The sequence below is a fragment of the Leclercia sp. J807 genome (genome assembly GCF_009734465.1).
Lineage (GTDB): Bacteria > Pseudomonadota > Gammaproteobacteria > Enterobacterales > Enterobacteriaceae > Enterobacter.
Window position 1 is genome coordinate 3,663,372 of the sequence record NZ_CP046446.1, and the last position, 915,076, is coordinate 4,578,447.

Sequence of the window (915,076 nt, forward strand, 5' to 3'; positions counted from 1 at the left end):
CGGCTACGAGGCGCTCTTCCCGCCGGAAATGGCGGAGGTAAACCCGGCGATCCTCGCCGCGCTCTCGCCGAATGGTGACGAAAACCATGATTTTTTCTCCGGGTCGGGATCGTCCTATGTCATGGGAAAAACGGTGGAGACAGAAGACCAGGACTGGGATTTTTAAGTGAAATAAATCGGTTTTCAATGCGAAATATATCACTTAATGTCTGACAAATATCTCTTCGTGATCTACGCTGTAATTCTCCGGTCATATTCGCCTGGATCACATCGATTCAGGCGAAATTTCCCATCCGCACGGTAAAAATCTCAAAAAAATTCATCTCCCGCTCAGCCCTTATCTCATGGGAAATTGAGCGATATTGTCCGCATGCAAACCACGGCAAAATTCATGCCACAAGCGCCGCAAGGGTTGTCTCAGAATCTGAGTATGTTAGGGTATGGCCTGCTTATTATTTCACTGGTAACGCTATCGATTTAAATAAATAACGGGACATTCTTTATTGCATGGCAATTAAATTAGAAGTTAAAAACCTCTACAAAGTATTTGGCGAGCACCCGCAGAGGGCTTTCAAATATATTGAAAAAGGTCTCTCAAAAGAAAAAATTTTGGAAAAAACCGGGCTATCGCTTGGCGTGAAAGAAGCCAGTCTGGCCATTGAAGAAGGCGAGATATTTGTCATCATGGGATTATCCGGTTCGGGTAAATCCACTATGGTTCGCCTTCTCAATCGCCTGATTGAACCCACCCGCGGGCAGGTGCTGATTGACGGCGTCGATATCGCCAAAATATCGGACGCCGAGCTCCGCGAGGTGCGCAGAAAAAAGATCGCGATGGTGTTTCAGTCGTTCGCCCTGATGCCGCATATGACGGTGTTAAATAACACTGCTTTCGGCATGGAATTAGCCGGCGTACCGGCCAATGAGCGCCAGGAAAAAGCGCTGGATGCGCTGCGTCAGGTGGGGCTGGAAAATTACGCCCATGCATATCCGGATGAACTTTCCGGCGGGATGCGCCAGCGCGTGGGATTAGCCCGCGCATTAGCGATCAACCCCGATATATTATTAATGGACGAAGCCTTCTCGGCCCTCGATCCATTAATTCGCACCGAGATGCAGGACGAGCTGGTAAAACTGCAATCCCGACATCAGCGCACCATTGTCTTTATTTCCCATGACCTCGATGAAGCCATGCGAATTGGCGATCGTATTGCCATTATGCAAAACGGCGAAGTGGTTCAGGTGGGTACTCCGGACGAAATTCTGAATAATCCGGCAAATGATTATGTCCGCACCTTCTTCCGTGGCGTGGATATTAGCCAGGTGTTTAGCGCCAAAGATATTGCCCGCCGCACGCCAAACGGCATTATCCGTAAAACGCCAGGTTTTGGCCCGCGCTCAGCCCTGAAGCTGCTGCAGGATGAGGACCGGGAATATGGTTATCTGGTTGAACGCGGCAATAAATTTGTCGGCGTGGTCTCCATCGACTCCCTGAAGACCGCCCTTGGCGAAGGTCAGGGGATCGATGCGGCGTTAATCGACGCGCCACTTGCCGTGGACGCGGAAACGCCGCTCAGCGAGTTGCTCTCCCACGTTGGCCAGGCGCCCTGTGCGGTGCCGGTAATTGGAGAGGAACAACAGTACGTCGGCATCATTTCAAAACGTATGCTGCTGCAGGCTTTAGATCGCGAGGGGGCAAACAATGGCTGATCAATCTAACCCGTGGGGAACTACAGAGGCGGCGGACAGCGCGGCGCAATCCGCTGACGCGTGGGGCTCTTCTACGCCAGCACCCACCGACGGCGGTGGCGCTGACTGGCTGACCAGCGCTCCGGCGCCGGAACCAGAACATTTCAATATTATGGATCCGTTCCATAAAACCCTGATCCCGCTCGACCGCTGGGTGACGGAGGGAATCGACTGGGTGGTGACCCACTTCCGCCCGGTCTTCCAGGGGATCCGCGTCCCGGTGGACTACATCCTCAACGGCTTCCAGCAGCTGATGCTGGGGATGCCCGCTCCGGTCGCCATCGTGCTCTTCTCGCTGATTGCCTGGCAGTTTGGCAGCGCGGGAATGGGGATCGCCACGCTGATTTCGCTGATCGCCATCGGCGCCATTGGCGCGTGGTCCCAGGCGATGATCACCCTGGCGCTGGTGCTGACCGCCCTGCTCTTCTGCGTGGTGATCGGCCTGCCGATGGGGATCTGGCTGGCGCGCAGCCCGCGGGCGGCGAAAATTATCCGCCCACTGCTGGATGCGATGCAGACCACCCCGGCGTTTGTCTACCTGGTGCCTATCGTGATGCTGTTCGGCATCGGTAACGTGCCGGGCGTGGTGGTGACCATTATCTTCGCCCTGCCGCCGATTGTGCGTCTGACCATTCTGGGCATTAACCAGGTCCCGGCGGATCTGATCGAAGCCTCGCGCTCGTTTGGTGCCAGCCCGCGTCAGATGCTCTTTAAGGTGCAACTGCCGCTGGCGATGCCGACCATTATGGCGGGTGTGAACCAGACCCTGATGCTGGCCCTGTCGATGGTGGTGATCGCCTCGATGATCGCCGTGGGCGGTCTGGGCCAGATGGTGCTGCGCGGGATTGGTCGTCTCGATATGGGGCTGGCCACCGTCGGTGGCGTCGGGATCGTGATCCTCGCCATTATCCTTGACCGCCTGACCCAGGCTGTCGGTCGTGATGCACGCAGTCGCGGCAACCGTCGCTGGTATACCACCGGCCCTGTCGGGTTGCTTACCCGCCCATTCACAACGTCTAAATAAGGAACAACGATGCGACATAGCGTACTTTTTGCCACAGCGTTTGCCACCCTTGCCTCTACCAGCGCATTCGCTGCCGACCTGCCGGGCACCGGTATTACCGTGCAACCGGTCCAGAGCACCATCTCCGAAGAGTCATTCCAGACCGGGCTGGTCAGCCGGGCGCTGGAGAAGCTGGGTTATACCGTCAACAAGCCCAGCGAAGTGGATTACAACGTTGGCTATACCTCCATTGCCTCCGGCGATGCCACCTTTACTGCCGTGAACTGGCAGCCGCTGCATGACGACATGTACAGCGCGGCGGGCGGCGACAAGAAGTTCTACCGTGAAGGGACCTTTGTCTCCGGTGCGGCGCAGGGTTATCTGATCGACAAGAAAACCGCCGACCAGTACCACATCACCAATATTGAGCAGCTGAAAGATCCGAAGATTGCGAAGCTGTTCGATACCAACGGTGATGGCAAAGCCGACATGATGGGCTGCTCGCCGGGCTGGGGCTGCGAAGCGGTGATTAACCACCAGAACAAAGCCTTCGACCTGGCGAAAACCGTGGACGTCAGTCACGGGAATTACTCGGCGATGATGGCGGACACCATTGCCCGCTTTAAAGAGGGTAAACCGGTCATCTATTACACCTGGACGCCATACTGGGTGAGCGACGTGCTGAAGCCGGGTAAAGATGTGGTCTGGTTGCAGGTGCCATTCTCCTCCCTGCCTGGCGAGCAGAAGGATATCGACACCAAACTGCCGAACGGCATGAACTATGGCTTCCCGGTCAACACGATGCATATTGTGGCCAACAAAGCCTGGGCTGAGAAAAACCCGGCGGCGGCGAAGCTGTTCTCGGTCATGAAGCTGCCGCTGGCGGACATCAACGCCCAGAACGCGATGATGCATGCCGGCAAGTCATCTGAGGCCGATGTGCAGGGCCATATCGATGGCTGGATCAAAGCCCACCAGCAGCAGTTTGATGCATGGGTAAATGAAGCCCTGGCGGCACAGAAGTAACGCTACTCTGCTCCTCTCTCCCGTGAGGGGAGCAGACCGCACGATCCATCACTTAACAACTCCCCGCCCCCTCACTTCATCCGTTATTATGGTTTACGAAAAAATAATCACTTAACTAATGATTTCGAAACCAAATGACAAAAACAACTCAAGGGCTTAGCCCCGCGCTTATTCTGCTGATGTCAGTGGCAACCGGTCTGGCGGTCGCCAGCAATTACTATGCGCAACCCCTGCTGGAAACCATCGCCCGCAACTTCTCGCTCTCGGCAAGCTCAGCCGGTTTTATCGTTACCGCCGCCCAGCTGGGATACGCCGTTGGTCTGCTGTTCCTCGTCCCGCTGGGGGATATGTTTGAACGCCGGGCGATGATTGTCTCCATGACGCTGCTGGCCGCGGGCGGGATGTTGATCACCGCCTCCAGCCAGTCACTGAGCATGATGATCCTCGGCACCGCCCTGACCGGTCTCTTCTCGGTGGTGGCGCAGATTCTGGTGCCGCTCGCCGCCACCCTCGCCTCGCCGGAAAAACGCGGTAAGGTGGTGGGCACCATTATGAGCGGCCTGCTGCTGGGGATTTTACTGGCGCGTACCGTTGCGGGCTTACTGGCGGGTATCGGGGGCTGGCGCACCGTCTACTGGGTCGCCTCGGTGCTGATGGTGGTAATGGCGCTGGCGCTGTGGCGCGGTCTGCCGAAGGTGAAGTCAGAAACTCATCTCAACTATCCGCAGCTGCTGGGCTCCGTCTTTAGCCTGTTCATAAAGGATAAACTGCTACGTACCCGGGCGTTGCTCGGCTGTTTTACCTTCGCCAACTTCAGCATCCTCTGGACCTCGATGGCCTTCCTGCTGGCTTCTCCGCCGTTTAACTATTCCGAAGGGGTGATCGGTCTGTTTGGTCTGGCCGGGGCTGCCGGTGCGCTGGGGGCACGTCCTGCGGGTGGCCTGGCGGACAAGGGCAAATCGCACCTCACCACCACCGCCGGTCTGGTGATGCTGCTGCTCTCCTGGGCGGCAATCTGGTACGGACATGTCTCGGTGCTGGCGCTGATTGTCGGCATCCTGGTGCTCGACCTGACCGTGCAGGGGGTGCATATCACCAACCAGACCGTGATTTACCGCGTTAAGCCGGATGCCCGTAACCGCCTGACGGCCGGGTATATGACCAGCTACTTTATCGGCGGTGCGGCCGGGTCGCTCATTTCGGCCTCGGCGTGGCAGCATGCCGGCTGGACGGGCGTGTGTGCGGTCGGGGCGGTGATGGCGCTGCTTAACCTGCTGGTCTGGTGGCGCGGTTATCACCGTCAGGAGGCTATTCAATAAGGTTTACATAAGTTTGGGGCTCTCAGGGTGTTAAGGAGCCCCTCAGTCTGTTAAGGTACGCAATCATTTATACCGAAAATTTTTATGTGGGTAATATATTAGAATACCGCATGAATAGCTTACGCCTGATGACCCATCCCCGTTTTGCCAGCGTTACCCCCTCTTTTCTGTGCTTACCGGGTCACGGATCAACCCGGCTCTTGATGACAGTGAAATTCGTCTTGCGGATTTTATCCGCACAAATAATTCATTTACATTATTTGTCACTGTCGTTACTATATCGGCTGTAATTAATGAGGTTATGCCCAAATGGATAGTTCGTTTACGCCCATTGAACAAATGCTTAAATTTCGCGCCAGTCGCTATGCAGATTTCCCTTATCAGGAGATCCTGTTAACGCGTCTCTGCATGCACATGCAGGGTAAACTGCTGGAAAATCGCAATAAAATGCTGAAAGCTCAAGGGATTAACGAGACGTTATTTATGGCGTTGATTACGCTGGAGTCTCAGGAAAATCACAGCATTCAGCCTTCGGAGCTGAGTTGCGCGCTGGGTTCGTCCCGTACCAATGCGACCCGTATTGCCGATGAGCTTGAAAAACGTGGCTGGATTGAGCGCCGCGAAAGTGACAACGACCGCCGTTGTCTGCACCTGCAACTGACCGAGAAAGGTCACGAATTCCTGCGCGAGGTGCTCCCACCTCAGCACAACTGCCTGCATCAACTCTGGTCGTCTTTAAGTAACGCAGAGAAAGATCAGCTTGAGCATATCACCCGTAAGCTGCTCACCCGTCTGGACCAGATGGATGAAGATGGCGCTGTTCTTGAGGCGCTGCGCTAACGCGACGACACGCTCCAAAATCCAGATTAATAAGAAAACCGTCAGGCCAGCATCTCATCGTGCTGGCCTTTCTGATAACAGGTCGGCTCAGCCGATGTGAAATAATAAGATCGTGGAGAACAACATGAGCGCAAATGCGGAGAACACAACCCCGCAGCAACCGGTCAACAAGAAAGGCAAACGCAAGCGCGCCCTTCTGCTGCTGACCTTGCTCTTTATTATCATTGCCGTGGCATATGGGATCTATTGGTTTTTAGTACTGCGTCATAGTGAAGAGACGGATGACGCGTATGTGGCAGGGAACCAGGTTCAGATTATGGCGCAGGTGTCGGGCAGCGTGACGAAAGTCTGGGCTGACAATACCGACTTTGTGCAAAAAGGTGATGTGCTGGTGACGCTCGATCCGACCGATGCCCAGCAGGCGTTTGAAAAAGCGCAGACTGAGCTGGCCTCGAGCGTACGTCAGACCCGCCAGCTGATGATCAACAGCAAACAGCTGCAGGCCAATATTGACGTGCAGAAAACCGCCCTCGCCCAGGCCCAGAGCGACCTTAATCGTCGCGTCCCGCTGGGTTCGGCCAATCTGATTGGCCGCGAAGAGCTGCAACACGCCCGTGACGCGGTCGCCAGCGCGCAGGCTCAGCTGGATGTGGCCCTTCAGCAATATAACGCCAATCAGGCGATCGTGCTGAATACTACGCTCGACCAGCAACCGGCGGTAAAACAGGCGGCGACCGAAGTCCGTAACGCCTGGCTGGCACTGCAGCGTACCAAAATCGTCAGCCCAATGACCGGCTACGTTTCCCGTCGTTCGGTGCAGCCTGGCGCGCAGATCACCTCCTCCACCCCGCTGATGGCGGTGGTGCCGGCAACCAACCTGTGGATTGACGCCAACTTCAAAGAGACCCAGCTGGCGCATATGCGTATCGGCCAGACCGCCACGGTCGTCAGCGACATCTACGGCGACGACGTGAAGTACACCGGTAAAGTGGTGGGGCTGGATATGGGGACCGGCAGCGCCTTCTCGCTGCTGCCTGCACAGAATGCCACCGGGAACTGGATCAAAGTGGTTCAGCGTCTGCCGGTGCGTATCGAGCTGGATGAGAAACAGCTGGCGGACCATCCGCTGCGTATTGGCCTCTCCACGCTGGTGACGGTGGACACCTCCAACCGTGACGGCCAGATGCTGGCAAACCAGGCACGTTCGAACCCGGCCTACGAAAGTAATGCCCGCGAGATCAGCCTTGAGCCGGTGAATAAACTGATCGATGAGATCGTGAAGGCAAACGCCGGTTAATCCGAAGGTGAGCGTTATGCAGCAGCAAAAACCGCAAAAACCGTTGGAAGGGGCGCAGCTGGTCATCATGACCATTGCGCTTTCGCTGGCGACATTCATGCAGGTGCTGGACTCCACCATCGCGAACGTGGCGATCCCGACCATTGCCGGGAACCTTGGCTCATCCCTGAGCCAGGGGACATGGGTGATCACCTCATTCGGGGTGGCGAATGCGATCTCCATCCCGATTACCGGCTGGCTGGCAAAGCGTGTCGGGGAAGTGAAACTGTTCCTCTGGTCAACGATCGCTTTCGTACTGGCCTCCTGGGCGTGCGGCGTCTCCAGCAGTCTGACCATGCTGATCTTCTTCCGCGTGATCCAGGGGATTGTCGCCGGGCCGCTGATCCCGCTGTCGCAAAGTCTGCTCCTGAACAACTATCCGCCTGCCAAGCGCTCCATTGCGCTGGCGCTGTGGTCGATGACGGTGATTGTCGCCCCGATCTGCGGCCCGATTCTGGGCGGTTATATCAGCGATAACTATCACTGGGGCTGGATCTTCTTTATCAACGTGCCGATTGGCGCCCTAGTGGTACTGCTGACCCTGCAGTCGCTGCGTGGCCGCGAAACCCGCACTGAACAGCGGCGGATTGATGGCGTGGGGCTGGCGCTACTGGTGCTGGGCATCGGTAGCCTGCAGATCATGCTCGACCGCGGGAAAGAGCTGGACTGGTTCGCCTCCCAGGAGATCATCGTTCTGACTGTTGTGGCGGTGGTGGCGCTCAGCTTCCTGATTGTGTGGGAGCTGACGGACGACAACCCGATAGTCGATTTGTCGCTATTTAAATCACGCAACTTCACTATAGGTTGTTTGTGTATCAGCCTCGCCTACATGCTTTACTTCGGCGCCATTGTTCTGCTGCCGCAGCTGTTGCAGGAGGTGTACGGATATACCGCCACTTGGGCAGGGCTGGCCTCGGCGCCGGTCGGGGTGATCCCGGTCCTGCTGTCGCCGATCATCGGCCGCTTCGCCCATAAGCTGGATATGCGACGCCTGGTGACCTTCAGCTTCATCATGTATGCGGTGTGCTTCTACTGGCGCGCCTATACCTTTGAACCGGGCATGGACTTTGGCGCCTCCGCGTGGCCGCAGTTCATCCAGGGGTTTGCGGTGGCCTGCTTCTTTATGCCACTGACTACCATCACCCTCTCCGGTCTGCCGCCGGAAAGGATGGCGGCGGCGTCCAGCCTGTCGAACTTTATGCGTACGCTGGCGGGCTCTATCGGCACCTCGATGACGACGACCATGTGGACCAACCGGGAGTCGTTGCACCATGCTCAACTGACCGAGTCGGTGAACGTGTTCAATCCGCAGGCGCAGGAGATGTACAGCCAGCTACAGGGAATGGGCATGACCGAGCAACAGGCATCCGGGTGGATAGCACAGCAGATCACCGCGCAGGGGCTGATAATTTCGGCCAACGAGATCTTCTGGCTGTCGGCAGGTGTGTTCATTGTGTTACTGGGGCTGATCTGGTTTGCCAAACCGCCGTTTGGGGCGGGTGGCGGAGGGGGCGGCGCCCACTGACGTGTTTGCCTGAAAAGAAAAACGGATCTGCATGCAGATCCGTTTTTTTATGGCCGCGGTTACGGCTACTTAATCCCAATAATTTTAATCGTGATGATCGAGACTGTACCTGGCGGTACAAAACCGGGAACACCCGATTCACCATACGCCTGCTTTGCCGGGATATGGATTTTTGCCTCTCCGCCCAGACCCAGCTTTTTCACTACCGTCTGGAACAGCGGCGGTAAATCTTTCACCCGACTGGCACGAATTTCATTCCTGGACATGACTTTACCGGTGCCGAGCACTTCATCGATTTCGGTCATGATTTCATTTTTGTCGTTGATCAGGGGAGCTTCACCTTTTTTAATCACCCTGTAGACAGCGCCATCAGGTAGTCGCTTAGCCCCCTTCTCATTCGCCGCTTTTGTCATGATAGCTTTACTCTGCTTTTCATTTTCACTTTGCGTTGCGACAAACTGTTTTTTCTGTAACTGATCCAGTGCCGTCAGCTCTTTTGAAAGCGTGGCTTCTGCCAGCTGTAGCTTGTTAGTCACCTTATCGTTAAAGCCCTGCATAAAGGCGTTAAGATCGAGTTTTTTATTCAGACCGTCCAGCTTGGCTTTCTCACGCTCTGCCGCATCGCCATACCATGCACCGATTGCGTAGCTGGTCTTCGTATCTTTTGACGCCGTCTTATCAATCTTCACCTGCTGCACAGGCGCAACGTCTTTTCCAGCCTTAGCCTGAGTCTCTTTTAACTTCTGGTTTTCGGCCGTCAGCGCTGTAAGAGAGCTATTTTGCGTTTTATATTTCTCCTCAAGCGAGGCGTTTTGCCTCTGTAGCTCTGCCAGCTGCTTTTTCAGTTCCGCGGCCTCTTTACCTGCGGTCGCCAGCTGCGCGCTGCTCTTCTCTTTCTCAATGCCCGTATTGCTTTTATGTAAAGAGAGCAGGGATTCCTGAGAAGCGATAACTTTTTTAGCATCTTCAAGCTGCTTCAGCACAATATCGGACTTCGTTTTTTCACTGCTGAACTGCTTTTCCTGCTCGGCCAGACGGGTTTCCAGCGTCGCTTTTTGCAGGTTCAGTGCCGATAGCTGCGCTTTTAACGTGTCGAGCTCTTTGACCACACCGGTGCTTTTATCACCGCTCGCTTTAAGGGTAGCCAGCTGCGCATCCAGCACCTGCCGCTGCGCCTGCAGCTCTGCCAGCTGTTTGGTCAGGACGGCATTTTTCTCACGCGTCTCTTTCAACGCAATCAGCTCCGTTTCCAGCGCCTTTTTCTGCGTCTTCAGATCGCTCAACTCTTTGGCCAGCGCGGCGCTCTTTTCATCGGCGGTCTTCAGCGCGGCGAGTTGGGTTTCCAGCGCCTTTTTTTGCGCCTGCAGATCGGTCAGCTCTTTTGTGAGCGTCGCATTTTTATCAATGGCCTGTTTCAGCGTCGTCAGTTGAGTTTCCAGCGCTTTCTTCTGCGTTTGCAGGTCGGTCAGCTCTTTAGTGAACTTCTCTTTCTCGCTCCCGGCATTGCTTTTTTGCATTGCCAACAGTGATTCCTGAGAAGCCAGGACTTTTTTGGTATCTTCAAGCTGGCTCTGCGCAATGGCGGATTTCGCCTTCTCACTGTTGAACTCTTTCTCAAGCTCGGCCAGCCGCTTTTCCAGCGCGGTTTTTTGCTGGTTCTGTGTGGACAGCTGAGTTTTCAGGGCATCGATCTCACCCGTCAGGACCGTGCTCTTTTCAGAGTGAGTTTTAAGAGAGGCCAGTTGGGTATCCAGCGCATTCTTCTGCGCCTGCAGGTCGGCCAGCTGTTTGGTCAGCGCGGCGCTCCTTTCATCGGCGGCCTTCAGCGCGGTAAGTTGGGTTTCCAGTGCCTTTTTTTGCGCCTGCAGATCGGTCAGCTCTTTAGTGAGCTTCTCTTTCTCACTTCCGGCGCTGCTTTTTTGCGTTGCCAGCAGTGACTCCTGAGAGGCGAGGACTTTTTTAGTATCTTCGAGCTGGCTTTGCGTAATGGCGAATTTCGCCTTTTCACTGTTGAACTCTTTCTCAAGCTCGGCCAGCCGCTTTTCCAGCGCGGTTTTTTGCTGGTTCTGTGTGGACAGCTGAGCTTTCAGGGCATCGATCTCCCCCGTCAGGACAGTGCTTTTTTCAGAGTGAGTTTTAAGAGAGGCCAGTTGGGTATCCAGCGCATTCTTCTGCGCCTGCAGGTCGGCCAGCTGTTTGGTCAGCGCGGCATGCTGCACGTCGGCTTTACGCAGTTGTTCCGCCAGTTCCGCGTTTTTTTGTTTCTCGATGTCAGCAGACGTTGGCAATGCCGCAATGAGGCTTTCGACAGCAAGTTTTTGCGCACTGCCATCCGGTTGCGGTTTAAGCCGGGCGAGCGCCTGCTCCTTTTCCGCAACGCGATCCTTTTCATGGGCAACCGCCTGTTCCAGAGAGGCTTTCTCTCTTTCTAAAACACTTAGCTGTTTATTTAACGCGGTAATGGTGGAATTGGCCTGGCGAAGCGCGTCGTTCAGACGCGTAATTTTTGCCGGGTCTATCCCGGCAGCCTTGTCACTTTTAACGGCACTGGCACGGGGTACCGGATCAGCAGGCTTACTCGCCTGCGATTGGGGAAGATCCACTGCCGCCTTCTGGGGAGTTGTAGCGGTTTCAGAGGCAATAAAGGGGTTAGTTTTCTCCTGGCCGATAATTTTTTCATCATCCAGACGCTTTAATAAATCCGTGCCAACTGCAAGCGCCTTTCCGCCTGATAATAACAATCCGCAGTACAGTGCTGCGCTAAAGAATTTATTCATAACTTATTCATTTCATTAGCACGGTTCATCATGTTGGTATAGACCGTATTACGAATCCTTACGCATACCAGCGATAATTTTTTATTAATTTCGGTGAGCATAACCTCCGAAGCATTACCATCCACCAGGGATTTATTCGATTCGTAAATTTTATAGTTTTTATTAATATTATCGAATTGCTTACGGTAGGATTCATAGGCTACGGGGTCGAGCTTCTGTAACGCGGAAAACTCCTGATAGCATTGCACTTCCTGCTTACGTTCAGCAGGTGCTTTCGCAATAGGCGTCGTAACGCTTCCAGATCCGCATGCAGACAAAAAAAGAGTAGAAAAAAGGATGGCGGCACCTGTCAAATAAACTTTCATAAATCCCTCTGATTTTTATCTATTCCATGAAATATCAACGCACCCATAATTACAATGAATGCGTATTAATACATCATCCATAGATATAATATATAATTAACCATCATGCGTTGGCTGCAATAATAGTCACAAAGAGAGGGATGCACAACGAGAGATAATTTTTTAGGAATTTATAAATAAACAAGGCAGAAGGGAGTAAAATTACCCAGCTCACGCTTTGTTGAGAGCCGGGTAATGAACTAGATGTGCAGTTCCTGCAGCTTCTCTTTTGGCAGCGCCAGTTCGTCGTTGCTGTTAACGCGAACGTCACGCTCAAGAATGTGGCGGGCGATATCCTGTGCTTCTTCCAGAGAGTGCATCTGATATGTGCCGCACTGGTAAACGTTAAGTTCCGGGATCTGGTTCTGCTCTTTCACCTTCAGCACGTCAGCCATCGCCGCTTTCCAGGCCTCAGCAACGCGGGTCTCTTCCGGCACCCCAATCAGGCTCATGTAGAACCCGGTACGACAACCCATAGGCGAAATATCGATGATCTCAACGCCGTTACCGTTCAGGTGATCGCGCATGAAACCGGCAAACAGGTGCTCCAGAGTGTGAATGCCTTTTTCCGGCATCACTTCTTTATTCGGTACGCAGAAACGCAGGTCGAATACCGTGATCGTATCGCCGTGCGGGGTATGCATGGTCTTCGCAACGCGTACAGCAGGTGCTTCCATACGGGTATGGTCGACAGTAAAGCTATCTAATAACGGCATACGTCACCTCCGATAGTGATTTTTTTTTAAAAATAATGAACTCTTCAATTCAACGCGAGTCTGAGTATATGAAAGACGCGCATTTGTTATCATCATCCCTGTTCTTCAGAGATGTTATTTTGGCCACAGCGATGTGGCCTTTTTCTTTTCTGTCAGCCTTGTTTCGCCAGAAACTCAGCAAACGACTCTGTATCCGCCGCCTCAATCTCAGCCTGACGCACCATTGATGCTTCGCGTTCAGCAGCAAACTCCGCTTCGGTAAGCACTTCCAGCGGCTCCTTCAGCAGCATATCGCGATACTCCGCCGCCAGCGCACGACCGGTGCCACCGATACCCCGATCAATCATAGAACGCAGAATGCGTGCCGAGAATGTCAGCTCCGGATTATCAAAACTTTCGACCAGCTGATCGCACACCTGCTGATACTCATCGCCACCATAAACGCTATCCAGCGTGTGGGCGACACGTTTGAGATCGCGGAACAGATCTTTCCCCACCTGCTGCAGCGGGAACTGTGCCGTCTGGCAACCGATGCCCAGCGTCAAGCCTGGTTTGCGCCCTTCGAGGATCACCCGGTTCCAGTTAGTGCGGGTGCAAAGCAGTTCGTCAGAACTCATTTCCGGCGCATCGGCCAGCACGCACCAGACCATAAACAGATCGAGGAAGCGTACCTGCTGCTCGTCCACGCCAATTGGCGAGAACGGGTTGATATCCAGGGAGCGTACTTCGATGTACTCAATCCCACCGCGCTGTAACGCATCCGACGGAGTTTCTCCGCTGCGCGTGACGCGTTTCGGACGGATAGGCGCATACAGTTCGTTTTCAATCTGTAAAACGTTACTGTTGATTTGCAGGCGCTTACCGTCTTTCTCAAGACCGATCTCTTCGTAGGCTTCCGACGGGGTTTTGATCGCCCGCTTTAATCCTGCCACATACTCATGCAGATCGTTAAACGTAATTCCGAGATTGCTTTGCGACTTATTGGTATAACCCAGATCGCTGAGACGCAGGGAGGTCGCGTACGGCAGGTAGTACATGCCGCATTCGGTTTTCTCAAACGGCAGCGTGGTCGGTTTGCCCTGCAGGAAAGAGGAGCAAATCGCCGGAGACGCACCAAACAGATACGGGATGACCCAACCGAAGCGATAGTAGTTACGAATCAGGCGGAAATAGCCTGCGGAGATCGCCTCTTTGTCCGTTTCGCCGCACTTCGCCTGCCAGAATGCCATCGGCAAGGAGAAGTTATAGTGCACGCCAGAAATCGTCTGCATCAGCGCACCATAGCGATTTTTTAATCCTTCGCGATAGAGCGTTTTCAGACGACCGATATTGGACGTGCCGTACTGCGCCAGTTCAATATCCTGCCCCTGCGCAATATAGCATGGCATACTCAGCGGCCACATCCGCTCATCACCCAGATTACGGGCGCTGTAGCGATGAATGTCACGCATGATTTTCAGCATGTGGTCAATTTCGCCGTCGACCGGCGTAATAAACTCAAGCAGTGCTTCGGCGAAATCAGTGGTGATCCATTTATGGGTCAGCGCCGAACCCAACGCCTGTGGATGGCCCGTCGTTGCGAGACTGCCATCTGCGTTAACGCGCAGCGTTTCGCGCTCAAGACCGCGCTGAATACCCTTCAGAGCCTGAGGGTGGTTTTCCAGCCAGGCCAGTGCCTGTGATACGTCCGGGATCAATTCGACCTCCCGCCTGTCAAAATCATTTTATTTAGCATAATTGTAATGGTTTCTGGTCACAAACAGTCCAATTAGTGCCACCACGTCATGCCCTGCAAAGTTGCAACCGCTACAAGAATGTAGCGCAACGCCTTGCCAAGGCATAAAAAAAAGAGCACAGGCCCCCAAGGGATGCGCATCCATCCCGCCAGCAGGCACAGTAAATCACCGATTACCGGCATCCAGCTTAATAAAAGCGTGGCAGCGCCATAGCGTTTTAGCCAGCCGACTGCCTTTTCCTGCCAGCGCGACGTTTTGCGTAGCGGAAAGAATCGCCCAAGAATAACGTTAGTCAGCCCTCCAAGGCTATTACCCATTGTTGCTATTAACACGAGCAACCACGGCTGACTGACGCTGGACAAGAGCATCGCCACCAGTACCACCTCGGAATTTCCGGGAAGGATCGTAGCGCTTAAAAAACTGCTGGCGAATAATGAGGCGAGTGACAGTGCGTCACTCACAGTAAGCGAACATCCACCGCGGCCATACCGGCGTCTCGCGCCGCCTGAATACCGAAATCGGCATCTTCAAACACGACACACTTCGCGGGAGGGACTCCCATCAGCTCTGCGCAAAGCAGAAAGGTGTCAGGTGCAGGTTTATGGTTTTTAACGTGATCGGCCGCGACCACGGCAGAGAAATAGTGGCGCAGGTTAAGATGGTTGAGCAGCGCTTCGGCGATAGCGCTTTCACTGCCCGTACCAACGGACATGGGACGTCGCCCGTGCCACGCCTTCACTACCTCGATTAAGGGCAAAGGACGCACGGTGTCCAGCAGCATGGCTTTTACGGCATCGGTTTTTTCACGCGCGAGCAGGTGCGGGTCGAGATCGGCCTGATTCAGTTCAATCACGGCCTGCGCAATACGCCAGGTTGGAGATCCGTTGAGGGCTATCATCGCCTGTAAGTCGAAACGCATTCCGTAACGCCCCAGGACCTCAGTCCAGGCTTTACGATGCGTTGGCTCGGTGTCGAGGATGGTGCCATCCATATCGAAGATCAAACCGTCATACTGTGCGTACATCGTGCTCTCGCTAAACGATTAACAAAGCATTACTTTATCGTAAATGGCGGTTTTTGTCGCTGACAGTGAAGATGATTGCTGACGAAACGTCGAAGGAATAAACAATGAGGGAGAATATGGTGCATCCGGGAGGATTACTCGGCGTTGCCTCGCCCTCCGGGTCGTTGCTGAAGCAACGTTATCCTCCCTGGTGCTGACGATTGATTCGCAGACCATGAAACAACAGCCTGGCTGTTATCTCTGAGAATATGGTGCATCCGGGAGGATTCGAACCTCCGACCGCTCGGTTCGTAGCCGAGTACTCTATCCAGCTGAGCTACGGATGCATCGGGATTTACTACTGTACTACTCGATACTTATATCACTTCGAAAGCAATATGAAGTAATAGATGGTGCATCCGGGAGGATTACTCGGCTGCGCCTTGCCCTACGGGTCGTTGCTGAAGCAACGCTATCCTCCCTGGTGCTTGCGATTGACTCGCAGACCATGAAACAACAGTTTAGCTGCTATCTCGGAGAATATGGTGCATCCGGGAGGATTCGAACCTCCGACCGCTCGGTTCGTAGCCGAGTACTCTATCCAGCTGAGCTACGGATGCATCGGGATACTGCTTTGAGATGTAGTAAATGGTGCATCCGGGAGGATTCGAACCTCCGACCGCTCGGTTCGTAGCCGAGTACTCTATCCAGCTGAGCTACGGATGCATCGGGATTTACTACTGTACTGCTCGATATTCATATCACTTCTAAAGCAATATGAAGTAATAGATGGTGCATCCGGGAGGATTCGAACCTCCGACCGCTCGGTTCGTAGCCGAGTACTCTATCCAGCTGAGCTACGGATGCAAAATGGCGGTGAGGCGGGGATTCGAACCCCGGATGCAGCTTTTGACCGCATACTCCCTTAGCAGGGGAGCGCCTTCAGCCTCTCGGCCACCTCACCACACAACGCCTCTTTCGAGTGCTTCGAGTAACTCGCTAAGAGCTTCTCGTCGCTGCGTGGCGCATATATTACTTTCTGGGACTTATAAGTCAAACAATTTTCCACAAGCTTTTATCGTTTGCACAATTCACAGGCAATTCGGACGTAAAACCCGCAAAGAGAGTGTTTTATAAACGTATTTTGCCCCTCTTTCTGCACTCTTCTGCATGAAGAACGGTGGATTTTGGCGAAGTAAAAGAGATAAGAGTGGTTAAAAACAGAGCGAACGAAACAGAACGGTAACTTTAGGGAAGGAGAATGTCAGGAGGGGTGCGTCTCGCCAGAGAGCGAGACGCGATAATATCAGTAACTTGACTGCTGGGATTTTTCAGCCTGGATACGCTGGTAGATCTCTTCACGATGAACAGAGACTTCTTTAGGGGCGTTCACACCAATACGTACCTGGTTACCCTTTACCCCTAAAACTGTCACGGTGACCTCATCCCCAATCATGAGGGTCTCACCAACTCGACGAGTCAGAATCAGCATTCTTTGCTCCTTGAAAGATTAAAAGAGTCGGGTCTCTTGTATCCCGGCATTATCCATCATATAACGCCAAAAAGTAAGCGATGACAAACACGTAATGTGTAGGTAGTCACGGCATCACAATCTGTTAAACGTAAGTTTAGCCGATATACACAAACTCAACCTGACTTTATCATTATCGATAGCGTAGAGCGCAGTACGCCATAACAGTGTCGTTATGGCGTCTGATTACGCTTTGTAATTATTACAGTTTCGAACTTACCCAGCTTTCTACGCTGGCCAGCGCTGCCGGGAGGGCCGCTGCGTCCGTACCACCGGCTTGCGCCATGTCAGGACGACCACCGCCTTTACCGCCCACTTGCTGAGCGACCATACCAATCAGCTCCCCTGCTTTCACACGGTCGATCACGTCCTTAGATACGCCCGCAATCAGAGAAACCTTACCTTCCGCTACCGTTGCCAGAACGATAACCGTTGAACCGAGCTGGTTCTTCAGATCGTCGACCATGGTACGAAGCATTTTCGGCTCAACGCCCGTCAGCTCGCTGACCAGCAGTTTAACGCCTTTAATTTCAACCGCTTTGCTGGAGAGATTTGCGCTCTCCGCAACCGCAGCCTGCTCTTTCAGCTGCTGGAGTTCTTTTTCCAGCTGGCGGGTACGTTCCATCACGCTGCGCACTTTCTCGCCCAGGTTCTGACTGTCGCCCTTCAGCAGCTGCGCGATGTCGTGCAGCTGATCGCTCTCCGCATGGAGGCTGGCAATCGCGCCTTCACCAGTGACCGCTTCGATACGACGAACGCCTGCCGCGGTACCGGATTCGGACACGATGCGGAAAAGACCGATGTCGCCCGTACGGCTGGCGTGCGTACCACCACAAAGCTCGGTGGAGAAATCACCCATGCTCAGCACACGCACACGGTCGTCATACTTCTCGCCGAACAGGGCCATTGCGCCTTTGTTCTTCGCCGCCTCGAGATCCATGATGTTGGTTTCGATCGGCAGGTTACGACGGATCTGGGCATTAACCAGATCTTCCACCGCGCGGATTTCTGCCGGTTTCATCGCTTCAAAATGGGAGAAGTCGAAACGCAGCACTTTGTCATTCACCAGCGAGCCTTTCTGCGCAACGTGCGTACCCAGAACCTGGCGCAGTGCGGCGTGCATCAGGTGCGTCGCGGAGTGGTTCAGACGAATACGTGCGCGGCGCGCTTCGTCAACAATAGCCTGAACGCCCTCGCCCACTTTCAGTTCGCCGGATGCCAGCGTCCCCTGGTGGCCGATTGCCTGACCATATTTCTGCGTGTCGCTGACGGCAAAGCTGAAACCATTGCCTTTCAGTTCGCCTTTATCTCCAACCTGGCCGCCTGATTCTGCGTAGAACGGCGTCTTGTCCAGAACCACAACGGCAGTCTGGCCCGCGCTGATGCTCTCCACGGCTTTGCCGTCAACAAACAGGGCAGTCACTTTGCCGTTGGTTTCCAGATGCTCGTAACCTTCAAATTCGCTGCTGCCATCAACGCGGATCATGGCGTTGTAATCGGCGCCGAACCCGCTGGATTCACGCGCACGACGGCGCTGCTCTTCCATTGCCGCTTCGAAGCCCGCTTCGTCAACTTTGATGTTGCGCTCACGGCAAACATCAGCCGTCAGGTCAACCGGGAAACCATAGGTGTCGTACAGACGGAAGGCGGTTTCGCCATCCAGGGTGTCGCCTTTCAGCTTCGACAGCTCGTCGTCCAGCAGGGTCAGGCCACGTTCCAGCGTACGGGCAAACTGTTCTTCTTCAGTTTTCAGAACCTGCTCAACCTGCGCCTGCTGACGTTTCAGCTCTTCGCCCGCTGCGCCCATCACGCCAATCAGTGGCCCCACCAGCTTATAGAAGAAGGTCTCCTTCGCGCCCAGCATGTTGCCGTGACGGATCGCGCGGCGAATGATACGGCGCAGCACGTAGCCGCGGTTTTCATTCGATGGGATCACGCCGTCAGCAATCAGGAACGCACAGGAGCGGATGTGGTCGGCAATAACGCGCAGGGATTTGTTGCTCAGGTCGGTCGCGCCAGTCACGTCGGCAACGGACTTAATCAGAGTGCTGAACAGATCGATGTCGTAGTTGGAGTTAACGTGCTGCAGTACCGCGGCAATACGCTCCAGACCCATACCGGTATCCACGGATGGCTTCGGCAGTGGCTCCATAGTACCGTCGACCTGACGGTTGAATTGCATGAAGACGATGTTCCAGATCTCAATGTAACGGTCGCCGTCTTCTTCTGGGCTACCCGGAGGGCCGCCCCAGATGTGGTCGCCGTGATCGTAGAAGATTTCGGTGCAAGGACCGCACGGACCGGTGTCGCCCATCTGCCAGAAGTTGTCAGACGCGTACGGGGCACCTTTGTTATCGCCGATGCGAATAATGCGTTCGCGCGGGATACCGACTTCTTTTTCCCAGATTTCATAGGCTTCATCGTCGGTTTCGTAGACGGTAACCCACAGGCGCTCTTTCGGCAGGTTGAACCAGTTTTCACCGGTCAGCAGTTCCCATGCGTACTGGATAGCGTCATGTTTGAAATAGTCGCCGAAGCTGAAGTTACCCAGCATCTCGAAGAAGGTGTGGTGACGTGCGGTATAACCGACGTTTTCCAGATCGTTATGTTTACCACCCGCACGTACGCAACGCTGCGAGGTGGTCGCGCGGGAATAATTACGCTTGTCGAGACCAAGGAAGACATCCTTGAACTGGTTCATCCCGGCGTTGGTAAAGAGTAAAGTTGGATCGTTGTTCGGTACCAGGGAGCTGCTGGCAACAACCTGATGTCCCTTACTATGGAAAAAATCGAGAAACGCCTGTCGGATCTCAGCGGTGCTCTTGCTCATAATTATCCTGAAATCAAGCTAACGAAATGTCACAGCGGGTCACTACGCAACCGTTGTTGGACGGACCAGCTACTGTAAAAAGTGGGAATAAGATAAGTTTTCTTTGGAGGGAAGTAAAATCCCGCATGCGTTCAATCGGTAAAATTACGCCAGATATCCTGTATATCCTCCATCAGGAAACCGCGGTAGAGCAAAAAGCGCTGGATTTTGACTTTTTCTGAAAATTCACGCGGCAGCGGTTCGCCGTATTTTCGCACCGCCTGTTCCCGTGCCAGCGCGCACCAGTCAATCTCGCATTCACGCATCGCGCGTTCTGTGATTTCCCGTGGGATGCCTTTCTGATTAAGCTCCTGGCGGATACGCGCCGGGCCATAACCTTTACGGCTGCGGCTGGCGATAAAGCGAGAGACGAAGCGGGTATCGTCCAGATAGTTATGCTCGTAACACCAGGCAATAACGCGATCATAATCTTCCGCGGTCGCGTCGATTTGTTCCGGGCCGTTTTTGCTCATGACCGGCGCCATGAGTTTGCGGCGCAGCTCCTGTTCGCTATGGTCGCGCACACTCAGTATGCGTACCGCGCGATCAAGCAGACGGTTCCAGGCGGGGCGTCGGGGGGATGATTCACTCATAAAGCACCTGCTGAAAAACAAATGCAAAAAAGGGCCGCAATCGCAGCCCTTTTATTACATCAAGTGATTAGAAATCTTCGTTGGTTTCTTCTACGTCTGCGTCATCCGCAGTGAAGTCAGGCTTAGCATCCTGATTGTTGAGAAGCAGATCGCGTACCTTCTTCTCAATCTCTTTCGCTGCCGCCGGGTTCTCTTTCAGCCAGGAGATAGCATTCGCTTTACCCTGACCGATCTTGTCGCCGTTGTAGCTGTACCAGGCGCCCGCTTTCTCAATCAGCTTCTCTTTCACGCCCAGGTCAACCAGTTCGCCGTAGAAGTTGATGCCTTCGCCGTAGAGGATCTGGAATTCAGCCTGTTTGAACGGTGCAGCAATCTTGTTCTTCACAACCTTCACGCGGGTTTCGCTACCCACCACGTTTTCACCGTCTTTAACGGCACCGATACGGCGGATATCCAGACGCACGGAGGCGTAGAATTTCAGCGCGTTACCACCGGTGGTGGTTTCCGGGTTACCGAACATCACACCAATCTTCATACGGATCTGGTTGATGAAGATCAGCAGCGTGTTGGACTGCTTCAGGTTACCGGCCAGCTTACGCATCGCCTGGCTCATCATACGTGCCGCGAGGCCCATGTGAGAGTCACCGATTTCGCCTTCGATTTCTGCTTTTGGCGTCAGCGCCGCTACGGAGTCGACGATGATTACGTCAACTGCGCCAGAGCGCGCCAGTGCGTCACAGATTTCCAGCGCCTGCTCACCGGTATCCGGCTGGGAGCAGAGCAGGTTGTCGATATCGACACCCAGTTTACGTGCGTAAACCGGATCCAGCGCGTGCTCAGCATCGATAAAGGCACAGGTTTTGCCCTCGCGCTGTGCAGCAGCCACAACCTGTAAGGTCAGGGTGGTTTTACCGGAGGATTCTGGCCCGTAGATCTCTACGATACGACCCATAGGCAGGCCGCCAGCACCCAGTGCAATATCCAGAGAAAGCGAACCGGTGGAGATAGTTTCTACATCCATGGAACGATCTTCACCCAGGCGCATGATGGAACCTTTACCGAATTGCTTTTCGATCTGGCCCAGTGCTGCCGCCAACGCTTTCTGTTTGTTTTCGTCGATAGCCATTTTTTCCTCTCATGCCGGGTGAAACAACTGCGCTTCACCTTGGATTTCTGTTCTGTTGCAGCAATTATACTGTATGCTCATACAGTATCAAGTGTTTTGTAGAAATTGTTGCCAGAGCGTTTTTAACGCATAAACGGTGGCCTGACGACGCACGCTTTCACGGTCGCCGCTGAAGCATTCCCGGCGAGTAATCCCCTCGCCTTGCGCCGTCGCAAAGCCAAACCATACTGTTCCAACAGGCTTTTCTTCGCTGCCACCGTCCGGCCCGGCGATACCGCTAATAGAGATAGCATAGTCCGCCCGGGCGGCACGCAGGGCGCCAATCGCCATCTCAATGACCACCGGTTCACTGACCGCGCCATGCTCGATAAGCGTGGGTTCACGTACGCCGATCATCTGCGCTTTCGCTTCATTACTGTAGGTGACAAAACCGCGTTCAAACCAGGCGGAACTGCCCGCGATATCGGTGATAGCTTTCGCCACCCAGCCACCGGTACAGGACTCAGCCGTGGTGACCGTGGCACCGCGCTGTTTCAGCGCCTGCCCTACCCTCTCACTGAGCTGCATTAATTCATGGTCAGTCATCTCGTTTTGTCTCCATAAAAACGTGCAGCACAAGATAGCACTTTAGCCGATAGATATGAGGATGAGGGGGAGGTTTTACGAGGGGGATTCAGAAAAAATAAACCTGGCCATCCGGCCTGGAGTGAAACGTGAGTGGCATAAGCCACCCACGTTTTCAGACGTTAACTGAACGGCGAGGCCGCCCGTGCCTGGGCCACCGCCAGCCCCAGCTGCCAGACCGCCATCGCATAGTGCGTGCTGTGGTTGTAGCGGGTGATGGTGTAGAAGTTCGGCAGACCGTACCAGTACTGATAGCCGGTACCAATATCCAGACGCAGCAGGCTCACCTGCTGATTGCCGTTCAGCGGCTGCTGCGGCGTGAGCCCGGCAGAGGTCAGCTGTGCTGCGCTGTAGCGGGTTTTAAAGCCGTTCTCCAGCCCCGGTGCCTGGCCGTTAGCCATAATCGCGACCGGCTGGCCTGGCGTCCAGCCATGCTCTTTAAAGTAGTTGGCGACGCTGCCAATGGCATCCTCAGGATCCCACAGGTTGATGTGCCCGTCCCCGTTGAAATCGACCGCATACTGCTTATAGGAGGAGGGCATAAACTGGCCGTAGCCCATCGCCCCGGCAAAGGAACCTTTCAGATCCAGCGGGTCGTCCTGCTCGTCGCGTGCCATCAGCAGGAAGGTTTCCAGCTCGGAGGAGAAGTACTCCGCCCGGCGCGGGTAGTTAAAGGAGAGGGTCGCCAGCGCATCAAGGATGCGGGTTTTACCCATCACCCGGCCCCAGCGGGTCTCCACGCCGATAATCCCGACGATGATCTCCGGCGGCACGCCGTAAACCTGCTGAGCACGGGTCAGCGCATCCTGATACTGATTCCAGAACGCCACGCCATTCTGCACGTTGTCCGGGGTAATAAACTGTTTGCGATAGCGCAGCCATGCGCCATTCGGCCCGGCTGGCGGCTGGGTGGTCGGCGCCTGACGATCCATCAGTCGCAATACATAATCCAGACGTTTCGCCTGGGAGAGGATCTCCTGTAGCTGGGCTTTGTTAAAGCCGTGCTTGCTCACCATTTTGTCGATGAACTGTTCCGCCGCAGGGTTATTGGCAAAGTCGCCCCCCATCTGCATCACATTATGCTGAGGCTCCAGCAGGAAGCCGCCGGAAGGGGCGCCTGCCGTTTGCTGGACCTCTTCGGTCTTAGGTTTACTACTGCAGGCGGAGAGCAGAATAAGCGCAGGGAGTAGCGCTGCGTAACGACGCTTGAACATGACACATCCATTCACGAATTCGATAAGTGGCAAGTATGGTAAAGCATCCGGGACACCTCAAGGAAGGGGCGCACACGCACCCGGCAAAATCTTTACGCTGCCTAAAGGTAAATTCGTTCTCTTCTCCACCACGCCACCGTCACCTTTCTTATTATCTTTCAAAATAATCATTTTTTCTTTCATTGTGAGATCTGTTTAACACTTTAAAACCTTTCAAAGTGATTATTATTACTCCGCCAGAGCGAACTTACCCTACAGGAGAAAATAATGATAGAAACCATCACCCACGGCGCCGAGTGGTTTATCGGGCTGTTTCAGAAAGGTGGCGAGGTCTTCACCAGCATGGTCACCGGCATTCTGCCGCTGCTGATCAGCCTGCTGGTGATCATGAATGCGCTGATCAACTTTATTGGCCAGCAGCGGATTGAAAAGCTGGCCCAGCGCTGCGCGGGTAATCCCATCTCCCGCTATCTGCTGCTGCCCTGTATCGGCACTTTTGTGTTTTGTAACCCCATGACCCTGAGCCTCGGGCGCTTTATGCCCGAACGCTACAAGCCGAGCTACTACGCGGCAGCGTCGTACAGCTGCCACTCCATGAACGGTCTGTTTCCGCACATCAACCCCGGCGAGCTGTTTGTCTATCTGGGGATTGCGAGCGGCCTGACCACCCTCGGCCTGCCGCTCGGCCCGCTGGCGGTGAGCTACCTGCTGGTTGGCCTGGTAACTAACTTCTTCCGCGGCTGGGTGACCGATCTCACTACCGCCATTTTCGAAAAGAAAATGGGCATTCAGCTTGAACAGAACGTCCAGCTTAAGGGAGCTACAGCATGAGCCGGATCCGCATTGAAAAAGGCACGGGTGGCTGGGGCGGCCCGCTGGAGTTCGACGCCACCGAAGGCAAAAAGATCGTCTATATCACCGCGGGCACCCGCCCGGCTATCGTCGACAAGCTGCGCGAACTCACCGGCTGGGAAGCGGTGGACGGCTTTAAAGAGGGCGAGCCGCCGGAAGCGGAGATCGGCGTGGCAGTAATCGACTGCGGCGGCACCCTGCGCTGCGGCATCTACCCGAAACGGCGCATTCCCACCGTCAATATTCATTCGACGGGGAAATCCGGCCCGCTAGCGCAGCATATCGTGGAGGACATTTACGTCTCAGGCGTAAAAGAAGAGAACATCACGCTGGTAGACGGGGCTGCGCCGGTGAAAAAGCACGCGCCGCGCGAATATGACACCAGCAAGAAGATCACTGAGCAGAGCGACGGCCTGCTGGCAAAAGTCGGGATGGGAATGGGCTCTGCGGTTGCGGTCCTGTTCCAGTCCGGGCGCGACACCATCGATACGGTGCTGAAAACCATCCTGCCGTTCATGGCCTTCGTCTCGGCGCTGATCGGCATCATCATGGCCTCCGGCCTCGGAGACTGGATCGCCCACGGCCTGGCTCCGCTGGCCAGCCATCCGCTCGGGCTGGTGACCCTGGCGCTGATCTGCTCCTTCCCGCTGCTGTCGCCGTTTCTCGGCCCCGGCGCGGTCATCGCCCAGGTCATTGGCGTGTTGATTGGCGTGCAGATTGGGCTGGGCAATATTCCCCCGCACCTCGCCCTGCCCGCGCTGTTCGCCATTAATGCCCAGGCCGCCTGTGACTTTATTCCGGTGGGGCTGTCGCTGGCTGAAGCGCGCCAGGAGACCGTGCGCGTCGGCGTCCCTTCGGTGCTGGTAAGCCGCTTCCTGACCGGTGCGCCAACGGTGCTGATCGCCTGGTTCGTCTCCGGCTTTATTTATCAATAAGAGGAATTCCTGATGACCGTGATTTACCAGACCACCATTACCCGCATCGGCCAGAGCGCCCCGGATGCGCTGAGCGACCAGATGCTCATCACCTTTCGTGAAGGGGCCCCGGCGGATATCGAAGAGTTCTGTTTTATCCACTGCCACGGCGAGCTCAATGGCGAGCTGAAGGCCGGAAGCCAGCTGGAGCTGGGCGAAACGCGCTATGCCGTCACCGCTGTGGGCGACGTGGCCGAACAAAACCTGCGCGAGCTGGGCCACATCACCCTGCGTTTCGACGGTCAGCCCCAGGCGGAGTACCCCGGCACGGTTCACGTGGCGGGCCCGGTTCCGCAGGCTGTTACCCCAGGCTGCACATTAAAATTTGTTGCGTAATTAAGGAGAGAAATATGAGTCAGGTTGCCGTTGTCATTGGTGGAGGACAAACCTTAGGGGAGTTCCTCTGCCGTGGGCTTGCCGCAGAGGGTTACCGCGTGGCGGTAGTCGATATCCAGAGTGAAAAGGCCGCCCGCGTGGCGGACGCCATCAACACCGAATTCGGTAACGGGATGGCCTGGGGATTTGGCGCCGACGCCACCAGCGAGCAGAGCGTGCTGGCTCTCGCCCGCGGCGTGGACGAGATTTTTGGCCGCACCGATCTGCTGGTCTACAGCGCCGGGATCGCCAAAGCGGCGTTTATCAGCGACGTGGAACTGGGGGATTTCGACCGTTCATTGCAGGTGAACCTGGTGGGCTATTTCCTCTGCGCCCGGGAGTTCTCGCGCCTGATGATCCGCGACGGCATTGCCGGGCGCATCATTCAGATCAACTCCAAGTCCGGCAAGGTGGGCAGCAAGCACAACTCCGGCTATAGCGCGGCCAAGTTCGGCGGCGTGGGGCTGACGCAGTCCCTGGCGCTGGATCTGGCGGAATATGGCATTACCGTGCATTCCCTGATGCTCGGCAACCTGCTCAAATCGCCGATGTTCCAGTCCCTGCTGCCGCAGTACGCCACCAAACTTGGCATTAACGAAGATCAGGTGGAGCAATACTACATCGATAAAGTGCCGCTGAAGCGCGGCTGCGACTATCAGGACGTGCTGAATATGCTGCTGTTTTATGCCAGCCCGAAAGCCTCTTACTGCACCGGGCAGTCGATCAATGTCACCGGTGGGCAGGTGATGTTCTGATCGAGCCTAAACGCCCGGTGGCGCTTCGCTTACCGGGCCTACAAACCTCGAACCCCAGGCCGGGCAAGCGTAGCGCCGCCCGGCAATAGCACAGGAGCTAAACATGGTCACCACCCTGATCACCGTCGCCGTTATCGCCTGGCTGTGCCAGCTGGCACTCGGCGGCTGGCAAATCCATCGTTTTAACCGCGCCTTCGACGCCCTTTGCCAGAAAGGGCGCGTGGGCGTGGGCCGCTCCGGCGGTCGCTTTAAGCCGCGGGTGATTGTCGCCATTGCGCTGGATGATAACCACCGGGTCTGTGACTCCTTGATGATGCGTGGGCTGACGGTCTTTGCCCGACCGGTGAAAATTGCAGCGATTAACGGCACCGCGTTGCAGGAATTAGAGCCCGATGTGATCTTTCCCAATGATTCGCTCTGTCAGGATGCACTATCATTAGCGCTTAAATTGAAACATGGATAATTTCGTTGTGAACGTTATAAGCTTGCGAAATTATCATTTCGCAACCTAAGGAACTCAACGCCTATGAAACCCCGCCAGCGGCAGGCGGCCATACTCGACCATTTGCAAAAACAGGGAAAATGTTCGGTTGAGGATCTGGCCCACTACTTTGATACCACCGGCACCACAATCCGCAAGGATCTGGTGATCCTGGAAAACGCCGGGGCGGTGATCCGTACCTATGGCGGCGTGGTGCTGAATAAAGACGAGGCCGACCCGCCTATCGATCACAAAACGCTCATCAACACCCATCAAAAAGCGTTAATCGCTGACGCCGCGGTAAAATTTATCCATGACGGCGACTCCATCATCCTCGATGCAGGCAGCACGGTGCTGCAGATGGTGCCGATGCTGAGCCGCTTTAATAACATCACGGTGATGACCAACAGCCTGCATATCGTCAACGCCCTGTCCGAATTCGACAACGAACAAACCATCCTGATGCCCGGCGGCACCTTCCGCAAAAAATCGGCCTCGTTTCACGGCCAGCTGGCGGAGAACGCCTTCGACCATTTCAGCTTCGACCGCCTGTTTATGGGCACCGACGGCATCGACCTCAACGCGGGCGTCACCACCTTCAACGAAGTGTTCAGCGTCAGTAAAGCGATGTGCAATGCCGCCAGGGAGGTGATCCTGATGGCGGACTCGTCAAAGTTTGGCCGTAAAAGCCCGAATATTGTCTGTAGCCTGGAGAGCGTCGATAAGCTGATTACCGACGCGGGCATCGATCCGGCGTTTAAGAAAGCGCTGGAAGAGAAAGGAATCGACGTGATTGTAACCGGAGAGCGTGATGAGTGATTTTCTGTTAAACGCGGGTCGCCAGACCCTGATGCTGGAACTGCAGGAAGCCAGCCGCCTGCCGGACCGTCTGGGGGAGGATTTTGTTCGCGCAGCCAATACCATTATTCACTGCGACGGGAAGGTGATCGTCTCGGGCATCGGTAAATCCGGACACATCGGCAAGAAGATTGCCGCGACCCTTGCCAGCACCGGCACCCCGGCCTTCTTTGTCCATCCGGCTGAAGCCCTGCACGGCGATCTGGGGATGATTGAGAGCCGCGATGTGCTGCTGTTTATCTCCTACTCCGGCTCGGCAAAAGAGCTGGATTTGATCCTCCCGCGTTTGCAGGAAAAATCGGTGGCGCTGCTGGCGATGACCGGCAAGTCCCGCTCGCCGCTGGCGCTGGCGGCCAACGCCACGCTGGATATTTCGGTGGAGCGCGAAGCCTGCCCGATGCACCTCGCCCCGACCTCCAGCACCGTCAACACCCTGATGATGGGCGATGCGCTGGCGATGGCGGTGATGCAGGCCCGCGGCTTTAATGAAGAAGATTTTGCCCGCTCTCACCCGGCAGGCGCCCTGGGGGCACGTTTGCTGAATAAGGTACATCACCTGATGCGCACCGACGAGGCCATCCCGCAGGTGAAACTGAATACCAGCGTGATGGACGCGATGCTGGAGCTGAGCCGTACCGGGCTAGGGCTGGTGGCGGTCTGCGATGATGACCAACAGGTGAAAGGGGTCTTCACCGACGGCGACCTGCGCCGCTGGCTGGTGAGCGGCGGTAAACTGGAGATTGCCGTCAGCATCGCCATGACCGCCGGTGGCCTGACGCTGAATGCCGACAGCCGCGCCATTGAAGCCAAAGAGCTCTTGATGAAGCGCAAAATCACCGCCGCGCCGGTGGTGGATAGCCATGGCCGCCTGTGCGGTGCCATCAACCTGCAGGATTTCTACCAGGCAGGCATTCTCTAACCCTTAAGACCCAGACGTTTCGCCAGCCGGTGCAGGTTGGCGACGTCGGTCTCCAGCGCCCTCGCGCTCGCCGCCCAGTTGCGGCTGTTCTGCTCCAGCGCCCGGACAATCATCTGACGCTGAAACGCCTCCGTCGCCTCACGCAGGTTCTGATTCTCAACGCGCGGCGTCTCCGGCGTCACCACCGGCGTGCTCTCATCATGCAGGGCAAAGTGCTGCGCGTGGATCACCACTTCATCCCCTGCCCGCGCCGCTCGGGCCAGTACTACCGCCCGGTGAATGGCATGTTCCAGTTCTCGCACGTTACCCGGCCAGGCGTAGCTCAGCAGATGCGCCCGGGCGCCGGGGCTTAGCACCACCCGGGATAACCCCATCCGCAACCGGCACTGTTCACAGAAATAGCCTGCCAGCAGCACCACATCTTCGCCACGCTCGCGCAGCGGCGGCACCGAAAGCGGAAACACACTCAGGCGGTGGTACAGATCGGCGCGGAAATTCCCGGCTAACACCTCTTCGCGCAGATCGCGGTTGGTGGCGGCCAGCACCCGCACGTCGACCCGCAGGCTGCGGTCGTCACCCACGCGCTGGATATCGCCATACTGCAACACGCGCAGCAGCTTGGCCTGCAATGCCAGCGACAGCTCCCCTATCTCATCCAGGAACAGCGTGCCGTTATCGGCCATCTCAAACTTGCCGCTGCGGTTGCTGATGGCCCCGGTAAACGCTCCTTTGACGTGACCAAAGAGTTCGCTCTCCGCCACGCTTTCCGGCAGCGCGGCGCAGTTGAGATAGACCAGCGGATTCACCGCCCGGGGAGAGGCCTGATGAATGGCTTTTGCCACCAGCTCTTTACCGGTGCCGGTCTCCCCTTCGATCAGCACGTTCAGGTCGGAGGCGGCGACAATCTCAATCTCTTTTTTCAGGCTCACCATGCCCGGCGAGAGGCCAATCATCTCGGTGCTTTGTACCTGCTCAAATCCCGTCGGGCGGGTGGAGAGGGTGTTCTGGCTCTCGAGCTGCTCAATCAGCAGGGCATTATTCAGCGCCCCGGCGGCCAGGGCGGCAATCAGCCTCAGCTCCTCGTCGCTGAAGATATCGAACTGGTCCGGCGACATGCCGTCGAGGGTCAGCGCGCCAATCAGGTTCTGCCCGGCAAACAGCGGCAGGCCGATACAGGCGTGTACCTTCAGGCTCTCCTGGCCGGGGATCAACCCGTCGTAGGGATCGGGCAGGTCGCTGTCGGCCGGGAAGCGCACCACATCCCCGGCGCGGGCAATGGTCTCCAGCCGCGGATGGCCCTCCAGGGTAAAGCGCCGCCCCAGCACATCCTGCGCCAGCCCGTCGATGGCCAGCGGGATAAACTGCCGCCCTTCGTAGCGCAGCAGCGCCGACGCATCGCACTCCAGCACGTGGCGCAGGGTGGAGATCAGCCGCTGAAAACGATCCTGATGGCCGATGCCGCTCTGCAATTCAATGGCGATTTTCGCCAGCACCTCTACAGAAAAACTCATTCTCGCCTCGTTGTCATTTTGACAATACGCAGTGTCATATTGACTATACCAGACACAGTCAAATTGACTACCATGAAAGTGCCATTATTTTTAAAACCATTATAAATCAAACAATTAAAAAGTTGGCACGCACCCTGCAATAGACATGACATCTTTCATTTAATTGCGCTGTATTAAGTTGAGGTTGCTATGTCTATTCTGGTTAAAAACAATATTCATTGGGTTGGTCAACGTGACTGGGAAGTACGTGATTTTCACGGAACGGAGTACAAAACGCTGCGCGGTAGCAGCTATAACAGCTATCTCATCCGGGAAGAGAAAAACGTCCTGATCGATACCGTCGATCATAAATTCAGCCGCGAATTCGTGCAGAACCTGCGCAGTGAAATTGATCTGGCCGATATCGACTACATCATCATTAACCATGCGGAAGAGGACCACGCCGGGGCGCTGACCGAGCTGATGTCCTGCATCCCGGACACCCCGATCTACTGCACCGCCAACGCCATCGACTCCATCACCGGCCATCACCACCATCCGGAGTGGAACTTCAACGTGGTGAAAACCGGTGACTCACTGGATATCGGCAACGGCAAACAGCTGATCTTCGTGGAAACCCCGATGCTGCACTGGCCGGACAGCATGATGACCTATATGACCGGCGACGCGGTGCTGTTCAGTAATGACGCCTTCGGCCAGCACTACTGCGACGAACGTCTGTTCAATGACGAAGTGGATCAGGCCGAACTGTTTGAGCAGTGCCAGCGCTACTACGCCAACATCCTCACCCCGTTCAGCCGTCTGGTGACGCCAAAAATCACCGAGATCCTCGGCTTTAACCTGCCGGTGGATATGATTGCCACCTCTCACGGGGTGGTATGGCGTGATAACCCCACCCAGATCGTCGAGCTGTACCTGAAATGGGCGGCGGACTATCAGGAAGACCGCATCACCATTTTCTACGACACCATGTCCAACAACACCCGCATGATGGCCGACGCCATCGCCCAGGGCATCAATGAAGTGGATCCGAACGTGGCGGTGAAGATCTTTAACGTCGCCCGCAGCGATAAAAACGAAATTCTCACGAACGTCTTCCGCTCAAAAGGCGTGCTGGTGGGCACCTCCACCATGAACAACGTGATGATGCCGAAAATTGCCGGCCTGGTGGAAGAGATGACCGGCCTGCGCTTCCGTAACAAACGTGCCAGCGCCTTCGGCTCTCACGGCTGGAGCGGCGGCGCGGTAGACCGTCTCTCCACCCGTTTGCAGGATGCGGGCTTTGAAATGTCGATGAGCCTGAAGGCGAAATGGCGCCCGGATCTCGATGCGCTGGAAGTCTGCCGTCAGCATGGTCGCGATATTGCCCGTCAGTGGGCGCTCGCTCCGCTGCCGGAAGCCAGCGTGAAACCTGCCGCTCAGGCGGAAGAAAGCGCCAGCGTCGAAGAGTCCACCGCCGACCTCGGCCCCTGCATGCAGTGCAGCGTCTGCCAGTGGATCTACGATCCGACCCTCGGCGAACCACTGCAGGACGTCGCGCCAGGTACCCCGTGGAGCGACGTGCCGGACAACTTCCTCTGCCCGGAATGTTCCCTTGGTAAAGATGTATTTGAAGAACTGGCATCGGAGGCAAAATGAGCCACGGTATCGTCATCATCGGCTCGGGCTTCGCCGCCCGCCAGCTGGTGAAAAACATCCGTAAACAGGATGCGAACGTCCCGCTGACGCTTATTGCAGCTGACAGCATGGATGAGTACAACAAGCCAGACCTGAGCCACGTTATCAGCCAGAGTCAGCAGGCCGACGACCTCACCCGCCAGACGGCGGGTGAGTTTGCCGAACAGTTTAACCTGCGCCTGTTTCCTTACACCTGGGTCACCGACATCGACGCCGCCGCCCACGTGGTCAAAGGAAAAGACAAGCAGTGGTCCTATGACAAACTGGTGCTGGCAACCGGAGCCTCGGCCTTTGTGCCGCCGGTTGCAGGCCGCGAGCTGATGCTGACCCTCAACAGCCAGACGGAATACCGCGCCTGCGAAAGCACGTTGCGTGACGCCCGACGGGTGATGATTGTTGGCGCGGGTCTTATCGGCAGCGAACTGGCGATGGATTTTTGCCGGGCCGGGAAAGAGGTCACCCTGGTTGACCATTCCGCCAGCATTCTCTCAGCGCTGATGCCCGCCGAAGTAAGCAGTCGCTTACAACACCGGCTAACCGATATGGGGGTGCATCTGCAGCTGAAATCCCAGCTGCAAAGCCTGACCCAAACCGATACCGGGATCTGCGCCCTGCTGGATCGGGAGCGCTGCATTGAGGTCGATGTGGTGATTGCCGCCACCGGCCTGCGCCCGGAAATCGGGCTGGCACAGAGGGCCGGTGCAGAAACAGCTCGCGGCGTGAAGGTCGACAGCTATCTGCAAACCACCCGGCCCGATATTTATGCTCTGGGTGACTGCGCCGAAATTAATGGTCAGGTACTGCCGTTCCTGCAGCCGATCCAGTTAAGCGCCATGTATCTGGCGAAGAATCTGCTCGGGGCCAGTACGCCACTGAAACTGCCTGCGATGCTGGTGAAGGTCAAAACGCCGGAACTGCCGCTGCACCTGGCAGGCGAAACCCAGCGCCAGGATTTGAACTGGCAGATCGCCATCGAAGCCCAGGGGATGGTGGCGAAAGGGGCCGACAACGAGGGCAATCTGCGCGCCTTTGTGGTCAGTGAAGATCGGATGAAGGAGGCCTTCGCCCTGCTGAAAGCATTACCCGTTTAACCCTCAAACTCTTGTTCTTTTTCGTTGTATGCTTGTCACTCTTTGCCTTTCGCAGCCCTGGTGCCCCGGGGCTTTTTTAATGCGGAACAGCTGTAAAACCGCGTCCTGTTTTAATCCTGTTTTCCGGCCTACTCTGTTGCGGTATTCCTTCACCGGAGACGACAAATGGCAAACTTCACCCAAGAAATCACCTGGCTTGCCGCCTGGTTCAGACAGGTCAGGAAGCATGAACGTATTTTATTTCGCTGGCTCTATCTCAGCCCGGAAGCGCGTATCGAGCGGCTACGCGAACTAATGATGCCAGTCAGTAAGCGCTGATTGCCCGGCAAATCAAACCGCACCCGGCAAAACAGTTATAATCGCGCAAAAAGCCCTACACTCTTCGCAATGCCTTCGTCAGGGATGTCGCCATGCGCCAGCTTCAGAAAATCCGCCAGTATCAACGGCTCTCAGCCCATTACGGCTCAACGCCGCAGCTCACCACCATCACCGAAGTCGCCGAGGTGGCGCTCTGCAGCGAGCGCCACGCGCGCACGCTGCTCCGCCAGCTTGCTGAAAGCGGCTGGTTAAGCTGGCGCGCTCAGCCGGGGCGCGGGCATCGCGCTACGCTGCACTGCCTGGTGACCACCAGCGAACTCAGCGCCCCGCTGATGCATGCCTGTCTGGAGAAAGGCGATTATCAGAGCGCGCTACAGCTGGCAGACGGCGATCCGGCCAGCCTGCACCACATCATCACCCCGTTCCTTGGCGGTAAATGGCTCAAGCACCAGCCGACGCTGCGCATTCCCTGGTATCGTCCGCTCACGTCCCTGCAACCGGCGCTGCATCGACGGCGCGCTGAACAACATATTATCTGCGCGGTACACGCCGGTTTAACCCGTTATGAACCGGGAAAGGCGCAGCCGGTGGCCGACCTGGCGCACCACTGGGCCTGCTCTGACGACGGCCTGCGCTGGCATTTTTACCTGCGCAGCGGCGCGCACTGGCATAACGGCCAGCCGCTGAGCGACGAGGATATTCTGCGTGCGGTGCAGCAGCTGCTGGCCGATCCGGCGCGCAACAGCGGGTTGTTGCATATCGACGCGGTGACCCTTGCCGCCCCGTGGTGTCTGGCAGTTTATCTGCATGCGCCGGACGCTCTGCTGGCGCATCGTCTCGCCCATCCGGTCTGTCGGCTGCCGCATCCCCGTCAGCCGGAGGTCGGCGCCGGACCGTTTGCCATTGCCCGCCACCACTCCCATTTTCTGCGCCTCGAGCGTCAGTCCTGGTACTTTGCCGCCCATCCGCTACTGCATGCCATTGAGTTCTGGCGCACCGGTACGGTCGCCGATAAACCGGCGTGGATCACGGTAGGAAAAGGCAGCGCCCCGCAGGAAGCAGTGACATCAACCAGCGGCGGTTTTGCGTGGCTGATGGTCAATGGGAAGCTGCCCGCAGCGCTTGCCGCATTTTTGCGCCAGACCGCCCTGACCCTCAACCAGCAGTGCTTTGGCCGGCGTGAGGATCTGCAAATCCACACCGAAATCCTCCCCGGTCTTCAGGTGCCCAGCCTGCCCGCCCCCGTTGATATCGATCTGCCGCCCCGGCTAAAACTGGTGTGCTACAACACCCCGGAGCTGCGCGAGCTGGCTGAAAGCTGGCGGCTTCAGCTGCAGCCGCATGGCTGCGAGCTACACACCGACTGGAAAGATCGCGATGGCTGGTATGCCCCCGATACGCTGGCGGGTGCCGATCTGCTGCTGGGAGATCACCTGGCGACCGGGATGACCGGGTTTACGCTGGCGGAGTGGTTTATCTATGAACCGGCCTGGGCTACGGCGCTGGGAGAGGATCGCTGGCAGCAAGAGAAACGGCAGCTGATGCAGTACAGCGACAGCGAAGCGCGTTTTAACGCGCACCTGACGCCCTTTTTCCAGCGCCTGCTGGCGGAGGGCCGCTGCACGCCGCTGTTCCACTACCGCTACCGTATCAACGCCCTGGAAAACGTGCAGGATATGGTGCTGACCGCGGGCGGCTGGCTCGATTTTACCCGCGCCTGGCTGCCCCCGGCGGCCATATTGTGATCAGCGGTGCGGGCCGGGGATGACGGAATCACGCAGCATCAACTCTCCGGCGAAAGTCTGCCGGAAGGTGAAGTCCCCACCATCGAGCATAAAGATCAGGCGGCTGATGGTCTCTTTTACCATCTCTGTCACCGGGACGCGCACGCTGGAGAGGGACGGTACCACGTAGGGCGCCATCGCAATGTCATCGAAACCCACCACCGACACCGCCTCCGGTACGGCGACCCCGCTGTCGTGAAGCTGCTTAATGGCGCCGATCGCCATGTCGTCGTTACTCGCCACCAGCGCGGTAAAATGCTCGCCGCGCGCCAGCAGCGTCGCCACCCCTGCCGCCCCGCTGGCCGGGTGCCATTTACCCTCGACAATCAGCGACTCGCGTAGCGGAATACGGTGCGCAGCAAGGGCCTCTTTGTAGCCCGAAAGGCGTTCGATCCCGGTGGGGGAATCGAGGGATCCGGTGATAAACGCGATATCGCGGTGGCCCTGCTCGATAAGGGTCGATACCGCCGCCTGGCTGGAGGCTTTATGATCTGACCAGACGCAGTGGCTGCTGTTTTTACGCAGGCGTCGGTTGAGCACGATCACCGGCTGGGCGTGTTTCTGGATGATCTCGTCCATCTCATCAACGCTGAGAAAACGCGGGTAGATGATGATCGCATCGCAGCGCATATCCAGCAGGTACTGAATCGCCTCGCGCTCCTCATCGGCGCTGTGCTTACCGTCGGCGAGGATCAGCTGTCGTCCCTTCTCTTCGGTCATTCTGGCGGCATGGAACAGCAGCTCGCTGAAATAGACCCCGTGGTAGAGGGTGTTGGTCACCACCAGCCCAAGGGTTTGCGTGCTTTTGGTCGCCAGGTTACGCGCCAGTAAATTAGGCCGATACCCGCTCTCTTCAATCGCCTGAAAAACCTTGTCTTTTGTCTCCTGGCTCACGTAGCCATTGCCCGAAAGCACCCGGGAAACCGTCGCCTTCGAGACTCCTGCCCGCTTCGCCACTTCCAGCATCGTGGTCATGCATCTGTTCCGTCTTAATCCCGTGAGCGGCAGTGTACTGCACCACGTGAAAATTGTCGCAGCGTCTGTCACACGCTTTTTATCACGTCAGGTGATCGCCATCACGAATTTAAAAAATGGCTAAAACGTGATCTTGTTAGATTCCAGGAAACTCTTCATGATTTTGTGGAACCGGTTTCCTATATAAGTTTCATCGCTCACCCCGATGAAGACGTACCTTACTGATAAAACAGGATACAACCCGATGGCCAAAAATTATGCTGCGCTGGCGAATGCCGTTGTCAGCGCGCTCGGCGGCAAAGAGAATATCGTCGCGGTCACCCACTGCATGACCCGCCTGCGCTTCGTGGCAAAAGACGAAAGCCTGATCGACAGCGCGACGCTGAAAAGCATCAGCGGCGTGCTGGGCGTCGTGCGCAACGACAACCAGTGCCAGGTGATCATCGGCAATACCGTTTCCCAGGCGTACCGCGAGGTGGTCAACCTGCTGCCCGCCGACATGCAGCCTGCCGTGCCCCAGGGGCCGCAAAAGCTGACCCTGAAACGCATTGGCGCGGGCATTCTTGATGCCCTGATCGGCACCATGTCACCGCTGATCCCGGCGATCATCGGCGGTTCAATGGTCAAGCTGCTGGCGATGATCCTCGAGATGACCGGCGTGCTGACCAAAGGCGATCCGACGCTGACGATCCTGACCGTAATCGGCGACGGCGCGTTCTTCTTCCTGCCGCTGATGGTGGCTGCCTCTGCGGCGGTGAAATTCAAGACCAACATGTCGCTGGCGATCGCCATTGCGGGCGTGCTGGTCCACCCGAGCTTTATTGAGCTGATGGCGAAAGCGGCGCAGGGCGAGCACGTTGAGTTCGCGTTTGTGCCGGTGACGGCGGTGAAATATACCTATACGGTGATCCCGGCGCTGGTGATGACCTGGTGCCTGTCCTATATCGAACGCTGGGTCGATCGTATTACCCCGGCGGTGACGAAAAACTTCCTCAAGCCAATGCTGATCGTGCTGATTGCCGCCCCGCTCGCCATCGTCCTGATTGGGCCGCTGGGGATCTGGATCGGTAGCGGCATCTCCGCCTTGGTTTACACCATTCACGGCTATCTGGGTTGGCTCTCCGTCGCCATCATGGGCGCGCTGTGGCCGCTGCTGGTGATGACCGGGATGCACCGCGTCTTTACGCCTACCATTATTCAGACCATTGCCGAAACGGGCAAAGAGGGGATGGTGATGCCGTCAGAAATCGGCGCCAACCTCTCCCTCGGCGGTTCGTCGCTGGCGGTGGCATGGAAAACCAAAAACCCGGAACTGCGCCAGACGGCGCTGGCCGCGGCCGCTTCCGCCATCATGGCCGGGATCTCTGAACCGGCGCTGTACGGCGTGGCGGTGCGCCTGAAACGTCCTTTAATTGCGAGCCTGATCAGCGGCTTTATCTGCGGCGCCGTGGCCGGAATTGCAGGGCTGGCCAGCCACTCGATGGCGGCGCCGGGCCTGTTTACCAGCGTCCAGTTCTTCGACCCGGCCAACCCGATGTCCATCGTCTGGGTATTCGGGGTAATGGCCCTGGCCGTGGTGCTCTCTTTCGTGCTGACCCTGATTCTGGGCTTTGAAGATATCCCGGTAGAAGACGAAGCAGAAAAAGCGCGCGCGCTGCAATCCGCACCGGTTCAGGCCAAAGCAGCACAAGCATAAATTTATAGCGAGGTAAGAATGTCAGTTTTTCCACAAGGATTTTTATGGGGCGGCGCACTGGCCGCTAACCAGAGCGAAGGCGCATACCGCGAGGGCGGCAAGGGCCTGACCACCGTCGATATGATCCCCCACGGCGCAAATCGCCTGGCGGTGAAAGTCGGCAAGGAAAAACGCTTTTCGCTGCGTGACGACGAGTTCTATCCCAGCCACGACGCGATCGATTTTTACCATCGCTATAAAGAAGATATCGCCTTAATGGCCGAGATGGGCTTCACGGTATTCCGTACCTCCATTGCCTGGAGCCGTCTCTACCCGAACGGCGACGAACCGCTGCCTAATAAAGAAGGTATTGCCTTTTACCGGGCGGTGTTTGAGGAGTGCAAAAAGTACAACATCGAGCCGCTGGTGACCCTCTGCCACTTTGACGTGCCGATGCACCTGGTGACCGAGTACGGCTCCTGGCGCAACCGCAAGATGGTCGATTTCTTTGCCCGCTACGCCCGCACCTGCTTCGAAGAATTTAACGGGCTGGTGAAATACTGGCTCACCTTCAACGAGATCAACATCATGCTGCACAGCCCCTTCTCCGGTGCCGGGCTGGTGTTTGAGGAAGGCGAAAACGAGGATCAGGTGAAGTATCAGGCCGCCCACCATGAGCTGGTCGCCAGTGCGCTGGCAACCAAAATTGCCCATGAGGTGAACCCGCAAAACCAGGTGGGCTGCATGCTGGCGGGCGGTAACTTCTACCCATACTCCTGCAAGCCAGAAGATGTGTGGACGGCATTAGAAAAAGATCGTGAGAACCTGTTCTTTATCGACGTCCAGGCCCGTGGCCGCTACCCGGCCTACTCTGCTCGCGTGTTCCGCGAAAAGGGGGTGGTGATTGTCAAAGACCCTGGCGATGACGCACTGCTGACAAACACCGTCGATTTTGTCTCATTCAGCTATTACGCCTCGCGCTGCGCCTCGGCGGATATGAATGCCAACAACACCAGCGCGGCCAATATCGTGAAATCCCTGCGTAACCCGCATATTGAAGTCAGCGAATGGGGCTGGGGCATCGACCCGCTGGGCCTGCGTATCACCATGAACATGATGTACGATCGCTACCAGAAGCCGCTGTTCCTGGTGGAGAACGGCCTCGGTGCGAAAGATGAGATTGATGCCAACGGTGAGATTAACGACGACTACCGCATCAGCTACCTGCGGGAGCATATTCGCGCGATGGGCGACGCCATAGAAGATGGCATTCCGCTGATCGGCTACACCAGCTGGGGCTGTATCGATCTGGTGGCCGCCTCCACCGGCGAGATGAGCAAGCGCTACGGCTTTATCTATGTTGATCGTGATGATGCGGGCAACGGTACCCTTGAACGCAAACGCAAAAAATCGTTCTGGTGGTACAAGAAAGTGATTGCCAGCAACGGTGCAGATTTAGATTAATCCCCCTTCGCCGGGCGGCGCTACGCTTGCCCGGCCTACAAATCCCCTCTGAAATTCAATAATTTCATAACGTTATTATCGTTCATTGACACCATGAATATATCATTGTATAAAACCCCGCCACAATAAATGATATTCATTCTCAGCCATGCTCCCGGGCTGTCATCAATAAATTAATGAAGGATAGCGTTTCATGAAAAAGATCATCAGTGCATTAGGCTTGCTGATCGCGACAGCCGGTTCTGCTTTTGCAACCACCTACCCTCTGACGATCGAGAACTGCGGCTATAAAGAGACTTTCACCAAAGCGCCGGAGCGCGTGGTCGCACTGGGCCAGAACACCGTAGAAATTCTCTTACTGCTGGGCCTGCAGGATAAGGTTGCCGCCAGCGCCTTCTGGCCGACCAAAGTACTGCCTGAACTCGCTGAAAAGAATGAAAAAGTGAAATTGCTGACCGTCGAGATCCCGACGCTGGAGTCTATCCTTGCGCAAAATCCGGACTTCGTTCCGGCCCAGCTGCCGCTGCTGCTGGGGCCAGAGAGTAAAGTCGCCAAACGCGAAGATCTGGCTACCGTTGGCGTGAACAGCTACATGTCGCCGGGCATGTGCGCCACCAAAAAAGATGTGGGCGATATGTACGGCAGCCGCCAGAAGCTGTGGGATATGACCTTCCTGTATAAAGAGATCGAAGACTTCGCCAAAATCTTTAACGTCGAAGATCGCGGCCAGGCGTTGATTGCCGATTTTAAAAAGCGTGAAGCCGACCTGCGGGCTGAGTTCAGCAAAAACAAAAAAGACCTCTCATTTGTCTTCTGGTTCTCCAGCTCCTCCCCCTCTTCTGACGCCTACGTCGGCGGCAAAAACAGCGCCTCCGGCTTTATCGCTAACGTGCTGGGTGGCCACAACGCCATCACCTCTGAAACGGAATGGCCAACCGTCGGCTGGGAAAGCATTATCGCTGCCAACCCGGACGTGATCGTGGTCTCCAGCCTCGACCGTAACCGCTGGGCGCTGGATAACGCCGAGGAAAAAATCAAATTCCTGAAAAGCGATCCCGCCGTCAGCCAGCTCGATGCGGTGAAAAAAGGCCACATCGTGGTGATGGACGGCCAGGCGATGAACCCGACCATCCGCACCCTCTACGGCGCGGAGCAGATTGGTGAACAGCTCAGAAAAATGGAACTGAATTAATGACCGCAGTGGTACAACAGACCCGCCTGAACTGGCTGTTGCCAGCTTCGGGTTTCCTGGCGGTGGTCGCGCTGCTGCTGGTTATCGCTTTTGGCGTCAGCGTGGGGGAGTTGTCGATCCCCCTGCAGAGCGTGTTCTACGCCATTACCAATAAAATGGGCTTAACCGAGGTGCCGCTCAATCGCATCTACGAGAGCGTGATCTGGGACTTTCGCCTGAGCCGGGCGCTGGTGGCGGCCTGCTGCGGTGCGGGTCTGGCTATCTGCGGCGCGGTGCTGCAAAGCCTGCTGAAAAACGCCCTCGCCGAACCTTACGTGCTGGGCGTGTCCGCAGGGGCGTCAACCGGTGCGGTCTCCGTGGTCGTGCTGGGCATTGGCAGCGGTACCGTGACACTTTCCGCCGGGGCCTTCGCCGGCGCCTTTACCGCCTTCGCGTTTGTGGCCCTGCTGACGAACGGTGCCCGCGGCGGCAGCGAACGCACCATCCTTGCCGGGGTGGCCGCCTCGCAGCTGTTTAACGCCATCACCGCCTGGACCGTCAGCACCTCAGCCAGCGCCCAGCAGGCGCGCGACGTGATGTTCTGGCTGCTGGGCAGCTTTAGCGGCGTGAGATGGCCCGAGTTCCAGATGGTGCTGGTCGCGGTGCTGGTCGGTCTGGCCGTCTGCCTCTGGTATGCCCGGGCGCTCGACGCCTTCACCTTTGGCGATGATGCCGCCGCCTCGCTGGGGATTGCCGTCCCTTGGGTGCGGCTGATCCTGTTCATCGTTACCGCACTGATGACCGCCACCATCGTCAGCATGGCGGGCTCCATCGGCTTTGTCGGCCTGGTGGTGCCGCACATGATGCGCTTCTTCTTTGGTCCGCTGCACCACACGCTGCTTATCGCCAGCGCGCTGGCAGGTGCCATCCTGATGGTGCTGGCGGATATCGCCTCCCGCCTGCTGATCGCCCCGCAAAGCCTGCCGGTCGGCGTGGTGACCGCGCTGGTGGGCGTCCCGTTCTTTGCTGTGATTATCTACCGTTCAAGGAATAAGTGATGAGCATCACTGCTGAAAATATCACCTGGAAGGTGGGTAAAAAGGTCATCGTCGACAATGTCTCGCTGGCAGTATCTCAGGGGCAGACTGTCGGCCTGCTGGGGCCAAACGGCTCCGGCAAATCCTCGCTGCTGCGGATCCTGGCCGGTTTACGTCGCCCCCATAGCGGCACCGTCGCGCTGGATGGCAAAAGCATCAGTGGCATCCCGAAAAAGCAGCTCGCCCGGAGGGTAGCCTTTGTGGAACAGCACGGCATGACCGACGCCAACATGCGCGTGCGGGACGTGGTAAAGCTGGGGCGTATTCCGCACCACTCCCCTTTCTCCGGCTGGACGGCACAGGATGACGAAACGGTAAACCAGGCGCTGAAGACGGTGGATATGCTGCATCACAGCGAGCAGGGCTGGCTGAGTCTCTCCGGCGGCGAGCGCCAGCGGGTGCACATCGCCCGGGCGCTGGCGCAAATGCCAACCGAGATCCTGCTGGATGAACCCACTAACCATCTGGATATTCACCATCAGATGCAATTGATGCAGTTGATCAGCCAGCTGCCGGTCACCAGCATTGTCGCCATTCACGATCTTAACCACGCCTCCATGTTCTGTGATGCGCTGATCGTGATGCAGAAAGGGCGCGTTGTCGCCAGCGGTACGCCGCAGGCGATCCTGACCGAAGAGCTGCTGTGGGAGATATTCCGGGTGAAAACCCGCATTGAGCTCTCCCCCGATCATGGCAAAAAACATATTCACTTCCTCGTCTGAGGCGAGGTAACAGGTGCTATCCATTCGTCCCGCGACGCAACTCTGGCCGCCTGTCTTACTGGGCAGCCAGTTTGTTTTCAATATCGGTTTTTACGCCGTTGTTCCCTTCCTGGCGATTTTTTTACGCGACGATATGCTGCTCTCCGGCGGCGTTATCGGGCTGGTGCTTGGGCTGCGGACCTTCTCCCAGCAGGGGATGTTTATCGTTGGTGGCGCCCTCTCCGACCGCTACGGCGCGCGCATCATTATTCTTTGCGGCTGCGTTGTGCGGGTGGTGGGCTATCTGCTGCTGGCCTTTGGTTACAGCCTGCCCGTCATTATTGCCGGGGCGTGCCTCACCGGGATCGGCGGCGCGTTCTTCTCCCCTTCCATCGAAGCGTTACTGGCCAAAGCCGGAACCCGCAGCGAGGCGCAGGGAAAACGCAGCCGCGCCGAGTGGTTCGCCCTCTTTGCGGTGTGCGGCGAGCTGGGGGCAGTCCTGGGCCCGGTCGCAGGCGCCCTGCTCACCGGCCTGGGCTTTCGTCAGGTGGCGCTGGCCGGGGCCGCGGTCTTCGTGGTGGCGCTTATCGTGCTGTTCTTCTGTTTACCTTCAGGCTCAGCAAAAAATCAGCCGCTACATATCAACCCCTGGTGGACCACCTTTCGCCAGCCACGGTTCGTGGCGTTTATCATCGCCTGGAGTAGCTGGCTGTTAAGCTATAACCAGCTCTATCTGGCGCTCCCGGTGGAGATCCAGCGTGCTGGCGGCAGCGAGAAAGATCTTGGCCCGCTGTTTATGCTGGCCTCGGGGCTGGTGATCCTCTTTCAGCTGCCGCTGGCGCGTTTTGCCCGTCGGGTGGGCGCGGTGCGGATCCTGCCGGTGGGCTTTTTGCTTATCGCCGCCGCGTTTCTGAGCGTCGCGCTCTTTGCCTCTTCAACGCCGGGCGCGGGGTTGCTGCGCCTGCTGCCTGCGGCCTGTTTTGTCACGCTGCTAACCACCGGCCAGATGCTGCTGGTGCCAGCGGGCAAAGATGTGGTGCCGTGGTTTGCGAGTGAATCGACTTTAGGTGCGCACTATGGCGCACTGGCTACCGCTGGGGGCTGCGCGGTGCTGGCGGGGAATTTATTGCTCGGCGATCTGCTCGATCGGGCGCTGACGCCTTCCGCCGGGGCGATCGTTCCGTGGCTGGTGTTTGCGGTGTTTCCGCTGTGCAGTGCAATTGCTATGGTCGTTATCTGCCGCCCGATGCGCAGGCCGCGAGACTAATCGGCTGACGCCACAGCATGCGCGGCCCTGCCCGGCGCATCACCTGCTCATCTTCTACATAAGACATCCATTCGCCAGATGCCCGAATAAATCGAAGGAAAACAAGGAGTGCTACTCGGTTTAATGAAAACCATATTCTTGATGCAGTCTCGATTGTATTCACACTATGATTACAACAAAACACAATCCGAAAAAACATTGTAATTCAATAAGATAAAAATATGGCTGGTGATTATTATCACAGAATTGCATGCTTTTAAAAAAATCAAATACGATTTTTTTAGTATTTATATCCGTTTAAAATTTAAATTTTATGTGAATAAACTATTCAAAAACTCATATTTAAACAAAAACTCTGTTTTACTCTTTGAACAAATAGATGCCCGTTTTTAGTCGCTCCCCTCCCCAGCATTCCATTAACATTATTGGAACACCACCCAAACGAGGCATCATGATGCTATTCGATATTCCTTCAGATGACGTTCTTTATAAGGCATTGATTGAACGGGATCCTTCCTATGAAGGCTTTGCATATGTGGGGGTCAAAAGCACAGGTATCTTCTGCAAGCTGACCTGTCCTGCCAGAAAACCCAAAAAAGAAAATTCAATCTTTTACTCATCTATAGGTTCAGCGCTGGAAGCAGGGTTCAGACCTTGCAAACGCTGTAGACCGATGGCTATCGGCCTGACTCGTGAGCCTATGATTGACAAGCTACTGGATGAGCTGGAAAGCGACACTGATAAAAAGTGGTCCGAAGGTGCCATTGCAGAAATGGGATTCGATCCGTCGACAGTCAGACGGGCATTCAGGCGTCAGTTTGGCATTACTTTTTTAGAAATTGCCCGGCAGAGAAAGATTGGGAGAAGTGTGGAGTCTTTGACTGACGGATCAAAAATGATCGATGCACAATTAACAGCTAATTATGATTCAGGAAGCGGATTCCGTAATGCAATATCGCGGCATATCGGTGTTTCTCCCAAAAATGCTCATAATAGATTTTACCTTAAAGCAGACTGGATAGAGACCCCTATCGGAACAATGATCGCCATTGCGGATAAATACTCTCTTTATTTACTGGAATTTCTCGACAGAAAAGCGCTGCCAGGCGAAATGGAAAAACTTAAAAAAATCACCAACGCCGAAATTGTTATGGGCCGCGAAGCCCCCATCGTTCTCGTTGAGAAAGAGCTTAACTTATACTTCGAGGGTAGAATTTTCCATTTTAATACACCCTTAGCAGAATTTGGCACAAGATTTACAAGAGGAGTCTGGGATGCGCTGAGAAAAATTCCTATGGGCGAATTAAGAAGTTATTCAGATATTGCTAAAGAGATAGGCAATACCACGGCTTGTCGGGCAGTTGCCCGAGCTAATGGAGCAAATCAAATCTCCATTTTAATCCCATGCCATAGAGTAATTGGCGCAGACGGAACATTAACAGGATATGGTGGTGGACTGTGGCGTAAGAAATGGTTAATCGAACATGAACGCAGAATATCCAATAAGTGAGAGGCACTATGAATAAGCACATCGAATCATTTCATCTATTGCACAAAAAGGATCGCCCTCTTTTTCTCTACAATATCTGGGACGCCGGTACAGCCAAAATTCTTGCCACTAATGGCGCAGAGGCGATTGCGACCAGCAGCTGGTCCGTTGCGGAGGCGCAGGGATACACTGACGGGCAATCTATGCCTTTTGATGAGTTACTTGTAATTGTAAAAAATATTGTTAAAGCGGTAAACCTTCCAGTCACTGTCGACTTCGAAAGCGGATACGCTCAGGAATTAAAAGCGGTTTGTAAAAACTTCTCTGCGTTGATTGATGTCGGAGTTGCAGGCGTTAATTTTGAGGATCAAAATATCGCTGAGGGTAGTATATTCGGAATAGAAGAGCAATATGAAAGAATAACAGCCCTGAGAAAAACAGCAGATAAAATGGGGGTTAATGTTTTCATTAATGCCAGAACAGATATTTTCTTGCAAGAAGGTGACCAGAACAAACATACCAATTTACTAGAAGCCGTCAGCCACAGAGGACGTGCATATCGTGAGGCTGGCGCAAATGGATTCTTTATTCCTGGTACCACAGACCATTATTTAATAAAACAAGTTTGTTCGGCAGTCGATTTACCAGTAAATATAATGGATTTAAGCAGTAAACCGGACCTTCAGGCTTACAGTAAATCTGGCGTTAACCGTGTAAGTATCGGTCCAAAATCCTGGATTGAATTTTGTGGGCAACTGAAAGATAAAGTTATAGAAATTTATCGCTAAATTTACCTCACTTATTCATTTAGGAATTATTAATTTCAGTTTTCAGAAAGTATTGTAAATAATATACATTAACTTTCTTCAAGCCTGATACATAGCAAGAAAAATGCATTCGGTTGATTTAATAATGGTCAACTATGAGCTATCTCATCTCGCAGTTAAAATGGCAATCTGCCGCCCGATGCGCAGGCCGCGCACCTGAGAGGTTATTTTTTCGGGCGGTACTTTTCCGGTAGCTCTGGCACCGGGCGGCGATCGTCAATCAGATGGCGAATCGTCAGGATCGGGTGACGCCAGAGCATACGCGGCCCCGCCCAACGCATGACCTGCTTCATCTCTTCACGCTTAGCGGGCTGGTAGCAGTGGACCGGGCACTGCTTGCAGGCCGGTTTCTCTTCGCCAAACACGCATTTATCCAGCCGCTTGTCGGCATACGCATTCAGCGCTGCGTAATGCCCCGCCTCTTTAGATGCCTGCGGGCACTGCTTTTCATAGAGCGCGATCATCTTGCGGATGGTCTCTTTTTCACGCGCGATCCTTTTTCCTGCCATGGTCTGATTCCTAATGATAAGTTGTATTTATAATACCATTTTTCAGACTGGATATTTAGCCCGATTTCATATTTTACATTTCGTTTTCTGAAGACGCTTCGCAGTTCTGCGTTTGTCTCAGGTTCATTTTACTGGCATTTTATACAGGTGTTTATATCACCTAATCCTTGCCCGAGAAAAAGGAGTTTCTATGTCAGATATCAGCATTTCCAGACCCAGCCGTCAGCTCACTGTGGGTTATTTCAGAAAGCGCCACGAGGATCGCAAGACCAAGATCCCGACCCGCTACAGCGTACACGCCGCGCTGAGTTTAAAAGGCGACTGGCTGGAAGAGGCCGGTTTTAAAACCCATTCCCGGGTGCGGGTGCTGGTGGAACAGGGAAAACTGGTGATTGAGCTGGTCGGCGAAGAGCCGGACTAAGGCGGTGACATTTTGCTGCGCCGGGCCATTTTTTCATGCGACAATAGCGGCAATACACGACCCTAACGTCGCCTGAACAGCACTGTTTTCAAAGAAATGGACATCATCACTCCATGACCACTACTGACAATTTCGACGCCCACACCCCCATGATGCAGCAGTACCTGAAGCTGAAAGCTCAGCATCCCGAGATCCTGCTCTTTTACCGGATGGGCGACTTTTACGAGCTGTTTTATGACGATGCGAAACGCGCCTCGCAGCTGCTCGACATCTCCCTGACCAAACGCGGCGCCTCGGCCGGTGAACCTATCCCGATGGCCGGTATTCCGCATCATGCGGTAGAGAACTACCTGGCGAAGCTGGTTAACCAGGGTGAATCGGTCGCCATCTGCGAACAGATTGGCGACCCGGCCACTTCGAAAGGTCCGGTTGAGCGCAAAGTGGTACGCATCGTCACGCCGGGCACCATCAGCGATGAAGCGCTATTACAGGAGCGCCAGGATAACCTGCTCGCCGCCATCTGGCAGGAGAGCAAAGGTTTCGGTTACGCCACGCTGGATATCAGCTCCGGGCGTTTTCGCCTGAGCGAACCGGCCGACAGGGAAACTATGGCCGCCGAACTGCAACGCACTAATCCTGCGGAGCTGCTCTATGCCGAAGATTTCGCCGAGATGGGGCTGCTTGAGGGGCGTCGCGGTCTGCGTCGCCGTCCGCTATGGGAATTTGAAATCGACACCGCGCGCCAGCAGCTCAATCTGCAATTTGGCACCCGCGATCTGACCGGCTTTGGCGTAGAAAACGCGCCGCGCGGCCTGTGCGCCGCGGGCTGTCTGCTGCAGTACGTAAAAGATACCCAGCGCACCGCCCTGCCACATATCCGCTCCATTACGATTGAGCGCCAGCAGGACAGCATCATTATGGATGCCGCCACCCGCCGTAATCTGGAGATCACCCAGAATTTAGCCGGTGGTGTGGAGAACACCCTCGCCTCGGTGCTCGACAGTACCGTCACCCCGATGGGCAGCCGTATGCTGAAACGCTGGCTGCATATGCCGGTGCGCGATATTGCCACGCTCACTGCACGCCAGCAGACCATTGGCGCCCTGCAGGATCGGTACAGCGACATTCAGCCGGTATTGCGTCAGGTGGGCGATCTGGAACGTATTCTGGCACGACTGGCGCTGCGCACCGCACGCCCGCGCGATTTAGCCCGCATGCGCCATGCCTTCCAGCAACTGCCGGAACTGCGCAGCCAGCTGGCGGAGGTTGACTGCGCCCCGGTGCAAAAGCTGCGCGAGGCGATGGGCGAATTTAGCGAACTGCGCGAACTGCTGGAAAAAGCCATCATTGAAGCCCCGCCGGTGCTGGTGCGTGACGGCGGCGTGATTGCTCCGGGCTACAACGAAGAGCTGGACGAGTGGCGATCCCTGGCCGATGGCGCGACGGATTATCTGGATAAGCTGGAGATCCGCGAGCGTGAGCGCCTTGGACTGGACACCCTGAAGGTCGGTTACAACGCGGTACACGGCTACTTTATTCAGATCAGCCGTGGACAGAGCCATCTGGCCCCTATTCACTACGTGCGCCGCCAGACGCTGAAAAACGCCGAGCGTTACATTATTCCGGAGCTGAAAGAGTACGAAGACAAAGTGCTCACCTCCAAAGGCAAAGCCCTGGCGCTGGAAAAACAGCTGTATGATGCCCTGTTCGACATCCTGATGCCGCACCTTGCGGATCTGCAGCAGAGCGCCGCGGCGCTGGCCGAGCTGGATGTACTGGTCAACCTGGCGGAACGTGCCGAGACGCTGAACTACTGCTGCCCAACCTTCACCGATAAGCCAGGCGTGCGCATTACCGAAGGGCGCCACCCGGTGGTGGAACAGGTGCTGAACGAACCGTTTATCGCCAACCCGCTGAACCTGTCGCCGCAGCGCCGGATGCTGATTATTACCGGGCCAAACATGGGCGGTAAAAGTACCTATATGCGCCAGACGGCACTGATTGCGCTGCTGGCCTACATCGGCAGCTACGTTCCGGCGCAAAAGGTAGAGATCGGCCCTATCGACCGTATCTTTACCCGCGTGGGCGCGGCGGACGATCTGGCGAGCGGTCGTTCGACCTTTATGGTCGAGATGACCGAAACCGCCAACATTCTGCACAACGCCACGGAGTACAGCCTGGTGCTGATGGATGAGATTGGCCGTGGCACCTCAACCTATGACGGGCTTTCGCTGGCGTGGGCCTGTGCCGAAAGCCTGGCCAATAAGATCAAAGCCCTGACCCTGTTTGCCACCCACTACTTCGAGCTGACGCAACTGCCGGAGAAGATGGAGGGCGTGGCGAACGTGCATCTGGATGCGCTGGAGCACGGCGATACTATCGCCTTTATGCACAGCGTACAGGATGGCGCGGCGAGCAAAAGCTACGGTCTGGCCGTGGCGGCGCTGGCGGGCGTGCCGAAAGAGGTGATCAAGCGGGCCCGTCAGAAGCTGCGCGAACTGGAAAGCCTGGCGCCAAACGCAGCGGCTACCCAGGTAGATGGCACCCAGATGTCTCTGCTGGTCCCTGCCGAAGAGACCTCCCCGGCGCTGGAAGCACTGGAGAACCTCGACCCGGATTCTCTGACACCACGTCAGGCGCTGGAGTGGATTTATCGGTTGAAAAATCTGGTGTAAAGCCCTGCGGTCTGTATCGCCCGGTGGCGCTATCGCTTACCGGGCCTACGGGGATTTCGTGCGGGCTTTACGCCCGGTGGCGCTGCGCTTACCGGGCCTACAAAAGACGCTGGATCCCAGGCCGGGTAAGGCGTAGCCGCCTCCCGGCTTTTTTATCCGCGCTTATCTTCCGCCAGCAACGGCGGAATGGTCGGCACCTGTGGGGCATCGTCGATATCCTTCTGCGTCATGCGAAACGCTTCGGGATAGTGCTCACGGCTGGTGCGGCGCAGCGGCTCGGTATCACGCCAGGTATACAGACAGTGCTGGCACTGATACACCGTCCAGACATCTTTAACTGGCGACGTCGCCATCACCTCAATATGTTCATCGGCACAACGTGGACAAATCATTTTCCCCTCCTTATTTACGTGCGGCCAGCATCGCGGTCAGTTTTTCAGCCCAGGCTTTGGTTTCAGGCAGATCCTGTACCGGCTGGCTGTAGTGACCACGCATATCGGGTGCAACCGGTGTGGTGGCGTCGATAATCAATTTGTCGGTGATCCCCGCCGGGCTTGAACCTGGATCCAGCTCCAGCACCGACATATTCGGCAACTGCACCAGATCCCCTGCCGGGTTCACTTTCGATGACAGGGCCCACATCACCTGCGGCAGGTTGAACGGATCAACATCCTCATCCACCATGATCACCATCTTCACGTAGCCCAGACCGTGCGGCGTGGTCATTGCCCGCAGGCCAACGGCACGGGCAAAGCCGCCGTAGCGTTTTTTGGTGGAGATAATTGCCAGCAGGCCGTGGGTGTACATAGCGTTCACCGCCTGCACTTCCGGGAACTCGGCTTTCAGCTGCTGGTAGAGCGGCACGCAGGTTGCCGGGCCCATCAGATAGTCGATTTCGGTCCACGGCATCCCAAGATAGAGCGACTCAAAAATCGGTTTTGTGCGGTAAGAAACTTTATCGATGCGCACCACGGTCATGTTACGGCCACCGGAGTAGTGTCCGGTGAACTCCCCGAAAGGCCCTTCGATTTCGCGTTTGCGGCCTTCAATCACCCCTTCAAGGATCACTTCTGAACCCCAGGGGACGTCAAAACCGGTGAGCGGCGCGGTGGCGATCGGATACGGGCTTTCGCGTAACGCTCCCGCCATCTCATATTCTGATTGATCGTACTTCAGCGGCGTCGCCCCCATCAGGGTGATGATCGGGTCATTGCCCAGGGTGATCGCAATCGGCAGATCCTGCCCGCGCTCTTCCGCTTTATGCAAATGCAGGGCGATGTCATGCATCGGCACCGGCTGCAGACCCAGCTTGCGTTTGCCCTTCACCTCCATGCGGTAGATGCCGACGTTCTGCTTGCCGAAGTGATCCGGATCGAGGGGATCGCGGGAGACCACACAGGCTTTATCCAGATAGAATCCGCCGTCACCGTCGTTCAGGCGGAACAGCGGCAAAATATCGAACAGATTGATCTCGTCGCCATCCACCGTGTTCTCTGCCCAGGCCGGGTTTGCGCGACGCTCCGGCGCAACCGGGAAGTTATCCCAGCGGCGAATAAACTCGTCGATCTGCTTTTTGACCGGTGTATTCGGCGGAAGCCCACGGAGATGGCGTGATTCTGCCAGGATCCGATGGTGTTCATCGTCACGCGGGCGTCGGTAAAGCCGCGGATGTTGTCAAACCAGAGCGCAGGTGCGCCATCGCCAATGCGCCCGGTGGCGTTGGCTGCCGCGGCCAGATCCGGCTCCGCATCGACCTGTTCCGTGATTTTTAGCAGTTGCCCTTGCTCATCGAGCGCCTGCAGGAAGCTTCTCAAATCATCAAATGCCATGTTTATTCTCCTGGGAAAAATCTCTGGCCGCCTGTAACCCCTCCCAGCGACGGGCTTTGTTATGCGCCAGACCAAACTGATCGAGCACCCGGGTCACAATGTGTTGAGTAATGTCATCGGCGGTTTGCGGATGGTTGTAATAAGCGGGCATCGGCGGCACCATTGCCACGCCCATGCGGGAAAGCGCCAGCATATTTTCAAGATGGATAGTGCTGAGCGGCATTTCCCGCGGGACCAGCACCAGCTTGCGTCCCTCTTTTAACACCACGTCAGCGGCACGCCCCACCAGCCCTTCGGCGTAGCCTGCGCGGATGCCCGCCAGCGTTTTCATGCTGCAGGGAATGACGATCATGCCGTCGGTGCGAAAGGAGCCGGATGAGATGGTTGCCCCCTGATCCGCCGGGCTGTGAACCACATCCGCCAATCCGGCAACATCCTGAGCGGTATACGGCGTTTCCAGTTCAATCGTTGTTTTCGCCCATTTCGACATCACCAGATGGGTTTCTACTTCCGGCATGTCGCGCAGCGCCTGCAGCAATGCCACGCCGAGCGGCGCACCGGTCGCCCCTGTCATCCCAACAATCAATCTCATGCAACACCTCATTTCATTTGTTCGTATACGAACTTGTTGCTTACCGTACGCCCGGATCTGGGCGCTGACAAGATCGTTCGCATACGATCACACGAAATGGTAAAACGGGCCGCATTAAATTCACCGCTGATCGGGGCTATCATAAAGAGATCATTTTTATGCCGGAGAGTTCATGGAACTAAAACAAGAAGCGTTCCACCTGTTACGTCAGCTTTTTCAGCAACATACTGCGCGCTGGCAGCAGGCCTTACCCGAGCTGACCAAGCCGCAATACGCGGTAATGCGATCGATCGCTGAACATCCGGGCATTGAGCAGGTGGCGCTCACCGAAGCGGCGGTAAGCACCAAAGCTACCCTCGCGGAGATGCTGAGCCGTATGGAATTACGTGGGCTGGTGAAGCGCGAAGCCGATGCTGCAGATAAGCGCCGCCGGTTTGTATTCTTAACGCCGGAAGGCGAAGCGTTGCTCGGCAACTGTAAACCGGTAGGGAATCATGTCGATGAGGCTTTTCTGGGGCGTTTAACGGCTGAGGAGCGTCGCCAGTTTACGGAGTTGGTTCGCAAAATGATGGTAAAGGAGAGAGAATGACCCGCTATGAAACAGAAATTATTGATGCTCACATCGCATTAGAAAAGTGGTTAGGCCAGGGTGAAGGCGATTTTGCCCCCCTGCTCGCCCGTTTTCATCAGGATTTTTTGATGATTGCCCCAACCGGCGCACACCTGGATCACCCCGCGCTCACACGTTTCCTCGAGGCTCAGCGCGGCAGCCGCCCTGGACTGAATATCGTGATTGATGAATTAACGACGTTGCAGACCTGGGATAACGGCGCAGTGCTTCACTACCGTGAAACACAAACCCGCCCGGATCAGCCGGTGAACGTGCGCTGGTCCAGCGCCATCCTGAACCAGGAGGGAGACAACCTCACCTGGCGTCTGCTACACGAAACCGCAGCGCCTTAAGCAAAAGAAAAAGGCCAGTCTTTCGACTGGCCTTTTTTGACGAAAAGGTGCTTACTCGCGGAACAGCGCTTCGATATTCAGCCCTTGACCCTGCAGGATTTCACGCAGGCGACGCAGACCTTCTACCTGAATCTGCCGAACACGTTCACGGGTCAGGCCGATTTCACGACCGACATCTTCCAGTGTCGCAGCTTCATACCCCAGCAGACCGAAACGACGTGCCAGCACTTCACGCTGTTTGGCGTTCAGTTCGAACAGCCATTTGACGATGCTCTGTTTCATATCATCGTCCTGCGTGGTGTCTTCCGGGCCGTTGTCTTTTTCATCGGCCAGGATGTCCAGCAGCGCTTTCTCGGAATCGCCACCCAGCGGGGTGTCGACAGAGGTAATACGCTCGTTGAGACGCAGCATACGGCTAACATCATCAACAGGTTTATCAAGCTGTTCGGCAATCTCTTCCGCGCTTGGCTCGTGGTCCAGCTTATGGGACAACTCGCGTGCGGTACGCAGATAGACGTTCAACTCTTTCACGATGTGAATAGGCAGTCGAATCGTACGGGTCTGGTTCATGATTGCCCGTTCGATGGTCTGTCGGATCCACCACGTCGCATAGGTTGAGAAACGGAACCCACGTTCAGGGTCAAATTTCTCTACTGCGCGGATCAGGCCCAGGTTGCCCTCTTCAATCAGATCCAGCAGAGCCAGACCACGATTGCTGTAACGACGGGCAATCTTAACCACCAGACGCAGGTTACTTTCAATCATGCGACGACGTGAAGCCACATCACCACGTAATGCCCGGCGCGCGAAGTAAACTTCTTCTTCGGCTGTTAACAGTGGGGAGTAACCAATCTCCCCAAGGTAAAGCTGAGTCGCGTCCAGCACACGTTGTGTGGCACCCTGCGATAACAGCTCTTCTTCAGCTAAATCGTTATCACTGGGTTCCTCTTCTACTAAGGCTTTTTCGTCAAAAGCCTCTACTCCGTTCTCATCAAATTCCGCGTCTTCATTTAAATCATGAACTTTCAGCGTATTCTGACTCATAAAGGTGGCTCCTACCCGTGATCCCTGGGCGCAACATACCAAAAGATATGTCCCGCCAAATTATCGCTGCGGTAAATACTGCAGCGGGTTTACGGATTTCCCCTTGTAACGAATTTCAAAATGCAAGCGTGTAGAACTGGTTCCGGTGCTACCCATGGTAGCTATTTTCTGCCCCGCCTTAACTTCTTGTTGTTCCCGGACCAGCATCGTATCGTTATGGGCGTAGGCACTCAGGTAATCATCGTTGTGTTTGATGATAATAAGATTACCGTAACCGCGCAGAGCGTTACCGGCGTATACCACGCGTCCATCAGCGGTCGCGATAATAGCCTGTCCCTTACTCCCTGCGATATCGACCCCTTTATTTCCCCCCTCGGAGGAAGAAAAGTTCTCGATAACCTTGCCTTCAGTCGGCCAGCGCCACGAAGAAATTGGCGAGCTGGACGTCTGACTACTGGCAACGGGTGCGGTAGAGCTAACCACAGGAGCCGTAACGGGTGCTGTAACAACAGTCGCAGTCCCCTTATTGTTCGGCAACATCTTGTTAGCACTCTGTTCACCTGAATCTTCAGAATACGTAATTGTCGGTTGCGACGCAACCACTGTGCTTGATTTTTGCGCAGGCGTCACACTGTTATTTTGCGCCGTGACGTCAGCCGCAGAAACGGTATTGCCTGGCGTTAACGGCGCGCCGGTCGCATTGCCTACCTGCAGCGTCTGGCCGACATTCAGGCTATACGGGGCCGGAACGTTGTTTCGCTCTGCTAAATCACGGAAATCGTTCCCGGTGATCCAGGCAATATAGAAGAGGGTATCGCCGCGTTTCACGGTGTAAGTGCTGCCGCCGGTATAGCTGCCTTTCGGAATGTTCCCATACTTGCGGTTATACACAATGCGGCCATTTTCCGTCTGGACAGGTTGTTCCACTGGCTGAATCTGTACTGGCTGGGTAACCGGACGCTGAACAGGCTGGATTTGCGGAGTTTGTTGCGCCGTTGAGGTGCCCATCTTAGGCGGAGGGGTGATCAGCATGCCACCGGATGAATTACCAGAACCGCTATCACCGCCGACCGAACTTACAGGCGCAGGGGCATTATTCGATGTTGAACAACCTGCCAACCAGATTGAAACCAGTGACAATGCCGCAACACGGCTGATGGTGAATTTTGGGCTTCCCGCGCTCATTTATCCCCCAGGATTATTTTTAATTACCAGTGACTTAAAATTACCGTAATGTCACGACGTTTTGCGCCACACCATACGCTGAATTTGCCTGAATAACCCTGGAAAAATCCGAGTCTCAGGCCAGCTCTCCTTTTACCAGAGGCACGAAACGTACGGCTTCTACGGTATCGATAATAAACTCGTTGCCCCGTCGACGAACACGCTTCAACAGCTGGTGTTCATCGCCCACCGGTAAAACGAGGATCCCGCCGTCGTCCAGTTGCGCCATCAGCGCAGCCGGGATCTCAGGCGGTGCAGCCGTCACGATAATGGCATCAAACGGGCCGCGAGCCTTCCAGCCCTGCCAGCCATCCCCGTGACGGGTAGAAACATTATGTAAATCGAGCTGCTTCAGGCGGCGGCGCGCCTGCCATTGCAGCCCTTTAATGCGCTCAACCGAGCAGACATGATGCACCAGGTGCGCCAGAATGGCGGTCTGGTATCCAGAACCGGTGCCAATCTCCAGCACCCGCGAGTCCGGGGTCAGCTCCAGCAGCTCGGTCATGCGCGCCACCATATAGGGCTGGGAGATGGTTTGCCCCTGCCCTATCGGCAACGCGACGTTTTCCCACGCCTTGTGCTCAAACGCCTCATCCACGAACTTTTCCCGCGGTACCCGCGAGATGGCGTCCAGCACCCGCTCGTCAGCAATGCCCTGACTGCGTAATTGATTCAGAAGAGTTTGTACACGATTGCTTACCATTGCGAGCTCACCCCGGCGCGATCCAGCCAGCCTGAAACCACATCCTGCGCGTTATGCGCGGTCAAATCGACGTGCAGCGGGGTGACGGAGACGTAGCCTTCATCTACGGCGGCGAAATCGGTATCCGGCCCGGCATCATGTTTTTCGCCCGGCGGACCAATCCAGTACAGCGTGTTGCCGCGCGGATCTTCCTGCGGGATCACTTTATCCGCCGGGTGGCGGCTGCCACAGCGCGTCACGCGGATACCTTTGATTTGATCCAGCGGCAGATCGGGCACGTTGATATTAAGGATGCGGCCAGTGCGCAGCGGCTCACGGCTCAGCGCGCGCAGAATGGCGCAGGTGACCGCGGCGGCGGTATCGTAATGCTGATGGCCGTTAAGCGAGACCGCCAGGGCAGGAAAGCCGAGATGGCGCCCTTCCATGGCGGCCGCCACCGTACCGGAGTAGATCACGTCATCGCCCAGGTTGGGTCCGGCATTAATGCCGGAGACCACCACGTCCGGGCGGGGACGCATCAGCGCATTAACCCCCAGAAAGACACAGTCGGTCGGGGTGCCCATCTGCACGGCGATATCACCGTTATCGAAGGTAAAGGTGCGAAGAGACGACTCGAGGGTTAACGAGTTAGAGGCACCGCTGCGGTTACGATCGGGAGCCACCACCTGCACCTCGGCGAACTCACGTAGCGCTTTCGCCAGCGTCTGAATGCCTGGCGCATGGATCCCGTCATCGTTACTCAGCAATATTCGCATAGTCACCCGAAGTGTTGATAAGTTCCCTGACAACACTGGTGGCAAAGCTGCCTGCCGGCAGCCAGAAACGTAGCTCGACGGTTACGTCATCCCACCAGTTCCAGCTCAACTGTTGCGGATAGAGCAGCATCGCCCGGCGTGCCGCTTCGACTTTTTCCCGCACCAGCAGTGAGCATAACTCTGTTTCATCGGCGATGGCAGACTGTTCAAAGCGCAGCGCATCACCCTGCGGACCCCAGTCGCCGGTACCCGGCAGGGCCGCAGTGATCATCAGCGTTTTTGCCTCGACGCGCGCCTGCAGATCGCGCAGCTCTTCGTCAGTGGCGACAAACCAGCTGCCGCGTCCCGCTAATTGTAGCGCATCGCCGACAACAACTTGATTCGCGTCTGTTTTTTTCAATCGCTCGCTGACGATTTGATTAAACAACGCGCTGCGGGCTGCCGACAACCAAAAACTGCGTTTATTGCGATCGCGCACCGGAGCATTGCTTTGCGCCCAGCGCAGCGCACCCTGCAAGTTACTGCCGCCGATGCCAAAACGCTGCGCGCCAAAGTAGTTCGGCACCCCTTGCGCCTGGATGGCCTTAAGACGTTGCTCCACCTCGTCGCGGTGGCTTACCTCGCGCAGCACCAGGGTAAAAGCATTGCCCTTTAACGCGCCGAGGCGCAGCTTGCGCTTATGGCGGGCATATTCCAGTACCTGGCAGCCCTCAAGCTGGAACTGGCTTAAGTCGGGCATCGCATTACCTGGCACCCGCGCGCAGAGCCACTGTTCCGTCACGGCGTGTTTGTCTTTCTGCCCGGCGAAGCTCACTTCACGGGCGTGAATTTTCAGGAACTTTGCCAGCGCATCGGCCACAAAACGGGTGTTGCAGCCGTTCTTCAGGATCCGCACCAGAATATGCTCGCCCTCGCCATCCGGCTCAAAACCCAGATCCTCGACGACCCTAAAATCTTCCGGGTTGGCTTTCAGCAGCCCCGTGCCCTGCGGTTTACCGTGCAGGTAGGTCAGGTTGTCGAAGTCCGTCATTTCGCCGCCTTCACCAGCAGCGCCACGGCTTCGCAGGCGATGCCTTCACCACGGCCGGTAAAGCCGAGTTTCTCGGTGGTGGTCGCTTTGACGTTGACGTCGTCCATATGGCAGCCAAGATCTTCGGCGATAAAGACGCGCATCTGGGGAATATGCGGCAGCATTTTCGGCGCCTGGGCAATAATGGTCACATCCACGTTGCCAAGGGTATAGCCTTTGGCCTGAATACGGCGCCAGGCCTCGCGCAGCAGCTCGCGGCTGTCGGCCCCTTTGAAGGCCGGATCGGTATCCGGGAACAGCTTGCCGATATCGCCAAGCGCCGCGGCACCCAGCAGCGCATCGGTTAACGCGTGCAGGGCAACATCGCCATCAGAATGCGCGAGCAGTCCTTTTTCGTAAGGGATGCGTACGCCGCCAATGATAATTGGGCCCTCGCCGCCAAAGGCGTGTACGTCAAAACCATGTCCAATTCGCATTATGCCTTCTCCTGATGGGTCGAACGGGTAAGATAAAATTCTGCCAGCTGTAAATCTTCGGGGCGCGTCACCTTTATATTATCTGCGCGCCCTTCAATCAGTTCCGGGTGAAAACCGCAGTACTCCAGCGCCGAGGCTTCGTCGGTGATGGTTGCGCCTTCGTTCAGCGCACGGGTTAAGCAGTGGTGCAACAGCTCGCGAGGGAAAAACTGCGGCGTGAGCGCATGCCAGAGGTCAACGCGCTCTACCGTATGGGCGATGGCCGGTATTCCCGGCTCGCCGCGTTTCATGGTATCGCGAACCGGCGTGGCCAGAATGCCGCCAACGCGGCTGGTTTCGCTGATGGCCAGCAGCCGCGCCAGGTCATCCTGATGCAGGCACGGACGCGCCGCATCGTGCACCAGTACCCACTGCGCGTCACCGGCGGCTTTCAGTCCCGCCAGCACCGAATCGGCACGCTCTGCGCCACCGTCGACCACGGTCACCTGCGGGTGGCGGGCAAGCGGCAGCGCGGCGAAGCGGGCGTCGCCCGGGCTGATAGCGATAACGACCCGCGTCACGCGTGGGTTCGCCAGCAGCGCCGCCACGGTGTGCTCAAGGATCGTTTTATCACCAATTGAAAGGTATTGTTTAGGACATTCAGTCTGCATGCGCCGGCCAAACCCGGCGGCTGGCACAACGGCGCATACGTTGGAAAAAGTTACTGCCATGGCGTAATCCTGGGCCTGATTATCGAGTGTTTTGTACTGAGCCCTGGTTGCGTTTAGACGCATCCGGCACCAGACGATAGAAGGTTTCGCCCGGCTTAGTCATGCTGAGTTCGTTGCGCGCACGCTCTTCAATGGCTTCCTGTCCGCCATTGAGATCGTCAATTTCCGCAAACAGCTGATCGTTTCGCGCTTTTAATTTGCTGTTTGTTGCCTGCTGCGCCGTCACGTCATCGCTGACGCGACTGTAATCGTGAAGGCCGTTCTTACCGAACCACAGCGAATACTGAAGCCAGACCAGCAGAGCCAGCAACAGCAGCGTAAGTTTACCCATCCTGCCCCCTGAAAAACGGCATCATCATCCCATAACTTTCCCCATGACTCTACATCGGGGCTACAGAGATGCCGCAACATTGCGGGCAAATGTACCACATTTTTTTTGCAGATTCGCGCAAGCCAACAATGTCACATAGTTGGTTACGGTTTGAATTATGGCTGAACTTATCCCATGAGCCACAAAAATAACAGTCCGACCATGGCGACGACCGTCATAACCGTTATCAGGGCGCTGTAGAGCAGTTTGCCGTTAAGCAGAGAGTGCAGCGCGATCCCTACCACAACGGCAACGGGCATCAGCGCCAGAAAGAAAGGCCAGGTATAAAGGAAGAAAAACAGCGTATTGCTGCCGTAAAACAGGAAAGGGATCCCCAGTGCCATCAGCCATGACGCAAAGCCGACAATCGCCCCAGGAAAAGACCAGGTCGTCTCGTCATGTGCCGATACTGTGTCCGACCCGGTGATGATGTAGTTTTCACTGTTCCGCATAGCTGATCCTGTGACCGTGACATATTGATGGAGATTAAGCATCCCCATCAATACCATCTCAGGATCTGATAATATCGCCCTGCCGGAGCAGGTCTAATAATTGACCCACCAAATTTGTTACCAATTGTTGGCCTTCCAGGTGGATATCGGGGTTTTCCGGCGCTTCGTAAACCGCATCAATGCCGGTGAAATTCTTCAGCTCGCCAGCGCGCGCCTTTTTGTACAGTCCCTTCGGATCGCGTTGCTCGCATATTTCCAGCGGGGTATCGACAAACACTTCAATGAAGCGGCTGTTTCCTACCCGCTCACGCACCATCTGCCGCTCGGCGCGGTGCGGTGAGATAAAGGCGGTTAACACCACCAGCCCGGCATCGGCCATCAGGCTGGCCACTTCGCCCACCCGACGGATGTTCTCTTTGCGATCCGCATCGCTAAAGCCCAGATCGCTGCACAGCCCGTGGCGCACGTTGTCGCCATCCAGCAGATAGGTGCTGACGCCCGCTTTGTGCAGCGCCTCTTCCAGCGCGCCCGCAACGGTGGACTTACCGGAACCCGAGAGCCCGGTAAACCACAGCACAACCCCACGGTGACCTTGGAGCTGTTCGCGTTCGGCTACAGTGACCGGATGAGGATGCCAGACGACGTTCTCATCATGCTGCGCCATTACTTGCCTCCCAGCAGATCGCGTGCGCCCCAGTGCGGGAAGTGTTTGCGTACCAGCGCGTTGAGCTCCAGCTCAAAGGCGCTGAATTCAGACGGCACCGCGCTCGCCTGCGCTTTAGGTTCGCGCACCATCCCTGCGCCAACGGTGACGTTGGTCAGGCGATCGATAATAATCAGCCCCCCGGTTACCGGGTTCTGCTGATACTCGTCCAGGACCAGCGGCTCGTCGAAGGTGAAATCCACCAGACCGATGCCGTTCAGCGGCAGTTCAGTCACGCTGTGCTGCGCCAGGTTGTTGATATCCACCTGATACTGAATGCCGTCCACGCGGGCGCGGGTTTTCTTCCCGGCAATCTTGATGTCGTAGCTCTGGCCCGGGCTCAGCGGCTGCTCGGCCATCCACACCACATCCACCGCGGCGCTTTGTACCGCAGGCAGCGACTCCTGCGCATCCACCAGCAGATCGCCGCGGCTGATATCGATCTCATCTTTCAGCACCAGGGTGACCGCTTCGCCGGCACCCGCTTCCTGCAGATCGCCATCGAAGGTCACGATACGGGCAATGGCCGATTCCACGCCTGACGGCAGCACTTTCACGCGCTGACCCACCTGCACGCTGCCGGAGGCAATCGTGCCGGAGAAACCGCGGAAATCGAGGTTCGGGCGATTGACGTACTGCACCGGGAAGCGCATCGGCTGCGTATCCACGTCGCGCTGGATCTCAACGGTCTCCAGCACTTCCAGCAGCGTTGGGCCGCTGTACCATGGCATGCTCACGCTCTGGGAAGCGACGTTATCCCCTTCCAGCGCCGAAAGCGGCACAAAGCGGATATCGAGGTTGCCCGGCAGCTGCTCGGCAAAGGTGAGATAGCTCTCGCGGATCTCGTTAAACTTCTCTTCGCTGAAGTTCACCAGATCCATCTTGTTAACCGCCACTACCAGATGCTTGATCCCCAGCAGCGTGGAGATAAAGCTGTGACGGCGGGTCTGATCCAGGACCCCTTTACGGGCGTCGATCAGCAGGATCGCCAGGTCGCAGGTTGAGGCCCCGGTCGCCATATTGCGGGTATACTGCTCATGCCCTGGGGTGTCGGCGATGATAAATTTGCGCTTCTCGGTGGAGAAATAGCGATAGGCCACGTCGATGGTGATGCCCTGCTCGCGCTCCGCCTGCAGGCCATCCACCAGCAGCGCCAGATCGAGTTTTTCACCCTGGGTACCGTGACGCTTGCTGTCGTTGTGCAGGGAAGAGAGCTGATCTTCATAGATCTGACGGGTATCGTGCAGCAGGCGGCCAATCAGGGTGCTTTTTCCGTCGTCCACGCTGCCGCAGGTCAGAAAACGCAGCAAACTTTTGTGCTGCTGGGCGTGCAGGTAGGCTTCGACGCCGCCTTCATTGGCGATCTGTTGAGCAATAGTGGTATTCATGGCGGCTCCTTAGAAATAGCCCTGACGTTTCTTCAGCTCCATCGAGCCTGCCTGGTCGCGGTCAATCACGCGCCCCTGTCGCTCGCTGGTGGTGGACACCAGCATCTCTTCAATGATCTCCGGCAGCGTTTGCGCGTCGGATTCCACCGCGCCGGTCAGCGGCCAACAGCCGAGGGTACGGAAGCGTACCATCCGCTTTTTGATCACTTCGCCAGGCTGCAGGTCGATGCGATCGTCGTCGATCATCATCAGCATGCCGTCGCGCTCCAGAACCGGGCGTTCAGCCGCCAGGTAAAGCGGAACAATCTCGATATTTTCCAGATAGATGTACTGCCAGATATCCAGCTCGGTCCAGTTGGAGAGCGGGAAGACACGGATGCTTTCGCCCTTGTTAATCTGGCCGTTGTAGTTGTGCCACAGCTCCGGACGCTGGTTTTTAGGGTCCCAGCGGTGGAAGCGGTCACGGAAGGAGTAGATACGCTCCTTGGCGCGGGATTTCTCTTCATCGCGGCGGGCGCCGCCGAAAGCGGCATCAAAGCCGTATTTGTTCAGCGCCTGCTTCAGCCCTTCGGTCTTCATGATGTCGGTGTGCTTGGCACTGCCGTGGACAAACGGGTTAATGCCCATCGCCACCCCTTCCGGGTTTTTATGTACCAGCAGTTCGCAGCCGTAGGCTTTGGCGGTACGGTCACGGAACTCATACATTTCGCGGAATTTCCAGCCGGTATCCACGTGCAGCAGCGGGAACGGCAGCGTGCCCGGATAAAACGCTTTACGCGCCAGGTGCAGCATTACGCTGGAGTCTTTGCCGATGGAGTACATCATTACCGGATTTGCAAACTCAGCGGCCACTTCGCGGATAATATGAATACTCTCCGCTTCCAGTTGCCGCAGGTGCGTCAGTCGTTTTTGATCCATAACTGTTCCTTATAAGGCCTGGTGCAACAGGCGTTATTGTTGCAGCCAGTTTTGTCACGGCCTGCGCACAGCAACCGGAGCGTACTCAAGTACGTGAGGATTGCGAGCACAGCCCGGGGCAAAAATGGCAAATAAAATAGCCTGTTGCTCCAGGACTAAGCCAAATTGATAACAGAAGATCCAAAGCCTTCTGTGTCGGTTGTATGTTGGAACCAGGCGAGCGTGCTGTGCAGCTGCACCACTTCCCCCACCACAATCAGGGCGGGCATCGGGGCGTCTAACGCCAGGGTTGCAAGGTGTTGTAGTGTTCCGATCGACACATGCTGATCGACGCGCGTGCCGCGGGATATCACCGCGACAGGGGTATTCGCATCGCGCCCGTGTCGAATCAGTTGTTCGCTGATCTCCGCCGCTTTCATGGTGCCCATGTAGATGGCGAGGGTCTGACGGCTCTGCGCCAGATGCGTCCAGTCAAACGGGGTGCTGTCGGCCTTGTAGTGGCCGGTGACAAAAGTAACGCTCTGGGCGTAATCACGGTGCGTCAGGGGAATGCCGGCATAAGCCGTGACCGCCGAGGCCGCGGTGATCCCCGGCACTACCTGGAACGGCACGCCCGCTTCGGCTGCCGCCTGCAATTCTTCGCCACCACGACCAAAGATGAACGGATCGCCGCCTTTCAGGCGTACCACGGTTTTGCCCGCTTTGGCCGCCGCAATCAGCATCTGGTTGGTATCGTGCTGGGGAACAGCGTGGCCGCCCGCGCGTTTGCCCACGCAGATTTGCTCGGCGTCGCGACGAATCAGTTCGCGCACGCCGTCGCTCACCAGGTGGTCATAGAAAACCACATCGGCGTCCTGCAGCACCTGCAAACCGCGCAGGGTCAGCAGGCCAGCATCGCCTGGCCCGGCGCCCACCAGAATGATCTCCCCGCCAGTGCTGCCGGGGTTATCGAGTTCGTCTTCAAGAAGCTGTTGCGCTGCCGTCTCATTACCGGCCTGCATCAGGCTGGCAAAGCGACCACGAAATACCCGTTCCCAGAAGCGACGGCGTTCAGCCACGCTGGTCAGGCGGGTTTTCAGATAGTTGCGCCAGTAGCTGGCCTTCTCGGCCATCCGGCCCAGGCTTGTCGGCAGCAGCGCTTCGATTTTTTCCCGTAAGACGCGCGCCAGCACCGGGGCTGTCCCGCCAGAGGAGATCGCCACCAGCAGCGGCGAGCGGTCAACAATCGACGGAAAAATAAAGGAGCAGAGCGGCTGGTCATCCACCACGTTCACCAGACGGTGACGGGCGTGGGCGGCATCGGAGATGCGCTGGTTGAGTGCGCGATTTTCCGTTGCGGCAATCACCAGCACCACATTGTCGATTTGCGCTTCAGCAAAGTCCGCTTCGGCAACAACCTGCACGCGAGCGCCTGCCCGATGTAAAAAGGCAATTTTGCGCTCAGCGATTTCGCCGCTGCCGACAACCAGCACCGGGCGGTCTTTTACAGCAGCGAATAAAGGAAGGTAATCCACAATGCTACAACTCGCTAACAACAAGGAATAGGGGGACTATAGGGGGCGGCTACGAGCGAATGAAATTACGAATTGGAATGAGTAGTTACTCAATGGAATAACGCGCTGAAAAAGCTCATATCAAAAAGTGCTTAACGCGCGACATTCCGGGCATTTAAGAGCAAATCAAATTGTGTAAGCGCGGTCACAGTTTCATACTAAGCGCGTTAAAATTTTGCGTTATTTTTTTAAGGACTCACTATGTTTTCCGCAATGCGCCACCGATACGCTGCCCTGGCGCTCGGCGTTTGCTTAATCGGAACGGTTCAGGCTAAGACCTCGCCCCTGGGTGAGATGGCCGCGACGCAGGCTCGTCATATTGCCACCTTTTTCCCGGGTCGGATGACCGGCACCCCCGCCGAAATGCTCTCCGCTGACTACGTGCGCCAGCAGTTCGCCGGGATGGGCTACCAGAGCGATATCCGCACATTTCAGAGCCGCTACATCTATACCTCACGCAATCTGAACAAAAACTGGCACAACGTCACCGGCAGCACCGTGATTGCGGCCCATGAAGGCAAAGCCGCGCAGCAGATTATTATTCTGGCGCACCTCGACACCTATGCCCCGATGAGCGACAGCGATGCCGACAACAATCTTGGCGGCCTCACGTTACAGGGCATTGATGATAATGCCGCTGGGGTCGGGGTAATGCTGGAGCTGGCCGATCAGCTAAAAGATCTTCCCACCCAGTACAGCATCCGCTTTATCGCCACCAGCGGCGAGGAAGAGGGACGGCTGGGCGCCGAGAATGTCCTTAAACGCATGAGCGCGGCCGAGAAGAAAAACACCCTGCTGGTGATCAACCTCGATAATTTGATTGTGGGGGATAAGCTCTATTTCAACAGCGGCAAAACCACTCCAGGTCCGGTACGCAAGTTAACCCGTGACCGCGCGCTGGCGATTGCCCGAGCCCACGGCATCTATGCTGCCACCAACCCGGGCGGCAACGCCGCGTATCCGAAAGGCACCGGCTGCTGCAATGATGGCGAGGTGTTCGATAAAGCCGGGATCCCGGTGCTCTACGTTGAAGCGACCAACTGGTCCCTGGGCAAGAAGGATGGTTATCAGCAGCAGGCAAAATCTAAAGCGTTTCCAGAGGGAACAAGCTGGCACGACGTCAGGCTGGATAATCTGCAGTATATCGACGAGGCATTGCCGAAGCGGATTGAACACCGCAGCCGGGATGTGGTACGGGTGATGCTGCCACTGGTGAAGGAGCTGGCGAAAGCGGAGAAAGCCTGAGGCAGCTGCCGGGGGGCTGCGCTTACCGTGCCTACAGGATGCTTATTCGTAGGCCCGGTAAGGCGTAGCCGCCACCGGTCAAAAAACATTACCCTTCGTGCAGCCCGCACTCGCGCTTGAGGCCAAAGAAACGGGTCTCTTCTTCTGCCATACCCGGCTCCCATTTACGGGTGGTATGGGTATCCCCCACCGACAGATAGCCCTGATCCCATAGCGGATGGTATTTCAGGCCATGCTGTTGCAGGTACTGGTATACGGTCCGGTTGTCCCAGTCGATAATCGGCAGCACCTTGAACACCCCGCGCTGGATCGCCAGCACCGGTAAGGACGCCCGGCTGCCGGACTGATCCCGGCGCAGGCCGGCGAACCAGGTTTTGGCGTTGAGTTCAGACAGCGCCCGGTTCATCGGCTCGACTTTGTTGATGGCATTATATTTCTCAATGCCCTCTACGCCCTGCTCCCACAGCTTGCCGTAGCGTGCTTCCTGCCATGCCGCGCTCTGCTCCGCGCGGTAGACCTTCAGGTTCAGCTTGAGCTTGTCCGTCAGCTCATCAATAAACTGGTAGGTTTCCGGAAACAGGTAGCCGGTATCAGTGAGGATCACCGGGATATCCGGGCGAATTTTATTCACCAGATGCAGGCTGACCGCCGCCTGAATACCGAAGCTCGACGAGAGCACATATTCGCCCGGCAGATTTTCCAGCGCCCAGGCGACGCGGCCTTCGGCGTCCAGCTTCTCCAGCTCCGCGTTGGTTTCGGCCAGCGCCAGTATGCGTTCGACTTTTGGCAGATCGTTAAGGGCGTTTAGATCGAGTACGGACATAAGAACCTCGTTTGCCTGTTTTGCCGGGCGGCACGGCGTCTGCCCGGCCTGGAAAATCGGTAAAACCCGTGGGATGTTACTCCCAGAAATCCCTTGCGGGATCGAGCACCGGACGAATGATGCCCGCACGCACCGTAAAGTCGCCGAAGCCTTCACCCGCTTCGCGCTCTTTCGCCCAGCGCCCGATAAGCAGGTCGATGGAATCAAGGATTTCCGGCTCGGTGATGTTTTCCCGGAACATGCGCGGAATACGGGTGCCGATACGGTTACCGCCCAGGTGCAAGTTGTAGCGCCCCGGCGCTTTACCCACCAGCCCCAGCTCGGCCAGCATCGCGCGGCCGCAGCCGTTCGGGCAGCCGGTCACGCGCATCACGATATGTTCGTTCGGGATGCCATGTTTTTCCAGAATCGCTTCGACCTTGTCGGTGAACGACGGCAGGAAACGTTCGGCCTCAGCCATCGCCAGCGGACAGGTCGGGAACGACACGCAAGCCATGGAGTTTTCGCGCTGCGGTTTAACTGCCTCCATCAGGGCATGATCCCGCGCCAGCTTCTCGATCTTCGCCTTCTGGCTTTCCGGCACACCGGCGATGATCAGGTTCTGGTTGGCGGTGATACGGAACTCGCCCTGGTGGATCTTCGCAATCTCCAGCAGGCCGGTTTTCAGCGGACGGCCCGGATAATCCAGGATACGGCCATTTTCAATAAACAGCGTCAAGTGCCATTTATCGTCGATACCTTTTACCCAGCCAATGCGATCCCCGCGACCGGTGAATTCGTACGGGCGGATCGGCTCAAACTTGATGCCCGCGCGACGCTCCACTTCGGCTTTGAACGTCTCGACGCCCACGCGCTCAAGAGTGTATTTGGTCTTGGCGTTTTTACGATCGGTACGGTTGCCCCAGTCGCGCTGAGTGGTCACTACCGCTTCCGCCACCGCCAGGGTGTGCTCCAGCGGCAGATAGCCAAACTCGCTCGCGGTACGGGCGTAAGTCTTTTTGTTACCGTGCTCAATAGAGAGACCGCCGCCCACCAGCAGGTTAAAGCCCACCAGCTTGCCGTTCTCGGCAATGGCCACGAAGTTCATGTCGTTGGCGTGCAGATCGATATCGTTCTGCGGCGGGATCACCACCGTGGTTTTGAACTTACGCGGCAGGTAGGTCTGGCCCAGAATTGGCTCTTCGTCGGTGGTCGCCACTTTCTTCTGATCGAGCCAGATCTCGGCATAAGCGCGGGTACGCGGCAGCAGATGCTCGGAGATCTTCTTCGCCCACTCGTACGCTTCGGCATGCAGCTCGGACTCGTACGGGTTAGAGGTGCAGAGCACGTTACGGTTCATGTCGTTAGCGGTCGCCAGCGCGTCCAGCCCGACGGAGTGCAGCATCTGGTGTACCGGCTTCACGTTCTTCTTCAGAATGCCGTGGAACTGGAAGGTCTGACGGTTGGTCAGACGGATGCTGCCGTAAATTGTATTTTCACCGGCAAACTTGTCGATCGCCTGCCACTGTTTGGTGGTGATGATGCCACCCGGCAGGCGGCAGCGCAGCAGCATCGCATGACGCGGCTCCAGCTTCTGTTCAGCACGCTCGGCGCGGATATCGCGGTCGTCCTGCTGGTACATGCCGTGGAAACGGATCAGCAGGAAGTTGTCGCCTTTGAAACCGCCGGTCAGACCGTCATTTAAATCTTCGGCAATGGTGCCGCGCAGGTAGTTACTCTCAACCTTCATGCGCTCGGCATCAGACAGTTTGCCTTCGACCACCAGTGGGCCAGGATGTTTTTCGCTCATTAGTAGACATCTCGCTGATAACGGCGCTCGACGCGCAGCTCACTTAAATATTCATCCGCCGCTTCGGCATCCATACCGCCGAATTGGGCAATCACTTCCAGTAAAGCCTGCTCAACGTCTTTCGCCATGCGATTGGCGTCGCCGCAGACATAAATGTGGGCACCGTCATTGATCCAGCGCCACAGCTCTGCGCCCTGTTCGCGCAGTTTGTCTTGTACGTAGATTTTTTCTTTCTGATCGCGGGACCAGGCCAGATCGATCCGGCTCAGTACGCCCTCTTTAACGTAGCGCTGCCACTCCACCTGATAGAGGAAATCTTCAGTGAAGTGCGGGTTGCCGAAGAACAACCAGTTTTTACCCGGCGCTTCGTCGGCGGCGCGCTGCTGCATAAAGGCGCGGAACGGTGCAATACCGGTGCCCGGGCCAATCATGATCACCGGGGTTTCCGGGTTGGCAGGCAGACGGAAGTTGTCGTTGTGCTCGATAAAGACCCGCACCTCGCCCTCTTCTTCCACGCGATCCGCAAGGAAACTCGACGCGCCGCCGGCACGGGCGCGGCCTTCGATGTCGTAACGCACCACGCCCACGGTGACGTGGACTTCGTTCTCCACCTCAGCCTGGGCAGAGGCGATTGAGTAGAGGCGCGGCGTCAGCGGACGCAGCAGGCCGATTAACGCATCGGCTTCGAGCTGAGCTGGCGCGAAACGCACCATATCGACGATTGGCGTGGTGGTGGCGTAGTGTTGCAGTTTGGCTTTGTCGCCCACCAGCGGCAGCAGGGATTCGCTGCGGGTCAGGGTGGCGTAGTTTTCCACGATGTTCGCGGTGTTAACGGTCAGCTCGAAATGCCACTGCAGCGCTTCAGAGAGCGGCAGCGTTTTGCCGTCTACGCTGACCGGCTCATCGCCCTTCAGCCACAGCAGCTCAACCAGCTCTTTCACCAGCGCCGGATCGTTCTGGTACCAGACGCCAAGAGCATCGCCCGGCTGGTAGCGCAAGCCGGAGTCGCCGAGATCGATTTCGATATGGCGTACATCTTTTTCTGAATCGCGCCCGGTGATTTTCTGGTTCACCGAAAGGCTCGCCGTCAGCGGCGCTTCTTTGGTGTAGGGGCTGGTGTGAATGTCGTTGACTGCGCCAGCGGCGGTGGCTGCCGCCTGGGCTGGCGTCTCGGTCGGTACGCGGGCTTTCAGCACCTCGACAATGCGCGCGCGCCATTCGGCCGCCGCAGCCTGGTATTCAACATCGGTATCGACGCGGTCCAGCAGGCGTTCTGCCCCCAGCTCGGCCAGTTTGCTGTCGAAATCTTTGCCCGACTGGCAGAAAAATTCATAGGAGGAGTCGCCAAGGCCGAAGACCGCAAAGGCGGTGCCCGCCAGTTTTGGCGCCTTTTTCGAGAACAGGAACTTATGCAGCGCAACCGCTTCTTCAGGCGGCTCACCTTCGCCCTGGGTTGAGGTCACAACGATAACCAGCTTCTCTGACGCGATTTGCTTAAATTTATAGTCCCCGGCGTTCACCAGGTTCACGTTCAGTTTGGCTGCAAGCAGATCGTCGCGCAGGGCTTCCGCCACGCGACGGGCGTTGCCGGTTTGCGAGGCGGAGATAAGCGTGATTGCCGGGATCTCAACAGCCGTAGCCGGCGCACTCGCCACAGCCCCCGGCTGTTGATTGAGCATTCCCCAGAAATAACCGGATACCCAGGCCAGCTGGGTGGGTGAAAAGTCAGTGGTGGCCGCCTGCAGGCGTGCCAGTTGCTCCGGGTTCAGGGGAAGCAAATTTGAAGGTGGGGCCTGTGTTGTCATGCGTCGTTATGTTCCAGTAGCAAAGCTGAATTTTTATCTGAAAGACAGAACAGAGTGTAAGGTTAACGGCGCGGATCATAACAATTAAAGACAGGATGGAAATAATAAATAACCAAATGGACTAACCTCTTTTAGCTATTGTTCTTAACAATAAAAGTGATTAACCATCTCTTTGAAAATAAAACTAAAAAACAGCGCTAATTACGCTGTCTGGTGCCCCTGACCATAATGCCCGTTTTAGTTAATGATAAAAAATGTACTTTCCGGTACTCTACGGCGGTTTTTTCCGCATTTTTGAGAGTCCACGATGTCCACCACACTGTTTAAAGATTTCATCTTCGAAGCCGCCCACCATCTGCCTCACGTCCCGGAAGGGCATAAATGTGGTCGTCTGCACGGACACTCCTTTATGGTGCGTCTGGAGATCACGGGTGAAGTCGATCCGCATACCGGTTGGATCATGGATTTTGCCGAGCTGAAGGCCGCCTTCAAACCGACCTACGATCGCCTCGATCATTACTATCTGAACGATATTCCGGGACTTGAAAACCCCACCAGCGAAGTGCTGGCAAAATGGATCTGGAATGAGATCAAGCCGCTGGTGCCGCTGCTGAGTGCGGTAATGATCAAAGAGACCTGCACCGCGGGCTGCGTCTACCGCGGCGAATAATTACGTCTCATGAGAGAGCAACGGCGCGAGCTCAAAGAGCATCAGCGCGTTGCTTTCCAGCGACGCCGTAATCTGCCAGCCATCATGAAGCCGTTCATCACGCATTGACAGCGTTGGGCGCGCTTTATGCTCCATCCAGCGCCACATCTCTTCGTCAGGTCCCCTTTCACTGCGCACGCCTTCAATCAAGGGATACAACGCGCCGTTGTGCTGATCAAACAGATGACACTTAATCCGCCACCTGCCGCTTAGCCCCTTCAGCTGAACATGGTACTGCTGGCGAAAACGCTGAATGAAAGCCTCTTCGCTGGAGAGTAACGGGTTAAACACCACCGTATTGCGCAGCAGCAGTTGGTATCCTTTGTGGTGGCGCAATAGCAGAAGATTCTTTTCGTTGACTAACACCTCACCGCGCAGGCGTCGCCACAGCCAGACTACCCAATAGATCGGGCGCGGCAGGCCGTGGTTGTACTGCAGCGCCAGGCTCGAGGTATCGATGGTATTGTTGGCCCGCGCTTCCCCCTGTAAGCCCGAGTTGAGCCAGAACCCGGCCAGCCACACCTGTTCCGACAGCCCGAGCAGGTTTTGCATCAGCAGTGCCCCACGAAAAAACCAGCCGTTGGTGGCCCGCGTGTTCCCGGTGAGGGTATTCCACGACAGCAGCCATACCGGAAGCGAGAGCTTGCGCTGACGAAGCGAGGTCAGGATCTGCCGGACCTTCTGCACCGGATAGTTTTCAGAGGAAGAGAGATGAGCCGGATCCAGCTGCGCCAGATCGAGAAGCTCATTGGCATCGGCCGGACAGGCCAAAAAATCGGCCTGGGTGAGGAGAGTCGAGTCCAGCAGTGCCTCATCGTTATGCCCCGTGTGCCCGGGCGCAAAACGGTGCCACACGCCGAACATCGCCTGCGGCAGATATTCCCGCAGCGTCGCCCGCTGAGCCTGCCAGACCTGCGCTCTTGTCTCCTCGCTCGCCTGCGTTGACCAGTGCATCACAAATTGCCAGCGATCGGTAATCTCAGGCGAAAAGTGATTGACCGACTGCTGTAAGAAACGCGCCAGCAGGTCGGTGCGGGTTGTCAGGCCGGTATGCAGCAGCACCGTCCACTGTTTTTGAGCAAGCCAGCTGAAGACCTGATGAAGGTTGTACCAGCAGGCATAACCTGCCATCAGCGGATCGTCCCAGCCGCTGGCAAACAGGCGGCTACTGAGAAATGGCTCAGCGATATCAATCCCGAAAAGGGGCATCGCCTCCCCCAGCTTTTCCAGCTCCCGGCGCACATCCTCCCGCAGCAGATCGTCCAGCTCACGCACCGTCACTACCATTCGGGTATGACGCAACGGCGCGGCGGGCTTGAGAAGATGCAGATCGAGCACCCTCTCCTGCACCGGATGCGGGGTTAATGGCAACGGCTCCCGACCGCGCGTTTCGGCTTCATTTAGCAGGCTGAAGAGCTTGTCCACTGCCACCGGATAACGCTGCTCCCCATTGCCTGGACGTAGACGGGGCATCCCGGCGTGATGACGACGTTGTTTGCGATACGCTCCCGGGGCCATCTGGTGATGACGCCGGAACAGATCGCTCATCATCCGCGTACTGGCGAACCCCTGCTCCAGCGCAATCTGATGCAGCGGACGGTTGGTCAGGCGAAGCGCGTCGGCCGCCTTCTCAAGGCGCAGGGTGGTAATGTACTGCATAAAACTGACGCCCATCTCTTTGCGAAAAAGACGGGAGAGCCAGGCTTCTGAAACAAATTCGCTTCCGGCGATTTCAGCAAGCGTAATGCGTCGGGTGTAGCTGGCGTTGATGCGTTCCACCACCCGGGCGATGCGTTTGCTTACGCCCGGATGATGTTCCCGCAGAAGCAGGCGGGCGGGTTGCTGAAACCGGCTGGTCAGCAGGAGCAGGATCTCGCTCAGCCAGCGGGTCGCCTCCAGCCGGTAGCGATGCTGATCGTTGATCAGGGTGCAGACCAGCAGTTGGCGCAGAAGATGGCGTAGCTCATCACCAGGAGGCCAGCCGCTCCCGGCTTCGGGCGGGATGGCGTAATCATGGGTAAAAAAGTCGCTACAGAGCTGCTGGATCCAGCGCCCGGAAAGCATGACACACATCGTCGTATTGCCGCTCTCGCTGGTGAGCTGCCAGCGTTGATTGCGATTAACGATCGTCAGGCTATCCGCTGTCAGGGTCATCTGCCGCTGGTCGGTGTGCAGGTCGGCGCTCCCTTCCAGCAGCCACAGCAGCGTCAGCGCGTCGTCCTCCTCCTGATGAAACTGACGAATATCCTGCACCTTCACCCAAAACTCGCTACCCCGTTGCTCCATGTGTTCCTCCAGGGAAGACAAATTATGACGCGCTGTTTTTTGTCATAACGGAATTGTATGAAAAATAATCAGAAATAATGCGTCGCTTCACAACAAAAAAGTGCATTTTCCGTCGCTGCGATCGGCATAAACTCGAAATTAGCATTGTTTGATAAAAAAAGGATAACAAAAATGACACATCCGATTGTTGAAGCACTGCAGGGCAACGAAGCGCAGTTTATTGAGCTGCGGCGGCATTTTCATCAGCATCCTGAGATCGGTTTTGAGGAGCAGCAAACCAGCCAGCGCGTTGCGGAACTGCTTCAGCAATGGGGATATGAGGTACATCGCGGGATGGCAAAAACCGGGGTGGTCGGCACCCTGAAAATAGGCAACGGCAGCAAACGTCTTGGTCTTCGCGCCGATATGGATGCGTTGCCGATGCAGGAGGAGAGCGGCAAAGCGTGGAGCAGCACCGTTGAAGGCAAATTCCACGGCTGCGGTCACGACGGCCACACCACCACCCTGCTCTATGCCGCCGAGTACCTGGCGCGCACCCGCAACTTTAACGGTACGCTGCACCTGATTTTCCAGCCAGCGGAAGAGCTCCTGTATGGCGGACGGGTGATGGTCGAAGATGGCCTGTTTGAGACCTTCCCCTGCGACCATATTTTTGGCCTGCATAATATGCCGGGGCAGAAACTGGGCAAAATTGGCCTGCGCGATGGCGCCATGATGGCCTCCTCGGACACTATACACATTGAAGTTAATGGCGTGGGTGGGCACGGTGCCCTGCCGGAACATACCGTCGATGCTACGCTGGTGGCCTGCCATATTACCCTCGCCCTGCAGTCGATTGTGTCGCGCAATATCACTCCGTTTGAACCCGCCGTGGTGACGGTCGGCAGTATTCAGGCCGGTCATGCGCCCAACATCATCAATGACAAAGTTCTGATGAAACTGACCGTGCGCACCCTGAACGAAAAGGTGCGTCAAACCGTCCTGCAGCGCATCCACGATATCGCCGTTGCGCAGGCAGAGAGCTTCAACGCCACGGCCACCATCCGCCATATCAACGGCAGCCCGGTGCTCATCAATAATCCTGCGGCCAACGAGATGGTGCGTACCGTCGCCCAGGATCTGTTCGGACAGGATGCTGTGGCCGCTATCGGTTCATTCATGGGCAGTGAAGACTTCGCCTTTATGCTTGAAAAGAACCCTGACGGCTGTTACTTCACCATCGGCGCGGGCGATGAAGCGGATCGCTGCATGGTGCATAACCCGGGCTATGACTTTAACGACAAGATCCTGATCACCGGCGCCGCACTCTGGAGCGCCCTGACCGAACACTATCTGCGTTGATACCATATCCCCAGGAGGGCTGCACAATGAGTACCGTTCCCCTGACAGGCACCCCGGCTTTCGCAGGTAACGATCGACTGCTGGCGGGTATTGTTCTGAGCGTTCTGACATTCTGGTTATTTGCCCAGTCGGTGATTAACGTTGTGCCGGCCATGAAAAATAGCCTCGACATATCCCTGGAGACGCTCACGCTGGCAGTCAGTCTCAGCGCATTATTCAGCGGCTGCTTTGTGGTCGCCAGCGGTGGCTTTGCCGATAAGTTTGGCCGCGTGCGCCTGACGGTTATCGGCCTGGTGCTGAGTATCATCGGCAGCGGCCTGTTGTTTCTGGCCCGGGAACCGGTGCTTTTCCTGCTAGGACGGGCGATCCAGGGGCTGTCGGCAGCCTGCATTATGCCCGCGACACTGGCGCTGATTAAAACCTGGTACGACGGTAAAGCGCGCCAGCGGGCGATCAGCTTCTGGGTCATTGGCTCCTGGGGCGGCAGCGGCCTGAGCTCGTTTGTTGGCGGCGCGATTGCCACCAGCCTGGGCTGGCGCTGGATTTTTGTTTTTTCCATCGCGATGGCCCTGGCTGCACTGCTGTTGATCCGCGGTACGCCGGAAAGCCGAAGCGCCAGTGCTGGTCAGCACAAGCTGGATATTGGCGGGTTGGTGAGTTTTGTCTGTATGCTGGTGCTGCTCAACCTGTTTATCAGCAAAGGGCATAGCTGGGGCTGGGGCAGCGGCCTGTCGCTGACGGTGCTGGGGGCAACGATCCTCGCGGCACTCGGCTTTATCGTTACCGGCCTGCGCAAAGGCGATGCGGCGCTGATTGATTTTGCGCTGTTTAAAAACCGGGCCTACAGCGCGGCGGTGCTCTCGAACTTCATGCTCAACGGCTGTATTGGCACCATGATGATCACCAGCATCTGGTTACAGCAGGGCCATCATCTGACGCCTTTGCAAACCGGAATGATGACGCTGGGGTATCTGGTGACGGTGCTCGCCATGATTCGTGTGGGGGAAAAGCTGCTTCAACGCTATGGCGCCCGCCTGCCGATGATGACCGGCCCGGTGTTGACCGCAATCGGCATCACCTTTATCTCCTGCACTTTCCTGAGCAAAGAGATCTATATCGTGACCGTCTTTTTCAGCAACGTCCTGTTTGGCCTCGGGCTGGGCTGTTATGCCACGCCATCGACAGACACGGCGGTGATGAACGCGCCAGAGAGCAAAGTTGGGGTGGCATCAGGGATCTATAAGATGGGCAGTTCGCTGGGCGGAGCAATGGGGATCGCCGTAACGGCTTCACTGTATGCCCTGCTGCTGCCGCTGGGCATGGCCAGCGCCGCCCAGTATGCGCTGCTGTTTAACAGTGCGATTTGTCTCGGTTCGGCGGTGGTGGCCTGGGCGTTATTACCCAAATTGCGGGCCCCTTAGTAACAGAGGCCGCAGGGCTATCAGGCGATGTTCAGGTATTTGTGCGTCTGCATCGACAGACGCCAGTTACGCGCAATACAAGTCTCAATACACAGACGGGTGGCATCCTCTTTCTGGCTGATGGGCTGCAGCGCAATAACGCGCTGTTTTTCGTCCGTCAGCGTTGCCAGCAGCTCGTCCAGCGCTTCGATATCGCGCGTGCGCCCGACCGGGTGTTTGATCTCATCGGCACGCTCCAGCGCCTGGGAGAGGATATCGTAGCCGCCGCGCATATTTACTTTTGGTGATACCGTCACCCAGGTGGTGTGGGAGCAGCGCACTTCATGGGTGCCGCTGGTCTCAATCTGGCAGCTAAAGCCGTTCTTCTCCAGCAGCATGGTGAGCGGCATTAAGTCATGAATGCAGGGTTCGCCGCCGGTGATCACCACGTGGCGCGCGGTCCAGCCCTGACGGCCAATGATCGCCAGCAGATCTTCCGGATTGGCTGCGCCCCATTTATCGCTCTCTTTGGTTTTGGCCAGGATGCTAAACAGCGACACTTCCCGATCCGCGAGCTTATCCCAGGTATGTTTGGTGTCGCACCAGGCACAGCCAACCGGGCATCCCTGCAGTCGAATAAAAATAGCGGGAACGCCGGTGAAGTAACCCTCGCCTTGCAGGGTCTGGAACATCTCGTTAATCGGGTACTGCATAGTTATCTCTGGTCAGATTTACGGGGGGGCATTATTGCAGATCGCACATAATCAGGCAAAACAACCCCGGCCACGATTTTATTCCTGTCAGTTTAAGGATAGCCAGGCTAACAGTCTTAGGGTGGAAAGCCGTTGTCAGAAGGCAATGTTAAAAACATTAAAACTTACGCTACGCTTTTAAGATATCGCCCACCCGGCTGTCGACGTTAACCCCTTTGACTGAGTAGCCATCAGAATACTGGACAAGCAGAATGAGCCATTTTGCGGTAATAACGCTACCGTTATACAGCCATATGCGCGCTATGGAAGCACTGGCAAAACACCTTATCGTGCGCGGCCATCGGGTCACTTTTTTTCAACAGGAAGAGGCTCGCACGCTGCTCAGGGAACCGCAGGCGCGCTTCATCGCCGTGGGTCACCCGACGCCGTCTGCGATGCACGAGCCAGGTTTTTTCCGCCTGATATCAGATATGGCAAGCGTTACCGATATGCTGTGCCGTGAACTGCCTCTCGCCTTCCGACAGCACAATATTGACGCCGTGATTGTTGATCAGATGGAGCCGGCTGGAGGGCTGGTTGCACAAGCGCTCAACCTGCCCTTTATCTCCATCTGCTGCGCCCTGCCGGTAAACCGGGATAACACTATTCCCTTGCCGGTGATGCCTTTTCGCTATGGCACCAGCAATCGCAGCCGGAAATTATACGCCTCCAGTGCGGATGTGTATGACTGGCTGATGTCGAGACAGGGGCGAGTGATTGCCCGTCATGCCCGGGCGTTTGGTCTGTCCTCGCGCAACAGGCTGGATCAATGCCTGTCGCCGCTGGCGCAAATCAGCCAGACCATCCCAGGCTTTGATTTTCCACGCACCTTGCCCGCCTGCTTCCATGCGGTAGGTCCGCTACGCTACGATCCGCCAACGGTCTCTTCCGGCAATAAGAAGCCGTTTGTTTTTGCGTCATTAGGCACGCTTCAGGGCTACCGCTACGGGCTGTTCCGCACCATTGCCCGCGCCTGCCGACAGGCGGGTGTGCCCTTGCTAATTGCCCACTGTGACAGACTGAATGCAAGTCAAACCGCCCGGCTGGCGCGTGCCGGGGCGAAAACCGTAGGATTTACCGATCAGCTGGCGGTATTGCGCGATGCCAGCGCCGTCATTACCCACGCTGGGCTGAATACGGTTATGGATGCCATCGCCACCGCCACGCCGATCCTCGCCGTGCCTCTGGCGTTTGATCAGCCAGGCGTCGCCGCCCGAGTGGTCTTCAGCGGCATTGGCCTTAAGGCCTGCCGTTTTTCGCCGAGCCGCACGCTCAGCCAGCATCTTCTCGACCTGCTGGAAAATAAGCAGTACACGCAGCGCATCACCGCCCTCCAGACTCAGCTGATTAACGCCGGAGGGGCAGCACGGGCTGCCGAAATTATTGAACAGGCGGTATGCACACGTCATAGCGTACCGACGGTGTGATGATAAAAAAAAACCCGCCGAAGCGGGTTTTTCTAAAGATGAAGGTTCAGCGTGAATTACTGACCTTTGATCTCTTTACGACCGTTATAAGGTGCTTTTTCGCCCAGCGCTTCTTCGATACGAATCAGCTGGTTGTATTTAGCAACACGGTCAGAACGGCTCATAGAACCAGTTTTGATCTGGCCAGCAGCGGTACCAACAGCCAGGTCAGCGATGGTCGCGTCTTCAGTTTCGCCTGAACGGTGAGAGATAACGGCAGTGTAGCCAGCATCTTTCGCCATTTTGATCGCAGCCAGAGTTTCGGTCAGAGAACCGATCTGGTTGAATTTGATCAGGATGGAGTTAGCGATGCCTTTCTCGATACCTTCTTTCAGGATTTTGGTGTTGGTTACGAACAGGTCGTCACCAACCAGCTGGATTTTGTCGCCCAGTACTTTAGTCTGGTATGCGAAACCATCCCAGTCAGACTCGTCCAGACCATCTTCGATGGAGACGATTGGGTACTGTTTGGTCAGCTCTTCCAGGAAGTGAGTGAACTCTTCGGAAGAGAAGGCTTTGTTGCCTTCGCCAGCCAGAACGTATTTACCGTCTTTGTAGAATTCAGATGCTGCGCAGTCCATCGCCAGGGTGATGTCGGTGCCCAGCTCGTAGCCTGCTGCTTTAACTGCTTCAGCGATTACGGCCAGTGCTTCGGCGTTAGAACCCAGGTTAGGTGCATAACCACCTTCGTCACCAACAGCGGTGTTCATGCCTTTGGCTTTCAGAACTTTTGCCAGGTGATGGAAAACTTCAGAACCCATACGGATGGCTTCTTTAACAGTTTTCGCGCCAACCGGCTGAATCATGAATTCCTGGATGTCGACGTTGTTGTCAGCGTGCTCACCGCCGTTGATGATGTTCATCATCGGAACTGGCATGGAGTATTTGCCTGGAGTGCCGTTCAGTTCAGCAATGTGTTCGAACAGTGGCTGACCTTTAGAAGCTGCTGCTGCTTTGGCGTTTGCCAGGGAAACAGCCAGGATTGCGTTCGCACCGAAGTTAGATTTGTTTTCAGTACCGTCCAGATCGATCATGATCTTGTCAATGCCAGCCTGATCTTTGGCATCTTTGCCAAGGATTGCCTGAGCAATAGGACCGTTTACTGCGCCAACCGCTTTGGTTACGCCTTTGCCCAGGAAGCGGGATTTGTCGCCATCGCGCAGTTCCAGCGCTTCGCGGGAACCAGTAGAAGCACCTGACGGCGCAGCAGCCATACCTACGAAACCACCTTCCAGGTGTACTTCGGCTTCAACAGTCGGGTTACCACGGGAGTCGATGATTTCACGACCGATGACTTTAACGATTTTGGACATTAGATTTTCCTCAGTACAAGTTAAACTAAAACTCCAGACAAACAGCGCGTACCCCTGGTACGCGCTGCCGTTCTAACTTTTCTTACTTCGCCTGACGCTTCTGGAACTCCGTCGCGGCTTTCACAAAGCCAGCAAACAGCGGATGTCCATCACGCGGCGTAGAAGTAAATTCCGGGTGGAACTGGCAGGCAACGAACCATGGGTGGTTCGGCACTTCGATGATCTCGACCAACTGATCATCCCCGGAGCGGCCCGCAATACGCAGACCCGCAGCTTCAATTTGTTTCAACAGCAGGTTGTTCACTTCATAACGGTGACGATGGCGTTCAGTGATGACTGGCGCACCGTACATCTGGCGTACCAGGCTGTCATCAGAGAGCTGGCAAGCCTGAGAACCCAGACGCATCGTGCCACCCAGATCGCTTTTCTCGGTACGGACTTCGACGTTACCTTCTTCGTCGCGCCATTCGGTAATCAGCGCCACAACAGGGTACTTACAGTCTGGCACAAATTCCGTAGAGTTCGCGTTTTCCATGCCCACCACATTCCGGGCAAATTCAATCAGTGCAACCTGCATACCCAGGCAAATGCCGAGGTAAGGAATATTGTTTTCGCGCGCATAGCGTGCGGTAGCGATCTTGCCTTCAACGCCACGGTAGCCGAAGCCGCCAGGGATCAGAATAGCATCCAGATCTTTCAGAATTTCTACACCGCGGGTTTCAACATCCTGCGAGTCGATCAGCTTGATGTTGACGGTTACGCGGTTTTTCAGGCCACCGTGTTTCAGCGCTTCGATAACGGACTTATAGGCGTCCGGCAGTTCGATGTACTTGCCGACCATACCGATAGTCACTTCACCCGCCGGGTTCGCTTCTTCGTAAATAACCTGTTCCCATTCAGACAGGTTAGCTTCCGGACAGTTCAAGCTGAATCGTTTACAAATATAATCGTCCAGGCCCTGTGATTTCAACAGGCCCGGAATTTTATAAATGGAATCGACATCTTTCATTGAAATAACGGCTTTTTCTGGCACGTTACAGAACAATGCAATTTTTGCACGTTCGTTGGCCGGAACCGCACGATCGGAGCGACAGACCAGAATATCTGGCTGAATACCGATGGAGAGCAGCTCTTTAACGGAGTGCTGAGTCGGTTTGGTTTTCACTTCACCTGCGGCTGCCATGTACGGCACCAGAGTCAGGTGCATGAACAGCGCATGTTCGCGACCAATGTCCACCGCCAGCTGACGGATCGCTTCCAGGAACGGCAGGGATTCGATATCGCCTACAGTGCCGCCGATTTCTACCAGCACGACGTCGTGGCCTTCACCACCGGCAATAATGCGTTCTTTAATGGCGTTGGTGATGTGTGGGATAACCTGAACGGTTGCGCCCAGGTAGTCACCGCGACGCTCTTTACGCAGAACGTCGGAGTAGATACGGCCAGTCGTGAAGTTGTTACGGCGGGTCATTTTGGTGCGAATGAAGCGCTCGTAGTGACCCAGGTCCAGGTCGGTTTCAGCGCCGTCTTCAGTAACGAACACTTCCCCGTGTTGGATCGGGCTCATGGTACCTGGATCGACGTTGATGTACGGATCCAGCTTCATCATGGTCACATTGAGGCCACGGGCTTCAAGAATGGCTGCGAGGGAGGCTGCGGCAATGCCTTTACCCAGAGAGGATACAACCCCGCCGGTCACAAAAATATAGTTCGTTGTCATGCTGAACCTGAGAAGTTAGGGTGAAACGATGGAATAACCAGGACGGGAAAGTAGTATACCCGAACACGGCGAGCGCCACAAACTTTCATTCTCCGTCTCCTGTCTCAGGCTTTGACTCATATTGGGAGTGAGAAAATAGCCCCTTTTGGGTAAATGTTTTTGACGCAAATCAAGCGCTTGTCATTTAAAAAATCACACAAATTGCGCTTGATCGCAAAAACCCGTTAGAGATCAGATTCCTGGCGTTTTACTTCCTGCCAGACTTCTTCCATCGCATCGAGGTCCACGCCGGTCATTTCCAGGCCGCGAGCCGCGATAATGCGCTCCACTTCCCGGAAGCGGCGCTCGAATTTGAGGTTCGCTTTCTGCAGCGCCACTTCAGCTTTGACGCCCAGATGACGGGAAAGATTGACGGTGGCAAACAGCAGATCGCCCATCTCCTCTTCAAGCTTCTCCTGATCCACTACCGCCTGCTGCGCTTCGTGCATCACCTCGTCAATCTCTTCATGCACCTTGTCGAGCACCGGGCCTAAGGATGTCCAGTCAAACCCCACCGTCGAACAACGTTTCTGGATCTTGTGCGCGCGCATCAGCGCCGGCAGGCTTAACGGAATATCGTCCAGCGCGGAATGTTGCGATTTTTCAGCCCGTTCCGCGCTTTTAATCTGTTCCCAGCGGGCCAGAACCTCGGTACTGTTTTCGGCGGTAGCCTCGCCAAAGATGTGCGGGTGGCGGCGCTCCAGCTTGTCGCTGATGGCGGCGCAGATATCGTTGAAATCGAAGCGTCCCTCTTCCTGGGCCATCTGCGCATAGAACACCACCTGGAACAACAGGTCTCCCAGCTCGCCACGCAGATCGTCAAAATCTTCCCGGGAGATAGCGTCCAGCACCTCGTAGGTCTCTTCCAGAGTGTAGGGGGCGATGGTGGCGAAAGTCTGCTCTTTGTCCCACGGACAGCCGTTTTCCGGGTCGCGCAGACGTTGCATAATGCCGAGCAGGCGGTCGATTTGGGTCATAGTTTTGTCCTGATAAAAAAATGCCGGGTGGCGGCTTACGCCTTACCCGGCCTACAAAAGAAGGTGCGATTAGCCGCCGTGCAGACGGCGGGCGTCGATCACATCCGGCACCTGGTTCAGCTTGCCGAGCACGCGGCCCAGCACCTGCAGGTTATAGATTTCGATGGTCATATCAATGGTGGCGAGCTGCTGGCGCGTATCGCTGCGGCTGGCGACGCCCAGCACGTTCACCTTCTCGTTCGCCAGAATGGTGGTGATATCGCGCAGCAGGCCGCTGCGATCGTTGGCTGAGACCCGCACTACCAGTGAATAACCGGCAGAATAGCTCTCGCCCCACACCGCATCCACGATGCGTTCCGGCGCGTGGGACTGTAAATCATCCAGCTGATCGCAGTCCGCACGGTGAATGGAGATCCCGCGCCCCTGGGTGATAAAGCCGACAATCTCGTCCCCCGGGATGGGCTGGCAGCAGCGGGCAATATGGTGCATCAGGTTGCCGACGCCCTCCACCACCACTCTGCCTTTGTCTTTTTCTTTGCCACGGTGCGAGGGAGCGTAGCTTTTCTGCTGAAGCTGCTTCAGCGCCGCCGCATCTTGCTCTTCCGCGCTCGGTTTGTTGAATTGTGCCTGCAGGAAATTCACCATCTGGTTAAGGCGAATATCCCCACCGCCAATGGCGGCCAGCAGCTCATCCAGCTCGTTAAAGTTGTAGCGCGGCAGGAGGAATTTTTCTGCCTCTTTCAGGTGGATGCCTAAATGCTCCAGCTCATCATCAAGGATCTGGCGTCCGGCAAGAATATTCTTGTCGCGATCCTGCTTGCGGAACCAGGCATGAATTTTTGAGCGCCCGCGGCTGGTGGTGACATAGCCGAGGTTCGGGTTCAGCCAGTCGCGGCTCGGGTTCGGCTGTTTCTGGGTAATGATCTCAATCTGGTCGCCCATCTGCAGCTGGTAGGTGAACGGCACGATACGTCCGCCGATTTTAGCGCCGATGCAGCGATGCCCCACATCGCTATGGATATGGTAGGCGAAGTCGAGCGGCGTTGAGCCTGCCGGCAGGTCAACCACGTCGCCTTTCGGCGTAAAGACGTAGACCCGGTCGTCAAAGACCTGGCTGCGCAATTCGTCGAGCATTTCACCGGAGTCGGCCATCTCCTCCTGCCACGCAATCAGCTTACGCAGCCAGGCGATACGATCTTCGTGGCCGGAGCGCGCCCCGCTTGTGGGCCCCTCTTTATACTTCCAGTGCGCGGCGACGCCCAGCTCGGACTCTTCATGCATCTGCTTGGTACGGATCTGGATTTCGACGGTTTTGCCGCCCGGCCCCAGCACCACGGTATGGATCGACTGGTAGCCGTTCGGTTTCGGATTGGCGACATAGTCGTCAAACTCATCCGGCAGGTGACGGTAATGGGTGTGGACAATCCCCAGCGCGGCGTAGCAGTCCTGCAACCGCTCGGCAACGATACGCACGGCGCGCACATCAAACAGCTCGTCAAAGGCGAGATGCTTTTTCTGCATTTTGCGCCAGATGCTGTAGATATGCTTCGGACGGCCATAGACTTCGGCCTTCACACCCTCTTCTTTCATCGACTTACGTAAGCCGCCGACAAACTCATCGATGTAGTGTTCACGATCGATACGGCGTTCGTGCAGCAGCTTAGCAATGCGTTTGTATTCTGCCGGGTGCAGGTAGCGGAAGCAGTAATCCTCCAGCTCCCATTTCAGCTGGCCGATGCCCAGACGGTTCGCCAGCGGGGCATAGATGTTGGTGCACTCTTTCGCCGCCAGCACGCGTTCGTCTTCCGGCGCGTCCTTCACTTCCCGCAGATGGGCAACGCGTTCGGCAAGCTTAATGACCACGCAGCGAAAATCATCCACCATCGCCAGCAGCATACGGCGAACGTTATCCACCTGTTCAGACGAGACGGAGTCGGTGTGGGTGGCTTTAAGCTGACGGATGGCGGCCATATCGCGCACGCCGTGGATCAGCGCCACGATCGATTTCCCGACGCTTTCGCGCAGCACCTCTTCTGTGACCACCTCGGCGTCGGCCAGCGGGAAAAGCATAGCCGCACGGAGGGTGTCGATATCCATACTCAGCATGGAGAGGATCTCAACCATCTCTACGCCGCGCCACAGCAGCAGCTCGGCATCGGGATGCCCCTGTGTGGTGCGCAGACAGTAGGCCCATGTTTCGGTTAAGCGTTCACACGACTGCTGGCTGGCGATCCCCAGACTTGCGATCCATTTTTGTGGGTCAAACTCACCAGCTTTATTGAGATGTGCACTTCTTACCGCAACCATTGTCCTCTCCTTTAGGGACCCCTGCCTGTCGAATTCGACAAGCCGAAACTCATCAATTGTGTTCAAACAACGCCATTGATTCCAGATGCCCAGTGTGCGGGAACATATCAAGCATTGCCAGACGCTGAATCTGGTAACCCGCCGCTAATAACGCCTCGCTATCGCGGGCAAGCGTCGCCGGATTACAGGAAACATAGACCACACGTTTGGGGGCCAGTTTAATAATGTGCTGCATCACGCCTGGCGCGCCTGCGCGTGCCGGATCAAGCAGAATTTTATCGAAACCGTGCGCCGCCCATGGCTGCTGGGTAACATCCTCTTCCAGATTCTCGTGAAAAAATGTCACGTTTTGCAGCGCATTGTGAACAGCGTTATCGCGCCCCTTTTCCACCAGCGCCGCCACCCCTTCAACGCCGACCACGCTTCGTGCCCGTTTTGCCAGCGGCAGGGTAAAGTTGCCCATCCCGCAAAACAGGTCGAGCACCCGGTCCTCCGGCTGAATATCCAGCCACGCCAGCGCGGTCGCGACCATCTGCTGGTTAACGCCGTCATTCACCTGGATGAAGTCGCGCGGGCTGAACGTTAAGCGTAGCCCGTCTGAATCATACCAGGGCGTTTCCCCGCTCAGTTGCTCAAGTATCTCGCTTTGCGGGGCGAGATAAAGGTCAAGCTCATGGGAATGCGAAAAGCGTTCCAGTTTTTCGCGATCTTTGGCCGAAAGCGGTGCAGTATGGCGCAGCACCATCAGCGGGCCGCTGTTCGCCAGCACCAGTTCAACGTGCCCAAGATGGCGTACGCCCTGCAGGTCAGAGAGGCATTTGCGCACTTCTGGCAGCAATGCCTCAAGACGGGGCACCAGAATGGGGCACTCTCTGACATCAACGATGTCGCTGGAGTTGGCCTTGCGAAAGCCCATCTCCAGACGAGCGGTTTTCGGCTGATAATTGAGGCTCAGACGCGCCCGGCGGCGGTAGCCCCAGGGTTTATCTGCGATCACCTCATCGACGTCGTGCTTCAGCAGGCGTGCCAGGGCATTGCTTTTGCTGCGCTCCTGCAGCGCGACGCTGGCATGCTGCTGTTGGCAGCCGCCGCAGACACCAAAGTGCGGGCAGCGGGGCGTTTCGCGTTCCGGGCTATCATTAAGACGGCGCTTTACCTGCCCGCGAGCGTACTGACGTTTCTCTTCCGTCAGGGTGATTTCCGCACGCTCCTGGGGCAGCAGGCCGGGAATAAATACGGTCTTGCCCTCGTGGCGCGCCACCCCCTGTCCGAACGGATCGAGGTCTGTCACTTCAACAGTTATGATCTGACGCGTCGTCACGCGTCGCTTTGCAGAGTAGAATTGCGCCATCGCCGGGAATTTTCTCAAATGAACATATTGACTCTAATTGTCCCATAACGGAACTCCATGACCAACTACAGCCTGCGTGCGCGCATGATGATTTTGATCCTCGCCCCTACCGTACTCATTGGTTTACTGCTGAGTACCTTCTTCGTGGTGCACCGTTATAACGACCTGCAACGTCAGCTCGAGGACGCCGGTGCCAGCATTATTGAGCCGCTCGCGGTCTCCAGCGAGTACGGCATGAACCTGCAAAATCGCGAGCCCATCGGCCAGCTCATCAGCATTCTGCACCGTCGGCATTCGGACATTGTGCGGGCGATTTCAGTGTATGACCAAAATAATCACCTGTTCGTGACCTCCAATATTCAGCTTGATCCGGACACCCTGAAGCTGCCGGATGGTACGGCGTTTCCAAAGCGGCTGAGCGTGATCCGCCAGGGTGAAAAAATGATCCTGCGCACCCCCATTATTTCGGAAAGCTATTCACCGGATGAATCTCCCGCGTCAGACGCTAAGCCCAATAACAACTTGCTGGGATATGTGGCGCTGGAGCTGGATCTCAAGTCCGTGCGGCTGCAACAGTACCGGGAGATCTTTATCTCCACGGTGATGATGCTGTTTTGTATTGGCATTGCGCTGATCTTCGGCTGGCGTCTGATGCGGGATGTAACCAGCCCCATCCGCAACATGGTGAATACCGTCGACCGGATCCGCCGGGGCCAGCTCGACAGCCGCGTCGAAGGCTTTATGCTCGGCGAGCTGGATATGCTAAAAAACGGCATCAACTCGATGGCCATGTCGCTGGCGGCATACCATGAGGAGATGCAGCATAACGTCGATCAGGCCACTTCCGACCTGCGCGAAACGCTGGAGCAGATGGAGATCCAGAACGTTGAGCTGGATCTGGCTAAAAAACGCGCCCAGGAGGCGGCACGCATCAAGTCAGAGTTCCTGGCGAATATGTCCCACGAGCTGCGCACCCCGCTGAACGGGGTGATTGGCTTTACCCGCCTGACCCTGAAGACTGAGCTTAACCCGACCCAGCGCGACCACCTGCATACGATTGAACGCTCCGCCAACAACCTGCTGGCAATCATCAATGACGTGCTGGACTTCTCCAAGCTCGAGGCAGGCAAGCTGATTCTGGAGAGTATTCCGTTCCCGCTGCGTAACACCCTGGATGAGGTGGTCACCTTGCTGGCGCACTCCTCCCACGACAAGGGACTGGAGCTTACGCTGAACATTAAAAATGATGTGCCGGACAACGTCATTGGCGATCCGCTGCGCCTGCAACAGGTGATCACCAACCTGGTGGGTAACGCCATTAAGTTCACTGAGAGCGGGAACATCGACGTGCTGGTCGAAAAACGCTCCATCAGCAATACCAAAGTGCAGATTGAGGTGCAGATCCGCGACACGGGGATCGGTATTCCTGAGCGCGATCAGTCCCGGCTGTTCCAGGCCTTCCGCCAGGCCGATGCCAGCATCTCCCGCCGCCACGGCGGTACCGGGCTGGGGCTGGTCATCACGCAAAAACTGGTTAATGAGATGGGGGGCGATATCTCCTTCCACAGCCAGCCTAACCGGGGCTCGACCTTCTGGTTCCATATCAACCTCGACCTGAACCCGAATGTGCTCACCGATCGTCTGGCCATGGATTGTCTGCAGGGTAAACGGCTGGCGTACGTGGAGCCCAATACCGCCGCCGCGCAAAGCACCCTCGATGTGTTAAGCACGACACCGCTGGAGGTGGTCTACAGTCCGAACTTCTCCACGCTGCCGGTTGACCATTACGACATCCTGCTGCTGGGGATCCCGGTGACCTTTACCGGCGATCTGACCATGCAGGAGGAGCGGCTGGCAAAAGCGGCCTCGATGACCGATTACCTGCTGCTGGCCCTGCCCTGCCATGCCCAGATCAACGCCGAGGAGCTAAAACATGACGGGGCGGCCGCCTGCCTGCTGAAACCGCTGACGGCCACCCGCCTGTTGCCAACGCTGACGGAATATTGCCGTCTGAACCATCACATCGCACCGATTACCAGCGATGAGAGCAAACTGCCGATGACCGTGATGGCGGTGGATGACAACCCCGCCAACCTCAAGCTGATCGGGGCGCTGCTGGAAGATCAGGTTCAGCATGTCGAACTGTGCGAGAGCGGTTTGCAGGCCGTGGAGCGAGCGAAGGAGAAGCCGTTTGACCTGATCATGATGGATATCCAGATGCCCGGTATGGACGGCATCCGCGCCTGTGAACTGATTCGCCAGCTTCCCCATCAGCAGCAAACCCCGGTGATCGCCGTGACGGCGCATGCGATGGCGGGGCAAAAGGAGAAGCTGCTGAGCGCCGGGATGAACGACTATCTGGCGAAGCCGATTGAAGAAGAGAAACTGCACAGCCTGCTGCTGCGCTACAAACCCGGCCCTACCACAGGTCACTGGCTCCCCGCAACGGAGGTCCCGCCGGCGGTCCCGGAGATCGTAGTTAACGGCAGTGCCACCCTCGACTGGCAACTGGCGCTGCGTCAGGCGGCGGGCAAAAACGACCTCGCGCGGGAGATGCTGCAGATGCTGGTCGCGTTCCTGCCGGAGATCCGCAATAAAGTGGAAGAGCAGCTGGTGGGAGAAAACCCGGAAGATCTGGTCGGGGCGATCCATAAGCTGCACGGCAGTTGCGGGTACAGTGGGGTGCCGCGTCTTAAGAATCTCTGTCAGCTGCTGGAGCAGCAGTTACGTTCCGGCACGCCGGAAAGCGAGCTGGAGCCGGAGTTCCTGGAGTTGCTGGATGAGATGGATAACGTCACGCGGGAAGCGATGAAGGTGCTGGGGTCGTAAGGCCCCTCTCCCGACAGGAAGAGGGGGGTAAAGAAGGGATTACAGCCCCCTTCCCACTTTTAATACGGCGGCGATATTGCGGGCCGCCATCCGCACGTTTTCTTCGGCATCTTCCAGCGCCTCTTCCAGCGTGCAGACGGTATAAATCACGCTGAATACCGCGTCGATACCATGCTCGTGCACCACGCCGACATCCGCCGTCAGGCTGCCCGCCAGGCCAATGACCGGTTTATTGTAGCGTTTGGCAATCTTCGCCACCCCTACCGGCACTTTGCCATGAACGGTCTGGCTGTCGATCCGCCCTTCGCCGGTGATCACCAGATCGGCATCGGCCACCAGGCCGTCGAGATTGAGCGCATCAGTGACGATTTCAATACCCTGACGCAGCTGCGCGCCGCAGAACGCGTACAACGCCGCGCCCATACCGCCCGCCGCGCCGCCACCCGCCAGCCCGAGCACGTCAACGTCCAGGTCGCGGGCGATGATCCGGGCATACTGCGTCAGCGCGCGATCGAGGCGCACGATCATCTCTGAGGTTGCCCCCTTCTGCGGACCAAACACGGCGGTAGCGCCGTTGTCGCCGGTCAGCGGGTTGGTGACGTCGCATGCCACCTCAATGCGGCACGACGTCAGCCGTTTATCCAGACCACTGATATCGATACGTGCCAGCCTTTCCAGTTCACCGCCGCCGGGACCGATGGCGTGACCCTGTTCGTCCAGCAGCTTCGCGCCAAGCGCCTGCACCATCCCTGCGCCGCCATCGTTGGTGGCGCTGCCGCCAATCCCAATGATGATATGTTTTACGCCTGCATCCAGGGCATGGCGGATCAGCTCTCCGGTTCCCCAGGAGGTGGTTTTCAGCGGATTGCGCTGGGCCGGGGGAACCAGCTCCAGACCGCTGGCCGCCGCCATCTCGATAAATGCGCTTTTTCCATCGCCGGAGCGGCCATAAAAACCGTCAACATGCTCGCCGAGCGGCCCCGTTACGCGTACCTGAATAATTTCACCCTGGGTGGCGGCGACCATCGCTTCCACGGTGCCCTCCCCACCATCGGCAACCGGCAGTTTCACGTACTCCGCCGTGGGGAAAATCTCGCAAAATCCTTGCTCTATCGCCGTTGCCACTGCCAGGGCACTCAGGCTCTCTTTGTAAGAGTCCGGTGCGATCACTATTTTCATAAGCCGTCCTTACGCATGTTGACTACCATAAGCATACACCCGTCACGCAAGAGAAAATGCCGACTCCCGCAGGAACCGGCACCGGACTTAACGCACCATGCAAGGGCGTTTGTTGTTGAAGGTCCACTCCGGGATTAGATACTGCATCGCCATCGCGTCATCTCGTGCGCCCAGACCGTGCTGCAGATAGAGCTCGTGCGCCTTCATCACCTGATCCATATCCAGCTCCACGCCCAGACCCGGCGTGGTTGGTACCTGCACCATACCGCCCTTGATTTCGTACGGCTGTTTGGTCAGCCGCTGGTTGCCCTCCTGCCAGATCCAGTGGGTGTCGATGGCGGTGATGTTGCCCGGCGCGGCCGCGGCCACGTGGGTGAACATCGCCAGCGAGATATCAAAGTGGTTATTGGAGTGCGAGCCCCAGGTCAGGCCGAACTCGTGACACATCTGCGCCACGCGCACCGAGCCCTGCATGGTCCAGAAGTGCGGGTCCGCCAGCGGGATATCCACCGACTGCAGCGACAGGGTATGCCCCATCTGACGCCAGTCGGTGGCGATCATGTTGGTGGCGGTTGGCAGACCGGTGGCGCGGCGGAACTCGGCCATCACTTCACGGCCGGAGAAGCCCTGCTCAGCACCGCACGGATCTTCCGCATAGGCCAGCACGCCTTTCAGACGCTTACCGATGCGGATCGCCTCATCCAGCGACCAGGCCCCGTTTGGATCGAGGGTGACGCGCGCCTGTGGGAAGCGTTTCGCCAGCGCAATGATCGATTCGGCTTCTTCTTCACCCGCCAGCACGCCGCCCTTCAGTTTGAAATCGTTAAAGCCGTACTTCTCGTAGGCCGCTTCCGCCAGACGGACCACCGCATCAGGGGTCATCGCCTCTTCATGGCGCAGGCGATACCAGTCGCACTGCTCATCCGGCTGACTCTGATACGGCAGCGGGGTCAGCTTGCGGTTGCCGACGAAGAACAGGTAGCCCAGCATCTCAACTTCTGTGCGCTGCTGCCCATCACCCAGCAGGGAGGCGACGTTAACGCCCAGATGCTGGCCCAGCAGATCGAGCATTGCGGCTTCAATGCCGGTCACAACGTGAATAGTGGTGCGCAGGTCGAAGGTCTGCAAACCGCGGCCACCCGCGTCACGGTCGGCAAATTCGTTACGTACGGCGTTAAGAACGTTTTTATAGGCACCGAGGGTTTGCCCCACCACCAGCGGGATCGCCTCTTCAAGCGTTTTACGGATCTTCTCGCCACCCGGGATTTCACCTACCCCGGTGTGACCGGAGTTATCTTTGATGATCACAATATTACGGGTGAAGAACGGGGCATGGGCGCCGCTCAGGTTCATCAGCATGCTGTCATGGCCGGCAACCGGGATAACCTGCATGGAGGTCACAACAGGAGTAGTAAACGTGCTCATAATTCCATCCTTTAATCAGTGGCGACCGAACGCCGGGCGTTTACGGTCAAAGGTCCAGCCGGGGATAAGGTACTGCATTGGGCCTGCGTCATTACGCGCGCCGCCTGGCAGTTTCTTATACGCCTCATGCGCTTTGTGGATCTGATCCCAGTCAAGTTCCACGCCAAGCCCCGGTGCATCAGGTACGGCAATCTTGCCGTGTTTAATTTCGAGTGGATTTTTGGTCAGGCGCGCTTCGCCTTCCTGCCAGATCCAGTGGGTGTCGATAGCGGTCGGCGTGCCCGGTGCGGCAGCGCCGACATGGGTAAACATCGCCAGCGAAATATCAAAGTGGTTGTTGGAGTGGCAACCCCAGGTCAGGCCCCAGTCATCGCACAGCTGCGCCACCCGTACCGCGCCGGAAAGGGTCCAGAAGTGCGGGTCCGCCAGCGGAATATCGACCGCATTGAGCATGACGGCGTGCCCCATCTCGCGCCAGTTGGTGGCGATCATGTTGGTCGCCACCGGCAGGCCCGTGGCGCGGCGGAACTCCGCCATCACCTCTCGGCCAGAGAAACCTTGCTCGGCGCCGCACGGATCTTCGGCGTAGGTCAGGACATCGCCCAGCCCTTTGCACAAGGAGATGGCCTCATCCAGCAGCCAGGCGCCGTTGGGATCCACGGTAATGCGGGCATCCGGGAAGCGTTTTTTCAGGGCGCGGGCGCTCTCAATTTCCTGCTCGCCCGGCAGAACGCCGCCTTTCAGTTTGAAATCCTTAAAGCCGTAGCGATCCTGCGCGGCTTCCGCCAGACGCACCACCGCCTCACTGGAGAGCGCCTCCTGATGGCGCAGGTGATACCAGTCGTGGCTGCCCGGCGAACGTTCCAGGTAAGGGAGATCGGTTTTGGTGCGATCGCCCAGGTAGAAGAGATAGCCCAGCACGGTGACCGCATCGCGCTGCTTGCCCGGACCGAGCAGTTCGCACACCGGCACGTTCAGCGCTTTGCCGAGCAGGTCCAGCAGCGCCGCTTCCAGCGCCGCCACCGCATTCACCCGCAGTTCAAAGGTCCATGCGCCTTTGCCGAAGGTATCGAAGTCGGCAGACTGGTTGCCTTTATGTACGCGCTGCACCACTTTGTTCAGGCGCGCCACCTCCTGCCCCACCACCTGCGGAATGGCATCCACCAGGGTCTGGTAGATCACCTCGCCGCCGGGGGCTTCCCCAACACCGGTATTCCCGGCGTTGTCGGTCAGCACCACGATGTTGCGGGTAAACCAGGCGTTATGCGCGCCGCCGATGTTCAGCAGCATACTGTCCTGGCCGGCAACCGGGATAACCTTCATTTCAGTGACGACAGGGCTGGATTGCATACTCATCATTAACGCTCCGTAACAGGTTTCAGCTCAATACGTTTGATATCACCCACCAGCACCAGGTAGCTCAGCACCGCCACCAGGGCATGGATACCGACGTAGATCAGCGCCCCGTTAAACGAGCCTGTGGTACCGACGATGTAGCCAATGGCAATCGGAGTCACGATCCCGGAGATGTTGCCGAACATGTTGAACAGACCGCCGCTCAGGCCGCTGATCTCTTTCGGCGCGGTATCTGCCATCACCGCCCAGCCCAGCGCACCGATACCTTTACCGAAGAAGGCCATCGCCATAAAGCCGATAATCATCCACTCGGCGTTCACGTAGTTACACATCACCATCGTCATGGAGAGCAGCATACCCAGCACGATTGGCGTTTTACGGGCGATATTCAAAGAGCCAGTACGACGCATCAGCCAGTCGGAAATTACCCCGCCCAGTACGCCGCCGACAAAGCCGCAGATTGCCGGAACGGAGGCGACAAACCCGGCTTTCAGAATCGACATGCCGCGCGCCTGTACCAGATAGACCGGGAACCAGGTGATAAAGAAGTAGGTTAAGGCGTTGATGCAGTACTGGCCGAGATAGATCCCGAGCATCATGCGGGAACCCACCAGCTGTTTGATTTGGCCCAGTTTCTGGCTGAACGGGACTTTCGCTTTGCTGCTCGCCTGATCCATGTTGATCAGCGCGCCGCCTGCGGCGATGTAGTCCAGCTCTTTCTGGTTTACGCCGGGATGCTGGTTCGGTTCGTGGATCACTTTCAGCCAGATAAAGCTGATCACAATACCCAGACCACCCATAAAGAAGAACACGTGCGACCAGCCCACCTCGTGCGTCAGCCAGCCCATGATAGGGGCGAAGATGACGGTGGCAAAATATTGTGCGGAGTTGAAAATGGAGACCGCCGTTCCCCTCTCCTGCGCCGGGAACCAGGCAGCCACGATTCGGCTGTTGCCCGGGAAGGATGGGGCTTCTGCCAGCCCGACGAGGAAGCGCAGGGTAAAGAGCGCGACAATGATGCCAAAGCCGTTAAAGATATCTACAAAGCCCTGCAGCAGGGTAAACATGGACCAGATGAAAATGGACCAGAAATAGACGCGTTTTGAACCGAAGCGATCGAGCAGCCAACCGCCTGGAATTTGGCCGATAACATAGGCCCATGAAAATGCGGAGAAAACATACCCCATACCGACCGGATCCAGACCGATATCTTTTGCCATTTCTGAACCAGCAATCGACAGGGTGGCGCGGTCGCCATAGTTGAAGGATGTGACGATAAACAGCATCACCACTATCCAGTAGCGGGCGTTAGTACGCTTTTCAGCGCTGCTCGCCGCTTGGCTTAATGAACTCATTCTTGCACTCCTGAATCATAGCGTTTTCGCTACGTTCATTCTGAACAGCTCAACCGTAGGGTAATCAGAATGACGTGTATGTGTTTTTGCAGTTCGAACATGTAGGTCGTTTCGCCTTACTGACTGCATTTTTATTAACTGGCGGAAAAAGTATAAGAAAGGAACCAGGCCCCTCTCACCGTGCAACAACACAACATTGGCATGGCTCTGTGCGGTTGTTTGTGGCAAAAGCCCAGGACAATGGAAGAGACTTCACGGAAATGAAAACTGCCTGCCCGTAAGGGGGAGGCCAGAGTCAGGGAATAACGGGAGTGTGAAACAGGTCGCTTGACGCAGTGAAAATGCCTGCTAATAACCGCGCTTCAGGTGAGGATTTACGGGCGATTGCCCAAAGCTTACTCGATTCAGTTAACTTATACTGGCTGCATGGTCGCTTTGTTAACTGGCAAAGGGTTCTGGCCCTCCGCTTAGAGAGGGCAGGAACTTATTTTAGCAATGTGCCCCACTGTTCAACCCAGGGATTGGATTCGCCTTCCGGCTCAGGGTGTTCAGAGGCGTCAATCATAAGCATCTCACCCACGCGCTGCGCGCTTTGCTCCTGTAACAGAGCGTCGAACAGCTTGCCGCCACCGCAGAAATTCGCGTAAGTGCTATCACCGAGCGCAATAATGCCGTAACGCATTTCCGGCTGATAACCCAGCTTATCTTTAATTCCCTGGTACAACGGAACAATGCTGTCCGGGAGATCGCCCTGCCCGGTTGTCGAGGTGACGACCAGCGCATACTGGCCCTGGTATTTTTCCCAGTCGGCCAGATCGGGATCTTCATAGACCGTGGCTTTATGGCCCATACCCGCCAGAATCGCTTCGGCCTCTTCTGCCACCAGCAGCGAGTTACCGTACATCGTGCCGACAAAAATTCCGATTACCGCCATGTTTTACTCCCTGATTGAACGCTCGTTCCGATCATCCTGAACGTTGGTTACGTCAAACTCAACCCTTTCATTTTCGGGGAGTTGTCCGCGCCATCCAAACTGTGACAACGCCTGCATCCACACCTCGTCCAGCCCGGCCCGGATCGTCAGCGGCTCGCCGGTAAACGGATGGATAAGTTGCAGCTGGCTGGCGTGTAGCATCAGACGATGACAGCCGAAATGCTCTGCGGCGCTGCGGTTTTGCCGCAAGTCGCCATGCTTGCTGTCGCCGATGATCGGATGGCGGAGATGCGCAAGGTGACGTCGCAGCTGGTGCTTACGCCCGGTTTTCGGCTCCAGTTCAATCAGACTATAGCGCGTGGTGGGAAACTTACTGGTGGCAACCGGCATTTCAGTGGTCGCCATGCCGCGATAGTCGGTTACCGCGGGCTGCGGGCCTTTGTCGTCGCGGGCATACTTATCGGCAATTTTATCCAGCTCTTCCGTCAGGGGATAATCGAGCGTGGCGCACTCTGTCAGCCAGCCCCGGACAATCGCATGGTAGCGTTTCTGGATCTGATGCTGCTCAAACTGCTGCGCCAGACGTCGACCGGCCTCGCTGGAGAGTCCCATCAGCAGAACGCCGGAAGTGGGTCTGTCCAGACGGTGGGCAGTGAAGACATGCTGTCCGATCTGGTCGCGCACCGTCTGCATCACCACCACTTTTTCATCCCGGTCCAGCCAGCTACGGTGTACCAGCCAGCCGGAGGGCTTATTAACGGCGACCAGCCACTCATCCTGATAGAGGATCTCAATCATGCTTCGTCGCCGAAGAGCGTATCCAGCGCCAGCAGCGCGGCCAGCACCGCGTCGCGTGACGGATGGGCAGCGTCCAGCGCCATTTCATAATAGGGCGCTACGGCAAAGCTCTGGGGTAGCGGATGGCCACTATCGAGCAGGGCATGCATGCGGGGAATGAGGACCCATTGCAGCCACTCAAACGGCTCCAGGGTATCCATACAGAAAGGTTGCGTGCTCTCAAACGCGTCTGGCTGCGGCGCCGTCTCCTGCCACAGCTGATGATCGCGCAGTAAAGCTTCAATGGCGTGCAGTTGCGCGCGCACGTTGTCGTGATGGGTCATGAAAACCTCAACTGAAAATGTGAACGGCGCGCAGCATAGCAAAGACCACGCAGAAATAAAAAAAGGGAGCACTGTAAAAACAGTGCTCCCGGTTCGTTTCGCAGCAATCCAGCTACTTTTAGTGCTCCCTGCTCATCCGTGACAACTTTTCCTCTGACCCTAAGGTCTGGTCTTCCCTTGACCGCTGCATCCTGCGCACATCGTCCTGATGTGACTGCTTCTTCCTGAAGCGTCCTGGTCTTCCTGACCCACCGGACATCTGTACCGGCTCTCATTCTCCTTCCTGGAGGTGTCCTTCAACGCGTCCTGCGTGATCCTCTTGCTTCATCCTGAAGCCTTCCTTGTAGCGTCTTCCTGACGTGTCCTTGTTAAGAAACGTCATCATCCTGATGTTCGTTTCTTGTGTCGGCTTCCTGTCGACGGAGATAGAATCCATGATTCCGCTTCGTCTTACAAGGCACTGCGTAAGCCACATTAAAGAGTTTGCGTATCTGTACCAAGCGTTATGAAAGCGTAATAAGATGATAATACAGTGTTTTTCAAATGACCTGGTGTTTTAAACATTCAAGTAATAAGGGCGATCTCTCACAAACTCTGTAAGAGATCTCTCACACGCGCAGTAGTATGCAGGATTACACGACGGGATGAAGGTGATTAAGAAAATCCGCAAGGGAAGCGGAAAGGGTCTGACGTTTCTGCGTACCCAGTGTCTCTTTTACCACGTTGCCCGTGAGGTTGCAGACAGAGATAACGTCCATCTCACTGTCGAGCGTGGCGATAAACAACGTTGGCGATAGCTTCAGGCGCTTCTGGGTAACGAGGTGCCCTATCAGGTTCTCCTGCACGCGCAGCAGGTCATCTTCGCTCCAGGTTTGCAGCAACGTCATCGCTTCATTATCAAAGCGAGCGCACATATCCCCGGCGAACTGTGTGGTATAGAACGCGTGAACCGGAGGTTGTACCACAATGTCCATGGCACGTTCAATGGCATTTACACTCTGCTCAACGGTAAAGGGCTGCGGCTGCCATGTCACGGTATCCCCGGAAGAGGTAATAATGCAGGGTGAAGGCACGCCGTACAACTCTTCGCTTTGCGGCCATGACGCTTTCTGTTCATGCCAGGCGTCACAGTAACGCGTAGTAAATGCGGTTAACGCAGCAGCAGTCTCTTTATCCACCGGTTTCTCTCTTCATATAAGCCAGGATACACTCAGCCCATAGTTTACCTTTAAAGTGACAATGAAACATGTCTTACGAAAATCATGATGCCTTATCGGGCCTGACGCTGGGCAAAAGCACAGCCTATCGCGACATCTACGATGCCAGCCTGCTACAGGGCGTGCCGCGCAGCCTGAACCGCGATCCGCTGGGCCTGAAGGCCGATGCCCTGCCCTTCCACGGCGGCGATATCTGGACGCTCTACGAGCTCTCCTGGCTTAACGCCCGCGGTTTGCCGCAGGTGGCCGTGGGCCACGTTGAGCTGGATTACACCAGCGTCAATCTGGTGGAGTCCAAAAGCTTTAAGCTCTACCTCAACAGCTTTAACCAGACCCGCTTTGAGAGCTGGGAAGCGGTACAGCGCACTCTGGAGAGGGATTTAAGCGCCTGTGCCCAGGGCAAGGTCACGGTGGCGCTCTACCGGATTGATGAGCTTGAAGGGCAGCCCATCGCCCACTTCCACGGCACCTGCATCGACGATCAAGACATTGAGATCGACAACTATCAGTTTGACACCGCGTGGCTGGAAAAGAGTGCCAGCGGCAAAGTGGTGGAAGAGACGCTGGTCAGTCACCTGCTCAAATCCAACTGCCTGATTACCCATCAGCCTGACTGGGGTTCGGTGCAGATCCAGTATCGCGGGGCAAAAATCGATCGTGAGAAGCTGCTGCGCTATCTGGTCTCCTTCCGCAACCATAACGAGTTCCACGAACAGTGCGTGGAGCGCATCTTCAACGATATTCTTCGTTTCTGCCAGCCGGAGTCGCTCAGCGTCTATGCCCGCTATACCCGACGCGGCGGACTGGATATCAACCCGTGGCGCAGCAATACCGATTTTGTTCCTGCCATTGGTCGGTTAGTGCGTCAGTAAAATAAATAAATTCGCAATCTGCGCGGTATGTTCCGCGCTTTAGGTTGTGAAAGGTCATAAGCCAGGGCTATTGTAATCAACGGGGAAAGACGATAAACGTCCCGTAAGGAGCTCACTTGATTACACATATTAGCCCGCTTGGCTCAATGGATATGTTGTCGCAGCTGGAAGTGGACATGCTCAAGAGCACGGCCAGCAGCGATCTTTATCAATTGTTTCGCAACTGTTCACTTGCCGTTCTGAACTCCGGTAGCCTCACCGACAACAGCAAAGAGCTGCTGTCCCGCTTTGAAAGCTTTGATATTAACGTCCTGCGCCGCGAACGTGGCGTAAAGCTGGAACTGATTAACCCGCCGGAAGAGGCCTTTGTTGACGGGCGCATCATCCGTGCGCTGCAGGCTAACCTGTTTGCGGTTCTGCGCGACATCCTGTTCGTGAACGGCCAGATCAGTAACGCCGGTCGTTTCCAGCACCTGAACCTGGAAAGCTCCGTTCATATCACCAACCTGGTCTTCTCTATCCTGCGTAACGCCCGTGCCCTGCACGTGGGCGAAGCCCCAAGTATGGTGGTTTGCTGGGGTGGTCACTCCATTAACGAAACCGAATATCTCTATGCCCGTCGTGTGGGTACCCAGTTGGGTCTGCGCGAGCTGAACATCTGCACAGGCTGTGGCCCGGGTGCGATGGAAGCGCCGATGAAAGGTGCGGCAGTGGGTCATGCGCAGCAGCGCTACAAAGAGGGGCGCTTCATCGGTATGACCGAGCCGTCGATCATCGCCGCTGAACCACCGAATCCGCTGGTTAACGAACTGATCATCATGCCGGACATTGAGAAACGTCTGGAGGCGTTTGTCCGCATCGCCCACGGAATTATCATCTTCCCGGGCGGGGTGGGTACGGCAGAAGAGTTGCTCTATCTGCTGGGTATTCTGATGCATCCGGCCAACCAGGATCAGGTGCTGCCGCTGATACTTACCGGCCCGAAAGAGAGCGCCGACTACTTCCGCGTACTGGATGAGTTCATTGTGCATACGCTGGGCGAAACGGCGCGTCGTCACTATCGCATTATCATTGACGATGCCGCAGAAGTGGCACGCCTGATGAAAAAGGCCATGCCGCTGGTGAAAGAGAACCGCCGTGATACCGGAGATGCCTACAGCTTTAACTGGTCGATCCGTATTTCGCCGGATCTACAGATCCCGTTTGAGCCGTCACATGAAAATATGGCTAACCTGAAGCTCTACCCCGATCAGCCGGTTGAAACGCTGGCCGCCGACCTGCGTCGCGCCTTCTCGGGCATCGTGGCCGGTAACGTGAAAGAGGTGGGTATCCAGGCCATTGAGGAGTTTGGTCCCTATAAAATCCATGGCGACCGCGAAATGATGCGCCGCATGGACGATCTGCTGCAGGGCTTTGTCGCCCAGCACCGTATGAAACTTCCGGGCAGCGCCTATATCCCCTGCTACGAGATTTGCGCATAACGCCCCTGCCCGGCTGCGTGTCGGGCGCCTTCTCACTCTCTCCCGCCGGGAATGGCCTTCAGCCGCCCGGCTTTTTTATCGCCTTCAGTTACATGGCGTGGCGTCAGATATCACCATAACTTATCTTTTTACGTTTGCATTATGGAACGCAAACGATTACGTAGATTTCCTAAGCGTGATTTATTAGGTACAAATGCTTTAAATCACGAAAAAATCCTCTAAAACGCGACTTATACAGCGTATGACACCTATATTGCTGGGCTCTCTATCACGCTACATATCGTTAATGATAGCCTTCGCGCCCAGAAATTCGCTGTGATGTTTTCTTAGCAGATAAATGGTCTAAAGATATCCACCTCAAAAGTAGATTATTGCATTTGAGATCGGGATCACTGATAGATCCATTATGAAAATGTATCTTTCCGCCCGCCGATAGTTACGGAGAAAAATTATATAAAAACCGTCACTGAGCGAATTTCATATTACGATTTGTCCTTTTTGCATCGAATTTGACCAGAAACCTGACATTAGCTACTCCTGGAGACACAGATGGAAACCACTCAAACCAGCACCGTTGCTTCGATTGAAACCCGAAGCGGATGGCGTAAAACCGATACCATGTGGATGCTTGGCCTGTACGGCACAGCAATCGGCGCTGGTGTTCTCTTCCTGCCTATTAACGCGGGTGTTGGCGGCTTAATTCCGCTGATCATCATGGCAATCATTGCGTTCCCGATGACCTACTTCGCACACCGCGGCCTGACCCGTTTTGTGCTCTCCGGTAAAAATCCGGGCGAAGACATCACTGAAGTGGTTGAAGAGCACTTCGGGATTGGCGCAGGTAAACTGATTACCCTGCTCTACTTCTTCGCGATTTACCCTATCCTGCTGGTTTATAGCGTGGCTATCACCAACACCGTTGAGAGCTTTATGACCCACCAGCTGGGCATGACGCCGCCACCGCGCGCTATTCTGTCGCTGATCCTGATTGTCGGTATGATGACTATCGTGCGCTTCGGTGAGCAGATGATTGTAAAAGCGATGAGCGTACTGGTGTTCCCGTTCGTTATCGCCCTGATGGTGCTGGCCTGCTACCTGATCCCTCAGTGGAACGGCGCAGCGCTGGAAACCCTCTCTCTGAACAGCGCGTCTGCTACCGGTAATGGCCTGTGGATGACCCTGTGGCTGGCCATCCCGGTAATGGTCTTCTCCTTCAACCACTCGCCGATCATCTCCTCCTTCGCCGTGGCGAAGCGTGAAGAGTACGGCCAGGGCGCCGAGAAGAAGTGCTCCAGCATCCTGGCTCGCGCTCACGTGATGATGGTGCTGACCGTTATGTTCTTCGTCTTCAGCTGCGTACTGAGCCTCTCCCCGGCAGATCTGGCGGCAGCGAAAGAGCAGAACATCTCGATTCTCTCTTACCTGGCGAACCACTTTAATGCCCCAGTGATTGCCTGGATGGCGCCAATCATCGCGATTATCGCTATCACTAAATCTTTCCTCGGCCACTACCTGGGCGCGCGTGAAGGTTTTAACGGTATGGTGATTAAATCTCTGCGCGGTAAAGGTAAGAGCATTGAAATCAACAAGCTGAACAAAATCACTGCCCTGTTCATGCTGCTGACCACCTGGGCGGTTGCGACTCTGAACCCAAGCATCCTCGGCATGATCGAAACCCTGGGCGGCCCGGTTATTGCGATGATCCTGTTCCTGATGCCGATGTACGCCATTCAGAAAGTGCCAGCGATGCGTAAATACAGCGGCCAGATCAGCAACGTCTTCGTTGTGGTTATGGGTCTGATTGCTATCTCCGCTATCTTCTACTCGCTGTTCGCGTAATGCCTCCCGCGCCATCTTCGGATGGCGCAATCTACTCCTCTGACGTAAAGCAACGGACGCATCATGATTAGCGTTTTCGATATTTTTAAAATTGGTATTGGTCCTTCCAGCTCGCACACCGTCGGGCCAATGAAAGCGGGTAAACAGTTCACGGACGACCTTATTGCGCGCGGAATGCTGCACGACACCACCCGCGTGGTTGTAGATGTCTATGGCTCCCTGTCGCTGACCGGCAAAGGTCACCATACCGATATCGCCATCATTATGGGCCTGGCGGGCAACCTGCCGGATAGTGTTGATATTGACGCCATCCCGGGCTTTATCCAGGACGTTAACACCCATGGCCGACTGCTGCTGGCCCACGGTGAGCATGAAGTTGAATTCCTGGTTGATCGCTGCATGAATTTCCACGCCGACAACCTGTCGCTGCACGAAAATGGTATGCGCATCACCGCGCTGGCAGGCGACAAGGCGATTTACAGCCAAACCTATTACTCTATCGGCGGCGGTTTTATCGTCGACGAAGACCATTTTGGGCAGCCAGAGAGCGCACCTGTCGCGGTGCCGTATCCGTATAAAACGGCTGCCGACCTTCAGCGTCATTGCCAGGAGAGTGGCCTCTCCCTCTCCGGCCTGATGATGCAAAACGAGCTGGCGCTACACAGCAAAGAAGAACTGGAACAGCACTTTGCTAACGTCTGGGAAGTGATGCGCGGCGGTATTGAGCGCGGCATCACCACCGAGGGCGTGCTGCCGGGTAAACTGCGTGTTCCACGCCGTGCAGCGGCCCTGCGTCGTATGTTGGTGAGCAGCGATAAAACCACCAGCGATCCGATGGCGGTGGTGGACTGGATCAACATGTTCGCGCTGGCGGTGAACGAAGAGAACGCCGCGGGTGGCCGTGTGGTAACGGCCCCAACGAACGGTGCCTGCGGTATCGTTCCTGCGGTGCTGGCTTATTACGACAAGTTTATCCGCGAAGTAAACGCTAACTCACTGGCTCGCTATCTGCTGGTGACCAGCGCCATTGGCTCGCTGTATAAGATGAACGCCTCGATCTCTGGCGCCGAAGTGGGCTGTCAGGGCGAAGTGGGCGTGGCTTGCTCCATGGCGGCAGCGGGTCTGGCAGAGCTGCTGGGCGGCAGTCCGGCGCAGGTGTGCATTGCGGCAGAAATTGGCATGGAACATAACCTCGGTCTGACCTGCGATCCGGTTGCCGGCCAGGTGCAGGTGCCCTGTATCGAGCGTAACGCCATTGCCTCCGTGAAGGCGGTGAACGCCGCACGTATGGCGCTGCGTCGCACCAGCGAGCCGCGCGTCTGCCTCGATAAAGTGATCGAAACCATGTATGAAACCGGGAAAGATATGAACGCCAAATACCGTGAAACCTCTCGCGGTGGTCTGGCGATGAAGATCGTGACCTGCGACTAAGCCTCAAAAGGAGCCTTGTTTTGCGAGGCTCCTTCCCGTTCTTCCCGCCTCTCGTAGTTTCATGCCGCCGACGGTGTTACCCTTAATCCACTGGATATAAGAGGGATTATCTGTGGCTGTTCATTTGCTTATTGTCGACGCGCTGAATCTTATCCGCCGCATTCATGCGGTACAGGGTACCCCCTGCAAGGATACCTGCCTGCATGCTCTGGAGCAGCTTATTCGTCACAGCCAGCCCAGCCATGCGGTTGCCGTTTTTGACGATGAAGCCCGCAACAGCGGCTGGCGTCACCAGCGCCTGCCTGATTACAAAGCCGGCCGCGCGCCGATGCCGGACGATCTGCACGCCGAAATGCCCGCCATCCGCGCCGCCTTTGAGCAGCGCGGTGTCCCCTGCTGGGGTGCTCAGGGCAACGAAGCCGACGATCTGGCGGCGACTCTGGCGGTCAAAGTGGCCAGCGCAGGCCATCAGGCTACCATTGTCTCGACGGACAAAGGCTATTGTCAGCTCCTCTCCCCCACCATTCGCATTCGCGACTATTTCCAGAAACGCTGGCTCGATGCGCCCTTTATCGCCAGTGAGTTTGGCGTCTCGCCGCAGCAGCTGCCGGATTACTGGGGACTGGCGGGGATCAGCAGCTCCAGGGTGCCGGGCGTGGCGGGCATTGGCCCGAAAAGTGCCGCCCAACTGCTGGCTGATTTTCAGGATCTGGAAGGGATTTACGCCCGTCTGGATGAGGTGCCGGAGAAGTGGCGCAAAAAGCTGGAAGCGCACAAAGAGATGGCCTTTATCTGCCGGGACGTCGCGCGGTTGCAAACCGATTTACAGCTAGACGGAAATTTGCAGCAGCTCAGGTTAGAGCGAGTGTGACGTCATGCCCGGCGGCGCTGCGCTTACCGGGCCTACGGGACGAGGGTTGTTGTAGGCCCGGTAAGCGTAGCACCACCGGGCGTTGTACAGATTACCGCTCGTCGCGACGACCACCCACGGCAGCCCACCAGCGGCGCACATGCACGGTAACCTCTTCGCGGTCGTGGTACAGCTGACGCGCCTGGATCTCCGCATTGATGCCATGTTCATCAAGCTGGGTCTGGATGTATGCCAGGTTCTGGGAAACCTCTTCGTAGCGCTTTTTCATCGGCAGCTTGAGATTGAAAATCGCCTCGCGGCACCAGCCGTTGACCAGCCAGGTTGCCATCAGCGCAGCTACCTTGGCCGGTTTTTCTACCATATCGCACACCAGCCACGAGATGTTATTGCGGTTCGGACGGTAGCGGAAACCATCCTCGCGCAGCCAGGTCACCTGGCCTGTGTCCATCAGGCTTTGCGCAATCGGGCCGTTATCAATGGAGTAGACCCACATGTTGCGTTTCACCAGCTGATAGGTCCAGCCACCCGGACAGGCACCCAGATCCACCGCATACATCCCGTTTGCCAGACGCTCATCCCACTCGTCAGCCGGGATAAAGATATGGAACGCCTCTTCCAGCTTGAGGGTGGAACGGCTCGGCGCGTCGGACGGGAACTTAAGACGCGGGATCCCCATGTAAAACGGCGAATTGTTGGTGGTATAAGAATACCCGGCGTAGCAACAGCCCGGAGCGATAAAGAAGACATGCACCACCGGACGCTTTGGCGTCTCATAGTTGGTGAGCACGCCGCTGTCACGCAGTGCGGCGCGCAGCGGCACGGTGAATTTGCGGCAGAACTTCATCAGCTCTTTGCTTTCGTTAGTATCGGCCACCTCAACGCGCAGCTCACCGCCCTTCTCCACGACGCCCTGCAGCATACCAGCAATAGGGGTAATACGATCCTCTGGCGGCAGATCCTGCAGCAGCTCGCCGGCCACAAACATCTGACGGGCAAAAATCAGCGAGCTGAACGGCAGCTCGCGAACCAGTTTATCGGCATCTTCTGGCTGATAGCATTCGAAAACAACGTAGCCCGCATTCTCTTTCACGCGAGCGAAACCAAAGACTTCACGCTTCGCGGCTTTATCAGTAATTTCCGCGGCACACTCTTTTTCAAAGCCCGGGCGACAATATAAGACAACTTTATTCATGAACAACGCCCTTGCGTTTCAGACGGAACGAACCGATTAACATTAAAACCCACCCGACCAGGAAGCTGACGCCGCCCACCGGGGTAACAAACGCCCACAGGCGTAAATGCGACAGCGCAAGGCAATAGAGGCTACCGCTGAACAACACGGTACCCAGCGCCATAAATACGCTGCTCCAGTAAAACCAGATGCTGATGCGACGCTGCATCGCCACAGCCAGTCCGAAGATTGCCAGGGTATGAAACGCCTGATATTCCAGACCGGTATGGATCCAGCCCATCTCCACCACACCCAGGGATTTGCGTAATACATGTGCGCCAAAGGCGCCCAGCGCAACAAAAATGAAGCCACTCACCGCGGCAAAAATCAGCATAAAACGGCTGGTCATGTTTCTGTCCTGAAGTTATGCGCGCCCTGCACGCAAAAGAAAGTGTTACTCGTACCGAAAGCGGAATTTTTCTTGCTCGTTGGCCGCCTTTGCCAGGATCCACTGGCGAAACGCGGCTATTTTACCCAGTTCTGCCTGACTGTCATGACAAACCAGATAAAATGCGTTCTTACTGACCAAAACATCATTAAAGGGGCAGACCAGGCGGCCAGCCTCAATTTCGGACTGCGCCATCACGTTGTTAGCCAACGCCACGCCCTGTCCGTGGATAGCAGCCTGTAACACCATCGCACTGTGGCTAAAGATGGGTCCCTGCTGCACATTGATATGGTTAAGACCGAGCTGGCGGGTATAAGTTTGCCAGTCGCGGCGAGAAGCATCATGCAAAAGCGTGTGTTGCGCCAGATTGTCCGGCGTTTTTAACGCTTTTTCGCCCGTTAAGAGTAGTGGCGAGCAGACCGGCAGCAAATATTCCGCGTACAATTTTTCAACACGCAGCCCTGGCCAGTTGCCCCGGCCATAAAAAATCGCTACGTCGACATCGTCTGCCAGCTTCTCTTCCTGACGGTCGACCGCCTGGATTCGAACGTCGATTCCCGGATAAGCTGAGTTAAAGCTTGAGAGTCTCGGCACCAGCCATTGAATGGCAAAACTTGGCAATAAACTGACCGTCAGTGCCCCTTTGGCACTGCGCGCCTGCAGCTTACGGGTGGCCTCGGTGAGCTGGGAAAATATCTCTTTGATATCCTGAAAATAGCTCTGCCCCTCTTCCGTCAGAAGCAGGGAACGGTTGCGGCGGCGGAACAGCTTGAGGCCCAGAAAATCCTCAAGAGACTTGATTTGATGACTGACTGCGGCCTGAGTCACAAAAAGCTCATCGGCCGCGCGCGTGAAGCTCAGATGGCGCGCAGCAGCATCAAATACACGTAATGCATTAAGTGGTGGTAATCGCTTGGACATGGTTATCTGGCTTAGATGTTAACGGCTTTTAACAAACAGGAAACAACGTTTAACCTATTAGTTTTTTTTATCTGAGCCATTATAAATTGTCCGTTGAGGAACTACCAGCAAATACCTATAGTGGCGGCACTTCCTGAGCCGGAACGAAAAGCTTTTTTTGGAATGCGTGTTCTGATGGGCTTTTGGCTTACGGTTGTGATGTTGTGTTGTTGTGTTTGCAATTGGTCTGCGATTCAGACCACGGTAGGAAAACTACCACCTTTTCACTTCCTGTACATTTACCCTGTCTGTCCATAGTGATTAATGTAGCACCGCCCAATTGCGGTGCTTTTTTTTGTCTGCAATTCCGTTAGTGGTCCAGTTCAACCATCTCTTTCACATCACTGCGGTTGATCTGCTGTTTATTCCCGTTCGCGTCCTTATACGAGATCATGCCGGTATCATTATCAGTCTGCGGCTTACCTTCTGAGACGATGGAGCGGCCATCGTTAGTGTGCATAACATAGTTGTTGCCAGAACAGGCGCTCAGGGCAAAGGTAAGCATACAGGCAGAGGCGATTGCGATAGTCTTTTTCATTTTCTTCTCCTTCAGCAATTAATGCTATTTCAAGCGTGTTTATTAACAGGCTAAGACATTCTCCTGACTCTATTTCAGCATAACCTGCTTCGTCTGCTGCGCCAGGATAAACAGACAATTCCGATAGAGATCAACCTTCTTGCCCTGCTGCGGAATTTGCGCGACGATCTCATCATCACGAAGAGGAATTCCATGAACGCATTCAGCCCTGCCCATTTTCGCGCCCAGTTTCCGGCCCTGGCCGATGCCGGTGTCTATCTTGATAGCGCTGCGACAGCCCTTAAGCCTCAGGCAGTGATTGAGGCCACCAACCAGTTTTACAGCCTGAGCGCCGGCAATGTGCATCGCAGCCAGTTTGCCGAAGCCCAGCGCTTAACCGCGCGCTATGAAGCGGCGCGCGATCAGGTTGCCCGCCTGCTTAACGCTGAAAGCGGCAAAAATATTGTCTGGACGCGGGGCACCACCGAAGCCATCAACATGGTGGCGCAATGTTATGCCCGCCCGCGCCTGCAGCCGGGCGATGAGATTATCGTCAGCGAGGCGGAGCACCACGCTAACCTCGTGCCGTGGCTGATGGTGGCCGAACAGACCGGCGCGAAGGTGGTTAAGCTCCCGATTGGCACAGACTGCCTGGCGGATGTGGCTCGCCTGCCTGAGTTGATCACCCCGCGTAGCCGCATTCTCGCGCTGGGGCAGATGTCCAACGTCACCGGCGGCTGCCCGGATCTGGCCCACGCTATTCAGCTCGCCCATGCCAGCGGGATGGTAGTGATGGTGGATGGCGCCCAGGGCGTGGTCCACTTCCCGGCGGACGTGCAGGCGCTGGATATCGATTTCTATGCCTTCTCCGCACATAAGCTGTACGGCCCTACCGGGATTGGCGCACTGTACGGCAAAGCGGCGCTGCTGGAGGAGATGTCCCCGTGGCTCGGCGGCGGCAAGATGATCACCGAGGTGACTTTCGACGGCTTTAAAACCCAGCAGGTGCCTTATCGTCTGGAAGCCGGGACGCCAAATGTCGCAGGCGTCATTGGCCTGAGCGCGGCGCTGGAGTGGCTGGCGGATATCGATCTGCAACAGGCAGAGAGCTGGAGCCGCGGGCTGGCAACGCTGGCGGAAGAGGCGCTGAAACAACGCCCCGGTTTTCGCTCCTTCCGGGTACAGGATTCGAGCCTGCTGGCATTCGATTTTGCCGGGGTACATCACAGCGACATGGTGACGCTGCTGGCGGAGTATGGCATTGCTCTGCGCGCCGGCCAGCACTGCGCCCAGCCGCTGCTGGCGGCGCTCGGCGTCAACGGCACGCTGCGCGCCTCGTTTGCTCCCTATAACACCCAAAGCGATGTCGACGCGCTGGTTGCCGCCGTCGATCGCGCTCTTGCTTTACTGGTGGATTAATGACAAGCCCAACTCTCGCCGGACATCCGTTCGGCACCGTCATCACTGAAGAGACGTTAAAACAGACCTTTGCCCCGCTGACCCAGTGGGAAGACAAATATCGCCAGCTGATCCTGCTGGGCAAGCAGCTCCCTGCGCTGTCCGATGAACTCAAAGCGCAGGCCAAAGAGATCCCCGGCTGTGAGAACCGCGTCTGGCTTGGGGTTACACAAATTGGGGATAAGCTGCATTTTTATGGCGACAGCGAAGGGCGAATTGTTCGCGGCTTGCTGGCCGTGCTGCTGACCGCCATTGAGGGGAAAAGCGCCGCGCAGATCCTGGAGGAGAACCCGCTGGCGCTGTTCGATGCGCTGGGGCTACGCGGCCAGCTTAGCGCCTCGCGCAGCCAGGGGCTGGCTGCGCTCAGTGACGCGGTACTGGAAGCGGCGCGTCAGGCCTGACGTTCCGCCTTCGCCATCATCTTTTTCAGCGCGTGAGAGACGGCGATAAAACCAAAGCTCGCGGTCACCATCGTGGCCGCGCCAAACCCGGAGGCACAGTCCATCCGTTTTGGCCCTTCCGCAGTGCTTTTCATGGCGCAGACTGAACCATCTGCCTGCGGATAGACCAGCGCTTCCGTTGAAAAGACGCAGTCGATACCCAGCTTACCTTTGCTGTTTTTCACCACGCCAAAATCGCTTTTCAGACGCTCGCGCAGCTTGGCCGCCAGCGGATCCTGAATGGTTTTCGCCAGGTCCGTCACCTGGATCTGCGTCGGGTCGATCTGCCCGCCCGCACCGCCGGTGGTCACCAGCGGCACTTTATTGCGACGACACCAGGCGATCAGCGCTGCTTTCGGGCGCACGCTGTCGATGGCGTCGATCACGTAGCTGTAACCGGCTCCCATGTACTGGGCGACGTTATCGGCAGTCACAAAATCATCAATGACGGTGACGCGACACTCCGGGTTGATCTGGCGAATGCGATCCGCCATCACCTCTGACTTCGCCAGCCCGACGCTGTCGCGCAGGGCGTGGATCTGCCGGTTAGTGTTGGTGACGCAGACATCGTCCATGTCGATAAGCGTAATGGCGCCGATCCCGGTTCGTGCCAGCGCTTCCGCTGCCCATGAGCCGACACCGCCAATGCCGACCACGCAGATGTGCGCATCAGCAAACAGTTGCAGGGCTTTTTCACCATATAAACGTGCGGTGCCACCAAAACGCTGGCGCCAGGCTTCGCTCATTACCACAGACATAAGACCTCAGATGTAAAAAGGGTGAGAGTTACCCCTCACCCCGGAAAACATAGCGTCAATATTACCACACTCAGCCGCTAAAGACGTTGCCCGTACTTGCGGCGGTTTTCAGCACCCACACGCGGCCGTAATGGTTATACCAGCCCGCGCGGTGGCCGGCATCGGCGCCAATGCCCTGATAGATATCAAAGTGCTGGCCTTTAATCGCGCCACCCACGTCCAGCGCCACCATCAGACGCAGCTCGTACTGGCCGCTGAATTTGCCTTCGTTATTCAACAGCGGGACTTCGGCCAGCAGCGTGGTTCCCGGCGGGATCACTGTCTTGTCAGAGGCGACCGACGCGCGGCCAATCAGCGGCACCGCGCTGGCGCCTTTCACCGGGGCAAAGTTTTGCGGTTTGAAGAAGACAAACGACGGGTTCTGCTCAAGCAGCTCACGCACTTCATATTCGCTGTGCTTCTCGCCCCACTCGCGGATCGCCTGCATCGACATATCTTCGCGTTTCACTTCTCCGCGATCGATCAGCACTTTACCGATACTGCGGTAGGCATGGCCGTTTTTACCCGCATAGCTGAAGAAGTTAAGCGGGCTGCCGTCGCCAAAATCGATATAGCCGCTGCCCTGCACATCCATGATGAAGTTATCCATCAGCGAGTTGCTGTAAGCGAGAACATAGTTGTCGCTCAGCGCGCCCGAGTAGATTTCGGCGCGGGACGGCAGGCGGCCACGTTTTGGCGGCATGCGGTAGATAGGGTATTTGAACTCACCCTGCGCGGTATGGCGGGCCTGTACCACCGGGGTGTAGTAGCCGGTAAACTGGACGTTACCGTAGTTATCGGTGCCTTCCATCTGCCAGGCATCAATGCCGAACTGGCGCATGGTGCGGGTATCGCCCCCGGCGCGTAACCAGTCCTGCACGGCGTTATAGACGGCGTTCTGCGAGCTATACAGCCGCGGCGATGCGGTACGGATCTGGCTCACCTGCTCGGCGAAATCCCCGCCATTAATGGGCGCGCCCACGGCGTCCGGCTGGTTTACTAAAGAGAAAGGCTGGGTCAGTTTCCCGTCTTTATATTGCTGACCGCGATCGGTCGGTTTGGAGGAACAGGCGGCGAGGATTGCTACCAGTGCGCCTGTCATCAGATACTTCGCCCAACGTCCTTTCATATATCCCATCTTCAAGTTGCCCCATTCTGCGCAACGAAGATAACAAACCGGCAAAGGTATTGAAATGCGATTGCCTTCCCTTAGGTAAATTTTGCGCAAAAAATATTCAAATCGACGACAGAGCGGACAAATCAACGTCTAATTTGGTGATTTTTACGAAAAAGGGTTGCATCAAAAAGTCAGCAGAGTATAGTGCGCATCCACGGACGCGGGGTGGAGCAGCCTGGTAGCTCGTCGGGCTCATAACCCGAAGGTCGTCGGTTCAAATCCGGCCCCCGCAACCAATTAAAATTTGATGAAGTATCTTCTGCAAAGCAGAAAGACGGACGCGGGGTGGAGCAGCCTGGTAGCTCGTCGGGCTCATAACCCGAAGGTCGTCGGTTCAAATCCGGCCCCCGCAACCAATCAAATTTAAAGAAGTAAGTTTATATAAAGCAGTTCGAATCACAGGAAGGCGGCGACGCAGTGAATCCTTAGGAGCTTACTCCAGTAAGTGACTGAGGTGAACGAGGAAAGCCAACGCACATGTGGTTTGAAATGCGAAGTATAAAGACGGACGCGGGGTGGAGCAGCCTGGTAGCTCGTCGGGCTCATAACCCGAAGGTCGTCGGTTCAAATCCGGCCCCCGCAACCAACACTTCTAAAAACAATAAACACCCTTCCGGGTGTTTTTTTGTTTTTGTCGTCAGCCCACCCGTAGGCCCGCGCAAGCGCAGCGCCGCCGGGCAGTGTTGATCTTATCCGCGTCTCGCCAGCGTCGCCCCGTCAGAGAAATAGGCCTTAATCCCCGCCAGTATCGACTCCGCCACTTCCTGTTGGAACTTGGCCGTTTTGAGTTTGCGCTCCTCTTCCACGTTACTGATAAACGCGGTTTCCACCAGAATCGACGGGATGTCCGGCGCTTTTAACACCGCAAATCCGGCCTGCTCGACGCTATTCTTATGCAGCTTGTTCACATGCCCGAGCCTGCCCAGCACCGCTTTACCAAACTTCAGGCTGTCGGTGATGGTCAGCGACTGGACCATATCGAACATGGTGTGGTCGACGTAGCGATCGCCGCTCCGCCCTACCCCACCGATAAGGTCGGAGGCGTTCTGGGTATCGGCAAGATAGCGTGCTGCGGTACTGGTCGCCCCTTTGGTGGAGAGAGCAAACACTGATGACCCGCTGGGCTGACGGCTGGTAAAGGCGTCCGCATGGATAGAGATGAAGAGATCCGCACGCTGCTTTTGCGCTTTGGCCACACGCACCTTCAGCGGAATAAAGACATCTTCGTTGCGCGTCATGTAGGCGCGCATGTTGCCTTCTCTGTCGATCATCGCCTTCAGGCGACGGGCGATTTGCAGCACCACATCTTTTTCCCGGGTCCGGTATTTGCCTACCGCGCCGGAGTCCTCGCCGCCGTGCCCCGGATCGAGCATGATCACAATCGGGCGATCGCGACCCGCTTTGCCGGGCTGCGGGCCGCTTTGCGCAGGCGGTACCTGTTTTTCCAGATCGCCTTTGTTGTAATCCTCCAGCAGGGCCAGCAGCGGATCCTGAATATCGGTCGCGTTGGCAGGATAGAGGTCCATAACCAGACGCTCTTTAAAACCGGCCACCGGCGCGAGAGCAAACAGCTGCGGTTTGACGTTCTGCTTGAGCTCAAACACCATGCGCACGGTTTTCGGATCAAACTGCCCTACCCGCGCGGATTTGATAAAGGGATCGTCGCCGCGGATCTGGGCGCTCATTCCTTTCAGCACCGAGTTAAGATTTACGCCTTCGATATCCACCACCACCCGCTCCGGGTTGCTCAACGCGAATTGCTTATAGTTCAGCACCCGGTTTGACTCGACCGTCACGCGCGTATAGGTCGAAGACGGCCAGACGCGCACCGCAACAACCTGACTGACGGCGGCAAACCCGACCTGACTAACGCTAAGCAACCACATTGCCCCAGCCCCTTGTAACAGGCGACGGCGACTTAATGCTTTACTGGATCCCGACATGCTTCTCCCGAGCAAAGATATCGAATAACTTTTCATAACGTCCAAATTGACCGAAAACTTTAACGAATGATGCATAACCTGTCATCCCTAAAAGGGTAAACAATCCTGCGTTAACGATAACTTAACTGAATCTTTTCTTTGCTTCGCAGAAAAGTTTGGCTTGCGCACAGCGCGATATTCGAATAAAAATACAAAAATCACGAATAAACATTCATTGAGGGGTTGTGCCGTGGTGAAGGAACGTAGAATCGAACTGGTCCAGGGATTCCGCCATTCTGTTCCCTATATCAACGCCCACCGGGGAAAGACGTTTGTCGTCATGCTGGGTGGTGAAGCCATTGAGCATGAGAATTTCTCCAGCATTGTCAATGACATCGGCCTGCTGCATAGCCTGGGTATTCGCCTGGTCGTCGTGTATGGCGCTCGCCCGCAGATTGAGGCGAATCTGGCCGCGCATCATCACGAGCCGATCTACCACAAACATACCCGCGTCACCGACGCTAAAACGCTGGAGCTGGTTAAGCAGGCCGCCGGTCTGCTGCAACTGGACATCACCGCGCGTCTGTCGATGAGCCTTAACAACACCCCGCTGCAAGGGGCACATATTAACGTGGTCAGCGGTAATTTTATTATCGCCCAGCCGCTCGGCGTGGATGATGGCGTGGATTACTGCCACAGCGGACGTATTCGTCGTATTGATGAAGAGGCGATCCATCGTCAGCTCGACGGCGGCGCGATTGTGCTGACCGGCCCGGTTGCCGTCTCTGTTACGGGCGAAAGTTTCAATCTCACCTCTGAAGAGATTGCCACCCAGCTGGCGATCAAGCTGAAAGCAGAAAAAATGATCGGCTTCTGCTCCTCGCAGGGGGTGATGAACGAGCTCGGGAATATTGTCTCTGAGTTGTTCCCTAACGAGGCTCAGGCGCGCGTCGATGCCCTTGAGGCGCAGGGGGACTACTACTCCGGTACCGTGCGTTTTCTGCGGGGCGCAATCAAAGCCTGCCGCAGCGGCGTGCGTCGCAGCCACCTGATCAGCTATCAGGAAGATGGCGCCCTGCTGCAGGAGCTCTTCTCCCGCGACGGTATCGGGACGCAGATTGTGATGGAGAGCGCCGAGCAGATCCGTCGCGCCACCATCAACGACATCGGCGGCATTCTGGAACTCATCCGCCCGCTGGAGCAGCAGGGGATCCTGGTGCGCCGCTCCCGCGAACAGCTGGAGATGGAGATCGACAAGTTCACCATTATTCAGCGCGATAACCTCACCATCGCCTGTGCGGCGCTCTACCCCTTCCCGGAAGAGAAGATCGGTGAAATGGCCTGCGTGGCGGTGCATCCGGATTACCGCAGCTCATCGCGCGGCGAAGTGTTGCTGGAGCGCATCGCCCTCCAGGCGCGGCAGATGGGGCTGAGCAAGCTGTTTGTGCTGACGACCCGCAGTATTCACTGGTTCCAGGAGCGGGGTTTCACGCCGGTGGACATTGATTCCCTGCCGGAAACCAAGAAAGAGATGTACAACTATCAGCGCCGTTCAAAAGTGCTGATGGCGGACCTGGGATAACGGTCATCACCCACAGGCCGGGCAAGCGCTGCCCGGCTTTTCACTCGCTTATAAGGCTTCAAAGATCGCACTCAGCCCGCTGCGTCGCTCTGTACGGGTGGTGACAGCCTGCGTCAGTACCCCTTCATCCGCATACAACGACAACCGCCGACGGGCGCGGGTAATGGCGGTATAGACCAGCTCGCGGGTCACGACGGGCGACATCTGGTTAGGTAAAATCAGCGCCGCGTGATCGAACTCAGAGCCCTGGGATTTATGCACCGTCATGGCCCAGGCGGTTTCATGCTCCGGCAGACGGCTGGGCTGCACGGACTTCATACTGCCATCCGGCATCTGGAACCAGACCCGCAATCCCTGCCCACGATCCAGCGCAATCCCGATATCGCCGTTAAACAGGCCCAGCGCGCTGTCGTTGCGTGAAATCATCACCGGCCTGCCTTCATACCAGCGTGAATGGGGTTGACGGCCAATACGGCGTTTTTGCGCCAGCACCTGCTCAAGCCTTTCGTTAAGCCCGGCGACGCCGAAGGGGCCATCCCGTAAGGCGCAAAGCAGCTGGTAGCGGCCAAATGCCGCCAGGATCTCCGCTTCGGAGGCCTGCTGCTGCACGCTGTCGAGAAAATGTTGATACCCCTGCAGGGCATCTTCCAGCATCGCCAGATACTCTTCCCCGCTCTGGAGCTGCTTTTTCTCAATATCACTGAATTTGCCATCAAATACCGAGCGGATAGCGTGGCGATCGCCCCGGTTGACCGCGGCCGCCAATTGCCCGATGCCAGAATCGCTACCAAAACGGTAGCTTTTTTGCAGCAGGCACAGGCTGTCGCGTAGCGCACCCGCGACCGGGCTGACGTTGCCCTGCATCTCGCATCCCGTCATGCTGGCAAGCTCCTGTGCGCGCCGGACCGTAAAGCCAGCGCTGGCCCAGGTACAGATATCACCCAGCACCGCGCCCGCTTCGACGGAGGCCAGCTGGTCGCGATCGCCGAGGAAGATCACCCGGGCATGAGGCGGCAGGGCGTCAATCAGACGCGACATCATCGTCAGGTCAATCATCGACGCCTCATCCACCACCAGCACATCCAGGTGCAGCGGATTACCTGCATGGTAACGCAGGCGCTGGCTGCCCGGCTGCGCGCCAAGCAAACGGTGCAGCGTGCTCGCTTCCGTCGGGAATCGCGCGCGCTGGGCCTCGGTCAGGGGCAGTTTTTGCAGCGCGCCGCCCAGCGATTCGGTAAGACGAGCGGCCGCTTTGCCGGTGGGTGCCGCCAGCCGGATCCGGCATTTCTCTTCTCCCGCCATCTGGATCAGCGCCGCCAGCAGGCGGGCAACGGTGGTCGTTTTGCCGGTCCCCGGTCCGCCGGAAATCACGGAAATACGCCGCGTTAACGCGACTGCCGCCGCCACCTTTTGCCAGTTGACGGCTTCGTCAGAGGTGAACAGCGCATTCAGCGTGCGCTGAACGTCGGCGCTGTCATGGGGCAAAGGCTGGTTGGCTTCGCTAAAGAAGCGGGCCACCGCCCGCTCATAGCGCCACATCCGGTTGAGGTAGAGCCGCTCGCCGGTGAGCACCAGCGGCGTCGGTTCATCCCCTGCGCTCACCGCGCGGGAGCGCAGCAGCGTAGCGGTCCAGTCCGGCTCCTGGTCAAACAGCGCAAAACAGGCCTGCAGCGCGGCGCTTTTCGCCTCGGCACGCAGCCGGGACAACGGCAGGCAAACGTGCCCTTCTCCCGCATCACGGCTTAAGATCGCCGCCGCTAGCATCACCGCCGGTTCGTCGTTCCCTGCTACCATCATCGCAAACTGTACATCCAGACGACGCAGCACGCGCTGCTCTACGGCTTCCAGCAAGTGTTCCTGCATCGTCATTGTGTTAGCTCCTCGTTGCTGGCGGAAAACAGGCTATCCATTTGTTCGATTAACGCTTCATCTGGACGGGTGGCAAAGCAACCGGCGCCCGGCGAGCTGCCATCCACGCCACGTAAAAACAGGTAGATCACTCCGCCGAAATGGTGTTGATAGTCATAGTCGGCAATACGGTGACGTAAATATCGGTGCAGCGCCAGGGTGTAGAGCTGGTACTGCAGATCGTAGCGGTGCGACTGCATCGCCCGGGCCATGGCCTGCGGGGTATAAGCCTCGCTGTTTTCACCCAGCCAGTTGGATTTATAGTCCAGCAGGTAATAGCGGCCATTATGGCGGAAGACCAGGTCGATAAAGCCTTTCAGCATGCCGCGCACCTGACGAAAATCGAGCGGCGGGCAGCCCCGGGAGAGCGGATCGTACTCGCGGATCAACGCATCCAGCGCCCCGGCGGTGAGCGGCCCGGCGATGGGCAGATAAAACTCCATCTCAACCTGTTTATCAGCGGCTGTCAGCTGGCTCAGTGAGATCCCCTCCTCATTGACCGGAGTCTCCAGCACCTGCGCGATCCAGCGGGTTAACACCGGCTCCCAGCGGGCATCGTACCCCCCTTTTTGCAGCATCTCCAGCACCCACTCCGGAGAGACGGGCTGCGTAAAATCGAGTGCTTCAAACAGGCTGTGTAAAAAGGTGCCCGGCGAGGCGCCGCGCGGAAACTGGTGCGGCGTCAGCTCTGGCTCCTGCGGCACTTCACCGGTGCCTGCGGCATCAACATCGAGGCGTGGCATCAGATCCTGGGCGATACTGTGCCCGTGCTGCTGAAGCCCGGAATAGCTGGTGACCCGCCAGTCGTCATACAGCATGCGGGCCACCTGCCGCGCCTGCAGATCCGGTAACACCGGATCCGGCATATGCCAGCGGGCGGCGTCTGCCACACCGGCAACCTGCAATGCAATGTGCTCATTGCACAACGCCTCCAGACACTGGCGCAGACCGGCGGCATCTTTCGGCTCACCGCGCTGGATCAGGCGTCCAAGCGCGCTCAGGTGGAAGTCGCTGTCACCCGATTTTTCGCCACGCCGACGGAACAGCGGCGCCACGCCTAAGCTACAGTGCCACACCGAACGGGTCAGTGCCACATAGAGCAGGCGTAAATCTTCCGCCAGCCGTTCCGCCTCGGCCAGCTCCACGCTGTCGTCGGCCTTGCTGAGGTCAAGCACCGCTTCGAAGGTCTTACGATCGTGATAAAAGGCTTGATCCTGAACCCGGTAGTTGGCAATAAAGGGCAGCCAGACCAGCGGATACTCCAGCCCTTTCGATTTGTGAATGGTGACGATTTTAACCAGATGCTTGTCACTTTCGAGACGCATTTGCTGGCTTGAGGCGTTGCTGTTCGGCTCGGCAATGTGCTGCGCCAGCCAGCGCACGAGGGCATATTCACTCTCAAGCTGGGCCCCCGCCTCCTGCAACAGTTCGCTGATGTGCAGAATATCGGTCAGGCGGCGTTCCCCTCCGGCAGTTGCCAGCATATTTTCGGCGATGTTGCGCTGGGTCATGAGATCGCGCAGCATCGCCATTACGCCCCGCTTCTGCCAGCGCTCACGGTAGCGGGTAAACTCTTCTACCGCCTCATCCCAGAGTGTCTCACTGTTATTCAGCGTATCGATATCCTGGGCGTTAAGGCCGAGCATGGCGCTTGCCAGGGCGCTGCGCAGGGTACTTTCACGCTCCGGCGCCAGCACCGCCTGCAACAGCCAGAGCATCTCCTGGGCTTCCAGCGTTTCAAATACGCTGTCGCGGTTGGAGAGATAGACCGAAGGAATGCCAAGCAGGGTCAGCGCATCACGGATCAACGCCGCCTCCTGACGGCTGCGCACCAGCACCGTAATGTCTGACGCCTTCACCGGTTGGGCATCCTCGCCCCGGTGCAAAATGGCTTCGCCGCGTACGCCAGCGCTCAGCCAGTCGCGGATTTGCGCCGCGCAGTGCTGGGCCATAAAGGTCTGGTAATCTCCGACGCCACACCCTTCGCCCTCCATCAGCCAGATGCGCATCGCGGGCTGGAAATCGCCTTTATTCTCGAAACGCAGCGTGGCGTTTCTCGGGGCAGATTTGACCGGTAAGAAGGGGATCTCACGGAACATGAAGGCATCGTTCATCTGTGAAAAGAGCGTGTTCACGCTCTCCACCATGCCGGGGGCCGAGCGCCAGTTGGTATCCAGCGTATAGTGCGCGGCCACTTCGCCACGCGCTTTCATGTAGGTGAAAATATCCGCCCCACGGAAGGCGTAGATCGCCTGTTTCGGGTCGCCAATCAGCAGCAGAGCCGTATCCGGCTGCTGGCGCCAGATGCGGCGGAAAATCCGGTACTGCTGGGGATCGGTATCCTGAAATTCATCGATCATCGCCACCGGAAAACGGGTCCGAATGGCGGCAGCCAGCGCCTCGCCATTGTCGCTGTTGAGGGCATCATCGAGACGGCTGAGCATATCGTCGAAGCCCAGCTCACCGCGACGGCGCTTTTCCCGCGCCACCGCTTCGCGGATCTCTGACAGCGCACGGGTGATCATCAGATCGTTAAGGGTTAACGGCTCTGCCAGCAGGTTATCGATGGCGGAAAAGAGCGGGTGTTCCGGCACTTCGCCGCCCGCTTTCGTGCGCTCGGCAAGGAATGACTGGGAGAACTTTTCCAGCGCGTCAGGCAGCTGATAGCTGTGCTTCTCTTCCTGAGCCCAGGCCGTAACGCGCTCGATATATTTTGCCTGGTTGCCGCGGTTGAATTTACGCCGGTCGATGCCGGAGCGCTCAATCACCGCCTCGATTTCCGCCACGCTGTCAGACCACTGCTGTTTCATGGCGGCGATCAGGCCGACAATCTTCTCATGGCGTGAAGCCAGCGTTTCGTCCGCAGGCGGAGCAGATTTGATGACCGGGGCTTCCCCCTGCAGATAACGATCGATGGTCCGCAGTAGCTCGTCCGGGCCTTTCCAGAGATTATGTACCGCTTCGGCGATATCACGTGGCAGAGGGTAGCAATGGCGACGCCAGAAGTCGGCGCACGCCTGGTAGCGCAGCTGGGATTCATCTTCGATGAGTTGCTGCTCAAAAAGCATGCCTGATTCAAACGCATTCAGGCTGAGCATGCGCTGGCAGAAGCCGTGGATAGTAAACACGGCAGCCTCATCCATCTGCCGTTCCGCCAGCAGCAGCCACTGTGCCGCCTGCTGTTTATCGTCAATCTCATCCAGCAGGCTGGCATACAGCGGGTTATCTGTACTCTGTCGCAGGCAGGCGATGCGCAGCTCATGAATGTTGGCGCGGATACGTCCGCGCAGCTCTTCCGTCGCGGCTTCGGTGAAGGTTACCACCAGTAGCTCTTCCACGTTGAGCGGGCGGCTAAACGCCGCGCTGCCGCCCAGACCGAGCAGCAGTCGCAGATAGAGTGCAGCGATGGTGAAGGTTTTTCCGGTTCCCGCTGAGGCCTCTATCAGTCGCTCCCCCTGTAACGGTAAACGTAAGGGGTTAAGGGACTCAGCGGTATCGGTCATTCGTTCTTACTCCTGGGCAAAGATTGCTGCAATGCGCTCACGCTCTTCCATACCGTCCAGCCCGCCGGCGGGGTGACATCGGCTTTCTTACTCTGGCTACCGGAAACCTGTGACAGGATAGCCATCCCCTGCGGGGCGACCACGGCCTGGTGGAAGAAGTCGGCCACTTTCTGTGGCGTGAGCTGTTTTATCTCGGCCACTACTTTATCATGCGAATCGAAGCGCATATTACCCCGATCAAAATCTTTGCTGATTTTTGACGCTTCTTCAGCCAGCGTCTGCGGCGGCTGCATAATCTGGGCAATGACCGCCTGCTGAATCTGGGCAAACTCTTCCGGCTTCATCGAACGCAGCTTCGCTTCTGCCTGCGGGAAGAAGACCTGAAAACGCTGCCAGAGATAATCTGGCTGTTTATCACTGCTTTGCAGCAGGAAGCCCATCCCCCACTGGCGACCAACGTTCATCGAAAAGGCAAAGACGGCATAGCCCAGCTGCTCTTCGGTACGTAACTGGGTGTAGAACCAGGGCTGCACGATCTGTCCGAGTACAGCGCTGTATGCTGAACTGGCGTATTCGTCATAGCCGGTCGGGACAAAGACCGCTGCCAGAGCAGAATCCGTACTGCTGCCCGCTTTTTCGAAAATCACGTTCTGCTGTTTTTCGACCAGCACGTCCTGGTTACGACACCATTCGGTCCCCTTCGCACCCAGCTGAGTACGCACATCCTGCGCCAGGGTTTTCGCCTGATCTTCGCTCATGTTGCCCACCACCAGAAACTCCGGTCGGGCATTGGTTTTCAGCGCGGCACGGTAGGCCATCACCTCGTCCAGCGTGATGGACGGCAGCAGTTCCCGGCGCTCCTCGCGCTGGAAGTAGGGAACCTGCGAGAGCATCTGCACCGGCATAATAGCCTGATCGAAGGCTTTGCCCTTTTCTGCGGAATCCATCATCTGCGCGTACCAGGACTTAGCCTGCTCCAGCTGCTCCTCGGTGGCGGTGTAGCTGAAATAGCCTTCCAGCAGCGCTTTAAAGAGCTGTGGCAGACGCTGGGTGTAACCGTTGGCGTTGAGCATCAGGCCATTATTGGCGTTGGTCGAGAAACCGATCCCGCCTACTGCGGCCTGGTTGCTGAGCTGATCCAGCGCGATACCGGCCAGATAGTCATTCAGCGCAAACATCACCTGATTTTTAGCGGTATTCATCGCCGCAGGGTTACGCAGCACCATGCTGACGTTGGCTTTTGGCTCGCTGGCGAAGTAGCGGCTCGGGGTATAGACCACGCGCAGGTCAGGCTCATCCACAATCAGCTGCGGCTGTGGATAATCTTTAGTCGGTTTGATGAGGGTAAAGTCGTCCGGGATGTAAGGGTTCACCTCCGGCAGCTTAAGGGCGATCCCGGCGGATCTCTTCTGCCAGTCGGCAAAAGTTTGCTCGCTGATTTTGTCCACCTGATATTCGGCGTTCACAAAGTAAGCGGTCTTGTTATGCGGCTCGTTCGGGCTGATATACCAGATACGGGCATTCTGCGGCGTCATCATCGCCAGTCGGGCTTTGACGGCGTCAGCATCGTATTGATCGGCGATATTGACCGCATCCAGCGTATGCTCAACCGGCACGCGGATCATGGTATCGGCCAGCCACTCGACGTAGTCCATATCGCGGGTAATGGAAGGATAACGGAAGTCGAGATCCAGCACGTGCGCCAGCTCATCAAAGTAGCGTTTATCCACCCCTTTTTCACGCAGCAGCGAAAGGTAGCTGAAAATCGCGGCGACAACGTCATCGCGATGGGCCAGACCTTTATCGGTTAAGGTGGCGGAGATCGCCAGCACGCCGCTGTTGCCGTTAACGACGGGATCGGAGTCGGCGCGAATACCTTCCACCAGCCCCTGCTTTTGCAGCCAGTCGGAGAGGGTGTCCGGGCTACGGTTGCCAATCAGGTAGTTAACCAGCTCGTCGGTTTTACTGCGAAACTGCGGCGTATTGTTATCAATACGGAACTCCACGCGCAGCACCTTGCGGGGCATCGCGGGAACATAGTGAATGATCAGGCCTTTCTGCGCGTCGGTGACCACCGGCACGGTGATTTCCGGGCGGGTGATATTTTTATTCGGCACCCGGCCATAGGTCTGGGCAGCCAGCTGCGCCAGTTCCGGCAGCGGCTTATTGCTGTAGACCACGGCCTTCATCAAGTTAGCGGAGTAGTATTTGTCGCGAAACGCGTGCAGCGCATCAAGCACCGGGCTACCCGGCTTGTCGCTCAGCGTCTCAAGATTTCCGCCGGAGAAGCGCGATCCAGGGTGCGCGGGGTTGATGGTTTCGGCGCTGACCTGCGCCATGCGCATCCCGTCCCGGGTACGCGCCAGCGTCAGCTCCGCATTCACGGCGTTGCGCTCACGATCGGCATATTTTTTATCCAGCAGCGGGGCAGCAATGGCATCCGCCAGACGATCGACGGCACCTTCCAGCGCATCGTTTTCCACTTCAAGATAAAAAGCCGTACGGTACGGCGCGGTGCTGGCGTTATGGCTGCCACCGTGCATTTTCAAGAATTCGGCCAGGCTGTCAGGCTGCGGGTAGTTCTTTGAGCCCATCAGGGTCATATGTTCAAGATAGTGCGCGAGCCCTGGATGGGATTCAGGATCTTCCAGCGAGCCCACCGGCACCACCAGCGCCGACAGTGACTTTACGGCCTGAGGATCGGAAACCAGCAGCACGACCATCCCGTTATCAAGGCGGATCGCCTGATATTCACGGGTATCTTTATCACTTTTGCGGATCGTTTCCTGAACGGGTTGCCAACCGGTATTTGCCTGACTGAGGGGGGCCCAAAGAGCGACGAACAAAACTAACGTTTTCAACAAGGTGCTGCCTGGCATTCACTACCTCTTCATCACGGACATCATCATTAACAAGCTTCGTGCCGGACACGCCAGCATCTCTTTGTTTTGGTACATCAGTCCATGACAAGTTGCGCATCATAAATGAATGCCCAAATCCGTGCAATTTTTATACAGGCGTCAGGACTGATTAAATTTATACAGCGGTAACAGGTAGCGTCGGGCCTCGTTGGTGATGGCCTCGAAGTACTCAGGTTCAAGGGTTCGCCACAGACGTTGATACCAGACGTCGTCACCTTCCCCGCGGACGATCATGTTGCCTTCGTAGGCCTGCAAAAATTTGCTGCGCGCTTTTTGCAGGGTCGCCTCATCCGTTAACATGGCATCATTTGTGGCGTCATAACAGGTTTTAATCCATGCCCCCCCACTTTCTGGCAGCAGTAGCAGCGGCGTGTTCATCCCCTGCTGGTAACCCTCAACCAGCTGCGACAGATAGTTCATGGCCTGTTCAGCAGAGAGCGCCGGGAAGCGCCATTCACCCTCTTTGCGGACAAATAACCGGCTCTCACCTTCGCCACCGCTCGCACAGTAGACAAGGTGTTCCAGCCAAAGTTGCAAACCTTGCGAAACGCTGAGCATTGACGGTCGCCAGCGCAACAGCCCGTCGGGCTGCACGTGCTGTAGCCATCCCGTCAGATTCACACCGTTGCAATTGAGATCGATCTCCATGCTCGTACCCGGCTGACGGCACTCAATCACCCGACCAGCCAGGGCCTGCATTTCCTGACACTGAGCCTCCCAGACGATCTCGCCGAAGGCGCCATAGGGCAGTTGACCTGCCGCGCGATATTGACGGAACAGCTTCTGCGCATCTTCCTGCTCCACCAGCGCATTCAGCAATTGCTGATTGAGCTGGTAGCGGCTTAAGCCATCCAGCGTAAACGGCTCGGCATCCGGGATCTCGCTCTCTTCGGAGCGGAAGTTAACCTGCAACCGCATCTGGAAAAACGCCCGCACCGGGTGCGCCCAGAAGCGCTGAAGCTGTTCAAAGGGAACGGTATCAAGCGCTAACGGCTTCAGCGTCTGGATAAAGTCGCCATGGGCTACGCCCTCCCGTTTCGCGGCGGGCAGCCATTCCCGGGCATAGCTCTGCTGCTCGTTAGCTTTGTAGTTCTCCGCATCAAACGGCATACGGCTGTGACAACAGGTGATATGCGCTTTTACGCGCTTTTCGCTCTCATCACAGTTGAGCGCCTCATCTCCCGGCAGGTAGTGGCTTTGCCCGATGTAGTCCACCAGTTCCTGCACCAGCACGGAGGGGAACCGTTCGCTGTTATCCTGGATAGAGCGGCCGATATAGCTGATATAGAGCTGCTGTTGCGCGGAGATCAGCGCCTCAAGGAACAGATAGCGGTCATCATCGCGACGACTGCGGTCGCCGCGCTGCGCATTCTGACTCATTAAATCAAAGCCCAGCGGCGCCAGCGCGCGCGGGTAAATACCGTCGTTCATGCCCAGCAGGCAGACGACCTTAAACGGAATGGAGCGCATCGGCATCAGGGTGCAGATGTTTACCGGCCCGGCGAGAAAACGCTGGCTGATACGCTCCTGGTCGAGACGCAGGGTTAACTCATCCCGCAACAACGACAGGGGGATCGCTTCACCATAGTGCGAGGAGATCCCTTCATCGATGATCGCCTGCCACTGCTGCTCGATTAACGCCATCGCCGCTTCGGTTTCCTGATCCGGCAGGAAGAAATCATTGAGCATCTCGCGACATACCGGCATCCACTCGTCGAGCGGGCGGGCTTTCATCAGCTCCCGACGCCAGCGGTTAAGCTGCATCAGCAGTGACGCCAGATGCCCGACCAACTCGGCAATTAAGCCGCTGGACTCATCATAAGGCAGCACGGCATTCCACTCCCCCTGGCTACTCTCCATGGCGTACCCGAGCAGCATACGCGTCAGGCCAAACTGCCAGGTGTGCTGGCCGGTGACGGGCAACTCAAACTCCTGCACGTTGTCATCGTCCATGCCCCAGCGCACGCCCGACTCGTTAACCCACTGGCGCAGGTAGCGCAGCGCCTCCTCGTCAATATCAAAACGAGCCGCCAGGACCGGGACATCCAGCAGGGCCAGCACATCTTCCGGGACGAAGCGGCTGTCCGGCAGGGAGAGCAGGCTGACAAACGCCTGCAGGGCCGGGTGCGATTGACGCGCACGACGGTCTGATATCGCAAATGGCAGGTAGCGGTCGCCCGTCGCACTCCCAAAAACGGCCTGGATATAGGGGCTGTAGCTGTCGATATCCGCCACCATTACCACGATATCGCGCGGCGTCAGCTGCGGATCCTCCTCCAGCATCGCCAGCAGTTTGTCGTGCAACACCTCCACTTCTCGCTGCGGACTATGGCACAGGTGAACAGTCACGCTGCGATCGTCAGGATCGAGCCGGCGTTTGCTGTCACTGCGGGCAAACTCCGTAGCGGTGATGCCTGTTACCGCGCGGTTATCCAGCTCCAGAATGTCACGCTGTATGTTATGCAGCAAACTGTCCGGGGTGATATCCGCAAAGGCGTCGACATCCCCTTCCCCGGAGGCGGTCAGCTCCGAGAGCATATAGATATAGTCGCGCCCCAGCTTGCCCCAGGAGGCGAGCAGCGGATTCGGCAAGTGCTGGATCCCCTGTTCGTCAAAGAGTTCAGAGGCCGTCTCGCTGTCTTTAAACAGCGGTACCGTGCCGTCGTCAAACAGGCGACGACGCTGGCGCGTCACCATGCGGGCCAGCCAGCGGGCATCCTGAATATCTCCCCAGTAATGGCGGCAGGGGTTGGTGAAGAGAATATGAATGTCGATATGCCTGCCCAGGGCATTCAGCGCTTTCAGGTAGACCGGCGGCAGTGCGGATATTCCGCAGATAAAGATCCGGGACGGCAAACCGGCAGGCGTCTCAGAGGCGGACTCCAGGGTCGCGATAAAACGCTCATATAAATTTGCGCGGTGCCACTGCGGCTGGCCCAGCGCCTCAGTATGGGCGACTAACGCTTTCCACAGCGGCGCCTGCCAGATTTGCGCCTGGTCAAGACCGTCGACAAGCTCGCCCGCCTCCCAGCGCGTTAACCACTCCGGCCGATAGACCAGATACTGGTCGTAGAGATCCGCCGTACGCGACGCCAGCTGGAACAGCTTCCGTTTATCGGTATCGTCGTTCAGGTAGTGGCGCAGCATGACAAACTCATCATGGGTCAGCATCTCAGGCAGCAGCGACATCAGCTTCCAGCTCATGCTCTGTTTGCTGAATGCGCTCTGTTTTGGGATCTCCGGCAGTACGCGGACGAACATATCCCAGATAAAACTGGCCGGCAGCGGGAAATCAATATTGGCGGCGATACCAAACTTCTGTGAAAGGGACATCTGTAACCACTGCGCCATACCGGTGCTCTGAACCATGATCATCTCTGGTTCAAAGGGATCGTCGAGCCGCTGCTGCTCGACAATAAATTCCATCAGTGCTTCCAGCACATCAAGACGGTTTGAGTGGTAGACCCTTAACATTGCTGCTCCAACTACTGGCTAACCGGGCAGTGCAGGCGTGTCATTTGACCCTGCCGACCCAGAGGAGAAATAAGTTTGACCGAGATGCTGACACATCCAGCCTGTGTTGTCTGCATCCTGTTTACCTGCCAGCCGCCAGGCGCATCCCCGGCGCTCAGCTGGGACAGTGTCTGAGCATGACGCCAGAGCTGGCGATACTGCTCAAGCGTGACAAACCGACTGGCTAAAACACGATGGTAACCCGCCAGCGCGGTGACGACCATGACCATCAGCACCATTGCCAGCAGGACCTCCACGATGCTGAACCCTTTCTGTCTGGCTATTGTGGCTGACATAACGCCCTCTCCTTCAGGGGACAAAAATCGCTCCAGCCGTGGGGCAAAAAATGTACGCCGTCTGTCTTTACCTCGCCCAGACGCCACAACGTGATGCTGTCACTGCTGGCGATAAGCAGTGCGCGCCCCCCGGTCAGACGTAAACAGACTCGCCAGGGCTGCAGAGGATGCTGCTGGCACGCGTAGTCCACCTGCGTTTGCCAGTCGAGCGTTCTTCCCCACTCCAGCGCTGACTGGGCGGCAGCCTGATGCTGTATCGTCTGGCGTTCTGCACTGACGATACGCAGCAGCGCGTCAAGCTGCTGGTTAAGTCCCGCCAGCATCAGGCTACCCAGAATTAACAGCAGGAGCACCAGCGCCAGCGATGACATTCCCCGCTCGCGGCTCATAAATTAAACCCGGTAACGATGTGGCGCACCTCAACGCCGTCGTCATGCTCTCCGTTGACGGCGGCCGCCAGCATCAGACTCAGCTCCGGGGCAAAGCCTGCGCGGGCAATGCGCTGCACCTGAAAACGCAGGACCGTGATCCGGTCGGGATCGGTTATTCTCTCCCACCCCTTACCTTCACACTGTGTCGCGCCGCGCACTGTTTCCAGCGCACCGCCGTTCAGGCGAAACCCGGTCTGTTCCGCCGCGGCAGGCGGGGAGGTTTCCCAGCGGCCGCTGCTGTTTTCGTCCCACTGCACAATGACACATTCACCACCCTGCCCCACTTTTAACGCCTCGCCAGTGCACTCGCCCGCGCAATACCCCGCCCGCTGCAGATGTTTACCGATAGTGGTTATGCGTAGCCAAAGCTCTTCTTCAAGCTCCTGCTGTTTCGTGAGCCGCGTGACTGACTGCTGTAGCGCGGGCAAAAACCGCGCTGCGCTTAACAGCAGCACGCTGCTTATTGCCATCGCGATCAGCACTTCCGTGAGGGAAAATCCCCGCTGCTTTACCGGCATGCGAACGCTCCCTTGCCGTTGCACATCCGAATACGTCCCCATGAGGAGATGAGAATAAGCCACTCGCCGGCCTGGCTTTGCAGACGCACCCTTCCGGCCCAGGCGGTATCCCGCAAACCGTAAAATCCCAACCCCGGCGTTAACTCGGTAAGGCTGATATCCGCCCACTGTGGGATTAGCACAAAGGCGTTGTCCGCCTCACACGCAGGAATCCCCGTCTTTAACAGGCACCACCGCGTGCCGTCCTGTTTGAGTGTGACGATATGGTCGCGGTTATTTCGCCAGGCATCATTGCGTAGCACCACCAGAAAATCACGCACCTGACGCGCCGTCTGCCATAGCTGCTGTTGCTGCAGCCAGGATCGCCAGCCGTACAGCCCCGCAGCGCTCAGCGTCATGATGAGCGAGAGGGCGATCAGCATTTCCATGAGGGTAAACCCCTTTTCCTTTTTCATGGCGGCAGTGTGCCGGGGGGAAAGAAACAGGTCGAGGCGACATTAAGCGAATTACGAGGCGCTTTCCGCACTTTATGAGGGATTGCAGCCCGTTACAATCCTCGCGGAAGCAGGCTCGCAAAAGACAACGACAGGCGTAAAAAAACCGGCGCAGAGTGCGCCGGTTGTGTCAGGATTGCAGCATCAGACCGCTACAGGCGCTTTGATCCCCGGATGCGGGTCGTAGCCTTCGATTTCGAAATCTTCAAAGCGATAGTCGAAAATGGAGTCCGGCTTACGTTTGATAATCAGCTTCGGCAGCGCGCGCGGCTCGCGGGTCAGCTGCAGATGGGTCTGCTCCATATGGTTGCTGTAGAGGTGGGTATCCCCCCCGGTCCAGACAAAATCACCCACGTCCAGGTCGCACTGCTGGGCCATCATATGCACCAGCAGCGCATAGCTGGCGATGTTGAACGGCAGGCCGAGGAAGACATCGCAGGAGCGCTGGTAGAGCTGGCAGGAGAGCTTGCCATCCGCCACGTAGAACTGGAAAAACGCATGGCACGGAGCCAGGGCCATCTTGTCCATTTCGCCCACGTTCCAGGCCGACACAATGATACGGCGTGAATCGGGATCGTTTTTCAGCTGGTTCATCACGGTGGTGATCTGGTCAATGTGGCGGCCATCCGGCGTCGGCCAGGCGCGCCACTGCTTGCCGTATACCGGGCCCAGGTCGCCGTTCTCGTCTGCCCATTCGTCCCAGATAGAGACATTGTTCTCGCGCAGATAAGCGATGTTGGTGTCGCCCTGCAGGAACCAGAGCAGCTCGTGAATAATTGAGCGTAAGTGGCAGCGCTTGGTTGTGACCAGCGGAAAGCCTTCCTGCAGGTTGAAGCGCATCTGGTGCCCAAAAATGGAGAGGGTGCCGGTACCGGTACGATCGTTTTTTGGCGTGCCCTCATCGAGCACTTTTTGCATCAGTTCAAGATACTGTTTCATGATTCCTCAGGAGACCTGTTGCTGTGGACGACGGTACGCCCAGACCATCATTGCGATACCCGCGACGATCATCGGAATGGAGAGGATCTGCCCCATGCTGATGTACTGGACCCACGTCCCGGTAAATTGCGCATCCGGCTGGCGGAAGAATTCCACGATAATGCGGAACGCGCCATAACCAATCAGGAACAGGCCAGAGACGGAGCCTGTCGGGCGCGGTTTACGGATGAACAGGTTCAGAATGATAAATAGCACCACCCCTTCCAGCGCCATTTCATACAGCTGCGACATATGGCGCGGCAGGACGCCGTAGGTGTCGAAAATCGACTGCCATTCCGGGTGCGACGGCAGCAGGGCCATATCTTCGGCACGGGACTGCGGGAACAGCATAGTAAACGGTACGCTCGGGTCGACACGGCCCCACAGCTCGCCGTTGATAAAGTTACCGAGACGGCCTGCGCCCAGACCGAACGGGATCAGCGGCGCAATAAAGTCAGAGACCTGGAAGAAGCTGCGTTTGGTGCGCTTCGCGAAAATGACCATCACCAGAATGACGCCAATCAGGCCACCGTGGAAGGACATGCCGCCGTCCCAGACGCGGAACAGGTAGAGCGGATCGTTCAGGAAGACCGGGAAGTTGTAAAACAGCACATAGCCGATACGCCCACCGAGGAAAACGCCGAGGAAACCGGCATACAGCAGGTTTTCCACTTCGTCTTTGGTCCAGCCGCTGCCCGGGCGTTTGGCGCGACGGCCAGCCAGCCACATGGCAAAGACGAAACCGACCAGATACATCAATCCGTACCAGTGCAGCGCGACGGGTCCTACTGAGAAAATGACCGGATCAAACTCCGGAAAATGCAGATAGCCACTGTTCATCTGTCACCACAAGATGTTGTTATTCCGCTGAAAGTGGACAGCGGTAGAGAAGCGCGCAGAGGAGTACCCTGCGCTCCAAAGTTGCGAATCATAGCACAAGCGAGCGTGGAGGTTGCGCCAGAGATGTAAAAGATGTGTATAGGGGTTTGTATCCCCCGGCGCAGACGCTGAGGGATACCTGGTGCCTAACGTCCGCCGCGGATCAGCCCGCCCATGCCGCGACGCTCCATAAAGGCCGCCACCTGATGACGCACCTCCGTTGCCAGCTGGGCTTCAAGGCTGCGTTTCGCCAGCTGCTGAGCCTCTTCAAAGTCGATATGGCGCAGCAGATACTTCACGCGGGCAACGGAACGTCCGTTCATGGACAAGTGGCGGAAGCCGAGACCAATCAGGATCGCTACACACATTGAGTCGCCCGCCATCTCACCGCATAAACGCAGATCAATACCGTTGGCGTCCGCCTCGCGGGCAATCATCGCCAGCGCGCGCAGCATCGCCGGATGCAGGCTGTCGTAAATACTCGCCACCCGGGTGTTATTGCGATCCACCGCCAGCATGTACTGGGTCAGGTCGTTGGTGCCCACCGAAACAAAGTCGACGCGCGTGGCCAGCTGCGGGAGCATAAAGACCATCGACGGGACTTCCAGCATCACGCCAATGCGCGGCTTCGGGATTTCGTAGCCGATCATCTCTTCGACTTCTCGTCCGGCACGCTCGATCAGGCGGCGGGCTTCATCGATCTCATCAATACTGGTGACCATCGGCAGCAAAATACTGAGGTTACCGGTCGCCGCATTGGCACGCAGCATGGCGCGCACCTGGATCAGGAAGATCTCCGGCTGATCGAGAGTAATGCGGATCCCGCGCCAGCCCAGGCAAGGGTTCTCTTCGCTGATGGGCATGTACGGCAGTTGCTTATCTGCGCCAACGTCCAGCGTACGTAACGTCACCGGCTTGTCGTTGAACATCTGCAGCATGCCCTGATACTGCGCGACCTGCTCCTCCTCAGAGGGGAAGCCGCTTTGCAGCATGAACGGGATCTCGGTGCGGTAGAGACCGATACCATCAATACGGCTGCCGAGCTTCTCTTCATGTTCCGGGCTTAACCCGGCATTGAGCATTACCTTAATGCGCTCACCGCTTTTCAGCGCCGCAGGCTGGTTGACGTCGTCTTCCGCCAGACGGCTCAGCTCGTTCTCTTCGCTGATAAGGCGCTGATATTCCTGCAACAGTACCGGTTCAGGATCGACCAGCAGCTCGCCGCGATAACCGTCCACCACCAGCGTTCGGCGGTGCAGCGCAGAGGGCTGAATATCGGCCCCCATTACGGTCGGGATCCCGAGCGCCCGCACCATAATGGCGGCATGGGAGTTGGCGGCGCCGTCGCGAACCACGATCCCGGCCAGTCTGTCCTGCGGCAACTCTGCGAGCGTGGTGGCGGAAAGCTCATCCGCGACCAGCACAAAGCGCGGCGGCCAGGTATTGGCAGCCTGAATGGTATCATCGAGATGGAACAGCAGACGCTGACCTAAGGTACGCAGATCCCCGGCACGCTCTTTCAGATAGCCATCGGTCAGGGCGGCAAACTGTTCGGCGAATTTTTCGACGACCTTTTTGACGGCCCACTCCGCCACCGAGCCCCTGTCGACCTCATCAAACAGCTCCCGACGCAGCCGGGCATCAGACAACAGGTGTGAATAAAGATCGAAGATCGCTGCCGTCTCTTTTTGCGCACCTGCGGCATAGCGCTTGCTGTAGCGGCGAAATTCGTTGGCAGCCTCCTCCAGCGCGCCGGTCAGACGTTCGCGCTCAAGGGCGGTGTCCAGCGTGGAGGCTTCGTAAACCTGCTCCATGAGCGGCAGCGTGGCGTCCATCCAGCCTTCGGCGATCGCGACGCCGGGCGAGGCAGGCAAGGCGCGAATGCGCGTCTGCCGGTACTGACCAAACAGTGCCGCGAGCTGGGACTGGGAGAGAATAGCCGCCATTTGCGTGGCCAGCGTAACGAGGAATGACTCCTCGCTTTCGTCGTACTGACGCAGTTCGCGCTGCTGCACAACCAGCACGCCCAGCAGCTGACGACGCTGGATGATCGGTACGCCCAGGAAGGCGCGAAAACGCTCCTCTTTTACGGAGGGGATATATTTGAAGCTAGGGTGTTTTTGCGCATCGGCAAGGTTGATGGGTTCGGCCAGACGCCCGACCAGACCCACTACGCCTTCATCAAACGCCAGCGCAACGGTACGACCACGCGGTTTTTTCAATCCGCGCGTGGCCATAAGGTAGTAACACCTGCGATCGTGGTCGGCCAGATAGACCGAACAGACCTCGGTTTCCATCGCAAGGCAGATATCAGTGACCAGAATATCCAGCGCCTCGTTGAGCCGTGGGGCACTGGCCACCTTCTCGACTATTTCGCGCAGGCGGGTGAGCATAATGTGCGTAGCTTAACCTCTTTTACGTCGCCAGGCAGGTGCGCTCTGGGGCTTAGGAGGAACCTCCTGAAGCATCATCACGGCACTTGCGAACTCTTTCATCACCCTGCGGTAAACATCGCGCTTAAACGACACGACCTGCCGAACGGGATACCAGTAGCTGACCCAGCGCCAGCCATCAAACTCAGGCGTGCTGCTGGTTTGCATATTGATATCCGCATCGCTGCTCACCAATTGCAGAAGAAACCATTTCTGTTTCTGGCCGATACATACCGGCTTTGTGTCCCAACGCACCAAACGCTTCGGTAACTTGTAACGCAACCAGTTGCGGGTCGAAGCCAGAATGCGAACATCCTTGCGGCTTAAGCCAACTTCTTCGAACAGCTCCCGATACATCGCTTGCTCTGCGGACTCTCCAGGGTTAATCCCGCCTTGGGGAAATTGCCAGGAGTGCTGACCATATCGCCGGGCCCACATGACCTGCCCCTGGCGATTACAAATTACGATACCTACATTCGGGCGGTAGCCATCGTCATCAATCACCGGACTACCCCAAACTAAACCTTATATATAAATGATTGTTTCACACTCCAGTGAGGCGGTAAACCACTCTCTTTCGGGCCTGGAGCCGAATAACATTTGAATAACTCACAATTATCATCGGAGTTATAAACAGATGACCGCCCGGAAGGGCAATTTTATACACTTTTTCTGTGGATAGAGTTGTGAAGAAGTATGGAATTACCGATGGACAACCCAGAGCACTCTGAATATTGCAGAGATTAGCGTTTTTTACAACTCTCTATTTTTCATTAGTTTAAATGAGATTATCTGTGAAATGCACAGCATTGTGTGATGCAGGTCACCTGAAAGATCGTTGTGCTGATGAAAGATCGAGCAACGTCGGTTTTATCCACAGATTGTGCCAATAAGTTAGGCACATTTTGTCTGAATTTTCGATTTTCGTCGCGCGTCAAGGCTGTAAATGGAAACAGTAGTGGGGGTTATTCCCAGTTATCCCATTTTTCTGTGGATAACTGGGTGTAAGATCCTGTTTATTGTCAGTGACCAGATTTGGACAACCTGGATAACCGACCGGCAGCGCAGGGGAAAATGGCCATAAAAATACATATAAATCATTAACCTGGCACATGCAAAAAGAAAAAGATAAACTCTCTCTGTGCGGTGGAAAACTGCTGTTCATTTTTTAACCAAAAGGCAATTACCATGCTTCCCCTCGCTCCCCTCTCTTCGCCTCCTGCTACAGAAGCGGTGTTACTGCAACAAGCGCAGCGTCTGGCGGGCTATTCGCTGGGTGAACTCGCTGCCCTGGCAGGCCTGCCCATTCCGCCCGATCTTAAGCGCGATAAAGGCTGGACAGGCGTTCTGCTGGAGCTGTGGCTGGGTGCCAGCGCGGGCAGTAAGCCTGAACAGGATTTTGCCGCCTTAGGGGTAGAGCTCAAGACCATCCCTATCGACAGTGCAGGCCGGCCCCTGGAGACAACGTTTGTCTGCGTGGCGCCGTTAACCGGCAATACGGGGATCACGTGGGAGAGCAGTCATGTGCGGCATAAGCTGAAACGCGTGCTGTGGATCCCGGTTGAGGGGGATCGTGCGATCCCACTGGCCGCCCGTCGCGTCGGGGCGCCGTTGATCTGGAGCCCGAACGAAGAAGAGGATCGTCAGCTGCGTCTGGACTGGGAGGAGTTGATGGACATGATCGTCCTGGGTCAGGTTGAGCGCATCACTGCCCGCCACGGCGAGGTGCTCCAGCTACGGCCAAAAGCCGCAAACAGTAAAGCGCTCACCGAGGCCATCGGCGCACGCGGAGAACCGATCCTCACCCTGCCCCGGGGCTTTTATTTGAAAAAAAACTTCACGGGCGCGTTGCTGGCACGTCACTTTCTTTTGAATACCTGACTTTTTAGCCAGAATGTTGCTTTTTATCACATATTTCCCTGTTTTTTCAGAATTGACCACTTTCAGAAAAACAACGGCAGAGTTATTACTACACTGATAACTAACACGAGCCAGGCGGAGGTAACAAGAATGAAGAAATGGGCAGTGATAATCTCGGCAGTTGGTTTAGCGTTTGCCGTTTCTGGTTGTAGCAGCGACTACGTCATGGCGACCAAAGATGGTCGTATGATTCTGACCGACGGCAAACCCGAAGTCGACGATGATACCGGGCTGGTCAGCTACCGCGATCAGCAGGGTAACAATATGCAGATTAACCGCGACGAAGTTTCACAGATTATAGAAAGATAATAATAAAGGTCAGCGGCTTGCTGGCCTTTTGATTTTTCCCTTCCCCTCTGTCATGTTTATAGTCCTTTGTCGGGAATTTCCTGACGCAGATAACATGTCAAATAAGGAAGCCGGCTATGCATTATCACCGTATCCCCCATAGCGCTCTTGAGATAAGCCAACTGGGGTTGGGCACGATGACATTTGGTGAACAAAATAGCGAAGCCGATGCCCATGCACAACTCGATTACGCCGTCAGCCAGGGCATTAACCTGATTGATGTCGCGGAAATGTACCCGGTGCCGCCGCGTCCGGAAACGCAGGGATTAACTGAAACCTACGTCGGTAACTGGCTGGCAAAGCGCGGTAATCGCGAAAAGCTGATTGTCGCCTCCAAGGTCAGCGGCCCCTCCCGCAATAACGACAGCGGCATCCGTCCGAATCAGGTCCTCGATCGTAAAAACATCCGCGCCGCGCTGGACGCCAGCCTGACGCGTCTGCAGACCGATTATCTCGATCTCTATCAGGTTCACTGGCCGCAGCGCGCAACAAACTGCTTTGGCAAATTGGGCTACAGCTGGAGCGACAGTGCCCCTGTTGTCACGCTGCTGGAGACCCTGGAAGCGTTAACCGAGTGCCAGCGCGCGGGCAAAATCCGCTACATTGGCGTCTCTAACGAAACGGCCTTCGGCGTGATGCGTTATCTGCACCTGGCGGACAAGCACGACCTGCCGCGTATCGTGACCATTCAGAACCCGTACAGCCTGTTGAACCGCAGCTACGAAGTGGGTCTGGCGGAAGTGAGCCAGTATGAAGGCGTTGAGCTGCTGGCGTATTCCTGTCTGGGCTTTGGTACGCTGACCGGTAAGTATCTTAACGGTGCAAAACCGGCGGGGGCACGTAATACCCTGTTCAGCCGCTTTACCCGTTACAGCGGCGAGCAGACGCAAAAAGCGGTGGCGGCCTATGTCGATATCGCCAGACGTCACGGGCTCGATCCGGCGCAGATGGCGCTGGCCTTTGTGCGCCGTCAGCCGTTTGTCGCCAGCACCCTGCTGGGCGCGACCACCATGGAGCAGCTGAAAACAAATATCGAAAGCTTCCATCTGGAGTTGAGCGAAGAGGTGTTAGCGGAGATTGAGGCGGTGCATCAGGTGTATACCTATCCGGCGCCGTAATAAACGCAAAAAGGCAACGACAGTTGCCTTTTTAGTTTCACAGGTCGGGTAAGGCGAAGCCGTCACCCGACAAGTCGCTCCGGCGGCGCTTCGCTTGCCGGGCCTACAAGGTCAAAGGCGGATTTCGTAGCCGCCACCACATCATCGCCGACGCTGCCACACCCACAGCGCCGCTATCGCCACCGCAAACAGTCCGCCAAACCCGACGCCAATGCCCACCACAGGTACGCCCACCTTCACCGCCAGCGAGTAAAGACCGAGCATCAGCAGCATGGCGGCGTTTTCGCCGAGATTTTGCACCGCGATGGCATTTCCCGCGCCGACGGTATGCTTCCCGCGTTCCTGGAGCAGCGCGTTCAGCGGCACCACGAAGAAGCCCCCGCAGATCCCCATCAGGAAGAGCAGCGCATAGGAAGGCAACAGCGCATGTTGCAGGGCGAAGATCAGCACCACCAGGCCGATCAGGACCCCGGCAGGCATGCAACGGGCGACGGTTTGCAGCGTCACCAGCTTCGCCGCGGCTCCCGCGCCCAGCACGATCCCCACCGCCACCATGGCGTTGAGATAGGTCGGCGTGGCGTTATCGGTAATGCCCAGCGCCGTCGGCACCCAGAGCACCAGCAGGAAGCGCAGCGTTACCCCTGCGCCCCAGAACATGCTGGTGCCCATCAGTGAGAAACGGGTTTCGCCGTTACGCCACAGCACGCGACAGGCGTTAAAGAAGCTGGCGGTCATCGGCGTAAAGCGCCAGGACTGCCCCGGACGCGCCGCCGGCAGTTTCGGGATAAACAGGTTGGCGATCACCGCCCCGCCATACACCACGGCACAAACCCCCAGCGCCGCCAGTACGTGCCAGTCGGCCAGCACGCCGCCGGCTACCGAGCCCAGCAGGATCGCCGCAATGGTGGAGGCCTCCATCAGCCCGTTGGCTTTCACCAGCTTATCGCCGGTGGTGAGTTCACCGAGAATGCCATATTTGGCCGGGGAGTAGGCTGCCGCCCCGACGCCCACCAGCGTATAGCCCACAAATGGATTGACGCCAAAGCAGATACTCGCCGCTCCCAGCAGTTTCAGGCTGTTGGCAAACATCATCACCCGCCCTTTGGCGAAGCTGTCCGCCACCTGGCCAACAAAAGGGGCAAAAATGATGTAAGCGCCCACAAACACCATCTGCAGGATCGGCTGGCTCCAGTCCGGGTAAAACTGGGATTTAAGCAGCGCCAGAGTGGCAAACAGCAGCGCGTTATCACCAAAGGCAGAGAGAAACTGGGCGGCGATAACCGCCATCATCCCTTTCGACCAGATGGATGTGTTAGTGGGTACTGACTCACTCATCATGCGGCTCCGCCTGTTCAACCATGCCTTTCAGGGTGACAAAATCCGGCTTACCGCTGCCCAGCACCGGAAGTTGCTTGAGATAACGAATATCACGCGGCACGGCCAGCTCAGGGATGCCATGTGCGCGCGCATGTTGCAGAAGGAGATCGCGTTTCAGCTCGCTGTCGGTGGTAAAGAGCACCAGGGCTTCACCTTTACTGGCGTCGGCCTTCACCGCAGTGGCGTGCATTTTGTCAGGGGATACCGCCAGTGCCAGCTGTTCCACCATCTCCAGCGAGACCATTTCACCGGCGATTTTGGCGAAGCGCTTCGCCCGCCCCTGGATCTGCACGTAGCCCTGGTCATCGAAGCGCACGATATCGCCCGTGTCGTACCAGCCGGTCTCCACCTCGCCGTTGGCGTTTTCCGCCGTTGGCGCTTCCAGCACGCCCGGATTTTCCACCCGCAGATAGCCGTTCATGATGTTCGGCCCTTTCAGCTGCAGACGTGCGCCCTCTTCAATGCCCGGCACAGCGAGCAGACGGGCATCCATTCCCGGCAGAATGCGTCCTACCGTTCCCGGTTTGGCCGCCATCGGCACGTTAATAGAGACCACCGGCGCGCACTCGGTGACGCCGTAGCCCTCCAGAATGCGCAGACCAAATTTGTCCTGCCACAGCTGGCGGGTGCTCTCCTGCAATTTTTCCGCCCCGGCCACCACGTAGCGCACGCGATGGAAATCATACGGATTGGCAAAACGGGCGTAGTTGCCAAGGAAGGTCGAGGTGCCGAAGATCACCGTGCAGTTACGGTCATAGGTCAGTTCCGGCACGATGCGATAGTGCAGCGGGCTCGGGTAGAGGAATACTTCGGCACCGGTCAGCAGCGGCGTAAACAGTCCCACCGTCAGGCCAAAGGAGTGGAACAGCGGCAGCGCCGACATAAAGCGATCCCGGGCGGTGAAGTCGGCGATGGTCTTTATCTGCTCGACGTTAGCCAGCAGGCTTTTATGGCTATGAACCACCCCTTTCGGGTTCCCCTCCGAGCCGGAGGTAAAGAGGATCACGGCGGCATCTTCCGGCTGCTGTTTAACCTGCGCCAGGTGCGGCATCACCAGGTGAGCAAAGATCCACAGCTTATCGCCGAGGGTGACCTCCGCCTTAAGATCTTCCAGAAAGACCCAGCGTACCTGAGTAAGCTGCTCCGGCAGATGCCAGAGTTTGCCTTTATCGAGAAACGTGCGTGAGGTGAAGACAGTCTTGATCTGCGCGGCGGTGAAAGCGCTGCTGAGCCCTTTCACCCCTGCGGTGTAGTTGAGCATGGCCGGGACACGACCGCGGGAGACGGCGCCAAAGATCACCGCCGCGCTGATCCCGGCGTTCGGCAGCATCAGGCCAATCTTCTCCCCTTGCTGGCTGTATTTCTCAAGGATACGGCCGACAAACAGCGTCTTGGTCAGCAGCTTGCGATAAGTATCAGGCGCAAAATTGATGTCATCGATACAGTTTTTGTTCGCGCCATAACGGTACATTGCCGTCAGCAGCGACTCATACAGCGTTTCACGCGGACGCACCGCCATGCGAGCTTCCATCATGATCTGATGCAGCATCTCCCCGGCAATCTTACGTCGGTCGCGGGCGCGGGGTGCGTCGGGCATCGGCAAGGTGGTTGGCGGCAGCAGATGCAGGGTAATCCGCGGGAACAGGCGCTGCTTCACCAGCCCTTTCAGGCGGCTGAAAAAGGTCAGCTCCGCGCCTTCAATGCGCACCGGCACTACAGTGGCGCCCGATTTCGCCGCCACAAAGCCCGCGCCGTCATAAATTTTCATCAGCGAGCCGGTGATGGAGATGCGCCCTTCCGGGAAGATCACCACCGGGCGTCCCTGCCCGATCAGACGCACCAGATGTTTGATCATCATCGGTTTGGTGGGATCGAGCGGAACGAACTCAATCACGCTCGACAGCCAGCGCATGTACCACTGCTGGCTGATGGAGGTGTAGACCGCAAAGACCGGGCGCACGGGTAAAAACAGCGCCAGCAGAATGCCGTCAATAAAAGAGACATGGTTGGGGGTAATAATAACGCGTTCAGCGTGCAGAGCCTGGGTGTCGCCAGTCAGACGGACGCGAAAGAGGATACGAAACAGTGTGCGGAAAAACCCAAATAGCATTTCAACTCCCTTTGCTTTTCAATTAGCCGGGTTACGGTAAATTGTGGCAGATTACACGAGAAGTGCGGTGGGAGCGACAACCGGATAGGGACAAAAAAAAACCTGCGCATCTGCGCAGGTTGGTGCAAGAGATGAGTACGCAGTACGTACTAAGAATTCTCACCAATCAATACCTCTGGGATCTTGATTGTGGCTCCGGGCCCTCGACTTCACCAGCGCAAAAAAGCAAGGGAATGAGCCGAAGTGCAACCAGGTGTGAATTTTCTCCCTGGCTGTTACATGTTGAACAACAAGCAAAAAAAAACCTGCGTAAGAACGCAGGCTGGTGTAAAGCGTGTCAGTTAACCCGGGGTCAACTTCACCTATCAATACCTCTGGGATCTCAAATGTAGCAACGCGGCCCAAACCCCTGCCAGCAGACAATCGCAACAGCCTGAGGCAAAGTGTAACCAATGATTCAAATTCACCCTCTTCTGTCACGCTTCGCTGTGTAACGATTACACCATTTCCGCCAGCGTTTCTCACCTTTGTGAATTGCCTCACCGCCCTGCGCTTGAATACGCCTCACTTTTCCGCAACACTATTGAGTGTGTAAACGCTTACCCTAACAAGAAGGTAGAGAATGGCGACAATAAAGGATGTGGCCCGACTGGCGGGTGTTTCCGTCGCCACGGTTTCACGTGTGATCAACAACTCCCCGAAAGCCAGTGAAACCTCCCGCCAGGCGGTGCTGACCGCCATGGAATCCCTGAACTATCACCCCAACGCCAACGCCCGGGCGCTGGCTCAGCAATCTACCGATACCGTCGGGCTGGTGGTGGGCGATGTCTCCGATCCCTTTTTCGGCGCGATGGTCAAAGCCGTCGAGCAGGTCGCCTACCAGACCGGTAATTTTCTGCTGATCGGCAATGGCTACCACAACGAGCAGAAAGAGCGTCAGGCGATTGAGCAGCTGATCCGCCACCGCTGCGCGGCGCTGGTGGTGCATGCCAAAAAGCTGCCGGATGACGAGTTAGTCCATCTGATGAAGCAGATCCCCGGCATGGTGATTGTGAACCGCATTATTCCCGGCTATGAACAGCGCTGCGTGGCGCTGGACGATCGCTACGGCGCCTGGCTTGCTACCCGCCATCTGATCCAGCAGGGGCATACCCGTATCGGCTATCTCTGCTCCAACCACCCCATTTCGGATGCCGAAGATCGGCTGCAGGGTTATTACGATGCGCTGCGTGAGAATGACCTGCCCTGCAACGATCGCCTGGTCACTTATGGTGAACCTGACGAGCGCGGCGGCGAGCAGGCGATGACCGAGCTGCTGGGACGGGGGCGTAACTTTACGGCGATCGCCTGTTACAACGACTCGATGGCCGCCGGGGCGATGGGTGTGCTGAACGATAACGGCATTGACGTGCCGGGGGATATTTCGCTGATTGGCTTCGATGACATTCTTATTTCGCGCTATGTGCGGCCGCGCCTGACCACGGTGCGCTATCCTATCGTCACCATGGCGACCCAGGCGGCGGAGCTGGCGCTGTCACTGGCGGATAAACGCCAGCCGCCGGAGATCACCCACCTATTCAGCCCGACGCTGGTGCGTCGTCACTCCGTTGTGCCGCCGGCAGAGTCCGCCAGCGAATAGCGGTAGAGGTGGACGGTTTTGTCCGGGTACTCCAGACCGTCACCGATGTAATGCCAGCCGTAGCGCTCATAAAAATCGCGGCAGGCAGACCAGAGATGCAGTTCGCTAAAGCCGCTCTCTGCGGCGTAGCGCTGAACGTGCCGCTGTAACTTCCCCGCCAGTCCCTGTCCGCGCGCCGCGTCGTCCACGTACAGCGCCGCCAGCCAGGGATGGAGATCCTGACGGGTAATCAGATCGCAGCGCCATAACCCCACCGTGCCGAGCAGGCGTTTCCCTTCGGTAGCAATAAAGGTGAGCGGCAGCGCGCCGGGGGTCTGGCTATAGGTCACGACGCTGGCAAAAAAGTCACGCGACAGGCCGTCACCAAAGGCCTGCCACAGCCAGTCAATCACCTGCTCCGCGTGATGCGGGGCGGCGTACAGCGGTTGAATAATCACATCAGTTTCCCCTGGAAAAGGGGTACCGACTCAAACAGGTAGCCGTCAAAGTCCGGGGCGTCCTCGTCGGAGAGCTCCAGCAGGCTCTTTTTGACATTTTCCAGATGTTGCCACATCGCCTGCCAGGCACCCATCACGTCACGACGGCGCAGGGCGGCGAGGATGGTTTGTCTGTCGCCCAGCCACTTCAGGCGATACGCCCGGCTGGCGATATGGGCGTTGAACTGCTGCCAGAGCGGGCTGCTGTCCATGTGATGCCAGATACTTTCGACGGTGCCCAGCAGCATCTGATTCTGCGTTGCCCCCGCCAGCACCAGATGGAACATTTTATTGTTGTCCTGGCTGTTATCGTTGGCGGCGATCGCCCGCTGCTCTTGCTCGATGATGCGGCGCAGGTTATCGATGTCCGCCCGGGTCGCCATCTTCGCAGCAAAGGCGGCAATGTTACTTTCAAGCAGCTGGCGCGCCTGCAAAATCTCGAACGGGCCAACGTCGCTGTGAAAGAAGCGCTCTTCCTCGTTCTCATGCTCTTCAGGAATGCGCATCACGTAGACGCCGGAACCCTGGCGAATATCCACGGTGCCCTGTAGCTCCAGCATCAGCAGCGCCTCACGCACGATGGTACGGCTGACGCCGTAGGTTTCCGCAATGTTGCGCTCCGGCGGCAGACGTGAGCCCACGGGATAGTGCCCTTGGACGATCTGGGCGCGTAAATCCTCGCCAATCTCCTGGTACTGCTTCTTTTCCGCCGGGACGACAGCCTTATCCACGTTATCACCTGTACTGAGAGTTAATGCACGGGCCGGGCAGCTTCCCGGCCAGTTTGTGCCCTATGTTACCAGAAGCGGCTCACTCTTCGCCTACTTCCATTCATCATCAATGGTCAGGGTCAGCACGCGCTTATCGCGCAGTTGCCGGAACCAGCTGGCCGATTTTTTGGGGCGTCGGGCGCGGTTGTCCGCCAGATCGATCTCAATCAGGCCGTAGCGGTTCTTAAAGGCGTTCATCGGCGAGACGTTATCGGTGAAGGCCCACAGCATGTAACCGTGGCAGTTGGCCCCCTCCTCCCGCGCCAGCAGCGTGTAATAGAGGTGTTCGCTGATAAAGTTGATGCGGTAGTTGTCCTCGATGATGCCATCGCGGTTACGGTACTGGCCTTCGTTTTCCACCCCCATCCCGCTTTCGGCCACGAACCAGTCGATATTGCGGTAGTCGTTTTTGATGCGCATCGCCATGTCGTAGATGATGCGCGGGGCGATCTCCCAGCCGCGGGAGGGGTTCATCCTTCGCCCCGGCAGGTCAAACGGCTCGTAGTAGTATGCCGGATGGAACGGCGTCTCGGGATGCCAGGCCCGGGACGGCGCCTTCACCCGATGCGGGTAATAGAGATTGATCCCCAGCTCATCGACGGTGTTCTCCGCAATCAGGGCCAGTTCGTCGTCGTTGTACTCCCACCGCACCTGATGTTTTTCCAGCAGGGTGAACAGTTCCTGGGGATAACGTCCATGCACCAGCGGATCGAGGAACACCCGGTTGTAGAACAGATCGTAGATCTCCGCAGCCTTTATGTCGTGGGCGGCCCGGGAGCGAGGATAAGTGACTTCCGGATTGAGAATGCAGCCTACGCTGCCGCTGTAGCCCTTCTCGCGGAACAGCTTCACCACCTTCGCCGTCGCCAGCACTTTGTGGTGGTTCCACTGCATCCAGGTATGGGTGTTCTGTTCATAAGGCCAGCGCAGGGCGTCGAGGTATACTCGGGTCTGCACCACTATCGGCTCGTTGAAGGTAAACCAGCGCTTCACCACATGGTGATAGCGGGCAAAGACCTGTTCAGCATAGCGGGTGAACAGCTCGACCACATGCTTCGACGCCCAGCCGCCGTAGGTTTCCAGCAGCGTACCCGGCAGCTCGTAGTGTTCGAGACAGATCATCGGCTCAATGCCCTGACGATGCATCTCGGCAAACAGGGCGTCGTAATACGCAGCGTACTCCTCATCAACGGTGGCGTTTTCGTAGTCGGTAAGAAAACGCGACCAGTTGATGGAGGTGCGGTAGTGGGTCAGCCCGGCCTGCTTCATCAGCGCCACATCTTCCCGGAAGCGGTTGATAAAGTCGGTCGCCACCGCCGGGCCGTAGCCGTTGTGCCATACCTGACGATCGTTTTTGTACCAGAGATCGATCCAGGAATCCTGCCCGGCTTTTTTGCCGCTCCAGCCCTCGGTTTGCCAGGCGGAGGCCGCGGCCCCAAGGATAAACCCCTCGGGGATAGTCATCTGTTTAATGCTCATGCGTTATTCGTCGCCTCCTGGTTCGCGGCCTGCATCGCGGCCTGCTCTGCCCGGCGGGAGGCGATCTTCACAAACGGCAGATAGATCAGTACGGCGGTGATAATGCAGACCAGCTGGGTTACGACCGCGCCCATCGACCCGGCGGTAGAAAGCCAGGCGTTGATCAGCGGCGGCGTGGTCCAGGGCACCATCACCACCGCTTTGCCGGCAAAGCCGGTGACGGTGGCGAAGTAGCCGATGGTGCCGGTCACCAGCGGGGTGATGATGAACGGGATCGCCAGAATCGGGTTGAGCATGATTGGCATACCGAAGATCACCGGCTCGTTGATGTTAAAGATCCCCGGGCCGATGGAGAGCTTGGCGATCTCCTTCATCTCTTTGCGTTTGGTGCCGATCATCACCGCGATGAGCAGGCCGATGGTCAGACCCGAGCCGCCGATACTCATATAGACATCCCAGAACGGCATGGTGATGATGTTCGGGATCTCTTTCCCCTGCTCAAAGGCGCTCATGTTGACGGTGATCGCCCCCAGCAGCAGCGGCTCGCGGATCGGTTTGATCATCTGGTTGCCGTGGATCCCTATCACCCAGAAGAGCTGGGCCACGAACATCAGCAGCAGGATCCCCGGCAGGCTTTGCACTACCCGCTCAAGCGGCTGCTGCACCACCTGGTATACCGCATCGTAGAGATACATGCCGGTGAGCTGATGGAAGACAAAGCCGAAGGTGGCAATGGTAGTGGTGGTGATGATCGCTGGGATCAGGGCCGAGAACGAGGCCGAGACGTTTGGCGGCACGGTGTCCGGCATTCTGATTTTCAATCCCGGGCGCCCCTCCAGCCAGCAGTAGATCTCCACCGACAGGATGGCGATAAACATGCCGAGGAAGAGGCTGCGGGTATCCGAGAACTGGCGCAGGAGCACATCTTTTACCATGTGCATTTCGCCATCGACCATCATCTCAACGGTGGTCGGGGTGACGCAGATAAAGCAGATCACCGCCAGCAGCCCCGGGAACAACGACTTAATGCCGTTGATGCGTCCCAGCTCAATGCCGATCAGGAACACGGCCCCGATATTGAGGAAGTTGAGCGTGGCGTAGTTCAGGGCGCTGGTGATCGGTTTCAGCGCGGCGAGAAACGAAAGCGACTCAAAGCTGGCTAAGCCGTTTTTCGGATCCAGCACCATGTTGGAGATCAGCACCGAAAATGCGCCAACAATGATGACCGGCATTAAGGTGATGAAGGCGGACTTTATCGCCATGATATAGCGATAACTGTTGAACTTTGTGGCGAAACTGCCCAGAGAGTTGATCAGTTTTTCCTGTAATGCCATAGGGTAGTACCTCAGTAAAAGGGCCTTTATTGGGATTTAGGTGTTCAGCCGGCTTCTATTGGCATACCAAAAATAGCTTCTGGTGAAGATTTGTTCTGTGATTAAGCTCCCAACGCGACAAGAGGTATCCCGGAGTATGATTTATCAACACTTTGGTATGCCACTTGTTGTTACTCCTTCATCTGTTGCCGGAAAGCGTGATCGTGATGGGGGTTTTCACCCTCCCGCCCGGCTTATGCCTCTGAACGTCTGTGATAAACTTCCGTGCATAACGTGGAAGCAGGAATATCGAATGGCAACAATGCTGGATGTCTCACTGCGTGCGGGCGTGTCGAAAGCCACCGTATCGCGCGTACTGAACGGCACAGGTCAGGTAAAAGAGAGCACCCGTCAGCAGGTGTTTAACGCGATGGAAGAGCTGGGCTATCGCCCCAATTTCCTGGCGCGATCGCTGGCGAACCGGACCAGCAACAGCATTGGTCTGGTGGTCTCAACCTTTGACGGTTTTTACTTTGGTCGCCTGCTGCAGCAGGCCTCAAGACAGACCGAAACGCACGGCAAGCAGCTGATTGTCACCGACGGTCACGACACCCCTGAGCGGGAAGAGGAAGCGGTGCAGATGCTGGCCGATCGCCAGTGCGATGCCATCGTGCTTTACACCCGCTACATGAGCGAAAAAGCGATCATGAAGCTCATCAACAGCGTGCAGATGCCGCTTATCGTGATCAACCGTGACGTCAGCCAGGCGCGGGAGCGCTGCGTCTTCTTCGAGCAGCAGGAGGCGGCCTTCAACGCGGTGGAGTACCTGATAAGCCAGGGGCACCGGGAGATCGCCTGCATAACCGTGCCGATCCACACCCCTACCGGCAAGGCGCGGCTGACGGGTTATCGCAAGGCGCTGGAAAAGCACGGCATTCCCTGGGATGAGAACCGGGTGAAGTATGGCGATTCGGGAATGACGCGCGGATACGAGCTGTGTCAGGAGCTGCTGAACGAGAAGGTGGGGTTCAGCGCCCTGTTTGCCTGTAACGACGATATGGCGCTGGGCTCGTCAAAGGCGCTGCACCAGGCCGGGCTGCGCATTCCACAGGATGTGTCGCTGTTCGGCTTCGATGACGCACCCTGTGCGAAGTGGCTGGAGCCGGGGCTCTCTACCGTCTATCTGCCCATCGACAACATGATCACCACCGCGATCGATCAGGCCATCCGGCTGGTCAAAAACGAGCCGATCGAAGCGATCCCGCCCTTCACCGGCACGCTGGTGTTACGCGATTCGGTGGCGACGGGACCCTGGTGGGATCAGAACAGTTCGAGGGCGAGCAGTTCCTGAATGGTCTGGCGGCGGCGGATCAGGCGCGCCGCGCCCTTATCGAACAGCACTTCCGGCAGCAGCGGGCGGCTGTTGTAGTTAGATGACATAGACGCGCCGTATGCGCCGGTATCGTGCAGCACCAGATAATCCCCCGGCACGACCGGCGGCAGCGCGCGGGTTTCCACTTTTCCGCCCTCCAGCTGGGTAAACACATCCCCGGATTCGCACAGCGGCCCGGCCACCACCGTCTCCACGAGATCGGCCTGAGATAAGTCGCGGCCATCGGCAGCCAGCGCTGAAATGTGGTGGTAGCTGCCGTACATGGCCGGGCGCATCAGATCGTTGAAGCCCGCATCGATCAGCACGAAATGGCGGCTGCCCATCGCCTTCACGCTGCGCACCTGAGACACCAGAACGCCCGATTCGGCGACGAGGAAACGCCCCGGCTCGATCTCCAGCTTCACAGGGTGGCCCAGGTGGGCGGCGATTTTGTCGCGCGCGCCATTCCAGAGGCCGTAGTAGTGATCGGTATCGATCGCCTCTTCCCCTTCGCGATAGGGGATCGACAGCCCGCCGCCCGCGGAGATCGCCTCCAGATCCTGACCAAACTCAATCACCTGGCGCACCATGGCGCCGCACACCTGCTCGAGATGGCCGTAATCCACGCCGGAGCCGATATGCATATGAATGCCCACCAGCTTCAGGTTATAGCGTTGCAGTACGGTCAGTGCCGCAGGCAGATCGCTGTACCAGATGCCATGTTTGCTGTTTTCGCCGCCAGTGTTGGTCTTCTGGCTGTGGCCGTGACCAAAGCCCGGGTTAACCCGCAGCCAGACGCGGTGGCCTGGCGATACCTGACCGAGCTGCTCCAGCATGTCCACCGAACCGGCGTTGACCGGGATCTGCAGCTCATGCACCCGCGCCAGTGTGGCGCTGTCAATCAGGTCAGCGGTAAAGACAATCGCATCGCTGTCGATCTGCGGATCGTAGCCCGCCGCCAGCGCGCGCTCGATTTCACCCAGCGACACGGAGTCGACCTTGACGCCCTGCTCGCGCATCAGGCGCAGAATATGGATGTTGGAGCAGGCTTTCTGGGCAAAACGCACCACGTCGAACTGATGCAGGGCGGCAATTTTGTCGCGGATAATCTGCGCGTCATAAACCCAGACAGGGCAGCCAAACTCGGCAGGCAGACGCAGCAGGTTGTCAGCATTAAGATCGGTATCGGTGTTGTTCAGCGGGCGTGGCATGGTGCTCTCCGGAAAATCGATTTTTACTGATTACGCCACAGCCCGAAGAGAATAAAAAATATCGTTTTATCGCCACTCTATGCAAAAATGATATGGATTATGTTCAACCAGGTTGCTGCCATGCCCGCTGTGAATTTACGCCATATTGAGATTTTCCACGCGGTGATGACCGCCGGGAACCTGACCGAAGCCGCACGCCTGCTGCACACCTCGCAGCCGACGGTGAGCCGTGAGCTGGCGCGCTTCGAGAAGGTGATCGGCCTGACGCTGTTCGAGCGCACCCGCGGGCGGCTGCACCCTACGGTACAGGGGCTGCGGCTCTTCGAAGAGGTGCAGCGATCCTGGTACGGGCTGGACCGCATCGTCAGCGCCGCCGACAGCCTGCGCGAGTTTCGCCAGGGCGAGCTCTCCGTCGTCTGCCTGCCGGTCTTCTCCCAGTCATTTTTACCCGCCCTGCTACAGCCGTTTCTCGCCCGCTACCCGGACGTGAACCTGACCATCGTGCCCCAGGAGTCGCCCCTGCTGGAGGAGTGGCTCTCGGCCCAGCGTCACGATCTCGGCCTGACCGAAACCCTGGCGACTCCAGCGGGCACCGCGCGTCACGAGCTGCTGTCATTAGATGAGGTGTGCGTCCTGCCCGCCGGCCATCCCCTCGCCGCAAAAGCGGTGCTGACGCCGGGTGATTTTCAGGGCGAGAACTACATCAGCCTGTCGCGCACTGACAGTTATCGCCAGCTGCTGGACCAGCTTTTTGCCGAACATCAGGTGAAGCGACGCATGGTGGTGGAGACGCACAGCGCGGCCTCCATCTGTGCGATGGTGCGCGCGGGGGTGGGGATTTCGGTGGTCAATCCGCTGACGGCGCTGGATTATGCCGACAGCGGGATTGTTATTCGCCGCTTCAGTATCTCGGTGCCGTTTACGGTGAGCCTGATCCGCCCGCTGCACCGCCCGGCCTCGGCGCTGGTGGACGCTTTCAGCGCGCATCTGCAACAGGGGCTGGCGGCGATCACCGACCCGCTGGAACAGCTTTTAGCCTCGCCCGTTACGAAAGGATAAATTCCACCGCATCGGCGGCGTGGATCGCGGCGGTATCAAACACCGGGATCGGGCTTTCATCCGCCGGGATCAGCAGGCCAATCTCGGTGCAGCCAAAGATCACCCCCTGCGCCCCTCGATCGGCGAGCTTGCGGATCACGCTGAGGTAGTACTGGCGTGACGTCTCGCTAAAGGTGCCAAGACACAGCTCTTCAAAGATAATCTGATTGATACGGGCCCGATCCGCCTCGTCCGGGATCAGGCTCTCGATGCCGTACTGCGCCGTCAGCCGCCCGCGGTAAAAATCTTGCTCCATGGTATAGCGCGTACCCAGCAGCGCCACGCGGTTCATGCCCGCCGCGGTAATCGCCCGCCCGGTAGCATCGGCGATATGCAGGAACGGCAGGGAACAGCGGGTTTCAATCTGCTCAGCGACTTTGTGCATGGTGTTGGTGCAGAGCAAAATGGCCTGCGCCCCGGCACCCTGCAAGCCCAGTGCTGCCTCCGCCAGGATCTCCCCCGCCTTTTCCCAGTCGCCGCTGGACTGGCAGGCTTCGATTTCGTGAAAATCGACGCTGTGCAGCAGCAGGCTGGCCGAGTGTAATCCCCCGAGGCGCTGTTTTACCCCTTCGTTGATCAGACGATAATAGGGAATGGTGGACTCCCAGCTCATTCCTCCCAACAGGCCAATCGTTTTCATCTTGCTCTCCTTTCCGGTTTCATCCAGTGAAGCAAACTTGTGATCGAGTTTCCAGTTCTCTGGTTCAACATTTCCTTTTAGCTGGCTCTGGGATAAATTAAATGAAACGATGTTTCACTATATAACAGGACATGAGCATGTTTATTTTCCATAAAGAGACGCAGCTTGAAGATCTGGGTAATGGCGTGACGCGCCGTATTCTGGCGCACGATGGCAAAATGATGGCGGTAGAGGTCAATTTTGAGCAAGGCGCCGTTGGCCCAATGCATAACCATCCCCACGAGCAGCTGACCTATGTTTTGTCCGGTGAGTTTGAATTTACCATCGGCGAAGAAAAGCATGTGGTGACCGCGGGGGATACCCTTTATAAGCAGCCGCATATTATGCACGGCTGCGTTTGCCTGAAACCGGGTACACTTCTGGATACCTTCACCCCGGTTCGTGAAGATTTCCTCAAATAAAAAAATAAGGCGATGCGCGGGCATCGCCTTTTTCTTCTTAAGTGCAATTCACTTTATTTCCGCGAAGAATCATTCAACAAGTTAATTATATCCTCGCTACCTTACTTCTCATGTTACAGTTTTGCTACAAATATTAGTAGTTTGTATCTGCTATCAATAATTCCCAGAATATGTGAGCAAAGTCCCCGTTTAGCTGGCCTTCTTCCCTCATTTTTTCGCGCATACCGATAAAAATGCCACCCATCTCACCTTATTGAAACGCTGTTTCGACCTTGATCACATTTCCACTATTTATCGAATGACGTGGATTTAAATCACAATAAAATAAATTAAAACGTCGTTTTACAAATTGAAAACGGTGGTTCATAAGATTTAAAAAATTGCTTAACCGGGCAGGATGCGCCCGGCATTACCGGCACTCATAAACAGGTAGAAGGAGATACCGCAGTGAAATTTCGCACCAGACGCATTCCGCTGTTCGCTTGCTGTTAAGCGGGCAGAGCCGGGCAGATTCCGTTTTAAACCATTAATTACCAGGTAGGTATGTATGAATGAAAACAAGATGCTGGGGCTGGCCTGGATATCACCCTACATAATTGGGTTGATACTCTTCACCGCTTTCCCCTTTGTTTCATCTTTCTTCCTCAGTTTTACTGAGTACGATTTGATGAGCCCGCCCGTATTTAACGGCGTAGAAAACTATCGCTACATGTTTACGGAAGATACTCTCTTCTGGAAATCCATGGGCGTGACCTTTGCCTACGTATTTTTAACTATCCCGTTGAAGCTGGCCTTTGCGCTGGGTATTGCGTTTGTTCTGAACTTTAAACTGCGCGGCATCGGCTTCTTCCGTACCGCTTATTATATTCCGTCTATTCTCGGCAGCTCCGTTGCGATTGCCGTCCTGTGGCGTGCGCTGTTCGCGATCGATGGCCTGCTTAACAGCTTCATTGGCGTCTTTGGTTTCGACGCGGTGAACTGGCTGGGCGAGCCGTCTCTGGCGCTGATGTCCGTGACCCTGCTGCGCGTCTGGCAGTTCGGCTCTGCAATGGTAATCTTCCTGGCTGCCCTGCAGAACGTGCCGCAGTCGCAGTACGAAGCCGCGATGATTGACGGTGCCTCTAAATGGCAGATGTTCATGAAAGTGACCGTGCCGCTGATCACGCCGGTTATCTTCTTCAACTTCATCATGCAGACCACCCAGGCGTTCCAGGAATTTACCGGTCCGTATGTTATTACCGGCGGTGGACCAACCTACTCCACCTACCTGTTCTCACTCTACATCTACGATACCGCATTTAAGTACTTTGACATGGGTTACGGCGCTGCGCTGGCCTGGATCCTGTTCCTGGTGGTCGCTGTCTTTGCCGCTATCGCCTTTAAGTCTTCGAAATACTGGGTCTTCTACTCCGCCGATAAAGGAGGCAAAAATGGCTGATATTCAACAACTCTCCACGGCGAGAAGCATCGCAGAGCGTGAAGTGGCGCGTACTCAGCGTCGTGAAAAAATTAGCGCCACCATTCGCTATGTGATCCTGCTGTTTGTTGGCCTGCTGATGCTCTATCCGCTGGTGTGGATGTTCTCGGCGTCGTTCAAACCGAACCACGAGATCTTCACCACCCTCAGCCTGTGGCCCGCACACGCCACCTGGGACGGCTTTGTAAACGGCTGGAAAACCGGTACCGAGTACAACTTCGGCCATTACATGCTGAATACCTTTAAGTATGTGATCCCGAAAGTGATCCTGACCATTATCTCCTCCACCATCGTGGCGTACGGCTTTGCCCGCTTCGAGATCCCGTGGAAGAAGTTCTGGTTCGCGACGCTGATTACCACCATGTTGCTGCCAAGCACCGTACTGCTGATCCCGCAGTACCTGATGTTCCGTGAAATGGGCATGCTGAACAGCTATATGCCGCTCTACCTGCCGCTGGCCTTCGCCACGCAAGGGTTCTTCGTCTTCATGCTGATCCAGTTCCTGCGCGGCGTCCCGCGTGACATGGAAGAGGCGGCGCAGATTGACGGCTGTAACTCTATTCAGGTGCTGTGGTACGTGGTGGTACCAATCCTGAAGCCAGCCATCATCTCCGTGGCGCTGTTCCAGTTCATGTGGTCAATGAACGACTTTATCGGGCCGCTGATTTATGTCTACAGCGTGGATAAATACCCGATTGCACTGGCTCTGAAAATGTCCATCGACGTCACCGAAGGGGCGCCGTGGAACGAAATTCTGGCAATGGCGAGCATCTCCATCCTGCCATCCATCATTGTCTTCTTCCTGGCACAGCGCTACTTCGTACAGGGCGTAACCAGCAGCGGAATTAAAGGTTAAGAGGGAAATATCATGGCTGAAGTTATTTTCAACAAACTGGAAAAGGTCTACTCCAACGGCTTCAAAGCGGTACATGCTATCGACCTGAAAATCGCTGAAGGTGAGTTCATGGTCATCGTCGGCCCTTCCGGCTGCGCGAAGTCCACTACCCTGCGTATGCTGGCCGGTCTGGAGACCATCAGCGGCGGTGAAGTGCGTATCGGGGATAAGATCGTTAACAACCTCGCGCCAAAAGAGCGCGGGATTGCGATGGTGTTCCAGAACTATGCGCTCTACCCACACATGACCGTGCGGGAAAACCTGGCCTTCGGCCTGAAGCTGAGCAAGCTACCTAAAGCGCAGATTGAGACCCAGGTTAACGAAGCGGCAAAAATCCTTGAGCTGGAAGAGCTGCTCGACCGCCTGCCGCGCCAGCTTTCAGGTGGTCAGGCGCAGCGTGTGGCCGTCGGCCGCGCAATTGTGAAAAAGCCAGACGTGTTCCTGTTCGACGAACCGCTCTCCAACCTCGACGCCAAACTGCGTGCCTCGATGCGTATCCGTATTTCGGATCTGCACAAGCAGCTGAAGGCTTCCGGCAAGCCGGCGACCACCGTCTACGTGACGCATGACCAGACCGAAGCGATGACCATGGGCGACCGCATCTGCGTGATGAAGCTCGGCCACATCATGCAGGTAGATACCCCGGACAACCTGTATCACAAACCGAAAAACATGTTCGTCGCGGGCTTTATCGGCTCACCGGAGATGAACATCCGCGCCAGCAAGCTGGTGCAACAGGACGGTCAACTCTCCCTGACCATCGGCAACCAGACCATGCCGTTAAGCCCGGAGCTGAAAGAGAAAGTGGCCGGCCACGCGGATAAGGAGATTTTCTACGGCATTCGCCCTGATTTTGTCTCTATTTCCGATGAGCCGTTCGCTGAAGGTTGCTGCACCGGTGAGATGGTCCGCGCCGAAAATATGGGCCATGAATTCTTTGTATACCTGAAAGTTGGCGAGTACGAACTGACAGCCCGAATTCCTTCCGATGAAGCTAAGCCCATGATCAACAAGGGCCTTCACCGTAAGGTTTACTTTAAGTTTGATATGAATAAGTGTCATATTTTTGACGCAAAAACTGAACAGAACATCTCTCTTTAATGGAGTTATAAAAATGAAAAAAGTGCTTTTAAGCGCCGTTATCTCCGCTACCTTTGGAATGAGTGCCCTACCCACTTTTGCTGCGGACAGCACCGATCTGCGTATGTCCTGGTGGGGCGGCAATGGCCGTCACCAGGTCACACTGAAAGCCCTGGAAGAGTTCCACAAACAGAACCCGGACATTAACGTGAAGTCGGAATACACCGGCTGGGATGGTCACCTGTCGCGTCTGACCACGCAGATTGCGGGCGGCACCGAGCCGGACGTGATGCAGACCAACTGGAACTGGCTGCCGATCTTCTCTAAAACCGGCGACGGCTTCTACGATCTGAACAAAATGAAGGATGTGATCGATCTGTCCCAGTTCGATCCAAAAGAGCTGCAGTCGACCACGGTCAACGGCAAGCTGAACGGTATTCCGATCTCCGTGACCGCGCGCGTCTTCTACTTCAACGATGAAACCTGGAAAAAAGCGGGCGTCGAATACCCGAAAACCTGGGATGAGCTGATGGCGGCGGGTAAAGCCTTTGAGAGCAAGCTGGGTAAACAGTACTACCCGGTTATTCTCGAGCATCAGGATACCCTGGCGCTGCTGAACTCCTACATGATCCAGAAGTACAACATCCCGGCGGTGGACGAGAAGGCGAAAAAATTCTCCTACACCAAAGAGCAGTGGGTTGAATTCTTCCAGACCTATAAAAAGCTGATCGACAGCCACGTGATGCCGGACACCAAGTACTATGCGTCGTTCGGTAAGAGCAACATGTATGAGATGAAGCCGTGGATCGAAGGTGAATGGGGCGGCACCTACATGTGGAACTCCACCATCAAAAAATATTCCGACAACCTGAAGCCACCAGCGAAGCTGGAGCTGGGCAGCTACCCAATGCTGCCGGGTGCAACCGATGCCGGTCTGTTCTTCAAACCAGCACAGATGCTCTCTATCGGTAAATCGACCAAGAACCCGGAAGCGGCCGCGAAAGTGATCAACTTCCTGCTGAACAGCAAAGAAGGCGTTGAGACGCTGGGCCTGGAGCGTGGCGTACCGCTGAGCAAAGTAGCGGTGAAATACCTGACCGAAAACGGCGCTATCAAAGAGGACGATCCGGCGGTTGCGGGTCTGCGTCTGGCGCAATCTCTGCCAGCGAAACTCTCTGTGTCGCCATACTTCGATGACCCGCAGATCGTGGCGCAGTTCGGTACTTCGCTGCAGTACATCGACTATGGCCAGAAAACCGTTGAAGAGACGGCTGCTGACTTCCAGCGTCAGGCTGAACGTATCCTGAAACGCGCTATGCGCTAATTCCCATATGTTACCAATACCCTGCCGCGACTGCGGTGGGGTATTTTTTTATCTGAAGGAACATATTATGAAAGGAAAAATCATTCCCCTGAGTTTTCGGCCTCGTCAGGACAGTGAAACCGGACATGAGGTGATACGGCTGACGCCGCCGCACATCATCTGTCACCGTAACTACTTCTATCAGAAATGCTTTACCCGCGATGGCAGCAAGCTCATCTTTGGTGGTGCCTTTGAGGGCCACTGGAACTACTACCTGCTGGACATTGCGCAGCAACAGGCAACCCAGCTTACCGACGGCGCCGGAGATAACACCTTTGGCGGCTTCCTCTCCACGGACGATCGCTCGCTGTGGTATGTGAAAAACAGCCGCGAACTGCGGCGCGTCGACCTCGAGAGTCTGGAAGAGTATGTGGTCTATGAGGTCGATGACGAATGGGTGGCCTACGGTACCTGGGTGGCGAACTCAGACTGCACGAAGCTGGTGGGTATCGAGATTAAAAAAAGCGACTGGCAGCCGCTCACCGACTGGAGCAAATTCCGCGCATTTTACTTTACCAATCCGGAATGTCGCCTGATCAATATCGACCTGCAAACCGGCGAGCGCCGCGTGATTTTGCAGGAAAAGCGCTGGCTCGGGCACCCGATTTACCGTCCTTTTGACGATAATACCGTGGCGTTCTGCCACGAAGGACCGCGCGATGCGATCGACGCCCGTATGTGGCTGATTAACGAGGATGGCAGCAATCTGCGCAAGGTGCGCCAGCATGCTGAGGGGGAGAGTTTTACCCACGAGTTCTGGGTGCCGGACGGCTCGGCGCTCTATTACGTGGCACATAAGGAGAACGATCCTAAGCGCTATCTGTTCAGCGCCGATCCGCAAACGCTGGAGAACCGTCAACTGATGGCGATCCCGCCCTGCTCCCATCTGATGAGTAACCACGACGGGTCGCTGATCGTTGGCGACGGTGCGCCACACAACACCGGCGATATCAGCCTGAACGATCCCTTTATCTGGGTGTTCGACATTGCCAAAGGCACGCAAACCGCCATCTGCCAGCACAACACCAGCTGGAAAGTGCTGGACGGCGATCGCCAGGTGACCCATCCGCATCCGTCGTTTTCACCGGACAATAAGTGGGTGCTGTACACCTCCGACGAAGAAGGGATGCCGGCGCTGTACCTCGCCCGGGTGTAAAAAAGCCGGGTGGCGGCTACGCCTTACCCGGCCTACAAATCACGGCATTTGACCCCGTAGGCCCGGCAAGCGAAGCGCCGCCGGGCATTGCCGCATCAGGCTTGCTGCAACAAAAAAGCCGGGTGGCGGCTACGCCTTACCCGGCCTACGAATCACAGCATTTGACCCCGTAGGCCCGGCAAGCGAAGCGCCGCCGGGCATTGCCGCATCAGGCTCACTGCAACAAAAAAGCCGGGTGGCGGCTGCGCCTTACCCGGCCTACGAATCACAGCATTTGACCCCGTAGGCCCGGCAAGCGAAGCGCCGCCGGGCGTTGCCGTATCAGGCTTGCTGCAACAAAAAGCCGGGTGGCGGCTGCGCCTTACCCGGCCTACAAAACCCCATGCCCGGCAAGAGCTGCCGGGCAATCTGCTATACCCCAATATTCCGTAACTTCTCCCCTGTCATCAGCTTGCGCTCGATGTGCTCCAGGGTGACACCTTTCGTTTCCGGGATCAGCCAGAAGGTGATGCCAATAAATACCACGTTCAGCACCGTATAAAGCCAGAAGGTTCCCGCCGCGCCGATCGCATCCAGCAGGGTCAGGAAGGTGGCGCCAATGATCATGTTCGACACCCAGTTCGTGGTGGTGGAACAGGTGATCCCAAAGTCGCGGCATTTTAGTGGCTGAATTTCAGAGCAGAGGATCCACACCACCGGCGCGGCACTCATCGCGTAACCGGCAATGCACATCATCGTCATACCTACGGACAACCAGGATAAGCTGCTGGACGCCGTACCGTTATCAAACTGCATCAGGCAGTAGCCCAGGATCAGCGTCCCCAGCGCCATCACACTGAAACCAATTTTAAGGGCAGGCTTACGGCCCGCTTTATCGACGGTAAATACCGCAATAAAGGTGGCAAACATAAAGGTCAGCCCCACCACCAGCGTGGCGATCATCTGCTGCTCAGTGGTGGTGAATCCGGCCATTTTAAAAATACGTGGCGCGTAATACATGATGATGTTCATGCCGGTAAACTGCTGCATCGCCTGCAACAGCATGCCGAGAAATACCGCACGGCGCACGTTGCGGTTGGCTTTGAACAATGACCAGCCGCCCTGCTTAAGCTTGAGGCTTTCGCGGATCTCGTTCAGCTCTTCACGCGCTTTCTCGGAGGTGTCGCGCAGCATCCGCAGCACTTCTTCCGCTTCGACGTGGCGCCCTTTTTGCGCCAGCCAACGTGGACTGTTGGGCAAAAAAATCACCAGCACAATCAGCACTATTGCCGGTAATGCCAGTACACCCAGCATGGCGCGCCAGTTGCCGCTGTAGCTGAAATATGTATCAGAAAGAAAGGCCAGCACAATTCCAAGGGTCACCATCAGCTGGTACATGCTGATCATTTTGCCGCGCACGTCCTCGCTCGCCATCTCTGACAGATAAAGGGGGGCGGTATAGGAGGCAATCCCCACCGCCACGCCCAGCAGGACGCGCGAGAGCAACAGCACCTCCACGTTGGTGGCGAAAGCGGACCCTATCGAGCCGGCGACAAAGAGAATGGCGCCGACCATCAGGCTGTATTTCCGCCCCAGCCGGAACGAGAGCCAGCCATTGAACAAGGCTCCCACCGCTGCGCCCAGCATCATACTGCTCACCACCCACTCCTGCAGGCGATTGCTGAGCGTAAAGTGATCGGTGATAAAGGGTAACGCACCGGCAATAACGCCGATATCCAGCCCAAACAGTAAACCGGCCACCGCCGCGGAAACAGAAACAAACATATTCATCCTTCGGGTATCGCGAAGGGCGCGGGGCATAAAAGTAGAGTCATTTATAGATGTCATATTTTCCTGCCTGAACAGCCTAAGACGTTAATCGAAATTACGAGAAACCCTGAAAAAGTGTCAGGTCGTAAAACGTGAAAATATGGATATATCAGCTGGCAGGGTTCGATCTGTGATGGACATTACACTTTAAAAGAAGGGTAAAAATTACTCAATTATTGTTAATCATATGATTTCTTGAGGGTAAATGTGTGATCCATGCAATTTTCGTAAAATGCTTATGGATTTTTCTCTTTTTTGAATATGGACAATGGCTTATCCAGGTCAAAAAAAACCTCTGCCCTGGGGCAGAGGTTTTTTGACCTGAGCAGGAATTAACGCGCCAGCCAGCCGCCGTCAACCGCTACGGTGTAGCCGTTGATATAGTCAGATGCGCTGGAGGCCAGGAACACCACCGGCCCCATCAGATCGCTTGGCAGACCCCAACGACCCGCAGGGATACGCTCGAGGATAGCTGCGCTACGCTCTTCGTCAGCACGCAGCTGCTGGGTGTTGTTGGTAGCCATGTAACCCGGCGCAATGGCGTTCACGTTGATGTTGTGCTGCGCCCATTCGTTCGCCAGCAGACGGGTTACGCCCATGACGCCGCTCTTGGAAGCGGTATAAGAAGGCACACGGATGCCACCCTGGAAGGAGAGCATGGAGGCGATGTTGATGATTTTGCCGCCGTTGCCCTGGGCGATGAAGTGCTTCGCCGCCGCCTGAGACATGAAGAACACGCTCTTAATGTTCAGGTTCATGACGTCGTCCCAGTCCTGCTCGCTGAAGTTGATCGCATCTTCACGACGGATCAGACCGGCGTTGTTCACCAGAATGTCGATTTTACCGAATTCCGCCACCGCACGATCCAGCAGCTCAGGGATAGCGTCGATCTTACGCAGGTCAGCGGTCAGGCTCAGGAAACGACGGCCCAGCGCGGTTACACGCTCGATGGTCTCCTGCGGTTCAACGATGTTGATACCCACGATGTCGCAGCCCGCTTCCGCCAGACCCAACGCCATGCCCTGACCGAGGCCAGTGTCACAACCGGTGACGACCGCAACTTTACCTTGCAGAGAAAATGCATCCAGAATCATTTTTTATCCTTTATCTTTCAGCGCCTGAACGAACAGGCAAGTTTGTGCTTAACTGTCCGCGACTAGCGCAGATCCTTAACGGCTACATGGTCCATATCATCGAAGACCTGGTTTTCACCCACCATGCCCCAGATGAAGGTATAGGCACGCGTGCCCACGCCGGAGTGAATCGACCAGCTTGGCGAAATCACCGCCTGCTCGTTATGCATCACGATATGGCGCGTCTCCTGCGGCTGACCCATCATGTGGAATACGCAGGCGTCCTCTTCCATATTGAAGTAGAAATAAACTTCCATGCGGCGCTCGTGGGTATGGCACGGCATGGTGTTCCACAGGTTGCCCGGCTCAAGCTCGGTCAGACCCATGCTGAGCTGGCAGGTTTCCAGCACATCTGGAACGAAGTATTTGTTGATGGTGCGGCGGTTGCTGGTGAGGTTGTCGCCCAGGGTGACCGGAGCAACGTCTGCCGGGGTCACTTTTTTGGTTGGGTAGGTGGTGTGTGCCGGGGCGCAGTTATAGTAGAACTTCGCCGGTTTGTTGCTATCGACGCTGGCAAAGACCACTTCCTGTGCGCCTTTCCCGACGTACAGCGCATCGCGATGGCCGATCTCATAGCACTGACCGTCAACGGTGATGGTGCCCGGGCCGCCAATGTTGATCACGCCCAACTCGCGACGCTCGAGGAAGAAGCTGACGCCGAGCTGCTTGCCCACTTCTCCACCCACAGAAACCGTTTTGGCAACCGGCATAATGCCGCCAACGATGATGCGGTCAATGTGGCTGTACACCATGGTGTATTCATCTGCGACAAACACTTTCTCGACTAAAAACTCATCACGCAGACCCTGGGTATCCAGCGTTTTTGCATGCGCGCTGTGGATGCTTTGTCTGACTTCCACATTAACCTCCAGAATTTATCGGCCCCGACGGCCTGGATAATTAACAAAACGGTGTTCCGTTTTCATGATGAGTACATATTATCTGCTGTGAAATAGGTTTTCAATTACATTCAAAACGATGTTTCACTTTTTCTGCAAGTTAATCTCAAAACTGTAGTTTCGATCACGATTGTCAGGGAGTTGACAAGGCTTTCCTTCACCATTTTTTTAAATAAACCTTCTTATTTTTTAGAATAAACAAAAGGTTATGAAAAAATAAAAAATGGGTGCAGCCATCAGAAAAAACTGAACGAATTTAAAGATATTGATGAATCCGCAGGGTTTTCCTTCAGAAGTGCGCCACCAGTCACACATAGTGAAACATTGTTTTGATATTTTAACACCCAGTTTTTAAACTCATATTTTACCGATCGGACCGCAGGCGCGATCCTGCCGTCGAATTCAAGGAGCGCATCATGGCAAAAGGTATGCGGGTCAAACTGAACTATGAGGTCAGCCGCGATCCGGATACAGGCGTGGAAGTGACCCGCCTGACCCCCCCTGAAGTTACCTGTCACCGTAACTACTTCTATCAAAAGTGCTTTTTCAACGATGGCAGCCACCTGCTGTTTGCGGGTGAATTCGATGGCCACTGGAACTACTATCTGCTGGATCTGAAAAAAGCCGAAGCGGTGCAGTTAACCGAAGGCGCGGGCGATAACACCTTTGGCGGCTTCTTGTCCCCGGATGATAAATCCCTCTATTACGTTAAGAATGATCGCACCCTGCGGGAAGTCAATCTGACCACTCTCGAAGAGCGTGAAGTCTATCGCGTCAGCGACGACTGGGTCGGCTACGGTACCTGGGTAGCCAACAGCGACTGCACCAAACTGGTGGGCATCGAAATTGCGAAGAGCGACTGGACGCCGCTGAACGACTGGAAAATCTTCCACGACTTCTTCCATAAAGGCCCACACTGCCGCCTGCTGCGCGTCGATCTGCAGACCGGTGAGAGCAGCGTGATCCACGAAGAGAAAAACTGGCTCGGTCACCCGATTTACCGCCCGTTTGACGACAGCACCGTCGCGTTCTGTCATGAAGGCCCACACGATCTGGTGGATGCCCGCATGTGGATGGTCAACGAAGACGGCAGCAACGTGCGTAAGGTAAAAGAGCACGCCGAAGGCGAAAGCTGCACCCATGAGTTCTGGGTACCGAACGGCTCAGCGCTGGTTTATGTCTCTTACCTGAAAGGCAAGCAAGGCCGTACCGTATATAGCTTCAACCCGGACACCGGCGAGAACACTGCGGTAATGAAGATGCCTGCCTGTTCACACCTGATGAGTAACTTTGACGGCACGCTGCTGGTAGGCGATGGTTCCGGTACGCCGGTCGATGTGAAAGATACCAGCGGTTACACCATCGACAACGACCCGTATCTCTACGCATTCGACGTGGCGAAAGAGGCTTATTTCCGCATCGCGCGTCACGATACTTCCTGGGCAACCGTGGCAAACAGCCGCCAGGTCACCCACCCGCATCCCTCCTTTACTCCGGATGATAAAGCGGTGCTGTTTAGTTCCGATAAAGATGGCAAACCTGCTCTCTATATTGCGAAGCTTCCTGAGCAACCAGAACTGTTGCGAGAATAATGTTTGTGTTTGTGTTCCTGTAACTGGCCTTGCCCTCCTTTATGGAGGGCTTTTTTTATTGGCTGATTCGGTAGAGACAGCAAAAAATAATAAAATACAGGCGTAAAAAAACCGGCTCCTGAGAGCCGGTTTATCCCGGAGGTACTGCTTGTTATTAGAATGAATAAGCTACGCCGACACGAAGACGGGTCTGACGTTCATCGGTATCTTTCACACCGACGTTACCCACTTCGCCATACGGAGCCCAGTTCTTATCAATTTTGTACGCCAGCTTGACGTTATATTCCTGGGAGTAATCTTTATTGTTGTTACGAATATTCCCTTCTGTACTTTTCGCGTATACGTAGTTCAGCTCGGTACGCCAGTCGCCCATTACCCAACCAACCCAGGCATCGCCACGGTTAACTTTATCGTCGTCTTTATTCGCGTTTGACGGATAACGGGTGTAGTCATAGCGATAACGGGCTGCCACATAGAAGCCATTATCGAAGCTATATTGCGCGTGCAGATAAGGTTTATAAATAGTGAAGCTGTCTTTACTTTCGAGCGTAAAGCCTGGTGTTAACGCAATGTTCTGGTTCGCTTTCCAGCGCCAGCTAATCTGATCTTCGTGGCCGTTACCCACCACGTCCGCAAATGGCTGGTCAGCTTTATCGCCGCCAGATTTCCATTTTGCTTCTACAGAGAAACCAAAGCCATTTTCGAAACGGTGCGAAACCGAAACACGGTCTGCGTTCGAGCCGCTATCGATATATTCGTGACGCAGATCCACGGTGACAGCCTGAGCTGCGAAAGAAGCGCCAATAAGTGAAGCAAGGACCAGAGATTTCTTAAACATGGAAAAACCCTCGTTTAAAATGATGTTTCGTTTTTATGGAATTGCATTTTATTTTTTAATAAACGTAATTTTAGTGATCGCGATCGTAATTATTTGTTTCATTTTTTTCGGCAAGCCCAGCCGTGAGCAATATCAACAAAACAGGCCTTTTAAGCGGAATTTAACGGATCACGATCACACTAAATCGTTATTACAGATTCAGCGAATACGTTAAATATTTTGCGGGTGCTTAAGATTTTACTTACAGGAGGGTGAAATATGACGGTGCTCACAAACAAATAAGCCTCCGGGGTCGGAGGCTTATTTGGGTTGATATATATCAACGCGAATTATCTTTCTATAGCCAATGCCACGCCCTGCCCGCCGCCGATGCAGAGCGTAGCCAGCCCTTTACGCGCATCGCGTTTCACCATCTCATGCACCAGTGAGACCAGGATACGGCAACCCGATGCGCCAATGGGGTGGCCCAGCGCAATCGCCCCACCGTTGACATTCACCCGCCGCTCATCCCACTCCAGCATTTTACCCACCGACAGCGCCTGGGCGGCGAAGGCTTCATTCACTTCGATCAGATCAACATCCGCCAGTTGCCAGCCTGCCCGCTCAAGGCAGCGGCGCGTGGCATGGACCGGGGCGATGCCCATTAAGGCGGGATCGACACCCACGCTGGCAAAGGCTTTGATGCGCGCCAGCACCGGCAGATTCAGCGCTTCGGCTTTGCTCTCGCTCATCATCATTACCGCGGCGGCGCCGTCGTTAATCGAAGAGGCATTCCCGGCGGTGACCGAACCGGTGAGTTCAAAGGCAGGGTTTAGCTGCGCCAGCCCCTCTGCGCTGGCATCGGTGCGCGGCTGTTCATCAGTATCCACCAGCAGGCTCTCCCCACCCTGCTTCTGGGCGACAACCGGTACGATCTCGTCGCGAAAACGGCCCGCGTCGATGGCCGCCCGGGCCTTATGCTGGGAACTGAGGGCATAGGCATCCTGCAGCTCACGGGAGATGCCATATTCGCGCGCCAGGTTCTCCGCCGTGACGCCCATATGGTAATCGTTGAAGGCGTCCCACAGCCCGTCATGCACCAGGCTGTCGATAAGCTGACTGTTGCCTAGCTGGGCGCCGGTACGGCTGTCGGTGAGCACGTGCGGGGCACGGCTCATGTTCTCCTGGCCGCCCGCGATCACCACATCGGCTTCGCCGCACTGGATCGCCTGGGTCGCCAGATGCAGTGCCTTCAAACCGGAGCCGCACACGTCGTTGATAGTGATGGCAGAGACGGTATTGGGTAATCCGCCCTTCAGCGCGGCCTGACGGGCAGGGTTTTGCCCGGCGCCTGCGGTCAGCACCTGACCGAGGATCACTTCGTCGATCTCGTGTGCCTCAATGCCGCTTCGCTCCACCAGCGCGCGAACCACCACGCTGCCTAACTCAACCGCCGAGTGGCGTGAGAGCGCTCCCTGGAAACAGCCGATTGCGGTACGCAATGCACCGACTATCACGACGTCTTTCATCTCTACCTCTGCGCAAAATGACACCGCTCATAGTAGAGGATTGTTATCAACTAATGATGCAATTGTTTAAAAAAAGTGAGTTTTATCACAAAGGATTCTGGAGGGCCGAGAGAAATGAATGTTCTGCCGATACCGGGAAACTTACCCTGCGCGGGCGCAGGGCAAAGCGGGTCAAGATCTCCAGTACTGGGTTAAGGCGGGCGAGTTTCCATTTACCGGATCCTGCTCAGGAAACGGCAACGCCACGATCCGCGCCAGCATTGCTGGCGTTGCCGCCTGCTTGCAGAGATCCACATCCGTACCCGGCGGATAGGCTCCCACCACCATAAAATCGTCGGTTGCAGATATCCGGCAGTGCCCGGTTCCGGCAGGCAATAACAGTGCGTCTCCCGCTTCTACTTCGATCTCTTCGCCCCTTGGTCCGCCAACGATCAGGCGCGCCGCGCCCCGGGCAATACCTAAGACTTCATGCCCATTAGAGTGGTAATGGTGATAATCAAAAACCCCATCGCGCCACTGCGGCGGCCAACCGTTGTCGGCAAATCGTTGTTCAAACTGGCTTGCGCGATCGCCATCCGTTATCACCCCTTTATAAAGCAGCACCGGCAAATGGGGATTATTTGGCACCCAGTCTCTGGCGGAGAGCATCAGCGTCCGGGGCGTGATTGTCTCTTTAGCAGTCATGGTCTCTTCTCAGTCAGTCATTGCACTCCGCTAAGTGTAGTTCGTTTTAATGTCGCCACTGACGGGGGCAGAGATCACCGCGGATCCGCTTTTTGCTGTAAATAATGGCGCAGCCAGTTGCCCGCCGTCCCCGGCGGGGAGCGTTTATTCCAGACCAGATCGATCGCCACCGAGCGCGGCCAGCCCGGCACATTAAGCTGCACCAGCGCTTTCGCCGGGGCAAACTCCTCCACCAGCGCACAGGGCAGCGCGCACCAGCCGAAGCCCTGAACCGCCATGCTGAGCAACATCAGGTAGTTGGGCGCCGACCAGACTGGCCCCTGCGCCAGCACCGGTTCGCGCTCCAGATAGGTATTCAGGCGCAGCTCCCGCCAGCTGTGCAGTTCATCGTGCTCCGTTCGCACCTGCGCGGCCAGCGGATGGCTGGCTGACGTATAAATTGCCATATGGCTCTGCATCGGCAGGCGAACGGCGGCAATGTCCGTGGGATAGCTCTCCCGCGCCTCGGTGAGGCCGATCTGCGCCCGCTCCTTTTGCAGCAGATCGATGACATCTTCCTCTTCACCAATCAGACACTCAAATTCGGTGTGGGGAAAACGCTCATCAAAACGAAACAGCATCTCCTCCAGTACGTCCGGATGCAGGGTATCGGAGAGGACAAAGGTGAGCCGCGCTTCGGTCTCTTCGCTGAGGGATACCGCCAGTTCATCCAGCCGCGCGCTGGCCGCCAGGATCGACTGCACATAGCCCAGCACCTGCTTGCCCTGGGCGGTGAGTACCGGCTGGCGGGCGCTGCGGTCGAACAGGGTAAAACCCAGGTCATCTTCCAGATGGGCGATGGCGGTGCTAATGGTGGACTGGCTTTTACGCAGACGGCGGGCGGCAGCGGAGAACGAGCCCGCGGCAACCGTCTCGACAAACGCGGTTAACGCTTCGGGTGAGTAGCGCATGAAGTATCTACTTTATCGATGGAATCTCACTTTTATATATCACTTTTAACGATAAAAATAGCCGCATGATTGGCCCATCCTGGCTTGTTTTTGAGGTAATAAGTTATGCAGCACAACGATGTTCAGCGCAGAAAGCTGCCGGAACGCATTTTCCACGCCGTCTGCTTTGAGGGTATAGCCACGGCGATCCTGGCCCCGACCACCGCGTGGCTGATGCAGCGCCCGATACTGGAGATGGGTGGGTTAACTGTTCTTCTCGCCACCACGGCGATGATCTGGAACATCATCTTCAATTACCTGTTCGACAGGCTGTGGCCGCGGCATAAGGTGCCTCGCACCGCGAAAGTGCGCGCCCTGCACGCGCTGGGCTTTGAAGTGGGGTTCATCTTTATCGGCGTCGGGATTGTGTCGCTGGTGCTGGGCGTGAGCCTGCTTCAGGCCTTCACCTTAGAGATTGGCTTCTTTATTTTCTTCCTGCCGTACACCATGGTTTATAACTGGGCGTACGATACCCTGCGCGATCGCATGATTAAGCGACGCCAGCAGCGGCAGGCTGCCACCTCTTAACTCCCCCGGCCGGAAATGCTTTCCGGCCCGCTTAAAACCGTTCCAACCGCCAGGCCAACTGTTGATTATGGTAAAATAGTCTCCTTTTTGTTGGTTTTATAGTTGATACGTTTCTCTCATGTCGAAAATCTGGTCTAAAGAAGAGACCCTATGGAGCTTTGCCCTGTACGGCACGGCCGTGGGCGCAGGAACCCTGTTTCTGCCCATCCAACTGGGATCTGCGGGCGCTGTCGTCCTGTTCATCACCGCCCTTGTGGCATATCCATTCACCTACTGGCCCCACAAAGCGTTATGCCAGTTCATCCTCTCTGCAAAAACGAAAGGTAGCGAAGGGATCACCGGCGCGGTGACCTACTACTACGGGAAAAAGATCGGCAATCTGATCACCACGCTCTACTTTGTCGCCTTTTTTGTGGTGGTGCAGATCTATGCCGTGGCAATCACTAACTCGCTCACCGAACAGCTGGCGAAGCATATGACGGTGGACACCACCGTGCGGGTGCTGGTCAGCCTTGGCGTAGTGCTGGCGTTAAATCTGATCTTCCTGATGGGGCGGCATGCCACTATTCGGGTGATGGGTTTTCTGGTCTTCCCGCTGATCGCTTACTTCCTGCTGGTGTCGCTCTATCTCACCCACAGCTGGCAGCCCGCGCTGCTCACCAGCGAGATGAGCGTTGATAAGCACACTCTGCACCAGGTGTGGATCTCCATTCCGGTGATGGTGTTCGCCTTCAGCCATACGCCGATTATTTCAACCTTTGCCGTCGATCGGCAGGAAAAATATGGCGAGGCCGCCATGGGCAAATGTACCCGCATCATGAAGGTGGCCTACCTGGTTATCTGCCTGAGCGTGCTGTTTTTCGTCTTCAGCTGTCTGATGTCGATCCCACCCTCTTACATCGTCGCCGCGAAAGAGGAAGGGGTCACCATCCTCTCGGCGCTCTCGATGATGCCCTCCTCCCCTTCCTGGCTTGGGATCTCCGGGATTGTTGTCGCCATCATCGCGATGTCGAAGTCGTTTCTCGGCACCTATTTTGGCGTGATTGAGGGGGCTACAGCGATGGTGAAATCAGGGTTAAACCAGGTTGGCGTAAAGAAAAGCCGGGCCTTTAATCGGGCGGTATCGGTGATGGGGGTCTCCCTGATCACCTTTGCGGTGTGTTGCATTAACCCTAATGCCATTTCGATGATCTACGCCATCAGCGGGCCGCTTATCGCCATGATCCTGTTTATCATGCCGACCCTGTCGACCTTCCTGATCCCTGCCCTGAAGCCTTACCGCTCCATCGGCAATGTGCTGACGCTGATTGTCGGGGTGTTATGCGTGTCGGTGATGTTTATTGCCTGACTAAAAGAGAGCACGCTGTTTTACGACAGCGTGCTGTGCCGCGTCAGGCGCGGATATCGTCATACTCGCGGGTGTTATCAAATTCGTGTTTCGCAAACGGGCAGAGGGGAATAATTTTACGGTTTTCGGCACGCATCTTTTCCACCACCCTTGCCACCAGCTGTTTGCCCACGCCCTGCCCTTTCAGGCTGGGATCGACATCGGTATGCTCAATAATGCTGAGATGCTCGCCGGTGGGGACAAAGACGATCTCCGCAACCTGATTGCCTTCGGCATCGTTCACGTAAAACTTGTTATGGCCTTCCTGAATGTCCATGGTTTCTCGCTTATTTGTGGCGGTATTTAAGTGCGCCGCTGGGGCAGGTATCGATCACACGCACGACCGTATCGACATCCACTTCGTCAGGGATGATCCACGGTTTACGTTTCAGATTGAAGAGTTTAGCGCTGCCGCGCACGCAGTTTCCCGCGTGTTGGCAGATGCCGGTATTGAAGTAGACGTCAATTTTCTCACCGGTATAGGCCCGGTACCCCGCTTGCAGGAGATCATTATCCATGACATTGCCTCTGTAATTATTATGCGTTCGGGAATCAGGATGATGCAGGTGTTGAGATCCAAAAAGTTAACATTTATTTAATAGAAGGATCCAGCATATTCAGCAGAGGTGCCGTATATGTTCTTTGAGCGTAAGGGTATATAAGAAGAAAATCTGGAGCGGGCGAAGGGAATCGAACCCTCGTATAGAGCTTGGGAAGCTCTCGTTCTACCATTGAACTACGCCCGCGTTGAGGTGCGTAAAGCATTATAGACCTTACGCCTCTGCTGACAAGAGACCGGCTCGCTAAGTGGCGATTAAATAATCACTTAGCACTTCGGTTTACCACCTGGTGCCGGTAAATAGCGGATCGGATCGATAGCCGTTGCCCGATAGCGGATCTGGAAATGGAGCGCCACGGTATTCGATCCGGTACTGCCCATGGTGGCGATCTTCTGCCCGGACTTCACGTTTTGCCCGTTATTCACCAGCATCGTGTCGTTATGGGCATAGGCGGTGATGTAGTCCTCGCCGTGCTTAATCATGATCAGGTTGCCATAACCCCGCAGCTGATTGCCGACATAGACCACCTTGCCTGCATCGGAGGCATACACCGGCGCGCCGCGGGTGCCGGCGATATCAATGCCTTTGTTTCCCCCTTCCGCGGTGGAGTACGGAATCACCACTTTGCCGCTGGCCGGCCAGACCCAGCAGCGCTGCCCGACAGGCGGCCAGGAGGATTTAGGTACGTTGTAAGAAGGGGTGACCGCGGCGGTTTTACCGCTGCTTTTTGAGGAGGATTTCCTGGCCGTGCTGCTGCCGTTAATCTTCAGCTTTTGCCCCACTTCGATGGTGTAAGGCGGGGAAATATTGTTCAGGCGCGCCAGATCCTTCACGCTGGTGCCGGTTGCACGCGATATACGGTATAGCGTATCACCGCGTTTAACGGTATACACAGGACCAGAATCCGATGATTTACTGCCCGCACATCCCGCCAGCAACAGGGCCAGGGTCAGGCAAAACAGAGCAGAAACAGGGTTTTTCGTCGGGCTTCCTGCAAACAAAACAGTACCTCGGTCAACGTGAATGGCAGCGCTATCATAACAGTCTCAATCAGGATGCCAATAGCACCCTGAGCGACAACCCGTTTAGCAGCGATTACGATATAATCGCCCAGCCAGGCCGTGCTGAACTTACTGGAATGCTAACAGGTCAGTATCGCCCGGTAATTTCAGCACGGGAGTTACAATGGGAACGCACGAACACGTCATTTTAGTTAACGACCACGGAATGGTTATTGGCACACAGGAAAAGTACGCCGCACACACCTCGCACACCCCTCTTCATCTGGCCTTTTCATGTTGGTTATTCAATGCCAGGGGGGAGACGCTGGTTACGCGTCGCGCCATGAGCAAGAAAGCCTGGCCCGGCGTCTGGACCAACTCCGTTTGCGGACATCCGCAACAGGGGGAATCTCTGGAGCAGGCCATGATCCGCCGCTGCCGCTATGAAGTGGGCGCAGAGATCGCCGGGATCTGCCCGGTCGCACCGGCATTCCGCTACTGCGAAACCGATCCTTCCGGGATTGTCGAAAATGAGATCTGCCCGGTCTTCGCGGCGCTCGCCGTTAACGCCGTGATCATCAACCGCGACGAAGTGATGGATTATCAGTGGGTAACGCTGGAGGCAATGCTCGGCGCGCTGGAGGCCACTCCCTGGGCGTTCAGCCCGTGGATGGTGATGGAAGCCCAGGCAGCGAGAGACGCCCTGCTTCGCTTCGCGGCAAACGCCAGGCAATAAAAAAGCCCCGACGCGTTATACGCCGGGGCTTTTTATCAACAATGACTTATTTTACCGGACGCATCGCCGGGAAGAGGATCACGTCGCGGATGGTGTGGCTGTTGGTGAACAGCATCACCATACGGTCGATACCGATACCCAGGCCCGCTGTTGGCGGCAGGCCGTGTTCCAGGGCGGTCACGTAGTCTTCGTCGAAGAACATCGCTTCGTCGTCGCCTGCGGCTTTCGCATCAACCTGATCCTGGAAGCGCTGCGCCTGATCTTCTGCATCGTTCAGCTCGCTAAAGCCGTTGCCGATTTCGCGGCCACCGATGAAGAACTCGAAGCGGTCAGTGATTTCCGGATTAACATCGTTACGACGCGCCAGCGGAGAAACTTCAGCCGGGTATTCGGTAATGAAGGTTGGCTGAATCAGGTGCGCTTCGGCCACTTCTTCGAAGATCTCGGTCACGATACGGCCCAGACCCCAGCTCTTCTCAACCTTGATACCGATGCTCTCAGCGATCGCTTTCGCAGAGTCGAAGTTATCCAGATCCGCCATCTCAGTTTCCGGACGGTATTTCTTGATTGCTTCACGCATGGTCAGCTTAGCGAACGGCTTACCGAAGTCGAACACCTCTTCGCCGTACGGCACTTCGGTGGTGCCCAGAACGTCCTGCGCCAGGGTGCGGAACAGGGATTCGGTCAGCTCGATCAGATCTTTGTAATCCGCGTAGGCCATATAGAGTTCCATCATGGTGAACTCTGGGTTATGACGCACGGAGATGCCTTCGTTACGGAAGTTACGGTTGATCTCAAATACGCGATCGAAACCGCCCACCACCAGACGCTTCAGGTACAGTTCCGGCGCGATACGCAGGTACATGTCCAGGTCCAGGGCGTTGTGATGGGTGATGAATGGACGCGCGGAGGCACCGCCCGGGATCACCTGCATCATTGGGGTTTCCACTTCCATAAAGTCGCGGTTAACCATGAACTGGCGGATACCGGCCATGATCTTAGAGCGAATTTTGAAGGTGTTGCGGGATTCATCGTTAGAGATGAGATCCAGGTAGCGCTGACGGTAACGCGCTTCCTGATCCTGCAGGCCGTGGAACTTGTCCGGCAGCGGGCGCAGGGCTTTGGTCAGCAGACGCAGTTCAGTGCAGTGGATGGAGAGCTCGCCGGTCTTGGTTTTGAACAGCTTGCCTTTGGCGCCCAGGATATCGCCCAGGTCCCACTTTTTGAACTGCTCGTTGTAGATGCCTTCTGGCAGATCGTCGCGAGAAACATACAGCTGAATGCGGCCGCCAACGTCCTGCAGCGTAATAAAGGAGGCTTTACCCATGATACGGCGGGTCATCATACGGCCAGCAACGGCCACTTCGATGTTCAGCGCTTCCAGCTCTTCGTTCTCTTTAGCGTCGAAGTCAGCGTGCAGTTGGTCTGAGGTACGATCGCGGCGAAAATCGTTCGGGAACGGCACGCCCTGCTCGCGCAGCGCAGCCAGCTTTTCGCGGCGGGTTTTCAGTTCATTGTTAAGATCGGCTACCGCGTCAGCGCCCTGTGCTTGTTGTTCAGACATGTTGGTTCCTCATAACCCTGCTTTCAAACTTGCTTCGATAAATTGGTCCAGGCTGCCATCCAGCACCGCCTGCGTGTTACGGGTTTCGACACCGGTACGCAGGTCTTTGATGCGGGAGTCATCAAGGACGTAAGAACGGATCTGGCTGCCCCAGCCGATATCAGACTTGTTATCTTCCATCGCCTGTTTCTCAGCATTTTTCTTTTGCATCTCCAGCTCATAAAGCTTCGCTTTCATCTGCTTCATGGCCTGGTCTTTGTTTTTATGCTGGGAACGGTCGTTCTGGCACTGTGTCACCAGACCGGTAGGGATGTGGGTAATACGCACCGCAGATTCCGTACGGTTAACGTGCTGACCACCCGCACCGGATGCGCGGTAAACGTCGATACGCAGATCTGCCGGGTTGATTTCGATGTCGATATCTTCGTCCACTTCCGGATAGACAAACGCGGAGCTGAACGAAGTATGACGGCGACCGCCGGAGTCGAACGGGCTCTTACGCACCAGACGGTGTACGCCGGTTTCAGTACGCAGCCAGCCGTAAGCGTAATCGCCAATAATCTTGATGGTGACAGATTTCAGGCCTGCCACTTCGCCTTCAGACTCTTCGATAATCTCAGTCTTGAAGCCGCGGGCTTCAGCCCAACGCAGATACATACGGGTCAGCATGCTGGCCCAGTCCTGCGCTTCTGTACCGCCGGAACCGGCCTGGATATCAAGGTAGCAGTCGGCGCTGTCGTACTCGCCGGAGAACATACGACGGAATTCCAGCAGTGCCAGCTTCTCTTCCAGCCCATCGAGCTCTGCGACAGCTTCGTTGAAGGTCTCTTCGTCGTCGGCCTCAACGGCCAGCTCCAGCAGTCCGGAAACATCATCCAGACCCTGCGCCATTTGATCCAGCGTATCTACGATAGCTTCGAGAGAGGAACGCTCTTTACCCAGCGCCTGTGCGCGTTCAGGTTCGTTCCAGACGTCCGGCTGTTCCAGCTCGGCGTTTACTTCTTCAAGACGCTCTTTCTTGGCATCGTAGTCAAAGATACCCCCTAAGAACGTCGGAGCGCTCGGTGAGGTCCTGAATGCGGTTTTTTACCGGATTAATTTCAAACATGGTCTGTTTTCTTTTATGGACGAGTAAAAATGCGGTGTAAGGGCGGAATTGTACCGGATTCACGCCCTTTTTTATAGCGGAATAGTGATGCTAAAGTGGCCAGATATGGTCGATGATGATTTGCAGGCTGCGGTTGCCGCGAAACTCGTTAATATCCAGTTTATAGGCCAGTTCGACTTCGCGTACGCCGTTATCAGGCCAGATTGTGGTATCCACGTTAAAGGCGATACCGTCCAGCAGCGGGCCGCCGCCAACCGGTTCTACCATCACCTTCAGATGCCGTTCACCCACCAGCCGCTGCTGCAGCAGGCGGAAACGCCCGTCAAACAGCGGCTCCGGGAACATCTGTCCCCACGGACCGGCGTCGCGCAGCATCTGTGCCACCTCCATGGTCATATCCGCCGGCGCCAGCGGGCCATCGGTGACCACTTCGCCCTGGAGCAGAGCCGGATCCAGCCAGTCGGTAACCAGCTCGCTGAACAGGCGCTGGAACTGGTCAAATTTCGCCTCTTCCAGCGACAGTCCTGCCGCCATGGCGTGGCCGCCAAATTTGATCATCAGCCCCGGATGCAGCGTATGCAGGCGCTCCAGCGCGTCGCGCATATGCAGCCCCTGTATCGAGCGGCCAGACCCTTTCAGGGTGCCGTCTCCGGCAGGGGCAAAGGCAATCACCGGGCGGTGAAAACGCTCTTTAATGCGCGAGGCGAGGATGCCCACCACCCCCTGATGCCACTCGGGGTGATACATCGCCAGCCCACCGGGCAGCGAGTCGCCGCTGCGCTCCAGCTTTTCGCAGAGGATCAGGGCTTCGGCCTGCATCCCCTGTTCGATCTCTTTGCGGGTCTGGTTCAGGGCGTCCAGCTCGTTGGCCAGCACACGCGCTTCGCCGATGTTGTCGCACAGCAGCAGCGCCACCCCCACCGACATATCGTCCAGACGTCCGGCAGCGTTGAGACGCGGGCCGAGGGCAAAACCGAGATCGCTGGCGGCCAGCCGCAGCGGGTCCCGGTTGGAGATCTCCAGCAGCGCTTTAATACCCGGACGGCATTTGCCAGCACGAATGCGGTTCAAGCCCTGCCAGGTGAGAATACGGTTATTGGCATCCAGCGGCACCACGTCCGCCACGGTGCCCAGCGCCACCAGATCGAGGAATTCCGCCAGATTAGGCGGCGCAATACCTTTAGCGTCAAACCACCCTTCATCACGCAGCCGTGTACGCAGCGCCAGCATCAGATAGAAGGCCACCCCCACTCCCGCCAGCGATTTCGACGGGAAGTCGCAGTCGCGCAGGTTGGGGTTAACGATCGCTTCTGCCGCCGGTAAGGTATCGCCAGGCAGGTGGTGATCGGTGACCAGCACCGGGATGCCAAACTCATGCGCGCGCTCAACCCCGGCATGGGAGGAGATCCCGTTGTCCACCGTCAGGATCATCTGCGCGCCGCGGGCGTGAGCCTGATCCACCACTTCCGGACTCAGGCCATAGCCATCCTCGAAGCGGTTCGGCACCAGATATGAGACGTTGTCGCACCCCATCGCCCGCAGGCTGAGCACGCTCAGCGCGGTACTGGTGGCGCCATCGGCGTCAAAATCCCCCACCACAATGATGCGCGTCCCCTCCCGCAGGGCGTTGTACAGCAGCTCGGTGGCGCGTTCGACGCCGCTAAGCTGCTGCCAGGAGAGCATGCCCTTGACGCTGCGTTCAAGGTCATCTGCATTTCGCACACCACGGCTGGCATAGAGCCGACGCAACAGCGGAGGGAGCGTCGCGGGTAACGCGGCGCTCTCGTCCACCTCACGACGACGAAGTTGTGTCGAAGATTTCACGCGAATTATTTACCACCAAACTGTTTCTGGTGCGCATCAAGGAAGGCTTTCATCTCTTTCGGCCCCTGGTAGCCCGGCACCACGTAGCCGTTGCTCAGCACGATCGCAGGCGTACCGGTCACACCAAACTGCACGCCCAGCGCGTAGTGATTGGCAATGTCGATGTCGCAGGAGGCAGGCTGAACGCCTTTACCGCTCATGGCATCATCAAAGGCTTTGTTGCGATCTTTCGCACACCAGATAGCCTTCATGTCCTGCTCAGGCTGGCTCTGAACGCCCGCACGCGGGAAGGCGAGATAACGCACGGTGATCCCCAGCGCGTTGTAGTCTTTCATCTCTTCATGCAGCTTGTGACAGTAGCCGCAGGTGATGTCGGTAAAGACGGTAATGACATGTTTTTCCTGCGCCGCTTTGTAGACGATCATCTCTTTTTCCAGCGCGTTCAGGTTTTTCATCAGCATCTGATTGGTAACGTTAACCGGCTGCGCGCCGCTCACGTCGTACAGCGGTCCCTGGATAAAGTGCTTACCGTCTTCGGTCACATACAGCACGCCGTTGTTGGTCAGTACCGTTTTCATGCCCGCAACGGGCGCAGGCTGAATTTCGCTACTGGTGACACCGAGCTTCGCCAGAGACTGTTTAATGGCCGCATCGTCAGCATGCGCCAGACCGGATAATGACGCTGCCAGCAGAGAGAACAGCACTAAAGACTTTTTCATATTGGTTCCTGTTACAAGTCATCACGCACGTGGGTGATGCTGTTGGTGTAGCTGCCGCAGGCGTTCCGTCGCGACATGCGTGTAGATTTGCGTCGTTGACAGGTCACTGTGCCCAAGCAGCATCTGGACCACGCGCAGATCGGCGCCGTGGTTCAGAAGATGGGTCGCAAACGCGTGACGCAGAACGTGCGGCGAAAGTTTTTCACTGTCGATACCCGCCAGTGTGGCGTAATGTTTGATGCGATGCCAGAAGGTTTGACGTGTCATTTGCTGCGCGCGCTGGCTGGGAAACAGCACGTCAATGGAGACACCGTTCAGCAACCATGGGCGGCCATGCTGAAGATAGTTCTCCAGCCAGTAAACCGCCTCTTCGCCCAGCGGCACCAGACGCTCTTTATTGCCTTTGCCGATCACCCGTACCACGCCCTGGCGCAGACTGATATCGCTCATCGTCAGCCCGACCAGTTCAGACACGCGCAACCCTGTGGCATAAAGCACTTCGAGCATCGCTTTATCGCGTAACTCCAGCGGTTGGTCAACCACTGGCGACTGTAATAATCTCTCAACTTGTGCTTCGCTGAGATCTTTTGGCAGACGCTGGGGCAATTTTGGCGACGCCAGTGCCGCACTGGGATCATCAGGGCGTATCTTCTCGCGGTAAAGGTGCTGAAACAGACGCCGCATGGCGCTCAGCAGCCGCGCGGAACTGGTGGCTTTATATCCCCCTTCCATCCGCTCGGCAAGCAGCGCCTGCAAATTGTCGCTTTGGGCCGTGGTCAGAGAGAGATCATGATGGTGTAACCATGCCACCAGCATCGCCAAATCGCGTCGGTAGGCGCTGAGGGTGTTCTCGGCAAGATTCTTCTCCAGCCAGAGCGCATCGAGAAACTGTTCGATGAGTGAGAGATCCTTTTCCACGTCCGCCTCTTTCGTTCTGCAATGGGGCATTATGCCTGAATGGGTGTTGTTTCTGGTACACTACTCGCAAAGTCATAGCAAGTATTGAGACATTTTAGCGATGAATATTGGTCTGTTTTATGGTTCCAGCACCTGCTACACCGAGATGGCCGCAGAGAAAATTCGCGACATTATCGGCCCGGAACTGGTCACCCTGCACAATCTCAAAGATGATGCTCCATCGATGATGGAGCAGTACGACGTGCTGATCCTCGGCATCCCGACCTGGGATTTCGGTGAACTGCAGGAAGACTGGGAAGCCATCTGGGATCAGCTCGACTCCCTGGCGCTTGAAGGCAAAATTATCGCGCTTTACGGCATGGGCGATCAGCTGGGCTACGGCGAGTGGTTCCTCGACGCGCTGGGGATGCTGCATGACAAGCTGGCACCGAAAGGGGTGACGTTCATTGGTTATTGGCCGACAGAAGGCTATGAGTTTACCAGCAAGAAACCGATTATCGCCGACGGAGAACTGTTTGTCGGATTGGCCCTGGATGAAACCAACCAGTACGACCTCAGTGAAGAGCGCCTGCAGAGCTGGTGCGAGCAAATCCTTGGCGAAATGGCGGAGCAGTTCAGCTAAACCACTACCGCCCCTGCGTTGGCTGGTGCGACATCATCCGACGCAGATCCCGCCACTCCGCTTCATCCATACTGTCTGCCGCCAGCCATAAATGATGGCAGCGTTGACCCGCGCCTTTGCGTAAGCGGAGCATCATGCCGGAGTTCAGCATCCACGGCGTGCCGACAATTTCCCACTCGCTGTCTTGCCAGTGCAGACGGGAATCCATAAACAGTTTGATTTCACCCTGACGGGCGTTAATGCGCCGCTGACTGCGTACGCTATCAAACACCACCAGCGACAGCAGCATCAGCCATAATGGGGTGTAGCTCAGCGGCCATGGCATCAGAAGGATAACAGCCGCGACCAGGCCGTGGAGCAGAAGTGACATCCACTGGGCGCGCCATGAGACGCGTAAATCAGATTGCCACAGGACCACGTTCCTGATTCCGTGTCTGAATTAAAAGCACCATCCGTTGCAGCTCGGCGTCGGCAGGTTTGCCGTGATTCATCAACCAGTTAAATAAATCGGGATCGTCGTTCTCCAGCAGGCGGACGAAAAGATGCTTATCCTCATCGCTCAGGCTGTCATATTCATATTCGAAGAACGGCATGATGGAGATATCGAGTTCGCGCATGCCGCGACGGCATGCCCAGTGAATGCGGGCTTTGTTATTAATGTCCATGTCTGATTCCTGCATAACGTTGAGTTCAGGCAGTGTTCCGATCGTATCGGCAGAGAAACGTGCTCAACCGGGAAGAAACGGCTCTTAGTGTAACGTGTTTTTGCTGTTTCATTACTGGAATATTACGTTCCAGGAGCAGGCTTCCACAAAAAAACACAATAAATAAGCGTGTTCAGCTCTTTTGCGTAGCGTTACGCAGATTAGGCTAAGGGCACGAATAGCCTGTTGAAACCGCTTGCAATGGCTACAGTCTCTTTTACCATTAGGCATTATCAAAGCGTTAAGCAATTCAGGACATCAATATGGCATTTACACCCTTTTCTCCGCGCCAGCCTGTCGCCTCTGCGCGTCTGCCGCTGACGCTTATGACCCTTGATGACTGGGCGCTGGCAACCCTCGTCGGCGTGGACAGCGAAAAGTACCTGCAGGGCCAGGTGACCGCGGATGTCAGTCAGCTGACCGAACACCAGCATCTGCTGGCCGCGCACTGCGATCCGAAAGGCAAGATGTGGAGCAACCTGCGCCTCTTCCGTCGTCAGGATGGTTTTGCCCTGATCGAACGTCGTAGCCTGCGCGACGCCCAGCTCACCGAGCTGAAAAAGTATGCGGTATTCTCGAAAGTGACCATCGCGGCCGATGACGAGCAGGTGCTGCTGGGTGTGGCGGGCTTCCAGGCGCGCGCCGCGCTGAAAAACCTGTTCAGTGAACTGCCTGATGCAGAAAAACAGGTTACTAACGACGGGGCGACTTCGCTGCTGTGGTTTGAACATCCAGCCGAACGTTTCTTACTGGTAACCGATGTCGCTACCGCCGAGCGCGTGACCCAGGCCCTGCGTGGCGAAGCGCAGTTAAATAACAGCCAGCAGTGGCTGTCGCTGGACATTGAAGCGGGCATTCCGGTTATCGAGGCGGCCAACAGCGGGCAGTTTATTCCGCAGGCAACCAACCTGCAGGCGCTGGGTGGTATCAGCTTTAAAAAAGGCTGCTATACCGGTCAGGAGATGGTGGCACGTGCGAAGTTCCGCGGCGCCAACAAACGCGCGCTCTGGTATCTGGCGGGTAAAGCCAGCCGCGTACCTGAAGCTGGTGAAGATCTGGAGCTGAAAATGGGTGACAACTGGCGCCGTACCGGCACCGTGTTGGCTGCCGTTCAGCTTGACGATGGCCGCCTGCTGGTTCAGGCCGTGATGAATAATGATATGGAGCCAGACAGCGTCTTCCGCGTGCGTGAGGATGTGAATACGTTAAGCATCGAGCCGCTGCCGTATTCGCTGGAAGAGTAATAGCTGTTGCCCGGTGGCGCTGCGCTTACCGGGCCTACAAAACCCGTAGGCCGGGTAAGGCGAAGCCGCCACCCGGCAATTTTTATTAGACCTGCCCGACGTACAGATAAATCGCCAGGAAATGGCATACGCTGCCGCCCAGTACAAACCCGTGCCAGATAGCGTGGTTATAGGGTATGCGCTTGCAGACGTAAAAAATGACCCCCAGCGAATAGACAATTCCGCCTACCGCCAGCAACGTCACGCCGCCCGCCGCCAGTTTTACCGCCAGCTGATAGACCACAATCAGCGACAGCCAGCCCATGGTCAGATAGGTCACCAGCGACAGCACCTTAAAGCGGTGCGCGATGGTGAGTTTAAACAGGATCCCCAGCAGCGCCAGGCTCCAGATAACAATCATCAACCCGCGCGCCAGGGGTGAATCCAGCCCCACCAGCAGAAACGGCGTATAGGTTCCGGCAATCAGCAGATAGATCGCGCAGTGGTCAAATTTCTTCAGCCAGATCTTGGCCCGCTGATGGGGAATGGCGTGGTACAAAGTGGAGGCCAAAAACAGCAGGATCATACTCCCGCCGTAGAGGCTGTAACTGGTGATCGCCAGCGTGCTGGCGTTAGTGTCGATGGCCTGCACCAGCAGCAACACCAGCCCGACGATGCCAAACACCAGGCCAATACCGTGGCTAATGCTGTTGGCTATCTCCTCAGCCAGCGAATATCCCTGTGTGGTTAATGGTTTGCTAACCATAGATAACTCCGGGAAAACAAAAGTGAATAATGTCTCGCTGTCTATGCTAACTGAGAACGATTCCAGTGAACACCTGTTCGCTAAAATAAATATCAGTTTAAAATTTATTTATTACAATCATAAGGTTGAGTGGTTATTTCGGCTAACGACCGTTCACACAAAAACTCAAAGGCATTTAAATTCAATGACATAAAACTGATGCTGGTCCGGGTAAATGTCTGTAATTACCCGCTTCAGTTCGTCCAGGGACATGTTCTCCTGTTGAGCATGTTTTTCACTCAGCGTATCGAGCGTGACCGTCGACGTGCCTGTAACCTCAATGGTGCAGAAGTAGCCGTCATCTTCATAACGCCCCACCCGCAGCACATCGCCCGCTTTGAAATGTGATTCGCTTTCATCGCGGAGAGTAATGGTCTTACGTCCGGCCAGAATGTCATCCTGAAAGCGCTGAAAAAAAGTAATGTCGTTTGGCTGCATGTTATTATTCCCTGAAGATGAAGTCTGATGAGTGAGTTTAGCCCCAGTGAGCATGTTCTCCCATTCCGCCATTGCCAGCCTCAACAACCTGGAGATGATGGTCTACAACACCGTCATTAAAAACCGCGATCGGGTGATGTACATGACCATTCGCGAACTGGCGGATGCGGCGGGGGTCTCCACCACCACCGTGCTGCGCTTTTGCCGCAAGTTAAACTGCGATGGCTATTCGGAGTTCCGCGTGCGGTTTAAATTATATCTTGAGCAAAACGAACCGCAGCAGGCTAATTTTGGTGCCAGTGAGATTATCAGTTTTTTCAAAAGCGTAAACAACGACGAATTTGACGCGCTATTAAATAACGCCGTGGATATTATATTATCCTCGGAACGTATTATATTTGTCGGCGCGGGAACTTCAGGCTCGCTGGCAAAATATGGCGCACGGTTCTTTTCCAATATTGGAAAATTCAGCAACCATATCGACGACCCTTATTTCCCGGTCACCAACGATATGGCGAAAAACGCGCTGGCGATTGTGCTCTCAGTCTCGGGCGAAACCGAAGAGATCCTGCGCTTCGCCAGCCAGTTCAGCCTGCATCACTGCAAGGTACTCTCCATTACCAGCCACGAACATTCGCGACTAGCGAAACTGGCGGACTTCAATCTCTCCTGGCACGTGCCGCAAACCCGCGTCGGTGGCGTCTACGATATTACCACGCAGATTCCGGTGATTTATATTCTTGAATCGCTGGGGCGCAAACTGGCGAAGAAATTAACGGAATAAAACACCCTGTTTTTTCGGTGTGACATATTACAACTCTCACGAATTGTTATATCGTGACATTTTATTCCCCTTTGTTAGACTCAAAAACAATAGCAATAAATGAGATTAGCAAAGATGAAAAAACTCACCTTACCAAAAGACTTTTTATGGGGCGGCGCGGTTGCGGCGCATCAGGTTGAAGGCGGCTGGAACAAAGGCGGCAAAGGCCCGAGCATTTGTGACGTGCTGACCGGCGGCGCGCACGGCGTACCGCGTGAAATCACCCAAGAGGTGGTTGAGGGCAAATACTACCCTAACCACGAGGCCATCGACTTCCACGGTCACTATAAAGAAGATATCAAGCTGTTTGCCGAGATGGGCTTCAAATGCTTCCGCACCTCCATCGCCTGGACCCGTATCTTTCCGAAAGGTGACGAAACCCAGCCCAACGAAGAGGGGCTGAAGTTCTATGATGATATGTTCGATGAGCTGCTGAAATACAACATCGAGCCGGTCATCACCCTCTCCCACTTCGAAATGCCGCTGCACCTGGTGCAGGAGTACGGCGGCTGGACCAACCGTAAGGTGGGCGATTTCTTCGTCAACTTCGCCGAAGTGGTCTTTGAGCGCTACAAGAGCAAGGTCAAATACTGGATGACCTTCAACGAAATCAACAACCAGCGTAACTGGCGCGCGCCGCTGTTCGGCTACTGCTGTTCCGGCGTGGTCTATACCGAGCATCAAAACCCGGAAGAGACCATGTACCAGGTGCTGCATCACCAGTTCGTGGCCAGCGCCCTGGCGGTGAAAGCCGCCCGTCGCATCAACCCGGAAATGAAAGTCGGCTGTATGCTGGCGATGGTGGCGCTCTATCCGTTCTCCTGCAAACCAGAAGATGTGATGTTTGCCCAGGAATCGATGCGTGAACGCTATGTCTTTACCGACGTGCAGCTGCGGGGTTACTACCCGTCCTACGTGCTGAATGAGTGGGAGCGCCGCGGTTTCACCATCAATATGGAAGCGGGCGACGAGCAGATCCTGCGCGAAGGCACCTGTGACTATCTGGGCTTCAGCTATTACATGACCAACGCGGTGAAAGCGGAAGGCGGCACCGGCGATGCGATCTCCGGCTTTGAAGGCAGCGTGCCGAACCCGCACGTGAAAGCGTCCGACTGGGGCTGGCAGATTGACCCGGTGGGCCTGCGTTACTCCCTGTGCGAACTCTATGAGCGCTATCAGAAACCGCTGTTTATCGTGGAAAACGGCTTTGGCGCGTACGACAAAGTAGAAGAGGACGGCAGCATCAATGATGACTACCGCATCGACTACCTGCGCGCGCACGTGGAAGAGATGATGAAAGCGGTCACTTACGATGGTGTGGATCTGATGGGCTACACCCCGTGGGGCTGCATCGACTGTGTGTCGTTCACCACCGGTCAGTACAGCAAACGTTACGGCTTTATCTATGTGAACAAGCACGACGACGGCACCGGCGACATGTCCCGTTCGCGTAAGAAGAGCTTTGAGTGGTACAAAAAAGTGATCGCCAGCAACGGCGAGACGCTTTAATCCGGCCTTGCCGGGCGGCGCTGCGCTTGCACCGGCCTACAGCGATCGTAGGCCTGGTAAGCGTAGCGCCACCGGGCGTTACTTCCCGCCCGCTAACTCAATAAAACTGCCCGTCACGTACGAGGCTTTCTCGCTCAGCAGCCAGACAATCGCCTGCGCCACCTCTTCCGGCTGGCCGCCGCGCTGCATCGGCAGCATCGACTTCACCCGGTCCACCCGCCCCGGTTCACCGCCGGAGGCATGAATGTCGGTGTAGATCAGCCCCGGACGGACACAGTTCACCCGGATGCCCTGGGCCGCCACTTCCAGCGACAGCCCGGTGGTGAGAGAGTCCACCGCCCCTTTCGATGCCGCGTAATCCACATACTCCCCCGGTGCGCCGAGTCGTGAGGCTGCTGAAGAGACATTCACGATCGCCCCGCCTTTACCGCCATGTTTTAGCGACATGCGTTTCACCGCTTCGCGGCAGCAGAGGAAATACCCGGTCACGTTGGTGGCCAGCACGCGGTTAATCCGCTCGGCGGAGAGGTTCTCAATGGTGCTCTGCTCGAAGAGAATCCCGGCGTTGTTGACCAGCGCGGCGAGGGGCTCCCCTTCGCGATCGAGGCTGTCAAACATCGCCATGACCTGCGCTTCGTCGCTGATATCCGCGCGCAGGGCAAAGGCTCTGCCGCCCTCTTCTATAATCTGATTGATCACGTCGGTGGCGGCGCTGATGTTGTGGTGATAATTCACCGCCACGTTATAACCCATACGCGCCAGTTCAAGCGCCGTCGCTTTGCCAATCCCACGGCTGGCGCCGGTGACTAATGCGATTGCCATCTACAACCTCCGGATAAAAAAAAGCCGGGTGGCGCTGACGCTTACCCGGCCTACAGTATGACAGAAAGATTACTGGTATTCGCTCATCGGCACACAGGAGCAGAACAGGTTACGGTCGCCGTAAACGTCATCAAGACGCTTCACGGTCGGCCAGTACTTGTTGGCTACGCCTGCCGGGAAGACCGCCAGTTCGCGGGTGTAACCGTGGTTCCACTCTGCTACCAGTTCGTTCTGGGTATGCGGCGCGTTAACCAGCGGGTTATCTTCCAGCGTCCACTCACCGGCCTTCACACGGTCGATTTCGCTGCGGATCGCCAGCATCGCATCAATAAAGCGGTCCAGTTCAACTTTGCTTTCGGACTCGGTTGGTTCAACCATCAGCGTACCCGCAACCGGGAACGACATGGTCGGGGCGTGGAAGCCGTAGTCGATCAGACGCTTGGCGATATCCAGCTCGCTAATACCAGTCTCTTCTTTCAGAGGACGAATATCGAGGATGCACTCGTGCGCCACGCGACCATCACGGCCGGTGTAGAGCACCGGATAGGCATCTTTCAGACGCGTCGCGATGTAGTTGGCATTCAGGATCGCCACCTGGCTGGCCTGCTTCAGCCCTTCCGCGCCCATCATGCGGATATACATCCAGCTGATTGGCAGAATAGAGGCGCTGCCGAACGGTGCCGCAGAGACCGCGCCCTGACGGGTCAGCATGCCTTCGATCTGCACCACGCTGTGGCCCGGAACGAACGGCGCCAGGTGCGCTTTCACACCGATTGGGCCCATACCCGGACCGCCACCGCCGTGCGGAATGCAGAAGGTTTTATGCAGGTTCAGGTGCGACACGTCCGCGCCGATAAAACCTGGCGTGGTGATCCCCACCTGGGCGTTCATGTTGGCGCCATCGAGGTAAACCTGGCCGCCATACTGGTGCACGATTTCGCATACTTCGCGGATGGTCTCTTCATACACGCCGTGAGTGGACGGATAGGTGACCATGATGCAGGAGAGCTTATCGCCGGTCTGTTCCGCTTTCGCACGCAGATCGGCCAGGTCGATGTTGCCGTTTTTATCGCAGGCCACCACCACCACTTCCATCCCTGCCATCTGGGCGGAGGCCGGGTTGGTGCCGTGGGCGGAGCTTGGGATCAGGCAGATATCACGATGCCCTTCGTTACGGCTCTCGTGGTAATGGCGGATCGCCAGCAGACCTGCGTATTCACCCTGGGCGCCGGAGTTTGGCTGCATGCAGAGTGCGTCGTAGCCGGTCAGTTTCACCAGCCAGTCGGAGAGCTGGTTGATCATCTGATGATACCCTTCCGCCTGATCGGCCGGGCAGAATGGGTGCAGTTCAGCGAATTCCGGCCAGGTGATAGGGATCATCTCGGCGGCGGCGTTCAGCTTCATGGTGCAGGAGCCCAGCGGGATCATCGCCTGATTCAGGGCCAGATCTTTGCGCTCCAGAGAGTGCATATAGCGCATCATCTCGGTTTCGCTGTGATAGCGATTAAAGACCGGATGCGTCAGGATCGCGTCATCGCGCAGCATGCTCGCCTGAATGGAGCGGCTGTCGTGCGCCACCTCTTTATCGAGGGTATCCACGTCCAGACCGTGGTCTTCACCCAGCAGGACGTTAAACAGCACCTGTAGATCGTCACGGGTGGTGGTCTCATCCAGGGTGATGCTGACCGCATTCAGGATATCGCTGCGCAGGTTAATCTCAGCCGCTTCTGCGCGTGCCAGCACGGCAGCTTTGTCGGCCACGTCAACGCACAGGGTATCGAAGAAGTGGGCGTGACGCAGTTTTTGACCTTTCTGCTGCAGGCCACAGGCGAGAATATCGGCCAGGCGATGAATGCGGCTGGCGATACGCTTCAGGCCAACCGGGCCATGGAAGACCGCATAAAGGCTGGCGATATTGGCCAGCAGTACCTGAGAGGTACAGATGTTGGAGTTCGCTTTCTCACGGCGGATGTGCTGCTCGCGAGTCTGCATCGCCATGCGCAGGGCGGTGTTGCCGGCGGCATCTTTCGATACGCCAATAATACGGCCTGGCATGGAGCGTTTGAATTCATCTTTAGCGGCGAAGAAGGCCGCGTGCGGGCCGCCGTAGCCCATCGGTACGCCGAAGCGTTGCGCGGAGCCGAAGACGATATCCGCACCCTGTTTGCCCGGGGCGGTTAACAGCACCAGCGCCATAAAATCGGCCGCCACGCTGACGACAATTTTGCGCCCTTTTAGCTCGGCAATCAGTTTGGCGTAATCGTGCACTTCACCGGTGGTGCCAACCTGCTGCAACAGCACGCCGAACACATCCTGGTGATCCAGCACTTTATCGGCATCATCAACGATCACCTCAAAGCCAAAGGTCTCTGCACGGGTACGTACCACGTCGAGGGTTTGCGGATGAACGTCGGCTGCGACGAAGAAGCGGTTTGCGCCCTTCAGTTTGCTGACGCGTTTTGCCATCGCCATCGCTTCTGCGGCGGCAGTGGCTTCATCCAGCAGCGAGGCAGAGGCGATATCCAGACCGGTCAGATCCAGCGTCACCTGCTGGAAGTTGAGCAGCGCTTCCAGACGGCCCTGAGAGACTTCCGGCTGATAAGGGGTGTAGGCGGTGTACCAACCCGGGTTTTCCAGCATGTTGCGCAGGATCACCGGCGGCAACTGCACGTTGGTATAGCCCATGCCAATGTAAGACTTAAAGCGCTTGTTCAGGCTGGCAATGCCTTTCAGTTCCGCCAGGGCGGCATATTCAGTGGTCGATTCCCCCACCTGCGGCGGCGTGTCGAGCTGAATATCCTTTGGCACGATCTGGCCGATCAAGGCGTTGAGCGAATCCGCGCCAACCGTCTTCAGCATCTCCTGCTGTTGCTGAGCATCCGGCCCAATGTGACGTTCGATGAAGGCGCCACGGTTTTCAAGCTGGCTTAAAGTCTGTGTCATGAGCGATGGTTCCTGAAACGTGCAGTGAATCGTAGTTGTCTGTAACTCTGTTGCCCGGTGGCACTAACGCTTACCGGGCCTACGTTGTTCTGGAGGCCGGATAAGCGCAGCGCCATCCGGCACAACCTTATTCGTCTTCCAGTAAGGCTTCGTACGCGGTGGCATCCAGCAGGGCGGCAACTTCCGCTTCGTCGCTGGCCTTAATTTTGAAGATCCAGCCTTCACCGTAAGGCTCGCTGTTGACCAGCTCCGGGGAGTCGCTCAGGGCGTCGTTAACCGCCACGATTTCACCGCCGACCGGGGCATAGATGTCTGAAGCCGCTTTTACAGATTCCGCTACGGCACAGTCGTCGCCCGCGGTCACGGTCGCGCCCACTTCCGGCAGATCCACAAAGACCATGTCACCTAACAGCTCCTGAGCATGTTCGGTGATCCCAACGGTATAGGTGCCGTCGGCTTCTTTGCGCAGCCACTCGTGTTCTTTGCTGTATTTCAGTTCTGCTGGCACATTGCTCATTGAATTTCTCCTGATAAAAATAATTAGGCGACCGGTTTACCGGCGCGAACAAAAATCGGTTTGGTCACGCGGACCGGCATTTCGCGGTTGCGGATCTGCACCACGGCCGTCTCGCCAATGCCCGCCGGCACACGCGCCAGCGCAATACTGTAACCCAGCGTCGGGGAGAAGGTGCCGCTGGTGATAATGCCTTCGCAGTGGTTGCCATTGGCATCGGTGAAACGTACCGGCAGTTCACCGCGCAGCACGCCTTTCTCGGTCATTACCAGGCCAACCAGCTGTTCGGTGCCCTTCTCACGCTGCTGTTCCAGCACTTCACGACCGATAAAGTCGCGATCGGCCGGTTCCCAGGCAATGGTCCAGCCCATGTTGGCCGCCAGCGGAGAGACCCCTTCGTCCATCTCCTGGCCATATAAATTCATACCGGCTTCCAGACGCAGCGTATCGCGCGCGCCCAGACCTGCCGGCTTAACGCCCGCTTCCACCAGCGCACGCCAGAAGTCAGCCGCTTTTTCGTTCGGCATCGCAATTTCATAGCCCGCTTCACCGGTGTAGCCGGTGGTCGCCACAAAGAGATCGCCCGCCTGCACGCCAAAGAACGGCTTCATGCCTTCGGTGGCTTTGCGCTGTTCGTCGTTAAACAGGGAGGCGGCTTTCGCCTGGGCATTTGGTCCCTGCACCGCGATCAGCGACAGGTCGTCACGCACGGTGATGTCGATGCCGTAAGGTTCAGCGTGTTGGGTGATCCAGGAGAGGTCTTTTTCGCGGGTGGCGGAGTTTACAACGAGGCGGAAGAAATCTTCAGAGAGGTAATAGACAATCAGGTCGTCAATGACGCCGGCCGAGGCATTCAGCATGCCGCTATAGAGCGCTTTACCCGGCGTCTTCAGTTTGGCAACGTCATTTGCCAGCAGATAACGCAGAAACTCCCGGGTGCGGCTGCCGTGCAGATCGACAATGGTCATGTGAGAGACGTCGAACATACCGGCATCGGTGCGCACCGCATGATGCTCATCAATCTGCGAACCATAATGCAGCGGCATCATCCAGCCATGGAAATCGACCATACGTGCACCGCATAAGGTGTGTTGTTCATACAAAGGCGTCTGTTGAGCCATCTTATCCTCGTTGAATGAGCTGGGCTGTCTTGCGTTTCATGGCGAAAAATTCACCACGAAACCCGGCATCGGCATCGCTCCCGGACACCGACGCAAACGTTCTCTTTTACCTGAACTTACCACCGAAAACGGTGGTTAACCATAAGGCAAAATGGGTCATCACATTAGCTTATGGTCAAAAAAGCCAGCAAAGCGTACAGAATTATTCACTGCAAAAATGCGAATCATTCCGCACAAACGCAAAGGCAATAAGAGAGGATTTAGCACGGACTGATATTTACTGCGGAAAAATGCGCGAAATTTCCGTAACATAAAAATAGTCAGATTAGTTAATCTAATGCGAAAAAGACGGTGAAATTAGATTATTTCAAACGAGGGAGATCCCCCGGCCTGCAGGCCGGGAGAATAAAGTGTGATGGAGTTCTAAATTAGCGTAGCCAGTCCGGCAGGTCGTTAAGACCCATCGCCTGACGCAGGAGTTGTGGTTTAACGCCCGGGAGGGTGTCAGCCAGTTTCAGGCCAAGATCGCGCAGCAGTTTTTTCGCCGGGTTGGCACCGGCAAAGAGTTCGCGGAAGCCCTGCATCCCCGCCAGCATCATTGCCGCGCTGTGCTTACGGCTACGCTCGTACCGGCGCAGGTAAAGATGCTGACCGATATCTTTGCCTTCACGATGGAGGCGGCGCAGTTCATTCACCAGCTCGGCGGCATCCATAAAGCCCAGGTTTACCCCCTGCCCGGCCAGCGGATGAATGGTGTGCGCCGCGTCGCCCACCAGCGCCAGGCGATGCGCCGCGAACTGGCGCGCATAGCGACCGGTTAACGGGAATACCTGACGCTCGCTTTCGACGGTGCAAAGCCCCAGCCGGTTATCAAAGGCCACGCACAGGGCCTGATTAAATTCTTCGGCTGAAGCCTCCTGCATCTGCTGCGCCTTCTCAGGGGAAAGCGACCAGACGATGGAACAGAGATGCGGATCGCTAAGGGGCAAAAAGGCCAGAATGCCGTCGTTATGGAAGATCTGCCGGGCCACCGCCTGGTGCGGCTCTGCGGTGCGAATAGTGGCGACCAGGGCATGATGGCGGTAATCCCAGTACGTCAGGGGAATGTCAGCTTTGTTGCGCAACCAGGAGTTGGCGCCATCGGCCCCGACCACCAGACGCGCGGTCAGCATGTCGCCGCTTTGCAGGGTAATAAAGGCATCATTTTCGCCCCAGGCCACCTGCTGCAGCTGCGCGGGGGCAATCAGCGTAACGTCGCTGCACTGCTGCGCTTTCTGCCACAAGGCATGATGGATCACCGCGTTTTCGATGATATGGCCGAGATGGCTGTAGCCCATGCTCTCATCATCAAAGGCGATATGCCCGAAGCTGTCTTTATCCCACACTTCCATGCCGTGATAGCAGCTGGCGCGCTGGGCGATAATTTCTGACCAGACGCCAACGCGGGTCAGCAGCTTTTCACTGGCGGCGTTGATCGCCGAAACGCGTAGCTCAGGCGGCGCATCGGGAGCGACAGGCTGCGGCTGTTTCTGCTCCAGCACCGCCACGCGCAGACCGCTCCCCTGCAGACCGCAGGCCAGCGCCAGTCCTACCATTCCGCCACCGACAATGGCGACATCAACATTCTGCACTTTGTTTACTCCTTAGCGAGCGACCCAACCAAGCGTCCTCTGTGCCAGCACATCACGTGCCGGAATAAATAGTTCCATCGCCATTAACCCGGCGTTACGTCCCGCTACCAGCGGCGCCCAGCGATTGGCAAACAGATGCACCAGCCCGTCGGTTACGCCGATCGTCGCCGCTTTATCTGCCTGGCGACGCTTCTGGTAGTGGCATAACACCGGATATGCCCCGCAATCCTGCTGTTGCGCAAATGCATGGGCCAGGGTTTCGGCAAGGCTCATCACATCGCGCAGCCCGAGGTTAAAGCCCTGTCCGGCGATGGGGTGTAACGTCTGTGCCGCATTGCCCACCAGCGCGACGCGATGGGAGACAGACTGCGACGCCGTGGTTAAAGCCAGGGGATAGACCGAACGCTTGCCCGCATGGGTGATCCGCCCCAGCCGCCAGCCAAAGGCTTTTTGCAGTTCGGTGCAGAAGCGTTCATCAGACCAGCTCTGCACGTCGTCCGCACTCTCCAGCGAATGGCACCAGACCAGCGAGCTGCGCCCCTGCGACATCGGCAGCATGGCCAGCGGGCCATGCTGGGTAAAACGTTCAAAAGCGCGACCACGATGCGGCTCGGCGGTGGCGACGTTGGCAATCACCGCCAGCTGATGATACGGCTGCTGTTGCCACTGGATCCCACACTGCTGGCCGAGCGCCGAACGGGAGCCGTCGGCAGCCACCAGCAGTTGTCCGTCAAGGGTCGTGCCGTCATCCAGCGTGACGCTCACCGCCGCTTCGCTGCGGGTAAAATGCTCCACGCGCGCCGGGCAATGCAGCGTCACGCCTGGGGCCTCCTTTAGCAGACGGAACAGGCGCAGGCCCACGTCGTGCAGTTCAACCACCTGCCCCAGCGCATCAATGCGGTAATCCTGTGCCTCAAGGGTGACAAACCCGGCATGACCCCGGTCGCTGACATGAACGGTTTCGATGGCCGTGGCGCAATCGGCAATCGCCTGCCAGATGCCGCTGCGCGCGAGCTGCTGGCAAGTGCCCTGCGCCAGGGCGATAGCGCGTCCGTCAAATCCCGGATGGCCCGTCGACTGCGGCGCAACCGCTTCGACCAGATGGATCGGCAGCTTACCCTGGGTCAGGGAAGAGAGGGTCAGCGCCAACGTCGCTCCCGTCATGCCTCCGCCAACGATGATGATACTCATGCGCGCGCCGCCGCCATCAGCGCCTCGATCTCGTCGGCATTTTTCACCACCGATGCGGTGAGGTTTTCGTTGCCGGTTTCGGTGATAACGATGTCGTCTTCGATACGAATACCGATACCGCGATACTCCACAGGCACATCGGCATCCGGGGCGATATAGAGTCCCGGCTCAACGGTCAGCACCATGCCAGGCTCCAGCACGCGCGAACGTTCCGGGCCATAGGCACCCACATCATGCACGTCCAGCCCCAGCCAGTGGCTCAGGCCATGCATAAAGAAGGAACGGTGCGCGTTCTCAGCAATCAGCTGATCGACATCGCCCTGCAGGATACCCAGATCCACCAGCCCGCTGACCATGATGCGCACCACTTCGCCGGTCACTTCCTGAATGGAGGTGCCAGGGCGGAACAGCATCAGCGCGGTGTCCAGCGAGTGCAGAACGATGTCGTAGATGGCGCGCTGGGCTGGGGTAAATTTACCGTTCACCGGGAAGGTGCGGGTGATATCCCCGGCATAGCCTTTAAATTCACATCCGGCATCAATCAGCACCAGATCGCCATCCCGCAGTTCGGACTCGTTTTCGGTGTAGTGAAGAATGCAGCCATTTTCACCACCGCCCACAATGGTGTTGTAGGCCGGATAGCGCGCGCCGTGGCGGGAAAACTCATGATGAATTTCCCCTTCCAGCTGATATTCGAACATTCCCGGACGGCACTTTTGCATCGCCCGTTTGTGCGCCAGGGCGCTGATCTCACCCGCACGACGCATTACCTCCAGCTCTTCAGCCGATTTAAACAGGCGCAGCTCATGCACAACGGGACGCCAGTCGGTGATCGTTGCGGGCGCTTTCAGATTTTGCCGGGCGCCTTTACGCAGCTTATCCAGCGCGGCAAAGAGAATCTCATCGGCATACGCATATTCGCCCTGGGCGTGGTAAACCACATCCAGGCCATTAAGCAGCTGGTAAAGCTGATCGTTGATTTCGCTGAACGCCAGGGCGCGATCCACGCCCAGCTTTTCCGGCGCGGCCTGCTGTCCCAGCCGACGGCCAAACCAGATCTCGGCGGTGAGATCCCGGACGCGGTTAAACAGCACGCTGTGGTTGTGGGTGTCATCACTTTTAATCAGCACCAGTACCGACTCCGGCTCGTTGAAGCCGGTGAAGTACCAGAAATCACTGCTCTGGCGATACGGATATTCGCTATCGTTACTGCGCGTGGCCTCCGGTGCGGCAAATATCAGCGCGGCGCTTCCCGGCTGCATCGTAGCCAGCAGCGCCTGACGGCGACGAAGGTACTCTTGCTGAGTCATGACACCCTCCAGTAGTTGTTATTAGTGTAAGGTTGGTTTGCGCACTTCCGGCGCAGTGGGCTGAGTCCGCGTAAAGGTATCGTGGCAGAGCAACGACGCGACGCGCACATACTCAATGATCTCTTCGAGGGACATTTCCAGCTCTTCCTGGTCCTCTTCCTCGTCGTAGCCCAGCTGTGCAATGTTGCGCAGATCGTCGATCGCTTCTCCGGCTTCGCCCGTCACCTTTTCAAGTTTAGGCTGCGTTACGCCCAACCCCAACAGGTAATGGTTAACCCACCCGGCCAGCGCATCGGCGCGATCGAACACGCTGACGTCGTCGCCATCAGGCAGATAAAGCTGAAAAAGGAAGCCGTCATCTTCCAGCGCATCGCTGATTGCGCCATGCATACTGCGCAACGCCTGGGCCAGATCGTGACCAAACGCCAGACCTTCGTTCGTCAGGTCGTGAACCAGCGGCAGCCATGAGCTGTCGTTGTTTCCACCACACAGCATCCCGCTGATCAGACCGTGCATTTCAGCAGGTGTTAAACCCACGCCCTGCTGGTTCAGTAACTGGCTAACGTCGTTGTAGCCAGGCATTTCGTTCTGTATAGACATGCGCATTCGTCATCATTGGGAGGAATATTCATGGTATGCTACCACTTTGGACCCTGGTGAACCAGAATAGGGCTTGTATCTGCGCACCAGGGTAGCTATAGTGTCGCCCCTTCGCAGCCCCCGGAATCGGGTGTGAAGGCAGCGCAGTCAAACAGCAGGAAGGTGGCATGTCTGCACAACCCGTCGATATCCAAATTTTTGGCCGTTCGCTGCGAGTGAATTGTCCGCCTGAACAAAGGGATGCTTTGAATCAGGCTGCGGATGATTTGAATCAGCGGTTGCAAGATTTAAAAGAACGCACTAGAGTCACAAATACTGAGCAGCTGGTTTTCATCGCCGCGTTGAACATCAGTTATGAACTGACTCAGGAAAAAGCGAAGACCCGCGAATACGCGGCGAGCATGGAACAACGCATTAAAATGCTCCAGCAGACCATTGAACAGGCATTGCTTGATCAGGGTCGCATTACTGACAGACCGGGGCAAAACTTTGAATAACACTTCATGGTCTACTATGGTAGAGTGACCCTGAAGGAAAAATTTCTCTGAGATGTTCGCATGCGGGCCAGTCCCCTGAGCCGATATTTCATACCACAAGAATGTGGCGCTCCATGGTTGGTGAGCATGCTCGGTTCGTCCGAGAAGCCTTAAAATCATGACGACACATTCACCTTGAACCAAGGGTTCAAGGGTTACAGCCTGCGGCGGCATCTCGGAGATTCCCTCACCTTTCTACCCAGCGACTACCATGACGCAACTTCCTGAAGTTCCTGCCACACGTCAACACATTCGTCAGTTTATCCGTCAGCAACGCAGAGCCCTGACGCCTGAACAGCAAGCCCATTTCGCGCAGCAAGCCGCGGCCCGCATGATGGCGTATCCGCCCATGGTCATGGCGCACACGGTAGCCCTGTTTCTCTCCTTTGACGGTGAACTGGATACCCAGCCGCTGATCGATGAACTCTGGCGCACCGGGAAAAAGGTCTATCTGCCGGTACTCCACCCTTTTAGCCCAGGTAACCTTCTGTTTCTGCACTACCATCCTCACAGTGAACTGGTGGTAAATCGTCTGAAAATCACCGAACCGAAACTGGACGTGCGCGACGTATTGCCGCTGGATCAGTTGGATGTGCTGGTGACGCCGCTGGTGGCGTTTGATGAGAGCGGCCAGCGCTTAGGCATGGGCGGGGGGTTTTACGATCGCACGTTGCAGAACTGGCAGCAGTACGGTTTACATCCCGTGGGCTATGCGCATGATTGCCAAGGGGTTGAAAAGTTACCGGTGGAGAAGTGGGATATCCCGCTGCCTGCGGTGGTGACGCCTTCCAGGATTTGGCAGTGGTGAAAAAAGCCGGGTGGCGGCGTCGCCTTACCCGGCCTACACGGAACATTCAAATTTTGTAGGTCGGGTAAGCGAAGCGCCACCCGACAAAACAAAACGCAGATTAGTAAAGCAGACGCGCGCGAATCGTGCCCGGAATGGCTTTCATCCCCTGCAGCGCTTTCTCTGCAACGTCTTCATCCGCTTCGATATCGATAACCACATAACCCATCTGCGCGTTAGTTTGCAGATACTGTGCGGCAATGTTGACCCCCTGCTCGGCGAAGATCTGGTTAATGGCCGTCAGCACGCCCGGACGGTTTTCATGGATGTGCAGCAGACGACGTCCGCCGTGCAGCGGCAGCGAGACTTCCGGGAAGTTGACCGCAGAGAGGGTGGAACCGTTGTCGGAGTATTTGCTCAGCTTACCGGCCACTTCAAGACCGATATTTTCCTGCGCTTCCTGCGTGGAGCCGCCAATGTGCGGGGTCAGGATCACGTTGTCGAACTCACACAGCGGCGAGCTGAATGGATCGCTGTTGGTCGCCGGCTCGGTCGGGAAGACGTCAATGGCCGCCCCCGCCAGATGTTTGCTTTTCAGGGCGTCACACAGGGCAGGAATATCCACCACCGTACCGCGCGCGGCGTTGATCAGCAGCGAGCCCGGCTTCATCAGCGCCAGCTCTTCCGCACCCATCATGTTTTTGGTGGAGGCGTTTTCCGGCACGTGCAGGCTCACCACGTCGCTCATGTTGAGCAGATCGGAGAGATGCTGAACCTGGGTGGCATTACCCAGCGGCAGTTTGCTTTCAATGTCGTAGAAGAAGACGTGCATCCCGAGCGATTCGGCGAGAATGCCCAGCTGTGTACCGATGTGGCCGTAACCGATAATCCCCAGCTTTTTACCACGCGCTTCGTAGGAACCGGAGGCCAGCTTATTCCAGATCCCGCGGTGCGCTTTGGCGTTGGCTTCAGGAATGCCGCGCAGCAGCAGCAGAAGTTCGCCGATGACCAGCTCCGCCACGGAACGGGTGTTGGAGAATGGCGCGTTGAATACCGGAATACCGCGCTTCGCGGCAGCATTGAGATCGACCTGGTTGGTGCCGATGCAGAAGCAGCCAATCGCCACCAGTTTTTCTGCCGCGGCAATAACCTCTTCTGTCAGGTGGGTACGGGATCGCAGGCCGATGAAGTGGGCATCACGGATCGACTCTTTCAGCTGTTCGGTATCCAGTGCACCTTTGTGAAATTCGATGTTGGTGTAACCCGCCGCACGAAGGCTATCCAGTGCTTTCTGATGCACCCCTTCGACCAGCAGAAATTTAATCTTGTCTTTCTCCAGTGATACCTTTGCCATTTCCCCGACCCTGTCTGATTGTCTGAACTGTTGTTGTGCTGGATTGAAATCCACTCCCGCCAACATATCAAAAAAAACTATTGCAGCAATATGAACGTTTGCGTCGGCACTCTGAAGAAATGTCATACAGCCGCAATTGGCAGTGAATTGTTCTGTGGAGCAGGAGGAAAGCGGCAGGATCGTCAGGAGAGGGTTATAAATGTGACACAAGTCACCAAATATCGCTTTTGCAAAAATAATTAGCGGGGGGAGGCTCCCCCCGTCAGATCATTTCACGATGGTTTTGACGCCTTCGGCGGTGCCAATCAGCGCGACATCCGCACCTCGGTTGGCGAATAACCCTACAGTTACTACGCCTGGCAGGCCATTGATGGCGTTTTCCAGCGCCACGGCGTCGAGGATCTCCAGACCGTGAACATCCAGAATCACGTTACCGTTGTCCGTCACTACGCCCTGACGGTATTCCGGACGGCCACCGAGTTTGACCAGCTCACGGGCAACCGCGCTGCGCGCCATCGGGATTACTTCAACCGGCAGCGGGAATTTGCCAAGGATATCCACCTGCTTCGAGGCATCGGCGATACAGATGAACTTGTCCGCAACAGAGGCGATGATTTTTTCACGCGTTAGCGCCGCGCCGCCGCCCTTGATCATCTGCATATGACCGTTGATTTCATCCGCGCCATCAACGTAGATACCCAGGCGGTCGACTTCATTCAGATCGAAAACGGTAATACCCAGGCTTTTCAGCTTCTCCGTGGATGCATCGGAGCTAGAAACCGCGCCCTCGATCTGCCCTTTCATCGTGCCCAGTGCATCAATAAAGTGTGCTGCCGTTGATCCTGTGCCCACGCCGACAATGGTACCCGGCTGTACATACTGGAGAGCGGCCCATCCTACTGCTTTTTTCAGTTCATCCTGCGTCATGATCTCTTGCCCGTGGTGATTTTGCGTGACGCGCATTATAGAGCATTCACCTGCGCCATGTGATCTGCAAGGTCACCAATTTCGTCTGTATCAAACATAAATTTATGTCATAGTGCGAAGTATTGAATCATTTGGGAGTCAGCCAGAGCAATGAAACGTCCGGACTACAGAACATTACAGGCCCTTGATGCCGTTATTCGTGAACGCGGATTCGAACGCGCAGCACAGAAGCTGTGCATTACCCAGTCCGCCGTTTCGCAACGGATCAAACAGCTTGAGAATATGTTCGGGCAGCCGCTGCTGGTTCGTACCGTTCCGCCGCGTCCTACCGAACAGGGGCAAAAACTGCTGGCGCTGCTTCGTCAGGTTGAGCTGCTGGAAGATGAGTGGCTGGGGGATGAACAGACCGGCTCCACGCCGCTGCTCCTGTCGCTGGCGGTCAACGCCGACAGTCTGGCAACCTGGCTGCTGCCCGCGCTGGCGCCGGTGCTGGCCGATTCGCCTATCCGGCTGAATTTGCAGGTGGAAGACGAAACCCGGACTCAGGAGCGTCTGCGTCGCGGTGAAGTGGTGGGCGCGGTCAGTATCCAGCCTCAGGCGCTGCCGAGCTGCCTGGTGGATCAGCTGGGGGCGCTGGATTATCTGTTCGTTGCCTCCAAAGCCTTTGCTGAACGTTACTTCCCGAATGGCGTCACCCGCGCGGCACTGCTGAAAGCGCCCGCCGTGGCGTTTGACCATCTCGATGATATGCATCAGGCGTTTTTACAGCAGAACTTCGACCTGCCGCCCGGCAGCGTACCCTGCCATATCGTTAACTCATCAGAAGCCTTCGTGCAGCTGGCGCGTCAGGGCACAACCTGTTGCATGATCCCGCATCTGCAGATCGAGAAAGAGCTACAGAGCGGCGAACTGATCGACCTGACGCCAGGCCTGCACCAGCGCCGCATGCTCTACTGGCACCGCTTCGCGCCGGAAAGCCGGATGATGCGCAACGTCACCGATGCGCTGCTGGCCCACGGCCATAAGGTTCTGCGCCAGGACTAATAAAAAAGCCGGGTCGCGTTAACGTTCACCCGGCTTTTTATTACTGCTAAACAACCATTACGGTGCTTTTGTCGCCGTATCCGGCTGCTGCGCTTGCTGCTGCACCTGTGGAGTCTGCTGGCTCTGCTGCTGACCCTGTGCTGGCTCCAGCTGGAACACCACATCAACCTGATCGTCGAACTGAATCGTTGGCTGCTCGTAGGTATCCTGCGCGGAGACCGGCGCCGCTTCCGCTTTCATCATGCGCACCATCGGGCTCGGCTGGTAGTTAGAGACGTGGTAACGCACGCTGTATACCGGGCCCAGCTTGCTGTTAAAGCCAGAAGCCAGCTGCTGCGCCTGATGCAGGGCGTCATCAATCGCCGCTTTACGCGCTTCGTCTTTATATTTCTCAGGTTGCGCAACGCCCAGGGACACGGAACGGATCTCATTCAGACCCGCTTTCAGCGCGCCATCGAGCAGAGAGTTGAGTTTATCAAGCTGACGCAAGGTCACTTCGACGGTACGTACCGCGCGATAACCTTTCAGGATGCTTTTGCCATTCTGATAGTCGTAATCTGGCTGGGTGCGCAGGTTAGCGGAATTGATATCTTTCTTCGCTATGCCATTCTGCTCAAGGAAAGAGAGATATTGCGCAACGCGATCGTCTGCCTGTTTCTTGGCGGTGGCCGCATCTTTGGCCGCCACGTTAACTTCAATGGCAAGGGTAGCGATATCCGGTACTGCATCCACGCTTGCGGTTCCGGAAGTGACAATATGCGGGCTGTCAGGCAGCTCACTGGCCTGAGCGGATGCTGCGCCAAAACCCATTAATGCCGCCAGGGCGATTACATTCAACTTCACTTTAATTCCTCCATGTTGCGAAGAGTGCCCAGGTAACAGGGCGCATGCCAGCAAGCTTAGCGACTGCTGGCCGAATGTCCATAAGACAACGCTTAGTTGAATAGTTCACGAATGTGATGAATTCCCTCTTTCGCCAGCTGGAAAGCAATAAACCACATCACCGCGCCGACCAGGCCGTTAATAATGCGCTGGGCTTTGGCGGTGCGCAGGCGGGGTGCCAGCCATGCAGCGAGCAGCGCCAGACCAAAGAACCAGAGGAAGGAGGCGCTCACGGTACCCAGCGCGAACCAGCGCCTCGGCTCAGCATCCAGTTGCCCTCCCAGGCTGCCCAGCACCACAAACGTATCGAGATAAACGTGCGGATTAAGCCACGTCACCGCCAGCATGGTGACGATAATTTTCCAGCGCCCCTGCTTCATGACTTCAGCGCTGGCCAGCTCAATATTGCTGCCCAACGCCGTTTTCAGGGCGCCAAAGCCATACCAGAGCAGAAAGGCGACGCCGCCCCAGGTGACCAGTGCCAGCAGCCAGGGAGACTGCATCAGCAGCGCGCTACCGCCAAAAATCCCGGCACAAATCAGCAGCATATCGCTTAGTGCGCAGAGCAGCGCGATCATGATGTGATATTGACGTCGAATGCCCTGATTCATGACGAAGGCATTTTGCGGACCGAGAGGCAGGATCATCGCCGCGCCAATCATAAGCCCCTGAATGTAAAAAGATAACATGGAAACCAATCTCAAAAATGTGTCTTAGGGGCTGACTATACTGCGGGAGAATAATAAGAGGAAATGGATAATATTAATTGGCAATAAGGGAAGCTAATAAAACCCGGTACGCATTGTGCGCACCGGGTTAAGGTAAAAACCTTATTCCGCTGGTTCTTTCACCCGTTTGAAGTTCACGTCCATCTGCGGATACGGGAAGCTGATGCCGTTGGCATCAAAGTCGCGCTTGATGCGCTCCAGTACATCCCAGTAAACGCTTTGCAGATCGCTACTTTTGCTCCAGATACGGACAACGAAGTTGATAGAGGAGGCGCCCAGCTCGTTAAGGCGAACCGTCATTTCGCGGTCTTTCAGGATACGCTCGTCAGATTCAATGATGTCGGTGATGAGTTTTTTCACCTGCTCGATATCGGAATCATAGCCCACGCCGATCATAAGCTCATTGCGGCGAACCGGCTCCCGGGAGAAGTTAGTGATATTGCCGTCGATGACCTTTTTGTTAGGCACGATAACAATTTTGCCGTCCGCGGAACGCAGCGTAGTGGAAAAAATCTGCACGTTCAGCACCGTACCCGCGGTGCCGCCGAGATCGACATACTCCCCGGAACGGAATGGACGGAAGGTAACCAGCAGCACGCCGGCCGCCAGGTTTGCCAGCGAGCCCTGTAGCGCCAGCCCCACGGCCAGGCCAGCGGCACCCAGTACCGCAATCACCGAGGCGGTCTGAACCCCCACGCGCCCCATTGCTGCTATCAGGGTAAAAGCAATAATCGCGTAGCGCACCATTGCCGAGAGGAAATCGGCGACGGTAGCGTCAATATGCCGGGCGAGCATCACGCGGTTAATGCCTCTGGCAACCGTCCGGGCAACGATCATCCCCACCACCACGATGGCAATCGCCGCCGCAATATTTACGACATAGCTGATAAGCAACGCCTGATTACGCACCAGCCAGGAGCCCGCGTTATTGATGCTATCTACAACACCGAGATCTTCCATTTATCTTTCCTTATGCACATAAAACACAAATCCGCCCCATGCGGAGAGGAGCAAGTGTGTAAAGGGTAAACAAAAAGCCCACAATATGCCAAGCAGATCACATAAAACAGCCGCTATAGCCAGTTGAAAAGACATAAAAAAAGCCCGCGATTAACGCGGGCTTTTGATGGTGTCAGCAGCTTAAATTACAGAACGTCAACCGCGTTCAGCTCTTTGAAAGCCTGCTCCAGACGCGTCACCATAGAGGTCTGGGCTGCACGCAGCCATACGCGTGGATCGTAGTATTTCTTGTTCGGCTGGTCTTCGCCTTTCGGGTTGCCCAGCTGGCCCTGCAGGTAAGCTTCGTTAGTTTTGTAGTACTGCAGAATACCGTCCCAGGTTGCCCATTGGGTGTCGGTATCGATGTTCATTTTGATAACACCGTAGCTAACGGAATCTTTGATTTCCTGAGCAGAAGAACCGGAACCGCCGTGGAAGACGAAGTTCAGGCTGTTGTGCGGCAGGTTGTGTTTCTTGGAAACGTATTCCTGAGAATCACGCAGGATGGTTGGCGTCAGAACCACGTTACCTGGCTTGTACACACCGTGTACGTTACCGAAGGAAGCCGCGATAGTGAAACGTGGGCTGATTTTGCTCAGCTCGGTGTAAGCGTAATCAACGTCTTCTGGCTGAGTGTACAGAGCAGAAGCGTCCATGTGGCTGTTGTCCACGCCGTCTTCTTCGCCACCGGTGCAACCCAGTTCGATTTCCAGGGTCATGTCCATTTTGGCCATGCGCGCCAGGTATTTAGAGCAGATCTCGATGTTCTCTTCCAGAGACTCTTCAGACAGGTCGATCATGTGAGAAGAGAACAGTGGCTTACCGGTTGCAGCGAAGTGTTTTTCGCCCGCGTCCAGCAGACCGTCGATCCACGGCAGCAGTTTCTTCGCGCAGTGGTCAGTGTGCAGGATTACTGGAACGCCGTAGTGCTCAGCCATCTGGTGAACGTGATGTGCGCCAGAGATTGCGCCCAGGATTGCAGCACCCTGAGGAACGTCAGTTTTCACGCCTTTACCTGCGATAAACGCAGCACCGCCGTTAGAGAACTGAACGATTACCGGCGCTTTAACTTTGGCTGCAGCTTCCAGTACGGCGTTGATAGAGTCGGTACCGACGCAGTTAACCGCTGGCAGAGCAAAGTTGTTTTCTTTAGCTACCTGGAACACTTTCTGAACGTCATCACCAGTGATCACGCCAGGTTTTACGAAATCAAAAATTTTAGACATGTTGCGAGTCCTGTATCTTCGGCCTTGGAAAGGGGCGAGCTCTTAAAAGCGCGCTGAAAATTGGGCAGGTTTCCCTGCCCTTAAATGGCTTACTTCTTAGCGCGCTCTTCGAGCATGGCTACTGCTGGCAGAACTTTGCCTTCCACGAATTCGAGGAATGCGCCGCCGCCAGTGGAGATGTAGGAGATCTTGTCGGAAATACCGAACAGATCGATGGCTGCCAGGGTGTCACCGCCGCCAGCAATGGAGAATGCTTCGCTGTCTGCAATCGCGTTAGCCACGATTTCAGTACCTTTACGGAAGTTCGGGAATTCGAACACGCCAACCGGACCGTTCCACAGAATGGTTTTTGCATTCTTCAGGATTTCAGCCAGTTTCTCTGCAGAGGCGTCGCCCAGGTCCAGAATCTGCTCTTCATTTTTGATGTCAGAAACAGATTTCAGCTCTGCGGTTGCGGTTTCAGAGAACTCGGTCGCGACGCGAACGTCAGTTGGAACCGGGATATCGCAGGTGCTCAGCAGACGTTTCGCTTCGTCAACCAGGTCTGCTTCGTACAGGGATTTACCCACGTTGTGGCCCTGGGCAGCAACGAAGGTGTTAGCGATACCACCGCCAACGATCAGCTGGTCAGCGATTTTGGACAGAGAGTCCAGAACGGTCAGTTTGGTGGAAACTTTAGAACCACCAACGATAGCAACCATCGGACGAGCAGGTTCTTTCAGCGCTTTACCCAGCGCATCCAGCTCAGCGGCCAGCAGAGGACCTGCACAAGCGACGTCGGCGAATTTACCGATACCGTGGGTAGAAGCCTGGGCACGGTGAGCGGTACCGAATGCGTCCATCACGAATACGTCGCACAGTGCAGCATATTTTTTGGACAGGGTTTCGTCGTCTTTCTTCTCGCCTTTGTTGAAGCGAACGTTTTCCAGAACAACCAGCTCACCTTCAGCAACTTCCACGCCGTCCAGGTAGTCTTTAACCAGACGTACCGGGCTGGACAGTTTGTCTTTCAGGTAATTAACAACCGGCAGCAGAGAGAATTCTTCGTTGTACTCGCCTTCGGTCGGACGACCCAGGTGGGAGGTTACCATCACTTTTGCACCCTGCTTCAGTGCCAGTTCGATGGTTGGCAGAGAGGCACGGATACGCGCGTCGCTGGTTACTTTCCCATCTTTAACCGGTACGTTGAGATCCGCACGGATGAAAACGCGTTTACCTGCCAGATCCAGATCGGTCATCTTAATTACAGACATGGTGAATCCTCTCGTTGATTCTTAAAGTTTTGCAGACGCAATACGCGTCTTACCTGAAACCTTGTGCGGCCATGGCTAACGTGGTGTCGAGCATCCTGTTAGCAAAGCCCCATTCATTATCACACCAGACCAGCGTTTTGATCAGGTGCGCCCCACTCACTCGCGTTTGGGTGCCATCAACAATAGCGCTATGCGGATCGTGGTTAAAATCTACTGAGACCAACGGTAATTCCGTATAGTCAACTATACCATGAAATGCTTGCTGTGCCGCCTTTTGCAGCAACAGGTTGACCTCACAGGCTTTTACCGGTTTTTTTACGGTAACACTGAGGTCGATCGCCGTCACGTTGATGGTAGGTACGCGGACGGCGATAGCTTCAAAACGATCTTCAAACTGCGGGAAAATTCGGGTAATACCGGCCGCCAGTTTGGTGTCCACCGGGATAATCGACTGACTCGCCGCGCGAGTGCGTCGCAGGTCCGGGTGGTAAGCGTCAATGACCTGCTGATCGTGCATGGCTGAGTGGATAGTGGTAACCGTACCCGACTCAATGCCGTAGGCATCGTCCAGCAGTTTGATGACCGGAATAATACAGTTGGTGGTACAGGAGGCATTGGAGACAATTCGGTGTTCTGCGTGCAACTCATGATGGTTGACGCCGTAAACCACCGTGGCATCGAGATCGTTACTGCCAGGATGTGAAAAGAGCACTTTCTTTGCGCCAGCCGCCAAATGGGCTTCGCCGTGCTCGCGGTTGCCGTAGACGCCGGTACAATCGAGAACCACATCGACACCCAGTTCACGCCAGGGTAATGCTTCGATCATCCGCTCATGAAGCACACGGATCACGTCATCACCGACAAGCAGCTGCTCTCTCTCCTGACGAACGTCCCAGGCAAAGCGTCCATGGCTGGTGTCATATTTCAATAAATGCGCCATGCCTGCGGCATCCGCCAGTTCATTGATGGCCACCACGGTAATTTCCGCCCGGCGTCCGGATTCATATAAAGCACGAACCACGTTACGTCCGATGCGACCGAAACCATTAATCGCTACGCGTACGGTCATAAGTCTCCTGCAAAGCTTTCCCTGACACGAGGTGGCTGACAGAGTAATGCAGCAACGCGCTGAGGGGAATCCTTGCCTGTCACAAACTCCAACTGATTGGTCATTTGTCGAACATTTAATCGACTGAAACGCTTCAGCCAGAATAAGCGAAACACGGAATAAAGGGAATGACTGTCCAGACCAATAAGCCAGCTATATGACACACATCACATTTTAAGTGGAATAATTTACAGAGGTATTACATCTTTGAGGAATAACGTGCACAAAAAAGCCGGGTGACGCGTACGCCTGCCCGGCCTGAATATTTTGTAGGCCCGGCAAGCTACGCGCCGCCGGGCACAGCCGTGATTACAGCAATTCTTTCGCTTTCGCGACCACGTTCTCAACGGTGAAGCCGAACTCTTCGAACAGCTGCTCAGCTGGCGCAGACTCACCGAAGGTAGTCATGCCAACGATAGCGCCGTTCAGGCCCACATATTTGAACCAGTAGTCAGCGATACCCGCTTCGATTGCCACACGGGCAGAAACGGCTTTCGGCAGTACGGATTCACGGTAAGCCGCGTCCTGCTTGTCGAAGGCATCGGTAGACGGCATGGAGACCACGCGCGCTTTCACGCCTTCGCCTGCCAGCTGATCCCAGGCGGCAACAGCCAGTTCAACTTCAGAACCGGTTGCGATGAAGATCACCTGCGGCTGACCGTCGCAGTCTTTCAGCACGTAACCACCGCGGGCGATGTTCGCCAGCTGCTCTTCGGTACGATCCTGCTGAGCCAGGTTCTGACGGGAGAGGATCAGCGCGGTCGGGCCGTCATGACGCTCAACGCCATATTTCCACGCTACCGCAGATTCAACCTGGTCACATGGACGCCATGTGGACATGTTCGGGGTCACACGCAGAGAAGCAACCTGCTCAACCGGCTGGTGGGTCGGGCCATCTTCGCCCAGACCGATAGAGTCGTGGGTGTAGACCATCACCTGACGCTGTTTCATCAGCGCAGCCATACGCACCGCGTTACGGGCATATTCCACGAACATCAGGAAGGTGGAGGTGTACGGCAGGAAACCACCGTGCAGGGAGATACCGTTGGCAATCGCGGTCATACCGAACTCACGAACACCGTAATGGATGTAGTTACCGGCAGTATCTTCGTTGATCGCTTTAGAGCCAGACCAGATAGTCAGGTTTGATGGCGCCAGGTCAGCGGAGCCGCCGAGGAACTCTGGCAGCAGCGGGCCGAAGGCTTCGATCGCATTCTGGGAGGCTTTACGGCTGGCGATTTTAGCCGGGTTAGCCTGCAGCTTAGCGATGAACTCGTTCGCTTTAGCGTCGAAGTCTGCTGGCATCTCACCTTTCATACGACGGGTGAACTCTGCCGCTTCCTGTGGGAAGGCTTTAGCGTAGGCGGCGAATTTCTCGTTCCATGCCGCTTCTTTCGCCTGACCGGCTTCTTTGGCATCCCACTGCGCATAAATTTCAGACGGGATTTCAAACGCAGCGTGTTTCCAGCCCAGTGCTTCACGGGTCAGGGCGATCTCTGCATCACCCAGCGGTGCGCCGTGAGAGTCGTGCGTACCGGCTTTGTTCGGAGAACCGAAACCGATGATGGTTTTGCACATCAGCAGGGACGGTTTGTCGGTCACTGCGCGCGCTTCTTCTACTGCACGTTTAATCGCTTCAGCATCGTGACCGTCAACGCCACGCACCACGTGCCAGCCGTAGGCTTCGAAACGTGCTGCGGTGTCGTCAGTGAACCAGCCTTCAATGTGGCCGTCGATGGAGATGCCGTTGTCGTCATAGAACGCAACCAGTTTGCCCAGTTTCAGGGTGCCTGCCAGGGAGCACACTTCGTGAGAAATGCCTTCCATCATGCAGCCGTCACCCAGGAATGCATAGGTGAAGTGGTCGACAATGTCATGACCCGGACGGTTGAACTGCGCCGCCAGCGTCTTCTCGGCAATCGCCATACCCACGGCGTTAGCAATACCCTGACCCAGCGGACCGGTCGTGGTTTCAACACCTGCGGTGTAACCCACTTCCGGGTGACCCGGGGTTTTGGAGTGCAGCTGACGGAAGTTTTTCAGCTCTTCGATTGGCAGGTCATAGCCGGTGAGGTGCAGCAGGCTGTAGATCAGCATTGAGCCGTGGCCGTTAGAGAGAACGAAACGGTCGCGATCAGCCCATGCAGGGTTCTGCGGGTTGTGGTTCAGGAAATCACGCCACAGGACTTCGGCAATGTCAGCCATACCCATAGGGGCACCCGGGTGACCGGACTTAGCTTTTTGTACAGCATCCATGCTCAGCGCACGAATAGCATTGGCAAGCTCTTTACGTGAGGACATTTTGACTCCAGATCGGATGTTGAAGGCCATGCCCGTTTCGGCTTGACGACAGCGCGTTTTGGGCTACGCCAGAAAAAAGTGCCAACAATGTAACCCAAGCGACAAAGCATGTACATGGACCATTCTTTTGCCGCTTAAGAAATCTCTGGAACAGGCTCGCACGTTGCGCAATCTTCTCGCCCGCCTTCGTTTATATTCTTTATAATTGGAGCTGCACCCTCCTCCGGGGCGGCAAAACTTTCAGAATTTATCAAGTTTAACGAGTACGGAAGCAACATAATGAAAATGCGTGCAGTAGTGCTGGCTCTGGGAACGACCCTTCTTCTTAGCGGGTGTCAGAATATGAATTCTGGTGGCCTGCTAAGCTCCGGAGCAGAGGCGTTTCAGGCCTACTCCCTCACCGATGCCCAGGTGAAAACATTAAGCGATGAGGCCTGTAAAGAGATGGACGGTAAAGCGACCATCGCACCGGCAGACAGCACTTACGCTCAGCGTCTGAATAAGATTGCTTCAGCACTTGGCGATAACATTAACGGCCAGCCGGTGAACTACAAGGTTTACATGGCGAAAGACGTTAACGCCTTTGCGATGGCTAACGGCTGCATCCGCGTCTACAGCGGATTAATGGACATGATGAACGACAATGAAGTCGAAGCGGTTATCGGCCATGAAATGGGCCACGTTGCCCTCGGCCATGTGAAGAAAGGGATGCAGGTTGCCCTCGGCACGAACGCCGTTCGCGTGGCGGCGGCCTCTGCGGGTGGCATTGTAGGTAGCCTCTCCCAGTCGCAGCTCGGCGATCTCGGTGAAAAACTGGTTAACTCCCAGTTCTCTCAGCGTCAGGAATCTGAGGCCGATGATTACTCTTACGATCTGTTGCGCAAGCGTGGGATTAACCCATCAGGTTTAGCCACCAGCTTCGAAAAACTGGCTCAACAGGAAGCGGGCCGTCAAAGCTCCATGTTTGACGACCACCCTGCCTCCGCAGCGCGTGCGCAGCACATCCGCGATCGCATGGCGGCAGACGGGATTAAATAATGTACCGGGGAGGTGCCTGCGCCTCCGCTGAAAAGCCGGGTGGCGGCTTCGCCTTACCCGGCCTGCTCAGAACATAAGCGCAGCGCCACCGGGCACACAGCTAGTACAGCGTTTTCTGCGGCGGTCCGGCAAACTTCAGGGCGCCAATCTGCCCCATCCGCACCTCCACCACCGACGGCCCCGGCATCGCCAGCGCTTCCGTCATCACCGCATCAAAATCCTCTGCCCGCTCAACGCTCCACGCCTGCAGGCCAATCGCCTGGGCCAGCAGGGTAAAGTCCGGCGTATGCAGTTCGTTATAATACTGCCGTCCGCCAAAATATTTATCCTGAATGCCGCGCATCACGCCGTAACCGCCGTCGTTCATGATCAGCAGCGTCACGTTGGCTTTCTCCTGCGCCAGCGTCGCAAGTTCGCCTAAATTCAGGCTCAGGCCGCCGTCGCCCACCAGCCCCACGACCTTGCGCTGCGGATTGGCAATCGCAGTACCAATCGCCATCGGCAGCCCCATGCCAATCGCCCCGGCCAGAGAGTGAATGTTCATCAGCGGACCGTTGGCGCGGAACAGGCGGCTGCCCCACAGGCTGCCGGAAACGGTGATATCACGCACCAGCAGGCCATCCTGCGGCAGCGCTTTCTCGATGGCATCGTTGAGTTTCGCATAGGCACCACACTGCTCGCGCAGCCCCTGCTCAGCTTGCTCCACCGCCTGCTGGACCTGCGTGTCCCACTGCGCGTTACCCCATTCACGCCCCTGCGCTTTTGCAGCCAGCGCGTTAAGCAGCGCTGAACAATCGGCTACCAGCGTTTTATCCATCAAATAGTTACGGCTTGCCGCCGCCGGGTCGATATCGATCTGCACCCGCGGGTAAGGCAGCTCCAGCGTCCAGGAGCGGGTTTCGTTGCTGCGCAGGCGTGAGCCCGCCACCAGCGTAAAATCACACCGGGCGATCAGCGCCTCCACTGACGGCGAGTTATGGAAAGCCCGCAGGCTGGCGCGATGGCTGTCCGGCAGCACGCCGCGCGCGTGGGTGCTGGAGATCACGGTGATACCCGCATCCGCCAGTTTTTTCACCGCGTCCGCACTGCCCAGCGCCCCGCCACCCAGCCACAGCAGCGGCTGTTTCGCCTGCTTCAGCTGCGCCCAAAGCGCATCAACCATGCTGGCATCTGGCGCTGAAACTGACACCGGTTTTACCGGCGCCGTCACCAGCGACAGCGGAATTTTCGCCCCCTGAATATCAATCGGGATCTCCACAGAGACCGGCCCACACGGCGGCGTCTGCGCCTCCTGAATCGCTTTATGGAGAATCGCTATCGCCTGGTTGGCATTGCTGATGCGATACGCCCGTTTCGAACTGGCCTTGAGGAAGGTCAATTGGTCGCGGGTTTCGTGGATAAACCCGGTGTCAGCATCCAGCCAGGCTTTTTCCACCTGTCCGGTTAAATGCAGCAGCGGCGTGCAGGCATTCATCGCCTCCACCAGCGCGCCTACCGCGTTACCTGCCCCTGCCCCGGTACTGGTCAGCGCCACGCCGAGGCCAGAGAAACGCCCGTGGGCGTCGGCCATGGTGACGGATCCCGCCTCACCCCGCGCGGGCACAAAGCGGATATTGCCGCGCTGCCCTACTGCATCGGCGATGGGCAGGTTGTGAATAGAGATGACGCCGTAGATGGCCTCAACCTGATACTGCTCCAGCGTTCTGGCGATGGCGTCGCCGACGGTTATCATTTCGCTCATTGCTCACCCTTTCTCAGTCGCACCAGTGGTTGACGCTGTTACCCGTCGCCAGATAAATGCTCTTTTGTTGCATCCAGGCTTTCAGCCCCTGAATGCCCTTTTCGCGGCCCAGACCGCTCTCTTTAAAGCCCCCGAACGGGGTCGAAATCGCAAAGACCTTGTAGGTGTTGATCCACACCGTGCCCGCCTCAAGCTGCTCGCTTAAGCGCAGCGCGCGTCCGGTGTCGCGCGTCCAGATCCCGGCGGCCAGGCCGTAAACCGAGTTGTTCGCCTGCTGGATCAACGCCGCTTCATCGTTAAATGGCATCGCCACCAGCACCGGGCCGAAGATCTCCTCCTGACAGGCGCGGGCATTGTTGCTCAGCCCTTCGATAATCGTTGGCAGGAAGAAGCTGCCGTTTGCCAGCGAAGGATCGGCTGGGATCTCCCCGCCGCACAGCACGCGGCCCCCTTCGCGCTTCGCCAGCTCGACGTAGGCCTGCACGCTCTGGCGATGCTTATCGTTGATCAGCGGCCCGACGTGGGTGCCGTCGGTAAACGGATGCCCGACGCGCAGGCCACGGGTTAACTCCAGCAGCCGCGCCATCAGCGGAGCGTAAAGGCTTTCGTGGATAAACAGCCGCGACCCGGCGATACAGGCCTGTCCCGCCGAGCTAAAGATGCCGTAGCAGATCCCGCGCGCGGCCTGTTCAATATCCGCATCGTCCAGCACGATGGTCGGGGATTTACCGCCCAGCTCCAGGGAGGCCGGGATCAGCTTTTCCGCCGCCACGTGCGCCAGATGACGGCCAGTGGTGGTGCCGCCGGTAAAAGAGATTTTGCGCACTTTAGGATGGCGTGCCAGCGCATCGCCAATGACCGAGCCTTTGCCCGGCAGTACGCTCAGCAGCCCGGCGGGCAGCCCGGCCTGTTCAAAGATGCGCGCCAGCTCCAGCGCCATCAGCGGCGTCGCTTCGGCGGGCTTGAGGATCACCGCGTTTCCGGCGGCAATGGCCGGAGCGACTTTTTGCATTTCACTGGCAATCGGCGAGTTCCACGGCGTGATGGCCGCCACCACACCAAGCGGCTCATAGCGGCTCAGGGTCAGTAAATCCGGCTGGCGCGGCGTCGGAAGCTCCCCTTCCAGCAGTTCACAGGCGGCGGCAAAGTAGCGCGCCGTTCCCGCCGCGCTCATCACCAGCCCGCGTGCTTCCGCCAGCGGTTTGCCGTTATCGCGGCTCTGCATCTGCGCCAGCTCGTCGACGCGGGATTCAATCTGATCCGCCACTCTGTGCAGGATCTTCGCGCGCATATGCGGCAGGCTGTTACGCCACGCGGGATCGCGCCACGCCCGCTCGCCGGACTCGATTGCGTCATGCAGATCGTCGAGGCTTGCCGCGTTTAAAACCGCGTTGATCGTTCCATCAGCCGGGAAGTGGCTCTGCATCGGGTTGCCGCTGCCGTGTCGCCACTGGCCGCCGATAAAAATCTTCAGTTCGTCCATCGTCACTCCTCAGCGCTGGGCCAGCTCGCGGCAGGCGCGGACCGCGCTCAGTGCCGCCAGGGTGGAGGTTTTGGGATTAGAGGCCAGCGGCAGCCCGCTCAGCTCCAGATGGAACTCACCAAACACGCCTTCGACGTGCAGCGTATGGGTATTGCGTTTCGTGGCCGGGTCGACCATCAGCTGTACGCGGGTCTCATCCATCCCCACGCCACCGAGCGCCACGGTCGCCGCCACGTTGGCATTGGCCGGGAACAGTCGTGCCGCCTCCCGGGCGCTGCCTTCGAAAAAGACCTGCGCCACTGACACCGAATTAAGATCGATAAGCTGTTCGGCGTAGCTGCCGCGCCAGCTGGCCGGGCTTTTACGCGACTGATAGGTCACGCGCTCAAGCCCGCCCTCTTTCGCCGCCGCCAGCCCGTCGATGCCGGCCACCGCGCCGGAGAGCAGCGTCAGTTTGCCGCCCGCATTGAGCAGGCGCTGCTCCAGCGCGCTGTCCGCCAGTGCGCCGGTGGAGATCACCGCCAGATGCCAGCCGCGACGCAGAATATCCTCGCCGTACTGCGCCACCGCCTGCTGGCTGGCGCACTCCAGCACCAGATCGGGCGCATCAGCGCACTCCAGCGGCGAGGTCAGCGCCACCACCGCATCACCAAACTGTTGGCGAATCACCGCGTGGTGAGACTCGCGCGCCACGATCCAGCCGATAGCGACACCGGCAGGCAGGCGCTCAATCACCGCCTGCGCCATAGCGCCAAAACCAATTAACATGATCTTTTTCATGATGCGTCCTTACAGATGGCGGCAGAAGCCACCGGAAACGTCCAGCGCGGCGCCGGTGGTAAACGAGGCCAGCGGCGAGGCGAGGAACAGCAGCGCCTGCGCGGGCTCCTGCGGCTTGCCGAGGCGCGCCATCGGGATGCCGCGTTTGCGCGCGATCTCCGCCGTCCACTCCGGCCAGCTCTGGCTTTTGTCTGTACGGTTTTCAAAGCGGCGCTGCCACTGCCCGGACTCCACCATGCCAAGCAAAATGGAGTTCACGCGGATGCCTTTCCCTACCAGCTCTTTCGAGAGCGTCAGCGTCATATTCAGCAGCGCGGCGCGGGCAGCAGAGGTGGCGATCATGTGCTCCTCGGGCTGTAGCGCCAGCAGCGAGTTGACGCAGGTGATGGAGGCGATGTCGGACTGCTCCAGCAGCGGCTGAAACGCCTGCACCGGGTTGATCACCCCAAACAGTTTCAGCTCGGCTTCGTGCAGCCACGCCTCACGCGGCGTGTCATTGAAGTGCGCCACGTAGCCCTGCCCGGCGTTGTTGATCAGCATATCCGCCGCGCCAAAGTGCGCCTGAACGGCATCCGCAAAGGCCTGCATCTCGTCGGCTTTCAGCACGTCGCAGCGGTAAGAGAAAATCTCCCCGTCGGGGTATTCGTTTTGCAGCGCCGCATGGGCGCTGGCGAGCCGGTCCGGGTCGCGGCCACAAAAGGCCACTTTGGCCCCCTCGCCCAGCAGCAGGCGCAGCGTTTCAAAGCCAATGCCGGACGAACCGCCGGTGACGACCGCTATGCGCCCATCAATTTGTGCATTCATCGCGCACCTCTTCGTTAATGCGTAAAAGCTGTTGGTTAAAAAACGCGTCGTTGTCGAGATAGCTGGCGTGACCGGCCTGCGGAATGGCGATAAACGGCATGGAGTAGCGCAGCGCCAGCCCCGCTACCCGTTCAGGTTCCGTTATCGCATCCTGCTCACCACACCAGACTTCAAATTGGCCTGTGTAGCGTTTCAGCCAGCCGTGAATATCGTCGTGCGCCAGCATCCATGCGGCAGCGAGGTAGCCCTCAGGACGCAGCTTGCGCATTCCCGCCGCGACGCAACTGACATCCTCCGCCCGCGCACCGGGACGCAGCAGCTTCGCGGCGCGGGTCTGGGCGAGGATTTCGCCGCCCAGCGCCATCTGCTGCTCGCGGTTGCGCCAGACCTGCTCGCGCTGCTCCGGCGCGGCCTGGCCGTAGCCCTGCGCGACATCCGCCAGCACCAGATGGATAACGCGTTCCGGGAACTTCGCCGCAAAAGCACTGGCGACCAGCGCCCCCAGAGAGTGCCCTACCAGCACCGCCTGCCAGACGCCCGCCCGATCGAGCATCGCCGCCAGCGCGTCGGCGTAATCTCCGGCGTTTGCCCGTTCAGCTGCCAGCATCGGGCTTTCGCCATAGCCGGGCATGTCCCACGCCAGCACCCGAAAACCGTTTAGCGCCATCTGCTTATGCCAGGAGGCGGCGCCGGAGCTGATGCCGTGCAGCAACATCAGCGGAATGCCGCATCCCTGTTCACGAAATTCCGTCATCGTGCACCCCTTAGTTCCGCTTCACTTTTGAGAGCGGATGATCGGCCGGGTAGGTCGGGATTTCCGGCTTGTTGGTGCCCAGCATGACGCACATCAGCGCCTCTTCTTCCCCGTGGTTGAACAGGCCGCGATAGATGCCCGGCGGGACGGAGATCAGGTCACGCTCGCGCAGCACGGTTTCGGTGTAGTTGTCGCCATCCTGGATCATCAGCGTGATCTGCCCTTTCAGCATGAAGAAGACCTCTTCCACATCGTCATGCAGGTGCAGCGGCCCTTCGCACTTCGACGGCAGTACCATGGTGGAGAAGGTAAAGTGATCCGCCTGCACGGTGTTGGTGTCGTTCGCCACGCCGGTGGCACCGGTGCCGATGTAACGCATCTGCGCCCGGCGGTATTTCGGGTCAAAATCGGCCTGGAACTTCAGTGCGTTCCAGTCATATTTGCGCCCTTCGAAGCGCGCGATGCGCGACTCGACCCACTCCTCCATCGTCAGGTGGTCAGGTTTGATGCCAGATTTGTTGGTTACGGTTGAATCAGTCATGACACTCTCCTCAGTAACGTCTCAGCAGCGGCAGTAACAGGACGCAGCCCACCGCCGCCATCACCGCCAGAAAAATCAGCCCGGAATCCATGCTGTGGGTGAAGGCGATTAACGCGCCCATCACCGCCGGCGACAGCGCGCCCGCAAAGTTTCCCAGCCCGTTGAAGATGCCGCCCGCCGTGGCGCTCACCCGGGGATGGGTGGCCTTTGCCAGCAGGGCGAAAATGTTGGGTGCGCCGGTGCCCCACATAAAGGTGCTGAAGCTCATCGCCGCGATGATGGCCAGCGGGGTGTCGAGCTGCATGACCGCTGCCAGCCCCACCGCCGCCCCCGCCATAGAGATAAAGCAGGCCGCGGCGCGCTTATCGACCCGGTCCGAGAGCCATGCGCCAATCACCTCGCCTGCCAGCATGGCGATAAACGGCATCGACGACAGCCAGCCCGCGTGCTCCAGGTGAATGCCTTTGCCCTTGATGAGGTAGCCCGGCAGCCAGCCGTTGATACCCCACAGGTAGGTCAGGAAGGCGATGTTAAAGATGCAGATGATCCAGAAGTGCGGACTGACGAACAGCTCGCGCCGGGCCGCGCGGCGCTCATCCTGCGACGCCTGAGTGGTGGCCGGTTTCGCATCCAGACGGATCCCCCGCAGACCGATGCGCACGAAGATAAGCACCGGCACGGTCAGCATCGCCATCACGAAGAAGGTGCTCTGCCAGCCGAAGGTGTTCAGCAGCCAGAGGGAGAGCGGGAAGCCAATCGCCGCCCCCACCGGGGTGCCCAGCAGCCACAGCATGGTGGCGCGCGCCTGCAGATGCTGCGGGAAGTTGTGGCGCACAATGGCGAAGGCCAGCGGGAAGAGCGGCCCTTCTGCCACCCCCAGCAGGATGCGCAGGACAATCATCAGCGTGTAGTTATGGGTAAAGCCCATCGCCACCATCAGCACGCACCAGATCACCATCATCCCGGTGAGCAGGCGCAGCGGGGCGATTTTGTCCCCCAGCCCGCTTAAAAAGACCGATGAAAAGCCGTAGCTCAGCAGGAAGGCGCTCATCAGAATGCCGAGGCGCGTGGTGTCGAAATCGATGCCCATCGCCTGCTGGAAATGGCCGTCAGAAAACAGCGCCGCAATGCTGATTTTGTCAAAAAACGCCAGCAGCACGCAGGCCAGCAGCGCCAGCGGGATGGCCCAGCGCACCGCTTTTTCAGGCGTGCGGGTTCCCTCACCGCTCGCCTCAACAGGCGCGGTGTTGGTCTCTAATGTGGTCATGTCTCCCCCTACGGGTGCGGGTTAGCTATCGCAATGACATCAGTGAAAAGGTCGGGTCGCTGAGCGGTACGTCTGACAGATCCCTTCCCGCCGCCATCCAGCGCTTCGCCAGCTTGACGGTGCGCGCATCGTTGAACGCCACCAGCTGCGTCAGCCGCCCGTTCGCGTCGAGCGAGAAGAACAGCGAATCGTCCCGCACTATCGTGCTGCTGTCCGGCTGCGGAATGCCGAGGATCTGGATATTGTGCTGATATTGATCCGACCACAGCCACGGCGCGTCGTCGTAACCTGGCGCATCGGGGTTGAGCATCGCTTTCGCCGTCGCCACCGCCTGATTCTGGGCAAAGGCCCAGGACTGGATGCACAGGCCGTAGTGATGATGCTGGGCCACATCCCCGGCGGCAAAGATGAACGGATCTGCGGTGCGTCCCTGGGCATCCACCACGATCCCGCGTTCGGTTTTAAGCCCGGCGTTGCGCGCCAGCTCCAGGTTGAGATCGACGCCGATCCCCACCACCACTGCATCAAAGGTTTCACGCTGGCCGTCGCAGTGGATGACCGGCAGACCGTTATCGTCTTCCAGCTCCAGCGCGCCGCAGCCGGTACGGATCGCCACACCCTGCTCGCGATGAATTGTTGCTAAGCGCTGCGACACCTCGCCGCTCACGGAGCGCATGCAGAGTGCGGGCTGCTGCTCGAACAGGGTGACCGCTACACCGCTTTTGCGCGCGGAGGCGGCAATCTCCAGGCCGATCCAGCCCCCGCCGATAATCGCCAGGGTTTTACTTTCCGCCAGACGGCTTTTCAGGCGCTGCGCGTCCTGCCAGTGGCGCAGGGTGTAGACCTGCGGGTGCGCCGCCCACGCCTCACCCGGCAGGCGCGCCCGCCCTCCGGTGGCCAGTAAAAGAATGTTGTAACTAAGATGCTCGCCGTTGCTTAAAACAACCGCTTTTGCTTCACGGTCAATGGATTCAGCCCGCAACGGACGATACCAGGTCAGGTTCAGCGCCTGCTGCGCCTCTTCGGAAAAGAGTCGCGGAAGCGCCGCGTCTGGTTGCAAAAGAGAGGCTTTCGACAGCGGTGGCCGTTCATAGAAATCCCACTCCTCTTCCGCCACCACGCAAATCTCGCCGTCGAAGCCCTCGTCGCGCAGGGTTTTAGCCGCCCAGCCGCCCGCCTGACCGCCGCCGATAATGACAATGCGCGACGTCATACCGCCTCCGGTTTTTTCTGCTGGCGGCGCGTATCGTGGTCGATCCCGCCTTCCACCGCCCATTCGGTAAAGGAGACCAGCGAGTGCTCCAGCTCGCGCGGCTGCCAGTTTTCGGTCAGGTAGTCGTCATTGGTGTAGTACTCAAACGCGCCGCCGGTCGGGCTGTTGACGTACCAGAAGTAGGCCGACGAGACCGGATGGCGGCCTGGCCCAATAAAGGTGCTCCATTCATTTTTATTCATCGCGATACCGCCGCCGATCACCTCGTGGATATCGCGCACGGTAAAGGCCACGTGGTTCAGGCCGCGCTTACGGTTCGGCAATTGCAGCAGGAACAGGTTGTGATGCCCCCCACGCACGCCGCAGCGCAGGAACACGGCGCGGTTGATGTAGCGGTCAGAGACCTGGAAACCGAGCACTTCACGGTAGAATTTCTCCACCGCCGCCAGCTCCTCCACAAAGAAGACCACGTGACCAACGTTGATGGGCTGGGCGCGGTCGTAAACCGGGCTGGGGGTGTCAATCCGGCGGGCATCGCCCCACTGGTTAATCGGCTCCACGTTCAGCTCCACGTCGGTCTGCTGGCTGACCTGCACGCGCAGCGTCATGCCGTTCGGGTCGAGGCACTCCAGGGCATCACCCACCTCGCGGAAGCCGGGCTGCCCGGCAAGCTTAGGGCGCAGCGCGTCCAGATCGTTCTGGGTCGCTACCGCCCAGGTCATGCGGCGCAGGGTGTTACCCGCTTCAAACGCCGGGGGCAGATCGGGGCTGTCGATCGGGTTTAGCTCCACGCGCGCGCCGCTCAGGGTGGTAAAACGCTGGCCGCTGGCATCGCCCGTCAGGCCAAAATCACGCATAAATTTGGCGCAGTGCGTCAGGTTTTCCACGCCAAATTCCAGCTTTTCAATTCCGGTTACACTCATCGTTCGTTGCCTCATCTGGCCCAAATTGGGCGTAAAACATGCCCGACGCAGCAAAGCGCCTGACGTTAACTCACTGATTTAACTGGCCTGTGACAAATACCCTAAGAAGCCAGAAATTTTATCCGCCGCCAGACGAACGTCGTTTTGCAGACGTTCGCGGTCGGTTTGCGGGATCTCTTCCGCCGGCACCAGAATGCTGACCACCGCCGCCACGCGTCCGCTTCGGTCATACACCGGGTAGACGATGGAGGAGATGCCGTGGCGGAAGAAGGATTCGCCGATCACATACCCACGGGCTTTGTCCTGCTGCACCATCTGCCACAGAGCTTCGCGGTCATGAAGCTGCCCCGGCGTGTTGCCCGGCAGGCGCTCGTGCGGGAACAGCTGTTCAAAATCGGCGCGGGAAATATCGGTCAACAGCATGCGGCCGAGCGAGGTGCAGTGCACCGGCAGACGGGTGCCGATACTGACCTGATTGATGCGCGCCCCGGCGGCGCTGACGCGGGCGATGTAGATGATGTCGCGCCCGTCGCGGATCGCCAGATGGCTACTGCACTGGCTGACGTCGCGCAGCTGTTCGATAACCGGCTGGCCGACCTGGGCCACATCCAGCGAGGCGATGTACTCAAAGCCCAGACGCAGCACGTTCATGCCCAGCGAGAAGGTATTGGTGCGTGTGTTGCGCTCCAGAAAACCCATATACTCAAGCGTCTGTACCACGCGGTAGGCGGTGGCCTTCGGCATATCCACCAGCCGGTGCAGCTCGGCAAAGGTCAGATCGCGATGCTGCTCGCCGAAGGCCAACAGCAGCTGTAAACCGCGCTCCAGCCCCGGCACCAGATACTTCACTTCCTGATCGTTTGCCATAATCGCCAACCCTTAGTTAAAGACAAAACCGCCGTTGACCGGGATAAGCTGCCCGGTGATGAACCGCGACAGGTCGCTTAACAGCCAGACCACGCTGCCGGTGACATCTTCCGGCTGCTGCGCCCCCGTTAATGCGCGGCCATTTTCATAGAGCTGATGCCGTTCAGCGGGCACATATTCCGTCGCCTCGACGCGGGTTAATCCCGGCGCGATAGCGTTGATTCGAATGCGCTTTTCACCCAGCTCCCGCGCCATTGAGCGGGTCATGGCAATCACAGCCCCCTTACTGGCGACGTAGGCCATCAGGCGCGGCGCGCCCCACAGGGCGGTATCGGAGGCTACGTTCACAATCCCCGCTCCTTCGCGCAGCAGCGGCACGGCGGCGCGGGTGACCAGCCAGGTGCCTTTAACGTTGACGCTCATCACCCGATCCCAGAGATCCGGATCGTAATCGAGCATGTTTTTGCCGCCGACGCCGGTCGCCATCGCCGCGTTGTTCACCAGACCGTCAATCTGCCCCTGCTCGCCAATGGCGCTGAACACCTGTTCGATGGAATGGGGATCGGCCAGATCGATAACGTGCGATTCGATCGCATAACCCTGTTCGCTCAGCCCGTGGGCGCTTTCAGCCAGCTCGCCTTTCAGGATGTCGCACATCACCACCGCCGCCCCCTGCTCCGCGCAGGCTCTGGCGAAGTGGTAGCCCAGCCCGCGCGCGGCACCGGTTACAACGATGCGTTTTCCGCTCAACAGCCCGTTCATCAGGCGGCTCCCTGCTGCGCGTCGCGCATCGCCAGCTGCTCTTTCGCAGCTTTTTGCATCATGCGGCGCAGGCGGGAGAGGCCAACGTCATGCTGGTAGAGGTATTCATGGTCGCGGGCGTTTGGCGCCATGCTTTCCAGCACCACGCGATCCTGCTCCAGCACTTCCCAGTGCAGTTTTTCCAGACGGTTGCGGTACATAAAGCGCCACATATCGCGCTGCCAGCCCTGCACGCGGCGGATGCGCCAGAAGAAGACGCGGCAGTTGTCGTTATCTTCCGGCACCACCATACCGACGATAAAGAAGTGGCCGCCCGGTCCGAAACGCTTCCTGTAAGGAATGGAGAGGCGCATCCAGCAGGTACCGCTGTTGCCCAGCTCCACCCAGTCGAAGTTGACGCCGCTCTGCCCTTTTTTCTCAAAGATGAAGCCGGTTTTGGTCGGCTGGAGCACCATGTCGGCCTTGCGGTCTCCTTCCGCCATCGAGTGCGAGGAGGAGTGCAGATAGGTGCCGTGCATCGGGTCCATCACGTTTTCCAGCGCGTACTGGTAATTGCATTTCCACCCGGCGGTGCAGAGGAAGTTGCTGAAATTTTCCGTGTCGGCGAGTTCATCCGGGAAGGTCAGTTCGTCCGGCTGTTGATCGGCGGTGACGCCGAACCACAGAAAGATGGCGCCGTGCGCCTCCTGCACGTTATAGCTGCGTACGCACTGCTGGCCGACCAGCGGACATTTGTCCACCGCAGGCACATCCTTCACCTCTCCGTTGCCCGCCACTTCCACGCCGTGATACCAGCAGGCGATACGGTCCCCGAGATTCCAGCCCATCGACAGGCGCGCGCCGCGGTGCGGACAGCGGTCCTCCAGCGCCTGCACCTGGCCATCTTTGTTGCGCCAGACCACAATCTGCTCCCCCAGGCGGGTAATGCCCACCGGCGCAGACTGCACTTCCCAGCTCGCCAGGACCGGATACCAGAGGCCGCGCAGACCCTTATCGAGATAGTTTTGTACGGTAGTCGTCATCGCGTTGTCCTCAGTAGCCGTTAACCTGTAAGAATGCCTGGAAGCTGGCGTCGCTCCACGGCTCGCCCTGCTGATCGTGCATCCGCACCGCGTTCAGCCCCTTCACCAGCTCCGGTAAGGTTTCAATGCCCTGTTCGAAGAGATCTTCCAGCGTCGCAATCAGCTTCACTTCCCAGCTTTCCGGCTCGCGGCTGCGGGTCTGCCAGATCAAATTCTGATATTCGCCCGGCTTATGAATGGCGCCGTTACCGCCCTCTGCAGGCGGGGTAAACTGGCGGCTTTCGGGCAGGGCCGGGTTGAAATTCAGGGTGTCGCTCATGCCACGGTCTCCTCGACGAAGGTAATCTGGATTTGATTTTCAAAGACCCGAACCGGGTAGCGGTTGAGGTTGCGACCACCGGGGCCATGCAGACACTGGCCGGTTTTGACGTCGAAAACCGCTTCGTGCAGCGGGCATTCCACTTTACCGTCTTCCACGAAGCCCTGGCTCAGCAAGGCATACGCGTGCGGGCATACGTCTTCCAGCGCGTAATATTCGCCGTCAATCAAATAAACGCCGATCTCTTTGCCTTCGACGTTGCCGCTAAAAGGGAAATCTTCCTGTACTTGTTCTGCGTCACATACGCCTATCCAGCTCATCGCGATCCTCCAGGCTTTTGTTTCATATATGAAACTCTGTTTCTTATTTAATACGGTCAATATAAAAGCGATGAATGTTTCGTCAAGCGCTAATGTGACGAATTTGTTAACCGGCAGGTAATTAATTAACTAAGTGTGCAAAGGATCACGAAAAAATGCAGCGATATGAAATTTTCATTGTTACGGCGTGAATGAATACGATTTACCGATGAGGTTAAATTTAAATAAAGAAATATTGACTTCTTTTACTTTTGTTACCTAAAAATAAAACAACTGAAAAGCTGAGTGTTTCACCTGTGAAACATCTTTAAATTTTATTGTTTATAAACAATGAGTTTCACAGGTGAACCATTTTAGCTCCGTGACAATCACGCAAATAAAAATAAAATTACACGCATGTATAAGGCAGGCATTATGACGGCAAGATGGCAAGGCACAATTGCATTGTTATTACTCATTATTATTTCCTACGTCGACCGGGTGAATATCTCGGTGATGATTTTAAACCCAGAATTTGCCGAGCATTTCCGGTTAAATGAAAACAGAATGTTACAAGGAATGTTAATAACCTGCTTTCTGCTGGGTTATGGATTTTCCGCTTTATTATTAACTCCTGTTATTGAAAGCAAACTTCATTATCGGCAGGGGCTGTTAAGCAGCATTGCGATCTGGGCCCTGGTCTGCGCTGTTTCGCCATTGCTGGGCTCGCTAATGGGGATGCTTATCGCCCGCCTGGTGCTGGGCATTGCCGAAGGTCCGCTCTTTTCCCTGAAAACGCGCTTTATCAGCGATAACTTCAGCGCGGAAGAGATAGGCAAACCCAACGCCGTCACTGCGCTGGGCGTCTCGCTCGGGCTGGCGGTGGGCTTTCCGCTCGTCACCTGGCTGATGGCACATCTGGGCTGGGCGGGTTCGTTCTATGCGCTGGCGGCAATCAATCTGCTGCTGGGTGGCGGGTTAATCTGGCGCTTCCTGCCCGCACCGCGCGGTGCGGTGCAGAAGAAAAAATCGGGATTTGTCGAAACCTTTACCCTCGCCTGGCAAACGCCGCTGCTGGGCTGGATTTTACTGGTTGAAATCGCCACCCTGAGCTATCTCTGGGGAAGCAGTGCCTGGCTGCCCGCGTGGCTGCGGGATGAACACCATTTCTCCCTTCACGCGACGGGCTGGCTTGCGGCGATCCCCTTCCTGCTGAGCCTGGGTTCAAAGTTCCTCGGTGGTGTGCTGCTCGATAAAATGCGCCCGGACCAGGCTCCGGTACTCTTTGTTGTGGGCGGCGCGTTGACCGCGTTGTCAGTGGTCGCGCTGATGCTCAGCCATCAGCCGGTATGGCTGGCGCTGTTTATGCTTTCCGCCAATATCTTCTGGGGGCTTCAGGGGGCCGCCATTCCTGCGGTGATCCAGCATCACGCCGTGCGGGAAGCGGTGGGCAGTGCCTACGGGATCATTAATGGGATTGGCAATATCTGCGCGGCGTTTATTCCGCTACTGATGGGGATGGTGATGAAATCGGCCGGGTCGGTCAGCTCCGGTTTTTCGGTGCTGGTGGTGTCGCAGGTTATCACCCTGCTGGCCGGGGGAATGTTGCTGCTGCGCATGCGTCGCGCAGCAGCAATCAGCGCCTAAGGCTTACTCGCCTTTTTTCGCCGCCTGGATGTAGAGCATCTCCAGCGCCAGGGTCGCTGCGGCCAGCGCAGTGATCTCGGACTGGTCATAGGCAGGGGCCACTTCAACGACGTCCATACCGACGATGTTCAGATCCTTCAGGCCGCGCACCAGTTTGATGGCGCGGTCTGAGGTCAGGCCGCCGATCACCGGGGTACCGGTACCTGGGGCAAAGGCGGGATCCAGGCAGTCGATGTCGAAGGTCAGGTAGACCGGCATATCACCGACGATCTGCTTAACCTGGGCGATGATGTCATCCACGCCGCGATCGTTCACCTGGCAGGCATCCAGCACGGTGAAACCGTTGTCTTTGTCGAATTCGGTACGGATGCCGATCTGCACGGAGTGGTTCGGATCGATCAGACCTTCCTTCGGCGCGGTGAAGAACATGGTGCCGTGGTCAAATTCACAGCCGTTCGCGTAGGTGTCGGTATGCGCATCGAAATGCACCAGCGCCATCTTACCGAAGTGTTTCGCGTGGGCGCGCAGCAGTGGCAGCGTCACGAAGTGGTCACCACCGAAGGAGAGCATGCGCTTGCCGGCAGCCAGCAGTTTTTCTGCGTGCGCCTGCAGTTTTTCACTCATTTCACGCGCGTCACCGAAGGCATATACCAGGTCACCGCAGTCCACGACGTTCAGGCGCTCGCGCATGTCGAAGTTCCACGGGAAGCGGTTATGCTCCCAGGCGAGGTTGGTGGAAACCTGACGAATGGCCGCCGGGCCATGACGGCCACCGGCACGACCGGATGTCGCCATATCAAATGGTACGCCGGTGATCACCCAGTCCGCATCGCTGTCGTAAGGCTGGAAATTCATCGGAAGGCGTAGAAAACCAAAGGCATTAGAAACTAACGAGTTGTCGTACTGGTGACCTAAGGTGCTCATGGCAAAAACCTCATATTCGTCGCTATAAAAAAACCCTCCCGCGTCGTTAGCCCGACGAGGAAGGGTTAGATTGGAAAAAGGCAATAAAAAGAATTATCGCCGTTAATCTGCGCAGGTTCAAGTCAGGAAAAATGATCCCCCCACTTCACCCCTTATAAGCGACGCAACCGATCGATCAGCGGACCGGCCTCTTCAATCAGCGTTGCCGTTGACGGCTGGCACAGACACTCCAGCGAAACCGCACCCTGATAGTTGGCCGCTTTTAGCGCCAGATAGATGTCGTCAATCGGCAAATGGCCATACCCCGGAAACGCCCGGTTAGAGTCGGCAAAATGCACATGCCGCAGCCGGGAGCCCAGCAAGGCTATCGCGTCGGTGAAATCGCGATCCTCAATATTGGCATGGAAAATATCCCATAACACGCCGACGTTTTCCGGTGCGTCGCAGAAGTTCATAAACGCCATCATATCCGCCGCGCTGTGCAGATGCGCGATTTCATAGCGATTAAGGGCTTCAAGGACCAGCGTCACGCCGCACCGCTTCGCCTGCTCCACGCAAGGCGCCATCGCCTCCGCCAGCGCATGCATATACTCGGTTTTACTCAGCATCCTGTCCGTTGCGCGCAATGAGCCTATGGTGACATGGCTCGACAGCTGCGCGGCGGCGTCAATATGCTCCGCCAGGCGCCGTTGAGTACGCAAAACCACCGCCCTGTCGCTGGAAAGTAAAGAGAGGCCATCGCGCTTGCGGGCCTGCCCCGTGGCAATAGTGGTACACCCCAGCCGGTAGTCATCCAGACGCTTTTTCAGCCATGAGACCTCCATGCCTTCATAATCATTGATGCACAGTTCGGCGGCGTCGAAGCCGCTTTGCGCCAGCCACGCCAGCCCCTGCTCAAAGTCTTGCGGGGTAAAAGGTGAAAAAAGCGTTTCATAACGGCAGGTTAGCGTTGCGCTAAAGGTAATCATATCCTTCCCCATCATCTGTGAACCGGTATCGTCGGGTTAGCGCATTGCTCTGCCCAGGATGCGTTCGGCATTACGGGAGAAGCTTTTCGCCGCCTGCTCTACCGTAAGGGTGCCCTGGTCGATATTTTCAATGGTGTTGTGCCAAAGCTCGACAAACTGCGGGTTATCGAAATAGGGCGAGGTGGGGATGTTATGGGGCAGTGCCAGAGAGGCGTTGATCCCGGCCACGGTAATGTTGTCCTTTTGGATCACTCCCTCTGCCTCCAGCTGCTGCGCGGCCTTTTTACTCAGCGGCGTGCCGCGCTCCAGCCCCATCGCTTTGACGCCCTGCGGATCGTTCATTAAAAAATCGATCAGCTTCGCCGCCTCCTGTGGGTGCTTCGTCGATTTCCCCACGCTGAACATCATTGTCGGCTTGAAGAATAATCCGGCATCTTTCGCCCCCGGCAGCATAAAGAATGGCCCCAGCTCCAGCTTGTTATAGGGCGCGGTCAGGTTGTTTTCATACATCACGGCATTCGTATTCCACATATAGATGCCACCCCATTTCCCCTGGATCCAGGGCTTCATCTCCCAGGTATTACTTTTGCCGTAAGAGGAGAGTACCCGCATGGAAGGGAAGACGTGGCTGTCGACAAGATCTTTATACAGCTGGAAGAACTCCACCCACTGCTTCGGGGTATAGTTGAACTTGCCCGTTTTCTCATTAATCGCCGGAATCGCGTATTTCTGCACCATCCAGGACTGTACCAGCGTCAACGACTCCATATAGTCGAGTACCAGCGGATATTTCTCTTTGTCTTTTGCCTGAAACGCTTTCCCGGCCGCCATCAGCTCCGGCCAGCTCTGCGGATAGCTGACGCCCATCTCCTGCCATAATTTCTTGTTGTAGTAGAAGCTGCGTGCTGTCACCGCCACCGGAATGCCGTTCAGCTTGCCGTTGACCGTGGTGGTGCTCAGGGACTGCGGATCATATTGCCCGAGGTCGAGCACCGCTTTCTGGCTGTAGAGATCATAAAAGCCGTTGCCGTCCCGGGAAAAAATAGGCAGCCAGTTCCAGTTGGTCTGAATGACATCCGGCTCGTTGCCGCCCGCAATCTGTACGGTCAGGCGCGAGAGGTATCCTTCCCACCCGGCGTATTCGGCCTTCACCTTGATATCAGGATATTTTTGCTCAAACAGCTTAATGGCGTTCAAGGTCGCCTGGTGGCGGCTGTTTCCTCCCCACCAGGAGATACGGATTTCCGCCGCCTGCGCCGCCGCAAGGCAGGAGCAGGCAAGCAATAATGAGGCGCTCAGGCAAGCGTTACGTTTCTTCATCGTTTGCTCCTTATTAAGCCTTAATGTTTTGCAAAACCTCAGGCGGGATCTCGGCCAGATAGAGCGCCGGTTTACCGTCTTTATCCGTGCTGAACAGCACCGCTTTTTCGTCGGGCGTAAACGAGGGGTGCGGATGCGTCACCTGGCGATCGCCGTCCAGCACCTGCCAGGAGGAGCTGTGACGGGCGATTTTGTAGGCTTGCTTTTTCCGCAAATCAAATAACCACAGGTAGGGATCGCTGGTATCGCCATAGCCGGAGTTATCGGCGATATCAATGGGCACGCCGGAACCGTCGCCTACGGCGAGGGAGCCATCTTCGTTACTCATAACGTGGGAACAGGGGGGCATCGCCATCAGGCGTTCATCCTGGCCGCTCTGGCCATCAATACGGCATAAATAGCGCACAGGGCTGTTTTTCACATAGGTGACGTACATCAGCGCCGAGCCATCCGGCACCCAGAATTCATGGGTATAGCTTTCGCCGGGAGCGGGCTGTCTGGCTTTACGAATATTGTTGCCATCTTCGTCCATCAGCCACATACGGGCATCAACCCGGTCCAAAGGCCCCTCGTGGCAGAAGGCCACGGTGTTATCATCAAAAGGTCGATAAATCGGATGCCCCAGCCACTGATTCTCCTCCAGCAGCGTGGTTCTCTCCCCTGTATGCAGATCGATGCGGATAACCCGACAGCGCGGCTGCTCGGCCCAGAAGGTCTGGAAGACGGTCCAGTCGCTAATTGGCCGCCAGCTGTCGCGATGGATCTCCACGCCGACAAGCTTATTGCAGGCGCTGTTCGCCACCCAGGTGCCATATCCCACCCACTCTTCCGGCACTTGATAAACGATCTCTTCCTGCAGCGTCGACAGATTTACCCGCATTAAATTGCGTTCGCTTTTGACATAATAGAGCGAAGTTTCATCCGGTGATAAAAATCCGCCAAAGGTATTATCGCCCGCGCCTTCCGTTAATTGCGTTGCTATACCCGTCGCCAGATCCAGCAAATAATAGTTGCGGTTAACATCGAACTCACCGGCAAAAATTAATTTGCTGCCACCATCAATAAAACATTTCTGGTAAAAGTAATTACGATGACAAATAACATCAACAGGCGTGAAGCGGGTAACTTTAGCGCCGGTATCCTCATCGATATAATGTTCAAAATGTAATTGTACCTTCATACCTTTCGCCATGGGAACTCCTCCTGTCAGGGCATAACAATCTGGCCTGCAGATGACACACGTTTTTAGCGCATTCGAGCAGGCTCACACTTTTTTTCTTACGCCAGCAGCGGCGTTTGATCTTTGCGGGGATCGCATCTAGCATGCGTTTTTTATCGCTGCGGAATGCGTTTAATGAATACAACGACGCCTTACCTGTTAATGGAATTTAATTCACCTGAAATATGGCGCTGGGCTTTTATTGAAAAAGCGGTACGACTGGCCACAGGCTATGGTTTTCAGGGCATTATTATTCACCAGCAGTCATTATTAGCGCGTCTGGCTCCGCCTTCACCGCATTGTAAAGGCGCCGATTTAATTAATCTCACTATCGCCCAGGAAAATGCCATTATTTATTTACGCAAAGTGGGCGACTATGTTCAACGTCATAATTTGCAGCTTTGGTTACAGGGAGAAGCCACCCCTAATAGCCAGGAATTAAAGTCAAAATTCCCGGAGTTTTTTCTTTCTGAAAATAACGAATCCCACTTTATTCACGCTTTTTTTCAGAACGTCATTCCGCACATTCTCGCCGCGTTGCCCACCGTTCGCGGTCTGCGCCTGTCGTTATCCACGCCCGACGTCAGCACCGAAAAGTGGATTAGCGCATTAAAGGCGTTATATAAGGGCATCCGGCAACTGGGACGCCAGCTTATTTTACGCGATTACCAGGACAAAACCTGGCCCCGGCATATGCTGCGGGAAGCGCTGGAGGCCTTGCCCGGCGACGTTCGCGCCTCGGTTAAAGCAACCGAACTCGATTACCGTCCCGGCTTTGCCGGTAATCCCAATCTGCTCAACATTCGCCACAACCAGAAATGGCTGGAGCTGGATCTCTGGGGGCTGGAATATGGCTGGACGCTGCTGCCCTGTTATCTGCTTGACGAGATCCAGCAGCGCCTTAGCTGGCTTAATCAGCTCGACAGTACGCCAGAGGCCATCACCGTCCGCGTCGACTGGGAGTGGCTGCCCGACCTGACGCTGGAAGATTCCGTTAACGAGCTTAATTTGTCCGGCCTCTCCCGGCTGATCCACGAGCCAGAGGTTGCCCCCCGTCAACTGATCGCTCCCTGGCTACAGCAACGCGCCCGCGCCCCTCTCACCTTGCCAACCCTTAACGCCATCAGCGATATTCTCGTCGCCAGCCACGAATGGAGCTGTAAAACGCCTACCCTACTGGGGCGGGTGCTGCAATCCCACAGCCGCCCCCCGGAAGATTTAGACCAGACCCTGCATCTGCTTCATCTTGATACCCGCGGCGCCAGCTGGACCCAGTCTTTTCAACCGCTGATGCCGAGCGACGATCCGGAGCTGGGCCACCAGCAGCGTCAGCTTATCGAGCTTGAGGACCAGCGTAGCCGCTTCCTGGCCGACTATATGTACAGCCGGGCATCTAACCTTCTGCCTGATAGCATGCTCACCGACGACGCCCGGCATATTCTCCTTTCCGGGGTAACCCGGGCGGTAAAATATAGCCATATCTACAGCGCGTTCACCCGGGCGCTGACGCTGAAACTGTGGCTGCGCAAATATGGCGAACAAGCGGATGTCAGGGCGGAATTCACCGCGGCGCTGGCACACTTTACGCATCAGAATCGCGAGCTTGAAACGTGGCTGCTTCAGCACGGCTCACAACATCCCTCCTCCTTTGCCACACTGCTCAATCCGCCACGCATCGCGGCGTTGATAGCAAGCCTGGCTCACGACTAAGCGATAGTGAAAGCATGGTGGCACAGGGGCGGGAAGTAAATCCGTCAGGCAAAAAGAAAAGAGCAGTTAGCGCAATCAGCGGTAGAAAAAGTGAGACCGATCACGACCTGGGGAAATTTCAGGTGATCTAACTCACATTTGAGCGGCAGGATTTTGTGATCGCCATCGACTGGCTGGGGCAGGAAAAGCCCGGCGATGCAAACGTCGCCGGGCACTGTCATTACTCGTCTTCCAGATATGTGTAACCGTACAGACCGGCTTCAAACTCTTCCAGGAACTGTTTCTGCAACGTATCGTCCAGGTCGGTCTTTTTCACCTGATCGCGGAACTGGGTCAGCAGTTTGTTCGGATCGAGCTGCACGTACTGCAGCATGTCCGCCACGGTGTCGCCCTCGTCAGAGAGCTCCACTTCCACGTTGCCGTCAGGGAAGACAAACACGTCAACCGCTTCGGTGTCCCCGAACAGGTTGTGCATGTTGCCCAGGATCTCCTGATAGGCCCCGACCATAAAGAAGCCCAGCATAGGTGGGTTCTCCGGATCGTACTCCGGCATTGGCATGGTGGTGGCGATACCGTCACCGTCAATGTAGTGATCGATCGCGCCGTCGGAGTCACAGGTGATATCCAGCAGCACCGCGCGGCGCTCAGGCACCTGGTTCAGCCCTTCCAGCGGCAGGACCGGGAACAGCTGATCGATACCCCACGCGTCCGGCATCGACTGGAACAACGAGAAGTTGACGTACATTTTGTCCGCCATACGCTCCTGCAACTCGTCGATGATCGGACGGTGCGCACGGTTGCTTGGATCGAGCTGTTTCTGCACTTCGTGGCACATGTTCAGATAGAGCTGCTCTGCCCAGGCGCGTTCCTGCAGGCTGTATGTACCGGATGAATAGCCGATATGAATATCATGCAGGTCCATCTGGCTGTCGTGCAGCCACTCGCGCAGGGAACGGCGGGTGCCCGGCTCGTGCATCTCCTGCCAGGTTTCCCACATGCTCTGCAGGGCGCGTGGCGCGTCGTCAGCAGGTGGTGTGGCTTCGGTGTATTCGTTGCGCTCAACGCCGATAATGTTGGAGACCAGCACCGTATGGTGCGCGGTCACCGCACGCCCGGACTCGGTGATCACCGTCGGGTGCGGTAGGCCATGCTCTTCGCAGGCATCGCCGATAGCCCAGATAATGTTGTTCGCGTATTCGTTCAGGCCGTAGTTCACGGAGCAGTCAGACTTGGAGCGAGTACCCTCGTAGTCCACGCCCAGGCCGCCGCCCACGTCGAAGCACTGGATATTTACGCCCAGCTTATGCAGCTCGACGTAGAAACGGGCCGACTCGCGTACGCCGGTGGCGATATCGCGGATGTTGGCCATCTGGGAACCGAGGTGGAAGTGCAGCAGTTGGATGCTGTCCAGACGACCACGTTCGCGCATGATCTCCACCAGCTGCAGAACCTGGTTCGCCGCGAGGCCAAACTTGGATTTTTCACCGCCGGAGGACTGCCACTTGCCGGAGCCCTGGGAGGCCAGACGCGCACGTACGCCCAGGCGCGGCACCACGTTCAGACGCTCGGCCTCTTCCAGCACAATGTTAATCTCAGACATCTTCTCGATGACCAGATAGACCTTGTGGCCCATCTTCTCACCGATCAGCGCCAGACGAATGTATTCACGGTCTTTATAACCGTTACAGACGATCACCGAACGGGTCATGCCGGCATGGGCCAGCACCGCCATCAGCTCCGCTTTGGAACCGGCTTCCAGACCCAGCGGTTCGCCGGAGTGGATCAGGGATTCAATAACGCGACGATGCTGGTTTACCTTGATCGGATAGACCAGGAAGTAGTCGCCGTTATAGCCGTAGGATTCACGCGCGCGCTTAAAGGCGGCGTTAATGGAGCGCAGACGGTGTTGCAGGATCTGCGGGAAGCAGAACAGAGCGGGCAGACGCTGGCCCTGCGCTTCGCGTGCTTTTACCAGTTTGGCGAGATCGACGCGCGCTTCCGGTACGTCAGGATCCGGGCAAACGCTGATGTGGCCCAGCTCGTTGACGTCGTAGTAGTTGTTACCCCACCACGCAATATTGTATGTGCGCAGCATCTTGCTGGCTTCCTGGGAGCTCATCGCAACCTCCTGCATAGAACGTAGTACACCCTGTTCGCCCGCTGACGAAGGCGAAAACGAAGACATGTCGTCAGACATAGCGAACCTCAACTCTTACTATTAAGTGTAAAACAGTTGACTACTATCGCAGCGTCAATCTGCGATAACAACCCATTATCCGACCGGTTTTCCAGCACAGAATGCTGAAAGCCGGGCCGTGCGACCGGTTTCTTATTCATATCATTGTAAAACACGTATCCGAACTCTGTATGACAAGGTCCGGCGAAACCACGAGAAAACTCTTGTATTAACAAGAGCGCCCTTGTTCAGTCTTCACAAAGCGTAGTGCCTGCCCGGGAATCCTGAGAAGCGCCGAGATGGGTATAACATCGGCAGGTTTGCAGATTAGAAATGCGAATGGCGGGGAACATGTTCCGGCCTGAAAGGCAGAACTGAATTAGCGGAAAACGACGGTTCATTATCTCGTATCACCTCCACGCAAGCCTGATAAAACTCGCGACAAGTTAAAGCTAAAAGTTCACTGCTTTACCCGGCTGGAAGTGGCGACACGAAGAAACGTCGTGTGCTTTTTTGTATGAGCCGCGCGCCGCGTTTTATACCGACAAGACGCGGAAAATGCAAAATATAAATGCGAGCATTGACGCACCGTCAGCAAAAATTTCCAGCAGGGTTTTCAGGGGCGTGTGGATACCTTCAAAAAAAGCTGGAAATCGGGCGAAGAAGTGACCTAAAATAGCCGTCCAGATGTTAATCCATCCATACCGATTAACACTCAGACTGCCAGTGTCACCATCTGCAAGTCCTGGTGGAAAAACCTGCCACGGCTATCCCACACGACAGTTTGAGCTAAACAAATTCTCCTTAGGTAAAATAAAACATGGCAAAACACCTGTTTACGTCCGAGTCTGTATCAGAAGGACATCCTGATAAAATTGCTGACCAAATCTCCGATGCCGTGCTGGATGCGATCCTCGAGCAGGATCCAAAGGCGCGCGTAGCGTGTGAAACTTATGTCAAAACCGGCATGGTGATGGTAGGCGGTGAAATCACGACCAGTGCATGGGTTGATATCGAAGAGATCACCCGTAACACCGTACGTGAAATCGGCTATGTACATTCTGATATGGGCTTTGATGCCAACTCTTGCGCCGTCCTGAGCGCCATTGGCAAACAGTCCCCTGACATCAACCAGGGCGTTGACCGTGCCGATCCGCTGGAACAGGGTGCGGGCGACCAGGGCCTGATGTTTGGCTACGCGACCAACGAAACCGACGTGCTGATGCCAGCGCCAATCACCTATGCGCACCGTCTGGTGCAGCGTCAGGCTGAAGTGCGTAAAAACGGCACCCTGCCGTGGCTGCGTCCGGATGCGAAAAGCCAGGTCACCTTCCAGTACGACGACGGCAAAATTGTCGGTATCGACGCGGTGGTTCTCTCTACTCAGCACGCTGAAGATATCGAGCAGAAATCCCTGCAGGAAGCGGTGATGGAAGAGATCATCAAGCCGGTTCTGCCGACCGAATGGCTGAATGCCTCTACAAAATACTTCATCAACCCAACGGGCCGCTTTGTTATCGGTGGACCAATGGGCGACTGTGGCCTGACCGGTCGTAAGATCATCGTTGATACCTACGGCGGCATGGCGCGTCACGGTGGCGGCGCATTCTCCGGTAAGGATCCGTCTAAAGTTGACCGTTCCGCAGCCTACGCAGCACGTTATGTTGCCAAAAACATCGTGGCTGCTGGCCTGGCAGACCGCTGTGAGATCCAGGTCTCCTACGCTATCGGCGTGGCGGAACCGACCTCCATCATGGTTGAAACCTTTGGTACCGAAAAAGTGCCATCTGAGCAGCTGACCTTGCTGGTGCGCGAATTCTTCGACCTGCGTCCATACGGTCTGATCCAGATGCTGGATCTGCTGCACCCAATCTACAAAGAAACCGCTGCTTACGGTCACTTTGGTCGCGAACATTTCCCGTGGGAAAAAACCGACAAAGCCGCCCTGCTGCGTGAAGCTGCCGGTCTGAAATAATCGACTGACCGCTTACTGAAAAAGCCAGCCTCGTGCTGGCTTTTTGTTTTTTAGGCCCCTGAATGCCCCGCCTGAAATCGCTTACATCGCGATAAAAACGCAGCCCTTTCGGAATACTCTCTTTGTCTGTCCCGCCCCTCTCACATACTTTTACAGCATCCCATTCAAAACTTTACATTCATAAAACAAAAAACCAACTGGAGGCTTCATGCCTGATAATAAAAAACAGGGACGGACGTCCAACAAGACGATGACATTCTTCGTCTGCTTCCTCGCAGCACTGGCAGGTTTACTTTTCGGCCTCGATATCGGCGTGATTGCCGGCGCCCTGCCGTTCATTACTGACGAATTCCAGATCGATTCCCATACCCAGGAGTGGGTGGTCAGCTCGATGATGTTCGGAGCTGCGGTCGGGGCGGTCGGCAGCGGCTGGCTCTCCTTCAAACTCGGGCGTAAAAAGAGCCTGATGATTGGCGCGATTCTGTTTGTTGCCGGTTCGCTCTTCTCTGCCGCGGCGCCTAACGTGGAAGTGCTGATTGCTTCGCGTGTGCTGCTGGGCCTGGCGGTGGGTGTGGCCTCTTATACCGCGCCGCTGTATCTGTCTGAGATTGCACCGGAGAAAATCCGCGGCAGCATGATCTCCATGTATCAGCTGATGATCACTATCGGTATTCTTGGCGCCTATCTTTCTGACACCGCCTTCAGCTACAGCGGCGCATGGCGCTGGATGCTGGGCGTGATCATTATCCCGGCGGTGCTGCTGCTGATTGGCGTCTTCTTCCTGCCTGACAGCCCACGCTGGTTTGCGGCCAAGCGGCGCTTTAACGATGCGGAGCGCGTCCTGCTGCGCCTGCGCGATACCAGCGCGGAAGCGAAGCGTGAGCTGGAAGAGATCCGCGAAAGCCTGCAGGTAAAACAGAGCGGCTGGGCGCTGTTTAAAGAGAACAGCAACTTCCGTCGGGCGGTGTTCCTTGGCGTGCTGCTGCAGATCATGCAGCAGTTCACCGGGATGAACGTCATTATGTATTACGCGCCAAAAATCTTTGAGCTGGCGGGTTACAGCAACACCACTCAGCAGATGTGGGGCACCGTTATTGTCGGCCTGACCAACGTGCTGGCGACCTTTATCGCCATCGGTCTGGTGGATCGCTGGGGTCGTAAACCGACGCTGACGCTGGGCTTCCTGGTCATGGCGGCGGGTATGGGCGTGCTGGGTACCATGCTGCATGTGGGTATCAACTCTCCAACCATGCAGTACGTGGCCGTGGCGATGCTGCTGATGTTTATCGTCGGTTTTGCGATGAGCGCAGGCCCGCTGATCTGGGTACTCTGTTCTGAGATCCAGCCGCTGAAAGGCCGCGACTTCGGTATTACTTGCTCCACCGCCACCAACTGGATCGCCAACATGATTGTCGGCGCAACCTTCCTGACCATGCTCGATACGCTGGGTAATGCCAACACCTTCTGGGTGTACGGCGGTCTGAACCTGCTGTTTATCGTGCTGACGCTGTGGCTGGTTCCTGAAACGAAACATGTTTCGCTGGAACATATCGAACGCAACCTGATGAAAGGTCGTCCACTGCGCGAAATTGGCTCCCACGACTGATCCGTCCGGCTTCCTCCCCTGCGGAGGAAGCCGCTTGCACCGCCTCGCCGCAGGCTCTATGCTCTGCTCCTATGAAAACACCCCGTCTCCCTATTGCGCTTCAGCAAGCCGCTATGCGCAGCCTGCGCGATAAACTGGCCCAGGCCAACCTGAAACTCGACCGGAACTACCCTGAACCTAAGCTGGTGTGGCAGCAGCGCGGCACCGCAGCAGGCACCGCCTGGCTGGACGCGTACGAGATCCGCCTTAACCCCGTTTTAATGCTGGAAAACCAGCAGGCGTTTATTGACGAGGTGGTGCCGCATGAACTGGCGCATCTGCTGGTATGGAAGCACTTTGGCCGCGTGGCGCCGCACGGCAAAGAGTGGAAATGGATGATGGAAGCCGTGCTGGGCGTTCCGGCTCGCCGAACCCACCAGTTCGAGCTTGATTCCGTTCGGCGCAATACGTTCCCCTATCGCTGCCCCTGTCAGCAGCACCAGCTTACGGTGCGTCGCCATAACCGGGTGGTGCGCGGAGAAGCAACCTACCGCTGCGTCAAGTGCGGTGAACCCCTTATCGCTGAGTAAGCGGCAGAACAATCAGGAACATTCCTGATCTACCTGATTGCATACAGGAACAACTTTCGTTACGTTGCGGGCTCGTTTTGACACGGAGTTCACGATGTCCCGTAATTTTTCTCTCGCGGTCGCATTTCTGACGACGGCGTTCTCAGGCCATGCGCTGGCCGAAGGTATCCACAGTTTCTCTCAGGCAAAAGCCGCAGGCGTAAAGGTCAATGCCGACGTGCCGGGCGATTTTTACTGTGGCTGCAAAATTAACTGGCAGGGCAAAAAAGGGGTCGTGGATCTGCAATCCTGCGGCTATAAAGTGCGTAAAAATGAAAACCGCGCCAGCCGCATTGAGTGGGAACATGTGGTTCCGGCCTGGCAGTTCGGCCACCAGCGTCAGTGCTGGCAGGATGGCGGGCGTAAAAACTGCGCCAAAGACCCGATCTATCGCCAGATAGAGAGCGATATGCATAACCTGCAACCCGCCGTGGGCGAGGTAAATGGCGATCGCGGCAACTTTATGTACAGCCAGTGGAACGGCGGCGAAGGCCAGTATGGCCAGTGCGCCATGAAGGTCGATTTCAAGGAGAAACTTGCCGAGCCGCCTGCCCGCGCCCGCGGCAGCATCGCCCGCATCTACTTCTATATGCGCGACAGGTATCACCTCAACCTCTCCCGGCAGCAGACCCAGCTCTTCAACGCCTGGGATAAACTCTATCCGGTGACGGCCTGGGAGTGCATACGAGACGAGCGCATCGCCAAAGTACAGGGGAATCACAACCCTTACGTCCAGCGCGCTTGCCAGGCGCAAAAGAGCTAACCTACACTAGCGGCAACTGTTTCTTAGCGTCCCCCTCTCCCCTGTGGGATGAGGGGGACTCAGCTCTTGATGGATTTCTTAACTATGCGTGTTCCTCGTATTTATCACCCAGAACCGATTGCCGCTGGCAGCGAAATCGCCCTCTCTGAAGAGGCCGCCAACCACGTTGGCCGCGTGCTGCGCATGGGTGCAGGCCAGGCGATTCAACTGTTTGATGGTTCAAATCAGGTTTTTGACGCCGAAATTATTCGCGCCGATAAAAAAAGCGTGCAGGTCAGCGTCCTGCGTGGCGACATCGACGATCGTGAATCACCGCTGCATATCCATTTAGGCCAGGTGATGTCGCGCGGCGAAAAAATGGAATTCACCATCCAGAAATCGATCGAACTGGGTGTAAGCCTCATTACGCCACTTTTTTCTGAGCGCTGCGGGGTTAAACTGGATGCTGAACGTCTGAATAAGAAGCTCCAGCAGTGGCAAAAAATCGCCATTGCCGCCTGTGAGCAGTGTGGCCGCAACCGCGTCCCGGAGATCCGTCCGGCCATGGATCTTGAAGCCTGGTGCGCGGAAGAGGAGCAGGGTCTGAAGCTCAACCTTCATCCCCGCGCCAGCGCCAGCATCAACACCCTGCCGCTGCCGGTTGAGCGCGTGCGTTTGTTGATCGGTCCGGAAGGCGGCCTGTCGGCGGATGAGATCGCCATGACCGCACGCTACCAGTTTACTGATATTCTGTTGGGACCCCGCGTTCTGCGTACTGAGACCACCGCGCTAACCGCCATCACTGCCCTGCAGGTGCGTTTTGGCGATTTAGGTTGAAGCATTAACGGAGAAGACAATGATCAAGCTCGGCATCGTGATGGACCCCATCGCAAGCATCAATATCAAGAAAGATTCCAGCTTCGCTATGCTGCTGGAAGCGCAACGTCGCGGCTATCAGCTCCACTATATGGAGATGAGCGATCTGTATCTGATTAACGGCGAAGCGCGTGCGCGCACCCGCATCGTCAACGTCGAGCAGAATTACGATAAATGGTACGATTTTGGTTCCGAGCAGGATCTGCCGCTTGCCGAACTCGACGTGATCCTGATGCGTAAAGACCCGCCGTTCGACACGGAGTACATCTACTGCACCTATATCCTGGAGCGCGCAGAAGAGAAAGGCACCCTGATCGTCAACAAGCCGCAGAGCCTGCGCGACTGTAACGAGAAGCTCTACACCGCCTGGTTCTCCGACCTGACGCCAGAGACGCTGGTGACGCGCAACAAAGCGCAGCTGAAAGCCTTCTGGCAGAAACATGGCGATATCATCCTGAAACCGCTGGATGGCATGGGCGGCGCCTCAATCTTCCGCGTTAAAGAGGGTGACCCAAACCTGGGGGTGATCGCCGAAACGCTGACCGAGCATGGCACCCGCTACTGCATGGCGCAGAACTATATTCCGGCGATTGTCGACGGCGACAAGCGCGTGCTGGTAGTGGACGGCGAACCGGTGCCTTACTGCCTGGCGCGTATTCCGCAGGGTGGCGAAACCCGTGGTAACCTGGCGGCCGGTGGCCGTGGCGAGCCGCGTCCGCTGACCGAAAGCGACTGGGAAATTGCCCGCCGCGTGGGTCCGCTGTTAAAAGCCAAAGGGCTGATCTTCGTTGGCCTCGACATCATTGGCGATCGCCTGACAGAAGTGAACGTGACCAGCCCGACCTGTATTCGTGAAATCGAAGCTGAGTTCCCGGTTTCTATCACCGGCATGCTGATGGATGCGATCGAAAAACGGCTGAAGCAGTAACAGTCCCAATATTTATACACACAACCCTTCATGCTGCATCAAGGCGCAGCCATTGCCCCGGCAGCGTGAAGGGTGAAGTGTATAGTGACAGTGTCGGGTTTTGTCCGCATACTGGGTGCTGTCGCTTTTTAAACCAGGAAACTGAACCTCTGACAATGAATTTACAGCATCACTTTCTGATTGCCATGCCTGCTCTCCAGGATCCGATTTTCCGCCGTTCCGTCGTGTATATCTGCGAGTACAGCGAAGAGGGTGCGATGGGGATTATCATCAATAAACCGCTGGAAAATCTGACTGTTGAAGGCATTCTGGAAAAACTGAAAATTTCCCAGGACGAACGTGTTCCTGAAATTCGTCTCGACAAACCGGTGATGCTGGGTGGCCCGCTGGCAGAAGATCGCGGCTTTATTTTGCATACGCCGCCCGGTTTCTCCTCCAGCATCCGCATCTCTGACAATACCGTTGTGACCACCTCCCGTGACGTGCTGGAGACGCTGGGCACCACCAGCCAGCCGGCGGATGTGCTTGTGGCGCTCGGTTACGCCTCATGGGAAAAAGGCCAGCTTGAGCAGGAGATCCTGGATAATGCCTGGCTCACGGCCCCGGCAGATCTGAACATTCTGTTTAAAACCCCTATCGCCGATCGCTGGCGGGATGCGGCAAAACTGATCGGCATTGATATCCAGACCATGCCTGGCGTCGCGGGGCACGCCTGATGAGCGGCACGCTTCTCGCCTTTGATTTCGGCACCAAAAGTATCGGCGTGGCGATCGGCCAGCGCATCACCGGCACCGCCCGCCCGCTGACGGCGCTGAAAGCGCAAAACGGCACCCCGGACTGGAACCTGATCGAACGACTGCTGAAAGAGTGGCAGCCGGACGAGGTCATCGTCGGTTTACCGCTGAATATGGATGGCACAGAACAGCCACTAACTGCCCGGGCGCGCAATTTTGCCAATAAAATTCATGGCCGTTTTGGCGTGGCGATTAAGCTGCATGACGAGCGGTTAAGCACGGTTGAAGCCCGCGCCGGTCTGTTCGAGCATGGCGGTTTTCGCGCGCTAAACAAAGGCAGCGTCGATTCCGCTTCTGCGGTGATTATTCTCGAAAGTTACTTCGAGCAGGGTTACTGATCCCCTTCCCTTTGCCCGGCAATCCGGGCAATTCACTCCTGGTCCGCCAGCAGCGTGGCGTTGAGCGCGGTCAGCTCATCAAGACGTGAGCGGACGCTCTCATCGTCAATATTCCACATACCGGCAAACGCCAGCGCGGCATGATGCGCTCCTACGGGTACCGCCATCGACACTTCACCGTCGTCGTGATGCCAGATCACACGTCCCTGCTCACGCTGCTGGGCCACATGCGGGGCGAGGTTTTGCCACTGCTCGGGCGTAAAGCGGGGGATCAGCGCGTCATCCGGTTCGCTCGCCAGCAGCGACATGCCAATCACCGATTGCCAGGCGGGGAGCATATGGAATCCAGCCAGCGCCTGGCTGGCCTGGCTGCCGGGAACGGCGTGCCAGATATAAATGACCTGATCCTCCCACAGCACCCCCAACGCCACCACGATATCGCGTGGCGCATGGCGCTCCAGCCGGGGCAAGGCGCGGGAGAACAGCTCCGAGCCACGGATGGACTGCGCCGCCAGGGCATGAATACCGGGGCCTGGCAGGTAGCGGCGGTGCTCGTCCTGCATGGTCAGGCCAATAGAGGCCATGGTCATCAGCAAACGGTTCACTCGGGTGGTGTTGATCCCCATCAGTCGTGCGAGTTCACGGCAACCGATAGCACGGCCGCTGGAAACCAGATATTGCAGACAGCGAATGCCGTCGATAAGACTTTGGTTCGGTTGTGATGACATAGCCGCTTTCAATCAGTGCAATCAGAAACTCGATTCTAGCGCTCATACCGCAGGAAACAAGGCCATGAGAGGCATTCTCTGCTGGCGCAAGCTTATGACAATCGCCCCTGCGCCCTGCGCTCAGCCAGGCTCTGCTCGAAGTTTTGCATGCCAGCCTGCTGCCCGGTCTGGATCACGCCGGGCAGTTGATAGGTTTTGCCTTCACGGATCAAATTGGCCGCCGCTGGGGTATTAACCAGCAGCTCGAACAGCGCGACGCGCCCCTGCTGGTTGTCCCTTTCGAGTTTTTGCGCCAGCACGGCCCGCAGGCTGCCTGCCAGCTGTTTACGTACCGGCTCTTTTTCCTGCGCGGGAAAGGCATCCACCAGCCTCTCCACCGCCTGGGCGGCGCCCCGGGTGTGAAGCGTCGCCAGCACCACATGCCCGGTCTCGGCGGCGGTAAGCGCAAGGCGGATCGTCTCGCTGTCACGCAGTTCGCCCAGCAGGATTACATCGGGATCTTCACGTAATGCTGCCCGCAGCGCGTCAGAAAAGGAGAGGCAATGCAGGCCAATCTCCCGCTGCTGAATCAGGCAACGCTTGCTCTGATGGATAAATTCCACCGGATCTTCGAGCGTCAGGATATGTCCGTCGCTATGGTGATTGAGAAAATCGACCATCGCCGCAAGCGTGGTGGATTTACCGCTGCCTGTCGCCCCGGTCACCAGTATCAGGCCGTTATCATTTGCCAGCAGTTCAGGTATCGCCCGCGGCGCTCCCAGTGTATGCAACTGCGGGCACTCGTCTGGAAGCAGGCGGAGCGCCAGGGAACACCCCTGCATATGTGCAAAGGCGCTGGCCCGCAGCCGCTGCTTGCTCGCAAGCGTAACGGCAAAATCCACCTGTCCCTGGGCGCACCATGCCCCCTGCTGCTCGTCGCTAAGCCAGCTTTTCAGCAGCATCGCGACCTCCGGCCCCGGAAAGGGGGCAAATTCCATTTTCCCTCGCCGCCGCCAGCGAGGTGGCGCGTTACTGCACAGGTGTAGATCCGACACGTTATGCTTTACACTAAGGGCCACAATTTCTTCCATATCCATTTAATGATCCCCGGAAAATGAACGACATTGCGCATAACCTGGCACAGGTCAGGGACAAAATCTCAGCCGCGGCAACAGGTTGCGGCCGTGCTTCAGAAGAAGTTAAGTTGCTTGCAGTCAGTAAAACCAAGCCTGCGAGCGCCATCGCAGAAGCGATTGATGCAGGCCAGCGCATGTTCGGTGAAAACTACGTGCAGGAAGGGGTGGAAAAAATCCGCCATTTCCGGGAAAAGGGCACCGCGGATCTGCAGTGGCACTTTATCGGGCCACTACAGTCGAACAAAAGCCGACTGGTGGCGGAGCATTTCGACTGGTGTCATACCGTCGATCGTCTGCGCATCGCCACCCGTCTGAGCGAGCAGCGCCCGGCCGAGATGCCGCCGCTTAACGTGCTGATTCAAATCAATATTAGCGACGAAAACAGTAAGTCAGGTATTGCTCTTGAACAACTGGAGCAGCTGGCGGAACAGGTTGCCGCTCTGCCCGGCCTGACGCTTCGCGGGTTAATGGCGATCCCGGCCCCTGAAACAGATTACGACAGGCAGTTTGCCGTAGCCCGGCAAATGGCTGTAGCATTTGAGGCGCTTAAAACGCGCCACCCAACGGTCGACACGCTTTCACTGGGCATGACGGACGATATGGCCGCCGCGATTGCGGCTGGCAGCACCATGGTGCGCATCGGGACAGCAATTTTCGGCGCGCGCGATTACACCCAATAATAAGGAAACCTGAGGAACGCCATGAAGACGTTGACCTTCCTGCTCTCAACGGTCATTGAACTGTACACGATGGTGCTTTTGTTACGCGTCTGGATGCAGTGGGCCCGTTGTGATTTTTACAACCCCTTCTCACAGTTTGTCGTGAAAGTGACCCAACCGATTGTCGGGCCGCTGCGCCGGGTGATCCCGCCGATGGGCCCGATTGACAGCGCCTCCCTGCTGGTTGCGCTGATCCTGTGCGTGGTGAAAGCGATCGTGCTGTTTATGGTCATCACCTTCCAGCCGATCATCTGGATCGCGGCGGTATTGATCCTGATAAAAACGATCGGCCTGCTGATTTTCTGGGTTCTGCTGCTGATGGCGATCATGAGCTGGGTAAGCCAGGGCCGTAGCCCGGTGGAGTATGCCCTGATTCAGCTTGCCGACCCGCTGCTGCGCCCGATTCGTAATCTGCTGCCAGCCATGGGCGGAATTGACTTCTCCCCGATGATCCTCGTACTGCTGCTGTACGTGATCAACATGGGTATCGCTGAACTGCTGCAGTCCACAGGCAATATGTTGCTGCCGGGGCTGTGGATGGCGTTATGAGTGCTGTCAGCACCTGCGCCGATGGGCTGGTTTTACGGCTGTATATTCAGCCGAAAGCCAGCCGCGATACGATTATCGGACTGCATGGCGACGAAGTGAAAGTCGCCATCACCGCCCCTCCTGTGGATGGCCAGGCCAATGCCCATCTGGTGAAGTATCTGGCGAAGCAGTTTCGCGTTGCGAAAAGCCAGGTGCTGATCGAGAAAGGTGAACTGGGCCGTCACAAGCAGGTCAAAATTCTAAATCCGCAACAAATCCCGACGGAAGTCGCGGCTCTGATACAACAGGATTAACAGATGCAAAAAGTTGTTCTCGCTACCGGTAACGCCGGTAAAGTGCGCGAGCTGGCCTCGCTGTTAAATGATTTTGGTCTGGATGTGATTGCCCAGACCGAACTGGGCGTGGACTCTGCGGAAGAGACCGGCCTGACCTTTATTGAAAACGCCATTCTGAAGGCGCGCCATGCTGCACAGGTCACCGGCTTACCGGCCATTGCCGATGACTCGGGCCTGGCGGTAGATGCCCTTGGCGGCGCGCCAGGAATTTACTCCGCCCGCTATTCCGGCGTCGATGCCAGCGATCAGCAGAATCTCGAAAAGCTGCTGGAAACGCTCAAGGATGTGCCGGATGAGCAGCGCAAAGCGCAGTTCCACTGCGTGCTGGTCTATATGCGTCACGCTGAAGACCCAACGCCGCTGGTCTGCCACGGCAGCTGGCCGGGCGTGATCGCCCGCGAGGCGGCAGGCAATGGCGGCTTTGGCTACGATCCGATCTTCTTTGTCCCGAGCGAGGGCAAAACCGCTGCGGAACTGACCCGCGAAGAAAAAAGCGCGATTTCCCATCGTGGACGCGCCCTGAAACTGTTACTGGAAGCATTACGTAATGGCTAATTTGCCACCATTGAGTCTTTATATTCACATCCCGTGGTGCGTGCAGAAATGCCCGTACTGCGATTTCAACTCGCATGCGCTAAAAGGCGAAGTGCCCCATGACGATTACGTTCAGCATCTGCTTGCCGATCTGGACGCCGACGTACCTTACGCGCAGGGACGTGAAGTAAAGACCATTTTTATCGGTGGCGGTACGCCGAGCCTGCTCTCAGGCCCGGCGATGCAGACGCTGCTGGATGGCGTGCGTGCGCGTCTTAATCTGGCAGCGGATGCAGAGATTACCATGGAGGCCAACCCGGGAACCGTTGAGGCCGACCGTTTTGTGGAGTATCAGCGCGCCGGGGTGAACCGTATCTCTATTGGTGTGCAGAGCTTTAGCGCGTCAAAGTTAACGCGTCTGGGACGTATTCATGGCCCGGATGAAGCAAAGCGCGCCGCTCATCTTGCGACCGGGCTGGGATTGCGCAGCTTTAACCTCGACCTGATGCACGGCCTGCCGGATCAGTCCCTGGAGGAAGCGCTGGACGATCTGCGCCAGGCCATTGAGCTGAACCCGCCACACCTCTCCTGGTATCAGCTGACCATTGAGCCGAACACGCTGTTTGGTTCACGCCCGCCGGTGCTGCCTGATGATGACGCGCTGTGGGATATTTTCGAGCAAGGCCACAGGCTTTTGACCGCTGCCGGGTATCAGCAGTACGAAACCTCGGCCTACGCGAAGCCTGGCTACCAGTGTCAGCACAACCTGAACTACTGGCGTTTTGGCGACTACCTGGGCATTGGCTGTGGCGCCCACGGCAAAGTGACCTTCCCGGACGGACGGATTCTGCGCACGGCTAAAACGCGCCATCCGCGTGGCTATATGGAAGGACGCTATCTTGAGCGCAGCCATGATGTTGAAGCCGAAGATAAGCCGTTCGAGTTCTTTATGAACCGCTTCCGCCTGCTGGAAGCCGCACCGCGCGCGGAGTTTACGTTGTATACCGGCTTGCCTGAAGCGGTAATTCGCCCTCAACTGAATGAAGCCATCGCCAAAGGTTATCTGACCGAATGCGACCAGTACTGGCAAATCACCCAGCAGGGGAAATTGTTCCTGAACTCCCTTCTTGAGCTGTTCCTCGCAGAATAATGCCTGATGCGCCTCCGGGCGCATTTTTATATCGTTAAAACCGAATAAACATTACGGCTTTTTAATCACAAATAAAGTAGACCATATATTTTTGGCTGAATCATTAATCCCCCTCCGTCTATTTATCTAATCCAGCGCACATTTTAATAATAAACCCCTACTCCATGCGGAAATTACGATTACTATTGCGACACATGTACGACAACTTTGTTAATCTGTCATACAAATAAAAGTAACGCGTAATGGAATTAGTGATAACGACCTTTTAGCATGGAGCTTAATAATGAAAACTCGTTCGTATTTACGTTTATTATTATCGGCACTTTCAATTACGTTATTCGCTACTGCTGCCAGCGCAGCGGATAAAATCACCCTGAAACTGGCGCATAATCTCGAACGTAGCCACGTTGTCCACCGGGCGTTCGAAGCCATGGCGAAAGATGTTAAAACGCTCTCTGATGGCACCATGACCATACGGATCTATCCCAGCAGCCAAATGGGCAATGCCCGCGAAACCATGGAGCTTTTACAAAATGGCGCGCTGGATATGACAAAAGGCTCAGCCAGTGATTTAGAATCCTTTGATAATATTTACGCCATCTATAATTTACCTTTTTTATTTCGCGATCAGGCCCACTTTAATACCGTCGTATTTGGCGACATCGGCAAAGAAATTATGGCGTCGACCAAAGAGAGAGGCTTTTTTGCGTTATCCGCTTACGTTGCTGGCACCCGTAGCTTTTATGCTAAAAAGCCCATTACCAAACCAGACGATTTGAAAGGGCTTAAAATTCGCGTTCAGCCAAGCCCCACCACGATAAAAATGATTGAACTTATGGGTGGCTCGCCAACGCCCGTCTCCTTCGGCGAAGTCTATACCGCCATGCAGCAAGGGGTGGTTGATGGGGCGGAAAATAATGTGCCGTCATGGGTACAAACTCGCCACATTGAAATCGCGAAGGTCTTTTCTGAGGATGAACACGCCTCAATACCGGACTTTCTGGTTATCGCCACCAAAACCTGGGACGCTCTGACCCCGGCGCAGCAGCAGATCCTGGCAACCGCCGCCAGCAACTCGCAGGTTTATCAGCAAAAACTGTGGGATGAGATTGATGCGCAAACCCGCGCCCAGGCGAAAGCGATGGGTGGTGAGATTATCAAAGTTGATAAAGCCCCCTTCCGCGCCGCGGTTCAGCCGCTGTTTGATGATTTCAAAAAAGATCCCAAACAAGCAGCCCTGTTAGCGAAGTTTGAAAACGCGGTACCGCAATAATTTTTCTAAGGGCCGCATCAGGCCCTTTTTCAACGGGATATTCACCATGATATTTAACCGCCTTAAGGCTGCGGTAGACCGCGTCATTGCCGCTTTTTGCGTGCTGGTGATGATTGCGCTGGTTATCTGTGTGGTGTGGCAGGTTGTGAGTCGCTACGTCCTTAACCAACCCAGCACCCTGACCGATGAGCTGGCGCGCTTCTTAATGATCTGGGTGGGGTTGCTCGGTGCGGCTTACAGCGTGGGCGCCCAGCGACACCTCTCTATCGACCTTCTCGCCCTCTCCCTGAGTCAGCCTAAGCAGGCGCTGTTGAGCCTGCTGGTCAACCTGATGATCTTTGTTTTTGCCGGGCTGGTCATCGTAACGGGAGGCATCCGGCTTATCGGTAAAACCCTTGAGACGGCCCAAGTCTCTGCGGTCATGCAGATCCCCATGGGTTACGTCTACCTTATCCTTCCGCTGAGCGGCCTGGTGATCATGTTTTATGCCCTGAATTTTATGTGCCAGAGCCGGCTGGCTCTGAAAACCGCAAACGTGGAGGCGTTATAATGGAAAACGCAGTAGCGCTCACGCTGTTTGGCAGCTTTTTTGTGTTGGTTTTCATTGGCGTCCCGATCTCTTTTTCGATTGGTATCGCTACGGTGGCCTCCATGCTGCTGATGTTCCCGTGGGAGATCGCCGTCGTCACGGTGTCCCAACGTCTGGCGAACGGCCTGGATAATTTTTCGCTGCTGGCGATCCCGTTTTTTATCTTTGCGGGCACGCTAATGAACAGCGGCGGAATCGCCATACGGTTGATTAATCTGGCCCAGGTGATGGTTGGCCGGGTTCCCGGCTCGCTCGGTCACGTGAATGTGATGGCGAATATGATGTTTGGCTCCATCTCTGGTTCCGCGGTAGCCGCCGCGGCCGCCGTTGGCGGAACGCTTCACCCTATCCAGACAAAGCAGGGTTACGACCCCACCTTCACCACGGCGGTAAACGTCACATCCTGCATCACGGGCCTGCTCATTCCCCCTTCCAACGTGCTGATCGTCTTCTCCCTTACCGCGGGCGGCGTCTCGATAGCCTCACTGTTTATGGCGGGCTACCTGCCGGGTCTTCTGATGGGGCTGGCGGTTATGATCGTCTGTGCCGTCATTGCTAAACGCCGCGCTTATCCACTCGCTGAGCGCCCCACCCGCGCTCAGGCGATAAAGGCCTTTTTTGACGCGATGCCAAGCCTGCTGCTGGTCATCATCGTTATGGGCGGCATTCTGGGCGGTATCTTTACTGCCACGGAGGCATCGGCCATCGCTGTGGTCTACACCTTTATTCTGTCAGTGCTGATTTACCGGGAGGTGAAATGGCGGGAGTTACCCAGGCTGATTCTGGAGTCGGTGGTCATGACCTCCATCGTCTTGCTGCTGATCGGCTTTTCCGTGGGGATGTCCTGGGCGATGACCAACGCAGACATTCCGTATTTGATCAGCGATACGCTGATGGGGATCTCTGATAATCCGTTGATTATTCTGCTGCTGGTTAATATCGTGCTGCTGATCGTCGGGATCTTTATGGATATGACCCCTGCGGTGTTGATCTTTACCCCTATTTTCCTGCCTATTGCTCAGGAGCTGGGGATGGATCCGGTGCATTTCGGCATTATGATGGTGGCCAATCTCTGTATCGGCCTGCTGACGCCGCCGGTGGGCAGCGCATTATTTGTCGGCTGTTCTATTTCCGGGGTGAAGATCCAGCAGTTGATTAAACCTCTACTGCCGTTCTACTTAGCCCTGATAACCGCGCTGATGCTGATTACCTACATCCCTGCAATTTCGTTGTTTCTTCCTGAACTGCTGGGCTTAATGTGATGCAGACCAGCAAAGGGCGTCCCCCTTTGCTGGTTCAATAGCGTTACTTCAGCCCGCCCACCAGCGCCTTGCGGCTCTCTTCCAGCGAGACAACGCGCTGACACACGTCTTTGCCGAATGCCTTGAAATCCGCTTCCTGGTTTTTCCACTCGTTCTGGATGGCGGTTTGCAGGCCGCCCAGGCTACCCAGCACACCCTGCAGCGGGTTGCCGCCGCCTTTCAGTACCGCTTTGGCGCCCATCTCGTTAATGCTGTCCTGCAGAATGCCGCCCATCGCCTGGTTCACCAGCTGCTGGCCGTCGGCGCGCACCTGATCGATCGCTTTATAGTGGAACGTCAGGCCATCGGTGCGATGCTCAATAATGCGGTTCATCTGCTCTTTTAACTGCGCATCCAGTTTGGTGAGGCGCGAGCGCATATTGCTGCTCTCCCCTGCCTCTTTAGCGATGATCCTATCCAGCGCGACACGGCCTTTTTCCACGCGGGTCAGAGCGCCTTCGTCGATCCACGGCAGCGCGCTGCGCAGATCGGCCTGATAGTCTTTTGCCTGTTCACGTTGGGCTGCGCTCAGCGTGTACTGCTTGCCGTTAAACATGACGTTGCCATCCGGGGTGATCACCAGATTGCCGTTCTCGCCTTTTACCTGCACGGTTTGCGGGCTCAGGATCACGTCGTCACGCGGCGTGACTTCACATTTGTACTCTGCGTGAGCGGTGAGTGCCGTGGTCATTAAGGCCGCGGCGAGCAGCGTTTTGCGCATCATATATTCTCCCTCATACAAAATGGGCCAGCAATTGCTGGCCCCTGATGCTCTATTAGTCCCACCAAATGTCGAAAAGTTCGCTGATGCGCACCTCTTCGAATTTGTGGTCTTCCAGCCACTTACGCACAATGGCCTGATCTTCTTCGGTACACTTGCCGATCTCTTGTTTGCAGATCAAACCTTCCCAGGCCAGGTAGCCGCTGCCGTCAAACGCCAGCTTGTTCGGCTCAATGACTTCATTGATGAAAGCATCGACATCTTCATCAATTTTTTCTACGCTGGTGCCTTCCGGGAAACGCCATGCAACCGAAAAACCCACCTCCTGGAACTCTTCGATGTGCATTTTCTTACGCAGACGACGGCTACGGTTCTTTGCCATTATTTCACCCTCTCGAACATTAAGTCCCATACGCCGTGACCAAGACGATGGCCACGCTGTTCAAATTTGGTTACCGGACGCGATTCAGGACGCGGTACATAGTCATTGCTCGCAGACTGGTTTTTATACCCGTCCAGCGCCGACATCACTTCCAGCATATGTTCCGCATACTGTTCCCAGTCGGTTGCCATATGGAAAACACCACCCAGCTTCAGTTTGCTTCTGAGAAGTTCAGCAAACGGCGCCTGAACGATACGGCGTTTATTATGACGTGCTTTGTGCCACGGGTCAGGGAAAAAGAGCTGAACCATGCTCAGAGAATTGTCAGGAATCATCTTGTGCAGCACTTCTACCGCGTCGTGACACATCACGCGCAGGTTCTCGACGCCCTCTTCGTGCGCTGTCGCCAGACACGCACCGACGCCCGGGGAGTGGACTTCAATGCCGAGGAAGTTCTGCTCCGGGCGCGCTTTTGCCATAGTCACCAGCGAAGCGCCCATGCCGAAACCGATCTCCAGTGTGACCGGTGCGTCGCGGCCAAACAGCGCCACAAAGTCGAGCGGCTGTTCGGTGAACTCAACGCCCATCACCGGCCAGTAGTTATCCAGCGCGTGCTGCTGCCCTTTGGTCAGGCGCCCCTGACGGCGGACAAAGCTGCGAATACGGCGCAGCGGGCGACCGTTTTCATCAAATTCCGGTGATATGACGTCGTTTTTCATAAAAGAGTAGTCTGCTTGTGAGAATGTTCGGGAAACGGGCATTATCCAAAGTTAATGACCGGATGCAAGCATGGGAAAGATCCGGTTTACAGCCGCATGCCTCTGTGCTGCAATCTGCCTCCCTGATACCGCAAAGCGAAGACCATGCAAGCCTCTCAATTTTCAGCCCAGGTGCTGGACTGGTACGACAAATACGGGCGTAAAACCCTCCCCTGGCAAATTGAAAAAACACCGTACAAAGTATGGCTCTCAGAGGTGATGTTGCAACAAACGCAGGTCGCGACGGTTATCCCTTACTTTGAGCGCTTTATGGCGCGTTTTCCAACGGTGACCGATCTGGCTAACGCCCCGCTGGATGAAGTGCTGCATCTGTGGACCGGGCTCGGCTATTACGCCCGCGCCCGCAATCTGCATAAAGCCGCCCAGCAGGTGGTGTCGCTGCACGGTGGCACCTTCCCGGAAACCTTCGATGAAGTGGCCGCCCTGCCGGGCGTTGGGCGATCCACCGCCGGAGCCATCCTCTCTCTCTCGCTGGGTAAACACTTCCCGATTCTCGACGGCAACGTTAAACGCGTGCTGGCGCGCTGCTACGCCGTCGGTGGCTGGCCGGGCAAGAAAGAGGTGGAGAAGCGCCTGTGGGAGATCAGTGAAGCGGTCACTCCCGCTCACGGCGTTGAACGCTTTAACCAGGCGATGATGGATTTAGGGGCAATGGTCTGCACCCGCTCGAAACCGAAATGCGAACTTTGCCCGCTGAATAATCTGTGCGTCGCCTATGCTAACCAGTCGTGGGCACACTATCCTGGAAAAAAGCCGAAGCAGATCTTACCAGAGCGTACCGGCTATTTCCTGCTGATGCAGCACGAGGAGACCGTCTGGCTCGCCCAGCGTCCGCCAAGCGGTTTATGGGGCGGTCTCTTTTGCTTCCCGCAGTTTGAGGATGAGGAGCGTCTTCGCGACTGGCTGGCGCAACGCGGCATCCCTGCCGATACTCTTGTGCAGCTCAACGCGTTTCGCCATACCTTCAGCCACTTCCATCTGGATATTGTTCCAATGTGGCTTCCCGTGTCCTCATTCACGGCGTGCATGGATGAAGGCACCGCTCTCTGGTATAACTTAGCGCAACCGCCGTCAGTGGGGCTCGCGGCTCCCGTAGAGCGCCTGTTACAGCAATTACGTGTCGGAGCAACGGTTTAGCTCCGGGCGACAAAGAGGAATCAGTATGGCCAGAACAATTTTTTGCACCTTCCTGCAGCGTGAAGCAGAAGGCCAGGACTTCCAGCTCTATCCGGGCGATCTGGGTAAGCGCATCTATAACGAAATTTCAAAAGAGGCGTGGGCGCAGTGGCAACACAAGCAAACCATGCTGATTAACGAGCGCAAGCTCAACATGATGAACGTTGAACACCGCAAACAGCTTGAAGAGGAGATGGTCAATTTCCTGTTTGAAGGCAAAGACGTTCACATTGAAGGCTATACGCCACCAGAAAAATAATATCGTGCCGCCTTGCCTGGTCTACGGTTTGTAGGCCGGGTAAGCGTAGCGCCACCCGGCGAAAACAGCCCCAGAACAAACACAACACGCACTCCTGGAATGATGAAAAAATTTTTAGCGCTTGCTCTTGTTGCACCGTTACTTGTTTCGTGTTCCTCCAGTAAGAAAGGCGATAGCTATAACGAAGCCTGGGTAAAGGACACCAACGGTTTTGACATTCTGATGGGGCAATTCGCCCATAACATCGAAAATATCTGGGGATTTAACGAGGTACTGATCGCAGGACCAAAGGACTACGTTAAGTACACCGACGCTTACCAGACCCGCAGCCACATCAACTTTGACGAAGGTACCATTACCGTCGAGACCATTGCCGGAACCGATCCTGCGGCGCGTTTGCGCGAGGCGATCGTGAAAACCCTGCTGATGGGTGACGATCCGGGCTCTATCGACCTCTACTCCGATGCCGACGACATCACCATCTCCAAAGAGCCGTTCCTCTATGGCCAGGTGGTGGATCAAACCGGCCAGTCTATTCGCTGGGAAGGCCGTGCTAATAATTTTGCTAACTACCTGTTGCAGACGCGCCTGAAAAGCCGCAGCAACGGCCTGCGTGTTATCTACAGCGTGACCATTAACCTGGTGCCGAACCACCTCGATAAACGTGCGCACAAATATGTCGGGATGGTCCGTCAGGCATCGCGTAAATATGGTGTCGATGAGTCGCTGATCCTGGCGATTATGCAGACTGAATCGTCGTTTAACCCGTACGCGGTGAGCCGTTCCGACGCCCTGGGCCTGATGCAGGTTGTGCAGCACAGCGCCGGGAAAGATGTGTTCCGCTCGCAGGGAAGATCGGGTATGCCAAGCCGCAGTTACCTGTTTGATCCTGCCAGCAATATCGACACCGGTACCGCCTATCTGGCGATGCTGAATAACGTCTACCTGAGCGGCATTGATAACCCGACCTCACGTCGCTATGCGGTGATCACCGCCTACAACGGCGGCGCAGGCAGCGTGCTGCGGGTCTTCTCCAACGATAAAATCCAGGCGGCAAACATTATCAACAGTATGTCACCGGGGGATGTTTACCAGACCCTCACCAGCCGTCACCCTTCCGCAGAGTCCCGCCGCTACCTCTACAAGGTCAATACGGCTCAGAAGAGCTATCGTAGAAAGTAGTGTGACTTTTTTACCCTCTCCTTCGTGGGGAGGGTAAAGATTCCGTCGCTCCCCGCCCGCCTTCCCCATAAGAAATTGTTATTTGCATCACAATCCAAACTGCAAATTAATGTTGATTGCATTTTTTTGCGGGAGGTAACAAAACATCACGCCACTCGCTGATAGAATTGCATCAAATCCAAAACCCAAATGTTTCTACACCAACATACAGCCCGCTCTCTTGTGAGGAAAGTAACATGAACCTTAAGCTGCAGCTTAAAATCTTGTCGTTTCTGCAGTTCTGTCTGTGGGGGAGCTGGCTAACCACGCTCGGCTCCTACATGTTTGTCACCCTGAAATTCGATGGTGCTTCCATCGGCGCGGTCTATAGCTCGCTGGGCATTGCCGCGGTATTTATGCCGACCCTGCTCGGGATCGTGGCGGACAAATGGATCAGCGCGAAATGGCTTTACGCCCTCTGCCACCTGGTGGGCGCGGCCACGCTGTTTATGGCCGCGGGCGTAACCACGCCGGGGGCGATGTTTGTGGTGATCCTGCTTAACTCGCTGGCCTATATGCCAACGCTTGGGCTTGTGAACACCATCTCCTACTATCGCCTGAAAACGGCGGGTCTGGACATCGTGACCGACTTCCCGCCGATCCGTATCTGGGGCACCATCGGCTTTATTATGGCGATGTGGGCGGTGAGCTTCTCCGGCTTTGAGCTGAGCCATATGCAGCTCTATATCGGCGCAGCGCTCTCCATCGTGCTGGTGCTGTTCACCCTGACCCTGCCGCACATTCCGGTCTCTAACCAGCAGAAAAACCAGAGCTGGAGCTCCATGCTTGGCCTGGATGCGTTCGCGCTGTTTAAAAACAAACGCATGGCGATCTTCTTCATCTTCTCCATGCTGCTGGGTGCGGAGCTGCAGATCACCAACATGTTCGGCAACACCTTCCTGCACAGCTTCGATAACGACCCAATGTTCTCCGGGAGCTTTATCGTTGAACACGCGTCGGTGATGATGTCCATTTCGCAGATCTCCGAAACGCTGTTCATTCTGACCATCCCGTTCTTCCTGAGCCGCTACGGTATCAAGAACGTCATGATGATCAGTATTTTCGCGTGGATGCTGCGCTTTGGTCTGTTCGCCTACGGCGACCCGTCAGCCTTCGGTACTGTGCTGCTGGTGCTGTCGATGATTGTCTACGGCTGCGCCTTCGACTTCTTCAACATCTCCGGTTCCGTGTTTGTAGAGAAAGAGGTACGTCCGGAAATCCGCGCCAGCGCCCAGGGTATGTTCCTGATGATGACCAACGGCTTCGGCTGTATTCTCGGCGGCGTGGTGAGCGGTAAGGTTGTAGAGATGTATACCACCAACGGTATTACCGACTGGCAGCCGGTGTGGCTGATCTTTGCAGGCTACTCGCTGGTACTGGCCTTCGCGTTCATGGTGCTGTTCAAGTACAAACATGTTCGTACCCCAACAGGCGTGCAGACCGTCGCACATTAATCTGTGAACTCCCCCTCCCTGCGGAGGGGGAGTTTTTTTACTTCAGAACATATCCGTACAAACGCTTAATCCCGTCCGCATCCTTTTCGCTGTAAACGCCCTGCAATTCCGGAGAAAAACCGGGTAACAGATTGACGCCCTCTTCCAGCGCCAGGAAGTAACGCTGCACCGCCCCGCCCCACAGTTCGCCCGGCACCACGCACAGCACTCCTGGCGGGTATGGCAATGCCCCTTCCGCCGCGATACGCCCTTCGGCTTCGCTGATGCGCACCAGCTCGACGTCACCGCGAATAAAGGCCTGGTTAGCATCCTGCGGGTTCATCGCCACGGTAGGCAGGCTCTCTTTGCGGAACATCGCCTTTTGCAGATCCTTCACGTCAAAGCTGACATACAGATCGTGCATCTCCTGGCAAAGCTGACGCAGGGTGTAGTCGCGGTAGCGCACCGGATATTTGTTCCAGATGGTTGGCAGGACATCTGCCAGCGGGGTGTCATCTTCAATGTGCTGTTCAAACTGGCCCAGCATCGCCACCAGTTGCGCCATCTTCTCGGCGCTCTCCGCCGGGGTGAGCAGGAAAAGAATGGAGTTGAGATCGCACTTCTCCGGAACAATGCCTTTCTCGCGCAGGTAGTGCGCCAGAATGGTCGCCGGGATGCCAAAGTCGGTGTACTCCCCGCTTTCAGCATCGATGCCCGGCGTGGTCAGCAGCAGCTTGCACGGGTCGACAAAGTACTGCTCTTCGGCATACCCCTCAAAGCCGTGCCATTTCGCCCCCGGTTCAAAGCTGAAGAAACGCAGCTCGCTGGCAATCGCATGGGTAGGATGATCCTGCCACGGACGCCCGGCCACCACCGGCGGGATAAACGGCTTAATCATCTTGCAGTTGGCGATAATCGCCTTGCGCGCTTCGATGCCCATCTCAACGCATTCGGCCCACAACCGCCGTCCGCTCTCCCCTTCGTGGATTTTGGCGTTCACGTCAAGGGCCGCAAACAGCGGATAGAACGGGCTGGTCGACGCATGCAGCATAAAGGCGTTATTCAGGCGCTTATGCGGGCAGAAACGCGCCTGGCCGCGGATATGGTTGTCCTTTTTGTGGATCTGCGAGGTCTGGGAGAATCCGGCCTGCTGTTTATGTACCGACTGGGTGACAAAGATCCCCGGATCGTTCTCGTTGAGGTCCAGCAGCAGCGGGGAGCTGTCGGCCATCATCGGGATAAACTGTTCGTAGCCTACCCACGCCGAGTCGAAGAGAATGTAGTCGCACAGTTGGCCAATCTTGTCGATCACCTGACGGGCATTATAGATAGTGCCGTCATAGGTGCCGAGCTGGATCACCGCCAGGCGGAACGGGCGCGCTTCATGGGCTTTTTCCGGCGCCACTTCGCGGATCAGCTCCCGCAGGTACGTCTCGTCAAAACAACGATCATCAATGCCGCCAATAAAACCAAACGGGTTACGCGCCGCCTCGAGGTAAACCGGCGTGGCACCCGCCTGGATCAGCGCCCCATGATGGTTGGACTTATGGTTGTTGCGGTCAAACAGCACCAGATCGCCACGGGTCAGCAGCGCGTTGGTCACGACCTTATTGGCGGCAGAAGTACCATTAAGCACGAAATAGGTCTTGTCGGCATTGAACACTTTCGCCGCGAACTTTTGCGCATGTTTGGCGGAACCTTCGTGGATCAGCAGATCGCCGAGCTTGACGTCGGCGTTGCACATATCGGCACGAAAGACATTTTCGCCAAAGAAATCGAAAAACTGACGGCCAGCGGGATGCTTCTTAAAGAATGCGCCGTGCTGGTGTCCAGGACAGGCAAAGGTGCTGTTGTCCATCGCTACATACTGTCTGAGGGTGTCGAAAAACGGCGGCAGCAGGTTCTCTTCGTAACGACAGGCCGCCGCTTCCAGCTCTAACCACTCCTGTGCCTTGCCGTCGATTACTGCATTGACACCCGCAGGCGCTTCTACCGGCTCTGGTGAGAAGAGATAAACAGGTAAATGAAAACCGGTGCGTTTCAGCAATGCGAGAATGCCGCTGCGGCTTTCAGCGACGGTAATGACGACTGCCGCCACATCCGTAAAATCAGTGTTATCCAGCGTCACCACTTCCCGGTGCGTGGATAAGGCGGAGGCCAGCTCACGGCTGACGGCAATTTTCATTGATTTCATAAGCGCAAATACCCGTGCAAGGCGAGAAAAAGCCCCGGACAGGGAGTTCCCCTGCCCAACGAATGTGTCTGACCGGAGTTCAGCTCCGACCGCCAGACATCAGTAAAAACAGAACGCGTCTGGTTTTACTGTTGTCCTGCAGTGAGCCTGCGTTACCCTCACCGCATGGTGAGCGTAGAATAGATTGTGTCGATACGGCCAGCCATTCGCGCAGCGAGAGAGAGTCTGTTCATGGGCGGCCCCGTATCTGAGAGGAGAAAATTCGCGCAATAATGTCACCTTTCGCCAAGGGGCGCAAGGAGGAATCATTATGCAGAAAACGGGATTAAACTTGGCGATTACTCACTGAAAAGAGTAATAATAATGCAATATCAATGATTAAATAACAGGAGTTCATAGTGGTTACAGGACCGTTCATTAATGCCGGAGCCGTGCTGCTGGGCGGCGTACTTGGCGCCGTGCTTAGCCAGCGATTACCGGAGCGTATTCGCTCCTCCATGCCCTCAATCTTCGGCCTTGCCTCTATGGGGATTGGCATTCTTCTGGTCATCAAGTGCGCCAACCTGCCGGTAATGGTGCTGGCAACACTGCTTGGGGCGCTGATCGGCGAGTTTTGTTATCTGGAAAAAGGAATTAACGACGCCGTCGGCAAAGCGAAAAATCTGCTCGCCCGGGGTAAACAGAAAGGCGGTGGTCACGATGCCTATATCCAGAACTATGTCGCCATCATTATTCTGTTTTGCGCCAGCGGCACGGGGATTTTTGGCGCAATGCACGAAGGGATGACCGGCGACCCCAGCATTCTTATCGCTAAATCCTTCCTGGATTTCTTTACTGCAACGATTTTTGCAACCACCCTGGGTATCGCGGTTTCCGCGATTTGCGTGCCGATGCTGCTTATCCAGCTTGCACTTGCAACCTGCGCCACGCTGATACTCCCGCTGACCACCCCGGCGATGATGGCTGACTTTACCGCCGTCGGCGGCCTGCTGCTGCTGGCGACAGGGCTGCGGATCTGCGGTATCAAGATGTTTGCAGTGGTGAATATGCTGCCTGCGCTGGTGCTCGCTATGCCGCTCTCTGCCCTGTGGACAGCGTTTTTTGCCTGATATTGCAGCAAAGTGGCGACAGAGTGTGCGGTCAGTAGCGAAATCTACAAATTTCATTGACGGCAGAGGGTAGATCGGGTTTAATGCGCCCCGTTGCCCGGATAGCTCAGTCGGTAGAGCAGGGGATTGAAAATCCCCGTGTCCTTGGTTCGATTCCGAGTCCGGGCACCACTATTTAAAGAACCCGCCCAAAAGGCGGGTTTTTGCTTTCTGAGAGCCGGACTCTTCATCGAACTACGTTCGATTATTCGCCGCAAGCGGCTCACCCCTTCGGGGCCAGCGCGGCAAGCGCGCTGTTCAACGCCTGCGGCGTTAGTCCGGGTCCGGGCATCACTATTTAAAGAACCCGCCCAAAAGGCGGGTTTTTGCTTTTGGGCTTCTGGAGCGTTACACCCCTTCCCTTCTAAAATATCTTTAGCCTTATACAGGCGTTGCTATTATGCCGCCAGCATGAAGCTGACGGCATAATGTTGATCACCACAGCCGGGTTTGTTTACTGATCTCGCCCCAACGGATATACATATCGCAGGACATAATAAAGTCATTATGCCATTTCCAGTAACAACGCATTATGTAATAGCTGAAAAACGGCAAATAACAGAGCAGGTAATAAATCTCAAACCAAACCTGCCACTCTGCAAAGGCGAACAGAAGCGCAACCACCGTCACCCAAATAGCTTCAACAATCAGTAGCATCACCAACTGTAGCCAGTGTGGTTTGTCATAAAGCGAACGCCAGGGGAGCGTCTTTGAGAAGGTAAAATCAATTTCATTCAAAAAAAGATGACCCAGAAATACATATCTTTTTGAAATGAGCAGTGACAATAGACTGAGCGCAAATACGATGGTACACAAAACGCACATTGTAATAATGGCTTTAAGAGTAAAATAAGCGCCGTTGAAATCAAATTGTTCACTATGCCGCAGCGGACCAATTACCAGCAGGTTCATGATAATGCCGATAAACATGGTCGGTAGCATATAGCGGGTGAGACTCTTCCACCTCACTTTATCCACAAAAGAAATCGCGACCTGTTTGACATAGCCATTTCGAATGATGGCAAACATTCCCCAGATTATCAGCGGGACAAACATGGCAAGAAGAATTAACACGATGCCCGGAGTAGTTAACAAAAAAAGCGTGCTGGATAATGCACCAAAGATGAATAATGAGATCGTTACAGCCACCAAAGGCTTAAACATAACTATCTCAATTTTCTTATTAGTCTTATCTTTAAAGAACGACAAATCAATGTTTTTGACGACGCATTTATATGCCCAATAAGCCTTAAGATCGAAAATAAAGTTATGGAGTACCAGCGCAAAGATAGCACTGACCACCCATGCATCATCGCGGGTAAATGTAAAGTCCGTGTTTTTCCAGTAAAAACCCAGCAGTATCAACGTAATCAGATAGATAAACAGCAGAATCATTCTATCCTGAAAACGAATAAACCGTAAATAATCGGGAATCATATCAATACTCTTAAATTGCCAGAACTTTTCTACAATGCAAAACGCGCTCAGGATCAAACCCGGCAAAATCATTAAGCATTTGTCCAAGATAGGCTTTGTTGCTGATCTCAAGAAAAACGGTTTCAACCGGGCCGCTTAAAAAATGCTTCATGCTGTCGGTCCACTTAACGCTATGGGTTAAATGCAGGGAGAGGTTCTCTTTTATCTGCGCCGGGTCGGAGGTCGCCTGCGCCGTTACGTTCATCAGCACGTCATGCTGCGCAGGATGGAATTCCTGAGTCGCTAAAAAGTCGCGCATTAACTGCACGCCGTCGGCCATCAACCGGGTGTGCCAGGCACCACTTACGCCGAGCTTCACCGGGTCGAGACCGTTGTCCGCCAGCGTCCTGGCAAATTCGCTTAACGCAGAAGGCGCTCCGCCGATCACCTGTTGATTAGGCGTGTTATCACAGCTGATATCCAGTTCGATACCTGAGGAGGCAATCATCTCGCTCAGGGTTGCATAGTTCACCCCTTTCAGCGCCAGCATGGAGCCTTTGTGCTTCGTGCTCACCTCATGCATGGTGCTGGCGCGGAAGTGAATGGTGCGAAACAGCGTTTCCAGCGAGATCGCCCCAGCAGCATACAGGGCGCTGTATTCACCCACGCTATGGCCGCAGGAGCCGACAATGTGCATATTTTCATATCGCTCACGGCACAGGGTATAGAGCGTCACGTTGATGGCTGTCACGGCCAACTGTTGCACTGTCGTTTGAACCAGTCGATTCATGGGGCCTTTCTGGCAGAGGCGCCGCAAATCCATGCCGGAAATATCGCTGGCGCAATCCCAGATATTCTTCGTGGCGACACTCTTGTCCCACACGTCACTCCCCATACCAATTACCGGATTACCCTGCCCTGAAAAAAGGGCCACCACAGGTTGTGAAAGAGTATTCATCGCCATAACCACTCCCTTATAAATAATATTTAAAACCTAAATAAACGCCCAGCGTGTCACCGAAGAGCGCAAATTCAGAGTCTGAGCTTCCTTGTGAGGTAAATACCCCGGTATAGGCTTCAAGCCTTTCATCAATGCTGTTTAACGGCGTGCTGTAATGCACACCGAACATAGCGCTGCTGTCCATCAGGTTGACTGTCAGATAGGGCTGCAACCTGGATTGATCGTCTGACAGCAGGCTGGCCCAGGCGTTAAGGTAGTGTTTGCCTTGCAACATTCCTTTGCTGCCGGTGTTACTGATCTCCGATGCCATCAGGTATTTGTATGAGTCAAACGCTCGATCCACAACGCTATATCCGGTGCGCGTATTAAGGAACGAAATGAGATCGGTCTGTTTACGCCACTGCGCGCGGGAATATCCCTCGCTCTGAAAATAATATTCCAGGCCGTACACGCTGAAGTTGTCTGACGTATATTGCCCCCCCACGGCCAGTTCGACGCCCTCTTTCTGCCTGGTGCTATAGAGCGAGGAAGGAAACTGGTAATTCTCTACTTTCGCAGCGTTCTGCTCCGACAGATGTCGCCATTGCTGTTCGGCGTGGTAAGCCACTTCGGCATTAAGTACCAGTTGTGGGCTGTAGCTATAGCTGTTCGCCATCGCCAGCGAGTGACTGTCTCCCAGCTTCAGGTTGAACGTAGGCGTGTAGTCACCGAAGCGATTGTCGGTATAGCTCAACAGGTACTCTTCACTGCTGTTGCTGCGCTGATCCGCAGACCAGTTGCCCGCGGACTCATAACGTCTGTCAATATCCGCCAGCTTTGGTACCACGGTCAGCGACAACGACCAGTCGCGGGTATCTGCTGAGAGTTTGGCCGCCCATGGCGACTCCTCATATCCCGCAGCCATTGATGGATCGTAGAGTCGTGTGGACTTAAAACTTGCCGAATAGGCGCGATGCAACGCGGAGGGTGAACGTAATAAAAACAGCCCCGGTTTAGCTATGAGCTTACCCGCCTCCAACAGGATGCTTTCGGAGATCGTGTAAACGAGGCTGAGCCGATCGATCAGCGCACGCGAGCGATGATCATCCTCCTCAAATTTGCCGGGAGTATGCACAGAGTAGTAAGTCAAACCGTACAGCGTGTAATCAAGGGCCAGCTTGTTATCAATCACCGAGCATCCGCCGCTGAGCTTGAGGCCGAGATTGTTAAACGTATTGTTTTGGGTATAGGGGTTTTTGCCGTTAATCCGCCAGATTAAAGCCTGCCTGTTAACGTGGGAAACCTGTTCGAATAGGGTTACATCCGTGCTTTTTGCCACATCGGCGCCGGTCAAACAGTCTGCCCACAGGTCGAATGACAGCATGAGCAGTAGCAGCGGTATCGTGTTCAGAGAGGTTCTCATTTTGCCCCTCGCTGAATATATTCCCGGGTAAAGTGGTATTCCGGCAAGGACTCCAGACGCACGTCGCTGTACTCCATCACGGAGTAACTTTTATCATGGCGGGCCTCCTGCACCACAATTTTCGTCGGCCGCATTTTACCCAGCACCATCCGGAAATCCTGGTAAAGCACTTCCTTCAGTAATTTGTCATCCAGTGAGTAATACGCCGCTTTATAAGGGCGATTGTCGCCGTCCGTCTCGACGTAATACATCACCTTTGGCCAGGTCACTTCAGGGGATTTACGCGTCAGAGAGAGCTTATAACAGCGCTTATCTCCGCAGGGCTCTTGCCCTAACAGCGTGGCGTCGTAGGCATATTCGAAGTTGGTGACAATCACATCGCCATTGGAAATTTGCCCGATCAACCTTTGCTGGCGCGAAACGGAGATAGGACGACGTAGTTCAGGCGTATAGAACCATAAGTCATACCAGTCTGAGAGCAGTACCTTTCCTTTATCGCGCGGGGGATAGATGAAACGCGCCAGTGAACGGGCATCAGCCCTGGTTTCACCTTCAGGCTTCATAAAGCGCATAGAAATATCCAGAACCTGCCTAGCGTCCGGCTTTGCTACGCCATCCTTGTATTCCGTTATGGTGGTGGTATAGCGAAAAGGTTTGTTCGGCGAGCGCACTTCATCAGCCCGACGAATGATTTCCAGCGCATTGTTATCAACAGATGTTGCCAACACGCATGCTGAAAAGAGCCACAAGCCGGAAAGTGCTCGCCTGATAAGTACTGTGTTCATTTCGTATCCTTACGAAAATTTAAAAGCATCCGAAATATTGAGTCTTGATGCGCGCAAAGCAGGAAGGATTGACGCTCCCGTGGCGGTTAATATTGGCAAAACCAGGGTGATCCAGATAAGCGAAGGGCTGTTGGTTTTGATAAATGCGGTATATCCCGTCGTCTGGCCCGGTGAAGGCGGCATTTCAATACCATACAAATTGATAACCGAGGCAATAATAAGCCCCAGCGTCAGACTCCCAATCGCACCGGTGATACCCACGAAGATCCCCTCCAGGAAGAAGAGACGCGTGACGCGGAGCGGTTTTAAACCGATAGCCCTGAGCGTTGTAATTTCGCGTGTACGCTCAATGATATTCATGGTCATCGCGTTGCTAATCATAAAAATTACGATCAGGGCGACAATGAGCTTAATAAAGAAGTAGATACCGGACAGCAGCCCCTCTACCTGTTGATAAAAGAGAGAGACCTCTTTCCACTCTTTTACAATCAGGGGAAGTTGGTGACGGGCAATAAACTGGCGCAATTTCGCAGCGAAGGCGGCGCTATCGTCATCCTTTAGCAGGATCAACACCTTACTTACGCCATCTGTGCCCATAATACGCTGGGCGGTAGCCAACGGCAGCTTCATAGCCACATCATCATAGTCTTTAATACCTGACGCAAAAATGCCTCTCACCTTGAGTGACAAGGCACCCTGCCCCCCTCTGGTGTTAACCACCATGGCATCCAGCCAGTCGTCATACTTCGTATTAAGCGTTTTCGCCAACCCGCTACCCAGCGTAATTTCGTCGGCCCGGATACGCGATAGATCGCTGCCGGAGATAATTTTGTCAAAAGACCCCAGCTTTAATGCCGGTAACGCTTCAATACCCAGCCCGGAAAAATAGCTGGAGGTTTCATTCTCGTACTGCGAGATCACACCGGTAAACTCCAGCTGCCCGGAGAGGGTCGAAATATTTTCGGCCAGTTCGGGCGTCTCCAGAATGGCCTGTTTCAGCTGAGTATAATTTTCAATCAGGCTTTTATTTTTATTCGATGTCTCAAAGTAATTTTGGTTGTAGAACTGCACATGGCCAATGTTGGTGCGGATCGTCTGCTCTTTCAGGATCCAGAATGAATAGTCGATGAATCCGCCATAGAGAAATATCGACACGCCGCCCAGCACAATCGCGGCAATCGTTGAAAAAGAGCGACGCTTGTGGCGAAAAAGGTTTAAAAATGCAAACTTCACATCCCGGAAGCGAAACAGCACGCACCCGAGGACGAAGAGCAGAATCAGCGCAACGATGATGTTGATGAATAAAACTTCCCTGGACATTTAGTTCCCTTTTACCATCGGTATTAATACCTGCGTGACTTCATTCATATCCCAAAGCGGTGCAGTATCAGAAATCAGCGAATCTGCTGCGCCGGGGTTTTGCTGCCTGAGCTGCGCCAGAACCTCGTTGGCCTTTTGCGGCTCCTGACAGTTCATCAGCGCGCGATAGCGCATTGCGTTTATATGCTCGATCAGTCCTGCGTTGAGTACCGGGCGCTGTTCCAGCATGATCGCCGTATCCTTAAGCGTCACCACGCAGCGGCCACTCCCTGCCGTATAGGCATCTACCCGCGCGCGTAAGTAACGCACAAGCAGGTTATCCTCATGACTATCAACCGCTTCGTCGAGATAGAAAAAGCCGGTCCTGGCATATTCGTAAGCATGGATAAAGTCATTGGCGGTAGAGTAATGTTCCGCCAGACGCAGGATGCCGTAGGCGTAAAAAATCAGCGAGGTGACGTTTTTATTCGCGACATACTCTGCGAATAATTCATCATTTACCTTTGCCAGCGCCTCAGGATGTGCCGGAAAACCGCTCTGCATGATTTTCTCTACTGTCGGAACGGTTGAAGCCAGCGTCGAACCGCTGAATATTGCACAGAGCAGGCACCAGCACAGAGTCAAATAATTACGCTTCAGTTGCATCAACCAGCTCTCCATCTTTGATTTCAACCACCCTGTTTGCGCGCTCTTTTAACTGGCTTGAGTGCGTTGAAATAATGAACGTAGTACGGGTTTCCTGATTAATTTTCAGCATTAAATCCAGAATCGCCTCGCCCGTTGCCAGATCGAGATTCCCGGTGGGCTCATCGGCAATAACAACCTGTGGCTCATGGGCCAACGCCCTTGCAATCGCCACGCGCTGTTGCTGCCCGCCCGACAGTTGCCCCGGTTTGCGATCGATAAAGCCGGCCAGCCCCACGCTATCAAGAAAATGCAGCGCCCTCTCTTTCGCCTCTTTTTTAGTAAAGTGGCCATTCAACGCAAGAGGGAAAAACACGTTATCGAACGCGTTTAATACCGGCATCAGATTAAAAAACTGAAAAATAAAGCCCAGATGCTTGCCGCGGATGACCGACAGTTGCTCTTCTGGCATTGTATTCAGCAATTTTTTCAAAAACATCACGGTTCCGGCAGTCGGTTTATCAATGCCGGAAAGAACGTTTAATAACGTACTCTTACCGCTGCCGGAAGGGCCACACAGCGCCAGGAACTCCCCTTTCGCTATCTCAAGATTAATATCTTTCAGCGCTTCAACTTTCCCCTCACCGGTGCCGTAGCTTTTGTAGATGTTATTTAAAGCAATTACCGGGAGTTCTTTAATTATTCCACTCATCGCGCTGGTGTTACTCCTTACAAAATTCAATATCGAAATAGCTGTAACCAGTAAGGCGATCGGGAATGATGGTTCGTAATTTTCCCGTTTCAATAGGATGCCGGTTCAGATATTCAAAACTCAGTGCAGGGGTCAAACAACCGCTGTTGCCGTAGATATCAACAAGATCGAGCGTGTCAGTTTGTGATAAGTCTGAACGGATCAGCAGATCTTTACGCAGGCCGGCGAAAGCGAACTGGTCAATTTCGCCTGTGTGCTCAATTTTGTCGGCCATAACATATTTATTTCCACTCACGCGGATGTCGCTTTTATGCTGACTAAAAATAAAGCAACCGGTACGTTCCACCGTTAAGTTGAGGTTATCTGTACTCTTCGCGCGGGCTGGCAGGCGCGTATGTTCGCTACCTTCGTCAGAAAAAACGAGCGATAACACCGCGCGGTATGCGGCACATATCACCACGTAATCAAACACGTCCCAGCGCAAATAATCCTGCGCTACACGCATTGCCTGGGTAAATGCCTGTTTCTCGCCGCGAATTTTGCAAGTCGGCTCGCTGATCGCAAATTTTTTCACCAGATTCTTTGGCAGCGTATCGATCATTGAGATGTGCAAGGCGCTGTCGGTATTCTCAAACAGGCCAGACTCGCCCCAGGAATCCGCGTAGATAAATGCCGTCCGGGACTTCAGCAGCTTCACACGTTCTTTAGGCGAGAGGGATTGCAGAGCATTGTCGCCGACCTGCTCAATCGCTTCGATGTAATCGCTGTATTTCGGATTACGGATCATCTCTCCGGGATAGATCTCCGGATCGGTTCCGAAACGTTTAAAACCCCAGCCTGCAGCATGGGTGTTTTGCAATCCCTGATGATACAGATTGGCTTCCCGGGCATTCAACCAGCTGGGCTGGTAGAAATAAAACTTGTCTTCTGGCTCGATAAGCGCAAATGAGGATAAATACATTCAACTCTTCCTTTTTATTTATCGAGCTGCGTTAATACCGCGCTAATAATAGAACCATCAACGCCCACACCTGTTTTCAGCAGATGTTTTTTATCATGTTTAATGACACCGCAATCGACCAGGAGATACGGCGCCATGGCATCGATAATCGTGTCGTTGCTTACCGCAGAAATGAGCTCATTATGGGTCAGTGAATGATGACCAATAATTAAATCAACAATACCTGAACCCGTAGGGGTATATCCCACCTGTCCTTTCCAGGCAAGAACGGGGATGACATGGCCATCGGTGAACATGCCTATCGCATTTGCTTCCGCTTTATCGCTTAATGAAGAGCCGTTAGCGTGAGGAATAATAGCGCACAGGTCTTCCGGATTAACATCAGCATTTTTAACGGCTTTCTGCATAACTTTAAACATACTGCTACTGAGCCAGGTAATGTCATTACTTCTGCGCGCGCTGATCTGTGTGTAGGCCGTTTGCAGACTTATGCCTCCCTTTACGCCCCTGGCCTGGCGATGACTGTCGCTTTCCAGCAGCAGAGCGCTAAACCCTTCAGAAAAGAGTACGCCTTTGCTGTTTTCACCAAACGGCTGAACCAGATGGCTGTCCAGCATAGACTGGGTTTCAAGAAACCAGATATCCTGCGTAGTAATCTGGGAGCAATTTACAACCAGAACTAAATCAACCCCGCCATGCTCAATAGCCTGACAACCAAGATGAATCGCCGTTAATGATGAATTACTGGTGCAGTTCATATTGGGCGGTAAATATCGTAGGTGATATTTACGTGCAACGTTGCCGGAGAACATATCCTGCGACATATTCGCTGCATTCAACTTCGCCAGAGATTTAACGAAAACAATATCTTCGACGTCACTCTTATTATAAAGAGAGTTATAATGAATAGCGTCCACGCGCGGACCAATACCGGTAAGGTAGACCCGGACGTTATCGCCCGCCAGGCATTGCGTACTCAGCATTGCCTGGTCGAGCGTTTTTTCTATCAGGTCATAAACCTGTTCTAATGCGCGATCTTCTAAGTGTTTCAGTCTGCCGACATATTTATTACTGTCAAAACCACATTTAATTGCTTCTTCATCAGATGCAAACCAGGGTTTTCTGTCAACACGTGCCCCTTGCTTTAGACGTTCAATTAACTGAGTACTGTCTTCAGCAAATGACAAACAACAACTGAAACCTGAAATGATAGCGGCATTATTCACAATATTATCCTTTAATCACAAACGCGTAGTAGTTCCCGCCTTCCGTTGCGCCAACAAGTAAGACGTGCTTAAGCGCAAGACGTAACGGTTCGCGAACAAAGTTAATTCGCTGATCGAAAAACTCCTCGGTATAAGGAATGGCGGGAACAGACTGTTTCTTAAAGCAGTCAATAATGACGGCGAGATTGAGTAAACCGGCAGCAGAAGGAACAAAACCGAAGCAGGCATTGTAGTTAACGACCGGCACGTTCGGATTGGCGTCGATAAGTGTTTTGCAAATAGCAGAGATTTCAACCTGGGCGCTGTCGACATTGCCATTGCTGGTGCCGCAGACCAGATCGATCTCTTGTGCCGTGATGCCTGCATCAGCCAACGCGCGCTCAATAGCCAGCGCCATGGCATCTGATTTTTCATCAATCATTGAGGCATCAAAGAAGCTGTTGCTGCAGGATTTACCGTACCCCACCACTTCCGCCAGGACGTCAGCGCCGCGCGCTGCCGCCGTTTGCGGATCTTCCAGCACCAGCATGCACGCCCCTTCGCCAGGCACATAACCTTTTGGCTCTTTGCCATAGATTTGATAGTCGCTGGCATTAGAGGTCATATGGATTTTTTGCGTTACCGCGTCCATATAGAGCGACATTGACGGGAAATATTCATCTGCCCCACCGACAATAACCTGTGGTTGCAAATTCTGACGCACAATTTCATAACCGTAGGTCAGGGCACCTAATGCCGCATTCTCGCCGGTCGCCAGCGTGGTCGTGTAGCCCTTAATCCCTTCGGAAATGCCGCAGAAGGTTGGGATCGAGTTCATCAGCGAGCCCGGGAACTCTGAAGTCCGCACCTTACGTGGATCGGGTTTCAGGCTTTGCAGGTATTTATACGTCGTTTCCTGCGGACCACGGGACATCCCCATGATCATCCCAAGCTGATCGCCATCGCGCTTGATTTTCCGCTTCGCCTGTTCCAGCGCTTCGTTCAACGCGATAAGGGCAAAGGTGCCGCCACGCGTGGCTTTACGTGGATCGAAACGACGGAGATGTTTGCGCGGCTCCAGACCGGTCACCTGGAAGGTTTTAAAGTTCTCTTCCTCTTCCGGCAGTTTTGCACTGCTGAAGCTGTACTCTTCACCAAACAGTTCGGCAAACTGACTGGAGTTATCCAGAACACTGAGCAACTCTTTCGCTTCTTCCAGCGTATCTTCAGGGAACGTAACGCCGCTCAGCTCGACCTTGTTATTGCGCTGCCAGACGCCTTCAAGGATTTCGTTGAGCGAATGACCAATCGCCGAAATAACCCCTACGCCTGAAATCGCTACTCGCTTGCTGTCGTAGGATGTGACCGGAACAGTACAAGGCTCCATGCTCAGGATCATGCAGCAGTTATTGCCGCCGAAGGCATAGTTGTTCTTCATGAACAGGTTGATTTTTTGATCACGGAACTCATTCGGTACGTAATCAAGATCGCAGTTAGGGCGTGCTTTGGAGAAATTCAGCGTTGGCAGAACGCGTTTATCTGGCAGCGTAGCCAGGCAAGCAATCAGTTCAACAATCCCTGCCGCACCAATGTTGTGGCCAAAGTAGGATTTTGTAGAACTGACTAACAGCTTCTCATTATTAGCGAAGACCTTTTTCATCGCCATCGTTTCGATGCGATCGTTCGCTTCAGTACCGGTGCCATGCGCGTTAACGTACTCAATCTGGTCCGGCGTGACGCCAGCATTCTCCATCGCTTTATACATCACCTGCACGGCACCGCTGGCACGTGGATCGGGCCCGGTTTCGTGGAATGCGTCGCAGGAGGTAGCGTAAGAGAGAATTTCACCATAAATGGTGGCGCCGCGGGCAACGGCATGTTCGTACTCTTCCAGTACAACGGCCCCTGCACCTTCGCCGATAGACATCCCAGACTGCCCAGAGAAGGGGGTACAGGTTTCCGGATGCATCACGTTCAGCGCATAGAAGCCCGCAAAGGTCGGCAGGTAGATAGGCTCCGTGCCGACGGCCAGCATCGTTTTACTCTTGCCGTTCTGGATATAGTCAAACGCCATGCCGATTGCGTTAGGGCTGGCGGTACAGGCGGTAGCAACCAGCTCTACGCCGCCTTTCAGGCCGAGCAGCGTGGATACGCTGGAACAGCAGGAAGAGAAGCCCCCCGAAAAAAGCGCTTTTCGTAAAGAGAAATCAGCAATTCGCTGCTCAAAGAGCGGCAAAAAGGCTTCCGTTCCTGCTGAAGAGACACCCACGATCATCCCGGTCTCTTTGAGATCGGCTTTCTTTCCTAGCAGGCCAGCCTGGTTTAACGCATCTTTGCCCACTTTGTATGCCCAAAGCGCAGCGTTATCGAGTGATTCGACAATGCCTTCCGGGAGTTCCGAATAATCGATATCATGCAAAACTTCAGCGGCTCTTGCTCCTTCAAACCATTTTGCAAAGCGCTCACTATCCGCGACGCCATTGCGTTTATTCAGAAGAGCCTCTCTGAAGTCCTGCATATTTTCAGCCAGAGATGACAGGATTCCCATCCCGGTAATGACAACTCTTTTTCTGCTTATTTTCATAAGTGTTACTACCAATATTTACAGAGAATTGACAGCGCACAGATAACTAACCGGATGATGGCAACCGCTTATTTTTCTGTACGCTGGTCTGTTATTTAATTCAAAGCACTTTTGTTTTTTGAGGCATCAACAAAGCTGTGCTCGGTCGGGTTCACCAGCATGCTCAGGTTATAAATAAATGGCATGCTTTTGGTTTTTGCCTCGACGACTTCTGTATTCGTTTGAATGGCGTAACCGCTAATATCTGACCAGGCGTAGTCATAATCCAAAAGCGTCAGAGCAATGAAGCATTGCAGGGCAGGAGAGAAGATGGCTTTAATGACTTTACCTACAGCCTGCCCCTCGGCTAAGACGGTGTCGCCAGCCTCAACGCCAGCACATTCACCTTCAACGATCATGGCAATGATCTTGTGCTTAACGCAGCTGTGGGATAACGCTTCTGCCGCGTCTTTACCGACAAAACTCTCTTTGTCGTACTGGACGGCCCACTGCATCTGCAATTCGACAGGATTCAGGCCATATTCAGCGTAAAACGCCGCATTCCAGCCTGGGTTTTCCACTCGCACCAGTTTCTGATAATCCAGACCACCGGTTTGCATCAGATACTTCTCGCCGATTTCAAGCAGCTTCAACCACTGCTCAACCAGCTGTTCTTGTTGACCAATAAGGGTGTAAGCAAATTCGCCATGTTTCCCACAGCGGAAGATGATCAATCCCTCATCAGTATTCATGTACTCATAATAAGGCAGACCGATAATATCGAAACCGTGAATTTCTGACATCATCTCCCAGGAATAAGGTCCCTCGAGCATAATTGCGCCCCAGTTCTCCTCACGCATATCCTGGATCTCTGGCGTTTCCTGGATATCCAGTTCATCCGCTTTTTCAAGGAGTTTATTCAGGCTCGCGATAATCTCCGCTGCCGGGAGTTCTTCCGACATGATGTAATAGCCGTCAGAAGTGCAAAGCACATAGACGTCGCCGCGCACTGTGCCATCTTCATTAAGCACCAGAGAGTAAATTCCCTGCTCATCACGAATGATAGAAATGTCCGCAGAAACCAGATTGTTAACCAGCATCCAGGCATCTTCACCCATCACGCTGACAATCGACATATGTGAATAATCTACCAGCAGTGCATTTTCACGTACGGCTTTATATTCAACAAGCGGATCATGATATGCAGACGGAACGGATTGATTATTGTAAACGCCCAGGATGGCGTTGTTTTTTGAGTGAATATCAGAAAGAGATTTCATGCAAAATTCCTTTTAAGCGCTAATCCTGTTAAGCGTTTTGCTTCTGGATGACAAATGTTGCCAGGCTATTAATGCTTCGCATATAAGATGGGTCATCACTTTCGCTCACCTTAATATCGAAAACTTTATCCAACAACACAACAATCTCTGTCGCATCCACGGAATCCAGTTTCAGGCCATTGCCAAACAGCGCAGTGTCATCATCAATCTGTGATACATCGCGTTGGATATTCAGTCGCTGAATGATTTCGGTTTTAATCGTCAGCAAAACCTTTTTGCGCTGTTCAATATCGTCATTCATAGTAGACATGATTCAAGCCCCTTATAGGATTAATATATTTCACGGAAGTTAATAATGGTTCCGTGGCTTATCAGCTTTTTGCCGACGTTGGCCGTAACGGCGTAGTGCTTAAAGCCGTTACTGTCAGAAAAAGCCAATTTACTGGTAACTTCAATCGAGTCGCCAGGATAAGCGATCTCTTTAAACTTCAGATTTTGTGCTGCGAGAACACCCCGAACCTGAGCACGGCGGGTGCGGATAATTTCCAGCATTTCATTACTGGTAATACGCGCATGGATATCCTGCAGCGATCTCAGCTCTTCGTTATAACGCTCGGCGTAGATATCGCAGATATCCGTAAAGAACGAGAGATACTCACTAGCCTGCCCAAAAATCTCAGAAATAATCACACCGGGCATAATCGGATCGTCCGGAAAATGCCCCAACAAATATGGGTCGTTATACGTTACGTGTTTAACTACCTTTACATAACCGTTTTCGCCATATTTGAAGTCATCAATTCTGTCGACCATCATCAGGGGCTGGCGCCAGCCCCCCATTTCAAGAAATATCTTCGAAGGAATACTGTATTTAGACATAAATCACCGCATAACCAGGCCGCCATCGATGACGATGGTCTGGCCAACGATATAACTTGAAGCAGATGAGCTTAACCAGACAATGGTATTGGCAACCTCTTCGCATTTGCCCAGACGACGTAATGGAATGGATTGGGTGACGCCACGCACCACGGTGCGCGAAACTTTTTTAACCATTTTGGATTCAATCATCCCTGGAGCTACAGCATTTACGCGCACACCGAAATGAGCCACTTCCGCAGCCAGCGTTCGGGTGAAACCAAGGATGGCCGCTTTTGAGGCGCTGTAATTAATCTGGCCGACACTTGGGACAATGGCCGCAATCGACGACACATTTACAATCGCCGGGCTTTCAGAGGAGCGGAGCAGACTCATCGCCTCTTTGGTCAGGCGGAAAATACTGAACAGATTCGTTTCCACAACCTGGCTAAAGTCTTCAAAACTCATCGAAGCAAAGAGGGCATCTTTGACAATACCGGCGTTATTGACCAGTACATCGATCTTACCGGCAACTTCAGAGAGGTGATGGCATAACGCAGTAACGCTTTGCGGGTCGGCCAAATCGCATTGTAAAACATGCATGTTATGTCCTGCCGGATGCGTCTCTTTCAACTCCATCAACTGTACCGGATTTGAATTATATAACGCATAGACACAGCAGTTCTGGTCAAGGAATTTGGCACAGATCGCAAGACCGATATCGCCACTGGCTCCAGTTACAAGAACCGCTTTTTCATTAAGATCATTAAACTTGTACATAGTCAGGGAGAACCATTAAGTTAATAAAGAACCACTGCCGCTATGGCATGGGTCCGACAATGTGAGATGCTGAGGGACGATTGAGTGAGACCTTTCTCATCGAGCATCTCTTTCATTCTTCCCGTAAAATTAAAATGCGGACAGCCATATTCATCATGAATAATTTCAATATCATGAAATTTAATGCCATCGCGAAAACCATATCCGAGCGCCTTTACTGCAGCTTCTTTCGCCGCCCAAAATCCAGAAGCCCGCTCATAATCGGGGTCAGCCATATTAATTTTAATTATTTCTTGTTCCGTATAAACGCGCGCAAGAAAGCCACTGTCACCGTGACCAATCGCCCGGCTAATACGCGTAACTTCTACTATATCCGTACCGATACGCATGATACCGCTAATCCTTAACTATATCTGGTAAGAAAAATTGAAATTAATATTTGCTTTATCGACATTCAGATCGCCCGGGTATTTGAAGGGTGCCGAAACGGAAACGTCATACTCAAGGCTTTTAAAGTTCCCCTGAAGACCTATCGCACCACCGACGATGAATTCATCACCGTAATAGATATCCTCTTTAATTTGTCCCAAATCCACGCCAATGTAATAGTTCGCAAGCAGAAATCCTAAGGGGCGATACAGCGTATTTTGTACGAAGAAACCGTTGTTTCCGGTTAGCCCCACACTATTTTCAAAACCACGCACGCTCCAGCGATCGCCAATCGTTAGCTGATCCTGCAACGTCAGCTCATCCGGCGTATACTGAGAGAAAAAATTCATGCTATAAATACTATTGCTAAATTGCTTCGTGTAGTTCCCTTCAAGGTTAAACAGCTGGCTAGCTGAACTCACGTTGCCATAAACCATATCGGGTGTTTTTTCACCGCCGAACCATGTCAGAAAACGCTGCCATGACAGCGTTGCGCTCAAATTCCCATCTGCAAGCTGCTGTTTATAGTTGATGCCGAACTTCACGTTACCCATATTACGTTTTTGTAACGCCAGCTCTTCTCCCGCAATCGTGTAATTATAGTTTCTGCGTATAAATTCTGCGCTGCCCGTCAGCTTTCGACTACTGTCGCGATAAAGTGTTCGTGCTGCTTTTGCACTCCAGTACTCGCTGTCGCCCACATAGTCCATCGCTGTCCATGCGAGCGGGATATTTTGTTTAGATTTACTCTTGCTGTAGTAAAAATAATAATTCCAGTAATTTACTGGTAATGAATAGTACGTGCTTATGTTTTCATACTGGCCGGTGGTGCTTTTGGTACCCGCCAGATAAAAAAGATCGCTGGATTTCAATGCATTGAAAAGATAACCAATAACCGAGGCACGATAGCGCCCTGTTGCTTCATCACCCCAGTTATCGTAAATTGCTTTTACGCTCCATTTTTTAAAGCGATGAGTGTTAATCAAAACATTACTATAGCCATTCCTCGACCCCGGTTCGATATCGATTTTAACGTTAACGCCAGGAACCTGCTGAAGATTTTCCAGCCCCTGCTCTATATTGCGTATATTCAGGATATCGCCTTTCTTAAAAGGCAGTATCCAGGGTAAAATATCATTCCCCTCAATAATAATTTTGTCGATCCGGCCTGCATCGACAGTCAGTTTTAGCTCACCAGAAGAAATATTTTGCGATGGAATATCTACACGGGTAGTAATATAACCCGCATCAATATAATAATCCTGCAAAGCCGTGGCTATTTTGTTAATTCCAGTTGGGCCCACACAACGCCCGACAACACTCTTCTTGATATTGTTTTCTAATTTTTTTCTCAGAAAATTGTTATCCAGAATCAGTTCTTTTATAACAAAACAGTTCTTTTCGGCTGGAAGATCATCCAGCTCAAATGCTTTTAGTTTCGCGTTAGAGTAAACATCCTTCTTATCGATCTTTTGCTCATGATAAGTATTGTTGTCAGCATTTTTTTGTTGGATTATCAATGCATCAACACTAGCCTTTACTGGTACTTGAAAGAACAGCAAGGCGATTGCACAAAAGATTTTAAATCTCAATTCCATTGACTCACTCGGTAAAAAATAGAAGGCAGCAGCATCAAACAATGCTGCTGCCTTGTTTATGGTTTACATCCCTACAAGGGTACCAGTGTTAGTTGTCTTTTCTGACTCCAGTTCTAAACCATAAAAACCGCCTAAAACCGCATCTTTATCGCTGTTAACTACATTTTTCGCAGTGACTTTAGCGACACCGTAGCTCAGCATATTGAGATAGTTATAGATATCCCCTGCTGTTTTTGCGATTAAAGAATAATCGCTTACGATGTTCCCGTGGTTAACGATATTATTCACTGCATTCATCACGATATCTTTACCGAGCATATTACTATTATTACTATTTGTAATATGCTTCTCGGTATTCACGGTCAGCGTCGTTCCTGCAACAATGTCCTTATAGTTCTCAACTCCACTCAGGGTATTGATTGTCATAGCTTTGTCAGCAGAAAGCGTATTGCGGTTATAAAATGCTCCTTTCAGAACGTTAAGATTGACATCACCTTTACCGCTAATCCAGCCGTAGTTAGTAAAGCTGTTATCAATAGTAAGGTTCAAATTTTTATCTGAAGCAATAACACCTGTTGCGTTATTCTTCTCCATGCTTCCATTACTTAAATTTTCCAGCTTGGAAGCCTTAATATCAAGATTCCCCTCGCTGTATACGGTTGCATAATTATTGTAGAAAACACCAGCGACATTGATGCTGTTGTCAGCCCCGCTAATTACTTTCGCAGACGTATTATCGAAGACACCTCTGGAGTTTAACGTCAGAGCACCTTTCTCAGCGATCAAGTTACTATTGTTGTTGTAAATGTTCTGAGCAGTAATATTAAGTCCTTCTTTACCGCTCATACCGCCAATGCTATCAACCAGCTCAAAATATGCACCATGATCGCGATTAAAGTTGTTGCCATTTTTGTTCTCAACGTTACCGTTGGCATTAACAGTAAGAACTTTATAAGCAGAAATTAATGCATCATTGTTATAAATCGCTGATTTAGAATCGACGGAAACATTCTTACCTGAGATGAAACCGTTGTTATTATCAACGCTGTTCGCATTCAGAACGACATCACCCCAATTACTGCTGACAGATCCCTTACCATTGTCAAAGGATCCTTTAAGGGAAATGTTGATATCCCCGTTGCTTCCAATCAGGCCGTTATCATTGTTCAGATTGTTCCCTTTGATTGCAATCTTACCACCAGAGATAAGATAGCCATAATAATTATCAATATTATTATTAGTAGAAACAAGAGACATATCTCCAGTCTGAGAACGTAACGTTCCTCTGGAGTTGCCAATCTTGCCTGCTGAGTTAATACTCAAGGCACCCTTAGCATCGATCACCGAGTTATTGTTATTAACACTATTAGCAGTAATCGCCACGTCACCGTAGCTAACCAGATTGAGATAATTATTTAAATTACCTTTAGCGGTTATGTTCATGTCAGCATCGCTGACAATATTGCTACGGTTAGTGATATCATTGTTCGCATTCATAACGATATTATAACCAACAATATTACTGTTATTGTTGTTCACAATAGAACGTTTAGAATCGAGAGTTAATGTACCGCCAGAGGAGATATCTTTTGAGTTCTCAATACCATTAGAGGCCGTTATGGTCAGAGACTTATCGGCAGCGATCGTATTACGGTTATTTAATTGACCCTTCAGAACGTTAAGAGTGACATTGCCCTTACCGCTGATCCAGCCTGTGTTATTAAGATTATTAGTAACGTTCAGGATCAGATCTTTATCTGAAGCAATAATCCCGGTTGCATTGTTATCAAGGAAATTGCCGTTACTATTAATGCTTAAATTTGTGGTGTTGATGCTAAGGTTGCCAGCACTGTAGGTCGTCGCATAATTGTTATTAAACGTATTACCCACTTTTATGACTGCATCGCCACCGCTGACAAGTTGGGCGTTGTTATTTTCAAAATTATTTCTTGAATTCAGATCAATCGAACCTTTTTCAGAAATAATTCGACTATAGTTGTTATAAATATTGTTTGCGGTAAGGTTGACGCCTTCCTTTCCAATCATACCACCGTTCTGCTGTGGCATGCCAAAATAGAGACCGAAATTATTACCAAAATTGTTACTATTGCGGTTCTCAATATTTGTACCCGCATTCACCGTCAGCTTTTTATTGGCAACAATAAGTGCAGTACTGTTGTTTAACTCTCCCTTGGTATCGATAGAGATATTTTGCCCAGTAATAAAACCACCGTGGTTATTGATGGTATTGGCCTTCAGCGCGACATCGCCCTCTTCAGAACTTACGACGCCAATGTAGTTTGTCAGATTACCATCAACAGTAACATTTGTGCCCTGCTTGCCGCTGATACCACCGTTGTCATTGCGAACGGAGCTGCCTTTCACTATCGCTTTGGCGTTGGACATCACCTTGCCCGAATCGTTGTCAATCATGCCGCGGCTTTCCAACGAGACATCGCCATTAGATGCGATCTGTCCGCCATTGTTATAGATCGCATTAGCGACAATCTTAACCCCAGTTTCAGACGCAATACCTAATGTATCGGCACTGTTTGTATCCGCGGTTTTGGTGGTTTTATTATTGATTGACTTAGCAGCAGTCATATTAATCCGGCCACTTGCAGAGCGGATCAATCCTTTGTTGTTATCAATATTATCACTGCTGTTAATGATAATGTCGCCGTTAGTTTCTAATATCCCATTATTATTATTGAGATACGCAGAATTCAGCTCCATGTATTCACCACGAATTTGACCATTGCTGTTATTCAGCGTACCGGTCTCTAACGCGACAATACCTGCCTCAATACCCACATTATTTCCTTTACCGGAGTTAGTCAGGGTATTTTTATTCGTATTAACGGCTAACACTCCGCCAGCAGCAATCTTGCCGTTCGTGTTATCGATGGCACCACTGTTCACATAAATATCAGCGAAAGTTGTGATTTTTCCCGCGCGAGTATTGGTGATTTTGTTCTTATTAGTATCGATCGAGATCGTTTTGTTAGACGCGATTGTGCCTGTCGTGTTCTCCAGCGAGCCCTTTGTTTTTAAATTAATGATGCCTTCAGACTTAATCTGGGCGTTACTGTTCAGCAACTGGCCATTAGCATCGATACTGATCCCTTTCTCGCCGCCGACAATGACGCCGAGGTTACGGACACCTACCCCGCTTTCCGTGCTGACCAGATTAATTTTATTGGCATACATCCCGCCTAATTTAGCGACATCAACACTATAGCCGTTACGCTTGCCCGTTGCGGTTACTTTCCCAGTGACCTCACCAGCCGTGTTTACATAGTTATTCCCTGCCACCACGTTAAGTTCATCGGCAGAAACTTTGCCATTGATAACAACGTTGCGTGAAAGAATTTCTGTCGGGCTTGCACTATCCAGCTTGCCCAAAGTAATGGTGCCACCGTTGACGCTAAAGCCATTCAGTTCATCGTCCTTAATATCTGGCTTACCGGTAGTCAGGGTCAATTTGCTGGCGTTGATGCTGCCACCACCGCTCACGGTGATGCCATTAGGGTTAGCAATGATTAAACCCGCTTTGTCGCCAGCAACTTCCATCATGCCATTGATGGTCGTCATGTTTTTGGAGGTAACTTCGTTGAGAATGACTTTAGCGGTACCACCACTCAGATTGCTATTTCCCTGGATATCACCGCCTAATAGCGTACTGGTGGCTGAAGCGCTGTTGTTGAAAATGAGGCCTTTTTTATCAACGTTCAGATTGTCCCAAACGTTATGTGATAAACCGCTGCTGTTTGCCTTATTAATGTCAACAACCGGAACGCCGTTGGCGTTGTAGATTTTTCCATTTTTCATAGATAAATCTGCTGAATGTGCGACTGCAGGTAAGGCTAAAATCATTGCAATCGTTAACGGAGCCAGCTTAATACTGGCTCGCTGTTGAACTTTCTCATCCGAAGAAATCATACTTTTGTTCCCTTTTTAAAAACTTTCTGGTCTTGATATCTGAATTGAGCCTCTTTTTCCTAATCTGAATTAACCTGACCAAGAACCCTAAAAGGTACACCGCATCAGAATCAACAATTAAACCAGAGCCACCCGGCGAGCCTGCTCAGTGGCAGATCCCGATTAAGGTGACATTACGCGTTATTGAATACTGTTGTGGTCTTTCAGATATGGGATCAAGTAAGACCACCGCTAAAATTAACAGGAGCAGACCCCAGTCACAACCTACTGATGTTTAAATAGGAATCCACCAATATTATTGATTTCTCTTAACGTCTGAAAAAATAACCATTACAAATATCATTCACGAAATGCATTTCAAGATATTTATATTTATTAAAAATCGATTAGTTGGGAAACAATTACATTGTGAAATTAAAACGGTGGTAATGAATTATTAGTGCAATAATATTATTTATTCAAATTTTCTCTTTATTTCCCGCTAACAGGCCAAACCAACTTGAGAGTTCCTTCATTCAACAATCAGGGAGCTGATGCGTCAGTAACTGCGGCCAGATTGCCGGCCAGTCCGAGCCATGTGCCATCCCATTGATCACCTCTGCCCGCGCACATTCCTCCCCCACCGCCTGCTGAAAGCGCCGGGCAACGGCGGGCGGCACGGTGGTGTCTTCTGCCCCGCTGAAATGAATTTGCGGCAGTGTGCGAAGCGCGGGAACGCTTTCGATGGCGCTCGCCGCTTCGGGCATCGGGGTGACATGATGCAGGGCATTTACATACGCCACATCAAGATTGCCCGCCACCGTTCGCAAGGAGCGCACGTCGTGTCGACGTGCCGCCAGCAGCGCGGCAATATTGCCGCCCCCGGAGTAGCCGATCAGATCGATTTGCACTCCCGGATAGCGCGCCACGGCCCGGTTAACCGCCGCGTTCATCGCATCAATTATCGCAGGCGAGAAGCGATCCTGAGTCCAGATATTGGCACGGCAGCTGGCCGGCAAAGGGGGCCCGATAAACTGACAGGGCCGGGCCAGGTAAAGCACACTGGCATGATTGTCTGCCGCCGCCAGCTTCAGACCCACTGGATTACGTGGCGTCGGGTTATCCGAGGGAGTGGTGCGGTTTTTCCAGGCAAAACCATCTCCTTCGATATAGAGATGCAAGGTGTTCACCGGTGGCGTGATCCGATACCAGCCGACAATCGGGAAGGGATCTGCGTCAAATTTTTCACTGATCAGACCACTTTGCCCGGCAATACGCTGCGCGGCGGTGTTGGGATCGCCAGAAGTACACCCGCACAACAATAAAGACAAATTAATCAATAATGTTCCCTGCAAAAGGTGAGGATATATCCTCATTCCTCCACCAGCCTTAAGTCAAATTATAAACATTACAAAAAATGTGGAATAGATTCAGTCTGAAATAATTAAGCAGAGCTTATTGTTTTCGGCAACAAATTGTATATTCTGCGCCCGAAGATATCGGATTAATCCGAAGAAATCGCCACAGCATTTGCACAATCATCGCTACTTATGACGGAACACCATGGAAAAGAAACGCCTTAGCCAGCTGATTTCCCTGCTGGTTGCCTCGACGGCTGCGCAAGCCTTCGCAACGTCTCCCGAGTTAATTATCGACACACCCATAAGCAATATTCAGATAGCTGATGCAAAAGAGCTGGTGCATATTACGCATGAGGGAAATATCACCGGCAACCCCACCAACGCCTTAACCGTTAACGCGGGCGGTACTGTAACGACACTTATTAATGATGGCGTGATTAGCGACACCGCTGATAACCCATTATTGTTAAACAACAATATTGTTCAGATTGATGGAACAGTAGATACACTTAACAATAACGGCACCATCTCCAGCCTGAGCCAGTATCAAAACGGCAGCGTCGTGTCGGTAGGTGCAACGGGTGTGATTAACACCTTCACTAACAGCGGCACGCTCGAGAGGGTTCCGGGCTCTTACAACCTTTTCGGGTATAACAACACCGGTACGTTGAGCAATGCCGGGACGATCGGCACCCTGGCTAATACCGAAGATGGCAAGATTGTGGGCTATCGCGGCATCAACAATCAGGGCACCATCGATAACCTGAATAATGCTGGCCTTATCTCTTCTGTGAATAACGAGAACGGCATATTCATGGGGCAAAAAGGGGCCATTTTTAACAGCGGTACGATTGGCTCACTGCATAACACCGGAACAATTGAAGGCGGCACAACCGATTATTACGGTAGCTCCGGGATCATCAACCAGGGCGTTATTAATACTATCGTTAATGATGAGAAGATTAACGGCAGCTCCTTCGGCATTATTAACTCCGGCACCATTAACACCCTTGTTAATAACGGGAAAATCAGCGCTAACGACACGGCTGTCTATAACAACAGCAACAGTAACAGCGTTATTGGCTCCATTGTGAACAACGGTGAAATCGCGGGTAACTGGAGCGGGATTTACATCTGGAACGACAACAATCAGGGCAATACCGAGATCGTCAATAACGGTCAGTTAAGCGGTGGAGGCTATGCCCTTTTTGTTAACGGTAATAACAGCGACACGGTAACCCTCACCAATACCGGCACCATTATCGGTGATATTTATTCCACCAGCACGACGCCATTAACCATTAACGGTGGCACCACCCTGGGTACGCTGACCGGCATCGATGGCGCGACGGGCACCATTACTGGCTCGAATGTCACATTCGGCAGCGGCTCGCTGCTGCTCAACGATAATGTCAGTACGTTTAGCGTTATCCCTGAGTATGGCCTGATGGCAATGCAGATGAGCGACGACATCGAGGTGACGGCCGGCACCGTGCTGAACGAAGCTGCATCCCTGCAGGTGAATAACAGCATCAACATTCTGGGTGATTATCATCAGAAAGCGGCCGCAACACTCATCTCCGGCGTCTCTGATCTGGCCGTGGCTAGCGGTGATTTGCTTGCCGATGCCGGGTATGGTCGTCTGAACGTTAGCGGCAACGCCACTATCGACGCGGGATCGAGTATCAACCTGCTGCGCACCGGCAACACTTATAAGTTCGCCGAAGGGCAGCGCTATGTGGTGATCAACGCCAATGGGGCCCAGACCGACTACCATGCCGATCAGCTGAACTACAAAGCGCTCGGCTACCGTGGTGCGGTCAACGGCACCGTGTATGAAGATGCGACGAGCAAGGCGCTGGTCTTAACCCTGGGTGCAGAACCGATCGCCCCCGCGCCGGTAGAGCCGCAACCCCAGCCGGAGCCGACGCCAGAAGTGACGCCGCCAGTGGTAACCGAACCTGAGATTGTTCCGCCGGTCGTCACAACGCCAGTACCACCAACGCAGCCTGCGCCAGCGCCTGTCCAGCCGGGCAAACAGGGTTATGCCACCATCCCAAGCGCTACCGCATCACTTGGCGGGCTGGCGAACTATTCCGGCATCGCCTCTCCGCAGCTGCTGAATCTGTACAACGCCTCGCTGGCCATTGAAGGTGAAGAGGAGGCGAACCGCGTTGGCGAGCGTCTCTCTACCAGCCAGAACCTCAACACCAGTTCAGCGGCATCCGTTGCCATCTCTACTGCTCAGGCCGTAGTGGGTGCTCACATCGATACCGTGCGTAATCCACAGGCCTCCGGCGTGAGCGGAGTGGCAACTGGCGATGACTACGCAGAAAACTGGATTGTCTGGGGTCAGCCGTTCGGCGGTTATGCCCGTCAGGACAGCCGTGACGAAGTGAGCGGTTACTCAGCGAAATTTGGCGGCCTGATCATCGGTGCCGACCGCGCGCTGGGCGACGCCTGGCGTCTGGGCGCGGCGCTGAACTACAGCAACACCTCCGTACACGGTAAAGATAACCTGAGCGGCAACAACTCTACCGCCGATAACTACGGGGTGATTGGTTACGCAGCCTACACCGGCAATTCTTGGTACCTGAACCTCTCCGCGGGCCTGAACCGTCAGAACTACAGCTCCGTCCGCCGCGCCGATTTCACCGGCTTCTCTGGCGCAGCCCACGGCAAGTTCAACGGCCAGTCGGTCACTCTGCAAAGCGAGCTGGGTTACCCGATCACGCTGCCAGCCGACGTAGTACTGACCCCGCTCGCGGGCCTGACTTACGGTTATCAGCATGTGGATGGCTACAGCGAAACCGGCGGCAACGGGATGGCGCTGGATGTCAGCAGCACCCATACGCAGTCGGTAGTCAGCGATATCGGTGCCCGCCTGGAGAAGACCTTCTCCACCGGTCTGGGTAATCTGACGCCGTTTGCCCAGGTCTCCTGGCTCCACCAGTACGATAACCGCCAGGTCAGCAGCCATGCGACTTACGCCGCAGACGCCATCGGTGAAACCAGCTTTATCACCAAAGGTGCTTCTCCGGTGAAAGATATGGCCGGCGTAGCCATCGGCACTACGCTGTACGAGGCCAACGATCTGAGCTTCGACGCGCGTTACGACCTGCAGGCCGGCGAGCGTTACCAGGCCCACACTTTCAGCCTGCGTTTACGCAAGTCGTTCTGATTGATATGTACCTTCAACGGGGCCCTCAGGGGCCCCTTTTTCTATGCCCGGGTAAAACATTATGTTTTTAGCACACCAGCAGGCACTCCGTTGAGCGCATAACCTTATGCGCTCAGTTCGTTAAACCGTTCATGGAACACCTGCTACACTGCCTCAACACCTCCACAAAAAGGCAGATCAACATGTCCGAGAATAACTACCAGCCAGCGAAAGTCTGGGAATGGAAGCAGAACAACAGCGGCGGCGCGTTCGCCAGCATCAACCGCCCAATCTCTGGTGCCACCCACGAGAAAACCCTGCCAGTCGGTTCACATCCGTTGCAGCTTTACTCCCTGGGTACGCCAAACGGCCAGAAGGTCACTATTCTGCTGGAAGAGCTGCTGGCGCTTGGCGTCACCGGTGCGGAATATGACGCATGGCTGATCCGCATCGGCGAGGGCGATCAGTTCTCCAGCGGGTTTGTGGATGTCAACCCGAACTCTAAAATTCCGGCCCTGCGCGACCACTCCACCACGCCGCCAACGCGGGTGTTTGAGTCCGGCAATATCTTGCTCTACCTGGCGGAAAAATTCGGTCACTTCCTGCCAAAAGATCCGGCTGGACGTGTGGAAACCCTGAACTGGCTGTTCTGGCTGCAGGGCGCCGCCCCGTTCCTTGGCGGCGGTTTCGGCCACTTCTATCACTATGCCCCGGTAAAAATTGAGTACGCCATTGACCGCTTCACCATGGAAGCCAAACGTCTGTTCGACGTGCTGGATAAACAGCTGGCGCGGGGTCGCTACGTGGCAGGTGAAGAGTACACCATCGCCGACATTGCCATCTGGCCATGGTTTGGCAGCGTGGCGCTGGGCCAGGTTTATGGCGCAGCAGAGTTCCTCGATGCCGAAAGCTACAAGAACGTTCAGCGCTGGGCGAAGGATGTCGCCAGCCGTCCGGCGGTGAAGCGCGGGCGTATCGTTAACCGCACCAATGGCGAGCTGAGCGAACAGCTGCATGAGCGCCATGCGGCGAGTGATTTTGATACCAACACCGAAGATAAACGTCAGGGCTAACCCCCGTGCCGGGCGGGCCACCGCCCGGCGACGATCAGATTAAGACGAGTTTCTCCACCACGGCATTATTGGCCTACCCGACAATCCGTACAGCTGGCAGTATCCCCCGCAATGTCTCACTGCACATTTATAAGGAAATTGTCATGAAAACCATGAAAATCACGCTAATGATCGGTGCGTTGCTCTGCTCTGCTTCCAGCCTGGCGGCAGATAAAACCGCTACCGGGGCGCTGGTGGGCGCGACCATCGGCGCAGTAGCCGGGAAAAGCGTAAAATCCACCGTCGGCGGCGCGGTGGTTGGGGCGGGTACCGGGGCGATGTTTAAAAACGGTGAGAAAGGCAAAGCTGCCCGTAAAGGTGGCGTCATTGGTGCCGCTGTAGGCGCTGGTGCAGCCGCTGTAACCGGTAATAGCGTTCTCAAAGGCGCCGCCCTCGGCGCGGGAGCGGGCGGCCTGGTCGGCGAAGCTACCCATTAATAAAAATGCCAGGTGATTATTCCACCTGGCTTTATCAGGCCCCTCATTTCTTATTTCATGGCTGCTTATAAGACCGTGAATATAAGCCTTAACACAAATCCCTTTCTTTTTTTAACCGTATATTTACTTCCATCCCGTAAACTGGCATCAATAATTTCTTTCTTCAGATTATTCGCATGTCAGAAAAGGCGCTTAAACAACAGATTCAGAATCTCAAAAAGCACAATGCCCGGCTTGCCAGGCTGGCGCGTGACGCCCGAAACAAGCTCAGTGCTGCGCTCGACGGGACGGGTCTCTGTTTATGGCAGCTCGACGTTCCCACCGGGAAGCTGATTATCTATAACCGCCGCTGGGGCGCTATGCTGGGCTATCAGCCCAAGGAGCTGAGCGCGCAGTTTGAGATCTGGCGTGAGCATCTGCATCCGGATGACAAACAGAACGTACTGGATGCCTTCTACGATCACCTGCACGGCAAAACCCCCTTCTATGAAGCGCTGCACCGCATGCAGCACAAAAACGGCACCGTCACCTGGGTGCTGGACCGCGGGCGGGTGACGGACTGGGATGAAAACGGCAACCCCCTGAAGGTGACCGGTACCCATATCGACATGACCAAAGAGAAGCAGTACGAAGAGCAGCTGGCCCAGCTGGCTAATCACGATCCGCTCACTGGCCTTGCCAACCGCCACGCATTGCTTAAACACTTCGCCCAGCTTAAGGCCCAGGGGCCGCTCTGCATCGCCTTTATCGATCTCGATGATTTTAAAACGGTGAACGACACTTTCGGTCATCGCAGCGGCGATGAACTGCTGATCCAGCTCAGCCAGCGCCTGCGCGATGCCTGCCCGCCGGAGTCCGTTGTTGGCCGTCTGGGTGGCGATGAGTTCGTGCTGCTGCTGCCTTTCCCGCTTTCCAGTGTGCTGGTGAGCAGCACCGCCCACCGTTGTCTGCAGGCGGCGCTGACGCCGTTCGAGCTGGATAACGGTCAGGCGCAGGTCGGCGCCTCGGTGGGGATTGACGACGTACTGGAGCAGGATGATTTCGTCAACGCCCTGCGCCGCGCCGACCGGTCGATGTACCAGATTAAGCACACCGGCAAAAACGGCGTGGCGATTGGCCAGACACCGCTCGCCTTCACCCGTAACGGAACAGAACCATGAAAAGCACCCGTCATCAGGATCTTATCCGCCTGCTGGCGGCTTCCGACTGGCTGACGACAGAGGCGCTGGCCGCAGAGCTTAACGTCAGCAAAGAGACGATTCGTCGCGATCTGAAGCAGCTGCAACAGCAGGGAAAAATCGTGCGCCATCACGGGCGGGCCCGGGCGATCCATCCGGATCACCGCGACGGCGGCGAGCCCTTTGGCGCGCGGCTGAAAAGCCACTACGCGGACAAAGCCGATATCGCCCGTCACGCGCTGGACTGGGTCAGCGAAGGCATGACGCTGGCCCTGGATGCCAGCTCAACCTGCTTTCACCTGGCGCGGCAGCTGCCGGATATCGCCCTGACGGTCTTTACCAACAGCCTGCCCATCTGCCATGAGATGGCGAAGCGCGAGCGCATCACCCTGATCTGCTCGGGCGGGACGCTGGAGCGCAAATACCGCTGCTATGTGAATCCGGCCCTGGTGACGCTGCTGAAATCGCTGGAGATTGACCTGTTTATCTTCTCGTGTGAAGGAGTGGATGAGCTGGGTGTGATGTGGGATCCCACCCCGCATAGCGCCGGGTTTAAGTCGCAGCTGCTGGGCCGCGCCAGCCAGTCGCTGCTGCTGATCGACAAAAGCAAGTTTCAGCGCTCCAGCGAAGTGAAAATTGGTCACCTGTCGCAGGTGACGCAATTGATCAGCGACGCACAGCTCGCCCGACGTTAGTCTGCCAGACGGAACTTTTGCACCGAGCGTTGCAGCTCTTCGGTCTGGCGCTCCAGCGCGGAAGCCGCCGCCGATACCTGCTCCACCAGCGAGGCGTTCTGCTGGGTCACGCCGTCCATCTGGGTGATCGCCACCCCAACCTGCGAAATGCCTTTGCTCTGCTCTTCCGAGGCGCTGGCAATCTGCTTCATGATAGTGGTGACGCCAGTAATGTCGCGCAGCACCGCTTTCATGGTGGTGCCGGTCTCGGTCACCAGTTTGGACCCCTCCTCCACGCGGGAGACGGAGTCAGCGATTAACCCCTCGATCTCTTTTGCCGCGTTCGCGCTGCGGCTGGCGAGATTCCGCACCTCACCGGCCACCACCGCAAAGCCACGCCCCTGCTCCCCCGCCCGCGCCGCTTCCACCGCCGCGTTGAGGGCCAGAATATTGGTCTGGAAGGCGATGCTGTTGATGACGCTGGTGATCTCCGCAATTTTCTTTGAACTGATGGAGATCCCGGTCATGGTACTGACCACATTTTCCACCAGTGCGCCGCCGCGGCTGGCACTGACCGAGGCGACATCCGCCAGCTCGCTGGCCTGACGGGCATTATCCGCGTTGAGCTTCACCGTGGCGGTAAGCTGCTCCATGCTGGCGGCGGTCTCTTCCAGCGCCGCTGCCTGCTCTTCGGTACGCGACGAGAGATCGTTATTGCCGCTGGAGATCTCCGTCGCCCCGCGCCAGATGTTCTCGCTGCCGTTGCGGATGGTGCTCACCGCCTCGCGCAGGCTGTCCTGCATCGCCGTCAGCAGCGGCACCAGCTGGCCCACGCAGTTACGGCCAAAAGGCGCGATCGGCTGGCTAAGATCCCCCTGCGCAATCAGGCGGAAATGGTGGCGGAGCTGCTCAAGGGGTTTCACCAGCATGGCAACCAGATAACGGTCGGCGAACAGCAGGATCAACAGGCCGATTATCGTCGCGGTAATCATTACCGTGCGGGTGATGCTGGTGAAGCTATCCACTGTTATACGAGTGCGGTCAAGAATGGTGTCAGCGGCTTTATTGAACTGTCCGGCGCTCTCGCCAAAGGCGCGGCTTAGCGGTGGGGTAACATTATTCGCCTGCTGGCGATAGCCCTCAAGGTTGCCCTGCTGGGCCAGCTGCATCTGGGGCTTAACGCCATTATCCAGCAACGCCTGCCAGTTGGCGATCACCCGGGCGGAGACGTCGGCATCCATTGGCCCCGGCGACATGGCTTTCAACTCGTCGAGCCTGATGCTCATGGTATCCAGCGCCTGCTGCACAGCGGCAAAATCGGCCTTGCCGCCTGCCGCCTGCGTCTCCATCGCCCGGCTCAGCCGGGTGACAAAACGGAAATATTGATCGTTGCCCTGGCTGAGCACCGTCATCTGCCTGACCAGCTGACGATCAACCTCATTGCCATCCGCCACGCGAGAGAGCGCCCATGAGCCATACAGCCCCACGCCCGCCCACATTAAACAGAAGATACCCAGAATCGTCAGCATGACGAACCGGATTGTAAGATTACGAAATATACGCATAACTCTTTCCTTGCCTGAGGGAGATTTCGCCCGGAGGCGAGTATTACCCTCGTTATCGGCAAGAAAAGGCGAAGCAATACCTTTTCCTGGTTATTTTTATAAAACTTTTCATTTCGGTTTAATTAGCGTTGAAATAATAATAAAGCACAGGACTAAATAGCCCTCTAAATAATATGCCTTTACATTTCAAAAAGTTGCAAATGTAAAGCATCTAAAGGAATTATTCCCTGCATAATGATGAAGGCTGGGACACTCCATACAGCGTAATAAAAATGTCATAAACATAAGGATAGATACCGAAGAAATAATAAGGGTATTATCTGTTTTTTATAATATATGCCCGACCGCCGGACGGGGCGGGCATTTTTAGTTGGTTTAACTCAAATATTTCTCAAACCATCCCAGGGTTCTTTTCCACGCTAATTCGGCAGCAGGTTCGTCGTAACGCGGGGTCGAATCGTTGTGGAACCCGTGATTTACGCCAGGGTAGATCCATGCCTCATACACCTTACCGTTAGCTTTAAGCGCGGCCTCATAAGCAGGCCACCCCTCGTTAACATTCTTGTCGTGCTCGGCGTAATGCAGCAGCAGCGGCGCCTTAATTTTGGCGACGTCCGCCGCTGGTGGCTGACGGCCATAAAAAGGGACCGCGCAGGCCAGCTCTGGCCAGGCGACTGCAGCGGCATTAGACACTCCGCCGCCGTAGCAAAAGCCGGTGATCCCCACTTTACCGGTAGCGTCCGGGTGTTTTTGCATAAACCCGATGGCGGCAAAGAAGTCGTTCATCAGCTTCGTCGGATCGACCTTCTGCTGCAGGATTTTCCCCTCCTCATCGTTGCCGGGGTAACCGCCCACCGAACTTAAGCCATCCGGTGCCAGGGCGATGTAGCCCGCTTTGGCCACCCGACGCGCCACATCCTCAATGTAGGGATTGAGGCCGCGGTTTTCATGCACCACCACCACCGCCGGCACTTTGCCGGTGGCTTTGGCCGGTTTCACCAGATAGCCGCGCACCTGTCCATGGCCGTCCGGCGAGGGATAGGTGATGTATTCGGGCAGGATGTCGGGATCGGTGAACTTCACCTGCTCCGCGAGGGCGTAATTAGGCTTAAGCATATTGAACAGCGCCAGCGCCGTAACGCCGCCAACCGCATAGCGGGCAGCCAGATTGAGGAACTCACGTTTGTTGATTTTGCCGTGAGCGTAATAGTCGTAGTAGTCGAGCAATTCCTGAGGAAAGTCTTTGGCGGTCATACGCGTCATCGCATATCTCCATGAATTGTGAACGAACTAAGGTTAGAATAGAAACGCTGTTTCGAAAATCAATCACTAAGAAAGGAGACATCATGCCCTGGAACGCCTCCCCTGACCGCTACGAGACGATGCAGTACCGTTACTGCGGTAAAAGCGGCCTCCGCTTACCCGTCCTGTCACTCGGCCTGTGGCACAGCTTCGGCCACGTCCACGCCCTCGACTCACAGCGCGCCCTGCTGCGAAAAGCCTTCGATTGCGGCATCACCCATTTCGATCTCGCCAATAACTATGGCCCACCGCCGGGCAGCGCGGAGGAAAATTTTGGCCGCCTGCTGCGCGACGATTTCGCGGCTTATCGCGACGAACTGATTATCTCCACCAAAGCGGGCTATGACATGTGGCCGGGGCCTTACGGTGCGGGCGGTTCGCGCAAGTATCTGCTCGCCAGCCTCGATCAAAGCCTGAAGCGGATGGGGCTGGAGTACGTGGATATCTTCTATTCGCACCGGGTCGATGAGAACACGCCGATGGAGGAGACCGCCTCTGCGCTGGCGCAGGCGGTGCAGAGCGGGAAAGCGCTGTACGTCGGCATTTCCTCCTATTCGCCGGAGCGGACCCAGAAAATGGCGGAGCTGCTTCGCGAGTGGAAAATCCCGCTGCTTATCCACCAGCCCTCATACAACCTGCTTAACCGCTGGGTGGACAAGAGCGGTTTACTGGATACCCTGGCCGCTAACGGCACCGGCTGCATCGCCTTTACGCCGCTGGCCCAGGGGCTGTTGACCGGAAAATACCTGAACGGCATCCCTGACGGCTCCCGCATGCAGCGTGAGGGCAAAAAGGCACGCGGCCTGACGGAGAACATGCTGACCGAAGCCAACCTGAACAGCCTGCGTTTGCTCAATGAGATGGCCCAGGCGCGCGGACAGACGATGGCGCAGATGGCGCTGAGCTGGCTGCTGAAAGATGAGCGTGTCACCTCGGTACTGATTGGCGCCAGCCGGACAGAGCAGCTGGAGGAGAACGTGCAGGCGCTGAATAACCTGCACTTCAGCGAAGAAGAGCTGCAGCGGATTGACCAGCATGTGGCCGACGGGCAGCTGAATCTGTGGCAGGCCTCTTCGGATAAGTAGTTTCAGGAAAAGGGTCGGGTGGCGCTGCGCTTACCCGACCTACAGAATCCCCGTAGGCCTGATAAGTGCAGCGCCATCAGGCGTTTTGTCTTATTTGCGGCTCAGCTTGTCCAGATACCCCATCACAAACGCCGACAGCACAAACGTGAGGTGGATTATCACGTACCACATCAGCTTGTTGTCCGGGATATTTTTGGCATCCATAAACACCCGCAGCAGGTGAATGGAAGAGATCGCCACAATCGAGGCTGCCACTTTGTTTTTCAGCGACGAGGCATCCATTTTGCCAAGCCAGCTCAGCTTCTCTTTATCCGAGGAGATATCCAGCTGCGAGACAAAGTTTTCATAGCCCGAGAACATCACCATCACCAGCAGGCCGCCCACCAGGGTCATATCCACCAGCGACAGCAGCAGCAGGATCAGGTCGGATTCAGCGACGCTGAAAATATGCGGCAGAACGTGAAAAATTTCCTGAAAGAATTTAATACAGAGCGCCACCAGCGCCAGCGAGAGGCCAAAATAGACCGGGGCTAACAACCAGCGGGAGGCATACATTGCGTTTTCAAAAAAGCGTTCCATAGAGTCCTGTCTGCAAACGAAACCAGTGTGCAGTATATCGCAATGGCCCAAATTGTTTGCAACAACTAAACAACAGATCCCCTACACTTGCTCAGGCTTTACCACCGGGCGCTGATACTCAGGCCACACCAGCTCCACCAGCGATGGATACGCCTCCAGGCTGAACTCGCGAAAACACTGCCGCAGGTTCATTACCTCCAGATCGGTGTGCGACACTTTTTCGCCGTTCAGGCAGCGCTTCTTGATATTGTCGTAATATTTGTAGACCGCCGAGTTAAGATCGCTGCAACGGCGCTGCGCCTCAAACAGGTCAGGAATGCTATTTATTTCCACCATATTCATTCGTTTAATTGTGGCATGGAGGAAATCAATATATTCATGATTAACACGCCAGTACCAAACCGGCGTAATCGCATTCATTAACACTGAAAAATGGTCTTCGCCCTCTTCTTTTGACATCCGTTCCGGCTGAGGCGGGACGTGCGTGCTTCCCACATCGCTACTTTTATTGAACTCGCGCATCAATAAAAGAACCACGGCGGTAAGCAATAACAAAGTAATGACAGTATAAAAAATGCTGTTCATATAGGCAGGCTCCATTTTTTTTGATTTTAAATTTGCCTCATGTTATTGTCAACGAATCTCACACTCCAGACAACCCTACCCCATTGAAATTAAAGGAAATATAAAATGTTGCCCGACAATCTGGTTCCGGCCAAGTTTCACATGTCTTCCGTGGAACCAAAACCGCCAGAAGCAGAAAGCAATGCCAATTTCACTAAGGGGAAAAGAACACTCGCTGATTATGCGCCAGATATATTAATTGGCGTTACCCGTACCGGTAACTCCCGCAATATGTTGCTTGAAGAGCACGATCGGCATATTAAAGACCGCTTATTTCGGGTAGTTAAAATCGAGGTGTTTGCCCGGCTGTTGAATGATTTGCAGGCGGAGGGGGAAATAGATGCCCAGGCACTAAGTCAAATATTGGCGGAAAAAACCGATGAGATTAACGAAGCCGGTAATGAAATCTGGTTAAATCTTATTACCTGCGAAAAAAACACACCTGTGTTTTATACGCTAGAGGATGAATAACGTGAAGGATGTTGATAACAACAACGTTTATTTGGCTTTAGATGATAAAAAAAGCGATGAATTTATCTTAGAGCAAAACCTTGCCGCGCTTAAAGAGATTAAAAACGCTGAAATCCAAAGAATTGCTAAGGATCTGCTCTCCATTCCGGCCGGGCTGGTGCGTCTGAAATGGCAGAATCGCCGTGAAATTTATCCGTTGCAGGTAAAAGAAGAGATCTACGGCGCGACAATAAACGCCATTATGCAACAGCGCCCGGATTTAAAAGAAAAAATACTGGCGCGCCTGGAAACCAATTATCAATATATCCTGGCACGTGAAACCGCGACCCTGCGCGTCACCCGTAAGCTGGCTGATGAAGGCTATCGCACCACCAGCGTGACCACCGTTGCGCTGAATGAAGAGGTGCTGGCCGCCAAAGCGGACATCCCACCGCAAAAGCCGTAACCTCTCGCCGAACCCTGCCGTCTCGCCTGTTTCTCCTCAGCCCATTTTTTTTAAGGATTATCCTGAATAATCCTCACAGCCTAGTTGATTCTCCTAAGCTTAAAGTCTGATTAACCCCTCAAGGAGAACACCTATGGCAAACTCTCAGAGCAAAATTCAGGATCCGACAACCCAGTACTACACCGGCGAATATCCCAAGCAGAAACAGCCTGTACCGGGGCTGCAGAGCAAGATGGACCCGGTGCCGGACTGCGGCGAAAAGAGCTATAAAGGCAGCGGCAGACTACAGGATCGTAAGGCACTGGTGACAGGGGGCGATTCCGGGATTGGACGCGCTGCCGCCATCGCTTACGCGCGTGAAGGAGCAGACGTCGCCATTAACTATCTGCCCGACGAAGAAGAGGATGCCCAGCAGGTTAAGCAGCTTATTGAAGAGGCCGGGCGCAAAGCGGTGCTGATCCCTGGCGATCTGAGCGATGAACAGTTTGCCCGCTCGCTGGTACATAAAGCCCATCAGGAGCTGGGTGGGCTCGACGTGCTGGCGCTGGTAGCCGGTAAGCAGGTGGCGGTGGAGAAGATTGCCGATATCACCACCGAGCAGTTTAAGCAGACCTATGCCGTGAACGTGCTGGCCCTGTTCTGGATTACCCAGGAGGCACTGCCGCTGCTCCCCGCCGGGTCGAGCATTATCACCACATCCTCAATTCAGGCCTATCAGCCGAGCCCGCACCTGCTGGACTATGCCTCCACTAAAGCGGCTATTCTCAACTTCAGCCGCGGGCTGGCAAAACAGGTGGCAGAGACCGGCGTGCGCGTCAACGTGGTAGCCCCGGGTCCTATCTGGACGGCGCTGCAAGTCTCCGGCGGTCAGCCTCAGGAGAAGCTCCCGCAGTTTGGTCAGCAGACGCCGATGAAACGTGCAGGACAGCCTGCGGAGCTGGCGCCGGTGTATGTCTATCTGGCAAGTCAGGAGTCCAGCTACGTGACGGCAGAAGTGCACGGCGTATGCGGTGGGGAACATCTGGGGTAATTGTTGCCGGGTAAGCGTAACGCCACCGGGCAAAAACAAAAACGGCAACCTGAGGTTGCCGTTTCTCTTTATTTCGCCGCCGCTTTCTCTTCGCCGACTAAACCAATTTTCAGGTAACCCGCCTGGTGCAGCGTGTCCATTACCTTCATCATGGTTTCGTAATCGACCGTCTTATCGGCCCGGAAGAAGACGGTAGTGTCTTTCTTGCCTTCGGTCAGGGCGTTCAGCGCCGGGATCACCGACTCATCGGTCACCGGATCGTTGCCGAGGAACATAGATTTATCGGCTTTGACAGAGAGATAAATCGGTTTTTCCGGGCGCGGCTGCGGCTGACTGGATGACGCAGGCAGATTCACCTTCACGTCTACGGTCGCCAGCGGCGCCGCCACCATGAAGATAATCAGCAGAACCAACATAACGTCGATAAACGGCGTCACGTTGATTTCGTGCATTTCGCCGTTATCGTCCAGATTTTCATTAAGACGCATTGCCATGACGAATCAACCTACGTGAAATTTCTGAGCAGAACGAATCGGCTTAGCCGAGCTGGCGCTGAGATCCAGATCGCGGCTTTGCAGCAGCAGAACCTGGGCAGCAACGTCGCCGAGGGTCGCTTTGTAGCTGCCAATCATACGGGCGAAGACGTTATAAATAACGACTGCCGGGATTGCTGCCACCAGACCAATGGCCGTTGCCAGCAGTGCTTCGGCGATGCCGGGCGCCACAACTGCAAGGTTAGTAGTTTGCGTCTGGGCGATGCCGATAAAGCTGTTCATGATGCCCCAGACAGTACCGAACAGACCGACGAACGGCGAAATCGCGCCGATGGTCGCCAGGTAACCGTTACCCCGTCCCATATGACGGCCAACGGCCGCAACGCGACGCTCAAGGCGGAAGCCGGTACGCTCTTTAATCCCTTCGTTGTCTTCACTGCCTGCAGAAAGTTCGAGCTCGTTCTGCGCTTCGTTGATTAACAGGGTGGTCAGGCTCTTCGCCTGGAAAGAGGCGGCCATGTCGCTTGCCTGATTCAGGGTGCGGGCTTCGGCCAGCTGCTGCTGCTCGCGCTTAAGGCGACGTTTATGGGAAAGAAGCTCTACGCTCTTGCTAAAGAAAATAGCCCAGGTGACGACAGACGCCAGAATCAGGCCGATCATGACAATCTTCACCACGATGTCGGCATGATGATACATACCCCAGACGGAGAGGTCCGTCTGCATCAAATTATTACCCACTCGGTATCTCCAGGACGCAAATCACAAAATCTGAGCATAATAATATCAAAACAACGTCGAATTGATAGTAGTTCTCATTAGTATTTACATAGTGCCGTAAATTCGTTTCATTTTCCTTGCGCTTACGCAGGAAAAATTTCCCGGAAACAAATTTTAAAAAATTTTCCGCTGAACCCACTACCGCTAACGTGACCATTTTTACTTTCGTGGTAGTGTGGACGTCCAGACGTATAAAAACAGGTTGTGCAGATATGAAAGAGAAGCATCTTGATACCACCCTTGTCCAGGCGGGACGCAGTAAAAAATATACCCTTGGTTCCGTGAACAGCGTCATACAGCGCGCCTCGTCGCTGGTGTTTGATACCGTGGAGGCGAAAAAGCACGCCACCCGTAACCGGGCCAACGGTGAGCTGTTTTACGGGCGTCGCGGCACGCTGACCCACTTCTCGCTACAGGAAGCGATGTGCGAGCTGGAGGGCGGCGCGGGGTGTGCACTCTTCCCCTGCGGCGCAGCGGCGGTGGCCAACACCATTCTGGCCTTCGTTGAGCAGGGCGACCATATCCTGATGACCAACACCGCCTACGAGCCAAGCCAGGACTTCTGCACCAAAATCCTCAGCAAGCTGGGGGTCACTACCGACTGGTTCGATCCGCAGATTGGCGCGAACATCGCCGATCTGATCCAGCCCAACACCCGGATTGTGTTCCTGGAATCACCCGGCTCTATCACTATGGAAGTGCATGATGTGCCAGCCATTGTGCAGGCGGTACGCAGCAAAGCGCCGGAGGCTATCATCATGATTGATAATACCTGGGCGGCGGGTGTGCTGTTTAAGGCGCTCGATTTTGGTATCGACATCTCGATTCAGGCGGCGACGAAGTACCTGATTGGCCACTCTGACGGGATGATTGGTACCGCGGTTTGCAACGCCCGCTGCTGGGAGCAGCTGCGTGAGAACGCCTATCTGATGGGCCAGATGGTGGATGCCGACACCGCCTATATGACCAGCCGCGGCTTGCGTACCCTTGGTGTGCGTCTGCGTCAACATCATGAAAGCAGCGTGCAGGTTGCGCAGTGGCTGGCGCAGCATCCCCAGGTGGCGCGGGTTAACCATCCGGCACTGCCGGGCAGCGTCGGGCATGAATTCTGGCAACGTGACTTCACGGGCAGCAGCGGCCTGTTCTCATTCGTGCTTAATAAACGCCTGAGCAATGACGAACTTGCCGCTTACCTGGATAACTTCTCGCTGTTCAGCATGGCCTACTCCTGGGGCGGCTTTGAGTCGCTGATCCTGCCGAACCAGCCAGAGCAGATTGCGGCCCTGCGTCCGGGCGGCAACGTGGACTTTACCGGCACCCTGATCCGCCTGCATATCGGCCTGGAAAATGTCGACGATTTGATTGCCGATTTAGAGGCCGGGTTTGCGCGTATCGAATAGCGCAGGGCTACAAAAACAGTCCGCGGACACTTTTCTCCACGTTAAGTGCAGAAAAGTCTGATTTGTTGCGTCTGCGATCAAAGCCCGCCGACGAAATAGGGAGTACAATAGCTTTATATATGCTGTTCCACAGGAAAGCCCATGGCTGTTATTCAAGATATTATCGCTGCACTCTGGCAACACGACTTTGCAGCACTGGCGGATCCGCACGTGGTTGGGATTGTCTATTTCGTTATGTTCGCCACGCTGTTTCTGGAAAATGGGTTACTGCCCGCCTCCTTTTTACCGGGGGATAGCCTGCTACTGTTGGCAGGGGCGTTAATCGGTAAAGGGGTCATGGACTTTACCCCCACGATGGTGATCCTTACTTCAGCCGCCAGCCTGGGCTGCTGGCTCAGCTATTTGCAGGGCCGCTGGCTCGGCAATACACGGGTGGTCAAAAGCTGGCTGGCACAGCTGCCGCATAAATACCATCAGCGCGCGAACTGCATGTTTGACAGGCATGGCCTGCTGGCGCTGCTGGTTGGGCGTTTTCTGGCCTTTGTGCGTACGCTGCTGCCAACCATGGCCGGCATCTCCGGGCTCTCTAATCGCCGCTTCCAGTTCTTTAACTGGCTGAGCGCGTTGCTGTGGGTCGGTGTAGTGACCACTTTTGGCTATGCCCTGAGCATGATCCCGTTCGTTAAACGCCATGAAGATCAGGTCATGACCTTCCTGATGATCCTGCCTATTTTCCTGCTGATCGCAGGCCTGGTGGGAACGATTGTGGTGGTGATCCGTAAGAAGTACTGCAACGCCTGAGGCGCTGCTGTCGTTGTAGCCCCGGTAAGCGTAGCGCCTCCGGGGAAAAGCGCCGGGCGGCACTGCGTTTGCCCGGCCTACATGTCAATCACATCCCCTGCATCGTCCGCATCCGCGCCGCATCTTCCCCCGGCGTCACACCAAAGTAGCGCTTGAACTCCCGGCTGAACTGCGAGGCGCTTTCATAGCCTACCCGCAGCGCGGCGGCGCTGGCTTTCATGCCGTCGTGGATCATCATCATCCGCGCCTTATGCAGGCGGTAGCTCTTGAGATACTGCAGCGGCGAGGTGCTGGTTACCGACTTAAAGTTATGGTGGAACGCCGAGACGCTCATGTTGGCCTCTGCCGCCAGCTGATCCACGCTCAGGTTTTCGGTGTACTGGCTCTCGATGCGTTTCAGTACCCGTCCAATCAGGCTGAAGTGAGTCTGACGGCTGACCAACGCCAGCAGCGCCCCGCCGCCCGGCCCCAGCAGGATGTGGTAGAGGATCTCGCGCACGATCTGCTTACCCAGAATCCGCGCGTCCAGCGGCCGCTCCATCACGTCCAGCAGACGTTCAATGGCGCAGAGGATCTCATCCGTCAGCGTGGCGGAGTTGATGCCGCTCGCTGCCATCGACGGGCGAAACAGTTCGTCCTCGCCAATGTCCATCAGCAGCTCCTGCAGTTGCAGGATATCGATATTTAAGCGAATACCTGCCAGCGGCACCGCCTCTGTCGCGAAAGTTTCACATTCAAAGGGTAAAGGTACTGTCAGGAGCAGATATTCGTTGGGGTCATAACGAAATACCCGCTCGTTGATGTAGCCAATTTTGTGGCCAGAAAAGAGAAAAATGATACCCGGCAGATACATCACCGGGGTGCGGGCGTAGGGCTGAGTCCCGTACAGCAGGCGAACATCCGGCAGCAGCGTATCAAGATAATTTTCATTATCTTTCAGTTTCTTAATTTGTTCCGTTAGCTGCAGGCAGACGGCTTCACGTTTCATCTTCTCTCACTCCGGGTACGTTTTCCGACGCCTGCAGTGTGCGCATTTTTTCCCGTTTTCTCCAGCACTGTGTAGAAATGGGCAAGACAACGGCAGGAATGTGCATTGAGAGGAGCGCGTACGCTCGCCACAATGAGCACCATCAGGCAGCCCTCTGTGCCGCCCTGTTTTTTCACCCACCAAAGGGAACGAACAATGAACAATTTTAATCTGCATACCCCAACCCGCATCCTGTTTGGTAAAGGCGCCATCACCGATCTGCGCGAGCAGATCCCGGCCAACGCCCGCGTCCTGATTACCTATGGCGGCGGTAGCGTGAAGAAGAATGGCGTCCTGGATCAGGTTTACTCCGCGCTGGAAGGCATGGACGTGCGCGAGTTCAGCGGCATTGAGCCAAACCCCTCTTACGAAACGCTGATGAAGGCGGTGAAAATCGCCCGTGACGAGCAGATCACCTTCCTGCTGGCGGTGGGCGGCGGTTCGGTGCTGGACGGCACCAAGTTCATTGCCGCGGCAGCCCATTACGATGAAACCATCGACCCGTGGCACATCCTGCAAACCGGCGGCAGCGACATCAAGAGCGCCATTCCGATGGGCTCCGTACTGACCCTGCCGGCAACCGGCTCCGAGTCCAATAAAGGCGCGGTGATCTCCCGTAAAACCACCGGCGACAAGCAGGCCTTTATGAACGAGCACGTGCAGCCGGTGTTTGCGGTGCTGGATCCGGTCTACACCTACACCCTGCCGCCGCGTCAGGTGGCGAACGGCGTAGTGGATGCTTTTGTCCACACCGTTGAGCAGTACGTTACTTACCCGGTGAACGCTAAGATTCAGGATCGTTTCGCTGAGGGCATTCTGCTGACCCTGATCGAAGATGGCCCGCTGGCGCTGAAAGAGCCAGAAAACTACGAAGTGCGCGCCAACGTGATGTGGGCTGCGACTCAGGCGCTGAACGGCCTGATTGGCGCAGGCGTGCCACAGGACTGGGCAACCCATATGCTGGGCCATGAGCTGACGGCGATGCACGGCCTCGATCATGCCCAGACCCTGGCCGTGGTTCTGCCGGCACTGTGGAATGAAAAACGCGACACCAAGCGTGGCAAGCTGCTGCAGTACGCTGAGCGCGTCTGGGGTATTACTGCCGGTTCTGAAGATGAGCGTATCGATGCGGCTATCGCTGCCACCCGCAACTTCTTCGAGCAGTTGGGTGTTCCGACGCGTCTCTCCGGCTACGGTCTGGACGGCAGTTCCATCCCTGCCCTGCTGGCAAAACTTGAGGAGCACGGCATGACGCAAATCGGGGAACATCATGACATTACTCTCGATGTAAGCCGCCGTATTTACGAGGCCGCTCGCTAACTGATTTTACGCGATTGCCTTCCGTTTTTCGGCATTTAGGCCAGGCTTAATGCACATACGCCACCAGGGGATCACTCCTGGTGGATGTCCAATGAAGGAGGAAAAATGGCAAACCAAACCGTAATCAAGCTTCAGGATGGCAACGTAATGCCCCAGTTGGGGCTCGGCGTATGGAAAGCCGGTAACGACGAGGTCGTCTCCGCCATTCATAAAGCACTGGAAGTCGGCTATCGCTCCATTGATACCGCTGCCGCCTACAAAAATGAGGAGGGCGTCGGCAAGGCCCTTGCCAGCGCTGGCGTACCCCGCGAAGAGCTGTTCATTACTACCAAGCTGTGGAACGACGACCAGAAGCGTCCGGCAGAAGCCCTGCAGGAGAGCCTGGACAAGCTGCAACTCGATTTTGTCGATCTCTATCTGATGCACTGGCCGGTTCCGGCTATCGACCATTACGTCGATGCCTGGAAAGGGATGATTGAGCTGCAAAAAGCCGGGCTGATAAAAAGCATCGGGGTCTGTAATTTCCAGGTCCACCATCTGCAGCGCCTGATTGATGAGACAGGCGTCGCCCCGGTGATAAACCAGATTGAACTGCACCCGCTGATGCAGCAGCGCCAGCTGCATGCCTGGAATGCGACCCACAAGATCCAGACCGAATCCTGGAGCCCGCTGGCCCAGGGCGGCGAAGGGGTATTCGATCAGAAAATTATCCGCGACCTGGCCGATAAGTACGGCAAAACCCCGGCACAGATTGTTATTCGCTGGCATCTGGACTGCGGTCTGGTGGTGATCCCGAAATCGGTCACCCCGTCGCGCATCGCTGAGAACTTCAACGTGTGGGATTTCCGCCTGGATAAAGATGAACTGGGTGAAATTGCGAAGCTGGATAAAGGCAAGCGTTTAGGCCCGGATCCGGACCAGTTTGGCGGTTAGTAAAAAGCCGGGTGGCGGCTTCGCCTTACCCGGCCTACATATCAGAGCATAGGCCCGGTAAGCGCAGCGCCACCGGGCAATGCGGTTTAACCGCTCTTACGTTTTACACTCTTCTTCGTGCTCGCTCCACCGTTCGAACGCTGATGCACAATTGGCGTGTGCTTGGTCAGGGCCGGACGTGTATTGCGGTTCTGGCGGCGCGCTTCGCGCATCTCTTCAACCGTTGGCGCAGGCACCAGACAGTCGCGGCGTGAGCCAATCAGGTGCTTTTTGCCCATCTCTTCCAGCGCCTGGCGGATCAGCGGCCAGTTTTTCGGATCGTGATAACGCAGCAGGGCTTTATGCAGGCGACGCTGTTTGTCCCCCTTCGGCACCACCACATCTTCACTCTTATAGCCAATCTTACTCAGCGGGTTCTTGCCGGTGTAATACATGGTGGTTGAGTTCGCCAGCGGCGACGGATAGAAGTTCTGCACCTGATCCAGACGGAAGCGACGCTGCTTCAGCCACAGAGCCAGGTTCACCATGTCTTCATCACGCGTGCCCGGGTGCGCGGAGATAAAGTATGGGATCAGATACTGCTCTTTCCCGGCCTGCTTCGAATAGGTATCGAACAGCTCTTTAAAGCGGTCGTAGCTCCCCATCCCCGGCTTCATCATCTTCGACAGCGGCCCCTCTTCGGTATGCTCCGGGGCGATCTTCAGGTAGCCGCCCACGTGGTGGGTCGCCAGCTCTTTGATGTAGCGCGGATCTTCCACAGCGATGTCATAACGCACCCCGGAAGCGATGAGGATCTTCTTGATGCCTTTCAGATCGCGGGCACGACGGTAGAGGTTGATCGTCGGTTCGTGGTTAGTGTCCATGTGTTCGCAAATGCTCGGATAGACACAGGAGAGACGACGGCAGGTTTGCTCCGCGCGCGGCGACTTACAGCGCAGCATGTACATGTTGGCGGTTGGGCCACCCAGATCGGAGATGACGCCGGTAAAGCCCGGTACCGTGTCGCGAATGGCTTCGATCTCGTTGACGATGGAGTCTTCAGAGCGGCTCTGAATAATGCGCCCTTCATGCTCGGTGATCGAACAGAAAGAGCAGCCCCCAAAGCAGCCACGCATAATGTTGATCGAGAAGCGGATCATCTCATACGCCGGGATACGGGCGTTGCCGTATGCCGGGTGCGGCACGCGTTTGTACGGCAGCGCAAACACGCTGTCCATCTCTTCGGTAGAGAGTGGGATTGCCGGCGGGTTAATCCAGATGTAGCGCTCACCGTGCTTTTGCATCAGCGCACGGGCACAGCCCGGGTTGGTTTCATGGTGCAGAATACGGGACGCATGCGCGTAGAGCACCTTGTCACTTTTTACCTTCTCAAAGGATGGCAGCAGCACGTAGGTCTTTTCCCACGGCTTCGGACGCGGCGGCTGCACCACGATAGCTTTTGCTTCGGCTTTCTTCGGCGCAACCGGCTTGTTATCCGCACAGGGCAGATCTTCGCCGTACGGATGCGGGATCGGGTCGATTTTGCCCGGCATATCGATGATACGGGAATCCACCCCTTTCCAGCCCGGCAGCGCCTCTTTCACCATGATCGCGGTATTACGCACGTCGCGGATGTCGCCCACCGGTTCGCCCTGCGCCAGACGGTGCGCCACTTCCACCAGCGGACGCTCGCCGTTGCCGAAGATCAGCATGTCGGCTTTGGAGTCCACCAGCACCGAACGGCGCACGGTATCAGACCAGTAGTCGTAGTGCGCGGTACGACGCAGGCTCGCTTCGATACCCCCCAGGATGACCGGTACATCTTTCCAGGCCTCTTTGCAGCGCTGGGTGTAGACGAGGGTTGCGCGATCCGGACGCTTGCCCGCCACGTTATCCGCGGTGTAGGCGTCGTCGTGACGCAGCTTGCGGTCAGCGGTGTAGCGGTTGATCATCGAGTCCATGTTGCCCGCGGTAACGCCGAAGAAGAGGTTCGGCTTACCGAGGCGCATAAAATCATCTTTGCTGTTCCAGTCAGGCTGGGCAATGATCCCGACGCGGAAGCCCTGGGCTTCGAGCATGCGACCGCAGATCGCCATACCAAAGCTCGGATGATCGACGTAAGCGTCACCCGTCACCAGGATAATGTCGCAGCTGTCCCAGCCAAGTTGGTCCATCTCTTCACGAGACATCGGCAGGAAAGGCGCCGGTCCAAAGCAGGCCGCCCAGTACTGCGGCCAGGAGAAGAGGTCACGATCCGGCTGGATCAGGGAAATTGCGCTCATAATGCTTCCGAAGAAAAAATAGACAAAAGGAGCGGGATTATACGCTGGATCATTGTGGGAAATGAAGGAGTATTGTGCGGGGGATGTTAATGCCCGGTGGCGCTTCGCTTACCGGGCCTACGGCCTGTAGGTCGGGTAAGGCGAAGCCGCCACCCGGCACGTTTTATGGTGCCGGATTGATTAACATTTGCCCCACCGAGCCGCGATCCGCCATCTCCAGCGTCTGGCTGTGGAACAGGAACGGGAAGTGCGGCCAGGAAGGCTGCCCATAATAGACCAGCAGTTCCACCTGCCCGTCGACCCAGACGGTATCCTTCCAGCCTCTGTCTTCCGGGAACGGCATGGCGCCGTTGACGTTGCGGATCAGGAAACTCACCCCTTCGATATGGAACGACTGCGGCCTGTCGGCGCGCACCGTCCAGCGCTCCCAGGAGCCCTGCTGGGCGGTAATATCGATGCGGTTCACATCCCACAGCTGGCCGTTAATGCCCGGGTCGTCGCCAAGGCTGATATCCCGGCTGCGCACCGGCGTACCGCTCAGGATCTCCTCCGGCAGCAGGCGCATCGGCAGGGTATCGGTCACCAGCGGCAGCAGACCGGTTGGACGCAGGGTTAACACCAGCGTCGAGACCAGAATGCTCGACGGTTCAAAGAAACCGCGCAGACGATCAACGATGCCCGCCGCCTCGCCACAGGTGATCGACACCTCTTCGCCGTTGGTCATATCCACCAGGATTTCGCGTCGCTCGCCCGGCGCCAGCGCCAGCTGTTTAACCGACACCGGAGCCGGTAAAAAGCCCTGGTCTCCGGCAATGACGTGCAGCGCGCGGCCATCGCTCATCTGCAGTTGATAGCGACGCGAGTTGGAGGCATTCAGCAGACGCAGGCGTACCCAGCCGCGTGACACCTCGACATAGGGGCTTTGCGCGCCGTTGACCAGCAGCGTATCACCCACAAAACCGCCGCTGCCCGGCTCGCTGTACTCCGGCGTACCGAAATTATCCAGCCGCTTGTCCTGAATGATAAGCGGGAAGTCATCCACCCCGTAGTGGTTCGGGATCGGCAGGGATTTACTGACCTCATCCTCTATCAGCCACATCCCGGCCAGACCGTTGTAGACCTGCTGCGCGGTGCGGTTCGGGGTGTTGGCGTGATACCAGAGGGTGGCGGCGCGTTGGCGGACCGGCAGAACCGGTGCCCAGTCGGCGCTTGCGGACATCATGCGCGGGGCACCGCCCAGCAGCGGGCCCGGCACCTGCATCCCGCTGATGGTCATGGCCACGTTCTCCGCCAGACGGTTGCTGTAGATCAGTTTGACGTCATCGCCGCTCCAGACGCGCACCGTCGGGCCGAGGTAACGTCCGTTGATGCCCCAGACCGAAGCCCGGGTACCCTGAGTGAACGACCAGTGGGCACGCTGTAGCGTCAGAAACAGCGGCTGCCCGCGGCGGGATTCCAGTAACGGCGGAATGGGCAGCGGCTGCTGCTGCCCGGCGGCGTTTGCCCTCAGCGGAACCGCGCCTGCACAAAGGGCGATCCCCGATGCCTGAATAAACTGACGGCGACTGAGTGACATAATGGCTCCATCTATAAACGCACTAACACACGGGAATTCGTTTTCCCTTTAAGCCGGCTTAAACCTTGCCAGCAGCTTCTCGCTCTGCGACTTCTTTATCGAGCTCAGCGATTTTATTCAGCATTAATTCGCGGCAATGTGCCGCCAGCTCGCGTACCTGGTCTTTGCCATATTTACTGACATCGACCGGCGGCAGCATCTCTACGATGACCAGACCGTTACGCAGACGATTCAGGTTTATCTTATTCGATGTGTTGGAAACACACACTGGAATAATCGGTACGCCTGCCGCAATTGCGGCATGAAATGCGCCAGTTTTGAACGGCAGCAGGCCACGACCCCGGCTGCGGGTCCCTTCCGGAAACATCCAGATAGAGATCTTGCGTTTTTTGAAGTGGTTTACCACCTCGGCAATCGTGCCGTGCGCCTTGGCCCGGTTGTTACGGTCAATCAGCAGGTTACCGGTGAGCCAGTAGAGCTGGCCGAAGAACGGGATCCACAGCAGGCTTTTCTTGCCCACGGTGACAGTTGGCGGCTGCACGATTTTCGCTGCGGTCACCATATCGTAGTTATTCTGGTGGTTACCGATATAGATAGCGTTACCAAATTTCTCTGCCCCTTCCGGCAGACGCGTCTCTACCTTCAGGCCAAACAGCGGCGCCAGACGGGCAAACATGTGGCCAAAGGTAGCGACATGTTTTGGATTACGCGGGCTGAACAGGCAATAAACAGAGCCGAAGATACAGACCAGAATGCAGTAGATAACGGCAAGAATGGTACGAACAATTAATAGCATAGCGACCTCAAAAACCCCTGACAGTTGACGATTATACTGCAACTGTTAGCGGGTAACTCTTTTGTTTCTATAACGGATGTTTTTCACGAGTCCCCCTCCTGAGCGGAGGGGGAGGTGCTCTGTTACGCTTCGTTGTCGCCCGATGTCGCGCGGTGTGGAGAGTCGATCTCTACACGGTCAATGCGCTGCAAGCCACGCATCAGCGATCCTTTGCGTCCACGTTCGCCCACCACTTTCTGCAGCTCTTCCGGGCGCAGCTTGATTTTGCGTTTACCCACATGGATGGTCAACGTACTCTGCGGCGGCAGAATAAAGAGGTGCGCCAGGCTGTCTTCCCCTTTTGCCGCATCCGCCGCGGCGATGTTGATGATCTTATTGCCTTTGCCTTTCGACAGCTGCGGCAGATCGCTGAGCGGGAACATCAGCATGCGGCCCGCGGCGGAGATCGCCAGCAGCATGTCGTTCTCGTCTTCAATCACCAGCGGGGCCATGACCCGGGCGTTATCCGGCAGACTAATCAACGCCTTGCCCGCACGGTTGCGCGAGATCAGATCGTTAAAGGTACAGATGAAGCCGTAGCCCGCATCGGAGGCCAGCAGCAGCTTCTGCTCATCGCCTTCCATCAGCATATGCTCAATGGTCGCCCCTGGCGGCAGCGTCAGCTTGCCGGTGAGCGGCTCGCCCTGCCCGCGCGCTGACGGCAGCGTAATCGGGTCGATGGCGTAGCTGCGCCCGGTGGTGTCGATAAAGGCCACCGGCTGGTTGCTCTTGCCCTTCACGGCGGCTTTGAAGCTGTCGCCCGCTTTGTAACTCAGACCCGGCGCGTCGATATCATGACCTTTGGCGCTACGCACCCAGCCGCTTTGTGACAGCACAATGGTCACCGGCTCGGACGGCTGCAGGTCATGCTCGCTCATCGCTTTCGCTTCTTCGCGCTCGTGCAGCGGAGAGCGACGCTCATCGCCGAAGGCATCGGCGTCAGCCTGCAGCTCTTTCTTCAGCAGGTTGTTCATCTTGCGTTCGGAGGCGAGGATCGCCTGCAGCTGATCGCGCTCTTTTTCCAGCTCGTTCTGCTCACCGCGAATTTTCATCTCTTCCAGCTTCGCGAGATGGCGCAGTTTCAGCTCAAGGATCGCTTCCGCCTGAGTTTCGCTAATGCCAAAGCGTGACATCAGGGCCGGCTTCGGCTCATCCTCGGTACGGATGATCTCAATCACTTCGTCGATGTTGAGGAACGCCACCAGCAAACCTTCGAGGATATGCAGGCGCTTAAGCACTTTCTCCAGACGGTGATTCAGACGACGGCGCACCGTATCGCGGCGGAAGGTCAGCCATTCGGTGAGGATCTCCAGCAGGTTTTTCACCGCCGGACGGCCATCCAGCCCGATCATGTTCAGGTTGATACGGTAGCTTTTTTCCAGATCGGTGGTGGCGAACAGGTGGTTCATCACCGGCTCCATATCCACACGGTTGGAACGCGGTACGATCACCAGACGGGTCGGGTTTTCGTGGTCGGATTCATCGCGCAGATCGTCCACCATCGGCAGCTTTTTATTACGCATCTGGGTGGCGATCTGCTCCAGCACCTTCGCGCCGGAGACCTGGTGCGGCAGCGCGGTGATCACCACCGCGCCATCCTCTTTGGTCCACACCGCACGCATGCGCACCGAGCCGCGACCGTTCTGGTAGATTTTGCGGATTTCCGCGCGGGAGGTAATGATCTCCGCTTCGGTCGGGAAGTCCGGCCCCTGCACGATATCCAGCAGATCGTCCAGCGTGGTCTTCGGCTGTTCAATCAGGGTGATGGCCGCTTTCGCCACTTCACGCAGGTTGTGCGGCGGGATATCCGTCGCCATCCCGACGGCAATGCCGGTGGTGCCGTTCAGCAAAATGTTCGGCAGACGCGCAGGCAGCATTTTCGGCTCCTGCAGCGTACCGTCGAAGTTCGGTACCCACTCCACGGTGCCCTGGCCCAGCTCGCTGAGCAGCAGTTCGGCATATTTTGAGAGACGGGATTCGGTATAACGCATCGCCGCGAACGACTTCGGATCGTCCGGCGCACCCCAGTTCCCCTGGCCGTCGACCAGCGGATAGCGGTAGGAGAACGGCTGGGCCATCAACACCATCGCTTCATAACAGGCGCTGTCGCCGTGCGGATGGTATTTACCCAGCACGTCACCCACGGTACGGGCGGATTTTTTAAACTTGGCGCTGGCATTCAGTCCCAGCTCAGACATCGCATAAACGATGCGGCGCTGAACGGGTTTCAGGCCATCTCCGATAAACGGCAACGCCCTGTCCATGATGACGTACATGGAGTAGTTCAGGTAGGCGTTTTCCGTGAATTCATGTAGCGCGAGGCGCTCTGCCATATCGCTCATTAAATGGGATTCCTCAACTCAGAAACCAGTTGGTTTCAGGCAATATTGCCGCAGATACTACCTTATCTGGCGAGTCGAGTCACAAAGAAAAAGGGGCCGGAATAGTGGCCCCTTGATGGGTTATTTATTCAGCTTGATAACCTGTTTCACGTCGATTTCGAAATCGTTCCACTCTTTATCGACCTTGCCCTGCAGCTCAACCTTATCCTGCGGCGTAATGGTCTGGCCGTTCCAGTGTTTATTGTCGATCTCCACCGTTACCGTGCCGCTCTCATCACGGAAGGTATAACGGTCGTCAGAGAGGCGCTCGGTAATCGTCCCGCGCAGTTTCACCCAGCTGTCATCCTTCATATCCTTGACCTTCTGCGCCGTGGTGAGGTTAGCGTCATTATCGACAAACCCACCCTGCTGGGTTTGCGTCTGGGTTGCCGTCGCGGATGGGCCATTAAATCCACCCTGTGCCGCAAACACCGGCGCGGAGGTGATCATCATGATGGCAGCAATAGCAGCGATTTTTTTCATCTTAACTCTCCCTTTAATGTCGTTTCGCAATCCATTAAACAGGGTAAACCTTAACAACTTCTTAAGCGGAAAATTTAAATTTTTTTACTGTACAGCTGTGCGTAACAGAGGGTTTACTGACGGCATCAGGGAGGGAAACATGCGCATTTTACTGGTAGAAGATGACAGGCTGATTGGCGACGGCATTAAAGCCGGGCTGACGAAAATGGGCTTTTGCGTGGACTGGTTCACCGACGGCGAAACGGGCCGCGCGGCGCTCTACAGCGCCCCCTACGACGCCGTGGTACTCGACCTGACGCTGCCCGGCCTCGACGGGCTACAAATCCTGCGCGAATGGCGGGCACAGGGGCGCGACGAACCGGTGCTGATATTAACGGCGCGGGATGCGCTCGATCAGCGCGTCGAGGGGCTGCGCCTGGGGGCTGACGATTATCTCTGTAAACCCTTCGCCCTGATTGAGGTGGCCGCCCGCCTGGAGGCGCTGGTGCGCCGCAGCCACGGGCAGGCGCACAGCGAACTGCGCCACGGTAAGATCACGCTCAATCCTACCAGCCTCGTCGCCACGCTAAACGGCGAAACTCTGGTGCTGAAGCCGAAAGAGTTTGCCCTGCTGGAACTCCTGATGCGCAACGCAGGCCGCGTCCTGCCGCGGAAGCTGATTGAAGAGAAGCTCTATACCTGGGATGACGACGTCTCCAGTAACGCCATAGAAGTCCACATACACCATCTGCGCCGCAAGCTCGGCAGCGATGTTATCCGCACCGTGCACGGCATCGGTTATACCCTGGGTGACGCATGAAACTGACCCAACGCCTCAGCCTCAAGCTGCGCCTGACGCTGCTGTTCTTAGCCCTGTCGCTGACGGCGTGGTTTGCCGCGAGCATCGTCGCCTGGCACCAGACCACCGATAAGCTCGATAAGCTGTTTGACACCCAGCAAATGCTGTTTGCCAAACGGCTGCTGACCATGGATCTTGACGAGCTCAAAGCCCCGGAACGCATGCGCGAGGTGCCGAAAAAAGCCCGTCACGGCCATCTGGATGACGATGCGCTGGCCTTCGCCATCTACACCCCCGAGGGCAAAATGGTGCTTAACGACGGCGAAAACGGGCGCGACATTCCGTATCACTATCGCCGGGAAGGGTTTGATAACGGCCAGCTCAACGACGATAACGACGAATGGCGCTTCCTCTGGCTCACCGCCCCGGACGGCAAGTACCGGGTGGTGGTCGGCCAGGAGCGGGAGTACCGTCAGGAGATGGCGCTGGACGTGGTGCGATCGCAGCTCACGCCTTGGCTGGTGGCGCTGCCGGTGATGCTGCTGTTGCTTATCGTCTTGCTGAGCCGGGAACTGCACCCGCTGAAAAAGCTGGCGCAAACCCTGCGCCTCCGCTCACCGGATGCCACTGACCGCCTGCCGACCCACGGCGTGCCCGTTGAGGTTCGCCCGCTGCTCGATGCGCTGAATCATCTGTTCGCCCGCACCCAGGAGATGATGGCCCGCGAGCGCCGCTTTACCTCCGATGCCGCCCATGAACTGCGCAGCCCCCTCACCGCCCTGAAAGTGCAGACCGACGTGGCGCAGCTGTCGCTGGACGATCCTGAGGCGCAGGGCAAAGCGCTGAACCAGCTACACGCCGGTATCGACCGGGCATCGCGGCTGGTTGAGCAGCTCCTGACCCTGTCGCGCCTGGATTCGCTGGAGAGCCTTGATGACGTGGAATCCCTGGTGCTGGCCGATGTTCTCCAGTCGGCGGTGATGGAGATCTACCCTTCGGCGCAGCAGGCCGGGATCGAGATGCGCCTGAATATCAACGCCCCGCAGGTCACCCGCCCTGGTCAGCAGCTGCTGCTGAGCCTGCTGGTGCGCAATCTGCTGGATAACGCCGTCCGCTACAGCCCGCGCGGCAGTGTGGTGGAGGTTACGCTGGATAGCCGCAGTTTCACCGTCCGTGACAACGGAGCGGGCATTGCCCCCGAGGCGCTGGCGCGGATCGGCGAACGCTTCTATCGCCCGCCAGGACAGGAGCAAACCGGCAGCGGGTTGGGGTTGTCTATCGTCAAACGGATTGCCGCCCTGCATCGAATGACGGTAACACTCGGGAATGCGCCGGAGGGCGGCTTTGCCGTCACCGTCGGCTGGTAGGGAATTATTGCTGTTATAGCAAAAGACTTTGCACATTTTGCTAATTTCACCGCACCGCTGTCGCGCGTAGAATAGCCCTCAGACTCGCTACTTTGAGGACAACTTAATGAGCAATATCCTAATTATCAACGGCGCAAAAAAATTCGCCCACTCCAATGGCCAACTGAATGACACCCTGACCGAGGTCGCGGACGGCTTCCTGCGCGACGCCGGGCATGATGTTAAAGTCGTGCGCACCGACGGTGAATACGATATCCAGGCCGAAGTGCAGAACTTCCTCTGGGCTGACGTGGTGATCTGGCAGATGCCTGGCTGGTGGATGGGCGCGCCGTGGACCGTGAAAAAGTACATGGACGATGTCTTTACCGAAGGCCACGGCGCGCTGTATGCCAGTGATGGCCGCACCCGTTCAGATGCCTCGAAAAAATATGGCTCCGGCGGTCTGATTCAGGGGAAAAAGTACATGCTTTCCCTCACCTGGAACGCCCCGATAGAGGCCTTCACCGAAGAAGATCAGTTCTTCCACGGCGTGGGCGTGGACGGTGTTTATCTGCCGTTCCACAAAGCCAACCAGTTCCTGGGAATGGAGGCGCTGCCGACCTTTATCACCAACGACGTGATTAAAATGCCGGACGTGCCACGCTATATCGCAGAATATCGCAAGCATCTGGCTGAAATTTTTGCTTAACTGGTTGCATGTTATCAGGAGAAATGACCATGCTTACCGTTATTGCTGAAATTCGTACCCGTCCTGGCCAACATCACCGTCAGGCGGTGCTGGATCAGTTCGCTAAAATTATCCCGACCGTTTTAGAAGAAGCCGGCTGCCACGGCTACGCGCCGATGGTGGACACCGCCGCTGGCGTCAGCTTCCAGACCACCGCCCCCGACTCCATCGTGATGGTTGAGCAGTGGGAAACCGTGGCGCACCTTGAAGCGCATCTGCAGACCCCGCACATGAAAGCGTGGAGCGAGGCGGTGAAGGGTGACGTTCTGGAAACGCATATCCGTATTCTGGAAAACGGGGTTTAACCCCTGTTTTGCCCGGTGGCGCTACGCTTACCGGGCCTACAAAACCGTAGGCCGGGCAAACGAAGTGCCGCCCGGCAATACCAACAGCACCGAACCTCAGGCCCGGTACGCATAGCGTTTCCGGGCTTTTTTTATCACCTCGAAACGCACCTGCTATGCTTATTTCTGATTTCATTGTTATCTGGAGGAAGGAATGGGAATTTTTAACTTCGTTAAAGAAGCAGGTGAAAAGCTGTGGGACAACCTGACCGATCACAAAGGTCAGAGCGATAAGGTGACTGAACACCTTAAAAAACTCAACATACCGGGCGCCGACAAAGTACAGGTCAACGTCAACGACGGTAAGGCCGTGGTGACGGGTGACGGACTCACCCAGGAGCAGAAGGAAAAAATCCAGGTCGCGGTAGGGAACATCGCGGGCGTCAGCGAGGTGGAAAACACCATCACCGCCACCGATACCCAACATGAAGCCACCTACTACACGGTCAAATCGGGTGATACGCTGAGCGCTATCTCCAAAACGGTGTATGGCGATGCGTCGCAGTACAACAAAATCTTCGAAGCCAACCGCCCTATGCTCTCCAGCCCCGATAAAATTTATCCTGGCCAGACGCTGCGTATTCCGGAAGCCTGATAGCGCCGTACAGTGAGAAGATGATGAAGATAGCCTGTCTGGGCTGGGGCTCGTTGGTCTGGAAAAGCGGCTCACTCCCCGTCGCCGGGGAGTGGAAAACCGACGGACCGTCGCTGCCCGTCGAGTTTTGCCGGGTCAGTGACGGCGGTGAACTGGCAACCGCCATCTGTATGAATGCGCCTGCCGTACCGGTGCTCTGGGCATGGCTTAATGTGGAAACGCTGAGCGTGGCCTGTCAGGCGTTGCGTGAACGCGAGGGGATCCCGGAAGATCGTTGTGACGGTATAGGTTCATTGCTGATCGAAGGCCGCCACACCGGCCTGCTTTCGAGATGGGCGGTTGAGAGAGGCATTGAGGCGGTGATCTGGACCGGGCTGCCGCCGAGAAGCGCCTCCCTCGAGGGCCGCGTGCCCACCGTGGATGAAGCCATTGTTTATCTGGATAGCCTGAGCGGCGAGACCCGCCAGCATGCGCGGGATTACATCAATCGGGTGCCGGAGCAGATCGATACCCCTTATCGGCGAGTCATCAAAGAAGTGCTGGGGTGGTGACAACGCCACCCCAGCGTTTTCTTACCAGTACAGTTTCCAGCTCTGGGTGAAGCGCACCAGCGCTTCGACGTAGAAGTAATCCCCCCAGCTGGCGCACTCGTCCACGCCCTTGTTGCTGGCGAGGTGATACACGGAGTGTTTCAGCACGCCGTTGCCCTTCTCCTCTTTCCCCATCAGGTAGTGCCTGGTCAGCGAGGACATGATCCCTTTCGCCCACGCCAGATAGCGCTCGCGATCCGGGTCAGTCACCGGCAGGTGCTTCACCAGCTCCAGCAGGCCGCATACCGCAATCGCCGCCGACGAGGCGTCGCGCAGCGCGTCGGTGCCCACCAGCGCCAGATCCCAGTGACAGACGTAATCCTCCGGCAGACGGTTGAGGAAGTAGTTTGCCAGCCGTTTTGACAGGGCGATCATCGTCTCGTCGCCGGTATAGATATAGCTCAGCAGGAAGCCGTAAATCCCCCACGCCTGACCCCGCGACCAGCAGGAGTCGTCCGCATAGCCCTGCTGGGTATTGCCGTAGCGCGGCGCGCCGGTGACCACGTCCATATAGTAGGTGTGGAAGGTGGAGGCATCGTCACGGATCAGGTACGTTGCGGCCTGCATCACATGCGCTTTAGCGGCCTCGGCAAAGCGCGGATCGCCGGTCTGCTCCGTCGCCCAGTAGAGCAGCGGCAGGTTCATGTTGCAGTCGATGATCATCCGCCCGGCCTGTTCCGGATCGGCCAGATCGCCCCACGCCTGGATGATCTTCGCCTTCTCGTGGAAGCGTTCCAGCAGGGCTTCGGCGGCCAGCAGCGAGAAGCCGCGGGCCTCGCGACTGCCGGTCAGTCGCCAGTCCGCCACGCAGGAGAGCGTGTAGAGGAAGCCGAGATCGTGGGTGTTGGTGTCGCTGCGCCCGGCAATGCGCAGGCCAAACGAACGCGTGTGTTTTTGGGCCATCTCACGGAATTTCTCGTTCCCGCTCATCTCCCACGCCAGCCACAGCTGCCCGGTCCAGAAGCTGGTGGTCCATTCGACGTTATCGGTCAGGGGATAAAACCCCTCTTTGCAGGTTTCTGCCGGGAATTTGTCACCGAATTCCGTTAAATGACGGCTAATCAGGTCGAGGATATGGCTGCGCGCCGAGATTAATTCATCGCTAAAGGTGCGTTCATCCACGGGCACGGAAATATCGGCCAGACGTTCCTCGGTGATACGACTTAACATAATTCGATTCCTTCTTTGACGACGTAAATTAGTGATGTTCAACAACGTTCAGCGTTTTTGCGCCGCGCCATTTGCTCTGGCAGGCGGATAACGTGAAGGCGGAAATAAGGGTAAAGGTCAGCGCCGTGGCTCCCATGATGATATAGGTCTGCTCAAAGCCGATGCGGTCATACATATAACCGGCAGGGGAAGAGACCACGACATTACCGACGTAGAGCATTGCCTGATAACCCAGCAGATACATGGTGGCGTTCACCCGTTTATCGAAATGCTCGGCGATATATTTAAAGACCGACACCAGCAGGAGGCAGATCTCCAGACCGTACAGCGGCTTGAGAACCGAAATAAGCAGGTGCGAATCGCAGATCCCGGAAATAATCAGGCGCGCCCCGACAATCAGGCCGACAATTAATAACCCGCGTTTGGCGCCAATAAAATTCACGAACAGCGGGATCACCATATACATGACAAATTCCATGCCCGACTGCACGGTGCCCAGATAGCCAAATACCGCGTTGCCCTGGTGCACGTCATCAAAGAAGGTGACGAAATAGCGCGAGAACTGCTGCTCGGCGATAAACATCATCCACGCCACGCCCGCCACGTAAAGGCAGAAAGCCCAGAATTTGCGGCTGCGCAGCAGGGCGTAGACATCCGCCGGAACGATTTTCTCTTTGGTCAGCACCTCACCCGCATGAGCCGAGTTGGTGTTCACCTTCAGGCTCAGGAGGACAATCAGCATAATGACCGACGCCACGCTGCCCATAATAAAGTTGTACGCCGGAGAGAGGTTAAACAGCAGGCCGGAGAACGACGATGCCACCGCCCAGCCCAGCGAGCCCCACATACGGATCTGACCAAATTCCATGCCGTTCAGACGGCTGAAACGGTCGGAATAGGATTCGCACGCCGCGACGCCCGCATACCAGGCGAAACTTAAATAGAGCGCGCCGATAATAATCCCCAGCATGGTGTTGGACATTAACAGCGGCTGATAGACATAAATAAAGAATGGCGCCATCAGGGCGGACATCGCCACCACAAAATAGAGCAGGTATTTGCTCATGCCGATCTTATCCAGAATGTAGCCATAGATCGGTTTCAGAATAACGGAGAAGACACCGTTTACCGCAAATACGGTGCCGATCACCGAGCCGCTCAGGTTGGCTTTTTGCCCGAGCCAGATCGCCAGCAAACCAATACTGGCCGACCAGGTAAAGAAATAGAGAAAGATAAAACTGCTGATTTTGTAATATTCAGTTTTGTTGCTCATACCATCCTCGCCGATATCCAGGGTAAGGCTCTTATAAAATGAACGACAGCTTACGTTCGCTTCCGGGCGCGCAAATAACGACCCGGTTATCTTCTATTTTCAGTTGTGGTGTGTTTGCCTCTGCACGCGCTTTCCCGGAGGCGTATACAGCACTGCACAGCCAGCTCTCCCCCTGCGGGAGAGCGGTGGTCAGCACCGGAATGGCAGCGCATTCGGCAAACATGATGCTGCTGTTGGGTGGCGTCACCACGCTGTCAGGCTGACGGCTAATGACAGGCGACAGATCAACAATGACGCTGCTGCCGTTCGCGGCATTCAGGTAACTGCCGCGCCCGATAAGCTGGTGGTCGGTTTTCATTACCGCAAACCCGCCCTCCACCGTCTGCAACGTGCGGGCGCTGTTAATGCGGTGCAGGCGCAGATGCCACTCGCCAAACGGCACCAGCCAGCTCTCGATGTGGACGTCGTGCCACGGCGACCAGCGCGAAAAGATGAAGTTCTCGTCGACGCGAACCGCCTCGCATTCACGGCGTCCGCGGAAGTAGTTATCACCATCGGCCAGCAGCAGCATGGAGTCGCAGGCGGCATGCTTGATGCCGAAGCGGCCGCGCTCGATGGTGAACCCAAAGCGGCTGGAGTAGGCAAATTTGGTGTATTTCGCCTCGGTGTTAACGTAGTTGTTCAATTCCAGCTGTCCGGCGGTAAGCATGGTGACGTGATCCGCCTGCATCAGGATCTGCTGGGCATGGGGAATGACACGCTTTTCGGCAAGCGCAGGTAATGGCTGCTCTTCTGTCTGCCAGAACGGATGGCTCTCCGGCAGGGCCAGAATCAGGTAGGTTTTCAGCGCCCAGTAAGGCGAGCCGGGGGAGTTATAGTCCTCGCACATCGCCAGGTTCGGGTAGGCGAAACCCAGCGTCAGGACCCCGTCGCGATCGGTCATCGGCTGCTGCTGCCACCAGCGCAGATGACGCAGGATGATCCCTTTCACGATCCCCGGCGTAAACACCTCCAGCCCGGAAAAAGCCACCGCGCTCCAGAAGGCGACCATCGCGAAGCGGTAGGTCAGGCTGCGGCCAAAGGGCACCGAGGCGCCGTCGGCAGCGGACATATAGATAAAATCTTCCGCGAACAGGCGCGAACGCTGGCGCAGCACCTCTGCCCGCCCCTCATCGCCGCTGAGGGTGGCGTAAATCAGCCCGTAGAAGTGAAACGCCATCGAGATGTAATAGTCCTTTGGCCGTCCCGGACCGTCGGAATACCAGCCGTCCCCCAGATAGTAGGCCTCCATCATGGCGAAGCGGCGATCGATGGCCTGCTGATCGTAGGGCAGCCCGGCGCGCTTAAAGCCAAGCTGGACCATGATGGCGAAGTAGTTCCAGTTGCTGTCCGGCATCGTCGCGTCGGTGATCTGATTCAGCCAGGCGTGCAGGTTCATCAGCTCAGGTTCGCTAAACAGTTCAGTGAGTTTATCCTGCAACAGCGCCAGCCCGAGGCCATAGGCCGCCATCTCCACCAGACGCTGGTCATAAGGCCCGGCTTCGCCCCAGTAGCCTGCGCTTTGCGGATCGGTCCCCTGCTTAATGGCGGTGAGGTATTTATCGCTGAACGGCGTACTGTCGCCTGCGGCCATCAGCGGAAACAGCCCCCACAAGACCCGGGAGAGCCCCTCCATCTGCGCGACATCGGTGGCGTAGTGGGCGCTGGTATCGCCCAGTGAAAAACGGGAGCTACCCGCCGGGAACTGCTTATCCACCGCGGCCAGCAGGGTATTAAGGGCCGCCACCAGATTCTGGCGGGATGACAACGGATTTGATTTTTCTTTATTTGCCGCGCACATACGCTCGTCCTCGCAATCAACTGCGGCAAAGCATAGTTAATCAGCAAGGTGCAGAAATGTTAGCCGGGTCACAGGTGTGAGAGATGAATAAACCCGCAGTTGAGGAAATTTAAAAAGGTGGTTTATAAAGGGGAAAGAAAAGGGAAAAGTTGAGTTTTATTGCACTATGCGCGAGACCCCCACGGCGGAACACCTTGAGCTCATCACCCTGAACGATACCCTCGTGTCGTTCAGTCGCCTGTTCGCCAACACCGTGCGCTATCACCACTGGCATCAGTGCCTGGAGATCCTCTATGTCGAAGAGGGCTTTGGCGTGGCGATTGTCGATAATCGTCACTACACCATGCGCCCGGGGAGGCTGTTTTTCTTTCCTCCCTTTACCCTGCACAAGGTGATGGTCGATCCCCAGGCCGAAGCGAACTACCGCCGGACCATTATTCATCTCGATCAGCATGCGGTAATGAAAGCCCTGCGTGATTTCCCCCAGACCCAACAACGACTCCAGAAGCTGTCCCAACGGGGAGGAGAAGCCTGGGTAGCGGACATGGCCCACTGCCACAGCCATCTCGATCATCTCTTCAGCTGTTACCCGCCACCATTGAACAGCGAGCGCATCGCCAGCCTGCTGATTAGCCTGTTCGCCATGCTGCCGCACGATGACGAAGGCCAACTCGGCAACAGCCACGGTATCGCCAGCCAGGTAATGTTCTGGCTGGACGAGCACTATCAGCATAAGTTCAGTCTTGATGCGCTGGCAGACGAGCTGGGGAAATCCCGCAGCTACGTGTCACGGAAATTCCATGCGGAAACGGGAGAGAAAATTCACGATTACCTAAATACGTTACGATTACGCAAAGCCTGTGAATGCCTGCTGCATTCGGAGGCGAGCGTGCGGGAGATTGCCGCGCGGGTGGGGTTTTCGGACGTGACCTACTTTATCAGCGCATTTAAAAAGGGCATCGGAGAGACGCCCTTGCAGTACCGGAAGAATCATGCGGCCTGACGCAATGCCCGGCGGCGCTTCGCTTGCACGGGCCTACAGGTGCGGGTAGGCCGGGCAAGGCGCAGCCGCCGCCCGGCAAGGCATCAACCCTCGATATCCGCCAGGTCGCCCTTCTCCTGCAGCCAGTTGCGGCGGTCTTCCGAGCGCTTCTTGGCCAGCAGCATATCCATCACCGCGGTGGTCTGCTGCTCATCTTCATCGCTGATGGTGAGCTGTACCAGACGGCGGGTATTCGGATCGAGCGTGGTTTCACGCAGCTGCAACGGGTTCATCTCGCCCAGCCCTTTAAAGCGCTGCACGTTAGGTTTGCCCTTCTTGCGTTTAAGTTGTTCCAGCACGCCCGCTTTCTCTTCTTCCGTCAGGGCGTAATAGACCTCTTTACCGAGATCGATACGGTACAACGGCGGCAGCGCCACATAGACATGGCCGTTTTTCACCAGCGTGCGGAAGTGCTTCACAAAGAGCGCACACAGCAGGGTGGCGATGTGCAGCCCATCGGAGTCCGCATCCGCGAGGATACAGATCTTGCCGTAACGCAGCTGGCTGAGATCTTCGCTGTCCGGATCGATACCGATCGCCACGGAGATGTCATGCACCTCCTGCGACGCCAGCACCTCATCGGAAGAGACTTCCCAGGTGTTAAGGATCTTACCCTTCAGCGGCATGATCGCCTGATATTCACGGTCGCGCGCCTGCTTGGCCGACCCGCCCGCAGAATCTCCTTCCACGAGAAACAGCTCGGTACGGTTCAGATCCTGCGCGGTACAGTCCGCCAGTTTGCCCGGCAGCGCAGGGCCGCTGGTGAGCTTTTTACGCACCACTTTCTTCGCCGCGCGCAGACGGCGCTGGGCGCTGGAGATGGCCATTTCGGCCAGCATTTCTGCGGCCTGTACGTTCTGGTTCAGCCACAGACTGAAGGCATCTTTCACCACGCCGGAGACAAACGCCGCGCACTGGCGTGAAGAGAGCCGCTCTTTAGTCTGACCGGCAAACTGCGGATCCTGCATCTTCACGGAGAGGACGTAGGCGCAGCGCTCCCAGATATCTTCCGCCGACAGCTTCACGCCGCGCGGCAGGATATTGCGGTATTCGCAGAACTCACGCATCGCGTCCAGCAGCCCCTGGCGCAGGCCGTTCACGTGCGTGCCGCCCTGCATGGTCGGGATGAGGTTAACGTAGCTTTCGGTCAGCAGCTCGCCGCCTTCCGGCAGCCACAGCAGCGCCCAGTCCACCGCTTCCGTATCACCGGCAAAATTACCGATAAACGGTTTTTCCGGCAGGGTTGGCAGGCCATTAACCGCTTCGCCCAGGTAATCATTCAGACCATCCTGGTAGCACCAGCGCTGCTCGCTGTTGTTGACCTCATCCTTGAAGGTAATTTCTACCCCAGGGCAGAGCACCGCTTTCGCTTTCAGAATGTGCGTTAAGCGTGAGACCGAGAAACGCGGGCTGTCGAAGAAGCTCTCGTCCGGCCAGAAGTGGACGCTGGTGCCGGTATTGCGTTTCGCGCAGGTACCGATCACCTGCAAATCCTGCACTTTATCGCCGTTCTCAAAGGCGATGTTGTAGACCTGGCCGTCGCGCTTAACGGTCACTTCCACACGTTTGGACAGGGCGTTCACCACGGAGATACCTACCCCGTGCAGACCGCCTGAGAACTGGTAATTTTTATTGGAGAACTTCCCGCCCGCATGCAGGCGGCAGAGGATCAGTTCAACCGCCGGCACACCCTCTTCCGGGTGGATATCGACAGGCATGCCGCGTCCGTCGTCGATCACTTCCAGCGACTGGTCGGCATGCAGAATAACGTCAACGCGTCTGGCATGACCCGCCAGCGCTTCGTCGACGCTGTTATCAATTACTTCCTGGCCCAGATGGTTTGGGCGCGTGGTATCGGTGTACATCCCCGGACGGCGGCGAACCGGCTCAAGCCCGGTGAGTACCTCAATGGCATCAGCGTTATAGGTTTGCGTCATGATTTAAACTAGCAATTCGCAGCGATTGTCAGAGGCTGTGCAGACCGAGAAAATCGACAATCTGGGTGAAATGATCCTCAAAGCCCGTGAAAGCGTGGTTACCACCCTCTTCTACAGTCTGGCGGCAAGAGGCGTAATACGCCACTGCCTGGCGGTAATCCAGCACTTCATCACCCGTCTGTTGCAGCAGCCAAATAAGATCTGGCGCTTCCAGCGGATCGATCTGCATCACTTTGAGGTCGTAAATATGGCGAGACTCTAGCACATATTGCTGTCCGGTGTAGGGGTTCTCGTTGTGCCCAAGATAGCCCACCAGCAGCTCAAAAGGCCGCACCGCCGGATTCACCACCACGGCGGGTACCATAAAGCACTGGGAGAGCCAGGTGGCGTAGTAGCCGCCAAGGGAAGAGCCCACCACGCCGAACGGCTCGCCGCCGTGCGCCATGACGATGGTCTCCAGCATCTCGGCGGCATCTGCCGGGTACGGCGGCAGCTGCGGGACGATCATCTCGACGTCGGGATGATGAACCTCCAGCCATTGGCGAAACAGCGTCGCTTTTGCCGAGCGCGGGGAGCTGTTGAACCCGTGCAGATAAAGGAGCGCAGACATCAGTAGCCTTCTGACGCGGTATCCGGGCGGAACCGGGTGCCTTCCAGACGGCAGACTTCGGTGGTCAACGAGCCGTCGGCATGCAGTTCCAGCCAGCGCCAGCCTGGCGCAATGGTATCTAACGTGAAGTTCGCGCAATGCGGTTTGAACTGCACGCAGGTAGAAGGCGTAGCCAGCAGGCGACGACCGTTCCAGTCGAGATCCTGCTCCTGATGGATATGTCCGCAGAGCAAGTGCTTCACCCGCGGGAATTTCTCCAGCACCTGATCCAGGGCGGCGGAGTTGCGCAGGCTATGCTGATCGAGCCAGCTACATCCTGCCGGCAGCGGATGATGATGCAGTAAAAGCAGCGTGTTGCGCTCCGGCTCAGCCGCCAGTTTCGCTTCCAGCCACTCCAGCTGAAAATCGCTCAGCTCACCGTGCGGCACGCCGAAGACCTGGCTGTCGAGCAGCAGAATCTGCCAGTGGTCGCCGGCGTAGACCCGTTTAGCGGGCGAAATGCCTGAATCCTGAAGTGCGCTGTACATCGCCGGTTGAAAATCGTGGTTTCCCGGTAGCCAGACGCAGGGCGCGTTAAAGCTCGCGGTACCTTCAGCGAAATGCTGATAAGCCGCGGCGGTTTGGTCCTGCGCCAAATCGCCCGTTGCGACAATCAAATCGCATTCGCGCTTCTGGCCATGAATGGCTTCCAGAACAGCCTGATAACTCTCCCAGGTATTCACACCTAACAGGGTTTCATGCTTATTGGCAAACAGGTGAGTATCGGTAATTTGTAATACCCTGACTGGCGCCCCACCAGCAACAGTCAGGTTCAACAGGCTTTCCAAATGGTGTCCTTAGGTAGGTTTCACGACGCTAACAAACCGGAATCGCCATCGCTCCATGTGCTAAACAGTATCTTAGCCAATCAGCCAGAAACTGATTAATTTGATGCTTTTCGTCACGTTGATGCAACTTTTTATTTGGGTAATCATAACGCGCTTTGAAGCGGAAGATCTGCTGACTTGAACACACTTCAGCGACCATCGCGTCATGGTACAGCCGCACCGTCATCGACGGCAGGCTCCAGTAGCTGATGGAAGGTGCCGTTTGTTCGATCTCCACCAGCGTAGTGTAACGGGTTGATTCCGTAATCGTTAACCGATACTGCGCGTTGCTCACCTGATAGCTCACTGTTTCGCCGGGCGCGTCATTACGCGGCAGCAAACGGCGCAACTGGGCGAAGTTGGTTTCGCACAGGCGCATCATTTCAGGGAAGTCAGGTGTATAACGCTTCATTTTTTCCACTCGTTTCTTAATTCCTGATAGTGCAGCTGTAGCCATTGCAAAGCGATGACAGAAGCCGCGTTGTCGATTTTCCCCTCTTCTACCCATTGATAAGCCTGCTCCCGACTTACCACATGAACACGAATATCTTCGTTTTCATCAACCAGACCGTGAATCCCTTGCGCGGTCGTGGCGTCCACTTCGCCTACCAGAACCGATAAACGCTCGCTGGTGCCGCCAGGGCTTGCCAGATAATTCGAAATCGGTTTTGTACGCCCAACAATCAGCCCGGCCTCTTCCATCGCCTCGCGACGGGCGACCTCATCCGGGGTCTCGCCTGCTTCAACCATCCCGGCCACCATCTCCAGCAGCCACGGGCTTTCGCTGGTATCCAGCGCGGCAATGCGAATCTGCTCTACCAGTACCACTTCATCACGCACTGGGTCAAAGGGTAGCAAGACTGCAGCATGCCCGCGCTCAAAAATTTCGCGCCGCACTTCGCCACTCATTTCGCCGTTAAACAGACGATGGCGAAAACGGTATAATTCCAGTGAAAAAAATCCGCTGTAGAGCGTTTCTCGTGCAATAATTTCTACATCGTTTTTTGTGAATGTCACTGGCATCTTCTCTGGTTTTTCCATGTTTGCGTCCTGTTATTTATGGTGGCGTTAAGGTGAAATTCCAATCTGCTAAACTGCGGTTTCTACAACAGTATGGTAAATTGGTGCAAGTTACTGCCGCATGGCACGGAACGCCAACCTTTTGCAGTGGCGAAGTCTGCTAGAATCGGTAGATATTTTTTTAATTAGATCAGCGCTAACAAAGCTTCACAACAAGGAAAGCAAATGAAGAAATTGCTCCCCATCCTCATCGGCCTGAGCCTGACGGGCTTCAGCGCGTTGAGTCAGGCAGAAGACCTGATACAGGTTTATAAGCAGGCACGTCTGAGCAACCCGGAACTGCGCAAGTCCGCTGCCGATCGTGACGCTGCATTTGAAAAAATTAATGAAGCACGCAGTCCATTATTACCACAGCTGGGTTTAGGTGCTGATTATACCTATAACAACGGCTATCGTGATGCGAATGGCATCGACTCCAACGTGACCAGCGGTTCACTCCAGTTAACCCAGACGCTGTTTGATATGTCTAAATGGCGTACCCTGAGCCTGCAGGAAAAAGCAGCCGGTATTCAGGATGTCACCTATCAGACCGACCAGCAGACGCTGATCCTTAACACGGCTACCGCTTACTTCAGAGTGCTGAGCGCCATTGATACGCTCTCCTATATTGAAGCGCAGAAACAAGCCATCTACCGTCAGCTCGATCAGACGACCCAGCGTTTTAACGTGGGTCTGGTCGCGATCACCGACGTGCAGAACGCCCGTTCACAATACGACAGCGTGCTGGCGAACGAAGTGACCGCGCGTAACGATCTGGATAACGCCGTTGAAGAGCTGCGTCAGGTCACCGGTAACTACTACCCGCAACTGGCTTCCCTGAACGTTGAACGCTTCAAAACTGACAAGCCGCAGGCGGTGAATGCCCTGCTGAAAGAAGCTGAAAACCGTAACCTTAGCCTGCTGCAGGCCCGTCTGAACCAGGATCTGGCGCGTGAGCAAATTCGCCAGGCACAGGATGGCCACCTGCCAACCCTGAGCCTGAACGCCTCTACCAGCGTGTCGAATACCAGCTACAGCGGCTCCAGAACCAGCGGTGCCCAGGGTGGTCAGTACAGCGACAGCGATGTCGGCCAGAACAAAATTGGTCTGAGCTTCTCCCTGCCGATCTATCAGGGTGGTCAGGTCAATTCGCAGGTGAAACAGGCGCAGTACAACTTTGTCGGTGCCAGCGAACAGCTTGAAAGCGCGCACCGCAGCGTGGTTCAGACCGTGCGTTCCTCCTTCAACAACGTGAACGCCTCTATCAGCAGCATCAACGCCTACAAACAGGCCGTTGTCTCTGCCCAGAGCTCTTTGGATGCATCGGAAGCCGGTTACTCGGTGGGTACGCGTACCATTGTTGACGTTCTGGATGCGACCACCACGCTCTACAACGCCAAACAACAGCTCTCCAACGCCCGTTACAACTACCTGATTAACCAGCTGAACATCAAGTCAGCGCTGGGTACGTTGAACGAGCAGGATCTGCTGGCGCTGAACGGCGCCCTGGGTAAACCTATCTCCACTACCCCAGAGGTTGTGGCCCCGGAAAATCCACAGCAGGCTGCCTCTGCTGATGGCTTAACCGCCGCCGCTGCGCGTACCACCAGCAACTAATGCTGTTACCCGGCCAGGGCTATCCTGGCCGGGTATTATCGCGCTGTCCGACAAAAAAACGTAAGCCAACGTAAAGATCCCCCAGTTTCGCCCCCATCGCTTCAATTTCCACCACTCATCCTCTATTCTGAGCGTTATTTTCTGTGTTTTACCACTGGGTCCTGGAAGACGATCATGAAACGGACAAAATCCATTAATCACGCCACGTTCCGCAAAAGCTGGAACGCGCGTCACCTCACTCCTGTCGCCCTGGCGCTGGGCGCCGTGTTTATGCTGGCAGGCTGTGAACAAAGCGACGAAACGGTTTCGCTCTATCAGAATGCCGACGACTGCGCCTCCGCCACCGGCAACAAGGCAGAGTGTACCACCGCCTACAACAATGCCCTGAAAGAGGCCGAACGTACCGCGCCGAAATATGCCAGCCGTGAAGACTGCGTAGCGGAATTTGGCGAAGGCCAGTGCCAGCAGGCACCTGCTCCGGCTCAGGCGGGCACGGCGCCAGAAAACCAGGCTCAGGCGCAATCCAGCGGCAGTTTCTGGATGCCACTGATGGCCGGTTACATGATGGGCCGACTGATGGGCGGCGGTGCGGGTTATCAACAGCAACCGCTGTTCAGCTCTAAAAACCCAGCCAGCCCGGCTTACGGTCAGTACACCGATGCCAGCGGCAAAGGTTACGGTGCCGCACAGCCTGGCCGCACCATGAACGTACCTAAGACCGCCATGGCCCCAAAACCGGCGACCACCAGCACCGTTACCCGCGGCGGCTTTGGTGAATCTGTTGCCAAACAGAACACCATGCAGCGCAGCGCGACCGGCACCTCAACGCGCTCAATGGGCGGCTGATAATGGAACGAGTCAGTATTGTTGAGCGCCCGGACTGGCGCGAAAAAGCCACCGAATATGGTTTCAACTTCCACACCATGTACGGCGAGCCGTACTGGTGTGAAGATGCCTACTACAAGCTGACCCTCGCCCAGGTTGAAAAACTGGAAGAGGTGACGGCAGAGCTGCATCAGATGTGCCTGAAGGTGGTGGAAAAGGTGATCGCCAGCGATGAGCTGCTGACCAAATTCCGCATTCCGAAGCATACCTGGGGCTTTGTGCGTCAGTCATGGCTGACCCATCAGCCGTCGCTCTACTCCCGCCTCGATCTGGCGTGGGATGGCACCGGCGAACCGAAGCTGCTTGAGAACAACGCCGATACGCCAACCTCCCTGTATGAAGCGGCCTTCTTCCAGTGGATCTGGCTGGAAGATCAGCAGAACGCCGGTCGTCTGCCGGAAGGCAGTGACCAGTTCAACAGCCTGCAGGAAAAGCTGATCGCGCGTTTCACTGAGCTGCGCGAACAGTACGGCTTTAACCTGCTGCACTTTGCCTGCTGTCGCGACACGGTCGAAGATCGCGGCACGGTACAGTATCTGCAGGACTGCGCCGCCGAAGCGGACGTTGCCAGCGAATTTCTCTACATAGAAGATATCGGGCTGGGTGAAAAAGGCCAGTTCACCGATCTGCAGGACCAGGTAATCAGTAACCTGTTCAAGCTCTATCCGTGGGAATACATGCTGCGCGAAGTCTTCTCTACCAAACTGGAAGATGCGGGCGTACGCTGGCTCGAGCCGGCCTGGAAGAGCATTATCTCCAACAAAGCCCTGTTGCCATTGCTGTGGGAGATGTTCCCGGACCATCCAAATCTGCTGCCCGCTTACTTCGCGGAAGATGACCATCCGCAGATGGATAAGTATGTCAAAAAGCCGATTTTCTCCCGCGAAGGCGCCAACGTATCGATTATCGAAAACGGTAACACCGTGGAAGCGGTAGAAGGTCCGTATGGCGAAGAAGGGATGATCGTCCAGCAGTTCTGCCAGTTACCGAAGTATGGCGACAGCTACATGCTGATCGGCAGCTGGCTGATCAACGATCAGCCAGCCGGGATTGGTATTCGTGAAGATCGGGCGTTGATCACGCAAGACCTGTCACGGTTCTATCCGCATATCTTCGTGGAGTAGCCTGTGATGCCGGGTGGCGGCTTCGCCTTACCCGGCCTACATAACTCCGTAGGCCCGGTAAGCGCAGCGCCACCGGGCACTTTACCCCACCTGCACCGACAACATACTCAAGCTGCCCATCTCAATGCCATCCACCGGTGTGGAAACGGACTCCTGACCATCCCACGCCCCCAGAACATAGAGCAGCGGCAGGAAATGTTCTGCCGTCGGGTTCGAGAGCGAGCCGCCTTCATGCGCCAGATAGTTCACCAGGGGATGTTCTTCAGCCGGTCCCTGCCAGGTCAGGTTTGCTTTCACATAATCGTTAAACGACGTTGCCCACGGATAGGGCGTATTTTCGCCGTGCCAGCGGGCCGTGCGCAGGTTATGCACCACGTTGCCGCTGGCTACCAGCATGATGCCCTCGTCACGGAGTGCGGCGAGCTTACGCCCCATCTCAAGGTGCCACGCCGCCGGTTTGGTACTGTCGATGCTCAGCTGCACCATCGGGATGTCGGCATTCGGGTACATCTTAATCAGCACGCCCCAGGAGCCGTGGTCAAAGCCCCACGCCTCTTTATCAAGGGTGACCGGGAGAGGTGCCAGCAGCTCTACCAGCCGCTGCGCCAGGGCTGGTGATCCCGGTGCCGGATAGTGCGTGTCGTACAGCGCCTGCGGGAAGCCACCAAAATCATGGATCGTTTTCGGCGTTTCCATCGCGGTAACGCCGGTGCCACGGGTAAACCAGTGTGCAGAAATCACCACGATCGCTTTCGGACGCGGCAACGTCTCTCCCAGATGACGCCAGGCGCGGGTATAGACGTTATCCTCCAGCGCATTCATGGGGCTACCGTGGCCCAAAAACAGTGCTGGCATACGAGAAGATGTCATGATGATATCCTTACACAAGCTGTCGATTTGATAGCTTTACCTTACCCGTTAACAGGATAAGATGAACTCTGATAACCATGATGAAGATCATCAGGAAATTTGAATGTAAGGGATCTGTAAAGGCGATTATACCCGCTCGCTTTACGCGCGTTTAGCCTTTAATATGAATGATAATCATTATCATAAGGAGAGGTGAATGTCAGTTCCTCTGATTCTGACGATTCTCGCAGGCGCCGCCACCTTTATCGGCGCCCTGCTCGGCGTGCTGGGCCAGAAGCCCTCTAACCGCGTGCTGGCATTTTCGCTCGGCTTTGCCGCCGGGATCATGTTGCTTATCTCCCTGATGGAGATGCTGCCCGCGGCACTCGGCACCGAAGGGATGTCGCCGGTGCTCGGCTACGGGATGTTTGTTTTTGGCCTGCTGGGCTACTTTGCGCTGGACAGAATGCTGCCCCACGCGCACCCGCAGGATCTGATGCAGAAAGGGAGTCAGCCCCTGCCCCGCAACCTGCGACGTACCGCGCTGCTGCTGACCCTGGGCATCAGCCTGCATAACTTCCCGGAAGGCGTTGCGACCTATGTGACCGCCAGTAACAACCTGGAGTTAGGATTCGGTATTGCGCTGGCGGTGGCGTTGCACAATATCCCGGAGGGGCTGGCGGTCGCAGGCCCGGTCTATGCCGCAACGGGTTCTAAGCGTAAGGCGGTCTTCTGGGCAGGGATTTCCGGCATGGCAGAGATCCTCGGCGGGGTACTGGCGTGGTTGATCCTCGGCAGCCTGATCTCGCCAGTGGTGATGGCGGCCATTATGGCGGCAGTGGCGGGCATTATGGTGGCGCTGTCGGTGGACGAGCTGATGCCGCTCGCCAAAGAGATCGACCCTAATAACAATCCCAGCTACGGCGTGCTGTGCGGGATGTCGGTGATGGGGCTCAGTCTGGTGCTGCTCCAGACGGCAGGAATAGGTTAAAAAAACGCCGGGTTAACCCGGCGTTTTTTATGCTGCGTTATCAGCTGGCTTTGCGCTCTTGCGCCTGGCGATACGCCACCAGATCTTCAATGGTGACCACAGCCATGTTGTGTTTCACCGCGAAGTCGATGCACTCCGGCGCGCGGGCCATAGAGCCATCATCATTGGTCAGTTCACAGAGCACACCGGCGGGTTTGAAACCGGCCAGCGTGACCAGATCGATGGTCGCTTCGGTGTGGCCGCCGCGAGTCAATACGCCGCCCGGCTGCGCGCGCAGCGGGAAGACATGGCCCGGACGGTTCAGGTCAGAAGGTTTTGCACCATCGGCAATGGCGGCACGCACGGTGGTCACGCGGTCAGCAGCCGACACGCCGGTAGTCACACCGCTGGCCGCTTCGATGGTAACTGTAAAACCGGTGCCGAAGGCGCTGGTGTTGTTCTCAACCATCATCGGCAGTTCCAGCTGCTTACGGCGATCTTCGGTGATACACAGGCAAACAATACCGCTGCCGTGACGGATGGTCAGCGCCATCTGCTCAACGGTCATGGTTTCGGCGGCGAAAATCATATCACCTTCGTTTTCACGGTCTTCATCGTCAAGCACCATCACGCCGCGGCCTTCGCGAAGCGCAGCAAGCGCCTGCTCAACACGGTCAGTAGAGGTACCGAAAGAGGAAAGGAGCGTCTGATTCATGGTAAAAAAACCTCATTAAAATTATGGTTACCAGAATCAGGGCAGTCTTAGGAGCGCCGGAGTACGGCAAAAAAATAACGTGAGCGGGCCTCGCCCGACTGGTTCGTTACTCTCTCCCATCCGGACTTTAACCGTCGGCCCCGGAATTACACCGGATCTGCTGACCTTTGAGTGTGCACCCAAAGCGCTCGCGGGCTTTCAACATGGTGTTGATTTACCGCCGGTGGGGAATTTCGCCCCGCCCTGAGAATAAGCGGGATAACTATAACGCTAATGATTATGTTCGGCAACGCATAAGCTTCACACAATTCTGGTTTAAGGATCCCCGTAACGCGCTACAATGATTCTAAACATCTTTACTTCAAGGGAACTATGATGATCGACCCAAAAAAAATTGAACAACTTGCCCGCCAGGTCCATGAATCCATGCCGAAAGGCGTACGTGAGTTCGGTGATGATGTTGAGAAAAAGATCCGCCAGGTGCTGCAGGCGCAGCTGATGCGTCTGGATCTGGTCAGCCGTGAAGAATTTGACGTGCAGACGCAGGTTCTGCTGCGCACCCGTGAGAAGATTGCCCTGCTGGAGCAGCGCCTCACCGAGCTGGAAAACCGCAACGTTGTCGACGAAGTGAAACCGGCGCCAGCGATCCCACCGGTTGATAACGTGGAATAATTCACCGCAAAAAAAACGGGCCTTTCGGCCCGTTTTTTATTTCTCGCTATCTTTCTGAATCTTTTTGATGATGTTAGTGGTTGAACACCCGTCCTCAAAATTGAGCACCATCACTTCCCCACCGTTGGCCCAGACCTCTTCGCTGCCCGCGATCTGCTCAGGCTTGTAGTCACCGCCTTTCACCAGCAGGTCCGGCAGGATCCCGGCAATCAGACGCTGCGGGGTATCCTCTTCGAAGGAGACCACCCAGTCCACCGCTTCCAGCGCGCCAAGCACAATCATGCGCTGCTCAAGCGGGTTCACCGGACGGGTTTCGCCTTTCAGCCGTTTAGTGGAGGCATCGCTGTTCACCGCCACAATCAGGCGGTCGCCCAGCTTGCGCGCGTTGGCAAGATAAGAGACGTGGCCCGCGTGCAGAATGTCGAACACGCCGTTGGTCATCACCACTTTCTCACCACGCTTACGCGCGGCGGCCACGGCCACTTTCAGCTCTTCTTCACTCATCACGCCAAAACCGGTTTCGGCGCGCCCACGCACCGCGTTTTCCAGCTCGATGGGAGAGACGGTTGAGGTCCCCAGCTTGCCGACCACCACGCCTGCGGCAGCGTTGGCAAAGTAGCAGGCCTCTTCGAGGGTATTCCCGGCAGCCAGCGTCGCCGCCAGCACGCCAATCACCGTATCGCCCGCACCGGTGACGTCATACACTTCCTGCGCCTGGGTTGGCATATGCAGCGGCGCTTTGCCCGGTTGCAGCAGGGTCATCCCCTGCTCGGAACGGGTCACCAGCAGCGCGGAGAGGTCGAAGTCGGCGATGATCTTCATGCCGCGTTCAACAATCTCATCTTCGGTTTTGCATTTGCCCGCCACTGCTTCAAATTCGGAGAGGTTAGGCGTCAGCAGCGTCGCACCGCGATAGCGTTCAAAGTCGGTGCCTTTCGGGTCGATCAGCACCGGCACACCGGAAGCGCGCGCCAGCTTAATCATCTGCTGGACGCTCGCCAGCGCCCCTTTGGCGTAGTCGGAGAGCACCAGCGCCCCGATGTTGCCCAGAGCCTGGTTGATACGCTCGTGCAGCGGCTCCGGATCCACGCCTTCAAAGCCCTCTTCAAAGTCGAGGCGGATAAGTTGCTGGTTGCGCGACAGCACGCGCAGCTTGGTAATGGTCGGGTGCGTTGGAACAGAAACGAAATCACATTTAACGTTCACATCCGCCAGCGTCTTACTCAGCGCCCGCGCCGCATCGTCGATGCCGGTCAGACCGACCAGACGCGAATGCGCGCCGAGAGAAGCAATGTTCATCGCCACGTTTGCCGCGCCGCCAGGACGCTCTTCAATGGTATCCACCTTCACCACCGGGACCGGGGCTTCCGGGGAAATGCGGCTGGTTGGCCCATACCAGTAGCGATCCAGCATCACATCGCCAACTACCATAACTCCAGCACGTTCAAACTCTGGCAGTGTTACTTTCATTCCTGACTCCAGAAAGATTCACAATTTGCGCGCGATAATATCACACTTGTTTTGTTACGCACGGTTCCACCAGCCACTTCTGCCAGCAGGCGCGCACCAGCTCCCGCTCGGCGTTAAAGCAGTCGAGCGGCAGATGGCCAGGCTGCTCCTGCAACGCCAGATGGTGCAGTTCATCGCGCAGCGTGGTGTAAGCGCGGGTGAGCGCCAGCGCCTCCTGTTCATCCATAATGTCGTTTTGCGCCAGCAGTTCCAGAATGCGCACGTTATCCGACCAGCGGGTCAGCTTCGGTTTGGCGTGGGCGTCACGCAGCACCAGATACTGGGTGATAAATTCGATGTCGGTAATACCGCCCTCGTCAGCTTTAATATCAAAGCGATCCCGGTGCTTATTCCCCAGGTGAGCGCGCATTTTTTCACGCATTTCGCGCACCTCAGTCTGCAGCGTCGGGCCCTCGCGCGTGGCGGTCAGCACGTCGCGGCGAATGGTATCAAACTGCGCCTTAAGCTGCGGATCGCCATAGACCACCCGGGCGCGCACCAGAGCCTGATGCTCCCAGGTCCAGGCTTCGTTCTTCTGGTAGTCGGCGAACGACTCGGTGGAAGAGACCAGCATGCCCGCCGCCCCGGACGGACGCAGGCGGGCATCCACTTCATACAGAATGCCCGACGACGTGCGGGTGCTGAAGAGGTGCATGATGCGCTGGGCCAGGCGCAGGTAGAACTGACGCCCATCGATCTCACGCTCGCCGTCGGTCATCACATCCACCGGGCAGTCGTGAAGGAAAATGAGATCCAGATCGGAGCTGTAGCCCAGCTCCCAGCCGCCCAGCTTGCCGTAACCCACCACCGCAAAGCCGCGTCCTTCGCGATCGGCCAGGTGCTTCGGCTGGCCGTAACGCGCCACCATCTGCACCCACGCCTGATGGACAACGGCATCAATAATCGCCTCCGCCAGCCAGGTTAAGTGATCGCTCACTTTCATTACCGGCAGCGTTCCGGCGATGTCGGCGGCGGCTACACGCAGCAGCTGCGCCTGCTTAAACTGACGCAGCGCCTCCAGCTGCTGCTCCTCATCCTCCTCCGGCACGCGCAGCAGATACTGGCGCAGCTCGTCCCGGTAGGCGTCGGTCGCCGTCGGCTGGTAAAGGGTGTTGGGATCGAGCAGCTCGTCCAGCAGCAGCGGATAGCGCGCCAGCTTGCTGGCGATCATTGGCGAGGCGGCGCAGAGGGAAATCAGGTGCTTGAGCGCACCCGGAAACTCGCTGAGCAGCTCCAGATAGGTGGTGCGGGTGATGATCCCGCTGAGCAGCGGGGTCAAACGCGACAGCGGTACCGGCGCATCGGCGCGGGAACAGACATCGCTCAGCAGGTGCGGCATCAGGTGATCGAGCACCTGACGTCCGCGCGGGCCAATGGCGCGCTTGTTCAGTTCCAGGCGGAAATCGGCAATCAGCGCCACCACCCGGTGACGGTCATCATTGCTGAGGTGGGCCAGCACCGGGGTAGTGTCGTCCTCCTGCAGTGCATCCTGCCACAGCTCGCGCCAGTGCTCGGAAAGCTCATCATCCTGCGATTCACTCTCATCGTCGCCAATCAGATCGTTAAAAATCCGCCGCACCGCGGCCATGTGCGCATCCAGCGCCTCGGTCAGCGCCTGCCAGTCGTCCACGCGCATCCCCCAGGCGAGACGGGCGCGATTAAGCTCATCTCCCGGCAGGGTCTGGGTTTGTTCGTCGTTAATGCTCTGCAGCAGGTTCTCCAGCCGACGCAAAAAGAGGTAGGCCTCACGCAGGATGTGCGCATCCCCTTCCGGCAGCAGATTCAGCTGTGCAATTGCCGCAAGCGTTGGCAGCAGGGAGCGGGATTGCAGCGACGGCTCGCGCCCGCCGCGGATCAGCTGGAACACCTGGACGATAAACTCGATCTCGCGGATGCCGCCCGCCCCCAGCTTGATGTTGTCTTTCAGGCCGCGACGCCGCACTTCCCGGGCAATCATCCCTTTCATGTTGCGCAGCGACTGGATGACGCTGAAATCGATATAGCGACGGAACACGAACGGGCGCAGCATAGCGCGCAGCTCGCTGGCGTAGGCGCCGTCGTTATCGCCCATGATCCGCGCCTTGACCATCGCGTAGCGCTCCCAGTCGCGCCCCTGCTCCTGGTAGTAGTCCTCCAGCGCGGCAAAGCTCAGCACCAGCGGGCCGCTGTCGCCGAAGGGACGCAGGCGCATATCCACGCGATAGACAAAGCCATCCTGGGTGGGTTGATCCAGGGCCTTAATCAGCCGCTGCCCCAGGCGGGTAAAGAACTGGGCGTTGTCCAGCTCACGGCGTCCGCCGCGGGTGGCGCCCTTCTCCGGCCAGGCGAAGATCAGATCGATATCCGAGGAAAAGTTGAGCTCGCCGCCGCCGAGCTTGCCCATCCCTAAAATCAGCAGCGGCTGCGGGGTGCCATCCTCACTGCATGGCGTACCCCATTCACGACAGCAGGCGTCGTACAGCCAGTCGCGGGCGGCGACGATCAGCGTCTCCGCAAGGTGACTCAACTGCTGCAACGTGCTCTCTTCACTCACCAGCATCAGCGCCTGCGCCCAGGCGATACGCACCATCACCCGACGGCGGAAATGGCGCAGCTCGCGCATCAGCGCGGCTTCATCGCTGACATCTGCCAGCGCGTCGCGTAACCACTGCGCGTAGTGCTGCCACTCATCCGCCTGCGGCGGCGCGGCCTCAAGCCCGGTCAGCCAGTCAGGATGTGCCGTAACGCTCTCCTGCACAAAGTCGCTGAATGCCAGCACCTGCCGGGCCTGCTCGCTTAATGACGAGGCGGGTAATGCTTCCGGCAGACGCTCACATACCGTCTGCCACTGCTGCTGTAAGGGTGAAGAAAGCGGCATCATTGGGGTTCCTTGCCTGCGTTAACGTTTTCCGCTGTGCAGCCAGAATGGCTCCTGCGAAATGGCTTCGTTACGGAAATGCTCAATTTCAATGTGCTGGCGCGTCTTAATGGCATGCAGCAGACCTTGCCAGTTTTCCAGCCAGGCGCGGGCCACCGGGCCGTCATAGGCCCCTGCCAGCAGCAGCATGCTGTCGATGTTACGCGCCAGACGAATCAGCTGATCGCCATACTGATCCCCCAGCGGATGGGCGAACGTGGTTTTCAGTTCAGCGGCGTGACGGGAGAGGTGAATATCGGCGAAGCGCTTAAAGTTATCCGCTATTTTGCTCTGCGCCTTCGCGTCGAGGAAGGTACGCCAGCCGCGTGTCACCAGAAACTCGGTCAGCGCCAGTTTCGCGGTGGCGGTTTGCGGGCTGTAGACCGCCGTCTCGGCAGAGACATCCGACGCCATCAGGGTTTCGGTCTGCGTCAGCAGATCGCGTAAGTGAGCACTTGCTTTACGTGGCACAATGCCGCCGAACAGCGTCAGGCTGTGACGTACCAGCGCCATCGCCGCCAGCACCTCGGCTTTCGCCCCTTTCACGCCGCGAACCCACAGCTCCTCGTGATACTGCCACTGGCTCAGGGCCAGCTCCAGCGAGGCTTCAAACCCCTGCTCAATGGAGGATTTCGGCGCGACGCGCATAATCTCCAGCGGTTTCAGGATGCGCGGCGCATTGCCCTGGGCCAGATGATAGCCGCGGGCGGCTTTGCTCAGGCTCCCCTGACGCAGACCGCTCTGGGTCACCAGCTTACGGGCCAGCTTCAGCACGTCATCGGCGTGGCCTTCCAGTAGCTCAAGCTCCAGCTCGCAGATCGGCTCCTGGAACTCGCCCGCTTTTACCTCACCCCGGTCGAGGGCGATTTCAATGCGGCTTTTACCTTCGTTCACCAGCCACTTTTCGCGCCAGAAATCGGTGCTGAACAGCGGGCTGGCGCTCTCTTCCAGGCCCTCGGGCAGTTGTCCTTCCGGCCACACTTCCGCCGGGAAGCGCGCCAGATCCAGCGCAGGCTGGTCAATTTCAATATTGTATTCCGGGCGCTGATGCAGACCGCCCACCACGCGGCCACCAATTTTCATGGTCATCTCGTAGCGACCATCGACGCCGCGAATGCGCAGCCCCCTGTCATGGCGACGCAGCCACAGGTCCCGGGTTTCGTAATAGATGTTGAGCAGTTGCACCGGCTCGTGATGTTCAGCTGTCAGCTGGTGCAGATGGTTTTTCAGCGCGTCGACGCTCTCATTTTCAACGATAAACTTTAATTCGATTTCCTGAGCCATGGCCTTGTTCTTTTGATTGCAGCACTGCGGGGTAAATTTAGGCGAACTTACTCGCCACTTTTTTGTCAGTAGATAGTATTTTGCGCCAGATTGCCACGCAATGAGCAATTTGACGGGCGTAAAGTTTGTTAAAGTGGCAAACAGTACACGGAGGATTCCGAATGCTGACGAATCCTTTGCGTGGAGAAGCCGTTACCACTACTATCGTTCCACTTTTTATGAAAATAACGACTGCCTGATGCTTAAATTACGCCTAATCGGACTGACATTACTTGCTTTTAGCGCCGCAACAGCGGTTCACGCTGAAGAGAAACGCTACGTTTCTGACGAACTGAATACCTGGGTACGTAGTGGACCGGGTGACAATTATCGCCTCGTGGGTACGATTAATGCCGGCGAGGAAGTGGCGCTGTTACAGAGCAACGCAGACGCCAGCTATGGCCAGGTGCGCGACAGCAGCGGCCGTATCGCCTGGATCCCGTTAAAAGAGCTTAGCACCAGCCCAAGCCTGCGCACTCGCGTGCCGGATCTGGAAAACCAGGTCAAAACCCTGACCGACAAACTGACCAATATCGATGCCACCTGGAACCAGCGCACGGCTGAAATGCAGCAGAAAGTGGCCCAGAGCGACGGGGTGATCAACGGTCTTAAAGACGAAAACCAGAAGCTGAAAAACGAGCTGATCGTCGCCCAGAAAAAAGTGAGCGCAGCCAACCTGCAGCTGGATGACAAACAGCGCACCATCATTATGCAGTGGTTTATGTATGGCGGCGGCGTGCTGGGTATGGGTCTGCTGCTGGGTCTGGTACTGCCGCATCTGGTGCCGAGCCGTAAGCGTAAAGACCGTTGGATGAACTAAATCGCTATCTCTGCCACACTTACGTATTATTGCCATTTTTGATACGGGAGAGTGAGGCGTGAAGATTTATCTGGTCGGTGGTGCGGTTCGTGATGCGTTGTTAGGTCTGCCGGTCAAAGATAAAGACTGGGTGGTGGTAGGCGCCACACCTCAGGAGATGCTCGATGCGGGCTACCAGCAGGTAGGCCGCGATTTTCCTGTCTTTCTGCATCCGCAAAGCCGCCAGGAGTACGCCCTGGCGCGTACCGAGCGCAAATCCGGTGTCGGTTATACCGGCTTCACCTGCCATGCCGCACCGGACGTCACCCTTGAAGAGGATTTGCAGCGCCGCGATCTGACCATCAACGCCCTCGCCCAGGATGAACACGGCCACATCGTTGATGCCTATGGCGGCCAGTCGGATCTGCAAAACCGCATCCTGCGCCATGTTTCCCCCGCCTTCTCTGAAGATCCGCTCCGCGTGCTGCGCGTGGCGCGCTTTGCTGCCCGCTATGCCCACCTGAGCTTTCGCATCGCCGATGAAACGATGGCGCTGATGACCGCAATGACCAGAGCGGGCGAGCTGGAACACCTTACCCCCGAGCGCGTGTGGAAAGAGACCGAGAATGCGCTTACCACGCGTAATCCACAGGTTTACTTCCAGGTGCTGCGCGACTGCGGGGCGCTGAAGGTGCTGTTCCCGGAAGTGGACGCCCTGTTTGGCGTGCCGGCTCCGGCGAAGTGGCACCCGGAAATCGATACCGGCATCCATACCCTGATGACCCTGAGCATGGCGGCAATGCTGAGCCCGGAGGTGGATGTCCGCTTTGCCACGCTCTGTCATGACCTCGGCAAGGGCTTAACGCCGCCTGAACTCTGGCCGCGCCACCACGGCCACGGCCCGGCGGGCGTGCGGCTGGTTGAACGGGTCTGCCAGCGGATGCGGGTCCCTAACGAGATCCGCGATCTGGCGAAGCTGGTCGCCGAGTTCCACGACCTGATCCACACCTTCCCGATCCTCAAACCAGCTACTATTGTGAAGCTGTTCGACAGCATTGACGCCTGGCGCAAGCCGCAGCGCGTGGAGCAGATCGCCTTAACCAGCGAAGCCGACGTGCGCGGACGCGCCGGGTTTGAAGCCAACGATTATCCGCAGGGGCGGTTGCTGCGTGAAGCCTGGATCGTTGCGAAAGCAGTGCCGACAAAAGCGGTGGTTGAGGCTGGATTTAAAGGTCCCGAGATCCGGGAAGAGTTAACAAAACGGCGGATCCGGGCCGTCGCAGCCTGGAAGGAACAGCATTGCCCTCAGCCGAAAGACTGAGGGCGGGCAATCAGAAGAAGACCACGTAGACCGCGGCCGCCACGATAAAGCGATAGATGGCGAACGGGATAAACGAGATGCGCTTGATCAGCTGCAGGAAGGTTTTGATGGCGATCAGCGCCACGATGAAGGCGGTGATAAAGCCCACGGCAAACATCGGGATGTCGCCCGCGGTCAGGAAGTGGTAGCTCTTGTAGAGATCGAGCGCGGTGGCGCCCATCATCATCGGCACTGCCAGCAGGAATGAGAACTCAGAGGCCGCATAGCGGCTCACGCCCATCAGCATCCCGCCTGAAATCGTCGCCCCAGAGCGAGAGAAGCCCGGCCACAGCGCCAGGCACTGGAAGCAGCCAATCATAAACGCCTGACGGTAGGTCATGTCGTCCAGACCCGGCGCGCGGGGCTCTTTCGGCTTCAGCAGCTCGGCGGCAATTAACAGGATACCGCCAACCACCAGGGCATACATGACGTTAATCGGGTTAAACAGCGACTTGATGGTGTCGTGGAGCACCAGACCCAGCACCACCGCCGGAATCATCCCGAGCAGGATGTGCAGCAACGTTAAACGCCCTTTACCGGCGCCTTCATGCGGCGGATGACCAAAGTGGATGCCAATCAGGCCGAACAGGCGACGCCAGAACATCACCACCACCGCCAGAATGGATCCTAACTGGATCACTACTTCAAAGGTTTTCGCCGTTTCGCCCTCGAACCCCAGCAGATGGCCGACAATGATCATATGGCCTGTACTGGAAACCGGCAAAAACTCTGTCAATCCTTCGACCACACCCAGTATTGCTGCCACCAGCAGGGAGTGCATATCGCTCATCAATTAACCCCTAAAAGACAGAAAAAAGGGCTACCCAGGGGGTAACCGTAAAAGGAACAGCTGTAAGACTGATTTAACAGGAATTGGTTTAACTATTATACCTTTAAATGTTTCCTTTCAGATTTTGGCTACGTTCGATAATGACCCCGACATTGGCCGCCCGCGCAACCGCTCCCGGCTTGCTGACTTTGATGCGCACCCATGGGGAGTTGAAGCGGCTGAGCAGCAGCTCCGCCACCTCTTCCGCCACGCGCTCCACCAGCGCAAAACGCTGGCCTTCCACGTGACTGATGACCGCTTCACTCACGTCGGCATAGCTCAGACAGTCGTTCACATCGTCGCTTTTTGCCGCGGCGACGTTATCCCAGCCCATTTCGATATCGAACACGAGTTTCTGCTCGATGGTCTGCTCCCAGTCATACACCCCGATAGTGGTGATTACCGAAAGTTGCTCTATAAATACTATATCCATCACGACCTGCCTGGTTTTTGGCTAAACCGGATACCACTCCCGGCGAATTATGCGTATTATCCACAGATGCTAAGTACAAAACGACATTTTCAAAACGGAACAGCGTTATGAGTGCAATCGCGCCTGGAATGATCCTCCTTGCCTACCTTTGCGGCTCAATTTCCAGCGCCATTCTGGTCTGCCGTATCGCTGGCTTACCCGATCCACGCGAGAACGGATCCGGGAATCCGGGGGCGACCAATGTACTACGAATTGGCGGCAAAGGAGCAGCCGTAGCGGTTCTGATTTTTGACGTTCTGAAAGGAATGCTTCCCGTCTGGGGCGCGTATGCACTGGGCGTCACGCCGTTCTGGCTGGGGCTGATTGCCATTGCCGCCTGTCTGGGCCACATCTGGCCGGTTTTCTTTGGTTTTAAAGGCGGTAAAGGCGTCGCCACCGCGTTTGGCGCCATCGCCCCCATTGGCTGGGATCTGACCGGCGTGATGGCCGGCACCTGGCTGCTCAGCGTGTTGCTGAGCGGGTACTCTTCGCTTGGCGCCATTGTGAGCGCGCTGATTGCACCGTTTTATGTCTGGTGGTTTAAGCCGCAGTTTACTTTTCCGGTGTCGATGCTCTCTTGTCTGATCCTGTTGCGTCACCATGACAATATTCAGCGGTTATGGCGGCATCAGGAGACGAAGATCTGGGCGCGGTTGAAGCGGAAGAAGAAAGAGACGCGGTAGCTTATATTGAGTTTAGTGGAATAGTTCCGTTCACTTTACGACCAACAGAATATGACGTTCCGGAACCCGTGAACGTGATAAGGGGGCCACCGCGGCCCCCTTATCAATCCCCGCGGCCCCGCGACGAAATCGGTGCTTCGCACTGCGCTCACCTCACGACCTGCTGCCTGCGGTCGGCTCAACTCGACATCCTGTCTCGATTCGCCTCTGGCCGCCATCCCTGGCGTCCAGCCCTTGTCATCCGGTCTCCGGTTCGCCGATTTCAGCGGGGACTCAACACCCGTGCCACATTCCGGCAATAAAAAAATTTGCAGAGAAATGACGTTCTGTTTCATTCAGGCCGCAGCGAAGGCTGATGGAGCGTGAGTCCGGCTGAAAATCGCTGAGGCGTTGACCGCAGGCCGGGGCGAGGCGCAGGGATGCGCCGAGAGGGCGTGACCTACATGGATGTAGGATCACGCCCGACCCGATAGCCGGAGGGAATAAGCCGAAGGGACCGCGAAGCGGCGATTTTCTTTGCCGGGAGCCGGGATTGTTAAGGGGGCGGCGGCAGCCCCCTTAACACGTTCACCGCAGCGGGGCGTACATAACGCAGAGAAGTCATAGTGAACGGAACAATTCCACCACTCCAGAAAATAAGTGGGCGCTTAGCAACCGCCCCCATCCATAAGCGACTCATATGACAGCCTTCATTTCCGCCAGGGCATACTAAAAAAACCCGACGGCGAGCAGATGGATAAAGCATGTCAGCAACTCAGATGGTTGATAAAACAGTAAAAGGCTGGCAGGCGTCGCTTGCTTTGCAGTTTTGTCACACCCCTGAAAAAACCCTCCTTCACTCTGCCCGCCACATCGGGCCGCTCACCGTGCAGCGCCCCTTTTATCCCGAAGGTGAAACCTGCCACCTCTATCTGCTGCACCCGCCGGGTGGGATTGTTGGCGGGGATGAACTGACGATTACCGTTCATCTTGCGGCCCATAGCCACGCGCTGATCACCATGCCCGGCGCCAGCAAGTTCTATCGCAGCAATGGTGCGCTGGCGCGGCTGGATCAGCATTTCACGCTGGAGGAGAACGCCATTCTGGAGTGGCTGCCGCAGGACACCCTTTTCTTCCCCGGCGCACAGGCTGCCCTGCGCTCGGTGTTCCATCTGCAGCGCAGCAGCACCCTGCTGGCCTGGGAGCTGTTTTGCCTGGGCCGCCCGGTGATTAATGAGCCCTTCAGCCACGGCCGTATTGAGAGCCGTCTCGAAGTCTGGCTTGAGGGTGAGCCGCTGCTGATCGAGCGCCAGCACCTGGCCGACGGCGATCTGACCCCCGTGGCGGAACACCCGTGGATCGGCACCCTGCTGTTTTACCCGGCGAGCGAAACGCAGCTAGAGGAGGCCCGCGACGCCCTGGCACCGCTGGAGCATTTCGCTGGCGCGACCCTCACCGAGGGCCTGCTGTCGGTCCGTTTTCTGGCCCATGACAACCTGATTTGCCAGCAGGCGATGCGTGAGATCTGGCAGCGCCTGCGTCCGCAGCTTACCGCCAAAGCCCCCTGTTCGCCCCGAATCTGGCACACCTGAGAGAAGCACGATGGAACTGACCCCCAGAGAAAAAGACAAGCTGTTGCTATTTACCGCCGCGCTGGTCGCCGAGCGTCGTCTCGCCCGTGGCGTGAAGCTCAATTACCCCGAATCGGTGGCCCTGATCAGCGCCTTCATTATGGAAGGGGCGCGCGACGGGCAGACGGTTGCGGAATTAATGGAAGCGGGCCGCCATGTTCTGACCCGCGCCCAGGTGATGGAGGGCGTGCCGGAGATGATCCCGGACATTCAGGTGGAGGCCACCTTTCCGGACGGCTCCAAGCTCGTCACCGTTCACAATCCGATCCTGTAAGGGGGCAACATGATCCCAGGCGAATACCAGATACAACCCGGCCAGATCGTCATTAACGCGGATCGCGATACCCGGACGGTGATCGTCGAGAACCACGGCGACCGCCCGATCCAGGTCGGATCCCACTACCACTTTTACGAAGTTAATCCAGCACTCAAATTCGATCGTGAGCCGACCCGAGGCTACCGCCTGAACATCGCCGCCGGCACTGCCGTGCGCTTTGAACCGGGGCAGAAGCGCGCCGTCACGCTGGTAGCTGTAGCAGGCGCACAGCGTATTGTCGGCTTTCGTGGCGAGGTGATGGGCGAGGTGGATCATGGCTGAGATTTCACGTCAGGCCTATGCCGACATGTTCGGCCCCACCACCGGGGATAAAGTCCGTCTCGCCGATACCGAGCTCTGGATCGAGGTGGAAAACGATCTGACCATCTACGGCGAAGAGGTCAAATTCGGCGGCGGAAAAGTGATCCGCGACGGTATGGGCCAGGGGCAGATGATGGCGCAGGACTGCGTGGATCTGGTGCTGACCAATGCGCTGATCGTCGATCACTGGGGGATCGTCAAAGCGGATATCGGCGTGAAGGATGGCAGGATCTTCGCCATCGGCAAAGCGGGTAACCCGGACATTCAGCCCGGCGTAACGATCCCCATTGGCGCGGCCACCGAAGTGATCGCCGCCGAAGGGAAGATCGTGACCGCAGGCGGGGTCGATACCCATATCCACTGGATCTGCCCGCAGCAGGCAGAAGAGGCACTGGTCTCTGGCGTCACCACCATGATTGGCGGCGGTACCGGCCCTGCCGCAGGCACCAATGCCACCACCTGCACGCCGGGGCCGTGGTATATCGCCCGCATGTTGCAGGCGGTCGACACGCTGCCGGTCAACATTGGCCTGCTGGGTAAAGGCAACGGCTCCAACCCGGATGCCCTGCGCGAGCAGGTTGCCGCGGGTGCGATTGGCCTGAAAATTCATGAGGACTGGGGTTCCACCCCTGCGGCGATCGACTGCGCCCTGACGGTGGCGGACGAGATGGATATCCAGGTGGCGCTGCACAGCGACACCCTTAACGAAGGCGGGTTTGTCGAGGACACCCTGGCGGCCATCGCCGGGCGCACCATCCACACCTTCCACACCGAAGGGGCGGGCGGCGGCCATGCGCCGGATATCATCACCGCCTGCGCGCACCCTAACATTCTGCCCTCCTCTACCAACCCGACCCTGCCCTATACGGTCAACACCATCGACGAACATCTGGACATGCTGATGGTCTGCCACCATCTCGACCCGGATATCGCCGAGGATGTGGCCTTTGCCGAATCACGCATTCGCCGGGAGACCATCGCCGCCGAAGACGTGCTGCACGACCTGGGGGCCTTCTCGCTCACCTCGTCCGATTCGCAGGCGATGGGCCGGGTGGGAGAAGTGATCATCCGCACCTGGCAGGTGGCGCACCGCATGAAGGTACAGCGCGGCCCGCTGGCGGAGGAGACCGGCGATAACGACAACCTGCGGGTGAAGCGCTATATCGCCAAGTACACCATCAACCCGGCGCTGACCCACGGCATCGCCCATGAGGTCGGGTCGGTTGAGGCGGGGAAACTGGCGGACCTGGTGGTCTGGTCCCCGGCCTTCTTTGGCGTGAAGCCAGCCACCATCGTCAAAGGCGGGATGATCGCCTGCGCGCCGATGGGCGACATTAACGCCTCGATCCCCACGCCGCAGCCGGTGCACTACAGGCCCATGTTTGGTTCGCTGGGCGCCGCCCGCCACGCCACCCGCCTGACCTTTCTCTCGCAGGCCGCTGCCGATAACAACATCGCGCAGCAACTGAACCTGCAGAGCGCCACCGCAGTGGTCACAGGCTGCCGGACGGTGAAAAAAGCCGACATGATCCACAACGGTCTGCAGCCCAACATTACCGTCGATGCGCAAACCTATGAGGTGCGCATTGACGGGGAACTGATTACCAGCGCACCGGCAGAGGTTCTGCCGATGGCGCAACGCTATTTCCTGTTCTGAGGAGCATTCATGATCACCTTAACCCAACGCCTGGATCATCCCCATCCCGTTACCGCACACGTCACGCTGCCGATTGATGTGCGGGTAAAGAGCCGCGCCCGCGTGGTGCTGGACGACGGTCGCGATGCCGGGTTGATCCTGCCGCGCGGCCTGCTGCTGCGCGGCGGCGACCTGCTTGCCAGCGACGATGGTCGTGAAGTGGTGGAAGTTATTGCCGCACCCGAACCGCTGTCGGTGGTGCGCTGCGCCGATCCCTTCCTGCTGGCGCGCGCCTGCTATCACCTGGGCAACCGCCACGTGCCGCTGCAAATTCTGCCCGGCGAGCTGCGCTATCACCACGATCACGTGCTGGACGAGATGCTGCACCTGTTCGATCTCGAGGTGACTTTCGCCAGCCTGCCCTTCGAACCGGAAGCGGGTGCCTACGCCAGCGAAGGTCACTCCCATTCACACTCTCACGCTCATTCACATTAAGGATCAATCATGCGTAAGTTGTTACCCCTGCTTCTGCTGGCCTTCTCCCTGCCCGCGCTGGCCCATCCGGGACACGGCAGCGACAGCTTTCAGGCGGGCTTTTTCCATCCCCTGACCGGGCTTGATCATCTCCTGATGCTCACCGGCGCAGGCGTGCTCGCCGCCCTGAGCGGCCGCAGGCTGCTGATGCCCTTTGCCACCCTCGGCATGATGCTCACCGGGGCGATTGCAGGCAGCCTGCTGGGGGGCTTTAGCGGCATGGAGATGCTGATCATCGCCTCGCTGGCGGTGTGTGGCGTGATGATGTTCAAAACCGAAAACCGCCTGCTGCTGGCCGTGCCCGCGCTGGCGATGTTTCACGGCTGGGCGCACGGGGTAGAGATGGCAGGTCACAGCTTCTGGCTGTTCACCAGCGGCTTTATGTTCGCCAGCGCCGCAGTGCTGTGCGTCAGCTTTGCCGCCGGTATGCTGCTGCGCCGTCACGACGGGCTGCGTAAAACCTTCGGCGGCGGGCTGATCGCCTCTGCCCTGCTGGCGCTGATGAGCTGATGGAACCGTCCCGCCAGCTGCGTCTGATGCAGCTCACCAGCAGCAGTCTGCCGGTGGGATCTTTTACCTGGTCGCAGGGGCTGGAATGGGCGGTGGAAGCGGGCTGGGTCACTACCCCGGCAGCATTCAAAGCCTGGCAGTGTCAGCAGATGGAACAGAGCTTTTTCTGCGTCGATCTGCCGCTCTTTTCCCGCCTCTACCGCGCCTGCGAACAGCAGGATCTGGCGAGCGCCGCGCACTGGACAGCGTACCTGCTGGCCTGCCGGGAGACCCGCGAGTTGCGGGAGGAGGAGCGCAACCGCGGGGCGGCCTTCACCCGGCTGATCAAAAGCTGGGAGGCGGATTGCCCAGCTGACTGGCTGGTGCTGTTCCCGCAAAGCCAACTGTGCGGCATGGCGTGGCTCGGCGTGCGCTGGGGGATCGATCTGCGCGAGATGGCGCTGAGCCTTGGCTACAGCTGGATAGAGAGCGCGGTAATGGCGGGCGTCAAGCTGGTGCCCTTTGGGCAGCAGGCGGCCCAGCTGTTGATCATCGAACTCTGCGATCGCTTTACCGACGGGCTGGAGCAGGCGCTTCTGCGCCGCGATGACCAGCTGGGGGCGGCCACGCCGCTCTCCGCCATCGCTTCGGCGCTTCACGAAACCCAATATTCACGGTTATTCCGTTCCTGAGGAGTCTCTATGTCTGAGTACAAACACCCCCTGCGTGTGGGCGTCGGCGGCCCGGTGGGGTCGGGTAAAACCGCCCTGCTGGAAGCGCTGTGTAAAGCGATGCGCGACACCTATCACCTCGCGGTGGTGACGAACGATATCTACACCAAAGAGGATCAGCGCATCCTCACCGAGGCGGGCGCTCTGGAGCCGGAGCGCATTGTGGGGGTGGAGACCGGCGGCTGTCCGCACACCGCCATTCGTGAAGATGCCTCAATGAACCTGGCGGCGGTAGAAGCGTTAAGCGAGAAGTTCGGCAACCTGGATCTGATCTTTGTCGAGAGCGGCGGCGACAACCTGAGCGCCACCTTCAGCCCGGAGTTGGCGGATCTGACCATCTACGTGATCGACGTGGCGGAAGGGGAGAAGATCCCGCGCAAAGGCGGGCCGGGGATCACCAAATCCGATTTTCTGGTGATCAACAAAACCGATCTCGCGCCCTATGTGGGTGCGTCGCTGGAGGTGATGGAGCGCGATACCAACCGCATGCGCGGCGAGCGTCCGTGGACCTTTACCAACCTGAAAGCGGGTGACGGGCTGGCGACAATCATTCGCTTCCTGGAAGAGAAAGGCATGTTGAAGGTATAAAAAAAGCCTGGCTTTCGCCAGGCTTGCCGATCATTTACAGGTGTTGTACTTGGATCCCTGCTCGCGCCAGACGCCCCAGGTACTGAAGCCTTTGCCCGGTTCTTCCTGGCCCGGGTTGACATACCACTGGTTAAACCAAATTTTACCGTTGTGAGACACCTTCGTGCACTTCACTGGATAGGCAATTTTTGGGTTGTAGGCCGGCACGGTCTCTTTAGCCGGGGTGTCATCTTGCGCAGGCGTGGTGTCCTGTGCCGGGGTGTCGTCCTGCGCAGGCGTGGTGTCCTGGGCCGGAGTGTCATCCTGTGCCGGAACCGCCGGTTTGCTGACCTTGATGGTCATGCTGTCCTGCGCCGTGCGGCCATCGGCGCCGGTTGTGGTCAGCGTAAAGACCGCATCACCCTCGGTATTTGCCGGGATCACCGCATAGGCATGGGCGCTATCAACGCTGCTGCTCAGGGTGCCGTTCAGGTTCTGCTGCACAAAGAAGGTTCCAGCCCCTTTGGTCACGCTCCAGTTATACGATTTCGCATTCAGGCTCTTGCTGCCATCCAGCGGATAGGTTTTTACACCAGAGACGGGGGAAACCATCGTGTAATCCGCGCCTGCAGCAGCGGTAGGAGCTGGAAGGGTGGCGCTGCCGCCGTCCTTCAGCGCCAGAATGCGCGCCACTGCACGTTCCATATCAGGTTGAGTACCTACTTTTGCTGAATCCCCATTCGCCAGCGGTGTACCAGTTTCCTGCAAAATCTGGCGCATTTGTACCGGCGTAACGGTAATACCATGCGCTTTTGCAATGCCTGACAGGCTTGCTACTACCCCCGCAATAATTGGGTTAGCAGAAGAGGTGCCGGAGAAGGTGTCCGTATACTGGGCGTTTGCCACATTATACAGGCCACCATAGCCAGCCGTTACCACATCCCAGCATCCCCATGCGGAGCTGGTCACACGCGAGCCATAGGTACTAAATGAGGCTTTTTTTCCATCTTTAGCACAGAATGCACCGGCGATAATGGCGCCAGAATCGCGAACGTTAACATCAAATTTACCTTTAAAAGCACTATGATCGAGGTTAACGTTGCCGTTACCAGCAGCTTCAATAACGTATACGCCTTTATCCGTCAGCGCCTTGATAACATCGTAGTAACTGCTGGCATTTTCCTGCGGCACGTAACATTCTTTAGTACATCCCGTGACTTCGCCGCCGCCGGTCTGCATCCCAATCTGTACGACATCCCCTGCTTTCAGCAACGGGATCATGTTATAGAGGTTGTTGTACTTCCAGTCGTTAAAGCCCACGCGGCTTTTCCAGCTGAGCCCGCGTACACCAGCCCCAATATCTTTTGCCGCCATGATACCCACAGAAGCCGTATCATGATCGTCGTAATATTTGTTGCTGCCCTGAATTAACTCGGGTTTCGGCAGGTTTATATGGTTGACGTTCCAGATGTCGTTTTCCATGGAAATAATGGTCACGCCTTCGCCGTCATTACCCGGATATTTATTTACGCTGTCACGGTTAACGCCGCCCATATAATATCCTGAGCGCTTGTCTGTAGGCGATTTTGTATAGTACTGGAGGTGACGAAAATCAGGTACTGTCGATGCACCAACAGTGCTTTGCACGGTCGATTTCAGCAATGGTTTACTTTGCTCCGCCTCACCGTGATATTTATCCAGAGTAGCAGGTACACTTTCTGGATAGATAATTTCAACATTCTGATTATGCTCTAACTCAGTGATAATATTATTTATATAGTTTTTATCCTTACTTTTTTCTTCAGGTAATGCGATACGTAAATAACGGTCAAAACCGTAGCGCGCGTTGAGTTGTGCAAATTCATCAGACTGCGTGCTACGCAAGTTGTTCGGGCGGAATACGTTGACAGGAACCAGAGATGGATCGCTTAACGTTAACTTACTCGAGGTCGATGTGGTCGTTGCCTGATTGGTAGACTTCAGTAAGGGTTTACTGGCCTTCATTTTAACCACAACCGCGATATAGGACTCGCCATCATGGGCAAATTCGACCTGGGGTGCTGTTCCAGCATAAGCAGAGCAAGTGACCGCAGCGCCGATCAAGAGAGAGAGCATACTTTTTTTCATTTTGCCAACGTTCCTTAATGACATTTATTAATGTGAAATTCCTTTATTCACAATGAAAGAAAATCATCGGCCTGCCAATAAGAGCGCTCTTCGGATAAATAAGAAAGTTCCTTCACGGATACCTCCCGGGGAAAAATAAATTATATGGAATATGTCAATCATTACGGCGGATAAAAATATCCAAATTAATCTACGGCGGCGTTAAAAAACGCAAAAACAAAGGCGAAAAGAATAGCAGAAACGCCAGCGCAAGGCATTTTTAATATTAAAAATATCTTTCAAAGCATAATTACTAATATTTACGCCGCGATAAAATTGACCACCTTATACGCTGGCGTCATCGCTTCAGCGTGCAATGCTGGAGGAGTATGATGCAAGTAAAAATAACGCTCGCCGATGAACATCCCCTGATTCGCCGGGGGGTTCGCGCGATGCTCAACGACATGAACAGCGCCAGCGACGGTATGACGTTTACGCTGGCCGATGAAACACAGACCACGTCCGAACTGCTGAAACAGCTGGCGCAGCAGCTCCCTGATATTCTGTTGCTGGGCTATACGCTTAGCGGCACGCAAAGCGCCGATCCCTTGAGTCACATGGAAGGGCTGGCGCTGGTAAAAGGTCTGAGCCAGCGCTATCCCACGATAAAAGTGATCCTGCTTACCCGCTACAAAAATCCCCAACTGATCCGGCTGGCGATCGAGACGGGGGTAAAGGGGTACGTAAGTCACAATATGAGCGAGAAGACCTTCCGCGATGCACTTACCGGCGTGTTGAACGACGAAGTTTATGTCGAACCGGCATTAATGAAAACGCTGTTTCCGGCGGAAAAACTGCCCTCAGAGGCGCTCTCTCCCAGAGAGATGGATGTACTGCGCTTACTCTGTAAAAGTGGAAACCTGACGGATGTGTCGCGGCGAATGCACCTGAGCATTAAGACCGTGAGCGCACATAAGATCCGGGCGATGGAGAAGCTGGGGGTAAAAAATGACTGTCAGCTCTATTGTCTGCTGGCCCGTACCCGGATGTTCGATATTACCCTGTGACATCCGGGCCGGGGAGCGATCAGGCGGCGGGCAGTTCGGCCAGTGGCCAGCGCGGGCGCACGGAGACGCTCAGGTCCGCCGTGGCGTTCGATTTCAGACGCACCATACCGGCATAGGCGATCATCGCCCCGTTATCGGTACAAAATTCCGGGCGGGCATAGAACACTTCACCGCGGCGTTTTTGCATCATCTCCGCGAGCTTCGCGCGCAGCGTGCGGTTGGCGCTGACGCCGCCCGCCATTACCAGGCGCTTAAAGCCGGTCTGATCCAGCGCGCGTTTGCACTTGATCATTAAGGTATCCACCACCGCATCTTCAAAGGCGCGGGCGATGTCGGCGCGTGTCTGATCGTCGTCATCATTATTCCGGATGGTATTGGCGGCAAAAGTCTTCAGGCCGGAGAAGCTGAAGTCCAGACCCGGACGGTCGGTCATCGGGCGCGGGAAGACAAAGCGCCCTTCGGTACCCTGCGAGGCCATTTTCGACAGCATCGGGCCGCCAGGGTAATCGAGCCCCAGCAGCTTGGCGGTTTTGTCGAACGCTTCACCCGCCGCATCGTCAATGGACTCGCCCAGCAGTTCGTACTGACCAATACCGGTGACGCTGATCAATTGCGTGTGACCGCCGGAAACCAGCAGCGCCACAAACGGAAATTCAGGGGGATTCTCTTCCAGCATCGGTGCCAGCAGATGCCCTTCCATATGGTGAACCGGGATAGCCGGAACATCCCACGCGAACGCCAGCGAACGCCCGACAGTGGCGCCGACCAGCAGCGCCCCGACCAGGCCAGGACCCGCCGTGTAGGCCACAGCGTCAATATCTTTTGCCGTAAAGCCAGCCTCTTTCAGCGCCGCCTGGATCAGGGGCACCGTTTTACGCACATGGTCGCGGGAGGCCAGTTCCGGCACGACGCCACCGTAGTCGGCATGCAATTTTACCTGACTATACAATTGGTTGGCGACGAGCCCTTTTTCATCGTCGTAGATCGCGATGCCGGTTTCATCGCAGGATGTTTCAATACCCAGTACACGCATGACTTGTTTTACCTCACTCAGATACCGCGCAGTTTAGAGCCTGAGCGGGTTGATGTAAAACTTTCCTCACCCCTGGAGTTCACTTCGTGTATACTCCTCACCCTTATAAAAGTCCCCTTTCAAAAACGGCCGCGGTGCTTTACAAAGCAGCAGCAATTGCAGTAAAATTCCGCACCATTTTGAAATAAGCTGGCGTTGATGCCAGCGGCAAACCGAATTTATAAAGGTGAGAGTTACATGCCGGTAATTAAAGTACGTGAAAACGAGCCGTTCGACGTAGCACTGCGTCGCTTCAAGCGTTCATGCGAGAAAGCAGGTGTTCTGGCTGAAGTTCGTCGTCGTGAGTTCTATGAAAAACCAACGACCGAACGTAAGCGCGCTAAAGCTTCTGCTGTGAAACGTCACGCGAAGAAACTGGCTCGCGAAAACGCACGCCGTACTCGTCTGTACTAATCTATTGAGGACGCACGTCCTCAGTTGTCAGACAGAGTAGTAGTCGTAAGGCCGTGCTTCCGGAAGGAATGCGCGGCTTGTTTTCGTTTATGAGTTCCTAAAAATTTCTGGGGCCTATGGCTGGACGAATTCCACGCGTATTTATCAACGATCTGCTGGCAAGAACCGACATTGTCGATCTCATCGACGCGCGGGTAAAGCTGAAGAAGCAGGGCAAGAACTATCACGCGTGCTGTCCATTCCATAACGAAAAAACCCCCTCTTTCACCGTAAACGGTGAAAAGCAGTTCTACCACTGCTTCGGCTGTGGTGCGCACGGCAACGCCGTCGACTTTTTGATGAACTACGACAAGCTCGAGTTCGTTGAAACCGTCGAAGAGCTGGCTGCCATGCACAATCTTGAAGTGCCTTATGAAGCAGGCAGTGGCCCCAGCCAGATAGAGCGTCATCAACGACAAACGCTGTATCAGCTGATGGACGGCCTGAATTCGTTTTACCAACAGTCTCTCAAGCAACCTGCTGCTGAGCCTGCGCGTCAGTATCTGAACAAGCGCGGACTGAGCGACGATGTCATTGCGCGTTTCGCTATTGGTTACGCCCCGCCCGGCTGGGATAACGTGTTGAAGCGTTTTGGCGGCAATAGCGAAGATCGTAAATCACTCATCGACGCGGGCATGCTGGTCACTAACGACCAGGGACGTAGCTATGACCGCTTCCGCGAACGGGTGATGTTCCCTATTCGCGACAAGCGTGGCCGGGTAATTGGTTTTGGTGGCCGCGTGCTGGGCGATGCCCTGCCGAAATACCTCAACTCCCCGGAAACCGATATTTTCCATAAAGGCCGCCAGCTGTATGGCCTGTATGAAGCCCAGCAGAATAACGCTGAACCGCAGCGGCTGCTGGTGGTCGAAGGCTATATGGATGTGGTGGCGCTGGCGCAGTTCGACATTAACTATGCCGTGGCGTCGTTGGGTACCTCTACCACTGCCGACCATATCCAGCTGCTGTTCCGGGTGACCAACACGGTCGTCTGCTGTTACGACGGTGACCGGGCCGGACGCGAAGCCGCCTGGCGCGCGCTGGAGACGGCGCTGCCTTATATGACCGACGGGCGCCAGTTGCGCTTTATGTTCCTGCCCGACGGCGAAGACCCGGATACGCTAGTGCGTAAAGAGGGCAAAGCGGCATTCGAAGCGCGGATGGAGCAGGCTCAGCCGCTCTCCACGTTTCTGTTTAACAGCCTGATGCCGCAGGTGGATTTGAGCACCCCGGATGGCCGCGCCCAGCTGAGCACGCTGGCGTTACCGCTGATTACCCAAGTGCCGGGCGAAACGTTGCGCATCTATCTGCGTCAGGAGCTGGGCAAGAAACTTGGCATTCTGGATGACAGTCAGCTTGAACGTTTAATGCCAAAACTGGCTGAAAGCGGAGCGGCTCGCCCCGCGCCTCAGCTAAAACGCACAACCATGCGTATACTGATAGGACTGTTGGTGCAAAACCCGGAGCTGGCCCCACGCGTGCCTTCTCTGGCGGGTTTAGACCACGAAAAGCTGCCCGGACTTGGCTTATTTGCAGAACTGGTCAACACTTGTCTCTCACAGCCAGGTCTGACCACCGGGCAACTTTTAGAGCATTATCGCGGAACAAAAGCGTCCGCAACCCTTGAAAAACTGTCGATGTGGGACGATATAGCAGATAAAGAGATTGCTGAAGAGACCTTCACCGACTCGCTCAACCATATGTTTGATTCGATGCTTGAACTGCGCCAGGAAGAGTTGATTGCTCGCGAGCGCACACACGGTTTAAGCAGCGAAGAACGCCGGGAGCTCTGGATGATTAGCCAGGAGCTGGCAAAGAAATAACAGAAAGATAAAAGTATTTAACGGCTTAAGTGCCGAATATCGATCGGGTAGATCCCGACAGCCGCACTGAGAGGCAGCGGCAAAAATACAAGTACGCCCTCGCTTTAAAGGTTGGCAGCCGTATCGCCGACACCAATCAAACGAATAAGTGTGGATACCGTCTTATGGAGCAAAACCCGCAGTCACAGCTGAAACTTCTTGTCCAACGTGGTAAGGAGCAAGGCTATCTGACCTATGCCGAGGTCAATGACCATCTGCCGGAAGATATCGTCGACTCCGATCAGATCGAAGACATCATCCAAATGATCAACGACATGGGTATTCAGGTGATGGAAGAAGCCCCTGATGCCGATGATCTGTTACTTGCTGAAAACTCAAACAACACCGACGAAGATGCAGAGGAAGCTGCTGCACAGGTCCTGTCGAGCGTTGAATCTGAAATCGGCCGCACCACCGACCCGGTTCGCATGTACATGCGCGAAATGGGTACCGTTGAACTGTTGACCCGCGAAGGCGAAATTGACATCGCTAAACGTATCGAAGACGGGATCAACCAGGTTCAATGTTCCGTTGCCGAATACCCGGAAGCGATCACCTATCTGCTGGAGCAGTACGATCGCGTTGAGGCAGAAGAAGCCCGCCTGTCCGATCTGATCACCGGTTTTGTCGATCCGAACGCAGAAGAAGACATGGCCCCAACGGCGACGCACGTCGGTTCTGAACTCTCTCAGGAAGAGATGGATGATGACGAAGACGAAGACGACGAAGATGGCGATGACGACAGCAGCGATGACGACAACAGCATCGACCCTGAACTGGCTCGCGAGAAGTTTGCTGAACTGCGCGCGCAGTATGTCGTTACCCGCGACACGATCAAAGCGAAAGGCCGCAGCCACGCAGCCGCTCAGGAAGAGATCCTGAAGCTGTCTGAAGTGTTCAAACAGTTCCGTCTGGTGCCAAAACAGTTCGATTACCTGGTAAACAGCATGCGCGTGATGATGGATCGCGTACGTACCCAGGAACGCATCATCATGAAGGTGTGCGTTGAACAGTGCAAAATGCCGAAGAAGAACTTCATCACCCTCTTCACCGGCAACGAAACCAGCGAGACCTGGTTCAACGCCGCTATCGCGATGAACAAGCCGTGGTCTGAAAAACTGCGTGACGTGGCTGAAGAAGTACATCGTGGCCTGCAGAAGCTGCAGCAGATTGAAGAAGAGACCGGCCTGACCATCGAGCAGGTAAAAGACATCAACCGTCGTATGTCCATCGGTGAAGCGAAAGCCCGCCGTGCGAAGAAAGAGATGGTTGAGGCGAACTTGCGTCTGGTTATCTCTATCGCCAAGAAGTACACCAACCGCGGTCTGCAGTTCCTGGATCTGATTCAGGAAGGCAACATCGGTCTGATGAAAGCGGTTGATAAGTTCGAATACCGTCGTGGTTATAAGTTCTCCACCTACGCAACCTGGTGGATCCGTCAGGCGATCACCCGCTCTATCGCGGATCAGGCGCGCACCATTCGTATTCCGGTGCATATGATTGAGACCATCAACAAGCTCAACCGTATCTCCCGCCAGATGCTGCAGGAGATGGGTCGCGAGCCGACGCCGGAAGAGCTGGCCGAGCGCATGCTGATGCCGGAAGACAAGATCCGTAAGGTGCTGAAAATCGCTAAAGAGCCAATCTCCATGGAAACACCAATCGGTGATGATGAAGATTCGCATCTGGGTGATTTCATCGAGGATACCACCCTCGAGCTGCCGCTGGACTCTGCCACCACCGAGAGCCTGCGTGCCGCCACCCACGACGTACTGGCTGGCCTGACCGCCCGTGAAGCGAAAGTCCTGCGTATGCGTTTCGGTATCGATATGAACACCGACCACACGCTGGAAGAAGTGGGTAAACAGTTCGACGTGACCCGCGAACGTATCCGTCAGATCGAAGCGAAGGCGCTGCGTAAACTGCGCCACCCGAGCCGCTCTGAAGTGCTGCGTAGCTTCCTGGACGACTAATTCGTCCTGATGTAAAAAAGCTCCCTACGGGGAGCTTTTTTTATGGCTGACGCTTCAGAGCCTAAAGCCCCCGCACCACCAGCGCCTCGTCCAGCTCCCGGTACGCCTCCACCAGCTTCTCCAGCGTTGCCCGGTTCAGGCCGCTCGGATTGGGCAGCACCCACACCTGCGTTACGCCGATGGTGATCTTCTGCTTTCCCCACTGCACCCCACGCTGGCTAAAAGCCTGCTCATACGCCTGCTTGCCGAGGACCGCCAGCGCCGCGGGCTGATAGTCCTCCATCTTTTTAACTAACTCGCGCCCGCCGCTACGTAGCTCATGCAGGTTTACCTCACTCGCCTGCACCGTAGGCCGCTCCACCAGCATGGTGATGCCGCAGCGGGTATCCAGCAGCTGCTGCTCCTCTTCCGGCTTGAGCAATTTATCGGTAAACCCGGCCTGATAAATCACTTTCCAGAAGCGATTACCGGGATGCGCAAAGTGAAAACCAGTATGGGCGGAAGACTTGCCCGGATTGATGCCGCAGAACACCACCCGCAGGCCTGGCGCCAGGATATCGCTGATCATTATTACTCCTGCTTATTGATTCAGGCTTTAAGTATAAAAGATTGAAAATGCGTTGTTTATAAAAACAGCAGGCAGGTACGTATGGCTGGATTGCAGCGAGCAGTTACTTTATAATCCTCCGCCACGGCCCCTTAGCTCAGTGGTTAGAGCAGGCGACTCATAATCGCTTGGTCGCTGGTTCAAGTCCAGCAGGGGCCACCAAATTTCAAGGACTTAGTCAGGAAACTGGCTAAGTCTTTTTTGTTTATATCGCCAGGGTCCGGTTAACAATATTCCCCAAAAAACAAAAAGCGCCACCGCAAGTCATTCTTGCGAGGCGCTTTCCAGAATCTCACTGTGAGAAGATAAAACTTATCTTGCCAGCGACACCAGCATCTTCAGACTCGCAGAATAATAATCCTCCTGCGCCGTGATCTGCGGATCGCCCGCCGGAAGTTGCCCCATTGCCAAATCACGCACCGCCAGTAAACCGCCTTCCATCATATAGGGAGCCGGATCGTTGGTGGTGATATTGACCCATGCAGGGGTCTGGGTACGGGCAAAACGTCCCCAGTAGGCGGTATACGGCGCCATCAGCGGGCTGGTGGGTTGGTACCACTTCACATACAGCGGCACGCGGATCGCATCGTAGCTAAAGCGCGCCGGCCACTCTTTGGCCGGGGCTACACGGCCGTCGGCGTACAGCGATACCCAGTCTGCCGGCAGCTGGGTATTGCCGAAGCGCATTTTCACCAGCAGCTTCTGCCCGTCATTGATCAGGTCACGCCACACGGTCAGATGACTGCGCTTCGCGAAATCTTCCCAGGCCGGGAAGATAAAATAGGACGGGTTAAGATTCACATAGCTGTTGAGGTTAAAGCCTTTCGCGCCAGGCAGCATCACGCGGTAACCGGCAAAGCTGATCACGTTGCGGGCCAGCAGCGATTTGGTAATGGCGTCAGAGGCGTTCAGATAGTTGTTGTCATTCCACTGGGTGCCCGCTTTCAACAGCGCCCAGGCGATAAAGGTATCGCCATCGGTAGCATTGTTTCTGTCGGCGATCGGGTCCGGTGCAACCGGGTTATAACGCCAGTAAAACAGCCCCGTCTGCGGGTTTTGCAGGTTTTTTTTGGTCCAGCTCCAGATTTTGTCAAAACCCGCGCGATCGTTGTTGCGCACCGCCATCATCATGGCGAAGCCCTGCCCCTCGGTATGGCTCACGCTGTTGTTGCCGGTATCAATGATGCGACCATCCGGCATCAAAAACCGCGCCTTGTAACTCTCCCATGCGCTTCCAGCGAAAACCTGATGGCTTAACAACAGCCCCAGCGCCAGAACCACGATTTTAGTTCGCTGCCACATGGCCGATCCTTATTGATTGTTTTGATATCTGAAATGGATAACCGTAGCCGAGGGGGATGCCTCCCGCCACAGTGAAACGTGCGATTTTCCGCCCTGCTCACGCAGCCAGCGGGCGTAAAGCCCCTCCAGCACCGCGCTGAAGGCCTGGTTCCAGGCCATCTGCTTTGCCTCTTCAGGCGGCACCGGCAATGCCGTATGCACGATGCGGATCGCCGTGTCGCTGGCATCAATATCAATATAGCCCCAGTTAAAGGCCGCCAGCCGGGCGTTGATCTGCTCTTCGAGTTCGCCCACCGTGTGCGCCAGCGTCAGCGGGAATCGCTCGCCCAGGGCGTCGCCCATCTGCACGAGAAAGGCGCGGCTCTGCGCCTCGCCGACGTTCGCCACCATCGTCTCAACCATCACATGGATCAGTCCAAACCAGCCCGACTGGGACTGTTGATGCTGGTAATAGTGCAAAAGCTGTTGATCGTTCATTACTTGTTCCCCAGAAGGTAGCGGAAGTAGAGGCTTGCGGTGCTTTCGTTGTAATCACCGAAGGTGTCATACCCAATCTGCCCGCCGATGGTCATATCTTTGTTGAGTTTGTAGTCCGTGGACGCGCGCAGGTTGTAGCCCAGGCCGTTTTCGCTGTTGCCTTTGTAGAACGCCTCTTTGGCGAAACCACGGGAGACATAATCTTCCAGCTGGCGCTGCATGGCCGCGTCCGTCGGGAAGTACGGGCTCTCATCCTGGGTGTAGGATTGATAACCAATCGACGCGCCTAACCCCAGGTTCCAGTTGTCATATTTCTGGGTGTAATCCACCGGGAAGGAGACGCTGATATAGTCCTGCGGGCTGAAATAGCCCCCCTGCCCGTAGCTGAAGTAGCTCAGGTTTTTGTCGAAGTTCATGTAGTTCATGTTGATGCCGGCTTTCAGCTCGCGGTCGGCGGCGTAGTAAGGGCGGAAATAGACCCCCGCAGAGCCGGTGACGCTGGTGTTGCTCGGCACGTTCTCCCCGACGTAGTCATACACGCCAAACCCGGCGTAGAAACCTGCATCGGTATTGTCATAGCTCAGCTGCGCGCTGCCGCCGTTTTTGGTGACCTGGCCCCACTTCTTGCCGCTGTATTTGTCCTCAACGCCAACATAGGAGAGGAGGCTGTCTACCACCGCACGACGCTCGCCGGTAAGCACCAGCTTGAGGTAATCGGTCAGCTGTGGCGACCACTGGATCCCACCCACTACGGTGTTCAGATCCTGACCCAGCGGCGTGGAGCCGACGTCAATTTTGTATTGATCCCCGGTGAGCGCCATCGCCACTTCCACACCCTGAGCGCTTTGCGAGCCCTGGGACGGCACCTTGATTTTGTCGATATTCGGCAGCTCAGGCGGCGTGGTGGTGGAAGCGTTATAGAGCTCTTCGGCCACGCCGCCCTGAATCAGCGCCCCGGTACCAAACCGGCGGCTGGATTCATCGGACGAGGTACCCGCATCGAGGCTTATCGGCGTCACGTTAACATCCAGACGCGAGTCGCCGAACGGCACGGTGGACCACTGCAGCGGCGCCTTGATCTCCGTCAGCTTGCTCAGCCCCTCCTCGCCGTCACGCGCGCGCAGGGAGGTTGAACCCCGCGCCCAGGTGGCGGTTTTGTCGACCAGCATCTCCATCATGTTATCCACCTGACGCAGCGTACCCGCCTGGGCGGTTTCCACCGGCAGATCGGTGCGCACGGTACCCGGCGGCGCGGTCTCTGGATTACGCGCCAGCTGGGCCACCTGCCACGGCATCGCCTGGCCGTAGAGTGACGGCGACGCTGCCACCTCGCTGGTACTGGAGGTCCCTACAAACGGGTTGTCGGCCAGTGCCAGGCCGCCCAGCATTGGGGCGGTTTCACCGGTGTTATTCTGCAGGCCGAGCAGCTTGCCGCGCGCGGTGCGCAGATAGCTCATCGCCTGCTGATGATTGCCTTCCGCCTCGGAGACCCGCGCCAGCAGCAGCAGGCGCTCCGGCGTACCGTCGTTGGTCAGCCCGGCGCTCAGCTGCTTCGCTTTATCGACGTTTTTGCTGGCCAGGGCCACATCGATCGCCCCGGCCCGCGCATCCTGCTGCGGCGTATCGCGGGTCATCAGGTAGTCGTAGACCACCCCTGCCTCTTTATTCATCTTGCCGGACTGGTAGACGCGGGCCATCGCAAACATCAGATCGGTGTTCTGCGGATCGTTTTGCATGGCGCGGATCAGCTTATCGTAGGCCGCAGCATAGTTACCCTGTACGCGCAGACGGTCGGCCTCGTTGATCACGTAGCCGTTACGAATGCTCGCCAGCTGGGTCGGGGTACTGCGGGACTGCAACTCCGGGCTGGCAAGCCAGACCTGGGCTTCGCTGCCCAGCCCCGCCTGATTGAGCACCGCCACCTGATCAGCATAATCCCCGGCGTTACCCTGCACGCCGCGGCGCATGTTGTCGTGGACCACGCTCACCGCAGTGGTGACATCCCCGCTCTGGGCCAGCATCCGCGCCAGCTTGCCGGCATCCGCCGGGCTTTGTGGCGGACGCGCCGCCAGGGCTTTCAGGGTGTTGGCCGCCGCGGTGCGATCGCCCTGCGCCAGATAGCGCTCGGCGACGTTCATCTGCAGGTTGTAGTTGACCCGCTGCGACAGCTCGCGCATATCGCGATTCTGGCTGGAGGCTGGAATGCGCGACAGCAGGGTTTGCGACTGCTGCCAGGCGTTGTTTTCACTGGCGAACAGCGCGGCAGCGTAGAGTTCGCTGTTGCTGGCGTTCGGGCGGAAAGCTGGTGCCATGGTGTTGGCCGCCTCTGCGTCGCGTCCCTGTTTCTGCAGCAGACGGGCCAGATCCAGACGCAGCCAGGGATCGGACGGATAGCGGGCCGTCCCCTGCTGCAACAGCGCAATAGCGCGCTGCGGATCGCCGTTGGCCGCCGCCTGCTGCGCCTGACGACGCAGCGGATCTGTCGGGTTGCCACCGGAGACGCGCGGCTGAAGCCTCGCCTGCAGGCTGGCCGGCAGGGTCTGCAACATCGCCTGGGCTTCGGCAGTTTTGTTCTGCTCGCGCAGGACGTAGTAGAGGTTTTCCCGGGCCGCGCCGTTGTTCGGCTGCTCGGTCAGCATGCCGCGCAGGGTCTGCTCCGCCGAGGTGTAATCTTTGTTATGCCGCTGGACGTCGGCGCGGAACAGCTTCGCCGCCGCCCCCTGTTCGCCACTGCGCTGGGCGAGCGGTGCGCTCAGGGCCAGCGCCTGGCTGACGTTACCCTGTTTGTAGGCCGCCTGCGCCTGGGCCAGTTGGCCGTAGAACTCGGCATCCTGCGCCTGCTGCTTGCGCTCCTCAGAGGCGCTTCCGCCCAGGCTTGCCGCACGGTTCAGGTACTGCGCGCCCGCGGCGTAGTCCCCTTTGCGCAGGGCCACGTAGCCCATCCCGGCCAGCGCGTCGGCATCTTCCGGGTTGGTCTTCAGCGCCTGCTCAAACTGGCTGCGGGCGGTGTCGGTATTGCCGCTGTTCAGCGCCACATAGCCTTCGCCTTTTGCCGCCCCGCCGATGCTTTTACGGAAGTAGTCCTGCACTGCGGTATCGGTGGGATGGCGCTGGAGGTAAGTCTGGTAATAAGCTTCGTCACCCGCCTGCGGCCCCAGCCAGAGCAGAGCCTGACGCAGAGATTTATCCGCATCCTGATTACCGCTCGCCAGATCCTGCAGGATATCCATCCCCTCGCGGCGAGTGCTCTCCTGATAGGTGAGCACTTTGCCCAGCGCAATTTTAACGTTGTTATCTTGCGGGTACTGCACGCGCAGCTGACGAAGCTCGCTCACCGCCTGCGGATAGAGGGATTTGTCCCCCGCCATGGTCAGATAGTATTCCGGGGCCAGGCTCGGCGGCGGCTGGTTGCCGGTAAACAGGCTCTGCCAGGTGCTAAGCGCGGCGGGAATATTGCCGCTGCGTGCCTGCTGGCGGGCAAGCTCCAGCTGCCCACGCGGCACCTGCTGCATCTGTTTGGCGTTATCCAGCGCCTGCAGATTCGCATCCTGCGGCGAGACCGCCGTTAAGCGTTCACGCCACTGCGCGGCCCCTTTCATGTCCCCAGCCTGCTGTGACCACAGCGCCATCAGGTAGAGCGCCTGGGTGTTGTTGGGGTCCACCATCAGCACTTTTTTCAGCGATTCCATCGCCAGGTTATCGTGAGACTTTTCGTGCCAGTAGTTCGCCTGGTCGAAGAGCGCTTTCAGCGCCGGGTTATTGGCCGACTGCGCGGCATCCGCCGCCTGGGCGCCCTGAAGGCCCCCGAGCGCCAGCCCGCTAAACAGGCAAAGCACAGGCAGATGTCTGGCGGTTTTGTTTTTATTTTCCATAGTGTTACCACCCTTACTCACGATCTGAATCCTGTGGGTTAAGACGTTTATGCGCGCGTTTTTTCAGTAACGAGTAGAGGCTCAGGCCAATAATCGTCGCGAACAGCAGGCCAAAGATTGCCAGCATGGCGGAGTGCTGCGTGGCATACCACACCACCATCATGTACCAGGGCATCTGGCCGCTCGGGAACTGCGGGCCAACGCGGAAGCTGCGCACACCGTTTTCATCAGTGATGATCGCCGTATCGCCGCGGATCCCGGCGTTGATGCGGGCCGAGTTAAGATCGTTATGCAGACGCGAAAGCTGTTGGTCATTGCTGCCAATCGCCATCACCACCAGACGTTCCGGGTTCCACTGGGAGCGGAAGCTGACAAAGCCGCGCCAGGATTCGTTCGACGAGAAGTAGCGGTCGGCATCGACGCCCGACGCGTTCCAGTCGCCCTCCAGCAAGCGCTGCGCTTTTTCCAGCATCCTCGGCTCGCGCACCCCAAAGGTGTGCTCGTTGCTGATAAACGGCGACTGGGCCAGCAGCGCACGGTTGAAGGCAGTTTGATCCAGCGTGGAAACCGCCAGCACATCGCTTTCACTGAGGCGCAGCAGGTTCGCCCCGCCAGATGGCAGACCGAACATCACGCGGTTGTTGTTCAGCGCGGTGCCGGTGGCGTTCCCGGAGCGGGCAGAGAGATCCAGCAGGGTGCTGATCTCGCTTTCGCTCGGGTTCTCCGGCAGCAGCAGCACCGTCTGGGAGAAGTCCGCCAGACGGGTGAACGGGAACGAGGCGCCGACGAAGTACGACAGGTTCGGCAGCAGCGTAAAGTGGCGCGTGTTGCTCAGATCGATGCTGGAATCTTCGTCGATACGGCTCTTGATGTTGTTATTGAGCAACACGCTGCACGGCGCGGTCTCTTTGGTCTGGATGTTGAAATAGAGCTGCAGCTGGTTGTCGCCGTAAATCAGGTATGGCTCCAGCGGCACCTCAACATTCTCCTGACGCGCATCGCCGCCAAGCTTGTGCCACAGGCTTTCGAGCAGACCCTGTTTGTTGACCGGCAGGTTGCGCAGGAACGCGCCGTTGAAGGTCATCGACAGATACGAACGCTGCTCGTCAATCCAGCTTTCGGACGGGAAGCGATAGGCCACTTTCAGCGGAATGGTGTCGCCATCCCACATAAAGAGATCCGGTGCGGCGCGGAACCCAAGGGTCAGCGGCTCGTGCCAGATGCCGGTCACCGTCAGGCTCTGATCTTTACGCATCAGCTCGCTCAGCAGCACCGGGCGGTCGGTGGCGATCCAGCGCGGGGCGTCATAAGGCTTGCTGACCGGGATGTTCTGAGCCTCCACCGGCAGGCTGGTGGTCTGGCCGCTGAACTGTCCGCGGGTCAGACGCCATGCGGCGCTTTTCAGCTGCTGCTCGTTATTGCCCACCACCAGTAGCAGTTTGTAGATCGGGTTGGCCGGGTTATCCACCACCTGGAGCATCGCCCCGTTAGAGGCGGGCAGCGTCAGGCCGCCAATCGACTCGCCCGGTTTGCCGAACAGAATGCCGTTTTTCTCCGGCAACTGGTCATGCAGGGCGTCAAATGAAATACCGCGGTAGTCCGCTTCGATCCCCAGCCACGAGGCGATCAGCGCCGCCGCGCCCACCTGCTCCGGCAGGGTTTTGGCCGGGAAGGCGAAGGTCAGCGTGGTCGGCGTCATCTGCATCTCATCAAGGAACGGACGCGGGAAATGGCTCAGATCCGCGCCAATGTTCAGCTGCTGCGCCTCCAGGTCGAGACGCGTGTTCGGCATGATGGTGACCTGATAATTGTCCGACAGATCCCGCTGGCACAGCAGGGCGTCGCCGTCGTTGATTTTGAAGCTGATGTTGTTGCGTGACACCACCATCGCCGCAGGGATCTCCAGCTGATAGCTCGACACGTTGCTGTCGGCAGAGCCCAACGGCACCGTCCCCAGCGGCTGGCCGTTGAGCATCAGCTGCAGGGTGGTATTACGGGCCGCCATCGCCGGAGAGACCTTCAGGTTCAGCTCCAGCTGGGCATTGGTGATCACCTGGTCCGCCGAGAGGGTAAAATCGATCCCCCCCTGTAGCTGCCCACCGCTTAACACCACGCCATTGGGCTGCCCCATCTGGGCAACGGTGATACTGCTGCTGGTGCCAGGGGTGATCCCCATCGGCACCGGAGAAGCAGGAACGGCGTCGTGCGTCACCGGTACGGCATCCGGTGCCGGGCTGGCAGCTGGTTCCGCAGCCGCCTCTGCCGCCGGTGGGGTCTGGAAAGCGGGCAGCGTATCGGGTGCAGGCAGGGAAGCCGGCGCCGCATCCGCAGCGGACTGCGCCGCGTCCGTCCCCGGCGGCGGGAGATCCACCGGCAGCAGCGATTCCACGGTGGTCGGCTCTTCCGCCGTCACCGGCTGCGCCAGTACGCCAAATACAAACAGCATCTGCAGGGCTTTGCGGGTCATCCCTTTCATACAGCGGTATCCTCGGTGGCGTTATTCCTGCGCCCTGCATCCTCATGGCGTTGACGACGCTTATTACGACGGTCTTTCCAGGTCAGCCAGAACAGATCAAATACGCTGCGAATAATAATAAACAACGAGCGGAACGGATTGTCCTGCGGCTTAGGCGGGTTGATCCACGCATCGGCGCGGGCCAGCACCACGCGCACCAGCTCGCGGCGGCGCTCCAGCGGGATCTCGGCAAACATCAGGCGAATGTACTGCTCATCGTGGGCAATGACGCTGACCGGAATGCTGATCGCCCCCGACTGCAGCTGTAGCTCAATCTCTTCGATCTCATCGGTCAAGTGGCGGTCATCCACCACCGCAATACGGCAGCCGCCCATGGAGAGATCCAGGGTATGGCTGCGCGAGGAGATACCGCTGGCGTAGTGGATCACCACCGGCACGTTGGCATCGATACGGATCGTCTTACGCGTCTGGCGGGTTTCCCGCGCCACGGCAATGGCCGCCAGCAGGAAGATCAGGCTGTAGATACCCCAACCGACGTTCAGGGCGATAACCATCGGATCGACGTTGAAATAGTCATGCGCGACGGCGCGCGTGATCCCGGCAACAACCCCTGCCGCCAGCAACACCGCAATAATCAGGTGTGGGCGGACAATGCTGAAGTCGAAATAGCCCACGTCCAGCAGCGCGCCTTTATCGGTTACGTTGAACTTCCCGCGTTTCGGGAAGATCAGGGTAATCACCGTCGGCAGCACCAGGTGGAAGGCCAGCACGAGATCATAGATCTCCCCCCAGAAGCTGTAGCGGAAGCGCCCGTTGACCCGCGAGTTTACATAGATACAGAGGAACAGGTGCGGCAGCATATAGGCGAAAATCAGGCTCGCCGAGGAGTGGATAATGTTCAGGTTAAACAGCAGGTAGGCCAGCGGCGCGGTGAGGAACGCCACGCGCGGCAACGCAAACTGGAACGAGAGCATGGCGTTAAGGTAGCAAAGACGCTGCTGCCACTTCAGGCCACGGCCCAGCAGCGGGTTATCGACCCGCAAAATCTGCGTCATGCCGCGCGCCCAGCGGGTACGCTGGATCACGTGCACCACCAGGCGCTCCGTCGCCAGCCCTGCGGCCAGCGGAATATTCAGATAGGCCGATTTCCAGCCCAGGCGCTGCATCTTCAGCGCGGTGTGGGCGTCTTCGGTAACGGTTTCCACCGCAAAGCCACCAATCTCTTCCAGCGCGCTGCGACGGATCACCGCACAGGAGCCGCAGAAGAAAGTGGCGTTCCAGTTATCGTTACCGCGCTGGATCTGCCCATAGAACAGCTGACCCTCGTTAGGAATATCGCGGCCTGCGGAGAGGTTACGCTCGAACGGATCCGGCGAGTAGAAGTAGTGCGGCGTCTGCATCAGCGCCAGCTTCGGATCCTGCAGGAAGGCCCCAACCGTCGCCTGCAGGAAGATACGCGTCGCTACGTGGTCACAGTCAAAGACGCAGATCAGCTCGCCTTTGGTGAGCTTCATCGCGTGGTTGAGGTTGCCCGCTTTGGCGTGGGAGTTGTCGTTACGCGTGATGTACCCTACCCCGACGTTGGCGGCAAACACCGCGAACTCGCTGCGCTTGCCGTCATCCAGCAGGTAGATCTTCAGCTTATCCGCCGGATAATCCAGGCACTGCGCCGCCAGCACGGTATCGCGCACCACGTCCAGGCTTTCGTTATAGGACGGGATATAGATATCCACCGTAGGCCACTGCGACATATCATCCGGCAGCGGCACAATCTTGCGCTGTAACGGAAAGAGGTTTTGCAGATAACTCAAAATAATGGTTATCCAGATATAGAGTTCGGCGAGAAATAACCCGATCCCCAGTATGGCCTCAATTTCGGAATTAAAGTGCAGCGTCTGCGTGGCCCGGAACCAGATATATCGTGTGGACATTAACACCGCCACGATCATCATGATTACCGATACGCGGTGATGTTTGCTAAAGCCGAGCAGCAGCAGCGCCCCAATGCTGATTAAGCCGAAGATATACTGCTTCTGGCTATCCATTGGGGTGATAATAATTAATACGGCGATGGGTGCTAAGACCAATAGCAGTAGATAAAACAGCGCCTTTTTCATAGGACGTCCTGGAAATTGTCGTCAGAAACCGGAGGTTCTCAGGTTGGCGTGCACGGCGCCGTCCCCTACCTGGATACCCAAAATACCCGCGATACGCTTACTCACCAGCTCGATATCGAACGCCGCCGCCGAGGTGGCGCTGAAATCCAGTATCGATTGCTGTGAGGCATTGGCCTCAGGCACGCTTTCATCCCGGTTGATCACACCAAGCAGGCGATCGCCGAGGCGTTGCTGTAAGAAGGCGGTGACGTCACGGCTGATATGGCGCCGGTTGTCACTCTGGTTCACCAGGAAATAGTATCCGGCCTTGTTGTTCGGCGGTTCTCCGCCGGTCAGCCGGTGGTTTTCAATGTGGGGCAGCAGTGACAGCGATGCGGTGTCGGCCAGCAGGGTCACCAGGTGCATATCGGCCAGCGGGGAGATCGCCTTCAGCGCCGGGTTCGGCCCTGGCGGGAAGTCGGCCAGAATGACCAGCCCCGGGTAGTTCAGCAGAGAACTTAACCCACGCGCCAGGAAATTGCTGTCGCTGGTGAGGTTATGTTCAAAGATCAGGCGCTGCTCTTCCGTCACTTCACCGTAGGGCAGGACAAACATATTGTTGCCCGCCGTCAGTACCGACTGGCTCCAGTCGGCGGATTCATTGGCGCGGGCAACGTAGCCGCGTCCGTCAGACAACGGCACGCCAAAATGCAGACGCAGCGCGTTCTGTACGTCGAAGTCAATGGCCAGAACTTTACTGCCGGAACGTGCCAGAGCATAAGCGAGGTTGGCCGTGACCGTGGTTTTCCCGACTCCGCCTTTTGGCGAGCAAATACACACTAACGGCATGAAGCGATTTTCTCCAGGAGCGGTTGTAAGGGAAGATCTTTTACCGGATGGCTGGCACGTTCAGACGCTTTGGTGGCGAACAGCTGCTCAAAGCGCACCGGCTCTGCAGGTTTTGGCGCAGGGGTAGCTTGCGCAATGGGCACTACGGGCGCAGGGGTTGCACGAACCTCAGGTTGCGGCGCAGGCGACTCTTTCACCGGCGGCTGGCTTGCCACCTCAGGTTTAAGCTGATCGAACAGCGAGGGCGCAGGCTGAATCGGCGCCTCTTTTTCGGCGCGGTCAACATTCATGCTTTGCATGATCGAAGGCGAGGAAACGGCAGGCACCTTCGTCAGACTGGCAAAGGCAGCATCCAGCTCACCGGGTTGCACTGCCTGGGGAACCGGTACGGCGACGCTGCCCGCTTTCGCCAGCGCCGCGTCATTATTCACACCTGCCAGCTGGTTGATGATCGCCCAGCCGCTACTGGAAGCCTGCTTGTTTTGCGCAGACAAGTCCTTGAAGTTGATGTCACCGGTGCGCGTTTTATCCTTGAAACGCTGCAAATCATCATAATTTTTCATGGTATTACTCGTGATTTACAAGTCAGTATTTTTTGTTTCCTGCATGACTTTGCCAGGGACAACATTTTTGTGGGAATACGAACGTGTAAAGGGGATCAGTGATTAACAACCGCCATAAAGCCTTCCCTTTACGGGTAGTCATATTTGCTTAGTAAATATTCTAATGCATATTACGTAGAGCTAATACTATGTACAAGCTTATCGACAGATCGCGTAATTTCTCCACTTTCTGCCAGCAGTAACCCCCAACATACAGATAAAATATCGCTCTATGTTACCCAGGCGAGAGATTAATCCAGCAAAAATATAGCACGCAAAGCTTAGTATCGACAGGGAACTATAAGCGAGGTTTATGAAAAGCAGGATACAGGGGTGAGTATGGCGGGTGCACGGCAGCCTTTTTATATTTGCCAGCATCATTTCCTTTTAATATGTATTTGCTGGATGCCAGTCCCGGTGATGAGATTATTGACCGCCTCCCGGAGAGTAAGATCCAGCACTTTGCCGTTCAGCGTGGCACCGTAGCTGGCGAGGCCGCCGCTGCGAGCTTACCGCGCGCAAAATTAACGCATTCCCCCGTCGCGCCATTCATCAGACATGTGTATTATTCCCTGTTGTTTTCCTGACAACTATCCTTAACTCAAATACTTAAGCGCAAAAGCGAAAAGCATCATGAGCACACCGATCAAACGGCTGGAAATCATTAAAAATGCTATCGAACTGGAAGATGACGACATCATCGAGAGTCAGCTGGCACGGTTAAAAAGCGAAGCCTTTGACGAGGAGCTGCGGGCGATCGTCGTGGCGCTTGAGCAGAAAAACTACACCGGGGCGATGGCGGCTATTACCGCATGGCTCCAGGGTCAGCGTGCCGTTACCCCATGGCGGGATCCGCAGCTGGCCGCCAGCAAGCTGGAGCTGAAAGCGCTGGAAGAGCGCCTGCGCGATCTCATCGATCGCCGTAACGCCCGCGTCCAGCAGCTGGATGAATTTAACGACCTCTACCTCACCCGCCTCGGCCCACTGATGAGCCAGATCCTCGCCCTGCGCAAAACCCTGGCGGAGCTGAATCTGCGTCGCCAGCAGGCAGAGGCGCGCCGTCGCGAAGCAGACTATCGCCGCTGCCAGCAGTATGTCGCCCAGGCGGTGGAGGTGCTGGCTACCCTGACCCGGCACTGGCGGGATCAGCCCGCCGATTCGGTGCAGGCTGCCGCGGCACGCAAACAACTGCAGCAACAAAGCAACCTGATCGCCAACCTGCTGGCCGAAGCCCAGGAGCTGGAAACGGGCTTAACCCGCGAAGAGGAGCCCGCCCGCCAGGCGCGGGACGAGGCCAACGACGAGTATGAAAAATACCGCGAGCAGCAGCATGAAGCGGAGATCCGGCTGCGCAAGGGCAAAGACCTGTCCGAAGAGGATCAGAACGAGTTAAAACGGCTCTGGCGCCAGGCGAGCAAGCTCTGTCACCCGGATCTGGTGGCGGACGAGCTGAAAGAAGAGGCGAACGCCATGATGGTACAGCTCAACCAGGCGAAGCAGCGCGGCGACGTGAAGGCGATCCGCTCGCTGGTGGCCCGCCTGCATCAGGGGCTGGAGCCGCTGATGGCCAGCGACCGGCTGAACGATCTGACGCGGATCCGCAAAAAGATGGCCCAGGTTCGCGAACAGATCGACACCCTGGTGAGCGAGCTGGCAGAGCTGGAAAAAGAGGAGTCCTGGCTGCTGGTCTCCTCGCTGAGCAATATGGAAGCCTATTTCGCCCAGCAGGAGAAAGCCCTGCACGAGGTGCGCGCCTCGCTGGAACATCAGGTCAGCGAAGCGCAGCTCGACGACGTGGCCTGACTATTTGGCGTGCCAGTACGCGCTGGCACGCACCAGCTTCTGATCGATGGCGTCGGTTTCAAACAGGCGGCTCAGGTTTTTCACCACCTTCCCTTCCCCGGTCAGCCAGATGAAGTAATCTTCTGCCGGCACGCTGAGCGCCGCCAGACGATCCGCCACCGCCTGCTCGTTATGCCCCACCACCCAGCTGATGTTGAACTCGCTTAAGTGCGCCAGATAGTCCTGGCAGGCGGCATCGCTCACGGTCACCACAGCGTGCACTTCCGGACGTACCGGCAGGGCGCGCAGGGTCTCCAGACGACGGCGCAAGGCGGGCATGCCCGACTCATCACAGACGTACAGCTGCCAGGCATAATCTTCCGGCACCACCAGCGAACCGCGCGGGCCGCCGATAGAGAGGGTATCTCCCGGTTTTGCGTCCACAGCCCACTGGCTTGCCACGCCGCCGTCGTGGATAAAGAAATCGAGCACCAGCTCGTGACGGGCCGCGTCATAGAGCGGGGTGTAATCCCGCGCCTGCGGACGCACGCCCTCACCCCACTCCACGCCCTCGTCCGTCACGACCGGAGGAACAAAGGTTGTGCCCTGTTCCGGGAAAAAGACTTTGCAGTGGTCGTCGAAGCCGCGGGAGCTGAAGCCCTCCAGCGCTTCGCCGCCCAGTACGATGCGCTGAAAACTGGTACTGACGCGCTCCACGCGGAGCACGTTCAGCTCGCGAAAGCGCAGGTCGTTACGGACACGTTGAGGATAGCGGGGTGTGGTCATAATGTGCCTTCGTGAAAGTTAAATCGATATATCGGAAATGAAAGTTAAATGATAATGATTGCTAATAAGAAGAATTGCAAGATTTTTTTGATATAGACAGATTTCGCAATCCCAAAGCCAACCTTATACATTTAAAACCTTAAATATTAGTAAGTTAAATAAATTACGTGCGATGACGTTGCTTGTTTTTAAGATTTAGATATAAATTAGATATATCAAAAATACGGAGAAAGACGATGCGACACTCTCACGATCATGATCACCGCGATCACGCTCACCGCGGACGCGGCGGCGATCACCATCACGGCGGCGGTCGCCGCCAGCGCTTCTTTGGTCACGGCGAATTACGGCTGGTGATCCTCGATATTCTGACCCGCAACGCCAGCCACGGTTATGAGCTGATTAAGGCGATCGAGACCCTGACCCAGGGCAACTACACCCCCAGCCCGGGCGTCATCTACCCGACGCTCGATTTTCTCCAGGATCAGCAATTTATTACGCTTACCGAGGAGGAGAACGGGCGTAAAAAGATTGAGATCACCGTTGCCGGGCAGCAGTGGCTGGATGAAAACATAGACCATCTGGAGCACATTCTGGCGCGTGTCAAAGCGCGTTGCGTGGGCTTTGAGCTGCGCAAAAACCCGCAGATGAAGCGGGCGCTGGATAACTTTAAAGCGGTGCTGGATCTGAAGGTGAATCAGGGAGAAACCAGCGACGCGCAGATCAAACAGATTATCGGCGTGATCGACCGCGCGGCGCTGGAGATCTCCCAGCTCGATTAAGCGGCGACGCGGAACACTTTCACCAGCGCTTTCAGGTTCATCGCCTGCTCGTTTAGGGATGATGCCGCCGCAACAGACTCCTCCACCAGGGCGGAGTTCTGTTGGGTGGTGGAGTCAATCAGGCCAATGGCGCTGTTGATCTGCGAAATGCCTTCCGTCTGCTCATGGCTTGCCTGGCGGATCTCGCGCAGGATGACATCCATCTCCTCCACGTTACCCACCATGCCATTAATCAGCCCGCTTGCTTTTTCCACCAGCGCCATCCCGTCCTGGGTCTGGCTGGTTGAGCTTTCAATCAGCTGACGAATTTCGCTGGCTGAGGTGGCGCTTTTCTGCGCCAGCTGGCGAACTTCACCGGCCACCACCGCAAAGCCGCGGCCATGCTCGCCCGCGCGCGCCGCCTCAACCGCCGCGTTCAGCGCCAGAATGTTGGTCTGGAAGGCGATGGAGTCGATCAGGTTGATGATGTCGGACATCCGGTTGGAGGTCTCGTTAATCAGGCGCATTTTGCTGGTGACCTGCTGCATCATCTCGCCGTTGTGTTTCACCACCCGGGCCGCGTCCGCAGAGAGGTTCGTCGCCTCGCCGGTATGCGAGGCGGTATTTTTCACCGTCGCGGTGATCTGCTCCATCGACGCCGCCGTCTGTTCAACGGAGCTGGCCTGCTCTTCGGTACGCGCCGCCAGATCCTGATTACCCGCCACAATCTGCGCCGCGGCGCTGGAGATGCTCTCCGAACCGGTCTGTACCTGCTGCACAATCTCCAGCAGACGGACTTTCATCTCCATCAGCGCCGTGAGCAGCTGGCCGGTTTCATCTTTCCCGTGCGAGGCAATGTTGCGGGTGAGATCGCCCTCGGCAATGGACTGGGCAAAGCCCACCGCCTCGCCCAGCGGACGGGTAATGGAGCGCACGATAAACCAGCCCATCAGGCTGCCCACCACCACGCTGAAGAGCGTGATGAGGATCAGCACCAGGCGGTTGCTTTTAAAATCGCCTTCCACCTCTTCACCTGCGCGCTGCATCTGGGTGTTCTGGATCGCAATCAGCGCCTGCACCTTCGCTTTATAGGCTTGCTGCAAGCTGAGGGTATTGGTCATCATCTCCTGAATCGCCCCCGCCCGATCGTTGTTCTGCACCGCCTGCAAAATGCGATAGCGGGAGTCAAGATACTGCTGGCGAACGCCGCGGATATCGGCCAGCACCTGCTGGGATTGTTTATCCTGGAGGGCCTTGTCCAGCTCCCCGAGTATAAGAGTGATACGCTCGCTGATCGCCTTCAGATGCTGCTCTGACTGCGCCGTGTAAGTGCCCTGATCGTCCAGCAGCATCAGCTGTTGAGTGCTAATAAATTCCTGAAAATTTTCGATTAACTGGTTGGCTTTTACGGTCGTGGGATAATCGCTGGTGATGATGGATTGCATCCCGTTATTTGCCCGGTTCAGGCTCAACAGAGATAAACTCGCACTTATCCCCATCAGGACAATAAAGAATCCAAACGCCAGAAATAATTTCGTGCCGATTTTAACGTCGTGTAAGAACATATTTACTCCATCGATGTGATTATTTCTCAGACGATCAGCGTTATCGGTAACTCTACCGCTAACTTTATGACTTTGATCGCTTTTTTATTTCATAATCACCACAATGGATAGGCGCAGACTATTAATTTTAACTCATCGATCGTTATACAACCACCGGCACACTTTTTTTGACAACGCAACAGGGAAAACAGACGCAGGCAGAGAGAATTAATCGCGGCGATTTTTTTAATTATTTAATATTTAAATAACAATAAATGATAAAAACAATGACAATTCGCCCATAAAAAAACCGCTTACGCTGTGAAGCGTAAACGGCTTTTTTAGAACATTACTGACTCAGTGAAGGACGGTGACCGCATCCTCAAGGCGTTTAGCCCGGTGTTTCACCATCGCCGACACCTGGGCGCTGGTTTCCACCAGCGCGGCGTTTTTCTGGGTAATCGCATCCAGCTCCGCTACCGCGCGGGTCAGCTCCGACAGCCCGGACGCCTGCTCGGAGGTCGAGTGGCTGATCTCCGCGATAAGCCGGGTGACGTTCTGCACTTTCTCCACAATATCATCCATTGTGCGCCCGGCAGCATTGACCTGCTCTGAGCCCGACAGCACTTTGCTGGCGCTGGCGTCGATCAGTTTGCGGATGTCGTTGGCGGCGGTAGCGCTGCGGCTGGCAAGATGACGCACCTCTCCGGCTACCACCGCAAAGCCTTTGCCCTGCTCCCCTGCCCTGGCCGCTTCTACCGCCGCATTCAGCGCCAGAATATTGGTCTGGAAGGCGATGTCATTAATCAGCTTGGTGATAGAGCCGATACGCTGGGTGCTGTCGGCAATCTCGTCCATGGTTTTGACCACGGTTTGCATCGCGTGTCCGCCTTCGGTGGCGGCATCACTGGCGGCGATGGAGAGCTTATCAGCGTCAACCGCGGTTCTGGTGTTGTTCTGGACGGTCATTGCCAGCTGGTTCATGGTCTCCACGGTCTGCTTCACGTTCGACACCGTCTGGTGGGTGCGATCGTTAAGGTCATCATTGCCCTTCGCCAGCTGGTCGCTGCCGTCGCGCACGTTAACGACCTGGCTGGAGACATCATTGATCAGCCAGCGGCACATCAGGCCGAGCTGCCCTACTGCGCGCAGGGTCAGCCCCAGCTCGTCGCTGCGGTTGAGATGCTCAACGCTGTTGCGCTCGCCCGTCGCCACCTTCAGCGCCTGACGCGCCACGTTCTCGACCGGACGCACAATCTGCTGCTCAAACAGGAGCGTACCCAGCAGCATGACCAGCGCGCTGGCGCCCAGTGCTGACCATTCCGCACCGGTGGCAAACAGGGTGGCCGCCAGCACGGCAAATAACGCGGTCATCACGCCGCGGACCCGCCAGCGCAGCGGCATCGACGGGAGTTTGCCGGTCCAGCCTCTGGCAACCACCAGCCCTTTATGCACGCGCTTTTTGCAGCGCCCTTCGTTCAGCGCCTTATAGAGCGGCTCGACAGCGGCGATCTCTTCCGGCGTGGCCTTCACGCGGATGGACATGTACCCGGTGGTCTGGCCGTTGCGCACCATCGGCACCGCATTCGCGCGCACCCAGTAGTGATCGCCATTTTTACGGCGGTTTTTCACAATTCCGCTCCAGGGTTCGCCCTGTTGCAGGGTATACCACATGTCGGCAAAGGCCGCTTTTGGCATATCCGGGTGACGGACCTGGTTGTGCGGCTGTCCTGTCAGTTCGGCAAGCGTATACCCGCTTACCTGCACAAACGTGTCGTTGGCCTGAGTAATGTAGCTGTGCAGATCGGTGGTGGACATCAGGGTGGTGTCATCTTGCAGCGGGTATTCACACTGCGTGACAAACGGTTGAGGCGACATAGGCATCCCTTGCAGGTTACTTGAATGTTATTTTTGTGGCGTAAATATTTTACGGCGGTAACGAACATATCTTTAGTTGTTAAACATGCCTGAGATCGCAAAACGCCACTAAACCGCATTTTTTGTGTGTTTTTATAATTTATTGATATCTAATGGTTTCGCGACGAAACTACTCCTGAAGGAGGATCCGTATCTGTTCCCTTTCCGCCCTAAAACAGAGCAAATGCACTGCTATCGGGCATCTCTGTTTCTGAAAATTCCCTGCCGCAGCGGCCAGGCTGCGCTTTTGCATGATTAAATATTGTGTAACATTATTTTAACCTGGCGTTTATCCCGATTTTTGTTAAGGCCCTGGATGTGGCGTAAAGCCTGCAATACTTAATCCAGTATCATGTGATACGCCATCCCCGGGAGCACATCTTGAACAGGTTACCTTCCAGCGCGTCGGCCCTTGCCTGTACCGCGCACGCCTTGAATCTCATTGAGAAGCGAACGCTTGATCATGAGGAGATGAAACAACTTAACCGCGAGGTGATTGATTACTTCAAAGAGCATGTCAATCCAGGTTTTCTCGAATACAGGAAATCGGTAACGGCAGGCGGGGATTACGGAGCCGTAGAGTGGCAGGCGGGAAGTTTGAATACGCTTGTCGACACTCAGGGACAGGAGTTTATAGATTGCCTGGGTGGATTTGGTATTTTCAACGTGGGGCACCGTAATCCAGTAGTAGTTTCCGCCGTACAAAATCAGCTTGCAAAACAACCCCTTCATAGCCAGGAACTGCTTGACCCTTTGCGGGCGATGCTGGCAAAAACGCTGGCGGCACTGACGCCGGGGAAACTGAAATACAGCTTCTTCTGTAACAGCGGCACGGAATCGGTCGAAGCGGCGATCAAACTCGCCAAAGCGTACCAGTCGCCGCGCGGGAAGTTCACGTTTATCGCCACCAGCGGCGCCTTCCACGGCAAGTCGCTCGGGGCCCTCTCTGCCACCGCGAAATCCACCTTCCGTAAGCCGTTTATGCCGCTGCTGCCGGGCTTCCGCCATGTGCCGTTCGGCGACATCAACGCCATGCGCACCATGTTGTCGGAATGCCATAAAACCGGCGATGAGGTGGCGGCGGTGATCCTCGAGCCTATCCAGGGCGAAGGCGGCGTGATCCTGCCTCCGCAGGGCTACCTGCCCGCGGTGCGTAAGCTCTGCGATGAGTTTGGCGCGCTGCTGATCCTGGATGAAGTGCAGACCGGCATGGGGCGTACCGGCAAAATGTTTGCCTGCGAGCACGAGAACGTGCAGCCGGACATTCTGTGCCTGGCGAAAGCGCTGGGCGGCGGCGTGATGCCGATTGGTGCCACTGTCGCCACCGAAGAGGTCTTCTCGGTGCTGTTCGATAATCCTTTCCTGCATACCACCACCTTTGGCGGCAATCCGTTGGCCTGTGCCGCGGCGCTGGCGACCATCAACGTGCTGCTGGAGCAGAACCTGCCCGCCCAGGCGGAACAGAAAGGCGACATGCTGCTGGATGGCTTCCGCCAGCTAGGGCGTGAATACCCGGATCTGGTCCAGGAGGCGCGCGGCAAAGGGATGCTGATGGCGATTGAGTTTGTCGATAACGAAACCGGCTACAGCTTCGCCAGCGAGATGTTCCGCCAGCGGGTGCTGGTGGCAGGCACGCTCAACAACTCGAAGACCATTCGCATTGAACCGCCGCTAACGCTGACCATTGAGCAGTGTGAGCTGGTGCTGAAAGCGGCCCGTAAGGCGCTGGCGGCCATGCAGGTGAGTGTGACCGAAGCGTAAAAACCGCCGGGCGGCGCTGCGCTTGCCCGGCCTACAAAACCCGCACCGTTTGAACCCTTGTAGGCCCGGTAAGCAACGCGCCACCGGGCAACAGACCGCACAAGCCCGTAGGCCCGGTAAGCAACGCGCCACCGGGCGATTTTTACTCCGGCATCAACCCGACAAAACAACGTTTTTTACGCGGCTCAGACATGAGATCCTCAAGTTTTTCCACACACGCCAGATAGTGCGGGGTCTGCTTATGCGCCGCCACTGCCTCCTCATCCTTGTAAGCCTCGTAGATAAAGAACCGGGTTTTCACCCGCGGATCCTGCAAAACGTCAAACCGTAGGTTGCCCGGCTCCTGGATCGCTCCTTCATGGTTGGCGCGAAACACCTCCAGAAACTCGTCCACCTTGTCCGGCTTAATGTTGATCTCCACTAAGGTCACGTTCATTGTGTTTCTCCTTGTTTTTCCTCCTGCCAGAACTGATACGCCTCGCGGGCGCTCATCTTCTCGTGCACTACCTTCTTCACCGCCTTGAGCATCGCCAGCGGCGCGCTGGACTGGAAGATATTGCGTCCCATATCGACACCCGACGCGCCCTGATCGATGGCGCGGAAGCACATCTCCAGCGCCTCGTGCTCCGGCAGCTTTTTACCCCCGGCGATGACAATCGGCACCGGGCAGCTGGCGGTCACTTTCTCGAATCCCTCTTCCACAAAATAGGTTTTGACGAACTGCGCCCCCATCTCGGCGGCGATGCGGCTGGCGAGCGAGAAGTAACGCGCGTCGCGGGCCATCTCCTTACCCACGCCAGTCACCGCCAGGGTCGGCATACCGTAGCGGTTGCCCGCATCCACCAGCTTGATGATGTTGTTGATCGACTGGTGCTCATACTCACTGCCGATATAGACCTGCGCCGCCACCGCACAGACGTTGAGGCGCAGGGCGTCCTCCATCGCCACCGCCACGCACTCGTTAGAGAGTTCGCCCAGCATCGAGTTGCCCCCGGAGGCGCGCAGCACCACCGGCTTGTTGGTGACGGGCGGCACGGTGCTTCTGAGAATGCCGCGGGTACACATCAGCACATCGGTTTCGCCAAACAGCGGCGCAATAGAGAGATCGATGCGCTCCAGCCCGGTGGTCGGCCCCTGGAAATAGCCATGATCGAAGGCCAGCATCACCGTGCGGTTGCTGGTGGGGTTAAAAATGCGCGCCATGCGGGACTGCATCCCCCAGTCCAGCGCCCCACACCCCTTCAGGGTAAAAGGCACATTCTGCTGCGGCCGGTCGAGGCCAAAGTTCTTGCCCTCTTTGATGTCGTCTAAATCAGCCATGTTCTCTCCCGTCAGAAGTCGTAGTTGTTGATGTTCTCTTTGGTGAACACCACCCGCTCCGGCAGCAGCACAATGCCGTTGCCTTTCGCTTCATACTGATAGCCCTGCACGCTGTTCGGCTCGACCTTGAGATTGCCGATATCCTTGATCTCCACGCTGTCGCCGACGTTAAGATCGCCTTTTTTCAGCAAACGATCGGCGACATTGACCGCAATTTTGCCCTGCTGCACCACATCCCACAGGCCGAAGGCTTTCACCGTGCCGCGCTCCACATACGGACGCATAACGTTCGGCGTGCTGAAGCCGACGATCGCCACCCCTTCACGCTTCAGGTTTTCCGCCGCCTGGGCTGCCGCCGGCAGGGCGTTGGCATCTGGGGCGATGATCGCATCCAGATCCGGGTAGGCTTTTAAGATCCCCTCGGCGGTCTGCAAGGATTTGGTGGCGTCGTTATAGCCAAACTGGGTGGTGACGATCTGCCACTGGGGATGATCTTTGGCGATTTTGGCTTTCGCCGCGTTCACCCACTGGTTCTGGTCGGTGACGGTGGGGCTGGAGTAGAAGAAGGCCACTTTGGCGTCCGGTTTGGTCACCTGCTTCGAGGCCATCTCCACCAGCAGGCCACCGAGCTGTTCCGGCGTCCCCTGGTTGATGTAGATGCTGCGGCACTCCGGTTTGGTGTCGGAATCCCAGGTCAGCACTTTCACTCCGCGCTGCATGGCGCGCTTCAGCGCCGGGCAGAGGCCATCCGGCGACACGGCGGAGACGATAATGGCGTTATAGCCCTGGTTGACGAAGTTATTGATCAGCTGCACCTGCCCCGAGACGCTCGGCTCGGTGGGGCCATCGTAGGTAACGTCCGTGCCCAGCGCTTTACCCGCCTCTTTCGCCCCGTTGCCGCCGCTGGTAAAGAAGCCGACCCCCACCAGTTTCGGGATAAACGCAATGCGGTCGGCGGCCTGCGCCGAGGCAACGCTTAACGCTACGGCCAGCACCATCAGTTTTATTTTCATCTTACGCTCCGGGTAGTTTTGTGAAGAGAGATCGCACCCACTCACGGTGCAGACTCAGTGAACGTCCCATCACCACCACAACCAACAGCGCCCCTGACAGCGCGCTCGACACCTGGTTGGGGATGCCGACCATCTGTAACCCCTGTTGCAGATACCCCACCAGCAATGCCGCCAGCGCAGTACCCAGTACCGAACCTGAACCACCATAGATATTCGCCCCGCCCAGCACCGCGGCGGTGAGCGCGGGCATCAGCAGGTCGCGCCCTAAATCAGAACGCGCTGAGCCGAAATAGGAGACCATCACCAGGGCGGCAATCGCCGACGCCACCCCCACCAGGCCATAGAGCGCGTAGGGCATGCCGTTAACCGACAGCGCCGCATAGCGCGCCGCGCGCGGATTCTGCCCAATCAGAAACAGATGGCGGCCAAAGCGCCCGCGATGGGTAATCAGCCAGAAGAGAAAGGTGATGATCGCGAACAGCACCAGCGGGATAGGCAGCCCGATAACCGTGAGATTGGCAAAAGCGGTAAAGCTCTCCGGGAAGCCGCCAATGCCTTCGTAGCCGGTCGCCCCGGCCATACCCGAGAGCAGCAGCGCTCCGCCGCCGTAGAGGTAGAGCGTGCCGAGGGTGATCACCAGCGGGCTGATGCCGGTGTAGTGGATAAGCAAAGCGTTGAACAGACCACACAGCAGCCCGAGCAGCAGGGTGAGCGGGATCGCCGCCGCCATCGGCACGCCAGACTGCATCATCACCCCCAGGGCGATGGCGCACAGGCCGATGGTCGAGCCGAGGGAGATGTCTATCCCGCCGCTGATGATCACCAGCGTCAGCGGCAGCGCCACAATGCCGATGCAGATAAAATCGCTGGTGCTGAACAGCAGCATATTGATGTCGAGCATCCGCGGGTTAAGGGTGCCAAACAGCAGGATCTCCAGCACCAGTAACAGCAGCAGCGCCCACTCCCAGTTAAGCTTCATCTACGCCACCTCTTTGTTGCGTTTGCGAAACGGGGTGACGTGCTTCCCCCCTTTGTTGCCCGGCTGAAAACGGCTGTACTTCAGGGCCCGCTGATGACGCGCCAGCGCCTGGCGCAGCCGTCCGTCCAGTACCAGTACCCCCAGCAGGACCAGGCCAGCGATAAAGTCGTTCCACCAGGCCGGGAGGCGGAACAGCACCAGCACGGTGTCGATCTGAGTCAGGAAGAAGGCCCCCAGCAGGGCGCCAATTAAGGTTCCGGTGCCGCCGAGCAGGGAGATGCCGCCGAGCACGCAGGCGGCGATGGCTTTCATCTCCAGCCCGCTGCCGGTCTGGTTAGGGACAAAACCGATCTGCGCGGCAAAGACGATCCCGGCGCAGGCGGCCAGTACGCCGTTAATCGTGAAGGCCGCCATCCGGGTGCGGTTGACCGCCACCCCGAGCTGGCGGGCGGCGGCGAGGTTATCCCCCACGGCGTAAAAATCCCGGCCAAAGGCGGTGCGCGACAGCGTCCAGGTCCCGAGAGCGGCGATAATCAGCACTACGATCCCCAGGGGCGATACCCCAAGCGCCACCGGCTCTGACAGGGATTTCAGGCTCACCGGCAGCCCTTCAATCCACTTCCCGCCGGTCCAGAGCAGCATCACCCCGCGCCATAGCCCCAGCGTGCCGAGGGTGGCGACAATCGCCGGAATGCGCAGCCCCACCACCAGCAGGCCGTTGAAGGCCCCCGCCAGCGCCCCGATCGCCAGCGCAAAGAGGATTGCCACCGGCAGGCCGTAGCCGTTGTTCAGCGCCACCCCCACGGCGATGGCGCAGAGCCCGACAATCGAGCCGACCGACACATCAATATTGCGGGTCAGCATCACCAGCCCGGCGCCGAGGGCCAGCAGGATCAGGATTTGCGAACTGGCGAAGATCATCCCCAGAGTCTGCAAACTGAGATAGGCCGGATTCAGGGCCACCAGCACCACAAACAGGGCGAGGATCGCCAGCAGAGCGCTGAGCTCGCGGTTTTTCAGGAGTGTTTTCATGCCTGCCCTCCGAAGGCCAGGGACATCATGCGATCGAGGCTGACGGCGTGGCGCGGCAGTTCCCCGCTGAGTACCCCCTGGTGCATCACCAGCACCCGATCCGCCAGGCCGGGAAACTCATCCATGTCGCTGGAGATCATCAGCACCGCCACGTTTTGCGCCGCCACGCTTTTGAGAAGCCCATAGATATCGGCCCGGGCGGAGACGTCCACGCCGCGGGTCGGCTCATCAACAATCAGCAGCAGCGGATTGGCCTCCAGGCAGCGGGCCAGCAGCACCTTCTGCTGATTGCCTCCCGACAGGGTGCGCACGGTCTGATCCGGGCCGTTGAGTTTGATCCCCAGCGCCCGGTGATAGCGCTCCACCACCGCCGCCTCGCGTTTGCGCTGCTGCCAGAGGGAAGGTTCGTTCAGCGCCACCGTATTCCAGCGTACCGGCGCATCAAGGAACAGGCCGGAGACCTGCCGGTCTTCCGGGAGATAGACCAGCCCTTTCTCCAGCCGGGCGCTGACCGGATCGCGGTCGATCTGCTGGTTTTCGAGCCAGATCCTCCCGCCCCGCGACGGACGCAGGCCGTAGAGCGTTTCAGCAAATTCGGTGCGCCCGGAGCCTACTAATCCCGCCAGGCCGACGATCTCCCCGGCGTAGATCTCCAGACTGAGATCGATAAAGCCCTCCCCGGTAAGCGTCTCCACCCGCAGCACCGGAAAATCCTGCGCCTGGGTGCGGCGATTGCCCGGCAGCGCCAGCCACAGCTTTTGCGTGTCGCTCAGGCCCTGCTCGCGGCTGACCGGGGTCATGGCGGCGATGAGCGCGTTATCGTCAAACTGCGCGGTTTCGCCGCTCAGCACGATTGCCCCGTCGCGCATCACCGAGACATGGCTGGCGAGCTGACGAATTTCGAGCAGCTTGTGAGAGATAAAGACGATACCGACGCCCGTTTCCTGAAGCGCGCGGATCTGGCGGAACAGGCGCTCCGTTTCGCCCGGCGTCAGCGAGGCGGTGGGTTCATCAAGGATGAGGATCTTCGCTTCGCGCATCAGCCCGCGCAGGATCTCCACCATCTGCTGATCCGCCACCTCCAGGGTGCTGGCGGCGGCCTCTAAATTGAGCTGGCACTGGAGCTGCTCCAGCTTATCCCCAAGGCGCTGGGCGGTGGCCTGCCCGCGCGGCAGGCGAAAGAGAATGTTTTCCCGCACGCTGAGGTTCGGAAACAACATCGGCTCCTGGGGTACAAGATAGATGCCGAGCTGGTGGGCCTGGCCCGGTTTGAGGCGAGCAAAAGGCTGGCCCTCAATAGAAAGTTCACCGCGGTCGGGCGTTTCGACCCCGGCAACAATCTTCATCAGGGTCGATTTCCCGGCGCCGTTGCCCCCCATCAGGGCGTGTACCTGGCCGGCAAGCAGAGTGAAATCAATGTTTTTCAATACTGGAACGCCGGAGAACTGCTTCTGGATCCCGCGCGCCTCAATCAGTGCTCTCATTATCGCTCCGCTATTGAACAAATGATTTTTGAAATTAATAATGTTCAAAAGCGTAGACGGTGAACTATATTTACAACCGTGCAGGGATCACAGTTTTATGGATATGATCCCGATAATGCTGAAACATTCCGGAATATCCGTTTTGCCGTGTGGCTCACAGATTCAAGCTGCGGCAAAGCGAACATATGATCTAAATTTTGATAAGAGTTCAAATATGGCTGAGAAACGCGTTGCCGAAGAGGGACGATTTGCCGGACTGGCACTGACGGAAGAGGAACTGGTGGCGCGCGTGGCGTGGTGCTACTACCACGACGGCCTGACGCAGAACGATATTGGCGAGCGGCTGGGCTTACCGCGGCTCAAGATTTCGCGACTGCTGGAAAAGGGCCGACAGTCGGGGGTGATCCGCGTGCAGATCAACTCCCGCTACGAAGGGTGTCTGGCACTGGAGACCGAGCTCCAGCAGCGTTTCGGCCTGAAGCTGGTGCGTGTCCTGCCCGCTCTGAATACCCCGGCGATGAGCGTGCGCTTAGGGATTGGCGCCGCGCAGTCGTTAATGGGCGTGCTGGAGCCGGGGCAACTGCTGGCGGTGGGATTTGGTGAAACCACCATGAGCTGCATTCAGCACTTAAGCGGCTTTATCAGCTCCCAGCAGGTGCGGCTGGTGACCCTCTCCGGCGGCGTCGGGCCCTATATGACCGGCATTGGCCAGCTGGATGCCGAATGCAGTATCAGCATGATCCCCGCCCCGCTGCGGGTCTCATCGGCGGAGGTGGCCGGGATCCTGAAGCGGGAATCCAGCGTGCGGGATGTGATCCTCGCCGCCACCGCCGCCGATGTGGCGGTGGTCGGCATTGGCTCAGTGAACCAGCGCCGGGATGCCACCATCTTGCGTTCCGGCTACATCAGCGAAGGGGAACAGCTGATGTTTGCCCGCAAAGGGGCGGTGGGCGACATCCTGGGCTATTTCCTCAATGCCGAGGGAGAGCGGGTATCGGATCTGGAGATCCACCGTGAATTACTGGGCGTCACCCTCGATGAACTGGCGCAGTTGCCCACCATCGTTGGCGTCGCCGGAGGAGAAGAGAAAGCCGATGCGATTTATGCCGCACTGAAGGGTCGCCGTATCAATGGCCTGGTGACGGAAGAGACGACAGCCCGCGCGGTGCTGGCTCTGGCCGGATAAGAGTCGCCCTGCGCCTGACACGAGGCAAGCTCATGAGTTACCTTTTAGCGTTAGATGCAGGGACAGGCAGCGTTCGCGCCGTGGTGTTTGATCTCCAGGGCAACCAGATAGCCGTCGGCCAGGCCGAATGGAAACACCTGAGCGTGGAGAACGTCCCCGGCTCGATGGAGTTCGACCTCGACACCAACTGGCGGCTGGCCTGCCAGTGTATTCACCAGGCGCTGGAGCGGGCGCACCTGAGCGCGGCGGATATCCAGTCCGTCGCCTGCTGCTCAATGCGTGAGGGGATTGTCCTCTACGACCGCAACGGCGACGCCATCTGGGCCTGCGCCAACGTCGATGCCCGCGCCAGCCGCGAAGTGGCCGAACTCAAAGAGATCCACGATTACCGCTTTGAATCCGAAGTGTATGACGTCTCCGGCCAGACGCTGGCCCTGAGCGCCATGCCGCGCCTGCTGTGGCTGGCGCACCATCGCCCGGATATTTATCGCAACGCGGCGACCATTACCATGATCAGCGACTGGCTGGCGGCGAAGCTCTCCGGCGAGCTGGCCGTTGACCCGTCTAACGCTGGCACCACCGGCATGTTAGATCTCTTTTCCCGCGACTGGCGGCCCGCGCTGCTGGACATGGCCGGGCTGCGGGCCGATATCCTCTCGCCGGTCAAAGAGACGGGGAGCGTGCTGGGTGCCGTCACCCGGGAGGCGGCGCAGCAGTCGGGCCTGCGGGAAGGCACACCGGTGGTGATGGGCGGCGGCGATGTGCAGTTGGGCTGTCTGGGACTGGGGGTGGTCCGCGCCGGGCAAACCGCAGTACTGGGCGGCACCTTCTGGCAGCAGGTAGTCAACCTGCCACAGGTACGTACCGATCCGCAGATGAACATCCGCGTGAACCCGCACGTCATTCCGGGTATGGCCCAGGCGGAGTCGATCAGCTTCTTCACCGGGCTGACCATGCGCTGGTTCCGCGACGCCTTCTGCGCCGAAGAGAAGCTGATCGCCGAACGCATGGGGATGGACACCTACGCCCTGATGGAGGAGATGGCCAGCCGGGTACCGGCGGGCTCTCACGGGGTGATGCCGATCTTCTCCGACGCCATGCACTTTAAGCAGTGGTATCACGCTGCGCCGTCGTTTATTAACCTCTCCATCGACCCCGAAAAATGCAATAAGGCTACCCTGTTCCGCGCCCTGGAGGAGAATGCGGCGATTGTCTCCGCCTGTAACCTGGCGCAGATTTCGCAGTTCTCCGGCGTCACCTTTGACAGCCTGGTGTTTGCTGGCGGCGGCGCGAAAGGAGCGCTGTGGAGCCAGATCTTAAGCGACGTTACCGGCCTGCCGGTGCGGGTGCCGGAGGTGAAAGAAGCCACCGCGCTCGGCTGCGCCATCGCCGCCGGGAGCGGCGCCGGGCTGTATGGTGATATGGCTGCCACGGGTGAGTCGCTGGTGAAATGGAGCCGGGAGTTCACCCCCAATCCGGCGCACCGGGAGCTGTACGACGGCATGATGCAGAAGTGGCAGGCGGTCTATGCCGACCAGCTCGGGCTGGTGGACAGCGGGCTGACCACGTCGATGTGGCAGGCACCGGGGCTGGTGCGCGCAACGGCGCCGTAAAAACGCCGGATGGCGCTGCGCTTATCCGGCCTACGGTTTTGTAGCCCCGGTAAGCACAGCGCCACCGGGGAAGTTCTTTGAGATCTATCACAATCATTCGATCCCGCTTTTACCTTTCTTCTGCCGCTGGCTAAATTAGTAACTCATCCGACCACATAACAATAATTTTACACTGGAAGAGACTATGAGCCGCTACCCGTCGCTATTCGCCCCCCTCGATCTGGGCTTCACCACCCTGAAAAACCGCGTGTTAATGGGCTCAATGCATACCGGGCTGGAAGAGCGGCCGGACGGTGCTGAGCGGCTGGCCGCGTTCTATGCCGAGCGTGCCCGTCATGGCGTGGCGCTCATCGTCACCGGCGGTGTGGCCCCTGCGCCATCCGGGGTGGCGATGGAGGGCGGCGCGGTGCTGAACGATGCGGCACAGCTACCCCATCACCGGATCGTGACCGATGCCGTCCACCAGGAAGGCGGTAAAATCGCTCTGCAAATTCTGCATACCGGGCGCTACAGCTATCAGCCAAACCCGGTGGCCCCGTCGGCGATCCAGGCTCCGATCAACCGCTTTAAGCCGCATGCCCTCACCCATGACGAGATCCTGACCCTGATCGATGACTTCGCCCGCTGCGCGGCGCTGGCGCGGGAGGCGGGTTACGACGGCGTGGAGGTGATGGGCTCTGAAGGCTATCTGATTAACGAATTTCTCGCCGCACGCACCAACCAGCGCGAGGACGAATGGGGCGGCGACTATGCCCGCCGGATGCGCTTTGCCGTGGAGGTGGTGCGCGCCGTGCGCGAGCGCGCCGGAAGCGACTTTATTATTATCTTCCGCCTGTCGATGCTCGATCTGGTGGAGGGCGGCGGCACCTTCGAGGAAACCGTCCGGCTGGCGCAGGCCATAGAGGCGGCGGGCGCAACCATCATCAACACCGGGATCGGCTGGCACGAAGCACGCATTCCGACCATCGCCACCCCGGTGCCGCGCGCGGCGTTTAGCTGGGTGACCCGCAAGCTGAAAGGCAAGGTGTCGATCCCGCTGGTGACCACCAACCGCATTAACGATCCGCAAGTCGCAGACGATCTGCTGGCGAATGGCGATGCCGATATGGTGTCGATGGCGCGGCCCTTCCTCGCCGATGCGGAGATCCTCTCCAAAGCGCAAAGCGGCCGTGCAGATGAGATCAACACCTGTATCGGCTGCAACCAGGCCTGCCTGGATCAGATCTTCGTCGGCAAAGTCACCTCCTGCCTGGTGAACCCGCGCGCCTGTCACGAAACCCGCATGCCCATCGTTCCGGCCATCAACAAAAAGCGGCTGGCGGTGGTGGGCGCAGGCCCGGCGGGGCTGGCGTTTGCGGTGAATGCTGCCTCGCGCGGGCACAGCGTCACGCTGTTTGATGCCGCCGCTGAGATTGGCGGCCAGTTTAATATCGCCAAACAGATCCCCGGCAAAGAGGAGTTCTACGAGACGCTGCGCTACTACCGCCGGATGATCGAGGTTACCGGCGTGGATCTGCGGCTCAATCAGTGGGTAACCGCGGACGATCTCGCCGACTTTGACGAGACGATCCTCGCCAGCGGGATCGCCCCGCGTCTGCCTGCGATCGAGGGCATCGATCATCCGAAAGTGCTGAGCTACCTCGAGGTGCTGCGCGACAAAGCACCGGTGGGCGATCGGGTGGCGATTATCGGTTGCGGCGGGATCGGCTTTGATACCGCCATGTATCTGAGCCAGACGGGCGAGGCCACCAGCCAGAATATCACGGAATTCTGCGCAGAATGGGGCATCGACACCAGCCTGAATCAGGTGGGGGGCTTGCGTCCGGAAGGGCCACAGTTGCCAAAAAGCCCGCGCCAGATTGTGATGCTGCAACGCAAGGCCAGCAAACCTGGCGAAGGGCTGGGGAAAACCACCGGCTGGATCCATCGCGCCACCCTCCTCGCCCGCGGCGTGAAGATGATCCCGGCGGTGAGTTATCAGAAGATCGACGACGAAGGGCTGCATGTGCTGATCGGCGGTGAACCGCAGCTGCTGCCCGTCGATCATGTGATTTTGTGTGCCGGTCAGGAGCCGAAGCGCGATCTGGCCGAGCCGCTGCGCGAGGCGGGCAGAACGGTGCATCTGATTGGCGGGTGCGATGTAGCGATGGAGCTGGATGCCCGGCGGGCGATTGCCCAGGGGACGAAGCTGGCTCTGGAGATCTAACGGCATTGCCGGGCGGCGCTACGCTTGCACCGGCCTACGGGTTCGGTATCGTTGTGTAAGCGGTAATTTGTAGGCCCGGTAAGTTGTAGGCCCGGTAAGCGCAGCGCCACCGGGCAAAACAATCTTAACGACGGCGGCCTAATTTCACCGCTTTCAGCACCACGAACTTGTTGTTTGTCGCAATGGTGGTGCAGTTACCGAAGATCTTCTTCAGCTTGTGGAAGTAGTCCAGGTGGCGGTTGGCGACGATGTACAGCTCCCCGTTGATTTTCAGGCAGCGGCGCGCGTGGTGGAACATCTCCCAGGCGACGTTATCGGTCAGGGCGTGCTTCTGATGGAACGGCGGGTTGCAGAACACGGCGTTGAAGCGGAACGGCTCCACGCCCGAGAGCGCGTTGTTGATCATAAACTCGCAGCGATCCAGCGCCTCCGGCATGTTGGTCTCCACGTTGAGACGGCTGGAGGCCACCGCCATTGGCGATTCGTCGCTGAAGACCACGCTGGCCTCCGGGTTCTTCGCCAGCAACGTCAGGCCGATCACTCCGTTACCGCAGCCCAGATCGACAATTTCGCCTTCCAGATTTTCCGGCAGATGCTCGATAAAGAAACGCGCCCCGATATCCAGCCCGGTGCGGGAGAAGACGTTGGCGTGGTTGTGGATGGTCCAGTCGGTGCCTTCCAGCTTCCAGCTCAGGGTTTCTGGCGCGTCGGCCAGGTCTGGTGCCGTGAAAGTACAGTTGATGAGGCGCGCTTTTTTCCAGGCAAGCGTAGTGGTGGTTGGCCCCAGCACTTTCTCGAACAGTTCCAGCGTAGAGGTATGGATATCACGCGCTTTGGCACCGGCGATAATGCGCGTCTCTGGCGTCACCACCTTGCGCAGCGCGCGCAGCTGCTGCTCCAGCAACGCCATCGTTTTAGGCACTTTGATCAGCACCACGCCCGGGGCCTGCGGGTAATCCGCCGTGCTGTCGAGGAATTTTACGCTGCCTTCGTCGATGTCGTTGTGACGCAGGTTTTCCCGCGTCGCCAGCTCGCTTATGTACGAATCACCGATGCTGTAAGGAGTGTGTTCGGCCAGGGCGCAAGCCAGGGCGCCGAAAGCATCATTCAGGATCAGAACCGGGCCGCTGATTTCGGTCTCATCCAACTGTTGCAGCAGATAGTCATCCGCCGCTTCCCACGCCTGCAGTGGGTTAACGTCGTCCGTTTCCGGAAAACGTTTTAAGTCGAGTGAACGGAAACCGTTGTCTAAGTGGCTCATCGGCCCTCCTGAGTGGTAAAATTTCGGCGTTATCCCTGAAAAGGGTGCGTGAGTATACCCGTTTTCACACTGATGTGGGCTTTTGATGAACCAACTTCCTTATCTCCAGGGCTACCCGGAGCATTTACTTTCTCAGGTTCGCAGCCTGATCGCCGAGCAGAAGCTGGGCGCGGTGCTGGAAAAACGCTATCCCGGCACCCACGATGTCGCCACCGATAAAGCCCTCTGGCAGTATACGCAGGATCTCAAAAGCCGTTACCTGAAGAGCGCCCCGCCGATCAATAAGGTGATGTACGACAACAAGATCCATGTCCTGAAGAACGCGCTGGGTCTGCATACCGCCATCTCCCGCGTGCAGGGCGGCAAGCTGAAGGCCAAAGCCGAAATCCGCGTGGCGACCGTGTTTCGCAACGCGCCGGAGGCGTTCCTGCGCATGATCGTGGTGCATGAGCTGGCGCACCTGAAAGAGAAAGAACACGATAAAGCGTTCTATTCCCTCTGCTGCCACATGGAGCCGCAGTACCACCAGCTGGAGTTTGATACCCGGCTGTGGCTGACGCATCTATCGTTAAAGAGTAATGCGGTTTAGCGCACGCGATTTGTCATGATGACGTGCTACAGTGGCTAAAGGTTCCCTGCTACGGAGTACGTAAACGTTTATGATACGTTTCGCAGTCATTGGGACGAACTGGATCACCCGTCAGTTCGTCGATGCCGCCCATGAGACCGGCAAATATAAACTTACCGCAGTTTATTCCCGCAGCCTTGAACAGGCCCAGACCTTTGCGAACGACTACCTCGTCGAACATCTCTTTACCTCGCTGGAGGAGATGGCGCAAAGCGATGCGATTGACGCGGTTTATATTGCCAGCCCCAACTCTCTGCACTTCCCGCAGACGAAGCTGTTCCTCAGCCATAAAAAACATGTGATTTGCGAGAAGCCGCTGGCCTCAAATATCGATGAGGTTGAAGCCGCCATTGCCCTTGCAAGGGAAAATCAGGTGGTGCTGTTCGAAGCCTTCAAAACCGCCAGCCTGCCGAATTTCCTGCTGCTGCAGCAGTCGCTGTCGAAAGTGGGCCGCATCCGCAAAGCCTTTATCAACTACTGCCAGTACTCGTCGCGCTACCAGCGCTACCTGGACGGCGAGAATCCGAACACCTTTAATCCGCAGTTCTCCAACGGCTCGATTATGGATATCGGTTTCTACTGCCTGGCCTCAGCGGTGGCGCTGTGGGGCGAGCCGCACCGGGTGCAGGCGACCGCCAGCCTGCTGGAAAGCGGCGTGGATGCCCACGGCCTGGTGGTGCTGGATTATGGCGATTTCAGCGTGACGCTGCAGCACTCCAAAGTGAGTGACTCGGTGCTGCCAAGCGAGATCCAGGGCGAGAACGGCGCGCTGGTGATCGAGAAGATCTCTGAGTGTCAGAAGCTGAGCTACGTCCCGCGCGGCGGCAAGCCTCAGGAACTGACGCAGCCTCAGCATATCAACACTATGCTGTATGAGGCAGAGGTGTTCGCGCGTCTGGTCGAAACCCAGGAAGTTAACCATCCGGGCCTTGCGGTGAGCCGTACCACGGCGAAGCTGCAAACCGAGATCCGTCGCCAGACAGGGGTGGTTTTCCCGGCTGACGGCCTTAACGCAGAAGTTACCGCGTAAAGCTGTGTAATGAATTCGTGCAGGCCATTGACGAAACCAGTGGCCTGACATATTTTGTTACCTGCAAAGGGGAGTAACTTCCTGGTCGGTGGATCGTCATTACGATGCGTGTAATACCGCATCCGGTCGCCGGGCAACGAAAAAGGAATACGTGAGCGTATTCCTTTCTTGTTGTAAGTGAGACCTTGCCGGAAGGCGAGGTCTATGCACAAAAAACGCAACGGCTATCGTCTTCTGACGTTAGCCGTTTTTTTTTGTGGAAGGAAAATTGTATGAATACTGTCGGTACTCCGCTGATGTGGGGAGGATTCGCCATCGTTGTGGTCATCATGCTGGCGATCGATCTCTTTTTGCAGGGTCGGCGCGGCGCGCATGGCATGACCATGAAGCAGGCGGCCGCCTGGTCGCTGGTGTGGGTCACGCTCTCCCTGCTCTTCTGTGCCGCCTTCTGGTGGTATCTCTCCATTACGCAAGGCCGCGCGGTGGCCGATCCCCAGGCGCTGGCGTTCCTCACCGGCTATCTGATTGAAAAAGCCCTGGCGGTGGATAACGTCTTCGTCTGGCTGATGCTGTTCAGCTATTTCGCGGTGCCTGCAGCCTTGCAGCGTCGGGTGCTGGTGTATGGCGTGCTGGGCGCGATCGTGTTGCGTACCATCATGATCTTCGCCGGTAGCTGGCTCATTACCCAGTTCGAATGGCTGCTGTACATTTTCGGCGCCTTCCTGCTCTTTACCGGCGTGAAGATGGCGCTGGCGAAGGAAGATGAAACCGGTATTGGCGAGAAGCCGCTGGTACGCTGGCTGCGTGGTCATATGCGTATGACCGACACCATCGAAAGCGAGCACTTCTTCGTGCGTAAAAACGGCCTGCTGTTTGCCACGCCGCTGCTGCTGGTGCTGATCATGGTGGAGCTGAGCGATGTGATTTTCGCGGTCGACAGTATTCCGGCGATCTTCGCGGTGACCACTGACCCGTTCATCGTGCTGACCTCAAACCTGTTTGCGATCCTCGGCCTGCGTGCGATGTACTTCCTGCTGGCGGGCGTGGCGGAGCGCTTCTCAATGCTGAAGTATGGTCTGTCGGTGATCCTGGTGTTTATCGGCATTAAGATGTTGATTGTCGATTTCTATCACATCCCAATCGCTATCTCGCTGGGCGTGGTGTTTGGCATCCTGGTTGTGACCCTGCTTATCAACGCCTGGGTGAACCACCAGAACGATAAGAAGCGGCAGATCCAGTAAGGGATTGTGCGGTCTGGTGCCCGGCGGCGCGACGCTTGCCGGGCCTACGGTTTTGTAGGTCGGGTAAGCGCAGCGCCACCCGGCATGACAACACGCAGCGGAGTAAAACGCGCTACCCGGCAAAAATGTAACAAGACAGTTAAAAAACATGACGCAGTACGTAAATTCCAGCATTTTGCTCTTCCCAGACTTCACGCATTCAATATACTCATCCTGACAAACACACACCTCTAACCGGAATATAAGTGCCTGAGAGCATCTCCGGGACGGAACGCAATTTCACTGAAGGAATTTCCTATGACCACACAATCTTCTGGTCTGCTCGCGCGTCTGACGCAGGGCAGCCTTGTTAAACAAATACTGGTAGGCCTGGTGCTGGGTATTTTACTGGCACTGGTTTCCAAACCGGCGGCCATTGCTACCGGCCTGCTCGGCACGCTTTTCGTTGGCGCGTTAAAAGCCGTCGCACCGGTACTGGTGCTGATGCTGGTTATGGCCTCTATTGCCAACCACCAGCATGGCCAGAAAACCAACATTCGCCCGATTCTGTTCCTTTATCTGCTGGGTACTTTCTCTGCCGCGCTGACAGCAGTGGTCTTTAGCTTCCTCTTCCCGTCCACGCTGCACCTCACCTCTGCGGCGGGTGATATCACTCCGCCATCGGGCATCGTGGAAGTGCTTCGCGGCCTGCTGATGAGCATGGTCTCTAACCCGATCGACGCACTGCTGAATGCTAACTACATCGGCATTCTGGTGTGGGCCATTGGTCTGGGCTTTGCCCTGCGCCACGGTAACGAGACCACCAAAAACCTGGTTAACGATATGTCCAACGCGGTGACCTTTATGGTGAAAGTGGTGATCCGCTTTGCGCCGATCGGTATCTTCGGCCTGGTCTCCTCCACGCTGGCGACCACCGGGTTTGATACTCTGTGGGGCTACGCGCAACTGCTGCTGGTGCTGATTGGCTGTATGCTGCTGGTGGCACTGGTGATTAACCCGCTGCTGGTATTCTGGCAGATCCGCCGTAACCCGTACCCACTGGTGCTGATGTGCCTGCGTGAGAGCGGCGTTTATGCCTTCTTCACCCGCAGCTCTGCGGCAAACATTCCGGTGAACATGGCGCTGGCCGAGAAGCTGAACCTGGATCGTGACACTTACTCTGTCTCTATTCCGCTGGGTGCGACGGTGAACATGGCAGGTGCGGCGATCACCATCACCGTGCTGACCTTAGCGGCGGTGCATACTCTGGGTGTCCCGGTGGATCTGCCGACCGCGCTGCTGCTGAGCGTCGTGGCATCGCTGTGCGCCTGTGGTGCATCGGGCGTGGCGGGCGGTTCTCTGCTGCTGATCCCGCTGGCCTGTAACATGTTCGGTATTCCAAATGAAGTGGCGATGCAGGTTGTGGCAGTGGGCTTTATCATTGGCGTGCTGCAGGACTCCTGCGAAACCGCGCTGAACTCCTCCACCGACGTGCTGTTCACCGCCGCGGCGTGTCAGGCTGAAGATGCGCGTCTGGCTAAGAACGCTTTACGTAGTTAATAAAAAAGCCCGGTGGCGGCTACGCCTTACCGGGCCTGATTTTGGTTCGTAGGTCGGGTAAGCGTTAGCGCCACCCGACACCACACCTATAGCGTCACACCACTCTTGAAGATCGCCAGCTCGCGGAAGTCGTTTTTCTCGTTGCAGGCCTGTTTGCCATTGGCGATATCCACAATCACATCCACGAATTCCGTTAACAACTGCGGCATCGCTTTGCCGTGGATCAGCTGACCGGCATCGAAATCGATCCAGTGCTTTTTCTTCGCCGCCAGCTCGCTGTTGGTGGCAATTTTCACCGTTGGCACAAAACCGCCGTACGGGGTGCCGCGGCCGGTGCTGAACAGCACCATATGGCAGCCAGCACCCGCCAGGGCGCTGGTAGCAACGGCATCGTTACCCGGCGCGCTTAGCAGGTTCAGACCTGGCGTGCTCAACCGCTCGCCGTAGCGCAGGACGTCCACCACCTGGCTGGCACCCGCTTTCTGGGTACAGCCGAGGGATTTCTCTTCCAGCGTGGTGATCCCGCCCGCCTTGTTGCCCGGGGATGGGTTCTCGTAAATCGGCTGGTTGTGGGCGATAAAGTACTGCTTGAAGTCGTTGACCATGGTGACGGTCTTTTCAAACGTCGCTTCATCGCGGCAGTGGCTCATCAAAATGCGCTCGGCACCGAACATCTCCGGCACTTCGGTCAGCACGGTGGTGCCGCCGTTGCTGATGACATAATCAGAGAACTGACCCAGCATCGGGTTAGCGGTAATGCCGGACAGCCCATCCGAGCCGCCGCACTCCAGACCAAACTTCAGCTCGCTCAGCTTGCCTGGCTCACGCTTATCATGGCGCATCGCCTCATACAGCTCATGCAGATGCTCCAGACCGGCTTCCACCTCATCTTCCTGATGCTGGCACACCATAAAGTGAACGCGGGCAGGGTCGAAATCCCCCAGCGTTTCACGGAAGGCATCTACCTGGTTGTTTTCACAACCGAGGCCAATCACCAGCACCGCCCCGGCGTTCGGGTGGCGGACCATGTTTTGCAGCATGGTGCGGGTGTTGATGTGGTCGTCACCCAACTGGGAACAGCCGTAGGTATGGCTGAACAGGAAGACGCCGTCGGTGCCTTCCGCCTGGTTAGTCTCTTTCAGAAAGCGGCTCTGGATCTGACGGGCGATGCCGTTGACGCAGCCGACGGTGGGCAGGATCCACAGTTCATTGCGGATCCCCACCTCACCGCTGGCGCGGCGGTAGATCTGAACGTCACGATCTGCCGCCTGGCGGCTCTCAGCCAGCAACTCAGGTTGATAGCTGTACTCATCCAGATCGCTCAGATTGGTGCGCGTATTGTGGGAGTGAATAAATTCACCCGCCGCGATATCCGCCAGGGCATGGCCGATAGGCAGACCGTATTTGATAACGTTCTCCCCTTTGGCAATCGGCTGCAGGGCAAACTTGTGCCCGCGCGCCAGATCCTGGCGCAGGGTGACGGTCTGGTTGTCAAACGTCACTTCCAGGCCTTCGCTCAGGTCGGCCAGCGCGACCGCAACGTTATCCAGCGAATGGATTTTGATGTATTGCATATCAACCTCAGACGGCCTTAGTTCAGTTCAATAGCGAAGTAGTCGCGCGCATTGTTAAAGCAGATGTTTCTCACCATTTCGCCCAGCAGCTGGATATCGGCAGGCGCTTCGCCCGCGGTGACCCAGCGGCCAATCATCTGGCACAGAATGCGGCGGAAATATTCATGGCGAGTATAAGAAAGGAAGCTGCGGCTGTCGGTCAGCATGCCAACAAAGCGGCTCAGCAGACCAAGCTGCGCCAGCTGGGTCATTTGACGCTCCATGCCATCTTTCTGGTCGTTGAACCACCAGCCGGAACCGAACTGCATTTTGCCCGGCATCCCTTCGCCCTGGAAGTTACCGATCATGGTGCCCAGCACTTCGTTATCGCGTGGGTTCAGGCAGTAGAGGATGGTTTTTGGCAGCAGATTCTCTTCGTTCTGTTTGCTCAGCAGTTTGGAGAGCTCTTCCGCCAGCGGACGGTCGTTGATGGAGTCGAAACCGACATCGGCGCCCAGCAGCTTGAACTGACGCAGGTTGTTGTTGCGCAGCGCGCCAATGTGGTACTGCTGCACCCAGCCGCGACGGGCATATTCTGCCGCCAGCCAGACCAGCACTGCGGTTTTGAACTGCGCCACTTCATGCTCGCTCAGGGTTTCACCCGCCAGGCGGCGCGCCAGGATGCTGTCCAGCTCGGCTTCGTTCGCCTCAGCAAACAGCACCACGTCCAACGCATGGTCAGACACTTTACAGCCGTGAGCCGCGAAGTGATCCAGACGCTTCGCCAGCGCGGTCTGCAGATCGCCGAAACGGCGGATCTCGGTATCAGAGACTTCACTCAGCTTCGCCATGTAGTCGGCAAAGGTCGCCTGCTCAATGTTGAAGGCTTTATCCGGGCGCCAGCTTGGCAGCACTTTGACGTCAAACGAGCTGTCTTTCGCGACAACGGCGTGATGCTCCAAAGAGTCAATCGGATCGTCGGTGGTACCGACCATCTTCACGTTCATCTGCTTCATGATGCCGCGGGCAGAGAATTTATCCTGGGCCAGCAGCTCATTACATTCGTTCCAGATCTCATCCGCGGTAGACGGAGAGAGCAGCTTGCCGGTGATCCCGAACGGACGGCGCAGCTCCAGATGGGTCCAGTGGTAGAGCGGGTTACCAATGGTGTGCGGCACGGTCGCGGCCCAGGCATCGAATTTTTCACGGTCAGACGCATCGCCGGTACAGAGGCGTTCAGCCACCCCGTTGGTACGCATGGCGCGCCACTTGTAGTGGTCGCCTTTCAGCCAGATGTCATACAGGTTTTTAAAACGGTAATCTTCGGCAACCTGCTGCGGCGGAAGGTGGCAGTGGTAGTCGAAAATCGGCTGGTCTTTCGCGTAATCATGGTACAGGCGGCGGGCAAATTCGGTATCTAACAGAAAATCTTCAGTCATAAACGGAGTCATGTCGTCATCCTCTTAACGGGCACGTCAGAAAACAGCAATGTTCAGATGCTGCAAAGTTATCACACCAATTTCCAGAGGCCGATGATTTTTTCGTGAGTTAGATCAATAAACGTCGACAAATAATCTACGCCCAAAGGAGTAAACACCGCTCAACACCGCGCCAGCTCTGGCCTGACGCAGCCTCGACATTACCCTTACAATTATTGACACATTTGTGATGTCACTCACCTTTTAAAGTTGTATGACAAGTTATCGTTCTGCCGTCGCAAATTATAAGCCGACGGAATGCATTACCGGTGCCACAGGCGTCGGACTCAGCGGTAAGGATACCGAATTATGCACGTTACTTATGGCAAGGTTCGGGCCGTACCGGGAGCATTCCCGGTTACGCCCTCCCGTTGAAAACATCTCACGCAATGCATAGAGATGCCCGTACTCCGGTGCGGCAATAACATAACGATGAGGTTTTACATGCGTAAAATTAAAGGGTTACGTTGGTACATGATCGCACTGGTGACGCTCGGCACCGTGCTGGGCTACCTGACGCGTAATACCATAGCGGCGGCTGCGCCAACGCTAATGGAAGAGTTGCATATCTCCACGCAACAATACTCCTATATTATCGCGGCCTATTCCGCGGCTTATACCATCATGCAGCCGGTAGCAGGCTACGTGCTGGATATTCTGGGTACGAAAGTTGGCTATGCCGTATTCGCCGTCACCTGGGCCATCTTCTGCGGCGCAACCGCGCTGGCAGGCAGCTGGGGTGGTCTGGCGCTGGCTCGTGGCGCGGTAGGTGCTGCGGAAGCGGCGATGATCCCTGCAGGTCTGAAAGCGGCGTCCGAGTGGTTCCCGGCGAAAGAGCGTTCCATCGCGGTGGGCTACTTCAACGTGGGTTCCTCTATCGGCGCGATGATTGCTCCGCCGCTGGTGGTGTGGGCTATCGTGATGCACAGCTGGCAGCTGGCGTTTATTCTCTCCGGCGTGCTGAGCTTCGCCTGGGCGATGTCCTGGCTAATCTTCTACAAACACCCGCGCGATCAGAAGAAGCTCTCTGATGAAGAACGCGACTACATCATCGGTGGCCAGGAGTCCCAGCACCAGACCAATAACGGCAAGAAGATGTCTGTTCTGCAGATTCTGGGTACCCGTCAGTTCTGGGGTATCGCCCTGCCGCGCTTCCTGGCTGAGCCTGCATGGGGGACGTTCAACGCCTGGATCCCACTGTTCATGTTTAAAGTTTACGGCTTTAACCTGAAAGAGATCGCCATGTTCGCCTGGATGCCAATGCTGTTCGCAGACCTGGGCTGTATCGTCGGGGGTTACCTGCCACCGCTGTTCCAGCGCTGGTTCGGCGTGAACCTGATTGTCTCCCGTAAGATGGTTGTGACCATGGGTGCCTTGCTGATGATTGGCCCAGGGATGATTGGTCTGTTCACCAGCCCGTATGTCGCGATTGCGCTGCTGTGCGTCGGGGGCTTTGCTCACCAGTCTCTCTCTGGTGCGCTGATCACCCTCTCTTCTGACGTCTTCGGTCGTAATGAAGTGGCGACCGCTAACGGCCTGACCGGGATGGCAGCCTGGACCGCCAGTACCCTGTTCGCCCTGGTGGTCGGTGCGCTGGCTGACACCATCGGCTTTAGCCCACTGTTCGCAGTACTGGCTGTCTTCGACCTGCTGGGGGCGGTGCTTATCTGGACGGTGCTGAAAAGCAAGTCCGCAGAGGAGCTGTTGCAAGAGTCCGTTGGAAGGCCCGCGACTCAGAGCTAGATTTATTGCCGGGTGACGCCTCGCTTACCCGGCCTACTAAACCGCCAGGGCGCGTAAGCGAAGCGCGACCTGGTATATAAAAGCCGCTCCCGAGCGGCTTTTTTGCGGGTCAAATCTGGAGAGAAAGGGGTAAAAGTGGTATAACAAATCATTAGCCATACCCTGCCTGGAGCGCATATGGAAATCAACGAACCCCGTCGTCTTTATCAGCAACTTGCTGCCGAACTGAAATCGCGCATCGAGCAAGGCGTTTATCTGGTAGGCGACAAATTACCTGCCGAGCGTTTTATCGCTGATGAGAAGAGCGTAAGCCGCACCGTGGTTCGTGAAGCCATCATCATGCTGGAAGTGGAAGGCTATGTTGAAGTGCGTAAAGGTTCCGGCATTCATGTTATCTCCAGCCAACCAAAACACTCCCCGGCCCCGGAAGAAAATCTGGAATTTGCCAATTACGGTCCCTTTGAGCTGCTCCAGGCTCGTCAGCTTATTGAGAGTAATATCGCCGAGTTTGCGGCGACGCAGGTGACCAAGCAGGACATCATGAAGTTGATGGAGATCCAGGACAACGCGCGTAAAGAGAAATGCTTCCGCGACTCCGAGTGGGACCTGCAGTTTCATGTTCAGGTGGCGCTGGCGACGCAAAACACCGCGCTTGCGGCAATCGTCGAAAAAATGTGGACTCAGCGCGTTCATAACCCGTACTGGAAAAAACTGCACGATCACATCGATTCCCGCACCGTGGATAACTGGTGTGACGATCATGACCAAATCCTTAAGGCGCTGATTCGTAAAGACCCGCATGCGGCAAAAGTAGCCATGTGGCAGCATCTCGAAAACACCAAACAGATGTTGTTCAATGAAACCAGTGACGACTTCGAATTTAACGCTGACCGCTATCTTTTTGCTGAGAATCCGGTGGTTCACCTCGATAGCGCAGTAAGTCACGCAAAATAGTTTTCTTCACGCATCGGCAGGCGCTTCGCTGCGCCTTCCGGCCAAGGTGGGTAAGTAAACATATATAGTGTCAGCCTTTGTAAATAGCCTCGCGTCTCCTCCCTGGGTTAAGACAAAATCTATCTGCGGTACATGTAAATACTGTGACGGATCCCATTGGCGTTTGTTACAATTAGATGCAATTTGCCGTTTAGTTAGTTAGTGCTTGCTTACTTAGCCATTTAACAGGGAACAGTTTGGCCACACACTGTGTCCGCGAGCGACCATAATGAAATTATAAAAAATGTCGCCGTGCTGTTTGACCCGGTTGACAGGTGCGTCGTTAACCGCTTTCCAGGAACACTGAATGGAACTTTTGACCCAACTACTTAATGCCTTATGGGCTCAGGATTTCGAAACGCTGGCCAATCCGTCCATGATTGGCATGCTCTATTTTGTCCTGTTTATGATTCTGTTTCTTGAAAACGGTCTGCTTCCTGCCGCTTTCCTGCCAGGCGATAGTCTGCTGGTGCTGGTGGGTGTGCTGTGCGCAAAAGGGGCAATGCAATTTCCGCAAACCGTCCTGCTGCTGACCATTGCCGCCAGCCTCGGCTGCTGGTTGAGCTATATCCAGGGGCGATGGCTTGGCAATACGCGTATTGTGCAAAACTGGCTATCGCACCTGCCAGCGCACTATCATCAGCGGGCGCATCACCTGTTCCACAAGCACGGGCTTTCCGCGCTGCTGGTGGGCCGCTTTATCGCCTTTGTCCGCACCCTGCTGCCAACCATTGCCGGTCTTTCTGGCCTCAGCAGCACGCGCTTTCAGTTCTTTAACTGGATGAGTGGCTTGCTGTGGGTGCTGATCCTTACTACGCTGGGTTATCTGCTCGGCAAAACGCCGGTGTTCCTGAAATATGAAGATCAGCTGATGTCCTGCCTGATGCTGCTGCCGGTCGTGCTGCTGGTGTTCGGGCTGATTGGTTCGCTGGTGGTTCTCTGGAAGAAAAAACATGGAAGTCAGGGCTAACAACATGGCCAATCCTAACGCGTCAATGCGCCGTCTCTCTTACGCCATGGTCGCGCTGGTGATGTTCAGCGCCCTGCTGCTGGCCTGGGCGGCGCTGCAAAAACAGGAATCGACGCTGGCGATCCGCGCGGTCAATCAGGGCGTCAGCATGCCGGATGGTTTCTCCATCTGGCATCACCTGGATGCCAACGGCATTCAGTTCAAAAGTATTACCCCGCAGAAAGATGTGCTGCTGATCACCTTCGACTCCAGCGTACAGAGCGCTGCCGCGAAGAAGGTGCTCGATCGCAGCCTGCCGCATGGCTATATCATTGCTCAACAGGATAAAGACAATCAGGCGGTGGTCTGGCTGACCCGTCTGCGTGATACATCACGTCTGTTAGGCTAAATTTCCACTAATCTGAATCTTTTCACTTACTTTGGTGATATCCCCGTTTACTTACTATGCTTAAGTACGCGGAGCACCTCTCACACGTACTCCGCACAACTCTGGAATTCGACATTTCCGCAGGTTACGTCGAAAACAATGGAAGGTTTCAACAATGAATTACCGCATCGCCCTGGGCCTCGCCCTTTTTTCTTTGAGCACAGCTTCGTTCGCTTCGTCTCTTTGTCAGGAGAAGGAACAGGATATTCAACGCGAGATCAGTTACGCTGAAAAGCATAACAATCAGAGCAGAATCAACGGATTGAATAAAGCGCTGAGCGAAGTGAAAGCGAACTGTTCCGACGACAAGTTGCGCGCCGATCACCAGCGCAAGATTGCCGAACAGAAAGAAGAAATTGCTGAACGCCGCCGGGATCTGGCGGAGGCAAAGGAGAAAGGCGATGCAGACAAAGTTGCCAAACGTGAGCAGAAACTGCAAGAAGCGCAGAACGAACTGAAAGCGCTGGAGTCTCGCGATTACTGATTTAACGGACATCGTAACAGGAGAGAATCATGTCAAAAGATACCACGTCAGACCATTTACGCGCTGAACTGAAGTCCCTGGCGGATACCCTGGAAGAGGTACTGAGCTCCTCTGGCAATAAGTCGAAAGAAGAGCTGAGCAAACTGCGTAATAAAGCGGAGCAGGCCCTGCACGAAAGCCGCTATCGTCTGGGCGAAACCAGCGATGCACTGGCGAAACAGACCCGTGAGGCCGCCGCGCGCGCTGATGAGTATGTGCGTGAGAATCCGTGGGCCGGCGTAGGTATCGGTGCTGCGGTTGGTGTTGTCATCGGCATGCTGCTTACGCGACGTTAATTATGGAAGATTCACGTCAACCACAAGGGCCCGCAAAAAACGTTCTCGGTATCGGACAGCGGATTTTGACTACTCTCGTCGGCATCGCAGAGACGCGTATCCGGCTGGCAGTGGTCGAACTGGAAGAAGAGAAAGCGAATCTCTTCCAGCTGCTACTGATGCTGGGGTTGACCATGCTCTTCGCCGCCTTTGGCCTGATGAGCCTGATGGTATTGATTATCTGGGCAGTCGATCCGCAGTATCGTCTTAATGTGATGATTGGCACCACCGTGGTGCTGCTGCTTGCTGCTCTGATAGGGGGAATATGGACGATGCGCAAAGTGCGCCAGTCGACCCTGCTACATCATACCCGTAAGGAACTCGCCAACGACCGGTCACTGCTGGAGGATGATAAAAAGTGAGCAGAAGCCGAGCGGAACGTGAGCGAGAAAAGGCATTTTTGCTGAGCCAGATCCAGCAGCAACGGCTGGATCTGTCGGCTGGCAGCCGCGACTGGCTGGAAGCCACGCACAGCTATGACCGCGGGTGGAATATGTTTCTGAACCTGCGGGCGTGGGCGCTGATAGGGAGCAGCCTTCTGGCGGTGAGGGCCGTGCGTCATCCGAATATGCTGATCCGCTGGGCGCGCCGCGGTCTGGGCATCTGGAGCGCGTGGAAGATGATTAAAACCACCCTTACCCAGCAGCAGCTCCGCAAACAAGAAACCCGCTGACGTCTACCCTGCCTCACCCTGTAAAGCGCCTCCTGGCGCTTTACTTTTATCCTTTCCCTCCCTTCACATTACTCAATATCTTTGAAGAAGATTGACAGTTTTCCTTGCTAACAATCCCCATTCGCCCCGTTTATGATTCTCTCCATCGACAGCGAGACCGCGGCATCCGCCCGATTTTGCACAATAAATAGTATTTACAGCCCAAGTGGTTCCCTGGAGAGTAAGATGAAAAAATTAGAAGATGTTGGTGTACTGGTAGCGCGCGTTCTGATGCCAATCCTGTTTATTACCGCAGGCTGGAGCAAAATCGGGGGTTACGCCGGCACGCAACAGTATATGGAAGCGATGGGCGTTCCGGGGTTCCTGCTGCCGCTGACCATTCTGCTTGAACTGGGGGGGGGCCTGGCCATTCTGTTCGGTTTCCTGACCCGGACTACCGCACTGTTCACCGCAGGCTTCACCCTGCTGACCGCGTTCCTGTTCCACAGCAACTTTGCGGAAGGGGTGAACTCTCTGATGTTCATGAAAAACCTGACTATCGCAGGCGGTTACCTGCTGCTGGCTATCACCGGCCCGGGTGCATACAGCATCGACCGCGTCCTGAATAAGAAGTGGTAAGCACGCTATACTGAATCAAAAAGCGAGGAGATTTCTCCTCGCTTTTGCTATCTAAGGAGGAAAAGATGGGACAACTTGTAGACGGCGTCTGGCAGGATACCTGGTATGACACCAAATCAACCGGGGGACGTTTCAAACGTTCTGTTTCGGCCTTCCGTAACTGGCTCACCGCCGACGGCGCGCCTGGCCCAAGCGGCGAAGGCGGCTTTGCGGCGGAGAAAGATCGTTACCACCTCTATGTTTCTCTGGCCTGCCCGTGGGCGCATCGCACCCTGATCGTCCGCGCCCTGAAGGGGCTGGAATCGCTGATCCCCGTCTCGGTGGTGCATCCGCTGATGCTGGAGAACGGCTGGACTTTCGGCGATGATTTCCCGGCGGCCAATGGCGATTCACTCTATCACCACGATTTTCTCTACCAGCTCTACCTGCGCGCCGATCCGCACTACACCGGCCGCGTTACCGTTCCGGTACTGTGGGACAAGAAAAATCAGACCATCGTCAGCAATGAGTCAGCCGAGATCATCCGCATGTTTAACACCGCGTTTGATGCCCACGGCGCCCGGGCAGGCGATTTTTATCCGCCCGCGCTGCGCGATAAAATTGATGACCTGAATAGCTGGATTTACGACAACGTGAACAACGGCGTCTATAAGGCCGGGTTTGCCACCAGCCAGGAAGCCTACGACGAAGCCGTGACCAATGTTTTTGCCTCGCTGGAGCGACTGGAGCAGATCCTCGGCCAGCACCGCTATCTCACCGGCGACCAGTTGACCGAAGCCGACATCCGTCTGTGGACCACACTGGTGCGCTTTGACCCGGTTTACGTGACCCACTTCAAGTGCGACAAACACCGGATCAGCGATTACCTCAACCTGTACGGTTTCCTGCGCGACATCTATCAGATGCCGGGGATTGCGGAGACGGTCGATTTTGACCATATCCGTAACCATTACTATCGCAGCCATAAAACCATTAATCCGACGGGCATTATCTCCATTGGCCCGTGGCAGGATCTGACTGAACCGCACGGGCGCGACGTCCGCTTCGGCTAAACCTCAGGGGCGCTTTTCTGGCGCCCTTTACCCCCCTTTTATTCCCGTCTATGCTTTAGTGGATCGCTTAAAAAACAAGTGATTAATTGCTGCGGAGGCCACAAGAAATGGACTGGTATCTGAAAGTACTGCGAAATTATATCGGGTTTAAAGGGCGCGCCCGCCGCAAAGAGTTCTGGATGTTTACTCTGGTGAACTTCATTCTGGTTTGTGTGCTGGGGCTGATCGACAAAATGCTGGGCTGGGAGCGGGCTGGCGGCGAAGGCATTATCACCACCGTGTATGGCTTGCTGGTACTTCTGCCATCGTGGGCCGTGCTCTTTCGTCGGCTGCATGATACCGATCGTTCGGCGTGGTGGCTGCTGCTGGTGCTGATCCCGGTGCTCGGCTGGATCATTATTCTGATCTTCAACTGCCAGCGCGGAACGGAAGGTGAAAACCGGTTTGGGCCGGATCCGTTGCTAAACCGCTGAGGCATTGCCCGGCGGCGCTGTGCTTGCCGGGCCTACAATAGACATTACTTCTGGGTAAAGAGCTTCTGGATCTCGCGCAGACACCAGGATTTGGCTTCGCCCATGCTGTCGCGTCGCCACGCCATAATGATATCCACTTCACTGGTGTACTCCGGACTCACCACCCGCAGCCGCCCTTCGGCAATATCTTTCTCAACGAACGGATACGGCATGGTTGCCACGCCCAGCCCGGCCAGCAGCGCCTGACGCTTATCTTCCAGGGTACTGACGGTGAGGCGCGGCTGTTTATCAAGCAGCTGAACGGTTAATACCGGGCGCTCGCGGGCGGTATCGGCCACCGCCACGCCGCGGTATTTTACGCGGGTCACTTCCGACAGCGGCTCGGGTTCCTGATGAATCGGGTGATCCGGTGCGGCGACATAGACATTCATCACGGTATAGAGCTTGCGGGAGTTGATTTCGGACGAGGAGCGGAAGTGCATATCCGGCGCGATCACGATATCAGCCCGGCCCTGCTCCAGGCGCTCCCACGCCCCGGCAAGCACCTCGGTGATAATAGAAAGCTGGGTATTGGCTTTTTCTGCCAGGCGATCCACCAGCGGGTAGAGCGCAGTGGTGGGTACCAGCGCTTCGGTGACCAGCGTCAGATGCGTTTCCCAGCCGCGGGCCAGCGCTTCGGCGTCGGTGGTCAGTTTATCCGCCGCTTCCAGCAACACGCGCCCGCGCTCCAGCAGCATGCGTCCGACATTGGTGAATTTTGTTCGATGACCAGAGCGGTCAAACAGCACCACATCCAGCTCTTCTTCCAGTTTCTGCATGGTGTAACTCAGGGCAGATGGCACGCGCCCCAGTTCATCCGCTGCTGCGGCGAAGCTACCGCGTCGATCGATCGCGTCCATCACACGTAGTGCTTCAAGGGTCAATGCTCTCTCTTTAGCCATGGTGTTCTCATTCAGGAAATTTGAACATACCGGGCAGAATATCTGGCTAACAATGCAGCGTCCATACCTTTACCATTGTTTTAGTGTAAAGAGAGGTCAAGTTTTATGATTACGACAAGAACAGCTAAACAGTGCGGACAAGCCGATTTCGGTTGGCTGCAGGCCCGCTACACCTTTTCCTTTGGACACTACTTTGACCCGAAACTGCTGGGCTATGCCTCTTTACGTGTACTGAACCAGGAGGTACTTGCACCCGGAGCTTCGTTCCAGCCGCGTACCTATCCAAAAGTGGATATCCTGAACCTCATTCTTGAAGGCGAAGCAGAGTATCGCGACAGCGAGGGCAACCATGTCCAGGCGAAAGCCGGTGAAGCATTGCTGATAGCCACCCAGCCAGGTATCAGCTATAGCGAACATAACCTCAGCAAAGATAAGTCGCTGACGCGGATGCAACTGTGGCTGGATGCCTGCCCGGAGCGGGAAAATCCGCTGCTCCAGAAGATCGATCTGCTGGATGCCAAACAGCAGCTGCTGGCCTCGCCGGATGGTAGCGCAGGCAGCCTGCAGCTCCGCCAGCAGGTGTGGCTGCATCATATCGAGCTGGATAAAGGGGAGCGCCTGAGTTTTCAGCTGCACGGCCCGCGCGCCTACCTGCAATCTATTCACGGTACGGTACATGCGCAAACGCCCGCTGAGGAGCGCGAAGCGCTGACCTGCGGAGATGGTGCGTTTATTCGCGACGAGGCGAATATCACCCTGGTGGCTGACACGCCGCTGCGTGCGCTGTTGATCGATTTGCCGGTCTGAACAGGCGGCCTCTCCCTGCACAAGGAGAGGCCGTTATTTCAGGCGACTTTCTCTGCCATTATCTCAATGATCTGTTTATCCGTTGCCTGCATCGAACGGCATGCGAGCGAGCACAGATTGGCGATGGACTGTTCAACATCGTGCGCCACAATCCCTTCGTTGCCGGTCACGGCGCAATCATCAAGCGCCATCATTACCGATTTCCAGGCACTGCTGACGCTGGTTGAGACTTTCATCGCGCAGCTGTTCGATGCTCCATCGCAGATCATTCCGCTGACGTCGCCAATCATACTGCTGATTGCCATCTCAATCGCCTTATAGCCCCCGTCCAGCAGCCATGCCATACCTGCTGCCGCGCCCATGGCCGCGGTCGTCGCCGCGCACAATGCCGACAGGCGAGGAAGCTGATAATGGATATAAATGGCCGAGAGGTGCGAAAGCATCAGTGCCCGCGCCAGTTTTTCCTCGTCAGCCTGGAGATATTCCGCCACGACCAGAACTGGCATCGTTGCCGTGATCCCCTGATTACCCGAGCCGGAATTGCTCATCGCAGGCAGTGTCGCGCCGCCCATTCGGGCATCTGACGCGGCGCTGGTGCGGATGATAATCTCCGATCCTAGTCCCTGGTCGATAAAGCCACGCGCCTGCTGTCTATGCAACGTCGCGCCAATATGGAGTCCCCATTTGCCGGTTAATCCCTCCCGGGAGAGCGCATCGTTTAGATGCCCGGCTTCCAGGATAAAACGAATGGCGGAAAACGGAACCTGCTCAACAAACTCCAGGATCTGCGACAGCGACGTGCTCGACAGTACCCTCAGCGGATCGCCGTCAGAGCACTGCGGCTGTTCGTCCAGCATAAAGCGTGTTTCGCCCTGATAGCTGATCTGTACGACCCGCGTATGCCCTCCCGCAATGGTGACGCTTGCCGATTCCGTCCCGGCATAGACAGTGGCGCGGGAATAGAGGATTTCGTCGCAGGGTTGCTGCAGTTTTACCTGCACGTTTCCTGCCGCCAGTAACGCTTTAGCGTGGGCAATCGCCTCGGGCGAAGCATCTTTTAACACCTCCAGCCCGCCCCGGGGATTACCCCCAATCGCCCCCAGCGCAGCCGCAACAGGCAGGCCAACCATGCCGGTACCCGGTACCGTTACACCCAGCCCATTTTTCATTAAATTCGGTGAAACCCACGCCTCAATTTGCGTAATGTCTCCGCTTAATTGTTCAGCCGCGATGGCACAGGCCAGCGCCAGCGAGACAGGCTCTGTACATCCCAGGGCAGGTTTAACCTCTTCCTGCACCGCGTGAATAAACAGGTTCCCTAGAGGGTTTATTTGCTCAGACATCGTTACGACCTTTATTGCACATCAGGAAAAAGCGAGGAAAGGAGAAACACAAAGCAGTAGCCCGGTGATAATAATAATCACCAGCGACACGCCTTTGTATTTATGCAGCGCAGGGACCTTGTAGACCAGCCACGCCGGAATTAAACAGCCCACCATGCCGAAAATAGGGCTGCAGATAGAGGTGAAACTCAGCACAGGCGCGTTTAATACAATGGCGCTCCAGGCAAGCAGTATGGCAAACACCATAATGCCGCGCTGTACGGTAGTTTCATTGATTTTATCCGCCGGAAATTTGCGGCGCAGGATATTCATCACGATGCCTTGCGTCGCTTCACGAAAGCCGAGATAGACGCCAAAGAAAGCCGTCATCACAGCGAAGATATTCAGAATAACGCTGACGATTTTTACCCAACCCGCGCCATCACCGCTAATAAACTGCGCAGCAATTGCCAGGGCGGAAATATTCTGTTCATAGGCTTTGACCGCTTCCTCATGCCCCATCGCCAGGGTAAAAGAGACCGCGTAGAAAAAGACCGTCACAAACAGAATGCCAAACGCAATATTCATTGCCCGCAGGGCTTTGTACCGTGCCACTTCGATCGATTTTGCGCGGGAGCGGTAGGAGATCACCATTGGGCTTAGGGTCTGAATAAACAGAATGGAGGTGAGAGTAAACGGCAGGGTAATAATGGCATTCTTGATCAGCAGCCCCATCGGCGGCAGCGCGCCAACATTATAGAGGTGCCACATGCCAATCATTGAGACCCCCAGTGCCGCCACCACCAGCAGTTTGGTGAGCACCATCAGGCTGGAGACTTTAAACAGCAGTTTTTCACCCCGGGATGAGATCGCCACCAGGATACAGATCAGTAATAAGCCATAGAACGGGTTTTCTGACAGTAAACCGTCCGTCACGCCGAAGGTATGCAGATAAGAGGCGCTGTCATTGGTGATCGCCGTGGAATAAACAAACATCCAGATAACCAGCATGACAAAATAGAGCGCTCCTAACAGAATGCCCCAGTTTTTACCCAGATAACCGCTGATCACGCTCGGGTAATCTTTGCACTCTGGTGATTCCGCCAGCGTATTAATAAACAGGCGCTGAAAGAGATACATCGCCGGATAACCAATGATGGAAGAGAGCAGAAAAACCCACAGGCCCATTAATCCCACCTGGACCGGGAGAAAAACAATACCGGCACCGATTGCCATGCCGATACTCATGATTATCCAACCGGTGTCATTGCTGTCGAATTTAATTGCTTCTTGCCATTCACTCTCGCTCATTCCAGCCCGTCTTGCTGCCGGTGAGTCGTTCACAATTACGCTATTATTTGTCGCCGTATCCATTAGGCTCTCGCTTATTTTGTAGGGTAAACAGTTATTTTTTATGGATATCTGCTCATCAGCGATAATGAGCCAGAGAGGTGCAGGCGTTTGTTATTGGTGTGGAAATATCATATCCGGAGAGGAAGAGAAAAAAATCACAACGTTAGTGTGGTTTTTGATTGAAAAAAGAAAAAACTACTCTTTTCAAAAAAGAAGTGGGACGATTTTTCTCATTGTGACGCGCTTCAAGGAATAAACAACCCGCGACACGCGCGGGTTGTTGATCGCTGGTACGTGACTGACACCAGAAAGCAAAAAACCCGCCGAAGCGGGGTTTTATTAAAGAGTTGAAGCTGACCGATAAGCCGCGTTCTTTTTGGTATAGCGTCGTTGGACAGTCATTCATCTCAACCGCTACGTAGCAAAAACCCCGCCGAAGCGGGGTTTTCTAAAGAGTTGAAGCTGACCGATAAGCCGGGTTCTGTCGTTGGACAGTCATTCATCTAGGCCAGCAATCGCTCACTGGCTCAAGCAGCCTACCCGGGTTCAGTACGGGCCGTACCATGTGAACCCCTATTTGGCCTTGCTCCGGGTGGAGTTTACCGTGCCACGGACTGTTACCAGCCGCGCGGTGCGCTCTTACCGCACCCTTTCACCCTTACCTGATCCCACTTGCATGGGCCATCGGCGGTTTGCTCTCTGTTGCACTGGTCGTGGGTTTCCCCCCCAGGCGTTACCTGGCACCCTGCCCTATGGAGCCCGGACTTTCCTCCCCTCCGCCCGTCTCCCCCGAAAGGGACGACGACGAAGCGGCGACTGTCTGGTCAGCTTCGGCGCGCAGTATAGAGGGTTTGCGCCCCGCTGTCACCCTTCGGTGAGCATCCCTACCCGCAGGGTGGCGGCAATATTGCGCGAGGCGCGATAAATATTGTCAAACGCGCCGCGGAACGCCTCTTCCAGGGTGCTGATACTGGTCAGGACGCTGAACACTGCGTCGATGCCATATTGATGAACTACCCCGACGTCGCTGGTCAGGCTGCCGGCAATGCCGATGACCGGCTTGCGATATTTACTGGCGACGCGCGCCACGCCCACCGGCACTTTACCGTGAATACTTTGACTGTCCAGGCGTCCTTCGCCGGTCACCACCCAGGTGCAGTCGTGAATATGCTCTTCGAGATTCAGCGCCTGGGTGACAATTTCGATGCCGCTCTTCAGCTCCGCACCGAGGAATGCCATCAGCGCGGCGCCCATGCCGCCTGCCGCACCCGCGCCAGGGACATTTTTGACATCAATACGCAGCGCGGTATGAATCACATCGGCGTAGTGAGAAAGATTGTTGTCGAGTTCGACGATGTTGGCTTCTGTCGCCCCTTTCTGCGGGCCGAAGATGCGGGAGGCACCCTGCTCACCGATCAGCGGATTGCTCACATCGCAGGCCACCCGTATCGCGCAGGTTTTGAGACGCGGATCGAGCAACGAAATATCAATATTGTTCAGCGCCATCAGGCTGCCACCGCCGTGGCCAATCTCGGTGCCGTTGGCATCCGTCAGTTTTGCCCCCAGCGCCTGCACCATTCCGGCACCGCCGTCGTTGGTGGCACTGCCGCCAATCCCGATAATGATATTGCGCGCACCTTTATCGAGTGCCGCGAGGATCAGCTCGCCCGTCCCGCGGGAGGTGGTAATCAGCGGGTTGCGCTGGGCTGGAGGAACCAGTGCCAGTCCGCTCGCCGCCGCCATCTCAATAAACGCCGTCACGCCATCGCCGGAGATCCCCCAGCAGGCATTGACACTTTCGCCCAGTGGCCCCGTCACTACTGCATGCTGCATCGTGCCATTGGTGGCGGCAACCATCGCTTCAACCGTGCCTTCCCCGCCATCCGCCACGGGAACCGAAACATACTCTGCATCGGGAAAGATCTCCCGAAAGCCTTTTTCTATCGCCTGCGCTACCTCGGTGGCAGACAGGCTTTCTTTGTAAGAGTCAGGGGCAATTACGATTTTCATAGTTATAGCCTGTTACCGCTTGAGGCAAAAATAGCGGGCGCGTTCCCGCGCCCGTCTTTGTTAGCGAGAGACTTCCACTTTCGCCAGTTTTTCGTAATAGCAGGCAATGGCGCTGTGGTCGGCCGTTCCCAGCCCGTCGGCACGCAGGGCCTGCATCATCTCCATCACCGCCGCGGTCAGCGGTAGTTGGGCCCCCACGCCGTGAGAGGTATCCAGCGCGTTCGCCAGATCCTTGATGTGCAGATCGATACGGAAGCCTGGCTTGAAGTTACGATCCATCACCATTGGCGCTTTGGCATCCAGTACGGTGCTGCCCGCCAGGCCGCCACGGATCGCCTGATACACCAGATCCGGGTTAACGCCCGCTTTGGTCGCCAGGGTCAGGGCTTCAGACATCGCGGCGATGTTCAGGGCCACAATCACCTGGTTTGCCAGCTTGGTGACGTTACCGGCGCCAATCTCACCGGTGTGCACCACGGAGCCAGCCATCGCTTTCATCAGGTCGTAATATTTGTCGAAGATGGCTTTGTCACCACCCACCATCACAGAGAGGGTGCCGTCGATAGCTTTCGGCTCGCCGCCGCTCACCGGTGCATCCAGCATGTCGATGCCTTTTGCTTTTAACGCCTCGCTGATTTCACGGCTGGCCAGCGGTGCAATAGAGCTCATGTCGATCAGCACAGTACCCGGTTTGGCCCCTTCGATGATGCCGCCTTCGCCCAGCGCCACCTCTTTCACGTGCGGGGAGTTTGGCAGCATGGTGATGATCACATCGCACTGCTCAGCAATGGCCTTTGCCGTGGCGGCCGTTTCTGCGCCTGCGGCGATCACTTCAGCAATGGCTTCCGGGTTACGGTCTGCAACCACCAGTGAGTAACCTGCTTTGATGAGGTTTTTACTCATTGGTTTACCCATGATACCCAGGCCAATAAAACCAACTTTCAGTGTCATAATTGCGTCTCTCTTTATTCAGTGGTGGTGGTTATTTCTTGAAGGAATCCGCTAACTTCTGGGTGGCGGAGCGGAACACGCCAAGATCGCTGCCGACGGCAACAAAGGTTGCGCCCCATTCCAGATAACGGCGGGCATCGGCCTCGACCGGCGCCAGAATGCCGGACGGCTTGCCGTGCGCTTTGGCGCGGGCAAAGATATGTTGGATGGCGCGCTGCACTTCCGGGTGATTTGCGTTCCCCAGATGACCAAAGGCGGCCGCCAGGTCGCTTGGACCGACAAAGATGCCGTCTACGCCGTCAGTGGCGGCGATGGCATCGACGTTGTCCACGCCCTGCTGGCTCTCAATCTGCACCAGGATAGTGATGTTCTTGTTCGACTGGGCGAGGTAGTCCGGCACGGTGCCAAACATATTGGCGCGATGGGAGACCGACACGCCGCGAATGCCTTCAGGCGGATAGCGGGTGGAAGCTACCGCCTGCACCGCCTCTTCGACGTTTTCCACAAACGGGATCAGGAAGTTATAGAAACCAATATCCAGCAGGCGCTTGATGATCACCGGCTCATTGGTCGGCACGCGAACCACCGGCGCGCTGTGGCTGCCCTTCAGGGCCATCAGCTGCGGAATAAAAGTGGTGACGTCGTTCGGCGCATGTTCACCGTCCAGCACCAGCCAGTCAAAACCTGCCAGTCCCAGCACTTCGGTGCTGATTGGGCTTGCCAGCGCGGACCAGCAGCCGATCTGAATCTGATGTGCCGCGAGGGCCGCTTTAAATTTGTTCGGGAAAATATCGTTACTCATCGCTTATACCTTTGCTTATTTCTGCAATTCCATACGTTTGATGTCGCCCACTACGAACAGGTAGCAGAACATCGCCATCAGCGCAGAACACCCTACGAACAGCAGTGCCGCGTTGAACGAATGCAGTTCACTGACCAGATAGCCAATCACCAGCGGAGTGACGATTGACGCTACGTTGCCAAAGACGTTAAACACACCACCGCACAGGCCAACAATCTCTTTTGGTGCGGTGTCAGATATGACCGGCCAGCCCAGGGCACCAAACCCTTTACCGAAGAAGGCCAGCGCCATCAGCGCGACCACCAGCGTGGTGTTGTTGGTGTAGTTGCACAGAATGATTGAGGAGGCCAGCAGCATACCCAGCACGATCGGCAGCTTACGCGCCAGGGTAATCGACTTGCCTTGCTTAATCAGGTGATCCGAGAATACGCCGCCCAGTACGCCGCCGGCAAAGCCGCACAGCGCCGGAATGGATGCCACCAGGCCCACTTTCAGAATCGACATCCCCTTCTCCTGCACCAGATAAATCGGGAACCAGGTGAGGAAGAACCAGGTGATGGTGTTGATAAAGTATTGCCCGAAAAATACGCCTAGCATCATGCGGTTAGACAATAACTGTTTGATGTAATGCAGCTTCGGACCGCTGGCCGCTTTGTCGCCTGGCTTTTTGTGGTCCATATCGACCACCGCGCCGCCCTCCTTAATGAACTTCAGCTCATCGGCGCTTATGCCTGGATGGTCGGTCGGGTTATGAATAAACTTCGCCCACATGCCGGTGAGCACAAAACCAATCACACCCATTACGGTGAAAACATGTTCCCAGCCCCAGGCGAAGGTCAGCCAGCCGAGCAGCGGGGAGAAGAGCGCCAGCGAGAAATATTGCGCGGCGTTAAAAATAGCCGATGCCGTACCGCGCTCTTTGGTCGGGAACCAGGCCGCCACGATACGGGCGTTAGCCGGGAAGGATGGCGCCTCGGAGAAGCCGAGCATAAAGCGCATAAAGAACATTGAAACGCCCGCCCACGCCAGCGGGAAGAGATCGACAAACCCCTGCAGGAAGGTGAACAGCGACCAGAAGAAGAGACTGTAGGTATAGACCTTTTTCGAGCCGAATTTGTCCAGCAGCCAGCCGCCGGGGATCTGCATCAGCAGATAGGCCCAGCCGAAGGCGGAGAAGATGTAGCCCATCGACACGGCGCTTAATTGCAGCTCTTTGGCGACTTCCGTACCGGCAATAGAGAGCGTGGCGCGGTCAGCGTAATTGACCGCAGTAACAATAAAAATGATGAGTAATATTAAATAACGGGTGGGGACACCCTTTTTAGTTTCAACGGTAGTATCCAGCAACATATTTATTTCCTCTGGTACATCAATGAAATTATTTTTATTGTTTTAAGAAAGAGGCAATCCTGATTATTTTGCTAATTAGAGATAATTGCGGTTAATTAACCGAATCCATGAAAGCGTTAATGAGTATAATCAAGCGCCCACCACCACGCATTGTCGCATTGCTCAATTATCAATTTCATTGTGAATATTATTTTGAGCATATGCACAAACCCTTGGGCGCTGATGCACAGATTTCGCCATTGCTCCCCTTATGGGCAGGCCACCGTCACAAATGAGTGATCGCGATCACATTATTAATTCCCCATGCCTGACATTCTTTATTCCACTGAGCAGAGTCTTTATTTTTTATAACAAGAAAATATAGGTACTCTTTGATCAATTAATTATCCCCCACGCGCTGGAGAATACTGGACAATGGCCGACATCGAAATTCGTCAAACGTCGCCGACCGCGTTTTATATTAAGGTACATGAGACCGATAACGTGGCGATTATTGTTAACGATCAGGGGTTAAAAGCCGGAACGCGTTTCCCGGACGGACTTGAACTCATCGAGCATATTCCACAGGGCCATAAAGTGGCGCTGGTGGATATCCCGGCGCAGGGCGAAATCGTGCGTTACGGCGAAGTCATCGGCTACGCCGTGCGCGCCATCCCCCAGGGTAGCTGGATTGATGAGTCGCTGGTTGCCCTGCCGGAAGCCCCGCCGCTGCACACCCTGCCGCTGGCCACCCGCGTACCGGAGCCGCTGCCTGCGCTTGAAGGCTACACCTTTGAAGGTTATCGCAATGCGGACGGCAGCGTCGGCACCAAAAACCTGCTCGGCATCAGCACCAGCGTGCATTGCGTGGCGGGTGTGGTCGATTATGTGGTGAAGATCATCGAACGCGATCTGCTGCCAAAATACCCCAACGTCGACGGCGTGGTGGGTCTGAACCACCTTTACGGCTGCGGCGTGGCGATCAATGCCCCGGCGGCAATTGTCCCTATCCGCACTATTCACAATATCGCCCTGAACCCGAACTTCGGCGGCGAAGTGATGGTTATCGGCCTCGGCTGCGAGAAGCTGCAACCCGAAAAGCTGCTCCAGGGCACCGAAGATGTGCAGGCGATCCCGGTGGATGACGCCAGCATCGTGCGTTTGCAGGACGAGCAGCATGTCGGCTTCCGGTCGATGGTGGATGACATTCTGCAGGTCGCAGAGCGCCATCTGGCAAAACTGAATCAGCGCCAGCGTGAAACCTGCCCGGCCTCTGAGCTGGTGGTGGGGATGCAGTGCGGCGGCAGCGACGCCTTCTCGGGCGTGACCGCCAACCCAGCAGTGGGCTATGCCTCAGACCTGCTGGTGCGCTGTGGCGCCACGGTGATGTTCTCCGAAGTGACCGAAGTGCGCGACGCGATCCATCTCCTGACGCCGCGCGCCATCAACGAAGAGGTGGGCAAACGCCTGCTGGAGGAGATGGCCTGGTATGATAACTATCTCGACATGGGCAAGACCGACCGCAGCGCCAACCCGTCACCGGGCAACAAGAAAGGCGGCCTGGCGAACGTGGTGGAAAAAGCGCTGGGCTCCATCGCCAAATCGGGCAAGAGCGCCATCGTTGAAGTGCTTTCCCCCGGCCAGCGCCCGACAAAACGTGGCCTGATCTACGCCGCCACGCCCGCCAGCGATTTCGTCTGTGGTACCCAGCAGGTGGCCTCCGGGATCACCGTCCAGGTCTTCACTACCGGTCGCGGCACCCCGTACGGCCTGATGGCGGTTCCCGTCATTAAAATGGCGACCCGTACCGAGCTGGCGAACCGTTGGTTTGACCTGATGGATATCAATGCAGGCACTATCGCTACCGGCGAAGAGAGCATTGAGGACGTAGGCTGGAAGCTGTTCCACTTCATTCTCGACGTGGCGAGTGGACGTAAGAAGACTTTCTCCGATCAATGGGGATTACATAACCAGCTGGCGGTATTTAACCCGGCACCGGTGACCTGAGTTTGCAGTAAACCTCTTTTAGCATGGCTCCGGCCATGCTTTTTTTTGCCTTTCGTTCTGGCAGATGCTCAACATTTCGAAGGTTTGCATATCAGAAGTAATATCGTCTGACAGGACAAGCGCAGCCTATCTTAAGACCTGCCAGTACCCACCTTTTCTAGCACCGACCCGTTGTACCTTACCCTTGCTTTGTAATGCGCTAAGGTAGCGTTCTACCGTACGGGAGGTTACACCGAGCATTGAGGCCAGGGTGGAAGCTGTCATCTTTGGCTGGGCAATCAAAAGTTGCAGGATGGCTTCCTCTTTTTCCGACATTTGTTCCGACATTTGTTCCGACAATGCATGCGGGGTTGAGATACTTTCACGCAGCGCATCGGCAAGATTTTGTAGCATAAATTCGACAAAAGCCGTGCAGTCGCTGGCTTTATCACACTGCCCAAGGATGGCGTAGTACCGCTCTTGCTGAAAGTGGATCAGCGTTTCCACCGGCAACCAGGCCAGCTCGGCACGCCAGTGGCTGAGGATAAGAGTCTGCCAGAGACGCCCCATACGACCATTACCGTCGGCAAAGGGATGGATAAATTCAAATTCATAGTGGAATACAGAGCTGGCGATCAGCGGGTGCAAGTCTGTGGCATTAAGCCAGCCAAGCAGCTCATCCACCAGACGAGGTACCTGAGACGCAGGAGGTGCCATATGCACCAGTTGGTTACCACGATAGATCCCGACATCCCCCTGGCGCAGTTGCCCGGGATTATCTACGAGCCCCTTCATCAGGAGCCGATGGACACTCAGCAAATCTTTCAGGCGACTGGCTTGCCAGATATTCAGGTGCTCGTAGGCCTGGATGGCGTTTCTGACTTCCTGAATATCTTTTGCCGGGGCCAGCACCCGCTTTCCATCCATAATTGCGGTCACCTGCCCGGTGGTCAGCGAATTATGCTCGATGGCTAACGACGCCTGGATAGTACGAATACGATTCTCTTTACGCAGCAGAGGTGAAGCTCGCCCCGTATAAGCAGCCCAGTGTCCCAGCAATTCTCCCGTTTCAACCACCAGATTAAGGATTGCAGACGTAATCGTAAAAGGCGGTTGATAACGGCTCACGAGCTTACTCTCCCTGCTGCTCCAGCGCATATTTATACAGCGCGTTCTTTTTCACGCCGTGGATCTCTGCTGCCAGCGCGGCCGCTTTCTTCAGCGGTAGCTCGGCCTGCAACAGCACGAGGGTGCGCAGGGCATCCGCAGGCAGGGCGTCCTCTTCGGCCTTGTGCCCTTCGACAATCAGCACCATCTCGCCCTTACGGCGGTTTTCATCCTCTTTCACCCATGCCAGCAATTCGCCAACCGGCAGGCCGTGGATGGTCTCCCAGGTTTTGGTCAGCTCACGGGCCAGCACCACGTAACGCGCCTCTCCCCAAACGGCGACCATGTCTTCCAGGCTCTCCAGCAGACGGTGGGTTGATTCGTAGAAGATCAGCGTGCGCGGTTCGGCTTCCAGCGCTTTCAGCACGTCGCGACGACCTTTGGATTTGGCGGGCAGGAAGCCTTCGTAGCAGAAGCGGTCAGACGGCAGGCCCGCCGCGCTCAGGGCGGCAATGGCGGCGCACGGTCCTGGCAGCGGGACAACCCGAATGCCCGCCTCGCGGCAGGTGCGAACCAGGTGATAGCCCGGATCGTTAATCAGCGGCGTGCCGGCATCGGAGACCAGGGCGATGTTCTGCCCCTCTTTCAGCTTTGCCACCAGCGTCTCGGCCTTTTGCTGCTCGTTATGGTCGTGCAGGGCAAACAGGCGGGCATTAATGGCGAAGTGTTGCAGCAGCAGGCCAGTATGGCGGGTATCTTCAGCCGCAATAAGATCAACGCTTTGCAATACGGTGAGTGCACGTTGGGTAATATCAGATAAATTCCCGATGGGAGTAGGTACAATATATAGCTGACCCTGAGAATTATCTGCCGTTTCGTGTTGTTTCATTGTTTCATCCGTATTGCCGATTTAATATTAAGCATTGCGTAAAAAATATCACTGGATACAGTATGGTACCCTTAACGTTTTTTCATAATAAAGCCACGCGCAGCCTTCCGCTGGTGCTGGCAGCCCTGTTCTTTGCAGGCTGTGGCACACAGGCGCCCGATCAAAGTGCTGCCCACATGGAGGGTACAGCCCAGGCTGACTCCGGCTTCTATCTGCACCAGATGGAGCAGAGCTCGAATGATACCAGGATCAACTGGCAATTACTCGCCATTCGTGCACTGCTGAAAGAGGGTAAAACCCAGCATGCCACCGATCTGTTTAACCAGTTGCCGCAGGATCTGACCGATACCCAACGTCGCGAGCAGTCGCTGCTGGCCGCAGAGCTGAAAATTGCGCAGAACGATGCTGCCGGCGCGAAGACTATCCTCGGCAATATCGACATCAGCGCGCTGGATAAAAATCAGCAGGCGCGTTTCTGGCAGGCCGGTATCGCTGCCGAACAGGGTCGCCCTTCCCTGACGCTGCTGCGGGCGTTGATCGCCCAGGAGCCGCTGCTCTCCGCTGCCGAAAAACAGAAAAATATCGATGCCACCTGGCAGACGCTCTCCGCCATGAATCCCGATCAGGCCAATGCGCTGGTGATTAACGCCGACGAGAATATCCTGCAGGGCTGGCTGGATCTGCAGCGCGTCTGGTTCGATAACCGCAACGATCCGAATATGCTGAAAGCCGGAATTAAAGACTGGCAAACCCGCTATCCAAATAACCCGGGCGCAACCATGCTGCCAACGCAGCTGGTTAATGTACAGAACTTCAAGCCAGCCTCCACCAGCAAAATCGCCCTGCTGCTGCCATTAGGTGGCCAGGCCGCCGTCTTTGGCCGCACGATCCAGCAGGGTTTTGAAGCGGCGAGAAACGGTACTGCCGCCGTCGCGGGCAGCGCGGTTCCCGCCCAGGTCGCCCAGGTCGCCCAGGCCGCTAATGCCGGTGATGTGGTGAGCCCGTCCAGTGCCGAAACCAACGATCTGACCGCGACCCAGCCTGTCGCTGCTCAGCCAGGCACGCTTCAGAATCCGGTGCAGGCCCCTGCCACTCCGCAACCTGTCGCCGCGCCGGAAGGCAACGTACAGGAAAGCAACGTGCAGGAGCCGGTGCAGACTCCGGTCACGACACAAGAGACGCAGACCGTCGCCCAGCCACAGGCCATGGGTAATCCGTCTGCAGAGATAAAAGTGTATGACACCAGCAGCCAGCCGCTCGATCAGGTGCTGAATCAGGTGCAGCAGGATGGCGCCAGCATCGTGGTCGGCCCGCTGCTGAAAAACAACGTGGACGAGCTGGTGAGAAGCAACACCCCGCTGAACGTGCTGGCGCTGAACCAGCCGGAGCAGGTGCAGAATCGCCCTAACGTCTGCTACTTTGCCCTGTCGCCAGAAGACGAAGCCCGCGATGCGGCCCGCCATATTCATGAGCAAGGTAAGCAGGCTCCCCTGCTGCTGATCCCGCGCAGCCAACTGGGCGATCGCGTCGCTAACGCTTTTGCCCAGGAGTGGCAACAGCTGGGCGGTGGTATTGTTCTACAGCAGAAATTTGGCTCAGCCTCAGAACTGCGCGCGGGCGTGAACGGCGGAGCGGGTATTGCCCTCAGCGGTAGCCCGGTGACTGCCAGCCTGCCACAGCAGCAGAGCGTGACGATTGGTGGTCTGACTATCCCGGCGCCGCCAACGGATGCGCAGATCAGCGGCGGCGGTAACGTCGATGCGGCCTATATTGTCGCCACCCCGGAAGAGATCGCCTTTATCAAACCGATGATCGCCATGCGTAACGGCAGCCAGGCGGGCGTGTCGCTGTACGCCAGCTCGCGCAGCGCACAGGGCACCGCAGGCCCGGACTTCCGTCTTGAGATGGAAGGACTGCAGTACAGCGAAATCCCGATGCTCGCAGGGGCAAACCCAGAGCTGATGCAGCAGGCGCTCAGCAGCGTGCGTAACGACTACTCGCTGGCGCGCCTGTATGCCATGGGCGTGGATGCCTGGGCGCTGGCGAACCACTTCACCCAGATGCGCCAGGTGCCGGGCTTTACCCTTAACGGCAATACCGGCGATCTCACCGCCACTCAGGACTGCGTGATTAACAGGAAGTTATCATGGCTCAAATACCAGCAGGGACAGATCGTTCCGGCCAGTTAACCCGCAAACAGACCGGCGACGCGCGCGAATTACAGGCGCGTCGCTGGCTTGAGCGCAAAGGACTGCGCTTTATCGCCGCCAACGTTCGCGGACGCGGTGGGGAAATTGACCTTATCATGCAGGACGGCCCGTCCATCGTGTTCATTGAGGTGCGCTACCGCCAGTCATCCCGTTACGGTGGGGCCGCCGCCAGCGTGACCCGGGCTAAGCAACAAAAATTGTTACACACCGCCCAGTTGTGGCTTGCCCGGCATAATGGCAGCTTTGACACTGTGGATTGCCGGTTCGATGTGGTAGCCTTCACCGGAAACGCCATCGAATGGTTCAAAAACGCCTTCGGCGAAGACGCGTAAATCAGATCGTTAAGGGATACCGTGCTCGAAAGAATTAAGGTTTGCTTCACGGAAAGCATTCAGACTCAGATTGCAGCAGCAGAAGCGCTGCCGGACGCCATCTCCCGCGCGGCGATGACGCTGGTTCAGTCCCTGCTTAACGGCAACAAAATTCTCTGTTGTGGTAATGGCACCTCGGCCGCCAACGCACAGCATTTTGCTGCCAGTATGATCAATCGTTTTGAGACAGAGCGCCCCAGTTTACCTGCCATTGCACTTAATACCGATAACGTGGTCTTAACGGCGATTGCCAACGATCGTCTTCATGATGAGATCTACGCCAAGCAGGTGCGCGCGTTAGGGCATGCCGGTGATGTCCTGCTGGCCATCTCCACGCGCGGCAACAGCCGCGACATCGTGAAAGCCGTGGAAGCGGCTGTCACGCGCGATATGACCATCGTTGCGCTGACCGGTTACGACGGCGGCGAGCTGGCGGGGCTGTTAGGTCCGCATGACGTTGAGATCCGTATTCCTTCCCACCGCAGCGCGCGCATTCAGGAGATGCATATGCTGACGGTGAACTGTTTATGCGATCTGATCGATAACACGCTTTTCCCTCACCAGGATGATTAAGGAGTAAACATGAAGGCACTTTCGCCCCTCGCAGTCCTTATTTCTGCGCTGCTGCTTCAGGGATGTGTGGCTGCAGCGGTAGTGGGTACCGCCGCTGTGAGCACCAAAGCCGCGACCGACCCGCGTACCGTGGGCACGCAGGTGGATGACGGCACCCTGGAGCTGCGCGTAAACAGTGCACTCTCCAAAGACCAACAGATTAAGAAAGAAGCGCGCATTAACGTTACGGCTTATCAGGGCAAGGTGTTACTGGCCGGACAGGCGCCGAATACCGAGCTTGCCTCCCGCGCGAAACAAATTGCGATGGGTGTAGAAGGGACGACTGAGGTATTTAACGAAATACGTCAGGGCCAGCCGATTGGCCTGGGTGCCGCCTCAAATGACACCTGGATCACCACCAAAGTGCGCTCCCAGCTGCTGGGTAGCGATCAGGTGAAATCCTCTAACGTGAAAGTGACCACCGAGAACAGCGAAGTGTTCCTGCTCGGCCTGGTGACCGAGCGTGAAGGTAAAGCGGCGGCGGATATCGCCAGCCGGGTGAGTGGCGTGAAACACGTGACCACGGCCTTCACCTACATCAAATAATCTCCCCTGCCCTCTGCCGTTGGCAGAGGGCGCTCATCCTTCGCCCTGCGCCTGCTCCCTGATTTTCGCCGACGGAATAATATTGACCCCTGCCGGTGCTGCACCCAGCGCCTCCTGCAGCATGACCTGCGCCACATCCCGCGCCTCGACAGACTTCCAGTTGCCGGGCAGCAGGCTGAACAGCGGGGAAAACAGCGACTCGCTGAAGCGATGCTTCTCCCGCTCCCCCAGCAGCATTGACGGTCGCACAATGGTCAACCGCTCCCACTTCTGGGCGATCAGGGCCTCTTCCATTTTGCCTTTCACCTTGTTGTAGAAGAACGGCGAATGCGCGTTAGCCCCCATGGCGCTCACGACCAGGAAATGCTTCGCCCCGAGTCGTTTGCCGGTCAGCGCAGTATCCACCACCAGCGTGTAATCGGCATGAATAAAGGCCTCTTTGCTGCCGGCCTCACGCCGGGTGGTGCCCAGACAGCAAAAGACGGTATCAACCGGATCCTGAACCTGTGCCAGCGCATCGGTCAGTTGCGGATCGTGGGGATTAAACACCCCTTCTATATCGCCCAGCGGGCGACGCGTCGGGGCGGCAATATAGTTGATCTTCTGCTCCTGAATTAGCATACGCAGCAGGTGCCCACCCACAAGGCCGGTCGCGCCGGTAATTAAAACCTGACTCATTACTCCTCCTTTGCAGATTAGTCCGTATGCGATTTCATGCCACTCAACCACACTTAGTGGTCTGAACGTTAAGTATTTACCACAAGCTGGAAAAAAGCTGTCTGAAGCCAAAACAACGGAGGAAGCATGAGCAAGAAAATTGCGGTCTTGATTACCGACGAGTTTGAAGATTCAGAATTTACTTCACCTGCCGAGGCGTTTCGTAAGGCGGGCCATGAGGTGATCACCATTGAAAAAGAGGCAGGCAAAACGGTAAAAGGCCATAAGGGCGAGGCCAGCGTGACCATCGATAAAACCATCGATGAGGTGAGCCCGTCTGACTTTGACGCCCTGTTACTGCCGGGCGGGCACTCCCCGGACTCGCTACGCAGCGATACGCGTTTCGTGACCTTTACCCGGGACTTTGTCTCCAGCGGGAAACCGGTCTTTGCTATCTGCCACGGTCCGCAGCTGCTCATCAGCGCTGAGGTTGTGCGCGGACGTAAACTAACGGGCGTGAAATCGATCGCCATCGATCTGAAAAACGCAGGAGCCGATTTTCACGATCAGGAGGTAGTCATCGATAACGATCAGCTGGTTACCAGCCGGACGCCAGAAGATCTTATCGCCTTTAACCGTGAGGCGTTGCGCTTACTCGGCGCGTAGCCAGTGATGTTTTTTGCCAAAGCCTAACGTGTTGTCAGTGAACTTCAGTTCATCCAGACGGATCTCCCATACCGGAGCTGGCATGGCAGCGGCAACCGGAAAGCGACGAAGATAGTGCTTGCGCATCACGTCGCTTTCCTCCCCTTCCAGACGACGAATCTCCCCTTTGAACTGCACCCCGCGGATTAACGCCACGGTTTTGGGCTGCCCGTTGACGGTGCCTGCAACTTTCGCCTGTTTGCCGCTCATCTGCGCATGGCGGGTTTTGTCTTCGCTTAAGACGTAGAACGCGACGCGCTGCGAGTCATAATAGTAAAAGGCATTTGCACACCACAGCTCATCGTCATGGTGCACGCACCAGGTGACCACGTGCTGCTTCGCCAGCCAGCGGTTGATGGCGGCCAGAGTTTCCATTTCGCTTCTCTCTCATGCTAAGGTGCACTCACCTTAACATACTGAATCTGTCGCCGTGTGCTGGTTTCTCTATCTTGTTCGAACTGCTGATAATGCACTCTATACGGGCATCACAACCGATGTGCCGCGCCGCTTCCTGCAACATCAAACGGGAAAAGGAGCGAAGGCGTTGAGGGGTAAAGGAGAGCTGACGCTGGCGTTTTCCGCCGTCGCAGGGGATCGCTCCCTGGCCCTCCGGCTGGAATATCGCATTAAACAGCTCACGAAGCGCCAGAAAGAGCGCCTCGTCAGCGGAGACGGGTCGTTTGAGGCGCTACGCGAGAGCCTGCAAAGGCCGCCGGTTAAAAGCTATTGAAGCGATCGTGGTACTCCACCAGGCCGCTCACGCCGTTAAGCGCATCGTCGGCCAGACGGTGGACCTGAAAAGCCGACTCGGTGCCCGGCCAGCGGCAACGCAGATCGTAATGTGCCGCTTTCTCGAAGCCTAAACGGCTGTAGAAATCCGGATCGCCCAGCGTCACGACCGCGGCGTAGCCAAACTCATTGAGTGAATCCAGCCCTTCGTAGACCAGCTGGCGCGCCAGTCCCTGTCCGCGATAGTTTTCATCCACCGCCAGCGGCGCCATGCCGACCCACTGCAGCTCTTCGCCCTGCACGATGACCGGACTAAAAGCCACGTAGCCAACGACCTGACCTTCATCATCGGTGGCGACCAGACCCAGCGTAATCAAGCCGTCTTCACGAAGATCGTGAACCAGTTGCGCTTCACCTTCCCCTTCAAACGACCGGCGTAATAAGGCGTCAATACCCGGGGCATCGATGCCAATTTCTACTCGAATCAACATGGCTCACCTACAGAAGTGTGTTTACTTTCCGGCGGAGTTTTCAGACCCGCCTCGACAAAATCGGCCAGTTGCAACAGAGCCACGCGCAGCGGCTTCGGCATCTGTTCCAGTTCAATCGCATCCATCAGGTTTTTGACATACAGACCTAACTCGGTATCGCCTTCAATCACCAGACGGCGCTGGAAGAAGAGCGTGTCGGGATCCTGCTTGCGTGCCGCAATCATCAGCAGATCGCTGGCGTCAGCGCTGAAGCTGACATCCGCCTCGGCGGATTCGCGCACCACCAGCTGTTCATTTTCAACGGAGGTGTACCAGCGCAGACCAATATCGCGCACCTCGATACGTAACCAGCGCCCTTCGAGAAATTCCAGCTCGCCATCCGCCAGCGCCTGGCGGAATTGCCAGCTGAGCACCTGCTCCAGTACCTGACGCTTCAGGGCAAAGGGCACGAGCTTAACCGGCACGCTCAGCAGCGACGGGCCAAATTGTACGAGACGTGAACGCAGTTTATCCAGCACGAGCAATACTCCTGATATCTATAGTCCTGATATTTTGCCATATCCAGTCGCCGGTATAGCGGGGTAAATCAACAAACTGACAACCGGCCTAACCCATTATTGGTGTCATCAATACGCCATTAGCTGCCTTAAATCAAAAATTGTCGCCGGATGGTTAATTAAAATCCCTGTTCGATAACAATTTTGCATCCCTCTGGGGCTGCGAACGTCAGGATAAATTATGGAGCTGCTCTGCCCTGCCGGGAACTTACCGGCGTTAAAGGCGGCCATCGAAAACGGCGCCGATGCGGTTTATATCGGGCTGAAGGACGATACCAATGCCCGTCACTTCGCTGGTCTCAATTTTACCGAGAAAAAACTGCAGGAAGCGGTGAGCTTCGTACATCTTCATCGCCGTAAACTGCATATCGCTATCAATACCTTTGCCCACCCCGACGGCTATCAACGCTGGCAGCGCGCGGTGGATATGGCGGCACAGCTGGGTGCCGACGCCCTGATTCTGGCGGATCTCGCCATGCTGGAGTATGCCGCAGAACGCTATCCCCACATTGAGCGCCATGTCTCGGTACAGGCGTCTGCCACTAACGAAGAGGCCGTACGCTTTTATCATCGTAATTTTGAAGTGTCGCGCGTGGTGCTGCCGCGCGTACTCTCTATCCATCAGGTTAAGCAACTGGCGCGGGTCACGCCAGTTCCGCTGGAAGTTTTTGCCTTTGGCAGCCTGTGCATCATGGCTGAAGGGCGCTGCTACCTCTCTTCTTATCTCACCGGGGAATCCCCTAACACCGTGGGCGCCTGCTCCCCTGCCCGCTACGTGCGCTGGCAGCAAACGCCGCAGGGGCTGGAGTCGCGTCTGAACGAGGTGCTGATTGACCGCTATCAGGATGATGAAAACGCCGGCTATCCGACGCTGTGCAAAGGCCGCTATCTGGTGGATGGCGAGCGCTACCATGCGCTGGAGGAGCCCACCAGCCTGAACACCCTCGAACTGCTGCCGGAACTGCTGGCTGCCAACATCGCCTCGGTGAAAATTGAAGGACGCCAGCGCAGCCCGGCCTATGTCAGCCAGGTGGCAAAAGTGTGGCGCCAGGCGATCGATCGCTGCATGGCAAATCCGCAGAGCTATACGCCAGAACCGGCGTGGATGGAGACGCTCGGCTCGATGTCCGAAGGCACGCAGACCACGCTGGGTGCGTATCACCGTAAATGGCAGTGAGATAAAGCATGAAATATTCATTAGGACCGGTGCTCTATTACTGGTCGAAAGAGACGCTGGAAGACTTTTATCAGCAGGCGGCAACCAGCCAGGCGGATGTGATTTACCTCGGCGAGGCGGTGTGCAGTAAGCGTCGTGCCACAAAGGTGGGTGACTGGCTGGAGATGGCGAAAACCCTGGCCGACAGTGGCAAGCAAGTCGTGCTCTCTACGCTGGCGCTGGTTCAGGCCTCGTCAGAACTGAATGAGCTGAAGCGCTATGTGGAGAACGGTGAATTTCTGCTGGAGGCCAGCGACCTCGGCGTGGTGAACCTGTGCGCCGAGCGCAAACTGCCGTTTGTCGCCGGGCATGCGCTGAACTGCTACAACGCCGTGACGCTGCGTCTGCTGCTCAAACAGGGCATGACGCGCTGGTGTATGCCGGTGGAACTCTCCCGCGACTGGCTGGTGAACATCCTGGCGCAGTGCGACGAGCTGGGGATCCGCAATCAGTTTGAAGTGGAAGTGCTCAGCTACGGGCATCTGCCGCTGGCGTACTCCGCCCGCTGCTTTACCGCGCGCTCAGAGAATCTGCCGAAAGATGAGTGCGAAACCTGCTGCATCAAATATCCCAATGGACGCAGCATGCTGTCGCAGGAGAATCAGCAGGTGTTTGTCCTCAACGGCATTCAGACCATGAGCGGCTACGTTTACAACCTCGGCAACGAACTGGCCTCAATGAAAGGGCTGGTGGATATGGTGCGTCTGTCGCCGCTGGGCACCGCAACCTTCGCCATGATCGACGCCTTCCGCGCCAATGAAAATGGCGCTGCCCCGCTGCCGCTGACGGCGAACAGCGAGTGCAACGGCTACTGGCGACGTCTCGCCGGGCTGGAGCTGCAGGACTAAAAAAGGCTCACTTTGTTAACAACGACTGTAAAATTTTAATGCACTATTAAAGATTCACCGTCGACAAAGTGAGCTGCTATGACTGATAAATCCATTCCGTTTTCGGTGCTGGACCTGGCGCCGATCCCTGAAGGCTCCTCGGCAAGGGAAGCCTTTACCCACTCACTGGATCTCGCCCGCCTGGCTGAACAGCGCGGCTATCATCGCTACTGGCTGGCGGAACACCACAACATGGTCGGGATTGCCAGCGCCGCCACCTCAGTGCTGCTCGGCTATCTGGCGGCGAATACCACGACGCTGCATTTAGGCTCGGGCGGCGTGATGCTGCCTAACCATTCGCCGCTGGTTATTGCCGAGCAGTTTGGTACTCTCAACACCCTCTATCCGGGCCGTATCGACCTGGGACTGGGCCGCGCACCGGGCAGCGATCAGCCGACCATGCGCGCCCTGCGTCGCCATATGAGCGGTGACATCGATAACTTCCCCCGCGACGTGCTTGAACTGGTGGAGTGGTTTGATGCCCGTGACCCGAATCCGCAGGTGCGTCCTGTGCCGGGCTACGGCGAGCAGATCCCGGTGTGGCTGTTAGGCTCCAGCCTCTACAGCGCGCAGCTGGCCGCGCAGCTGGGCCTGCCGTTTGCGTTTGCCTCGCACTTTGCGCCGGATATGCTGCACCAGGCACTGCATCTCTATCGCACTAACTTTAAGCCTTCGGCGCGGCTGGAAAAACCGTATGCGATGGTGTGCATCAACATCATTGCCGCTGACAGCAACCGCGATGCGGAATTTCTGTTTACCTCCATGCAGCAGGCCTTTATGAAGCTGCGCCGCGGCGAGACGGGGCAACTGCCACCGCCGGTGGAGAATATGCACCAGCTGTGGTCGGCCTCAGAACAGTATGGCGTGCAGCAGGCGTTAAGCATGTCGCTGGTAGGGGATAAAGCGAAGGTGCGTCATGGACTGGAAGCGGTGCTGCGTGAGACGCAGGCTGATGAGATCATGGTCAACGGCCAGATCTTCGATCACCAGGCGCGTCTGCATTCGTTCGATCTGGCGATGCAGGTGAAAGAGGAGTTGGTGGGGTAGTTTTTTGCCGGGCGGCGCTGCGCTTGCCCGGCCTACTCCATCCCTGTAGGCCCGGTAAGCGAAGCGCCACCGGGCAATATGTTCACTGATATACAGGCAGCAGATTAAAGCTCGACAGCACGTGGACCACTGCGTTGCCGATACCGAACACCAGGATCAGCGCAATCATCGGCTTGCCGCCCCAGACGCGGAATTTTGGGCTACCGAAGCGCTTGCGTGATTTACGCGCCAGCAGCGCCGGAACAATCGCCGCCCAGATGGTTGCCGCCAGTCCCGCATAGCCAATGGCATACAGGAAACCGTTCGGCCACAGCAGGCCACCAATGACCGGCGGCAGGAAGGTCAGCAGCGCGGTTTTCAGACGCCCCAGCGCAGAGTCATCAAAGCCACAGAGATCGGCCAGGTAGTCAAACAGCCCCAGGGTCACGCCGAGGAACGAGCTCGCCACGGCGAAGTTGGAGAAGATCACCAGCAGCAGGTCCAGGCTACGGCTGTTGAGTACGCCGCTCAGCGCCTGCACCAGCACATCAATATTACCGCCCTTCTGCGCAATGCCGATGAACTCCGGACGCGGGATGTTCCCCATCGTCCCCAGCAGCCAGATCACATACAGCCCCAGTGCCAGCAGCGTGCCGTAGACCAGGCAGCGGGTGATGGTGCGCGGATCTTTGCCGTAATACTTCATCAGGCTCGGAACGTTGCCGTGATAGCCAAACGACGCCAGACAAAACGGCAGGGTCATCAGCAGATAGGGTGAATACGACGTGTTGCTCTGCGCCACGTTAAACAGCGTGGCGGGCGTAACATGTCCCAGCAAGCTGCCGAAGGTCAGGAAGAAGGTGATGACTTTGGCACCCAGCACAATGGCCGTCATCCGGCTCACCGCTTTGGTACTCATCCAGACGATAAATGCCACGCCAAGGGCGAAGGCAAAACCTGCCAGGCGCGCCGGTACGTTCAGCGACATCTCTGCGAAGGTGTGATGCAGAATCGAACCGCTGGCCGAGATATAGGCGTAGGTCAGGATATAGAGCACAAAGGCAATGGAGATACCGTTGACGATATTCCAGCGCTTGCCCAGCAGGTCGCGGGTGATGGTGTCAAAGCTCGACCCAATGCGGTAGTTGAGGTTAGCTTCGAGGATCATCAGCCCGGAGTGCAGCATACAGAACCAGGTGAAGACCAGCGCCGCCAGCGACCAGAAGAACCACGCCCCGGACATGACCACCGGCAGGGAGAACATCCCCGCACCTATGATGGTTCCGCCGATGATCACCACACCGCCGAGCAGTGAGGGTGACGTTTGGGTGGTGGTAAGTGTCGCCATACAGCCTTTTCTCCAGTTAATAATTTGGGACCTGCATCTTAATGTGCTGCACTGTACCAGTACAATAGTACAAAAGGAATAAAAAAAGCCCCGATAAAAATATCGGGGCTGTATATTTTACTTTACGCTACAGGGCGTGAAGATTACGCGTCACGACGACGAACCGGGCCATCTTCACGACGTGGGCCACGGCTTTCACGACGCTCACCGCTGAAACGACCTGCACCTGGCGCAGCCCCTTCACGACGAGGACCACGACCGCCTTCACGACGCTCGCCACCGAAGCTGCGGCCACCGCCACGACGTTCGCCGCCACGGTCCGGACGCGGCTGAGCATCGCCCAGCAGCTGCATGTTCATCGGCTTGTTCAGGATGCGGGTACGGGTAAAGTGCTGCAGAACCTCGCCCGGCATACCTTTTGGCAGTTCGATGGTGGAGTGGGTGCCGAACAGCTTGATGTTACCGATGTAACGGCTGCTGATGTCGCCTTCGTTAGCGATCGCGCCAACAATATGACGAACTTCAACACCATCATCACGGCCCACTTCAATGCGGTACAGTTCCATTTCGCCAGCGTCACGACGTTCGCGACGTGGACGATCTTCACCACCACGCTCTGGACGGTCGCCACGTGGGCCACGATCGTTGCGGTCGCCACGACGTTCGAAACGATCGTCACGGTCACGGAACTCACGCTTAGGACGCATCGGTGCATCTGGCGGCACGATCAGAGAACGTTCGCCCTGCGCCATCTTCAGCAGTGCAGCGGCCAGCGTTTCGATATCCAGCTCTTCGCCTTCGGCGGTCGGCTGGATCTGCGTCAGCAGCGCACGGTACTGATCCAGATCGCTGCTTTCCAGCTGCTGCTGGACTTTCGCAGCGAATTTTTCCAGACGGCGTTTGCCCAGCAGTTCTGCGTTTGGCAGGTCTGCTTCTGGAATGGTCAGCTTCATGGTGCGTTCGATGTTACGCAGCAGACGACGCTCGCGGTTCTCAACGAACAGCAGCGCACGGCCCGCACGACCTGCACGACCGGTACGGCCAATACGGTGAACGTAAGACTCGGAGTCCATCGGGATGTCGTAGTTAACAACCAGGCTGATACGTTCAACGTCCAGACCACGTGCTGCCACGTCGGTTGCAATCAGGATATCCAGACGACCGTCTTTCAGACGCTCCAGTGTCTGCTCACGCAGCGCCTGGTTCATGTCGCCGTTCAGCGCTGCGCTGTTGTAGCCGCTACGCTCCAGGGCTTCTGCCACTTCCAGGGTCGCATTTTTGGTACGAACGAAGATGATCGCCGCATCAAAATCTTCTGCTTCCAGGAAACGCACCAGCGCTTCGTTTTTACGCATACCGTACACAGACCAGTAGCTCTGGCTGATGTCCGGGCGAGTGGTCACGCTGGACTGGATGCGCACTTCCTGCGGCTCTTTCATGAAGCGGCGGGTAATGCGACGGATCGCTTCCGGCATGGTGGCAGAGAACAGGGCGGTCTGATGACCTTCCGGGATCTGCGCCATAATGGTTTCTACGTCTTCGATGAAGCCCATGCGGAGCATTTCGTCAGCTTCATCCAGTACCAGACCGCTCAGTTTAGAGAGATCCAGCGTACCGCGTTTCAGGTGATCCAGCAGACGACCCGGCGTACCGACGACGATCTGTGGACCCTGACGCAGGGCGCGTAACTGCACGTCATAACGCTGGCCGCCGTACAGAGCAACCACGTTTACGCCGCGCATGTGTTTAGAGAATTCAGTCATAGCTTCCGCCACCTGAACAGCCAGTTCACGGGTCGGAGCCAGTACGAGGATCTGCGGTGCACGCAGGTCCGGGTCAATGTTATTCAGCAGCGGCAGCGAGAACGCTGCGGTTTTACCGCTACCAGTCTGGGCCATGCCCAGCACGTCACGACCAGAGAGCAGATGTGGGATACATTCTGCCTGGATCGGAGATGGTTTTTCGTAACCCAGATCGTTAAGGGCTTCAAGGATAGGAGCCTTCAGGCCCAGATCTGCAAAAGTGGTTTCGAATTCAGCCATGTAGTACGAGTGCCTCAATGTCAATGGCGGCCAGTCTACATAACTTATCGTGAAAATTTTCGGTAATTTTCATTGAAAGTGTGAACCGGCTCAAAGTAGGTGTATTGACGAACAACAACGCCCTCACCAGTAAAGGTGATGGCAATCAAAAGATTACGGGCTGATGTTTATGTCGTCAGCTATTGCTGGTCCGATTCTGCCAGGTCGTCATGCTCCTGGCCCAAGAGCGATAATTCCAACAATGCATAACGGTGCTCAACGTAGTTGTGTACGTTGTTAGCAACCGCTAATTTGAACAGTGCCGTAGCGCTGTCCGTATCCCCCAGACTTAGGTAGTACTTACCTAAATAGAAGTTGGTTTCACTGAGATGCTCAGCGAGCGAGGTGTTATCCGTTGCGTCCGCCTTCAGGCGTTCCATCAGCGTTGCTTCGCTAATGTCGCCCAGGTAGAACTCGACAATATTCCATCCCCACTGCTCCTTGTCCGATTTGTCGAAGCGTTGTTTTAACGCGTCTTTAGCCTGCTTTTCGTCAAGCTTCTGCTCAACAATGAAAAGCCACAGGCTACGGAAAGGATCGTTAGGATCGTCTTGATAAAACGCCAGCAGATCATCTTGCGCTAACTTGTCACGACCGCCGTAATACAATGCGATACCGCGATTCAAGTGCGCGTAGTTGTAAGTTGGATCAAGCTCAAGTACAGAATCAAACGCTTCATAGGCAGCATCAAAATTGCCTGCCTGCGTTAAATAAATGCCTAAGTAATTGAATACTTCAGGCATATCCGGTCGGATCGCCAACGCTTGTGAAAAATCATTTCGCGCCAGTGCCCTCAGACCGAGACTATCATACAACACTCCGCGCTCATATAAAAGCTGTGCGCGTTCGTCATCGGTTAAAGCCCGACTGGCAAGAATTTGTTCCATGCGTGCCAGAATCACTTCCTGCTGCAAAGTCGGTTGCAGTGGCACTGCGAGGACTTCACTTTTACGCCAGGCAGAGTTGCTGCATCCTGCCAGCGTCAAAGCTGTCGCAACGAAACACCAGCGCAGAAAAGGCTTCATTTCCCACTCCCGAAGACAACAATTGGATGAACGTCCTGTCCCCCGGCTGCTAACAAGGCGTCCTGCCTGATAACAAGCCCCCCGCTTGCACGGGGGGCAAACGGCAACCTTACTCGCCCTGTTCGCCAGCCGGAGCTTCCGGCGCAGCGGCAGGCTGAGACTGCTCGGTCGCTTCTTTAATGCTCAGACGGATACGGCCCTGACGGTCAACTTCGAGAACTTTAACCGGCACTTCCTGACCCATCTGCAGGTAATCGGTCACTTTCTCAACGCGCTTGTCAGCGATCTGAGAGATGTGTACCAGACCTTCTTTACCGCCACCGATGGCAACGAATGCGCCAAAGTCAACGATACGGGTCACTTTACCATTGTAGACACGGCCCACTTCGATCTCGGCAGTGATCTCTTCGATACGACGGATAGCGTATTTCGCTTTCTCGCCGTCGGTCGCTGCGATCTTCACAGTACCGTCATCTTCGATTTCGATGGTGGTGCCAGTCTCTTCGGTCAGGGCGCGGATAACAGAACCGCCTTTACCGATAACGTCTTTGATCTTGTCCGGGCTGATCTTAATGGTGTGGATACGTGGAGCGAACTGGGAAATGTCGCCACGCGGCGCGTTGATCGCCTGTTCCATCACGCTCAGGATGTGCAGACGTGCACCTTTAGCCTGGTTCAGCGCAACCTGCATGATCTCTTTGGTGATGCCTTCAATTTTGATATCCATCTGCAGGGCAGAGATACCTTCGCGGGAACCCGCGACTTTGAAGTCCATGTCACCCAGGTGATCTTCGTCGCCCAGGATGTCAGACAGAACAACGAAGTTGTCGCCTTCTTTCACCAGACCCATTGCGATACCCGCAACGGCCGCTTTCACCGGTACGCCCGCATCCATCAGTGCCAGAGAAGCACCGCATACGGAAGCCATAGAAGAAGAACCGTTAGATTCGGTGATTTCAGAAACCACACGAACGGTGTACGGGAATTTATCAGCATCTGGCATCACAGCCAGCACGCCGCGCTTCGCCAGACGACCGTGACCAATTTCACGACGCTTCGGCGAGCCAACCATACCGGTTTCACCTACGGAGTACGGAGGGAAGTTGTAGTGGAACAGGAAGCTGTCAGTGCGCTCGCCCATCAGTTCGTCGATGTTCTGTGCGTCACGGGCAGTACCCAGGGTCGCGGTAACCAGCGCCTGCGTTTCACCACGGGTGAACAGCGCAGAACCGTGAGTACGTGGCAGCACGCCAGTACGCACATCCAGACCACGGATCATATCTTTTTCACGGCCATCGATACGCGGCTCGCCTGCCAGAACGCGGCTACGAACAACGTTTTTCTCGATAGCGTGCAGGATTTCGCCGAGCTCGTTAGCGTCCAGGGACTCATCTTCTGCCACCAGCGTAGCGATGGTTTCAGATTTGATCGCGTCAACCTGGGTATAACGCTCTTGCTTGTCGGTGATGCGGTAAGCATCGCTCAGACGCGCTTCGGCCAGGGCTGCAACGCGTGCATTCAGCGCGTCGTTTGCCGCTTCTGGCTGCCAGTCCCAACGTGGTTTACCGGCTTCTTTCACCAGGTCGTTGATGTTCTGGATAACGATCTGCTGCTGATCGTGGCCAAAGACCACCGCGCCCAGCATCTGGTCTTCGCTCAGCAGTTCTGCTTCGGATTCAACCATCAGTACCGCAGCTTCGGTACCGGCAACAACCAGGTCCAGCTTGCTTGACTTCAGCTCGTCCTGAGTTGGGTTCAGAACGTACTGGTCATTGATGTAACCCACGCGCGCAGCACCGATAGGACCGTTGAATGGAATACCAGACAGGGAGAGGGCTGCGGATGCGCCGATCATCGCAACGATGTCCGGGTTAACCTGTGGGTTAACGGAAACAACGGTTGCGATAACCTGAACTTCGTTAACGAAGCCTTCCGGGAAGAGCGGACGAACCGGGCGGTCAATCAGACGCGCGATCAGGGTTTCGCCTTCGCTTGGACGGCCTTCACGACGGAAGAAACCACCCGGGATTTTACCGGCAGCGTAAGTACGCTCCTGGTAGTTTACGGTCAGTGGGAAGAAGTCCTGACCTGGTTTAGCTTTTTTCTGGCCAACCACGGTCACGAATACCGCGGTGTCATCCATGCTTACCATAACAGCAGCAGTAGCCTGACGTGCCATCATGCCGGTTTCCAGCGTAACGGTATGTTGACCGTACTGGAATTTACGAACGATCGGATTCAGCAAGATTCTGTCCTTTCTTAAATGAATGACAGCACACCAAAGGCGTGCTGACTTTTACCGGACCTTCTTCGCATCCTCGCGACTAATGACAACCGACACCCCCATGGGTGAAGCCTCTCATTAGCCGCGCGAACCTCTGCAATGAAGATCATTTATAGCAACAATACATTAGTTTCCAGTGAATTGCTGCGGTCTGGTTGAAAAAAGGGGCCATAAGGCCCCCTTTTCTGAAACTCGCAAGACTTAGCGACGCAGGCCCAGACGCTCGATCAGCGCGGTGTAGCGTGCAACATCTTTACGTTTCAGGTAGTCGAGCAGTTTACGACGCTGAGAAACCATGCGCAGCAGACCACGACGGCTGTGGTGATCTTTTTTGTGCTCTGCAAAGTGACCCTGCAGGTGGTTAATCTGTGCAGTCAGCAGTGCAACCTGAACTTCGGTAGAACCGCTGTCGTTAGCATCACGACCAAACTCAGAAACGATTTTAGCTTTAGCTTCAACGCTTAGAGACATTTTAAAACTCCAAAATTTAAAGAATGAAAGGAAGCCGATCTCTAATTCAGCTTTCCCATGTATAACGTATGCCAATTGTTAAACAATTTACCAGACGTTAAGCCGCAATATTCTACCCGCCTCCCCTGCTTATCGCAAGGCAAGGCGTCAGCTTATGCCGGATATTCAACCACCAGACGGCGTGGGGCAACACGACCTTCGTCGTCGATTTCACCCATCCCGATGAAGGTGTTGTCATCCCCTTCCGTAACGCGCACCAGCCCTTGCGCCGGGACATTCGTCGTGCGCACCGGGTTGCCGTTTTTAAAGTAAACGGAGGAGGTCAACGGCAGATTGACAACCGGATAGTCCGAAGCAGGACTGTCCATTGGCATCAGTAATGGGTCAAGCAGGTCCGCAGCCTCTGTGCCCTGCTCCTGCGCCTGGTCCACCAGCGCCTGCAGCTGCTCCAGCGTCACCATACGTTCAGCCGGGTACTTGCTGACTGCCAGACGGCGCAGATAAATAACGTGCGCGCCACAGCCCAGCTTCTCACCCAGATCGTCGATGATGGTGCGGATATAGGTGCCTTTTGAGCAATGCACTTCCAGCTCCAGCTCATCGCCTTCGTGACGAATGAACAGCAGCTCATAGACCGTAATCGGACGGGCCTCGCGTGGCACCTCAATTCCCTGACGCGCATACTCATAGAGCTTTTTGCCCTGGTACTTCAGCGCCGAGTACATGGACGGCACCTGTTGGGTATCGCCACGGAAGCTCTCGAGCGCGGCATCAAGCTGTTCGCTGCTGAACGTCACCGGACGCTCTTCGACGACCTGACCATCAGCATCGGAGGTGTCCGTGCGCTGGCCAAGCTTTGCAATCACGCGGTAGCGCTTGTCCGAATCCAGCAGATATTGGGAAAACTTGGTCGCTTCACCCAGACAAATCGGCAGCATACCGGTCGCCAGCGGATCCAGCGCCCCGGTGTGCCCCGCGCGGTTGGCGTTATATATACGCTTTACTTTTTGCAGCACGTCGTTGCTGGATGCACCCTGCGGTTTATCCAGCAGCAGCACGCCGTGCACGTCGCGACCGCGACGACGAGGACGACTCATCAGTCCTCCTTTTTATCGTCCGGGTTCACACGACGCTCATCATCCTGCTTCACCACGCTGGTGACCAGGTTGGACATGCGCATACCTTCGACCAGCGAGTTGTCGTAGAAGAAGGTTAGCTCTGGCACGATACGCAGGCGCATCGCTTTGCCAAGCAGAGAGCGGATGAAACCAGAAGCTTCCTGCAGCGCTTTAATACCGTTCTTAACCGCGTCTTCGTCCTGGTCATTCAGGAAAGTCACGAACACTTTGGCATACGCCAGGTCGCGGGACATTTCAACGCCAGACACGGTGGTCATCATCCCCAGACGCGGGTCTTTGATTTCGCGCTGAAGGATGATTGCGATCTCTTTTTGCATCTCCTGAGCCACGCGCTGCGGGCGACCAAATTCTTTCGCCATAATAAATTCTCCAGACAAAAAAGGGGCCAAAGCCCCTTTTGAAATTTAATGCCGGGTGGCGCGAGGCGATCCCGGCCTACAATCGGCAATCTTAGCGAAGATTACGCGATAGTGCGTTGGATCTCGATGATCTCGAACACTTCGATCATATCGCCAACGCGAACGTCGTTGTAGTTCTTAACGCCGATACCACATTCCATGCCGTTACGGACTTCGTTAACGTCATCTTTGAAGCGGCGCAGGGATTCCAGCTCGCCTTCGTAGATAACCACGTTGTCACGCAGTACGCGGATTGGGTTGTGACGCTTGATGTTACCCTCGGTAACCATACAGCCCGCGATCGCACCGAATTTCGGTGATTTGAACACGTCACGCACTTCAGCCAGACCGATGATCTGCTGTTTCAGTTCCGGAGACAGCATACCGCTCATTGCCGCTTTCACTTCGTCGATCAGGTTATAAATGACGGAGTAGTAACGCAGATCCAGGCTTTCCGCTTCGATCACGCGACGCGCAGAGGCGTCGGCACGCACGTTGAAGCCAACCAGAATCGCGTTGGACGCTGCAGCCAGGGTTGCGTCGGTTTCGGTGATACCACCTACGCCGGAACCGATGATCTTCACCTTCACTTCGTCGGTAGAGAGTTTCAGTAAAGAGTCGGAGATCGCTTCCACAGAACCCTGAACGTCGGCCTTCAGAACCACGTTCACTTCGTGAACTTCGCCTTCGGTCATGTTGGCGAACATGTTCTCGAGTTTAGATTTCTGCTGACGAGCCAGTTTAACTTCACGGAATTTGCCCTGACGGTACAGCGCAACTTCACGCGCTTTCTTCTCGTCACGAACAACGGTCACTTCATCACCGGCAGCCGGAACACCGGACAGACCCAGGATTTCCACAGGAATGGATGGACCTGCTTCCAGCACTTCGCGACCCAGTTCGTCACGCATTGCACGAACACGGCCATATTCGAAGCCACACAGCACGATGTCGCCTTTGTTCAGGGTACCTTCACGTACCAGAACGGTCGCAACCGGGCCACGGCCTTTATCCAGGAAGGATTCGATTACCGCGCCGCTCGCCATACCATTGCGAACCGCTTTCAGCTCCAGAACTTCAGCCTGCAGCAGGATAGCGTTCAGCAGGTCGTCGATACCGGTACCCACTTTTGCAGAAACCGGGATGAACTGAGACTCACCGCCCCACTCTTCCGGCATAACACCGTACTGGGACAGTTCGTTTTTAACGCGATCCATGTCCGCTTCTGGCTTATCGATTTTGTTCACTGCAACAACCAGAGGCACCTGCGCCGCTTTCGCGTGCTGGATAGCTTCGATGGTCTGTGGCATTACGCCATCGTCTGCTGCGACAACCAGAACAACGATATCCGTTGCCTGAGCACCACGTGCACGCATGGAGGTAAACGCGGCGTGGCCCGGGGTATCCAGGAAGGTGATCATCCCGTTATCGGTTTCTACATGGTATGCACCGATGTGCTGGGTAATGCCGCCTGCTTCGCCGGAGGCAACTTTCGTAGAACGAATGTAGTCCAGCAGAGAGGTTTTACCGTGGTCAACGTGACCCATGATGGTCACAACCGGTGCACGCGGCTCAGCTGCTGCGCCAGTGTCACGGTCGCTCATTACCGCTTCTTCCAGCTCGTTTTCACGACGCAGGATAACTTTGTGGCCCATCTCTTCGGCAACCAGCTGTGCGGTTTCCTGGTCGATAACCTGGTTGATGGTCGCCATTGCGCCCAGCTTCATCATCGCTTTGATGACCTGAGAGCCTTTAACCGCCATCTTGTTAGCCAGATCGCCAACGGTGATGGTTTCGCCGATCACAACGTCACGGTTAACAGCCTGCGCTGGCTTCTGGAAGCCCTGCTGCAGAGCGGAACCTTTACGCTTGCCGCCTTTACCACCGCGAACGGCAGCACGTGCTTCTTCACGGTCAGCTTTAGATTCGGCGTGCTTATTGCCTTTTTTGGCTGGACGCGCGGCTTTCGCACTGCGCGTGCGGCCACGACCACCTTCAACTTCACGGTCGTTGTCATCTTCAGCCTGACGCGCGTGCTGGGAGGTGGTGACGTGATAGTCGCTGGTGTCTTCGGACGGTTCAGCGGCATTCACACCGTTTTTCTCGTTCTCTTCTGCCATACGGCGCGCTTCTTCAGCAACGCGACGGGCTTCTTCTTCAAGCTTGCGACGGGCTTCTTCTTCCGCTTTACGCTTCAGCTCGGCTGCTTCATTTTCACGACGGGCTTTTTCTGCCTGGGCGTTTTTGGTCATATCGTCAGTCTGTTGATTGCTCACTTTGTCTTTTTCCGCAGCGTCGCGCTTCGCTTTTTCAGCGGCGTCACGTTTCGCTTTTTCTGCGGCCTCACGTTCAGCTTTTAATACTGCCTCACGTTTGGCGTTTTCTTCTGCCTCACGCTGGGCTTGCTCTTCCGCTTCACGCTGTGCCTGCTCTTCCGCAGCGAGGCGTTCTGCCTCTTGCGGATCACGTTTTACAAAGGTGCGCGTCTTGCGGACTTCGATTTGTACCGATTTACTTTTTCCACCGGTACCTGGAATGTTTAACGTGCTACGCGTTTTGCGCTGCAGCGTTAACTTGTCAGGCGTTGAACCATGTTCACGGTTCAGGTGCGTTAACAAGGTTTGTTTTTCTTGCGCGGTCACCGAGTCATCAGCGGACTTCGGGATCCCTGCATCAGCAAATTGCTGTACCAGGCGATCCACGGAGGTCTGAATCTCAGCAGCCAGCGTTTTTACAGTTACATCAGTCATGCTGTTCCTTCCTGCTACAGTTTATTACGCTTCGTCGCCGAACCAGCAGATATTACGTGCGGCCATGATGAGTTCGCCGGCTTTCTCGTCGGTTAAACCTTCGATATCGGCCAGGTCATCAACGCCTTGCTCAGCGAGATCTTCCAGCGTACAAACACCACGGGCAGCCAGCTTGAACGCGATCGCACGATCAAGACCTTCCAGATTCAGCAGGTCATCAGCCGGCTTGTTATCACCAAGGCTTTCTTCCTGAGCCAGTGCCAGGGTGGTCAGTGCGTTTTTAGCGCGTTCACGCAGGGCTTCAACGGTGGCTTCATCCAGACCGTCAATTTCCAGCAGTTCTTTCATTGGCACATAGGCCAGTTCTTCCAGCGTAGAGAAGCCTTCTTCAACCAGAACGGTGGCGAACTCTTCGTCAATGTCCAGGTGCTTAGTGAAGGTATCAATCGCTGCATGGGCTTCAGCCTGGTGCTTCGCCTGCAGGTCGTCAACGGTCATTACGTTGAGTTCCCAGCCGCTCAGCTGCGACGCCAGACGGACGTTCTGACCGTTACGGCCGATAGCCTGTGCCAGGTTACCGGCTTCAACGGCGATATCCATTGTGTGCTTGTCTTCGTCGACGACGATAGAGGCAACATCAGCCGGGGCCATCGCGTTAATCACGAACTGCGCCGGGTTGTCGTCCCACAGAACGATATCAATACGCTCACCGCCGAGTTCAGTCGAAACGGCCTGAACGCGCGCGCCACGCATACCGACGCAAGCACCGACCGGATCGATACGTTTGTCGTTGGTTTTCACCGCGATTTTCGCACGGGAACCTGGATCGCGGGCAGCCGCTTTGATCTCGATAACTTCTTCGCCGATTTCTGGCACTTCGATGCGGAACAGTTCGACCAGCATCTCAGGCTTAGAACGGGTCACGAACAACTGAGCACCGCGGGCTTCTGGACGCACGGAATAGAGTACGCCGCGAATACGGTCGCCCGGACGGAAGTTTTCGCGTGGCAGCATATCTTCACGCAGGATAACCGCTTCCGCGTTGTTACCCAGATCCAGGGAGATGTTGTCGCGGTTAACTTTCTTCACCACGCCGGTGATGATCTCACCTTCGTGCTCGCGGAACTGGTCAACAACCATCGCACGTTCAGCTTCACGTACTTTCTGTACGATAACCTGTTTCGCGGTCTGTGTGGTGATACGGTCGAAGGTCACGGATTCAATCTGATCTTCAACGTAATCATCAATGTTCAGGCTTTCATCTTCGAAACGCGCCGCTTCGAGGGTGATTTCCTTCGTTGGTTGGGTCACTTCTTCAACGATAAGCCAACGACGGAAAGTATCGAAGTCACCGCTTTTACGATCGATTTCAACGCGGACATCGATCTCTTGTTCATATTTTTTCTTGGTTGCCGTAGCCAGTGCACTTTCCAGCGCTTCGAAAATTTTCTCACGCGGCAGGGCTTTCTCGTTGGAAACGGCTTCAACAACAGCCAAAATTTCTTTGTTCATCGCGGGCTTTTCACCTCAATCCAGACTGTTAAAAGTGGGGAACCAGGTTCGCCTTCTGGATATTACTCAGCGCGAACACTTCATCTTTGCCTTCGACTGTAACCGTGATCATCTCACCATCAACGGCTTTAATAACGCCTTGCCATTTACGGCGGTTCTGTACGGCCATGCGCAGAACGAGAGCCACTTCTTCACCAGTAAAGCGCGTGTAGTGTTCAGCCGTGAACATTGGTCTGTCGAGACCAGGCGAGGAAACTTCCAGGTTGTAGGCAACAGTAATGGGATCTTCAACATCGAGAACCGCACTCACCTGGTGGCTGACATCAGCACAATCATCAACATTGATGCCATCTTCACTATCAATATAGATGCGCAGCGTGGATGTACGACCCCGAACGAATTCGATGCCGACCAGTTCGTAGCCCAGTGCTTCGACCGGTGCTGTAATCATCTCTGTTAATTTTTGCTCTAATGTGGACAAGCCCACCCCCAAGACGTAAAAAAAGGGCATAAAGCCCAGTTATTCTGTAGTCAGATAACAAAAAACCCCGATAAATCGGGGCTTTAGATAACTGAACCCTATAGCCACAACTGTGGCCTGGAGCACTTTCAAAAAGAATTTTTTCAAATCCAGCTACGAAGGCGCTAAGTCTTCACAGTATATTTGAAAAAGGACTTTATAGGAAAGTGGTTGCGGGGGCCGGATTTGAACCGACGACCTTCGGGTTATGAGCCCGACGAGCTACCAGGCTGCTCCACCCCGCGCCTGAAACGTGGCAAATTCTACTCGCTGTGGGTAAAAATTGCAAATAATGCTGGGATTTGGTACCGAGGACGGGACGTAAAATCGGCATACAGTATATTGATAGCGCACCCCCACTGTCAACCCCGTGAACAACAGCGATTAAGACGGGAAATTTTTACAAAAAATCCACGAATCTCTTTCGGTACTTGCCAAAAGATGATTAAATGAAAACTCACTTATTCTGCATAAAAATGCATTTTAGGGTGAAGCGATCACTCATCAGTCAATCAAGCAGGGTTTTATTTTATGACGACGATTCTCAAGCATCTTCCGCAAGGACAACGTATTGGCATCGCTTTTTCCGGCGGTCTGGACACCAGCGCTGCACTGCTTTGGATGCGCCAGAAGGGAGCGGTTCCGTATGCATATACTGCGAACCTGGGTCAGCCGGATGAGGACGATTACGAAGCCATCCCGCGTCGCGCCATGGAGTATGGTGCCGAGAACGCACGCCTGATTGACTGCCGTAAGCAGCTGGTTGCCGAAGGTATCGCTGCTATTCAGTGCGGCGCTTTCCATAACACTACCGGCGGCCTGACCTATTTCAACACCACGCCGCTGGGCCGTGCTGTTACCGGTACGATGCTGGTTGCCGCCATGAAAGAAGATGGCGTCAACATCTGGGGCGACGGCAGTACCTATAAAGGCAACGATATCGAGCGCTTCTATCGTTACGGCCTGCTGACTAACGCCGAGCTGCAGATTTATAAGCCGTGGCTCGATACCGATTTCATCGATGAGCTGGGCGGCCGTCATGAAATGTCTGAATTTATGATCGCCTGCGGTTTCGATTACAAGATGTCGGTCGAGAAAGCCTATTCAACCGACTCCAACATGCTGGGTGCTACCCACGAAGCAAAAGACCTGGAATACCTGAACTCCAGCGTGAAGATCGTTAACCCGATCATGGGCGTGAAGTTCTGGGACGAAAACGTCAAAATCCAGGCAGAAGAAGTAACCGTACGTTTTGAACGCGGCCACCCGGTTGCCCTCAACGGTCAGACCTTCTCTGACGACGTAGAACTGATGCTGGAAGCTAACCGCATTGGTGGCCGTCACGGTCTGGGTATGAGCGATCAGATTGAAAACCGTATCATCGAAGCAAAAAGCCGTGGCATCTATGAAGCCCCGGGGATGGCGCTGCTGCACATCGCTTACGAGCGTCTGCTGACCGGCATTCATAACGAAGACACCATCGAGCAGTATCACTCCCACGGTCGCCAGTTAGGTAAACTGCTGTACCAGGGCCGCTGGTTCGATCCGCAGGCGTTGATGCTGCGTGATGCCCTGCAGCGTTGGGTGGCGAGCGCCATCACCGGTGAAGTGACCTTAGAGCTGCGTCGCGGCAATGACTACTCGATTCTGAATACGGTCTCTGACAACCTGACCTACCAGCCAGAGCGTCTGACCATGGAAAAAGGTGATTCCGTCTTCTCGCCGGACGACCGTATTGGTCAACTGACGATGCGCAATCTGGATATCACCGATACCCGCGCCAAGCTGTTCACCTATACCGAAAATGGCCTGCTCTCCGTCTCTACCGGTAACGGCCTGCCGCAGGTTGAGAATCTGGAAAACAGCGATAAGCAGTAATCACTGTACCGAAATGCAAAAGGCGCCTGAGGGCGCCTTTTTTATTGCCGAATGTCGTGACGTGTAGGGCGGGCAAGCCCGGCGGTGCAACGCTTGCCGGGCCTACGAAAAGACAATGTACAGACGAAAAAAAAGACGTCTTTCGACGTCTTTCTTTCGGAATATTGGTACTGAGGATGGGACTCGAACCCACAAGCCCGTTAGGGCACTACCACCTCAAGGTAGCGTGTCTACCAATTCCACCACCTCAGCACAGATACTACTCTTACTGCGGGATATCGCTGGTCGGCTTAGCCGGTGCAGCTGGCTGAGTCTGCTCAGATTTCGCTGGCGCGCTCAGGTTATCCCACTCGCTTCCTTTGTTGATCTTGTTGCTATTGATATTGCCAAGCGCCAGACTGATGATGAAAAACAGCGTTGCCAGAATCGCCGTTGCGCGGGTCATGAAGTTACCAGAACCACTTGAACCGAACAGCGTACCAGAAGCGCCTGCTCCAAAAGAGGCCCCCATATCAGCGCCTTTACCTTGCTGCAGCATGATCAGCGCTACCAGAGCGATGGCTACAATAAGGAAAACAACTAAAAGAGCTTCGTACATAATCAACCTGTTCCTTGCGGATTTGCCGCATACCAATGCTTCAACCAATAAGCAGGAATTTTGCTTTCCCACTGAAGCGGGTGTGAATACTAACCAAAGCGAATGACCTTCGCAAGGGCAATTTCAGCTCATTGTATCAAGTGCGGAAAAAAACAGCAAAACCGCCACAACTGTACAAAACAAAGGCGGCATAAGCCGCCTTTTTAAACACTTACCAGAGGTTACGCTGCTTTTACCGCATCAGCGATACGATGGGCAAACTCGGTGACCTGTGCTTCGTCTTCCCCTTCCACCATCACACGGATCAGCGGTTCGGTACCCGACTTACGCAGCAGAACACGGCCACGGGAGCCCAACGCCGCCTCCACTTCAGCCATCACCGCTTTCACGTTCTCGTTTTCCAGTGGATCGCCCTTACCTGCCGTAAAGCGAACGTTGACCAGGATCTGCGGGAACATTTTCATCCCACTGCACAGATCGTGCAGAGACATATGGTTACGCACCATCGCTGCCACAACCTGCAGGCTCGCCACGATCCCGTCACCGGTAGTGGTTTTGTCGAGCAGGATCACGTGACCGGAGTTCTCCGCACCGATGCGCCAGCCTTTCTCCTGCAGTTTTTCCAGTACGTAACGGTCGCCAACCTTCGCGCGCACAAACGGAATACCCAACTGCTTAAGCGCCAGCTCCAGGCCCATGTTGCTCATCAGCGTTCCAACGGCGCCACCGCGCAGCTGTCCCTGACGCAGACCTTCACGGGCGATGATATAGAGGATCTGGTCGCCATCGACTTTATTGCCTTCATGGTCAACCATGATGACGCGGTCACCATCACCATCGTAAGCAATCCCGAGATCGGCCTTCTCCGCCAGCACACGCGCCTGCAGAGCGCGAACATCCGTTGCACCTACCTCGGCATTGATATTCAGACCGTTTGGCTCGCAACCGATGGCAACAACCTGCGCGCCCAGTTCGCGGAATACGTTAGGGGCGATGTGGTAGGTTGCACCGTTAGCGCAGTCCACCACAATCTTCAAATGACCCAGGCTGAGTTCGTTCGGGAAGGTGCCTTTGCAAAATTCAATATAGCGACCCGCAGCATCGACGATACGGCTGGCTTTACCCAGCTCAGCGGAGTCAACGCAGGTCAGCTCTTTTTCCATTTCCGCTTCAATCGCTTCTTCAACGTCATCCGGCAGTTTGGTGCCGTCAATGGAGAAGAATTTGATGCCGTTATCGTAGAACGGGTTATGCGAGGCAGAGATCACGATGCCCGCTTCGGCACGGAACGCGCGGGTCAGATAGGCCACTGCGGGGGTGGGCATAGGGCCCGTGAAAGAGGCGGAGAGCCCAGCGGCAGACAGACCCGCTTCCAGTGCGGATTCGAGCATGTAACCGGAAATACGCGTATCTTTACCGATAATGATTTTGCGCGAACCGTGGCTTGCCAGCACCTTGCCAGCCGCCCAGCCTAACTTCAGTACAAACTCAGGAGTGATTGGCGCATCGCCCACGCGTCCACGAATGCCGTCGGTACCAAAAAATTTACGATTACTCATAGCGGGAGTTTTCCTTAGCTGCCAGTGTGGCTTCCACCACTCGCATGGCTTCTGCTGTTTCTTTTACGTCATGGACGCGAATTATATGTGCTCCCTGCATCGCTGCAATCACCGCACAGGCCAGACTGCCACTCAGACGTTCTGACGGCCCAACGTTAAGCAGTTGGCCTATCATTGATTTTCTCGACATTCCGACCAGCAGCGGCAGGCCAAAATGGTGAAACTCTGATAAGCGCGCAAGAAGTTCGTAGTTGTGAGAGAGATTTTTACCGAAACCGAAGCCCGGGTCGAGCAGCAATTTCGCTTTTGCGATACCGGCACGTTCACAGCGCGCAATATGCTCTTCAAAGTAGCGGTTCACGTCCGCAAACACGTCGCTGTATTTCGGCGCATCCTGCATGGTTTTCGGCTGGCCCTGCATATGCATCAGGCATACCGGTAACCCGGTCTCGGCAGCCGCTTCAAGCGCACCGGGCTCGGTGAGGGAGCGAATGTCATTGATAATGTGAGCGCCCACTCTTGCCGATTCGCGAATCACCTCGGGTTTGGAGGTATCAACAGAGATCCAGACTTCGAAACGCTGAGCGATCGCCTCAACGACCGGGATAACGCGCGATAACTCTTCATCAACGCTGACATCCGCAGCCCCGGGTCGCGTTGACTCTCCACCTACGTCGATGATCGTCGCGCCAGCGTTGATCATCAGATTCGCATGCCTGACCGCATCGATAAGCGAGTTATGCGTGCCGCCATCGGAAAAAGAGTCTGGCGTGACGTTCAGGATCCCCATCACATGGGGATGAGAAAGATCGAGATAAGAATCCTGGGCGAAGAGTTTCATAGCAAGTCCCTGATTTTTGGTTAAGCAGACAAGAAAAACCCCGGGGCAAGCCCCAGGGTTTCAGGTTAAGAGAAGATCATTGACAGCGGTGGCTTATTTGTCGCCCAACTGTTCTGACATAGTGTTGCCCGGGTTTGGCGTACGCGGTTCATCGACCGGACGCGGCGCACGTGGCGTACCGTTGTTGTCAGAGTTGTTAGAGGCACCTGGATCTTCCCAGCCCGCAGGCGGACGAACATCACGGCGAGCCATCAGGTCGTCAATCTGCGGCGCATCGATGGTCTCATATTTCATGAGCGCATCTTTCATGGCGTGCAGGATATCCATATTGTCATTCAGGATCTGACGAGCGCGACCGTAGTTACGTTCAATCAGCGCTTTCACTTCCTGGTCGATGATACGGGCTGTTTCATCGGACATATGTTTCGCTTTCGCCACGCTGCGGCCGAGGAACACTTCGCCTTCTTCTTCCGCATAGAGCAGCGGACCAAGTTTGTCGGAGAAGCCCCACTGGGTCACCATGTTACGGGCCAGGTTGGTCGCGACTTTAATGTCGTTAGACGCACCGGTCGAAACATGTTCCACACCGTAGATAATTTCTTCTGCCAGACGACCACCGTAGAGGGTTGAAATCTGGCTTTCCAGTTTCTGGCGGCTGGCACTGATTGCATCGCCTTCCGGCAGGAAGAACGTAACGCCCAGCGCACGGCCACGTGGAATAATGGTTACTTTATGCACCGGATCGTGTTCCGGCACCAGGCGACCAATAATCGCGTGGCCCGCTTCGTGGTAAGCCGTGGACTCTTTCTGCGCTTCCGTCATCACCATGGAGCGACGTTCCGCACCCATCATGATTTTGTCTTTCGCTTTCTCGAACTCCACCATGGAGACCACACGCTTGTTGCCGCGGGCAGCAAACAGTGCAGCTTCGTTCACCAGGTTAGCCAGATCCGCACCGGAGAAGCCTGGCGTACCGCGCGCAATGATTGCCGCATCGATGTCCGGAGAGAGCGGTACGCGACGCATATGCACTTTCAGGATCTGCTCACGACCACGAACGTCTGGCAGACCAACCACAACCTGACGGTCAAAACGACCTGGACGCAGCAGCGCAGGGTCAAGAACGTCCGGACGGTTAGTTGCCGCGATAACGATAATGCCTTCGTTACCTTCAAAGCCATCCATCTCAACCAGCATCTGGTTCAGCGTCTGCTCACGTTCATCGTGACCACCGCCCAGGCCCGCGCCACGCTGGCGGCCTACGGCGTCGATTTCATCGATGAAGATGATGCACGGTGCGGCTTTCTTGGCCTGTTCGAACATGTCACGCACACGAGATGCACCCACACCCACGAACATTTCAACGAAGTCAGAACCGGAAATGGTAAAGAACGGCACCTTCGCTTCACCTGCGATGGCTTTCGCCAGCAGGGTTTTACCGGTACCAGGAGGACCTACCATCAGAACGCCTTTCGGGATCTTACCGCCCAGTTTCTGGAAACGGCTCGGCTCACGCAGGTATTCAACCAGTTCACCCACCTCTTCTTTCGCTTCGTCGCAACCTGCAACGTCAGCAAAAGTGGTTTTGATCTGGTCTTCCGTCAGCATACGCGCCTTGCTCTTGCCGAACGACATGGCGCCTTTGCCACCGCCGCCCTGCATCTGACGCATAAAGAAGATCCAGACGCCGATAAGCAGCAGCATCGGGAACCAGGAAATGAAGATAGAAGCCAGCAGGCTTGGCTCTTCCGGCGGCTCGCCGACAACCTTGACGTTTTTAGTCAGCAGGTTATCAAGCAGCTTAGGATCGTTCACCGGAATGTAAGTCGTGTAACGGTTACTATCTTTCTTGGTAACGTTGATCTCACGTCCGTTGATACGCGCTTCGCGAACCTGATCCTGGTTGACCTCTTGCAGGAAGGTAGAGTAGTCCACCTTACGGCCATTAGACTCGCTGGGCCCAAAGCTCTGGAATACTGACATCAGCACAACGGCAATGACCAGCCAGAGTATTAGGTTTTTCGCCATGTCACTCAAGGGATTAACCTCTTATTACAACTGTGTTAAAAACAGCGTCAGGATACTCTGTATCCGATTTATTTCAAACTTTCGCCTGAAATTCACCGGTTATCATTTTCGCCCGGTCGCTACAATATACACTTCACGTGAACGCGCACGCGAAGAGTCCGGTTTACGAACTTTGACCTTCGTAAACAGGGAGCGAATTTCCTTCAGATACTCCTCGAAACCTTCGCCCTGGAACACCTTTACTAAAAAACTACCACCCGGCGCTAATACATCACGACACATTTCTAACGCCAGTTCTACCAGATACATGGAGCGGGGGATATCCACCGCCGGTGTTCCGCACATATTTGGCGCCATATCGGACATGACAACCTGAACTTTACTGTCACCTACCCGTTCAAGTAACGCTTTCAGTACTAATTCATCACGAAAATCGCCCTGAAGGAAGTCCACACCAACGATAGGATCCATAGGTAAAAGATCGCAGGCGATAATTCGGCCCGTTCCGCCGATTTGCGTTACCGCATATTGCGACCATCCACCGGGCGCTGCACCGAGGTCAACAACTGTCATCCCCGGTTTAAAGAGTTTGTCACTTTGCTGTATTTCATCAAGTTTAAACCAGGCACGGGAACGTAACCCCTTTTTCTGTGCCTGTTGAACATATTTATCGCTAAAGTGTTCCTGGAGCCAGCGGCTCGAGCTAGCAGAACGCTTTTTACCTGTCATTTAACTTTCCGTCCTGGTTCATCGTAGCCTGTGGTGTAAATTTCCACTCAGCAATTTGGCGATATTAGGGAGATGGCGGTAGAATGAACCGTTTTCAATCCCAACGTAAGCAAAAATATACGATGAATCTGAGTACTAAACAAAAACAGCACCTTAAAGGTCTGGCACATCCGCTCAAGCCTGTAGTGATGCTTGGCAACAATGGTTTGACCGAAGGGGTACTGGCCGAGATTGAACAAGCGCTGGAGCACCACGAATTAATCAAGGTGAAAATCGCCTCTGAAGACAGAGACACCAAGACCTTGATCGTGGAAGCAATCGTGCGCGAGACCGGCGCCTGTAATGTACAGGTCATCGGTAAAACGCTGGTGCTCTACCGCCCATCTAAAGAGCGTAAAATCTCGCTGCCACGCTAAGATTATCCTGAATTGAACACATTTACTGTGTAAAACGAGGGGTTTTTCTTTAGCAGGTGAGCAAAATGCCACGCTCCTTGAGTTGATAAAAGGCCGCTATGCGGCCTTTTTCCTATCTTTACAATCTATCAACATCTGTCCGGGGATGCGAATTACAGGTAATCAACCTTGGTAATTTCGAATTCCACTTCGCCGCCTGGCGTACGGATAGTGACAACATCGTCCTGTTCTTTACCCACCAGACCGCGTGCGATTGGCGAGTTTACTGAGATCAGATTCTGCTTAAAATCAGCCTCGTCATCACCCACGATGCGGTAGGAGACCTCTTCGTCCGTATCCAGGTTAATCACGGTGACGGTAGAGCCAAAAATCACGCGTCCGTTATTTGGCATTTTTGTGATATCAATCACCTGCGCATTTGACAGCTTGGCTTCGATATCTTTGATACGCCCTTCGCAGAACCCCTGCTGCTCACGCGCGGCGTGATACTCAGCATTCTCTTTCAGATCGCCATGCTCACGTGCTTCCGCAATGGCGGCGATGATTTCAGGGCGGCGAACAGATTTCAAAAAATCCAGTTCTTCACGCAGTTTTTCAGCACCACGTAAGGTCATCGGAATAGCTTGCATTTGTTATACCTCTTTGACATTCCTGTTAGGTACGGTTAACCGACCCGACTACTGGCCCCGCAGGCATCACAGCCTGGCACAGGTCAGAAGCAAAAGAAAACTGACCCGGAAACAATGTTCCAGGTCAGCAGCAATTTTTCAGTTTGATACGTATTTTAACGCGAAGTTCAGTATGGGTCATCGTTTACTTTACAGGGCGTTGGGCCGTAGTATGACGGTTTGTTTCCGGGTTGTTAGCGCGAGATTATGCGATTTTCCAGATTTATCATCGGATTGACCACCACTATTGCGTTCACTGTCCAGGCAGCGAACGTTGACGAGTACATTAATCAGCTGCCCGATGGCGCCAATCTTGCCCTGGTCGTGCAAAAGGTGGGGGCTCAGGCGCCTGAGATTGATTATCACAGCCAGCAGATGGCTCTGCCTGCCAGTACCCAAAAGGTGATCACGGCGCTGGCCGCCCTGCTGCAGCTTGGGCCTGACTTTCGTTTTACGACCACGCTTGAAAGCAAAGGCAACGTTGAGAACGGCGTGCTGAAAGGCGATCTTATTGCCCGTTTTGGCGGCGATCCGACATTTAAGCGTCAGGATATCCGCAACATGGTCGCCGTGCTAAAGAAGTCTGGTGTACAGCGCATTGAAGGCAATGTGCTTATCGATACATCCATTTTTGCCAGCCATGATAAAGCCCCCGGCTGGCCGTGGAATGACATGACCCAGTGCTTTAGCGCCCCGCCTGCGGCCGCGATCGTCGATCGCAACTGCTTCTCCATTTCGTTATACAGCGCCCCCAAACCGAACGATTTAGCCTTCATTCGGGTGGCCTCTTACTATCCGGTCAACATGTTCAGCCAGGTGCGTACCCTGGCGAAAGGTTCCCCGGAAGCGCAGTACTGCGAACTGGATGTCGTCCCGGGCGATTTGAACCGCTTTACCCTGACCGGCTGCCTGACGCAGCGGGCCGATCCGCTGCCGCTGGCCTTCGCCATTCAGGATGGCGCAAGCTATGCCGGGGCGATCCTCAAGAATGAACTGAAGCAGGCCAACATCACTTACAGCGGTACCCTGCTGCGTCAGACGCAGAGCAACGAGCCCGGCACCGTGATTGCCAGTAAGCAGTCGGCGCCGCTGCACGATCTGCTGAAGATCATGCTGAAAAAATCGGACAACATGATCGCCGATACCGTATTTCGCATGATTGGGCATGCCCGCTTTGGCGTACCTGGCACCTGGCGTGCCGGTTCAGATGCGGTTCGTCAGATCCTCCGCCAGCAGGCTGGCATCGATCTTGGCAATACCATCGCGGTCGATGGTTCAGGTCTGTCGCGCCATAACCTGATCTCTCCTGCCACCATGATGCAGGTCCTTCAGTACATTGCTCAGCACGACACTGAACTAAACTTTATCTCAATGCTGCCGCTCGCCGGTTATGACGGCTCCCTGCAGTACCGTGCGGGCCTGCATGCCGCGGGCGTCGATGGCAAAGTCTCCGCCAAAACGGGCTCCCTGCAGGGGGTGTATAACCTTGCCGGATTTATCACCACCGCCAGCGGACAGCGGATGGCATTTGTGCAGTATCTTTCTGGCTACGCGGTGGAACCTGCCGACCAACGTAACCGTCGTATCCCGCTGGTGCGCTTTGAAAGCCGGCTTTACAAGGACATTTATCAGAACAACTAGCGATGAAATTACTCATTGTTGAAGACGATCTGCTGTTGCAGGAAGGACTGGCGCTGGCGCTCTCGGCTGAAGGCTACACGCTTGATTGCGCGGGTACCGCCGCCGAAGCTGATGGCCTTATCCAGAGCGGCGAATACAGTCTGGTGATCCTCGATCTTGGCCTGCCGGATAAAGACGGCGCCACCCTGCTAAGCCAGTGGCGCCGACGGGGTATCGATAACCCTGTGCTGATCCTGACCGCCCGCGACGCGCTGGAAGACCGGATAAACGGCCTGGACTCCGGCGCCGATGACTATCTGGTCAAGCCCTTTGCGCTGGCGGAACTCCAGGCGCGCGCCAGAGCGTTGATCCGGCGCTATCAGGGGCACAGCGATAACCTGCTCAGCGATGGCGATCTGACGTTAAATCTGCAAACCCAGCAGGTGTTACAGCAGTCCCAGCCGGTCGAAGTCACCCCTAAAGAGTTCGCCCTGTTAACCCGGCTGATTATGCGCACCGGACAGACCGTCCACCGGGAAACCTTACAGCAGGATATTTACTCCTGGCAGGACGACCCCGGCTCTAATACGCTGGAAGTGCATATTCATAACCTGCGACGCAAGCTGGGCAAAGACCGGATCAAAACGGTACGCGGCGTGGGATATCGCCTTGAGAGTCAAAAATGAACAGCATGCGCCGTCGTCTGATGGTGCTGTTGGCAGTCATTCTGCTTTTCTTTCAACTGATCAGCGTCATCTGGCTCTGGCATGAGAGCCGGGAGCAAATCAGCTTTCTGGTGAGCGAGACGCTGTCGGCAAAATCCCGCAACCAGCATGTCGAGAAAGAGATCCGGGAGGCGATCGCCTCGTTGCTGGTCCCTTCGCTGGTGATGGTCGGGTTTACCCTGCTTTTCTCTTTCTGGGCCGTCAGCTGGATCACCCGTCCGCTGAATCAGTTACGTACCAGCCTGGCGAACCGTTCTGCCGATAATCTTACGCCGCTGCCGATGTACTCCGATATGGAGGAAATTGGCGCCGTCACCACCTCGCTGAATCAGCTGCTCGCCCGACTGGATCAAACCATTCAGCAGGAGCGCCTGTTCACCGCTGATGCCGCGCATGAGCTGCGTACGCCCCTGGCGGGTATTCGCCTGCATCTGGAGCTGATGGCGCAGTCAGGCTCGCCCCAGGCGACGACGCTGATTGCCCGAATCGATCAACTGATGCATACCGTAGAGCAACTGCTAATGCTGGCCCGGGCGGGGCAAGCTATGGCCAGCGGCCACTATGATACGGTTAACTGGAGCGAAGCCATTATTGCGCCGCTGGCGCTGGAGAATGAGGCGAAAAATCACACCCTGGTCTGGCCGCAGGCGAGCCCACAGAACGTACAGGGCGATGCAATCCTGTTACGGCTGATGTTACGTAATTTGCTGGAAAACGCGGTGCGTTACAGCCCGGCGGGAACCACTATTGAAGTCGCCATGCAGGAGGTCGACGGCGGTACGCAGGTGAGCGTCAGCGATCAGGGGCCTGGCATAGATGAAGCCCATCGCCAGTCGATTACCGAGCCGTTTCGCCGCATCGATCAACGCTATGGCGGTAGCGGGCTGGGGCTGAGCATCGTTCAGCGTATTGTACAGCTGCATCGCGGCAAGCTGACGCTGGAAAATCGCCCCGAAGGCGGCTTGATAGTCACCTGCTGGCTGCCTGAAACACTGAACTAAAAAGCCCCCTTGATAGGGGGCTCTTGATGGTTTTAACGCTTATAGATGAATTCGACGCCTTCTTCGTCATCTTCATCCCAGTCGTCATCCCACTCTTCGTCGTCTTCTTCCGCCTGCTCTTCAAGCTGCTGACGGTGGTAGTCATCCCACATGAATTCGACTTTCTCAGGCTGTTTCGCTTCTTCTGCCTGCGTTACCGGGTTCTCGATGATGAAGGTCATCACATCCCAGCACAGCTCTTTCACGCCCATCTGGCTTGCGGCGGAGATGAGATAGTACTTGTCTTCCCAGCCCATCGCTTCGGCAATGGCTTTCGCCTTCGCTTCGGCTTCCGCTTTATCCATCAGGTCGATCTTGTTAAAGACCAGCCAGCGCGGCTTGGCAGCCAGTTTGTCGCTGTATTTTTCCAGCTCGCCGATAATGATACGGGCGTTTTCCACCGGATCGGAACCGTCGATTGGATCGATATCGATGAGGTGCAGCAGAACGCGGCAACGCTCAAGGTGCTTCAGGAAGCGAATACCTAAGCCCGCCCCTTCGGCAGCGCCTTCGATCAGGCCCGGGATATCGGCCACGACGAAGCTCTTCTCGTTGTCCATACGCACTACGCCGAGGCTTGGTACCAGGGTCGTAAACGGATAGTCGGCCACTTTTGGTTTGGCCGCAGAGACAGCACGGATAAAGGTGGATTTACCTGCGTTTGGCATCCCCAGCATGCCCACGTCCGCCAGCAGCATCAGTTCCAGCTGCAGATCGCGCTTATCACCCGGGGTACCCATCGTCTTCTGACGCGGCGTACGGTTAACGGAGGATTTGAAACGGGTATTACCCAGACCGTGCCAGCCGCCCTTTGCGACCATCAGGCGCTGACCATGTTTGGTCATATCACCCATGGTTTCGCCCGTGCCCTGATCGATAACACGCGTTCCGACAGGGACTTTAACCGTGACATCTTTCCCGCGTTTACCGGTACAGTCACGGCTCTGGCCATTCTGACCGCGCTCAGCACGGAATGATTTTTCGAAACGGTAGTCGATCAGGGTGTTGAGGTTTTCATCCGCCTCTAACCACACGTCACCGCCGTCGCCGCCGTCGCCGCCATCAGGACCGCCACGGGGAATGTATTTTTCGCGGCGGAAGCTTACGCAACCATTACCGCCATCACCTGCCACGACCAGGATCGTTGCTTCATCAACAAACTTCATTTTACTCTCCGTAAATCATTCGCCTGAGCGGGGGCCGCTTCATTTTTGCGCCAACGTCCCCAAAGACGATGACCAATGGCGGAATACATCGCGCCCGCAACCACGACAAACGCACCGAGATAAGCCAACAGGTTTAACATCGGTTTGACGAAGAAATCGGGCCAGGCCATTGATAATAAATCTGAAAATAACAGTGTAAACAGTGGCGTCAGCGTAATCAGCGCACTTACCTGCGCTGCCTGCCAGCGCGCCATCGCTTCTGCCAGCGCGCCATAACCCACTAATGTGTTCAGACCACAAAAGATCAGACACGCCAGCTGCCAGTCGCTTAACTGGGAGATGACTCCCGGCTTCGCCAGCGGCAACAGGGCAATAGTACATAAAGTGTACAGCAAAAACAGAATCTGCTGTGACGCCAGACGGCGTAATAACACCTTTTGCGCGACGCCATAACTCACCCATACCGCCGCCGCGCCCACCCCGAAAATTACACCCCAGGTGTAATCCGTCAGGCGGGTAAAAATCTCTATCAGACTGGTATTGAAGAACAACACCAGACCGCAAAGCAGCATCAGTGCCCCGATAATCTGCGTGCCGCGCATCTTCTCTTTCAGAATAAAGACGCTGGCAACCATCATGCCTACCGGCGAGAGCTGGCCAATAACCTGCGAGGCCGTAGGACTGAGGTATTGCAGGGAAGAACTGAACAGAATGAAGTTACCGAACAGACCACCTGTCGCAATCGCCAGCAGTACCAGCCAGCGCGGTTTGCGAAAGATACGCAGCGGAGGAAGCTTACCCTTTATCGCAAGGATAATACCTAATCCAATACCGGCCATCAGGAAGCGGTAGAAGACCACCGTTGGCGGCTCCATCACTTCCAGTACCTGCTTCATTGCAATTGGCAGCGCACCCCAGCACATTGCGGTAGTGAGCGCCAAAAGAATACCAATGCCGGCCTGCTGCTTCATGCCCGTTTTCCCTACCGAAAAAATTACCGGGTTTCCAATGTAAAAAGCCCCGCAACACGTTGCGGGGCTTTAATCCGTTACCGGACCGAGAAAACCTTACTCAGCAACAATGCTGATGTATTTACGGTTGTTCGGGCCTTTAACTTCAAATTTCACTTTACCGTCTGCTTTAGCAAACAGAGTGTGGTCACGACCGCAACCTACGTTGTTACCAGCGTGGAATTTAGTACCACGCTGACGAACGATGATGCTACCCGCCAGAACGGTTTCGCCACCGAAACGCTTAACGCCGAGGCGTTTAGCTTCTGAATCGCGACCGTTACGTGTGGAGCCGCCAGCCTTTTTATGTGCCATTTAAATCTCTCCTCAGGTCTTAGGCGCTGATGCCAGTAATTTTCACATCAGTGAACCACTGACGGTGGCCCTGCTGCTTACGGTAGTGTTTACGACGACGAAACTTAACGATTTTAACTTTCTCGCCACGACCATGAGCAACAACTTCAGCTTTGATAACGCCGCCATCAACGAAAGGAACGCCGATTTTGACTTCTTCACCGTTTGCGATCATCAGAACTTCAGCGAATTCAATAGATTCGCCAGTTGCGATGTCCAGCTTTTCCAGGCGAACGGTCTGACCTTCGCTTACTCGGTGTTGTTTACCACCACTTTGGAAAACCGCGTACATATAAACTCCGCTTCCGCGCACATCCTCGTGTGATTCAGAGTGCGCTATAAATATTCACAATAGGGCGCGAATATTACGCAAAACGCGAGCCTTTGACAAGTGCTACAGTCAATACATGAAGAAAAAAAACACAACACGTACGGTAACGTTTATCTGCCGCGTTTTTTCAGTACAATCAGCGCTACTATTGATAAACCGAACCCTTCGTTAGCCCATTTGATATGTGGTAAACAGGACTTAAAGCCCGGCTTTTGCGATGAATTTAGAAAAAATCAATGAGTTAACCGCGCAAGATATGGCGGGTGTGAATGCAGCGATCCTGGAGCAGCTCGATTCTGACGTTCAACTAATCAATCAGTTGGGTTATTACATCGTCAGCGGCGGGGGTAAACGCATCCGTCCAATGATCGCTGTGCTGGCCGCCCGAGCGGTCGGCTATCAGGAGAACGCGCACGTAACGATCGCAGCGCTGATCGAATTTATCCATACCGCCACGCTGCTGCATGATGACGTTGTCGATGAGTCCGACATGCGTCGTGGCAAAGCCACCGCCAACGCCGCGTTTGGTAATGCTGCCAGCGTGCTGGTAGGCGATTTTATCTATACGCGCGCCTTCCAGATGATGACCAGCCTGGGATCGCTGAAGATCCTGGAAGTGATGTCCAAAGCGGTGAACGTCATTGCAGAAGGCGAAGTTCTGCAGCTGATGAACGTCAACGACCCGGACATCACTGAAGAGAACTACATGCGGGTGATCTACAGCAAAACCGCTCGTCTGTTCGAAGCCGCTGCGCAGTGCTCCGGTATTCTGGCCGGCTGTACTGACGAGCAGGAGCGTGGGCTGCAGGATTACGGGCGCTACCTTGGCACCGCCTTCCAGCTGATCGACGATCTGCTCGACTACAGCGCCGATGGCGAAACGCTCGGCAAGAACGTCGGTGATGACCTTAATGAAGGCAAACCGACGCTGCCGCTGCTGCATGCTATGCGTCACGGCACCCCTGAACAGGCTAAGCTTATTCGCGAAGCGATTGAGCAAGGAAACGGTCGACATCTTCTGGAACCTGTACTGGAAGCAATGGCAACCTGTGGTTCCCTGGAATGGACGCGCCAGCGTGCTGAGGAAGAAGCGGATAAAGCCATTGCCGCACTTCAGGTCATCCCTGACAGCCCATGGCGAGACGCCCTGATCGGCCTCGCGCATATTGCTGTTCAGCGCGATCGATAACCCCCGATGAACTCTCTTTTATGTAAAAAGAGAGTTCTAGTAAGTTCCAATTTTTATCCATGAAATTGTTAAATAATCCCCTTACAGGCCGCATGATTAAAGCCCTGGTAAAATCCGAATATTGCCTCCTGTAATGCGAACTTTTTAGAACCGATGTTTGAAGAAGGTATAGTAACACTGTCATTTAAGAGGAAATGACGTACACGTACCCGAACAGAGGGATAGCTGAATGGATAAGAAATTTACCGACTGGCACTCGGCCGATATCATCGCCGCGCTGCGCAAAAAGGGAACATCACTTGCTGCAGAATCCCGCCGTAATGGCCTGAGTTCATCCACCCTTGCAAATGCGCTAACGCGCCCCTGGCCAAAGGGAGAATTGATCATTGCTACAGCGCTCGGCACCGACCCTTGGGTTATCTGGCCATCACGCTACCACGACCCCATCACTCACGAGTTTGTCGACAGAACGCGCATGATGCGCCATAAGAAACAAGAAAAAGAGCGCCAGGAATGACGCTCTTGTAAACGGGAATAGCAACCCCCCGGTCATTTTGGCAGGGGGCTGCCGGAACGATTACTCGCCTTTTACACGCTCAATATTTGCACCCAGCGCGCGCAGTTTATCTTCAATGCGTTCATAGCCGCGATCGATGTGATAAATACGATCCACCAGCGTCGTCCCTTCCGCAATACAACCTGCCAGCACCAGGCTCGCAGAAGCACGCAGATCGGTTGCCATCACCTGAGCACCAGACAGTTTTTCCACGCCATGACAGATCACGGTGTTACTTTCGATCTCAGCGTGTGCGCCCATACGGATCAGTTCCGGTACATGCATAAAACGGTTTTCAAAGATCGTTTCAGTGATCACACCCGTCCCTTCCGCCACCAGGTTCAGCAGAGTAAACTGGGCCTGCATATCGGTCGGGAATGCCGGATGCGGAGAGGTACGTACGTTAACGGCTTTCGGACGTTTACCGTGCATATCCAGGCTGATCCAGTCTTCGCCGGTTTCAACATCGGCACCGGCTTCGCGGAGTTTTGCCAGTACCGCATCCAGCGTATCAGGCTGGGCGTTGCGGCAGACGATCTTACCGCCGGAGATGGCTGCGGCGACCAGGAAGGTCCCGGTTTCGATACGGTCAGGCAGGACGCGATATACGCCGCCACCCAGACGCTCAACGCCTTCAATGGTAATACGGTCGGTGCCTTGACCGGTGATCTTCGCGCCCAGCGTATTCAGGAAGTTCGCAGTATCCACAATCTCCGGCTCGCGCGCGGCGTTCTCGATGATGGTGGTGCCTTCGGCCAGCGTCGCTGCGGACATGATGGTGACGGTAGCGCCAACGCTTACTTTGTCCATCACGATGTGGGCGCCTTTCAGACGGCCATTCACGGAGGCCTTTACGTAGCCCTCTTCCAGCTTAATTTCTGCGCCCAGCTTCTCAAGGCCAAAAATGTGCAGGTCCACCGGACGCGCGCCAATGGCGCAACCGCCCGGCAGAGAGACCTGGCCCTGTCCAAAACGGGCCACCAGCGGACCCAGCGCCCAGATGGATGCGCGCATGGTCTTCACCAGATCGTAAGGGGCGGAAAAGTTATTCACGTTGCTGGCATCGATCCATACGGATCCGTTACGCTCAACCTTGGTACCCAACTGGCCGAGCAGTTTCATGGTGGTATCAATGTCTTTCAGCTTTGGTACGTTCTGGATCTCTACCGGCTCTTCCGCAAGCAGTGCGGCGAAGAGGATCGGCAGCGCGGCATTTTTAGCGCCGGAAATTGTGACTTCGCCCTGGAGACGCGTCGGCCCCTGAACACGAAATTTGTCCATGTAATTACTCTCTGTATGAATTCAACCGTGCTGCGGGCAAATCACCCTCAGCTCAAAAACCGTTTAGTTTGCGATCGCGTGCCCACTCTGTAGGGGTAAACGCCTTAATCGACAGGGCATGGATACGATTATCCGCGATATATTCCATCAGCGGCGCATAGACAGCCTGCTGCTTCTTCACGCGGCTCATGCCGTCAAAAATCTCACCCACAGCAATAACCTGAAAGTGGCTGCCGTCGCCGGAGACGTGGACTTCCTGAAGGGCGAGTGCGTTCATCAGCACTGTCTGGATTTCATGATTTTCCATGGGTTCTATATCATCTGGTAGTGAAAACAAGCCCAACATCTTAGAGCAAAGTGGCGCGGTCTTAAATAAGCAAAAAGCCCCGACGATGAAACTGTCAGGGCTTTTGATAGTAACGTACTGAAAAAATTAGCGGGGCAATACGTCTTCCGGCAGATTATAGAGCTGGGCCAGGATGACGACATTGTCGCTGACGCCCGAAAGCGTCACCGGGATGCCCTGCTGCTTGCCCGTTGAGACCAGATGAACCAGCAACGCCACACCCGCCGTATCCACACGAGAGATACCGCTCAGGTCGATTCGGGAAACTCCCCTCATGGCATCGTCCCGCGCATCCCACAGAGGATTCAGATAATCCTGATCCAGCTCGCCTGAGAGTAATAACGTCTCACCCTCACGGGTCCAGCTCAGCTGCGACATAATTACTTGTTTCCTTCCAGGGTAATTTTCTGACGTGCGATGCTGTTCAGCTGTGCGGTCAGACCATCAATGCCCTTGGTACGCAGCAGATCGCTCCATTCGTTCTGCTTGGTGGTGATCATGCTGACGCCTTCGGCAATCATGTCGTAAGCCTGCCAGTTACCGCTCTGGGTGTTCTTACGCCACTGGAAATCCAGACGCACTGGCGGACGACCGTTCGGATCGACGATGGTCACGCGGATAGGCACGATGGTCGCAGAACCCAGCGGCTGCTCCGGTGCGATCTGATACGTCTGACCGTGGTACATGGCGAGAGCCTGACCGTAGGCCTGCTTCAGATATTCACGGAACGCAGCGAAATAGGCTTCGCGCTGCGCAGGCGTTGCGTCTTTGTAGTAACGGCCCAGCACCAGCGCACCGGCATATTTCACCTGGACATATGGCAGCAGTTCCTGGTCAACCACATCACGCAGATAGTCAGGATTGGAGCGGATCTTTGGCTGCTCATTTTTAAGGCGATCGAAGGTTTTCTTTGCTGCCTCATTCATCTGTTGATAAGGATTGCTCTGATCGGCTGCGTTAGCTGCAGTCAGAGGGGCAATCATCAGCATGGCAACCATTAACAGTCGTTTAATCATGAATTACTTCTCCTGAGATGAATTCGTCGTGCCAACAGGCGGCGTAATGTCACTCTGCGCAGGGGTCTGCGCAGCTTGATTCTCGTCACCCCCTTTACTGTTGCTGTTGTAAAGGAACTGACCAATCATATCTTCCAGCACCATGGCTGACTTCGTATCCTGAATCACGCCACCGTCCTTAAGGATAGACGTTCCCAGTTCGGGATCGTCAAAACCGATGTTCAGCGCCAGGTATTGTTCCCCTAACAGGCCGGATGTACGGATAGAGAGGGAGCTGGTATCCGGGATGTGGTTGTAACGTTCTTCAATATCCAGCGCGACGCGCGGCAGATAGGTTTTCTCATCGAGGGTGATATCGGCCACACGCCCTACCACTACCCCGCCAATACGCACCGGAGAACGGCTCTTCAGGCCACCGATGTTATCGAAGGTGGCATAAATGCGGTATGTCGGCTCGGTGCGGATGGTCGTTACGTCCGCCACTTTAAAGCTTAAAAAGAGTGCTGCCAGCAGCGCCAGCAGGACAAATACGCCAACCCAAATTTCTACTTTTTTCGTTTGCATGAACTCATTTCCCAAACATCAGTGCGGTGAGCACAAAATCCAGAGCCAGTATGGCCAGCGACGAATGAACAACGGTACGTGTAGTTGCCCGGCTGATACCGGCAGACGTCGGGATCGCATCGTAGCCGTTGAACAGCGCAATCCAGGTGATCGTCACAGCAAATACTGCGCTTTTAATCAGGCAGTTAACCAGATCCAGACGCCAGTCAACGGCGCCCTGCATCGCTGACCAGAAGAAACCGGCATCGATCCCTTTCCACTGCACGCCAACCATCGAACCGCCCCAGATGCCGACCGCGACAAAGAGGATAGTTAACAGCGGCAGCGAAATCATACCGGCCCAGAAGCGCGGCGAGATGACCCGACGCAGCGGATCCACGGCCATCATTTCCATACTGGAGAGCTGCTCCGTGGCGCGCATCAGGCCGATTTCAGCGGTCAGCGCCGAACCGGCACGTCCTGCGAATAACAGCGCGGCGACCACCGGTCCCAGCTCACGCAGCAGGGAGAGCGCCACCAGCATTCCGAGGCTGGTTTCTGCGCTGTAGGTAGTGAGAACCAGATACCCCTGCAGCCCCAGCACCATCCCGATAAAGACCCCGGAAACGATGATAATGAGCATCGACAGCACGCCGACATTATACAGCTGGCGTACCAGCAGAGGGGCATGTTTGCGGAATTCCGGTTTCCCGACCAGCGCATTGAATAACATCAACCCGGCACGCCCGAACGTCCTGATGGTTTTTATGCCACGGTGTCCGAGAGCGGCCAACGCATTTAACAGCATGAGTGGCTTAACTCCCTATTCCCAATAGATCTTTATGATAATCACCCGCAGGATAACGGAACGGCACGGGGCCATCTGCAATGCCGTCGAGGAACTGACGGACTCGCGCATCGCTGTTGGTCTGCAATGATTGGGCGCTACCGTGCGCCACAATTTTTTTATCCGCCACGATATAGGCGTAGTCGGCAATGCTCAGCACTTCCGGTACGTCATGAGATACCACAATACAGGTTACGCCCAGCGCGCTGTTCAGCTCAGAGATCAGTTTGACCAACACGCCCATGGTGATTGGGTCCTGCCCGACAAAGGGCTCATCGAACATGATCAAATCGGGTTCCAGCGCAATCGCGCGCGCCAGCGCCGCACGGCGGGCCATACCGCCAGAGAGTTCGGAAGGCATCAGCTTCGCCGCGCCACGCAGCCCCACAGCCTCAAGCTTCATCATTACGGTGCTTTTCAGCAGCGCCGGGGGCAGCTGCGTATGCTCACGCAGCGGGTAGGCGACATTATCGAAGACATTCATGTCAGTAAATAGCGCCCCGGACTGGAACAGCATGCTCATGCGTTTACGCACGGTATAGAGGCGCGAGCGTGACATTGCCGGAATATTTTCGCCATCAAAAAGGATCTCGCCCTGGCTTGGCGGAATTTGCCCTCCAATCAGGCGTAACAGCGTTGTTTTACCAATGCCGGAGGGGCCCATGATGGCGGTAATTTTACCGCGGGGCACGGTGAGAGAGATGTTGTCAAAAATGACCCGGCTGCTGCGCGTGAAGCTGACGCCACGGACATCGACTATATTCGCCTCATTCAGGCTCATGTACATTTCCTTTCTGTTGCCGGTTCAGGATCAGCTTGATGCCTGATTTCGCCGCAAACCCAACATTTTTACAGAATATTACCTCTGCAGGTAAGCGAAAGCTGGCATTTGTTTTACTTTTACAGCGCATAAAGTCAAAATTAGGATTCGTTACATCTACAGACAGTATGCAGCGGCAGAGATTTTTTCTCAGTGGACCGGCGAGTATACCTGAAGAAAGGACTTTTGATGCTTCTTGCAACGGCACTGTTAATAATTGGTTTACTTTTGGTGGTCTACAGTGCCGACCGTCTGGTGTTCTCCGCTTCAATCCTCTGCCGTTTGTTAGGTGTTCCCCCCCTGATTATTGGGATGACGGTGGTCAGCGTGGGCACTTCCCTGCCGGAGATCATCGTCTCTGCGGCCGCCTCAATGCACGATCAGGTTGATCTTGCGGTCGGAACGGCTATTGGCTCCAATATCGTCAATATCTTGCTCATCCTGGGCCTTGCTGCGCTACTGCATCCTTTTCGCGTGCATTCTGATGTTCTGCGGCGTGAATTACCGCTAATGTTAATTGTCAGCCTGCTGGCGGGTTATGTGTTATATGACGGGCAGTTAACCCTCAGCGATGGCATTTTTCTGCTGGCGCTGGCGGTCATCTGGCTGTTTTATATCGTGAAGCTTGCCCGGGCGGCAGAAAAGCAAGGCAGTGACACGTTGACCCGCGAACAGGTGGCAGAGCTGCCGCGTGAGGGGAACTTACCCGTCGCGCTGCTCTGGCTGGGCGTGGCGTTAATCATCATGCCCATGGCGACGCAGATGATTGTAGATAACGCTACGGTTCTGGCCAACTATTTCGCCATGAGCGAGTTAACCATCGGCCTGACGGTGATTGCCATTGGTACCAGTTTGCCTGAGCTCGCAACGGCTATCGCCGGGGCGCGTAAGGGTGAAGATGACATGGCGATTGGCAATATCATCGGCTCGAATATTTTTAATGTTGCTATCGTGCTTGGCCTGCCTGCCCTGATTGCCCCTGGCGCGTTTAATCCGCTCGCGTTCAGCCGCGATTACGGGGTGATGGTCTTAGTCAGCGTAATCTTCGCCCTGCTCTGCTGGCGGCGAAAAAGGCAGATTGGTCAGGGCGCCGGTGCGCTGCTGACGGTGGGATTTGTCGTATGGATGGCGATGCTGTACTGGCTCTCGCCGCTTCTCTCTGGGTAAACGGAAACGCATTATGTCGCAAATAGAATTGCAGCCGGGTTTTGACTTTCAGAAAGCAGGAAAAGAGGTTCTGGAGATTGAACGTGAAGGTCTGGCGCAGTTAGATCAATACATTAATCAGGACTTTAGCCTGGCGTGCGAAAAACTTTTCCACTGTCCTGGCAAAGTCGTGGTGATGGGGATGGGTAAATCTGGCCATATTGGCCGTAAAATGGCAGCAACCTTCGCCAGTACCGGCACGAAAGCGTTTTTCGTCCATCCCGGCGAAGCGGCGCATGGCGATCTGGGTATGGTTTCGTCACAGGATATCGTCATCGCGTTATCCAACTCGGGCGAATCGAATGAGATCCTGGCGCTGATCCCGGTCCTGAAACGCCTGCACGTTCCCCTGATCTGTATTACCAGCCGTCCGGAGAGCAGCATGGCGCGCGCCGCAGATATCCACCTGTGCGTTAAAGTGCCAAAAGAAGCCTGTCCCCTGGGGCTGGCGCCGACCTCCAGCACCACTGCCGCACTGGTTATGGGTGATGCGCTGGCTGTCGCCCTGCTTGAAGCGCGCGGCTTTACCGCCGAAGATTTTGCCCTCTCCCATCCGGGCGGTGCGCTGGGACGTAAACTGCTGCTGCGCGTAAATGATATTATGCATACGGGGGATGAAATTCCGCACGTCAGCAAAGAGGCCTCCCTGCGCGATGCGCTGCTGGAAATTACCCGTAAAAACCTGGGGATGACCGTCATCTGCAACGATCAGATGAAGATTGAGGGTATCTTTACCGACGGGGATCTCCGTCGCGTGTTCGATATGGGTGTGGATGTCCGTAAGCTGGGTATCGCCGATGTGATGACCTCAGGCGGTATTCGGGTGCGTCCCGGCACGCTGGCCGTTGAGGTACTGAACCTGATGCAGTCCCGCCATATCACCTCCGTTATGGTTGCCGATGGCGACCAGTTACTGGGTGTGGTACATATGCATGATCTTTTGCGCGCAGGCGTAGTGTAATGAAGGATAAGACAATGATTAATACGGGTGCATCCCTTGCAACCTGTTATGGCCCGGTAAGCGCGCAGATGATGTCGCAGGCCGAGAAAATTCGCCTGCTGATCCTGGATGTGGATGGCGTGCTGTCAGACGGCCTGATTTATATGGGCAATAATGGTGAAGAGCTGAAAGCCTTCAACGTGCGTGATGGCTACGGGATTCGCTGTGCCCTGACATCTGGCATAGAAGTTGCCATCATCACCGGACGTAAGGCTAAACTGGTAGAAGATCGGTGCGAAACGCTGGGCATTACCCATCTCTATCAGGGGCAATCCGATAAGATGGTCGCTTTCAGGGACTTACTTGGTAAACTTGCCATCGCCCCGGAAAACGTTGCCTATGTCGGAGACGATCTTATTGACTGGCCAGTGATGGCAGAAGTGGGACTTAGCATCGCCGTGGCCGATGCCTATCCGCTTTTGATCCCACGCGCTGACTATGTCACCCGGATTAACGGTGGCCGTGGCGCAGTACGAGAAGTCTGCGACCTGTTACTGCTGGCGCAAGGTAAGCTTGATGAGGCCAAAGGGCAATCGATATGAGTAAAACCAGACGTTGGGTTATTATTCTGCTAACGCTTGTCGTACTGGTACTGATTGGCGTGAATCTCGCTGACCGGGACGACGAACAAGCGCCGACGGTCAACACCAACGATCCAACGTATAAAAGCGATCACAGCGATACCGTCGTTTACAGCCCGGAAGGGGCGCTGAATTACCGCCTTATCGCTCAGCACGTTGAGTATTTTTCCGAACAGGGCGTCTCATGGTTTACTCAACCGGTGATGACCACGTTTGATACCGATAAAATTCCGACATGGTCGATTAAAGCAGATCGGGCAAAACTGACGAATGACCGTATGCTTTATCTGTATGGCCATGTTGAAGTGAATGCGCTGACCGCAGATGCGCAGTTGCGCAAAATCACGACCGATAACGCACAGATAAACCTTGTGACTCAGGATGTAACATCGCAGGATCTGGTCACGTTATACGGCACAACATTTAATTCCAGCGGTCTGAGAATGCGCGGGAACTTACGCAGCAAGAACGCAGAGCTGATTGAAAAGGTTAGAACCTCTTATGAAATTCAAAACAAACAAACTCAGCCTTAATTGTGTTATAGCCAGCGCCCTGCTGGCCCTTAGCCTGCCTGCGCTTGCTGTGACGGGTGATACCGAGCAGCCGATTCATATCGAATCTGATACGCAATCACTCGATATGCAAGGCAACGTGGTGACCTTTACCGGCAACGTGGTCGTGACTCAGGGCACCATCAAAATTAATGCCGACAAAGTGGTGGTGACGCGTCCTGGCGGTGAGGACGGGAAAGAGATTATCGATGGCTACGGCAACCCGGCCACCTTCTATCAGATGCAGGATAACGGCAAGCCGGTAAAAGGCCACGCCTCCCAGATGCACTACGAGCTGGCGAAAGATTTCGTTGTTCTTACCGGTAATGCGTACCTGGAGCAGCTCGACAGCAACATCAAGGGCGACAAGATCACCTACCTGGTCAAAGAGCAGAAAATGCAGGCCTTCAGCGAGAAAGGCAAACGCGTGACCACCGTACTGGTTCCATCGCAGCTGCAGGACAAAAATAGCAATCAGGCCCCGGCACAGAAAAAGAGTAACTAATTCGTTATGGCAACATTAACTGCAAAGAATCTCGCCAAAGCCTATAAGGGCCGCCGCGTCGTGGAAGATGTCAGTTTGACCGTCAACTCCGGCGAGATTGTCGGCCTGTTGGGTCCTAACGGTGCAGGTAAAACCACCACCTTTTATATGGTGGTGGGCATTGTTCCGCGCGACGCGGGTAACATCATTATTGATGAAGAAGATATCAGCCTGCTGCCCCTGCACGCCCGTGCGCGCCGCGGGATCGGTTATCTGCCGCAGGAAGCCTCAATTTTCCGTCGTCTGAGCGTTTTCGATAACCTGATGGCGGTGCTGCAGATCCGCGATGATCTGACTGCCGAACAGCGTCAGGATCGCGCCAACGAGCTGATGGAAGAGTTCCATATCGAACACCTGCGCGACAGCATGGGCCAGGCGCTCTCCGGCGGTGAACGCCGCCGTGTGGAAATTGCCCGCGCGCTGGCGGCTAATCCGAAATTTATTCTGCTCGATGAACCGTTTGCGGGCGTTGACCCCATTTCGGTTATCGATATCAAACGTATTATTGAGCATCTGCGCGACAGTGGCCTCGGGGTTCTCATTACCGACCACAACGTACGTGAGACGCTGGCGGTGTGTGAGCGTGCCTATATCGTCAGCCAGGGCCACCTCATCGCCCACGGTACCCCGCAGCAGATCCTCGAAGACGATCATGTTAAGCGCGTGTATCTTGGGGAAGACTTCAGACTCTGATAGGGTAGAAGTTAAGACTCGCGTAAACGGAGAAAAATGCTCTGAACATGAAGCAAGGTTTGCAATTAAGGCTCAGCCAACAGCTGGCAATGACGCCGCAGTTACAACAGGCTATTCGTCTGTTGCAACTGTCGACGCTGGAACTGCAGCAGGAGCTCCAGCAAGCGCTGGAAAGTAACCCCCTGCTCGAGCAAACCGATCTTCACGATGAGGTAGAAACGCAACAAAGCCAGGATAACGAGACCCTCGACACGGTTGATGCCCTTGAGCAAAAAGAGATGCCCGACGAGCTCCCTCTCGATGCCAGCTGGGATGAGATCTACACCGCCGGCACGCCATCCGGTACGCGCGCAGACTACCAGGATGACGAGCTGCCGGTCTATCAGGGCGAAACCACCCAGTCACTGCAGGATTACCTGATGTGGCAGGTGGAGCTGACACCGTTCTCCGATACCGATCGCGCCATCGCCACCTCCATTGTGGATGCCGTGGATGAGACCGGTTACCTGACCGTGTCGCTGGACGATATTCTGGAGAGCATAGGCGATGACGAGATTGAGCTTGAAGAGGTCGAAGCGGTCCTGAAACGCGTTCAGCGCTTTGACCCGATTGGCGTTGCCGCGAGAGATCTCCGTGACTGCCTGCTCATTCAGCTTTCGCAGTTTGTTAAAGAGACCCCGTGGCTGGAAGAGGCCCGGCTTATCATCAGCGAACATCTGGATCTGCTTGCCAACCACGATTTCCGCTCACTGATGCGCGTCACGCGGCTGAAAGAGGAGATCCTGAAAGAGGCGGTCAACCTGATTCAGTCTCTGGATCCGCGCCCGGGGCAATCTATCCAGACCAGCGAGCCGGAGTATGTCATTCCCGATGTGCTGGTGCGCAAGCATAACGGCCTGTGGACCGTCGAGCTGAATTCCGACAGCATTCCCCGCCTGCAAATCAATCAGCAATACGCCTCAATGTGCACCAGCTCGCGCAACGACTCGGATAACCAGTTTATCCGCAGTAATCTGCAGGAAGCCCGCTGGCTAATCAAAAGCCTTGAGAGCCGCAATGATACACTGCTTCGCGTCAGCCGCTGCATCGTCGAGCAGCAGCAGGCGTTTTTTGAGCAGGGTGAAGAGTTTATGAAACCGATGGTGCTGGCGGATATCGCCCAGGCCGTCGAGATGCATGAGTCGACCATTTCTCGCGTGACGACGCAGAAGTATCTGCACAGTCCGCGTGGTATTTTTGAGCTTAAGTATTTTTTCTCCAGCCATGTCAACACCGAAGGCGGCGGCGAAGCCTCGTCGACGGCCATCCGGGCGCTGGTGAAAAAATTGATCGCCGCGGAAAACCCCGCGAAACCGCTGAGTGACAGTAAGTTGACCACCATGCTGTCCGAACAAGGTATCATGGTGGCACGCCGCACTGTTGCGAAGTATCGAGAGTCTTTATCCATTCCGCCGTCAAACCAGCGTAAACAACTGGTCTGACACAACCGATAAGGAAGACACTATGCAGCTCAACATCACAGGACACAATGTCGAAATCACTGAATCCCTGCGTGAATTTGTGAATACCAAGTTCGCTAAGCTCGAGCAGTATTTCGAGAGGATCAACCAGGTCTATGTTGTGTTAAAAGTGGAAAAAGTGACTCATATCTCGGATGCTACCTTGCACGTCAACGGGGGCGAAATCCATGCCAGTGCGGAAGGGCAGGACATGTACGCGGCTATCGACGGCTTGATTGACAAGCTGGCACGACAGCTAAACAAACATAAAGACAAACTGAAACAACACTAATTGTCCGGGCAGTTAACGGGTGCAGGATGGCCTGTTGTGAAACACAACGGGCCCTTTGTACAGTTAGCGCTTAGGTGAAATTATGATGAATAACGATTCCACTCTACAACTGAGCAGTGTCCTTAATCAGGAATGTACCCGCAGTGCCGTTCACTGCCAGAGCAAAAAACGTGCGCTGGAGATCATCAGTGAACTGGCCGCAAAACAGCTGAGCCTGGCGCCACAAGTGGTCTTTGAAGCGATCCTCACCCGCGAAAAAATGGGCAGTACCGGCATCGGTAACGGCATCGCCATTCCACATGGCAAACTGGAAGAGGATACTCTGCGCGCTGTAGGGGTGTTTGTTCAACTGGAAACACCTATCGCCTTCGATGCCATTGATAACCAGCCGGTCGATTTGCTGTTTGCCCTGCTGGTGCCAGCCGACCAGACCAAAACGCATCTGCATACGCTCTCGCTGGTGGCTAAACGTCTGGCGGATAAAACCATCTGTCGTCGTTTACGCGCGGCGCAGAGCGACGAAGAGCTCTATCAAATTATTACAGAAACGGAAGGCAATCAGGATGAGGCGTAATCGGGTGATGGCTTTAACATCTGTGGTCCTGAGGAGAAACGGTACATGGTGCTGATGATCGTCAGCGGGCGTTCGGGCTCCGGGAAATCGGTCGCCCTGCGCGCGCTGGAAGATATGGGCTTTTACTGCGTGGATAACCTGCCGGTGGTGCTTCTGCCCGAGCTGGCCCGTTCGCTGGCGGATCGGCAGATCTCTGCGGCAGTCAGCATCGACGTGCGTAATATGCCTGAATCGCCGGAGATCTTTGAGCAGGCGATGAGCAATCTGCCAGAGGCCTTTTCACCTCAGCTGCTGTTCCTTGATGCCGACCGCAATACGTTGATTCGTCGCTACAGTGACACCCGCCGTTTGCATCCGCTCTCCAGTAAAAATCTGTCGCTGGAAAGTGCCATTGACCAGGAGAGCGATCTGCTGGAGCCGCTGCGCTCGCGCGCCGATCTGATCGTCGATACCTCAGAGATGTCGGTCCATGAGCTGGCGGAGATGCTGCGCACCCGTCTGCTGGGTAAACGCGAACGCGAGCTGACGATGGTCTTTGAATCGTTCGGCTTTAAGCACGGCATTCCTATTGATGCGGACTACGTGTTTGACGTGCGCTTCTTACCGAACCCGCACTGGGATCCGAAGCTGCGCCCGATGACCGGCCTGGATAAGCCGGTCGCAGCCTTCCTTGACAGACATACGGAAGTGCATAACTTTATCTATCAGACGCGCAGCTATCTTGAACTCTGGTTGCCGATGCTGGAGACAAACAATCGCAGCTATCTGACGGTGGCGATTGGTTGTACCGGGGGTAAACACCGTTCGGTCTATATTGCTGAGCAACTGGCTGACTATTTCCGCTCGCGCGGTAAAAACGTGCAGTCCCGTCATCGTACGCTGGAAAAACGTAAAACATGACCGTAAAGCAGACCGTTGAAATCACCAACAAGCTGGGCATGCATGCCCGCCCGGCGATGAAGTTATTTGAACTGATGCAGGGATTTGACGCGGAAGTTCTGCTGCGTAACGACGAAGGCACCGAAGCCGAAGCCAACAGCGTCATCGCTCTGCTGATGCTGGATTCGGCAAAGGGCCGTCAGATTGAAATTGAAGCCACCGGCCCGCAGGAAGTGGAGGCGCTGGCAGCGGTCATTGCGCTGTTCAACGCCGGGTTTGATGAAGATTAATGCAGCTTATTGGCCTGCATAAATCCTTCCCCACCGAGCTGGCGCATCTGGCGCAGGATCCACGCCTGACGGCTACGTACATAGCCTGATGGCGCACTGGCCTTAAAGCGAATCGGGTTCGGTAACACAGCCGCCAGCAGCGCGGCCTCCGACGCTGTCAGACGGCTTGCAGGTTTGTTGAAATAGCGCTGCGCCGCGGCTTCGACCCCAAATATCCCTTCGCCAAATTCCGCGATATTGAGATATACCGTCAGGATCCGTTTCTTACTCCACACCGTTTCGATACCCAGCGTCAGCCCGGCTTCAAAGCCCTTTCTCACCCAGCTGCGACCGTCCCATAAAAACAGGTTTTTCGCCGTCTGCTGAGAAAGCGTGGATGCTCCGCGGATACGGCTCTCGTTGCGCTCGTTATGCGCTAGCGCCTTCTCGATCGCCCCGACGTCAAACCCCCAGTGCTGAGGGAATTTTTGATCTTCGGCGGCAATCACGGCGAGCCCCATCCAGGGGGAGATCTCATCCATACTCACCCAGTCAGAGTGCGCAAAGTAGCTGAAATTACCGCTCAGCCAGTTGCTCACCTGACGTTCAACCATTACCGCTGAAAATGGCACCGGCAGAAAGCTGAACAGGGCGATACCCCCACCCCAGAAAACCGCCATAATCAACAGAATGCGAATGACGATCCGTCTTAACCAACCCGCTTTCGGACGTCTTAACTTCATGCAGCGAGCACCAGTACGCGGGTGACCAGCTTCTCAATGCCCGTCGCCGCTTCCGCAATAGTTTGTGCCAGCATGTAAGCGGGTGTGGTGACGATCCTGTTCTCTTCGTCGACCACAATATCATCCACCGGGCAGGGGATATGCTCACCGCCCATATCCTCGATAGCCTCAGCGGTATCAATATCCGTGCCGATGGTCAGGCGCAGCGGCATATCAAAAATGGCTGGCAGCATCGCAGGGGCGATACAGATAAAGCCCAACGGTTTACCAGCTTCATGCATCTGCAGCGCCAGCGCTTTTAAATCACTGTCTACCCGGCAACCACTTCCCTGGGCGGCAAAATCGCTCAGGTTTTTTGCCGCGCCAAAACCGCCCGGCACAATCAGCGCGTCCAGCTCGGTGGCCCGGGCCTCGCTGAGCGGACGAACCTGTCCACGGGCAATCCGTGCGGCCTCAATCAGGACGTTACGGCTTTCGGCCATCGTTTCGCCGGTCAGGTGGTTGATCACGTCGACCTGGGTTTTATCCGGGGCGAAGCAGACCGCTTCGGCGCCGTTACGCGCCAGAGCCAGTAGCGTCAAAACAGCTTCATGAATTTCAGAACCATCGTAAACACCACACCCGCTCAGTACCACGCCAACCTTTTTCATCCTGGGATCCCTCTCGAAAAATGCTAAATGCACATTAAAGATTCTGATTAAAACGGTATGCTTCACACATTTAACTGATTCATGTAACAACGTATTTAAGATTTGCTATCTTAACTGCGTGCAGCCTAAAGTTTCCGGCTACGCCATTTACGAAAAAAACTATTTCTATTCAGGCGCAGCCAAGATTTCCCTGGTGTTGGCGCAGTATTCGCGCACCCCGGTCTACCGGGGTCATTTTTTTCTGCTCTCCACCCAGGCTTTCAGCACGGCCACATCGTTCTGCCACTCCTGCTTCATCTCCTCAACCCATTCACCCACGTTATCTTCCCACGCGGGTAAATCCGGAGACTGAATCTGCTGACCAAGCTGCTGCAGATGACGCAAACCCACCGATCCAGCCGCACCTTTGATTTTGTGGCCTTCTTCAACGATGCCTTTCTTATCCCGCGCCGTCAGGTTTGACTCAAGCACGTTTAAATAGCCCGGCATCATCTTCTCGAAGATCGCCAGGCCATCGGTAATCAACTTCGGACCAACCAGATCGATGTACTGCTCGAGCATGTCGATATCCAGCAAAGACTGCGCTTTCTCTGTATCTACCTTCGTCATGGTGCTCTCCTCTTCGTCACAGGTGTCCCAGAACTTCTTGATCATGGCGGTTAAGGCGGGTACCGCCAGCGGTTTGCTCAGTACATCGTCCATACCAGCATCCAGGTACTCTTTTTTGTCTTTCAGCACGTTGGCGGTCAGCGCCACCAGCGGCGGCAGTTCGTCGCTGGCGTAACGGCTCGTCAGCTCGCGCGAGATATCCAGCCCGGTCATGTCCGGCAACTGAATGTCCAGCAGCACCAGGTCATATTCGCCCGGCGTGAACATCTCCAGCGCGGCTTTACCGGTCATGGCGACGTCCACGCTGCTGCCCAGTTTCTCCAGCACCGAGCGCGCGACAATCACGTTCAGCTCGATATCTTCCACCAGCAGCACATGCAGGGCAGGCAGCGGCATGTCGTCATGGGCAAAGGTGTCTTCGACCTCTTCCGCCACTGCCGGGGCCCGAACGCTGAGTTTAAAGACAGAGCCGTGCCCAGGGTTGCTGGTCACCGTGATATCACCGCCCATGCTCTTCGCCAGACGGCGCGATACCGCCAGACCGATGCCGGTCCCGGTAGCGGGTTTGCCCCCGTGGCTGTCTTTAACCTGGTAATACATGGCGAAGATTTTGTCCTGCTCCTCCTGCGGGATCCCGATCCCGGAATCTTCCACCTCGAAGTGCAGCATCTCCCCCTCGCCGTAGCGCACGCGAACCGCCACCTGACCACTCTGGGTGAATTTGACCGCGTTACTGATTAAGTTCCACAGGATCTGGCGCAGGCGCGTACCGTCGGTCACCACCTTATGCGGCAGCGGCAGGGTTGGCTCCATCACAAAGCGTAGCCCTTTCTGCTGCGCCTGCAGACCAGAGAGGTTTTCCAGATCGGCCAGGAAGCTGGTGAAGTCCACCGGCTGGTTATCCAGCTGGACTTTGCGCCGCTCCATCTTATCCATATCAATAATATCGTTGAAGATATTGCCGAGCGTGACCGCCGAGACATGGATGGTTTTAAGATATTTCTCCTGCTCGGCCGTCAGTTCGGTGTCGAGCAGAATGCGGCTTAACCCGACGATACCGTTAAGCGGAGTACGCAGTTCATGGCTGATGGTGGAGATAAAGGTCGTTTTATCCCGGCTTGCGCGCTCCAGCGCATCCTGGTAGCGCTTACGCTCGGTAATATCACGCCCGAAGCCCATCAACCCGTGACGTTTCCCGACGCGGTCGTAGTACGGCACTTTACGGATTTCGAAGCAGGCTTTGCGTCCGTCCGGGTAGTCGAGCCACTGCTCGTAGGTCAGGGAGACGTTGTGACGGAACACCTTCTCATCGGTTTCGATAACTTTGGCTGCCGCCTCCGGAGAGTAGACATCCTGCGGGCGCAGATTGATAAGCTGTTTTTCGCTCTTACCGGTCAGTAACTCCATCGCCCGGTTACAGCCGGAAAACTCTTTATCTTCATTGCGGTAGAAAACCAGGTCTGGGGAGGCATCAAGGAAAGAGCGCAGGAACGAAGACTGCTGTTCAAGCTGGATCTGCGTCTGTTCACGCTCTTTCATTTCGATTTTCAGCTGTTCCAGCGTAGTCTGGCGCTCAGCCTCCGCTTTTTCACGATCTGAGATCTCCTGGTTCAGCTGAGCGATGTTGTCTTTTAGCTGCACATTGAGCTTCAGATCGCGCTCGCGCATCTCTTCCAGCTTTTCCACCAGCCGGGTCAACCGCTGGCGGGACTCCTCCAGCTGCTCAACCACCACCGAGAGGAAATAGACCGCCCAGGGCGTAATCAGCAGGCCAAAGAAAATGGAACGTATAAGGTCGATACTCTCAACCTGGCCGTGGAGCACCATGGTAATGGCCATCTGTACCACAATCGCCAGCACCACCAGCGCCAGCGCCAGCAACAGGGAGAAGCGCACCAGGCCAAGCTTCATCATCAGATCGACATAGTATTGCGCCAGTAACCGAATTTGCTTCATAAGGGATCTCTTCACGACGTCATCGCACAATAATACTCAAATTCCGGGCAAGACGTTGAAGGTTGTGCAAAAAAGTGAGGGGTAAAACAGGCGATGCGCCTCACTTCCCGGGCAGGGAAGTGAGGCGGGAGGGGTCAGGAGCGCTTCAGCAGCAGCCAGAGGCTGATCACGAAGAAGGAGGCGCTCGGTAGCAGCGCGCCAATCACCGGCGGTATACCGTACACCAGCGTCAACGGGCCGAAGATTTGGTCCAGAACGTAGAAGACAAAGCCGAAGCTGATACCTGTCACGACACGCACCCCCATCGGGACGCTACGCAGCGGACCAAAGATAAACGACAGCGCCATCAGCATCATTACCGCCACCGAGAGCGGCTGGAAGACCTTGCTCCACATGTTGAGCTGATAACGTCCGGAATCCTGGCCGCTCGATTTCAGGTACTTCACGTAGTTGTACAGGCCGCTGATGGAGAGGGCATCCGGATCCAGCGCAACCACACCGAGCTTATCCGGCGTCAGGTTGGTTTTCCATGTGCCAGAGACCGTTTGCGACCCGGTGATCTGTTTTGGATCCTGCAGGTTTGATTCATCTACCTGCGACAGACGCCAGACCTTGTTATCAGTATCAAACGTGGCCGACGCGGCGTAACGCACCGCCTGCAGACGACGCTGATCGTTAAAGCTGTAAATGCTTACCCCGCCGAGGGAGTTATCGCCCGTGACGCGTTCGATGTAGACAAAGTTATTGCCATCTTTCGCCCACAGCCCCTGCTGGGTAGAGAGCAACGAGCCGCCATACATCATTTGCGCGCGGTAGTTACGCGCCATCTGTTCGCCCTGTGGCGCAACCCACTCCCCCATCGCCATGGTCAGCAATACCAGCGGGATCGCCGTTTTCATGACGGAGAGCGCCACCTGCATACGGGTAAAGCCGGAGGCCTGCATGACCACCAGCTCACTGCGCTGCGCCAGCATCCCCAGCCCCAGCAACGCCCCTAACAGCGCCGCCATCGGGAAGAAGATTTGCACATCTTTTGGAATGCTGAGCAGGGTATACATGCCCGCGCCCATGGCATCGTAGCTCCCCTGCCCGGCCTTTTTCAGCTGGTCCACAAACTTGATGATGCCGGAGAGCGACACCAGCATGAATAAGGTCATCATGATGGTGGTGAAAATGGTTTTACCGATATAGCGGTCAAGAACGCCAAACGCCTGCATTACACCGCTCCTTTACGCATAAACCGGGCCCGCACGCGGCGCATCGGCACGGTGTCCCACAGGTTGAGGGCAACGGCCAACAGCAGATAGAGTCCGTTAATTACCCAGGTCCAGATAACCGGGTCAATTTTTCCTTTGCCGCCGTTCGATTTGATCGACGTTTGCAGCAGGAAGAACACCAGATAAAGCAGCATGGCGGGCAGCATGGAGAGCACCCGTCCCTGACGTGGGTTTACCACGCTAAGCGGCACCACCATCAACGCCATCATAAAGACGGTAAACACCAGCGTGATTCGCCAGTGCAGCTCCGCGCGGGCGCGATTGGTATCGGTATTGATCAGCGTACGCATGTCCATCTGCTCGGTATCGCTGGGATCCAGCGCAACCGCCTGATGACCAATAATTGCCTGATAGTTCTGGAAGTCAGTGATGCGGAAATCACGCAGCAGCGCCGTGCCTTCAAAGCGGGTGCCTTTGTTCAGCGTCACAATCTGCGAACCGTCTTTCCCCTGCGCCAGCTGACCGGAATCGGCCACCACGACAGAGGGACGGGCATTGCCCTTGGGACGGATTTGCGCGAGGAACACATCGTTAAAGCGGTTGCCATCCACGCTTTCGATAAACAGCACGGAGTTACCATCCGTTGCCTGCTGGAACTGCCCCTGGGCCAGCGCGGCCATACCGGGGTTGGCTTTCGCCTCCGCCAGCACTTCATCCTGATGGCGAGAAGAGACCGGACCGGCCCACATGACGTTTACGGCGGCCACGATGCCGGTGAATAACGCCAGGAGCATAGCGGCTTTAACCAGAACCGCTTTGCTCAGACCGCACGCATGCATGACGGTGATTTCACTTTCGGTATAGAGTTTACCGAGCGTCATCAGCAGTCCGAGGAAAAGGCTAAGTGGCAGGATAAGCTGCGCCATTTCAGGCACGCCCAGCCCAAGCAGAGAAAGCACCAGATTTGTGGGAATTTCGCCATCAACAGCCGCGCCGAGGATCCTTACCAGTTTCTGACAGAAAAAGATCAGAAGCAGTATGAAGAGTATCGCCAGCTGGCTTTTGAGCGTCTCCCGCACCAGATATCTTATGATTATCACATTAAATACGCCCGTAAAAACCCGTCTCTTTGCAGGAAAATCGCTTGTTTCATGGCTTAAACGTCATTTATTCTCTTGAGTCGTCGAAATCATCGCTAAGATTAGAACACCCGACGGATTCGCGCTTCAGGAGTTATTATGACGTGCCGAAACCGTAATAACGTAAGATTAACACGAAGTCACCGCAACAGCGGGTACGAGTTACGAAAGGTTTCAATTCTATCCGTAGCTGCCGCTGTTGTCTTTAAGATTCAGGAGCGTAGTTCATGGAGTTCAGTGTAAAAAGCGGTAGCCCGGAGAAACAGCGGAGTGCCTGCATCGTTGTCGGCGTGTTTGAACCCCGCAGACTCTCTCCAATCGCCGAACAACTCGATAAGATCAGTGACGGCTACATTAGCGCCCTGCTGCGCCGCGGCGAGCTGGAAGGCAAGCCGGGCCAGACATTGCTGCTGCATCATGTGCCTAACGTCCTCTCCGAGCGCATCCTGCTGATTGGCTGTGGCAAGGAGCGTGAGCTGGACGAACGCCAGTACAAACAGGTCATTCAGAAAACCATCAATACGCTGAATGATACTGGCTCAATGGAGGCCGTCTGCTTCCTGACCGAACTGCACGTCAAAGGCCGCAATACCTACTGGAAAGTACGCCAGGCGGTTGAGACAGCCAAAGAGACCCTTTACAGCTTCGATCAGCTGAAAACCACTAAAAGCGAACCGCGTCGTCCGCTGCGTAAGATGGTCTTTAACGTCCCCACCCGTCGCGAGCTGACCAGCGGTGAACGCGCCATTCAGCATGGCCTGGCTATTGCAGCCGGTATCAAGGCCGCGAAAGATCTGGGCAATATGCCGCCAAACATCTGTAACGCGGGCTACCTTGCATCACAGGCGCGTCAGCTGGCTGACTCCTACAGCAAAAATGTCGTCACCCGCGTGATTGGCGAACAGCAGATGAAAGAGCTGGGGATGCACTCCTACCTCGCCGTCGGCAACGGTTCACAAAATGAATCCCTGATGTCGGTCATTGAGTACAAAGGCAACCCGGCAGAAGACGTACGTCCGATTGTGCTGGTGGGTAAAGGCCTGACCTTCGACTCCGGCGGTATCTCCATCAAGCCTGCCGAAGGCATGGACGAGATGAAGTACGACATGTGCGGCGCGGCGGCGGTTTACGGCGTAATGCGCATGGTGGCCGAGCTGCAACTGCCAATCAACGTGATTGGCGTGCTGGCGGGCTGTGAAAACATGCCGGGTGGTCGCGCCTATCGTCCAGGTGACGTCCTTACCACCATGTCCGGGCAGACCGTTGAAGTCCTGAACACCGACGCCGAAGGCCGTCTGGTGCTGTGCGACGTGCTGACCTACGTTGAGCGCTTCGATCCGGAAGCGGTTATCGACGTAGCAACCCTGACCGGCGCCTGCGTGATTGCCCTGGGTCACCACATCACCGGCCTGATGTCGAACCACAACCCGCTGGCGCATGAGCTGATTGGTGCCTCCGAGCAGGCGGGCGATCGTGCATGGCGTCTGCCGCTGGGCGATGAGTATCAGGAGCAGCTGGAGTCTAACTTTGCGGATATGGCGAATATCGGCGGTCGTCCTGGCGGTGCTATCACCGCGGGCTGCTTCCTGTCGCGCTTTACCCGCAAGTACAATTGGGCACACCTGGATATCGCGGGCACCGCATGGCGCTCCGGTAAAGCCAAAGGCGCAACTGGCCGTCCAGTGGCTCTGCTGTCGCAGTTCCTGCTCAATCGCGCCGGTTTTAACGGCGACGAGTAAGGGTAAATGCCGGGTGGCGGCGTCGCCTTACCCGGCCTACAAACGGCAGTAAACCGTAGGCCCGGTAAGCGTAGCGCCACCGGGCTTAAGCATTTAAAGTCACCACAAGAAACCCCATATATGAAAAACGCAACGTTCTATCTTCTGGACAATGACACCCAACAGGATGGCTTAAGCGCCGTTGAACAACTGGTGTGTGACATTGCCGCAGAACGTTGGCGCGCGGGTCTTCGCGTGCTGATTGCCTGCGAAGATGAGCAGCAGGCCATCCGTCTGGATGAAGCGCTGTGGGCACGACCGCCGGAAAGTTTTGTTCCGCATAATCTGGCGGGAGAAGGACCGCGCGGCGGTGCGCCGGTGGAGATCGCCTGGCCGCAAAAGCGTAACAGCAGTCCACGCGATATTCTGATTAGCCTGCGCAGCGGCTTTGCAGATTTTGCCACCGCTTTCACAGAAGTGATAGACTTTGTCCCTCACGAAGATTCCCTGAAACAACTGGCGCGCGAACGCTATAAAGCGTACCGCCTGGCTGGTTTTAACCTGAATACGGCAACCTGGAAATAATGGAAAAGACATATAACCCACGCGATATCGAACAGCCGCTTTACGAGCACTGGGAACAGCAGGGCTATTTCAAGCCTAACGGCGATGAAAGCAAAGAGTCCTTCTGCATCATGATCCCGCCGCCGAACGTCACCGGCAGTTTGCATATGGGGCATGCCTTCCAGCAGACCATCATGGATACCATGATCCGTTACCAGCGCATGCAGGGCAAAAACACCCTGTGGCAGGCCGGTACTGACCACGCGGGTATCGCTACCCAGATGGTGGTTGAGCGTAAGATTGCCGCTGAAGAAGGTAAAACCCGTCACGACTATGGCCGCGACGCCTTTATCGACAAAATCTGGCAGTGGAAAGCGGAATCTGGCGGCACCATTACCCGTCAGATGCGCCGTCTCGGCAACTCCGTGGACTGGGAGCGCGAGCGCTTCACCATGGACGAAGGTCTTTCCAATGCCGTTAAAGAAGTGTTCGTCCGTCTGTATAAAGAAGACCTGATTTACCGTGGCAAGCGCCTGGTAAACTGGGACCCGAAACTGCGCACCGCCATCTCTGACCTGGAAGTGGAAAACCGCGAGTCGAAAGGCTCCATGTGGCACATCCGCTATCCGCTGGCCGACGGCGCAAAAACCGCAGACGGTAAAGATTACCTGATTGTCGCGACCACCCGACCAGAAACCCTGCTGGGCGATACCGGCGTGGCCGTTAACCCGGAAGATCCGCGTTACAAAGATCTGATTGGTAAATTTGTGGTGCTGCCGCTGGTGAACCGCCGTATTCCGATTGTGGGCGACGAACACGCCGACATGGAAAAAGGCACTGGCTGCGTGAAGATCACCCCGGCACATGACTTTAACGACTACGAAGTGGGTCGTCGTCACGCCCTGCCAATGATCAACATCCTGACCTTTGACGGCGATATCCGTGAAAGCGCAGAGGTGTATGACACCAAAGGCAACGAATCTGACGTTTACTCAAGCGACATTCCGGCTGAGTTCCAGAAGCTGGAGCGCTTCGCCGCGCGTAAAGCAATCGTTGCCGCTGTCGACGCCCTGGGCCTGCTGGACGAAATCAAGCCGCACGACCTGACTGTCCCCTATGGCGACCGTGGCGGCGTGGTGATCGAGCCGATGCTAACCGACCAGTGGTACGTTCGTGCTGACGTACTGGCGAAACCCGCGGTTGAAGCGGTCGAAAACGGCGACATCCAGTTCGTACCGAAGCAGTACGAAAACATGTACTTCTCCTGGATGCGCGATATTCAGGACTGGTGTATCTCCCGTCAGCTGTGGTGGGGCCACCGTATCCCGGCATGGTATGACAACGAAGGTAATGTCTACGTTGGCCGTACTGAAGACGAAGTGCGTCAGGAAAACAACCTGAGCGCGGACGTGGCCCTGCGTCAGGACGAAGACGTACTGGACACCTGGTTCTCCTCCGCGCTGTGGACCTTCTCCACCCTCGGCTGGCCAGAAAACACCGATGCGCTGCGTCAGTTCCACCCAACCAGCGTGATGGTCTCCGGCTTCGATATCATCTTCTTCTGGATCGCCCGCATGATCATGATGACCATGCACTTCATCAAAGATGAAAACGGCAAGCCGCAGGTTCCGTTCCATACCGTCTATATGACCGGTCTGATCCGTGACGACGAAGGCCAGAAGATGTCCAAGTCCAAGGGTAACGTTATTGACCCACTGGATATGGTGGACGGTATCTCTCTGGAAGAGCTGCTGGAAAAACGTACCGGCAACATGATGCAGCCGCAGCTGGCTGAGAAGATCCGCAAGCGCACCGAGAAGCAGTTCCCGAACGGCATTGAGCCGCACGGTACCGACGCCCTGCGTTTCACCCTGGCAGCGCTGGCCTCTACTGGCCGTGATATCAACTGGGACATGAAGCGCCTGGAAGGTTACCGTAACTTCTGTAACAAGCTGTGGAACGCCAGCCGCTTTGTGCTGATGAACACCGAGGATCAGGATTGCGGCTTTAACGGCGGCGAAATGACCCTGTCCCTGGCAGACCGCTGGATCCTGGCTGAATTCAACCAGACCATTAAAGCGTTCCGCGAGGCGCTGGATAACTATCGCTTCGATATTGCGGCAGGCATTCTGTACGAATTTACCTGGAACCAGTTCTGCGACTGGTACCTGGAGCTGACCAAGCCGGTCATGAACGGCGGCACTGAAGCGGAACTGCGCGGCACGCGCCATACGCTGATTACCGTTCTGGAAGGTCTGCTGCGCCTGGCGCACCCGATCATCCCGTTCATCACCGAAACCATCTGGCAGCGTGTGAAGGTCATTGCCGGTATCAATGCCGATACCATCATGTTGCAGCCGTTCCCGTCCTTCGATGCCACGCAGATTGATGAAGCCGCCGCATCCGATACTGAATGGCTGAAGCAGGCAATCATTGCGGTGCGTAATATCCGTGCCGAAATGAACATCGCCCCGGGCAAACCACTGGCGCTGTTACTGCGCGGTTGCAGCGAAGCGGCACAGCGTCGCGTGACCGAGAACAGCACCTTCCTGCAGACCATGGCACGTCTGGAGAGCATCACCGTACTGCCAGCCGATGATAAAGGTCCGGTCTCCGTGACCAAAATCATCGACGGCGCCGAGCTGCTGATCCCGATGGCGGGCCTGATTGACAAAGATGCAGAGCTGGCACGTCTGGCGAAAGAAGTGGCTAAAGTTGACGATGAAATTGGCCGTATCGAAAGCAAACTGTCCAATGAAGGCTTCGTTGCCCGTGCCCCGGAAGCGGTGATCGCCAAAGAGCGTGAAAAGCTGAACGGTTATGCACAAGCGAAAGCGAAGCTGATTGAGCAGCAGGCAGTGATCGCCGCGCTCTAATCGCACATACAGGCGGAACAAAAAAGCCGGAGTACGCTCCGGCTTTTTTTATTCAGTTTCTATTTTACATAACGAAACCACTGCACAAACGAGTCGTTACATTGGGTTCCGGCTGGCCCTCTTCAATGTCAGTAGACACACTATCCAGATCGCCAACAACAGCAGTATTCTCAGCCAGATAACGTAATAAACCAATTTTTGCCCATGGATAAGCCAGCCCCAGCGTTATAGCCGACAGGAAAACTAAACCTAAAAGGCGCGGAGCCATTCCAGAGAATGTCAGCGTAGAGCGGAATCGAATGCTTTCCCCCAGTACCAGATTATTCATGGCAAGATTACGCAAAGCGCCCCAAAGATACGCCTTCGATAAAACGGCGCCGATCCCCAGAACGAGATAGCAAAAAACAACCCAGCCTGAATTTGTCAATATATATCTCTCCGCTGTACTGCCATTGCATATACCCAGCATACAGCTCGTCATCATCCCGGAAAAAAGGGAAACCAGCACCCAGATAATGAATAAAATAAAGGGGATCATTATTGCCGCGGCCCATAAGAAAATAATGATGCAACGTTTGCTACTAATCAAAATGCTGAATGTATTTGCGCCAAATGAGAGACCATTCCCTATTAACTCCATTAAATGGCTATAAACGAGACCGTAAATGACACTGCTTGCCACAAAAATGAGCAGCAATACCACAGCGGCGCGAAATAGCATATCGCTGAGACTCATTGGATCCCTGACAATCAGACTCAACATCACCGTCACCAGCGCGGCCATCACCACGGGCAGCCCAATCATCACCCACCATGCACGAAGTGCAGACGTTTGAAAATTAAAATGGATGGAATTGAGTGACGTCATCATGAGGTGATAGCTGATCCCCTTTACGATCATAAACGGCAGAGCCAGCAAGATAAAAAGCAGTGTACCGACACCTTCGGCATCCGGGATAATGAAGAGTTGCGCCAGCGATACCAGCGTTAACACGACCAGGATGAAAAGCCAACTGAGCAGGATCGTGCCGCCACGCGCCCTGTAGGCAAAACGCGCCCCTTTTAGCTCCATGTTCTCACAGATATAGCGCCGCGTACGCACCAACGCCCAGGGAATAAATATGCCGAATGTAATAATCGATAAAATGACATTAACTAAACAGATAATAAAATAGGGTTTAACCTGCCCATGAAATATAAAATGTTGCGTGTTATTATGTTGCCCTGATAGTGCACTCATAAATATATCGTCCTTGTATTTTTAATAACAAATAAAAACCCAGCCTTGCTAGAACAAACAAAAGGATATATGGATTTCCGTTGCGTCAGCAATACATTAAACACGTACCTTGCGCCATTAAAAAAATAGTGGTATTAAAGAAACGTATAGTTTTCTGAATTGAAATTGAGTTATTTATGAATCTTGTTGCGCCAAAGACCGCCTCGCTACGCCGCCTCTCTGCGCAGGATAATGCCGCGATAGCCGCTGTTATCCGTCAGGTTTCCGCAGAATATGGCCTGACCGCCGATAAAGGCTACACCGTGGCCGACCCTAATCTGGATGAACTTTTTCAGCTGTACAGCCAGCCGGGTGCAGCCTATTGGGTGGTTGAGCAAGAGGGTCAGGTCGTAGGTGGAGGTGGGGTTGCGCCATTAGTTTGCAGCGAACCCGATATCTGCGAGCTGCAAAAAATGTATTTCCTGCCCGTTGTCCGTGGACAAGGCCTGGCGAAAAAACTGGCATTACTGGCGATGAATCACGCCCGCGCTCAAGGGTTTAAACGCTGCTATCTTGAAACCACCGCCTTCCTGACCGAAGCCATCAGGCTGTACGAGCATCTCGGCTTTGAGCATATCGACCAGCCCCTGGGCTGTACCGGCCATGTTGATTGCGAAGTGCGAATGCTGAAAACGCTGTAACCTCTCTCCTGCCCCCTTCTGTTAAGCGGTTGTAAACTGAATGCTCTACACTCTCAGTTCAACACCACGAAGGGGAAAACTGATGTCAAAGATAAAAAGCTACGCCGCACCGCAGGCGGGTGCAGAGCTTGAGCTGTACGAATACGATGCGGGCGAGCTGAAAGCAGAAGACGTCGAAGTGCAGGTGGATTACTGCGGCATTTGCCATTCCGACCTGTCGATGATCGATAACGAATGGGGCTTTTCACAATACCCGCTGATTGCCGGTCACGAAGTGATCGGGCGCGTTGTTGCCCTGGGCGATGCCGCGCAGGATAAAGGGCTGAAAATTGGTCAACGCGTGGGCATTGGCTGGACAGCCCGTAGCTGTGGTCACTGTGATGCCTGTATCAGCGGCAACCAGATCAACTGTCTGGAAGGGGCCACACCCACCATCCTGAACAACGGCGGTTTCGCCGACAAACTGCGCGCCGACTGGCAGTGGGTCATTCCTCTCCCTGAGCAGATGGATATTGAATCTGCGGGTCCGCTGCTGTGCGGCGGTATCACGGTTTTCAAACCGCTGCTGATGCACCACGTCACCGCCACCAGCCGCGTAGGGGTGATTGGCATTGGTGGTCTGGGCCACATTGCCATTAAGCTGCTGCATGCGATGGGCTGTGAAGTGACCGCCTTTAGCTCAAACCCGGCCAAAGAGCAGGAAGTGCTGGCGATGGGTGCTGACAAAGTGGTCAACAGCCGCGATCCCGAGGCGCTGACCGCCCTGGCGGGGCAGTTCGATCTGATCATCAACACCGTAAATGTCGATCTCGACTGGCAGCCCTACTTTGAAGCGCTGGCCTATGGCGGAAACTTCCATACCGTCGGTGCCGTGCTGAAGCCGCTCCCGGTTCCCGCCTTTACGCTGATCGGTGGCGACCGTAGCATCTCCGGTTCCGCAACCGGCACACCGTACGAGCTGCGCAAACTGATGAAGTTTGCCGGCCGCACCGGAGTCGCGCCGACCATCGAGATGTACCCGATGTCGAAAATCAACGAAGCGATCCAGCATGTTCGTGACGGCAAAGCCCGTTACCGTGTGGTGTTAAAAGCGGATTTTTGACGTGAATGTGCCGGGTGGCGGCTACGCCTTACCCGGCCTACATGTGCTTTGTAGGCCCGGTAAGCGTAGCGCCACCGGGCGTTTGTCTACAATCGCACCAGAGCCGCAAACACCTCGGCCACCGCAACCGCGCCAGGATCGGCAACACCCTGCAGATTCTCCTTATTCACATACGATGAACGTCCCGCCCCGGCTTTGCCCATGCTCGTCGTGGCATCTGCCCCCTCTTTTGCCGCCCTGACGGCAGCCTGAAGCCCCTCTTTCTGCCACGCTTCCAGCGAGGGCTGCAGCGCATCAATCAGCGTGCGATCCCCCAGCTCGGCACCGCCATAGTGCTTCATTTGCGCAAGCCCGGTCAGCAAGGCATCCGGCAGGGGCTTACCGCTACGCAGCCCCTCCCCGGCGGCGGTAAAGAAGATCGACATCAACACCCCGCTTGAACCGCCCATCACCGTCGCCAGCCGCTCACCCACCAGCAGCAACAGCTGCGGCAGATCGTTCAGCGGCAGGCGATCTTCTTCCAGCCATTGCGCAATGTCCCGCGCGCCTTGCGCAAAGGTCGAACCGGTATCGCCATCACCCACTTTCGCGTCCAGGGCGTTAAGGCGGTTTTCCAGGGCGATTAACCGCTCCGCCACCGCAGCGACGTGCTGCGCCACCTGTGCATTTGCCGATGGGGTAAACTCCACGCTGTCGTGCAGCGGAGTGTGCGTTAACGTACGCAGCGGCGCAAAGGCGACGGGCTTTTGCCAGCCCAGCGTCTCCACCGGGGCGTTCAGTGCCTGCTCAAATGTCGCGTTCAGCTTCAGCAGCGATAACGAAAAGCCTTTCATATCCAGCGAGCTCACCAGCGGCGCCGGGCCAATCAAATACGCAATCTGATCCTTCAGGGCGGAATGCGCCAGCTCTTTGGTCAGCAGCGCCATCTCCAGGGCCGACACGCCGCCGAGGTTATTGATCAGGACCGCCAGTCGCCCCTGCCCCGCCTGCGCCAGCAGCGGTTGCACCAGCGTATCGATAATGGCTTTGCTGTTTTGGGTCTCTACTACCGATGCCCCGGGCTCGCCGTGGATCCCCAGCCCCAGCTCGACATGGCCTTTTTTGATGCGCCCCTCTTCGTCATCGCTGCCCGGCAGGTTGCAGGTTTGCATGGCCACACCCAGGCTCCAGAGATTATCGCAGGCCTGGCGGGCCATATCGCGCACCTCGTTTAGCGACTTGCCCTGTTCAGCGGCATACCCGGCGATCTTATGCACCAGCGCGGTTCCGGCGATGCCACGCGGCTGCTTGTTATCCGGCAGGGCAATATCATCGGCCACGATCACCATCTCCACTTTGAGCCCGTAGCGTTTAGCCTTTTCTGCCGCGAGGCCAAAGTTGAGACGATCCCCGGTGTAGTTTTTGACGATCAGCAGACAGCCACGATCGCCCGTGACGGCCACAATGGCGTTCAGCACCGCCTCGACGCTGGGGGACGCAAACAGATCGCCGCAGACGGCCGCGGTCAGCATCCCTTTACCAACAAAACCCGCGTGCGCCGGTTCATGGCCGGAGCCCCCGCCGGATATCACCGCCACGCGACTTTTATCCCAGTCGGCGCGCACCACCACGCGGATAGCCGGATCGATATCCAGTCTGGCGAGATTGCCGTGCGGGGCAGAGATCAGCATCCCTTCAATGGCATCATTCACCAGCTGTTTGCGGTCGTTAAAGAAGAATCTGGACATAACTTTCCAATATGTTGTTAACCGTATGCAAAAGCATAGTCCGCGCTGCGTAATGCGCTGCAAACTAAGAAATTGACACATTCATTTTGCCGTCAGGTTGCCTATACTCCACGCAGGATTCCACGAGGATGCGCATCATGAGTACACCCCTGCTGATTGCCCGGACGCCAGACACTGAGCTGTTTTTGCTGCCCGCGATGGCAAACCGTCATGGTCTGATCACCGGTGCAACGGGCACGGGGAAAACGGTGACGTTGCAAAAGCTGGCCGAGTCATTTTCCACTATTGGCGTGCCGGTGTTTATGGCTGACGTGAAAGGCGATCTCAGCGGCGTTGCCCGGGAGGGAGCCGCATCGGATAAGTTACTCGAACGGCTAAAGAATATTGGCGTGAACGACTGGCAGCCACAAAACAATCCAGTGGTGGCGTGGGATATTTTCGGCGAGCGAGGGCATCCGGTACGGGCGACCGTTTCCGATCTCGGCCCGTTGCTGCTGGCACGTCTGCTCGATCTGAACGAGGTGCAGACCGGCGTGCTGAACATTATCTTCCGCATTGCCGACGATCAGGGGCTATTGCTGCTCGATTTCAAAGATCTGCGGGCCATTACGCAGTATATCGGCGATAACGCCAAAGCCTTCCAGACACAGTACGGCAATATCAGCCCCGCCTCTATCGGCGCTATCCAGCGTGGCTTGCTCTCTCTGGAGCAGCAGGGGGCCGAGCACTTCTTTGGCGAGCCGATGCTCGATATCAAAGACTGGATGCGAACCGACAGCAACGGCAAAGGCATTATCAACATCCTGAGCGCGGAAAAGCTCTATCAGATGCCGAAGCTCTACGCGGCCAGCCTGCTCTGGATGCTCTCAGAGCTCTTTGAACAGCTGCCGGAAGCGGGCGATCTGGACAAACCGAAGCTGGTCTTCTTCTTCGACGAAGCCCATCTGCTGTTCAGCGATGCGCCGCAGGTACTGCTGGATAAGATCGAGCAGGTGATCCGCCTGATCCGCTCTAAAGGGGTGGGCGTCTGGTTCGTTTCGCAAAACCCGGCCGATATTCCTGATAACGTCCTGGGCCAGCTGGGTAACCGCGTCCAGCACGCCCTGCGCGCCTTTACGCCGAAAGATCAGAAAGCGGTCAAAGCCGCAGCGCAGACCATGCGCGCTAATCCGGCCTTTGAGACCGAAGCGGCCATTCAGGCGCTGGGCACCGGCGAGGCGCTGATCTCCTTTCTCGATGCCAAAGGCAGCCCATCCATGGTGGAGCGCGCGATGGTCATTGCGCCCCACTCCAGAATGGGGCCGATTAGCGACGACGAGCGTAACGGGCTGATCAACCATTCCCCGCTCTACGGTAAATATGAAGATCAGGTGGACCGGGAGTCCGCGTTTGAGATGCTGCAAAAAGGGGTGCAGGCCACCACAGAGCAACAGCAGGCGCCAGCCGCTAAAGGCCAGTCCGTGGCGGTCGATGAGGGCATTCTCGGCGGGTTAAAAGAGATTCTGTTTGGCAGCACCGGGCCGCGCGGCGGTAAACGCGACGGGGTGGTGCAAACCATGGCGAAAAGCGCGGCGCGTCAGGTGACGAATCAGATTGTCCGCGGTGTGCTGGGCAGTTTACTGGGCGGACGCCGGAGATAGCGTGGGCACCCAGGGTGTACCCAGCGCCGAGCCCTGCACGCCCTGCTCGTTCAGATAGCGGTCCAGCTCCACCATCCCCGTCCAGCGATTCTCACACCACAGCGGTGCCAGTAGCGTTGGACGACGGGCGCTGGCGGAGATGCGGTGATAGACCACTTCCGGTGGTGTATGGCGAATCATCTCCCCGGCGGTGAGAACATACTCGTCCAGCTCAATCCCGTTCAGCCGCCCGGCTTCCCACGCTTTCGCCATAATGCTGCCTCTGACGATATGCAGTGGGTGCAGCTTGATGCCATCCACGCCCGTCTCTACCACCCTGTGCAGGGTTTCCAGCGCGTGATGCTGCCCTTCTCCCGGCAGGCCGACAATAAGATGGGTACAGACCTTCAGCCCGCGCTCGCGCGCCAGCCGAGTAGTCCGCTGATAGCAGGCAAAATCATGACCACGGTTGATGCGATGCAAGGTTTTATCGTGGGCGGTCTGCAATCCCAGCTCCAGCCAGATCTCGTACCCCTGCTCTTTATATTCGCTGAGCAGATCGAGTACCGCTTCCGGTACGCAGTCGGGGCGTGTACCGACGCAGAGCCCGACGATATTCGCCTGGCTCACCGCCTGTTGATACATCGTTCGCAGCACCTGCACTTCAGCCCAGGTGCTGGTATAAGCCTGAAAATAGGCCAGATACTGCTTCGCCCGGTTAACCCGCGTCGACTGATAGGCAAGCTGCGTAGCGATAGACTGATGCTGTTGCGCTTCGTCAGCAAAAGAGGCCACATTACAGAAGGTACAGCCGCCGCGTCCGATAGTGCCGTCGCGGTTCGGGCAGCTAAATCCCCCGTGCAGCGACAGCTTATGAACCTTTTGCCCGTACCGGCGCGAAAGATCCCCACCAAACATATTGACTAATTTCTGTAACTGCATAATCTGTTAGACCGCCCCGCTGAAAGGGGACAAGCCTGCCATTTTTAACCGCCGTCGGCGATGACCTGGATCAATCGCCCCGGTGTGCTTTTATCTTTTGAATAATTAACCAGGATAATTGCAATTTCATGCACCGTCCGCTTAATTACTTTTCCTTATGTTCTGATGGATTTTTTCATTTATATCGTCTTCGCTGAAAAACAGTGACATCATGCGGGCTTTTTTGGCATAGCAGCATTTAATCCTGCTTAAATCGCACTATTTAGCATGCTACAGCGATAATACCGCTTTCATATAGTGAGTCAGATCACACTACCCAAAAGCCCACAGCAAGGTTACAGTGATGTGAAAGTGGTTAAATATTTAAATAAATCAAACAATTAACCTCCTCTTAGCACATATTTGGATAAATAAGATTGCCATTTGACCTGTGTACAGATTCCCGATAAGTTGGAAATCCGCTGGAAGCTTTCTGGATGAGCAGCCTGCTCATCATATTTATGCAGTAATTGAGATTCCCTCTGAAGCAAGTCCTCAAACTTGTTTACCTGCGCGAAAAGGATATTAAGAGGGCGAATGCGAGGTACGCGTATGAAGCGCAAACCCCGTCGCCATGCTCTTTCTGTGCCTGTGCGCCATGGTTCAGTGGGAAGCCCGACGAGCCTGGGGAGGTTCACTGATATGTTGTACGATAAATCCCTTGAGAAGGATAACTGTGGTTTCGGCCTGATCGCCCACATAGAAGGCGAACCTAGCCACAAGGTAGTGCGTACTGCTATACACGCACTGGCCCGTATGCAGCACCGTGGCGCTATCCTTGCGGATGGTAAAACCGGCGACGGTTGCGGTCTGCTGCTGCAAAAACCGGATCGTTTCTTCCGTATCGTGGCGGAAGAGCGCGGCTGGCGTTTAGCCAAAAACTACGCTGTCGGCATGCTGTTCCTGAATCAGGACGCTGAAAAAGCCGCCGTATCACGCCGCATCGTCGAAGAAGAACTTCAACGTGAAACCCTCTCTATTGTCGGCTGGCGCGATGTGCCAACCAACGAAGGGGTGCTCGGTGAAATCGCCCTCTCCTCGCTGCCTCGTATCGAGCAAATCTTTGTCAACGCGCCTGCGGGCTGGCGTCCGCGTGATATGGAACGCCGCCTGTTTATCGCCCGCCGCCGCATTGAAAAACGTCTCCAGGACGATAAAGAGTTCTACGTTTGTAGCCTCTCGAACCTGGTGAACATCTATAAAGGTCTCTGTATGCCGGCTGACCTGCCGCGCTTCTACCTGGACCTGGCGGACCTGCGTCTGGAATCGGCCATTTGCCTGTTCCACCAGCGCTTCTCCACCAACACCGTACCTCGCTGGCCGCTGGCTCAGCCGTTCCGCTATCTGGCGCACAACGGCGAGATCAACACCATCACCGGTAACCGCCAGTGGGCCCGCGCCCGTACCTATAAATTCCAGACCCCGCTGATCCCGGATCTGCACGATGCCGCGCCGTTCGTTAACGAAACCGGCTCGGACTCCAGCTCCATGGATAACATGCTGGAGCTGCTGCTCGCCGGCGGGATGGATATTGTCCGCGCCATGCGCCTGCTCGTGCCACCAGCCTGGCAGAATAACCCGGATATGGATCCGGAGCTGCGCGCCTTCTTCGACTTTAACTCCATGCATATGGAGCCGTGGGATGGCCCGGCCGGTATCGTCATGTCCGACGGTCGCTTTGCCGCCTGTAACCTCGACCGTAACGGCCTGCGTCCGGCGCGCTACGTCATCACCAAAGACAAGCTGATCACCTGTGCCTCCGAAGTGGGCATCTGGGATTACCAGCCTGACGAAGTGGTGGAAAAAGGCCGTGTTGGCCCTGGCGAGCTGATGGTCATCGACACCCGTGGCGGCCGCATCCTGCACTCCGCGGAAACCGACAACGATCTGAAGAGCCGTCACCCGTATAAAGAGTGGATGGAGAAAAACGTCCGCCGTCTGGTGCCGTTCGAAGATCTGCCGGATAACGACGTGGGCAGCCGCGAGCTGGATGACGATACCCTCGCCAGCTACCAGAAACAGTTTAACTACAGTGCGGAAGAGCTGGACTCCGTTATCCGCGTACTGGGTGAAAACGGCCAGGAAGCGGTCGGCTCTATGGGTGACGATACCCCGTTTGCCGTCCTCTCCAGCCAGCCGCGCATTATTTACGACTACTTCCGTCAGCAGTTCGCGCAGGTGACCAACCCGCCGATCGACCCGCTGCGTGAAGCCCACGTAATGTCGCTGGCGACCAGCATCGGTCGTGAGATGAACGTCTTCTGCGAAGCTGAAGGCCAGGCGCACCGTCTGACCTTTAAATCGCCGATTCTGCTCTACTCCGATTTTACCCAGCTGACCACCATGCAAGAGGAGCACTACCGCGCCGACACGCTCGATATCACCTTCGACGTGACCGAAGCGAACCTCGAAGAGACGGTGAAAGCGCTGTGCGATAAGGCCGAACAGATGGTGCGTAACGGTACCGTTCTGCTGGTGCTGTCCGACCGTAATATCGCGAAGAACCGTCTGCCGGTTCCGGCGCCTATGGCGGTGGGTGCAATCCAGACGCGTCTGGTGGAGAAGAGCCTGCGCTGTGACGCCAACATCATTGTTGAGACCGCAAGTGCGCGCGACCCGCACCACTTTGCCGTGCTGCTGGGCTTTGGTGCGACGGCGATCTACCCGTACCTGGCCTACGAAACGCTGGCAAAATTGGTCGACACCAACGCCATCGAAAAAGATTACCGTACCGTGATGCTGAACTACCGTAACGGCATCAACAAAGGTCTGTACAAGATCATGTCCAAAATGGGCATCTCGACCATCGCCTCTTACCGCTGCTCGAAGCTGTTCGAAGCCGTTGGTCTGCATGACGATGTCGCCGATCTCTGCTTCCAGGGCGTGATCAGCCGTATCGGCGGGGCGGGCTTCAGCGACTTCCAGCAGGATCTACTGAACCTCTCCAAACGCGCCTGGCTGGCACGTAAGCCGCTGGATCAGGGCGGACAGCTGAAGTACGTGCACGGCGGCGAATACCACGCCTATAACCCGGACGTGGTGCGCACCCTGCAACAGGCTGTCCAGAGCGGCGAGTACAGCGATTATCAGCAGTATGCTGAGCTGGTTAACAACCGCCCGGCGGCCACGCTGCGTGACTTGCTGGCGCTGAACCCGGGTGACGAGGCTGTGAGCATCGATGACGTAGAGCCTGCGTCTGAGCTGTTCAAACGCTTCGATACCGCTGCGATGTCCATCGGTGCGCTGAGCCCGGAAGCCCACGAGGCGCTGGCTGAGGCGATGAACAGCATCGGCGGCAACTCCAACTCCGGCGAAGGCGGTGAAGATCCGGCGCGCTACGGCACCAATAAAGTGTCGCGCATTAAGCAGGTTGCGTCTGGTCGCTTCGGTGTGACCCCAGCGTACCTGGTCAACGCCGACGTGATTCAGATTAAAGTCGCTCAGGGTGCAAAACCGGGCGAAGGCGGCCAGTTACCGGGTGACAAAGTGACCCCGTACATCGCCAAACTGCGCTACTCGGTACCGGGCGTGACGCTGATCTCCCCGCCGCCGCACCACGATATCTACTCTATCGAGGACTTAGCGCAGCTGATTTTCGACCTGAAACAGGTCAACCCGAAAGCGATGATCTCCGTGAAGCTGGTTTCCGAACCGGGTGTCGGTACCATCGCCACCGGCGTGGCAAAAGCCTATGCGGATCTCATCACCATCGCCGGTTACGACGGCGGCACCGGCGCAAGCCCGCTCTCCTCCGTGAAGTATGCGGGCTGTCCGTGGGAGCTGGGCCTGGTGGAAACCCAGCAGGCGCTGGTGGCTAACGGCCTGCGCCACAAGATCCGTCTGCAGGTGGATGGCGGCCTGAAAACCGGCCTCGACATCATTAAAGCGGCGATTCTGGGTGCGGAAAGCTTTGGTTTCGGTACCGGCCCGATGGTGGCGCTGGGCTGTAAATACCTGCGTATTTGTCACCTGAACAACTGCGCAACCGGTGTTGCTACCCAGGACGAGAAGCTGCGTAAGAACCACTATCACGGTCTGCCGTTCAAAGTGACCAACTACTTTGACTTCATCGCCCGCGAAACCCGCGAGCTGATGGCGCAGCTGGGCGTGACGCGTCTGGTGGATCTGATTGGCCGTACCGACCTGCTGAAAGAGCTGGACGGGTTCACGGCTAAACAGCAGAACCTGAAGCTCTCCCGCCTGCTGGAAACGGCTGAGCCGCATCCGGGCAAAGCGGTCTACTGCACCGAGAACAACCCGCCGTTCGACAATGGCGTGCTGAACGCGCAGCTGTTGCAGCAGGCGAAGCCGTTTGTGGATGAGAAGCAGAGCAAAACCTTCTGGTTTGATATTCGCAACACCGACCGTTCCGTAGGCGCGTCGCTCTCTGGCTATATCGCGCAGACGCACGGCGATCAAGGCCTGGCTGCCGATCCGATTATCGCGCACTTCAGCGGTACCGCGGGCCAGAGCTTCGGCGTCTGGAACGCAGGCGGCGTTGAGCTGTACCTGACAGGCGATGCCAACGACTATGTCGGTAAAGGCATGGCGGGCGGTCTGCTGGCGGTACGTCCTCCGGTGGGTTCTGCCTTCCGCAGCTGTGATGCGAGCATCATCGGCAACACCTGTCTGTACGGTGCCACCGGCGGTCGTCTGTTTGCCGCAGGCCGTGCGGGTGAGCGTTTTGCGGTACGTAACTCCGGTGCCATCACCGTGGTGGAAGGTATCGGCGATAACGGCTGTGAATACATGACCGGCGGGATTGTCTGCGTACTGGGCAAAACGGGCGTTAACTTCGGTGCAGGCATGACCGGTGGTTTCGCCTATGTACTGGATGAAGACGGTGAGTTCCGCAAACGCGTGAACCCGGAACTGGTGGAAGTGCTGGAGGTTGATAGCCTGGCGATCCACGAGGAGCACCTGCGTGGTCTGATTACCGAGCACGTGCATCATACCGGTTCCGTACGCGGCGAAGAGATCCTGGCGAACTGGCCGGCGTTCTCTGCGAAATTCGCGCTGGTTAAACCGAAGTCCAGCGATGTCAAAGCCCTGTTGGGTCACCGTAGTCGTAGCGCAGCAGAGCTGCGTGTGCAGGCGCAGTAAGGAATTCAGATGAGCCAGAATGTTTACCAGTTTATCGACCTGCAGCGTGTGGATCCGCCGAAGAAGCCGCTGAAGATCCGTAAAATTGAATTTGTTGAAATTTATGAGCCGTTTTCCGAAGGCCAGGCCAAAGCACAGGCAGACCGTTGCCTCTCCTGCGGCAACCCGTACTGCGAGTGGAAATGTCCGGTGCATAACTACATCCCGAACTGGCTGAAGCTGGCTAACGAAGGACGTATTTTTGAGGCCGCCGAGCTCTCTCACCAGACCAACACCCTGCCGGAAGTGTGCGGCCGCGTCTGCCCTCAGGACCGTCTGTGTGAAGGTTCCTGCACCCTGAACGACGAGTTCGGTGCGGTGACCATCGGTAACATCGAACGCTATATCAACGATAAAGCGTTCGAGATGGGCTGGCGCCCGGACATGACCGGCGTGCGTCAGACTGACAAACGCGTGGCGATCATCGGTGCCGGTCCGGCAGGACTGGCCTGTGCCGACGTGCTGACCCGCAACGGCGTGAAAGCGGTGGTGTTTGACCGTCATCCGGAGATCGGCGGTCTGCTGACCTTCGGCATCCCGGCCTTCAAACTGGAAAAAGAGGTGATGACCCGCCGCCGTGAAATCTTCACCGGTATGGGCATTGAGTTCAAACTCAACACCGAAGTGGGCCGTGACGTTCAGCTCGACGATCTGCTGAAAGATTACGACGCCGTATTCCTGGGCGTGGGGACCTATCAGTCGATGCGTGGTGGGCTGGAGAACGAAGAGGCGCCAGGCGTATACGACGCGCTGCCGTTCCTGATTGCCAATACCAAGCAGCTGATGGGCTATGGCGAAACCGCCGACGAGCCGTTTGTGAGCATGGAAGGCAAACGCGTGGTGGTGCTGGGCGGGGGTGATACCGCGATGGACTGCGTGCGTACCTCCATTCGTCAGAATGCGGCGCACGTTATCTGTGCCTACCGTCGTGATGAAGAGAACATGCCGGGCTCTAAACGCGAAGTGAAAAACGCGCGTGAAGAGGGCGTGGAATTCCAGTTCAACATCCAGCCTCTGGGTATTGAAGTGAATGCCAACGGTAAGGTGAGTGGCGTGAAGATGGCGCGTACCGAGATGGGTGCGCCAGATGCCAAAGGCCGTCGCCGCGCGGAGATTGTGGCTGGTTCCGAATTTGTGATCCCGGCTGACGCGGTCGTCATGGCGTTCGGTTTCCGACCTCACAGCATGGAGTGGCTGGCGAAGCACAGCGTCGAGCTGGATTCTCAGGGCCGCATCATCGCCCCGGAAGGCAGCGACAACGCCTTCCAGACCAGCAACCCGAAAATCTTCGCCGGTGGCGATATCGTTCGCGGTTCAGACCTGGTGGTGACCGCCATTGCCGAAGGCCGTAAAGCGGCTGACGGCATCATGAACTACCTCGAAGTGTAAACAGGCCCGGCGGGATTGAATCCCGCCGAACCGTTAAAGAGGTGTTTACGGGACAAAAAAAAGGGCCAACAGGCCCTTTTTTATTTCACAACGCGAAGCGATGGACGCCCACCGCGTGGTGGCGGCGTGTCGTCTGGATCATCATCGTGATCGGGCTTATCGCCATCGATAATCGACATGACCGGTTCGCTTTCACTCTCGGTCGCGCCATGTTCATCATTGAGGCTGGCAACGTCTTCATCATAAGCCGCTTCCGGCTCAAACATGGTGCCCGCGCCGTTTTCCCGTGCGTAAATAGCCAGTACAGCAGCCAGCGGCACAGAAACCTGACGCGGAACGCCGCCAAAGCGGGCGTTGAAGCGAACTTCGTCGTTCGCCAGCTCAAGACCACCCACCGCGCGCGGCGCAATGTTCAACACAATTTGCCCGTCACGTGCATATTCCATAGGGACCTGCACGCCCGGTAACGTCACATCCACTACCAGGTGCGGCGTGAGCTGGTTATCCAGCAGCCATTCATAGAAGGCACGCAGCAGATACGGACGGCGCGGAGAAAGCTGTGACATTTCCACAATGATTAACCCCGGCCGAGACGCATTTCACGTTCAGCTTCAGTCAGAGAAGCAAGGAAGGAGTCGCGTTCAAATACGCGCGTCATGTAGCCTTTGAGCTCTTTCGCGCCAGGACCGCTGAATTCAACACCCAGAGTTGGCAAACGCCACAGCAGCGGAGCCAGGTAGCAATCCACCAGGCTGAACTCATCGCTCAGGAAGAACGGACGCTGACCGAACACCGGTGCGATCGCCAGCAGCTCTTCACGCAGCTGTTTACGCGCAGCATCGGCTTCCGAAGAGGAACCGTTCGCAATGACGTTCATCAGCGTATACCAGTCTTTCTCGATACGCTGCATGTACAGACGGCTCTCCCCACGCGCAACCGGATAGACCGGCATCAGCGGCGGATGCGGGAAACGCTCATCCAGATATTCCATAATGATACGGGATTCCCACAGGGTCAGCTCACGATCCACCAGCGTTGGTACGCTCTGGCTTGGGTTGAGATCAATAAGATCCTGAGGCGGGTTATCCTTTTCCACATGCTCGATCTCAAAACTGACACCCTTCTCGGCCAGCACGATACGAACCTGATGGCTATAAATGTCAGTAGGACCAGAAAACAGCGTCATTACCGAACGTTTGTTGGCAGCGACAGCCATGAAAACCTCCAGGTATATTCAGAATTTTTACTGCTACCGGCCATACAGGCCAGCCAGATGTTTTGTTGCCCATCCCAGGGAATTTCTACTCTTGTTCAAAAAGAGAACAAAAATCGAGCATTCACCATTATTTGGGCAGAAAAGTGGATGATAGTTTACCAGATTTTGCGACCTTTGTGGTGAGGGTATTCTGGAAATGCTGAAAAAGAGGTCAGAAAGGGCCTCTGGACGTGGATGCTTTGAGCGTTACCTATAAAAAAACCCGCCGAAGCGGGTTTTTCGCAAATTGTTGTCTGCCGAAGCAGAAAGCAATTAACGCTTGGAGAACTGTGGACGACGACGTGCTTTACGCAGACCCACTTTCTTACGTTCAACCTGACGAGCGTCACGAGTAACGAAGCCAGCTTTACGCAGTTCAGAACGCAGGGATTCGTCGTACTCCATCAGAGCGCGGGTGATACCGTGACGGATCGCACCTGCCTGACCGGAGATACCACCACCTTTAACGGTGATGTACAGATCCAGTTTTTCTACCATATCAACCAGTTCCAGCGGCTGGCGAACTACCATGCGGGCAGTTTCACGACCGAAGTATTGTTCCAGAGAACGCTGGTTGATTACGATTTTACCACTGCCCGGTTTGATGAACACGCGAGCGGCGGAGCTTTTGCGGCGACCAGTGCCGTAGTATTGATTTTCAGCCATTGCCTATAATCCCGATTAGATGTCAAGAACTTGCGGTTGCTGTGCCGCGTGGTTGTGCTCGTTACCTGCGTAAACTTTCAGTTTACGGTACATAGCACGACCCAGCGGGCCTTTTGGCAGCATGCCTTTAACCGCGATTTCAATCACACGCTCAGGACGGCGGGCAATCATCTCTTCAAAGGTCGCTTGTTTGATACCGCCGATGTGGCCGGTGTGGTGATAGTACACTTTGTCAGTACGCTTGTTGCCGGTTACAGCAACTTTGTCAGCGTTCAGAACGATGATGTAATCACCGGTATCGACGTGCGGAGTGTATTCCGCTTTGTGCTTACCGCGCAGGCGACGAGCCAGTTCGGTAGCCAGACGGCCCAGAGTTTTACCGGTCGCGTCAACAACATACCAGTCGCGTTTTACGGTTTCTGGTTTAGCTGTAAAAGTTTTCATTAAAAGCTTACCCAAATAAATAAGTTACACGTTGGTGAACACCCAAACGTTTAGTAGTTGAGGTTCACACGACATTGTCCAGCAAACCTACCCCTTCGAATAGCCTATGCCGGCGCAGAGAAAGTTTTGGGAAAAAAACCTTCTTGTAACGTGGGGTCGCAAGATTATAGAGAAGTCAGGGGTAAAGATCGACCCTTAATTGTGATTTGAAGCGGGTTTTTCCAGGGGCGGGAAAAGCGCGGTCTGTTGCCCTCTCCCACGGGGAGAGGGTGGCATTTATTACGGCATATGCTCGCGCTTCAGATACTCTTCGCTTTGCATCTCCTGCAGGCGTGACAAGCAGCGCTGGAACTCAAACTTCAGCCGCTCCCCCTGATAGATCTCATATAAAGGCACGGCTGCGCTCACCACCAGCTTCACGTGGCGTTCGTAGAACTCATCCACCAGCGCGATAAAACGTCGGGCTTCGCTCTCCATCAACGTAGTCATCACCGGCACCTCAAACAGCATCACCGTATGGAACAGGCGCGAGAGCGCAATATAGTCATGCTGGCTGCGGGCATCGACACAGAGGGTGGCAAACGACACGGCGAGGGTCTGGTTGACGACGCCCAGCGTTTGCAGGGGACGATGGTTTACCTCCAGCACCGGGGCGTTACCCCGCTCTGCGCCAGCAAGCGCCAGCCACAGCTTGTCCATCTGCTGTTGCGTGTCGTCATTCAACGGCGAAATCCACAGATGGGCCTGGGTCAGCGTACGCAGACGGTAGTCGATGCCAGCATCCACATTCATGATGTGACAATGCTCTTTAATCGCCGCGATAGCAGGCAGGAAGCGGGCACGTTGCAGGCCGTTACGGTAGAGATCATCTGGCGGAATGTTTGACGTCGCCACCAGGGTGATACCCCGGTCAAAGAGCGCTTTCATTAATCCGCCCAGCAGCATGGCGTCGGTAATATCCGAGACAAAAAACTCATCGAAGCAGAGCACATCGGTTTCGGCTTTAAAACGCTCAGCGACAATATCCAGCGGATCGCTCTGCCCCTGCAGGGCCGTCAGCTCTTCATGCACCCGCAGCATAAAGCGGTGAAAGTGCAGACGCTGCTTACGCGTCCCCGGCAGGCTCTGGTAAAAAAGATCCATCAGCCAGGTTTTGCCGCGCCCGACGCCCCCCCACATATATAAGCCGCGCACTGGCGTGACGCTCTGCGGCGCTTTCTTGCCCAGCAACCGTCCAAATGCGGCTTTTAACCCACCGGAAGGCGCAGCTTCGGCTGGCCGGGCCATCAACTCATGCCAGATGCCGTCCAGACGGCTTACCGCTTCACGCTGTACCTCATCTGGCTGGTGGGAGCCCTCGCTCAGGGCCTGTTGATAACGCGATGTAGGGGAGAGACTTTGCATAATGTTATTGTTATTCCTTCAATTAATACCCGTCAGACGGCTCAGTTGACGAAAAAAAGGCCGTTCTACAGTACGCGATGATGCGGCGGGATTCCACTTCTAAGGAAATAGCGGTTATAGTGGCATAATCAGGCCCTGGCATGGAGCCGAGCCAACACCCTACGGAACCACAAGACAACGGGAGAAGTTCATGACCTGGGAATATGCGCTAATTGGTTTAGTCGTCGGCATCGCTATCGGCGCCGTGGCCATGCGTTTTGGTAATCGCAAATTGCGTCAGCAACAGGCGTTGCAGTACGAACTGGAAAAGAACAAAGCTGAACTGGACGAGTATCGTGAAGAGCTGGTCAGCCACTTTGCTCAGAGCGCCGAGCTGCTGGACAACATGGCGCATGACTACCGTCAGCTTTATCAGCACATGGCGAAAAGCTCCAGCAGCCTGCTGCCGGAGATGAGCGCGGAAAACAATCCGTTCCGTAACCGTCTGGCCGAGTCCGAAGCCAGTAACGATCAAGCGCCTGTACAGATGCCACGTGACTACTCCGAAGGGGCTTCCGGCCTGCTGCGCGGTGGCGCAAAGCGCGACTAATCGCAGATCGAAAATAAATTTTACGGGCGCAGCCTTTGCGCCCGTCCTTTCTTCCTGACCCCAGCTATTATTTAGTCAAACACCTCATTGTTCAGCGTTTTAAAATTCAATAACATCAGTCTGTTTCAGGGCCGTTATCCCTTCATTCCAGGTTGCGAGAGCCAGCATAAATGAACAAAAAAAATCAGCTGTTGAGCGCGTTAGCATTGAGTATCGGTTTATCCCTGTCGGCCTCGTATCCGCTGGCCGCCGCACTCCCTTCGCAGGTTCCCGGCGAGGCCGCCCTGCCGAGCCTGGCGCCGATGCTGGAGAAAGTCCTGCCCGCCGTCGTGAGCGTACAGGTCGAAGGCACTGCGGTGCAGAGCCAGCGTATTCCGGAAGAGTTGAAAAAGTATTTTGGCGATGAGGCCCCTGACCAGCAGGGACAGCCCTTTGAAGGTCTGGGCTCCGGGGTCATCATCGACGCCGCGAAGGGCTATGTCCTGACCAATAACCACGTCATCAGCCATGCCGATAAAATCAGCGTGCAGATGAATGATGGCCGGGAGTTCGATGCCAAACTGATTGGCGGTGACGATCAGAGCGATATCGCCCTGCTGCAGTTGCAAAACCCAACCGGCCTGACGCAAATCGCCATTGCTGACTCCGACAAGCTGCGCGTCGGCGATTTCGCGGTGGCGGTGGGTAACCCCTTCGGCCTCGGCCAGACCGCCACCTCCGGCATTATCTCCGCGCTGGGCCGCAGTGGGCTGAATCTTGAAGGGCTGGAAAACTTTATCCAGACCGACGCCTCCATTAACCGAGGTAACTCCGGCGGCGCGCTGCTGAACCTGAACGGCGAGCTGATAGGCATTAATACCGCCATCCTGGCCCCTGGCGGCGGTAGCGTCGGGATTGGCTTTGCCATTCCCAGCAACATGGCCCGCACGCTGGCCCAGCAGCTGATTGAATTTGGCGAAGTGAAACGTGGCCTGCTGGGTATTAAAGGCACCGAGATGAGCGCGGATATCGCCAAAGCGTTCAACCTGAACGTGCAGCGCGGCGCCTTCGTCAGCGAAGTGTTGCCGAATTCCGGTTCCGCAAAAGCGGGCGTGAAATCCGGGGACGTGATTGTCAGCCTGAATGATAAACCGTTAAGCAGCTTTGCCGAACTGCGCTCGCGCATCGCCACTACGGAGCCGGGTGCGACGGTTAAGCTCGGCATTTTGCGTGACGGGAAGCCGCTGGATCTGCAGGTCACGCTCGATAAAAGCACCTCTTCATCGGCCAGCGCAGAGATGATTGCTCCTGCGCTACAGGGGGCGACCTTAAGCGACGGGCAGTTAAAAGATGGCACCAAAGGCATCACTCTCGACAGCGTTGAGAAGAGCAGCCCTGCCGCGCAGGCTGGGCTTCATCAGGACGATGTGATTATCGGGGTGAACCGCGTTCGCGTGCAGTCTATCGCCGAAATGCGCAAGGTGCTGGAGAGCAAACCTACCGTTATCGCCCTGCAGATCGTGCGTGGTAACGATACGCTCTATATTCTGCTGCGTTAAGCCTGTGCCTGTCCGGACATCGCCCCGTGTGATGTCCGGATAAGTCATGTTATGCTGCTTGCGTTCTCCCTTTAACGACGCCCGTATCATGGTTTTTAAGCTCATTCGTTCGGTCGCCATCGGCCTGGTAGTAGGTGGCCTGTTACTGGCCGCGATGCCCTCTTTACGTCAGTTCAATCAGCTGGCTGCGCCGCAGTTCGACAGCGCAGATGAAACGCCTGCCAGTTATAACCAGGCAGTACGCCGCGCCGCCCCTGCGGTGGTTAACGTCTATAACCGTGGGCTGAACAGCACCAGCCATAATCAGCTGGAGATCCGTACCCTTGGCTCCGGGGTGATCATGGATGAACGCGGCTACATTATTACCAACAAACATGTGATCAACGATGCCGATCAGATCATCGTGGCGTTGCAGGATGGCCGCGTCTTTGAAGCACTGCTCGTGGGCTCCGACAGTCTGACGGATCTGGCAGTCCTCAAAATCAACGCCACGGGCGGGCTGCCCGTTATCCCCATCAACCGTAAGCGGACGCCGCATATCGGCGACGTGGTGCTGGCGATTGGCAACCCCTATAACCTCGGTCAAACCATTACCCAAGGGATCATCAGCGCCACCGGGCGTATCGGCCTGAACCCATCCGGACGGCAGAACTTCCTGCAGACGGACGCTTCCATCAACCATGGCAACTCCGGCGGCGCGCTGGTGAACTCGCTGGGCGAACTGATGGGCATCAACACCCTCTCGTTTGATAAGAGCAACGACGGGGAAACGCCCGAAGGGATCGGCTTCGCCATCCCGTTCCAGCTCGCCAACAAGATTATGGATAAGCTGATTCGCGACGGACGCGTGATCCGCGGCTACATTGGCATTGGCGGGCGTGAGATTGCTCCGCTGCATTCTCAGGGTGGCGGAATCGATCAGATCCAGGGGATTGTGGTGAACGAAGTGACCCCTGGCGGCCCGGCGGCAGAAGCGGGTATCAGGGTTAACGACGTAATTGTCTCGGTGAACGGCAAACCGGCCGTATCGGCGCTGGAAACCATGGATCAGGTGGCGGAGATCAGGCCTGGCTCTATCATCCCGGTGGAAGTGATGCGTGATGATAAGAAACTGACCCTGCAGGTGACCATTCAGGAATACCCGGCCACCAACTGAGTTGGCAGGCATAAAAAAACCGGAGTCCATGCTCCGGTTTTTTATTGCCCTGACGGGAAGCGCGTCGCTTACTTGTTAACGAACTCTTCGCCCAGAACGATATCGTTCTTCAGGGTTTCCAGCATGCCAGCCATCGCCTGCTGTTCAAACGCGCTCAGGGTGCCGATAGACTTACGCTCTTCGATACCGTTTTTACCCAGCAGCAGCGGCTGAGAGAAGAAGCGTGCGTGCTCGCCGTCACCTTCAACGTAAGCGCATTCCACCACGCCTTGCTCACCCTGCAGGGCGCGAACCAGAGAGAGACCGAAACGTGCCGCAGCCTGGCCCATAGAGAGGGTTGCAGAACCGCCACCCGCCTTCGCTTCCACCACTTCGGTGCCGGCGTTCTGGATACGTTTGGTCAGGTCAGCCACTTCCTGCTCGGTGAAGCTCACGCCTGGGATCTGGGACAGCAGTGGCAGAATGGTCACGCCAGAGTGGCCGCCGATAACCGGGACTTCGAGCTCGGTTGGCTGTTTGCCTTTCAGTTCCGCCACAAAGGTGTTGGAGCGGATGATGTCCAGCGTGGTCACGCCAAACAGTTTGTTCTTGTCATACACGCCCGCTTTTTTCAGCACTTCTGCCGCGATAGCCACAGTGGTGTTAACCGGGTTAGTGATGATACCGATGCAGGCTTTCGGGCAGGTAGTAGCAACCTGCTGAATCAGGTTCTTAACGATACCCGCGTTCACGTTGAACAGGTCGGAACGATCCATACCAGGCTTACGCGCCACGCCTGCGGAGATCAGCACCACGTCTGCGCCTTCGAGCGCCGGGCGAGCATCTTCACCGGAGAAGCCTTTAATTTTAACAGCCGTCGGGATGTGGCTGAGGTCTACCGCCACACCAGGTGTTACCGGGGCGATATCGTAGAGGGAGAGTTCTGAGCCTGCAGGCAGCTGAGTTTTCAGTAGTAGGGCAAGCGCCTGGCCGATACCGCCAGCAGCGCCGAGGACTGCGACTTTCATCCTAAACTCCTTATTATGGTGAGCTAACTTTCTGTTACTCCGTCGCGGCGACCTTAATTCAGCAGATCAATAATTACAATCGTGATGTATCAGGAATTAGCGGTCACGCGCTTTTCGCTTCTGCCGGAAAGCTATCGGGCGTTATGCGATAACTAAGCAACGAATCAAGAGGTGGTTACAATACACCCTCGCCAGCCACCAAAACAACATCAATTTGATAACATTTAATTTACTTTTAAGGTTATTTGCGAGGCGTGACGCAGGCATGTTCCTTGATAACGAATTTTGATAAAATCACTCCCTTTCATAACATTATTTCAGCCTAAGATTGGGCAGATAATTTGCATAAAAATTCATCCATGTGCATAATAATGTTGTTTCTACCGCTATATTTCGGGTGATTTATGCGAATCTCTTCTAAACAAGAAGAATTGGTTAAAGCGTTTAAAGCGCTGCTTAAAGAAGAAAAATTTAGTTCCCAGGGGGAGATTGTCCAGGCTCTACAGGATGAGGGTTTCGAAAACATCAACCAGTCGAAAGTCTCCCGCATGTTAACCAAGTTCGGCGCGGTGCGTACCCGCAACGCCAAAATGGAGATGGTCTACTGTCTGCCAGCCGAACTGGGCGTTCCGACCACGTCGAGCCCGCTGAAGAATCTGGTACTGGATATCGACTATAACGATGCTGTGGTGGTGATCCACACCAGCCCGGGTGCAGCACAACTGATTGCGCGCCTGCTCGACTCGCTGGGTAAAGCGGAAGGTATCCTCGGCACTATTGCTGGTGACGATACCATCTTCACGACCCCGGCCAATGGTTTCTCGGTGAAAGATCTCTACGAAGCCATTCTGGTGCTGTTCGAACAGGAACTCTGATCCCCTTCCCCGCTGCCACTCGCGGCGGGGAACCTTCTGCTCCCGCCTCGTTTTTCCCTACAATCTGTTATCTGTAATTTAACAAATAGTGCGTTTTTCTGTCCCAATGCATTCACCCAGTGAATGATAAACCGCGAGATCGCACGAATAATCAAATTCGCGTATCCCCTTAATTTTAATAGAAATAAACCTCTGAACTCCGCTTAATCTTCTGGTTTTTATTCCATGTGGTTATAAAAAGCATTTTGCTTAATACGTGATTACACAAGAAACAATTAGCATGGTATTAATTTTTGGCGTTATTAGTGTATACTTGATTTTGTGATGAGGGTCACGAAACGAAGACCCCAGTAAAGAATATGACGAGGAAGAGAATCATGAAAATCAAAACTACCGTAGCCACACTAAGCATTCTGTCTGTCCTGTCTTTCGGTGCTTTTGCCGCCGATGCGATTAACGCTGAGCAGGCCCAGTCCCGTGAATCTATCGGTACGGTTTCCGTCGGTGCTATCGGTACCTCTCCGATGGACATGAATCAGATGCTGAACAAAAAAGCACAGGAACAGGGTGCCTCTGCTTATCGCGTTATCGAAGCGCGTTCAGGTGACCACTGGCACGCCACTGCTGAGCTGTACAAATAAGCCGTACCGAGCATTACCCGTACTACCCGATATCTCTGTTCAACGGCATCAGGCATAAAAATAGCAGCACAACCCTTCCTGCCGTTGAGCCTGCACTCCAGGAGTAAAGACTATGAACACTAAATTAATCATCGCCGCTGGTTTCGCTTCCGTTCTCTCATTTGGTGCCGGCGCAGCCGTACACCAGGTAAACGCTGACCAGGCGCAAGGCCTGCAATCGATGGGAAGTATCTCTGTTAATGAGGTTGCCGGTTCTCCGATGGATATCCGTCAGGCTCTGGCGGAAAAAGCTGAAAAGGCGGGCGCCAGCAGCTACCGCGTCACCGAACTGAACACCGGTGACCACTGGCACGCGACCGCTGAGCTGTACAAATAAACCCTCGTCGTATTGATATACGACTTGCCCCTGCTTTGCAGGGGCTTTTTTATGCCCCGCACTAACGTACGTTAAAGCGAATCTGCCCTTCCAGCTCCTCTTCCGCCTCATCAAACAGCAGGATCAGCGCCCCAAAACGTCTGCGCAGCTTTTCCGGTAAATGGATGAATTCGATTTCAAGCGGTAGCGGCAACTGGCTGCTGGTCACTATTTCCCACAGGGAGTCCAGATCCGTCACCCTCTCCTGACCTATGCCGAAGGTCCGTGAAAACTCACGGTAGAAATCCTCCTGACTGTCGATTTCATCAAAATCAAACGTATAGATATTCATGCCAGCCACCCCGTCCAGGTGAGCGGCTTCTGCCGCCCCGTCGATTATAATCCCCCGATATGCAGGGTTTTCACTTCCAGGAACTCCTCCAGTCCCAGTACTGACCCTTCGCGGCCCAGCCCCGACTCTTTCACCCCGCCAAACGGCCCCAGTTCGGTAGAGACCGCGCATTCATTAATCCCAATCATCCCGCTCTCAATGGCTTGCGAAACGCGGAACACCCGCTGCAAATTCTGAGTATAGAAATAGGCAGCCAGGCCAAACGGCGTATTGTTGGCACGCTGGATCACCTCCTCTTCGGAGGTAAATCGGAAGCAGGCCGCCACGGGTCCGAAGGTCTCTTCGCTGGCAAGCGCCATCCCTTCATGACAGTTTCCCAATACCGTCGGTTGCCAGAAGTTGCCGCCGAGGGCATGGGCTTTGCCGCCCGCCAGCACCGTGGCTCCTTTGGCGACCGCATCCTCCACATGTTCACGCACTTTTTTCACTGCGGCGGGTTCAATCAACGGCCCGACAACGGTCCCCTCTTCCAGACCGTCACCCACTTTTAAGTCGTTCACGGCAGCCACGAGTTTGCTGACAAATGCCTCATACACCGACTCCTGAATATAGAAGCGGTTAACGCTGACGCAGACCTGACCCGCGTTACGGAATTTATTGGCAATCGCCCCTTTCACCGCCGCATCGATATCGGCATCGTCAAAGACGATATAAGGCGCATTCCCGCCCAGCTCCATTGAGACTTTTTTCATGGTCTCGGCGGCATTGCGCATCAGGGTTTTGCCCACCGCCGTCGAGCCGGTAAAGGAGATTTTGCGCACCTCAGGGCTGGACATGATCGCGTCGCTTATCTCAGCGGTATTTCCGGCCACCGCGTTGAGTACGCCGTCCGGGACACCCGCTTTTTTAGCCAGAGTGAGCAGCGCAAAGGCGCTAAGCGGCGTGTTATTGGCCGGTTTTATCACCCCGGTACAGCCTGCCGCCAGCGCCGGGCCCAGCTTGCGGGTCAGCATCGCCATCGGGAAGTTCCACGGCGTGATAGCCGCCACCACGCCAACCGGCTCACGGGTGGCCAGAATGCGGGAGCCGGGTTTAACAGGAGGGATGATTTCGCCGTTGGCGCGTTTGGCCTGCTCGGCAAACCACTGGATGAAACTGGCCGCGTACTCCACTTCCCCTTCCGCCTCTTTCAGCGGTTTGCCCTGCTCGGTGGTCATCAGCTGGCCAAGCCACTGCTTGTTTTCAATGATTAATTCATACCAGCGATAGAGAATGGCCGAACGCTCTTTTGCGGTTCTGGCACGCCAGGCCGGGAAAGCCCGGCTTGCGGCGGCGATGGCCTCTTCGGTCTCTTTCTTGCCTGCTTTTGCCACCTGGGCTACTACCGCCCCGGTCGCCGGGTTAAGTACATCGAATGTGGTATCGAGCGTTTTCCATACGCCATCGACTAAATATCCGGTCTGAAATAGCGCACTATCCTGAAGAGACTGGGTAGTCATGTATCCTCCCATTCTGGGTTTAAGTACTTGCCCGAATAAGTATAGTCACAAAAAAACCGACGCTTATGGCGTCGGTTTTCGGAAGGATCAGCTGTCGGTCAGGGCATTCTGGTAACGATGCAGCATGCCCACCAGCCGCTGCACCGGTTCGGTCACCTGTCGCGGCGCCTCCCAGATACGCAGTTTTTCCTGATAGATATCCAGCTCCGCCAGCAGCTGCGTGAAATAGCGTCGGCGCTTATCGTCGCTGGACGCTGAAATCACATGATCGGCAGTACGGCGCAGCTGGCGGTGGAAGGCGGAAAGATCGTCATTTACCGGAATCGGCGCGTTGCGCAGACGCTGGTGGGCGATGATCAGCGTCAGGGCCAGGCGGAATTTCGCGATATCGCCCGGGAACTTGTTCAGCAGTAAAAAGAGCTGCTGATAGAGCGCAGGCAGATGGTTCTCTTTACGCCGGGCGGTATTGGTGGTCATCGCCGAGACGGCGGCAGAAACAAACTGGTTCAGCAGTACGCGGCCAGTTCGGGCCTGAGAGTTATCGCGCACCAGCAGGATCACCATCATCGCCAGGAAGCAGCCGACAATCTGCCCCAGCGCGCTGTCGAGAAACTGGCTGAAGTGGAAAGTCATTGGGTTATCCAGCACCAGAATATTGATGGTACTGGCCAGGGCCCCCAGCGATCCGAGGCGTCGCTTCTGCACCTCGATACCAATAAAGAAGGCCATAACCGCGAGACTCAGACAGAGCAACAGCATGCTTTGCTGGGTCGAGGGCAGAACCACCAGGAAATAGAAGGCACCAAGCGGCAGCGCCGCCAGCGTGCCGTACAGAAAATCGAGCGCCACCATCCGGGGATTAGGCAGACGCATCGCCAGCGAGGTGACTACCGCGATCATCACCATCGCACCGCTGCCGGAGGTCCAGCCGGTCCAGAGCCAGAAAAGCGTACCCAGCATACAGGCGAGCGTGGTGCGCCAGAAGTTAACCATCGCATGGTGACGTTCCGCCGACTCGGCTTTCACCACCACTTCACCCTGCAATACCTCCTCTTCGGTGGCGCTGATTTTAGTGTTGCCGATCACGCCACGCTTGAGCAGCAGGTAGCGCGTCGCCGCGCCAACCCAGGTGTAGATAGTCACCGGGGTATCACGCTCGCCGGTCCAGGCGATGACCCGGCGCATGCGTTTGAGCTGTTTATGCACGTCCTGAACGGTGGCAACGGGGGTGGCAAACAGCTCCCGGAAGGTCCCGGTGATCGCCTCGGGGCGCGTGTTCTGGATCAGATAGGTTTCACAGGCCTGGGTGATCAGGGTTAAGGAGACGGTATTAAGCGCCTTCAGGCGGCGGTTTGCCCGCGACCAACGCGACGACTCCATATTGAGGTTGCTACGCATCCCCTCCAGTGCGGTGGTACGGCGTACCAGCGCACTCCAGGCATTATCCACTTCTTCACTGTCGCCGTGCTCGATGCAGAGCTGCATGAGTTGATACTGGGCAACGATCAGCGCATCCAGCTCGCGATCCACCTCCTGTTTGATCGAGCGCGGAGAAAACAGCAGATCCGCTACGATCGCGCAGACGATCCCCATCACGATCTCACTGCAGCGCTCAACGGCAAACTGCGGCGTCAACAGCGGGTTGGCCTCAATGGTGATGATAATGATCAGCGCCGTATAGCCGGAAAGGCCCCAGGCGTAGGAGTTTTCCACCCGCACCAGGGAGGAGATCCAGGTACAAAAACCGGCCCAGATACAGCACACCATCAGCATCAGCAGCGGGGTGCGGATCATCAGGATCACGATGGTCAGCGCCGCGATACAGCCGATAAAGGTGCCGACGATACGCAGCATCCCGCGATAGCGGATGGCGCCAGAGTAAGGTTCGCCCCCCGCCGCAAAGGCCGGGCCGGCGGCAACAATCGCGGCCGTCAGCACCGCCCAGCGGGGCGTTTCCAGCTGAAAGTGGAACCCGACAAACAGCGCCAGCACAATGGCGAAGGCCAGCTTAATCGCGAAGCGCAGGTGCTGATTGGCGATGGAAAGGATACCCATGGCGATTAACCAAACTCGCGCAGACGGTGGGCAATTTTGCGGAACAGCGAGTCGTGGCTGGCATCCCGGTCTTTCTCACCGGTGATCACCACTGTCGCCGTCGTACCCGCTGGCCACAGGTCGCCCTGCTGCTCATCCAGACGAATACGCACCGGCACGCGCTGCGCCAGACGCACCCACTCCAGATTGGAATCGACGGTCGCCATCCCTTTGCTGTCGCGGGTGGCGCTGGAGTTGGTCACCCCTGCCGCCACGCTGTCGACCGTCCCTTTAATGACGCGGTTGCTGCCCAGCGGAGTGATCTCCGCCCGGTAGCCCGGACGGACGTTCTCCAGCTTGGTCTCTTCCATATAGGCGAGCACATAGAAGGAGTGCTGTTTCACCAGCGCCACGGCGGTGGAGCCGCGGGTAATAAATTCACCGGTATAGACGTTGAGGTTGGTCACCCAGCCATCGGACGGGGCGCGGATGACGGTACGCTCGAGATCGAGCTTCGCCAGATCGCGCGTGGCCTCGGACTTCGCCAGCTGATGCAGTACGGTTTGCAGCACGTTGTTGGACTGGTCAATCTCCTCGCGGGACATCGCCTGCACCCCCAGCTTATTACGCCGCCCTGCCTCGCGGCGTTTTTCCGCGGCCAGCGCCTGGTAATAGGAGACATCCGCTTCCGCTTGTTCCAGGGCTTTCTGGTAACGAGGCTGGTCAACGGTGAACAGCACCTGGTCCTTTTTGACCAGCTGGTTATCATGCACATTGACGGCGGTAATAAGCCCCGCCACATCCGGGGCGATGGCGACGATGTCGGCGCTAAAGCGCGCATCACGCGTCCACGGTGATTCGGTGTAGTAAACCCACGCGCGGAAAATAGCGATGAACGCGAGGATGACCAGTGCCAGCGTAATGGCGGTACGGGAGACTTTTCTTGTTAGTGTTTTCACATCTACCTCAAACAAACAGGCGCGATACCAGATAGAACAGGCAGCAATAGAGCGCGGAATTGAACAATGCAGGGTGCCAGACGAAATCATAGATCCCGGTTGGAGCCAGCACCTTTCGCACCAGCCAAAAAATCGCCAGTGATAAAAGCAGTTCGAAGAATATCGGTGGGAACGACAAACCGAACACCACGATAACGGGAAACAGACTCATGTTGACCTTGATTAGAGCGAGCAGGCGAAAGAATTATTCAGCGTACACCACCGCAGAAGTGGCCAGAAAAGCCGGGCGAGAGTGGCGTAGCTATAATGTATTAATAATATATTAGCGTAACTGTTATGCTGTTATCTATCATATGTGATCTAAATCACTTTTAAGCCAGAGTGAATAATGGAACGTCTAAAACGGATGTCAGTTTTTGCCAAAGTCGTTGAGCTGGGCTCTTTTACCGCCGCGGCCAGGCAACTACAGATGAGCGTCTCTTCTATCAGCCAGACCGTTGCCAAACTGGAAGATGACCTCCAGGTAAAGCTTCTCAACCGCAGCACCCGCAGTCTCGGCCTGACGGAGGCCGGGAAAATCTATTACCAGGGCTGTCGGCGAATGTTGTATGAAGCCCAGTCGGTGCATGAACAACTCTACGCTTTCAATAACACCCCCATCGGCACGCTGCGCATCGGCTGCTCTTCAACTATGGCACAAAATGTCCTGGCGGGAATGACCGCCGAGATGTTGCAGGAGTATCCGGGGCTGACGGTTAATCTGGTCACCGGTATTCCCGCCCCGGATCTGATCGCCGATGGCCTGGATGTGGTGATCCGCGTCGGGGCTTTGCAGGATTCGAGCCTCTTTTCGCGTCGTCTGGGGAGCATGCCGATGGTGGTGTGCGCGGCGAAAAAGTACCTCGCCAGAGCGGGGATCCCGGAAAAACCGGCGGATCTCAGCAATCACGCCTGGCTGGAGTACAGCGTGCGTCCGGATAATGAATTTGAGCTGACTGCGCCAGAGGGTCTGTCAACAAAGCTGCTGCCGCAGGGGCGTTTTGTGACTAACGATCCGATGACCATCTCCCGCTGGCTGGTGGCCGGAGCCGGGATCGCCTATGTGCCGCTGATGTGGGTGATCAACGAGATCAACAGCGGGGAACTGGAGATCCTCTTCCCACGTTACCAGTCGGATCCACGTCCGGTTTACGCGGTCTATACCCAAAAGGACAAACTGCCGCTGAAGGTGCAGGTGTGCATTAACTATCTGACGGACTATTTTGTGCAGGTGGCGACGCTGTTTCAGGAGATGCGGGGAAGGAAGGAGTAACCCTCTCCCGCGGGAGAGGGTCAGGATGACAAGATTACGCGGTACCGCCGACGGTCAGGTTATCCACTTTCAGGGTTGGCTGGCCGACACCCACCGGCAGGCTCTGCCCCTCTTTACCGCAGACACCGACGCCATTATCCAGCTTCAGATCGTTACCCACCATTGAGATCTGCTGCATCGCTTCGATGCCGGAGCCAATCAGGGTGGCACCTTTCACCGCTTTGGTCACTTTGCCCTTCTCAATCAGATAGGCTTCTGAGGTTGAGAAGACAAATTTACCGGAGGTGATATCCACCTGGCCACCGCCGAAGTTCGGCGCGTAGATCCCGTAATCAACGGATTCGATAATTTCCTGCGGCGTGGATTTACCCGCCAGCATATAGGTGTTGGTCATACGCGGCATCGGCAGGTGCGCGTAGGATTCGCGACGGCCATTGCCGGTTGGCGCAACGCCCATCAGGCGCGCATTCAGCTTGTCCTGCATATAGCCTTTCAGGATGCCGTTTTCGATCAGCACGTTGTACTGGCCCGGCGTGCCTTCATCGTCGATGGAGATAGAGCCACGACGGTCGGTCATGGTGCCATCATCCACTACGGTACAGAGTTCCGAGGCCACCAGCTCCCCTACCTGACCGCTGAACACAGAGGTGCCGCGGCGGTTGAAGTCACCTTCCAGACCGTGGCCTACCGCTTCGTGCAGCAGTACACCAGGCCAGCCCGCACCCAGCACCACCGGCAGCGTACCCGCAGGCGCCGCCACGGCAGAGAGGTTAACCAGCGCCATGCGCACCGCCTCTTTCGCCCAGGCGTCGGCACGCACTTCGCCATCCACCGGATTGAGGAACCATTCATAACCGAAACGACCGCCGCCGCCGCTGGAGCCACGCTCGCGTTTGCCATCCTCTTCCACCAGCACACTGACGGAGAGACGCACCAGCGGACGCACATCGGCGGCCAGGGTGCCGTCGGTTGCCGCCACCAGAATCAGTTCATACACGCCGCTCAGGCTGGCCGAGACTTCCTGCACGCGCTTGTCTTCCGCCCGGGCGACTTTGTCCACCCGGCGCAGGATATCCAGCTTCTCTTCACGACTCATGCTTTGCAGCGGATCGACGCTGGTATAGAGCGCAGAGTGCTGCACTTCGCCCAGGGTTTTCACCCGGCCATCGCCGCTCTCGCGCACGATGGTGCGGGCTGCCTGCGCGCTCTGTTCCAGCGCGGTCAGGCTAACCTGGTCCGCATAGGCAAAACCGGTTTTCTCACCGCTAATGGCACGTACGCCGACGCCCTGGTCGATGTTATACGAGCCATCTTTGATGATGCTGTCTTCTAAAACCCAGGATTCGTGATAGCTCGACTGAAAGTAGAGATCGCCGTAGTCGAGACGGCGTTCGGTCAGTTGACCAAGAATGGAAAACAGGTCCTGATGGCTCAGGCCGTTCGCTGCCAGCAGATGTTCACTTACCAGGTTCAGACTCATCGTTTTGCTACTCGTTCGTTGCCGTCCACAGGACGTATCTAAGATCTTATCTATTGAGAGTGAGGCAATTAATTGCCCGCGTCAAATCATTGCTGTGCATCTTTGCGTGGCTGACGCAGCACTTCATTAATCTGCGGTTTATCCACCGGGCCGGTGATGTGATAACGCAGAATAGAGACTTTGCTCCACAGCGGCCCCAGCACTTTGCTGGCGGCAAACACGGCCGCGCCGACAATCGGGTTAACGGCAAAAGCCGCCGCCACGCCGACGGTGGCGGAAATTTCCGGCGCCACCACCGCTTCCATATCCAGCTCACGACGCACCAGATTGACGGAGCCTTTCATAGCGATATCGGCTTCCAGCCCGTCCACCAGCGTGTCGTCGGTGTGCAATACGCCATCTTTGATCCATGCGGTGCTGCGGATCGAGTCGAAGTAGAAGCCTTCATTGAAGGTATCGTTGAAGTCAAAGCGCAGCTTGCGCAGCAGGGCATCGAAACTGAGTAAGCGCAACAGTTGCCCTGCATGGCCGGTGCTGAGATCGGCGATTTCACCTCTCCCCAGCCGCGTTTTCAGAATGCCGTTCAGCGAGGCTTCGTCAGGCTTCCAGGGCATGTCGCGCCAGTGCAGATCGTAATCGAGATCAAACGACGAACCGCGAATCGGGGTCGTGACGCCAAAATAGTTAGCGGCGGCATCCAGCTTGTTGCCCTTAATTTGCCCCTTCAGGGAGGTGCGCTTCTCGCGGACGCCGTTCACCCATTCGCCGTTGGCGGTCAGGCGCCCGAAGCCGGTATCAATCAACCCGCCCGCCAGGGTCAGGGTATCGCCCTTGATGGTGAAATCACCATTAATCCGGCCATACTTCTGTCCCCAGAGCCAGCACTCGGCGCAGCGCAGCTGCAGGTCAGGCCAGCCGCTAAAATCGATTCGTGAGGTACTGGATAACGGCGAGACGTTATTGCTTGTCCCGGCGGTGACGGAGGCCGGATTGTAATAAAGATAGCGGATCTGCGCCTGCCACGGCGCGGTGTCACGCATCAGCAGGCTGGCGTTGATCTCCCGTCCCTGGGCATCGATTTTCGAACCGTTGAGGGTGGGCTGCGAGACAATACTCAGGTTATTCCACTGCTGCCCGCCCAGCGTCAGCGCTGGCGTGCGTACCGTGATGTGTTGCGGGAACTGCGCCGCTTCATCCACATTTTGCCCCACCCCGCGCTGGAAAAGCGCCAGCCATTCTGCCCCATCCATCGGCGGCAGGTTGAGCTCTATACCCGCCTGCTCCGGCAGCGGCGGCAGGGTGCGGCTGTCGGTGGTCCAGATGGCGCGATCCAGCGTCAGCTTGCGGTTCAGCAGCCAGCGGCTGTTAAAGTGATTTGTCCCGCTGGCGTTACCGGTCAGGATAAAGCTGTTGAGATCCCCGTCGACATTCAGCTTCACCGGCAGCGGCTCGCCTGCGCGCTTGTTCAGGGGCGAAGGCAGATCGCTGCTAACGCTTTTCAGGTCGCCGCTGATGTCCACCTTGTAATGCGGGGTGCCACGATAAGGCAAATCGATCGCGACTTTGCCGTTCCACGGTAAACGGCCTTCAAGGGACTGGCTGACCACTTTGGGCAGCACATCCATCCGCGAAGGCTGCCAGCTGGCATCCATATTGACCGCCACCTGGTAGGCTTTCTCGCCCTCGGTGGTGGAGAAATCCATCTTCACCGGCTGGCTGAACCAGTTTGCGGTCAGCGGCCCGCTTTTCAGATCGCCATTCACGAAGCTGAACTGGCCGGTCAGGTTTTTCAACGTGCTGTTCAGCGGCTTGATGAACAGGCTGTTATTTTTCAGCCTGACGTCGCCTTTGGCGGTGGTCATGGTGCCGTCCAGCGGGATATCCAGATGTAAGCGAGCATTCACATCGCCAACCAGCTGGAGCTGCTGGAGCGTGGCGCCCAGCGAATCGTCTAACGGCGTCTCGTCAAAATAGGGCCCAACGGCTTTTCCAGGCCCGTTGATATCGGCGTCGATCAGCAATTTTTCTTTTGAATAATCGGGGATCACCGCCGTCAGGTTGCTGGCCTTCACGCCGCCCAACGCCACGCCGTCGGTTTTCATCCACAAGCCGTCATTGATGAAGTTGAGTTCAATATCGAGGTTTTTCAACGCCGGCCAGCCAGGCTGGAAGGCATAGGTGGCGTTGCGTAACGGCACCAGCACCTGGAACTGCCCTTCGTTGTGCTTGTAGGGGAACAGATGCGGGTTGCCGCCATACGCCAGGGTGGCGCTGTCCGCCTGCCCGCCCTGAATGGCGCCGCTCAAATAGTCCACCAGCGCTTTACCCATCAGGTTTTCAGGAAAATAGCGCCAGGCCTGTGAGCCGTCGTCGGTGCTGATGCCCGCCAGGATCCCCAGCCAGGGTTCATCGCCCGCCGGTTGCAGATAGCGGAAATCACCCCGGGCATGTACCGCTTTGGCTTTCACGTCGATGTCGCGCCCGTCAAGCTGGAAACCCTTCTCGTTCTTCAGCCAGTGGAGGGTGGCGGTTCCTTTTTCAATTTCCAGCGGTGCGCGGAAAACCGTTTCATACGGCATTTTAGCATCACGCATATGGGCTACCAGACGGCCATCTTCCATGCTGCCTTCCAGCGTGCCGCTAAAATGCTCGGCGCCCGGCAACATCTCCCACTGCTTCCAGGCGAGATCGGTCCAGGCAATGTTGAAGCGGGTTTTTTCTGTTGCCTGCAGCGGAATATCCAGTGCCAGAGCGTTGATCGCTCCCACCGGCTGGGTGGCCTGCCAGACTTCGCCCAGCGCCGGAGAGAGCTTCGCCGCAATGGTCCGCAGCCCCTCAAGGCCAGACAGCTCCAGATTGCTGGCGCGAATGCGCAGTTCATCGCTGCGTTTACTGTTAACGCCGCCCACATCCTGCGCCGGGATCCAGGCCAGCGACAGCGCCCCACGTGGCCAGGCTTTGTCATCCAGGGTGATACGGGTATCCGGAATGGCGAACTGCCACCCCTCATTGGCACGGGTCACATGGGCGGTGAGATTATCCACAGAGAGCTGATGCTGACGCGTTTCCCCCGGCCAGGTGGCGCCGCCCTGCTTCAGCCAGAGATCGCCGCTGGCGAACTTGCCGTTGGTGAGAGTCATCCAGCCTTCAATGCTAAAGCGTGCGGTTTCGAGCTGCATGTCCTGCTGCAGCAACTCTCCCAGCCAGGGTTTGACGTCCACGTCGTCGGCCTGCATCCACACTTTGCCGTTATTCAGCAGGCCATTGTCGTCACGCAGATCCATACGCACCTGCATCACGCCGTGCTGTCCGTTCAGGCTGGAGAGGCTGACCTGGCCTTCAGCGCGATGGCGCTCTTTGCCGTTGAGCCAGGTTAACTGGGGGATCGCCAGCTCGGCACGCTGCCCGGAAAGGGTGATAAAGCTAATCTCGCTGTCGCGCAGATCGAAATGATCGAACTGGCGCAGGAAGAGATCGCTGATGCGGTTGGCTTCGAAGCCTTCGCCTTGATCGTCGCTGCGCAGCGGGGTGTTGGTCAGAAATTGCAGCTGATAGAAGGTGAGATCGCGAAACTGCCAGCGCAGATGCAGCAGACTTTGCCAGACATCCAGCGCCAGGGTCACACGCTTAATCTTAACGTGGCCGCCATCTTTTAGCTGCGCGTTGATGTCGCGCACTTCCAGGGTCGGGCCAAAATTTTGCCAGCTCGCGTTGAGCTGGCTGGCCGCGACGGGCATGCCGGTCGCGGATTCGATCTTCGCCAGCAGCTGCGGGCGCCAGTTGTCCAGATGCGGCAATACGAGACGCAGCCCGCTTACCAGCAGCGCGACAATCACTATCAGCGTTGCCCCTGTAAGCAGTAAAATCCCCGGCAATCGCCTCACGCGTCTCTCCTTGTCAGCCGTTTTCTCGCAGCACGCTGCGTTTTACATCATCACCACGTCAAACTGCTCCGGATTATAGAGCGGCTCGATTTGTACTTTTACCTGTTTGCCGACAAAGATTTCCACTTCCGCCAGAGCGTGTGACTCTTCCCCTTTCAGGGCTTCCGCCACCGAAGGAGAAGCATAGACCAGGAAACGGTCGGAGTCGTAGGCGTGATGCACGCGCACGATCTCACGCATAATCTCGTAGCAAACCGTCTCTACCGTCTTCACCGTGCCGCGACCATGGCAGGTTGGGCACTCGTTACACAGCACATGCTCCACGCTTTCACGGGTGCGCTTGCGGGTCATTTCTACCAGCCCAAGCTGGGAGAAGCCGTTAATGCTGGTTTTCACGCGATCTTTACTCAGCGCCTGCTCCAGCGAATGCAGCACGCGACGGCGGTGGTCTTCGTTACTCATATCGATAAAGTCGATGATGATGATGCCACCCAGATTGCGCAGACGAAGCTGACGCGCAATGGCCTGCGTCGCTTCAATGTTGGTGTTGAAAATGGTGTCGTCCAGATTGCGATGCCCGACAAACGCCCCGGTGTTGATATCCACGGTGGTCATCGCTTCGGTCTGATCGATAATCAGATAGCCGCCGGACTTCAGCTCGACTTTACGCTCCAGCGCGCGCTGAATTTCGTTCTCAACGTCGTAGAGATCGAAGATGGGCTGCTTGCCGGTGTAGTGCTCCAGCAGGCCCGGCATTTCAGGAATGTATTCAGCGGTGAATTCGAGCAGCGCATCATAGGTCAGACGGGAGTCGACGCGGATGCGATCGAGCTGGGCATCGGCGAAGTCACGCAGGACGCGCTGGGCCAGCGCTAGTTCGCCGTACAGCTGACAGCGGGTCTGGTTGCGTTTTTTACGCTCCATCACTTTGGTCCAGACGCGTTTCAGGTAGGCCGCATCCGAGGCCAGATCCTCTTCGCTAATCCCCTCTGCGGCTGTGCGAATGATAAAGCCGCCCTGCTCATCGCAGTAAGCACTGACGACCTTTTTCAGCCGCTCGCGCTCGCTTTCGCTTTCGATACGCTGAGAGACGCCAACGTGTGACGCGCCAGGCATAAAGACCAGATAACGGGAGGGTAAGGTGATGTCGGTGGTCAGGCGCGCCCCTTTGGTGCCCAGCGGATCTTTCACCACCTGCACCATCAGATCCTGGCCCTGACGCACCAGCTCGGAGATATCACGGACGGTAAACTGTTTTTGCTCTTCACCCGCCACGCATTCGGTGTGCGGCATGATATCTGAGGCGTGTAAAAATGCCGCTTTATCGAGTCCAATATCTACAAATGCCGCCTGCATACCCGGTAGTACACGACTGACACGACCTTTGTAGATATTGCCTACTATTCCGCGTCGCGCTTCGCGCTCAATATGGATTTCCTGAAGAATGCCGCCATCAATATAGGCCACACGGGTTTCCGATGGCGTTACGTTTACCAACAATTCAGCCGTCATAATTATCCCTTCCCTCACGCAGTGAGTTAAAATTGCTCAGCAACTCATACGTTTCCACCAGCGGTAAGCCGACTACGGCGTGATAGCTGCCATTGATCTTCCTGACAAAACAGCCACCCAACCCTTGAATACCGTATGCACCTGCTTTATCCATAGGTTCACCGCTGGTGATATAACCGGCGATATCCTCATCTGTGAGTACTCTGAACGTGACATCGGTGACAACCAGACAGTCGAGCACGTGCTGACGATCAGCCAGCGCGACGGCGGTCATCACCTGATGCGTTTGTCCGGACAATTTGCGCAGCATCCTGAAGGCATGCTCGCCGTCGTGAGGTTTCTCGAGGACTTCACCGTTAAGGATCACGATGGTATCTGCGCCCAGCACCGGTAAATCGCGCGGCACCTGCGCCACGCCAGCCTGCGCTTTCTCCCGCGCCAGGCGAGAGACATACTGCTGAGCGCTTTCGCCCTCAGCCCGTGTTTCCTCAATGCCGGTAACGATACGTTCAAAAGAGAGACCCAACTGCGTGAGCAACTCCTGACGGCGCGGGGAGCCGGAAGCGAGATATAAAGACGTCATAGAAACCTTTTATTGCACGGCAAATTGCTGGCGGACCTTACGCATCAACAGGAATAACCATGGCCAGAGCACACCGTTTACTACACTACTCCAGAACACTTCCGGACGGAAAGAGACGTTGATCACTAAAAACTCTGCCCAGAAAACAATGATATCCGCGGCCATGGATAACAACATCACCACCAGCGCCTGTTGCCAGAGCGCCAGATTACGAAAGAGCTGATATTTCAGTGCGACCAGGTATGCGATGATACTCATGGAAAGTGCGCGTACGCCAAGCGTCGAGCCACTGATCAGATCCAGTATGGCACCCATCACAAAACCTGTGCCCACATTTACGCGGTGCGGTAGAGCGAGGATCCAGTAGAGCAAAATCAGCAGCACCCAGTTTGGCCGGAAAACGAGAATGTCGTCCGGCCAGGGCATGACTTGCAGCAACAGCGCGATCAAAAACGAGAGCCAGATAACCCAGCGTCCCTGGCTACGGTAGCTTGCCACTATTGCCCTCCCGGAGAGAGTTGCGGTGGCGGCGGCGCATCAGGCGGTGGCTGGGTCAGCCCTGTCGCCGGCGCAGGGACTGGTGCCGGCGGCCCCATGGAATTTGGCGCAGGCAGAACCTGCGGCATCATCTGCATCAGACGTTCATTCGCCACGCGGTGCACCTCTTCCGGCGTCATGGGGTTACTACCGTTACGATCGGCGCCCCACAACAGCAGCAGATAGCGCAGACGCTGCAAGCCCGCGGTAGGACGTGCCTGAATCACAGTATACGCGCGCTGAGTATCCAGCTTCACGGAGGAGACCACCCCAACCGGGTACCCTTCCGGGAAACGTCCGCCGAGACCGGAGGTCACCAGCACGTCACCCACACGAATATCGGTATTCGCCGGCAGATGTTCCAGTTGCAGATCGTCCGTACAGCCGTTACCGGCGGCAATCACGCGGATGTCGTTACGCAGAACCTGGATCGGCAGCGCATGGGTCGCATCGCAAATCAGCAATACGCGGCTGGTAAGCTTGGCAACAGCCACCACCTGGCCGACGACGCCTTTATCGCTGATAACAGGTTGGCCTTCGTAGACGCCATTAACGCTGCCTTTGTCGATGACCACCTGATCGCTATACGGATCGTTAACGGTGGAGATCACCTGGGTCACCATCTTCTGCTCATCCTGACGCAGCGGAGAGCCCAGCAGCTCGCGCAGACGGGCATTCTCCTGCTTGTACTGGCCCAGCATCAGCAGTTCGCTGTTTTTCAGCAGCAGTTCCTGTCGTAACGCGCGGTTTTCAAGTTCGAGTTGATCGCGTGAGGACAGGGTTTGCGAGACGCTGTCGAGTAATTCACGGGGACCATTTGATACAAAATAGAAAGGACTGACGGCGGTATCCATGTACGTTCTGATCTGGCTGAACGTACCGAGGCGGCTATCGGCAATAATGACACCAAGCGCTACCAACACCCCAAGGATGAGGCGAAACTGTAGCGACGGGCCACGGCTAAAAATTGGCTTCATAGGCTATGCGTACTCTCGCGTCAGAGAGAAAGGGTAGCCATCCGCTACCCTTTCACACCTGACTACTCTTCGCTGAACAAGTCGCCGCCGTGCATGTCGATCATCTCCAGCGCCTTGCCGCCGCCACGGGCTACGCAAGTCAGTGGATCTTCTGCAACTACGACAGGAATTCCTGTCTCTTCCATCAACAGGCGGTCGAGGTTACGCAGCAGCGCACCACCACCGGTCAGAACCATACCGCGCTCGGAGATATCGGAAGCCAGTTCCGGCGGGCACTGCTCGAGGGCAACCATGACGGCGCTGACGATACCGGTTAACGGCTCCTGCAGCGCCTCGAGGATTTCATTGGAATTCAGGGTAAAGCCACGCGGAACCCCTTCTGCCAGGTTACGGCCGCGCACTTCGATCTCGCGAACTTCATCACCCGGATAAGCAGAACCGATTTCGTGCTTGATACGCTCTGCGGTGGCTTCACCGATCAGAGAGCCGTAGTTACGGCGTACGTAGTTGATGATGGCTTCGTCAAAGCGGTCGCCACCGATACGTACGGAGGAGGAGTAAACTACACCATTCAGGGAGATAACGGCCACTTCAGTGGTACCGCCACCGATATCCACCACCATGGAACCGGTTGCTTCGGAAACCGGCAGACCCGCGCCGATTGCCGCAGCCATTGGTTCTTCAATCAGGAAGACTTCACGCGCACCAGCGCCCTGAGCGGATTCACGAATAGCACGACGTTCAACCTGGGTCGCGCCAACCGGCACACACACCAGAACACGTGGACTCGGACGCATAAAGCTGTTGCTATGCACTTGCTTGATAAAGTGCTGAAGCATTTTCTCGGTCACGAAGAAGTCAGCGATAACGCCGTCTTTCATCGGACGAATGGCAGCGATATTACCCGGCGTACGGCCAAGCATCTGCTTAGCGTCATGGCCTACAGCCGCTACGCTTTTCGGTGAACCAGCACGATCCTGACGAATGGCCACAACTGAAGGCTCATTCAGTACGATGCCTTGTCCTTTTACATAAATGAGGGTATTCGCGGTACCCAGGTCAATGGACAGGTCATTGGAAAACATGCCACGAAATTTTTTCAACATACTAAGGGATAATCCTGAAAGCTGGGGCGGAAAACAAAATCCGCTTACTTTACCAACCACACGCAGCAGCGACAAGGCGCAAAAATCGCCTGCTACGGTGAAAATTAGTGCAGCACGTTTCCTTTGTTACAAATCGTCGCCTGACTCCCTCAGGGCTGAGAAAACAGCAGTATTCCTCACGTACATTTGTAACCCGTTAAAGGTCGTTCACTGTCTTTTTGCTCGTCATACATCACGCTACAGGCGCGATATTCTACGTGAAAACTCACCAAACGGCAGGTTAAACAGAGTATCTTTGCGAATATTTTTTCACATTGCTGTCAAGAGGCTGAGAGGCCGCGAAAAAATCCCCCTGGCCCCCTGTCACGCCGCGCTCTGTCAATGTCTGCCATTCCGTTCGCGAGCGTACACCTGTAGCAAATACACGCGTTTGCGTTCCTTTGCACGCTTCCACTAGGCTCTGTACCAGCAGCTGGTTTTCTGTGCGCTTTTCGATATTCCTTACCAGCCCCGGATGCAGCTTCAGTAGCTCTACCTCCAGCGCCTTGATCCAGCTGGTGCTGACCAGCGTTAAACCCGCCTGCGTCACCGCGACGCGCGGACCCAATGCGTTGATGAGCCGAACGACCGGCTGTAACCGACTGATGTGTTGACAAACATCCGCCTCTGCAAGTTCAAAAATAATCCGTTTACGCTGCGATTTTTCACATTGCATCAGCAGATCGCGCAGCCAGCGCTGGAAACGCGGGCGGATCAGCGACTCCACCGTCACCTGCAGCGCCAGGTTCTCTTCAGGCCAGTAGGATAAGAATGGCATCAATCGCGATATCTGCTGACGGTCGTACTCTTCAGAGAGGCCAAACTGCAGGACCATCGGCAGGAACTCCGCCGATACCACCTCTTCATTGCCATCGAAGAGCCGGCAGAGCAGTTCCCGATGATGGACCTTGCCACTGGTCAACACTGCCGGTTTTTGATAAATCCGCGGCCCGCCGCGGGTAAGCATCTGCTCGATTAAGGTTCGCCAGCGAACGTTGCCGCGTCCTTTTTCTGGCAGGGAGTCATCATAAACCGCCCAGCCGTTCGCCCCCTGAAGTACCGCGTTGCGGGTAGCGACTTCCGCATGCTCCATTACCTGTTCGGTGGTCTGCCCGCCGCGCCAGGCGCAAATGCCGATATGCACCATATCATCACGATCGAGCATTTTGCTGGGGGGGAGCGCATCCACCGATTTCAACAGCAGCCCGGCAATGCTTTCAGACTCTTTCAGGGTGCGGTGCGGCAGCAATACGGCGTAATCACTGCGGTGATAACGTGCCAGCAGCGCGCCGGGGTAACGCATGATAAAGGTGGAGAGCATATTAATGAGCGTAAACTGCTGCTCCTCCGCCACTGCCCGGCCCCAGTTATCTTTCAGCAGATCGAAGTCCGGCAGACGGATAATCATCACCACCCCATGTGTGCCCACGTTCTCCTGATCTTCCAGCAAAGTGCCCAGCTGATTATCAAAGAACAGACGATTATTGAGGCCGGTTTTATTGTCCTGGGCGGCATAGGATCGGATCAGGGTGTCTATCCGGCTGCGCTGGTCACTGGCGAACTGAATTTCGGACAGCAAAACGTCCAGCGCGCTGCTGGTACGTGAGGGCCACTCATAGACCGAGCCGCGCACCTGCGCGCCGCGTTCACCGTTGAGGATCCGTGTGGAGCGCGACTCCAGTAACTCTTGTCCCGCGAGCTGACGCCGCAGCCAGCGCACGGCCAGGAAGATCAACACCACGATGAAAATCACCGCCACCGTCAGCGGTGCGGTGGTCATCATTGAACGAAAATAACTGGTCATGGGGTCCAGATAGACCAGGCTTATCGTTATACCGGGGTTTTTCAGGGAGTGGACGGTGAGTTCGAGCAGTTGCGGAGGTGAACCCACCTGCCGGTAATGCGTATGCCCGGTGTGGCTTAAAAGGAGGTTGCCGCCCTGCTTAATCTCCACCCGCATGATATCCACCGGGGCCATCAGCTCATCCAGCTGACGGGAAAGTTCTGGAAAGGGTGTGCTGACAAGGCGGGAATCAATCACTGCCGCCACAGAGTGGACGCGGTTCGCCAGCTTCCCCTGAATCGCATTATAAAAACTGAGCGAGCAGCCGATAAAGGTGACAAAAATGGTCAATCCGGTAAGCAAGGAGATAAAAGCGGAGAACTTCGTCGATAATCGCATCCTTGAGATTACTCCGTGAGTTGGTGAGGATAGCAAGTAAGTACTAACTTGCAATACGGCATCGGCATACTACCAAATCCGGTGTATCTGGCAATTTATTGCGTTAAATCGGCATTGCATGTCAATGAGCGAGTATAGTCTTCAAAAAATTTTTTCCAATCATCATGCTGAGTAAGGAATCGTATGCAGGCTTTGATCTTAGAACAGCAGGAAGGCAAAACTCTTGCGTCAGTGCAATCTATCGAGGAGAGCCGTCTGCCTGAAGGGGCCGTGACCGTAGACATCGACTGGTCAAGCCTTAACTATAAAGACGCCCTTGCCATTACGGGCACCGGAAAAATCATTCGTAATTTCCCAATGGTTCCAGGTATTGACTTTGCGGGACGTGTGCACTCAAGCGAAGACCCACGTTTTCATGCCGGCCAGCAGGTGTTGCTGACCGGTTGGGGCGTTGGCGAGAACCACTGGGGCGGGCTGGCGGCGCAGGCGCGTGTCAATGGCGACTGGCTGGTGCCAATGCCACAAGGGCTGGATGGCCGGAAAGCGATGATTATCGGTACCGCCGGTTTTACCGCCATGCTCTGCGTGATGGCGCTGGAAGAGGCCGGAGTGCGCCCTGAATCGGGTGAAGTGGTGGTGACGGGCGCCAGCGGCGGCGTCGGCAGTACAGCGGTTGCCCTGCTGCATAAGCTGGGCTATCAGGTGGCGGCGGTGTCCGGCCGCGAAAGTACCCATGACTATCTGCGTTCCCTGGGCGCGAGCCGCATTCTGGGCCGCGACGAGTTCGCTGAGACCCGCCCGCTGGAGAAACAGATCTGGGCCGGAGCCATTGATACTGTGGGCGACAAAGTGCTGGCGAAAGTGCTGGCGCAGATGAACTACGGCGGTTGCGTGGCGGCGTGCGGCCTGGCGGGCGGTTTTGCCCTGCCGACCACGGTGATGCCGTTTATTCTGCGCAACGTCCGTCTGCAGGGTGTCGATTCCGTGATGACTCCGCCAGAGCGCCGTGCCCAGGCCTGGGAGCGACTGGTACGCGATCTGCCGGCCGCCTTCTATGATCAAAGCGCCACCCAGATTAGCCTTGAACAGGCGCCAGAGTATGCCGCGAAGATCATCAATAACCAGATCCAGGGCCGTACCCTGGTGAAGCTGGCGTAATCTTCAAATTTTCGTGACATATTCGCTTTAACCCCGCTCCTCCGTCATGCTTAGAAAAATGCATGACGGAGGATGCCATGAAAGTGAAACCCCTGACGGAAGCCGATATCACCGCGGAATCCGTTTTTATGCTCAAGCGCCGCCAGATCCTGAAGATGCTGGGGATCGGCGCTGGTGCGCTGACCCTTTCGCCCCTCGCCCAGGCCGACCTGCTGGACTGGTTCAAGGGCAACGATCGCCCAAAAGCGCCACCCGGAAAACCGCTCACCTTTACCCAGCCTGCCCAGTGGCAAAGCCAACTTGCGAAGACGCCTGAAGAGAAAGTGACGGGCTATAACAACTTCTATGAGTTTGGCCTCGATAAAGCCGATCCTGCCGCCAACGCCGGCAGCCTGAAGACCAATCCCTGGACGCTGAAAATCGACGGCGAAGTGGCAAAACCCTTGACCCTTGATTACGACGACCTGACTAACCGTTTTCCGCTGGAAGAGCGAATTTACCGTATGCGCTGCGTTGAGGCCTGGTCGATGGTGGTGCCGTGGATAGGTTTTCCGCTGCATAAACTGCTGGCGCTGGTAGAGCCCACCAGCAATGCGAAGTATGTCGCCTTCCAGACCCTTTACGCCCCGGAGATCATGCCCGGGCAGAAAGACCGGTTTATCGGCGGCGGACTCGATTACCCGTACGTGGAAGGGCTGCGCATTGACGAGGCCATGCACCCGCTGACGCTGCTTACCGTCGGCGTGTACGGTAAAGCCCTGCCGCCGCAAAACGGCGCCCCCATCCGCCTGACCGTGCCGTGGAAATATGGCTTTAAGGGGATCAAATCGATTGTCAGCATCAAGCTGACCCGCGAGCGTCCGCCTACCACCTGGAACCTTGCCGCACCAAACGAGTACGGTTTTTACGCCAACGTGAACCCGCACGTCGATCACCCGCGCTGGTCGCAGGCTACCGAGCGCTTTATAGGCTCAGGCGGCGCGCTGGATGTCAAACGCCAGCCCACGCTGCTGTTTAACGGCTATGCTGACCAGGTGGCCTCGCTCTACCGCGGCCTCGATTTAAAGGAGTTTTTCTAAGTGCGTCTGACGGCAAAACAGATTACCTGGCTGAAAGTCGCCCTGCATCTTGCAGGGTTACTTCCTTTTATATGGCTTTTCTGGGCCGCCAGTCATGGCGGGTTTAGCGCCGATCCGGCCAAAGATATCCAGCACTTTACCGGCCGGACCGCACTGAAGTTTTTACTGGCGACGCTGCTGGTTTCACCGCTGGCGCGCTATGCAAAACAGCCGCTGCTGATCCGCACCCGTCGCCTTCTGGGGCTCTGGTGCTTCGCCTGGGCGACGTTACACCTCACCAGCTATGCGTTACTGGAACTGGGCATCAACAATCTGGCCCTACTGGGGAGCGAACTGGTGACTCGTCCATACCTGACGCTCGGGATCGTCAGCTGGGTGATTTTACTGGCGTTAACCCTCACCTCTACCCAGTTCGCCCAGCGAAAACTGGGAAGGCGCTGGCAACTTCTGCATAATTTCGTTTATCTTGTCGCGATTCTGGCACCCATCCACTACCTTTGGTCAGTGAAAATTCTCTCGCCACAGCCCATCATCTATGCGCTGCTGGCAGTGGGGCTTCTGGCATGGCGTTATAAGAAGTTTCGCCAATGGTGGCGATAGTGCACGAAAACGTGCCTGTTGCCGCAGATCGTTTAACCTTCCCGGGTATTTATCCGAATCCTGTTGATAATCTTCCCTGATAAGACCAGTATTTAGCTGCCAAATGCTACGAAATCGTTATAATGTGCCACTTTGGTTTTCCCGACGGGTTTTTCATGGCCTGAAAGGGTGACAATCGCGCATCGAAGGTATATTTTGTTTTTTACCGGAGAATCGCAGGAGATAGCGGCACAATGGCTGACAAGTTTCACATCTTAGTTTTGAACGGACCGAACCTGAATATGCTCGGCACCCGTGAACCCGAGAAGTACGGCACGCTGACGCTCACCGATATTGTTAATCGTCTGTGTAGCGAAGCCGCGGCGCTCAATGTGGAACTTGACCATTTTCAGTCGAACGCGGAGTACGCACTCATCGACCGCATTCATCAGGCTAAAGACAAGACTGACTATATCCTGATCAATCCGGCCGCGTTTACGCACACCAGTGTTGCTATTCGCGACGCGCTGCTGGCAGTGAGCATCCCATTTATTGAGATCCACCTCAGCAACGTGCATGCGCGGGAGCCGTTCCGCCACCACTCCTACCTGTCGGATATCGCCACTGGCGTCATCTGTGGACTGGGGGCTGACGGTTATTCATTCGCTTTACAGACAGCGGTAAAACGCCTGTCACAATCACACTAAACAAAGAGTACGGAACCCACTCATGGATATTCGTAAGATTAAAAAACTGATCGAGCTGGTTGAAGAATCAGGCATCTCCGAACTGGAAATTTCTGAAGGCGAAGAGTCTGTACGCATCAGCCGTGCAGCGCCAAACGCAGGCTTCCCGGTTATGCAACAGGCTTATGCTGCGCCAATGATGCAGCAGCCAGCGCTGTCTAACGCTGTCGCGCCAGCAGCGGCTCCAGCAATGGAAGCGCCAGCAGCAGCTGAAATCAGTGGCCACATCGTACGTTCCCCAATGGTTGGTACTTTCTACCGCACCCCGAGCCCGGACGCGAAAGCGTTCATCGAAGTGGGCCAGAAAGTTAACGTGGGCGATACCCTGTGCATCGTTGAAGCCATGAAAATGATGAACCAGATCGAAGCAGACAAGTCAGGTACTGTGAAAGCGATTCTGGTCGAAAGTGGTCAGCCGGTTGAATTTGACGAGCCGCTGGTCGTCATCGAGTAACGAGGCGAACATGCTGGATAAAATTGTTATCGCTAACCGTGGCGAGATTGCCCTGCGCATCCTTCGTGCCTGTAAAGAGCTGGGCATCAAGACCGTCGCTGTGCACTCAAGCGCGGACCGCGATCTGAAACACGTATTACTGGCGGATGAGACGGTCTGTATTGGCCCGGCTCCGTCCGTCAAAAGCTATCTGAACATCCCGGCAATCATCAGCGCCGCTGAGATCACCGGCGCGGTGGCTATTCACCCGGGTTATGGCTTCCTCTCTGAGAACGCCAACTTTGCTGAGCAGGTTGAACGCTCTGGCTTTATCTTCATCGGCCCGAAAGCCGACACCATCCGTCTGATGGGCGATAAAGTGTCTGCGATCACCGCAATGAAGAAAGCGGGCGTACCGACCGTACCAGGTTCCGACGGCCCACTGGGCGACGATATGGATGCTAACCGCGCCCATGCGAAACGCATTGGCTATCCGGTTATCATCAAAGCGTCTGGCGGTGGCGGCGGTCGCGGTATGCGCGTTGTGCGCAGCGATGCCGAACTGGCCCAGTCTATCTCCATGACCAAAGCGGAAGCGAAAGCCGCTTTCAACAACGACATGGTCTACATGGAGAAGTACCTGGAAAACCCACGCCACATCGAAATTCAGGTGCTGGCAGACGGTCAGGGTAACGCAATCTATCTGGCAGAACGTGACTGCTCCATGCAGCGTCGTCACCAGAAAGTTGTCGAAGAGGCACCAGCACCAGGCATCACGCCGGAGCTGCGTCGCTACATCGGCGAGCGTTGCGCCAAAGCCTGTGTGGATATCGGCTACCGCGGGGCGGGTACTTTCGAGTTCCTGTTCGAAAACGGCGAGTTCTACTTCATTGAGATGAACACCCGTATTCAGGTTGAACACCCGGTTACCGAAATGATCACCGGCGTTGACCTGATCAAAGAGCAGCTGCGTATCGCTGCGGGCCAGCCGCTCTCCATCAAGCAGGAAGAAGTTGTGGTTAAAGGCCATGCGGTGGAATGCCGTATCAACGCCGAAGACCCGAACATCTTCCTGCCAAGCCCGGGTAAAATCACGCGTTTCCACGCGCCGGGTGGCTTTGGTGTGCGCTGGGAGTCTCATATCTACGCCGGTTACACCGTACCGCCGTACTATGACTCAATGATCGGCAAGCTGATCTGCTACGGCGAATCCCGTGATGTGGCGATTGCCCGCATGAAGAATGCCCTGCAGGAGCTGATCATCGACGGCATCAAAACCAACGTTGATCTGCAGATGCGTATCATGAGCGACGAGAACTTCCAGCATGGTGGAACCAACATCCACTATCTGGAGAAAAAACTTGGTCTCAATGAGAAATAAGCCTGCATAAGCGTAAAAAGGTCGGTTAATCCGGCCTTTTTTTATTTCTGGGGATCGCCAGGCCCCATAAGGTACAATCCCCGCTTTCTTTTTCCACAAGGGACAAAAAATGGACAAACGTTTTGTTCAGGCCCATAAAGAAGCGCGCTGGGCGCTGTGGCTAACCCTTCTCTATCTCGCCGCATGGTTAGTGGCCGCTTACTTACCTGATTCTGCTATCGGTATTACCGGTCTTCCGCATTGGTTTGAGATGGCCTGCCTGCTCATCCCGCTGGTGTTTATTCTGCTCTGCTGGGCGATGGTGAAATTCATCTATCGCGATATTCCGCTGGAGGATGACGATAATGCAGCTTGAAGTGATCCTGCCGCTCGTCGCGTATCTTTTTATTGTTTTTGGTCTGTCCGTTTATGCCATGCGCAAAAGAACCACGGGCACCTTCCTGAACGAGTATTTTCTTGGCAGCCGCTCGATGGGCGGTATTGTGCTGGCGATGACCCTGACCGCCACCTATATCAGCGCCAGCTCTTTTATTGGCGGTCCGGGTGCGGCCTATAAATATGGGCTGGGCTGGGTATTGCTGGCGATGATCCAGCTCCCCGCCATCTGGCTCTCGCTGGGCATTCTGGGGAAGAAATTCGCTATCCTGGCGCGTCGTTATAATGCAGTAACCCTCAACGACATGCTGTTTGCCCGATATCAGAGCCGCCTGCTGGTCTGGCTGGCCAGCCTTAGCCTGCTGGTGGCCTTCGTAGGTGCCATGACCGTGCAGTTTATCGGCGGCGCGCGCCTGCTTGAGACTGCTGCCGGGATCCCCTATGAAACGGGCCTGCTGATTTTTGGGGTCAGTATTGCGCTCTATACCGCCTTTGGCGGATTCCGCGCCAGCGTGCTTAACGACACCATGCAGGGCATGGTAATGCTGATTGGCACCCTTGTGCTGCTGGTGGGCGTGGTACATGCGGCGGGCGGGTTAAGCCACGCGGTAGAAACATTGCAGGCCATCGATCCGAAACTGGTTTCGCCGCAGGGTGCAGACGACATTCTGTCGCCAACCTTTATGACCTCCTTCTGGGTGCTGGTCTGCTTCGGGGTGATTGGTTTACCCCATACCGCCGTGCGCTGCATCTCCTATAAAGACAGCAAGGCGGTACACCGCGGGATTGTCATCGGCACTGTCGTGGTGGCGATCCTGATGTTCGGTATGCACCTTGCGGGCGCGCTGGGCCGGGCGGTGATACCTGACTTAACCGTGCCGGATCTGGTGATCCCTACCCTGATGGTGAAAGTGCTGCCGCCGTTTGCTGCCGGGATCTTCCTCGCCGCGCCAATGGCGGCGATCATGTCGACAATTAACGCCCAGCTGCTGCAAAGTTCCGCTACGATCATTAAAGATCTCTACCTGAACATGTGCCCGGATCAGATGACCAACGAGCGACGCCTGAAGCGGATGTCTGCCGTCATCACCCTGGTGCTGGGCGCGTTACTGCTGCTGGCCGCATGGAAGCCGCCTGAGATGATCATCTGGCTCAACCTGCTGGCGTTTGGTGGCCTGGAAGCAGTGTTCCTCTGGCCGCTGGTGCTGGGGCTCTACTGGGAGCGTGCCAACGCGGCCGGTGCCCTGAGCGCGATGATTGTCGGCGGCGTACTCTATGCCGTGCTCGCCACCTTTAAGATTCAGTACCTGGGCTTCCATCCGATTGTGCCTTCGTTACTGCTAAGTTTGCTGGCGTTTGTGGTAGGGAACCGTTTCGGTCATCCCGCTCCACAGAGCGTCGTCATTTCTACTGATAAATAAAGAGTTTTGCCATGCCGTGGATCCAATTAAAACTGAATACGACCGGCGCTAACGCCGAAGAGATGAGCGATGCGCTGATGGAGGCCGGAGCGGTCTCCATCACTTTCCAGGACACGCATGACACGCCAGTGTTTGAACCGCTGCCGGGTGAAACGCGTCTTTGGGGCGATACCGACGTCATCGGCCTGTTTGACGCCGAAACTGATATGGCTGAAGTGGTCGCGATTCTGGAAAATCACCCGCTGCTGGGCGCCGGTTTTGCGCACAAGATTGAACAGCTGGAGGACAAAGACTGGGAGCGCGAGTGGATGGATAACTTCCACCCGATGCAGTTCGGTAAGCGTCTGTGGATCTGCCCGAGCTGGCGGGACGTGCCGGATGAAAATGCGGTAAACGTGATGCTCGATCCGGGCCTGGCGTTTGGTACCGGTACTCACCCGACCACCTCTCTGTGCCTGCAGTGGCTGGATAGCCTGGATCTGGATGGCAAGACGGTGATCGACTTTGGCTGCGGTTCCGGGATCCTCGCCATCGCGGCCCTGAAGCTGGGTGCGGCAAAAGCGATTGGGATCGATATCGATCCGCAGGCGATTCAGGCCAGTCGCGATAACGCCGAACGCAACGGTGTCTCCGATCGTCTTGAACTCTATCTGCCGAATGACCAGCCGCAAGCCATGAAAGCGGACGTGGTGGTCGCGAACATTCTGGCTGGCCCGTTACGTGAGCTGGCACCGTTAATCAGCGTGCTGCCCGTTGAGGGCGGTCTGCTGGGCCTTTCCGGTATCCTTGCCAGCCAGGCAGAAAGCGTATGCGAAGCCTACACCGAGCTTTTCGCTCTCGACCCGGTGGTTGAGAAAGAGGAGTGGTGCCGTATTACGGGTTGTAAGAAGTAATCCTGCCGCGTGGCCGTTCTGGCCACGCAGTTTTTACCGCGTTTACAAGCGCTTAGCCTCGTAATAATATCCCTTCGAAGTATATGTCTTATTTTACATACAATTCATCGGAAGAATATTATGACCAGACGTATTGGCAAGGCCGCGCTACTGACGCTGAGTATCATGTCCGCTTCAGGATACGCTTCACACTGGAGTTACGAAGGGGAAGGCGCCCCCGAGCATTGGGGCGAGCTGGATGAAGCCTGGAAGACTTGCCGGACCGGGATGAACCAATCCCCTATCAATATTGACTCATCGCTGAAAGCCCACCTCAACCCGCTGGTCACTCACTATACGGACGGCCCGGCCACGTTGATTAACAACGGCCATACCATTCAGGCAGGCGAAAAAATCAATACCCAGGACAGCATTACCCTCGACGGTAAAAAGTGGATGCTACAGCAGTTCCACTTCCATGCCCCCAGTGAAAATACTGTGCGGGGCAAAACATACGCGATGGAAATGCATCTGGTACACAAGAATGACGAAGGTGAGATCGCCGTCGTCGCCGTGATGTTTGAGCAGGGGGCCGCCAATCCGCAACTGGAAAAACTGTGGCGCGCCATGCCTGCGCAGCCGGAAGAGTCGACCGCCATAACAGAACATCTGGATCTGGACCATCTGCTGCCAGCGGATAAAACCTACTGGCGCTTTAGCGGTTCATTGACCACCCCGCCCTGCTCTGAAGGCGTGACCTGGATAGTCATGAAGCATCCCCTGACACTCTCAGCCACACAGCTGGAAAAATTCCATCATACGCTGCACCACAATAATAACCGCCCGGTACAGTCGCTCCACGGTCGTATTGTGGTTGAATAATGCACAATCCCGGCCCTGACATGATGTTCTAAAATGCGACGCAGATCGCAAAGAACAGGGGAAATCTGCTGTTAAAAACAGCAGATTATCTCGCCGGGAGGTTTCATTCATTAAGAATAAACGAGAAGTTTTGGGAAATTGTAAGCGGTCATAAAAACAGCATAATTCATTAAATGCATGATTTAAATAAATTATATTTACACAGCAATAGCTTCGCCTGTGATTCCATGATCTGCAACAGGGGATTGTTCAAAGTTTGGCCTTTCATCTCGTGCAAAAAATGCGTAAGATACGCCGCCTTGCAGTCACAGTATGGTCATTTCTTAACTCATGCGCATCGGAAACCACCAGCTCAGAAATCGCCTGATCGCAGCACCTATGGCAGGTATTACCGACCGACCATTCAGGACGCTGTGCTATGAGATGGGAGCAGGATTAACCGTTTCAGAGATGATGTCGTCTAACCCGCAGGTTTGGGAAAGCGATAAATCCCGTCTTCGGATGGTGCATATTGACGAACCAGGTATCCGCACCGTGCAAATCGCCGGGAGCGTGCCTGAAGAGATGGCAGATGCCGCGCGTATCAACGTGGAAAGTGGCGCCCAGATTATTGATATCAATATGGGATGCCCGGCCAAAAAGGTGAATCGCAAGCTTGCGGGTTCAGCCCTTCTGCAATACCCCGATCAGGTGAAGTCAATCCTGACCGCGGTTGTCAGCGCAGTGGACGTTCCTGTTACGTTAAAGATTCGCACGGGTTGGTCGCCGGATCACCGTAACTGTGTAGAGATTGCCCAACTGGCCGAAGACTGTGGCATTCAGGCCCTGACCATACATGGACGCACCCGCGCCTGTTTGTTCAACGGTGAAGCTGAATACGACAGCATTCGGGCAGTTAAGCAGAAAGTTTCCATTCCGATTATCGCGAATGGCGACATTACTGACCCGCTTAAAGCCAGAGCTGTGCTCGACTATACAGGGGCTGATGCTCTGATGATAGGACGTGCAGCTCAGGGAAGACCCTGGATCTTTCGGGAAATCCAGCATTATCTGGACACTGGGGAGTTGCTTGCCCCGCTGCCGCTGGCAGAGGTTAAGCACTTGCTATGCGCACATATTCGGGAACTGCACGACTTTTATGGTCAGGCTAAAGGGTACCGAATTGCGCGTAAACACGTATCCTGGTATCTCCAGGAACACGCTCCGGATGACCAGTTTCGGCGCACATTCAACGCCATAGAGGATGCCAGCGAACAGCTGGAGGCGTTGGAGGCATACTTCGAAAATCTTGCGTAATGAAATAAAGAGCTGACAGAACTATGTTCGAACAACGCGTAAATTCTGACGTACTGACCGTTTCCACCGTTAACTCTCAGGACCAGGTAACTCAAAAGCCCCTGCGTGACTCGGTTAAACAGGCACTGAAGAACTATTTTGCTCAACTGAATGGTCAGGACGTTAACGACCTGTATGAGCTGGTACTGGCTGAAGTTGAACAGCCCCTGTTGGACATGGTGATGCAATACACCCGCGGTAACCAGACCCGTGCTGCTCTGATGATGGGCATCAACCGTGGTACGCTGCGTAAGAAACTGAAAAAATACGGCATGAACTAATTTCGATTAGCTAAATGCTTGTTTAAAAAGGCGCGAACCGGCATGGGGAAGCGCCTTTTTTTATGCCTGGCCTTCCCTCGTTTTTTAACGCTTCTCACACCATTATCCCCCGAAACGTAAACATCTCTCAGCCCACTTCTCAGCCGCTATTTTTCGTGTATATTTCCTGCACTCTTGTCAATTGTCCCCGGAAATTCCGAATGATCCGTAAGTATTGGTGGTTAGTCGTCTTCGCGATTAGCGTTTTCCTTTTCGATGCGCTGCTAATGCAGTGGATTGAGTTGATGTCTACGGAAACGGACCAATGCCGCAACATGAATTCGGTTAATCCGCTTAAGCTGGTTAATTGCTCGGATCTGGATTAAACGCCTGCTTTTCCTCGAAAAATGTGCGGTTTTAAAAACCTTTGAGGCATCTCTGTTGGATGATAATGTCTCAGCCCGTCTCACCCGGTATCACGTAATACCCCACTGCGTATGAGTTGATGAGATCATGCTGGTTAGCCAATACGACCAACTTCTTGTGGTTATCTCCTTTGTTGTCGCCATTCTTGCATCCTATACCGCGCTGAATATGGCAGGGCGGGTTGCCGGCAGTACCGGCGTTGCGGCACATATCTGGCTGACGGGCGGGGGGATCGCTATGGGTATCGGGATATGGGCCATGCATTTTATCGGCATGCTGGCGATGGATATCTCCATGCGGATGAACTACGACCTGCCAAAAACAGGTCTTTCCATGCTGATCGCCATTGGCGCCTCGCTGTTTGCCCTCTGGCTGGTGAGCCGCGATCATTTACGCAAACGCCGCTTGTTTACCGGCGCGGTGATCCTGGGGACCGGTATCGTGGCGATGCACTACACCGGCATGAAAGCTTTGCAGGTAGCGCCCGCTATCGTCTGGAATATGCGCTGGGTTGCGCTGTCGGTGGTTATCGCCCTCCTCGCCTCGCTGGCCGCCCTGTGGCTGACGTTCCGTTTACGGCGGGATGCCGCCCAGGTCGCGCTGATGCGTGCGGGCGCTGCCGTGCTGATGGGCATCGCGATTGCCGGCATGCACTACACCGGCATGAAAGCGGCCCAGTTTCCACTTCAGGTGCATATGCATCATCAGGGGGTGAACGGCAGCTGGTTGGCGGTGCTGGTGAGCGTTGTGGCGCTCTCTATTCTGGGTATTACGCTGCTGGTTTCTATGTTTGATGCCCGGCTGCAGGCCCGCACCTCCCTTCTCGCCTCATCGCTGGCGGAAGCCAACCGCGAGCTGGCCCAGCTGGCGCTGCACGATACGCTGACCCGCTTGCCGAACCGCGTACTGCTGGAAGATCGTCTCGAGCAGGCGATCAACAAAGCCGATCGCGAAGGCAAACTGTTTGCCCTGCTGTTTATGGATCTGGATGGCTTCAAAGCTGTTAACGATGCCTACGGCCATGATACGGGCGATAAGCTATTGGTTGCCGTGACTGAGCGTCTGGAACAGCCCCTGAAGGGCCAGTACACCCTCGCTCGTATTGGTGGCGACGAGTTTGTGCTGCTGGCCGAGATCGACTCTCCCAACGATGCCGCATCACTCGCCAGCTCGCTGGTGCACGTTATCGATCAGCCTTTCAGCCTTGAGCTGTACGATGTGGTAGTGACGCTTAGCGTGGGCATCGCTATTTATCCCCATGACGGCAAAAACCAGCGCGAACTGATGTTCAACGCCGATGCGGCGATGTATCACACCAAGCACATGGGGCGTAACGGCTATCACTTCTTCCAGCCGTCGATGAATACCCTGGCGCAAAATCAGCTACAGCTAATGAACGATCTATGGCTGGCGCTGGAGCGCAAGGAGCTGCATCTGGTCTATCAGCCTAAGTTCCAGGCGCCGATGGGCCCCATTGTCGGCTTTGAAGCCCTGCTGCGCTGGCAACATCCTGTCCAGGGCTTGTTATCTCCCGACCAGTTCCTGCCGCTGGCAGAAAAAAGCGGGCTGATTATTCCTATCGGCAACTGGGTAATTGATGAAGCGTGCCGCCAGCTGCGCGTATGGCATCTTGACGGCCATACTGAATGGTCGATGGCGGTGAACCTCTCTACGCTGCAGTTTGAACAGCCCCAGCTGGTTGAGACAGTGATGGGCAGCCTGGCGCGACACCGTATTCCGCCGCATACCCTGATTCTGGAAGTGACCGAAACCACGGCCATGAATAACCCCGATGAGAGCGTCCGGGTGCTGACTGAGTTGACTCAGGCCGGGGTAAAAGCCTCGATCGATGATTTTGGCACCGGCTATTCCAGCCTGCTGTACCTGAAAAAGTTGCCCGCCTGCGAGCTGAAAATTGATCGGGCGTTTGTGAAAGATCTCAACAGCACGGGTGATGATGCAACCATCGTTTCCGCCATTGTTGCGCTGGCAAAAACGCTCAATCTGAAGGTGGTTGCCGAAGGGGTGGAAACCGAAGAGCAGCAGACCTTTTTGACCAATCTGGGATGTAATACGCTACAGGGCTATCTGCTGGGTAAACCCGTCACGGCACAAGCTATCAACGCTCTGAGCCGCGATCCGCAGGCCATGTTGACGCAGCAAATCTGACGCGATGTCGCTATGAGGCGGTGTCGTATTCTCTATGGGCTATCGGCAACGTTGAGAGAATATTGTCGACCAGTTCCGGGGCCTGCCGGTAGAGATCCAGGTGTTCCGGGCTCATTAACCAGTTTTTAATCAGCCCGCAAAAAAAGCCATGCAAAACAATTAACGTCGTGTCGATATTGATCTGCGCGGAGATGCTGCCAAGCATAATGCCTCTCTGCAATATTTCACGGACGTTTTCATAATTGAATCCAATCCTTTCGCGAATTTGGGTTTCTGAAATCATATCCTCATCAAATTCACATTTGTGATACAGGATCTGCAATAAAGTCCGCTGGCGCCGATCCTGGGCAATATATTGCAAAGCGGTAACAAACTGCTCACGCAAAGTTAATAAAGGATCGCTCTCTTCTGCCTGCGACAGCTGACCGCGAATAATCTCGCGCAGCGGGCGTTGCTCCTGCCAGATAGCGTTAAATATCTCGGCTTTACTGGTGAAATGCCAGTAAACGGCTCCCCGTGTCAGGCAGGCGGCATCGGCGATATCCGTCAGCGTCGTGTTGGCGACACCCCGTGTAGCGAACTGCTCTATTGCCGCCTCAATCAATAACTGGCGTGTCTTCTGCGCCTCGGCCTTGGTTTTGCGCCCCATAGAAAATCACTCATTTAACGGATTGGTTACTTTTATTAAACAACGACAATAATCGTCGGAGCAGGAATTATCTATCAGTCAGGAAAATAAATATGAACAAAAAAAGTTAACTCACCTAACTTATAAACCATGATGATATCTACCAGGCATTCAATTCATAAAATACATGAATGCATCTAAAGCAAAACGGCCAGCAATACATAGCCGGACGTGCTATATCATTGTTTACGCTCACTCGCTGCTCTTTTTTTTATCCTCAGTTCCTTCTCCGCACTTATAAATCAAAAACCCGCACGGCCATTCTTTATTATGGCGCCCGCCCTTTTCCGTTTACCTCTATTTAACGCTTAACCGTGTCGGTTAATGCGGATTGATGATTTTGAAGGAATAGTCATGACGCCTAATTTCAGGTTTTTACCCTTATCCGGTTTTATCATCGGTGCCGCATTGCTTGTGGGTTGTGATGATCATGCAGGCCAGGCGCAGCAGCCGCCGACACCCCAGGTCGTGGTGCATGTCGTGAAGAGTGCGCCGCTGGAGGTGACCACCGAGCTGCCTGGCCGGACCGATGCTTACCGCGTCGCCGAGGTTCGCCCGCAGGTCAGCGGCATTGTACTGAAGCGCAACTTTACTGAAGGCAGCGATGTGAAAGCTGGCGAGTCACTGTATCAGATCGATCCCGCCTCTTATCAGGCCGCATTTGATAGTGCTTCAGGGGAACTGGCAAAAGCCCAGGCTGCCGCCAGCATTGCTCACCTGACGGTAAAACGCTATTTACCCCTGGTCGGCACGCAGTACGTCAGCAAACAGGAGTACGATCAGTCAGTGGCGAATGCCCGTCAGGCTGATGCCTCGGTGATTGCAGCCAAAGCCGCCGTCGAAACCGCGCGCATCAACCTTGCGTACACCAAAGTGACGTCGCCTATCAGCGGGCGGATCGGTAAATCCAGCGTCACCGAAGGTGCCCTGGTCGCGAACGGACAGGCCACAGCGCTGGCAACGGTTCAGCAGCTTGATCCGATTTATGTCGATGTTACACAGTCCAGCAACGATTTTATGCGTCTCAAGCAGTCCAGCCTGCAGACCGGCGAAGGCACCAGCAGCGTACAGCTGTTGATGGAAAACGGTCAGCCCTATCCGTTAAAAGGATCGCTGCAATTCTCAGATGTCACCGTGGATGAGAGCACCGGCTCCATCACCCTGCGGGCTATTTTCCCCAACCCGCAACATATCCTGCTGCCCGGCATGTTTGTCCGCGCGCGCATTAATGAAGGCACCCAGCCGCACGCCATTCTGGTTCCACAACAGGGCGTTACGCGCACCCCACGCGGTGAGGCCAGCGTGATGGTGGTCAACAGTAAAAACCAGGTTGAAGCCCGTAACGTTGTCGCCCCTCAGGCGATTGGCGATCAATGGCTGGTTACAGACGGCCTACAGGAAGGCGACCGGGTGATTATCAGCGGGCTGCAAAAAGTACGTCCTGGCGTCGCGGTGGTGGCAACGCCGGACACCGCTGCGCAGAAAGTGGGATAAGGAACAGAGCATGGCTAACTTCTTTATTCAGCGCCCAATCTTTGCGTGGGTGCTGTCCATTATCCTGATGCTGGCGGGCGGGCTTGCGATCCTGAAGCTGCCGGTGGCGCAGTATCCCACCATTGCGCCGCCTGCCGTGGCTATCTCGGCGACCTATCCCGGCGCGGATGCCCAGACGGTGCAGGATACGGTGACCCAGGTTATCGAGCAGAACATGAACGGTATCGATAACCTCATGTACATGTCCTCCACCAGCGATTCAGCGGGCAGTGTTACCCTCACCCTGACCTTCCAGTCGGGAACCGATCCGGATATCGCTCAGGTACAGGTGCAGAACAAGCTGCAGCTGGCCATGCCGTTACTGCCGCAGGAAGTGCAGCAGCAAGGGATTAGCGTGGAGAAGTCGAGCAGCAGCTTCCTGCTGGTGGCCGGTTTTGTCTCGGACAATAAGAACCTGAGCCAGGAAGATATCTCCGACTATGTCGCCTCTAACGTCAAGGATGCTATCAGCCGCACCTCCGGGGTGGGCGATGTGCAGCTGTTTGGCGCCCAATATGCGATGCGTATCTGGCTGGATGCGAATAAGCTGAACGCTTATCAGTTAACGCCACTGGACGTGATTAACCAGTTAAAAACCCAGAACAACCAGATTGCCGCCGGTCAGCTCGGCGGAACGCCGTCGGTGCCGGGCCAGCAGCTCAACGCCTCCATCATCGCCCAGACGCGCCTGAAAACCGCAGAGGAGTTTGGCAACATCACCCTGAAGGTCAATCAGGACGGGTCGATGGTGCATCTGAAAGATGTCGCCCGCATTGCGCCAGGCGGCGAAAACTACAACATGGTGACCAAAATCAATGGTCAGGCGGCAACCGGTCTCGGTATTAAGCTCGCTACCGGAGCCAACGCGCTGGATACCGCCGCGGCGATTAAAAGCAAACTGGCGCAGCTGCAAGCCTTCTTCCCGCAGGGGCTGAAGGTGGTCTACCCCTATGACACCACGCCGTTCGTGAAGATCTCCATTCATGAAGTGGTCAAGACGTTGTTTGAAGCCATCATTCTCGTCTTCCTCGTGATGTACCTGTTCCTGCAAAACCTGCGGGCCACGCTCATCCCGACCATTGCCGTGCCGGTGGTTCTGCTGGGCACCTTTGCGGTACTGGCGGCGTTTGGCTTCTCGATAAACACCCTGACCATGTTTGGTATGGTGCTGGCAATAGGCTTGCTGGTGGATGATGCCATCGTGGTGGTGGAAAACGTCGAGCGCGTGATGGTGGAGGAGAAACTCCCGCCAAAAGAGGCGACGCAAAAATCGATGTCGCAAATTCAGGGAGCGCTGGTCGGCATCGCCATGGTGCTCTCAGCGGTATTTATCCCGATGGCCTTTTTCGGCGGCTCCACCGGGGCGATTTATCGCCAGTTCTCCCTGACCATTGTTTCGGCGATGGCCCTCTCGGTACTGGTGGCGCTGATTCTGACTCCTGCCCTGTGTGCCACCCTGCTGAAAGCCCCCAGCGAGCATCATGAGAACAAAGGCGGCTTTTTCGGCTGGTTTAATGCCCTGTTCGACAGAAGCGTGGCCCATTACAGCAACAGCGTGAGCCATATTCTGCGTAAGACGGGCCGCTACCTGGTGGTCTATGTCCTGATTGTCGGCGGCATGGCGGTGCTGTTCCTGCGCCTGCCCACCTCTTTCCTGCCGGAAGAGGATCAGGGCGTGTTTATGACGATGGTGCAGCTTCCGGCGGGCGCGACGCAAAGCCGCACCCAGAAGGTGCTGGATCAGGTTGAGCACTACTACCTCAACAATGAGAAGGCCAACGTAGAATCGGTGTTTACCGTTAACGGCTTCAGCTTCAGCGGCCAGGGGCAAAACGCCGGGGTGGCGTTTATCAGCCTGAAGCCCTGGGAGGAGCGCCCGGGTGCGGAAAACAGCGTTGGGGCCATCGTCAGCCGGGCAACACGGGCCTTTAGTCAGATCAAAGACGGGCTGGTCTTCCCGTTCAACCTGCCCGCCATTATCGAACTGGGCACCGCAACGGGCTTCGATTTTGAACTGATTGACCAGGCCAACCTGGGACATAACCAGCTAACGCAGGCGCGAAACCAGCTGCTGGGCATGATCAAAGAGCACAGCGATATGCTGGTGCGTGTGCGTCCCAATGGGCTGGAAGATACCCCGCAGTTCAAGCTGGATATCGATCAGGAAAAAGCGCAGGCGCTGGGCGTGAGCGTGTCGGACATCAACCAGATCATCTCCACCGCGCTGGGGGGTACCTATGTCAATGACTACATCGACCGTGGCCGGGTGAAGAAAGTCTATGTCCAGGCGGATGCCCACTTCAGGATGCTGCCGGAGGATATTAATCGCCTCTATGTCCGCAGCGCCAACGGTGAAATGGTGCCGCTCTCCGCGTTCAGCCAGTCGCACTGGATATACGGCTCACCGCGCCTGGAGCGCTATAACGGCAGCCCTTCCATGGAGATCCTCGGGGAAGCCGCGCCCGGCAAGAGTACCGGTGAAGCCATGGTGCTAATGGAAAAACTGGCGGCGAAACTGCCAACCGGCATCGGTTACGACTGGACAGGCATGTCTTATCAGGAACGGCTCTCCGGCAACCAGGCGCCTGCCCTGTATGCCATCTCGCTGGTGGTGGTGTTCCTCTGCCTGGCGGCGCTGTATGAGAGCTGGTCGATTCCTTTCTCGGTAATGCTGGTGGTGCCATTAGGGGTGGTTGGTGCCCTGCTGGCCGCTTCCCTGCGTGGGCTGAATAATGACGTCTACTTCCAGGTGGGGCTGCTCACCACTATTGGTCTATCGGCAAAGAACGCCATCCTGATTGTCGAGTTTGCTAAGGATCTGATGGAGAAAGAGGGGAAAGGGATTATTGAAGCCACGCTGGAGGCATCACGCATGCGCCTTCGTCCTATCCTCATGACCTCGCTGGCATTTATCCTTGGTGTGTTGCCGCTGGTCATCAGTCACGGAGCGGGCAGCGGCGCGCAAAACGCCGTGGGGACCGGCGTGATGGGCGGTATGCTTTCAGCTACCCTGCTGGCAATCTTCTTTGTGCCGGTCTTCTTTGTGGTAGTGCGGCGACGCTTTACGCGTCATCAGGAACAGTAATAGATAAAGGCGCTCCGGCGCCTTTATTCATGATAATAAACACAAAATTATTCTTATCCATTTCATTTTCTTATTAATTAGCGCGCCAATGAATTGTTTGCTTGCGATTTTTAACTTGCGCATTTAATCAATTCGCCTCCCTTATCTCTCCATAATTAGCGTGCACAAGAGGGATTTCTCCATCTTTTTTACAATCCAAATAATTTGAGATTATTCACTCTTCATCGCTATTTTTAAGCGGTGGTAATATAACCCTCAGCTTTGCAAAAGACCGTACTGACTATATCGCAAAGTTAGATTTCATTTTGAGGTAACACCATGAAAAGATTCATTTCGGTTGCACTCCTTGCCGCGCTGCTTGCGGGCTGCGCGCATGACTCTCCGTGCGTACCGGTGTACGACGATCAGGGCCGACTGGTTCACACCAATACCTGTATGAAGGGTACCACGCAGGATAACTGGGAAACCGCAGGGGCAATCGCAGGTGGCGCAGCGGCTTTAGCTGGCCTGACACTGGGCATCATTGCCGTGTCCAAGTAATCCAGAAAGCGCGAATTCGTTCGCGCTTTTGCTTTCCCAATTCAGGTTAATAATTAAATCTGAATTTGCTCACATCCTTTTGCTTTTTTATTTTCCTTTCAGAGTGCCGACGTGATGTTATTCACACCTTTCTGGTTTCTGATATTCACGCCATCCCCCCTCCCTTAATTTTCTCGTTTCTTAATCAGACTTTTGCTCTGAATTGTGGCGCAGGTTGTAATTTCGCACCATTTCAGGGCGCTCGATTTAATTATCACTGTCTACACTCAGCTTTACGCGTTGCGTAATCGTTTATTACGTCAAATGCAAAACTGGCATCGCGTTTGCTTTATTAACGTCGGCCACAGCCACAGACAGGTTAAAGCGTTTATAAGCGCTTCACTATAACGATAATTTTTCGCTACACAGGATGCATTATGAAAAAGATGATGATGGCCAGCCTCGCCGCTGCAGGTGTGCTTGTTGCAATGACCGGCCAGGCTCAGGCAGGTGCGACTCTGGATGCCGTTAAGCAGAAAGGTTTCGTGCAATGTGGGATCAGCGATGGTCTGCCGGGTTTCTCCTATGCAGATGCCAACGGTAAATTCTCCGGTATCGATGTCGACGTGTGCCGTGGCGTTGCCGCTGCGGTATTCGGCGACGACACCAAAGTGAAATATACCCCGCTGACGGCGAAAGAGCGCTTTACTGCCCTGCAATCCGGCGAAGTGGATATGCTTTCGCGTAATACCACCTGGACCTCATCCCGTGATGCCGGGATGGGAATGACCTTCACCGGTGTAACTTATTACGACGGCATTGGTTTCCTGACGCACAATAAAGCGGGCCTCAAAAGTGCGAAGGAGCTGGATGGTGCCACCGTCTGTATTCAGGCGGGTACGGATACTGAACTGAACGTCGCCGACTATTTCAAAGCCAACAACATGAAATATACCCCAGTGACCTTTGACCGCTCTGACGAATCCGCCAAAGCGCTGGAGTCCGGCCGCTGCGATACCCTGGCCTCGGATCAGTCTCAGCTTTATGCGCTGCGGATCAAGCTGAGCAATCCGGCGGAATGGATCGTCCTGCCAGAAGTAATCTCCAAAGAGCCGCTGGGGCCGGTCGTCCGTCGCGGGGATGATGAATGGAACGCTGTCGTTCGCTGGACGCTGTTCGCCATGCTCAACGCGGAAGAGATGGGGGTCAACTCAAAGAACGTCGATGAGAAGGCGGCTAATCCGGCCACGCCTGATATGGCCCATCTGCTGGGCAAAGAAGGAGATTACGGCAAGGATCTGAAGCTGGATAACAAATGGGCGTACAACATCATTAAAAAGGTGGGTAACTACGCGGAGATCTTCGAGCGTAACGTTGGATCTGAGAGCGCGCTGAAGATCAGCCGTGGGCAGAACAACCTCTGGAACAATGGCGGCATTCAATACGCGCCGCCAGTACGCTAAGCATCTTGCTGTAACGGGCACTGCCAGCGCAGTGCCCAGTCCAGAGTCATGGTTACCCGAGGTTTTATATGTTCCATCGCCGCTTAGCCCTGAAAGGAGCTCTCTCCTTTTCTAATCCTGCGGTTCGCGCCTGGCTGTTTCAGATCCTCGCAGTTCTCGCTGTCCTGGCCGTCGCGATCTACCTGTTCCACAACACTGTTACCAACCTCAGCACACGCGGCATTACGTCGGGCTTTGCCTTCCTTGACCGTAGTGCAGGGTTTGGCATTGTTCAGCACTTAATTGATTACGGTGAAGGCGATACCTATGGCCGCGTATTCCTTGTCGGCCTGATGAATACCCTGCTGGTTTCAGCGTTATGCATTGTGTTTGCTTCTCTGCTGGGCTTTTTCCTCGGACTCGCGCGTCTCTCGGATAACTGGCTGCTGCGTAAGCTCTCCACGTTTTATATCGAGACCTTCCGTAACATTCCCCCGCTGCTGCAGATCTTCTTCTGGTATTTCGCCGTCCTGCGCAATCTGCCTGGCCCCCGTCAGGCGGTGGATGCGTTCGATCTGGCCTTTTTAAGCAACCGCGGTCTCTATATCCCCGCACCGCAGATTGCCGAAGGGATGCTGGCATTGCTGGCCGCGTTGGCGTGCGTAATTGGCGTTTCGGTTGCGCTGTTTCGCTACAACCGCATGCATCAGATTAAAACCGGCCAGCTACGGCGCACCTGGCCCGTCACCCTGGCTTTAGTGGTGATCCTGCCGTGGCTGGCGCATACAATAGCTGGCCCGGCAATGCACTGGGATGTTCCGCAGCTGAAGGGGTTTAACTTCCGCGGCGGCATGGTGTTGATCCCGGAGCTGGCCGCCCTGACGCTGGCGCTCTCCATCTATACCTCGGCCTTTATCGCAGAGATTATTCGCGCCGGTATTCAGGCCGTTCCCCATGGTCAGCATGAGGCTGCTCGCTCCCTTGGGCTTCCCAATCCGATCACTCTGCGCCAGGTCATCATCCCCCAGGCCTTGCGGGTGATCATTCCTCCGCTGACCAGCCAGTATCTCAACATCGTGAAAAACTCCTCTCTCGCGGCGGCGATCGGCTATCCCGATATGGTCTCGTTGTTCGCCGGAACCGTTCTTAACCAGACCGGCCAGGCAATAGAAACCATTGCCATTACGATGTCGGTCTACCTGATTATTAGCCTGACCATTTCACTGTTGATGAATATCTACAACCGTCGTATCGCGCTGGTTGAACGCTAAGGAACCATGATGACAAAAGCGGTCTTGTCTCACCCTGCGCGTCCGGCCACAATCGGCAACGGACGCATCATTAACTGGGCTCGTAAAAACCTGTTCTCCAGCTGGAGCAACAGTTTGCTCACCCTGTTCTGCTTCTGGCTGATGTGGGAGCTTATCCCGCCACTCATTAACTGGGCTTTTTTGCAGGCTAACTGGATCGGTACCACCCGCGCCGATTGCACAAAAGAGGGAGCCTGCTGGGTCTTTATTCATCAGCGCTTCGGCCAGTTTATGTATGGGCTCTATCCCCACGATCAGCGTTGGCGCATCAACCTTGCGCTGGTTATCGGGCTGCTCTCTGTCGTTCCCATGTTCTGGAAGAGGTTACCCCATCGGGGACGATACATCGCCTGTTGGGCGGTGATTTATCCCCTGCTCGTCTGGGGACTGTTGTATGGCGGCGTGCTGGGGCTGGATCGCGTTGAAACCCGCCAGTGGGGCGGGCTGACGCTGACGCTGATTATCGCCTCGGTAGGGATTGCCGGCGCATTGCCATTAGGGATTTTACTGGCGCTGGGCCGTCGCTCAACCATGCCGGTCGTGCGCGTCCTCTCGGTAATTTTTATCGAGTTCTGGCGCGGCGTTCCGCTTATCACCGTGCTCTTTATGTCTTCCGTGATGCTACCGCTGTTTATGGCGGAGGGCACTACCATCGACAAGCTGATCCGCGCTCTGGTCGGTGTCATTCTGTTCCAGTCTGCTTATGTCGCCGAGGTCGTGCGCGGCGGATTGCAGGCGCTCCCCAAGGGCCAGTATGAAGCAGCCGAATCGCTGGCGCTGGGTTACTGGAAAACGCAGGGACTGGTGATCCTTCCCCAGGCGCTGAAGCTGGTGATCCCGGGCCTGGTGAACACCATCATTGCGCTGTTTAAGGACACCAGTCTGGTGATCATTATTGGATTATTCGATCTGTTCAGTAGCGTGCAGCAGGCTACCGTCGACCCGGCGTGGCTGGGCATGTCGACGGAAGGCTACGTTTTTGCAGCACTTATCTACTGGATTTTCTGTTTTAGCATGTCGCGCTACAGCCAGCATCTGGAAAAGCGCTTTAACACCGGGCGTACACCGCACTGAGGAACCTATGAGCCAGATAACTATGACCCCCGCTGACGCGATGATTACGCTGGATAACGTGAATAAGTGGTACGGACAATTTCATGTGCTGAAAAACATTAACCTGAAGGTGAAACAAGGCGAGCGTATTGTCCTTTGTGGGCCTTCAGGCTCGGGTAAATCAACAACGATCCGCTGTATCAACCATCTGGAAGAGCATCAGCAAGGCCGGATTGTGGTGGATGGGATCGAGCTGAATGACGACATCCGCAACGTGGAGCGTGTTCGCCAGGAGGTGGGCATGGTCTTCCAGCATTTTAATTTATTCCCTCATCTGACGGTTCTGCAAAACTGTACTCTCGCACCCATCTGGGTACGCAAAATGCCGAAAAAGGAAGCGGAGGCGCTGGCCATGCACTATCTGGAGCGGGTACGCATTGCAGAGCATGCCCATAAATTTCCGGGGCAGATCTCAGGCGGGCAGCAACAGCGCGTGGCGATCGCCCGCTCTCTGTGTATGAAACCTAAAATTATGCTGTTCGATGAACCTACCTCAGCACTGGATCCGGAGATGGTGAAAGAGGTACTGGATACGATGATAGGCCTGGCAGAGTCGGGAATGACGATGCTCTGCGTCACGCACGAGATGGGCTTCGCCAGAACTGTGGCAGATCGGGTGATCTTTATGGATCGCGGAGAAATTGTCGAGCAGGCGCCGCCGGAAGAATTTTTCTCTAACCCAAAATCAGAACGTACGCGCGCGTTTTTGTCGCAGGTTATCCACTAACGTTGATCGGCCCGGCGGCGCTGTACGCGTCGGGCCATGGCTTTTGTGGCGCAGAAATGCAAAAAGGCCATCCTTTCGGATGGCCTTTTCACTTGTTTGATGTCTGGCAGTTCCCTACTCTCGCATGGGGAGACCCCACACTACCATCGGCGCTACGGCGTTTCACTTCTGAGTTCGGCATGGGGTCAGGTGGGACCACCGCGCTACAGCCGCCAGACAAATTCTTTTACTTCTTGCCGAACTTTAACCTAAGTATAAAGTGGTGCTGATACCCAGAGTCGAACTGGGGACCTCACCCTTACCAAGGGTGCGCTCTACCAACTGAGCCATATCAGCACGCTAAATTTGATGCCTGGCAGTTCCCTACTCTCGCATGGGGAGACCCCACACTACCATCGGCGCTACGGCGTTTCACTTCTGAGTTCGGCATGGGGTCAGGTGGGACCACCGCGCTACAGCCGCCAGGCAAATTCTGTAATCTGTATCAGCTGAAAATCTTCTCAAACCCACCGAAACAGCTTCGGCGTTGTAAGGTTAAGCCTCACGGTTCATTAGTACCGGTTAGCTCAACGCATCGCTGCGCTTACACACCCGGCCTATCAACGTCGTCGTCTTCAACGTTCCTTCAGGACCCTTAAAGGGTCAGGGAGAACTCATCTCGGGGCAAGTTTCGTGCTTAGATGCTTTCAGCACTTATCTCTTCCGCATTTAGCTACCGGGCAGTGCCATTGGCATGACAACCCGAACACCAGTGATGCGTCCACTCCGGTCCTCTCGTACTAGGAGCAGCCCCCCTCAATTCTCCAGCGCCCACGGCAGATAGGGACCGAACTGTCTCACGACGTTCTAAACCCAGCTCGCGTACCACTTTAAATGGCGAACAGCCATACCCTTGGGACCTACTTCAGCCCCAGGATGTGATGAGCCGACATCGAGGTGCCAAACACCGCCGTCGATATGAACTCTTGGGCGGTATCAGCCTGTTATCCCCGGAGTACCTTTTATCCGTTGAGCGATGGCCCTTCCATTCAGAACCACCGGATCACTATGACCTGCTTTCGCACCTGCTCGAGCCGTCACTCTCGCAGTCAAGCCAGCTTATGCCATTGCACTAACCTCCTGATGTCCGACCAGGATTAGCTGACCTTCGTGCTCCTCCGTTACTCTTTAGGAGGAGACCGCCCCAGTCAAACTACCCACCAGACACTGTCCGCAACCCGGGTAACGGGTCCACGTTAGAACACCAGCCATTAAAGGGTGGTATTTCAAGGACGGCTCCATGCAGACTGGCGTCCACACTTCAAAGCCTCCCACCTATCCTACACATCAAGGACCAGTGTTCAGTGTCAAGCTATAGTAAAGGTTCACGGGGTCTTTCCGTCTTGCCGCGGGTACACTGCATCTTCACAGCGATTTCAATTTCACTGAGTCTCGGGTGGAGACAGCCTGGCCATCATTACGCCATTCGTGCAGGTCGGAACTTACCCGACAAGGAATTTCGCTACCTTAGGACCGTTATAGTTACGGCCGCCGTTTACCGGGGCTTCGATCAAGAGCTTCGCCTTACAGCTAACCCCATCAATTAACCTTCCGGCACCGGGCAGGCGTCACACCGTATACGTCCACTTTCGTGTTTGCACAGTGCTGTGTTTTTAATAAACAGTTGCAGCCAGCTGGTATCTTCGACTGATTTCAGCTCCACCCGCAGGGGCTTCACCTACATATCAGCGTGCCTTCTCCCGAAGTTACGGCACCATTTTGCCTAGTTCCTTCACCCGAGTTCTCTCAAGCGCCTTGGTATTCTCTACCTGACCACCTGTGTCGGTTTGGGGTACGATTTGATGTTACCTGATGCTTAGAGGCTTTTCCTGGAAGCAGGGCATTTGTTGCTTCAGCACCGTAGTGCCTCGTCATCACACCTCAGCGTTAAAAGGTACCGGATTTACCTGGAACCTCCGCCTACATGCTTAAACCGGGACAACCGTCGCCCGGCCAACATAGCCTTCTCCGTCCCCCCTTCGCAGTAACACCGAGTACAGGAATATTAACCTGTTTCCCATCGACTACGCCTTTCGGCCTCGCCTTAGGGGTCGACTCACCCTGCCCCGATTAACGTTGGACAGGAACCCTTGGTCTTCCGGCGAGCGGGCTTTTCACCCGCTTTATCGTTACTTATGTCAGCATTCGCACTTCTGATACCTCCAGCATGCCTCACAGCACACCTTCGCAGGCTTACAGAACGCTCCCCTACCCAACAACACATAGTGTCGCTGCCGCAGCTTCGGTGCATGGTTTAGCCCCGTTACATCTTCCGCGCAGGCCGACTCGACCAGTGAGCTATTACGCTTTCTTTAAATGATGGCTGCTTCTAAGCCAACATCCTGGCTGTCTGTGCCTTCCCACATCGTTTCCCACTTAACCATGACTTTGGGACCTTAGCTGGCGGTCTGGGTTGTTTCCCTCTTCACGACGGACGTTAGCACCCGCCGTGTGTCTCCCGTGATAACATTCCTCGGTATTCGCAGTTTGCATCGGGTTGGTAAGCCGGGATGGCCCCCTAGCCGAAACAGTGCTCTACCCCCGAGGATGAATTCACGAGGCGCTACCTAAATAGCTTTCGGGGAGAACCAGCTATCTCCCGGTTTGATTGGCCTTTCACCCCCAGCCACAGGTCATCCGCTAATTTTTCAACATTAGTCGGTTCGGTCCTCCAGTTAGTGTTACCCAACCTTCAACCTGCCCATGGCTAGATCACCGGGTTTCGGGTCTATACCCTGCAACTTAACGCCCAGTTAAGACTCGGTTTCCCTTCGGCTCCCCTATACGGTTAACCTTGCTACAGAATATAAGTCGCTGACCCATTATACAAAAGGTACGCAGTCACACCCGAAGGTGCTCCCACTGCTTGTACGTACACGGTTTCAGGTTCTTTTTCACTCCCCTCGCCGGGGTTCTTTTCGCCTTTCCCTCACGGTACTGGTTCACTATCGGTCAGTCAGGAGTATTTAGCCTTGGAGGATGGTCCCCCCATATTCAGACAGGATACCACGTGTCCCGCCCTACTCTTCGAGTTCACAGCATGTGTGCTTTCGTGTACGGGAGTATCACCCTGTACCCTGCGACTTTCCAGACGCTTCCACTAACACACAAGCTGATTCAGACTCCGGGCTGCTCCCCGTTCGCTCGCCGCTACTGGGGGAATCTCGGTTGATTTCTTTTCCTCGGGGTACTTAGATGTTTCAGTTCCCCCGGTTCGCCTCGTTAGCCTATGTATTCAGCTAACGATAGTGTGACGAATCACACTGGGTTTCCCCATTCGGACATCGCCGGGTCAAGGGTTCATATCACCTCGCCGGCGCTTTTCGCAGATTAGCACGTCCTTCATCGCCTCTGACTGCCAGGGCATCCACCGTGTACGCTTAGTCGCTTAACCTCACAACCCGAAGCTGTTTCACTTCGTGTTGTGAAAATTTGAGAGACTCGAACACACCTTCATCTGTTCTTATTACGGAGAACAGACACAGCGTGTCGTTTCAATTTTCAGCTTGATCCAGATTTTTAAAGAGCAAAACTTCGCAGCGCACCTTTTCAGGTACACTCTGAAGTTTTCAGGTTGTGCAGTAAAGATGGTGGAGCTATGCGGGATCGAACCGCAGACCTCCTGCGTGCAAGGCAGGCGCTCTCCCAGCTGAGCTATAGCCCCATCGTGGCAAATCTCTTCAAATTTGCATCGCAAATTTGGTAGGCCTGAGTGGACTTGAACCACCGACCTCACCCTTATCAGGGGTGCGCTCTAACCACCTGAGCTACAAGCCTGCAGAGATTTTTTACTGCTAATTTTCATCAGACAATCTGTGTGAGCACTGCAAAGGCAGGTTCTTTAAGGTAAGGAGGTGATCCAACCGCAGGTTCCCCTACGGTTACCTTGTTACGACTTCACCCCAGTCATGAATCACAAAGTGGTAAGCGCCCTCCCGAAGGTTAAGCTACCTACTTCTTTTGCAACCCACTCCCATGGTGTGACGGGCGGTGTGTACAAGGCCCGGGAACGTATTCACCGTAGCATTCTGATCTACGATTACTAGCGATTCCGACTTCATGGAGTCGAGTTGCAGACTCCAATCCGGACTACGACGCACTTTATGAGGTCCGCTTGCTCTCGCGAGGTCGCTTCTCTTTGTATGCGCCATTGTAGCACGTGTGTAGCCCTACTCGTAAGGGCCATGATGACTTGACGTCATCCCCACCTTCCTCCAGTTTATCACTGGCAGTCTCCTTTGAGTTCCCGGCCTAACCGCTGGCAACAAAGGATAAGGGTTGCGCTCGTTGCGGGACTTAACCCAACATTTCACAACACGAGCTGACGACAGCCATGCAGCACCTGTCTCAGAGTTCCCGAAGGCACCAAGCCATCTCTGGCAAGTTCTCTGGATGTCAAGAGTAGGTAAGGTTCTTCGCGTTGCATCGAATTAAACCACATGCTCCACCGCTTGTGCGGGCCCCCGTCAATTCATTTGAGTTTTAACCTTGCGGCCGTACTCCCCAGGCGGTCGACTTAACGCGTTAGCTCCGGAAGCCACGCCTCAAGGGCACAACCTCCAAGTCGACATCGTTTACGGCGTGGACTACCAGGGTATCTAATCCTGTTTGCTCCCCACGCTTTCGCACCTGAGCGTCAGTCTTTGTCCAGGGGGCCGCCTTCGCCACCGGTATTCCTCCAGATCTCTACGCATTTCACCGCTACACCTGGAATTCTACCCCCCTCTACAAGACTCAAGCCTGCCAGTTTCAAATGCAGTTCCCAGGTTGAGCCCGGGGATTTCACATCTGACTTAACAGACCGCCTGCGTGCGCTTTACGCCCAGTAATTCCGATTAACGCTTGCACCCTCCGTATTACCGCGGCTGCTGGCACGGAGTTAGCCGGTGCTTCTTCTGCGAGTAACGTCAATCACTGCGGTTATTAACCACAATGCCTTCCTCCTCGCTGAAAGTACTTTACAACCCGAAGGCCTTCTTCATACACGCGGCATGGCTGCATCAGGCTTGCGCCCATTGTGCAATATTCCCCACTGCTGCCTCCCGTAGGAGTCTGGACCGTGTCTCAGTTCCAGTGTGGCTGGTCATCCTCTCAGACCAGCTAGGGATCGTCGCCTAGGTGAGCCATTACCCCACCTACTAGCTAATCCCATCTGGGCACATCCGATGGCAAGAGGCCCGAAGGTCCCCCTCTTTGGTCTTGCGACGTTATGCGGTATTAGCTACCGTTTCCAGTAGTTATCCCCCTCCATCAGGCAGTTTCCCAGACATTACTCACCCGTCCGCCACTCGTCACCCGAGAGCAAGCTCTCTGTGCTACCGTTCGACTTGCATGTGTTAGGCCTGCCGCCAGCGTTCAATCTGAGCCATGATCAAACTCTTCAATTTAAGTTTGATGCTCGTGAATTAAACTTCGTAATGAATTACGTGTTCACTCAGAGACTTGGTATTCATTTTTCGTCCGAGGACGTTAAGAATCCATGTCACTTTGAGTGCCCACACAGATTGTCTGATAAATTGTTAAAGAGCAGTGCAACGCGGCTTTCGCTCACCGTTGCGAGGTGGCGTATATTACGCTTTCCTCTTTCAGAGTCAAGTGATTATTTTCGCTTTTCTTCTCAACCGGCCCGGCTGTTAGTGTGAAGTGATTCACATCTGCCGTGTCGATGGAGGCGCATTATAGGGATCCCAGTTTTTAGCACAAGTATTTTTTTGATCTTTTCTTCTGACTGTTCTTTTTTCGTTCTTTCCGCTGAAATCCCATCCGATATGCTCAAATAATGACGTAATTGGCCCTTGATCAAGCTACGTATTAGGATCAAAGTCATCAAAAGAATGCACATCAGTCGAGGTTGATATGTCTGCAGTACTCCGTCCCTATAAAGATCTTTTCCCAAAACAAGGCGATCGCGTCATGATCGACAGCAGTAGCGTGGTCATTGGCGATGTCCGGCTGGGTGATGATGTCAGTATCTGGCCGCTGGTTGCCATCCGTGGAGATGTGAATTACGTCGCCATCGGCGCCCGTACCAATATTCAGGATGGCAGCGTGCTGCATGTCACCCATAAATCTTCTTATAACCCTGAAGGTAATCCCCTGATCGTTGGTGAGGAGGTCACTGTCGGTCATAAAGTAATGTTGCACGGCTGCACGATCGGCAATCGCGTTCTGGTCGGCATGGGATCGATTTTGCTGGATGGTGTGGTAGTAGAAGATGACGTAATGATTGGTGCCGGCAGCCTGGTTCCGCAAAACAAGCGGCTCGAGAGCGGCTTTCTCTATTTAGGGAGTCCGGTTAAACAGATCCGCCCCCTGACGGAAGCGGAAATAGAAGGGTTAAAGTACTCAGCCAATAACTACGTTAAATGGAAGAATGACTATCTGGATCAGGAAAGCCAGAACCACCCTTGATCGTCCTCGTCACCCTTGCGGATCGCATCGCTGGCTTCTTCTTCCAGATCCCAGCGATGTTCACGAAACATCTCAATTGGCAGGCCGTCACCAAAACGACGCGCCAGCGTCCCTGCTTCAATGGCACACATCATTTGCATGCCATTTACCAGCGCGGGAAAACAGACTGCCTGTTTATCTTCATCCCAGCTTTCTCGATCCGGGAACTGGATCGCCTGGTTCATGCCGATAGCTCCAGTTTGAGTTTTTCAATGACCGGCTCCACTTCCGGCAGCACGCCGTGCCAGAGCATCACCGCATGCGCGGCCTGCCCCACCAGCATCCCCAGTCCATCAGCCACACGTTTTGCGCCTTGCCGTTCACACCAACTCAGAAAAGGCGTTTTGCCTTTCTGATAGAACATGTCATAGCAATTAACCTGTCCATTGATCAATGACGCCGGAATGGCGGGAACATCGCCGCCAATGCCGCTTGAGGTCGCATTAACGATCAGATCAAACTCATGGCCGCTTAGCGCGTCCATGGCAACCGCATGAATGCTGCCAGTGTGGGCAAACAGAGCGGCCAACTCTTCTGCCCGGGAGTAGGTACGATTCGTAATGGTTACTGCGCAATCCAGGGAGAGCAGAGGTAAAATCACACCTCGCGCCGCGCCGCCCGCGCCAATCAAAAGAATACGCGCGCCAGGTTTGATAAATGACAGACGTTCCAGATCGCTCAGCAGGCCAATGCCATCAGTGTTGTCTCCCAGAATTCGGCCATCTTCAAGCCGCTTGAGCGTATTCACAGCTCCCGCAAGAGAGGCGCGCTCGGTTAACTCATCTGCGCGCCCGAATGCCTCTTCTTTAAAAGGTACGGTGACATTCGCCCCTTTTCCGCCACCAGCGAAAAAAGCCTCCAGCGTCGTCACAAAGGCATCAACGGGTGCAAGCACACGGCCATAAGGGTGATCGATATGCAACTGCTGTGCGAACTGTTGGTGAATAAACGGCGATTTGCTATGCGCAACTGGATTACCAAAAACGGCGTACGCTTCCATCTGATTACCCCTGGCGAAACAGTTCGCCGGTCAAAGCATCACGAATTTCTGACGGGTTCAGGCGACCACCGGTTTCACCGATGACCACCGGGAACTCACTACCAAACTGCGCTGACACCTCTTCTGCAGTGCGGCAAGGAGGCAATCCCGTCAGATTGGCGCTGGTAGAGACCAGCGGTTTACCAAAGCGATTACACAGCTCGATGACTAATGGATGGTCCGTCACGCGAACAGCAAGGGAGTCAAAACGCCCTGTCAGCCATCGAGGCGTTGTCGGCAGCGCCGGAAACACAAACGTTACCGGCCCTGGCCAGGAGGAGAAAATGGTTTCACGCTGCGCTGACGTCAACATGGAATCATCTATATAAGGTTTAAGCTGTTCAAAACTGGCGGCGATGAGAATCAGGCCTTTTTCTACCGGGCGCTGTTTAAGCGTTAAGAGACGTGTTACGGCTACTTCGCTGTCGGGATCACATCCCACCCCAAAAACCGCTTCTGTTGGATAGGCGATGACTTCTTCATTTTTCAGCACATCCACTGCATGCGCAACGGAGCCTGACTGCAGGTTATTCTTCACTTTTTTATTCCGCCGAAACCGGCTTTCCACATTGTTTACTGGCGCAGAAGCGCTTCATACCTTGCGCCGTTTTTTTCTCGATAAGTAGCGGGTAATGGCACTCAGGGCAGCTGCCCGCCACTGGTTTGAAATTGGTAACAAATTGACATTCAGGATAACGATCGCAGGAGTGGAATGTCTTACCATAGCGTGAACGGCGTTGCACGAGATGACCGCTGCCGCATTGCGGGCAGGCTACGGCTGTTTCATCAGGTTTATCGATTTGTTCGGTGTGATGGCATTCGGGATAGCGACTGCAGCCGATAAACATGCCAAAACGCCCCTGGCGCAGCGCCAGATCGCCGCCACATTCCGGACAGGCTTGTCCCTCCAGAATCTTAACAATATGCCCGTCCGCCTGGTTTTTCAGGGGACGGACATAATCACATTCTGGATAGTGTGAACAACCGAGAAACGGCCCGTGTTTACCGGACCGGATAACAAGTTCTGCCCCACACTGCGGGCAGGACTCATGTTTACGCACCGTAAATAGTGCTGATTTGGCCATAACAACTCTTGGTGCTGCACAATGAATTAGTGCAGCATACCTTCATTCACTTCAAAGAGTAATTCTTCCATTTGCTGATAGGCATTTTCACACCCTGGAATATTGAACAGAACCATCAGGATGACCCACTTCAGGTCCTCCAGCTCAAATTCTGCGGTATCCAGCGCCATGACGCGCTCTATCACCATTTCTCGTGTTTCGAGGTTCAGCACCTGAATCTGCTCAAGGAATAAGATGAATCCCCGGCAACTGGCATCCAGCCTTTCACACTCTTCAGCCGTATAGATGCGTACAGACAGTGGATCGGAAACTAACTGCATCGGTTCGGCAAGGCCTTCCTGATAATCAGCCAGTTTTTCCAGCCATATTAACGCGTTGTAGATATCTTCCCGTTCGAAACCTGCATCGGTGAGATCGCGTGTGAGTTTGTCCTGATCCACGCGTGCTTCAGCTTCGTTATGGATGTAAGTCTCAAACAAATACATGAGTACGTCGAACATGGCTTGCCCTCCTTAATCGGACATAGCCGCCGGGTACAGCTGCGATCCATCCTGCTAACTCCAGTTCGAGTAGCTGTGCTACGGTTACTGGCACAGGTTGGCCGGCACGTTCAGCGACAACGTCAACAGGTGTTACCTCATCTCCTACGTTAGCCAGGAGCTCAGGAAATGGCAATGCTACCTGGTCCTGATCTGAAGAATAAAGCCAATTTTTGGGATCCTCTGGCAGCCAGCTCAGTCCGTTTTGCAACGTTTCCAGAATATCTTCTGCCGTTGTCACGGGAGTCGCCCCTTGCTTTATTAACCAGTGAGGACCTTCACTCCCCGGGTTGCCAATGGCTCCCGGTAATGCAAAGACCTCACGCCCCTGCTCAAGGGCGCATTTGGCGGTAACGAGAGAACCGCTTCTTATCATCGCTTCGATAACGAACACCCCCTGACTGAGGCCGCTAATGATGCGGTTACGTCGCGGGAAATTACCCGGCCAGGGAGGTGTCGCGAGTGAAAACTCAGAGATCACTGCACCGCCGCTTTCAACAAGACGCATGGCCAGCGACGAATGGCGACGGGGATAGACATCAGCCAGACCGTTGCCCAGCACCGCGACGCTTTTGCCTTTAACGTTGAGCGCAGCGCGATGCGCTATACCATCGATGCCGCAGGCCAGCCCGCTGGTAATCGTCAGGCCCGCCTGGGCTAGCTGCTCACAAAGCGCTTTGCCCCAACGCTCTCCATACCAGGAGTGGGATCGGCTGCCGACCACGGCAAGTTGCAGACTCGACAGCACGGAGGGCTCCCCCTTAACAAACAAAGCCCCAGGGTAATCGGCAATAGCGCGAAGCTGCTCAGGATAGAGGGCATTATCCGCACATATCAGATGATGCCCCTGTCCGTCCAGCCAGGCCATACTGCGGTCGAGTTCCCGCAGTGAAAACGATAAAAACTTCTCCTTTTGCCTGTGGGTGAGCCCCCTTTCCACCAGCAGAGCACCATCAATATGGGGTTCGCGCTGCAGCTGCTGCGCTATCGCCACCATTTTGTCGCCGTACATTTCTCCCGTGCTTATCAGGCGTAGCCAAATCTCTGTGGATGTCATCCTTTCCCCTGCCAGAAGCCGCTATAGCAATCTTTGCGATTGGTCACTGATGCTGTCAATCAGAGGGGGTTTTGTCTAGAATAGAGGTTATATTCTTATCAACTCCTGAATACGACTCTGGAAATATATGGCAGTTTTGCAAGTGTTACATATTCCGGACGAGCGCCTTCGCAAAGTCGCCGAGCCGGTTAAAGAAGTGAATGCAGAAACTCAACGTATCATTGATGATATGTTCGATACGATGTACGCCGAAGAAGGCATCGGTCTCGCGGCGACTCAGGTGGATATTCACCAGCGCATCATTGTGATCGACGTTTCTGAGAACCGCGACGGGCGCCTGGTATTAATCAATCCGGAGCTTCTGGAAAAAAGCGGTGAAACCGGTATCGAAGAAGGCTGCCTCTCTATCCCTGAGCAGCGAGCACTGGTACCGCGTGCAGAAAAGGTCAAAATCCGCGCGCTTGATCGCGACGGTAAGCCGTTCGAACTGGAAGCGGATGATCTGCTGGCCATCTGCATTCAGCATGAGATGGATCATCTGGTCGGTAAACTGTTTATCGATTATCTCTCTCCACTGAAGCAGCAGCGTATTCGTCAGAAAGTAGAGAAACTGGATCGCATGCGCGCTCGCGCTTAATGTGACCCCGGATACAAGGAATAACGTGTCTACATCACTACGTATCATCTTTGCAGGAACACCTGACTTCGCAGCGCGTCATCTCGACGCGCTGTTGTCGTCTGGTCATAAGGTTGTTGGCGTGTTTACTCAGCCCGATCGTCCGGCAGGCCGTGGTAAAAAATTGATGCCGAGCCCGGTTAAAGTCCTGGCTGAAGAGCACGGTTTACCGGTCTTTCAACCTGCTTCGTTACGGCCGCAGGAAAATCAGCAGCTGGTTGCGCAGTTAAATGCAGATGTTATGGTGGTTGTGGCGTATGGCCTCATCCTGCCGAAAGCGGTGCTTGATATGCCGCGTCTGGGCTGCATTAATGTCCACGGTTCACTTCTCCCACGCTGGCGTGGTGCAGCGCCGATCCAGCGTTCGTTGTGGGCTGGCGATGCCGATACTGGCGTGACGATTATGCAAATGGACGTAGGGCTGGATACTGGCGATATGCTGCATAAGCTCTCTTGTCCTATTACCGCCGAAGATACCAGTGCCACCCTGTATGACAAACTGGCAGAGCTTGGGCCAAAAGGGCTAATTGATACACTGCAACAGCTTGCAGAGAATCGGGCTCAACCAGAAGTTCAGGACGAAGCATTAGTGACCCATGCTGAAAAGCTCAGCAAAGAAGAGGCCCGCCTCGACTGGACTCTCCCTGCTGCTCAGCTTGAACGCTGCATTCGGGCTTTCAATCCATGGCCAATGAGCTGGCTTGAGATAGACGGACAGCCGGTGAAGGTATGGAAGGCCTCCGTGATTGATGGCCAAACTCACGCTGCACCTGGAACAATCATTGAAGCCAGTAAACAGGGTATTCAGGTCGCGACAGTTGAAGGGATCCTTAATCTGGAATCCTTACAACCAGCAGGTAAAAAAGCCATGAGCGCGCAGGACCTTCTTAACTCCCGCCGTGAATGGTTTACCCCTGGCAACAGTCTCGCCTGAGATCATCTCAAATTAAGGCCCGGTGTTTCCGGGCATTTTTATTTTTGCGGTTATGAAAAAACAAAATTTACGCAGCCTGGCAGCACAGGCGATTGAGCAAGTGGTCGAGCAGGGTCAGTCCCTGAGCAATGTCCTGCCACCGTTACAGCAAAAGGTTTCCGATAAAGATAAGTCGCTGCTTCAGGAGTTGTGCTTTGGTGTTCTGCGCACGTTACCCCAGATGGAGTGGCTGATCGGAAAACTTATGGCGCGCCCGATGGCGGGCAAGCAACGCGTCATTCACTACCTGATCATGGTCGGCTTCTATCAGCTGCTGCATACCCGCATTCCACCTCATGCCGCACTGGCAGAGACCGTAGAAGGCGCGGTTGCGGTAAAACGCCCGCAGCTGAAAGGGTTGATCAACGGCGTGTTGCGACAGTTCCAACGTCAGCAAGATGAATTACTGGCTGAGTTTGCCCGCACGGAAAAACGTTTCCTGCATCCTGACTGGTTATTAAAGCGTCTGCAAAAAGCCTATCCTGAGCAGTGGGAAGCGCTAATTAATGCCAATAACCAGCGTCCACCTATGTGGCTACGCGTTAACCGCAATCACCACACCCGGGATGCCTGGCTGGCATTACTGGAAGAGGCCGGGATGACCGGGTTCCCTCATCCTGAATACAGCGATGCAGTGCGCCTGGCGGCCCCTGCACCGGTACATGCTCTGCCTGGCTTTGAACAGGGCTGGGTTACCGTTCAGGACGCTTCAGCCCAGGGTTGCATGACCTGGCTTGAGCCGCAGAATGGCGAGCGGATCCTTGATCTTTGCGCCGCGCCAGGCGGTAAGACAACGCATATCCTGGAAGTCGCACCACAGGCGAACGTGATGGCTGTCGACGTTGACGAACAGCGTCTTTCGCGTGTCTACGATAATCTCAAACGTCTGGGTATGAAGGCGGAGGTTAAGCAGGGTGACGGACGTACGCCTGGGCAGTGGTGCGGGGATGAGCAGTTCGATCGCATTTTACTGGATGCCCCTTGCTCAGCGACTGGCGTTATCCGCCGTCATCCGGATATCAAATGGTTGCGCCGCGACCGGGATATCAACGAACTGGCACAGTTGCAGTCAGAGATCCTCGACGCTATCTGGCCGCATCTGAAAACAGGCGGGACGCTGGTTTATGCCACCTGTTCTGTTCTGCCGGAAGAGAATAGCCAGCAGATCGCTGCGTTCCTGAAGCGCACACCTGATGCCCGCCTGCATCTGACCGGCACACCAGAACTGCCCGGCAAGCAAAACCTGCCAGGGGCAGAAGAAGGCGACGGTTTCTTTTACGCTAAGCTAATCAAAGAGTGATGTTGATAACGGGTCACAAGATATGAAGATAATCATTCTGGGCGCGGGGCAGGTAGGCGGTACGCTAGCAGAAAACCTGGTCGGTGAGAATAACGACATCACTATCGTTGATACTAATGGCGATCGTCTGCGCGGCCTGCAGGATAAATTCGATCTGCGCGTGGTTCAGGGGCATGGCTCTCATCCACGCGTGTTGCGTGAAGCCGGAGCGGATGACGCAGATATGCTGGTTGCTGTCACCAGTTCTGATGAAACGAATATGGTGGCCTGTCAGGTGGCCTATTCGTTATTTAATACCCCAAACCGAATCGCGCGTATACGTTCGCCGGATTACGTTCGTGATGCCGATAAGTTGTTTCAGTCCGAAGCGGTGCCAATCGACCACTTAATCGCGCCGGAACAGCTGGTTATCGACAGTATTTATCGCCTGATTGAATACCCGGGCGCACTGCAGGTTGTGAATTTCGCAGAAGGCAAGGTCAGTCTTGCGGTAGTAAAAGCCTACTATGGCGGCCCGCTGATCGGTAACGCACTCTCTACGATGCGCGAACATATGCCGCACATCGATACGCGCGTCGCCGCGATTTTCCGTCATGACCGCCCTATTCGTCCCCAAGGCTCTACCATTGTCGAAGCCGGTGACGAGGTTTTCTTTATCGCCGCGTCACAGCACATCCGTGCGGTAATGAGCGAGCTTCAGCGACTGGAAAAACCCTATAAGCGCATCATGCTGGTCGGGGGCGGTAATATCGGCGCCGGCCTGGCCCGGCAGCTGGAAAAAGATTACAGCGTGAAATTGATCGAACGGGATCAACAGCGCGCCGCTGAACTGGCAGAAAAACTGCAAAATACGATCGTTTTTTATGGCGATGCGTCGGATCAGGAGCTGCTTGCCGAAGAGCATATCGATCAGGTTGATCTTTTCATTGCTGTTACCAACGACGACGAAGCCAACATCATGTCAGCGATGCTGGCAAAACGGATGGGTGCGAAAAAGGTTATGGTGCTTATCCAGCGCAAAGCCTATGTCGATCTGGTGCAGGGAAGCGTTATCGATATTGCGATTTCGCCGCAACAGGCCACTATCTCTGCCCTGCTGAGTCACGTGCGAAAAGCGGATATCGTTGGCGTTTCTTCCCTCCGTCGTGGAGTGGCAGAAGCTATCGAAGCCGTGGCGCATGGCGACGAAAGCACGTCCCGTGTGGTTGGGCGTACCATCGATGAGATTAAGCTCCCGCCGGGCACTATCATTGGTGCAGTGGTGCGGGGTAACGATGTCATGATCGCTAATGACAATCTACGCATTGAGCAGGGCGATCACGTTATTATGTTCCTGACCGATAAAAAGTTTATTACCGACGTCGAGCGCTTATTCCAGCCAAGTCCTTTCTTCCTCTGACGCTTGCAAAGGTGCTGCTTTCAGCACCTTTTCTTTTTAACCCAATAATATGTAAGGGTTATATTTCTGTGACGTACGTCTCTCTTCAATGGCAATCCGCTAATGATTTGTTAGACTTGTATTTGTCAGCTGGCACAAGGAGAACAAAATGAGTTTTATTAAAGAATTTCGCGAATTTGCGATGCGCGGAAACGTAGTGGATTTGGCTGTGGGTGTGATTATTGGTGCGGCGTTTGGCAAGATCGTTTCATCACTGGTTGCGGATATCATCATGCCACCACTGGGCCTGTTAATTGGCGGAATAGATTTCAAGCAATTCGCCATAACGCTGCGGGAAGCGCAAGGTGATGTCCCTGCGGTGGTAATGCACTATGGCGTGTTTATTCAAAACGTATTTGATTTTATGATTGTTGCTTTCGCCATCTTTATGGCCATTAAGCTCATCAATAAATTAAACCGTAAGAAAAAAGAAGAACCGGCTGCGCCGCCAGCCCCATCGAAAGAAGAAGTGCTGCTTACTGAAATTCGTGACTTACTGAAGGCGCAGAACAACCGCACTTTGTAAGCCGCTCAAAGCAAGAAGGCCAGTGGTAAGAAAGCGATTCGCTTGCTTGCCACTGGCCTCCCAGTTACCCCGTTTTGCATGTTTAGTTTTGCGCAGATAACTTCCTTTCCCCTTCTTGTTCTTCTCGATCCGCTGTCTGAATAAAGGATCATGCAGTAACGCCTCAATGGCATTGTTGTTGATCTGACCTTTCTTGTGTTGATAATGGCTCATACTTTCTCCAGTGTTCAAAATATCGACGCAAGTGTAGAAGGTGCTGACAATAAAATCAACACCCGCGAGACTCACCATTCGCCCCTTGTTCAAGGGTTTCCAGAATAGAACAGTAAACGCTGCTATGTGCAGTACCGCAACAGGCATCGTTCAACCGCTGTAAAGAGAGCCGCATGGTTTGAAGCTCTTCGATACGCGCTTCGACTTCACTCAATCTCGCCTGCACAATACTTTTTGATTCCTGGCAGGTGTGATGCTCGGGATCGATACGGATCGACAGTAGCTCGCGGATCGATTCCAGGGTAAATCCTAGCTGTCGCGCATGACGAATAAACTTAAGGCGCTGAAGATCCCTGTCGGTATAAAGCCGGAAGCCCCCTTCAGTGCGAATCTCATGCTCCATCATCTGCTGCTTTTCGTAATAACGAATAGTATCAGGGGTAACCTCAGCCAGCTTAGCAAGCTCACCAATACGATACATCGCTACTCCTCCTTCATTTTTTGCATTAGACGTTCAGCATAATCCCCGCGCAGAAACTCAGTACTCGCTCCCGCCTGGCGAAGCTTTAGTTCCAGAAGGGCGAGACGGCGAGTGTAATCTGCATGCGCTGCAGTGCCCTCTTTGACTGTGGTGAGCAACTGAGACAGTTCGATCACCTCTTTACGCTGTTCAAGTTCAGGAGGGAGGCAACCCGCATTTTTTAATATGCGGTAGGCTGCTCTAAGCTCTGGGGGGACATGTGAATCATCATCCAGTTTCAGCGGCTGGCCACTGCCGGGCAGGTCATCGAATTCACCCTGGCGCTGGGCATCCAGAATGTGTCGTTCTGCCCATTGGTCCAATAACCACATAGCAAAACTCCAGTAAGAAGGAAAAGAATATGATTAGTGTAGAAAATGGGGATTCAGCAGATATAAAAAAACCCGCCGAGGCGGGTTTTTTTACGTTACTGCAGATTACTCTGCAGCAGTTTCTGCTTTCTCTGAACGATCAACCAGCTCGATGTAAGCCATCGGCGCGTTGTCGCCTGCACGGAAGCCACACTTCAGAATGCGAGTGTAACCACCGGCACGGCTCGCGAAACGCGGGCCCAGTTCGTTAAACAGTTTTGCCACGATCTCGTTATCACGAGTACGGGCGAATGCCAGACGACGATTAGCAACGCTGTCAGTCTTGGCAAGAGTAATCAGCGGCTCAACTACGCGACGCAGCTCTTTCGCTTTAGGCAGGGTCGTCTTGATGATTTCATGACGAACCAGTGAACCTGCCATGTTGCGGAACATAGCCTGGCGATGGCTGCTGTTGCGGTTCAGTTGACGACCACTCTTACGATGGCGCATGACCTTATCCTTCTCAGTAAAACCTTAACCTGTGATCCGGTTACTCGTCAGCAATGCTTGCTGGTGGCCAGTTTTCCAGGCGCATGCCCAGAGACAGACCACGTGAAGCCAGCACGTCTTTAATCTCAGTAAGAGATTTTTTACCCAGGTTCGGCGTTTTCAGCAACTCAACCTCGGTACGCTGTACCAGATCACCGATATAGTGGATAGCTTCTGCCTTGAGGCAGTTAGCAGAGCGGACAGTCAATTCCAGATCGTCAACAGGGCGCAGCAGGATCGGATCGAATTCTGGTTTCTCTTCTTTCACTTCCGGCTGACGTACATCACGTAAGTCAACGAAAGCTTCCAGTTGTTCTGCCAGGATGGTTGCCGCACGACGAATCGCCTCTTCAGGATCGATTGTGCCGTTGGTTTCCATTTCGATGACCAGCTTGTCCAGGTCGGTACGCTGTTCTACACGCGCTGCTTCAACATTGTAGGCAATACGCTCTACAGGGCTGTAGCATGCGTCGACCAGCAGACGGCCGATTGGGCGCTCATCTTCTTCCGAATGAATTCGGGCAGAAGCCGGCACATAACCACGACCGCGCTGAACTTTGATACGCATGCTAATCGCTGCGTTCTCATCGGTCAGGTGGCAGATCACGTGCTGCGGCTTGACGATTTCAACATCACCGTCGTGGGTGATGTCGGCTGCAGTCACAGGGCCAATGCCAGATTTATTCAGAGTAAGAATAACTTCATCTTTACCCTGAACTCTCACCGCCAGCCCTTTCAGGTTGAGCAGGATTTCAAGGATATCTTCCTGAACGCCTTCTTTGGTGCTGTACTCATGAAGTACACCATCAATCTCAACCTCGGTCACCGCGCAACCCGGCATCGATGAGAGCAGAATACGGCGCAGTGCGTTACCCAGAGTATGGCCAAAGCCACGCTCTAAAGGCTCAAGGGTCACCTTGGCGTGCGTCGAACTCACTTGCTCGATATCTACCAGGCGCGGTTTTAGAAACTCTGTCACAGAACCCTGCATTGTGTCCTCTCTTTGGTACTAAGCTTTACTTGGAGTAAAGCTCGACGATCAGGTGTTCGTTAATGTCCGCAGACAGATCAGAACGTTCTGGCTGACGCTTGAACGTACCTTCCATCTTGCCAGCATCAACTTCCAGCCAGGTTGGCTTTTCACGCTGCTCAGCCAGCTCCAGAGCGGCTTTCACGCGAGATTGCTTTTTCGCTTTCTCACGAATGCTAACAACGTCATTCGCTTTAACCTGATAAGAAGCGATGTTAACAACACGACCGTTTACCATGATTGCTTTATGGCTAACCATCTGACGTGCTTCAGCACGAGTGGCGCCAAAGCCCATACGGTATACAACGTTGTCCAGACGACCTTCCAGCAGAGCCAACAGGTTTTCACCGGTGTTGCCTTTCAGACGTGCTGCTTCTTTATAGTAGTTACGGAACTGACGCTCCAGCACACCGTACATACGGCGAACTTTTTGCTTTTCACGCAACTGCACACCATAGTCAGACAGACGCGGTTTACGCGCACCGTGCTGGCCAGGAGCTTGTTCAATTTTACACTTGGTATCGATCGCGCGAACGCCAGACTTAAGGAATAAGTCGGTGCCCTCACGACGGCTCAGCTTGAGCTTAGGACCCAAATATCTTGCCATTTTCTATCTCCAACAAACCTGGAAAACGAACGCGTTATACGCGACGTTTTTTCGGCGGACGACAACCGTTATGAGGGATCGGAGTCACATCAGTAATATTAGTGATGCGGAAACCAGCGGCGTTCAGAGCACGAACGGTAGATTCGCGACCCGGACCCGGACCTTTTACCATAACTTCCAGATTCTTGATGCCGTATTCTTTTACGGCTTCAGCGCAACGCTCTGCCGCAACCTGAGCTGCGAACGGAGTGGATTTGCGAGAACCACGGAAACCGGAACCACCGGCTGTTGCCCAACCCAGCGCGTTACCCTGACGATCAGTAATAGTAACGATGGTGTTGTTGAAAGAAGCATGGATATGAGCCACGCCGTCAGAGACTTGTTTTCTTACACGCTTACGTGCACGAACTGGTGCCTTTGCCATTATTCAATCACCCCGATTATTTCTTGATCGGTTTGCGCGGACCCTTACGGGTACGTGCGTTGGTCTTAGTACGCTGACCGCGCACTGGCAGACCACGACGATGACGCAAACCGCGATAGCAACCAAGATCCATCAGGCGCTTGATGCTCATGCTAACTTCACGGCGCAGATCACCTTCAACGACAAATTTGGCAACTTCGTCACGCAGCGTGTCGATTTGTTCTTCAGACAGCTCACTGATCTTAACATCTTCAGCGATACCCGCTGCAGCCAGAATGGCTTTAGAACGGGTCTTGCCGACGCCATAGATCGAAGTTAATGCGATCACAGCATGTTTCTGATCAGGAATGTTAATGCCTGCTATACGGGCCACTATGCACTCCTACTATTTAATATGTACGCACCATGCTGAAAAGCCCGTTTTCAGGATACTCAAATGGAAACGTACAGACATACAAAAGATTGGCTGGCTAATCTAGCCAGCTCAACCCAACTTTGCAAGAAAAATATGCGAAATAATCAGCCTTGGCGCTGTTTATGCTTCGGCTCGGCACTGCAAATCACACGGATGACACCATCACGCTTAACGATTTTGCAGTTACGGCATAATTTCTTGACGGAAGCACGAACTTTCATTTTTACTCTCCGTAACTTCTCGGGCGACCTATTAGCGGCCGTAGCCTTTCAGGTTCGCCTTCTTCAATGCAGACTCGTACTGACTTGACATCATTAGAGTTTGCACTTGAGCCATAAAGTCCATAATCACGACAACAACGATAAGCAGTGAGGTTCCACCGAAGTAGAACGGTACTTTCATTGCATCACGCATGAACTCCGGGATCAGGCAGATAAAGGTAATATAAAGCGCACCAACCAGAGTCAGGCGGGTCATTACTTTATCGATATACTTCGCCGTTTGCTCTCCCGGACGAATTCCTGGTACAAATGCACCGGACTTCTTCAGGTTATCTGCTGTTTCACGCGGGTTGAAGACCAACGCCGTGTAGAAGAAACAGAAGAAGATGATCGCAGACGCATAGAGTAACACATAAAGCGGTTGCCCAGGCTGCAAATACAGCGAAATTGTTGTCAGCCAGTTCCAACCAGTCCCGCCCCCGAACCATGACGCGATGGTCGCCGGGAACAGAATAATACTGGAAGCGAAGATTGCCGGGATTACCCCTGCCATATTCACTTTCAGCGGTAAATGTGTGCTCTGTGCAGCATAGACACGACGACCTTGCTGACGTTTCGCGTAGTTTACCACAATGCGGCGTTGACCACGTTCAACGAAAATAACAAAGAACGTCACTGCAAATACTAATACTGCAACCAACAGCAACAGGAGGAAGTGCAGGTCGCCTTGACGCGCTTGCTCGATAGTATGGGCAATGGCTGGCGGGAGTCCCGCGACAATACCGGCGAAAATAATGATCGAAATACCGTTACCGATACCCCGTTCAGTAATTTGTTCGCCGAGCCACATCAGGAACATTGTTCCTGAAACCAGACTTACAACAGCGGTGAAATAGAATGCAAAGCCTGGGTTAATAACCAGGCCCTGCATACCAGGCATATTCGGTAGACCAGTAGCAATACCGATCGACTGGAATATTGCCAGCACCAGAGTACCGTAGCGGGTGTACTGGCTGATCTTACGACGACCAGACTCCCCTTCTTTCTTCAGTTCTGCCAGGGCCGGATGAACGACCGTCAGCAGCTGGATAATAATCGATGCCGAAATGTACGGCATGATACCCAGAGCAAAGATAGAAGCACGGCTGAGAGCACCACCAGAGAACATGTTAAACATTTCAATGATGGTGCCACGCTGTTGCTCAAGCAGTTTGGCAAGTACAGCGGCATCAATACCAGGGATCGGAATAAAAGAGCCAATACGGAAAACAATCAGCGCACCGATCACAAACAAAAGTCTGCGTTTCAGTTCGCCAAGCCCACCTTTGGCACTTTGAAAATCTAATCCCGGTTGTTTAGCCATCTGCTACTTATTCCTCAATTTTACCGCCAGCAGCTTCGATAGCAGCACGAGCACCTTTAGTAACACGCAGGCCACGAACAGTTACCGGGGTAGAAACTTCACCAGACAGGATCACTTTCGCGAACTCGATCTGAATACCGATAATGTTTGCTGCTTTCAGCGTGTTCAGGTCTACAACGCCGCCTTCAACTTTCGCCAGGTCAGACAGACGAACTTCGGCTGTGATCGCTGATTTGCGAGAGGTGAAGCCGAACTTCGGCAGACGACGGTACAGTGGCATCTGGCCACCCTCGAAACCGCGACGTACGCCACCGCCAGAACGAGAGTTCTGACCTTTGTGACCACGACCACCGGTTTTGCCGAGGCCAGAACCGATACCACGACCCAGGCGTTTACCCGCCTTTTTAGAGCCTTCGGCCGGAGACAGAGTATTTAAACGCATCTCTTACTCCTCAACTTTAACCATGAAGTAAACCGCGTTGACCATACCACGTACAGCAGGAGTATCCTCGCGCTCAACGGTATGACCAATACGACGCAGACCCAGGCCAAGCAGCGTTGCCTTGTGTTTCGGCAGACGTCCGATTGCACTGCGGGTTTGTGTAATTTTAATAGTCTTTGCCATGGTCAATTACCCCAGAATTTCTTCAACGGATTTACCACGCTTGGCAGCGACCATTTCTGGAGATTTCATATTTTCCAGGCCATCAATAGTTGCACGAACCACGTTGATCGGGTTGGTGGAACCGTATGCTTTAGCCAGAACGTTATGAACCCCAGCGACTTCCAGAACGGCGCGCATTGCACCACCGGCGATGATACCGGTACCTTCGGAAGCCGGCTGCATGAAGACACGAGAACCCGTGTGAGTACCCTTAACTGGGTGCTGCAGGGTGCCGTGGTTCAGCGCGACGTTAATCATATTGCGACGGGCTTTTTCCATCGCTTTCTGGATCGCTGCTGGAACTTCACGCGCTTTACCGTAACCAAAACCAACGCGACCGTTACCATCGCCAACTACAGTCAGAGCTGTGAAGGAGAAAATACGACCACCTTTAACGGTTTTAGATACGCGGTTAACCGCGATCAGCTTTTCCTGCAGTTCGCCAGCTTGTTTTTCGATGTGAGCCATCTTACACCTCTACCTTAGAACTGAAGGCCAGCTTCACGGGCAGCATCTGCCAGTGCCTGGACACGACCATGATATTGGAACCCGGAACGGTCAAAGGAAACATCTTTGATGCCTTTTTCCAGAGCGCGTTCAGCAACAGCTTTACCTACAGCTGCAGCGGCGTCTTTGTTACCGGTGTACTTCAATTGTTCAGAGATAGCTTTTTCTACAGTAGAAGCAGCTACCAGAACTTCAGAACCGTTCGGTGCAATTACCTGTGCGTAAATGTGACGCGGGGTACGATGTACCACCAGGCGAGTTGCACCCAGCTCTTTGAGCTTGCGGCGTGCGCGGGTCGCACGACGGATACGAGCAGATTTCTTATCCATAGTGTTACCTTACTTCTTCTTAGCCTCTTTGGTACGCACGACTTCGTCGGCGTAACGAACACCCTTGCCTTTGTAAGGCTCAGGACGACGGTAGGCGCGCAGATCTGCTGCAACCTGACCGATCAGCTGTTTATCAGCGCCTTTCAGCACGATTTCAGTCTGAGACGGGCATTCTGCAGTAATACCTGCTGGCAGCGCGTGTTCAACAGGGTGAGAGAAGCCCAGAGCCAGGCTTACTGCGTTCCCTTTGATCGCTGCACGATAACCTACACCAACCAGCTGCAGCTTCTTAGTGAAGCCTTCGGTAACACCGATAACCATTGAGTTCAGCAGGGCACGCGCGGTACCAGCCTGAGCCCAGCCATCAACGTAACCAGTACGTGGGCCGAAAGTCAGAGCGTTATCTGCATGAGTAACTTCAACAGCATCGTTGAGAGTACGAGTCAGCTCGCCGTTTTTACCTTTGATCGTAATAACCTGACCGTTGATTTTTACATCAACGCCGGCAGGAACAACGACCGGTGCTTTAGCAACACGAGACATTTTTTCCTCCGATTAGGCTACGTAGCAGATAATTTCGCCACCAAGACCAGCCTGGCGCGCTGCACGATCAGTCATAACACCTTTAGAGGTAGAAACAACTGCGATACCCATGCCGGCCATAACTTTTGGCAGCTCATCTTTACGTTTGTAGATGCGCAGACCTGGGCGGCTGACACGCTGAATGCTTTCTACAACAGCCTTGCCCTGGAAATACTTAAGAGTAAGTTCCAGTTCAGGCTTGGTGTCGCCTTCAACTTTAAAATCTTCGATAAAACCTTCTTCCTTCAGCACGTTGGCGATTGCCACTTTCAGCTTGGAGGAAGGCATGGTGACCGCAGCTTTGTTCGCGGCCTGACCGTTACGGATACGGGTCAGCATATCCGCGATCGGATCTTGCATGCTCATCTGTCTTTACTCCCGTGATTCAATTGGTGACAATTACCAGCTAGCCTTTTTCAGACCCGGGATTTCACCGCGCATTGCGGCTTCACGGACCTTGATACGGCTCAACCCGAACTTCCGCAGGAAAGCGTGCGGACGACCAGTTTGACGGCAGCGGTTACGCTGACGAGACGGGCTGGAATCACGCGGCAGAGTCTGCAGCTTGAGAACTGCATTCCAACGATCTTCGTCGGAAGCGTTCACATCAGAAATGATCGCTTTCAGTTCAGCGCGTTTAGCGAAGAATTTATCAGCTAAAGCTACGCGCTTTACTTCGCGTGCTTTCATTGATTGCTTAGCCATTCAGTAACCCTACCTTACTTGCGGAACGGGAAGTCAAAGGCAGCCAGCAGAGCACGGCCTTCTTCGTCAGATTTCGCAGTAGTGGTAATGGTAATATCCAAACCACGCACGCGGTCGACTTTATCGTAGTCGATTTCTGGGAAGATGATCTGCTCACGGACACCCATGCTGTAGTTACCACGACCGTCGAAAGACTTAGCGGACAAGCCACGGAAGTCACGGATACGAGGTACAGCAATAGTGATCAGGCGCTCAAAGAACTCCCACATGCGTTCGCCACGCAGAGTTACTTTACAGCCGATCGGATAGCCCTGACGGATTTTGAAGCCTGCAACAGATTTGCGTGCTTTGGTGATCAACGGTTTTTGACCGGAGATAGCTGCCAGGTCAGCTGCTGCGTTATCCAGCAGTTTCTTGTCAGCGATCGCTTCACCAACACCCATGTTCAGGGTGATCTTCTCGACCCGAGGGACTTGCATGACAGAATTGTAGTTAAACTCAGTCATGAGCTTATTAACTACTTCGTCTTTGTAGTAATCATGCAGTTTCGCCATCGTACTACTCCAAATTACTTGATAGTTTCGCTGTTAGACTTGAAGAAACGGACTTTTTTGCCGTCTTCGAATCTAAAGCCTACACGGTCAGCCTTGCCGGTTGCCGCATTGAAGATTGCAACGTTAGAAACCTGAATAGCAGCTTCTTTTTCAACGATGCCACCTGGCTGGTTCAGGGCCGGAACCGGCTTCTGATGTTTCTTAACCAGGTTGATACCTTCAACAATGACCTTGCCGGAAGACAGGACATTTTTTACTTTACCGCGTTTACCTTTATCTTTACCGGTTAACACGATAACTTCGTCATCACGACGGATTTTCGCTGCCATGATTCGCTCCTTAGAGTACTTCTGGTGCCAGAGAGATAATTTTCATGAACTTCTCAGTACGAAGTTCACGAGTTACCGGCCCAAAGATACGCGTGCCGATAGGCTGCTCGCTGTTATTGTTTAAAATAACGCATGCATTACCATCGAAGCGAATGACAGAACCGTCAGGGCGACGAACACCCTTCTTGGTGCGCACCACTACCGCTTTCAGCACATCACCTTTCTTGACCTTACCACGTGGAATTGCTTCTTTGATGGTGATCTTGATGATGTCGCCTACGCCTGCGTAGCGACGGTGCGAGCCACCCAGAACCTTGATACACATTACGCGACGTGCACCGGAGTTGTCGGCGACGTTCAGCATAGTCTGTTCTTGGATCATTTTAGTGCTCCGCTAATGTCAACTACTACCTGAGACTCTAAAATCAGAGCCGTTAAAAAGCCCCATATCGAGGGCGCGGCATTATAACACCGCTTCTGCAATATGGGTAGAAAAAATAAACGGCTCATCGCTGAGCCGTTTATTCGTATCGAGAAGGCTACTCTATTACAGAACCGCTTTCTCTACAACGCGAACCAGCGTCCAGGACTTAGTCTTGGACAGTGGACGGCATTCGCGGATTTCTACCACGTCACCGATACCACATTCGTTGTTCTCGTCATGTACGTGCAGTTTGGTCGTACGCTTGATGAATTTACCGTAGATCGGGTGTTTCACAACGCGCTCGATAGCAACAACGATGGATTTCTCCATTTTGTCGCTAACAACACGACCTTGCAGAGTACGGATTTTATCGGTCATTACGCACCCGCCTTCTGAGTCAGTAAAGTCTTAACGCGTGCAACATCACGACGCACTTGCTTCAGCAGGTGAGTCTGTTGCAGCTGGCCACTTGCAGCCTGCATACGCAGGTTGAACTGCTCACGCAGCAGGTTCAGCAGCTCAGCGTTCAGCTCTTCTACGCTTTTTTCACGCAGCTCATTTGCTTTCATTACATCACCGTCTTAGTTACAAAGGTGGTTTTGATAGGCAGTTTCGCTGCTGCCAGGCCGAAGGCTTCACGGGCCAGCTCTTCCGGAACACCGTCCATTTCATACAGGACTTTGCCCGGTTGGATCAAGGCAACCCAGTACTCCACGTTACCTTTACCTTTACCCATACGAACTTCCAGCGGCTTCTCGGTAATTGGTTTGTCCGGGAATACACGGATCCAAATTTTACCTTGACGCTTAACTGCACGGGTCATAGCACGACGTGCTGCTTCGATCTGACGTGCAGTCAGACGACCACGGCCAACAGCTTTCAGACCGAAAGTGCCGAAGCTAACATCCGTACCCTGCGCCAGACCACGGTTGCGGCCTTTGTGCACTTTACGGAATTTTGTACGCTTTGGTTGTAACATCAGCGACGCTCCTTATTTACGGCCTTTACGCTGCTGCTTTTTAGGTTGAGCAGCCGGTTTTTCCGGTTGTTCAACAGCAGCCATACCACCCAGGATCTCACCTTTGAAGATCCATACCTTAACGCCGATTACACCGTAAGTGGTGTGCGCTTCAGAGGTGTTGTAGTCGATGTCAGCACGCAGAGTGTGCAGCGGTACGCGACCTTCGCGGTACCATTCGGTACGTGCGATTTCCGCGCCGCCCAGACGGCCGCTAACTTCAACTTTGATACCTTTAGCGCCCAGACGCATTGCGTTCTGTACAGCACGCTTCATAGCACGACGGAACATAACACGACGTTCCAGCTGAGAAGTGATGCTGTCAGCAACCAGTTTTGCGTCCAGTTCAGGCTTACGAACTTCAGCGATATTGATCTGTGCAGGAACGCCAGCGATATCCGCTACGACCTTGCGCAGTTTTTCTACGTCTTCGCCTTTCTTACCGATAACGATGCCAGGACGAGCAGTGTGAATGGTTACACGGATGCTCTTAGCCGGACGCTCGATTACGATACGAGATACGGACGCTTTAGCCAGTTCCTTAGTCAGGTACTGACGTACTTTAAAATCGCTGTCCAGGTTGTCAGCGAATTCTTTGGTGTTCGCAAACCAGGTTGAGTTCCATGGTTTTACAATACCCAGGCGAATACCATTAGGATGTACTTTCTGACCCATTGCTAGTCTCCAGAGTCTCAGCGATCGGACACAACCACAGTAATGTGGCTGGTGCGCTTCAGGATGCGATCTGCACGACCTTTCGCACGCGGCATAATGCGCTTCATGCTCGGGCCTTCGTCTACGAAAATTTTCGCAACTTTCAGATCGTCAATGTCAGCGCCATCGTTGTGTTCAGCGTTAGCAATGGCAGATTCCAGAACTTTCTTGACCAGTACAGCCGCTTTCTTATTGGTGTAGGTCAGAATATCCAGGGCCTGCGACACTTTCTTACCGCGAATCAGGTCAGCAACAAGGCGAACCTTCTGAGCAGAAGAACGAGCATGGCGATGTTGAGCTAAAGTTTCCATCTCTTCCTCCTACCTTATTTCTTCTTCGCTTTTTTATCAGCAGCGTGGCCGCGATAAGTACGAGTCGGTGCGAATTCACCCAGTTTGTGACCGACCATTTCATCGGAAACGAATACTGGAACGTGCTGACGACCATTATGGACAGCGATGGTCAAACCGATCATGTTAGGAAAGATCGTTGAACGACGGGACCAAGTGCGCAGGGGCTTCTTGTCTCCGCTTTCCACCGCTTTCTCTACCTTCTTCAGCAAGTGCAGGTCAATAAAAGGACCTTTCTTGAGAGAACGTGGCATGGCTTATCCTCTAATATTATTTGCTACGGCGACGTACGATAAATTTATCAGTACGCTTGTTGCTGCGGGTCTTCTTACCTTTGGTCTGAACGCCCCACGGAGTTACCGGGTGCTTACCAAAGTTACGACCTTCACCACCACCATGTGGGTGGTCGACTGGGTTCATCGCAGTACCGCGAACGGTAGGACGAACACCACGCCAGCGTGCAGCACCTGCTTTACCCAGAACGCGCAGCATATGCTCAGCATTGCCAACTTCGCCCAGGGTAGCGCGGCAGTCTGCTTCGACTTTACGCATTTCACCAGAACGCAGACGCAGGGTGACATAAGCACCATCACGCGCAACGATCTGAACGTAAGTACCAGCGGAACGTGCCAGCTGACCGCCTTTACCTGGTTTCATTTCTACGTTATGAACGGTAGAACCAACCGGGATATTGCGCATCGGCAGGGTGTTACCTGCTTTGATTGCAGCATCAACGCCAGACTGAATCTGGTCGCCAGCTTTCAGGCCTTTAGGGGCCAGGATGTAACGGCGTTCGCCATCTTTGTACAGAACCAGCGCGATGTTCGCGGAACGGTTCGGATCGTACTCAAGACGCTCAACAACTGCTGGGATACCGTCTTTGTTGCGTTTAAAGTCAACAATACGATAAGCCTGCTTGTGGCCACCACCGATGTGACGAGTGGTGATACGGCCATTGTTGTTACGACCACCGGATTTGCTGTTCTTTTCCAGCAACGGAGCAAAAGGCTTGCCCTTGTGCAGCTCAGGGTTAACCACTTTAACAACGTGGCGACGACCCGGAGATGTCGGTTTACATTTAACAACTGCCATTGTATTACTCCTCCGACTTACTCAGCGCCGCCAACGAAGTCCAGATTCTGGCCTTCTTTCAGGGTGACGTAAGCTTTTTTCCAGTCGCTACGACGACCGATACGCTGTCCGTGACGTTTAACTTTCCCTTTAACTACCAGGGTGTTAACGACTTCGACTTCGACTTCAAACAGTTTCTGCACAGCAGCTTTGATTTCTGCTTTGGTCGCGTCTTTAGCAACTTTGAGAACGATGGTGTTAGTTTTTTCCATCGCAGTAGACGCTTTTTCAGAAACGTGCGGTGCGCGCAGCACCTTCAGCAGACGTTCTTCACGAATCATGCCAGCATCTCCTCAACTTGCTTAACAGCATCAGCAGTCATTACGACTTTGTCGAAGGCGATCAGGCTAACCGGGTCGATACCAGTCGCATCGCGTACGTCAACCTTGTGCAGGTTACGTGCGGCCAGGAACAGGTTCTCGTCCAGCTCACCGGTGATGATCAGCACATCTTCCAGAGCCATGTCTTTCAGTTTCTGTGCCAGCAGCTTAGTTTTAGGCGCTTCTACAGAGAAAGATTCGACAACGATCAGACGATCCTGACGTACCAGCTCGGACAGGATGCTTTTCAGCGCGCCGCGGTACATCTTTTTATTAACTTTTTGACTGTGGTCCTGCGGGCGAGCAGCGAAGGTCACGCCACCGGAACGCCAGATCGGGCTCTTGATAGAACCTGAACGCGCACGGCCAGTACCTTTCTGGCGCCACGGCTTTTTGCCGGAACCAGTTACTTCAGCACGAGTCTTCTGAGCACGAGTACCCTGACGAGCACCAGCTGCATAAGCAACAACAACCTGGTGAACCAGCGCTTCGTTGAAATCACGACCGAAGGTAGTTTCGGAAACAGTCAGCGCGCTCTGCGCGTCTTTCAATACTAATTCCATTGCTATCCCCTTACGCCTTCACAGCTGGTTTAACGATCAGGTCGCTACCGGTTGCACCCGGGACCGCACCTTTAACCAGCAGCAGGTTGCGCTCAGCGTCAACACGTACTACGTCCAGGCTCTGAACGGTTACACGTTCGTTACCCAGCTGACCTGCCATTTTCTTGCCTTTGAACACTTTGCCCGGAGTCTGGTTCTGACCGATAGAACCCGGAACGCGGTGAGACAAGGAGTTACCGTGAGTAGCGTCTTGGGTACGGAAGTTCCAGCGCTTAACGGTACCAGCAAAACCTTTACCTTTAGAGGTACCGGTTACGTCAACTTTTTTAACTTCAGCAAACAGTTCAACGCTAATGTCCTGACCTACGGTGAACTCTTCGCCTTCAGCCAGGCGGAATTCCCACAGACCACGGCCAGCTTCTACGCCAGCTTTAGCGAAGTGACCCGCTTCTGGCTTGGTTACACGGTTAGCTTTTTTAGCACCAGTGGTAACCTGAATAGCGCGGTAGCCATCGTTAGCCAGATCTTTAACCTGAGTAACGCGGTTTGCTTCAACTTCGATTACGGTTACTGGGATAGAAACGCCATCTTCAGTGAAGATGCGGGTCATACCCACTTTTTTACCGACTAAACCAATCATTGTATCAACCTCTCAATCGCTCGATGACCTGATTAACCCAGGCTGATCTGCACGTCTACACCGGCAGCCAGATCCAGACGCATCAGAGCATCAACGGTTTTCTCAGTTGGCTCAACGATGTCAACCAGACGCTTGTGAGTGCGGATCTCGTACTGATCACGCGCGTCTTTGTTAACGTGCGGGGAGATCAGAACGGTAAAGCGCTCTTTGCGGGTCGGCAGCGGGATCGGACCACGGACTTGCGCACCAGTGCGCTTAGCAGTCTCGACGATTTCCGCGGTTGATTGATCGATCAGACGATGATCAAACGCTTTAAGGCGGATACGGATTCTTTGGTTCTGCATGAGACCAGAGCTCCAATTATTTTATAAACGAAAATGATCACTACTCAGACCCATTACGATTGATGGGAGAGTGTAACCGTTCTTACGTAGCTCCCCGATTGGGAGCATTGTTAGGCAACTGAAAAAGATTGCTGCCAGGGGTTCAGATTGAACCAGCTGTCAATTACGACAAGCCCGCGCATTATACGTAAATCTGGGCAGGACGCAAGCCCAGTTTAGAAAATAGACGGCAGAGCTCAATTTTGCGTGTCCCCTCGTAAATACGATGCAATCGTACATTGTCGTGATAACAGGCAGGAAGGCGTCTCGCAGCGTTTTAGTTTGCCGTTTGTTTCACCTTTGGGGTGCATGGAATATGGAGGCAAACATTCTATTGAGGTTTACGCCAATGCTTACTCCCCTCCCCTTCTTGCTTGCCTACCTGGGATTAACAGCACTGTTAGTTCGCGAGGATATCCGCTCACATCTGCTTCCGGACCGATATCTCTGCCCGCTACTATGGGTTGGTCTGCTTTATCACCTCTGTCTTCAACCCGAGCGGCTGCCTGCCGCCGTCGCAGGGGCGATAGCGGGGTACACAGGATTCGCGATTATTTATTGGGGTTACAGGCTGCTACGTAAGCGTGAAGGGCTGGGTTACGGTGACGTAAAGTATCTGGGTGCGCTGGGCGCATGGCATGGATGGTGCGTACTTCCTGTGCTGGCATTATCAGCAGCTTTGCTGGCTACACTTTATCTTCTCATCCTGGCGATGTGTAAACCCGGGGAACAGATATTAAAAAACCCACTGCCATTTGGACCTTTCATGGCGGCAGCGGGTTTAATGATGAGTGGGCAAAGCCTAGTCAGCTTTCCACTTTAATTTGCGACTGGAGGTAATTTTGCAGCCCAATTTTACTGATAAGATCTAGTTCTGTTTCCAGCCAGTCGATGTGCCCTTCTTCATCGGCCAGAATCTCAATCATCATATCGCGGCTGACGTAGTCATGAACGCTGTCTGCATAAGCAATAGCTTCACGTAGATCTTTCGCCCCTTCGAGCTCCAGCGTCAGATCCGAACGCAATATCTCTTCGACATCTTCGCCGATACCCAGCTTGCCGAGATCCTGCAGGTTGGGGATACCCTCGAGGAACAGAATACGCTCGATGTACTTATCAGCATGCTTCATCTCATCGATGGACTCATGGTATTCAATATCGTTGAGGCGAGTCAGACCCCAGTTTTTGAACATTCTCGCATGGAGAAAGTATTGGTTGATTGCGACAAGCTCATTTCCCAATAATTTATTGAGATAACTTATGATTTTGATATCACCTTTCATTATAGTCCCTCCGCTTCCACTCATTGAAGCGTAGATGGGGCTACAGGGATGTCAAAAGAAAAGTATGAGCCTCAGGCAATCTCTTTGTATTCCGGGATCTGCATCAATTCGTCCTGCATAATCTCGCGGGCAGCGCGAACGCACTTACCGCATTGATTTCCAACCGGAACAAACTTACGCAGCTGCTGAAAAGATTGGGGATGAAACTGGCGAACGGCCTGACGAATTTTTTTATCACTCACACCGTTACATAAACAAACGTACATAACCACTCCCGTTCAAAATATGTGCAAAGTGTAAGTGAGAATAATTATGATTACAATAGCACAAGCATGAAGATGCGGGGCGGGAGCGAACAAAAAATACGAAAATTTGTGACAGCCATAAACGCTGAAAACAAAAAAGGACGCCGAAGCGTCCTTTTTAATTCAGGGATAATTAATTAGCCCAGAACTTTAGCAACAACACCCGCGCCAACGGTACGGCCGCCTTCGCGGATTGCGAAACGCAGACCATCGTCCATTGCGATTGGGTGGATCAGGGTAACAACCATTTTGATGTTGTCGCCTGGCATTACCATCTCAACGCCTTCTGGCAGTTCGATGGTACCGGTCACGTCAGTAGTACGGAAGTAGAACTGTGGACGGTAGCCTTTGAAGAACGGAGTATGACGGCCGCCTTCGTCTTTGGACAGGATGTACACTTCAGATTCGAACTTGGTGTGTGGCTTGATTGAGCCTGGCTTCGCCAGAACCTGACCACGTTCGATTTCTTCACGCTTGATACCACGCAGCAGAACACCAACGTTCTCACCAGCACGGCCTTCGTCCAGCAGTTTGCGGAACATTTCAACGCCAGTACAGGTAGACTTAGCAGTCTCTTTGATACCAACGATTTCAACTTCTTCACCAACTTTGATGATACCGCGCTCTACACGACCGGTAACAACGGTACCACGACCGGAGATGGAGAATACGTCTTCGATTGGCAGCAGGAACGGCTTGTCGATAGCACGCTCTGGTTCTGGGATGTAAGAATCCAGGTAGCCAGCCAGTTCGATGATTTTCTCTTCCCACTCAGCTTCGCCTTCCAGCGCTTTCAGAGCAGAACCACGAACGATTGGGGTATCGTCGCCTGGGAAATCGTACTGGGACAGAAGTTCACGAACTTCCATTTCTACCAGTTCCAGCAGCTCTTCGTCATCAACCATGTCGCATTTGTTCAGGAACACGATGATGAAAGGAACGCCTACCTGACGACCCAGCAGGATGTGTTCACGGGTCTGAGGCATTGGGCCGTCAGTCGCAGCAACAACCAGGATCGCGCCGTCCATCTGCGCAGCACCGGTGATCATGTTTTTAACATAGTCGGCGTGGCCTGGGCAGTCTACGTGTGCGTAGTGGCGAGTCGGGGTGTCGTATTCAACGTGAGAAGTGTTGATGGTGATACCACGAGCTTTTTCTTCTGGTGCGTTATCGATCTGGTCGAATGCACGAGCAGAACCACCGTAGGTTTTAGCCAGAACGGTAGTGATTGCAGCGGTCAGGGTAGTTTTACCGTGGTCAACGTGGCCGATAGTACCAACGTTGACGTGCGGTTTTGTACGTTCAAATTTTTCTTTAGACACGGCTATATTCCTTACTATAGTGCCCCCTCACCGAGGGGGCACGGGACTTAGATTTTAACCCTACGGCTTATTTACCACGGGCTTCAATTACGGCCTGAGCAACGTTGTTCGGCGCATCATCATACTTCAGGAACTCCATGGAGTAAGAAGCACGACCTTTGGTCAGAGAACGCAGCTGAGTTGCATATCCGAACATTTCAGACAGCGGAACTTCAGCGTGGATCACAACGCCAGTAACGTTAGTTTCCTGACCACGCAGCATACCACGACGACGGCTCAAGTCACCGATGACGTCACCGGTGTTCTCTTCAGGCGTTTCTACTTCAACCTTCATGATTGGCTCAAGCAGAACTGGTTTCGCTTTCTTAAAGCCTTCTTTAAAGGCGATAGAAGCAGCCAGTTTAAACGCCAGTTCAGAGGAGTCAACGTCATGGTAAGAACCGAAGTGCAGACGAATACCCATGTCTACTACCGGGTAACCAGCCAGCGGACCAGACTTCAGCTGCTCCTGGATGCCTTTATCAACGGCAGGGATGTATTCGCCAGGAATTACACCACCTTTGATGTCGTTGATGAACTCGTAACCTTTAGGGTTAGAGCCCGGCTCCAGTGGGTACATGTCGATCACAACGTGACCGTACTGACCACGACCACCAGACTGCTTAGCGTGTTTACCTTCAACATCGGTAACTTTCTGGCGAATCGCTTCGCGGTAAGCAACCTGAGGTTTACCCACGTTAGCTTCAACGTTGAATTCACGCTTCATACGGTCAACGATGATGTCCAGGTGCAGTTCACCCATACCAGCGATGATGGTCTGGTTAGATTCTTCATCAGTCCATACGCGGAATGATGGGTCTTCTTTAGCCAGACGGCCCAGAGCCAGACCCATTTTTTCCTGGTCAGCTTTGGTTTTTGGTTCAACGGCGATAGAGATTACTGGCTCTGGGAACTCCATGCGCTCCAGAATGATTGGGTGATCTGGGTTACACAGGGTATCACCAGTAGTCACGTCTTTCAGACCGATAGCAGCAGCGATGTCACCCGCGCGAACTTCTTTGATCTCTTCACGTTTGTTCGCGTGCATCTGTACGATACGACCGAAACGCTCACGTGCAGCTTTCACGGAGTTCAGGATGGTGTCACCGGAGTTAACCACACCAGAGTACACGCGGAAGAACGTCAGGTTACCCACGAACGGGTCGGTAGCGATTTTGAACGCCAGAGCAGCAAACGGCTCGTCATCACTTGCGTGACGCTCAGCCGGCGTGTCTTTACCGTCGTCCAGGATACCGTTGATCGCAGGAACGTCTACCGGGGATGGCAGGTAGTCAACTACCGCATCCAGCATCGCCTGAACACCTTTGTTCTTGAACGCAGAACCACAGGTTACCAGGATGATTTCGTTGTTCAGAACACGCTGACGCAGAGCTTTTTTGATCTCTTCTTCAGACAGTTCTTCACCACCCAGGTATTTCTCCATCAGGTCTTCTGAAGCTTCTGCAGCGGACTCGATCAGGTTCTGGTGCCATTCGTCAGCCAGGTCCTGCATGTCAGCCGGGATATCTTCATAAGTGAAGGTTACGCCTGCGTCTTCTTCATTCCAGTTGATGGCTTTCATTTTCACCAGGTCAACAACACCGGTGAAACCTTCTTCAGCACCAATCGCCAGCTGCAGCGGAACAGGGTTCGCGCCCAGACGGGTTTTGATCTGACCAACAACTTTCAGGAAGTTCGCACCCATACGGTCCATTTTGTTAACGAACGCAATGCGTGGAACTTTATATTTGTTTGCCTGACGCCATACGGTTTCAGACTGTGGCTGAACACCACCAACTGCGCAGTAAACCATTACCGCACCATCAAGAACACGCATGGAACGTTCTACTTCGATGGTGAAGTCAACGTGGCCCGGGGTGTCGATGATGTTTACGCGGTGTGGTTCATACTGCTTAGCCATACCAGACCAGAATGCAGTAGTCGCTGCGGAGGTGATGGTAATACCACGCTCCTGCTCCTGCTCCATCCAGTCCATGGTTGCGGCGCCGTCATGAACTTCACCGATTTTATGGTTTACACCGGTGTAGAACAGAATACGTTCGGTGGTAGTGGTTTTACCGGCGTCGATGTGCGCACTGATACCGATGTTACGGTAGCGTGCGATGGGTGTTGTACGAGCCATTTGATTCCTCGTTTATCTTTTTAGGCGTTCAGTTAAGTAACCCAAAGCGGGCTGCTTCGCTGAAGCGCCCGCCTGGTGACTAATACTCCGAAGGGATTACCAACGGTAGTGTGCGAACGCCTTGTTGGCTTCTGCCATACGGTGAACGTCTTCACGTTTCTTAACTGCAGTACCTTTGTTGTCTGCAGCGTCAGAAAGTTCGTTCGCCAGACGCAGAGCCATGGATTTATCACCGCGTTTACGAGCAGCTTCAACGATCCAACGCATTGCCAGAGCATTACGACGGACCGGACGGACTTCAACTGGTACCTGATAAGTAGAACCACCAACGCGGCGAGACTTAACTTCTACAGTCGGGCGTACGTTGTCGAGAGCTACTTCGAAAGCTTCCAGTTCATTTTTACCAGAACGCTGAGCCAGGGTCTCCAGCGCGCTGTATACGATTGCTTCTGCAGTAGATTTTTTACCATCTACCATCAGGATATTTACAAATTTTGCCAGCAGTTCTGATCCGAATTTCGGATCTGGAAGAATTTTACGCTGACCAATGACGCGACGACGTGGCATGGGAATACTCCGTTGTTAATTCAGGATTGTCCAAAACTCTAAGAGTTTAGTGTGACATTAAGATAAATCAGTTTGGCCTTACTTAACGGAGAACCATTAAGCCTTAGGACGTTTCACGCCGTATTTGGAGCGAGATTGCTTACGGTCTTTAACGCCGGAGCAGTCAAGCGCACCACGAACGGTGTGGTAACGAACACCCGGAAGGTCTTTTACACGACCGCCACGGATCAGGATCACGGAGTGTTCCTGCAGGTTGTGACCTTCACCACCGATGTAGGAAGTCACTTCAAAACCGTTAGTCAAACGCACACGGCATACTTTACGCAGTGCGGAGTTTGGTTTTTTAGGAGTGGTAGTATATACACGAGTACATACGCCACGTTTCTGCGGGCAGGCTTCCAGCGCAGGCACGTTGCTTTTTGCAACTTTGCGTGCACGTGGTTTGCGTACCAGCTGGTTAACTGTTGCCATTAAATAGCTCCTGGTTTTAGCTTTTGCTTCGTAAACACGTAATAAAACGCCCTCATACAATATGAGGACGCGAAATTTTAGGGCTACGTCGAAAAGGTGTCAAGAATTATACAGCGATCTCAGATCACCAGTTCATTTGGCCGGTGTGCTGGATGGCCAGATTGACGAAATCAGTATAGCTAACCACGTCAATTTTGGTTGAAATTTGACCAATAAGGCCGCGAGCCTCGATATCATCTTTTAGCGCTGAGACAGAGATGGGGGCATTACAGAGAATATCAACAAAGCGGCTGCCTTCTACTGCCGCCAGAACGCCATCCTGGATCAGCAGCACAGTATCACCCTCACGCAGCATGCTTAACAGGCTTTCGATGTCGCAGTGCCAGGGGGAGTGGCTCAGGGTATGGAGCATGACGGCCTCAGAAGGTCAGAATGATGTCGAAATGGGCGAGATGTTCACGCAACACCTCCGGCGCAACCACCGTGGCGTCGAGAACAAAAGGCGTATTTTCACTTAAACCGCGCGCCTGCAGGGAGGCGGCACAGACGTAAAACGTCTCGATATCGTACAGCGGCAGCACTTTAAAGGTCACGATATAGTCGCGCGCCAGCACCGCCTGCGGCTGCTGACCGGCAAGCAGCTGGAATACGCCGTCTCCGATAAAGAACACACCGATCTCTTCCGTCAGCGCAGAAGTGGCCAGTAACGCATCCAGCCCTTCCCTTCCGGCGGCGCTGCCATGTGGGGCAGAATGAAATACAAACGCAACGCGGTTCATCAGAATTGCACCATACGATCGCAGGTTAAGGCAGCCTGTGCCAGCGCCCCAAGACCGCTAAGGGAGAAGCCCTCGTTAAGATTCGCGGCAGGCAAGCCGAGACGTTGCGCTTCATTCGCATCGCTTACCCCCCGACGCAGAGCCGCCGCCACGCAGATATGCAAGGCAACGCCATGCTCCTGGTTCAGCGACTGCCAGGCCCGGACCAGATCGAACTCGTCTGATGCCGGAGAGGTCAGCTGGTTCGCGTTATACACCCCTTCCCGATAAAAAAAGACGCTGACCAGCTCATGGCCGGCCGCCAGCAGTGCACGGGCAAACTGCAACGCGCTGCTGGCCTGCTGTGTACCGTATGCCGGGCCTGTCACCATTAATGCAAAACGCATTACTTCTCTTGCCCCAGGAAATCGCCGCTTTTGAACTGACGAATGTAGAGATAGACCGTGTGCTTGGAAATGTTGAGACGATCGGCCACCTGGTTAATGGCGTCTTTAATATCAAAAATGCCTTTCTCGTAGAGGTTAAGCACGATCTGACGATTCTTGGCATTGTTGGAGACGTTGCGATCGGCATTAACTTCTTCAATGGTGAATTCCAGCGTCTGGGTCACGAGGTCTTCAACGGAAGAGGCAAAGTTGACGGAGGAGCCGACATCCGGTGTTTCTGGCGGAATGAAGGTGTTCATGATCTGGGAGAACGGCACATCAAGGTTCATGTTGATGCACAGCAAACCAATCACACGATGATCGCGGTTGCGGATCGCGATGGTGACGGACTTCATGAGAACACCGCTCTTCGCGCGGGTGAAATAACATTTGGAGACGCTGCTGTCCGCGCCGGTCATGTCGTGCAGCATACGCAGTGCAAGGTCAGTGATTGGCGAGCCGATTTTACGGCCAGTATGCTCACCATTGGCGATACGGATGGCAGAACATTTCAGATCTTGCAGGGAGTGCAAAACGATTTCGCAGTGGGACCCAATGAGCATCGCTAACCCGTCCACTACCGCTTCGTAGGATTTCAGAATATCGAAATCGGTCTGATCGAAAGGACGTTGATCCAGCAAATCAAGTTCGCTGGTTTCGTTGGTTAAAAGCGACCTGGTCATGAAAAAAACACTCCTTTTCAGGAGCCTGTCGGTAGGTTTTCAGGGCAGGCTCATTATTTACACGGGCAATTAAGTTAATACAGCGTAGGTAGCGCTTCCAGTGTTAATTATATCTACACCCCAATAAAAAAACCGCCGCTTCTGAGGCGGCGGTTTTAACCGGTTTACTTCTTGGTGGCTTCTGCCGGCGCTTCCGGCTTCGCGTCTGGCTTAGCATCCGCTTTCGGCGCTGGCTTGATGTCCAGCAGCTCTACGTCGAATACCAGCGTGGAGTTAGCCGGGATACCCGGGACGCCCGTTTTGCCATAAGCCAGCTCCGGTGGGATGACCAGCTTGATTTTACCGCCTTTCTTGATGTTCTTCAGGCCTTCAGTCCAGCCAGGGATAACACCATCCAGACGGAAGGAGAGCGGCTCACCGCGGGTATAAGAGTTATCGAACTCTTTACCGTCGGTCAGCGTACCTTTGTAGTTCACAACGACGGTATCGCTGTCTTTCGGTGCCTCGCCAGTCCCTTCTTTCTCTACTTTGTAGACCAGGCCAGTAGGAGAGGTTTTCGCGCCTTTCTCTTTAGCGAAAGCCTCACGGTAGGTTTTGCCTTTCGTTTCGTTCTCAGCTGCGTCTTTCTCCATCTTCTCCTGCGCTGCGCCTTTCACGCGCGCTTCGAAAGCCTGCAGAGTTTGCTCGATTTCCTGGTCAGACAGTTTGCTCTTGTCTGCAAACGCATCCTGAACGCCTGCGATCAACTGAGCCTGGTCCAGTTTGATGCCCAGTTTTTCTTGCTCTTTCAGAGAGTTTTCCATGTAACGGCCCAGAGATGCGCCCAGCGCGTAGGCTGATTTCTGGTCGTCATTTTTGAACGCTGCATTGCTGTCAGCAGTCGCAGCAGGTTTCGCAGCGGTATCAGCAGCGAAAGTCAGCGGCGCATGCAAAGCGACAGCCATTGTGGTCGCCAGCAGCGTTACTTTAAACAGTGATTTCATCCATTTCTCCAGGGCCGGGGACTCTCACCCCGTATTAAGCGTAAATGAGTAGCGTACTATAAAACGTTGAGGAACAAATCTACAGGTAGACACCCCTGATTAGCACCACATTTCAGACTATTTTTGTTTAAATTAGTTTCGCAGCAAGGGGATGTTTACTGCGCGCAAGGATAATCTCAGGTAAAATTCGCCGCCGCCAGCCCCGGACGGGTTTAACGAAACAAACGAGGTGAATCATGCAGAATAGAGAGATGGAAGCACGTCTGGCTGAGCTTGAAAGCCGCCTGGCTTTTCAGGAGATCACCATCGATGAGCTGAATCAGACCGTCACCGCCCACGAGCTGGAGATGGCAAAGCTGCGGGATCTGATGCGTCTGTTAACTGAAAAAGTAAAAGCCTCCCAGGCATCGCACATCGCGTCGCAGTCGGAAGAGACGCCGCCACCCCATTATTAAGACGTAAAAAAAGCGGGAATATCCCGCTTTTTTGTGCCTTAAGGCGTAACGCTTAGTGGCAACCGCAGCCGCCGTTACCGCCGCAACCGCCTTTACCGTGCTCGTGACCATGGTCGTGATCGTGGCCGTGACCACCGCAGCAGCCATCGTGACCGTGATCGTGGTCATGACCGTGCGCACCATGAACGTGGCCGTGAGCCAGCTCTTCTTCAGTGGCTTCGCGGATCGCAACCACTTCAACGTTGAACTTCAGGTTCTGGCCAGCCAGCATATGGTTGCCGTCAACCACAACGTGGTCGTCTTCAACTTCCGTAATTTCTACTGGAACCGGACCCTGGTCAGTTTCAGCCAGGAAACGCATGCCAACCTGCAGCTCATCAACGCCCATGAAGACGTCTTTAGGAACACGCTGAACCAGGTTTTCATCGTACTGACCGTAAGCGTCGTTTGCGCCTACAGCAACGTCAAATTTGTCACCAACTTCATGACCGTCCAGCGCGTTTTCCAGGCCGGAGATCAGGGAACCGTGACCGTGCAGGTAGTCCAGCGGCGCACTCACCGGAGACTCATCAACCAACACACCGTCTTCTGTACGTACCTGATAGGCCAGGCTGACCACCAGGTCTTTTGCTACTTTCATGATATCTCCTGAGCGTGGGAAAATTGCTGGCGCAGATTGTAGCCGAATTCTGCACCCGTGTACCCTTTAGCTTAAAAAAACTCGGGACATATCGCTAGTCCGGATGAAAAATGCCGATCACTTGTTCTTCTTTGCGAACGTGATCGCGCACTTCTTTATCGGCTTCCCGCATCTGGTGACCGCACTTAACACACTCAACAATATCGATATTGTTCTCTCGCCACATGGCCAGTGAATCCTGAGCCTGGCAGGCCGGGCATTTCGCGCCGGCGATAAAACGTTTACGTACCGCCATTCTTTACCTCGTTATTCATATTCATCCCAGCCGTCCGGCTGCCGACGCTCCTGCTGCATCTCACGCTGGAAGATCTCTTCCAGCTCGCGACGCGCCTCCCGTACGCGGGAAATCTGCACCGTATCGGTGTGGACCGGCATCAACTCGCGCAGCATGCGCATATCAAGACGACGGAAATGTAACTGTGCGCGCTGGGCCTGATGAGGATGCATACCCAGCGTCACTAATGCTTTACGCCCCAGCTCCAGCGCACTGGAGAAGGTCTCGCGGGTAAAATACTTTACCCCAGCCTGAAGCAGCTCATGTGCCTCAACACGCCCTCGCGCCCGGGCCAGGATGTGCAGATGGGGAAAATGCTGCTGGCAGATCTCCACCAGCTTCAGGGTGTCTTCCGGATCATTACAGGTGATAACAATCGACTCCGCCGCCTCTGCGCCTGCGGAGCGCAGTAGTTCGACCTGTGTGGCATCGCCGTAATAGACCTTATAACCGTACTTGCGCATCAGGTTTACCGCGCTGATGTCGCGCTCAAGCACCGTCACGCGCATTTTATTTGCCATCAGCAGACGCCCGATCACCTGCCCAAACCGCCCGAAGCCCACCACTATCACCTGCGGTTTATCGTCCTCCACAAAGGGCGCTTCATGCTCATCTTCCGGGGCATTCATCCGGCGAGACAGCTGCTTATCGATAAGTTTCATGAGCAGCGGCGTGGTCATCATCGACAGCGTCACGGTCACTAACAGCAGCGCCATCTGGTCATCCTGAAACAATCTCTGGGACGATGCTGTGGAGAAGAGCACAAAAGCGAATTCGCCCCCCTGGCTCAGCACCCCGGCAAGCTGCGCCTTTTCCGCCTGACGCAGGCCGTAAACCCGCGCCAGCCCATACAGCACCGCCATTTTAACCGTGACCAGCACGGCAACGCTCATCACCACCCACAGGATATGGGTGTAGAGCACGCCGAGATTGAGCGCCATGCCGACAGAGATAAAGAACAGCCCTAACAGCAGCCCCTTAAAGGGATCGATGGCAATTTCCAGTTCATGCCGGTACTCACTCTCCGCCAGCAGCACACCCGCGATAAACGTACCGAGCGCCATCGACAGACCCAGCGCATCCATAAACAGGGCCGATCCCAGCACCAGCAGCAGCGTCGCGGCGGTAAACACCTCGCGTACGCCGGAGGCGGCAATAAACCGGAACACCGGGCGGAGCAGATAGCGCCCTCCCACCAGCATGCCGGCAAAGGCCAGCACCTTCATGCCGATCTTCATCCAGTCGAAATGTTCCTCGCCCGATCCTGCCAGCAGTGGAACCAGGGCCAGCGCGGGGATCACCGCCAGATCCTGAAACAAAAGGATCGAGAAGCCCAGCTGTCCCGCTTCGTTGCGGTTCATGCCCTTATCGCGCATCAGCTGTAACGCCATTGCCGTAGAGGACATCGCCAGACCAATCCCGCCAACCACCGCAGCCTGCCATGAGAAGTGGGTGAGCATCAGGAGTCCGCCGAGGATCACCGCGCTGCAAAACACCTGCGCGGCACCTACGCCAAAGATCGAGCGCCGTAGTTGCCAGAGCTTCGTCGGGTTGAGCTCAAGGCCGATAATAAACATCAGAAAGACGACGCCCAGCTCCGAGAAGTGCAGGATTTCGTCCACATCGCTGATGAATCCCAGCCCCCACGGGCCGATGGCGATGCCCGCCAGCAGATAGCCGAGCACCGCGCCAATCCCCAGACGCGAAGCCAACGGCACCGCCACCACGGCGGCGAACAGGAACAACACGCCTGCGAGTAAAAGATCTGAGCCTTCCATCAGTGACCTCCTGTCAGATTTGGCGCCGCCAGCCACTCACCGTACGCGCGGGCATGGCTGGTCAGCTCATCCTGATGCTGCCGACGAGCCCAGTAGATAATGATCGGACTCAGCCAGTGCATGCGGCACATGGCCGCCGTCAGCTCGAACGGGCGTAAGATCTCGTTCATCGAGTAGCGGTTAAGCCCATCGTGGCGATACGCACTCTCCGGCTCGCCGGTGGTAATGACGCTCCGCCAGGACTTTCCCGCCAGCTGGTTTCCTCCCACGCCACTGGCAAATCCACGGCTCAGCACGCGGTCCAGCCACTCTTTCAGCAGTGCCGGGCAGCTGTAGGTGTAAAGCGGATGCTGGAACACGATGACGTCGTGCTGGCGCAGCAGCTCCTGCTCATAGGGAATATCGATAAAAAAATCGGGGTAGTGCGCGTAAAGATCGTGCACTGTCACATTACTTAGCTGTAATGCCGGTTGTAGCAAAACCCGGTTAGCGACCGAGTCCTGAGACTCCGGATGGGCATACAGCAGCAGCACTTTGGCTGTCTGGGACATCATTCCTCTCCCGGGTCGTCATCACTGTTGTTTTGGGCTACCATGGCACACCCACGCGGCGCGTGGCGGCACATTTAACCTGATTATAATGACAACTTAACATAGTCGGAACATACGGCGCTCTATGATTGTTTTCTCCTCATTACAAATTCGTCGCGGCGTACGTGTCCTGCTGGACAACGCTACAGCCACCATTAACCCGGGCCAGAAAGTCGGCCTGGTGGGCAAAAACGGCTGCGGTAAATCCACGTTACTGTCATTGCTGAAAAACGAAATCAGTGCCGACGGGGGTAATTTTACCTACCCCGGCAACTGGCAGCTGGCCTGGGTAAACCAGGAGACGCCAGCCCTGAGCGTACCGGCGATGGATTATGTTATCGACGGCGATCGGGAATACCGCAAGCTGGAAGCGGAGCTGCATGCCGCCAACGAACGCAACGACGGCCATGCGATTGCCACCGTGCACGGCAAACTCGACGCCATTGATGCCTGGACTATTCGCTCCCGCGCCGCCAGCCTGTTGCACGGCCTGGGGTTCAGTAACGAGCAACTGGAACGCCCGGTCAGTGATTTCTCCGGCGGCTGGCGCATGCGCCTTAACCTGGCCCAGGCGCTGATCTGCCGCTCTGACCTGCTGCTGCTCGATGAACCGACCAACCACCTCGATCTCGATGCGGTGATCTGGCTGGAGAAGTGGCTGAAGAGCTATCAGGGCACGCTGATCCTGATCTCCCATGACCGTGACTTCCTTGACCCGGTGGTGGACAAAATTATTCATATCGAACAGGAAACGATGTTCGAGTACACCGGCAACTATAGCTCGTTTGAGCGCCAGCGCGCGGTACGTCTCTCCCAGCAGCAGGCGATGTACGAAAGCCAGCAGCAGCGCGTGGCGCACCTGCAGAGCTTTGTCGATCGCTTCAAGGCGAAGGCGTCAAAAGCCAAACAGGCCCAGAGCCGCATTAAGATGCTGGAACGCATGGAGATGATCGCCCCGGCGCACGTCGACAACCCGTTCCACTTTAGCTTCCGCGCGCCGGAAAGCCTGCCCAACCCACTGCTGAAAATGGAAAAAGTCAGCGCGGGCTATGGCGAGCGCATCATCCTGGATTCCATCAAACTCAACCTGGTGCCGGGTTCCCGTATCGGTCTGCTCGGGCGCAACGGCGCCGGTAAATCGACGCTGATTAAGCTGCTGGCGGGCGAGCTTGCGCCGGTACGTGGCGATATTGGTCTGGCAAAGGGCATTAAGCTGGGCTATTTCGCCCAGCATCAGCTGGAGTTTTTACGCGCGGACGAATCGCCACTACAGCACCTGGCGCGTCTGGCCCCGCAGGAGATGGAGCAGAAGCTGCGGGATTATCTGGGCGGCTTCGGCTTCCAGGGCGATAAAGTGACCGAGAATACTGAGCGCTTCTCCGGCGGCGAAAAAGCGCGCCTGGTGCTGGCCCTCATCGTCTGGCAGCGCCCGAATCTGCTACTGCTCGATGAACCGACTAACCACCTGGATCTCGACATGCGCCAGGCGCTGACCGAAGCGCTGATTGAGTTCGAAGGCGCGCTGGTTGTCGTTTCGCACGATCGTCACCTGATCCGCTCCACCACCGACGATCTCTACCTGGTGCACGACAGTAAAGTAGAGCCTTTCGACGGCGATCTGGAAGATTACCAGCAGTGGCTGACGGACGTGCAGAAGCAGGAAAACCAGCCGGAAGAGGCAGCGAAAGAGAACGCCAACAGCGCCCAGGCGCGTAAAGATCAGAAGCGCCGTGAAGCAGAGCTGCGCACTCAGACCCAGCCGCTGCGTAAAGAGATTACCCGTCTGGAAAAAGAGATGGAGAAGCTCAACGCCACGCTTGCCACCGTGGAAGAGAAGCTGGGCGACAGCGGCCTGTATGACCAGACGCGTAAAGCCGAGCTCACCGAGTGCCTGCAGGTGCAGGCCAAAACCAAATCCAGCCTTGAGGAGTGCGAAATGGCCTGGCTGGAGGCGCAGGAACAGCTCGAAGAGATGCTCCAGAGCGACTAACCCGGGAGGGGCGATGATACCTGACCTGACCAGCGAAATTACATTCCGCAAACTGAGCATCTTCATGACCTTCATGGAGACGGGCAATATCGCCCGTGCCGCTGAGGTGCTGAACCTCAGCGGGGTCAGCGTCCATCGTGCCCTGCACACCCTGGAAGAGAACGTCCGCTGCCCGCTGTTTACGCATAAAGGCCGTAATCTGATCGCCCTGCCCGCCGCCTGGACGCTGCTTGAGTACTGTCAGGAGGTGATGCAGGTGATGGGGCGCGGGCTGGAAGAGGCGCGTAAAACAGCCGGCGTCGGCCAGGGCCGTCTGCGGGTGGGGACGCTCTACTCTCTGACGCTTGAGACCGTTCCGCAGCTCATTATGGGCATGAAACTGCGCCGTCCGGATCTGGAGATGGATCTCACCATGGGATCCAACGACACCCTGCTGCATCTGCTGGATGAAGGCGCGCTCGATGCCATTCTCATCTCCATCTCGGAGAGTGAGATTGACCGCAACAACCTCGAAGTGCTGCCCCTGTTCCACGATGACATCTTTCTGGCCGCCCCCGCTTCGGCGCAGCTCAATACCAACGCGCTGGCGGACTTACGCGACTACAAAGACCAGAAGTTTGTCGCCCTGGCAGAGGGCTTCGCCACCTATGCCGGTTTCCAGGAAGCGTTTCATATCGCTGGTTTTGAGCCGGAAATCGTCACCCGGGTCAATGATATTTTTTCAATGCTGAGTCTGGTGCAGGCAGGTGTCGGCTTTACGCTGATGCCGGGCAGGATGAAAAAAGTGTATGAAAACTCGGTGCAGCTGTTAAAGCTGGCCCAGCCGTATCAAATGCAGCAGCTGATCGCCATCGTCTTTGCCCGCAACCGCGAGCAGGATCCGAGCCTGCGGGCGCTGGCGGCGGAAGGCCGCATGTACGCCCGCCGCCTTGAGCAGAACGCTACGCCTTAAGTCGCCGGGCGAGATGCACCGCGACATCCATGCCGCTCCTTTCCAGAGAGACCGACTCCCCTTCCCAGGCCGCCTGACGCGTCAGGCAGGTGAGCACGCCGCCGGGAGGCATCTCTATCACCAGCCGCGCTTCGCGTTCGTTAGCGGCAATCACCGCCTCCTGCCAGCGCACCGTCCGGGCCATGTTCATCGCCAGATCGTCGGCAATTTTCTCTGGCTGCCAGAGTACACGCCCGGTGCTGCCGCTAAGGTAGGCGCAGCGGGGACGAGAGAGCGTGACCCGGCTAAAGGCCTCAACCAGTTTTTGCGCCGGCTCGGCCAGCAGTTCGCAGTGCGACGGGACGCTCACCGCCAGACGACGGGCTTTGTTGGCCCCTTTCGCCAGCGCGCGCGCCGCCACTTCCGCCATCCCCTCGTCGGTTCCCGCAATCACAATCTGCGTCTCCGCGTTCAGGTTGGCAACGTAGGTGCCGGTACCTTCCATCAGGGTTTCTACCTGCGCAAGGGTTAACCCCATAATGGCTGTCAGGCCGTAACCGTGTGGATAAGCCTGCTCCATCAGATCGCCACGCAGGGCCACCAGCGTCAGGGCATCAGCAAAATCGAGCGCTCCGGAGAGCACAGCCGCAGGATACGCGCCGATAGAGAGGCCGCTGACGATATCCGGCGCCACGCCGCGACGCGCCAGTTCCCGCGCCCAGGCGACACCCGCGATCAGCAGCGAGAGCTGCACCGCGCGGGTATGCTGTAGCGCCGCCGGGGAGTCCAGCGCATCCACTTCACTGGCGCCCAGCACTTCACGCGCCTGCGCCAGCTCGGTTCCCGGCAGGTTTTGCAGCATACCAGGATGCTGCGTCCCCTGCCCCGGAAAGGTAAACAGGATCTTCATTGTTCCTCCCATGCCCAGGGGTTCGTCGTCATGCGCGGCCCCCGGTCGGTTTTCAGCAACGTTTTTCCATCACGTAGCCATTCGTTGAGCGCAAAGCCGCCCAGCGGCGTCTCAACCTGGGTATCGGCCCGGCAGAGCGCCCCCTCAAGCTGTGACTGCCAGCTGAGTAAATCCGTGCGGGAAAGCGGCTGCGGGGCGCGGATCAGCAGATCGAGATCGCTTGCGGCGTGGATCACCGCAATACCGGTCGCCAGCGCATAGCCGGTGCTGCCAGTAATGCCCCACGTCCAGGGCCAGGAGATGCGGGAAAGCTGTACGGCCACCTGAACCGGCGGCTGGGTGATAAATGGCGAGCGCAGCAGACTTTCTTCTGCGCTCAGCTGTTCGGGGGAGACCACGCGGGCAATCTGGTGAGGGTTAACCCAGCCCGCCGCCCGCTGCTCGCGCTTAAGGCCGCGTACCCCGACCGGAATACGCCCACTACCCTCAACATCACGCCGCACCACCACCGGCAACCCGGTATGCCAGGCTGCATCCACCCAGGGCTCCTGGATATCCTCCAGCGCATCCCGTGTGGTAAGCCAGATTAAGTCGTGCGGGCGTAATGTTGTGGTCATGATTACATTCCTGAAGTCAGCGAGATAAACAGCGGCAGCGACAGGATACACAGGACGGAGCTTAACAGCAGCACCGCTTCTGCATCCGGCGACTGCACGCCAAAGCGGTTACCAAACACCACGCCGAAGAAACCGGCGGACAGGGCGATCATCAGGATAGCGGTGATAGCCACAGAACCGTGCAGACCGAAGAGTAAAACGATACCCCACGCAATGGCTGGTTGAATCAGCAGCTTGGCGATCGTCGCGCTAATGACCATCGTGTTGATCTGCAGCTTACGGGCCGACAGGATCACCCCGGTCAGGAACAGCGCCGCAGCGGTGGCGGAGAGCCCCAGCGGTTTAATCGCCGCCAGAACCAGTTCCGGCATTTTGATACCGATGGCAGAGAGAATGACACCCAGCAGCGGGCCCATCACAATCGGTTTCTTAATGGAGCGCCACATCAGCACCGGCAGCATAGAGAGCGTTGAACCGGAGTTATTGCCCTCGGCGCGCGCTTTCTCACGTTCAAGGATCAGCAGACAGAACGGCGTCATCAGTACGGAGCCGCAGGCAATGGAGACCGCTACCGAGAGTGAGGTCGCCGGGCTTTCACCCAACACGCTGCCCAGAATCGGCAGGCCCAGTGCCGCATAGTTCGGCAGCGCCACGGTCAGCGTCAGCACGGCGGCATCCTGCGGGGACTTTTTAAAGACTTTCGTGGCGAGGAAGTAGATGGCCGCATAGGTGATCCACATCGCCAGAGTCAGAACCAGGATCAGCGGCGACTGGGCAATGATGCCTGTCCAGGAGGTTTGCACCGTGGCGCTGAACAGCGCGGCGGGCAGCGCAAAATCCATCACGAAGATATTAAGCAGAGAGACATTTTTGTTGTCCACCATTTTGGCTTTACCGGCCCAGAAGCCGAGCAGCATGATGACAAAAATGGGGGCAAGGGCATGAACAATCACATAAGTCATAAATCACCTGTAAAAAAGAAGTTTAAGCACTGACGCGATGGTTATTATTTTCAGGATGCAGGTTCCCACGCGGGCGCAACGGGTGCGCCCACGGGGCGTGCATCTGGCAGGTCTTTTATTTTTTGGTATTACCAGCAAGCTCGCATACGTTCGCGTACAAGAGCGGAGCTATGACGATTGTCGGCACCCAGACGGCTTTTCAGCGTCGGATCCCGGCGAGCGTCATCAATGGCCTGTTGCAATGTGGTTTTCACCAGCGCCAGATCGATGGATGAAGGTGCGTCCGGATTGCTGATATCCAGCAGGTTCTCCAGCAGCCCCAGGGTAGCGTAGTTACTGATGTCATACGCCATCGGCGGTATGGTTGCCGCCAGTTTTTCCAGCGCCTCAACGGTACGCAGCGTGATACGGGCAGCAGACTCTTTGCCCATCGCGTGGATCAGCACGCCCTTGTCGTTGAAGGCGATCAGTCGGTTGGCCTGATAGCCGTGGGCCAGAAACGCCCCGGACATCGCTTTTCCGACGATCAGACCAATCACCGGATGGCCCGCCAGACGGGCGTTAGCATAGGCCGCAGCAGCACCGGCCAGCGCCTGATGAATACCAAAGCCCTCTTCACGGCGACCATAGGCCTGGCTCGGCACATCAATTACCGCCACAATCGGGCGCTTAACCGCTTTGTCAGCATCGGCCGTGACGGTTTCACTCACCACTTTGGCCAGGGTCCAGCCTTCCAGCAGACCCACTTCGCCTTTCGCCGCACGCGGGTAGTGGTTGTTTGCATCCGGCACCACCGCCACAAAGCGTACCGCTTCGCCATTCAGCTCGCCGTCCGCCGCCTGAACCGACGGGCAGAGCCCTTCCAGACGACGGGCATTCGGCGCAAGGGTTTCCAGCCAGAGTTCACCACGGCTAATTGAAGTACTCATCATTTCACCTCCCGGGCAAAGAGCGCGTGAATCTGTTCGGTATCCGCCTGTTTGCGGGTGTCGAAGTGACTCAGACGTTCAAGATACCAGTCATAGTTGTCGGTGCGGTGTTTTGCCGGCACGCCTTTCGCAATCGCGTCGTTCATCGCCGCTTTCACCGCGTTCACGCCGTCGCCCACCAGGGCATCCACCAGCCCGCTTTGATAGCGAATTTCGCCCCCGGTCATGCTCCAGATAAACGGACGGTCGCGGGAGTCATACTCTTCAATGCCCGCCTCCTGCTCGATAACCTGCGGGCCGTTCAGGCCGAGACGCGCTTCGCGGGTCACAATCAGATAGCTGCACAGCGCTGCGGCAATGGACATCCCGCCGAAGCAACCAACGGTACCGGCGACAATGCCGATGACCGGGGTATAGCGACGCAGATCGACGATGGCCGCGTGGATATCGGCAATCGCCGCCAGGCCAAGGTTAGCCTCCTGCAGACGTACGCCGCCGGTTTCGAGGCTCAGTACCGCCTGGGTTGGAATGCCGTTACGGTTATCTTCCGCCGCCAGCTCCAGCGCGGCCGCCATTTTGGCGCCGGAGACTTCGCCCATACTGCCGCCCTGGAACGCGCCTTCGATCGCCACGACCACGGCAGGTTTACCGTTGATGGTGCCTTTTGCCACCACCATGCCGTCATCGGCCTGCGGCACAATGCCCTGCGGCCCCAGCCACGGAGAGATAATCCCTTCAAACGGATCCAGCAGTTCGCGATAGCTGCCCTCGTCGAGCAGCGCCTGCGCACGCTGGCGCGCTTTCAATTCAATAAAGCTGCTGTCATCACGCATGGCTCACCCCCTCAAAGACCTGTTCGATACGAATGCGCGCCACGCCCGGCGTTGCGCCAAAGTCGTGAATGGTTAGCTTGCCAGCCGGCAGGCTGCTGACGGTTTGCAGTCTGTTAAACAGCGCGTCCCAGCGGCCACGGCTGTTATCGACGGAGGTAGTGATCTCGACTGTTAATGTCTGGCCCTGGTCGGCGGTAAATAACACCTCCATATCCCCGGAGCCCACAACGCCTGCCAGCGCTTTGCCGTTCAGGGCACGGCTGGCGGGCAGTGTTAATGTGATTTTTTCCATAACATCCTCTTAATTCGCTAAATAAGGCGTCTCTATGCGGTCAAGGAACAGCGTGGCGGCCAGCAGGTCGGCCGCGCCGCCCGGTGAGGCATTGAGCAAGAGCATCTGTTTGTCTAATACTGCGAGCGCACGTTGCCCCTCAGGCTGTGCGGTGCCGCCGGCGGATAATACCGCCCGGGCCCCGTGCTGCATGGCGTCTAACCCCTCCATTCCGGCGCGGGAAAGCACGCAGGTATCGGTTAATGAGGTCATGATCGCCATCAGCGCATCGAGCCGGGCATGGGCTTCGCTACTGCCGTTAAGACGGCTCAGGCGAAGCTGCGGCAACGCCCGCTGCATAATGTGCGGAAACGCCTGCTGCGCCTCTTCGCGCGCGCCCGGCACCCGATAACGGTGGGTGGCGCGCAGCCCTTTGCTGAACACTTTCGGCGCGGCGTCATCCGGCAGTTTCGCCAGCTGCGCGGCGGTGTCGGCGACCGACTGCGCTGTTGCGCTGCCGCCATGCATCGCCACGGCGCTGACTAACAATCCCAGCGCCCAGATAGCGCCACGGTGGGTATTCACCCCGCCGGTGGCAGCCATCATCTGCTGCTCGCCTTCGCGCCCCAGCCGACCCACGGTCTGCCGTAGCGCGATATCGGCCGGACGCTGCCAGCTTTGCAGCGCCAGCGCCTGAAACGTAGGGGTCAGGCTGTGCGCCGAACGCTCCATCAGCGCGAGCGAAAGATCGTGGTGCGCGCCGTTCCCCCGACTGTCCACCAGACCGGGTTTCGGGCTAAGTCGCGCTTCGTCAATGAGACACTGCGTGGCGGTTCGCGCCAGCCATTCGGCACCGCCTTCAACCTGGATCCGGGGCAGAAGTTTCATTACCAGCTCCGGAATTTCGCAGGTGGGTTGTAGAGACCGCCGGACCATTCAACCAGGTCAGAGACGCTGCCCGCCGCCAGCAGCGAGCGGGTGGCGTCGGTGCGGCGAATGCCCATATCTTCCGGGTAGAGCACTTTGCCGCTCTGGCGCAGCTCGGCGACGCGTTTAGCGTCCACACCCAGGCCGATATCGGTGATACCTGCGACCGCAGCGACCATGGCGCGACGCTCTTCCAGATCTTTCGCCCGGTAGAGGTAAGCAATCCCCTCTTCCGTCAGCACGTGGGTGACGTCATCGCCGTAGATCATGACCGGTGCCAGCGGCATACCGGAGGCTTTCGCCACATCAACCGCATCGAGTTTTTCGACGAAGGTCGGCTTCACGCCCGCCTGGAAGGTTTCGACCATCTGCACGACCAGTTTCTTACCGCGCTGCATCGGGTCGGGCTCGGTGATCATGTTCAGCCAGGCCGGGGTGGCATGACGACGACCGTGCGGGTCATGGCCCATGTTAGGCGCGCCGCCGAAGCCGGAAAGACGGCCGCGGGTCACGGTAGAGGAGTTGGCGTAACCATCCACCTGCAGGGTTGAGCCGATAAACATATCGACCGCGTACTGGCCTGCCAGCTGACAGAAGGCGCGGTTAGAGCGCATGGAGCCATCGGCACCGGTAAAGAAGATATCCGGACGGGCACGAATGTACTCTTCCATCCCCAGCTCACCGCCGAAGCAGTGCACGCTCTCCACCCAGCCGCTCTCAATCGCCGGGATCAGCGTCGGATGCGGGTTCAGGGTCCAGTGTTTACAGATTTTGCCTTTGAGTCCGAGCTGTTCGCCGTAAGTAGGCAGCAGCAGCTCAATCGCCGCGGTGTTGAAGCCAATCCCGTGGTTCAGGGACTGCACCTGGTGTTCCGCATAAATACCCTTGATGGCCATCATCGCCATCAGGATATGTTCCTGTTTGATCAGGCGCGGGTCGCGGGTGAAGAGCGGTTCAATGAAGAACGGCTTGTCGGCGACGACCACGAAATCAATCCAGGAGCCGGGGATATCCACGCGCGGCAGGTCACACTCGTCGTCCACCAGTTCGTTCACCTGGGCGATGACAATGCCGTCGTGGAAGGCAGCGGCTTCTACCAGCGCCGGGGTATCCTCGGTGCTGGCACCGGTGTAGAGATTACCTTTACGGTCCGCTTTAAACCCGGCAATCAGCGCCACGTTCGGCGACAGGTCGACATAGAGGCGGGAGTAGAGTTCGATGTAGGTATGGATCGCACCGATCTCCAGCTGTCCATCCTCCAGCAGCTGCGAAATACGCAGGCTCTGGGTACCGGAGAAGGAGAAGTCGAGCTTGCGGGCGATGCCTTTTTCAAAGATATCCAGGTGTTCACTGCGGCCCACGCTCGGCATAATCATATGCAGATCGTGAACGACCTGAGGGTTCACCTCGGCCAGCGAGCGGGAAAGGAAATCCGCCTGCTTCTGGTTGTTCCCTTCCAGTACGACTTTGTCGCCTGGGGCGATCAGTTTTTCCAGCATAGCGACGAGGTCGCCTGTTGGCAGTACCTTGCCCTGCACCGGGACGGAAGCCAGGCGGCGCGCTTTTTCAGTGCGACGCGTGTTCCAGTTCCGGGCTGGCGTTTGCCCTGATAACATTGTTAACCTCCTGATTCAGCACATCTTTAGATTTGCTTAACGTTGAGTTAAGTGTGCGCTCTGGTGATAAAGTCATCAATTAAGCCTGGAACAGAATCGTTAGCCTGAGAGTAATAAAGAAGGCACCGAATTGTGATCGGGATCATTTGACGTTGTTAAACAACAGGCTACGGGCTAAATAAGGGCGCTGTGAGGAGAGGCGATCGCGCAATCGCGTGGCTTTTTATAAACAGGAGCCGATTCGGAAGGTATAGTGAACGATTGAGAAGAATTAACATCACACCGTTATGACGCAGACAATCCCATCTGAATTTAACTTTACGCCCGACGAGAGCGCGACCTTTGTCCCCATGCGGGGCCTGTCGAACCGCCATCTGCAAACCATGCTGCCGCGTCTCATCCGCCGTAAAGTGCTTTTTACCCCCGTCTGGCAGCGACTCGACCTGCCGGATGATGACTTTGTGGATCTGGCATGGAGTGAAGATCCCTCTAAGGCACAGCACAAACCCCGGCTGGTGGTCTTTCATGGTCTGGAGGGCAGCCTGCACAGCCCCTATGCTCACGGCCTGATTCAGGCGGCAAAAGCGCGCGGCTGGCTGGGCGTGGTGATGCATTTCAGAGGCTGTAGCGGCGAACCCAATCGCCAGAAACGCATCTATCACTCCGGCGAAACAGAGGATGGCACATGGTTCCTGCGCTGGCTGGCGGAGACCCACGGCCCGGCCCCCACCGCTGCGGTGGGCTATTCGCTGGGGGGAAACATGCTCGCCTGCCTGCTGGCGAAAGAGGGGGACACGATCCCGCTGGATGCCGCCGTCATCGTCTCTGCCCCGTTTATGCTGGAACAGTGCAGCTATCATATGGATAAGGGCTTTTCGCGCGTGTATCAGCGCTACCTGCTTAACCTGCTGAAAGGCAACGCCTCACGCAAACTAAAGGCCTATCCGGGCTCGCTGCCGATAAACCTTGAGCAGCTCAAGCGCATGCGGCGCATTCGTGAATTTGACGATCTGATCACCGCGAAAATTCACGGTTTTGCCGATGCGATTGACTACTATCGTCAGTGCAGCGCCATGCCATTGCTGAATCAAATCACCCGGCCTACGCTGATCATTCATGCGAAAGACGATCCGTTTATGGATCATCATTCGATTCCGGCGCCGGAACATTTACCGGCAAACGTACAGTATCAGCTGACTGAACATGGCGGACACGTGGGCTTTATCAGCGGAACGCTGCGCCGACCGCAGATGTGGCTGGAGACACGTATCCCGGACTGGCTGACCCCCTATCTGGAAAAATAAACATGATTATTCCCTGGCAAGATCTGGCTCCCGAAACGCTGGATAATCTGATTGAAAGCTTTGTGTTACGCGAAGGCACCGATTATGGTGAAGAGGAACGTTCGCTTGAGCAGAAGGTCGCTGACGTCAGGCGGCAGCTGCAAAGCGGTGAGGTGCTGGTCGTATGGTCCGAGTTGCACGAAACCGTCAACATCATGCCTCGCAATCAATTTCGCGGTTAACCGCGACATCTTTCCACTCAGGGAGTTGCTATGTCCGCCAGACATCCGGTTATCGCCGTCACAGGATCGAGTGGTGCGGGTACCACCACCACCAGCCTCGCCTTTCGTAAGATCTTCTCGCAACTGCATCTGCGTGCCGCGGAAGTGGAAGGCGACAGCTTTCACCGCTACACCCGCCCTGAGATGGATATGGCCATCCGCAAGGCCCGTGATTTAGGCAAACATATCAGCTACTTTGGCCCCGACGCTAACGACTTTGGCCTGCTGGAGCAGACCTTCGCAGAGTACGGTCGAAGCGGCACCGGCCAGTCGCGCAAATACCTGCATACCTATGATGAAGCGGTACCCTGGAACCAGGTTCCGGGCACTTTCACTCCCTGGCAGCCGCTGCCAGAACCCACGGATGTGCTGTTTTATGAAGGTCTGCACGGCGGGGTCGTTACGCCGCACCATGACGTGGCGCGCCATGTCGATCTGCTGGTGGGCGTCGTACCCATTGTAAACCTGGAGTGGATCCAGAAGCTGACGCGGGATACCAGCGAGCGCGGCCATTCCCGCGAGGCAGTGATGGATTCGGTGGTTCGCTCCATGGAGGATTACATCAACTTCCTGACGCCGCAGTTTTCCCGCACCCATATTAACTTCCAGCGCGTCCCGACCGTGGACACCTCTAACCCCTTTGCCGCTAAAGGCATCCCGTCGCTGGATGAGAGCTTTGTGGTGATCCATTTCCGTAATCTGGACAATATCGATTACCCCTGGCTGCTGGCGATGCTGCAGGGTTCGTTTATTTCGCACATCAATACGCTGGTGGTGCCGGGCGGGAAGATGGGGCTGGCGATGGAGTTAATCATGACGCCGCTGGTGCAGCGGTTAATGGAAGGGAAGAAGATCGATTGAGGCTTGTTGCCCGGTGGCGCTACGCTTACCGGGCCTACAAGGTTCTGTAGGCCGGGCAAACGAAGTGCCGCCCGGCGTTTGATCCAGGCCTTACGCCTCGATCACTTCATACGAATGGGTAATATTGACCGCTTTCTCCAGCATCAGCGCCACGGAGCAGTACTTCTCCGCAGAGAGATCCACCGCGCGGGAGACCGCAGCGTCTTTCAGCGCTTTGCCGGTCACCACGAAATGCAGGTTGATATGGGTGAAGAGACGCGGTGCTTCATCCCGACGTTCTGAGGTCAGTTTCACTTCGCAGTCGGTCACATCGTGACGCCCTTTTTGCAGAATCGACACCACGTCGATAGCGCTGCATCCGCCCGCCGCCATCAGAACCACTTCCATCGGGCTGGGTGCTTTATCACCGGAGTTGCCATCCATCAGAATCTGATGCCCCGACGCGGACTCACCGAGAAACGTTAAACCTTCAACCCATTTCACACGTGCTTGCATTTTAACTCACTCCAGGATTGCATTTTTCTTGTCAGATTACGCGCCAGTAACAATTCTGGCAACGGAAGTCGACCTGCATCAAGCTGAAGCGAGACACCAGGAGACACGCGGCAAAAGCTATGCTAAAACAGTCGAGATGCTACAGTAATACATTGACGTTGCACATGTATGCAGAGGACATCACACATTACAGGCTGCTAATCATTGTGACAGCCAGACCCCAGGCAGGGGAAAGAATACGATTGCAACCCCAGAGTACAGGTACAGAGCCAGACTCTGGAGCCAGCTTATAACAGAGGATAACAGCGCATGGTGCTTGGCAAACCGCAAACAGACCCGACTCTCGAATGGTTCTTGTCTCATTGCCACATTCATAAGTACCCATCGAAGAGCACGCTGATTCACCAGGGTGAAAAAGCGGAAACGTTGTATTACATCGTCAAAGGCTCAGTGGCAGTGCTGATCAAAGATGAAGAAGGCAAAGAGATGATCCTCTCTTACCTGAATCAGGGAGACTTTATCGGTGAACTGGGCCTGTTTGAAGAAGGTCAGGAGCGTAGCGCCTGGGTCCGTGCGAAAACCGCGTGTGAAGTGGCTGAGATCTCTTATAAAAAGTTTCGCCAGCTGATCCAGGTTAACCCGGATATCCTGATGCGCCTCTCTTCGCAGATGGCTCGCCGTCTGCAGGTTACTTCCGAGAAAGTGGGCAACCTCGCCTTCCTGGACGTAACGGGCCGTATCGCTCAGACGCTGCTGAACCTGGCGAAACAGCCAGACGCCATGACCCATCCGGACGGTATGCAAATTAAAATTACCCGTCAGGAAATCGGTCAGATCGTCGGTTGTTCCCGTGAGACAGTGGGCCGTATTTTGAAAATGCTGGAAGATCAGAACCTGATTTCCGCCCACGGTAAAACCATCGTGGTTTACGGAACACGTTAATTCCGCTCAAACGGCGTGGCATCGCACGATGACACGCCGTTTTTGTCTCTCTCACCCATGTGGCGCAGGCTTATTTACCACCCGGAAGTTAACTACGCACTGCGGCAAACCCTGGTGCTGTGTCTCCCTGTGGCTGTGGGTTTAGTTCTCGGTTATCTGCAATACGGCCTTCTGTTTTCTCTCGTTCCCGCCTGCTGCAACATTGCGGGTCTCGACACGCCCCATAAACGTTTTTTTAAACGCCTGATGATTGGCGGCTGCCTGTTTGCCGGCTGTAGCCTTGCCGTGCAGCTGCTGCTGGCGCGCGATATTCCGCTGCCCCTCATTCTGACCGCCCTGGCGATGACGCTGGGGGTCACGGCGGAGATCAGCGCCCTGCACGCCCGCCTGCTGCCCGCCTCGCTGATTGCGGCCATCTTTACCCTCAGCCTGGCGGGGAATATGCCGATCTGGGCGCCGCTGCTGATCTACGCTCTGGGGACACTCTGGTACGGGCTGTTTAACTGGTTCTGGTTCTGGCTGTGGCGGGAGCAGCCGCTGCGTGAATCCCTGAGCGTGCTCTACCGCCAGCTGGCCGATTACTGCGAAGCGAAATACACCCTGCTGACCCAGCATACCGACCCGGAAAAATCGCTGCCGCCGCTGCTGGCACGCCAGCAGAAGGTGGTGGACCTGATTAGTCAGTGCTACCAGCAGTTGCATATGCTGGCGGCGAACAGGAATCATGAATACAAACGCCTGCTGCGTACCTTCCAGGTGGGGCTGGATCTGCAGGAGCATATTTCCGTCAGCCTGCATCATCCGCAGGAGGTGCAAAAGCTGGTGGAGCGCAGCCACGCCGAAGCGGTGATCCGCTGGAACGCACAGACCGTCGCCGCCCGACTGCGGGTGCTGGCTGACGACATTCTCTATCATCGCTACCCCACCCGTTTCACCATGGACAAGCAGCTCGGCGCGCTGGAGAAGATCGCCCGTCAGCATCCGGATAACCCGGTGGGCCAGTTCTGCGCCTGGCACTTCAGCCGTATTGCCCGGGTGCTACGCACCCAGCGCCCGCTCTACCCCCGCGACCTGATGGCAGACAAGCAGAAACGCCTGCCGCTGATCCCCGCCCTGAGAAGCTATCTGTCGCTGAAGTCTGCCGCCCTGCGCAATGCTGCCCGCATCAGCGTGATGCTGAGTATCGCCAGCCTAATGGGGATGGCGCTGCATCTGCCTAAGCCTTACTGGATCTTAATGACTGTGCTGCTGGTGACGCAAAACGGCTACAGCGCCACGCGGGTGCGCATCCTCCACCGGGCGGGCGGCACAATGGCGGGGCTGATTATTGCGGGGATCACCCTGCACTTACACGTCCCGGAAGGCTATACCCTGGCCGGGATGCTGTTGGTGACGCTGGTAAGCTACCTGATTATTCGCAAGAGCTACGGCTGGGCAACGGTGGGCTTTACGCTGACCGCGGTATACAGCCTGCAACTGATTACGCTCAATGGTGAGCAGTTTATTATCGCCCGGCTGGCGGATACGCTGATTGGCTGCCTGATTGCCTTTGGCGGCATGGTCTGGCTGTGGCCGCAGTGGCAGAGCGGATTGCTGCGGCAGAACGCTCACGACGCGCTGGAGGCCGATCAGGAAGCCATCCGCCTGATCCTCAGCGACGATCCGCAACCCACGCCGCTGGCCTGGCAGCGCATGAAGGTCAATCAGGCGCACAATGCGCTGTTCAACTCCCTCAATCAGGCGATGCAGGAGCCGGGCTTCAATTCGGCGTATCTGGCGGATATGAAACTCTGGGTGACGCACAGCCAGTTTATCGTCGAGCATATCAACGCAATGACGACCCTGGCGCGGGAGCATACGATGCTAACGCCAGACCTGGCGCAGCGTTATTTGCAGTCGTGTGAAATCGCCCTTCAGCGCTGTCAGCAGCGTCTGGAGTATGACGAGCCGGGTGAGAGTGGGGACAGCAATATTCTGGAAGCGCCAGAGACCCTGACGCAAGGCCCCATGAGTACGCTGGAACAACATCTGCAGCGCACCCTGGGCCATCTGAATACCATGCACACCATTTCGTCGGTGGCGTGGCGCCAGCGTCCGCATCATGGCATCTGGTTGATACGGCGGCTGAAACGCACACCGTATTAAATGGCGGGTGGCGCTGCGCTTACCCGGCCTACGGTCTTGTAGGCCCGTGCAAGCGTAGCGCCGCCGGGCTACACAGCTACTGCTGAACCACCCGCTTCACCGCCTGCGCAAAGCGGGTCATCCCCTCTTCGATATCCTGGCTTTCCACCAGCAGCGACGGCGCAAAGCGCATCACGTCCGGCCCGGCATTGAGCACCATCGCCCCTTCACTGGCGGCGGCGTAGAGGAAATCGCGCGCCCGGCCTTTGTATTGCGGCTTCAGTTCGGCGCCAATCAACAGCCCCATGCCACGGATATCGCTGAAGACATCGTACTGCGCATCGATCTGCTGAAGATGCTTCACAAACTGCTCGCGCTTTGTATTGACGCCGCTCAGCACTTCCGGGGTATTGATGATATCGAACGCCGCCCCGGCAACCGCGCACGCCAGCGGGTTGCCGCCGTAGGTCGAGCCGTGAGAGCCCACATGGAATGCTGACGCGATATCCTGCGTGGTGAGCACGGCGCTCACCGGGAAGCCACCCCCGAGCGCTTTGGCGCTGGTCAGGATGTCCGGCGTCACGCCGTAGTGCATATAAGCAAACAGATCCCCGGTGCGCCCCATGCCGCTCTGCACTTCGTCAAAGACCAGCAGGGCCTGGTGCTGATCGCACAGATCGCGCAGCCCCTGCAGGAATTCTGGCGTTGCCGCCATCACGCCGCCTTCACCCTGGATCGGCTCAACCACCACCGCGCAGGTGTGATCGTCCATCACCGCTTTTACCGCATGCAGATCGTTAAACGGCACGTGGATGATGTCGGCCGGTTTCGGGCCAAAACCATCGGAATATTTTGGCTGACCGCCCACGGTCACGGTAAACAGCGAACGGCCATGAAACGCATTGTGGAAGGCGATGATTTTGGTTTTAAACGGGCTGTGGCGGGTGGAGGCGTAATAGCGGGCCAGCTTAAAAGCGGTTTCGTTGGCTTCGGTGCCGGAGTTCATAAACAGCACACGCTCGGAAAAGGTAGCCTCGATGATTTTGCGGCCCAGGCGCAGCGCTGGTTCGTTGGTGAAAACGTTGCTGGTGTGCCACAGGGTTTCGCCCTGAGTTTTGAGCGCCTCGACCAGCGCCGGGTGGCAGTGACCTAACGCCGTTACCGCAATGCCGCCCGCAAAATCAATGTACTCTTTGCCCTGTTGATCCCAGACGCGACTGCCTTTCCCCTTCACCGGGATAAACTCAGCCGGTGCATAAATTGGCAGTATCACTTCATCGAATGTTGCGCGCGTAATTGCAGATTGTTCAGTTGCCATGTAACCCCACCCTTTTTTAAGCAAAAAGCAGAAGTGAAAATATAATCACGAAATATGCTTAAAAAATCACTTCATGGCAACTAAAAATCAACGTTTGAGGAAATTAGCCAGCAGCTGGTGGCCCTGTTCGCTGAGAATGCTTTCGGGATGGAACTGCACCCCTTCCAGATCCCATTCACGGTGACGGATACCCATGATCTCCTGCGTTTCGCTCCAGGCGGTCACCTCAAAGCAGTTGGGTAAGGTGGGCGGATCGATGATGAGGGAGTGATAGCGGGTGACGGTAAGGGGGTTATTCAGGCCGCAGAACACCCCGGCACCGTTGTGCGTCACCGGGGAGGTTTTGCCGTGCATCACTTTCGCGGCCCGCACAATGGTGGCGCCAAAGACCTGGGCGATGGCCTGATGCCCGAGGCAGACGCCGAGGATCGGCACTTCACCGGCATAGCGCTGGATCACCGCCAGCGAAATGCCGGATTCATCCGGCGTGCAGGGGCCGGGGGAGATAACGATTTTTTGCGGATTGAGCGCGGCGACATCCTCCAGAGAGAGTGCGTCGTTGCGCCGGACCACCACCTCCGCCCCCAGCTCGCAAAAATACTGGTAGAGGTTCCAGGTGAAGGAATCGTAGTTATCAATCAGCAGAATCATGGCGGCTCCTGAAAAAATGGCCGCCCTATTCTACTCAGTTTCCCCGGCTTCGCTTACCACTTTACTGAAGATTGCGTTCAACGCGCTCAGATCCCCCATCGCACCGCTCTGGTTGGCCTGCGCCCACTCTTCCGGGTCGATACCGCGCCAGTCAAGCTGATAGCCCGCATGGATCGCCAGCTGCTCAAAGAAGATGCGCTGAACAATACCGTTGCCGATGCGGAACGGATGCAGGACGTTGATCTCGCAATAGTAGTGGCTGAGGCGGTTAATGAAATCCTCTCTCTCCAGCCCGACGAGATATCCCTCCTCCTCCAGATCCTGCATCAGGGCATTGCCCTCTTTTTCGATGTAGGCGAAGTGGCAGAAGCGGGTATCGCCCTGATAAATATCCACCTCGCGAATATCTCCCGCCCAGTCGAAGATATCCTGATAGATGTGCTGATGAATGGCGCACAGATGCGGCAGGCCGCGCAGCAGTGGCCCCAGCCCCAGGGTTGCCGCTCGCAGCGCGGTGAATTCATACGCCGCCTGCGCCAGACGCTCCGCCTGGCGGATGCCCAGCCGGTTACGCATGACATTCAGGCCGGGATAGAGATAGGGATCGCGATCGTTGCCGTATTTATCGCTCATACTGCCTCCTGAGCTCCTCAAGACGCAGTTCTGCCTCGTCGGCATTGAGCGTGACTAATGGACTATCGACGCCTTCAAGACGGCGACTGGCCTGAAAATTCGCGTTTCGCTGTTGTTCCCAAAGACGGGATTTTTGCTTATCAGTGAGTTTTTTCACCTTTTTCCTCCCTGCTTGTGCCCGTGTTGCCACAAGTATAAGCAGCAAACTGCGGTTTCGCAGGGAGGTAAAGGTAACGCGGGCAAAACTTGCCCGCGCCATTACGCATTAAGGCAGGACTTTCGCAGAGAGGATAACTATCGGTTTTGACGGCACATTCTGGTAAGGACCGACGTCGTGCGTCTGTACCTGAGAAATTTTATCGGCCACATCCATGCCTTTCACAACTTTACCAAACACCGCATAGCCAAAATCACGCTGGCCATGGTCGAGGAAGGCGTTATCCGCCACGTTGAGGAAGAACTGACTGGTTGCGCTGTCTTTATCGGCGGTACGGGCCATGGAGATAGTGCCGCGGGTGTTACGCAGGCCGTTATCCGCTTCGTTCTTGATTGGCGGGTTTGGCTGCTTCTGCTGCATCTGCTCGTTGAAGCCGCCGCCCTGCACCATAAAGCCTGGGATCACACGGTGGAACGTGGTGCCGTTATAAAAACCGCTGTTGACATAATCGAGGAAGTTTTTCACAGAAACGGGAGCTTTCTGGCTGTTCAGTTCCAGCTCAATGTTGCCGGCAGAGGTGGTCAACAGAACGTGCGGGTCTCCTTTCGCTGCCAGCGCAGCAGGAGAGAGGGCTGAAAGAGCGAGTACAGCCGCGACAGCCGCCAGGGTTGATTTGAGCATGAGAATTCCTTAACAAAGCGCAGTAAAGAAAGCGAATGGCTTGATTCTAAAGAGCAGTATGAACGTAGGCCAGCCCTTTACCTAATTTTACCTATTTGAAACAGATGTAACCGCCCGGCAAAGTCATGCCAGCGACCTTAACGTGATTAATATCACCCTTTTTTATGCAATGAATGATTAATTTGTCCTAAAAGATTTAATTAGATCACATTCACGATTAAAATCTGGCCGCTCGCAGCGCCGTCAATGCGCTTTACACTTCTATTCACAGGCCAGTCATGACTAACAGCAATCGTATCAAGCTCACATGGATCAGCTTCTTCTCCTACGCCCTCACCGGTGCGTTGGTAATTGTCACCGGGATGGTGATGGGAAATATCGCAGACTATTTCAACCTGCCCGTTTCCAGCATGAGTAACACCTTCACCTTTCTTAACGCCGGGATCCTGATCTCCATTTTTCTCAATGCCTGGCTGATGGAAATCGTCCCGCTGAAAACGCAGCTGCGTTTTGGCTTTGTATTGATGGTCCTTGCCGTGGCGGGTCTGATGCTCAGCCACAGCATTGCCTTGTTCTCCGCCGCCATGTTTGTGCTGGGTCTGGTCAGCGGCATCACCATGTCCATCGGGACATTCCTCATCACCCACATGTATGAAGGCCGCCAGCGCGGCGCGCGACTGCTCTTCACCGACTCCTTCTTCAGCATGGCAGGGATGATCTTCCCGATTGTGGCCGCCGCGCTGCTGGCCCGCAGCATTGAGTGGTACTGGGTCTACGCCTGCATTGGTCTGGTCTACGTGGCGATCTTTATTCTGACCTTCGGCTGTGACTTCCCGGTTCTGGGCAAAAAAGCGCAGACCACCAGCGAGCCGGTGGTGAAAGAAAAATGGGGGATTGGCGTCCTGTTCCTCTCTGTCGCCGCCCTCTGCTACATCCTGGGCCAGTTGGGCTTTATCTCCTGGGTACCGGAGTATGCCAAAGGTCTGGGGATGAGCCTGAACGATGCCGGTAAGCTGGTGAGTGACTTCTGGATGTCGTACATGTTCGGCATGTGGGCGTTCAGCTTTATCCTGCGCTTCTTCGATCTGCAGCGGATCCTCACCGTGCTGGCGGGCGTCGCCACCGTGCTGATGTACCTCTTTATCAACGGCTCCCCGGAGCAGATGCCGTGGTTTATCCTGACGCTCGGCTTCTTCTCCAGCGCCATTTACACCTCGATCATCACTCTGGGCTCCCTGCAGACCAAAGTGGCCTCGCCGAAGCTGGTTAACTTCGTGCTGACCTGCGGCACCATCGGCACCATGCTGACCTTCGTGGTGACCGGCCCGATTGTGGCGCACAAGGGCCCGCTGGCAGCATTACACACCGCCAATGGTCTTTATGCCGTGGTATTTGTGATGTGTCTGGTGCTGGGCTTCGTCACCCGCCACCGCCAGCATAACGCGGCGGCAGCGACGCACTAATCCTTATGCCCCTTTGCGCTCAGTAAAGGGGCTGTTTTTGGTAAAGCATACCTCTTCCCCGCCGTTGTCCATCTGAACCCAAGTCTGGGCTAACTGCGTGGCGGCAATGACCCTGCCCTGACGAATCGACCAGCGCACAGGCACCTGACAACGCACCGCCTCAAAGCCACTTTCCGCGGGCAGAATCACCAGATTCGCCGGATTCCCCGTCGCAATACCGTAATCGCTCAGCCCAAACGTTCTGGCGCTGTTATGGGTGATCAGGTTAAGTCCGCTATCAATTTGCTGATACCCCATCATCTGACAGACATGCAGCCCCATATGCAGCACCTGCAACATATTGCCGGTGCCCAGCGGATACCACGGATCAAACACGTCGTCATGGCCGAAGCAGACGTTGATGCCCGCCTCAAGCAGCTCCTTCACGCGGGTAATGCCGCGCCGCTTCGGATAATCATCAAAGCGCCCCTGCAGATGGATATTCACCAGCGGATTGGCCACAAAGTTAATCCCGGAGAGCTTTAGCAGGCGGAACAGCCGCGAAGTGTAAGCCCCGTTGTAAGAGTGCATGGCGGTGGTGTGGCTGGCAGTGACGCGCGGGCCGATCCCGGCCTCATACGCCAGCGTCGCCACCGTTTCGACAAACCGAGACTGTTCGTCGTCGATTTCATCGCAGTGAATATCCAGCGGCCGGTCATACTTCTTCGCCAGTTCAAAGGCGATATGCAGGGACTGCACGCCATACTCCCGGGTGAATTCGAAGTGCGGGATGGCGCCCACCACATCCGCCCCCAGCTTTAAGGCCTCTTCCAGCAGCGCCGCGCCATTCGGGTAAGAGAGAATCCCTTCCTGCGGGAAGGCCACAATCTGCAGCGTCACCCACGGGGCGACCTCCTGCTTCACCTCCAGCATCGCTTTCAGGGCGGTCAGCGTCGGGTCGGAGACATCCACATGGGTGCGCACAAACTGGATGCCGTTGGCGATCTGCCACTTCAGGGTTTTCCAGGCCCGGGCTTTAACATCCTCATGGCTGAGCAGCGCTTTGCGCTCTGCCCAACGCTCTATGCCCTCAAACAGCGTCCCGGACTGGTTCCAGTTCGGCTCACCTGCGGTCTGGGTGGTATCCAGGTGGATATGCGGTTCGATAAAAGGCGGAATGGCTAACCCTCCGCGGGCATTCAACACTTCATCGCTCTCAACCTGCTTTTCGCCCGTCGGGGTGATTTCGCCAAAACGACCGTTCTCAATAGCCAGCTGCCAAAAGCCGTCACGGCCCGGTAAACGAATGTTCTGAATAAGCCAAAGCGGTGCTGTAGACATCATATTCTCCCTAAGATGGGGGCTGAAATTCAGGAGTAGCTGAAATTAAAAATTAGCCTCCTGATTTGTACACATAATCATCGATTATGAAAAGCCTGCGATTTCCACGACTTATAAAAAACCTGACAAATCAGTCATCTACCCACTAAGGAGTAGTTGAAGGCGTATTTGATTTGCATCAATAAGCGCCGTTGCTGAATCGTTAAGGTAGGCAGTAATAGAAAAGAAATCGAGGCAAAAATGAGCAAAGTCAGACTCGCTATTATCGGTAACGGCATGGTCGGTCACCGCTTTATTGAGGATCTTCTCGATAAAGCCGATGCCGCCCAGTTCGACATTACCGTGTTCTGTGAAGAACCCCGTAAGGCGTACGACCGCGTGCACCTCTCCTCCTATTTCTCTCACCACACTGCCGAAGAACTCTCTCTGGTGCGTGAAGGTTTTTACGAGAAACATGGCGTGAAGGTGCTGGTGGGCGAGCGCGCTATCACCATCAACCGTCAGGAAAAAGTGATTCATTCCAGTGCGGGACGCACGGTTTTTTACGACAAGCTGATCATGGCGACTGGCTCCTATCCGTGGATCCCGCCGATCAAAGGCTCGGAAACCCAGGACTGCTTCGTCTATCGCACCATTGAAGATCTCAACGCTATCGAATCCTGCGCCCGTCGCAGTAAACGTGGCGCGGTGGTCGGCGGCGGCTTGCTCGGCCTCGAAGCCGCTGGCGCACTGAAGAACTTAGGCATTGAAACCCACGTCATCGAATTTGCCCCGATGCTGATGGCAGAGCAGCTTGACCACATGGGTGGCGAGCAGCTCAAACGCAAAATTGAGAGCATGGGTGTAAAAGTTCACACCAGCAAAAATACCAAAGAGATCGTGCAGGAAGGTACCGAGGCGCGTAAAACCATGCGCTTCGCCGACGGCAGCGAGCTGGAAGTCGACTTTATCGTCTTCTCCACCGGTATTCGCCCGCGCGACAAGCTGGCTACCCAGTGCGGCCTGGCGGTTGCCCAGCGTGGCGGCATTATGATCAACTCTACCTGCCAGACCTCCGATCCAGATATCTACGCCATCGGCGAGTGCGCCAGCTGGGAAAATCATGTCTACGGTCTGGTTGCACCGGGCTACAAAATGGCGCAGGTCGCCGTTGACCATATCCTCGGCAATGAAAACGCCTTCGAAGGCGCAGACATGAGCGCCAAGCTGAAACTGCTGGGCGTTGACGTGGGTGGTATCGGCGATGCGCATGGCCGTACGCCAAACTCCCGCAGCTACGTCTATCTCGACGAAAGCAAAGAGGTCTATAAACGTCTTATCGTCAGCGAAGATAACAAAACCCTGCTCGGCGCGGTGCTGGTGGGCGACACCAGCGATTTCGGCAACCTGCTGCAGCTGGTGCTGAACGCTATCGAACTGCCGGAGAATCCGGATGCGCTGATCCTGCCTGCTCATGCGGCCAGCGGCAAACCTTCTATCGGTGTCGATAAGCTGCCCGACAGCGCGCAGATCTGCTCCTGCTTCGATGTCACCAAAGGCATGCTGATTTCTGCCATCAACAAAGGCTGCCACACCGTGGCGGCGCTGAAAGCGGAAACCAAAGCCGGTACCGGCTGCGGCGGTTGTATCCCGCTGGTGACCCAGGTGCTCAACGCCGAGCTGGCGAAACAGGGTATCGAAGTGAACAACAACCTGTGCGAGCACTTCGCTTACTCTCGCCAGGAGCTGTACCACCTGATCCGCGTTGAAGGCATCAAATCCTTCGACGAGCTGCTGCAAAAACATGGCCAGGGTTACGGCTGTGAAGTGTGTAAACCGACCGTCGGTTCTCTGCTGGCCTCCTGCTGGAATGAGTATGTGCTCAAACCGCAGCACACGCCGCTGCAGGACACCAACGACAACTTCCTGGCGAACATCCAGAAAGACGGTACCTACTCGGTGATCCCACGCTCTGCCGGCGGCGAAATCACCCCGGAAGGACTGGTGGCGGTGGGCCGCATCGCCCGCGAATTTAACCTCTACACCAAAATCACCGGCTCCCAGCGTATCGGTCTGTTCGGTGCGCAGAAAGATGACCTGCCGGAAATCTGGCGTCAGCTGATTGAAGCGGGCTTCGAAACCGGTCATGCCTATGCCAAAGCGCTGCGTATGGCGAAAACCTGCGTCGGCAGCACCTGGTGCCGTTACGGCGTGGGCGACAGCGTCGGCTTCGGCGTCGAGCTGGAAAACCGCTACAAAGGCATTCGCACCCCGCACAAAATGAAGTTCGGCGTCTCCGGCTGTACCCGTGAATGTGCCGAAGCGCAGGGTAAAGATGTGGGTATCATCGCCACTGAGAAAGGCTGGAACCTGTACGTCTGCGGTAACGGCGGGATGAAACCACGCCATGCGGATCTGCTGGCGGCGGATATCGACCGTGAAACGCTGATCAAATACCTCGACCGCTTCATGATGTTCTACATCCGTACCGCGGACAAACTGACCCGTACTGCACCGTGGCTGGATAATCTGGAAGGCGGCATCGACTACCTGAAGTCCGTCATCATCGACGACAAGCTCGGCCTGAACGCGACGCTGGAAGAAGAGATGGCTCGCCTGCGCGACGCCGTGATTTGCGAATGGACAGAAACCGTCAACACCCCGTCGGCGCAGGTTCGCTTCAAACACTTTATCAACAGCAACCAGCGCGATCCGAGCGTGCAGGTCGTGCCTGAGCGCGAGCAACATCGCCCGGCAACGCCATATGAACGTATTCCGGTGATGCTGGTGGAGGAAAACGTATGAGCCAGTGGGTCAATATCTGCAACATCGACGAGATCCTGCCTGCCACCGGCGTGTGCGCGCTGTTAGGTCATGAGCAGGTTGCTATTTTCCGTCCGCGCCACGACGAACAGGTTTTTGCCATCAGCAATATCGACCCGTTCTTTGAGGCCAGCGTGCTTTCCCGTGGGATTATCGCTGAACACCAGGGCGAGCTGTGGGTTGCCAGCCCGCTGAAAAAGCAGCGTTTCCGCCTGAGCGACGGCCACTGTATGGAAGACGAAACCCGCTCCGTGAAGCACTATGACGTTCGCGTGAAGGACGGCAAGGTGCAGCTGCGAGGCTGATTAAAACGGGGGCGCAACGCCCCCGCTATTTGTTTTGATTTTGATGTTGTAGGCCCGGCAAGCGCTGCGCCGCCGGGCAGTTGCCGGGTGGCGCAGCAGGCTCCTTATCCGGCCTACAACGTATTTATTCTTTCTTTCATTACTATTCTGGATAATCAAATGTTTACAGACACCATCAATAAGTGTGCGGCTAACGCTGCCCGGATTGCACGCCTCAGTAAAAACAGTCCTCTCGGCTTCTGGATCAGCTCCGCCATGGCGGGCGCCTATGTCGGCCTGGGGATCATTTTAATTTTCACTCTTGGTAACCTCGTCGACCCGTCTGTGCGTCCGCTGGTAATGGGCGCCACCTTCGGGATCGCATTAACACTGGTTATTATTGCTGGCTCTGAACTGTTCACCGGTCACACCATGTTCCTGACGCTGGGTGTTAAAGCGGGCACCATCACTCAGGGCCAGATGTGGGGCATTCTGCCGCAGACCTGGCTCGGCAACCTGGTGGGCTCGGTGTTTGTCGCACTACTGTATAGCTGGGGCGGCGGAAGCCTGCTGCCGGTCGATACCAGCCTCGTGCACACCGTCGCGTTGGCAAAAACTACCGCCCCGGCGATGGTGCTCTTCTTTAAAGGCGCACTCTGTAACTGGCTGGTTTGCCTGGCTATCTGGATGGCAATCCGTACTGACGGCGCCGCGAAGTTCATCGCGATCTGGTGGTGTCTGCTGGCCTTTATCGCCTCTGGCTACGAACACTCCATCGCCAACATGACGCTATTTGCCCTCTCCTGGTTCGGTCACCACAGCGAAGCGTACACCCTGTCAGGTATCGGCCATAACCTGTTGTGGGTAACGCTTGGCAATACCCTTTCCGGGGTTGTATTTATGGGTTGGGGTTACTGGTATGCTACCCCTAAAGCGGAGCGTCCGACTCCTGCAACCATCGCAACCGTTCAGGCGAAAGCCAACCAGTAAGAGGTAATGTCGTGGATCACCTGCCAATATTCTGTCAATTACGCAATCGTGACTGCCTGCTTGTAGGTGGTGGCGATGTGGCTGAACGCAAAGCCCGCCTGCTGTTAGACGCAGGTGCCCGACTTACCGTCAACGCCCTCGACTTCGCCCCGCAATTCACCGTGTGGGCGCAGGAAGGGATGCTCACCCTCGTTGAGGGTGAGTTCAACGAAACGCTGCTCGATACCTGCTGGCTGACCATCGCCGCCACCGACGACGATGCGGTTAACCAGCGCGTCAGCGACGCCTGTGAAGTTCGCCGAATCTTCTGCAACGTGGTGGATGCGCCGAAAGAGGCGAGCTTTATCATGCCGTCGATTATCGACCGCTCGCCGCTGATGGTCGCCGTCTCCTCCGGCGGCACCTCGCCGGTGCTTGCGCGCCTGCTGCGCGAAAAGCTGGAAGCCATTCTGCCGCAGCATCTAGGCCAGGTGGCCCACTATGCAGGGCAACTGCGAAGCCGTGTGAAAAAGCAGTTTGCCACCGTAGGCGAACGCCGTCGTTTCTGGGAAAAATTCTTTGTGAACGACCGGCTGGCGCAGTCGCTGGCGAATCAGGATCAAAAGGCCGTGGATGAAACCACCGAGCAACTGATCAATGCCCCGCTCGATCACCGGGGCGAAGTGGTGCTGGTGGGCGCCGGTCCGGGTGATGCCGGCCTGTTAACCCTGAAAGGGCTACAGCAGATCCAGCAGGCGGATATCGTGGTCTATGACCGCCTGGTCTCTGACGACATTATGAACCTGGTGCGCCGGGATGCCGATCGGGTGTTTGTCGGCAAGCGCGCCGGTTATCACTGCGTTCCGCAGGAAGAGATTAACCAGATCCTGCTGCGTGAAGCCCAGAAGGGTAAACGCGTGGTGCGGCTGAAAGGCGGCGATCCCTTTATTTTCGGGCGCGGCGGCGAGGAGCTGGAGACGCTGTGCGAAGCGGGCATTCCCTTCTCAGTGGTGCCGGGTATTACCGCTGCCTCCGGCTGCTCCGCCTATTCCGGCATTCCGCTGACTCATCGCGATTACGCCCAGAGCGTGCGTCTGGTGACCGGCCACCTGAAAACCGGCAGCGAGCTGGACTGGCACAACCTGGCCGCAGAGAAACAGACACTGGTCTTCTATATGGGGCTGAACCAGGCGGCGACCATTCAGGCGAAACTGCTGGAACATGGCATGGATGCGGAAATGCCGGTTGCGCTGGTGGAAAACGGCACATCGATTAAACAGCGCGTGGTCAGCGGCGTGTTAACCCAGCTGGGCGAGCTGGCGCAGCAGGTTGAAAGCCCGGCGCTGATCGTGGTGGGTCGCGTGGTGGCGCTGCGTGACAAACTCAACTGGTTTTCGAACCACTAAGCCAGGCTGAACATATTCCCCGCTAAATGAGTAGTCCTGTAATGGACTACTCCTCTCCTGACGCTGCCGATAACATACCTTCCGCGAAAGCACATTTTCTATATATTCCCTCAAGTTACAGACAAGGAAGCGTTATGTTCAAACTGGCAAAGATTGCCCTGGTTGCAGGCATCTTAACAACCCTGACAGCGTGCACTGGCCACGTGCAAAACACCAAAAATAACTGCAGCTACGATTACCTGCTCCACCCGGCGATCTCTATTTCCAAGATCATCGGTGGCTGCGGCCCGGCAGCAAATCAGTAATCGTTTCGCAGGCAATAAAAAAACCGGGAAAATCCCGGTTTTTTTATTGGGTTATTTCGCCGGATAAGCGTAGCGCCACCCGGCAAGCAACCTTAAGGTTTCGCCACAAATCCAATCGCTTCGTAGACCGCTTTCAGCGTTTCAGAGGCACGTGCGCTGGCTTTCTCGGCACCCTCTTTCATCACCTTCTGCAGGAAGGCTTCGTCATTGCGGAACTGGTGATAGCGCGCCTGCAGTTCGGTCAGCATGCCGGAGACCGCATCCGCCACTTCACCTTTCAGATGGCCGTACATTTTGCCTTCGAAGTGCTGCTCCAGCTCCGGAATGGTGCGGCCCGTTACGCCAGAGAGAATATCCAACAGGTTAGAGACGCCCGCTTTGTTCTGCACGTCGTAACGCACCACAGGCGGCTCATCTGAGTCAGTAACCGCACGTTTGAGCTTTTTAACCACCGATTTCGGATCTTCCAGCAGACCGATAACGTTATTGCGGTTATCGTCCGACTTGGACATCTTTTTAGTCGGCTCCAGCAGGGACATCACGCGGGCACCGGACTTCGGAATAAACGGCTCCGGCACTTTGAAGACATCACCATAGAGCGCGTTAAAGCGCTGGGCGATATCACGACTCAGCTCCAGATGCTGCTTCTGATCTTCACCCACCGGCACCTGGTTGGTCTGGTACAGCAGAATGTCAGCGGCCATCAGCACCGGGTAATCAAACAGACCGGCGTTGATGTTTTCAGAATAGCGGGCCGATTTGTCCTTGAACTGGGTCATGCGGCTCAGTTCGCCAAAGTAGGTGTAGCAGTTCAGGGCCCAGCCCAGCTGCGCATGCTCCGGCACGTGAGACTGAACGAAAATGGTGCTTTTCTGCGGGTCGATACCGCAGGCCAGATAGAGCGCCAGCGTATCCAGCGTGGCCTTACGCAGTTTCTCAGGATCCTGACGCGCGGTGATAGCGTGCAGATCCACGATGCAATAAATGCAGTGGTAATCATCCTGCATGCCAACCCACTGACGCAGCGCACCCATATAGTTGCCAATGGTCAGTTCACCTGAGGGCTGTGCGCCACTAAATACGATGGGCTTAGTCATTTTTCAATTCCTGATTTTCACTGTGCGAAAGCCCGAGAACGGGCAACAAATCTTTGAAGTGGTCGAAGACAAAATCCGGCTCACTCAGCGTAATGGATTCACCATAGTTATAACCATAGGTCAGGCCAACGGAAGGGCAGCCTGCGGCCCTGGCAGCCAGAATATCATTACGCGAATCCCCCACAAAGAGTAGCGCTTCAGGCGTTAAGGATAATTTTCCTGCCACCAGCAGCAGCGGTTCGGGATGCGGCTTCTTGTTCTGCACATCGTCGCCGCCGACAATAACCGAGAAATAGTGAGCGATATCCAGCGCTTCCAGCAGTGGGGCGACGAACGCCGTCGGCTTGTTGGTCACCAGCGCCAGCGGCAGACCCTGAGCATGCAGCGCGCTCAGCGTAGCGGCCACATCCGGGAACAGGAAGCTGCCCTCTTCCACCGTCTCTTCATAAAAACGGTTAAACAGCTTACGCAGGATACGCACCTGCTCTTCCTGGGGGATGTCTGCATCATCGACACTCGGTTTGCCCTGCGCCGCACGTTGAACAGCACGCTCCTGACGCGCCCAGGTCAGCGCGCGCTCCATCAGCACGTCGGCCCCGTTACCGATCCACGTCACCACACGTTCTTCGCCTGCCACCGGCAGTTCCAGCGCGTACAGCGCCTGATCGACCGCCGCGGTTAAACCCGGTGCGCTGTCCACCAGCGTACCGTCGAGGTCAAATGCAACACCCCGAATTGCCTGCAAATTATCCATGACTTACCTTCGCCAGTTCACTGCGCATTTCATCAATGACTTTTTTGTAGTCCGGCTGATCGAAAATAGCCGAACCCGCGACAAACATATCTGCCCCCGCCGCCGCGATTTCGCCGATATTGCTGACCTTCACGCCGCCATCCACTTCGAGGCGGATATCAAAGCCAGACTCGTCGATACGGCGACGTACTTCCCGCAGTTTATCCAGCGTATGCGGAATGAAAGACTGCCCGCCAAAGCCCGGGTTAACGGACATCAGCAGGATCACGTCCAGCTTGTCCATGACGTAATCCAGGTAGCTCAGCGGCGTGGCCGGATTGAAGACCAGGCCCGCCTTACAGCCGTGCTCTTTGATCAGCTGTAGCGTACGGTCAATGTGTTCGGAGGCTTCAGGATGGAAGGTGATGATGCTGGCACCTGCGGCGGCAAAATCCGGCACGATGCGATCGACCGGTTTTACCATCAGGTGCACGTCAATAGGTGCGGTAACGCCATAATTGCGCAGCGCCTTCAGGACCATCGGGCCGATGGTCAGGTTAGGCACGTAGTGGTTATCCATAACGTCGAAATGAACGACATCCGCACCGGCAGCCAGTGCTTTCGCGGTGTCTTCGCCCAGCCGGGCAAAATCAGCCGAAAGAATTGAGGGTGCAATCAAATACTGTTTCATCCGCATCTCCTTGAACTTTGTTTAACGGCGGGCGAAACGGCTCAGGGCAGATAGAGAGCCAGCAGTTCGTCCACCTTTTTACGTGTGCCGCCGTTGCTGCTGATGCTGCGCCGGACTTTGACCTGAAAATGCTTCGCGGCCTTGTACCATTCGCGCGTATCGGGCGTATCGTGATTCGAAATTAACACCGGGATACTTTTGCTGACCAGCTTTTCCGCCATCCCCGCCAGATGCGCCTGCTCGGCAGGACTAAAGCTGTTGGTGTGATAAGCGGTAAAGTTCGCCGTAGCAGACAGAGGTGCGTACGGTGGATCACAGTAAACCACCGAATTGGCGTCAGCAAGGTTCATGCACTCTTCATACGAGAGGCAATGGAATTCCGCATTCTGCGCTTTTTCAGCAAAGTGATACAGCTCGGCCTGAGGAAAATAGGGGCGCTTGTAGCGTCCAAACGGCACGTTAAATTCACCACGCAGGTTATACCGGCACAGGCCGTTGTAGCCGTGGCGATTAAGATAGAGGAACAGCAGCGCACGGCGGAACTTATCCTGGCACTGATTAAACTCAGCGCGATGCTGATAGTAAACGTCCGGGGTGTTGTTCTCTGGCGTAAAGAGCTTGCGCGCCTCATCGACGTACTCATCGGTACGCTCTTTTACGATTTCGTAAAGACTGATCAGGTCGCTGTTGATATCCGCAAGGATGTAGCGGGTGTAGTTGGTATTGAGAAATACCGAGCCCGCACCAACAAAGGGTTCGACAAGACACTCGCCGTCTGGCAGGTGTTTTTGAATATCATCGAGCAGGGGGTATTTCCCCCCTGCCCATTTCAAAAAAGCGCGATTTTTTTTCATGCTGACTAACTGATTACACCTTCTCCGGCTGTGGAGAAAGCTCCGACAGCATCCTGCGCTTCACAGATTACTTCAAATCGGACTGAACCTGACGGATCGGCTTCGCCCACGGATTTTTCGCCTGAACGTCGGCTGGCAGTGTGGCAACCGCACGTTTTGCTTCGTCTTTCGATGAGTACACACCGCTTACCAGCACATACCATGGCTGACCGTTACGGGTGGTCTCGTAGACAACAAAGTTTTTCAGGTTCGATTTTTTCGCCCAGCCGTTGAGGTTGTCATAGCTGGAAGAGCTGCTCAGCTGCAACGTGTAGTTGGTGGACGGCGCAGACTTCAGAGAACTCACGTTCCCTGTCGATTTACCGGTGCTGGCAGAAGCCGCCGGGGCGCTCGCCGCTGGCGTCGATGCTGTTGCGGTCGGCGTTGGCGTTGCTTTCGGTGCCGTCGCGGTTGTTGCAGGCGCTTTCGCCGGGGCGCTGGTTGCCGTTTCAGTGTGCTTCGGCTGCGCGGCTGCTTTTGGCGCTTCTGCTTTCGCAACAGGCTGCGGCTTCACTTCACGCTTCGGCTCAATCACCGCCTGCTTACGCTCCTGATGCTGCGCAGGTTTAGTCTGACGTGGCGCAGATTCTGCGGCCGCCGTCTGCTGTTGCCCGTTAGCACCACGGATTGGCGCCACGGTTGCAGGCTCGGTCGGCAGGGTGGAGTTCACCACCACGTTGTTAACCTGCTGCTCGCTCTGCGGCTGCGTCAGGGCGTTATTCAGATCGCCCTGAACCTCAACGCGCTGCTGGCCTTCAGGCGTAGCCGGAGACTGGCCCTGAGTCGGCGTGGAGGCAACAGGCGGCAGAGAGATCTCCTGCTGCGTATTCTCCGCGGAGGTGGCGCCTGGCGCTGGCTGCGAGCCATTTGCCTGGTCGGCAGCGCTGCCGGAAAGATCGATACTCTTCTCGCCAGAAGCAGTTTGTTCAGCAGGCGAGGTGGACGGGGCTTTCAGTGCGGAGCCGACGCCGATAATCAGCAGCAGCAGGACCAGCACACCCAGGCCCATCATAATATACTGGCGGGAAGCGGGCTTCGCCGCAGCGGCCTTACGCTTGCGCGGGCGACGCTGTACGGGCGCTTCGTCCATTGAATCATCTTCGGACTCATAATCCTCTTCTTCACGCTCGTCGCGGGCGGCGCGGCCACGCGAAGGACGAGGATCGTCATTGTCCAGATCGACCTCATCAAAGTTGATTTGCGGCTCGTTATCACGTTCTGAAGATTGGCGAGTACGACCAGTACGACGATCGCTGGGATCGGGTTTCAGCTCGTCTTCTGGTTTGAATTCATCCATTTAACACCCCACTAAAAGGCTTATGCCTACGACTTTGCATATCACCTGAAGCAAAATGGCTACGTATTACCGCAGCCGGACCTTTCTAATAGTTACGCTTGCTGGCAATCAGCAATAGCGCCAAGAACGACATCGTGCGGCACACCGCCACGAACTTCACTCTTTCCGATTGCAAGCGGGAGTACCAGACGCATCTCGCCTGCTAATACTTTTTTATCACGCATCATGTGCGGCAAGTAGGCCTGCGCTGACATTTCGCGCGGCCCCGTCACCGGTAACCCGGCACGCTCAAGCAACGTGATAATGCGTTGTGTATCCGCCTTGCTGAACTGACCCAGACGCTCCGAGGTGCGAGCGGCCATCACCATCCCCGCCGCCACGGCCTCGCCATGCAGCCAGTTACCGTAGCCCATTTCGGCTTCGATAGCATGGCCATAGGTGTGCCCCAGATTCAGTAAAGCACGTAAGCCTGTTTCGCGCTCGTCTGCGGCAACCACTTCTGCTTTCAGCTCACAACAACGGCGAATACAGTACGCCATCGCCTGACCATCCAGGCGCAATAAGGCGTCCATATTCTCTTCAAGCCAGCTAAAAAACTCGCCATCGAGAATAATGCCGTACTTGATCACTTCCGCCAGGCCAGATGCCAGCTCGCGCTTAGGCAGCGTTTGCAGACAGTCGAGATCCACCACCACCGACGCGGGCTGATAGAACGCGCCAATCATGTTTTTGCCAAGCGGATGGTTTACGGCGGTTTTGCCGCCAACAGAAGAGTCAACCTGCGACAACAACGTGGTCGGGATCTGAATAAAACGAACGCCACGCTGATAGCTTGCCGCCGCAAACCCCGTCAGATCGCCAACAACACCGCCGCCTAATGCCAGCAGTGTTGTGTCGCGACCGTGCGGTTTTTGCAGTAATGCGGTGAAGACGGTATCAAGTACCGTCAGGCTTTTATACTGCTCGCCATCAGGCAGAATCACACTGTCGACCTTCACGCCAGCCTGTTCAAGCAGCTGACGTACTCGGTCGAGATAAAGCGGAGCCAGCGTCTCATTGGTGACCAGCATTGCCTGATCACCCGCTTTCAGTGGTAAGAAGGAAGCTGGGTCGTTAAACAAACCAGCCGCGATAGTGATAGGGTAACTCCGTTCACCGAGAGTGACTGTAATCCTCTCCATAGCGCGACATCCACCTTAAATACTTTTTACCCGCAGGCGAGTATATATAAAGCCAGAATCAGTTGCTTTCCAGCATATGAATAATCTGGTTTGCGACCACTTTAGCGCTCTGATCGTCTGTGCGAATGGTAACGTCAGCAATCTCTTCATACAGGGGATTGCGTTCATCAGCCAGCGCTTCCAGAACTTCACGTGGAGGCGTCTCAACCTGCAGCAACGGGCGTTTTTTATCACGCTGCGTACGCGCCAGTTGTTTTTCGATGGTCGTTTCGAGATAGACCACGACACCGCGGGCGGAGAGACGGTTGCGAGTTTCGCGAGATTTTACAGAGCCGCCGCCAGTAGCCAGCACAATGCCCTGTTTTTCCGTAAGTTCATTGATAACTTTTTCTTCTCGGTCACGGAAACCCTCTTCGCCTTCTACATCGAAGACCCAGCCCACATCAGCTCCGGTTCGTTTCTCAATCTCTTGATCAGAATCGTAAAATTCCATATTGAGTTGTTGAGCTAACTGGCGCCCAATAGTGCTTTTGCCGGCACCCATAGGCCCAACCAGAAAGATATTGCGTTTCTCTGCCATTTTTTCGGTACTACTAAGACTATTCGTTAATGGTAAACCCGCTTCGCCGACACCTGGCGTAACAGGACATGAACTGAAACCTCATATGCGATAGAGCGAGAGTCAGACTAAAAATTATCTCAATACTCCAGCTTGTTTGGCAACAGAATAAATCACCCTGCTTGCCGCTTAAGTTGTTAAGGTGTGAGATTGAGTAGGCTGATTCTCAAATCGGTACTCCTTGTATGCTAATTAATGCCCCACGTCAAACATCTGCAACAAACAGAATGCAAAATCACGTGGGGCGTTGCCGCATATCAGGAGGTCGTAACCAGACGAGGGGTGATAAAAACCACTAATTCCCGGCGCTCGTTGTCTTTACCCTGATGGCGAAAAAACTGCCCCAGGATGGGGATACGGCTCAAGCCTGGCACATTTTCACTCCCGCTTTTATGTCTCTGAGAAAAAATTCCGCCTAAGGCCAGCGTTTCACCACTTTTGACCTCTACCTGGGTTTCGATCTCCTGTTTGTCTATCGTCATGGTTTCACTGTCGGCCTGCTTTAGCACCTGGCCCGGGCTGTTCTCGCTGATGCGCAGCTTCAGGCGTACACGTCCATTGGCCAGCACCACCGGAGTCACCTCCATGCCCAGCACCGCCTCTTTAAATTCCACCGACGTCGCGCCGCTCTCTCCGCTGGAAACCTGGTAGGGAATTTCACTGCCCTGTTTAATGCTGGCAGGCTGCATATGCGACGCCAGCAGACGCGGGCTGGCGATAATATCCACCTGCTGTTTTTGTTCCAGGGCGGAGAGCTCAATGTCCAGCAACCGGCCATTAATCCGGCCGATAGTGAAACCCACCTGCGTAGTGGCGTTGGTCACCGCAAGATCGCTGTTGAGTATCGTCAACTCTCCGGGCTTACCAGGCTGCTGCGCCTGCGCCAGGCTCCACTTCACGCCCAGCTCCCGCAGGCTTTTTTCACTCATGCTGACAATGTGTGCCGCCAACTCGACCTGGGCTACCGGCAGATCCATCTGCCCCACCCAGTGCTGTAACGCATCCAGCGCAGCCCTGCTGTCGCGCACCAGCAGACGGTTGGTGCGTTTGTCCACCGCAAGGCTGCCTTTTGGGCTGAGGAGCTTTTCGGCAGCCTGCCTGAGATCGCCCGCATCCGCATAGGAGAGAGAAAAACTGCGCGCCTCCAGCGGCACACTGAGCTGACGCTTAGCGCGCTCCGCCTCTTTTCTGGCCTGCTGCTGTTGTTGCCAGGCGGCGCTGTGGATATAAAAGATGCCCTCCTGCTGGCGCATCACCAGCCCGGCGCTGGTCACCACCGTCTGTATCGCCTGTAACCAGGGCACCTTTTGCAGACGCAAAGAGACATTGCCGCTCACGTCTGGTGCAATAATCATATTGCGGTTCTCCTGCTCCGCCAGGGCCTGCAGAAGCTGGGCGACCGGCACATCATCCACGACCAGATTCACGGCCAACGGTTCCGCTGCCAGCGTCTGGCTGCCGATCAGCAGTAATGCCACCATCCCTCTTTTCATCCTGTTTCGTTCCTTGTCGTTGCCATCGCCATAACGGCGGTTCACACGCCTCAGACGTGTCGATGACCAACTCCTTTTCATTCAGCACCCTTACCTGCCAGCCCTGGGGCAGCGTGTCGCCGCGACGCACCCGCAACCAGCGGGACTTTTCATCCCTGACGATGCCCACCGGCACCGCGCCGGATACCAGCCCGGCATAACGCCACTGGCTCAGGGCTGCGTCGGGGCAGCGTGACACCGGCGCCTGAAACGGATCGCGCATGCCGAGAAGAAGCGGCAGCAGAAGCAGTACGCCACGGCTAACCCGCATTCTGGCGCTCCAGTTGCAGGGTGAGGCGCAGCTTTTGCTGTTCTGGCTGGAGCGTAAAACGCGCCACCGCCACGTCGCGTTGGGCGAGAGTGGCAAACAGCCCGGGTATCTGCCCCCATACCGCCTCGACCACCAGTTCGCCTCCCGCATTGACGGGTTGCCAGCGCACCATGTGTAGCTCACCGTTATCGAACTCCAGCGGTGAAAAGGGGCGCAGCGCCACGGACGATGGCGCATCCTCAACGGGCGAGAGCTTACGCACCGCGGTCCATAAGCGGCCGTTGATCGCCGCGTCACGCGCGTGCTGAGCCTGGTGCGTGGCGAGCTGTTGCTGCTGCATGCGTAGCTGCCCCCCGAGCACACAGAGCAGCATCAGCCCTGAGCTGAGGCCCCAGCACAGCCAGCGCCAGCGCGGGGACAACGCGTACCAGATGTCAGGAGGGATCCGCATCAGCCTCCTCCTTGCGGGTCAGCGCCCAGCTAAATTGCCAGCGCCCCTGTGCGTCCTGGCGCATCTCGCCGGGCGTGGTAGGGGTAAACCCCGGCAGCTGGCGTAGCGCCGTCTCCAGCGCCGCAAGCGCCGGTAACGTGGCGGCGTATCCACTCAGGGAGAGCGTGGAGTGCTGGAAACGAAGCTGCGCCAGCCATGCCTGCTCCGGCAGGGCGCGGGCCAGGACGATGAGGATCGTCTGCCAGGCCTCTGTCTGCGCTTTTTTTTGCGCCCAGATCTGCTGTTGCTGGCGCTGAACAATACGCGCCGTCCACTGCTTTTGCCGCTGCGCCAGCGCCTGCCTCAGCGCCCCATCGCTGGCCTGTCGCTGCGCGAAAACCTGCGCTTGTAGCGGGACGTCGGCCCGCCGGGCGGTCCAGAGCCCCAGCGTTACCAGCAGCGAGCCGGTGAACAGCAAGCCCCAGAAGCGCAGGCAGTGGCGTTTTTGTTGCTGACGCCACGGCAGCAGGTTGGCCGCGCTCATCGCGCATAGCCTTCCGTCGCCAGCGCTAACGCCAGTGCGACGCTAAAATCCGCGCCATTTTCAGGCAGCGGCGGTTGCCGGTGGGACAACACGTTCCAGGGGTCGAAACTGCGCATATCGCAGCAGGCGATCTCCTCAACCCCTAGCGCCAGCAGGGCTGCCAGGCTTTCAACATCGGGCGCCTCCGCCAGCCCACGTCTGCCCCACTGGTGACGCATCGCCCATAGCCATTGATCCCGATCGCGCCAGGCAACGCACTGGGCAGGCGCGTGTACAAAAGGCAGAAAATGGGCCAGCGCCCCGGCATCGGGTGTGATCGCAGTCAGCCGCAGACGCAACACCCGGGCCAGATCCAGCAGCGTGGCGATCTCTTTATTTTGTGCCGCGGTAACCTGATACCCCTGGCTGAACGTATCTTCCGCATAATCAAAACGCAGGGCATCGGGTGCCATCTCCAGCTCGCGGCTCAAGGCCGCGCCAATCCAGGCCGTCTCCTCACTGTCGCGCAGGGTTATTGCCGGGCGCGGAAAGGTGCGTTGCAGGGTGCGTGCGGCCGGAAAGGCGAGAAGTACCTGATGCTGGTAAGGCAGCCATTGCCGCCACTCGCGCAACGCCGCAGCCAGTTGTTCGGGCTGAAGAATTTGCCCGTCGCGGATAATGCCCTCCGCCAGGGGGAGCTGCCACCAGCGGCGCAGCCCCCAGCCCGACTTTCTGCGTACCAGCGCGACGGCCAGCACCTTATCCTGTTGAATATGAACGCCTGTTCGCCATGTTTTAAATACCATGTTTCACGATCTCCTTATCGTCCGGGGGGATAACGGCTATATCAATGCTACAGGCTTGCCTTTATACTACCGCGCGATTGTTTAGAAACTGCCCAGTTCAAACTAAATGGGAAATCTCCAGTGAAGTTCGTAAAGTATTTATTGATCCTTGCAGTCTGTTGCATTCTGCTTGGAGCAGGCTCGATTTTTGGTTTGTACAAATATATTGAGCCGCAACTGCCTGATGTCGCTACGCTTCGTGACGTACGCCTTCAGATCCCGATGCAGGTTTATAGCGCCGATGGCGAGCTGATTGCCCAGTACGGCGAAAAGCGGCGTATCCCGCTGACGCTGAATCAAATTCCGCCAGTAATGGTGAAAGCCTTTATTGCCACAGAAGATAGCCGCTTTTATGAGCACCACGGCGTCGACCCGGTGGGGATTTTCCGTGCCGCCAGCGTGGCGCTCTTCTCCGGCCATGCTTCGCAGGGGGCGAGTACCATCACCCAGCAGTTGGCGCGTAATTTCTTCCTGAGCCCTGAAAAAACGCTGATGCGTAAGATTAAGGAAGTGTTCCTGGCGATCCGCATTGAGCAGCTGCTGAATAAAGATGAGATCCTTGAGCTTTACCTCAACAAGATCTATCTCGGCTACCGTGCCTATGGCGTGGGTGCGGCGGCGCAGGTCTATTTCGGTAAATCCATCGAACAGCTGACCCTGAGTGAAATGGCGACCATCGCCGGTCTGCCGAAGGCGCCTTCCACCTTCAACCCGCTCTACTCGCTGGATCGCGCTACCGCACGTCGCAACGTGGTGCTGTCGCGTATGTTGAGCGAGGGCTATATCAGCCAGACGCAGTACGATCAGGCGCGCAGTGAGGTGATTGATGCCAACTATCACGCGCCGGAAATTGCCTTCTCCGCCCCTTATCTCAGCGAGATGGTTCGCCAGGAGATGGTCTCCCGCTACGGCGAACAGGCCTACGAGGATGGTTACCGCGTTTACACCACCATCAGCCGCAACATCCAGCAGGGCGCGCAGCAGGCGGTGCGTAACAACGTCATAGATTACGATATGCGCCACGGCTACCGCGGCCCGTCAAACGTGCTGTGGAAGGTAGGTGAATCCGCCTGGAGCAGTAAAAAAATCACCGACACCCTGAAGCCGCTTCCGGGCTATGGGCCCTTCGTGGCGGCGGTGGTGACCCAGGCCAATCCGCAGGAAGCCACGGCGATGCTCGCCGACGGCACCTCCGTGTCGCTGCGGATGGAAGGGGTACGCTGGGCACGTCCGTACCGCTCTGATACACAGCAGGGCGCGACGCCACGCAAAGTGACCGACGTCGTACAGGTGGGCCAGCAAATCTGGGTGCGCCAGGTTAATGACGCCTGGTGGCTGGGACAGATCCCGGACGTTAACTCGGCGCTGGTCTCTATCGACCCGCATAACGGTGCGGTTCTGGCGCTGGTGGGCGGCTTCGACTTCAATCAGAGCAAGTTTAACCGTGCCACTCAGGCGCTGCGTCAGGTCGGTTCCAATATCAAACCGTTCCTCTACACCGCGGCAATGGACAAGGGTCTGACCCTCGCCAGTATTCTCAATGACGTGCCGATCTCCCGCTGGGATGCCGGGGCCGGTTCCGACTGGCGGCCAAAAAACTCACCGGCAGAGTACGCCGGCCCGATTCGCCTGCGTCAGGGACTGGGGCAGTCGAAGAACGTGGTGATGGTGCGTGCCATGCGTGCCATGGGCGTCGATTATGCGGCAGAGTATCTGCAGCGCTTCGGCTTCCCGGCGCAGAATATCGTACATACCGAGTCGCTGGCGCTGGGTTCCGCGTCGTTTACCCCGCTACAGGTGGCCCGCGGTTATGCGGTGATGGCCAACGGCGGCTTCCTGGTCGATCCGTTCTTCATCAGCAAAATCGAGAACGATCAGGGCGGCGTACTGTTTGAGGCCAGGCCGAAGATCGCCTGCGCCGAGTGTGATATTCCCGTCATCTATGGCGATACGCCTAAATCAGACGCGCTGAACAACCAGGACATGGAAGATGTCGCGATCTCGCAGGAGCGGCAAAATGCGGCGGTGCCGATGCCGCAGCTCCAGCAGGCGAACCAGGCGCTGGTCGCCCAGACCGGCGCTCAGGAGTACGCCCCGCATGTGATTAACACTCCGCTGGCGTTCCTGATCAAGAGCGCGCTGAACAGCAACATCTTTGGTGAACCGGGCTGGCAGGGTACAGGCTGGCGTGCCGGTCGTGATTTGCAGCGCAAGGATATTGGCGGCAAAACCGGCACCACCAACAGCTCCAAAGATGCCTGGTTCTCGGGTTATGGTCCGGGGGCAGTCACCTCGGTGTGGATCGGCTTTGACGATCACCGTCGTGATTTAGGGCGAACCACAGCCTCCGGAGCAATTAAAGATCAGATCTCCGGTTACGAGGGCGGAGCCAAAAGCGCGCAGCCCGCGTGGGATGCCTTTATGAAGATCGTTCTTGATGGCGTACCGGAAGAACCACTTACGCCACCGCCGGGCATCGTAACGGTCAATATCGATCGCTACAGCGGTCAGCTCGCTAACGGTGGTAACAGTCGTGAGGAGTATTTCATCGAAGGTACGCAGCCAACGCATCAGGTGGTGCATGAGGTGGGTACAACGTTGATAGATAACGGCGAAACGCAAGAGCTCTTCTGATATGTCTCCCCCCTTCCCGGTGGAGGGGGGATTTTCCGCTATAGTCTTCCCTGCCCTTTCAGCCACTCCCGTACCAGAAACAGTGCGCTTACGTTCCGGGCTTCGTTAAAATCGGGCTCTTCCAGCAGATCCATCAGATGCGCCAGCGGCCAGCGTACCTGCGGCAGCGGCTCAGGTTCATCACCTTCCAGCGATTCAGGATAGAGATCTTCCGCCAGCACAATATTCATTTTGCTGGAGAAATAGGAAGGGGCCATGCTGAGCTTTTTCAGGAAAGTAAGCTCCTTCGCACCAAAGCCCACCTCTTCTTTCAGTTCACGGTTGGCGGCTTCATAAACCGACTCGCCGGGATCGATAAGTCCCTTGGAGAAGCCCAGCTCGTAAGATTCCGTTCCCACCGCGTATTCACGGATCAGGATCAGATGCTCGTCGACAATAGGCACAATCATGACGGCTTCGCGTGTGGAGGGACGCATACGCTCGTAGACGCGGCGCACGCCGTTACTGAACTCCAGATCCACGCTCTCAACGTTAAACAGCCGCGATTTGGCGACAGTCTCAACATTCAGGATGGTGGGCTTTTGTAAGGGTTTGCTCATTTTGACGGGTCTTTGCTGGGTGAACAGACCTCATTGTGCGATATGCCGCACGGTTTCGGCAATGTCCTTCGCGGTTTATTTACATTTATGCAACTTAATCAGATTCATTACGCATTTCAACACAAAAGTCAATAGGTTGAAATTATTCCAGGAATTTGCTGATATTCCGCCACGGTTGCCTTTGCTATCATCAGCGAACACTGGGATGCGCTTCAAATTGCTCAAGTTCAACGCCTTACATGCCGATAGCCAACCACAGACACGCATTCACTGTTAAAGGTGCTACTGACTACACCTGTAAGAAAAGTAAGATGGGGAAAGCATGAGCACCATTTTAATAATTATCGCTGCTATGCTGGCCTGCGCATTAATTGCAGGGTGGTGGTTCAGACGTCGATCGCAGCGTCGATATCGCCTGCCTTATCTCAACGCCTTTACCGGGGCGAGCACACGCAAACTCACCGCAGAAGAACGTAGCGCGATTGAGCAATATCTCGAGTCGTTTAACCGCATCCAGCAAATGCCTGCAACAGGCGCCAGCGCGGCTCCGGTCTCGTTAAGCCTGAACGCCGAGAGCAATACCGTGCTCTGCCTGACGCGCTCCATTACCCGCTATGGCATTACCACAGACGATCCCAATAAATGGCGCTACTACCTCGACTCCGTCGAAGTGCATCTGCCGCCGTTCTGGGAGCAGTACATCAATGATGAAAACAGCGTTGAGCTGATCCACACCGACGCTATCCCGCTGGTAATTACCCTGAACGGCCACTCCATCGCCGAGTATGTCCAGGAAGCGCCGCATCTGGCGCTGGAACACGTCAGCTCAACCCAGGCGTCGATTCGTGGCGAAGAGACAGAGCAGATCGAACTGCTGAACATTCGTCAGGAGACCCACGAAGAGTATGCCCTCAGCCGCCCGGATGGCATTCGTGAAGCGCTGCTGATTGTCGCCGCCTTCCTGCTGTTCTTCTTCTGCCTGCTGAGTCCGGATGTGTTTGTCCCCTGGCTTGCTGGTGGCGGCGTGCTGCTGCTGGCGGCGGGTTTATGGGGATTATTTGCCCCGCCGGCGAAAAACGCGCTGCGTGAGATCCACTGCCTGCGCGGGACGCCAAAGCGCTGGGGTCTGTTTGGCGAGAACGATCAGGATCACGTCAACAATATCTCGATGGGCATTATTGACCTGATCTACCCGCGCCACTGGCAGCCGTGGCTGGCCCAGGATTTAGGGCAAAAGACCGATGTTGATATCTATCTGGACAGGCATGTGGTGCGCCAGGGACGTTATTTATCCCTGCATGACGAGGTGAAAAACTTCCCGCTGCAGCACTGGTTGCGCAGCACGGTGATTGCCGGTGGCGCCGGGCTGGTGCTGGCAATGCTGATTTTCCTCGTACCGCTGGATATGCCGATCAAATTTACCCTGTCGTGGATCAAAGGCGCCCAGACCATCGAGGCTACCAGCGTTGGGGAGCTTGAAAACGCCGGGGTGCGCGTCGGCGATACGCTGAATCTGAAGGGAACGGGGATGTGTAATATCCACGCGCCGGGCAACTGGAACGCCCGTCAGAGCTCGCCTTTTGCCCCCTTTGACTGCTCGCAGCTGATCTGGAATGACGCAGCCCCGCTGCCGCTGCCGGAATCAGACATTGTTAACAAAGCCACGGCGCTGACCCAGGCCCTGAGCCGCCAGCTCCATCCTCAACCGGAAGATGTTACGCGCGTCAGCCCGGCGTTACGCTCCGCCATTCAGAAATCGGGCATGATCCTGCTGGATGACTTTGGCGATATCGTACTGAAGACCCAGGAGCTGTGCGCGGAGGCGGATGAGTGCGTCAGGCTGAAGAACGCGCTGGTGAACCTCGGCAACAGCAAAGACTGGGAAGCGCTGGTGAAACGTGCCACGACTGGTCGTCTTGATGGTGTTAACGTCCTGCTGCGTCCGGTGAGCGCCGAGTCGCTGGAAAACCTGGTCGCCACCTCTACCGCGCCATTCGTTATGCGCGAAACCTCGCGTGCCGCGCAGGCGCTTAACAGCCCGGCGCCCGGCGGCTTTGTGATCGTCAGCGATGAAGGCAGCGATCTGGTCGATCAGCCCTACCCGCCGGTGGCGCTGTATGACTACCCGGCGCAGGAGCAGTGGGGCGAGTTTCAGCGACTGGCGCAGATGCTGATGCACACGCCGTTCAGCGCCGAAGGAATTGTGACGAGCATCTTTACCGATGCCAATGGCACCCGCCATATCGAGCTGCACCGCATACCGGATAGCGCCGTTTTATGGCGTTACATTGCCACCTCGCTGCTGATGCTGGCGATGGTGGTGTGCATTATCTGGAACGGCGTGATGGCGTTACGCCGCTACCAGCGCTCGCGCACCCGCCTGGCGGAGATCCAGCAGTACTACGAAAATTGCCTCAATCCGAAGCTTGTTCCTACCCCTGAGAGCCTGATCGGATAACCTCTGTGCGCGACCAGATATGCTACCCTGTCGCGCACGTTTTTTCTGGCTGGAGTATTCCCCATGCATCTTGATATCGCCTGGCAGGAGGTTGATACCGTCCTGCTGGATATGGACGGCACGCTGCTGGACCTCGCGTTTGATAACTACTTCTGGCAAACACTGGTGCCGGAAACCTACGGCGAGCAGCAAGGGATCACCCCGCTGGAGGCGCAGGAATTCATACGCCAGCAATATACCGCCGTACAACATACGCTAAACTGGTACTGTCTGGACTACTGGAGCGAACGCCTTGGTCTGGATATTTGTGCCATGACCACCGCTCAGGGCCCGCGCGCCGTTTTGCGTGAAGATACCGTCCCCTTTCTGGACGCGCTCAAAGCCAGCGGCAAGCGGCGCATTTTGCTGACCAACGCACACCCGCATAATCTGGCGGTGAAGCTGGAACATACCGGACTGGGTTCACACCTTGATTTATTACTTTCCACCCACACATTTGGTTATCCGAAAGAGGATCAGCGTTTGTGGCAGGCGGTGGCAGAAGAGACCGGCCTGCAGCCAGAAAGAACGTTGTTCATTGATGACAGCGAACCCATTCTGGATGCGGCGGCAAAATTTGGCATTCGTTATTGCCTTGGCGTGACCAATCCTGATTCTGGCCTGGCTGAAAAAAGCTATCTGCGACATCCGGGGCTGAACGACTACCGCCGGATGATCCCCTCACTCACCGTGAAGGAGAAGCCATGAAAGAGAAACCCTCCGAAGGAGTAAGACTGGATAAATGGTTATGGGCTGCCCGCTTTTACAAAACGCGCGCCCTCGCCCGCGAAATGATTGAAGGCGGCAAGGTGCATTACAACGGGCAGCGCAGCAAGCCGAGCAAGCTCGTGGAGCTGAACGCCACCCTGACCCTGCGTCAGGGCAACGATGAACGGACGGTGATCGTGAAAAACATCACCGAACAACGTCGCCCGGCAGTGGAAGCCAGCACCCTGTACGAAGAGGCGGCAGAAAGCGTGGAGAAACGCGAAAAGATGGCGCAGGCGCGAAAGCTGAATGCCCTGACCATGCCGCATCCCGACAGACGCCCTGACAAGAAAGAACGTCGCGATCTGATTAAATTTAAAAATGGCGAGAATGAGTGATTCTTGCTGAACGAGAGATGACTATGGCCCAACACGACCAATTACACCGCTATCTGTTTGAACAATTTGCCGTTCGCGGCGAGCTGGTTACCGTATCCGAAACCTGGAAACAGATCCTGGAAAACCACAACTACCCGCTGCCGGTAAAAACCGTGCTGGGCGAGCTGCTGGTCGCGACCAGCCTGCTGACCGCGACCCTGAAATTTGCCGGTGACATCACCGTGCAGCTGCAGGGTGATGGCCCGATGAGCCTGGCGGTAATCAACGGCAACAACCAGCAGCAGATGCGCGGCGTGGCGCGCGTACAGGGCGAGATCCCTGAAAACGCAGACCTGAAAACGCTGGTGGGCAATGGCTACCTGGTCATCACCATCTCCCCGGAAGAGGGCGAGCGCTATCAGGGGGTCGTCGGTCTGGAAGGCGACACGCTGGCAGCCTGCCTGGAAGACTACTTCCTGCGCTCCGAACAGCTGCCGACGCGTCTGTTTATCCGTACCGGCGAAGTCGACGGCCAGCCGTGTGCCGGCGGGATGCTGCTGCAGGTGCTGCCAGCCCAGAACGCGCAGGCAGATGATTTCGATCACCTGGCCACCCTGACCGAAACCATCAAAGCCGAAGAGCTGTTCACCTTACCGGCGAACGAAGTGCTGTGGCGTCTGTATCACGAAGAAGAGGTAACGCTCTACGATCCGCAGGATGTTGAGTTCAAGTGCACCTGCTCCCGTGAACGCTGCGCGGGCGCCCTGAAAACACTGCCGGATGAAGAGATTGACAGCATCCTGGCGGAAGATGGCGAAATCGACATGAACTGCGACTACTGCGGTTCTCACTACGTCTTTAACGCAATGGACATTGCCGAGATCCGCAACAACGCCTCCCCGGCCGATCCGCAGCTGCACTAAGACCTGCCGTTAACTGCCCTCTTGAGGGGGCAGTTAACCTTTTCCCCTCCCCTAATCATTAATTTCATTCACTATTTATCCCAATCTGCTGAATCGTTATCAGTAATGTAAGACTTTCGTAATTTTCTTTCATGTATGCGCTTACATTCACATTCTCGCAGTTTAATTTATCGCTCATTAACCTTTTCGGAACATTTTCCCCAACCGAAAAGTGATTCCTGCCATAATCTGCACCGCAAAGTGACAGGAGTCACAGCGTTTTCCGTCATAAAGGGTTTTTGTCCAGATACGCAAATCTATGAGCCCGGTCGCGGTTAACATTCGAAGAAAACCCCTACAATTTCAGGCAGTATAAATTGGCTAAGGAGCAGTGATATGCGTGTTAATGGTTTAACCCCGCAAGATCTCAAGGCTTATGGTATCAACGACGCTCGCGACATCGTCTATAACCCTGATTACGATACGCTTTATCAGGAAGAGCTCAATCCAGCACTCGAAGGATACGAGCGCGGTATATTGACGACGACCGGCGCTATCGCTGTCGACACCGGTATTTTTACCGGCCGTTCGCCGAAAGATAAGTACATTGTTCGTGACGACACCACCCGCGACACCCTGTGGTGGGCCGATCACGGCAAAGGGAAGAACGACAACAAAGCGATCTCCCCTGAAATCTGGCAGCATCTGAAATCCCTCGTCACCCAACAACTTTCCGGTAAACGTCTGTTCATCATCGACGCTTACTGCGGTGCCAACGCCGATACCCGCCTTTCCGTTCGTTTTATCACTGAAGTCGCCTGGCAGGCCCATTTCGTGAAGAACATGTTCATTCGCCCGACCGAAGAAGAGTTACAGAGCTTCGAGCCTGACTTTGTGGTGATGAACGGTGCGAAATGCACCAACCCGCAGTGGAAAGAGCAGGGACTGAACTCGGAAAACTTTGTCGCCTTTAACCTGACGGAGCGTATCCAGCTTATCGGCGGTACCTGGTACGGCGGCGAAATGAAGAAAGGGATGTTCTCGGTGATGAACTACCTGCTGCCGTTAAAAGGTATTGCCTCCATGCACTGCTCGGCGAACGTGGGCGAGAAAGGCGACGTGGCGGTCTTCTTTGGCCTCTCCGGCACCGGTAAAACTACCCTCTCCACCGATCCGAAACGTCGCCTGATTGGCGATGACGAGCACGGCTGGGATGACGACGGCGTGTTTAACTTCGAAGGCGGTTGCTACGCCAAAACCATTCGCCTGTCAGCTGAAGCGGAGCCGGATATCTTCCAGGCGATCCGTCGTGATGCGTTGCTGGAGAACGTGACGGTACGTGCTGACGGCACGGTCGATTTTGACGATGCGTCAAAAACGGAAAACACCCGCGTCAGCTACCCGATCTACCACATCGACAATATCGTTAAGCCAGTGTCAAAAGCGGGCCACGCGACTAAGGTGATCTTCCTCACCGCCGACGCGTTTGGTGTGCTGCCGCCGGTTTCACGCCTCACCGCCAGCCAGACGCAGTATCACTTCCTCTCCGGGTTTACCGCCAAGCTGGCCGGTACCGAACGGGGTGTGACTGAGCCGACGCCAACCTTCTCCGCCTGCTTTGGCGCAGCCTTCCTGTCGCTGCACCCGACGCAGTACGCCGAAGTGCTGGTGAAACGCATGCAGGCCTCGGGTGCCCAGGCGTATCTGGTCAACACCGGCTGGAACGGCACTGGCAAACGTATCTCCATCAAAGATACCCGCGCCATTATCGACGCCATTCTGAATGGTTCGCTGGATGATGCGGAAACCTTCACCCTGCCGATGTTCGATCTGGCAATCCCGACCGAACTGCCGGGCGTGGACAGCCATATCCTCGACCCACGCAACACCTACGCGTCGCCGGAGCAGTGGCAGGAAAAAGCCACCACGCTTGCGAAGCTGTTTGTGCAAAACTTTGAGAAGTACACCGATACGCCAGCGGGTGCGGCGTTGGTGAGTGCGGGACCGAAGCTGTAAAAATTGTGCCGGGTGGCGCTTCGCTTACCCGGCATTTTTAACTCTCTTTCACCTGCCCGCGCGGAAACGGAACCGGCAGCCAGGCGCGGATACTCAACCCACCCCGTTCGCTGGTGCCAATCTCCAGCAGACCGTTATGGTTATCCACAATACGCTGCACAATCGCCAGACCTAAACCGGTGCCGCTGGTGCTGCGCGCGCTGTCGCCGCGCACAAACGGCTGGAACAGGTGTTTACGCTGCTCCGGTTTGATCCCCGGGCCGTCATCTTCCACCTGGAACCAGGCGCGACTCAGCTCGGAGCCGCTGCTGACCTTGATCCAGCCGTTGCCGTACCGGGCGGCATTGACCACCATATTCGCCACGGCGCGCTTAATGGAGAGCGGGTGCATCCGCACGGTGATATCGCCCGGCTGCAGATCGGTTTCGATCTCACGCTCGTAGCCGCTTTCGGCCGCCACCACTTCACCCAGCACCGCGTTCAGATCTGCCATCTCCATCGGCATCTCCTGCCCGGTGCGCAGGTAGTCGATGAACTGCTCGATAATGGCGTTGCACTCTTCGATGTCCTTGTTGATGGACTCCGCCAGATAGCCATCTTCCTCGCCCATCATTTCGGTCGCCAGACGAATACGCGTTAACGGGGTGCGCAGATCATGACTGACGCCAGCCATCAGCAGGGTACGGTCATCCGCCAGTTGTTTCACCCCCGCCGCCATATGGTTGAACGCGCGGGTAACGGAACGCACTTCCGACGCGCCATATTCACGCAGCGGAGGAGGAATAATTCCTTTACCGACCTGGAGCGCCGCATGCTCCAGGTCGACCAGCGGTCGGTTCTGAATGCGGATAAACAGCCACGCACCGCCTATCGCCAGCAGCATGATCGCCAGGGTGTAGCGGAACAGCGGCGAGAAGTCGCCCTGATGGATTTCGGTGAGGGGTACGCGCACCCAGATATTGGGTGAGAGCCAGGTTTTCAGCCAGACCACCGGCGAGCTTTTGTTGACCTCAACGCGCACTTCCGTTGGGCCGCCCAGCTGCTGCGCCATCTGCTGGCTTAAAAATTCATAGTGTTGTGCCCAACGCAGTCCTGCGTCTTCCGCCGCTTCGTTAGAGTAGAGCGATATCCCCAGCTCACGGTAGATTTCACGGCGAAACGCAGGGGGAACCACCAGCTGCGTGCCATCTTCCAGCTGCAGTTTATCGGTCATCAGCATACGCACTTCGTAGGCCAGGACCTTATTAAACTGCTGGAGGCTCGGTAGGATCGCAAAGTTCAGCACCACCAGATAGGTCGTCACCAGGCTGACGAACAGCAGGGTGACGATCAGTAACAGGGTGCGGGCAAACGAGCTTCGCGGCGAAAAACGCATTCGCCTCATGCTTTAGAGCCGTCCGGGACAAACACGTAGCCCAGACCCCAGACGGTCTGGATATAGCGCGGATGCGCCGGATCCTCTTCCACCATGCGGCGCAGGCGGGAGATCTGTACGTCGATGGAACGTTCCATCGCGGAGTATTCACGGCCACGGGCCAGGTTCATCAGCTTATCGCGCGACAGTGGCTCGCGCGGGTGGCTGACCAGCGCTTTCAGGACCGCGAACTCACCGCTGGTGAGCGGCATCGGCTCATCTTCGCGGAACATCTCGCGGGTGCCGAGATTCAGCTTGAACTTACCGAAGGCGATCACCGCCTCTTCCTGCGACGGTGCGCCAGGCAGTTCGTTCGCCTGACGGCGCAGTACGGCACGGATACGCGCCAGCAACTCACGCGGGTTAAACGGTTTTGGAATGTAGTCGTCGGCGCCAATTTCCAGACCCACGATACGGTCAACCTCTTCCCCTTTCGCCGTCACCATAATGATCGGCATTGGGTTGCTTTGGCTGCGCAGGCGACGGCAGATAGAGAGGCCATCTTCGCCCGGCAGCATCAGATCCAGCACCATCAGGTGGAAGGATTCACGGGTCAGCAGGCGATCCATCTGTTCGGCGTTAGCCACGCTACGAACCTGGAAGCCCTGCTCGGTCAGATAACGCTCAAGGAGCGCACGCAGGCGCATGTCGTCATCCACCACCAGAATCTTATAATTCTCTTGCATTGTCAGTACTCCCAAAGGTTCGGATAATCTTGAACAGCGTATTCTAAAAAAGTGCGCGTCCACGACCAGCTAATTCTGGTATAAATTCTAGTCGAAATTGTTACAAAGCATATTTAACAGCAGCTTATATGTACATTCCATCACATAACTCATTATTAATCCTCTCTGTTAAGATAAGTGATACGTAATGTGCGCAAGGTAAGCAACCTCGTCGTAAGGCAAAAGAATGAAAACGCCCCTGATCACCCGCGAAGGGTATGAAAATCTGAAGAAAGAGCTGGACACCCTGTGGCGGGAAGAGCGCCCGGAAGTGACGAAAAAAGTGACCTGGGCGGCAAGTCTCGGCGACCGCAGTGAGAATGCCGACTACCAGTACAACAAAAAGCGGCTGCGTGAAATCGACCGTCGGGTGCGTTATCTGACCAAATGCCTCGAGAACCTGAAAATCGTCGACTATTCCCCGCAGCAGGAGGGCAAAGTCTTCTTCGGCGCGTGGGTGGAGATCGAAAACGACGACGGCGATCTCAAGCGCTTTCGTATCGTCGGCTACGATGAAATTTTTGGTCGTAAGGATTACATCTCCATCGATTCTCCAATGGCCCGCGCGCTGCTGAAAAAAGAGGTAGGCGATCTGGCTATCGTCCAGACCCCGGCGGGAGAAGCCAGCTGGTATGTAAATGAAATCGAGTACGTAAAATAGTCCTGGAGCGCCCTCCGCGACTGGCATTTTGCTGTGCCAGTCCGTATAACTATCCCCTGATTTTTGACCCACAAGATGAAATAGCCATGATGAAAGATTCGCTCTGCCGCATTATTGCGGGTGAACTTCAGGCAAGGGCTGAACAGGTAGAAGCTGCCGTTCGCCTGCTTGATGAAGGGAACACCGTGCCGTTTATTGCACGTTATCGTAAGGAAGTCACCGGCGGTCTGGATGATACGCAGCTGCGTAACCTGGAGACCCGCCTTGGCTATCTCCGTGAGCTGGAAGAGAGGCGCCAGGCGATTCTGAAATCCATTGGCGAACAGGGCAAGCTGACCAGCGATCTGGAAAAAGCCATTAATGGCACCCTGAGCAAAACCGAGCTGGAAGACCTCTATCTTCCCTATAAACCCAAGCGCCGTACCCGCGGGCAGATTGCCATCGAAGCAGGCCTGGAGCCGCTGGCCGATCTGCTGTGGAATGAGCCCTCGCACGACCCGGAAACCGAAGCCGCGAAATTTATCGATGCCGACAAAGGCGTGGCCGACACCAAAGCCGCCCTTGATGGCGCACGCTACATCCTGATGGAGCGCTTCGCCGAAGATGCTGCCCTGCTGGCAAAAGTGCGTGATTACCTGTGGAAGAACGCCCATATCGTCTCCACCGTGGTCAGCGGCAAAGAGGAGGAAGGGGCGAAATTCCGCGACTACTTCGATCACCATGAACCGATTTCAACCGTGCCTTCTCACCGCGCGCTGGCGATGTTCCGCGGTCGCAACGAGGGCATTTTGCAGCTCTCCCTGAACGCCGACCCGCAGTTCGACGAGCCGCCGAAAGAGAGCTACGGCGAGCAGATCATCACCGATCATCTCGGTCTGCGCCTGAATAACGCCCCGGCAGACAGCTGGCGCAAAGGGGTGGTAAGCTGGACCTGGCGTATCAAGGTGCTGATGCATCTCGAAACCGAACTGATGGGCACCGTGCGCGAACGCGCCGAAGACGAGGCGATTAACGTCTTTGCCCGTAACCTGCACGACCTGCTGATGGCTGCCCCTGCTGGCCTGCGCGCCACCATGGGTCTCGATCCGGGTCTGCGTACCGGCGTGAAGGTCGCCGTGGTGGATGGCACCGGCAAGCTGGTGGCCACCGATACCATTTATCCGCATACCGGTCAGGCGGCAAAAGCGGCGACGGTGGTTGCGGCGCTGTGCGAGAAGTACAACGTGGAGCTGGTGGCGATCGGCAACGGCACCGCCTCCCGCGAAACCGAACGTTTCTATCTGGACGTGCAGAAGCAGTTCCCGAAAGTGACAGCGCAGAAAGTGATCGTCAGCGAAGCGGGGGCATCCGTGTACTCGGCCTCCGAGCTGGCGGCACAGGAGTTCCCGGATCTCGATGTTTCCCTGCGTGGGGCGGTCTCTATCGCCCGCCGCCTGCAGGATCCACTGGCGGAGCTGGTGAAGATCGATCCGAAATCTATCGGCGTGGGCCAGTACCAGCATGATGTCAGCCAGACCCAGCTGGCGCGTAAGCTGGACGCGGTGGTGGAAGACTGCGTGAACGCCGTCGGCGTTGACCTTAACACCGCCTCCGTTCCCCTGCTGACCCGCGTGGCGGGCTTAACCCGTATGATGGCGCAGAATATCGTCGCCTGGCGTGATGAGAACGGTCAGTTCCAGAACCGCCAGCAGCTGCTGAAGGTGAGTCGTCTGGGGCCAAAAGCGTTCGAGCAGTGCGCGGGCTTCCTGCGTATTAACCACGGCGACAACCCGCTGGATGCCTCCACCGTTCACCCGGAAGCCTACCCGGTGGTCGAGCGCATTCTGGCCGCTACCCAGCAGGCGCTGAAGACGCTGATGGGCAACAGCAGTGAGCTGCGTAGCCTGAAAGCCGTTGACTTCACCGATGAAAAATTCGGTGTGCCGACCGTGACCGACATCATCAAAGAGCTGGAAAAACCTGGCCGCGACCCGCGTCCGGAGTTCAAAACCGCGCAGTTTGCGGAAGGCGTCGAGACGATGAACGACCTGCTGCCGGGTATGGTGCTGGAAGGCGCAGTCACCAACGTCACCAACTTTGGCGCGTTTGTGGACATCGGCGTGCATCAGGACGGCCTGGTGCATATCTCCTCCCTGGCCGACAAGTTCGTGGAAGATCCGCATACCGTGGTGAAAGCTGGCGACATCGTGAAGGTAAAAGTGCTGGAGGTGGATCTGCAGCGCAAGCGCATCGCCCTCACCATGCGTCTGGACGAGCAGCCTGGCGAAACCAACGCCCGTCGTGGCGGCGGTAACAGCGAGGCACGTCAGCAGCGTCCGGCGGCGAAACCACGCGGGCGTGAAGCACAACCCTCCGGCAACAGCGCGATGATGGATGCGCTGGCGGCGGCGATGGGTAAAAAGCGTTAATTGTTGTGCCCTCTCCTCTTTGGGGAGAGGGTTTATTATTTGTTATTTTTATTTTCATTAAGCAGCAAATATAAAACTCCTCATCAGCACTTTATTAACAAATAATCCACCCGCCTCCGCCGTAAATATTGAGCAAGGTCAACCTGGCTGCAAATTAATAGCGCCATGCACATTCCGTCACATATTTAATATTGATGATAGAAACCATTCTCATTACCATTGTGCCTGTTGATTATTTAACCTCTCGTTAAGTAGGCACTATGCAATTTACTCCAGACAGCGCGTGGAAGATCACCGGCTTCACCCGCGAAATCAGCCCGGCCTATCGCCAGAAGCTGCTCTCTTTAGGGCTACTTCCCGGCTCCGCATTTCACGTTGTGCGCGTGGCTCCGCTGGGCGATCCGGTACATATCGAAACCCGACGGGTAAATCTGGTTCTGCGTAAGAAAGATCTCGCATTAATAGAAGTTGAAGCTCTGTCTCAATAAAACGCCAGCTCTCGTAGCGAGTCTGAAAAAATGAAAAAATTAACCATTGGCTTAATTGGCAATCCCAATTCCGGCAAGACAACGTTATTTAACCAGCTTACCGGCGCTCGTCAGCGCGTCGGTAACTGGGCGGGCGTCACGGTCGAGCGTAAAGAGGGTCAGTTTACGACCATCGACAATCAGGTCACCCTCGTCGATCTGCCCGGCACCTACTCGTTAACCACTATCTCCTCCCAAACCTCGCTCGATGAGCAGATCGCCTGCCACTATATTTTAAGCGGCGACGCCGACCTGCTGATCAACGTGGTGGACGCCTCGAACCTCGAGCGAAACCTCTACCTGACGCTGCAACTGCTGGAGCTGGGTATTCCCTGCGTGGTGGCGCTGAACATGCTCGACATTGCGGAGAAACAGCAGATCCGTATCGATGTCGACGCGCTTTCCGCCCGTCTGGGTTGCCCGGTGGTGCCGCTGATCTCAACCCGCGCCCGTGGAATCGACGCCCTGAAGATCGCCATTGACCGCCACAGCCGTAACGCTGAGGTGGAGCTGGTGCACTACGCCCAGCCGCTGCTGCGTGAAGCCGGGATCCTCGCAAAGGCAATGGCGCACAGCATGCCGTTCAGGCTGCGCCACTGGCTCGGCCTGCAAATGCTGGAAGGCGATATCTACAGCCGCGCCTATGCCGGTGATGCCGCCCACCAGCTGGATGCTTCTCTGGCACGGTTGAATGACGAGCTGGACGACCCTGCCCTGCACATTGCCGATGCCCGCTATCAGAGCATTGCCGCCATTTGCGACGTGGTCAGCAATGCCCTCACCGCCGAGCCGAGCCGCTTTACCCGGGCGATGGATACGGTGATCCTCAACCGCTTCCTCGGTCTGCCGGTCTTCCTGCTGGTGATGTACGTGATGTTCCTGCTGGCCATCAACATTGGCGGCGCGCTGCAGCCGCTGTTTGACGTCGGCTCCGTCGCCATCTTTATTCACGGCATTCAGTGGCTGGGCTATACGCTGCATCTGCCGGAATGGCTGACTATCTTCCTCGCCCAGGGGCTGGGGGGCGGGATCAACACCGTCCTGCCGCTGGTGCCGCAGATCGGCATGATGTATCTGTTCCTCTCTTTCCTGGAGGACTCCGGCTACATGGCCCGCGCGGCCTTCGTGATGGATCGTCTGATGCAGGCCCTCGGCCTGCCGGGCAAATCGTTCGTGCCGCTGATTGTCGGCTTCGGCTGCAACGTGCCATCGGTAATGGGGGCGCGCACGCTGGATGCGCCTCGCGAACGGCTGATGACCATCATGATGGCGCCGTTTATGTCCTGCGGCGCACGGCTGGCGATCTTCGCGGTGTTTGCCGCCGCCTTCTTCGGTCAGGAGGGGGCGCTGGCGGTCTTCTCGCTCTACGTGCTGGGCATTGTGATGGCGATCCTCACCGGCCTGATGCTCAAGCACACCATCATGCGTGGTGAGGCGACCCCGTTCGTGATGGAGCTGCCGGTCTACCACGTTCCGCACCTGAAAAGCCTGCTGATCCAGACCTGGCAGCGGCTGAAGGGCTTTGTGCTGCGGGCGGGTAAAGTGATTGTAGTGGTCAGTATCTTCCTCAGCGCGTTCAACAGCTTCTCTCTGAACGGCAAGGCGGTAGACAACATTGACGACTCCGCCCTGGCCTCCGTCAGCCGCGTTATCACCCCGCTGTTCAAGCCGATTGGCGTACACGAGGACAACTGGCAGGCTACCGTCGGGCTGTTCACTGGCGCAATGGCGAAAGAGGTGGTGGTGGGTACGCTGAACACCCTCTACACCGCTGAAAATATTCAGGAAGCCGCATTTAACCCGGCCGATTTCCACCTCGGCGACGAACTGGTCAGCGCCGTGGATGAAACCTGGCAGAGCCTGAAAGAGACCTTCAGCCTGAGCGTTCTGGCGAACCCGATTGAAGCCAGCAAAGGCGACGGCGAAATGGCGAGCGGCGCCATGGGCGTGATGAGTGAGAAGTTTGGCAGCGCCTCGGCGGCCTACAGCTACCTGATCTTCGTTCTACTCTACATTCCGTGCATCTCGGTCATGGGAGCCATCGCCCGCGAATCGAGCCGCGGCTGGATGGGCTTTTCGGTGCTGTGGGGGCTGAACATCGCCTACTCGCTGGCGACAGTCTACTACCAGACGGTCAATTTCAATCAGCATCCGCAGTACAGCCTGGTATGCATCCTGGCAGTGGTGCTGTTTAACGTGGTGGTAATCGGGCTGTTACGCCGGGCCCGCAGCCGTGTGGACGTTAATCTGCTGGCGAAAGGCAAAACCGCGGCGGCCTGCTGTGAAAGTCCGGTAAGCGACTGTCATTAGGAGGCGGCATGGCATCGTTAATTGAAGTACGTGATTTACTGGCGCTACAGGGAAGAATGGAGGCCACCCAGCTTAGCCAGATGCTGCATACCCCGCAGGCGATGATCGAGGCCATGCTGCAACGTCTTGAGGCGATGGGCAAAGCGAAGCGGATTCAGGAAGATGCCGACGGCTGCTTATCTGGCAGCTGCAAAAGCTGTCCTGAAGGAAAAGCCTGCCTCAGGGAGTGGTGGGCGCTGCGTTAAGCGTGAATAAAGCCGGGCAAGTCTGCCCGGCTTTGTGCAATTATTTGTAGACTTCTGCGGTCGCGCGGATGTCTTTCGAATCTTTATTGGCGCTGGTGACGACATAGTATTTACCGCCCAGCTCATCCGCTTTCTGTGAAAGCTCTTTTCTCGCATCCATTGGCGCGGTGGTATCAGACGTAGAAATATCGCCAACTTTCGTCAAATTCATCTCTTTAACTTTGTCCTTCTGGATCTCTTCCGCCGCCATAACGCCAAAAGAGAGTGATCCAATAACCAGAGAAGCAACAATACCTGTGACAAGTTTCATAGCCATAACTCCCAAAGATGATTGTAATTTTGATTATCGAAGGCGGGACAACCGCAACGATATATTGAGTATTGTTGCGGTACGTCACTTTTTCCAGCAGTAACAGAAAATAATCAGTTTAAACGGCGACTTAAGGCCATCAGCGCCGCGCAAAACTCGTCGGAGTGAGAGATAAAGGGCGCATGCGCGGCTTTGGCGATGATCAGGGCTTCGCTTTGCGGCCATTGCTCATCCAGCAGCGGCACGATCTTGCGCGGCACCAGCCCGTCCAGATAGCCATAAATACGCAGGTGCGGCAGCGAAAGCGACGCCAGCGGCGCGCGCAGATCGGCCGTTTTCAGGATCTCCAGCCCGCCATTCAGCACCTCCACCTCCGGCATCGGCAATGACAGCACCGTGGTTTTCAGCGTGCGGGCATCCTGGCGCGCCGTTTCTGTGCCCATGGTTTGCAGGGCAAGAAAACGCTCTACCGTCCGCTGGAAATCATTGCTCAGCTGCTGCTGGAAACCGGCCAGCACTTCAGGTTTGATCCCCGGCCACTCTCCCTGGGCGCTAAAACAAGGGGATGACGCCACGGTGACCAGGGCCTGCACCCGCTCCGGGTGCGTTAGAGCAATCTGGCTCGCCACCAGTCCGCCCAGGCTCCAGCCGAGCCAGATCGCCCGATCCGGGGCCTGAGCCAGCACCTGCTCCGCCATCTCCTCAAGCGTCATCGCGCCAAAATCACGGCTACGGCCAAAGCCCGGCAGATCCACCAGGTGCAGCGTAAAATGCGAGGCCAGTTCCTCACTGACGCAACGCCATACTTCGGCATTCAGCCCCCATCCGTGCAGCAGCACAAGATGACAATTTCCTGTCCCGACGGTCTGCCACCAAAGGTTGTTCATCGATTACTGTTCTCTTTTTTCACAAGGAGGTTGTCTATGCTAACAGTGCCCGGCTTGTGCTGGCTATGCCGGATGCCGCTGACCCTCGGCCATTGGGGAGTCTGTTCCGTATGTGAAAGGGGAATTGCCCCGCGGGGGAGCCGTTGCCCCCGGTGCGGCTTGCCGGCCATCCACCCTCACCTGCCCTGTGGGCGCTGCCTGCGTAAACCGCCGCCGTGGCAGGCGCTGGTGGCGGTGTGCGGTTACAGGCCGCCGGTAAGTCTGCTTGTCCATCAGCTAAAATTTTCTCGCCGCAGCCAGCTGGCCCAGCCGCTGGCGAGGCTGTTACTGTTGGCGCTGTTGCGGGCCAGGCGCAGCCACGGTTTACCGCGTGTCGACATGATAGTCAGTGTGCCGCTCTGGTCCCGGCGGCACTGGCGGCGCGGTTTTAACCAGAGTGACCTGCTCTGTCGCCCGCTGGCCCGCTGGTTAAACTGCCGCTATGTTCCCGACGCCCTTCGCCGCACCCGTGCGACCCCGGCCCAGCATCTGCTCAGCGCGCGACTGCGTAAACGCAACCTGCAGCACGCCTTTGCGCTTGAATTCCCGGTGGCAGGACGCCATATCGCTCTGGTGGATGATGTCGTGACAACAGGTGCTACCGTCGCGGAGCTCTCCCGCCTGCTTTTGCGAAGCGGCGCGGCGTCGGTTCAGGTATGGTGTCTGTGTCGAACCTTGTAGCGCCCTCAGGTTGGGCGTATTATACCCAGGTAATTTAGTCAACTATTAGGCCAATTCTATGATCCGTATTTCCGATGCTGCACAAGCGCACTTTGCCAAACTGCTGGCAAATCAGGAAGAAGGGACCCAGATCCGCGTATTCGTGATCAACCCGGGCACCCCGAATGCAGAATGCGGCGTCTCTTATTGCCCACCGGATGCTGTGGAAGCAACTGACACCGCCCTGAAATTTGAGCAGCTCACTGCCTATGTCGATGAGCTGAGCGCCCCGTATCTGGAAGATGCGGAAATTGATTTTGTCACCGACCAGCTGGGCTCGCAGTTAACGCTGAAAGCGCCAAACGCCAAAATGCGTAAAGTGGGCGATGACGCTCCGCTGATGGAGCGCGTTGAGTATCTGCTGCAGTCCCAGATCAACCCGCAGCTGGCGGGTCACGGTGGTCGCGTATCCCTGATGGAGATCACCGAAGACGGTCTGGCGATTCTGCAGTTTGGCGGCGGCTGTAACGGCTGTTCCATGGTCGACGTCACCCTGAAAGAGGGGATCGAGAAGCAGCTGCTGAACGAGTTCCCGGAGCTGAAAGGCGTGCGCGATCTTACCGAACACCAGCGCGGCGAACACTCCTACTACTGATTGCCCGTTTGCTTGCCCGGTGGCGCTACGCTTACCGGGCCTACAAACACACATCCCCTTTTCTCTTGCCTCATAACATGACCTGCGTCTCAGAATTCACATTTTGACCACCGGGGTCATTCTCAAGCCACACATGTTACCCGTATCATTCTCACGGGCACTAAAACAGCTTTACGCCGACCGACTAAACTAAAGATTTAGAAGGCAGCCTCTCTGTGTGCCATCAGTTAGCCGTTCCCAGTTGGGGCAACATTAGTATGTCGTTGAAATAATGACGTTACCCATAACAATTTTTAAGGCCAGATAATCATGCCATTAGTCATTGTCGCTATCGGTGTAATCCTGTTACTGCTCTTGATGATCCGTTTCAAAATGAACGGTTTTATCGCCCTTGTTCTGGTGGCACTTGCTGTCGGCCTGATGCAGGGTATGCCGCTGGTAAAAGTTATCAGCTCCATTAAAGCTGGCGTGGGCGGTACGCTCGGTAGCCTCGCGCTGATCATGGGCTTCGGCGCCATGCTCGGTAAAATGCTGGCTGACTGCGGTGGCGCACAACGCATCGCAACCACGCTGATTGCAAAATTCGGCAAAAACAACATTCAGTGGGCGGTGGTCTTAACCGGCTTTACCGTTGGTTTCGCGCTGTTCTACGAAGTGGGCTTCGTGCTGATGCTGCCGCTGGTGTTCACCATCGCCGCCTCTGCCAGCATCCCGCTGCTCTATGTCGGTGTGCCGATGGCTGCTGCATTGTCAGTGACACACGGCTTCCTGCCGCCACACCCGGGCCCGACCGCTATCGCCACTATTTTCCATGCGGACATGGGTAAAACCCTGCTGTTCGGTACCATCCTTGCGATCCCGACCGTTATCCTGGCAGGCCCGGTATTTGCCCGTTGCCTGAAAGGTATCGACAAGCCGATCCCGGAAGGGCTCTACAACGCGAAAACCTTTACTGAAGCCGAGATGCCAAGCTTTGCCGTCAGCGTCTGGACCTCTCTGGTACCGGTTGTGCTGATGGCCATGCGCGCCGTCTGTGAAATGGTGCTGCCGAAAGGCCATCCGGTTCTCGGCGTGGCTGAGTTCCTGGGCGACCCGGTAATGGCGACGCTGATCGCGGTTCTGATTGCGCTTTTCACCTTTGGTCTGAACCGTGGCCGCTCCATGGATCAGATTAACGACACCCTGGGCTCCTCAATCAAAATCATCGCCATGATGCTGCTGATCATCGGTGGTGGCGGTGCGTTCAAACAGGTTCTGGTGGATAGCGGCGTGGACAAGTACATCGCCTCTATGATGCATGAAACCAACATCTCCCCTATCCTGATGGCTTGGTCTATCGCCGCAGTCCTGCGTATCGCGCTGGGTTCTGCCACCGTGGCCGCTATCACTGCGGGCGGTATCGTGGCGCCACTGATTGCCACCACCGGCGTCAGCCCTGAGCTGATGGTTATCGCGGTCGGTTCCGGTAGCGTGATCTTCTCTCACGTCAACGATCCGGGCTTCTGGCTGTTCAAGGAGTACTTCAACCTGACCATCGGTGAGACCATCAAGTCCTGGTCGATGCTAGAGACCATCATCTCGGTCTGCGGCCTGATTGGGTGTCTGCTGCTGGGTATGGTTGTTTGATGTGACAGTGCCGGGTGGCGGCTGCACCTTACTCGGCCTACAAAAGCAGAGCATGCACATTCCGTAGGCCCGGATCGCTACGCGTCACCGGGCAATAAAAAACCCGCCATCCGGCGGGTTTTTTATCACTTCTTCGCAGCCACTTTTCGCCGCTTATCGAGATCCTTAATCAGCTTATTCACACCCTCGTCAGCAAACATCGCCTCAAGGGAGGTGGAGAGCTTGCGACGCCAGTTCTTGTACTGGTAGCTGGTGCCCGGAATGTTAACCGGCTCCGCCATACCCAGCCAGTCTTCCGGCTGCAACCCCAGCAGCGCACTGTTGCTGTCGGCAATGTAGCGCTGTAACCCGCGGTTGAGCGTCGGGGTCATCGACATCAACGACGCCTTATGCCCGGTGCGTTTTGGCAGGCAGCCGTGCTCATGCAACGCATCCAGCAGCCCCTGCTTTGACAGCTCGCGATCCTGATACAGGCCGCGCAACATCACTTCGTCAGGGTAGAGGCCCAGCGTCTTGCCCAGGGTAAGGTCGCCGCTGTCCCACCAGCCCCGAAGCGTAGGAAGGTCATGCGTCGTCGCGACTGCCATTGATTGTTCTGGATACGCCTCCGGCGCGCGGAAGTTCTTTTCAAGGTCGTTTTCAAAATAGAGCACCTTGTAGGAGTACACGCCGCTGTCACGCAGCTTGCTGACAATTTCTACCGGTACGGTACCGAGATCTTCACCGATTACCATACAGTTATGGCGCTTACTCTCCAGCGCAAGAATCGAGAGCAGATCGTCCACCGGATAGTGAACGTAGGCGCCGTGGTCGGCGGTTTCGCCGTAGGGGATCCACCACAGACGCAACACCGACATTACGTGGTCGATACGCAGCGCGCCGCAGTTCTGCATGTTAGCGCGCAGCAGCTCGATAAAGGGCTCATAAGCGCGGGCCGCGATCACGTGCGGGTCCATCGGCGGCAGGCCCCAGTTCTGGCCGAGCGGGCCCAGAATATCCGGGGGCGCGCCGACCGAGGCTTTCAGGCAGTAAAGCTCGCGATCGCACCAGGTCTCCGCCCCGCCTTCGGCCACGCCCACCGCCAGGTCACGGTAGAGACCAATCGGCATGTCGTAACCCTGGCTCTCCTGCCAGCAGGCTGCGAACTGGCTGTAGGCCAGCCACTGCAGCCAGAGGTAAAAATCGACCTCGTCGGCATGTTCGTCGCAAAACGCTTTCACTGCCGGGGAGTCGACGGACTGATACTGCTCAGGCCAGACCGGCCAGCCCCAGCGCATTTCATCCTCTTTCACCTGATGCGCATGCAGCGCGTCGAACGCCGCCTGCCAGTAGAGGCTCTCCCCTTCACGGGCAACAAAGGCCCGGAAGGCCGCCATCTGTTCGTCGTCACGCTGTGCAAAGCCTTTCCACGCCATACGCAGCGCGGCCATCTTCAGCGCGGTGACGGAAGCATAATCGACCCACTCGGCATCGCGGGCGCGTTGCAGCGACTGGCGGGTAGTCTCCATCTTCCACCAGGCCTGCGCCTCGTCGCTGTTGCGGAAATCCTCAACGGCATTCACGTCGATATAAATCACGTTCAGCCAGCGGCGGGACGACGGGCTGTACGGGCTGGCGCTCTCCGGGTTAGCCGGATAGAGCGCATGGATCGGGTTAAGGCCGATAAAGGCCCCGCCGCGCTTGCCGACATCCGCCAGCATCTTTTTCAGATCGCCGAAATCGCCGATCCCCCAGTTATTCTCCGAGCGCAGCGTGTAGAGCTGCACACAGGCACCCCACAGCTTTTTGCCCTCTTTCAGCGCCTGCGGCTCGTAGCAGCGTTTTGGCGCCACAATCACCCGGCAGTGCCAGCGCTGGCCGTCCTGGGTGAGCGTCAGCGTGTGGTAGCCCTCCGGCAGTTTTGCCGGAAGGTTGAGGTTTTTGCCGCCCGTGGCGTGGCCCTTATGCTGATGTCCCTCTTCGGTGGTCAGCAGCCAGCCAAAGTCGCCGCTGCCTTCGATCGTCAGCGGCATCTTTTTCCCGGCGGTGTAGACCATCACGTTCGGGACGGGGGTAACCGCCGCTTTCGCGACGGGTTTGGCTTTATGCATGGCATCCAGCAAACGCCTCTTGGTTTCAGCACCAATAGACTGCGGTTTACCATGAGCATTGATATAGCTGGGGCTGATGCCCGCCGCCAGTGCGGCATTATCGAGACGTTTACTTTCCATCGCGCTTCCTTAGCGTTTTGCCTGCCAGATGCGGGTCTGGTAGTCGCGGATTGAACGGTCAGAGCTGAACATGCCGCAGCGCGCGGTGTTCAGAATGCACGCCCGGGCCCAGGCTTCCTGGTCGCGATACAGAACATCGACCTGTTTCTGCGCCTCAACGTAGCCCGCAAAGTCCGCCATCAGCAGGTACGGGTCGCCGCCCTCTTTGCCGATGCTGTGTAGCATCTGGTCGAACGCGTGCTTGTCGCCGTCGCTGTATTTGCCGCTCTCCAGCTCTTTCAGTACCGCATCCAGCAGTTTATCTTTTTTACGCCATTTCACCGGGTCATAACCTTTGGCTTTAATGGCTTTCACCTCTTCCACAGTATGGCCGAAGATAAAGATGTTCTCGTCGCCCACCTGCTCGGCAATCTCAACGTTCGCCCCGTCCAGAGTACCCACAGTCAGCGCGCCGTTCAGGGCCAGCTTCATGTTGCCGGTGCCGGAGGCCTCTTTACCGGCGGTAGAAATCTGCTCAGAAACGTCCGCCGCCGGGATTAACAGCTCAGCCGCAGAGACACAGTAATCCGGCAGGAAGACCACCTTCAGCTTGTCGCCCACTTTCGGATCGTTGTTCACCGCGTCGGCCACTTTATTGATAGCGAAGATAATGTTTTTTGCCAGGTAGTAGCCCGGCGCCGCTTTCGCGCCAAACAGGAACACGCGCGGCACGCGATCGGCCTGCGGGTTCTCACGGATCTCTTTGTACAGCGCCAGAATGTGCAGCAGGTTCAGGTGCTGACGCTTGTACTCGTGCAGACGCTTAATCTGGATATCAAACAGCGCGTTCGGGTTGATCTCAATCCCGGTACGGGCTTTGACGTACGCCGCCAGGCGCACTTTGTTATCCTGCTTGATGGTGCGGTAAGTCTCGCGGAACGCCGCATCGTCGGCATACTTCTCGAGGTTAATCAGCTGATCGAGATCGTTGGCCCACTCTTTATCCAGCGATGAATCCAGCAGCGCGGAGAGTGCCGGGTTGCACTGCTTGATCCAGCGACGCGGCGTGATGCCGTTGGTCACGTTGTGGAACTTGTTCGGCCACAGCTGGTGATATTCCGGGAACAGATCTTTTACCACCAGGTCGGAGTGCAGCGCAGCCACGCCGTTTACCGCAAAACCGCTCACCACGCAGAGGTTAGCCATGCGCACCTGCTTGTCGAACACCACCGCCAGCTTCGCCCATACCGCTTTATCGCCCGGCCAGGTTTTCTCGACCTGCTTTTTGAAGCGGTTGTTGATTTCGGTGATGATCTGCATATGGCGAGGCAGCAGAGTTTTAATCAGCTTCTCGTCCCAGCACTCCAGCGCCTCTGGCATCAGGGTGTGGTTGGTGTAGGCGAAGGTCTTACTGGTGATCGCCCATGCGTCATCCCAGCTCAGCTGATGCTCGTCGATCAGCACGCGCAGCAGTTCCGGAATGGCAATGGTTGGGTGGGTGTCGTTCAGCTGGATCACTTCGTAATCCGCCAGCTCCGCCAGCTTGCGGCCCGCCAGGTGATGACGACGCAGAATGTCGGCCACGGAGCAGGCGCACTGGAAGTACTGCTGCATCAGGCGCAGCTTTTTGCCCGCCAGATGGTTGTCGTTCGGGTAGAGAACTTTGGTCAGCTTGTCGGCGTCGATCCCCTGCTGCTCGGCTCGCAGGAAATCGCCGTCGTTGAATTTGGTCAGGTTGAACGGATGGGCATGGGTCGCCTGCCACAGACGCAGCGGCTGCGCCACGCCGTTACGGTAGCCCAGCACCGGCAGATCCCAGGCCTGGCCGGTGATGGTGAAGCCCGGCTCCCACTGACCCGCTTTCGTCACTTTACCGCCAATGCCCACCTGCACATCCAGCGCTTCGTTGTGGCGGAACCAAGGGTAGCTGCCACGATGCCAGTCATCCGGGGCTTCCATCTGCTGGCCGTCGGCAAAGGACTGACGGAACAGGCCGTACTGATAGTTCAGACCATAGCCGATCGCCGACTGGCCTACCGTCGCCATGGAGTCCAGGAAGCAGGCCGCCAGACGCCCCAGGCCGCCGTTGCCGAGCGCCGGGTCGATCTCCTCTTCCAGCAGGTCGGTCAGGTTAACGTTGTGCGCGTTCAGCACATCGCTCACCTCCTGATACCAGCCCAGGTTCAGCAGATTGTTGCCGGTCAGACGGCCAATCAGGAATTCCATTGAGATGTAGTTAACGTGGCGCTGATCTTTCGCCGGTTCTACTGCGGGTTGGGCGCTCAGTAACTCGGCGAGCGCTCCACTGACGGCCTGCCACCACTGGCGGGAGGTCATCTCTTCAGCGGCATGTAAACCAAAACGCTGCCACTGACGCGTCAGGGCAGCCTGGAATTGAGCTTTGTTGAAAGTAGGCTGTGACATAGGGAATCTGCATCCTGTAGAGAGAAAATAAAACGTTGGCGCTAGTGTGCCTGGCTACTTATGGCTCTTCCTCCTCCTGCCAGGGATTAGGCGGGGAGGAGTAGCGGGGATGAGCGATAAAGTGTGATCGCGGCCACTTTCCGCAGCCAAAGTGTGGGGCATTGCAGACGAGATTACCGGGAAGAGTGTCAAAAAATGAAACAGGTTTTCAGAAGGAATATATGAGCGCAGTAATAATTGCTTACCTGAAATAATAACTGTAGGATTTTACTGCATCGCAGAGGGTTATTTTACCAGGGTAACCATCCCAGGACTTTATTAACTTTTCACAGCCTTTACGATTCTATATTCCTTTTTATGCTTAACCTTCCGCATACGCGCCAAACCAGTATCCATGCTCTTTCGAGGCCCATCGGAAAAGTTCCCGCACCCCAGCATATATTTTTGTGACCGAGTGCAAATTAAGGGATATAAAACCCGGACATAACTTGCAATAAAGAGGTTTCTGACCGACCTTATATGCATTAATTACGAAGCGCAAAAAAAATCAAAAATCTCGATTTCCACACAGTGAAGTGAAAACTATGTTGATTCCGTCAAAATTAAGTCGCCCGGTTCGTCTTGACCATACTGTGGTCCGCGAACGCTTGCTGGCGAAACTTTCCGGCGCGAACAATTTTCGACTGGCGCTGGTAACGAGCCCTGCCGGGTACGGCAAAACCACGCTCATTTCGCAGTGGGCATCCGGCAAGACCGATCTTGGCTGGTACTCCCTTGATGAGGGCGATAACCAGCAGGAGCGTTTCGCCAGTTATCTTATCGCCGCCATTCAGCAGGCGACCAACGGACACTGCGTAACCAGCGAAAGCATGGTGCAAAAGCGGCAGTACGCCAGCCTCTCTTCACTGTTTTCCCAACTCTTTATCGAGCTGGCCGAATGGCATCGCCCGCTCTATCTGGTCATTGACGATTATCATCTGATCACCAACCCGGTTATCCATGAGTCGATGCGCTTCTTCCTGCGTCATCAGCCGGAAAACCTGACCCTGGTGGTGCTGTCGCGCAACCTGCCGCAGCTGGGCATTGCCAACCTGCGCGTGCGCGATCAGCTGCTGGAAATCGGCAGCCAGCAGCTCTCCTTTACCCATCAGGAGGCGAAGCAGTTCTTTGACTGCCGCCTGAAATCCCCTATCGAGGTGGCGGAAAGCAGCCGCCTGTGCGACGACGTGGCTGGCTGGGCGACCGCCCTGCAGCTGATTGCCCTGTCGGCGCGGCATAATAACAGCCCGACGCAGCAGTCCGCCCGTCGCCTGTCGGGGATCAATGCCAGCCACCTCTCCGATTACCTGGTGGATGAGGTGCTCAACAGCGTCGATCAATCCACCCGTCAGTTCCTGCTGAAAAGCTCCCTGCTGCGCTCAATGAACGATGCGCTGATTGTGCGCGTCACCGGCGAAGACAACGGCCAGATGCGCCTGGAAGAGATTGAGCGTCAGGGGTTGTTCCTGCAGCGCATGGATGACTCCGGCGAATGGTTCAGCTACCACCCGCTGTTTGGCAGCTTCCTGCGCCAGCGCTGTCAGTGGGAGCTGGCAACCGAATTACCGGAAATCCACCGCGCCGCCGCCGAGAGCTGGATGGCGCAGGGCTTCCCGAGCGAGGCGATTCATCACGCGCTGGCGGCGGGCGATGCCCATATGCTGCGCGATATCCTGCTCAACCACGCCTGGAGCCTGTTTAATCACAGCGAGCTGGCCCTGCTGGAAGAGTCGCTGCGCGCCCTGCCGTGGGAGAGCCTGCTGGAAAACCCGCGCCTGGTGCTGCTCCAGGCCTGGCTGATGCAAAGCCAGCATCGCTACAGCGAAGTGAACACCCTGCTGGCCCGCGCCGAGCAGGAGATGAAGGGCGAGATGGATGCCGCCCTGCACGGCGAGTTTAACGCCCTGCGCGCGCAGGTGGCGATCAATGACGGCGACCAGGAAGAGGCCCAGCGCCTGTCGATGGTCGCGCTGGAAGAGCTGCCCCTGGCGAACTTCTACAGCCGTATCGTTGCCACCTCGGTGCATGGGGAAGTGCTGCACTGTAAAGGCGATCTCACCCGTTCCCTGTCGCTGATGCAGCAGACCGAACAGATGGCGCGCCGTCACGATGTCTGGCACTACGCGCTGTGGAGCCTGATCCAGCAGAGCGAAATTTTGTTTGCCCAGGGCTTCCTGCAGGCCGCCTGGGAGACGCAGGAAAAAGCGTTCAACCTGATCCGCGATCAGCATCTGGAACAGCTGCCAATGCACGAGTTCCTGCTGCGCATTCGCGCCCAGCTTCTGTGGGCGTGGGCGCGTCTGGACGAAGCCGAAAGCACCGCCCGTCTTGGGGTCAATGTGCTCTCCACCTATCAGCCGCAGCAGCAGTTGCAGTGTCTGGGCCTGCTGGTGCAGTGCTCGCTGGCGCGCGGCGATTTGGATAACGCCCGTAACCACCTCAACCGCCTGGAGAACCTGCTCGGCAACGGTCAGTACCACAGCGACTGGGTATCCAACGCCGATAAGGTGCGGGTGATCTACTGGCAGATGACCGGCGACAAGAAATCGGCGGCCAACTGGCTGCGCCAGACGCCGAAGCCGGCGTTCGCCAATAACCACTTCCTGCAGAGCCAGTGGCGCAACATTGCCCGGGCGCAGATCCTGTTAGGCGAATTTGAACCGGCAGAGATGGTACTGGAAGAGCTGAACGAAAATGCCCGCAGCCTGCGTCTGATGAGCGATCTCAACCGCAACCTGCTGCTGCAAAACCAGCTTTACTGGCAGTCAGGCCGTAAGAATGACGCCCAGCGCGTGCTGCTGGAAGCGTTGCAGCTGGCTAATCGCACCGGCTTTATTAGCCACTTTGTGATTGAAGGCGAGACCATGGCGCAGCAGCTGCGCCAGCTTATTCAGCTGAACACGCTGCCGGAGCTGGATCAGCACCGTGCCCAGCGCATTCTGCGTGAAATTAACCAGCATCATCGCCACAAGTTTGCCCACTTCGATGAGACCTTTGTGGAACGTCTGCTGAATCATCCGGAAGTGCCGGAGCTGATCCGCACCAGTCCGCTGACCCAGCGCGAATGGCAGGTTCTGGGGTTGATTTACTCAGGCTACAGCAACGAGCAGATTGCCGGTGAGCTGGCCGTGGCGGCCACCACCATTAAAACGCATATCCGGAACCTGTATCAGAAGCTGGGCGTCGCACATCGTCAGGACGCGGTGCAGCATGCGCAGCAGCTGCTGAAGATGATGGGGTACGGCGTGTAGGGCATTGCCCGGCGGCGCTGCGCTTGCGCGGGCCTACGGTTTTGTTGCCATTTATTGCCCGGCGACGCTACGCTTGCACGGGCCTACGGTTTTGTAGGCCGGGTAAGGCGAAGCCGCCACCCGGCACAAACTCAGCACAGTTCTAACTGCAACTTATGATCGCGAATCACTTTTAACACCCCTTCCGGCGGCATCACATCCGTATAGACCGCATTCACCATACTTATGCTGCCCATATTCACCATCGCGTTACGGCCAAACTTGGAGTGATCCACCACCAGCATGACATGGCGTGAGTTCTCAATGATCGCCCGCTTGGTGCGCACTTCGTGGTAGTCAAACTCCAGCAGCGAGCCGTCGGTATCAATGCCGCTGATGCCGAGAATGCCAAAGTCGAGGCGGAACTGGGAGATAAAGTCGAGGGTCGCCTCGCCAATAATGCCGCCGTCACGGCTGCGCAGCTCGCCACCCGCCAGAATGATGCGAAAGTCCTCTTTCTGCATCAGGGTGGTGGCGACGTTGAGGTTGTTGGTCACGATACGCAAGTTTTCATGACCGAGCAGGGCATGCGCCACAGCCTCCGGCGTGGTGCCGATGTCGATAAACAGCGTCGCGCCGTTGGGGATCTGACTGGCGACCTTACGGGCGATACGCTCCTTTTCCGAGGTCTGCGTCGCCTTGCGGTCGTGCCAGGGGGTGTTGACCGAACTGGAGGGCAGCGCCGCGCCGCCGTGGTGGCGCAGGATACGGTTCTGATCGGCCAGGTCGTTGAGGTCGCGGCGGATGGTCTGCGGGCTGACGGCAAACTGCTCCACCAGCTCTTCGGTACTGACGTATCCCTGCTTTTTCACCAGGTCAATAATGGCATCATGACGTTGTGTTTGTTTCATCGGAGTTCCCTGCCAGATTTATGTTCGTTTTCGCGCATTGAGCGTATCGGCAAACGCCATCGCCAGCCCGACCGCCAGCCCGGCGACGTGAGCACCGTTGGCAATCGCCATACCAAACAGATCAAACCATCCGGCAATAATCCAGATTAATGCGAAAGTCATTAACCCGCGCTGCAGGTAGATACCGCTCTCTGGATCGCGCTCGCCGCGCAGCCAGACATAGCCCATCAGCGCGTAGACCACGCCGGAAAGGCCACCAAACCACGGGCCGCCGAACTTATGCTGGATAAAGCCGCTGAGCAGCGCGCTGATAAGGGTGAGCACGATGAGCTTGCCGCTGCCGAGCCGTTTCTCCACCGCCCCGCCGAGATACCACCACCACAGCAGGTTAAAAAGAATATGCAGGAACGAGAAGTGCATCAGCGCGTGGGTGAAGTAGCGCCAGAATTCGAACTCTAACGAGGCGTCATAGGGCCAGGCCAGCAGCAGCATGATCTGCTGATCGCCCACCACGCTCATCATAATGAAGACCAGAATGCAGGCCGCCATTAACCCCAGGGTAAACGGCCCCGCGCGTTCGCGCACGGTCGCAAGGAAAGGAAAGCGCTGATAACGCAGGCCGCTACCGGTATGGCCGGACTGCCAGCTCGCCGCCAGATAGCGCGCATCGCCGGGATTTTCCAGAAAACGCGCCAGCTCCGCCTCAACCCGGGCGGCCTGGCTCTCATCCGCCAGCCAGACGTCGGTTTGCGTATGTTGTTGAATGGTAAGAATGACACCCTGCGTCGCCATGTAGTCGACAAACGCCTGGGCGACGCGCGGGTTGTTAAAAGAGGTGATCAGTAGCATCGGCGGCAGTCGCTTATTCCACACAAAAGGGGACAGTATATACCCTAAATGCCCGCGTGCTCGACTTCTGCCGGGAAATGACGGTGCCAGGCATCGAAGCCGCCGTCCACGCTGTAAACCGAGTCATAGCCCTGTTGCAGCAGATATTGCGCCGCTCCCTTACTGCTGTTGCCGTGATAGCACATCACCATCACCGGGGTGTCGAAATCGTTGTCACGCATAAACTCGGCGAGCGAGGCATTGGTCAGATGGAATGCGCCCGGGGTGTGGCCCATCGCAAAACTCTGCGGATCGCGAATATCCACCAGCACTGCGGTGCCCTGGTGCATCTTCTGATGGGCTTCTTCTACGTTAATACATTCAAATTGTTCCATGGTGCTCTCTGTTGTCTGTTCACGTGCCGTGCGGCCTGGGACCGCACTATTTTAACGGTTAGTGTACGTCGTGGCGGCGGGTAAACGCCATTATGTTAGCTCTATCACTCAAAAATGTTTTTTTGATGTTACTAAAATCCATTTCCTTTGCTAATATGAGCGATATCGAACATTTTTGAGCTTTAACGAAAGTGCGTGAGGATGCAATGGAAACTAAAGATCTGATTGTAATAGGTGGCGGTATCAACGGTGCAGGTATTGCGGCTGATGCGGCCGGGCGCGGGTTATCTGTCCTGATGCTGGAAGCGCAGGATCTCGCCTGTGCCACCTCCTCCGCCAGCTCCAAACTGATCCACGGTGGCCTGCGTTACCTGGAACACTATGAGTTCCGCCTGGTGAGTGAAGCGCTGGCGGAACGTGAAGTGCTGCTGAAAATGGCCCCCCATATCGCCACGCCGATGCGTTTTCGTCTGCCGCACCGCCCGCATCTGCGCCCGGCATGGATGATCCGCATTGGTCTGTTTATGTACGACCACCTGGGTAAACGCACCAGCCTGCCCGCCTCTGCCGGTGTGCGTTTTGGCGCAGACTCGGTGCTGAAGCCTGAAATCGTGCGCGGATTCGAATATTCCGACTGCTGGGTGGACGATGCCCGTCTGGTGCTGGCCAACGCGCAAATGGTTGAACGCAAAGGCGGTGAGGTGAAAACCCGCACCCGCGCGGTCTCGGCGCGCCGGGAAAAGGGGCTGTGGATTGTCGAAGCGGAAGATATCGATACCGGCGAGCGTTTCAGCTGGCAGGCACGCGGGCTGGTCAACGCCACCGGCCCGTGGGTGAAGCAGTTCTTTGACCAGGGGATGCAGCTGCCGTCACCGTATGGCATCCGCCTGATCAAAGGTAGCCACATTGTGGTGCCGCGGGTGCATACCCAGAAGCAGGCCTATATTCTGCAAAACGAAGACAAGCGCATCGTGTTTGTGATCCCGTGGATGGATGAGTTCTCCATCATCGGCACCACCGACGTGGAGTACAAAGGCGATCCGAAGAACGTTGAGATCGACGAGAGCGAAGTCAGCTATCTGCTGGAGGTCTATAACGCGCACTTTAAAAAGACGCTGACGCGCGAGGATGTGGTCTGGAGCTACTCCGGGGTGCGTCCGCTGTGCGATGACGAATCCGATTCACCGCAGGCCATCACCCGCGACTACACGCTTGATATTCACGACGATCACGGCAAAGCGCCGCTGCTGTCGGTGTTTGGCGGCAAGCTCACCACCTACCGTAAGCTGGCGGAACATGCGATGGAAAAACTGGCCCCCTACTACCAGGGTATCGGCCCGGCATGGACCAAAGGCGCGGTACTGCCTGGCGGTGATATCGGCGGCAACCGCGATGACTACGCGGCAAAACTGCGCCGTCGCTATCCGTTTATCAGCGAATCCATGGCCCGCCACTTTGCCCGCACCTACGGCAGCAACAGCGAGTTGATCCTGAACGGGGCGAAGGATCTGACCGATCTGGGCGAACATTTTGGCCACGAGTTTTACGAGGCGGAACTGCGCTACTTAGCCGACCACGAGTGGGTACGCCGCGCAGACGATGCGCTCTGGCGTCGCACCAAAGAGGGGATGTGGCTCAATGCGGAGCAACAGTCGCGCGTGGCGCTGTGGCTGGCGCAGCGTATGGGAAAGCGTGAGCTGTCGTTAGCATCATAAAAAATGCCCGGTGGCGCTAACGCTTACCGGGCCTACAGGTTTCGTGCGGGCTTCGTGCCCGGTGGCGCTGGCGCTTACCGGACCTACAAAAGACAAAAGTACGTAGGCCGGGTAAGGCGCAGCCGCCACCCGGCATTTTTTACAACCGCACCGGTTTGATATGCCAGATGTTCTCGGCATACTCCTGGATGGTGCGATCCGACGAGAAGTAGCCCATATTGGCGATGTTGTGCATCGCTTTGGTGGCCCACTCTTCCGGCTTGCGGTACAGCTCGTCGACCTTGTCCTGACAATCCACATAGCTGCGGTAGTCAGCCAGCACCTGGTAGTGGTCACCGAAGTTAATCAGCGAATCCACCAGGTCGCGATAGCGGCCAGGCTCGTCCGGGTTAAATACCCCGGTGCCGATCTGGGTCAGCACCTGACGCAGCTCTTCATCCTGCTCGTAATAATCACGCGGCGAGTAGCCCTTGGCACGCAGCGCCTCCACCTCTTCCGTGGTATTACCGAAGATAAAGATATTCTCTTCACCCACGTGCTCCAGCATCTCAACATTGGCGCCATCCAGCGTGCCGATGGTCAGCGCGCCGTTGAGGGCAAACTTCATGTTACTGGTGCCAGAGGCTTCGGTGCCTGCGGTCGAGATCTGCTCCGAGAGATCGGCAGCCGGAATGATCAGCTGGGCCAGACTCACGCTGTAGTTCGGGATAAAGACGACCTTCAGCTTGTCGCCAATCTGCGGATCGTTATTGATCACCTTCGCCACGTCGTTGATCAGATGAATAATGTGCTTCGCCATGTAATAGGCCGAGGCGGCTTTCCCGGCGAAAATGTTCACGCGTGGCACCCAGTCCGCATCCGGGTCGGCCTTGATGCGGTTATAGCGGGTGATCACGTGTAGCACGTTCATCAGCTGACGCTTGTACTCGTGGATACGTTTGATCTGCACGTCGAACAGCGCTTTCGGGTTAGCCACCACGTTAAGATGCAGCGCCATCCACACCGCCAGCCGCTTTTTATTCAGCAGTTTGGCATCACGCACCGCTTTATTCACCGTCGGGAAGTCAGCATGCTGCTCAAGCTCGCTCAGCTGGCTTAAATCGGTCCGCCAGGTGCGGCCAATGTTTTCGTCGAGCACATCAGAGAGCGGCTGGTTCGCCAGCGCCAGCCAGCGGCGTGGCGTCACCCCGTTGGTGACGTTGCAGAAACGCATCGGGAAGATTTTCGCAAAGTCTGCGAACAGCGACTGCACCATCAGGTTCGAGTGCAGCTCAGACACGCCGTTGACCTTGTGGCTGATCACCACCGCCAGCCACGCCATGCGCACCCGGCGACCATTGGATTCATCAATGATCGAGGTGCGGCTCAGCAGGCCGGTGTCGTGCGGATACTGCTCCTGCAACGTTCTCAGGAAGAAGTCGTTAATCTCGAAGATAATCTGCAGGTGGCGCGGCAGGATTTTGCCGAGCATGTCCACCGGCCAGGTTTCCAGCGCTTCGCTCATCAACGTATGGTTAGTGTAGGAGAAGACCTGGCAGGTCACCTCAAACGCCTCGTCCCAGCTGAACTTGTGCTCGTCAATCAGCAGGCGCATCAGCTCAGGGATCGACAGCACCGGATGGGTGTCATTCAGGTGAATCGCGATCTTATCCGCCAGATTGGCGTAGGTTTTATGCAGCTGGTAGTGACGGCTCAGGATATCCTGAATGGTCGCGGAGACCAGGAAGTACTCCTGACGCAGGCGCAGCTCGCGTCCGGAGTAGGTGGAATCATCCGGATAGAGCACACGGGAGACGTTCTCGGAGTGGTTTTTGTCTTCCACCGCCGCGAAGTAGTCGCCCTGGTTGAACTTACCGAGGTTAATCGCGCTACTGGCCTGGGCATTCCACAGGCGCAGCGTATTGGTCGCATCGGTGTCGTAGCCGGGAATGATCTGATCGTAAGCCACGGCCAGGATCTCTTCGGTTTCGACCCAGCGGCTCTTTTTGCCTTCCTGCTGAATACGGCCACCGAAGCGGACTTTATAGCGGGTATTGTGGCGCTTGAACTCCCACGGGTTGCCGTACTCCAGCCAGTAGTCCGGAGACTCTTTCTGCCGGCCATCGACAATGTTCTGTTTGAACATGCCGTAATCGTAGCGGATACCGTAGCCACGCCCTGGCAGGGCGAGGGTCGCCAGCGAATCGAGGAAGCAAGCCGCCAGACGGCCCAGACCACCGTTGCCGAGGCCAGGGTCGTTCTCTTCGTCAATCAGCTCTTCTAAATCTAACCCCATCTCTTCCAGCGCAGTTTTGACGTCGTCATAGATACCCAGCGACAACAGCGCGTTGGAAAGGGTGCGGCCAATCAAAAACTCCATCGACAGATAGTAAACCTGGCGAGTCTCCTGTGAGAGCTGGGCGCGGTTGGAGCGCAGCCAGCGCTCAACCAGCCGGTCACGCACCGCAAACAGGGTGGCGTTGAGCCATTCGTGTTTGTTGGCGATGACCGGGTCTTTGCCAATGGTGAACATCAGCTTGTAAGCAATGGAGTGCTTTAACGCCTCAATGCTTACCGTGGGAGACGCATAGGAAAAGGGTGCATTCATATCTCTGATTCCAGCATTGTTACATCAAGCGTTGATAAAGATCGCGGTAGGACTGCGCCGCAACTTGCCAGCTAAAATCCATGGACATCGCCTGGCGTTGAACAAAACGCCATAAAGAAGGACGTGACCACAACACGAAAGCACGACGAATCGCGCGTAACAGCGACCAGGCATTACTGTCTTCAAAGACAAATCCGGTGGCGATCCCATCCGCCAGATTCTCCAGCGAGGTGTCGGATACGGTATCCGCCAGCCCGCCAGTACGCCGCACCAGTGGCAGCGTGCCGTACTTCAGACCATACAGCTGGGTTAAGCCGCAGGGCTCAAAACGGCTCGGCACCAGAATAACGTCTGCGCCCGCCATGATGCGGTGCGAAAACGCTTCGTGATAGCCAATCTGCACACCCACCTGTCCCGGATGTTCGGCGGCGGCAGCGAGGAAGCCCTCCTGCAGTACCGGATCGCCCGCACCCAGCAGCGCCAGTTGTCCGCCCTGCTCCAGCAGGCCCGGCAGCGCCTCGAGCACCAGATCGAGTCCTTTCTGGCTGGTCAGACGGCTTACCACCGCAAACAGCGGCACCTTGTCGTTGACCTTCAGTCCCATGGCAACTTGCAGCTGACGTTTGTTCTCGGCCTTATCTTCCACGGAGTCGCGGTTATAGCGCGCCCCCAGCAGCAGATCGGTTTCCGGACTCCAGATTTTTTCATCCACGCCGTTGAGAATGCCCGACAGTCGGCCTTCGCGATGGCGCTGGCTGAGCAGCCCCTCCATCCCGTAGCCAAACTGCGCTTCGGTGATCTCCCGCGCGTAGGTTGGACTGACGGCGGTGATGTGATCGGCGTAGTAAAGCCCGGCCTTGAGGAAGGAGATCTGCCCCTTAAACTCCAGCCCGTGCATATTAAAGAATGACCATGGCAAATCGATGTCATCCATATGTTTGGCGAGATACATGCCCTGGTACGCCAGGTTATGCACGGTAAAGACCGACTTCGCCGGATGGCCACGTGCCGCCAGATAGGCTGGCGCTAACCCGGCGTGCCAGTCGTGGGCATGCACCACGTCCGGACGCCAGAACGGATCCAGCCCACAGGCCATCTCCGCCCCTACCCAGCCGAGCAGCGCGAAACGCAGCACGTTATCGGTATAGGCAAACAGGTTAGTGTCGTGGTACGGGCTCCCTGGGCGGTCATAAAGATGCGGCGCGTCAATCAGGTAGATACCCACGCCGTTGTAATGGCCAAACAGTAATGTGATGCGCCCGGCAAAGGTCTCGCGGCGGCTGACGATCTGCGCGTCAGGCACGCCGCGACGAATATCTGGAAAAGCGGGTAATAGCACGCGGGTATCAACCCCACCTGCAATTTGCGCCGCCGGTAACGCCCCTATCACATCCGCCAACCCGCCAGTTTTGAGCAACGGGAACATTTCAGAACAAACGTGTAAAACCTGCATCATCGCTCCTGTTTGATCTGCAGTTTACGCAGCATTTCCCGCGTAACCAGCACGATACCTTCTTCTGAGCGGTAGAAACGGCGCGCGTCCTCTTCCGCATTTTCTCCAATTACCATGCCTTCCGGAATGACGCAGGCACGGTCGATAACGCAACGACGCAGGCGGCACGAGCGGCCCACCCAGACGTCGGGTAACAGCACTGACGAATCAATATTGCAGAAGGAGTTCACCCGCACGCGCGGGAACAATACCGACTGCACCACCACCGAGCCGGAGATAATGCACCCGCCGGAAACCAGCGAGTTCAGGGTCATGCCGTGGCTGCCCGAACGGTCCTGGACAAATTTCGCCGGCGGCAGAGACTCCATATGGGTGCGGATCGGCCAGTTATGGTCGTACATATCCAGTTCCGGCGTAACAGAGGCCAGATCGAGGTTAGCCTTCCAGTACGCTTCCAGGGTTCCTACATCGCGCCAGTACGGTTCTGAATTCGGATCGGACTGCACGCAGGAGAGCGGGAAAGGATGTGCATAGGCCATGCCAGATTTGGTGATTTTCGGGATGATGTCTTTGCCGAAGTCGTGGCTGGATTGTTCATCCTTGTCGTCCTCTTCCAGCAGCTGGTAAAGGTAATCTGCATCAAAGACATAGATACCCATGCTGGCAAGCGCTTTAGTGTCATCGCCCGGCATTGAAGGTGGGTTCGCCGGTTTTTCCACGAAATCGATCACCTTGTCGTTTTCGTCCACCGCCATGACGCCAAACGCCGTCGCCTCGGCAACGGGCACCGGCAAACAGGCTACGGTGCAGCGCGCCCCTTTTTCGACATGGTCGATAAGCATGCGCGAGTAGTCCTGCTTGTAGATATGGTCCCCGGCGAGGATCACCACGTACTCGGCGTTATAACGGCGAATGATATCGAGGTTCTGCGTGACCGCATCAGCGGTGCCGCGGTACCAGTTTTCGCCATGTACGCGCTGCTGGGCAGGCAACAGGTCGACAAACTCGTTCATCTCCTCACTGAAGAACGACCAGCCGCGCTGAATATGCTGCACCAGAGTGTGTGACTGATACTGGGTAATGACGCCAATACGGCGAATGCCTGAGTTGAGGCAATTGGACAGAGCAAAATCGATAATACGGAATTTACCGCCGAAGTGGACGGCGGGTTTGGCGCGCTTGATCGTTAAATCTTTTAATCGGGTACCGCGGCCGCCAGCAAGAATCAGGGCAACAGACTTCAATGGCAGCTGACGCGCCAACATTAGAGGGTCGTTCTTATCTAACCTAACCATGATCAACTCCTTTTATTATCATCTCTGGAATACACATACACCGTGCGCAGGCCCATGCCAGACAGTCATAACGACCGGATTATCCTCTCCGGCAAATGGGGGGATAGCCCGCCACTCCCCTTCAGGTAAAATAATTTCTGCGACCTCATCTGTGGCATTGAGGGTGATGAGCCAGCAATCCGAAAGCAGGATTTGCAGGCGCGGCACCCCGTTCTGCCACTCGTGCGCACCTAACGGTTGCGCCATTTTATTTAACCAGCGAACGTTGCCGTCGCCCTCTTCCCACCACCGATCCTCGGTGAGCGCCGGGATCTGCTTACGCAGATGGACCAACGCGGCAGTAAAGGCGACAAGTCCCTCGTTTGCCTGCTGCCAGTCAAGCCAGGTTAACGCGTTATCCTGGCAATAAGCATTGTTGTTGCCGCGCTGACTGTGACCATGTTCATCGCCTGCCAGCAGCATCGGCGTACCCTGTGACAGTAAAAGCGTCGTCAGCAGCGCATGCACGCTGGCGCGGCGCCGCTCGATCACATCCAGATTGCCACTTAACCCTTCAATACCATGATTAAAACTGTGGTTATTGGAGGTGCCGTCACGGTTTTCTTCGCCGTTTGCTTCATTGTGTTTCTGATTGAAACAAACGCAGTCACGCAGGGTGAAACCGTCGTGCGCCGTCAACAGGTTGATCGACGCGGAAGGCAAACGCCCGTTGCGTTTAAATACATCGCTGGAAGCGGCGAAACGTCCGGCAAATGTTCCTAAAGAGAGATCGCGCGTCAGCCAGAAGCGGCGCGCCGCATCACGATAGTGATCGTTCCATTCCGCGAACGGCGGCGGGAAATTTCCCACCTGATAGCCGCCCGGGCCGATATCCCAGGGCTCTGCAATCAGCTTCACACCTGAAAGCAGCGGGCAGTTTTTTATCGCCTCAAACAGCGGCGACTGCTGGCTGAATTCCGGCGTGCGTCCAATCACCGACGCAAGATCAAAACGAAAACCGTCGATATGGAAGGTTTCAACCCAGTACTTCAGGCAGGCATACGCATAGTCTGTCACTGCCGGATGGCTGAGATTGAGAGTGTTACCGCAACCGGTCCAGTTGTGATAATCACCATCCTCTCTTAACCAATAATAGCTAGGGTTATCAATTCCGCGCAGGGAGAACGTCGGCCCCTCAAGATCCAGCTCGGCGCTGTGGTTGAGGACGATATCCAGAATGACCTCGATACCCGCTTCGTGCAGCGCCTTCACCGCGTCACGAAACTCATCTCTTGCCCGGTCGGGATGCGAGGCATAGCGCGGCTCAAGGGCAAACATCGCCATCGGGTTATAGCCCCAGTAGTTACTGAGGCCGAGGCGTTGCAGGCGCGGCTCGCTGGCAAAATGGGCCACCGGTAATAATTCCAGGGTGGTGATACCGAGGTGCTTAAAATAAGCAATCATCACCGGGTGACTGAGCGCTTTGTAGGTGCCCCGGATATCTTCGGGGATATCAGGATGCAGCCAGGTCAGCCCCTTGACGTGGGCTTCATAGATGACCGTTTTGCCCCACGGTATATTGGGCGGGGCATCCTCTTCCCAGTCGTAATGATCGCTGACTACGACGCTTTTTGGCGCCACCGCCGCGCTGTCACGGTGATCCGGAGTATCTGTGCCGCTGTGCAGCAGGGGATCATCATTCAGCGTGCCTTCGACCTGATACGCGCACGGGTCAAGCAGCAGTTTTGCCGGGTTAAAGCGCAGCCCCTTTGCGGGATCCCACGGGCCATAAACCCGAAAGCCATAGCGCATGCCGGGGCGGGCATGTTCCAGATAGCCATGCCAGATATCGCCGCTGCGTGCCACCATATCGTACCGATGTTCAATGCCTTTGCCGTCAAACACGCAGAGTTCAACCCGATCCGCGTGGGCGGAAAAGAGAGTGAAATTCACCCCTTTTCCGTCATAGCATGCGCCGAGCGGAGCGGGTTTACCTGCGGCGAGTTGCGTCATTCCCCCTCCCGGACCAGCCAGATAGTGGCTAACGGCGGCAACGTAATGCTCAGGGATTGTGGGCGGCCATGGCTCTCCTGTTCATCGCTCTGTACCAGCCCCCCGTTACCCGCGTTGCTGCCGTGATAGTGCATGGAGTCGGTATTCAGCACTTCACGCCATTTGCCTGGCTGATTGATGCCGAAACGGTAGTGATGGCGCGTCACCGGGGTAAAGTTACTGGCGACGATAATTTCGTTACCCGCCTTGTCGCGACGGACAAAGATCAGCACCGAGCGCTCGTGGTCATCCACCACCAGCCACTCAAAGCCGTAATCATCAAAGTCGAGCTCGTGCAGGGCTTTGTGGTGACGGTAGGTATGGTTGAGATCGCGAACCAGGCGCTGAACGCCGTGGTGCCAGTTGTCGCCCCCTTCCAGCAGATGCCAGTCAAGACTGGTGTCGTGGTTCCATTCGCGTCCCTGGGCGAACTCGTTGCCCATAAACAGCAGCTTTTTGCCCGGGAAGGCGAACATCCAGCCGTAGTAAGCGCGCAGGTTGGCAAATTTCTGCCACGCGTCTCCTGGCATACGGTCGAGAATCGATTTTTTGCCGTGCACCACTTCATCGTGGGAGAGCGGCAGGACAAAGTTTTCGGTGCTGTTATAGAGCATGCCGAAGGTCAGTTTGTCGTGATGATACTGACGATGCACCGGATCCAGCTTCATGTAATCCAGGGTGTCATGCATCCAGCCGAGGTTCCACTTGTACCAGAAGCCCAGCCCGCCCATTGACGGCGGACGGGAGACGCCCGGGAAGTCGGTGGACTCTTCAGCCATCGTGACCGCGCCTGGCGCCTGTTCGCCAAGAATGCGGTTGGTGCTGCGCAGAAACTCAATCGCTTCCAGGTTTTCACGTCCGCCGAACTCGTTCGGGATCCACTCGCCCTCTTTGCGGCTGTAGTCGCGGTAGATCATTGAGGCGACGGCGTCCACGCGCAGGGCATCAATGCCGAAACGCTCGATCCAGTAGAGGGCGTTGCCCACCAGGTAGTTGGTCACTTCCCGACGGCCATAGTTATAGATCAGGGTATTCCAGTCCTGGTGATAGCCTTCCCGCGGGTCGCTGTGTTCATACAGGCTTGTGCCGTCAAATTGCGCGAGGCCAAAATCATCGGACGGGAAGTGGCCCGGCACCCAGTCGAGGATCACGTTCAGCCCGGCGGCGTGCGCGGCGTTGATAAAGTAGCGGAAGTCGTCGCGGGTGCCGAAACGGCGGGTCGGGGCATACATCCCGGTCGGCTGGTAGCCCCAGCTGCCGTCAAACGGATGCTCGTTAATCGGCAGCAGCTCCAGATGGGTAAAGCCCATCCATTTCACATAGGGGATCAGCTGGTCAGCCAGCTCCCGGTAGCTGAGCCAGAAGTTGTTATCGGTATGACGACGCCAGGAGCCAAGATGGACTTCATAAATAGAGATCGGCATATCGAACTGGTTCGCCCGGATACGCTCTTCGCTCTGGGCGACTTTATCCGGCAGGCCGCAAATGAGTGACGCCGTTTCCGGGCGCATCTGCGCTTCGAAGGCATAGGGGTCGGCTTTGATACGCAGATTACCCTGCGCATCGATCATCTCATATTTGTAGAGCTGGCCGTTCAGTGCGCCAGGGATAAACAGCTCCCAGATGCCGGTTTCACGCCGCAGACGCATCGGATGGCGACGGCCATCCCAGTAGTTGAACTGCCCCACCACGGAGACACGCTGGGCATTTGGCGCCCAGACGGTAAAACGGGTGCCGGTGACGCCATCCATAGTGTCGGCATGAGCGCCAAGCGTCTCATAAGGACGCAGGTGCGTACCTTCAGACAGTAGCCAGGCATCCATCTCCTGCAACAGCGGACCAAAGCGATAGGGATCGTCGATCAGATTCTGTTGTCCATGCCAGATCACAGCGAGCTGGTAGCGGAAGAAGTTTTTACGGCGGGCCATCACGCCAGCGAAAAAGCCGCGTGAATCGAGACATTCGAGTTTCCCGACCTTGCGGCCGGTTTTAGGTTCAATCACCCACACTTCCGTTGCGTCAGGTAACAGTGCACGGACTTCCAGGCCGGCATCAGTGCGGTGCATGCCAAGTACAGAAAACGGATCCGCAAAGTGACCCGTAATAAGCGCATTAATCACGTCTCTATCAATACGAACGGACATGGTATTCATCCTGTTTTTTTAGTTGCCGCCCCTTTCGCGCGCCGGGTACGACCTTGATGTGACCTGAACGGAACCGCACATTGTGCATCCTCTCTGTTCCGTTCAACCTCCAGGCGGAATATGTGACATCCCGCATAAAGCATAGCCAACGCTTTATATGACTCCTGAAAAATTATGGACCATTTGGCGTTTACTCCATGTAGTACGCAAAAAAAGGGGTGATAAATCACCCCTTAGTATTAAGTATTTATTACGCCAGCTGGCGCAGCATTCTGCGCAGCGGTTCGGCGGCACCCCACAACAGCTGGTCGCCGACGGTAAAGGCGGAAAGGTATTCCGGACCCATATTTAGCTTACGCAGACGGCCTACCGGGGTAGATAATGTGCCGGTGACCGCAGCTGGGGTCAGTTCGCGCATGGTGATGTCGCGGTCGTTTGGCACCACTTTCGCCCACGCATTGTGTGATGCGAGCAGTTCTTCCACGGTCGGAATAGACACATCTTTTTTCAGTTTAATGGTGAATGCCTGGCTGTGGCAGCGCAGCGCGCCGATGCGCACGCACAGGCCATCAACCGGGATTACGGAAGCGGTGCGCAGGATTTTGTTGGTCTCTGCCTGGCCTTTCCACTCTTCGCGGGTCTGGCCGTTATCCAGCTGTTTATCGATCCACGGGATCAGGCCACCGGCCAGCGGTACGCCGAAGTTATCCACCGGCAGCTCGCCGCTGCGGGTCAGCTGAGTCACTTTGCGTTCGATATCGAGAATAGCGGACGCCGGGTTTGCCAGTTCATCAGCAACACTGTGGTGCAGTTGGCCCATCTGGGTCAGCAGTTCGCGCATATGGCGCGCGCCGCCGCCGGAGGCCGCCTGGTAGGTCGCCACAGAGACCCACTCCACCAGATCCTGAGCAAACAGGCCGCCCAGCGACATCAGCATCAGGCTGACGGTACAGTTGCCGCCCACGAAGGTCTTCACGCCCTTGTTCAGGCCGTCGGTAATGACATCCTGGTTAACCGGGTCAAGAATAATAATGGCGTCGTCTTTCATGCGCAGCGAAGAGGCCGCGTCAATCCAGTAGCCCTGCCAGCCGCTTTCACGAAGCTTTGGATAAATTTCGTTGGTATAATCGCCGCCCTGGCAGGTGACAATAATATCCAGCGCCTTCAACGCTTCCAGATCGTAAGCATCCTGCAACGTGCCTGTGGTACCCCCAAAGGACGGTGCAGCCTGGCCGAGCTGGGAAGTGGAGAAGAAGACCGGACGGATAGCGTCGAAATCGCGCTCTTCAACCATGCGTTGCATGAGTACAGAGCCGACCATACCGCGCCAGCCGATAAAACCAACGTTTTTCATAGCATTTTTTTCCTGCAGAGGGTGTGTGCTGTTTGTGCAAGCCAGTATTGAACTGGGATATGCTTCACATTACAAAATGCTGCCAAAGTCGCAAGCGAAATTAATCGATGATTGCCCGCCGATCAGAAAAAGAGCTAATCATCGGGGAAACCATACAAGTATCAGGGATAATGTACGATGAGTGAAATCATTTCCGCAGCTGTTTTATTGATCCTAATTATGGATCCACTCGGAAACCTGCCTATTTTCATGTCGGTGTTGAAGCACACCGAGCCGAAGCGTCGTCGGGCCATCATGATCCGCGAGCTGCTCATCGCTCTGCTGGTGATGTTTATTTTCCTGTTTGCCGGCGAGAAAATCCTCGCGTTCCTGAACTTACGCGCTGAAACGGTCTCCATTTCCGGCGGGATTATTCTGTTCCTGATTGCCATCAAAATGATTTTCCCGAGCACCGAAGGCAACAGCAGCGGCCTGCCGGCGGGTGAAGAGCCGTTTATTGTGCCGCTGGCGATCCCGCTGGTCGCTGGGCCGACCATTCTGGCGACGCTGATGCTGCTGTCGCATCAGTATCCGAACCAGATGAGCCACCTGGTGATTGCCCTGCTGATTGCCTGGGGCGGAACGTTCATCATTCTGCTGCAGTCGTCGCTGTTTTTGCGCCTGCTGGGGGAAAAAGGGGTGAATGCGCTGGAGCGGCTGATGGGGCTGATTCTGGTGATGATGGCGACGCAGATGTTCCTGGATGGGATTCGGGCGTGGATGAAGGGGTGAGGTTGTTTTGGCGTTATGGAGTGAGAACATGAGGCTGTCGCGGTAGTTCCGTTCACTTTATGTCCCTTGCTTCTCTGTTACACCCGAACCGGTGAACGTGCCAGGGTGGCTCAATCGCCACCACCCTGGCGACCCGGGCTACCGGCAAGAAAATCGCCGCTCCGCGGTGCCCTCAGCTTATTCCCTCCGGCTATCGGGTCGGGCACCAGCCTGCATCCATGCAGGCTATGCCCTCTCGGCGCATCCCTGCGCCTCGCCCCGGCCTGCGGGAAACGCTTCGGCGATTTTCAGCCGGACCTGGATGCCGCTGTAGCTTTTTTACTTTCTTGTAATTTGGACATCGCGTTAAGTAATGTAGGCCGGGTAAGCGCAAGCGCCACCCGGCGTTTTACCGGCTCGCATAACCAGAAATTAAATCTTCAGCGGCGAAAAGAGTCAGGTAAGCAAAACACCCGCAGCACGCCCTGGTCCTGCTGAAAATCGCTGGGGCATTGACTGGAGGCGGAGTCGAGGGCAGAGATGCGCCGAGAGAGAGTGGTAAGGGGGGCGGCGGCGAGCCCCCCTGACACGTTCACGGGTGACGTGGCATACAGAGCAGCATTGAACACCCCCGTTGCCACATGTTCACCGCCGGGTGGCGGCTACGCCTTACCCGGCCTACATCCCTGCCCACATAACCCGAAATTAAATCTTCAGCGGCGAAAGTAGTCAGGCAAGCAAAACACCCGCAGCGGCTCCCTGGTCCGGCTGAAAATCGCTGAGGCGTTGACTGGAGGCCGGGGCGAGGCGCAGGGACGCGCCGAGAGGGGGCGACCTACAGGGATGTAGGATCGCCCCCGACCCGACAGCCGCAAGTCATAAGCCGAAGGGACCGCAACGCGGCGATTTTCCTGGCCGGGAGCCGGGGTGGTCAGGGGGGCGGCGGCGAGCCCCCCTGACACGTTCACGGGTTCTGGCGCCCCAGAGAAGCATTGAACGTAAAGTGAACGGAACCACCAACAGAGCCGCATGTTCTCCTGCACGCACAAAAAAGCCGGGTGGCGGCTACGCCTTACCCGGCCTACAGTCTGATTTGTAACTTTCCCGCTAGCTCAACAACGTAAACGCAATCATCCCGACAATCGCCCCGGTCGTCCCGAGGATGGTTTCCATCATCGTCCAGGTTTTCAGGGTTTGCGCTTCCGTCGCCCCGGTAAATTTACCGAACAGCCAGAAACCGGCGTCGTTCACGTGTGACACCACAATCGAGCCACCGGCGATACAGATAGAGAGCGCTGCCATCTGCGCGCCGGAGTAGTTCAGCTGTTCAATTACCGGCATCACCAACCCGACGGCGGTTAAACAGGCCACGGTCGCAGAGCCCTGAATGATACGCACCGCCGCAGCCAGCACGAAGCAGGTCACCGCAATCGGCAGCCCCATACCGGTGAGCGCCCCACCTAACGCCGGCCCAACGCCAGAATCTACCAGCACCTGCTTGAACACCCCGCCCGCACCGATCACCAGCAGAATAATACCCGCCGGTTGCAGCGCTGCACCGCAGATCTCCATCACGCGGTCTTTCGCCATGCCCTGGCGCATTGCCAGTCCATAAATCGCCACCAGACAGGCCACCAGGATTGCCGTGAACGGGTGACCGATAAACTCAAACCATTCGTAGGCACTCGATCCCTCCGGCACAAAGCGCGCGGCGATGGTTTTGAGCCCGACCAGCACCAGCGGCAGCAGGATCAGGGCGAGGCTAAAGCCGAAGGAGGGCATTTTGTTTTCGCCCAGATGCGGCTCAGTGATGTCGTCAGGAATGTGCAACTCAACGTAACGGCTGATGAAGTTGCCCCACAGCGGACCGGCAATGAGCATGCCCGGGATTGCCGCGCACAGGCCGATGAGGATCATCCAGCCGAAGTCAGCATGCATCTGCGAGGCCAGCAGCATCGGCGCGGGGCCAGGCAGCAGGAACGCTGCGGCGGCGGCGGCGACACCGGCAAACAGCGGGATAACAAGCTTCACAAGGTTGGTGCCGGTGTGGCGCGCCATCGAAAACGCCACGCTAATCAGCAGCACTACCGCCACTTCGAAAAACAGCGGCAGCGCGCAGATCAGACCGGCCAGACCGATGGCGTAATGCGCTCGGCTGTGGCCGAAGGATTTCAGCATCCTGACGGCGATCTGATCGACCGCGCCGGTTTCATGCAGGATTTTGCCAAACATTGCGCCAAGCGCGACCACAATCGCCAGGAAGCCCAGCGTGCCTCCCATCCCTTTTTCCATGGTCGCAGCGATTTTGTCGAGCGGCATGCCGGAAAAGAGACCTGCACCAATAGATACCACCATCAAAGCCACGAAGGCGTGCATACGGGCCTTCATGACCAAAAACAGCAGTAGCAGCACGGAGCCTACTGCTGTTAAAACAAGCGTTAACGTACTCAAAACTTACTGCCTTTTGTTGATGACCTCAATGGTGCTTGCAACAACACCGTCCAGCGGCTGATCGATATCCACGACCAGTACATCGCTTTCATCCGCGCCCGGCTCCTGCAGGGTTTCAAACTGCGTCACCAGCATCTGGGTCTTAAAGAAGTGTCCTTTGCGCGCTTTCAGACGGGTTTCAATCACGTCGAAATCGCCCTTCAGGTAGATAAAGGAGAGGTTAGCGTTACCTTCGCGCAGCTGGTCGCGGTAGCTCTTTTTCAGCGCAGAGCAGACGATCAGCGAGACTTTGTTGGTGCGCTGCATGGCAAACGCCGCATCGTTCAGGGCCTGCAGCCACGGTTTACGATCGTCGTCGTTCAGCGGCTCACCTGAGGCCATTTTGTTGATGTTGCTGCGCGGATGGAGAAAATCACCATCAAGAAACGCAGCATGGATTTGATGTGCCACTTCGCTGGCAACGGCGGACTTACCGCTACCGGAAACGCCCATCAGGACATAAACGTGGTGATCTGGATTTGTGGTGCTCAAAGTATGTCCCTCAGTCGATTGTTACGGGTAACAGTTATCGGTAACATTGTCCTGCCGGGGCTGACGAGAAGCAATATCCAAACGTGCGCGAAGTGAATAAGTGTGAGCTAGTTCAAACTTGTCACGCTAAATAGATCCACCTGGTGACAGAGTGAAACCTAAATCTAACATTTTAGGCGACACCGCTTCACCACGAATGCGCGCCAGCAGGCGTTCCGCACCGATACGGCCCATGCGTTCACGCGGCGTCAGGACGCTCGCCAGACGCGGCTCCATGACCTGGCCGATGTCGTGACCGTGGAAACCGGCAATCGCCATATCCTGCGGGATTTTCAGGCCCAGACGCTGGCATTCAAAAGCGGCACCCACCGCGAGGTCATCGTTAGTACAGAAGATGCCATCAAGCTGCGGATATTCACGACGCGCCTGACGCATCAGCTCAATGCCGGAGGTGTAGGAGGAGGACTGCTCTACCATCACACTGTAGGGCGTTAAGTTCGCGTCGAGCATCGCCTGCTCGTACCCCTTCTGTTTGATGATAGTACGTTCGTCCAGACGTGCGCCAAGATAGGCGACATGACGATGGCCGCGGGCGATGATCGCCGCCGTCATCTGCCGGGCCGCTTCAAAGTTGTCGAACCCGACCGCGATATCCAGGCACGGCGACTGGCTGTCCATCAGCTCCACTACCGGAATACCCGCCACTTCGATCATCTTCAGCGTGCGTGGGGTGTGGGTGCGTTCGGTGAGGATCAGGCCATCAATGTTCCAGGAAAGCATGGATTCCAGACGCTCCTCTTCCAGCTCCGGCTTGTAACCGTAGTGGGCGAGCATAGTCTGATAGCCAAAGGCGTCGGTGACGCTTTCGATGCCGCGAAGCACCTCGGCGAAGACCTGGTTGGTTAAAGAGGGAAGCAGGACGCCCACCGCACGGCTGGTCGCATTGGAGAGAATGTCGGGTGCACGGTTGGGGATATAACCCAGTTCATCGAGAGCAGCCGCAATCTTGCCACGTAATGCCACGGAAACCTGTTCCGGGTTACGTAAAAAACGGCTGACCGTCATTTTGGTCACACCGACGCGATCGGCGACATCCTGAAGTACGGGGCGTTTCTTTTTCATCGTCCTGAGAAATCATGAGTGAGAGATTTTCTCAGTTTATCACGGACAAAGCGCAACCTTCCCCGTTTAAAGGGAAGGTTGCGTAATTATTTAGACCGGCGGCAGGTCGAATAGCAGGATTTCAGCAGCGCTGTCAGCATGGACAGAGATCGCCTGCTCATCCCAGATGGCCAGACCATCGCTGGTGGTCGCTTTGGTGCCGTTGATGGTCACGTCGCCTTTCACCACCTGGATCCACACTTTGCGGTTGGCGGCAATCTGGTGCACAGACTGCTCATCTTTCGCCAGCGCCCAGCGGTAAAGCTCCATATCCTGATGCACTTTCAGCGAGCCGTCACGGGCATCCGGCGACAGTACCAACTGTTTACCCTGCTGCGCGTCAAAACGGCGTTGCTCGTAGCGCGGGGTGATGCCTTTCGCTTCCGGAATGATCCAGATCTGGTACAGACGCAGACGGTCGGTTTTGCTTGGGTTGTATTCGGAGTGACGCACTCCGGTGCCCGCACTCATAATCTGGAACTCACCCGCCGGCACCTGCTCTTTATTACCCATGCTGTCCTGGTGCTCCACCGCCCCTTCCAGCACGTAAGTCAGGATTTCCATATCTTTGTGCGGGTGGGTACCGAAGCCCTGGCCTGCGTCAATCACGTCATCGTTAATCACGCGCAGTGCCGAGAAGCCCATAAAATTCGGGTCGTAATAATCGGCGAACGAGAAGCTGTGCCATGAGTCCAGCCAGCCATGATTTGCGTGTCCACGGTCGTTTGCTTTGCGTAAGAAGATCATTGTTTTTACCCTCAGTTCGTTTCGATGGAGTAAGTGTGGACGCAATCGACCTGGGATCATAGAGGGTGAAAATTGACTCCTCTGTTCAAAATATCTGAACAAGCACAGAGGAGTCATTCAGGCTTATCGGGCAAGGGTTATCGTGGCAGGTGATGCCTGTTCAAAGGCGCGTTCAAGGATTTCCAGGTTGGTCATCACTTCAATTTCCTTGACGTAATTAGGGGTACCTTTGGTCAGGGTCTCATAGAGTGCATCGTAGACCTGACCGTAGTCACCGGTGCCCGGTTTAATCTCTTCTTTCACCGTCACGCCCGCGTCGTTGACATACTCCAGCACGCCCACGGAATCATCCGCCGCAAACCCAGGTTCACCCGGCATGATATTGGCCTTCAGGCTGGTCTCCTGCTGGTCGATACCGTATTTGATAAACGAGCCTTTGGTGCCGTGAACGATAAATTTCGGGTAGTCGATCTTCACCAGATGGCTGGTTTTGACAATCGCTTTCAGATCGCCGTAGAACAGCTGTGCTTCAAAGGTATCGTCCGGGTTGGCTTTATTACGCAGGCTGCGGATGTCATAGGCCACGTGATCCGGACGGCCAAACAGGCTGATTATCTGGTCCATGGTATGGACGCCAAGGCCATAGAACGAGCCATCCTGCGGCAGACCGGGTTTGGTCTCCGCCACCGGACGGTAGTAATCGAAGTGGCTTTCGATTTCGACAATCTCGCCCAGCTTGCCGCTCTCGATGGCCTGCTTCGCGGTAAGGAAGCAGGTGTCAAAGCGACGGTTCTGATACGGCGTGACGGTCAGCCCTTTGCTACGCGCCAGCTCGAACAGCGTTTTCGCCTCGGCCATCGTCGGAGTAAATGGCTTCTCCACCAGCACGTTTTTACCCGCTTCCAGCGCGCGTTTCGCGTACTCAAAATGGCTGTCGGCATGGGTACAGACGATCACCAGCTTCACTTCGGGATCGTTCAATACCTCGTCGAGATCGCTGGTGAAGTGAATATGGGAGTACTGCGGAGACTGCTCTTCCGGTTTCGGGTGGCGGCGGAAGATATGCGCCACATGCCAGCTGGCTTTACGGGTAAGAACATAGGGAAGGTGATAGCGGGTGGTGCTTTTGCCAAATCCAATAAATGCGCAGTGTAGTGTCATGATGTTGTTCCTGGCTAAGGTCTCTGCCTTCAACCATAGCGCAACCTGCTGGCGAATTTAACCCCATCAATCTTTTAGGCTTATTCCGGCGGGAAAACCGTGCCGTGAATATATTGCTATATCGAATCCGAAAATAACGGGCATAACCTTGACCCTGCCTCTGAATCCCAGGATAAGAAGGCAATCAAATTAACATGCTCGCGAAAGGAGTCGCGCTCATTTTCTATGGACAGAAAATACCTCGCGTTAAATAGCGCACTTCTCTTCTGGCTGCTCGCCCTGGTCGCCTGGTGCTTCAATGCCCCCTCCCTGACGTGGCTGTTCGCGGCATTAACCCTAATGGCCTTTGGTCTCCCTCTTCTATCTAATCAGGTTAACCTCATGTTTAAGAAACAAAAAAAAACCGAAACTGACAAGCAAGAAATTCTCCCTCCGGCACCGGTCATTGAAAAAGAACCCACCGCGGTGGAGAAGCATGGCACCACCGTGATCGCCAGCGATGTGCATTTTGAAGGCAATATCGTTTCCGGCGGGCACGTCTATGTTCACGGCAAGCTGAACGGCAATATCGACTCTAAAGAGAGCCTGATAAAAATCATGCGTGGGGGCTATGTAGAGGGAAACATCACCTGCCGGGAGCTGATCGTGGACGGTAAGGTCATCGGTCAGTGCAGCAGCGAGGCCATTGAAATCTGCGAAAATGGCCAGATTACCGGCACCCTGCTCTACCGGACCCTGGCGATCAAAAAAGGCGGCGTCTTTTCCGGTCAGGCGGAGGTCTTACCGGCTGTCGCGGAGAAGAACAACGTGGTGGGCATGATAAAAGAGAACCCGGCTGATATGCCGGATCGCCTGCATTCGCAAAAGCTGTAAACAAAAAAAAGCCAGCGAGACGCTGGCTAAAATAATACTGGAAGCAATGTGAGCAATGTCGTGCTTTCAGGTTTCCGTCGCGGACTCCCTGAACGCAAGACAATAATAATCATTCTCATTCGCACTTGTCTACTGATTTTTTGCAAAAAATGCTTGTTGACTCACATTTCAAACTGACGGATGTTGGAAAGGAACCTAACTAACTGAGGAAGAAGGAATGAGTGAGATAGTGATACGCCACGTTGAAGCCGCCGATGCCGAAGCATTACGCCTGCTTAATACCCATCCGGGGGTGTATCACCAGACACTACAACTTCCTCATCCGTCGATGGAGATGTGGCAGGAACGGGTAATGAAAAAGCCGGGCAGACGCCATCTGGTGGCCTGCCTGGACGATAAGGTTGTCGGTCATCTGGCGCTGGACGTGATGGAAAACCCCCGACGCAGCCACGTGGCGACCTTTGGTATCAGCGTCTCTGCCGACGTGCAGGGCCGCGGCGCGGGCAGCGCGTTGATGCGGGAGATGATCAACCTGTGCGACAACTGGCTGCGCATCGAACGTATTGAGCTGACGGTGTTTGCCGACAACGCGCCTGCCATTGCCCTGTACCGCAAGTACGGATTTGTGGTGGAAGGCACCGGGAAGCGATTCGCCCTGCGTGACGGCGAATTTGTCGATGCGCTCTATATGGCGCGGGTTAAGTGAGTATTGCCCGGTGGCGCTACGCTTACCGGGCCTACGGAACCTTGTAGGCCGGGTAAGGCGGAGCCGCCACCCGGCAAACCGTTTAATACCCGGCCGTCAAATCGCCTGGCGAGCGCGGATCCGACGCCCCATACAGTGCGCCGTCCGGCCCGACCATAATGCTTTGGGTGCTGCCCATCGCCTCTTTCACCGCCACTTTTTGTCCGCGCTGCTCCAGCAGCTTCAGCGTATCCGGGCTGAAGCCCTTCTCTACCCGCAGCTCATCCGGCAGCCACTGGTGATGGAAGCGCGGGGCGTTGGTCGCTTCCGCCACGTTCATCCCGAAATCGATGCTGTTGACTACCATCTGCAGTACGGTGGTGATAATCCGGCTGCCGCCCGGACTGCCGGTCACCAGCCAGGTTTTGCCATCTTTCACCACAATCGTTGGTGACATCGACGACAGCGGACGCTTCTTCGGCCCCACGGCGTTGGCATCCCCGCCCACCAGCCCGTAGACGTTCGGCACGCCCGGCTTGGCGGAGAAGTCATCCATCTCGTTGTTGAGCAGAATGCCGCTGTTGCCCGCCACGATCCCGGTCCCAAAGGTGGTGTTGAGGGTATAGGTCACCGCCACCGCGTTACCGTCTTTATCCACTACCGAGAAGTGGGTGGTCTGGTTGCTCTCATACGGCGCCAGCTTGCCGGGGCGGATCTCGCTCGACGGTCTGGCCTTGTTGATATCAATCTGATCGGCCAGGGATTTGGCGTAGGCTTTATTGGTCAGCGCCTGCCACGGCACCTTGACGAAGTCCGGGTCGCCCAGATACTCCGAGCGGTCGGCGTAGGCATATTTTTCCGCCTCGGCCATCACCTGCAATGTGTCTGCACTGCCGAAACCAAACTTATGCAGATCGAAGTTTTCGAGAATGTTGAGGATCTGCACGATGTGGATCCCGCCGGAGGACGGTGGCGGCATGGAGTAGACCTGATACCCGCGGTAGTCGCCGCTAATCGGCGTGCGCTCCACCGCCTTGTACTCCGCCAGATCCGCTTTGGTGATCAGCCCGCCGTTCTTACTCATCTCTTCGGCAATCTGGTCGGCGATCGCCCCTTTATAGAAGGCGTCCGGGCCGTTCTCCGCAATCATCTCCAGGCTTTTGGCGAGGTTCGTCTGCACCAGCTTATCGCCCTTTTTCAGCGGCTCGCCCTCCTTCCAGAAGATCGCTTTGCTGTTCTCATGGTTGGGGATCACTTCGCTGCCGTAGGTTTTCAGGTCGTCGGCCAGCGCATCGTTGACCTCAAAGCCGTCCCGCGCCAGTTTGATGGCGGGTTGCACCACCTTGTTCAGCGGCAGGGTGCCGTATTTATCCAGCGCCAGCGAGAAGCCCGCCACGGTGCCCGGCGTACCGGTCGCCAGATGGGAGGTAAGCGATTTTTTACTGTCGGCATTGCCCTGGTCATCAAGGAACATGTCCCGCGTGGCCTGGTTGGGCGCCATTTCGCGGAAGTCGATTGCCGTGGTGGTGCCATCTTTGGTGCGCAGCATCATAAAACCGCCACCGCCGAGGTTGCCCGCCTGCGGGTGGGTCACCGCCAGCGCATAGCCCACCGCCACCGCCGCATCCACCGCATTACCGCCCTGTTTGAGGATATCCACCCCCACTTGGGTCGCGAGGGCATCCACTGAGGAGACCATCCCCTTCTGCGCCCGCACGGGATGAAACACATCCTCTTCCACACCATAGGAGACCGGCGGTGCCGCCGGCGGATTCGCTGCCACGCAAAACGTACCGCCTGCCGTCAGGGCAGCAATCGCCACCCAGCGTAAAAACGTTGGTTTCATCATTGTTATTCTCCAGGTACAGGGACTCATGCTCCCGCTTAAGCCTGGTTCATAACTCTTAAAAAATCATCGTAATGGCGGATTCGAGATAAACTTACAGAAGGCTTCAGATGGAGGGAATGACCATGAAACGTCTCATTCTTGTGGCGGCGTTACTGCCGTTTGCCGTATTCGCGCAGCCTATCAACACCCTGAATAACCCCAATCAGCCGGGCTATCAGAACCCCAGCCAGCAGCGAATGCAAAATCAGATGATGATGCAGCAGCAACAGCAAACAGGGATGCTAAACCAGCAGCTGCAAACGCAAACCCGCGTTCAGCAGCAGCACCTGCAAACGCAGATGGATAACAACACCCAGCGGATTCAGCAGAGCCAGCCGGGGGTGCAGGTTCTGCCTAATACCAGCGGCGGGATGCTCAGCGGCGGCAGTGTCGACTCCGGCGGCGTGCAGCAGCAACATATGCTGCCGCAGCGGCAGAATGGCGACATGCTCAATAACCCTTAGGGCTGAAAGTCCGGGCCGATAAGGGCAATCGCATCGGTACAGATACAATCGACGCCCCAGCGCAGCAGTTCCGCTGCTCGCTGGGGCTGATTGACGGTATAGACCAGGATATGCAGGCCGGCGGCCTTAATCGCCTTCACCCGCGCTTCATCCAGCAGGCGATGGTTCAGGTGAATGGATACGCACTCCAGCCGACTGGTCAGCTCGCGCCAGTCATCACGCCAGGCATCCAGCAATAACCCACGCGGCAATTCAGGCGCAGCAGCCTGCGCGGCTTCCAGCGCGTCAATCTCAAACGACGACAGCAGCGGTGGAGTCATTCCTGCCCACAGCTCACGCGCCGCCAGGGCAATGACTTTGCCGGTGAGTGGCCCAGTACCGGTGGTCGGTTTGATTTCGATATTGGCCATCATCCCGTGTTGACGACAGCGGTCAGCCACCTCAGTCAGCAGCGGCAGCGGCTCGCCTTTAAACTCGCCGCTAAACCAGCTTCCGGCGTCCACCTTCAGCAGATCGCGCCACGGCAGATCACCCGCCACGCCCCAGCCGTTGCTGGTGCGCTCAAGGTTATCGTCATGCAGGAGGAAGATCTCCCCGTCTTTCGACAGCTTGGCATCGAACTCAATCATGGTATGACCGTAACGCGCGCCAACGTCGATGGCCGCCAGGGTATTTTCCGGTGCCAGTTTACCGCCGCCACGGTGGGCGACGATGCGGGGATAAGGCCAGTTACTCATATGCGTTGTCCTGTTTCACCATCAAATAAGTGCAGATGATTTTCCGGCAGATGCAGCCATAGCGTGCTGCCCGCTTTTGGGCGCTCCTCGTGCGACATACGCACCACCAGCTTCTGCTCGCCCCAGCGTCCGTGCGCCAGGTTATCGGCCCCCAGCATCTCCAGGGTGTCCATCACCAGCGGTACGCCGCCTTCCGCCTGCGAGCTTAGCGCAATATGTTCCGGGCGGATACCCAGGGTCATCTTACGTCCGGCGTAACCGCGATAGTACCAGTTGATCGGCAGCGCCATGCCGCTCTCCAGTTCAAAATGGGTACCCGCAGTGCTGATGCGTCCTTCCAGCAGGTTCATCGCCGGGCTGCCGATAAAGCTCGCCACAAAGTGGCTGGCGGGCTTTTCATACACCTCCACCGGGGTGCCAATCTGCTCGGCCACACCTTTGTTCATCACCATCACCCGCTGGGCGAGGGTCATCGCCTCCACCTGATCGTGGGTAACGTACAGAGAGGTAGTTTTCAGTCGTCGGTGCAGCTGCTGCAGCTCAAGGCGCATCTGCACGCGCAGCTTGGCGTCGAGGTTAGAGAGCGGTTCATCGAACAGGAACACCGCCGGATCGCGCACGATGGCACGCCCCATCGCCACGCGCTGGCGCTGGCCGCCGGAGAGCTCGCGCGGACGGCGCTTCAGCAGGCCATCCAGCTCCAGAATGCGCGCCGCCTCTTTGACGCGCTCGTCGATGTGGCTTTTGCCCATCCCACGAATTTTCAGCCCCCAGGCCATGTTCTCTTCCACGCTCATGTGCGGATAGAGGGCGTAGTTCTGAAACACCATCGCGATGCCGCGATCTTTGGGTTCCATCTCGGTCACGCGCTGGCGGTCAATCCAGATATCGCCCGAGGTGACGCGCTCGAGCCCGGCCACCATGCGCAGCAGGGTGGATTTGCCGCAGCCCGACGGGCCAACCATCACGATAAATTCGCCGTCCGCCACGTCGAGGGTCAGCGGCTGAATCACCTGGGTTTTGCCATCCCAGCTTTTGGTTACTGCCTGAAGTTTTAAACCTGCCATCTTATTTCTCACTGTCCACTAAACCACGCACGAACGCGCGCTGCATGGCTAAAACGATAACGACCGGGGGGATAAGGGTAAGCAGCATCGCCGCCATCACCTGGTTCCAGAGGGTGGTGCCTTCGCCGGTGGCGATCATGCCCTTGATGCCCGCCACGGCGGTGCCGAGATTGACGTCCTGGATAATCAGCAGCGGCCACAGGTACTGGTTCCAGCCGTAGATAAAGGTGATGACAAAGAGCGCCGCGAGATTGGTTCTCGACAGCGGCAGCACGATGTCGCGGAAAAAGCGCATCGGCGAGGCGCCGTCGATCCGCGCGGCCTCAATCAGCTCGTCCGGCAGGGTCATAAAGAACTGGCGGAACAGGAAGGTGGCGGTGGCCGAGGCCATCAGCGGCAGGGTTAAGCCCGCATAGCTGTCGAGCATGCCGAGGTTGGCGATCACCTCCACCGTCGGGAAGATACGCACCTCCACCGGCAGCATCAGGGTGATGAAGATCATCCAGAAGAAGAGGTTACGCAGCGGAAAGCGGAACCAGACGATGGCAAACGCCGAGAGCATCGACACCGTGATTTTGCCCACGGTAATGCCGAATGCCATGATGAAGCTGTTGAGCATCATCAGCCAGAACGGGGCGCTGTTGACCCCCACGCCCTGGGTCCAGATGGTCGCCATGTTCTCGAAGAGATGCGAACCCGGCACCAGGGTCATTGGGGTTTCAAAGATGGCGTTTCTGTCCAGCGTGGCGGCGACAAAGGCCACGTACAGCGGGAACAGGATAACGACGATCCCCAGGATCAGCATGGTATGGCTGAAAATCGTCAGCCCGCGACGGTTCTCAATCATTGGTAGCGCACCTTACTTTCAACATAGCGGAACTGCACCACCGTGAGGATGATGACGAGGAACATCAGCACCACCGACTGGGCGGCAGAGGCCGAGAGATCCAGACCGGCAAAGCCTTCGCGGTAGATCTTATAGATCAGCGTGGTGGTGGCCTGCACCGGGCCGCCTGCGGTGGCGGCGTCGATCACCGGGAAGGTGTCGAAGAAGGCGTAGACCAGGTTGACCACCAGCAGGAAGAAACTCACCGGGGCGATCAGCGGCAGCGATAGCCGGAAGAAGCGGCGGATCGGACCTGCGCCGTCAATCGCGGCGGCTTCTACCAGCGAACGCGGAATGGACTGCAGCGCGGCAAAGAAGAAGAGGAAGTTGTAGCTGATCTGCTTCCATACCGAGGCGAAGACCACCAGGAACATCGCCTGGCCGCTGTGCTGGGCGTGGTTCCAGTCATAGCCTAACTCTGCCAGAGAATGGGTGATGAGCCCGCGGCCAGGGTTAAAGAGGAAGATCCACAGCACCGCGGCGACGGCGGGGGCGACGGCGTAAGGCAGCAGCATCAGCGTCTGGTAAAGACGGCTGCCGCGCACCACGTAATCCACCAGCGCGGCAAAGAAGAGCGAGGCGAGAAGACCGCTCACCGTCACCAGGGTGCTGAATTTGATCGTCGTCCAGAAGGCGTCGATGTAGTAGCTGTCGTGCCACAGGGCAGCGAAGTTATCCAGGCCAACAAACTGGCTGGAGAGCCCGAACGGATCGACGCTTTGTACCGAGTACCAGAGCGCTTCGCCCGCAGGCCAGATAAAGAAGATAACGGTGATGACCAGCTGGGGCGCGACCAGAAGATAGGGCAGCCAGCGGGAACGGAACACCGGACGGGATGAGGACATGGAGATTTGGTTCCTGAACAATGCCGGGTGGCGGCTACGCCTTACCCGGCCTACATGGGGCACATCGTAGGCCCGGTAAGCGAAGCGCCACCGGGCATTTTTTTACGATTTGGTCGACTGCTCGAAGCGGCGCAGCAGCTGGTTTCCGCGCTCGACTGCCGCATCCAGCGCCTGCTGTGGCGTTTTCTTGCCGGTCCAGACGCTTTCCAGCTCTTCATCCACAACGGTACGGATCTGCGGCATGTTGCCCAGACGCAGACCTTTGGTGTACGGCAACGGTGGTTTGTTCAGCATCTGGCGCGTGGCGATGTCTGCCCCTGGGTTCTTGTCATAGAAGCCCTGTTCGCGGGTCAGGTCATAGGCGGCTTTGGTGATCGGCAGGTAGCCGGTCTTCTGGTGCCATTCGGCGGCGTTTTCCGGCTTCGCCAGGAAGTCGAGGAACTCCGCCACGCCCTTGTAGGTGTCCTTATCTTTGCCCTGCATTACCCACAGGCTGGCCCCGCCGATGATGGCGTTCTGCGGCGCGCCTTTTGAGTCGGCGTCGTACGGCATCATCCCCACGCCGTAGTTAAATTTGGCGTAGTGACGGATATCCGCCAGCGAGCCGGACGAGGCGGTGGTAATGGCGCAGTCGCCGCTGTAGAACTTCTCGGTGGATTCGTCTTTACGCCCGAAGTAGCTGAAGTCGCCCTTCTTGTTCAGATCGGCAAGCAGGGCAATGTGCTTCACCTGCTCCGGCTTGTTGAATTCCAGCACCGCGTTGGTGCCGTTGAAACCGTTGTTCTCGGTGGCTACCGGCTGGCCGTGCCAGGCGCTGAAGTTCTCGATCTGGATCCAGCCCTGCCAGCCGCTGGCGTAGCCGCACTTCATGCCGGCCGCTTTCAGTTTGGCGGTGTACTCCGCCAGATCCTGCCAGGTTTTCGGCGGCTGTTCCGGATCTAAACCGGCTTTCTTAAAGGCGTCTTTGTTGTAATACAGCACCGGGGTGGAGCTGTTAAACGGCTGGGAGAGCAGATGACCGGATTTAGAATCGGTGTAATAGCCCGCGACGGTTGGCACGAACTGCGATTCGTCGAAGTTAATACCCGCCTCTTTAAACACCTCATAGACCGGCTCGATGGCTTTGGAGGCCATCATGGTGGCCGTGCCCACCTCATAGACCTGCAACAGCGCCGGGGCGTTACCGGTACGGAACGCGGCAATGCCCGCGCTCAGGCTCTGCTCGTAGTTGCCTTTGTACACCGGCACAATTTTATAATCCGGGTGGCTGTCGTTGAAACGCTGCGCCAGGGAGTCAACCTCTTTACCCAACTCCCCTTCCATGGAATGCCAGAACGGAATAGTGGTGACGGCCATTGCGTTAGCCGCAAAAGCCAAACCCATTGCCAGACCCAAAGCTGTGTGTCGTAACGATGTCATTGTCATCTCTCTTATTGTGCCGGATGCGCGATATCACGCGTTTTGTGCTCGCGAGGTAACATGACATGCTCGAATTACAGAAAAATAACCGTTTGTTTACAGAGATATGACAACAGGGCGTCAGGGGGATGATGGAAATATGAAGGAGACTAGCGGCGTAAACGTTCAACAATCTCTTCAAGCGATAAGCGACCCGCAGCAGCTTCAACCGTCATCGCCACATAATCTGGATTGGCTTTTAGCGAGATACCGTTACGTTTGAGAAAAAGCAGGGTGATGAACAGGGCTGTACGTTTATTACCGTCATTGAAGATATGACCGCGGGAAATTGCCAGCAAATGCATCGCCGCCAGGATCCAGACATCGGTCACCCCTTCGTATTGATATTTGTTTAATACACGATGGAGCAACGCTTCAGCACGGCCTGGGTCTGACATTCCCGCGACGCCAGGCGTGACGCTCAGAAGTTTGTCATGAAACAGGACTATCTCTTCCGCTGAGATAAATTGCAGATTCATTTATCGGCCAGTTCCCTTATCTCGTTCCCATGTATGCCCATAATGGCATCGAACTCAGCATCCAGTTTTGCCGCCTGATAACGCTCAAACTCTTCCACACTGATAATTACGGCAGGTTTATGGCCACGACGCGTGATCGTCACGGGCGTGCCCGTCGCCGCAGAATCCAACGCTGAAGCAAGATTCTGCCGTGCTTCGCTATAGTTCATTGTACGCATAGCTCCTCCTTTTAAGTACAAGTGAATTGTACAACTGAAGCGTACAAAAAACAAAAAAGCCGGGTGGCGGCTTCGCCTTACCCGGCCTACGTATGGCACGCTGTTGTAGGCCCGGATCGCTATGCGCCACCGGGCAATACAGACGGCTCAACCGCCTAAATATGCGCTCCGTACCGCCTCGTTCGCCAGCAGCGCGTCGCCGGTATCTTCCAGCACCACGCGGCCATTCTCCAGCACGTAGCCGCGATCCGCGAGCTTCAGCGCCTGGTTGGCGTTCTGCTCCACGAGGAAGATGGTCATCCCTTCGCTGCGCAACTGCTCGATGGTGTCGAAGATCTGCTGAATGATGATCGGTGCCAGCCCGAGCGAAGGTTCGTCGAGCAGCAGCAGGCGCGGCTGGCTCATCAGCGCGCGGCCAATCGCCAGCATCTGCTGTTCCCCGCCGGACATGGTGCCTGCCCGCTGAATACGGCGTTCAAACAGGCGCGGGAAGAGGTCATACACGCGCTTGATGCGGGTCTGGAACTGTTCGCGCTCGGCAAAGAAGCCGCCCATCGCCAGGTTCTCTTCTACCGTCATGCGGGAGAAGACGCGCCGTCCTTCCGGAACAATCGCCACCGCTTCACGCATGATTTTTGCGGTCTGCCAGTCGGTGATGTCTTTACCGTCAAAGACGATACGCCCGCTGGTGGCGCGCGGGTCGCCGCACAGGGTGCCGAGCAGGGTGGTTTTCCCCGCGCCGTTGGCGCCAATCAGGGTGACGATTTCGCCCTGATTGATGTGCAGACTGACGTCGTGCAGGGCCTGGATCTTGCCGTAGTGGGCATTAACCTTGTCAAAAGATAACATCGCTTTTTCCATCTTATGCCTCACCCAGGTAAGCGCGGATCACGTCCGGGTTGTTGCGGATCTCTTCCGGCGTGCCGTTCGCCAGCGGCGTCCCCTGGTTTACCACGTAAATACGATCCGAAATGCCCATCACCAGCTTCATATCATGCTCAATCAGCAGGATGGTGGTGTCGTGATGGTTACGCAGCTCGACAATCAGCTCGTCCAGCTCTTTGGTCTCTTTCGGGTTCAGCCCTGCCGCTGGCTCATCGAGCATCAGGATCTCCGGCTGGGTCACCATACAGCGGATAATCTCCAGACGACGCTGATCGCCGTAAGCGAGGTTGCTTGCCTGGCGGTTAGCATGCTGGAGCAGGCCGATACGATCGAGCCAGGTGGCGGCGCGATCTAATGCTTCGTCCTGGGCACGGCGAAACGCCGGGGTTTTCAGCAGGCCGGAGAAGAGCCCGGTTTTCAGCTGCTGATGCTGGGCTACCAGCAGGTTTTCAATCACCGTCATCTCACGGAACAGACGCACGTGCTGGAAGGTACGCACTACGCCCATGCGGGCAATCTGCTGGCCCGGGAGCCCTTCCAGGTGCTGGTCGCGCAGCATGATGGTGCCGCCCGTCGGCTTGTAGAAACCAGTCAGGCAGTTAAAGACCGTGGTCTTACCGGCACCGTTCGGGCCGATCAGCGACACAATCTCTTTTTGATGCAGATCCAAAGAGACATTGTTGACCGCCAGCAGGCCGCCAAAACGCATCATCAGGCCGTTAACGGATAATAATGGCTGACTCATGCCTGCTCTCCTTTTGTCTGCCCGTTCTTCAGCTTCAGCTGCGGACGGGTCATCGGCAGCAGACCCTGCGGACGCCAGATCATCATCAGCACCATCAAACCACCCAGCATCAGCATGCTGTATTCGTTAAAGTCGCGCATCAGCTCGCGGGAGACCACCAGCAGGATGGCCGCGAGAATCACCGCGAACTGCGAGCCCATCCCACCCAGCACCACAATCGCCAGTACAAAGGCGGATTCCGCAAAGGTGAACGACTCCGGGCTGACGAAGCCCTGACGCGCGGCAAACAGCGTTCCGGCAAAACCGGCAAACGCGGCGCTGATGGTAAAGGCAGTCAGCTTGATGCGGGTCGGGTTCAGGCCCAGGGAGCGGCAGGCGATCTCATCTTCACGCAGCGCTTCCCATGCACGCCCCAGCGGCATACGCAGCAGGCGGTTAATCACGAACAGGGTGAGAACCACCAGCAGCAGCGCCACCAGATAGAGCCAGATCACGCGGTCGGATGGGTCGTACTTCACGCTGAAGAAGTTGCTGAAGGTGTCCCAGCCGCCTTCACGGGCGGAACGGCTGAACTCCAGGCCGAAGAAGGTCGGTTTCGGGATCTGGCTGATGCCGTTCGGGCCGCCGGTCACTTCGGTATTATTGAGCAGCAGGATACGGACGATTTCGCCGAAGCCCAAGGTCACAATCGCCAGATAGTCACCGCGCAGGCGCAGCACCGGGAAGCCAAGCAGGAAACCGGCGGCAGCAGAGACCAGCCCCGCCAGCGGCAGACAGGTCCAGAAGCCAAGGCCGTAATAGTGGTTCAGCAGGGCGAAGGTGTAGGCGCCGATGGCATAGAAACCGCCGTAGCCCAATACCAGCAGGCCTGACAGCCCCACCACCACGTTCAGACCAAGGCCGAGGATCACATAAATCATGGTCAGGGTGGCGATATCCACCGTGCCACGCGAGACCACGAACGGCCACGCCACGGCCGCCACCAGCAGCGCCACGAGGAACAGCTTCTGTTTAACGGTTGAGCCGTCGATAGCTGGCAGGACAAACTTCGGCCCGGAGACGCTTTTCAACGTCTTCTGGAAAACCGGACGCAGCAGCTGGAAGAAGAAGACCACCGCGGTGCCAACAAAGACCCACTGCCAGCGGATATCCGACGCGGAATCCACCACCAGCTTAGTGCCGCTCAGCTCCAGCTGAACGCCCATAAAGACCGCCGCCAGCACGAAGAACATCGCCGCAGAGAGCAGTGCCATAGCAAAATGCATCGGTTTCATACTTTCTCTACCTCCGGACGACCCAGAATACCGGTAGGCATGACCAGCAGAACCAGAATCAGCAGGGCAAACGACACCACATCTTTATATTCGGTACTCAGATAGGCCGAGGAGAGCGCTTCGGCCACGCCCAGAATCAGGCCGCCGATCATCGCGCCCGGAATACTGCCGATTCCGCCCAGTACCGCCGCGGTGAAGGCTTTCATCCCGGCCATAAAGCCGATGTACGGGTTGATCACGCCGTAGAACTGGCCGAGCAGCACACCCGCCACCGCCGCCATCGCCGCACCAATCACGAAGGTCAGGGCAATCACGCGGTCGGTGTTGATTCCGAGCAGGCTCGCCATTTTCAGGTCTTCGGCACAGGCGCGGCAGGCGCGGCCCATGCGGGAGTAGCGGATAAACAGCGTCAGGGCCAGCATCGCAATAAAGGTCACAACCCAGATCACCAGCTGCATGGTGGTGATGGAGGCGGAGAAGTTCTCGCTGGCGCCGACAATCCACTGACCGTTAAACAGGCTTGGCAGCGCCACGTCGCGCGACCCTTCGGTGAGGCTGACGTAGTTTTGCAGGAAGATGGACATACCAATCGCGGAGATCAGCGCAATCAGACGCTTGGAGCTACGCACCGGGCGATAGGCCACCCGTTCGATACTCCAGCCGTAAGCGCTGGCAATGACAATCGCCCCGACAAAACCGGCGGCCACCAGCAGCCAGCTGCTATCGATGCCCATCATCATCAGCGCGGCGATAATCATAAAGGAGACATAGCTGCCGATCATGTACACCTCGCCGTGGGCGAAGTTGATCATGCCGATAATGCCATACACCATCGTGTAGCCGATGGCGATCAGTGCATAGGTGCTTCCCAGCGTGACGCCGTTAAACATCTGCTGCAGAAAATAGAGAAACTGCTCGGACATAAGGTAACCTTTCTATTCCCGCCCGGTCCTGCCGGGCGGTGGGATAATTATTTGGCGGCCGAGGATGAACCGTCGGCGTGCCACTTAAAGACACCAAACTCAAATCCCTTCAGATCGCCATTCTCATCCCAGTTCAGCGGCCCAATCACGGTGTTAGCCCCGTGTGCTTTTAAATCTTTAATCAGATCCTGCGGCGCTTTGCTGCCGGTACGATCCATGGCGGTAGCCAGAGACTGCACGGCGGCATAGGTGATCCAGACATACGGACCACTCGCGTCTTTCTTCTCGGCTTTCAGAGCGTTAACGATAGCGCTGTTCGCCGGATCCTGGTCATAGCGTTTTGGCATTGTCACCAGCATGCCTTCGCCCGCATCGCCTGCAATGTTCGACAGGGAGGCGTTACCTACCCCTTCCGGCCCCATAAACTGGGTTTTCAGGCCGATAGCGCGCGCCTGGCGCAGCATCTGCCCCATTTCCGGGTAGTAGCCACCGTAGTAGACGAAATCGATGTTCTCTTTTTGCAGACGCGCCAGCAGTGCGGAGAAGTCTTTTTCGCCTGCGGTGATGCCGTCAAAGAAGACCACGTTGGCACCGCCTTTTTTCAGGCCATCCTGTACAGAGCGGGCCAGCCCTTCGCCGTACTGCTGCTTATCGTGAATGATGGCGATACGCTGCGGCTTCACGCTCTCGAGAATGTACTTCGCCGCGGTCGGCCCCTGTGAAGAGTCGAGCCCTGCGGTACGCATGATGTACTGATAGCCGCGCTGGGTCAGTTCAGGGTTAGTGGCGCCAGGCGTGATCATCAGAATGCCTTCATCCTCGTAGATATCGGACGCAGGCTGGGTGGAGGAAGAGCAGAGATGGCCAATCACATACTGAATACCATCGTTCACAATTTTGTTGGCAACGGCCACGGCTTGTTTCGGGTCGCAGGCATCGTCATATTCCACACCGACCAGTTTGTCGCCTTTGATGCCGCCTTTGGCGTTGATGTCTTTAATTGCCTGGCGCGCGCCGTTGAACTCCATATCACCCCACTGGGCAACCGGACCGGACAATGCACCTACCACCGCAACTTTAATATCCTCCGCCATGGCCGCCTGCGAAACTGCCAGTGCAACCATTCCCGCGATCAATGTTTTCGCGTTCCTTTTCATTGGTGAATCCCCATTCGTGACGTGATGTATATATTTTGTTTTATTATGGTTAAAAAGCATTCTGTACTTTTATTAAACAACGCAACTTTTGCTATTGCCTTTAATGGTTTAGCACAGTTTTTTCACAAAAATCAGAGTAAAGTCTCTATATTTCAGGTGATTAAGCAAAGATAATATTCTGAAATCAGGCAGAGATAAACAACTAAAAGTAGAGTTTGCAGCATAAAATAACGGCACAAAGAGCGGAATAAAACGCTGCCTTTTAGGTTAATATTCTGCTTATTTTTCGATCCCTACGTTTTATGGCTGTACATTTGGCTGCCAAAAAAGTAATCACCTAAAGAATGGATTGAAAAAGGAGAAGCCGTCAGCAGGATAAATTGAGTACACTGCCTGTACTTTTTTTACGTGGATAAGCTGCTAATGAAACTGACTATCGTCCGTCTGGTGACCTTTAGCGACCAGGATCGTATCGATCTTGGCAAAATCTGGCCGGAATACTCCCCCGCCTCCCTCACCGTTGATGATACCCATCGAATTTATGCTGCGCGCTTTAACGAGCGGCTGTTAGGCGCGGTGCGCGTCACGCTGAGCGGGACGGAAGGCGCGCTGGACTCCTTGCGCGTGCGTGAAGTCACGCGTCGTCGCGGCGTAGGGCAATATCTGGTTGAAGAGGTGATGCGCGATAACCCGAGCGTGGCCTCGTGGTGGATGGCGGACGTGGGCGTTGAAGACCGCGGCGTGATGGCGGCCTTTATGCAGGCGCTGGGTTTTGTGGCGCAGCAGGACGGATGGGTCCACCACGGGCAGGAATAAGCCTGCGACTTAATTGTATTTAATAAACTCGGTGGCGAATTTAAACCGGTTATAACGGTGAGTGGCGACCGAGTATTCAAACAGCTTGCCGTTATCTAAATAGGCGGTCTGCTCAACGTGGATAACCACCTCCGGCTCGGCCAGCTGCAATAGCTGGCTTTGCTGTTCATCTGCTATGGAGGCGGTGATCATCATGTGGCTGCTGTGGATCTGATAGCCCAGCGCGTCGGTAATATAGCTGTATATGGAGTCCGCCACGTTGGCATAGTTGAGGCCAGGAATAACGTTCACCGGCATAAATGTTTTTTCGATAATGGCCGGCACGTCGTTAATAACCCTGACGCGAAGGATCGAATAGACCATCTCATCGCCGCCAAGCTGGAGTTTTTCCTGCACGTCGGCCGGGGCGGGAATGGCGGAAAAAGCAATTACTCGCGTTGTTATTGTCTCGCCTGATTCATCACAGCGCGCTTTGGTGCCCTTCAGATGGCTATTAATTGACGAGGTATTAAACGGTAATTTAACAAAAGAGCCGAGACCTCTTTTTCTGACGACCAGCCCCTCTTTAACCAGAATATCCAGCGCCTTGGTAATAGTCAGTTCGCTACAATCAAAAAGCAGCGCGAATTTCTTTCCTTCCGGCAGCTGGCTATTCTGGGCGTAGTAGCCAGAAAGTATTCTTTTTTTAATCTCTTTATATATAGCAAGATACTTCGGCATTCTGACCACAATACAGACCTATAAACATAGGCCTGTTATACTATAAATACAGGCAGATAGAAATCTCAACGCATTATAGATGAGGCCATCCGAACCCAGGTGTGCCTTTTTCCGCGTACGGCAATCGACAGGCGGTAAATCGCTTCCGGGTCGGCTATTCCCGCGCAGCCAGCATCCCCAAAGCTATGGATGTCGCTGCCGCAGCGCTTGCTGGCAAGACCAATCTGGCTCACCGTTGCGCCGTCTGCCCCCTCCTGACTGGTGCTGATGGTAGTAATAGCCAGGGAACCCGCCAGGTGTACGGCATCAACGATCGCGCTCACCTCTCCTTCACGGCTCCCCTGACAGGTTCCTGGTGCGGGGATCACCACCGCGTGGGCACCCGCCGTCGCGTACTCCGCATATTCCGCCGCCGCCATCAGCCCCCGGGCGCTGAACTTCGCCACCATGATAAAGCCGGGGAAGTGCGCCTTCGCAAGGCTTATCGCCTGAAGCATGCTGTGCCGATCCACCCCCGGCTTGTCGTAGCCGGTCAGGCAGAGGAAATCCGCCCCCTGCGCCTGTTCAAGCGCGTGCCGCGACAGGCTGCGCGGGTTATCGGCGTCGTTTTCGGAAGTCACCTCAAGGCTGACGCCCACCAGCCTGCCGGTAAGGGCTTTGACCTGCTCAATTCCCCCCGCCACGGGCGCTCCGGCGATTGCATGGGTGGCGGTATTGTATCCCTTGAGCAGAACCATATCGGCACCGAACGCCGCCACCAGCTCGGCATTGGTGACATCCGGGTAGAGCGGCGGGGATTCCGCCGCCACTTCGGCGAGCACGACCCGCCCCTCAGAGGCGCGAATGGCCGCCACTAACGCCGCCGCATCAGGCTGGCGCTGAAAATCGGACGCCCGACAATTTAATATCCGTTTCATAGTATTAATCCAAATCGATAACGAAAGGCGTGGCGCGGCTAAAACCGCCCTCAAGTATTTCCAGGTTGGTCAACATATCCTGCTCGCTGACGTAATTGGCGGCACCGTTCATTATGGTGTCGTAGAGCGCGTCATACACCCGGCCATAATCGCCGCGCACCGCAGGCACCTCGCGCTTAACCGTCTGCTGCTCCTCATTCAGATATTCAATAATGCCCGGCTGGTTATTGGCGCAAAATGTCGGGTGGTCCGGCATGATATTCTCCTTCAGGTAACTCTCCTGACGGTCGATCTGCATCTGAATAAAGGAGCCGCGGGTGCCGTGAACAATAAACCGCGGATAGGGCGTCATCACCAGATGGCTGGTTTTAATGATCGCCTTCAGGTCGTCGTAATAGAGCTGGGCTTCAAAGGTATCGTCGGGATTTTGCTTCAGCCGCAGGCTACGGATGTCATAGGCTACCTGGCGCGGCCGGCCAAACAGCGCCAGCATCTGGTCGAGGGTGTGGATCCCAAGGCCATAAAATGCGCCGTTGAAGGGGTGGTTAACCTGCGGCTGCGCCTCAGGGCGGAAATAGTCGAAGTGGCTCTCAATTTCCACGATATCCCCGAGCAGGCCGCTCTTAATCACCTGCTGCACGGTCAGGAAACAGGAGTCGAAGCGGCGGTTCTGAAACGGCGTGACGGTGACGCCGTGCTGCTTCGCCAGCGCCAGCAGCGTCTTCGCCTCGTCCAGCGTGGTAGTAAACGGCTTCTCGACCATGACGTTTTTGCCGTGCTCGATGCAGGCCTTTGCCCAGGAATAGTGGCTGTCCGGGTGGGTGCAGATAACCACCAGGCGGATGGTGTCATCCGTAAGGATCTCGTTAACGTCACGGGTAAAAGTAATTCCGCGGTATTGCGGCCGGGACTCTATCTCGGGCTTAGCGACAATATCGTAAATCGTCTTCACACGATATTTATCGTTGCGGATCAGGACGTAGGGCAAATGGTAGCGAGTAGCACTTTTACCAAAGCCAATAAATGCGCAATTAATCATATAACTTCCTTATTTTAACAACGTGACGGCATGCTCAATGAGCGCCTGACCATTCATATTTGAAAAATGCTGCGGGTTAACCCGCGCCACGCGGCAGCGATCTCCTGCCGTTTCCCGAACGTTGCTTTCCATATAGGTAAGCTGCGGCGAGAGGAGTATCAGGTCAGCTTTTTGCACGGTTTCTTCGAGGTTGCCGATATGGGTGGCGCTAATCGACGCGGTACAGTGGATACTCTCTGCATATTGCCGCATCTTTTTTGCCACCAGCGAGGTGGACATGCCCTCGTTACACATCAGCACGATGGTTTTATCGTCCAGCGGGTGGGCCTCGCCCTCGCGCAGCGGCTGCGCGATTGCCGGTTCTGGCTCAGGAGATGTTGGCGGCGTCGTGGCGATGGTCTCAATGACCTGCTGCGCTTTTTTCGCGCTGATTGAGCGCTCATAGGCCAGCAGGAAGGGAAGGTAAATCACGACCCCAACGCCAATCAGGATAATTTGCAGCACCACGTTGCGCAGATCGCCTCCCGATCCCAGCCAGCCGGAGAGCAAAGGCGGTACCGACCAGGGTACGTAGGCGACAATATGCGATACCCAGCCCCAGGCGGTGGCGTAATAGGCGATGATAAAGTTTATCTGCGGGTAGAAAATAAACGGGATCATCATCAGTGGGTTAAGGATCACCGGCAGGCCAAAAATCACCGGTTCGTTGATATTAAACACTCCAGGAGCAATCACCGTTCTGGCAAACTTTTTATGGCTGCTCATGCGGCTGCGCAGCAGGATCGCCAGCAACAGCGCCAGCGTTGAACCCGTTCCGCCCATGTGACCATACAGGTCGCGAAACGGCAGCACGATAATGTGCGGCGGCTGCAGGCCAGCGGCGAAGGCGGCCATGTTCTCCTGCATGGCGACCAGCAGCGGCGGCTCCAGCACCGGGTTGATAATACCCGAGGGGTGAATACCCAGCGAAAAGAGCAAGTTCGTCAGGGTGGTTAAAGTAATAAAGCCCGGCAGGCTGGTGGTCAGATGGACCAGCGGCTTTTGCACCAGGGTCTGGATCAGTGCAAACAGCTCGGTATGCGTCAGGCTGGTAATGGCAAAGGTGGCGACGGAGAAGAAAGCCACGGTGATCATGATGGCAGACAGGGCGTTAAACGACTGCTGCACCATAGGAGGCACCTCCTCCCCCAGCGAGATCCGCAGCGCCGGGGAGCTGGAGATCTTCAGAAAAATGCTGGTAGAGAGAAAGGCGCACAGAATCGCCAGAAATACCCCACCCGCGTTGGTCTGCGCGTAGGGCACCACGCCCGTCACACTCACCGTCTCGCCGGTGGCAGCGGTAACGGAGGCGGTAACCGGCATCAGCACAAAAAAGCAGGCCAGCGAAACCATCGCGGCAATGATCGGGCTTTCGAACTTACGCTTGCTGGCCAGCGAATAGGCCACCAGCACCGCCAGCATAATGGACAAAATGTTCATGGTGCCGTTGAGCGCCCGCTCGCCGATACCCCGCCACTGCACCATGGTGTCGGCAGAGAGCACGTGGCGCATAAAGCCGTTGGTATCGAGAAAGACGTAGTTGACCATAATAAAAAGCCCGGCCAACACTAAAAACGGGATAGCGATAATAAAGCTGTCGCGCAGGCTGCGCAGATGCACCTGGCCAGCCAGTTTTTGCGAAAAACCGGCAATCGTATCTAAAACCGTCATGATGTGCCTTCCGCTCTGTTCTGGTGGACCTTTTTCGCCTCGGCTAACAGACGCTGCACCTGATCATTATCCTGTCGTTTCGCCGCCAGAAGCGCAGCGAAAGCCGGGCTGTTGCAGCTGTCGGCATGGGTAATTAGCCCCATAATCATTCCTTCGTAATTTTCTGGCATAGGTATTCTCCCTTTGTGCAAAACCCCTGTTTTTGTGCAGAGCGGCAATAAGTTATTCGCGGATAAATGCCATTTGGGCGCGGGCGAGCCAAACGCTATCGGCAAAGCGATATTGCCTATTATCTTCAGCAATTATTTATTGTCGTAATAAGCGGCAAATATAAGGCTTTAGCAGAAATAATATTTAAAGCGCAATTGCACACCGTAGCGGTCGTCGGAATCATTGCCGTCGCGATGCAGGTTATATACATCGCGTTCTATTAACGAGCTGTATGTATCAAAATAAATATTAAAGGTTATCCATATCTAAAACGTTACCATTTCCCTGCAGTGACGCCATAATAAAACTATATAGTTTTAAAAAATAAGGTATATGATCACATTTTTTGAGATTAGCGAAATGGAATAGCGGATGAGCGCGAAACGACGGAGATGATGTCAGAGGAGGGAATTCGAGAAGAAAAAAAGGGCGAGCGATGAGACGCTCGCCCTGAGGATTATTTGGCGTCGGTCGCCGTACCGTTGGCATGCCAGTCAAACACGCCGAATTCAAAGCCTTTCAGGTCGCCTTTCTCATCCCAGGAGAGCGGCCCCATTACGGTTTCAACGGCGTTCGCTTTCAGCCAGGTAGCGATGTCAGCCGGTTCAGCGGACTGATTCAGGCCCGCCTGCAGGGTTTGCAGCGCCGCGTAGGTGGTCCAGACGAAGGCACCGCTTGGATCCTGTTTCTTCGCCTTGATGGCGTCTACGATCGGTTTGTTGGCAGGGACCTGGTCGTAGTTCTTCGGCTTGGTCACCAGCAGGCCTTCCGCAGATTCACCGGCGATGTTAGAGAGGGAGACGTTCGCCACCCCTTCCGGACCCATGAACTGCGTTTTCAGACCGGCAGCGCGAGACTGACGCAGGATCTGGCCCATCTCCGGGTGATAACCCCCGTAGTAAACGAAATCGATGTTCTCTTTTTTCAGGCGCGCCACCAGAGTAGAGAAATCTTTCTCACCGGCGGTGATACCGTCGAAGAAGACCACGTTAGCGTTCGCTTTTTTCAGGTTGTCCTGCACGGAACGCGCCAGACCTTCACCGTACTGCTGCTTGTCATGGACAATGGCGATACGCTTCGGCTTCACTTTCTCAACGATATATTTCGCTGCGGTTGGGCCCTGGTCAGAGTCCAGCCCGGTGGTACGCATGACCATCTTATAGCCACGGGAGGTCAGCTCCGGCGCGGTAGCCGCTGGGGTGATCATCAGAATGCCTTCATCTTCGTAGATGTCAGACGCAGGCTGCGTGGAAGAGGAGCAGAGGTGGCCGATAACGTATTTGATGCCGTCATTCACCACTTTGTTGGCAACCGCAACCGCTTGTTTCGGGTCGCAGGCATCATCATATTTTACGATCTGCAGCTTTTCGCCTTTGATACCGCCCTTGGCATTAATGTCGGCAACCGCCTGCTCTGCACCTGTGAACTCCTGATCGCCGTACTGGGCTACCGGACCGGACATTGCGCCGACAACGGCCACTTTGATATCAGCCTGAGCGGTGCCGAAAGCCAACGCAATACATCCTGCCAGTAAGGCTTTACCCTTCATATTCATCCTGAGAATCCCCATTGTGATGGTTATTGTGTTTGTTGTGATGTTGTTTTTTGGCGCTTTATTTCAATAATGCGTCTGCCGTGCGCGCCTTTTCAGCATACTCTGCTAAAACATACCCCATTTTTATCGAATTGGAATAGCTATTTTGTAATGTATATAAGGTAAGCGAGGCTTTAACGAGTCAGCACACGGCGTCAGGTAACTGTTTGCCAGGAGGGGAGTATTTGCCAGTACGGGCGCTAAAAAAACAAACCCCCGAATTTGCATTCGAGGGTTATCGGGGAGCTTCGCGAAGATTACGCTTCGATAGCGGCGCGAAGTTTTTTCATGGCGTTCTTTTCCAGCTGACGCACACGTTCAGCGGAGACACCATAGCGGTCGGCCAGCTCCTGCAGGGTGGACTTGTTGTCTTCGTCCAGCCAGCGGGCACGGATGATATCCTGGCTACGCTCGTCGAGGCCTTCCATTGCATAGGTCAGCTTATTGGCGGCCTGCTCTTCCCAGTTATCATCTTCAATGCCGTCGGCAAAGTTAGATGACTTATCCTGCAGATAGAGGACCGGGGCCATCGGCTGGCTGTCGGACGCATCGTCGTCAGAGGACATATCAAAGGTCATGTCCTGCGCGGCCATTCGCGATTCCATCTCACGCACGTCTTTGCTGGACACACCCAGCTCGCGCGCAACCATTTCTACTTCGTCCTGGTTGAACCAGCCCAGACGCTGCTTGGTTTTACGCAGGTTAAAGAACAGTTTACGCTGTGCTTTGGTGGTGGCGACCTTCACGATACGCCAGTTACGCAGCACGTATTCGTGGATTTCCGCTTTGATCCAGTGCACAGCAAAGGAGACCAGACGCACACCCACTTCCGGGTTGAAGCGACGCACCGCCTTCATCAGGCCAATGTTACCTTCCTGGATCAGGTCTGCCTGCGGCAGGCCGTAGCCCGCGTAATTACGAGCAACGTGAACAACAAAGCGCAGGTGAGACAGGATCAGCGTCTTAGCTGCTTCCAGATCGCCCTGGTAATGCAGCTTTTCAGCAAGCTCCTTTTCTTCCTCGGCCGTCAACATCGGCCAGGTGTTAGCGGCCCGGATGTAAGATTCCAGGTTACCAACAGGGGCTAAAGCTAAAGTTTGCATTTCTTTGGTCATTCATTCCTCTCAATTAATTTTTCTGGCGGCGGTTTGTCCCCATCAGGCAACGAACATGCCAGAATTAATGAGCAACGAGAATATCACTCACTCTTTTATCAGACAGTGATTTTATCCACAAGTTCCGAGTGAAACTGTGAATAAATTACGCACAAAATGTGACATGAAGATGATGATGCGGGTCAGAGTCAGCGAAAGGCTCTTTCCCTGCACGGTGATTCTCAATGCAGGGAAAGATTATACCAGAGATTTTTTAGTCAGGGGTAAAGTGACGTAAATGTTGCACGGTTGCTAACCAGGCCGCTATCCAGCCGATCATCGAGCAAACCAGCAGCAATAACAGGCACTCGTCGAAGGATAAACCACTGATATTAAACTTAGTTCCAAAAACCTGCGCCACTTCGGTTACCGCGGCGGAAAGTCGCATCACCAAAATTTCTGACAAAATCAGTGAAAGAAATGCGCCGGCAAAACCGAGCAGTGCGCCGCCATACAGGAACGGACGCAGGATGAAACCATCGGTAGCGCCGATCAGCTTCTGCACGTTAATAGTGTCGCGACGGGCAAAGATGCTCAGGCGCACGCTGTTGCCGATAACGAGGAACACCGCCGCTACCATGAGCACGCCGATCATCGCCGCAACGCGCCCGACCAGGCCCGTCAGCGCGGTGAGACGGGCGAACCAGCTGTCGTCCATCCGCACCTCATCAATGCCGTGAATGCGGGAGACGCGATCGCGCAGGGTGTTCAGCGACTCGGTGCCCTGGAAATCCAGTTTTGGGATCACCACCGCCACCGCTGGCAGAGGGTTCTCTTCCAGCATATCCAGCGCGCCGCCAAATCCGGACCAGTTACGGAACTCGCCCAGCGCGTCTTCCCGCGACAGGTAGTTCACCTTCTCAACCCCCTGCTCGGCCTGTAGCTGACCCACCACCTGGGCAGCGGCGTTATCGTCGAGGGATTTATCGAGATAAACGGTGATCTGCGGAGAAGGATAGTACTGCGACGCCGCCTGATTAACGTTTTTGTAGACCATGTAGCAGACGCTGGGCAGAGTCAGAGAGATGGCGATAACCATGACCGTCAGGAAGGTGGCAAACGGTTTGCTTTTTAGATCCTGCAGCGCGCCCTGGAAGGCGTAACGCACCTGCTCGTTAAACACGTTGGTTTTGCGCGAGTTGGGTCTTGGCGCGGATTTGCTGCGCTTCGGCGCATTGCGGTTGCCGTCCCCCGGGCCGCCTGCCGATTTACGGAAACGGTCAAGTTTGCTGCCAAACTGCCGCATCTGGTTCATTGCGTCACGCTTATTCACCGAGGCCTCCGTGCAAATGACCGTCGCTGAGCGTCAGCATGCGGTACGAACGACGAGCAATCAGCCCCATGTCGTGCGTCGCCATCAGTACTGTCACCCCCACGCGGTTAAATTCCTCAAACAGACGCAGGATCCCTTCGGAAAGGGCGTCGTCCAGGTTACCGGTCGGTTCATCCGCCAGCAGCACCGCCGGTTTGTTCACCACCGCGCGGGCAATGCCCACGCGCTGCTGTTCACCGCCGGAGAGCTGGATAGGGAAGTTCTTCGCTTTGTCCAGCAGCCCGACCTTATCCAGCGCCGCCGACACGCGACGACGAATATCATCCCCGCTGGCGCCCGCGATAATCAGCGGGATCGCCACGTTGTCGAATACGGTGCGGTCCATCAGCAGATGGTGATCCTGGAAAATCATGCCGATCTGCCGACGCAGAAACGGCACTTCGCGGTTTTTCAGGCGGCTGATGTCGTGGCCGCTGAACCAGATTTTCCCGGCGCTTGGCCGTTCGATCCCACAGATAAGCTTGAGCAGGGTACTTTTCCCCGCGCCGGAGTGGCCGGTCAGAAATGCCATCTCGCCCGGCTGCAGGTGGAATGTCACTCCCTGCAGCGCTTGTCTCCCACCGAGATAGGCCTTGCTGACGTGTTCAAAGCGAATCATTGTTAATCCTCTCGGGCAAAAAGTGCCTCAATAAAGTCGCCCGATTTAAACGGACGTAAATCTTCGATACGTTCGCCAACACCAATGTAGCGGATAGGAATACCAAATTGATCCGCTACCGAGAAGATCACCCCGCCTTTCGCGGTGCCATCCAGCTTGGTCAGCGTGATCCCGGTCAGCCCTACCGCTTCATGGAACAGCTTCGCCTGACTGATGGCGTTCTGTCCGGTGCTGGCATCAATAGTCAGCATAATTTCATGCGGTGCATCTTCGTCCAGCTTTTTCATCACGCGGACGATCTTCTTCAGCTCTTCCATCAGGTGCGATTTATTCTGCAGACGCCCTGCGGTATCGGCAATCAGGACATCAATATTGCGCGCTTTCGCCGCCTGAATCGCATCGAAAATCACCGATGCGGAGTCTGCGCCAGTGTGCTGGGCAATCACCGGAATATTGTTGCGCTGGCCCCACACCTGCAGCTGCTCAACGGCGGCGGCACGGAAGGTATCCCCCGCAGCCAGCATCACCGATTTACCCTGCTGTTCAAACTGACGCGCCAGCTTGCCGATGGTGGTGGTTTTACCCACGCCGTTTACGCCAACCATCAGAATAACAAATGGCATTTTGCCTTCAATATTAAGCGGTTCGTCAACTTTTGCGAGGATTTCACCCATCTCTTCTTTCAGCAGGCCGTAGAGCGCTTCGGCGTCGCGCAACTGTTTACGGCTGGCGCTCTCCGTCAGGCTGCTGATGATTTTGCGGGTGGTTTCCACGCCAACGTCGGCAATCAGGAGCTGTTCTTCCAGCTCTTCAAAGAGATCATCGTCGATTTTTTTACCGCGGAACAGACTGATAAATCCGGAACCGAGGTTCTCTTTGGTTTTAATCAGGCTGCGTTTCAGGCGCGCGAAGAAACCTTCTTTGGTCGGTTTTTCCTGCTCCTGAACAATCTCTTCAACCGGCTCGTTCTCGTCGGCGACCGGGACAACCATCACCGCCTCTTCTGCCGCCTCAGCCGCCAGCGTCTGCGCTTCGAGCTCTTCGTCGCTGATCGTCTCTTCTTCGGTTTCTGGCAGATACTCTTCCGGGATCGCCTCTTTACTCTCTTCAGCGATCTCTTCCGGCAGCGGTAATTCTTCATGCTCGACAGCCTGCGGTGGGAGCTCCTCCGTGACCGGCTCGACAATCTCCTCGACCGCGACAGGTTCTGGCTCAACGGCGACAGGCTCCAGTTCAACCGGCTGCGGTTTTTCGCGCTCCTGAACCTGCTCCGTGACCTCAACCACCTCTTCAGCAAAGGCTTCGGTCTCTTGCGGGCTGTGGGTGCGCGTTTCTGCTTCTACGTCAGCGACGGTTTCAACAGGGGTTTCAGGCTGCGGCTGTTCAACCGCTGCGGGCTGTTCTGCGCTCTGTTGTTCTTCGTTCTGCTGCTCGGTTTCCTGCTCTTTTTGACCAAATCCCAGCCAGGAAAAGAAGCCACGTTTTTTCTCTTTTGCCATCTGCGACTACACCCCTCGCGGTTAATTACTGGCGCTATATACATGGAAGCTAAAAAAATGATGAAATAGTTTATCACTTAACTTAACGCACATCACCGCCTGCAAACGCAGGCCGTACGAGTGACCTGAGCAACAATATGAAGAAACCCAACCGTGCTGCCGCGGGCCAAATTCGCATTATCGGCGGCCAGTGGCGTGGCCGTAAACTTCCCGTCCCGGACAGCCCCGGCCTGCGCCCGACCACCGACCGCGTCCGTGAGACGCTGTTTAACTGGCTGGCACCTTCAATGGTAGATGCCCGATGCCTGGACTGCTTCGCCGGAAGCGGCGCGCTCGGCCTTGAAGCCCTTTCACGCTACGCCGCCAGCACCACGCTGCTGGAGATGGATCGCAGTGTCGCCCAGCAGTTACAGCAAAACCTGGTGACGCTGAAAGCGGCGCACGCCCGCGTCGTTAACACCAATACCCTCGCGTTTCTGGCCCAGGCGGGCACCCCGCACGATGTAGTATTTGTCGATCCGCCGTTTCGCAAAGGACTGCTGGAAGAGACGCTGACGCTGCTGGAAAACAACGGCTGGCTGGCGGATGATGCGCTAATCTACGTCGAGAGCGAGGTAGAAAACGGTTTACCGCCGGTGCCCGCCCACTGGGATCTGCACCGGGAGAAAGTGGCCGGACAGGTCGCCTATCGTCTTTATCACCGTCAATCACAAGGAGAGACTGATGCCGGTACTGATTAATCTGGGTCGTTTGCTGATGCTGGGGGTCTGGGCATTTTTGCTCCTCAACCTCGTCCACCCGTTCCCACGCCCGATGAACATTTTTGTTAACGTGGCGCTGATTTTTACCTCGTTTATGCATGCCCTGCAGATGGTGATGCTGAAAAACGGCTTACCGAAAGACGGTCCGCAGATGACCGGCTGGCAGCAGGCCCGCGTCTTTATCTTCGGCGTGTTTGAGCTGCTGGTGTGGATGAAGAAGTTTAAGGCGCAGGTGAAGAAGTAACCTGCGGCCTTCTGCCCGGTGGCGCTGCGCTTACCGGGCCAACAGTTCGTGCGGGCTGGCTACGGCGCCGGATCAAACCCCTCAAACCGTGACCCCTTATAACGCAACGTTCCTTTATCCCCCACCGTCAGCTGATGGTACTGCTTCTCGTCGAGGCGAAAGGTCATCTCCAGACCGCCGCTTTCCGGCTTAAAGCTCGCTTCATAGCGTATGCTGGTGCCAGCAGGCGTAACCTGCTGCTGACGCGAGCGCCGGTCGTTGAGCGCTTTTTCCCGTTTATTGCTCACCACCACCCGCTTTTGCAGCAGCGGCGCGGCGTCGTTATCGGCCTTTTCCCGACGCTGCTGCACAAAGCGAAATGACGCGGCAACGACGATAATTGCCAGAACGATAATAAAAAAGAGCGGCATCTTGCTCATTAGACAATCCTTAAGACCAGGCTGAAATCAGGATAGCGTGCCACGCTGTGCATTGCTATTGGCCCGTCTGCACCACTACACTGAAGTGAAACTGTTTATTCAACAATAACAGATACAGGGACTTAATATGCTTTGGTCATTTATCGCTGTCTGTTTCTCCGCATGGCTATATGTCGATGCGTCCTACCGCGGCCCTGCCTGGCAGCGCTGGCTGTTTAAACCCGTCACCTTACTGCTCCTGTTACTGCTGGCCTGGCAGGCGCCAATGTTTAATGCTATCAGCTACCTGGTGCTCGCCGGGCTCTGCGCGTCGCTAGTGGGCGATGCCCTGACCCTGCTGCCGCGCCAGCGCCTGCTCTATGCCGTGGGGGCGTTCTTCTTATCGCATCTGCTCTATACCATCTATTTTGCCAGCCAGATGACGCTCTCCTTCTTCTGGCCGCTGCCGCTGGCGCTGCTGGTCGTTGGCGCGGTGCTGATCGCGGTGGTCTGGACGCGTCTGGAGGAGATGCGCTGGCCAATTTGTACATTTATCGCCATGACGCTGGTGATGGTGTGGCTGGCGGGCGAGCTGTGGTTCTTCCGTCCGACGGCACCTGCCCTGTCCGCCTTCGTGGGGGCCACGCTACTGCTGCTGAGCAATATTGTCTGGCTGGGTAGCCATTACCGTCGCCGTTTCCGCGCCGATAATGCCATCGCCGCCGCCTGCTATTTTGCCGGGCACTTCCTGATCGTGCGTTCGCTCTATATTTAACGCTTGACTCTGGAGTCGACTCCAGAGTGTATGCTGCGGTTAATGAGAAAATTATCATTGCCGGAGAGTGCCATGTCGACTCCAGAAACACCGAAAAAAGTGCCGCAGTTCGCGGCGCTTAAACTCGCCCCCCTTCCCGCAAAAGAGGCCTGCTGTAGCGCAGATCACCCTCCATCGCAGGCCGAAACCGTGCTGCCTGTCGAGGGCGAGCGTTACAGCTGGGTGGTCAACGGCATGGACTGCGCCGCCTGCGCGCGCAAAGTGGAAAACGCCGTTCGCCAGGTGGCGGGGGTGAACCATGTCCAGGTGCTGTTCGCCACGCAAAAGCTGCTGGTTGATGCCGCAAGCGACGTCAGCGGCCAGGTCGAGGCCGCAGTGGTAAAGGCGGGCTACACGCTGCGCAATGAAAACGCGCCGGTCGAAAAATCCTCCATGCTGCGCGAAAACCTCCCGCTCCTCACACTGATAGTGTTGATGGCCCTGAGCTGGGGTCTGGCGCAGTTTAACCCTCCCCTCGGCAATATCGCCTTTATCGCCACCACGCTGGTCGGGCTCTGGCCGGTGGCCCGTCAGGCGCTGCGTCTGATGAAAAGCGGCAGCGGGTTCGCCATTGAGACGCTGATGAGCGTGGCCGCCATCGGGGCGCTTTTTATCGGTGCCACGGCGGAAGCGGCGATGGTGCTGCTGCTGTTTTTAATCGGCGAACGGCTGGAGGGCTGGGCGGCGAGCCGGGCGCGCAAAGGGGTGAGCGCGCTGATGGCGCTGAAACCGGAAACCGCCACGCAGATAATCAACGGCGAGCGCAAAACCGTGCCCATTGCCGGGCTGCGCCCGGGGGATGTGATCGAAGTCGCCGCCGGGGGCCGTCTGCCTGCCGACGGGACGCTGCTCACCGCCGCCGCCAGCTTTGACGAAAGCGCCCTCACCGGCGAGTCCATCCCGGTCGATCGCACCGCGGGCGAAAAAGTGCCGGCGGGAGCCACCAGCGTCGATCGTCTGGTCGAGCTGACGGTGCTGTCGGAGCCGGGCGAGAGCGCCATCGACCGCATCCTGAAGCTGATCGAAGAGGCGGAAGCGCGCCGCGCCCCGGTGGAGCGCTTTATCGACCGCTTCAGCCGCCTCTATACCCCGGTGATAATGCTCATCGCCCTGCTGGTTGCCGTAGTGCCACCGCTGCTGTTCAGCGCGCCCTGGGAGGGTTGGATCTACAAGGGGCTGACCCTGCTGCTGATTGGCTGTCCGTGCGCGCTGGTGATCTCGACGCCTGCGGCGATCACCTCCGGGCTGGCAGCCGCGGCGCGACGTGGCGCGTTGATTAAGGGTGGGGCAGCGCTGGAGCAGCTGGCGCAGATGCAGCAGGTGGCCTTCGATAAAACCGGTACCCTGACGGTTGGCAAGCCTCAGGTGAGGGGCATTTATCCGCTCGACAACGGCGAAAACGACCTGCTGGCGCTGGCGGCGGCGGTGGAGCAGGGTTCCACCCACCCGCTGGCACAGGCGATTGTGCGTGAAGCAAAAGCCCGCGGGCTGACGATTGCGGCGGCGGCCGCGCAGCGGGCGCTGATGGGCTCCGGGATTGAAGCCGAGGTCGCGGGCAGTAAAGTGCTGATTTGCGCCGCGGATAAATTCCCTGCCCCGCACCTGGCGGCGCAAATCACTACCCTGGAGCAGGCCGGACAGACGGTGGTGATGGTGATCCAGGACGGTGCGGCCAAGGGGCTTATTACGCTGCGCGACACCCTGCGGGATGATGCGAAAGAGGCCGTGCAGGCCCTGCATCAGCTGGGGATCAAGGGCGTGATTCTCACCGGGGATAACCCGCGCGCCGCCGCGGCCATTGCTAGCGAACTGGGGCTGGATTTTCGGGCGGGGCTGCTGCCCGCCGATAAAGTGCAGGCGGTGACGGCGCTGAATGACACCGCGCCGCTGGCGATGGTAGGAGACGGTATTAACGACGCCCCGGCGATGAAGGCGGCAACCCTTGGCATTGCAATGGGCAGCGGCACCGATGTGGCGCTGGAGACCGCCGACGCGGCCCTCACCCACAACCGCCTGACTGGGCTGGCGCAGATGATAAGCCTCGCGCGCGCTACCCACGCCAATATCCGGCAGAACATTACTATCGCGCTGGGGTTGAAGGGAATTTTCCTGGTGACAACCCTGCTGGGCATGACGGGATTATGGCTGGCGGTGCTGGCGGATACCGGGGCGACGGTGCTGGTGACGGCCAACGCGCTACGGTTATTGCGTCGTCGATAAAAAAAGCCCGGTGGCGGCTGCGCCTTACCGGGCCTACGATTTTCCAGGGCGGGCAAGCGCAGCGCCGCCCGGCACAACAGCTATTGCATACCCAACATGTGCGGCAACCACAGCGAAATCGCCGGAATGTATGTCACCATTCCGAGCACCACCAGCAGCATGCCGTAAAACGGCAGCATCTCCTTCACTACGGCTTCGATCTTCTGCTTGCTCACCGCACTGGCGACAAACAGCACCGATCCTACCGGCGGGGTAATCAGGCCGATCCCGAGGTTAACCATCATGATCATGCCGAAATGCACCGGATCGATGCCCAGGGCGTTAGTCACCGGCAGCAGGACCGGCGTCAGGATCAGGATGATCGGCGCCATGTCCATCAGGGTGCCAATCAGCAGCAGCATGATGTTGAGGTACATCAGAATGACGTACTTGTTATCCGAGAGCGAGGTGAAGAACTCGGTGATGCGCATCGGCAGCTGCATGTAGGTCATCACCGCACCAAAGGCCGCGGCAAAGCCGATCAGGATCATCACGATGGTGACCGTTTTGACCGTGCGGCACATCAGTTTCGGCAGCTCGTTCCACTTGTAGTCGCGGTAGATAAACATGGTGACAAAGAACGCCCACAGGCAGGCAACCGCCGCCGATTCCGTCGCGGTAAAGATCCCCGATAAAATGCCGCCGAGAATGATCACTACCGTCATCAGCCCCCACAGGGCATCGAAGAAGATCTTCAGCGCCTGCTTAAAGGGGATTCTCTCCCCTTTCGGATAGCCGCGCTTATGGGCAAAGCCCAGGCACAGCACCATCAGACATAAACCCAGCAGCAGTCCCGGCAGCACCCCGGCGATAAACAGCGTGGCAATCGACACCGTACCGCCTGCCGCCAGGGAGTAGATCACCGAGTTATGGCTGGGTGGAATCAGAATCGCCTGCACCGAGCCGCTGGCGGTGACCGCCGCCGCGTATTCACGCGGATAGCCCTTCTTCTCCATCTCCGGGATCATTACGGTCCCGATGGAGGCGGTATCCGCCACCGAGGAGCCGGAAATGGCGCCGAAAAAGGTCGAGGCGACGATATTCACCAGCGACAGCCCACCGCGAATAAAGCCGACAAAGATATAGGCGAAGTTAACCAGCCGCCGGGCAATGCCGCCTTCCGCCATGATCGCCCCCGCGAGGATAAAGAACGGGATCGCCAGCAGGGTAAATTTGTTCACCCCGCTGGTAATTTGGATCATTAATGCTTCAAGCGGCAGGTCAATCCACAGCGCGCCAGCCACGGCGCTTAAGCCGACGGCAAAGGCCACCGGCATCCCCAGCGCCAGCAAAATGGCGAGGGTGAATAACAAAACAAATGCATCCATTGTTCACCCCTTAACTGTGGTTGCCGATCAGTACGACCGGGCGGTTTTCCTGAGAGCCAAACAGCAGGCGCTCAAGCACAAACAGGATCAAAATCGCCGACCCGACCGGCAGCGGCAGATAACTTTCGCCGGAGGTCATAATCGGAAACTCTGCGACCGGCTGGTCCCAGAGCTCAATGCACAGCAGGTAGCTGTACCAGAACATGATGCCGGAGATGACCAGCATCAGCAGATCTACCACCCGTGCACAGATCGTCTTCAGTGAGTCTGGTAGTCTGTCGGTAAGCATATTCACCGCAATGTGCGATCCGGCGCGGTAGCTCACCGCCGCGCCGACAAAGGTGAAGGTCACCATGCAGATAATGGCAACCGGCTCCGGCCATGACTCACCGCGGTTGAGTACGTAGCGCGAAAAGATGCCAATCGGGATAACGATAGTCATCACCAGCAGCGACAGCCCGGCAACGGCCATCGCTAGCAGGTAAAGACGGTCCATCCATTTCAGGTAGAGTTCGGACATAAATACTCCGGCTTACTTAACGTCAGCGATGGCTTTCATCAGATCCTGATGTTTTTCACCATACTGGGCGCGCACCGGCTCGGTCGCTTTGACGAACACCGCCTTATCGATGTCGTGGAACTGCACGCCACCCGCCTTCATCTTCGCCAGCGCTTCGTCATTGTAGGCCTGCCACAGCTTACGCTGTTCCATCTGCGCTTCACGGGCCAGGGTCTTAATTTTTTCCTGCTCGTCGGCGCTCAGCTTGTCCCACTTCACTTTGGAGTAGAGCAGCATTTCCGGGGTGATAAAGTGGCCGCTCAGGGTGTAATTTTTGGCCACCGGCATGTAGTTGTGGGCGATAAAGGTGGGTGGGTTATTCTCTGCGCCGTCGATAACGCCGGTCTGCATGCCGCTGTAGACCTCGCTTACCCCCATCGCCACTGAGTTGGCGCCCATATCTTTCAACGTGGCCAGCGCTACCGGGCTGCCCTGAACGCGGATTTTCTTACCTTTCAAATCTTCCGGTTTAACAATCGGATCTTTGGTGATCAGGTTACGGGTGCCGGAGTCCATCCAGCCGAGGAAGACCAGCTTCGATTTCGGGTTCGCCGTGAGTTTTTCGCCGATCTGCTTACCAATGTCGCCGTCGATCACCTTGTGCATGTGGTCTTCATCACGGAAAACATACGGCAGGGTAAAGACTTCGATATCCGGCAGGATGGCCGCAACCGGCGCCATGGAGACGCGGATCATATCGATAGCGCCCATCTGCGCCTGCTCAATCATCTGCTTTTCATCACCCAGTACGCCGCCCGGAAAGACTTTGATCTCCAGCTTGCCGTCGGTTTGTTGTTTAAGTTTTTCACCCATATGCTGCACCGCCACCACGTTCGGGTAGCCTTCAGGATGCACATCAGCAGCTTTGATGGTTTGAGCAGAGACAGAGGCAGCAAAAGCAGACAGACACAGAGCGGCCAGCAACGGCTTGATGGTCGTTTTCATTGAGTCAACTCCAGGGTAGTGAGGGTGAGTATCGGAACGTTGTTTTAGTTTTAACGTCTAGAAACTAGCCTACTGCCTGAAAAGCGTAGGTGAAGCGCCTCACAAAAAGCGCTAAAAATTGAAATGGCGGTTCAGAATTGTGCGGAATGTCATGCCGGGTGGCGGCAAAGCCTGACCCGGCCTACCTGTAGGCCCATGCAAGCGAAGCGCCGCCGGGCAAAATGGCATTAGCCTTTGCGGATAAGATAGCGGTACGGCAGCGTGTCGGTCTCTTGCGCCAGCAGCTCGTGTTCCATAAAGGTACAAAAGCCGGGAATGTCGCGGGTGGTGGCCGGATCGTCGGCAATAATTAACAGCGTTTCGCCGGTTTGCATCGTGCGCACGGTTTTGCGCACCATCATAACGGGTTCCGGGCAGCGCAGGCCCAGGGCGTCAAGAGTATGGTCTGGGCTGGAAAACAGATCGGTCATCGTCGTCTCGTTCAGATAAAAAACGGCAGTAGTTTACGCCCCAGGCCGGGCAAAGCAAACCAAGTTAACGATTGCGTAAAAATTAGCCGTTGCAAAGCGCAATGAAAGCAGTATGATGCGGCCGGTTTATTGGGTTCCCTCACCCCAACTTCTAAAAAGGTCACAATATGACGCAGTTCTCTCAATCGCAGCGCGTGAAAGCGTTGTTCTGGCTTTCGCTTTTCCATCTGCTGGTGATCACCTCCAGTAACTACCTGGTACAGCTGCCGATCTCCATTTTTGGTTTTCATACCACCTGGGGCGCGTTCAGTTTCCCGTTTATCTTCCTTGCGACCGATCTTACCGTTCGTATCTTTGGCGCCCCGCTGGCCCGACGCATTATTTTTGCCGTCATGCTTCCGGCGCTGTTTGTGTCGTACGCGATCTCCTCGCTTTTTTATATGGGAAGCTGGCAGGGCTTTGAGGCGCTGACGCACTTCAACCTGTTTGTCGCCCGTATCGCCGCCGCCAGCTTTATGGCCTATGCGCTGGGGCAGATCCTTGACGTGCATGTCTTTAACCGCCTGCGCCAGAACCATCTCTGGTGGATGGCGCCGACCGCCTCCACGCTGTTTGGCAACGTCAGCGATACGCTGGCCTTTTTCTTTATCGCCTTCTGGCGCAGCCCGGATGCGTTTATGGCTGAACACTGGATGGAAATTGCCCTCGTGGATTACGCCTTCAAGGTACTTATCAGCCTGGTCTTCTTCCTGCCGATGTACGGCGTACTGCTGAATATGTTGCTGAAAAGATTCGAGGATAAATCTGAAATTTCAGCATTACGGGCAGGTTAAAGGTTCCCCTGAACAGTTGTGATAAGATGGATTGATGCGCCGTTATGGCCGTTTATCGAAAGGAAGAATGTAATGCGCAATCTGGTTAAATATGTCGGGATTGGCCTGCTGGTGATGGGGCTGGCCGCTTGTGATAACAGCGACACGAAAACGCCAGCTCAGGCTGCGTCTGCGGAAAGCAACGCCACGGGTCAGCCGGTCAGCCTGATGGATGGCAAACTCAGTTTCTCACTGCCAGCGGATATGACCGATCAGAGCGGCAAGCTGGGCACGCAGGCGAACAATATGCACGTCTATTCCGATGCCACCGGACAGAAAGCGGTGATTGTGATCGTCGGCGACGACACCAATGAAGACCTGGGCGTGCTGGCGAAACGTCTGGAAGATCAGCAGCGCAGCCGCGACCCGCAGCTGCAGGTGGTCACCAACAAAGCCATCGATCTGAAAGGCCACAACCTGCAACAGCTGGACAGCATTATCTCTGCCAAAGGCCAGACCGCTTACTCCTCCGTGGTGCTGGGCAAAGTGGACAACAAGCTGCTGACCCTGCAGATCACGCTGCCTGCTGACGATCAGCAGAAAGCGCAAACTGCCGCAGAGAACATCATCAATACCCTCGTGATTCAGTAAGCGTCACGATGAAATGGCCTCCTCCGGAGGCCATTTTTTAGCCGCCACGTCAGCAGTAACGCCACCGCCACCAGCCCCGCTGCCGCCAGATAGATAACCGGCACCCCGGCCCATGCCATCACCAGCCCGGCCAGCGGCCCGGTCACCCCCAGCGACATATCCATAAACACCGTATAAGTCGCCAGCGCCGCCCCCTGATTCTGCTGCGGTACCGCTTTGACCGCCACCACGCCCAGCGCCGGGAAGACCAGCGAGAAGCCCGCCCCCGCAAGAAACACCCCGATCCGCGCCATCCAGGGCGCATCGGCAATACCGGTCAGCAGCAGGCCAACAATCTCAACGCTAAAGCAGATCATCGCCACGTTCAGTCCGCCCAGCCGGTTGATGCCGTTGGGGAACAGCAGGCGGGTGCCAACGAAGGCGCAGCTAAAGAGCGTCAGCGCGAAGGCCGCGCCGTCCCAGCCTTTATCGGCGTAAAACAGCGTAATGAAGGTGGCGATGACCCCAAAACCCGCCGAACCGAGGGCCAGCGCCATCCCGTACGGCCAGACGCGCCCCAGCACCGTGCGAAACGGCATCGGCTTGCCTTTGCTGGCCTTCACTTTCGGACGTGGCAGGGCGAAGAGGATCGCCAGCAGCGCCACCCCCATAATGGTCAACGCCAGCCCGCTCAGGCCGGTGTAGCGATAGCAGAGCACGCCAAGCGGCGCGCCCATCGCCATTGCACCATAGGTGACGATGCCATTCCAGGAGATCACCCGCCCGATGTGCGAAGCTCCCACTACCCCCACGCCCCACAGCGTTGAGCCCGTTCCGGCGAGACTTTGTCCGATGCCTAAAATCACCCGGCCAAAACAGAGCAGCGCCAGGCTCACCACCGGCCAGGCGCTGGTCAGCCCGGCCAGGAAATAGCTCACCCCGCTCAGGAAGCAGCCGCACAGCCCCAGCACCACAATGCTCTTTGGCCCGAACAGATCGGCATAGCGTCCGGCATAGGGGCGGCTTAACAGGGTGGCGAAGTATTGCAGGCTGATGACCAGGCCCGCCCAGAAGGCGCTAAAGCCCATGATGTCATGCACATAGCCCGGCAGGACGGCCAGCGGCAGGCCGATGGTCAGGTAGCTGGCAAAGTTGAAAATCACGACGGAAACAATACGCAGGTTGAGGCGCAATCCACTCAGTGCCGGTTCGGCGGCAGGTTCGGGCATCAGGTTCACCAGAATTTTTACAACAGTGTTTCACTATTACCACGCCAGGGAGAGAAATGCAGCAGCGACTTTAAGATTAACGGCGTCAGCCGAAGCGCTGCGGGCGCACTACACTTAGGAGCATCTTATAAGAGGAATAATCATGATAATCACGCCGCCCGATAAAACGGGTCTTCCACCCGCTGATAAAGCGGGTCTCCATATTTTAATGAAGCTGGCCTGTCTGGTGGTGATCCTGGCAGGTATTCATGCCGCAGCAGATATTCTCGTTCAGCTATTGCTGGCGCTCTTTTTCGCCATCGTCCTTAACCCCCTCGTCACCTGGTTTTTGCGCCGGGGGGTAAGCCGCCCTGTTGCCATCACCATTGTGGTGGTGGTGATGCTGATTGGGCTGACGGCGCTGTTTGGGGTGCTGGCGGCCTCGCTCAATGAATTTGCCGCTATGCTGCCGAAATACAATAAAGAGCTGACGCGCAAAATTGTCGGTCTACAGCAAATGTTCCCGTTCCTCAACCTGCACTTCTCCCCGGAGCGCATGCTGAGACGGATGGATTCAGAGAAGGTAATGACCTTTGCCACCGCGCTGATGACCCAGCTTTCCGGGGCGATGGCCAGCGTCCTGCTGCTGGTGATGACCGTGGTCTTTATGCTGTTTGAAGTGCGCCACGTGCCGTACAAGATGCGTTTTGCCCTCAATAATCCGCAGATCCACATCGCCGGTTTACACCGCGCGCTAAAAGGTGTGTCGCACTATCTGGCGCTAAAAACGCTGCTGAGTTTGTGGACCGGGGCCATTGTCTGGCTGGGGCTGACGCTGCTGGGCGTGCAGTTTGCCCTGATGTGGGGCGTGCTGGCCTTCCTGCTGAACTATGTGCCTAATATCGGCGCGGTGATCTCCGCCGTACCGCCGATGATCCAGGCCTTCCTGTTCAACGGTTTTTACGAATGCATGATGGTGGGGGCGCTGTTCCTTATCGTCCACATGGTGCTGGGCAATATCGTGGAGCCGCGAATGATGGGCCACCGGCTGGGGATGTCCACCCTGGTGGTATTCCTGTCGTTATTGATCTGGGGCTGGTTGCTCGGCCCGGTGGGGATGTTACTTTCCGTGCCGCTCACCAGCGTCTGTAAGATCTGGATGGAGACCACCCGGGGCGGCAGCAAACTGGCGATCCTGCTTGGCCCAGGCAGACCAAAAAGCAAGCTGCCGGGATAAGAGATGTATGCGCTGGTGGCGTGAGGGCGGGTTCGCGCCGCCCATCAATTTAAGACAACCGGATGAGCAATGCGGCGCGTTAGATTATATTATGGGTGAGGCCCGTCACATTGACTGCGAATATCTTCAAAGCAACACCTTCGCGTTCGGCGGCATTAATACTTCCATAATCATTAAACGCTGGGCGTGACTATGTACCAGTTCTTACTGGGAAAAATTTCTACCCTCAGCGCTGACCCTCTGGCGTCAGCGCTTTCTGAGCAGGCGCCGCAGGGCGCGCGCCGACTCCCCTGGCTGGCTGGCCGGGCGCTACTCGCTCGGGCGTTATCGCCCACCCCGGTACCGGAAATTGTCTTCGGTGAACAGGGCAAACCGGCGTTCGTCGATGCCAGACCCTACTGGTTTAACCTGAGCCACAGCGGGGATGATATCGCCCTGCTGTTAAGCGACGAAGGCGAAGTGGGCTGCGACATCGAAGTGATCCGCCCGCGGGATAACTGGCAGGCGCTGGCTAACGCCGTTTTTAGCCTCGCCGAACATGACGAGCTGGAGCGGGAGGCGCCGGAGGCAAAACTGTCGGCCTTCTGGCGCATCTGGACGCGTAAAGAGGCGATCGTCAAACAGCGCGGCGGCAGCGCCTGGCAGATTGTCAGTATCGATAGCACCTTAAGGTCGGCGCTCTGCGTCAGCCACTGTCAGTACGGCGAACTCAGCCTCGCGGTCTGTACGCCAACGCCCTTCCCCCTCCATAACGGTGCACTTCAGGTTCTGTAACCCGCTTATTTCAAATTATTCGGAAAGTCTGCCGGCAGCTCGCTGGCAGCACAGTCAATGACAGCATCGTTATTGGCACCGCAGTCGCGCACAAAGGTAATGGTGGCGAACTCATCGATGACTTCGGTTGGGTAGGCCGGGCCCGCCTCGCGATAAGAGACCATCAGCGGAATATGATCGTTCTGGAAGCAGATGGTTTTTTCCGGGTTATTCATCACCCAACGCGGGAAGAAGATCGTGCCGTGGAACAGCTTGTCGCCGAGATTCACAATCAGGCTCACATCGGTACCGGTCGGTTCAGTCCACGAGATTTTATAAATACTCTCGCCCACGCGAACGATATAAGCCTGCTGATCTTTTACCCAACGGTTTGCCACGATCCCGCTATGAATACGGTAGTCGAGCGTCTGCTCATTTTTGACATAAATCTCGTAGTTCCAGCCGTTATCGTAGGTGTAGACCAAATGTTTGCCGACGAAACCGCTTAAATCATGCTTATCAAACTGGCTCATATCCTGTCTCCTCTGTTTCAATGAGCTCATCTTACGCCTGCAAAAATTGGATGAATAACGCTATGATTTAATCAAATTCATCCAAAAATTAGATTAGTTATGCACAAAACTACCCTTGAGCAGTGGTCGCTGCTGGAACGCGTCGTTGAGTTGGGCAGCTTTGCCCGCGCCGCAGAGGAGACGCATCGCAGCCAATCTTCCGTCAGTTATAACCTGGCGTTGTTGCAGGAGCGGCTGGGCGTGGCGCTGCTGGTACAGGCGGGACGTAAGGCGGTGCTGACCCCGGAAGGGGAGCTGCTGTTAAATCAGGTCAAACCGCTGCTTAACGCCTTTACCCTGCTGGAGACGCGCGCCACGACGCTACGCAACGGGATGCGGACCCGACTGGATGTGGTGGTGGACAGCATTTTCCCTCGCCGTCACCTGTTTGCCATTCTGCGCCAGTTTCAACAGCGCTATCCGCAAACCGAGGTGAATCTGACCGAAATACTTGAGAACGCCGGCGAGGCCCTGGCCCAGAACGAAGCCGACGTGATGGTGCTAACCCGCCGCCATGATGTGACCGGGCGCGGCGAGTGGCTGATGAATATCGATTTTGTCGCCGTGGCGCATCGGGAGCATCCGCTGTTTGAACTCGATACGCCGCTCACTGATGAAATGCTACGCCCCTGGCCACTCATCCAGATCGCCGGGCAGAACTACGCCGCGCCTCCCGGCGGCGAAGCCTGGACCTTCTCCACCATCGATGCCGCTATCGATGCGGTGATGTATCAGGTGGGGTATGGCTGGCTGCCGGAAGAGCGAATTCAGCAACAGCTGGAAACCGGTGTGCTGAAAACAGTGCCCCTGAACCACGGTACGCGCCGTGCTACACCGCTGCATCTGATTGTAAAACGCACGCTCGCCCCGCTCGACGAACAGGTTGAAACCTTACTGCACCTCTTCAGCCAGCCGTCGTAAAGGTGAACTGCTACGCTTAATGGTCTGAACTTCAAATATGACAAGGAGCAGGCCGTGAAAATCGATCTTACGGGAAAAGTGGCGTTAGTAACCGCCTCCACAGGCGGCATTGGCTTCGCCATTGCCAGAGGGCTGGCGGAGAGCGGCGCCGAGGTGATTGTTAACGGACGCAGCGTCGACTCGGTTAACCGGGGCATCCAGCAGCTGCAGCAGCAGATACCGGGCGTTCAGGTGCGGGCCGCCATTGCCGACCTCAGTACGCAGGAAGGGGTGGATGCTCTGCTCCGGGTCGCTTCGGGTGTCGATATCCTCGTCAACAACGCCGGGATCTACGGCCCCCAGGATTTTTACGCCACCGACGACGAGACCTGGAATCACTACTGGCAAACCAACGTGATGTCCGGTGTGCGACTGTCGCGCGCCCTGCTGCCCGGCATGGTGCAAAAAGGCTGGGGACGGGTGGTGTTTATCTCCTCGGAGTCAGCCTGCAATATTCCGGCGGACATGATCCACTATGGCGTGACGAAAACCGCTCAGCTCTCTCTGGCGCGCGGTCTGGCAAAGTTTGTCGCCGGGAGTGGCGTCACCGTGAACAGCGTCCTGCCTGGCCCGACGATGTCGGACGGCTTTGCAGAGATGATGAAAGACGAAATAGAGAAAACCGGCAAATCCCTGGAGACGCTGGCAAAAGAGTTCGTGATGGCAAACCGCCCAAGCTCGGTGATCCAGCGGGCCGCCACGGTAGACGAGGTGGCGAACATGGTGGTTTACGTCTGTTCCCAGCAGGCATCCGCCACCTCCGGCGCGGCGCTGCGCGTGGATGGCGGCGTGGTGGACGATATTATCTAGCGCTGCCGATGGCCGCCTGTCCGCTGGCGGGTGGCATCTGACGCTAAAGCAGGTAAACTGAGGACAGAATGTGAATTTACGCTAAGACTCTGTTATGACCAATATGATTGCCGATGAGGCGATGGCAAAATCCAGCGTCCTCTCCGTGTTCGACTTTGATGGCACGCTGACCCATCACGACAGCTTTATCCCCTTCTTACGCTTTGCGTTCGGTAAGCGCTACTTTGCTGGTCGCCTGGTGCGGATGGCCTTGCCCACCCTTCACTGCGTACGCCGCAAGCTGACCCGTGATGAACTGAAAGAGGTGCTGATCAAAACCTTCCTGACTGGCGTGGATGAGCACTGGCTGCGTGAGCAGGCAGAGCGGTTCTGCGAAAAGTACTGGGACAAACTGATGCGCCCGCAGGGGGTGCTGGCGGTGGCGGCGGAGGTGAACTCCGGCGCAGAAGTAACTATCTGCTCTGCCTCCCCGGCGCTGGTGTTGCAGCCCTGGGCCGACAAGCTTGGCATTAAACTTATCGGCACCCAGCTGGAAGTCAAAGAGGGCAAGCTGACCGGGCGGATCACCGGCCATAACTGTCGCTGTGCGCAGAAAGTGGCCCGGCTGGAGAGCGTGTACGGCAGCCTGACCAACTACCACGTGCGCGCCTGGGGCGATACCCGTGGCGATCACGAGCTGCTGGCGGCGGCGCAGGATCCGCACTGGCGTCATTTCCATCCGCCGCGCGCGCGCCGCAACTCACCGATCAAGCTGTAAACCCTGCCGGGTGGCAGCTTCGCCTTACCCGGCCTACAGGGCTTGTAGGCCCGGCAAGCACAGCGCGGCCGGGCAAAATCCGTCAGGCTTCCCGTTTCCCCGGGAACAGCAGGCTCGCCAGAATCCCCGCCGCCAGCACGCCTAACACCACCAACAGACTCGCCGTGGCGCCGATACCGTAGCCGTGGTGCCAGAAGTGATCCGTCGCGTTCAGACCAAGCTTAAAGGCGACGAAGAAGAGCAGCGCGATCACCGCTTTCTCCAGATGCACCAGATACTGCTTCAGCGCCTCCAGCACGAAGTAGAGGGTACGCAGGCCGAGGATGGCGAACATCATGGCGCTGTAGATAATCAGCGGCTCGCGGCTGACCGCAATGATCGCGGGCACCGAGTCAAAGGCGAACATCACGTCTGACAGTTCCACTACCGCCACACAGAGCAGCAGCGGCGTGGCATAGCGCTTCGCCTTCTTCACCCGCCCGACCATCACATCCTGGTTTTCAGGCTTAGCCAGCTCGGCATCCACCTCTTTCTGGCTGAGAAGAAACGCGTTACCGGTAATTTTTGGCCAGATCGGATAGAAGCGTTTTACCGCGCGGTAAGCCAGATGCTGGGAGTAATCTTCAATCTCGTCCTGCTCTTCGCCGCGTTTAAGCATCATCACCGCCGTCCAGGCCACAATCAGGGCGAAGACCACTTCAACGTATGGCCCCAGGCTCAGCAGGCTGGTGCCGATAGCGACGAAGATCCCGCGGAAGACAATCGCGCCAATCACCCCCCAGTAGAGCACCCGGTGACGATACTGATCCGGCACACCAAACCAGGCGAAGATCGCCATCATCACGAAGAGGTTATCAACGGAGAGCACCTCTTCCAGGGCGTAACCGGTGAGGAACAGGCTCGCCACTTCGGCACCGTGATGCACGTAGAGGAACCCGGCGAACGCCATCGCCATCATCACCCAGAAGAGGGACCAGAGTGAGGCGCTTTTCAGTGAAATTGGTTTGTCATGGCGATGCATGAAGAGGTCGATAAACATCGCCCCGACAGCCATAACCACAAAAACAATAACGGTTTCCGTCGGGAAACCGAGATGAGCAGAGGACATAGACAACCCTTTTTGAAGACAAAATACACACCATGCAGACTGGCGAAGCCAGTAAAGAAAAAGAGGGACCGTTTACCGGCTCTCCTCTTAAAACGCATAACCCTGCGTGAGGGAGTGTACTTTACCTCACAATGCGGAGGTTCTGCCATCGGCGCTTTACTGGCTCATGCCGCGCAGCCGTTGCAGGACAGCCACCAGCACCGCCACTGACCAGCCAACCATCAGCGCGCCAACCAGTCCTTCCACCCCGCCAATCAGTCGCCAGTGTTCCGACAACGTGACATCGCCGTACCCTACTGTAGCGTAGCTGACCAGCGAGAAATAGAAGCTGGTGTTCCAGTCAGTAAATGCGCCGACGAAGCGATAGAAAACGGCAAACAGGCTGGCTTCAAGCAGATGGGCAAACAGGGCAGTCATGATGATAACGATATTGCGGAACACAACACGCATCACCGATTCCACATTCAGGTTGATAAACTTCAGGATAATAAACATCCATGTGGAATGAATGATCACCGTCAGGTTGATCAAAATAATAATGCTCACAAGCTGCATATCACACTCTCTGAAAGGTGACGCAATACGCCCTGCTCAACAGAGCAGGGCGTAAAATAGCGGAACGTTTGAGATGCAGTGTAGCGGATGGGGGCGAGTCCAGGGCGCTATCGTGGCGCCGGAGCACTACCTTCCTGCCAGCGCCTCTGCGCAGGCCCAGGCGCTGGCCCACGCCCACTGGAAGTTATAGCCACCCAGCCAGCCGGTGACGTCCATGACCTCGCCGATAAAATAGAGTCCCGGCACGTTGCGGGCCTCCATGGTGCGCGAAGAGAGTTCGTTGGTGTCCACACCCCCCAGCGTCACTTCCGCGGTGCGATACCCTTCGGTGCCGTTGGGCTGGACGCGCCAGGCGCTTAAGGTCTCCACCAGCGTCTGCTGGTCACGGCTGTTGAGCTGCTTCAACGACACATCGGGAATTTGCCCCAGCAGCTGCAGGCACTCCACCAGCCGTTTCGGCAGCTGCATTGCCAGGGTATTCTTCAGGCTCTGGTTAGGGTGCGCCGCCCGCTGCTCATTGAGGAAGCTCTCCAGATCGCAATCCGGCACTAAATTGATGGTGACGAACTCGCCCGGCTGCCAGTAGCTGGAGATTTGCAGTACCGCCGGACCGGAGAGGCCGCGATGGGTGAACAGCAGATTCTCACGAAACAGCGTGCCGTCTTCGGCGGTAATCACCGACGGCACCGACACGCCGGAGAGCGTTTGCAGCTGCTCCAGCAACGGCTTATGCAGGGTAAATGGCACCAGGCCGGCACGGGTGGGTAACACCTTCAGGCCAAACTGCTCGGCAATTTTATAGCCAAACGGTGTGGCACCCAGCCCCGGCATTGAGAGCCCGCCGCTGGCGATCACCAGTTTTTCTGCGCTCACGGTTTCGCCATTAAGCTGCAGCGTGTACCCTGCGTCGTCACGCGCTACATCCAGCACTTCGCTGCGAAGTCGCAGGGTAACCTGGCCTTTTTCACACTCCGCCACCAGCATATCGACGATTTGTTGTGCGGAATCGTCGCAAAATAATTGCCCCAGCGTTTTCTCATGCCAGGCGATCCCATGTTTACCCACGAGGTCGATGAAGTCCCACTGGGTGTAGCGCGCCAACGCAGATTTGCAAAAATGACGGTTCTGGCTCAGATATGCCGCAGGTTCGATATAAAGGTTAGTAAAGTTGCAGCGGCCCCCACCAGACATCAGGATTTTACGACCTGGTTTTTTGCCGTTATCGAGCAGCAGAACCCGGCGTCCTGCCTGTCCGGCCATCGCCGCACAGAATAAACCCGCCGCACCTGCGCCAATAATGATGGCATCGTACTTTTCCACGTCTCGATCCTCCTGGTTTTCAGGGCGCGAATTGTAAAGTTTCCTCAAGAAACGCACCAGCGTAAAAATCTGTAATTTCATGCATTTCTTTGAAATTTAAAAAGTAATTCTTTTGCTGCTACGCTTATGTCAGTAAGCAAATCAAAAAAAGGCTATATTTCACTTTGCCCGTTGCGCATTTGTCCTGGATAATGCGCCGCGTTCATGTCCTCAAAATGGCGTAACGTCCTATGCTACATTTGTTTGCTGGCCTGGATTTCCATACCGGGCTTTTACTTTTGCTTGCTCTGGCCTTTGTATTGTTCTACGAAGCGATTAACGGCTTCCACGATACTGCAAACGCAGTGGCAACGGTTATCTACACCCGGGCATTACGATCGCAAGTTGCGGTGGTGATGGCTGCAGTGTTTAACTTCTTTGGCGTTCTTCTTGGAGGTCTGAGCGTAGCCTACGCCATTGTGCATATGCTGCCAACGGATCTGCTGTTGAACGTCAGCTCTGGTCATGGCCTTGCTATGGTCTTCTCCCTGCTGTTTGCTGCAATTATCTGGAACCTCGGTACCTGGTATTTCGGCCTGCCAGCATCCAGTTCCCACACGCTGATCGGCGCTATCATCGGTATTGGTTTAACCAATGCGCTGATGACCGGTACGTCTGTGGTGGACGCACTGAACATCCCTAAAGTTCTGGGTATTTTCGGTTCACTGATTATTTCCCCGATTGTCGGTCTGGTTGTGGCGGGGGGGTTAATCTTCCTGCTGCGTCGTTACTGGAGCGGTACGAAAAAACGTGCCCGTATCCACCTGACGCCAGCAGAGCGTGAAAAGAAAGACGGCAAGAAGAAGCCGCCATTCTGGACGCGTATCGCTCTGATCATCTCTGCAATCGGCGTGGCTTTCTCGCACGGCGCAAACGACGGTCAGAAAGGCATTGGTCTGGTGATGCTGGTGCTGATCGGCGTGGCCCCGGCGGGCTTCGTGGTCAATATGAATGCGTCCGGTTACGAAATTACCCGTACCCGTGATGCCATCAACAACGTTGAAACCTATTTCCAGCAGCATCCTGACCTGCTGAAAAAAGCGACCGGCGTTGACCAGTTGATCCCTTCTCCGGAAGCGGGCGCTACCAAACCGGCGGAGTTCCATTGCCATCCGGCTAATGCGATCAGTGCCCTGGAGCGCGCCAAAGGCATGCTGACGGACGTTGAAAGCTACGACAAGCTCTCCGTAGAGCAGCGTGGCCAGATGCGCCGCATCATGCTGTGCATCTCTGACGTCACCGACAAAGTGGCTAAGCTGCCTGAAGTCTCTGCCGACGACAAACGTCTGCTGAAGAAGCTGAAAGTCGACATGCTGAACACCATTGAGTACGCACCGATCTGGATCATCATGGCGGTTGCGCTGGCGCTGGGTCTCGGTACGATGATTGGCTGGCGTCGCGTAGCAACAACCATCGGCGAGAAGATTGGTAAGAAAGGCATGACCTATGCCCAGGGGATGTCCGCTCAGATGACGGCGGCAGTCTCTATCGGTCTGGCCAGCTACACCGGTATGCCGGTATCCACTACCCACGTTCTCTCTTCGTCCGTGGCGGGTACCATGCTGGTTGATGGCGGTGGTCTGCAACGCAAAACCGTGACCAGCATTCTGATGGCCTGGGTATTTACCCTGCCGGCATCCATTCTGCTGTCTGGCGGTCTGTACTGGATCTCCCTGCAATTCCTGTAATCGCAGGCAGGTTACGCGAAGAGCGGGTCAGGTAACTGGCCCGCTTTTTTTATGGCTGCGATTTAAGCTTATTCCATTGTTAACATAAGGAAAACCTGAACATTTTTTGTTCACTCCGTTGACAGGGAAATCATTATCATGCCGGGTGCGATTAATTATCATGCAATGGAGAATGTATGGCTTCTGTACCTACCCCTGGACCGGGCTCAATCGTCATCGCTAACAATATGCGCGAAGCGCGTCGACATGGCATGTCGCGCAATATGGCAACGCCTTCGACCTATTACTGGTTTTATCAAAAGGTCAGAAATGGTGGGCCATGGGACTACAAAAAATTCGATCCGTACTACGCAGCATTTGGTAATTTCAATTTCGGGGCTGCCGGTACGGCTATCCTCCTGATGGGCGCGGGATGGGCTCGGGGGCGTGCGGGTACATCGAAAGCTGAATGGGGAAAATGGTATGAAAAGCCCCCTTACGGAGATGATCCGACAGACCAGCGCAATATCAGAGAAGGAATAGAATATGCCATTCAAAACGGCTATTAAATGGACCCACCGGTTTGTCACGCTTGCGCTACTAATTCTGGTCTTAGGGTTCATGTGGCTAAACCACCAGCCCGATCCGCGAGAGGGTGATGAACTGCAACGGATTTATAAATTATCTGACAGCGTCTGGCTCTATATGACGGTTAACGATAAGGGTGGTGCAACGGTACCCATAATCTACCGTTACTATCTGTCAAAAGAGATACGCGGGGAAAAGAGGGACATTATTCGAAAGCTTGCCATGCGCGTTCCGGTACTTGAGGGAACAGGCACAATCACTGATGCCAGCATAGGGAGTAACGGCGAAGTGAACATCTCCTACAGTGGGAAAATATTCTCAGTGCAGAAAGATATCTCAAACCTTCGGTTTACGGTTTTACCCGATAAGTGACAAAAGGAAGGCGAGGTTTGACCCGCCTTCCTCTGTGCTCAATGCCAGATGAGGAGAGCAATCATGCTCACCACCACAAGGCCACACAGTGCGCTGGTCAGGATGAACTGACGACGCAGGCGCTCACAGCGACGGATAAACTCATCATCATGATGATCGCGATAACGCTGGGCGTAGATATACCACACCAGGCGCATCTGTTTGCTGGGCTGCCCGTGCGAGGTAAAGAAGCCCCCGCCGTCCACATATTGATAAAGCAACGGATCGCAGCCACGCAGTACCACTAATAGCGCGCGCAAGGATGAGAAATAACGCGCCATATTCACAATGCAAACCACACATAACGCCCAAAACAATGCGACGGTGCTAATCATACTTCCTCCCCGGCGTCCGCCCTCGAAGCAACGCTTCGGGACTACCGCACCCCAATGCCCTGACAGACGGTTCAGTGATAGAGAGACTCAAAAGCCGATCGGCTTCACATTTTATTATCCGAACGGCTTATTCAATAGTGTAGGAGATCAGTTAATTTTTTTGCCACAAGGTTAATCGTTATCAACACCAATGCTTGAAAATTTTGTTTAACTAAGCCGTAATGAAAGCAGGTAGACGACTGCTACACGCATTGGTCATCGATAACTTAAGGAAGGAGTAACACTATGGCTTATAAACATATTCTGATCGCTGTTGACCTCTCCCCGGAGAGCAAAGTGCTGGTTGATAAAGCGGTATCCATGGCGCGTCCGTACAATGCGAAAGTTTCCTTAATTCATGTGGACGTTAACTACTCCGATCTTTATACCGGCCTGATCGATGTGAATCTGGGGGACATGCAGAAGCGTATCTCTGAAGAGACCCACCATGCGCTGACCGAACTTTCCACGAATGCGGGCTATCCGATCACCGAAACCCTGAGCGGCAGCGGCGACCTGGGCCAGGTTCTGGTCGATGCGATTAAGAAATACGATATGGATCTAGTGGTCTGCGGCCATCACCAGGATTTCTGGAGCAAGCTTATGTCGTCAGCCCGTCAGCTGATTAACACCGTACATGTGGATATGCTGATTGTGCCGCTGCGCGACGAAGACGACGAGTAAGGCGGGATTGCCTGAATGTAGGCCGGGTAAGGCGAAGCCGCCACCCGGCTTTTTTATTCCGGGGTGCCGGAATAGATATCAAACCGGTGCCCTTTGGTGGTCACCGCATTGGTCGTCGCAACCTCCGCCAGCGGCGGCGCATAGTCAGGACGTTTCACTACCACCCGCTTCGTGGCCAGCAGACGCGCAGGCGCCAGCAGGCCATCCGCATCCAGATCCGGCCCCACCAGCGACTGAAACACCCGCATCTCTTTCTTCACCAGCGCGCTTTTCTGCTTATGCGGGAACATCGGGTCGAGATAAACCACCTGCGGGCGTGGGGTGATATCGGTCAGTGCCGTCAGGCTTGAGGCGTGGATCAGCTGTAACCGCTCCTGCAACCACGAACCAATTTCCGGGTCGGCATAGCCGCGCGCCAGTCCATCGTCGAGCAATGCCGCAACCACTGGATTGCGCTCCAGCATCCGCACCCGACAGCCCACCGAGGCCAGCACAAAAGCATCACGCCCGAGTCCCGCCGTGGCATCCACCACATCCGGCAGGTAGCTGCCCTTAATCCCTACCGCTTTGGCCACCGCTTCGCCGCGTCCGCCGCCAAACTTGCGCCGGTGCGCCATCGCCCCACCGACAAAATCGACGAAAATGCCGCCGAGTTTGGGCTCGTCGCGCTTACGCAGCTCCAGATGGTCCGGGGTCATCACCAGCGCCATCAGGTTTTCTTCATCGTGTTCCAGCCCCCAGCGGGCCGCCAGAACAGATAAGGCGCCGTCTCCGGCGCCTGTTTCATCAACTAAGTGAATCTTCACGAATCAACTAACCCTTGATGCCGTAATGCTCAAGCATCGCGTCCAGCTGAGGCTCGCGGCCACGGAAGCGTTTGAACAGCTCCATTGGCTCTTCAGAGCCGCCACGGGTCAGGATGTTATCGAGGAACGACTGGCCGGTTTCGCGGTTGAAAATTCCCTCTTCCTCGAAGCGGGAGTAAGCGTCTGCCGCCAGCACGTCGGCCCACAGGTAGCTGTAGTAACCCGCCGCATAACCGCCCGCAAAGATATGGCTGAACGCGTGCGGGAAGCGTCCCCAGGCCGGACCTGGAATAAGGGCAACCTGCTTCTTGATCTCCGCCAGGGTTTCGAGGACCTTCGCCCCCTGCTCCGGGCTGAACTCCGCATGCAGACGGAAATCGAACAGGCCGAACTCCAGCTGACGCAGGATGAACATCGCCGCCTGGTAGTTTTTCGCTTCCAGCATCTTATCCAGCAGCGCTTTTGGCAGCGGCTCGCCGGTCTCGTAGTGGCCGGAGATAAACGCCAGCGCGTCCGGCTCCCAGCACCAGTTTTCCATAAACTGGCTCGGCAGCTCCACTGCATCCCACGGTACACCGCTGATACCGGCAACGCCTGCCGCTTCAATGCGGGTCAGCATGTGATGCAGACCATGGCCGAACTCGTGGAACAGGGTAATCACTTCGTCATGGGTGAACAGCGCAGGTTTGCCGTTAACCGGACGGTTGAAGTTACAGGTCAGATAAGCAACCGGCTTTTGCAGCGAGCCGTCGGCTTTACGCATCTGCCCTACACAGTCATCCATCCAGGCGCCGCCGCGTTTATTTTCGCGAGCGTAGAGGTCTAGATAGAAGCTGCCGCGCAGTTCGTTCTGGTCGTCATACAGCTCGAAGAAACGCACGTCGTCGTGCCACACTTCCACATCGTTGCGCTCTTTAGCAGTGATGCCGTAAATGCGTTTCACCACTTCGAACAGGCCGTTAACGGCTTTGTTTTCCGGGAAGTACGGACGCAGCTGCTCATCGCTGATGCTGTAGAGATGCTGCTTCTGTTTCTCGCTGTAATAGGCGATATCCCACGGCTGCAACTCATCGACGCCGAACTCCGCTTTCGCAAAGGCGCGCAGCTGGGCCAGCTCTTTCTCGCCCTGAGGACGGGCGCGTTTGGCCAGATCGGTTAAGAAATCGAGTACCTGCTGCGGGTTCTCAGCCATTTTGGTGGCAAGAGATTTGTCCGCGTAGCTGTCAAAGCCCAGCAGCTGCGCCAACTCGTGACGCAGGGCAAGAATTTCCGCCATCACCGGGGTGTTATCCCACTTACCGGCGTTCGGGCCCTGATCGGATGCGCGGGTGCTGTAGGCGCGATACATCTCTTCACGCAGGGCCTGGTTGTCGCAGTAGGTCATGACCGGCAGATAGCTCGGGATATCCAGCGTCAACAGATAACCTTCCTGCTCTTTCGCTTCGGCTTGCGCTTTTGCTGCCGCCAGCGCGCTTTCCGGCATGCCAGCCAGCTCCGCTTCGTCGGTAATCAGCTTCGTCCAGCCCATGGTGGCATCCAGCACGTTGTTGCTGTACTGGTTGCCCAGCTCAGACAGGCGCGTCGCGATTTCGCCGTAGCGCTGCTGCTTCTCTTTTGCCAGACCGATGCCCGACAGTTCAAAATCGCGCAGCGCATTATCAACAGCCTTTTTCTGCGCGATATTCAGCGTCGCATAGTGATCGCCATCGCGCAGGTCGCGGTACGCTTTGTAGAGCCCTTCGTGCTGCCCGACCCAGGTACTGTATTCCGACAGCAGCGGCAGAGTTTGTTCGTAGGCTTCACGCAGTTCCGGGCTGTTTTTCACCGAGTTGAGGTGGCTGACCGGGGAGAAGATGCGGCCAAGCACATCATCCACTTCCGCCAGCGGCTGACACAGGTTTTCCCAGGTGTAGGGAGCGCCGTTCGCCACCACGCTCTCCACTGCACTACGGCAATCGTCCAGCGCTTTAGTGACCGCAGGGACAACATGTTCAGGCCGAATGGAGGAGAACGGTGGCAACGAAAAAGGCGTCAGTAATGGGTTGGTCATAAGCACTGTCCTGTTAAATGAGTGAATGAAGCGCACATCCTGCGCGAGCATATTGTTTCCAGGATGGGGTTAAGTGTAGTGAATTTCAATGGCTGCGGTGACAGAAAAAGCGTGGGCCCGACGGCGCTTTCCGGGCCTGCGGGTATTCTGTGTCGTTCTGCGGTAAACTGTGGAAAATCGTTTACTCAGTGGAATTCATCTACCCATGCTCAGTTATCGCCACAGCTTTCACGCGGGCAACCACGCCGACGTCCTTAAACACACCGTTCAGAGCCTGATTATCGAAGCGCTAAAAGAGAAAGATAAGCCTTTTCTTTATCTGGACACCCATGCTGGCGCGGGCCGCTATCAGCTGAGCGGCGAGCATGCCGAGCGCACCGGGGAGTACCTAGAAGGCATCGCCCGCATCTGGCAGCAGGATGACCTGCCGGCGGAGCTTGAGCCGTATATCGGCGTGATCAATCATTTTAACCGCAGCGGCCAGTTACGCTACTACCCAGGTTCTCCGCTGATCGCCCGCCAGCTGCTGCGCGAGCAGGACAGCATTCAGCTGACCGAACTGCACCCGAGCGATTACCCGCTGCTGCGCTCTGAATTCCAGAAAGACAGCCGCGCGCGCGTGGAAAAGTCGGACGGCTATCAGCAGCTGAAAGCGAAGTTACCGCCGGTGTCCCGTCGCGGCCTGGTGCTGATCGACCCGCCATACGAAATCAAAAGCGATTACCAGGCGGTGGTTACCGGCATCAACGAGGGCTACAAACGCTTTGCCACTGGCACCTATGCGCTGTGGTATCCGGTGGTGCTGCGTTCGCAGATCAAGCGCATGAGCAAGGATCTGGAAGCGACCGGCATCCGTAAGATCCTGCAAATTGAGCTGGCGGTTCTCCCGGACAGCGATCGACGCGGTATGACCGCCTCCGGCATGATTGTGATTAACCCGCCCTGGAAGCTTGAAGCGCAGATGAATAACGTCCTGCCGTGGCTGCACAAAAAGCTGGTCCCGGCCGGTACTGGCCATACTACCGTTAGCTGGATCGTGCCAGAGTAATTGCAGTCATCGATGGAAACTATTGATTTCAGGTATACAATCGCGGCAATTAACGATTAAGGATAAGACCATGACTAAGCATTATGACTACATCGCTATCGGCGGCGGCAGCGGCGGTATCGCCTCGATTAACCGTGCGGCCATGTATGGCCAAAAGTGCGCGCTGATTGAAGCAAAAGATCTCGGCGGCACCTGCGTTAACGTTGGTTGTGTACCGAAAAAAGTGATGTGGCATGCAGCGCAGATCCGCGAGGCCATCCACCTGTATGGCCCGGATTACGGTTTTGATACCACCATTAACAATTTCGACTGGGATCGCCTGATCGCCAGCCGCACCGCTTACATCGACCGCATTCACACCTCCTACGATAACGTACTGGGTAAGAACAACGTCGACGTAATCCGCGGTTTTGCCCGCTTTGTCGATGCGAAGACGATCGAAGTCAACGGTGAAACGATCACTGCCGATCATATCCTGATCGCCACCGGTGGCCGCCCGAGCCATCCGGCTATTCCGGGTGCGGAATACGGTATCGACTCCGACGGTTTCTTTGAGCTGCCTGCTCTGCCGAAACGCGTTGCCATCGTTGGCGCGGGTTACATCGCCGTGGAGCTGGCGGGCGTGATTAACGGCCTCGGCGCCGAAGCGCACCTGTTTGTGCGTAAACACGCGCCGCTGCGCAACTTTGATCCGCTGATCGTCGATACGCTGGTGGAAGTGATGAATGCTGAAGGACCGCATCTGCATACGGAAGCCATTCCGAAAGCGGTTGTGAAAAACGCTGACGGTAGCCTGACCCTTGAGCTGGAAGATGGCCGCAGCCAGACCGTGGATTGCCTGATCTGGGCCATTGGCCGTGAACCCGCAAACGACAACTTCAACCTGGCCGTCACGGGTGTCAAAACCAATGAGAAAGGCTATATCATTGTCGATAAGTTCCAGAACACCAGCGTACCAGGCATCTACGCCGTGGGCGATAACACCGGTGCCGTTGAACTGACCCCGGTGGCTGTCGCCGCGGGACGTCGTCTTTCCGAGCGCCTGTTTAACAACAAACCGGACGAGCACCTGGACTACAACAACATCCCGACCGTAGTCTTCAGCCACCCGCCAATCGGTACCGTTGGTTTAACCGAACCTCAGGCGCGCGCGCACTATGGCGACGACCAGGTGAAAGTGTATAAATCCGCCTTCACCGCCATGTATACCGCGGTAACGTCTCACCGTCAGCCGTGCCGCATGAAGTTAGTGTGCGTCGGCCCGGATGAGAAGATTGTCGGCATTCACGGTATCGGCTTTGGTATGGATGAGATCCTGCAGGGCTTTGCGGTCGCGCTGAAAATGGGTGCGACCAAGAAAGACTTTGATAATACCGTGGCTATTCACCCAACGGCGGCAGAAGAGTTCGTGACCATGCGTTAATGCATGTAAATACTCGCTTTAAACCTCTCTGAAAAACTGGCAATACAGCGCCAGTTTTTCAGCTTTTATATGACATCAGAAAGATGAATCATATGCATACTATTTTTGATGGAAAACATCATTTAGCAGTACAAATAATTCTGCGTCAGTTTCTACGCCGAGTTTTCGCATCGCATTACATTTATGCGCGCTAACGGTTTTAATACTTAGCGTTTTCATTTTCGCAATGTGTTGTAAATCCATACCATTGAGTAAATGCTTTAATACATCCATTTCACTTCGCGTCAGACTGGATATCATTCTGTCATTTTTATCATTGATATGAGAGAGAGCAGTGTAGATTTTTGGACTTAACACCCGCCTCTGAGCAAACGCTTTTTTGAAGTAATTCTCAGTGTCTGCCATCGACTCTCCACGTGCGATCAAGCTGATATTTTGCTGATTAAATAATTTCCATAATTCTTTACTGTCATGACAAAAGGTATACACAACCATATTCAGGTTGGGAAATTGCGAACCCAGGTGTAACAAAGTATCCACCCCTTCCTGCAGACTTTCCTCTACGCTTTGCAGGTCGGTAATGAGAATATCGACCGACTGATACATCAATGCTTCTGAAATTTTACTCAGACTCGTCTCTTTAATCAGAATATTACATGTTGGCGCGATGGATTGAATGAGTGTCGACAGACCAAAAAGTGCCAGAGGGTGGCTGTCCATCAATGCGGCTGTTTGAGGCCAGAGGGAGATTAAGTTCATAGCGCTGCTGTTCCATGCTGTTTGGGAATTGCGCCCCGATACTTATCTTTATGCAATCCCCATCCTTGGTATCTTATAAACGGGCGGCAGGGCCTGTTTTTGCCATCCACGTACATTGAGCATAAAGTTCACTGTCATTGTGATAGCCCAATTTTATCATCGCATTACGCTTATGCGTACTCACGGTACGGACGTTGCGATAGAGAGTCTTCGCTATACCGGAAACACTCAAGCCTGAGAACAGATATGCAAGCACATCCAGCTCGCGGGCGGTCAGCGGAGTGCTTGACGGGGCACTCTTAGAGAGCAACCGTTTCGCTTTAGGGCTTACCCACTGCCGCTCCCCTGACATGACGGCGGAAACACACTGTGTTAATGCCAGCACTGGCTCGTGTTTGAGTAAGATACCGTTGGCATGCGATGACACTAGCAGCTCAAGAATACGATGATCGCTAAAATCAGTGCATATTATAACCTTCATCGACGGATGAGATTCGTGCAGATGCGCCAACAACCGCAGCCCATCAAGCATCAATTCATTTTCACCGCAAATGTCCATGATAAGCAGCGCTGGCAATGTACTGGCAATAGCAGAGGGAATAGAGGCAAGGTTTTGTACGGCACCGATGGGTTCGACGATCCCGCACGACTCCGTTAATACGCGCTTAATGCCCAGAGCAGTAACCGGGCTGGCATCCATAATCAACACGCCTTCGCCCACGGAGACGGCGGGAGAAGGGCTTAATGGGACATGAGGTACAGGATTACTGATTTTATTCATCTACCTTCCTTGTATTCTCAGTAACGCTCCCCTACCGGGAACGTTACTGAGTCAGACGTTTTTATTTACTCGCAGATTCTTCCTGAAGCCGCGGTTATTGCTGTTTACTGATAAGTAAAGGTAAGCTGCACTACGCCAAGGATCGACCCCGGTGTTGCGTTACCCTTAGAGCTGTACGCCCGCGCCTGCATATTGAAGGTCGTGCCTTTGCTGGTAGATTCTACGTCCTGAACCAGAGTTGAGGCATTACCCAGCGCCTGACCTGACGCTGTATTTTGCAGTTGGATTTGCACTTGTTCTGCTGTTCCGTTGTTCTTGTACATATCAGGCTCGTCCGTATCCGCCGTGCCGCTCAGCGCCATGGTAACTTTAGACGTGGTGGCTGGGCATTCACTCACCGCAATGGCAATAGGTTTCCATTCAGTTGCCGATTTAGCCTCAGACAGATCCCCCGCCATGATATTCTGCCCCAAATCCACATTCACCCCGCCTGCAGGCACGTCGATTTTGCACGGCGAGGCTTTAATGGTACCCGTGATATTCAGTTGCGTATCAGCATTTGCAGAATAGGACAGCATGCCTGCAGCCAGACACAGCAGCAACGCAGGGGCTTTTCTCTTTTGATGTATTGATAAAATTGAATCCTTCATTATTTTCCCTTACCGGTAGCGTCCGGAATTATTGTATTTCAGCACGAATGGTGGCTGTTGCGGTAAAGTCACCCGTTTCAGGCATTTTACCGGTGGTATTAAATGGAAATAAGGTAATCGACGATGTTGCTATCTGGCTGGTATAATCCATATTTAACGGCAATTCTCCACCATTCGGGTCGAGATTATCTCCCTTTGGATTCTTCATTCTGACGCCCACATCTTTATTGGTTGTCGATAAGGCAGTCGGATCATTCATATCCGGCGTTCCAGAGAAAGAGAGGCTGACCTTCACCCCTTCGGAAATATTGGAGCATTTCACATTCAAATTGACGTTTCTAGGCGTGAAGTTTTTAGCCATTTCGCCTTTCGTCGTAATATCGCCAGCCATAATATCTTTGAAATCCACATCGATAGTGCCCCCGCCATTAATCACGCATGATTGCGGTACTGTAACTTTTCCGCTCATCCAAACCGTTGACACCGGCTCGATGGACTGAGTCTTGTCATCAGTAGCGATATACACATCGGTAACCTTAGTTACCGGAATGATTTGTTCACCCACAAAGGGCCGCCGGAAATAGAGGGAAATACTACCTTTCGAGCCGGTACCATAGAGAAAAGTGTTGCACCGGACCGGTTTGTTCCTATTAGACTTGTTGGTAAAAGGCGTCGCGACGTCTTCATCCCTGCCGCCAGCGATCCATACCTTGCTGGCCACTGCCAGATAGTCATTAATGGCGTAAAATTTCAGGTCACCGTCGGTATGTACCAGCTCTCTTTCAGGTACTTTTGCGGTAATCCAGGCAGGCCCGTATTCTCCGGTACAGTCACAACTCACGTAGTAGATGCTGCCAAGGTTCCATTGATAGGCACCGTTAATCGTCCTTCCGGCCACGTTCTCGGTAGGATCTTTTAACGTGTAATCCATCAGAAAGTCATAGCGTTGCGTCCCGCTGTCTGATCTGCATGCGGCTGCCTGTACGGAGGTGCTCAGCATCCAGCCCGCCAATGCCAGGCCGAATAATGCGCTGCTTTTTTTACCGGCGATACGACGCCATGGAATGTGGCGTGAAGTCTTATCTGCGACAAATGTCATCGTGCGTTCGGTCATGTCCATATCCCGCCTTACCGGCAGTCTCCATTAATAATTTGAATCCCCGCCGTGGCCGATTGCGAAGGTAACGTATAACTCACCCGACAGGTCTGCGCCTCTGCGTTACCCCATTTCGCCATAAGCGTTCCGGCATCGGCCATACCCGACAGATAAACCTGACCGCCATCGCCGACAATGCTGCCATCGTCTTTTGTGCCATCCACCTTGCTCACCGTTGCACCGAAAGGCACCGGTTCGCCATTGGCACGGAGCAGCGTCATTAGCACACGTTGTCCGACACTCGGGTTAAAGTCTGCGCGCACGACGGCACCGCGGGTAGGAATGACTGACGCACTGGTCAGCGTCATATCCACATCTTCAGGCAAGGTTAAGGTATCAAGATAAATCTGGTTACGTCGGTATGCCGTGGCGTAAGGCACCACCGCATAGCCGCGCCAGTCGGTTGTCACACCGGTGTTGTTCGAGATGGTTACACCGTCCGCGCCCGGCGCTTTTACCAGCACCACGGTTTCATTGAGCGGCTGTGAAAGCGTTAAGCCGTTTTCATGCAAGACAATGCCGCCTTGCAAGCCATAATCCAGACGGCGCTGGCTTTTATCGTAACCATAACCCGCGTTAATTTCCCCGTATCCACCTCTGTAATCCGCGCTGGCGTAGCCGTTCGCCCCTTCTCCCTGAGAGGTATAACCCTGGGAGAGGCTGTAACTCAGGTTGTTATCAGCAAGCGCCGTACCGTTGAGACCAACGTTATTTGAGGTAGTACCATTTTTGCTGCTGTTAAGGTTGTAGGTTGCGTAGCTGTTCGGTAGCCACTGACTCAATGGAACACTGACGTTCACGGCCACGATCTGATCGGTATAGTACGTCCGCTTTTTGTGCTGATCCTGACCATTGCGGCTATAGGTGTAGTTGATCCCGTAGGAGATCCCTTTCCAGGAGTTGTTATACCCAACACCAACCGATTCGGTAGAACGGTTGTTATTCCAGTAATCTTCTCTTACCAGGTTAAGAGAGAACGCACCGGCTTTGTCCCCCAGGTTTTGACTCAAAACCAGCTCGGCACGGCTTTTCTTATGATCGTTAAACTGACCATTATTTCCGGTGTAGCTATCCAGCGCCTCCTGCAGCGTGTAAAAACCCGCGGTGGAATAGCGGTAGCTGGCAAGGCTGAAGTTGGTGCCGGTTTCAGCGAAACTTTTACCGTAGCGCAGACGGTACGACTGGCCGCTGTCTTTCTCTGCGTGTTCCAGCTTGGTCCATGCCTGCATAACGTCTGCAGAAAGCGCCCCGAAGCGGCCCAGGTTTTGCCCGATCCCCACAGCCAGCGACTGATATTTGCTCGCCGCCTGCATGCCGCCATACAGCGTCGCGCCGAACGGTAATCCGTACATGGCAGTGAGCTGCGAGAATAACGTCTTATCAACGTCATCGTTATATGAGCGGTACTGACCACTGGTGACGCTATACTTCAGGCGGCCTTCACGCTGGAGCACAGGTACGGAAGCAAAAGGTACAATCATTGTTCGCTCGGTACCGTCAGCTTCTTTAATGATCACGTTCAGATCGCCACTACCCGCCGTCGGATAGAGGTCAGTGATGGCGAACGGGCCAGCTGGTACGTAGCTCTGGTAAATGACGTAACCATTCTGGTATATCGTTACCTGCGCATTGCTGCTTGCAATACCGCGTACCACCGGTGAATAGCCTTTCAGGCTGTCCGGCAGCATGTCTTCATCGGAAGCCAACTGTATACCGCGAAACGGTACGGAATCGAAGATTTCACTGGGTGAGGTGCTGTCGCCCAGGGTGAGCTGACTTCTTAGAATATGAATGTCGCGTTGCAGATAAGTGCTGATAGATTCCCAGCGCTCGTTTCCATCACTGTCGCGGTTCCAGGTCGAATAGTTACGTAGACGCCAGGCCCCCAGATTCGCTCCAGAACGCAAGTTCAGGTAATAGTTATCTGAGTTTCTACTGTCGCCATTTCGCGCCTCGGTATTTGCGCCGCTGAAGCTATAATTTACGAGTAATGCTGGAATGCCCTGATCCCACTTATCCGGAGAAACGTAACCACGAGCCTCGGCATTAAGCGCTATCTGCGGCATGCTCAATTCAAGGCGTTGTTGATCGAATCGAAATTTTGCAGAAGATTGCGCTATCGCACCGGTAAAGTTGGCGCATTCATCTGTGACCTTAATACCGGGGAACATACCAATTTTCACGCCTATTTCCTGCAATAGCTCTCCACTCAAACAGGGATAAAGGCTCTGATTACCGGCAGCATCAACAACAAGGGAAAATTTAATGTCACGGGTAACTACTTCTGATCCGTTAAGATAGATATCAACACGATAGGTGCCTGGTGCCTGTAAGTCGCCATCTTCGAAAATAGATAAATCCGCTTTTCCCTGGCCTGGATTATCGATTTCGAGTAACGCAGGATTAAAATATTCCGCTGCGTGCGTAAGGGCAGCCCCGCCCATTAAAAATGTTAACAAGCAGGCAAGACGAGTACGTGAAAAATGGTTCGAAGTATGGCTCTTCGTAATTTTATTCATATTATTTTCCCATATACAAACGCAGCCATTTGATAATGAAATTGATGACTAACGTTCTTCACTTCCATGCTCAATCAACGCAGCGACACTCTGGTGATTGAGTTCAAATACCAACAGTGAGAATTTTGCTTGTGCCGCCATAATCGTTAATAAACTGCCAGTTCAGCGAATTCCCTGAAACGTTGCCCGGCAAATCGAAGCTGGCCTCTGATTGCGGCGCAACCATAGTGGCGTTTTTTACTTCAATCCCATTGATATTAACTTTGAAAAAATTAATATAATTTGGGGATGGGTTAGTGACCTTCAACTGATTACCCATTCGTTTCCAGGTCAGGCTTTTGGCGGACTCTTCAAGGGAATTATTAACACTAGCGGGACGGAAAATGAGCTTAATACGCGTTTTCACTGCAATCTGCAGTGTATTTTCTTGCGATTTATTAGCAGAAGGGATCGATTTAATATTGAGCCAGTACATCGACTCTTTATTCTGTGGCAGATTGCCGCCCGCACGCACGATACGCAAAATGTTTTGCTGATTGCTGTCCAGTCGGAATAAAGGAGGAGTAACAATAAACGGTGCTTTATCAGTTGTCCCTGCGCCATCTACCCATGACTGAATGAGATAGACATTGTTGTCAGGGTTACTGACATTAATGGAACTTTCTTTTTTTGCGCCGTCATAAATTACCCGTGTTCCCCCTACCACCACGCCCGCCTGCGCCGTCGTGACTAAGGTCATTAATAATGCAGCCACCCCTGTAGCGTGCCATCTATTCATGCTATCCCTGCCTGTCTCGAATGTTCAAAAAGACCAGAGGCATACCTTGCCTCCAGTCTGATTTAGCTCAGTGAAAATTACTGATATACGATAGTGAACTGAGTAACAGCGTTTGCCTCACCCACAGTGACTTTATCAGACAGGGCGATATAACCTGCGCGGAAGCTCAGGGTGTTAGGACCAGTGCTGGTCAGGCTGTAAACAGATGAGTCGGTATACAGTGGAACGACTTTATTCTGAGCGTCAGTAATCTGAATACCGACTTCTTTAGCGGTCTTTTCACCTGCGGTCAGCGCCAGAATGCCGTTGTCACCAGCTGCCTGCTCACCGTCGAAACGAACAACTGCACCTTTTACAGTATCCGGGCAATCTTTCAGTACCAGTTTGAACCCTTTAGTACCAGAGATATCGCCAGCAGCTTTGAATGCATTGCGGCTAATGTTACCCAGAATCACTGACTGATTCAGAGAATCTGCATCAACAGTACAAGCTGCATCGGTAATAGTACCAGTGAAGTTAACTGCGCCATCAGCAGCGATTGCTGAAGTAGCGAAAACGGAGGTAGCCATCAGAGCAACTGCCAGAAGATTTTTTTTCATTAATTTGTCCCTATTAAATATGTTACACGACAACGCTATGTCATTTCCTTTATTTAGTTCCTGAAGTCTCCACCGCAGTAAATAAAACGTTGGATGGGTTCCCCCTAAATCCCAACGATTCATGTCGAACTAAATTGGAGCACAATTTAATGAGATGGTAATTTCATGTCAATACTGATTCCCTTACTCGGCTTCCATTTATGTTTAACTTTCTATTTCAGTACGTTACGCTCTAAACCGTTGTTTTTATCCTATTTATCGGGTTCGGTTTTTTCTTGTATTCATGAAACTTCTTATAGGGACTCTAAATAAACAACAGAAAAATGAATTACGCTAAAATTTATTGCCGCTCATTTCACGACATTTTACGCTGCGGCATGGCGATATATTAGTTTTAAGAACCAAAAAAAGTCACCTTAGTTTAACACCATTTCTTTTAAAGATTTTTTCACACCAAACTCACAAAATTTATTTAAAACTTCCAGTATTACCCGTAGTACACAACAAAACTGCATCCTGAATAGTGCGGCATCCTGACTGATTTTTGATGAATCGCGTATCGTTTCCCCGAGCAAACTTTGCTAAAGCAGACCCGCACTTTAACACTTGAGGCGCTACATTCATTGTCATCCTGACGGCCTCAAATAAGTTTCTCTGAAGTAATTCAGTTCGCTAATCGATACGGAAAAAGATAATTTATTTAAATGGCGCGCTAATGATTTATATTCTTTATCTATAGAAAACGACATCCGATAAGATACAGCCACACTTAAATCATACTTTAAAAGAATAGTTATTGTTTTCTCCGGCTGGAACTATGCGCTTACAAAATGATTTTATCCTGCTGTCAGCGGTCAGCACCATAGGTTATTTCTTAGATTTTTTGCGTACTTTTTGTGATGAAAAAGACGCTATTTTTTAGAATAGTGAGAAATATCTCAAATTTATACGATTCCAGACCTAATGCTCAGTAAAATAAACCTGGCAGGAGACTGTTTTTTGTGTGAATAAAAAGACAGGACGCCTTGCGTCCTGTTTGAAGTGAATAGAATGTTGTCATTCTGATCAGGCGGAAAGGCCACCATCCAGAATAAGAGTTTGTCCGGTCATATAAGTGCTGTCGTCACTCACCAGCCATGCCACCGCACCAGCGACTTCGTTTACTGTACCGAAGCGTTTCATCGGAATGGTTTTGTGCAGCGCAGTCAGTTTTTCTTTAGGGATATTGGCCAGAATATCGGTGTCGATATAGCCGGGTAGCAAGCAATTGACCCTGACGTTAAAACGCCCTAACTCCACTGATAGCGTCCGTGCAAGGCCAATCATGGCCGCTTTACTCGCTGCATAGGCACTTTGCCCACTATTGCCCTTCACACCGGTAACTGACGACATCATTACTATAGAACCGCCACCTTCTATCAACATCGGCTTAAGCAGATGCTGGTTAAAATAGAAGACAGCATTTAAGTTCGTATCCATCACCTTACGCCAGTTATCCGGGTTTTGGTGAATGTGCAATTCATCAAGCGTGATACCGGCATTGTGCACTACGCCGTGGGGCGCACCGTAACGCGTCAGTAAATCAGTGGCGACACGCGCCACAGCCTGCTCATCACTTCCGTCACATTGATAGCTTTCAACCTTACCCGGCAGCGTTGCGCAGGCCTGTTCAACCTCCCGAGCCGCGCTTTCACCCTGATTCCAGGTAAATATCACATTATATTCTTTCGCCAGACGCAGCACCGTAGCACGTCCGATCCCACGGCTTCCGCCGGTGACTAATATCCATTTCCTCTGCATAGTTAAAGACTTTTTTCGCTGAGATACTGACATAGCTCGCGAAGCGTAATATTCACATTATTTGTGAACAGTTCAGCTTCAATGGTGACGCCAAATTCTTTCTTTGCCAGCACCATAAGTTCCACATAATCCAGGCTATCGAGCTTTAGCTGATACAGAGGCATGTCCGGATCCAGATCTTCCATTTCCATGTCTTTTGCATCGCACAACATCTCACAAACTTTGCTATAAACTTCATCAAAAGGTGTCATGATTTATTCCTTTAATTCAGACTGTTGAATGTTATTTAGGGTTAATTGCTCTTTTTTATCAGCAATCACCTGTCAGCCAGCCAGCGAGCCGGTTTTCAATGTAACCGTGACAGACATCAACGGCTCATTGACACGCCACGCCTGAATGCCCGCCACTAAAACCAGTCCAGCATGTTTATTGCCCATTACCAGCGTCGGCAGGATCGCATAATCGATAGCGTCAAAACGCTGACCACTCTCATTTTGCCGTAACAACCGGGGTGAAAAATGCGTGTCATGGTGCGTCTGAACAACCTGCACCAGGCTGAAAACATCGCGCAGGCTATTGGCCTTATGCTCAGGGATAATGCTATGCACCGTCTCGAGCGTTGCCGGTGCATTGACTAACTGGCGGAACAATATCGCATCAAGGAAAATCCACAGCGGAGCAACCTGTCCGACATGAGTCAGAAACTGGGTATACAGCACCGCCAGCTCTTCCCCTTCAAGCGTATTCACCTGAGCGGCAGGTGATAACGTCAATGAGTTAGCGCCAGTGATTTTACTACTGATGCTGGTCTTCTGTGTCTGAAAATTCACCAAATTTCCGCTCACCTGCATCTGCTCACGACGCACCACTTCTTTTACAGGCAGCTCATAGGGTATTTCACACATCACCGGCTCGCGAAGACGACTGCTGAATACCAGACCTTCCAGTGACGATGCATGTTTTTCCACGGCAGCACTGAGCGCGGATTTTACATCCAGCAGCGCGCGCATGCCGTGTACGCATAATCCGTCCACCCCCAGACGCTTCGCCTCGTTAACGTCAAAATGAATGGGATTATAGTCACCCGAAAAGGCCGCCCAGCGTTTGGCATGTTCCAGGCTGTAGCTTAGCGACATCATTTCCCCCTGCCGATCACCAGCGCCGCGTTCGCGCCGCCAAACCCGAAGCTGAGGTTGAGGGTTGTGTTTAGCGCTGCCGGGCGATGGGTATTGGGTACATAATCCAGATTGCATGCCGGATCGGGCGTAGCGAGATGACAGGTCGCAGGCATCACCTGATGCTCAAGGGCCTGCAAACAAACGATCGATTCAAAGCTGCCAGCGGCAGCAATCAGATGGCCAGTATAGGATTTCGTACTTGAGCAAGGCGTGGTGTAAGCCGCCTCGCCCAGCGCAATCTTCATCGCCTCGGTTTCATTAAGGTCGTTAAGCGGCGTAGACGTGCCGTGGGCGTTGATATAATCCAGTTCCCGGGCGGTAACGCCAGCCTGCTGAAGGGCATGGCGGATGGTTTGCACCCGCGCAATTTTGTCTTCGGCCGGCGCGGTAAAATCACTGGCATCGGAGAAATTACCGTACCCGAGAATTTCGCCAAGAATAGTCGCACCACGTGCAATAGCAGATTCACGCTCTTCGAGACACAGCACCGCCGCCCCTTCGCTTAGCACAAAGCCATTACGATGCAGGCTGAACGGACAACAGGCGCGCGTGATCTCTTCCTGCTCGCTGGCCAGCGCGCCAAGCACGTCAATATTCCATACTGCTGAATCAGAACGCAGCGATTCTCCGGCCCCCGCCAGCATCATGTTTGCACGACCATGTCGGATAAGTTCAAACGCATCGCCTATCGCGATGGTCCCCGTCGCGCAGGCTGCGATCGGTGTATTTTGATAGCCACGGAGCCCCCACAGCAGGCTGACTGCCGCCGTGGCCGAGCTGGGCATCGAGAAAAAGCAGCCAAAAGGGGAGCCCACCCCGGTGCGCATATAATCTTCGTAATAAACCTGGGTTTCGTCCTGACCTGCCCAGCCGGTGCCCATGATGGCGCCGCAATCGCGCAGATCGTAATAGTGCTCAGGCTTTTCATCGCCAAACGACATCTGCATGGCCTCTCGCGCAGCGGCCAGCGTAAGCCGTGCATAACGTGGCAAGCGGCGTCGGATGGCGGCAGGTACGCCTTTGAGTGAAGGCTCCTCATCGATCAGGCCATAAAAACGGGATTTGATCCCGGCGGCAGATTTGTCGCAATAACGGTAGCCGAGTTTGTAATCCATGATGGCTGCCCAGCTTTCAGCGGCATTCATCCCCAGCGGTGTTACTGCCCCATAACCCGTAACCACTACCCGACGCGGCGCGTCCATCGTCTGTAAAGTGTCCATTGTCATGGCTTATCCTTGTTTATTCATCGTATTGTCTTCCCCGCCCCCTAGCGCCAACCAGAGTTTCATCGTGGAATACAGGTAGTTGTACTGGTTTGTTACCAGCGCGTTTTCGCTGACCAGCAGCGCATTCTGCGCATCAAGTAACGCCTGATAACTCACCGAACCGTGGTGATACTGGCTTTCCACCAGCACCAGCCGCTGTTGGCTCAGCGCCAAATCGTTCAATAAATGCTGTTTTTCCTGCTGCCAGGTCAGGCGCTGCGACATCGCGTTATCGATATCCTGCAGCGCACTGTAGGAGGCGTGACGAAACTGAATCGCCGCACTCTGGACATCCAGGCCGGACTGGTCGACGGTCAGTTGCACTTTGTTCCACTGGATGAAAGGCAGATCGACCGCTGATCCCAGCGTTCGGGCCGGGTTGCTGAACCATTGCTGAAACACAGCAGCACCGGCATTCAATGAGGCACTGAGCGACAGCGAGGGATAAAAACTCAATCGCGCAACGTCTGAACCCGCCAGCGCGGCACGCAGTTTCAGTTCGGCGGACTGCACGTCCGGCCTTTTGGCGATGGTTTCCAGTGGCAGGCGCTGCGCCACCGGTACACGCTGATGGAGATCCAGCGTCTGACGTTCGGCAGGGTACTGTCCAGGCGGGCGGCTGAGTAGAATCGCCAATGCATTACGGCTTTCATCGCGCTGCTGGAGTAAATCACGCAGACTAATTTCACGGCTCAACACCGTCTGCTGCGCCTGCAAATAATCGAGCTGGCCCAGATCACCCGCCTTCCAGCGGGAGGTCACCATGCGCAGAGTTTCTCTGGCAATCTCCAGACTCTGCCGGACATTGCCGATCTGCTGATTCAGGCTGGCAATCTGCCAGTAAAGCTGAGACGTTGTGCCAATAAGCGACAGCGCAGTAGCCTGTAAATCCTGCTCCGATGCTTTTGCCAGCCAGTCGGACTGCTCCCGGATACGCGCCAGTTTTCCCCAGAGATCCAGCTCGTATGACGCTGAAAGAGCGTTGCTGTAGCTTTCTGTCGGCGTAGTGTCGTGATGCAGAGACTTAGTATTACTGGCTCTTCCGCCTGCGGTGACGTCAGGCGTCAGATTAAGATCCGATATCCCAGCCGCCAGTCGCGCCTGGCGAAGCTTGATCCCTGCCAGCGCCAGATCGTTATTGCTCTGCAACATGGAAACGATCAGGCGTGACAGCTGCGGATCGCCAAAATTATCCCACCAGTGCGGGGAAAATTTCGCTACGCCCTCGCCAGTATCCTTCACACGCCAGGCGTCAGGTACTGACAGCATGGGTCTTTGATAGTCGCTTTTCAGCGCCTGACCACAGCCAAACAGCGTCAGCGTCATGGCGGCAATGATGAATGGGTTCAGTTTCATTCGCGGGCCAGCGCCTCCGTGGGATGCAGGCGGGCCGCATTGCGCGCCGGGAAAAAGCCAAAGCCAAGCCCGATCAGCGCGGAGAAGCCACAGGCCAAAAGGATGGGCGGCCAGGTGAAAATCATGGTGAATTCCTGCGTAACCAAAGAAAAAATCAGCCCCGCCAGACCCGAGCCGATAATGCCAATCAGGCCGCCGAGGGAACAAATCACCATCGCCTCAATCAGGAACTGACGCATGATGTCCGCAGGCCGGGCACCGACCGAGAGGCGAATGCCAATCTCATGGGTCCTTTCCGTTACCGACACCAGCATGATGTTCATCACCCCGACGCCACCTACCAGCAGAGAAATTCCGGCAATCGCGGTGATCAGCAGGGTCATCGACTCCGACGTTTTACGAATCGTCTTCGTCATCTGATCGTTGGTCATGGTGAAGAAATCCCGTCTGCCGTGCACCGAATCCAGCAGTTGCTCGACATCTCGCTGAGCAGCATCGAGTGGATAATCGTCGGCGATACGCAGGGTAATGGACTGCAACGGCGTATCACCCGACATCCGCTCCAGCAGCGAGGTATAGGGGATCCATGCGCCGAGTTGCTCGCCGAAATATTTCGGCCCTTTTTTCTCCGCTACGCCGATCACTCTGTAAGGCACGCCGGAAAGTTGAATAATTTCGCCCAGCGGATCCTGCCCGCCAGGGAATAGCGTGCTGCGCACGTTCGGATCGATGATGACCACCGGCTCACGTTCATCCAGATCGCGTGCCGTGAAACGGTTCCCATTAACAAAGTTCAGCCCCTGCACACGAAAGAAACCGTTACTGACGCCCGACAGGGAGACAACAACTTGCTTACCGCCCCGGACCGCCATAGCAGTTTTATTCACTATCGGCGACAGGCTGTCGATGTATGGCTGTTTGCCGAGCAAATCCACATCATCCAGCGTCAATGCCCGTTCAAAATCGGGCCGCAGTTTGTCCCAGCCGAGACCGGGCCGAATTTCGACCGAGCTGCTTCCCAGCTGGCTTATCTGGCTGAGAATGCTCTGCCTTGCCCCTTCACCGACTGCCATAGAAGAGACAACAGAAGAGATGCCGATGATGATGCCCAGCATGGAAAGGAAGGCGCGGATCCGATGCCCAAGCAGGGAGCGCCACGCCATGCGCACCGCTTCCTTGATGCTCTGCCAGACAGGCGTTCGCCCGGTGGCGGCTATGGCTGGAAGGTCATGGGATGTCACCTTCGGCATAACTGGATTGACCCGGTCAGCCACAATCTGGCCGTCGTGGATTTCGACAATGCGCTGGCACTGTTCGGCGATACACCGGTCATGGGTGACGATAATAAGCGTATGCCCGGCCTGATGAAGTCCATGCAAAATGGCCATCAGCTCCTGGCCACTGGTGCTGTCGAGCGCCCCCGTGGGCTCATCCGCCAGAATCACCGGCGCGCCGTTCATCAGGGCTCGGGCGATACTGACGCGTTGCTGCTGCCCGCCGGAGAGCTGTGCAGGCCGGTAATTCATGCGCTCACCAAGACCCAAGCGAGTCAACAGATACTCAGCCCGTGTCCGACGTTCAGGGGCAGGCATATCGGTATACAGTGCCGGAATGGTGACGTTTTCGATGGCCGTCAGATAGGGCATCAGGTGATAGCGCTGAAAGATAAAGCCCAGATACTGGCTGCGCAGCTCTGCGAGTTGTTCGCTGCTGGCCACCTGCGCAGGGATATCCATAATGCGCATTTCGCCTTCCGACGGTTTATCCAGGCAGCCAATGATATTCATCAGCGTGGATTTCCCGGAACCCGATGCACCGATAATGGCGACCATCTCCCCCGCCTCAACGCGCAGGGAGATATCCTTCAGCACAGTTACCGCAGCGCTGCCCGAGCCAAAATGGCGGGAGATATGTGAAAGTTCGATAACCGGCGCGTTAGCCATGCGCAGCCCCGGTCTCATTTTGCACAATCACAACGTGCTCGCCTTCGCTCAGGCCCTCTTTCACCTCAACGAACTGACGGTCGTTGATGCCCACTCGCACCTGCCGCAGTTCGATCTTATCGCCCTTCATTACCTGCACCTGATAGCGATCTTTCCCCTGCGGCTGACCCAGTGCCATCAGCGGCAGGCGCAGCACATTTTTAACCTGATCGGTGATGATGAACACCTGTGCCGTCATAGAGGTACGTAGCAGATGGTCGGGGTTCGGTACGCTGAATACGCCATCGTAATAGACGGCGGAGGCTTGTTGCCCCTGGGGACGGGCACTGTCATCCTGTAAAGCGTCACTCGGCGCATCCTGAAGTGTGCCCATCACACTTTGATATCGACGTTTAGGATCGGCCACAACGGAAAACCACAGCGGCTGGCCGGGACGGACTTTCAGAATGTCTGTTTCTGAAATACGCGTGTGCACCGTCATGGTATCAACGTCGGCCAGCACCAGAATGGTCGGCGCGGTCTGCGAGGAGACAACGGTCTGTCCTTCCCGGGTAACGATACCCAACACCTGTCCGTCCACCGGCGCCATAATCTGCGTATAGCCCAGATTGGCTTTTGCCGTTTCCAGCGCCATCCACGCCTGTACGATCTGCGCTTCATTGACTAACAACTGCGCCTTCTGCGTATCGAACCTGGCCTGCGCCTCCTCGAGATTGCTCTTCGTGCCGGATCCGTCGCGATCCATCCGCAACTGGCGTTTAAGCTCAAGATCATACTGTTTGAGCGTGACTTGGGCGGCCTCTTTCTGGGCGATGGCAATATCCAGCGCCGCCTCAGATTTACGCAGCTCGCTTTGTTGCAACGCCGGGTCAATTTCAGCCAGCAGTTGACCTTTAGTGACGCGATCGCCGGCACGAACGTGCAGTTTTTTTAACTGACCATTGACCTGCGCACCGACATTCACCTGTACAGAAGGTTTGAGGATGCCGGTCGCCAGGACGGTCTTCTGAATATCACCGCGTTCAATTACCTGCGTAACGACCGGCACCTCGGTCCCGGACCACATACGTTGCACAGCCAGCACACCGACAATCACCAGCGCCACGGCCAACACGCCCAGGGCATAAAAGGTCTTGCGGTTTCTGCCCGCCATAGCGAGTAATCGTTTGATCGCAACTCTCACGCCAGCTCTCCTTCAGGGAGAATGGTGGACACAGAGGGGTTTTCCACCGCTTCTATATGGCCTTTTCTCATTGCACAGAGGCGGTCGAACAGGTGTAGCGTCGTTTCACTGTGCGTTACGACGATCAGCGTTTTTTCATATTCACGGCAATGATCGATAAGGGTTTGCATCACCTGGTGAGCGGTCTGTTCGTCAAGATTGGCGGTCGGCTCATCCAGCACCATCACCGGCCGATCGCTGTACATTGCACGGGCCAGCATCAGACGCTGACGTTGCCCAAGCGACAGTGCAGGATGGCTCTCGCGAATCAGGGCGTTCTGTTTTCCCGGGAGACGATCAATCACGTCGGTCAGGTTCAGCCCGTGCAGGGATTTATTGATGCGCGCCTGTTTTTTGGCGTCGTACTCGCGATCAAACAGCGTGATGTTCTGCAATACGCTGGTGTTGAAAAGGATGTCCTCCTGGCTTTGCAGGAAGAACAGTTTCTGCGCCTGACGACAGTTTACCGGCTGCCCGTCGGCGAGGATCTCCCCGGACTGAGGTTCAATAAGCCCGGTAATGACTTTGAGCAACGTACTTTTTCCCGCGCCAGACTCGCCGATAATCGCCAGTGATTCACCCCGACGCAGCACTATCGACACATTATCGAGCACCGGTTTGCCCGGATCGTACGCATACTGCAGCTCACGATAGTGAAGCTGATGATTAAACGCCACCGGCGGCAGTAGTGCGTCGTGACGTTCTTCTTTCACCTTCGGGAACAGATCGGCGGCACGGGTATCGATCACGTGCAGCTGGTTTTTGCGCAGAACAGAGAAGAAAATCTGGGTGATATAGGCGGTAAAAATCTGGCGCACAAAGCTATAGGCAAAAAACTCACCCAGCGAGATGCTGTGATTTTTCAGCAGCGGCAACGCCAGCAGCATAAAAAAGACCATCTCGAGACTGCCAATCAGCTGATACAGGCTGCCCTTTACCTGCTCATATATTTTCTGTTTCTGCCGACAGTCAAACAGGGAGATAACATAATTCGCGAATGCGGCCTGACGCTGGCTGGTCAAGCCAGCCGATTTCAGCGTCGCAAATCCCTGAATGGTCTCCAGCAGAAAATCGCTTTGCTCCGCGCTCTTCACCTGCATCTGTTGCGTAAAATAGCGGTCCCGGAAAATAGCCCAAACGCTGACCAGCCCCATCAGCGTTACGCCAGCGGCAGAAATGGCGGCCAACAGTGGGCTGATGTAGCACATGACCCCCAGCGCAATGACTCCCACCACCCAGTCTATTCGCAGGCCGTTATCCAGCTCGATTTTTTGGGCTGCCGCCATTTGCCAGTTGGAGAAGCGGCTGAAGATTTCCCCTGGGCTGCGTTTTTCGAAGAACGCGAGCGAGTTCGTCAGAAGATGAGCAAAACCGCTGACGCTCTGCATCACCACAAAACGTTTGATAAACCGCTCGGTCACGCTGCGCACAAAGAAAGCCAGCAGAGTTGAGACGACAAAGGCCAGCAGGTAATAGAAATATGGAAATTCTGTTTTACCGCCCGAGGAGAAAACGTTGTTGATAGCAGAGCTGACCATCACCGGCATGATAAACAAGGTCAGTGAAATCAAAAACGCCAGCAGCATCAGCCGATAAATGCCGGGGATCGCCGCGGTCTGTTTTAAACTCATGCACTCCAGAGCGCGAAAATGTCGCGTGCGTTTGTGTTTCTCCAACGGCGGTGCGGCACTTTCCGCTTCCTGGTCGAGAACCAGGGCATAACCGCTGATTTCAGATTTCAGCGCGGCGATGGGTAAGAGCTGCTCGCCAATCGCCGGATTCATCACGCAAACATAACTTCCCTGGCGGTAGGCCAGCAGCACATAGTGGCTCGCACCGTAATGCAAAATGGCAGGTAACGGGAGTTCTGCGAGTTCATTCAAATCGAAGGCGACCGGATAAACGGGGATCGCCAGTTCGGTCAGGATATCGCACATGGTTGAGAGCGCGGTGCCGTGGGCAGACGCCGGAAAGCGCTCGCGTAACTCATCAAGAGGCGCATCGACGCCCTGTGTTTCCGCCAGCATGGAAATACAGGCCAGCGCGCATTCATTTGTTTCTGCCTGATAAACCATTTCGGGAATGATATGTTCCATAATTGACACCTTTGAACGTCCTGTTCTCATCTGTAATATCACTAGCGCCGCGCTGTAAACTTATACATTTTCAATCATTAATGAAGAATAAAGAGTGTGAATGCCATAGCATCCAGTCGGTGGAATACTCGCGAATACTCTGTTCAATAATTCCCGGCATTTCATCTTTCAATTTTTTTGCCGGAACCGGATCATGAATGCGAATTTTCAATCCGTTATCGTAATAAAGATGATAAAAAACCACCTTCGCTGACATCATTCTTGCCAGCCGGATAATGCCGCTGTGTAACGTAGCCGGGCGGCCAAACAACCGGCATTTTAATTTCCCGGCTTTGTCTTTACTGGCAAATTGCGTAAAGTCAGGCGTAATATCCGGGAATAAAATAATATTTCGCTGGTTACTCGCGGCATCCATTACCGAGGTCATCAGCGTTCCCGCAATGTTTTTATTATCCTCGTGTATAGAACAATACGTAAGATCCAGACCACCCATTTGCCGTTCGGCTGCGGAATAGACATCGGCACTGCGTGACGTAATCACCGTCGCCTTGCCAGGGTACACCGTGCCGCCGATCATGGTGCTGAGTATGTCCGAGACCATATGTAACGGGGCGAGGATCACCGACTGGCCTGCGCGCTGCAACGGTTCGACGACAGCATTGAGTTGTGCCGTACAGGCTGCAAGCTCCTGCAAGGCCCAGCGATTTTGCCCGTAAGTGACGGCCTGGACCAGTAACTCACGCCGCTGCGTCAGCCAGATATAGTCAAATGCCTTGTTATCATGAAGCAGGCACTGACGGTTAGATTGTGCGACGACGGCCCGCAATTTTACATCTCGCCGTGTCAGCCCCAGGAAGCGGCTTACATGCGAGAAAGCGAAGATGACGCGATAGTGCATGCGCCGGAATAATAAGCAATGTGCCCTGTAGCTGATCAGCCCGAGCTTATGTAATGCCAGCTGATATTTGACGGCGAGGTTTTTCCACACCAGCGCACACCACAGGGCAAAAAATTTCATTATTACTCCGCCGCGCGATTGGTTTCTAATAACGTGATTAATTTGTCCGCGAAAGTTGAGAAATCACCTTCCTGAAGCGCGACCCATTTTTTATTAACAATAAATGACGGCGTTGCATTGATATTATAATGCTGAGTAACGCGAACCATATAATCCATACGCGCTTTTACTTCAGCGGACTGGCTAACGGTATTATATTTATCCACGTTAATATTATTCTTTTCCAGCCATGCAGTGCGCTGCGCTGGATCGCCTAAATCAACCTTATCATTGATCACCGCCTGGTAGGCGCTTTCACGGTGCGCTTCTTCGAGCCCCATCACCTGTAGGGTGGCGAACACCGGCGCAAAGCGCGCTAGCCCACCTTGCTTATCGAGATTGAAATGAAGACGTACCAGTTTCTTCCCTGCGGGCAGGCGTTTTTCCAACTCAGACACATTTTTTTCATTTACTGCACAGAAATGGCAACCGTATGAAAAAATTTCAATAATATCCTCTCCGTCAGCGATTGGGCTTTTCGCTACTTTATCAGCTGACAGTGAGACCAATGCTTGCTGTCCGCTATTATCGGCGTTATTGAATACGAAATAATGGAACCAGGCAGTCGTAATCAACGATGAAATGACGGCGATAAAAATGGTGTAAGCCAGAATAAGAAGAATTCTTTTTTTCATGGGAGGCTTTTCATCCTGAAAATAAAAGTAGGAGAAGCTCTAAGGGGGCGTTGTAAAAAATTACACAACGCCCTTCAGAATAATCAGAAATTATTCCATTTAACTAAGAGACAGAGGTTTCTTAGCCGACATCTGGGCAGTTAGCCTTGTCTGAAATTTTATAAGTTCTGGTTACAGCGCCATTTTTGTCAGTGCAGGTCTTTACATCCGCACATACGTTAGAACCATTAACTATCATTAATTCATAAGTGTTTACACAAGTTTCGCAAGTACCGCCAATAATTGCGCTTGCTTCAGTCATGTTGATCTTTTTCATTTTAATATATCCTTATTTATGAGTATTTCATTTTGAACAAAGTGCGTCTGATATATTTACAGCAGAATAATACATTACAGAAGACCCATTCCTTTTTACACCGAAATAACAACGCTTAACGTAAAACGTTAAGCGTTGTTATTTCGGATTTACGCATTGTAGCGATGCTTTTTTCTTTGAGCAATATGCCCCAAACAGCCTGAAACGTACCTCATTAAAGAGGGCGTCATTTGGCTGACAGGATTTTTTCCATAAAAAATCGTGTTAATAAACGCAAAAATAAAAAAAAGCTCACCAAATACCTGTTTACCGCTTTCGGTTCGGCAGGACTTTTCTTAGAAAAACTCAAGAGTACAAGATCATTACACAATATTATTTTTTCTAAAAAAGGTTGTACCGCTCTTCCCAAGGGGATTAGCTTTCGATTACCCTCGTTAAACTTACGTTTATGCCCTTGTACACGTTAAACGCACGTATCCTTGCCGCTATGCGGGCCAATAAAATATAAATACACATAGATTGTGTTATTAATCAATAACAACAGGTCATTTTACGCAAGCAGAGAATTTCGCGTACGTCTGCATTCGGGGAATTTTTGCACGCGCAAAAGCGTATCGCTTTAGCGGCAAGGCGGATGCTGTCGCCTGATGCCCTCTTAACGGCATAGCGAATGATCCGAATTTTATTTGCTCTCTTTACTGTGGATTGTCCTGTTTACTGTCTGAAAAACATCGACATGGCGCCAACCGCTCACTTTTTTGCTTCGTAGCAAAGCGTGATCTACCGCACATTTCCCTCACCACAGACCGAAGCGAATGTCTAAGATTAGTAAGCAACCGGATAAAACCAGACCCGAGATAACGCTAACCGGAGGTCCTGACCACCATGTTCAACCAGAAAATACGCACTGTAGAGACCGTAGAGTTCGACATAGAACAAGAACTTCTCTACGAAATCGATCCCTGCGAGTTAAAACTGGATGAAATGCTCGAGGCGGAGCCGGAACCTGAAATGATTGAAGGGCTGCCCGCATCCGATGCGCTCACCCCTGCCGATCGCTACCTTGAACTCTTCGAGCATGTTCAGTCGTCGCGACTGTTTGAAGACAGCAAAACCTTTCCCGACTGTGCGCCGAAAATGGATCCGCTGGATATCCTTATCCGCTATCGCAAGGTGAGACGACACCGGGACTTTGACCTGCGCCAGTTTGTGGAAAACCACTTCTGGCTGCCGGAAGTGCTATCGAGCGAATATGTCTCCGATCCCTCTTTCTCGCTCAAAGACCATATCGATAATCTGTGGCCGGTGCTGACCCGAGAGCCGCAGGATCATATTCCGTGGTCGTCATTGCTGGCGCTGCCGCAGGCCTACATTGTGCCCGGCGGGCGATTCAGCGAGACCTACTACTGGGACTCCTATTTTACCATGCTGGGGCTGGCCGAAAGCGGCCGCCACGACATGCTCAAGTGCATGGCAGATAACTTTGCGTGGATGATTGAAAAATACGGCCATATTCCTAACGGCAACCGCACCTACTATCTGAGCCGCTCGCAGCCGCCGGTGTTTGCCCTGATGGTAGAGCTGTTTGAAGAGGATGGCGTGCGCGGTGCTAAGCGCTATCTGGACCATCTGAAAATGGAGTATGCCTTCTGGATGGACGGCGCAGAGTCCCTGCTGCTCAACCAGGCTTACCGCAGCGCGGTACGTATGCCGGACGGCTCTCTGCTCAACCGTTACTGGGATGACCGTGACACCCCAAGGGATGAATCGTGGATAGAGGACGTCGAGACCGCCCGCCACTCCGGGCGTCCACCTAATGAGGTCTATCGCGATCTGCGTGCCGGGGCCGCTTCCGGCTGGGACTACTCCTCCCGCTGGCTGCGGGATCCGAGTCGGCTGGCGAGTATCCGCACCACCCAGTTTATCCCTATCGATCTCAACGCTTTCCTGTTCAAGCTGGAGAGCGCCATTGCGAATATTTCGGCCTCAAAAGGGGATAAAGAGACCGCGGAGCGCTTCCGCCAGAAGGCGAGCGATCGTCGCGAGGCGGTTAACCGCTATCTCTGGGATGAGGAGAACGGCTGCTATCGCGATTACGACTGGCGCCGGGAGCAACTGGCGCTCTTTTCCGCGGCCAGCATCGTGCCGCTGTATGTCGGTATGTGTACCCATGAACAGGCAGAACGGCTATCCGATGCGGTAAAAGCACGCCTCCTGACACCGGGCGGTATCCTTGCCACCGAGTATGAAACCGGCGAACAGTGGGATAAACCTAACGGCTGGGCACCGTTGCAGTGGATGGCGATTCAGGGGTTCAAGCAATACGGCAACGACTCCCTGGGGGATGAAATCGCGTGGAGCTGGCTGCATACGGTAAACCACTTCTACAAAATGCATCACAAGCTGATTGAGAAGTACCACATCGCCAGCAGCCAGCCCCGGGAAGGGGGTGGGGGTGAGTATCCCCTGCAGGATGGGTTTGGCTGGACTAACGGCGTGGTGCGCAGACTTATTGGCCTGTACGGGGAGCCATAACTCCCCGCATTCTCAGCGGATCACCTCATAAATGGCTGTCTGGATCGTCTGCCATTTTTTGGTACTGGCGTCCGGCTGGGCCTGGGCTCGCCGCTTCGCCTGATCCATCTCGCGTCGCTGGCGTTCGACCACCGCCGGAACGGTACAAAACGCCTGGAGATACTCTTTGCGCAGATCCGTCAGCGGTTCGCCCGCTGACATCGCGTGTGCGAGGGTGTTGATAAACTGTCTGCAGGGCTTGGCCTGCCCCATCTGCAGGCGATAGCGCATCAGGACATCCAGTACCTCCCGATGCCCCACCGACAGGGCATGCTCCGTCCAGGAGAGCTTCCACTCCATTCCCGCTTTCAGAAACAGCAGCGCCACGCGGGTATCGTTCCTGTCGATCGCCGCGCGGAAATTATTCTCATCCCAGGTGACGCCCATGCGCGTCAGCGCTTCGCGGGAGGAAGGTAATTCACGCATCTCTTCCGCCGCGGTCTGCACAGGAGGCGAGGCGCTACTGGCCGCCTGGGTCGGCGTGCTGCTTTCCATTAACAACCAGGTGCCCGCCACCAGCATTCCCATCACCATTACCCCCACCGCGCCCCACAGCCCCACCGAGATCAGGTGATCGCGCTGCTCCGGCGTACGCGCGGGCCGACGGTTCGGTTTATCGATGGTGTCGCGCACCTCAAAAATGTCATCGCCGGTGGCCCGGCATTTTTCTCGCGCATTTTCCCAGAAGAGCTCCAGCTCGTGGTTGCCTTCTGCCATCAACCCCGCCGGGTTCACCGCGGTACGGCCCTCGTTAAAGGCACGCTGAACGGGGCCGGCAATCTGGGCGTAATAGTTGTCCAGCAGAAGGATTTGCGCAGAGGTCAGCGGCTGCTGGGCGATGATGTTGTTGCGGATCAGCCGGATATCATCAAGAAAGGAGTGGAGCGTTTTACGTGGTTCCATCATCAGCGTCAGCAGAGCGGGATCGCTGAACAGCGCCGAATAAGAGCGGGAGTACTCTTTCTTGTCCACCAGCATCAGTGCCAGCTCGCTAAACATCATGCCGCCGAGGGCATCGTTGCGTTCGCCCTGCTGCAGCCAGCGGCGGACCCTATCGGCGCCGAATAGCGTTTTAAGGTGATTGTTCAGGCGCGTTGGATCCGGCCAGGCCTGCATAATTAACCCTTTAAGCATCAGTTCCAGCGCACGCACCTGCTTCCGGGCATATTGCTGATGAAACTCATCGCCGGGGCTCATTTCGGTACTGTAGGTTAGCAGCGGCTGCTGCAAACGCAGGTGTTCCAGCGCCGTTACAAAGCGCGTCGCGGCAATCAACTGGTTGTCGCTCACATCCTGCCCGCTCTCATACTGCGGCACCCGCTGCTGCAAAAGCCGTAATTGCAGGGTAAATTGTGAGAGCTCCGCATCGTTGAGGTTCAGGCGTTTTGCCACGCTCGCCCAGCCCCCCAGCGCCAGCCTGGCGGAATCCAGTTGCTCAAGGAACCAACGGGGATCTTTGCCTTCGGCAACATGCACCTTTAACAGGAGCAGGATCTCCACAGAGGCCTGACGAATAATTCCCAGACAGCGTTCAAACTGCTCGCGGATCACGTGCGATTTACTGAGGGTCATCATTTTCCTTTAACTGCCGCGCAAGGATTCAGGCGCAGCGAACGGAGAGCGGTTGTTTTTTAAGTGGTTATACCAGATTAAACATACCCGATAACCGCCACTATTTCAGTGATAATGTTAATATCATTTACAAAAGCTCCCGGAGACCTGGCATGCCTGTGCTGCACACCCCGCGTTTAATCTGTTCCCCACTGCAGGAAGAGGACTGGCCCTTTTTTCTTTCTCTGCAACAACACCCCGACGTGATGCGCTACGTGGCCGAAGCCCGCCCGGAAGAGGCCATTCGCGAAACGTTTACCACTCGCCTGCCCGCGTGGTCGCCGGGCAGTGACCACTGGCTGAGCCTGGTGGTGCGCGATCACAATCAGACGCCGCTCGGGGTCACAGGCTATATTCATCGCGATGATGATTGCGCCGAAGTGGGGTTCCTGTTCGCCCCGCAGGCGCAGGGTAAAGGCTACGGCTTTGAATCTTTACAGGCGGTGTGCGATTACGCCTTTATGCAGGGAGGCATCCGCCGTTTAACCGCCACGGTGACGGCGGGCAATATCGCCTCTAAACGCCTGCTGGAAAAAGTGGGTTTTGTGCTGGAAGGTGAACTGCGCGAAAGCTACTGGCTGGCAGGTGAGTGGCATAACGACTGGCTGTTTGGGCTGTTAAGAAAAGAGTACTGCTAAGCGTGCCGCGGGGTTCCCTCCCCGGCACCTGATTACAGGAACATCCCCCCGGAGACCTCAATGCGCTGCGCATTCATCCAGCCGAGTTCGTCGCTGAGCAGCGCCGCAATCGCATCGCCGATATCGTCCGGTAACCCAACGCGGCCCAGCGCCGTCTGGGAGGCGATCTGCTGATTGATCTCTTTGTTATCGCGTACACGACCGCCGCCAAAATCGGTTTCGATCGCTCCCGGGGCGATAATATTGGCGGTGATCCCGCGCGCGCCCAGCTCTTTAGCCTGGTAGCGAGTGAGCACTTCCATAGCACCTTTCATCGCCGCATAGGTGCTGGAGCCCGGTAGCGCAAAACGGGCCAGGCCAGATGAGACATTCAGGATCCGCCCGCCGTTTTCCATCAGCGGTAACAGCCCCTGAGTCAGAAAGAACGGGCCTTTGAAATGGATATTCATCACTTCATCAAACTGCGCTTCCGTGGTCTCCATATAGGGGGCGTATAAACCCACGCCTGCGTTGTTCAACAAATAATCGAAGGTGTTGCGCTGCCAAACCGAATGCAGTTTTTCACTCACCTCAGTGACGAACTGTTCAAAGCTGGCAATATCGCCGACGTTCAGCTGCAATGCCGCTGCTTTTACCCCTTTTTGTTCAATTTCGCGCACAACTTCGAGCGCTTCCTGCTCGCTCCGGTTGTAGGTCAGCAGGATGCCGACACCTTTTGCTGCCAGCTTCAGCGCCGCGTTTTTACCGAGCCCGCGGCTGCCGCCGGTCACTATTGCAATACGTTCAGTCATGAGAAACCTCGTTTCGGCTGTTGTGGTGATTGAGAAAGAGCTTATTAGGTGATAGAAAATCAATAAATACGCTCTACAACGCTTCACTGTTTCAAAATCAACAACAATGAGCGCTTCCTATGGATAAAATTCACGCAATGCAGTTATTTATTCGCGTCGCTGAACTGGAGAGTTTTTCCCGCGCCGCAGACTCAATGGGCCTGCCTAAAGGTAGCGTATCGCGCCAGATTCAGGCGCTGGAGAATGGGCTTGGCACCCAGCTGCTGCACCGCACCACACGGCGGGTCAGCCTGACGCAGGACGGTATGGTCTACTACGAGCGGGCCAAAGATCTGCTGACCAATATGGAAGAACTGGATGGTCTTTTTTTGCACGACCCTGCCAGCGTCAGTGGAAGAATACGCGTCGATATGCCGGCCAACGTTGCGCGAAATTTAGTCATCCCCAAACTGCCACTCTTCCTGCAACAGTACCCCGGCATTGAACTGGAGCTGAGCAGCAGCGACAGGCTGGTGGATGTGATTCGGGAAGGATTTGATTGCGTGGTGCGCGTCGGCACCCTGAAAGATTCCGGCTTAATCGCCCGCCCGCTCGGCAGGCTGTCGGTGATCAACTGCGCCAGCCCCGATTATCTGTCGCGTTTTGGCTATCCCGACGGGCTGGATGATTTAACCTCCCATGCGATGGTGCATTACGCAACGCATCTCGGCACCCGGCCCCAGGGGTTCGAATATTACGATGGTGAGGCGACCCACTGGATTAAGACCGGCGGTGTCCTGACGGTCAACAGCACCGAGACTTACCATGCCTCGGCCCTCGCCGGACTGGGGATTATTCAGGTGCCGCGGGTAGGCGTGCGTGACGCGCTGCGTGCCAAAAAGCTGCTGGAGATCCTCCCGCAGTACCGCGCCCGGCCGATGCCGGTATCGCTCATCTATCCCCACCGCCGCAACCTCTCCCGCCGGGTGCATCTGTTTATGGCCTGGCTCACGGACATCATGAAAGCCTACGTTGACTGAGCGCAGGCTATAATTTTAAGGACCTCCCGCTAAACAATAAGGAAAGTGCGCGTGATGCCGGAAAATAGTGAGCAACGCCCCACCCATGATCTGGACTTCGAGCCGATTAAAAAACTGGAAACCCGTCCGCCTCAGGCGCCGGAAGAACCTAAAATCACCTCCATACGTAAAACGGGGAGCCTGCTGGACAAGGCGAAGGACGCCTTCCAGCTGATTCAGCAGCAGCCAATGATTGCCCACCTGCTGCGCGCCACCGAGCGATTTAACGATCGGCTGGGAAACCAGTTTGGCGCGGCGATCACCTACTTCTCATTTTTATCGATGATCCCCATCCTGATGCTCTCCTTCGCCGCGGCGGGTTTCGTTCTGATCTCGCACCCGACTCTGCTGCAGGATATCTTCGCTAAAATTCTGCAGAACGTCAGCGATCCGACGCTGGCCGCGACCCTGAAAAGCACTATCCGTACCGCCGTAGAGCAGCGTACCACCGTGGGGATTGTCGGGCTGTTAGTGGCGCTCTACTCTGGTATTAACTGGATGGGCAACCTGCGGGAGGCGATCCGCGCCCAGTCGCGTGACGTCTGGGAGCGTAAGCCGCAGGATGAGGAGAAGTTCTGGATCAAATATTTGCGCGACTTTATCTCGCTGATTGGCCTGCTGGTGGCGCTGGTTATCACCCTTTCCATCACCTCCGCGGCAGGCTCGGCGCAGCAGATGATCATCTCCGCGCTCTATCTCGACACCATTGAGTGGCTGAAGCCGGTCTGGCATCTGGTGGGGTTAGGGATCTCAATGCTGGCGAACTATTTGCTGTTCTTCTGGATCTTCTGGCGCCTGCCGCGCCACCGTCCACGGCGTAAGGCGCTGATCCGCGGCACCTTCATTGCCGCTATCGGCTTTGAGGTGATCAAAATCGTGATGACCTACACCCTGCCGTCGCTGGTCACTTCCCCGTCCGGGGCGGCATTCGGCTCCGTGCTGGGGTTGCTGGCCTTCTTCTACTTCTTCGCCAGGCTGACCCTCTTCTGCGCGGCATGGATCGCCACTGCCGAGTACCCGGATGACCGCCGAATGCCCGGTAAAAGTCACCATTAACACCGCTATCGGGCTGAATAAGAATGAAATATATCAGCCCGATTCATCATTTCAGCATATAAATCCAGCCTGTAACTTTTATTTAACCGAAAACCAGTTTTATATTCTAACTTTTAATTTCTGTGAAGCATTTCATGGATGTGATTCTTCTGGTCCGAAAATTATCCGCTTTTTGCTCTCTTTTTCACCCCTCGCTGCGTTTGTTACAGATTGAAATATCGCTTTTGCTGTGCGTAATATGGCCTTTCGTTCGCCAAAAATAAGAAAAGTTTATGCAAGCCACAGCCACAACACTCAATTCAGAGCAGGAAAACGTCCCGGTTAACTCGCGCAATAAAGTCGTCGTCGCGTCGCTGATTGGCACCGCCATCGAATTCTTCGACTTCTATATTTACGCCACCGCTGCGGTTATCGTTTTCCCGCATATCTTCTTCCCGCAGGGCGACCCGACGGCGGCCACGCTGCAGTCGCTGGCAACCTTCGCCATCGCCTTTGTCGCGCGTCCTATCGGCTCGGCCCTGTTCGGTCACTTCGGCGATCGCGTCGGACGTAAGGTGACCCTGGTCGCCTCGCTGCTGACCATGGGGATCTCCACCGTTGCCATCGGCCTGCTGCCAACCTATGAAACCATCGGGATTCTGGCCCCGCTGCTGCTGGCGCTGGCCCGTTTTGGTCAGGGTCTGGGTCTGGGCGGTGAGTGGGGCGGCGCAGCGCTGCTGGCCACCGAAAATGCCCCGCCACGCAAGCGTGCGCTGTATGGCTCCTTCCCACAGTTGGGCGCACCGATTGGCTTCTTCTTTGCCAACGGCACCTTCCTGCTGCTCTCATGGCTGCTGACTGACGAGCAGTTCATGACCTGGGGCTGGCGTATTCCGTTTATCTTCTCGGCGGTGCTGGTGCTGATCGGCCTCTATGTGCGCGTCTCCCTGCATGAGACGCCGGTCTTTGCCAAAGTGGCCGCCGCGAAGAAACAGGTAAAAATCCCGCTGGGCACGCTGCTGACCAAACACGTTCGCGTAACCGTGCTCGGCACCTTCATCATGCTGGCGACCTATACGCTGTTCTATATCATGACCGTCTATTCCATGACCTTCAGCACCACGCCTGCGCCGGTGGGCCTGGGCCTGCCGCGTAACGAAGTGCTGTGGATGCTGATGATGGCGGTTATCGGTTTTGGTGTGATGGTGCCGATTGCCGGCGTGCTGGCCGACCGCTTTGGCCGTCGCCCGAGCATGATTGTGATCACCTCGCTGATTATTCTGTTTGCGCTGTTCGTCTTCCCGCCGCTGCTCGGTTCCGGTAACCCGTCGCTGGTGATGGCGTATCTGCTGATTGGCCTGAGCCTGATGGGGCTGACGTTCGGTCCGATGGGCGCGCTGCTGCCAGAGCTGTTCCCGACCGAAGTGCGTTATACCGGGGCCTCCTTCTCCTATAACGTCTCTTCGATTCTGGGTGCGTCTGTGGCGCCGTATATCGCCACCTGGTTACAGGCGAATTATGGTCTGCAATACGTGGGGATCTACCTGGCAGCGATGGCGGCACTGACGCTGATTGCGCTGCTGCTGACCCACGAGACTCGCCATCAGTCATTGTGATCCTTAATGCCGGATGGCGCTGCGCTTACCCGGCCTACCTTCTCCTGTAGGCCGGGCAAATCCCCCCACTATTTCTTCATCTGCGACAGAATGGTCTGGCACTGATTGGCCTGCCCTTCAGACGGCGAGATGAGCGCCAGCAGCGCTGCGGCAGGGGTAACCAGGGTCGCCAGCGCAGCGGCCACCGCACCACGAGCAATTAACGGCCCCGCCTTCACCCCCGCATCCGGATCTTTAAAGCTACCGCGCACGTACAGCGGCGAGCGCAGCGTCACGATGCGAATGCCTTTACTTTCCGGGTTGATGGTGAGATCCAGCTGTTCCGAGGCCATACTGGCGGTGCCGGTAACGTTGATCACCGCGTTTTCGGTATCGAAGGCGAAAATCTGCGGCCGGGCGACGCCATTGACCAGGTCGATATTGGCCGCCGCGCAGTTCACCCGCACCTCGTCGTCGCCAAAGATCTGGCCGACGATGAAGTTCCCGACGTTCAGACCCAGAATCTCCATCAGGTTACGGCTCACCAGCCCGTCATTCATCAGCAGCTTCAGATTGCCGTTGCCGTTCCCCAGCAGGGCCGCTACCGAGTTGCCGGTACCGCGAATTTTGGCATCGCCATTCATCTCACCCAAGGTTTTCTGCATCAGCTCCACATCCGGCATCAGCTCCTTCAGCTTCAGCCGTCGCGCCTGAATATCGGCCTGGCCCCGCATCGGATTTTTATCGCCTTCAAGATGGATATTTGAGGAGATGGTCCCGCCCGCCAGACCGAACTTCAGCGGCTCCAGACGCAGGTCGGCATTTTTCAGGAGGATATGAGTAGAAAGATTACTGATAGGCAGGCTGCTGCCATGCTCGATTCGCCGCCCCTTGAAGCGCACGTCCGCATCCATTACGTCCCACTTATCGGTTTCGAAGCGGTCATTGGGCAGCACTTTGCCGGAAGGGGGCGCCTGCTTGCGCACCTCCTCCGCTTTGGTGCCTTTACCGGAGTCGACGCCAATCAGCGGCCCGAGGTCCGCCAGCCGCAGCTGACGCGACTCCACATCCCCTTCCAGCTTCGGCCGCGGTTTGCCGGTGGTGTAGGTCAGCGAGCCATGGATATCGCTGTCACCGATCCGGCCATTAAAGTTGCGGTAATCGTAGACCGAGGCCTCTTCCGAATTGATCTTCGCCACCAGCCGACCGTCAGTTTCAAACGGCGGCGTATCCGGCAGCAGTACGCCGGTCAACTCATAGAGTTCACCCAGCGAATCCCCGGCGAATTTCAGCTTCAGATCGACGCCGCCCATCTTCATTGGGTCGTTCACCGTACCGACAAAAGCCACCCGGGTATTGCCGGAGCGGAAGTCAGCCTGCACCGGGAAGGGGGTGCCTTCGCTGCGCAGCGCCAGCATACCGCCAATTTTACCGGTGCCGCGCAGCGGCTGGTCGTTGTAGCGCCCTTCAGCCTTCAGGCCAAAGACGTAATCGCCGACCTTATCCTTTTTGCCTTTATCGCCGGTCACTTCGCTGAAGGGTACCGGCTTGCCCAGCGGATCGACGAAGATCTCCATCTGGGCTTTGCTGACCGCGTCGTTTACGTCGATCCGCCCGCGATCGAACAGAATATTATCGAGGCGGAAAGACCAGGACGAAGGCTGGGCATCAGGATCTTTTTCTTTATCATCACCCGCCAGATTGAAGGTCCAGTTATTGGTCTTCTCCGACAGACGGATCAGCCGGGCATCAGGCTGTTGCAGTTTGATCCACGGTAGGTAGACCGTTTTAGTAAGCAGCGCCAGCGGCGCAAGGGTGGCCTCGACGCGCGGAAGATGCACCATGGTGATTGCAGGAATGTCCGGCGGGTTGCCGAGCATAACGTCGTTAGCATGAACGTGCGGCCAGGGTATCCAGCTGCGCCAGCCCGTTTCGCCCTTCTGCCGCTCCCATACCACGCCCAGATCGCCGCGAATAGCGAAAGGGCGGTTAAGTTCGGTCGAGACTTTCTGGTTGATGGTCGGTTTGAGGCGGTTCCAGTCAAATGTCGCGATCACGACAATCAGCACCACAATCAGCAACAAGAAGACTCCCCCTGTCCAGGTGATAATCTTCGCTGTTTTTGTCATCCCATACTCCCTTTCAGTAATCACTTGCCTTTCATGAATATAGTCCAGGCATGCGGAAAGGGGGCGGCAGCGTCCGGTAATAACGCGTTAACCACGCACTATTACGGGAAGCTGCAGGGTTTTACAGGGTGATGATTACGTTGTCGAGCGTCTCCATCGATACCGGGCGGGAGAGGAAATAGCCCTGGGCGGCGGCGGCAGGTGAGTTCTGTACATCGCGCCACTCTTCCAGCGTCTCGACGCCTTCGACGATCACCCCCTGACAGTAGCGGTTCATCAGCTGCAGCAGAAGCGTGAACAGATTGCGCCCTTCCGGGGTCTGGCGCAGCATAATGAACAGGTCGCGCGCCACTTTGATGTAGTCGTAACGCACTTCGCTCAGGGCGGAGAAGTTCGCCATGCCGGTGCCAAAATCGTCCAGCCACAAGGGGCCAAACTCACACATGGTGGCAAACGAGGAGTCCTGCGGCAGACGAACGTGCTCCACCAGCTCAAAGCGCAGCCACGGCAGCTGGTGGATCAGCTTCTGCAGGCTCTCATCCTGCCGCACCGCCAGCAGAGTTGGACCATCGACATTAACCGAAGCCAGAATATTGTTATCAGCAAAAAAGGCCTGCCTGGCCATCAGCATGGCGAGCTGCTCTTCAAGGATATCCAGACGATGGCGCACGGGCACTTCCGCGAAGTAGCGATCGGGTGCAATCCGCTGTGCCGGGTTTGAAGGGTGGGTTACGACGGTCAGGATCTCAATCGCCATCAGCTTACCGTCGGTGCGGTAGATCGGCTGATAAGTATAAGCGCGCTCACATTGCAGCCAGTAGCGGTGTTCCTGTAAGTTCTCAATACTCGCTTCAGGGATGCTCAGCAGCTGGATGTCCTGCCTTAACTTCATTTCAGATGTCCTGTTGAATGGGAAAGAGCCTGTCGGGACTGGTCAAAGGATTATCGGCTCCAGGTAAGAGAACTTTATGTTCGGTTGCGGACGAAAATGAAAATCTGAGATATCAAACCCGTCAGGAACTTGTCCAGGTTCAAAAAAATAATGGAACGTCGTTTTAATACAGTTGACCGCTTCCGGCCTCCAGCGCAAACTAACCGCAGTTTAATTATCCAGGTTCACGACTATGTCCAAAAAAATTGCCGTGATCGGCGAATGTATGATCGAACTCTCCCAGAAAGGCGCGGAAGTTAGCCGCGGCTTCGGTGGCGATACCTTAAATACCTCCGTATATATTGCTCGTCAGGTCGATGCTGATGCGCTGGCGGTAAATTATGTTACTGCGCTGGGCACCGACAATTTCAGCCAGCAGATGCTGGACGCATGGCAGAGTGAAAATGTCGACACCTCCCTGACCCAGCGGATGGAAAACCGCCTGCCGGGCCTCTATTACATCGAGACCGACAGCACCGGCGAGCGTACGTTCTATTACTGGCGTAACGAAGCCGCCGCCAAATTCTGGCTGGAGAGCGACAGCGCGGCGCAGATCTGCGAAACGCTGGCCCATTTTGACTATCTCTATCTGAGCGGCATCAGCCTTGCGATCCTCAGCCAGAGCAGCCGTGAAAAACTGCTCTCCCTGCTGCGCGAATGCCGCGCCAACGGCGGGAAGGTGATTTTCGACAACAACTATCGTCCACGCCTGTGGGCCAGCCGCGAAGAGACGCAGCAGGTCTATAGCCAGATGCTGGAATGCACCGATATCGCTTTCTTAACCCTCGACGACGAAGATGCGCTGTGGGGCGAGAAGCCGGTTGATGAGGTGATTGCCCGTACGCAGGCCGCCGGTGTCAGCGAAGTGGTAATTAAGCGCGGGGCAGATTCCTGCCTGGTGGCGATCGCCGGAGAAGCGGTTATCGAAGTACCTGCGGTGAAGCTGGCGAAAGAGAAAGTAATTGATACGACCGCGGCGGGTGACTCCTTCAGCGCTGGCTATCTGGCGGTGCGTCTGACGGGCGGTACGCCGGAAGCGGCAGCGCAGCGCGGCCACCTGACCGCCAGCACGGTGATCCAGTATCGCGGCGCCATTATTCCACGCGAAGCGATGCCTGCTTAAGGGCTGTATCCATTAAAAAAGGCAACGTACGTTGCCTTTTTCCTTTTACTGCGCGGGCGCCATAATGTCGTTCCACGTCGCCTGCAGCTCCTTCATATCATATTCAGGTTCACCTTTCGGCTGCATTAAAATTAGCGACATATCCTGGGAAAGCTGCTGCCGCAGATCCTGGCTCAACATATCCGCGGTCAGGCTGTTAAGAAAGTCCTGGCGCAGCTTCTGATATTGTTCCGGCGCGATATCCACCACCTGATTTTGCAGGGAGCGAATACGCTGGCTAATCAGGATATCGGTATCGGTACGAGCATAGGTAGCGAACAGTTTTTGCAGCTCAATATTTTTTTGCGCCACCAGCGCGTTGAACTCCTCTTCACTCAGGCCGTTATCACGCACTTTCGCCAACTCTTTCGCCACTATCGCCATATTGGCGTTCAGCTTGTCGGCCGGCGACTCAACATTAATGGCGCACTGGGCGCGCTGGAACAGCACCCGGCAATCAAAGCCCAGACCGATATCTTTGGCGTTGTTCTTACTCAGGGTTTGCTGCACATGCCAGAACAGCGCTTCACGGGCTAAATCGGCACGCCAGTAGCGCAGCAGCGCGGCAGACTCACGAATCGGCTGCCACGGGCTGTCCCACATGATGGAGAGACGATCCTGGCGCACGGCATCGGTCATGATGCTCACCGGCTCTGCGCGCAGCGGTGAAAGCGTTGGTACCGGCGCTGGCGTGTTACGTTTGCCTTTCAGCTCGCCGAAGGTTTTGCCAATCTGCTCGATCACCGCGCGGCTATCAATGTTGCCGACCACAATCAGGGTCATGGCATCCGGGGTGTACCAGGTCTGGTAGAACGACTTCACCTGTTCAATATCAACCGGTTGCTTTAGCGGCTCTGCCGGATCGTGGCCCAGCAGCGCCGAACCTTTCAGACGATAGCGCCACCAGCCCTCTTTGGTATCCGCAGGCCAGGTCGCCACCATGTCGCTGTTGCTCAGGGCGTAATTCACCGTTTCAGGGGTAATGGAGACGCTACCGGCGGTATCTGACAGCCAGGTCAGCGCCTCTTTAAGCAGATCGTTGCGGTTGTTTGGCAGGCTGAGGTTAAACATGGTGTAGTCGTAGGAGACGATGGCAGGCGGCAGCGGGCGTTTCGGATCGATACCCTGTTGCCACAGAGAACGGGCCTGTACAGCCTGAAGGCTACCGCTTTGGGTCAGCGCCAGACGAGGAATAAAATGGCTGAAACCGCTCTGCTGCGTACTCTCGGTCAGGGAGCCGGTATTGACGGAAAGGCGGATTTCAATGCGGTCGCTGGGGCGCTGTGGGGTGGCTAAAACTTGCCACTGGAAACCGTTAGACAGCGTTCCCTGTTGCCAGGCCGGGTCCGGCTGGAGCGCGTCAGCCTGCACGTAACTGGCTGCTGCCATCATGAGCAAACCGCCGGTTAAGAGTCGAATTTTTGTGCCCTGCATGTGAACCCCTGATCAACATTCCTGGTTACAAAGAGTGCCACACGCCCTGTCGCACTCTAAATATGATGTACAAAACACTCCGATTAGACCGCGCATGAAACGAAACGTCACGGCATGAAGTGAAATTTACCCGAAATAAATCTTATCGAATTATGACAAGTATGCCGGGCCATTATGCGCAGGAGCCCGCACCCCGACAAGGGAATGCGGGCCTGAGGGAAGATTTTAGGAGGACAAACCGTGTGTTTTGCCGTCTGGCGCACGATTATTCAGCGTATCGTCGAGCTTTTTGTGGTCCAGCTCTTTCACCCACTTCGCCACCACGATCGTCGCCACGCCGTTACCCACCAGATTAGTCAGGGCACGCGCTTCGGACATAAAGCGGTCGATACCGAGGATCAGCGCCAGGCCCGCCACCGGCAAATGTCCCACGGCAGAGATGGTTGCCGCCAGGACGATAAATCCGCTGCCCGTCACCCCGGCCGCCCCTTTTGAAGAGAGCAGGAGCACCACCAGCAGCGTGATTTGATGGAAGATATCCATATGGCTGTTGGTGGCCTGTGCGATAAACACCGCCGCCATCGTCAGGTAGATTGAGGTACCGTCGAGGTTAAAGGAGTAGCCAGTGGGGATCACCAGCCCGACGACCGATTTACGGCAGCCCAGTTTCTCCATCTTATCAAGCATGCGCGGCAGCGCCGATTCAGACGAGGAGGTGCCCAGCACAATCAGCAGCTCTTCACGGATGTAGCGAATGAATTTGAAGATGCTGAAGCCAGTCGCGCGGGCAATGCTGCCCAGCACCACCACCACGAACAGAATACAGGTGATATAGAAGCAGATGATCAGCTGGCCCAGCTGCACGAGGGTACCGACACCATATTTACCGATAGTGAAGGCCATTGCCCCGAAGGCGCCAATAGGTGCCAGACGCATAATCATGTTGATGATGCCGAAAATCACCTGCGAGAAACTTTCAATAACGTTGAAAATCAGCTGGCCTTTGCTGCCGAGGCGATGCAGGGCAAAACCAAACATCACGGCGAACAGCAGCACCTGCAGGATATTCCCGCTGGCGAAGGCGCCAATCACACTACCGGGGATCACATCCAGCAGGAAGGCGACCACGCCCTGATCTTTCGCCTGCTCGGCGTAGACCGCCACCGCTTTCGCATCCAGCGTAGAGGGGTCAACGTTCATGCCCGCGCCGGGCTGCACGACGTTAACAATCACCAGACCAATGATCAGCGCAAGGGTGCTGACGACTTCGAAATAGAGCAGTGCCACCGCACCCGTACGGCCAACGGCTTTCATGCTTTCCATGCCTGCGATACCGGTCACGACGGTGCAGAAAATAACCGGCGCGATCACCATCTTAATCAGCTTAACGAAGGCATCGCCAAGCGGTTTCATCTGGGCGCCTAACTCAGGATAGTAATGACCAAGCAGGATACCGATAGCAATGGCGGTTAAGACCTGAAAGTAAAGACTTTTGAAGAGAGAGGTTTTCATAAGATGTCCTTGGGAAGAAAAGCCACAGGCGAAGTAGGGTTACTGCTCACCTGCGGCCTTAAAATATCACCCATAAATCAGGACAGATAGAAGATCAGGCTGAATTTGAAACACAAATGTTAAGAACTTTGAGCTGACTCGCACAATTCAGCAACATTTCAGTCATCAGCATTAGCGCGTTTAAAATAACGGCTCTCAAAAATATCACCCGGAACGGCTTTGTCGAACAGATACCCCTGGCCGTATTCCACCCCGGCATCGGCCAGCCATTGGCGCTGAGCTTCGGTTTCGACACCTTCAGCGATAATTTCCAGCTTCAGGCTACGCGCCAGCTGGATAATTGCCTCGACCATGCTGCTGTCTTCCGGTAGCCCCTCCACAAAGGCCTTATCAATCTTCAGCACATCTACCGGCAGGGTTTTCATATGTTGCAATTGACGCAGGCCAGCGTATCCCATGCCAAAGTCGTCCAGCGCGATACGGACCCCGGCGTTACGCAGCGGGCGAAGTATTGCCACCGCTTCGTTAGGATCGTCAATCCGGCGGCTCTCGGTCACTTCCAGCATCAGGGTGTCCGGCTTGATCTGGTAGCGGTGAATCAACGCCAGCAGATCCGGCACCATGTTGGGATGCATCAGCTGCAAGGCCGATAAGTTAACCGACAGCGGCATCATCACCCCGCGCGACTGCCAGGCTGACAGCAAACGGCAGGACTCTTCCAGCACCCAGTGACCCACCGTCACAATCAGGCCGCAATTTTCAATACGGTCAATCAGCCCTTCCGGAAGCTCCCAGCCGCCGTCGGGCTGACGCATCCGCAACAGCGCTTCGGCGCTATGGACCTTACCGGTACGCAGATTGACCTGCGGCTGCAGCCAGATGGCGAAATCGTTGCTGTCCAGCGCGGTAAGGATGTCGTTCTCTTCTGAGAGCCGCTGCTGCGCTTTCTCCATCTGCTCGGGTTCGAAGAACTGAATCTGATTCTTACCCTTCTGGCGGGCGGTAAACGCGGCGGAAAATGCCCGGCGATAGAGCTGTTCTGCGGTCAGGTTGCCGTAAAACATGGCGATACCGATACTGGCGCTCGGGCGCAGCTGGATCCCCTGAACCGGCAACCGCTCATTGATAACAGTAAGCACTTGCTGACCTAATGTGATGGCATGCCACGGCTCCTTGACGCCATTGGCGATAATCACGAAGTCGTAGCCGCTCACCTGCGTCAGTACCATCCGTGGTGCAAGCACGGATTTCAGCTTTTCGACCAGCGTCAGTAAGACCATCTCTCGCTGACTCTCTTTCAACACGCCCGCGGTATCCTGCAACGTTTCACAGGCCACTACCATCAGCGCCATGGTCTGCTGCCGCTTCACGGCCTGCTCCAGCATCACCATCAGAAACGCCTTGTTCGGCAGTTCCGACACCGGGAAACGGGTGGCATTGTGGTTGAGCTCATCGTGCTGGCGCATCATGCGCTGCTGGTTGAGGTTGTAGCTGCGGACCAGCATGCCAATTTCGTCGTCGTGATGCAGACGCGGCAGAGCAAGCTGGTGCCCCACCTGTTGCTGCGGCGAGAGGGTATCCAGCTCCCGGGCAATGCGACGCAGCGGATGAACGATAAGGCGGTTAATGCACCAGGTCAGCGCCACGGTAAGCATCAGTGTCAACAATAAGTAAGTGGTTACTAACGTTGAGATCCAACTGATGACAAATTTGTACATTCGCCAGGAGTCAGACTGGAGCACCAGATAGGCCAGCGGCTGCGGGTTCGCCGGACGTTGCAACGAATAGACCGGAAGGGAGATCTGCACCGGCATTTCAAACAGGCGTTTCATCATCACCGGTACCGGATGCTCCGGGATAAAGTTCATGCGTAACGCCTGAAACTGATTCGGCAGCACGACATCCGCCTGGCTGACAACCCCTGCTGGTTTAATGCTTTTAATAATGGACTCCGCCTGAGGAATATCACCCTTCAGAATGGCGGCAGAGAGGGGCTCACGGATTGAGCGGGCAATGCTCTCGAGTTGCGTAGCCGTGTTGTAGCGATTCTGCTGAATGGCATGAAACAGCAAAATGACGCAAAAGACGAAAACAAACACCATGGTGACGGCAGTGACCATCGCCATTTGTTTGATAGTTAAAGAGCGGCTGACACGCAAAATGGATCTCCAGAAACGCGAAAGGCAGGTTAATCAACTGTTACCCTGCTGCTTTCAGAGTATACCTTATCGGGAACTGTTTAAGAGAGTGTAACCAAGCGTTTAGGGATTATTCTGGTTGCCGCTTCGCACGGGGCTGGCGGCGGTATAGCTGAAGAACCGGGGAGCCCGCGGCTCCCCGCAATTTATTCGGCGCTGCGCAGTGAAATCTCGCCGCCGACCCATGGTTTAATCACGCCATCCTGCTCCAGCAACAGCGCGCCCTGCTCGTTGATACCGCGCGACGTGCCGTAGATCTCTTTGTCGCCGATGATCAGCTTCACCGCACGGTGAGCAAAGTTATCCAGCTTTTCCCAGCGAGGCAAAAACGGGGCTAAACCTTCCTGTTCGAAGATTTTCAGCGAGTGGCGTAGCTCGTTAATCACCCGTACGGCAAGGACATTGCGATCGATGACGATCCCTGCTTCCTGCAGGTTGATCCAGCCCTGGTTAATATCTTCGGCCTGTACATTGCGCATCACCAGGTTTATGCCGGCACCCATTACGATCTGCGCGGCATCACCGGTTTTTCCGGTCAGTTCTACCAGAATACCGGCCAGTTTGCGATCGTTCAGATAGAGATCGTTTGGCCACTTCACGCGCACTTTATCAGCGCCCAGCGACTGCAACACTTCTGCCAGCACAATGCCAATCACCAGACTGAGGCCGATGGCGGCGGCAGGACCTTGTTCCAGACGCCAGTACATGGAGAGATAAAGATTGGCGCCAAAAGGCGAGAACCATTTACGTCCCCGGCGGCCACGACCCGCCTGTTGGTATTCTGCCACGCAGCAGTCACCGGAGTGCAGCGTGTTAAGCCGGTCGAGCAGATACTGGTTGGTAGAATCAATCACCGGCAGAACGGCAACGCTGCTGTCGGTGATCTGACTGCTGATAAAGGCTTCGTCCAGGAGCTGAACCGGCTCCGGCAGGCTGTAGCCTTTGCCCGGCACGGTAAAGACATCCACTCCCCAGTCACGCAGGGTCTGAATATGTTTATTAATGGCGGCGCGGCTCATTCCCAGCTGTTCCCCCAGCTGTTCACCGGAATGGAAATCGCCATCAGCCAGAACAGAGATCAGCTTCAGGGGAACGGTATGATCTTTCATGCAATGGCCTCCACCGCATTAACTTCACCGTGATGGCCGATAAAGCGCACCTCCGGCTCCAGCCAGACATCAAATTTCTTACCCACGCGCTGGCGCACCTGATGGGCCAGCTGCACGACATCACGGCTGGTCGCATTGTTTTCGTTGATAAGTACCAGGGCCTGCTGACGATGTACCGCTGCGCCGCCACAGGTTGTGCCTTTAAGCTGACACTGATCGATCAGCCAGCCCGCTGCCAGCTTAACGCTGCCATCTGCCTGCGGATAGTGCGGCGCCAGCGGCCACTCGGCGAGTAAGGTTTCGGCTTTTTCACTGGAGATAACCGGGTTTTTGAAGAAACTTCCGGCATTTCCGTTCACTTTCGGATCGGGCAATTTACTCATTCGCATATGGCAAACCGCCTCGAAAATCTCTTTTGCAGTGACCGTGGCAGGATCCAGACGAGTAAGATCGCCGTAGGTGAGGACAGGCTGCCAGTTTTTGGTCAGGCGCAGTCCAACCGCAACGATGACATATTTATCCTGATACTCATGTTTAAAAATGCTGTCGCGGTAGCCAAAGCGGCACTGTTCCGCGCTTAAACGCAGCGGATTGCCCGTTGCCAGCTCGATACAGTCGACATAATCACAAACATGTTTGAGTTCGATGCCATAGGCACCGATGTTCTGAATAGGGGATGAACCCGCGCAACCAGGGATGAGCGCCAGGTTTTCCAGCCCCGGCATATTATTTTCAAGGGTAAACTGCACAAGGCGATGCCAGTTTTCCCCGGCTCCCACATGCAAACGCCAACAATCCTGCGCCTCTTCAACTTTAATCCCGCGGATGCGGTTAACGATCACCGTGCCAGAAAAGTCTTCCAGAAAGAGAACGTTACTGCCTTCGCCCAGAATAAGAACAGGGAGGTGGTGTTGCGTGGCATGATTCCATGCGGCCAGCAGTTGCTGCGCATCGTCGGCCCGCACGATCTGACGGGCATTTCGGTCAATACCGAAGGTATTCCAGGGCTTAAGGGAGTGATTCATAGACGCTATCCAGATGCAAAAACCGGGATAGTTTACCGTATATGGAATCGGTTAGGGGGATAACTTTAAAGACGGGATAGAATGCGCAGAAACGCAAAAAGCCCGTCCTTGCGGACGGGCTTTCGGCTTTAATTGATGCCTGGCAGTTCCCTACTCTCGCATGGGGAGGCCCCACACTACCATCGGCGCTACGGCGTTTCACTTCTGAGTTCGGCATGGGGTCAGGTGGGACCACCGCGCTACAGCCGCCAGGCAAATTCTGTAATCTGTATCAGCTGAAAATCTCTCAAATCCACCGAAACAGCTTCGGCGTTGTAAGGTTAAGCCTCACGGTTCATTAGTACCGGTTAGCTCAACGCATCGCTGCGCTTACACACCCGGCCTATCAACGTCGTCGTCTTCAACGTTCCTTCAGGACCCTTAAAGGGTCAGGGAGAACTCATCTCGGGGCAAGTTTCGTGCTTAGATGCTTTCAGCACTTATCTCTTCCGCATTTAGCTACCGGGCAGTGCCATTGGCATGACAACCCGAACACCAGTGATGCGTCCACTCCGGTCCTCTCGTACTAGGAGCAGCCCCCCTCAATTCTCCAGCGCCCACGGCAGATAGGGACCGAACTGTCTCACGACGTTCTAAACCCAGCTCGCGTACCACTTTAAATGGCGAACAGCCATACCCTTGGGACCTACTTCAGCCCCAGGATGTGATGAGCCGACATCGAGGTGCCAAACACCGCCGTCGATATGAACTCTTGGGCGGTATCAGCCTGTTATCCCCGGAGTACCTTTTATCCGTTGAGCGATGGCCCTTCCATTCAGAACCACCGGATCACTATGACCTGCTTTCGCACCTGCTCGAGCCGTCACTCTCGCAGTCAAGCCAGCTTATGCCATTGCACTAACCTCCTGATGTCCGACCAGGATTAGCTGACCTTCGTGCTCCTCCGTTACTCTTTAGGAGGAGACCGCCCCAGTCAAACTACCCACCAGACACTGTCCGCAACCCGGGTAACGGGTCCACGTTAGAACACCAGCCATTAAAGGGTGGTATTTCAAGGACGGCTCCATGCAGACTGGCGTCCACACTTCAAAGCCTCCCACCTATCCTACACATCAAGGACCAGTGTTCAGTGTCAAGCTATAGTAAAGGTTCACGGGGTCTTTCCGTCTTGCCGCGGGTACACTGCATCTTCACAGCGATTTCAATTTCACTGAGTCTCGGGTGGAGACAGCCTGGCCATCATTACGCCATTCGTGCAGGTCGGAACTTACCCGACAAGGAATTTCGCTACCTTAGGACCGTTATAGTTACGGCCGCCGTTTACCGGGGCTTCGATCAAGAGCTTCGCGTTGCCGCTAACCCCATCAATTAACCTTCCGGCACCGGGCAGGCGTCACACCGTATACGTCCACTTTCGTGTTTGCACAGTGCTGTGTTTTTAATAAACAGTTGCAGCCAGCTGGTATCTTCGACTGATTTCAGCTCCACCCGCAGGGGCTTCACCTACATATCAGCGTGCCTTCTCCCGAAGTTACGGCACCATTTTGCCTAGTTCCTTCACCCGAGTTCTCTCAAGCGCCTTGGTATTCTCTACCTGACCACCTGTGTCGGTTTGGGGTACGATTTGGTGTTACCTGATGCTTAGAGGCTTTTCCTGGAAGCAGGGCATTTGTTGCTTCAGCACCGTAGTGCCTCGTCATCACACCTCAGCGTTAATAAGGTACCGGATTTACCTGGAACCTCCGCCTACATGCTTAAACCGGGACAACCGTCGCCCGGCCAACATAGCCTTCTCCGTCCCCCCTTCGCAGTAACACCGAGTACAGGAATATTAACCTGTTTCCCATCGACTACGCCTTTCGGCCTCGCCTTAGGGGTCGACTCACCCTGCCCCGATTAACGTTGGACAGGAACCCTTGGTCTTCCGGCGAGCGGGCTTTTCACCCGCTTTATCGTTACTTATGTCAGCATTCGCACTTCTGATACCTCCAGCATGCCTCACAGCACACCTTCGCAGGCTTACAGAACGCTCCCCTACCCAACAACACATAGTGTCGCTGCCGCAGCTTCGGTGCATGGTTTAGCCCCGTTACATCTTCCGCGCAGGCCGACTCGACCAGTGAGCTATTACGCTTTCTTTAAATGATGGCTGCTTCTAAGCCAACATCCTGGCTGTCTGTGCCTTCCCACATCGTTTCCCACTTAACCATGACTTTGGGACCTTAGCTGGCGGTCTGGGTTGTTTCCCTCTTCACGACGGACGTTAGCACCCGCCGTGTGTCTCCCGTGATAACATTCCTCGGTATTCGCAGTTTGCATCGGGTTGGTAAGCCGGGATGGCCCCCTAGCCGAAACAGTGCTCTACCCCCGAGGATGAGTTCACGAGGCGCTACCTAAATAGCTTTCGGGGAGAACCAGCTATCTCCCGGTTTGATTGGCCTTTCACCCCCAGCCACAGGTCATCCGCTAATTTTTCAACATTAGTCGGTTCGGTCCTCCAGTTAGTGTTACCCAACCTTCAACCTGCCCATGGCTAGATCACCGGGTTTCGGGTCTATACCCTGCAACTTAACGCCCAGTTAAGACTCGGTTTCCCTCCGGCTCCCCTATACGGTTAACCTTGCTACAGAATATAAGTCGCTGACCCATTATACAAAAGGTACGCAGTCACACCCCGAAGGATGCTCCCACTGCTTGTACGTACACGGTTTCAGGTTCTTTTTCACTCCCCTCGCCGGGGTTCTTTTCGCCTTTCCCTCACGGTACTGGTTCACTATCGGTCAGTCAGGAGTATTTAGCCTTGGAGGATGGTCCCCCCATATTCAGACAGGATACCACGTGTCCCGCCCTACTCTTCGAGTTCACAGCATGTGTGCTTTCGTGTACGGGAGTATCACCCTGTACCCTGCGACTTTCCAGACGCTTCCACTAACACACAAGCTGATTCAGACTCCGGGCTGCTCCCCGTTCGCTCGCCGCTACTGGGGGAATCTCGGTTGATTTCTTTTCCTCGGGGTACTTAGATGTTTCAGTTCCCCCGGTTCGCCTCGTTAGCCTATGTATTCAGCTAACGATAGTGTGACGAATCACACTGGGTTTCCCCATTCGGACATCGCCGGGTCAAGGGTTCATATCACCTCGCCGGCGCTTTTCGCAGATTAGCACGTCCTTCATCGCCTCTGACTGCCAGGGCATCCACCGTGTACGCTTAGTCGCTTAACCTCACAACCCGAAGCTGTTTCACTTCGCGTTGTGAAAATTTGAGAGACTCGAACACACCGCATTTCTGTTCTTATTACGGAGAACAGACACAGCGTGTCGTTTCAATTTTCAGCTTGATCCAGATTTTTAAAGAGCAAATATCGCAAACATGACTCGCAAGTCAGTTTTGAGATACTGATTGGTTGTGCCTTTCACTCACACCCAGCAAGTGGCGTCCCCTAGGGGATTCGAACCCCTGTTGCCGCCGTGAAAGGGCGGAGTCCTAACCGCTAGACGAAGGGGACACGAGGTGTCACGACTTCGCAGCCGTCTTGCTTTTCACTTTCTATCAGACAATCTGTGTGAGCACTACAAAGGCAGGTTCTTTAAGGTAAGGAGGTGATCCAACCGCAGGTTCCCCTACGGTTACCTTGTTACGACTTCACCCCAGTCATGAATCACAAAGTGGTAAGCGCCCTCCCGAAGGTTAAGCTACCTACTTCTTTTGCAACCCACTCCCATGGTGTGACGGGCGGTGTGTACAAGGCCCGGGAACGTATTCACCGTAGCATTCTGATCTACGATTACTAGCGATTCCGACTTCATGGAGTCGAGTTGCAGACTCCAATCCGGACTACGACGCACTTTATGAGGTCCGCTTGCTCTCGCGAGGTCGCTTCTCTTTGTATGCGCCATTGTAGCACGTGTGTAGCCCTACTCGTAAGGGCCATGATGACTTGACGTCATCCCCACCTTCCTCCAGTTTATCACTGGCAGTCTCCTTTGAGTTCCCGGCCTAACCGCTGGCAACAAAGGATAAGGGTTGCGCTCGTTGCGGGACTTAACCCAACATTTCACAACACGAGCTGACGACAGCCATGCAGCACCTGTCTCAGAGTTCCCGAAGGCACCAAGGCATCTCTGCCAAGTTCTCTGGATGTCAAGAGTAGGTAAGGTTCTTCGCGTTGCATCGAATTAAACCACATGCTCCACCGCTTGTGCGGGCCCCCGTCAATTCATTTGAGTTTTAACCTTGCGGCCGTACTCCCCAGGCGGTCGACTTAACGCGTTAGCTCCGGAAGCCACGCCTCAAGGGCACAACCTCCAAGTCGACATCGTTTACGGCGTGGACTACCAGGGTATCTAATCCTGTTTGCTCCCCACGCTTTCGCACCTGAGCGTCAGTCTTTGTCCAGGGGGCCGCCTTCGCCACCGGTATTCCTCCAGATCTCTACGCATTTCACCGCTACACCTGGAATTCTACCCCCCTCTACAAGACTCAAGCCTGCCAGTTTCAAATGCAGTTCCCAGGTTGAGCCCGGGGATTTCACATCTGACTTAACAGACCGCCTGCGTGCGCTTTACGCCCAGTAATTCCGATTAACGCTTGCACCCTCCGTATTACCGCGGCTGCTGGCACGGAGTTAGCCGGTGCTTCTTCTGCGAGTAACGTCAATCACTGCGGTTATTAACCACAATGCCTTCCTCCTCGCTGAAAGTACTTTACAACCCGAAGGCCTTCTTCATACACGCGGCATGGCTGCATCAGGCTTGCGCCCATTGTGCAATATTCCCCACTGCTGCCTCCCGTAGGAGTCTGGACCGTGTCTCAGTTCCAGTGTGGCTGGTCATCCTCTCAGACCAGCTAGGGATCGTCGCCTAGGTGAGCCATTACCCCACCTACTAGCTAATCCCATCTGGGCACATCCGATGGCAAGAGGCCCGAAGGTCCCCCTCTTTGGTCTTGCGACGTTATGCGGTATTAGCTACCGTTTCCAGTAGTTATCCCCCTCCATCAGGCAGTTTCCCAGACATTACTCACCCGTCCGCCACTCGTCACCCGAGAGCAAGCTCTCTGTGCTACCGTTCGACTTGCATGTGTTAGGCCTGCCGCCAGCGTTCAATCTGAGCCATGATCAAACTCTTCAATTTAAGTTTGATGCTCGTGAATTAAACTTCGTAATGAATTACGTGTTCACTCAGAGACTTGGTATTCATTTATTGTCCGAAGACATTAAGAATCCATGTCACTTTGAGTGCCCACACAGATTGTCTGATAAATTGTTAAAGAGCAGTGCCGCTTCGCTTTTTCGCTGCGGCGCGGGGTGTGCATATTACGCTTCCCCGCCTCAGAGTCAAGCGATTATTTTCGCTTTTCTCCGTGAGGTTCTTACCGAACCCCGCTGACCCGGCGGCGTGTTTGCCGTTGTTCCGTGTCAGTGGTGGCGCATTATAGGGAGTTATCTGACGGTGACAAGCAGAAATATTAAAAAGTTTACCGTTCGCTTATTTTTCGACCTGTGCGACTATTAAAGCCGCGGATTGCGGGTTAATTGCGCAATTTCCCGGGCAAAACTGGCGACCTGGGACCAGTCGGTGTAGACCACCTCTTTACGGGTATCCGTTTCGCCGCCTGTCATCTTCATAATAAGGCGGATCATAAAGCGATCGTACCAGCGGTAACGCGGATAACGCAGCGCGCCCGCAAAAACTGCACAGGCAGTTGGCTTCCAGGGTGAGTTCAGTAAAAATTTGCGCGTGTAGCTGTTGGTTTGCGGCGTACGCTTTTCCGCTTTACGCGCCACCAGATTCACAGAAAAGAAAGCGCCCGGCAGGCTATTCAGCGTTGCCGTGTGTTTTTTCACGAAGCGATCCACCGCAGGATGGAAATGGCCGTAACGAATCGAGGCGCCAATCACCACGCGGTCATACTCCTGCCATGCAATATCTTCGGTGCGGTTCAGATTGACGACATCCGCATAGATACCCTGCTCTTTTAACTCAGAAGCCAGAAAAGCGGCAATCTCCCGCGTCTGCCCGTCGCGCGTTGAAAATAGAATTAATGTTTTCACAAACGGCTCCCTTATTCGCGCCAGAATGTTGGTGTCAGGAGAACCAACAGCGTGAAGACCTCAAGACGCCCGAACAGCATGTTGGCAATCAGGATCCACTTCGCGGTTGGGTTCATACTGGCAAAGTTGTCTGCGACCACGCCAAGGCCCGGCCCCAGGTTGTTCAGTGTGGCGACAACGGAAGCAAAGGCCGAAAAGTCATCCACGCCCGTCGCGATGATCGCCAGCATACTGACGATAAAGACCAGCGCGTAGGCAGAGAAGAAGCCCCACACCGCCTCCAGAATACGCTCCGGCAGTGCGCGGTTGCCCAGTTTGATGCTGTAAACCGCATTCGGGTGCACCAGACGCTTAAGCTCGCGGTTCCCCTGTTTAAAGAGCAGCAGGATGCGGATCACCTTCAGGCCACCGCCCGTCGAACCGGCACAGCCGCCGATAAAGGCCGAACAGAGCAGCAGGACCGGCAGGAAGAGCGGCCAGCGCGCAATGCTGTCGGTAGTAAAGCCTGCGGTAGTAGCCATAGATACCACCTGGAAGAAGGCCTGGTTCAGGGTGGTGACCGCCGAGGCATAGACATCGTGTAGCCACAACACCAGGGTGCAGATCACCACCAGCGTCAGCTGCACGCCGATAAACATGCGGAATTCCGGGTCGCGCCAGTAGACCTTCAGATTACGGCCACTGAGTAAAGAGAAGTGCAGTCCATAGTTACAGCCGGAGATAAGCAGGAAGATAGCAATGATGGTGTTGATTGTCGGACTGTCAAAATAGCCGACGCTGGCATCATGAGTTGAGAACCCACCAATGGCGATGGTGGCAAAGCTATGGCCAATGGCATCAAAGGCTGGCATTCCGGCGAACCACAGCGCCAGCGCACAGGCGACCGTCAACAGCACATAGATCAGCCATAACGTTTTGGCCGTCTCGGCAATACGCGGGCGCATTTTGTTATCTTTCAGCGGCCCCGGCATTTCGGCACGGTAGAGCTGCATCCCCCCGACGCCCAGTATCGGCAGAATCGCCACGGCTAATACGATGATCCCCATACCGCCGAACCATTGCAGCATCTGCCGGTAAAAGAGGATGGCATGAGGTAATGAGTCCAGCCCCACCAGCGTGGTGGCCCCGGTGGTGGTCAGCCCGGAGAAGGATTCAAAGAAGGCATCGGTGATGGTCAGGTTGGGCTGTTCCGAGAAGATGAAGGGTAATGCCCCCACGCTGCCCAGCACGGTCCAGAACAGCACCACGATCAGGAAGCCTTCCCGGGATTTCAGCTCCCCTTTCTGACGGCGGTTAGGCCACCACAGCAGGGAGCCAATCATCAGCGCGACGAAAAAGGTCTGCGTAAAGGCGCGGCCCGCACCATCCCGATAAATAAGCGCTACCAGTCCCGGGAGGATCATCGTCCCGGAAAAGAGTATGACCAACAATCCAACGATTCGGGTTATGGCACGAAAATGCATCTCTGCCGCTTCCTTTGGTATTCAATAAGTAGGGTGGGGATTATTCTTCAATTGGCCGTAATTGCAACGAACCACGACTAAAATCAGCCAGTTTTGCTGAGAATGCCGGAAGCGAAGCCTGGGGTAATGCCACCCGCAAGTGCACCATCGCTTGGTAGTCACTGTGTACGATGAGGCCCTGATACTGCTTCAGCAATGCCTCGATGCCGGATAACTGGGCGTAATCGCACAATAAAGTATATTCGGTAAGTGGCGTTTTGCGGATAGTCGTCAGCTGATTAAGCGCCTGCTGGACGCCGCCGCCATAGGCCTTGACCAGCCCGCCCGTTCCCAGTAACACGCCGCCGTAGTATCGCACCACGACGGCGGTGATTTCGCCAACGCCGCTGCCCATGAGCTGCGAGAGCATGGGTTTGCCCGCCGTGCCCGCCGGTTCACCATCATCCGAGAACCCGAGCTTTTGCGAGTCGTCAGGCGGCCCGGCCACCCATGCCACGCAGTGGTGGCGGGCGTCGGGATGTTCCGCTCTTACTGCCTCTACAAACGCCTTCGCCGCCTCCACGCCGTCGGTATGCGCCAACAGCGTGATGAAACGGCTTTTCTTGATCTCTTCCGTAAAGGTGACCGGCGCTGCCGGTATGAGCCAGCTTTCCATTACGCCAGCTTCAGATCTCGCGTCATGTTTTCAGTACCGTTCTCGTGGATCACCACGTTATCTTCGATACGGATCCCACCAAACGGCTTCAGCGCTTCGATTTTCTGCCAGTTGAAGTGTTTGCTGAACTGTCCTTCACGCCACGGCGCCAGCAGCGACTCAATAAAGTAGATGCCCGGCTCGATGGTCAGCACCATGCGCGGTTGCAGAATGCGGGTGCAGCGCAGGTAGGGATATTTGGACGGCGCCGCCAGATGTGTCCCTGTGTCATCCTGCATAAAGCCAGCGGTATCATGTACCTGCAGACCCAGCGGATGACCGATCCCGTGCGGCATAAACGGCCCGGTCAGGTCGTTTTCCACCATCGCCTCTTCGCTCATATCGCTGACGATCTGGTGCTTACGCAGCAGCTTCGCGATGCGCTGATGGAACTGAATGTGGTAATCCACGTAGCTCACCCCGGCCTTCATGGTGGCGATCAGGGCCAGTTGCTCTTCATTCACATCTTTGATCAGCTGGGCGAACTCGGTATCGCTGTTGCTGGCCCAGGTGCGCGTCAGGTCAGCGGCATAGCCGTTGTACTCCGCACCGGCATCCAGCAGGAAGCTGCGCATTTCGGACGGCGCGCGGTGATCAAGTTTGGTGTAGTGCAGCACCGCCGCGTGCTCATTCAGCGCCACGATGTTGCTGTAAGGCACGTCGGTATCACGATGGCCGGTGGCCGTCAGGTAGGCCAGGTTAATGTCGAACTCGCTCATGCCGGACAGGAAGGCTTCGTGCGCCGCACGATGGCCGTTGACTGCGGTTTTTTGCGCTTCACGCATGCACGCCAGCTCATAGTCGGTCTTATAGGAGCGATAGTAGTGCAGATAGTCGATAACGCCTTTTGGGTTGATGTTATCGGCGGCAATCTCCAGACCGCGCGCACGCTCCGGCACCGGGCCAATATAGGCAATGTTGCCTCGGGCAGCAGGTAACTGGCTGCCAATGCCGTCAGCTTTCGGCAGGGCGATCACCTCAATATCTTCCGTCCAGAAAGAGGTCGGCAGCGGTTCCACGTTGTGCCAGTAATCCACCGGCAGGTAGAACCACAGTTTTGGCTTGTTCACACCATCCACCAGCAACCAGCAATTGGGAACCTGGGTTACCGGTACCCAGGCTTTAAATTGCGGGTTCACCTTGAAGGGATAGGCGTGATCGTCGAGAAAGACATTAAACAGCTCCCCGGAATGGATGAGCAAAGCATCCAGCTTAAAGCGAGCCAGTACGTCGCGGGTACGTTCCTGTAACGTAACAATATGATTTTTATACAGCGCGGCCAGTGAGTCCATCGTTCTTCCTTTTGTTTTGACCTCAAGTATCCGCATCTTAGCACACCTCAGAAAGGCTGCGTGATCTCCGCCGATCGTGATCGGACCTACAATTATTTAATGAGTAATTTGCATTTCATTAACACAAATCCCACACTCCGAATCATCTGGTATGACCAGATCCAATTGCTGGATTCAGGAGACCGACATGCTCTACAAAGGCGACACCCTGTACGTAGACTGGCTGGAAGGTGGCATTGCCGAACTGGTGTTCGACGCCCCCGGCTCAGTGAACAAGCTTGATACCGCAACCGTGGCCAGCCTTGGCCAGGCGCTGGACGTTCTTGAAAAACAAACCGATTTAAAAGGTCTGCTGCTGCGTTCCGAAAAAGCGGCATTTATTGTCGGCGCAGACATCACCGAATTCCTCTCGCTGTTCCTGGTGCCCCAGGAGCAGTTGAGCCAGTGGCTACATTTTGCCAACAGCGTCTTTAACCGCCTGGAAGATCTGCCGGTCCCGACCCTTTCTGCGGTCAATGGCTATGCGCTCGGCGGCGGCTGCGAATGCGTGCTGGCGACCGATTATCGTCTGGCGACGCCGGATCTGCGCATTGGTCTGCCTGAAACTAAGCTCGGCATCATGCCGGGCTTTGGCGGCTCGGTACGCCTGCCGCGCCTGCTGGGTGCCGACAGCGCCCTGGAAATTATCGCCGCGGGTAAAGATGTCAGTGCCGATCAGGCGTTAAAGCTCGGTCTGGTGGATGGCGTCGTTAAGCCGGAAAAATTGCATGAAGGGGCTCTGACGATACTGCGCCAGGCGATTAACGGCGATCTCGACTGGAAAGCGAAACGCCAGCCGAAACTGGAGCCGCTGCACTTAAGTAAAATTGAAGCCACCATGAGTTTCACCATCGCTAAAGGCATGGTGATGCAGACGGCGGGTAAACACTATCCGGCGCCGATCACTGCGGTGAAAACCATCGAAGCCGCCGCACGTCTGGGCCGTGACGAAGCACTGAAATTAGAAAACCAAAGTTTCGTTCCGCTGGCTCACACCAACGAAGCGCGTGCCCTGGTGGGTATTTTCCTCAACGATCAGTTCGTGAAGGGCAAAGCGAAGCAGCTGACCAAAAATGTCGAGACGCCAAAACAGGCTGCGGTGCTGGGTGCGGGCATTATGGGCGGCGGCATCGCCTACCAGTCGGCCTGGAAAGGCGTGCCGGTGGTGATGAAAGACATCAATGAGAAATCACTAACGCTGGGCATGACCGAAGCAGCCAAGCTGCTGAACAAACAGCTGGAGCGCGGCAAGATCGACGGTCTGAAGCTCTCCGGCGTAATCTCCACTATTCATCCGACGCTGGAATACAGCGGTTTCGATCGCGTGGATGTGGTCGTCGAAGCGGTAGTTGAAAACCCGAAAGTGAAAAAAGCGGTGCTGGCGGAAACAGAAGAGAAGGTTCGCCCGGAGACTGTGCTGGCCTCCAACACCTCTACCATTCCAATCAGCGAACTGGCCAGCGTGCTGAAGCGCCCGGAAAACTTCTGCGGTATGCACTTCTTTAACCCGGTGCACCGTATGCCGCTGGTTGAAGTGATTCGCGGAGAAAAGACCTCCGATGAAACGATCGCCAAAGTGGTGGCGTGGGCCAGCAAGATGGGCAAAACCCCAATTGTCGTTAATGACTGCCCGGGCTTCTTCGTCAACCGCGTGCTGTTCCCCTACTTCGCCGGTTTCAGCCAGCTGCTGCGCGACGGGGCAGATTTCCGCAAGATCGACAAAGTGATGGAAAAACAGTTTGGCTGGCCAATGGGCCCGGCCTATCTGCTCGATGTTGTGGGTATTGATACGGCGCATCACGCCCAGGCGGTGATGGCGGCTGGTTTCCCGGAGCGGATGCAGAAAGATTACCGCGATGCCATCGACGCCCTGTTCGAATCGAACCGCTACGGTCAGAAAAACGGTCTCGGCTTCTGGCGTTATAAAGAAGACAGCAAAGGTAAGCCGAAGAAAGAGGAAGACGCAGCCGTGGACAGCCTGCTGGCAAAGGTCAGCCACGCGAAGCGCGATTTCAGCGACGAAGAGATTATTGCCCGCATGATGATCCCGATGGTCAACGAAGTGGTGCGCTGTCTCGAAGAGGGCATTATCGCCAGCCCGGCGGAAGCGGATATGGCGCTGGTGTACGGCCTGGGCTTCCCTCCGTTCCACGGCGGCGCGTTCCGCTGGCTGGATACGCTCGGCAGCGCCCGCTATCTGGATATGACGCAACAGTACGAGCATCTCGGCGCGTTGTATCATGCACCGGAAGGTCTGCGTACCAAAGCGCGTAATAACGAAGCGTACTATCCCCCGGTTGAGCCTGCCCGTCCGGTTGGCGCACTGAAAACGGCTTAAGGAGTCACAATGGAACAGGTTGTCATTGTCGATGCAATTCGCACCCCGATGGGCCGTTCGAAGGGCGGCGCATTTCGTAACGTGCGCGCGGAAGATCTCTCCGCACATTTAATGCGTAGCCTGCTGGCGCGCAACCCGGCGCTGGACGCCACCGCGCTGGACGATATCTACTGGGGCTGCGTGCAGCAGACTCTGGAGCAGGGCTTTAACATCGCCCGTAACGCCGCGCTGCTGGCGGAAATCCCGCACTCGGTACCGGCTGTCACCGTCAACCGCCTGTGCGGTTCGTCGATGCAGGCCCTGCACGATGCGGCACGCATGATCATGACCGGCGACGCGCAGGTATGCATGATTGGCGGCGTGGAACACATGGGCCATGTGCCGATGAACCACGGCGTCGATTTCCATCCCGGCATGAGCCGCACCGTGGCGAAAGCCGCGGGCATGATGGGGCTGACGGCGGAGATGCTCTCCCGTCTGCACGGCATCAGCCGTGAAATGCAGGACAGCTTTGCCGCCCGCTCGCACGCTCGTGCCTGGGCCGCGACGCAGTCCGGCGCCTTCAAAAATGAGATCCTGCCGACCGGCGGCCACGATGCCGATGGCGTGCTGAAACAGTTCTACTTCGACGAAGTGATCCGCCCGGAAACCACCGTTGAAGCGCTCTCTACGCTGAAACCGGCCTTTGATCCGGTGACCGGCACCGTGACGGCGGGCAGCTCTTCCGCCCTCTCCGATGGTGCTGCCGCCATGCTGGTGATGAGCGAAAGCCGCGCCCGCGAGTTGGGTCTGACGCCGCGCGCCCGTATCCGCTCGATGGCGGTAGTGGGCTGCGATCCGTCGATTATGGGTTACGGCCCGGTACCGGCCTCAAAGCTGGCGCTGAAAAAAGCCGGGCTTTCCACCAGCGATATCGATGTGTTCGAGATGAACGAAGCCTTCGCCGCGCAGATCCTGCCGTGCATTAAGGATCTGGGCCTGATGGATCAGATCGACGAAAAGATTAACCTCAACGGCGGTGCCATTGCGCTGGGTCACCCGCTGGGCTGTTCCGGGGCGCGTATCAGCACCACGCTGATTAACCTGATGGAACGCAAAGATGCCCAGTTTGGTCTGGCGACCATGTGTATCGGCCTGGGTCAGGGGATCGCAACGGTATTTGAGAGGGTGTAATCGAAGAATATTCCCCTAAATCATTCGCGTTGCATCGCGGCGGCAACTGCGCGAATCCCCGGTCACATAGTTAACTATGTGACCGGGGTGAGCAAAGGCAGCCAACAAAGAGGCAGTGTGAATGATGACGGGGAAAGTTTTAGTTGCCGTTTTCCCGCCTGTCAGGGGCGGGTTTTTTTCGTCTCAAATAAAGGCAAACGCGTCGCCAAACAGACGATCTTCACGCGCACCACGCTCATTGCAGAACAGGTCACGGGCAATTTTCGCCATTTCGAAACGACCGGCAATATAGATATCGTGATTTACCAGCGTGCCATGATCCTGCAGTACCGCCGTTAACACGGTGCCGCTGCGGCCGCGCCATCCCTCTTCCGGCTGCTCCACCACCGGCTCAACACGCAGGTTTGGATGGATCACGCTCAGCGCTTCCAGCTCGGACAGATCGTAAAGGTGCTTCGACTCGCGGCCACCCCAGTAGATGGTGATATCCCGGTCCGGGTTACGCGCCAGCGCCGTCAGCAGGATAGAGCGCGCGTAGGAGAAACCGGTGCCGCCGGCAATCAGGATCAGCGGACGCTCTTCGTCATCGCGCAGCCAGGCTTCGCCGTGAGGCATATCAACTTCAATCACGTTCTCTTTCAGAATGCGATCCATCACCGCCATCGCATACAGGTTGAGCTCTGACGCCCCAATGTGCAGCTCGATAAACTCTTGCTCATCCGGCGTCGAGGCCATTGAGAAAGGGCGCTTATCCCGCTCATCCATCACCACCATTAAATACTGGCCAGCGCGGAAGGAGAACGCCGATTCAGGTACTAAACGGACGCGATATACAGTGTCGGTGATAGCGTCTACCGAGGTCACTTTACAGCTTAAGGTTGTCATTCGCTCTCTCTGTCGGGAAGTCTATAGGGCATAACGGGCGCATTCAGGCGTCTTTACCGTTATTCATTATGGCCAGTTCATCCCAGATCGCGTCAATTCGCGCAGTCACCTCAGGATCCTTTTTGATCGGTCGACCCCATTCACGTTGGGTTTCGCCGGGCCATTTATTGGTGGCATCCAGTCCCATTTTTGAGCCAAGACCGGAAACCGGCGAGGCAAAATCCAGGTAATCAATTGGCGTGTTTTCGACTAAGACCGTATCGCGTGCCGGATCCATACGCGTGGTAATGGCCCAGATCACGTCATTCCAGTCGCGGGCGTTGACGTCATCATCGCAAACGATCACAAACTTGGTATACATAAACTGGCGCAGGAAAGACCATACGCCCATCATTACCCGTTTAGCGTGACCCGCATACTGCTTCTTAATGGTTACCACCGCCAGGCGATAGGAACACCCTTCCGGCGGCAGATAGAAATCAACGATCTCCGGGAACTGCTTTTGCAGGATCGGCACAAAGACTTCGTTCAGCGCCACACCGAGCACCGCGGGTTCATCCGGCGGACGGCCGGTATAGGTGGAGTGGTAAATCGCATCTTCCCGCTGGGTAATGTGGGTCACGGTAAATACCGGGAAGTTATCTATTTCATTGTAATAGCCGGTGTGGTCGCCATACGGCCCTTCCGGGGCCAACTCCCCTGGCTCGATGTAGCCTTCGAGGACGATTTCAGCGCTGGCGGGCACTTCCAGATCGTTAGAAACGCACTTGACCACTTCGGTTTTGGTGCCACGCAGTAACCCAGCAAAGGCATATTCCGACAGCGTGTCTGGCACCGGCGTCACTGCGCCGAGTATGGTGGCCGGATCGGCACCCAGCGCCACGGAGACCGGGAAGCGTTCGCCCGGATGGGCCGCGCACCACTCCTGGAAATCCAGCGCGCCGCCGCGGTGCGACAGCCAGCGCATAATGAGTTTGTTTTTACCGATGAGCTGCTGACGGTAGATCCCGAGGTTCTGCCGCTCTTTGTACGGACCGCGCGTCACGGTCAGACCCCAGGTGATCAGCGGGGCGGCGTCTTCTGGCCAGCACTGCATGATGGGAATACGGGTCAGATCGACCGCATCGCCTTCCACAATTTTCTGCTGGCAGGGCGCACCGCGCAGCCGTTTGGTTGGCATGTTCAACACCTGCTTAAACTGCGGCAGCTTATCAAAGAGATCGCGAAAACCTTTTGGTGGCTCAGGCTCTTTCAGAAAAGCCAGCAGCTTACCCACTTCACGCAGCGCGCTGACATCTTCCTGCCCCATCCCCATCGCCACACGCCTGGGTGTGCCAAACAGGTTACAGAGCACCGGCATGGTGTAGCCTTTCGGGTTTTCAAACAGCAGCGCGGGCCCACCGGCACGCAAGGTGCGGTCGGCAATCTCTGTCATCTCCAGATAAGGATCGACAGGCAGGGTAATGCGTTTGAGTTCGCCCTGCTTTTCCAGCAGTTCCAGGAAGTCGCGTAGATCGTTGTATTTCATGCAGTTAGTCAAGCTCTCTCTGTATGCGGTTCATTATACGGCGTAAGACTGCGTGATGCTGTATTTTTGTTAAATTAGCGTGAAGATTCACGGCTTCTTCTGCGTACGGCCATTATAATCAGCTTAGCGATCCCGCCAGGGTTTTGATATGCTTGCCGGCATAACAAGCGGAAAAGAGTCATTATGCGGGCCTGGTATTTACTGTATTGCAAGCGTGGGCAACTTCAGCGTGCTCAGGAACATCTGGAACGCCAGGCGGTGAACTGTCTGACGCCTGTGATCACGCTGGAAAAAATGGTTCGCGGTAAGCGCACAAACGTCAGTGAACCACTGTTCCCGAACTATCTGTTTGTTGAATTCGACCCTGAAGTGATCCACACCACCACCATCAGTGCGACGCGCGGTGTCAGTCACTTCGTACGCTTTGGCATTCATCCGGCCACGGTGCCCTCTTCCGTCATCCACCAGCTCTCGGTTTATAAACAGCCAGAAGGCATGACCGATCCTGATACGCCCTTCTCCGGCGATGATGTGGTGATCACCGAAGGGGCGTTCGAAGGGCTGGTAGCGATTTTCGCTGAGCCGGATGGGGAAGCCCGCTCCATGCTGCTGCTTAACTTGCTGAATAAAGAAGTGAAGCAGAGCGTGAAAAACACCAGTTTCCGCAAAGTTTAAAAGTCGACGCCAAACAGACGACGCACGTTGTCATCCGTCTGCGCAGCCAGCCACTGCGTCTCTTCGCCGCGCCAGTGGGCGACCCGTTCAATGATGTGTCCCAGATAAGCCGGTTCATTACGCCGTGAGGCCGGTTTAGGGCTGAGATCGCGCGGCAGCAGGTACGGCGCATCGGTCTCAATCAGCAGGCGCTCGGCAGGAATAACCGGCAGCAGCTCGCGTAGCGCCAGCCCGCGTCGTTCATCGCATACCCAGCCGGTGATCCCCAGATACAATCCACGATCCAGACAAGCTATCGCCTCTTCACGCGTGCCGGTAAAACAGTGCAGCACCGCGCCGGGCAGTTTATCCAGCCAGGGTTCCAGCAGCGCCAGAAAGCGTTCGTGAGCATCACGGCAGTGCATAAATACCGGCATACCCAGCTCCGCGGCTAACGCCAGCTGGGCGCTAAAGGCATGCTCCTGCTCGGCGGGGGTAGAGAAATTGCGATTAAAGTCGAGACCACACTCTCCGATTGCCACCACCTCAGGCGAGGCGGCTAACGCCCGCAGCGTGACTGCGCTCTCTGTCGTCCATTGGCTGCTGTCGTGAGGATGAACGCCTGCCGTTGACCAGCAGCGATCGTAACGTTGCGCCAGCTGCTGCGCCTGCTGACTTTCATGGAGGTTGGTGCCCGTCAGCAGTAAGCCCTTTACCCCGGCGGCAAAGGCCCTGGTAACGACCTCATCGCGATCCTGGGCAAACTGCGGGCTGGTCAGGTTCAGACCGATATCAAACATACTCGCTCCCATATGACAACCGCCCTGGCGGGCGGTTGGTTTTATTCTTCTGACTCTTCCTCGTGATCTTCACGTCGCTTTCCAATATAGAAGCGCGAGAAGAAGACGCCGACCTCAAACAGGCAATACATCGGGATTGCCAGCAGGGTTTGCGAGAAGACATCCGGCGGCGTCAGCAGCATGCCAATGACAAAGGCACCCACCAGAATGTATGGCCGTTTTTTACGTAAGTCTTCCGGCGTGGTGATCCCCACCCAGCAGAGCAGCACGATGGCAACCGGCACTTCAAACGCCACGCCGAAGGCCATAAACAGCGCCATCACAAAGCTCAGATAACTGGCGATGTCCGTCGAGACCTGGACCCCTACCGGCGCGGTGTTTGCCAGGAAGCCAAAGGCCAGCGGGAAAACCACGAAGTAGGCGAAGGCCATGCCGATATAAAACAGCAGCGAGCTGGAGACCAGCAGCGGGATCACCAGGCGGCGTTCATGCTTATACAGCGCTGGGGCAATAAAGGCCCAGACCTGGTAAAGGATCACTGGCGCAGAGGCAATCAGCGATACCCAGAAGGTCAGCTTGATCGGCGTGAAGAATGGCGACGCTACGTCGGTAGCGATCATGGTGGCCCCGAGCGGCATCTGCTTAATCAGGGGTGCAGAGACCACCTGATAGATGTCGTTGGCAAAATAGACCAGGCATAAAAAAATGAGGCAAACCGCAATAATGCAGTTCAGCAGGCGTTTACGCAGCTCGATCAGGTGCGTAATCAGCGGTTGAGTTTCATCTACTGCCATGTTTACGATTTATCACTCGACGAGGGGGACGCATCAGCGGCGGGGGCAGGCTTTTTCTCTGCGGGCGCTGGCGTCGGTTCTTGTTTTGGGGTCACCGGCTCGGCAGGCGTCTGTTCGGGCGCCGTGGCCTGGTGTTCTGCGGTAGCAGGCGTTACGCCTTCGTGCTGCGCTTCGTTATCTTTGACCAGCGGATTGCGAATGGTGTTGGCTTCATCACTCGCTTTTTCCGGGTCGTTAACGCTGTAGGAGCGCTTCATGGATTCCGCCGCTTCGCGCAGTTCATCCATGGAGGCTTTGAGTTCCGGCGTCAGGTTATCCATGCTCGCCTTCTCCACTTTTTTCAGGCTGTCCTGAAACTCCTGCAGCTTAAGCTCCTGCGCCAGCTCGTTTTGAACCGTTGTCGCAAGCGAACGCAGCGCGCGCACCCAGCCTGCAATTGTTTTTACTGCCACCGGCAAACGCTGTGGCCCCAGTACAATGAGGCCAATCACGAATACCAGCAGCAGTTCGCTAAAACCAATATCAAACACAGATTACACCTGCTCGTTATCGTGGCGTTTAGCATTTTCCTTTTTGACGTCGTCTGGTTTATCGGCGATAGATTTAGCAGTGAAATCCGCGTCCTGGCTGGATTTGTCCTGCTTCTCGTCATCATCTTTGATCGCTTTCTTGAAGCCTTTGATGGAGGCACCAAGATCGGAACCGATAGAACCCAGTTTTTTGGTACCGAAAAGCAGCACAACGATGACGGCAATAATCACCAATTGCCAGATACTGATACCACCCATACTTCTTCCTCAGTTGTAGATGATAAATTAATCAGGCCGCATTATACGTTATGCGGCCCTGCGATAGCGATGCAATTCAGCGTGTTTTACGCCATCCTGCCAGCCAGACCACCACTCCACCGGCCATCAGCCAGGCGGGCATCAACTCCCAGTCAGGACGGTTGATCAGCAATAGCGTGCCGCTTAACAACAGCGTGGCGCCTATGCCAAACAGATACCGGGACTGGCCCTGACGCACATGATTGGTCTGTAGCTCGCGGGCAATTTTATCCACGCTATGTTGCAGATTTTTGCTCTGACGCAAACTGTCGTACACCAGTTCAGGAATTTCGGGCATTTTTTCAATCCAGAACGGCGCTTTCTCTTTCAGGGAGCGGACCAGCGCGGGCAGCCCAACCTGGTCTTTGATCCATGACTCAAGGAACGGTTTTGCCGTTTTCCATAAGTCTAACTGAGGATAGAGTTGCCGCCCCACCCCTTCAACGTAAAGTAATGTTTTCTGAAGTAAAACTAATTGCGGCTGCACTTCCATATTGAAGCGTCGGGCGGTATTAAACAGGTTCAGCAGCACATGGCCAAACGAGATCTCCGCCAGCGGTTTCTCGAAAATGGGCTCACAAACCGTACGAATGGCGAACTCAAACTCTTCGACGTTGGTGTCCGGCGGAACCCAACCGGAGTCGACGTGCAGTTCGGCCACTTTACGGTAATCGCGGTTAAAGAAGGCGATAAAGTTCTCAGCCAGGTAGCGCTTATCTTCCTTGTTCAGCGAGCCGACGATACCGCAGTCAATGCCGATGTACTGCGGATCTTCTGGGTGCTCGTAGCTAACGAAGATATTGCCCGGGTGCATATCGGCATGGAAGAAGCTGTCGCGGAACACCTGGGTAAAGAAGACCTGCACGCCACGTTCGGCCAGCAGCTTCATGTTGGTGCCCTGCTTTTCGAGGGTCGCGACGTCCGATACCGGGATGCCGTAGATGCGCTCCATCACCATCATGTCCTGGCTGCAATAGTCGGAGTAGACCTCCGGCACATACAGCATCGGGCTGTTTTCAAAGTTGCGGCGCAGCTGAATGGCGTTCGCCGATTCACGCAGCAGATTTAGCTCATCAATCAGCGTCTTTTCATACTCACGCACCACTTCCATCGGACGCAGGCGACGGCCATCAGGCAGCAGACGCGGCACCCAGCGAGCCAGGCGGTAGATGAGTCTCATGTCGGCTCTGATGATCGGCAGAATGTCCGGGCGGATCACCTTGATGACCACCTCTTTGCCGTTCTCTTTCAGCCGCGCGGTGTGAACCTGAGCGATAGAGGCCGAAGCCAGCGGCTGGATGTCAAAATCATCAAACCAGGTTTCAACCGGGAGATCACCCATCGCTTTTTCGATCTGCCGCTTTGCCAGCCGGCCGTCGAACGGGGCGACTTTATCCTGCAGCAGAGCCAGCTGATCGGCAATCTGAGGGGGGAAGAGATCGCGGCGGGTCGAGAGCATCTGGCCGAACTTGATCCATACCGGACCCAGCTCCTGCAACGCCAGCCGCAGACGCTCACCGAGCAGCTTGTCTTTATGGCGATTTGGCATCCAGAATAGCGTTTGCCGCCAGAGGCGCAGCGGCAAGGTAATGCGCATTCGAGGGATCAACTCATCGAGCCCGTAGCTCAAAAAGGTGCGGATGATAAAATAGAGGCGCCGAATTTCACCTGGCGTCATTTGCCCTCCAGCTTTTCAAGCCTTTTAGTCAGTGCATCAACCGAACGTTCAACCGCGGCGGTTTCTTCTGCAAACCATGCGGCTTCCAGCGGCCCGGGGGCCATGCGCCACTCTTCGGTAAGCACCTCCGCAGCATAGCGCTGCTGACGCTGAAAACCTTTTTTCAGCAATGAGGCACCGCCACGCAGCACTTTACTGATCCCCTCTGCGGCAATATCGCCCGTCCAGGGAGCCAGCAGTTCTGCCGGATCAAATTCCGCCAGGTCAGCCAGCGAAACGAAGTTTTGTACCACCTGGATATCGCCTTCGACTTCCAGCTCCCCGCTACGGATCAGGGCGGTGAGCTGCTGCCGATCGCGCAGTTTAGGCAGCGTACTCATATGGGTGATAACAGAGCAGTCAGCCTCGCCCTCCCACTCGCCCAGCACGTCGAGCTGACGCTCGCTGAATACCAGCACCAGCGGGGTCGAAAACTCTTTTACCACCACACGCAGCACTTTACCGTTCAGTCGCTGGCGTGCCGTTTTAAGCGCGGGCGAGCGATACAGAAAGGTATTGAGTACGTTTTCAATACCGGCTGTGATCAAGGGTTTAAACGGCATCTGCCACCTCCACTCAGAACTTGTACCCGCGATGCAGGGCGACAACGCCCGCGGTCATGTTGAAGTAATCAACATTGTCAAAGCCCGCATCCTGCATCATGGCCTTTAACGTGTCCTGATTAGGGTGCATACGGATGGACTCGGCCAGGTAGCGATAGCTGTCGGCGTCGTTAGCAACCACTTCACCAATGCGCGGCAGAATGTGGAAAGAGTAAGCGTCGTAGGCCTTGCTCAGCGGTTCAATAATCGGTTTCGAGAACTCCAGCACCAGCAGGCGTCCACCCGGTTTCAGCACGCGGTACATGGAACGCAGCGCTTTCTCTTTATCGGTGACGTTACGCAGACCAAAGGAGATGGTGATGCAGTCAAAAGTGTTATCCGGGAAAGGCAGCGCCTCGGCGTTCGCCTGGACATACTCAACGTTGCCGACCACACCGAGATTGCGCAGTTTCTCACGCCCCATTTTCAGCATGGAGTCGTTGATATCAGCCAGCACAACGCGGCCTGTTTCCCCTACCAGACGCGAGAATTTCGCGGTAAGGTCGCCGGTCCCGCCCGCCAGATCCAGCACCGTTTGCCCACGTCGTACGCCGCTACAATCAATAGTGAAGCGCTTCCACAAGCGATGAATGCCGAATGACATCAGGTCATTCATTACATCGTACTTCGCCGCCACGGAATGGAATACGTGGGCCACCATGTCAGCTTTCTGCGCTTTAGCGACAGTCTGAAAGCCAAAGTGCGTTGTGTCTTGTGAATCTTCAACCATCTCAGAGCCTGCTTATCAATCAAATGTACGAGAAGTGTAACAGATTGGGCGAATTTGCCCTACGATTCAACCACCCCAGGAATAACGTCCTACAGGTCTGCCGACGCGTGTGCTTCTGCTAACGTATTGTTTGTCTTTTGAACATCGCCCTCGCCACGCAACCGGTACTCTTCATCCTGCGCGGTGGCCTGCTCGACTAAATCCGGATTAATCTCGCGTTTTATCTCCACGCCAAGGCTGCGGAACGATTCGGCCTGAGCCAGCAGGTTGCCGCGCCCGGAGGCCAGCTTTTTCATCGCCTGACGGTAATTATCCTGAGCGCGATCCAGGCTCTGCCCAACGGACGACATGTCATCGACGAACAGGCGCATTTTGTCGTACAACCGGCTGGCCCGATCGGCAATCTGCTGGGCATTGCGGCTCTGGTGCTCATAGCGCCACAGATTCGCAATGGTGCGCAGCGCCACCAGCAGCGTGGTGGGGCTCACCAGCATAATGTTGTTTTTCAGCGCTTCGGAGATCAACTCCGGCTGACGGTCCAGCGCCAGTAAGAAGGCGGGTTCAACCGGGATAAACATTAGCACGTAGTCAAGCGAGCGCAGGCCGGGTAGCTGTTGATAATCTTTACGCCCCAGCAGGCGAATGTGGTTCCGCACCGAGGCGATATGCTCCTGCAACGCCGTCTCGCGGGTGTAGTCATCCTCGGCATTGAAGTAACGCTCATAGGCCACCAGTGTCATTTTGGCGTCGATGACCACATCCTTCTCCTGCGGCAGGCGGACAATAACATCCGGCTGCATCCGCGCGCGGGATTCTGTTTCGATACTAACCTGGGTCTGATATTCATGCCCTTCACGCAGGCCGGAGGCTTCCAGTACGCGGGTCAACACCACTTCGCCCCAGTTACCCTGGGTTTTATTGTCGCCTTTCAGCGCCCGGGTCAGGTTGATTGCCTCCTGGGCCATCTGGGCATTTAGCTGCTGGAGATTGCGAATTTCATGGGCCAACGTGTGTCGCTCCCGCGCCTCCTGGCCAAAGCTGTCCTGCACCTGGCGACGAAAACCGTCCAGCTGTTCGCGCAGGGGAGTCAGCAGACCGTTCAGGCTCTGGCGGTTTTGCTCGTCAACACGGCGGTTGCTCTGCTCAAAGATGCGATTGGCCAGGTTTTCGAACTGCTCGCTCAGGCGCTGTTCGCTGTTCATCATCTGGCGGATTTTGTCTTCCGCATGCAGCTGGGTGGATTCCAGGCGGGTGGTGACTTCGCGCAGGTCGGCTTCCAGCGAGGTGTTGATATCCCGCAGATTACGCAGTTCGTTATTGAGTAGCTCGCACTCGTCGCGCCAGTGTCCGCTTTGCGCCGCCTGTTGTTTCAACGCGCTTAAGGCAGCCACCATCTCTTCACGTTCGGCCAGCTGATCGGCTTTTTGCTGCGCATGCTGATAGCTGGCGAACAACCAGCCCACGCCGACGCTAATTAGCGCGATAACGGCATAAAAAAGGATGGAGATATCCACGACGCCCCCTGCATCAAGGTATGACCCGCACAAAATAGAATTGTGCTGTATAAACGTCCAGTTTGAAAAGGGTTTTCTGCGAGGGGCTACGCAAAGAAAAAGGCCGAACGGGTCGGCCTTTGGCAAAGAAAAGGAGTAATTACAGCAGGCGGCGGGCCGCTTCCACCACGATTTTCACCGCGTGGCTTTCGGTCTGCTTCATGGTCTCGGCGTTCGGGATCTCTTGCTGGGTACGGTTCACAATGACACCCGCAACCATACCGGCACGCAGACCCTGGCTTGCGCACATGGTCAGCAGCGTGGCGGATTCCATTTCATAGTTCATAACACCCATGGACTGCCACTCTTCCATCGAGCCTTTGAAACGGCTTACCACGCGGCCGGAGAAGGTGTCATAGCGCTCCTGGCCCGGGTAGAAGGTGTCAGACGAGGCGGTGACGCCAACGTGGGTGGTTGCGCCAACGGATTTTGCTGCTTCCACCAGCGCGGTGGTGCATTCGAAGTCGGCTACTGCCGGGAACTCCATCGGGGCAAAGTGCAGGCTCGCGCCGTCCAGACGTACAGACGCCGTGGTGACCAGCACGTCGCCAACGTTGATATGCGGCTGGATTGCACCGGTTGTACCGATACGCAGGAAAGTACGGATGCCCAGCTGCGCCAGCTCTTCGACGGCAATAGAGGTAGACGGGCCACCGATACCGGTTGAGCACACGATCACCGCTTTACCATCCAGCTCTGCCCGCCAGGTCGTGAATTCGCGATGGGCTGCCAGCTTAACCGGCTTATCCATCAGCGCGGCGATCTTTTCCACACGCTCAGGATCGCCAGGGACGATAGCGAGCGTAGCCCCTTGTAAATCGTTTTTAGTGAGGCCGAGATGAAAAACATCAGACTTAGACATAGAAAACTCCTCTGTGGGTCAGTTTGTCAGCAGAAGCAAAGCGGTACTTTACCGAAGGAACTGGCTTCATTTCGTGATAGACATCACCGCTAATGAAATTGATTGCAGTTAATTACCATGAAATAGTGATTAACATCACATTAACGACTTATATCGTTATCTGTTGCACAAAAGATAGCCTGTTTCGGGCACTGTGGATTGTTAACCTGCGGACTATATTTACTTTTGCGCTAATTGGTACGGAGAATGCCATGACTGGAACATCTGGATTTGCCCCTGCTGCTGATCTGCAAGCCTCAACCGTTGTCACTACCCCCGACGAGGCGATTACCGCCGGGGAGACCTCGATTCCGACCCAGGGCGATAATATGCCCGCTTACCATGCCCGGCCCAAAAATGCGCAAGGGGCATTGCCGATCGTCATCGTGGTTCAGGAAATTTTCGGCGTACATGAGCATATTCGTGATATCTGCCGCCGCCTGGCGCTGGAAGGTTATCTGGCGGTCGCGCCGGAGCTCTACTTCCGTCAGGGCGATCCGAACGAGTACAGCGACATCCCTACCCTGTTCAGCAACCTGGTCAGTAAAGTGCCGGACGCGCAGGTGCTGGCGGATCTTGACCACGTCGCCAACTGGGCAGCGCGCAACGGTGGCGATCCCCATCGTCTGCTGGCGACCGGTTTCTGCTGGGGCGGACGGATCAGCTGGCTCTATGCCGCCCATAACCCGCAGCTGAAAGCAGCCGTGGCGTGGTATGGCAAACTGGTCGGCGAGAAAACCCTGAATTCACCAAAACATCCTGTCGATATTGCTACCGATTTAAACGCCCCCGTACTGGGGCTCTATGGCGCCGAAGACACCGGCATCCCACTGGATACCGTCGAGACGATGCGTCATGCCCTGCGGGCGGCGAACGCAACGGCGGAGATTGTGGTCTATCCGGGAGCGGGACATGCATTTAATGCCGATTACCGTCCGAGCTATCACGAAGAGTCAGCGAAGGATGGCTGGCAGCGGATGCTGGCCTGGTTTGCGCAGTACGGGAATAAAAAGCAACCGTAGGTTCAGATAAATTGCCGGGTGGCAACTTCGCCTTACCCGGCCTACAGCCGATTTTGTAGGCCCGGTAAGCGTAGCGCCACCGGGCAAACTGCCGATATCATTAACCCTGACGCAAATTCTGCGCCGCTTTCACCATATTTGCCAGTGCGGCGCGCGTTTCAGGCCAGCCGCGGGTTTTCAGGCCGCAGTCCGGGTTCACCCACAGGCGCTCTGCCGGAATGCGCTGAGCCGCTTTTTTCAGCAGGTCTTCAATCCACTCCACGCTCGGGACGTTCGGGGAGTGAATGTCATAGACGCCAGGCCCGATTTCGTTCGGGTAGTCGAACTCTTCAAACGACTCCAGCAGCTCCATATCCGAGCGTGAGGTTTCGATGGTGATGACGTCAGCATCCAGCGCGGCGATGGAATCCATGATGTCGTTGAACTCGCAGTAACACATATGGGTGTGGATCTGGGTCTCATCCTTCGCCACCGCGGCGTTGATGCGGAACGCTTCCACGCCCCACGCCAGGTAGGCATCCCAGTCGCTGCGACGCAATGGCAGGCCCTCGCGCAACGCCGGTTCGTCAATCTGGATGATGCCGATGCCTGCGGCTTCCAGATCCGCCACTTCATCACGCAGCGCCAGCGCGATCTGCTTCGCAATGGTCTCACGGGACACATCTTCACGCGGGAAGGACCAGCAGAGAATGGTTACCGGCCCGGTCAGCATGCCTTTTACCGGTTTGTCGGTCAGGAACTGGGCATACTTCGCCCACTCGACGGTGATCGCTTCCGGGCGGCTGACGTCACCGATCACCACCGGCGGCTTCACGCAGCGGGATCCGTAGCTCTGCACCCAGCCGTTCTGGGTAAAGACGAAACCGTCCAGATGCTCACCAAAATACTCCACCATGTCGTTACGCTCGGCTTCGCCGTGGACCAGCACATCCAGCCCCAGGCGCTCCTGCTCCACAATCGCCTGCTTGATATGTTCGGCGATGCCGGTGCGGTAGTTGCCAGCGTCCAGATTGCCCTTTTTGAAGTCCAGACGCAGGCCGCGGATCTCTTTGGTCTGCGGGAAAGAGCCGATAGTGGTGGTCGGCCAGGCCGGGAGCTTAAAGCGGGCACGCTGGGCTTCAGCACGTACCTCATAAGGACTCTGACGCTGGCTCTCCTTCGCGGTGATGGCGGCCAGACGTTTCTCTACCGCCGGGTTATGCACGCGGGTAGAGTGGCGGCGGGCCTGAATTGGCGCGCTCCATGCGGTAATCGCCGCCGTATCGCCGCTGTTCAGCGCATCGCGCAGCAGGGCCAGCTCTTCGCATTTTTGCAGGGCGAAGGCAAACCAGCTCTTCACTTCGGCATCCAGACGGGTTTCGACGCTGAGGTCGATGGGACTGTGCAGCAGGGAGCAGGATGAGGCGATCCACAGATCGCGTTTGCCGACGATGTCTTTAATCTGACCATATTTTTCTGTCAGATCGGCGCGCCAGACGTTGCGACCGTTCACCAGCCCGGCCGAGAGCAGCCAGTCGGACGGCAGACGGGAATGGAGTTCTGCCACGTCATCTTTACCGTGGACCAGATCCACGTGCAACCCCTGCACTGACAGGGCGGTGATGGTATCAAGGTTTGGCGTTACCCCTTCAAAATAGGTGGTCAGCAGCAGCTTAACCTGCCCCGCGAGCGCGTCGTATGCCGGTTTGAAGGCATCCAGCCACGCCTGCGGCAGCTCCAGCACCAGCGCCGGTTCGTCGATCTGTACCCACTCAACGCCGCGTTTCGCCAGTTCGCCCAGCACCTGCTGGTACACCGGCAGGATCTCATTCAGCAGGCTCAGGCGATCAAACTGTTCGCCCTTCACTTTACCCAGCCACAGGTACGTTACCGGCCCCAGCAGAACAGGTTTCACCTGATGGCCGAGGGCCAGGGCTTCGTCCACTTCATCCAGCAACTGGGTCCAGGTCAGTTTGAACTGCTGGCCCTTCACGAACTCCGGCACCATGTAGTGGTAGTTGGTGTTAAACCACTTGGTCATCTCTGCTGCCGCCGCGGGTTCACCCGTTGGCGCACGGCCACGGCCAATGCGGAACAGGGTGTCGATATCTACCGAGCCATCGTTGCTCTGATGACGAGCCGGCACATTGCCAAGCAGCAGGCTGGTGGTCAGAACATGGTCGTACCAGGCGAAATCGCCCACCGGCAGCAGGTCAATGCCCGCCTGCTTCTGCTGATCCCAGTGGCGGGCACGGAGTTCACGTCCCACCGCCAGCAGTTCATCACGGGTGGCATTACCCGCCCAGTAGCTTTCCAGCGCTTTTTTCAGCTCGCGGCGCAGGCCGACGCGCGGGAAACCGAGGGTATGGTTACGAATTGTCATGATGTGCCCCTTATGGAATTTGCAGTATTTAGCCGTCCAGATGTTTACACTTCCATAATGTGTAGGTACTGTATATTCCTCAAGCGCAAATTGTTCATGGCGAAGTGAAGGACATTCATGATCGAGATAAAACACCTGAAAACGCTCCAGGCGTTGCGGAACTGCGGCTCTCTTGCAGCGGCGGCGGCGGCGCTGCATCAGACGCAATCCGCCCTTTCTCACCAGTTCAGCGATCTGGAACAGCGCCTTGGCTTCCGTCTGTTTGTGCGTAAAAGTCAGCCGCTACGCTTCACGCCGCAGGGAGAGATCCTGCTGCAGCTGGCGAATCAGGTGTTGCCGCAGATCGCCAGCGCGTTGCAGGCCTGCCATGAGCCACAGCAAACCCGGCTGCGCATCGCCATTGAATGCCACAGCTGTATCCAGTGGCTGACCCCCGCGCTTGAGAACTTCCGCCAGAGATGGCCGCAGGTGGAGATGGACTTTAAATCCGGCGTGACCTTTGACCCGCAGCCGTCGCTCCAGCAGGGCGAGCTGGATCTGGTCATGACCTCGGATATTCTGCCGCGCAGTGGCCTGCACTATTCGCCAATGTTTGATTTTGAAGTACGCCTGGTATTGGCGCCGGATCATCCGCTGGCTGCCAGAACGCGCATTACACCGGAAGATCTGGCGACCGAAACGCTGCTGATCTACCCGGTCCAGCGCAGTCGTCTGGATATCTGGCGTCACTTCCTGCAGCCGGCAGGCATCAGCCCGCAGCTGAAAAGCGTGGACAATACCCTGCTGTTAATTCAGATGGTGGCGGCCCGCATGGGTATTGCCGCGTTACCACACTGGGTGGTGGAGAGTTTTGAACGCCAGGGCCTGGTGGTGACCAGAACCCTGGGCGAGGGATTGTGGAGCCGGTTGTACGCCGCCGTGCGCGATGGCGAGCAGCGTCAACCGGTTACCGAGGCCTTTATTCGCTCAGCGCGGAATCACGCTTGCGATCATCTGCCATTTGTCCGGAGCGCGGAGCGACCCAACGGCGATGCACCCACAGTGAAGCCAGGATCACCGTCCCCCCAATAATGAAGCTCGGCCAGTGCGGTTGTTCCTGCCAGATGGCGAGGTTCACCAGCAGGCCTGCCGGGACGTGAACGTTGTTCATAATCCCAAGCGTCCCGGCGTCCACCTGCGTGGCGCCGTAGTTCCACATGAAGTAACCCAGCCCGGATGCCACCACGCCCAGCCAGACCAGCACGCTCCACTGCAACGTCGTGGTCGGCAGTTTTTGCGGATTGCCGAGCATAAACCACGCCGCCACGGCGACAATCGCCGCCCCCATATAAAACCAGGCAAAGGCATTGTGCTGCGGCATCGGGCGGGTTTCCATCAGGCGCTTATAGCCCACCATACCAATCGCAAAGCTGATGTTAGCGAGCTGAACGAACATCAACCCGGTCCAGAAGTGATCGCTCACTTTGTCGTAGCGAATGATCGCCGCGCCCACCACCGCCAGCGCCGCGCTCAGCAGGTAGCCCCAGCGCAAACGTCGTTTGCTCAGCAGGTCATAGATCAGCGTGATATAGAGCGGCGTGAGCACGGTAAACAGCAGGAATTCCGACACCGACAGGTAGACGTAAGCGCGGAAGCTGAACAGGTACATGATGCCAAGCTGCATCGCACCCACCAGCATATAGAGCAGAATGGTTTTCAGCGTTTGCCCGCGCGTACGCAGGAACGGCAGGAACACCAGCGCCGCCAGCCCTACGCGCATCAGCACCGAGAAATAGCTGTCGACATGTCCGGCGAGATATTCACCGATCAGGCTAAAGGAGAAGGCCCACAGAATAGTGGTGATAATGAGTAGCGCCACAATGCTTGTCTCTTGAAAAGATGGACAGGCATTGTAGCGAACTCCTTGGTTGACAACTGAACGTTAAACAACCAAATGAAGATTATTCAAGAAACAGCTTACGCAGATATTTTGGTACCGCGTTGTCGCCGTTGGTGCCGATCACTTCCAGCTCCGGGTGCAGATCTTTCAGGCGCTGGTGGGCGTTTTCCATGATGCAGCCCTTACCCGCCATGGAGAGCATTTCGGCGTCGTTCATGCCGTCGCCAAAGGCGATGCAGTCCTTAAGATCAAAGCCCAGACGTTTGGCTACCGCTTCAAGGGCATGCCCCTTGGAGACGCCGCCCGCCATCACTTCCAGGCAGGTCAGCGTGGAGAAGCTGACGTTAACCCGATCGCCCCAACGGGCGTTAATCGCCTGCTCCAGCGGCAGCAGCGCTTCGTGGCTGTCGGTGGTGAAGAACACCTTGCTGATGCCTTCCGGCTCCAGCAGGCCCGGCTCATACAGCGAATAGTTGAATACCGCCTCTTTAAAGAAGCGCATCTCGTCCGGGCGGTGACGGTTCATAAACCACTCGTCGTCGCGATAGACGTTGGTGATGATGTCGGGGTTGTTGTGCATGATCCCGAACAGATCGGTGGCGATGTCGCGATCGAGGTTATGGGTGAAGATCAGATTCCCGTCCAGATCGTGCACGCGGGCGCCGTTGGAGGTGATCATGTAGGATTTGATCTCCAGATTATCGCGGATCTGCCCCACATCAACGTGGTGGCGGCCGGTGGCGAAGACAAAGTTCACGCCACGGGCAGTCAGGAGTTTTAAGGTCTCTTTCGCGTAGGGCGATAAAGTGTGATCGGGGGAGAGCAGCGTGCCATCTAAATCAGACGCGACAACCTGGTACATAGAAAAATTTAACCTCTGGTGAATATCAGTTATGCCTGTCGAAAAAGTCGACGATGGCGTGGAGTGCGACTGAGCGCATGGCGTCCTTTTCGAAAAGGATCTCATGGTACGCGCCGTTTATGACCAGCGGTTTACCCCCTTCGCAAGGGTGACCGGCTGCGGCTCGCAGTTCACAGAAGCGGTCGTGCATGCGGTTATCCACTACCCGCTCCTCTTCAGCCTGAAGGATGAGCGTGGGCGTATCGTCCTGACCGGCACCCGCCAATACCTCTTCACCCGCCAGAATACCTTCGCGAACCCAGTGCCAGGTGGGGCCGCCAACGCGCAAGCGCGGTTCATCGGCATAAAAACGCAGGTTGCGGCGATAACGCTGCTGGCTGTGGGTTAAGACGTTGATGGCAAAAGGCAAAGCCCGCCAGCGTCCTGTTCCGATGGCGTAGCCTTCACGAATACGCTGATGGCCCTCAGCCCAGTCGAGAAGATGGCGCACCATCCAGTCCGGAAAACGTATCACAATGCCATACATCGGCGCGGTAAGCGCAATGGCATCGCACTGGTGATCGTAGCGCTGCAAAAAGAGCGTAGAGATGGCGCCGCCCATGGAGTGCGCAAGAATATAGCGCTTGCGCCACGGGCCGGGCTGCACTTCCTGCTGCCAGAATGCGGCCAGATCGTCGACGTAATCGCTGAAGTTTTCCACGTGACCACGATGGGTATCCGGCAACATCCGACCGGAAAGCCCCTGCCCGCGATGGTCGATAATTAACACATCAAAACCCAGATGGAACAGATCGTACGCCAGCTCGGCATATTTGATGTAGCTTTCGATACGCCCGGGGCAGACGACAATCACCCGGTCATTTTTTTCATCACGGAAACGAACGAAGCGTACCGGGATATCCCCGACGCCCGTAAACTCATCTTCCTCGCGCTGGCGCCAGAAATCGGTCAACGGTCCCATGGAGAAAGCAGCAAATGCCTTTTCTCGCGTTTCCCAGTCCTTATTCAGCTGAAACATCGGGTTTACGCCCCTGTAAGCCAAGGAATATCGTTTTTTTGTGACAGGCCGTAAAATGACGCAACATTAGCGTATTGTGGCATAAAAATAGACGATTCGGGAGTTTCAAATGACCTTTGAGTGGTGGTTCGCCTACCTGCTGACATCCATTATCCTCAGCCTTTCACCGGGCTCAGGGGCGATCAATACCATGACCACCGCCATGAACCACGGCTATCGCGGCGCAGCGGCGTCGATTGCCGGCTTGCAAACCGGGCTGGCTATTCACATTGTGCTGGTCGGCGTGGGACTCGGCACGCTCTTCTCCCGTTCGGTGCTGGCCTTCGAAGTGCTGAAATGGGCTGGGGCAGCCTATCTGATCTGGCTGGGTATTCAGCAGTGGCGCGCCGCAGGATCCCTTGACCTCAACACGCTCGCCCAGACGCAAAGCCGGGGAAAACTGTTTAAGCGTGCAGTGTTTGTGAACCTGACCAACCCGAAGAGCATCGTCTTCCTGGCCGCCCTGTTTCCGCAGTTTATCGTGCCGCATCAGCCCCAGATCATGCAGTACGTGGTGCTCGGCGTGACCACCATTGTGGTCGATATCATTGTGATGATTGGCTATGCGACGCTGGCTACGCGGATTGCGACATGGATTAAAGGGCCTCGTCAGATGAAGGCCCTGAATAAAGTGTTCGGTTCGCTGTTTATGCTGGTGGGTGCGCTGCTGGCATCAGCAAGGCACGCTTAACGCGACAGGATCAGATGAATGCCGAAGCCGGCGAATAACGCGCCGGCAACGCCGTCAATCCACTTCGCCAGACGTTGGTAGCCGCGTCGCATGGAGGGTAACGCAAACAGGCTTGCCACCACGGTGAACCAGGCAAACGTCTCCAGAACGATCAGCAGGAAGATGCCCCAGCGCGCCCCGGCACCGACATCCTCACCCACGAACAGTGAAAATACCGAACCAAAATAAATAATGGCTTTTGGATTAGCCAGGTTCGTCAGCAGCCCTTTTACAAAGCTGCGTCCGCTGGCCGCCAGCTCCATTTTAGGCTCAGGCGCTTCGCTGTCCTCTTTTTTGAACGCCCCGCGCAGCATCTGATAGCCCATCCAGCACAGATAGAGGCCGCCGCCGACCATAATGATGTTATGCAGCCAGGCCATCTTAGCGAGGATCAGGTTCAGGCCCAGCAGGGCCAGGGCAGCCCAGACCATAACGCCAAGGGTAATGCCCAGCACACCCATCATCGCCTCTTTGCGCGAACGGCTCACCGCCGTTTGGGAAACAAAGAAAAAGTCGGGGCCAGGGCTCATCAGCGCCACAATATGCACCAGCGCCACGGTCAGAAACAGGGTTAACATAATTAACTCGCGGGGAAATAGTTCAGGGAGCAATCATCCTGGCACTTTTTTGCCGGGCTGACTACTCCTCATCATCACCATCGGTATGAGAACGAATAAGCGCCATAAACTCTTTGCCGAAGCGCTCCAGTTTGCGGGTGCCCACGCCGTTGACGCTGAGCATTTCGCTGGCGCTGAGCGGCATCTGCTCGGCCATCTCAATCAGCGTGGCATCGTTGAACACTACATAAGGCGGGATATTCTCTTCATCCGCAATGGCTTTGCGCAGCTTACGCAGCTTGGCAAACAGCTTACGGTCATAATTGCCGCCGTAGGATTTCTGCATCACACGCGGTTTCAGCGCCACCACGCGCGGCACGGCAAGCTGCAATTCGACCTCGCCGCGCAGCACCGGACGGGCGGCTTCGGTCAGCTGCAGCGCGGAGTGCTGGGCAATGTTCTGGGTCGCAAAGCCCAAGTGGATCAGCTGACGGATCACGCTGACCCAATGCTCATGGCTCTGATCGCGGCCAATACCGTAGACCGGCAGCTTGTCATGGCCCATCTCGCGGATACGCTGATTGTTGGCGCCGCGCAGCACTTCCACCACGTAGCCCATCCCGAAGCGTTGATTGACGCGGCCAATGGTGGAGAGCGCCTTACGCGCGTCCATCAGGCCATCGTACTGCTTCGGCGGGTCGAGACAGATATCGCAGTTGCCGCACGACTCCTGGCGTCCCTCGCCAAAATAGTTCAGCAGCACCAGACGGCGGCAGGTTTGCGCTTCGGCAAAGGCACCCATCGCGTTGAGCTTGTGGCGCTCGATATCCTGCAACTGCCCCTGCGGTTTCTCTTCCAGGCAGCGACGCAGCCAGGCCATATCCGCCGGATCGTAGAAGAGCATCGCCTCGGCGGGCAAGCCGTCGCGCCCGGCGCGGCCCGTCTCCTGATAGTAGGATTCGATATTGCGCGGAATGTCGAAATGCACCACAAAACGCACGTTCGGCTTGTTGATGCCCATCCCAAAGGCGACGGTTGCCACCACGATTTGCAGGTCGTCGCGCTGGAACTTCTCCTGCACCTCGGCACGGATGTGGTTCTCCAGCCCCGCATGATAGGCCGCGGCGCTGAAGCCCCGGCTTTGCAGACGGGCGGCGGTGTCTTCAACCTTCGCCCGGCTGTTGCAGTAGATAATGCCGGATTTGCCGCGCTGCTCCTGCACATAGCGCAGCAGCTGATCCAGCGGCTTAAATTTCTCCATCAGCATGTAGCGGATGTTCGGGCGGTCGAAGCTGCTGACCTGGATCAGCGGATCGTTAAGCCCCAGCAGACGGACAATATCCTGCCGGGTGGTGTCGTCGGCGGTAGCGGTAAGGGCCATAAACGGCACCGACGGGAAGCGCTGACGCAGCTGACCGAGGGCGGCATACTCCGGGCGGAAATCATGCCCCCACTGGGAGATACAGTGCGCTTCGTCTACCGCCAGCAGTACCGGGTTCCAGTGCGCCAGATGCTCAAGGAAGTTATCCAGCATCAGACGTTCCGGAGCGATATAGAGCAGACGAACCTGCCCGGTGCGGCACCCGGCCATCACCTCCTGCTGCTGCTCGCGGGTCTGGGTAGAGTTGAGGCAGGCCGCCGCCACGCCGTTCGCCAGCAGCTGGTCGACCTGGTCTTTCATCAGCGAGATCAGCGGTGACACCACCACCGTCAGGCCATTCAGTACCAGCGCGGGAACCTGATAGCACAGCGATTTACCGCCGCCTGTCGGCATGACCACCAGACAGTCACGCCCCTCAAGGGCCGTGTTGATGATGGTTTCCTGGCCCGGGCGGAACTGGTGATAGCCAAAGGTTTCATGCAAAACCTGTTTAGCCAGCGACTCCTGATTAACGACTTCCGCCTGCACCACATCAACCCCATTTGCCCGAAATTAAAACAGGCGCTATTTTCAGCGCCTGCGAGAGAAACTTCAACGTTTAAGAGAAAAACATTCGAGGAGGCTAGAAAAGATCGTTCAGCATCACGCCCACACCCACGCGGGTCTGGTTGAAGTTGTAGTCGATGAGAGATTCGCCATAGCCGCTGTAGACCTGGGTATACAGACGAACATGTTTGGTCAGCGGGTAGCTGACGCCCATCTCTGCACCACCATAGCCGGTGTTCCAGTTGTACTGCCCCTTCACGCTGAGCACCGCTTCACCCAGCTGATAGCCCACCCGCAGCTGGTAGTAGCCCATGTATTTGGTGATATCCGGATTATCGTCGGTGTTGCCCACCACATACCAGGGTTTCACCTCCACCAGCCAGTTGCCGTTCTGCGCCATCAGGCGGCTATAGATGCGGTTCCAGCTGCGCGAGGTGGGGTCGGAGCGACCGTTGGATTGATGGTTGTAGCCAAACTCCACGTCCCGCAGCGTCCAGCCCGCCAGCGAGTAGTCGGTGGCAAAGCCAAGGAACAGCTGCGGCTCGTAGTTGGTCTCGCGGAACGGTGACGATTCATCGCTGTTAGATAACTGCCACCATGACTTCTGCGTATAGGAGGCGCCCAGAATGGAATTCTGCCCCAGAATACCGCGCCACAGCGGGAAGGCGAGACTCAGCTGGAATTTCACCTCATCTTTCTGCGAATCGTCGGCCCAGTCGTAAGTTTTGATCGCCTCTTTATTGAGGTCGCTGGTCACGGTATAGATCAGATAATTGCTGTCATAAGGATAGAGCGTAAAAGGATTATCGTGCTCCTCCAACAGGTTAGCGATGATGCTGCCCCGCACGGCAGGCACCTCCTGAGTTGTCGCGTCCTGCGCAAATGCCGAAAGAGGCAGCGCAGCCGCCGCCATGAGTACGGCCTGATATGTCCGCATCGGTGATGCTCTCCTGCAAAGCGTTTTAATGAGAAATATTTTGATCCCTTTTAGCATATTTAATGGTGAGTGGCTTCACCTGTGCTCCGAATCTGGCAATTCAATTTGATGGGGCATAAAATCAACATTCTTTTAACAATAAGGATGTGACGTGTTATGTCTGCCACGCTTACTGCCGAAGAAGCGCTGAAGCTTGTCGGCGAGATTTTTGTCTACCACATGCCGTTCAACCGTGCTCTGGGGCTGGAGCTGGAGCGCTACGAAAAAGATTTCGCCCAACTGAGCTTTAACAACCAGCCAATGATGGTCGGTAACTGGGCACAAAGCATTCTGCATGGCGGCGTTATTGCCTCCGCCCTCGACGTTGCTGCCGGTCTGGTCTGCGTTGGCAGCACCCTGACCCGCCACGACACCATTAACGAAGATGAGCTGCGCCAGCGCCTGTCGCGAATGGGAACCATCGATCTGCGCGTCGATTATCTGCGCCCGGGTCGCGGCAATCGCTTCACCGCCAGCAGCAGCCTGCTGCGTGCGGGCAATAAAGTCGCCGTCGCCCGCGTGGAGTTACATAACGAAGATCAGCTCTATATCGCCAGCGCAACTGCCACATATATGGTGGGTTGAGACGGTAAAATCGGGTAAAATTGCGTGACATATTTGTAACGGATTTTCCTGATGGATGCTAAACAGACGCGGCAAGGCGTTTTACTCGCGCTTGCCGCTTATTTTATTTGGGGTATCGCGCCCGCGTACTTCAAGCTGATTCACTACGTTCCTGCCGATGAAATTCTCACTCACCGCGTAATCTGGTCGTTTTTCTTTATGGTGGCGCTGATGAGCGTAAGCCGTCAGTGGTCAGGGGTGAAAACGCTTCTGCAAACGCCTAAGAAAATTTTCCTGCTGGCGCTCTCCGCCGTACTGATTGGTGGCAACTGGCTGCTCTTCATCTGGGCGGTAAACAACCAGCATATGCTGGAGGCGAGCCTCGGCTATTTCATTAACCCGCTGGTGAATATCGTGCTGGGGATGTTGTTCCTCGGCGAGCGCTTCCGCCGGATGCAGTGGCTGGCGGTGCTTCTGGCCTTTTGTGGCGTGCTGGTTCAGCTGTGGACCTTTGGCTCGCTGCCGATCATCGCTCTGGGGCTGGCGTTCAGCTTCGCCTTTTATGGTCTGGTGCGTAAAAAAATCGCCGTCGAAGCGCAAACCGGGATGCTGTTTGAAACCCTGTGGCTGCTGCCGGTGGCCGCCATTTATCTGTTTGCTATCGCCGACAGTAGCACCAGCCATATGGGCAGCAACCCGTGGACGCTGAATGTGATGTTGATGGCGGCCGGTGTGGTCACGACCATCCCGCTGCTCTGCTTTACCGGTGCGGCAACGCGCCTGCGCCTGTCAACGCTGGGCTTCTTCCAGTATATCGGCCCGACGCTGATGTTCCTGCTGGCGGTGCTGTTCTACGGTGAAGTGCCGGGGGCAGATAAGATGGTGACGTTCGCGTTTATCTGGGTGGCGCTGGCGGTGTTTGTGGCGGATGCGATTTATACCCAGCGCAGGACGCGCAGAGGCCTGTAGTGCTTTTTTGCCGGATGGCGCTTCGCTTATCCGGCCTACGGGTTCGTGCTTTTCCAGATCGTAGGCCGGGTAAGGCGTAGCCGCCACCCGGCACAACACTCAAAGCCAGTTACGGCGCTTAAAGTAGAGATACGGCGCCAGCCCGGCAAGCACCATAAAGACAATCGCCCCCGGGTAGCCAAAGCTCCACTTCAGCTCCGGCATAAACTCGAAGTTCATCCCATAGCTGGACGCCACTAATGTAGGCGGCAGGAAGACCACCGACACCACCGAGAAGATCTTGATGATGCGGTTCTGCTCGATGTTGATAAAGCCCATCGCCGCCTGCATCAGGAAGTTCACCTTCTGGAACAGGGATTCGTTGTGCGGCAGCAGGGATTCGATATCGCGGAGGATCTCACGCGCCTGCTCAAGCTGCCCACCCGGCAGACGCGCCTTGCGCACCAGGAAGTTCAGCGCGCGCTGGGTATCCATCAGACACAGACGGACTTTCCAGCCGATATCTTCCAGCTCTGCCAGCGTTGACAGCGCTTCATCGTACTCATCGCCCTGATGCCCTTCCATGATCACCCGGCTCAGCTCTTCCAGATCGCTGTAGATGTTTTCAATCTCATCCGCCAGCTGTTCGATTTTTGTTTCAAACAGGTCGAGCAGCAACTCGTAGGCGTTACCGTCCACCATCGCCTGGTTACGGGCGCGCATACGGTAGAGGCGGAACGCAGGCAGCTCACGCTCACGCAGGGTAAACAGGCGGCCATCGCGGATGGTGAATGCGACGGTGGAGTTACCGGCGTGATCTTCTGCATCTTCAAAGAAGAAAAAGGAGTGAATATGCAGGCCATCTTCGTCTTCAAAGAAACGGGCCGATGCTTCGATATCTTCCAGTTCCGGGCGGGTGGCCAGGCTTTGTCCGAGCTCAGATTGTACGCGCAGGCGTTCGTCGTCATCCGGTTCGACCAGATCCACCCAAACGGCATCAATGAGGGGTTGTGACTCTTCAGCTTCAAGCCGAATCAGTCGGTTTTTTTCCAGTTGAAATGCGCTCAGCATGACCGGGACTCCCAATGCAAAAAATATCGGACAGTTCGGTGGGCACACAGAAACAATTTGGGTTTCAGACCATTAAACAGCCTGACTCAGCGCGACGGGAAGAATTGTCGCTGACAACCACTAAGGCCATCAGCGTGAGGAGATAGCCTTAGGAGTTGTTCCTGGATGACAGGGAATTGAGCCAGTATCTACTGGGTGTGTCCAAGGCGAATGTCCTCTTAGCGTAATCGTGCGCGCATGTTACGCCAGCAGTAACGGCGGCGTCAACTCGCAACGGAACGCTGAAGGGTAATAAATAGCCTTATACATATAAGGCTAGCAGATAGTTACAAAATAGTGATATTTTTCTGAAAGTTACACGGTTTCCAGCTTGGCGTAAGCGGCCACCAGCCATTTGATGCCCTGCCCCTGGAACGCCACCTGCAGACGGCTGTGCTCGCCGCTACCCTCCAGATTGACGATGGTGCCTTCGCCAAATTTGGCATGGCGAACACGCTGGCCCAGCTTAAAGCCGCTGTCGCTTTCCGAGACCGGCGTCCCCAGACGCTGATGGCTCACCGGGCGGCTGATGCTGGCGCGCAGGCGTACCTCTTCCACGCACTCCTCCGGCAGCTCGCCGACAAAGCGTGACGGGCGGTGATAGACCTCTTTGCCGTACAGACGGCGGGTTTCGGCATAGGTCAGGGTCAGCTTTTGCATCGCGCGGGTCACGCCCACATAGGCCAGACGACGCTCCTCCTCCAGACGGCCGCCCTCATCCAGCGACATCTGGCTCGGGAACATCCCCTCTTCCATGCCGACGATAAACACCTGCGGGAACTCCAGACCTTTGGCCGAGTGGAGGGTCATCAGCTGCACCGCGTCCTGCCAGGTGTCGGCCTGCCCTTCGCCCGCCTCCAGCGCGGCATGGGACAGGAACGCCTGCAGCGGCATCAGGTCTTCATCTTCTTCGTTGTAGCTGAACTGACGCGTGGCGGTCACCAGTTCCTCTAAGTTCTCAATACGGGTCTGGCCCTTCTCGCCTTTCTCCTGCTCATACATCATGCGCAGGCCGGAGTCTTTGATCACCCGGTCGGTCTGAACGTGCAACGGCATGTCGGCTGTTTCTTGCGCCAGAGCTTCGATAAGCTCCAGGAAGCGCTGCAGCGCGCTGGCTGCGCGTCCGGCAAGCGCCCGCTCCTGCAGCAGCTCGCGACACGCCTGCCACAGTGTCAACTGGCGATCCCGGGAGGTCTGACGCACCACGTCCAGGGTGCGATCGCCGATGCCGCGGGTTGGCGTGTTAACCACGCGCTCGAAGGCTGCGTCGTCGTTGCGGTTGGCGATCAGACGCAGATAGGAGAGCGCGTCTTTGATCTCCTGACGTTCGAAGAAGCGCATGCCGCCATAGATGCGGTAGGGCATGCTGGCCTGTAGCAGCGCCTCTTCCAGCACACGCGACTGGGCGTTGCTGCGATAGAGAATGGCGCACTGCTCCAGCGCCCCGCCGTTGTCCTGCCAGGTTTTGATCCGGTTGACCACAAAGCGGGCTTCATCCAACTCGTTAAAGGCGCAGTAGAGGGAGATCGGCTCGCCGTCGATGCCCTCGGTCCAGAGCTTTTTGCCCAGGCGGCCATTGTTATTTTCAATCAGGGCGTTGGCTGCGCTCAGAATGTTGTTGGTAGAGCGGTAGTTCTGTTCCAGGCGAATAGTCTCTGCGCCCGGGAAATCCTTCAGGAAGCGCTGGATGTTCTCGACCTGCGCGCCGCGCCAGCCGTAGATTGACTGATCGTCGTCACCCACGATCATCACCTTGCTGGAGTCGCCCGCCAGCAGGCGGATCCACGCGTACTGAATGTTGTTAGTATCCTGGAATTCGTCCACCAGGATGTTGGTAAAGCGTTCGCGATAGTGCTGCAGAATATGCGGTTTGTTCAGCCACAGCTCATGAGCGCGCAACAGCAGCTCGGCAAAATCCACCAGCCCGGCGCGATCGCAGGCTTCCTGATAGGCCTGGTAGACCTTCTGCCAGGTCTGCTCAATCGGATTACCAAAGCTCTGGATATGGTGCGGACGCAGCCCTTCGTCTTTCTGGCTGTTGATGTACCACATCGCCTGACGCGGCGGCCACTGCTTCTCGTCGAGGTTCATGGCTTTGATCAGGCGCTTCAGAAGACGCAGCTGATCTTCGCTGTCGAGGATCTGAAAGTCCTGCGGCAGGTTAGCGTCCAGATGGTGCGCACGCAGCAGGCGGTGCGCCAGCCCGTGGAAGGTACCCACCCACATGCCGCCCTGGCTGGTGCCCATCAGCTGGGCGATACGGTGGCGCATCTCCGCCGCCGCTTTGTTGGTGAAGGTCACCGCCATAATGGAGTATGGCGAACAGTTCTCCACGCTCTGCAGCCAGGCGATACGGTGTACCAGCACGCGTGTCTTACCACTGCCCGCCCCTGCCAGCACCAGCATATTGGTGCGCGTCGCGGCAACCGCGTCACGCTGTTTGTCATTAAGGCTGTCGAGCAGGTAAGAAACGTCCATTGGCACCGTCACGTAGTAATCAGGAACACTGCAAAACGCCCGCTGGCGCTTCGCTTACCGGGCCTTCGACCGCAAAACCCTGGTAATTTATACAATATTACTGGTGATTATATCAGCGTGGTGAGGGATGCCAACCGTGAAATTTCCAGGTGCGGCAGCAGACGGCTGTCCAGCGTAGTCATCAGATCGGCATTTTCAGGCTTGATCCAGCAGGCCTGCATGCCGCAGCGGATCGCCCCTGCAACATCGGTGGTCAGATCATCGCCCACGTGAAGAATATTCCCCAACGGCAGGTCGAGCTTCTCCGCCGCCAGATGGTACATATCGTTAAATGGCTTCGAGCGCCCGTGCGGGCCTGCGCGCAGCACAAACTGGAAGTAGTCGCCAAGGCCGAACAGTTCCGGCTGGGCATTGCCGTTGGTGATAGCCACCAGCGGCCACTTTTCGGCAAGCGCAGCCAGCGTGTCGTGCGTCTCCTGCGGGACGTCGATACGGCTGCGCCATGTCGCGAAGTGCGCCATCGAGGCTTCCGCGCCAAGCGCGGCCTCGGCAGCGGTCAGACCCGCGTTGAGCATAGCCAGCTCAACGGCCCGACGGCGCCATTCCGTCACATCGTGATAGATTTCCGGTTCGGTCTGCCGTAACGCCTGGCGCAGACGGTGAAACTCTTTGTTTTCCAGCGCTTTTAACGCCGGATGATAGTTTTGTACAAAAGCCAGTGCTTCCTGCTCGGTTCGCAGGATCACCTGACGGTTGTCGTAAAGGGTGTCATCAAGGTCAAACGTCAGGGCAGAGATTTGGCCTAATGGACGATAAAAACGCATTATTTCCCCCGTTTGGCGCGTGGATGCGCCGCGTCGTACACCGAGGCAAGGTGTTGAAAATCGAGATGGGTATAGATTTGGGTGGTGGACAAATTGGCGTGGCCCAGCAGCTCCTGGACGCCACGCAGGTCACCGCTGGACTCCAGCATGTGGGTGGCGAACGAATGGCGCAATTTATGGGGATGGACATGGCTGTTCAGCCCCTGCTTAATCCCCCACTCAGCAAACCGTTTTTGCACATTACGCGCCGAGATGCGCTTGCCCAGCTTCGAGAGGAAGAGCGCATCGTCTTCGGTACCGAACAGGCCGCGCAGATCGAGCCAGTGCTCAATCCACACCACGGCATTGCGGCCAATGGGCAAGCGCCGCTCTTTGCTGCCTTTGCCCATCACCCACACTTCCCCGGTATCCAGATCGAGATGTTTGATATCCAGGTTAACCAGCTCGGAAAGACGCAGGCCGGCGCCGTACATCACCTCCAGCATGGCGCGGTCACGCACCGCCAGCGGATCGTTGAGATCGATATCCAGCAGGCGGTTAACGTCATCCACGTCGATATTTTTGGGCAGATGGCGCGGCGCTTTCGGGGCGGCGATCCCTTTGGCCGGATTGGCGCTGATTTCGCCCTGGCTGACCAGCCAGTCAAAGAAGCTGCGCAGTGCCGAGAGCCGAAGCGCAAGGCTGGCCGGGCCAAGCCCTTTACGGCGGCTGCGCACAGCAAACGTGCGCACCGTGGCGGCATCACATTGTTGCCAGCTCGTCAGGCCGATTTCATCGGCTAACTGCATGATGGCATCAAGCTGACGCTGATAGTTCAACAGGGTGATCGGGCTGAGCTGGCGCTCAACGCCCAGATAGCGCAGAAAACGGGTAACGGCAGGTGCCAGCTGAGCGTCCGTCATACGCGTTCAATCCAGCGCTCCAGCAGCTCGGGCAGCATCTGCGCAATCTCCTGCAGCAGTTGTGTGCCTTGTCCCTGCTGGTAATGATGCGGATCGCGGCTGGTAAACAGCATCACACCAAGCTCGCCGTCGCGCCCCATCAGGGACATGGCTACCGACCCGATAGCTTTGGCCTCTGGCAGCACCACCAGGAGCTCAGGACCATTCAGCTGTCCAAGATAGTGATTCGCTTGTCCCATACGCTGAATACGCAGCGGCTCAAACGCCTGACGCGACAGGGCCAGATGGGTAAAACGTGAGGGCGCGCCAATGCGCCAGCGGTCCGGGAAGAGGCGTATCGTGGCACCCGCCAGCCCCAGATCCCGCGCCCAGCGATGCAAACGGAGAAGAAATTCGTCCAGGCTGCTGGCCGACGCCAGCCGGGATTGCAGGTGCAGGAGGCGATAGAACAGCCCTTCATTACTGCTCGCCTGCTCCATCAGCAGGGAGATATTCTCTTCAAGATGGTTAATATGGTTGCGCGCGCGCGCCATATGCCACTCAACCAGCGAGACCGTACCGCGGACCGGGTGCGGGACGCGCATCTCTTCAACGACACGCGCATTGCGAATAAAGAAATCAGGATGGCGCAGCAGGTAATCAACAACCGCCCGGTCGTCCATTGCCGTCAGCGTCTCCTGCAGTTCTTCTCCTGGTTGTTTCATAGATGGATAAACCCGTCATAAACTTGTGTCGCCGGGCCGGTCATATAGAGCGGCTGGCCCGGGCCTTTCCAGGCGATATCAAGACGCCCGCCTGGCAAATCCACGCGAACCTCTGGTGCCAATAAACCCTGCGTAATCCCCACCGCGACGGCCGCACAGGCACCGCTGCCGCACGCCTGCGTCTCGCCTGCGCCACGTTCAAAAACGCGCAGACGAATGTGTTCGCGGGTGAGAACCTGCATAAACCCAATGTTGGCGCGCTCAGGGAAACGCTCATGGCTCTCCAGCACCGGGCCGAGGGTTTCGACGGGCGCCGTCGCCACGTCATCAACCTGAATCACGCAGTGCGGGTTCCCCATGGAGACCACGCCGCACAAGACTGTCTGTTCCGCCGCGCGCATGATATAGGTCTTTTCCGCTTTGTTGGCGCGGAACGGCACCTGCGAGGGTTCGAAGTTTGGCTCGCCCATATTCACCCGCACCAGCTCGTCGTCGGTCACGCTCAGTACCATCCGTCCGTTGGCGGTGCTGACGCGAATATCGCGCTTGTTAGTGAGCCCCTTCAGACGGACAAAACGGGCAAAACAGCGCGCGCCGTTGCCGCACTGGGAGACCTCGCTGCCGTCGGCATTAAAGATACGGTAGTGAAAATCGAGATCCGGATCGTAGGGCGGCTCAACCACCAGCAGCTGATCAAACCCCACCCCCAGGTGCCGATCGGCCAGACGGCGGATCAGCTCCGGGGAAAAGAAGACATTCTGCGTTACCGCGTCGACGACCATAAAGTCATTGCCAAGGCCATGCATCTTAGAAAACTGCATTATTTACTCCATTGCGCGGACAGGAGCGCTTGTCAGTAATTGACCTGGCTTGGACCGTTGTTATCGCCACGATCGTTACGATCCGGCATGGTGGTTTGCACTGGGCTTTCCACTTTTTTGGTCGGTGGCGGCGCGGTTTCATCTGCTGGCGGGAAATAGAGCGGCCCTTTCAGACCACATCCGGTCAGGCTAAACAGCGTAAGGAGAACGGCAAGCGTTCGAAAAACGTTTTTCATTATCATGTTGCCTGTAAGTTCAAATCTGTTTTCTATCATCGCAGGAGAAGGCACAAAAGCAAGAGTTTGCCGCTAACCTGCAACCGGAATTATTTAGCGTTATACTGCCGCCATCACGAAAAACAGGAACAGAACCATGAATGACAGTGAATTCCATCGCCTTGCCGATAACCTGTGGCAAACCATCGAAGAACGCCTGGATGACTGGGATGGCGACAGCGACATCGATTGTGAAATCAATGGCGGCGTGCTGACCATCAGCTTCGAAAACGGCAGCAAAATCATTATTAACCGCCAGGAGCCGCTTCACCAGGTGTGGCTGGCCACTAAACAGGGCGGCTACCACTTCGACCTGAAAGGCGACGAGTGGATTTGCGATCGCAGCGGTGAGACCTTCTGGGATCTGCTTGAGCAGGCTGCGACGCAGCAGTCAGGTGAAGAGGTGAGCTTCCGCTAAGGCTGTTTTGCCGGATGGCGCTTCGCTTATCCGGCCTACGGGTTCGTGCCTTTGTAGGCCCGGTAAGCGTAGCGCCACCGGGCAATGGCCGTCAGGAGAAATACTGCTGCAACAGCGGGGTGCTGGCGTCCTGTCTGTCAGGGACGACCGGGGTAATCGCCTGGGTGCGGAACGGGATCACCTGCGCACGGCCATCCACCTTCACAATCTGATAGAACTGCGGCAGGTTGAAGTTGATAAAACTTGAGCCGTAGGTGAAGCGGTCATGGGAAGAGGAGTAGAAGCGGCTGACGTCGCGCACCAGCTCCTCTTTGCTGCCTTCACAGTGGTGATACACTTCGGCGCGGTTGGTTTCGTCGAGGATGTAGATATTGAACCCGGCATCCTCCCCCGTCTCTTCAAAGAAGAACTGAATAATCCCTTCACTGGCGAAGCCGTCCACCACCTGCGGCAGTTTGACGTGGTTGGTCTCAACCTGTACCGACAGACCGTGCAGCTTGTTATGCGAAATGGCGCCATAAAACTCGATAGCGTTTTCCAGCTTCTGCACCGAGACATTCAGACGTTCAAAGAAGAGGCCCCAGGTCTGGCCGGAGACGCGCAGCGCTTTAAAGCGCCCGGTTTCCTGACGGGTACTGGAGAGACGCAGATCGATACACTCGGAAACCAGCTGCTGTACGCGGGTACGGATCAGGCCGCGCAGATGCTGGCTATAACAGAACACCTCGACGCTGTCCGGCGGCGCGGCATCCTGGTGCATTTTACCGAGAATCGTTTTCAGCGCTTCGATCATCGCCTGCTCGCCGTTGAAGTGCAGGGTACGCACTTCGTTCCACGAGTTGCGGTAGAGCAGATCGACGCTGCCCACCAGGCAGTTTTGCTGCTCGCCAAAGCTGAAGACGTCCAGCTTGCGGAAATCGAAATGGACCACCTGATTGCGGAACGCCGCCGTCGGGTCATATTCCAGGTTGACGATAATCGCCAGATGGCGAATTTCGCACGGGCTGTAGAGCGCTTTCGGCGTCGGCGCAGGCAGACGCAGCGGGAAGTGGTGCGACACATCGGCGACCATTTCCTGCAGCTTGGCTAAATCGACAATCTCGTTGCCTTTAATAAACAGACGCGTGCGGGAAGTCAGCAGGCCGTTAAACCAGGCCCACGCCACCAGCTTGTTCAGGTAACGGTTATATTCCAGCGGCTGATGGCTGATGATCGAATCCATGCTTGGGGCACGGTTGTAGAGATACCAGCCGGTACGGTTCGCACGACCCGGTGGAACATAGATAAAGGTCAGGTTCGGTTCAGACAGGTCCGGCGAAATCTGTGGGTTCACCAGCGTCACTTTACCCGGCAGCGCTTCAAACGCCGCGTACAGCTTACGGGTCAGCACCCCAATGTCCTGCGGGCTGGCGGAAACGCTGAGGTTGTTACGACGGGCAAAGCGGATCAGGTTACGGTAGCTCTGCATCATCGCATCGAGCAGTTCGTTATGCGCTTCACGCACCTGATCGATCTTCCAGTTGGCGCGGTTATCGAGCATCGACAGGCGCTCTTCGTCCCATCCCCACTCTTTGACTAACTGACTGACCACTTCACGACGCCAGCCAACGCAGGCGCGCTCACGGCTGAGCTTCTCACAGACTTTGAGGTAGAAACATCGACGGACCAGATCGAGACGGGTCGGATCGTCGATGGCTTTCAGGTATTCGGTGACGCGCTCGAGCATCATGCAGTAGGCATCAAGACCGAAAGAGACGATCTCGCCATCATGCAGACGCTGTTTAATGTCTTTCGCCAGCAGGCGCGGGGTCGGGTATTCCCATGAATAGGCTTCGAGCAGCAGGGTTTTCAGCACCGCTTTGTACGGGGAATCGATACTTTTATAGAGCTGCCACAGGCTCGCGCCGAAGTACTCTTCAGCAGAGAGCGAGCTTAAGCCGCCCAGGTCCAGCCACTCGTTTGGCGTCAGGACACCCTGGGCATAGAGCTTCATGACGTAGTCGTCGTAATGCTCTTCTTCGTCGCACGGCACCATACTCCACAGGATACGCTTCCCGGCGAGGCGCACGGCGGTACGGTAAAATTCATCCAGCAACAGGATGTGCTGGGTCGAGCCGCAGTCTTCGCCCCCCAGACTGCCGCTTTCATTATGGCGGAAACGGTTTTCATCAATCAGGAAGAAGCTGACTTCCACGCCGAGCGATGCCGCCCAGCTCTCCAGCAGGCTGCATTTACGCTGCAGCAGTTGACGTTCTTCATTATCAAGCCAGGATTGATGACAGACCCAGATATCAAGATCCGACGAGCAGCTTTGCCCCACCGAAGAGGTACTGCCCATGGTGTAGACGCCAGTGATAGGCAGTTCGCCTTTTGGCGACTCCTGCGCCGGCATACCGCGATAGAGTTCCAGCTCTTTCAGATAGTGCTGTTGGGTTTCATCAGGCGTGAAAAGGCAGATGCCTTTGGGAACGTTACCATCGAGGTAACCCGGCATCAGCGGATGGTGATAATGCAACAATGTCGGCAGTAGACTGTAAACCTGCTGGAAAGCAGGTCCCATGGCAGCAAGCGCGCGATCGACGCGCAGTTGATTGATGGCATCCAGTCGCTGTTTCAGAGTCTCAATATAGAGGTACAAGACGTATCGCCTGATGTTCAGAAAGCGCTCACCTTCAGCAAGACCGAGGATAACGCATTCACAGTATTTCGAAAGTAGCCGTCGCCCTTTTTCGCCCTTATCTTTATGGTCTCGGAGACGAAAAAATGGTCTAAAACGTGATCAATTTAACACCTTGCCGTTTGACCGTAAAGAAAGATGCGCTACATACAAGTGTAGCACCGTTCTGTACGTGTAAATTCCTGAATACGGCAGCAGGCAACCTGTATCGCAGCCCTGTCCTGAACCCCTTCTGCGTCCGTAAACCTGACAGTCCTGAGACAACAATGTTAGGATGGTCAGCAGACGATTAAGACGGTAACAAGCATGTTAGACAATGTTTTAAGAATTGCCACACGCCAAAGCCCCCTTGCGCTCTGGCAGGCACATTATGTTAAGCAGCGCCTTGAGGCCTGCCATGCAGGTTTACGTGTAGAGCTGGTGCCAATGGTGACACGCGGTGATGTCATCCTTGATACACCGCTGGCGAAAGTGGGCGGGAAAGGCCTGTTCGTAAAAGAGCTTGAGCTGGCACTGCTTGAAGGTCGCGCCGATATCGCGGTTCACTCCATGAAGGACGTCCCGGTTGATTTCCCTGAGGGGCTGGGTCTGGTCACGATTTGCGAGCGGGAAGATCCACGCGATGCCTTTGTCTCAAATCACTACGACTCCCTGGATGCTCTGCCACACGGGAGCATCGTTGGCACGTCAAGTTTACGCCGCCAGTGCCAGCTGGCCGAGTATCGCCCGGATCTCATCATCCGCTCCCTGCGCGGTAACGTCGGCACCCGTCTCGGCAAGCTGGATAACGGTGAGTACGACGCTATCATTCTGGCGGTGGCTGGCCTGAAACGCCTGGGACTGGAGTCGCGTATCAAGGCGGCGCTCTCCCCGGAACAGTCGCTGCCGGCCGTGGGCCAGGGCGCGGTGGGCATTGAGTGCCGACTCGACGATACCCGTACCCATGCGCTGCTGGCGCCGCTCAATCACGACGAGACCGCAATCCGCGTGCAGGCGGAGCGCGCCATGAATACCCGCCTGGAAGGGGGATGTCAGGTGCCGATTGGCAGCTATGCTGAATTAACAGATGGCGAACTGTGGCTGCGCGCGCTGGTTGGCGCGCCGGACGGTTCGCAGATGGTGCGCGGCGAACGTCGCGGCAAACCGCAGGACGCCGAGAAGCTGGGTATTTCGCTGGCGGAAGAGCTACTGGACAACGGCGCCCGTGAAATTCTCGCGGATGTCTATAATGGAGAACCCCCGGCATGAGTATTCTCGTCACCCGCCCTTCTCCCGCAGGAGATCAGTTAGTGAGCCGTCTGCGCGCACTGGGGCAGGTGGCGTGGAGCTTTCCGCTGATTGAGTTCACCCCGGGCCGGGCGCTTCCCCGGCTTGCCGGTCATCTCGGCGCGCTGCAGGCAGGCGATCTGCTGTTTGCCCTGTCGCAACATGCCGTGGCATTTGCCCACGCCCGGCTGCAGCAGGAGGGCCAGCGCTGGCCGGATGCGCCGTGCTATTTCGCTATCGGCAGAACCACCGCCCTGGCGCTGCACACCGAAAGTGGCAAGCATGTTCGCTACCCGTTGGATCGGGAAACCAGCGAAGTGTTGCTACAATTACCTGAATTACAAACCGTTGTGGGGAAGCGTGCCCTGATTTTACGCGGCAACGGTGGACGAGAACTGCTGGGCGACACGCTGCGTGAGCGTGGAGCAGAAGTGACATTTTGCGAATGTTATCAACGTTGTAATAAATACTATGACGGTGCAGAAGAGGCGATGCGCTGGCAGGCTCGCGGCGTTACCACTCTGGTGGTGACCAGCGGGGAGATGCTGCAACACCTCTGGTCGCTGATCCCACAATGGTATCGTGAAAACTGGTTACTCCGCTGTCGGCTTCTGGTCGTCAGTGAGCGTCTGGCGAACCTCGCCCGGGAACTGGGCTGGCAAGATATTCGGATCGCTGATAACGCCGACAACGATGCGCTGCTGCGCGCATTACAATAACTCTCATAATGGGAAGCCATAATGACGGAACAAGAAAAATCCTCCGCCGTGGTTGAAGAGACCAGGGAGACTGTGGACACCACGCCACAGCCAGAAACGACAGAGAAAAAGCATGGCAGCAATAAAACCAGTCTGGCGTTAAGCGCGATTGCTATCGCCATTGCGCTGGCCGCTGGCGTCGGTCTGTATGGGCTGGTGAAAAAACAAGCTACCAATCAGGTTGCCACGAACGACGAACTGGTGACGCAAATTACCGCCTTACAACAGGCGCAGCAGTCGCAAAAAGCCGAGCTGGATGGGGTAATTAAACAGCAGGCCGATCAGCTGGCCGCCGCCACCCGTAAGCAGGACGAGCTGACCAAACAGCTGGATGAAATGCAGCAAAAAGTGGCGGCCATTTCCGGTACCGATGCCAAAACCTGGCTGCTGGCACAGGCTGATTTCCTGGTCAAACTGGCCGGGCGCAAGCTGTGGAGCGATCAGGATGTCACCACCGCTGCCGCGCTGCTGAAAAGCGCTGATGCCAGCCTGGGCGATATGAACGACCCAAGCCTGATCACTGCCCGCCGGGCACTCACTGCGGATATCGCCAGCCTGTCGACCGTTTCCCAGGTGGACTACGACGGCATCATCCTGAAAGTGAATCAGCTGTCGAACCAGATCGATAACCTGCGTCTGGCAGATAATAATGACGACGACTCCCCGATGGATTCCGACAGCAGCGAACTCTCCAGCTCATTGAGCGAGTGGCGCATCAATCTGCAAAAAAGCTGGCAGAACTTTATGGACAGCTTTATCACCGTTCGCCGCCGCGATGAGACCGCCGTACCGCTGCTCGCGCCGAATCAGGACGTCTACCTGCGCGAGAACCTGCGTTCACGTCTGCTGGTGGCCGCGCAGGCTGTGCCTCGCCATCAGGAAGAGACCTACAAGCAGGCGCTGGATAATGTCTCCACCTGGGTACGCGCTTACTACGATACCGACGATGCCACCACTACCGCTTTCCTCGAAGAGGTGGACAAGCTGAGTCAACAGAACATCACCATGAACGTACCGGATAAGCTGGAGAGCCAGCCGATTCTGGAGAAGCTGATGCAGACGCGCGTGCGTAACCTGCTGGCACAGCCGGGCGAAGCGGCGGAGCAATCTCCTGCTCCAGCCCCTGCTCCCGCCCCTGACAGCGCACCGCAAGGAGAGTAATTATGTTAAAAGTTTTATTACTCTTCGCACTGCTGCTCGCCGGGATCGTGCTGGGTCCTATGCTGGCGGGCCATCAGGGCTACGTGCTGATCCAGACTGATAACTACAATATCGAAACCAGCGTCACCGGGCTGGTGATCATTTTGATCCTGGTAATGGTGGCGTTTCTGGCGATCGAGTGGATCCTGCGCCGCATCTTCCGTACCGGGGCCCATACCCGCAGCTGGTTTGTCGGCCGCAAGCGCCGCCGTGCCCGCAAGCAGACCGAACAGGCCCTGCTGAAGCTGGCCGAAGGCGACTATCAGCAGGTTGAGAAGCTGATGTCGAAGAATGCCGATCATGCTGAACAGCCGGTGGTCAACTATCTGCTGGCGGCGGAAGCCGCACAGCAGCGCGGCGACGAAGCACGCGCCAATCAGCATCTGGAGCGTGCCGCTGAGCTGGCTGAAAACGACCCGATCCCGGTGGAGATCACCCGGGTACGTCTGCAACTGGCGCGCAACGAAAACCATGCCGCCCGCCACGGCGTCGATCGTCTGCTGGAGATCGCGCCGCGTCATCCGGAGGTGCTGCGTCTGGCTGAGCAGGCCTATATCCGCACCGGCGCCTGGGGCTCGCTGCTGGACATCATCCCATCGATGGCGAAAGCCGACGTCTGTGACGAAGAGCAGCGCGACAGCCTGCAACGTCAGGCCTGGATCGGGCTGATGGACCAGGCGCGAGCCGATCAGGGCAGCGATGGCCTGAAAGCCTGGTGGAAAAATCAGAGCCGCAAAACGCGCCAGCAGGTCCCCCTGCAGGTGGCGATGGCGGAACACCTGATTGAGTGTGACGATCACGATACCGCCCAGAGCATCATCCTTGATGGCCTGAAACGCCAGTACGACGATCGTCTGGTGATGGTGATCCCGCGCCTGAAAACCAATAATCCGGAGCAGATCGAGAAAATGCTGCGCCAGCAGATCAAAACCGTGGGCGACCGCCCTCTGCTGTGGAGCACTCTGGGTCAGTCACTGGCCAGACATGGTGAATGGAAAGAGGCCAGCCTCGCCTTCCGCGCCGCGTTAAAACAGCGCCCGGATGCGTTCGATTATGCCTGGCTGGCGGATACGCTGGATAAACTGCATCTGCCGGAAGAGGCTGCCGAAATGCGTCGCGACGGTCTGCTGCTGACGTTGCAGAACAATCCCCCGCAGCAATAATTGCACAGGAGGCCTGACGGCCTCCTTTTTTATTTGCTACATTCTTAGCATCTTCTTCAGAGACCCATCTCCGCCAATGTAACGATCTCCTTTCATTGAACATTTTTTCTGTACACGCCTTTTACGGCGTGGATTAAATCGTTTTTGAAAGGATCGTTTCATGAACACGCTTTTGTATGCGCTTTTTTGCGCGCTCCGCAGCCACCGTTGGCTGCGCCTGCTGGCCTGCGCTTTTCTGTTTACCTCTGTGGGGAATGGCTTAACCCAGGTGATGGTCTTTGGTCTGCTGCTGGAGTGGCAGGCACCCGCCTCTTTACTGACCCTGGCATATCTGTTTGCCCTGCTACCGGGATTTCTGGGCAGCCTCGTCGGGGAGAAGTTCTGTATGCGTTTTTCACCCATCGGCCTGCTGCTCCTGACCGAGTGGCTGGGCCTGCTCGCCCTGCTTTTTCCTCTGCTGGGCATTCAGTTTCACAGCATGATGGCGCTGCTGGCGGTGCAGTCCACCGAGGCCTTTCTGACGGGCATGAGCTGGCCCGCGCTGGCCCTGCTGTTCCGGCGGGGATTGTCCGAAGCCGAGCTGCCTGCAGCGACCTGCCTGGAGACGATGATTTTTGCTTCGCAGGTGCTACTGGGCACCGGGCTGGGTATGGTGCTGTTTCATCATCTGCCCGCGCTGGCACTGCTGGGGATTGACGCGCTCACCTTTGCGGGCTCCTTGCTGATGCTGCGCCTCACCGGCAGCGCGTTGCCTTCTCTGGCGCCTGAGCAGGCAGCAGAAACCGAAAGACCGGTGGCGATGCGCTGGCAGGCACTGGGAGCGCAGCAAAAACGCAGCCTGTTGCTGCTTCCTGCCCTCGCCGCCGTGGGTTCACCTGCTATGGCGCTGCTGCCTGCACTGGCGCAGCAGATTGAGCCGAATGATGCTGCCGGGCTGGCCCTGCCTCTGCTTTTTGCCCGCAGCATGGGACAGCTGTGCGGCCCGCTGCTGTTGAAAAGAGAGAGCCTGCCCCGCTACGCCGGGCAAAACCGCCTCCTGCTGACCTGCCTCGGCCTCTTTTTACTCGCCTACGGGACGATCCCGCTGCTATCGGGGATGCAAGCGTTGGGAGCCGTGTTTGTCGCCCATCTCGCCTCGAACGTCGTTTTTGCGGTGGGCACTTTTAGCCTGCTGAGCAGCTTTCAGGCTGACCTGATCTCCTCGGCCAGCAGCAGGGTCTGGCGATGGCAAACCGCCAGCGCATCGCTCTTTACCGGCCTCACGGCACTGGTTGCTGACGTGCTGGGGCCGCTACAGGCGCTGTATGGCGTTTCGGGCTGTGCCCTGCTGATGGTGGTGGGGATCCTGACGCGCTACTGCAGATAAGGCATAAAAAAACGCCTGCTAAAAAGCAGGCGTTAAACAGGTCTGTTTGACAACTTGTGGTGCTTCACTCAACGTTGTGTCCATGGTGTTTGATGAGGCCGAAGCGACATCTGTCAGTGGACGATAAGCACCGTAAATGGCTCTGCGTCATTCCGGAGTTTATGAGGCACTAAGGCGAACATAAGAGGTGGAATGAGCATCTACACGTATATTATTGCATGCAATGTGCCAATGTTGCATCACGAAGTTGTATGGATCTCAACTTTTTAAGATAAAAGGAAATTATCCCTTTCAGCCAGGAAACAGGCAGCAGATTGGGCCGATAACCAGACCAAAGTGTCTCCAGGAAGAGACAGGCTGACGGGTTAAGCAATATATTGATTTATTTCAATATGTTATATGTCACTTATTCACGACAGGCCAGGATATCGCTGTCGGCAATAAACAACAGGGGCAGGAAAAGCAGAAAACAAAAAACCCCGCCGAAGCGGGGTTCAAAATTGGTCGGCGAGAGAGGATTCGAACCTCCGACCCACTGGTCCCAAACCAGTTGCGCTACCAAGCTGCGCTACTCGCCGTTGTACTGCTTTTTGAATTTTTAGTTCAATTCATTAAAAGTCGTGGTGCGAGGGGGGGGACTCGAACCCCCACATCCTAAGGACACTAACACCTGAAGCTAGCGCGTCTACCAATTCCGCCACCTTCGCAATTCACAACTCTTTAAATAATGGGGTGGCTAATGGGATTCGAACCCACGACAACTGGAATCACAATCCAGGGCTCTACCAACTGAGCTATAGCCACCACTACTTGATTCTTTACTCTTTCACGCGGTTCTGCCTACTTAACAGACCACCGCAGCTCCAGCACCGGGTGAATGGTGCGCCCGACAGGATTCGAACCTGAGACCTCTGCCTCCGGAGGGCAGCGCTCTATCCAGCTGAGCTACGGGCGCTTAGCGCCGTTGCGGGGCTGGATATTACGGAGGTCTCGGTCTGCTGTCTAGTGCTTTTTTAAAATAAATGCGCGTTTGATTAGACTTTGCGCACTTTGCCGCATATTACTGCGTTTTGGCCCTTTCCACGTGTCGCCCCAGGCCAAAAATCTTGTATCCCGCGCTAACGGCCGCCAGGAATATCGCCCCGACATACAGCGACATGCGGGTGTCTTCGTTGAAGTACATGCCGATCAGCACACAGATCAGGAACGCCATCGTTAAATAGTTAGCCCACGGGAAGAGAATGGAGCGGAACGGATGGCTGGCGATCGCGTTTTTATGCGCCTGACGAAAACGCAGCTGGCTAATCAGGATCACAAACCACGGCACCATACCTGGCAGAACGCTGGCGCTGTAGACATAAACGAAGACACGCTGTGGGTTCGGGATGATGTAGTTCAGGCATGACCCCACCAGCAGAATAATAATCGAGATGGCAACGCCCACCACCGGCACTCCGGCGCGGGAGACTTTCCCCACCGCCGCTGGCAGCTGGCGGTTGTTCGCCAGCGCGTAGAGCATACGTCCGCAGCTGTACATGCCGCTATTACAGCCGGAGAGTGCCGCCGTCAGCACCACAAAGTTGATAATCGCCGCTGCTGCGGTAATGCCGATTTTGGCAAAGGTGAGCACGAATGGGCTGCCGTTACTGCCAATCTCATTCCACGGGAAGATAGTGACGATGACAAAAATCGCGCCGACATAGAAGATGAGGATACGCCACAGCACCTTGCCCACCGCGCTGCGCAGAGTCACCTGCGGGTTTTTCGCTTCGCCGGCGGTGATCCCGATAAGCTCAACGCCCTGGTAGGAGGCCACCACGATACAGAGCGCGGTCAGGAAGCCCTTCCAGCCGCCAGCAAAGAAGCCGCCGTGCTCGGTCAGGTTGCCAAAGCCAATCGCCTGGCCGCCGTTACCCAGGCCGAAGAAGATCACCCCCACGCCGATGACAATCATCACGATAATGGTGGTTACTTTAATCATCGCAAACCAGAATTCGATCTCACCGTACAGACGCACGGCGGCGAGGTTCGCCAGCGCCACCAGCCCCACGGCGATAAGCGCAGGTATCCACTGTGCCATTTCCGGGAACCAGAACTGCACATAAACCCCAATGGCGGTGATCTCCGATATGCCCACCGCCATCCACATAAACCAGTACGACCACGCCGTGAGATAGCCAAAAAACGGGCTCATGTAGCGATGCGCATAAACGGCGAACGAACCGGCGACCGGCTCGAGGAACAGCATCTCCCCCATGGAGCGCATGATAAAGAAGACGAACAGCCCGGCGATGATATACGCCAGCAGGACCGACGGCCCGGCCCATTTCAGGGTGCTGGCGGAGCCCATAAACAGGCCCACGCCAATCGTCCCGCCAAGGGCGATAAGTTCGATATGACGAGCTTCCAGCCCACGCTGAAGCTCCGGTTTTTTCTCTGACATAAATCCTCGGTTGTGCTTGCGACTCTCCCGGCCTGCGCCGGTTATTGTTATAGGTACAGATGCGCTATCACAGGCTGTGCGTTATGGGCCGTTTATGTTTACGGTTGATGCTAAAACAGCCTGGTACGGTAGTGACGGGGGAATGGTTTCTTAAATTTTGTAAAATGGCAAACGATGCGTTAAATAAATGAATGTATTGTTGAGAAAAGCAGCAGATTTACGGGGAGATCGCAGCGCGAGCAGTATATCGCGCTGCGTTTCAGATATTACAGGCGACCGGAGTAGTGCCAGCCGAGATAACGCAGCAGACGGAGCTGGCGGGTGATCCGGCTCGGCTGGGATAACAGGCGATACAGCCACTCCAGCCCCAGGTTCTGCCACACTTTGGGCGCGCGCTTTACGTGGCCGGTGAAGACATCGTAAGTGCCGCCCACGCCCATATAGAGCGCATCCGGATAGACCTGACGGCAGTCGCGCATCAGGATCTCCTGCCGCGGTGAACCCATCGCGACGGTGATGATCTTCGCCCCGCTGTCACGAATGCGGGCGAACAGCGCCTGCTGATCGTCAGGGCTGAAATAGCCATCCTGACTGCCGACGATATTCACCTGCCACTGGTCACGCAATTTCTGCTCGGTTTGCGCCAGCACCCCAGGTTTGCCGCCGACGAGGAAGACCGGCGTACCGTCTGCCCCCGCCCGCGCCATCAGCGCTTCCCAGAGATCGGCCCCCGCGACGCGAGAGATGTTCGCCCCCGGGTACTTCTTACGCACGGAGCGCACCACACTTATCCCGTCCGCATATTTAAACTCGGCCGCCTCGATGAGGTCGCGCACCTGGGCGTTATCCTCAAGGGTAAGCATTTTTTCTGCATTGATGGCCACCAGCGTACCGGTTTTGATCCCGTCCCCGGCACAGAGATAGTCCAGCGCATGCTGCATATCACGCCAGCCGATCAGCTTCAGGCCCCGCAGGTCATACTGCGGTGCTGAGGTATTATCAGTCATTATTATCCTTACTCAGACTCGCGAAAGCGCCCTGCCGTTTGCCGGTTCGCGCTTATGCACTAACCCGGCGCTGTCGAATAGCCAGTACAGCAGCTTCGCCATCAGCAGACAGGCGCCAAAAACCACCATGAAAAAGACCACACGGGAGACGAACGAATCCAGCCCTTCTCGCGCCAGCACGATCATATTGAAAATGGCACCGAAACAGAAACTATGCAAAATCGCTGCCTTATAGCGGTTGGTCTCCTGATTGCCCAGCGTATAGAGCCAGTCGAACCATTTGATAATCAGCCCGACGGCAATCGCCCCCGGCAGGATAAACCAGCCGCCGCCCATCACCACCAGGGAACCGATCAGCGTCGGTGAGATGGCCAGCCCGGAGTGGTTGTTCAGCACTTCCCAGGTAAAGTAGTTTGCCGTATTCAGCACCACGCCCGGTCTGTCCGGCCACAGCCAGGTGGGGATAAAGACATAAAAATCGCGAACAATGGGCGCCAGCCCCTGAAAATCGATTTTGTCGTAGTTTTGCAGCAGCAGGGCGAGGTTCTCCCACGGCGAGAAGGTGTCGCGGGTGAGGTATAAAAAGGTGTAAAACGCTTCGTCGCCGCTGACATCCATGCCGTAGCGCTTCAGCGCCAGCCAGAACATCCCCACAATTCCCAGCACGCCTGCCGCAGCCAGCATCCACAGCGAGATCCAGCCGCGAATAATGCCGATAAACAGGAAGATCGCGAAGGCGATAATGATGTTTGCGCGCGTGCCGCCGACAATCATGTAGGTCAGCAGGCCAAACGCCACGGTACTGACCAGGAAAAAGAGCCACGCCCGGGCACTCTGATGCAGGAAATAGATCACCAGCATCGCCGGAATGAAGAAATAGAAGAAGCGCTTGAGCGCTACCCCGGAGACTTCGCTGGAGAAGATCTGGCTGTAGGAATGCAGCTTAAAGAGCAAAAAGCCATTGTGCATGAAGAAGATACCGACGGTGACAAGCGCAATGCCCATCAGCAGCATCCAGGTCAGATGCGTCTCAACCCGGTTCATGGTGAACAAAGGCCGTCGCGATGCGTCACTGCTGGCCGGTTTTAGCCGCGTCTTATAGGCGACGTAATAGACCCCATAGAAGCAGGTCGCCGACAGCAGCGCCTGCATGAGTATCTCCGGCGGTACGACGGCCACATCGAAGCGGAACACCAGCACGCTGGTCAGCGGAAAGCCGAAGTAAAAGGTGAGCAGAAACAGCAGCGAGAAGAAGACGTTGAAGTTAAAGCGCACCCGGCGGAATTCAAACCACGTCAGCGTGGCGATAAACAAGGCGCTCAGAAGCCAGATGACCAGCAGGCCGCTAAATTGCAACTGGCTCATGTATTCTCTCCTGAGGCGATCCGCAGCGCCTGATGCCACGGCGTAAGGTAGTTCGGGCTGAAGAAGTCGATGGCGTTTTTATCCACCTGCGCAAGCTGTCGCTGGGCTTCACGCACCACCTCTTCGTTCAGGTCATCGGTGGTAAACAGCACCGGAATGTGCTGCTCCGCCATGTCCTGCCAGAACGGGTTTTCGCGATTAAGCACGCAGGGAATGCCCGCCTGAATCAACAGACAGAGCGTGCCGATCCCCTGCTGGCGCGCAAAGATGAAATAGCCCAGATCGCACTTACGCAGCAATGCCAGGTAGTCATCAAAGGCCAGCTTATCGCTGAGGATCTGCAAATTGTCCGGGCTGAATAATGCCTGTCCGCTCTGACGGACTTCATCGATGTATGCCGCGTTATTAGCAGGATAGCCCATCGGCACGATCACGTTGACCGTATCGCCAAACTGCTGATGCACCGCCTTTAATGCCGCAATATGTTCGTTACTGCGATCCCCGGAGTTACCCACCAGAATCGTCAGTTTACCCTCGCGTTTCACCTCTTGGGCTAACCCGTTCAGCGACGGGTCCATGCGGGTCGGGAAATAGAGCAGTTCGCCGCGCACGTTTGGATGCTGTTTTGCGAAATAATTCAGATCGCCGCGGGTGGCAAAGATGCAGCCCACCCGCCCCTGCGCCATGCGCCGCAGCGGGTAGAAGAGACGGAACTTCCAGCCCCGGGAGACTTCATACAGGTCGGCGCCCCAGATATGCCAGTTAAACTGCGCGGGCCTGATCCCACCACTCAACAAGGCCAGCCACAGGCCGGTATTGAACTGCCCGTGAAAAAAGAAACGCTGCTGGCGGTTGGCCTTGGCTTTGGCGATCACCGCTTTCGCAAGCGTAGCTTTGTCCGGCCAGAAGGTCAGCTGCAGTGCCGGAAAGGCGGCGCTAAGGTCGGTGTCCTTACCCACCACCATAAATTCCCGCGCCAGCTCGCTGCCGGGAGCCAGTTCATCGTTAAAGAACCGCAGTACGGTCTGGTTATGGTGTGGGATATCCGATCCCAGGACGTGAATCAGTGCAGTCATGCGCGTTTATGCCAAAGTAAAAAGACGCCGCAACAGGCAGCAAAATAGACTATATAGGTGGCCATATAGGCCTGAGCCGCTCCCAGCGCGCCGTGCGCGGGGATCAGCCAGTGAGAGAATGCCGTCAGCAACGCAAACTGGCTGATTTCCGCCAGAATGTAGAGCCGCAGCGACGCTTTAGCAATCACCAGATAGCCAAAGACGTAAGCGCCTACTTTCAGTACGTCCCCCACCAGTTGCCAGGCGAACAGGTCGCGCATCGCGGTAAACTTGGCGGAAAACAGCAGCCAGATGGCGACATCGCGCAGCAACCAGACGGTAAAGCTGGCAACAGCCACCGCCGGTAAGACGAAGCGCAGCGAACGGAGGATTTCGCGGGTGATCTCCTGCCGGGCGGTGAGCCGTGAGAGCGTAGGCAACAGGTAGACGCTAAAGGAGGCGGTAATAAACTGCAGGTAGGCATCCGAGATACTGCTGACCCCCTGCCAGATCCCCACCTCATCCCAGCTGTAATGCGCCGCCAGCAGGTTTCGCATCATCACATAGGCCACCGGCAGGGTGACGGAAGTAATCAGCGCCATCAGGGTAAACTTTCCCAGCTGTCCCGCCAGAAGCCGATCCCATTTGGGCTTCAGATAGTGCAGCGGGATGGTGCCCCTGCGCATCAGCATAAACGCCGCCGGAACGACCACCAGCGCGGGCACCAGCGCCAGCCCCAGCAGCGCGCCTTCGTAGCCGCCGAGGCGATAGCAGACGTAATAGGCAACCACCCCGATGACGCTGCCGACGATCAGCGCCAACGCATTGCCGGCGGCATCGCGAAAGCCTTTCATCAGTGCCAGCAGCAGGTTCGCCCAGGCGATGCCCATCTGCACCAGCGCCACCAGCCGCACCAGACCCTGATAGCCCGTGTGACCGAACAGCCCCTGGCTGATGGGCGCGGCCGCCAGTAAAAAGATGACCGCCAGCAGCGTGGAAAAGCCCAGCACCATTGCCGACGAGGTCCCGACAACCGTGCGCAGCTGCGCCGCATCATCATGATATTGCGCCACGTACTTGGTCACGCCGTTGAAGATCCCCGCCCCGGCCAGTACACCGAGGACGGTAACCAGCTGGCGGAAGTTCCCCGCCTGCCCGACACCCGCCGGGCCAAAGGAGACGGCCAGCAGTTTTACCACCAGCAATCCCGCGCCGATCTTGACGAGTGTGGACGCGGCGGTCCACACCGATGCTTTCGCCAGAGACATATCAGCCGAAATAACTCAGAAGGGTATTAATCACCGTGCGCTGGTTGACCGCAGCGAGGTTGTAGAACAGCGGTAAGCGGAGTAACCGCTCACTTTCTTTGGTGGTAAAGCGATCTTCACCCGCGAACTGACCAAAGGCTTCTCCCGCCGGGCTGGAGTGCAGCGGAATATAGTGGAACACCGCCAGGATTTCGGCCTCTTTCAGATACGCGATAAGCGCGCTGCGATCGTCGTTATCCCGCAGCTTGATGTAGAACATATGGGCATTATGGACGCAATCTGCCGGAATGGTCGGCAGCTCGATACGGCCTTTACGCGCAAGCGGGGCCAGCGCATCGTGATAGGTCTGCCACAGCGCCAGACGCTGCTGGTTGATACGGTCTGCCGCTTCCAGCTGTGCCCACAGGTACGCAGCCTGCAGATCCGCCATCAGATAGCTGGAGCCGATATCCCGCCAGGTGTACTTATCCACCTGCCCACGGAAGAACTGGCTGCGGTTGGTGCCCTTCTCGCGGATGATCTCCGCGCGCTCCACCAGGGCGCGATCGTTAATCAACGTCGCGCCGCCTTCACCGCCTGCGGTGTAGTTTTTGGTTTCGTGGAAGCTAAAGCAGCCGATGTGCCCGATGGTGCCCAGCGCGCGGCCCTTGTAGGTGGACATCACCCCCTGCGCGGCATCTTCCACCACATACAGGTTATGTTTTTTGGCGATCGCCATGATGGTGTCCATCTCGCATGCCACCCCGGCATAGTGTACCGGCACGATGGCGCGGGTCTTGTCGGTGATAGCCGCTTCAATCAGCGTCTCGTCAATGTTCATGGTATCCGGGCGGATATCGACAAAGACGATTTTCGCCCCGCGCAGCACGAAAGCGTTGGCGGTGGAGACAAAGGTGTAGCTCGGCATGATCACTTCATCGCCAGGACCAATATCCAGCAACAGGGCGGCCATCTCCAGCGAGGCGGTGCAGGAGGGAGTCAGCAGGACCTTCGCGCTCTGAAAGCGCTGCTCCATCCACTGCTGGCAACGGCGCGTATAGCCGCCATCGCCGCAAAGTTTGCCGCTGCCCATTGCAGACTGCATGTAATCGAGTTCGGTGCCCACCACGGGAGGCGCATTAAATGGGATCATCTTGTCACCTGTATAGCCAGTAAGCGGTCGTTTCGATGTTGCCGCCGCTTGCGATATAACGTTTAAGCGCGGCGGTGTTGCCCATCTGGGTCGCCACCCGCAAAGTAGAAATCTGCTGTTGCTGCGCCCAGTGCAGCGCCGCCTGCATTAACTTCTCGCCCATGCCGCGCCCGGCCAGCAGACCGATACGCGCCTCGTTGTCGCTGAGCTTACGCAGGGAGACAAAGCCCTGGATGGCGCCATCCGGCGCACGGAACACCAGGCAGAGATGGTCGAAGGCGCCTTTTACCGCATTTTCGATCCACCGGGCATAGAAGCGACCGCTGTCGTCAGGGGCGTACCACGGCGCGCGAAAGCGGCTCTGCGCAAAGGCCTGGGCAGCCAGCTGGCGCAGCGCCGGGATATCCTGCTCCGTCGCAGATTCCGCGCCAGGGCAAGCGTGTTGCGTCACGGTAATGGCGAGATCGACTTCGCCTTCCACCAGCCTGAAGCCCTGCGCCTGCAACGCGTCCAGCCAGTCGGCGCGGGTGGCCGGAATTTTGGCCTGCAACCGCTGCCATGCGTCCAGCTCGGATGCCGCCAGCAGCGGAGCATCATCAGAGAGGCGCACAAGCGCCGTGGGAAGGGCAAAAAACTCGCTTTCCCACTCCAGCGGCTGTAACGCACCGTGGAGCTGACTCAACGCCAGACCCCTTTGGTATCGACGATAAATTCCTGACGGACGGCCTCGCCCGGGATCGCTTTGAACGCGTTATGGTCCACCAGCAGCACCAGCACATCAGCGGTTGCCAGCGCCTCTTCAAGGCTTGTCAGGGTGCAGTGACCGGTCAGTTTTTTCGGCAGTTCATGAATATTCGGTTCAACCACCTGCGTTTCGCCGCTGTGCCACTGGGCGATCATCTCAGCAATTTCCATCGCCGGGCTTTCCCGCAGATCGTCGATGTTCGGCTTAAAGGCGAGACCAAAACAGGCGATGGTCACATCGTTCGCCCGCTTGCCGCTTTGGGTCAGGTAATCTGCCACGGTGGCCTTCACCTGGTTCAGTACCCAGTGCGGCTTGCTGTCGTTGACTTCGCGGGCGATACGGATAAGCCGTGCCTGCTGCGGGTTCTGCGCCACGATAAACCACGGGTCGACCGCGATGCAGTGACCGCCTACCCCCGGACCCGGTTGCAGAATATTGACGCGCGGGTGGCGGTTCGCCAGACGAATCAGTTCCCAGACGTTAATCCCCTGATCGGCGCAAATCAGCGACAGTTCATTGGCAAACGCAATATTCACATCGCGGAAGCTGTTTTCGGTGAGTTTACACATCTCAGCGGTACGGGAGTTGGTCACCACGCATTCGCCTTCGAGGAAGATGTTATACAGCTCGCTGGCGCGGGCGGAACAGACCGGGGTCATGCCGCCAATAACCCGATCGTTTTTAATCAGTTCGACCATCACCTGCCCCGGCAGCACGCGCTCCGGGCAGTAGGCGACGTTGATATCGGCCTGCTCGCCCGCCTGCTGCGGGAAAGTAAGATCCGGGCGCGCCTCAGCCAGCCACTGGGCCATTTGCTCGGTGGCACCCACCGGTGAGGTGGATTCGAGGATCACCAGCGCGCCTTTTTTCAGTACCGGGGCGATGGATTTCGCTGCCGCTTCGACATAGGCCATATCCGGCTCATGCTCGCCTTTGAACGGCGTCGGCACGGCAATCAGGTAGGCATCGGCAACCACCGGCGTGGTACTGGCCCTGAGGTATCCCCCTTCAACGGCGGTTTTTACCACCTTGTCGAGATCCGGCTCAACGATATGAATTTCACCCTTGTTGATCGTCTCAACCGCATGCTGGTTGATATCAACACCCACTACCTGTTTTTGACGGGAGGCAAATGCCGCCGCCGTGGGCAGCCCAATATAGCCAAGACCAATGACAGAAATGGTAGTAAAACTCATAGCGATACCCGATTGTGTTTAAGTGCGTACAAAATGCGGTCACAGGCCTGGCCGTCACCATACGGGTTATGGGCCCGGCTCATGGCCTGATACTCTTCATTGTTATGCAGCAGGCGCGTCACCTCTTCCACGATGGTTCGTGAATCGGTCCCCACCAGCCTTACCGTTCCCGCTTTAACCGCCTCAGGACGCTCAGTGGTTTCACGCATCACCAGTACCGGTTTCCCCAGTGAAGGCGCTTCTTCCTGAATACCGCCTGAATCCGTCAGGATCAGCCAGGCATGGTTCATCAGCCAGACGAATGGCAGATAGTCCTGCGGCTCAATAAGTATGACGTTTTTGACATGCCCCAGGATGCGGTTAACCGGCTCGCTGACGTTAGGGTTCAGATGCACCGGATAGACGATCTGGACATCTTCATTACGCGCGGCGATTTCAGCCAGCGCATGGCAGATTTGCTCGAAGCCCTGGCCAAAACTTTCCCGCCGGTGTCCGGTAACCAGAATCATCTTTTTACCGTTGGCGAGGAACGGATACTGTTCAGCCAGTTGCCCACGCAAGCTCTCGTTCGCCAGCACCCGGTCGCGCACCCAGATCAGCGCGTCGATCACCGTGTTACCGGTGACAAAGATGTGCTGGTCATTAACATTTTCGCGCAGCAGGTTTTGGCGAGAGGTCTCGGTTGGCGCAAAGTGATACATCGCCAGATGCCCGGTCAGAGTCCGGTTCGCCTCTTCCGGCCACGGGGAGGAGAGATCGCCCGTGCGTAAGCCGGCTTCAACATGCCCAACCGGAATACGTTGATAGAATGCCGCCAGACTGGTGGCGATGGTGGTGGTGGTATCGCCGTGCACCAGCACAACATCCGGCCTGAACGACTCCAGAATAGGTTTTAAACCTTCCAGAATACGGCAGGTAATTTCGGTTAGCCCTTGTCCCGGCTTCATAATATTGAGGTCGTAGTCGGGAACAATGGAAAAGAGTTTAAGGACCTGATCCAGCATCTCCCGATGCTGCGCGGTAACGCAAACTTTCGCCTCAAAATGAGGGTCACTTGCCAGCGCATGGACCAGAGGCGCCATCTTGATGGCTTCCGGCCTTGTACCAAAGACAGTGAGTACTTTCACATCGATTCTCTTCGATTAAGCGATGAAGGCCAGGAGCCTTCATCGTAGATGGCGTTCTTAAATTTTGCGACGACGGGTTAATGCCACGCCTGCGCCAATTAAAGCACCCACAATCCCCCACATAATCATCAGGAATGCGCGACGTGGACTATCGCGTTTTACAGGTTCTTCAGGTGTTCGCAAATAACGATAGGTCTGAAAACGCGGGTCCAGTGTCGGACCTACGTTGAGGGTGTTGAGCATGGCGCGGTTCTGGTCGTAATCGAGGTCAAAATCTGGCCCAACGGCCTGCAGATTTTCCAGGCGAGCCTGGAGCATAGGACGACCCAGCAGGAACATTTCAGAATCGGGCAGTTCATCGGCTGGCACGTCGGTTTCGCTGCGCGAGATATTGCTCTTTTCAGCAATCTTCAGCGCCTGATCGATGTTATGCACCCGGCGATTAAAGATGGCTTTGGCCACCTCTTCCTGACGTTTGACCTGCGCTTTCATCTGCACGGTACGTGCCGCCCAGGCGCCTTTCAGCTCATCATTAAGATGGCTTGCCGCGCGCTGGCTGGCAAAAGCGACATACTGACGCAGCAGGTTGTTAGCATCCGGCGCCGTTTCAGCGATCAGCTTGACGCTGTCGTTGATGTTGCGCAGCGGATCGCCCGCCATAAACTGGATGTTGTTGATCAGCTCATCCAGCAGGGCGGCATCGGCTTTGCTGTTGCCGACCATTCGCTGTTTGAAATAGTCGGTCTGGTTCCAGAAATCGCGGCGCGTATCCCAGGAGGCGAGCTGCATAACAAACTCTTTGTAGGACTCGTCCATTACCGAGGACTGGTCGGCGGTTGCAGGATTCGCTTTTACATCCAGATTCCGCAAAAACTGTTGCTGAGAGTAGAAGCCTCCGAGCATGTTCACTGTTGGACGGTCGGTAATCGCCGTCGCGCTCCACTCTTGTCTGGCGAAAAAGGTATAGGCCAGGGCGATAAGTGCAAAGCCCAGCGCAATGCCTGCAATCCAAAACTTGCCCGCCCACAACACGCGGAACAAGCCACGAACATCCAGCTCATTCTCAGTTACCACTGATTTTGCTCCCGCCAACGGTTGAGTCATTACAGTCCCGATTTACTTAGTTAAAGTTGGGTTGTTGCCATTATTTCTACGCATACGGCGTTTTACGCGTTTAATAAAGCGCGCCACTTTCCATGCGCGTTTAATACAGTAGCCGTACAGGAAAAATGCTAGCAAGAATAATACCAACATTACCCATTCAGGAATGAAATGTGCATATTCTGCGGCAACGCCAATGCCAGCTAACAGCGCAGCGGCCAGCGTAATCAAGACAAATGCCTGACGTGAGGTGAAGCCGGCGCGCATAATAAGATGGTGAATATGCTGGCGGTCCGGGGAGAAGGGACTCATGCCTTTACGCAGACGGCGGTACATAATTGCCACCATATCCATCAGCGGAATGGCGATGATCCACAGGGCTGTCACCGGACTGATTGGATGGGTATTACCCTGGGTGGTTTCCAGCAGGATCCAGATAACGGTAAAGCCAATCAGCGTACTTCCGGCATCACCCATAAAGACTTTGTAGCGACGCCCTAGAACACCGAGGTTAAGGCAGATATAAGGCAGAATGGCGGCGATCATCGCGAAGCACCACATCGACAGGCTGTATTGGCCGTCGAACCAGAGGATGATGCCGATAGCCGCGAAGGAGACGCTGGAGAGCCCGCCAAGCAGACCGTCAATGCCGTCTACCATGTTAAAGGCGTTAATCGCCGCCCACACGGCAAATAACGTCAGGAAGTAGCCGAATGGCCCCAGTACCATCTCCCAGGTGCCAAAAATGTAGCCAAGGCTGCTGAGATACAATTTCCCCACTACCATCATGATGACGCCGATAGCCGCCTGAACCGCGGCGCGGAATTTGACGCTGATGTCGTATCGGTCGTCCAGTGCCCCAACCAGCACCAGCACACCGGCGCAGGCCAGATAGAGTGCTGCATGAGGAATGTAATAATCCGCAATGGCGAAGGTGAAGCAGATACCCGCGTAAACAGAGATCCCACCAACCAGCGGAATCAAGCCTTGATGGCGTTTACGATAATTGGGTTTATCCACCAATCCGATTCTCTTCGCGACCTTACGGGCGAGGAATAAAAAGCAGGTGGTGAAAAGAAAAATACTGATTAGCTCAGTCACCGCAGTGAGTAGATTCACAATGGATGCTCTCAAAAAATGTTAATCCCGAAAGTATAACCTTGAAGGCTCGGCTCCAGAAGGAAAAAGCAGGCTTCGCCCAAGTCCCTTTGTTTATTTTTCAGACAATTACTTTTCTACTTTGACGAACATTCCGATTTTCGTCCCTGGCAGAATAATTTGACAGCTTACAATTACAGCGTATAAGCCATAAAAGAAAAACGCCACGTAAAAACGTGGCGTTTCGGCGCTTTATTTATATTACGAGCGTTTCATCATATCGAAGAAATCATCGTTAGTTTTCGTCATCGCCAGCTTGTTAATGAGGAATTCCATCGCGTCGATTTCACCCATTGGATGGATAATTTTGCGCAGGATCCACATTTTCTGCAGCTCTTCCTGAGTGGTGAGCAGCTCTTCTTTACGGGTACCGGAACGGTTGTAGTCGATAGCCGGGAAGACGCGTTTTTCAGCGATTTTACGCGACAGGTGCAGTTCCATGTTGCCTGTACCTTTAAACTCTTCGTAAATCACTTCATCCATCTTCGAACCGGTGTCGATCAGCGCGGTTGCGATGATGGTCAGGCTACCGCCCTCTTCCACGTTACGCGCAGCACCGAAGAAACGCTTCGGACGATGCAGGGCGTTGGCATCCACACCACCGGTCAAGACTTTACCGGACGCCGGAACCACGGTGTTATAGGCACGCGCCAGACGGGTGATGGAGTCGAGCAGGATGATAACGTCTTTCTTATGTTCAACCAGACGCTTCGCCTTCTCGATAACCATTTCAGCGACCTGAACGTGGCGGGAGGCAGGTTCGTCAAAGGTCGAAGCAACAACTTCACCTTTCACCAGACGCTGCATCTCGGTCACTTCTTCCGGACGTTCGTCAATCAGCAGTACCATCAGTACGCAGTCTGGGTGGTTGTAAGCGATGCTCTGCGCGATGTTTTGCAGCAGCATGGTTTTACCCGCTTTTGGCGGAGCGACAATCAGACCACGCTGGCCACGACCAATTGGCGAAGCCAGATCCAGAACGCGAGCGGTTAAGTCTTCGGTAGAACCGTTACCACGCTCCATGCGCAGGCGAGAGTTCGCGTGCAGCGGCGTTAAGTTTTCGAACAGGATCTTATTGCGCGAGTTTTCTGGTTTGTCGTAGTTAACTTCGTTAACTTTCAACAGCGCAAAGTAGCGTTCACCCTCTTTAGGAGGACGAATCTTACCTGAAATGGTGTCACCAGTGCGGAGGTTGAAACGGCGGATTTGGCTGGGAGAAACGTAGATATCATCAGGACCGGCGAGGTAGGAGCTGTCTGCAGAGCGGAGGAAACCAAATCCGTCCTGCAATATCTCCAGCACACCGTCGCCAAAGATATCTTCGCCACTCTTTGCGTGCTGCTTCAGGATGGCAAAAATGATGTCCTGCTTGCGCATACGAGCCTGGTTTTCCAGCCCCATATTTTCGCCGAGAGTGATCAGCTCAGAAACCGGCGTATTCTTTAATTCGGTAAGATTCATAATGGTGTGGGTTCTTAAACTCGGGGTAATACTCGAACTTAATTTGTGAATGGTATGGCAGGGTCATCCATGCCTGTTAACGGCTATCAACTCATGTCTGTTCGCTGTCTGCTCACAGGGAAAGCACAGAACTGAAACGACAAGACGGATTGAGTGACAAGCCCGGAATCTATCCACTTCTCGCGCTGTTTATGTCAACAACGGGAAGTATCGGGTAAAACAAGATTCAAACAACAAGGTATGTTTAAAACGAAGTCATAGCTAACTTAGCACGACTCAAGCCGGGCGTCCAGAGATCCAAACAATTTAGAAACCCTGGACGCACAGACGAGAAGCCTTACGCCAGATTGGCGTCCAGGAACTCTTTCAGCTGACCTTTGGACAGTGCGCCCACTTTAGTCGCTGCCACTTCACCGTTCTTAAACAGCAGCAGAGTCGGGATGCCGCGGATGCCATATTTTGGCGCGGTGCCCGGGTTCTGGTCGATGTTCAGTTTAGCCACGGTCAGTTTGCCCTGATATTCGTCGGCGATCTCATCCAGAATCGGGGCGATCATTTTGCAAGGACCACACCATTCAGCCCAGAAATCGACGAGGATCAGCCCGTCAGCTTTAAGTACGTCCGTGTCAAAACTGTCGTCAGTCAGGTGAATAATTTTATCGCTCATATATAACTCCACAGGAATAAGCCTGGCGCGTTGATCTCGCATCCATCAACGACCTGTTGATGTAGCATTAACCAACTAAAGGTTGACTTTATTTCACCGGATACGCTTTCGTAAAGCAATAGTAAGCTGATATTCTACCACACTATGAGCAAAACACATTTAACAGAACAGAAGTTTTCCGACTTCGCCCTGCACCCAAAGGTGATTGAAGCCCTTGAAAATAAAGGGTTTCATAACTGCACGCCCATTCAGGCTCTCGCCCTTCCGCTGACGCTGGCGGGTCGCGACGTTGCAGGGCAGGCGCAAACCGGTACCGGCAAAACGATGGCGTTTTTAACGTCAACGTTTCATTATTTACTCTCTCATCCGGCAATTGCTGACCGTAAAGTTAACCAACCGCGCGCGCTGATTATGGCACCGACGCGAGAACTGGCGGTACAGATCCACGCTGATGCAGAACCCCTGGCGCAAGCTACCGGCCTGAAACTCGGCCTGGCCTACGGCGGTGACGGTTATGACAAACAGCTGAAAGTGCTGGAAAGCGGCGTCGATATTCTGATCGGCACCACCGGCCGTCTTATCGATTACGCTAAGCAGAACCACATTAACCTCGGCGCTATCCAGGTTGTGGTACTGGACGAAGCCGATCGCATGTACGATCTCGGCTTTATTAAAGATATCCGCTGGCTGTTCCGCCGCATGCCTGCCGCTAACCAGCGTCTGAATATGCTGTTCTCGGCAACGCTCTCTTATCGCGTCCGTGAACTGGCGTTCGAACAGATGAACAACGCCGAATATGTCGAAGTGGAACCGGAACAGAAAACCGGCCACCGTATTAAAGAAGAGCTCTTCTACCCTTCTAACGAAGAGAAAATGCGTCTGCTGCAGTCGCTCATTGAAGAAGAGTGGCCGGATCGCGCGATCGTTTTCGCCAATACCAAACACCGCTGTGAAGATATCTGGGGCCACCTGGCTGCGGATGGACACCGTGTTGGTCTGTTGACGGGCGATGTCGCACAGAAAAAACGTCTGCGCATTCTTGAAGAGTTTACCCGTGGCGATCTGGATATTCTGGTTGCAACGGATGTCGCTGCGCGCGGTCTGCACATTCCGGCGGTTACGCACGTCTTCAACTATGACCTGCCGGATGATTGCGAAGATTACGTTCACCGTATCGGACGTACCGGTCGTGCGGGTGCCAGCGGGCACTCCATCAGCCTGGCCTGTGAAGAGTACGCGCTGAACCTGCCAGCAATTGAGACCTATATTGGCCACTCAATTCCGGTCAGCAAATACAACCCGGAAGCGCTGTTGAGCGAACTTCCACCGCCGAAGCGCCTGACCCGCGCGCGTTCTGGCAATGGTCCGCGCCGTAACAGCGCACCGCGTAATCGTCGTCGTTCAGGCTAAAAATATGCTCCGGTCTACCTCGCTCTATGCAGCTATTGATTTAGGTTCGAATAGTTTTCATATGCTGGTTGTACGCGAGGTGGCGGGCAGTGTTCAAACGCTGACGCGTATTAAGCGCAAGGTCCGCCTCGCGGCGGGCCTGAGTGCTGATAATCACCTCTCTCCAGAAGCCATGGAGCGCGGCTGGCAATGTCTGCGCCTTTTTGCCGAACGCCTGCAGGATATCCCTTCTCAGCAAATCCGCGTTGTCGCTACCGCAACCCTGCGTCTGGCGGTGAATGCCGGTGAATTTATTGCCACGGCCCAGCAGATCCTCGGCTGCCCGATACAGGTGATCAGTGGTGAAGAAGAAGCCCGCCTGATTTATCAGGGAGTAGCGCATACCACGGGCGGTGACGAGCGTCGTCTGGTGGTGGACATCGGTGGCGCAAGCACTGAGCTGGTCACCGGTAATGGCGCCCAGGCGACATCCCTGAACAGCTTATCGATGGGTTGTGTCACCTGGCTTGAACGCTACTTCACCGATCGCAATCTGGCGCAAGAAAACTTTGATGACGCGGAAAAAGCCGCGCGCGAAGTGCTGCGTCCGGTGGCGGATGAGCTGCGTTATCACGGCTGGAAAGTCTGCGTCGGTGCTTCCGGCACCGTTCAGGCGTTGCAGGAAATCATGATGGCGCAGGGGATGGATGAGCGCATCACGCTGGCGAAACTTCAGCAGTTAAAACAGCGCGCGATCCTCTGCGGTCGCCTGGAAGAGCTGGAAATTGAAGGGCTCACCCTTGAGCGCGCGCTGGTCTTCCCGAGCGGGCTGGCGATCCTGATTGCCATTTTCACCGAACTGAATATTCAGTGCATGACCCTTGCGGGCGGCGCACTGCGGGAAGGGCTGGTCTACGGCATGCTGCATCTGGCGGTCGATCAGGATATTCGCGACCACACGCTGCGCAACATCCAGCGCCGGTTCATGATCGATATTGAACAGGCGCACCGGGTAGCGAATCTGGCGACACGTTTCCTCGATCTCGTCGAAAATGAGTGGCATATTGAGCCCATCTGCCGCGAATTACTGCTTAGCGCCTGCCAGTTACATGAAATGGGCCTGAGCGTCGATTTCAAACAAGCGCCGCTACACGCGGCGTATCTGGTGCGCAATCTCGATTTGCCCGGCTTTACCCCGGCGCAAAAGAAACTGTTGGCCACACTGCTGTTAAACCAGACCAACCCTGTCGATCTCTCTTCGCTCCACCAGCAGAACGCGGTTCCGCCGCGCGTGGCGGAACATCTGTGCCGCCTGCTGCGTCTGGCGATCCTCTTTGCCAGCCGTCGCCGGGACGATCTGTTGCCGGCCATCACGCTGAAGGCGGAAGGAGAGAAACTGACGCTAACCTTGCCGGAAAACTGGCTGGAGACGCATCCGCTGGGTGCCGAAATGCTGGTACAGGAGTCCCAGTGGCAGAGCTACGTGCACTGGGCGCTTGAGATTCATTAATTACGACGATATGCCCGGTAGCGCTACGCATACCGGGCCTTCAGACTAGCGGTTTTTCGCTTTTTCCATCATGGCGCGAATATTGGCGATGCTGGCCTGCCCCTTGTGCATCCGCTCTTCGGCGGTAATGACCTTACGTTCCTGCTCCCAGAGCACATCATCCTGCGGTAACTCCAGCAGGAAGCGGCTCGGCTCCGGACGCACCAGCTCTCCATACTGACGTCGCTCCTTACACAGCGTAAATGTCAGCTCTTTTTGCGCCCGCGTGATGCCTACATAGGCCAGACGACGCTCTTCATCGACGTTATCCTCATCGATACTACTCTGGTGCGGCAGTAAGCCCTCTTCCATGCCCACCAGATAGACATACGGGAACTCAAGCCCCTTCGAGGCGTGCAGGGTCATTAGTTGCACCTGATCCGCCTCTTCTTCGCTTTCGCCGCGCTCCATCATATCGCGCAGGGTAAAGCGGGTAACCACTTGGGTCAGGGTCATCGGTTCATCGATCTCCGTCCCTTCCAGCATCTCAGTCATCCAGCTGAAGAGCTGGTTGACGTTCTTCATCCGCATCTCGGCCGCTTTCGGGCTGGCGGAAGTTTCATACAGCCAGGATTCATAGTCGATGCCGCGGATCAGATCCCGCACCGCATTAATCGGCTCCCGCTCGCTGAGCTGCTGGATCTCGCGCAGCCAGTGGGTAAAGCGGGTCAGCGATTCATAGCCACGCCCGGTTAAGGTCTGGCTCAGACCCATATCGAAACTGGCCGTTAACAGGCTCTTGTTGCGGGTCATCGCCCACTCGCCTAGTTTTTGCAGCGTCGCCGGGCCAATCTCGCGCTTCGGCGTATTGACGATCCGCAGGAAAGCGCTGTCATCGTCCGGGTTGGTCAGCACGCGCAGGTAGGCGAGCAGATCCTTGATTTCCGGGCGCGAGAAGAACGAGGTTCCGCCGGAGATTTTGTACGGGATGCGGTTCTGCATCAGCATCTTTTCAAAGACGCGCGACTGGTGATTTCCGCGATAGAGAATGGCGTAATCTTTGTAGTTGGTTTTGTTCACGAAGTGATGGGCAATCAGTTCGCCCGCCACGCGCTCGGCTTCGTGATCTTCATTGTTGGCGCTGAGCACCTTCAGCTCCGTGCCGTATCCCAGTTCGGAAAAGAGGCGTTTTTCAAACACATGTGGGTTATTGGCGATCAGGATGTTAGCCGCCTTCAGAATACGCCCGGATGAGCGGTAGTTCTGCTCCAGCTTGATCACCTGCAGCGCCGGGAAGTCCTTACTGAGCAGGACCAGGTTCTGTGGACGAGCGCCGCGCCAGGAGTAGATCGACTGGTCATCGTCACCCACCACGGTGAAACGCGCCCGCTGACCCACCAGCAGTTTCACCAGCTCGTACTGGCTGGTGTTGGTGTCCTGATATTCATCCACCAGCAGATAGCGGATCTTGTTCTGCCAACGCTCACGCACCTCTTCATTGCTTTGCAGCAGCAGCGTAGGCAGCAGGATCAGGTCGTCAAAGTCGAGCACATTGCAGGCTTTGAGATGATCGTTATACAGGCTGTAGCAGTGGGCGAAGATCCGATCCCGCTCCCCTTTGGCGCTTGCGGCGGCCTGGGCAGGGCTCATCAGATCGTTTTTCCAGTTTGAGATCGTGGAGATCAACTGCTGCAGCACCACTTTGTCATCTTCGATCAGCCCTTCGGTAAGCTCTTTCAGCAACGCCACCTGATCGGTATCGTCAAAAAGGGAGAAGTTCGACTTCATGCCCAACGCCGCGTATTCGCGCTTAATGATATCCAGACCCAGGGTATGGAAGGTGGAGATCATCAGGCCGCGGGCCTCTTTGCGCCCTAACGTCTGCCCGACACGCTCTTTCATCTCGCGCGCCGCTTTGTTGGTAAAGGTCACCGCGGCAATGTGGCGTGCCTGATAGCCGCAGCCGCGGATCAGGTGAGCGATTTTGTTGGTGATGACGCGGGTTTTACCGGAACCCGCCCCTGCCAGCACCAGGCATGGTCCAGTAACGAATTCGACCGCTTGTTGTTGTCCAGGGTTTAAACGCATGGGAATATTGCTCAATCTTCGAACGGGGTGGGGATTGTAGCAGAAAGCCGGGCGCAGATTTACCGGCTAATGATAAAGTGAACAAAACGCGATTAACCCCGAGAGCAGAACCATGAAAAAGAGCGCAGCGGCCCTGCACATTCTGGTAAAAGAAGAGAAGCTGGCGCAGGAGATCCTCGCCAAACTGGAACGTGGCATCAGCTTCGATCATCTGGCGAAGCGCTACTCTAAATGTCCCTCCGGGCGCAGCGGCGGCGATTTAGGGGAATTTAAGCAGGGTGTGATGGTGGGCCCTTTCGATGAAGCGGTTTTTAGCTGCCCGCTGCTGAAACCCTACGGCCCGGTCAAAACGAAGTATGGCTACCATATCATTAAGGTGCTGTATCGCCGCTAACGCGTGGTATATTGCGCCCCGATTTAACTCAACCCTTCAAGGCACGATCATGGCAAAAACAGCAGCAGCACTGCATATTCTTGTTAAAGAAGAGAAACTGGCTCTGGATCTTCTGGAGCAGATTAAAAACGGCGCCGACTTCGGCAAGCTGGCGAAGAAGCACTCTATTTGCCCGTCAGGCAAACGCGGCGGCGATCTGGGTGAATTCCGCCAGGGTCAGATGGTCCCGGCGTTCGATAAAGTGGTCTTCTCCTGCCCGGTGCTGGAGCCAACCGGCCCGCTGCACACCCAGTTCGGTTACCACATCATTAAAGTGCTGTACCGCAAATAAAAAGCCGGGTGGCGGCTTCGCCTTACCCGGCCTACTTGATACAGCTTTGTAGGTCGGGTAAGCGCAGCGCCACCCGACATGAGGTTTTAGCCTGCTACCGCGATACGTTTCATATCGGTCATATAGCCACGCAGCTTCTGACCCACTTTCTCGATCTCGTGGCTGCGAATCGCTTCGTTCACGTCACGCAGCTGGGCATTATCTACCGCACCTTCGGCAATCGCTTTGCCCAGATCGCCTGGCTGCAGGGTGGTCATGAACTCTTTCAGCAGCGGTACGCAGGCATAAGAGAACAGGTAGTTACCGTATTCAGCGGTATCGGAGATAACCACGTTCATCTCATACAGACGCTTACGGGCGATAGTGTTCGCGATCAGCGGCAGCTCGTGCAGGGATTCATAGTACGCAGACTCTTCGATGATGCCGGAATCCACCATGGTTTCGAACGCCAGCTCAACGCCCGCTTTCACCATCGCAATCATCAGAACGCCTTTATCGAAGTACTCCTGCTCGCTGATTTTGCCTTCATACTGTGGCGCAGTTTCGAACGCGGTTTTACCGGTCTCTTCGCGCCAGGTCAGCAGGTTTTTGTCGTCGTTGGCCCAGTCGGCCATCATGCCGGAAGAGAACTCACCGGAGATGATGTCGTCCATATGTTTCTGGAACAGCGGCGCCATGATAGTTTTCAGCTGCTCGGACAGTGCAAAGGCACGCAGCTTCGCCGGATTAGACAGGCGATCCATCATCAGGGTGATGCCGCCCTGCTTCAGCGCTTCGGTGATGGTTTCCCAGCCGAACTGAATCAGTTTTTCCGCATATGCCGGGTCAGTACCCTCTTCCACCAGCTTGTCGAAGCAGAGCAGAGAACCGGCCTGCAGCATGCCGCACAGAATGGTCTGCTCGCCCATCAGGTCAGATTTCACTTCGGCCACGAAGGAGGACTCCAGCACGCCCGCACGGTGGCCGCCGGTAGCTGCTGCCCATGCTTTCGCGATCGCCATCCCTTCGCCTTTCGGATCGTTTTCCGGGTGAACCGCGATCAGGGTCGGCACACCGAAACCACGCTTGTACTCTTCACGCACTTCGGTACCCGGGCATTTTGGCGCCACCATCACGACGGTGATGTCTTTACGAATCTGCTCGCCCACTTCAACGATGTTGAAGCCGTGGGAATAACCCAGCGCCGCGCCATCTTTCATCATAGGCTGTACGGAACGCACAACGTCAGAGTGCTGTTTGTCTGGCGTCAGGTTAACCACCAGATCCGCCTGTGGAATCAGCTCTTCGTAGGTACCCACTTTGAAGCCGTTTTCGGTCGCTTTGCGCCAGGAAGCACGCTTCTCAGCAATCGCTTCTTTACGCAGGGCGTAGGAGATATCCAGGCCGGAGTCGCGCATGTTCAGACCCTGGTTCAGGCCCTGGGCGCCACAGCCGACGATGACCACTTTCTTACCCTGAAGGTAGCTTGCGCCATCGGCAAATTCATCGCGCGCCATAAAGCGGCATTTGCCCAGCTGCGCCAGCTGCTGGCGCAGGTTCAGTGTGTTGAAGTAGTTAGCCATGGTGATACCTCGTGATGTTGTGTGTCTTATTGTTCGGTTCGCTGTTCAGCGAGAATGTACCCACATTACAACAGGAAATTTATTGCGGAAATTGATATATTCACAACGTCACGTTGCAATATTTGCAATGTAAAAAGGGGGAGTGGAATCGGTGGATTTACGCGATCTAAAAATGTTTCTGCATCTGGCGGAAAGCCGCCATTTTGGCCGCAGCGCACGGGCGATGCATGTCAGCCCCTCCACGCTTTCCCGCCAGATCCAGCGTCTGGAAGAGGATCTCGGCCAGCCGCTGTTTGTGCGTGATAACCGCACGGTGACACTCACCGAAGCGGGGGAAGAGTTGCGTACGTTTGCCCAACAGACGTTATTGCAGTATCAGCAGCTGCGCCACACCATCGACCAGCAAGGGCCCTCTCTGTCCGGCGAGCTCCACATCTTCTGCTCGGTGACCGCCGCCTATAGCCATCTTCCCCCCATTCTTGACCGCTTCCGCGCGGAGCATCCCTCGGTTGAAATTAAACTCACCACCGGCGATGCCGCCGATGCGATGGAAAAAGTGGTGACGGGTGAAGCGGATCTGGCCATTGCCGGCAAACCGGAAACCCTGCCGGGGGCTGTGGCCTTCTCGATGCTGGAAAATCTGGCGGTAGTGCTGATTGCCCCGGCGCTGCCCTGCCCGGTGCGTAATCAGGTGTCGGTGGAGAAGCCCGACTGGTCAACGGTGCCCTTTATCATGGCCGATCAGGGGCCGGTGCGCCGTCGCATTGAGCTGTGGTTCCGTCGTCAGAAAATCAGCAACCCCTCCATTTATGCGACAGTGGGCGGCCATGAGGCGATGGTCTCAATGGTGGCGTTGGGCTGCGGCGTGGCGCTGCTGCCGGAAGTGGTGCTGGAGAACAGCCCGGAGCCGGTGCGTAACCGCGTGATGATTCTGGAGCGCAGCGACGAGAAAACGCCGTTTGAGCTTGGCGTCTGCGCACAAAAAAAGCGGCTGCATGAGCCGCTTATTGATGCGTTCTGGAAGATATTGCCGAACCACTAAAGCCGGGTGGCGCTGCGCTAACCCGGCCTACGACTCACCTAACCCGCCAGGAAGAACCTGAACGCCGGGTTGTGGGTTTCGTCGTGACACTCATAGCCCAGCTCGTTCAGCCGCGTTTCGAAATCTGGCTCGTGCTCGCCCAGTTCAAACGCCGCCAGTACCCGACCATAGTCGGTGCCGTGGCTGCGGTAGTGGAACAGGGAGATGTTCCAGTGCGTGCCCAGGGTATGCAGGAACTTCAGTAGCGCGCCGGGGGACTCCGGAAACTCAAAGCTGAACAGACGCTCCCGTAACGGTTTAGACGGACGCCCGCCTACCATGTAGCGCACGTGCAGCTTCGCCATCTCGTCGTCGGAGAGATCCACCACGCTGTAGCCACCTTCATGCAGCAGGCTGAGGATCTCTTTGCGCTCTTCCAGACCGCGGCTCAGGCGCACGCCGACAAAAATGCAGGCATCTTTAGCATCGGCAAAGCGGTAGTTGAACTCTGTTACCGAACGGCCGCCCAGCAGCTGGCAGAACTTGAGGAAGCTGCCCTTCTCTTCCGGGATGGTCACCGCCAGCAGGGCCTCACGCTGCTCACCCAGCTCGCAACGCTCGGAAACGTAGCGCAGGCCGTGGAAGTTTACGTTAGCGCCGGAAAGGACATGGGCCAGACGCTCGCCGCGAATATTGTGCTGGGCGATATATTTTTTCATCCCCGCCAGCGCCAGCGCGCCAGACGGCTCTGCCACCGCGCGCACATCCTCGAACAGATCTTTCATTGCCGCGCAGATGGCATCACTGTCGACGGTGATGATGTCGTCGAGATACTCCTGGCAGAGACGGAAGGTTTCATCCCCGATGCGTTTCACCGCCACGCCCTCGGCAAACAGTCCAACGCGCGGGAGATCGACCGGATGCCCGGCATCCAGCGCCGCCTTCAGGCAGGCAGAGTCTTCCGCTTCCACGGCAATCACCTTGATTTGCGGCATCAGCTGTTTGATGAGTACCGCCACGCCCGCCGCCAGGCCACCGCCGCCGACCGGCACAAATACGCGGTCGAGATGGGCATCCTGCTGCAGCAGCTCCAGCGCCAGCGTCCCCTGACCAGCAATCACCATCGGGTGATCGAACGGCGGCACCCAGGTAAATCCCTGCTGCTGTGCCAGCTCGATCGCTTTGGCTTTCGCTTCGTCAAAATTGGCACCGTGGAGCAGCACTTCACCGCCAAAACCCCGTACCGCATCCACTTTGATATCTGCCGTGGCAACCGGCATTACAATCAGCGCTTTTAACCCCAGACGCGCAGACGAGAACGCCACGCCCTGGGCATGGTTGCCCGCAGACGCCGTGATCACACCACGCGCTTTTTGCTCGTCGGTCAGCCCGGCCATCATCGCGTAGGCGCCGCGCAGCTTAAAGCTGTGTACCGGCTGACGGTCTTCACGTTTTACCAGAATGACGTTATCGAGGCGCGCCGAGAGCTTGTCCATTTTTTGCAGCGGCGTGACCTGCACCGCTTCATAGACCGGTGCACGTAGCACCGCCCTGAGATACTCCGCCCCCTCAGGGGCGGCGGATAAGGGTTGGGATTCGGCCATCATTAGCCCCCGAGTTTAGATTTATCGCGCACTGCGCCTTTATCTGCACTGGTGGCGAGGGTCGCGTAAGCGCGCAGGGCGAAGGAGACTTCACGCTGGCGATCTTTCGGCGTCCAGGCTTTATCCCCACGCGCTTCCTGCGCTTCGCGGCGGGCCGCAATTTCCTGGTCGCTCAGTTTCAGCTGGATACCGCGATTCGGAATGTCGATTTCGATCAGGTCGCCATCTTCGATGATCGCAATGTTGCCGCCGCTGGCTGCTTCCGGCGAAACGTGGCCGATAGAGAGACCAGAGGTGCCGCCGGAGAAGCGACCATCGGTGATCAGCGCACAGGCTTTACCGAGGCCCATGGACTTCAGGAAGGTGGTCGGGTAGAGCATCTCCTGCATTCCCGGCCCGCCTTTCGGCCCTTCGTAGCGGATCACCACGACATCGCCTTCGACCACTTTGCCGCCGAGGATCGCTTCTACCGCCTCGTCCTGGCTCTCGTAGACTTTTGCCGGACCGGTAAATTTCAGGATGCTGTCATCCACGCCTGCGGTTTTAACGATACAGCCGTTTTCCGCAAAGTTGCCGTACAGCACTGCCAGGCCACCATCTTTGCTGTAGGCATGTTCCAGCGAGCGGATACAACCTTCAGCGCGATCGTCATCCAGAGTATCCCAGCGACAATCCTGCGAGAATGCCTGGGTGGTACGGATACCGGCCGGACCGGCGCGGAACATTTTTTTCACTGACTCATCTTTGGTCAGCATCACGTCATACTGATCCAGCGCCTGCGGCAGCGTCAGGCCCAGCACGTTTTTCACGTCGCGGTTCATCAACCCGGCGCGATCCAGCTCACCGAGGATCCCCAGCACGCCACCGGCACGGTGAACATCTTCCATGTGGTATTTTTGCGTGCTTGGCGCAACCTTACACAGCTGCGGCACCTTGCGTGAGAGCTTGTCGATATCACTCATGGTGAAATCGATCTCCGCTTCCTGCGCGGCGGCCAGCAGGTGCAGAACGGTGTTAGTGGAACCACCCATAGCGATATCCAGCGTCATGGCATTTTCAAATGCCGCTTTGCTGGCGATATTGCGCGGCAGCGCGCTGGCATCGTCCTGCTCGTAGTAGCGTTTGGTCAGCTCAACGATGCGTTTACCGGCATTGATAAACAGCTCCTTACGATCGGCGTGGGTCGCCAGCAGCGAGCCGTTACCCGGCTGAGATAAGCCCAGCGCTTCGGTCAGGCAGTTCATCGAGTTGGCGGTGAACATCCCGGAGCAAGAGCCGCAGGTCGGGCACGCTGAACGTTCAACCTGTTCGCTCTGCTCGTCGGAGACTTTCGGGTCCGCGCCCTGAATCATCGCGTCAACCAGGTCGAGCTTGATGATCTTATCGGAGAGCTTGGTTTTACCCGCTTCCATTGGGCCGCCGGAGACGAAGATCACCGGAATGTTCAGGCGCAGGGAGGCCATCAGCATCCCTGGGGTGATTTTGTCGCAGTTGGAGATACAGACCATGGCATCGGCACAGTGGGCGTTCACCATGTACTCCACCGAGTCGGCAATCAGCTCGCGCGACGGCAGTGAATAAAGCATGCCCCCGTGCCCCATTGCGATCCCGTCATCCACGGCGATGGTGTTGAACTCTTTCGCCACGCCACCGGAGGCTTCAATCTGCTCGGCAACCAGCTTCCCGAGGTCGCGCAGGTGCACGTGGCCCGGCACAAACTGGGTAAAAGAGTTGACCACGGCGATAATCGGTTTCCCGAAGTCGGCGTCGGTCATTCCGGTGGCGCGCCACAGCGCGCGGGCACCCGCCATGTTGCGGCCGTGAGTGGTGGTGGCGGAACGGTACTTAGGCATGCGTTATTTACTCCCGTCTATCTGGTAAATGGGACGGTGCGTGCCGTCCCATATTTATGCTTATGGATTAACCTGGTCCAACCAACCCCATTTATCTTCGGTTTCGCCGGTGAAGAGGCCGAAGAAGGCTTCCTGGATACGTTTAGTGACCGGGCCACGGCGGCCTTCGCCGACCTGAATGCCGTCAACGCTGCGTACCGGGGTGATCTCTGCTGCGGTACCGGACATGAACACTTCATCGGCCAGGTACAGCGATTCACGGGACAGCACCTGCTCGCGCACTTCAATGCCAAGATCCTGTGCCAGTTTGATAATGGCGTCGCGGGTGATACCCGGCAGGGCGGAAGAGGTGAATGGCGGAGTGAACAGAACGCCATCTTTCACTTCAAACAGGTTTTCACCTGCGCCTTCAGAGATGTAGCCGTTCACATCCAGGGCGATACCTTCCTGATAACCGTGACGGCGCGCTTCGCTGCCTACCAGCAGGGAGGAGAGATAGTTACCGCCCGCTTTGGCTGCGGTCGGGATAGTGTTTGGCGCCACACGGTTCCAGGAGGAGACCATCGCATCGATCCCCTGTTCCAGCGCTTCGGCGCCCAGGTATGCTCCCCACGGGAACGCGGCGATGATCACATCGGTGGTGTAACCGGCTGGCGGGTTGACGCCCATACCCACATCACCCACGAAAACCAGCGGACGAATATAGGCGCTGGTCAGGTTGTTTTTACGCAGCACCGCGCGGCAAGCTTCCATCAGCTCGTCGACGCTCTGAGATACAGGGAAGCGATAAATTTTGGCTGAATCACGCAGACGTTGCATGTGTTCACGATGACGGAACACCACCGGGCCTTTGTGTGAGTCGTAGCAACGGATACCTTCAAATACAGACGTACCGTAGTGAAGCGCGTGGGACATCACGTGGACTTTAGCGTCCTCCCAGCGAATCATCTCACCATTGGACCAAATGAAATCAGCTTTTTTCGTCGTCATTTTTCTTCCTTTTGCGCTCAGGCGCGGATTTGTTGTGTTTGTGATGAAGCGGCACGCTGCTGGATATCAACCCGGGCGACGTCGACAAGTTTGCTCAACTGGCTAAACAGTAATTCGACGGGGCGCTGACTGGCAACGGTCAATTCAATATTTATGTTCTGCGCGTCGGTGGCGGTTTCCATGTTCATCGAACAGATCTGGAACCCACGATGGCGCACCACGCGCAATACACGTTCTAACGTTTCCGGGTTGAAGCGAGCCTGAACGGCGACCTGATGTTGCATCATGATAATTTCTCCAGCATTTGTGAGTTACTGGCGCCGGGCGGCACCAACGGCCAGACATTCTCAAGCTCGTCGATTGAGACATGAAGCAGGTAAGGCCCCTTGCTTGACAACATTTCATCAAGTGCCGCTTCAACCTGGTCTTTACGGGTGATGTGCTGGCCAGGGATGCCAAAGGCGCTGGCCAGAACGAGGAAATCGGGGTTATCGGTCAGGGTGGTTTCGCTGTAACGCTCCTGGAAAAAGAGCTGCTGCCACTGGCGAACCATGCCTAAACGTTGGTTATCCAGCAGTACGATCTTAACCGGCAGTTGCTTACGCTTGATGGTGCCCAGCTCCTGGACGTTCATCATGAAGGAGCCGTCACCGGAGATACAGATGACCGTATCGTCCGGGCGCGCCACCTGGGCACCCACCGCGGCAGGCAAGCCAAAGCCCATCGTGCCTAAGCCGCTGGACGTGATGAAATTTTCCGGGCGCGTGTAGGTCATGTGCTGGGCTGACCACATCTGGTGCTGGCCCACGTCGGTAGTGACTACGCTGTCGGCTGGCTTACAATCCGACAGCTGTTTCAGCAGCAGCGGCGCATAGATAGCGTCACCCGGATGGTCATAGCGCCAGGCATGTTCGCGGCGCATTGCTGCCGCATGCTGACGCCATGCGTCAATCGCTAAGGGCTGTTGTAACGCAGGCAGCAGCGCGTTGAGATCGCCCTGCAAAGCCACATGCGCCTGACGGAGCTTGTTCATCTCTGCCGGATCGATATCCATATGAATGACTTTTGCATTCGGCGCGAAGGTATTCAGCTTGCCGGTGACACGATCGTCAAAGCGCGCGCCCACAGCGATCAACAGGTCGCACTCCTGCACCGCGAGGTTGGCCGCTTTCGTGCCGTGCATCCCCAACATACCCAGATAGTACGGGTAGTCGGCATCCACCGCGCCCAACCCTTTCAATGTGCAGGTCGCGGGCATTTGGGTAACCGCGATAAATTCACGCAGGGCTGGAACGGCCTGCGCCATCCCAACACCGCCGCCCACGTAGAGGATTGGCTTTTGCGCGTGGGCCAGCATCTGACTCGCTTCATCTACTTCGGTATGCGGGAAATCATCAGCATTCTCAACGGTAGAGAAGTGGGGCTCCAGTTCGCCCAGCGCAACCTGAATATCTTTAGGAATATCAACCAGAACAGGACCAGGACGGCCTGAGTTTGCCACCTCAAATGCCTCCGCCATGACGCGAGGCAGCTCTTCGAGTGACTGGACGAGGAAGCTGTGTTTCGTACACGCCAGTGACAAACCGAGGACGTCCACTTCCTGGAAAGCGTCGGTGCCGATGAAGGGAGAGGCAACCTGACCGGTGATGGCCACAACGGGAACGGAATCAAGCAGTGCGTCAGCCAGACCGGTGATCAGGTTGGTTGCGCCAGGGCCAGAGGTCGCCATACAGACGCCGGTTTTCCCTGTAGCACGCGCATAACCGATGGCCGCCATTGCTGCGCCCTGCTCGTGTCGGCACAACAGATGTTCCACGCCGCCGTCATACAGAGCATCGTAAATCGGCATAATTGCACCACCCGGGTAACCGAATACTGTCTCGACTCCCTGCGCCCGCAACGCATGTACTACCCATTGTGCGCCATTCATAGTTAGTTCCCCGTCGTAAATCGGGAGAAACAGAATATTATGCTATTACTCATCATCTGCTCCTCGCTTATGTTTTAAGGTCATAAAAAAACCCCCGGACCTTTCGGTGCGGGGGTCTTAGTTCGTTAAGGCTTGATTATTAAGCCTTTCCTCGTCCAAGTGCAGCCCCGCACGGTGGGATAATAATCACCACCACGCTAATCACGACCAGGCTAATCACTCGTAGAAGGGCTGTCATTTGCTGTTCTTTTTGCATCTTGTTCGAAGGAATACCTAAAGAGTTATCACAGATATCGAATTAAACACAACATTTTTTTATAATTAATTTGATTATTACGCTAATAGTTCAGATAAAAATCATTGTTTTTTATGACAAAAATAGAAAATGAATTATTTTCATTTTTTCCTGGGCAATCGCTGTGAGAAGACAAGCTTATTACCCTTTTTGCGAGCAGGCTTCCATGATGATGAAAACATTGCAATTCAGGGAAAATAATCAGGAACAGGCCGCGTAAAAACGCGAACTGACGGTAAAAATCGCATCGGGCAGATGACATAGTGGCACGACAAGGAGGCGATTTATGTCATTGTCGGTTGTCTATACCCGCGCTGCATTAGGCGTTGAAGCACCGCTTATTTGCGTCGAAGTTCATCTCAGTAATGGCCTGCCTGGCCTGACGCTGGTCGGCCTGCCCGAAACCACCGTCAAGGAGGCCAGAGACCGGGTACGCAGCGCGATCATCAATAGTGGTTATACCTTCCCGGCCAAAAAAATCACCATCAATCTGGCCCCAGCCGATCTCCCTAAGGAAGGCGGACGATACGATTTACCTATCGCCATCGCGCTTCTCGTCGCCTCTGAGCAGCTCTCCTCCACCAGGATAAGCGCATATGAGTTTGTGGGTGAGCTGGCGCTTACAGGCGCATTAAGAGGGGTTCCTGGCGCGATATCTGGCGCTCTGGCGGCTATACGCGCCGGGAGAGAGATTATCGTCGCCAGAGATAATGCTGCAGAAGTCAGCCTTATTGAAGAAAAAGGCTGCCTGGTTGCTGAACATCTGCAGGAGGTATGCGCTTTTCTTGAGGGGCGTCATGAGCTGGCCGCGCCCGTTGGGGAGCCGTTTGTTGCCGAATATAACGAGTGTGACATCAGCGATATCATCGGCCAGGAACAGGGTAAGAGGGCGCTGGAGATCACCGCAGCCGGTGCGCATAACCTGTTGCTCATTGGCCCACCCGGCACCGGCAAAACCATGCTCGCGAGCCGGCTCAACACTCTGCTGCCGCCACTCAGTAACCATGAGGCGCTGGAAAGCGCGGCTATCGTAAGCCTGGTCAGCGCCACATCAATGTATAAACAATGGCGTCAGCGCCCTTTCCGGGCCCCGCATCATAGTGCCTCGCTGGTAGCCATGGTGGGTGGAGGCGCAATCCCTGCGCCAGGAGAGATCTCACTGGCACATAACGGCATCCTGTTCCTGGACGAATTGCCCGAGTTTGAGCGTCGCGTACTGGATGCCTTACGCGAGCCCATCGAATCCGGACAAATTAATATCTCCCGCACCCGCGCCAAGATCAGTTATCCGGCACGCTTCCAGCTTATCGCCGCCATGAACCCCAGCCCAACGGGGCACTATCAAGGCAATCATAATCGCTGCTCGCCCGAGCAGACGCTGCGCTATCTGGGTCGCTTGTCCGGGCCATTCCTCGACCGCTTCGATCTATCGCTCGAGATCCCACTCCCGCCGCCAGGCTTGCTAAGCCAGGCGCATAAAACGGGAGAATCAAGCCTCACCGTGCGAAACCGAGTGATTGTCGCGCAGGAGAGGCAGCTGGCGAGGCAGAATAAACGTAACGCGCATCTCGACAACGCAGAGATCCGCACCTTTTGCCGGCTAGCGGCAGACGACGCGCTGTGGCTGGAGGAGACACTTACCCACTTTGGTCTGTCAGTACGTGCGTGGCAGCGGTTGTTAAAAGTTGCCCGTACTATTGCCGATCTGGAGGAGTGTGAAAATATTGAACGCAGGCATCTACAGGAAGCGCTGAGCTATCGCGCTATTGACCGCCTGCTGTTACACCTGCAAAAGATGCTGGCATAAAAAAAGGGGCCGTAGCCCCTTTTTATTAATCGTCTGAATCGGTGTAGTCTTCCGCACCTTCCATCTGTGGTTTACCACCAGACAGAGTATGGAAACGCTTTGGACGCTTGATACGCGCCATATATTTGATCCATACGCGCTCCGCTTCCGTTACTGGCTCACGCTCGCCACGGCAGACGGCAACAAATGATTTTTCGTCTTCAGTGGAGGGTTCACGTTTTCCCAAATCCAGTTCATTGAAGGCATAACCATGGCGCTCAAGCAGTTGTGCCTCTTTGATGGTGAAATCACCATGGCGAGAAAATCCGCGTGGATAATTTTTGTTGTCGAAAAAACGATTAGTCGTCGTAAAGCTTTCCGCCATCCTACACGCTCCTATATCTTTGGCCGAGCTATTTATGGCGCGGAGTATTAGTTACGCTTGACAGAGCGTCAAACAAAACATTTAAATCATAACGACAAATAATTTTGCGGAGAATCCCGTGGATACGGAATTGCTAAAAACTTTTCTCGAAGTGAGCAGAACTCGCCACTTTGGGCGCGCCGCAGAAGCGCTTTATCTGACGCAGTCGGCAGTGAGCTTTCGTATTCGACAGCTTGAAAATCAGCTCGGTGTAAACCTTTTCACCCGCCATCGCAACAACATCCGCTTAACGCCAGCGGGAGAGAAACTTCTGCCGTATGCCGAAACGCTCATGAACACCTGGCAGGCGGCACGTAAAGAGGTTGCTCATACCTCAAAGCATAATGAGTTCTCTATCGGTGCCAGCGCCTCGCTATGGGAGTGCATGCTTAGCCCGTGGCTCAGTCGGCTATATCGCTCTCACGGGCATCTGCAGTTTGAGGCGCGTATTGCGCAACGGCAGTCGCTGGTTAAGCAACTGCATGAAAGACAACTGGATCTTCTGATCACTACCGAAGCACCGAAAATGGATGAATTCAGCAGCCAGGTTCTCGGGCAGTTCAGTCTGGGACTCTATGCGGCCGAACCTTCCGCTCTGAAAAGCGACCTGAATTATCTGCGCCTTGAATGGGGCCCCGATTTCCAGCCCCATGAGGCGGGGTTGATTGCAGCGGACGATGTTCCAGTCCTGACAACCAGTTCTGCTGAAATAGCCTGCCAACAACTCGCAGCGCTTAAAGGTTGTACCTGGTTGCCACAACGCTGGGCCAGTAATAAACCAGATCTGTATGCGGTCACCGATTCAGCCCTGCTCCAGAGGCCGCTGTACGCTATCTGGCTTCAGAACAGTGACAAACAGGGGCAGATCAAAGATCTGCTTAAAATCAACGTGATGGAGTGAATCAGCCTGTTGCAGGGACGCAATTAAAGGCTTAAAGAGGGGAAAGTTGAAATATTACAGGCAAAAAAAATCCTTCGCCGAAGCAAAGGATTCTTTATATGGCAGGGGCGGAGAGACTCGAACTCGCGACACCCGGTTTTGGAGACCGGTGCTCTACCAACTGAGCTACGCCCCTAAATTTCTTACTACTAAGCCTGCTACATTAGCAGGCTTAGTTTAAATAAGTGGCGGAACGGACGGGACTCGAACCCGCGACCCCCTGCGTGACAGGCAGGTATTCTAACCGACTGAACTACCGCTCCACCGAATACTTCTGTAACTACCGGTTTATTGCCCCGGTTTACTACGTAATTTGATGCCTGGCAGTTCCCTACTCTCGCATGGGGAGGCCCCACACTACCATCGGCGCTACGGCGTTTCACTTCTGAGTTCGGCATGGGGTCAGGTGGGACCACCGCGCTACAGCCGCCAGGCAAATTCTGTAATCTGTATCAGCTGAAAATCTTCTCAAACCCACCGAAACAGCTTCGGCGTTGTAAGGTTAAGCCTCACGGTTCATTAGTACCGGTTAGCTCAACGCATCGCTGCGCTTACACACCCGGCCTATCAACGTCGTCGTCTTCAACGTTCCTTCAGGACCCTCAAAGGGTCAGGGAGAACTCATCTCGGGGCAAGTTTCGTGCTTAGATGCTTTCAGCACTTATCTCTTCCGCATTTAGCTACCGGGCAGTGCCATTGGCATGACAACCCGAACACCAGTGATGCGTCCACTCCGGTCCTCTCGTACTAGGAGCAGCCCCCCTCAATTCTCCAGCGCCCACGGCAGATAGGGACCGAACTGTCTCACGACGTTCTAAACCCAGCTCGCGTACCACTTTAAATGGCGAACAGCCATACCCTTGGGACCTACTTCAGCCCCAGGATGTGATGAGCCGACATCGAGGTGCCAAACACCGCCGTCGATATGAACTCTTGGGCGGTATCAGCCTGTTATCCCCGGAGTACCTTTTATCCGTTGAGCGATGGCCCTTCCATACAGAACCACCGGATCACTATGACCTGCTTTCGCACCTGCTCGAGCCGTCACTCTCGCAGTCAAGCCAGCTTATGCCATTGCACTAACCTCCTGATGTCCGACCAGGATTAGCTGACCTTCGTGCTCCTCCGTTACTCTTTAGGAGGAGACCGCCCCAGTCAAACTACCCACCAGACACTGTCCGCAACCCGGGTAACGGGTCCACGTTAGAACACCAGCCATTAAAGGGTGGTATTTCAAGGACGGCTCCATGCAGACTGGCGTCCACACTTCAAAGCCTCCCACCTATCCTACACATCAAGGACCAGTGTTCAGTGTCAAGCTATAGTAAAGGTTCACGGGGTCTTTCCGTCTTGCCGCGGGTACACTGCATCTTCACAGCGATTTCAATTTCACTGAGTCTCGGGTGGAGACAGCCTGGCCATCATTACGCCATTCGTGCAGGTCGGAACTTACCCGACAAGGAATTTCGCTACCTTAGGACCGTTATAGTTACGGCCGCCGTTTACCGGGGCTTCGATCAAGAGCTTCGCCTTACAGCTAACCCCATCAATTAACCTTCCGGCACCGGGCAGGCGTCACACCGTATACGTCCACTTTCGTGTTTGCACAGTGCTGTGTTTTTAATAAACAGTTGCAGCCAGCTGGTATCTTCGACTGATTTCAGCTCCACCCGCAGGGGCTTCACCTACATATCAGCGTGCCTTCTCCCGAAGTTACGGCACCATTTTGCCTAGTTCCTTCACCCGAGTTCTCTCAAGCGCCTTGGTATTCTCTACCTGACCACCTGTGTCGGTTTGGGGTACGATTTGATGTTACCTGATGCTTAGAGGCTTTTCCTGGAAGCAGGGCATTTGTTGCTTCAGCACCGTAGTGCCTCGTCATCACACCTCAGCGTTAATAAGGTACCGGATTTACCTGGAACCTCCGCCTACATGCTTAAACCGGGACAACCGTCGCCCGGCCAACATAGCCTTCTCCGTCCCCCCTTCGCAGTAACACCGAGTACAGGAATATTAACCTGTTTCCCATCGACTACGCCTTTCGGCCTCGCCTTAGGGGTCGACTCACCCTGCCCCGATTAACGTTGGACAGGAACCCTTGGTCTTCCGGCGAGCGGGCTTTTCACCCGCTTTATCGTTACTTATGTCAGCATTCGCACTTCTGATACCTCCAGCATGCCTCACAGCACACCTTCGCAGGCTTACAGAACGCTCCCCTACCCAACAACACATAGTGTCGCTGCCGCAGCTTCGGTGCATGGTTTAGCCCCGTTACATCTTCCGCGCAGGCCGACTCGACCAGTGAGCTATTACGCTTTCTTTAAATGATGGCTGCTTCTAAGCCAACATCCTGGCTGTCTGTGCCTTCCCACATCGTTTCCCACTTAACCATGACTTTGGGACCTTAGCTGGCGGTCTGGGTTGTTTCCCTCTTCACGACGGACGTTAGCACCCGCCGTGTGTCTCCCGTGATAACATTCCTCGGTATTCGCAGTTTGCATCGGGTTGGTAAGCCGGGATGGCCCCCTAGCCGAAACAGTGCTCTACCCCCGAGGATGAATTCACGAGGCGCTACCTAAATAGCTTTCGGGGAGAACCAGCTATCTCCCGGTTTGATTGGCCTTTCACCCCCAGCCACAGGTCATCCGCTAATTTTTCAACATTAGTCGGTTCGGTCCTCCAGTTAGTGTTACCCAACCTTCAACCTGCCCATGGCTAGATCACCGGGTTTCGGGTCTATACCCTGCAACTTAACGCCCAGTTAAGACTCGGTTTCCCTTCGGCTCCCCTATACGGTTAACCTTGCTACAGAATATAAGTCGCTGACCCATTATACAAAAGGTACGCAGTCACACCCGAAGGTGCTCCCACTGCTTGTACGTACACGGTTTCAGGTTCTTTTTCACTCCCCTCGCCGGGGTTCTTTTCGCCTTTCCCTCACGGTACTGGTTCACTATCGGTCAGTCAGGAGTATTTAGCCTTGGAGGATGGTCCCCCCATATTCAGACAGGATACCACGTGTCCCGCCCTACTCTTCGAGTTCACAGCATGTGTGCTTTCGTGTACGGGAGTATCACCCTGTACCCTGCGACTTTCCAGACGCTTCCACTAACACACAAGCTGATTCAGACTCCGGGCTGCTCCCCGTTCGCTCGCCGCTACTGGGGGAATCTCGGTTGATTTCTTTTCCTCGGGGTACTTAGATGTTTCAGTTCCCCCGGTTCGCCTCGTTAGCCTATGTATTCAGCTAACGATAGTGTGACGAATCACACTGGGTTTCCCCATTCGGACATCGCCGGGTCAAGGGTTCATATCACCTCGCCGGCGCTTTTCGCAGATTAGCACGTCCTTCATCGCCTCTGACTGCCAGGGCATCCACCGTGTACGCTTAGTCGCTTAACCTCACAACCCGAAGCTGTTTCACTTCGCTTTGTGAAAATTTGAGAGACTCGAACACACTTGACGTGTGTCGTTTCAATTTTCAGCTTGATCCAGATTTTTAAAGAGCAAATATCGCAAACATGACTCGCAAGTCAGTTTTGAGATACTGATTGGTTGTGCCTTTCACTCACACCCAGCAAGTGGCGTCCCCTAGGGGATTCGAACCCCTGTTGCCGCCGTGAAAGGGCGGAGTCCTAACCGCTAGACGAAGGGGACACGAGGTGTCACGACTTCGCAGCCGTCTTGCTTTCTGCTTTCTATCAGACAATCTGTGTGAGCACTGCAAAGGCAGGTTCTTTAAGGTAAGGAGGTGATCCAACCGCAGGTTCCCCTACGGTTACCTTGTTACGACTTCACCCCAGTCATGAATCACAAAGTGGTAAGCGCCCTCCCGAAGGTTAAGCTACCTACTTCTTTTGCAACCCACTCCCATGGTGTGACGGGCGGTGTGTACAAGGCCCGGGAACGTATTCACCGTAGCATTCTGATCTACGATTACTAGCGATTCCGACTTCATGGAGTCGAGTTGCAGACTCCAATCCGGACTACGACGCACTTTATGAGGTCCGCTTGCTCTCGCGAGGTCGCTTCTCTTTGTATGCGCCATTGTAGCACGTGTGTAGCCCTACTCGTAAGGGCCATGATGACTTGACGTCATCCCCACCTTCCTCCAGTTTATCACTGGCAGTCTCCTTTGAGTTCCCGGCCTAACCGCTGGCAACAAAGGATAAGGGTTGCGCTCGTTGCGGGACTTAACCCAACATTTCACAACACGAGCTGACGACAGCCATGCAGCACCTGTCTCAGAGTTCCCGAAGGCACCAAGCCATCTCTGGCAAGTTCTCTGGATGTCAAGAGTAGGTAAGGTTCTTCGCGTTGCATCGAATTAAACCACATGCTCCACCGCTTGTGCGGGCCCCCGTCAATTCATTTGAGTTTTAACCTTGCGGCCGTACTCCCCAGGCGGTCGACTTAACGCGTTAGCTCCGGAAGCCACGCCTCAAGGGCACAACCTCCAAGTCGACATCGTTTACGGCGTGGACTACCAGGGTATCTAATCCTGTTTGCTCCCCACGCTTTCGCACCTGAGCGTCAGTCTTTGTCCAGGGGGCCGCCTTCGCCACCGGTATTCCTCCAGATCTCTACGCATTTCACCGCTACACCTGGAATTCTACCCCCCTCTACAAGACTCAAGCCTGCCAGTTTCAAATGCAGTTCCCAGGTTGAGCCCGGGGATTTCACATCTGACTTAACAGACCGCCTGCGTGCGCTTTACGCCCAGTAATTCCGATTAACGCTTGCACCCTCCGTATTACCGCGGCTGCTGGCACGGAGTTAGCCGGTGCTTCTTCTGCGAGTAACGTCAATCACTGCGGTTATTAACCACAATGCCTTCCTCCTCGCTGAAAGTACTTTACAACCCGAAGGCCTTCTTCATACACGCGGCATGGCTGCATCAGGCTTGCGCCCATTGTGCAATATTCCCCACTGCTGCCTCCCGTAGGAGTCTGGACCGTGTCTCAGTTCCAGTGTGGCTGGTCATCCTCTCAGACCAGCTAGGGATCGTCGCCTAGGTGAGCCATTACCCCACCTACTAGCTAATCCCATCTGGGCACATCCGATGGCAAGAGGCCCGAAGGTCCCCCTCTTTGGTCTTGCGACGTTATGCGGTATTAGCTACCGTTTCCAGTAGTTATCCCCCTCCATCAGGCAGTTTCCCAGACATTACTCACCCGTCCGCCACTCGTCACCCGAGAGCAAGCTCTCTGTGCTACCGTTCGACTTGCATGTGTTAGGCCTGCCGCCAGCGTTCAATCTGAGCCATGATCAAACTCTTCAATTTAAGTTTGATGCTCGTGAATTAAACTTCGTAATGAATTACGTGTTCACTCAGAGACTTGGTATTCATTTTTCGTCCGAGGACATTAAGAATCCATGTCACTTTGAGTGCCCACACAGATTGTCTGATAAATTGTTAAAGAGCAGTGCAACGCGGCTTTCGCTCACCGTTGCGAGGTCCCGTATATTACGTTTTCCTCATTCAGAGTCAAGCGATTATTTTCGCTTTTCTCTGCCGGGTATTCATCGCTGAACCCCGCTGACCCGGCGGCTTGCGTGCCGTTGTTCCGTGTCAGTGGAGGCGCATTATAGGGAGTTCTCCGGCGCTGACAAGAGCTAATTTAAAAAAACTTTTCAACTGCCTTTTTTTTGCACAAAAACGTGCTACACCGCTAGTTTTTCGAGCGTTTCGAAGCCATAACGGTGTAAAACGGGTAAAAGTTGCTCAGTCTCAGCGGTCAATGCCATGCAATAAGCGATATTTGCGTCGGCAGATTTTGCATCTGGCGCTTCATGTTCAAGTAGCCACGCTGTGCGACGGGCAATCGCTGCCCCTGAATCCACCAGCCGGGTGCCTTCCGGAAGTACGGCCAACAGCTCTTCCTGCAGTAAAGGGAAATGCGTACAACCCAGCACCACCGTATCCGGCGGCTCCGCCATCCGCAGCCATGGACGCAGAACACGGCGCAGCTCTTCCAGCGAGACCGCTTTGCCGTGCAGTTTGGCTTCCGCCATCTCAACCAGCTCGGCAGAACCTAACATCGCAATCTGGCATTCATTTGCAAAGCGTTCGATCAGTTCGCGAGTATAAGGACGCTTAACCGTACCGCGCGTTGCCAGGAGCCCCACCACGCCATTTGCCGTCAGGCGCGCAGCAGGTTTGATCGCCGGGACCACGCCCACAACCGGGAACGGGAACTTTTCGCGTAAGGCAGGAAGGGAAACCGTACTGGCGGTATTGCAGGCAATCACCGCCAGTGCGAGGGGATACTGCTGTTGCACGGCGGTAACGATCTCAACGACGCGTTCAACAATAAACGCTTCGCTCTTTTCCCCGTAGGGGAAAGCCACGTTATCGAAGGCATAGATGTAATGAAGATCCGGCAGAAGTTGCCGAATCTCATCATAGACTGAAAGCCCACCGACACCGGAGTCAAACACCAGTACGGTGGGACGTGGGTCAGAAGGTGTAGCTGCCAGACAAGGTGTATTCCCGTCCTGCAGTTTCGTAGCCATAAACTGCCTCGTAGTCTTTATCGAACAGGTTGGCTATTTTACCACGAACTGTAAGGTGAGAGGTGACAGGATATGAAACTGCGAGATCCCACAGGCTTACCCCACCCATTTTCACTCGCTCTGAGGTGAACGTATCAGGATCGTACGCCACGTCATAACGGGTGCCCAGGTAACGGTAGGCCAGATTCCAGTCGAGATCCCACACCTGCGTATCCAGCTGATACTTCACCTGCTGCTTCGAACGTCGGGCAAGCACTTCGTTCGTTTTGGCATTGCGCGGATCCACGTAATCATAAGAAATCTGATGGCCTACCGGGCCAGTATCAAACTGCGCCGTGGCTTCAATACCTTTGATACGGGCTTTATCAACGTTGTAGTAGCGGAACGTACGCGGGTCGCTGCTGATCAGGTTGTCGATATCGTTACGATAACCCGATACACGCCAGGTCACCGGGCCGGTCAGCCCCTCGAAACCGCCTTCCCACTGCTTGCTCTCTTCCGGTTTCAGATCCGGGTTGCCGTAGCTCGCACTGTGGATCTGGCTCATGGTCGGTGCTTTATAGGCGGTGCCGTAGGAAGCGATGATGCGGTAACCGTCAATGAACTCCCATCCGGCGCTGGTCTGCCAGGTGTTATGGTTACCAAAGTTAGAGTTGTCATCATTACGCGCGGCGGCTTCCAGAGTGACGCTATCGAACTGCTGCATGGCAGACAGGAATACCCCGGTGTTGCGCTGCTCATAGCCTTTATCCAGATAACCCGTTCCCGCCTGGGTTTTTTGCTTCTGCCAGTCCAGACCGGCGCCGATATTGCCGTGGCCCACCGTGACGGTGTTCATCCACTGGGCGGTGTATTGCTTAACGTCATCCGTGGTGGCAGAGGAAGCATAACGGCCTTTGCTCGGATCGTAGTTCTGGTCTTTACTGCGACCGTAACCGCCCACCAGCTGAGTCTGGTAAATCCCCTGGTGATAGCGCAGGCCGGTGTCCCAGTTCTGGCTGTAAAGCTGACGGGTATCAGGCAGGCCATCGACCATGAAGTTGTTGTCATAATGCTCATAGCCGTCATACGCGGTGCGGTTGTCGTAGCCGAGGCCACGCACGAAACCGCTCAGGCTGTCAGTGAATTGCTGCTCAACCGAGCCAAACAGCGACTTACTCATAAAGCCGTCACGATCGGGCTGGCGTGGCGCATCGGCCGCATCAATATCAAAGCCGCGGGTATAGGTATAGTTACCGCCCAGGGTAATTTTGGTTTTATCCAGCACCTGCTGGAAGGAGCCATCATAGGATTGATAGCCTTTCGAGCCGACGCTGGCGGTGATTTCCCCCCCTGGCGTGTCCCGACCCGTAATGATGTTAATCACGCCGCCAATCGCATCTGAACCATACAGGGCTGAACGCGGGCCACGGATGTATTCAACACGCTGAATGAGTGAAACGGGGATTTGGCTGAGATCCGGTGAGTTACTGATCCCGGCGTTATTCAGTGGAATGCCGTCAATCAGCACCAGCACATGGCGGGATTCCGTCCCGCGAATAAAGGTAGAAGAGGTAGCGCCCAGGCCGCCGCTTTGGGCGATATCCACACCCGGTAAGCGCGACATCACTTCAACGACGCTTTTTGCCTGCCAACGCTCAATATCTTCCCGGGTAACGACAGAACTCGGAGCCAGAACGGTATTTGCAGGTTGTGCAACACGGTTTGCCGTCACCACCAACGAGTCTGCGCCATCCTGCGCCCAGCCCGAAAATGCCGTGACGGAAAGCGCCGTCAACAGCGATACTTTTTTAATCATTGTAAAAGCATCCACAATATAAGAAGGATGCCGCAGGCCCCATCGATAGCACGCGATGATGAAACCAAATGCGACGTGATCCCGGCAGGTCTTCGGGCTAGGTGGCGTTTAGTGGATGTAGACTTCCCATTTTCACAGTGTCTGTTAACTCATCCCGCCAGTCTTTACCGCTGCGCGTCAGCTCCAGATTTGCACTGGATTCCCTTTTCACTCATAAGAGACCGGAAACATAATGCTACATTTAGACACGTATAGATGTCCAGACTGCCGTTGACCATTAAGGCTGGACATCCCCTGTACAATCCCTACAATCCCCGCGTAATTCATCATCAACAGGAAGCATCATGACCCCAGAACACCTCCCGACAGAACAGTACGACGCGCAACTGGCAGAGAAAGTCGTCCGTCTGCAAAGTATGATGACGCCTTTTGCTGCGCCTGCGCCTGAGGTGTTCCGTTCGCCTGTCAGCCACTACCGTATGCGTGCCGAATTCCGCATCTGGCACGACGGCGACGACCTGTACCACATCATTTTCGATCAGCAGACCAAAAGCCGGATCCGCGTGGACAGTTTCCCGGCGGCCAGCGAGCTGATTAACCAGTTGATGACGCTGATGATGGATGGCGTGCGCAATAATCCGCTGCTGCGCCATAAGCTCTTCCAGATCGACTACCTGACCACCCAAAGCAATCAGGCCATCGTCTCGCTGCTCTACCATAAGGCGTTGAACGACGAGTGGCGCCAGGCCGCAGAAGCCCTGCGTGATGCGCTGCGCGCGCAGAACATCAATGTGCATCTGATTGGCCGCGCGACAAAAACCAAAATCGCGCTGGATCAGGACTATATAGACGAGCGCCTGCCGGTTGCCGGAAAAGAGATGATCTACCGCCAGGTGGAGAACAGCTTTACGCAGCCGAACGCGGCGATGAATGTGCAGATGCTCGAGTGGGCGCTGAACGCTACCGAGGGCTCAACCGGCGATCTGCTGGAGCTGTACTGCGGTAACGGCAACTTCTCGCTGGCGCTGGCGCGTAACTTCGACCGCGTACTGGCCACCGAAATTGCCAAGCCGTCGGTCGCCGCCGCGCAATACAACATCGCGGCGAACCATATTGATAATGTGCAGATCATTCGCATGTCGGCGGAAGAGTTTACTCAGGCGATGAACGGCGTAAGGGACTTTAACCGTCTGCAGGGGATCGATCTGAAGAGCTACCAGTGTGAGACCATTTTCGTCGACCCGCCACGCAGCGGGCTGGACAGCGAAACGGAGAAGATGGTGCAGGCGTACCCGCGTATTCTCTATATCTCCTGTAATCCGGAGACCTTGTGTCAGAACCTGGAAACATTAAGCCAGACGCACAAGGTTGAACGTCTGGCTCTGTTCGATCAGTTCCCGTACACGCACCATATGGAGTGCGGGGTGTTACTGACGGCTAAAAACGCGTAGGCCGGATAAACGAAGCGCCAGCTGGCGCTTTTTGGCAGGTGGCGCTGCGCTTACCTGCCCTACAGAACGGCAAGATAATTACTCTGGCAGCTGCTGCTTACGGTTACGCATTTTAATGCCGATCCAGAACACCAGCGCCACCGACAGCACAGCCGGCAGGAAGTTAGAGCCAATGTCCGGGTACTCAGCGCGCACCACGGTGCTATACAGCAGGACGCCCAGCACAAAGAACGCCGCCGACAATGCCGGTAACCCCACCGGCATGGTGCGATTCTGATAACGCTGATGCAGACAGTACACCGTCAGCACCAGAGAAATCATCGGGAAAACCGAGAACGGTACAATAGAGCTAAAAAGCGCTGCGAACGTACCGTTAATGGATAAGCCAGCGATCAATGCCAGCAACAATGTTCCTTTATCCTGTCCTGTCTGTTTCATTACTCACCTTTCACTCATCGGATTGATGCGCCAGTTTTTCTTGTTCACGGCGATACCAGTAATAAGCCCCTTTAGAGATCATCCGCAGCTGCAATACCAGTCGCTCTTCGAGTTGCTTGCGTTGTTCAACGCTCACATCCAGTGCTTCGGCGCCCGCACTGAAGACTATTGTTACCATCGCCTCGGCCTGCGCCTCAGTGAAGGCGCGCGGCATATGGTTTTCGAGTTCAAGATAGTCGGCAAGTTCCGCAATAAAATGCTGAATCTCGCGGGCCACGGCGGCACGAAACGCGGCCGAGGTGCCTGAGCGTTCCCGTAACAATAAACGAAACGCGTTGGGATTATTGCCGATAAATTCCATAAAAGTGGAAACAGAGGTGCGGATCACGCTGCCCCCTTTGGCGATACGCTGACGCGCCTGGCGCATCAGCTGGCGCAGCATCAGCCCGCTCTCATCCACCATGGTCAGACCCAGTTCATCCACGTCACGGAAGTGACGATAGAAAGAGGTAGGCGCAATCCCGGCTTCGCGTGCGACTTCCCGCAGGCTCAGACTGGCGAAACTTCGCTCAGCACTCAGTTGACTGAATGCAGCTTCTACCAGCGAACGCCGGGTTTTCTCTTTTTGTTGTGCTCTTACGCCCATCACGATAGTTGAATCCTTCCAAAGGCCCGCAGGCACTATACCAGAGAATAAAATTAATCGGATTACCTGGCTTACAGAATGAAGGTTTACATGTTGTTTGTGCTCCACCGCGCGAAAAGAGCACAACGATAATTGGGTTATCCTGTCAATGATGTTACTATTCTGTTGCTTTTATGTATAAGAACAGGTAAGCCTTACCATGTCACATTCCTACGATTACGACGCAATTGTTATTGGTTCCGGCCCCGGCGGCGAAGGCGCTGCTATGGGACTGGTTAAACAGGGAGCCAGAGTAGCGGTTATTGAGCGCTACCATAACGTTGGCGGCGGTTGTACCCACTGGGGCACCATCCCTTCCAAAGCCCTCCGCCACGCCGTCAGCCGCATTATTGAATTTAACCAGAACCCTCTCTACAGCGATCACTCCCGTCTTCTTCGTTCCTCCTTTGCCGATATTCTGAATCACGCGGATAACGTGATTAATCAGCAGACGCGCATGCGCCAGGGTTTTTATGAGCGCAACCACTGCGAAATTCTGCAGGGCAGCGCGCATTTTGTGGATGAACATACGCTGGCGCTGGAGTGCCATGACGGTTCTGTTGAGACCATCACCGCAGAGAAATTTGTGATCGCCTGCGGCTCACGCCCGTATCGCCCGGCCGATGTCGATTTCTCCCACCCGCGCGTCTACGACAGCGACTCCATTCTGAGCCTGCACCATGAACCGCGCCACGTACTCATCTACGGCGCCGGGGTGATCGGCTGTGAATATGCCTCTATCTTCCGCGGTATGAACGTGAAGGTCGACCTGATTAACACCCGCGATCGTCTGCTGGCCTTCCTCGATCAGGAGATGTCTGACTCGCTCTCGTATCACTTCTGGAACAGCGGCGTGGTGATTCGTCACAACGAAGAGTACGAGAAGATCGAAGGTTGTGATGATGGCGTCATCATGCACCTGAAATCCGGCAAAAAGCTGAAAGCCGACTGCCTGCTGTATGCCAATGGCCGTACGGGTAACACCGATTCGCTGGCGCTGGAAAACATCGGTCTGACCACCGACAGCCGCGGGCAGATCAAGGTGAACAGCATGTACCAGACCGCCTTGCCACATATCTATGCCGTGGGTGACGTGATCGGTTATCCAAGCCTGGCGTCGGCGGCGTATGACCAGGGGCGCATTGCCGCTCAGGCGCTGGTGAAAGGCGAAGCGACAGCACACCTGATCGAAGATATCCCGACAGGTATTTACACCATTCCGGAGATCAGTTCTGTAGGGAAAACCGAACAGCAACTGACGGCCATGAAGGTGCCTTACGAAGTGGGTCGTGCCCAGTTTAAACATCTGGCGCGGGCGCAAATCGTAGGAATGAGCGTCGGTACGCTGAAGATTTTGTTCCATCGCGAGACGAAAGAGATCCTCGGCATTCACTGCTTCGGTGAACGTGCGGCGGAAATTATCCATATCGGCCAGGCGATCATGGAGCAAAAAGGTGGCGGTAACACGATCGAATACTTTGTTAATACCACCTTTAACTACCCGACCATGGCGGAAGCCTATCGGGTAGCGGCGCTGAACGGCTTAAACCGCCTGTTTTAAGGTACTGTCGAAATGGCCATCCATTGCACCACGGATGGCCTCCGCCAGCTGCTCATAGCGGCTGCGCAGCGGTGAACCCGGACGATAAACCAGGCCAATGGTACGACGCGGTTCCGGCTTGATGCATGGCAGATAGACCACGCCATCACGCTTATGTTCGCGCGGCACGGCCAGCGCAGGCAGCAGCGTAATACCGCTTCCCGCCGCCACCATGTTACGCAGCGTTTCCAGGCTGGTTGCGCGGAAGTGGGTATCTTCATCGGCACCGGCTTCAAAACAGAAGCCCATCGCTTGATCGCGCAGGCAGTGACCATCTTCCAGCATCAGCAGCTTTTCACCGGCCAGATCGGCCATCGGCACGCGATCGCGGCTCGCCCACGGGTGATCCTCATAGATCGCCAGCATCATCGGCTCATCAAACAGCGGCACTTCGATAAAGGCTTCGCTCTCTTTGACCAACGCCAGAATGGCACAGTCGAGCTTACCGCTATCTAACTGCGCCAGCAGCTGATGGGTTTGCGCTTCATGCAGGTACATTTCGAGTTTAGGGAAGGTCTGATGCAGCAAAGGAATAATATGCGGCAGCAGGTACGGGCCAACGGTTGGGATCAGGCCAATATGCAGCGGGCCGGACATTGTCTCCCCCTGCTGGCTTGCCATTTCCTTGAGCACTTTGACCTCGCGCAACACGGTGCGCGCCTGATCCACCAGCAGCAGGCCTGCCTGGGTGAACAGCACTTTACGACTGGTGCGCTCCAGCAGCATTACACCAAGCTCGTCTTCCAGCTTACGGATCTGACCGCTAAGGGTTGGCTGGCTGACGTGGCAGGAGTCTGCCGCGCGGCGAAAATGGCGGTGTTCGGCTAACGCCACCAGGTATTCAAGATCACGAATATTCATTATTCATCCTCCGTCGCCACGATAGTTCATGGCGATAGATAGCATAGCAATGAACGATTATCCCTATCAAGCATTCTGTTGAATAATGCATCACAGAGACGAGGCGGCACCGATTACCCTTGAAGTCCTGTCCCGTCTTACGAGTTTCTCTCAAAACTCGCACAACTAAAGCCAACGTGAACTTTTGCGGACCCCGTGGTCCGCTTTTTTTTGCGTAAAAAAGCCCAACACAGGGTTGGGCTTTGGTTTGTAGGTCGGATAAGGCGAAGCCGCCATCCAACATATCAGGCATCACACCAGACGGGTTTTCGCATCCGCAATGGCCTGCGCCACCTGCTTCGGTGACACGCCGCCTTTTGCGGCACGCTTGTCCAGACAAGACTGCAACGCCAGGATCGGATAAACATCATCGCCAATCACGTTGCTGAATTTCTGCAGATCGGCAAGCGGGAGATCTTCCAGCGCTTTGCCCTGACGAATCGCTTCCACGACCGCTTCACCGACAATATGGTGCGCTTCACGGAACGGAACGCCTTTCGCCACAAGATAGTCCGCCAGCTCGGTGGAGTTGGCATAGCCCTGCTGGGCGGCTTCCTGGCAGCGCGGGCGTTTCACCTGAATGCCGTCCAGCACCAGGGTCGCCATATGCAGACAGTCCAGCCAGGTGTCGAGCGCGTCGAACAGCCCTTCTTTGTCTTCCTGCATATCTTTGTTGTAGGCCAGCGGCAGACCTTTCAGGGTCATCATCATCCCGGTCAGCGCGCCCTGCACACGGCCACACTTACCGCGGATCAGCTCCAGCGCATCCGGGTTTTTCTTCTGCGGCATCAGGGAAGAGCCGGAGGTCACGCGATCAGACAGCTCAACAAATCCGGCTTCGCCGGAGTTAAAGAAGATCAGATCTTCGGCGAAGCGCGACAGATGGACCATGCCGATAGAAGCGTTGGAGAGTAGCTCCAGCACGTGGTCACGGTCGGATACACTGTCCAGGCTGTTACGGGTCGCAGAGGCAAAGCCCAGCCAGCCCGCCAGCTGTTCACGGTCGATTTCATAGGCGGTGCCGGCCAGCGCGCCGCTGCCCAGCGGGCTCACGTCCAGACGCTTTAAGGTATCCTGCAGACGGCTTTCATCGCGCGCCAGCATCTCGACATAGGCCAGCGACCAGTGAGCAAAGGTGACAGGCTGCGCACGCTGCAGGTGGGTATACCCCGGCATCACCGCATCCTGATTATTCTGCGCGGTCTCCACCAGCGCGCTCTGCAACTGACGGTTAGCCGCCAGCAGTTCCGCCACGGTCTCTTTGCACCACAGCTTCAGATCGGTTGCGACCTGGTCGTTACGGCTACGGCCAGTGTGCAGCTTTTTACCCAGCTGGCCGACTTTGTCGATCAGTTTGCCTTCCACCCAGCTGTGAATATCTTCGGCATCGCTTTCAAGGATTTGCTGCGGGTTAAGACGCACCTCTTCCAGCAGATTGTTCAGCGCCTCTTCCAGCTGCAGCTGTTCGTCTGCGGTCAGCACGCCAACGGTGACCAGCGCTTTGGACCAGGCCACAGAGCCGACGATATCCTGTTCGGCCAGGCGGTAGTCGAAGCGCAAAGAGTCGTTGAACTGTTTGAACCGTTGATCCGCTGCCTGTGTAAAACGCCCACCCCAAAGTGCCATAACATCGTTCCTTTATTCGTTAGTTCTGCCGGGCGGCGCTGCGCTTACCCGGCCTACGGTCATTCATTAAAAACTTACGCTAAAATACGCGTGCCAATCGGCGTGCCGTTAAACAGCGCCGGAAGCTGCTCCGCGTGACGCCAGGAGGCGATATCCACCGGGCGACCCAGCGTGCGCGCCGCATCCAGCGCGGCGTTCACTTTGACGATCATCCCGTCGGTAATAATGCCCTGCTCGATCAGCTGCTCGGCTTTTGCCGCGGTCATCTCCGCAATGCGCTGGCCTTTGCCGTCCAGAATGCCGCTCACGTCGGAGAGCAGGATCAGGTCTGCGCCCAGCGTTGCCGCCAGGGCGGTTGCCGCCTGGTCAGCGTTGACGTTCATCAGTTGCCCCTCTTCGGTCACACCGATAGAGCTGACGACAGGCAGGAAACTGCCTTCCAGCAGCGTATTGATCAGTTTTGGCGAACCCGGCTGGGCCAGGCCAACGTGGCCAAGCTCTTCGTCAAGCTGGGTCACCTTAACGCTGTCGCCATCGCCCAGGTAGAGACCGACAGAGGCGATATGGTGTTTCTTCGCCCATGCCAGCAGGGTTTTGTTTGCCGTCCCCGCCAGCGCACCGGTAATGATGTCGATCTGATCGGCAGGCGTCACGCGCAGGCCGTTCTTCTTTTTCACCGGCAGGTTCAGGCCTTTCATTAACTCATCGACCACACAGCCGCCGCCGTGAACAATCACCAGCGGGCGTTGATGTGATTCGCGATAGTTGACCAGCGCGGTAAACAGACGCTCCAGCGCCTCTTCGCTGTCCAGCAGTACACCACCAAGCTTGATAATTAATGGGTTCATCATCACACCTTAAATAAGAGACTGCGTTTCAGCATAGCCAAAACGAATATTTGCGCACTGCATTGCCTGGGCGGCAGCGCCTTTCAGTAAGTTATCTTCTGCGGCCACCACAATCAGGTGCTCGCCCTGCACGGCAAAACCGATGTCGCAGAACGGCAGGCCGACCACATTTTTCAGCGCGGGCACGCCTTTGTCATAGAGACGCACCAGCGGTTTATCCGCATACGCCTGGGTAAAGGCCTCGCTCACCTGCTCTTTGGTCACGCCAGGCTTCAGGCGGCAGGTGATGGTTTCGAGGATCCCACGCGGGAAACTGCCCAGGTGCGGTGTGAAAATCACATCCGCGCCCAGATGGGTAGTGATTTCCGGGTGATGGCGGTGGTTAAACACGCCATACGGCTGCAGGCTCACTTCGCAGAAGCTGTTGGAGATAGCCGCTTTGCGTCCTGCCCCGCTCACGCCGCTGGTGGCGTTGATCACCGGCCACTGGTTCAGATCCAGCAGACCCGCGTCGATCAACGGCTTCAGGGAGAGCTGCGCCGCAGTCGGGTAGCAACCCGGTACGGCAATCAGGTTCGCTTCTTTCAGTTTGTCTGCGCTCCACTCCGCCAGACCGTAGACTGCCTTTTCAAGCAGGTCCGGATGCTGATGGGTGAAACCGTAGTATTTTTCATAGAACGCGGCGTCGTTCACGCGGAACGCACCGGAGAGATCGAATACCACGCAACCGGCCGCCAGGAACTGCGGCGCCAGGTCGTGGCTGACTTCGTGAGCGGTGGCTAAAAAGACCACGTCCACGCCGTCGGTAAATTCGCTGATATCCGACATTGGCTGCAATGGCAGATCGACAATCCCTTTAAGCTGCGGATGTAAATCGGAAATTAACTTTCCTGCATCATTGCTTTGCGCTGAGACAGTCAAAGCGGTTATGGTCATATGAGGATGGCGATTCACGTAGCTTACAAGCTCTGCGCCCGCATAACCGCTAGCGCCTACAATCAGCGTATTCAACATCGGGTTCCTTTATGCTCAACGTTAATGTATTTTTATTCACATTTATTGCATGAATATTGATACTATCACGACCTAAGGTGTGTCAACAATGAAAATGAATTTACCGCCATTTATCGAGATCTACCGCGCCCTGATTGCCACGCCGTCCATCAGCGCAACGGAAGAAGCGCTGGATCAGAGTAATGAGACTTTAATCAATCTGCTGGCAGGCTGGTTCAGCGATCTCGGGTTTAAGGTGGAGGTTCAGCCGGTGCCGGGAACTCGTAACAAATTTAACCTGCTCGCCAGTACCGGAACCGGTGCGGGCGGCCTGCTGCTGGCAGGGCACACCGACACCGTGCCGTTTGACGATGGCCGCTGGACGCGCGACCCCTTCACCCTGACCGAGCACGACAACAAGCTCTACGGGCTGGGCACCGCCGACATGAAAGGCTTCTTCGCCTTTATCCTCGACGCGCTGCGTGACGTCGACGTGACCAAACTGAAAAAGCCGCTCTATATTCTGGCCACCGCCGACGAAGAGACCAGCATGGCCGGGGCACGCTACTTCTCGGAAAACACGGCGATTCGTCCGGATTGCGCCATCATCGGCGAGCCAACATCTCTGCAACCGATCCGCGCGCATAAAGGCCATATCTCCACGGCGGTGCGCGTGCTGGGCCAGTCCGGCCACTCCAGCGATCCGGCGCGCGGCGTTAACGCCATTGAACTGATGCACGACGCCATTGGCCGCATCATGACGCTGCGCGACAACCTGAAGGAGCGGTATCACTACGATGCCTTCACCGTTCCTTACCCGACGCTGAACCTCGGCAGCCTGCACGGTGGTGACGCCTCTAACCGTATCTGCGCCTGCTGTGAACTGCATATGGATATTCGCCCGCTGCCGGGCATGACCCTGAGCGACCTCGACGGCTTGCTGAACGAAGCGTTGGCCCCGGTGAGCGAGCGCTGGCCGGGCCGCCTGACGGTCTCTGAGCTGCATCCGCCAATCCCGGGTTACGAGTGCCCGCCGGACCATCAGCTGGTGGAAGTGGTGGAAAAACTGCTCGGCGAGAAAACCGACGTGGTGAACTACTGCACCGAAGCGCCGTTTATTCAGACCCTCTGTCCGACCCTGGTGCTTGGCCCAGGCTCCATCAACCAGGCCCACCAGCCGGATGAGTACCTGGAAACCCGCTTTATCAAGCCAACCCGCGAACTGATCGCTCAGGTTGTGCATCACTTCTGCTGGCATTAATGACTGTTCCCCTCTTTCGCGAGAGGGGAAAAATCTCATGATCTTCGTCACATTCTCATAAGCATCTCTTATCTGACGCAAAGCGAATTAAGTTTCGTAAATTGCCCCTATTTATTCGTTTGCTGAACCGTTTTCGCAGCAATTGACGACGGGGGTTTTACGTGGCTTTATAAAGGGAGATGACAAAATAATGTCCGCGAGATGGCTTTACGGGCATAAACAAAAATGATGGGGTGACTGGGTTTTTATGAACGAACAATATTCCGCGTTGCGTAGTAATGTCAGTATGCTCGGCAAGGTGCTGGGAGATACCATCAAGGATGCGTTGGGCGAGAACATTCTCGATCGCGTTGAAACAATCCGTAAGCTGTCTAAATCTTCCCGCGCGGGTAACGAAGCCAATCGTCAGGAGCTGCTCACCACGCTGCAGAACCTTTCCAACGACGAACTGCTCCCTGTTGCCCGTGCCTTCAGCCAGTTCCTGAACCTGGCAAACACCGCCGAGCAGTACCACAGCATTTCGCCAAATGGCGAAGGGGCCAGCAACCCGGAAGTGATTGCCCGCACGCTCAGAAAACTCAAGGACCAACCCGATCTTAACGAAGCCACCATCAAAAAGGCCGTCGAGTCCCTGTCGCTGGAGCTGGTGCTCACCGCCCACCCGACCGAGATCACCCGTCGTACCCTGATCCACAAAATGGTGGAAGTAAACAACTGCCTGAAGCAGCTGGATAACAAAGAGATCGCTGATTACGAACGTAACCAGCTGATGCGCCGTCTGCGCCAGCTGATTGCCCAGTCCTGGCATACCGATGAAATTCGTAAGCACCGCCCAAGCCCGGTTGACGAAGCCAAATGGGGCTTTGCGGTGGTGGAAAACAGCCTGTGGGAAGGGGTGCCAAACTACCTGCGCGAGCTGAACGAGCAGCTGGAAGAGAACCTCGGCTACCGCCTGCCGGTGGATTTTGTGCCGGTACGCTTCACCTCCTGGATGGGTGGCGACCGCGACGGCAACCCGAATGTGACTGCCGACATCACCCGCCACGTACTGCTGCTGAGCCGCTGGAAAGCCACCGACCTGTTCCTGAAAGATATTCAGGTGCTCATCTCTGAGCTGTCGATGGTTGAAGCCACGCCGGAACTGCGCGAGCTGGCTGGCGAAGAGGGTGCCAGCGAGCCGTACCGTTATCTGATGAAAAAGCTGCGCGGCCAGTTGCTGGCGACGCAGGCCTGGCTGGAAGCCCGCCTGAAAGGCCAGCGTCTGCCGAAGCCAGAAGGTCTGCTGAGCCAGAACGAGCAGCTCTGGGATCCGCTGTATGCCTGCTATAAATCGCTGCAGGCCTGCGGTATGGGCATCATCGCCAACGGCGAACTGCTCGACACCCTGCGCCGCGTGAAGTGTTTTGGCGTGCCGCTGGTACGTATCGACGTGCGTCAGGAGAGCACCCGTCACACCGAAGCGCTGGGCGAGCTGACCCGTTATCTCGGCATTGGCGACTATGAAAGCTGGTCAGAAGCTGACAAACAGGCCTTCCTGATCCGCGAGCTGAACTCCAAACGTCCGCTGCTGCCGCGCAACTGGGAGCCAAGCAACGAAACCCGCGAAGTGCTCAACACCTGCAAAGCGATCGTTGATGCGCCGAAAGGATCGGTGGCAGCCTATGTGATCTCCATGGCGAAGACTCCATCCGACGTGCTGGGCGTTCATCTGCTGCTGAAAGAAGCGGGCATCGACTATGCCCTGCCGGTGGCACCGCTGTTCGAAACCCTTGATGACCTGAACAACGCTAACGACGTGATGACCCAGCTGCTGAACATCGACTGGTATCGCGGCTTTATTCAGGGCAAACAGATGGTGATGATTGGCTATTCCGACTCCGCAAAAGACGCGGGCGTAATGGCAGCATCCTGGGCGCAGTATCAGGCGCAGGACGCACTGATCAAGACCTGCGAGAAAGCCGGTATTGAACTGACCCTGTTCCACGGTCGCGGCGGCTCTATCGGTCGTGGCGGTGCGCCAGCGCATGCGGCGCTGCTTTCCCAGCCGCCGGGCAGCCTGAAAGGCGGTCTGCGTGTGACCGAACAGGGCGAGATGATCCGCTTTAAGTACGGCCTGCCAGAAGTGACCATCAGCAGCCTGTCGCTCTACACCAGCGCGATCCTCGAAGCCAACCTGTTGCCGCCGCCAGAGCCGAAAGCCGCCTGGTGCCATATTATGGACGAGCTGTCGGACATCTCCTGCGATCTGTATCGCGGCTATGTGCGTGAAAACAAAGATTTCGTGCCTTACTTCCGTTCGGCTACACCGGAGCAGGAGCTGGGTAAACTGCCGCTCGGCTCCCGTCCGGCCAAGCGTCGCCCGACCGGTGGCGTAGAGTCTCTGCGTGCTATCCCGTGGATCTTCGCGTGGACGCAAAACCGCCTGATGCTCCCGGCCTGGCTGGGTGCCGGTGCCGCGCTGCAAAAGGTGGTGGACGACGGCAAGCAGAGCGAACTGGAGACCATGTGCCGCGACTGGCCGTTCTTCTCCACCCGTCTGGGCATGCTGGAGATGGTCTTCTCCAAAGTCGACCTGTGGCTGGCGGAATACTACGACCAGCGCCTGGTGAAACCGGAGCTGTGGACGCTGGGTAAAGAGCTGCGCGAACTGCTGGAAGGCGACATCAAAGTGGTGCTGGCTATCGCCAACGATTCCCACCTGATGGCCGATCTGCCGTGGATTGCGGAGTCTATCCAGCTGCGTAACATCTACACCGACCCGCTGAACGTTCTGCAGGCAGAGCTGCTGTACCGTTCGCGTAAAGCGGAAGAAGAGGGTCAGGAGCCAGACCCGCGCGTGGAACAAGCGCTGATGGTCACCATCGCGGGCGTTGCGGCGGGGATGCGTAACACCGGCTAATGGGTTCCGCCGGGTGGCGCTTGCGCTTACCCGGCCTACAAAGGCATCACGCAGGCCCGGCAAGCGCAGCACCGCCGGGCATTACCTCAGAACCTCCACTATGCACCACGATATCACCTCTATTCTGACTGACCTGATAAAGGGTACGCCGCCGCTGCGTCAGGTGCATTTTGCGCCTTTGGCCGAACGGGTTCCGCATACTTCTCCTCGTCTGGTCATTGTTCCTGAAGGCGAAACGCATGATGCGGTCTTCTCTTCCGTCGGGTTTATTGACGATCTTCCGTCCGTCACCCTACTCAGCATCAGCTTCGGTAAGCAGCAGCTGACGATTCAACTCCAGCGTGACAGCACCGTTTTATGCCAACAGCAGGTTGCCAGGCGCGGCCCGAGAACGGGTGCCTTTCTGCTGCAAACGCTCGCGGAGTTGCAGATGCAGCCGGATGAACAGGAGACGGCCAGACTGGTGGTGTTAAGCCTGCTAAGTCACTGCCGCGATCTACTGGGCAGCGATATCCACACCGCCTCCCGCAGCCGGGCGTTGTTCGAAGCCATTCGTCGCTATATCGAAGAACACCATGCCTCCCCACTTACCCGCGAGTCGGTGGCACAGGCGTTTTATATTTCACCGAACTACCTTTCTCACCTTTTTCAAAAGACCGGCAGCGTTGGGTTTAATGAATACCTGACCCACGTTCGTCTCGAACATGCCCGGCATTTGCTCAAAGGCTACGATCTGAAAATTAAAGATATCGCCGCGCATTGCGGCTTTGCCGACAGCAACTACTTCTGTCGACTGTTTCGCAGGCACACGGAGCGCTCGCCTTCGGAATATCGCCGCCAGTATCACAGCCAGCTCACTGCCAAAAACTAGCATTGTGATCGTCCTCTCACTTCGCTAAGGATCTTACATTTGTCCAGTATTTGGCAAATTTGACTTCTGGTTCACGCCATCTGGCCCGCCGTATCCTTAATTCATACCCGCTGACTTAAGGAAAAATAATGGAACTGTATCTGGATACCGCCAACGTGGCGGACGTTGAACGCCTTGCCCGCATCTTTCCCATTGCCGGTGTGACCACCAACCCGAGCATTATTGCCGCCAGCGGTGAGCCGCTCTGGGAAGTCCTGCCGCGCCTGCAGAACGTCATCGGCCCGCAGGGCATCCTGTTCGCCCAGACAATGAGCCGCGACGCCGAAGGGATGGTTGCCGAAGCCAGACGCCTGCGTAAAGCGATCCCCACTATTGTGGTCAAAATTCCGGTTACCGCTGAAGGGCTGGTCGCGATTAAAGCCCTTAAAAAAGAGGGCATTACTACGCTCGGCACCGCAGTTTACAGCGCCTCACAAGGTTTGCTGGCGGCGTTGGCCGGGGCGAAGTACATCGCGCCTTACGTCAATCGCGTGGATGCTCAGGGGGGCGACGGGATCCGCACGGTACAGGAGTTGCAAAGCCTGCTGGAAATGCATGCGCCAGAGAGCAGCGTGCTGGCCGCCAGTTTCAAAACGCCACGTCAGGCGCTGGACTGCCTGCTCGCCGGTTGTGAAGCGATCACCCTGCCGACTGATGTAGCGCAACAAATGCTCAATACGCCAGCGGTAGAGTCAGCCATAGACAAGTTTGAGCAGGACTGGAAAAACGCGTTTGGTAGCCTCAACCTGTAAAGGAGACATAGGATGGATCGTATTATTCAATCGCCTGGCAAATACATTCAGGGTGCAGATGTGCTCTCACGCCTCGGCGACTACCTGAAACCGCTGGCGGCGCGCTGGCTGGTGGTAGGCGATAAATTTGTGCTGGGCTTTGCGGAAGAGACGCTGTGTCAGAGTTTTAAACAGGCGGAACTGTACGTAGAAATCGCGCCATTTGGCGGCGAATGTTCGCAGAATGAGATCGACCGGCTGCGCAAGCTGGCGAAAAGTGCGGATTGCCAGGCAATCCTCGGCATCGGCGGCGGTAAAACGCTGGATACCGCCAAAGCGCTGGCGCATTTCATGGATGTCCCTGTCGCCATTGCCCCGACCATTGCCTCTACTGATGCACCCTGCAGCGCGCTTTCTGTTATCTACACCGACAGCGGGGAGTTTGATCGCTACCTGATGCTGCCGCATAACCCGAACATCGTGATTGTGGATACCAAAGTGGTGGCAGGGGCGCCTGCACGTCTGCTGGCAGCTGGCATCGGCGACGCGCTGGCAACCTGGTTTGAAGCCCGGGCCTGCTCACGCAGCGGCGCCACCACCATGGCGGGAGGCAAATGCACCCAGGCCGCGCTGGCACTGGCCGAGCTGTGCTACAACACCCTGATTGAAGAGGGTGAAAAAGCGATGCTGGCGGCAGAGCAGCATGTGGTGACTCCTGCCCTTGAGCGGGTCATTGAAGCCAACACCTATCTGAGCGGCGTCGGTTTTGAAAGCGGCGGGCTGGCAGCGGCGCACGCCATTCATAACGGCCTGACCGCTATACCGGATGCCCATCATTACTATCACGGCGAGAAAGTAGCGTTTGGTACGCTGACCCAGCTGGTGCTGGAGAATGCCCCGGTTGAAGAGATTGAAACCGTCGCGGCACTCTGCCACAGCGTAGGGTTGCCCATCACGCTGGCGCAGCTGGATATTACCGAAGATATCCCCGCCAAAATGCGCCTGGTGGCGACAGCAGCCTGTGCGAAAGATGAAACCATCCATAACATGCCGGGCGGGACAACGGCGGATCAGGTGTATGCCGCCTTGCTGGTGGCCGACCAGTACGGTCAGCGTTTTATGCAGGAATGAGAGTAGCCATCTTGCCCGGCGGCGCTGCGCTTGCACGGGCCTACAAATACGTAGGCCGGGTAAGGCGCAGCCGCCACCCGGCAAAGGGCAAAAAAATCCCCGCCGGAGCGGGGATTTTCTGTTTACAGCAGATCGAACCGGTCGAGGTTCATCACTTTCACCCATGCCGCGACAAAGTCGTTCACGAACTTCTCGTGGGCATCGCTGCTGGCGTAAACCTCCGCCAGGGCACGAAGCACGGAGTTAGAACCGAACACCAGATCGGCACGGCTCGCCAGATATTTGACTTCCCCGCTCATACGATCGCGCCCTTCGAACAGCTCGCTGGATTCATCGGTAGCTTTCCACTGCGTGCCCATATCCAGCAGATTGACGAAGAAGTCCGTGCTGAGTACGCCCACGCGGTCGGTAAAGACGCCGCTCTTACCGCCATCAAAGTTAGCACCCAGTACGCGCAGCCCGCCCAGCAACACCGTCATCTCTGGTGCGGTCAGCGTCAACTGCTGCGCTTTATCAATCAGCAACGATTCGGTGGTGGAGACATCGATCGCCGCCCGGTAGTTACGGAAGCCATCGGCAACCGGCTGCAGCAGCGTAAACATGCCAATATCGGTCTGATCCTGGCGCGCGTCGACACGGCCTGGCGTAAACGGTACGGTGATGTTGAAGCCCGCCGCTTTCGCCGCCTGCTCAACGCCCACCACACCGGCCAGCACAATGATGTCCGCCAGCGACGCTTTATGCGCCGATTTATAGATCCCTTCCAGCACCGGCAGTACGCGCGCGGCGACGGCGTTGACATCCCAGCTACGCTGCGGCGCCAGCGCCAGACGTGCGCCGTTGGCCCCGCCACGCTTATCGCCACCGCGGAAGGTGGAAGCCGACGCCCATGCCACCGACACCAGCTCGCTCACCGACAGGCCAGAAGCCGCAATGTCCGCCTTCAGGCTTTCGATATCTTCAGCGGTCGGGTGGAAGAACGGCTGCGGCAGCGGATCCTGCCAAATCAGCTCTTCTTTTGGCACTTCCGGTCCGATATAACGGGAAATCGGCCCCATATCACGGTGGGTCAGTTTGAACCACGCGCGGGCGAAGGCTTCGTTAAAGGCCTGCGGATCGTTGAGGAAGCGACGAGAAATTTTGTCGAATTCCGGATCGAAACGCAGCGTCAGGTCGGTCACCAGCATGGTCGGTTTACGTTTTTTCGACGGGTCGAAGGGATCCGGCATGATTTCCGGCGCATTCGACGCTTCGAACTGGATAGCACCAGCCGGACTGCGGGTTTGCACCCAGTCGTATTTGTAGAGGTTCTCGAAGAAGTAGTTGCTCCACTGGGTCGGCGTCTGGGACCAGATCACCTCCAGGCCGGAGGTAATGGCGTCTGCCCCGATACCGGTACCATGGGTGCTGGCCCAGCCCAGGCCCTGAGCCTCAAGCGGGCCGCCTTCCGGATCGACACCCACATGGCTGGCTTCCCCTGCCCCGTGGGTTTTACCCAACGTATGGCCGCCTGCGATCAGCGCGACGGTCTCTTCATCGTTCATCCCCATGTTGCCAAAGGTAGCGCGGATCGCCGCCGCCGCCGACAGCGGTTCGCCGCTGGCGTTTGGCCCTTCCGGGTTCACGTAGATCAGCCCCATCTCGGTGGCACCAATGGCGCTTTTCGCCAGGCTTTCCGGGTGACGATGCTCCAGCCAGGCTTTCTCATCGCCCCAGTTAACGTCCAGATCGGGTTCCCAGACATCTTCGCGTCCGGCACCAAAGCCGAAGGTTCTGAAGCCGGAATTCTCCAGCGCCACGTTGCCCGCAAGGATAAACAGGTCGGCCCAGGAGATTTTCTGGCCATATTTTTGTTTGATCGGCCACAGCAGACGACGCGCCTTATCGAGGCTGACGTTGTCCGGCCAGGAGTTAAGCGGAGAAAAACGCTGTTGACCGCGGCCTGCGCCGCCGCGCCCGTCTACAGAGCGATAGGTGCCCGCGCCGTGCCACGCCATGCGAATGAACAGACCGGCATAGCTGCCCCAGTCTGCAGGCCACCACGGTTGAGAATCGGTCAGGAGCGCTTTCAGATCGCCTTTCAGAGCGGAGTAATCCAGCTTGCTGAATTCTTTGCGGTAGTTGAAGTCTTTGCCTAGCGGGTTGGAACGTTCGGAATGCTGGTTGAGAAGATCAATACGAAGTTGTTTAGGCCACCAGTCCCGGCTGTTGGTGCCGGCACCTGCACTTTTGTCATAACTGCCCTGATGGAAAGGGCACTTACCTGAATTCTGGTTCTCGTCGGACGTACTCATCGCTCTGCTCCCTCTATGGTTTTATCGTTAGGATATACACCACCGGGAATAAGAGATAATTGAAACAATCCACAGATTTGATAGTTAATACCGTTGTTATCCACCTGAAATATAAAAGCCCTCATATTATTGAGGGCTTCGTCTTTACAGACCCGGGCGAACCCCTAACGTGTGGCAGATCGCGTAGCTCATTTCGGCGCGGTTGAGGGTATAGAAATGGAAATCCTTCACCCCTTCACGGCTTAAAATCTTCACCATATCCATGGCGATGCTGGCACCCACCAGCTTGCGGGTTTCGGCGTCATCGTCCAGGCCTTCATACATCTTCGCCATCCAGTGCGGGATGCGCACGTTGGTCATGTCGGCAAATTTCTTGGCCTGCTTAAAGTTAGAAACCGGCAGGATGCCAGGGATAATTTCCACGTCGATACCGGCGGAGACGCAGCGGTCGCGGAAGCGCAGATAGCTTTCAACATCAAAGAAAAACTGGGTGATGGCGCGATTGGCACCCGCATCCACTTTGCGTTTCAGGTTGAGCAGATCCGCCTGGGCGCTTTTCGCTTCCGGGTGCACTTCCGGGTAAGCCGCCACGGAGATGTCGAAATCGCCCACCTCTTTCAGCAGCGCCACCAGATCGGTCGCGTACATATCCGGCTTACCGCTGCCCGGCGGCAGGTCGCCACGCAGGGCCACGATGTGGCGGATGCCGTTGTTCCAGTAATCCTGGGCAATGGTGCGCAGCTCGTCGCGGGTGGCGTCGATACAGGTCAGATGCGGGGCAGCTTCCAGACCGGTACGATCCTTAATACCTTTAATGATGCTGTGCGTGCGGTCGCGCTCGCCGGAGTTGGCGCCGTAGGTCACGGAGACAAATTTGGGTTTCAGGCTGCTCAGGCGATCGATAGAGGCCCACAGGGTCTGCTCCATTTCACTGGTGCGCGGCGGGAAAAATTCAAAAGAGACGTTAATCTGGCCGTTTACTTCTGCCAGGCTCTGATTCAGGGCTTCCCGCTGGTTGGCGTGAAAAAAGCTCATACCTTACCTCATCAATCGCGTGTCGTTGTTTGTTATGCTTCGAACTTCTATACGTTTAGACGTCCAGATGTAAAAATGACGGAAAAGCGGACTGGCGTCAACTGAAAATATCACCATTGACGGTGAGGAATGCTCAGGGAAGGTGAAAAAAGTTCAGGATGGGAAAAAAGAAGGCCCGGTAAGCGTTGCGCCACCGGGCATAGGGCTTTACAGCAGCTGCGCCAGACGGTTGATATCGGACTGGATCGCCCCGGCGGTCACGTCGCGGCCCGCGCCTGGGCCACGGATCACCAGCGGGTTATCGCGATACCAGCGGCTTTCGATGGCAAAGACGTTATCGCACGGCAGCAGCGCCGCCAGCGGATGTTCCGGGCGGACAGCCTCAACCCCAACGCGCGCCTTGCCGTTGGCATCGAAACGCGCCACGTAGCGCAGCACCAGACCCATTTCGCGCGCCGCTTCCAGCCGCTGTAGCATCTGCTCGTTCAGCGCTTCACCGTTCTCGAAGAAGTGATCGACAGACCCCTCTTCGCAGCCCGCCGGCACCAGCGACTCCACGCGCACCTGATTCGGCTCGATGTCGTAGCCCGCTTCACGCGCCAGGATCACCAGCTTACGCATCACGTCTTTGCCGGAGAGGTCAACGCGCGGGTCGGGCTCGGTCAGCCCCTGCTGCCACGCCTGATCCACCAGGTCGGTGAAGGGCACGGTGCCATCAAACTGCAGGAACAGCCAAGAGAGCGTCCCGGAGAAGATACCGCTGATCGCCAGAATGCTGTCGCCGCTATCGATCAGATCGCGCACGGTGTGGTTCACCGGCAGACCGGCGCCGACGGTGGCGTTGTAGAGCCAGTGACGGCCCGTTTTTTCAAAGGCGTCGTGGATCTGACGATAGTTGCGGGTGTTGCTGGCCCCCGCCAGTTTGTTAGCGCTGATGACGTGGAAGCCGTGGCTGGCGAAATCAAGATACTGATCGGCCAGCTGCTCGCTGGCGGTCACATCCAGCACCACCAGATCATCATAGGGGTGGGCGCGCATCCACAGGAACAGCGACTCTTCATCCTGCTCGATGGCCTCATCGTTGAAGAAGGCCAGCGCACGGCTGGCGTCCAGCCCTTCATAACTGAGCAGGCTGCGGCGACTGTCCACCACGCCCGCCAGTACAAATTCAAAACCGGTACGCGCCGAGAGCGTGGTTTGCTCGCGGGCAAACAGCTCCAGCCAGCGGGAACCGATATTCCCTTTCCCAAACAGCATCAGACCGATGCGTTTTTCGGCGCGGAACAGCGACTGGTGCAGGCCCTGGATCAGACTCTCGGTAGGCCCGGTACGCATCACCGCCACCAGGCTGATGCCCTCCTCGGACTGCCAGGTAAATTCAACCGGCTGCCCTTTCAGCTGCTGCCAGAAACGGTGGCAGTGCAGCGGGTTACGGGTGACGCCCGCGCCCACCATCGCAATCAGCGCCAGCCCCTGACGCAGACGAAGCTCGCCCGGCAGACCCGCTTCATCGAGAATCTTCAGCGCGCTGTCGGCCACTTCGGCGGTGTAGCAGAACTGCAGCAGGTGACGATCGGTATGCACCCCCACGGCCAGCGGGCGCACCTGGGCACGCTTGAGGATCAAGTCGATCTCTTTATGCGCCAGTTTGAAATCCTGACCAGCAGGAACGAGGAACTCAATCAGGCAGATATCGTCATGGCTGGTGACAATACGCGCCCCGGTGCCGGAAGCCAGCACGCGCTCAATGCGGGTGGAACCCTGATCCGGCGTATAGCTACAGCGCAACTGCAGATCGATATCGCTGCCGGAAACCGGCTGCAGGGTACGGGCGTGGAGAACCGGGGCCGCCAGACGGGCCAGCTCGCTGGCTTCATCGAGACGCAGCAGCGGCAGCAGGCAGGCATCTTTAACCTTGCGCGGGTCGGCGCTATAGACGCCCGCCACGTCGCTCCAGATGGTGACGCGCGACACACCGGCCAGCGCACCAATCTGCGTTGCCGAGTAGTCGGAGCCGTTACGCCCCAGCAGCACGGTTTCACCCGCGTTGCTGCGGCTGATAAAGCCGGTCACGACAATACGTTTATTCGGATGCTGCACCAGCAGTTGCTGGAGCAGCGGATAAGAGAGGCCTTCATCAACCTGCGGCTGAGCGCCACGCTCGGCACGCAGGAAGTCCCGCGCGTCCAGCCATGCGGCCTCCAGCCCCTGCTGTTGCAGAACCGCCGCCATCAGACGGGCAGACCAGACTTCACCGTGGCCCACGACCTCGGCGTAAACGGCATCGGTCACGCCGCTGTCGAGTAACGCGGCCAGCCGCTCCAGATCCTGGATAAAGTTGCTGATCAGGCCATCGGCCACGTCGGCAGGCAGTAACCCGGCGATCAATTCACTCTGATAACGGCGTAACGCTTGTTGAACCTGATGCGCAGAGAGACGATCGGTCTGGCTTAACTTCAGCCAACTAATCAACTGGTTGGTGGTGCTGCCCGCCGCAGAGACAACCATCATGTCCCCCGGCATCGAATACTCTGCCATGATCCCCGCGACCCGCAGGTAACATTTCACATCAGCAAGACTACTACCACCAAACTTGTGCAGCTGACGACCCTTCGCCCCTGCCTGCGCTATCACACTCATGATTACCCCTTGGCTGCGATCCGGAAGCCATTTTCCAGATCGGCAATTAAATCTTCACAATCTTCAATACCGGTTGAGATACGCAACAGCGTCTCGGAGATCCCGGCGGCGGCACGCGCTTCTGGCGCCATGCCTGCGTGCGTCATGGTGGCGGCGTGGGAGATCAAACTTTCAACCCCACCTAAAGATTCCGCCAGCGTAAACAGTGACAGCCCGCTCAGGAAGCGACGTAGCGTCTGCTCATCGCCATCCAGCTCAAAACTTAACATCGCGCCAAAACCCTTTTGTTGACGCGCAGCAATCTCGTGCCCCTGATTCTCCGGCAGCGACGGGTGATAAAGCTTTTTCACCAGCGGCTGGGTCTTCAGGAAATCGACAATCGCCTGGGCATTACGCTGCGCCACATCCATACGCGGCGACAGGGTGCGCAGACCACGCAGCAGCAGATAGCTGTCGAACGCGCTGCCGGTGACGCCGATGTTATTCGCCCACCATGCCAGTTCGGTGACAACCTCCGGATCTTTCGCAATCACCACCCCGGCAACCACGTCCGAGTGGCCGTTCAAATATTTGGTGCATGAATGCAATACCAGGTCTGCTCCCAGTGCCAGCGGGTTCTGTAGCGCCGGACTGAGGAAGGTATTATCCACTACACTTATCGCTCCCGCATCCCTTGCAAGCTGACAAATTTTTGCAATGTCCACGACGCGCAGCAGCGGATTGCTCGGACTTTCGATTAATACCAGCTTCGGTTTTTCTGCCAGCGCCTGTTTCAGCGCCTGCTCATCACCCTGATCGACAAACAGCACGCGATAGCAACCGCGCTTCGCCAGGCTGTCAAACAGGCGGTAGCTGCCGCCATAACAGTCGTGCGGGGCCACCAGCAGATCGCCCGGTTTCAGGAACACCGTGGTCACCAGGTGAATAGCCGACATGCCGGTATTGGTCATCACCGCACCTGCGCCACCTTCCAGCTCCGCCAGCGCGCGCTGGGTGACATCACGCGTAGGGTTACCACGGCGCGAGTAGTCATGGGCGCGAGGTTCATTAAATCCGGTGAAGTTATAGGTACTGGAGAGATGAATCGGCGGGACAACGCAGCCGTACTGTTCGTCATCATTCAATCCGCTACGCACTGCGATGGTGGCCTGTTTACGCGTCATGGTGAAGGCTTCCTGGCTTAATGGATGAAAAGTCAGGCACCAGAGTAAACATTGATTATATGGACGTCAATACATCTGGACATCTAAACTTCTTTGCGTATAGATTGAGCAATGCGCAAATAGCCGTTAAAATTATATGCTTTAGCGCATACCGCAGAGGCAATATCCGTGTCACAACGGCATCTCTACGGTAAACTACGCGCGATTATGGCTCGAACCCCGGCGAACCGCTGCGGTGTCAGCCTCATATTAATGACAGAGAGGATTAAAGGTATCTCATGGCTGAATGGAGCGGCGAATATATCAGCCCATACGCTGAGCACGGTAAGAAGAGTGAACAAGTAAAAAAAATTACGGTTTCCATTCCTCTGAAGGTGTTAAAGATCCTCACCGATGAACGCACGCGTCGTCAGGTGAATAACCTGCGTCACGCTACCAACAGCGAACTGCTGTGCGAAGCGTTCCTGCACGCGTTTACCGGTCAACCGTTGCCGAACGATGAAGACCTGCGCAAAGAGCGTAGCGATGAAATTCCGGAAGAGGCAAAGGTGATCATGCGTGAGCTGGGTATCGACCCGGAGACGTGGGAATACTGATTTACAGATACAAAAAAAGCGCCTTGCGGCGCTTTTTTTTCGGGAAACTTACTTGGAACCCGGGATGCTGAAACGCTTGTTGAAGCGGTCAACACGGCCACCGGTTGCAACGTCACGCTGCTTACCAGTGTAGAACGGGTGGCACTGGCCGCACACGTCCAGGTTCAGATCGTGACCCACGGTGGAGCGGATCTGGATAGAGTTACCGCAAGAGCAGTTTGCAGTAATCATTTCGTATTTAGGATGGATATCTTTTTTCATGGGAGAACCTCAGTTAAGGCCGCGTCGCTCTTCCAGCCCTAACGCCAGACACCACGCGATGTTGAATGTAAGTTCTTTGATGCAAAGTGCACCAAAGGCGGCGAATCATACAGAATTTAACCAGGGTATGCAAACTGATCCGCACGCCGCCTTTCACTAATGTGTATACTAACGCGCCACTTTTCAAGTCAGGAAGATTCGATGCCCGTTGCTCACGTTGCCCTGCCCGTTCCGCTTCCCCGTACCTTTGACTACCTGCTGCCAGACAACATGCAGGCTGAGGCGGGCTGTCGCGTGAATGTGCCGTTTGGCAAACAGCAGCGGGTGGGTATTGTCGTCTCCGTAAGCCAGCACAGCGAGTTACCTCTCAGTGAACTCAAAAGCGTGGTCGAGGTGCTGGACAGCGAACCGGTCTTTTCCGCCAGCGTCTGGCGACTGCTCCTGTGGGCGGCCGACTATTATCATCATCCCATTGGTGATGTGCTGTTTCACGCCTTACCCATTCTGCTGCGACAGGGCAAAAGCGCCAGCCATGCGCCGATGTGGTACTGGTTTGCCACCGAGCAGGGGCAGGCGGTAGATATTAATAGCCTGAAACGCTCCCCGAAACAGCAGCAGGCACTGGCGGCGTTACGCCAGGGCAGGATCTGGCGTCATCAGGTTGAGAACCTCGACTTTAACGACGCGGCGCTCCAGAGCTTACGTAAAAAAGGGCTGAGCGAAATGGCCTGCGAAGCGCCGGCGCTTATCGACTGGCGCGACGGCTTTAGCGTCGCGGGCGACCGTCTGCGGCTCAATACCGAACAGGCGACCGCCGTTGGGACGATCCACAGCGCGTCCGATCGCTTTTCAGCCTGGCTGCTGGCAGGCGTGACCGGTTCCGGTAAAACTGAAGTCTATCTGAGCGTACTGGAAAATGTACTGACTCAGGGCAAGCAGGCGCTGGTGATGGTGCCGGAAATCGGCCTGACCCCGCAGACCATCGCCCGTTTTCGCGAGCGCTTTAACGCCCCGGTCGAGGTGCTGCACTCCGGCTTAAACGACAGCGAGCGCCTCAGCGCCTGGCTGAAAGCGAAAAATGGCGAAGCGGCAATCGTGATTGGCACCCGCTCATCCCTGTTTACACCCTTTAAAAATCTCGGGGTGATCGTCATCGACGAAGAGCACGACAGCTCTTATAAACAGCAGGAGGGCTGGCGATATCACGCCCGCGACCTGGCGGTCTATCGCGCCCACAGCGAACAGATCCCAATCATTCTCGGCTCCGCGACCCCTGCGCTGGAGACGCTGCACAATGTGCGCCAGCGAAAATACCATCTATTACGCCTGACGCGGCGGGCGGGTAATGCCCGTCCTGCCATGCAGCACGTACTGGATCTGAAAGGTCAGCCGGTGCAGGCCGGGCTAGCCCCGGCGCTGATCGCCCGCATGCGCCAGCATCTGCAGGCCAACAACCAGGTGATCCTGTTTCTCAACCGGCGCGGTTTTGCCCCGGCGCTGCTGTGCCACGACTGCGGCTGGATCGCTGAATGCCCGCGCTGCGATCACTACTATACCCTGCATCAGGCCCAGCATCATTTGCGCTGTCACCACTGCGACAGCCAGCGACCGGTGCCGCGCCAGTGTCCTTCCTGCGGCTCGACCCATATGGTGCCGGTCGGTCTGGGCACCGAGCAGCTGGAGCAGGCGCTGACCCCCTTCTTCCCGGGCGTGGCTATCTCACGTATCGACCGCGACACCACCAGCCGCAAAGGCGCCCTTGAGCAACAGCTGGCGGAAGTGCATCGCGGCGGGGCGCGGATCCTGATCGGTACCCAGATGCTGGCGAAAGGGCACCACTTCCCGGACGTGACCCTGGTGGCGCTGCTGGATGTCGACGGGGCGCTCTTCTCGGCTGATTTCCGCTCCGCGGAGCGCTTTGCCCAGCTCTATACCCAAGTGGCAGGCCGTGCCGGGCGCGCCGGTAAACAGGGCGAGGTGGTGCTACAAACCCACCACCCCGAGCATCCGCTGCTGCAAACCTTGCTGCATAAAGGCTACGACGCCTTCGCCGAACAGGCGCTGGCGGAACGTCAGACCCTGCAACTCCCGCCGTGGACCAGCCATGTGATTATCCGCGCCGAGGATCACAACAACCAGCAGGCGCCGCTGTTCCTCCAGCAACTGCGCAACCTGCTGCAGGCCAGCCCGCTGGTGGATAATCAGCTGTGGATTTTAGGTCCGGTTCCGGCCCTGGCCCCCAAACGCGGCGGACGCTATCGCTGGCAAATCCTGCTACAACACCCTTCCCGGGTGCGGCTGCAGCATATCGTCAGCGGCACGCTGGCGTTGATTAACACCCTGCCGGAAGCGCGTAAAGTGAAGTGGGTCCTGGACGTTGATCCTATCGAAAGCTAAAAAAGGGTGGGAGGCGGATCGAAAAATTAAACACGACTCACACTTTTTATGAAAATTCTGTAACCGCTTCCATTCGCAATCTGATAAAACTGACACAGTCAGAAGTGCGGTGATACGCCTGCGAGGAGAAGAAGTTGAAGTCCAGGAAAGAGGTTGCCTCGGCGACCATGAAAGATGTTGCCCTGAAAGCAAAAGTCTCAACGGCAACGGTATCCCGAGCATTAATGAATCCCGACAAAGTCTCTCAGAGCACGCGTAACCGTGTAGAGCAGGCTGCGCTGGAGGTGGGTTATCTGCCCCAGGCTATGGGCCGTAACGTCAAACGGAACGAATCCCGCACCATTTTGGTCATTGTGCCCGACATCTGCGATCCCTTTTTCAGCGAAATCATTCGCGGTATCGAAGTGACCGCCGCCGCCCAGGGCTACCTGGTGCTGATTGGCGACTGCGCGCACCAGAATCAGCAGGAAAAGACCTTCATTGACCTGATTATCACCAAGCAGATCGACGGCATGCTGCTGCTCGGTTCCCGCCTGCCCTTTGATGCCAGCATTGAAGAGCAGCGCAATCTGCCGCCGATGGTGATGGCCAACGAGTTTGCCCCTGAGCTGGAGCTGCCTACCGTTCACATCGATAACCTCACCGCTGCCTTCAACGCCGTAAATTATCTCCAGGATCTGGGCCATAAACGCATCGGCTGTATCGCCGGACCGGAAGAGATGCCGCTGTGCCACTATCGCCTCCAGGGCTATGTTCAGGCGCTGCGCCGCACCGGGGCGACGGTGGACCCACACTATATCGCCCGGGGCGATTTTACCTATGCCGCAGGCGGCCTGGCGCTGGAAAAACTGCTGTCGCTGCCGCAACCGCCTACCGCCGTGTTCTGTCACAGCGACGTGATGGCGCTGGGCGCGCTCTCCTATGCCAAACGGCGCGGTCTGAAAGTGCCGAAAGACCTCTCAATCATCGGCTTCGATAATATTTCTCTGTCTGAATTTTGCGATCCTCCGCTCTCGACGGTGGCGCAACCCCGCTATGATATTGGCCGGGAAGCGATGCTGCTGTTACTGGATCAGCTGAACGGACAAACAGTTAGCAGCGGCTCCCGTTTACTGGACTGTGAATTGATCGTCAGAGGTTCAACCCAGGCCCTGACTTAAAGTAAACGCCTTTCAGACGTCCTCATCTGGTCAAAGGCCCGTCGCTTAAGTAACATGACGGGCTGACAAACGAAAAAATACAGCGAAACGATAGTGGCACAACGAGATTATGTACGTCGCGGCCAGCCGGCACCTTCGCGACGCAAAAAGAGTAGCTCACGGAAACCGCAACGCAGCAGCCTGCCCGCAGTCTCACCGGCTATGGTGGCGATCGCGGCGGCGGTCCTGGTGGCATTTATCGGCGGCCTCTGGTTCATTACGCACCATAAAAAAGAAGAAGCAGAAGCGCTGCAGGGCAATAAAGTGGTCGGCAATGGCTTGCCCCCTAAACCGGAAGAGCGCTGGCGCTATATTAAAGAGCTTGAGAGCCGCCAGCCGGGCGTGCGTGCGCCTACTGAACCCTCTGCCGGTGGCGAAGTGGTGGATCCTAACCAGTTAACCAACGAACAGCGCCAGCTGCTGGCACAGATGCAGGCCGATATGCGCCAGCAGCCGACCCAGCTCAATGAAGTGCCGTGGAATGAGCAGACGCCGGCACAGCGTCAGCAAACGCTGCAGCGTCAGCGCCAGGCGCAGCAGCAGGCTCAGCAGCAGCAACAGTGGGCGCAAAGCCAGACGGTACAGCAGCCGAAAGCGCAGCAGCGGGTGACGGAACAGCCGTACCAGCAGCCTAAGGTGGCACAGACGCAACCGGCGCAACAGCCGAAGACGCAGCCTGCGAAGCAAAATAGCAACACGCAGCCGTATCAGGATCTGCTGCAAACCCCTGCGCATACCACCGCGCAGCAGCCAAAAGCCGCGCCGGTCACCAAAGAGACCGAGGCACCAAAGCAGACGGCTGAGAAGAAAGACGAACGTCGCTGGATGGTGCAGTGCGGTTCCTTTAAAGGCGCAGAGCAGGCGGAAACCGTACGTGCCCAGCTGGCCTTTGAAGGCTTTGACTCACGCATTACCACCAATAACGGCTGGAATCGCGTAGTGATCGGCCCGGTTAAAGGCAAAGACAATGCCGATGGCACTATCAGCCGTCTGAAGATGGCAGGTCACACAAACTGCATTCGACTCGCTTCCGGGGGTTGAAACCCCCAAAATCCCCCCCATCTATCATTCTATTCAGCCCTGAGCACTGGCTCAGGGCCTCTATTTTCCGAATGTGTAACCAGGGGGTCTGCTCGTGACAACAATAGTAAGTGTACGCCGTAACGGCCAGGTGGTGATTGCCGGTGATGGCCAGGCCACGCTGGGTAATACCGTCATGAAAGGCAACGTGAAAAAAGTGCGTCGTCTGTATAACGACAAAGTGATCGCCGGTTTTGCGGGCGGCACTGCGGACGCCTTCACGCTGTTTGAGCTGTTTGAACGTAAACTGGAAATGCATCAAGGCCATCTGGTGAAAGCTGCCGTTGAGCTGGCGAAAGACTGGCGTACCGACCGTATGCTGCGCAAGCTGGAAGCACTGCTGGCGGTGGCCGATGAAAATGCCTCGCTGATCATCACCGGTAACGGTGACGTGGTGCAGCCAGAAAATGACCTGATTGCTATCGGTTCCGGTGGCCCGTACGCCCAGGCCGCCGCCCGCGCGCTGTTGGAAAACTCCGATCTGGGCGCACGCGATATCGCTGTGAAGGCGTTGGATATTGCAGGTGATATCTGCATCTATACCAACCACTTCCACACCATCGAAGAATTGCCGTCTAAGGCGTAAGGATTTCTCATGTCTGAAATGACCCCACGCGAAATTGTCAGCGAACTGAACAAACACATCATCGGCCAGGATAACGCCAAGCGTTCCGTGGCGATTGCCCTGCGTAACCGCTGGCGTCGTATGCAGCTGGATGAAGTGCTGCGCCATGAAGTGACGCCAAAAAACATTTTGATGATCGGCCCAACCGGTGTTGGTAAAACCGAAATCGCCCGTCGTCTGGCTAAACTGGCCAACGCGCCATTCATCAAAGTCGAAGCGACCAAGTTCACCGAAGTGGGCTATGTCGGTAAAGAAGTGGACTCTATCATCCGCGATCTGACCGATTCTGCCATTAAGATGGTCCGCGTCCAGTCCATCGAGAAAAACCGCTATCGCGCTGAAGAGATGGCGGAAGAGCGCGTGCTGGATGTGCTGATCCCACCGGCGAAAAACAACTGGGGCCAGGCAGAACAGCCTGCTGAGCCGTCCGCTGCGCGCCAGGCTTTCCGCAAAAAACTGCGTGAAGGCCAGCTGGATGACAAAGAGATTGAGATCGAGCTCGCCGCCGCGCCAATGGGCGTGGAAATTATGTCTCCGCCAGGTATGGAAGAGATGACCAGCCAGCTGCAGTCCATGTTCCAGAACCTGGGCGGGCAGAAGCAAAAGCCGCGTAAGCTGAAAATCAAAGACGCGATGAAGCTGCTGATTGAAGAAGAAGCGGCGAAGCTGGTAAACCCGGAAGAGCTGAAGCAGGACGCTATCGACGCGGTTGAACAGCACGGTATCGTGTTTATCGATGAGATCGATAAAATCTGTAAGCGCGGCGAATCCTCCGGCCCGGACGTTTCCCGTGAAGGCGTACAGCGCGACCTGCTGCCGCTGGTTGAAGGCTGCACCGTCTCCACCAAGCATGGCATGGTGAAAACCGATCACATTCTGTTTATCGCCTCTGGCGCGTTCCAGGTTGCCAAGCCGTCGGATCTGATCCCGGAACTGCAGGGCCGTCTGCCGATCCGCGTTGAGCTGCAGGCGCTGACTACCGAAGACTTCGAGCGCATCCTGACCGAACCAAACGCCTCCATCACCGTGCAGTACAAAGCGCTGATGGCGACCGAAGGGGTGAACATTGAGTTCACCGAAGATGGGATCAAGCGTATCGCCCAGGCCGCATGGCAGGTTAACGAAACCACCGAAAACATCGGTGCGCGTCGTCTGCATACCGTGCTGGAACGCCTGATGGAAGATATCTCTTATGATGCAAGCGACCTGAATGGTCAAAGCATTAAAATTGATGCCGACTATGTGAGTAAGCACCTTGATGCTTTAGTAGCAGATGAAGATCTGAGCCGTTTTATCCTATAATCGCGGCAATTGCATTTTCATCACAAATGATGGGGCTGAAAGGCCCCATTTTTATTGGCACATAATTACTATGACTGAAATCAGCCGCACGCAGGCCTGGCTGGAAAGCCTGCGTCCTAAAACGCTCCCTCTCGCTTTCGCCGCCATTATTGTTGGCACCACCCTCGCGTGGTGGCAGGGGCATTTCGACCCGCTGGTGGCTGCCCTGGCGCTGCTGACCGCCGGGCTTCTGCAAATCCTCTCTAACCTCGCCAACGATTACGGGGATGCCGTCAAGGGCAGCGATAAGCCCGACCGCATCGGGCCATTGCGCGGAATGCAGAAAGGGGTGATCACCCAGGAGGAGATGAAACGGGCGCTGATTATCACCGTCGCGCTGATCTGTCTTTCCGGGATTGCGCTGGTGCTGGTGGCCTGTAAAACCCCGGCGGATGCGGTTGGCTTCCTCGTGCTCGGTCTGCTGGCGATTGTCGCGGCCATCACCTATACCGTCGGCACCCGCCCTTACGGTTACATCGGGCTGGGGGATATCTCCGTGCTGGTCTTCTTCGGCTGGCTGAGCGTGATGGGCAGCTGGTATCTGCAGGCGCACTCGTTAATTCCTGCTCTGTTCCTGCCAGCCACCGCCTGCGGCATGCTGGCGACGGCGGTACTGAATATCAACAATCTGCGCGATATCGACAGCGATCGTCAGAACGGTAAAAACACCCTGGCGGTGCGGTTAGGCGCGGTGAATGCGCGCCGCTACCATGCCTGCCTGCTGATGGGCGCCCTGCTCTGTCTGGCGCTGTTTAACCTGCTTTCCCTGCACAGTCTGTGGGGCTGGCTGTTTGTGCTCGCCACGCCGCTGCTGGTCAAACAGGCGCGCTACGTGATGCGCGAGCAGAGCGCCTCGGCCATGCCGCCAATGCTGGAACGCACGGTAAAAGGCGCACTACTGACTAACCTGTTGTTCGTGATAGGGATTATTCTTAGTCAGACGCTAAATTAGCTGACAAATATCAATTAACAATTGATGATTTTGCCAACAATGCAATTCGCGCGATATACTGAAAACACTCGCAGCAACTGAACTTAAGCCTATGAAATACGATACCTCCGAGCTTTGTGACATCTACCAGGAAGATGTGAACGTCGTAGAACCGCTGTTTTCCAACTTTGGAGGACGGTCGTCGTTTGGCGGACAAATCATTACGGTGAAATGTTTTGAGGACAACGGGTTGCTGTACGATCTGCTCGAACAGAACGGCCGTGGACGCATTCTGCTGGTTGATGGTGGCGGCTCCGTGCGTCGCGCATTAGTTGATGCGGAACTTGCCCGTCTCGCCACCCAGAACGAGTGGGAAGGCATTGTGGTCTATGGCGCGGTGCGTCAGGTGGATGACCTCGAAGAGATGGACATCGGCATTCAGGCGATTGCGGCCATTCCGGTAGGTGCCGCAGGTGAAGGCATTGGCGAAAGCGACGTGCGCGTCAATTTCGGCGGCGTGACCTTCTTCTCCGGCGACCATCTCTATGCCGATAACACCGGCATTATCCTCTCTGAAGATCCGCTGGATATCGAGTAGAAAAAGAAGGCCATCTGTTTTAAGGAGATGGCCTTCTATTTTAATTATCTTTATTCGTATCGTAATGAGTGATATGTAGTTCAAACATCCCTTTCTTTTCCTCTACCGCTATGCTCATTGTTGCATGACGATCCTGATAGTTATCAATATAAGCTTCAAGCTTTTCGTGCTTCCTCTGAAGTTCACTCTTTTGGATACCGGTGAAAGTGAGTGTACTGATCTGCAAACCACTTCCTTCAACGGTTTGCTTCGTGAAGTACCAGTTCTCTGTGATCCTTGGTGCATCCTTCAGTGGTTTCGGTGTTAATAAGTAATATTGAATTAGATTGCCTTGTTTATAATATTCATCGGAAAATATTCTGGTCATTATTAAGGAATAGAGCACGGCCATCAGAACGAATAGAAAAACGATGATATGCCTACATTTCATATACGAACCTCCCTAACGACGGAAGGATCAGATACTGGCACAATAGAATCCATAAATGCAGGCAAATGGCCCGGGAATGGTTGGTGTTTTAGACTCTTATCTTCAGGGTCTGGAAACAGTAAGGGAAGTACACTTTTATTTTTAAATTGCCCAACAGGGCCATAGTAATCCCAGATGCGATAAGCTTTCTCTTTGGAACAAATGTCCAGGAAGGGGGTATAATCTGCATAGTTAACGGCCTGGCAAAAACCAAAAAGATTAGAAACCAAATCTTCTGCGCTGTATCCGCTATCCGTAATCAGAATATAGGGCCAAAAACCCTGCAAGGATTCAAAGCTGTGAGAAGTACTCATAAAAATGGATAAGGCCACACCTCTTAAAACCTCATCGCTTAAGCCTCTACGCACTAAAAAGCGTCTGTATATCCCGGTTGTGGCATTTAATCCTACGATTTTTCTGGACATGCTTTGATGATAATGAATTTCAAACCAGTCGGTGGCGTCTCTGCCAGGCATTATCATTTGTTGCCATAATCGTTCAGCGCCGGAGGGATTTGCGTGTCCTAAGTCAATCCATCCCAGATTTTCCGTATAAATGAGGCCTGATGGAGTATTACGGGTAATGTATCGGTCAGAATTATCAATAATCTCGCTTCGCTTTGTCATCTCGCATTCCTTGTGAGTAACATGTTGAGCGATCTTATTCCCGCAACATAAAAAAGGCATCCCTTGTGGATGCCTTTTTCAGGAATTCGGAATCAGACCTCTTCCATGCGCCCGAGCAGGGCATGCAGACGATCCTGCCAGCCGTTCTGCTGTTCGCGCAGCTGGTGGTTTTCACGCTCCAGCTCTTCACGTCCGTGCTGAGCAGTCTGAATTTCCTGCGACAGCGCGTTGTTTTTTTCTTTCAGCTCTTCGATTTCCATCTGCAGCAGGGTGATGGTATCAATCGCCTGCTGTACTTTCGATTCCAGTTTCTCAAACACTTCTAACGACATAATGCTACCTCTCCTGAATTTGCAAGGCGACGCTTGACGTAAACGCGCACAACACCTGGTGTCGATTGTATGGAGCCCCGCCCTCCCTGTCCAGCGGCAGACCGCGCAGATTGCGGTTTGCAACACTTTTCAGTCTCCTCCTGGTGCGTTCGTGCCATATACCCCTAAATTGTTAACACTTTAGTTAATAGAAAGCTTACTCCCCCTTTCGCTTACAGCAATTCTTGCCCGCTTTATGGCGCGTTATCGCTCATTTTGTTGACGCGGCACACACATTTTAAGTTCGATATTTCTCGTTTTTGTTCGTTAACGATAAATTAACACTATGTCTACAGGACATCGTGCCGGTCATGGCGACCGTCGCGCCAACAATAACCATTAATCATTTTCAGGATCCGATTATGAGTGAAACATCAACCTTAAAAGGCCAATGCATCGCAGAGTTCCTGGGTACTGGGTTGTTGATTTTCTTTGGCGTAGGATGTGTGGCTGCACTGAAAGTGGCGGGTGCCAGTTTCGGTCAGTGGGAAATCAGTGTGATCTGGGGTCTGGGCGTGGCGATGGCCATCTACCTGACGGCGGGTGTTTCGGGTGCGCACCTCAACCCTGCGGTCACCATCGCGCTGTGTCTGTTTGCCTGCTTCGACAAACGCAAGGTTGTGCCTTTTATTGTGGCGCAGTTTGCTGGTGCGTTTTGTGCAGCGGCGTTAGTTTACGGGCTCTATTACAATCTGTTTATCGACTTCGAGCAGACGCACCATATGGTGCGTGGCAGTACCGAAAGCCTTGAGCTGGCGGGGATCTTCTCCACCTATCCGAACCCGCACATTAACTTTGTGCAGGCCTTCGCGGTAGAGATGGTAATCACCGCCATCCTGATGGGTACCATCCTGGCGCTGACCGATGACGGCAATGGCATTCCGCGCGGTCCGCTGGCACCGCTGTTGATTGGCCTGCTGATTGCGGTGATCGGCGCATCGATGGGGCCACTGACCGGTTTCGCCATGAACCCGGCGCGCGACATCGGCCCGAAAGCCTTCGCCTTTATTGCCGGGTGGGGTGACGTGGCCTTCACCGGCGGCAAAGATATTCCTTATTTCCTGGTGCCGCTGTTCGGCCCTATTGTAGGTGCTGCGCTGGGTGCCTTCGGCTATCGTAAATTGATTGGCCGCCACCTGCCGTGTGACACCTGTGTCGTCGAAGAGGCCGAAGAGAAGGAAACCACCTCTGGCGCACACCAAAACGCTTCGCTGTAATCTGACTACGGGACCACAACTATGACCGACAAAAAATATATCGTTGCGCTCGACCAGGGCACGACCAGCTCCCGCGCTGTCGTTATGGATCATGACGCGAACATCGTCAGCGTGTCACAGCGCGAATTCGAGCAAATCTATCCTCGTCCAGGCTGGGTTGAACACGACCCGATGGAGATCTGGGCGTCACAAAGCTCAACACTGGTAGAAGTACTGGCGAAAGCTGATATCAGTTCCGACGAGATTGCAGCGATTGGCATCACCAACCAGCGTGAAACGGCCATCGTCTGGGAACGCGAAACCGGTAAGCCGATTTACAACGCCATTGTCTGGCAGTGCCGCCGTACAGCGGATATCTGCGAGAAGCTCAAGCGAGACGGCATGGAAGAGTACGTGCGTAGCGCCACCGGCCTGGTGGTAGACCCCTACTTCTCCGGCACCAAGGTGAAATGGATCCTCGACCATGTCGAAGGCTCCCGCGAGCGGGCAAAGCGCGGCGAACTGCTGTTCGGTACCGTAGATACCTGGCTTATCTGGAAGATGACTCAGGGGCGCGTTCACGTCACCGATTACACCAACGCCTCGCGCACCATGCTGTTCAACATCCACGATCTTGACTGGGATGACAAAATGCTGGACGCGCTGGACATCCCGCGCGCCATGCTGCCGCAGGTGCGTAAGTCGTCTGAAGTTTACGGTCAGACCAATATCGGCGGTAAAGGCGGCACCCGTATTCCTATCGCCGGGATCGCCGGTGACCAGCAGGCAGCGCTGTTTGGCCAGCTGTGCGTAAAAGAGGGGATGGCGAAGAACACCTACGGCACCGGCTGCTTTATGCTGATGAACACCGGCGAGAAGGCGGTGAAATCGGAGCATGGCCTGCTGACCACCATTGCCTGCGGCCCACGCGGTGAGGTGAATTACGCCCTGGAAGGCGCGGTGTTTATGGCAGGCGCGTCCATTCAGTGGCTGCGCGATGAGATGAAACTGATCAGCGACGCCTTCGACTCGGAATATTTTGCCACCAAGGTGAAAGACACCAACGGCGTGTACGTGGTGCCGGCCTTTACCGGCCTGGGCGCCCCCTACTGGGACCCCTACGCCCGCGGCGCGATTTTCGGCCTGACGCGTGGGGTTAACTCCAACCACATCATCCGCGCCACGCTGGAGTCGATTGCCTTCCAGACCCGCGACGTACTGGAAGCGATGCAGGCCGACTCCGGTATTCGTCTGCACGCCCTGCGCGTGGATGGCGGCGCGGTGGCGAACAACTTCCTGATGCAGTTCCAGTCCGACATTCTGGGTACCCGCGTGGAACGCCCGGAAGTGCGTGAAGTGACGGCGCTGGGTGCGGCCTATCTTGCCGGTCTGGCGGTCGGTTTCTGGCAGAACCTGGACGAACTGCAGGAGAAAGCGGTCATTGAGCGCGAATTCCGTCCGGGCATCGAAACCACCGAGCGTAATTACCGCTACAGTGGCTGGAAGAAAGCCGTGAAACGTGCGCTGGCCTGGGAAGAGCACGACGAGTCATAACACCTCCCCCTCACCCCGTCGGGGTGAGGGGTCCAAACCGCCTCCTCCACTCTGTGATAAACTTCGTGCAATTCCTTTTGATTGCACGAGTATCTGATGAAACGTGAACTTGCTATCGAGTTTTCCCGCGTAACCGAAGCTGCCGCTCTGGCAGGCTACAAGTGGCTTGGCCGTGGTGATAAAAATACCGCTGACGGCGCAGCCGTCCATGCCATGCGCATCATGCTTAACCAGGTCAACATCGATGGCACCATCGTGATTGGTGAAGGTGAGATTGACGAAGCCCCCATGCTGTTCATCGGCGAAAAGGTCGGGACCGGCAACGGCGATGCGGTGGATATCGCGGTAGACCCCATTGAAGGCACCCGCATGACCGCTATGGGTCAGGCTAACGCCCTGGCGGTACTGGCGGTGGGCGATAAAGGCACCTTCCTCAACGCGCCCGATATGTATATGGAGAAGCTGATTGTCGGCCCTGGCGCAAAAGGGGTCATCGACCTTAATCTGCCGCTGGCGGAAAACCTGCGTAATATCGCCGCCGCGCTCAATAAACCGTTGAGCGAACTGACAGTCACCATTCTGGCGAAACCGCGTCACGATGCGGTCATCGCCCAGATGCAGCAGCTGGGCGTGCGCGTCTTTGCTATCCCCGATGGCGACGTGGCGGCCTCCATCCTCACCTGCATGCCGGACAGCGAAGTGGACGTACTGTACGGCATCGGCGGCGCACCGGAAGGGGTGGTTTCTGCTGCGGTCATCCGCGCCCTCGACGGCGATATGCATGGCCGTCTACTGGCCCGCCATGACGTAAAAGGCGATAGCGAAGAGAACCGCCGTATCGGTGAGCAGGAGCTGGCCCGCTGTGCCGCAATGGGCATCGAGGCCAATACCGTGCTGCGTCTGGATGATATGGCGCGCAGCGATAACGTTATCTTCTCGGCGACCGGCATCACCAAAGGCGATCTGCTGGACGGCATCACCCGCAAAGGCAATATGGCCACCACCGAAACGCTGCTGATCCGCGGTAAATCACGCACCATCCGCCGCATCCAGTCGATTCACTATCTCGACCGTAAAGATCCGGACGTGCAGACCCACATTCTTTAAAACCGTTTGATCAATTGAGCTTTCCGGCCCGCACGGGCTGGAAATCTCCCTCTCAGGTAAGGAAGATAGAACCCGAGATCAGTACAGGAGAACATCATGGCAGACTGGGTAACAGGTAAAGTCAAAAAGGTAGAGTTCTGGACCGATGCGCTATTTAGCCTCACCGTTCATGCACCCATCCAGCCTTTCACGGCCGGGCAATTTGCCAAGCTGGGGCTGGAGATCGACGGCGAACGCGTGCAGCGCGCCTACTCCTATGTCAACGCGCCGGATAACCCGGATCTCGAGTTCTACCTTGTCACCGTTCCCGATGGCAAACTCAGCCCGCGCCTGGCGGCACTTAAACCAGACGATGAGATCCAGATTGTCAGCGAAGCCGCAGGCTTCTTCGTGCTGGATGAAGTGCCAGACTGCGAGACGCTGTGGATGCTGGCGACCGGTACCGCCATCGGCCCTTACCTGTCGATCCTGCAATATGGGCAGGACCTGGATCGCTTTAAAAATATCGTTCTCGTGCATGCCGCGCGCTACGCCGCAGACCTGAGCTACCTGCCGCTGATGCAGGAACTGCAGAAGCGTTATGAAGGGAAAGTAAAAATCCAGACGGTGGTGAGCCGTGAAACGGTGCCGGGGTCACTTCACGGGCGCGTACCGGCCCTGATTGAAAATGGCGAGCTGGAAGCCGCCGTGGGTCTGAAGATGGAGGCCGACACCAGCCACGTGATGCTGTGTGGCAACCCGCAAATGGTGCGTGATACCCAACAGCTCCTGAAAGAGACCCGGCAGATGACCAAGCATTTACGCCGTCGGCCGGGCCATATGACCGCAGAACATTACTGGTAATTAGCGGTACTTTACGTCGATCGTATCTTTTCCGTATTTATTTTCGCCCTGGGTGCCCACAAACGCGCCCAGGTCGACAATGATCATCACAAAAATAATGGTAGGGATCAGCCTGCCCACCACCCACGGCAGCATGGAGGGCAGCATCGACCAGTTGCCGGCCAGCAGCATCCACGCCAGTATCACCAGCAGCGCCCACAACCCCGAACGCCCGCGATCGTGCAGACGTTTCACTAACACCGCCGCGGTCGGCCACAGCAGCGACACCAGCGCGAAGGCTGCCGTCTGGGTGTTCAACCAGGCGTTATTGGCAAAAATAAACAGAGCCAGCATGGCGACAATCCATACGCCAATCCAGATCCAGAAATCACGGCGTCCAATACGCCCTTTGAATGAAAACAACCACTGCTGTATGGTCATGTCAGGTTCCTAAAAGTCATCGCGGCGCGTAGTTTACCCTGGAGTCGCCTCCTTTTGACAAGCCAGCCGGATCCCGTTTTAATCGTGGGCAGTAACATTCAGAGACTTTATTGATGAAGATGTGGTTTCACCTTATTTGGCTGGGTTTAACACTGTTGGGTGCAAGCGCACCTCTGCATGCTGCTGAGACTTCCGTATCGGCTACCGCACCCTATGTGATGCCGGGCGCGCCGACCTTTGATCAGTCGATCAGCCTGTTCCGTGAAGCCTTCAATCAGGACAATCCAAAGCTGCCGCTCAATGAGTTTCGCTCCATTGATGGCACCCGCGACACCCCGAACCTGACCCGGGCTGCCAGCAAAATTAATGAGAATTTGTACGCCTCGACGGCGCTTGAGCGCGGAACCCTCAAAATCAAAAGTATGCAGATTACCTGGCTGCCGATTCAGGGACCGGAGCAGAAAGCCGCCAAAGCTAAAGCGCTGGAGTATATGAGCGCCATTTTACGCGCCTTTACCCCTGCCCTGACCAAAGCGCAAAGCCAGCAAAAGCTGCAAAAGCTCCTCACGGCCGGTAAAAACAAGCGCTATTACGCCGAAACGGAAGGCGCGGTTCGCTATGTTGTGGCAGATAACGGCGAAAAGGGGCTGACCTTCGCTGTTGAACCGATTAAGCTGGCGCTATCTGAGGCACTCGGCGGGTCGAATTAATGACAAAAAGCAAAGCCTTTCGAGGGAAAATCTCTATACTGATTCACAGACCATGCTGCCCTGTCGGGCGGCCATATTCCTTAATTCGCTCTTGAGCGTGGAGAATTGAAATGCGACATCCTTTAGTGATGGGTAACTGGAAACTGAACGGCAGCCGCCACATGGTAAACGAGCTGGTAGCTAACCTGCGTAAAGAGCTGGCTGGTGTGACTGGCTGTGCTGTTGCTATCGCTCCGCCGGACATGTACCTGGATATGGCTAAGAAAGCGGCTGACGGCAGCCACATCGTTCTGGGTGCCCAGAACGTTGACGTTAACCTGTCTGGCGCGTTCACCGGTGAAACCTCCGCTGAAATGCTGAAAGATATCGGCGCAAAATACATCATTATTGGCCACTCTGAGCGTCGTACCTACCACAAAGAGTCCGACGAGTTCATCGCCAAGAAATTCGCTGTGCTGAAAGAGCAGGGTCTGATCCCGGTTCTGTGCATCGGTGAAACCGAAGCAGAAAACGAAGCGGGCAAAACCGAAGAAGTCTGCGCACGTCAGATCGACGCAGTCCTGACCACTCAGGGCGCGAGCGCGTTCGAAGGTGCGGTCATTGCTTACGAGCCAGTATGGGCGATCGGTACCGGCAAATCTGCCACCCCAGCACAGGCTCAGGCCGTTCACAAATTCATCCGTGACCACATTGCGAAAGCCGACGCGAAAGTGGCTGAGCAAGTGATCATCCAGTACGGCGGTTCCGTAAACGCCTCTAACGCAGCAGAACTGTTCACCCAGCCGGACATCGACGGCGCGCTGGTTGGCGGCGCATCCCTGAAAGCAGACGCTTTCGCGGTGATCGTTAAAGCAGCAGAAGCAGCGAAACAGGCGTAAGAGCATCTGTGGCGGGTGGCGCTTCGCTGACCCGCCCTACGATACTCCAGGCCCGGTAAGCGCCAGCGCTACCGGGCTTTTTTACAGCCGTCCCAGCAGGCTAAACCACAGATAATCCAGCGGCAATAGCACCAGATAGGTTGCCACCGCCAGCGCCAGACAGAGCAGCATCCCCGCCCGTGCAGGCACCCTTCCCAGCCCCATCGCCACCACAATCGGCGACGCCTGATACGGCAGCAGCGGCGTGGAATACCCCAGCACCTGAATCATAATCACCGACAGCAGCGGAAAGCCGGTGGCGTCCGAGAAGCTTTGCGCCAGGGTGGTATACAGCGCCGGTACGCCGTTGGCGGTCATAATGAAATTCAGGGCGGTGGTGATACCAGTCAGGGCCAGGAAACTGGTGAACGGCGCATCGGCATCCAGCGGCATTACCCGCATCAGCGCCTCGCCCACCGCACTGCCAATACCGGTTTGCGTCACGGTGATCGCCAGCCCCAGAATACCCGCCACATAAATACAGGTGCGCATATTCACCCCCGCCGAGAATTCGTCCCCGGTGATAAAGCCAACCCGCGGCAGCATCACCACAATCGACGCCGCGAGCCCGGTCCACGCCGGTCCAATGCCGTGCCAGCTTTCAGTTACCCACATCACCAGCACCACCGCCAGCAGCCAGGCGAGGCGTTTTTCGTCGCGGCCCATCGGCTCCGGCGGAGTCAAATCCTTCGCCGGTTTTGGCGCGCCGGGGAACAGCCAGCAGATCAGGCCGATCAGGATCAGACCCTTGAGAATACCCAGCACAGGCGTGTGCAGCAGCAGGTACGGAACATAGTTAAGATGGATGCCGTACGAGCCTTCCGCCGCCCCGCTCATCACCAGATTAGGTACGTTGGCCGGAAGGATGGTGGCCGATAGCTGGAAGGTGCCAAACCCCACCGCCAGCGCCAGGCCGAACCACGCCCGCGTACCGTCCGCAATGCCCGCCCGCTTCGCCATCGCCGCCACGATGGGCATCAGCAGCGCGATGCGCCCCATGTTGGAGGGCATCACAAACGCCAGCGCATAGGTGAGCAGCACTACGCTTGCCACCATCAGCGGCCAGGAGTCGGTCAGCCTGGCCGACAGCGCCCGCGCCGCCCTGTCCGCCAGTCCGGTTTTGCGGATCGCCACCCCCAGCACAAATCCGCTGAACACCAGCCAGAATGCTGACGAGGCAAAACCGCCAAAAATCACCTCCGGCGGGGCAATACGCGCGATCATCGCCGCAGTAAAGAACAGCAGCGCGGTGAGGAATTCCGGCAGCAGCGAGGTGGCCCACAGAATGATAGTGACGACGATAATCAGCGAGGGCAGAAACAGCGGGTGAGTGAACCAGAGCGACATGCCTGTCTCCTGTAGAATTTTTCAGCAAGTCTACGGCGACAGGCAGGGCGAGTAAACGCTATTTATGGTGGGGTTCATTCAGGATAGTGCATTGATGATCCTGTAATTCCTCAGCGGAAGCGAGGTTAAACGTCAGCAGGTTGCGCTCGGTTGCCAACAGGATAAACGATCCGTCCGCCTGCTGCGCCATCGCCAGCGCAAAGCGTCCCATATGGTCGCGCGCTTCCGGCAACTCTTCTGCCAGCATCATAAACGGGCTGCGTTTCACCAGCTCCGCTTCCGTCACCCGACGCGCCAGGTATTCATTCCCCTCCAACCCGCCGGGGAACGGCAGCCACTGGGTGCTGATTTGCCCCTGACTGGCATTGAGCTTCTCGCGCACGTCCGGGCGCAGGCAGGAGATATGGATATGAAAATGATTTTGCGTGCGACCGGTCGGGGAGTTGATGGTCAGTGAAACTGCACTGTCGGGTACGTTGCTTCCCCGCTTCATGCTCATAAAGTGGCGCGACTGCCACGCCAGCCAGAAGAAATTGGGCGTCTGAGCCTCGGTCAGAAGCGGGCTTTCGGTACCCTTGATGCGGTACGTGGGCATCAGCAGATATTGCAGCGGCCCGTTGCGATCTTTAAACACCACATATCCCGCATCCGTTTTTACCAGCGCACAGGGCGCCGGGTTACGGTTCTGCATCTGACCAGGCACACACTGGTCGAGAACGATATGCCGCAGCGCGTTTGGGTTACCCGCTTTCAGCCAGAACCCGACACCTGCCGCGAGCGCAATCACAACCAGTACCAGCACGATTATTTTTTTCACAGCGCATTCCCTGTATCCACCTGACGCCAAAGAGTAACGCATAAAAATGAACAAATAAAAAACCCGGTGGATTTCTCACACCGGGTCCCGTGTCGTTCTTCAAAAAATGCTTAACGCTTGCTGATCTGATCGAAGGTGCCGCCATTCGAGAAGTGATCTTTCTGCGCTTTCGTCCAGCCGCCGAAGACTTCATCGATAGTGAAGAGCTTCAGTTTCGGGAAGGCGTTCTCATACTTCTTCGCCACCGCCTCATCACGTGGACGATAGAAATTCTTCGCGGCAATCTCCTGGCCTTCCGGGGAGTAAAGGTATTTCAGGTAGGCTTCCGCCACGGCCTGGGTGCCTTTCTTATCCACTACTTTATCGACAACGGAGACGGTTGGCTCAGCCAGAATGGATTCGCTTGGGGTGACAATTTCAAATTTGTCTTTACCCAGTTCGTTAGTCGCCAGCAGCGCTTCGTTTTCCCACGCAATCAGCACATCACCAATGCCGCGTTCAACGAAGGTGTTAGTTGCGCCACGCGCGCCGGAGTCCAGCACTTCGACGTTTTTGAACAGCGCTTTCACGAAATCCTGCGCTTTGGCCTGATCGCCATTGTTCTGGTGCAGGGCGTAACCCCAGGCTGCCAGGTAGTTCCAGCGTGCGCCGCCAGAGCTTTTTGGGTTTGGAGTGATAACCGATACGCCCGGCTTAACCAGATCGTTCCAGTCATGGATCTGTTTCGGGTTGCCTTTGCGGACCAGGAAAACGATGGTGGAGGTATACGGCGCGGAGTTGTCCGGCAGGCGTTTGATCCAGTTTTTATCGATACGGCCGCGTTCCGCGATAGCGTCCACGTCATACGCCAGCGCCAGGGTCACGACGTCGGCTTCAATGCCGTTAATCACCGAGGTCGCCTGCTTGCCGGAGCCACCGTGGGACTGGCGGACCACGACGTTATCGCCGGTTTCCTGTTTCCAGTGTGCGGCGAACGCTTTGTTGTACTGCTCGTACAGTTCACGCGTCGGATCGTAAGACACGTTCAGTAACTGAATATCCTTTGCCAGAACGCTGGTCGATGCCAGCAATAACGTTAAACCCACGCCCCATTTATTCATCGCCCAACTCTCTTAATGTTGTGTTTGATGAGTGCAGGGTGCCAGAAAGCGAACCAATGATTAAAGAATAAAAAAAGATTGGCTATAACGCAGGGGAATAAAAAGAGGGGATGAAGGCACAAAAAAGCCGGGTAGCAGCTACGCCTTACCCGGCCTACGAACCATGCTTTTGTGGGCCCGGTCAGCGCAGCGCCACCGGGCAACAGCCGCCGATCAGTACAGCTTTTTCGCGCACTCCAGCCAGTCACCTTTGAACGGACGCTTCATATTTTCAATAGCGTCGATGATGTCATGGTGAACCAGTTTTTCGTTCTGAATGCCGACGCAACGACCGCCAAAGCCCTGCTGCAGCAGTTCAATCGCGTAAGCGCCCATACGGGATGCCAGGATACGGTCGTAAGGACCCGGAGAGCCGCCACGCTGGATGTGGCCAAGAACGGTCGCGCGGGTTTCGCGTTTGGTTTCGGCTTCAATGTACTTCGCCAGCTCGTCAACGTCGCAGATGTGCTCGGTGATGGCAACGATGGCGTGTTTCTTACCTTTGGCGATACCGGCTTTGATTTCTGCCACCAGATCTTCACGGCTGAATTCCACTTCCGGCACCACGATGAACTCACAGCCGCCCGCAATCGCCGCCGCCAGGGTCAGGTCGCCACAGTAGCGGCCCATCACTTCGACGATAGAGATACGCTGGTGAGAAGAAGAGGTGTCGCGCAGACGGTCAATCGCCTCTACCACGGTGCCCAGTGCAGTGAAGTAACCGATGGTGTAGTCGGTGCCTTTAATGTCGTTGTCGATGGTGCCTGGCAGACCGATGCATGGGAAGCCCATTTCAGTCAGGCGTTTTGCCCCCATGTAGGAACCGTCACCGCCGATAACAACCAGCGCGTCCAGGCCGCGTTTTTTCATGTTCTCGATAGCCACTTCACGGATGCGCTCATCGCGGAATTCCGGGAAACGCGCGGAGCCCAGGAAGGTACCGCCACGGTTAATCATGTCGGACACGCTGTAGCGGTCGAGCTGCACCATGCGATCTTCATACAGGCCCAGATAACCGTCATAGATACCAAAAACTTCCAGACCTTCCGTCAACGCTGCGCGCACTACACCACGAATTGCTGCGTTCATGCCGGGCGCATCACCGCCGCTTGTCAACACACCGATTTTCTTAATCATGACTACCTCTGAACTTAGGAATGCAAAAATGAAATCTGTTGCCGGAAGACGTCCTATCGACCAACGAATAGTGCAAATAGTATATCAATCACTTCCCGCTGAATTGATTCAGGTCAGACCAAATGGCGGTTATTTTTCCACAAAATGCTGCCCCGGTTCACTTTTTTACAACGAATTACGAAAGCCCAAAATGTCCAGTACCTGGCTTAGGCACGACTGAGCAGGGATCCTGGTGAATAATGACATCTGACCCCGGGAAACGCTGCAAAATCGCCTGTTCAACCTGTTCCGCCACCAGATGGGCCTGAACGAGCGGCAGGTTATCTTCCATTTCTAAATGAATCTGAATAAAGCGGGTCGGCCCTGACTGCCGCGTGCGAAGATCGTGAGCGCCGCTGACGCCGGGCCAGGAGGTCACAATTTCAAAGATTTCATGCCGTTCTGCGTCTGGCAGTGCGCGATCGAGCAGGGATTGCACTGCATCGTACCCCATACGCAACGCACTGTATAAAATATAGAATCCAATCCCTAACGCAAATAACGCATCGGCCCGGTGCCAGCCATACCAGGCCAGACCGAGCGCAATAAGAATCGCACCGTTCATCATAACATCAGACTGATAATGAAGCATATCTGCCCGTACCGCCTGACTCTGCGTTTTACGCACCACCCAGCGCTGGAACGTTACCAGAACTAATGTGCTTATAAGTGCAATAACGGTTACCACCACGCCGACGCCCGGATCTTTCATCGGCGACGGGGTATACAGATGCTGAATGCCAGTCAAAAAGAGGAACAGCGCTGAACCGGAAATAAACATGCTTTGCGCCAGCGCCGCCAGCGACTCCGCTTTACCATGACCAAAGGTATGCTCTTCATCTGCCGGCTGTAACGAGTAACGCACCACCCACAGGTTCGTCACCGAGGCGGCAATATCCACCAGGGAGTCCACCAGCGCCGCCAGAATACTGACCGAACCGGTATACCACCACGCGAAGATTTTAATGACTAACAGGCACGACGCCATGACCGTCGCGGCGATTGCGGCCCGGCTCACCAGCCGTCCATAGGATTGATTCATAAACACTCCTGTCACGCTATGCCGCTAGTATAACGGATGCAGAGGAGTCAATAAGATGAATAAACGGTTAACGCATTTTAATGATGGGCAAAAAAAACCCCCACATCATGTGGGGGAAGACAGGGATGGTGATTTAATTTTCCCTGTAAGCAATGGAAACATAAGGATTTGTTTCTAACGATGTCCACACGTCGTCCACACATCGATAAAAAGCCCCGCATTCGCGGGGCTTTCTTTTGGTCACATCCAGTGGATCTGTTGCTGTCCTGACGTTGTCGGATGCGGTGGCGCTGGCACCACTTCACCCGGTGACACGATAAAGCGCTCGACAGTCTCAGTGGTGACAAATGTGCAACTGCAGTTGATGTTTGTGCACTGGTGATAGCGCTCTTTGGTCGTGTCAGAAAAATAGCGGCTTGTGCGAGCGTGTGCAGCAAAATGGCATTTAGGGCAGTGAAACATGGCGAGCACCTTTTCTTTATTTTCGATGCGGTAATTTTAGCCATTAAAACCATACATAACAAACACTTAATGGCATTTCATTAGTCTAATTCCTCGCTTTCGTACTCCACATCCGAAACCTTAACCTCAAGCTCTAAGCCCGTCGTGTAGCCGTTCCCGTTAAAGTTATGCACCACCCGGCTGATTATCCACGCCTGCTGGTCTATAACGCGCTTAAAGCCTTTAACCGCCACCGGCGTTTCGGGAAATAAATCCGCACGGCCAAACGCCAGCGAGATTGAAAACTCCGCGACCCCGCGCTGAATTTTGTCCCACTTTGCCTGAGCGGCGCGCATGGCCTGCGCCTTTGTCGCGTAGATGGTTGTCAGCTCCAGCACGTTGTCAGACTCACCAGCCATATACTCACCCTCGCGCGCTTCCTGCTCCTTTTTGGCTTTGGCCTTTGCCGTGGTTTTGGTCGCCTTCGGGTGCTGCAGCGCGCGCAGGTGCTGCACCTTTGGTTTGCGTTTGAGCTTCACCTTTTGCTTTTGTGGCTTCGGGTCTTTGGTGTGCAGCCATTTTGCTGTTACGCCGGTGTAAGCCTCCCGGTCAGCAATGGCAAACTGATGCCGGTCGCCGTCGCCGCGCTCAATGGTCATTTCCGGGACAGGTTTGCCACTGGCCGTCATCGCGCTACCGGCTTTGAGGAACAGCAGTTTACCGGCCTTAACCGAGACCGTTGCGCCGTTGCGGTCAGCCAGGCGGGACAGAAACACCGCGTCGGATTCCTGCGTCTGGTCAATGTGAGGCACGGGGATCGCTTTCAGCGTATCGGCCACGCTCGCCGTCAGCTTGTTGCGTGCCGCGATAGTCTCGACAATAACCCCGAGCGTGGTGTCATGCCATGACTGTTCCCGGCGCGAGTTCAGCGTTCCGCGAAAATCGGCGCTACGCCCCCGGATGGTCAGCGTATCAGGCGCGCCCCGGTGCTCGATTTCATCGACCGTGAAACTACCCTTATTCAGCAAGGCCGAGCCCTGCCAGCCTAACCACAGCGTCAGCTTTGCACCGCGCGGCGGCAGCTCGACAAGTCCGTCGGTATCATCGAGTTCAATGTCGAGCTGGTCAGCCTCGAATCCGCGATTGTCCGTCATGGTCAGACCGATAAGCCGGTCGCTGAAATTCTGCGTGATGTCATCGCCATCGAGCGTGAGCATAAACGCCGGGGCAACCCGCGCCCCGGCCTGCACGTTAATCCCGCTAATCATCCCGTCAGCCCTCCAATCCAGTTACCGGCAGACGTCACCAGACTATCAGCCTGCGTTTTCAGGTCGCCGTATATGGCCGCGAGCGAGTCATCGACCCGTTTCAGTGACAGGCTGAATTCAATTTTTCTGGCCGCGCCGTCGCTGAATAACTCAGTGTGCGTGTGGGTCACTTTGTCGATGACATACATGCCGTGGATCATGCCCGTTCCGTCAATCAGCGGCCACGCCCTGCCCTCGTCTGCCATCAGCTCGACAGCCATCAGCGACAGGCGGCCGCCGGTAATTTCAGGATAAAGCACGCCCGACAGCGTGCGCGAGGTTTCCCCCTCCCCGAGAAACTGATAGGCCGGTGGTTTACCAACACGGTCGTTTGACGCCCAGCGGTAATCCTTCGAATACTGCATCGACTGATGCGGCAGCGTGCGGCGCTCAAAAACAAATAAACCCAGTACCATTAACATGCTTTAGCCCTCATCCGTCGTGGCGCATACTTGAGCGCTGGCGCGCCCGTTCTTCGCGGTCGATTCTGTCGACGGCGTCGCGCAGCTGTCGGTCAAGGTCAGTCCCCGCCCCGGCACCACCTGACAGATTGATGTTGTATTCCCGCTTGCTCTGGTCGATGTAAGACCGGCCTGCAGGCGCTGTCACCGGCTGATAAGCCTGATAACCACCATAAGCCGAGGTTGCCGGGATATATGACCCGTTTTGCGCACCGGCTTTCGCTGCAGTCTGGTCGAGGTCGCCCGACTCTTTTTTAATGACCCCGAGTTTTTCCAGCAGCCATCCGACCTTGCCACTCAGGCTGTTAAAGATATTCAGGGGAGCCATCAGCGCATCGGCCAGAGCCTGACCAAACGCCAAGCCGACATTTTTGCAGCGGTCGATCGTTTCCTGCGTCGCCTTAACCGGCGCTATCAGGTCAGTGAACCACTGCCATACCCCGCGCAGTTTCTCGATGATGGAGTCAAACACCGGTGCGAGCGGGGCAAAGATTTCCGCAACAGGCGCAAAGGCCGCTTTAAGTCCCTCCACTACGCCCGAGAAGAATGCGCCCAGCGGCTCCCAGTATTTACGGATCAGGAGCGCACCGGCCACAACAGCACCGGCTACCGCCACCACTGGCAGGCTAATTGCACCAAGCGCGGTGACAATCGCGCTACCGGCTACGGTAAACACCGTTCCCAGCACTCCGGCAGCGGCAATAATGGCGTTAATTCCTATGACTACCGGCCATGCAATCAGACCAATCCCGCCGAGCACACCAATCAGCCCCAGCGCGCCACCGACTACCACACCGATAGTGGTCGCCAGTGATTTATTACGTGTGATCCAGCCATCCAGTTTCAAAACATATTGCGTGGCCGTTTGCGTCAGTTTCCGCAAAGAGCCCTCTTGCTGGTCAAACAGGTCAGTCCCCACGGCCTCATAGGCTGACTGAAACTCCTTAAAGTCACCGCCGAGATTGTCCTGCATGACTTTGACGAGCTCTTCGGTCTTACCGTCAGAGGCTTTGAATGCAGCGGTTAGCTGGTCCAGTTTACCGGTTGAGGCTGCGGTCATCAGTACCGCCGCCGCCGAGCTGGCCTCTTCACCAAAGATGGCTTTCATGTACTCGCCGCGCTGACTCGTTCCGAGATTGTTTTTCTCAAAACTGCTCTGCATTTCCTTCAGGATGGAAAATATCGGGCGAGTATTACCTTTACTGTCAGACGTTTTAACGCCGAGCTCCTTGATGGCCTCAAAGGCTTTTCCGGTCGGAGCCTGCAGGCGGCTCAGGATGGCACGGCTACCCGTACCCGCCATTGAGCCGGTGATTTTGGCGTCGTGCAGCGCGCCGACCATCGCTGCGGTCTGCTCGATACTGACCCCGGCATTTTTTGCCACCGGCGCGGCATAGGTCAGCGCGTCGCTCAGCCCGTCAAAATCGGCGGCGGTTTTGTTCATCGTCATCGAGAGAACGTCGCCAATGTGCGCGATTTTATCGTTTGAGAGCCCAAACGCGGATTTCATCCCCGTCAGCAGCGCGGCGTTTTCCTCCATCGAGCGCCGGTTAGACAGTGCCATATTCAGCGTGACCGGCGTCGCCGCCTGAATGGCAGCAGCATCCCCGCCGCTTTTCGCAATGATGATTTGCGCGCTCGCTGCATCGTCTGCAGAGGCAGCGGTATTGTCGCCAAGCTGTCGCGCCTGTTTGCGCAGTGCCTGCATTTCTGGCGACTGGTTATCCACCCCGAGTACGGCCTGCAGCTCAGAGTTTTTCTGTGCAAAGTCAAAGCCAGGCATCAGCAGTTTCACCCCGGCCATGGTTCCCGCCGTGGCGATGCCAACACCCGCCGCGCCAGCCGCTGCCGCGTTTCCTGCGATGGATTTACCGGCCTGATAACGGTCTTTAACGCGGCTCAGTTTCGCCTGTTGCTGGCTGACGCGCGCCAGCGCATCACGTTGCCGGTTAAGCTGCGCGGTTGTCTCGCTGATACTGGCTTTGAGACGGCGCTCATCCGCCGACAGCGTGCGGGTGTTTATCCCGGCCTGCGCGAGCTCCGTGCGCTGGCGCTGCACCGACTGCCTGAGCCCGTTGTATTTGAGCTGCAGGTCAGCGGCGGATTTCTTTGCCGCCTCCATCGCGCGCGCCTGCGCCGTGGTGGGGTTTTGCGTGTTTTTAAACTGGATGGCCAGCGCGGCGGCTTCCTGTTTCGCTTTATTAAGCGACTGACCGGTCACGGCAAGCTGTGCGCTCGCTTTCCTGAATCCGTCAATTCGGGACGCCTGCGCATTCAGATCGCGCAGGCTGGTTTGTGAAGTGCGGATGTCGCCTGCAAGGGATTTGCTGGCGTTCTGGATAGCTTTGAGCGGTCGGCTTGCCCGGTCTACTGCGTTAAGCAGCACCTCAAGTCTGACGTTATTGCTCATGATGTTTTCCGCTTCGCTGCAGCGCCTTCTCGCGCCATGTGAGGAGCTCGGTCACGCTCAGTGAATTCAGCTCTGATGGCGGCCAGTGAAATATCACTGCGATATCCGCCATCAGGTCATCGACCGACAGGTTATCGGGGAATTTCAGCGAGCCGAAGATGGCGACAAAAAACCCACCACCTTACCAGCGAATAAAATCAGGTCTGATGCCTCCATACGCATGACCTCATGCTCGGTGAGTGCCGGGTAAGTCATGCGCGGCAGCACCTTAATCAGCGCATCGACATCCGAGTTTGCCAGCGACGCCAGCGACACACCGCGCAGGGTTCCCGCGTTGGGTTTTGTGACTGTTACCTGCCCGATTTTTTGCTCACCGCGCATGACGGGGTTATCGAGGATCACAATGTTCGGGTTTTCAGTTTCAGTGGTGGCGGTTTCGTTGATGTTTTCCATGATGTTTCTCTCGTCAAAGTTAAGTGACCGGCCAGCCTGATTGACCGGTTAAGGGATTACAGGCCGATGGCCTTACGGTGCTCAGCCAGACGGTCGACGCCGTCGACTTTCAGCACCATGTTGATGACGTCAATCTCGATGACCTCTTTGCCGTCAATCGTGAGCTGGTAGTAAGCGCACTCGGTTGACATTTTGGTCGTGCCGCTTTCGCCCTGTTTATTCTCGCCGCCGTCATACTCTTTGTGACGGCCACGCATGACCACCTCAACAGCGGAAATCTCGCCGGTGTCATCGCGCTGGTATGAGCCAGCAAAACGTAACGGCACGCTGGCCGCGCCCGGTGATGCGTACTGCGCCCACAGTGCGACGTCAGGCAGGCCACCAATCGTCCACTCAAGAGACAGCGCATCGTCATCGAGGCCGAGGTCAATTGACACCGCGCCCGGCATCCCGCCGCCACGGTATTTCTCAAGCTTACGGGTCAGCTTTGGCAGGGTGACGGATTCCACGACGCCCATGTAGCTGAGGCCGTCGTTAAACATGTTCAGGTATTTCAGTTTGCGTGGTAATGCCATGCTCTGAGCTCCTTAGCTGTTGACCGACTCTGACAGGTTCGCCAGATAGGTATCAGTGATGCGCTGGCGCAGGGTCAGGTTTTCCAGCGGCGGGACGGGGGTGTAGTCGTAATCGATATACAGTTTCCCCGCTTTGAGCGTTTCCACGCTGTTTGAATCCGGGTCGTACCAGCACGAACCGTCGACGATATAGCCGTTGTTTTTCAGCTCGCGGAATTTGGCATTAATACCGGCGACGATGTCGCGGATAAGCGTTGCGGTGACAGGTTTATCCATCGCCCAGGCGTGCGCCTCCGCCATCGTGTCGGCCAGCACCTGCGCGGTGCGGGTGTAGTTCTCAAACAGGAAAAGCGGGTCATCAGAACAGGTGCGGTTTCCCCAGAACTTAAAGCCGTCATTGCGAATAAGCGTGGTGACACCGGCCTGATTTAACAGGTTGGCGTCCGTGGCTGACTCCTGCAAATCCCATGAGACCGAGGCACTGACGCCGGTGACACCATTGACGCCGACGTTTGACAGGGTCTTGTGCCAGCCGGTTTCCTGGTCGATTTTGGCACGCAGGCCGAGCGCGCGGGCGGTCGCCCATGCAACAGCGGTTTCATTCGTCGTGGTGTCCCATGCCAGAAAATCAGGATGAATGACCATAAGCTCGCGCTGGCTGAAATTCTCACGATAGGCAATCGCGTCTGAAATG

Annotated in this window: 844 protein-coding genes, 24 tRNA genes, 10 rRNA genes, 2 other RNA genes, 4 pseudogenes and 2 riboswitches (2 of these 886 only partly in view); of the genes and pseudogenes, 333 read left to right on the forward strand and 551 right to left on the reverse strand. The window is 56.0% G+C overall.

The window, feature by feature from the left end:
- The 8 genes from nrdF to emrB form a co-directional block, all read left to right on the forward strand.
- On the forward strand, positions 1-166 hold the final stretch of the coding sequence (nrdF, locus tag GNG26_RS17350) for a class 1b ribonucleoside-diphosphate reductase subunit beta (protein ID WP_156239656.1). It extends 794 nt beyond the left edge of the window; 166 of the gene's 960 nt are visible here — the last part of the coding sequence; its start codon lies off the left edge, out of view; its stop codon occupies positions 164-166.
- 341 nt (positions 167-507) lie between these two features.
- Positions 508-1,710 (forward strand): glycine betaine/L-proline ABC transporter ATP-binding protein ProV, encoded by a 1,203-nt coding sequence (proV, locus tag GNG26_RS17355; RefSeq protein ID WP_156239657.1) that lies wholly within the window; start codon positions 508-510, stop codon positions 1,708-1,710.
- A complete protein-coding gene (gene proW / locus GNG26_RS17360; protein ID WP_114316946.1) occupies positions 1,703-2,773 on the forward strand; it encodes a glycine betaine/L-proline ABC transporter permease ProW in 1,071 nt (356 codons plus the stop codon). The genes proV and proW overlap by 8 nt, the downstream gene beginning before the upstream one ends.
- A 9-nt stretch (positions 2,774-2,782) precedes the next feature.
- A complete protein-coding gene (proX, locus tag GNG26_RS17365; protein WP_156239658.1) occupies positions 2,783-3,778 on the forward strand; it encodes a glycine betaine/L-proline ABC transporter substrate-binding protein ProX in 996 nt (331 codons plus the stop codon).
- Positions 3,779-3,912: 134 nt separating this feature from the next.
- On the forward strand, positions 3,913-5,097 hold the full coding sequence (locus GNG26_RS17370) for an MFS transporter (RefSeq protein ID WP_156239659.1): 1,185 nt from the start codon (positions 3,913-3,915) through the stop codon (positions 5,095-5,097).
- A 309-nt stretch (positions 5,098-5,406) separates the two neighbouring features.
- Entirely contained in the window at positions 5,407-5,937 is a 531-nt protein-coding gene (gene mprA, locus GNG26_RS17375; protein WP_039029994.1) for a transcriptional repressor MprA, read from the forward strand.
- A gap of 124 nt (positions 5,938-6,061) precedes the next feature.
- A complete protein-coding gene (gene emrA / locus GNG26_RS17380) occupies positions 6,062-7,234 on the forward strand; it encodes a multidrug efflux MFS transporter periplasmic adaptor subunit EmrA (protein ID WP_103180870.1) in 1,173 nt (390 codons plus the stop codon).
- Positions 7,235-7,250: 16 nt separating this feature from the next.
- On the forward strand, positions 7,251-8,798 hold the full coding sequence (gene emrB, locus GNG26_RS17385) for a multidrug efflux MFS transporter permease subunit EmrB (RefSeq protein ID WP_114316941.1): 1,548 nt from the start codon (positions 7,251-7,253) through the stop codon (positions 8,796-8,798).
- Between the two features lie 65 nt (positions 8,799-8,863).
- On the opposite strand, the gene GNG26_RS17390 is transcribed toward emrB, so the two are convergent.
- From GNG26_RS17390 to GNG26_RS22750, 18 genes are all read right to left on the reverse strand, one after another.
- The gene (locus tag GNG26_RS17390; protein ID WP_156239660.1) at positions 8,864-11,575 is read right to left on the reverse strand and encodes an FKBP-type peptidyl-prolyl cis-trans isomerase N-terminal domain-containing protein; all 2,712 of its coding nucleotides are present in this window, start codon (positions 11,573-11,575) and stop codon (positions 8,864-8,866) included.
- Complete coding sequence (locus GNG26_RS17395) at positions 11,572-11,940, reverse strand: hypothetical protein (protein ID WP_146052340.1); 369 nt, start codon at positions 11,938-11,940, stop codon at positions 11,572-11,574. The genes GNG26_RS17390 and GNG26_RS17395 overlap by 4 nt, the downstream gene beginning before the upstream one ends.
- 239 nt (positions 11,941-12,179) lie before the next feature.
- The gene (luxS, locus tag GNG26_RS17400) at positions 12,180-12,695 is read right to left on the reverse strand and encodes an S-ribosylhomocysteine lyase (RefSeq protein WP_103822661.1); all 516 of its coding nucleotides are present in this window, start codon (positions 12,693-12,695) and stop codon (positions 12,180-12,182) included.
- Between the two features lie 152 nt (positions 12,696-12,847).
- Positions 12,848-14,392, reverse strand: a complete 1,545-nt coding sequence (gene gshA, locus GNG26_RS17405; RefSeq protein WP_156239661.1) for a glutamate--cysteine ligase — start codon at positions 14,390-14,392, stop codon at positions 12,848-12,850.
- A gap of 71 nt (positions 14,393-14,463) precedes the next feature.
- Complete coding sequence (locus GNG26_RS17410; RefSeq protein WP_103822663.1) at positions 14,464-14,892, reverse strand: YqaA family protein; 429 nt, start codon at positions 14,890-14,892, stop codon at positions 14,464-14,466.
- Positions 14,889-15,455 (reverse strand): fructose-1-phosphate/6-phosphogluconate phosphatase, encoded by a 567-nt coding sequence (gene yqaB, locus GNG26_RS17415; protein ID WP_114316938.1) that lies wholly within the window; start codon positions 15,453-15,455, stop codon positions 14,889-14,891. The genes GNG26_RS17410 and yqaB overlap by 4 nt, the downstream gene beginning before the upstream one ends.
- Positions 15,456-15,704: 249 nt before the next feature.
- Positions 15,705-15,781, reverse strand: a tRNA-Arg gene (locus tag GNG26_RS17420).
- 196 nt (positions 15,782-15,977) lie between these two features.
- Positions 15,978-16,054, reverse strand: a tRNA-Arg gene (locus GNG26_RS17425).
- A 29-nt stretch (positions 16,055-16,083) separates the two neighbouring features.
- Positions 16,084-16,160, reverse strand: a tRNA-Arg gene (locus tag GNG26_RS17430).
- A 64-nt stretch (positions 16,161-16,224) separates the two neighbouring features.
- Positions 16,225-16,301 (reverse strand) — tRNA-Arg (locus GNG26_RS17435).
- A 4-nt stretch (positions 16,302-16,305) separates the two neighbouring features.
- A tRNA-Ser gene (locus tag GNG26_RS17440) sits at positions 16,306-16,398 on the reverse strand.
- Positions 16,399-16,740: 342 nt separating this feature from the next.
- Complete coding sequence (gene csrA / locus GNG26_RS17445) at positions 16,741-16,926, reverse strand: carbon storage regulator CsrA (protein ID WP_000906486.1); 186 nt, start codon at positions 16,924-16,926, stop codon at positions 16,741-16,743.
- A gap of 241 nt (positions 16,927-17,167) precedes the next feature.
- Positions 17,168-19,795 carry an alanine--tRNA ligase gene (alaS, locus tag GNG26_RS17450; RefSeq protein WP_103822665.1) on the reverse strand — a complete coding sequence of 876 codons (2,628 nt, stop codon included), beginning with the start codon at positions 19,793-19,795 and terminating at the stop codon, positions 17,168-17,170.
- A gap of 131 nt (positions 19,796-19,926) precedes the next feature.
- Positions 19,927-20,427, reverse strand: coding sequence for a recombination regulator RecX (recX, locus tag GNG26_RS17455; protein ID WP_156239662.1), 501 nt, complete (start codon positions 20,425-20,427; stop codon positions 19,927-19,929).
- 67 nt (positions 20,428-20,494) lie between these two features.
- Positions 20,495-21,553 carry a recombinase RecA gene (recA, locus tag GNG26_RS17460; protein WP_103180881.1) on the reverse strand — a complete coding sequence of 353 codons (1,059 nt, stop codon included), beginning with the start codon at positions 21,551-21,553 and terminating at the stop codon, positions 20,495-20,497.
- 87 nt (positions 21,554-21,640) lie between these two features.
- Positions 21,641-22,138 carry a nicotinamide-nucleotide amidase gene (gene pncC / locus GNG26_RS17465; protein ID WP_114316935.1) on the reverse strand — a complete coding sequence of 166 codons (498 nt, stop codon included), beginning with the start codon at positions 22,136-22,138 and terminating at the stop codon, positions 21,641-21,643.
- A gap of 161 nt (positions 22,139-22,299) precedes the next feature.
- Positions 22,300-23,391, reverse strand: a complete 1,092-nt coding sequence (gene mltB, locus GNG26_RS17470; RefSeq protein WP_114316934.1) for a lytic murein transglycosylase B — start codon at positions 23,389-23,391, stop codon at positions 22,300-22,302.
- 57 nt (positions 23,392-23,448) lie between these two features.
- Positions 23,449-23,574 carry a hypothetical protein gene (locus GNG26_RS22750; RefSeq protein ID WP_255410161.1) on the reverse strand — a complete coding sequence of 42 codons (126 nt, stop codon included), beginning with the start codon at positions 23,572-23,574 and terminating at the stop codon, positions 23,449-23,451.
- 84 nt (positions 23,575-23,658) lie between these two features.
- Here GNG26_RS22750 and srlA point away from each other — a divergent pair, with 84 nt between their 5' ends.
- From srlA to gutQ, 7 genes are all read left to right on the forward strand, one after another.
- Positions 23,659-24,222, forward strand: a complete 564-nt coding sequence (gene srlA, locus GNG26_RS17475; RefSeq protein WP_103822669.1) for a PTS glucitol/sorbitol transporter subunit IIC — start codon at positions 23,659-23,661, stop codon at positions 24,220-24,222.
- On the forward strand, positions 24,219-25,178 hold the full coding sequence (locus GNG26_RS17480; protein ID WP_103822670.1) for a PTS glucitol/sorbitol transporter subunit IIB: 960 nt from the start codon (positions 24,219-24,221) through the stop codon (positions 25,176-25,178). Before srlA ends, GNG26_RS17480 begins: the two co-directional genes overlap by 4 nt.
- Positions 25,179-25,190: 12 nt before the next feature.
- Positions 25,191-25,553, forward strand: a complete 363-nt coding sequence (srlB, locus tag GNG26_RS17485) for a PTS glucitol/sorbitol transporter subunit IIA (protein WP_103822671.1) — start codon at positions 25,191-25,193, stop codon at positions 25,551-25,553.
- A 14-nt stretch (positions 25,554-25,567) separates the two neighbouring features.
- Positions 25,568-26,347 (forward strand): sorbitol-6-phosphate dehydrogenase, encoded by a 780-nt coding sequence (srlD, locus tag GNG26_RS17490; protein WP_103180887.1) that lies wholly within the window; start codon positions 25,568-25,570, stop codon positions 26,345-26,347.
- A gap of 103 nt (positions 26,348-26,450) precedes the next feature.
- Positions 26,451-26,810, forward strand: coding sequence for a transcriptional regulator GutM (gutM, locus tag GNG26_RS17495; RefSeq protein ID WP_103180888.1), 360 nt, complete (start codon positions 26,451-26,453; stop codon positions 26,808-26,810).
- Positions 26,811-26,873: 63 nt separating this feature from the next.
- Entirely contained in the window at positions 26,874-27,647 is a 774-nt protein-coding gene (locus GNG26_RS17500; RefSeq protein WP_103180889.1) for a DNA-binding transcriptional repressor, read from the forward strand.
- On the forward strand, positions 27,640-28,605 hold the full coding sequence (gene gutQ, locus GNG26_RS17505; RefSeq protein WP_156239663.1) for an arabinose-5-phosphate isomerase GutQ: 966 nt from the start codon (positions 27,640-27,642) through the stop codon (positions 28,603-28,605). Before GNG26_RS17500 ends, gutQ begins: the two co-directional genes overlap by 8 nt.
- Here gutQ and norR read toward each other — a convergent pair.
- On the reverse strand, positions 28,602-30,116 hold the full coding sequence (norR, locus tag GNG26_RS17510; protein ID WP_156239664.1) for a nitric oxide reductase transcriptional regulator NorR: 1,515 nt from the start codon (positions 30,114-30,116) through the stop codon (positions 28,602-28,604). The genes gutQ and norR overlap by 4 nt on opposite strands.
- A gap of 189 nt (positions 30,117-30,305) precedes the next feature.
- Here norR and norV point away from each other — a divergent pair, with 189 nt between their 5' ends.
- The 4 genes from norV to GNG26_RS17525 all read left to right on the forward strand — a co-directional run bounded on the left by norV (position 30,306) and on the right by GNG26_RS17525 (position 34,947).
- Positions 30,306-31,754 (forward strand): anaerobic nitric oxide reductase flavorubredoxin, encoded by a 1,449-nt coding sequence (gene norV / locus GNG26_RS17515; RefSeq protein WP_103822674.1) that lies wholly within the window; start codon positions 30,306-30,308, stop codon positions 31,752-31,754.
- Positions 31,751-32,884, forward strand: a complete 1,134-nt coding sequence (norW, locus tag GNG26_RS17520) for an NADH:flavorubredoxin reductase NorW (RefSeq protein WP_156239665.1) — start codon at positions 31,751-31,753, stop codon at positions 32,882-32,884. The genes norV and norW overlap by 4 nt, the downstream gene beginning before the upstream one ends.
- 165 nt (positions 32,885-33,049) lie before the next feature.
- Positions 33,050-33,202 (forward strand): hypothetical protein, encoded by a 153-nt coding sequence (locus GNG26_RS22550; RefSeq protein ID WP_197080111.1) that lies wholly within the window; start codon positions 33,050-33,052, stop codon positions 33,200-33,202.
- Positions 33,203-33,294: 92 nt separating this feature from the next.
- Positions 33,295-34,947 carry an SgrR family transcriptional regulator gene (locus GNG26_RS17525; protein WP_156239666.1) on the forward strand — a complete coding sequence of 551 codons (1,653 nt, stop codon included), beginning with the start codon at positions 33,295-33,297 and terminating at the stop codon, positions 34,945-34,947.
- Here GNG26_RS17525 and GNG26_RS17530 read toward each other — a convergent pair whose 3' ends face one another.
- Positions 34,948-35,961, reverse strand: a complete 1,014-nt coding sequence (locus tag GNG26_RS17530; protein ID WP_156239667.1) for a LacI family DNA-binding transcriptional regulator — start codon at positions 35,959-35,961, stop codon at positions 34,948-34,950.
- 244 nt (positions 35,962-36,205) lie between these two features.
- On the opposite strand from GNG26_RS17530, the gene ascF reads away from it, so the two are divergent.
- The 8 genes from ascF (at position 36,206) to GNG26_RS17570 (ending at position 45,613) form a co-directional block, all read left to right on the forward strand.
- Positions 36,206-37,657 carry a PTS cellobiose/arbutin/salicin transporter subunit IIBC gene (gene ascF, locus GNG26_RS17535; RefSeq protein ID WP_156239668.1) on the forward strand — a complete coding sequence of 484 codons (1,452 nt, stop codon included), beginning with the start codon at positions 36,206-36,208 and terminating at the stop codon, positions 37,655-37,657.
- Between the two features lie 18 nt (positions 37,658-37,675).
- The gene (locus GNG26_RS17540; RefSeq protein ID WP_103822679.1) at positions 37,676-39,100 is read left to right on the forward strand and encodes a 6-phospho-beta-glucosidase; all 1,425 of its coding nucleotides are present in this window, start codon (positions 37,676-37,678) and stop codon (positions 39,098-39,100) included.
- A 193-nt stretch (positions 39,101-39,293) separates the two neighbouring features.
- On the forward strand, positions 39,294-40,292 hold the full coding sequence (locus tag GNG26_RS17545) for an ABC transporter substrate-binding protein (RefSeq protein ID WP_103822680.1): 999 nt from the start codon (positions 39,294-39,296) through the stop codon (positions 40,290-40,292).
- A complete protein-coding gene (locus tag GNG26_RS17550; RefSeq protein WP_156239669.1) occupies positions 40,292-41,329 on the forward strand; it encodes an iron ABC transporter permease in 1,038 nt (345 codons plus the stop codon). Before GNG26_RS17545 ends, GNG26_RS17550 begins: the two co-directional genes overlap by 1 nt.
- On the forward strand, positions 41,329-42,090 hold the full coding sequence (locus GNG26_RS17555) for an ABC transporter ATP-binding protein (RefSeq protein WP_103180900.1): 762 nt from the start codon (positions 41,329-41,331) through the stop codon (positions 42,088-42,090). The genes GNG26_RS17550 and GNG26_RS17555 overlap by 1 nt, the downstream gene beginning before the upstream one ends.
- Before the next feature lie 13 nt (positions 42,091-42,103).
- Positions 42,104-43,336: an MFS transporter gene (locus GNG26_RS17560; RefSeq protein WP_156239670.1), complete on the forward strand. Its 1,233-nt coding sequence runs from the start codon at positions 42,104-42,106 to the stop codon at positions 43,334-43,336.
- 451 nt (positions 43,337-43,787) lie between these two features.
- Entirely contained in the window at positions 43,788-44,846 is a 1,059-nt protein-coding gene (locus GNG26_RS17565) for a bifunctional transcriptional activator/DNA repair enzyme AdaA (protein ID WP_231604146.1), read from the forward strand.
- A gap of 8 nt (positions 44,847-44,854) precedes the next feature.
- Positions 44,855-45,613: an isocitrate lyase/phosphoenolpyruvate mutase family protein gene (locus tag GNG26_RS17570; protein WP_156239671.1), complete on the forward strand. Its 759-nt coding sequence runs from the start codon at positions 44,855-44,857 to the stop codon at positions 45,611-45,613.
- 203 nt (positions 45,614-45,816) lie between these two features.
- On the opposite strand, the gene GNG26_RS17575 is transcribed toward GNG26_RS17570, so the two are convergent.
- Positions 45,817-46,161 (reverse strand): nitrous oxide-stimulated promoter family protein, encoded by a 345-nt coding sequence (locus GNG26_RS17575; RefSeq protein ID WP_103822686.1) that lies wholly within the window; start codon positions 46,159-46,161, stop codon positions 45,817-45,819.
- A gap of 190 nt (positions 46,162-46,351) precedes the next feature.
- On the opposite strand from GNG26_RS17575, the gene GNG26_RS17580 reads away from it, so the two are divergent.
- Both GNG26_RS17580 and mutS read left to right on the forward strand, forming a co-directional pair.
- Entirely contained in the window at positions 46,352-46,582 is a 231-nt protein-coding gene (locus tag GNG26_RS17580) for a SymE family type I addiction module toxin (RefSeq protein ID WP_103180903.1), read from the forward strand.
- A gap of 113 nt (positions 46,583-46,695) precedes the next feature.
- Positions 46,696-49,257, forward strand: a complete 2,562-nt coding sequence (mutS, locus tag GNG26_RS17585; protein WP_114316920.1) for a DNA mismatch repair protein MutS — start codon at positions 46,696-46,698, stop codon at positions 49,255-49,257.
- Between the two features lie 152 nt (positions 49,258-49,409).
- Here the strand turns inward: mutS and GNG26_RS17590 are convergent, their stop codons facing one another.
- From GNG26_RS17590 to GNG26_RS17600, 3 genes and pseudogenes are all read right to left on the reverse strand, one after another.
- Positions 49,410-49,649, reverse strand: coding sequence for a non-oxidative hydroxyarylic acid decarboxylases subunit D (locus GNG26_RS17590; protein ID WP_114316919.1), 240 nt, complete (start codon positions 49,647-49,649; stop codon positions 49,410-49,412).
- 10 nt (positions 49,650-49,659) lie between these two features.
- A pseudogene (locus GNG26_RS17595) lies at positions 49,660-51,086 on the reverse strand (non-oxidative hydroxyarylic acid decarboxylases subunit C).
- A complete protein-coding gene (locus GNG26_RS17600) occupies positions 51,076-51,678 on the reverse strand; it encodes a non-oxidative hydroxyarylic acid decarboxylases subunit B (protein ID WP_156239672.1) in 603 nt (200 codons plus the stop codon). Before GNG26_RS17600 ends, GNG26_RS17595 begins: the two are co-directional and overlap by 11 nt.
- Positions 51,679-51,850: 172 nt before the next feature.
- Between GNG26_RS17600 and GNG26_RS17605 the strand changes: the two genes are divergently transcribed.
- Together GNG26_RS17605 and GNG26_RS17610 are read left to right on the forward strand one after the other, a co-directional pair.
- The gene (locus tag GNG26_RS17605; RefSeq protein ID WP_156239673.1) at positions 51,851-52,267 is read left to right on the forward strand and encodes a MarR family winged helix-turn-helix transcriptional regulator; all 417 of its coding nucleotides are present in this window, start codon (positions 51,851-51,853) and stop codon (positions 52,265-52,267) included.
- Positions 52,264-52,641: a DUF4440 domain-containing protein gene (locus tag GNG26_RS17610; RefSeq protein WP_156239674.1), complete on the forward strand. Its 378-nt coding sequence runs from the start codon at positions 52,264-52,266 to the stop codon at positions 52,639-52,641. Before GNG26_RS17605 ends, GNG26_RS17610 begins: the two co-directional genes overlap by 4 nt.
- A 51-nt stretch (positions 52,642-52,692) precedes the next feature.
- Here GNG26_RS17610 and rpoS read toward each other — a convergent pair whose 3' ends face one another.
- Together rpoS and nlpD are read right to left on the reverse strand one after the other, a co-directional pair.
- The gene (gene rpoS, locus GNG26_RS17615; protein ID WP_103180911.1) at positions 52,693-53,685 is read right to left on the reverse strand and encodes an RNA polymerase sigma factor RpoS; all 993 of its coding nucleotides are present in this window, start codon (positions 53,683-53,685) and stop codon (positions 52,693-52,695) included.
- 60 nt (positions 53,686-53,745) lie between these two features.
- Positions 53,746-54,810 carry a murein hydrolase activator NlpD gene (nlpD, locus tag GNG26_RS17620; RefSeq protein WP_231604353.1) on the reverse strand — a complete coding sequence of 355 codons (1,065 nt, stop codon included), beginning with the start codon at positions 54,808-54,810 and terminating at the stop codon, positions 53,746-53,748.
- Here nlpD and GNG26_RS22720 point away from each other — a divergent pair.
- A complete protein-coding gene (locus GNG26_RS22720) occupies positions 54,716-54,919 on the forward strand; it encodes a hypothetical protein (protein ID WP_231604148.1) in 204 nt (67 codons plus the stop codon). The genes nlpD and GNG26_RS22720 overlap by 95 nt on opposite strands.
- A gap of 66 nt (positions 54,920-54,985) precedes the next feature.
- Here GNG26_RS22720 and GNG26_RS17625 read toward each other — a convergent pair whose 3' ends face one another.
- The 11 genes from GNG26_RS17625 to cysG (GNG26_RS17675) all read right to left on the reverse strand — a co-directional run bounded on the left by GNG26_RS17625 (position 54,986) and on the right by cysG (GNG26_RS17675) (position 63,928).
- On the reverse strand, positions 54,986-55,612 hold the full coding sequence (locus GNG26_RS17625) for a protein-L-isoaspartate(D-aspartate) O-methyltransferase (RefSeq protein ID WP_103822693.1): 627 nt from the start codon (positions 55,610-55,612) through the stop codon (positions 54,986-54,988).
- Positions 55,606-56,367 carry a 5'/3'-nucleotidase SurE gene (surE, locus tag GNG26_RS17630; RefSeq protein WP_103180914.1) on the reverse strand — a complete coding sequence of 254 codons (762 nt, stop codon included), beginning with the start codon at positions 56,365-56,367 and terminating at the stop codon, positions 55,606-55,608. Before surE ends, GNG26_RS17625 begins: the two co-directional genes overlap by 7 nt.
- On the reverse strand, positions 56,348-57,397 hold the full coding sequence (truD, locus tag GNG26_RS17635; protein ID WP_156239675.1) for a tRNA pseudouridine(13) synthase TruD: 1,050 nt from the start codon (positions 57,395-57,397) through the stop codon (positions 56,348-56,350). Before truD ends, surE begins: the two co-directional genes overlap by 20 nt.
- Positions 57,394-57,873: a 2-C-methyl-D-erythritol 2,4-cyclodiphosphate synthase gene (gene ispF, locus GNG26_RS17640; RefSeq protein WP_006811766.1), complete on the reverse strand. Its 480-nt coding sequence runs from the start codon at positions 57,871-57,873 to the stop codon at positions 57,394-57,396. Before ispF ends, truD begins: the two co-directional genes overlap by 4 nt.
- Complete coding sequence (gene ispD / locus GNG26_RS17645; RefSeq protein ID WP_114316911.1) at positions 57,873-58,583, reverse strand: 2-C-methyl-D-erythritol 4-phosphate cytidylyltransferase; 711 nt, start codon at positions 58,581-58,583, stop codon at positions 57,873-57,875. Before ispD ends, ispF begins: the two co-directional genes overlap by 1 nt.
- A gap of 19 nt (positions 58,584-58,602) precedes the next feature.
- Positions 58,603-58,914, reverse strand: a complete 312-nt coding sequence (ftsB, locus tag GNG26_RS17650; RefSeq protein ID WP_032613637.1) for a cell division protein FtsB — start codon at positions 58,912-58,914, stop codon at positions 58,603-58,605.
- 167 nt (positions 58,915-59,081) lie between these two features.
- Positions 59,082-59,405, reverse strand: coding sequence for a DUF3561 family protein (locus GNG26_RS17655; protein WP_103822696.1), 324 nt, complete (start codon positions 59,403-59,405; stop codon positions 59,082-59,084).
- Between the two features lie 58 nt (positions 59,406-59,463).
- Positions 59,464-60,069, reverse strand: coding sequence for an adenylyl-sulfate kinase (gene cysC / locus GNG26_RS17660; protein WP_156239676.1), 606 nt, complete (start codon positions 60,067-60,069; stop codon positions 59,464-59,466).
- A complete protein-coding gene (gene cysN / locus GNG26_RS17665; RefSeq protein WP_156239677.1) occupies positions 60,069-61,496 on the reverse strand; it encodes a sulfate adenylyltransferase subunit CysN in 1,428 nt (475 codons plus the stop codon). Before cysN ends, cysC begins: the two co-directional genes overlap by 1 nt.
- 9 nt (positions 61,497-61,505) lie before the next feature.
- Entirely contained in the window at positions 61,506-62,414 is a 909-nt protein-coding gene (gene cysD, locus GNG26_RS17670; RefSeq protein WP_015963247.1) for a sulfate adenylyltransferase subunit CysD, read from the reverse strand.
- 155 nt (positions 62,415-62,569) lie between these two features.
- On the reverse strand, positions 62,570-63,928 hold the full coding sequence (gene cysG / locus GNG26_RS17675) for a siroheme synthase CysG (protein ID WP_156239678.1): 1,359 nt from the start codon (positions 63,926-63,928) through the stop codon (positions 62,570-62,572).
- A gap of 240 nt (positions 63,929-64,168) precedes the next feature.
- Here cysG (GNG26_RS17675) and GNG26_RS17680 point away from each other — a divergent pair, with 240 nt between their 5' ends.
- Entirely contained in the window at positions 64,169-65,212 is a 1,044-nt protein-coding gene (locus tag GNG26_RS17680) for an aminopeptidase (RefSeq protein ID WP_156239679.1), read from the forward strand.
- Positions 65,213-65,300: 88 nt separating this feature from the next.
- Here the strand turns inward: GNG26_RS17680 and cysH are convergent, their stop codons facing one another.
- The 3 genes from cysH to cysJ all read right to left on the reverse strand — a co-directional run bounded on the left by cysH (position 65,301) and on the right by cysJ (position 69,629).
- A complete protein-coding gene (gene cysH, locus GNG26_RS17685) occupies positions 65,301-66,035 on the reverse strand; it encodes a phosphoadenosine phosphosulfate reductase (protein ID WP_114316907.1) in 735 nt (244 codons plus the stop codon).
- Positions 66,036-66,111: 76 nt separating this feature from the next.
- Positions 66,112-67,824, reverse strand: a complete 1,713-nt coding sequence (cysI, locus tag GNG26_RS17690; protein ID WP_156239680.1) for an assimilatory sulfite reductase (NADPH) hemoprotein subunit — start codon at positions 67,822-67,824, stop codon at positions 66,112-66,114.
- Positions 67,824-69,629: an NADPH-dependent assimilatory sulfite reductase flavoprotein subunit gene (cysJ, locus tag GNG26_RS17695; RefSeq protein ID WP_156239681.1), complete on the reverse strand. Its 1,806-nt coding sequence runs from the start codon at positions 69,627-69,629 to the stop codon at positions 67,824-67,826. Before cysJ ends, cysI begins: the two co-directional genes overlap by 1 nt.
- 307 nt (positions 69,630-69,936) lie before the next feature.
- On the opposite strand from cysJ, the gene queD reads away from it, so the two are divergent.
- Positions 69,937-70,299, forward strand: a complete 363-nt coding sequence (queD, locus tag GNG26_RS17700; RefSeq protein ID WP_103822703.1) for a 6-carboxytetrahydropterin synthase QueD — start codon at positions 69,937-69,939, stop codon at positions 70,297-70,299.
- Here the strand turns inward: queD and GNG26_RS17705 are convergent, their stop codons facing one another.
- Positions 70,300-72,624 carry a helix-turn-helix domain-containing protein gene (locus GNG26_RS17705; protein ID WP_156239682.1) on the reverse strand — a complete coding sequence of 775 codons (2,325 nt, stop codon included), beginning with the start codon at positions 72,622-72,624 and terminating at the stop codon, positions 70,300-70,302.
- 171 nt (positions 72,625-72,795) lie between these two features.
- Here GNG26_RS17705 and GNG26_RS17710 point away from each other — a divergent pair, with 171 nt between their 5' ends.
- Both GNG26_RS17710 and GNG26_RS17715 read left to right on the forward strand, forming a co-directional pair.
- Positions 72,796-73,965: a M20 aminoacylase family protein gene (locus GNG26_RS17710; protein ID WP_156239683.1), complete on the forward strand. Its 1,170-nt coding sequence runs from the start codon at positions 72,796-72,798 to the stop codon at positions 73,963-73,965.
- 26 nt (positions 73,966-73,991) lie between these two features.
- On the forward strand, positions 73,992-75,386 hold the full coding sequence (locus GNG26_RS17715; RefSeq protein WP_114385850.1) for an MFS transporter: 1,395 nt from the start codon (positions 73,992-73,994) through the stop codon (positions 75,384-75,386).
- 20 nt (positions 75,387-75,406) lie between these two features.
- Here the strand turns inward: GNG26_RS17715 and queE are convergent, their stop codons facing one another.
- Positions 75,407-76,078 carry a 7-carboxy-7-deazaguanine synthase QueE gene (gene queE, locus GNG26_RS17720; protein WP_103822707.1) on the reverse strand — a complete coding sequence of 224 codons (672 nt, stop codon included), beginning with the start codon at positions 76,076-76,078 and terminating at the stop codon, positions 75,407-75,409.
- Positions 76,079-76,329: 251 nt separating this feature from the next.
- Here queE and GNG26_RS17725 point away from each other — a divergent pair, with 251 nt between their 5' ends.
- Positions 76,330-77,544, forward strand: coding sequence for a glycosyltransferase (locus GNG26_RS17725; protein ID WP_156239684.1), 1,215 nt, complete (start codon positions 76,330-76,332; stop codon positions 77,542-77,544).
- Positions 77,545-77,600: 56 nt separating this feature from the next.
- On the opposite strand, the gene eno is transcribed toward GNG26_RS17725, so the two are convergent.
- The 5 genes from eno to rlmD form a co-directional block, all read right to left on the reverse strand.
- Positions 77,601-78,896: a phosphopyruvate hydratase gene (gene eno, locus GNG26_RS17730; RefSeq protein ID WP_103180931.1), complete on the reverse strand. Its 1,296-nt coding sequence runs from the start codon at positions 78,894-78,896 to the stop codon at positions 77,601-77,603.
- 82 nt (positions 78,897-78,978) lie between these two features.
- A complete protein-coding gene (gene pyrG, locus GNG26_RS17735; RefSeq protein WP_103180932.1) occupies positions 78,979-80,616 on the reverse strand; it encodes a glutamine hydrolyzing CTP synthase in 1,638 nt (545 codons plus the stop codon).
- 224 nt (positions 80,617-80,840) lie between these two features.
- Complete coding sequence (gene mazG, locus GNG26_RS17740; RefSeq protein WP_156239685.1) at positions 80,841-81,632, reverse strand: nucleoside triphosphate pyrophosphohydrolase; 792 nt, start codon at positions 81,630-81,632, stop codon at positions 80,841-80,843.
- A gap of 69 nt (positions 81,633-81,701) precedes the next feature.
- Positions 81,702-83,939: a GTP diphosphokinase gene (relA, locus tag GNG26_RS17745; RefSeq protein ID WP_103822711.1), complete on the reverse strand. Its 2,238-nt coding sequence runs from the start codon at positions 83,937-83,939 to the stop codon at positions 81,702-81,704.
- A 52-nt stretch (positions 83,940-83,991) separates the two neighbouring features.
- Positions 83,992-85,290 carry a 23S rRNA (uracil(1939)-C(5))-methyltransferase RlmD gene (gene rlmD / locus GNG26_RS17750; RefSeq protein WP_114385848.1) on the reverse strand — a complete coding sequence of 433 codons (1,299 nt, stop codon included), beginning with the start codon at positions 85,288-85,290 and terminating at the stop codon, positions 83,992-83,994.
- A gap of 57 nt (positions 85,291-85,347) precedes the next feature.
- Between rlmD and barA the strand changes: the two genes are divergently transcribed.
- Complete coding sequence (gene barA / locus GNG26_RS17755; protein WP_156239686.1) at positions 85,348-88,119, forward strand: two-component sensor histidine kinase BarA; 2,772 nt, start codon at positions 85,348-85,350, stop codon at positions 88,117-88,119.
- 39 nt (positions 88,120-88,158) lie between these two features.
- On the opposite strand, the gene GNG26_RS17760 is transcribed toward barA, so the two are convergent.
- From GNG26_RS17760 to syd, 8 genes are all read right to left on the reverse strand, one after another.
- Positions 88,159-89,298 (reverse strand): glycerate kinase, encoded by a 1,140-nt coding sequence (locus tag GNG26_RS17760; protein ID WP_103822714.1) that lies wholly within the window; start codon positions 89,296-89,298, stop codon positions 88,159-88,161.
- Between the two features lie 87 nt (positions 89,299-89,385).
- Complete coding sequence (gene gudD / locus GNG26_RS17765; RefSeq protein ID WP_168194507.1) at positions 89,386-90,726, reverse strand: glucarate dehydratase; 1,341 nt, start codon at positions 90,724-90,726, stop codon at positions 89,386-89,388.
- 12 nt (positions 90,727-90,738) lie between these two features.
- Positions 90,739-92,079 (reverse strand): enolase C-terminal domain-like protein, encoded by a 1,341-nt coding sequence (locus tag GNG26_RS17770; RefSeq protein ID WP_103822956.1) that lies wholly within the window; start codon positions 92,077-92,079, stop codon positions 90,739-90,741.
- A 2-nt stretch (positions 92,080-92,081) separates the two neighbouring features.
- Entirely contained in the window at positions 92,082-93,434 is a 1,353-nt protein-coding gene (gene gudP / locus GNG26_RS17775) for a galactarate/glucarate/glycerate transporter GudP (RefSeq protein ID WP_103822716.1), read from the reverse strand.
- 484 nt (positions 93,435-93,918) lie between these two features.
- Positions 93,919-94,368: a flavodoxin gene (locus GNG26_RS17780; RefSeq protein ID WP_103822717.1), complete on the reverse strand. Its 450-nt coding sequence runs from the start codon at positions 94,366-94,368 to the stop codon at positions 93,919-93,921.
- Positions 94,369-94,371: 3 nt separating this feature from the next.
- Positions 94,372-95,166, reverse strand: a complete 795-nt coding sequence (truC, locus tag GNG26_RS17785; protein WP_114316896.1) for a tRNA pseudouridine(65) synthase TruC — start codon at positions 95,164-95,166, stop codon at positions 94,372-94,374.
- Positions 95,163-95,489, reverse strand: a complete 327-nt coding sequence (locus GNG26_RS17790; protein ID WP_103822719.1) for a YqcC family protein — start codon at positions 95,487-95,489, stop codon at positions 95,163-95,165. Before GNG26_RS17790 ends, truC begins: the two co-directional genes overlap by 4 nt.
- Before the next feature lie 632 nt (positions 95,490-96,121).
- Complete coding sequence (gene syd / locus GNG26_RS17795; RefSeq protein ID WP_156239687.1) at positions 96,122-96,667, reverse strand: SecY-interacting protein; 546 nt, start codon at positions 96,665-96,667, stop codon at positions 96,122-96,124.
- Between the two features lie 68 nt (positions 96,668-96,735).
- On the opposite strand from syd, the gene queF reads away from it, so the two are divergent.
- From queF to xni, 5 genes are all read left to right on the forward strand, one after another.
- Positions 96,736-97,578 (forward strand): NADPH-dependent 7-cyano-7-deazaguanine reductase QueF, encoded by an 843-nt coding sequence (queF, locus tag GNG26_RS17800; protein WP_114385843.1) that lies wholly within the window; start codon positions 96,736-96,738, stop codon positions 97,576-97,578.
- A 116-nt stretch (positions 97,579-97,694) separates the two neighbouring features.
- A complete protein-coding gene (gene ppnN / locus GNG26_RS17805) occupies positions 97,695-99,059 on the forward strand; it encodes a nucleotide 5'-monophosphate nucleosidase PpnN (protein ID WP_103822722.1) in 1,365 nt (454 codons plus the stop codon).
- 549 nt (positions 99,060-99,608) lie between these two features.
- Entirely contained in the window at positions 99,609-100,898 is a 1,290-nt protein-coding gene (locus GNG26_RS17810) for an HAAAP family serine/threonine permease (RefSeq protein ID WP_156239688.1), read from the forward strand.
- Positions 100,899-100,961: 63 nt separating this feature from the next.
- Positions 100,962-102,329: an L-serine ammonia-lyase gene (locus GNG26_RS17815; RefSeq protein ID WP_156239689.1), complete on the forward strand. Its 1,368-nt coding sequence runs from the start codon at positions 100,962-100,964 to the stop codon at positions 102,327-102,329.
- Positions 102,330-102,441: 112 nt separating this feature from the next.
- Positions 102,442-103,200: a flap endonuclease Xni gene (gene xni / locus GNG26_RS17820; RefSeq protein ID WP_156239690.1), complete on the forward strand. Its 759-nt coding sequence runs from the start codon at positions 102,442-102,444 to the stop codon at positions 103,198-103,200.
- A 91-nt stretch (positions 103,201-103,291) separates the two neighbouring features.
- On the opposite strand, the gene rlmM is transcribed toward xni, so the two are convergent.
- From rlmM to GNG26_RS17840, 4 genes are all read right to left on the reverse strand, one after another.
- Positions 103,292-104,392, reverse strand: a complete 1,101-nt coding sequence (rlmM, locus tag GNG26_RS17825) for a 23S rRNA (cytidine(2498)-2'-O)-methyltransferase RlmM (RefSeq protein WP_114385840.1) — start codon at positions 104,390-104,392, stop codon at positions 103,292-103,294.
- The gene (locus GNG26_RS17830) at positions 104,385-104,780 is read right to left on the reverse strand and encodes a DUF423 domain-containing protein (RefSeq protein ID WP_039029918.1); all 396 of its coding nucleotides are present in this window, start codon (positions 104,778-104,780) and stop codon (positions 104,385-104,387) included. Before GNG26_RS17830 ends, rlmM begins: the two co-directional genes overlap by 8 nt.
- A 45-nt stretch (positions 104,781-104,825) precedes the next feature.
- The gene (gene gcvA / locus GNG26_RS17835; protein ID WP_103180950.1) at positions 104,826-105,740 is read right to left on the reverse strand and encodes a glycine cleavage system transcriptional regulator GcvA; all 915 of its coding nucleotides are present in this window, start codon (positions 105,738-105,740) and stop codon (positions 104,826-104,828) included.
- 349 nt (positions 105,741-106,089) lie between these two features.
- Positions 106,090-106,317: a YgdI/YgdR family lipoprotein gene (locus GNG26_RS17840; RefSeq protein ID WP_032613722.1), complete on the reverse strand. Its 228-nt coding sequence runs from the start codon at positions 106,315-106,317 to the stop codon at positions 106,090-106,092.
- A gap of 192 nt (positions 106,318-106,509) precedes the next feature.
- Here GNG26_RS17840 and csdA point away from each other — a divergent pair, with 192 nt between their 5' ends.
- Positions 106,510-107,715 (forward strand): cysteine desulfurase CsdA, encoded by a 1,206-nt coding sequence (csdA, locus tag GNG26_RS17845; protein ID WP_156239691.1) that lies wholly within the window; start codon positions 106,510-106,512, stop codon positions 107,713-107,715.
- Positions 107,715-108,155 carry a cysteine desulfurase sulfur acceptor subunit CsdE gene (gene csdE, locus GNG26_RS17850; protein WP_156239692.1) on the forward strand — a complete coding sequence of 147 codons (441 nt, stop codon included), beginning with the start codon at positions 107,715-107,717 and terminating at the stop codon, positions 108,153-108,155. The genes csdA and csdE overlap by 1 nt, the downstream gene beginning before the upstream one ends.
- On the opposite strand, the gene tcdA is transcribed toward csdE, so the two are convergent.
- Positions 108,146-108,952: a tRNA cyclic N6-threonylcarbamoyladenosine(37) synthase TcdA gene (gene tcdA, locus GNG26_RS17855; RefSeq protein WP_103822728.1), complete on the reverse strand. Its 807-nt coding sequence runs from the start codon at positions 108,950-108,952 to the stop codon at positions 108,146-108,148. The genes csdE and tcdA overlap by 10 nt on opposite strands.
- Positions 108,953-109,022: 70 nt before the next feature.
- Positions 109,023-110,120 carry a murein transglycosylase A gene (gene mltA / locus GNG26_RS17860; RefSeq protein ID WP_103822729.1) on the reverse strand — a complete coding sequence of 366 codons (1,098 nt, stop codon included), beginning with the start codon at positions 110,118-110,120 and terminating at the stop codon, positions 109,023-109,025.
- 207 nt (positions 110,121-110,327) lie between these two features.
- Between mltA and GNG26_RS17865 the strand changes: the two genes are divergently transcribed.
- From GNG26_RS17865 to GNG26_RS17875, 3 genes are all read left to right on the forward strand, one after another.
- Positions 110,328-110,404, forward strand: a tRNA-Met gene (locus tag GNG26_RS17865).
- Between the two features lie 43 nt (positions 110,405-110,447).
- A tRNA-Met gene (locus tag GNG26_RS17870) sits at positions 110,448-110,524 on the forward strand.
- Between the two features lie 153 nt (positions 110,525-110,677).
- Positions 110,678-110,754: transfer RNA gene (locus tag GNG26_RS17875), tRNA-Met, on the forward strand.
- A gap of 103 nt (positions 110,755-110,857) precedes the next feature.
- Here GNG26_RS17875 and amiC read toward each other — a convergent pair.
- Positions 110,858-112,111, reverse strand: coding sequence for an N-acetylmuramoyl-L-alanine amidase AmiC (amiC, locus tag GNG26_RS17880; RefSeq protein ID WP_103180955.1), 1,254 nt, complete (start codon positions 112,109-112,111; stop codon positions 110,858-110,860).
- 229 nt (positions 112,112-112,340) lie between these two features.
- Between amiC and argA the strand changes: the two genes are divergently transcribed.
- Positions 112,341-113,672 (forward strand): amino-acid N-acetyltransferase, encoded by a 1,332-nt coding sequence (gene argA / locus GNG26_RS17885; protein WP_103180956.1) that lies wholly within the window; start codon positions 112,341-112,343, stop codon positions 113,670-113,672.
- A gap of 48 nt (positions 113,673-113,720) precedes the next feature.
- Here the strand turns inward: argA and recD are convergent, their stop codons facing one another.
- From recD to rppH, 12 genes are all read right to left on the reverse strand, one after another.
- Positions 113,721-115,541 (reverse strand): exodeoxyribonuclease V subunit alpha, encoded by a 1,821-nt coding sequence (gene recD, locus GNG26_RS17890; RefSeq protein ID WP_156239693.1) that lies wholly within the window; start codon positions 115,539-115,541, stop codon positions 113,721-113,723.
- Positions 115,538-119,083, reverse strand: coding sequence for an exodeoxyribonuclease V subunit beta (gene recB / locus GNG26_RS17895; RefSeq protein ID WP_156239694.1), 3,546 nt, complete (start codon positions 119,081-119,083; stop codon positions 115,538-115,540). Before recB ends, recD begins: the two co-directional genes overlap by 4 nt.
- Positions 119,080-121,962, reverse strand: a complete 2,883-nt coding sequence (ptrA, locus tag GNG26_RS17900; protein ID WP_156239695.1) for a pitrilysin — start codon at positions 121,960-121,962, stop codon at positions 119,080-119,082. Before ptrA ends, recB begins: the two co-directional genes overlap by 4 nt.
- Positions 121,963-122,103: 141 nt before the next feature.
- Entirely contained in the window at positions 122,104-125,478 is a 3,375-nt protein-coding gene (gene recC, locus GNG26_RS17905) for an exodeoxyribonuclease V subunit gamma (protein WP_156239696.1), read from the reverse strand.
- An 11-nt stretch (positions 125,479-125,489) separates the two neighbouring features.
- Complete coding sequence (locus tag GNG26_RS17910) at positions 125,490-125,813, reverse strand: prepilin-type N-terminal cleavage/methylation domain-containing protein (protein WP_114316883.1); 324 nt, start codon at positions 125,811-125,813, stop codon at positions 125,490-125,492.
- Positions 125,798-126,202, reverse strand: a complete 405-nt coding sequence (locus tag GNG26_RS17915; RefSeq protein WP_156239697.1) for a DUF2509 family protein — start codon at positions 126,200-126,202, stop codon at positions 125,798-125,800. Before GNG26_RS17915 ends, GNG26_RS17910 begins: the two co-directional genes overlap by 16 nt.
- Positions 126,199-126,762 (reverse strand): prepilin peptidase-dependent protein, encoded by a 564-nt coding sequence (locus tag GNG26_RS17920; RefSeq protein WP_114385831.1) that lies wholly within the window; start codon positions 126,760-126,762, stop codon positions 126,199-126,201. Before GNG26_RS17920 ends, GNG26_RS17915 begins: the two co-directional genes overlap by 4 nt.
- Positions 126,753-127,217, reverse strand: coding sequence for a prepilin peptidase-dependent protein (locus tag GNG26_RS17925; protein ID WP_156239698.1), 465 nt, complete (start codon positions 127,215-127,217; stop codon positions 126,753-126,755). The genes GNG26_RS17920 and GNG26_RS17925 overlap by 10 nt, the downstream gene beginning before the upstream one ends.
- 183 nt (positions 127,218-127,400) lie before the next feature.
- Positions 127,401-128,195, reverse strand: a complete 795-nt coding sequence (gene thyA / locus GNG26_RS17930; protein WP_156239699.1) for a thymidylate synthase — start codon at positions 128,193-128,195, stop codon at positions 127,401-127,403.
- A 6-nt stretch (positions 128,196-128,201) separates the two neighbouring features.
- Complete coding sequence (gene lgt / locus GNG26_RS17935; RefSeq protein WP_103180966.1) at positions 128,202-129,074, reverse strand: prolipoprotein diacylglyceryl transferase; 873 nt, start codon at positions 129,072-129,074, stop codon at positions 128,202-128,204.
- Positions 129,075-129,259: 185 nt separating this feature from the next.
- Positions 129,260-131,506 carry a phosphoenolpyruvate--protein phosphotransferase gene (gene ptsP / locus GNG26_RS17940; RefSeq protein ID WP_103822738.1) on the reverse strand — a complete coding sequence of 749 codons (2,247 nt, stop codon included), beginning with the start codon at positions 131,504-131,506 and terminating at the stop codon, positions 129,260-129,262.
- A 12-nt stretch (positions 131,507-131,518) separates the two neighbouring features.
- Positions 131,519-132,049, reverse strand: a complete 531-nt coding sequence (gene rppH, locus GNG26_RS17945; protein ID WP_103180968.1) for an RNA pyrophosphohydrolase — start codon at positions 132,047-132,049, stop codon at positions 131,519-131,521.
- Positions 132,050-132,733: 684 nt separating this feature from the next.
- Here rppH and mutH point away from each other — a divergent pair.
- From mutH to GNG26_RS17960, 3 genes are all read left to right on the forward strand, one after another.
- On the forward strand, positions 132,734-133,426 hold the full coding sequence (mutH, locus tag GNG26_RS17950) for a DNA mismatch repair endonuclease MutH (protein ID WP_103822739.1): 693 nt from the start codon (positions 132,734-132,736) through the stop codon (positions 133,424-133,426).
- 129 nt (positions 133,427-133,555) lie between these two features.
- Positions 133,556-133,774, forward strand: coding sequence for a YgdI/YgdR family lipoprotein (locus GNG26_RS17955; protein WP_039029896.1), 219 nt, complete (start codon positions 133,556-133,558; stop codon positions 133,772-133,774).
- A gap of 116 nt (positions 133,775-133,890) precedes the next feature.
- Positions 133,891-134,931: an NADP(H)-dependent aldo-keto reductase gene (locus GNG26_RS17960; RefSeq protein ID WP_103180970.1), complete on the forward strand. Its 1,041-nt coding sequence runs from the start codon at positions 133,891-133,893 to the stop codon at positions 134,929-134,931.
- A 141-nt stretch (positions 134,932-135,072) separates the two neighbouring features.
- On the opposite strand, the gene lplT is transcribed toward GNG26_RS17960, so the two are convergent.
- Positions 135,073-136,266, reverse strand: coding sequence for a lysophospholipid transporter LplT (gene lplT / locus GNG26_RS17965; protein WP_114388371.1), 1,194 nt, complete (start codon positions 136,264-136,266; stop codon positions 135,073-135,075).
- The gene (aas, locus tag GNG26_RS17970; protein ID WP_156239700.1) at positions 136,259-138,418 is read right to left on the reverse strand and encodes a bifunctional acyl-ACP--phospholipid O-acyltransferase/long-chain-fatty-acid--ACP ligase; all 2,160 of its coding nucleotides are present in this window, start codon (positions 138,416-138,418) and stop codon (positions 136,259-136,261) included. The genes lplT and aas overlap by 8 nt, the downstream gene beginning before the upstream one ends.
- A gap of 622 nt (positions 138,419-139,040) precedes the next feature.
- Here aas and galR point away from each other — a divergent pair.
- Positions 139,041-140,057 carry an HTH-type transcriptional regulator GalR gene (gene galR, locus GNG26_RS17975; protein ID WP_103822741.1) on the forward strand — a complete coding sequence of 339 codons (1,017 nt, stop codon included), beginning with the start codon at positions 139,041-139,043 and terminating at the stop codon, positions 140,055-140,057.
- Here the strand turns inward: galR and GNG26_RS17980 are convergent.
- The 4 genes from GNG26_RS17980 to GNG26_RS17995 form a co-directional block, all read right to left on the reverse strand.
- Positions 140,018-140,494: a GNAT family N-acetyltransferase gene (locus tag GNG26_RS17980; protein ID WP_103822742.1), complete on the reverse strand. Its 477-nt coding sequence runs from the start codon at positions 140,492-140,494 to the stop codon at positions 140,018-140,020. The genes galR and GNG26_RS17980 overlap by 40 nt on opposite strands.
- Positions 140,491-141,264: an FCD domain-containing protein gene (locus GNG26_RS17985; RefSeq protein ID WP_114316875.1), complete on the reverse strand. Its 774-nt coding sequence runs from the start codon at positions 141,262-141,264 to the stop codon at positions 140,491-140,493. Before GNG26_RS17985 ends, GNG26_RS17980 begins: the two co-directional genes overlap by 4 nt.
- A gap of 90 nt (positions 141,265-141,354) precedes the next feature.
- The gene (locus tag GNG26_RS17990) at positions 141,355-142,782 is read right to left on the reverse strand and encodes a glycoside hydrolase family 1 protein (protein WP_114316874.1); all 1,428 of its coding nucleotides are present in this window, start codon (positions 142,780-142,782) and stop codon (positions 141,355-141,357) included.
- Positions 142,779-144,116: a PTS sugar transporter subunit IIC gene (locus GNG26_RS17995; protein WP_114385825.1), complete on the reverse strand. Its 1,338-nt coding sequence runs from the start codon at positions 144,114-144,116 to the stop codon at positions 142,779-142,781. The genes GNG26_RS17990 and GNG26_RS17995 overlap by 4 nt, the downstream gene beginning before the upstream one ends.
- Positions 144,117-144,408: 292 nt before the next feature.
- On the opposite strand from GNG26_RS17995, the gene GNG26_RS18000 reads away from it, so the two are divergent.
- A complete protein-coding gene (locus GNG26_RS18000; protein ID WP_156239701.1) occupies positions 144,409-145,446 on the forward strand; it encodes a LacI family DNA-binding transcriptional regulator in 1,038 nt (345 codons plus the stop codon).
- On the opposite strand, the gene lysA is transcribed toward GNG26_RS18000, so the two are convergent.
- Positions 145,416-146,678: a diaminopimelate decarboxylase gene (gene lysA, locus GNG26_RS18005; protein WP_156239702.1), complete on the reverse strand. Its 1,263-nt coding sequence runs from the start codon at positions 146,676-146,678 to the stop codon at positions 145,416-145,418. The genes GNG26_RS18000 and lysA overlap by 31 nt on opposite strands.
- A 120-nt stretch (positions 146,679-146,798) precedes the next feature.
- Between lysA and GNG26_RS18010 the strand changes: the two genes are divergently transcribed.
- The gene (locus GNG26_RS18010) at positions 146,799-147,737 is read left to right on the forward strand and encodes a LysR family transcriptional regulator (protein WP_114317188.1); all 939 of its coding nucleotides are present in this window, start codon (positions 146,799-146,801) and stop codon (positions 147,735-147,737) included.
- Here GNG26_RS18010 and GNG26_RS18015 read toward each other — a convergent pair.
- Complete coding sequence (locus tag GNG26_RS18015; RefSeq protein ID WP_103176847.1) at positions 147,724-148,416, reverse strand: aspartate/glutamate racemase; 693 nt, start codon at positions 148,414-148,416, stop codon at positions 147,724-147,726. The genes GNG26_RS18010 and GNG26_RS18015 overlap by 14 nt on opposite strands.
- A 137-nt stretch (positions 148,417-148,553) precedes the next feature.
- On the opposite strand from GNG26_RS18015, the gene GNG26_RS18020 reads away from it, so the two are divergent.
- From GNG26_RS18020 to GNG26_RS18045, 6 genes are all read left to right on the forward strand, one after another.
- Positions 148,554-148,877, forward strand: a complete 324-nt coding sequence (locus tag GNG26_RS18020; protein ID WP_039029883.1) for a cupin domain-containing protein — start codon at positions 148,554-148,556, stop codon at positions 148,875-148,877.
- A gap of 547 nt (positions 148,878-149,424) precedes the next feature.
- Entirely contained in the window at positions 149,425-150,315 is an 891-nt protein-coding gene (locus tag GNG26_RS18025) for a carbohydrate ABC transporter permease (RefSeq protein WP_103822749.1), read from the forward strand.
- Positions 150,308-151,210, forward strand: a complete 903-nt coding sequence (locus GNG26_RS18030; RefSeq protein WP_103176849.1) for a carbohydrate ABC transporter permease — start codon at positions 150,308-150,310, stop codon at positions 151,208-151,210. Before GNG26_RS18025 ends, GNG26_RS18030 begins: the two co-directional genes overlap by 8 nt.
- 12 nt (positions 151,211-151,222) lie before the next feature.
- The gene (locus GNG26_RS18035; RefSeq protein WP_103822750.1) at positions 151,223-152,350 is read left to right on the forward strand and encodes an ABC transporter ATP-binding protein; all 1,128 of its coding nucleotides are present in this window, start codon (positions 151,223-151,225) and stop codon (positions 152,348-152,350) included.
- Between the two features lie 13 nt (positions 152,351-152,363).
- On the forward strand, positions 152,364-153,653 hold the full coding sequence (locus GNG26_RS18040; RefSeq protein WP_103822751.1) for an ABC transporter substrate-binding protein: 1,290 nt from the start codon (positions 152,364-152,366) through the stop codon (positions 153,651-153,653).
- A gap of 64 nt (positions 153,654-153,717) precedes the next feature.
- Positions 153,718-154,848, forward strand: coding sequence for an oligogalacturonate lyase family protein (locus GNG26_RS18045; RefSeq protein ID WP_197080174.1), 1,131 nt, complete (start codon positions 153,718-153,720; stop codon positions 154,846-154,848).
- A 411-nt stretch (positions 154,849-155,259) separates the two neighbouring features.
- Here the strand turns inward: GNG26_RS18045 and GNG26_RS18050 are convergent, their stop codons facing one another.
- The 3 genes from GNG26_RS18050 to kduI form a co-directional block, all read right to left on the reverse strand.
- Positions 155,260-156,693, reverse strand: a complete 1,434-nt coding sequence (locus tag GNG26_RS18050) for a sugar porter family MFS transporter (RefSeq protein ID WP_255473470.1) — start codon at positions 156,691-156,693, stop codon at positions 155,260-155,262.
- A gap of 296 nt (positions 156,694-156,989) precedes the next feature.
- Positions 156,990-157,751 carry a 2-dehydro-3-deoxy-D-gluconate 5-dehydrogenase KduD gene (kduD, locus tag GNG26_RS18055; protein WP_103176854.1) on the reverse strand — a complete coding sequence of 254 codons (762 nt, stop codon included), beginning with the start codon at positions 157,749-157,751 and terminating at the stop codon, positions 156,990-156,992.
- 62 nt (positions 157,752-157,813) lie between these two features.
- Positions 157,814-158,650: a 5-dehydro-4-deoxy-D-glucuronate isomerase gene (gene kduI, locus GNG26_RS18060; RefSeq protein ID WP_114385818.1), complete on the reverse strand. Its 837-nt coding sequence runs from the start codon at positions 158,648-158,650 to the stop codon at positions 157,814-157,816.
- A gap of 455 nt (positions 158,651-159,105) precedes the next feature.
- On the opposite strand from kduI, the gene GNG26_RS18065 reads away from it, so the two are divergent.
- Positions 159,106-160,281 carry an oligogalacturonate lyase family protein gene (locus GNG26_RS18065; protein ID WP_156239705.1) on the forward strand — a complete coding sequence of 392 codons (1,176 nt, stop codon included), beginning with the start codon at positions 159,106-159,108 and terminating at the stop codon, positions 160,279-160,281.
- A gap of 154 nt (positions 160,282-160,435) precedes the next feature.
- Here GNG26_RS18065 and GNG26_RS18070 read toward each other — a convergent pair whose 3' ends face one another.
- The 4 genes from GNG26_RS18070 to GNG26_RS18085 all read right to left on the reverse strand — a co-directional run bounded on the left by GNG26_RS18070 (position 160,436) and on the right by GNG26_RS18085 (position 164,261).
- On the reverse strand, positions 160,436-161,119 hold the full coding sequence (locus tag GNG26_RS18070) for an oligogalacturonate-specific porin KdgM family protein (RefSeq protein WP_103822756.1): 684 nt from the start codon (positions 161,117-161,119) through the stop codon (positions 160,436-160,438).
- 329 nt (positions 161,120-161,448) lie between these two features.
- Positions 161,449-162,627 (reverse strand): acetyl-CoA C-acetyltransferase, encoded by a 1,179-nt coding sequence (locus tag GNG26_RS18075; protein ID WP_103822758.1) that lies wholly within the window; start codon positions 162,625-162,627, stop codon positions 161,449-161,451.
- A 171-nt stretch (positions 162,628-162,798) separates the two neighbouring features.
- Entirely contained in the window at positions 162,799-163,311 is a 513-nt protein-coding gene (locus tag GNG26_RS18080) for a cupin domain-containing protein (protein ID WP_197080112.1), read from the reverse strand.
- 74 nt (positions 163,312-163,385) lie between these two features.
- Entirely contained in the window at positions 163,386-164,261 is an 876-nt protein-coding gene (locus GNG26_RS18085) for a LysR family transcriptional regulator (protein WP_156239706.1), read from the reverse strand.
- Positions 164,262-164,366: 105 nt separating this feature from the next.
- Here GNG26_RS18085 and GNG26_RS18090 point away from each other — a divergent pair, with 105 nt between their 5' ends.
- A complete protein-coding gene (locus tag GNG26_RS18090) occupies positions 164,367-164,828 on the forward strand; it encodes a multidrug/biocide efflux PACE transporter (RefSeq protein ID WP_103176861.1) in 462 nt (153 codons plus the stop codon).
- 118 nt (positions 164,829-164,946) lie between these two features.
- A complete protein-coding gene (locus tag GNG26_RS18095; RefSeq protein ID WP_156239707.1) occupies positions 164,947-166,176 on the forward strand; it encodes an amino acid permease in 1,230 nt (409 codons plus the stop codon).
- Positions 166,177-166,219: 43 nt separating this feature from the next.
- On the opposite strand, the gene GNG26_RS18100 is transcribed toward GNG26_RS18095, so the two are convergent.
- The 4 genes from GNG26_RS18100 to actS all read right to left on the reverse strand — a co-directional run bounded on the left by GNG26_RS18100 (position 166,220) and on the right by actS (position 167,776).
- Positions 166,220-166,492 (reverse strand): GNAT family N-acetyltransferase, encoded by a 273-nt coding sequence (locus GNG26_RS18100; RefSeq protein WP_103176863.1) that lies wholly within the window; start codon positions 166,490-166,492, stop codon positions 166,220-166,222.
- A 10-nt stretch (positions 166,493-166,502) separates the two neighbouring features.
- On the reverse strand, positions 166,503-166,733 hold the full coding sequence (gene yjdI, locus GNG26_RS18105) for a 4Fe-4S mono-cluster protein YjdI (protein WP_032613838.1): 231 nt from the start codon (positions 166,731-166,733) through the stop codon (positions 166,503-166,505).
- A gap of 154 nt (positions 166,734-166,887) precedes the next feature.
- Positions 166,888-166,961: transfer RNA gene (locus tag GNG26_RS18110), tRNA-Gly, on the reverse strand.
- Between the two features lie 80 nt (positions 166,962-167,041).
- Positions 167,042-167,776 carry an amidase activator ActS gene (gene actS / locus GNG26_RS18115; protein WP_156239708.1) on the reverse strand — a complete coding sequence of 245 codons (735 nt, stop codon included), beginning with the start codon at positions 167,774-167,776 and terminating at the stop codon, positions 167,042-167,044.
- A gap of 184 nt (positions 167,777-167,960) precedes the next feature.
- Between actS and idi the strand changes: the two genes are divergently transcribed.
- Positions 167,961-168,512, forward strand: coding sequence for an isopentenyl-diphosphate Delta-isomerase (gene idi, locus GNG26_RS18120; RefSeq protein ID WP_156239709.1), 552 nt, complete (start codon positions 167,961-167,963; stop codon positions 168,510-168,512).
- Positions 168,513-168,558: 46 nt separating this feature from the next.
- Here the strand turns inward: idi and lysS are convergent, their stop codons facing one another.
- From lysS to xerD, 5 genes are all read right to left on the reverse strand, one after another.
- Complete coding sequence (gene lysS / locus GNG26_RS18125) at positions 168,559-170,076, reverse strand: lysine--tRNA ligase (protein ID WP_103822764.1); 1,518 nt, start codon at positions 170,074-170,076, stop codon at positions 168,559-168,561.
- Between the two features lie 9 nt (positions 170,077-170,085).
- Positions 170,086-171,184 (reverse strand): peptide chain release factor 2 gene (prfB, locus tag GNG26_RS18130; protein ID WP_156239710.1). Its coding sequence is split into 2 segments (ribosomal slippage): positions 170,086-171,108 and positions 171,110-171,184, totalling 1,098 coding nucleotides; the frame shifts between segments, so codons are not numbered across the junction.
- Positions 171,185-171,274: 90 nt separating this feature from the next.
- Complete coding sequence (gene recJ, locus GNG26_RS18135) at positions 171,275-173,008, reverse strand: single-stranded-DNA-specific exonuclease RecJ (protein ID WP_156239711.1); 1,734 nt, start codon at positions 173,006-173,008, stop codon at positions 171,275-171,277.
- A 5-nt stretch (positions 173,009-173,013) separates the two neighbouring features.
- A complete protein-coding gene (gene dsbC, locus GNG26_RS18140) occupies positions 173,014-173,727 on the reverse strand; it encodes a bifunctional protein-disulfide isomerase/oxidoreductase DsbC (protein WP_156239712.1) in 714 nt (237 codons plus the stop codon).
- A 21-nt stretch (positions 173,728-173,748) separates the two neighbouring features.
- Positions 173,749-174,675: a site-specific tyrosine recombinase XerD gene (xerD, locus tag GNG26_RS18145; RefSeq protein ID WP_255584722.1), complete on the reverse strand. Its 927-nt coding sequence runs from the start codon at positions 174,673-174,675 to the stop codon at positions 173,749-173,751.
- Between the two features lie 70 nt (positions 174,676-174,745).
- Between xerD and fldB the strand changes: the two genes are divergently transcribed.
- Positions 174,746-175,267, forward strand: a complete 522-nt coding sequence (gene fldB, locus GNG26_RS18150; RefSeq protein WP_103176873.1) for a flavodoxin FldB — start codon at positions 174,746-174,748, stop codon at positions 175,265-175,267.
- A gap of 4 nt (positions 175,268-175,271) precedes the next feature.
- Here the strand turns inward: fldB and GNG26_RS18155 are convergent, their stop codons facing one another.
- The gene (locus tag GNG26_RS18155) at positions 175,272-175,685 is read right to left on the reverse strand and encodes a protein YgfX (protein WP_156239713.1); all 414 of its coding nucleotides are present in this window, start codon (positions 175,683-175,685) and stop codon (positions 175,272-175,274) included.
- Complete coding sequence (gene sdhE, locus GNG26_RS18160) at positions 175,666-175,932, reverse strand: FAD assembly factor SdhE (protein WP_103176875.1); 267 nt, start codon at positions 175,930-175,932, stop codon at positions 175,666-175,668. Before sdhE ends, GNG26_RS18155 begins: the two co-directional genes overlap by 20 nt.
- A gap of 302 nt (positions 175,933-176,234) precedes the next feature.
- Between sdhE and ygfZ the strand changes: the two genes are divergently transcribed.
- Positions 176,235-177,215 (forward strand): tRNA-modifying protein YgfZ, encoded by a 981-nt coding sequence (ygfZ, locus tag GNG26_RS18165; RefSeq protein ID WP_156239714.1) that lies wholly within the window; start codon positions 176,235-176,237, stop codon positions 177,213-177,215.
- A gap of 85 nt (positions 177,216-177,300) precedes the next feature.
- Here the strand turns inward: ygfZ and GNG26_RS18170 are convergent, their stop codons facing one another.
- Positions 177,301-177,960, reverse strand: a complete 660-nt coding sequence (locus tag GNG26_RS18170; RefSeq protein WP_156239715.1) for a hemolysin III family protein — start codon at positions 177,958-177,960, stop codon at positions 177,301-177,303.
- A gap of 165 nt (positions 177,961-178,125) precedes the next feature.
- Complete coding sequence (gene yqfB / locus GNG26_RS18175) at positions 178,126-178,437, reverse strand: N(4)-acetylcytidine aminohydrolase (protein ID WP_114316856.1); 312 nt, start codon at positions 178,435-178,437, stop codon at positions 178,126-178,128.
- A gap of 52 nt (positions 178,438-178,489) precedes the next feature.
- On the opposite strand from yqfB, the gene GNG26_RS18180 reads away from it, so the two are divergent.
- Positions 178,490-179,221 carry a MurR/RpiR family transcriptional regulator gene (locus GNG26_RS18180; protein WP_156240209.1) on the forward strand — a complete coding sequence of 244 codons (732 nt, stop codon included), beginning with the start codon at positions 178,490-178,492 and terminating at the stop codon, positions 179,219-179,221.
- Between the two features lie 114 nt (positions 179,222-179,335).
- Positions 179,336-180,769, forward strand: coding sequence for a 6-phospho-beta-glucosidase (locus GNG26_RS18185; protein ID WP_156239716.1), 1,434 nt, complete (start codon positions 179,336-179,338; stop codon positions 180,767-180,769).
- A 78-nt stretch (positions 180,770-180,847) separates the two neighbouring features.
- Here GNG26_RS18185 and GNG26_RS18190 read toward each other — a convergent pair whose 3' ends face one another.
- From GNG26_RS18190 to GNG26_RS18225, 8 genes are all read right to left on the reverse strand, one after another.
- Positions 180,848-181,591, reverse strand: coding sequence for an SDR family oxidoreductase (locus GNG26_RS18190; protein ID WP_156239717.1), 744 nt, complete (start codon positions 181,589-181,591; stop codon positions 180,848-180,850).
- A gap of 69 nt (positions 181,592-181,660) precedes the next feature.
- Positions 181,661-184,534 (reverse strand): aminomethyl-transferring glycine dehydrogenase, encoded by a 2,874-nt coding sequence (gene gcvP / locus GNG26_RS18195; protein WP_156239718.1) that lies wholly within the window; start codon positions 184,532-184,534, stop codon positions 181,661-181,663.
- 127 nt (positions 184,535-184,661) lie between these two features.
- A complete protein-coding gene (gene gcvH / locus GNG26_RS18200) occupies positions 184,662-185,051 on the reverse strand; it encodes a glycine cleavage system protein GcvH (RefSeq protein ID WP_039029826.1) in 390 nt (129 codons plus the stop codon).
- Between the two features lie 23 nt (positions 185,052-185,074).
- Complete coding sequence (gene gcvT, locus GNG26_RS18205) at positions 185,075-186,169, reverse strand: glycine cleavage system aminomethyltransferase GcvT (protein ID WP_156239719.1); 1,095 nt, start codon at positions 186,167-186,169, stop codon at positions 185,075-185,077.
- Between the two features lie 428 nt (positions 186,170-186,597).
- Complete coding sequence (gene ubiI, locus GNG26_RS18210) at positions 186,598-187,800, reverse strand: FAD-dependent 2-octaprenylphenol hydroxylase (RefSeq protein WP_114316849.1); 1,203 nt, start codon at positions 187,798-187,800, stop codon at positions 186,598-186,600.
- A gap of 12 nt (positions 187,801-187,812) precedes the next feature.
- Positions 187,813-188,991: a 2-octaprenyl-6-methoxyphenyl hydroxylase gene (ubiH, locus tag GNG26_RS18215; RefSeq protein WP_156239720.1), complete on the reverse strand. Its 1,179-nt coding sequence runs from the start codon at positions 188,989-188,991 to the stop codon at positions 187,813-187,815.
- Entirely contained in the window at positions 188,988-190,301 is a 1,314-nt protein-coding gene (gene pepP / locus GNG26_RS18220; protein ID WP_156239721.1) for a Xaa-Pro aminopeptidase, read from the reverse strand. The genes ubiH and pepP overlap by 4 nt, the downstream gene beginning before the upstream one ends.
- 21 nt (positions 190,302-190,322) lie before the next feature.
- Positions 190,323-190,901, reverse strand: a complete 579-nt coding sequence (locus tag GNG26_RS18225; protein ID WP_139156297.1) for a YecA family protein — start codon at positions 190,899-190,901, stop codon at positions 190,323-190,325.
- Positions 190,902-191,068: 167 nt separating this feature from the next.
- On the opposite strand from GNG26_RS18225, the gene zapA reads away from it, so the two are divergent.
- The 3 genes from zapA (at position 191,069) to GNG26_RS18240 (ending at position 192,245) form a co-directional block, all read left to right on the forward strand.
- Positions 191,069-191,398 carry a cell division protein ZapA gene (gene zapA / locus GNG26_RS18230; RefSeq protein ID WP_039029820.1) on the forward strand — a complete coding sequence of 110 codons (330 nt, stop codon included), beginning with the start codon at positions 191,069-191,071 and terminating at the stop codon, positions 191,396-191,398.
- 41 nt (positions 191,399-191,439) lie between these two features.
- A non-coding RNA gene (gene ssrS / locus GNG26_RS18235) (6S RNA) lies at positions 191,440-191,623 on the forward strand.
- A 25-nt stretch (positions 191,624-191,648) separates the two neighbouring features.
- On the forward strand, positions 191,649-192,245 hold the full coding sequence (locus GNG26_RS18240) for a 5-formyltetrahydrofolate cyclo-ligase (protein WP_156239722.1): 597 nt from the start codon (positions 191,649-191,651) through the stop codon (positions 192,243-192,245).
- A gap of 100 nt (positions 192,246-192,345) precedes the next feature.
- On the opposite strand, the gene serA is transcribed toward GNG26_RS18240, so the two are convergent.
- Complete coding sequence (gene serA / locus GNG26_RS18245) at positions 192,346-193,578, reverse strand: phosphoglycerate dehydrogenase (RefSeq protein WP_103822783.1); 1,233 nt, start codon at positions 193,576-193,578, stop codon at positions 192,346-192,348.
- Between the two features lie 267 nt (positions 193,579-193,845).
- Positions 193,846-194,505: a ribose-5-phosphate isomerase RpiA gene (rpiA, locus tag GNG26_RS18250; RefSeq protein WP_103180978.1), complete on the reverse strand. Its 660-nt coding sequence runs from the start codon at positions 194,503-194,505 to the stop codon at positions 193,846-193,848.
- A gap of 150 nt (positions 194,506-194,655) precedes the next feature.
- Between rpiA and argP the strand changes: the two genes are divergently transcribed.
- Positions 194,656-195,549, forward strand: a complete 894-nt coding sequence (gene argP / locus GNG26_RS18255; protein ID WP_103822785.1) for a DNA-binding transcriptional regulator ArgP — start codon at positions 194,656-194,658, stop codon at positions 195,547-195,549.
- A 57-nt stretch (positions 195,550-195,606) separates the two neighbouring features.
- Here argP and GNG26_RS18260 read toward each other — a convergent pair whose 3' ends face one another.
- From GNG26_RS18260 to tkt, 7 genes are all read right to left on the reverse strand, one after another.
- A complete protein-coding gene (locus tag GNG26_RS18260) occupies positions 195,607-196,392 on the reverse strand; it encodes an oxidative stress defense protein (RefSeq protein WP_156239723.1) in 786 nt (261 codons plus the stop codon).
- 92 nt (positions 196,393-196,484) lie between these two features.
- Entirely contained in the window at positions 196,485-197,120 is a 636-nt protein-coding gene (gene argO / locus GNG26_RS18265) for an arginine exporter ArgO (protein ID WP_156239724.1), read from the reverse strand.
- A gap of 141 nt (positions 197,121-197,261) precedes the next feature.
- Positions 197,262-198,119, reverse strand: a complete 858-nt coding sequence (gene mscS / locus GNG26_RS18270) for a small-conductance mechanosensitive channel MscS (RefSeq protein WP_103822788.1) — start codon at positions 198,117-198,119, stop codon at positions 197,262-197,264.
- Positions 198,120-198,304: 185 nt separating this feature from the next.
- Positions 198,305-199,384, reverse strand: a complete 1,080-nt coding sequence (fbaA, locus tag GNG26_RS18275) for a class II fructose-bisphosphate aldolase (RefSeq protein ID WP_039029814.1) — start codon at positions 199,382-199,384, stop codon at positions 198,305-198,307.
- Positions 199,385-199,473: 89 nt separating this feature from the next.
- On the reverse strand, positions 199,474-200,637 hold the full coding sequence (pgk, locus tag GNG26_RS18280) for a phosphoglycerate kinase (RefSeq protein ID WP_103822789.1): 1,164 nt from the start codon (positions 200,635-200,637) through the stop codon (positions 199,474-199,476).
- A gap of 49 nt (positions 200,638-200,686) precedes the next feature.
- Positions 200,687-201,706, reverse strand: coding sequence for an erythrose-4-phosphate dehydrogenase (epd, locus tag GNG26_RS18285; protein ID WP_156239725.1), 1,020 nt, complete (start codon positions 201,704-201,706; stop codon positions 200,687-200,689).
- Between the two features lie 348 nt (positions 201,707-202,054).
- Positions 202,055-204,046 carry a transketolase gene (gene tkt / locus GNG26_RS18290; RefSeq protein WP_156239726.1) on the reverse strand — a complete coding sequence of 664 codons (1,992 nt, stop codon included), beginning with the start codon at positions 204,044-204,046 and terminating at the stop codon, positions 202,055-202,057.
- A 279-nt stretch (positions 204,047-204,325) separates the two neighbouring features.
- On the opposite strand from tkt, the gene GNG26_RS18295 reads away from it, so the two are divergent.
- On the forward strand, positions 204,326-205,084 hold the full coding sequence (locus GNG26_RS18295; protein ID WP_103176898.1) for a M48 family metallopeptidase: 759 nt from the start codon (positions 204,326-204,328) through the stop codon (positions 205,082-205,084).
- 100 nt (positions 205,085-205,184) lie between these two features.
- Here GNG26_RS18295 and GNG26_RS18300 read toward each other — a convergent pair whose 3' ends face one another.
- The 14 genes from GNG26_RS18300 to GNG26_RS18365 form a co-directional block, all read right to left on the reverse strand.
- A complete protein-coding gene (locus GNG26_RS18300) occupies positions 205,185-206,825 on the reverse strand; it encodes a thiamine pyrophosphate-binding protein (protein ID WP_156239727.1) in 1,641 nt (546 codons plus the stop codon).
- Positions 206,826-206,838: 13 nt separating this feature from the next.
- Entirely contained in the window at positions 206,839-208,308 is a 1,470-nt protein-coding gene (locus GNG26_RS18305; protein WP_156239728.1) for an aldehyde dehydrogenase, read from the reverse strand.
- Between the two features lie 9 nt (positions 208,309-208,317).
- Positions 208,318-209,088 (reverse strand): aspartate dehydrogenase, encoded by a 771-nt coding sequence (locus tag GNG26_RS18310; protein ID WP_156239729.1) that lies wholly within the window; start codon positions 209,086-209,088, stop codon positions 208,318-208,320.
- Between the two features lie 9 nt (positions 209,089-209,097).
- Positions 209,098-209,892 (reverse strand): SDR family oxidoreductase, encoded by a 795-nt coding sequence (locus GNG26_RS18315; RefSeq protein ID WP_156239730.1) that lies wholly within the window; start codon positions 209,890-209,892, stop codon positions 209,098-209,100.
- A complete protein-coding gene (locus tag GNG26_RS18320; RefSeq protein WP_156239731.1) occupies positions 209,876-210,646 on the reverse strand; it encodes an alpha/beta fold hydrolase in 771 nt (256 codons plus the stop codon). Before GNG26_RS18320 ends, GNG26_RS18315 begins: the two co-directional genes overlap by 17 nt.
- A gap of 10 nt (positions 210,647-210,656) precedes the next feature.
- Positions 210,657-211,187: a cupin domain-containing protein gene (locus tag GNG26_RS18325; protein ID WP_103822797.1), complete on the reverse strand. Its 531-nt coding sequence runs from the start codon at positions 211,185-211,187 to the stop codon at positions 210,657-210,659.
- Positions 211,188-211,197: 10 nt separating this feature from the next.
- A complete protein-coding gene (locus GNG26_RS18330; RefSeq protein WP_156239732.1) occupies positions 211,198-212,454 on the reverse strand; it encodes an MFS transporter in 1,257 nt (418 codons plus the stop codon).
- A gap of 25 nt (positions 212,455-212,479) precedes the next feature.
- Complete coding sequence (locus GNG26_RS18335; RefSeq protein WP_156239733.1) at positions 212,480-213,667, reverse strand: NAD(P)/FAD-dependent oxidoreductase; 1,188 nt, start codon at positions 213,665-213,667, stop codon at positions 212,480-212,482.
- On the reverse strand, positions 213,664-214,590 hold the full coding sequence (locus tag GNG26_RS18340; protein ID WP_156239734.1) for a VOC family protein: 927 nt from the start codon (positions 214,588-214,590) through the stop codon (positions 213,664-213,666). Before GNG26_RS18340 ends, GNG26_RS18335 begins: the two co-directional genes overlap by 4 nt.
- A gap of 78 nt (positions 214,591-214,668) precedes the next feature.
- The gene (locus GNG26_RS18345; RefSeq protein WP_156239735.1) at positions 214,669-215,457 is read right to left on the reverse strand and encodes an IclR family transcriptional regulator; all 789 of its coding nucleotides are present in this window, start codon (positions 215,455-215,457) and stop codon (positions 214,669-214,671) included.
- Positions 215,458-215,469: 12 nt separating this feature from the next.
- The gene (locus GNG26_RS18350; RefSeq protein ID WP_156239736.1) at positions 215,470-216,219 is read right to left on the reverse strand and encodes an SDR family oxidoreductase; all 750 of its coding nucleotides are present in this window, start codon (positions 216,217-216,219) and stop codon (positions 215,470-215,472) included.
- Complete coding sequence (locus GNG26_RS18355; protein WP_114316832.1) at positions 216,219-217,241, reverse strand: aromatic ring-hydroxylating dioxygenase subunit alpha; 1,023 nt, start codon at positions 217,239-217,241, stop codon at positions 216,219-216,221. The genes GNG26_RS18350 and GNG26_RS18355 overlap by 1 nt, the downstream gene beginning before the upstream one ends.
- Positions 217,242-217,251: 10 nt before the next feature.
- Entirely contained in the window at positions 217,252-217,560 is a 309-nt protein-coding gene (locus GNG26_RS18360) for a recombinase-like helix-turn-helix domain-containing protein (RefSeq protein WP_103822804.1), read from the reverse strand.
- Positions 217,557-217,880, reverse strand: a complete 324-nt coding sequence (locus GNG26_RS18365; protein WP_013098654.1) for a non-heme iron oxygenase ferredoxin subunit — start codon at positions 217,878-217,880, stop codon at positions 217,557-217,559. The genes GNG26_RS18360 and GNG26_RS18365 overlap by 4 nt, the downstream gene beginning before the upstream one ends.
- A 414-nt stretch (positions 217,881-218,294) precedes the next feature.
- Here GNG26_RS18365 and GNG26_RS18370 point away from each other — a divergent pair, with 414 nt between their 5' ends.
- On the forward strand, positions 218,295-219,506 hold the full coding sequence (locus tag GNG26_RS18370; RefSeq protein ID WP_156239737.1) for an MFS transporter: 1,212 nt from the start codon (positions 218,295-218,297) through the stop codon (positions 219,504-219,506).
- A 3-nt stretch (positions 219,507-219,509) separates the two neighbouring features.
- On the opposite strand, the gene speB is transcribed toward GNG26_RS18370, so the two are convergent.
- The 4 genes from speB to GNG26_RS18390 form a co-directional block, all read right to left on the reverse strand.
- Entirely contained in the window at positions 219,510-220,430 is a 921-nt protein-coding gene (gene speB, locus GNG26_RS18375; protein ID WP_058608614.1) for an agmatinase, read from the reverse strand.
- 152 nt (positions 220,431-220,582) lie between these two features.
- A complete protein-coding gene (locus tag GNG26_RS18380) occupies positions 220,583-221,398 on the reverse strand; it encodes a sugar phosphate isomerase/epimerase (protein ID WP_197080113.1) in 816 nt (271 codons plus the stop codon).
- A gap of 36 nt (positions 221,399-221,434) precedes the next feature.
- On the reverse strand, positions 221,435-222,718 hold the full coding sequence (locus GNG26_RS18385) for an ABC transporter substrate-binding protein (RefSeq protein ID WP_156239739.1): 1,284 nt from the start codon (positions 222,716-222,718) through the stop codon (positions 221,435-221,437).
- Positions 222,719-222,731: 13 nt separating this feature from the next.
- Complete coding sequence (locus tag GNG26_RS18390; protein ID WP_156239740.1) at positions 222,732-223,910, reverse strand: oligogalacturonate lyase family protein; 1,179 nt, start codon at positions 223,908-223,910, stop codon at positions 222,732-222,734.
- A gap of 162 nt (positions 223,911-224,072) precedes the next feature.
- Between GNG26_RS18390 and GNG26_RS18395 the strand changes: the two genes are divergently transcribed.
- A complete protein-coding gene (locus GNG26_RS18395; protein ID WP_156239741.1) occupies positions 224,073-225,647 on the forward strand; it encodes a hypothetical protein in 1,575 nt (524 codons plus the stop codon).
- A 220-nt stretch (positions 225,648-225,867) separates the two neighbouring features.
- On the opposite strand, the gene speA is transcribed toward GNG26_RS18395, so the two are convergent.
- Positions 225,868-227,844: a biosynthetic arginine decarboxylase gene (speA, locus tag GNG26_RS18400; protein ID WP_103822809.1), complete on the reverse strand. Its 1,977-nt coding sequence runs from the start codon at positions 227,842-227,844 to the stop codon at positions 225,868-225,870.
- A gap of 8 nt (positions 227,845-227,852) precedes the next feature.
- A complete protein-coding gene (gene yqgB / locus GNG26_RS18405) occupies positions 227,853-227,984 on the reverse strand; it encodes an acid stress response protein YqgB (protein WP_139156299.1) in 132 nt (43 codons plus the stop codon).
- A gap of 659 nt (positions 227,985-228,643) precedes the next feature.
- Between yqgB and metK the strand changes: the two genes are divergently transcribed.
- From metK to ruvX, 8 genes are all read left to right on the forward strand, one after another.
- On the forward strand, positions 228,644-229,798 hold the full coding sequence (gene metK, locus GNG26_RS18410) for a methionine adenosyltransferase (RefSeq protein WP_103822810.1): 1,155 nt from the start codon (positions 228,644-228,646) through the stop codon (positions 229,796-229,798).
- A 208-nt stretch (positions 229,799-230,006) separates the two neighbouring features.
- Positions 230,007-231,404, forward strand: coding sequence for a galactose/proton symporter (gene galP / locus GNG26_RS18415; RefSeq protein ID WP_156239742.1), 1,398 nt, complete (start codon positions 230,007-230,009; stop codon positions 231,402-231,404).
- A gap of 71 nt (positions 231,405-231,475) precedes the next feature.
- Positions 231,476-231,973, forward strand: a complete 498-nt coding sequence (locus tag GNG26_RS18420; protein ID WP_103822812.1) for a SprT family zinc-dependent metalloprotease — start codon at positions 231,476-231,478, stop codon at positions 231,971-231,973.
- Between the two features lie 94 nt (positions 231,974-232,067).
- Complete coding sequence (gene endA / locus GNG26_RS18425; RefSeq protein WP_103176920.1) at positions 232,068-232,775, forward strand: deoxyribonuclease I; 708 nt, start codon at positions 232,068-232,070, stop codon at positions 232,773-232,775.
- A gap of 84 nt (positions 232,776-232,859) precedes the next feature.
- The gene (gene rsmE, locus GNG26_RS18430) at positions 232,860-233,591 is read left to right on the forward strand and encodes a 16S rRNA (uracil(1498)-N(3))-methyltransferase (RefSeq protein WP_103822814.1); all 732 of its coding nucleotides are present in this window, start codon (positions 232,860-232,862) and stop codon (positions 233,589-233,591) included.
- Between the two features lie 19 nt (positions 233,592-233,610).
- Positions 233,611-234,558: a glutathione synthase gene (gene gshB / locus GNG26_RS18435; RefSeq protein ID WP_156239743.1), complete on the forward strand. Its 948-nt coding sequence runs from the start codon at positions 233,611-233,613 to the stop codon at positions 234,556-234,558.
- Between the two features lie 155 nt (positions 234,559-234,713).
- On the forward strand, positions 234,714-235,274 hold the full coding sequence (locus GNG26_RS18440; RefSeq protein WP_103176923.1) for a YqgE/AlgH family protein: 561 nt from the start codon (positions 234,714-234,716) through the stop codon (positions 235,272-235,274).
- Entirely contained in the window at positions 235,274-235,690 is a 417-nt protein-coding gene (ruvX, locus tag GNG26_RS18445) for a Holliday junction resolvase RuvX (protein ID WP_103822816.1), read from the forward strand. Before GNG26_RS18440 ends, ruvX begins: the two co-directional genes overlap by 1 nt.
- Before the next feature lie 32 nt (positions 235,691-235,722).
- Here the strand turns inward: ruvX and GNG26_RS18450 are convergent, their stop codons facing one another.
- Both GNG26_RS18450 and GNG26_RS18455 read right to left on the reverse strand, forming a co-directional pair.
- Complete coding sequence (locus GNG26_RS18450; protein ID WP_103822817.1) at positions 235,723-236,418, reverse strand: transcriptional regulator; 696 nt, start codon at positions 236,416-236,418, stop codon at positions 235,723-235,725.
- A gap of 92 nt (positions 236,419-236,510) precedes the next feature.
- The gene (locus GNG26_RS18455) at positions 236,511-237,494 is read right to left on the reverse strand and encodes a type IV pilus twitching motility protein PilT (protein ID WP_156239744.1); all 984 of its coding nucleotides are present in this window, start codon (positions 237,492-237,494) and stop codon (positions 236,511-236,513) included.
- A 17-nt stretch (positions 237,495-237,511) separates the two neighbouring features.
- Between GNG26_RS18455 and GNG26_RS18460 the strand changes: the two genes are divergently transcribed.
- The 8 genes from GNG26_RS18460 to GNG26_RS18495 all read left to right on the forward strand — a co-directional run bounded on the left by GNG26_RS18460 (position 237,512) and on the right by GNG26_RS18495 (position 243,944).
- On the forward strand, positions 237,512-238,213 hold the full coding sequence (locus GNG26_RS18460) for a YggS family pyridoxal phosphate-dependent enzyme (RefSeq protein WP_156239745.1): 702 nt from the start codon (positions 237,512-237,514) through the stop codon (positions 238,211-238,213).
- Positions 238,214-238,234: 21 nt separating this feature from the next.
- Positions 238,235-238,801 carry a YggT family protein gene (locus GNG26_RS18465; protein WP_103822820.1) on the forward strand — a complete coding sequence of 189 codons (567 nt, stop codon included), beginning with the start codon at positions 238,235-238,237 and terminating at the stop codon, positions 238,799-238,801.
- Positions 238,798-239,094: a DUF167 family protein YggU gene (yggU, locus tag GNG26_RS18470; protein ID WP_103822821.1), complete on the forward strand. Its 297-nt coding sequence runs from the start codon at positions 238,798-238,800 to the stop codon at positions 239,092-239,094. The genes GNG26_RS18465 and yggU overlap by 4 nt, the downstream gene beginning before the upstream one ends.
- Positions 239,095-239,097: 3 nt before the next feature.
- Entirely contained in the window at positions 239,098-239,691 is a 594-nt protein-coding gene (locus tag GNG26_RS18475) for an XTP/dITP diphosphatase (protein WP_156239746.1), read from the forward strand.
- Complete coding sequence (gene hemW, locus GNG26_RS18480; protein WP_103822822.1) at positions 239,684-240,820, forward strand: radical SAM family heme chaperone HemW; 1,137 nt, start codon at positions 239,684-239,686, stop codon at positions 240,818-240,820. The genes GNG26_RS18475 and hemW overlap by 8 nt, the downstream gene beginning before the upstream one ends.
- 283 nt (positions 240,821-241,103) lie before the next feature.
- Positions 241,104-242,093 (forward strand): TRAP transporter substrate-binding protein, encoded by a 990-nt coding sequence (locus tag GNG26_RS18485; RefSeq protein ID WP_156239747.1) that lies wholly within the window; start codon positions 241,104-241,106, stop codon positions 242,091-242,093.
- A 46-nt stretch (positions 242,094-242,139) separates the two neighbouring features.
- On the forward strand, positions 242,140-242,643 hold the full coding sequence (locus GNG26_RS18490) for a TRAP transporter small permease (RefSeq protein WP_156239748.1): 504 nt from the start codon (positions 242,140-242,142) through the stop codon (positions 242,641-242,643).
- On the forward strand, positions 242,643-243,944 hold the full coding sequence (locus GNG26_RS18495; protein WP_156239749.1) for a TRAP transporter large permease: 1,302 nt from the start codon (positions 242,643-242,645) through the stop codon (positions 243,942-243,944). Before GNG26_RS18490 ends, GNG26_RS18495 begins: the two co-directional genes overlap by 1 nt.
- 43 nt (positions 243,945-243,987) lie before the next feature.
- Here GNG26_RS18495 and GNG26_RS18500 read toward each other — a convergent pair whose 3' ends face one another.
- Genes GNG26_RS18500 through trmB form a run of 3 tightly spaced genes read right to left on the reverse strand, consistent with a single transcriptional unit; the run spans position 243,988 to position 245,805 of the window.
- Positions 243,988-244,707: a DUF2884 domain-containing protein gene (locus GNG26_RS18500; protein WP_103822824.1), complete on the reverse strand. Its 720-nt coding sequence runs from the start codon at positions 244,705-244,707 to the stop codon at positions 243,988-243,990.
- A gap of 52 nt (positions 244,708-244,759) precedes the next feature.
- Positions 244,760-245,086 carry a YggL family protein gene (locus GNG26_RS18505; RefSeq protein WP_103822825.1) on the reverse strand — a complete coding sequence of 109 codons (327 nt, stop codon included), beginning with the start codon at positions 245,084-245,086 and terminating at the stop codon, positions 244,760-244,762.
- Positions 245,086-245,805 (reverse strand): tRNA (guanosine(46)-N7)-methyltransferase TrmB, encoded by a 720-nt coding sequence (trmB, locus tag GNG26_RS18510; RefSeq protein ID WP_114316815.1) that lies wholly within the window; start codon positions 245,803-245,805, stop codon positions 245,086-245,088. Before trmB ends, GNG26_RS18505 begins: the two co-directional genes overlap by 1 nt.
- Before the next feature lie 144 nt (positions 245,806-245,949).
- On the opposite strand from trmB, the gene mutY reads away from it, so the two are divergent.
- From mutY to GNG26_RS18530, 4 genes are all read left to right on the forward strand, one after another.
- The gene (gene mutY, locus GNG26_RS18515; protein ID WP_156239750.1) at positions 245,950-247,002 is read left to right on the forward strand and encodes an A/G-specific adenine glycosylase; all 1,053 of its coding nucleotides are present in this window, start codon (positions 245,950-245,952) and stop codon (positions 247,000-247,002) included.
- A gap of 25 nt (positions 247,003-247,027) precedes the next feature.
- Positions 247,028-247,300, forward strand: a complete 273-nt coding sequence (locus GNG26_RS18520; protein ID WP_103176936.1) for an oxidative damage protection protein — start codon at positions 247,028-247,030, stop codon at positions 247,298-247,300.
- Between the two features lie 102 nt (positions 247,301-247,402).
- Positions 247,403-248,482 carry a membrane-bound lytic murein transglycosylase MltC gene (gene mltC, locus GNG26_RS18525; protein WP_103822828.1) on the forward strand — a complete coding sequence of 360 codons (1,080 nt, stop codon included), beginning with the start codon at positions 247,403-247,405 and terminating at the stop codon, positions 248,480-248,482.
- 236 nt (positions 248,483-248,718) lie between these two features.
- Entirely contained in the window at positions 248,719-249,975 is a 1,257-nt protein-coding gene (locus tag GNG26_RS18530) for a nucleoside permease (RefSeq protein WP_114316813.1), read from the forward strand.
- Positions 249,976-250,012: 37 nt separating this feature from the next.
- Here GNG26_RS18530 and GNG26_RS18535 read toward each other — a convergent pair whose 3' ends face one another.
- The gene (locus GNG26_RS18535; RefSeq protein ID WP_156239751.1) at positions 250,013-252,148 is read right to left on the reverse strand and encodes an ornithine decarboxylase; all 2,136 of its coding nucleotides are present in this window, start codon (positions 252,146-252,148) and stop codon (positions 250,013-250,015) included.
- A 398-nt stretch (positions 252,149-252,546) separates the two neighbouring features.
- On the opposite strand from GNG26_RS18535, the gene GNG26_RS18540 reads away from it, so the two are divergent.
- Positions 252,547-253,257, forward strand: a complete 711-nt coding sequence (locus tag GNG26_RS18540) for a DUF554 domain-containing protein (protein WP_103822831.1) — start codon at positions 252,547-252,549, stop codon at positions 253,255-253,257.
- A 95-nt stretch (positions 253,258-253,352) separates the two neighbouring features.
- A tRNA-Phe gene (locus GNG26_RS18545) sits at positions 253,353-253,428 on the forward strand.
- A 303-nt stretch (positions 253,429-253,731) separates the two neighbouring features.
- On the opposite strand, the gene GNG26_RS18555 is transcribed toward GNG26_RS18545, so the two are convergent.
- From GNG26_RS18555 to GNG26_RS18640, 18 genes are all read right to left on the reverse strand, one after another.
- Complete coding sequence (locus GNG26_RS18555; protein WP_156239752.1) at positions 253,732-254,733, reverse strand: hypothetical protein; 1,002 nt, start codon at positions 254,731-254,733, stop codon at positions 253,732-253,734.
- Between the two features lie 10 nt (positions 254,734-254,743).
- Positions 254,744-255,670, reverse strand: coding sequence for an ACP S-malonyltransferase (locus GNG26_RS18560; protein ID WP_370463901.1), 927 nt, complete (start codon positions 255,668-255,670; stop codon positions 254,744-254,746).
- A 16-nt stretch (positions 255,671-255,686) separates the two neighbouring features.
- Positions 255,687-257,075, reverse strand: coding sequence for a hypothetical protein (locus GNG26_RS18565; RefSeq protein ID WP_156239754.1), 1,389 nt, complete (start codon positions 257,073-257,075; stop codon positions 255,687-255,689).
- Positions 257,072-257,860 carry an outer membrane lipoprotein-sorting protein gene (locus GNG26_RS18570; protein ID WP_156239755.1) on the reverse strand — a complete coding sequence of 263 codons (789 nt, stop codon included), beginning with the start codon at positions 257,858-257,860 and terminating at the stop codon, positions 257,072-257,074. The genes GNG26_RS18565 and GNG26_RS18570 overlap by 4 nt, the downstream gene beginning before the upstream one ends.
- Positions 257,861-257,869: 9 nt before the next feature.
- Positions 257,870-259,180, reverse strand: coding sequence for an ABC transporter permease (locus GNG26_RS18575; RefSeq protein WP_156239756.1), 1,311 nt, complete (start codon positions 259,178-259,180; stop codon positions 257,870-257,872).
- A complete protein-coding gene (locus tag GNG26_RS18580; protein WP_126498288.1) occupies positions 259,181-259,825 on the reverse strand; it encodes a hypothetical protein in 645 nt (214 codons plus the stop codon).
- Positions 259,809-260,516 (reverse strand): ABC transporter ATP-binding protein, encoded by a 708-nt coding sequence (locus GNG26_RS18585; protein WP_103822838.1) that lies wholly within the window; start codon positions 260,514-260,516, stop codon positions 259,809-259,811. Before GNG26_RS18585 ends, GNG26_RS18580 begins: the two co-directional genes overlap by 17 nt.
- 10 nt (positions 260,517-260,526) lie before the next feature.
- Positions 260,527-261,477 carry an ATP-binding protein gene (locus GNG26_RS18590; RefSeq protein ID WP_103822839.1) on the reverse strand — a complete coding sequence of 317 codons (951 nt, stop codon included), beginning with the start codon at positions 261,475-261,477 and terminating at the stop codon, positions 260,527-260,529.
- 14 nt (positions 261,478-261,491) lie between these two features.
- Positions 261,492-262,703: a beta-ketoacyl synthase N-terminal-like domain-containing protein gene (locus GNG26_RS18595; protein ID WP_156239757.1), complete on the reverse strand. Its 1,212-nt coding sequence runs from the start codon at positions 262,701-262,703 to the stop codon at positions 261,492-261,494.
- Positions 262,704-262,707: 4 nt separating this feature from the next.
- Entirely contained in the window at positions 262,708-265,266 is a 2,559-nt protein-coding gene (locus GNG26_RS18600) for a beta-ketoacyl-[acyl-carrier-protein] synthase family protein (RefSeq protein WP_156239758.1), read from the reverse strand.
- Between the two features lie 95 nt (positions 265,267-265,361).
- A complete protein-coding gene (locus GNG26_RS18605) occupies positions 265,362-266,525 on the reverse strand; it encodes an aminomethyltransferase family protein (protein ID WP_156239759.1) in 1,164 nt (387 codons plus the stop codon).
- Positions 266,526-266,553: 28 nt separating this feature from the next.
- Positions 266,554-266,835, reverse strand: a complete 282-nt coding sequence (locus tag GNG26_RS18610; RefSeq protein ID WP_156239760.1) for an acyl carrier protein — start codon at positions 266,833-266,835, stop codon at positions 266,554-266,556.
- 20 nt (positions 266,836-266,855) lie between these two features.
- Complete coding sequence (locus tag GNG26_RS18615; RefSeq protein WP_156239761.1) at positions 266,856-267,404, reverse strand: 3-hydroxyacyl-ACP dehydratase FabZ family protein; 549 nt, start codon at positions 267,402-267,404, stop codon at positions 266,856-266,858.
- A 3-nt stretch (positions 267,405-267,407) separates the two neighbouring features.
- Positions 267,408-268,169: an SDR family NAD(P)-dependent oxidoreductase gene (locus GNG26_RS18620; RefSeq protein ID WP_139157077.1), complete on the reverse strand. Its 762-nt coding sequence runs from the start codon at positions 268,167-268,169 to the stop codon at positions 267,408-267,410.
- Positions 268,170-268,183: 14 nt separating this feature from the next.
- Positions 268,184-268,552, reverse strand: a complete 369-nt coding sequence (gene acpS, locus GNG26_RS18625; RefSeq protein WP_103822844.1) for a holo-ACP synthase — start codon at positions 268,550-268,552, stop codon at positions 268,184-268,186.
- Positions 268,553-268,570: 18 nt separating this feature from the next.
- Entirely contained in the window at positions 268,571-270,190 is a 1,620-nt protein-coding gene (locus GNG26_RS18630; protein WP_156240210.1) for a ShlB/FhaC/HecB family hemolysin secretion/activation protein, read from the reverse strand.
- 63 nt (positions 270,191-270,253) lie between these two features.
- Positions 270,254-274,132, reverse strand: a complete 3,879-nt coding sequence (locus GNG26_RS18635) for a filamentous hemagglutinin N-terminal domain-containing protein (RefSeq protein ID WP_156239762.1) — start codon at positions 274,130-274,132, stop codon at positions 270,254-270,256.
- A 515-nt stretch (positions 274,133-274,647) separates the two neighbouring features.
- Positions 274,648-275,487, reverse strand: a complete 840-nt coding sequence (locus GNG26_RS18640) for an alpha/beta hydrolase (RefSeq protein ID WP_156239763.1) — start codon at positions 275,485-275,487, stop codon at positions 274,648-274,650.
- Positions 275,488-275,674: 187 nt separating this feature from the next.
- Here GNG26_RS18640 and GNG26_RS18645 point away from each other — a divergent pair, with 187 nt between their 5' ends.
- The 5 genes from GNG26_RS18645 (at position 275,675) to fucR (ending at position 282,054) form a co-directional block, all read left to right on the forward strand.
- A complete protein-coding gene (locus tag GNG26_RS18645) occupies positions 275,675-278,653 on the forward strand; it encodes an autotransporter outer membrane beta-barrel domain-containing protein (RefSeq protein WP_156239764.1) in 2,979 nt (992 codons plus the stop codon).
- Positions 278,654-278,835: 182 nt separating this feature from the next.
- Positions 278,836-279,705: a glutathione-dependent disulfide-bond oxidoreductase gene (gene yghU, locus GNG26_RS18650; RefSeq protein WP_114316798.1), complete on the forward strand. Its 870-nt coding sequence runs from the start codon at positions 278,836-278,838 to the stop codon at positions 279,703-279,705.
- A gap of 143 nt (positions 279,706-279,848) precedes the next feature.
- The gene (locus GNG26_RS18655) at positions 279,849-280,181 is read left to right on the forward strand and encodes a glycine zipper family protein (protein ID WP_103822849.1); all 333 of its coding nucleotides are present in this window, start codon (positions 279,849-279,851) and stop codon (positions 280,179-280,181) included.
- A 176-nt stretch (positions 280,182-280,357) separates the two neighbouring features.
- Positions 280,358-281,341, forward strand: a complete 984-nt coding sequence (locus GNG26_RS18660; protein WP_156239765.1) for a sensor domain-containing diguanylate cyclase — start codon at positions 280,358-280,360, stop codon at positions 281,339-281,341.
- Complete coding sequence (fucR, locus tag GNG26_RS18665) at positions 281,338-282,054, forward strand: L-fucose operon activator (protein ID WP_156239766.1); 717 nt, start codon at positions 281,338-281,340, stop codon at positions 282,052-282,054. Before GNG26_RS18660 ends, fucR begins: the two co-directional genes overlap by 4 nt.
- Here the strand turns inward: fucR and GNG26_RS18670 are convergent.
- Together GNG26_RS18670 and yghX are read right to left on the reverse strand one after the other, a co-directional pair.
- A complete protein-coding gene (locus GNG26_RS18670; protein ID WP_156239767.1) occupies positions 282,051-283,598 on the reverse strand; it encodes a methyl-accepting chemotaxis protein in 1,548 nt (515 codons plus the stop codon). The two genes, fucR and GNG26_RS18670, sit on opposite strands and share 4 nt — an antisense overlap.
- Positions 283,599-283,973: 375 nt before the next feature.
- On the reverse strand, positions 283,974-284,861 hold the full coding sequence (gene yghX / locus GNG26_RS18675; RefSeq protein WP_103176952.1) for a YghX family hydrolase: 888 nt from the start codon (positions 284,859-284,861) through the stop codon (positions 283,974-283,976).
- An 83-nt stretch (positions 284,862-284,944) separates the two neighbouring features.
- On the opposite strand from yghX, the gene GNG26_RS18680 reads away from it, so the two are divergent.
- Complete coding sequence (locus GNG26_RS18680; protein WP_156239768.1) at positions 284,945-285,985, forward strand: aldo/keto reductase; 1,041 nt, start codon at positions 284,945-284,947, stop codon at positions 285,983-285,985.
- Between the two features lie 90 nt (positions 285,986-286,075).
- On the opposite strand, the gene GNG26_RS18685 is transcribed toward GNG26_RS18680, so the two are convergent.
- Together GNG26_RS18685 and GNG26_RS18690 are read right to left on the reverse strand one after the other, a co-directional pair.
- Positions 286,076-286,564, reverse strand: a complete 489-nt coding sequence (locus tag GNG26_RS18685; protein ID WP_103822854.1) for a TIGR00645 family protein — start codon at positions 286,562-286,564, stop codon at positions 286,076-286,078.
- Between the two features lie 81 nt (positions 286,565-286,645).
- The gene (locus GNG26_RS18690; protein ID WP_114385753.1) at positions 286,646-287,149 is read right to left on the reverse strand and encodes an ESA_00282 family adhesion-associated protein; all 504 of its coding nucleotides are present in this window, start codon (positions 287,147-287,149) and stop codon (positions 286,646-286,648) included.
- Between the two features lie 105 nt (positions 287,150-287,254).
- Between GNG26_RS18690 and GNG26_RS18695 the strand changes: the two genes are divergently transcribed.
- The 3 genes from GNG26_RS18695 to GNG26_RS18705 all read left to right on the forward strand — a co-directional run bounded on the left by GNG26_RS18695 (position 287,255) and on the right by GNG26_RS18705 (position 289,134).
- The gene (locus tag GNG26_RS18695) at positions 287,255-287,659 is read left to right on the forward strand and encodes a hypothetical protein (RefSeq protein ID WP_103822856.1); all 405 of its coding nucleotides are present in this window, start codon (positions 287,255-287,257) and stop codon (positions 287,657-287,659) included.
- Positions 287,652-288,104, forward strand: coding sequence for a cytoplasmic protein (locus GNG26_RS18700; protein WP_103176957.1), 453 nt, complete (start codon positions 287,652-287,654; stop codon positions 288,102-288,104). The genes GNG26_RS18695 and GNG26_RS18700 overlap by 8 nt, the downstream gene beginning before the upstream one ends.
- A 133-nt stretch (positions 288,105-288,237) precedes the next feature.
- On the forward strand, positions 288,238-289,134 hold the full coding sequence (locus GNG26_RS18705) for an SDR family oxidoreductase (RefSeq protein WP_103822857.1): 897 nt from the start codon (positions 288,238-288,240) through the stop codon (positions 289,132-289,134).
- Between the two features lie 68 nt (positions 289,135-289,202).
- Here the strand turns inward: GNG26_RS18705 and exbD are convergent, their stop codons facing one another.
- Complete coding sequence (gene exbD / locus GNG26_RS18710) at positions 289,203-289,628, reverse strand: TonB system transport protein ExbD (RefSeq protein ID WP_114316790.1); 426 nt, start codon at positions 289,626-289,628, stop codon at positions 289,203-289,205.
- A gap of 6 nt (positions 289,629-289,634) precedes the next feature.
- Complete coding sequence (exbB, locus tag GNG26_RS18715) at positions 289,635-290,366, reverse strand: tol-pal system-associated acyl-CoA thioesterase (protein ID WP_103176960.1); 732 nt, start codon at positions 290,364-290,366, stop codon at positions 289,635-289,637.
- Between the two features lie 251 nt (positions 290,367-290,617).
- Between exbB and metC the strand changes: the two genes are divergently transcribed.
- Positions 290,618-291,805, forward strand: coding sequence for a cystathionine beta-lyase (metC, locus tag GNG26_RS18720; RefSeq protein ID WP_156239769.1), 1,188 nt, complete (start codon positions 290,618-290,620; stop codon positions 291,803-291,805).
- Between the two features lie 141 nt (positions 291,806-291,946).
- Positions 291,947-292,606: a DedA family general envelope maintenance protein YghB gene (yghB, locus tag GNG26_RS18725; RefSeq protein WP_156239770.1), complete on the forward strand. Its 660-nt coding sequence runs from the start codon at positions 291,947-291,949 to the stop codon at positions 292,604-292,606.
- Between the two features lie 88 nt (positions 292,607-292,694).
- Here the strand turns inward: yghB and GNG26_RS18730 are convergent, their stop codons facing one another.
- Positions 292,695-293,594: an AraC family transcriptional regulator gene (locus GNG26_RS18730; protein WP_156239771.1), complete on the reverse strand. Its 900-nt coding sequence runs from the start codon at positions 293,592-293,594 to the stop codon at positions 292,695-292,697.
- Positions 293,595-293,789: 195 nt separating this feature from the next.
- On the opposite strand from GNG26_RS18730, the gene yqhD reads away from it, so the two are divergent.
- Positions 293,790-294,953 carry an alcohol dehydrogenase gene (yqhD, locus tag GNG26_RS18735; protein ID WP_156239772.1) on the forward strand — a complete coding sequence of 388 codons (1,164 nt, stop codon included), beginning with the start codon at positions 293,790-293,792 and terminating at the stop codon, positions 294,951-294,953.
- A 105-nt stretch (positions 294,954-295,058) separates the two neighbouring features.
- Positions 295,059-295,886, forward strand: coding sequence for a 2,5-didehydrogluconate reductase DkgA (gene dkgA, locus GNG26_RS18740; RefSeq protein ID WP_103822861.1), 828 nt, complete (start codon positions 295,059-295,061; stop codon positions 295,884-295,886).
- An 86-nt stretch (positions 295,887-295,972) separates the two neighbouring features.
- On the opposite strand, the gene GNG26_RS18745 is transcribed toward dkgA, so the two are convergent.
- The 5 genes from GNG26_RS18745 to GNG26_RS18765 form a co-directional block, all read right to left on the reverse strand.
- The gene (locus GNG26_RS18745) at positions 295,973-298,147 is read right to left on the reverse strand and encodes a YgiQ family radical SAM protein (protein ID WP_114316787.1); all 2,175 of its coding nucleotides are present in this window, start codon (positions 298,145-298,147) and stop codon (positions 295,973-295,975) included.
- A gap of 163 nt (positions 298,148-298,310) precedes the next feature.
- Complete coding sequence (gene ftsP, locus GNG26_RS18750) at positions 298,311-299,723, reverse strand: cell division protein FtsP (RefSeq protein WP_103822863.1); 1,413 nt, start codon at positions 299,721-299,723, stop codon at positions 298,311-298,313.
- A 58-nt stretch (positions 299,724-299,781) separates the two neighbouring features.
- Complete coding sequence (gene plsC, locus GNG26_RS18755; protein WP_103180982.1) at positions 299,782-300,519, reverse strand: 1-acylglycerol-3-phosphate O-acyltransferase; 738 nt, start codon at positions 300,517-300,519, stop codon at positions 299,782-299,784.
- A 122-nt stretch (positions 300,520-300,641) separates the two neighbouring features.
- Positions 300,642-302,900: a DNA topoisomerase IV subunit A gene (gene parC / locus GNG26_RS18760; protein ID WP_156239773.1), complete on the reverse strand. Its 2,259-nt coding sequence runs from the start codon at positions 302,898-302,900 to the stop codon at positions 300,642-300,644.
- Between the two features lie 120 nt (positions 302,901-303,020).
- Positions 303,021-303,422 carry a YgiW/YdeI family stress tolerance OB fold protein gene (locus tag GNG26_RS18765; RefSeq protein WP_103176969.1) on the reverse strand — a complete coding sequence of 134 codons (402 nt, stop codon included), beginning with the start codon at positions 303,420-303,422 and terminating at the stop codon, positions 303,021-303,023.
- Between the two features lie 139 nt (positions 303,423-303,561).
- On the opposite strand from GNG26_RS18765, the gene qseB reads away from it, so the two are divergent.
- From qseB to GNG26_RS18795, 6 genes are all read left to right on the forward strand, one after another.
- Positions 303,562-304,221 carry a quorum sensing response regulator transcription factor QseB gene (gene qseB, locus GNG26_RS18770; protein WP_103176970.1) on the forward strand — a complete coding sequence of 220 codons (660 nt, stop codon included), beginning with the start codon at positions 303,562-303,564 and terminating at the stop codon, positions 304,219-304,221.
- Complete coding sequence (gene qseC, locus GNG26_RS18775; protein WP_156239774.1) at positions 304,218-305,567, forward strand: quorum sensing histidine kinase QseC; 1,350 nt, start codon at positions 304,218-304,220, stop codon at positions 305,565-305,567. Before qseB ends, qseC begins: the two co-directional genes overlap by 4 nt.
- A 106-nt stretch (positions 305,568-305,673) precedes the next feature.
- Positions 305,674-306,255: an NAD(P)H-dependent oxidoreductase gene (locus GNG26_RS18780; protein WP_103176972.1), complete on the forward strand. Its 582-nt coding sequence runs from the start codon at positions 305,674-305,676 to the stop codon at positions 306,253-306,255.
- Positions 306,256-306,284: 29 nt separating this feature from the next.
- The gene (locus tag GNG26_RS18785; RefSeq protein ID WP_103822963.1) at positions 306,285-306,599 is read left to right on the forward strand and encodes a putative quinol monooxygenase; all 315 of its coding nucleotides are present in this window, start codon (positions 306,285-306,287) and stop codon (positions 306,597-306,599) included.
- A gap of 193 nt (positions 306,600-306,792) precedes the next feature.
- Positions 306,793-307,233 carry a peptidoglycan-binding protein LysM gene (gene lysM / locus GNG26_RS18790; protein WP_156239775.1) on the forward strand — a complete coding sequence of 147 codons (441 nt, stop codon included), beginning with the start codon at positions 306,793-306,795 and terminating at the stop codon, positions 307,231-307,233.
- A 20-nt stretch (positions 307,234-307,253) separates the two neighbouring features.
- Complete coding sequence (locus GNG26_RS18795) at positions 307,254-307,784, forward strand: hypothetical protein (RefSeq protein WP_231604157.1); 531 nt, start codon at positions 307,254-307,256, stop codon at positions 307,782-307,784.
- A 21-nt stretch (positions 307,785-307,805) separates the two neighbouring features.
- On the opposite strand, the gene GNG26_RS18800 is transcribed toward GNG26_RS18795, so the two are convergent.
- The 3 genes from GNG26_RS18800 to GNG26_RS18810 are packed head-to-tail and all read right to left on the reverse strand — an operon-like array spanning position 307,806 to position 312,106.
- Positions 307,806-308,993 carry a glycoside hydrolase family 88 protein gene (locus tag GNG26_RS18800; RefSeq protein ID WP_156239776.1) on the reverse strand — a complete coding sequence of 396 codons (1,188 nt, stop codon included), beginning with the start codon at positions 308,991-308,993 and terminating at the stop codon, positions 307,806-307,808.
- Positions 308,994-309,021: 28 nt separating this feature from the next.
- Positions 309,022-310,266 (reverse strand): oligosaccharide MFS transporter, encoded by a 1,245-nt coding sequence (locus GNG26_RS18805; protein ID WP_197080114.1) that lies wholly within the window; start codon positions 310,264-310,266, stop codon positions 309,022-309,024.
- 31 nt (positions 310,267-310,297) lie between these two features.
- A complete protein-coding gene (locus tag GNG26_RS18810; RefSeq protein ID WP_156239777.1) occupies positions 310,298-312,106 on the reverse strand; it encodes a DUF2264 domain-containing protein in 1,809 nt (602 codons plus the stop codon).
- A 166-nt stretch (positions 312,107-312,272) separates the two neighbouring features.
- Here GNG26_RS18810 and GNG26_RS18815 point away from each other — a divergent pair, with 166 nt between their 5' ends.
- The gene (locus tag GNG26_RS18815; protein WP_156239778.1) at positions 312,273-313,109 is read left to right on the forward strand and encodes an AraC family transcriptional regulator; all 837 of its coding nucleotides are present in this window, start codon (positions 312,273-312,275) and stop codon (positions 313,107-313,109) included.
- A gap of 83 nt (positions 313,110-313,192) precedes the next feature.
- Here the strand turns inward: GNG26_RS18815 and parE are convergent, their stop codons facing one another.
- Genes parE through nudF form a run of 5 tightly spaced genes read right to left on the reverse strand, consistent with a single transcriptional unit; the run spans position 313,193 to position 317,602 of the window.
- Complete coding sequence (gene parE / locus GNG26_RS18820; protein ID WP_103176985.1) at positions 313,193-315,085, reverse strand: DNA topoisomerase IV subunit B; 1,893 nt, start codon at positions 315,083-315,085, stop codon at positions 313,193-313,195.
- Between the two features lie 28 nt (positions 315,086-315,113).
- Complete coding sequence (gene yqiA, locus GNG26_RS18825; RefSeq protein WP_103822872.1) at positions 315,114-315,695, reverse strand: esterase YqiA; 582 nt, start codon at positions 315,693-315,695, stop codon at positions 315,114-315,116.
- Positions 315,695-316,522 carry a 3',5'-cyclic-AMP phosphodiesterase gene (gene cpdA, locus GNG26_RS18830; protein WP_156239779.1) on the reverse strand — a complete coding sequence of 276 codons (828 nt, stop codon included), beginning with the start codon at positions 316,520-316,522 and terminating at the stop codon, positions 315,695-315,697. The genes yqiA and cpdA overlap by 1 nt, the downstream gene beginning before the upstream one ends.
- A 28-nt stretch (positions 316,523-316,550) precedes the next feature.
- Positions 316,551-316,973 carry a DUF1249 family protein gene (locus GNG26_RS18835; protein ID WP_003862516.1) on the reverse strand — a complete coding sequence of 141 codons (423 nt, stop codon included), beginning with the start codon at positions 316,971-316,973 and terminating at the stop codon, positions 316,551-316,553.
- Positions 316,970-317,602, reverse strand: a complete 633-nt coding sequence (nudF, locus tag GNG26_RS18840; RefSeq protein ID WP_103822874.1) for an ADP-ribose diphosphatase — start codon at positions 317,600-317,602, stop codon at positions 316,970-316,972. Before nudF ends, GNG26_RS18835 begins: the two co-directional genes overlap by 4 nt.
- A gap of 204 nt (positions 317,603-317,806) precedes the next feature.
- On the opposite strand from nudF, the gene tolC reads away from it, so the two are divergent.
- From tolC to GNG26_RS18855, 3 genes are all read left to right on the forward strand, one after another.
- Positions 317,807-319,237: an outer membrane channel protein TolC gene (gene tolC / locus GNG26_RS18845; protein WP_103822875.1), complete on the forward strand. Its 1,431-nt coding sequence runs from the start codon at positions 317,807-317,809 to the stop codon at positions 319,235-319,237.
- A gap of 174 nt (positions 319,238-319,411) precedes the next feature.
- The gene (locus GNG26_RS18850; protein WP_103822876.1) at positions 319,412-320,083 is read left to right on the forward strand and encodes a DUF1190 family protein; all 672 of its coding nucleotides are present in this window, start codon (positions 319,412-319,414) and stop codon (positions 320,081-320,083) included.
- Positions 320,084-320,085: 2 nt separating this feature from the next.
- Positions 320,086-321,246, forward strand: coding sequence for a glutathionylspermidine synthase family protein (locus tag GNG26_RS18855; RefSeq protein WP_156239780.1), 1,161 nt, complete (start codon positions 320,086-320,088; stop codon positions 321,244-321,246).
- 81 nt (positions 321,247-321,327) lie between these two features.
- On the opposite strand, the gene ygiD is transcribed toward GNG26_RS18855, so the two are convergent.
- Complete coding sequence (ygiD, locus tag GNG26_RS18860; RefSeq protein ID WP_197080115.1) at positions 321,328-322,116, reverse strand: 4,5-DOPA dioxygenase extradiol; 789 nt, start codon at positions 322,114-322,116, stop codon at positions 321,328-321,330.
- 196 nt (positions 322,117-322,312) lie between these two features.
- Between ygiD and zupT the strand changes: the two genes are divergently transcribed.
- Positions 322,313-323,086, forward strand: coding sequence for a zinc transporter ZupT (gene zupT / locus GNG26_RS18865; RefSeq protein ID WP_114316775.1), 774 nt, complete (start codon positions 322,313-322,315; stop codon positions 323,084-323,086).
- A gap of 40 nt (positions 323,087-323,126) precedes the next feature.
- Here the strand turns inward: zupT and ribB are convergent, their stop codons facing one another.
- Positions 323,127-323,780, reverse strand: coding sequence for a 3,4-dihydroxy-2-butanone-4-phosphate synthase (ribB, locus tag GNG26_RS18870; RefSeq protein ID WP_103822880.1), 654 nt, complete (start codon positions 323,778-323,780; stop codon positions 323,127-323,129).
- A gap of 104 nt (positions 323,781-323,884) precedes the next feature.
- Positions 323,885-324,035: riboswitch (FMN riboswitch) on the reverse strand.
- A 120-nt stretch (positions 324,036-324,155) separates the two neighbouring features.
- Between ribB and GNG26_RS18875 the strand changes: the two genes are divergently transcribed.
- Positions 324,156-324,452, forward strand: a complete 297-nt coding sequence (locus GNG26_RS18875; RefSeq protein WP_103822881.1) for an accessory factor UbiK family protein — start codon at positions 324,156-324,158, stop codon at positions 324,450-324,452.
- A gap of 36 nt (positions 324,453-324,488) precedes the next feature.
- Here GNG26_RS18875 and hldE read toward each other — a convergent pair whose 3' ends face one another.
- From hldE to GNG26_RS18890, 3 genes are read right to left on the reverse strand one after another with little or no spacing between them, the layout of a single operon-like run.
- Entirely contained in the window at positions 324,489-325,922 is a 1,434-nt protein-coding gene (hldE, locus tag GNG26_RS18880) for a bifunctional D-glycero-beta-D-manno-heptose-7-phosphate kinase/D-glycero-beta-D-manno-heptose 1-phosphate adenylyltransferase HldE (protein ID WP_103822882.1), read from the reverse strand.
- A 40-nt stretch (positions 325,923-325,962) separates the two neighbouring features.
- Entirely contained in the window at positions 325,963-328,821 is a 2,859-nt protein-coding gene (gene glnE / locus GNG26_RS18885; RefSeq protein WP_156239782.1) for a bifunctional [glutamate--ammonia ligase]-adenylyl-L-tyrosine phosphorylase/[glutamate--ammonia-ligase] adenylyltransferase, read from the reverse strand.
- A gap of 18 nt (positions 328,822-328,839) precedes the next feature.
- Complete coding sequence (locus GNG26_RS18890) at positions 328,840-330,141, reverse strand: inorganic triphosphatase (RefSeq protein WP_156239783.1); 1,302 nt, start codon at positions 330,139-330,141, stop codon at positions 328,840-328,842.
- A 238-nt stretch (positions 330,142-330,379) separates the two neighbouring features.
- Between GNG26_RS18890 and GNG26_RS18895 the strand changes: the two genes are divergently transcribed.
- Together GNG26_RS18895 and GNG26_RS18900 are read left to right on the forward strand one after the other, a co-directional pair.
- Positions 330,380-331,000 (forward strand): TIGR04211 family SH3 domain-containing protein, encoded by a 621-nt coding sequence (locus tag GNG26_RS18895; RefSeq protein WP_103822885.1) that lies wholly within the window; start codon positions 330,380-330,382, stop codon positions 330,998-331,000.
- 58 nt (positions 331,001-331,058) lie between these two features.
- Positions 331,059-332,300 carry a multifunctional CCA addition/repair protein gene (locus tag GNG26_RS18900; RefSeq protein ID WP_156239784.1) on the forward strand — a complete coding sequence of 414 codons (1,242 nt, stop codon included), beginning with the start codon at positions 331,059-331,061 and terminating at the stop codon, positions 332,298-332,300.
- A 10-nt stretch (positions 332,301-332,310) separates the two neighbouring features.
- Here the strand turns inward: GNG26_RS18900 and bacA are convergent, their stop codons facing one another.
- Positions 332,311-333,129 carry an undecaprenyl-diphosphate phosphatase gene (gene bacA, locus GNG26_RS18905; RefSeq protein WP_156239785.1) on the reverse strand — a complete coding sequence of 273 codons (819 nt, stop codon included), beginning with the start codon at positions 333,127-333,129 and terminating at the stop codon, positions 332,311-332,313.
- 103 nt (positions 333,130-333,232) lie between these two features.
- Positions 333,233-333,601, reverse strand: coding sequence for a bifunctional dihydroneopterin aldolase/7,8-dihydroneopterin epimerase (gene folB, locus GNG26_RS18910; RefSeq protein ID WP_114385734.1), 369 nt, complete (start codon positions 333,599-333,601; stop codon positions 333,233-333,235).
- A gap of 107 nt (positions 333,602-333,708) precedes the next feature.
- Here folB and plsY point away from each other — a divergent pair, with 107 nt between their 5' ends.
- From plsY to ureG, 9 genes are all read left to right on the forward strand, one after another.
- A complete protein-coding gene (gene plsY, locus GNG26_RS18915; RefSeq protein WP_156239786.1) occupies positions 333,709-334,323 on the forward strand; it encodes a glycerol-3-phosphate 1-O-acyltransferase PlsY in 615 nt (204 codons plus the stop codon).
- Positions 334,324-335,066: 743 nt separating this feature from the next.
- Entirely contained in the window at positions 335,067-335,894 is an 828-nt protein-coding gene (locus GNG26_RS18920; protein ID WP_156239787.1) for an urease accessory protein UreD, read from the forward strand.
- A gap of 10 nt (positions 335,895-335,904) precedes the next feature.
- Complete coding sequence (locus tag GNG26_RS18925; RefSeq protein ID WP_039031754.1) at positions 335,905-336,207, forward strand: urease subunit gamma; 303 nt, start codon at positions 335,905-335,907, stop codon at positions 336,205-336,207.
- Between the two features lie 9 nt (positions 336,208-336,216).
- Complete coding sequence (locus GNG26_RS18930; RefSeq protein ID WP_156239788.1) at positions 336,217-336,531, forward strand: urease subunit beta; 315 nt, start codon at positions 336,217-336,219, stop codon at positions 336,529-336,531.
- Positions 336,524-338,227, forward strand: coding sequence for an urease subunit alpha (gene ureC, locus GNG26_RS18935; protein WP_156239789.1), 1,704 nt, complete (start codon positions 336,524-336,526; stop codon positions 338,225-338,227). The genes GNG26_RS18930 and ureC overlap by 8 nt, the downstream gene beginning before the upstream one ends.
- A 9-nt stretch (positions 338,228-338,236) precedes the next feature.
- Positions 338,237-338,701 carry an urease accessory protein UreE gene (gene ureE, locus GNG26_RS18940; RefSeq protein WP_103822894.1) on the forward strand — a complete coding sequence of 155 codons (465 nt, stop codon included), beginning with the start codon at positions 338,237-338,239 and terminating at the stop codon, positions 338,699-338,701.
- A gap of 9 nt (positions 338,702-338,710) precedes the next feature.
- On the forward strand, positions 338,711-339,250 hold the full coding sequence (locus tag GNG26_RS18945; protein WP_156239790.1) for a HupE/UreJ family protein: 540 nt from the start codon (positions 338,711-338,713) through the stop codon (positions 339,248-339,250).
- The gene (locus GNG26_RS18950) at positions 339,250-339,921 is read left to right on the forward strand and encodes an urease accessory protein UreF (protein ID WP_156239791.1); all 672 of its coding nucleotides are present in this window, start codon (positions 339,250-339,252) and stop codon (positions 339,919-339,921) included. Before GNG26_RS18945 ends, GNG26_RS18950 begins: the two co-directional genes overlap by 1 nt.
- Positions 339,922-339,930: 9 nt before the next feature.
- Positions 339,931-340,548, forward strand: coding sequence for an urease accessory protein UreG (gene ureG / locus GNG26_RS18955; protein ID WP_103822897.1), 618 nt, complete (start codon positions 339,931-339,933; stop codon positions 340,546-340,548).
- Positions 340,549-340,578: 30 nt separating this feature from the next.
- On the opposite strand, the gene GNG26_RS18960 is transcribed toward ureG, so the two are convergent.
- The gene (locus tag GNG26_RS18960) at positions 340,579-342,654 is read right to left on the reverse strand and encodes a S8 family serine peptidase (RefSeq protein ID WP_156239792.1); all 2,076 of its coding nucleotides are present in this window, start codon (positions 342,652-342,654) and stop codon (positions 340,579-340,581) included.
- Positions 342,655-343,022: 368 nt separating this feature from the next.
- Here GNG26_RS18960 and GNG26_RS18965 point away from each other — a divergent pair, with 368 nt between their 5' ends.
- The gene (locus GNG26_RS18965) at positions 343,023-343,700 is read left to right on the forward strand and encodes a response regulator transcription factor (RefSeq protein WP_231604162.1); all 678 of its coding nucleotides are present in this window, start codon (positions 343,023-343,025) and stop codon (positions 343,698-343,700) included.
- A gap of 19 nt (positions 343,701-343,719) precedes the next feature.
- Here GNG26_RS18965 and tsaD read toward each other — a convergent pair whose 3' ends face one another.
- On the reverse strand, positions 343,720-344,733 hold the full coding sequence (tsaD, locus tag GNG26_RS18970) for a tRNA (adenosine(37)-N6)-threonylcarbamoyltransferase complex transferase subunit TsaD (protein WP_156239793.1): 1,014 nt from the start codon (positions 344,731-344,733) through the stop codon (positions 343,720-343,722).
- Between the two features lie 237 nt (positions 344,734-344,970).
- On the opposite strand from tsaD, the gene rpsU reads away from it, so the two are divergent.
- From rpsU to rpoD, 3 genes are all read left to right on the forward strand, one after another.
- Entirely contained in the window at positions 344,971-345,186 is a 216-nt protein-coding gene (gene rpsU / locus GNG26_RS18975) for a 30S ribosomal protein S21 (protein ID WP_001144069.1), read from the forward strand.
- 116 nt (positions 345,187-345,302) lie between these two features.
- Positions 345,303-347,048: a DNA primase gene (gene dnaG / locus GNG26_RS18980; RefSeq protein WP_103822901.1), complete on the forward strand. Its 1,746-nt coding sequence runs from the start codon at positions 345,303-345,305 to the stop codon at positions 347,046-347,048.
- 122 nt (positions 347,049-347,170) lie between these two features.
- A complete protein-coding gene (gene rpoD, locus GNG26_RS18985; RefSeq protein ID WP_255410167.1) occupies positions 347,171-349,060 on the forward strand; it encodes an RNA polymerase sigma factor RpoD in 1,890 nt (629 codons plus the stop codon).
- Between the two features lie 61 nt (positions 349,061-349,121).
- Here rpoD and mug read toward each other — a convergent pair whose 3' ends face one another.
- Positions 349,122-349,628 (reverse strand): G/U mismatch-specific DNA glycosylase, encoded by a 507-nt coding sequence (gene mug, locus GNG26_RS18990; RefSeq protein ID WP_103177016.1) that lies wholly within the window; start codon positions 349,626-349,628, stop codon positions 349,122-349,124.
- Positions 349,629-349,753: 125 nt separating this feature from the next.
- On the opposite strand from mug, the gene GNG26_RS18995 reads away from it, so the two are divergent.
- Positions 349,754-349,829, forward strand: a tRNA-Ile gene (locus GNG26_RS18995).
- Positions 349,830-349,979: 150 nt separating this feature from the next.
- Here the strand turns inward: GNG26_RS18995 and GNG26_RS19000 are convergent.
- The 7 genes from GNG26_RS19000 to bcsO are packed head-to-tail and all read right to left on the reverse strand — an operon-like array spanning position 349,980 to position 361,302.
- Entirely contained in the window at positions 349,980-350,969 is a 990-nt protein-coding gene (locus GNG26_RS19000) for a glycosyl hydrolase family 8 (protein ID WP_156239794.1), read from the reverse strand.
- 9 nt (positions 350,970-350,978) lie between these two features.
- The gene (bcsD, locus tag GNG26_RS19005; protein WP_156239795.1) at positions 350,979-351,446 is read right to left on the reverse strand and encodes a cellulose biosynthesis protein BcsD; all 468 of its coding nucleotides are present in this window, start codon (positions 351,444-351,446) and stop codon (positions 350,979-350,981) included.
- On the reverse strand, positions 351,446-355,318 hold the full coding sequence (locus GNG26_RS19010; RefSeq protein ID WP_156239796.1) for a cellulose biosynthesis protein BcsC: 3,873 nt from the start codon (positions 355,316-355,318) through the stop codon (positions 351,446-351,448). The genes bcsD and GNG26_RS19010 overlap by 1 nt, the downstream gene beginning before the upstream one ends.
- Positions 355,319-355,331: 13 nt before the next feature.
- The gene (gene bcsB / locus GNG26_RS19015; RefSeq protein WP_156239797.1) at positions 355,332-357,794 is read right to left on the reverse strand and encodes a cellulose biosynthesis cyclic di-GMP-binding regulatory protein BcsB; all 2,463 of its coding nucleotides are present in this window, start codon (positions 357,792-357,794) and stop codon (positions 355,332-355,334) included.
- Entirely contained in the window at positions 357,791-359,911 is a 2,121-nt protein-coding gene (gene bcsA / locus GNG26_RS19020; RefSeq protein ID WP_114316629.1) for a UDP-forming cellulose synthase catalytic subunit, read from the reverse strand. The genes bcsB and bcsA overlap by 4 nt, the downstream gene beginning before the upstream one ends.
- Before the next feature lie 21 nt (positions 359,912-359,932).
- Complete coding sequence (bcsQ, locus tag GNG26_RS19025) at positions 359,933-360,739, reverse strand: cellulose biosynthesis protein BcsQ (RefSeq protein WP_103824863.1); 807 nt, start codon at positions 360,737-360,739, stop codon at positions 359,933-359,935.
- Entirely contained in the window at positions 360,730-361,302 is a 573-nt protein-coding gene (gene bcsO, locus GNG26_RS19030) for a cellulose biosynthesis protein BcsO (protein WP_156239798.1), read from the reverse strand. The genes bcsQ and bcsO overlap by 10 nt, the downstream gene beginning before the upstream one ends.
- A gap of 672 nt (positions 361,303-361,974) precedes the next feature.
- Here bcsO and GNG26_RS19035 point away from each other — a divergent pair.
- Positions 361,975-363,144 (forward strand): DNA repair protein, encoded by a 1,170-nt coding sequence (locus GNG26_RS19035; RefSeq protein ID WP_156239799.1) that lies wholly within the window; start codon positions 361,975-361,977, stop codon positions 363,142-363,144.
- Here GNG26_RS19035 and GNG26_RS19040 read toward each other — a convergent pair whose 3' ends face one another.
- On the reverse strand, positions 363,145-363,909 hold the full coding sequence (locus GNG26_RS19040) for a siderophore-interacting protein (RefSeq protein ID WP_156239800.1): 765 nt from the start codon (positions 363,907-363,909) through the stop codon (positions 363,145-363,147). It abuts the gene before it with no gap.
- Positions 363,910-364,145: 236 nt separating this feature from the next.
- On the opposite strand from GNG26_RS19040, the gene GNG26_RS19045 reads away from it, so the two are divergent.
- A complete protein-coding gene (locus GNG26_RS19045) occupies positions 364,146-364,691 on the forward strand; it encodes a PadR family transcriptional regulator (protein WP_156239801.1) in 546 nt (181 codons plus the stop codon).
- Here the strand turns inward: GNG26_RS19045 and GNG26_RS19050 are convergent.
- Both GNG26_RS19050 and GNG26_RS19055 read right to left on the reverse strand, forming a co-directional pair.
- Positions 364,688-366,235 (reverse strand): methyl-accepting chemotaxis protein, encoded by a 1,548-nt coding sequence (locus tag GNG26_RS19050; RefSeq protein ID WP_156239802.1) that lies wholly within the window; start codon positions 366,233-366,235, stop codon positions 364,688-364,690. The genes GNG26_RS19045 and GNG26_RS19050 overlap by 4 nt on opposite strands.
- 336 nt (positions 366,236-366,571) lie before the next feature.
- On the reverse strand, positions 366,572-368,092 hold the full coding sequence (locus GNG26_RS19055) for a PAS domain-containing methyl-accepting chemotaxis protein (protein WP_156239803.1): 1,521 nt from the start codon (positions 368,090-368,092) through the stop codon (positions 366,572-366,574).
- Positions 368,093-368,512: 420 nt separating this feature from the next.
- On the opposite strand from GNG26_RS19055, the gene ygjG reads away from it, so the two are divergent.
- A complete protein-coding gene (ygjG, locus tag GNG26_RS19060; protein ID WP_180209756.1) occupies positions 368,513-369,892 on the forward strand; it encodes a putrescine aminotransferase in 1,380 nt (459 codons plus the stop codon).
- A gap of 142 nt (positions 369,893-370,034) precedes the next feature.
- Here ygjG and lsrG read toward each other — a convergent pair whose 3' ends face one another.
- From lsrG to lsrA, 6 genes are read right to left on the reverse strand one after another with little or no spacing between them, the layout of a single operon-like run.
- Positions 370,035-370,328 carry a (4S)-4-hydroxy-5-phosphonooxypentane-2,3-dione isomerase gene (gene lsrG, locus GNG26_RS19065; protein WP_156239805.1) on the reverse strand — a complete coding sequence of 98 codons (294 nt, stop codon included), beginning with the start codon at positions 370,326-370,328 and terminating at the stop codon, positions 370,035-370,037.
- Positions 370,325-371,212 (reverse strand): 3-hydroxy-5-phosphonooxypentane-2,4-dione thiolase, encoded by an 888-nt coding sequence (lsrF, locus tag GNG26_RS19070; protein WP_156239806.1) that lies wholly within the window; start codon positions 371,210-371,212, stop codon positions 370,325-370,327. The genes lsrG and lsrF overlap by 4 nt, the downstream gene beginning before the upstream one ends.
- An 11-nt stretch (positions 371,213-371,223) precedes the next feature.
- Positions 371,224-372,225, reverse strand: a complete 1,002-nt coding sequence (gene lsrB, locus GNG26_RS19075; RefSeq protein ID WP_103824876.1) for an autoinducer 2 ABC transporter substrate-binding protein LsrB — start codon at positions 372,223-372,225, stop codon at positions 371,224-371,226.
- Between the two features lies 1 nt (position 372,226).
- Positions 372,227-373,204 carry an autoinducer 2 ABC transporter permease LsrD gene (gene lsrD / locus GNG26_RS19080; RefSeq protein WP_114316611.1) on the reverse strand — a complete coding sequence of 326 codons (978 nt, stop codon included), beginning with the start codon at positions 373,202-373,204 and terminating at the stop codon, positions 372,227-372,229.
- The gene (gene lsrC / locus GNG26_RS19085; protein ID WP_103824878.1) at positions 373,205-374,236 is read right to left on the reverse strand and encodes an autoinducer 2 ABC transporter permease LsrC; all 1,032 of its coding nucleotides are present in this window, start codon (positions 374,234-374,236) and stop codon (positions 373,205-373,207) included.
- The gene (gene lsrA, locus GNG26_RS19090) at positions 374,233-375,720 is read right to left on the reverse strand and encodes an autoinducer 2 ABC transporter ATP-binding protein LsrA (protein WP_156239807.1); all 1,488 of its coding nucleotides are present in this window, start codon (positions 375,718-375,720) and stop codon (positions 374,233-374,235) included. The genes lsrC and lsrA overlap by 4 nt, the downstream gene beginning before the upstream one ends.
- Positions 375,721-375,934: 214 nt before the next feature.
- Here lsrA and lsrR point away from each other — a divergent pair, with 214 nt between their 5' ends.
- From lsrR to GNG26_RS19105, 3 genes are all read left to right on the forward strand, one after another.
- On the forward strand, positions 375,935-376,906 hold the full coding sequence (gene lsrR / locus GNG26_RS19095) for a transcriptional regulator LsrR (RefSeq protein ID WP_156239808.1): 972 nt from the start codon (positions 375,935-375,937) through the stop codon (positions 376,904-376,906).
- Positions 376,907-376,938: 32 nt separating this feature from the next.
- Entirely contained in the window at positions 376,939-378,519 is a 1,581-nt protein-coding gene (lsrK, locus tag GNG26_RS19100; RefSeq protein ID WP_156239809.1) for an autoinducer-2 kinase, read from the forward strand.
- A 184-nt stretch (positions 378,520-378,703) separates the two neighbouring features.
- Positions 378,704-380,725 carry an NADPH-dependent 2,4-dienoyl-CoA reductase gene (locus GNG26_RS19105; protein WP_156239810.1) on the forward strand — a complete coding sequence of 674 codons (2,022 nt, stop codon included), beginning with the start codon at positions 378,704-378,706 and terminating at the stop codon, positions 380,723-380,725.
- A gap of 124 nt (positions 380,726-380,849) precedes the next feature.
- Here GNG26_RS19105 and rlmG read toward each other — a convergent pair whose 3' ends face one another.
- On the reverse strand, positions 380,850-381,986 hold the full coding sequence (gene rlmG, locus GNG26_RS19110) for a 23S rRNA (guanine(1835)-N(2))-methyltransferase RlmG (protein WP_156239811.1): 1,137 nt from the start codon (positions 381,984-381,986) through the stop codon (positions 380,850-380,852).
- Positions 381,987-382,071: 85 nt separating this feature from the next.
- Between rlmG and GNG26_RS19115 the strand changes: the two genes are divergently transcribed.
- The 4 genes from GNG26_RS19115 (at position 382,072) to sstT (ending at position 386,424) form a co-directional block, all read left to right on the forward strand.
- Positions 382,072-382,575, forward strand: a complete 504-nt coding sequence (locus GNG26_RS19115) for a YgjP-like metallopeptidase domain-containing protein (RefSeq protein ID WP_103824884.1) — start codon at positions 382,072-382,074, stop codon at positions 382,573-382,575.
- Between the two features lie 70 nt (positions 382,576-382,645).
- Complete coding sequence (locus GNG26_RS19120; RefSeq protein WP_103177119.1) at positions 382,646-383,644, forward strand: Gfo/Idh/MocA family protein; 999 nt, start codon at positions 382,646-382,648, stop codon at positions 383,642-383,644.
- Positions 383,645-383,916: 272 nt separating this feature from the next.
- Positions 383,917-384,885, forward strand: a complete 969-nt coding sequence (locus GNG26_RS19125) for a TerC family protein (RefSeq protein ID WP_156239812.1) — start codon at positions 383,917-383,919, stop codon at positions 384,883-384,885.
- A 297-nt stretch (positions 384,886-385,182) separates the two neighbouring features.
- The gene (gene sstT / locus GNG26_RS19130; protein WP_156239813.1) at positions 385,183-386,424 is read left to right on the forward strand and encodes a serine/threonine transporter SstT; all 1,242 of its coding nucleotides are present in this window, start codon (positions 385,183-385,185) and stop codon (positions 386,422-386,424) included.
- Between the two features lie 86 nt (positions 386,425-386,510).
- Here sstT and GNG26_RS19135 read toward each other — a convergent pair whose 3' ends face one another.
- Positions 386,511-387,998 (reverse strand): UxaA family hydrolase, encoded by a 1,488-nt coding sequence (locus GNG26_RS19135; RefSeq protein WP_103824887.1) that lies wholly within the window; start codon positions 387,996-387,998, stop codon positions 386,511-386,513.
- A 17-nt stretch (positions 387,999-388,015) separates the two neighbouring features.
- Complete coding sequence (uxaC, locus tag GNG26_RS19140; RefSeq protein WP_103824888.1) at positions 388,016-389,428, reverse strand: glucuronate isomerase; 1,413 nt, start codon at positions 389,426-389,428, stop codon at positions 388,016-388,018.
- 471 nt (positions 389,429-389,899) lie between these two features.
- On the opposite strand from uxaC, the gene GNG26_RS19145 reads away from it, so the two are divergent.
- The 11 genes from GNG26_RS19145 to GNG26_RS19195 all read left to right on the forward strand — a co-directional run bounded on the left by GNG26_RS19145 (position 389,900) and on the right by GNG26_RS19195 (position 397,262).
- Positions 389,900-391,198, forward strand: coding sequence for an MFS transporter (locus tag GNG26_RS19145; protein ID WP_103824889.1), 1,299 nt, complete (start codon positions 389,900-389,902; stop codon positions 391,196-391,198).
- Positions 391,199-391,375: 177 nt separating this feature from the next.
- Complete coding sequence (gene exuR / locus GNG26_RS19150; protein ID WP_103824890.1) at positions 391,376-392,152, forward strand: transcriptional regulator ExuR; 777 nt, start codon at positions 391,376-391,378, stop codon at positions 392,150-392,152.
- A gap of 346 nt (positions 392,153-392,498) precedes the next feature.
- Positions 392,499-393,161 carry a DedA family general envelope maintenance protein YqjA gene (yqjA, locus tag GNG26_RS19155; RefSeq protein ID WP_059307126.1) on the forward strand — a complete coding sequence of 221 codons (663 nt, stop codon included), beginning with the start codon at positions 392,499-392,501 and terminating at the stop codon, positions 393,159-393,161.
- 4 nt (positions 393,162-393,165) lie between these two features.
- Positions 393,166-393,549 carry an EnvZ/OmpR regulon moderator MzrA gene (gene mzrA / locus GNG26_RS19160; protein WP_156239814.1) on the forward strand — a complete coding sequence of 128 codons (384 nt, stop codon included), beginning with the start codon at positions 393,166-393,168 and terminating at the stop codon, positions 393,547-393,549.
- Between the two features lie 154 nt (positions 393,550-393,703).
- On the forward strand, positions 393,704-394,072 hold the full coding sequence (locus GNG26_RS19165; protein ID WP_103824891.1) for a DUF1090 domain-containing protein: 369 nt from the start codon (positions 393,704-393,706) through the stop codon (positions 394,070-394,072).
- A gap of 29 nt (positions 394,073-394,101) precedes the next feature.
- On the forward strand, positions 394,102-394,407 hold the full coding sequence (locus GNG26_RS19170; protein ID WP_103177129.1) for a YqjD family protein: 306 nt from the start codon (positions 394,102-394,104) through the stop codon (positions 394,405-394,407).
- Between the two features lie 2 nt (positions 394,408-394,409).
- The gene (locus tag GNG26_RS19175) at positions 394,410-394,808 is read left to right on the forward strand and encodes a phage holin family protein (protein ID WP_103177130.1); all 399 of its coding nucleotides are present in this window, start codon (positions 394,410-394,412) and stop codon (positions 394,806-394,808) included.
- The gene (locus GNG26_RS19180) at positions 394,805-395,119 is read left to right on the forward strand and encodes a YqjK-like family protein (protein WP_156239815.1); all 315 of its coding nucleotides are present in this window, start codon (positions 394,805-394,807) and stop codon (positions 395,117-395,119) included. The genes GNG26_RS19175 and GNG26_RS19180 overlap by 4 nt, the downstream gene beginning before the upstream one ends.
- Before the next feature lie 225 nt (positions 395,120-395,344).
- A complete protein-coding gene (locus GNG26_RS19185) occupies positions 395,345-395,737 on the forward strand; it encodes a DoxX family protein (protein WP_168194671.1) in 393 nt (130 codons plus the stop codon).
- Positions 395,738-395,802: 65 nt separating this feature from the next.
- A complete protein-coding gene (locus GNG26_RS19190) occupies positions 395,803-396,789 on the forward strand; it encodes a glutathione S-transferase family protein (protein ID WP_156239817.1) in 987 nt (328 codons plus the stop codon).
- 107 nt (positions 396,790-396,896) lie between these two features.
- Complete coding sequence (locus GNG26_RS19195) at positions 396,897-397,262, forward strand: DUF805 domain-containing protein (protein WP_103824895.1); 366 nt, start codon at positions 396,897-396,899, stop codon at positions 397,260-397,262.
- A 44-nt stretch (positions 397,263-397,306) separates the two neighbouring features.
- On the opposite strand, the gene yhaJ is transcribed toward GNG26_RS19195, so the two are convergent.
- On the reverse strand, positions 397,307-398,203 hold the full coding sequence (yhaJ, locus tag GNG26_RS19200) for a DNA-binding transcriptional regulator YhaJ (protein WP_103177135.1): 897 nt from the start codon (positions 398,201-398,203) through the stop codon (positions 397,307-397,309).
- Positions 398,204-398,308: 105 nt separating this feature from the next.
- On the opposite strand from yhaJ, the gene GNG26_RS19205 reads away from it, so the two are divergent.
- Positions 398,309-399,010: a pirin family protein gene (locus tag GNG26_RS19205; RefSeq protein ID WP_103824896.1), complete on the forward strand. Its 702-nt coding sequence runs from the start codon at positions 398,309-398,311 to the stop codon at positions 399,008-399,010.
- A gap of 38 nt (positions 399,011-399,048) precedes the next feature.
- Here GNG26_RS19205 and GNG26_RS19210 read toward each other — a convergent pair whose 3' ends face one another.
- The 7 genes from GNG26_RS19210 to GNG26_RS19240 all read right to left on the reverse strand — a co-directional run bounded on the left by GNG26_RS19210 (position 399,049) and on the right by GNG26_RS19240 (position 406,798).
- Positions 399,049-400,353, reverse strand: a complete 1,305-nt coding sequence (locus GNG26_RS19210) for a serine dehydratase subunit alpha family protein (protein WP_156239818.1) — start codon at positions 400,351-400,353, stop codon at positions 399,049-399,051.
- Between the two features lie 21 nt (positions 400,354-400,374).
- Positions 400,375-401,706, reverse strand: a complete 1,332-nt coding sequence (locus tag GNG26_RS19215; protein WP_114316600.1) for an amino acid permease — start codon at positions 401,704-401,706, stop codon at positions 400,375-400,377.
- Positions 401,707-402,139: 433 nt separating this feature from the next.
- Positions 402,140-402,517: RNase P RNA component class A (gene rnpB, locus GNG26_RS19220), an RNA gene on the reverse strand.
- A 32-nt stretch (positions 402,518-402,549) separates the two neighbouring features.
- Entirely contained in the window at positions 402,550-403,695 is a 1,146-nt protein-coding gene (gene garK, locus GNG26_RS19225) for a glycerate 2-kinase (RefSeq protein WP_114316599.1), read from the reverse strand.
- 60 nt (positions 403,696-403,755) lie between these two features.
- Positions 403,756-404,646 carry a 2-hydroxy-3-oxopropionate reductase gene (gene garR / locus GNG26_RS19230; protein ID WP_103824900.1) on the reverse strand — a complete coding sequence of 297 codons (891 nt, stop codon included), beginning with the start codon at positions 404,644-404,646 and terminating at the stop codon, positions 403,756-403,758.
- A gap of 31 nt (positions 404,647-404,677) precedes the next feature.
- Positions 404,678-405,448, reverse strand: a complete 771-nt coding sequence (gene garL, locus GNG26_RS19235; RefSeq protein WP_039031683.1) for a 2-dehydro-3-deoxyglucarate aldolase — start codon at positions 405,446-405,448, stop codon at positions 404,678-404,680.
- A gap of 15 nt (positions 405,449-405,463) precedes the next feature.
- Positions 405,464-406,798, reverse strand: a complete 1,335-nt coding sequence (locus GNG26_RS19240) for an MFS transporter (RefSeq protein ID WP_103824901.1) — start codon at positions 406,796-406,798, stop codon at positions 405,464-405,466.
- A gap of 414 nt (positions 406,799-407,212) precedes the next feature.
- On the opposite strand from GNG26_RS19240, the gene garD reads away from it, so the two are divergent.
- The gene (garD, locus tag GNG26_RS19245) at positions 407,213-408,784 is read left to right on the forward strand and encodes a galactarate dehydratase (protein ID WP_103824902.1); all 1,572 of its coding nucleotides are present in this window, start codon (positions 407,213-407,215) and stop codon (positions 408,782-408,784) included.
- A gap of 126 nt (positions 408,785-408,910) precedes the next feature.
- Here garD and GNG26_RS19250 read toward each other — a convergent pair whose 3' ends face one another.
- Together GNG26_RS19250 and rsmI are read right to left on the reverse strand one after the other, a co-directional pair.
- Complete coding sequence (locus GNG26_RS19250) at positions 408,911-409,891, reverse strand: Fic family protein (protein WP_156239819.1); 981 nt, start codon at positions 409,889-409,891, stop codon at positions 408,911-408,913.
- 4 nt (positions 409,892-409,895) lie between these two features.
- On the reverse strand, positions 409,896-410,759 hold the full coding sequence (rsmI, locus tag GNG26_RS19255; RefSeq protein WP_103824903.1) for a 16S rRNA (cytidine(1402)-2'-O)-methyltransferase: 864 nt from the start codon (positions 410,757-410,759) through the stop codon (positions 409,896-409,898).
- 62 nt (positions 410,760-410,821) lie between these two features.
- On the opposite strand from rsmI, the gene GNG26_RS19260 reads away from it, so the two are divergent.
- The 4 genes from GNG26_RS19260 to dolP are packed head-to-tail and all read left to right on the forward strand — an operon-like array spanning position 410,822 to position 414,498.
- Positions 410,822-412,948, forward strand: coding sequence for a penicillin-binding protein activator (locus GNG26_RS19260; protein WP_156239820.1), 2,127 nt, complete (start codon positions 410,822-410,824; stop codon positions 412,946-412,948).
- On the forward strand, positions 412,906-413,301 hold the full coding sequence (locus tag GNG26_RS19265) for a YraN family protein (protein WP_103177148.1): 396 nt from the start codon (positions 412,906-412,908) through the stop codon (positions 413,299-413,301). The genes GNG26_RS19260 and GNG26_RS19265 overlap by 43 nt, the downstream gene beginning before the upstream one ends.
- A gap of 21 nt (positions 413,302-413,322) precedes the next feature.
- Positions 413,323-413,913, forward strand: coding sequence for a DnaA initiator-associating protein DiaA (gene diaA, locus GNG26_RS19270; protein ID WP_032614385.1), 591 nt, complete (start codon positions 413,323-413,325; stop codon positions 413,911-413,913).
- 9 nt (positions 413,914-413,922) lie between these two features.
- On the forward strand, positions 413,923-414,498 hold the full coding sequence (gene dolP / locus GNG26_RS19275; protein ID WP_103177149.1) for a division/outer membrane stress-associated lipid-binding lipoprotein: 576 nt from the start codon (positions 413,923-413,925) through the stop codon (positions 414,496-414,498).
- A 33-nt stretch (positions 414,499-414,531) separates the two neighbouring features.
- Here the strand turns inward: dolP and GNG26_RS19280 are convergent, their stop codons facing one another.
- Positions 414,532-415,176 carry an NAD(P)H-binding protein gene (locus tag GNG26_RS19280; protein WP_103824905.1) on the reverse strand — a complete coding sequence of 215 codons (645 nt, stop codon included), beginning with the start codon at positions 415,174-415,176 and terminating at the stop codon, positions 414,532-414,534.
- Between the two features lie 126 nt (positions 415,177-415,302).
- On the opposite strand from GNG26_RS19280, the gene GNG26_RS19285 reads away from it, so the two are divergent.
- The gene (locus GNG26_RS19285) at positions 415,303-415,821 is read left to right on the forward strand and encodes a type 1 glutamine amidotransferase domain-containing protein (protein WP_103824906.1); all 519 of its coding nucleotides are present in this window, start codon (positions 415,303-415,305) and stop codon (positions 415,819-415,821) included.
- Here GNG26_RS19285 and GNG26_RS19290 read toward each other — a convergent pair.
- On the reverse strand, positions 415,807-416,235 hold the full coding sequence (locus GNG26_RS19290) for a YhbP family protein (protein WP_103824907.1): 429 nt from the start codon (positions 416,233-416,235) through the stop codon (positions 415,807-415,809). The genes GNG26_RS19285 and GNG26_RS19290 overlap by 15 nt on opposite strands.
- A 14-nt stretch (positions 416,236-416,249) precedes the next feature.
- On the opposite strand from GNG26_RS19290, the pseudogene GNG26_RS19295 reads away from it, so the two are divergent.
- Positions 416,250-416,590: pseudogene (locus GNG26_RS19295) on the forward strand (GIY-YIG nuclease family protein).
- On the opposite strand, the gene GNG26_RS19300 reads toward GNG26_RS19295, so the two are convergent.
- Positions 416,577-417,080: a GNAT family N-acetyltransferase gene (locus tag GNG26_RS19300; protein ID WP_103824909.1), complete on the reverse strand. Its 504-nt coding sequence runs from the start codon at positions 417,078-417,080 to the stop codon at positions 416,577-416,579. The pseudogene GNG26_RS19295 and the gene GNG26_RS19300 sit on opposite strands and share 14 nt — an antisense overlap.
- Positions 417,074-417,598, reverse strand: coding sequence for an SCP2 domain-containing protein (locus GNG26_RS19305; protein ID WP_156239821.1), 525 nt, complete (start codon positions 417,596-417,598; stop codon positions 417,074-417,076). The genes GNG26_RS19300 and GNG26_RS19305 overlap by 7 nt, the downstream gene beginning before the upstream one ends.
- A 220-nt stretch (positions 417,599-417,818) precedes the next feature.
- Here GNG26_RS19305 and GNG26_RS19310 point away from each other — a divergent pair, with 220 nt between their 5' ends.
- From GNG26_RS19310 to GNG26_RS19320, 3 genes are all read left to right on the forward strand, one after another.
- Positions 417,819-418,814, forward strand: coding sequence for a peptidase U32 family protein (locus GNG26_RS19310; protein WP_103824911.1), 996 nt, complete (start codon positions 417,819-417,821; stop codon positions 418,812-418,814).
- Between the two features lie 8 nt (positions 418,815-418,822).
- Entirely contained in the window at positions 418,823-419,701 is an 879-nt protein-coding gene (locus GNG26_RS19315) for a U32 family peptidase (RefSeq protein WP_156239822.1), read from the forward strand.
- A gap of 78 nt (positions 419,702-419,779) precedes the next feature.
- Positions 419,780-420,787, forward strand: coding sequence for a luciferase-like monooxygenase (locus GNG26_RS19320; RefSeq protein WP_103824913.1), 1,008 nt, complete (start codon positions 419,780-419,782; stop codon positions 420,785-420,787).
- Positions 420,788-420,869: 82 nt separating this feature from the next.
- Here GNG26_RS19320 and mtr read toward each other — a convergent pair whose 3' ends face one another.
- The 12 genes from mtr to GNG26_RS19380 form a co-directional block, all read right to left on the reverse strand.
- A complete protein-coding gene (gene mtr, locus GNG26_RS19325) occupies positions 420,870-422,114 on the reverse strand; it encodes a tryptophan permease (protein ID WP_114316590.1) in 1,245 nt (414 codons plus the stop codon).
- Between the two features lie 143 nt (positions 422,115-422,257).
- Entirely contained in the window at positions 422,258-424,156 is a 1,899-nt protein-coding gene (locus GNG26_RS19330; protein ID WP_103177160.1) for a DEAD/DEAH family ATP-dependent RNA helicase, read from the reverse strand.
- Positions 424,149-424,229, reverse strand: coding sequence for a protein YrbN (yrbN, locus tag GNG26_RS22855; protein ID WP_103177161.1), 81 nt, complete (start codon positions 424,227-424,229; stop codon positions 424,149-424,151). Before yrbN ends, GNG26_RS19330 begins: the two co-directional genes overlap by 8 nt.
- Before the next feature lie 106 nt (positions 424,230-424,335).
- On the reverse strand, positions 424,336-425,220 hold the full coding sequence (nlpI, locus tag GNG26_RS19340; protein WP_103177162.1) for a lipoprotein NlpI: 885 nt from the start codon (positions 425,218-425,220) through the stop codon (positions 424,336-424,338).
- 109 nt (positions 425,221-425,329) lie between these two features.
- The gene (pnp, locus tag GNG26_RS19345; RefSeq protein WP_103824916.1) at positions 425,330-427,465 is read right to left on the reverse strand and encodes a polyribonucleotide nucleotidyltransferase; all 2,136 of its coding nucleotides are present in this window, start codon (positions 427,463-427,465) and stop codon (positions 425,330-425,332) included.
- A 240-nt stretch (positions 427,466-427,705) separates the two neighbouring features.
- Positions 427,706-427,975 carry a 30S ribosomal protein S15 gene (rpsO, locus tag GNG26_RS19350; RefSeq protein WP_032614416.1) on the reverse strand — a complete coding sequence of 90 codons (270 nt, stop codon included), beginning with the start codon at positions 427,973-427,975 and terminating at the stop codon, positions 427,706-427,708.
- A 152-nt stretch (positions 427,976-428,127) separates the two neighbouring features.
- Positions 428,128-429,072 (reverse strand): tRNA pseudouridine(55) synthase TruB, encoded by a 945-nt coding sequence (gene truB, locus GNG26_RS19355; protein ID WP_103177164.1) that lies wholly within the window; start codon positions 429,070-429,072, stop codon positions 428,128-428,130.
- The gene (gene rbfA / locus GNG26_RS19360; RefSeq protein ID WP_103177165.1) at positions 429,072-429,473 is read right to left on the reverse strand and encodes a 30S ribosome-binding factor RbfA; all 402 of its coding nucleotides are present in this window, start codon (positions 429,471-429,473) and stop codon (positions 429,072-429,074) included. The genes truB and rbfA overlap by 1 nt, the downstream gene beginning before the upstream one ends.
- 101 nt (positions 429,474-429,574) lie before the next feature.
- Positions 429,575-432,262 carry a translation initiation factor IF-2 gene (infB, locus tag GNG26_RS19365; protein WP_103824918.1) on the reverse strand — a complete coding sequence of 896 codons (2,688 nt, stop codon included), beginning with the start codon at positions 432,260-432,262 and terminating at the stop codon, positions 429,575-429,577.
- A gap of 24 nt (positions 432,263-432,286) precedes the next feature.
- Positions 432,287-433,774 (reverse strand): transcription termination factor NusA, encoded by a 1,488-nt coding sequence (gene nusA / locus GNG26_RS19370; protein WP_103824919.1) that lies wholly within the window; start codon positions 433,772-433,774, stop codon positions 432,287-432,289.
- 28 nt (positions 433,775-433,802) lie between these two features.
- Positions 433,803-434,255: a ribosome maturation factor RimP gene (rimP, locus tag GNG26_RS19375; protein ID WP_139156304.1), complete on the reverse strand. Its 453-nt coding sequence runs from the start codon at positions 434,253-434,255 to the stop codon at positions 433,803-433,805.
- Positions 434,256-434,462: 207 nt separating this feature from the next.
- Positions 434,463-434,539, reverse strand: a tRNA-Met gene (locus GNG26_RS19380).
- Positions 434,540-434,825: 286 nt separating this feature from the next.
- Here GNG26_RS19380 and argG point away from each other — a divergent pair.
- Complete coding sequence (gene argG / locus GNG26_RS19385) at positions 434,826-436,172, forward strand: argininosuccinate synthase (protein WP_114316586.1); 1,347 nt, start codon at positions 434,826-434,828, stop codon at positions 436,170-436,172.
- A 165-nt stretch (positions 436,173-436,337) separates the two neighbouring features.
- On the opposite strand, the gene GNG26_RS19390 is transcribed toward argG, so the two are convergent.
- The 6 genes from GNG26_RS19390 to rlmE form a co-directional block, all read right to left on the reverse strand.
- A tRNA-Leu gene (locus GNG26_RS19390) sits at positions 436,338-436,424 on the reverse strand.
- A gap of 13 nt (positions 436,425-436,437) precedes the next feature.
- Complete coding sequence (gene secG / locus GNG26_RS19395; RefSeq protein WP_039031650.1) at positions 436,438-436,770, reverse strand: preprotein translocase subunit SecG; 333 nt, start codon at positions 436,768-436,770, stop codon at positions 436,438-436,440.
- Between the two features lie 221 nt (positions 436,771-436,991).
- Positions 436,992-438,329, reverse strand: coding sequence for a phosphoglucosamine mutase (gene glmM, locus GNG26_RS19400; protein WP_114385673.1), 1,338 nt, complete (start codon positions 438,327-438,329; stop codon positions 436,992-436,994).
- Positions 438,322-439,170, reverse strand: coding sequence for a dihydropteroate synthase (gene folP / locus GNG26_RS19405; RefSeq protein ID WP_103824923.1), 849 nt, complete (start codon positions 439,168-439,170; stop codon positions 438,322-438,324). Before folP ends, glmM begins: the two co-directional genes overlap by 8 nt.
- A 93-nt stretch (positions 439,171-439,263) precedes the next feature.
- Positions 439,264-441,198 carry an ATP-dependent zinc metalloprotease FtsH gene (ftsH, locus tag GNG26_RS19410; RefSeq protein ID WP_039031647.1) on the reverse strand — a complete coding sequence of 645 codons (1,935 nt, stop codon included), beginning with the start codon at positions 441,196-441,198 and terminating at the stop codon, positions 439,264-439,266.
- A 102-nt stretch (positions 441,199-441,300) separates the two neighbouring features.
- Positions 441,301-441,927, reverse strand: a complete 627-nt coding sequence (gene rlmE, locus GNG26_RS19415; protein ID WP_103177173.1) for a 23S rRNA (uridine(2552)-2'-O)-methyltransferase RlmE — start codon at positions 441,925-441,927, stop codon at positions 441,301-441,303.
- A gap of 122 nt (positions 441,928-442,049) precedes the next feature.
- On the opposite strand from rlmE, the gene yhbY reads away from it, so the two are divergent.
- On the forward strand, positions 442,050-442,343 hold the full coding sequence (gene yhbY, locus GNG26_RS19420; protein WP_032614629.1) for a ribosome assembly RNA-binding protein YhbY: 294 nt from the start codon (positions 442,050-442,052) through the stop codon (positions 442,341-442,343).
- A gap of 152 nt (positions 442,344-442,495) precedes the next feature.
- Here yhbY and greA read toward each other — a convergent pair whose 3' ends face one another.
- Positions 442,496-442,972, reverse strand: a complete 477-nt coding sequence (greA, locus tag GNG26_RS19425; RefSeq protein ID WP_103177174.1) for a transcription elongation factor GreA — start codon at positions 442,970-442,972, stop codon at positions 442,496-442,498.
- Positions 442,973-443,218: 246 nt separating this feature from the next.
- Between greA and dacB the strand changes: the two genes are divergently transcribed.
- Genes dacB through pmrB form a run of 3 tightly spaced genes read left to right on the forward strand, consistent with a single transcriptional unit; the run spans position 443,219 to position 446,357 of the window.
- The gene (gene dacB / locus GNG26_RS19430) at positions 443,219-444,652 is read left to right on the forward strand and encodes a serine-type D-Ala-D-Ala carboxypeptidase (protein ID WP_103824925.1); all 1,434 of its coding nucleotides are present in this window, start codon (positions 443,219-443,221) and stop codon (positions 444,650-444,652) included.
- Between the two features lie 2 nt (positions 444,653-444,654).
- Positions 444,655-445,317: a two-component system response regulator PmrA gene (pmrA, locus tag GNG26_RS19435; protein ID WP_103177176.1), complete on the forward strand. Its 663-nt coding sequence runs from the start codon at positions 444,655-444,657 to the stop codon at positions 445,315-445,317.
- Positions 445,314-446,357: a two-component system sensor histidine kinase PmrB gene (gene pmrB, locus GNG26_RS19440; protein ID WP_103824926.1), complete on the forward strand. Its 1,044-nt coding sequence runs from the start codon at positions 445,314-445,316 to the stop codon at positions 446,355-446,357. The genes pmrA and pmrB overlap by 4 nt, the downstream gene beginning before the upstream one ends.
- A gap of 32 nt (positions 446,358-446,389) precedes the next feature.
- Here the strand turns inward: pmrB and cgtA are convergent, their stop codons facing one another.
- From cgtA to rplU, 4 genes are all read right to left on the reverse strand, one after another.
- Entirely contained in the window at positions 446,390-447,562 is a 1,173-nt protein-coding gene (cgtA, locus tag GNG26_RS19445) for an Obg family GTPase CgtA (RefSeq protein WP_103824927.1), read from the reverse strand.
- A complete protein-coding gene (locus GNG26_RS19450) occupies positions 447,559-448,533 on the reverse strand; it encodes a DMT family transporter (RefSeq protein ID WP_103824928.1) in 975 nt (324 codons plus the stop codon). Before GNG26_RS19450 ends, cgtA begins: the two co-directional genes overlap by 4 nt.
- A gap of 96 nt (positions 448,534-448,629) precedes the next feature.
- Positions 448,630-448,887, reverse strand: coding sequence for a 50S ribosomal protein L27 (rpmA, locus tag GNG26_RS19455; RefSeq protein ID WP_007673187.1), 258 nt, complete (start codon positions 448,885-448,887; stop codon positions 448,630-448,632).
- Between the two features lie 19 nt (positions 448,888-448,906).
- The gene (gene rplU / locus GNG26_RS19460) at positions 448,907-449,218 is read right to left on the reverse strand and encodes a 50S ribosomal protein L21 (protein ID WP_042325074.1); all 312 of its coding nucleotides are present in this window, start codon (positions 449,216-449,218) and stop codon (positions 448,907-448,909) included.
- 256 nt (positions 449,219-449,474) lie between these two features.
- Here rplU and ispB point away from each other — a divergent pair, with 256 nt between their 5' ends.
- Positions 449,475-450,446 carry an octaprenyl diphosphate synthase gene (ispB, locus tag GNG26_RS19465; RefSeq protein WP_103824929.1) on the forward strand — a complete coding sequence of 324 codons (972 nt, stop codon included), beginning with the start codon at positions 449,475-449,477 and terminating at the stop codon, positions 450,444-450,446.
- 229 nt (positions 450,447-450,675) lie between these two features.
- Complete coding sequence (gene sfsB / locus GNG26_RS19470; RefSeq protein ID WP_103824930.1) at positions 450,676-450,963, forward strand: DNA-binding transcriptional regulator SfsB; 288 nt, start codon at positions 450,676-450,678, stop codon at positions 450,961-450,963.
- 60 nt (positions 450,964-451,023) lie between these two features.
- On the opposite strand, the gene murA is transcribed toward sfsB, so the two are convergent.
- The 7 genes from murA to mlaF all read right to left on the reverse strand — a co-directional run bounded on the left by murA (position 451,024) and on the right by mlaF (position 455,816).
- Positions 451,024-452,283, reverse strand: coding sequence for a UDP-N-acetylglucosamine 1-carboxyvinyltransferase (murA, locus tag GNG26_RS19475; protein ID WP_103824931.1), 1,260 nt, complete (start codon positions 452,281-452,283; stop codon positions 451,024-451,026).
- Between the two features lie 52 nt (positions 452,284-452,335).
- Positions 452,336-452,590, reverse strand: a complete 255-nt coding sequence (gene ibaG / locus GNG26_RS19480; protein WP_103177182.1) for a BolA family iron metabolism protein IbaG — start codon at positions 452,588-452,590, stop codon at positions 452,336-452,338.
- 126 nt (positions 452,591-452,716) lie between these two features.
- On the reverse strand, positions 452,717-453,010 hold the full coding sequence (gene mlaB / locus GNG26_RS19485; protein ID WP_156239823.1) for a lipid asymmetry maintenance protein MlaB: 294 nt from the start codon (positions 453,008-453,010) through the stop codon (positions 452,717-452,719).
- Positions 453,010-453,645 carry a phospholipid-binding protein MlaC gene (mlaC, locus tag GNG26_RS19490; protein ID WP_103177184.1) on the reverse strand — a complete coding sequence of 212 codons (636 nt, stop codon included), beginning with the start codon at positions 453,643-453,645 and terminating at the stop codon, positions 453,010-453,012. Before mlaC ends, mlaB begins: the two co-directional genes overlap by 1 nt.
- A 3-nt stretch (positions 453,646-453,648) precedes the next feature.
- Positions 453,649-454,209, reverse strand: coding sequence for an outer membrane lipid asymmetry maintenance protein MlaD (gene mlaD / locus GNG26_RS19495; RefSeq protein ID WP_103824983.1), 561 nt, complete (start codon positions 454,207-454,209; stop codon positions 453,649-453,651).
- A gap of 4 nt (positions 454,210-454,213) precedes the next feature.
- Positions 454,214-454,996, reverse strand: coding sequence for a lipid asymmetry maintenance ABC transporter permease subunit MlaE (gene mlaE / locus GNG26_RS19500; RefSeq protein WP_103824932.1), 783 nt, complete (start codon positions 454,994-454,996; stop codon positions 454,214-454,216).
- A gap of 7 nt (positions 454,997-455,003) precedes the next feature.
- Positions 455,004-455,816, reverse strand: coding sequence for a phospholipid ABC transporter ATP-binding protein MlaF (gene mlaF, locus GNG26_RS19505; protein ID WP_103824933.1), 813 nt, complete (start codon positions 455,814-455,816; stop codon positions 455,004-455,006).
- A 228-nt stretch (positions 455,817-456,044) separates the two neighbouring features.
- On the opposite strand from mlaF, the gene GNG26_RS19510 reads away from it, so the two are divergent.
- The 11 genes from GNG26_RS19510 to npr all read left to right on the forward strand — a co-directional run bounded on the left by GNG26_RS19510 (position 456,045) and on the right by npr (position 463,964).
- Positions 456,045-457,022 (forward strand): calcium/sodium antiporter, encoded by a 978-nt coding sequence (locus GNG26_RS19510; protein WP_103824934.1) that lies wholly within the window; start codon positions 456,045-456,047, stop codon positions 457,020-457,022.
- Between the two features lie 13 nt (positions 457,023-457,035).
- A complete protein-coding gene (gene kdsD / locus GNG26_RS19515) occupies positions 457,036-458,022 on the forward strand; it encodes an arabinose-5-phosphate isomerase KdsD (RefSeq protein ID WP_103177188.1) in 987 nt (328 codons plus the stop codon).
- A gap of 14 nt (positions 458,023-458,036) precedes the next feature.
- Entirely contained in the window at positions 458,037-458,603 is a 567-nt protein-coding gene (gene kdsC, locus GNG26_RS19520; protein WP_156239824.1) for a 3-deoxy-manno-octulosonate-8-phosphatase KdsC, read from the forward strand.
- Positions 458,600-459,175, forward strand: coding sequence for an LPS export ABC transporter periplasmic protein LptC (gene lptC / locus GNG26_RS19525; RefSeq protein ID WP_103824936.1), 576 nt, complete (start codon positions 458,600-458,602; stop codon positions 459,173-459,175). The genes kdsC and lptC overlap by 4 nt, the downstream gene beginning before the upstream one ends.
- Positions 459,144-459,698: a lipopolysaccharide ABC transporter substrate-binding protein LptA gene (lptA, locus tag GNG26_RS19530; RefSeq protein WP_103177190.1), complete on the forward strand. Its 555-nt coding sequence runs from the start codon at positions 459,144-459,146 to the stop codon at positions 459,696-459,698. The genes lptC and lptA overlap by 32 nt, the downstream gene beginning before the upstream one ends.
- A gap of 6 nt (positions 459,699-459,704) precedes the next feature.
- Positions 459,705-460,430 (forward strand): LPS export ABC transporter ATP-binding protein, encoded by a 726-nt coding sequence (gene lptB, locus GNG26_RS19535; RefSeq protein ID WP_103177191.1) that lies wholly within the window; start codon positions 459,705-459,707, stop codon positions 460,428-460,430.
- 47 nt (positions 460,431-460,477) lie between these two features.
- Entirely contained in the window at positions 460,478-461,911 is a 1,434-nt protein-coding gene (rpoN, locus tag GNG26_RS19540; RefSeq protein WP_103177192.1) for an RNA polymerase factor sigma-54, read from the forward strand.
- Between the two features lie 22 nt (positions 461,912-461,933).
- On the forward strand, positions 461,934-462,221 hold the full coding sequence (hpf, locus tag GNG26_RS19545) for a ribosome hibernation promoting factor (protein WP_103177193.1): 288 nt from the start codon (positions 461,934-461,936) through the stop codon (positions 462,219-462,221).
- Positions 462,222-462,303: 82 nt separating this feature from the next.
- Positions 462,304-462,795: a PTS IIA-like nitrogen regulatory protein PtsN gene (ptsN, locus tag GNG26_RS19550; protein ID WP_103177194.1), complete on the forward strand. Its 492-nt coding sequence runs from the start codon at positions 462,304-462,306 to the stop codon at positions 462,793-462,795.
- Between the two features lie 45 nt (positions 462,796-462,840).
- Complete coding sequence (gene rapZ, locus GNG26_RS19555; protein ID WP_032614487.1) at positions 462,841-463,695, forward strand: RNase adapter RapZ; 855 nt, start codon at positions 462,841-462,843, stop codon at positions 463,693-463,695.
- Positions 463,692-463,964 carry a PTS phosphocarrier protein NPr gene (gene npr, locus GNG26_RS19560; protein ID WP_032614489.1) on the forward strand — a complete coding sequence of 91 codons (273 nt, stop codon included), beginning with the start codon at positions 463,692-463,694 and terminating at the stop codon, positions 463,962-463,964. The genes rapZ and npr overlap by 4 nt, the downstream gene beginning before the upstream one ends.
- Here the strand turns inward: npr and mtgA are convergent.
- The 5 genes from mtgA to lptF form a co-directional block, all read right to left on the reverse strand.
- Positions 463,961-464,686, reverse strand: a complete 726-nt coding sequence (mtgA, locus tag GNG26_RS19565; RefSeq protein WP_103824937.1) for a monofunctional biosynthetic peptidoglycan transglycosylase — start codon at positions 464,684-464,686, stop codon at positions 463,961-463,963. The two genes, npr and mtgA, sit on opposite strands and share 4 nt — an antisense overlap.
- Positions 464,683-465,336, reverse strand: coding sequence for an isoprenoid biosynthesis glyoxalase ElbB (gene elbB, locus GNG26_RS19570; protein WP_103177196.1), 654 nt, complete (start codon positions 465,334-465,336; stop codon positions 464,683-464,685). The genes mtgA and elbB overlap by 4 nt, the downstream gene beginning before the upstream one ends.
- Before the next feature lie 231 nt (positions 465,337-465,567).
- Positions 465,568-467,901, reverse strand: a complete 2,334-nt coding sequence (gene arcB / locus GNG26_RS19575) for an aerobic respiration two-component sensor histidine kinase ArcB (protein WP_103824939.1) — start codon at positions 467,899-467,901, stop codon at positions 465,568-465,570.
- 134 nt (positions 467,902-468,035) lie between these two features.
- Positions 468,036-469,118, reverse strand: a complete 1,083-nt coding sequence (gene lptG, locus GNG26_RS19580) for an LPS export ABC transporter permease LptG (RefSeq protein WP_103177198.1) — start codon at positions 469,116-469,118, stop codon at positions 468,036-468,038.
- Entirely contained in the window at positions 469,118-470,218 is a 1,101-nt protein-coding gene (gene lptF, locus GNG26_RS19585) for an LPS export ABC transporter permease LptF (protein WP_103177199.1), read from the reverse strand. The genes lptG and lptF overlap by 1 nt, the downstream gene beginning before the upstream one ends.
- 266 nt (positions 470,219-470,484) lie before the next feature.
- On the opposite strand from lptF, the gene pepA reads away from it, so the two are divergent.
- The 3 genes from pepA (at position 470,485) to GNG26_RS19600 (ending at position 475,415) form a co-directional block, all read left to right on the forward strand.
- Entirely contained in the window at positions 470,485-471,996 is a 1,512-nt protein-coding gene (gene pepA / locus GNG26_RS19590) for a leucyl aminopeptidase (protein ID WP_103824940.1), read from the forward strand.
- A 120-nt stretch (positions 471,997-472,116) separates the two neighbouring features.
- On the forward strand, positions 472,117-472,560 hold the full coding sequence (holC, locus tag GNG26_RS19595) for a DNA polymerase III subunit chi (protein ID WP_103177201.1): 444 nt from the start codon (positions 472,117-472,119) through the stop codon (positions 472,558-472,560).
- Positions 472,560-475,415 carry a valine--tRNA ligase gene (locus tag GNG26_RS19600; protein ID WP_103824941.1) on the forward strand — a complete coding sequence of 952 codons (2,856 nt, stop codon included), beginning with the start codon at positions 472,560-472,562 and terminating at the stop codon, positions 475,413-475,415. Before holC ends, GNG26_RS19600 begins: the two co-directional genes overlap by 1 nt.
- 64 nt (positions 475,416-475,479) lie before the next feature.
- Here the strand turns inward: GNG26_RS19600 and GNG26_RS19605 are convergent, their stop codons facing one another.
- Positions 475,480-476,655: a YjgN family protein gene (locus tag GNG26_RS19605; protein WP_156239825.1), complete on the reverse strand. Its 1,176-nt coding sequence runs from the start codon at positions 476,653-476,655 to the stop codon at positions 475,480-475,482.
- Between the two features lie 176 nt (positions 476,656-476,831).
- Here GNG26_RS19605 and GNG26_RS19610 point away from each other — a divergent pair, with 176 nt between their 5' ends.
- Together GNG26_RS19610 and GNG26_RS19615 are read left to right on the forward strand one after the other, a co-directional pair.
- Positions 476,832-477,335, forward strand: coding sequence for a GNAT family N-acetyltransferase (locus GNG26_RS19610; RefSeq protein WP_156239826.1), 504 nt, complete (start codon positions 476,832-476,834; stop codon positions 477,333-477,335).
- An 82-nt stretch (positions 477,336-477,417) separates the two neighbouring features.
- Positions 477,418-478,437 carry an NAD(P)-dependent alcohol dehydrogenase gene (locus tag GNG26_RS19615; protein ID WP_103824944.1) on the forward strand — a complete coding sequence of 340 codons (1,020 nt, stop codon included), beginning with the start codon at positions 477,418-477,420 and terminating at the stop codon, positions 478,435-478,437.
- An 86-nt stretch (positions 478,438-478,523) separates the two neighbouring features.
- Here GNG26_RS19615 and GNG26_RS19620 read toward each other — a convergent pair whose 3' ends face one another.
- Entirely contained in the window at positions 478,524-480,164 is a 1,641-nt protein-coding gene (locus GNG26_RS19620; RefSeq protein WP_156239827.1) for a dihydroxyacetone kinase subunit DhaK, read from the reverse strand.
- A 137-nt stretch (positions 480,165-480,301) separates the two neighbouring features.
- Between GNG26_RS19620 and GNG26_RS19625 the strand changes: the two genes are divergently transcribed.
- Positions 480,302-481,804: a helicase HerA-like C-terminal domain-containing protein gene (locus GNG26_RS19625; protein ID WP_156239828.1), complete on the forward strand. Its 1,503-nt coding sequence runs from the start codon at positions 480,302-480,304 to the stop codon at positions 481,802-481,804.
- Here the strand turns inward: GNG26_RS19625 and GNG26_RS19630 are convergent.
- The gene (locus GNG26_RS19630) at positions 481,781-482,725 is read right to left on the reverse strand and encodes a TIGR01212 family radical SAM protein (protein ID WP_156239829.1); all 945 of its coding nucleotides are present in this window, start codon (positions 482,723-482,725) and stop codon (positions 481,781-481,783) included. The two genes, GNG26_RS19625 and GNG26_RS19630, sit on opposite strands and share 24 nt — an antisense overlap.
- Before the next feature lie 681 nt (positions 482,726-483,406).
- Here GNG26_RS19630 and gltB point away from each other — a divergent pair.
- Together gltB and gltD are read left to right on the forward strand one after the other, a co-directional pair.
- Positions 483,407-487,867, forward strand: a complete 4,461-nt coding sequence (gltB, locus tag GNG26_RS19635; RefSeq protein WP_146052371.1) for a glutamate synthase large subunit — start codon at positions 483,407-483,409, stop codon at positions 487,865-487,867.
- A gap of 9 nt (positions 487,868-487,876) precedes the next feature.
- Positions 487,877-489,295, forward strand: coding sequence for a glutamate synthase subunit GltD (gene gltD, locus GNG26_RS19640; RefSeq protein ID WP_103824948.1), 1,419 nt, complete (start codon positions 487,877-487,879; stop codon positions 489,293-489,295).
- Positions 489,296-489,375: 80 nt separating this feature from the next.
- Here the strand turns inward: gltD and sspB are convergent, their stop codons facing one another.
- The 5 genes from sspB to zapE form a co-directional block, all read right to left on the reverse strand.
- A complete protein-coding gene (gene sspB, locus GNG26_RS19645) occupies positions 489,376-489,867 on the reverse strand; it encodes a ClpXP protease specificity-enhancing factor (protein ID WP_114316573.1) in 492 nt (163 codons plus the stop codon).
- Positions 489,868-489,872: 5 nt separating this feature from the next.
- Positions 489,873-490,511, reverse strand: coding sequence for a stringent starvation protein SspA (gene sspA, locus GNG26_RS19650; RefSeq protein ID WP_103177214.1), 639 nt, complete (start codon positions 490,509-490,511; stop codon positions 489,873-489,875).
- Between the two features lie 312 nt (positions 490,512-490,823).
- Positions 490,824-491,216 carry a 30S ribosomal protein S9 gene (gene rpsI, locus GNG26_RS19655; RefSeq protein WP_003860436.1) on the reverse strand — a complete coding sequence of 131 codons (393 nt, stop codon included), beginning with the start codon at positions 491,214-491,216 and terminating at the stop codon, positions 490,824-490,826.
- A 15-nt stretch (positions 491,217-491,231) separates the two neighbouring features.
- The gene (rplM, locus tag GNG26_RS19660; RefSeq protein WP_024551131.1) at positions 491,232-491,660 is read right to left on the reverse strand and encodes a 50S ribosomal protein L13; all 429 of its coding nucleotides are present in this window, start codon (positions 491,658-491,660) and stop codon (positions 491,232-491,234) included.
- Positions 491,661-491,939: 279 nt separating this feature from the next.
- Positions 491,940-493,064, reverse strand: coding sequence for a cell division protein ZapE (gene zapE / locus GNG26_RS19665; protein ID WP_156239830.1), 1,125 nt, complete (start codon positions 493,062-493,064; stop codon positions 491,940-491,942).
- 190 nt (positions 493,065-493,254) lie between these two features.
- Between zapE and zapG the strand changes: the two genes are divergently transcribed.
- The 3 genes from zapG (at position 493,255) to degS (ending at position 496,347) form a co-directional block, all read left to right on the forward strand.
- On the forward strand, positions 493,255-493,653 hold the full coding sequence (gene zapG / locus GNG26_RS19670; RefSeq protein ID WP_103177216.1) for a Z-ring associated protein ZapG: 399 nt from the start codon (positions 493,255-493,257) through the stop codon (positions 493,651-493,653).
- Between the two features lie 170 nt (positions 493,654-493,823).
- Entirely contained in the window at positions 493,824-495,191 is a 1,368-nt protein-coding gene (degQ, locus tag GNG26_RS19675) for a serine endoprotease DegQ (RefSeq protein ID WP_114316571.1), read from the forward strand.
- Between the two features lie 88 nt (positions 495,192-495,279).
- Positions 495,280-496,347, forward strand: coding sequence for an outer membrane-stress sensor serine endopeptidase DegS (degS, locus tag GNG26_RS19680; protein WP_103180994.1), 1,068 nt, complete (start codon positions 495,280-495,282; stop codon positions 496,345-496,347).
- Positions 496,348-496,415: 68 nt separating this feature from the next.
- Here the strand turns inward: degS and mdh are convergent, their stop codons facing one another.
- Positions 496,416-497,354 (reverse strand): malate dehydrogenase, encoded by a 939-nt coding sequence (gene mdh / locus GNG26_RS19685; protein WP_103177218.1) that lies wholly within the window; start codon positions 497,352-497,354, stop codon positions 496,416-496,418.
- Between the two features lie 404 nt (positions 497,355-497,758).
- On the opposite strand from mdh, the gene argR reads away from it, so the two are divergent.
- The 3 genes from argR to yhcN (GNG26_RS19700) all read left to right on the forward strand — a co-directional run bounded on the left by argR (position 497,759) and on the right by yhcN (GNG26_RS19700) (position 499,246).
- A complete protein-coding gene (argR, locus tag GNG26_RS19690) occupies positions 497,759-498,229 on the forward strand; it encodes a transcriptional regulator ArgR (RefSeq protein ID WP_103824952.1) in 471 nt (156 codons plus the stop codon).
- A gap of 377 nt (positions 498,230-498,606) precedes the next feature.
- Positions 498,607-498,870, forward strand: coding sequence for a peroxide/acid stress response protein YhcN (yhcN, locus tag GNG26_RS19695; protein WP_103824953.1), 264 nt, complete (start codon positions 498,607-498,609; stop codon positions 498,868-498,870).
- A 112-nt stretch (positions 498,871-498,982) separates the two neighbouring features.
- Positions 498,983-499,246: a peroxide/acid stress response protein YhcN gene (gene yhcN, locus GNG26_RS19700; RefSeq protein ID WP_103824954.1), complete on the forward strand. Its 264-nt coding sequence runs from the start codon at positions 498,983-498,985 to the stop codon at positions 499,244-499,246.
- A gap of 61 nt (positions 499,247-499,307) precedes the next feature.
- Here the strand turns inward: yhcN (GNG26_RS19700) and GNG26_RS19705 are convergent, their stop codons facing one another.
- The 5 genes from GNG26_RS19705 to aaeX all read right to left on the reverse strand — a co-directional run bounded on the left by GNG26_RS19705 (position 499,308) and on the right by aaeX (position 504,280).
- Entirely contained in the window at positions 499,308-499,577 is a 270-nt protein-coding gene (locus GNG26_RS19705; protein WP_103824955.1) for a barstar family protein, read from the reverse strand.
- Positions 499,578-499,621: 44 nt separating this feature from the next.
- Entirely contained in the window at positions 499,622-501,076 is a 1,455-nt protein-coding gene (locus GNG26_RS19710; protein ID WP_103824956.1) for an NAD-dependent succinate-semialdehyde dehydrogenase, read from the reverse strand.
- Between the two features lie 87 nt (positions 501,077-501,163).
- Positions 501,164-503,131, reverse strand: a complete 1,968-nt coding sequence (gene aaeB / locus GNG26_RS19715) for a p-hydroxybenzoic acid efflux pump subunit AaeB (protein WP_156239831.1) — start codon at positions 503,129-503,131, stop codon at positions 501,164-501,166.
- A gap of 5 nt (positions 503,132-503,136) precedes the next feature.
- The gene (gene aaeA, locus GNG26_RS19720; RefSeq protein WP_103824986.1) at positions 503,137-504,069 is read right to left on the reverse strand and encodes a p-hydroxybenzoic acid efflux pump subunit AaeA; all 933 of its coding nucleotides are present in this window, start codon (positions 504,067-504,069) and stop codon (positions 503,137-503,139) included.
- A 7-nt stretch (positions 504,070-504,076) separates the two neighbouring features.
- Positions 504,077-504,280 (reverse strand): p-hydroxybenzoic acid efflux pump operon protein AaeX, encoded by a 204-nt coding sequence (gene aaeX, locus GNG26_RS19725; RefSeq protein ID WP_032614553.1) that lies wholly within the window; start codon positions 504,278-504,280, stop codon positions 504,077-504,079.
- 177 nt (positions 504,281-504,457) lie between these two features.
- Here aaeX and aaeR point away from each other — a divergent pair, with 177 nt between their 5' ends.
- Positions 504,458-505,381: an HTH-type transcriptional activator AaeR gene (gene aaeR, locus GNG26_RS19730; RefSeq protein ID WP_156239832.1), complete on the forward strand. Its 924-nt coding sequence runs from the start codon at positions 504,458-504,460 to the stop codon at positions 505,379-505,381.
- Between the two features lie 34 nt (positions 505,382-505,415).
- Here aaeR and tldD read toward each other — a convergent pair whose 3' ends face one another.
- The 8 genes from tldD to csrD form a co-directional block, all read right to left on the reverse strand.
- Positions 505,416-506,861, reverse strand: a complete 1,446-nt coding sequence (gene tldD / locus GNG26_RS19735; protein ID WP_103824959.1) for a metalloprotease TldD — start codon at positions 506,859-506,861, stop codon at positions 505,416-505,418.
- Between the two features lie 86 nt (positions 506,862-506,947).
- Entirely contained in the window at positions 506,948-510,745 is a 3,798-nt protein-coding gene (yhdP, locus tag GNG26_RS19740) for an AsmA2 domain-containing protein YhdP (protein ID WP_156239833.1), read from the reverse strand.
- Positions 510,746-510,787: 42 nt separating this feature from the next.
- Positions 510,788-512,257 carry a ribonuclease G gene (gene rng, locus GNG26_RS19745; protein WP_103177228.1) on the reverse strand — a complete coding sequence of 490 codons (1,470 nt, stop codon included), beginning with the start codon at positions 512,255-512,257 and terminating at the stop codon, positions 510,788-510,790.
- On the reverse strand, positions 512,247-512,840 hold the full coding sequence (locus tag GNG26_RS19750) for a nucleoside triphosphate pyrophosphatase (RefSeq protein ID WP_156239834.1): 594 nt from the start codon (positions 512,838-512,840) through the stop codon (positions 512,247-512,249). Before GNG26_RS19750 ends, rng begins: the two co-directional genes overlap by 11 nt.
- Positions 512,841-512,849: 9 nt before the next feature.
- Positions 512,850-513,338 carry a rod shape-determining protein MreD gene (gene mreD / locus GNG26_RS19755; protein WP_103177230.1) on the reverse strand — a complete coding sequence of 163 codons (489 nt, stop codon included), beginning with the start codon at positions 513,336-513,338 and terminating at the stop codon, positions 512,850-512,852.
- Positions 513,338-514,354 carry a rod shape-determining protein MreC gene (gene mreC, locus GNG26_RS19760; RefSeq protein WP_103177231.1) on the reverse strand — a complete coding sequence of 339 codons (1,017 nt, stop codon included), beginning with the start codon at positions 514,352-514,354 and terminating at the stop codon, positions 513,338-513,340. Before mreC ends, mreD begins: the two co-directional genes overlap by 1 nt.
- A gap of 62 nt (positions 514,355-514,416) precedes the next feature.
- Positions 514,417-515,460, reverse strand: coding sequence for a rod shape-determining protein MreB (mreB, locus tag GNG26_RS19765; RefSeq protein WP_000913396.1), 1,044 nt, complete (start codon positions 515,458-515,460; stop codon positions 514,417-514,419).
- Positions 515,461-515,740: 280 nt separating this feature from the next.
- Complete coding sequence (gene csrD / locus GNG26_RS19770) at positions 515,741-517,681, reverse strand: RNase E specificity factor CsrD (protein WP_156239835.1); 1,941 nt, start codon at positions 517,679-517,681, stop codon at positions 515,741-515,743.
- A 183-nt stretch (positions 517,682-517,864) separates the two neighbouring features.
- On the opposite strand from csrD, the gene GNG26_RS19775 reads away from it, so the two are divergent.
- The 14 genes from GNG26_RS19775 (at position 517,865) to GNG26_RS19840 (ending at position 530,797) form a co-directional block, all read left to right on the forward strand.
- Entirely contained in the window at positions 517,865-518,839 is a 975-nt protein-coding gene (locus GNG26_RS19775) for an MDR family oxidoreductase (RefSeq protein ID WP_114316564.1), read from the forward strand.
- Positions 518,840-518,916: 77 nt separating this feature from the next.
- Entirely contained in the window at positions 518,917-519,918 is a 1,002-nt protein-coding gene (gene msrP, locus GNG26_RS19780; RefSeq protein WP_103824965.1) for a protein-methionine-sulfoxide reductase catalytic subunit MsrP, read from the forward strand.
- Positions 519,919-520,518 (forward strand): protein-methionine-sulfoxide reductase heme-binding subunit MsrQ, encoded by a 600-nt coding sequence (msrQ, locus tag GNG26_RS19785; protein WP_103824966.1) that lies wholly within the window; start codon positions 519,919-519,921, stop codon positions 520,516-520,518.
- Between the two features lie 233 nt (positions 520,519-520,751).
- Positions 520,752-521,204: a type II 3-dehydroquinate dehydratase gene (gene aroQ, locus GNG26_RS19790; RefSeq protein WP_103824967.1), complete on the forward strand. Its 453-nt coding sequence runs from the start codon at positions 520,752-520,754 to the stop codon at positions 521,202-521,204.
- Between the two features lie 22 nt (positions 521,205-521,226).
- Positions 521,227-521,697, forward strand: a complete 471-nt coding sequence (gene accB / locus GNG26_RS19795) for an acetyl-CoA carboxylase biotin carboxyl carrier protein (protein ID WP_103824968.1) — start codon at positions 521,227-521,229, stop codon at positions 521,695-521,697.
- A 10-nt stretch (positions 521,698-521,707) separates the two neighbouring features.
- The gene (accC, locus tag GNG26_RS19800) at positions 521,708-523,057 is read left to right on the forward strand and encodes an acetyl-CoA carboxylase biotin carboxylase subunit (RefSeq protein WP_156239836.1); all 1,350 of its coding nucleotides are present in this window, start codon (positions 521,708-521,710) and stop codon (positions 523,055-523,057) included.
- Between the two features lie 109 nt (positions 523,058-523,166).
- Positions 523,167-523,412 (forward strand): YhdT family protein, encoded by a 246-nt coding sequence (locus GNG26_RS19805; protein WP_114385646.1) that lies wholly within the window; start codon positions 523,167-523,169, stop codon positions 523,410-523,412.
- Positions 523,402-524,853: a sodium/pantothenate symporter gene (gene panF, locus GNG26_RS19810; protein ID WP_156239837.1), complete on the forward strand. Its 1,452-nt coding sequence runs from the start codon at positions 523,402-523,404 to the stop codon at positions 524,851-524,853. Before GNG26_RS19805 ends, panF begins: the two co-directional genes overlap by 11 nt.
- An 11-nt stretch (positions 524,854-524,864) precedes the next feature.
- A complete protein-coding gene (gene prmA, locus GNG26_RS19815) occupies positions 524,865-525,746 on the forward strand; it encodes a 50S ribosomal protein L11 methyltransferase (RefSeq protein ID WP_103824972.1) in 882 nt (293 codons plus the stop codon).
- 120 nt (positions 525,747-525,866) lie between these two features.
- Positions 525,867-526,607: a carbonic anhydrase gene (locus GNG26_RS19820; RefSeq protein WP_156239838.1), complete on the forward strand. Its 741-nt coding sequence runs from the start codon at positions 525,867-525,869 to the stop codon at positions 526,605-526,607.
- 330 nt (positions 526,608-526,937) lie between these two features.
- A complete protein-coding gene (dusB, locus tag GNG26_RS19825) occupies positions 526,938-527,903 on the forward strand; it encodes a tRNA dihydrouridine synthase DusB (protein WP_039030651.1) in 966 nt (321 codons plus the stop codon).
- A 23-nt stretch (positions 527,904-527,926) separates the two neighbouring features.
- Positions 527,927-528,223, forward strand: a complete 297-nt coding sequence (fis, locus tag GNG26_RS19830; protein WP_000462905.1) for a DNA-binding transcriptional regulator Fis — start codon at positions 527,927-527,929, stop codon at positions 528,221-528,223.
- A 200-nt stretch (positions 528,224-528,423) separates the two neighbouring features.
- Entirely contained in the window at positions 528,424-528,588 is a 165-nt protein-coding gene (locus tag GNG26_RS19835; RefSeq protein ID WP_039030652.1) for a DUF2556 family protein, read from the forward strand.
- A 127-nt stretch (positions 528,589-528,715) separates the two neighbouring features.
- On the forward strand, positions 528,716-530,797 hold the full coding sequence (locus GNG26_RS19840; RefSeq protein WP_156239839.1) for a bifunctional diguanylate cyclase/phosphodiesterase: 2,082 nt from the start codon (positions 528,716-528,718) through the stop codon (positions 530,795-530,797).
- A gap of 10 nt (positions 530,798-530,807) precedes the next feature.
- Here GNG26_RS19840 and envR read toward each other — a convergent pair whose 3' ends face one another.
- Positions 530,808-531,446 carry an acrEF/envCD operon transcriptional regulator gene (gene envR / locus GNG26_RS19845; protein WP_156239840.1) on the reverse strand — a complete coding sequence of 213 codons (639 nt, stop codon included), beginning with the start codon at positions 531,444-531,446 and terminating at the stop codon, positions 530,808-530,810.
- A 393-nt stretch (positions 531,447-531,839) separates the two neighbouring features.
- Here envR and GNG26_RS19850 point away from each other — a divergent pair, with 393 nt between their 5' ends.
- The 7 genes from GNG26_RS19850 to GNG26_RS19880 all read left to right on the forward strand — a co-directional run bounded on the left by GNG26_RS19850 (position 531,840) and on the right by GNG26_RS19880 (position 541,214).
- Entirely contained in the window at positions 531,840-532,979 is a 1,140-nt protein-coding gene (locus tag GNG26_RS19850) for an efflux RND transporter periplasmic adaptor subunit (RefSeq protein ID WP_114316557.1), read from the forward strand.
- A 10-nt stretch (positions 532,980-532,989) separates the two neighbouring features.
- Positions 532,990-536,103, forward strand: a complete 3,114-nt coding sequence (locus GNG26_RS19855) for an efflux RND transporter permease subunit (protein ID WP_156239841.1) — start codon at positions 532,990-532,992, stop codon at positions 536,101-536,103.
- A gap of 318 nt (positions 536,104-536,421) precedes the next feature.
- Positions 536,422-536,643 (forward strand): lipoprotein, encoded by a 222-nt coding sequence (locus tag GNG26_RS19860; protein WP_103824978.1) that lies wholly within the window; start codon positions 536,422-536,424, stop codon positions 536,641-536,643.
- Positions 536,644-537,059: 416 nt separating this feature from the next.
- Positions 537,060-538,085 (forward strand): amino acid ABC transporter substrate-binding protein, encoded by a 1,026-nt coding sequence (locus tag GNG26_RS19865; RefSeq protein ID WP_103824979.1) that lies wholly within the window; start codon positions 537,060-537,062, stop codon positions 538,083-538,085.
- Between the two features lie 68 nt (positions 538,086-538,153).
- Positions 538,154-539,335 carry an amino acid ABC transporter permease gene (locus GNG26_RS19870; RefSeq protein WP_156239842.1) on the forward strand — a complete coding sequence of 394 codons (1,182 nt, stop codon included), beginning with the start codon at positions 538,154-538,156 and terminating at the stop codon, positions 539,333-539,335.
- A gap of 9 nt (positions 539,336-539,344) precedes the next feature.
- Positions 539,345-540,448, forward strand: coding sequence for an amino acid ABC transporter permease (locus GNG26_RS19875; protein WP_156240213.1), 1,104 nt, complete (start codon positions 539,345-539,347; stop codon positions 540,446-540,448).
- Between the two features lie 7 nt (positions 540,449-540,455).
- Complete coding sequence (locus tag GNG26_RS19880) at positions 540,456-541,214, forward strand: amino acid ABC transporter ATP-binding protein (RefSeq protein ID WP_156239843.1); 759 nt, start codon at positions 540,456-540,458, stop codon at positions 541,212-541,214.
- A 101-nt stretch (positions 541,215-541,315) separates the two neighbouring features.
- On the opposite strand, the gene rrf (GNG26_RS19885) is transcribed toward GNG26_RS19880, so the two are convergent.
- The 7 genes from rrf (GNG26_RS19885) to GNG26_RS19915 all read right to left on the reverse strand — a co-directional run bounded on the left by rrf (GNG26_RS19885) (position 541,316) and on the right by GNG26_RS19915 (position 546,640).
- Positions 541,316-541,431, reverse strand: a 5S ribosomal RNA gene (gene rrf, locus GNG26_RS19885).
- Positions 541,432-541,474: 43 nt separating this feature from the next.
- Positions 541,475-541,550 (reverse strand) — tRNA-Thr (locus GNG26_RS19890).
- 14 nt (positions 541,551-541,564) lie between these two features.
- A 5S ribosomal RNA gene (gene rrf, locus GNG26_RS19895) occupies positions 541,565-541,680 on the reverse strand.
- Between the two features lie 64 nt (positions 541,681-541,744).
- Positions 541,745-544,647: ribosomal RNA gene (locus tag GNG26_RS19900) — 23S ribosomal RNA — on the reverse strand.
- A 194-nt stretch (positions 544,648-544,841) separates the two neighbouring features.
- Positions 544,842-544,917, reverse strand: a tRNA-Ala gene (locus GNG26_RS19905).
- A gap of 36 nt (positions 544,918-544,953) precedes the next feature.
- Positions 544,954-545,030 (reverse strand) — tRNA-Ile (locus tag GNG26_RS19910).
- Positions 545,031-545,100: 70 nt separating this feature from the next.
- A 16S ribosomal RNA gene (locus GNG26_RS19915) occupies positions 545,101-546,640 on the reverse strand.
- Together the 16S, 23S and 5S rRNA genes with 3 tRNA genes alongside form the textbook arrangement of a ribosomal RNA operon.
- Positions 546,641-547,109: 469 nt before the next feature.
- On the opposite strand from GNG26_RS19915, the gene GNG26_RS19920 reads away from it, so the two are divergent.
- A complete protein-coding gene (locus GNG26_RS19920) occupies positions 547,110-547,664 on the forward strand; it encodes a gamma carbonic anhydrase family protein (protein ID WP_103177253.1) in 555 nt (184 codons plus the stop codon).
- Here the strand turns inward: GNG26_RS19920 and GNG26_RS19925 are convergent.
- From GNG26_RS19925 to dprA, 6 genes are read right to left on the reverse strand one after another with little or no spacing between them, the layout of a single operon-like run.
- Positions 547,640-547,888 carry a DUF1488 domain-containing protein gene (locus GNG26_RS19925; protein ID WP_103825488.1) on the reverse strand — a complete coding sequence of 83 codons (249 nt, stop codon included), beginning with the start codon at positions 547,886-547,888 and terminating at the stop codon, positions 547,640-547,642. The genes GNG26_RS19920 and GNG26_RS19925 overlap by 25 nt on opposite strands.
- The gene (aroE, locus tag GNG26_RS19930; RefSeq protein WP_156239844.1) at positions 547,885-548,703 is read right to left on the reverse strand and encodes a shikimate dehydrogenase; all 819 of its coding nucleotides are present in this window, start codon (positions 548,701-548,703) and stop codon (positions 547,885-547,887) included. The genes GNG26_RS19925 and aroE overlap by 4 nt, the downstream gene beginning before the upstream one ends.
- A 4-nt stretch (positions 548,704-548,707) precedes the next feature.
- Complete coding sequence (tsaC, locus tag GNG26_RS19935) at positions 548,708-549,280, reverse strand: L-threonylcarbamoyladenylate synthase type 1 TsaC (protein ID WP_103177256.1); 573 nt, start codon at positions 549,278-549,280, stop codon at positions 548,708-548,710.
- Positions 549,281-549,284: 4 nt separating this feature from the next.
- Entirely contained in the window at positions 549,285-549,827 is a 543-nt protein-coding gene (locus tag GNG26_RS19940) for a type I DNA topoisomerase (protein WP_114316550.1), read from the reverse strand.
- Positions 549,828-549,853: 26 nt separating this feature from the next.
- Positions 549,854-550,327, reverse strand: a complete 474-nt coding sequence (gene smg / locus GNG26_RS19945; RefSeq protein WP_039032055.1) for a DUF494 family protein Smg — start codon at positions 550,325-550,327, stop codon at positions 549,854-549,856.
- Entirely contained in the window at positions 550,299-551,423 is a 1,125-nt protein-coding gene (gene dprA, locus GNG26_RS19950; protein WP_156239845.1) for a DNA-protecting protein DprA, read from the reverse strand. The genes smg and dprA overlap by 29 nt, the downstream gene beginning before the upstream one ends.
- A 127-nt stretch (positions 551,424-551,550) precedes the next feature.
- On the opposite strand from dprA, the gene def reads away from it, so the two are divergent.
- The 5 genes from def to mscL all read left to right on the forward strand — a co-directional run bounded on the left by def (position 551,551) and on the right by mscL (position 556,336).
- The gene (gene def, locus GNG26_RS19955; protein WP_039032057.1) at positions 551,551-552,060 is read left to right on the forward strand and encodes a peptide deformylase; all 510 of its coding nucleotides are present in this window, start codon (positions 551,551-551,553) and stop codon (positions 552,058-552,060) included.
- A 25-nt stretch (positions 552,061-552,085) separates the two neighbouring features.
- Positions 552,086-553,033, forward strand: a complete 948-nt coding sequence (gene fmt / locus GNG26_RS19960; protein WP_114385634.1) for a methionyl-tRNA formyltransferase — start codon at positions 552,086-552,088, stop codon at positions 553,031-553,033.
- A gap of 52 nt (positions 553,034-553,085) precedes the next feature.
- Positions 553,086-554,372 (forward strand): 16S rRNA (cytosine(967)-C(5))-methyltransferase RsmB, encoded by a 1,287-nt coding sequence (gene rsmB, locus GNG26_RS19965; protein ID WP_103180997.1) that lies wholly within the window; start codon positions 553,086-553,088, stop codon positions 554,370-554,372.
- A 22-nt stretch (positions 554,373-554,394) separates the two neighbouring features.
- Positions 554,395-555,771 carry a Trk system potassium transporter TrkA gene (gene trkA / locus GNG26_RS19970; RefSeq protein WP_156239846.1) on the forward strand — a complete coding sequence of 459 codons (1,377 nt, stop codon included), beginning with the start codon at positions 554,395-554,397 and terminating at the stop codon, positions 555,769-555,771.
- A 148-nt stretch (positions 555,772-555,919) separates the two neighbouring features.
- Complete coding sequence (mscL, locus tag GNG26_RS19975; protein ID WP_103177261.1) at positions 555,920-556,336, forward strand: large-conductance mechanosensitive channel protein MscL; 417 nt, start codon at positions 555,920-555,922, stop codon at positions 556,334-556,336.
- Here the strand turns inward: mscL and GNG26_RS19980 are convergent.
- The 31 genes from GNG26_RS19980 to rpsJ form a co-directional block, all read right to left on the reverse strand.
- Positions 556,304-556,549 (reverse strand): alternative ribosome-rescue factor A, encoded by a 246-nt coding sequence (locus tag GNG26_RS19980; RefSeq protein ID WP_156239847.1) that lies wholly within the window; start codon positions 556,547-556,549, stop codon positions 556,304-556,306. The genes mscL and GNG26_RS19980 overlap by 33 nt on opposite strands.
- A gap of 55 nt (positions 556,550-556,604) precedes the next feature.
- Positions 556,605-557,030 carry a Zn(2+)-responsive transcriptional regulator gene (zntR, locus tag GNG26_RS19985; RefSeq protein WP_103825482.1) on the reverse strand — a complete coding sequence of 142 codons (426 nt, stop codon included), beginning with the start codon at positions 557,028-557,030 and terminating at the stop codon, positions 556,605-556,607.
- A gap of 2 nt (positions 557,031-557,032) precedes the next feature.
- Entirely contained in the window at positions 557,033-557,401 is a 369-nt protein-coding gene (locus GNG26_RS19990; protein WP_156239848.1) for a DUF1992 domain-containing protein, read from the reverse strand.
- Positions 557,402-557,506: 105 nt separating this feature from the next.
- A complete protein-coding gene (gene rplQ, locus GNG26_RS19995) occupies positions 557,507-557,890 on the reverse strand; it encodes a 50S ribosomal protein L17 (RefSeq protein ID WP_156239849.1) in 384 nt (127 codons plus the stop codon).
- 40 nt (positions 557,891-557,930) lie between these two features.
- Positions 557,931-558,920 carry a DNA-directed RNA polymerase subunit alpha gene (rpoA, locus tag GNG26_RS20000; protein ID WP_002919219.1) on the reverse strand — a complete coding sequence of 330 codons (990 nt, stop codon included), beginning with the start codon at positions 558,918-558,920 and terminating at the stop codon, positions 557,931-557,933.
- A gap of 25 nt (positions 558,921-558,945) precedes the next feature.
- A complete protein-coding gene (rpsD, locus tag GNG26_RS20005; RefSeq protein ID WP_032614687.1) occupies positions 558,946-559,566 on the reverse strand; it encodes a 30S ribosomal protein S4 in 621 nt (206 codons plus the stop codon).
- Between the two features lie 34 nt (positions 559,567-559,600).
- On the reverse strand, positions 559,601-559,990 hold the full coding sequence (rpsK, locus tag GNG26_RS20010; RefSeq protein ID WP_003863312.1) for a 30S ribosomal protein S11: 390 nt from the start codon (positions 559,988-559,990) through the stop codon (positions 559,601-559,603).
- Positions 559,991-560,006: 16 nt separating this feature from the next.
- The gene (rpsM, locus tag GNG26_RS20015) at positions 560,007-560,363 is read right to left on the reverse strand and encodes a 30S ribosomal protein S13 (protein ID WP_003031135.1); all 357 of its coding nucleotides are present in this window, start codon (positions 560,361-560,363) and stop codon (positions 560,007-560,009) included.
- Between the two features lie 146 nt (positions 560,364-560,509).
- Positions 560,510-560,626, reverse strand: coding sequence for a 50S ribosomal protein L36 (gene rpmJ, locus GNG26_RS20020; protein ID WP_000868187.1), 117 nt, complete (start codon positions 560,624-560,626; stop codon positions 560,510-560,512).
- Between the two features lie 31 nt (positions 560,627-560,657).
- A complete protein-coding gene (secY, locus tag GNG26_RS20025) occupies positions 560,658-561,989 on the reverse strand; it encodes a preprotein translocase subunit SecY (RefSeq protein WP_103177265.1) in 1,332 nt (443 codons plus the stop codon).
- A gap of 7 nt (positions 561,990-561,996) precedes the next feature.
- Positions 561,997-562,431, reverse strand: a complete 435-nt coding sequence (rplO, locus tag GNG26_RS20030; protein WP_039032065.1) for a 50S ribosomal protein L15 — start codon at positions 562,429-562,431, stop codon at positions 561,997-561,999.
- 3 nt (positions 562,432-562,434) lie between these two features.
- Complete coding sequence (rpmD, locus tag GNG26_RS20035) at positions 562,435-562,614, reverse strand: 50S ribosomal protein L30 (RefSeq protein WP_003863301.1); 180 nt, start codon at positions 562,612-562,614, stop codon at positions 562,435-562,437.
- Between the two features lie 6 nt (positions 562,615-562,620).
- Positions 562,621-563,121 (reverse strand): 30S ribosomal protein S5, encoded by a 501-nt coding sequence (rpsE, locus tag GNG26_RS20040; protein WP_007369821.1) that lies wholly within the window; start codon positions 563,119-563,121, stop codon positions 562,621-562,623.
- A 14-nt stretch (positions 563,122-563,135) separates the two neighbouring features.
- The gene (rplR, locus tag GNG26_RS20045) at positions 563,136-563,489 is read right to left on the reverse strand and encodes a 50S ribosomal protein L18 (protein WP_039076817.1); all 354 of its coding nucleotides are present in this window, start codon (positions 563,487-563,489) and stop codon (positions 563,136-563,138) included.
- Positions 563,490-563,498: 9 nt separating this feature from the next.
- Entirely contained in the window at positions 563,499-564,032 is a 534-nt protein-coding gene (gene rplF / locus GNG26_RS20050) for a 50S ribosomal protein L6 (RefSeq protein WP_103177266.1), read from the reverse strand.
- Between the two features lie 12 nt (positions 564,033-564,044).
- Positions 564,045-564,437, reverse strand: coding sequence for a 30S ribosomal protein S8 (gene rpsH / locus GNG26_RS20055; RefSeq protein ID WP_003031127.1), 393 nt, complete (start codon positions 564,435-564,437; stop codon positions 564,045-564,047).
- 33 nt (positions 564,438-564,470) lie between these two features.
- Positions 564,471-564,776, reverse strand: coding sequence for a 30S ribosomal protein S14 (gene rpsN, locus GNG26_RS20060; RefSeq protein ID WP_042396030.1), 306 nt, complete (start codon positions 564,774-564,776; stop codon positions 564,471-564,473).
- Between the two features lie 14 nt (positions 564,777-564,790).
- Positions 564,791-565,330, reverse strand: coding sequence for a 50S ribosomal protein L5 (gene rplE, locus GNG26_RS20065; RefSeq protein WP_007702494.1), 540 nt, complete (start codon positions 565,328-565,330; stop codon positions 564,791-564,793).
- A 14-nt stretch (positions 565,331-565,344) separates the two neighbouring features.
- Positions 565,345-565,659 (reverse strand): 50S ribosomal protein L24, encoded by a 315-nt coding sequence (rplX, locus tag GNG26_RS20070; protein WP_000729185.1) that lies wholly within the window; start codon positions 565,657-565,659, stop codon positions 565,345-565,347.
- Between the two features lie 10 nt (positions 565,660-565,669).
- Positions 565,670-566,041: a 50S ribosomal protein L14 gene (gene rplN, locus GNG26_RS20075; RefSeq protein ID WP_002919748.1), complete on the reverse strand. Its 372-nt coding sequence runs from the start codon at positions 566,039-566,041 to the stop codon at positions 565,670-565,672.
- Positions 566,042-566,206: 165 nt separating this feature from the next.
- On the reverse strand, positions 566,207-566,461 hold the full coding sequence (gene rpsQ / locus GNG26_RS20080; RefSeq protein WP_008457160.1) for a 30S ribosomal protein S17: 255 nt from the start codon (positions 566,459-566,461) through the stop codon (positions 566,207-566,209).
- Positions 566,461-566,652 (reverse strand): 50S ribosomal protein L29, encoded by a 192-nt coding sequence (gene rpmC / locus GNG26_RS20085; protein ID WP_032614707.1) that lies wholly within the window; start codon positions 566,650-566,652, stop codon positions 566,461-566,463. The genes rpsQ and rpmC overlap by 1 nt, the downstream gene beginning before the upstream one ends.
- A complete protein-coding gene (gene rplP / locus GNG26_RS20090; protein ID WP_002919759.1) occupies positions 566,652-567,062 on the reverse strand; it encodes a 50S ribosomal protein L16 in 411 nt (136 codons plus the stop codon). Before rplP ends, rpmC begins: the two co-directional genes overlap by 1 nt.
- Before the next feature lie 12 nt (positions 567,063-567,074).
- The gene (gene rpsC, locus GNG26_RS20095; protein ID WP_000529945.1) at positions 567,075-567,776 is read right to left on the reverse strand and encodes a 30S ribosomal protein S3; all 702 of its coding nucleotides are present in this window, start codon (positions 567,774-567,776) and stop codon (positions 567,075-567,077) included.
- A gap of 17 nt (positions 567,777-567,793) precedes the next feature.
- Positions 567,794-568,126, reverse strand: coding sequence for a 50S ribosomal protein L22 (gene rplV / locus GNG26_RS20100; RefSeq protein WP_002919773.1), 333 nt, complete (start codon positions 568,124-568,126; stop codon positions 567,794-567,796).
- 14 nt (positions 568,127-568,140) lie between these two features.
- The gene (gene rpsS, locus GNG26_RS20105; protein WP_001138115.1) at positions 568,141-568,419 is read right to left on the reverse strand and encodes a 30S ribosomal protein S19; all 279 of its coding nucleotides are present in this window, start codon (positions 568,417-568,419) and stop codon (positions 568,141-568,143) included.
- Between the two features lie 16 nt (positions 568,420-568,435).
- On the reverse strand, positions 568,436-569,257 hold the full coding sequence (gene rplB / locus GNG26_RS20110) for a 50S ribosomal protein L2 (RefSeq protein WP_000301859.1): 822 nt from the start codon (positions 569,255-569,257) through the stop codon (positions 568,436-568,438).
- Positions 569,258-569,274: 17 nt separating this feature from the next.
- Positions 569,275-569,577: a 50S ribosomal protein L23 gene (gene rplW / locus GNG26_RS20115; RefSeq protein ID WP_000617546.1), complete on the reverse strand. Its 303-nt coding sequence runs from the start codon at positions 569,575-569,577 to the stop codon at positions 569,275-569,277.
- Positions 569,574-570,179 (reverse strand): 50S ribosomal protein L4, encoded by a 606-nt coding sequence (rplD, locus tag GNG26_RS20120; protein WP_003031119.1) that lies wholly within the window; start codon positions 570,177-570,179, stop codon positions 569,574-569,576. Before rplD ends, rplW begins: the two co-directional genes overlap by 4 nt.
- Before the next feature lie 10 nt (positions 570,180-570,189).
- Entirely contained in the window at positions 570,190-570,819 is a 630-nt protein-coding gene (rplC, locus tag GNG26_RS20125) for a 50S ribosomal protein L3 (protein WP_006817279.1), read from the reverse strand.
- Between the two features lie 32 nt (positions 570,820-570,851).
- The gene (gene rpsJ / locus GNG26_RS20130) at positions 570,852-571,163 is read right to left on the reverse strand and encodes a 30S ribosomal protein S10 (protein ID WP_001181005.1); all 312 of its coding nucleotides are present in this window, start codon (positions 571,161-571,163) and stop codon (positions 570,852-570,854) included.
- Positions 571,164-571,551: 388 nt separating this feature from the next.
- Here rpsJ and GNG26_RS20135 point away from each other — a divergent pair, with 388 nt between their 5' ends.
- Positions 571,552-572,025: an A24 family peptidase gene (locus GNG26_RS20135; RefSeq protein ID WP_156240214.1), complete on the forward strand. Its 474-nt coding sequence runs from the start codon at positions 571,552-571,554 to the stop codon at positions 572,023-572,025.
- Here the strand turns inward: GNG26_RS20135 and bfr are convergent.
- The 11 genes from bfr to fkpA form a co-directional block, all read right to left on the reverse strand.
- Positions 572,009-572,485, reverse strand: a complete 477-nt coding sequence (bfr, locus tag GNG26_RS20140) for a bacterioferritin (RefSeq protein WP_103177268.1) — start codon at positions 572,483-572,485, stop codon at positions 572,009-572,011. The genes GNG26_RS20135 and bfr overlap by 17 nt on opposite strands.
- Positions 572,486-572,556: 71 nt before the next feature.
- Positions 572,557-572,751 carry a bacterioferritin-associated ferredoxin gene (gene bfd / locus GNG26_RS20145; protein ID WP_059180778.1) on the reverse strand — a complete coding sequence of 65 codons (195 nt, stop codon included), beginning with the start codon at positions 572,749-572,751 and terminating at the stop codon, positions 572,557-572,559.
- 176 nt (positions 572,752-572,927) lie between these two features.
- Positions 572,928-574,112, reverse strand: a complete 1,185-nt coding sequence (tuf, locus tag GNG26_RS20150; protein WP_114316183.1) for an elongation factor Tu — start codon at positions 574,110-574,112, stop codon at positions 572,928-572,930.
- Between the two features lie 67 nt (positions 574,113-574,179).
- Positions 574,180-576,294, reverse strand: a complete 2,115-nt coding sequence (fusA, locus tag GNG26_RS20155; protein ID WP_103824850.1) for an elongation factor G — start codon at positions 576,292-576,294, stop codon at positions 574,180-574,182.
- A 96-nt stretch (positions 576,295-576,390) separates the two neighbouring features.
- Positions 576,391-576,861 carry a 30S ribosomal protein S7 gene (rpsG, locus tag GNG26_RS20160; RefSeq protein WP_004106370.1) on the reverse strand — a complete coding sequence of 157 codons (471 nt, stop codon included), beginning with the start codon at positions 576,859-576,861 and terminating at the stop codon, positions 576,391-576,393.
- 96 nt (positions 576,862-576,957) lie between these two features.
- Positions 576,958-577,332 (reverse strand): 30S ribosomal protein S12, encoded by a 375-nt coding sequence (rpsL, locus tag GNG26_RS20165; protein ID WP_003023654.1) that lies wholly within the window; start codon positions 577,330-577,332, stop codon positions 576,958-576,960.
- Positions 577,333-577,456: 124 nt separating this feature from the next.
- Positions 577,457-577,744, reverse strand: a complete 288-nt coding sequence (tusB, locus tag GNG26_RS20170; RefSeq protein WP_156239850.1) for a sulfurtransferase complex subunit TusB — start codon at positions 577,742-577,744, stop codon at positions 577,457-577,459.
- Between the two features lie 7 nt (positions 577,745-577,751).
- Positions 577,752-578,111, reverse strand: coding sequence for a sulfurtransferase complex subunit TusC (tusC, locus tag GNG26_RS20175; protein WP_156239851.1), 360 nt, complete (start codon positions 578,109-578,111; stop codon positions 577,752-577,754).
- Positions 578,111-578,497 (reverse strand): sulfurtransferase complex subunit TusD, encoded by a 387-nt coding sequence (gene tusD / locus GNG26_RS20180; RefSeq protein ID WP_103177272.1) that lies wholly within the window; start codon positions 578,495-578,497, stop codon positions 578,111-578,113. The genes tusC and tusD overlap by 1 nt, the downstream gene beginning before the upstream one ends.
- Entirely contained in the window at positions 578,497-579,219 is a 723-nt protein-coding gene (locus GNG26_RS20185) for a transcriptional regulator (RefSeq protein ID WP_103824847.1), read from the reverse strand. Before GNG26_RS20185 ends, tusD begins: the two co-directional genes overlap by 1 nt.
- A 164-nt stretch (positions 579,220-579,383) precedes the next feature.
- The gene (gene fkpA / locus GNG26_RS20190; RefSeq protein WP_103824846.1) at positions 579,384-580,202 is read right to left on the reverse strand and encodes an FKBP-type peptidyl-prolyl cis-trans isomerase; all 819 of its coding nucleotides are present in this window, start codon (positions 580,200-580,202) and stop codon (positions 579,384-579,386) included.
- A gap of 236 nt (positions 580,203-580,438) precedes the next feature.
- Between fkpA and GNG26_RS20195 the strand changes: the two genes are divergently transcribed.
- Complete coding sequence (locus GNG26_RS20195) at positions 580,439-580,657, forward strand: protein SlyX (RefSeq protein ID WP_103177275.1); 219 nt, start codon at positions 580,439-580,441, stop codon at positions 580,655-580,657.
- A gap of 52 nt (positions 580,658-580,709) precedes the next feature.
- Here the strand turns inward: GNG26_RS20195 and slyD are convergent, their stop codons facing one another.
- From slyD to kefG, 4 genes are all read right to left on the reverse strand, one after another.
- Positions 580,710-581,297 carry a peptidylprolyl isomerase gene (gene slyD / locus GNG26_RS20200; RefSeq protein ID WP_103177276.1) on the reverse strand — a complete coding sequence of 196 codons (588 nt, stop codon included), beginning with the start codon at positions 581,295-581,297 and terminating at the stop codon, positions 580,710-580,712.
- Positions 581,298-581,391: 94 nt separating this feature from the next.
- The gene (locus tag GNG26_RS20205; RefSeq protein ID WP_103177277.1) at positions 581,392-581,592 is read right to left on the reverse strand and encodes a YheV family putative zinc ribbon protein; all 201 of its coding nucleotides are present in this window, start codon (positions 581,590-581,592) and stop codon (positions 581,392-581,394) included.
- Between the two features lie 11 nt (positions 581,593-581,603).
- Positions 581,604-583,409: a glutathione-regulated potassium-efflux system protein KefB gene (kefB, locus tag GNG26_RS20210; RefSeq protein ID WP_156239852.1), complete on the reverse strand. Its 1,806-nt coding sequence runs from the start codon at positions 583,407-583,409 to the stop codon at positions 581,604-581,606.
- On the reverse strand, positions 583,409-583,963 hold the full coding sequence (gene kefG, locus GNG26_RS20215; protein WP_103824844.1) for a glutathione-regulated potassium-efflux system ancillary protein KefG: 555 nt from the start codon (positions 583,961-583,963) through the stop codon (positions 583,409-583,411). Before kefG ends, kefB begins: the two co-directional genes overlap by 1 nt.
- A gap of 121 nt (positions 583,964-584,084) precedes the next feature.
- Between kefG and GNG26_RS20220 the strand changes: the two genes are divergently transcribed.
- Positions 584,085-585,989, forward strand: coding sequence for an ABC transporter ATP-binding protein (locus GNG26_RS20220; RefSeq protein ID WP_103824843.1), 1,905 nt, complete (start codon positions 584,085-584,087; stop codon positions 585,987-585,989).
- Between the two features lie 13 nt (positions 585,990-586,002).
- On the forward strand, positions 586,003-586,941 hold the full coding sequence (locus GNG26_RS20225) for a LysR family transcriptional regulator (protein ID WP_156239853.1): 939 nt from the start codon (positions 586,003-586,005) through the stop codon (positions 586,939-586,941).
- Here GNG26_RS20225 and mdcH read toward each other — a convergent pair.
- From mdcH to mdcA, 8 genes are all read right to left on the reverse strand, one after another.
- Positions 586,931-587,830: a malonate decarboxylase subunit epsilon gene (gene mdcH, locus GNG26_RS20230; RefSeq protein WP_156239854.1), complete on the reverse strand. Its 900-nt coding sequence runs from the start codon at positions 587,828-587,830 to the stop codon at positions 586,931-586,933. The genes GNG26_RS20225 and mdcH overlap by 11 nt on opposite strands.
- Complete coding sequence (locus tag GNG26_RS20235; protein WP_156239855.1) at positions 587,827-588,447, reverse strand: malonate decarboxylase holo-ACP synthase; 621 nt, start codon at positions 588,445-588,447, stop codon at positions 587,827-587,829. The genes mdcH and GNG26_RS20235 overlap by 4 nt, the downstream gene beginning before the upstream one ends.
- 2 nt (positions 588,448-588,449) lie before the next feature.
- Complete coding sequence (locus GNG26_RS20240; RefSeq protein ID WP_103824839.1) at positions 588,450-589,409, reverse strand: AEC family transporter; 960 nt, start codon at positions 589,407-589,409, stop codon at positions 588,450-588,452.
- Positions 589,410-589,537: 128 nt separating this feature from the next.
- Positions 589,538-590,338 carry a biotin-independent malonate decarboxylase subunit gamma gene (gene mdcE, locus GNG26_RS20245; protein ID WP_156240215.1) on the reverse strand — a complete coding sequence of 267 codons (801 nt, stop codon included), beginning with the start codon at positions 590,336-590,338 and terminating at the stop codon, positions 589,538-589,540.
- Positions 590,338-591,171, reverse strand: coding sequence for a biotin-independent malonate decarboxylase subunit beta (locus GNG26_RS20250; protein WP_103824838.1), 834 nt, complete (start codon positions 591,169-591,171; stop codon positions 590,338-590,340). Before GNG26_RS20250 ends, mdcE begins: the two co-directional genes overlap by 1 nt.
- Complete coding sequence (gene mdcC, locus GNG26_RS20255; RefSeq protein WP_103824837.1) at positions 591,164-591,463, reverse strand: malonate decarboxylase acyl carrier protein; 300 nt, start codon at positions 591,461-591,463, stop codon at positions 591,164-591,166. Before mdcC ends, GNG26_RS20250 begins: the two co-directional genes overlap by 8 nt.
- A gap of 9 nt (positions 591,464-591,472) precedes the next feature.
- Complete coding sequence (locus tag GNG26_RS20260) at positions 591,473-592,330, reverse strand: triphosphoribosyl-dephospho-CoA synthase (protein WP_156239856.1); 858 nt, start codon at positions 592,328-592,330, stop codon at positions 591,473-591,475.
- Positions 592,330-593,985: a malonate decarboxylase subunit alpha gene (gene mdcA, locus GNG26_RS20265; protein WP_114316538.1), complete on the reverse strand. Its 1,656-nt coding sequence runs from the start codon at positions 593,983-593,985 to the stop codon at positions 592,330-592,332. The genes GNG26_RS20260 and mdcA overlap by 1 nt, the downstream gene beginning before the upstream one ends.
- 287 nt (positions 593,986-594,272) lie before the next feature.
- On the opposite strand from mdcA, the gene GNG26_RS20270 reads away from it, so the two are divergent.
- Genes GNG26_RS20270 through GNG26_RS20280 form a run of 3 tightly spaced genes read left to right on the forward strand, consistent with a single transcriptional unit; the run spans position 594,273 to position 596,410 of the window.
- Positions 594,273-595,289, forward strand: coding sequence for a hydrolase (locus tag GNG26_RS20270; protein WP_103824834.1), 1,017 nt, complete (start codon positions 594,273-594,275; stop codon positions 595,287-595,289).
- A 2-nt stretch (positions 595,290-595,291) separates the two neighbouring features.
- Positions 595,292-595,510 carry a YheU family protein gene (locus tag GNG26_RS20275; RefSeq protein ID WP_103824833.1) on the forward strand — a complete coding sequence of 73 codons (219 nt, stop codon included), beginning with the start codon at positions 595,292-595,294 and terminating at the stop codon, positions 595,508-595,510.
- Between the two features lie 30 nt (positions 595,511-595,540).
- Entirely contained in the window at positions 595,541-596,410 is an 870-nt protein-coding gene (locus GNG26_RS20280; RefSeq protein ID WP_103824832.1) for a phosphoribulokinase, read from the forward strand.
- A 90-nt stretch (positions 596,411-596,500) separates the two neighbouring features.
- On the opposite strand, the gene GNG26_RS20285 is transcribed toward GNG26_RS20280, so the two are convergent.
- Positions 596,501-596,905: an OsmC family protein gene (locus GNG26_RS20285; protein ID WP_103824831.1), complete on the reverse strand. Its 405-nt coding sequence runs from the start codon at positions 596,903-596,905 to the stop codon at positions 596,501-596,503.
- Between the two features lie 309 nt (positions 596,906-597,214).
- On the opposite strand from GNG26_RS20285, the gene crp reads away from it, so the two are divergent.
- Positions 597,215-597,847: a cAMP-activated global transcriptional regulator CRP gene (gene crp / locus GNG26_RS20290; RefSeq protein WP_000242758.1), complete on the forward strand. Its 633-nt coding sequence runs from the start codon at positions 597,215-597,217 to the stop codon at positions 597,845-597,847.
- Between the two features lie 57 nt (positions 597,848-597,904).
- Positions 597,905-599,992, forward strand: a complete 2,088-nt coding sequence (locus GNG26_RS20295) for a YccS/YhfK family putative transporter (protein WP_103824830.1) — start codon at positions 597,905-597,907, stop codon at positions 599,990-599,992.
- A 76-nt stretch (positions 599,993-600,068) separates the two neighbouring features.
- Here GNG26_RS20295 and GNG26_RS20300 read toward each other — a convergent pair whose 3' ends face one another.
- The 5 genes from GNG26_RS20300 to ppiA all read right to left on the reverse strand — a co-directional run bounded on the left by GNG26_RS20300 (position 600,069) and on the right by ppiA (position 603,411).
- Positions 600,069-601,289 (reverse strand): aspartate aminotransferase family protein, encoded by a 1,221-nt coding sequence (locus GNG26_RS20300; RefSeq protein ID WP_156239858.1) that lies wholly within the window; start codon positions 601,287-601,289, stop codon positions 600,069-600,071.
- Positions 601,290-601,376: 87 nt separating this feature from the next.
- Positions 601,377-601,940, reverse strand: a complete 564-nt coding sequence (gene pabA / locus GNG26_RS20305) for an aminodeoxychorismate synthase component 2 (RefSeq protein WP_156239860.1) — start codon at positions 601,938-601,940, stop codon at positions 601,377-601,379.
- Positions 601,941-601,970: 30 nt separating this feature from the next.
- Positions 601,971-602,573 (reverse strand): putative adenosine monophosphate-protein transferase Fic, encoded by a 603-nt coding sequence (locus GNG26_RS20310; protein ID WP_156239861.1) that lies wholly within the window; start codon positions 602,571-602,573, stop codon positions 601,971-601,973.
- Positions 602,563-602,730 carry a YhfG family protein gene (locus tag GNG26_RS20315; RefSeq protein WP_103177289.1) on the reverse strand — a complete coding sequence of 56 codons (168 nt, stop codon included), beginning with the start codon at positions 602,728-602,730 and terminating at the stop codon, positions 602,563-602,565. Before GNG26_RS20315 ends, GNG26_RS20310 begins: the two co-directional genes overlap by 11 nt.
- A 108-nt stretch (positions 602,731-602,838) precedes the next feature.
- Entirely contained in the window at positions 602,839-603,411 is a 573-nt protein-coding gene (gene ppiA / locus GNG26_RS20320; protein WP_103824826.1) for a peptidylprolyl isomerase A, read from the reverse strand.
- Between the two features lie 278 nt (positions 603,412-603,689).
- Here ppiA and tsgA point away from each other — a divergent pair, with 278 nt between their 5' ends.
- Positions 603,690-604,874: an MFS transporter TsgA gene (gene tsgA, locus GNG26_RS20325; RefSeq protein WP_114316533.1), complete on the forward strand. Its 1,185-nt coding sequence runs from the start codon at positions 603,690-603,692 to the stop codon at positions 604,872-604,874.
- Between the two features lie 3 nt (positions 604,875-604,877).
- Here the strand turns inward: tsgA and GNG26_RS20330 are convergent, their stop codons facing one another.
- Entirely contained in the window at positions 604,878-606,194 is a 1,317-nt protein-coding gene (locus tag GNG26_RS20330) for a cytosine deaminase (protein WP_156240216.1), read from the reverse strand.
- A gap of 240 nt (positions 606,195-606,434) precedes the next feature.
- Here GNG26_RS20330 and nirB point away from each other — a divergent pair, with 240 nt between their 5' ends.
- The 5 genes from nirB (at position 606,435) to GNG26_RS20355 (ending at position 611,960) form a co-directional block, all read left to right on the forward strand.
- Positions 606,435-608,978, forward strand: coding sequence for a nitrite reductase large subunit NirB (nirB, locus tag GNG26_RS20335; protein WP_156239863.1), 2,544 nt, complete (start codon positions 606,435-606,437; stop codon positions 608,976-608,978).
- On the forward strand, positions 608,975-609,301 hold the full coding sequence (nirD, locus tag GNG26_RS20340; RefSeq protein ID WP_103177294.1) for a nitrite reductase small subunit NirD: 327 nt from the start codon (positions 608,975-608,977) through the stop codon (positions 609,299-609,301). Before nirB ends, nirD begins: the two co-directional genes overlap by 4 nt.
- A 159-nt stretch (positions 609,302-609,460) precedes the next feature.
- Positions 609,461-610,270 carry a nitrite transporter NirC gene (gene nirC, locus GNG26_RS20345; protein ID WP_103177295.1) on the forward strand — a complete coding sequence of 270 codons (810 nt, stop codon included), beginning with the start codon at positions 609,461-609,463 and terminating at the stop codon, positions 610,268-610,270.
- Positions 610,271-610,281: 11 nt separating this feature from the next.
- Complete coding sequence (gene cysG, locus GNG26_RS20350; protein WP_114385619.1) at positions 610,282-611,655, forward strand: siroheme synthase CysG; 1,374 nt, start codon at positions 610,282-610,284, stop codon at positions 611,653-611,655.
- Between the two features lie 134 nt (positions 611,656-611,789).
- On the forward strand, positions 611,790-611,960 hold the full coding sequence (locus GNG26_RS20355) for a YhfL family protein (protein ID WP_032614785.1): 171 nt from the start codon (positions 611,790-611,792) through the stop codon (positions 611,958-611,960).
- Positions 611,961-612,052: 92 nt separating this feature from the next.
- Here the strand turns inward: GNG26_RS20355 and trpS are convergent, their stop codons facing one another.
- The 12 genes from trpS to GNG26_RS20415 all read right to left on the reverse strand — a co-directional run bounded on the left by trpS (position 612,053) and on the right by GNG26_RS20415 (position 622,033).
- Positions 612,053-613,057 carry a tryptophan--tRNA ligase gene (trpS, locus tag GNG26_RS20360; protein ID WP_156239865.1) on the reverse strand — a complete coding sequence of 335 codons (1,005 nt, stop codon included), beginning with the start codon at positions 613,055-613,057 and terminating at the stop codon, positions 612,053-612,055.
- Positions 613,050-613,811 carry a phosphoglycolate phosphatase gene (gene gph, locus GNG26_RS20365; protein ID WP_114316527.1) on the reverse strand — a complete coding sequence of 254 codons (762 nt, stop codon included), beginning with the start codon at positions 613,809-613,811 and terminating at the stop codon, positions 613,050-613,052. Before gph ends, trpS begins: the two co-directional genes overlap by 8 nt.
- Entirely contained in the window at positions 613,804-614,481 is a 678-nt protein-coding gene (rpe, locus tag GNG26_RS20370) for a ribulose-phosphate 3-epimerase (RefSeq protein ID WP_156239867.1), read from the reverse strand. Before rpe ends, gph begins: the two co-directional genes overlap by 8 nt.
- 41 nt (positions 614,482-614,522) lie before the next feature.
- Positions 614,523-615,335, reverse strand: coding sequence for an adenine-specific DNA-methyltransferase (gene dam, locus GNG26_RS20375; protein ID WP_114316525.1), 813 nt, complete (start codon positions 615,333-615,335; stop codon positions 614,523-614,525).
- A gap of 67 nt (positions 615,336-615,402) precedes the next feature.
- Positions 615,403-616,671 (reverse strand): cell division protein DamX, encoded by a 1,269-nt coding sequence (gene damX / locus GNG26_RS20380; RefSeq protein ID WP_156239868.1) that lies wholly within the window; start codon positions 616,669-616,671, stop codon positions 615,403-615,405.
- A gap of 92 nt (positions 616,672-616,763) precedes the next feature.
- Positions 616,764-617,852 carry a 3-dehydroquinate synthase gene (gene aroB, locus GNG26_RS20385; protein WP_103177302.1) on the reverse strand — a complete coding sequence of 363 codons (1,089 nt, stop codon included), beginning with the start codon at positions 617,850-617,852 and terminating at the stop codon, positions 616,764-616,766.
- 58 nt (positions 617,853-617,910) lie between these two features.
- Positions 617,911-618,432, reverse strand: a complete 522-nt coding sequence (gene aroK / locus GNG26_RS20390; RefSeq protein ID WP_003861630.1) for a shikimate kinase AroK — start codon at positions 618,430-618,432, stop codon at positions 617,911-617,913.
- A 296-nt stretch (positions 618,433-618,728) separates the two neighbouring features.
- Positions 618,729-619,964 carry a DNA uptake porin HofQ gene (gene hofQ / locus GNG26_RS20395; protein WP_156239869.1) on the reverse strand — a complete coding sequence of 412 codons (1,236 nt, stop codon included), beginning with the start codon at positions 619,962-619,964 and terminating at the stop codon, positions 618,729-618,731.
- The gene (locus tag GNG26_RS20400) at positions 619,879-620,274 is read right to left on the reverse strand and encodes a HofP DNA utilization family protein (RefSeq protein WP_156239870.1); all 396 of its coding nucleotides are present in this window, start codon (positions 620,272-620,274) and stop codon (positions 619,879-619,881) included. Before GNG26_RS20400 ends, hofQ begins: the two co-directional genes overlap by 86 nt.
- Positions 620,264-620,725, reverse strand: coding sequence for a HofO (locus GNG26_RS20405; protein ID WP_156239872.1), 462 nt, complete (start codon positions 620,723-620,725; stop codon positions 620,264-620,266). Before GNG26_RS20405 ends, GNG26_RS20400 begins: the two co-directional genes overlap by 11 nt.
- On the reverse strand, positions 620,709-621,248 hold the full coding sequence (locus GNG26_RS20410) for a PilN domain-containing protein (RefSeq protein WP_156239874.1): 540 nt from the start codon (positions 621,246-621,248) through the stop codon (positions 620,709-620,711). Before GNG26_RS20410 ends, GNG26_RS20405 begins: the two co-directional genes overlap by 17 nt.
- The gene (locus tag GNG26_RS20415; RefSeq protein ID WP_156239875.1) at positions 621,245-622,033 is read right to left on the reverse strand and encodes a DNA utilization protein HofM; all 789 of its coding nucleotides are present in this window, start codon (positions 622,031-622,033) and stop codon (positions 621,245-621,247) included. The genes GNG26_RS20410 and GNG26_RS20415 overlap by 4 nt, the downstream gene beginning before the upstream one ends.
- A 120-nt stretch (positions 622,034-622,153) precedes the next feature.
- Here GNG26_RS20415 and mrcA point away from each other — a divergent pair, with 120 nt between their 5' ends.
- Positions 622,154-624,706: a peptidoglycan glycosyltransferase/peptidoglycan DD-transpeptidase MrcA gene (gene mrcA / locus GNG26_RS20420; protein ID WP_156239877.1), complete on the forward strand. Its 2,553-nt coding sequence runs from the start codon at positions 622,154-622,156 to the stop codon at positions 624,704-624,706.
- 38 nt (positions 624,707-624,744) lie between these two features.
- Here mrcA and nudE read toward each other — a convergent pair whose 3' ends face one another.
- Positions 624,745-625,305: an ADP compounds hydrolase NudE gene (gene nudE / locus GNG26_RS20425; protein ID WP_039031517.1), complete on the reverse strand. Its 561-nt coding sequence runs from the start codon at positions 625,303-625,305 to the stop codon at positions 624,745-624,747.
- A 322-nt stretch (positions 625,306-625,627) separates the two neighbouring features.
- Here nudE and GNG26_RS20430 point away from each other — a divergent pair, with 322 nt between their 5' ends.
- From GNG26_RS20430 to pckA, 5 genes are all read left to right on the forward strand, one after another.
- Positions 625,628-627,763: an intracellular growth attenuator family protein gene (locus tag GNG26_RS20430; RefSeq protein ID WP_156239879.1), complete on the forward strand. Its 2,136-nt coding sequence runs from the start codon at positions 625,628-625,630 to the stop codon at positions 627,761-627,763.
- A 63-nt stretch (positions 627,764-627,826) separates the two neighbouring features.
- Positions 627,827-628,510, forward strand: coding sequence for a GMP/IMP nucleotidase (gene yrfG, locus GNG26_RS20435; protein WP_114385612.1), 684 nt, complete (start codon positions 627,827-627,829; stop codon positions 628,508-628,510).
- A complete protein-coding gene (gene hslR / locus GNG26_RS20440) occupies positions 628,507-628,908 on the forward strand; it encodes a ribosome-associated heat shock protein Hsp15 (protein WP_156239881.1) in 402 nt (133 codons plus the stop codon). Before yrfG ends, hslR begins: the two co-directional genes overlap by 4 nt.
- A gap of 23 nt (positions 628,909-628,931) precedes the next feature.
- Complete coding sequence (hslO, locus tag GNG26_RS20445; protein WP_103824807.1) at positions 628,932-629,810, forward strand: Hsp33 family molecular chaperone HslO; 879 nt, start codon at positions 628,932-628,934, stop codon at positions 629,808-629,810.
- A 375-nt stretch (positions 629,811-630,185) separates the two neighbouring features.
- Positions 630,186-631,805, forward strand: coding sequence for a phosphoenolpyruvate carboxykinase (ATP) (pckA, locus tag GNG26_RS20450; RefSeq protein WP_103177313.1), 1,620 nt, complete (start codon positions 630,186-630,188; stop codon positions 631,803-631,805).
- A 37-nt stretch (positions 631,806-631,842) separates the two neighbouring features.
- On the opposite strand, the gene envZ is transcribed toward pckA, so the two are convergent.
- Entirely contained in the window at positions 631,843-633,189 is a 1,347-nt protein-coding gene (gene envZ / locus GNG26_RS20455) for a two-component system sensor histidine kinase EnvZ (RefSeq protein ID WP_103824805.1), read from the reverse strand.
- A complete protein-coding gene (gene ompR / locus GNG26_RS20460; RefSeq protein WP_001157751.1) occupies positions 633,186-633,905 on the reverse strand; it encodes a two-component system response regulator OmpR in 720 nt (239 codons plus the stop codon). The genes envZ and ompR overlap by 4 nt, the downstream gene beginning before the upstream one ends.
- 226 nt (positions 633,906-634,131) lie before the next feature.
- Between ompR and greB the strand changes: the two genes are divergently transcribed.
- The 5 genes from greB (at position 634,132) to feoC (ending at position 640,095) form a co-directional block, all read left to right on the forward strand.
- Entirely contained in the window at positions 634,132-634,605 is a 474-nt protein-coding gene (greB, locus tag GNG26_RS20465; RefSeq protein ID WP_103177315.1) for a transcription elongation factor GreB, read from the forward strand.
- A gap of 86 nt (positions 634,606-634,691) precedes the next feature.
- Positions 634,692-637,013 carry a Tex family protein gene (locus GNG26_RS20470; protein ID WP_156239883.1) on the forward strand — a complete coding sequence of 774 codons (2,322 nt, stop codon included), beginning with the start codon at positions 634,692-634,694 and terminating at the stop codon, positions 637,011-637,013.
- Between the two features lie 260 nt (positions 637,014-637,273).
- Complete coding sequence (gene feoA / locus GNG26_RS20475) at positions 637,274-637,501, forward strand: ferrous iron transporter A (protein WP_103824803.1); 228 nt, start codon at positions 637,274-637,276, stop codon at positions 637,499-637,501.
- Positions 637,502-637,531: 30 nt separating this feature from the next.
- Complete coding sequence (gene feoB / locus GNG26_RS20480) at positions 637,532-639,850, forward strand: Fe(2+) transporter permease subunit FeoB (protein ID WP_156239884.1); 2,319 nt, start codon at positions 637,532-637,534, stop codon at positions 639,848-639,850.
- Between the two features lie 8 nt (positions 639,851-639,858).
- Positions 639,859-640,095: a [Fe-S]-dependent transcriptional repressor FeoC gene (feoC, locus tag GNG26_RS20485; protein WP_103824801.1), complete on the forward strand. Its 237-nt coding sequence runs from the start codon at positions 639,859-639,861 to the stop codon at positions 640,093-640,095.
- Positions 640,096-640,135: 40 nt separating this feature from the next.
- On the opposite strand, the gene GNG26_RS20490 is transcribed toward feoC, so the two are convergent.
- Positions 640,136-640,405: a YdgH/BhsA/McbA-like domain containing protein gene (locus GNG26_RS20490; RefSeq protein ID WP_103824800.1), complete on the reverse strand. Its 270-nt coding sequence runs from the start codon at positions 640,403-640,405 to the stop codon at positions 640,136-640,138.
- A 113-nt stretch (positions 640,406-640,518) separates the two neighbouring features.
- A complete protein-coding gene (gene bioH, locus GNG26_RS20495; RefSeq protein ID WP_156239886.1) occupies positions 640,519-641,292 on the reverse strand; it encodes a pimeloyl-ACP methyl ester esterase BioH in 774 nt (257 codons plus the stop codon).
- A gap of 36 nt (positions 641,293-641,328) precedes the next feature.
- Here bioH and gntX point away from each other — a divergent pair, with 36 nt between their 5' ends.
- The 3 genes from gntX to gntT all read left to right on the forward strand — a co-directional run bounded on the left by gntX (position 641,329) and on the right by gntT (position 644,272).
- The gene (gene gntX / locus GNG26_RS20500; protein ID WP_156239888.1) at positions 641,329-642,012 is read left to right on the forward strand and encodes a DNA utilization protein GntX; all 684 of its coding nucleotides are present in this window, start codon (positions 641,329-641,331) and stop codon (positions 642,010-642,012) included.
- A gap of 58 nt (positions 642,013-642,070) precedes the next feature.
- Entirely contained in the window at positions 642,071-642,646 is a 576-nt protein-coding gene (nfuA, locus tag GNG26_RS20505) for a Fe-S biogenesis protein NfuA (RefSeq protein ID WP_103824797.1), read from the forward strand.
- Between the two features lie 309 nt (positions 642,647-642,955).
- Complete coding sequence (gene gntT / locus GNG26_RS20510; RefSeq protein WP_103824796.1) at positions 642,956-644,272, forward strand: gluconate transporter; 1,317 nt, start codon at positions 642,956-642,958, stop codon at positions 644,270-644,272.
- Between the two features lie 125 nt (positions 644,273-644,397).
- Here gntT and malQ read toward each other — a convergent pair whose 3' ends face one another.
- Together malQ and malP are read right to left on the reverse strand one after the other, a co-directional pair.
- A complete protein-coding gene (malQ, locus tag GNG26_RS20515; protein ID WP_156239890.1) occupies positions 644,398-646,482 on the reverse strand; it encodes a 4-alpha-glucanotransferase in 2,085 nt (694 codons plus the stop codon).
- Positions 646,483-646,491: 9 nt separating this feature from the next.
- Positions 646,492-648,885, reverse strand: a complete 2,394-nt coding sequence (gene malP / locus GNG26_RS20520; protein WP_156239892.1) for a maltodextrin phosphorylase — start codon at positions 648,883-648,885, stop codon at positions 646,492-646,494.
- A 584-nt stretch (positions 648,886-649,469) separates the two neighbouring features.
- On the opposite strand from malP, the gene malT reads away from it, so the two are divergent.
- Entirely contained in the window at positions 649,470-652,175 is a 2,706-nt protein-coding gene (gene malT / locus GNG26_RS20525; RefSeq protein ID WP_114316507.1) for an HTH-type transcriptional regulator MalT, read from the forward strand.
- 131 nt (positions 652,176-652,306) lie between these two features.
- Here malT and GNG26_RS20530 read toward each other — a convergent pair whose 3' ends face one another.
- Genes GNG26_RS20530 through glpE form a run of 3 tightly spaced genes read right to left on the reverse strand, consistent with a single transcriptional unit; the run spans position 652,307 to position 654,288 of the window.
- A complete protein-coding gene (locus GNG26_RS20530; RefSeq protein ID WP_103177328.1) occupies positions 652,307-653,065 on the reverse strand; it encodes a DeoR/GlpR family transcriptional regulator in 759 nt (252 codons plus the stop codon).
- Positions 653,066-653,083: 18 nt separating this feature from the next.
- On the reverse strand, positions 653,084-653,914 hold the full coding sequence (glpG, locus tag GNG26_RS20535; RefSeq protein ID WP_156239894.1) for a rhomboid family intramembrane serine protease GlpG: 831 nt from the start codon (positions 653,912-653,914) through the stop codon (positions 653,084-653,086).
- Positions 653,915-653,958: 44 nt separating this feature from the next.
- On the reverse strand, positions 653,959-654,288 hold the full coding sequence (glpE, locus tag GNG26_RS20540; RefSeq protein ID WP_103177330.1) for a thiosulfate sulfurtransferase GlpE: 330 nt from the start codon (positions 654,286-654,288) through the stop codon (positions 653,959-653,961).
- 206 nt (positions 654,289-654,494) lie between these two features.
- Between glpE and glpD the strand changes: the two genes are divergently transcribed.
- Positions 654,495-656,003 (forward strand): glycerol-3-phosphate dehydrogenase, encoded by a 1,509-nt coding sequence (glpD, locus tag GNG26_RS20545; protein WP_114385603.1) that lies wholly within the window; start codon positions 654,495-654,497, stop codon positions 656,001-656,003.
- A gap of 139 nt (positions 656,004-656,142) precedes the next feature.
- Here glpD and glgP read toward each other — a convergent pair whose 3' ends face one another.
- From glgP to asd, 6 genes are all read right to left on the reverse strand, one after another.
- Positions 656,143-658,590, reverse strand: a complete 2,448-nt coding sequence (gene glgP / locus GNG26_RS20550; protein WP_156239896.1) for a glycogen phosphorylase — start codon at positions 658,588-658,590, stop codon at positions 656,143-656,145.
- Between the two features lie 19 nt (positions 658,591-658,609).
- Complete coding sequence (gene glgA, locus GNG26_RS20555; RefSeq protein WP_156240217.1) at positions 658,610-660,043, reverse strand: glycogen synthase GlgA; 1,434 nt, start codon at positions 660,041-660,043, stop codon at positions 658,610-658,612.
- Entirely contained in the window at positions 660,043-661,338 is a 1,296-nt protein-coding gene (gene glgC, locus GNG26_RS20560; RefSeq protein WP_156239898.1) for a glucose-1-phosphate adenylyltransferase, read from the reverse strand. Before glgC ends, glgA begins: the two co-directional genes overlap by 1 nt.
- Positions 661,339-661,356: 18 nt before the next feature.
- Positions 661,357-663,330 (reverse strand): glycogen debranching protein GlgX, encoded by a 1,974-nt coding sequence (gene glgX / locus GNG26_RS20565; protein ID WP_156239899.1) that lies wholly within the window; start codon positions 663,328-663,330, stop codon positions 661,357-661,359.
- Positions 663,327-665,513, reverse strand: coding sequence for a 1,4-alpha-glucan branching enzyme (gene glgB, locus GNG26_RS20570; protein ID WP_103824787.1), 2,187 nt, complete (start codon positions 665,511-665,513; stop codon positions 663,327-663,329). Before glgB ends, glgX begins: the two co-directional genes overlap by 4 nt.
- A gap of 250 nt (positions 665,514-665,763) precedes the next feature.
- Positions 665,764-666,867: an aspartate-semialdehyde dehydrogenase gene (asd, locus tag GNG26_RS20575; RefSeq protein ID WP_103824786.1), complete on the reverse strand. Its 1,104-nt coding sequence runs from the start codon at positions 666,865-666,867 to the stop codon at positions 665,764-665,766.
- 177 nt (positions 666,868-667,044) lie between these two features.
- Here asd and yhgN point away from each other — a divergent pair, with 177 nt between their 5' ends.
- Positions 667,045-667,638: an NAAT family transporter YhgN gene (gene yhgN, locus GNG26_RS20580; RefSeq protein WP_103177338.1), complete on the forward strand. Its 594-nt coding sequence runs from the start codon at positions 667,045-667,047 to the stop codon at positions 667,636-667,638.
- Between the two features lie 1,086 nt (positions 667,639-668,724).
- Here the strand turns inward: yhgN and gntU are convergent.
- The 5 genes from gntU to GNG26_RS20605 all read right to left on the reverse strand — a co-directional run bounded on the left by gntU (position 668,725) and on the right by GNG26_RS20605 (position 673,668).
- Positions 668,725-670,068, reverse strand: coding sequence for a gluconate transporter (gene gntU, locus GNG26_RS20585; RefSeq protein ID WP_156239901.1), 1,344 nt, complete (start codon positions 670,066-670,068; stop codon positions 668,725-668,727).
- A 3-nt stretch (positions 670,069-670,071) separates the two neighbouring features.
- A complete protein-coding gene (gene gntK / locus GNG26_RS20590; RefSeq protein WP_103824781.1) occupies positions 670,072-670,599 on the reverse strand; it encodes a gluconokinase in 528 nt (175 codons plus the stop codon).
- A 126-nt stretch (positions 670,600-670,725) separates the two neighbouring features.
- A complete protein-coding gene (gene gntR, locus GNG26_RS20595; RefSeq protein WP_103177342.1) occupies positions 670,726-671,721 on the reverse strand; it encodes a gluconate operon transcriptional repressor GntR in 996 nt (331 codons plus the stop codon).
- 90 nt (positions 671,722-671,811) lie between these two features.
- Positions 671,812-672,507, reverse strand: coding sequence for a pirin family protein (locus tag GNG26_RS20600; protein ID WP_103824780.1), 696 nt, complete (start codon positions 672,505-672,507; stop codon positions 671,812-671,814).
- 123 nt (positions 672,508-672,630) lie between these two features.
- Positions 672,631-673,668: an oxidoreductase gene (locus tag GNG26_RS20605; RefSeq protein WP_156239903.1), complete on the reverse strand. Its 1,038-nt coding sequence runs from the start codon at positions 673,666-673,668 to the stop codon at positions 672,631-672,633.
- A 225-nt stretch (positions 673,669-673,893) separates the two neighbouring features.
- Between GNG26_RS20605 and GNG26_RS20610 the strand changes: the two genes are divergently transcribed.
- Positions 673,894-674,541 carry a polymer-forming cytoskeletal protein gene (locus tag GNG26_RS20610; RefSeq protein ID WP_156239905.1) on the forward strand — a complete coding sequence of 216 codons (648 nt, stop codon included), beginning with the start codon at positions 673,894-673,896 and terminating at the stop codon, positions 674,539-674,541.
- Positions 674,542-674,758: 217 nt separating this feature from the next.
- Positions 674,759-675,247, forward strand: a complete 489-nt coding sequence (gene yhhY / locus GNG26_RS20615) for an N-acetyltransferase (RefSeq protein ID WP_156239907.1) — start codon at positions 674,759-674,761, stop codon at positions 675,245-675,247.
- An 82-nt stretch (positions 675,248-675,329) separates the two neighbouring features.
- Here the strand turns inward: yhhY and ggt are convergent, their stop codons facing one another.
- Entirely contained in the window at positions 675,330-677,075 is a 1,746-nt protein-coding gene (gene ggt, locus GNG26_RS20620; RefSeq protein WP_168194445.1) for a gamma-glutamyltransferase, read from the reverse strand.
- 122 nt (positions 677,076-677,197) lie between these two features.
- Here ggt and GNG26_RS20625 point away from each other — a divergent pair, with 122 nt between their 5' ends.
- Positions 677,198-677,578: a DUF2756 family protein gene (locus tag GNG26_RS20625; RefSeq protein ID WP_103824856.1), complete on the forward strand. Its 381-nt coding sequence runs from the start codon at positions 677,198-677,200 to the stop codon at positions 677,576-677,578.
- On the opposite strand, the gene ugpQ is transcribed toward GNG26_RS20625, so the two are convergent.
- The 12 genes from ugpQ to livK form a co-directional block, all read right to left on the reverse strand.
- Positions 677,575-678,315 (reverse strand): glycerophosphodiester phosphodiesterase, encoded by a 741-nt coding sequence (ugpQ, locus tag GNG26_RS20630; RefSeq protein WP_156239909.1) that lies wholly within the window; start codon positions 678,313-678,315, stop codon positions 677,575-677,577. The two genes, GNG26_RS20625 and ugpQ, sit on opposite strands and share 4 nt — an antisense overlap.
- On the reverse strand, positions 678,312-679,382 hold the full coding sequence (locus GNG26_RS20635; RefSeq protein ID WP_156239911.1) for a sn-glycerol-3-phosphate import ATP-binding protein UgpC: 1,071 nt from the start codon (positions 679,380-679,382) through the stop codon (positions 678,312-678,314). Before GNG26_RS20635 ends, ugpQ begins: the two co-directional genes overlap by 4 nt.
- 1 nt (position 679,383) lies before the next feature.
- Positions 679,384-680,229 carry a sn-glycerol-3-phosphate ABC transporter permease UgpE gene (ugpE, locus tag GNG26_RS20640; protein ID WP_114316496.1) on the reverse strand — a complete coding sequence of 282 codons (846 nt, stop codon included), beginning with the start codon at positions 680,227-680,229 and terminating at the stop codon, positions 679,384-679,386.
- Positions 680,226-681,113: a sn-glycerol-3-phosphate ABC transporter permease UgpA gene (ugpA, locus tag GNG26_RS20645; RefSeq protein WP_156239913.1), complete on the reverse strand. Its 888-nt coding sequence runs from the start codon at positions 681,111-681,113 to the stop codon at positions 680,226-680,228. Before ugpA ends, ugpE begins: the two co-directional genes overlap by 4 nt.
- Positions 681,114-681,215: 102 nt before the next feature.
- Positions 681,216-682,532 (reverse strand): sn-glycerol-3-phosphate ABC transporter substrate-binding protein UgpB, encoded by a 1,317-nt coding sequence (ugpB, locus tag GNG26_RS20650; protein ID WP_156239915.1) that lies wholly within the window; start codon positions 682,530-682,532, stop codon positions 681,216-681,218.
- Positions 682,533-682,681: 149 nt separating this feature from the next.
- Positions 682,682-683,050: a type II toxin-antitoxin system death-on-curing family toxin gene (locus GNG26_RS20655; RefSeq protein WP_103824771.1), complete on the reverse strand. Its 369-nt coding sequence runs from the start codon at positions 683,048-683,050 to the stop codon at positions 682,682-682,684.
- Positions 683,047-683,268, reverse strand: a complete 222-nt coding sequence (locus tag GNG26_RS20660; protein WP_156239917.1) for a type II toxin-antitoxin system Phd/YefM family antitoxin — start codon at positions 683,266-683,268, stop codon at positions 683,047-683,049. The genes GNG26_RS20655 and GNG26_RS20660 overlap by 4 nt, the downstream gene beginning before the upstream one ends.
- Positions 683,269-683,415: 147 nt before the next feature.
- Entirely contained in the window at positions 683,416-684,129 is a 714-nt protein-coding gene (livF, locus tag GNG26_RS20665; protein ID WP_103177352.1) for a high-affinity branched-chain amino acid ABC transporter ATP-binding protein LivF, read from the reverse strand.
- Between the two features lies 1 nt (position 684,130).
- Entirely contained in the window at positions 684,131-684,898 is a 768-nt protein-coding gene (gene livG / locus GNG26_RS20670; protein WP_039032512.1) for a high-affinity branched-chain amino acid ABC transporter ATP-binding protein LivG, read from the reverse strand.
- A complete protein-coding gene (locus GNG26_RS20675; protein WP_156239919.1) occupies positions 684,895-686,172 on the reverse strand; it encodes a high-affinity branched-chain amino acid ABC transporter permease LivM in 1,278 nt (425 codons plus the stop codon). Before GNG26_RS20675 ends, livG begins: the two co-directional genes overlap by 4 nt.
- Positions 686,169-687,095, reverse strand: coding sequence for a high-affinity branched-chain amino acid ABC transporter permease LivH (gene livH, locus GNG26_RS20680; RefSeq protein WP_013099131.1), 927 nt, complete (start codon positions 687,093-687,095; stop codon positions 686,169-686,171). Before livH ends, GNG26_RS20675 begins: the two co-directional genes overlap by 4 nt.
- A gap of 47 nt (positions 687,096-687,142) precedes the next feature.
- Positions 687,143-688,252, reverse strand: a complete 1,110-nt coding sequence (gene livK / locus GNG26_RS20685; RefSeq protein WP_156239921.1) for a high-affinity branched-chain amino acid ABC transporter substrate-binding protein LivK — start codon at positions 688,250-688,252, stop codon at positions 687,143-687,145.
- A gap of 423 nt (positions 688,253-688,675) precedes the next feature.
- Between livK and panM the strand changes: the two genes are divergently transcribed.
- Positions 688,676-689,068 (forward strand): aspartate 1-decarboxylase autocleavage activator PanM, encoded by a 393-nt coding sequence (gene panM / locus GNG26_RS20695; RefSeq protein WP_103824769.1) that lies wholly within the window; start codon positions 688,676-688,678, stop codon positions 689,066-689,068.
- 9 nt (positions 689,069-689,077) lie between these two features.
- Here panM and GNG26_RS20700 read toward each other — a convergent pair whose 3' ends face one another.
- The 10 genes from GNG26_RS20700 to ftsY all read right to left on the reverse strand — a co-directional run bounded on the left by GNG26_RS20700 (position 689,078) and on the right by ftsY (position 699,842).
- Complete coding sequence (locus tag GNG26_RS20700; RefSeq protein WP_103177357.1) at positions 689,078-689,788, reverse strand: GntR family transcriptional regulator; 711 nt, start codon at positions 689,786-689,788, stop codon at positions 689,078-689,080.
- A gap of 65 nt (positions 689,789-689,853) precedes the next feature.
- Positions 689,854-690,705, reverse strand: a complete 852-nt coding sequence (locus tag GNG26_RS20705; protein ID WP_156239923.1) for a hypothetical protein — start codon at positions 690,703-690,705, stop codon at positions 689,854-689,856.
- Between the two features lie 4 nt (positions 690,706-690,709).
- Positions 690,710-691,744 (reverse strand): oxidoreductase, encoded by a 1,035-nt coding sequence (locus tag GNG26_RS20710; protein ID WP_103824767.1) that lies wholly within the window; start codon positions 691,742-691,744, stop codon positions 690,710-690,712.
- 9 nt (positions 691,745-691,753) lie between these two features.
- Entirely contained in the window at positions 691,754-693,454 is a 1,701-nt protein-coding gene (locus GNG26_RS20715; protein ID WP_156239925.1) for a PTS transporter subunit EIIC, read from the reverse strand.
- On the reverse strand, positions 693,451-693,624 hold the full coding sequence (locus GNG26_RS20720; protein WP_156239927.1) for a PTS lactose/cellobiose transporter subunit IIA: 174 nt from the start codon (positions 693,622-693,624) through the stop codon (positions 693,451-693,453). Before GNG26_RS20720 ends, GNG26_RS20715 begins: the two co-directional genes overlap by 4 nt.
- 497 nt (positions 693,625-694,121) lie before the next feature.
- The gene (locus GNG26_RS20730; RefSeq protein ID WP_103824763.1) at positions 694,122-695,219 is read right to left on the reverse strand and encodes a branched-chain amino acid ABC transporter substrate-binding protein; all 1,098 of its coding nucleotides are present in this window, start codon (positions 695,217-695,219) and stop codon (positions 694,122-694,124) included.
- A 296-nt stretch (positions 695,220-695,515) separates the two neighbouring features.
- Entirely contained in the window at positions 695,516-696,373 is an 858-nt protein-coding gene (rpoH, locus tag GNG26_RS20735) for an RNA polymerase sigma factor RpoH (RefSeq protein ID WP_032614938.1), read from the reverse strand.
- Between the two features lie 253 nt (positions 696,374-696,626).
- A complete protein-coding gene (ftsX, locus tag GNG26_RS20740) occupies positions 696,627-697,685 on the reverse strand; it encodes a permease-like cell division protein FtsX (RefSeq protein ID WP_156239929.1) in 1,059 nt (352 codons plus the stop codon).
- On the reverse strand, positions 697,678-698,343 hold the full coding sequence (gene ftsE, locus GNG26_RS20745; RefSeq protein WP_103177363.1) for a cell division ATP-binding protein FtsE: 666 nt from the start codon (positions 698,341-698,343) through the stop codon (positions 697,678-697,680). Before ftsE ends, ftsX begins: the two co-directional genes overlap by 8 nt.
- A gap of 2 nt (positions 698,344-698,345) precedes the next feature.
- A complete protein-coding gene (gene ftsY, locus GNG26_RS20750) occupies positions 698,346-699,842 on the reverse strand; it encodes a signal recognition particle-docking protein FtsY (protein WP_156239931.1) in 1,497 nt (498 codons plus the stop codon).
- Positions 699,843-699,979: 137 nt separating this feature from the next.
- Between ftsY and rsmD the strand changes: the two genes are divergently transcribed.
- A complete protein-coding gene (gene rsmD, locus GNG26_RS20755) occupies positions 699,980-700,582 on the forward strand; it encodes a 16S rRNA (guanine(966)-N(2))-methyltransferase (protein ID WP_103824761.1) in 603 nt (200 codons plus the stop codon).
- On the forward strand, positions 700,566-700,847 hold the full coding sequence (locus tag GNG26_RS20760) for a DUF1145 family protein (protein ID WP_103824760.1): 282 nt from the start codon (positions 700,566-700,568) through the stop codon (positions 700,845-700,847). The genes rsmD and GNG26_RS20760 overlap by 17 nt, the downstream gene beginning before the upstream one ends.
- A 59-nt stretch (positions 700,848-700,906) precedes the next feature.
- Here the strand turns inward: GNG26_RS20760 and GNG26_RS20765 are convergent, their stop codons facing one another.
- On the reverse strand, positions 700,907-701,266 hold the full coding sequence (locus GNG26_RS20765; protein WP_156239933.1) for a DUF2500 domain-containing protein: 360 nt from the start codon (positions 701,264-701,266) through the stop codon (positions 700,907-700,909).
- Between the two features lie 127 nt (positions 701,267-701,393).
- Here GNG26_RS20765 and GNG26_RS20770 point away from each other — a divergent pair, with 127 nt between their 5' ends.
- A complete protein-coding gene (locus GNG26_RS20770) occupies positions 701,394-702,020 on the forward strand; it encodes a lysoplasmalogenase (RefSeq protein ID WP_103177368.1) in 627 nt (208 codons plus the stop codon).
- 72 nt (positions 702,021-702,092) lie between these two features.
- Entirely contained in the window at positions 702,093-704,279 is a 2,187-nt protein-coding gene (gene zntA / locus GNG26_RS20775; RefSeq protein WP_156239934.1) for a Zn(II)/Cd(II)/Pb(II) translocating P-type ATPase ZntA, read from the forward strand.
- A gap of 80 nt (positions 704,280-704,359) precedes the next feature.
- Here zntA and GNG26_RS20780 read toward each other — a convergent pair whose 3' ends face one another.
- From GNG26_RS20780 to tusA, 4 genes are all read right to left on the reverse strand, one after another.
- A complete protein-coding gene (locus tag GNG26_RS20780; protein ID WP_103824758.1) occupies positions 704,360-705,646 on the reverse strand; it encodes a TRAP transporter large permease in 1,287 nt (428 codons plus the stop codon).
- Positions 705,647-705,656: 10 nt separating this feature from the next.
- Positions 705,657-706,166 (reverse strand): TRAP transporter small permease, encoded by a 510-nt coding sequence (locus GNG26_RS20785; RefSeq protein ID WP_103824757.1) that lies wholly within the window; start codon positions 706,164-706,166, stop codon positions 705,657-705,659.
- Positions 706,167-706,178: 12 nt separating this feature from the next.
- Positions 706,179-707,150, reverse strand: a complete 972-nt coding sequence (locus tag GNG26_RS20790) for a TRAP transporter substrate-binding protein (protein WP_103824756.1) — start codon at positions 707,148-707,150, stop codon at positions 706,179-706,181.
- A gap of 227 nt (positions 707,151-707,377) precedes the next feature.
- On the reverse strand, positions 707,378-707,620 hold the full coding sequence (gene tusA, locus GNG26_RS20795) for a sulfurtransferase TusA (RefSeq protein ID WP_156239936.1): 243 nt from the start codon (positions 707,618-707,620) through the stop codon (positions 707,378-707,380).
- Between the two features lie 167 nt (positions 707,621-707,787).
- Here tusA and GNG26_RS20800 point away from each other — a divergent pair, with 167 nt between their 5' ends.
- Together GNG26_RS20800 and GNG26_RS20805 are read left to right on the forward strand one after the other, a co-directional pair.
- Positions 707,788-708,453 carry a 7-cyano-7-deazaguanine/7-aminomethyl-7-deazaguanine transporter gene (locus GNG26_RS20800; protein WP_114385585.1) on the forward strand — a complete coding sequence of 222 codons (666 nt, stop codon included), beginning with the start codon at positions 707,788-707,790 and terminating at the stop codon, positions 708,451-708,453.
- 72 nt (positions 708,454-708,525) lie between these two features.
- On the forward strand, positions 708,526-709,083 hold the full coding sequence (locus tag GNG26_RS20805) for a DcrB family lipoprotein (RefSeq protein ID WP_103824753.1): 558 nt from the start codon (positions 708,526-708,528) through the stop codon (positions 709,081-709,083).
- On the opposite strand, the pseudogene GNG26_RS20810 reads toward GNG26_RS20805, so the two are convergent.
- Positions 709,077-710,325: pseudogene (locus GNG26_RS20810) on the reverse strand (MFS transporter). The gene GNG26_RS20805 and the pseudogene GNG26_RS20810 sit on opposite strands and share 7 nt — an antisense overlap.
- A 108-nt stretch (positions 710,326-710,433) precedes the next feature.
- On the opposite strand from GNG26_RS20810, the gene GNG26_RS20815 reads away from it, so the two are divergent.
- The 3 genes and pseudogenes from GNG26_RS20815 to acpT all read left to right on the forward strand — a co-directional run bounded on the left by GNG26_RS20815 (position 710,434) and on the right by acpT (position 712,281).
- Entirely contained in the window at positions 710,434-711,507 is a 1,074-nt protein-coding gene (locus tag GNG26_RS20815; RefSeq protein ID WP_103824751.1) for an AI-2E family transporter, read from the forward strand.
- Positions 711,508-711,514: 7 nt separating this feature from the next.
- Positions 711,515-711,697 (forward strand): annotated as a pseudogene (locus GNG26_RS20820) (beta-ketoacyl-ACP synthase); the annotation flags it as partial.
- 2 nt (positions 711,698-711,699) lie between these two features.
- Positions 711,700-712,281, forward strand: coding sequence for a 4'-phosphopantetheinyl transferase AcpT (gene acpT / locus GNG26_RS20825; protein WP_156239940.1), 582 nt, complete (start codon positions 711,700-711,702; stop codon positions 712,279-712,281).
- A 5-nt stretch (positions 712,282-712,286) separates the two neighbouring features.
- Here acpT and GNG26_RS20830 read toward each other — a convergent pair whose 3' ends face one another.
- On the reverse strand, positions 712,287-712,793 hold the full coding sequence (locus tag GNG26_RS20830; protein ID WP_103824749.1) for a phenolic acid decarboxylase: 507 nt from the start codon (positions 712,791-712,793) through the stop codon (positions 712,287-712,289).
- A gap of 99 nt (positions 712,794-712,892) precedes the next feature.
- Between GNG26_RS20830 and GNG26_RS20835 the strand changes: the two genes are divergently transcribed.
- The 3 genes from GNG26_RS20835 to GNG26_RS20845 all read left to right on the forward strand — a co-directional run bounded on the left by GNG26_RS20835 (position 712,893) and on the right by GNG26_RS20845 (position 715,359).
- A complete protein-coding gene (locus GNG26_RS20835; RefSeq protein ID WP_103824748.1) occupies positions 712,893-713,753 on the forward strand; it encodes a LysR family transcriptional regulator in 861 nt (286 codons plus the stop codon).
- Positions 713,754-713,807: 54 nt separating this feature from the next.
- Positions 713,808-714,602, forward strand: a complete 795-nt coding sequence (locus tag GNG26_RS20840; protein WP_114385581.1) for an SDR family NAD(P)-dependent oxidoreductase — start codon at positions 713,808-713,810, stop codon at positions 714,600-714,602.
- A gap of 94 nt (positions 714,603-714,696) precedes the next feature.
- A complete protein-coding gene (locus GNG26_RS20845) occupies positions 714,697-715,359 on the forward strand; it encodes an HAD family hydrolase (RefSeq protein WP_103824746.1) in 663 nt (220 codons plus the stop codon).
- Between the two features lie 82 nt (positions 715,360-715,441).
- On the opposite strand, the gene GNG26_RS20850 is transcribed toward GNG26_RS20845, so the two are convergent.
- The 3 genes from GNG26_RS20850 to GNG26_RS20860 form a co-directional block, all read right to left on the reverse strand.
- Positions 715,442-716,467 (reverse strand): TerC/Alx family metal homeostasis membrane protein, encoded by a 1,026-nt coding sequence (locus GNG26_RS20850; RefSeq protein ID WP_156239943.1) that lies wholly within the window; start codon positions 716,465-716,467, stop codon positions 715,442-715,444.
- A 156-nt stretch (positions 716,468-716,623) separates the two neighbouring features.
- Positions 716,624-717,022, reverse strand: a complete 399-nt coding sequence (locus GNG26_RS20855; RefSeq protein ID WP_156239945.1) for an ion channel — start codon at positions 717,020-717,022, stop codon at positions 716,624-716,626.
- Positions 717,023-717,148: 126 nt separating this feature from the next.
- Complete coding sequence (locus tag GNG26_RS20860; protein WP_156239947.1) at positions 717,149-718,342, reverse strand: NAD(P)/FAD-dependent oxidoreductase; 1,194 nt, start codon at positions 718,340-718,342, stop codon at positions 717,149-717,151.
- Positions 718,343-718,572: 230 nt separating this feature from the next.
- On the opposite strand from GNG26_RS20860, the gene pitA reads away from it, so the two are divergent.
- From pitA to GNG26_RS20875, 3 genes are all read left to right on the forward strand, one after another.
- Positions 718,573-720,069, forward strand: coding sequence for an inorganic phosphate transporter PitA (pitA, locus tag GNG26_RS20865; protein WP_156239949.1), 1,497 nt, complete (start codon positions 718,573-718,575; stop codon positions 720,067-720,069).
- Positions 720,070-720,245: 176 nt separating this feature from the next.
- Positions 720,246-720,617 (forward strand): polymorphic toxin type 44 domain-containing protein, encoded by a 372-nt coding sequence (locus GNG26_RS20870; protein ID WP_197080117.1) that lies wholly within the window; start codon positions 720,246-720,248, stop codon positions 720,615-720,617.
- Entirely contained in the window at positions 720,595-721,008 is a 414-nt protein-coding gene (locus GNG26_RS20875) for a hypothetical protein (protein ID WP_156239951.1), read from the forward strand. The genes GNG26_RS20870 and GNG26_RS20875 overlap by 23 nt, the downstream gene beginning before the upstream one ends.
- A gap of 38 nt (positions 721,009-721,046) precedes the next feature.
- Here the strand turns inward: GNG26_RS20875 and uspB are convergent, their stop codons facing one another.
- Complete coding sequence (gene uspB / locus GNG26_RS20880) at positions 721,047-721,382, reverse strand: universal stress protein UspB (protein WP_032615027.1); 336 nt, start codon at positions 721,380-721,382, stop codon at positions 721,047-721,049.
- A gap of 285 nt (positions 721,383-721,667) precedes the next feature.
- Between uspB and uspA the strand changes: the two genes are divergently transcribed.
- A complete protein-coding gene (gene uspA / locus GNG26_RS20885; protein WP_103177386.1) occupies positions 721,668-722,105 on the forward strand; it encodes a universal stress protein UspA in 438 nt (145 codons plus the stop codon).
- A 53-nt stretch (positions 722,106-722,158) separates the two neighbouring features.
- On the opposite strand, the gene rsmJ is transcribed toward uspA, so the two are convergent.
- Positions 722,159-722,911, reverse strand: coding sequence for a 16S rRNA (guanine(1516)-N(2))-methyltransferase RsmJ (gene rsmJ / locus GNG26_RS20890; RefSeq protein WP_156239953.1), 753 nt, complete (start codon positions 722,909-722,911; stop codon positions 722,159-722,161).
- A gap of 7 nt (positions 722,912-722,918) precedes the next feature.
- Positions 722,919-724,961, reverse strand: coding sequence for an oligopeptidase A (gene prlC, locus GNG26_RS20895; protein ID WP_114388358.1), 2,043 nt, complete (start codon positions 724,959-724,961; stop codon positions 722,919-722,921).
- A 205-nt stretch (positions 724,962-725,166) separates the two neighbouring features.
- On the opposite strand from prlC, the gene GNG26_RS20900 reads away from it, so the two are divergent.
- Together GNG26_RS20900 and gorA are read left to right on the forward strand one after the other, a co-directional pair.
- Entirely contained in the window at positions 725,167-726,009 is an 843-nt protein-coding gene (locus tag GNG26_RS20900) for a 23S rRNA (adenine(2030)-N(6))-methyltransferase RlmJ (RefSeq protein WP_156239955.1), read from the forward strand.
- A gap of 70 nt (positions 726,010-726,079) precedes the next feature.
- Positions 726,080-727,432 carry a glutathione-disulfide reductase gene (gene gorA, locus GNG26_RS20905; RefSeq protein WP_156239957.1) on the forward strand — a complete coding sequence of 451 codons (1,353 nt, stop codon included), beginning with the start codon at positions 726,080-726,082 and terminating at the stop codon, positions 727,430-727,432.
- 99 nt (positions 727,433-727,531) lie between these two features.
- Here the strand turns inward: gorA and GNG26_RS20910 are convergent, their stop codons facing one another.
- The 18 genes from GNG26_RS20910 to GNG26_RS20995 form a co-directional block, all read right to left on the reverse strand.
- Positions 727,532-728,191 carry a LuxR C-terminal-related transcriptional regulator gene (locus tag GNG26_RS20910; RefSeq protein WP_114316471.1) on the reverse strand — a complete coding sequence of 220 codons (660 nt, stop codon included), beginning with the start codon at positions 728,189-728,191 and terminating at the stop codon, positions 727,532-727,534.
- Positions 728,192-728,264: 73 nt separating this feature from the next.
- Positions 728,265-728,972, reverse strand: coding sequence for a response regulator transcription factor (locus tag GNG26_RS20915; RefSeq protein ID WP_231604169.1), 708 nt, complete (start codon positions 728,970-728,972; stop codon positions 728,265-728,267).
- Between the two features lie 104 nt (positions 728,973-729,076).
- Positions 729,077-729,622 (reverse strand): fimbrial protein, encoded by a 546-nt coding sequence (locus tag GNG26_RS20920; RefSeq protein ID WP_156239959.1) that lies wholly within the window; start codon positions 729,620-729,622, stop codon positions 729,077-729,079.
- A 28-nt stretch (positions 729,623-729,650) separates the two neighbouring features.
- Positions 729,651-730,736 (reverse strand): fimbrial protein, encoded by a 1,086-nt coding sequence (locus GNG26_RS20925; RefSeq protein ID WP_197080118.1) that lies wholly within the window; start codon positions 730,734-730,736, stop codon positions 729,651-729,653.
- A 14-nt stretch (positions 730,737-730,750) separates the two neighbouring features.
- The gene (locus GNG26_RS20930) at positions 730,751-733,297 is read right to left on the reverse strand and encodes a fimbria/pilus outer membrane usher protein (RefSeq protein ID WP_156239963.1); all 2,547 of its coding nucleotides are present in this window, start codon (positions 733,295-733,297) and stop codon (positions 730,751-730,753) included.
- A gap of 103 nt (positions 733,298-733,400) precedes the next feature.
- Positions 733,401-734,075 carry a molecular chaperone gene (locus tag GNG26_RS20935; RefSeq protein ID WP_156239965.1) on the reverse strand — a complete coding sequence of 225 codons (675 nt, stop codon included), beginning with the start codon at positions 734,073-734,075 and terminating at the stop codon, positions 733,401-733,403.
- Between the two features lie 77 nt (positions 734,076-734,152).
- Entirely contained in the window at positions 734,153-734,674 is a 522-nt protein-coding gene (locus GNG26_RS20940) for a fimbrial protein (protein WP_103824734.1), read from the reverse strand.
- A 1,065-nt stretch (positions 734,675-735,739) separates the two neighbouring features.
- The gene (locus GNG26_RS20945) at positions 735,740-736,474 is read right to left on the reverse strand and encodes an SDR family NAD(P)-dependent oxidoreductase (protein WP_114316466.1); all 735 of its coding nucleotides are present in this window, start codon (positions 736,472-736,474) and stop codon (positions 735,740-735,742) included.
- 2 nt (positions 736,475-736,476) lie between these two features.
- Complete coding sequence (locus GNG26_RS20950) at positions 736,477-736,725, reverse strand: acyl carrier protein (protein ID WP_103824732.1); 249 nt, start codon at positions 736,723-736,725, stop codon at positions 736,477-736,479.
- A 72-nt stretch (positions 736,726-736,797) separates the two neighbouring features.
- Positions 736,798-737,613 carry a MaoC/PaaZ C-terminal domain-containing protein gene (locus GNG26_RS20955; protein ID WP_197080119.1) on the reverse strand — a complete coding sequence of 272 codons (816 nt, stop codon included), beginning with the start codon at positions 737,611-737,613 and terminating at the stop codon, positions 736,798-736,800.
- Positions 737,610-738,872 (reverse strand): beta-ketoacyl synthase, encoded by a 1,263-nt coding sequence (locus GNG26_RS20960; protein ID WP_197080176.1) that lies wholly within the window; start codon positions 738,870-738,872, stop codon positions 737,610-737,612. The genes GNG26_RS20955 and GNG26_RS20960 overlap by 4 nt, the downstream gene beginning before the upstream one ends.
- A gap of 9 nt (positions 738,873-738,881) precedes the next feature.
- On the reverse strand, positions 738,882-740,273 hold the full coding sequence (locus GNG26_RS20965; protein WP_231604172.1) for an efflux transporter outer membrane subunit: 1,392 nt from the start codon (positions 740,271-740,273) through the stop codon (positions 738,882-738,884).
- Positions 740,270-742,216 (reverse strand): ABC transporter permease, encoded by a 1,947-nt coding sequence (locus GNG26_RS20970; protein WP_156239969.1) that lies wholly within the window; start codon positions 742,214-742,216, stop codon positions 740,270-740,272. The genes GNG26_RS20965 and GNG26_RS20970 overlap by 4 nt, the downstream gene beginning before the upstream one ends.
- Entirely contained in the window at positions 742,209-743,369 is a 1,161-nt protein-coding gene (locus GNG26_RS20975) for an efflux RND transporter periplasmic adaptor subunit (RefSeq protein WP_156240223.1), read from the reverse strand. Before GNG26_RS20975 ends, GNG26_RS20970 begins: the two co-directional genes overlap by 8 nt.
- Before the next feature lie 26 nt (positions 743,370-743,395).
- Complete coding sequence (locus tag GNG26_RS20980; protein WP_156239972.1) at positions 743,396-745,534, reverse strand: peptidase domain-containing ABC transporter; 2,139 nt, start codon at positions 745,532-745,534, stop codon at positions 743,396-743,398.
- 70 nt (positions 745,535-745,604) lie between these two features.
- On the reverse strand, positions 745,605-746,552 hold the full coding sequence (locus GNG26_RS20985) for an ABC transporter (protein ID WP_156239974.1): 948 nt from the start codon (positions 746,550-746,552) through the stop codon (positions 745,605-745,607).
- Positions 746,553-746,554: 2 nt separating this feature from the next.
- A complete protein-coding gene (locus GNG26_RS20990; protein WP_156239976.1) occupies positions 746,555-747,226 on the reverse strand; it encodes a DsbA family protein in 672 nt (223 codons plus the stop codon).
- Between the two features lie 121 nt (positions 747,227-747,347).
- On the reverse strand, positions 747,348-747,542 hold the full coding sequence (locus GNG26_RS20995; RefSeq protein ID WP_103824725.1) for a DUF4762 family protein: 195 nt from the start codon (positions 747,540-747,542) through the stop codon (positions 747,348-747,350).
- 885 nt (positions 747,543-748,427) lie between these two features.
- On the opposite strand from GNG26_RS20995, the gene GNG26_RS21000 reads away from it, so the two are divergent.
- Positions 748,428-750,077 carry an alpha,alpha-trehalase gene (locus GNG26_RS21000; RefSeq protein WP_103824724.1) on the forward strand — a complete coding sequence of 550 codons (1,650 nt, stop codon included), beginning with the start codon at positions 748,428-748,430 and terminating at the stop codon, positions 750,075-750,077.
- Between the two features lie 12 nt (positions 750,078-750,089).
- Here the strand turns inward: GNG26_RS21000 and GNG26_RS21005 are convergent, their stop codons facing one another.
- The gene (locus tag GNG26_RS21005; protein ID WP_156240224.1) at positions 750,090-751,688 is read right to left on the reverse strand and encodes an STY4199 family HEPN domain-containing protein; all 1,599 of its coding nucleotides are present in this window, start codon (positions 751,686-751,688) and stop codon (positions 750,090-750,092) included.
- Between the two features lie 152 nt (positions 751,689-751,840).
- On the opposite strand from GNG26_RS21005, the gene GNG26_RS21010 reads away from it, so the two are divergent.
- Entirely contained in the window at positions 751,841-752,365 is a 525-nt protein-coding gene (locus GNG26_RS21010) for a GNAT family N-acetyltransferase (RefSeq protein ID WP_103824722.1), read from the forward strand.
- Positions 752,366-752,397: 32 nt separating this feature from the next.
- On the opposite strand, the gene GNG26_RS21015 is transcribed toward GNG26_RS21010, so the two are convergent.
- Positions 752,398-753,156 carry an SDR family NAD(P)-dependent oxidoreductase gene (locus GNG26_RS21015; protein ID WP_156239978.1) on the reverse strand — a complete coding sequence of 253 codons (759 nt, stop codon included), beginning with the start codon at positions 753,154-753,156 and terminating at the stop codon, positions 752,398-752,400.
- A 119-nt stretch (positions 753,157-753,275) separates the two neighbouring features.
- On the opposite strand from GNG26_RS21015, the gene GNG26_RS21020 reads away from it, so the two are divergent.
- From GNG26_RS21020 to GNG26_RS21030, 3 genes are all read left to right on the forward strand, one after another.
- The gene (locus GNG26_RS21020) at positions 753,276-754,175 is read left to right on the forward strand and encodes a LysR family transcriptional regulator (protein WP_156239979.1); all 900 of its coding nucleotides are present in this window, start codon (positions 753,276-753,278) and stop codon (positions 754,173-754,175) included.
- A gap of 54 nt (positions 754,176-754,229) precedes the next feature.
- Positions 754,230-755,270 (forward strand): inner membrane protein YhjD, encoded by a 1,041-nt coding sequence (yhjD, locus tag GNG26_RS21025; protein ID WP_370463879.1) that lies wholly within the window; start codon positions 754,230-754,232, stop codon positions 755,268-755,270.
- Between the two features lie 272 nt (positions 755,271-755,542).
- A complete protein-coding gene (locus tag GNG26_RS21030) occupies positions 755,543-756,865 on the forward strand; it encodes an MFS transporter (RefSeq protein WP_103824718.1) in 1,323 nt (440 codons plus the stop codon).
- A gap of 68 nt (positions 756,866-756,933) precedes the next feature.
- Here the strand turns inward: GNG26_RS21030 and GNG26_RS21035 are convergent, their stop codons facing one another.
- Entirely contained in the window at positions 756,934-758,973 is a 2,040-nt protein-coding gene (locus tag GNG26_RS21035) for an AsmA family protein (protein WP_156239981.1), read from the reverse strand.
- Positions 758,974-759,094: 121 nt separating this feature from the next.
- The gene (pdeH, locus tag GNG26_RS21040) at positions 759,095-759,865 is read right to left on the reverse strand and encodes a cyclic-guanylate-specific phosphodiesterase (RefSeq protein WP_114316453.1); all 771 of its coding nucleotides are present in this window, start codon (positions 759,863-759,865) and stop codon (positions 759,095-759,097) included.
- Between the two features lie 232 nt (positions 759,866-760,097).
- Between pdeH and GNG26_RS21045 the strand changes: the two genes are divergently transcribed.
- Entirely contained in the window at positions 760,098-761,027 is a 930-nt protein-coding gene (locus tag GNG26_RS21045; protein WP_103824715.1) for a sugar kinase, read from the forward strand.
- A gap of 45 nt (positions 761,028-761,072) precedes the next feature.
- Here GNG26_RS21045 and GNG26_RS21050 read toward each other — a convergent pair whose 3' ends face one another.
- The 13 genes from GNG26_RS21050 to pepQ form a co-directional block, all read right to left on the reverse strand.
- Positions 761,073-762,500 (reverse strand): pitrilysin family protein, encoded by a 1,428-nt coding sequence (locus GNG26_RS21050; RefSeq protein ID WP_156239983.1) that lies wholly within the window; start codon positions 762,498-762,500, stop codon positions 761,073-761,075.
- A 225-nt stretch (positions 762,501-762,725) separates the two neighbouring features.
- On the reverse strand, positions 762,726-764,012 hold the full coding sequence (gene dctA, locus GNG26_RS21055; protein ID WP_156239985.1) for a C4-dicarboxylate transporter DctC: 1,287 nt from the start codon (positions 764,010-764,012) through the stop codon (positions 762,726-762,728).
- A 158-nt stretch (positions 764,013-764,170) separates the two neighbouring features.
- Positions 764,171-766,171 carry a biofilm formation regulator HmsP gene (hmsP, locus tag GNG26_RS21060; protein ID WP_231604175.1) on the reverse strand — a complete coding sequence of 667 codons (2,001 nt, stop codon included), beginning with the start codon at positions 766,169-766,171 and terminating at the stop codon, positions 764,171-764,173.
- Between the two features lie 185 nt (positions 766,172-766,356).
- The gene (gene birA / locus GNG26_RS21065) at positions 766,357-767,319 is read right to left on the reverse strand and encodes a bifunctional biotin--[acetyl-CoA-carboxylase] ligase/biotin operon repressor BirA (RefSeq protein WP_156239989.1); all 963 of its coding nucleotides are present in this window, start codon (positions 767,317-767,319) and stop codon (positions 766,357-766,359) included.
- Positions 767,316-768,344, reverse strand: a complete 1,029-nt coding sequence (murB, locus tag GNG26_RS21070; RefSeq protein ID WP_156239991.1) for a UDP-N-acetylmuramate dehydrogenase — start codon at positions 768,342-768,344, stop codon at positions 767,316-767,318. The genes birA and murB overlap by 4 nt, the downstream gene beginning before the upstream one ends.
- A 137-nt stretch (positions 768,345-768,481) precedes the next feature.
- Positions 768,482-768,597, reverse strand: a 5S ribosomal RNA gene (rrf, locus tag GNG26_RS21075).
- A gap of 63 nt (positions 768,598-768,660) precedes the next feature.
- A 23S ribosomal RNA gene (locus GNG26_RS21080) occupies positions 768,661-771,566 on the reverse strand.
- A gap of 209 nt (positions 771,567-771,775) precedes the next feature.
- A tRNA-Glu gene (locus GNG26_RS21085) sits at positions 771,776-771,850 on the reverse strand.
- An 87-nt stretch (positions 771,851-771,937) separates the two neighbouring features.
- Positions 771,938-773,477 (reverse strand): 16S ribosomal RNA (locus GNG26_RS21090).
- Positions 773,478-773,854: 377 nt separating this feature from the next.
- A complete protein-coding gene (hemG, locus tag GNG26_RS21095; protein WP_114316446.1) occupies positions 773,855-774,397 on the reverse strand; it encodes a menaquinone-dependent protoporphyrinogen IX dehydrogenase in 543 nt (180 codons plus the stop codon).
- 11 nt (positions 774,398-774,408) lie between these two features.
- Positions 774,409-775,860, reverse strand: coding sequence for a Trk system potassium transporter TrkH (trkH, locus tag GNG26_RS21100; RefSeq protein ID WP_103825365.1), 1,452 nt, complete (start codon positions 775,858-775,860; stop codon positions 774,409-774,411).
- A 40-nt stretch (positions 775,861-775,900) separates the two neighbouring features.
- On the reverse strand, positions 775,901-776,515 hold the full coding sequence (locus GNG26_RS21105; RefSeq protein ID WP_114316444.1) for an IMPACT family protein: 615 nt from the start codon (positions 776,513-776,515) through the stop codon (positions 775,901-775,903).
- Positions 776,515-777,846: a Xaa-Pro dipeptidase gene (pepQ, locus tag GNG26_RS21110; protein WP_156239993.1), complete on the reverse strand. Its 1,332-nt coding sequence runs from the start codon at positions 777,844-777,846 to the stop codon at positions 776,515-776,517. Before pepQ ends, GNG26_RS21105 begins: the two co-directional genes overlap by 1 nt.
- 187 nt (positions 777,847-778,033) lie before the next feature.
- Here pepQ and fadB point away from each other — a divergent pair, with 187 nt between their 5' ends.
- On the forward strand, positions 778,034-780,223 hold the full coding sequence (fadB, locus tag GNG26_RS21115) for a fatty acid oxidation complex subunit alpha FadB (protein WP_156240225.1): 2,190 nt from the start codon (positions 778,034-778,036) through the stop codon (positions 780,221-780,223).
- Between the two features lie 9 nt (positions 780,224-780,232).
- Positions 780,233-781,396 (forward strand): acetyl-CoA C-acyltransferase FadA, encoded by a 1,164-nt coding sequence (gene fadA / locus GNG26_RS21120; protein WP_114388220.1) that lies wholly within the window; start codon positions 780,233-780,235, stop codon positions 781,394-781,396.
- Positions 781,397-781,579: 183 nt separating this feature from the next.
- Here fadA and fre read toward each other — a convergent pair whose 3' ends face one another.
- Together fre and ubiD are read right to left on the reverse strand one after the other, a co-directional pair.
- Positions 781,580-782,281 carry an NAD(P)H-flavin reductase gene (gene fre, locus GNG26_RS21125; protein WP_114388222.1) on the reverse strand — a complete coding sequence of 234 codons (702 nt, stop codon included), beginning with the start codon at positions 782,279-782,281 and terminating at the stop codon, positions 781,580-781,582.
- 43 nt (positions 782,282-782,324) lie between these two features.
- Entirely contained in the window at positions 782,325-783,809 is a 1,485-nt protein-coding gene (ubiD, locus tag GNG26_RS21130; protein WP_156239994.1) for a 4-hydroxy-3-polyprenylbenzoate decarboxylase, read from the reverse strand.
- Positions 783,810-783,992: 183 nt separating this feature from the next.
- Here ubiD and rfaH point away from each other — a divergent pair, with 183 nt between their 5' ends.
- The gene (gene rfaH / locus GNG26_RS21135) at positions 783,993-784,484 is read left to right on the forward strand and encodes a transcription/translation regulatory transformer protein RfaH (protein ID WP_156239996.1); all 492 of its coding nucleotides are present in this window, start codon (positions 783,993-783,995) and stop codon (positions 784,482-784,484) included.
- On the opposite strand, the gene tatD is transcribed toward rfaH, so the two are convergent.
- From tatD to udp, 9 genes are all read right to left on the reverse strand, one after another.
- Complete coding sequence (tatD, locus tag GNG26_RS21140; protein ID WP_156239998.1) at positions 784,481-785,263, reverse strand: 3'-5' ssDNA/RNA exonuclease TatD; 783 nt, start codon at positions 785,261-785,263, stop codon at positions 784,481-784,483. The two genes, rfaH and tatD, sit on opposite strands and share 4 nt — an antisense overlap.
- Positions 785,264-785,304: 41 nt before the next feature.
- Positions 785,305-786,057 carry a Sec-independent protein translocase subunit TatC gene (gene tatC, locus GNG26_RS21145; protein WP_156240000.1) on the reverse strand — a complete coding sequence of 251 codons (753 nt, stop codon included), beginning with the start codon at positions 786,055-786,057 and terminating at the stop codon, positions 785,305-785,307.
- 2 nt (positions 786,058-786,059) lie between these two features.
- The gene (gene tatB, locus GNG26_RS21150) at positions 786,060-786,587 is read right to left on the reverse strand and encodes a Sec-independent protein translocase protein TatB (protein ID WP_156240001.1); all 528 of its coding nucleotides are present in this window, start codon (positions 786,585-786,587) and stop codon (positions 786,060-786,062) included.
- A gap of 3 nt (positions 786,588-786,590) precedes the next feature.
- Entirely contained in the window at positions 786,591-786,845 is a 255-nt protein-coding gene (gene tatA / locus GNG26_RS21155; RefSeq protein WP_103177421.1) for a Sec-independent protein translocase subunit TatA, read from the reverse strand.
- A 76-nt stretch (positions 786,846-786,921) separates the two neighbouring features.
- The gene (gene ubiB / locus GNG26_RS21160; RefSeq protein WP_103825355.1) at positions 786,922-788,562 is read right to left on the reverse strand and encodes a ubiquinone biosynthesis regulatory protein kinase UbiB; all 1,641 of its coding nucleotides are present in this window, start codon (positions 788,560-788,562) and stop codon (positions 786,922-786,924) included.
- A complete protein-coding gene (gene ubiJ / locus GNG26_RS21165; RefSeq protein WP_156240002.1) occupies positions 788,559-789,164 on the reverse strand; it encodes a ubiquinone biosynthesis protein UbiJ in 606 nt (201 codons plus the stop codon). The genes ubiB and ubiJ overlap by 4 nt, the downstream gene beginning before the upstream one ends.
- A 13-nt stretch (positions 789,165-789,177) precedes the next feature.
- Positions 789,178-789,933 (reverse strand): bifunctional demethylmenaquinone methyltransferase/2-methoxy-6-polyprenyl-1,4-benzoquinol methylase UbiE, encoded by a 756-nt coding sequence (gene ubiE / locus GNG26_RS21170; RefSeq protein WP_103177424.1) that lies wholly within the window; start codon positions 789,931-789,933, stop codon positions 789,178-789,180.
- Positions 789,934-790,022: 89 nt separating this feature from the next.
- Complete coding sequence (gene rmuC / locus GNG26_RS21175; RefSeq protein WP_156240003.1) at positions 790,023-791,447, reverse strand: DNA recombination protein RmuC; 1,425 nt, start codon at positions 791,445-791,447, stop codon at positions 790,023-790,025.
- Positions 791,448-791,586: 139 nt separating this feature from the next.
- Positions 791,587-792,348 (reverse strand): uridine phosphorylase, encoded by a 762-nt coding sequence (gene udp / locus GNG26_RS21180; RefSeq protein ID WP_045417628.1) that lies wholly within the window; start codon positions 792,346-792,348, stop codon positions 791,587-791,589.
- 251 nt (positions 792,349-792,599) lie between these two features.
- Between udp and GNG26_RS21185 the strand changes: the two genes are divergently transcribed.
- On the forward strand, positions 792,600-793,409 hold the full coding sequence (locus GNG26_RS21185) for a dienelactone hydrolase family protein (RefSeq protein ID WP_156240004.1): 810 nt from the start codon (positions 792,600-792,602) through the stop codon (positions 793,407-793,409).
- 100 nt (positions 793,410-793,509) lie between these two features.
- Here GNG26_RS21185 and metE read toward each other — a convergent pair whose 3' ends face one another.
- The gene (gene metE, locus GNG26_RS21190) at positions 793,510-795,771 is read right to left on the reverse strand and encodes a 5-methyltetrahydropteroyltriglutamate--homocysteine S-methyltransferase (RefSeq protein ID WP_156240005.1); all 2,262 of its coding nucleotides are present in this window, start codon (positions 795,769-795,771) and stop codon (positions 793,510-793,512) included.
- Between the two features lie 117 nt (positions 795,772-795,888).
- On the opposite strand from metE, the gene metR reads away from it, so the two are divergent.
- On the forward strand, positions 795,889-796,842 hold the full coding sequence (gene metR, locus GNG26_RS21195; protein WP_156240006.1) for an HTH-type transcriptional regulator MetR: 954 nt from the start codon (positions 795,889-795,891) through the stop codon (positions 796,840-796,842).
- Here metR and GNG26_RS21200 read toward each other — a convergent pair.
- The 3 genes from GNG26_RS21200 to pldB all read right to left on the reverse strand — a co-directional run bounded on the left by GNG26_RS21200 (position 796,730) and on the right by pldB (position 799,530).
- The gene (locus GNG26_RS21200) at positions 796,730-797,629 is read right to left on the reverse strand and encodes a carboxylate/amino acid/amine transporter (protein WP_039031199.1); all 900 of its coding nucleotides are present in this window, start codon (positions 797,627-797,629) and stop codon (positions 796,730-796,732) included. The two genes, metR and GNG26_RS21200, sit on opposite strands and share 113 nt — an antisense overlap.
- An 82-nt stretch (positions 797,630-797,711) precedes the next feature.
- A complete protein-coding gene (gene yigL / locus GNG26_RS21205; protein ID WP_103177433.1) occupies positions 797,712-798,512 on the reverse strand; it encodes a sugar/pyridoxal phosphate phosphatase YigL in 801 nt (266 codons plus the stop codon).
- A 25-nt stretch (positions 798,513-798,537) separates the two neighbouring features.
- On the reverse strand, positions 798,538-799,530 hold the full coding sequence (gene pldB / locus GNG26_RS21210) for a lysophospholipase L2 (RefSeq protein ID WP_114316427.1): 993 nt from the start codon (positions 799,528-799,530) through the stop codon (positions 798,538-798,540).
- A gap of 109 nt (positions 799,531-799,639) precedes the next feature.
- On the opposite strand from pldB, the gene rhtB reads away from it, so the two are divergent.
- On the forward strand, positions 799,640-800,260 hold the full coding sequence (rhtB, locus tag GNG26_RS21215; RefSeq protein WP_103825343.1) for a homoserine/homoserine lactone efflux protein: 621 nt from the start codon (positions 799,640-799,642) through the stop codon (positions 800,258-800,260).
- Here rhtB and rhtC read toward each other — a convergent pair.
- From rhtC to pldA, 3 genes are all read right to left on the reverse strand, one after another.
- Entirely contained in the window at positions 800,257-800,877 is a 621-nt protein-coding gene (rhtC, locus tag GNG26_RS21220) for a threonine export protein RhtC (RefSeq protein WP_156240007.1), read from the reverse strand. The genes rhtB and rhtC overlap by 4 nt on opposite strands.
- 61 nt (positions 800,878-800,938) lie before the next feature.
- Positions 800,939-802,768 carry an ATP-dependent DNA helicase RecQ gene (gene recQ / locus GNG26_RS21225; protein WP_156240008.1) on the reverse strand — a complete coding sequence of 610 codons (1,830 nt, stop codon included), beginning with the start codon at positions 802,766-802,768 and terminating at the stop codon, positions 800,939-800,941.
- A gap of 91 nt (positions 802,769-802,859) precedes the next feature.
- Positions 802,860-803,720: a phospholipase A gene (gene pldA / locus GNG26_RS21230; protein WP_114388249.1), complete on the reverse strand. Its 861-nt coding sequence runs from the start codon at positions 803,718-803,720 to the stop codon at positions 802,860-802,862.
- Between the two features lie 156 nt (positions 803,721-803,876).
- On the opposite strand from pldA, the gene yigI reads away from it, so the two are divergent.
- Together yigI and rarD are read left to right on the forward strand one after the other, a co-directional pair.
- Entirely contained in the window at positions 803,877-804,344 is a 468-nt protein-coding gene (yigI, locus tag GNG26_RS21235) for an acyl-CoA thioesterase YigI (RefSeq protein ID WP_114388251.1), read from the forward strand.
- Between the two features lie 51 nt (positions 804,345-804,395).
- The gene (rarD, locus tag GNG26_RS21240; protein ID WP_114316424.1) at positions 804,396-805,292 is read left to right on the forward strand and encodes an EamA family transporter RarD; all 897 of its coding nucleotides are present in this window, start codon (positions 804,396-804,398) and stop codon (positions 805,290-805,292) included.
- Positions 805,293-805,391: 99 nt separating this feature from the next.
- On the opposite strand, the gene corA is transcribed toward rarD, so the two are convergent.
- From corA to GNG26_RS21275, 8 genes are all read right to left on the reverse strand, one after another.
- Complete coding sequence (gene corA / locus GNG26_RS21245) at positions 805,392-806,342, reverse strand: magnesium/cobalt transporter CorA (protein ID WP_039031208.1); 951 nt, start codon at positions 806,340-806,342, stop codon at positions 805,392-805,394.
- 148 nt (positions 806,343-806,490) lie between these two features.
- Positions 806,491-806,547, reverse strand: a complete 57-nt coding sequence (gene ysgD / locus GNG26_RS22725; RefSeq protein WP_212743980.1) for a YsgD/CorL family protein — start codon at positions 806,545-806,547, stop codon at positions 806,491-806,493.
- Positions 806,548-806,696: 149 nt separating this feature from the next.
- A complete protein-coding gene (uvrD, locus tag GNG26_RS21250; RefSeq protein ID WP_156240009.1) occupies positions 806,697-808,859 on the reverse strand; it encodes a DNA helicase II in 2,163 nt (720 codons plus the stop codon).
- A gap of 107 nt (positions 808,860-808,966) precedes the next feature.
- The gene (gene yigB / locus GNG26_RS21255; protein WP_103177442.1) at positions 808,967-809,683 is read right to left on the reverse strand and encodes a 5-amino-6-(5-phospho-D-ribitylamino)uracil phosphatase YigB; all 717 of its coding nucleotides are present in this window, start codon (positions 809,681-809,683) and stop codon (positions 808,967-808,969) included.
- Positions 809,683-810,585 carry a tyrosine recombinase XerC gene (gene xerC / locus GNG26_RS21260; protein WP_156240010.1) on the reverse strand — a complete coding sequence of 301 codons (903 nt, stop codon included), beginning with the start codon at positions 810,583-810,585 and terminating at the stop codon, positions 809,683-809,685. The genes yigB and xerC overlap by 1 nt, the downstream gene beginning before the upstream one ends.
- On the reverse strand, positions 810,582-811,289 hold the full coding sequence (locus GNG26_RS21265) for a DUF484 domain-containing protein (RefSeq protein ID WP_103825334.1): 708 nt from the start codon (positions 811,287-811,289) through the stop codon (positions 810,582-810,584). Before GNG26_RS21265 ends, xerC begins: the two co-directional genes overlap by 4 nt.
- Positions 811,286-812,110 (reverse strand): diaminopimelate epimerase, encoded by an 825-nt coding sequence (gene dapF, locus GNG26_RS21270; protein WP_114388254.1) that lies wholly within the window; start codon positions 812,108-812,110, stop codon positions 811,286-811,288. The genes GNG26_RS21265 and dapF overlap by 4 nt, the downstream gene beginning before the upstream one ends.
- A 32-nt stretch (positions 812,111-812,142) precedes the next feature.
- A complete protein-coding gene (locus tag GNG26_RS21275) occupies positions 812,143-812,346 on the reverse strand; it encodes a lipoprotein (RefSeq protein WP_103177446.1) in 204 nt (67 codons plus the stop codon).
- Between the two features lie 136 nt (positions 812,347-812,482).
- On the opposite strand from GNG26_RS21275, the gene cyaY reads away from it, so the two are divergent.
- Positions 812,483-812,803, forward strand: a complete 321-nt coding sequence (gene cyaY / locus GNG26_RS21280) for an iron donor protein CyaY (RefSeq protein ID WP_103177447.1) — start codon at positions 812,483-812,485, stop codon at positions 812,801-812,803.
- Between the two features lie 91 nt (positions 812,804-812,894).
- Here the strand turns inward: cyaY and cyaA are convergent, their stop codons facing one another.
- Positions 812,895-815,441: a class I adenylate cyclase gene (gene cyaA / locus GNG26_RS21285; RefSeq protein WP_103177448.1), complete on the reverse strand. Its 2,547-nt coding sequence runs from the start codon at positions 815,439-815,441 to the stop codon at positions 812,895-812,897.
- A gap of 345 nt (positions 815,442-815,786) precedes the next feature.
- Here cyaA and hemC point away from each other — a divergent pair, with 345 nt between their 5' ends.
- From hemC to GNG26_RS21310, 5 genes are all read left to right on the forward strand, one after another.
- Positions 815,787-816,728 carry a hydroxymethylbilane synthase gene (gene hemC, locus GNG26_RS21290; protein WP_156240011.1) on the forward strand — a complete coding sequence of 314 codons (942 nt, stop codon included), beginning with the start codon at positions 815,787-815,789 and terminating at the stop codon, positions 816,726-816,728.
- Positions 816,725-817,465 carry a uroporphyrinogen-III synthase gene (gene hemD / locus GNG26_RS21295; protein WP_156240012.1) on the forward strand — a complete coding sequence of 247 codons (741 nt, stop codon included), beginning with the start codon at positions 816,725-816,727 and terminating at the stop codon, positions 817,463-817,465. The genes hemC and hemD overlap by 4 nt, the downstream gene beginning before the upstream one ends.
- Before the next feature lie 21 nt (positions 817,466-817,486).
- Positions 817,487-818,665 carry a uroporphyrinogen-III C-methyltransferase gene (gene hemX / locus GNG26_RS21300; protein WP_114388261.1) on the forward strand — a complete coding sequence of 393 codons (1,179 nt, stop codon included), beginning with the start codon at positions 817,487-817,489 and terminating at the stop codon, positions 818,663-818,665.
- A gap of 2 nt (positions 818,666-818,667) precedes the next feature.
- Positions 818,668-819,867 (forward strand): protoheme IX biogenesis protein HemY, encoded by a 1,200-nt coding sequence (gene hemY / locus GNG26_RS21305; protein WP_156240013.1) that lies wholly within the window; start codon positions 818,668-818,670, stop codon positions 819,865-819,867.
- A 160-nt stretch (positions 819,868-820,027) separates the two neighbouring features.
- The gene (locus tag GNG26_RS21310) at positions 820,028-821,233 is read left to right on the forward strand and encodes an MFS transporter (RefSeq protein WP_156240014.1); all 1,206 of its coding nucleotides are present in this window, start codon (positions 820,028-820,030) and stop codon (positions 821,231-821,233) included.
- A 501-nt stretch (positions 821,234-821,734) separates the two neighbouring features.
- On the opposite strand, the gene GNG26_RS21315 is transcribed toward GNG26_RS21310, so the two are convergent.
- The 17 genes from GNG26_RS21315 to trxA all read right to left on the reverse strand — a co-directional run bounded on the left by GNG26_RS21315 (position 821,735) and on the right by trxA (position 836,958).
- A tRNA-Pro gene (locus tag GNG26_RS21315) sits at positions 821,735-821,811 on the reverse strand.
- Positions 821,812-821,854: 43 nt separating this feature from the next.
- Positions 821,855-821,940 (reverse strand) — tRNA-Leu (locus GNG26_RS21320).
- Between the two features lie 21 nt (positions 821,941-821,961).
- Positions 821,962-822,037: transfer RNA gene (locus GNG26_RS21325), tRNA-His, on the reverse strand.
- 74 nt (positions 822,038-822,111) lie between these two features.
- A tRNA-Arg gene (locus GNG26_RS21330) sits at positions 822,112-822,188 on the reverse strand.
- Between the two features lie 105 nt (positions 822,189-822,293).
- Positions 822,294-823,676 carry an amino acid permease gene (locus GNG26_RS21335; protein WP_114316415.1) on the reverse strand — a complete coding sequence of 461 codons (1,383 nt, stop codon included), beginning with the start codon at positions 823,674-823,676 and terminating at the stop codon, positions 822,294-822,296.
- A gap of 266 nt (positions 823,677-823,942) precedes the next feature.
- On the reverse strand, positions 823,943-824,683 hold the full coding sequence (gene wecG / locus GNG26_RS21340) for a lipopolysaccharide N-acetylmannosaminouronosyltransferase (protein WP_156240015.1): 741 nt from the start codon (positions 824,681-824,683) through the stop codon (positions 823,943-823,945).
- 12 nt (positions 824,684-824,695) lie between these two features.
- Positions 824,696-826,048 carry an ECA oligosaccharide polymerase gene (wzyE, locus tag GNG26_RS21345; RefSeq protein ID WP_114316413.1) on the reverse strand — a complete coding sequence of 451 codons (1,353 nt, stop codon included), beginning with the start codon at positions 826,046-826,048 and terminating at the stop codon, positions 824,696-824,698.
- Positions 826,045-827,124 (reverse strand): TDP-N-acetylfucosamine:lipid II N-acetylfucosaminyltransferase, encoded by a 1,080-nt coding sequence (locus tag GNG26_RS21350; RefSeq protein WP_156240016.1) that lies wholly within the window; start codon positions 827,122-827,124, stop codon positions 826,045-826,047. Before GNG26_RS21350 ends, wzyE begins: the two co-directional genes overlap by 4 nt.
- The gene (wzxE, locus tag GNG26_RS21355) at positions 827,121-828,371 is read right to left on the reverse strand and encodes a lipid III flippase WzxE (RefSeq protein WP_156240017.1); all 1,251 of its coding nucleotides are present in this window, start codon (positions 828,369-828,371) and stop codon (positions 827,121-827,123) included. The genes GNG26_RS21350 and wzxE overlap by 4 nt, the downstream gene beginning before the upstream one ends.
- A 1-nt stretch (position 828,372) precedes the next feature.
- Positions 828,373-829,503, reverse strand: coding sequence for a dTDP-4-amino-4,6-dideoxygalactose transaminase (gene rffA, locus GNG26_RS21360; RefSeq protein WP_103825320.1), 1,131 nt, complete (start codon positions 829,501-829,503; stop codon positions 828,373-828,375).
- Positions 829,504-829,507: 4 nt separating this feature from the next.
- Entirely contained in the window at positions 829,508-830,185 is a 678-nt protein-coding gene (gene rffC / locus GNG26_RS21365; RefSeq protein WP_156240018.1) for a dTDP-4-amino-4,6-dideoxy-D-galactose acyltransferase, read from the reverse strand.
- Positions 830,182-831,444: a UDP-N-acetyl-D-mannosamine dehydrogenase gene (gene wecC / locus GNG26_RS21370; protein ID WP_103825318.1), complete on the reverse strand. Its 1,263-nt coding sequence runs from the start codon at positions 831,442-831,444 to the stop codon at positions 830,182-830,184. The genes rffC and wecC overlap by 4 nt, the downstream gene beginning before the upstream one ends.
- The gene (wecB, locus tag GNG26_RS21375) at positions 831,441-832,571 is read right to left on the reverse strand and encodes a non-hydrolyzing UDP-N-acetylglucosamine 2-epimerase (RefSeq protein WP_156240019.1); all 1,131 of its coding nucleotides are present in this window, start codon (positions 832,569-832,571) and stop codon (positions 831,441-831,443) included. Before wecB ends, wecC begins: the two co-directional genes overlap by 4 nt.
- A gap of 57 nt (positions 832,572-832,628) precedes the next feature.
- Positions 832,629-833,675 (reverse strand): ECA polysaccharide chain length modulation protein, encoded by a 1,047-nt coding sequence (gene wzzE / locus GNG26_RS21380; RefSeq protein ID WP_114316406.1) that lies wholly within the window; start codon positions 833,673-833,675, stop codon positions 832,629-832,631.
- A gap of 12 nt (positions 833,676-833,687) precedes the next feature.
- A complete protein-coding gene (wecA, locus tag GNG26_RS21385) occupies positions 833,688-834,791 on the reverse strand; it encodes a UDP-N-acetylglucosamine--undecaprenyl-phosphate N-acetylglucosaminephosphotransferase (protein ID WP_103825315.1) in 1,104 nt (367 codons plus the stop codon).
- A gap of 240 nt (positions 834,792-835,031) precedes the next feature.
- On the reverse strand, positions 835,032-836,291 hold the full coding sequence (gene rho / locus GNG26_RS21390; protein WP_001054528.1) for a transcription termination factor Rho: 1,260 nt from the start codon (positions 836,289-836,291) through the stop codon (positions 835,032-835,034).
- A gap of 337 nt (positions 836,292-836,628) precedes the next feature.
- Entirely contained in the window at positions 836,629-836,958 is a 330-nt protein-coding gene (trxA, locus tag GNG26_RS21395) for a thioredoxin TrxA (protein ID WP_006179218.1), read from the reverse strand.
- Positions 836,959-837,102: 144 nt separating this feature from the next.
- Here trxA and rhlB point away from each other — a divergent pair, with 144 nt between their 5' ends.
- The gene (gene rhlB / locus GNG26_RS21400) at positions 837,103-838,368 is read left to right on the forward strand and encodes an ATP-dependent RNA helicase RhlB (RefSeq protein WP_103825314.1); all 1,266 of its coding nucleotides are present in this window, start codon (positions 837,103-837,105) and stop codon (positions 838,366-838,368) included.
- A 4-nt stretch (positions 838,369-838,372) separates the two neighbouring features.
- The gene (gppA, locus tag GNG26_RS21405; RefSeq protein ID WP_156240020.1) at positions 838,373-839,857 is read left to right on the forward strand and encodes a guanosine-5'-triphosphate,3'-diphosphate diphosphatase; all 1,485 of its coding nucleotides are present in this window, start codon (positions 838,373-838,375) and stop codon (positions 839,855-839,857) included.
- 45 nt (positions 839,858-839,902) lie between these two features.
- On the opposite strand, the gene rep is transcribed toward gppA, so the two are convergent.
- Positions 839,903-841,924, reverse strand: coding sequence for a DNA helicase Rep (gene rep, locus GNG26_RS21410; protein WP_156240021.1), 2,022 nt, complete (start codon positions 841,922-841,924; stop codon positions 839,903-839,905).
- Between the two features lie 112 nt (positions 841,925-842,036).
- Between rep and ppiC (GNG26_RS21415) the strand changes: the two genes are divergently transcribed.
- Positions 842,037-842,318 carry a peptidylprolyl isomerase PpiC gene (ppiC, locus tag GNG26_RS21415; RefSeq protein WP_156240022.1) on the forward strand — a complete coding sequence of 94 codons (282 nt, stop codon included), beginning with the start codon at positions 842,037-842,039 and terminating at the stop codon, positions 842,316-842,318.
- Between the two features lie 49 nt (positions 842,319-842,367).
- Positions 842,368-842,649, forward strand: coding sequence for a peptidylprolyl isomerase PpiC (gene ppiC / locus GNG26_RS21420; protein WP_004886861.1), 282 nt, complete (start codon positions 842,368-842,370; stop codon positions 842,647-842,649).
- 86 nt (positions 842,650-842,735) lie between these two features.
- On the opposite strand, the gene ilvC is transcribed toward ppiC (GNG26_RS21420), so the two are convergent.
- Complete coding sequence (gene ilvC / locus GNG26_RS21425) at positions 842,736-844,211, reverse strand: ketol-acid reductoisomerase (RefSeq protein WP_114316402.1); 1,476 nt, start codon at positions 844,209-844,211, stop codon at positions 842,736-842,738.
- A gap of 151 nt (positions 844,212-844,362) precedes the next feature.
- Between ilvC and ilvY the strand changes: the two genes are divergently transcribed.
- Positions 844,363-845,253, forward strand: a complete 891-nt coding sequence (ilvY, locus tag GNG26_RS21430) for an HTH-type transcriptional activator IlvY (protein WP_103181002.1) — start codon at positions 844,363-844,365, stop codon at positions 845,251-845,253.
- Between the two features lie 38 nt (positions 845,254-845,291).
- On the opposite strand, the gene ilvA is transcribed toward ilvY, so the two are convergent.
- The 6 genes from ilvA to ilvL form a co-directional block, all read right to left on the reverse strand.
- Entirely contained in the window at positions 845,292-846,836 is a 1,545-nt protein-coding gene (ilvA, locus tag GNG26_RS21435; protein WP_156240226.1) for a threonine ammonia-lyase, biosynthetic, read from the reverse strand.
- Positions 846,837-846,838: 2 nt separating this feature from the next.
- On the reverse strand, positions 846,839-848,689 hold the full coding sequence (gene ilvD, locus GNG26_RS21440; protein WP_156240023.1) for a dihydroxy-acid dehydratase: 1,851 nt from the start codon (positions 848,687-848,689) through the stop codon (positions 846,839-846,841).
- 60 nt (positions 848,690-848,749) lie between these two features.
- Complete coding sequence (gene ilvE / locus GNG26_RS21445; protein WP_103825309.1) at positions 848,750-849,679, reverse strand: branched-chain-amino-acid transaminase; 930 nt, start codon at positions 849,677-849,679, stop codon at positions 848,750-848,752.
- 17 nt (positions 849,680-849,696) lie between these two features.
- Complete coding sequence (gene ilvM, locus GNG26_RS21450) at positions 849,697-849,966, reverse strand: acetolactate synthase 2 small subunit (RefSeq protein WP_103177473.1); 270 nt, start codon at positions 849,964-849,966, stop codon at positions 849,697-849,699.
- On the reverse strand, positions 849,963-851,609 hold the full coding sequence (ilvG, locus tag GNG26_RS21455; RefSeq protein ID WP_156240024.1) for an acetolactate synthase 2 catalytic subunit: 1,647 nt from the start codon (positions 851,607-851,609) through the stop codon (positions 849,963-849,965). Before ilvG ends, ilvM begins: the two co-directional genes overlap by 4 nt.
- Positions 851,610-851,748: 139 nt before the next feature.
- Complete coding sequence (ilvL, locus tag GNG26_RS21460) at positions 851,749-851,847, reverse strand: ilv operon leader peptide (protein ID WP_001311244.1); 99 nt, start codon at positions 851,845-851,847, stop codon at positions 851,749-851,751.
- Positions 851,848-852,190: 343 nt separating this feature from the next.
- On the opposite strand from ilvL, the gene GNG26_RS21465 reads away from it, so the two are divergent.
- Positions 852,191-853,711: a YifB family Mg chelatase-like AAA ATPase gene (locus GNG26_RS21465; RefSeq protein WP_156240025.1), complete on the forward strand. Its 1,521-nt coding sequence runs from the start codon at positions 852,191-852,193 to the stop codon at positions 853,709-853,711.
- 25 nt (positions 853,712-853,736) lie between these two features.
- Here the strand turns inward: GNG26_RS21465 and GNG26_RS21470 are convergent, their stop codons facing one another.
- Entirely contained in the window at positions 853,737-854,075 is a 339-nt protein-coding gene (locus GNG26_RS21470) for a DUF413 domain-containing protein (protein WP_039031246.1), read from the reverse strand.
- Positions 854,076-854,193: 118 nt separating this feature from the next.
- Between GNG26_RS21470 and hdfR the strand changes: the two genes are divergently transcribed.
- Positions 854,194-855,015 carry an HTH-type transcriptional regulator HdfR gene (gene hdfR, locus GNG26_RS21475; RefSeq protein WP_156240026.1) on the forward strand — a complete coding sequence of 274 codons (822 nt, stop codon included), beginning with the start codon at positions 854,194-854,196 and terminating at the stop codon, positions 855,013-855,015.
- A 99-nt stretch (positions 855,016-855,114) separates the two neighbouring features.
- Here the strand turns inward: hdfR and GNG26_RS21480 are convergent.
- The 8 genes from GNG26_RS21480 to btuB all read right to left on the reverse strand — a co-directional run bounded on the left by GNG26_RS21480 (position 855,115) and on the right by btuB (position 863,368).
- Positions 855,115-855,190, reverse strand: a tRNA-Trp gene (locus GNG26_RS21480).
- Between the two features lie 50 nt (positions 855,191-855,240).
- Positions 855,241-855,317 (reverse strand) — tRNA-Asp (locus GNG26_RS21485).
- A 55-nt stretch (positions 855,318-855,372) separates the two neighbouring features.
- Positions 855,373-855,488 (reverse strand): 5S ribosomal RNA (gene rrf, locus GNG26_RS21490).
- Between the two features lie 64 nt (positions 855,489-855,552).
- Positions 855,553-858,456, reverse strand: a 23S ribosomal RNA gene (locus tag GNG26_RS21495).
- Positions 858,457-858,636: 180 nt separating this feature from the next.
- Positions 858,637-858,711, reverse strand: a tRNA-Glu gene (locus GNG26_RS21500).
- A gap of 87 nt (positions 858,712-858,798) precedes the next feature.
- Positions 858,799-860,338: ribosomal RNA gene (locus GNG26_RS21505) — 16S ribosomal RNA — on the reverse strand.
- 380 nt (positions 860,339-860,718) lie between these two features.
- Positions 860,719-861,570 (reverse strand): glutamate racemase, encoded by an 852-nt coding sequence (gene murI / locus GNG26_RS21510; RefSeq protein WP_156240027.1) that lies wholly within the window; start codon positions 861,568-861,570, stop codon positions 860,719-860,721.
- Complete coding sequence (gene btuB, locus GNG26_RS21515; RefSeq protein ID WP_156240028.1) at positions 861,515-863,368, reverse strand: TonB-dependent vitamin B12 receptor BtuB; 1,854 nt, start codon at positions 863,366-863,368, stop codon at positions 861,515-861,517. Before btuB ends, murI begins: the two co-directional genes overlap by 56 nt.
- A gap of 65 nt (positions 863,369-863,433) precedes the next feature.
- Positions 863,434-863,609: riboswitch (cobalamin riboswitch) on the reverse strand.
- Positions 863,610-863,712: 103 nt separating this feature from the next.
- Here btuB and trmA point away from each other — a divergent pair.
- Positions 863,713-864,819 carry a tRNA (uridine(54)-C5)-methyltransferase TrmA gene (trmA, locus tag GNG26_RS21520; protein WP_103825227.1) on the forward strand — a complete coding sequence of 369 codons (1,107 nt, stop codon included), beginning with the start codon at positions 863,713-863,715 and terminating at the stop codon, positions 864,817-864,819.
- Between the two features lie 78 nt (positions 864,820-864,897).
- Here trmA and GNG26_RS21525 read toward each other — a convergent pair whose 3' ends face one another.
- Together GNG26_RS21525 and fabR are read right to left on the reverse strand one after the other, a co-directional pair.
- Positions 864,898-865,257: a YijD family membrane protein gene (locus tag GNG26_RS21525; RefSeq protein ID WP_103177480.1), complete on the reverse strand. Its 360-nt coding sequence runs from the start codon at positions 865,255-865,257 to the stop codon at positions 864,898-864,900.
- A gap of 10 nt (positions 865,258-865,267) precedes the next feature.
- A complete protein-coding gene (gene fabR, locus GNG26_RS21530) occupies positions 865,268-865,906 on the reverse strand; it encodes an HTH-type transcriptional repressor FabR (RefSeq protein WP_032615233.1) in 639 nt (212 codons plus the stop codon).
- Between the two features lie 196 nt (positions 865,907-866,102).
- On the opposite strand from fabR, the gene sthA reads away from it, so the two are divergent.
- On the forward strand, positions 866,103-867,503 hold the full coding sequence (sthA, locus tag GNG26_RS21535) for a Si-specific NAD(P)(+) transhydrogenase (protein ID WP_103177481.1): 1,401 nt from the start codon (positions 866,103-866,105) through the stop codon (positions 867,501-867,503).
- Here sthA and oxyR read toward each other — a convergent pair.
- From oxyR to argC, 4 genes are all read right to left on the reverse strand, one after another.
- The gene (gene oxyR / locus GNG26_RS21540; protein ID WP_103825228.1) at positions 867,486-868,403 is read right to left on the reverse strand and encodes a DNA-binding transcriptional regulator OxyR; all 918 of its coding nucleotides are present in this window, start codon (positions 868,401-868,403) and stop codon (positions 867,486-867,488) included. The genes sthA and oxyR overlap by 18 nt on opposite strands.
- A gap of 291 nt (positions 868,404-868,694) precedes the next feature.
- Positions 868,695-870,068: an argininosuccinate lyase gene (gene argH / locus GNG26_RS21545; RefSeq protein ID WP_114388288.1), complete on the reverse strand. Its 1,374-nt coding sequence runs from the start codon at positions 870,066-870,068 to the stop codon at positions 868,695-868,697.
- Between the two features lie 74 nt (positions 870,069-870,142).
- Complete coding sequence (gene argB / locus GNG26_RS21550; RefSeq protein ID WP_156240029.1) at positions 870,143-870,919, reverse strand: acetylglutamate kinase; 777 nt, start codon at positions 870,917-870,919, stop codon at positions 870,143-870,145.
- 6 nt (positions 870,920-870,925) lie between these two features.
- The gene (argC, locus tag GNG26_RS21555) at positions 870,926-871,930 is read right to left on the reverse strand and encodes an N-acetyl-gamma-glutamyl-phosphate reductase (protein ID WP_156240030.1); all 1,005 of its coding nucleotides are present in this window, start codon (positions 871,928-871,930) and stop codon (positions 870,926-870,928) included.
- Between the two features lie 88 nt (positions 871,931-872,018).
- On the opposite strand from argC, the gene argE reads away from it, so the two are divergent.
- From argE to GNG26_RS21580, 5 genes are all read left to right on the forward strand, one after another.
- The gene (gene argE, locus GNG26_RS21560) at positions 872,019-873,170 is read left to right on the forward strand and encodes an acetylornithine deacetylase (protein ID WP_156240031.1); all 1,152 of its coding nucleotides are present in this window, start codon (positions 872,019-872,021) and stop codon (positions 873,168-873,170) included.
- A gap of 247 nt (positions 873,171-873,417) precedes the next feature.
- Positions 873,418-876,069, forward strand: coding sequence for a phosphoenolpyruvate carboxylase (gene ppc, locus GNG26_RS21565; RefSeq protein WP_114316393.1), 2,652 nt, complete (start codon positions 873,418-873,420; stop codon positions 876,067-876,069).
- 100 nt (positions 876,070-876,169) lie between these two features.
- Positions 876,170-876,940 (forward strand): AraC family transcriptional regulator, encoded by a 771-nt coding sequence (locus GNG26_RS21570; RefSeq protein WP_103825234.1) that lies wholly within the window; start codon positions 876,170-876,172, stop codon positions 876,938-876,940.
- Between the two features lie 128 nt (positions 876,941-877,068).
- Positions 877,069-877,731: a fructose-6-phosphate aldolase gene (gene fsa, locus GNG26_RS21575; protein ID WP_156240032.1), complete on the forward strand. Its 663-nt coding sequence runs from the start codon at positions 877,069-877,071 to the stop codon at positions 877,729-877,731.
- A gap of 12 nt (positions 877,732-877,743) precedes the next feature.
- A complete protein-coding gene (locus GNG26_RS21580) occupies positions 877,744-878,841 on the forward strand; it encodes a glycerol dehydrogenase (RefSeq protein WP_156240033.1) in 1,098 nt (365 codons plus the stop codon).
- Between the two features lie 122 nt (positions 878,842-878,963).
- Here the strand turns inward: GNG26_RS21580 and katG are convergent, their stop codons facing one another.
- From katG to metB, 4 genes are all read right to left on the reverse strand, one after another.
- Positions 878,964-881,135: a catalase/peroxidase HPI gene (gene katG / locus GNG26_RS21585; RefSeq protein WP_103825237.1), complete on the reverse strand. Its 2,172-nt coding sequence runs from the start codon at positions 881,133-881,135 to the stop codon at positions 878,964-878,966.
- A gap of 144 nt (positions 881,136-881,279) precedes the next feature.
- Positions 881,280-882,170: a methylenetetrahydrofolate reductase gene (gene metF / locus GNG26_RS21590; protein ID WP_032615268.1), complete on the reverse strand. Its 891-nt coding sequence runs from the start codon at positions 882,168-882,170 to the stop codon at positions 881,280-881,282.
- A gap of 207 nt (positions 882,171-882,377) precedes the next feature.
- Positions 882,378-884,810 (reverse strand): bifunctional aspartate kinase/homoserine dehydrogenase II, encoded by a 2,433-nt coding sequence (locus tag GNG26_RS21595; protein ID WP_103825238.1) that lies wholly within the window; start codon positions 884,808-884,810, stop codon positions 882,378-882,380.
- Positions 884,811-884,812: 2 nt separating this feature from the next.
- On the reverse strand, positions 884,813-885,973 hold the full coding sequence (gene metB / locus GNG26_RS21600; protein ID WP_103177499.1) for a cystathionine gamma-synthase: 1,161 nt from the start codon (positions 885,971-885,973) through the stop codon (positions 884,813-884,815).
- A 278-nt stretch (positions 885,974-886,251) separates the two neighbouring features.
- Between metB and metJ the strand changes: the two genes are divergently transcribed.
- Positions 886,252-886,569 (forward strand): met regulon transcriptional regulator MetJ, encoded by a 318-nt coding sequence (gene metJ, locus GNG26_RS21605; RefSeq protein ID WP_015966498.1) that lies wholly within the window; start codon positions 886,252-886,254, stop codon positions 886,567-886,569.
- Positions 886,570-886,617: 48 nt separating this feature from the next.
- Here the strand turns inward: metJ and rpmE are convergent, their stop codons facing one another.
- Positions 886,618-886,830 carry a 50S ribosomal protein L31 gene (rpmE, locus tag GNG26_RS21610; RefSeq protein WP_103177500.1) on the reverse strand — a complete coding sequence of 71 codons (213 nt, stop codon included), beginning with the start codon at positions 886,828-886,830 and terminating at the stop codon, positions 886,618-886,620.
- Between the two features lie 201 nt (positions 886,831-887,031).
- On the opposite strand from rpmE, the gene priA reads away from it, so the two are divergent.
- The 7 genes from priA to rraA all read left to right on the forward strand — a co-directional run bounded on the left by priA (position 887,032) and on the right by rraA (position 895,001).
- A complete protein-coding gene (gene priA / locus GNG26_RS21615; RefSeq protein WP_156240034.1) occupies positions 887,032-889,227 on the forward strand; it encodes a primosomal protein N' in 2,196 nt (731 codons plus the stop codon).
- A gap of 134 nt (positions 889,228-889,361) precedes the next feature.
- Positions 889,362-890,387 carry a DNA-binding transcriptional regulator CytR gene (cytR, locus tag GNG26_RS21620; protein ID WP_156240035.1) on the forward strand — a complete coding sequence of 342 codons (1,026 nt, stop codon included), beginning with the start codon at positions 889,362-889,364 and terminating at the stop codon, positions 890,385-890,387.
- A 93-nt stretch (positions 890,388-890,480) separates the two neighbouring features.
- On the forward strand, positions 890,481-891,467 hold the full coding sequence (ftsN, locus tag GNG26_RS21625) for a cell division protein FtsN (RefSeq protein ID WP_156240036.1): 987 nt from the start codon (positions 890,481-890,483) through the stop codon (positions 891,465-891,467).
- Positions 891,468-891,561: 94 nt separating this feature from the next.
- The gene (gene hslV, locus GNG26_RS21630) at positions 891,562-892,092 is read left to right on the forward strand and encodes an ATP-dependent protease subunit HslV (protein ID WP_032615282.1); all 531 of its coding nucleotides are present in this window, start codon (positions 891,562-891,564) and stop codon (positions 892,090-892,092) included.
- Between the two features lie 9 nt (positions 892,093-892,101).
- Entirely contained in the window at positions 892,102-893,433 is a 1,332-nt protein-coding gene (hslU, locus tag GNG26_RS21635) for an HslU--HslV peptidase ATPase subunit (protein WP_103177504.1), read from the forward strand.
- 64 nt (positions 893,434-893,497) lie between these two features.
- Positions 893,498-894,424 carry a 1,4-dihydroxy-2-naphthoate polyprenyltransferase gene (gene menA, locus GNG26_RS21640; protein ID WP_103177505.1) on the forward strand — a complete coding sequence of 309 codons (927 nt, stop codon included), beginning with the start codon at positions 893,498-893,500 and terminating at the stop codon, positions 894,422-894,424.
- Between the two features lie 91 nt (positions 894,425-894,515).
- Positions 894,516-895,001 (forward strand): ribonuclease E activity regulator RraA, encoded by a 486-nt coding sequence (gene rraA / locus GNG26_RS21645; RefSeq protein WP_156240037.1) that lies wholly within the window; start codon positions 894,516-894,518, stop codon positions 894,999-895,001.
- A 40-nt stretch (positions 895,002-895,041) separates the two neighbouring features.
- Here rraA and GNG26_RS21650 read toward each other — a convergent pair whose 3' ends face one another.
- The 3 genes from GNG26_RS21650 to zapB all read right to left on the reverse strand — a co-directional run bounded on the left by GNG26_RS21650 (position 895,042) and on the right by zapB (position 896,428).
- Entirely contained in the window at positions 895,042-895,431 is a 390-nt protein-coding gene (locus GNG26_RS21650) for a hypothetical protein (RefSeq protein WP_103825244.1), read from the reverse strand.
- Positions 895,428-896,096 (reverse strand): hypothetical protein, encoded by a 669-nt coding sequence (locus GNG26_RS21655; RefSeq protein ID WP_156240038.1) that lies wholly within the window; start codon positions 896,094-896,096, stop codon positions 895,428-895,430. The genes GNG26_RS21650 and GNG26_RS21655 overlap by 4 nt, the downstream gene beginning before the upstream one ends.
- A gap of 92 nt (positions 896,097-896,188) precedes the next feature.
- The gene (zapB, locus tag GNG26_RS21660) at positions 896,189-896,428 is read right to left on the reverse strand and encodes a septal ring assembly protein ZapB (RefSeq protein ID WP_103177509.1); all 240 of its coding nucleotides are present in this window, start codon (positions 896,426-896,428) and stop codon (positions 896,189-896,191) included.
- Between the two features lie 401 nt (positions 896,429-896,829).
- On the opposite strand from zapB, the gene GNG26_RS21665 reads away from it, so the two are divergent.
- The 4 genes from GNG26_RS21665 to fpr all read left to right on the forward strand — a co-directional run bounded on the left by GNG26_RS21665 (position 896,830) and on the right by fpr (position 901,167).
- A complete protein-coding gene (locus GNG26_RS21665; RefSeq protein ID WP_103825246.1) occupies positions 896,830-897,684 on the forward strand; it encodes an MIP/aquaporin family protein in 855 nt (284 codons plus the stop codon).
- Between the two features lie 21 nt (positions 897,685-897,705).
- Positions 897,706-899,217 (forward strand): glycerol kinase GlpK, encoded by a 1,512-nt coding sequence (gene glpK / locus GNG26_RS21670; protein ID WP_103825247.1) that lies wholly within the window; start codon positions 897,706-897,708, stop codon positions 899,215-899,217.
- Positions 899,218-899,313: 96 nt separating this feature from the next.
- Positions 899,314-900,324, forward strand: a complete 1,011-nt coding sequence (glpX, locus tag GNG26_RS21675; RefSeq protein WP_156240039.1) for a class II fructose-bisphosphatase — start codon at positions 899,314-899,316, stop codon at positions 900,322-900,324.
- A gap of 96 nt (positions 900,325-900,420) precedes the next feature.
- Positions 900,421-901,167 (forward strand): ferredoxin--NADP(+) reductase, encoded by a 747-nt coding sequence (gene fpr / locus GNG26_RS21680; RefSeq protein WP_103177513.1) that lies wholly within the window; start codon positions 900,421-900,423, stop codon positions 901,165-901,167.
- Here the strand turns inward: fpr and GNG26_RS21685 are convergent, their stop codons facing one another.
- Complete coding sequence (locus GNG26_RS21685; protein ID WP_114316379.1) at positions 901,168-901,587, reverse strand: DUF805 domain-containing protein; 420 nt, start codon at positions 901,585-901,587, stop codon at positions 901,168-901,170.
- Positions 901,588-901,700: 113 nt separating this feature from the next.
- Here GNG26_RS21685 and GNG26_RS21690 point away from each other — a divergent pair, with 113 nt between their 5' ends.
- Positions 901,701-902,297 carry a DUF1454 family protein gene (locus GNG26_RS21690; RefSeq protein WP_103177515.1) on the forward strand — a complete coding sequence of 199 codons (597 nt, stop codon included), beginning with the start codon at positions 901,701-901,703 and terminating at the stop codon, positions 902,295-902,297.
- A 110-nt stretch (positions 902,298-902,407) separates the two neighbouring features.
- On the forward strand, positions 902,408-903,175 hold the full coding sequence (gene tpiA, locus GNG26_RS21695; protein ID WP_103177516.1) for a triose-phosphate isomerase: 768 nt from the start codon (positions 902,408-902,410) through the stop codon (positions 903,173-903,175).
- Between the two features lie 81 nt (positions 903,176-903,256).
- On the opposite strand, the gene GNG26_RS21700 is transcribed toward tpiA, so the two are convergent.
- From GNG26_RS21700 to GNG26_RS21760, 13 genes are all read right to left on the reverse strand, one after another.
- Positions 903,257-904,561, reverse strand: coding sequence for an SLC13 family permease (locus tag GNG26_RS21700; protein ID WP_114388302.1), 1,305 nt, complete (start codon positions 904,559-904,561; stop codon positions 903,257-903,259).
- 58 nt (positions 904,562-904,619) lie between these two features.
- Positions 904,620-905,378 carry a CDP-diacylglycerol diphosphatase gene (locus GNG26_RS21705; RefSeq protein ID WP_156240040.1) on the reverse strand — a complete coding sequence of 253 codons (759 nt, stop codon included), beginning with the start codon at positions 905,376-905,378 and terminating at the stop codon, positions 904,620-904,622.
- 110 nt (positions 905,379-905,488) lie between these two features.
- Positions 905,489-906,478: a sulfate ABC transporter substrate-binding protein gene (locus GNG26_RS21710; RefSeq protein WP_156240041.1), complete on the reverse strand. Its 990-nt coding sequence runs from the start codon at positions 906,476-906,478 to the stop codon at positions 905,489-905,491.
- 213 nt (positions 906,479-906,691) lie between these two features.
- Positions 906,692-907,654, reverse strand: coding sequence for a 6-phosphofructokinase (gene pfkA, locus GNG26_RS21715; RefSeq protein WP_103825256.1), 963 nt, complete (start codon positions 907,652-907,654; stop codon positions 906,692-906,694).
- Positions 907,655-907,829: 175 nt separating this feature from the next.
- A complete protein-coding gene (gene fieF / locus GNG26_RS21720) occupies positions 907,830-908,735 on the reverse strand; it encodes a CDF family cation-efflux transporter FieF (RefSeq protein ID WP_103825257.1) in 906 nt (301 codons plus the stop codon).
- 240 nt (positions 908,736-908,975) lie between these two features.
- Positions 908,976-909,197 (reverse strand): DNA-binding transcriptional regulator, encoded by a 222-nt coding sequence (locus GNG26_RS21725; RefSeq protein ID WP_074173244.1) that lies wholly within the window; start codon positions 909,195-909,197, stop codon positions 908,976-908,978.
- An 80-nt stretch (positions 909,198-909,277) separates the two neighbouring features.
- Positions 909,278-910,444 (reverse strand): phage late control D family protein, encoded by a 1,167-nt coding sequence (locus tag GNG26_RS21730; RefSeq protein ID WP_156240042.1) that lies wholly within the window; start codon positions 910,442-910,444, stop codon positions 909,278-909,280.
- A complete protein-coding gene (locus GNG26_RS21735; protein ID WP_156240043.1) occupies positions 910,441-910,905 on the reverse strand; it encodes a phage tail protein in 465 nt (154 codons plus the stop codon). The genes GNG26_RS21730 and GNG26_RS21735 overlap by 4 nt, the downstream gene beginning before the upstream one ends.
- 10 nt (positions 910,906-910,915) lie before the next feature.
- Positions 910,916-913,354 carry a phage tail tape measure protein gene (locus tag GNG26_RS21740; RefSeq protein ID WP_156240044.1) on the reverse strand — a complete coding sequence of 813 codons (2,439 nt, stop codon included), beginning with the start codon at positions 913,352-913,354 and terminating at the stop codon, positions 910,916-910,918.
- A complete protein-coding gene (locus GNG26_RS21745) occupies positions 913,344-913,502 on the reverse strand; it encodes a GpE family phage tail protein (RefSeq protein WP_370463902.1) in 159 nt (52 codons plus the stop codon). The genes GNG26_RS21740 and GNG26_RS21745 overlap by 11 nt, the downstream gene beginning before the upstream one ends.
- Positions 913,499-913,807 (reverse strand): phage tail assembly protein, encoded by a 309-nt coding sequence (locus GNG26_RS21750; RefSeq protein ID WP_156240046.1) that lies wholly within the window; start codon positions 913,805-913,807, stop codon positions 913,499-913,501. The genes GNG26_RS21745 and GNG26_RS21750 overlap by 4 nt, the downstream gene beginning before the upstream one ends.
- Positions 913,808-913,863: 56 nt before the next feature.
- Complete coding sequence (locus GNG26_RS21755) at positions 913,864-914,382, reverse strand: phage major tail tube protein (protein WP_156240047.1); 519 nt, start codon at positions 914,380-914,382, stop codon at positions 913,864-913,866.
- A gap of 12 nt (positions 914,383-914,394) precedes the next feature.
- A protein-coding gene (locus GNG26_RS21760; protein WP_156240048.1) for a phage tail sheath protein crosses the window boundary here: on the reverse strand, positions 914,395-915,076 show its 3' portion. The gene runs 512 nt beyond the window's last position; the window shows 682 of its 1,194 coding nt (coding positions 513-1,194); its start codon lies off the right edge, out of view — the gene reads right to left on this strand; the stop codon is at positions 914,395-914,397.

What these genes read in the sequence shown, in the direction of transcription:
- proV (WP_156239657.1), top strand. Translation starts at nt 508, where the DNA reads ATGGCAATTAAATTAGAAGTTAAAAACCTCTACAAAGTATTTGGCGAG.
- proW (WP_114316946.1), top strand. Translation starts at nt 1,703, where the DNA reads ATGGCTGATCAATCTAACCCGTGGGGAACTACAGAGGCGGCGGACAGC.
- proX (WP_156239658.1), top strand. Translation starts at nt 2,783, where the DNA reads ATGCGACATAGCGTACTTTTTGCCACAGCGTTTGCCACCCTTGCCTCT.
- GNG26_RS17370 (WP_156239659.1), top strand. Translation starts at nt 3,913, where the DNA reads ATGACAAAAACAACTCAAGGGCTTAGCCCCGCGCTTATTCTGCTGATG.
- mprA (WP_039029994.1), top strand. Translation starts at nt 5,407, where the DNA reads ATGGATAGTTCGTTTACGCCCATTGAACAAATGCTTAAATTTCGCGCC.
- emrA (WP_103180870.1), top strand. Translation starts at nt 6,062, where the DNA reads ATGAGCGCAAATGCGGAGAACACAACCCCGCAGCAACCGGTCAACAAG.
- emrB (WP_114316941.1), top strand. Translation starts at nt 7,251, where the DNA reads ATGCAGCAGCAAAAACCGCAAAAACCGTTGGAAGGGGCGCAGCTGGTC.
- GNG26_RS17390 (WP_156239660.1), bottom strand. Translation starts at nt 11,575, where the DNA reads ATGAATAAATTCTTTAGCGCAGCACTGTACTGCGGATTGTTATTATCA.
- GNG26_RS17395 (WP_146052340.1), bottom strand. Translation starts at nt 11,940, where the DNA reads ATGAAAGTTTATTTGACAGGTGCCGCCATCCTTTTTTCTACTCTTTTT.
- luxS (WP_103822661.1), bottom strand. Translation starts at nt 12,695, where the DNA reads ATGCCGTTATTAGATAGCTTTACTGTCGACCATACCCGTATGGAAGCA.
- yqaB (WP_114316938.1), bottom strand. Translation starts at nt 15,455, where the DNA reads ATGTACGCACAGTATGACGGTTTGATCTTCGATATGGATGGCACCATC.
- csrA (WP_000906486.1), bottom strand. Translation starts at nt 16,926, where the DNA reads ATGCTGATTCTGACTCGTCGAGTTGGTGAGACCCTCATGATTGGGGAT.
- alaS (WP_103822665.1), bottom strand. Translation starts at nt 19,795, where the DNA reads ATGAGCAAGAGCACCGCTGAGATCCGACAGGCGTTTCTCGATTTTTTC.
- recX (WP_156239662.1), bottom strand. Translation starts at nt 20,427, where the DNA reads ATGAGTGAATCATCCCCCCGACGCCCCGCCTGGAACCGTCTGCTTGAT.
- recA (WP_103180881.1), bottom strand. Translation starts at nt 21,553, where the DNA reads ATGGCTATCGACGAAAACAAACAGAAAGCGTTGGCGGCAGCACTGGGC.
- pncC (WP_114316935.1), bottom strand. Translation starts at nt 22,138, where the DNA reads ATGACTGACCATGAATTAATGCAGCTCAGTGAGAGGGTAGGGCAGGCG.
- mltB (WP_114316934.1), bottom strand. Translation starts at nt 23,391, where the DNA reads ATGTTCAAGCGTCGTTACGCAGCGCTACTCCCTGCGCTTATTCTGCTC.
- GNG26_RS22750 (WP_255410161.1), bottom strand. Translation starts at nt 23,574, where the DNA reads ATGAAAGAAAAAATGATTATTTTGAAAGATAATAAGAAAGGTGACGGT.
- srlA (WP_103822669.1), top strand. Translation starts at nt 23,659, where the DNA reads ATGATAGAAACCATCACCCACGGCGCCGAGTGGTTTATCGGGCTGTTT.
- GNG26_RS17480 (WP_103822670.1), top strand. Translation starts at nt 24,219, where the DNA reads ATGAGCCGGATCCGCATTGAAAAAGGCACGGGTGGCTGGGGCGGCCCG.
- srlB (WP_103822671.1), top strand. Translation starts at nt 25,191, where the DNA reads ATGACCGTGATTTACCAGACCACCATTACCCGCATCGGCCAGAGCGCC.
- srlD (WP_103180887.1), top strand. Translation starts at nt 25,568, where the DNA reads ATGAGTCAGGTTGCCGTTGTCATTGGTGGAGGACAAACCTTAGGGGAG.
- gutM (WP_103180888.1), top strand. Translation starts at nt 26,451, where the DNA reads ATGGTCACCACCCTGATCACCGTCGCCGTTATCGCCTGGCTGTGCCAG.
- GNG26_RS17500 (WP_103180889.1), top strand. Translation starts at nt 26,874, where the DNA reads ATGAAACCCCGCCAGCGGCAGGCGGCCATACTCGACCATTTGCAAAAA.
- gutQ (WP_156239663.1), top strand. Translation starts at nt 27,640, where the DNA reads ATGAGTGATTTTCTGTTAAACGCGGGTCGCCAGACCCTGATGCTGGAA.
- norR (WP_156239664.1), bottom strand. Translation starts at nt 30,116, where the DNA reads ATGAGTTTTTCTGTAGAGGTGCTGGCGAAAATCGCCATTGAATTGCAG.
- norV (WP_103822674.1), top strand. Translation starts at nt 30,306, where the DNA reads ATGTCTATTCTGGTTAAAAACAATATTCATTGGGTTGGTCAACGTGAC.
- norW (WP_156239665.1), top strand. Translation starts at nt 31,751, where the DNA reads ATGAGCCACGGTATCGTCATCATCGGCTCGGGCTTCGCCGCCCGCCAG.
- GNG26_RS22550 (WP_197080111.1), top strand. Translation starts at nt 33,050, where the DNA reads ATGGCAAACTTCACCCAAGAAATCACCTGGCTTGCCGCCTGGTTCAGA.
- GNG26_RS17525 (WP_156239666.1), top strand. Translation starts at nt 33,295, where the DNA reads ATGCGCCAGCTTCAGAAAATCCGCCAGTATCAACGGCTCTCAGCCCAT.
- GNG26_RS17530 (WP_156239667.1), bottom strand. Translation starts at nt 35,961, where the DNA reads ATGACCACGATGCTGGAAGTGGCGAAGCGGGCAGGAGTCTCGAAGGCG.
- ascF (WP_156239668.1), top strand. Translation starts at nt 36,206, where the DNA reads ATGGCCAAAAATTATGCTGCGCTGGCGAATGCCGTTGTCAGCGCGCTC.
- GNG26_RS17540 (WP_103822679.1), top strand. Translation starts at nt 37,676, where the DNA reads ATGTCAGTTTTTCCACAAGGATTTTTATGGGGCGGCGCACTGGCCGCT.
- GNG26_RS17545 (WP_103822680.1), top strand. Translation starts at nt 39,294, where the DNA reads ATGAAAAAGATCATCAGTGCATTAGGCTTGCTGATCGCGACAGCCGGT.
- GNG26_RS17550 (WP_156239669.1), top strand. Translation starts at nt 40,292, where the DNA reads ATGACCGCAGTGGTACAACAGACCCGCCTGAACTGGCTGTTGCCAGCT.
- GNG26_RS17555 (WP_103180900.1), top strand. Translation starts at nt 41,329, where the DNA reads ATGAGCATCACTGCTGAAAATATCACCTGGAAGGTGGGTAAAAAGGTC.
- GNG26_RS17565 (WP_231604146.1), top strand. Translation starts at nt 43,788, where the DNA reads ATGATGCTATTCGATATTCCTTCAGATGACGTTCTTTATAAGGCATTG.
- GNG26_RS17570 (WP_156239671.1), top strand. Translation starts at nt 44,855, where the DNA reads ATGAATAAGCACATCGAATCATTTCATCTATTGCACAAAAAGGATCGC.
- GNG26_RS17575 (WP_103822686.1), bottom strand. Translation starts at nt 46,161, where the DNA reads ATGGCAGGAAAAAGGATCGCGCGTGAAAAAGAGACCATCCGCAAGATG.
- GNG26_RS17580 (WP_103180903.1), top strand. Translation starts at nt 46,352, where the DNA reads ATGTCAGATATCAGCATTTCCAGACCCAGCCGTCAGCTCACTGTGGGT.
- mutS (WP_114316920.1), top strand. Translation starts at nt 46,696, where the DNA reads ATGACCACTACTGACAATTTCGACGCCCACACCCCCATGATGCAGCAG.
- GNG26_RS17590 (WP_114316919.1), bottom strand. Translation starts at nt 49,649, where the DNA reads ATGATTTGTCCACGTTGTGCCGATGAACATATTGAGGTGATGGCGACG.
- GNG26_RS17600 (WP_156239672.1), bottom strand. Translation starts at nt 51,678, where the DNA reads ATGAGATTGATTGTTGGGATGACAGGGGCGACCGGTGCGCCGCTCGGC.
- GNG26_RS17605 (WP_156239673.1), top strand. Translation starts at nt 51,851, where the DNA reads ATGGAACTAAAACAAGAAGCGTTCCACCTGTTACGTCAGCTTTTTCAG.
- GNG26_RS17610 (WP_156239674.1), top strand. Translation starts at nt 52,264, where the DNA reads ATGACCCGCTATGAAACAGAAATTATTGATGCTCACATCGCATTAGAA.
- rpoS (WP_103180911.1), bottom strand. Translation starts at nt 53,685, where the DNA reads ATGAGTCAGAATACGCTGAAAGTTCATGATTTAAATGAAGACGCGGAA.
- GNG26_RS22720 (WP_231604148.1), top strand. Translation starts at nt 54,716, where the DNA reads ATGCCACCGGATGAATTACCAGAACCGCTATCACCGCCGACCGAACTT.
- GNG26_RS17625 (WP_103822693.1), bottom strand. Translation starts at nt 55,612, where the DNA reads ATGGTAAGCAATCGTGTACAAACTCTTCTGAATCAATTACGCAGTCAG.
- surE (WP_103180914.1), bottom strand. Translation starts at nt 56,367, where the DNA reads ATGCGAATATTGCTGAGTAACGATGACGGGATCCATGCGCCAGGCATT.
- truD (WP_156239675.1), bottom strand. Translation starts at nt 57,397, where the DNA reads ATGACGGACTTCGACAACCTGACCTACCTGCACGGTAAACCGCAGGGC.
- ispF (WP_006811766.1), bottom strand. Translation starts at nt 57,873, where the DNA reads ATGCGAATTGGACATGGTTTTGACGTACACGCCTTTGGCGGCGAGGGC.
- ispD (WP_114316911.1), bottom strand. Translation starts at nt 58,583, where the DNA reads ATGGCAGTAACTTTTTCCAACGTATGCGCCGTTGTGCCAGCCGCCGGG.
- ftsB (WP_032613637.1), bottom strand. Translation starts at nt 58,914, where the DNA reads ATGGGTAAACTTACGCTGCTGTTGCTGGCTCTGCTGGTCTGGCTTCAG.
- GNG26_RS17655 (WP_103822696.1), bottom strand. Translation starts at nt 59,405, where the DNA reads ATGCGGAACAGTGAAAACTACATCATCACCGGGTCGGACACAGTATCG.
- cysC (WP_156239676.1), bottom strand. Translation starts at nt 60,069, where the DNA reads ATGGCGCAGCATGATGAGAACGTCGTCTGGCATCCTCATCCGGTCACT.
- cysN (WP_156239677.1), bottom strand. Translation starts at nt 61,496, where the DNA reads ATGAATACCACTATTGCTCAACAGATCGCCAATGAAGGCGGCGTCGAA.
- cysD (WP_015963247.1), bottom strand. Translation starts at nt 62,414, where the DNA reads ATGGATCAAAAACGACTGACGCACCTGCGGCAACTGGAAGCGGAGAGT.
- GNG26_RS17680 (WP_156239679.1), top strand. Translation starts at nt 64,169, where the DNA reads ATGTTTTCCGCAATGCGCCACCGATACGCTGCCCTGGCGCTCGGCGTT.
- cysH (WP_114316907.1), bottom strand. Translation starts at nt 66,035, where the DNA reads ATGTCCGTACTCGATCTAAACGCCCTTAACGATCTGCCAAAAGTCGAA.
- cysI (WP_156239680.1), bottom strand. Translation starts at nt 67,824, where the DNA reads ATGAGCGAAAAACATCCTGGCCCACTGGTGGTCGAAGGCAAACTGTCT.
- cysJ (WP_156239681.1), bottom strand. Translation starts at nt 69,629, where the DNA reads ATGACAACACAGGCCCCACCTTCAAATTTGCTTCCCCTGAACCCGGAG.
- queD (WP_103822703.1), top strand. Translation starts at nt 69,937, where the DNA reads ATGTCCACCACACTGTTTAAAGATTTCATCTTCGAAGCCGCCCACCAT.
- GNG26_RS17705 (WP_156239682.1), bottom strand. Translation starts at nt 72,624, where the DNA reads ATGGAGCAACGGGGTAGCGAGTTTTGGGTGAAGGTGCAGGATATTCGT.
- GNG26_RS17710 (WP_156239683.1), top strand. Translation starts at nt 72,796, where the DNA reads ATGACACATCCGATTGTTGAAGCACTGCAGGGCAACGAAGCGCAGTTT.
- GNG26_RS17715 (WP_114385850.1), top strand. Translation starts at nt 73,992, where the DNA reads ATGAGTACCGTTCCCCTGACAGGCACCCCGGCTTTCGCAGGTAACGAT.
- queE (WP_103822707.1), bottom strand. Translation starts at nt 76,078, where the DNA reads ATGCAGTACCCGATTAACGAGATGTTCCAGACCCTGCAAGGCGAGGGT.
- GNG26_RS17725 (WP_156239684.1), top strand. Translation starts at nt 76,330, where the DNA reads ATGAGCCATTTTGCGGTAATAACGCTACCGTTATACAGCCATATGCGC.
- eno (WP_103180931.1), bottom strand. Translation starts at nt 78,896, where the DNA reads ATGTCCAAAATCGTTAAAGTCATCGGTCGTGAAATCATCGACTCCCGT.
- pyrG (WP_103180932.1), bottom strand. Translation starts at nt 80,616, where the DNA reads ATGACAACGAACTATATTTTTGTGACCGGCGGGGTTGTATCCTCTCTG.
- mazG (WP_156239685.1), bottom strand. Translation starts at nt 81,632, where the DNA reads ATGACCCAAATCGACCGCCTGCTCGGCATTATGCAACGTCTGCGCGAC.
- relA (WP_103822711.1), bottom strand. Translation starts at nt 83,939, where the DNA reads ATGGTTGCGGTAAGAAGTGCACATCTCAATAAAGCTGGTGAGTTTGAC.
- rlmD (WP_114385848.1), bottom strand. Translation starts at nt 85,290, where the DNA reads ATGGCGCAATTCTACTCTGCAAAGCGACGCGTGACGACGCGTCAGATC.
- barA (WP_156239686.1), top strand. Translation starts at nt 85,348, where the DNA reads ATGACCAACTACAGCCTGCGTGCGCGCATGATGATTTTGATCCTCGCC.
- GNG26_RS17760 (WP_103822714.1), bottom strand. Translation starts at nt 89,298, where the DNA reads ATGAAAATAGTGATCGCACCGGACTCTTACAAAGAGAGCCTGAGTGCC.
- GNG26_RS17770 (WP_103822956.1), bottom strand. Translation starts at nt 92,079, where the DNA reads ATGAGTATGCAATCCAGCCCTGTCGTCACTGAAATGAAGGTTATCCCG.
- gudP (WP_103822716.1), bottom strand. Translation starts at nt 93,434, where the DNA reads ATGAGTTCATTAAGCCAAGCGGCGAGCAGCGCTGAAAAGCGTACTAAC.
- GNG26_RS17780 (WP_103822717.1), bottom strand. Translation starts at nt 94,368, where the DNA reads ATGGCGGTAATCGGAATTTTTGTCGGCACGATGTACGGTAACTCGCTG.
- truC (WP_114316896.1), bottom strand. Translation starts at nt 95,166, where the DNA reads ATGATTGAGATCCTCTATCAGGATGAGTGGCTGGTCGCCGTTAATAAG.
- GNG26_RS17790 (WP_103822719.1), bottom strand. Translation starts at nt 95,489, where the DNA reads ATGACCCATCACGACAACGTGCGCGCGCAACTGCACGCCATTGAAGCT.
- queF (WP_114385843.1), top strand. Translation starts at nt 96,736, where the DNA reads ATGTCTTACGAAAATCATGATGCCTTATCGGGCCTGACGCTGGGCAAA.
- GNG26_RS17810 (WP_156239688.1), top strand. Translation starts at nt 99,609, where the DNA reads ATGGAAACCACTCAAACCAGCACCGTTGCTTCGATTGAAACCCGAAGC.
- GNG26_RS17815 (WP_156239689.1), top strand. Translation starts at nt 100,962, where the DNA reads ATGATTAGCGTTTTCGATATTTTTAAAATTGGTATTGGTCCTTCCAGC.
- rlmM (WP_114385840.1), bottom strand. Translation starts at nt 104,392, where the DNA reads ATGAATAAAGTTGTCTTATATTGTCGCCCGGGCTTTGAAAAAGAGTGT.
- GNG26_RS17830 (WP_039029918.1), bottom strand. Translation starts at nt 104,780, where the DNA reads ATGACCAGCCGTTTTATGCTGATTTTTGCCGCGGTGAGTGGCTTCATT.
- gcvA (WP_103180950.1), bottom strand. Translation starts at nt 105,740, where the DNA reads ATGTCCAAGCGATTACCACCACTTAATGCATTACGTGTATTTGATGCT.
- GNG26_RS17840 (WP_032613722.1), bottom strand. Translation starts at nt 106,317, where the DNA reads ATGAAAAAGACTATCGCAATCGCCTCTGCCTGTATGCTTACCTTTGCC.
- csdA (WP_156239691.1), top strand. Translation starts at nt 106,510, where the DNA reads ATGAACGCATTCAGCCCTGCCCATTTTCGCGCCCAGTTTCCGGCCCTG.
- csdE (WP_156239692.1), top strand. Translation starts at nt 107,715, where the DNA reads ATGACAAGCCCAACTCTCGCCGGACATCCGTTCGGCACCGTCATCACT.
- tcdA (WP_103822728.1), bottom strand. Translation starts at nt 108,952, where the DNA reads ATGTCTGTGGTAATGAGCGAAGCCTGGCGCCAGCGTTTTGGTGGCACC.
- mltA (WP_103822729.1), bottom strand. Translation starts at nt 110,120, where the DNA reads ATGAAAGGACGTTGGGCGAAGTATCTGATGACAGGCGCACTGGTAGCA.
- amiC (WP_103180955.1), bottom strand. Translation starts at nt 112,111, where the DNA reads ATGTCGGGATCCAGTAAAGCATTAAGTCGCCGTCGCCTGTTACAAGGG.
- recD (WP_156239693.1), bottom strand. Translation starts at nt 115,541, where the DNA reads ATGACGATGCAGGAACACTTGCTGGAAGCCGTAGAGCAGCGCGTGCTG.
- recB (WP_156239694.1), bottom strand. Translation starts at nt 119,083, where the DNA reads ATGACCGATACCGCTGAGTCCCTTAACCCCTTACGTTTACCGTTACAG.
- ptrA (WP_156239695.1), bottom strand. Translation starts at nt 121,962, where the DNA reads ATGCCAGGCAGCACCTTGTTGAAAACGTTAGTTTTGTTCGTCGCTCTT.
- recC (WP_156239696.1), bottom strand. Translation starts at nt 125,478, where the DNA reads ATGTTAAGGGTCTACCACTCAAACCGTCTTGATGTGCTGGAAGCACTG.
- GNG26_RS17910 (WP_114316883.1), bottom strand. Translation starts at nt 125,813, where the DNA reads ATGTCAGCCACAATAGCCAGACAGAAAGGGTTCAGCATCGTGGAGGTC.
- GNG26_RS17915 (WP_156239697.1), bottom strand. Translation starts at nt 126,202, where the DNA reads ATGAGCCGCGAGCGGGGAATGTCATCGCTGGCGCTGGTGCTCCTGCTG.
- GNG26_RS17920 (WP_114385831.1), bottom strand. Translation starts at nt 126,762, where the DNA reads ATGCCGGTAAAGCAGCGGGGATTTTCCCTCACGGAAGTGCTGATCGCG.
- GNG26_RS17925 (WP_156239698.1), bottom strand. Translation starts at nt 127,217, where the DNA reads ATGAAAAAGGAAAAGGGGTTTACCCTCATGGAAATGCTGATCGCCCTC.
- thyA (WP_156239699.1), bottom strand. Translation starts at nt 128,195, where the DNA reads ATGAAACAGTATCTTGAACTGATGCAAAAAGTGCTCGATGAGGGCACG.
- lgt (WP_103180966.1), bottom strand. Translation starts at nt 129,074, where the DNA reads ATGAACAGTGGCTATCTGCATTTTCCGGAGTTTGATCCGGTCATTTTC.
- ptsP (WP_103822738.1), bottom strand. Translation starts at nt 131,506, where the DNA reads ATGCTCACCCGCCTGCGCGAAATAGTCGAGAAGGTGGCCAGTGCCCCA.
- mutH (WP_103822739.1), top strand. Translation starts at nt 132,734, where the DNA reads ATGCTTCCCCTCGCTCCCCTCTCTTCGCCTCCTGCTACAGAAGCGGTG.
- GNG26_RS17955 (WP_039029896.1), top strand. Translation starts at nt 133,556, where the DNA reads ATGAAGAAATGGGCAGTGATAATCTCGGCAGTTGGTTTAGCGTTTGCC.
- GNG26_RS17960 (WP_103180970.1), top strand. Translation starts at nt 133,891, where the DNA reads ATGCATTATCACCGTATCCCCCATAGCGCTCTTGAGATAAGCCAACTG.
- lplT (WP_114388371.1), bottom strand. Translation starts at nt 136,266, where the DNA reads ATGAGTGAGTCAGTACCCACTAACACATCCATCTGGTCGAAAGGGATG.
- aas (WP_156239700.1), bottom strand. Translation starts at nt 138,418, where the DNA reads ATGCTATTTGGGTTTTTCCGCACACTGTTTCGTATCCTCTTTCGCGTC.
- galR (WP_103822741.1), top strand. Translation starts at nt 139,041, where the DNA reads ATGGCGACAATAAAGGATGTGGCCCGACTGGCGGGTGTTTCCGTCGCC.
- GNG26_RS17990 (WP_114316874.1), bottom strand. Translation starts at nt 142,782, where the DNA reads ATGAGCATTAAACAGATGACTATCCCCGAGGGGTTTATCCTTGGGGCC.
- GNG26_RS17995 (WP_114385825.1), bottom strand. Translation starts at nt 144,116, where the DNA reads ATGGCATTACAGGAAAAACTGATCAACTCTCTGGGCAGTTTCGCCACA.
- GNG26_RS18000 (WP_156239701.1), top strand. Translation starts at nt 144,409, where the DNA reads ATGGCAACAATGCTGGATGTCTCACTGCGTGCGGGCGTGTCGAAAGCC.
- lysA (WP_156239702.1), bottom strand. Translation starts at nt 146,678, where the DNA reads ATGCCACGCCCGCTGAACAACACCGATACCGATCTTAATGCTGACAAC.
- GNG26_RS18010 (WP_114317188.1), top strand. Translation starts at nt 146,799, where the DNA reads ATGCCCGCTGTGAATTTACGCCATATTGAGATTTTCCACGCGGTGATG.
- GNG26_RS18015 (WP_103176847.1), bottom strand. Translation starts at nt 148,416, where the DNA reads ATGAAAACGATTGGCCTGTTGGGAGGAATGAGCTGGGAGTCCACCATT.
- GNG26_RS18020 (WP_039029883.1), top strand. Translation starts at nt 148,554, where the DNA reads ATGTTTATTTTCCATAAAGAGACGCAGCTTGAAGATCTGGGTAATGGC.
- GNG26_RS18025 (WP_103822749.1), top strand. Translation starts at nt 149,425, where the DNA reads ATGAATGAAAACAAGATGCTGGGGCTGGCCTGGATATCACCCTACATA.
- GNG26_RS18030 (WP_103176849.1), top strand. Translation starts at nt 150,308, where the DNA reads ATGGCTGATATTCAACAACTCTCCACGGCGAGAAGCATCGCAGAGCGT.
- GNG26_RS18035 (WP_103822750.1), top strand. Translation starts at nt 151,223, where the DNA reads ATGGCTGAAGTTATTTTCAACAAACTGGAAAAGGTCTACTCCAACGGC.
- GNG26_RS18040 (WP_103822751.1), top strand. Translation starts at nt 152,364, where the DNA reads ATGAAAAAAGTGCTTTTAAGCGCCGTTATCTCCGCTACCTTTGGAATG.
- kduD (WP_103176854.1), bottom strand. Translation starts at nt 157,751, where the DNA reads ATGATTCTGGATGCATTTTCTCTGCAAGGTAAAGTTGCGGTCGTCACC.
- GNG26_RS18065 (WP_156239705.1), top strand. Translation starts at nt 159,106, where the DNA reads ATGGCAAAAGGTATGCGGGTCAAACTGAACTATGAGGTCAGCCGCGAT.
- GNG26_RS18070 (WP_103822756.1), bottom strand. Translation starts at nt 161,119, where the DNA reads ATGTTTAAGAAATCTCTGGTCCTTGCTTCACTTATTGGCGCTTCTTTC.
- GNG26_RS18075 (WP_103822758.1), bottom strand. Translation starts at nt 162,627, where the DNA reads ATGAAAGACGTCGTGATAGTCGGTGCATTGCGTACCGCAATCGGCTGT.
- GNG26_RS18080 (WP_197080112.1), bottom strand. Translation starts at nt 163,311, where the DNA reads ATGACTGCTAAAGAGACAATCACGCCCCGGACGCTGATGCTCTCCGCC.
- GNG26_RS18085 (WP_156239706.1), bottom strand. Translation starts at nt 164,261, where the DNA reads ATGCGCTACTCACCCGAAGCGTTAACCGCGTTTGTCGAGACGGTTGCC.
- GNG26_RS18090 (WP_103176861.1), top strand. Translation starts at nt 164,367, where the DNA reads ATGCAGCACAACGATGTTCAGCGCAGAAAGCTGCCGGAACGCATTTTC.
- GNG26_RS18095 (WP_156239707.1), top strand. Translation starts at nt 164,947, where the DNA reads ATGTCGAAAATCTGGTCTAAAGAAGAGACCCTATGGAGCTTTGCCCTG.
- GNG26_RS18100 (WP_103176863.1), bottom strand. Translation starts at nt 166,492, where the DNA reads ATGGACATTCAGGAAGGCCATAACAAGTTTTACGTGAACGATGCCGAA.
- yjdI (WP_032613838.1), bottom strand. Translation starts at nt 166,733, where the DNA reads ATGGATAATGATCTCCTGCAAGCGGGGTACCGGGCCTATACCGGTGAG.
- idi (WP_156239709.1), top strand. Translation starts at nt 167,961, where the DNA reads ATGGGAACGCACGAACACGTCATTTTAGTTAACGACCACGGAATGGTT.
- lysS (WP_103822764.1), bottom strand. Translation starts at nt 170,076, where the DNA reads ATGTCTGAACAACAAGCACAGGGCGCTGACGCGGTAGCCGATCTTAAC.
- dsbC (WP_156239712.1), bottom strand. Translation starts at nt 173,727, where the DNA reads ATGAAAAAGTCTTTAGTGCTGTTCTCTCTGCTGGCAGCGTCATTATCC.
- xerD (WP_255584722.1), bottom strand. Translation starts at nt 174,675, where the DNA reads ATGCCCCATTGCAGAACGAAAGAGGCGGACGTGGAAAAGGATCTCTCA.
- fldB (WP_103176873.1), top strand. Translation starts at nt 174,746, where the DNA reads ATGAATATTGGTCTGTTTTATGGTTCCAGCACCTGCTACACCGAGATG.
- sdhE (WP_103176875.1), bottom strand. Translation starts at nt 175,932, where the DNA reads ATGGACATTAATAACAAAGCCCGCATTCACTGGGCATGCCGTCGCGGC.
- ygfZ (WP_156239714.1), top strand. Translation starts at nt 176,235, where the DNA reads ATGGCATTTACACCCTTTTCTCCGCGCCAGCCTGTCGCCTCTGCGCGT.
- GNG26_RS18170 (WP_156239715.1), bottom strand. Translation starts at nt 177,960, where the DNA reads ATGGTTAGCAAACCATTAACCACACAGGGATATTCGCTGGCTGAGGAG.
- yqfB (WP_114316856.1), bottom strand. Translation starts at nt 178,437, where the DNA reads ATGCAGCCAAACGACATTACTTTTTTTCAGCGCTTTCAGGATGACATT.
- GNG26_RS18180 (WP_156240209.1), top strand. Translation starts at nt 178,490, where the DNA reads ATGTTCTCCCATTCCGCCATTGCCAGCCTCAACAACCTGGAGATGATG.
- GNG26_RS18185 (WP_156239716.1), top strand. Translation starts at nt 179,336, where the DNA reads ATGAAAAAACTCACCTTACCAAAAGACTTTTTATGGGGCGGCGCGGTT.
- GNG26_RS18190 (WP_156239717.1), bottom strand. Translation starts at nt 181,591, where the DNA reads ATGGCAATCGCATTAGTCACCGGCGCCAGCCGTGGGATTGGCAAAGCG.
- gcvP (WP_156239718.1), bottom strand. Translation starts at nt 184,534, where the DNA reads ATGACACAGACTTTAAGCCAGCTTGAAAACCGTGGCGCCTTCATCGAA.
- gcvH (WP_039029826.1), bottom strand. Translation starts at nt 185,051, where the DNA reads ATGAGCAATGTGCCAGCAGAACTGAAATACAGCAAAGAACACGAGTGG.
- gcvT (WP_156239719.1), bottom strand. Translation starts at nt 186,169, where the DNA reads ATGGCTCAACAGACGCCTTTGTATGAACAACACACCTTATGCGGTGCA.
- ubiH (WP_156239720.1), bottom strand. Translation starts at nt 188,991, where the DNA reads ATGAGTATCATCATCGTTGGCGGAGGCATGACGGGAGCGACGTTGGCG.
- pepP (WP_156239721.1), bottom strand. Translation starts at nt 190,301, where the DNA reads ATGACTCAGCAAGAGTACCTTCGTCGCCGTCAGGCGCTGCTGGCTACG.
- GNG26_RS18225 (WP_139156297.1), bottom strand. Translation starts at nt 190,901, where the DNA reads ATGTCTATACAGAACGAAATGCCTGGCTACAACGACGTTAGCCAGTTA.
- zapA (WP_039029820.1), top strand. Translation starts at nt 191,069, where the DNA reads ATGTCTGCACAACCCGTCGATATCCAAATTTTTGGCCGTTCGCTGCGA.
- GNG26_RS18240 (WP_156239722.1), top strand. Translation starts at nt 191,649, where the DNA reads ATGACGCAACTTCCTGAAGTTCCTGCCACACGTCAACACATTCGTCAG.
- serA (WP_103822783.1), bottom strand. Translation starts at nt 193,578, where the DNA reads ATGGCAAAGGTATCACTGGAGAAAGACAAGATTAAATTTCTGCTGGTC.
- rpiA (WP_103180978.1), bottom strand. Translation starts at nt 194,505, where the DNA reads ATGACGCAGGATGAACTGAAAAAAGCAGTAGGATGGGCCGCTCTCCAG.
- argP (WP_103822785.1), top strand. Translation starts at nt 194,656, where the DNA reads ATGAAACGTCCGGACTACAGAACATTACAGGCCCTTGATGCCGTTATT.
- argO (WP_156239724.1), bottom strand. Translation starts at nt 197,120, where the DNA reads ATGTTATCTTTTTACATTCAGGGGCTTATGATTGGCGCGGCGATGATC.
- mscS (WP_103822788.1), bottom strand. Translation starts at nt 198,119, where the DNA reads ATGGAAGATCTCGGTGTTGTAGATAGCATCAATAACGCGGGCTCCTGG.
- fbaA (WP_039029814.1), bottom strand. Translation starts at nt 199,384, where the DNA reads ATGTCTAAAATTTTTGATTTCGTAAAACCTGGCGTGATCACTGGTGAT.
- pgk (WP_103822789.1), bottom strand. Translation starts at nt 200,637, where the DNA reads ATGTCTGTAATTAAGATGACCGATCTGGATCTGGCAGGTAAACGCGTT.
- epd (WP_156239725.1), bottom strand. Translation starts at nt 201,706, where the DNA reads ATGACCGTACGCGTAGCGATTAATGGTTTCGGTCGCATCGGACGTAAC.
- tkt (WP_156239726.1), bottom strand. Translation starts at nt 204,046, where the DNA reads ATGTCCTCACGTAAAGAGCTTGCCAATGCTATTCGTGCGCTGAGCATG.
- GNG26_RS18295 (WP_103176898.1), top strand. Translation starts at nt 204,326, where the DNA reads ATGAAAATGCGTGCAGTAGTGCTGGCTCTGGGAACGACCCTTCTTCTT.
- GNG26_RS18300 (WP_156239727.1), bottom strand. Translation starts at nt 206,825, where the DNA reads ATGAGCGAAATGATAACCGTCGGCGACGCCATCGCCAGAACGCTGGAG.
- GNG26_RS18305 (WP_156239728.1), bottom strand. Translation starts at nt 208,308, where the DNA reads ATGGACGAACTGAAGATTTTTATCGGCGGCCAGTGGCGACACGGCAGC.
- GNG26_RS18310 (WP_156239729.1), bottom strand. Translation starts at nt 209,088, where the DNA reads ATGAAAAAGATCATGTTAATTGGTTTTGGCGCTATGGCGCAGGCGGTG.
- GNG26_RS18315 (WP_156239730.1), bottom strand. Translation starts at nt 209,892, where the DNA reads ATGAATGCACAAATTGATGGGCGCATAGCGGTCGTCACCGGCGGTTCG.
- GNG26_RS18320 (WP_156239731.1), bottom strand. Translation starts at nt 210,646, where the DNA reads ATGACGGAATTTCGTGAACAGGGATGCGGCATTCCGCTGATGTTGCTG.
- GNG26_RS18325 (WP_103822797.1), bottom strand. Translation starts at nt 211,187, where the DNA reads ATGACTGATTCAACCGTAACCAACAAATCTGGCATCAAACCTGACCAC.
- GNG26_RS18330 (WP_156239732.1), bottom strand. Translation starts at nt 212,454, where the DNA reads ATGACCACATTAGAGACCAACACCGCGCCTGTTGAGGCGAGCGGTGAG.
- GNG26_RS18335 (WP_156239733.1), bottom strand. Translation starts at nt 213,667, where the DNA reads ATGACGTCGCGCATTGTCATTATCGGCGGCGGTCAGGCGGGCGGCTGG.
- GNG26_RS18340 (WP_156239734.1), bottom strand. Translation starts at nt 214,590, where the DNA reads ATGAGTGTAACCGGAATTGAAAAGCTGGAATTTGGCGTGGAAAACCTG.
- GNG26_RS18345 (WP_156239735.1), bottom strand. Translation starts at nt 215,457, where the DNA reads ATGGCAAACGATCAGGAAGTGAAGTATCTGGTGCCGGGGCTGGAGCGC.
- GNG26_RS18350 (WP_156239736.1), bottom strand. Translation starts at nt 216,219, where the DNA reads ATGAACGGGCTGTTGAGCGGAAAACGCATCGTTGTAACCGGTGCCGCG.
- GNG26_RS18355 (WP_114316832.1), bottom strand. Translation starts at nt 217,241, where the DNA reads ATGACGACTACCGTACAAAACTATCTCGATAAGGGTCTGCGCGGCCTC.
- GNG26_RS18360 (WP_103822804.1), bottom strand. Translation starts at nt 217,560, where the DNA reads ATGAGCGACACCCTGAATTTCAACCCGGCCCTGCCCGAAAGCCGCCAG.
- GNG26_RS18365 (WP_013098654.1), bottom strand. Translation starts at nt 217,880, where the DNA reads ATGAGCTGGATAGGCGTATGTGACGCAGAACAAGTACAGGAAGATTTC.
- GNG26_RS18370 (WP_156239737.1), top strand. Translation starts at nt 218,295, where the DNA reads ATGACGGCAAGATGGCAAGGCACAATTGCATTGTTATTACTCATTATT.
- speB (WP_058608614.1), bottom strand. Translation starts at nt 220,430, where the DNA reads ATGAGCACCTTAGGTCACCAGTACGACAACTCGTTAGTTTCTAATGCC.
- GNG26_RS18380 (WP_197080113.1), bottom strand. Translation starts at nt 221,398, where the DNA reads ATGATTACCTTTAGCGCAACGCTAACCTGCCGTTATGAAACGCTTTTT.
- GNG26_RS18385 (WP_156239739.1), bottom strand. Translation starts at nt 222,718, where the DNA reads ATGAAGAAACGTAACGCTTGCCTGAGCGCCTCATTATTGCTTGCCTGC.
- GNG26_RS18390 (WP_156239740.1), bottom strand. Translation starts at nt 223,910, where the DNA reads ATGGCGAAAGGTATGAAGGTACAATTACATTTTGAACATTATATCGAT.
- GNG26_RS18395 (WP_156239741.1), top strand. Translation starts at nt 224,073, where the DNA reads ATGAATACAACGACGCCTTACCTGTTAATGGAATTTAATTCACCTGAA.
- speA (WP_103822809.1), bottom strand. Translation starts at nt 227,844, where the DNA reads ATGTCTGACGACATGTCTTCGTTTTCGCCTTCGTCAGCGGGCGAACAG.
- yqgB (WP_139156299.1), bottom strand. Translation starts at nt 227,984, where the DNA reads ATGAATAAGAAACCGGTCGCACGGCCCGGCTTTCAGCATTCTGTGCTG.
- metK (WP_103822810.1), top strand. Translation starts at nt 228,644, where the DNA reads ATGGCAAAACACCTGTTTACGTCCGAGTCTGTATCAGAAGGACATCCT.
- galP (WP_156239742.1), top strand. Translation starts at nt 230,007, where the DNA reads ATGCCTGATAATAAAAAACAGGGACGGACGTCCAACAAGACGATGACA.
- GNG26_RS18420 (WP_103822812.1), top strand. Translation starts at nt 231,476, where the DNA reads ATGAAAACACCCCGTCTCCCTATTGCGCTTCAGCAAGCCGCTATGCGC.
- endA (WP_103176920.1), top strand. Translation starts at nt 232,068, where the DNA reads ATGTCCCGTAATTTTTCTCTCGCGGTCGCATTTCTGACGACGGCGTTC.
- rsmE (WP_103822814.1), top strand. Translation starts at nt 232,860, where the DNA reads ATGCGTGTTCCTCGTATTTATCACCCAGAACCGATTGCCGCTGGCAGC.
- gshB (WP_156239743.1), top strand. Translation starts at nt 233,611, where the DNA reads ATGATCAAGCTCGGCATCGTGATGGACCCCATCGCAAGCATCAATATC.
- GNG26_RS18440 (WP_103176923.1), top strand. Translation starts at nt 234,714, where the DNA reads ATGAATTTACAGCATCACTTTCTGATTGCCATGCCTGCTCTCCAGGAT.
- ruvX (WP_103822816.1), top strand. Translation starts at nt 235,274, where the DNA reads ATGAGCGGCACGCTTCTCGCCTTTGATTTCGGCACCAAAAGTATCGGC.
- GNG26_RS18450 (WP_103822817.1), bottom strand. Translation starts at nt 236,418, where the DNA reads ATGTCATCACAACCGAACCAAAGTCTTATCGACGGCATTCGCTGTCTG.
- GNG26_RS18455 (WP_156239744.1), bottom strand. Translation starts at nt 237,494, where the DNA reads ATGGATATGGAAGAAATTGTGGCCCTTAGTGTAAAGCATAACGTGTCG.
- GNG26_RS18460 (WP_156239745.1), top strand. Translation starts at nt 237,512, where the DNA reads ATGAACGACATTGCGCATAACCTGGCACAGGTCAGGGACAAAATCTCA.
- GNG26_RS18465 (WP_103822820.1), top strand. Translation starts at nt 238,235, where the DNA reads ATGAAGACGTTGACCTTCCTGCTCTCAACGGTCATTGAACTGTACACG.
- yggU (WP_103822821.1), top strand. Translation starts at nt 238,798, where the DNA reads ATGAGTGCTGTCAGCACCTGCGCCGATGGGCTGGTTTTACGGCTGTAT.
- GNG26_RS18475 (WP_156239746.1), top strand. Translation starts at nt 239,098, where the DNA reads ATGCAAAAAGTTGTTCTCGCTACCGGTAACGCCGGTAAAGTGCGCGAG.
- hemW (WP_103822822.1), top strand. Translation starts at nt 239,684, where the DNA reads ATGGCTAATTTGCCACCATTGAGTCTTTATATTCACATCCCGTGGTGC.
- GNG26_RS18485 (WP_156239747.1), top strand. Translation starts at nt 241,104, where the DNA reads ATGAAAACTCGTTCGTATTTACGTTTATTATTATCGGCACTTTCAATT.
- GNG26_RS18490 (WP_156239748.1), top strand. Translation starts at nt 242,140, where the DNA reads ATGATATTTAACCGCCTTAAGGCTGCGGTAGACCGCGTCATTGCCGCT.
- GNG26_RS18495 (WP_156239749.1), top strand. Translation starts at nt 242,643, where the DNA reads ATGGAAAACGCAGTAGCGCTCACGCTGTTTGGCAGCTTTTTTGTGTTG.
- GNG26_RS18500 (WP_103822824.1), bottom strand. Translation starts at nt 244,707, where the DNA reads ATGATGCGCAAAACGCTGCTCGCCGCGGCCTTAATGACCACGGCACTC.
- GNG26_RS18505 (WP_103822825.1), bottom strand. Translation starts at nt 245,086, where the DNA reads ATGGCAAAGAACCGTAGCCGTCGTCTGCGTAAGAAAATGCACATCGAA.
- trmB (WP_114316815.1), bottom strand. Translation starts at nt 245,805, where the DNA reads ATGAAAAACGACGTCATATCACCGGAATTTGATGAAAACGGTCGCCCG.
- mutY (WP_156239750.1), top strand. Translation starts at nt 245,950, where the DNA reads ATGCAAGCCTCTCAATTTTCAGCCCAGGTGCTGGACTGGTACGACAAA.
- GNG26_RS18520 (WP_103176936.1), top strand. Translation starts at nt 247,028, where the DNA reads ATGGCCAGAACAATTTTTTGCACCTTCCTGCAGCGTGAAGCAGAAGGC.
- mltC (WP_103822828.1), top strand. Translation starts at nt 247,403, where the DNA reads ATGAAAAAATTTTTAGCGCTTGCTCTTGTTGCACCGTTACTTGTTTCG.
- GNG26_RS18530 (WP_114316813.1), top strand. Translation starts at nt 248,719, where the DNA reads ATGAACCTTAAGCTGCAGCTTAAAATCTTGTCGTTTCTGCAGTTCTGT.
- GNG26_RS18535 (WP_156239751.1), bottom strand. Translation starts at nt 252,148, where the DNA reads ATGAAATCAATGAAAATTGCCGTCAGCCGTGAGCTGGCCTCCGCCTTA.
- GNG26_RS18555 (WP_156239752.1), bottom strand. Translation starts at nt 254,733, where the DNA reads ATGATTCCCGATTATTTACGGTTTATTCGTTTTCAGGATAGAATGATT.
- GNG26_RS18560 (WP_370463901.1), bottom strand. Translation starts at nt 255,670, where the DNA reads ATGAATACTCTTTCACAACCTGTGGTGGCCCTTTTTTCAGGGCAGGGT.
- GNG26_RS18565 (WP_156239754.1), bottom strand. Translation starts at nt 257,075, where the DNA reads ATGAGAACCTCTCTGAACACGATACCGCTGCTACTGCTCATGCTGTCA.
- GNG26_RS18570 (WP_156239755.1), bottom strand. Translation starts at nt 257,860, where the DNA reads ATGAACACAGTACTTATCAGGCGAGCACTTTCCGGCTTGTGGCTCTTT.
- GNG26_RS18575 (WP_156239756.1), bottom strand. Translation starts at nt 259,180, where the DNA reads ATGTCCAGGGAAGTTTTATTCATCAACATCATCGTTGCGCTGATTCTG.
- GNG26_RS18580 (WP_126498288.1), bottom strand. Translation starts at nt 259,825, where the DNA reads ATGCAACTGAAGCGTAATTATTTGACTCTGTGCTGGTGCCTGCTCTGT.
- GNG26_RS18585 (WP_103822838.1), bottom strand. Translation starts at nt 260,516, where the DNA reads ATGAGTGGAATAATTAAAGAACTCCCGGTAATTGCTTTAAATAACATC.
- GNG26_RS18590 (WP_103822839.1), bottom strand. Translation starts at nt 261,477, where the DNA reads ATGTATTTATCCTCATTTGCGCTTATCGAGCCAGAAGACAAGTTTTAT.
- GNG26_RS18600 (WP_156239758.1), bottom strand. Translation starts at nt 265,266, where the DNA reads ATGAAAATAAGCAGAAAAAGAGTTGTCATTACCGGGATGGGAATCCTG.
- GNG26_RS18605 (WP_156239759.1), bottom strand. Translation starts at nt 266,525, where the DNA reads ATGAAATCTCTTTCTGATATTCACTCAAAAAACAACGCCATCCTGGGC.
- GNG26_RS18610 (WP_156239760.1), bottom strand. Translation starts at nt 266,835, where the DNA reads ATGTCTACTATGAATGACGATATTGAACAGCGCAAAAAGGTTTTGCTG.
- GNG26_RS18615 (WP_156239761.1), bottom strand. Translation starts at nt 267,404, where the DNA reads ATGTCTAAATACAGTATTCCTTCGAAGATATTTCTTGAAATGGGGGGC.
- acpS (WP_103822844.1), bottom strand. Translation starts at nt 268,552, where the DNA reads ATGCGTATCGGTACGGATATAGTAGAAGTTACGCGTATTAGCCGGGCG.
- GNG26_RS18630 (WP_156240210.1), bottom strand. Translation starts at nt 270,190, where the DNA reads ATGGAATTGAGATTTAAAATCTTTTGTGCAATCGCCTTGCTGTTCTTT.
- GNG26_RS18635 (WP_156239762.1), bottom strand. Translation starts at nt 274,132, where the DNA reads ATGATTTCTTCGGATGAGAAAGTTCAACAGCGAGCCAGTATTAAGCTG.
- GNG26_RS18640 (WP_156239763.1), bottom strand. Translation starts at nt 275,487, where the DNA reads ATGAGGATATATCCTCACCTTTTGCAGGGAACATTATTGATTAATTTG.
- GNG26_RS18645 (WP_156239764.1), top strand. Translation starts at nt 275,675, where the DNA reads ATGGAAAAGAAACGCCTTAGCCAGCTGATTTCCCTGCTGGTTGCCTCG.
- yghU (WP_114316798.1), top strand. Translation starts at nt 278,836, where the DNA reads ATGTCCGAGAATAACTACCAGCCAGCGAAAGTCTGGGAATGGAAGCAG.
- GNG26_RS18655 (WP_103822849.1), top strand. Translation starts at nt 279,849, where the DNA reads ATGAAAACCATGAAAATCACGCTAATGATCGGTGCGTTGCTCTGCTCT.
- GNG26_RS18660 (WP_156239765.1), top strand. Translation starts at nt 280,358, where the DNA reads ATGTCAGAAAAGGCGCTTAAACAACAGATTCAGAATCTCAAAAAGCAC.
- fucR (WP_156239766.1), top strand. Translation starts at nt 281,338, where the DNA reads ATGAAAAGCACCCGTCATCAGGATCTTATCCGCCTGCTGGCGGCTTCC.
- GNG26_RS18670 (WP_156239767.1), bottom strand. Translation starts at nt 283,598, where the DNA reads ATGCGTATATTTCGTAATCTTACAATCCGGTTCGTCATGCTGACGATT.
- yghX (WP_103176952.1), bottom strand. Translation starts at nt 284,861, where the DNA reads ATGACGCGTATGACCGCCAAAGACTTTCCTCAGGAATTGCTCGACTAC.
- GNG26_RS18680 (WP_156239768.1), top strand. Translation starts at nt 284,945, where the DNA reads ATGCCCTGGAACGCCTCCCCTGACCGCTACGAGACGATGCAGTACCGT.
- GNG26_RS18685 (WP_103822854.1), bottom strand. Translation starts at nt 286,564, where the DNA reads ATGGAACGCTTTTTTGAAAACGCAATGTATGCCTCCCGCTGGTTGTTA.
- GNG26_RS18690 (WP_114385753.1), bottom strand. Translation starts at nt 287,149, where the DNA reads ATGAACAGCATTTTTTATACTGTCATTACTTTGTTATTGCTTACCGCC.
- GNG26_RS18695 (WP_103822856.1), top strand. Translation starts at nt 287,255, where the DNA reads ATGTTGCCCGACAATCTGGTTCCGGCCAAGTTTCACATGTCTTCCGTG.
- GNG26_RS18700 (WP_103176957.1), top strand. Translation starts at nt 287,652, where the DNA reads ATGAATAACGTGAAGGATGTTGATAACAACAACGTTTATTTGGCTTTA.
- GNG26_RS18705 (WP_103822857.1), top strand. Translation starts at nt 288,238, where the DNA reads ATGGCAAACTCTCAGAGCAAAATTCAGGATCCGACAACCCAGTACTAC.
- exbD (WP_114316790.1), bottom strand. Translation starts at nt 289,628, where the DNA reads ATGGCAATGCGTCTTAATGAAAATCTGGACGATAACGGCGAAATGCAC.
- metC (WP_156239769.1), top strand. Translation starts at nt 290,618, where the DNA reads ATGAAAGAGAAGCATCTTGATACCACCCTTGTCCAGGCGGGACGCAGT.
- yghB (WP_156239770.1), top strand. Translation starts at nt 291,947, where the DNA reads ATGGCTGTTATTCAAGATATTATCGCTGCACTCTGGCAACACGACTTT.
- GNG26_RS18730 (WP_156239771.1), bottom strand. Translation starts at nt 293,594, where the DNA reads ATGAAACGTGAAGCCGTCTGCCTGCAGCTAACGGAACAAATTAAGAAA.
- yqhD (WP_156239772.1), top strand. Translation starts at nt 293,790, where the DNA reads ATGAACAATTTTAATCTGCATACCCCAACCCGCATCCTGTTTGGTAAA.
- dkgA (WP_103822861.1), top strand. Translation starts at nt 295,059, where the DNA reads ATGGCAAACCAAACCGTAATCAAGCTTCAGGATGGCAACGTAATGCCC.
- GNG26_RS18745 (WP_114316787.1), bottom strand. Translation starts at nt 298,147, where the DNA reads ATGAGCGCAATTTCCCTGATCCAGCCGGATCGTGACCTCTTCTCCTGG.
- ftsP (WP_103822863.1), bottom strand. Translation starts at nt 299,723, where the DNA reads ATGTCACTCAGTCGCCGTCAGTTTATTCAGGCATCGGGGATCGCCCTT.
- plsC (WP_103180982.1), bottom strand. Translation starts at nt 300,519, where the DNA reads ATGCTATTAATTGTTCGTACCATTCTTGCCGTTATCTACTGCATTCTG.
- parC (WP_156239773.1), bottom strand. Translation starts at nt 302,900, where the DNA reads ATGAGCGATATGGCAGAGCGCCTCGCGCTACATGAATTCACGGAAAAC.
- GNG26_RS18765 (WP_103176969.1), bottom strand. Translation starts at nt 303,422, where the DNA reads ATGAAAAAAATCGCTGCTATTGCTGCCATCATGATGATCACCTCCGCG.
- qseB (WP_103176970.1), top strand. Translation starts at nt 303,562, where the DNA reads ATGCGCATTTTACTGGTAGAAGATGACAGGCTGATTGGCGACGGCATT.
- qseC (WP_156239774.1), top strand. Translation starts at nt 304,218, where the DNA reads ATGAAACTGACCCAACGCCTCAGCCTCAAGCTGCGCCTGACGCTGCTG.
- GNG26_RS18780 (WP_103176972.1), top strand. Translation starts at nt 305,674, where the DNA reads ATGAGCAATATCCTAATTATCAACGGCGCAAAAAAATTCGCCCACTCC.
- GNG26_RS18785 (WP_103822963.1), top strand. Translation starts at nt 306,285, where the DNA reads ATGCTTACCGTTATTGCTGAAATTCGTACCCGTCCTGGCCAACATCAC.
- lysM (WP_156239775.1), top strand. Translation starts at nt 306,793, where the DNA reads ATGGGAATTTTTAACTTCGTTAAAGAAGCAGGTGAAAAGCTGTGGGAC.
- GNG26_RS18795 (WP_231604157.1), top strand. Translation starts at nt 307,254, where the DNA reads ATGATGAAGATAGCCTGTCTGGGCTGGGGCTCGTTGGTCTGGAAAAGC.
- GNG26_RS18800 (WP_156239776.1), bottom strand. Translation starts at nt 308,993, where the DNA reads ATGTTAAGTCGTATCACCGAGGAACGTCTGGCCGATATTTCCGTGCCC.
- GNG26_RS18805 (WP_197080114.1), bottom strand. Translation starts at nt 310,266, where the DNA reads ATGAGCAACAAAACTGAATATTACAAAATCAGCAGTTTTATCTTTCTC.
- GNG26_RS18810 (WP_156239777.1), bottom strand. Translation starts at nt 312,106, where the DNA reads ATGTGCGCGGCAAATAAAGAAAAATCAAATCCGTTGTCATCCCGCCAG.
- GNG26_RS18815 (WP_156239778.1), top strand. Translation starts at nt 312,273, where the DNA reads ATGCGCGAGACCCCCACGGCGGAACACCTTGAGCTCATCACCCTGAAC.
- parE (WP_103176985.1), bottom strand. Translation starts at nt 315,085, where the DNA reads ATGACGCAAACCTATAACGCTGATGCCATTGAGGTACTCACCGGGCTT.
- yqiA (WP_103822872.1), bottom strand. Translation starts at nt 315,695, where the DNA reads ATGTCTGCGCTCCTTTATCTGCACGGGTTCAACAGCTCCCCGCGCTCG.
- GNG26_RS18835 (WP_003862516.1), bottom strand. Translation starts at nt 316,973, where the DNA reads ATGAAGCGTTATACACCTGACTTCCCTGAAATGATGCGCCTGTGCGAA.
- nudF (WP_103822874.1), bottom strand. Translation starts at nt 317,602, where the DNA reads ATGGAAAAACCAGAGAAGATGCCAGTGACATTCACAAAAAACGATGTA.
- tolC (WP_103822875.1), top strand. Translation starts at nt 317,807, where the DNA reads ATGAAGAAATTGCTCCCCATCCTCATCGGCCTGAGCCTGACGGGCTTC.
- GNG26_RS18850 (WP_103822876.1), top strand. Translation starts at nt 319,412, where the DNA reads ATGAAACGGACAAAATCCATTAATCACGCCACGTTCCGCAAAAGCTGG.
- GNG26_RS18855 (WP_156239780.1), top strand. Translation starts at nt 320,086, where the DNA reads ATGGAACGAGTCAGTATTGTTGAGCGCCCGGACTGGCGCGAAAAAGCC.
- ygiD (WP_197080115.1), bottom strand. Translation starts at nt 322,116, where the DNA reads ATGACATCTTCTCGTATGCCAGCACTGTTTTTGGGCCACGGTAGCCCC.
- zupT (WP_114316775.1), top strand. Translation starts at nt 322,313, where the DNA reads ATGTCAGTTCCTCTGATTCTGACGATTCTCGCAGGCGCCGCCACCTTT.
- ribB (WP_103822880.1), bottom strand. Translation starts at nt 323,780, where the DNA reads ATGAATCAGACGCTCCTTTCCTCTTTCGGTACCTCTACTGACCGTGTT.
- GNG26_RS18875 (WP_103822881.1), top strand. Translation starts at nt 324,156, where the DNA reads ATGATCGACCCAAAAAAAATTGAACAACTTGCCCGCCAGGTCCATGAA.
- hldE (WP_103822882.1), bottom strand. Translation starts at nt 325,922, where the DNA reads ATGAAAGTAACACTGCCAGAGTTTGAACGTGCTGGAGTTATGGTAGTT.
- glnE (WP_156239782.1), bottom strand. Translation starts at nt 328,821, where the DNA reads ATGATGCCGCTTTCTTCACCCTTACAGCAGCAGTGGCAGACGGTATGT.
- GNG26_RS18890 (WP_156239783.1), bottom strand. Translation starts at nt 330,141, where the DNA reads ATGGCTCAGGAAATCGAATTAAAGTTTATCGTTGAAAATGAGAGCGTC.
- GNG26_RS18895 (WP_103822885.1), top strand. Translation starts at nt 330,380, where the DNA reads ATGCTTAAATTACGCCTAATCGGACTGACATTACTTGCTTTTAGCGCC.
- bacA (WP_156239785.1), bottom strand. Translation starts at nt 333,129, where the DNA reads ATGAGCGATATGCACTCCCTGCTGGTGGCAGCAATACTGGGTGTGGTC.
- folB (WP_114385734.1), bottom strand. Translation starts at nt 333,601, where the DNA reads ATGGATATAGTATTTATAGAGCAACTTTCGGTAATCACCACTATCGGG.
- plsY (WP_156239786.1), top strand. Translation starts at nt 333,709, where the DNA reads ATGAGTGCAATCGCGCCTGGAATGATCCTCCTTGCCTACCTTTGCGGC.
- GNG26_RS18920 (WP_156239787.1), top strand. Translation starts at nt 335,067, where the DNA reads ATGTCAGCAACTCAGATGGTTGATAAAACAGTAAAAGGCTGGCAGGCG.
- GNG26_RS18925 (WP_039031754.1), top strand. Translation starts at nt 335,905, where the DNA reads ATGGAACTGACCCCCAGAGAAAAAGACAAGCTGTTGCTATTTACCGCC.
- GNG26_RS18930 (WP_156239788.1), top strand. Translation starts at nt 336,217, where the DNA reads ATGATCCCAGGCGAATACCAGATACAACCCGGCCAGATCGTCATTAAC.
- ureC (WP_156239789.1), top strand. Translation starts at nt 336,524, where the DNA reads ATGGCTGAGATTTCACGTCAGGCCTATGCCGACATGTTCGGCCCCACC.
- ureE (WP_103822894.1), top strand. Translation starts at nt 338,237, where the DNA reads ATGATCACCTTAACCCAACGCCTGGATCATCCCCATCCCGTTACCGCA.
- GNG26_RS18945 (WP_156239790.1), top strand. Translation starts at nt 338,711, where the DNA reads ATGCGTAAGTTGTTACCCCTGCTTCTGCTGGCCTTCTCCCTGCCCGCG.
- GNG26_RS18950 (WP_156239791.1), top strand. Translation starts at nt 339,250, where the DNA reads ATGGAACCGTCCCGCCAGCTGCGTCTGATGCAGCTCACCAGCAGCAGT.
- ureG (WP_103822897.1), top strand. Translation starts at nt 339,931, where the DNA reads ATGTCTGAGTACAAACACCCCCTGCGTGTGGGCGTCGGCGGCCCGGTG.
- GNG26_RS18960 (WP_156239792.1), bottom strand. Translation starts at nt 342,654, where the DNA reads ATGAAAAAAAGTATGCTCTCTCTCTTGATCGGCGCTGCGGTCACTTGC.
- GNG26_RS18965 (WP_231604162.1), top strand. Translation starts at nt 343,023, where the DNA reads ATGATGCAAGTAAAAATAACGCTCGCCGATGAACATCCCCTGATTCGC.
- tsaD (WP_156239793.1), bottom strand. Translation starts at nt 344,733, where the DNA reads ATGCGTGTACTGGGTATTGAAACATCCTGCGATGAAACCGGCATCGCG.
- rpsU (WP_001144069.1), top strand. Translation starts at nt 344,971, where the DNA reads ATGCCGGTAATTAAAGTACGTGAAAACGAGCCGTTCGACGTAGCACTG.
- dnaG (WP_103822901.1), top strand. Translation starts at nt 345,303, where the DNA reads ATGGCTGGACGAATTCCACGCGTATTTATCAACGATCTGCTGGCAAGA.
- mug (WP_103177016.1), bottom strand. Translation starts at nt 349,628, where the DNA reads ATGATCAGCGATATCCTGGCGCCAGGCCTGCGGGTGGTGTTCTGCGGC.
- GNG26_RS19000 (WP_156239794.1), bottom strand. Translation starts at nt 350,969, where the DNA reads ATGTGGCAGCGAACTAAAATCGTGGTTCTGGCGCTGGGGCTGTTGTTA.
- bcsD (WP_156239795.1), bottom strand. Translation starts at nt 351,446, where the DNA reads ATGAACGATCAACAGCTTTTGCACTATTACCAGCATCAACAGTCCCAG.
- GNG26_RS19010 (WP_156239796.1), bottom strand. Translation starts at nt 355,318, where the DNA reads ATGGAAAATAAAAACAAAACCGCCAGACATCTGCCTGTGCTTTGCCTG.
- bcsB (WP_156239797.1), bottom strand. Translation starts at nt 357,794, where the DNA reads ATGAAAGGGATGACCCGCAAAGCCCTGCAGATGCTGTTTGTATTTGGC.
- bcsA (WP_114316629.1), bottom strand. Translation starts at nt 359,911, where the DNA reads ATGAAAAAGGCGCTGTTTTATCTACTGCTATTGGTCTTAGCACCCATC.
- bcsQ (WP_103824863.1), bottom strand. Translation starts at nt 360,739, where the DNA reads ATGCCGTTAGTGTGTATTTGCTCGCCAAAAGGCGGAGTCGGGAAAACC.
- bcsO (WP_156239798.1), bottom strand. Translation starts at nt 361,302, where the DNA reads ATGAAAAATTATGATGATTTGCAGCGTTTCAAGGATAAAACGCGCACC.
- GNG26_RS19035 (WP_156239799.1), top strand. Translation starts at nt 361,975, where the DNA reads ATGAGCACACCGATCAAACGGCTGGAAATCATTAAAAATGCTATCGAA.
- GNG26_RS19040 (WP_156239800.1), bottom strand. Translation starts at nt 363,909, where the DNA reads ATGACCACACCCCGCTATCCTCAACGTGTCCGTAACGACCTGCGCTTT.
- GNG26_RS19045 (WP_156239801.1), top strand. Translation starts at nt 364,146, where the DNA reads ATGCGACACTCTCACGATCATGATCACCGCGATCACGCTCACCGCGGA.
- GNG26_RS19050 (WP_156239802.1), bottom strand. Translation starts at nt 366,235, where the DNA reads ATGTTCTTACACGACGTTAAAATCGGCACGAAATTATTTCTGGCGTTT.
- GNG26_RS19055 (WP_156239803.1), bottom strand. Translation starts at nt 368,092, where the DNA reads ATGTCGCCTCAACCGTTTGTCACGCAGTGTGAATACCCGCTGCAAGAT.
- lsrG (WP_156239805.1), bottom strand. Translation starts at nt 370,328, where the DNA reads ATGAACGTGACCTTAGTGGAGATCAACATTAAGCCGGACAAGGTGGAC.
- lsrF (WP_156239806.1), bottom strand. Translation starts at nt 371,212, where the DNA reads ATGGCTGATTTAGACGACATCAAAGAGGGCAAGAACTTTGGCCTCGAC.
- lsrB (WP_103824876.1), bottom strand. Translation starts at nt 372,225, where the DNA reads ATGAAAATAAAACTGATGGTGCTGGCCGTAGCGTTAAGCGTTGCCTCG.
- lsrD (WP_114316611.1), bottom strand. Translation starts at nt 373,204, where the DNA reads ATGAAGCTTAACTGGGAGTGGGCGCTGCTGCTGTTACTGGTGCTGGAG.
- lsrC (WP_103824878.1), bottom strand. Translation starts at nt 374,236, where the DNA reads ATGAAAACACTCCTGAAAAACCGCGAGCTCAGCGCTCTGCTGGCGATC.
- lsrA (WP_156239807.1), bottom strand. Translation starts at nt 375,720, where the DNA reads ATGAGAGCACTGATTGAGGCGCGCGGGATCCAGAAGCAGTTCTCCGGC.
- lsrR (WP_156239808.1), top strand. Translation starts at nt 375,935, where the DNA reads ATGGCTGAGAAACGCGTTGCCGAAGAGGGACGATTTGCCGGACTGGCA.
- lsrK (WP_156239809.1), top strand. Translation starts at nt 376,939, where the DNA reads ATGAGTTACCTTTTAGCGTTAGATGCAGGGACAGGCAGCGTTCGCGCC.
- GNG26_RS19105 (WP_156239810.1), top strand. Translation starts at nt 378,704, where the DNA reads ATGAGCCGCTACCCGTCGCTATTCGCCCCCCTCGATCTGGGCTTCACC.
- rlmG (WP_156239811.1), bottom strand. Translation starts at nt 381,986, where the DNA reads ATGAGCCACTTAGACAACGGTTTCCGTTCACTCGACTTAAAACGTTTT.
- GNG26_RS19115 (WP_103824884.1), top strand. Translation starts at nt 382,072, where the DNA reads ATGAACCAACTTCCTTATCTCCAGGGCTACCCGGAGCATTTACTTTCT.
- GNG26_RS19120 (WP_103177119.1), top strand. Translation starts at nt 382,646, where the DNA reads ATGATACGTTTCGCAGTCATTGGGACGAACTGGATCACCCGTCAGTTC.
- GNG26_RS19125 (WP_156239812.1), top strand. Translation starts at nt 383,917, where the DNA reads ATGAATACTGTCGGTACTCCGCTGATGTGGGGAGGATTCGCCATCGTT.
- sstT (WP_156239813.1), top strand. Translation starts at nt 385,183, where the DNA reads ATGACCACACAATCTTCTGGTCTGCTCGCGCGTCTGACGCAGGGCAGC.
- GNG26_RS19135 (WP_103824887.1), bottom strand. Translation starts at nt 387,998, where the DNA reads ATGCAATACATCAAAATCCATTCGCTGGATAACGTTGCGGTCGCGCTG.
- uxaC (WP_103824888.1), bottom strand. Translation starts at nt 389,428, where the DNA reads ATGACTCCGTTTATGACTGAAGATTTTCTGTTAGATACCGAATTTGCC.
- GNG26_RS19145 (WP_103824889.1), top strand. Translation starts at nt 389,900, where the DNA reads ATGCGTAAAATTAAAGGGTTACGTTGGTACATGATCGCACTGGTGACG.
- exuR (WP_103824890.1), top strand. Translation starts at nt 391,376, where the DNA reads ATGGAAATCAACGAACCCCGTCGTCTTTATCAGCAACTTGCTGCCGAA.
- yqjA (WP_059307126.1), top strand. Translation starts at nt 392,499, where the DNA reads ATGGAACTTTTGACCCAACTACTTAATGCCTTATGGGCTCAGGATTTC.
- mzrA (WP_156239814.1), top strand. Translation starts at nt 393,166, where the DNA reads ATGGCCAATCCTAACGCGTCAATGCGCCGTCTCTCTTACGCCATGGTC.
- GNG26_RS19165 (WP_103824891.1), top strand. Translation starts at nt 393,704, where the DNA reads ATGAATTACCGCATCGCCCTGGGCCTCGCCCTTTTTTCTTTGAGCACA.
- GNG26_RS19170 (WP_103177129.1), top strand. Translation starts at nt 394,102, where the DNA reads ATGTCAAAAGATACCACGTCAGACCATTTACGCGCTGAACTGAAGTCC.
- GNG26_RS19175 (WP_103177130.1), top strand. Translation starts at nt 394,410, where the DNA reads ATGGAAGATTCACGTCAACCACAAGGGCCCGCAAAAAACGTTCTCGGT.
- GNG26_RS19185 (WP_168194671.1), top strand. Translation starts at nt 395,345, where the DNA reads ATGAAAAAATTAGAAGATGTTGGTGTACTGGTAGCGCGCGTTCTGATG.
- GNG26_RS19190 (WP_156239817.1), top strand. Translation starts at nt 395,803, where the DNA reads ATGGGACAACTTGTAGACGGCGTCTGGCAGGATACCTGGTATGACACC.
- GNG26_RS19195 (WP_103824895.1), top strand. Translation starts at nt 396,897, where the DNA reads ATGGACTGGTATCTGAAAGTACTGCGAAATTATATCGGGTTTAAAGGG.
- yhaJ (WP_103177135.1), bottom strand. Translation starts at nt 398,203, where the DNA reads ATGGCTAAAGAGAGAGCATTGACCCTTGAAGCACTACGTGTGATGGAC.
- GNG26_RS19205 (WP_103824896.1), top strand. Translation starts at nt 398,309, where the DNA reads ATGATTACGACAAGAACAGCTAAACAGTGCGGACAAGCCGATTTCGGT.
- GNG26_RS19210 (WP_156239818.1), bottom strand. Translation starts at nt 400,353, where the DNA reads ATGTCTGAGCAAATAAACCCTCTAGGGAACCTGTTTATTCACGCGGTG.
- GNG26_RS19215 (WP_114316600.1), bottom strand. Translation starts at nt 401,706, where the DNA reads ATGGATACGGCGACAAATAATAGCGTAATTGTGAACGACTCACCGGCA.
- garK (WP_114316599.1), bottom strand. Translation starts at nt 403,695, where the DNA reads ATGAAAATCGTAATTGCCCCTGACTCTTACAAAGAAAGCCTGTCTGCC.
- garR (WP_103824900.1), bottom strand. Translation starts at nt 404,646, where the DNA reads ATGACACTGAAAGTTGGTTTTATTGGCCTGGGTATCATGGGTAAACCA.
- garL (WP_039031683.1), bottom strand. Translation starts at nt 405,448, where the DNA reads ATGAGTAACGATATTTTCCCGAACAAATTTAAAGCGGCCCTCGCGGCA.
- GNG26_RS19240 (WP_103824901.1), bottom strand. Translation starts at nt 406,798, where the DNA reads ATGTTGCTGGATACTACCGTTGAAACTAAAAAGGGTGTCCCCACCCGT.
- garD (WP_103824902.1), top strand. Translation starts at nt 407,213, where the DNA reads ATGGCCGACATCGAAATTCGTCAAACGTCGCCGACCGCGTTTTATATT.
- rsmI (WP_103824903.1), bottom strand. Translation starts at nt 410,759, where the DNA reads ATGAAACAACACGAAACGGCAGATAATTCTCAGGGTCAGCTATATATT.
- GNG26_RS19260 (WP_156239820.1), top strand. Translation starts at nt 410,822, where the DNA reads ATGGTACCCTTAACGTTTTTTCATAATAAAGCCACGCGCAGCCTTCCG.
- GNG26_RS19265 (WP_103177148.1), top strand. Translation starts at nt 412,906, where the DNA reads ATGGCTCAAATACCAGCAGGGACAGATCGTTCCGGCCAGTTAACCCGC.
- dolP (WP_103177149.1), top strand. Translation starts at nt 413,923, where the DNA reads ATGAAGGCACTTTCGCCCCTCGCAGTCCTTATTTCTGCGCTGCTGCTT.
- GNG26_RS19280 (WP_103824905.1), bottom strand. Translation starts at nt 415,176, where the DNA reads ATGAGTCAGGTTTTAATTACCGGCGCGACCGGCCTTGTGGGTGGGCAC.
- GNG26_RS19285 (WP_103824906.1), top strand. Translation starts at nt 415,303, where the DNA reads ATGAGCAAGAAAATTGCGGTCTTGATTACCGACGAGTTTGAAGATTCA.
- GNG26_RS19290 (WP_103824907.1), bottom strand. Translation starts at nt 416,235, where the DNA reads ATGGAAACTCTGGCCGCCATCAACCGCTGGCTGGCGAAGCAGCACGTG.
- GNG26_RS19300 (WP_103824909.1), bottom strand. Translation starts at nt 417,080, where the DNA reads ATGTTGATTCGAGTAGAAATTGGCATCGATGCCCCGGGTATTGACGCC.
- GNG26_RS19310 (WP_103824911.1), top strand. Translation starts at nt 417,819, where the DNA reads ATGGAGCTGCTCTGCCCTGCCGGGAACTTACCGGCGTTAAAGGCGGCC.
- GNG26_RS19315 (WP_156239822.1), top strand. Translation starts at nt 418,823, where the DNA reads ATGAAATATTCATTAGGACCGGTGCTCTATTACTGGTCGAAAGAGACG.
- GNG26_RS19320 (WP_103824913.1), top strand. Translation starts at nt 419,780, where the DNA reads ATGACTGATAAATCCATTCCGTTTTCGGTGCTGGACCTGGCGCCGATC.
- mtr (WP_114316590.1), bottom strand. Translation starts at nt 422,114, where the DNA reads ATGGCGACACTTACCACCACCCAAACGTCACCCTCACTGCTCGGCGGT.
- GNG26_RS19330 (WP_103177160.1), bottom strand. Translation starts at nt 424,156, where the DNA reads ATGGCTGAATTCGAAACCACTTTTGCAGATCTGGGCCTGAAGGCTCCT.
- yrbN (WP_103177161.1), bottom strand. Translation starts at nt 424,229, where the DNA reads ATGAAAATTACCGAAAATTTTCACGATAAGTTATGTAGACTGGCCGCC.
- nlpI (WP_103177162.1), bottom strand. Translation starts at nt 425,220, where the DNA reads ATGAAGCCTTTTCTGCGCTGGTGTTTCGTTGCGACAGCTTTGACGCTG.
- rpsO (WP_032614416.1), bottom strand. Translation starts at nt 427,975, where the DNA reads ATGTCTCTAAGCGTTGAAGCTAAAGCTAAAATCGTTTCTGAGTTTGGT.
- truB (WP_103177164.1), bottom strand. Translation starts at nt 429,072, where the DNA reads ATGAGTCGTCCTCGTCGTCGCGGTCGCGACGTGCACGGCGTGCTGCTG.
- rbfA (WP_103177165.1), bottom strand. Translation starts at nt 429,473, where the DNA reads ATGGCGAAAGAATTTGGTCGCCCGCAGCGCGTGGCTCAGGAGATGCAA.
- infB (WP_103824918.1), bottom strand. Translation starts at nt 432,262, where the DNA reads ATGACTGATGTAACTGTAAAAACGCTGGCTGCTGAGATTCAGACCTCC.
- nusA (WP_103824919.1), bottom strand. Translation starts at nt 433,774, where the DNA reads ATGAACAAAGAAATTTTGGCTGTTGTTGAAGCCGTTTCCAACGAGAAA.
- argG (WP_114316586.1), top strand. Translation starts at nt 434,826, where the DNA reads ATGACGACGATTCTCAAGCATCTTCCGCAAGGACAACGTATTGGCATC.
- secG (WP_039031650.1), bottom strand. Translation starts at nt 436,770, where the DNA reads ATGTACGAAGCTCTTTTAGTTGTTTTCCTTATTGTAGCCATCGCTCTG.
- glmM (WP_114385673.1), bottom strand. Translation starts at nt 438,329, where the DNA reads ATGAGTAATCGTAAATTTTTTGGTACCGACGGCATTCGTGGACGCGTG.
- folP (WP_103824923.1), bottom strand. Translation starts at nt 439,170, where the DNA reads ATGAAACTCTTCGCCCAGGATTCTTATCTCGATCTTTCTCATCCCCAT.
- ftsH (WP_039031647.1), bottom strand. Translation starts at nt 441,198, where the DNA reads ATGGCGAAAAACCTAATACTCTGGCTGGTCATTGCCGTTGTGCTGATG.
- rlmE (WP_103177173.1), bottom strand. Translation starts at nt 441,927, where the DNA reads ATGACAGGTAAAAAGCGTTCTGCTAGCTCGAGCCGCTGGCTCCAGGAA.
- yhbY (WP_032614629.1), top strand. Translation starts at nt 442,050, where the DNA reads ATGAATCTGAGTACTAAACAAAAACAGCACCTTAAAGGTCTGGCACAT.
- greA (WP_103177174.1), bottom strand. Translation starts at nt 442,972, where the DNA reads ATGCAAGCTATTCCGATGACCTTACGTGGTGCTGAAAAACTGCGTGAA.
- dacB (WP_103824925.1), top strand. Translation starts at nt 443,219, where the DNA reads ATGCGATTTTCCAGATTTATCATCGGATTGACCACCACTATTGCGTTC.
- pmrA (WP_103177176.1), top strand. Translation starts at nt 444,655, where the DNA reads ATGAAATTACTCATTGTTGAAGACGATCTGCTGTTGCAGGAAGGACTG.
- pmrB (WP_103824926.1), top strand. Translation starts at nt 445,314, where the DNA reads ATGAACAGCATGCGCCGTCGTCTGATGGTGCTGTTGGCAGTCATTCTG.
- cgtA (WP_103824927.1), bottom strand. Translation starts at nt 447,562, where the DNA reads ATGAAGTTTGTTGATGAAGCAACGATCCTGGTCGTGGCAGGTGATGGC.
- GNG26_RS19450 (WP_103824928.1), bottom strand. Translation starts at nt 448,533, where the DNA reads ATGAAGCAGCAGGCCGGCATTGGTATTCTTTTGGCGCTCACTACCGCA.
- rpmA (WP_007673187.1), bottom strand. Translation starts at nt 448,887, where the DNA reads ATGGCACATAAAAAGGCTGGCGGCTCCACACGTAACGGTCGCGATTCA.
- rplU (WP_042325074.1), bottom strand. Translation starts at nt 449,218, where the DNA reads ATGTACGCGGTTTTCCAAAGTGGTGGTAAACAACACCGAGTAAGCGAA.
- ispB (WP_103824929.1), top strand. Translation starts at nt 449,475, where the DNA reads ATGAATTTAGAAAAAATCAATGAGTTAACCGCGCAAGATATGGCGGGT.
- sfsB (WP_103824930.1), top strand. Translation starts at nt 450,676, where the DNA reads ATGGATAAGAAATTTACCGACTGGCACTCGGCCGATATCATCGCCGCG.
- murA (WP_103824931.1), bottom strand. Translation starts at nt 452,283, where the DNA reads ATGGACAAATTTCGTGTTCAGGGGCCGACGCGTCTCCAGGGCGAAGTC.
- ibaG (WP_103177182.1), bottom strand. Translation starts at nt 452,590, where the DNA reads ATGGAAAATCATGAAATCCAGACAGTGCTGATGAACGCACTCGCCCTT.
- mlaC (WP_103177184.1), bottom strand. Translation starts at nt 453,645, where the DNA reads ATGATTAAACGACTGTTAATGGTTGCCATGCTGATGATTGCCCCTCTG.
- mlaD (WP_103824983.1), bottom strand. Translation starts at nt 454,209, where the DNA reads ATGCAAACGAAAAAAGTAGAAATTTGGGTTGGCGTATTTGTCCTGCTG.
- mlaE (WP_103824932.1), bottom strand. Translation starts at nt 454,996, where the DNA reads ATGCTGTTAAATGCGTTGGCCGCTCTCGGACACCGTGGCATAAAAACC.
- mlaF (WP_103824933.1), bottom strand. Translation starts at nt 455,816, where the DNA reads ATGAGCCTGAATGAGGCGAATATAGTCGATGTCCGTGGCGTCAGCTTC.
- GNG26_RS19510 (WP_103824934.1), top strand. Translation starts at nt 456,045, where the DNA reads ATGCTTCTTGCAACGGCACTGTTAATAATTGGTTTACTTTTGGTGGTC.
- kdsD (WP_103177188.1), top strand. Translation starts at nt 457,036, where the DNA reads ATGTCGCAAATAGAATTGCAGCCGGGTTTTGACTTTCAGAAAGCAGGA.
- kdsC (WP_156239824.1), top strand. Translation starts at nt 458,037, where the DNA reads ATGATTAATACGGGTGCATCCCTTGCAACCTGTTATGGCCCGGTAAGC.
- lptC (WP_103824936.1), top strand. Translation starts at nt 458,600, where the DNA reads ATGAGTAAAACCAGACGTTGGGTTATTATTCTGCTAACGCTTGTCGTA.
- lptA (WP_103177190.1), top strand. Translation starts at nt 459,144, where the DNA reads ATGAAATTCAAAACAAACAAACTCAGCCTTAATTGTGTTATAGCCAGC.
- lptB (WP_103177191.1), top strand. Translation starts at nt 459,705, where the DNA reads ATGGCAACATTAACTGCAAAGAATCTCGCCAAAGCCTATAAGGGCCGC.
- rpoN (WP_103177192.1), top strand. Translation starts at nt 460,478, where the DNA reads ATGAAGCAAGGTTTGCAATTAAGGCTCAGCCAACAGCTGGCAATGACG.
- hpf (WP_103177193.1), top strand. Translation starts at nt 461,934, where the DNA reads ATGCAGCTCAACATCACAGGACACAATGTCGAAATCACTGAATCCCTG.
- ptsN (WP_103177194.1), top strand. Translation starts at nt 462,304, where the DNA reads ATGATGAATAACGATTCCACTCTACAACTGAGCAGTGTCCTTAATCAG.
- rapZ (WP_032614487.1), top strand. Translation starts at nt 462,841, where the DNA reads ATGGTGCTGATGATCGTCAGCGGGCGTTCGGGCTCCGGGAAATCGGTC.
- npr (WP_032614489.1), top strand. Translation starts at nt 463,692, where the DNA reads ATGACCGTAAAGCAGACCGTTGAAATCACCAACAAGCTGGGCATGCAT.
- mtgA (WP_103824937.1), bottom strand. Translation starts at nt 464,686, where the DNA reads ATGAAGTTAAGACGTCCGAAAGCGGGTTGGTTAAGACGGATCGTCATT.
- elbB (WP_103177196.1), bottom strand. Translation starts at nt 465,336, where the DNA reads ATGAAAAAGGTTGGCGTGGTACTGAGCGGGTGTGGTGTTTACGATGGT.
- arcB (WP_103824939.1), bottom strand. Translation starts at nt 467,901, where the DNA reads ATGAAGCAAATTCGGTTACTGGCGCAATACTATGTCGATCTGATGATG.
- lptG (WP_103177198.1), bottom strand. Translation starts at nt 469,118, where the DNA reads ATGCAGGCGTTTGGCGTTCTTGACCGCTATATCGGTAAAACCATTTTC.
- pepA (WP_103824940.1), top strand. Translation starts at nt 470,485, where the DNA reads ATGGAGTTCAGTGTAAAAAGCGGTAGCCCGGAGAAACAGCGGAGTGCC.
- holC (WP_103177201.1), top strand. Translation starts at nt 472,117, where the DNA reads ATGAAAAACGCAACGTTCTATCTTCTGGACAATGACACCCAACAGGAT.
- GNG26_RS19600 (WP_103824941.1), top strand. Translation starts at nt 472,560, where the DNA reads ATGGAAAAGACATATAACCCACGCGATATCGAACAGCCGCTTTACGAG.
- GNG26_RS19605 (WP_156239825.1), bottom strand. Translation starts at nt 476,655, where the DNA reads ATGAGTGCACTATCAGGGCAACATAATAACACGCAACATTTTATATTT.
- GNG26_RS19610 (WP_156239826.1), top strand. Translation starts at nt 476,832, where the DNA reads ATGAATCTTGTTGCGCCAAAGACCGCCTCGCTACGCCGCCTCTCTGCG.
- GNG26_RS19615 (WP_103824944.1), top strand. Translation starts at nt 477,418, where the DNA reads ATGTCAAAGATAAAAAGCTACGCCGCACCGCAGGCGGGTGCAGAGCTT.
- GNG26_RS19620 (WP_156239827.1), bottom strand. Translation starts at nt 480,164, where the DNA reads ATGTCCAGATTCTTCTTTAACGACCGCAAACAGCTGGTGAATGATGCC.
- GNG26_RS19625 (WP_156239828.1), top strand. Translation starts at nt 480,302, where the DNA reads ATGAGTACACCCCTGCTGATTGCCCGGACGCCAGACACTGAGCTGTTT.
- GNG26_RS19630 (WP_156239829.1), bottom strand. Translation starts at nt 482,725, where the DNA reads ATGCAGTTACAGAAATTAGTCAATATGTTTGGTGGGGATCTTTCGCGC.
- gltB (WP_146052371.1), top strand. Translation starts at nt 483,407, where the DNA reads ATGTTGTACGATAAATCCCTTGAGAAGGATAACTGTGGTTTCGGCCTG.
- gltD (WP_103824948.1), top strand. Translation starts at nt 487,877, where the DNA reads ATGAGCCAGAATGTTTACCAGTTTATCGACCTGCAGCGTGTGGATCCG.
- sspA (WP_103177214.1), bottom strand. Translation starts at nt 490,511, where the DNA reads ATGGCTGTCGCTGCCAACAAACGTTCGGTAATGACGCTGTTTTCTGGT.
- rpsI (WP_003860436.1), bottom strand. Translation starts at nt 491,216, where the DNA reads ATGGCTGAAAATCAATACTACGGCACTGGTCGCCGCAAAAGCTCCGCC.
- rplM (WP_024551131.1), bottom strand. Translation starts at nt 491,660, where the DNA reads ATGAAAACTTTTACAGCTAAACCAGAAACCGTAAAACGCGACTGGTAT.
- zapE (WP_156239830.1), bottom strand. Translation starts at nt 493,064, where the DNA reads ATGCAAAGTCTCTCCCCTACATCGCGTTATCAACAGGCCCTGAGCGAG.
- zapG (WP_103177216.1), top strand. Translation starts at nt 493,255, where the DNA reads ATGACCTGGGAATATGCGCTAATTGGTTTAGTCGTCGGCATCGCTATC.
- degQ (WP_114316571.1), top strand. Translation starts at nt 493,824, where the DNA reads ATGAACAAAAAAAATCAGCTGTTGAGCGCGTTAGCATTGAGTATCGGT.
- degS (WP_103180994.1), top strand. Translation starts at nt 495,280, where the DNA reads ATGGTTTTTAAGCTCATTCGTTCGGTCGCCATCGGCCTGGTAGTAGGT.
- mdh (WP_103177218.1), bottom strand. Translation starts at nt 497,354, where the DNA reads ATGAAAGTCGCAGTCCTCGGCGCTGCTGGCGGTATCGGCCAGGCGCTT.
- argR (WP_103824952.1), top strand. Translation starts at nt 497,759, where the DNA reads ATGCGAATCTCTTCTAAACAAGAAGAATTGGTTAAAGCGTTTAAAGCG.
- yhcN (WP_103824953.1), top strand. Translation starts at nt 498,607, where the DNA reads ATGAAAATCAAAACTACCGTAGCCACACTAAGCATTCTGTCTGTCCTG.
- yhcN (WP_103824954.1), top strand. Translation starts at nt 498,983, where the DNA reads ATGAACACTAAATTAATCATCGCCGCTGGTTTCGCTTCCGTTCTCTCA.
- GNG26_RS19705 (WP_103824955.1), bottom strand. Translation starts at nt 499,577, where the DNA reads ATGAATATCTATACGTTTGATTTTGATGAAATCGACAGTCAGGAGGAT.
- GNG26_RS19710 (WP_103824956.1), bottom strand. Translation starts at nt 501,076, where the DNA reads ATGACTACCCAGTCTCTTCAGGATAGTGCGCTATTTCAGACCGGATAT.
- aaeB (WP_156239831.1), bottom strand. Translation starts at nt 503,131, where the DNA reads ATGGGTATCCTTTCCATCGCCAATCAGCACCTGCGCTTCGCGATTAAG.
- aaeX (WP_032614553.1), bottom strand. Translation starts at nt 504,280, where the DNA reads ATGAGTCTGTTTCCCGTTATCGTGGTGTTCGGTTTGTCGTTCCCACCG.
- aaeR (WP_156239832.1), top strand. Translation starts at nt 504,458, where the DNA reads ATGGAACGTCTAAAACGGATGTCAGTTTTTGCCAAAGTCGTTGAGCTG.
- tldD (WP_103824959.1), bottom strand. Translation starts at nt 506,861, where the DNA reads ATGAGTCTGAACCTGGTAAGTGAACATCTGCTGGCAGCGAACGGCCTG.
- rng (WP_103177228.1), bottom strand. Translation starts at nt 512,257, where the DNA reads ATGACGGCTGAATTGTTGGTAAACGTAACGCCATCGGAAACCCGTGTG.
- GNG26_RS19750 (WP_156239834.1), bottom strand. Translation starts at nt 512,840, where the DNA reads ATGACGTCTTTATATCTCGCTTCCGGCTCCCCGCGCCGTCAGGAGTTG.
- mreC (WP_103177231.1), bottom strand. Translation starts at nt 514,354, where the DNA reads ATGAAGCCAATTTTTAGCCGTGGCCCGTCGCTACAGTTTCGCCTCATC.
- mreB (WP_000913396.1), bottom strand. Translation starts at nt 515,460, where the DNA reads ATGTTGAAAAAATTTCGTGGCATGTTTTCCAATGACCTGTCCATTGAC.
- csrD (WP_156239835.1), bottom strand. Translation starts at nt 517,681, where the DNA reads ATGCGATTATCGACGAAGTTCTCCGCTTTTATCTCCTTGCTTACCGGA.
- GNG26_RS19775 (WP_114316564.1), top strand. Translation starts at nt 517,865, where the DNA reads ATGCAGGCTTTGATCTTAGAACAGCAGGAAGGCAAAACTCTTGCGTCA.
- msrP (WP_103824965.1), top strand. Translation starts at nt 518,917, where the DNA reads ATGAAAGTGAAACCCCTGACGGAAGCCGATATCACCGCGGAATCCGTT.
- aroQ (WP_103824967.1), top strand. Translation starts at nt 520,752, where the DNA reads ATGGCTGACAAGTTTCACATCTTAGTTTTGAACGGACCGAACCTGAAT.
- accB (WP_103824968.1), top strand. Translation starts at nt 521,227, where the DNA reads ATGGATATTCGTAAGATTAAAAAACTGATCGAGCTGGTTGAAGAATCA.
- accC (WP_156239836.1), top strand. Translation starts at nt 521,708, where the DNA reads ATGCTGGATAAAATTGTTATCGCTAACCGTGGCGAGATTGCCCTGCGC.
- GNG26_RS19805 (WP_114385646.1), top strand. Translation starts at nt 523,167, where the DNA reads ATGGACAAACGTTTTGTTCAGGCCCATAAAGAAGCGCGCTGGGCGCTG.
- panF (WP_156239837.1), top strand. Translation starts at nt 523,402, where the DNA reads ATGCAGCTTGAAGTGATCCTGCCGCTCGTCGCGTATCTTTTTATTGTT.
- prmA (WP_103824972.1), top strand. Translation starts at nt 524,865, where the DNA reads ATGCCGTGGATCCAATTAAAACTGAATACGACCGGCGCTAACGCCGAA.
- GNG26_RS19820 (WP_156239838.1), top strand. Translation starts at nt 525,867, where the DNA reads ATGACCAGACGTATTGGCAAGGCCGCGCTACTGACGCTGAGTATCATG.
- dusB (WP_039030651.1), top strand. Translation starts at nt 526,938, where the DNA reads ATGCGCATCGGAAACCACCAGCTCAGAAATCGCCTGATCGCAGCACCT.
- fis (WP_000462905.1), top strand. Translation starts at nt 527,927, where the DNA reads ATGTTCGAACAACGCGTAAATTCTGACGTACTGACCGTTTCCACCGTT.
- GNG26_RS19835 (WP_039030652.1), top strand. Translation starts at nt 528,424, where the DNA reads ATGATCCGTAAGTATTGGTGGTTAGTCGTCTTCGCGATTAGCGTTTTC.
- GNG26_RS19840 (WP_156239839.1), top strand. Translation starts at nt 528,716, where the DNA reads ATGCTGGTTAGCCAATACGACCAACTTCTTGTGGTTATCTCCTTTGTT.
- envR (WP_156239840.1), bottom strand. Translation starts at nt 531,446, where the DNA reads ATGGGGCGCAAAACCAAGGCCGAGGCGCAGAAGACACGCCAGTTATTG.
- GNG26_RS19850 (WP_114316557.1), top strand. Translation starts at nt 531,840, where the DNA reads ATGACGCCTAATTTCAGGTTTTTACCCTTATCCGGTTTTATCATCGGT.
- GNG26_RS19855 (WP_156239841.1), top strand. Translation starts at nt 532,990, where the DNA reads ATGGCTAACTTCTTTATTCAGCGCCCAATCTTTGCGTGGGTGCTGTCC.
- GNG26_RS19860 (WP_103824978.1), top strand. Translation starts at nt 536,422, where the DNA reads ATGAAAAGATTCATTTCGGTTGCACTCCTTGCCGCGCTGCTTGCGGGC.
- GNG26_RS19865 (WP_103824979.1), top strand. Translation starts at nt 537,060, where the DNA reads ATGAAAAAGATGATGATGGCCAGCCTCGCCGCTGCAGGTGTGCTTGTT.
- GNG26_RS19870 (WP_156239842.1), top strand. Translation starts at nt 538,154, where the DNA reads ATGTTCCATCGCCGCTTAGCCCTGAAAGGAGCTCTCTCCTTTTCTAAT.
- GNG26_RS19875 (WP_156240213.1), top strand. Translation starts at nt 539,345, where the DNA reads ATGACAAAAGCGGTCTTGTCTCACCCTGCGCGTCCGGCCACAATCGGC.
- GNG26_RS19880 (WP_156239843.1), top strand. Translation starts at nt 540,456, where the DNA reads ATGAGCCAGATAACTATGACCCCCGCTGACGCGATGATTACGCTGGAT.
- GNG26_RS19920 (WP_103177253.1), top strand. Translation starts at nt 547,110, where the DNA reads ATGTCTGCAGTACTCCGTCCCTATAAAGATCTTTTCCCAAAACAAGGC.
- GNG26_RS19925 (WP_103825488.1), bottom strand. Translation starts at nt 547,888, where the DNA reads ATGAACCAGGCGATCCAGTTCCCGGATCGAGAAAGCTGGGATGAAGAT.
- aroE (WP_156239844.1), bottom strand. Translation starts at nt 548,703, where the DNA reads ATGGAAGCGTACGCCGTTTTTGGTAATCCAGTTGCGCATAGCAAATCG.
- GNG26_RS19940 (WP_114316550.1), bottom strand. Translation starts at nt 549,827, where the DNA reads ATGGCCAAATCAGCACTATTTACGGTGCGTAAACATGAGTCCTGCCCG.
- smg (WP_039032055.1), bottom strand. Translation starts at nt 550,327, where the DNA reads ATGTTCGACGTACTCATGTATTTGTTTGAGACTTACATCCATAACGAA.
- dprA (WP_156239845.1), bottom strand. Translation starts at nt 551,423, where the DNA reads ATGACATCCACAGAGATTTGGCTACGCCTGATAAGCACGGGAGAAATG.
- def (WP_039032057.1), top strand. Translation starts at nt 551,551, where the DNA reads ATGGCAGTTTTGCAAGTGTTACATATTCCGGACGAGCGCCTTCGCAAA.
- rsmB (WP_103180997.1), top strand. Translation starts at nt 553,086, where the DNA reads ATGAAAAAACAAAATTTACGCAGCCTGGCAGCACAGGCGATTGAGCAA.
- trkA (WP_156239846.1), top strand. Translation starts at nt 554,395, where the DNA reads ATGAAGATAATCATTCTGGGCGCGGGGCAGGTAGGCGGTACGCTAGCA.
- mscL (WP_103177261.1), top strand. Translation starts at nt 555,920, where the DNA reads ATGAGTTTTATTAAAGAATTTCGCGAATTTGCGATGCGCGGAAACGTA.
- GNG26_RS19980 (WP_156239847.1), bottom strand. Translation starts at nt 556,549, where the DNA reads ATGAGCCATTATCAACACAAGAAAGGTCAGATCAACAACAATGCCATT.
- zntR (WP_103825482.1), bottom strand. Translation starts at nt 557,030, where the DNA reads ATGTATCGTATTGGTGAGCTTGCTAAGCTGGCTGAGGTTACCCCTGAT.
- GNG26_RS19990 (WP_156239848.1), bottom strand. Translation starts at nt 557,401, where the DNA reads ATGTGGTTATTGGACCAATGGGCAGAACGACACATTCTGGATGCCCAG.
- rplQ (WP_156239849.1), bottom strand. Translation starts at nt 557,890, where the DNA reads ATGCGCCATCGTAAGAGTGGTCGTCAACTGAACCGCAACAGCAGCCAT.
- rpoA (WP_002919219.1), bottom strand. Translation starts at nt 558,920, where the DNA reads ATGCAGGGTTCTGTGACAGAGTTTCTAAAACCGCGCCTGGTAGATATC.
- rpsD (WP_032614687.1), bottom strand. Translation starts at nt 559,566, where the DNA reads ATGGCAAGATATTTGGGTCCTAAGCTCAAGCTGAGCCGTCGTGAGGGC.
- rpsK (WP_003863312.1), bottom strand. Translation starts at nt 559,990, where the DNA reads ATGGCAAAGGCACCAGTTCGTGCACGTAAGCGTGTAAGAAAACAAGTC.
- rpmJ (WP_000868187.1), bottom strand. Translation starts at nt 560,626, where the DNA reads ATGAAAGTTCGTGCTTCCGTCAAGAAATTATGCCGTAACTGCAAAATC.
- secY (WP_103177265.1), bottom strand. Translation starts at nt 561,989, where the DNA reads ATGGCTAAACAACCGGGATTAGATTTTCAAAGTGCCAAAGGTGGGCTT.
- rplO (WP_039032065.1), bottom strand. Translation starts at nt 562,431, where the DNA reads ATGCGTTTAAATACTCTGTCTCCGGCCGAAGGCTCTAAAAAGGCGGGT.
- rpmD (WP_003863301.1), bottom strand. Translation starts at nt 562,614, where the DNA reads ATGGCAAAGACTATTAAAATTACACAAACCCGCAGTGCAATCGGACGT.
- rpsE (WP_007369821.1), bottom strand. Translation starts at nt 563,121, where the DNA reads ATGGCTCACATCGAAAAACAAGCTGGCGAACTGCAGGAAAAGCTGATC.
- rplR (WP_039076817.1), bottom strand. Translation starts at nt 563,489, where the DNA reads ATGGATAAGAAATCTGCTCGTATCCGTCGTGCGACCCGCGCACGCCGC.
- rplF (WP_103177266.1), bottom strand. Translation starts at nt 564,032, where the DNA reads ATGTCTCGTGTTGCTAAAGCACCGGTCGTTGTTCCTGCCGGCGTTGAT.
- rpsH (WP_003031127.1), bottom strand. Translation starts at nt 564,437, where the DNA reads ATGAGCATGCAAGATCCGATCGCGGATATGCTGACCCGTATCCGTAAC.
- rpsN (WP_042396030.1), bottom strand. Translation starts at nt 564,776, where the DNA reads ATGGCTAAGCAATCAATGAAAGCACGCGAAGTAAAGCGCGTAGCTTTA.
- rplE (WP_007702494.1), bottom strand. Translation starts at nt 565,330, where the DNA reads ATGGCGAAACTGCATGATTACTACAAAGACGAAGTAGTTAATAAGCTC.
- rplX (WP_000729185.1), bottom strand. Translation starts at nt 565,659, where the DNA reads ATGGCAGCGAAAATCCGTCGTGATGACGAAGTTATCGTGTTAACCGGT.
- rplN (WP_002919748.1), bottom strand. Translation starts at nt 566,041, where the DNA reads ATGATCCAAGAACAGACTATGCTGAACGTCGCCGACAACTCCGGTGCA.
- rpsQ (WP_008457160.1), bottom strand. Translation starts at nt 566,461, where the DNA reads ATGACCGATAAAATCCGTACTCTGCAAGGTCGTGTTGTTAGCGACAAA.
- rpmC (WP_032614707.1), bottom strand. Translation starts at nt 566,652, where the DNA reads ATGAAAGCAAATGAGCTGCGTGAAAAAAGCGTAGAAGAGCTGAACGCT.
- rplP (WP_002919759.1), bottom strand. Translation starts at nt 567,062, where the DNA reads ATGTTACAACCAAAGCGTACAAAATTCCGTAAAGTGCACAAAGGCCGC.
- rpsC (WP_000529945.1), bottom strand. Translation starts at nt 567,776, where the DNA reads ATGGGTCAGAAAGTACATCCTAATGGTATTCGCCTGGGTATTGTAAAA.
- rplV (WP_002919773.1), bottom strand. Translation starts at nt 568,126, where the DNA reads ATGGAAACTTTAGCTCAACATCGCCATGCTCGTTCTTCTGCTCAGAAG.
- rpsS (WP_001138115.1), bottom strand. Translation starts at nt 568,419, where the DNA reads ATGCCACGTTCTCTCAAGAAAGGTCCTTTTATTGACCTGCACTTGCTG.
- rplB (WP_000301859.1), bottom strand. Translation starts at nt 569,257, where the DNA reads ATGGCAGTTGTTAAATGTAAACCGACATCTCCGGGTCGTCGCCACGTT.
- rplW (WP_000617546.1), bottom strand. Translation starts at nt 569,577, where the DNA reads ATGATTCGTGAAGAACGTCTGCTGAAGGTGCTGCGCGCACCGCACGTT.
- rplD (WP_003031119.1), bottom strand. Translation starts at nt 570,179, where the DNA reads ATGGAATTAGTATTGAAAGACGCGCAGAGCGCGCTGACTGTTTCCGAA.
- rplC (WP_006817279.1), bottom strand. Translation starts at nt 570,819, where the DNA reads ATGATTGGTTTAGTCGGTAAAAAAGTGGGTATGACCCGCATCTTCACT.
- rpsJ (WP_001181005.1), bottom strand. Translation starts at nt 571,163, where the DNA reads ATGCAGAACCAAAGAATCCGTATCCGCCTTAAAGCGTTTGATCATCGT.
- GNG26_RS20135 (WP_156240214.1), top strand. Translation starts at nt 571,552, where the DNA reads ATGCTTACTCCCCTCCCCTTCTTGCTTGCCTACCTGGGATTAACAGCA.
- bfr (WP_103177268.1), bottom strand. Translation starts at nt 572,485, where the DNA reads ATGAAAGGTGATATCAAAATCATAAGTTATCTCAATAAATTATTGGGA.
- bfd (WP_059180778.1), bottom strand. Translation starts at nt 572,751, where the DNA reads ATGTACGTTTGTTTATGTAACGGTGTGAGTGATAAAAAAATTCGTCAG.
- fusA (WP_103824850.1), bottom strand. Translation starts at nt 576,294, where the DNA reads ATGGCTCGTACAACACCCATCGCACGCTACCGTAACATCGGTATCAGT.
- rpsG (WP_004106370.1), bottom strand. Translation starts at nt 576,861, where the DNA reads ATGCCACGTCGTCGCGTCATTGGTCAGCGTAAAATTCTTCCAGATCCG.
- rpsL (WP_003023654.1), bottom strand. Translation starts at nt 577,332, where the DNA reads ATGGCAACAGTTAACCAGCTGGTACGCAAACCACGTGCACGCAAAGTT.
- tusB (WP_156239850.1), bottom strand. Translation starts at nt 577,744, where the DNA reads ATGCTCCATACCCTGAGCCACTCCCCCTGGCACTGCGACATCGAAAGC.
- tusC (WP_156239851.1), bottom strand. Translation starts at nt 578,111, where the DNA reads ATGAACCGCGTTGCGTTTGTATTTCATTCTGCCCCACATGGCAGCGCC.
- tusD (WP_103177272.1), bottom strand. Translation starts at nt 578,497, where the DNA reads ATGCGTTTTGCATTAATGGTGACAGGCCCGGCATACGGTACACAGCAG.
- GNG26_RS20185 (WP_103824847.1), bottom strand. Translation starts at nt 579,219, where the DNA reads ATGACCAGGTCGCTTTTAACCAACGAAACCAGCGAACTTGATTTGCTG.
- fkpA (WP_103824846.1), bottom strand. Translation starts at nt 580,202, where the DNA reads ATGAAATCACTGTTTAAAGTAACGCTGCTGGCGACCACAATGGCTGTC.
- GNG26_RS20195 (WP_103177275.1), top strand. Translation starts at nt 580,439, where the DNA reads ATGCAGAATAGAGAGATGGAAGCACGTCTGGCTGAGCTTGAAAGCCGC.
- slyD (WP_103177276.1), bottom strand. Translation starts at nt 581,297, where the DNA reads ATGAAAGTAGCAAAAGACCTGGTGGTCAGCCTGGCCTATCAGGTACGT.
- GNG26_RS20205 (WP_103177277.1), bottom strand. Translation starts at nt 581,592, where the DNA reads ATGGCGGTACGTAAACGTTTTATCGCCGGCGCGAAATGCCCGGCCTGC.
- kefB (WP_156239852.1), bottom strand. Translation starts at nt 583,409, where the DNA reads ATGGAAGGCTCAGATCTTTTACTCGCAGGCGTGTTGTTCCTGTTCGCC.
- kefG (WP_103824844.1), bottom strand. Translation starts at nt 583,963, where the DNA reads ATGATGTCCCAGACAGCCAAAGTGCTGCTGCTGTATGCCCATCCGGAG.
- GNG26_RS20220 (WP_103824843.1), top strand. Translation starts at nt 584,085, where the DNA reads ATGATTGTTTTCTCCTCATTACAAATTCGTCGCGGCGTACGTGTCCTG.
- GNG26_RS20225 (WP_156239853.1), top strand. Translation starts at nt 586,003, where the DNA reads ATGATACCTGACCTGACCAGCGAAATTACATTCCGCAAACTGAGCATC.
- mdcH (WP_156239854.1), bottom strand. Translation starts at nt 587,830, where the DNA reads ATGAAGATCCTGTTTACCTTTCCGGGGCAGGGGACGCAGCATCCTGGT.
- GNG26_RS20235 (WP_156239855.1), bottom strand. Translation starts at nt 588,447, where the DNA reads ATGACCACAACATTACGCCCGCACGACTTAATCTGGCTTACCACACGG.
- GNG26_RS20240 (WP_103824839.1), bottom strand. Translation starts at nt 589,409, where the DNA reads ATGACTTATGTGATTGTTCATGCCCTTGCCCCCATTTTTGTCATCATG.
- mdcE (WP_156240215.1), bottom strand. Translation starts at nt 590,338, where the DNA reads ATGAGTACTTCAATTAGCCGTGGTGAACTCTGGCTGGAAACCCTTGCG.
- GNG26_RS20250 (WP_103824838.1), bottom strand. Translation starts at nt 591,171, where the DNA reads ATGCGTGATGACAGCAGCTTTATTGAATTGAAAGCGCGCCAGCGTGCG.
- mdcC (WP_103824837.1), bottom strand. Translation starts at nt 591,463, where the DNA reads ATGGAAAAAATCACATTAACACTGCCCGCCAGCCGTGCCCTGAACGGC.
- GNG26_RS20260 (WP_156239856.1), bottom strand. Translation starts at nt 592,330, where the DNA reads ATGAAACTTCTGCCCCGGATCCAGGTTGAAGGCGGTGCCGAATGGCTG.
- mdcA (WP_114316538.1), bottom strand. Translation starts at nt 593,985, where the DNA reads ATGTTATCAGGGCAAACGCCAGCCCGGAACTGGAACACGCGTCGCACT.
- GNG26_RS20270 (WP_103824834.1), top strand. Translation starts at nt 594,273, where the DNA reads ATGACGCAGACAATCCCATCTGAATTTAACTTTACGCCCGACGAGAGC.
- GNG26_RS20275 (WP_103824833.1), top strand. Translation starts at nt 595,292, where the DNA reads ATGATTATTCCCTGGCAAGATCTGGCTCCCGAAACGCTGGATAATCTG.
- GNG26_RS20280 (WP_103824832.1), top strand. Translation starts at nt 595,541, where the DNA reads ATGTCCGCCAGACATCCGGTTATCGCCGTCACAGGATCGAGTGGTGCG.
- GNG26_RS20285 (WP_103824831.1), bottom strand. Translation starts at nt 596,905, where the DNA reads ATGCAAGCACGTGTGAAATGGGTTGAAGGTTTAACGTTTCTCGGTGAG.
- crp (WP_000242758.1), top strand. Translation starts at nt 597,215, where the DNA reads ATGGTGCTTGGCAAACCGCAAACAGACCCGACTCTCGAATGGTTCTTG.
- GNG26_RS20295 (WP_103824830.1), top strand. Translation starts at nt 597,905, where the DNA reads ATGTGGCGCAGGCTTATTTACCACCCGGAAGTTAACTACGCACTGCGG.
- GNG26_RS20300 (WP_156239858.1), bottom strand. Translation starts at nt 601,289, where the DNA reads ATGGCAACTGAACAATCTGCAATTACGCGCGCAACATTCGATGAAGTG.
- pabA (WP_156239860.1), bottom strand. Translation starts at nt 601,940, where the DNA reads ATGATTCTGCTGATTGATAACTACGATTCCTTCACCTGGAACCTCTAC.
- GNG26_RS20310 (WP_156239861.1), bottom strand. Translation starts at nt 602,573, where the DNA reads ATGAGCGATAAATACGGCAACGATCGCGATCCCTATCTCTATCCCGGC.
- ppiA (WP_103824826.1), bottom strand. Translation starts at nt 603,411, where the DNA reads ATGCTCAAATCAACCCTGGCGGCTGTCGCGGCTGTACTCGCTCTTTCA.
- tsgA (WP_114316533.1), top strand. Translation starts at nt 603,690, where the DNA reads ATGACTAACAGCAATCGTATCAAGCTCACATGGATCAGCTTCTTCTCC.
- GNG26_RS20330 (WP_156240216.1), bottom strand. Translation starts at nt 606,194, where the DNA reads ATGTCTACAGCACCGCTTTGGCTTATTCAGAACATTCGTTTACCGGGC.
- nirB (WP_156239863.1), top strand. Translation starts at nt 606,435, where the DNA reads ATGAGCAAAGTCAGACTCGCTATTATCGGTAACGGCATGGTCGGTCAC.
- nirD (WP_103177294.1), top strand. Translation starts at nt 608,975, where the DNA reads ATGAGCCAGTGGGTCAATATCTGCAACATCGACGAGATCCTGCCTGCC.
- nirC (WP_103177295.1), top strand. Translation starts at nt 609,461, where the DNA reads ATGTTTACAGACACCATCAATAAGTGTGCGGCTAACGCTGCCCGGATT.
- GNG26_RS20355 (WP_032614785.1), top strand. Translation starts at nt 611,790, where the DNA reads ATGTTCAAACTGGCAAAGATTGCCCTGGTTGCAGGCATCTTAACAACC.
- trpS (WP_156239865.1), bottom strand. Translation starts at nt 613,057, where the DNA reads ATGACTAAGCCCATCGTATTTAGTGGCGCACAGCCCTCAGGTGAACTG.
- gph (WP_114316527.1), bottom strand. Translation starts at nt 613,811, where the DNA reads ATGGATAATTTGCAGGCAATTCGGGGTGTTGCATTTGACCTCGACGGT.
- rpe (WP_156239867.1), bottom strand. Translation starts at nt 614,481, where the DNA reads ATGAAACAGTATTTGATTGCACCCTCAATTCTTTCGGCTGATTTTGCC.
- dam (WP_114316525.1), bottom strand. Translation starts at nt 615,335, where the DNA reads ATGAAAAAAAATCGCGCTTTTTTGAAATGGGCAGGGGGGAAATACCCC.
- damX (WP_156239868.1), bottom strand. Translation starts at nt 616,671, where the DNA reads ATGGATGAATTCAAACCAGAAGACGAGCTGAAACCCGATCCCAGCGAT.
- aroB (WP_103177302.1), bottom strand. Translation starts at nt 617,852, where the DNA reads ATGGAGAGGATTACAGTCACTCTCGGTGAACGGAGTTACCCTATCACT.
- aroK (WP_003861630.1), bottom strand. Translation starts at nt 618,432, where the DNA reads ATGGCAGAGAAACGCAATATCTTTCTGGTTGGGCCTATGGGTGCCGGC.
- hofQ (WP_156239869.1), bottom strand. Translation starts at nt 619,964, where the DNA reads ATGAAAAGAGGGATGGTGGCATTACTGCTGATCGGCAGCCAGACGCTG.
- GNG26_RS20400 (WP_156239870.1), bottom strand. Translation starts at nt 620,274, where the DNA reads ATGCGGGTTAGCCGTGGCGTACTGCTTCTGCTGCCGCTTCTTCTCGGC.
- GNG26_RS20405 (WP_156239872.1), bottom strand. Translation starts at nt 620,725, where the DNA reads ATGCGGATCCCTCCTGACATCTGGTACGCGTTGTCCCCGCGCTGGCGC.
- GNG26_RS20410 (WP_156239874.1), bottom strand. Translation starts at nt 621,248, where the DNA reads ATGAGCGCGGCCAACCTGCTGCCGTGGCGTCAGCAACAAAAACGCCAC.
- GNG26_RS20415 (WP_156239875.1), bottom strand. Translation starts at nt 622,033, where the DNA reads ATGGTATTTAAAACATGGCGAACAGGCGTTCATATTCAACAGGATAAG.
- nudE (WP_039031517.1), bottom strand. Translation starts at nt 625,305, where the DNA reads ATGAGCAAACCCTTACAAAAGCCCACCATCCTGAATGTTGAGACTGTC.
- GNG26_RS20430 (WP_156239879.1), top strand. Translation starts at nt 625,628, where the DNA reads ATGAGCACCATTTTAATAATTATCGCTGCTATGCTGGCCTGCGCATTA.
- yrfG (WP_114385612.1), top strand. Translation starts at nt 627,827, where the DNA reads ATGCATCTTGATATCGCCTGGCAGGAGGTTGATACCGTCCTGCTGGAT.
- hslR (WP_156239881.1), top strand. Translation starts at nt 628,507, where the DNA reads ATGAAAGAGAAACCCTCCGAAGGAGTAAGACTGGATAAATGGTTATGG.
- hslO (WP_103824807.1), top strand. Translation starts at nt 628,932, where the DNA reads ATGGCCCAACACGACCAATTACACCGCTATCTGTTTGAACAATTTGCC.
- pckA (WP_103177313.1), top strand. Translation starts at nt 630,186, where the DNA reads ATGCGTGTTAATGGTTTAACCCCGCAAGATCTCAAGGCTTATGGTATC.
- envZ (WP_103824805.1), bottom strand. Translation starts at nt 633,189, where the DNA reads ATGAGGCGAATGCGTTTTTCGCCGCGAAGCTCGTTTGCCCGCACCCTG.
- ompR (WP_001157751.1), bottom strand. Translation starts at nt 633,905, where the DNA reads ATGCAAGAGAATTATAAGATTCTGGTGGTGGATGACGACATGCGCCTG.
- greB (WP_103177315.1), top strand. Translation starts at nt 634,132, where the DNA reads ATGAAAACGCCCCTGATCACCCGCGAAGGGTATGAAAATCTGAAGAAA.
- GNG26_RS20470 (WP_156239883.1), top strand. Translation starts at nt 634,692, where the DNA reads ATGATGAAAGATTCGCTCTGCCGCATTATTGCGGGTGAACTTCAGGCA.
- feoA (WP_103824803.1), top strand. Translation starts at nt 637,274, where the DNA reads ATGCAATTTACTCCAGACAGCGCGTGGAAGATCACCGGCTTCACCCGC.
- feoB (WP_156239884.1), top strand. Translation starts at nt 637,532, where the DNA reads ATGAAAAAATTAACCATTGGCTTAATTGGCAATCCCAATTCCGGCAAG.
- feoC (WP_103824801.1), top strand. Translation starts at nt 639,859, where the DNA reads ATGGCATCGTTAATTGAAGTACGTGATTTACTGGCGCTACAGGGAAGA.
- GNG26_RS20490 (WP_103824800.1), bottom strand. Translation starts at nt 640,405, where the DNA reads ATGAAACTTGTCACAGGTATTGTTGCTTCTCTGGTTATTGGATCACTC.
- bioH (WP_156239886.1), bottom strand. Translation starts at nt 641,292, where the DNA reads ATGAACAACCTTTGGTGGCAGACCGTCGGGACAGGAAATTGTCATCTT.
- gntX (WP_156239888.1), top strand. Translation starts at nt 641,329, where the DNA reads ATGCTAACAGTGCCCGGCTTGTGCTGGCTATGCCGGATGCCGCTGACC.
- nfuA (WP_103824797.1), top strand. Translation starts at nt 642,071, where the DNA reads ATGATCCGTATTTCCGATGCTGCACAAGCGCACTTTGCCAAACTGCTG.
- gntT (WP_103824796.1), top strand. Translation starts at nt 642,956, where the DNA reads ATGCCATTAGTCATTGTCGCTATCGGTGTAATCCTGTTACTGCTCTTG.
- malQ (WP_156239890.1), bottom strand. Translation starts at nt 646,482, where the DNA reads ATGGAAAGTAAACGTCTCGATAATGCCGCACTGGCGGCGGGCATCAGC.
- malP (WP_156239892.1), bottom strand. Translation starts at nt 648,885, where the DNA reads ATGTCACAGCCTACTTTCAACAAAGCTCAATTCCAGGCTGCCCTGACG.
- malT (WP_114316507.1), top strand. Translation starts at nt 649,470, where the DNA reads ATGTTGATTCCGTCAAAATTAAGTCGCCCGGTTCGTCTTGACCATACT.
- GNG26_RS20530 (WP_103177328.1), bottom strand. Translation starts at nt 653,065, where the DNA reads ATGAAACAAACACAACGTCATGATGCCATTATTGACCTGGTGAAAAAG.
- glpG (WP_156239894.1), bottom strand. Translation starts at nt 653,914, where the DNA reads ATGCTACTGATCACCTCTTTTAACAACCCGCGCGTCGCCCAGGCGTTT.
- glpE (WP_103177330.1), bottom strand. Translation starts at nt 654,288, where the DNA reads ATGGAACAATTTGAATGTATTAACGTAGAAGAAGCCCATCAGAAGATG.
- glpD (WP_114385603.1), top strand. Translation starts at nt 654,495, where the DNA reads ATGGAAACTAAAGATCTGATTGTAATAGGTGGCGGTATCAACGGTGCA.
- glgP (WP_156239896.1), bottom strand. Translation starts at nt 658,590, where the DNA reads ATGAATGCACCCTTTTCCTATGCGTCTCCCACGGTAAGCATTGAGGCG.
- glgA (WP_156240217.1), bottom strand. Translation starts at nt 660,043, where the DNA reads ATGCAGGTTTTACACGTTTGTTCTGAAATGTTCCCGTTGCTCAAAACT.
- glgC (WP_156239898.1), bottom strand. Translation starts at nt 661,338, where the DNA reads ATGGTTAGGTTAGATAAGAACGACCCTCTAATGTTGGCGCGTCAGCTG.
- glgX (WP_156239899.1), bottom strand. Translation starts at nt 663,330, where the DNA reads ATGACGCAACTCGCCGCAGGTAAACCCGCTCCGCTCGGCGCATGCTAT.
- glgB (WP_103824787.1), bottom strand. Translation starts at nt 665,513, where the DNA reads ATGTCCGTTCGTATTGATAGAGACGTGATTAATGCGCTTATTACGGGT.
- asd (WP_103824786.1), bottom strand. Translation starts at nt 666,867, where the DNA reads ATGAAAAACGTTGGTTTTATCGGCTGGCGCGGTATGGTCGGCTCTGTA.
- yhgN (WP_103177338.1), top strand. Translation starts at nt 667,045, where the DNA reads ATGAGTGAAATCATTTCCGCAGCTGTTTTATTGATCCTAATTATGGAT.
- gntR (WP_103177342.1), bottom strand. Translation starts at nt 671,721, where the DNA reads ATGAAAAAGAAACGCCCCGTACTTCAGGATGTCGCCGATCGCGTCGGT.
- GNG26_RS20600 (WP_103824780.1), bottom strand. Translation starts at nt 672,507, where the DNA reads ATGATCTTCTTACGCAAAGCAAACGACCGTGGACACGCAAATCATGGC.
- GNG26_RS20605 (WP_156239903.1), bottom strand. Translation starts at nt 673,668, where the DNA reads ATGACACTACACTGCGCATTTATTGGATTTGGCAAAAGCACCACCCGC.
- GNG26_RS20610 (WP_156239905.1), top strand. Translation starts at nt 673,894, where the DNA reads ATGGACAGAAAATACCTCGCGTTAAATAGCGCACTTCTCTTCTGGCTG.
- yhhY (WP_156239907.1), top strand. Translation starts at nt 674,759, where the DNA reads ATGAGTGAGATAGTGATACGCCACGTTGAAGCCGCCGATGCCGAAGCA.
- ggt (WP_168194445.1), bottom strand. Translation starts at nt 677,075, where the DNA reads ATGATGAAACCAACGTTTTTACGCTGGGTGGCGATTGCTGCCCTGACG.
- GNG26_RS20625 (WP_103824856.1), top strand. Translation starts at nt 677,198, where the DNA reads ATGAAACGTCTCATTCTTGTGGCGGCGTTACTGCCGTTTGCCGTATTC.
- ugpQ (WP_156239909.1), bottom strand. Translation starts at nt 678,315, where the DNA reads ATGAGTAACTGGCCTTATCCCCGCATCGTCGCCCACCGTGGCGGCGGT.
- GNG26_RS20635 (WP_156239911.1), bottom strand. Translation starts at nt 679,382, where the DNA reads ATGGCAGGTTTAAAACTTCAGGCAGTAACCAAAAGCTGGGATGGCAAA.
- ugpE (WP_114316496.1), bottom strand. Translation starts at nt 680,229, where the DNA reads ATGATTGAGAACCGTCGCGGGCTGACGATTTTCAGCCATACCATGCTG.
- ugpA (WP_156239913.1), bottom strand. Translation starts at nt 681,113, where the DNA reads ATGTCCTCATCCCGTCCGGTGTTCCGTTCCCGCTGGCTGCCCTATCTT.
- ugpB (WP_156239915.1), bottom strand. Translation starts at nt 682,532, where the DNA reads ATGACATCGTTACGACACACAGCTTTGGGTCTGGCAATGGGTTTGGCT.
- GNG26_RS20655 (WP_103824771.1), bottom strand. Translation starts at nt 683,050, where the DNA reads ATGAATCTGCAATTTATCTCAGCGGAAGAGATAGTCCTGTTTCATGAC.
- GNG26_RS20660 (WP_156239917.1), bottom strand. Translation starts at nt 683,268, where the DNA reads ATGCGTACAATGAACTATAGCGAAGCACGGCAGAATCTTGCTTCAGCG.
- livF (WP_103177352.1), bottom strand. Translation starts at nt 684,129, where the DNA reads ATGGAAAAAGCGATGTTATCTTTTGACAAGGTTAATGCCCACTACGGC.
- livG (WP_039032512.1), bottom strand. Translation starts at nt 684,898, where the DNA reads ATGAGTCAGCCATTATTATCCGTTAACGGCCTGATGATGCGTTTTGGC.
- GNG26_RS20675 (WP_156239919.1), bottom strand. Translation starts at nt 686,172, where the DNA reads ATGAAACCGATGCATTTTGCTATGGCACTGCTCTCTGCGGCGATGTTC.
- livH (WP_013099131.1), bottom strand. Translation starts at nt 687,095, where the DNA reads ATGTCCGAGCAGTTTCTCTATTTTCTGCAGCAGATGTTTAACGGCGTC.
- livK (WP_156239921.1), bottom strand. Translation starts at nt 688,252, where the DNA reads ATGAAAAGGAACGCGAAAACATTGATCGCGGGAATGGTTGCACTGGCA.
- panM (WP_103824769.1), top strand. Translation starts at nt 688,676, where the DNA reads ATGAAACTGACTATCGTCCGTCTGGTGACCTTTAGCGACCAGGATCGT.
- GNG26_RS20700 (WP_103177357.1), bottom strand. Translation starts at nt 689,788, where the DNA reads ATGCCGAAGTATCTTGCTATATATAAAGAGATTAAAAAAAGAATACTT.
- GNG26_RS20705 (WP_156239923.1), bottom strand. Translation starts at nt 690,705, where the DNA reads ATGAAACGGATATTAAATTGTCGGGCGTCCGATTTTCAGCGCCAGCCT.
- GNG26_RS20710 (WP_103824767.1), bottom strand. Translation starts at nt 691,744, where the DNA reads ATGATTAATTGCGCATTTATTGGCTTTGGTAAAAGTGCTACTCGCTAC.
- GNG26_RS20715 (WP_156239925.1), bottom strand. Translation starts at nt 693,454, where the DNA reads ATGACGGTTTTAGATACGATTGCCGGTTTTTCGCAAAAACTGGCTGGC.
- GNG26_RS20720 (WP_156239927.1), bottom strand. Translation starts at nt 693,624, where the DNA reads ATGCCAGAAAATTACGAAGGAATGATTATGGGGCTAATTACCCATGCC.
- GNG26_RS20730 (WP_103824763.1), bottom strand. Translation starts at nt 695,219, where the DNA reads ATGAATATGAAGGGTAAAGCCTTACTGGCAGGATGTATTGCGTTGGCT.
- rpoH (WP_032614938.1), bottom strand. Translation starts at nt 696,373, where the DNA reads ATGACCAAAGAAATGCAAACTTTAGCTTTAGCCCCTGTTGGTAACCTG.
- ftsE (WP_103177363.1), bottom strand. Translation starts at nt 698,343, where the DNA reads ATGATTCGCTTTGAACACGTCAGCAAGGCCTATCTCGGTGGGAGACAA.
- ftsY (WP_156239931.1), bottom strand. Translation starts at nt 699,842, where the DNA reads ATGGCAAAAGAGAAAAAACGTGGCTTCTTTTCCTGGCTGGGATTTGGT.
- rsmD (WP_103824761.1), top strand. Translation starts at nt 699,980, where the DNA reads ATGAAGAAACCCAACCGTGCTGCCGCGGGCCAAATTCGCATTATCGGC.
- GNG26_RS20760 (WP_103824760.1), top strand. Translation starts at nt 700,566, where the DNA reads ATGCCGGTACTGATTAATCTGGGTCGTTTGCTGATGCTGGGGGTCTGG.
- GNG26_RS20765 (WP_156239933.1), bottom strand. Translation starts at nt 701,266, where the DNA reads ATGAGCAAGATGCCGCTCTTTTTTATTATCGTTCTGGCAATTATCGTC.
- GNG26_RS20770 (WP_103177368.1), top strand. Translation starts at nt 701,394, where the DNA reads ATGCTTTGGTCATTTATCGCTGTCTGTTTCTCCGCATGGCTATATGTC.
- zntA (WP_156239934.1), top strand. Translation starts at nt 702,093, where the DNA reads ATGTCGACTCCAGAAACACCGAAAAAAGTGCCGCAGTTCGCGGCGCTT.
- GNG26_RS20780 (WP_103824758.1), bottom strand. Translation starts at nt 705,646, where the DNA reads ATGGATGCATTTGTTTTGTTATTCACCCTCGCCATTTTGCTGGCGCTG.
- GNG26_RS20785 (WP_103824757.1), bottom strand. Translation starts at nt 706,166, where the DNA reads ATGTCCGAACTCTACCTGAAATGGATGGACCGTCTTTACCTGCTAGCG.
- GNG26_RS20790 (WP_103824756.1), bottom strand. Translation starts at nt 707,150, where the DNA reads ATGAAAACGACCATCAAGCCGTTGCTGGCCGCTCTGTGTCTGTCTGCT.
- tusA (WP_156239936.1), bottom strand. Translation starts at nt 707,620, where the DNA reads ATGACCGATCTGTTTTCCAGCCCAGACCATACTCTTGACGCCCTGGGC.
- GNG26_RS20800 (WP_114385585.1), top strand. Translation starts at nt 707,788, where the DNA reads ATGACGCAGTTCTCTCAATCGCAGCGCGTGAAAGCGTTGTTCTGGCTT.
- GNG26_RS20805 (WP_103824753.1), top strand. Translation starts at nt 708,526, where the DNA reads ATGCGCAATCTGGTTAAATATGTCGGGATTGGCCTGCTGGTGATGGGG.
- GNG26_RS20815 (WP_103824751.1), top strand. Translation starts at nt 710,434, where the DNA reads ATGATAATCACGCCGCCCGATAAAACGGGTCTTCCACCCGCTGATAAA.
- acpT (WP_156239940.1), top strand. Translation starts at nt 711,700, where the DNA reads ATGTACCAGTTCTTACTGGGAAAAATTTCTACCCTCAGCGCTGACCCT.
- GNG26_RS20830 (WP_103824749.1), bottom strand. Translation starts at nt 712,793, where the DNA reads ATGAGCCAGTTTGATAAGCATGATTTAAGCGGTTTCGTCGGCAAACAT.
- GNG26_RS20835 (WP_103824748.1), top strand. Translation starts at nt 712,893, where the DNA reads ATGCACAAAACTACCCTTGAGCAGTGGTCGCTGCTGGAACGCGTCGTT.
- GNG26_RS20845 (WP_103824746.1), top strand. Translation starts at nt 714,697, where the DNA reads ATGACCAATATGATTGCCGATGAGGCGATGGCAAAATCCAGCGTCCTC.
- GNG26_RS20850 (WP_156239943.1), bottom strand. Translation starts at nt 716,467, where the DNA reads ATGTCCTCTGCTCATCTCGGTTTCCCGACGGAAACCGTTATTGTTTTT.
- GNG26_RS20855 (WP_156239945.1), bottom strand. Translation starts at nt 717,022, where the DNA reads ATGCAGCTTGTGAGCATTATTATTTTGATCAACCTGACGGTGATCATT.
- pitA (WP_156239949.1), top strand. Translation starts at nt 718,573, where the DNA reads ATGCTACATTTGTTTGCTGGCCTGGATTTCCATACCGGGCTTTTACTT.
- GNG26_RS20870 (WP_197080117.1), top strand. Translation starts at nt 720,246, where the DNA reads ATGGCTTCTGTACCTACCCCTGGACCGGGCTCAATCGTCATCGCTAAC.
- GNG26_RS20875 (WP_156239951.1), top strand. Translation starts at nt 720,595, where the DNA reads ATGCCATTCAAAACGGCTATTAAATGGACCCACCGGTTTGTCACGCTT.
- uspB (WP_032615027.1), bottom strand. Translation starts at nt 721,382, where the DNA reads ATGATTAGCACCGTCGCATTGTTTTGGGCGTTATGTGTGGTTTGCATT.
- uspA (WP_103177386.1), top strand. Translation starts at nt 721,668, where the DNA reads ATGGCTTATAAACATATTCTGATCGCTGTTGACCTCTCCCCGGAGAGC.
- prlC (WP_114388358.1), bottom strand. Translation starts at nt 724,961, where the DNA reads ATGACCAACCCATTACTGACGCCTTTTTCGTTGCCACCGTTCTCCTCC.
- GNG26_RS20900 (WP_156239955.1), top strand. Translation starts at nt 725,167, where the DNA reads ATGCTCAGTTATCGCCACAGCTTTCACGCGGGCAACCACGCCGACGTC.
- gorA (WP_156239957.1), top strand. Translation starts at nt 726,080, where the DNA reads ATGACTAAGCATTATGACTACATCGCTATCGGCGGCGGCAGCGGCGGT.
- GNG26_RS20910 (WP_114316471.1), bottom strand. Translation starts at nt 728,191, where the DNA reads ATGAACTTAATCTCCCTCTGGCCTCAAACAGCCGCATTGATGGACAGC.
- GNG26_RS20915 (WP_231604169.1), bottom strand. Translation starts at nt 728,972, where the DNA reads ATGAATAAAATCAGTAATCCTGTACCTCATGTCCCATTAAGCCCTTCT.
- GNG26_RS20920 (WP_156239959.1), bottom strand. Translation starts at nt 729,622, where the DNA reads ATGAAGGATTCAATTTTATCAATACATCAAAAGAGAAAAGCCCCTGCG.
- GNG26_RS20925 (WP_197080118.1), bottom strand. Translation starts at nt 730,736, where the DNA reads ATGACCGAACGCACGATGACATTTGTCGCAGATAAGACTTCACGCCAC.
- GNG26_RS20930 (WP_156239963.1), bottom strand. Translation starts at nt 733,297, where the DNA reads ATGAATAAAATTACGAAGAGCCATACTTCGAACCATTTTTCACGTACT.
- GNG26_RS20935 (WP_156239965.1), bottom strand. Translation starts at nt 734,075, where the DNA reads ATGAATAGATGGCACGCTACAGGGGTGGCTGCATTATTAATGACCTTA.
- GNG26_RS20940 (WP_103824734.1), bottom strand. Translation starts at nt 734,674, where the DNA reads ATGAAAAAAAATCTTCTGGCAGTTGCTCTGATGGCTACCTCCGTTTTC.
- GNG26_RS20945 (WP_114316466.1), bottom strand. Translation starts at nt 736,474, where the DNA reads ATGCAGAGGAAATGGATATTAGTCACCGGCGGAAGCCGTGGGATCGGA.
- GNG26_RS20950 (WP_103824732.1), bottom strand. Translation starts at nt 736,725, where the DNA reads ATGACACCTTTTGATGAAGTTTATAGCAAAGTTTGTGAGATGTTGTGC.
- GNG26_RS20955 (WP_197080119.1), bottom strand. Translation starts at nt 737,613, where the DNA reads ATGATGTCGCTAAGCTACAGCCTGGAACATGCCAAACGCTGGGCGGCC.
- GNG26_RS20960 (WP_197080176.1), bottom strand. Translation starts at nt 738,872, where the DNA reads ATGGACACTTTACAGACGATGGACGCGCCGCGTCGGGTAGTGGTTACG.
- GNG26_RS20965 (WP_231604172.1), bottom strand. Translation starts at nt 740,273, where the DNA reads ATGAAACTGAACCCATTCATCATTGCCGCCATGACGCTGACGCTGTTT.
- GNG26_RS20970 (WP_156239969.1), bottom strand. Translation starts at nt 742,216, where the DNA reads ATGGCTAACGCGCCGGTTATCGAACTTTCACATATCTCCCGCCATTTT.
- GNG26_RS20975 (WP_156240223.1), bottom strand. Translation starts at nt 743,369, where the DNA reads ATGGCGGGCAGAAACCGCAAGACCTTTTATGCCCTGGGCGTGTTGGCC.
- GNG26_RS20980 (WP_156239972.1), bottom strand. Translation starts at nt 745,534, where the DNA reads ATGGAACATATCATTCCCGAAATGGTTTATCAGGCAGAAACAAATGAA.
- GNG26_RS20985 (WP_156239974.1), bottom strand. Translation starts at nt 746,552, where the DNA reads ATGAAATTTTTTGCCCTGTGGTGTGCGCTGGTGTGGAAAAACCTCGCC.
- GNG26_RS20990 (WP_156239976.1), bottom strand. Translation starts at nt 747,226, where the DNA reads ATGAAAAAAAGAATTCTTCTTATTCTGGCTTACACCATTTTTATCGCC.
- GNG26_RS20995 (WP_103824725.1), bottom strand. Translation starts at nt 747,542, where the DNA reads ATGAAAAAGATCAACATGACTGAAGCAAGCGCAATTATTGGCGGTACT.
- GNG26_RS21000 (WP_103824724.1), top strand. Translation starts at nt 748,428, where the DNA reads ATGTTCAACCAGAAAATACGCACTGTAGAGACCGTAGAGTTCGACATA.
- GNG26_RS21005 (WP_156240224.1), bottom strand. Translation starts at nt 751,688, where the DNA reads ATGACCCTCAGTAAATCGCACGTGATCCGCGAGCAGTTTGAACGCTGT.
- GNG26_RS21010 (WP_103824722.1), top strand. Translation starts at nt 751,841, where the DNA reads ATGCCTGTGCTGCACACCCCGCGTTTAATCTGTTCCCCACTGCAGGAA.
- GNG26_RS21015 (WP_156239978.1), bottom strand. Translation starts at nt 753,156, where the DNA reads ATGACTGAACGTATTGCAATAGTGACCGGCGGCAGCCGCGGGCTCGGT.
- GNG26_RS21020 (WP_156239979.1), top strand. Translation starts at nt 753,276, where the DNA reads ATGGATAAAATTCACGCAATGCAGTTATTTATTCGCGTCGCTGAACTG.
- yhjD (WP_370463879.1), top strand. Translation starts at nt 754,230, where the DNA reads ATGCCGGAAAATAGTGAGCAACGCCCCACCCATGATCTGGACTTCGAG.
- GNG26_RS21030 (WP_103824718.1), top strand. Translation starts at nt 755,543, where the DNA reads ATGCAAGCCACAGCCACAACACTCAATTCAGAGCAGGAAAACGTCCCG.
- GNG26_RS21035 (WP_156239981.1), bottom strand. Translation starts at nt 758,973, where the DNA reads ATGACAAAAACAGCGAAGATTATCACCTGGACAGGGGGAGTCTTCTTG.
- pdeH (WP_114316453.1), bottom strand. Translation starts at nt 759,865, where the DNA reads ATGAAGTTAAGGCAGGACATCCAGCTGCTGAGCATCCCTGAAGCGAGT.
- GNG26_RS21045 (WP_103824715.1), top strand. Translation starts at nt 760,098, where the DNA reads ATGTCCAAAAAAATTGCCGTGATCGGCGAATGTATGATCGAACTCTCC.
- GNG26_RS21050 (WP_156239983.1), bottom strand. Translation starts at nt 762,500, where the DNA reads ATGCAGGGCACAAAAATTCGACTCTTAACCGGCGGTTTGCTCATGATG.
- dctA (WP_156239985.1), bottom strand. Translation starts at nt 764,012, where the DNA reads ATGAAAACCTCTCTCTTCAAAAGTCTTTACTTTCAGGTCTTAACCGCC.
- birA (WP_156239989.1), bottom strand. Translation starts at nt 767,319, where the DNA reads ATGAAAGATCATACCGTTCCCCTGAAGCTGATCTCTGTTCTGGCTGAT.
- murB (WP_156239991.1), bottom strand. Translation starts at nt 768,344, where the DNA reads ATGAATCACTCCCTTAAGCCCTGGAATACCTTCGGTATTGACCGAAAT.
- trkH (WP_103825365.1), bottom strand. Translation starts at nt 775,860, where the DNA reads ATGCATTTTCGTGCCATAACCCGAATCGTTGGATTGTTGGTCATACTC.
- GNG26_RS21105 (WP_114316444.1), bottom strand. Translation starts at nt 776,515, where the DNA reads ATGGAAAGCTGGCTCATACCGGCAGCGCCGGTCACCTTTACGGAAGAG.
- pepQ (WP_156239993.1), bottom strand. Translation starts at nt 777,846, where the DNA reads ATGGACTCACTGGCCGCGCTGTATAAAAATCATATTGTTACGTTACAG.
- fadB (WP_156240225.1), top strand. Translation starts at nt 778,034, where the DNA reads ATGCTCTACAAAGGCGACACCCTGTACGTAGACTGGCTGGAAGGTGGC.
- fadA (WP_114388220.1), top strand. Translation starts at nt 780,233, where the DNA reads ATGGAACAGGTTGTCATTGTCGATGCAATTCGCACCCCGATGGGCCGT.
- fre (WP_114388222.1), bottom strand. Translation starts at nt 782,281, where the DNA reads ATGACAACCTTAAGCTGTAAAGTGACCTCGGTAGACGCTATCACCGAC.
- ubiD (WP_156239994.1), bottom strand. Translation starts at nt 783,809, where the DNA reads ATGAAATACAACGATCTACGCGACTTCCTGGAACTGCTGGAAAAGCAG.
- rfaH (WP_156239996.1), top strand. Translation starts at nt 783,993, where the DNA reads ATGCGGGCCTGGTATTTACTGTATTGCAAGCGTGGGCAACTTCAGCGT.
- tatD (WP_156239998.1), bottom strand. Translation starts at nt 785,263, where the DNA reads ATGTTTGATATCGGTCTGAACCTGACCAGCCCGCAGTTTGCCCAGGAT.
- tatC (WP_156240000.1), bottom strand. Translation starts at nt 786,057, where the DNA reads ATGGCAGTAGATGAAACTCAACCGCTGATTACGCACCTGATCGAGCTG.
- tatA (WP_103177421.1), bottom strand. Translation starts at nt 786,845, where the DNA reads ATGGGTGGTATCAGTATCTGGCAATTGGTGATTATTGCCGTCATCGTT.
- ubiB (WP_103825355.1), bottom strand. Translation starts at nt 788,562, where the DNA reads ATGACGCCAGGTGAAATTCGGCGCCTCTATTTTATCATCCGCACCTTT.
- ubiJ (WP_156240002.1), bottom strand. Translation starts at nt 789,164, where the DNA reads ATGCCGTTTAAACCCTTGATCACAGCCGGTATTGAAAACGTACTCAAT.
- ubiE (WP_103177424.1), bottom strand. Translation starts at nt 789,933, where the DNA reads ATGGTTGAAGATTCACAAGACACAACGCACTTTGGCTTTCAGACTGTC.
- udp (WP_045417628.1), bottom strand. Translation starts at nt 792,348, where the DNA reads ATGTCTAAGTCTGATGTTTTTCATCTCGGCCTCACTAAAAACGATTTA.
- GNG26_RS21185 (WP_156240004.1), top strand. Translation starts at nt 792,600, where the DNA reads ATGACTGGAACATCTGGATTTGCCCCTGCTGCTGATCTGCAAGCCTCA.
- metE (WP_156240005.1), bottom strand. Translation starts at nt 795,771, where the DNA reads ATGACAATTCGTAACCATACCCTCGGTTTCCCGCGCGTCGGCCTGCGC.
- metR (WP_156240006.1), top strand. Translation starts at nt 795,889, where the DNA reads ATGATCGAGATAAAACACCTGAAAACGCTCCAGGCGTTGCGGAACTGC.
- yigL (WP_103177433.1), bottom strand. Translation starts at nt 798,512, where the DNA reads ATGTACCAGGTTGTCGCGTCTGATTTAGATGGCACGCTGCTCTCCCCC.
- pldB (WP_114316427.1), bottom strand. Translation starts at nt 799,530, where the DNA reads ATGTTTCAGCTGAATAAGGACTGGGAAACGCGAGAAAAGGCATTTGCT.
- rhtB (WP_103825343.1), top strand. Translation starts at nt 799,640, where the DNA reads ATGACCTTTGAGTGGTGGTTCGCCTACCTGCTGACATCCATTATCCTC.
- rhtC (WP_156240007.1), bottom strand. Translation starts at nt 800,877, where the DNA reads ATGTTAACCCTGTTTCTGACCGTGGCGCTGGTGCATATTGTGGCGCTG.
- pldA (WP_114388249.1), bottom strand. Translation starts at nt 803,720, where the DNA reads ATGCGGACATATCAGGCCGTACTCATGGCGGCGGCTGCGCTGCCTCTT.
- yigI (WP_114388251.1), top strand. Translation starts at nt 803,877, where the DNA reads ATGTCTGCCACGCTTACTGCCGAAGAAGCGCTGAAGCTTGTCGGCGAG.
- rarD (WP_114316424.1), top strand. Translation starts at nt 804,396, where the DNA reads ATGGATGCTAAACAGACGCGGCAAGGCGTTTTACTCGCGCTTGCCGCT.
- corA (WP_039031208.1), bottom strand. Translation starts at nt 806,342, where the DNA reads ATGCTGAGCGCATTTCAACTGGAAAAAAACCGACTGATTCGGCTTGAA.
- uvrD (WP_156240009.1), bottom strand. Translation starts at nt 808,859, where the DNA reads ATGGACGTTTCTTACCTGCTCGACAGCCTTAATGACAAACAGCGTGAC.
- yigB (WP_103177442.1), bottom strand. Translation starts at nt 809,683, where the DNA reads ATGCGTTTTTATCGTCCATTAGGCCAAATCTCTGCCCTGACGTTTGAC.
- xerC (WP_156240010.1), bottom strand. Translation starts at nt 810,585, where the DNA reads ATGACGGACGCTCAGCTGGCACCTGCCGTTACCCGTTTTCTGCGCTAT.
- GNG26_RS21265 (WP_103825334.1), bottom strand. Translation starts at nt 811,289, where the DNA reads ATGAAACAACCAGGAGAAGAACTGCAGGAGACGCTGACGGCAATGGAC.
- dapF (WP_114388254.1), bottom strand. Translation starts at nt 812,110, where the DNA reads ATGCAGTTTTCTAAGATGCATGGCCTTGGCAATGACTTTATGGTCGTC.
- GNG26_RS21275 (WP_103177446.1), bottom strand. Translation starts at nt 812,346, where the DNA reads ATGAAAAACGTTTTTCGAACGCTTGCCGTTCTCCTTACGCTGTTTAGC.
- cyaY (WP_103177447.1), top strand. Translation starts at nt 812,483, where the DNA reads ATGAATGACAGTGAATTCCATCGCCTTGCCGATAACCTGTGGCAAACC.
- hemC (WP_156240011.1), top strand. Translation starts at nt 815,787, where the DNA reads ATGTTAGACAATGTTTTAAGAATTGCCACACGCCAAAGCCCCCTTGCG.
- hemD (WP_156240012.1), top strand. Translation starts at nt 816,725, where the DNA reads ATGAGTATTCTCGTCACCCGCCCTTCTCCCGCAGGAGATCAGTTAGTG.
- hemX (WP_114388261.1), top strand. Translation starts at nt 817,487, where the DNA reads ATGACGGAACAAGAAAAATCCTCCGCCGTGGTTGAAGAGACCAGGGAG.
- hemY (WP_156240013.1), top strand. Translation starts at nt 818,668, where the DNA reads ATGTTAAAAGTTTTATTACTCTTCGCACTGCTGCTCGCCGGGATCGTG.
- GNG26_RS21310 (WP_156240014.1), top strand. Translation starts at nt 820,028, where the DNA reads ATGAACACGCTTTTGTATGCGCTTTTTTGCGCGCTCCGCAGCCACCGT.
- GNG26_RS21335 (WP_114316415.1), bottom strand. Translation starts at nt 823,676, where the DNA reads ATGTCAGAGAAAAAACCGGAGCTTCAGCGTGGGCTGGAAGCTCGTCAT.
- wecG (WP_156240015.1), bottom strand. Translation starts at nt 824,683, where the DNA reads ATGACTGATAATACCTCAGCACCGCAGTATGACCTGCGGGGCCTGAAG.
- wzyE (WP_114316413.1), bottom strand. Translation starts at nt 826,048, where the DNA reads ATGAGCCAGTTGCAATTTAGCGGCCTGCTGGTCATCTGGCTTCTGAGC.
- GNG26_RS21350 (WP_156240016.1), bottom strand. Translation starts at nt 827,124, where the DNA reads ATGACTGCACTGATTCACGTCCTGGGATCGGATATCCCACACCATAAC.
- wzxE (WP_156240017.1), bottom strand. Translation starts at nt 828,371, where the DNA reads ATGTCTCTGGCGAAAGCATCGGTGTGGACCGCCGCGTCCACACTCGTC.
- rffA (WP_103825320.1), bottom strand. Translation starts at nt 829,503, where the DNA reads ATGATCCCATTTAATGCGCCTCCCGTGGTGGGCACCGAACTCGATTAC.
- wecC (WP_103825318.1), bottom strand. Translation starts at nt 831,444, where the DNA reads ATGAGTTTTACTACCATTTCTGTCATTGGTCTTGGCTATATTGGGCTG.
- wzzE (WP_114316406.1), bottom strand. Translation starts at nt 833,675, where the DNA reads ATGACTCAACCGTTGGCGGGAGCAAAATCAGTGGTAACTGAGAATGAG.
- rho (WP_001054528.1), bottom strand. Translation starts at nt 836,291, where the DNA reads ATGAATCTTACCGAATTAAAGAATACGCCGGTTTCTGAGCTGATCACT.
- trxA (WP_006179218.1), bottom strand. Translation starts at nt 836,958, where the DNA reads ATGAGCGATAAAATTATTCACCTGACTGACGACAGTTTTGACACGGAC.
- rhlB (WP_103825314.1), top strand. Translation starts at nt 837,103, where the DNA reads ATGAGCAAAACACATTTAACAGAACAGAAGTTTTCCGACTTCGCCCTG.
- gppA (WP_156240020.1), top strand. Translation starts at nt 838,373, where the DNA reads ATGCTCCGGTCTACCTCGCTCTATGCAGCTATTGATTTAGGTTCGAAT.
- rep (WP_156240021.1), bottom strand. Translation starts at nt 841,924, where the DNA reads ATGCGTTTAAACCCTGGACAACAACAAGCGGTCGAATTCGTTACTGGA.
- ppiC (WP_156240022.1), top strand. Translation starts at nt 842,037, where the DNA reads ATGAAAAAGAGCGCAGCGGCCCTGCACATTCTGGTAAAAGAAGAGAAG.
- ppiC (WP_004886861.1), top strand. Translation starts at nt 842,368, where the DNA reads ATGGCAAAAACAGCAGCAGCACTGCATATTCTTGTTAAAGAAGAGAAA.
- ilvC (WP_114316402.1), bottom strand. Translation starts at nt 844,211, where the DNA reads ATGGCTAACTACTTCAACACACTGAACCTGCGCCAGCAGCTGGCGCAG.
- ilvA (WP_156240226.1), bottom strand. Translation starts at nt 846,836, where the DNA reads ATGGCCGAATCCCAACCCTTATCCGCCGCCCCTGAGGGGGCGGAGTAT.
- ilvD (WP_156240023.1), bottom strand. Translation starts at nt 848,689, where the DNA reads ATGCCTAAGTACCGTTCCGCCACCACCACTCACGGCCGCAACATGGCG.
- ilvE (WP_103825309.1), bottom strand. Translation starts at nt 849,679, where the DNA reads ATGACGACGAAAAAAGCTGATTTCATTTGGTCCAATGGTGAGATGATT.
- ilvM (WP_103177473.1), bottom strand. Translation starts at nt 849,966, where the DNA reads ATGATGCAACATCAGGTCGCCGTTCAGGCTCGCTTCAACCCGGAAACG.
- ilvG (WP_156240024.1), bottom strand. Translation starts at nt 851,609, where the DNA reads ATGAATGGCGCACAATGGGTAGTACATGCGTTGCGGGCGCAGGGAGTC.
- ilvL (WP_001311244.1), bottom strand. Translation starts at nt 851,847, where the DNA reads ATGACAGCCCTTCTACGAGTGATTAGCCTGGTCGTGATTAGCGTGGTG.
- GNG26_RS21465 (WP_156240025.1), top strand. Translation starts at nt 852,191, where the DNA reads ATGTCATTGTCGGTTGTCTATACCCGCGCTGCATTAGGCGTTGAAGCA.
- GNG26_RS21470 (WP_039031246.1), bottom strand. Translation starts at nt 854,075, where the DNA reads ATGGCGGAAAGCTTTACGACGACTAATCGTTTTTTCGACAACAAAAAT.
- murI (WP_156240027.1), bottom strand. Translation starts at nt 861,570, where the DNA reads ATGGCTACGAAACTGCAGGACGGGAATACACCTTGTCTGGCAGCTACA.
- btuB (WP_156240028.1), bottom strand. Translation starts at nt 863,368, where the DNA reads ATGATTAAAAAAGTATCGCTGTTGACGGCGCTTTCCGTCACGGCATTT.
- trmA (WP_103825227.1), top strand. Translation starts at nt 863,713, where the DNA reads ATGACCCCAGAACACCTCCCGACAGAACAGTACGACGCGCAACTGGCA.
- GNG26_RS21525 (WP_103177480.1), bottom strand. Translation starts at nt 865,257, where the DNA reads ATGAAACAGACAGGACAGGATAAAGGAACATTGTTGCTGGCATTGATC.
- sthA (WP_103177481.1), top strand. Translation starts at nt 866,103, where the DNA reads ATGTCACATTCCTACGATTACGACGCAATTGTTATTGGTTCCGGCCCC.
- oxyR (WP_103825228.1), bottom strand. Translation starts at nt 868,403, where the DNA reads ATGAATATTCGTGATCTTGAATACCTGGTGGCGTTAGCCGAACACCGC.
- argH (WP_114388288.1), bottom strand. Translation starts at nt 870,068, where the DNA reads ATGGCACTTTGGGGTGGGCGTTTTACACAGGCAGCGGATCAACGGTTC.
- argB (WP_156240029.1), bottom strand. Translation starts at nt 870,919, where the DNA reads ATGATGAACCCATTAATTATCAAGCTTGGTGGTGTACTGCTGGACAGC.
- argC (WP_156240030.1), bottom strand. Translation starts at nt 871,930, where the DNA reads ATGTTGAATACGCTGATTGTAGGCGCTAGCGGTTATGCGGGCGCAGAG.
- argE (WP_156240031.1), top strand. Translation starts at nt 872,019, where the DNA reads ATGAAAATGAATTTACCGCCATTTATCGAGATCTACCGCGCCCTGATT.
- ppc (WP_114316393.1), top strand. Translation starts at nt 873,418, where the DNA reads ATGAACGAACAATATTCCGCGTTGCGTAGTAATGTCAGTATGCTCGGC.
- GNG26_RS21570 (WP_103825234.1), top strand. Translation starts at nt 876,170, where the DNA reads ATGCACCACGATATCACCTCTATTCTGACTGACCTGATAAAGGGTACG.
- fsa (WP_156240032.1), top strand. Translation starts at nt 877,069, where the DNA reads ATGGAACTGTATCTGGATACCGCCAACGTGGCGGACGTTGAACGCCTT.
- GNG26_RS21580 (WP_156240033.1), top strand. Translation starts at nt 877,744, where the DNA reads ATGGATCGTATTATTCAATCGCCTGGCAAATACATTCAGGGTGCAGAT.
- katG (WP_103825237.1), bottom strand. Translation starts at nt 881,135, where the DNA reads ATGAGTACGTCCGACGAGAACCAGAATTCAGGTAAGTGCCCTTTCCAT.
- metF (WP_032615268.1), bottom strand. Translation starts at nt 882,170, where the DNA reads ATGAGCTTTTTTCACGCCAACCAGCGGGAAGCCCTGAATCAGAGCCTG.
- GNG26_RS21595 (WP_103825238.1), bottom strand. Translation starts at nt 884,810, where the DNA reads ATGAGTGTGATAGCGCAGGCAGGGGCGAAGGGTCGTCAGCTGCACAAG.
- metB (WP_103177499.1), bottom strand. Translation starts at nt 885,973, where the DNA reads ATGACGCGTAAACAGGCCACCATCGCAGTGCGTAGCGGATTGAATGAT.
- metJ (WP_015966498.1), top strand. Translation starts at nt 886,252, where the DNA reads ATGGCTGAATGGAGCGGCGAATATATCAGCCCATACGCTGAGCACGGT.
- rpmE (WP_103177500.1), bottom strand. Translation starts at nt 886,830, where the DNA reads ATGAAAAAAGATATCCATCCTAAATACGAAATGATTACTGCAAACTGC.
- priA (WP_156240034.1), top strand. Translation starts at nt 887,032, where the DNA reads ATGCCCGTTGCTCACGTTGCCCTGCCCGTTCCGCTTCCCCGTACCTTT.
- hslU (WP_103177504.1), top strand. Translation starts at nt 892,102, where the DNA reads ATGTCTGAAATGACCCCACGCGAAATTGTCAGCGAACTGAACAAACAC.
- rraA (WP_156240037.1), top strand. Translation starts at nt 894,516, where the DNA reads ATGAAATACGATACCTCCGAGCTTTGTGACATCTACCAGGAAGATGTG.
- GNG26_RS21650 (WP_103825244.1), bottom strand. Translation starts at nt 895,431, where the DNA reads ATGAAATGTAGGCATATCATCGTTTTTCTATTCGTTCTGATGGCCGTG.
- GNG26_RS21655 (WP_156240038.1), bottom strand. Translation starts at nt 896,096, where the DNA reads ATGACAAAGCGAAGCGAGATTATTGATAATTCTGACCGATACATTACC.
- zapB (WP_103177509.1), bottom strand. Translation starts at nt 896,428, where the DNA reads ATGTCGTTAGAAGTGTTTGAGAAACTGGAATCGAAAGTACAGCAGGCG.
- GNG26_RS21665 (WP_103825246.1), top strand. Translation starts at nt 896,830, where the DNA reads ATGAGTGAAACATCAACCTTAAAAGGCCAATGCATCGCAGAGTTCCTG.
- glpK (WP_103825247.1), top strand. Translation starts at nt 897,706, where the DNA reads ATGACCGACAAAAAATATATCGTTGCGCTCGACCAGGGCACGACCAGC.
- glpX (WP_156240039.1), top strand. Translation starts at nt 899,314, where the DNA reads ATGAAACGTGAACTTGCTATCGAGTTTTCCCGCGTAACCGAAGCTGCC.
- fpr (WP_103177513.1), top strand. Translation starts at nt 900,421, where the DNA reads ATGGCAGACTGGGTAACAGGTAAAGTCAAAAAGGTAGAGTTCTGGACC.
- GNG26_RS21685 (WP_114316379.1), bottom strand. Translation starts at nt 901,587, where the DNA reads ATGACCATACAGCAGTGGTTGTTTTCATTCAAAGGGCGTATTGGACGC.
- GNG26_RS21690 (WP_103177515.1), top strand. Translation starts at nt 901,701, where the DNA reads ATGAAGATGTGGTTTCACCTTATTTGGCTGGGTTTAACACTGTTGGGT.
- tpiA (WP_103177516.1), top strand. Translation starts at nt 902,408, where the DNA reads ATGCGACATCCTTTAGTGATGGGTAACTGGAAACTGAACGGCAGCCGC.
- GNG26_RS21700 (WP_114388302.1), bottom strand. Translation starts at nt 904,561, where the DNA reads ATGTCGCTCTGGTTCACTCACCCGCTGTTTCTGCCCTCGCTGATTATC.
- GNG26_RS21710 (WP_156240041.1), bottom strand. Translation starts at nt 906,478, where the DNA reads ATGAATAAATGGGGCGTGGGTTTAACGTTATTGCTGGCATCGACCAGC.
- pfkA (WP_103825256.1), bottom strand. Translation starts at nt 907,654, where the DNA reads ATGATTAAGAAAATCGGTGTGTTGACAAGCGGCGGTGATGCGCCCGGC.
- fieF (WP_103825257.1), bottom strand. Translation starts at nt 908,735, where the DNA reads ATGAATCAATCCTATGGACGGCTGGTGAGCCGGGCCGCAATCGCCGCG.
- GNG26_RS21725 (WP_074173244.1), bottom strand. Translation starts at nt 909,197, where the DNA reads ATGTTTCACTGCCCTAAATGCCATTTTGCTGCACACGCTCGCACAAGC.
- GNG26_RS21730 (WP_156240042.1), bottom strand. Translation starts at nt 910,444, where the DNA reads ATGATTAGCGGGATTAACGTGCAGGCCGGGGCGCGGGTTGCCCCGGCG.
- GNG26_RS21735 (WP_156240043.1), bottom strand. Translation starts at nt 910,905, where the DNA reads ATGTTAATGGTACTGGGTTTATTTGTTTTTGAGCGCCGCACGCTGCCG.
- GNG26_RS21740 (WP_156240044.1), bottom strand. Translation starts at nt 913,354, where the DNA reads ATGAGCAATAACGTCAGACTTGAGGTGCTGCTTAACGCAGTAGACCGG.
- GNG26_RS21750 (WP_156240046.1), bottom strand. Translation starts at nt 913,807, where the DNA reads ATGGAAAACATCAACGAAACCGCCACCACTGAAACTGAAAACCCGAAC.
- GNG26_RS21755 (WP_156240047.1), bottom strand. Translation starts at nt 914,382, where the DNA reads ATGGCATTACCACGCAAACTGAAATACCTGAACATGTTTAACGACGGC.